A 700,014-nucleotide genomic window follows, 5' to 3' on the forward strand; every position below is an offset into this window, starting at 1 on the left:
CGACGAGGCCGCCTTCGCGCAGGCCACGCGCAGCGCGCCGGTGGTGGTGCGCGGGGCGTCGCGGCTGGCGCTGCACGTCGAGATCGACGTCGCCGCCGAGCGCGAACGCCTCTCGAAGGAAGTCGCGCGGCTCGACGGCGAGATCGGCAAGGCCAACACCAAGCTGGCCAACGAGAGCTTCGTCGCGCGCGCGCCGGCGGCGGTGGTGGCGCAGGAGCGTCAGCGCATCGCCGACTTCACTGCGACACGGGACCGTCTGCAAGATCAGCTGGGACGCTTGGGTCCGTCGGCCTGAAGTCGCGCTGCGGCTGGGGCGCGTAGGCGAGCAGTTCGTCGATGCGGCGCGCCACCGCCCAGGCGCTGCGCAGGCGCGACTCGCGCGTCGTGCTGGCCACGCGCGGCGTGATCTGCAGCGTGCCGATGCCGGCCAGCGGCCGGCCGCTGTCGAGCGCGCCGGGCTCCATGCTGTCGAACCAGGCCGCCGCGACGCGGCCGCTGGCCAGCACGTCGGCCAGCGCGCGCTCGTCGAACAGCGCCGAGTGCGCCGTGCTGACGATCACCTGGTTGGGCTTGCAGTAGGGCAGGAAGCGGTCGCCGAGCAGGCCCTGGTAGCGGCTGAAGTAGGCGAGCTGCACGCACACCGCGTCGCTGCTCTCGAGCAGCTCGCGCAGGCCCATCGGGCGCACGCGCCAGCGCTCCCACACCGTGTCGCTGGCATGCAGCGAGGGGTCGTAGCCGACCACCTTGGAGCCGAAGGCGCCGAGCAGTTGCGACATCGAGCGCGCCGCCGGCGGCATGCCGATCAGCCCGACCGTCGCCGCGCCCAGCTCGCGGCCCACCAGCAGCCCGTCGCTGCCGACCACCGGCACGCGGCGCAGCATCGACAGCATCGCGCCGATCATGAACTCGGCCTCGGCCTGCGCGCTGGCGGTCAGGCTGCGCACCACCTCGACGCCGGCGCGCGCACAGGCATCCAGGTCGATGTTCTCGGCGCCCGAGCTGACGCGGCCCACCGCGCGCAGCACCGGCGCGTAGTGCAGCGCCTGCGCGTCGATGGCGCAGCTCGGCGGCACAATGATGGCGCGCACGTTGTACAGCGCCTGGCGCAAGGCGCGCGGCTCGGAGGCGAGCTCCGGCGCGAACCGCAGCTCATGGCGCGATTCCAGCCACTCCATCACCCCCGTCTCCAGGGGTTCAACGACCAGCAGGTCCATGCGTTCGAGGGAGGTTGATGGCCGCCGCGGCCGACGATGCCCATGCAAGAATCCGGCAATCGAGCATGCATTCTAAGTAGATGAAAGTCACCAAAGCGATCTTCCCCGTGGCCGGCCTCGGCACCCGTTTCCTTCCCGCCACGAAGGCTCAACCCAAGGAAATGCTGCCGGTGGTCGACAAGCCGCTGATCCAGTATGCCGTCGAGGAGGCCTATGCCGCCGGCGTGCGCGAGATGATCTTCGTGACCGGCCGCCACAAGCGCCCGATCGAGGATCACTTTGACATGACCTTCGAGCTGGAAGTAGCCCTCGAACAGGCGGGAAAGCAGGAATTGCTCGACGTGGTGCGCAGTGTCAAGCCCGACGACATGGAGTGCATCTACGTGCGCCAGGCCCAGGCGCTGGGCCTGGGCCACGCCGTGCTGTGCGGCCAGCGCCTGGTGGGCAACGAGCCCTTCGCGGTGCTGCTGGCCGACGACCTGATGGTGGGCGACAAGCCCATCCTGGCGCAGATGACCGAGCAGTTCGCCGAATGGCGCGCCTCCATCCTCGCGGTGCAGGAGGTGCCGGCCGAGCACACGCGGCGCTACGGCATCGTCGCGGGCACGCCGGTCAACGACCGCATGATGGACGTGCAGCGCATCGTCGAGAAGCCGGCGCCGGAGGAAGCGCCCTCGCGCCTGGGCGTGGCCGGCCGCTACATCCTCACGCCGGGCGTGTTCCACGAGATCATGAACCAGCCGCGCGGCGTGGGCGGCGAGATCCAGCTCACCGACGGCATCGCCGGGCTGCTGCGCCGCGAGAAGGTGTTCGCCTACCGCTACGAGGGCAAGCGCTACGACTGCGGCAGCAAGGAAGGCTTCCTGCAGGCCAACGTCGAACTGGCGCTCACGCACCCGCAGCTCGGCCCGGGCTTCCGCGAGTACCTGCAGGCGCTGGCGCTCTGAGCGGCGCGCTCAGCGCCTTCTCAGGAAGTGCGTGAACTCGTCGTTGGCGGCCGACTGCTCGACGAGTTCGTTGCCCGTCTGCCGCGCGAAGGCCTGGAAGTCGCGCACCGAACCCGGGTCGGTGGCCACCACCTTGAGGATCTCGCCGCTTTGCATGTCCGCCAGCGCCTTCTTGGCCTTCAGGATGGGCAGCGGGCAGTTCAGGCCGCGGGTATCGATCTCTTTCTGGGCGTCCATGGGGCGTGTCGTGGCTTGGGCGGGGGCGAGGCGCGATTCTACGGGCGCGGCGGCCACTCGATGAACTGGGGTTCGTGCCCCCTGCCGCGCAGCCAGTCGGCCAGCGCGTAGCCGGTGCCGGCCGGCCAGCAACGCAGGTCGCGCGGCGCGAACAGCTTGTACTCGGCCAGCTCGGGCGAGAGGCGGATCTCGCCGCGCGCCAGCACGTGGTAGGCGATGATCACCTGGTTCATGCGCTGGAAGTCGTAGACGCCGATCAGGTTCACCGCCTCGACCTCGACGGCCGTTTCCTCGGCCACCTCGCGCGCGATGCCGTCGCGCGGCGTCTCGCCCGCCTCCATGAAGCCGGTGATCAGCGCGAACATGCGGCCGCTCCAGGCGGCGTTGCGCGCCAGCAGCACCTGGCCGTCGCGGTCGGCCATCTCGACCACCGCGGCGAGCACCGGCGTCGGGTTGTTCCAGTGCGTCCATTCGCAGGCCGGGCAGCGCAGCCGCTCCTTCGGCCCGCCGTCTTCCTCGCGCGCCAGCCATTGCAGCGGCGTCGCGCACTGCGGGCAGAACCTGAAGCCCACCGCGCTCATGCCGGGAACACCCCGGTGGAGAGGTAGCGGTCGCCGCGGTCGCAGACGATGAAGACGATGGTCGCGTTCTCCACCCGCTGCGCGAGCTGCAGCGCCACCCAGCAGGCGCCGGCCGCCGAGATGCCGGCGAACAGGCCCTCCTCGCGCGCCAGGCGGCGCGCCATCTCCTCGGCGTCGGCCTGGCTGACCGACACCGTCTCGTCGATCCAGGCCGGGTCGTAGATCTTCGGCAGGTATTCCTCGGGCCACTTGCGGATGCCGGGGATGCGCGAGCCCTCGCTGGGCTGCGCGCCGATCACGCGCACCGCCGGGTTGCGCTCCTTCAGGAAGCGCGAGGTGCCGGTGATGCTGCCGGTGGTGCCCATCGCGCTGACGAAGTGCGTGACGCGCCCGGCCGTGTCGCGCCAGATCTCCGGGCCGGTGGTCTCGTAGTGGATGCGCGGGTTGTCGGGGTTGGCGAACTGGTCGAGCACGCGGCCCTTGCCCTCGCGCTGCATGCGCTCGGCGAGGTCGCGCGCGTACTCCATGCCGCCCGAGCGCGGCGTCAGGATCAGCTCGGCGCCGAACGCCTTCATGGCCTGCGCGCGCTCGATCGACAGATCCTCCGGCATGATCAGCAGCATGCGGTAGCCGCGCATCGCCGCGGCCATCGCCAGCGCGATGCCGGTGTTGCCCGAGGTGGCCTCGATCAGCGTGTCGCCCGGGCGGATCTCGCCGCGCTCCTCGGCGCGCTTGATCATGCTGATGGCCGGGCGGTCCTTCACCGAGCCGGCCGGGTTGTTGCCTTCGAGCTTGCCGAGCACGACGTTGCCGCGGCGCTCGTTGTCCGCGCCGGGCAGGCGCACCAGGCGCACCAGCGGCGTGTTGCCGATCACGTCTTCCAGCGTCGGGTAGCGGGGGGCTTGGTCGCTCACGGGTTTCTCCTCGCGGCGCATTGTCGCAGCGCGACGCGGGCCACGCAGGGTGCGTGACATAATCCGCCGCCCTTGTCGCTGCGGCAAGCGCCCCTGCCCCGGTGGTGAAACTGGTAGACACGCGGGACTCAAAATCCCGTTCCGCAAGGAGTGTCGGTTCGATTCCGACCCGGGGCACCACCCACTCCCAGGCTGCGTTTTCATGCCCCCTCTGCCTCCGATCACCCAGGCGCTGCTGCTCGTCAACGTGGCGATGTTCTGCCTGCAGCTCTTCCTCGGCGGCTGGCTCGAGCGCGTGCTGGCGCTGTGGCCGCTGGGCTACGGCTTCCTGCCCTGGCAGGTGGTGTCGTATGCCTTCCTGCACGGCAGCGTCGGCCACCTGTTCTTCAACATGCTCGGGCTGTGGATGTTCGGCTCCGAACTGGAGCGGCTGTGGGGCGGCAGGCGCTACCTGCAGTTCTACTTCGCCAGCGTGCTGACGGCCGCGCTGACGCAGCTCGTGGTGGGCCTGCTGGTCGGCGGCGCGCCGACGGTGGGCGCCTCCGGCGGCCTGTTCGGCCTGCTGCTGGCCTTCGGCATGATGTTCCCGAACCGCACCATCATGCCGCTGTTCCCACCCATCCCGATGAAGGCCAAGACCTTCGTGATGGTGTTCGGCGGGCTCGAGCTGCTGTTCGGCGTCACCGGCACGGCCTCGGGCGTGGCGCACTTCGCGCACCTGGGCGGCATGCTGGGTGGCTTCCTGATGATCCGCTACTGGCGCGGCCAGCCGCCGTTCGGGCGGCGCTGAAGCAGCACTCAGGCGCGCAGGCCCGATTCGACGCTCGGGTGGCGCAGGCGCACGCGCAGTTCGCGCTTGAGCCGCGTGTTGTCGAGGCGGCGCGATTCACCCAGGAAGCTCAGTTGCAGCGGCGACAAGCGTTCGCGGGCTTCGCTGCGCGTGATGCGCGGCGGCCGCGGCAGGCCGCACAGGTCGGCCGCGAGGTCGAAGTAGTCGCCCATCTTCAGCTCGCTGTCGTCGCTGGCGTGCAGCACGCGCTGCGGCCGCCCGCGGTGCAGCGCGGCGACGCAGGCGCGCGCCAGGTCGTCGGCGTGGATGTGGTTGGTGTAGACGTCTTCCCCGGCCGCCAGCACCGGCGTGCCGCGCGCCAGGCGCTCGCGCGGGTGGCCGCCGGGCCGGTCGGCGGCGTAGATGCCGGGGACGCGCAGGATGCTCACCGGCGTGCCGGTGCGCCGGCCGAAGACGCGCAGCCGCTGCTCGGCGTCGACACGCCGGCGCGCGCGCCCGGTGGCCGGCGCCACGCGGCGCGTCTCGTCGAAACGCGCGCCGCCGCAGTCGCCGTACACACCCGTCGTGCTGGCGTAGACGATGCGCCGCACGCCACCGCGGCGCGCCAGCGCGGCGAGCAGGTGCGCGGTGCGCGGGTCGCCCTGGCCTTGCGCGGGCGGCGGCGCGAGGTGCAGCACCGCGTCGGCCAGGCCGGCGGCGCGCTGCAGCGTGGCGGGCTGGTCCAGGTCGGCCAGCAGCGGCACGATGCCGGCGGCGCGCAGCTCGGCGATGCGCCCGGCGCCGGTGGTGATCGCGAGCAGCCGCCAGCGCCCGCGCAGCAGCCGCGCGACGCGCGCGCCGATGTCGCCGCAGCCGACGATCAGCAGCGTCGGGCGCTTGCGCGGCGCCAGGGGCGGACAGGCCAGGGTCATGGGAGGCCGGGGCACAATCCCGGATTGCTCGTGTCCCCGCCAGTCTAAGACCCATGCCCTTCACCGTGACCGTGCAGCCCAGCGGCCGCAGCTTCAGCGTCGAGCGCGACGAGCCCATCCTCCACGCCGCGATCGCCGCCGGCGTCGGCCTGCCCTACGGCTGCAAGGACGGCGCGTGCAGCTCGTGCAAGTGCCGCCTGCTCGAAGGCCGCGTGATCCACGGCGCGCACCAGGCCAAGGCCTTGTCGGCCGACGAAGAAGCCGCCGGCTTCGTGCTGACCTGCTGCGCCGCGCCGCAGACCGACGTGGTGATCGAGGCGCGCACCGTGCCCGGCGCGGGAGAGTTCCCGGTGCGCAAGATGCCGGCGCGGGTGCTGTCCATCGACCGGCCCGCGCCCGACGTGGCGCTGCTGACGCTGCAACTGCCGGCCAACGAGGTGCTGCGCTACCACGCCGGCCAGTACGTCGAGTTCATCCTGCGCGACGGCGCGCGGCGCAGCTACTCGATGGCCGGCGCGCCGCACGCGCAGACCGACAAGCCGTCCATCGAGCTGCACATCCGCCACATGCCCGGCGGCCTGTTCACCGACCACGTCTTCGGCGCGATGAAGGAGAAGGAGATCCTGCGCATCGAAGGCCCGTTCGGCAGCTTCTTCCTGCGCGAGGACAGCGACAAGCCCGTCGTGCTGCTGGCCTCGGGCACCGGCTTCGCGCCGATCAAGGCGATGATCGAACACATCGAGCACAAGGCCATCACGCGGCCGGTGGCGCTGTACTGGGGCTGCCGCGGCCGCGCCGATCTCTACCTGCACGACTGGGCCGAGGCCGCCGCGGCGCGGCTGCCGAACCTGCGCTACGTGCCGGTGCTCTCGGAGCCGAAGCCGGACGACGGCTGGAGCGGCCGCACCGGCTTCGTGCACCAGGCGGTGATGGCCGACCTGCCCGATCTGTCGGGCCACCAGGTCTATGCCTGCGGCGCGCCGGCGATGGTCGACGCGGCGCAGCGCGACTTCGTCGCTCGCTGCGGCCTGCCGGCCGACGAGTTCTACGCGGACAGTTTTACTTCGGAGGCGGACAAGCATGGCCCGACGGCGTGACCTTCTTTCCCTCGCGCTCGCCGCGCTCGCGGCGCCGGCGTTCGCACAAAGCCCCAAGCCGATCCGTCTGATCGTGCCCTACCCGCCCGGCGGGCCGCTGGACATCGTCGCGCGGGCGCTGGCCGACAAGGTGAAGGACAGCCTGGGCGTCGTGATCGTCGAGAACAAGCCCGGCGCGGGCGGCAACCTGGGCGCCGACCTGGCCGCCAAGGCCGCGCCCGACGGATCGACCCTCGTGATGGGCGCGGTGGCCACGCACGCCATCAACCCCTGGCTGTACGCGCGCATCCCCTACGACCCGATCCGCGACTTCACGCCCATCACTGGCGTGGCGCAGGTACCCAACGTGCTGGTGATGAACCCGCAGGCGGCCGACCGCCACGGCGTGAAGAACGTGGCCGACCTGGTGGCCTTCGCGAAGAAGAACCCCGGGCTGCTCAACTACGGCTCGGGCGGCAACGGCAGCGCCGGGCACCTGGCCGGCGAGATGTTCAAGGCGCAGGCCGGCGTGTTCATGGTGCACATCCCCTATGCCGGCGGCAACCCGGCGCAGCTCGCGCTGCTGGCGGGCCAAGTCGACCTGAACTTCGACAACCTCGCCTCGGCCTCGGCCAACATCAAGGCCGGCAAGCTGCGCGCGCTGGCCGTCACCACCGCGAAGCGCGCGGCCGCCGTGCCCGAGCTGCCCGCCATCGCCGAGAGCGGCGGCACGCTGGCCGGCTTCGACATCCACACCTGGTTCGGCCTGTTCGGGCCGGCCGGGCTGCCGGCCGAAGCGACGCAGCGGCTGAACAAGGCCTTCGTCGACGCGCTCGGCTCGAACGAGCTGAAGGCGCGCCTGGGCACGCTGATGGCCGAGGCGATGCCGACCACGCCGGAGCAGTTCGGCGCGTTCGTCCGGGCCGAGTTGGCGAAGTACGAGGGCGTGGTGAAACGAAGCGGTGCCAGAATCGACTGAACCCACACGCGACATAATCGCGCGCTTTTTCCTCACGCAACCCTTCTTCCGTTCCGAGCGCCGCATCATCATGGTGAAGCACCCCGCCGTCGTCGTCCTGTGCGCCTGGCTGCTGACGGCCTGCGTCCAGGCCCCCACCCAGCCGCCGGCGACGGTGCGCATCTGCGACGACAAGGGCTGCTCCGACCGGCCGCGCGACAGCGCCGGCTTCGACCCCGCCCACGACGACAAGCCCGAGGAAACGCGCCGCCTGGCCGCGCTGGCCGACATCGCCGCCAAGGACCCGCGCGCCGCCTTCGACCTCGGCATGCGCTTCCTGCGCGGCGACGGCGTGCGCCAGGACAGCCACCAGGCGATCCGCTGGCTGCGCCAGGCCGGCGAACGCGGCGAGCTGCGCGCCCAGGCGGCGCTCGGCCGCATCTACCTCAGCGGCCTGCAGGAGATGGGCTCCGACCCGGCCGAGGCCGAGCGCTGGCTGTCCATCGCGGCCGAGCGCGGCGACAAGGAATCCGCCAGGCTGCTGCCCGAGGCCACGCAGGCCAGGAAGAGCGAGCAGGCCCGCTACCGCGTGCGCGAAGAGCGGCGCAAGGACGTCGCGTGGTACGGCCTGTACCCGTACTACTGGGTCTGGCGCGCGGACCGCTGGTTTCTGTACTGATCTTTCCACCCCCACCGACGGCAACCCATGAAGAAACTGTCTCACCACTCCCGCTGGACCGCCCTGGCCGCCACGCTGGCCCTGGCGGGCTGCGTCACCCCCGGCGGCGGCGGCCTGCTGTCCACCGGCTCCAACGCCACGGAGTCGCGCGGCGCCGCCGCCGGCGGCACCAGCACCAACGCCAACAGCAACCTGGAGCGCTGCAGCGCGCCGCTGGGCACGCTGGCGGTGGACGACGGCCGCGGCAAGGAGTGGTACGCCAGCTTCGGCCAGGCCACGCAGGTGACCTCCATCGAGCCGCTGCTGCGCCTGGCGGTGCAGCAGTCGAACTGCTTCGTGATCACCTCCATCGGCAACAACCGCATGGAAGGCAAGATCTCCGCGATCACCGACAAGCAGCGCAACTCCGGCGAGTTCCGCGCCGGCTCGCGCCAGGAGAAGGGCCAGCGCGTCGCGGCCGACTACTACCTGGAGCCGCAGATCATCATCAACAACGATTCCACCGGCAAGGTCGCCGCCGGGCTGGGCGGGCTGATCGGGCGCGGCTTCGGCGCCGTCGCCGGCTCGCTGGAGAGCAAGGTCTCGGTGGTCACGCTGACGCTGATGGACATCCGATCGGGCGTGCAGATCGGCATCTCGGAAGGCAACGCCACCGCCACCAACTTCGGCGCCGCGCTGGGCGCCTTCGGCGGCGGCGCGGCGGGCGGCCTGAGCGGCTTCTCGCGCACGCCGGAAGGCAAGGCGACGGTGGCCGCCTTCATGGACGCCTACAACAACATGGTCGTCTCGCTGCGCAACTACAAGGCGCAGGAGGTCAAGGGCGGCCTGGGCAAGGGCGGCGCGCTGAAGGTCGGCAACTGAACGGGCGGGCGGCGCTCCCGCCCTCCGAACGAAGGCTCCCTCGCGGAGCCTTCGTCGTTTCGGGCCCGTCCAAAGGCGGCGTCACTCGCCCAGGTAGGCCGCGCGCACCTTCGGATCGGCCAGCAGCGCCTTGGCGTCGCCGCTCATCGTGACCTCGCCGGAATCCATCACGTAGCCGCGGTCGGCCAGCGCCAGCGCGCGACTGGCGTTCTGCTCGACCAGCAGGATCGTCGTGCCGCGGCCGTGGATGTCGGCCACCACCTCGAAGATCTTGTCGACCATGATGGGGCTCAGGCCCATCGAGGGCTCGTCGAGCAGCAGCACCTTGGGCCGGGCCATCAGCGCGCGGCCCATCGCCAGCATCTGCTGCTCGCCGCCGCTCATCGTGCCGGCGAGCTGGTTGCGGCGCTCCTTCAGGCGCGGGAAGATGCCGAACACCTTGTCGATGTCGGCCTCGATCTCGCGGTCGTTGCGCACGAAGGCGCCCATCAGCAGGTTCTCGGTGATGGTCATGCGCGTGAAGGTGCCGCGCCCCTCGGGCACCATCACCAGGCCCTGCTTGACCAGGTCCCAGGCGCCCTGGCCCTTGATGCTGCGGCCCATGAACTTGATCTCGCCGGCGGCCACCGGTTGCAGCCCGGTGATGGCCTTCAGCGTGGTGGTCTTGCCGGCGCCGTTGGCGCCGATCAGGCTGACCAGCTCGCCTTCCTGCACCTCGAACGATACGCCCTTGACGGCCTGGATGCCGCCGTAGGCCACCTTCAGGCCGCTGACTTCGAGCAACGTGTTCGCCATGTGTCCTGCCCCTCAATGCGCCTTGTGTCCGGCGCCGAGGTAGGCCTCGATCACCTTCTCGTTCTTCTGCACGTCCGCCGGCGTTCCTTCCGCGATCTGCTTGCCGTAGTCGAGCACGGTGACGCGGTCGCACAGGCCCATCACGAGCTTGACGTCGTGTTCGATCAGAAGAATGGTTCTTCCGTCGTTGCGGATGCGGTCGATCAGCTCGCGCAGCACCACCTTCTCGGTGGCGTTCATGCCGGCGGCCGGCTCGTCGAGCGCGATCAGCTTGGGGTCGGTGGCCAGCGCGCGCGCGATCTCCAGGCGGCGCTGGTCGCCGTAGCTCAGCGTGCGCGCCTTGAACTCGGCGTACTTGCCGATGCCGACGTAGTCGAGCAGCTCCTGCGCGCGCTGCGCGATGGCCTTCTCCTCGGCCTTGAAGCCGGCGGTGCGCAACACCGCGCCGACCAGCCCCGACTGGCTGCGCACGTGGCGGCCCACCATCACGTTCTCCAGCGCCGTCATCTCGGCGAACAGGCGGATGTTCTGGAAGGTGCGCGCGATGCCCGCCTTGGCCACCTCGTGCACCGCGCTGGGCTTGTAGGGCGCGCCGCCGAGCTCGAAGCTGCCCGAGTCGGGCGTGTACAGCCCGGTGATGACGTTGAAGAAGGTGGTCTTGCCGGCGCCGTTCGGGCCGATCAGTCCGTAGACCTGGCCCTGCGTGATGGTGATGCCGACGTCGGAGAGGGCTTGCAGGCCGCCGAAGCGCTTGGAGACACCCGCGACCTTGAGGACGGTTTCGCTCATCTCGTGCTCCTCACTTGGTCACCGGAACAGGCGCCGCCTTGCCGTGCTCGGGCTGCGGCCACAGGCCGCGCGGGCGCAGCAGCATGATGACGATCATCGCGCTGGCGATCAGCAACTGGCGCAGGATGGAGGCGTCGAGCCGGCCGTCGGTGGCCGCCTGCAGCGGGCCGGCCACGTAGCGCAGCACCTCGGGCAGCGCCGCCAGCAGCAGCGCGCCGACGATCACGCCGGGGATGTGCCCGATGCCGCCGAGCACCACCATCGCGACGATCATGATCGACTCCTGCAGGCTGAAGGCCTCGGGCGTGATGAACGACTGGTAGCCCGCGAACATCACGCCGGCCACGCCGCCGAAGGTGGCGCCCATGCCGAAGGCGAGCAGCTTCATGTTGCGCGTGTTGATGCCCATGGCCTTGGCCGCGACCTCGTCCTCGCGGATCGCCATCCAGGCGCGCCCGATGCGGCTGCGCTCCAGGCGGTAGCAGATCAGCACGCTGATCAGCACCAGCGAGACGAACAGGAAGTAGTAGTTCACCACCGGCGGGATGTCGTAGCCGAACAGCTCGTGGCGGCGCCCCAGCTCGAAGCCGAAGATGTGCATCGAGTCGATCGGGCCGATGCCCTTCGGGCCGTTGGTGATGTTGACCGGGTGGTCGAGGTTGTTCAGGAAGACGCGGATGATCTCGCCGAAGCCGAGCGTGACGATCGCCAGGTAGTCGCCGCGCAGCCGCAGCGTCGGCGCGCCGAGCAGCACGCCGGCCACGCCGGCCATGAAGGCGGCGGCCGGAATCACGATCCACAGCGGCGCGTGCAGGCCCTCGGGGAACATCGCCGCGACGGCGGGGAACTGCTCCCACAGTTGCGAGCTGGCCATCAGCCCGAACATGTAGGCGCCGACCGCGTAGAACGCGACGTAGCCGAGGTCGAGCAGCCCGGCGTAGCCGACCACGATGTTCAGGCCGAGCGCGAGCAGCACGTACAGCAGCGCGATGTCGATGATGCGCACCCAGGCGTTGCCGAACTGCTGCGCGATGAAGGGCAGGATGATCAGCCCCAGGCCGGCCAGCACGATGACGATGAGCTTGTTCTTCATGGTGGTGTGCTCCTCGTGTCAGGCCCGGTCCGCCACGCGCTCGCCGAGCAGGCCCGAGGGGCGCAGCGTCAGCACCAGGATCAGCACGATGAAGGCGAAGATGTCCTGGTAGTGGCTGCCCAGCACGCCGCCGGTGAGCGCGCCGATGTAGCCGGCGCCGAGCGCCTCGATGATGCCCAGCGCCACGCCGCCGACCATCGCGCCGGCGAGGTTGCCGATGCCGCCGAACACGGCCGCGGTGAAGGCCTTCAGGCCGGGCAGGAAGCCCATCATGTGCGAGGCCGAGCCGTAGTTGGCCGCCCACATCACGCCGGCGATCGCCGCCAGCGAGGCGCCGATCACGAAGGTGGCCGAGATCACCATGTCGGGGCGCACGCCCATCAGGCCGGCCACGCGCGGGTTCTCGGCGGTGGCGCGCATCGCGCGGCCGAGCTTGGTGTAGTTGACCAGGTACATCAGTCCGGCCAGCACGGTGGCCGTGGTGGCCAGGATGATGATCTGCACCGTGTTGATCACCGCGCCGAACACGTGGAACGGCTCGGTGGGCAGCAGGATCGGGTAGCTCTTGATGGTGGGCTTCCAGATGATCATCGCCAGGGTCTGCAGCAGCAGGCTCATGCCCATCGCGGTGATCAGCGGCGCCAGGCGCGGCGCGTTGCGCAGCGGCCGGTAGGCGACCTTCTCGATCGTGAAGTTCAGCAGCGAGCACACCACGATCGAGGCCACCAGCGAGATCACCAGCAGGGCCCAGCCGGGCAGGCCCGAATCGGCCAGGGCGGTGACGATCGTCCAACTGACGAGCGCCCCGACCATCAGCACCTCGCCGTGCGCGAAGTTGATCAGGTTGATGATGCCGTAGACCATCGTGTAGCCCAGTGCCACCAGCGCATACATGCTGCCGAGCACCAGACCATTGATGATCTGCTGGATGAAGGTGTCCATCGAGGGAATCTCCTGCCTTGGTCGATCGGGCCGCCTTGTAGAGGCGGCGGCCTCGGCGGGCGGTGCGTGTGGCACCACCCGGGCGCTTTCACTCTATTAGCAAAAAGCCCGCCGCATGCTGTGCGTCGGGCCGTGGCTTTCACCTATGGGGTCGGGCGTGGGGGCGCATTCTAGGGCCGCGTTACCGGATGAATCCTACGGAGTTTCCACAGATCGACACTCCGAACCGATCGTGATTCGAAGCAACTACCGACGATTCTTCGCCTCGCTGTTCAATTGGCGCAATTCCTCCAACTTCTCGGCGATGCGGATCTCCAGCCCCCGGTCCACGGGCTGGTAGAAGACCGGCGGCGTCATGCCCTCGGGCCAGTAGCTCTCGCCGGCGGCGAAGCCGCCCTCCTCGTCGTGGGCGTAGCGGTAGCCCTTGCCGTAGTCGAGGCTCTTCATCAGCCGGGTGGGTGCATTGCGCAGGTGCAGCGGCACCGGCCGGGTGCCGTCGCCCGCGATGAAGGCGCGCGCCGCGTTGTAGGCGCTGTAGACGGCGTTGCTCTTGGGCGCGACGGCCAGGTACACCACCGCCTGCGCCAGCGTCAGCTCGCCCTCCGGCGAGCCGAGGCGCTCGTAGGTCTCGGCGGCGTCGAGCGCGAGGCGCAGCGCGCGCGGGTCGGCCAGGCCGATGTCCTCGCTGGCCATGCGCACGATGCGGCGCGCCGCGTAGCGCGGATCGACGCCGCCGTCGAGCATGCGCACGAACCAGTACAGCGCCGCGTCGGGGTCGCTGCCGCGCACCGCCTTGTGCAAGGCCGAGATGGTGTCGTAGAACTGCTCGCCGCCCTTGTCGTAGCGGCGCAGTTGCTCGCCGAGCGACTTTTCGAGCATCGCCTCGTCGATCTGCGCCGCCGCGCCGTTCATCTCGACCAGGTTCTCGTAGGCGTTGAGCAGGCGTCGCGCGTCGCCGTCGGCGTAGCCGATCAGGCGCTGCACGGCCGGCTCGGCCAGCGGCGGCGCGTCCAGCAGCGCGCGGGCGCGGTCGATGAGCGCGCGCAGCTCGTCGTCCGACAGGCTCTTGAGCACGTGCACCGTGGCGCGCGACAGCAGCGCCGAGTTCACCTCGAACGACGGGTTCTCGGTGGTCGCGCCGATGAAGGTGAACAGCCCCGACTCGACGTGCGGCAGGAAGGCGTCCTGCTGGCTCTTGTTGAAGCGGTGCACCTCGTCGACGAACACCACGGTGCGCCGGCCCTGCGCGCGCACCGCCTGGGCGCGCTCGACGGCCTCGCGGATGTCCTTCACGCCGCCGAGCACCGCCGAGATGGCGATGAACTGCGCGTCGAAGGCGCCGGCCACCAGCCGCGCCAGCGTGGTCTTGCCCACGCCCGGCGGGCCCCACAGGATCATCGAATGCAGCCGGCCGGTCTCGAAGGCCACGCGCAGCGGCTTGCCCGGGCCCAGCAGGTGCTGCTGGCCGATCACCTCGGCGAGCGTGCGCGGCCGCAGCCGTTCGGCCAGCGGGGCGTCGGCGGGTGGCGGCGCCACCGCATCGTCGAACAGTGCGTCCTGTCGGGCCATGCGGACATTGTCGCAGCGACGCGTGGCCTCGCCGCGTGGCTGCCGGCGCCGGACTGCAGCCTGGTGAACACCTTGGACGAGGAAAATGACCGTGGAGGCGCGCGCGGGCGGCCCTAAGATGCGCCGCAACGCGGCGGGCACGGTGCCGGCCGCGACTTGCTGGAATCCATCGCCATGCCCTCTTCCACCTCCACCTTCGAGACCGTCGCGGACGTGCTGCGCACGCAGTTCGAGACCGGCGATGCGCCGCTCGAGCCGGCCACGCCGCTCAACGCGCTGGGCCTGGACTCGATGTCGTTGATGGAGTTCGTGTTCGCCGTCGAAGACCGCTTCGGCCTGCGCATCCCCGAGGAGCGGCTCGACCCGCGCCAGGCCGACCTGACGCTGGCCGACCTGTGCAAAGCCATCGACGAGGCGCTGGCGGCGGCCCGGCCCGCCGCCGCCTGAGGCAGCGCCCGTGACTCGCGTCGCGCCGCCGGCCTGGGTGAGCGGCTGCGGGGTCGTCTCGCCGCTGGGCAACGACATCGACGCCTTCGATGCCGCGCTGTTCGCCGGCTGCTCGGCGGTGCGCGCCGAGGCCATCGAGCTGCCGGGCAACGGCCGCTTCGAGGTGCCGCTGGCGCGCAGCGCCTTCGATGCTGCGCGCGTGGCCGCGCCGTCGAAGCTGCCGCTGGACCGCGGCAGCGCGATGGCGCTGGCCGCGGCCGAGGCCGCCGTGGCGATGGCCGGGCTCGCCCCCGGCGGCTTCGACCCCGAGCGCGCCGGCCTGTACTGGGGCAGCGGCATGGGCGGCGCCGCCACCTTCGAGGCCAACTGCCAGGCGATCTGGGCCGAGCAGCGCCGGCTGCGCCCGAGCGCCGTCGTCACCAGCATGCCCAACGCGCCGCTGGCCGAGGTGGCGCTGCGCCTGGGCACGCGCGGCACCGCGATCGGCTACGCCTGCGCCTGCGCCTCGGCCGCGGTGGCCATCGGCGAGGCGCTGCGCGCGCTGCAGGCCGGCGCGCTCGACCTGGCCATCGTCGGCGGCAGCGAGGCCTTGCTGACGCCGGCCGTGGTCGGCGCCTGGCATGCGATGCGCGTGCTCGGGCCGGCGCGCAGCGACGCCTGCCGCCCGTTCGCCGCCGACCGCGCCGGCTTCGCGCTCGGCGAAGGCGCCGCCGCCTTCGTGATCGAGACCGAGGCCCATGCCCGCGCGCGCGGCGCCGCCACGCCGTGGCGGCTGGCCGGCTACGCGACCAGTTGCGACGCGACGCACGTGACCCAGCCCGACGCCGACGGCCAGGTGCGCGCGATGCGCGCCGCGCTGCGCAGCGCGGGCCTCCAGCCGCAGGACATCGGCCACGTCAACGCCCACGGCACCGGCACGCTGGCCGGCGACCAGGCCGAGGCGAACTCCCTGCAGCGCGTGTTCGGCGCCACGCCGCCGGCGGTGACGGCCAGCAAGGCGATCAGCGGTCACCTGCTCGGCGCCGGCGGCGCGGTCGAGCTGCTGGCGCTGTTGCGCGCCTTGCAGCAGCGCAGCGCGCCGCCGACCGCGCACGTGGCCGACGACGACCCGGCGCTGGGCATCGACCTCGTGCGCGGCAGCGCGCGGGCGCTGCCGGCGCTGCGGCACGCGATGAGCAATTCCTTCGCCTTCGGCGGCACGAACGCGGTGTTGATCGCCTCGCTCGCGCCTTGAGGCGCCGGCGCTACTGCTCGACCACGTCGGCCCCTTTGGGCACGACGAAGCGGAAGGTGTCGGCGGGCGTCGCCACGTTGGGCTGGAACTGGCTGAACCGCAGCAGCGAACGCTGGCCGAAGCTGTCGACGATCTCGACCGCCGCCAGCTCCTTGCCGCGAAAACCGACCTTCAGCGACTCGAAGCTGCCTTCGCGCGTCTTCGGCTTGGCCAGCGCCCATTCGAGGCCGTCGGCCGCGGGCAGCGGCGACAGCTCGAAGTCCTTCTCCAGGTTGCCGCCGGCCAGCAGCGCCGCCGGCGTCGCGCCGATCGCCGCGGAGAGCTTGCGCGAGCTGACCTGGTCGAGGTCGGCGTCGTAGATCCAGACCTTCCGGCCGTCGGCCACGATCACCTGCTCGAAGGGCTTCGTGTAGGCGAAGCGGAAGCGGTTCGGCCGCGCGAACTCGAAGCTGCCGCCGCTGGTCTTCTGCTTCGCGCCGTCGGGCGAGGTGACGGTCTGGGTGAACTGCGACTTGCCGCTCTTGACCTCGCGCACGAACTCGCGCAGCGTGTCCACCGCGTCGGCGCGCGCCGCGAAGGCGGCGCCGCACAACAGCAGCATCAAGGGGAAACGAAACTTCATGCGTCGCGGTTCGGGACGATGATGTCCCGGTTGCCGTTGCTGGACATGGCACTTACGAGCCCGGATTTCTCCATTTGTTCCAGCAGCCGCGCGGCGCGGTTGTAGCCGATGCGCAGGTGGCGCTGCACCAGCGAGATCGAGGCGCGCTTGTGCTGCAGCACGATGGCCACCGCCTGGTCGTACATCGCGTCGCTCTCGCCGCCGCCGGCGCCGGCCTCGCCGGCCAGGAAGTCGCCGCCCTCGCCGTCGAGCGTGCCGCCTTCGAGAATGCCCTCGATGTAGTTCGGCTCGCCCTGGCTCTTGAGGTACTCGACGACGCGGTGCACCTCGTCGTCCGACACGAAGGCGCCGTGCACGCGCACCGGCAGGCCGCCGCCGGGCGTCAGGTAGAGCATGTCGCCCTGGCCGAGCAGCGCCTCGGCGCCCATCTGGTCGAGGATGGTGCGGCTGTCGATCTTGCTGCTGACCTGGAAGCTCAGGCGCGTCGGGATGTTGGCCTTGATCAGCCCGGTGATCACGTCGACGCTGGGGCGCTGCGTGGCCAGGATCAGGTGGATGCCCGAGGCGCGCGCCTTCTGCGCCAGGCGCGCGATCAGCTCCTCGATCTTCTTGCCCACCACCATCATCAGGTCGGCGAGTTCGTCGATCACGACCACGATGTGCGGCAGCCGCTCCAGCGGCTCGGGCTGCTCGGGCGTCAGGCTGAAGGGGTTGGGGATCTTCTCGCCCTTCTCCGCCGCTTCCTCGATCTTCTTGTTGTAGCCGGCCAGGTTGCGCACGCGCATCGTCGAGAGCAGCTTGTAGCGCCGCTCCATCTCGCCGACGCACCAGTTCAGCGCGTTGCCGGCCTGCTTCATGTCGGTGACCACCGGCGCCAGCAGGTGCGGAATGCCCTCGTAGACGCTCAACTCCAGCATCTTCGGATCGATCAGGATCAGGCGCACGTCGCGCGCCTCGGCCTTGTAGAGCAGGCTGAGGATCATCGCGTTGATGCCCACCGACTTGCCCGAGCCGGTGGTGCCGGCCACCAGGCAGTGCGGCATCTTGCCGAGGTCGGCCACCACGGCGTTGCCGACGATGTCCTTGCCCAGGCCCATGGTCAGCATCGAGGCCGCGTCGTTGTAGACCTGCGAGCCGAGGATCTCCGACAGGCGGATCGTCTGCCGCTTGGCGTTGGGCAGTTCCAGCGCCATCGTCGTCTTGCCGGGAATGGTCTCGACGACGCGGATGCTCACCAGCGACAGCGAGCGCGCCAGGTCCTTCGCGAGGTTGACGATCTGCGCGCCCTTCACGCCGGTGGCCGGCTCGATCTCGTAGCGCGTGATCACCGGGCCGGGCGAGGCCGCGACCACGCGCACCTCGACGCCGAAGTCCTTGAGCTTCTTCTCGATCAGGCGCGAGGTCATCTCCAGCGTCTCGGGCGCGACGCTCTCCTGGCGGCCCGGCGCGGCGTCGAGCAAGTCGACCTGCGGCAGCTTGGTATCCGCCAGCTCGGTGAACAGCGGCTTCTGGCGCTCCTTGGCGACACGCGCCGACTTCTGCAATTGCGGCAGCGGCGCCTCGATGACGATGGGCAGGTGCTCTTCCTGCAACTGGTGCTCGACCTCGACCACCTCCTCGCGCTCGCGCAGCGCGCGCTCGCCGAGGCGGATGTCCTCGGCGCGCTCGATGCGCTCGGCGCGCCTTTCGCGGAACGATTCGAGCCAGGTGCCGATCGCCTCGGCCACGCGCAGCCACGAGAAGCGCAGCGCCATCGCGACGCCGGCCACCAGCGCGGCGATCCACAGCACGCCCGAGCCGGCGAAGCCGAGCAGCTTCTGGCTGGCCGGGCCGAGCAGCACGCCCAGCACGCCGCCGGCATGGCCGCCGGCGACCAGCGTCTCGAACTGGTACAGCCGCGTGTTCTCCAGCGCGCAGCTCGCCGCCAGCAGCACCGCGATGCCCACCCAGGCCAGCCACGCCGGCGGCTCGTGCGGATCGGCCGGCGCCGACGGCAGTTGCTCGCTGCGCAGCACGCGCGCCAGCGAGCCCAGCCAGGCGCGCAGGCTCACCAGCATCAGCCACCAGGCCGAGAAGCCGAACAGGAAGTACAGCCCGTCGGAGAACAGCGCGCCCAGCGTGCCGGCGGCGTTGCGTGTCTGCTCGGCGCTGCCCGAGGTGGTGAAGGCCGGGTCGGCCGCGTTGTGCGTGGTCAGCGCGAGCAGCGCCAAGAGCCACAGCACCGCGCCGATGCCCAGCGCCAGGCGCGCGCGCCAGCGCGGCACGACGCGCGCCGCCGAAGCGGAGGAGGATGAAGCCGCCGCCGCGCCGCCTTCGGCGCGCAGCGATCCGAGAGGAAACGTCATGGGCAGCGATTGTCGCGCATGGGCCCTCGGGCATGTCGCGGCTTGTATCCGGCGGCTAGCATCGCGCCATGCGAATCCTGCCCGCCCTGCTGCTGGCCGCCGCGCCGCCGGCCCACGCCATCCAGACCTGCGAACTCGACGGCGCGCACGTCAACCCCGCCAACGGCCACACCACCGCCGGCAAGAGCGGCCTGATGCGCTGCAAGGACGCCGGCAGCGGCGTGCTGCAACGCGAGCAGGAACTGCGCGACGGCCGCTTCGTCGGCGCGGTGCGCTTCTACCGCAACGGCGTGCTGGAGCGCGAGCACGCCGTCAACGAGCGCGGCAACCGCGACGGCCTGGCGCGCGAATATGCCGCCACGCCCGGCGCGAACAACCCCTTGCTGCGCGAGGAGACGCTGCGCAACGGCAGCACCGTCGGCCTGGCGCGCGCCTGGTACGCCAACGGCACGCTGCGCCGCGCCAGCTTCCACGGCGACGACGGCCGCGAGCAGGCCGTGGCCGAGTTCAACGAGCGCGGCCAGCTCGCCGAGCTGCGCTGCGCCGCGCGGCCGCAGCTCGCGCCGGCCGCCGACGACGCCGCCTGGTGCGGCCACCGCGGCGCGCCGGCCCCGGTGTCGCTGTACGACGGCCGTGGCGCGCTGGCCGGCACGCGCGTGTTCGAGCGCGGCGAGCTGCGCCGGCGCGAGTCGTACTGGGACGACGGCAAGCCGCGCGAGAGCGCCGAGATCAGCACCTCGGGCGGCGGCGAGCGCAGCTTCGCGCGCGACGGCGTCAAGCGCCGCGAAACGCTGTGGGTGTGGCAGGCGGGCGCGGGCGACGCCGCGAAGCGGCGCCTCACCACGCTGGAGCGGGAGTTCCACGACAGCGGCACGCTGCTGCGCGAGCGCCGCTGGACACCCGGCGAGCGCGGCGCCGAGCTGGCCGCCGAGAAACGCTGGTACCTCAACGGCCAGCCGCGCGAGGCGAGCGAATACATCGTCGAAGGCGGCAAGACGATACGCCGCGACCTGCACTTCCACGACAACGGCCAGCCCAGCCACGACGGCCGCTGGCTGCTCGCCGGCCGCTACGAGCAGCAGCCGCTGGGCATCCACCGCAGCTTCGACGAGGCCGGGCGCCTGCGCGCCGAGCGCCACGACGACGAGCGCGGCCGCATCACGCGCGAGCGAGAACTCGACGCGGCCGGCGCGGTCGTGCGCGACGACGCCGTCTTCGAGGACGGCTCGCGCAAGGCCTTCAGCCGCTGAGCGGCCAACCCGTTCGTCTCGCCCCATGCTGCTGCTGCCGCTGCGCCTGAACCCCGGCGACGACCTGCGCGCCGCGCTGCTGGCCGCGCTGCGCGCGCAGGGCCACGAGGCCGCCTTCGTGCTGTCGGGCATCGGCAGCCTGGCGCCGGCCTGCCTGCGCCTGGCCGGCGCCAGCGAAGCGCTGCGCATCGAGGCCGACACCGAGATCCTCAGCCTCGCCGGCACGCTGGGCGCGGGCGGCGCGCACCTGCATGCGAGCCTGTCCGACGCGGCCGGCCGCGTCGTCGGCGGCCACGTGCTCGAAGGCTGCCGCGTGCGCACCACCGCCGAGGTGCTGCTGGCGGTGCTGCCCGGCCAGCGCTTCGAGCGCTTGCACGACCCCGCCACCGGCTGCGCCGAACTGATCATCCGAACCCGCCAGGACCCGACATGAAGATCCACTTCCTCGGCGCCGCCGACACCGTCACCGGCTCGCGCCACCTCGTCGAGATCGACGGGCAGACGATCCTGCTCGACTGCGGCCTGTTCCAGGGCTTCAAGACGCTGCGCGAGCGCAACTGGGCGCCGCTGCCGCTGCCGGCCAGCGAGATCGACGCGGTGATCCTCAGCCACGCCCACCTCGACCACAGCGGCTACCTGCCGGCGCTGGTCAAGCAGGGCTTCCGCGGCGCGATCCACTGCTCGCCGGCCACGCGCGACCTCGCCGAAGTGATGCTGCTCGACAGCGCGCACCTGCAGGAAGAGGACGCGCGGCGCGCCAACCGCCACGGCTTCTCGCGCCACGCGCCGGCGCTGCCGCTGTACACCGTGGCCGACGCGAAGCGCGCGATCGCCCGCCTCGCGCCGCTGCCGGCCGGCAAGACGGCGCGCTTCGGCAAGGTGCTGGCCGGGCTGACGCCGGTGGGCCACCTGCTGGGCGCCTGCGCGATCACGCTGCGCCACCGCGACACGACGCTGGTGTTCTCCGGCGACATCGGCCGCGAGAACGACCTGCTGATGCCCGCGCCGCAGCGCATCGCGCACGCCGACGTGCTGCTGGTCGAGTCGACCTACGGCAACCGCGTGCACCCGCCGGAGGATCCGCAGCAGGCGCTGGGCGCCATCATTCGCGCCACGCTGCGCCGCGGCGGCTCGGTGCTGCTGCCCTCCTTCGCGGTCGGCCGCGCGCAGGCGCTGCTGCTGGTGCTGCAGCGGCTGAAGGCCGCCGGCGAGATCCCGGCCGACACGCCGGTGTTCCTCGACAGCCCGATGGCCACCGCCGCCACCGCGCTGCACCAGAAGCACCGCCGGCTGCTGCGCCTGTCGGCGCGCGAGGCCAATACGCTGTGCGACGGCGTCACGGTGGTGACCACGCCGCAGCAGTCGCAGAAGGTGTCGCACACACGCTGGCCGAGCGTGATCATCTCGGCCAGCGGCATGGCCACCGGCGGGCGCGTGCTGCACCACCTCAAGGCGATGGCGCCCAACCCGCGCCACGCGATCGTCTTCCCGGGCTTCCAGGTCGGCGGCACGCGCGGCGCGAAGCTGGTGGAAGGCGCGAGCGAGATCAAGATCTTCGGCGAGTACGTGGCGGTGAAGGCGCAGGTCAGCCACCTCGAGGGCTTCTCCGGCCACGCCGACGCGAACGAGCTGATGGGCTGGCTCGGCGGCTTCGAGCGCGCGCCGGCACACACCTGGGTGGTGCACGGCGAGGCCTCGGCGGCCGACGCGCTGCGCACGCGCATCGGCGACGAACTGGGCTGGCGCGTCGCGGTGCCCGAGCACCTGTCGCATGTGACGGTCTGAACCCGTTCGAGGCGGGCAGCGCCGGCAGGCGCCTGAATCGTCTCGACACAGTGTGACAAGCGCGCGCCGCTATGGTGATGCTCCAAAAAATCGTTGGAGGACAGCCATGAGGAACAGTTGGCACACCGCCTGGCAGGGACAGGAGATCGTCGTCTACCGCGACGATGCGCCGGTCGACCGCGTCAACGCGCAGTCGATAGAGCGTGTGGTGTTCGTGCACCAGGGCGCGGGCGATTCGCCCGGCGACCTGCTCTACGCGATCGTCGAGACCGCCGACGAGGTGCTCGTGCTGCCCGACTACACCGGCTTCGCCGGGCGCGTGAACTTCGAGCGCCACGCCTTCTGGGCCGAGCGCGCCTGCGTCTACTGGGTGGCGCAGCGCCATGCGTCGCTGCCGGCGCGGCTGCGGCGCGGGCGCTGGCTGCTGCGCGGCACCGCGCCGGCCTATGCGCGCGTGCCGCGCGCCGAGCTGGCCGGCCTGCTGGAAGGCTGGCCGCTCGACGGCCCGCAGACCTGGGAGCAGCGCAAGTGGCGGCGCATCGAGACCAGCCGGCCGTTCTCGAACTCGGCGCCGGGGCAGTTGCGCGCCTGAACGACGACCCTAGGCGCGAGCGGCGTGCACCGGGTGCCGCTCCAGTTCGTCGAGGCGCAGCACCGGCGTGACGCAGGCGTCGACGCGGTCGAACAGCTCGGCCCACTGCGCCATCGGGCGCGTGGCGAACAGCGCGGCCACCTCGGCGCGCAGCGCCATCGCCTCGGCGCTGCCAGGGGCGAGGCCGCGCGTCCAGTGCTGCTCGCTCCACCCGGGCCGCTGCACGGCCTCGCACAGCGCGCGCCAGAACTTCATCTCCAGCGCGCCGACCGCCATCCAGCGCCCGTCGGCGCAGCGGTAGGCGCCGTAGCAGGGCGCGCCGCCGGACAGCAGGTCGCGCCCCGGCGCCGGCGTGCGGCCGGTGGCGGCCAGCGAGATGCGCGCCAGCGCGTGGTGGCGATGGACCTCGTGCGTCATCGAGATGTCGACCCAGCGCGCCGCGCCGCCGCGCTGCACCGCCAGCAGCGCGGCCAGCATGCCCGACACCGCGGCCTGCGCGCCGCCCATCAGGTCGCCGATCTGGAAGTTGGGCACGGCGAGTTCGCCGTCCACCGTGGCGTTCTGTTCCAGCACGCCGGCCATCGCGATGTAGTTGATGTCGTGGCCGGCGCGGTGCGACCAGGCGTTGCGCTGGCCGTAGCCGCTGATCGAGCACAGCACCAGCTTCGGGTTGAGCGCGTGCAGCGTCCGCCAGCCCAGGCCGAGCTTGTCGAGCACGCCGGGGCGGAAGCCCTCCACCAGCAGGTCGGCGCGGCGCGCCAGCTCGAGCACCTGCGCGCGCCCGGCCTCGCCGCGCAGGTCGATCTCGCGCAGTTGCTTGCCTTCGTTGAGGGCGCGGAACGCCAGGCTGGGCCGCCCCGCCTCGCGGTCGGCGCGGGTGACGAACATGTGGCGCGTGCCGTCGTCCTGGCCGTCGGCGGCCGGGCCTTCGATCTTCAGCACCGTCGCGCCCATCTCGGCGAGGTGCCGCGTCGCCAGCGGGCCGGGCAGCAGCCGGGTCAGGTCGAGCACCGTAATGCCGGCCAGCAGGCCGGCGTCGCCGGCTGCGCTCAACGGAACACCCCTTCGCGCAGCCATTTGGTGGCGACCCACTTCTCGCCGGCCACCACCGGCGCGCCGCCGTGCAGCGTCTTGCTCGACGGATGCGCGCGGTCGTAGCTGAAGAACACCGCGTTGCCCTTGACCGGCGCGACCTCCAGCTTGACGTCGGGGAAGGTGGTGCCGCCGCCGATCTCGGGGTCGTTCAGGTACATCACGATCGTCGCCACGCGCTGGCCGCCGCGCTTGAGGATGCTCGGCGTGCCGGAGTGCGCCGGGTCGAAGTAGTCGTAGTGCGGCTTGTACTCGGCGCCGGGCAGGTAGCGCAGCACCTGCAGGCCTTCGCCGTTGTCGACCGGCCAGCCGAGCAGCGCGCCGATGCGCGCCTCGATGCGCTGGCACAGCGCGTTCTCGCCGCGCTCGAAGAACATGCCCTGGCTGGTGCGCGCGGCGTTGACCTCGCTCGCGCCGGTGTCGGTCTGCACGGTCTCGGAGCGCGTCAGGCGCTTGTCGGCCAGCGCGATCAGCTCGTCGCATTCCTCGTGCGAGAGCAGCCCGCCCAGCACGACGACTCGCGGCTCGTCCATCGCCATCAGCACGCGCACCTCCCGGTCGGGCAGCGCCAGCGTGCCCGGCAGGCCGCCCTGCCGGGGCAGCGGGTCGGGCACGGTCACCGGCGGCGGAAGCTGCGCCGCCTTGGCGCGCTCGTCGAGGAAGCCGCGCAGCACGTCTTCCAGCGCGGCCAGCGCCACCTCCTCGTGCCAGCCGCTGGCCGTCATCGAGGCGACCACCGCCTCCGGCTGCGCGCCGGCGCGCGCCTGGTCGAGGATCCACGCGCGCAGCTCGGGCGTGACCTGTTGGGTGTGTTGCACGGCACTCATGGGGAAATTCTGCCCCAGCGGCACGCCCCGCTGTTACGGGTCGTCAAGCCTTGCGCAGCGTGTGCGTCGCGCGCGCCAGCGCGCTGATGCGCGCCCAGTCGCGGGCCGCCAGCGCCTCGGCCGGCGTCAGCCAGGAGCCGCCGCACACCGCCACGTTGGGCAGCGCCAGGAACTGCGGCGCCGTCTCGGGCGTGATGCCGCCGGTGGGGCAGAAAACCACGTCGGGGAACGGCCCGTGCAGCGCCTTCAGCAGCGGGATGCCGCCGGCCGCCGTGGCGGGAAAGAACTTGAGGAAAACGTATCCGTCGCCATGCGCCGTCATCACTTCGCTGGCGGTGGCGACGCCGGGCAGCAGCGGCAGGCCGAGCTCGCGGCAGGCCTGGCCGACCTCGCGCGTGTAGCCCGGGCTGACGCCGAAGCGGCAGCCGGCGTCGCGCGCCGCCCGCGCGTCGGCCGCGCTGCGGATGGTGCCGGCGCCGACGATGGCCTCGGGCAGCGCCGCCGCGATGGCTTCCATGCAGCGCAAGGCGGCGGGCGTGCGCAGCGTCACCTCCAGCACCCTGACGCCGCCGGCCAGCAGCGCGCGCGCCAGCGGCACGGCGTCGGCCACCTCGTGCAGCACGATCACCGGGATCACCGGGCCGTGCGAAGCCAGCTCAAGAGTGTCGATCGACAAGGCGGATCCTTTCAACACAGTCTGTCAAGCAGTCGCCGCGGATCCGGCCTCGCCGGGCCGCTGGCGGCGCCCCCTCGAGGGGGAGCGCCGCAGGCGCTACGGGGGTGGGTCATTCAACCAGGTGCAGGCGCCCTGTTCGGCGCCGAGCACGTTGCGGCGCAGGCCGCCGAACAGTTCGCGGCCCAGGCCGTGGGCGTTGGTGTCGGCGGCGGCCTCGGTGATCTTCGCCGGCGTGCGCGCCGCCCACTCGGCCGCGTCGACCAGCGCGTCGAGCGTGCCGGCCACGGCGTCGAGGCGGACAGTGTCGCCGTCGTGCACACGCGCCAGCGGCCCTTGGTCCAGCGCCTCGGGGCTGGCGTGGATCGCCGCCGGCACCTTGCCGGAGGCGCCGCTCATGCGCCCGTCGGTCACCAGCGCGACCTTGAAGCCCTGGCCCTGCAGCACCGCCAGCGGCGGCGTCAGCTTGTGCAGTTCGGGCATGCCGTTGGCGCGCGGGCCCTGGAAGCGCACCACGGCGACGAAGTCGCGCGCCAGCTCGCCGGCCTCGAAAGCGGCCTGCAAGGCCTGCTGCGACTCGAACACACGCGCCGGCGCCTCGACCACGTGGCGGTCGGCGGGCACGGCCGAGACCTTGATCACCGCGCGCCCGAGGTTGCCGGTCAGCAGCTTCAGCCCGCCCTCGGCGCTGAACGGCCGCGCCGCGCCGCGCAGCACGCCGTCGTCGCCGCTGTCCGCCGGCGCGCGGCCGTAGGCGCGCAGGCCGTCGGCGGCGACGCTGGCCACGTCGGCATGCATCAGGCCGGCGTCGAGCAGTTCGCGGATCACGAAACCCGGCCCGCCGGCGGCCTGGAACTGGTTCACGTCGGCGCTGCCGTTCGGGTAGACGCGCGCCAGCAGCGGCGTCGCCTTGGACAGGTCGCCGAAGTCGGTCCAGTCGATCAGGATGCCGGCGGCGCGCGCCACCGCGACCCAGTGGATCAGGTGGTTGGTCGAGCCGCCGGTGGCCAGCAGCGCGACCATCGCGTTGACGATCACGCGCTCGTCGACGAGCCGGCCGATCGGCGTGAAGCGCTCGCCGCCGCGGCGGATCGCCAGCGCCGTGCGCACCGCCTCGCGCGTCAGCGCCTCGCGCCGGCCGTCGTGCGGGTGCACGAAGGCGGCGCCGGGCACGTGCAGGCCCATCGCCTCCATCAGCATCTGGTTGCTGTTGGCGGTGCCGTAGAAGGTGCAGGTGCCGGGGCCGTGGTAGGCGGCCGACTCGGCGGCCAGCAGCTCGTCGCGCCCGACGCGGCCGAGCGCGAACTGCTCGCGCACCTTCGACTTCTCGGTATTGGACAGCCCGCTGCTCATCGGCCCGGCCGGCACGAACACGCAGGGCAGGTGGCCGAAGTGCAGCGCGCCGATCAGCAGGCCGGGCACGATCTTGTCGCACACGCCCAGCAGCAGCGCGGCATCGAACACGTCGTGCGTCAGCGCGATCGCCGTGCCCATCGCGATGGTGTCGCGCGAGAACAGGCTCAGTTCCATGCCGGGCAGGCCCTGGGTGACGCCATCGCACATCGCCGGCACGCCGCCGGCCACCTGGGCGGTGGCGCCCTGGCGGCGCGCCTCGTCGCGGATCACGGCCGGGAAGCCCTCGTAGGGCTGGTGCGCCGAGAGCATGTCGTTGTAGGCCGTCACCACGCCGATGTTCGGCGCGCGTTCGGCCACCACGCGCAGCTTGTCGCCGGCCGGCAGCGCGGCGAAGGCGTGCGCGACGTTGGCGCAGCCCATGCGCTCGGCGCCGCGCGGGCGTTCGGCGGCGGCCTGCACGCGCGCCAGGTAGGCGCTGCGCGGCGCGGCGCTGCGTTCGCGGATGCGCTGCGTGACCTCGACGAGAGCGGGTTTCATGGCGAGGCTCCGGCGTGGTGGTAACCAATCGCCGGATTGTCGCGTAACCCGGTTACATCGTCAAAACAGGCGCGGCGAAACCGCGCCGCCGGGTCGGGCCCGGTTTACGGTTGCAGGCGCAGCTCGACGCGGCGCGCCTCGCGCGCATCGCTGCCGCCCAGCATTTGCTGCGGCTTGTCGAGCACCAACTGGGCCGGCGGCACGCCGTTGGCCTCCAGCGCATGCTTGACGGCCTGGGCGCGGCGCTTGGCGAGGTCGGCGTTGTGCTCGGCGTTGCCGCTGGCGTCGTGGAAGCCGGAGATCAGCACCGTGGCACCCTTGACGCGCGCGTCCTCGGCGACCTTGACCAGCGCCTCGGCGGTGTCGGCCGGCAGCGCATCCGAATCGACCTCGAAGTAGACACGCGCGGCGGCCTCGGTGGCGACGACGGCGGCGCCGCCGGCATCTGCCGCGGCGGCGCCGGCGGGCACGGCGGTCTGCACCGGCGCGCTCGCGCCGGCCTTGGGCGCCCCGGTACGCCAGATCGACAGCGCCAGCACGCCGGCGATCACCAGCGCGACCACCGCCGCGATCGTTCCGAGTGCGTAGTTCTGCGTGTCATCGTTGGCATCGCTCATGCGTTCCTCCCGTAGTGGTTGCTTCCCGCATTCTAGAGTTCACCCATGCCCCGCCCTGACGAAGCGCTGACGCCCCGCGACCCGCAAGCCCTGCTGGAGCAGGCGCTGCGCGAGCGGCCCGGCGGCGACCTGTGGGTGTTCGGCTACGCCTCGCTGATCTGGCGCCCCGAGTTCGACGCCGACGAGCAGCGCGCCGCGGCGGTGCACGGCTGGCACCGCGCGCTGCGCATGCGCTCGCGCGTCAACCGCGGCACGCCGGAACGCCCCGGCCTGGTGTTCGCGCTGGTGTCGGGTGGCTCGTGCCGCGGCGTGGTCTACCGCATCGCCCAGGCGCGCGCCGAGCGCGAACTGGAGCGGCTGTGGCTGCGCGAGATGCCCACCGGCGTCTACGACCCGCGCTGGCTGCCCTGCCGCACGGCGGCCGGCCCGGTGCAGGCGCTGGCCTTCACGCTGGCGCGCAGCAGCCCGGCGCACACCGGCTGCATCGACGACGCGGAGATGCTCGAGATCCTACGCCACGCCAGCGGGCGCTACGGCAGCACGCTGGAATACCTGCTGCAGACCGCCGCCTCGCTGCGCGCGCACGGCATCCGCGACCGCGAGATCGAACGGCTGGCGCAACTGGCGGCCACGCTGGCCGCCGCGCGCTGAAGCGCGCGCCCCGCTCCCTCTGCGCCTGCTACACCCGCTGCACCGGCACCGCGCTGCCCTGGTGCGCGAGGCGCGCGCTTTCGAGGTCGGCCACGGTGTCGACGTCGAGCAGCGTGCCGGGATCGTCGACCTCCACGCCGAACGCCGCGTAGCGCGCCACCAGCCGGCGCGCGCCTTCGTCGCCGCGCAGCTCGACCAGCTCCGAATACAGCTCGGACGAGAAGCCCACCGGGTGGCCGCGCAAGCCGCGGTGCTGCGCGAACACCACCGCGTGGTGCGACAGCTCGCGCGCCACCTCGAGCATGGTGTCGCTGCGCACCATCGGCATGTCGCCGGGCAGGATCAGCCAGCCGCTGGCATCGGACGCCGCGCTGACGCCGGCCGAGATCGAGTAGCCCATGCCGAGCGAGGGCATGCCTGGCGTGCCGGGCTCGGGCAGCACGATCACGTCGCGCGCCGCGACGTGGTCGCGCGCCGTCTCGGCGAAGGCTTCGGTGGTGACCACCACCACCGGCAGGTGCGTGGCCACCGCATGGCGCAGCGTGGCGGCGAGCACGGTCGCGCTGCCCAGGCGCTGGGCCAGCTTGTGCCCCGTGCCGAGGAAGCGGCTGCCACGCCCGGCCGCCAATACGATCACCGCCGGCTGCGCAGCCATTGCGCCACCTCCTGTTGTTCTCGAATGCCGGGCCAAGAATCGTTGGGCGGCGCTCCCGCAGGTAGTGGGACCAACACCTAAGGCCTTCCCCGTAAGCAGAAGTGCCCTCTCAGAACTGTCAGGTGGGTTAGCCCCTAAGGGGCGCGTCACGCGCTCGTTGCAAAGCGCAGCGCCGCGCGCGCGCCGGCCAGCACGCTGTCGACCAGCGGCACGGCGAGTTGCGGCTGGATCTCGGCGGCCATGCCGGCCAGCCCCGCACCGCCGACGATCACGGCCCGTGCGTCGAACTGGCACACCGCGTCGCGGCAGGCTTGTGCCAACAGCGCGCGAGCGCCGTCCGGGTCGGCCGCCAGTTGCGCGCCCGTGGGCGCGACGGTGCGTACGCCGGCCAGCGCACTCGCCTGGCCCAGCACCAGCGCCAGGCGTTGCAGCATCGGGCCCCAGCGCTCGCCGCCGGTGACGATGGCGAAGCGGCCATGGCGGGCGGCTTCGAGGAACGATGCTTCGGCCAAGCCGGTGACGGGCACCGTGCTTCTCTCGCGCAGCGCCAGCAGGCCGGGGTCGCCGAAGCAGCCGATCAGCACCGCGTCGGGCGCGGGCAGCGGTTGCACCAGCGCCGCGGCCCAGGCGTCGAGCGTCGCGTGGCCGGCGACCGCGTAGCTGGCTTCGTCGGAGATGTAGGGCGCGCCGAAGCGCGCGGTGATGGTTCGCACCTGCGCCTGCGTCCCCACGGCGGCCTGCACGTGCTCTTGCAGCCGCGCGCTGACCGAATCCGAGGTGTTGGGATTGATGACCAGCAGCTGCCGCGCGAGGAGCGTCATGTCGTGAACAGCGTGGCGAGGTCGGGCTCGGCCGGCGGCTCGAAGCGCAGTTCGGTTTCCAGCCGCGTCAGGTGTTCGACCATGCAGCGCGCGGCTTCGCGCGCGTCGCGCAGGCGGATCGCGGCGAGCAGCGTGCGGTGCTCGCGGCAGCCGCAGGCGTTGGCCTCGGCGCGCTCGCGCGCGGGGGCCGGGCTGTAGGCCATCAGGACCAGCGAGGTGCGCGAGACCAGCTCGCGCAGGATGCGCCCCAGCGTCCGGTGGCCGGCCACCGCGGCGATCTGCAAATGGAAGTCGCCCGACAGGCGGATCGAGCGGCGCATGTCGCCGGCGTGCCGCGCGGCCTCCTCGCCGTCGATGCACTGCGTCAGGCGCCGCAGGTCGGCCTGCGTCGCGCGCTCGATGTACAGCGCCACCAGCGTGGGCTCGATCAGGCGGCGTGCCCCGAAGACCTCGCGCGCCTCCTGCTCGGTGGGCCGCGCGATGCTCGCGCCGCGGTTGGGCGTGAGCGTGACGACCTGCTCGCTGGCCAGCCGCACCAGCACCGGCCGGATGCGCGTGCGCGACACGCCGAAGGCGCCGGCCAGCCGGTCTTCCACCAGCTTGGTGCCAGGCGTCAGCCGGTGGTCGAGGATGGCGCCCACCACGCGCTCGTAGATGTCGGCGTCGCTGGGCGCCGGCGCGGCGTTCGCGCCCCGGCTCACGGCCGGCCCTTCTTCTGCCGCCGGCCCAGCCACATGGCCAGGCCCACGGCCACGGCCATCACCGCGAACGACACCAGCGTCGTCACCGTGCCCAGCGCGTAGATGCTGGGCGTGGTGACGGTGGAGGTCAGGCCCTGGAGTTCGAGCGGCAGCGTGTTCACGTCGCCGATGGCCTGCGAGGTGCGGGCGATCTCGTCCCAGCTCAGCGTGAAGCCGAACATGCCGATGCCCACCACCGACGGGCCGATCAGCGGCAGCACCACGTGGCGGAAGCTCTGCCAGGGCGTGGCGCCCAGGTCGCGCGCCGCCTCCTCGTACGACGGGTTGAAGCGGTTGAACACCGCGAACATGATCAGCAGCCCGAAGGGCAGCGTCCAGGTCAGGTGCGCGCCCAGCGCCGAGGTGAACAGGCCCAGCGCGGTGCCGTAGTCCTCCAGCCAGGCCTCGGGCAGCACGGCCTTCAGGCCGGTGTCGAGCAGGCGGAACTGCAGCCCGATGCCCAGCGACACGATGATGCTGGGCATGATCAGGCTGGCCACGACCACGTAGAACAGCGCCTGACCGCCGGCGAGCTTCTTGCGGAACGCCAGGCCCGCCAGCACCGACAGCACCACGGTGGCGGCCATCACCGCCGCGCCCAGCGCCAGCGAGCGGCGCAGCGCCGCGCCGATGTCCACCGTGCCCAGGCCCTCGGCGAGCTTGTGGAACCAGTGCAGCGACACGCCGCGCATCGGGAAGGTGAGGCCGCCGTCGGGGCCCTGGAAGCTGAGCAGGAAGATCACGAGCATCGGGCCGTACATGAACAGCACGAAGGCCGCGAAGACGATCGCCAGCGGCCAGAAGCCCGGCGCGCGCTGTTCGCCGATGCGCGGTGTCATGGGCGGGCCCCTTGCATCACAGCTCCTTGCGGATGTCGACCAGCCGCGTCAGGCCCCAGATGATCATCAGCACCACCGCGAGCAGGATCACCGCGTTGGCCGCGGCCAGCGGGAACTGCAGGTAGGAGGTCTGCACCTGGATGATCTTGCCCACCGAGGCGATCTGCTGGCCGCCCATCACGCCGATGGTGACGAAGTCGCCCATCACGATGGTGATGACGAAGATCGAGCCGATGATGATGCCGGTGCGCGTCAGCGGCACGATCACGTTCCACAGCGTCTGCCAGCCGCTGGCGCCGCTGTCGTTCGCCGCTTCGAGCAGGCTGCGGTCGATGCGCATCATGCTGTTGAAGATCGGCACGATCATGAACATGGTGTACAGGTGCACGAAGGCCAGCACCACCGAGAAGTCCGAGAACAGCAGCCACTCCACCGGCTGCTGCACCAGGCCCAGGCCCATCAGCGTCTGGTTGACCAGGCCGTTGCGCCCCAGCAGCGGCACCCACGAGATCATGCGGATCACGTTGCTGGTCCAGAACGGCACGGTGCACAGCACGAACAGCGCCGTCTGCGCGCCCGACGAGCGCACGTGGAAGGCCAGGAAGTACGACACCGCGAAGCCCAGCACCAGCGTGATCAGCCAGACCAGGAGGCAGAACTTCAGCGTCGACAGGTAGGTCGACAGCGTGACGCAGAAGTCGCCATGCTCGGTGAGCGCGCCGCAGCCCTCGAAGATCGCGGCGTAGTTGCGCAGCGTGAAGCCGGGGATCAGCTCGTACTCGTTGAAGTTCCAGAAGCTCACCATCAGGATGAGCGCCAGCGGAACCAGGAAGAACACCATGAACACCGCCGCGAACGGCAGCGCCTGCCACCACGCCTTGACGGCGTGCAGCGGCGGCGACGCCGCGTGGGCGGAGGCGGCGGGCGCGCTCATGGGTTCTTCCGGCGTGGCCGAGCTTCAGCGGCGCGCGCTCAGGCGGCCACGAACTCGTTCCACTTGCGCACCATGTACTCGTTCTCGTCCATCACGGCGTTCCAGCAGGCGATGCCGCCCATGCGCTGCTCGTAGCTGCCGCCGTCGCGCACGCTGCCGGCCTTGGCGATCACCACGCCCTGCGGGCTCTTGATGTCCTGGGTGGCGGCCTTGCCTTCCATCCAGTAGGCCCATTCATAGGCTTCCATCTTGGCCTTGGCGGTTTCGAGCACGGCGCTGTAGTAGCCCTGGCGGTTCAGGTAGGCGCCGGCCCAGCCGTCGAGGAACCAGTTGATGAACTCGTAGGCGGCGTCGAGCTTCCTGCCGCCGAGCGTGGTGGGCAGGCCGAAGCCCGAGGCCCAGGCGCGATAGCCTTCCTTGAGCGGCTGGAACACGCAGTCGATGCCCTTGGAGCGCACGGCCGTCACGGCCGGCGACCACATCGACTGGATCACCACCTCGCCCGAGGACATGAGGTTGACCGACTCGTTGAAGTCCTTCCACAGCGCGCGGAACTGGCCGGCCTTCTTGGCTTCGATCAGGGTCTTGATCGTCAGGTCGATCTCGGCCTTGCTCATGTTGCCCTTGTCGGCGTACTTGTGGATGCCCTTGGCCTCCACCACCATCGCCGCGTCCATGATGCCGATCGACGGGATGTTCAGGATGGCGGCCTTGCCCTTGAACTCGGGGTTCAGCAGCTCGGCCCAGCTCTCGATCGGCCGCTTGATCAGGTCGGGGCGGATGCCCAGCGTGTCGGCGTTGTAGGTGGTGGGGATCAGCGTCATGAACTGCGTCGGCGCGGCGCTGAACTTCTTGCTCTTCTCGGCTTCGAGGAACATCACCTTCTTGGGCGCGGTGCCCTGGTCGCCCACCGCCTTGCCGGCGACCTCGCCCTTGGTGAACAGCGGGGTGATCTTGTCGGCGTTCTTGATCTTCCTGCTGTCGATGCCCTTGAGGTTGCCGGTGGGCACGATCTTCTTCAGCGAGAAGTACTCGGTGTCGATCAGGTCGAAGCTGTTCGGCGCGGTGACGGCGCGCTTGGTCACGTCGTCGGTCGTGACGGCCACGTACTGGATGGTGATGCCGGTGTCGGCCTTGAACTTGTCGGCGATGGCCTTGTCCTGGTTCACCGCGGTGCCCAGGTAGCGCAGCGTGACCTTCTCCTGCGCGTGGATCGCCGGCGCGATGCCCGTGGCCAGGATGCCGGCCGCGCCGGTGAGCAGCGAGCGGCGCTTGACGCCGGGCGGGTTGTCGAAAGAGTCGGACATGCTGAAAGCTCCTGAGGTGAAGGGAACGAAGGAGAAAAAGTCGTGGCGCGCGGGTGCGTCAGGCCGCCAGCGGATGCGCGGCGTTCCAGGACAGGCGCACGTCCTCGCCCGGCGCGTAGGGCCGGCTGTTGAACGCGGCTTCGGGCAGCATCACCGACACGCCCGTGGGGCCCGACGCGGCGCGCGCCTGCAGGCCCAGCAGCACGTAGGTGCCCTGGTACTCCACGTCGGTGATGGTCGCGGGGATCGGCGCCGCGGCGCCGAGTGCGGCCGGCGCTTCGGCCGGCGCGATCAGCATGCAGTCGTTGCGCACCGCGACCTTGCCGGCGCCGGTGTCGATGACGTTGTGCCCGCCCATGAAGCGCGCGACGAATTCGGTGGCGGGCGCGTTGTAGATCCGGTGCGGCGAACCCACCTGCTCGATCAGCCCGTGGTTCATCACCACCATGGTGTCGGCCAGCGCCATCGCCTCTTCCTGGCTGTGCGTGACGTGGATGAAGGTCAGCCCCAGCTCCTTCTGCCAGCGCCGCAGCTCGGCGCGCATCTGGATGCGCAGGAAGGGGTCCAGCGCCGACAGCGGCTCGTCGAGCAGCAGCACGCGCGGCTGCGTGATCAGCGCGCGCGCCAGCGCCACGCGCTGCTGCTGCCCGCCCGACAGCTCGCCCGGCTTGCGCTGCGCGAGGTGGCCCATGGCCACGCGCTCCAGCAGGTCCTGCGCCTTGGCGTGGCGCTCGGCCTTGGCCACGCCTTTCATCTTCAGGCTGAAGGCCACGTTGTCGAGCGCGCTCAGGTGCGGGAACAGCGCGAAGCTCTGGAACATCATCGCCGTGCCGCGCGCGGCGGCGGGCAGGTCGGTGATGTTGCGGTTCTCCAGCAGGATGTCGCCGCTGGTCACGCTCTCGTGGCCGGCGATCATGCGCAGCGTGCTGCTCTTGCCGCAGCCCGACGGGCCCAGCAGGCAGCAGTAGCTGCCCGAGGCGATGCGCAGGTCGATGCCGTCCACCGCGGCGGCGCCGCCGGCATACCGCTTGGTCAGCGCGATCAGTTCGACGGCGGCGGGCGGCGCAGGCTCTTGCGCGGGGGCAACGGCATCCATGCCGGCCCTTCTTGCATCAGGCGTGCCAGGTTTTGTACGCATTCTTCGGGTGCAAATGCGTACAACGCGCACTGCGACTGGGCGCGCAGGCGTCTTGCGGGTGCTTCGGGATCAATAGGCCCTAGCATCCGCACCATGAGCGACAAACCCTCTTCCATCGCCGACCTGCGCAAGAGCTACGAGCGCGACGAACTCGACGAGACCGCCAGCGCCGAGCAGCCGCTGCAGCAGTTCGAGCGCTGGTTCCAGCAGGCGCTGGCCGCCGAACTGCCCGAGCCGAACGCGATGACGCTGGCCAGCGTCGGCGCCGACGGCCGGCCGTCGACGCGCATCGTGCTGATCAAGGGCTACGACGCGCGCGGCATCGTCTGGTACACCAACTACGACAGCCGCAAGGGCCGCGAGCTGGCCGGCAACCCGCACGCCGCGCTGCAGTTCCACTGGGTCGAGCTGGAGCGCGTGGTGCGCATCGAGGGGCGCGTCGAGAAGGTCGGCGCCGAGGAATCCGACGCCTACTTCGCCTCGCGCCCGCTCGATTCGCGCATCGGCGCCTGGGCCTCGCCGCAGAGCCAGGTGATCGCCTCGCGCGCCGTGCTGGTCGCCGCCGCGGCGCGCTACGGCGCGCAGTTCCTGCTGAACCCGCCGCGCCCGCCGCACTGGGGCGGCTTCCGGCTGGTGCCGGACCGCTGGGAGTTCTGGCAGGGCCGCAAGTCGCGCCTGCACGACCGGCTGCGCTACCGGCTCGACGAGGCCGGGCACTGGCTGCGCGAGCGGCTCGCGCCCTGACCCCGTTCAGAAGTTCACGCGCAGCCCGGCGCTCAGGGCGCGACCCGGCAGTGGCGCCAGATCGCGCACCGTGGCGATGCTCGCCGCGTTGCGCGCCAGCACGTTGCCGACGTTGCCGAGCTTGACGAAAGCGAGCCCCCAGTCGAAACGGTGCGCGGCCGAGAGGTCGAGCAGCGTGTAGCCCGGCGTGGCAGTGTCGGTGGCCGGCACGCGGCTTTGCCGCTGCACGCCGGTCAGCGCCGCCGCCAGCGTCCACGGCCCGTGCAGCGCCTGCACGCCCAGGCGCAGCCGCGCCGGCGCGATGCGCGCCAGCGGCTCGTTGCGGGCCAGGTCGTCGCCGCGCACGAGGTCGAGCTGCGCATCCAGGTCGAAGGCCCAGGCGTCGGCCGCGATGCGGTGCCTGGCCTGCGCCTCGATGCCGCGCAGCCGCGCGCGCGTGGCGCGGAACTCGTACTCGGGCAGGTCTTCGACCACTGCGCCGCTGGCGGCCAGCGTCACGTAGCGCGAGAAGCGCGCGTCGAACACGCCCAGGCGCGCCTCGCTCGCGCCATCGCTCCAGCGCAGCGCCGCGTCGATGTTGCGGCCGCGTTCGGTGCGCAGGCCCGGGTCGCCGCGCTCGTAGGCCGCGGTGGCGACGTGCACGCCGTCGGCGTACAGCTCGAAGGAGGTCGGCGCGCGCTCGCTGTGCGCCAGCGAGGCGGTGAAGCTCCAGTTCGGCGCGAACTTCCACAGGTTGGCGATCGAGCCGCTGGCCAGCGTGAAGCGGCGCGCCGGGGTGCTGTCGTCGGCCAGGGCCACCTGCACGCGCTCGGCGCGCGCGCCGAAGCTCAGCGTGCCCAGCGGCCAGGGCGTCTCCTCGAACACGAAGGCCGCGGCGCGGCGCGTGAGGGTCGAAGGCACGAAGGCCTCCTCGCCGAGCGCCGAGAAGTCGCTGCGCTCCCACTGCGCGCCCAGCACGCCGCGCAGCGTGCCCAGCGGCGCGTGCGTGGCCTCGACGCGCGCCTCGCTGCCGCGCGTGGCGAAGGTGGTGCCGACCTCGCCGTCCTCGATCTCCTGGTGTTCGTACACCGTGCGGCCGAAACGCGCGCGCACGCTCTCCAGCACGCCGGGCAGCTCGCGCCATTCGCCTTCGAGCGCGAGGTGGTCGCGCTTCATGTCGACGGTCACGTCGGGCTCGACGACGATGCCGTAGCGGTTCTCGTAGCGGTCCAGCGCGAGGCCGACGTGGCCGCTGCCGAACACGTAGGACGCGCCCAGCGCGCCGCCGCGCGCGCGCGAGCCGGAGTTGTCCACGCGGCCGCCGGGCACGCGCAGGTCGTCGGTCTCGCGCGCGAAGGCGTCGGCGTGCAGCGCCCAGCGGCCGTCGCCGGTCTCGACCAGCGCGGCTCCGCCGCGTTCGCGCGCCGCGCCGCCCAGGCGCACTTCGGCCGCGCCGCCGGGCTGCGTCAGCGCCGTCTTCGGGATGCGGTTGTCGATGGCGTTGACCACGCCGCCGATCGCGCTGCCGCCGTACAGCAGCGCCGCCGGGCCGCGCAGCACCTCGATGCGTTCGACCGCCAGCGGGTCGATGGGCACCGCGTGGTCGTTGCTCAGCGTGGATGCATCGAAGGATGCACTGGCGTTGCTCAGCACGCGCACGCGCTCGCCGTCCAGGCCGCGCAGCATCGGCCGGTTCGCGTTCGGGCCGAACCAGCTCGTCGAGACGCCGGGCTGGTCGGCCAGCGTCTCGGCCAGCGAGCTGCCGCGGCGCAGCACCAGGCCGTCGCCGGCCAGCACCGAGGCGGGCTGCGCGGGTTCGTCGGAGCGCAAGGGGTTGCCGGTGACGATCACCGTGTCGAGTTGCTGCGCGTTCTGCGCCTGCGCGGCGGACGCGAGCGTGGCCAGAGCCAGGGCGGCACGCAGCCGCCAGGAGAAGGAGGAGGACATGAACGGGCTTTCATCGCATGAAGTCGAACAGCGCCGCGCCGCCGGCGCGAAGCCGGCGGCGCGGTCGGGTGGCTTGGGGGGACTTCAGGCCCGGGGCGGGCCGCGTGCGAGAAAACCGGCCGCCTGCGGCGCGAAGCGGCCGGCGGGCAGTTGCGCGTCCGGGTGACCGGGCAGCGAGGGGCCGTCGAACGCGGCCGGCGCGCCGAAGGCGATGTCGGCATGCGCCAACTGGTCGAACAACTGGCACTGCGCGTCGCCCTCGTCGTGGCCGGCGAAGGATCCGGCGGCCGCACCGGCGCGGGCCTGCGCGTGCGCATGCACGACGCCGTGCCACAGGCCGACGGCCTGCAGCATCAGCATCGCCGCCGCGATCAGCGGCAGCGCGATGCGGCGAAGGCCTTGCCGGCGGCTCATGCCTCGCGCACCCGGTTCGCGAAGGTCCGGCGGAACTTCTCCACCTTGGGCGTGACGACGAAGGCGCAGTAGCCCTGCCCCGGGTGGTTGGCGAAGTAGTGCTGGTGGTAGTCCTCGGCGCGCCAGTAGTGGCGCTCCGGCTCGATCTCGGTGACGACGCGCCCGCCGAGCGTGGCATTCAGCTCGGCCACGACCTCGCGCGCGATGCGCTCCTGCGCGGCGTCGTGCACATAGATGCCCGAGCGGTACTGCGTGCCCACGTCGTTGCCCTGCCGGTTCGGCGTGGTCGGGTCGTGGACGACGAAAAAGATCTCCAGCAGCTCGCGCAGCGTGACCTGCGCCGGATCGAAGCGCACGCGCACCACCTCGGCGCAGCCGGTGTCGCCGCCGCACACCTGCTCGTAGCTCGGCCGGCTGGCCTGGCCGTTGGCGTAGCCCGACTCGACGCCGGCCACGCCGCGCACGCGCTCGTACACCGCTTCCAGGCACCAGAAGCAGCCGCCGCCGAGGGTGATGGTCTCCAATGCCGGGCTCATGGCCCGACACCTTAACGGAATTCGTACTTGGCCGTGAACGAGGCGATCCAATTCCGCGGCAGCGCGGGTTCGAAGAAGCGGCCGTTGCCGTCGTTGACGATCACCGAGCCGGCGTAGCGCTTGTCGGCGGCGTTCTCCAGGCGCAGCAACTGGGCGAAGGTCCAGTTGCCCACGCTCTGGGCGAAGCCGGTGCGCAGGTTCACCACCGTGGCGGCCGGCGCGGCGTCGCCGTTGGCGTCGTTGACGTAGAGCTTGCCCACGTGCACCGCCTCCAGCGCGGCGTTGAAGCCGCCCCAGGCCGCCTTGGGCGTCCAGGCCAGTTCGGCGAAGGCGCTGCGCTCGGGCGTGCCGGGCAGGCGGTTGCCGGCCGGGATGGTGACGGCGGCCGCGCCGCTGCCGCTGACGAAGGGATCTTCGAAGCGCGCGCGCAGCGCGGTCAGGCTCAGCGTGGCGCGCAGCGTCTCGGCCCACTGGCCGGTGTACATGAACTCGGCGCCGCGCCGGCTGGTGCGCCCGGCGTTCTTGAAGGTGGTGCGGCCGCCGAGGTTGGTGTCGGTGACGATCTCGTCGCGCGTGGCGATGTCGAACAGCGCCATGTCGACGCGGTGCCCGGCCGCCGGCTTCCACTTCGCGCCGATCTCGGCGTGGCGGCTGCGCGAGGCCTTCAGCTCGGTGTTCAGCCCGGTCAGCCCGCCGGCGCGGTACGACAGCTCGGTGAAGGTCGGCGTCTCGAAGCCGCGCCCGGCGTTGGCGTACAGGTGCAGCTCGGTGCTGGCGCGCCAGGTCAGGCCCAGCACCGGGTTGGTGGCGCGGTAGTCGACGCCGCCGCTGTCGTCGGGGTTGGCGGCGGTGATGAAGCGGTCGTCGCTCTCGAACTTCACGGCGCTGCGGCGCACGCCGGCGGTGGCGGTCAGCGAGGCCAGCAGGTCGACGCCGGCCTGCGCGTACACGTCGGTGCTGCGCACGGTGTTCAGCTCGTCGCGCTTGAGCGCGCCCTGCACGCCGGCGTTGTTGACGTAGCCCTGGCGGTCTTCCTTGCTGCGGTCGTGCTCCAGGCCGGCGGTCAGGCGCAGCAGGCGAGCGTCGGCCAGCCTGACCTCGTGCGCGAGCTGCACGCCCAGGCCCATGAAGGTGCGCGAGAAGTCGACCGTGCCGCCCGAACCGGTGGGCGAGGTCTGCGCCGGCGCGGTCGGCGGCACCGAGAGCTTGTTGTAGAGGCTGCGGTCGCCGGCGTACAGGCGCGTGCTCAGCGAGGTCGCGTCGCCGAGCCGGCGCTCGTAGACGGCGCCGATCTGCTGCTGGCCGACCACCTTGCTGGCGTCCTGCGACTTGACGATCGCCGCCGCCTGGCGCGGGTTGGCCTGCCAGTCGGCGCGCGTCAGGCCGGCCGGGTCCTTGGACAGCGGCTGGTCGTAGGAATTCGCCACCAGGCTGATGCTGGAATCCGCGTCGATCGCGCGCTGCCACTTGGCGTTGAACTGCGTGCGCTCGGCGGCGGCCTGCTCGCGCCAGCCGCTGGTGGCGAAGCGCATCGCGTCGATCACCACGCTGTCGCGCTCGCCGTTGTGGCCGAACTTGATGGCCTCGCGGTTCTGGTTCCACCGGCCCAGGGCCAGGCCGGCGGTGACGGTGGGCACGCTCGCGTCGGTGCCGCTGAACACCTGCACCACGCCGCCGGCGGCGTTGCCGTAGAGCTGCGCCAGCGGACCGCGCAGCACCTCGATGCGCTGCGCCGAGCCGAGCGCGATGGCCGAGGCCTGGCCCTGGCCGTCGGGCATGGTCGCCGGGATGCCGTCGACGATCAGCCGCACGCCGCGGATGCCGAAGGTCGAGCGCGAGCCGAAGCCGCGGATCGAGAGCTGCAGGTCCTGCGCGTAGTTCTGCCGGTTCAGCACGCTGATGCCGGGCACGCGGTTGAGCGCTTCCGACAGGTTGACCTGCATGCCGCCGCTGTCGATGACGTCGCGGCCGATCGCGGTGATCGCCGCCGGCGCGTCGAAGCTGCTCTGGCGCGTGCGCTCGGCGCTGACGACCACCGGGTCGAGTTCGGTGACGGAGGGCGTCTGCGCCGCGGCCGGAAAGGCCGCGGCCAGCGACAGGGTGAGGGTGGACAGGGCGGCGGGCTGTTTCATGAGCCCGCGAGGCTACGCAAAGGCCGGGTGCGCCGCGACGGGGTTTGTGGTTAGAGATTTTCTGGAGGCGGCGAGCTGGTCGCGCAGCGCCACCATGCTCTGCGGCTCGGCCAGCAGGCGCAGCCGGTCGGCGCGGCCGAGCCGCACGGTGTCGCGCTCGACCAGCCCGGCCACCAGCAGCCGCCGCGCGCGGCCGCGACTGCCCCAGGCGGTGTCGCGCGCGCCGGGCGCCTGGCGCACCACCTCGAACAGCCAGGGGTCGGTGAGCGTGTCCAGCCAGCCCGGCGCGGGCGCGGCGCGGCGCGCGAACTGCCAGGCCTGGCGCAGCACGCGCGGCGCGCAGTGCTCCTCGGGCGTCATCAGCAGGCGATGCGCCAGCGCGCGGCAGCCCAGCGAGGCGCGGCTGGTCCACACGACGAAGGGCACCGCCAGCGCGATCGGCAGCACCACCGGCGCGAGCCACAGCGCGGCGCGCGGCTCGATCAGCGCCAGCGAGGCCAGCAGCGCCAGCGCGAACACCGACAGCGGGCCGAAGCGGCGCAGCGCCTCGCCCCAGGCGATGTCGCTGGCCTCGCGCGGCGGCGACTTCCATTCCAGCTTCAGCCCGGTCAGCGCGCCCAGCACGAACAGGCTGTGCGCCACCATGCGCACCGGCGCGCTGAGCACCGACAGCGCCGCCTCGACCAGCGCGCCGCGCAGCAGCGCCGCGCGGCCGCCGTACTGGCGCTCGGCGCCGGTCAGCAGCAGCGCGGCCACGCCGGCCACGCGCGGCAGTGCCAGCATCGCCAGGGTGGCCAGCCACAGCGCCGCGGCGCCGGGCGGCACGCTGCCCGGCACGCCGGCCACGGCCGCGCCGCCGGTCAGCCACAGCGCCGAGCCGAACAGCAGGAAGGCCAGCCACAGCGGCGCCGACAGGTAGGCCATCGCGCCGGTGAGCAGCATCGCGCGGTGCACGCCGTGCAGGCCCGGCTCGGTCACCAGGCGCGCGTTCTGCAGGTTGCCCTGGCACCAGCGGCGGTCGCGCTGCAGTTCGTCGAGCAGGTTGGCCGGCTGCTGCTCGTAGCTGCCCTCGATGTCGTCGACCAGCCAGACGTGCCAGCCGGCGCGGCGCATCAGCGCGGCCTCGACGAAGTCGTGCGAGAGGATCTCGCCGGAGAGCCCGCCGCGCCCGGGCAGCAGCGCCAGCGCGCAGTGCTTCATGAAGGGCTCGACGCGGATGATCGCGTTGTGCCCCCAGTAGTGCGACTCGCCGAGCTGCCACCAGCGCATGCCGGCGCTGAACAGCCGCCCGGTGACGCGCCCGGCGAACTGCTGCGCGCGCGCGTGCAGCGTGCTGACGCCGCAGGCGCGCGGCGCGCTCTGCACGATGCCGGCGTCGGGGTGGGCCTCCATCAGCCGCACCATCGCGACCAGCGCGTCGCCGCTCATCACGCTGTCGGCGTCGAGCACCACCATGTAGCGGTAGTTGCGGCCCCAGCGGCGGCAGAAGTCGGCCACGTTGCCCGACTTGCGCCGCGTGCGCCGGGTGCGCCAGCGGTAGTGCACACGCGCGCCCTCGCCCAGCGCGTCGCGCAGCTCGGCCCAGGCGGCCAGCTCGGCGGCGCGCAGGCCGGGGTCGTTGGTGTCGGACAGCACGTAGACGTCGAACAGGCTGGCCACGCCGGTGGCCGCCAGCGACTCGCAGCTCGCGCGCAGGCCGCCGAACACCGCCGCGACGTTCTCGTTGCAGATCGGCATGACGATCGCGGTGCGCGCGTCCACGCTCAGCGGCGCATGGCCGGCGCCGCGCGCGGTGAGCGCGTGCGGGTCGCCGCGCCACAGCACCCAGGCGCCCATCATCGCGGTGGCGAAGCCGGCCGCCACCCAGGCGAACAGCAGCGCGAACAGCAGCACCTGCGCGATGCGCAGCGCCGCCGGGCCGCCCTCGGGCAGCGTATGCAGCAGCAAGGCGGTGGCGGCCACGGCGCTGCCGACGACGATCGCCGTCAGCACCGCGCGCCGGCGCGCCGCGGCGCGCTGCCACGGTTGCATGGCGCCGCGCTGGGCGGGCGGTTCGGCGCGGCCGGCGAGCAGGTCGAGCAGCCCGGCGAAGAAGCCGCGCCACGGGCGCGCCACCATCGGGCCGCGCCGCAGCGGCGGCATGCTGCAACCGCAGCCGGCGTTCATTCGGGAGGAAGAATGCTGGTCCATGTCTCGGTCAGCGCATCGGCGCCATGGCGGAGGAAGGCGCGCAGCTCGAGCGGCTGCGCGGGCGAAGAACGGTCCACGCGCAGCGTCATGCGCCAGCGGCCGTTGACCGGGTTGCGGTAGGCGTGCGCCTCGACCAGGCGCGCGCCGGGGCCGACGTCGGCCACCGCCTCGACGGCGGCGGCCTCGGGCAGCGCGCGCAGCGCCGGGCCGTCGAAGTCGACGATGAACTGCACCTCGCCGGGCGGCGGCGGCGGCGCGCGGAAGCCCTGGCCGCGGCGCGACTGCACCACCCAGCCCGAAGGCGGCCGCGCCTGCCGCTCGCCCTGCCACGACAGGCGGTAGGCGAACTCCAGCGGCCGGCCCGGCTGCGGCGCGCGCGCGCCGACCCAGTAGGCGACGATGTTGTCCTCGGTCTCGTCGGGCGTGGGCAGTTGCAGCAGCTCGACGCGCCCCGGCCCCCAGTCGCCCAGCGGCTCGACCCAGGCGCTCGGGCGGCGCTCGTACTGCGCCTCCACGTCTTCATAGCTGGCGTAGGCGCGGTCGCGCTGCATCAGGCCGAAGCCGCCCAGCGAACCGAGTGCGAACGAGGTCACCAGCGGCCGCTTCGGGTTGACCAGCGGGCGCCACAGCCATTCGCCGCGGCCGCTGAGCACCGACAGGCCGTCGGAGTCGTGCACCTCGGGGCGGAAGTCGCGCTCGCGCGGCTGGTTCTCGCCGTGCTGGAACATGCTGGTCAGCGGCGCCAGGCCGAGCGTGGCCACGCCGTCGCGCAGGAAGAGCCGCGCGCGCACCTCCATCACGGTGCTCTCGCCGGGGCGCAGCTCGAAGCGGTAGGCGCCGGCGGCGCGCGGCGATTCGAGCAGCGCGTGGATCACCAGTGCCGTCGCATCGCGCGCCGGTCGCTCGATCCAGAACTCGGTGAAGCGCGGGAACTCCTCGCCCTTGCCGGGCGGTGCGCCCACGGTGTCGATCGCCAGGCCGCGCGCCGACAGCCCGTAGTGCTGGCCGCGCCCGAGCGCGCGCAGGTAGCTCGCGCCGAGGAACACCAGCAGCTCGTCCTTGTAGCCCGAGGCACTTGCGTTGAGATCGGCGTGCACACGAAAGCCCGCGAAGCCGAGGTCGCCCCAGCGCTGCGGCGACAGGCGGTTGCGGCCGTAGTCGAAGTCGGCGCGGTCGAAGGCGACGCGGCGCACGCCCTGCGGCGTGACCTCGTTGATCGCCACCGGCTGGGTCTGGAACTTGCCGAGGTGGAAGAACTGCAGCTCGAAGGGCAGGCCCTGGCCGCGCCACAGCGCGCGCTCGGGGCGGAAGCGGATGTCGCGGTAGCCGTCGTAGTCCAGCGCCTTCAGCTCGGCCGGCAGCACGAAGGCCGGCGCGCGCCAGGGTTCGCGCGCAAGCTGTTCGGCGCGCCGCGCCACGTCGTCGAACCCGAAGGCGAAGGCCGGCGCGACGGCCAGCGCGAGGCACGTCGCGGCGAGGCGACGCGCAAGGCGTTCAGCGGCGAGGTGAGACAGATCGGGCACGAGGCGGCGGGCGGTTCGTGCGGCACGACGGTGCCGCTTGCTCCATGCCCTGGGGCAATCCCCGTGCCGTGCCGGATTTTTCCTTGTGCATCAAGCACTTGCGCCGTGCCACCGGGCCTGGCGGCGCCAGATTGCCGCGGTGCAGCACAAAAAGCGTCGCCGCACGGCGACAGGCGGCCCGCGCCCCGCCGCGCCAATGCCCGGCAAAGCCTGGGTTTCAGCCCTGTCGCTCGTCGGCGACAGGCCCCTCGCCGCGGAACGCGCCGGGCGTCAGGCCGTGCTTCTGCAGCAGGCGGTAGAACTCGGTGCGGTTGCGCTCGGCCAGGCGCGCGGCGTCGGCCACGTTGCCGTCGGTCAGCTTGAGCAGGCCGACGAGGTAGTCGCGCTCGAAGCGCTCGCGCGCCGCCGCCAGGCTCAGCACCTCCATGCCCGGCACGCGCAGCGCGCGCTGCACCAGCGACAGCGGCACCAGCGGCGTGGCGGCCAGCGCGCACACCTGCTCGACCACGTTGTGGAGCTGGCGCACGTTGCCCGGCCAGGGCGCGGTGGCCAGCGCCTTCATCGCGTCGGGCGCGAAGCCGTTCAGGCGCTTGCCGTACTTGCGCGCCAGGCTCGCCATGAAGTGGTTGGCCAGCAGCGCGATGTCCTCGCGCCGCTCGGCCAGCGTCGGCAGGCGCAGCGACACCACGTTGAGCCGGTAGTACAGGTCTTCGCGGAACTGGCCCTGCGCCATCGCCGCGTCGAGGTCGCGGTGCGTGGCCGAGAGGATGCGCAGGTCCACCGGCACCGCCTGCGTCGCGCCCACCGGCCGCACGCTGCGTTCCTGCAGCACGCGCAGCAGCTTGGCCTGCAGGGCCGGCGGCATGTCGCCGATCTCGTCGAGGAACAGCGTGCCGCCGTCGGCCGCCACGCACAGCCCGGTGTGGTGGGCCAGCGCGCCGGTGAAGGCGCCCTTGACGTGGCCGAACAGCTCGGACTCCAGCAGCGCCTCGGGGATCGCCGCGCAGTTCACCGCGATGAAGGGCGCGGCGCGGCGCGGGCTGGCGCGGTGGATGGCGGTGGCCAGCAGCTCCTTGCCGGTGCCGCTGTCGCCGCCGATCAGCACGCTCGCGTCGGAGCGCGCCACCAGCTTCGCCTCGGCCAGCAGCTCGGCCATGCGGTTGGAGTGGCTGACGATGTCGCGCCGCCAGGCGTCGTCGGGCTCGTCGCGCGCGCCGGCCGGCACCGCCACGGCTAGCGCCTGCGCGATCTTGTCGAGCAGCTCCTTGCCGTCGAAGGGTTTGGTGAGGTAGCCGAACACGCCGCGCGCGGTGGCCTCCACCGCGTCGGGAATGGTGCCGTGCGCCGTCAGCAGGATCACCGGCAGCGCCGGGTGGCGGGCGTGGATCTCGTCGAACAGCGCCAGGCCGTCGCGGCCGGGCAGGCGCACGTCGCTGACCACCAGTTGCGGCCGCGCCTGCGCGAGCTGCGCCAGCGCCGCCTCGGCCGACTCCACCGCGATGACGCGGTAGCCGGCCGCCGACAGCCGCATCGACAGCAGCTTGAGCAGGTCGCGGTCGTCGTCGACGAGCAGCAGGCTGGCCGGCATGGCGGGTATCGCGTTCAGGGCCGCGGCGCCGACGCGCCCGGCGCGGCCGGCGCCGGGGCGCGGTTGTTCAGGCTGCGTTCGATGGCCTTGAGCGCCTCCAGCTTCTCGTTGAGCTGCTGCACGTTGCGCTGGCTCTCGCGAAGCTGCGCGCCCTGGCGTTCGAGCAGTTCCTCGAGCCGGCGCTGCTCGGCGATGCGCGCGTGCAGCAGCCGCGCCAGCGCCTGCCAGGGCTGCTGCTCGGGCGTCGGGTTGCGCGCGATCGGCTCCACCAGCCCGAGCGCGCGCTGCGTGTCGGCGCCGTTGCGCGTCTGCGCCAGCGCCAGCGCCAGTTCCAGCGCCACCGCCGGCGCGTTGCCCGAGGCGGCCAGGGCGGCGTTCTGGCGCGCCAGCTCGGTGGCCAGCTCGGCGTTGGCCAGCGGCCGCAACTGCTCGTGGTAGGCCAGCAGGCGGCGCGCCGCGTCGTCGGCGGGCGTCAGCGGGCCGCCCGCCGTGGCGCAGGGCGCGGGCCGCGGGCAGGCCGGCGCGGCCTGCACCGCCGGCGGCGGCGGCGCGTGCATGCAGCCCGCCAGCAGCAGCGCGCCCATCGAAGCCAAGTGCGGAGCCAGACGTCTATCGGTCATGGGGAAGTTCGATGTGGAAATGCGCCCCCGGCCCTTCGGCCAGCAGCTCGATGCGCCCGCCGTGCGCGGTGACGACCTCGTGCACGATCGACAGCCCGAGGCCGCTGCCGCGCGGCGCGTCGGCCGGTTGCAGCTCGCCGCGGTAGAACGGCTCGAAGACGCGCGCCCGGTCGGCCGCCGCGACGCCGGGGCCCTCGTCGACGATGTCGATGACGGCGCGGCCGCCGTGGCGCGCGATGCGCCAGCGGATCGTAGCGCGCGGCGGGCTGAAACGGATCGCGTTGGACAAGAGGTTACCGAGCGCGATGCCGAGCTTGTCGGCGTCGACCTCGGCCACCAGCGCCTCGCCCTCGATGTGCACCTCGATCTGGCGCGCGCGCCATTGCAGGCGCTGGCGCTGCACGCACTCGGCCACCAGCGCCTTCAGGTCGGCGCGGCGCCGCACCAGCGTGCGCGCCTCGAAGGCGGCGGCGTTGAAGCGCAGCAGCCCCTCGATCTGCGCCTGCAGCACCGCGGTGTTGTCGCGCAGGATGCGCGCCACCTCGCGCTGCCCCTCGCTGAGCGCGCCGGCCACGCCCTCCTCCAGCAGCGCCACGCCCTCGCGCAGCGCGGCCAGCGGCGTCTTCAGCTCGTGCGAGACGTGGCGCAGGAAGCGCGACTTGTCGGCATCCAGCTCGAGCAGGCGCAGCCGCAGCCATTCGAGGCGGCGGCCGAGCGCGCGCACGTCCACCGGGCCGGCGATGCCGATCGGCTCGTCGAGGCGGTTCTCGCCGAGCCGCTCCACCGCCGCCTCGAGCCGGCGCAGCGGACGCGCCAGCCAGATCCCGAAACCGAATGCGAGCAGCACCGCCACCACGATCGCGGCGAACATCTGCCGCCCGAGCCGCGCGCGGCCGGCGTCCAGCTCGGCCAGCAGCGTGCGGTTGCGCGCCTCGGCGGCGCGGCGCGCCTGCTCGGCCACGCGCAGGCCCAGTTCGTCGAGGCCGCGAAAGGCCTGCGCCAGCGCGGCCTCGCGCGCCGGCAGCGTGGCCGCCTCGCCGCGCAACTGCGCGCGCACCTCGGCCAGCAGCTCGCTCCAGCGCGCGCGCTCGGCCTCGATCGGGCCTATGCCTTCGAGCTGCCGCAACGCCGCCTCGGCCTCGCGGGCGGCCTCGTCGAAGCGTTGGCGCAGGCCGGGGTCGTCGAGCACGAGGTACTGGCGCGCCGCGCGCTCCATCGCCACGCTGCGCTCGCCGAGCTGCTGCACCGCCGCCGTCTCGGCCGCCGCGGCGCGCGCGCCGGCGGCGCTGCTCAGCAGCAGCTCCTCGAGCGTGAACAGCCCGCGCAGCGCCGCGGCGCCGAGCAGCGCGGCGATCAGCAGGAAGGCCACCAGCAGCAGGTGGCGGAAGGAGAAGCGGTCGATCAGGGGCATCGCGGGCCGATTCTGCCCGCCGTGCCCACTTCGCTAAGGATGAAAGCGCGCCAGCCCGTAGCCGTCGACATTGCCGCGCGCCACGCCGCCGAGCACGATCCTGCCGTCGCCTTGCAGCGCCACGCCCTCGGCGCGGTCGGCGGCACCGAAGAAGTCGAGCGTTGCCAGCCCGCCGCTGCCGAAGCCGGTGTCCAGCGTGCCGTCGGCGTGGTAGCGCGCCAGCGCGAAGTTCGGGTTGATGGATCCGCTCACGCCGGCGGCGACGATGCGCCCGTCGCGCTGGATTACGAGCGCATGCACTGCGTCGCCGCCGTTGGCGTTGAGCGCCGTGTTCACCACGCCGCCGCTGCCGAAGCCGGCGTCGATGCTGCCGTCGGCGTTCAGGCGCATCAGCGCGAACTGCGTGGCCGGCGCCGCGCCGCTGCTGCCGGCCAGCACGATCCTGCCGTCGGATTGCAGCGCCAGGCCGTCGGCGAGGCGGCGGCCAGGCAGGCGCACGATGCCGCCGCTGCCGAAGCCCGCGTCGGGCACGCCGGCGGCGCTGTAGCGCACCAGGTAGGTGATGGGCGTCGCGGCCGCCGGGTCGGCACGGTCGTCGCCGCTGACGAGGATCGCGCCGTCGCCTTGCAGCGCCAGCTCGCGCGCGATGTCGCCGAGCGCGACGACGTTCGTCGTCACCTGCCCGCCGATGCCGAAGCCCGTGTCGAGGCGGCCGTCGGCATGAAAGCGCACCACCTTCAGCAGATCGACGGCATTCGCGTCGGTGCCGGCGGCGACGATGCGGCCGTCGGGCTGCAGCGCCAGCGCGAAGGCCTTGCCGGGCACGCTGCCGACCACCTTGCCGCCGGTGCCGAAGCTCGCGTCGAGCGTGCCGTCGGCGTGGTAGCGCGCCAGCGCGAAGCTCGGCGGCAGCTCGTTGCCGGCCTGGAAGCCGCTGCTCGCGGCGTAGCCCGCGACGACGATCTTGCCGTCGGGCTGGATCGCGACCGCCTGTGCCGCGCTGTCGACGATGTCGCCTTCGATCATCGCGGTGCTGACGCGGCCGGCGCTGCCGAAGCCCGCGTCGGGCTGGCCGTCGGCGTCGAAGCGCGCGAGCCGGAAGCCGGTCGTCGGGCGGCCGCCGGCCATCACGATGCGGCCGTCGGGCTGCAAGGCCATCGCGCTGCCGGCGCCGCCGAAGCCTTCGCTGCTCGCCTTGCCGTCGCTGCCGAAGGAGAGGTCCAGCCCGGTGGGCGGCGGCGGGGGCGGCGGGCCGTCGTCGTCGCCGATGGTCAGCACGGCGTTGCGCTGCGCGCCGAGCGCGGCGCAGCCGCCGGGCTGCGACAGCGCGAGCTGCACGGTCTTGTCCGGGCCGTCGAGTTGATCGGGCAGCACCGCCACGCCGACGCTCTTGCGGCCGAGTTCGCCGTCGGCGAAGAACACCGTCGCGCTCAGCGGCAGGTAGTCGACGCCGGCGCGCGCCGTGCCGTCGGCGGTGGCGAACGTGGCGCTCACCGCGCCTCGGCTGCCGCCGCTGCGCACGACGACGATCGCCGGTTCGGCGCCGGCCGCTTCGCTGGTGCTGAAAGCCGCAGCCTCGAACGAGAGCACGCCCGCCTCGGCATCGGGCCCCGGTCCGGGCACGCAGGCGGCCGGTTCGGCCAGAGGCTGCTCGGGCGGCGCGGGCAGCGCCGACACCGCCACCGGCTCCAGGCCGGCGTAGCTGATCGCGGTGCCGCCGGCTTCCTGCGGGTCGCGCAGCAGGGCGCGCCCGTACGAGCCCTGGCAATCGCCCAACCCGCCGCCGCCCTTGCGGTTCAGCGCGGTGGCGATGGCGTCGACGCGCAGCGTGAAGGTCTCGCCGACGGCCACCGACGACAGGTCGATGTGGCGCGTCAGCGGCTGTTTCAGCGCCAGCTGCGCATGCGTGCCCAGGCAGCCGCCGAGCAGGCTGGTGACGGGCTCGAAGACGAAGTCGCGCTCCAGGTTCCACAGCGGCGTGCGCGAGAAGCTCTCGTCCATCGCCGACGGGATCCAGTGCTGGTTGTCGCCGGCGATCGAAGCGTGACCCGCGCTGTAGAAGAAGTAGTCCGGCGCCGCCTCCTTGTAGGCGCCCACCGATAGCAGCACGCTGCCCTTGACGAACAGGCTGTTCGAGCTGACGTGGGGGTTGAGGTCGCCCAGCTCGACGATGGCCCGCGTGACGGTGAAGCTCAGCGTCGCGTCGGCCGCGCGCTTGACGAAGCCCTGCGTCTGCTTGAGCCGGCTCACGCCGCCGATCGGGTCGGGTCCGCCCAGGCGCGCGAACGGCGCTTCGGCCCACACCTGGTAGGTGACGCCGCTGGCGCTGGAGGCGATGTTGGCGTCGGCGACGCCGTCGGCGGGCAGGGTCTGCGTCAGGCCGATGACGTCGTCGTCGAAAGGGTTGGAGCCGAAGCTGTGGAACACATCGAGGTCGCCCGCGGCGAGCGTGCCGCCGTCGACGATCACCTCGCCGAGCCCGCTGCCCGGCAGCACGCGGAACGACCATTCGCGCAGCGGCTCGCCGCGCTGCAAGGGCGGGATCACCACCTGCGCGAACGAGAAGCCGGTGATCGGCGCGCTGACGCCGGCGGTGCCGAACACGGCGCCTTCGACCGGCCGCCACTCGTTGTCGGCATCGGTCTTGTACAGCGCGGGCACGGCTCCGGCCGGCACTGCGGCGGCGTCGAAGGGCAGCGTCAGCGTGGCCGGCACGCTGAACGTGGTGCCGTGCGGCGTGAGGGCGAACATCGGTCCGAAGGCCGCCACGCCGGCAGGCAGCGCGGGCGCGCCGGCGGCGCTTTGGGTGATGGCGATCAGCGTCGCGGCGGTGAGCGCGCCGGGCGGAATCACCACCTGCGCGCCGCCCGGCCCGGCAACCGTGCCGCCGGCCGCGTCGATGGTGCTTGCCGGTGCATCGTCGCTGCCGCCGCCGCAGGCGGCGAGCGCAAGGATCAGCAGCGCTGCAAACAGTCGGTGGAGGGTGCCGTTCATGTTGCGCTCCCGGCAGGCAGGGTCCGCCACACGCGCCGCACGATCGCCGGCGCGAACAGGCTGTGCGGCGGCGCGAGCAGGTGCATCACCTTGACGAAGGCGAGCGCGACATCGGCGTCGTGCACCGCGGCGCGCTGCACGCGCGCGACGTGGCGGCCGATCAGCCGCGCCGGCCAGGGCCGCGCGCCGCCCACGCCGGGCAGCGCGAGGTCGGCGCCGACGGCGAGCTGCCACGGCGCATCGACGATGCGCGCCGCGGCCGCGAAGAAGCGCCTGGGCAGGCGGGCATCGCCTGCATCGCCGCGCGCCAGTGCGTCGCGCAGCGCCAGCGCCTCGCAGGCCGCCACCGTCATGCCCTGGCCATAGACCGGGTTGAAGCTGGCCAGCGCGTCGCCCAGCGCCACGAAGCCGGCAGGCAATCGCCGCAGCCGCTCGTAGCGCCAGCGCTGGCTGTGCGCGAAGGCGTAGCGCGCCGGCGCGGCGATGGCCTCGCCGCGCAGCGCCAGCGCTTCGATCTCGGCGTGCCCGATCGCCTGCGCACGCTGCGCCATCGCTTCCAGCGTCGGCTCGACGTGGTCGCCCGCGTAGCCGCCGACGCCGGCGATCCAGCGCTCGCGGCCCTCGTCGTCGGGCTCCATCGCGATCAGGATCGAGGGCCGCGGCAGCGCCGGCGTCGCGCAGCCGATCACCACCGCCAACGGCGGCGCGGCGCTGTCGCGGCGGAACACCGCGCTGGTATAGGCCAGGCCGATGGTCACGCGTTCCTCGGGCGGCGCGTCATAGCCCCCGTCGCGCAGCCAGAGCGGGCCGTGCGAGCCGCGCCCCGAACAGTCGACCACCAGTGTGCCGGCCAGCGACTGCGCTGTCCCGCCGTCGCGCGGCCGCCAGCGCACGCCGGCGACGCGGCCGCGGTCGTGCAGCAGCGCCTCCACCTCGGCGTCCTCGACGATGCAAACGCCGGCCAGCGCGCGCACGCGCCGGCGCAGCTCGGCTTCGAGCGCAAGCCGGCTGACCGCCAGCCCGTCGACGCCGGCGCTGCGGCGCGCGAAGCGCTCGCCGTTGGCATCGACCGCCGCCGCGGTGCCGATGTCGCCGGCCAGCGCGCCTCGCGCCACCAGCGCGTCGGCGAGGCCGGGGAACAGCGCCTCCAGCACCTGGCGCCCGCGCGCCAGCAGGCCGTGCGGCTGCAGCGCGTGCGGCGTGCCCTTGCGCGGCGCGGCGCGCTCTGGCAGTTCGTCGCGTTCGAGCAGCACCACGTCGGCAAAACGTTCGGCCAGCACGCGCGCGGCCAGCAATCCGGCGAGGCTGGCGCCGATGACGATGGCGCGCCCGCGCGGCGAGGGTATGGTGTTCATCGCGGTGGTCTCCTTCGGTTGAAGCGGGGTGGCGGGCGCCGCAGAATCTCGGGCGACGACCTGCCGGCAGCCTGGCCGGCGGGCGTGTTTGCAGCGTGTATCCCGCGTGTTTCGCGCGTGATCGCATCGGGAGTGCCGGTTGCAGGCTTTGCGCATCCATCTGCTCGGCCAGGGCCGCATCGAACTCGATGGCCAGGCGCTGACGCGCCTGCTCGCCCCCAAACAGCAGGCGCTGCTGTACCTGCTCGCCGCCGAAGACCGGCCCTGGCCGCGTGCGCGGCTGGCCACGCTGTTGTGGAGCGAAATCGACGAAGCCGCGGCGCGCGGCAACCTGCGCGGCGCGCTGTCGCGGCTGCGCCGCTGGCTGCCCGGCGTGCTGGCGGTGGATGCACACGAGGTGAGCCTGGCCGACCCGGCGGCGCTGGAAGTCGACCTGCGCGCACTGCGCCAGGCCCTCGACGCGGCGCTGCCGCAGGCGCAGCGCGTCGCCGCCGCGGCCGCCTGGCGCGGGCCGCTGCTCGACGGCTTCGAGATCGGCGGCGGCGCCGAAGGTTTCGAGGACTGGCTCGCCGCCACGCGACAGCGCGCGCGTGCCGACATCCTCGCGCTGCGCCACGACCTGCTGGCGCGCGCCGACGCCGCCGGCCGCGCGGACGAAGCGATCGAACACGCCCGCGCGCTGCTCGACGTCGACGACGCCGACGAGAACGCGCACATGGCGCTGATGCACCTGCTCGCCGCGCGCGGCCGGCGCAGCGCCGCGATCGCGCAGTACGAAGCCTGCAAGGCCGCGCTGCTGCAACGGCTCGGCGCGCGGCCCTCGGCGGCCTGTTATGCCTTGTACGTGGGCATTCACGCCGAGGCGTCGGCCGCTGCGCCGGCGCCGGCTGCGGCTCCCGCCGACGTGGCCGACACCACGCCGCTGTTCGGCCGCAGCGCCGAACTGGCGCTGATCGCGCAGCGCCTGGCCGACCCGGCCTGCCGCTGGTTGACGATCGTGGGCCCGGGCGGTGTCGGCAAGACGCGGCTGGCGCGCGCCGCTGCCGCGGCCTCGGCCGCGCAGTGGCGCCACGGCGTGCTGCTGCTCAGCGGGCTGGACGACGCCGGCGGCGCGCTGCGCGACGCGCAGACGCTGCAGCAGCAGGTGCTCTCGCGCACCGGCGCCGACCGGCTTGCGCCGGGCGCGCTGCTGCTGGTGCTCGACAACCTCGAGACGGTGCCGGCAGCGGAGCGCTTCGAGCCGCTGCTGCGCGCGCAGGCGCCGGGTGTGGCGGTGCTCGCCACCTCGCGCCGGCGCGTCGGCGGCGGGCGCGAGTGGCTGCTCGAACTCGATGGCCTGTCGCTCGCGCGCGGCGATGCGCAACAGCCCGCCTCCTCGCCCGCCGCACTGCTGTTCTGCGCCGCGGCGCGGCGGCTGCTGCCGGGCTTCGACGGCGCCGCCGAGGGCGAGGCCGTCGAGCGCATCTGCGCGCTGGCCGGCGGGCTTCCGCTGGCGCTGGAGATGGCCGCGCGCGGGGTCTACGCGGCCGGCACGCGCGCCGTCGCCGAGCGCCTCGCCGCCGGCGCGCCGCTGGGCGACGCCGACCGCGCCGCGCACGACCGCCACCGCAGCCTCGATGCGGTGATGGAGGATTCGTGGACGCTGCTGGCCGCGCCCGCGCGCCGCGCCGCATTGCGCCTCGCGCAGTTGCCCGCCGCCTTCGACGCCGAGCTGGCCGGCGCCGCCGGCGCGCCGCCCGAGGCACTGGCCAGCCTGCGCGAGAACGGCTGGCTGCGCTGCGACGAGGGCCATGACGGCCATGGCGGCGCAGGCCGCTGGACCATGCACACGCTGCAGCAGGCCTGGCTGCGCCGCCGCGCCGACGCCGCGCCGGCGGCCGAGGTAATGCGCGGCGTGCTCTCCTGGCTGGGCGAGCGCCTGCCCGCTGCGCTGCCGACCGACGCCGCCGCGGCCTCACCGCCGCTGCTGGCCGCCGCCGCGCAGCAGCTCGTCGCCGATGCCTCGCCCGACGCGCTGGCGCGCTGGATCGACGCCGCCGCCGCGCTGCTGCAGCGCGCCGGCCGCCAGAGCGAAGCCGCGGCATTGGTCGCCACCGCCTTGCAGCGCGTCGATCTGCCGCGCTGGCGCGTCGCCGGCTGGCGGATGCGGCGCGCCGAGCTGCTCGACGGCGACGGCGCGGCCACCGCGGCGCAGCGCGAGCGGCTGCAGGCTTTCGTCGCGCTCGGGTTGCCCGACCTGGCCGACGACGGTACCCGCTGGCGCGACGTGCTGCGCGCCGCCCTGCGATTGCGCCGGCACCTCGACTGGCCGCCGCCCGGCCCCGCGCGCGAGGCCTTCGGCACGCAGTTGGTGTGGGCGAGCACGCTCGCCGCCAACGCCTTCAGCTTCCTGCCCGAGCCGGCGCTGGCGCTGCGTTTCGGCGCGCTGGCCGCGGCCGCCGGCCAGGCCGCGCAGGCGCCGGCCTCGCTGCGCCAGCTCAACGCCGGATGGGGCGCCGCCAGCCTGGGTCGCGCCGCGCTGGCGCGCCGGCTCGCGCGGCCGGTGCTGCAAGGGCGCGCGCCGGCGCAGCCGCACGAGCCGCGCCTGGCGGCGCTGCTCGGCAGCGGCCGCTGCGCGCTGCGCATCGCGCTGGGCGCGTGGGACGGCGTCGCCGCCGAACTCGATGTGCTGGTCGTGCAATGGCAGCATCTGCGTGCCGGCCGGCAGGAGATGGAAGCACGTTCGCTGGCCGCCAAGCTGGCGTTCTACGAAGGCCGATTGCCCGAGGCCTGGGAGCGCTTCGCGCAGATGAGCGAGCTGGCGCTGCAGCGCCCGGGCGAATCGTGGCGCGCCTGGGGGCCGATCGGCCAGTGCGAGGCCGGCCTGTGCCTGGGCACGCTGGACGACACGCAGTTGCAAGCGCTGTTCGAACGCGCCGCGCAACTGCTGTTCGAGATGGAGAACGTCGACGCCGCCTACGTGCTGCGCCGCCACGGCCTCGCGGCGCGGCTGGCCTGGCGGCGCGGCGACGGCGCAGCGGCCGCGCAGGCCGTGCGCGCCGGCGCCGCCGCGGCCGCGCGCTCGCGCCTGTTCGGCTTCTGGGCGCACGAGGGGCTGGCGGGCCTGGCCGAGGTGCTGCTGAACCTGCGCGGCGAAGCGGCATCGCCGCTGGCCGACGCGGCCGTGGCATTGCAGCATGCGCTCGATGCGCATGTGCGCCGCTTTCCGCCGGCGGCCTCGCTGCATGCGCGCTTCAACGGCACGCTGGCCCTGCTCGACGGGCACGCCGGTCGCGGCCGAGCCCTGCTCACGCGCGCCGTCGAGCTGGCGCAGCGCCAGGGTGCGCTGGTCGACCTGGCGCGCGCCCGCGAGTCGCTGGCGCGCGCCGGGCTCGGCCTCACGGCAGCGTCGCCGTCAGCCTGATCGAGTTGAACCACGCCGCGAGGTCGTCGATCTCCTCGTCGCTCAGGCCCTTGGCGATCACCCCCATCACCTCGTGCTGGCGCTTGCCGCTGCGAAAGGCGCGCAACTGCCGGGCGATGTAGCCCTCGGGCTCGCCGGCCAGGTTGGGCGTCTCCGGCGCCACGGCCAGGCCGTTGGCGCCGTGGCAGACGGCGCACGCCTGCGCCGCCTTCTGCCGCCCCGCCGCGGCGTCGCCGGCCTGCGCCGCGCTCGTCACCAGCGCGGCCCCGACCGGCAACACCAGCAGCATAGCCCGCAGCCCGCCCCTCACGGAGCCGCGTAGGTGATGCGGTAGATCGCGCCGGCGTAGTCGTCCGACACCAGCAGCGAGCCGTCCTTCATCACCGCCACGTCGACCGGGCGGCCGCGGTAGGTGCCGGTCTCGCCGTCGAGCCAGCCTTCGGCGAACACCGTGCTCTTGTCGGCCGTGCCGTCGGCCTTCAGCGAGACGAAGTTCACCAGGCCTCCGCTGGCCTTGGTGCGGTTCCACGAGCCGTGCGCGGCGACGAAGATGCCGCCCTGGTACGCCGCCGGGAACATCCTGCCGTTGTAGAAGGTCATGCCGAGCTGCGCCTGGTGCGCCGGGAATTCCACCTGCGGCTTGGTCCACTGCGCGGGCGGCTTCATGTCCTTCAGGTCGGGCGCGGCCGCGGTGCCGGCGATCTGCACGTTGTTGCCGTGGATGTACGGATAGCCGAAGTGCTCGCCGCCCGCCTTGGTGATGCGGTTCAGCTCGCCGGGGGGCGTGTCGTCGCCCATGCCGTCGGTCTGGTTGTCGGTGAACCAGACGGTCTTGTCCTTCGGGTTGATGTCCATGCCCACCGAGTTGCGCACGCCGCGCGCCACCACCTCGCGCTTGGAGCCGTCGAACGGGTCCATGCGCACCATGCCGCCGATGCCGAGCTGCTCGTACAGCGCCACCTTGTCCTTGGGCTGCACGTTGTAGGGCTGGCCGAGCGTGACGTAGAGCTTGCCGTCGTCGCTGACGCGGCAGGTGCGCGCGCCGTGGTTGTACGACTCCTCCTCCGGCGGCACCAGCTTGCCCTGGCCCACCACCTCGGCCACCGCGACGTCGGGGCCTTCGTAGAAGAACTCGGCGGCCGGGAAGTTCAGCACGCGGTTGTGCTCGACGACGATCAGGAAGCCGTCCCTGGTCCAGCACACGCCGTTCGGGTTGGTGAACTTCAGGCTCGGCGCGAAGGACTTCACCTCGTCGGCGATGCCGTCGGAGTTGCGGTCGGTGACGGCCCACACGGTGGTCTTGCGCGTGCCGACGAACAGCATGTTCGTGCTCGGCGCGACGGCCATGTGGCGCGCGTCGGGCACCACCGCGAACAGGTCGATCCTGAAGCCGGGCGGCAGCTTGATGCGCTTGAGGTTCTCGCGGATCGCCGCGGCGTTGCGGCCCTCCTGCGGCACCAGCGGAATGTTCAGGTCGGTGGTGGCGACCTTCATCTGCTTGAGCTTCTCGATGTTGGGCTGGGCCTGCGCCGGCGCGGCGAGGCACGCGGCGGCGGCCAGCGACACGAGGGCGGGACCGATCGTCGAACGGGGCATGTTTGTCTCCTGCGTCTTGTGTGGTCTTCATCGATGGCCGTCGCACGGCGTGCGCGGCGGCAGGTGGACTGCAACGGCCATGCCACTGCGGGCAGACCCTCATGCGGCGGACCGGCCGCCCTGCGCCCGCCCGGGCGGGCAGGCGCGCGATCTGTGCAGCAGCACGCCAACTGCACCGCGCCGCTGTGCAGGAACTGGTCACTTGCGGCACGCGGGGCGGTTTGTTAACTTGCGCCACCTCAAGCCATCAGCGACGGCCGCCGGCATGCACCGCGGCCGCACAGGAGACGAGTCATGGGACCGAACGAGGAACGTGCGCTGGCGCACGCGATGGCCGTGCGTTCGCGCGGCGCCGCGCTGCCGCCCGGCGGGCTGCCGCCGCCGGAGATCCTCGATAGCTGGGTGCGCTGCAGCCGCGCCGGGCTCGACCTGGCGTCGAACCGGCCGATCCGCGTGGTCGAGTCGGCCGACCTGGCGCGCCGCCGCGAGCAGGCCGAGGTGGTGCGCCGCCTCGCGCTGGCCGAGCTGGAGACGCTCACCCACCAGATCGCCGGCTCGAACTTCATGCTCGCCTTCGCCGACCCCGAGGGCGTGCTGCTCGACCAGTACGCCGACAACCGTTTCCTGACCAGCGGCTCGGCCAGCGACCTGATCACCGGCAGCCTGTGGGCCGAATCGCTGGCCGGCACCAACGGCCTGGGCACCGCGCTGGCCACCGGGCGGCCGGTGGCGGTCAACGGACTGGAGCACTACCTCTTCAAGTACGGCGACATCTCCTGCACCGCCGCGCCGATCCGCGACGCCTACGGGCAGGTGGTGGGCGCGCTCGACGCCTCCTCGTACTTCGAATCGCGCCAGCGCCACACGCAGGCGCTGGTGCAGATGTCGTGCACGCACATCGAGAAGCAGTTGCTGCTCTACCAGATGCGCGAGCGGCTGGTGCTGGCGGTACACCCGCGCGCCGAGTTCCTCGGCACGCTCAGCGCCGGGCTGCTCGCCTTCGACGCCGGCGGCCGGCTGCTGGCCTTCAACGCCCGCGCGCGCGACCTGCTCAGCGGGCTGGACGTGAACCCGGGCACGCCCTTCGAGCAGTTGTTCGACGCGCCTTACGAACTTTTCGTCGCCGGGCTGCACAGCGGCGGCGAGCGGCGCCTGCGCGACGCGCTGGGCAGCGAGCTGGTGGCCAGCTGCGTGCAGGCGCCGGCGCGCGCCATGCCGCGCGCGGCGCTGCCGCATGCCCCGCGCGCCGCCGCGCCGGTGGCGGAACCCGCACCCGCGCCCTCGCCCGCCCCGACCGCGCGCTCCTCGCGCCTGGTGGCCGACTTCGTCGCCGACGATGCGGCGGTGCGCGCCGCGCTCGACACCGTGGCCGCGGCGCTGCGCCTGAACGCGCCGCTCTTGATCCTCGGCGAAACCGGCACCGGCAAGGAGCTGCTGGCGCGCCATGCGCACCGCGCCAGCGGGCGCGGCGGCGCCTTCGTCGCGGTGAACTGCGGCGCGCTGCCGGCCGAGCTGTTCGAGGCCGAGCTGTTCGGCTACGTCGGCGGCGCCTTCACCGGCGCGCGCCGCGAGGGCAGCGCCGGGATGATCGCCAGCGCCGACGGCGGCACGCTGCTGCTCGACGAGATCGGCGAGCTGCCGCTGGCGATGCAGGCCGCGCTGCTGCGCCTGCTCGACGACTGGCGCGTGCGCCCAATCGGCGGCACCGCCGCGCGGCGCGTCGACGTGCAACTGCTCGCCGCCACGCACGTCGACCTGGAGCAGGCCGTGCGCGAGCGGCGCTTCCGCGCCGACCTGCTGCACCGGCTGGCCACCGTGCGCGTCGAACTGCCGCCGCTGCGCGCGCGCAGCGATTTCGCGGCGGTGGCGCGCTGCGTGCTCGAAGAGGTGCGGCGCGACGCCACGCTGAGCGAGGCCGCGATCGCCTGGCTGGCGCGCCACGACTGGAGCGGCAACATGCGCGAGCTGCGCGCGGTGCTGACGCGCGCGCTGCTGGCCTGCCCGCCCGGCGCGCTCGACATCGCCGACGTTCAGCGCGTGCTGCCGCTGGCCGCCGCCTCGCCCGAGACCCGTTCGGCGCTGGCGCGCGGCGCCTTCGAGCGCGTGGTCGACGAGTTCGAGCGCTGCGGCCGCAGCGTCAGCCGCACCTCGCGCAGCCTGGGCATCTCGCGCACCACGGTGTACCGCTACCTGCGCCAGCGCTGAACGTCACTTCGTCGACAGCGACAACTGCGCGCGCGCCGCGCCCTTGTCGTCGCCCTCGCCGCCCAGCCTGGGCGCGGCGAGGAACACACGCTCGCCGGGCAGGCCGGCGGCGAGCAGCGCGTCGCGCACCGCCAGACCGCGCTGCAAGGCCAGCTCGCGCATCGCGTCGGGGCCGGCGTCGATGTGGCGTTCGAGCAGCGCCGCCATCTCGGCCGGCGGGATGTCGCGCGCGAAGCCGAGCGCGTTGCGCGGCTTGTCGGGCAGCTCGGCGCGGCGGTAGACGTCCTTCAGCACGCGCAGGCGCGTCGCCTCGTCGAGCGTGCGCAGCGCGTCGGCCTCGGCGGCCGGGGCGCCCGCGCGCAGCATCTCGCGGCGCCGCTCGGCGACCAGCCGCGCCTGCAGCGTCGCGCGCTGCCAGGCCTCGCGCTCGCCGGCGGGGTCGGCGCTGCCGGTGACGGTCAGCTTCAGCGCGCCGCGCTCGGCCAGCGCCTTGGCCACCTTGTCGAGCGTCGCGCGGCCGGCCTCGCCGACCAGCGCGGTGCCGGGCCGGAACTCGACCACGCTGAGGTCTTCGCCGCCCCCGCCGGCCAGCAGCGCGAAGGGCGCGGTCAGCGCCTTGGCGAGCAGGTTGCCGATCAGCTTGAAGACGATGCCGACGACGCTGAACTGCGGGTCGTTGATCGAGCCGCTGATCGGCAGGTCCAGGTCGATCACGCCGTTGCGGTCTTTCAGCAGCGCGACGGCCAGCAGCACCGGCAGCTTGGTCGCGTCGGGCGAATCGACCTTGTCGCCGAAGGTGAGCTGGTTGAGGATGAGCTGGTTGCGCGCCTCGAGCTTGCCGTCGGGCGCGATCTTGTAGGCGACCTCCATGCTCAGCTTGCCGCGTTCGATGGCGTAGCCGGCGTACTTGCCGGCGTAGGGCGACAGCGGCGCGAGTTCGAGGTCGGTGGCCTTGGCCTGGATGTCCAGCGCCAGCGGGTCGGCGGTCGGGTTCAGCGCGCCGCGCACGTCGAGCAGCGCGGTGCCGGCGGCGCGCCCGCGCAGCTCCAGCGCCGCCATCTCGGGCGAGCCGGAGCGGAACGCGCCGAGCGTGCCGTTCAGCTCGGTGAGCTGGGCGCTGTAGTTGGGGCGGACGAAATGGTCGGCGAAGTCGATGCGGCCGTTGCCGAGCTTGACGCCGCCGACCGAGAGCGCGATCGGCAGCGCCCGGCCGGTGGGCGCCGACGCCGCGGCGGCGGGTGCGCTGGCCGCGGAGGCGGCGGCTTCGGCCGGCGGCGCCGATGCCGCCTCCGCCGGCGCCGCCGCGGCGCTGAGGTTGAGCCGGCCCTGCTCGGTGACCACCAGCCGCGCGAAGAAGTCGTTCAGCGCCGCCTCGCGGATGTCGAGCTGCGGCGTGGCCTGCGGCGCCATCGCGAAGCGCACGCCGTCGAGCGTGAAGCGCTGCCAGCTCAGCAGTTCGTCGCCGTCGCCGCCGCGCGCGTCGCGGGTGTGCAGGCGCAGGTCGGCCAGGCGCGCGTCGCCGCTGGCCTGCACCGTCCAGCCGGCGGCGGACTGGCGCACGTCCACGCCGCCCTGCCAGCCGGCGTCGGCGCGCAGCAGCGCAAACGGCATCCGGTCGGCGAAGTAGGCCTCGAAGGCATGCACCGGAAACTGCTCGATGCGCAGCCGCCCGGCCACCAGCAGCGGCTCGGGCGCGACGCGGCCGCTCCAGTCGATGCGCCCGGCCTCGCCGACACGCGCCGAGAGCTGCATGCGCGCCGGCGCCACGCCCTTGCCCGAGGGCCAGGCGAAGTCGTCCAGGCGCAGGCGCAGCGCGCTCGCCTCGACGCGCAGCGGCGTCTCGGCGGCGCGGCCGGCGGCAAAGCGGTCGGCCAGCCGCACACGTCCGCCGTCGAGCTGCAGCGCCGCCAGGCGCAGCTTCCACGGCGCCTCGGCGCGGCCCGCCTCGGGCGGCGGCGGCGCGTCGCCGGCCACCCGCAGCGATGCGAGGTTCCAGCGGCCGTGCTCGTCGCGCGCCAGCTCGACGGTCGGGCGGTCCAGCGTCAGCTTGCCCAGCTCGGCCTGGCGCGCCAGCAGGTCGACCTGCGCCGAGGCCAGCGCGAGGCGGCGCAGCGACAGCTCGCCGCCGAGCTTCAGCTCGTCGAGCGCCAGTTCATCGAGCCACAGCGTCTGTTTGGGCGCGGCGGCGTCGCCGCTCCACTCGAAACGGCTTTTCAGCCCCGCCCGCCCCTCCAGGCGCGGGCGCAGCACGTCCGCCAAATACGGCGCCAACTCGGCCAGCGCCAGGCCGTCGAGGCTGATGCTGCCCTCGGCACTCGTCTCGGCCACACGCGCCTGCACGGCGAGTTTGCCCGCCGGCGGCGCCGCATCGCGCTGCCCGCGCAGCGTGGCGTCGAGCGACAGCGGCATGGCCGCGCTCGCCGGCCAGGCCAGCTTCTCGCCGCGCAGGCGCAGCGCTTCCAGTTGCAAGGCCGCCGCCGGGCGCACCGCGGCGTCGTTCCAGCGCACACGCGCGCCGTCCACGTCCAGCCGCTCGATGCTCGCCTGCCAGGCCGGGCCGGTGGGGGTTGCCGCCGGGGCGGACGCCGCCGCCTCGCCGCGCGGCGCCTGCGGCAGATTCAGCCGGCCGGCGGCGTCGCGCGCCAGGTCCAGTTGCGCACCGTCCAGCCGCACCGCCGCGAGCGCGACGCGTCGCATCAGCGGCTGCACGTCGCTGGCGTCGATCTGCAACTGCGTCCAGGCCAGCAGCGGCGCGCCGTTGGGGTCGGCCAGCGCGACGTCCTTCAGCGCGCTGCTGCCGCTGAGCGCCAGCGCCGGCACGCCGTCGTCGCGCTGCTCGAAACGCAGCGCCAGGTCCGCGGCCAGCCGGCCGCGCTGCAGGCGCAGCGGCAGCGTCGCGGGCAGGTAGACGGCGTAGCGCGACAGGTCGAGGTCGGCCACCTTCAGGCGCAGCTCGCCGCGCCGCCGCTCGGCGAAAGGCAGGGCCGAGGCGCCGCTGTCGAAGGCCGCGCCGTCGAGGCGGAACGCCAGGTGCGGCTGCACCGTCACGTCCACCAGCGCCGGCAGGTTGGAGACGAAGGGCAGCGCGAGCCGCAAGGAATCGACGGTGTGCACGCGCCCGGCCGGGCGGTCGTCGAAGCGGATCGCCGCGTCGTCCAGGCGCAGGTTGAACAGCGCGAAGCGCGCTGGCTCGGACGGCTTGGCCGCCGGGTCGGGCGCGAAGCGCGCCAGCAGGTCGTCGATGTCGTAGCGGCCCGGCGCGAGGTGCGTCAGGTTGATGCGCAGGCCGTCGACTTCCAGCGCCGCCAGCACCGGCGCGCGCCGCCACAGCGAGGCGATGTCGGCATCGGCGTAGGCGCGCCCGGCGTGCAGCAGCGGCCGTTCGGCGCCGGGCGGGCCGGCGATGTCAAGCTCGCGCAGCGTCAGCTCCAGGCTCCAGGGGCGGAAGTCGACTTCGCCGATGGCCACCGGCCGGCCGAGCAGTTCGCCCAGGCGCTGCTGCGCCTGCGACTTCAGGATCGGCGGCACCGCCAGCCACAGCAGCAGCCACAGCGCCAGCAGGGCGAGCACGGCGATGGCGGCCGTGCGCAGGAATCGACGGGCGGAAGGCAAAGTGATAGGCATGGGCGTGAAGTCTGCACCAGGAGGCGCGAGACCCCTCCTGCACAATGGCCGATCGCCCCCGCCCGACCCCGCCCTTCGAAACCGTGAACGACCTGCTCACCCTGCTCGGCCTCGCGGCCTGGAAGCCCCAGATCGGCGCGCTGCTGCTGCCGCCGGTGCCCTTCATCGTGCTGATGCTGGTCGGCACGCGCGTCGCGTTCGCGCGCCGCGGCTGGGGCTGGCTGCTGGTGGCCAGCGGCGCGGCGCTGCTGTGGCTGTCCAGCACGATGGGCTTCGCGCGCGTGCTGTCGGACTACGTGCTGCGCCCGCCGGCGGCGTTTTCGTCCGAGCGCGCCGAGGCCTGGCGCGCCGCCGTCAAGGCGCGCGAGCCGGTGGCCATCCTGGTGCTGGGCGGCGGCGGCCGGCCGTTCGCGCCCGAGTACGGCGTCAGCAACCTGACGCCCAACTCGGTCGAGCGGCTGCGCTACGGCGTCTGGCTCTCGCGCGAGACCGGCGCGCCGCTGGGCTACAGCGGCGGCGTGGGCTGGGCGCTGGGCAGCTCGGTCACCACCCCCGAGGCGCAGATCGCCGCGCGCATCGCGCAGCAGGAGTTCGGCCGGCCGCTGAAATGGGCCGAGGAGCGCTCGCGCGACACGCGCGAGAACGCGATCTACAGCGTCGCGCTGCTCAAGGAGCAGGGCATACGGCGCGTGCTGCTGGTGTCGCACCAGCGCCACCTGCCGCGCGCGCTGCGCGCCTTCCAGGAGGTCGGCGCCGACAGCGGCATCGTCTTCGAGACGGCGCCGGTGGACGTGATGAACACGATGCTGAACACGCCGATGGCCTGGCTGCCGACCACGCGCGGCATGCAGACCGTGCGCGAGATCACGCACGAGCTGATGGGCCGCTGGTTCGGGGCTTGAGTCCGCTTGCAGGGATGCCGTTCGGGCTGAGCTCGTCGAAGCCCCGGGCGTGCAACGCCAGGCCCTTCGACAAGCTCAGGGCGAACGGGGGGTCAACCGCTGGCGAGCGGCAGCCCTTCGGCGCCCAGCGCGGCTTGCAGCGGCAAGCCGGGCGAGGTCCACAGGCTGCCGTCGCGGCGCGCGATCAGCGCGCGCACGCCCGGCATCAGCTCGAACAGCGTGCGCGCGGCGTTGTCGTTCATCACCATCGCGGCGGCGCCGAAGCCGTTGACGTCTTGCACCCGCTCGGCCAGCAGCGTCACGCCGTGCGCGCCCTGGCTGGGCTGGCCGCTGCGCGGGTCGATGATGTGGTGCAGGCGCCGCCCGCCCTGCTCGAAGCAGCGCAGGTAGTCGCCCGAGGACGCCAGCACGCCGCGCCGCAGCGCCAGCACGCCCAGCACCCGTTCGGGCCGGCGCGGATCGCGCACGCCGATGCGCCAGGCCGGCTGGTCGTCGCGCGCGATGGCCAGCACGTCGCCGCCGCCGTTGACGAGCGCGCGCTCGACGCCCGCGTCGCGCAGCGCCCGCAGTCCGGCGTCGAGGATCGGCAGCTTGGCGATGCCGCCCAGGTCGAGCCGCATGCCGCGGCGGCGCAGCAGCGCGGTGCCGGCGCGCTCGTCGAGCAGCAGGTCGCGCCAGTTCACCAGCGGCAGGCCGCGCGCCACTTCGTCGTCCGAGGGGCGACGCGGTTGCAGCGGGTCGAAGTGCCAGCGCCCGGCGCTGCCGACGGTGGCGTCGAACGCGCCGCCGCTGCGCCGCGACACCGCCTGTGCCTGTTGCAGCACGGCCATCAGCTCGGGCGCGCTCTTCACCGGCTGCAGGCCGGCGGCCAGGCCGATCGCGGCGGCGCCGCTCGTGGCGCTGTAGTGGCTCATCAGCGCCGCCTGGCGCGCCATCACGTCGTAGGCATGGGCGATGGCGGCGTCGAGCGCGGCCGTGTCGCCGCCTTCGGCGATCAGGTCGACGCGTGTGCCCATCAGCTCGCGCGTGGCGCGCACGCGCCCGGCGCGCGCGTCGGCGGCGCGCAGCGCACGCGGCCAGGCCGCGGCGCACAGCGTCAGGCCGGCCAGCGCAGCGGCGCGGCGGCGTGCCGCATCGGGCCAGGCTCGCGGCGTGTTCATCGCACGGCTCGACGCGGCGCTCAACGCGAAGCGCCGACCATGTAGTCCACGGCGGCCTTCAACTCGTCGTCGCCGAGCTGGCTGCCGCCGCGCGCCGGCATCTGGCCCTTGGCGCCGATGAAGCCTTCGATCGCGTGCTTGTACAGCACGTCCTGGCCCTGCGCGATGCGCGGGCCCCACTCGGCCTTGTCGCCCGGCTTGGGCGCGCCGGCCACGCCGGCCGCATGGCACAGCGCGCAGACCTTGTTGTAGGCCGCTTTGCCGGCGGCGTTGTCTGCCGCCGGCGCGGCGGCCACTGCCGGGGCCGCTGCCTCGCTCGGCGCGGGCGCGGGCGCGGGTGCGGGCGCAGCCGCAGGGGCCGGCGCGGCGGCGGGCGCGGCGGGCTCCTGCTTGCCGCAGGCGGACAGGGCGATCGCCGCGGCGACCGTCGAAAGGGCAAGGAGGTACTTCATGGCGCCGCAGTGTGAACCGGGCGGGCGCGCCGCGCGAGCGCCGGATGCGCCGGCTTGGCGGCAGATCAAGCCGCTGCGCGAGATCGATTCCGATTCCGCGATTCTTGAACCACTTCAAGGCCGCGGCATGAACGGATGGGAAGGATGCGCAGCGTTCGAGCCCACTGCCGACCCGCCATGTCCCTCGCCCCGCCGCTGCACACCTCGCGCACAGCCACCTTGCGGCGCTGGGTGCTGGCCTGCGTGCTGATGGCCTGGGGCGCGGCCTGGGCCGCGCCGCTGCTGCAGCCCGGCGGCTTGCAGGTGGTGTGCAGCGCCAGCGGCCACCTCGAGCTGGTCGCCACCGACGCGGACGGCCACCACGCGTCGCACGCCGACGACTGCGCGCAGTGCGCGCCCTCCAGCCTGATGGGCGCGCCGCCGCCGGCGCCGCCCGATCCGGTGGCCGTCGCCGACGGCGCGGCCACCCTCGCCCCCTTGCCCGAATCCACGCGCGTCAGCGGCTTGCCGCCGGCGCGCGGGCCACCGATTTTTCACTGAGCCCATCCCCCGAGAGGAGTGATCATGTCCGACGACAAGAGCAGTACCAGCAACACCCCCGACGGCCTGGGCCGTCGCCGCTTCATCAACAGCGCCGCGCTGGCCGGCCTGACCTTCGGCGTCGCCGCCTGCACCGACAGCAAGGAAAAGGGCGAAGCGGCACCCGCCGCCGCGCCTGCAGCCGCACCCGCCGCCGACCACGGCGCCGCCGCCGGCGTGCATCCGAAGCCCGGCGAGCTGGACACCTACTACGGCCTGTGGAGCGGCGGCCACACCGGCGACGTGCGCGTGCTGGGCATCCCGTCGGGCCGCGAGCTGCTGCGCATTCCCTGCTTCGTGCCCGACGCGCTGGTCGGCTGGGGCATCACCAACGAGTCGAAGAAGGTGATGGGCACCAAGCCCGACGGCTCGCTGCGCTACACCGTCGGCGACACGCACCACGTGCACGCCTCCTACAAGGACGGCGACTACGACGGCCGCTACGCCTGGGTGAACGACAAGATCAACAGCCGCATCGCGCGCATGCGCCTGGACTACTTCCTCTGCGACAAGATCACCGAGATCCCCAACGTCCAGGGCTTCCACGGCATCTTCCCCGACAAGCGCGACCCGGTCGACGAGAAGATCAACTACACCACGCGCGTGTTCTGCGGCGGCGAGTTCGCCATTCCGCTGCCCAACGACGGCAAGGACGCGAACAACCCCGAGAAGTACCGCTCGCTGTTCAGCTGCATCGACGCCGAGACGATGGAAGTGCGCTGGCAGGCGCTGATCGACGGCAACTGCGACCTGGTGGCCTCCTCCTACGACGGCAAGCTCGCCGCCAGCAACCAGTACAACACCGAGAACGGCATCACCTACCCCGACATGATGTCGGCCGAGCGCGACGCCTGCATCTTCTTCAACATCGCGCGCATCGAGGAGGCCGTCAAGGCCGGCAGGTTCACCACCTACGGCGACAGCAAGGTGCCGGTGGTCGACGCCACGCGCAAGAGCAACACCGACCCGAAGACCGCGCTGGTGGCCGTCGTCAGCGTGCCCAAGAACCCGCACGGCGTGAACGCCTCGCCGGACGGCAAGTACTTCATCTGCGCCGGCAAGCTCTCGCCGACCGCGACGGTGATCGAACTCGCCAAGGTGCTCGACTGGTTCGACGGCAAGCTCGAGAAGATCGACCAGGCCATCGCCGCCGAGGTCGAGATCGGCCTGGGCCCGCTGCACACCGCCTTCGACGGCCGCGGCAACGCCTACACCACGCTGTTCCTCGACAGCCAGGTGGTGAAGTGGAACATCGACGCGGCGATCAAGTTCACCGCCGGCGACAAGAACGCCAAGTACGTGGTCGACCGCCTCGACGTGCACTACCAGCCGGGCCACATCAACGCCTCGCAGAGCGAGACCAGGAACGCCGACGGCAAGTGGCTGGCGGTGGGCTGCAAGTTCTCGAAGGACCGCTTCCTGCCGGTCGGCCCGCTGCACGCCGAGAACGAGCAGATCATCGACATCTCGGGCGAGAAGATGAAGCTGATCGCCGACCACCCGGTGCGCGGCGAGCCGCACGACTTCATCTTCTTCAAGCGCGACCTGCTGCGCCCGAAGCAGGTGTACAGCCTGGACGACTTCCCGCTGGCCGTGAAGGACCCGAAGGACGGCGGCATCACGCGCAACGGCAAGAAGGTGACGGTGCGCCTGACCAGCCAGGCGCCGGCCTTCAGCATGACCGAGATCAAGCTGAAGAAGGGCGACGAGGTCACGATCATCCTGACCAACCTCGACAAGGTGGAGGATCTGACGCACGGCTTCGCGATCCCGAAATACAACATCAACTTCATCGTCAACCCGCTGGAGACGGCGTCGGTGAGCTTCGTCGCCGACAAGCCCGGCGTGTTCTGGGCCTATTGCACGCACTTCTGCCATGCGCTGCACCTGGAGATGCGCAGCCGCATCGTCGTCGAGGCCTGAGGTGGCGCGCCGCGCGGCTCCATCCCGGGTCGCGCGGCGGCTGCCTGCAACCCTTCCGTCCATGTCGTCGCTGATCCGCGCGCTGTGCGTGCTGCTGCTCGTCGCCCTCGCGATGCCGGCGGCGCGCGCCCAGACCGCCTACGAGGCGCCGCTGCCCGTCGAGCTGCAGACTTCGCCCGAACTGTGCGCCTTCGTGCCGTGCAAGGAGGTGATGCCGGGCGCCGACAGCTTCTCGCCGCGCAAGGGCAAGCCGCCCTACGTCGAGGCCTACCAGAGCGAGGGCGCGCAGCGCACGCTGCTCGGCTACGTCTTCCTGTCCACCGACATCGTCGACATCCCGGCCTACTCCGGCAAGCCGGTGGTGACGCTGATCGGCATGGACACCAAGGGCCTGATCACCGGCACGCGCATCCTGCGCCACAGCGAGCCCATCCTGCTGCTGGGCATCCCGGAGAGCGTGCTGACCAGGTTCATCGGCCAGTACCTCGGCAAGTTCGTCGGCGACAAGATCGAGATCGGCAAGTCGCGCGAGGGCGAGGGCTACATCGGCCTGGACGCCATCACCGGCGCCACCGTGACGGTGATCGCGCAGAACCAGGTGATCATGCGCTCCGGCGTGGCGATCGCGCGCCAGGTCGGCATCCTCCGGGTCGAGCCCAAGCCGCAGGCGCGCTTCGCGGCGGCGAACGACAAGCTGAGCTGGGCCCAGCTCGTGGCCGAGGGCAGCGTGCGGCGCCTGACGGTGCGGCCCGAGCAGCTCGGCATGGAGCGCGCCGCCGAGCCCTACATCGACATGCACTACGGCTACCTGAACACCCCTGCGGTGGGCAGGAGCCTGCTCGGCGACGCCGGCTACGACTCGCTGATGTCGCGCCTGGCGCCGGGCGAGCACGCGATCTTCATCGTCGCCAACGGCAGCGATTCGTTCAAGGGCTCGGGCTTCGTTCGCGGCGGCATCTACGACCGCGTGCAGGTGGCCCAGGACATGGACGCCTACACCTTCCGCGACCTCGACTACCTGAACCTGTACGGCCTGTCCGCCGCGGGCTCGCCGGCCTACAAGGAGTCGGCGATCTTCATCGTGCGCGACCCCGGCTTCAGCGCGGCCTACCCGTGGAGCCTGGTGTTCCTCGCCAACAAGCTCGACCGCGTCAGCGGCCACCGCGACTTCGTCAGCTTCAGCGACGAGTACTGGGTGCAGGCGCGCTACCTCGAAGGCGGCCGGCCGGCGCTGATCAAGCCCGACCCCACCTGGCTCAAGGTGTGGAAGGCGCGCGCGCCGCAGATCGCGCTGTTCGCGGCGCTGCTGGTGGCCGTCGGCGTGGTCTACGCGCTGCGCGAGCGGCTGACGCGCCTGTCCACGCGCAAGAACAAGTGGCCGGTGAACGCCTTCAAGTATTCGGCCTGGGTGCTGAGCATCGCCTTCGTCGGCTTCGGCGTGCTGGCGCAGCCCTCGATCACGCAGGTGCTGACCTGGTTCCACTCGCTGCTGTTCAAGTGGACCTGGGAGCTGTTCCTCAGCGACCCGTTCATCTTCCTGTTCTGGATCTTCATCATCGTCACGGTGTTCGTGTGGGGGCGCGGCCTGTTCTGCGGCTGGCTGTGCCCGTTCGGCTCGCTCTCCGAACTGCTCTACAAGATCGGCGGCGCGGTGGGGCTCAAGCGCTTCCAGTTCCTGCTGCCGCGGCGCTGGCACGACCGCCTGAAGTGGGTGAAGTACGCGGTGTTCTTCGGCCTGCTCGCGGTGTCGATGTTCTCGATGGGCCTGGCCGAGATGCTCGCCGAGGTCGAGCCGTTCAAGACCACCTTCCTGGTCGGCTGGGGCCAGCGCGCCTGGCCCTACACGGCCTTCGCCGCCGGGCTGCTGGCGCTGTCGATCTTCACCGAGCGGCCGTTCTGCAAGTACCTGTGCCCGCTCGGCGCCTCGCTGGCGATGCCCTCGACCTTCCGCTGGTTCGGCCTGCGCCGCAAGCAGGAGTGCAGCAGCTGCCACGCCTGCCAGAAGGGCTGCGGCTCGCAGGCCATCGACGACGACGGCCGCATCGACCACCGCGAGTGCCTGCACTGCCTGGACTGCATGATCCTGTACACCGACGAGCACGCCTGCCCGCCGCTGGCGCAGGAGCGCAAGCGCCGCGAGCGCGCCGGCCAGCCGCTCACGCCGATCGGGCGCGACGGTTACTACATTCCCATCATTCCGGTGCCCGCGGATACCGCCGCGCCGCGCGCCTGAGCGAACCATCATGGTCGACCCCCGCCTGCCCACCGATCCGGCCCTGCCCTCCTACGGGCAGCGCGCCGGCCTGGCCGCGTGGCTGGCCGCCGAGGCCTGGGACCACGTCTGGCCCTGGAGCCGCGCCGGCCTCGCGCAGCAGCGCCTGTGGCAATCGGCCGGCTTCGCGATCGCCGCGGCCGCCACCATCGTGTGGGTGCTGGCCGCGCTCGGCCGGCTGGAATCGGGCGCGGTGATCGGCTGGTGGTTCGGCTGGAGCGTCTACGAGGTGCTGGTGCGCCTGGGCGGCAAGCGCTACGTGAAGGACGGGCCGTGGTGGGGGCGCACCTACCGCGTCGCCAGCCCGATGGACATGATCTGCTACGTCGGCTTCAAGAACCTGCTGATCGGTGCCGCGCTGTTCCTGGCGCTGAAGGCGCTGGGGCTGGTGCAGGCATGAAGCGCTTCCTGCCGGCCCTCTGGGCCCTCCCGGCCCTGCTCGCCTGCGCCGCCGGCGCCGCGCAGGCCGCCACCTGGACGGTGCGGCCCGGCGAGGACGTGCAGGCCGCCATCGACCGCGCGGCCGGCGGCGACACCGTGCTGGTGCAGCGCGGCCTGTACCGCGCCAACCTGCTGATCACCAAGCCGCTGACGCTGCGCGGCGTCGGGCGGCCCACGCTCAGCGGCGGCAACGAGGGCGACACCATCCGCGTCGAGTCGCCCGACGTGACGATCGAGGGCCTGATCGTGCGCGACTCGGGCGCCGACCTCGGCGCGCAGAACGCCGGCGTCTACATCCGCCCCGGCGCGCACCGCGCGGTGGTGCGCGACTGCGACATCGCCTACGCGCTGTTCGGCCTGTGGATCGAGAAGGCCGACGACGTGCAGGTGCTGCGCAACAACATCACCGGCAAGCGCGAGCTGAACTCCTCGCAGCGCGGCAACGGCGTGCAGCTCTACAACACCAACGGCGCGCGCATCGAGGGCAACCGCATCGCCTTCGTGCGCGACGCGCTGTACGTCGACGTGTCGCACAAGGCGGTGTTCCGCGCCAACCGGCTGCACCACAGCCGCTACGGCACGCACTACATGAACTCGTATCACAACCTGTGGGAGGACAACGACAGCTACCACAACCGCGGCGGCCTGGCGCTGATGGAAGTGCGCGACCAGGTGGTGCGCAACAACCGCGCCTGGGGCAACAGCGACCACGGCATCATGCTGCGCACGATGCAGGACTCGGTGATCGAGAACAACGTGGTGGCCGGCAACAACCGCGGCTTCTTCATCTACGACGTGGAGTACATCGCGCTGACCGGCAACCTGGTGATCGACAACCGCGTCGGCGTGCACCTGTCGGCCGGCTCGACGCGCAACCGCGTCGAGCGCAACGACTTCATCGGCAACCGCGAGCAGGTGCGCTACGTCGGCGCTCGCGACGAGACCTGGGGCCGCGAGGCCGGCAACCACTGGAGCAACTACGCCGGCTGGGACCGCGACGGCGACGGCCGCGGCGACGTTCCCTACGAGGCCAACGACCTGGTCGACCGCCTCGTGTGGCGCCACCCGGCCGTCAAGCTGCTGCTGGCCAGCCCCGCGGTGCAGGCGCTGCGCCTGGTGAGCCGCCAGTTCCCGCTGCTGCGCGTGCCCAGCGTGGTCGACCCCAACCCGCGCATGAAACCGGCGCGACCCGACTGGAGCGAGTGGCGTGGCAAGCACTTCCCTGGATGACGCCCCCCTGGGGGGCGCTGCCACCGGCCCGGCGGAGCCGGATCCGCGGCGGCCGCTCGATGACGTCGCGGAACGCGAATCTGCGGTTCGCTTGCGTGGGGTGGCCAAGCACTACGGCGCGGTGCACGCGGTCGACGGCGTCGACCTCGACGTGCATCGCGGCGAGGTGTTCGGCCTGATCGGCCACAACGGCGCGGGCAAGAGCACGCTGTTCAAGATGATGCTCGGCCTCGTCGCGCCGAGCGCCGGCGAGATCCGCGTCCAGGGCGCGCCGGTCACCGGGCGCGGCTTTCGCGCGGTGCGCCGCGGCATCGGCTACCTGCCCGAGAACGTGGTGCTGTACGACAACCTCGACGGCCTGGAGACGCTGCGCTTCTTCGCCCGGCTCAAGGGCGCGCCGCGCGCCGATTGTGAAGCGGCGCTGCGGCGCGTCGGCCTGGACGGCGCCGGCGCGCGGCCGGTGCGCGAGTACAGCAAGGGCATGCGCCAGCGCCTGGGTTTCGCGCAGGCGCTGCTGGGCAGGCCGCGGGTGCTGTTCCTCGACGAGCCGACCAACGGCCTCGACCCCGAGGCGATCCGCGACTTCTACGCCACGCTGCGCCAGTTGCGCGACGAGGGCACCACCATCGTCATCACCTCGCACATCCTCGCCGAGCTGCAGGAGCGCGTCGATCGCCTGGCGATCCTCGCTGCCGGCCGCGTGCGCGCGCTCGGCAGCGTGCAGGCGCTGCGCGAGCGCGTCTCGCTGCCCTTGCGGCTGCGCGTGCAGGCGGCCGAGAGCGAACTGCCCGCGCTGCGCGCGGCGCTCGCTGCGCTGCCGCTGGCCGGCGTGCAGGCGCAGGGCGACGAGCTGCGCGCCGACTGCCCGCGCGAGGCCAAGATGGCGGCGCTGGCCGCGCTCGCGGCGCTGGGCGCGCGGGTGCGGGACATCCAGGTGATCGAGCCCTCGCTCGAAGACCTGTTCTTCGGCGTGGGCGCATGAGCGGCATGAACGGCATGAACGGCATGATGGAAGCGCGCCAGGTCCTCACCATCGCCGCCAAGGAACTGCGCGACCGGCTGCGCAACCGCTGGGTGCTCGCGGTGGCGGTGGTGTTCACCGCGCTGGCGCTGGTCATCGCCTACTTCGGCGGCGCGCAGCAGGGCGCGGTGGGCCTGCGCTCGATCGAGTTCACCATCGCCAGCCTGGTCAGCCTGGTGATCTACCTGATTCCGCTGATCGCGCTGCTGCTCGGCTTCGACGCCATCGTCGGCGAACGCGAGCGCGGCTCGCTCGACCTGCTGCTGGCGCTGCCCATCACGCGCTTCGAGCTGCTGCTGGGCAAGTACCTCGGCCTGGCGGCGGCGTTCTGCCTGTCGACGCTGCTCGGCTTCGGCCTCGTCGCGCTGCTGCTGGCCGCGCAGCTCGGCGGCGCGGGCATGTACCACTACGTGGGCTTCATGCTCAGCTCGGCGCTGCTGGGGCTCGCCTTCCTCAGCCTGGCGGTGATGCTGTCGGTGCTGACGAGCGACCGCACGCGCGCCTCGGGCCTGGCGATCGCGCTGTGGTTCTTCTTCGTGCTGGTGTTCGACCTGCTGCTGCTCGGCGCGCTGGTGCTCGGCGGCGGGCAGTTCGGCGGCGCCGCGCTGCCCTACCTGCTGCTGCTGAACCCGGCCGACGTCTTCCGCATCCTCAACGTGTTCTCGCTCGACGACGTGCGCAGCATGTACGGCCTGACCAGCATCGTGCCCGGCGCGCTCGCCAACCCCTGGCTGATGGGCGCCGTGATGCTGGGCTGGATCGTCGCGCCGCTGGCCGTGGCCACCTGGAGATTCCGCCGATGAACCCGAACCGCCGACGTTTCGGCTGCGCCCTGTGCGGCGCAGCGCTGCTGACCCTGACCGGCTGCGGCCAGGAAAAATCCGCCGCCGGCGCCGGCGGCCCGCTCGACTTCGAGCCCGGCACCGCCTGCGACCTCGACGGCATGCTGCTGGCCGACTACCCCGGCCCCAAGGGCCAGATCCTCTACGGCGACGCGAAGGCGCCGGTGTACTTCTGCGACACCGTCGAGCTGGTGTCCACGCTGCTGCGGCCCGAGCAGGTGCGCCCCGTCAAGGGCGCCTGGGTGCAGGACATGGGCCAGGCCGACTGGACCCAGCCGCGCGGCCACTGGATCGCCGCCCAGGCCGCGCTGTACGTGCGCGGCAGCAGGAAGCACGGCTCGATGGGCCCGACGCTGGCCACCTTCGCGCAGGAAGCCGACGCGGCGAAGTTCGCCGCCGAGCACGGCGGCAAGGTGCTGCGCTTCGGCGAGATCACGCCCGAGATGGCGGACCTCAGCGGCGGCGCGCTGCACGACTCGAAGATGTAGTCATGCGCGGGCCCGGGCGGCCCTCTTCGGGTGATCGTGTGTTCTTTATTGATATTGGATTATCATTATCTTTAAGAAACACCGACACCACCCAGAGGAGCCCTCACGATGAATCTCGCCCCCGCTCGTCTTTTCAAGGCCGCCGCGCCGAGCCTGGTCGCACTCGCGGTGCTTGCCGCCTGCGGCGGCGGCGTCGACCACGAGGACGACGACCACGGCCCGGGCCACGAGTCGTACAGCGTCGATACCGCCGGTCGCGTGGCGATCGCCGAGAAGGACGCCAAGGCCTTGCGGCTGCACGACCTGGACAGCGGCACGATCGAGGCCACCCACCAGCTCGACAACGCCCCCTCGGCCCTCTATGCGAGCCCGGGCGGGCGCTACGTGGTGGCCGCGCAGCGCCTGGAGGACGTCGTGCAGTTCGTCGACGGCGGCATCTGGCAGGAGAACCACGGCGACCATCTGCACGACTACAAGCGCGCCTCCGGCCTGGCGGGCTGGCGGCTGACCGGGTCGCGGCCCACGCACTACGACGTGCAGGCCGGCGTGCAGGCGGCCGTGTTCATGGATGGCGATGCGGGCGCGACACCGGCCGTCAACGGCAGTGTCCGCGTCATCACCGACGCGTCGATCGCGGCCGGCAGCACCGTCGCAAGCCTGGACCTGCCCATCGCCGTGCACGGCCTCGGCGAGCCGGTCGACGACAAACTGCTCGTCGCCGCGCGCGCGCCCGACGCGGCCGACGCCTTGCCGACGCACCTGGACCTGTATCGCCGCAGCGCAGGCACCTACGTCTTCGACCGCCAGTTGCCCACGCGCTGCAACGGCATGCACGGCAGTGCCAGTTCCGGCGGCCACACGGTCGCCGGATGCGCCGACGGCATGCTGCTGGTCACGCATTCGAGCGCGACGACGGTCAGTGAGCAGAAGGTGGCCACGCCGTTGCGCGTCAGCACCGTGGCCGGCCACCCCCGGCTGGCCGGTCAATTCATCGGCATCGCCACCGAAGGCGCGGCACCGGCGCCGGTCACGACGCGCTTCTACGCCTTGAACGGCACGACCGCGACGGTCAGTGACTTCGTGCCCGAAGGATGGGCCACGGGCCGGGTGCGCCGCGCGCACGGCTTCGACCGGAGCGGGCAGCGCTTCTTCGTCCTCGACGACCAGGGAACGCTGACCGTGGCCCGCTGGCAGGACGGAGCGTGGACGAACCTGGCCCGCGTGGCAGGCGCCATCCCGGCGATGCCCGCCGCGGCGCCGTGGCCGGCCTTCACCGCGAACGGCGCGAAGGACGAGGTCTACTTGACCGATCCGGTGGCGCGCCAGTTGGTGACGGTGAACAGCCTGACGGGCGCCGTCGTCTCGCGCCGCGACCTGGGCTTCACGCCCGCCGCGGCCGCATGGGTCGGGATCACGCGATGAGGCGGGCAAGCTCGGCCTTGGCGCTCGCCGCGGCGAGCGCCTGCGCGCAAGCCCAGCCCGACGCGGAATGGAAGTTCGGCGCGGTGCTCGACGTGACGCAGACCAGCCGCGCCCTGGCCCTGGGCGGGCGGGACTCCGGCCTGCAACTGGGGCACAGCGACCTCAGCGCCGCCGGACCCGTCGGAGGGCACCTGCGGGCGCAGTTGACGGCAACCGTCGCCACGCACGAAGGCGCCGTCGAGAAGGGGATCGAAGAAGCGTGGCTCGAGACCACGACGCTGCCGGCCGGCCTGCAACTGCGCGCCGGGCGCTTCGCATCGCAGATCGGTTACCTCAACTCGCAGCATCCCCACGCGGACGATTTCGTCGAGCGGCCCTTGCTGTACCGCGCGTTCTTCGGCGGGCACTGGAACGACGACGGGCTGCGCATCAACTGGACGGCGCCGACCGACATGTACTGGATGTTCGGCGTGGAGGCGCTGCGCGGCAAGCGCCTGGTGCAGCAGGCGGTCGGGTCGCCGCCCCGCGCGGGCGTCGTGACCCTGGTCAGCAAGCTGGGCGGCGACTTCGACGGCGCGAACAGCTGGCAGCTCGGCCTGTCGCACATCCGCAATCGCCGCGAGGCCGCGGTGGAAGACGAGCACGACCACGACGATGAGCAGGAACACGAGCACGCGCACCACCACCACGGCGCGCAGTTCAACGGCCGCAGGACGTGGATGGTGGACGCCACGTGGAAGTGGGCGCCGAACGGCAACAACCGCGAACGGCAGTTGCGCGTGACCTTCGAAGCGGCGCGCATCGAAGGGCTGAATCGCCACGCCACGTCGCGCGACCGGCAGGAAGCCAACGGCCTGGCGCTCGTCTGGCGCTTCGATCCGAGCTGGGAAGTGGGCGGGCGCACCGATTGGCTGCGGGTGCGCATGCCGCACGGCGAGCACTTCCACGGCGGCCTGCTGCGAGAGGCGTCGCTGATGCTGGCGTGGAAACCCAGCCACATGCAGTCGCTGCGCCTGCAGTACACCGCCCAGCGCGACGCGGTCGAATTCGAGAACCCGTCCAGGCGCACGATCCAGCTTCAATACGTCCTCGCCTTCGGAGCCCACGGTGCGCATTCTTTCTAGAGTCCTCGCGCTGGGCGCCGGCGCGTGGCTGGCGGCGCCGGCCAGCGCCTTCACCGTCTTCGCCTGCGAGCCCGAGTGGGCGGCGCTCACCCGCGTCCTGGTGCCCGACGCGACGCTGCACGTGGCGACGCACGCGGCCCAGGACCCCCACCACATCGAGGCCCGTCCGGCCTTGATCGCGCAGATGCGCAAGGCCGATCTGGTGGTGTGCACGGGCGCGGCGCTGGAGGTCGGCTGGCTGCCGATGCTGCAGCAACGCTCCGGCAACGCGAAGGCGCAGGACGTGTTCTTCGCCGCGAGCCACGTGCCCCTGGTCGACGCGAAGCCGGGCGCCGTGGCCGGCCCGTGGTCGGGTGATGTGCATGCCGAGGGCAACCCTCACGTGCACGCCGATCCGCATCGCCTGCTGAAGGTGGCCAATGCGCTCGCGCAGCGCTTGCAGCGCGAACGCCCGTCGCAGCGCGAGGCGATCGAAGCGCGCCGCGCGTCGTTCGAGGCGCAATGGTCCGCCCAGGTCTCCGACTGGGAACGGCGTGCCGCCGGCCTGCGCGGCAAGACGGTGGCGGCGCAGCACACCGGGTTCGGCTACGTCTGGCAATGGCTGGGGCTGCGGCAGGTCGCCGACCTGGAGCCGCAGCCGGGCATGGCGCCCACGCCGGGGCATTTGCAGCGCCTGCTGGGCGCGCTGAAGGCGCAGCCGCCCCTGGCCATCGTGGTGTCGAGCTATCAAGACCCGCGCTCGGGCCGATGGGTCGCGGCGCAACTGGGCGGCCGCGTGCCGCTGCTCGTGCTGCCGGCGACGGTGGCCGACGACGCCGGCGCCGACGAACTCGTGGCGTGGATGGACGGCTTGGTGGCGGCCTTGCTTCAGGCCGGGGCGCCGTAGTGCTCGACGTCTGGTTCCTGCCGCCGGTCGCCGCGCTCGTCTTCGGGCTGCTGGCGCTGGCGCCGCTGGGCGAACAGGTGTTGCGGCGCGGCGTGGTCTTCATCGACCTGGCGGTGGCGCAGGCCGCCGCGGCAACGGCGCTGTGGGCCGGCACGATGAGCGAGCATCCGGACCCATGGCTGACGCAGGCGCTTGCCGCCGGCGGGGCATTGGCATGCGCGGCGCTGGTGGCCTGGCTGAGCCGCCGCTGGCCCTCTCAACGGGAGGCCTTGATCGGGTTGCTGTACGTGCTCGGCGCGAGCATGGCGCTGCTCGGCGCCCGCCACGATGCCCATGGCCACGAACGCCTGGCGGAGCTGCTGGCCGCGGACGTGCTGTGGGCCGGCTGGCTTCAGGTGGCGATCCTCGCGGCCTGCGCACTCGCGGTTCACGCCACGCGCCGATGGCTGGGCGGCGACCGGATGTTCTTCCCGGTGTTCGCGCTGGCGGCGAGCGCGGCCGTTCCCGTGCTCGGGCTGTTCGTGGTCTTCGCCCTGCTCATTGCGCCCGCCTTGTGGCGCCAGGCCGGCTGCGGCTGGCCGCTGGCGCTGTCGGCCGCCGGCGCGGCCTGCGCCCTGGGGCTTGCCGGGTCGTGGCTGCTCGACGCCCCCAGCGGGGCCTGCGTGGCACTCATGCTGTCGGCCTGCGGAACGTTGAGCGTGGCGTCGAGCGGCCGCGCCCACGGGCGACGGTGAGCAAGACCCGTCGAAACTTATTTGATAATCCACTCTCAATCATGAATCACGGGCCGGTCGCGACCCGGTTTCAGGAGACACCATGCTCGAGCCTTCCCCCCGCCGCCGCGCGGGCATCCGCGCCGTTGCCACGCTCATCGGCGCCTTGACCGTCGCGCTGCCCGTGGCCGCCCAGCAGCATGCGCACACGCATGGCCGCATGGCGCTGGACGCCGCGATCGACGCGCAGACGATCACCCTGTCGATCGAATCTCCGCTGGACGGCTTGCTCGGCTTCGAGCGCGCACCGCGTAGCGATGCCGAGCGGCGGCGCGTGGCCGACATGGTCGCGCGCCTGAAGGCCGCCGACGGCTTGTTCCAGCCGGACCCGGCCGCGGGCTGCACGCTGTCGAAGGTCGAACTCGACTCCGCCGTGCTCGGCCTGGGCGAGGCACAGGCGCATGGCCACGGCGCCGCCGACGGCGAACATGCCGACATCGACGTGACCGTCGTCTTCACCTGCGCCAAGGCGACCGAGGCGCGCTTCATCGACGTCAAGCTGTTCGACGCCTTCAAGCGCGTCCGCGTCGTCGACGCGCAGGTGGCCTCGCCGCAAGGCCAGTTCAAGCGCAGCCTGAAACCGGGCGCGTCGCGCCTGAGCCTGGCACGCTGACGTCCAGCCATGGCCGGCGGCCTGCTCGAACTCGAGAACATGCGCTTTGCCTGGCCCGGCGGCGCCGGCGTCTGCCTGGACATCGCGGCGTTTCGCGTCGACGCGGGCGAAACCGTCTTTCTCCACGGCCCCAGCGGCTGCGGCAAGAGCACGCTGCTGTCGCTCTTCGCCGGCGTGCTGCTGCCCCAGGCTGGCCGCGCCACGCTGCTAGGCACGCACTGGGGCGATCTGCGCCCGACGGCGCGCGACCGCCATCGTGTCGACCATGTCGGCTACATCTTCCAGCAGTTCAACCTGCTGCCTTACCTCACCGCGCTGGACAACGTGCTGCTGCCGTGCCGCTTCTCGGCGCGGCGCCGCGCCGCCGCGGCGCAACAGGTCGGCTCGCCGCGCGCGGCGGCCGAGCATTGGCTGGCCGGCATGGGACTGGACGCCGCGGTTTGGCAGCGCGCGGCGAACACGCTGTCGGTCGGCCAGCAGCAGCGCGTGGCCGCCGCGCGTGCGCTGGTGGGGCAGCCCGACCTGGTGATCGCCGACGAGCCGACCTCGGCGCTCGACGAAGACCGGCGCGAGGCGTTTCTCGAGCTGCTTCTCGCGGCCTGCGCCGCGGCGGGCAGCGCGCTCGTCCTGGTCAGCCACGACCGCCGCATCGCCGGCCGCTTCGGGCGCCAGGTGTCGCTGCCGCAGATCAACCGGGCGGCGCGCATTCCGGAAGCCGCCGCATGAGCCGCGGCTTTCTGCTCGGCCTGGCCTGGCGCAGCGCCTGGAACCGGCGCTTCACGCTGGCGCTGACCGTGTGCTCGATCGCGCTGTCGACCTTCATGCTGCTGGGCGTCGAGCGGGCGCGCACCGACCTGCGCAGCAGTTTCTCCTCGGCGGTGTCGGGCACCGACCTGATCGTCGGCGCGCGAACCGGCTCGGTGCAGTTGCTGCTGTATTCCGTCTTCCACGTCGGCGCGGCCACCAACAACATCCGCTGGAGCAGCGTCGAGGCGTTGCAGCGCCTGCGCGGCGTGGCGTGGGTGGTGCCGCTGTCGCTCGGCGACTCGCACCAGGGCTTTCCGGTGCTGGGCACCTCGGACGGCTACTTCGAACACTTCCGCTACGGCGAGCAGCAGCCGCTGCGCTTTCGGGAAGGGCAGCGCTTTCGCGACCTGTACGACGCCGTCGTGGGCGCCGAGGTCGCGGACCGGCTGGGCTACCGGATCGGCCAGCGCATCACGCTGGCCCACGGCACCGGCAGCGCGAGCCTCGGGGCGGACCACGCCGACAAGCCCTTCGTCGTCAGCGGCATCCTCGCGCGCACCGGTACGCCGGTCGATCGCACGGTTCACGTCAGCCTGCAGGCCATGGAGGCGATCCACGTGGACTGGGTGGCCGGCGCGCCGCTTCCCGGACGGCGCATCGGCGCCGAGGAAACGCGCAGGATGCAGTTGCAACCGCAGAACGTGACCGCCGCGCTGGTGGGACTGCACAACCGCGCCGCCGTCTTCTCCGTGCAGCGGCAGGTCAACAACTTCGCCGACGAGCCGCTGCTGTCCATCCTGCCGGGCGTGGCGCTGGACGAACTCTGGGACGTGGTGGGCGTCGGCGAGCAGGCCTTGCTGCTGATGTCGGGGCTGGTGGCCGTGGTCAGCATGGCCGGGCTGATGTCGGTGGTGCTCGCGGGGCTGAACGAGAGGCGGCGCGAGCTTGCGGTGCTGCGCGCGGTCGGCGCCAGCCTGCACCACGTGCTCCTGCTGTTGACGCTCGAAGGCCTGTTGCTGACACTGGCCGGCATCGCCGCGGGCGTCGTGGCGCTGGCGGCATGCGTGCTGGCGCTGGGCCCGTGGCTGCAATCGGCCTTCGGGCTGGGGCTGCGGCTCGGCGAGCCCACCCCCCTGCAATGGCTGTCGCTCGCCGGCCTGCTGCTGGCCGGATGGCTCGCCAGCCTGCTGCCCGGCTGGCGCGCCTACCGCCTGTCGCTCGCCGACGGGCTGTCTCCCAGGATCTGACGCCATGACTCCGACACCATCCACCCCGCCATCACGACGCCGGCTGCTGCAAGGACTGGCCGCGGCCGTCTGCCTGGGCGCGGCGCCCTGGGCCCTGGCCGCCCCGTACCCGGAGATCACCTGGGACGACCTGATGCCCGCCGACTGGGACCCGACCAAGCCCTTTCGCGACCTGCAGAAGCCGGACCTGCGCTCCGATTCCGACCCGCGCGTGCAGGCGCTGTACGACCGGCTGCGCAAGGTCTGGGACGAGGCGCCGACGGTGCCGTCCATGGCGGGCCGGCAGGTGAAGATCCCGGGCTACATCGTGCCGCTGGAGTCCGGCAAGAACGGGATCCGCGAGTTTCTTCTGGTGCCGTATTTCGGCGCCTGCATCCACACGCCGCCGCCGCCGGCGAACCAGATCATCCACGTGCGGGCCGATCCGCCCGTCAAGGGCTTCAAGACGATGAGCGCGGTGTGGGTCAGCGGCACCCTCGGCCTGGAACGCGCGGGCTCGGCAATGGGCGCGAGCGGCTACAGCATGCAGGCCGCGCAGGTGGCGGCGTACACGAACAAGTGAGGGCGGGAAGGCGCACGCGCGGTTGCGACAATAGAGCCCATGGAACGCTCGACCCGCCAACGCCATTCGATCCGCGCCGTCATGGAGTCGGCCGGGCGCCCGCTGCTTCCCGCCGAGATACTCGCCGAGGCCCAGCGCGACGTGCCGGCGCTGGGCCTGGCCACCGTCTACCGCAACCTCAAGCAGTTGACGGAAGCGGGTGAGATCCAGTTGGTGGAACTGCCCGGCGAGCCGCCCCGCTACGAACTGGCCGGCCACAAGCACCACCACCACTTCCGGTGCAACGGCTGCCACCGCGTGTTCGACGTGCACGCCTGCCCGGGCGACATGCAGAAGCTGGCACCGCGCGGCTTTCGCGTCGAAAGCCACGAGCTGACGCTGTACGGCTCGTGCAGCGACTGCCGGCGCGCTGTTCAGGCGTGAGCGGGCCCGGTCGCCTCAGCCGATCTTCTTCTTGACGGCGTCGGCGGCTTCGGTCGCGGCCTCCTTGGTCGCCTGGACCGCGCTGCCGGCGACATCGACCGTCTTGTCGGCGGCCTTCTCCGCCAGGTTGGCTGCGCCTTCGGCGGCCTTGGCTGCGCCATCGGCCACCGCACCGGCCGCGCTCTTGGTCGACTCCCAGGCGTCGCTCGCGGCGGCCGCGGCCTTGTCCGTCACCTCGCCCGCGGCGTCGGCCACGCCTTTTGCGGCATCGGAGACGGCATCGGCCGCCTTGCCCGCAACTTCCTTCGCCTTGTTCCACAGATCCGACATTGCTGGCTCCTTCAGGGTTGTGCTCGGGGTTGCCGATGGTATCCCTTGGTGCGCCATCGCGAGCGCGGTGGGTACAAGCAGAACGGCCTGGCGTCGCCGCCAGGCAGGCCTCAGCATGACGCTGAAGTGCCTACAGTCCGACGGACTCCCAGCGCACCGGTTCGCACAGGGCCGGCTCGGCCTGCGGGCCGCGGCCGGCGGCCTGGTCTGGCGCGGCGGCCGGCGGCTCGTGGAACAGCTTGAAGATCAACTCGCGCAGCCAGCGGCTGCCGCCGTCCTGCTGGTAGCGCTCGTGCCACTGCTGCCGGATCGGGAAGGAGCCGATCTCGCAGGGCAGCGGCTCGATGCGCAAGGCCGGGCTGGCATCGACCATCGCCCGCGCCAGGCGGCTGGGCACGGTGAGCAGCAGGTCGCTGTCTTCGAGGACCGCACCCAGCCCCAGCGAATGCGCCGCGCCCAGCACGATGTGGCGGCGTTCCTGCAGGCCGGCGCGCGACAGCACCTTCTGCAGTTCGATGTCGGTGCGTCCGCTGGGCCGGTAGGCCACATGACTGGCGGCCAGATAGGCCTGCGTATCCAGGCCGCCCGCGGGAACCGGGTTGCCGGCACGCATCAGCACCACGAAGCTCTCGTCGAAGATGCGCTGCTGGTAGAAGGAACGGCCCATCGCCTCCCAGCTGCCGAGCGCGAGGTCGATCTGGCCGTTGAGCATGCGCTGCCGCACGTCCAGGAACGACGCCTCCACGGTCTCGAAACGGATCAGCGGGGCCTGGCGCCGGGCGGTCGCCAGCAACAGCGGCACCATGGTCAACTGGCCGATGTCGTTGACGGCGATGTGGAAGATGCGGTCGGAGCTCGCCGGATCGAAACCTTCGCCCTGGGCGATGGCCTGGGCCAGGTGGTCCAGGCCATGGCGCACCGGGCCGATCAGGCGCTCGGCCAGCGGCGTCGGCACCATGCCTTCCGGCGTGCGCACGAACAGCGGATCCTTGAAGCGCTCGCGCAGGCGCTTCAGCGCAGCGCTGACGGCCGACTGCGTCATGCACACACGCTCGCCGGCCTGGGTCACGCTGTGGGTGACGTAGATGGCCTGGAAGACGACCAGCAGGTTCAGGTCGAGCGAGGAGATCTTCATGGCGTCGTGCCGGCCGCGGCGGCGGCGATCTCCTGCAGCGAGCCCATGCGCCCCGCGTGGAAGACCAGCGGCTGCGCCGCACGGCTGGCGTAGCGCGCCACGCGGCCGACCAGGATGGTGTGGTCGCCCTCCTGGTGGCGCGAGTAGGTCGTGCATTCGTAGGTCGCGACCCCGCCCGCGCGCAGCCGCGGGCAGCCGCCGATGCCGGGCGCGAACTGCGCGTCGAAGGCCGCGAACTTGTCCGGCGCCGGGCGCGCGAAATGCTGCGCCAGATCCTGCTGGTCGAGGCCCAGCACGTGGATGATGAAATGCCGCCCCAGCACGAAGGCCTCCGAACTGCGCGCCTCGTCGCGGATGCTCCACAGCACGAGCGGCGGCGCCAGCGACACCGACGCGAAGGAATTGACGGTCACGCCTTCGCGCTTGCCGGTGGCATCCACCGTGGTGACCAGGCACACGCCGGTGGGAAAGGCGCCCAGCGACCGCCGGAAGCCCAGCGCATCGATGCCGAGCGGCGCGTCGGTCATCAGCGGTGTCCAGGAGTACATGGCCGGGCCCCCAACGACAGGCGTCTCTTGGATCGGCGGCCGGGCTAGTACTGGCCCTTGGGCTCCAGCCCCAGCAGGTGCTGGCCGACCATCGACGACACCGCGTCCCAGTTCAGACTGATGTGGCGCGCGATGGCATTGGCATCGCGCCACATGCGCTGCAGCGGCTGGTCGAGTGCCAGCCCGGCGCCCCCGACGGCGGTGAACAGCGATTCCACCGCGCCGTGCGACAGCCGCGTGGCGTAGGCATGGTCTCGCCGGTTGCGGATGCGCGCGTCGATGTCGATCGCGTGGCGGGCCGCGGCCAGTTGCTCCACCTGCACCGTGTCGCGGTCGATCAGCAGCCGCGCGGCATCCACCGCGGCCGCGGCTTCGGCCAGGCGCGACTGCACCGGGAAGAACTGCGCCAGCCGGTTGCCGCCGCCGGCGACCGCACCGCGCGTGACGCGCGTGCCGCACAACTCGATGAAGGTCTCCACCGCACCCTGGGCGGTGCCCAGCAGCGGCGACACCAGGCACACCGGCACGGCCGAGAGGAAGGGAATGCGGTAGATCGGGTTGGCGTTCACCGCCGCACCCGGCGGCGCGTTCGACGACGCCTCGGCGAAGCTCAGGCGGCGGTGTGCCGGCACGAAGATCGGCTCGTCGATGACGATGGTCTTCGAACCCGTGCCGGCCTGGCCGGCGACATGCCAGTTGTCCTCGATGCGCCAGTCTGCGCGTGGCGCGAGCAGGAAGCCGGCACCGCCGATGTCGGACGCCGGAAAGCTGACGCCCAGCAACGCCCATTGCGAGTTGTCGACGTTGGAGGCGAAGGCCCAGCGGCCCTGGATGCGGTAGCCGCCGTCCACCACCTCGGCCACGGCCGCGGGCGCGTAGGAGCCGCAGACGATGCTGGAGGGATCCTTGCCCCAGACATCGTCCTGCGCCGCCGCCGGAAAGGTACCGACCAGCCACTGGTGCACCGCACCGAGCGAGCAGCCCCAGGCCGAGGAGGTGCAGCCGCGCCCCAGTTCGCTGATGACGTCGATGAAGGCGGTGAAGCCGTATTCGTAGCCACCGAAGCGGGCCGGCTGCATCAGCTTGAAGAAGCCGGCCTCGTGGAAGTGCTGCGTCGTGGCCTCGGACACGCGCCGCGCCGCTTCGGTGGCCTGCGCCTGCTCACGCAGGTAGGGCACCAGTTCGCGCGCGGCCGAGACCAGCGAAGCCAAGCGCGGCGCTCCGGCGACGCTGCTGTGGCGCCCGGGCGCGTCGGCGCTGGCGATGGAAGGATGGAGTGTGGAACTCATGTGAAAGCCTTTTGTCTCCGTGAGTCATGGCTCGGCAGCTTCTGGTGGTTATTTTGATTGCAAATGCAATCAATAAAACCGGGGAAATCCCTTGAATCGCCTGGCCTCGGTGTCCCTTTAAATTCGAGGCTCTGGGAACAATTCCTTGCCAAGGATCGGCATCCACCGAATTTGATTGCTAATGCACTCAAATAGTGGCCGAGCCGAGCCGGCCCGACGTCAGTCGGGTGTGGGCGCCTCGCCGTGATAGGCGCGCTGCAGCAGGTCTCGCAGCGCCCGCCGCAGCAGCGGGCGCGGGTTCGGATAGGGGGTGGACACCGCCAGATCCGCCGCGCGGTCGAGCCCGGTCTCCGGCATGCCGATGGCCTTGAGCGACAGCGGCGCGCCATGGGCCTGCGCCAGGCGGTAGACGCCCAGCGCCGCATCGGTGGCGCCCAGCGCCGCGGCAATGCGCGCCATGGCCTGTGGCGCCGCCGACGCGTTGTAGTGCAGCGCGTGGGCCAGCATCACGCTGTGCACCTCGGCATGCGGCAGGTCGAAGCTGCCGCCGAGGGTGTGGCACAGCTTGTGGTGCAGGCCCATCGAGACCGCGCCGAGCACGGTGCCGCACAGCCATGCGCCATAGAGCGCCCGGCTGCGCGCCTCCAGGTCGCACGGGTCGTCGTGCAAGGGCGGCAGCGCCGCGGCGCAGGCGCGGATGCCTTCTTCGGCCATCAGCGCGATGACCGGGTTGCCGTCATGCGCATACAGCCCTTCGGCGGCGTGGGCGATGGCGTTGATCGCGCTGGTCACGGTCAGCCCGAGCGGCAGCGACAGCGTCAGCTCCGGGTCGTAGATCACCACCCGCGGCAGCACGCGCGGGTCGCGCCCGGTCTTCTTCAGGCCGGCCTCGGTGATGCCGTAGATCGGCGTGGCTTCGCTGCCGGCATAGGTGGTGGGCACGGCGATGATGGGCAGGCCGCTTTCCAGCGCGATCGCCTTGCCCAGGCCGACGGTCGAGCCGCCGCCCACCGCCAGCGCGCAGTCGGCGTCGAGCGCGAGTGCCGCTTCGCGGGCCTTGCGCGCCACTTCGATCGGCACGTGCATGGCGGCCTCGGCGAATGTCCCGGCCACGCGGCCGGGCAGGCGGTCGGCCACGGCCTGCGCCTGTTCCTGCTGGTTGGGCGTGCACATCACGAGCGCGCGCCGCACGCCCAAGCGGTCGAGTTCCGCAGGCAACCGGTCGATGCTGCCGGCGCCGAAGACGATGCGCGCGGCGCTCGCGCTGTAGGCAAAGGGCTGCATCAACGCGGCGCCACGGGGTTCAGCACGAAGTCGTACGTCAGCGAGTGGTATGGCGTCGCCATGGGCGTGCCGTCCGCAGCGACGCCGGCCTCGTGCCGTGGCCAGTCGGCGATCAGCGTGGAGCGCACGCCGAACACCGCATCCGATTCCAGGTACTCGCCGCCCGAGCGGAAGACGTGGGTGATCAGCGTCTCGTAGCCCGGCGCCTGGATCATGAAGTGCAGATGCGCCGGCCGCCACGGGTGCCGGCCGGTGTGCTGCAGCAACTGGCCCACCGGGCCATCGTGCGGAATCGAGTAAGGCACGGCGACGATCGAGCGGAAGTGGTAGCTCCCGTCCGCCAGGCTGCGCAGCCGGCCGCGGCCCTGCGCATGGTCCAGGTCCGCGCGCTGCACGTCGTAGCAGCCTTCGTCGTCGGACTGCCAGACGTCGATGCTGGCGCCGGCGATCGGCTCGCCGCCGAGCCCGCGCACGCTGCCGCGGACGAAGCAGGGCTCACCACACGCGCCATTGGCGATGTCGCCGCCGTTCTCGATTTCGGGTGCGCCGGAGACGAAGAAGGGGCCGAACACCGTCGCCTCGGTGCAGCCGGCGGGCCGCCTGTGGCTCTGCGCGGTGACCAGCGTGGACAGCCCCAGCACGTCGGACAGCAGGATGAACTCCTGCCGCTTGTCGTCGGTGATCTTGCCCACCCGCGTCAGGAAGTCGATGCCCAGCGACCATTCCGCCTCGGTCAGTTGCACCTCGCGCGCGAAGTCGTGCAGGTGCCGCACCAGGCTGTCCATCACCTCCTTGAGACGCGCATTGCCCGTGCCGGCCTGCGCCTTCAGCACGGCCCGGGTGATGCTGCGTTCGTCGATGTCGATCATCGGCCGCCTCAGCGCGCTTCGAGCTTGAACAGCGACAGCGCGTTGGTGCGGCCGATCTTCACCCGGTCGGCTTCGCTGATGCTGGTGTCGTCGAACCACTGGCAGGCGTGGTCCACGTTCTCGAAGGGCCAGTCGGTGGAGAACAGGATGCGGTCCGCGCCGATCTCCAGCATCGCGTCGACCAGCGTCTGCGTGCGGAAGTTGCCGGAGGTGGTGAGCCAGAAGTTCTGCTGGAAGTAGTCGCAGAGCTTGCGCTTGGCCGGATAGGTCTTCGGCGCCTTGACCCAGGCATTGCGATGGTCGACGCGCCACATGTTGTAGGGCAGCCCTTCGCCCAGGTGGCCGAGGATGATCTTCAGCGCCGGATGCCGGTCGAACAGGCCGCTCGCCATCAGGCGCAGCGCGTGCACCGCGGTCTCTTGCGCGAAGGCCCAGGTCGGGCCCAGCAGCCAGGGGTGGCCGTCGTAGATCTGCGCACAGCTGGCGATCGGATTGCGCGGATGCAGATAGAAGGGTGCGTCCAGACGTTCCGCCGCGGCCCAGAAGGCCGCGTACTGCGGCGCGTCGTAGTAGACCACGCGGTCGGGCGTGCCGACTTGCGAGAAGCCGTTGACCAGCGCGCCTCGAAAGCCCAGCTGCGTCATGCAGCGCTCCAGCTCCTGCGTCGCACGTTCGGGATCCTGCATCGGCAGCGCCGCGAAGGCCTGGAAGCGGTCCGGCCGCCTGGCGACCTGCTCGGCCAGGAAGTCGTTCGCGCGCACCGCCAGTTCGCAGGCTTTCGCCGGGTCCGGCACGGCCTGCACGGCGGGCGCGTTCAGCGACAGGATCATCATCTCCATGCCGTGCGCGTCCATCTCGCGCAGGCGCCGGTCGTGGATGTCCAGCAGGCGGGCACTCAGTTCCCGCCAGTAGTCGCCGGGCACGAAGCCGGCGGAATCCTGCAGCGTTTCGGGAATGGCGAAGTGCTCTTCCAGACCGATCTTTCCCTGCATGTCGTCTCCTCGAGGCGGCGGCTGCCGCACGGTGTGATGCACGGCCGCGCCGCCGTGGCGCCGGCCCTGGCGAACAATCTATGAGCGCGGGTGCGCGGCGTCGAACGAATTTCAGTGATAGCGCGCATTCGGCGGCGGCATGGCCGTCGATGCCTGCCGGCCACGCCGCTTGCCAATCGCCGCCATCAGCCTGCGGCTGGAGGCGGCAGCGCTCAGCCGCGCTGCTCGAGCAGCGCCAGGTTCTGGTAGATGAGGCGCAACTGATCGCGCAGCGTCTGCAGCTGCGCCGGCGAGATGCCGGCGGTGGCGACGCGTTCGTACAACTGCGCCAACGGCACGATGCGGCGCGTGACGTCCAGGCCCTGCGGCGTCAGGCTCAGCGCCACCGCGCGCGCATCCTGGCTGCTGCGGTCGCGGCTGAGCAGGCCGCGGCGGATCAGGCTGTCGACGTTGCGCGACAGCGTCGACACGTCGGCCGAGGTGTGCGCCGACAGCTCCAGCAGGCGCTGGCCCGGCTGGTGCAGCAGGGCCACGCAGGCGCGCCACTCCGTCAGGGTCAGACCGAACTGCTTCAACTCGCCGGTGAAAGCCAGGCCCATGCGCATGCCGGCGCGGGCGATCAGGTAGGGCAGCGAATCCTCCAGGTCCAGATCCACCGGCGCATCGTCGTTGGCCGACGGCTTGATGGACTTGCTGGTCACGGAGCGCCTGGGCGACGAAGCTTTCATGTGTGCCTGCGGCTGGAATGCGGCATCCAGAGTCGAAAACTGATTGTATTTCGGAACATTTTTCAGGCAAGAAAGGGACAGCGAGGCCATCGAGCACACGCCGTGTCCGCGCGGCCCTCGCCCTGGCTCCGGCGGCCTTTCGTCGACTCATTTCCAGGGTAACTACCGATATTTCGCAACCGCATAGTCATCATCAGCAATCTGCGTTGGACGGCTGAACGAGCCGCTTCCTACACTCCGCGCCATTCTCTGAATCGCATGCAAATGCAAGCGTTCAGAAGCAAAAAGAGAACGGAGACATTGGCGATGGAAGCCCTCGGCCCGGCGCCTGCGATCACGGCGGCGCAGAAGATGGTGGTGCAGGTGCGCAGCACGCGCTACCTGACGTCCAGCATCAAGGAGTTCGAGCTGGTGGCGCTCGACGGATCGCCGCTGCCCGCCTTCGACGCCGGCGCGCACATCGACGTGCTGACCGGCACCAAGTTCTACCGCTCCTATTCGCTGGTCAACGACCCGGCCGAGCGCGACCGCTACGTCATCGCCGTCAAGTACGAGCCGGCTGGCAAAGGCGGCTCGCAGTTCATGCACGACTTCGTCGATGCCGGCGAGCGGCTGACGATCCTGCCGCCCAGCAACCTGTTCGCGCTGCACGAAGGCGCCGGGCGCAGCCTTCTGATGGCCGGCGGCATCGGCGTGACGCCAATCGTCTGCATGGTGCGGCGGCTGCAGTCGCAGGGTGCGGACTTCGAGGCCCACTACCTGGGCGGCAGCCTGGCCGAGATGGCCTACCACGAGGAACTTTGCGCGCTGGCGCCGGCTCGCATGCGACTGCATGTCACCGGCAGCCAGCTGATGGACATGCGCATGCTGGTGCCGGCCTTCGTGCCCGGCACGCACCTCTATGTCTGCGGCCCCAAGGGAATGATCGATGCGGTGCGCGAGGCCGCCGCCGACTGGCCGGCCGACCACGTGCACTTCGAGCTGTTCAACAGCGCGCTCGGCCCGCGCGTCATCGCCGAGCCGGCGGAACCCTTCGAGGTGGAGCTGGCGCGCAGCGGCCGGGTGCTGGTGGTGTCCAAGGACCAGAGCCTGCTGCAGGTGCTGCAGGCGCATGGCGTGGACATCGGCGCCAACTGCGAGAGCGGCATCTGCGGCATCTGCAGCGTGCCGCTGCTGGCCGGCGAGGCCGATCACCGTGACAACGTGCTCAGCGCTCAGGAGCGCGCGCACCGCATCCAGACCTGCGTCTCGCGGGCCCGTCCGGGCCAGCGGCTCGTGCTCGATTGCTGACCCCCTTGACCTCCGTCTCCTCCTTGCCAGAAAGGACCGCGCCATGAGCGTCGATCTCCAGCAGCCACCGTACAAGTCCTCGAGCCCGGCCATCGACAGCACCCAGATCGTCGGCGCCGTCGTCATCGCCCGCGACCTGCAGAAGTCGCGCATGTTCTACGAGGACATGCTGGGCCTGCAGTGCGCGGTGATCGGCCCCGGGCGCATGCTGGTGCGCAGTGATCCGCGCCTGATGCCGAGCGGCGTGTCGCGCCCGCTGATGCTCGACGTGCGCCAGGGCGAGGTCGTCAATCCGCAGCGCATGCTGCACCACTGGGGCATCGACCTGGCGACCAAGGGCGCCGTCGACGCGATGCGCGAGCGCCTCGTCGCCAACCGCGAAGCCTATGGCCTGGACGTGATCCAGGAGGCCTCGTTCAACCACGGCGCCTATTCCTTCTACTTCCAGGATCTGGACTCGAACTGGTGGGAGTTCCAGTTCGTTCCGAAGCGCCCGGTCGGTCCGCTGGATCTCGGCGACGTGGCCTGAGCGCCGCGCCGAACTCCTCCATCGCCTCTCTCAGGAGCCCCCCCATGTCCACTGTGACACCCGCGCCGCGCCAGCGCTTTCCCGACGGCATCAGCGAAGGCCTTTCCCACGGCACGCTGGAGCTGCGCAACATCCCGGCCACACGCACCTTCTTCCGCGAATTCCTCGGGCTGCGCACGCTGCGCCACGCGGTGCCGGCCTTCAAGGCCTGGCACGACCACGCCGGCTTCTTCATCGCCTGCATCGAGATCGGCGCGCTGCCGCGGCAGCAGACGCGCGACAACCGCTGGGAAGTCGCGGTCGCCAACGCGGCCGAGGTCGAGCGGGCTCACCGGACGGCGCTGCGGCTGAAGGACGAGCAGGGCCTGCTGCAGGTGGACCCGCTGCAGGAGCAGGACGGCTTTCCCTGGTTCTGCCTGCAGGACATGGACGGCAACTGGTGGGGCATCAGCAACCGCGACAGTGCCTGGATGCATGCGGCCTTCGATGCCGCCTTCGGCAAGGAGGTCGCCGCATGAAGCTGGCCACGGTTGCCATCCACGGGCAGGCTCATGCCGCCGTGCACTGCGCAGGCGACGGCCTGCTGGACCTGGTGCGGCTGCGCGAGCGGGTGCCGGAGGCCCACCTGGTGCCCACCAGCGTCAAGGGCATCCTGCAGGCCGGCGAGCCGGGCCTGGCGCTGGTGCGCCGCCTGCTCGACGAGGTCGAAGCAGGCCGCCACGGCGCCATCGCGCAACTGACGGAGCAGGGCCTGGTGCTGCCGCAGGCTGCGGCGCAGCTGCTCCCGCCCATTCCCGACCCCGGCCTGATCCTGAGCTGCGGCGCCGCCTACCGCGAGCACCTGCGCGAGATGAAGGTGGAGAGGCAACAGGACGACGAGCCCACCGCGTTCATCAAGGCCGCCAGCGCGCTGACCGGCAGCGGATCCCCGATCGTGCTGCCGCGCAAGGCGCCGGCGATGGTCGACTGGGAGGGCGAGTTCTCCTGCGTGATCGGCCGCAGCTGCCACGGCGTGACCGAAGCCGAGGCGCTGGACTTCGTGGCCGGCTACACGCTGGTCAACGACGTGTCGGCGCGCGACTGGGTGCCGGGTTTCCTGCAAGTGCAGGGCAACGCGCTGGACATGTTGCGCAGGACGGGCTTGAACATCCTGGGCAAGCAGTTCCCGAGCTTCTGCCCGATGGGGCCGTGCATCGTCACCAAGGACGAACTGCCCGACCCCGGCAACCTGCAACTGAGCACACGCGTCAACGGCGAACTGATGCAGCACGCCCATACCTCGGACCTGATCTTCAGCGTGGCGCAGGTCATCGCCTACTTCTCGCAGTGGTACCGCTTCAGCCCGGGCGATGTCATCACCACCGGCTCGCCGGCCGGCGTCGGCTACGGACGCAACCCCAAGCTGTTCCTCAAGCCCGGCGACGTGGTCGAGGTCAGCGTGCCGCAGCTGGGCACGCTGCGCAACCCAGTGGTGGCGTCCTAGCCACGAAGAGCGAACAACACACACGTTGGAGAGTCCGATGCAACGATCACCCGCACGCAACGAGCGCCTGTCGGCGCCGAAGGCGATGGCCGCCGCGGTCGCCGTCGCCGCCTGCCACGCCCAGGCCTTCGAGTTCGACACCGGCAACCCGGACCTGAAGGTACGCTGGGACAACACGGTCAAGTACAGCGCCGCGCGGCGCATGCAGAACCCCCTGCCGGAACTGTCGACGACGACGATCGTCGGCGGCGTCACGCTGGGCCCCAACAACATCAACCAGGACGACGGCAACAACAACTTCGACACCGGCCTGGTGTCCAGCCGGCTGGACGTATTGAGCGAGTTCGACGTCACCTGGCGCAACGTCGGTGCGCGCGTCAGCGCCGCCGGCTGGTACGACACGGTCTACAACCGCGGCAACGACAACCACACCACCACGTCCAACCACATCCCGTCCTCGCAGTTCCCGCACGAGACGCGCAACCTGATGGGCCGCGATGCCGAGATCCTGGACGCCTTCGTGTTCGCCCGCTTCGACCTTGCCGGCGAGCCGGCATCCGTCCGCCTGGGCCGGCACACCATGCTGTGGGGCGAGAGCCTGTTCTTCGGCATGAACGGCATCGCGGGCGGGCAGGCGCCGATCGACGTGATCAAGCTGCAGTCCGTGCCGAACGCGCAGTTCAAGGAGACCGTGCTGCCCACGGGCAAGCTCTCCGGACAAGTGCGGCTGCACGAAGACCTGACGCTGGGCGCCTACATCGACTACGAATGGAAGAAGACCCGGCTGATGCCGGTCGGCGCCTACCTGTCCAGCAGCGACGTGCTGGGACCGGGCACCGAGCGCCTGTATGCCGGCCCGCTGGGCGCCTTCACGTCCAACGGCAACATCGAGCCGTCCACCCACAAGTTCGGCCAGGGCGGCGGCATGCAACTGCGCTGGCAACACCGGCCCAGCGAGACGGACTTCGGCTTCTACCTGATCCGCTACAACCCGACGAGCCCAGCGGCGCTGTACACCACGGTGGGCGGCATCCCGCCGGCGCTGCGGGCCGAGACTTACCAATGGGTCTACCACGAAGGCACCTATGCCCTGGGCGCCAGCTTCGCCAAGACCTTCGGCATCTGGAGCCTGTCCGGCGAAGTCTCGGTGCGCAGCGACGCGCCGCTGGCCAGCACGTCGCGGCGCATCCTGCCCGCCGCCAACGTGGGCACGCAGTGGAACAACAAGAGCGACCCAGGCTATGCGCTCGGCCGCACCGGCCACGCTCAACTGTCGTGGATCGCCAACTTCGGCCCCAGTTGGCTCGCACAGGAAGCCAGCTTCCTCGGCGAGATCGCCGTGAACACCGTGCTCTCCGTCACCCGGAACGAGGAGTTCCTGAACCCGAACTCGGACCGCACGGCCGCCGCCATGCGCATGGTGTACGCGCCTACCTACCGCCAGGTCTGGCCCGGCGTGGACCTGTCGCCAACGGTCGGCGGGAGCTACGGCTGGGGCCGCTCGCGCGCGGTCGGCCCGGCCTTCGCGGTGAAAAAAGGCGGTGACTTCAACATCGGCCTCAGCGCCGTGTACCTCAACACCTGGTTCGCGTCGCTGACCTACACCGGCTACTACGGACCCACCGGATCCAGCCTCGACAACGCCGGCAACGCCCAATACAGGCAGTCGCTGAAGGATCGCGGCTTCATCAGCGCATCGCTGCGCACCACTTTCTGAGCTTCCGGAGGAGACATGCTTGCACTGAACCGCCTGGCCGCCGCATGCGCGGTGAGCTTCCCCCTGCTGGTGCCGCCGGCCTGGGCGGCCGTGTCGGCCGAAGAGGCCGCGCGCCTGAAGACCACGCTGACACCGCTCGGCGCCGAGCGCGCCGGCAACAAGGACGGCAGCATCCCGGCGTGGAACGGTGGCCTGACGACACCGCTGCCGAGCGACAAGCCGGACGGCCGCCGCGGCGACCCCTTCAAGGACGAGAAGCCGCTGTACAGCATCACCGCCAAGAACGCCGACCAGCATGCCGCCAAGCTGACCGACGGCACGCTGGCGATGCTGCGCAAGTACCCCGAAACCTACCGCGTCGACGTGTACAAGACGCACCGCACTGCGGCCGCGCCGCAATGGGTGTACGACAACACGGCGAAGAACACCGTGCGTGCGCGCATGGAAGGCGACTTGCTCGTCGGCGCCTATGCCGGCGTACCTTTTCCCATCCCCCAGAACGGCATGGAGGTGATGTGGAACCACATGCTGCGCTGGCGCGCGCCGACCTACCGCGCCTACCTGAACCAGTACGTGCTGACCACCGACGGCAAGTCGGTGCTGACCTCGAGCCTGACGATCGACCTGCAGACGCCGTACTTCTTCCAGGACGGCAGTCCCGAGCAGTTCGCCAAGAGCAACGATTTCTGGATGACCCGCCTGCAGCTCAACGGCCCGGCCAGCCGCGCCGGCGAAGGCACCGTGCTGCGCATGAACATCGACGGCGACAAGACCAACACCTGGCTGTACGTGCCCGGCCAGCGGCGGGTGCGCAAGCTGCCGAACGTGTGCTGCGACACGCCGAACGCGTCGTCGTCCGGCGTGCTGTTCTCGGACGAGGTGGAGGTCTGGGCCGGTCGGCTCGACCAATTCGACTGGAAGCTCGAAGGCCGCAAGGAAATGCTGGTGCCGTACAACGTCAACAAGCAGTTCCAGCCCGAGTCGGACAAGGATCTGCTGATGCGCAACCACCTGAACCCGGACCACGTGCGCTGGGAGCTGCACCGCGTCTGGGTGGTCGAGGCCACGCTGCGCGCCGGCAAGCGCCATCAGGCGCCGCGCGGCAAGTACTACTGCGACGAGGACACCTGGACCTGCGTGCTGGCCGACCGCTGGGATGCCAAGGGCCAGCTATGGCGCACGCTGTATGTGCACAACTTCGTCGCCCCCGACGTGCCGGCGGTGATGGTAGCGGGCTACGGCTACTACGACCTGCTCTCCGGCGCGGGCTATGCCGGCAGCCTGGCGGCGTCGAAGCCCTCGCAGTACCCGATCCGGCCGCGCATTCCGGACAGCTTCTTCACGCCGGACTCGCTGGCGGCCGAAGGCGTGCGATGACCACCCGCCGCCGCATCATGGCGGCGGCGCTGGTGGCCGGCTGCGGCGTCGCCCGGGCCCATGCCTCCATCGCCGACGCCGTCGAGCGCGCGGCTTCGCTGACGCCGCAGGCCTCGCGCTCGGTGCTGCTGGCGGCGGCGCAGGCGGGCAGCGCACTGGTCGCGGTGGGCGAACGCGGCATCGTGCTGCGCTCCACGGACGACGGGCGCAGCTGGCAGCAGATGCCCACGCCGGTGAGCGTCACGCTGACCGCAGTGCGCTTCGCCGATGCCGACACCGGCTATGCCGCCGGCCACGGCGGCGTGGTGCTGGCCACCCGCGACGGCGGGCGCAGTTGGACGCGGGTACTCGATGGCGCAGCGCTGGCGCAGACGGTGCTGAAGGCCGCCATCGCCGCCAACGACGCAGTGCTGACCAAGGACGCGCGCCGCCTCGTCGCAGAAGGTGCCGACAAGCCGCTGCTGGACCTGGTGGTGCTCGATGCGCGCCATCTGATCGTCGTCGGTGCCTACGGCATCGCGCTGCGCTCGCGTGACGGCGGTGCCGGCTGGCAATCGCTGATGGGCCGGCTGGACAATCCCGACGGCCTGCATCTCTATGCGGTGCGCCACCGTGCGCCGGAGTTGCTGGTGGCCGGCGAACAAGGCCTGGCGCTGCTGTCCGGCGACGGCGGTGAATCCTTCCGCAGGCTGGAGCCGCCGAACAAGGGCAGCCATTTCGCTGCCGAGCTCGGCAGCGCCGGGCGTGTCTGGCTGGCCGGCCTGCAGGGCCACGTGCTGTACTCGGCGGACCACGGCAGGTCGTGGGAGGCTTTGCCCAACCGTTCGCGCGCGTCGGTCACCGCCTCGGCGCTCACGCCAGACGGCGAACTGATCACCGTGGACCAGGCCGGCCTGGTGCAACGCTGGGAACGCGGCACCGCAGTGGCGCTGAATGCGCAGCCGCTGCCGCCGATCAACGGCGTGCTGCCGCTGCCGGCCGGCGGGCTGGTGCTGCTGACGAACCGCGGCGCGCTTGATCTGAAGCCCGCATCGGGCGGGGCACGATGAGCGCGCCGCCCACCACCACCGACGCTGCCGCGCCCAGCCGCTTCAAGGCGGGGCTGGAGCAGCTGTTGTTCGGCCGCCGGCGGCTGGTGCTGCTGCTGTGCGCGCTGGTCACGCTGCTGCTCGGCTGGCAAGCCAGCCAGCTGAGCCTGAACGCCAGCTACGAGAAGACCATCCCGGCCAAGCACCCGTTCATCCAGAACTACCTGCAGCACAAGGCCGATCTGGCCGGGCTGGGCAACACGCTGCGCATCGTCATGGCGCCGGCCAGCGGCACGATCTATCAGGCGTCCTACATGGAGACGCTGCGCAAGATCAACGACGAGGTCTTCCTGATCCCGGGCGTGGATCGCAGCCAGATGAAGTCGCTGTGGACGCCGTCGACGCGCTGGATCGGTGTCACCGAAGAGGGCTTCGAAGGCGGGCCGGTGATCCCGCCGGACTACGACGGCTCGGCACGCACGCTGGAGCAACTGCGCACCAACATCGCCCGTTCCGGCGAAGTCGGCCAGCTGGTGGCCACAGATGCCCAGTCCAGCGTCATCGTCGCGCCGCTGCTGGAGCGTGACGCGAACGGCCACGCGCTCGACTACGCCGCGCTGGGCCACAAGCTGGAAGCCCTGCGCAGCCAGTACCAGTCCGAAGGCGTGCAACTGCACATCACCGGCTTCGGCAAGCTGGTGGGCGACCTGATCGAAGGCGTGCGCGATGTCTTCGGCTTCTTCGCCGTCGCGATGGCGATCACCGCAGCGCTGCTGTGGGGCTACACGCGCTGCTGGCGTTCGACTGCGCTGGTGTTCGGCGCCTCGCTGACGGCGGTGGTCTGGCAGCTCGGGCTGATGCGCCTGCTGGGCTATGCGCTGGACCCGTATTCGATCCTCGTGCCCTTCCTCATCTTCGCCATCGGCATCAGCCATGGCGCGCAGAAGATGAACGGCATCATGCAGGACATCGGCCGCGGCGAGACCAAGTTGCAGGCTGCGCGCAACACCTTCAGGCGCCTTTTCATGGCCGGGCTGACGGCGCTGCTGGCCGATGCGGTGGGCTTCGCGGTGCTGACCGTCATCGACATCCAGGTCATCCGCGAGCTGGCGTTGGCGGCGTCGATCGGCGTGGCGGCGCTGATCTTCACCAACCTGATCCTGCTGCCGATCCTGCTGAGCTACACCGGCGTGGACCCGGCCGCTGCCAAGCGCAGCCTGCGCGACGAAGTCGCCCACCAGAACGGCGGGCGCCACCACCCGCTGTGGGAGCTGCTGGAGCGCTTCACCTCCAGGCGCTGGGCGATCGGCGCCATCGCCGTGGCGCTGCTGCTGGGTGCCGGCGGCGGCGTGCTCAGCACCCGGCTGAAGATCGGCGACCTCGACCCCGGCGCGCCCGAACTGCGGCAGGACAGCCGCTACAACCGCGACGCCGCCTTCGTCAGCAGTGCCTACGGTGCGTCCACCGACGTGCTGGCCGTGATGGTGACCACCCCCGACGGCGCCTGCGGTCAGTACGACACGCTGAAGAAGGTGGATGCGCTGGAATGGGATCTGCGCCGCCTGGAAGGCGTGGAATCGACCAGCTCCCTGTCGCTGCTGAGCCGGCGCGTCATCGCCGGGCTCAACGAAGGCCACCCCAAGTGGTACGAGTTGCTGCCGAACCAGGACATGCTGAACATGGTGACCACGCGCACGCCGCGCGGCCTGTACAACGACAGCTGCAACCTGCTGACCGTCTACACCTACCTGAAGGACCACCGCGCCGAGACGCTGGACCGCGTGGTGGCCGAGGTCGAACGCTTCGCCGCGCTGCACGACACACCCGAGGTGCAGTTCCGCCTGGCGGCCGGCTCCGCCGGCATCGAGGCCGCCACCAACCGCGTGGTGGCGCAATCGTGGTCGCAGATGCTGCTCCTGGTCTACGGCGCGGTCGGCGTGCTGTGCTTCGTCGCCTTCCGCTCCTGGCGCGCGGTGGTGGTCGCCATCCTGCCGCTGATGCTGACCTCGGTGCTGGCCGAGGCGCTGATGGTGATGCTGGGCATGGGCGTCAAGGTCGCCACGCTGCCGGTGATCGCGCTGGGCGTGGGCATCGGCGTCGACTACGCGCTGTACGTGTTGAGCGTCACGCTGGCCGAGCTGTGCCGCGGCCAGCCGCTGCACCTGGCCTACCGCCGCGCGCTGCTGTTCACCGGCAAGGTGGTGGTGTTCACGGGGCTGACGCTGGCCAGCGGCGTGATCACCTGGGTGGCCAGCCCGATCAAGTTCCAGGGCGACATGGGCCTGCTGCTGGCCTTCATGTTCCTGTGGAACATGCTCGGCGCGCTGGTGCTGGTGCCGGCGCTCGCCCACTTCCTGCTCAAGCCGGCACGAGCCGTCCCTTCCGGCGCGCAGTCCGCACTGCTGCGCAACGCCGGCGTCTAGGCGGCTTCCGGGCGGCTGAACAGGTCGGCGATCACGCCACGCAGCCAGGTATTGCCGGGGTCATGATGGAAGCGCTCGTGCCAGAACAGGTAGACCGACGTCGGCGGCACGTCGAAGGGCAGCGGATGGACCTGCAGGCCCGCAACGGCCTGCCAGTGCGTGGCCAGCGTGCGCGACACCGTGCCCACGCAATCGGTCTGCGACACCAGGGCCTCCAGGCCCAGCCAGCTCGAGATCTCGAGTGCGACGCGCCGCTCGCGTCCCAGCTTCTTGAGGGTGTCGTCGATGGCGGCCATCTCGACCGCGCCGGAGTGCACGCGGACGTGTTTGCAGGCCGTGTAGGCGTCCAGGTCCATGCCGTCGCGCAGCAGCGGATGGTCCTGTCGCGCGATGCACATCCAGTCGTGCCGCCAGAGCCTGCGCCGGTAGAAGCGCTGCTGGAACGCGTGAGTCTGGCCTTGCATCGCCAGGTCGGCGCGGCCGTCCTGCAATTGGGCCGCATGGTCCGCCAGCTGCACCTGCGGCACGTCGAGCGCGACATCGGGCGCCACTTGCGACAGGTGCAGCAGCAGACGCGGCAGCACGATCGCCACGCCCATGTCGGGCATCAGCAGCGTGAACTTGCGCTTCGAACGTGCGGGGTCGAAGCCGGTGACGCGCTCGACGCCTTCGCGCAGGATGTCCAGCGCCTGGGCCACCGGCTCGGCCAGCGCCAGCGCGAAGGGCGTCGGCTCCATGCACGCGCCGACGCGGATGAACAGCGGGTCGCCATAGGCCCGGCGCATGCGCGCCAGCACGTTGCTCATGGCCGGCTGCGACATGTGCAGCCGCGCGGCCGCCCGGGTGACCGTGCGCTCCTGCAGCAGCGCTTCCAGCGCGACGAGGAGGTTCAGGTCGCTGGGGATCCTTTGCACGGAACCATTCTATGAACAGAAGTCCCCAGGGCGACTGCAAGCACCCTCACTTCAGTGACGTGCCGGACAAGGCGACCGGGTAATGCGCAAGAGCCTGGAGTCGGGTCTCGTCCATGCCATCCGCGCCTTCATGCGCGTGGTCGAAAGCGGCAGCTTCACCGCGGCCGCAGAGCAAATGGACTTGACCACGGCGCAGGTCTCCCGGCTGGTCTCCGACCTGGAGAAGCGATTGAACACCAAGCTGTTGCAGCGCACGACCCGCCACCGCGCTCTCACCGATGCCGGCGCCGAGTACGCGGAGCGATGCCGCGAGATCCTGGGCCTGATCGACGAGGCCGAAGCCAACGCATCGGGAACCGCCTCCAAGCCGCAAGGCCGCCTGCGTGTCCAGTGCATGGCGAGCTTCGGACAGCACTATGTGGCGCCGATACTGGCCGACTTCTGTGCCAGCTACCCGGGCCTGAAGGTCAACTACAGCACCTCGCAATACTTCCCCGAAATGCTCACGCGCGGCGTGGATGTCAGCCTGTACCTTGCCGAGTCGCTGCTTGATTCCGGCCTGGTCGCGCGCAGGCTGGGCACGACTTTCGCGGTGCTTTGTGCAGCGTCGGGCTACCTCGCCCGACGCGGGACGCCATCCAGTCCCGAGGAGCTATCGCAGCATGCTTGTCTACGCCTCATCAACCCGTCCATCGCGCCGGAGTGGCGCCTGAAGACCGGCAGCGCGCAAGCGCGCATTTTCCCGCTCCAGTGGCAGCTCGTCGCGGACACGCCGGAAGTGTTGCTGGACGTGGCGCTGAGGGGGGCCGGCATCACTTTGTTGCCCCTGTTCTCCGTCATCGACGCGGTGCGCGCGGGGAGACTGCAACGGGTGTTGCCCGGCTGGCGTTCGCCCGACATCGGTGTCTATGCGCTGATGCCGTCCAGACACTTCATGGATGCCAGGACCCGCGTGTGGCTGGAGTGGGTTGGCCGAAGGATCTCCCCAAGGCTCCAGGAGGACGCGGCATATTTTCAGAACGGTGATTGACCGACATGAGCCCTGCGTCCGCGGGTTGCCAGTGGCAGGCACCCATGCCCAAGCATCATTGTTGCGTTCGGCGTAAACAAGTTTTTCCCGGCGCCGTATGGGTGCGGAGAAGGCGGGAACGAAGAATCGCGGCCTGGTCCGGCCCGAATGGAGACACACGATGAACACCGGCACCACCGCCGAACTGCCCATGGCCGCCGCGAAGAAGCCCGCCGCGCTGGAGGACAAATACCTGTGCGACGCAGGCATGGCGTACATGACCGGCATCCAAGCGCTGGTGCGCCTGGCGCTCGCACAGAAGCGGCGCGATGCCCGCAACGGCTTGCAGACCGCTGGCTTTCTTTCCGGCTACCGCGGATCGCCCCTCGGCAACTTCGACAGTGCGCTGTGGCAGGCCGGCAAGCTGCTCGACGCCCACGACGTCGTGTTCCAGCCCGGCGTGAACGAGGATCTGGCGGCCACCGCCGTGTGGGGCACGCAGCAGGCGCACCTGGCGGGACAGGCGAAGTTCGATGGCGTCGTCGGGTGGTGGTACGGCAAAGGGCCGGGCGTCGATCGCTCAGGCGACGCGCTGCGCCACGCCAACCTCGCTGGAACCGCCGCGCATGGCGGTGTCGTCGCCCTCTACGGTGACGACCACTCGTGCAAGTCCTCCAGCATTCCCCACCAGTCCGAGCATGTGATGGTGGGCTGCGGCATCCCGATCTTCTACCCCACATCGGTCCAGCAGGTTCTCGATTTCGGTGCGCACGCGGTCGCCATGTCCCGCAGCGCCGGACTGTGGGCCTCCATGAAGCTGGTGAGCGAGATCGTGGAGACCTCGGCGTCCGTGGATGTGGCGCTCGACCGCGTGCGGCCGGTGCTTGCACCCGCGGCATCGCTGCCGCCCGGTGGTCTGAACATCCGCTGGCCCGATGTATCGCTGGCCCAGGAGGAGCGCCTTTACCGGCACAGGCTGCCGGCCGCGCTGGCCTACGCGCGTGCCAACCGCTTCAACCGGGTGATGTGGGACAGCCCGCAGGCGCGCATCGGCATTGCGGCCAGCGGCAAGGGCTACCTAGATACGGTCGAGGCGCTGCGCATCCTGGGTCTGGAAGGGGAGCCGGCAAGGCGGCTCGGCCTGCGCCTGTACCAGGTCGGCATGATTTGGCCGCTGGAACCGCATGGGCTGCGCGAGTTCGCCCACGGCCTGTGCGACATCATCGTGGTCGAGGAGAAACGGCCCATCCTCGAAGCGCAGATCAAGGACGAGCTATACGCCCTGCCCGACCACGCACGGCCGCGCGTGGTCGGCAAGTCGGCCGACGGCCTGGGCGAATGGAGCACGCCCACCAAAGACGCACCGCTCATCAGCCACTACGAGCTGCAACCCGAGCCCATCGCCAGGATGCTGGCAGCGCGCTTCCTGCGCCTCGAACTGCCCGAGGACCTGCGGCAACTGATCACGCAGCGCTTGCAGAGCCTCGAACAAGCGGAGAAAGAATCCCGCCGCGTGATCGACATTGCCGAGCGCAAGGCGTACTTCTGCAGCGGCTGTCCGCACAACTCATCGACCATGCTGCCCGAGGGCAGCCGCGCGCTTGGCGGGATCGGCTGTCACTTCCTCGCGTTGACGATGGACCGCGGCACCGAGACCTTCACTCAGATGGGGGGCGAAGGCGTCAGTTGGGTCGGGGCGGCCCCCTTCACCAAGGAGCGCCACGTCTTTGCCAACCTGGGCGACGGCACCTACTTCCACTCGGGCTACCTGGCCATCCGGCAGTCCGTTGCGGCCAAGGTCAACATCACCTACAAAATCCTCTACAACGATGCCGTGGGCATGACCGGCGGGCAGCATGTCGACGGACAGCTCAGCGTCGGGCAACTGACCCGCCAACTGGCTGCCGAAGGCGTCGGGCAGCAGATCATCGTCACGGATGAGCCCAGCTTGCTGAGCGAGGACGAAGGCATTGCTCCCGGGGTCGCGGTCCGGCACCGCAGCGAACTGGACGCGGTGCAGCGCGAACTTCGCGACGTGCCCGGTGTGACGGCACTCATCTATGCGCAGACCTGCGCGAGCGAGAAGCGGCGCCGGCGCAAGCGCAACGAGTACCCGGACCCCGCGCTGCGGACCTTCATCAACAGCGAAGTGTGCGAGGGCTGCGGCGACTGCTCCAGGCAGTCGAATTGCCTGTCCGTGGAGCCGGTGGAGACGCCGCTCGGCACGAAGCGCAGGATCAACCAAAGCAGCTGCAACAAGGACTTCACCTGCGTCGCGGGCTTCTGCCCGAGCTTCGTCACCGTCCACACCCGTGACGTCAAGCGCCCGGCGCAATCCTTCGATGGCGTGGCCGAGGGCTGGCCCGAGGCGCCGCGCATCGCCGAACCGGCCGGCCCGGTGCGCATCATCGTGGGCGGCGTGGGTGGCACGGGCGTCGTGACCATCGGCGCGCTGCTGGGCATGGCCGCTCACCTCGAAGGCAAGGCCGCCCGCGTGATGGACATGGCCGGCATGGCGCAGAAGGGCGGCACCGTCTACTCCTACGTCCAGATCGCCGCGGCCGACGACGACATCTCCGCGACCAAGGTGGCCGCAGGCCGATGCGACCTGCTGATCGGCGCCGACGCCGTGGTGGCGGGCAGCAGCGCCACGCTCTCCCGCCTGCATGCGCAAAGCCTGGCCATCGTCAATGAGGACGGATCACCGACCTCGGCGTTCATCAAGTCACGGGACTGGGCCACGCCGTTGAACGATCTGTTGGCACGCCTGCGCAGCCGCGTGCAGCAAGAGCGCGTCATCTCGTTGCCGGCCGCCCGCATCGCCACGCGCGCCTTCGGCGATGCGATCTTCGCCAACCTGGTGCTGCTTGGCGTGGCGTGGCAGTCTGGGCGGGTGCCGCTCTCGCGCGCGAGCCTGGAGAAGGCGATCACCCTCAATGGCACCGCCGTCGCCAAAAACCTTCAAGCGTTCCGGCTGGGTTGCCATCTGGCCGGCGACCCGGCGCTGGCCGGCCGGCTGCTCGCCACGCCGGCGCAAACAGCCCACCCGCCATCGCTGCCCGAACTGATCGAGGATCGCGCGAACCGGCTGCGGGGGTACTGGAATGCGTCCTACGCACGCAAGTACCGCACCCTGGCGCAACAGGCCGCAAGCGCGCTGCCGCAGGAGTTGGCGACCGTGCTGGCGACGCAGCTTTACCGGGTGATGGCCTACAAGGACGAGTATGAGGTGGCCCGTCTGCTGGTCTCCGAGGCCTTCCGCAAGTCCATCGCGACCGAGTTCGGTGAAGGCGTGCGCCTGACGTACCACCTGGCCCCACCCACGCTCGGCGCGGGGAAGGAAGCGCGCAAGCGCCCGTTCGGCCAGTGGATGCGCTGGCCCATGGCGGTTCTGGCACGCATGCAGTGGCTGCGCGAAACGCCGCTCGACCCCTTCGGCCGCAATGCCGAGCGCCGGCAGGAGCGCGCCTGGCGCGACCGCTACATGGACTTCGCTCGTTCGCTGGTCGAGTCCTCGGGCAGCTACGACGTGGCCATTGCAACGCAGATCGCGCAGATCCCAGCCAGCGTCCGCGGCTTCGGGCATGTGAAGCTGCAGGCCATGGCCCTTGCGTCCAAGCGCTGGGACGAACTCGCCGAGAGCCTCGGCAAGAAGTGAGTGTGCCACTACGATCATGAGCGGCTGCGCGGCTGCGTCAGTGCCACCACCTCAACTCGCTCGCCATTTCCGCACTCTTCAGTTGGACCGCAGATGATTGACAAGGTGGCACTCTCCGTTGCCGAAGCCCTCGGTGAAGTGCGCGACGGGTCGACCGTCATGATCGGAGGGTTCGGAACAGCCGGCATCCCGCAAGAATTGATCGAGGCGCTTATCGCACAGGGCGCGCGCGATCTCACGGTCGTCAACAACAATGCAGGCAACGGCAATGCCGGCTTGGCTGCACTATTGAAAACGGGGCGTGTCCGCAAGATCATCTGCAGCTTTCCTCGCCAGGCCGATAGCTGGGTTTTCGATGAGTTATACCGGCGTGGGGCCATTGAGTTGGAACTGATCCCGCAAGGGAATCTCGCCGAGCGTATCCGCGCTGCGGGCGCTGGGATCGGTGGATTCTTCACGCCGACAGGCTATGGAACTGAGTTGGCCAAGGGCAAGGAGACAAGAGAGATCGACGGTCGCATGTACGTTTTCGAGCGGCCGTTGCATGCCGATCTCGCACTGATCAAAGCCGATCGCGGCGATCGTTGGGGCAACCTGGTCTATCGAAAGGCGGCGCGCAATTTCGGACCCATCATGGCGACGGCTGCGCGCAAGACGGTAGCAACCGTGCATGAATTGGTGGAGTTGGGCGCGATCGACCCCGAACATGTCGTGACGCCGGGTATTTTCGTGTCGCGCCTGGTGCGGATTTCGCGGCAAGCGACGATTGCAGGCGGCTTCAAGAAAGTGGCTGTATGAGCTACGTCGCTCGAACCAAGGATCAGATCGCGCAGCGCGTCGCGCGCGACATCCATGACGGGGCCTACGTCAACCTCGGCATCGGTATGCCGACCATCGTTGCGAATCATCTCGCCCCAGGAATGGAGGTCGTCCTGCACAGCGAGAACGGGATCCTCGGCATGGGGCCCGCGCCCGCGGCCGGTGACGAAGACTACGATCTGATCAACGCCGGAAAACAGCCAGTGACTCAGCTCAAGGGAGCTGCGTTCTTTCATCACGCGGACAGTTTCGCAATGATGCGTGGCGGTCATTTGGACATCTGCGTGCTGGGTGCCTTTCAAGTGTCTGCCCAGGGCGACCTTGCGAACTGGAGCACCGGCGAGAAGAGCGCCATCCCGGCAGTTGGCGGCGCGATGGATCTTGCGATTGGTGCAAAGCAAACCTGGGTCATGATGGAGTTGCTGACCAAGACCGGCCAAAGCAAGCTGGTCGAGCGCTGCACATACCCGCTGACCGGTGTCGCGTGCGTGAAGCGCGTCTACACCGACCTCGCGACCTTTGATTGCACGCCGACTGGCCTTGCCGTCGTTGATACCGTCGACGGTCTCTCGATTCCGGCGCTGGAGCGCCTCGTCGGACTACCGCTGCGGGCCGCTTGATGTCACTCGCGTTGCTGCTCACGCAGCGCTGCAAGCCTGTTCTTCACGCACAAAGCACAACGGCCTAGCGTCGCCGCTAGGCCGTTGATCTTCAACGTCTTTCCCGTTGAGCTGTTTGGTGGGCCCTGTAGGATTCGAACCTACGACCAACGGATTAAGAGTCCGCTGCTCTACCAACTGAGCTAAGAGCCCGAATTCTTGCCACCTTCGGTGGTGGGTCGTGCAGGATTCGAACCTGCGACCAACGGATTAAAAGTCCGCTGCTCTACCGACTGAGCTAACGACCCGCTAGCACCTGGAAAAGCCCGCCATTATAGCGGCGCGCTGCGGGGCGTCGGCTCAGTGCCGACAGCCGCACATTCTAGCGCAACTTGCGCGGCCACCATGCCGAAGGTCGCGGTCACGCTCACCGTCGAGCCGTAGCCGTGGCAGTGGAGGTTGCCCTCCACGTCGCAGGCCTCGGCGCCGGCCGGCGTCGCCACCGGCTCGCGCGAGAACACGCAGCGCAGGCCGATCGCGCCCTTGCGCGGCGCGCCGTGCTGCTGGCGCAGGCGCTGGCGCAGCGCGGCGAGCAGCGGGTCGTGCGTCGCCTCGGCGAGGTCGGCCACCTCCACCGCCTGCGGCCGCCGCTTGCCGCCGGCCGCACCCACCACCACCAGCGGCGCTCGCGTCTCGATCGCCCATGCCGCCATCGCCTGCTTGGCGCGCAACTGGTCGCAGGCGTCGATCACCACGTCCACCGGCCGCGGCAGCAGCGCCGGCCAGTTGTCGGCGGCGGCGAATTCCTCCACTTCGTGCACGCGGCAGCCGGGATGGATGTCGGCGAAGCGCTGCGCGAGCGCGCGCACCTTGGCCATGCCCAGCGTCGCGCCCAGCGCCTGCACCTGGCGGTTGACGTTCGATTCGGCCACGTGGTCGAGGTCGACCAGCGTCAGCTCGGCCACGCCGCTGCGCGCCAGCACCTCGGCCGCCCACGAGCCCACGCCGCCGACGCCGACCACCGCGATGCGCGCCGCGCGGATGCGCGCGTAGGCGGCCTCGCCGTAAAGCCGCCGCAGGCCGCCGAAACGCCGCTCCAGCTCGGCGCTATCCGCCGCGGCGGGCGGCGCCGCGGCGCTCATGCCGAGCGCTCGACCAGCCAGAACTGGTATTTCAGCCCGGCCACCGCGCCGGCGATGATGGCGGCGATCGCGACGAAGCTGGTCAGGCTCAGCGTCGACAGGCCCGACAGCCCCTGCCCCACCGTGCAGCCCATCGCGGTGACGCCGCCCACGCCCATCAGCGCGGCGCCGATCAGGTGGTTGGCGGTGTCGCGCGCGTCGCGGAAGCCCTCCCAGCGGAAGCTGCGCGTGGCCAGCGCGACCAGCGCCGAGCCGAGCACCACGCCCACCGTCGTGACGATGGCGATCGTCAGCACCTTGCTCTTGTCGCTGAAGAAGATCAGCCAGTCGATCGTGTAGGCGAAGGGCGAGACGAAGGTCAGCGACTCCATGCGCTGCGAGTTGGTGGCGAGAAAGACTTCCTGCAGCGTCTCGGGGTGCTCGGCGACGTGGCCGAGCCGGCCCGATACCCACCACAGCGCGGCGATCACCGCCCCCAGGCCGAGCCCGCCGAGCAGGTTGTCGGCGCTGCGCCCCTCGCGGCGCGCCAGCGCCCACACCAGCAGCGCGCCACCCAGGCCGATGCCCAGCAGCGCCGCCAGCGTGCCCTTGGCGATGCCGGTGGCGCCGGCCAGCAGCGAGGGCAGGTCCTGGCCGGCGGCGAACTCGACGGCCACCTTGTCCACCGTGTCGACGCGCAGCACCGCGGTGAGCCCGCGCATGGTCGCGAAGGCGGCCAGGCCGAGCACGAAGAACACCACCAGCGACTTGAGGTTGCCGCCGCCGATGCGCACCAGCGTCTTGCTGCCGCAGCCCGAGGCCAGCGTCATGCCGAAGCCGAACAGCGCGCCGCCCACCAGCGCCGAGAGCCAGATGAAGCGCGGCCCGGCGTAGATGGTGTCGGCCGCGCTCAGCCAGCCGAGCGCCACCATGGCGTTGAAGCCGATCATCGCCACGCCCATCGCGGCGACCCACATGCGCATGCGCGCCCAGTCGCCCATCGTCATGATGTCGGAGACCGCACCCATGGTGCAGAAGTGGGTGCGCTGCGCGATCGCGCCGAAGACCACGGCCAGCGCGAACGCGGCCCACAGCACGGTGCGGCTCAGGGCCGCGATGTCGATGTCCTGCATGCACCGATTTTAAGCAGCGCCCGGCGCCGCCCCGCCGCGCGGCCCGGCGGCGGCTACTTCAGCGAGGCAAGGCGCTCGCGGCCGGCCTGCGCGGCTTCCGACTTCGGATAGGCCTGCACCAGCTCGCCGATGGTCTTGCGCGCGGCGCGGCTGTCCTTCAGTTCGATCTGGCAGTTGGCGATGGCCAGCATCGCCTCGGGCGCCTTGGCGTGCGCCGGGTTGCGGCTCAGCAGCGAGCGGAACGAGGCGATCGCGTCCTTGTACTGGCGCTGGCCGTACTGCGCGTTGCCGAGCCAGAAGGTGGCCGACTCGGCGTAGCCGCTGAGCGGATAGCGCTTGAGGAAAGCCGACAGGCCCGCGCCGGCGGCGCCGAAGTCGCCCTGGCGGATCAGCGCGAAGGCCTCGTCGTACTGGCGCTTCTCCTCGGGGTCGGCGAGGAACTGCTTGTCGTCGAGCGTCACGCTGACCGGCTCGAGCCGGCGGATGCGCTCGTCGATGCCGGTCTGCGCGTCTTTCGAGCGGCGCTGCAGCTCGGCGACGTCGCGCGCGAGCTGCTCGTCCTGGCCGCGCATGCGCGCCAGCTCGCCGCGCACGGCTTCGAGCTGGTTGTTCAGGTCGAGCAGGCCGCGCTTGAGCTGCGAGAGCTGGTCGGCCATCTGCACGTTCAGCTCGGCCTGCTTGGCGCGGTTGGCCTCGTTGCTGGCCTCGAGCTTCTGGCGCAGGTCGAGGATGGCGCGGCGCGCCTCGTCGTCGTCGAAGATGCCGGCCCGCGCCGGCGGCGCGCCCAGGCCGGCCAACCCGACCAGGGCGGCCAGGCCGAGCCCGGCGAGAGTCCGCGTGAAGGCCGACATCGGCATCGCTCCCGGGTTCAACGGTAGACCAGCTCGGCGCGGCGGTTCTTGGCCCACGCCGCTTCGTCGCTGCCCTGCACGGCCGGGCGCTCCTTGCCGAAGCTCACGGCCTCCATCTGGTCGGCGCCGGCGCCCAGCAGCGCCAGCGAGCGCTGCACCGCCTCGGCGCGCTTCTGGCCGAGCGCGAGGTTGTACTCGCGGCCGCCGCGATCGTCGGTGTGGCCTTCGATGGTGACCTTCTTCTTGCGGTCGGCGGCAAGCACCTTGGCGTTGCTCTCGACGGTCGGGCGGAACTCGTCCTTGACGACGTAGCTGTCGAAGTCGAAGTACACCACGCGCGGCAGGTTGCCCTGCGCGGCGGTGTCGGTCTTGGTCAGGTCGACCGGCGTGACCGCGCTCTGCGCCGCGCCGGCGCTCGCGCCGCCCGCGCCGGTGCCGGGGGTGCGCGACTCGACCGGCGCGCCGCCCTTCTTGTCGTCCAGCGGCACGCTGGAGGAGCAGCCGGCCATCACGGCGGCGGCCAGCGCGGCCAGGGCGATCTTGGGCAGGTGCTTCATCGACGTCGTGTTCATGAGGATTCTCCTTGAGGGTCGTGTTTGCGAAGGAATCAGCGGCCGTACGGGCCCCAGGCGGGCTCGCGCACGTCGGCGGTGGTGGAGACGAGCCGCGCCTTGATGCGGCCGTCGAGCGTGGTGGTCATCAGCACGTCGCGCCCGCCGGCGCGCGTGGCGTAGACGATCAGCCGGCCGTTGGGGGCGAAGCTCGGGCTCTCGTCGTCGCTGGTGTCGGTCAGCGCCGCCGGCTGCGCGCCCGGCGTGGACAGGTCGAGCGTCTGCAGCTTGAAGGCGTTGCCCTGGCGCGTGACGTAGGCCAGCGTGCGCCCGTCGGGGCTGACGGCCGGGCTGATGTTGTAGCCGCCGGCGAAGGTGATGCGCTCGGCGCCGCCGCCGCCCACCGCCACGCGGTACACCTGCGGGCCGCCGCCGCGGTCGCTGACGAAGTAGACGGTGCGGCCGTCGGGCGCGAAGCAGGGTTCGGTGTCGATCGCCGAACTGCTGGTCAGGCGCCGCACGTTGCCGCCCTGGCGGTCCATCAGGAAGAGCTGCGAGCCGCCCTCGCGCGAGAGCGTGGCGGCGAGCGTCGTGCCGTCGGGCGACCAGGCCGGCGCGCTGTTCGAGCCGCGGAAGTTGGCGATGGCCCGGCGCTTGCCGCTCATCACCTCCTGCGCGTAGACCACCGCCTTGCGGCTCTCGAACGACACATAGGCCAGCTCGCGCCCGTCGGGGCTCCAGGCCGGCGAGATGATCGGCTCGGGGCTGTTCAGCGCCACCTGGCCGCCCTCGCCGTCGGCGTCGGCCACGCGCAGCGTGTAGCGGCCGCCGCCGCGCGTGACGTAGGCGATGCGGGTGGAGAACACGCCGCGGTCGCCGGTGAGCTTCTCGTAGATGAAGTCGGCGATGCGGTGCGCGGCCAGGCGCAGGTCGGCCGGGTCGACCGCGCTCGCCTGGCCGCCCAGATCGCTGCCCTTGACCACGTCCCACAGCTTGAAGCGCACGTCGACGCGGCCGTCGGCCAGGCGCTGCACCGAGCCGGCGGCCAGCGCATCGACGCTGCGCGCGCGCCACTCGCTCATCGCCGGGCGGGCGGTTTCGTCGAGCACCGCGCTGCCGGCATCGACCGGGCGGAAGAAGCCGCTGCGCTCCAGGTCGGCGCGCACGATCGCCGAGACCTGCTGCGAGAGCTTGTCTTCGTCGCGAAAGCGCGGGATGGCGATGGGCACCTGCGTCGCGCCGACGCCCGAGATCTCGACGCGGAATTGCCCGAAGGCGGGCAGGCCGGCGCCGGCCAGGCCGGCGGCGATCAGGTTTCTTCTTGTCAGCATGGGAAAGAGAGTCGACCGCGATGCGGGAGTTCACTGCGCTGCGGGGGGGCGCGCCGCTCAATCGGCAAGTGTCGCACCTCCGGCACCGGCGCCTGCCGGGAAACCTTGACCGGTTGTATCCATAATCCGAAAGCCCCAGGAGCCTTGCATGAATCAAGCCATCTCGCGCTACCCCGTGCCCGCCCTCGAGACGCTGCCCGACGACGTGAGGCGGCGCATCCTCGAGGTGCAGGAGAAGTCCGGCTTCGTGCCCAACGTGTTCCTCGCGCTGGCGCACCGGCCCGACGAGTTCCGCGCCTTCTTCGCCTATCACGACGCGCTGATGCTGCGCCCTTCGGGCCTGAGCAAGGGCGAGAAGGAGATGATCGTCGTGGCCACCAGCGGCGCGAACCACTGCCTGTACTGCGTGGTGGCGCACGGCGCGATCCTGCGCATCTACGAGAAGAACCCGCTGCTGGCCGACCAGGTGGCGGTGAACCACCGCAAGGCCGACATCACACCGCGCCAGCGCGCGATGCTCGACTTCGCGATGAAGGTCTGCCTGCATTCGGCCGAAGTCGACGAGGCCGACTTCGCGGCCCTGAAGGGTCACGGCTTCACCGAGGAGGACATCTGGGACATCGGCGCCATCACCGCGCTGTTCGGGCTGTCCAACCGCATGGCCAACCTGGTGTCGATGCAGCCGAATCCGGAGTTCTTCCTGCTGGGGCGGGTGGCGAAGGCGAAGGGGTGAGCGAATCGAGAGCAGTTCACCCACTACGACACTGGTCCCGATGTGGCAGGCCGAAGACGCAACTCGTGATCGAACTCGCCCCGCCGGACCTCGACGAGATCGTTCATCGACGCAAGCATCTCGTTGAAGGTTGCGAACCCGTAGCTCGACTCGTGAAAGGTCGAGTCGATGCGTTGGATGAACGGCCTCAATCGCGCCTTCTGAATCCACGTCTCCCCGCGATTCTGCACGAGCCGCGCGATGGCCTTGCCCACGAGTTCGCGGCCGGCCTTGCGCTGCGCGGCTTCGGTCTCCGCGACATCGAGGAGCATTCGCATCTCCTCCAACTGTGTAACTGCTTGCCCAGGCTCATCCGCTGACTCGACTCCCGGCGCCGCAGGCTCGATCGACGTCACGACCGCATCGCCCGTGGCAATTGGCTCTGAGGGTTCGGCTGGTGGCTGTACCGTAGGCACAACCTCGGCAATCGGCACCGCGGGCGCGAGCAAACCCTCATAGAACTTGAACTCATGGCAACTGCGCGCCCAATGCTGGTTCGTCCCACGACGGCTGCCGATGCCCACGAGAGTTCTCCCCGCCGCCTTCACTTTGTAGGACAGGGGCATGTAGTCGCTGTCGCCACCGACCACGATGATGGTTCCGATGTGAGGGAACCGAACCATGTCCTCCATCACGTCCAGGCAAAGCTTGATATCGGCTCCATTCTTCGCATTGGCGCCTGGCGGGAAGACCTGGATCAGTTCGATAGCGGCCTGCAGGAGAGACTGCTTGTATCGATTGAAGGACACCCAGTTGGCGAACGCACGATTGATCGCAATCGGCCCGAGCGAAAGCGCGTACTCGACGATAGTCTGAACATCGACCAGTTCCTCTTGCGGTCGGAATCGGCTGGCCAGATAGGCGCCCTGACCGTGCGCCTGATCCACTAGGTTCGCATGCAAATTCTCGAAGTCCCAGTAGATCGCCACTGACTCGGAGGCATGTGCCATCTTGCTCCCTCTGCTGCTGGCTCTATCCCGCTACAACAGCACGATGTCGTACTGCTCCGGACTCATCGTCGCCTCCGCCGCCAGCGAGATCGGCTTGCCGATGAATTCCGACAGGCCGGCCAGGTGCTGGCTCTCCTCGTCGAGCAGCATCTCCACCACCGCCGCGCTGGCGATGACGCGGAATTCGCGCGGGTTGAACTGGCGCGCCTCGCGCAGGATCTCGCGCAGGATGTCGTAGCACACGCTGCGCGCCGTCTTCACCTGGCCCTTGCCGGCGCAGGTGGGGCAAGGCTCGCACAGCAGGTGCGCCAGGCTCTCGCGGGTGCGCTTGCGCGTCATCTCCACCAGGCCGAGCTGCGTGAAGCCGCTGACCGTCACCTTGGTGCGGTCGCGCGCGAGCTGCTTGCGCAGTTCGGCGAGCACGGCGCCCTGGTGCTCCTCGCGGCCCATGTCGATGAAGTCGATGATGATGATGCCGCCGAGGTTGCGCAGCCGAAGCTGGCGCGCGATCGCCTGCGCCGCCTCGAGGTTGGTCTTGAAGATGGTGTCGTCGAAGTTGCGCGCGCCGACGAAGCCGCCGGTGTTGACGTCGATGGTCGTCAGCGCCTCGGTCTGGTCGATGATGAGGTAGCCGCCGCTCTTCAGGTCGACGCGCCGCGCCAGCGCGCGGGCGATCTCGGCGTCGATGTTGAACAGGTCGAAGATCGGCCGCTCGCCCTTGTAGTGCTCGAGCTTGGCCGCCGAGCCGGGCGTGTACTCGTCGCCGAAGGCCTTGAGGATGTCGAACTGCATCCTCGAGTCGATGCGGATCGCGCCGGTGGCGTCGTGCGCCAGGTCGCGCAGCACGCGCTCGACCAGGCTCAGGTCCTGGTACAGCAGCGTGCCCGGCGGCGAGGCGAAGCCGCGCTCGCGCACCGCGGCCCAGGTCTTGCGCAGGTAGGCGATGTCGTCGGCCAGTTCGTCGTCGCCGGCGTCCTCCGCGTTGGTGCGCAGGATGAAGCCGCCGGTGGGCGAACCGTCGGCGGTGGCGGCCAGGCGGTTCATGCGCGCGCGCAACTGCTCGCGCAGCTCGGGCGAGCCGATCTTCTGCGAGATGCCGATGTGGTCGTCCTGCGGCAGGAACACCAGCAGCCGCCCGGCGATGCTGATCTGTGTCGACAGCCGCGCGCCCTTGGTGCCGATGGCGTCCTTGATCACCTGCACCACCAGCGTCTGGCCTTCGAAGACGAGACGCTCGATCGGCGTGGGCTGCGCGGCGTCGCCGCGCGAGCCGGCGTGCGGCTGGCCGGCCACGTGCACGTCGGCCACGTGCAGGAAGGCGGCACGCTCCAGCCCGATGTCGACGAAGGCCGACTGCATGCCCGGCAGCACACGCGCCACGCGGCCCATGTAGATGTTGCCGACCTGCCCGCGCTCGAGCGCGCGCTCGACGTGCAGCTCCTGCACCGCGCCGTTCTCGACGATGGCGACGCGCGTTTCCTGCGGTGCCCAGTTGATCAGGATGTCCTGCATGTCAGAAGCTCACGCCGGCGCGGCGCAGCAGTTGGGCCGTCTCGAAGAGAGGCAAACCCATGATACCGGAGTAGCTTCCGTCGATGCGCGCGATCCAGGCCGCGATGGCGCTCTGGATCGCGTAGGCGCCGGCCTTGCCGAAGGGTTCTCCGCCGGCGACGTAGCGCGCGATCTCGGCGGCGGGAATCTCGGCGAAGTGAACGCGCGAGACGCTCGCCGCCAGCCACTCGCGCCGCCCCGACGCCACCGCCACCGCGCTGATCACGCGGTGCGTGCGGCCCGACAGCGCGTGCAGCGTCTCGATGGCATGCGTCGCGTCGCGCGGCTTGCCGAGGATGCGCCGGCCCAGCGCCACCGTGGTGTCGGCACACAGGATGGGCGCCGGCTCGCGCCGCGACGCGGCCAGCCGCGCGCGCGCCGCGCGCAGCTTGGCGCGCGTGACGCGCTCGCAGTAGTCGGCCGGCCGCTCGCCGGCGATCTCGTCTTCCAGCGCCTCGGCGTCTTCGTGCGGCTGCGGTAGCAGCAGTTCGTGGCGCACGCCGATCTGGTCGAGAAGCTGGCGGCGGCGCGGGCTCTGGCTGGCCAGGTAGACGAAGGCGTGCTTCACGGTCCGCTCATTCCCGGTGGTAGGGATGGTTCACCGTCAGCGTCCAGGCGCGGTACAGCGCCTCGGCCAGCAGCACGCGCACGAAGGCGTGCGGCAGCGTCAGGTCGGACAGGCGCAGCGTCTCGTCGGCCCCGGCCTTGAGCTCGGCGTGCAGGCCGTCGGGGCCGCCGATGAAGAGGGCCACGTCGCGGCCGTCGCGCTGCCAGGCCTGCATCCGCTGCGCGAGCTGCGCGGTGCTGACGCGCTCGCCGCGTTCGTCGAGCACCACGCGGCGCGCGCCTTTCGGCGCGGCGGCGTCGAGGCGCGCGGCCTCGGCGGCCATCAACTGCTCAGGCGTCTTCGAGCCGCGCGGCTCGGCCTTCACGGCTTTCAGCTCCAGCCGCATCTCGGGCGGGAAGCGCTTGGCGAAGTCCTCGTAAGCCGCCTCGGCCCAGGCCGGCTGGCGCTGGCCGACGGCGGCGAGCACCAGCCTCATGGAGCGCGGTTCACTTGCGGCCGGCGGCGGCCTTCTTGGCCGGGGCCTTCTTCGCCGCCGTGGTCTTCTTCGCGGGCGCCTTCTTCGCGGCGACCTTCTTCGCGGGCGCGGTCTTCTTGGCCGGCGCGGTCTTCTTCGCCGCCGCCTTCTTCGCCGGCGCGGCTTTTTTGGCCGGCGCGGCAGGCTCTTCCGACGCCTTCACCAGCCGGGCCGGCCTGGCGTCGGTCTTGAGCTTGACCGGCTTGCCGCCCCAGATCTCCTCGAGGCGGTAGTAGTCGCGGATCGCCGGCTGCATCACGTGCACCACCGCGGCGCCGCAGTCGACGATGATCCATTCGCCGTTTTCCTCGCCCTCGGTGCGCGGCAGCGGGAAGCCCTTGCCCTTGACCGCGTCGCGCACGCTCGAGGCCAGCGCCTTGGTCTGCCGGTTGCTCGTGCCCGAGGCGACGATCACGCGCTCGAACAGCGGCGAGAGCTGTTCGGTGTTGAAGACGACGACGTTCTGGGCCTTCACGTCTTCGAGACCATCGACGATGGCGCGTTGCAGCTTGCGGATGTCCAGGGTGGGCTCCTCGGTCAGCGGTAGAGATGGTGCGCTTCAATATATCGCGCGACGCCGGCAGGCACCAGCGCGGCTATGTCCTGCCCCGCGGCGACGCGCGCGCGGATGTCGGTGGAGGCGATGTCCAGCATCGGCAGCGGCACGAGGCGCTGCGCGGCGGCCTTCACCTCGGCATGCGGCTCGGCGCTCACGCCGGGGCGGTTGGCGACGGCCAGCGTCACGCGCGCGAGCAGTTCGCGCCAGTCGCGCCAGGTGTGCAGGTTGGTGTACTGGTCCTGCCCGATCAGCAGGAACCATTCATGGCCCGGCCGCGCCGCCTGCAGCTCGCGCACGGTGTCCAGCGTGAAGCTCGGGCCGCGGCGCCGGATCTCGCAGCGCTCCAGCACGAAGCGCGGTTCGCCTTCGATGGCCAGGCGCACCATCGCCTCGCGCTGCGCGGCCGGCGTGACGCGGCGCGCCTTCTGCCACGGCTCGCCGGCCGGGATCCAGCGCAGTTCATCGAGCGCGAGTTCTTCGAGCGCCAGCGAAGCGAGCGCGACGTGGGCGTTGTGCGGCGGATCGAACGTCCCGCCAAACAGACCGATGCGGCGCGGCGCGCCGCTCACGCCGGCTTCCACTCCGCCCACTCACGCGGCCGCAGGAAGTCGCCGTACAGCTTCGCTTCCGGCGTGCCTTCGGCGGGATGCCAGTCGTAGCGCCACTTCACGAGCGGCGGCATCGACATCAGGATGCTCTCGGTGCGCCCGCCCGATTGCAGGCCGAACAGCGTGCCGCGGTCGAACACGAGGTTGAACTCGACGTAGCGCCCGCGCCGGTAGGCCTGGAAGTCGCGCTCGCGCTCGCCGTAGGGCGTGTCGCGGCGGCGCCGCACGATCGGCAGGTAGGCGTCGAGAAAGGCGTCGCCCACCGCGCGCGTCATCGCGAAGCTGCGCTCGAAGCCGAGTTCGGCGAAGTCGTCGAAGAACACGCCACCGACGCCGCGCGGCTCGTTGCGGTGCTTGAGGAAGAAGTACTCGTCGCACCAGGTCTTGAAGCGCGGATACAGGCCGGCGCCGAACGGCGCCAGCGCGTCGCGGCAGGTGCGGTGGAAGTGCGCGGCGTCTTCCTCGACGCCGTAGTAGGGCGTCAGGTCCATGCCGCCGCCGAACCAGGCCACCGGCGCGCGCCCGGCCGGCAGCGCGGCGAACATGCGCACGTTCATGTGCACCGTGGGCACGTGCGGGTTGCGCGGGTGGAACACCAGCGAGACGCCCAGCGCCTCGAAAGGCGCGCCGGCCAGTTCGGGCCGGTGCGCGGTGGCCGAGGGCGGCATCGCCGCGCCCTTGACGTGGCTGAAGTTGCAGCCGCCGCGTTCGAGCAGATGGCCCTCTTCCACCAGGCGCGACAGGCCGTCGCCTTCGAGCCGGCCGCCGGCCGGGCGCGTCCAGCCGTCGCTGACGAAGGGCTTGCCGTCCTCGGCCTGCATGGTCGTGACGATGCGGTCCTGCAGGCCGCGCAGGTAGGCGCGCACGGCGGCGATGTCGAGATCGTTCATGGGCAGGCGGCCCTCAGCGCTTGATCGCGCGGTGGCCGATGTCGCTGCGGTACTGCGCGCCGTCGAAGCGGATCGGGTTGAGCATCTCGTAGGCGCGCGCCTGCGCCTGCTTGACCGAGTCGCCCAGCGCGGTGACGCACAGCACGCGCCCGCCGCTGGCGCGCAGTTGCCCGCCGTCCAGCGCGGTGCCGGCGTGGAAGACCATCGCGTCGCCGGCTTCGGCGGGAATGCCGGTGATCACGTCGCCCTTGCGCGGCGCGAGCGGATAGCCGTGCGCGGCCATCACCACGCCGAGCGCGACGCGGCGGTCCCACTCCAGCTCGATCTGGTCGAGCGTGCCGGCCGTGGCGTGCATCAGCAGGTCGAACAGGTCGCTCTTCAGGCGCATCATGATGGGCTGCGTCTCGGGGTCGCCCATGCGGCAGTTGAACTCCACCGTGCGCGGCTGGCCCTTCGCGTCGATCATCAGCCCGGCGTAGAGGAAGCCGGTGAAGGGCGTGCCGTCGGCCGCCATGCCGGCCAGCGTGGGGCCGATGATCTCGCGCATCACGCGCGCATGCACCTCGGGCGTGACCACCGGCGCCGGCGAGTAGGCGCCCATGCCGCCGGTGTTGGGGCCCTGGTCGTGGTCGAGCAGGCGCTTGTGGTCCTGGCTGGTGGCCAGCGGCACCACGTGGCGGCCGTCGGCCACGACGATGAAGCTGGCCTCCTCGCCGTCGAGGAACTCCTCGATCACGACGCGCGCGCCGCCCTGGTTGTGCTGCACGCCCAGCTTGTCGTCGAGCAGCATCCAGTCGATGGCCTGGTGCGCCTCGGCCGGCGTCGCGGCCACCACCACGCCCTTGCCGGCGGCCAGGCCGTCGGCCTTGATCACGATGGGCGCGCCCTTCGCGTCCACGTGGGCGTGCGCCGCCGCGGCGTCGGAGAAGGTCTCGTAGGCCGCGGTCGGGATGCCGTGGCGCTTCATGAATTCCTTGGCGAAGGCCTTGGAGCTTTCGAGCTGCGCCGCCGCTTTTGTCGGCCCGAAGATGCGCAGCCCGCGCGCGCGGAAGGTGTCGACCACGCCGGCGGCCAGCGGCGCCTCGGGGCCGACCACGGTCAGCGCGATCTTCTCGGCGGCGGCGAAGTCGGCCAGCGCGTCCGGCTCGGTGATCGCCACGTTGTGCAGGCGCCGGTCGAGCGCGGTGCCGCCGTTGCCGGGCGCGACGTAGACCGTCTGCACCTTGGGCGAGCGCACCAGCGTCCAGGCCAGCGCATGCTCGCGGCCGCCGCCGCCGATCACCAGGACTTTCATTCTTCGATTTCTGCGTTGTGATAGACGTCCTGCACGTCGTCGAGGTCCTCGATGACGTCGAGCAGCCTGCGCATGCGCTGCGCGTCCTCGCCCGTCAGCGCGACGGTGTTCTCGGCGCGCATCGTCACCTCGGCGAGTTCGGGCCTCAGGCCGGCGGCCTCGAGCGCGTTCTTCACCGCCTCGAAGTCGGCCGGCGCGCTCAGCACCTCGATGGCGCCGTCGTCGTCGCCGATCACGTCCTCGGCGCCGGCTTCCAGCGCCAGCTCCATCACCTTGTCCTCATCGGTGCCGGGCGCGAACACGAGCTGGCCGCAGTGCTTGAACTGGAAGGCCACCGAACCCTCGGTGCCGAGGTTGCCGCCGTGCTTGCTGAAGGCGTGGCGCACCTCGGCCACGGTGCGCACGCGGTTGTCGGTCATGCAGTCGACGATGATGGCCGCGCCGCCGATGCCGTAGCCCTCGTAGCGGATCTCCTCGTACTGCACGCCTTCGAGGTTGCCGGTCGCCTTGTCGATGTTGCGCTTGACGGTGTCGGCCGGCAGGTTGACGGCCTTGGCCTTGTCGATGGCCAGTCGCAGCCGCGGGTTGGCGGCCGGGTCACCGCCGCCCTGGCGCGCCGCGACCATGATCTCGCGGATCACGCGCGTCCAGGCCTTGCCGCGCTTCTCGTCCTGGCGGCCTTTGCGGTGTTGGATGTTGGCCCATTTGGAATGTCCGGCCATGGTGTCGGGTGCTCCTGGCCGCGCCGTGGCGCGGTGATGACGCGTCGGCCTCTGGCGGCGAGCGCGGGGGAAAACGGTGCGGGATTTTACCGGGGGCCGGGCAGCGCACCCGGGCGGGCGGATGGTGGACACTGGCGGCCACCCGCCGTCCGCGGCGCGCCGCACACCGCCGATGTCCGCCACCCTCCCCGCAACCGCCGCCGTCGCGGCGCCGTCCTGGTGGCGCGAAACGATGGCCGGCAGCGTCGGCTCGATCGCCGTGCTGGCGATGGTGATGACGCTGGGCGTGCTGGCGCTGGCGCCGCTGGGCGCCGCCGGCGTGCCGGCCGGCTTGCAGGCCGGCCTGGTCACGGCGGCGCTGGGCGGCCTGGTCTACGCCCTGCTCGGGCGCAGCGTGCTGCCGGCGGCCGGCCCCAGTTCGGCGACCGCGCTGCTGCTGGCCTCGCTGATCCTGACGCTGCGCGCCGATCCGGCGCTGGCCGGCGACGCCGGCGTGCCGGCCGTGCTGGCGCTGTGCGGGCTGGCGCTGGCCGCGTCGGGCGTGCTGCAGATGCTGTTCGGCGTGCTCGGGCTGGCGCGGCTGGCCTCTTACGTGCCGCGCCCGGTGCTGGCCGGTTTCATGAACGGCGTGGCGCTGCAAGTGGTGCTGGCCCAGGCGCCGCTGCTGCTGGGTCGGCCCCTGGGCGGCGGCGTCGGTGCGGCCCAGCCGCTGGCGGCGCTGCTGGGCCTGGCCGCCGCCGCGCTGATGCTGGGCCTGGCGTGGCGCTGGCCGCGCCTGCCGGCGGCGCTGCTGGTGTTGCTGGCCGGCACCGCGCTGCACCAGGCCGTGGTGCACGCGCTGCCGGCCGCCGCGCCGCTGCTGGGCGGGCAGGTGGGCGCGCTGCCGGCGCCGACGCTGGCGCCCAGCGGCGCGCTGGCCCTGCTGGCGGACGCCGGAACCGTGCTGCCGCTGCTGCACGCGCACGCCGCGCCGCTGCTGCTGTGCGCGCTGCTGCTGGCCGGCGTCGGCGCGCTGGAGACGACGATGAACGCGCTGACGCTGGACCGCCAGTGCGGCACGCGCCACGACCCCAGCCGCGAACTGGTGGCGATGGGCGCCACCAACCTCGTGCTCGGGCTGGTCGGCGGCGTGCCGGCGACGATGAACCGCACCCGCGCCACCAGCGTGCGCGTGGCCGGCGGCCAGGGCTGGCGCGCGCTGGCGGCCGGTTCGGTGGTGCTGGGGCTGCTGGTCGTGGCCGGCCGCGAGGCGCTGGCCTGGCTGTCGCTGCCGGTGATGGCCGGGCTGATGCTGGCGGTGGCGTGGTCGCTGGTCGACCGCTGGAGCCTGCAACTGCTGCGCCGCCGCGGCGCCGGCGCCGCCGACACCGGCGTCACCGCCAACCTGCTGCTCGTGACGGCGGTGATGCTGGCCACGCTGTTCTTCGGGCTGGGCGCCGGCGTGGCGCTGGGGGCGCTGCTGTCGCTGCTGATCTTCGTCGTGCGGCTGAACCGCTCGCTGATCCGCGCGCGCTACACCGCCGCCGAGCAGCCGTCGCGGCGCATCCGCATGCCGGCAGTGGAGGCGGCGCTGCGGCCGCTGCGCCAGCGCGTGCGCGTCGTCGAGTTGGAAGGCGCGCTCTTCTTCGGCAGCGGCGAACGCCTGCTGGCCGAGGCCGACGCGCTGCCGCGCGGCAGCGTGGCGCTGCTGCTCGACGGCTCGCGGCTGACCACCATCGACGAGACCGGCGTGCAGTTGCTGCACGACCTGCACCAGCGCCTGGCGGCGCAGGGCGTGCAGTTGCAGGTGGCCGGCCTGCGGCCCGCGCTGGCCGCGCTGCTGGCCGAGCTGCCGGCGCAGGTGAGCCCCGACCTCGACCGCGCGCTGGAAGCGGCCGAAGACCGCCTGCTCGGCGGCCTGGCGCTGCACGGCGGCGCCGTGGCGCTGGAGGACACGCCGCTGCTGCAAGGCCTGCCGGCCGACGGGATCGGCGCCGTGCGGCGCCGCCTCCACACCCTGCGGCTGTCCGCCGGCGAGCGGCTGTTCGAGGAAGGCGACGACGGCGACCGCCTGTACCTGCTGCTGTCCGGCTCGGTCAGCGTGCTCAGCCGCACGGGGGCCGACGGCCGCAGCCGGCGCTACCTGAGCATCTCGCCGGGCATGCTGCTCGGCGAGACCGCGCTGCTCGACGGCGGCGGCCGCACCGCCGGCGCGGTGGCCGACACCGAGGCCGAGCTGGTGGCGCTGGACGGCGCCGCGCTGGCGGCGCTGGAGCGCGAGCATCCGGCGCTGGCGGCGCGGCTGTACCGCCGCATCGCCGTTCACCTGTCGCAGCGCCTGCGCGCCGCGGCGACGACCTGGCGCGACGTGGCCGATTGAGGCCTGCTCAGCGCGGCGCCGCGGCCAGGATGTCGCGGTAGGCCGGCACCGCCCGCAGCATCGCCTCGCCGTCGCCGCCGTCGGCCTGCAAGGCCGCGGCCAGGGCGCGCACCTCGTCGCGCAGCGCGGCGGCCAGCGGCGCGGCGCGCGCGTCGTCCAGCGCCATCAACACCTCGCAGCAGGCCCAGCGCACGTCGACCGCGTGCCAGGGCTCCTCGAATTCGACGCCGCGCACCAGCGCGGCCAGCACGCGCTCGACGGCGGCGCGGGCCGCCGCCGCGTCGCCGAGCCGCAGATCGACCCGCGCCCCTTGGGCCGCCAGCAGCAGCGCATGGGCATTGCCGGGCACCAGCTCCTCGAACAAGGCCTCGCCCTGCGCCAGCGCCTGCCGGGCCTGTGCCAGATCGCCCAGCGCATGGCAGGCCAGCCCGAGATGCTGCAGGGCGGTCGCGGCGCTCCAGCGCTCGCCGGCCTCCTCGGCGATGCGCAGGCCTTCGCGGGCCGCGTCCGCGGCCTGCCCGGCGCGGCCCAGGGTCAGCGCCGTCTCGCTTTGCTTGACCAGCGCATGCCCGACGCGCGGCGTGGCGCCGAGTTCGCCCGCCAGCTCGGCGAAGCGCAGCGCATGCGCATGGGCCTGCTCGATCCGGCCGATGCGCAGGTTGACCATCGCCAGGTAGTCGAGCACGCCGATCAGCAGCCGCTTGATGCCGCCGGCCTCGGCATGCCGGCGCGCTTCTTCGAGCAGGTGCAGCGCGCGCATCATGCAGCCGGCGCGCAGCTCGACGATGCCGGCCATCAGGTGCAGCTTGAGGGCCTGCTCCGGGTCGGCGTGGCGCACGCGCTCGGCATGCCCGGCGCCCAGGCGCAGGTGCTCCCGCGCGCGCTCGTGCTCGCCGCGCAGGCCGTGCAGCCAGCACAGTTCGGCGTGCGCGAGCGCCGCATCGCCGTCGGCGGCGGCGCCGGCCTCGGCCGCCAGCGCGACGGCGCGCATGGCCCAGGTGCGGGCGGCGTCGTAGTCGCCGGTGCGGTCGGCCAGCAACGCGGACGAAACGGCATGGCGCGCCTGGGCCGCCGGGTCGGGATGGCTCGCCAGCCACCGCGCCAGTTCGTCCAATGCGCGCCGCTGCAGCACACGCTCGCCGACCAGATCGGCCACCTCGCGCAGCCCCTGCAGCAGCCGCGTGCGGCGCGCCGGCTCGGCCTGCGGCAGCAGCGCGTGCTGGGCCAGCGCGCGTTCGAGGCAGTCGATCGCCAGGCGGTTGGCAAAACGCCGCTGCGCCTCGCGGGCGGCGCGCTCGTAGCAGTCCAGCGCCAGTGCGGCGTCGCCGGCGCGCTCGGCGTGTTCGCCGGCCACGGCCAGGAACTCGGGCGCGCGCTGCGCGGTGCGCTGCAACAGCCAGCGCGCCACCGCCGCATGGCCGTCGCGCCGCACCGCGCGCGGCACGGTGTCGTAGGTCACCTGGTGCAGCAGGTGGTGGTCGAAGCGGTGCCCGGTGGTGTCGGCGAAGGCCGAGGGCTCGGCATGCACCCAGCGCCGCCGCTCCAGTTCGCCCAGCACCGGCGGCGCGTCGGCGTCGACCTCGGCCAGCGCCGCGGCCCAGAACACCGGGCCGACGACGCTGGCCGCGCGCGCGGCCCGGCGCGCCGGCGCCGGCAGCGCGTCCAGCCGCGCCTGCAGCAGGCCGACCAGCGTGGTGGGCACTTGCAGGGATTGCAGCCGCGCTTCGTCGACGCGCCACTGCCCGCCGTGGCCCTGCAGCACGCCGTCGTCGCGCAGCCGGCGCCACAGCTCTTCCATGTAGTACGGGTTGCCGTCGGCGCGCTCGACCAGCACCTGCGCCAGCGCCGCCGGCGGCTGCTCGACGCCGGCCAGCAGCGCCTGGGCCAGCGCGCGGCCGGCGGCGCCGTCCAGCGCGGGCAGGCTCAGCAGCAGCCCGGCCGGCCAGGCCCGGCCGCGTTCGAGCAGCGCCGGGCGGGCGTTGGCCCACAGCGGCGGCCACGGCCCGGGCCCGGCCACGAGGCCGAGCACCCAGTCCAGCGAGGCGTCGTCGGCCCAGTGCAGGTCTTCCAGCACCAGCAGCGCGGGCGGCTGCGCCGGCGTGCCCAGCAGCCAGCGCCGCAGCCCGGCCAGCGCGCGGTCGTGGCGGGCGCGCGCGTCCAGGCCGTGCAGCGCCGGCACGTCGCTGAAATCGAGGCCGATCAACTGGCCCACCAGCGCCGCCTGCAACTCGCCGTCGCGGCCCCAGCCGGGCGCCATGCGCGTGATGAAGCGCTCGCGCGCCAGTGCCGCCGGGTCGTCGTCGGAGACGCCGCAGCAGCCCATCAGCAACTGCCGCAGCAGCCCCCAGGCTTGCAGCCGCTCGCCCGGTTGCGCGCGCGCCTGCAGCACGCGGCGGCCGTCCAGCAGCCCCTGCGCGCGCGCCGCGGCCAGCGCCTCGCCGAGCAGCCGGCTCTTGCCGAGGCCGGCCTCGGCCAGCAGCAGCAGCGCCGGCGGCGCCGACGCGGCTTCACCCGGCGCGCGCAGCACGCCGAGCAGGCGGTCCAGCTCGGCCGCGCGGCCGATCAGCGGCGTGGCCGGCGCCTGCGCCGCGTCGTCGGCGGCGCGGCCGCGCCAGGCGGTGACCAGCACCGTCTGCAAGGATTCGTCCACGCCCTTGACCGCGAGCGGCGGCTGCGGCTCGCCGGCGAAGCGGCCGCGCACGTGCGCCCAGGTCTCGGCGCTGACGCGAAAACCGTCCGGCGGCGCGCTCTGCTCCATGCGGGCGGCCACGTGCACCGCCTCGCCGCTGACGGTGTCGGCGTCCTCGACGCCGGTGCCCAGCGCCACGCTGCCGGTGTGCGCGCCGACGCGCAGCGCGAAGCCGTCGAGGCCGTGCTCGGCGCGCAGGCGCCCGGCCGCCGCGCGGCCGCGGTCGAGCATGTCCAGCCCGGCGCGCAGCGCGTGCTCGGCATCGTCTTCGTGCACGCGGTCGCAGCCGAAGCCGGCCTTCAGCCCGTCGCCGGTGTAGCGCAGCACGCGGCCGCCGTGGCGGCGCACGCAGTCGGCGGCCTGCTGCAGCACCTCGCCGACGATCAGCAGCGTGTCCTCGGCGCCGAGCCGGTGCGCCAGCGCGGTCGATCCGACGATGTCGACGAACAGGATGGTCACCAGCCGCAACTGCAGCCCGCCCTGGCCCTGGCGCGCGGCGAGCTGGCGGCGCAGCGGTTGCAGCGCCGTTTCCACCACCGCGTCGCCGAGCGTGCCGCGCTGCGCCTCCAGCAGCGCGATCGCCGCCTCCAGCGCGGCCGGCGTGGTGTCGGAGGGTGGATCTGCGGCCATGGGCTGCGCGCATCGTACGCCAGGGCCTAGGGCCTGTTCACCCTACGGATGCCAGACGCGTTGCCACGACAAAGCCCGCGAGCAAGGCGCAAAGCGCAGCCCAGGCTGGACGCCTGGGCAAGGTTTGCAACGCCGCGCGCGGGCTTTGTCGGGGCAACCCGCAGGGAACGGGCCTGGCAGGGCGCACGGCGGCGTTGCGCTCCTAGCCAAGCCGTCCAGGCTTGGCGTCGTCGCGCGCCTTGCCCTGCGCCCTGCCAGGCTCGTTCGCACTGGCATCCGTAGGGTGAACAGGCCCTAGACTCCGGTGCATCGCTCGCGCCACCCGAAAGCCGCCATGTCCGACCCCCTCCTGATCGCCCAGCACGGCGACCTCACCTGCCAACTGCTGCCGGCCCTGGCCAACCGCCACGGCCTGATCACCGGCGCCACCGGCACCGGCAAGACCATCACGCTGCAGAAGCTGGCCGAGAGCTTCTCGACCATCGGCGTGCCGGTGTTCATGGCCGACGTCAAGGGCGACCTGACCGGCATCACGCAGAAGGGCTCGCTCTCGCCCAAGCTGGCCGCCGTGATCAAGGAACGCGGCCTGCCCGAGCCTCGGCCGCTGGTCTGCCCGGCGACGCTGTGGGACGTGTTCGGCGAGCAGGGCCACCCGGTGCGCGCCACGGTCTCCGACATGGGCCCGCTGCTGCTGTCGCGCATGCTGGCGCTCAACGAGACGCAGCAGGGCGTGCTGACGCTGGTGTTCAAGATCGCCGACGACCACGGCCTCGCGCTGCTCGACCTGAAAGACCTGCGCGCGATGCTGCAGTACGTGGCCGACAACGCCAGCCAGTTCCAGACCGAGTACGGCAACGTCAGCGCGGCCAGCGTCGGCGCGATCCAGCGCGGCCTGCTGCAGATCGACGAGCAGGGCGGCGACAGGTTCTTCGGCGAGCCGATGCTGAACATCGCCGACTTCATGCAGTGCGAGCGCGGCATGGGCGTGGTCAACGTGCTCGCGGCCGACAAGCTGATGAACGCGCCGCAGCTCTACGCCACCTTCCTGCTGTGGATGCTGTCGGAGCTGTTCGAGCAGTTGCCCGAGGTGGGCGACCTCGACAAGCCCAAGCTGGTGTTCTTCTTCGACGAGGCGCACCTGCTGTTCAAGGACGCGCCGGCGGCGCTGATCCAGCGCATCGAGCTGGTGGTGCGCCTGGTGCGCTCGAAAGGCGTGGGTGTCTACTTCGTGACGCAGAACCCGCTGGACATCCCCGACACCGTGCTCGCCCAGCTCGGCAACCGCGTGCAGCACGCGCTGCGCGCCTTCACGCCGCGCGACCAGAAGGCGGTGAAGGCCGCCGCGACGACGATGCGCGCCAACCCGAAGCTCGACATCGAGACGGCGATCGGCGAGCTGGCGGTGGGCGAGGCGCTGGTCAGCTTCCTCGACGAGAAGGGCCGGCCCTGCGTGACCGAGCGTGTCTTCGTGATCCCGCCGGGCAGCCAGATCGGCCCGATCACGCCCGAACAGCGCAAGGCGCTGATCGCCGGCTCGCTGGTGGCCGGCGTCTACGAGAAGGCGGTGGACCGCGAATCGGCCTACGAGAAGCTCAAGGGCCGCGCCGCGCAGAGCGGCGACAACGCGCGCAGCATGGCCGACGAGGCGGACGCCGCCGCCAAGGGCGGCAAGCCGCTGCCCGGCCAGGCGCCCAAGCAGGCGCCGGACGGCGGCGGCGTGTTCGACGACCTGAAGGACGTGCTGTTCGGCTCGACCGGCCCGCGCGGCGGCAAGCGCGAGGGGCTGGCCGAGGCGGCGGCCAAGTCGGCGATGCGCAGCGTCGGCTCGACCGTCGGCCGCGAGATCATCCGCGGCGTGCTCGGCGGCATCTTCGGCGGCGGCAAGGGCCGCCGCTGAGCGTCAGGGCAGCGTGCCGAGGCGAAAGCCCGGCCGCGCCAGCACCCGCGCCACGCCGCGCGTGCCGGCGGCGATCAGCCCGCTCGCGGCGTAGCTGCCGGGCGCGTCGGGTTCCAGCGCCGCGCTCGCCAGGCCGGCCAGCGGCTGGTCCAGCGGCACGTACCAACTGCCCGGCGCCACGTCGAGCAGCGCCGGCAGCGTCTCCACCGGCGACGGCGCCGCGGCCTCGCGGTAGCTCTCGCCGCGCACCACGCCCTGCTCGTCGGCACGCTGCACGGTCAGCCCCAGGCCGCGCAGGCGCAGCGCGGCCTCGCGCTCGCCGGCCGCCAGCCAGTAGCCGCAGGGCCGGGGCCGCGCGCGCAGCGCGCGCAGTTGCAGCGCCGAGTCCCAGGCCACGCCCAGCGCCACGTCGGCGCCGCTGGCCGGGTCGATCAGCCTGAGCTGGTACTCGCTCGGCGTCTCGGCGGCCTCGACCACCAGCTCGCCGCCGCAGGCGCGCGAGGCGGTCTCCGTCTCGACGAAGCGGCGCAGCTTGACCAGGTCGTCCGCGCGCGCCGCGGCGCTGGCGAGGATGCTGCCCATCGCCACCACCTGCGTGTGCACGCGCCGCGCCAGGTGCGTGCGGCCGAGGTCGCTGCCGCGCGACTCGACCAGCAGCGCCACCGCATGGCGCAGCCCGGCGGCGTTGCGCGCGGTGTCGGGCAGCGGCGCGCCCATCGCGACGCGGCGCGGCTCGGGCGGCGCGCCCAGCGTGTGGTACCAGTCGCTGCTCAGCCCTTCCTTCTGGAGCCGCTCGAGCAGCGGCCGGCGGAACCACTCCTCGGCGGCGCGGCCGACGTACTCGTGCACGCCCGCCGCCATCGCGTACTGCAGCAGCGCATCGGCACGCGCCACGGCGCCGAAGCGTTCGAGGTAGGGCTGCACCGCCGCGTACTCGTGCGCGTCGGCCACCACCGCCGGCGCGTAGTCGCGCATCAGCCCGGCGATCGCCTGCGCCTCGGGCGTGCGCAGCAGCAGGTGGTCGCGGTTCAGGTCGATGCCGCTGGCGGTGGCGCGCTGGCCGGCCTGCGCGCCGTCGGGGTTGGCGCGCGGCAGCACGATCACGTCGATGCGCTCCAGCAGCGGCGCCAGCGTGCCCTGCGCGAGCGAACGCGCCACCACCAGCAGCGCCTCGGCGCCGGCGGGCTCGTCGCCGTGCTGCTGGCCGATCAGCAGCACCGCGGCGCGGCCGGAGGCGCGCAGCGCGGCGGGCGCGACGTCGGCCTGGCGCGACAGCAGCAGCGCCTCGATCGGCGCGCCGGTCTGCGAGACGCCGGCCGCCAGCAACTGGGCGCGCACGCCCACCCCCTTGGCGTCGCGCACGATGGCGCGCAACTGCGTCTGCAATTCGGCGTTGCTGGTGAAGGCCGTGCGGCCCGGCTCGAAGGCCGGCGTGGCGTAGCGCACGGCGGGCTCGGGGAAACGCGCCATCACCGCGGCGCCGTAGGGCGCGGCGGGCTGCGGCGCGGATGCCGGCGCGGCGACGCTCGGGGCGGGCGCCGGCGCGGGCGGCTGCACCGGCGGCGGCGCCGGCACCGCCGCAGCCGCAGGACGCACCTGGGGCGCCGGCGGGGCCGGCGGCGGCACGCTGGCGCAGGCGCCCAGCAAGGCAGTGAGCAGCGCGGCGAGCGAGAGTCGTTGCATGGCGTGCGCGGGGCCGGTGGCGAGACGGGCCACTATAGCGAGGCGCCCGGCGCGCGGGCCATTCGCAGCGCTGCGCCAGTGCGCAACATGCGCACAATCGGCCATCGTGCTCCAGACCCTGTTTCTCGTCCTCCTGCTGCTGGCCGTCGTCGTGTCGCTCGGGGCGAAGTTCGGCCTGTTCGCCGGCCGCACGCCGGCCGACCTGGGCACGCACGACGGCCGCCTCAAGCCGCCGTCGATGCGGCCCAACGGCGTCAGCAGCCAGGCCGGGCTCTACCCCGACCATCCGCAGCGCGCTTATGCGCAGATCGAGCCGCTGCCGCTGCGCGGCGGCGGGCCGCAGACGCTGGAGCGGCTGCGCCGCATCGTCGCGGCCATGCCCGGCGCCCGGGTGGCGCGCAGCGATCCGGGCTACCTGCACGTGCTGTTCGTCTCGCGCTGGATGGGCTTCGTCGACGATGCCGAGTTCTGGTTCGATCCGCGCGCCGGCGTGATCCAGGTGCGCTCGGCCTCGCGCCTGGGCCGCAGCGACGGCGGCGCCAACCGCGCGCGCATCGAGCAGATCCGCGCGCGGCTGGCGGCCTGAGGGCGCCGTTTCGCGCCGGCCAGCGGCGGCCCGTCGCAGCGCGTCGCCGCCCCCTCGGCGCCGCGCCGCACAATGCCCGCCATGGACACGCCCGCGCCCTTCCCGCCCACGCCGCCACGGCGCGGCTTGCTGGCGCGCGGCGTGCGCGTGATGCTGATCGGCACGCTGATCACCACGCTGTTCACGCTCGCCTCGCCGCAGGCGCCGGCCATCTCGTTCGCCTACGGGCTGCCGGTCACCTTCTGCTGCTGGCTGTTCATCGACGGCGGCCGGCTGCTCGCCGCGCGCTGGGTGAACCGCCGCGGCCTCGTCACCCACGACGCGCAGTGGCCAGGCTGGCCGTGGATGGCGGCCGTGCTGGTGCTGGGCACGCTGCTCGGCGCCGCGCTGGGCCACGCGCTCGGCGACCGCCTCACCGGGCAGGACACGGGCCGCCTGTGGTTCGGCGGCGCTCAGGGCCTGCTGACGATGCTGCTGCTGTGCATGATCCCCGGCATCGTCGCCACCTGGTTCTTCTACACGCGCGGCCGCATCGCGGCGATCGAGGCGCAGGCCGAGCAGGCGCAGCGCCAGGCGGCCGAGGCGCAGCTCAGGCTGCTCGAGGCGCAGCTCGAGCCGCACATGCTGTTCAACACGCTGGCCAACCTGCGCGTGCTGATCGCGCTCGATCCGCCGCGCGCGCAGGCCATGCTCGACCAGTTGATCGCCTTCCTGCGCGCGACGCTGAACGCCTCGCGCGCCGGGCGCCACGCGCTCTCGGCCGAGTTCTCGCGCGTGGCCGACTACCTGGCGCTGATGCAGGTGCGCATGGGCGAGCGGCTGCGCACGCAACTCGAGCTGCCCGACGAACTGGCCGCCGCGCCGGTGCCGCCGCTGCTGTTGCAGCCGCTGGTGGAAAACGCCATCCGCCACGGCCTAGAGCCGAGCGTGGACGGCGGGCGCATCGCCGTCACGGCATCGCGCGACGGCCCGACGCTGCTGCTGCGCGTGCGCGACACCGGCGTCGGCCTGGCCGCCCCGGCCGGCGACGGCACGCGCTTCGGCCTGCAGCAGGTGCGCGAGCGCCTGGCCACGCTGTACGGCGAGCGCGCCTCGCTGACACTGGAAGCCGCCGCCGATGCCGAAGGCGGCACGATCGCCACCGTCCGACTGCCGCTCGCCCCATGACCACCGCGCTGATCGCCGAAGACGAAACCCTGCTCGCCGAGCACCTGCGCGCCGAGCTGACGCGGCTGTGGCCCGAGCTGCGCATCGCCGGCATCGCGCCGCACGGCGCCGCGGCGGTGGAGATGGCGCTGGCGCAGCGGCCCGACATCGCCTTCCTCGACATCCGCATGCCCGGCCTGAGCGGGCTGGAGGCCGCGCAGGCGATCGCCGAGGAATGGCCGCAGGGCGGCCAGCCGCCGCTGCTGGTGTTCGTGACGGCCTACGACCAGTACGCGCTGCAGGCCTTCGAGCGCGCCGCGGTCGACTACGTGCTCAAGCCGGTGCAGCCCGAGCGCCTGGCGCAGACGGTGGCGCGGCTGCGCGAGGCGCTGCGGCGGCGCGATTCGGCCGGCGCGGGCGAGGCCGAGGCGACGCTGGCGCGGCTTCGCAGCCTGCTCGGCACGCCCGGGCTGGGCGCGCCGGCCGTGGCGCCGGCGCGGCTGGCGGTGATCCAGGCCGCCGGCGCCGGCTCGACCGTGCACCTGGTGCCGGTCGACGAGGTGATCTATTTCGAGGCGGCCGACAAGTACGTGCGCGTCGTCACCGCCGAGCGCGAGCACCTGATCCGCACCTCGCTGCGCGAGCTGCTGCCGCAGCTCGACCCGCAGCGCTTCTGGCAGGTGCACCGCGGCACCGTGGTGCGCTGCGACGCCATCGCCAGCGCGCTGCGCGACGACGCCGGCAAGCTGACGCTGACGCTGCGCGGCCATCCCGACCGCCTGGGCGTCAGCCGCCTGTACGCGCACCGCTTCAAGCCGATGTAGGCGGGCCGCACCGGCTGCGTGGCCTGTCAGTGGCGCTGCTTGCGGTCGTCGCGCCAGTCGCGGTAGCCGCCGCGGTTGTCGCGCCGGTTGTCGTGGCGGTCGCGCCAGTTCGGGATGCCGTCGCGGTCACGGTCGCCCCAGCGGTTGTCGTAGCGGTGCGGCGCGCCGTAGACCACCGGCGTCGGTGCCCGGTACACGACACGCGGCGCCGGATACACGACACGCGGCGGCGGCGTGTAGACCACCGGCGCGGGTGCGTACACCACCGGCGGCGGCGCATAGACCACCGGCGCCGGGGCGTAGACCGGCGCGGGTGCGTAGACGGGCGCCGGTGCGTAGACCGGTCCGCTGGAGATCACGGTGGCCACCGGCGGGAGGTTGATGCCGATCGACCAGTGGACATGGCCGGCCTGGGCGCTGCCGGCGGCCAGCAGCGATGCGGTGGCGGCGATGGCGGCAATCAGGGACTTGTTCATGCGGTTTTCTCCTTGTGCGGCGCGCAAGCGTGGCGCACCTGCCGTCGACAACGGCCGGCCGGGGGGCCGGCGTTGACGGCGCGCGGGCCGGCCAAGGTAAAGACATGTTGCGCAGCGCACCTAGAATCGCCCGCATGAGTTCCGCGCCCGCCGACGACAGCCCCAAGCCCAGTAGCGCCAGCAACTTCCTGCGCCAGATCATCGAGCGCGACATCGAGGCCGGCACTTACGCGCAGCGCCGTTTCGCGGGCTCGCCGGGCGATGCCGCGCACCACGCCGGCGCGCCGCTGGACGCCGCGCGCATCCGCACCCGCTTCCCGCCCGAGCCGAACGGCTACCTGCACATCGGCCACGCCAAGAGCATCACGCTGAACTTCGGCCTGGCCGCGGAGTACGGCGGCGTGTGCCACATGCGCTTCGACGACACCAACCCCGAGAAGGAAGAGCGCGAGTACGTCGACTCCATCCTCGACGCGGTGAAGTGGCTCGGCTTCGACTGGCGCGCCAACGGCACCGAGCACCTCTACTACGCCAGCAACTACTTCGACTTCATGTACCGCGCCGCCGAGGCGCTGATCGCCGCCGGCCACGCCTACGTCGACGAGCAGACGCCCGAGCAGATGCGCGCGAGCCGCGGCGACTTCGGCACGCCCGGCACGAACAGCCCGTTCCGCGACCGCGCGCCGGCCGAGAACCTGGCGCGCTTCCGCGAGATGCGCGACGGCGGGCACGCCGACGGCACGATGGTGCTGCGCGCGAAGATCGACATGGCCTCGCCCAACATCAACCTGCGCGACCCGGCCATCTACCGCATCCGGCACGCCGAGCACCACAACACCGGCAGCCGCTGGTGCGTCTACCCGATGTACACCTACGCGCACCCGATCGAGGATGCGCTCGAGCAGATCACCCACAGCATCTGCACGCTGGAGTTCGAGGACCAGCGCCCGTTCTACGACTGGCTGCTCGACACGCTGTGCGCGCTGGGCCTGCTGGCGCAGCCGCGCCCGCACCAGTACGAATTCGCGCGGCTGAACGTCACCTACGTGATCACCAGCAAGCGCAAGCTCAAGGCGCTGGTCGACGAGAAGATCGTCGACGGCTGGGACGACCCGCGCATGCCCACCATCGTCGGCCTGCGCCGGCGCGGCTACACGCCAGAGGCGATCCGCCTGATGTGCGAGCGCGCCGGCACCAGCAAGGCCGGCGGCTGGACCGACTACGCCAGCCTCGACATCGCGCTGCGCGACGACCTGGAAGGCAAGGCGGCGCGCGCGATGGCGGTGATCGACCCGCTGAAGCTCACGCTGACGAACTGGTCCGAGGTCTTCGGCGGCGCCGCCAGCGAGCCCTGCCACGCGCCGGCGCATCCGCAGCGGCCCGAACTGGGCGAGCGCCGCTTCGGCCTCGGGCCGGCCTTGTGGATCGAGCGCGACGACTTCGCCGAGGTGGCGCCCAAGGGCTTCTTCCGCCTCTTCCCCGGCAACAAGGTGCGCCTGAAGTACGGCGTGGTGGTCGAGTGCACCGGCTGCGCGAAGAACGAGGCCGGCGACGTCACCGAGGTGTTCGCCGCCATCGTGCCCGACACGCGCAGCGGCACACCGGGCGCCGACCGCGTCAAGGTCAAGGGCACGATCACCTGGGTCGGCGCGCACGACGCGCTGCCGGCCGAACTGCGCCTGTACGACCGCCTGTTCACCGACCCGCAGCCGGACGCCGGCGGCAAGGACTTCAAGGCCAGCCTGAACCCGGCGAGCAAGCGCGTGGTGACGGGCTATCTCGAACCCTCGCTCGCCGGCCTCGCGCCCGACACGCGCGTGCAGTTCGAGCGCCACGGGTATTTCGTGACCGACCGCGTCGATCACACGGCGGCCGGGCCCGTGCTCAACAAGATCACGGGGTTGAAGGACACCTGGGCGAAGTAGGGTCTATCTATCGGGCGTAGTGCGTCTGGAGCGGCGCGGCAGGCGCGGCCCCGTGGGGGCTCATGCGGTGGCGGTCGGTGCTGCGCACCGACTTCGCTGCGATGCTCGGCACCGGGGTCGCGTCGCGGAACTCGCTGCGCGGGCCTTGCCCGCTGCGCTCAGACACCCGCGACGAGCATGAAGACGAAGCGCGCGGGTGTCTGAGCGCAGCGAACGAAGTGAGCGTAGTGAGTTACGCGGCAGGGCCGCAAGCCCGAGCACCGCAGGGGAGTCGGCGCCAGCCGACCGCCTCATCGAAGCGCCGCGGGCGCCCCGGACGGCCCTTTGCCGCGCCACCAACCGACGCACACTCTGCGCCTCAACCGATGCAAGTGCGATTCTTGCCCGCGCGCTTGGCCTCGTAGAGCGCCTGGTCGGCGCGTTCCAGCGCCGCCTCGATGGTCTCGCCGGCCCGGTAGGCGGTGACGCCGGCCGAGAAGGTCACGAACACCTGCTTGTTCTCGTGCATGAACAGGCCGCCCGAGAGCGAGCGCTGCAGGCGCGTCAGGATCTGCTGGCCCTCTTCCACCAACGTGGCCGGCAGCAGCACCACGAACTCCTCGCCGCCGTAGCGGGCCACCATGTCGCTCGGGCGCAGCGCCCGGCTCGCCACCGCGGCGAGCGAGCGCAGCGCCTCGTCGCCGGCGGCGTGGCCCAGTTCGTCGTTCAGGCGCTTGAAGTTGTCGATGTCGAGCAGGCCGACGGCCAGCGCGGCGCCGTCGCGCTCGACGCGCGAGCGCTCGGCGTCGAAGGCGTGCAGCAGGCCGCGGCGGTTGGCGATCTGCGTCAACTGGTCGGTCGAGACCTCGTTCGACAGGCGGCGCAGCTCGCTTTCCAGCTCGCCGACACGCGCCGTCAGCGCGCTGGCGCGCACGTGCTCTTCCTTCAGGCGGCCCTGCGTCTGCTGCACCAGCGCCTGCACGGTGCGGCTTTCCTCGACCATCTCGCGCACCACGCCGGCCAGGCTTTCGAGCGAGTCGGCCTTCTCGATCACGTCGGCGTAGCGCCCCACGCTGTCGTGGAAGCGGCCGGTCTGCGAGCCCAGTTCGTCGAGTTCGCTGAGCATGCGGTTGATCAGCGTCTTGAGCGCCTCGCGCGCCTTCTCGCGCTCGCCGCGCAGCGCGCTCTGGCGCTCGCGCGTGTCGCGCAGCAGGTCGCCGACGGCCTTCACGCCGCGCGCGCTGAGGCCCTCGTCGAGCTTGACGCGCATCGCGTCGCACTGGCCCTTGGCCCAACTGTCGTCCTCGGCGAGTTCGCCCAGGCTCGCGGTCAGCTCGCGGCACAGCGCGCCGAGCTGCTCGACGAGGTGATGGCGGTGCTGCAGCACGATGCCGGCGCGGCGGCACAGCGCGTCGAGCTCGTCGGCCAGCGGCACCGACGCGCCTTCGCGCACCACGCGCTCGACCAGCCTGCCCAGCGCCTGCGCGAGCGGTTCGGCCTCCTCGCCGGGCGGCGGCAGCGCGCGGCAGGTGGCGGCGCCGAGCGCGGCGACGACGCGGCCCCAGGGCGGCGGCTCGTCGAGCGCCGCCGGCGCCGTCTCGATCGTGCCGTCGGGCGTGTCGGAACCCCAGCTCGCGACCAGTTGCGTCAGGCGCTGCTGCAGGCGCCTGGCGTCGCTGCGGCTGCCTTCGAGCACGCGCAGCAGGCTGTCCTTGCGGCGCGCCGCGGTCCAGTGGCGCCCGCCGCGCTCGATGCCGCTGACCAGCTTGCCGATCAGCTCGGCCAGCGCCGCGCCGTCGCCGGCCGTCGGTTCGCCGGCCTCGCGGGCATAGGCGCGCGCGTAGTTGTCGGGGGTCGGTTCGAGCTTGTCGAGCACCAGGCGGCGCAGCGCGGCCTTGGCGATCTGCGCCGGCATCACCTCGGCGCCGGGGCGGGGGGTCGGGGTGCGCGGGGCGTCCATGTCAGCCGGCCGGCCGGCTGCGCAGGCCGATCGGGCGCAGCGTCTCGGCCAGATCGGCCTCGCCGACCTTGCCGATCCAGGGCGCCTTGCGCGGCAGCACGGTCTGCTGCAGCCAGGCCTCGATGTCCTCGGCCGGCTGCGGGCGGCTGAACAGGTAGCCCTGCATCAGCCAGCAGCCTTCCTTGTGCAGCGCCTCCATCTGGCGCAGGCTCTCGACGCCCTCGGCGATGACGCGCAGGCCGAGCGCGCGCGCCAGCGAGATGATCGCCTTGACGATCGCGCTGCTGGCCGGCGTCAGGCCGAGGTCGCGCACGAAGCTGCGGTCGATCTTCAGCTCGGAGATCGGCAGCGTGGTCAGGTAGGCGAGCGACGAGTAGCCGGTGCCGAAGTCGTCGATCGAGATCTCGACGCCGATCTCGTTGAGCCGGTGCAGCGAGGGGATCACGCTCTGCAATTCCTTCATCAGCCCGGTCTCGGTGATCTCGAGCTGGATCGCGTGGTGCGGCACGCCGTAGGCGCTGACCGCGGCGTGGATGTGCTCGACCAGGTCGGTGCGCTCGAACAGCCGGCTCGGCAGGTTGACCGCGATCGACTCGGCGAAGCCGAAGCCGTCCTGCCAGATGCGCGCCTGGCGCGCCGCCTCGCGGATCGCCCATTCGGAGAACGGGTTGATCAGGCCGGTCTCCTCGGCCAGCGGGATGAAGTCGCCCGGCGCCACCAGCTCGCCGCCGCGCCGCCAGCGCATCAGCGCCTCGGCGCCGACCATGCGCGCGCTGCGCACGTCGATCTTGGGCTGGTAGTGCAGCACCAGTTCCTCGCGCTCCAGCGCCTTGTGCAGGTCGGTCTCGAGCGCGAGCTTCTCGCGGCCCTTGCCGGCCAGCATCGGCGAGTAGAGCTGCTGGCTGTTGCGGCCGCTGGACTTGACGGCGTACATCGCCACGTCGGCGTTGCGCAGCACGTCGGCCATCGTCGCGCCGTCGCGCGGGTACAGCGCGATGCCGACGCTGGCGGTGACGAAACATTCCTGCCCGCCGACGAAGATCGGCTCGCGCATCAGGTCGAGGATGCGGCGCGCGACGCGCTCGGCGTCGTGTTCGTCGGCCACCTCGGGCAGCAGCGCGACGAACTCGTCGCCGCCCAGGCGCCCCACCGCCTCGAGCGTGCGGTGCGAGCGCGAGCCCATCGCCTCCAGCGAGCTTTCCATCGCCTGGTCGGAGTGGCGCACACACGAGCGCAGCCGGCGCGCCACCTCCATCAGCAGCTCGTCGCCGGCGCCGTGGCCGAGCGTGTCGTTGATGATCTTGAAGCGGTCCAGGTCGATCAGCAGCAGCGCCACCTGGTGGCCGAGGCGGCGCGCGTGTTCGAGCGCGCGCTCGGTGCGCCAGATCAGTTGGCGCCGGTTCGGCAGTCCGGTCAGGCCGTCGAAATTGGCCAGGTGCTTGATCTTGTCCTCGGCGACGCGGCGGTCGGTCACGTCCTGCACGATGCCGGTGTAGCCGATCAGGCTGCCGTGCTCGTTGAACTCCGGCTCGGCCTCGACGTGAACGATGCGCTGGCGGCCGTCGAGCAGCGTGACGGTGACGTCGCGCGCCAGCACGGAGCTGTGCCGCAGCACCTCGCGCAGCACGGTGGTCAGGCTGTCGCGCTCCACCTCGGGCAGCATGCGCAGCAGCGCGCGGAACGGCAGCTTCTCGTCGGGCGAGAGGCCGAACACGCGCAGGCCCTCGGCCGAGAACACCGGCCCGCCGTCGCCGCGCTTCCAGTCGAAGCTGCCCATGCGCGCCAGGTCCTGCGCGCGCGCCAGGCGCGCCTTGGCGCGCTCCAGCTCGTGGCGCGTGCGCGCCGAGCGCAGCAGGTAGCGCAGCCGGCCGGCGAGCAGGCTCCATTGCGTCGACTTGACGAAGAAGTCGGTCGCGCCGGCCTCGTAGGCGCGCGTGATCGAGGCGTCGTCGTCCAGGCCGGTGAGCATCAGCACCGGCAGCGATTCGAAGCCGGGCAGGTGGCGCAGCCGGCGGCAGGTCTCGAAGCCGTCGATGCCGGGCATCAGCGCGTCGAGCACCACCACGTCGGGCAGCCACTCGGCGAGGATGCGCGTCGCCTGCTCGCCGCCGGTGGCCTCGGTGATGTCGAAGCCGCGCTCGCGCAGCGCGATCGAGGTCAGCAGCAGGTTGACCTCGTCGTCGTCGACCAGCAGCACGCGCGGCTGCGCGGGCAGGTCGTCGTCGCGGTGGTGGACCGGGTTCATGCGGCGGCGCCGAGCAGGGACTGGATGGCCGCGCGCACCGCGGCCAGCTCGGCCGTCAGCGCCGCCAGCGGCGGCTCCAGGTCGTCGGCGCGGCCGTCGCGCACGATCGCCTCGATCGCGGCGCACTGCTGCGACAGCGTCAGCGCGCCGATGCTGGCCGAGGACGACTTGAGCGTGTGCACCACGTGGCGCACGCCGTTGCGGTCGCGGCCGGCGCGCGCCGCGTCGAGCTGCGGCAGCAGCCGCAGCGCCGAGGTCTCGTAGGCGCGCAGCACCCGTTCGATCAGCTTGTTCTCGCCCTTGGGGTCGAGTTCGCGCAGCCGTTCGAGCGCCTGCTCGTCGAGCACGGCGGTCGCGGTCGTGAGGGTCGGCAGGTCGGACACGGGGCGGTCGGTCAAGGAATCCGGGGGATCTGCGCTGGTTCGAGGCTATTGTCTTGCACCCCCGCCCTGGCGCGCGCCGGGCGCGGCAGGCGATGCGCCATCGGGCGGCAGGATGTCACGCGAGGGGCGACCGGACGTTGCGGCAATGCCGCCACCCTCGGTAATGCGCAGCTCGCGCGGCGCCGCCGTCGCCGGGCGTGAGCGTGACCCGCGTCACGAACCGCGGCACCACGCCCGGCGCGCCGCGTCATTCGAGCTGCGACGCGGCGGTGAGCGCGCGCAGTTGCGCGCGGTTGATCTCGCTGACGCCCAGCATCAGCGCGTCGGCGGCTTCGCGGAAGTCGAACAGCGAGCCGCTCTCGACCGCGCGCACCATGTGCAGGTAGGGCTGGAACGGGCCGGACTCCTCGGCCAGCGCCTCGTAGACGCGCCCGGGCACCGGGATGTTGGCGAGCAGTTCGGCGAAGGGCTGGCGGAACACGCGGTCGAGCAGCGAGAACACGCCGCAGATGAACAGCTCGCTGCGCATCTCCTCGTCGCTGCTGGAGCGGCCCAGCTCCTCCATCAGCAGCCCGCGGCGCACGGCGGCGAACATCACCGGCTTCATGTTGACGTCCTTGCTCGCGGTGGCCAGCAGCAGCGCCAGCCAGCGCTTCAGGCGCTTGTAGCCGAGCATCATGATGGCGTGGCGGAACGAGCTGATCTCCACGCGCAGCCCGAAGGCCGGCGAGTTGATGTAGCGCATCAGCCTGAAGGCGAGCGAGGGGTCGCGCTTGAGCGTGTTCTCGAGCTTGTCGATCGGCTCGGCGGCGTCGACCTGGCGGATCAGCTCGACCATGGTCTGCATGTCGGCCTGGCCCGCGGCGGCCTGGTCGCCGGCCTGGATCGCGTCGTCGATCGGCCAGCCGAGCACCGCCTCGGCGCCGCGCGCGAAGGCCTGCTCCATCTCGGCGATGGTGCGCACGCCGCCTTGCAGGTGCGGGATGCTGCGCTTCACGCCGGGCGGCGGCTGGGTGCCGTCGAGCCGGCGGTCGTCGGACAGGTCGATGATCGAGTACTTGAAGCAGGGCAGCACTTCGCGCGGCAGCTCGACCAGAGGCCGGCCCTTGAGCAGCAGCTCGTTGCCGTTGGCGCGCAGCGCGACGATGGCGGCGGTGTTGGTCGCGTCGCAGGCCATGAAGGCCGGGATCTCGATCATCACATTGCCGGCCGGCCGCGCCCGCATCAGGTCCTGCAGCAGCGACTCGCCGGCGACGTTCAGCGACACCTTCGCGCCGTCGGCCGGCCAGACGCCGGCGACCGCCTCGAGCAGTTGCGCGGTGTCCAGCGCCGCGTCGGGCTTGAGCGGGAACACGGTCAGCCGCGTCGCCGAGACCGAGCGGTTCTTGGCGATGTAGGGCGAGTAGCCGAGGGCCACCTGGCCGAGGATCGCGACGTCGGGCATGGAGAGCTCAGGTCCTGAGGTAGTCGAACAGCGACAGGCGCTGCACCATCGAGTACGACTTCAGCGCGGCATCGTAGCCGGTTTGCATGTTCTCGAACTTCGAGATCGCCTCGGTCATGTCCAAATCTTCCGCATCACTGCGCTGTATCTGCGCCGACAGCTTCTGGTCGGCCAGCCGCGAGGTCTCGCCCTCGATGCGCGAGAGCATCTCGCCGGCCAGCGCGCGCGCGCCTTGCAGCCGGGCCATCGCCTGGTCGATGTCGCGCAGCGCGTCGCTGTTGCCCTGCGCGATCTGCGCCGGGCCGCGGCCGCCGGTGGCGAGCTGCGCGGCGGCGCGGTCGAGCACGTCGAAGATCGACAGCGTCGAGGTCGAGGGCTGCACGCTGAAGCTATCGCCGGCCGCCGGCGCGCCGCTGATGCGGAACGTCATGCCGTCGACCGTGATGTCCTGGCCCGAGGTGTAGGGCGCGGCGCTCACGGCGGTGGGCACGCCGTCCTTCAGCACCGCGTAGGTGGTCGCGCCGCCCGAGACGGAGAACTCCAGCGTGTAGGTCGAGCCGGTCAGCGCCGAGGGGTCGCTGACCTGGCCGTTGTCGATCCAGGCCTGGGTCACGCCGCTGCCGGCGCGTGTCTGGAACACGCCGTTGCCGGTGCGCGCGGTCATGAAGACACCCTCGCCGTCGACGGTCAGCGGCAGGTCGGTGCCGGCCTCGGTGCGGCGCTCGCCGCCGATGCCGTGGTAGGCCACGCCGCCGGGCGCGTCGACGAAGGGCTGCGCGGTCGCGCCCTGGCCGCCGAACAGGTGGTTGCCGGCGCCGTCGGTGCGGTTCGCCACCGCGAACAACTGGCTGCGGATGGCCGTGATCTTGTCGGCCAGGTTGCGGCGCTCCTGGTCGCTGTACGAGGCGTTGCCGGCGGCCACCATGGCCTCGCGCGCCTGCTGCAGCAGCTCGATCGAATCGGCCATCGCCGTCTCCGACAGCGACATCGCGGTGCGGCTCGCGTCCACCGCGCGCTGGCTGGTCTCGGCGCGCATCTGGCCGGCCAGCGCACGCTCGGCGCGCGCCGCGGCGGCCGGGTCGTCGCTCGCCTTGAGCACACGCTTGCCGCTGGTCAGGCGCTCCTGCGATTCGGCCATCTCGACCTGGCGCTTCTGCAAGGTGGCGATGCCGCTCTCGGTCAGGCGCAGCGTGCTGATGCGTACCGTCATGTCGTCTTTCCCTTTCAAGCGCCGGCGGTTTGCAGCAGGGTATCGAACAGCGATTGCGCCACCTGCAGCATCTTCGCCGCCGCCTGGTAGCTCTGCTGGAACTGGATCAGCCGCGCCGCCTCTTCGTCGAGGTTGACGCCGACGCGGGCCGTCAGGTCGGCCTCGGCCTGGTCGGCGATCGAGGCCGACTGCTGCGCCGTCAGCGTCGCGCCCTGCACGCGCACGCCCACCTCGGCGAGCAGGTTGGCGTAGGCGTCGGTGACGCTGGCGCCCGGCACCACGCTGCCATTGGGCAGCGTGCGCTGGCCCACCAGGCCGGCGTCGCGCAGCGCCATCATCGCCTTGGCGTTGCCGTTGTCGGCGGCCGGGAACGGCGTGTCGCCCACCGTCAGCGTGTCGCCGCTGCGCGGCACGCCGCTGAGTTCGAGCGACCAGTCGTAGCGCTGCCCCGGCGCGGCCGGCGTCCAGGCGTCGCTGCGGATCGGCTCGCCGGGTGTCCAGGTGCCGGTGCCGCTGCGCACCAGCGCGTTGCTGGCGTCGCGCAGTTCCCAGGTGTAGCCGCCGTTGTCGTCGGTGAAGACGATGCTGGCGGTCAGCGGCGCCGCGGCGGCATCGACGGCGGTGGCGCTGAGCGCCGCGACCGATGCGCTGCCGACGTTGTCGACGCCGAAGGTGGCCGCCACCGGCGAGGCCGCGGCGAGGCCGCGTGTGTTCTCCAGCGCCAGCTTCGCGCCGCTGGCCGCCGCGGCCACCGGCTGCAGCAGGAAGCGGTCGCCGGCCGCGGGCGCCGGCGTGCCGATGGTGATGCGCATGCCGTCGACCACCGCGCCGTCGGCGACGGTCTGCGACAGGCCGTCCGACAGCCGCGTCAGCCTGTAGCTGCCGGGCGGCAGCGAGGGGTCGGCCAACAATTCGTAGTCGCTCGCCTGAAGCTCGGTCGGCTCGACGATGTCGATGGCGACGTTCGCGCCGCCCGTGTTGCTCGCCGCCGGCAGCACACGCGGCGCGCCCACGGCCAGCAGCGGCGCGCCGCTGCCGGGCGGCTGGCCGCCGTCCAGGCCGAGCGCCTGCTGCCGGTTCACGCTGCCGGCCACCGCCGCGGCGAACTGGCCGAGCTGGTTGCGCGCCGCCACCAGGTCCTCGTTCTGGAAGCGCAGCAGCCCGGTGATCGCGCCGCCGGCCAGTTGCCCCGGCGGCAGCATGCGCAGCGAGCCGCCGTCGACGATGCCGAGCTGCAGCTTGGCGGGGTCGTAGCTGTCGGCCACCGCCGCCAGCGTGGCCGCCCGGTTGCCCAGCACCAGCGTCTGCCCGCCGCCGACGAACAGGCTGGTGCTGCCGTCGCCCGCGTCGACGGTGGTGACCTGGATGTACTTGCCGATCTCGCTGATGGCCTGGTCGCGCTGGTCGAGCAGGTCGTTGGGCGACTGGCCCGAGCCCTTGGCCAGCGCGATCTTCTGGTTCAGATCGGCCACGCGCCCGGCCAGCATGTTGACCAGCGCGACGTTCGCCTTCAGTTCCTCGTCGACGCCGCGCTGCAAGGTGTCGAGCTGGCGGCCGGCGGTTTCCAGCTTGCTCGCGAACTCGCCGGCGCGCGCCAGCACCACCTGGCGCGCCGAGGTGTCGGACGGCCGGTTGGCCACGTCCACCAGCGCGTTGAACATCTGCGCGGCGGCGTGGCCCAGGCCCGATTCGCCCAGGCCGAACACCTTCTCCAGTTGCGAGAGCTGGCTGGCGCGCGCCGCGTCGGCGGCGGCCACGGCCTTGGTGGTGGCGGCCTCGCGGGTCAGGAAGGCGTCGTGCTCGCGCTGCACCGTGGCGACGTTGACGCCCTTGCCGAAGAAGCCGGCGCCGGTGTACTGGCCGCCGTTGGTCTCCAGCACCACGCTCTGGCGCGAGTAGCCCACGGTGTTGGCGTTGGCGATGTTGTGGCCGGTGGCCTGCAAGGCGGCGTAGTTCGCGCTCATCGCGCGCATGCCCAGCGACATCAATGCGGATGCGCTCATGACGTCAGCCCCTCGTCCGATGGGTACATCGGCCGATCCCCCGAGGGGATGCGGGCCGGCTTGGGAGCGGCCCGGCGCTCGGCCCGCGGCTTCCAGGTAGATCGCATGAGAGCGTCCTCAGCTCAAGGCCCGCTGCAGGCGCAGCGTGGTGTTGATCGTGCGCGCCAGCTTGTCGGCGTAGGCCGGGTCGGTGGCGTAGCCGGCGTCCTGCAGGCCTTGCGCGAAGCCGCGCGCGCTGCCCGCGTTGGCCACCACGCCGGTGTAGCGCGGGCTGGTCTTCATCAGGCGCGCGTAGTCGGCGAACGATTCGGCGGCGCTCGCGTAGGCGCGGAACTTCGCCGTCACCTTGCGCGCCTCGCCGTTCACGTATTCGGTGGTGGTCACCTCGGCGACCGGGCCTTTCCAGGACGGCCCGGCCTTGATGCCGAACAGGTTGTTCGACGCGCTGCCGTCGGCGTTGCGGATCTCGCGCCGGCCCCAGCCGCTCTCGTGCGCGGCCTGCGCGATCATGAACGCGGCCGGAATGCCGGTGGCGGCCTCGGCGGCGCGCGCCGCCTCGCCGTGCCGGCTGACGAAGCCGGCCTGGTCGCCCAGGCCCTTGCGGCTTTCCGCGCCCGGCGCCGGCGCGCCCGCCGCGGCGGGAACGGCCGGCTGCGCGCCGCTCATCTGGCGTTCGAGCTGCCGCGCGATGATCTCCGACAGCCCGCCCGGCAGCCCCGTCATCCTGGTGGCGAACTGCGTGTCGAGCATCTCGGTGCCGAGGCGCGAGCCCTCGTTGTCGAGCATGCCGCCGGCCATCGAGGCATCGCGCATGCTCTTCATCAGTTGCTGCATGAACAGCGCCTCGAACTGCTTCGCGGTCTCCTTGATCGCCGCCTTCGGGTCGGTGGCGGCGCTGAACTTGAGCGCGTCGAGCGAGCGCAGGTCGATGGCCATCAGATCACCTCCAGCTCCGCGTTGAGCGCGCCGGCCGCCTTGATGGCCTGCAGGATCGCCAGCAGGTCCTGCGGCGTCGCGCCGAGCGAGTTCAGCGCCTTGACCACGTCCACCAGTTGCGTGCCGGCGGGCATCTCGATCAGCGAGCCGGCCTGCTGGCTGATGGTGATGTCGGCCTTCTCGCGCGCCACCGTGCGGCCGCCGGCCAACGGGCCGGGCTGGCTGACCACCGGCGTGGTGCTGATCGTCACCGACAGGCTGCCGTGCGCCACCGCGCAGGGCGCGAGCGTGACCGCCTGGTTGACGACGATCGAGCCGGTGCGCGCGTTGATCACCACGCGCGCGGCCGGCGCGGCGCGCTCGATGGCGAGGTTCTCGATGTCGGCGAGGAAGGCCACGCGCGCGGCCGGCGCCGCCGGCATGCGCACGCGCACGGTGCGGCCGTCGAGCGCCTGCGCGACGCCCTCGCCCATCTTCGCGTTGATCGCCCCGGCCACGTCGCGCGCGGTGCCGTAGTCGCTGGCCGCGAGGTCGAGCTGGATGGCGTCGCCCTGGTTCAGCGGCGTGGGCACGGCGCGCTCGACCGTCGCGCCCTCGGGCACGCGCCCGGCGGCGAGGTGGTTGATCTGCACCTTGGAGCCGGCCGCCGAGGCGCCGGCGCCGCCGACGATCAGGTTGCCCTGCGCCAGCGCGTAGATCTGGCCGTCGGCGCCCTTCAGCGGCGTGGCGATCAGCGTGCCGCCGCGCAGGCTCTTGGCGTTGCCCAGCGACGAGACGTTGACGTCCAGCGTCTGCCCCGGCTGCGCGAAGGGCGGCAGTTGCGCGGTGACCATCACCGCGGCGACGTTCTTCAACTGCATGTTCGCGCCGGCCGGCACCGTGACGCCCATCTGCTGCAGCATCGCGGCGATGCTCTGCGTGGTGAAGGGCGTGGAGGTGGTCTGGTCGCCGGTGCCGTCGAGGCCGACGACGAGGCCGTAGCCCACCAGCGGGTTGCTGCGCACGCCCTGCACGCTGGCGATCTCCTTGATGCGCGCCGAGCCGACGGCATGGGCGGCGGCGGGCCACCACAGCGCGGCGCTGGCGGCCAGCGCGGCGATCGCGATCAGCGTGCGCAGCAGCGCTTCGACGCGCTCGCCGGGGACGGAGGCGGAGTCATGTTCCATGACCCCATTCTTGGCGCGCTCAGATCGGCAGAACGTTCAAAAAGAAGCGTGCCAGCCAGCCAATTCCGTTCGCCTCGGCCTGCGCGCCGCGCCCGCGGTGCTCGATGCGCACGTTGGCGATCTGCGCGCTGGGCACGCTGTTGCCGGGCTGGATGGCGCGCGGGTCGACCTGGCCGGAAAAGCGCAGCACGTCGACGTTGTGGTTGACGCCGATCTGCTTCTCGCCGGCGACCAGCAGGTGGCCGTTGGGCAGCACGCCGGTGACGGTGGCGGTGATGGTGCCCGAGAAGTCGTTGGTGTTCTCGGTGCTGCCCTTGCTGTCCATGGTGTTGCTCGAGCTGCCGGCGACGCTGGCGCGGCCGAACGAGTTGCTCGAGATGAACGGCAGCGCGGTGATGCCGGCGGCGACCTTGCCGCTCTTGTCGATGCTGCTGGTGCTCTTCTGCGTCGCCGAGACCTTCTCGACGATCAGCACGGTCAGCGTGTCGCCGACCAGCCGCGCGCGGTGGTCCTCGAACAGCGGGCGGTACTGCGCGGCCTGGAAGATCGCGCCGTTGTTCAGCACCGGCGCCGGCTGGGCCAGCGGCAGCGCGCTGGTGGGCTCGGCCACGTCGACCTTGGCCGGCGCGTTGAGGGCCTGGCAGCCGGCCAGAGCAAGAACGGCAAGCAGCAGGACAAAGCCAAGCGGTCGCCGCGGAACCGGCTTTGCCGGGCCGCTGGCGGCGCCCCCCTGGGGGGGAGCGCCGAAGGCGCTACGGGGGGGGGTCATAGCTGCCCCAGCTTTTGCAGCATCTGGTCGGAGGTCTGGATCGCCTTCGAGTTCAGCTCGTAGGCGCGCTGCGTCTGGATCATGCCGATCAGCTCCTCGACCACGTTGACGTTGCTCGTTTCGAGAAAACCCTGGCGCAGCGTGCCCAGCGCGTTGCTGCCCGGCGCGCCGGTCTGCGGCGTGCCCGAGGCGGCCGTCTCGGCGTAGAGGTTCTCGCCCTTGGCCTCCAGCCCGGCCGGGTTGACGAAGGAGGCGAGCTGGATCTGGCCCAGCGTCTGCACTTGCGCGCTGCCCGGCATCGTGGCGCTGACGGTGCCGTCGGTGCCGATGCTGACGCTCTGCGCCGTGGCGGGGATGGTGATGCCGGGGTTCAGCAGGTAGCCGCTGTTGGTGACGATCTGGCCCTGCGGGTTGACCTGGAACGAGCCGTCGCGCGTGTAGCCGGTGGTGCCGTCGGGCAACTGCACCTCGAAGAAGCCGTTGCCCTGCACCGCCACGTCCAGCGGGTTGCTGCTTTGCTGCAGGTTGCCTTGCGTGAAGCTGCGCACGTTGGCCACCGCGCGCGTGCCCAGGCCCACCTGCAGGCCGGTGGGCAGCGTGGTTTCCTCGGAACTGCTCGCGCCGGCCTGGCGGATGTTCTGGTACATCAGGTCCTCGAACACCACGTGCGACTTCTTGTAGCCGTTGGTGGCCGAGTTGGCGAGGTTGTGCGAGATGGCGTCCAGTTGGGTCTGCTGGGCTTCCATGCCGGTTTTCGAGGTCCACAGCGATCGCATCATGATCGGCTCTCCTTCGTCTGTTACGACATCGACAGCAGTTGCGCCGCCGCCTTCTCGTTGCCTTCGGCGGTCTGCAGCATGCGCATCTGCGCCTCGAACTGGCGCGCCGCGGCGATCATCGCCACCATGGTCTCGACCGGGCTGACGTTGCTGCCCTCCAGCGCGCCGTCCTGCAAGCGCGCGTTGGTGTCGGCGGGCAGTTCGCCGCCGGCCGCGCGGAACAGGCCGTCGGTGCCGCGGTTCAGCGGCGCCTCGGGCGTCACCAGCTTGAGGCGGCCGATGTTGTCGATGCGGCCGTTCGCCGCGCGCGCGCTGACCGTGCCGTCGGCGGCGATGCTCAATTCGGAATCGGCCGGCGCCTGGACCGGCCCGCCGTCGCCCAGCACGGGCAGGCCGGACTGCGTCACCAGCGTGCCGTCGGCGGCCACTTCGAGCGAGCCGCCGCGTGTGTACGCCTCGGTGCCATCCAGCGCCTGCACCGCCAGCCAGGCCTGTCCGCGCATCGCCACGTCCAGCGGCCGGCCGGTGGTGGCCACCACGCCCGGGCTCATGTCGTGGCCGGGCGTCGATTCGAGCGCGTAGACGCGCGTGCTCGCGCCGCTGCCCTGCACCGGCACGGCGCGAAAGGCCGTCAGCTCGGCGCGGAAACCCGGCGTCGAGGCGTTGGCGAGGTTGTTCGCCAGCACGTCCTGGCGCTGCATGTCGGCCTTGGCGCCGGCCATGCTCAGGTAGATGAGGCGGTCCATCGCGGTCTTTCAGTAAAACCCCGTTCGCCCCGAGCTTGTCGAAGGGTGGCCGAGGGGCACGATGGGCTTCGACGGGCTCAGCCCGAACGGGTGCGGGGTCGAGTTCACGGCGCGTCGGTCCCTCAGCGCAGGTTCACCAGCGTCTGCAGCACCGCGTCCTCGGTCTTGATGGTCTGCGCGTTGGCCTGGTAGATGCGCTGCGCGGTCATCATCGAGACCAGCTCGGCGGTCAGGTCGACGTTGGAGTCCTCCAGCGCGCCGGACTGCAGCATGCCGCGGTTCTGCTCGCCGGGGTTGCCCTGGATCGGCGCGCCGGCGGCCGTGGTCGCGGCCCAGGCGTTGCCGCCCATCGGCTGCAGGCCCTGCGGGTTGCGGAAGGTCACGAGCTGCACCGTGCCGGCGGCCAGCGTCTCGCCGTTCGAGAAGCGCGCGGTGATGGTGCCGTTGTCCTCGATCATCACGCCGACGAGCTGGCCCGGCGCGTAGCCGTCCTGCGCCAGGTCGGTGACGCCGAAGGCGGTGCCGTACTGGGTGATCGTCGACAGGTCGAGCGCGATGTTCAGCGTGCCGGTGGACGGCGTGTTCGCCATCGTCACCGAGGCCGGCGACGGCGAGACGGTGGGCGTGGCGCCGCTGGGGTCGTAGCTCAGCGTGAAGGTCTGCGGCGTGGTCTCGCCCTCGGGCAGCGCGTGGACGGTCCACTCGTTGGCCGCCGTCTTGCGGAAGTAGTAGGTCAGCGCGAGGTCGTTGCCCTGCGAGTCGTAGACGGTCGTCGAGGTGGCGTTGTTGTAGCTCGCCACGTTGCTCGGGTCGAAGGCGATGCCGGGGTCGATCGCGGTGGCGCTGGCCGGCAGGTTGGCCTCGATGGCCATGCGCGTCGTGCTGCGCGCGCCCATGCCGGCGGTCGGCAGGCGCAGCGGCGAGGGGTAGCTGCCGTCGGCGGCGCGGCCGATGAGCTGCTCGCCCTGCGTGGTGACGATGTTGCCGGTGGCGGCCTCGATCTTGAACTGGCCGTTGCGGGTGTACAGCGTGCGGCCGTTGCCGTCGCGCAGCTCGAAGAAGCCGGCGCCGTTGATCGCCACGTCGAGCGAGTTCTCGGTGGTGGTGATGTTGCCCTGCGTGAACTGCTGCGCCACCGTGGTCATGCGCGTGCCGATGCCGGGGCTGGTGTTGCCGGTGCCGGCCAGCGCGCTGGAAACCATGTCGGCGAACTCGGCGCGCGACGACTTGAAGCCGAAGGTGTTCGCGTTGGCGACGTTGTTGCCGATCACCTCGAGGTTCCTGGCGGTGGCGTTGAGGCCGGAGAGTCCTTGCTGGAAGCCCATGTGCGTGTCCCTGAGTGATGTGGTTCAGTTGAAGGCCTTGACCGCCCGGTAGTCGACGCTGCCGCCGCGCGCCAGCTCGAGGCTGAAGCCGGTGCCCGAGGCGGCGACGGCGTTGACCGAATCGCGCATCAGCGGCGTGGCGGTGGTCGAGACGCCGCCCAGCCGCGAGGTGACGCGAAAGCGCAGCCCGGTGTCGTTGGTCGCGGTGCCGGCGTTCCAGTCGAAGCTGTGCATGCCGGCCGTCTGCGCGCCGAGTTCGAGCGTGTCGATCACCTGGCCGCCGGCCGAGAGCACCTCGACCTTCACCGCGTCGGCCGCCGAGGTCAGCTCGAAGCCGCCCTGCGCCACGCCGTCGTGGATGTCCAGCAGGTTGCCCGGCACGATCACGTCGCGGCCCACCAGCGAGGCGCCCTGCAGCGCCTGCAACTGCACGAACTGGCTCGACAGCCCCTCGACGGTGGTGTTGAGCTTCTCGATGCCGGTGACCGTCTGGATCTGCGCCATCTGGCTGGTGACCTGGGCGTTGTCCATCGGGTTGAGCGGATCCTGGTTCTGCATCTGCGCGACCAGCAGCTTCAGGAAACGCTCGGAGGCGTCGGTCGCCGTCGTGCTGCTCTGCGCAGCGACGCCGCCGACGGAAGAAACGGAGGAGACGGCCATGGGATTCCTTCAGCGCGGCGTCACTGGCCCAACTGCAGCGTCTTCAGCAGCAGGCTCTTGGCGGTGTTCATCACCTCGACGTTGTTCTGGTACGAACGCGAGGCGGAGATCATGTTGACCATCTCCTCCACCGGATTGACGTTGCTGTAGGTGACGTAGCCCTCGGCGTCGGCGCCGGGGTGCTTGGGGTCGTGCACGCGGCGGCCCTGGGTCTGGTCTTCCTGGATGGTGCTGACGCGCACGCCGGCCGCGCCCACCGAGCCCATCAGCTCGGTCTGGAACACCACCTGGCGCGCCTTGTAGGCCTGGCCGTCGGGGCCGGCCACGGTGTCGGCGTTGGCGAGGTTGCTCGCCACCACGTTCAGGCGCTGGCTCTGCGCCGAAGCGGCGCTGCCCGAGACGTTGAAGATGTTGAACATCGACATGAGGCGCCTCCTTACTGGCCCTTGATGGCGTCGAGCATCGTGCGCACGTTGCCGTTGATGAAACGCAGCGTCGCCTCGTACTTCACGCTGTTGTCGGCGAAGGCGGCGCGCTCGCGGTCCATGTCGACGCTGTTGCGGTCGAGGTTGGTCTGGCTGGCGCTCGCGTAGAGCAGGTTGGGCTCGGCGCGCGCGCCGGTGGCCGCGGCGATGTGGCTGCCGGCCGAGGTGGCCAGCGTCGCGGCCGGCTGCGCCGCGCCGGTGGCCTGCTTCAACGCCGTCGCGAAATCCATGTCGCGCGCCACGTAGCCCGGCGTGTCGGCGTTGGCGATGTTGCTGGCCAGCAGGCGCTGGCGTTCCGAGCGCAGCGCGAGGGCCTGGCCCTGGAAGTCCAGCGTTGCGGTGAGTCGGTTCAGCATGGTCGTGCGTCCGGTTGGGGGCTCGTGAAGGCATTCTGTTCAGCACCCCGCCGGACATAAGCGGAATAAGCGCCCCCTTAGGCCGCCATTTCGCCGCCTTGTGCTGGACGCCGCCGCCCTACAGTGCCCACATGCATTCGTGGGCCTGCATCCTTCTCTGCGCGAGCGCGCTGCTGGGCGCGGCGCCCGTTCGCGCCGACGGCGACATGTCCGGCGTGCACGAGCAGGTGAAACAGTTCGCCGGCGCCTCGGTGCAGGCGGCGCAGGACACCCGGGTGCAGGTGGAAGTCGGCTCGCTCGACCCGCGCCTCAAGCTCGCGCCCTGCGCGCAGATCCAGCCCTACCTGCCGCCCAGCGCGCGGCTGTGGGGCCGAAGCCGCATCGGCCTGCGCTGCGCCAGCGGGCCGACGCGCTGGAACGTCTACCTGCCGATCACCGTGAAAGTGTTCGCGCCGGCCGTCGTCGCCACGCGCGCGCTGCCGGCCGGCAGCGTGCTGCAGGAAGCCGACCTCGCTCGAGCCGAGGTCGACCTGGCCGAAGAATCGTCGGCCGCCCTGCGCAGCGCCGGCGCCGCGCTCGGCCGCGCGCTCGACCGGCCGCTGGCCGCCGGCGCCAGCCTGCGCCAGTCGCACCTCCGGCCGCGCCAGTGGTTCGCCGCCGGCGAAACCGTGCAGTTGCTGGCGCAAGGCCCGGGCTTCCAGGTGGGCGGCAGCGGGCAGGCGCTGAGCGCCGGCATCGAAGGCCAGCCGGTGCGCATCCGCGCCGAGAGTGGGCGCATCCTCACTGCCGAAGCGGTGGGCGAGCGGCGCGCGCGGGTGCATCCGTGAACGGCGTCACCCCATGAACGAGGGCATTTCCCGAAAAGAGCCTAAAGTCACGCCACGTGGCTCCGATAAGGCATGCATGCCCGCCGGAGACCACCCCGGCGCCTCCATCGGGAGAACACCATGAAGATCGGCCATCCTGCAGACAAACGCAACGTCGTCGCCAACGAGAAGGCCGCCGAGCCCAAGGCCGCGGCCGAAACCGCCAAGCAGACGGGCGTGGCCCAGGCCGCCGGCGGCGCCGACCCGAGCGCGAAGGTCGAACTCTCCAGCGCCGCCAGCCTGCTGGCCAACCCGGGCGCGGCCGACTTCGACGCCGAGAAGGTGCAGCGCATCGCGCAGGCCATCGCCGACGGCAGCTTCCAGATCGACGCCGAGGTGATCGCCGACAAGCTGATCGCCAACGCGCACGAAGTGCTCGGCAAGGTTCAACGCTGACCGAAAGCCGCCCTTGAGCGACACACCCGCCCCCTTCCCCACCGACACCGGCCTCGACGCGGCGCTGACCGCCGTCGAGGAACGGCTGGCCGCGCTCGGCGACGCGCTGCGCGCGCGCGACAGCGCCGCCATCGAACAGCAGGCCGACGAACTGCACCGCGCGCTCAGCGGCGCGGTCGCCCAGTTCGGCCAGGCCGCCAAGCGCGGCCCGATCACCCCCGCGCTGCGCCAGCGCCTGGCCCGCACCAGCGGCCTGGTGGCGGCGCAACGCGAATCGCTGTCGCGCGCCACCGCCGCGCTGGACCGCGCGATGGACGTGCTGCTGCCGCGCGAGGCGGCGAGCGTGTATTCGCCGCAGGGTTGCGCGGAGCGCGGGCAGCGGGGCGGGGCCGTGCAGGCCTGAGCGTCAGCGAGCTTCTGTTATGAGGGATGCCGGAGCCACCGCTCCGGCATTTCTATTTCCGCGCAAGGTCTACGCAGGGGGCCGGTCGATCGTTTTCTCTGTTCTTTCGTGTGCGGCCACGACGCCCTCCTGGATCCGCCGCTGGCGCGTTTCCGGCCGGGCCGCATCGGCGATTCTGCGGACGATGAAGTTCCGCTTGCCCGGCGGCAACGACTTGAAGGCTTCTTCGACACCTTCGGCCCGCAGCGCGCTTGCCAGGTCGTCGGGAATCGTCACGCCGGCCCGATCGAGGACAGTGATGCGCACTCGAATGCGATCGCCCGTCTCGGTGTTCGTCTCGCGGCGAACCTTCGACTTGATACGAATGCAGTGCCGGCCGCCCCCGACCGGGAACAGGCTCACCTGGAACGGCTCGGAGTCGTTCACGCGGGCCATGACCAGCACCGGGCCCTTGGTTCCCAAGGCCTGGGTGACCTCGGTCGGAACGGAAACGGCGCAGTAGTCCATTCCTTCGGCCCAGTCTTCCAGGACTGCGTGAAACGAGAGTTTCTTGCCGGCGGGTGGGGGCGGCGTCATGGTTGTGCTGCGAGGGAACCGGGAGAAGCTTGCAGCCAAGGTTGGTTGTGCGGCCTGGCGTTTGAACTGGGCCGCGTGCGCCGGTGTCGCGCTTGGCTCGCTGGACGGATGATGAACCACTCCGGGAAGCGGGCCAAGCGCCATGCCGGTGCGTCGGCTTGAATGAATTGTTAGGCCACGCGCTCACTGGAACTGCGTCAGTGATAGAACATGACCATCAGGGTCTTGAAACCACGCCACAAGTGCGCCACTGGGGGCATGCCAAATCCCATCAGCATCCTGATCCACGCCCTCGTAGTGCCGGAATACAACTCCGGCCGCGCTCAAATTTTTCACTGTCTGGCGAATATCCGAAACCGCCCACCCCAATGCGGTGTACGGAGCAACATAAGCCTGCTCGACCTTTTGAATGCGTAGCATCGAGTCGCCAACTTGAAATACCAATGCGGGAGACTCTTCTGCCACGAACGCCAGACCGAGCACGCGCTCGTAAAACGCCCGCGACCCTTCAGGATTTGTGGTTGCCAAGAACAAGATTGGATTCTCGAGTCGTGTCATAAGTGGCCTAACGTCTGAGTCGAGGGGCGGGTGCCGGTGAGCCGGCTTGGCCGCGAGGCGGATGATAGGCAGCGAGCGACTCGCGGCCAAGCTGGCTTGCCGGTGGCCGTCCCCTCCAGTGAAGGGTTAGGCCTCAGCGATTGCCGCAATAGACACCTTGAGCCCCGGAATGCGCGCCGGCAGCTTGGCACCCTGGCGTGCTGGCGGGTTGGATGGGAACCACTTCAGCCACTCCTCGTTCATCCCAGGGAAGTCGTCTTCGTCTGCCAGCACGACCGTAGCGCTGACGAGTTTGTCCAGCGAGCTGCCGGCTTCTTCGAGGATGGCTTGGATGTTCGCCAGGCACTGCCTGGTTTGTTCCTGGATGGTCGTGCCCTCGATAGCACCAGTGGCTGGATCAGTTGGAGAAGTGCCCGAAACGAAGACGAGTCCAGCGGCCTTGACGGCTTGGCTGTAGGTTGGCGGTGGTTTCGCCGCCCTAGGCGTAAACACAATCTGACGAGCCACTGCGTGCCTCCATGAATATGCTTGAGAGTGGATGCGACTGTTCCTCTGAGGTCCAACCTATTTTCTGCGACAGCCGTCGACGGCCCGCTGCGCGCGGAGGCGGGTGACCCGGCCGCGCGAAGCGCGATAGACAACGGGCGACTTCTCTCCGACGAAGCCCGCAGCGAGCTGCCGCTTCGCGTGCGCGGATCGAGCCGGCGGCGCAGCGTACCGGGGCTGTAGACGATGTACCTGCTGGATACGAACGTGGTTTCCGAGCTGCGAAAGAGCAAGCCGCACGGTGCCGTGTTGGCATGGGTGGGCGCAGCGGACGATGCAACCTTGTTCCTCTCGGCGGTGACGATTGGCGAGATTCAGGCCGGCATCGAGAAGACGCGGGAGGACGACCCCGACAAGGCGGCCGAGATCGAACAGTGGCTGGAGCAGGTTGCAGCCTCGTGCCGGGTGCTGCCGATGGATGCGGCCGCGTTCCGCGAGTGGGGGAGGCTGACTCATCGGAAGTCCAGCACCGTGCTTGAAGACGCGATGATTGCCGCGACTGCGCGTATGCACAACCTCGTGGTTGTCACGCGCAACGTTGCGGAATTCAAGATGCCGGGAGTCAAGACGCTCGATCCGTTCAAGAGCAGCAGCCCCAGGGATGGTTGAACTGGCGCCAGCGCCTCCCCCACCCTTGCCCCCTGCCCACCCTCCCGCTATGCTGTGTTTATGCACAGCCCCGGCGAGCCCCCGCCCACGCGGCGCCTGATCGCCCACCTCGACATGGATGCGTTCTACGCATCGGTCGAGTTGCTGCGTTACCCCGATCTGCGCGGGCTGCCGGTGGTGATCGGCGGCGGGCGGCGGCATCAGCCCGAAACCCTGCCCGACGGCTCGCGGCGCTACTTCCGCCTGCGTGACTACACCGGTCGCGGCGTGCTGACCACCAGCACCTACGAGGCGCGCGCGCTCGGCGTGTTCTCGGCGATGGGCACGATGAAGGCGGCGCAGCTCGCGCCCGACGCCGTCCTGCTGCCGGTCGATTTCGACGAGTACCGGCGCTACTCGCGCCTGTTCAAGGCCGCCGTGCGCGAGATCGCGCCGCGCATCGAAGACCGTGGCATCGACGAGATCTACATCGACCTCACCGACGTGCCCGGCGCGCTGGCCGACGGCGGCCGCGCGGCTGGCCGGCGGCTCAAGGCGGCGGTGCGCGAAGCCACCGGCCTGACGTGCTCGATCGGCATCACGCCCAACAAGCTGCTGTCCAAGCTCGCCTCGGAACTCGACAAGCCCGACGGGCTGACGCTGCTGGGCTTCGCGGACATTCCGGCGCGCATCTGGCCGCTGGCGGCGCGCAAGGTCAACGGCATCGGGCCGAAGGCGAGCGAGAGGCTGGCCGCGCTGGGCCTGCACACGGTGGGCGACATCGCCGCCGCCGAGCCGGCCTTCCTGGTGCGGCAGTTCGGCGCCAACTACGGGCGCTGGCTGCACGACGCCGCGCACGGCCGCGACGAGCGCGAGGTGGTGACGCACAGCGAGCCGGTGTCGATCAGCCGCGAAACCACCTTCGAGCGCGACCTGCACGCGGTGCGCGACCGCGCCACGCTGTCGGGCATCTTCACCGAGCTGTGCGTCGAGCTCGCCGGCGACCTGGCGCGCAAGGGCTACGCCAGCAAGACCATCGGCATCAAGCTGCGCTTCGACGATTTCAAGTCGGTGACGCGCGACCTGACGCTGCCGGCGCACACGATGGACGCGCGCACCATCCGCCGCGCGGCCGGCGAGTGCCTCAAGCGCGTCGACCTGAGCCGGCGGCTGCGCCTGCTGGGCGTGCGCGCCGGGGCGCTGGCGCGGCTGGCCGACCTGGTGGCGCCCGCCGCCGCGCCGGAGCCCGCGCCCGAGGCACCGGCCGCGCCCGGCGAGCTGCCGCTGTTCGCGCAGGCCGGGCCGCCGCCGGGGCGCTAGCATCGCCGCCGGAACAGAAGAAGCAAAGAAGGAGACGAGCCGTGACCGTGATCACCACCATCGAAGACCTGCGCGTGCTGGCCAGGAAGCGCGTGCCGCGCATGTTCTACGACTACGCCGATTCGGGCTCGTGGACGGAGAGCACCTACCGCGCCAACGAAGCCGATTTCCAGCGCATCAAGCTGCGCCAGCGCGTGGCGGTGAACATGGAAAACCGCTCGACGGCGACGAAGATGGTGGGCGTGGACGCGGCGATGCCGGTGGCGATCGCCCCGACCGGCCTGACCGGCATGCAGCACGCCGACGGCGAGATCCTCGCGGCGAAGGCGGCCGAGCGCTTCGGCATCCCGTTCACGCTGTCGACCATGAGCATCTGCTCGATCGAGGACATCGCCGCGCACACCAAGGCGCCGTTCTGGTTCCAGCTCTACGTGATGCGCGACCGCGGCTTCATCGAGCGCCTGATCGACCGCGCCAAGGCGGCGAACTGCGGCGCGCTGGTGCTGACGCTGGACCTGCAGATCCTCGGCCAGCGCCACAAGGACCTGAAGAACGGCCTGTCGGCGCCGCCCAAGCCGACGCTGGCGAACATGCTCAACCTGCTGACCAAGCCGCGCTGGTGTCTGGGCATGCTGGGCACGAAGCGGCGCCAGTTCGGCAACATCGTCGGCCACGTCGAGGGCGTCACCGACATGGCCAACCTCGGCGCCTGGACCGCGCAGCAGTTCGACCCGCGCCTGAACTGGGGCGACGTCGAATGGATCAAGAAGCGCTGGGGCGGCAAGCTGATCCTCAAGGGCATCCAGGACGTGGAAGACGCCCGGCTCGCCGCCGACTCGGGCGCCGACGCGCTGGTCGTCAGCAACCACGGCGGGCGCCAGCTCGACGGGGCGGAGTCGAGCATCCGCGCGCTGCCGGCGATCGTCGAGGCGGTGGGCTCGAAGATCGAGGTGCACATGGACGGCGGCATCCGCTCGGGACAGGACGTGCTGAAGGCCTGGGCGCTGGGCGCGCGCGGCACCTACATCGGCCGCGCCTTCCTCTACGGCCTGGGCGCGATGGGCGAGGCCGGCGTCGCCAAGGCGCTGGAGATCATCCACCGCGAACTCGACCTGACGATGGCCTTCTGCGGCCACACGCGCATCGAGACCGTGGACCGCTCGATCCTGCTGCCCGGCACGTTCTGAGCGTCACCTGGGGGGTTTCGCTGCGCTGACGCGAAACTTACACTCGACGCATCCGCCGACTCCAAGGGGATGCGCCATGAGCCTCGATCAATTCCAGCAACTGCGCCACTGGCACCTGTGCCACCGCCGCGACCACCCGATGGAAGGGCACATCTGGACGGCCGTGGTCACGCTGTGGATGGTCGGCTGGGTGGGCGCACCGGCCGCCTGGCTGGTGCACGAAGACGGGGCGGCGGCAGCCGTCGCGCTGTTCGTCTTCGTTCCCGGCCTCTACGTCGCCTGCCGCATCCGGCTGCACCGGCGCGGGCGCTTGCGCTGCGACTGGATCAACGCGCTGAAAACCTAGAGCTGCCGGGCCTCGAAGGTATTGCAGTCCTGCACCCGGCCGCTGGCCATGCCGGCCTTGAACCAGCGCACGCGCTGCGCGCTGCTGCCGTGCGTGAAGCTCTCCGGCCGCACCGTGCCGGTGGACTGGCGCTGCAAGGCGTCGTCGCCGATGCGGCTGGCGGCGTTCAGCGCTTCTTCCAGGTCGCCCTGTTCGAGGATCTGGCGCGCCTTCTGCGCATGGTGCGCCCACACGCCGGCGAAGCAGTCGGCCTGCAGTTCGAGCCGCACGCTCACCGCGTTGCCCTGCGCCTCGCTCATGCGGCGGCGCGCGCTCTCGACCTTCTCGGTGATGCCCATCAGGTTCTGCACGTGGTGGCCCACCTCGTGGGCGATCACGTAGGCCTGGGCGAAGTCGCCCGGCGCGCCGAGCTGGCTGCGCATGGTCTCGTAGAACGACAGGTCGATGTAGACCTTCTCGTCGCCCGGGCAGTAGAACGGCCCCATCGCCGCCTGGCCGGTGCCGCAGGCGGTGGCCTCGGCGCCGCGGAACAGGCGCAGCTTGGGCTCGCGGTAGCTGCCGCCCATCTGCTGGAACTGGGCGCGCCACACGTCTTCGGTGTCGGCCAGCACCACCGAGACGAAACGCGCCATCTGGTCGTCGGCCGGCGGCTTGCCGGCCGGCGCCTGTTGCACCGCCGCCGGGCCGATGCCGCCCCCGCCGCTGAGCGCGCCCAGCAGCGTCAGCGGGTTGATGCCCAGGATCCAGCCGCCCACCAGCGCGATCACGATGGTGCCCAGCCCGATGCCGCGCCCGCCGCCCAGGCGCATGCCGCGGCCCGAACTGTTGCGTGCGTCCTCGACGTTCTCGCTCTCGCGGTTGCCTTGCCACTTCATGCTCGTCTCCCGTTCGTCAGGTCTTGGGCAGCGTCACGCCGCGCTGGCCCTGGTACTTGCCGCCGCGGTCTTTGTAGCTGGTTTCGCAGACCTCGTCGCTCTCGAAGAACAATACCTGCGCGCAGCCCTCGCCGGCGTAGATCTTGGCCGGCAGCGGCGTGGTGTTGCTGAACTCCAGCGTCACGTAGCCTTCCCACTCGGGCTCGAAGGGCGTGACGTTGACGATGATGCCGCAGCGCGCGTAGGTGCTCTTGCCCAGGCAGATGGTCAGCACGTTGCGCGGGATGCGGAAGTACTCCACCGTGCGCGCCAGCGCGAAGCTGTTGGGCGGGATGATGCAGTGGTCGCCGTGGAAGTCGACGAAGCTCTTCTCGTCGAAGTTCTTCGGGTCGACGACGGTGCTGTGGATGTTGGTGAAGACCTTGAATTCGGGCGCGCAGCGGATGTCGTAGCCGTAGCTGCTGGTGCCGTAGCTGACGATCTTGTGGCCGTCGGCCGCGTGGCGCACCTGGCCGGGCTCGAAGGGCTCGATCATGCCGTGCTGCTCGGCCATGCGGCGTATCCACTTGTCGCTCTTGATGCTCATCGCGCGAATTCCGGGTGGGAAGCGTGCATTTTAGGAGCCCGCGCACGCCCGGCCGCGCCAAGCTGTGCCACAGTTGGGGCTGACAGCCCCCCGACCTGCGGAGACACACCATGCGCGGCGCCACCGACCTCCTCGTCCAGTACGCGACGACGCACCGCGACCGGCGCAACATCGCCAGCCACTTCGTCTGCGTCCCGATGATGGTGTTCGCGCTGGGCGTGCTGCTGGCCAAGCCGGCCTTCGTGCTGGTGGGCTGGACGCTGAGCCCGGCCTGGATCGCCTTCGCCGCCGCCGCGGTCTGGTACCTGACACGCGGCAACCTCGCGCTGGGCCTGGCGGTCAACGCCGCGATCGGCGTGCTGGTCGCGCTGGCGCAGCGCGTGGGCGACAGCGGCACCGGCGCCTGGCTGGCCTGGGGCGTTGGCTTCCTGGTGGCGGGCGGGCTGGTGCAGTTCATCGGCCACTGGTACGAGGGCCGCAAGCCGGCCCTGGGCGGCGACCCGCTCGGCTTTCTGGTCGGGCCGATGTTCGTCGTCGCCGAGGCGCTGTTCTCGTTCGGCTGGGGCAAGGCGCTGCTGGCCGAGATCGAGCGCCGCGCCGGCCCGACCGTGCTGCGCGACCTGGCGCGCATCGCCTGAAGCGCGCGCGCCGCGCGGCTCAGGTGCCTTTGGACACCGTGATGGTCGGGAACCTGGCGCTGAAGTCCTTGGCGCGCTGCGCGATCTTCACCGCCACCTGCCGCGCCACGCTCTTGTAGAGGCCGGCGATCTCGCCCTCGGGGTCGCTGACCACGCTGGGCCGGCCCGAATCCGCCTGCTCGCGGATCGACAGCGCCAGCGGCAGCGCGCCCAGGTAGTCGATGCCGAACTCGGCCGCCATGCGCTTGCCGCCCTCGGCGCCGAAGATGTGCTCGACGTGGCCGCAGTTGCTGCACACGTGCACCGCCATGTTCTCGACGACGCCGAGGATGGGCACACCGACCTTCTCGAACATGCGGATGCCCTTCTTCGCGTCGAGCAGCGCGATGTCCTGCGGCGTGGTGACGATCACCGCGCCGGTCAGCGGCACGCGCTGGCTGAGCGTGAGCTGGATGTCGCCGGTGCCCGGCGGCATGTCGACGATCAGGTAGTCGAGGTCTTTCCAGTTGGTCTGGCGCAGCAGTTGCTCGAGCGCCTGCGTGGCCATCGGACCGCGCCAGATCATCGGGTTGTCGGGCTCGATCAGCAGCCCGATCGAGATCACCTGCACGCCGTGGCCGACCAGCGGGTCCATCGTCTTGCCGTCGCTGCTCTCGGGCCGACCGGACAGGCCCATCATCATCGGCTGGCTGGGGCCGTAGATGTCGGCGTCGAGGATGCCCACCGTGGCGCCCTCGGCGGCCAGCGCCAGCGCGAGGTTGGCCGCGGTGGTGCTCTTGCCCACGCCGCCCTTGCCGGAAGCCACCGCGACGATGTTCTTGACGCCCGGCAGCAGTTGCACGCCGCGCTGCACCGCGTGCGCGATCACCTTGCTCGTGATGCCGACGCTGACGTTGTCCACCCCCGCCACGCGCCGCGCCGCCGCCACCAGCGCCTGGCGCAGCGCCGCAACCTGGCTCCTGGCCGGGTAGCCCAGTTCGACGTCGAAGGCCACGTCGCCGCCGGAGATCTTCAGGTTCCTGATCTGTTTGGCCGAAACGAAATCGCGCCCGGTGTTCGGGTCGACGACGGCCGCGAGGGCTTCGAGCAGGGCGGATTCGGTGGCGGGCATGTGGAAGCGTCGGGAGCACCGCGCGGGAACGGCAGGCGCAGCAAGTCTAGCCGAGGGGGTTACCCTCAGCGGCTCGATGGACCACGATCGACGTAGACCGCAAGGCGGCGGAAGTCGAAGCTGCCGGACTCCCAATAGCGCTCCAGCACGATGAGTTTCGACGCCGATCTTCTGAGCAGGGTCCACTCCCTGATGCGAGCCTGCCCCAGCAAGGTGCCCATGCTGTATGCCAGCCTGCCCTCGGCATCGACGGTCCAGGTATTGGGAATGAGAACCTCCCCGGCACCATCCAGCAGTGCACCGGTTCCATCCGAATAGGCGTCGTGATAGAGCCGGTTCGTCAGCGTGCCGAACGGACTCTGCCAGCGGCGATGGCTGGACGCCGCCGTGGCGAAGACAAGACCGGGCTCGACTTTGACCGTGAGCATCTCGACCGCACGCGTCATCACGCCCGCATCGAAATCGACCGCCAGCCAGTGTTCCTCACCCGTCACCGCGTCTCGCGACAAGCGGGCGTAGCGCCTATCCGTGGACCCGTCGGTCAATCTCAACCATCCGTCGTTGACCGTCCAGTTCACTGCGCGTGCCGATCGAATCAGCGTCGCCGATGATCCTTCCGCAATGCCCAGAATGTCCGCAGCGGGCGCATTGCCGAGATTGAATGGGGGGTCGAGGTTGAACGCACCCGAGATCACCCCGCCCCACTGCGAGCCTGCGGTGAATTCCGACGTCTGCAACGCAGTCACCTTCGCGAGGTCGACGCTTCGACACAATCGGCCGGCTGTGGCAAAGGGCTCCACTTGCCCGGCAGCAGACCCGTCGAGCATCGTGCGGGTGCCGAATTCATGGACAAGCACGTCCCCGACGCTCGATGAACCCACGACCTGCTCGAGCCTGTAGCCGGTGATGTCGACGCGAGTCGAATCGAGCGTGCCACTGATCGGGTTGAAGACCAGCTCCGGATACGAGTACGGCTGCTGCATCGTCAATGTCATCGCGCCGGCGGACACCGTCCAGGTCGCCTCGCCTGCACCCATGCGGCGAACCACCGTCGCCGAGCCGTCGGGACGATAGACGACGTACAGCACGTCGATGCCACTTTGCCCGTTGCCAGTGAAGTAGGCGAGTGACTGTGGCCCGCTCACCGCCAGCGGCGGCGCGCCGGACGGCGAGTTGCCGGCAAGCACGTCGGCTTGCACCGACGTGAAGCGCATCGCATTCGCGCCGCCGGTCTGAGCGTCGAGAAAGTCTTCCAGCAGTTGCGACGAGGAGGGGTTCATCACCAGCGCAAGCGTGTCCGCGGCACCGGCCGGCAAGGCCACGCCATGGTCGGCCACGAGTTCGATGGCGGTGGCCAGATCGACGATGCGCTGCGGCGACAAGATCGAGGACAGCGTATCGAGGAGCGCCTGCGTCGCCGGCGCCTCGCCACCGTTGGCCTCCATCACCATGGCGAACGAAGCAGTGGACAGGTGCGACAGGTTCAGCGCGGGGGCCCGCGTCGATTCGATCTTGCCCCCGGAGTCGGCCTGCCGGGCCAGGGTTGCCATGTCGCCCAGCGCGGCGGCAAGCCTGACTGCCGCTTGGGCATCACGGCCGGTCGCCGCGAGCGTCACCACATCGTTCGGATCGGCGCTGCTGATGTTCAGGCTGTACGCTCCCTGCGCATCGCTCGTCGTGGCGAAGCTGTTCGCACCGACGTGGGCGGTGACGGTTGCGCCGGCCAGCGACGCGCCGCTGGCCGATCCCTGCAATTGCAGTTGCGCCGACACAGTCAGCGACACGGTGGCGGACGCCGTCGCCCCGCCTTCGGCCGCCCTCGCGACGTAGCCCACGGCGTCGGTGCCGAAGTAGCCCGTGGAGGGTGTGTAGACGAGCTTGCCGCCGACGATCGCGGCATGACCGTGAGCGGGTGCCGAAACCGACTCCAGAGTCAGCACACCCCGGCTCACGCTGTCGTTGGCCAGGATATCGATCGTGGCCTGCCCGTTCCAGTTGAGTGCCGCAGCGTCGTCGGCCAGATTCAGGGTGGCGGCGACAGGGGGCGTTCCACCATCGCCCCCACCTCCACCGCCGCCGCCACAAGCGCCGAGCAGCATCGGCAGGCACAGCCCGAGCATTCGCGCGCCGCGCGTCAGGGCGGCGCTGTGCGGCGTGGAGAACACGGATTCCATCGTCCCCTCCTCAATCGATCCGAATCGACGGACTTCTGTCGTTGGAGCCTAGCAGAGTCCGCACCCAGTGCGGGCTCGCCGCTGAATCGGCGTCCGTACAATGCCGAACTCCCTCACGACGAGCGCCCGTCGCCTCGCTTCGCATGACCCGCAAGCTCTTCGTCACCACCGCCCTGCCCTACGCCAACGCGCCGTTCCACATCGGGCACATGATGGAGTACATCCAGGCCGACATCTGGGTGCGCTTCCAGCGCATGATGGGCAACGAAGTGCACTTCGTCTGCGCCGACGACGCGCACGGCGCGCCGATCATGATCGCGGCCGAGAAGGCGGGGCTGTCGCCGCAGGCCTTCGTCGCGCAGATCGCCGCCGGGCGCCGCCAGTACCTCGACGGATTCCACATCGGCTTCGACAACTGGCACAGCACCGACGGGCCCGAGAACCACGCGCTGGCGCAGGACATCTACCTCGCGCTGCGCCGCCAGGGCCTGATCGCGGTGCGCGCGATCGAGCAGTTCTACGACCCGGTCAAGGGCATGTTCCTGCCCGACCGCTACATCAAGGGCGAGTGCCCGCGCTGCGCCGCGAAAGACCAGTACGGCGATTCGTGCGAGGTGTGCGGCGCGGTCTACACACCCACCGAGCTGAAGAACCCGTACTCGACGCTGACCGGCGCGACGCCGGTGATGAAGTCCAGCGAGCACCACTTCTTCCAGCTCTCCTCGCAGCGCTGCCTCGACTTCCTGCAGGAGTGGACGCAGGCGCCCGGCCGGCTGCAAGGCGAGGTGCTGAACAAGATCCGCGAGTGGTTCGCCACCGACGACGAGGGCCATGTCGGCCTGGCCGACTGGGACATCAGCCGCGACGCGCCCTACTTCGGCATCCGCATCCCCGACACCGACGACAAGTACTTCTACGTCTGGCTCGACGCGCCGGTGGGCTACCTCGCCTCGCTGAAGAACTACTGCGACCGGACGGGCCGCGACTGCGACGCGCTGCTCGCCGATCCGGCGCTGGAGCAGGTGCACTTCATCGGCAAGGACATCACCTACTTCCACACGCTGTTCTGGCCGGCGATGCTGCACTTCAGCGGCCGCAAGACGCCCGACAAGGTGTTCGTGCACGGCTTCATCACCGTCAACGGCGGCGAGAAGATGAGCAAGAGCCGCGGCACCGGGATCTCGCCGCTGAAGTACCTCGAACTCGGCATGAACGCCGAGTGGCTGCGCTACTACATCGCCGCCAAGCTGAACGCCAAGGTCGAGGACATCGACTTCAACCCCGACGACTTCGTCGCGCGCGTCAATTCCGACCTCGTCGGCAAGTACATCAACATCGCCAGCCGCGCCGCCGGCTTCCTCAGCAAGCGCTTCGGCGGCCGGCTGTCGGCCGACATCGGCGTCGAGGGCCGCACGCTGCTCGACGGCCTGCGCGCGCACCGCGCCGAGATCGAGCGCCTGTACGAGGAGCGCGAGTTCGGCAAGGCGCTGCGCGAAATCATGCTGCTGGCCGACCGCGTGAACGAGTACGTCGACCAGCACAAGCCCTGGGAACTGGCCAAGCAGCCGGGCCAGGACGCGGTGCTGCACGACGTCTGCACGGTGTGCATCGAGGCCTTCCGCGTGCTGACGATCTACCTCAAGCCGGTGCTGCCGGCGCTGGCCGCGCAGGTGGAGGGTTTCCTGAAGGTCGCCCCGATGAGCTTCGCCGACGCCTCGCGCGCACTCGGCGCGCACACGATCGGCGAATACAAGCACCTGATGCAGCGCGTAGCCCCGGAGCTGCTCGACAAGCTGTTCGAGCCGCCGAAGATCGAGCTGCCGCCGCCCGGCGGCGAGGCGATCGCCGCCGAGATCAAGGTCGACGACTTCGCCAAGGTCGACCTGCGCATCGCGAAGATCGTCGCCTGCGAGGCGGTCGAGGGCAGCGACAAGCTGCTGCGCCTGACGCTCGACGCCGGCGAAGGAACCGACCCGCAGGGGCGTCCACGCCTGCGCAACGTCTTCAGCGGCATCAAATCGGCCTACCAGCCGGAAGACCTGGTCGGCAAGTTCACGGTGATGGTGGCCAACCTCGCGCCGCGCAAGATGAAGTTCGGCCTCAGCGAAGGCATGGTGCTGGCCGCCGGCCACGCCGACGAGAAGGCCCACCCCGGGCTGTACCTGCTCGAACCCTGGCCGGGCGCCACGCCGGGCCTGCGCGTGCGCTGAGCGGCGGCGCCATGCACGGCGGCTCGTTGCTCCAGGGGCCGACGCGGCGGCGTCGCTTCATGGCACGCGCCCACCACTGCGGACCTCCGGGTGCGAAGCGATCGCTTCGCCCGCATTCCACCCCGGAGGTTCCATGGCCCTGCCCCAACTGCATCCGTTCCGCCCGCGCCTGCTCGACGCCGTGCGCGGCTACGACGCCGCGCGGCTGCGCGCCGACATCGCCGCCGGCCTGACGGTCGGCGTCGTCGCGCTGCCGCTGGCGATGGCATTCGCCATCGCCTCGGGCGTCAAGCCCGAGCAGGGCATCGTCACCGCCATCGTCGCCGGCTTCCTGATCTCCGCGCTGGGCGGCTCGCAGGTGCAGATCGGCGGGCCGGCCGGCGCCTTCATCGTCATCGTCTACGGCATCGTCGAGCGCTACGGGCTGACCAACCTGCTGATCGCCACCGCCCTGTCGGGCGTGCTGCTGTTCGCGATGGGCCTGTTCAAGCTCGGCGCGCTGGTGCGCTACATCCCGGTGACCATCATCATCGGCTTCACCAACGGCATCGCGGTGCTGATCGGGCTGTCGCAGGTGAAGGACCTGTTCGGCCTGACGATCGCCAAGCTGCCGGCCGACTTCTTCACGCAGATCGGCGTGCTGGCCAGGCACGCGAGCACGCTCAACCCCTATGCGCTGGCGATCGGGCTGGCCTGCCTGGCGCTGGTGGTGGCGTGGCCGAAGTCGTACACCATGCCGCAGGACCACGTCGGCTGGCGGCACCGCCTGTACCGCGCCGCGGCGCACGTGCCAGGCACCATCGTCGCGCTGGTGCTGGCGACGCTGGCCACCGCGCTGTTCGATCTTCCGGTGGAGACCATCGGCAGCAGGTTCGGCGGCATTCCGCAGAGCCTGCCCGACCTGCAACTGCCCGCGTTCAGTTGGGAGAGCGCCAAGCAGTTGCTGATCCCGACGCTGACGCTGGCGATGCTCGGCGCGATCGAGTCGCTGCTGTGCGCGCGCGTGGCCGACAACCTGATCGACGCGCCGCGCCACGACCCCAATCAGGAGCTGATGGCGCAGGGCGTGGCCAACATGGTCACGCCGGCCTTCGGCGGCATTCCGGCCACCGGCACGATCGCGCGCACCGTCACCAACGTGCGCTCGGGCGCCACCAGCCCGGTGGCGGGCATCGTGCACGCGCTGACGCTGCTGGTGGTGGTGCTGGCCGCCGCGCCGCTGGCGGCCAGCGTGCCGCTGGCGGCGCTGGCCGGCATCCTGCTGTTCGTCGCCTGGAACATGGGCGAGTGGCGCGAGTTCGCGCGGCTGCGCCAGTTCAGCGTGCAGTACCGCACCGTGCTGGTCGGCACCTTCCTGCTGACGGTGATCTTCGACCTCACCGTGGCGGTGGAGGTCGGGCTGGTGCTGGCCTGCGTGTTCTTCATCTACCGCATGAGCACGCTGTTCCGCGTCGAGCCGCGCACGGCGGCCGAGCTGCCCGAGGGCGTGCCCGACGGCGTGCAGATCCGCGAGATGTACGGCGCCCTCTTCTTCGGCGCGGTCGGCAAGCTGGAGGCGCTGCCGGCGCAACTGCCCGCCGGCACGCGCGCGCTGGTGCTCGATTTGCACCGCCTGATCGGCATGGACACCTCCGGCCTCGAAGCGCTGGAACAGATGGAGCGCGCGCTGAAGAAACGCGGCATCACGCTGCTGCTGGCCGCCGTCAACGAGCAGCCGCGCTCGCTGATGCAACGCGCGGGTTTCGCCGAACACGTCGGCGAGGCGGCCTTCGCGGCGACGCTGGACGAGGCCTTGCGGCGCCTGCGCTGACTCACCAGGATGTCTTCGCGGCGATGAAACCCTCGAGCGCCGGCGCGCAGGCCTCGGCCAGCGCGGCGCGGCGCGCGGCCAGCCAGCCGAGCGCGAAGCCGGTGGCCGCATCCGGCGCGGGCGCCTCGCGCAGCGCCTGCAAGGCCACGCCGGCGTCGTTCAGCTCGCCCAGGCGCGTCTGCAGCTCGGCCAGCGCCCCGAGCAGGCGCGCCGTCTTCTTCGCGCCCAGCAGGCCGCGCGCGAACTCCAGGCCGTAGCGCAGGCGCTTGGCGCGCTTGCGCAGGCGGTGCCGCGCCTCGTCGTCCAGCGCGGCGAAGCGCTTGGCGTCGCGGCGCACGCGGCGGTGCCAGGCGGCGAGGCGTTCGGTCAGCGCCTCGGCGGCCGGCGCGTCGTCGCCGCTCGGCGGCGCGGCCAGCCCGGCGCGCAGCGCGTCGAGCAGCCAGGCCTGCGCGGCCGTGCTGCGCAGCACCCGCACCGGATCCTCGCCCGGCGGCGCGCTCCAGTCGGGCGGCGCCAGCGCGAGGCCGGCCTCGTGCATCGCCGTGGCCAGCCTCGCGCGCAGCGGCTGCACGATCGCCGCCTGGTCGCGCGCCGCGCCGAGCGCGCGGAACAGCGCCGCCGCGCCGGCGTCGAGCGCATCGCGCGGCCCCTCCGGCGGCGCGAACAGGTCGAGCGCGCTGCGCAGCCGGCGCAGGCCGACGCGCAACTGGTGCACGTGCTCGTCGCCGAAGTCGCCGCCGGCCAGCGTGCTGGCGTTGACGACGATCTGCTGCACGCATTCGCCGAGCACCGCGCGGCGCGCCGTGGCGAGGCCGGCCGCCGCCGGCAGCGACACCGCGGACGCCTTGCGCGCCGCCGCGCGCGGCGTGCCCGCCGCCAGCAGCGTGCCGCGCTCGGCCTTGCTGCGCACGTCCAGCCACAGGCCGTGGCGCGCCACCCAGGTGCGTGCGGCATCCAGCAGCGCGGCCGGGTCGCCGCGCAGCAGTTCGATTTCCAGTTCGCACACCGGCAGCGAGGCCGCGCCGGCGACGATGCGGCCCTGGTCGAAGGCCAGCTCCAGCAGTGCGCCCGGCCGCCGCAGCGCGCGCAGCGTGCGGCGGATGTCGGTGTGGTAGCGGCACACCAGCTCGTCGCCGGGCCCGAGCAGCGCTGCCAGCCGCTGCCCGGCCGGCGTGCCGTCGTGCAGCGCGAGTTCGGGCGCGGGCGGCAGCGCCGTGCGCTCGCGGCGCGGCACGTTGTGCTCCAGGCGCGTCATCGCGTCGTCGCCGGCCGCTTTCAGCGTCTGCACCCAGCGCGCGCCCTCGCGGCGCAGGCGCAGCGCCACGCCGGCCGCGGCGAGGCGGCCGTCGGGCGTGTCGAAGTAGGCGGCTTGCAGACGCACGCTGCGCGCCGCGCCGCCACGCCCCGCCACGGCGGCCTGCACCGCCGCGCGCGCCGCCTCGGGCACCTGGAACTTCAGTTCGATCTCGGTCATCGCGGCGGATCTTGGCAGAGGGCCCCGCCGTTCTTGATGAAAATCCGGTGCGGCGCGCTGCGATATCCTCCACGCCCGTGGGATTCCTCGACGACCTCAAGCGCCAGGCCGAAGCCGCCAAGGCGGAACGGAACACCGACAACGCCGCCGCCGAGCGCAACGCGCTGCTCACCGAGGCGGCCTGCAAGACGGTGTTCGGCTACTTCGACACGCTGATCCGCCAGCTCGACGTGCTCGAGCCGGTGTCGAAGACACGCTACGCGCTGGATCGCCGCACGGTGTTCGAGCAACTGCCGATGGTCGAGCTGAAGGTCGACGCGCGCCGCCGCAAGCTGCGCGGCACCGACGCCTATGACTACATCGCGCTGCACGGCCGGCTGCGCGACGGCCGCAAGATCGCCTTCGCGAAGGACTTCGTCGCCGAGATCGAGAAGATCGACGCCAAGCTGCGCCAGGCCGGCGCGCCGGTGCACGCGCAGGCGCTGCGCAACCCCGACAACAACAAGCTGCAGGAGATGCGCTACGAGGTGCTGGTCGACTTCAGCTTCGGCGTGACGGTGACGCCCGATCACGACCATGCGCGGCTGCACTTCAAGGTGATGAACTTCGACGGCTTCGAAACCATCACGCTCGACCTGCCCGCGCTGGAAGTGGGCTCGGCGCGGCTCGACGAGCTGGCCAAGTGGATGCTCGGCGAGCCGCACCGCTTCTTCGACGGCGCGCGCAACCTGCGCCGGGTGGAAGCGTAAGCCTGGCGCCGGCCCGGCCGGATAAAATCGCCGCCATGCCGCTCTTCTGGAAACCCTACAAGTCCGACGTGACGTCCTTCATCGAACAGTTGAAGGCCCAGCGCCCCACCCTCGAACAGGAACAGCGCGCCGGCCGCGCGCTGCTGTGGGACAAGGCCATCGACCGCGAGGCGCAGGCCGAGTACAGCGCCGCGCGCGTGCCGCAGCAGCCCTACGTCTACCAGACCAAGGGCCACTGAGCCTTCGCGCGGCGATGAGCCACGAGGCCGCGGCGGCGCCCGAGCCGCCCGACATGCCCCCGCCGACGCCCGACGCGCAGGCGCTGCCGCCCGTGGAGGTCGACAGCGTCGCGGTGGCGCGCCTGTACGGCGAGCCGCTGTTCGCGCTGCCGCAGGATCTGTACATCCCGCCCGACGCGCTGGAGGTCTTCCTCGAAGCCTTCGAGGGTCCGCTGGACCTGCTGCTGTACCTGATCCGCAAGCAGAACTTCAACATCCTCGACATCCCGATGGCCGACGTGACGCGCCAGTACCTGGCCTACGTCGACCAGATCCGCAGCACCAACCTGGAGCTGGCCAGCGAGTACCTGCTGATGGCGGCGATGCTGATCGAGATCAAATCGCGCATGCTGCTGCCGCCGAAGAAGAGCGCCGACGGCCAGGAGCCCGAGGATCCGCGCGCCGAGCTGGTGCGCCGGCTGATCGAATACGAGCAGATGAAGCTCGCCGCCGCGCGGCTCGACGCGCTGCCGCTGCTGGGGCGCGACTTCCTGCGCGCGCAGGTGACGATCGAGCAGTCGCTCGCGCCGCGCTTCCCCGACGTAGCCCCCGACGACCTGCGCGCCGCCTGGGCCGACATCCTGCGCCGCGCCAGGCTGAACCAGCACCACACCATCACGCGCGAGCAGTTGAGCGTGCGCGAGCACATGAGCATCGTGCTGCGCCGCCTGCAAGGCCGGCGCTTCGCGCTGTTCGAAGACCTGTTCGACACCACGCGCGGCCCGCAGGTGCTGGTGGTGACCTTCATCGCGATGCTCGAACTGGCGCGCGAGCACCTGCTCGAGATCACCCAGGCCGAGGCCTTCGCGCCGATCTACGTGCGGCTGGCGTACGAACCGGCTTGATACGTCCCCCCCGGAGCGCTCGCGCGCTCTCCCCAGGGGGCGCCGCCAGCGGCCCGGCAGAGCCGGTTCCGCGGCGGCCGCTGGATACCGACGTGCGACTGCGGGAGCTCAGCCTGGCTCGGCCTCGCCCAGCGGATCTTCGCCGTACTGGTTGCTGCCCGGCGTGCCGGCCAGCACCGTGAAGACCAGCAGCACGATGCCGCCGATGGCCGGCACCAGGCCGATCAGGATCCACCAGCCGCTGCGGTCGGTGTCGTGCAGGCGGCGCACCGTCACCGCCAGGCTGGGCAGCAGCAGCCCGATGGCCAGCAGCCCGCTGAGGATGCTCTTGTCGCCGAGCATGCCGTCGAGAAAGCCGACGACGACGGCGATCAGCACGTAGATCAGGATGAACATCCAGTACTCCTTGCGCCGCGCGCGCCCGGAGAAATCCGCGTACTTCTTCAGCACCGCCACGAACCAGTTCATTCGAAACCTCCCTCGCCTTCGCTTGTTGCCGTGTCGCTCAGTGTCGTTCACCGCGGCGCACGCGCGCCGAGCTTGAACGCGATCATCGCACGCAGCTTGTTGGGCACCACCGGCTTGAGCAGCAGGTGGAAGTCCTTCTCCTGCGCCTCCTTGTCGAGCGTGCTCATCGTGCTGCCGGTCACGACGATGGCCGGCAGCGCGGCGCCGAAGCGCCGGCGCAGCGCGGTGATCGCCTCGACGCCGTTGCGCCCGCTCTCCAGCCGGTAGTCGACGATGCACAGGTCGGGCCGCGCGCCGGCCGGATCGGCGGCCGCCGCCCAGGCCTCGCACTCGGCCACGCCGTCGAACGACGCGAGCTGCGCGCCCCAGCCCTGCAGCAGCACCTCCAGCCCGCTGCGCACGGCGGGTTCGTCTTCCACCACCACGATCAGGCGGCCCGCCAGCGTCAGGCCCGGCACGCCGCGCGCCGACGCGGGCGCCGGCTGCGGCGGCGCGCGCTCGCCGACCGGCAGTTCGAGCGTGAACACCGTGCCGTGGCCGGGGCGCGAGCGCAGCGTGATGTTCGCGCCCATCAGGTCGGCCAGGCGCTTGACGATCGCCAGCCCCAGGCCCAAGCCCTTGCGCTGGTGCGGCGCCACCGCCGGCGTGTTGGGCACCTGGTAGAACTCCTCGAAGACCTTGGCCTGTTCCTGCTCGCGGATGCCCAGTCCCGAATCCCACACCTGCACGATCACCTTGCCGGCGCGCGCGCGCGCCGCCACCAGCACGCCGCCGTCGTTGGTGTAGCGGATCGCGTTGCTGACGAGGTTGCGCACGATGCGCTCGACCAGCAGCGGGTCGGCATGGATCACGTGGCGGCCGCCGCGCAGCGACAGCGCCAGGCCCTTCTCGAAGGCGGTGGGCTCGAAGTGCAGGCGCAGCTTGCGCAGGATGTCGTCGAACTCGAAGTGCTGCGGACGCACGTCGACGCCGCCGGCGTCGATGCGGGTGATGTCGAGCAGCTCGGAGAACAGGCCTTCGAGCGCGTCGACCGAGGCGTTGATGCTGTTGACGAGCTGGGCCACCTCGGGCTCGCGGGTGCGCTGGCGCAGCGCCTCGGCGAACAGGCCCATCGCGTGCAGCGGCTGGCGCAGGTCGTGGCTGGCGGCGGTGAAGAACTGCGTCTTGGCGCGGTTGGCGATCTCGGCCTCCTGGCGCGCGGCGTCGGCGGCGGCCTTCTCGACGCGCAGTTGCGCGGCCAGGCCGTCGGCGCGCAGCTTGTGCTCCAGCAGGCGCTGCAGCGTGTGGCGGTAGTTGCGCGCCAGCACGGTGGTCAGCGAGACGATGATCGCCAGCATGCCGGCGAGCTGGTAGCTGTAGGCATCGCCGACCATCGCGATGCGCACGATCAGCGGCGTGAAGCAGATCGTCACGTAGGCGACGAACATGCGCGGGTGGTTGCCGAGCACCGGCACCACCGCGATGCAGAAGGTGTAGATCACCAGGATCAGGCCGATGTGCTGGATGCCGATGGCGCGCGAGTGGAACAGCCAGCCGGCCAGCCCCCAGGCCGCGGCCGAGCACAGCGTCAGCACGTTCCAGCGCCGCTGCCAGCGCGCCCACGCCATCGGCGCGCCGCTCTTGAAGGCGCGCCGGAAGGCGCGCGCCAGCACGATGCGCGCGATCCACAGCCCGACGAACAGCGCCGCCCAGCCGAGGAAGCGCGGCGTGCGCGCCTGCGCCCAGAACAGCATCAGCATCAGGCCGAAGCCGCCGGCCAGCCCGGCCAGCGTGGCGGCGGTGAAGGCGTACAGCGCCAGCACCTCGTCGGGCAGCAGCGCCTCGCGCGGCGGCGCCGGCGGCCGCGCCGGGGGAGTGTCCGCGGCGCTCAGCGCGTCGTCGGATTGCGCCATGCGTTCAGGCCGCCCTGGTGCGTCATCTGGCTGACCGCCAGCACGGCCTGCGTGCGCGAGCTGACGTTCAGCGCGCGCAGCACGGCGGCGACGTGGTCCTTCACGGTCTCGACGGAGAGGTTGAGGTCGCGCGCGATCAGCTTGTTCGGCTTGCCCTGCAGCAGCAGCGCCAGCACGTCGGTCTGGCGCGGCGTCAGCCCGAGCGAGGCCAGCGGCGGCGCCTTCTGCACCTCGCCGGCCTCGGCGTGCTCGCGCACCGCGGCCAGGGCCTGCGGCACGCTGCCCGCGGCGGCCGGCGCGGCGGCGTCGTCGAAGCTGCGCAGCGTCATCGGCGGCACGTAGATGCCGCCGGACATCACCACGTGCAGCGCCTCGAACAGGATGTCGTTGCTGGCGCGCTTGGGCACGAAGCCCATCGCGCCGAGGTCGATGGCGTGGATCACGTCGCTGCTGCGGTCGGAGGCCGACACCACCACCACCGGCAGCGCCGGGTACTGGGCGCGGAACTCGCGCAGCACGTCGAAGCCGTGCGCGTCGCCGAGCGCGAGGTCGAGCAGCACGAGGTCGAAGTCGGCGTCGGCGGCGAGCGTGGCGCGCGCCTCGGCGGCGCTGGCCGCGCCGACCACGCTCACGCCTTCGCCCAGGCCCTGGATCACCGTCTTGAGCGCCGACAGGATCAGCGGGTGGTCGTCGATCAGCAGGACTTTCATCTCGCATGCCCTCCTAGACGTAGCGGCGCGACAGCGACTCGGCCACGCACACCGGCTTGGCCGAACCCTCGCGCTCCATCGTGACCTCGAAGGTGATCTGCGCGCCGCCGTCGATGGGCTCGAAGCCGACCAGCTTGAAGTGGCCGCGCAGCCGGCTGCCCACGGGCACCGGCGCCGGGAAGCGCACCTTGTTCAGCCCGTAGTTGATGCCCATGCGCAGGCCGCCGATCTCCAGCGCCGACTCGCCCATCTGCGGCAGCAGCGACAGCGTCAGGAAGCCGTGCGCGATGGTGCCGCCGAACGGGCCCGCGGCGGCGCGCACCGGGTCGACGTGGATCCATTGCAGGTCGCCGGTGGCGCGCGCGAACTCGTCGATGCGCTGCTGCGTGACCTCGACCCAGTCGCTCGTGCCGACCACCTGCCCCAGCTCGCGGCCGAGTTCCTCCAGCGATGCGAAGCGCCTCATGCGTCCACCCATTCGACGATGCTCTGCCACTGCTCCTGGTCGCGCTCGAAGCGCGCCGCGCCCACGTCCCACAGCGTCAGGCCGTGGGCGGCCAGGTGCACGTAGTTCTGCGTGTCGCGCAACTGGCCGATCAGCGGCACCTTCAGCTTCTCGACGAAGGCGCGCAGGTGCTCGGCCGACAGCGTGCCCTCGCGCACGCGCATGCAGACGATGCCGAGTTCGACCTTGTCGCTGCGCCGGTGCGCCAGCAGTTCGGCGACGAAGGCGTGCGTGGCGTGGATGTCGAAGATGCTCGGCTGGATCGGGATGATCACCTTGTCGGCGATCTTCATCACCTCGTCCAGGCGCTTGCCGTGCAGGCCGGCCGGCGTGTCGAGCACCACGTGCGTGGTGCCCTTGGGCGGGCGCACGATGTCGCCGTGCGTGTCCCAGGTGCCTATGGGCCGCAACTGCGGCGAGCGCAGCGACAGCCAGGTCAGCGCCGAGCGCTGGCGGTCGACGTCGCCGAGCATCACCGCGTGGCCGCGCGAGGCGAGGTAGCCCGCGAGATTGGTCGACAACGTACTCTTGCCAACGCCGCCCTTGGGGTTGGCCACCACGATCACCGGCATGCGGGCCTCCGTCCTCGTCTGTCTGTGTTGGTCGGGCTTTGCGCGGCAATGGTAGCGGCTTGCCCCGGGGCGCCGGCAGGGCATTCGCCCGCGCACGGCAAATGCAATCGCATTTGCAATAAGATGCGGTCCGCGATGGATGCCCACATCGGCCACCCGGCCCGCTCGCCCCGCCCCACCCGACAGACGCGCCAGAAAGACGCCGTGCTGCGCTCGCTGGCGCGCAGCGGCCGCTCGCTCGCGCCGGCGGAGATCCTCGCGCTGGCGCGCGCCGAGGTGCCGACGCTGAACCTGTCCACCGTCTACCGCCAGTTGCGCGCGCTGCACGAGGAGGCGCAGGTGGTCAAGGTCGACCTGCCCGGCCAGCCGGCGCGCTTCGAGGCGCCCTGCGGCCAGGCGCACGCGCGCGGGCGGGCCCACCATCACCACCACTTCCACTGCGTGGCCTGCGACCGCGTCTTCCCGATCCACGCCTGCCCGGGCGGCATCGACAGGCTGGCGCCGGCGGGCTTCCAGGTCGAGCAGCACGAGATCACGCTGCGCGGGCGCTGCGCCGATTGCGCGGGGGCTTCGGCATGAGTCACGTCCACGTCCACATGCACGACCACGAACACGACCACGGCCACGCCGCGCCCGCCCCCGAAGGCCCCAGCGTGCTGATGCGCGGCGCCGCGGCGCGCGTGCTGGCGGCGCTGGGCGCGATCGTGCTGCTGTGGGCCGCGGTGGCCTGGGCGCTGGCCGACCTGTCTTCCCGTTCCTCATGAGCGACTGCGCCGTCCGCATCGCCGACCTGACGGTGACGCACCAGCGCCACCCGGCCGTGCACCACCTGGGCGGCGAGTTCGCCGCCGGTTCGCTGACCGCGGTGATCGGCCCGAACGGCGCCGGCAAGAGCAGCCTGCTCGAAGCGCTGGCTGGCCGGCTGCCGGCCAGCGCCGGGCGCATCGAGATCGCGCCGGAGCTCGCCGGCCGCATCGGCTACCTGCCGCAGCAGTCGCACATCGACCGCGGCTTTCCGATCGGCGTGCTCGACTTCGTCGCGCTCGGCCACTGGCCGCGCCGCGGCGCCTTCGGCGCGCTCGACGCGGCGCTCGTCGAGCGGGCGCGCGAGGCGCTCGCCGCCGTCGGCCTGGCCGGCTTCGAGCGGCGCCGCATCGGCGAGCTGTCGGTGGGCCAGTTCCAGCGCGTGCTGTTCGCGCGGCTGCTGGTGCAGGACGCGCGGCTGATCCTGCTCGACGAGCCCTTCAACGGCATCGACGCGCGCACCTGCGCCGACCTGCTGCGCGTGGTGCACCGCTGGCACGACGAGGGCCGCACCGTGGTCGCGGTGCTGCACGACATGGAGCTGGTGCGCACGCATTTCCCGCAGGCGCTGCTGCTGGCGCGCGAACCGGTCGCCTGGGGACCGACGCCGCAGGTGCTGAGCGCCGCCAACCTGTTCCGCGCGCGCCAGATGGCCGAGCGCTGGGACGAGTCGGCACCCATCTGCGAGCGAGCCGCCTGATGTACGAGCTTCTGGTCCAGCCCTTCGTCGAATTCGGCTTCATGCGCCGCGCGCTGGTGGCCAGCCTGGCGCTGGCGCTGGGCAGCGCGCCGATGGGCACGCTGCTGGTGCTGCGCCGCATGAGCCTGATGGGCGACGCGATGGCGCACGCGGTGCTGCCCGGCGCGGCGATCGGCTTCGCGCTGGCCGGCTTCTCGCTGCCGGCGATGGGCGCCGGCGGCCTGGCCGCGGCGCTGCTGGTGGCGCTGCTGGCCGGCTGGGTGGCGCAGGTGACCACGCAGCGCGAGGACGCCAGCTTCGCCGCCTTCTACCTGATCGCGCTGGCCGCCGGCGTGCTGATCATCTCGACGCACGGCACGCCGGTCGACCTGATGCACGTGCTGTTCGGCAGCATCCTGGCGGTGGACGACACCGCGCTGGTCGGCGTCGCGGCGGTGGCCAGCGTCACGCTGCTGGCCACGGCGGCGCTGTACCGGCCGCTGCTGGTGGCCAGCGTCGACCCCGGCTTCCTGCGCGCGGTGGGCGGCGCCGAGCGCACGCTGCACTTCGTCTTCCTCGGCCTGGTGGTGCTGAACCTCGTCGCCGGCTTCCAGGCGCTGGGCACGCTGATGGCGGTCGGGCTGATGATGCTGCCGGCCACCGCGGCGCGCTTCTGGGCGCGCGAGGTGTGGAGCCTGGCCGCCGTGGCGGCGCTGATCGCGCTGGCCAGCGCCGCCGGCGGGCTGCTGCTGAGCTACCACCTGCAACTGCCCTCGGGGCCGGCGATCGTGCTGCTGGCGGGCCTGGCCTACGTCGTCTCGCTGCTGGCGGGGCGGCACGACAGCCTGCTGGCGCGGCGCCTCGCGCTGCATGCGCACCGGGTGGCCTGATCACGATGATGACGACGATGAAACGCCGCACCGCCCTTGCCACGCTGGCCACGCTGGCCACGCTCGCCACCCACGCGCTGCCGCTGCGCGCGCAGCCCGCGCGCCCGCTGCGGGTGGTGGCCAGCTTCTCGCTGCTGGCCGACATGGCGCGCGAGCTCGCCGGCGACGCGGCGCAGGTGCATTCGCTGGTCGGCGCGAACGCCGACGCGCACGTCTTCGAGCCGACGCCGGCCGACGCGCGCCGGCTCGCGCAGGCCGACCTGGTGATCGTCAACGGCCTGCATTTCGAGGGCTGGATCGACCGCCTCGTCCGCAGCTCCGGCTACCGCGGCCCGGTGGTCGTGGCGACCCGGGGCATCACGCCGCGCCGCATGGGTGTGGGCTTCGACCCGCATGCCTGGCAGAGCCTGGCGCATGCGCAGCGCTACGTCGAGAACATCCGCGCCGCGCTCGCGGCGGCGGCGCCGGCGCAGGCCGCGGCCATCGACGCGCGCGCGCACGCCTATGCCGCGCAGCTCGCCGCGCTCGATGCGCGCGCGCGCGCCGCGTTCGGCGCCATCCCGCGCGAGCGGCGCCGCGTCGTCACCACGCACGACGCCTTCGGCTACCTCGGCGAGGCCTACGGCATCGGCTTCATCGCGCCGCGCCGCTGGAGCACCGCCAGCGAAGCCTCGGCCGCCGACGTCGCCGCGGTGATCCGCGAGCTGCGCCGGCAGCGCGCGCAGGCGCTGTTCGTCGAGAACATCAGCGAGCCGCGCAGCATCGAGCGCATCGCGCAGGAGACCGGCGCGCGCATCGGCGGCACGCTGTACTCCGACGCGCTGGCGCTGCCCGGCCAGGGCCCCGACAGCTACCTGAAGCTGATGGCGCACAACATCGACACGCTGCTCGCCGCGCTTCAGCGCAAGCCGTCGTAGAGCAGCTTGAGGCCGGTCAGCGCCATGCCGGCGTAGGCGAGGCGGTAGAACCAGGAAGGGTCGATGCGCCGCGTGGCGCGGATGCCCAACCACACGCCCACCGGCGCCAGCGGCATCAGCGCCAGCGAGGTCGCCATGTTGCGCAGGTCGATCAGGCCGAGCCAGGCATACGGAATCCACTTCGACAGGTTCACCGCGGCGAAGAACACCGCCGCGGTGGCGGCGTAGCGCACCGGGTTCAGGCGCAGCGGCAGCACGTAGGCGTTGAACGGCGGGCTGCCGGCATGCGCGACGAAGCTGGTGAAGCCCGAGGCGATGCCGAGCACGAAACCCGCCGCGCGCGGCGGCGGCGGCGCGTCGGCGCGCGGCGGGAAGGCCAGGCGCTGGGCCAGGAACAGCAGCGTCAGCGCGCCCACCACGCCCGACACCGTGGCCGTGCTCAGCACGCCGAACAGCAGCGTGCCCACCAGCGTGCCGATCAGCCCGGCCGGCAGCAGCCGGCGCAGCAGGGCGCGGTCGCAATGCCTCCAGAGCTGCTGCAGGCCGGTGGCGTCCATCACCAGCAGCAGCGGCAGCATGATTGCCGCGGCCTGCGGCACCGGCACGGCCAGCGCCATCAGCGGCACCGCCAGCGAGCCGAAACCGCCGAGGAAGCCGCTCTTGCTCAGGCCCATCAGCAGCACCGCCGGCACGGCCACGGCCCAGAAGCCCGCGTCGGTGATCAGCGGCCAGTCGGTCGGCACGTTCCACAGCGTCATAGAGGCGACAATTCTGCGATGTTTGCCCCTTCCCAGAACGACGTGCGGCGCTTCTTCTGCGAGACGCAGCGCAAGCGCCGCGAGGGCGCGCCGCTGACGCCGATGGAGGCGCTGGCCGCCGACTGGATCGCCGAGCACCCGGAATACCACGCCGAGCTGGACGATCTGCCCGCCGCGCTGGCCGCGGTCTACGACGTCGAGAGCGGCCGCACCAACCCCTTCCTGCACCTGTCGATGCACCTGACGATCAGCGAGCAGGTCGCCATCGACCAGCCGCGCGGCATCAAGCAGGCCTTCGCGCTGCTGGCCGCCAAGAGCGGCTCGGCGCACGAGGCGCAGCACGAGGTGATGGAGTGCCTGGGCGAGATGGTGTGGGCCTCGCAGCGCAGCGGGCTGCCGCCGGACGGCGAGCGTTACCTCGACTGCGTGCGGCGGCGCGCGACGCGCTAGCCCCGGCTCAGGCCACCTTGCGTGCCTCGGGTGCCTGGCGCGCCTCGCGCATCTCGCGCGACGCCGGCAGCGGCGTCAGCCGCGAGGCCTGGCGCGTCTCGCCGAACAGCGAGTTGCGGAACGCCGCCGCCTCGCCGCGGTCGCCCAGCGCCCACAGCAGCAGCGCGCGCGCCGTCATCGGGCGGGCGAACAGGTAGCCCTGCAGCTCGTCGCAGCCCATCTCGGCGAGGATGTGGTGCTGGCGCGGGTTCTCCACGCCCTCGGCCACCACCTTCAGGCCCAGCGCGTGGGCCAGCTTGACCACCGCGTCGACCACCGCGCGCGCGTCGGCGCTGTGCTCGAGGTCCTGCACGAACATGCGGTCGATCTTCAGCTCCTCGGCGGGCAGCTTGCGCAGGTAGGCCAGGCTCGAGTGGCCGGTGCCGAAGTCGTCGATCGACAGGTGCACGCCCATCTCGCCGAGGCGGCGGAAGGTCTGCTGCGTCGCGCGCGTGTCCTCCATCGCGGTCGACTCGGTGATCTCGCAGGTCAGCAGCGAGGGGCGGATCTTGTGGCGCTCCAGCGCCTCGGTGATGCGGTCGGCGATGTCGTCCTGGCGCATCTGGTGGGCCGACAGGTTGATCGCCACGCGCATGCGCAGGCCCTTGTCGCGCCAGGCGCGCGCCTGCTTGCAGGCGGCCTCGATCACCCAGTCGCCCATCGCGCCGATCTGGCCGCTGCGCTCGGCCAGCGTGATGAACTCGTCGGGCATCACGACGCCGAGCCGCGGGTGGTTCCAGCGCAGCAGCGCCTCGGCGGCGGTGACCTGCCCGCTGCGCGCATCGACCTTGGGCTGGAAGTACAGCTCCAGCTCGTTGTTGGCCAGCGCGCGGCGCAAGTCGCGCGCCAGCTCGAAGTTCTGCTTCGCGTCGTGGTCCATCTCGGGCAGGAAGAACGCATGGCGCGTGCCGCCGGCGCGCTTGGCGGCGTACATCGCGGCGTCGGCGCGCGGCACCAGCTTGTTCGGCTTGCAGCCGTCGGGGTACAGCGCGACGCCCACCGAGCAGGAGATGTTGACCTCGCGCTCGTCGACCTTGTAGGGCCGGCTGAGCAGTTCGATCAGCGCCTTGGCCACGCGCGCCACCGAATCCTGCGAGCTGACGCCCGGCAGCAGCATCAGGAACTCGTCGCCGCCGACACGCGCCGCCACGTCGGCCGCGCGCGCGATCGAGCGCAGCCGGATGCCGACCTGCTCCAGCACGCGGTCGCCGACGGCGTGGCCGTAGGTGTCGTTGACCGGCTTGAAGCCGTCCAGGTCGATGAACAGCACCGCCATGCGCTGCTTCTTGCTCTCACAGCGCCGCGCCGCCGAGGCGAGGCGCTCCTCGAAGAACTGGCGCATCGGCAGGCCGGTCAGCGCGTCGGTGGTGGGCCCGCCGCGCAGCGCGCGCGGCGCGGCGGACGACACCCGGCCGTCCGACTCCGCGCCCGGGCCGAGCACGGCGCACAGCACACCGGCCAGCGCGCCCAGCACCGCCAGCACGGCGAGCTCGTGCCAGGCCGCTGCCGGCACCGGCTGGTGCAGGGCCGGCAGCAGCGCCAGCACCACCACGCCGGCGGCCGCCAGCGTGCCGCCGGCGCGCAGCGCGGCGCCGAACCCGCTGGCGCGCCGGCTCGGCAGGAACAGCACGACCAGCGCCAGCGCCAGCAGCACCAGCGGCAGGCCCTCGCCGGCCACGCGGCCGAGCGGCGCGACGATGTTGAACAGGCCCGGCAGCATCAGCATCACGAAGGCGTAGCTCAGCACCAGCGTCGCGACGCCGCCGGCCAGCGCGCCGGCGACGGCGCGTGCCGCGGCGGCGCGCGCCGTGGCCAGCGCCAGCAGCGCGAGGCCCAGCACCGGCAGCCAGCCGAGCATGGCGCGCGGCCCGGCGGCGGCGGCCAGCGTGCCCTCGGCCTGCAGCAGGTGCGGCGGCCACCACAGCGCGCAGGCCGCCAGCAGCACGGCGCTGCCGCGCAGCGCCAGCGACAGCAGCCGGCTGCGCGACTCGGCGCGCGCGGCCACGCCGGCGGCCAGCCACAGCAGCGAGGCGGTCACGGCGAAACAGACGGCGAGAAGCATGCGGTCGGGCGGCGGCGGGAAGGCACGGTCGGGCGCTGCCCGCGATCTTCACCGCTTTCGGCGGCGCGGTGGCGGCCCGGGGGCGCGCCAGTCGGCCCGGGCGTGATGGACGCCGCACCCGGCCGCTGCGCCGGCCCGCCGCCGAAGGCCCTCAGGTACCGACCAGCCCGTTGCGGATCGCGTAGACCGTCATCTCCGAATTGTTGGCCAGCGACAGCTTTTCCAGCACGCGGGCGCGGTAGACGCTGACCGTCTTCGGGCTGAGCTTGAGCTCCTCGGCGATGTCGGACAGGCGCTTGCCCGAGGCGATCAGCACCAGCGTCTGCAGCTCGCGGTCGGAGAGCTTGTCGTGCGAGTTCTCGACCACCGGCGCGGTCAGGCTCTCGACCAGCATCTGCGCGATCTCGGGCGTGACGTACTTGCGGCCCTGCGCCACGGTGCGCACCGCGGCCACCAGCAGCGCCGGGTCGCCGCCCTTGTTGACGTAGCCGGAGGCGCCGGCGCGCAGCGCGCGGATCGCGTACTGGTCTTCCGGGTACATCGACACCACCAGCACGCGCATCGGCAGGCCCTCGTCCTTCAGCACGTGCAGCACGTCCAGGCCCGAGCGGCCGCCCGGCAGGTTGATGTCGAGCACCAGCACGTCGCAGCTCGCCTGGCGCAGCAGCGTGCGCAGCTCGCCGTAGTCGCCGGCCTCGCCGACCACCTCGATGTCCGGCGCGTCCGACAGCGTGTCGCGGATGCCGCGCCGGATCAGCGCGTGATCGTCGCAAAGCATGACTTTGATCACAGAGTGCCCCATTGCGAAGGATCGTCCGGCTCGTCGCCGGGCGCGCTCGGCAGCGGCGCCGGCTCGCCCTGCGTGTTCAAGGGGACGGAGAGTATCAGGGTGGTGCCGGCCGGGCCGCTGGACAGGTCGACCCAGCCGCCCACCGTGCCGGCGCGCTCGTGCAGGCCGCGGATGCCGAACGAGCGCGCCTTGGCCAGGTCCTGCTGCGACAGGCCGCGGCCGTTGTCGCTGATCTCCAGCGACATCACGCCGCCGGCCAGCGAGAGGTCGATCTGCACGTGCGTGGCCTGCGCATGCTTGGTGATGTTGGTCAGGGCCTCCTGCGCGGTGCGGTAGGCCACCAACGGCACGCCGGGCGGCCACTCGGGCGCGTGCGATGGGATGCGCACCTCGCAGGTGACGCCGGTGCGCTTCTCGAAGCGCGAGGCGATCCATTGCAGCGCCGCCACCAGCCCCTGCTCGAGGATCGCCGGGCGCAGGTTGTGCATGATGCGCTGGCTCGACTCGATGGCCAGCGTCACCGTCTCCAGCGCCGACTGCGCGCGCCGCCGCACGCCTTCGTCGCCGGTGTGGCGCGCGATCCAGGCGAGGTCGAACTTCAGCGCGGTCAGCGAGCCGCCGACGTCGTCGTGGATCTCGCGCGCGATCGCCGCGCGCTCGTGCTCGATGCTGGTCTGCAGGTGCTGGGCCAGCTCGCGCAGGCGCTGGCGCGACTTGTTCAGCTCGCGGTCGGCGTGCTCGCGCGCGCGGCGCGTCTCGGTGGCCTCCACCGCGTGCAGCACGGCCGGCACCAGCCGCGCCAGGTTGTTCTTCAGCAGGTAGTCGGAGGCGCCGTTGCGCATCGCCTCCACCGCGGTGTCCTCGCCGATCTCGCCGGAGACCAGGATGAAGGGGATGTCGCGGCCGCTGGCGCGCAGCAGGTCGAGCGCCACCAGGCCGGAAAAACCCGGCAGGTTGAAGTCGGACACCACCACGTCCCAGTCCTGCTTCAGCGCGGCCAGGAAGGAAGCCTCGGAATCCACGCGCAGCGAGCGCAGTTCGAGGCCGCCGTGGCGCAGGTACGCCAGCATCAACTCGTGGTCGGGAGCCGAATCCTCCAGGTGCAGGACGCGCAGCGCGTGGGTGAGCGGCGGAATCGGCATGCGTGAAGTATGCCCGCCCCGGCGGGTGCAAGCGGCCCGCGACGGGCGCCGGCATGCCCTCAATGACGGGCGCCCGGCTGCCGAAAAAGGCTGAGCACCTCCCGCGGAGCCACGATGCCAGACCGCCCCGACACCGACCCCGGTGGGCCCACCAGCCCGCTGCCGCTGATGGTCGCGGCCGACCTCCAGGACAACCTGATGACGGCCAGCAACGACCTGGAGCGCCTGCAACGCCTGCTCGGCGATGCCGGCGACGCGCTGCTGGCCCATTTCCACGGCGCCTCGGGGCAGTTGAACCACCTGCTACGCGCGACCGCGCAGCACCCCGACCTCGACGTGCGCCGCCTGCGCGACGCGATGCAGCACATGGCCGGCGCGATCACCGCGATGCAGTTCCAGGACATGGCCTCGCAGCTCATCCATCACACCCACACGCGGCTGCGCAGTTGCGCCGACCGCCTGGCCGCCGAGACCATGGGCGACGACGAGGACGGCGCCGCCGTGGTCGCCTCGGCGCCGCCGCGGCCCAACCCCGTCACGCAGGACGAGATGGACGCCGGCTCCATCGAACTGTTCTGAACCCGGCGGCGCCGCTCAAGAAATCCGCCGCCCGCCCGAAATCCACTCGTTACCGGAGCCCGACATGCATTCAATCCTCGCTGTGGACGACTCGGCCTCGATGCGCCAGATGGTGTCCTTCACGCTCAAGAGCGCCGGCTACCAGGTGGTCGAGGCGGTCGATGGCCAGGACGCCTGGGAGAAGGCCGGCACGCGCGACTTCGACCTGGTGCTGACCGACCAGAACATGCCGCGCCTGGACGGCATCGGGCTGACGAAGAAGCTGCGCGACAACCCGAAGTTCAAGACCACGCCCATCCTGATCCTGACCACCGAGTCGAGCGACCAGATGAAGCAGGCCGGCCGCAGCGCCGGCGCCACCGGCTGGCTGGTCAAGCCCTTCGACCCGAGCAAGCTGATCGAAGTGATCCAGAAGGTGATCCGCTGATGGCCGAGGCGACTTCGGACGGCGCCGGCGCGGGCATCGACCTGAGCCAGTTCTACCAGGTCTTCTTCGAGGAAGCCGGCGAGAACCTGGAGCGCATGGAGCGGCTGCTGCTCGACATCGACATCGAGGCGGCCGACGACGAGGAGCTGAACTCGATCTTCCGCTGCGCGCACTCCGTCAAGGGCGGCGCGGCGACCTTCGGCTTCGGCGACGTGGCCGAGCTGACGCACCAGATGGAGACGCTGCTGGACAAGCTGCGCCGCCACGAACTCGCGCCGACCGCCGCGATGGTCGACGTGCTGCTGGCCTCGGGCGACGCGCTGCGCGCCCAGCTCGCGCGCCACCAGGGCGCCGGCGGCGAGGAGGTCGACACCGCCGCGCTGCTGTGCGACATCCGCGCGCTGGTGGCCGGCCAGGTGTCAGCGCAATCGGCGCAATCGGCGAAATCGGCGTCGCCGGCGCCCGCCGCGCCGGTGGTGCCGGCGGCCCCGGCCGCACCCAGTGCCGCGGACCACGCACGCGCGCTGGAGCTGCGCGTCGGCCCGCTGGCCCAGCCCGCGATGGCCGACAACCTGATCGACCTGTTCAAGGAGATCACCGACCTCGGCACCATCGAGCCGATCGACGGCGGCCAGGCCAGCGACGGCATGCGCCGCTTCAAGGTCGTCACCACCAGCAGCGACGGCGACCTGCTGGACCTGTTCACCTTCCACGTGCCGCGCGAGGCGGTGGCGCTGCTGCCGCTGGGCCCCGGCTACGGCTTCCACGCCGGCAACCCGGGCGCGCCGCCGCAGGACGCGGCGGCCGACCCCGGCTACGGCTTCTTCGACGATGCGCCCGGCACGCCGGCCGGCCACGCTGCCACCCCCGCCGCGTCGGCATCGGCCGCCGCCAAGCCGGCCGCGCGCCCCGCCGCGAAAAGCGAGGCCAAGCCCTCGGCGGCGGCGCTGGAGTCGTCGACGCTGCGCGTCTCGGTGGAGAAGGTCGATCAGTTGATCAACCTGGTCGGCGAACTCGTCATCACGCAGGCCATGCTGGCGCAGACCGGCAAGAGCATCGACACCGCGCTGTACCAGCAGCTCGCCGCCGGCCTGGCCGACCTGGAGCGCAACACGCGCGACCTGCAGGAATCGGTGATGTCGATCCGCATGATTCCGATGTCGGTGGTGTTCAACCGCTTCCCGCGCATGCTGCGCGACCTGGCCGGCAAGCTCGGCAAGAAGGTCGAGTTCGTCACGCACGGCGAGGCCACCGAGCTCGACAAGGGCCTGGTCGAGAAGATCACCGATCCGCTCACCCACCTCGTTCGCAACAGTTGCGACCACGGCATCGAGCCGCCGGCCGAGCGCGTCGCGCGCGGCAAGCCCGAGCACGGCACGATCACGCTGTCGGCCTCGCACCAGGGCGGCTCGATCGTCATCGAGGTGCGCGACGACGGCAAGGGCCTGTCGCGCGACAAGCTGCTGAAGAAGGCGCGCGAGAAGGGCATCGACGCGCCCGACTCGCTGAGCGACGCCGACGTCTGGGCGCTGATCTTCGCGCCCGGCTTCTCCACCGCCGAGGTGGTGACCGACGTGTCCGGCCGCGGCGTCGGCATGGACGTGGTGAAGAAGAACATCGCCGCGCTCGGCGGCACGGTCGAGATCGACTCGGCCGAGGGCTACGGCATGAGCGTCAAGGTGCGCCTGCCGCTGACGCTGGCGATCATGGACGGCATGAGCGTGGGCGTCGGCGACGAGGTCTACATCCTGCCGCTGTCCAGCGTGGTCGAGTCGTTCCAGGTGCGGCCGGGAATGATCCGCACGATCGGCGGCAACGGCCGCATCGTCGAGGTGCGCGACGAGTACATGCCGGTGCTCGACGTCGAGCAGGTGTTCGGCGTGCCGCGCCGCGGCCTCGACAAGGGCAACGAGATCCTCGTCGTCGCCGAGGCCGAGGGCAGCCGCGTCGCGCTGCTCGTCGACGCGCTGCTCGGGCAGCAGCAGGTGGTCGTCAAGAACCTCGAAGCCAACTACCGCCGCGTCGACGACGTCTCGGGCGCCACGATCATGGGCGACGGCCGCGTCGCGCTGATCCTCGACGTGGGCAGCCTCGTGCGCCGCTCGCGCCACTGATTCGCGTTTTCCGTGTTGGAAGCTCCCTCATGAACCTGAACAACCTCAAGATCGGCCGTCGCCTCGCACTCGGCTTCGGCGCCCTGCTCGCGTTGATGGTGGTGATCTCCGCCGTCGCGCTCGCGCACCTGAAGACGTCCCGCGAGGCCGGCGCCTACGCCGTCGAGAGCGGCCGCCGCGCGGTGGTCACCACGCAGTGGACCGAGCTGACCGAGCTGAACATCGCGCGCACGGTGGCGATCGCCAAGGCCACCGGCGTGCCGGCGGTGGCGAACCACTTCGCGCCGCAGATGAAGGAGACCTCGGCGCGCATCTCCGAGCTGCAGAAGGACCTGGAGGCCTCGATCGAGAGCGAGGACGGCAAGCGGCTGCTCGCCGCCGTCGGCGAGCGCCGCAAGGTCTACCTGGAAGCGCGCGCGCAGTTGCAGGATCGGCTCAAGGAGTTCGACCCCGCGGTGGCCGACGAGCTGCTGAAGACCAAGGTGCTGCCCGCCGCGCAGGCCTACCTGGGCGCGATGCGCGAGCTGCAGGCGCTGGAGAGCGGGCTCGCCGCCGAGCGCATGGCGGTGGCCGACGCCGACGGCGCGCGCAGCCAGATCGAACTGGCCGCGCTGCTGGCGGTGGCGCTGCTGATCGGCGTCGGCATGGCCTGGACGCTGACGCGCTCGGTGGTGCAGCCGGTGCGCCAGGCGGTGCACGCCGCCGAGGTGATCGCCTCCGGCGACCTGACCCACAGCCTCGATTCGCGCCGCGGCGACGAACTGGGCGACCTGCTGCGCGCCGTCGGCCGCATGCAGGACTCGCTGCGCACGCTGGTGGGCCAGGTTCGCACCAGCAGCGACAGCATCGGCACGGCCAGCATGGAGATCGCCAGCGGCAACCAGGACCTGTCCTCGCGCACCGAGCAGACCGCCAGCAGCCTGCAGCAGACCGCCTCCTCCATGGAGCAGCTCACCGGCACCGTCAAGCAAAGCGCCGACTCCGCCCGCCAGGCCAACCAGCTCGCCGCCTCCGCCGCCGAGGTCGCCCAGCGCGGCGGCTCCGTGGTCTCCCAGGTCGTGGCCACCATGGACGAGATCAACGCCTCCTCGCGCAAGATCTCCGACATCATCGGCACCATCGACGGCATCGCCTTCCAGACCAACATCCTGGCCCTCAACGCCGCCGTCGAGGCCGCACGCGCCGGCGAGCAGGGCCGCGGCTTCGCGGTCGTCGCCGGCGAGGTCCGCACCCTCGCCCAGCGCTCGGCCGAGGCCGCGCGCGAGATCAAGAGCCTGATCGGCGCCTCGGTCGACAAGGTCGACACCGGCTCCAAGCTGGTGGCCGACGCCGGCGCCACCATGGGCGAGATCGTCGCCTCGGTGCAGCGTGTCACCGACATCATCGGCGAGATCACCGCCGCGGCCGCCGAGCAGTCCGACGGCATCGGCCAGATCAACACCGCCGTCACCCAGCTCGACCAGATGACCCAGCAGAACGCCGCCCTGGTCGAGCAGTCCGCCGCCGCCGCAGAGTCGCTGAAGGATCAGGCGCAGCGGCTGAACCGGGTGGTCGGCGCCTTCCGCGTCACGCAGCAGCCCGCCGCCGCCGCGCCGCTGCCGCCGGCGGCCAGGCCCGCAGCCGCCAAGCCGGTCGCCCCCCGGCCCCTTGCCAGGCCGGCCGCGCCCAAGGCCGCCGAGCCCCGGCCCGCCGCCACGCCGCCGGCCGACGGCGACTGGGAAACCTTCTGACCTTCCACAACGAGTCTCGCACCATGAACGTCCAGGCCCTGCTGCGCAGCTTCACCATCCGCACCCGCATGCTCGGCGCCATCGCGATGGTGCTGGCGCTGCTCGTCGCGATCGGCTCGGCCGGCGTCTTCGGCATGTGGCGATTGCAGCAGTCGCACGAGGCGTTCGCGTCGCGCACCGCCGAGCAGCTCGCCAGGCTCGGCGGCGAGCAGCGCGGCACGATGGCCGACACGCTGGCGGCCGACGCCAGGGCGAGCGCCGCCGAGTCGGCGCGGATCGCCGGCACGACGCAGGCCGCCTTCCTCGCGCTGGTGCTGCTCGGCACCGTGGTGGTGGCGCCGCTGACGCTGCTGAACTCGCGCTCCATCGTGCAGCCGGTCGAGCACGCGCGGCAGATCGCGCAGGCGATCGCCTCGGGCGACCTGACGCGCCCCATCACCGTCGAGGGCCGCGACGAGGCGAGCGAACTGCTCGAGGCGCTGCGCCGCATGCAGGACTCGCTGCGCACGCTGGTGGGCCAGGTTCGCACCAGCAGCGACAGCATCGGCACGGCCAGCATGGAGATCGCCAGCGGCAACCAGGACCTGTCCTCGCGCACCGAGCAGACCGCCAGCAGCCTGCAGCAGACCGCCTCCTCCATGGAGCAGCTCACCGGCACCGTCAAGCAAAGCGCCGACTCCGCCCGCCAGGCCAACCAGCTCGCCGCCTCCGCCGCCGAGGTCGCCCAGCGCGGCGGCTCCGTGGTCTCCCAGGTCGTGGCCACCATGGACGAGATCAACGCCTCCTCGCGCAAGATCTCCGACATCATCGGCACCATCGACGGCATCGCCTTCCAGACCAACATCCTGGCCCTCAACGCCGCCGTCGAGGCCGCACGCGCCGGCGAGCAGGGCCGCGGCTTCGCGGTCGTCGCCGGCGAGGTCCGCACCCTCGCCCAGCGCTCGGCCGAGGCCGCGCGCGAGATCAAGAGCCTGATCGGCGCCTCGGTCGACAAGGTCGACACCGGCTCCAAGCTGGTGGCCGACGCCGGCGCCACCATGGGCGAGATCGTCGCCTCGGTGCAGCGTGTCACCGACATCATCGGCGAGATCACCGCCGCGGCCGCCGAGCAGTCCGACGGCATCGGCCAGATCAACACCGCCGTCACCCAGCTCGACCAGATGACCCAGCAGAACGCCGCCCTGGTCGAGCAGTCCGCCGCCGCCGCAGAGTCGCTGAAGGACCAGGCGCAGCGGCTGAACCGGGTGGTCGGCGCCTTCCGCGTCGCGGCGGCCGGCTGAAGAAGGCTTCAGTTCCGCCGCCCGCTGCCGAAACCACCGCAACCCGCAACCCGCGAGACGACACGACATCATGGACATGATCACCGACGCCCGCCATGTGGCCCGCCACGAGGCCGCGCGCGACGCCGCCAGCGCCGGCGGGGAATTCCTCACCTTCCGCCTCGGCGACGAGGAATACGGCATCGACATCCTGCGCGTGCAGGAGATCCGCTCCTACGAGCAGCCCACCCGCATCGCCAATGCGCCGGCCTTCATCAAGGGCGTGGTCAACCTGCGCGGCGTGATCGTGCCGATCGTCGACCTGCGCATGAAGCTCGGCTGCGCCGGCGCCGGGTACGACGCCTTCACCGTGGTGATCGTGCTCAACGTCAGGGGCCGCGTGGTCGGCGCCGTGGTCGACTCGGTGTCCGACGTGCTGCAGCTCGGAGCGGACGCCATCAAGCCGGCGCCCGAGCTGTCCAGCGCCATCGACGCCGGCTACATCACCGGCATCGGCACCGTGAAGACCGGCAGTGGCGACGAAGCCGCCGAGCGCATGCTGATCCTGATGGACATCGAGTCGCTGATGGCCTCGGCCGACATGGGCCTGGTCGAAAGCGCCGCCGCCGCCTGAAGCCAGGCGGTTTCCCGACGGCTACTCGGCCGCGCGCCGCAGCGTGTCCATCACCGGGCGGCGCAGCACCTCGCGCAGCCCCCACCAGCCCGCCGCCAGCGCCAGCAGCGCGCCGGCCGCGCCGCCGGCCAGCGGCACCGCGGGCGACGGGTTCCAGGTGAACTCGAAGGCGTAGCGCGCCAGCGCCCAGCCCACCGCCACCGCGGCCAGCGACGCCAGCACGCCGGCCAGCGCGCCGACGCCGAGCAGTTCGGCGCGCTGCACCTGCGCCAGCAGCCGCGCGCCGGCGCCCATCGCGCGCATCACCGCGTACTCGCGCGCGCGCGCCTCGCGCGTGGCCGTCACCGCGGCGAACAGCACCACCAGCCCGGCGGCCAGCGTGAAGCCGAACAGGAACTCGACCGCGCGGATCACCTGGTCGAGCACACGCTGCACCTGCCCGATCGACGCGGTCACGTCGACGTTGGTGATGTTCGGGAAGTCGCGGCTGAGCGCGTTGTCGAAGGCCGCGCCGTCCGGCGGCGCGCGGAACGCGGCGATGTAGGTCGCCGGCAGGTCGTCGATGGCCGCGCTGGGGAAGATCACGAAGAAGTTGACCCGCATCGAACCCCAGTCGACCTTGCGCAGGCTGGTGATGCGCCCTTCGGCCGGCATGCCGGCGATGTCGAAGCGCAGCGTGTCGCCAAGCCGCACGCCCAGCGTCTTGGCCAGGCCCTCCTCGATGCTCAGGCCGCCGGCCTCCTCGGCGGTCCAGCGCCCGCCGACCAGTTCGTTGTGCGGCGGCAGCGCGGCGGTGTGGCTGAGGTTGAACTCGCGGTCGACCAGCCGGCGCGCGCGGTCGTCGGCCATGTCCTCGGGGCGCACGCCCTTGCCGTTGATCGCCACCAGCCGGCCGCGGATCATCGGGTACCAGTCGTAGCGCGCCACGCCGGCGCCGGCCAGGCGCTGCCGGAAGGCCTCGCCCTGCTCGGGCTGGATGTTGATGACGAAGCGGTTCGGCGCGTCCGGCGGCGTGGCGCTGCGCCAGCTCGAGATCAGGTCGGTGCGCAGCAGCACCAGCAGCACCAGCGCCAACAGCCCGACCGCGAGCGCCGACACCTGCAGCACCGCGAAGGCCGGGCGCGCGGCGATCTGGCGCGTGGCCAGCACCAGCCAGCGCGGCGCGCTCGACTCCGGCACCGCGCGGCGCAGCGCCGCGACCGCGCCCCACGACAGCAGCGCGAACATCGCCACCGCCGCCGCGAAGCCGCCCACCGCGATCAGGCCGAGCGTGAGGTCGCTGGACACCGCCAGCAGCAGCGCGACGAAGCCGGCCGTGCCGGCCGCCAGCACCGCGATCGACGCCGGCTTCAGCGCGCCCACGTCGCGCCGGATCACGCGCAGCGGCGGCACGCGCGCGAGCTGCAGCACCGGCGGCAGCCCGAAGCCGAGCAGCAGCGTCATGCCCACGCCGAGGCCGAACAGCGCCGGCCAGCCGCCCGGCGCCGGCAGCGCGCCGTCGACCAGCCCGGCCAGCAGCCAGACGAACACATGGTGCACGCCGAAGCCGATCGCCAGCCCGAGCGCGCTGGCGAGCAAACCGACGCCGAGGAACTCCAGCAGGTACAGCGCGGCGATGCGCCGCTGCGGCTGGCCGAGCACGCGCAGCATCGCGCAGTCGTCGAGATGGCGGCCGGCGAAGTCGCGCGCGGCGATGCCCACCGCCACCGCCGCCAGCAGCGCCGCCAGCAGCGCGACGAGGTTGAGGAATTTCTCGGCGCGGTCCAGCGTCTGGCGCATCTCGGGGCGGCCGGTGTCCATCGACTCGATGCGCAGGCCGCGCAGGTCGTTCGCCTTGATCTCGCGTTCGGCCCACTGCACGAAGGCGCGCACCGGCGCGTCGCTGGCGCCCGGCGCCGCCACCGCGAGGCGGTAGGTGACGCGGCTGGCCGGCTGGATCAGCGCGGTGGCGGCGAGATCGTCCTGGTGGAACAGCACGCGCGGCGCGAAGCCCAGGAAGCCGGCGCCGCGGTCGGGTTCGACGACGATGACCTTGGCGATGCGCAGCGCCGCGTCGCCGAGCAGCAGCGTGTCGCCGACCTTGAGGTTCAGCGCGCCGAGCACGGCCGCGTCCACCCACACCGTGCCCGGCTCGGGCGCCGCGGCCAGTTCCCGCTCGGCGCCGCCGGGCGCGTCGGCCAGGCGCAGCGCGCCGCGCAGCGGGTAGCCCGCCGACACCGCCTTGGCGGTGACCAGGCGCGTGGCGCCGCCCTGCTCGTCGCGGGCGCGGCCCATGGTCGGGAAGGTGGCCGACCGCGCGCTCTTCAGGCCCAGCGCCGCCGCCCTGGCGGCGAACCCGGGCGGCGCGGGCTGGTCGCTGGCGACGATGGCATCGCCGCCGAGCAGCTGGCGCGCGTCGCGCGCCAGGCCGGCGTTGATGCGGTCGGCGAAGAAGGCCACGGCGCTGAGCGCCGCCACCGCCAGCATCACCGCGACGATCAGCAGGCGCAGCTCGCCGGCGCGGAAGTCGCGCGCCATCTGGCGCCAGGCCAGCAGCCACAGCGGGGAAGAAGGGTTCATGCCGCCGACTGTGCCATGCCCGGCGCGGCGGCGCTGAACGCTGCGTGCAATCCGCCTGAGCCACGCCGGCATCGCGCGGGGGTCCAATCACGGCATGCACACCCGACTGCCTTCGATCTTCGTCTCGCACGGCTCGCCGATGATGGCGCTGGAGCCGGGCGCCGCCGGGGCCTTCTTGAAGGAACTGGGGCCGCGCATCGCCGCCGCCTTCGGCCGACCCCGCGCGATCCTCGCGGTGTCGGCGCACACCGCGGCGCGTGTGCCGGTGCTGCTGGCCGCGCCGCGCCACGAAGCGGTGTACGACTTCAGCGGTTTCGACCCGCAGCTCTACACGCTGCGCTACGACGCGCCGGGCGCGCCGGCGCTGGCCGCCCGCGTGGCCGGGCTGCTCGGCGACGCCGGCCTGCCGGTGCACGTGAGCCCCACCGGCGGGCTGGACCACGGCCACTGGACGCCGCTGCGCTACATGCTTCCCGAGGCCGACATCCCGGTGCTGCCGCTGGCCTTCGTGCCGACGCAGACACCGGCGCAGCAGTTCGCGCTCGGCCAGGCGCTGGCCGCGCTGGGCGACGAAGGCGTGCTGGTGCTGGCCTCGGGCAGCATCACGCACAACCTGCGCCGCGTGTTCGCGAACGGACAGCGCCGCCCGGTGGATGCACCGGAAGCGCCCGAGAGCCGCGCCTTCCGCGACTGGATCGCCGCGCGCGGCGCGGCGCGCGACTGGGAGGCGCTGTTCGCCTACCGCGAGCGCGCGCCGCACGCCGTGGACATGCACCCCAGCGACGAGCACCTGCTGCCCTGGTACGTGGCGGCCGGCACCGGCGGGCGCGAGGCCGCGCCGCTGCGCCTGCACCAGGGCGTCACCTACGGCTGCCTGGGCATGGACGCCTATGCGTTCGGGCCCGAGGCGGGGCAGCTGCTCGCGGCGGCGCCGGCCACGCCGAACTCGACCGGCGTGCGCACGTAGAACAGGTCGGCCTGCGCGTCGTCGAGCGCGGCGAACAGGCGCTCGCACTGCGCCTCGTCGACCACCATCGTCACCTCGATGGGCTGGTCGACCAGCTCGAAGAAGTGCGCCGAGTGCAGGCGTCCGTTGCGGCCCAGGCCTTCGACGCCGGCCGTCAGCGTGGCGCCGCGGATGCCCAGCGAGCGGGCCGTCTCGATCAGCCAGTGGCCCATCGCCTGCGGGCCGTGGCGCCGGCCCTCGATCGTGAAGAACGTGACTTGATAGCCCTTCATGCTCAGTCTCCCGCGAGCCGCGCGTTGCGGAACAAGGCCACCGTGCCGATGCCCAGCAGCGTCATGCCGACGCTGCCCACCACGTGCACGGCCACCGTGGCGATGGCCCAGCCGGGCTTGCCCTCCATGAGCTGCTGCACCACCTCGGCCGAGAAGGTCGAGAAGGTGGTCAGCCCGCCGAGGAAGCCGGTGACGATGAACAGCCGCCACTCCGAGGGCAGCGCCGGGTGGCTGGCGAAGAACGCCACCGCCACGCCGACGAGGTAGCCGCCGAGCAGGTTGGCGCTGAGCGTGCCCGGCGGCAGCGACGGGAACAGCGCGTTGAGCCGGGTGCCGAGCACCCAGCGCAGCAAGGCGCCGAGCGCGGCGCCGATGCTGATGGCGATGACGGGAAACATGAGCGTCCTTTCTGCGATGACTTCGTGACGACATCGGAAGGACGCGATCGCACCTACGCGCCCCTCCAGCGGGACAGGCCGTAGGCATCATCAGCCGGCGCGGGCGGCCGGCGGTTCGAGGAGGAATGCCATCTCCTGCGCCGACTCTAGCACCACGCGGGCGTGTCAGGGCAGCGTGCCCACCACCCCGGCGGCGAGCCAGTTCATCGCCGCGATGGCGGCGTCGTCCATCGTGCCGCCGGCCTGACGCTCGCGGCCGGCGTTGTCGAGCAGCCGGCCGGAGAAGGGCCGCAGCGTGCCGGCGACGATGGCGCGGCGCCGGGTTTCGAGCTGCGCGCGCAGTTCGTCAGGGATCGAGGCGTCGAGCGCGCTCAACTGCACCAGGCCGTCCTTCAGGCCGCCCCACACCGGCGCGGGCTGCCAGCGGCCGGCGAGCCGCTCGCGCGCCACCTGCGTGTAGTAGCCGCCCCAGTGGTGCGTCACCGCGGCGAGCTGCGCCTCGGGCGCGTAGGCGCGCATGTCGCTCTGGTAGGAGATCACGCGCACGCCCTTGTCCTTGAAGGCCGCCTGCGCGGCCTGCGCCACGGCCGGCGAGCCGCTGTGGTTGGTCAGCACGTCGGCGCCGCGGTCGATCAGCGCCTGCGCCGCCTCGCGCTCGCGCGCCGGGTCGAACCAGGTGTTCAGCCACTGCACGCGCAGTTGCGCCCGCGGGTTCGCTTCGCGCAGGCCGATCGCGAAGGCGTTGATGCCCTGCACCACCTCGGGCACCGGGAAGCCGGCCACGTAGCCGGCGATGCCGCTGCGGCTGGTCTTGCCGGCCAGCCAGCCGGCCAGGTAGCGCGCCTCGTAGTAGCGCGCGTTGTAGGTGTTCAGGTTGGGCGCGGTCTTGTAGCCGCCGGCATGCTCGAAGGCCACCTGCGGGAACTCGGCCGCCACGCGCAGCGCCGGCTCCAGGTAGCCGAAGCTGGTGGCGAAGATCAGTTGGTGCCCCTGGCGCGCGAGGTCGCGCATCACGCGCTCGGAGTCGGCGCCTTCGGCGACCGCCTCGACCACCGTGGTGCGCACTCGCGCGCCCAGGGCGCGCTCCATCTCGCGCCGCCCCAGGTCGTGCTGGTAGCTCCAGCCGGCCTCGCCGACCGGGCTGACGTAGACGAAGCCGATCTTCAGCGGCTCGGGCGGCGCCGCGAGCGCCTGGGCGGGGGTGTGCGGGGGACTCAGCAACGCGGCGGCGAGCGCGGCCGCGCGGGCGAGGTTTTTGTACATGGTGTTCCTCTACATGGCTCCGGGGTGAAAAGCGCGAAGCGGCAGGGAGCACTGCCGCTTCGTGGGCGCGATTGTCGGCGCAAACTTGCCTTGGATCAGTTGCGAACGATTCTCATTTCATACAGAATGGATCGACCCCGACCCGGAGCCGCCGATGAACACGCCGCATGCGACACCCCTGTGCCCTCTCGACGAGGAGCACGAACTGCCGACGCTGGAGGCGGTGCTGGCCGGCACGCTGGCGCTGATGACCGGGTACGCGCAGGCCCTGCAGGCCGACCTGCACCCCGAGCAGCGCCTGGCGATGGGCGCCAAGATCGGCCGCAACCTCGAACTGCTGGCCGCGCACGTGACGGTGAGCGAACCCTTCCGGCACATCGCGCTGGGCCTGCAGGCGCGCTGGCAATCGATGAGCCGCTGCACCGCGCAGTCGGCGCCGTGCGGCGCGGCGCACGGCGCCGCCGCCGCGCCGCCGACGCTTCACTGAGCCGCGGCGGCGGCCTGCTCGAAGGCCAGGTCGAGCTGCGCGATCCAGCGCGCCTTGGCGCCGGCATCGGCGAAGCTGGCCTCGAAGCTGTTGCGCGCCAGCGTGTAGGCCTCGCGCGCGCCGAGCTGCGGCAGCGCGGCGAAGGTCTCGACGAAGTTCTGGTTGACGTAGCCGCCGAAGTAGGCCGGGTCGTCGGAGTTGATCGTCGCCTTCAGCCCGGCGGCCAGCAGCGCCGGCAGGTTGTGCTGCGCCATCGTCTCGAACACGCACAGCTTGACGTTGGACAGCGGGCACACCGTCAGCGCCATGCCCCGAGCGGCGAGACGCCGCACCAGCGCCGGGTCTTCCAGGCTGCGCACGCCGTGGTCGATGCGCTCGACCTTCAGCACGTCGAGCGCGCCGGCCACGTAGGCGGGCGGCCCTTCCTCGCCCGCGTGCGCGACGAGGTGCAGCCCGGCCTCGCGCGCCTTGGCGAACACGCGAGCGAACTTCTCCGGCGGGTGGCCGCGCTCGCTGCTGTCCAGCCCGACGCCGATGAAGTGGTGCTTGTGCGGCAGCGCCTCGTCGAGCGTGGCCATGGCCTCCTCTTCGCTCAGGTGGCGCAGGAAGCACAGGATCAGCCTGGCGCTGACGCCCAGTTCCTGGTGCGCGCGCCGGCAGGCGTGCTCCAGGCCCTGGATCACGGTGAGCAGCGGCACGCCGCGCTCGGTGTGGGTCTGCGGGTCGAAGAAGATCTCGGCGTGCAGCACCTTGTCGGCCGCGGCGCGCTGCAGGTAGGCCCAGGCCATGTCGAAGAAGTCCTGCTCCTTCAGCAGCACGCTGGCGCCGGCGTAGTAGATGTCGAGGAAGCTCTGCAGGTCGGTGAAGGCGTAGGCCGCGCGCAGCGCCTCCACGCTGGCGTAGGGCAGCGCCACGCCGTTGCGCTGCGCCAGCGCGAAGATCAGCTCGGGCTCGAGCGAGCCCTCGATGTGCAGGTGCAGCTCGGCCTTGGGCATGCTGCGCAGCAGGGCCGGCAGCCGCTCGCGCGGGATCTTGTCGAAGGCGGTGAACGAACTCATGGCAGGACTCCGAAGCTGATGTCGCGCTCGCGCAGGAAGCGCCGGTACGCCGCCGAGCTGCGGTCGGCGGCGCAGTGCACCTCGCCGCCGGCCAGCGGCAGGCGCTTGGGCCGCTGCGATTCGAGCACCGGCTGGTCCTGCGTGAAGATGGTGTGCTGGAAGGCGCGGATCTGCTCGTCGCTCGAATCGAAGTCGGTCAGCGCCATGCGGAACCAGACGCGGCTGGCTTCTTCATCGACCGGGCAGACGAACAGCGCGATCTCGTCGCGGTAGCCGCCCTGCTGCTCGGGCAGCTTGGTCAGCACGGCGGTGTAGGGCGAGGTGAGTTCGTAGCGGTAGTCGACCCAGCTCCCCTCGCTGGACAGGCGGTTGCTCTGCGGCTGCCAGGCGCGGCAGCCGCTGGCGACGAAGCCGGTGGGCGTGGGCTCGACGCGGTAGTCGGCCAGCTCGACGTGCGCGCGGTCGCCCAGCCAGCCCTCGTGCACGAAGCCGAAGTGCGCCAGGTCGAGGAAGTTCTCGACGACGCGCGGCGCGCTCGCCGCCACGTCGTAGGGGCCGACGTTGAGCTTGCGCAGCCTGGCGTCGTGCTCGGCCTCGAAAGCCGGCAGGCACGGCGGCGCGCCGTCGGGCTGCAGCCACAGCAGGCCGTGCGCCTCCACGAGTGCCACGCGATGCAGCCCGTGCGAGGCCGGCGGCGTGAAGCCGGGCAACGCCGGGATCCGCGTACAGCGGCCCTCGCCGTCGAAGCGCCAGCCGTGGTAGGCGCACTCCAGCATGCCGTCGCAGACGCGCCCCAGCGACAGCCGCGCGCCGCGATGCGGGCAGCGATCCGGCGCGGCGCGCGGCGCGCCCGCTTCGTCGCGCCACAGCACCCAGTCTTCGCCGAGCAGGCGCACGGCCAGCGGCGCGCCGGCCAGCGCATCGGCATCGGCCACCGGGTGGGCGCATCCACGTTCGCAGTTCATGCCGCGAGACTAGCAAATCCCTCGCCGGGGTCGGCGCCCACGAGGTGTGCACGGGACACGTTTTCCACCATTTGCGCGCCGATTTGCGCGTGACTGGTGGAAATCTTTTAAACTCAAATACTTATGTCGTACAAGCGTAGCGACTTCGTGCCGTTCTCGGCCGACTCCGGGCGTGTGGGAGCCAATCTGGAGGCGGCCTACGAGCAATGGCTGGACGCACAGCAGCAGCTCGCCACGCTGCCGGTTTCGATGTACTGGCAACGCAAGGCCAGCGGCGACTACCTCGCCGTCAAGCAGCGCTCGTCGGACCCGGGCACCACGCTGGGCCCGCGTTCCGACGCCACCGAAGCCCGCTTCGCCGAATTCACGCAGCGCAAGGCCGAACTCAAGCAGCGCATCGCCGACGCCGACGCCCTCATCGGCGACCGCGCGGCCCAGTACCGGGCGCTGCGGCTGCCGCCCATCCCCGACCGGCAGGCCGAGATCCTGCGCGCCCTCGATGTCGCCGAGTTGCTGCGCAACGACCTGCTGGTGGTCGGCACCAATGCCTTCATCGCCTACTCGCTGCTGTGCAATGCGCGCTTCCCGGCCGGTGTGGAGGAGACCGAAGACTTCGACCTCGCCTGGTGCCGCGGCTCCGCGGTGTCGCTGGCGCGCACGAACGCGGGCGCGCCGCAACGCAGCTCGCTGATGTCCGTGCTGCAAGGGGTGGACCCGACGTTCCGGCTGAACCGGAAGAAGCCCTACCAGGCCGTCAACGCGAACCACTACGAAGTCGAGCTGCTGATGGCGCCCAGCCTCGCGCCGCTGCCCAAAGGCGAGGCGTTCGAGCCGATGGTGTCTCTGACCGAGCAGGAATGGCTGCTCGAGGGGCGCCCGCTATCCGTCGTCGTCGCGACGCTGCGCCAGCGCGCCTGCCCGCTGTACGTGCCCGACCCGCGCTGGATGGCGCTGCACAAGCTCTGGCTGGCCGGCAAGCCCGAGCGCAACGCGCTGAAGAAGCCCAAGGACCGGCGCCAGGGCGAGGTGCTGCTGAGCGCATGCCGCTACTTCCTGGCCGACACCTATCCGCTGGACATCGACTTCGTGCTCGAACTGCCGGCCGAGCTGCGCGACCTGTTCGACGCCTGGGCGCGGGCCGGCGGATTCGATCCCACCCGCCCGACGGCCTGAAACGAAAAAGGCCGCCCGCAGGCGGCCTTCTCGCGTTCGGCGTCAGGCGCCGTTCACGTCACTTGTCTCCCGGCACCTTGCCTTCCACGCCCTTGACGTAGAACTTGATGCCGCCGAGCCACTTGTCGTCGGCGACCTCGTCGGCCTTCAGCAATTCCTTGCCGTCGGAGCCGACGATCGGTCCCTTCCAGATCACATAGCTGCCGTCCTTCAGGCCGGCCTTGACCTTCTCGACCTTCTCCTTCAGCTCGGCGGGCACCTTGTCGGAGATCGACACGAGGTCGATCGTGCCTTCCTTGACGCCCCACCACGAGCCTTCGTTGCCCTTCCAGGTGCCTTCCAGCGCCTCGCGCGTGGACTTGATGTAGTACGGGGCCCAGTTGATGATCGACGAGGCCAGGTGCGCCTCGGGCGAGTAGGCGCTCATGTCGCTGTCCCAGCCGAAGGCGTACTTCTTCGCCTTGCCGGCGGCCTGCAGCACGGCCGACGAGTCGGTGTTCTGGAACAGCACGTCGGCGCCGCCGTTGATCAGCGACTGCGCGGCCTCGGTTTCCTTGGGCGGGTTGAACCAGTCGTTGACCCACACCACCTTGGTCTTGATCTTCGGGTTCACGCTCTGCGCGCCGAGCGTGAAGCTGTTGATGTTGCGGATCACCTCGGGAATGGGGATCGAGCCGACCACGCCGAGCGTGTTGCTCTTGGTCATGCCGCCGGCGATCACGCCGGCCATGTACGCGCCCTCGTAGGTGCGGCTGTCGTAGGTGCGCATGTTGTCGGCCTGCTTGTAGCCGGTGGCGTGCTCGAAGCGCACGTCCTTCGCGTCGGCCGCGACCTTCAGCATCGGCTCCATGTAGCCGAAGGTGGTGCCGAAGATCAGCTTGTTGCCCTGGCCGACCATGTCGCGGAACACGCGCTCGGCGTCGGCCGCCTCGGGCACCTTCTCGACGAAGCTGGTCACGATCTTGTCGCCGAACTCCTTCTCCAGCGCCTTGCGGGCGTTGTCGTGCGCGAAGGTCCAGCCGCCGTCGCCCACCGGGCCGACGTAGGCGAAAGCGACCTTCAGCGGCTCGGCCTTGGCCGGCTCGGCCGGGGCGGCGGCGGGCGCGGCGGCCGGCGGCGCGGGCGGCTCTTCCTTCTTGCCGCAGCCGGCGAGCGCGGCCAGCGCGGCCACCGAACTCCAGCCGGCGAGCTTGATCAGGGAACGCTTGGTGTGGAACGTCATGTCGTCTCCAGGTTGAGAGATGCGAGGGAGCTTGAAGCGGGGCATTATGCGTTCGTCACGAACCGGGGAAGAACGGCTTGCCGATCGACGCCGGCATGTTCACCTTGATGAAGTTCGCGTTGCGCGAGATCAGCACCAGCACCACGATGGTGGCCACGTAGGGCAGCATGGTGAGGAACTGGCTCGAGATCTGCACGCCTTCTCCTTGCAGGTGGAACTGCAGCATCGTGACGCCGCCGAACAGGTAGGCACCGAGCAAGACACGTGCCGGTCGCCAGGTGGCGAAGGTGGTGAGCGCCAGCGCGATCCAGCCCTTGCCGGCGACCATGCCTTCCACCCACAGCGGCGTGTAGACCACCGACAGGTAGGCGCCCGCGACGCCGCACAGCGCGCCGCCGGTCATCACCGCCGCGAGCCGGATGCGCCGCACGGGGTAGCCGAGCGCGTGCGCCGACTCGGGCGACTCGCCCACCGCGCGCAGCACCAGCCCGGCGCGCGAGCGGTACAGGAACCAGGCGATGGCGATGGTCAGCAGCACCACGAGGTAGACCATCGGGTGCTGCCTGAACATCGCCGGCCCGAGGAAGGGGATGTCGGCCAGGCCGGGGATCTCGAAGTGCGCGCGCTCGGAGAGCTTTTCCTGCGTGTAGGTGATGCCGGCGAAGGCCGAGAAGCCGGCGCCGAACAGGCTCAGCGCGAGCCCGGTGGCGTACTGGTTGGTGTTGAGCCAGATCACCAGCACGCCGAAGGCCGCGGCGAGCAGCGCGCCGGCGGCCGCGCCGGCGCCGAAGGCCAGCCAGTCGTTGCCGGTGTGCACCGCGGTGGCGAAGCCGGCGATGGCCGCCACCAGCATCATGCCCTCGGCGCCGAGGTTGACGATGCCGGCGCGCTCGTTGATCAGCAGGCCGAGCGCCGCGATGGCCAGCACGGTGCCGGCGTTGAAGGTGGCGGCGAGCAGGAGGGCGAACGCTTCCATCTCAGGCCTCTTTCGTCTGCGTGGTTTGCGCGGCGGACGCCGCCGCCTTGGGCGCCGGCACCTGCGCCGGCTTCCAGCGCACGCGGTAGTGGATCAGCGTGTCGCAGGCCAGCAGCGTGAACAGCAGCAGGCCCTGGAACACGCCGGTGAGCGACTTGGGCAGCCCGAGGCGCGACTGCGCCAGCTCGCCGCCGATGTAGAACATGCTCATCAGGATGGCCGCGAAGATCGCGCCCACCGGGTGCAGCCGGCCGACGAAGGCGACGATGATGGCCGCGAAGCCGTAGCCCGCCGGCACGTGCGGCGTCAGTTGCGCGAGCGGCCCGGCCACTTCCAGCGCGCCGGCCAGGCCGGCCATGCCGCCGGACAGCAGCAGCGCCATCCACAGGGCACGGCGCGACGAGAAGCCGGCGTAGCGCGCCGCCGCCGGCGCGAGGCCGCCCACCTGCAACTGGAAGCCGGCGTAGGTGCGGAACAGCAGCACCCAGAAGCCCAGCACCGCCGCCAGCGCGATCAGCACGCCGATGTTGACGCGAAAGCCGTCCACCAGCCGCGGCACCTGCGTGCTCTTCAGGAAGGTGATGGTCTGCGGGAAGTTGTAGCCGGCCGGGTCTTTCCAGGGCCCGTAGACGAGGTAGCCCAGCACCATGTCGGCGATGTAGACCATCATCAGGCTGACCAGGATCTCGCTGGCGTTGAAGCGGTCGCGCAGCAGCGCGACGATGCCGGCCCACACCATGCCGCCGAGCACGCCGGCGGCCAGCACCGCGACCACGAACCAGCGTCCGGTCTCGGGCGTGGCCTGCATCGCCATGCCGCCGGCGAAGATCGCGCCGACGACGAACTGCCCCTCGGCGCCGATGTTCCAGACGTTGGAGCGGAAGCACACCGCCAGCCCGAGCGCGATCAGCAGCAGCGGCGTGGCCTTCATCGCCAGCTCGGACAGCGCGTAGGCGCTCTTCACCGGCTCGACGAAAAAGACCTGCAGGCCGCGCAGCGGATCCTTGCCGAGCGCGAGGAACAGCAGCGTGCCGATCACCACGGTGATCGCCAGCGCCAGCAGCGGCGAGGCGATCGACATGAACCGCGACGCCTCGGGGCGCGCTTCAAGCTTCAGCATGACCGGCCTCCTTCGCCGGGCGCCACAGGCCCGACATCCACTCACCGATCATCTCGATGCTCGCCTTCGAGGTGTCCACGCTCGGCGAGACGCGCCCCTGCGCGATCACCACCAGCCGGTCGCAGATCTCGAACAGCTCGTCCAGTTCCTCGCTGACCACCAGCACCGCGCAGCCCTGGTCGCGCAGGCGCAGCAGTTCGCCGCGGATCTGCGCCGCCGCGCCGACGTCGACGCCCCAGGTCGGCTGCGAGACGATCAGCAGCCTGGGGTCGGCGTCGATCTCGCGGCCGACGATGAACTTCTGCAGGTTGCCGCCCGACAGGCTCTTGGCCGCCGCCTCCGGCCCGCCGGCCTTGACCTTGTAGCGGGCTATCAGCCGCTCGGCCAGCGCCTTCACCTCGGCCGTGCGCACCCAGCCGGAGCGGCTCACCGTGGCGGTGCGCGTCAGCAGCGTGTTCTGCGCGAGCGACAGCGTCGGCACCGCGCCGCGGCCCAGGCGCTCTTCCGGCACGAAGTGCAGGCCCTCCTTGCGGCGCCTGCGCGGCGAGTCGCGCGCGATGTCCTGCCCGAACAGCGTGATGGCGCCGGCCGGCGCGCGCAGGTCTTCGCCCGACAGCGCCGCCATCAGCTCCTGCTGGCCGTTGCCCGAGACGCCGGCGATGCCGACGATCTCGCCGGCGCGCACCTCGAAGGCGATGTCCGACAGCGCCGTCGCGAAAGGGTCGGCCTTGGGCACGCTCAGGCCCTTGACCGCCAGCACCGTGTCGCCCAGCTTCGCCTGGGCGTGCTGCAACTGCGGCGGCTCGGCGCCGATCATCAGACGCGACAGGCTGGCGTTGCTCTCGCGCGTCGGGTCGACCTCGCCGGTGACCTTGCCGCCGCGCAGCACGGTGCAGTGGTGGCACAGCGCGCGGATCTCGTCGAGCTTGTGGCTGATGTAGAGGATGGAGCAGCCCTCGCTGGCGAGCTGGCGCAGCGTGACGAACAGCCGCTCGACCGCCTGCGGCGTCAGCACCGAGGTCGGCTCGTCGAGGATCAGCAGCTTGGGCTCGGTGAGCAGCGCGCGCACGATCTCGACGCGCTGGCGCTCGCCGACCGACAGCGTGTGCACCGGGCGCTCGGGGTGCACGTCCAGGCCGTAGTCCTTCGCCACCTTGAGCACGCGCGCGCTGACCTCGGCCAGCGTCAGGTGTTTGTCCAGGCCGAGCCAGACGTTCTCGGCCGCGGTCAGCGTGTCGAACAGGCTGAAGTGCTGGTAGACCATGCTGATGCCCAGCGCGCGCGCCTGCGCCGGCGAGGCGATCTGCACCGGCTGGCCGTTCCAGCGGATCTCGCCTTCGTCGGGCCGCACCGCGCCGTAGATCATTTTCATCATGGTCGACTTGCCGGCGCCGTTCTCGCCCAGCACGGCGTGGATCTCGCCGGGCTTGACGCGCAGCCGCACGCGGTCGTTGGCCCTCACGGCCGGGTACTGCTTGCTGATGTCGATCAGCTCCAATCGCAGCGTGTTCGGCAGCATGCTCGTCTCCTGTCGTCGTTCAGCGGCTGTGTCTTCGCACGCCGTCTATATAGGTGGCGGCGAGGCAGCGCTCGTCGCCGAGCGTCAACCATGCGAACACCTTCTCATGCAAGCCGCGCGCCACCTCCATGCGGCGCGCGCCCACCGGGCCGGCGGCCCAGTCCCACACGCACAGGTCGGCCGCCAGGCCGGCTTGCAGCGAGCCGATCTCGTGGTCGAGCGAGAGCGCATGCGCGGCGCCGCGCGTGGCGGCGTGCAGCGCCTTCCAGGCGGTGAGCCGCTGCCCGGCCATCGCCTGCACCTTGTAGGCGTCGGCCAGCGTGCGCAACATCGACAGGCTGGTGCCGCCGCCCACGTCGCTGGCCACGCTGACCGCCACGCCGGCCGCCTCGGCGGCGCGCCAGTCGAACAGGCCGCTGCCGAGGAACAGGTTGGACGAGGGGCTGTGCGCCACCTGCGCGCCGGCCTCGCGCAGCGCGGCGCGGTCGGCGTCGTCCAGCCAGATGCCGTGCGCGAACACGCTGCGCCGGTGCAGCAGCCCGGCGCGCGCGTAGACGTCGAGGTAGCTGCGCGCCTCGGGGAACAGCTCGCGCACCCAGCGCACCTCGTCGAGGTTCTCGGCCACGTGGGTCTGCATGTACAGCGTCGGGTCCTCGGCGCACAGCCGGCCGGCCATCGCGAGCTGCCCGGGCGTGCTGGTCGGCGCGAAGCGCACCGTCACCGCGTAGGCCAGGCGGGCGCGGCCGTGCCAGCGCGCGATCAGCTCGCGGCAGTCGGCCTCGGCCTGGCGCACGTCGTCGCGCAGGCCGTCGGGCGCGTGGCGGTCCATCAGCACCTTGCCGGCGACCAGCCGCATGCCGCGCTCGGCGCCGGCGGCGAACAGCGCCTCGGCCGAGACCTTGTGCACCGTCGGGAACACCACCGCCGCCGTGGTGCCGTGCGCCAGCAGCGCGTCGAGGAACAGCGCCGCGCCCTCGGCCGCCACCGCCGCGTCGGCATATCGCCGCTCGGCCGGGAAGGTGTAGGTGTCCAGCCAGTCGAGCAGCGCGGTGCCGTAGCTGCCGATCACGTCGAGCTGCGGGCTGTGCACGTGGGTGTCTATGAAGCCGGGCAGGATCAGCCGGCCGGCATGGTCGTCGCGCGGCCAGTCGGGGCCGGGCGGCTCGGCCTGCACCGCGGCGATGCGGCCATCCTCGACCAGCAGCCAGTGGCCGGGGCGCCAGCGCACCGCGGCGGATTCGGTCTCGCCCCAGGCCGGCTCGGCGCTGAAGTCGAGCAGGTCGCCGTGGATCGCGATGCGATTCGTCATGGGCGCCGCTCCGGCAGCGCGGGCGCCGCGAGCTGGCGCGCCACCTCGCGCACCTGCTCGCGCAGCCAGCGGTTGGCGGCCGAAGCATGCGTCAGCTCGTGCCAGAGCTGGTAGTAGGTCAGCGGCGGAAAGGCGACCGGGCAGCGCAGGATGCGCACCGGCAGCGTGTTCGCGTAGCGCGAGCAGAACAGCCGCCCGGTCGTCAGCACCAGCGCGCTGCGCGCCACCATCATCGGGATCAGGCTGAAGTGCGCGCTCTTGACGCTCACGTCGCGGCTCAGGCCGAGCGAGGCGAGGTGCTCGTCGATCACGCCCGGCGTGTTGCCGTGCAGCGGCGTCGGCGCGACGTGGCGGCACTCGAGGTAGCGCTCGGCCGTCCAGGCGCGTGCGCTCAGGCGCGCCGCCGGATGGTCTTCGGCGACCAGGCAGACGATCTCGTCGGACATCAGCCGGCCCAGGTGCAGCTCGCCCGGCGGCTCGAGCCAGTTGCCGATCACCAGGTCGACCTGGCCTTGCGCCAGGCTGCGCCGGTAGTCGAAGGCGCCCGACAGCGGCAGCAGCTCCAGGCGGGCGCGCGGCGCCGCGCGCTGCAGGTGCGCCGCCAGCTCGGGCAGGAACAGCGGGTCGAGGTAGTCGCTGGCGGCGATGCGGAAGGTCAGCGCCGCCTCGGCCGGCTCGAAGCCGCGCGCGCGGTTGCGCGGGCTGAACAGGCGGTCGGCGTCCTGCAGCAGCCGGCTGGCCGGGTCCAGCAATTGCAAGGCGGTTTCGGTGGGCGTCATGACGTTGCCCGCGCGCACCAGCAGCGGGTCGCCGGTGAGCGCGCGCAGCCGCTTGAGCTGCGCGCTGACCGCCGGCTGCGTGCTGGCCAGGCGCATCGCGGCACGGGAGACGCTGCGTTCGGTGATCAAGGTCTGCAACACCCGGATGAGATGAAGTTCGATCTTGTCGAAATCGGCGCGCCGCGTCATATGGCTGCAATGATAGGCGCCATCAGGCGTTCCGTATCCCCAAGGCATCGAAACGGCGTACCTTCGCGCTGAGATTTCCACCGCCCCCACCCGCTTGCACGAGACATGCCCAGCCGTCCCATCCGCTTCTACCACCGCGGCCGCATCGTCGAGGTCGGCGACGCCGAGCCGACGCGCAGCGTGCTCGACTGGCTGCGCGAGGACGCCCGCTGCACCGGCACCAAGGAAGGCTGCAACGAAGGTGACTGCGGCGCCTGCACCGTGGTGGTGGGCACGCCGGCCGCGCCGGGCGACACGCAGGCCGTGCGCGGGCTGCGGCTGCAGACGGTCAACGCCTGCATCCAGTTCCTGCCCACGCTGGACGGCAAGGCGCTGTTCGGCGTCGAAGATCTGAAGGCGATCGCGCCGGCGCAGGCGCTGCACCCGGTGCAGCAGGCGATGGTCGAGTGCCACGGCTCGCAATGCGGCTTCTGCACCCCGGGCTTCGTGATGAGCCTGTGGGCGGGCTACGAAACGCACCGCGCCTGCGGCACCACGCCGTCGCGCCGCGCGCTGGCCGACGAGCTCTCCGGCAACCTGTGCCGCTGCACCGGCTACCGGCCCATCCTCGACGCCGGCCAGCGCATGTTCGAGCTGCCGGCGGCGCAGCTCGACACCGCGCCGGTGCTCGCCGCGCTGCAAGCGATGGCCGGCGGCGACCAGACCTTCGAGTACCGCGACCGCTTCTTCGCGCCCAGGACGACCGAGGCGCTGGCCGCGCTGCGCGAAGCCAAACCCGAGGCGCGCCTGGTCGCCGGCGCCACCGACGTGGGGCTGTGGGTCAACAAGCAGTTCCGCGAGCTGGGCGAGATCATCTACCTCGGCGGCGTGAAAGCGCTGCAAGCCGTCGAGGAGCAGCGCGACGGCGCGCTGCGCATAGGCGCCGCGGCCCCGCTGGAAGACGCCTGGCGCGCCATCGCGCGGCGCTGGCCCGCGCTCACCGACGTGTGGCTGCGCTTCGCCTCGCCGCCGGTGCGCCACGCCGGCACCATGGGCGGCAACCTCGCCAACGGCTCGCCGATCGGCGACAGCGCGCCCATCCTGATGGCGCTGGACGCGCAGATCGAGCTGCGCCGTGGCGCGCGGGTGCGCCGCATGCCGCTGCCCGACTTCTACGTCGACTACATGAAGAACCGGCTCGAACCCGGCGAGTTCGTGCAGGCCATCGTGCTGCCGGCGCTGCCCGCCGGCCGCCAGGTGCGCGGCTACAAGATCAGCAAGCGCTTCGACTGCGACATCTCGGCCGTTTGCGCCGGCTTCGCGATCGAGCTCGACGGCGCGACGGTGCGCGCGGTTCGTCTGGCCTTCGGCGGCATGGCCGGCATCGTCAAGCGCGCGGCGCGCGCCGAGGCGGCGCTGCTCGGCCAGCCCTGGAACGCGGCCAGCGTGGCGGCGGCGCAGGCCGCGCTGGCGCAGGACTTCACGCCGCTGTCCGACATGCGCGCCAGCGCGGCGCACCGCGCGCAGGTGGCGGCCAACCTGCTGATGCGCCTGTGGCTGGAGACGCGGCCCGACGATCCGCTGCCGGCCGAGGCCACCAGCGTGTTCGCCGCGATGGCGCGCGAGAGGGCATGAGATGAACGACCGCATCGCCAGCGCGGCGCTGGCCACGAGCACGGCCCAGGTCGGCGTCGCGCGGCCGCACGAATCGGCGCACCTGCACGTGGCCGGCGAGGCCGCCTACATCGACGACCTGCCCGAACTCGCCGGCACGCTGCACTGCGCGCTCGGGCTCTCGCCGGTGGCGCACGGCCGGCTGGAATCGCTCTCGCTGGACGCGCTGCGCGCGCTGCCCGGCGTGGTGGACATCCTGAGCGCCGCCGACATCCCCGGCGTCAACGACTGGGGCTCCATCATCCACGACGACCCGATCCTGGCGCACGCCGAGCTGAGCTACCTCGGCCAACCGGTGTTCGCGGTGATCGCCACCACGCGCGACGCGGCGCGGCGCGTGGCCGCGCGCGCCAGGGAGGCGATGCGCATCGAGCCGCTGCCGGCGATGATCCACCACCGCGAGGCGCACGCGAAGGGCCGGTACGTGCTGCCGCCCATGCACCTGTCGCGCGGCGAGGCGCGCGCCGCGATCGAGGCCGCGCCGCACCGGCTGAAAGGCAGCTTCGAGGTCGGCGGCCAGGAGCAGTTCTACCTGGAAGGCCAGATCAGCGTCGCGATCCCCAAGGAAGACGGCGGCATGCTGGTGCACTGCTCCACGCAGCACCCCACCGAGATGCAGCACCTGGTGGCGCATGCGCTGGGCGTGCACGCCAACCAGGTGCAGGTGGAGTGCCGGCGCATGGGCGGCGGCTTCGGCGGCAAGGAGTCGCAGTCGGCGCCCTTCGCCTGCATCGCGGCGGTGGCCGCGCGCAGGCTGAACCGCCCCGTCAAGCTGCGCCTGGACCGCGACGACGACTTCCTGATCACCGGGCGGCGCCACTGCTTCCGCTACGAGTACGAGGTCGGCTACGACGAGGCCGGGCGCGTGCTCGGCGCCGAGATCACGATGGTCTCGCGCGCCGGCCATTCGGCCGACCTCTCCGGCCCGGTGATGACACGCGCGCTGTGCCACTTCGACAACGCCTACTGGCTGCCCGACGTGGCGATGCACGGCTACTGCGCGAAGACCAACACGCAGAGCAACACCGCGTTCCGCGGCTTCGGCGGGCCGCAGGGCGCGATCGCGATCGAGAACATCGTCGACTCGATCGCGCGCGCCTTGGGCAAGGACGCGCTCGACGTGCGGCGGCTCAACTTCTACGGCCAGGGCCAGAGCACGCCGTACGGCCAGGCCGTCGAGGACAACGTCATCCACGAACTGGTGGCCGAGCTGGAGGCCAGCAGCGACTACCGCGCCCGCCGCGCCGCCGTCGCCGCCTTCAACGCGGCCAGCCCGGTGCTCAAGCGCGGCCTCGCGCTGACGCCGGTGAAGTTCGGCATCTCGTTCAACGTCAAGCACTTCAACCAGGCCGGCGCGCTGGTGCACGTCTACAGCGACGGCTCCATCCTGGTGAACCACGGCGGCACCGAGATGGGCCAGGGCCTGAACACCAAGGTGGCGCAGGTGGTGGCGCACGAGCTGGGCGTGCCCTTCGAGCACGTGCGCGTCACCGCCACCGACACGCAGAAGGTCGCCAACACCTCGGCCACCGCCGCCTCGACCGGCAGCGACCTGAACGGCAAGGCGGCGCAGGACGCGGCGCGGCAGATCCGCGCCCGCCTGGCGGCCTGCGCGGCGGCGCTGCACGGCGGCACGCCGGCCGAGGTGCGCTTCGGCGCCGGGCAGGTGACGGTGAACGGCCTGACGCTGCCCTTCGAGGAACTGGTGGCCAAGGCCTACCAGGAGCGCGTGCAGCTCTGGTCCGACGGCTTCTACGCCACGCCCGGCCTGAGCTGGAACCGCGAGACGCTGCAGGGCCGGCCGTTCTACTACTTCGCCTACGGCGCGGCGGCCAGCGAGGTGATCGTCGACACGCTGACCGGCGAATGGCGGCTGCTGCGCGCCGACGTGCTGCACGACGTCGGGCAGTCGCTCAACCCGGCCATCGACATCGGCCAGGTCGAAGGCGCCTTCATCCAGGGCATGGGCTGGCTGACGATGGAAGAACTCGTGTGGCATCCCAAGACCGGCCTGCTGACGACCCACGCGCCCAGCACCTACAAGATCCCGACCGCCAACGACTGCCCGGCCGAGCTGCGCGTGCGCCTGTTCGAGAACGCCAACGCCGAGGACAGCATCCACCGCAGCAAGGCGGTCGGCGAGCCGCCACTGCTGCTGCCCTTCTCGGTGTTCTACGCGATCCGCGACGCGGTGTCGGCGCTGGGCGGGCACCGCGTCGATCCGCCGCTGGACGCGCCGGCGACCGGCGAATCCATCCTGCGCGCGATCGCGGCGGTGAAGGCCGCGCCATGAACACGCTGCGCGACGAGGCGGCCCGCTGGCTGGCGCAAGGCACGCCGGCCGTGCTGGTCGAGGTGAGCGAAGCGCTGGGCTCCGCGCCGCGCGAGGCCGGCACGCGCATGCTGGTCGGCGCGGCGTGCTGCGCCGGCACGATAGGCGGCGGGCACCTGGAGCTGAAGGCGATCGAGCGCGCGCGGAGGATGCTGGCCGACCCCGTTCGGGCTGAGCCTGTCGAAGCCCTTCGACAAGCTCAGCCCGAACGGAGTTTCGCCCACTACCCGCTCGGCCCGGCGCTCGGCCAGTGCTGCGGCGGCGCGGTGACGCTGGCCTTCTCGCGGCTCGATGCCAAGGCGCTCGCCGCCTGGCCGCCGGCCGCGCCGCGTTTTCACCTGCAGCTCTACGGCGCCGGCCACGTCGGCCGCGCGATCGTGCGCGCGCTGGCGCCGATCGACGTGCGCATCGACTGGATCGACGAACGCGACGAGGCCTTCCCCGGCGACGCCGAGATCCCGCCGCACACGCGCAAGCTCGCGGTCGAGGGGCCGCAGGCCGAGGTCGCCGACGCGCCGCCGGGCGCCTTCTTCCTCGTGCTGACGCACCGCCACGACCTCGACCTGCGCATCGCCATCGAGATCCTGAAACGCAACGATTTCGCCTTCTTCGGCCTGATCGGCTCGGCGACCAAGCGCGCGCGCTTCATCCACCGCTTCGAGGTGATGGGGCTGGCGCCCGAGGCGGTCGCGCGCATGAACTGCCCGATCGGCCTGCCGGGCATCGACGGCAAGGAGCCCGAGGTGATCGCGGCCTCGGTGGTGGCGCAACTGCTCGCGGCGAGCAGCCGCGCCGATCAGGCCGCCGAACGAACGCCGGCGAGGGCCCGCAGCTCGGCCAAGTCGAGCACCTTGACGCTGTAGCCCATCACCGCGATCAGCCCCTTGCGGCTGAGCTGGCGCAGCAGGCGCGACAGCGTCTCGGGCGTGATCGCGAGCTGCGAGGCGATGTCGCGCTTGCGCTCGTTGAGCGCCACCGTGAGGCTGCCGTCGTCGCCCGCCTCGCCGGGGCAGCGTTGCAGCAGCCAGGCGGCGAAGCGCCCTTCGGCGTCCTTGTGCATCAGGTCGTGCGTGGCCAGCGTGAGCGACTGCACCTGCTGCGCCAGCGTCGCCACCAGGCGCCGCGCCAGCTCGGGGAAGCGCTGCATCAGCGCCTGCACCTCGGCGCGCGGCAGCGTGATCAGCACCACGTCGGACACCGCCACCGCGTCCTGCGCCGGCATGCCGCCCACCCAGGCGCTGGCGGCGTCCAGCCACGCCGGGCCGTGCACGCTGCGCTCGGGGTGGAAGCCGCCGTCGGCCGGCACGCTGCCCAGCGCCGCGTCGCCGCGGGCGATCAGGCACAGCTCGCGCGCCGGCTCGCGGCTCGACACCAGCAGGCTGCCGGCGGGCAGTTCACGCACCAGCGCCAGTTCCTGCAACTCGACGACGATCTCGGTCGTCAGTCCCGGGCCGAGCACCGCGGCCCAGAACGCGCTGCCGCCCGCCGCGAGCGTCGGGTCGGCGGCCGGCACGGCACGACGCGACCGCAGCGGACGCATCGGGTGCACGCTGCGGGCGCCAAAGGTGGTCTGGGTGTCCAATCGCTTCCCCGGTGAGAACCTCGATGGGCGGAATGTGTCCTGCCCCTCCGGGCACCGTTTTGCGGTGGATCAAAGGGTCTCCGGGGTCAGCCGACCGCGACGGTCGGGATTGAGCCAACTCAGTCGGGCGATCTTCTCGGCGGCATGCTCAGCCCCGCCGCATCTCGGCCAGCAACTGCTGCGAGCCGGCGGCGAGCAGCCGCGCGTCGGCGCCCACCGTGACGAAGCGGAAGCCCTTGGCGATGCGCGCCTTGGCCACGTCGCTGCGGCCGTTGTGGATGCCGGCCCTGACGCCGTGCGCGAGGGCGCGCGCGACGATGTGGTCGATGGCCTGCGCCACCTTGGGGTCGACGTCGTCGAAGGTCGGCGTGCAGCCGAGCGCGAGCGACAGGTCCGAGGGGCCGACGTAGATCGCGTCCAGCCCCTCGACGGACAGGATGGCGTCGAGGTTGTCGAGCGCCTGCGCCGTCTCGATCATCGCGAAGCGCACGATGGTGTCGTTGGCGTGCGCCGGGTAGTCGGCGCCGCCGTACAGCAGCGCGCGCACCGGCCCGAAGCTGCGCGTGCCGCGCGGCGCGTAGCTGGTGTAGGCGACGAAGCGCTGCGCCTCCTCGCGCGTGTTGACCATCGGGCAGATCACGCCGTAGGCCCCGGCGTCCAGCGTCTTCATGATCAGGCCGGGCTCGAGCCAGGGCACGCGCACGATGGGCACGGTGGGCGTGGTCGAGATGGCCTGCAGCATGCTCACCATCGCCGGGTAGTCGATCACGCCGTGCTGCATGTCGATGGTCAGCGTGTCCCAGCCCTGGTGGGCCATCACCTCGGCGGAGAAGCCGTTGGGGATCGCCAGCCAGCCGTTCAGCGCCGCCTGGTCGCGCGCCCACAGCGTGCGCAGCGTGTTCTCTCTCATGCTCGTATGTCCTCGGAGGAAAGGCTTGCAGCTTATCGAATCGGATCGGATGCCGGCGCCGCCCCGCTCAGCGCAGCATGCACGGCCGCTTGGGGTCGAAGCGCCAGTTCGGGATCAGGTACTGCATCGCCGCCGCGTCGTCGCGCGAGCCCGAGGCCTGCTGCCGGTACAGCGCGTGCGCGCGCTCCACCGCGTCGCGGTCGAGTTCGATGCCCAGGCCGGGCCGCTCCGGCACGCGCACGCGGCCGTCGACGATGCGCAGCGGCTCGCGCGTCAGGCGCTGGCCGTCCTGCCAGATCCAGTGCGTGTCGATCGCCGTCACCCGCCCCGGCGCCGCCGCGGCGACGTGGGTGAACATCGCCAGCGACACGTCGAAGTGGTTGTTGGAGTGCGAGCCCCAGGTCAGGCCCCAGTCGCGGCAGGTCTGCGCGACGCGCACCGAGCCGGCCAGGGTCCAGAAGTGCGGGTCGGCCAGCGGGATGTCCACCGATTGCAGCGCCAGCGCGTGCGCCATCTGGCGCCAGTCGGTGGCGACCATGTTGGTGGCGGTGGGCAGCCCGGTGGCGCGGCGGAACTCGGCCATCACCTCGCGGCCCGAGAAGCCGTCTTCGGCGCCGCAGGGGTCTTCGGCGTAGGCCACCACGCCGCGCATGCGCTGGCCGAGGCGGATCGCGTCGGCCAGCAGCCAGCCGCCGTTCGGGTCGAGCGTGATGCGCGCCTGCGGAAAGCGCTCGTGCAGCGCGATCACCGCGTCGACCTCGGCGTCGCCGGCGAGCACGCCGCCCTTGAGCTTGAAGTCGTTGAAGCCGTAGCGCTCGTGCGCGGCCTCGGCCTGGCGCACGATGGCCTCGGGTGTCATCGCCGCCTCGTGGCGCACGCGGAACCAGGCGTCGTCGGCATCGGGCTCCTCGGCATAGGGCAGATTCGTGCGGCGCCGGTCGCCGACGAAGAACAGGTAGCCGAGCATCTCCACCGACTCGCGCTGCTGCCCCTCGCCGAGCAGCGCCGCGACGGGCAGGCCGAGGTGCTGGCCGAGCAGGTCGAGCATCGCCGACTCGACGGCGGTGACGGCGTGGATCGTGGTGCGCAGGTCGAAGGTCTGCAGGCCGCGCCCGCCGGCGTCGCGGTCGGCGAAGGCGCGCTGCATGCGCTGCATCACCGCGCGCACCTCGGCCACCGGGCGGCCGACCACCAGCTCGCGCGCGTCGTCCAGCGTCTGGCGGATCTTCTCGCCGCCGGGCACCTCGCCGACGCCGGTGCGGCCTGCGCTGTCGGTCAGCACCACCAGGTTGCGCGTGAAGAACGGGCCGTGCGCGCCGCTCAGGTTGAGCAGCATGCTGTCGCGCCCGGCGACGGGAATGGCCTCCAGCCGGGTGACCGTCGGCGCGCCCATGCCGGCGTCAGTCCGCCGAGATCTTGCGCGCTTCGATCAGGTGCTTCCAGCGCGCCGATTCGCTGGCCTGGAAGGCGGTGAACTGCTCGGGCGTGTTGGCGACGATCTCGAAGCCGACTTCGAGCAGCTTGGGCTTGACCGCCGGGTCGTTCAGCGCCGCGACGATCGCCTCGTGCAGCCTGGCCTTCACGTCGGCCGGCAGGCCGCGCGGCGCGGCGACGGCCTGCCACGAGTAGACGTCGGCGTCCTTCACGCCGGATTCGCTGAGCGTCGGCACGCCGGGCAGCAGCGCCGAGCGCCGCGCCCCGGTGACCGCCAGCGCGCGCAGCTTGCCGCCGTTGACGTGGGCCAGGATCGCGTTGATGTTCTGGAACGAGGCGTCGACCTGGCCGCCGAGCAGGTCGCTGATCGCCGGCGCGCCGCCCTTGTAGGGCACGTGCACGCCGCTGGTGCCGGTCTGCAGCCAGAACAGCTCGGCGGTGAGGTGGTCCGACGAGCCGTTGCCCGAGGAGGCGAAGCTGACCTTGGCCGGCGTCTTCTTCTGCGCCGCGACCACGTCGGCGACGCTCTTGAACGGCGAGGCCGCCGGCACCACCAGCACGTTGGGTGCCTGCACCGCGACGGTGAGCAGGTCGAAATCGCGCCCCGCGTCGTAGGGCACGTTCTTGATCAGGTAGGGCGCGATCACGAAGGGCCCGAGCGAGGACACCAGCAGCGTGTAGCCGTCGGGCGCGGCGCGCGTGACCTGCGCGGCGCCTATGGTGCCGGTGGCGCCGGCCTTGTTCTCGACCACCACCGACTGGCCGAGCTTGTCCTGCAGCTTCACGCCGACGGCGCGCGCCAGCGTGTCGGTCGAGCCGCCCGGCGGGAAGGGCACGACGATGGTGATGGGCTTGTCGGGCCAGGCCAGCGCCGGCGTGGCCGCGGCGAAGGCCAGCGCGGCCAGGATGAGCAGCTTCTTCATGGTCTTCATGGGCGGACGGGGGTGGTGGGTTGGTCGTCAGTCATCGTACAAGTCGAACATGCCGACTTCAAGGCGACGGACCCTGGGGCAACTACCGAGCGCCGACCGCGCGGCGGCGCCGCTCGCGGCTGTTCGCGAGGTGCGTGCGCATCGCGGCGCGCGCCGCCTCGGCGTCCTGCGCGGCGATGGCGTCGACGATGCTCTCGTGCTCGGCATGCACGCGCCGCAGGTAGGCCTGGCGCGCCGGGTCGATCACGCCGGCGGCCTCGAGCCGCGCGCGCGGGATGATCTGCACGCCCAGCGTGGCCAGCAGGCCGGCGAAGTGCTCGTTGTGCGTCGCGCGGGCGATCTCGCTGTGCAACTGGAAATCGGCCGCCACCGCGTCGCGCCCCTCCTCCAGCGCCGCGGCGAAGGCCTGCAACGCGGCGCGCATCGCCGCCAGATCGGCCTCGCTGCGCCGCTGCGCCGCGAGGCCGGCGGCCTCGACCTCGACGCCGATGCGCAGTTCCAGCACCGCGATCACGTCGCGCAGCGTGGCGAGTTGCTGCGGCTCGATGCGGAAGGCCGAGGCGTCGCCCGCGCCGACCACGAAGGTGCCGACGCCGTGGCGCGTCTCGACCATGCCGCCGGCCTGAAGTTTGGAGATCGCCTCGCGCACCACGGTGCGGCTGACGCAGAACTCGGCCATCACCTCGGCCTCGGTGGGCAGCTTGTCGCCGGGCGCGAGGCGGCCGTCGCGGATGCGCTCGCCCAGCGCGTCGACCACGCCGGCGGCCAGGGTGCGCGGGCGGCGCGCTAGGGTGGCGTCTGGCGGCATGGGCGGGGTGGCGGCGGCGATGTCGGGGTTGCCGTCAGTTGTACGACAACCTGATAGCGCGGGCAAGAGTGGCTCAGACGATCAGCAGCGCGCGGAAGTCGTTGACGTTGGTGAAGGTCGGCCCGGTGACGACCAGGTCGCCCAGCGGCGCGAAGAAGCCGTAGGCATCGTTGGCGTCGAGGAATTCCTGCGCCTTCATGCCCCGGGCCAGCGCGCGCGCCAGCGTGTCGGGCGCGACGACCGCGCCGGCGTTGTCTTCCACGCCGTCGATGCCGTCGGTGTCGGCCGCCAGCACGTGCACGCCCGGCTCGCCTTGCAGCGCGATCGCGCAGCCGAGCAGGAATTCGCCGGCGCGCCCGCCGCGGCCGCCCTTGTTCTTCACCGTCACGGTGGTCTCGCCGCCGCTGAGGATCACGCAGGGTCTGGCGAAAGGCGTGCCGGCCTGCGCCACCGAGCGCGCCAGCGCGGCATGCACCTTGCCGACCTCGCGCGACTCGCCTTCCATCGCGTCGCTGAGGATGTGCGGGGCGACGCCGGCGGCGCTGGCCAGCGCCGCCGCCGCTTCCAGGCTCTGGCGCGGCGTGGCGATCATGTGCACCGCGTGGCCGGCGAAGCGCGCGTCGCCGGGCTTGGGCGATTCGAAGGCGCCGCTTTCCAGCCCGGCGCGCGCGGCGGCGGGGATCTCGATTCCGTAGCGGTTCAGGATCGCCAGCGCGTCGGCGCAGGTGCTGCTGTCGGGCACCGTCGGGCCGCTGGCGATGACCTCGGGCGCGTCGCCGGGTACGTCGCTGATCAGCAGCGTCACCACGCGCGCCGGCGCGCAGCGCGCCGCGAGGCGCCCGCCCTTGATCGCCGAGAGGTGCTTGCGCACGCAGTTCATCTCGTCGATCGCCGCGCCGCTGCGCAGCAGCGCCTGGTTGACGGCCTGCTTCTCCTCCAGCGTGATGCCGGGCGCGGGCAGCGTCAGCAGCGCCGAGCCGCCGCCGGAGATCAGGCACAGCACCAGGTCGTCGGCACCCAGGCCCTGCGCGAGCTGCGCGATGCGCTCGGCGGCGCGCCGCCCGGCGGCGTCGGGCACCGGGTGCGCGGCCTCCACCACCTCGATGCGGCCGGGGCTCGCCCGGTAGGCCGGCGGCACGTGGCCGTAGCGCGTGACCACCAGGCCCGACAGCGGCGCCTGCCTGGGCCACAGCGCGTCCACCGCCGCCGCCATCGCGCCGCCGGCCTTGCCGGCGCCGATCACGACGGTGCGGCCCCGCGGCGGCGCGGGCAGCCACGGCGCCGTCGTCTCGGCCGGCAGCGCGCGCGCCACCGCGGCGTCGTACAGGGCGCGCAGGAAACCGCGCGGGTCGGTGCGGGGGTCCGGCGTAGCGCTCATGGCTGCAAATTATCGAGGACCCTTCCAGCCGCGATTTCGGCGGCGAATTCGCGCCGCGCCGCGTCGAGCCAGCCCAGCCCGGCCTCGGTGCCCTTGGCGGGCCGGTACTCGCAGCCGATGTGCCCGGCGTAGCCGATGCGCGCCAAGTGCCGCCACAGGAAGGCGTAGTGGATCTCGCCGCTGCCCGGCTCGTGGCGGCCGGGGTTGTCGGCAACCTGCACGTGGCCGATGCGCGCCAGGTGCTTCTGCAGCGTCGCCGCCAGCTCGCCCTCGCTGCGCTGCGCGTGGTAGACGTCGTACTGCAGAAAGAGGTTGTCCGCCCCGACCTCGTCCATGAGGGCGATCGCCTGCGCCGTGCGGTTCAGGAAGTAGCCCGGCATGTCCTGGGTGTTGATCGGCTCGATCAGCAGCCGGAGCCCGGCGCGGCGCAGCTCGGCCGCGGCGTGGCGCAGGTTGGCGACGAAGGTGCGGCGCAGCAGCTCAGGGTCGGCCCCCGGCGGTGCCGTGCCGGCCAGGCAGTGCAGTTGCGGCGCGCCCAGCACCAGCGCGTACTCGATCGCCCGGGCCACGCCGGCGCGGAACTCGTCGCCGCGCCCGGGCAGGCAGGCCAGGCCGCGTTCGCCGGCCTCCCAGTCACCGGGCGGCATGTTGTGCAGCACGCAGCGCAGGTCATGCGCCCGCAGCCGCGCCGCGATCTCGCCCGGCGCGTGCGCATATGGAAAGAGGAACTCGACGGCCTCGAAGCCGGCGCGCGCGGCGCGCTCGAAGCGATCGAGGAACGGATGTTCGGTGAACAGCAGCGAGAGGTTGGCGGCGAAGCGCGGCATGGCCGGCGATTGTCGGCCCGATGCGTGGGTTAGGATGCGCCGCACCGGCAGCGAATGAAACCCACCCCGATCGTTCTGGCCGCGCTGCTGTGCGCTCCCGCCGCGGCCGCGCCGCCCGAAGACACACTCGCCCAGCGTGTGCTCGCCTGCACCGCCTGCCACGGCCAGCAGGGGCGCGCGGCGGCCGACGGCTACCACCCGCGCATCGCCGGCAAGCCGGCGCTCTACCTGTTCAACCAGCTCGTCAACTTCCGCGAGGGGCGGCGCCGCTACGGGCCGATGGGCGACCTGGTCGAGCACCTCGGCGACGACTACCTGCGCGAGATCGCCGGCCACTTCGCGGCCATCGAACTGCCCTACCCCGCGCCGGCGCCGGCCGGCGACGCGCCGTCCGCGCTGGCGCTGGGCGAACGCCTGGCCTTGCGGGGCGACGAGGCGCGCAAGCTGCCGGCCTGCGCGGCCTGCCACGGCCAGGCGCTGACCGGCGTCGAGCCGGCCATTCCCGGCCTGCTCGGCCTGCCGCGCGACTACCTGAAGGGCCAGCTCGGCGCCTGGGCCAACGGCCAGCGCCGCGCCCACGCGCCCGACTGCATGGCCGACATCGCGCAGCGCCTGACGCCGCAGGACGTGGGCGCCGTCGCCGCCTGGCTGGCGAGCCGGCCGGTGCGGCTGCCGTCCAAGGCCGCCGCGAGCCTGCCCGCGCCGCTGCCGCTGGACTGCGGCAGCGTGCCACGCTGACCGGGGCGCCGCGATGCCCAGGCGCTGGCTGCTCGTCCCGCTGCTGCTGCTCGCCGTGCTGGCCGCCGCGGTGCTGTGGCTGAACCTGCGCGGCGAAGCGGCCATCGCCGCCGGCAGCGCGCCGGCCGCCGGCACACCCGGGCAGGTGGCGCGCGGCGAGTACCTCGTGCGCATCGGCAACTGCGCCACCTGCCACAGCGTGCGCGGCGGCGTGCCCTGGGCCGGCGGGCGCGGCATCGCCACGCCCTTCGGCACGGTGTACGCCGGCAACCTGACGCCCGACGACCACACCGGCCTGGGCCGCTGGAGCGCGGACCACTTCTGGCGCGCGATGCACCACGGCCGCTCGTTCGACGGCCGGCTGCTCTACCCGGCCTTCCCCTACCCCGACTTCTCGCGCATCACGCGCGAGGACAGCGACGCGATCTACTTCTTCCTGCGCACGCTGCCCGCGGTGCGCCAACCCAACACGCCGCACGCGCTCGACTTCCCCTACGGCACGCAGGCGGCGCTGGCGGTCTGGCGCGCGCTGTTCTTCCGCCCCGGCGCCTTCGAGCCCGAGCCGGCGCGCGGCGCGGCCTGGAACCGCGGCGCCTACCTGGTGCGCGGCCTGGGCCACTGCGCCGCCTGCCACGGCGGGCGCAACGCCTTCGGCGCCACGCCCGAGGCCGGCCTGTCGCTGGCCGGCGGACTGATCCCGATGCGCAACTGGTACGCGCCGGCGCTCAACTCGCCCGGGCAGGCCGGCGTGGCCGACTGGGAAACGGCGCACATCGTCGCGCTGCTGCGCGACGGCATCTCGCCGCGCGGCACGGCGCTCGGGCCGATGGCCGACGTGGTCTATCGCAGCCTGCAATACCTGCGCGACGACGACCTGCAGGCCATCGCGCTGTTCCTGAAGTCGCTGCCGCAGCAGCGCGACGCGGCGAGCAGCCGCAAGCCGCCCGACCCGGCGCACCGTGCCGCCGGCGCGAAGCTCTACGACGCGCACTGCGCCGATTGCCACGGCGCGAACGGCCAGGGCGCGCGCAGCGCCGCCGGCGTGCTCATCGCGCCGGCGCTGGCCGGCAACCGCGTGGTGACGATGGAGCCGCCGGCCAACCTGGTGCGGGTGATCGTGCACGGCGGCTTCGCGCCGGCCACGCGCGGCAACCCGCGGCCCTTCGGCATGCCGCCGTTCGCTCTGGCGCTGTCGGATGCGCAGATCGCCGCGCTGGCGGGTTTTCTGCGCACGAGCTGGGGCCACGACGCCGGCGCGGTGCTGCCCCAGGAAGTGGCGCGCTGGCGCGGCGGCGCGGGCGACTGATCGCTGCGCCCGCTCAGCTACCGGACGGCTTCGCGGCGGCGGCCTGCCGGTCCGACCACAGCACGCCGCCGCTGGCCCAGTCCTCGCGCCGCACGTCCTGGAAGATCACGTCGACGCTGTCGGCCTTGCTGCCGAGCACGCGCACGCAGGCCTCGGTCAGCTCCTTGGCGAGCGCGCGTTTCTGCTCGGCGCTGCGGCCCTCGAAGAGTTCGACGCGCAAGGTGGGCATATCCGTTTCTCCAGAGTCGTGTACCTAAAAGCGCCCCCCAAGAAATGGGAGCCCCGTCCCCCCATTCTGGATGACGCGCGGCGGGCCGCCCGCTTCTAAGCTGGCTTCCATCGCGGCACCACGGCCGCATGGAGCCACGATGAAGCGCCTGACCCTGCACCGCATCGCTCTGATCGCCCTTCTGGGGGTGTTGCCGGGCTGCTGCGCCGCCGCCTCGATCGGCATCGTCACCATCGTCGACGGCGAGGCCGGCCTGATCCGCGAGGCACGCCGCCTCGACGCCGCCGAGGGCCTGCGCGTGCGCGACGAGGACATCGTGCGCACCGGCCCCGCCACGCGGCTCGTGCGCATCGAGCTGTCCGACGGCAGCGCGCTCGACCTCGGCGCGGACACCGAGCTGGTGCTGCAGCCGCGCGCCGGCCGCTTCGGCGAGCGCGCCGCCACGCTGTTCCTGGCGCGCGGCTGGCTCAAGGTGAGCAGCGCGCCCGGCGAGCCGCTGGCCGGCGTCGCCGGCGCCTCGCTCGACCTGCGCGCGCTGGTCGGCACCGCGGTGCTGCACGCCGCGCCGCGGGCGATGCTGGTGTTCGTCGAATCCGGCCAGGCGCGCGCCGCCGAGGCCGAGGCGGCCTTCGAAGTCGCGCTCGCCGAGGGCGACGCCTTCGTGCGGCGCGGCCGCGAAGCCGCGACCGGCGAGCGCCATCCGCCCGCCGGCTGGCTGGACGGCCTGCCGCGCGCCTTCGCCGACTCGCTGCCGCGCCGCGCCGCGCGCTTCCACGCCCGCCCGGTGGAGCCCGGCCCCGGCGTGCCGGTGGCCGCCGCCGACATGCCGCGCTGGCTCGACGCCGTGCGCGCGCCGCGCGCATCGCCGCCCGCGCCGCGCCTGCGGCCGGTGACGGCCACGCTCACGCATTCGATGGAGACGACGCGATGAAACTGCTGCTCAAGTTCAATGCCGTGTTCGTGCTGGTGTTCCTGCTGGGCCTGATCGCCACCGGCGCGATGACGCGCCAGATGCTCGAACGCAACGCGCAGCAGGAGACGCTGCAACAGGCGCGCTTCCTGCTGGAGAAGGCGATGGCGGTGCGCAGCTACACCTCCACGCAGGTGGCGCCGCTGCTCGAGACGCAGATGAAGTACGCCTTCCCGCCGCAGTCGGTGCCGGCCTTCTCGGCCACCGAGGTGCTGGCCAAGATCCAGAAGACGCACCCCGAATACGCCTACAAGGAGGCCACGCTGAACCCCACCAACCCGCGCGACCGCGCGGTGGAATGGGAAGCCGACGTGATCGCCGAGTTCCGCAAGTCGGCCGCGCCGGACGAGTTCGTCGGCGCGCGCGACGCGCCTTCGGGCCGCACGCTGTACATCGCGCGCCCGATCCGCATCAGCGACGAGGCCTGCCTGCGCTGCCACAGCACCGTCGAGGCGGCGCCGCGCACGCTGGTCGAGAAGTACGGCCCGGCCAACGGCTTCGGCTGGCAGCTCGGCGAGGTGGTCGGCGCGCAGATGGTGTCGGTGCCCATGGCCGTGCCGCTGGCGCGCGCGCACGCCGCCTGGGCGCTGTTCATGGGCATGCTCACGGCGGTGTTCGTGGCCATAGGCGCGGCGCTCAACGCGATGCTGTGGTGGCTGGTGATCCGGCCGGTGACGCGGCTCGCGCGGCTGGCCGACCGCGTCAGCCTCGGCGAGATGGGCGCGCCCGGCTTCGCCACCGGCACGCGCGACGAGATCGGCCGGCTGGCCGCCTCGTTCACGCGCATGCGCAAGAGCCTGGTGCAGGCGATGAAGATGCTGGAAGGAGCCCCGTCATGAGCGCACGACCCCTCGGCCTGGCGCAGCCCGCGGCGGCGCCGCAGGCGCTGCCGGCGAGCTTCGGCAAGTACCGCGTGTCGCGCCTGCTCGGCGAAGGCGCGATGGGCGTGGTCTACGAGGCGCTCGACCCCGACCTGCAGCGCGCCGTCGCGATCAAGGCGATCCGCGCGCCGCTGCTCGCGCCCGGCGCGCACGAACTCGACAGCACGCGGCGCTTCCACAACGAGGCGCAGGCGGCCGGGCGGCTGTCGCACCCCAACATCGTCTCGGTATACGAATACGCGCAGACCGGCGCGCAGCGCTACATCGCGATGGAATGCGTTGCCGGCGTCTCGCTGCACGAGACGGTGGCGCTGGGTTTCCGGCTGCCGCTGGCCGACACGCTGAGCGTGGTCGCGCAACTGCTGGACGCGCTGGCCTACGCGCATGCGCAAGGCGTGTGGCACCGCGACATCAAGCCCGCCAACCTGATGCTGACCACCGAGGGGCGGTTGAAGGTCACCGACTTCGGCATCGCGCGCATCGAGGGCAGCGAGCGCACCCAGGCCACCACCGTGCTCGGCTCGCCGGGCTACATGGCGCCCGAGCGCTACACCGACGAGGCGCCGGACGCGCGCGTCGACCTCTTCTCGTGCGGCGTGCTGCTGTACGAACTGCTGACCGGCCAGGCGCCGTTCCGCGGCTCGGCCGGCGCGGTGATGTACCAGGTGATGCACGAGGAGCCCGCGCCGCCCTCGACGTTGGCGGTCGAGCCGGCGGTGCCGGCCGCCTTCGACGCCGTGGTGGCGCGCGCGCTGGCCAAGCGCCCGGCGCAGCGCTTCGCCAGCGCCGCGCAGATGCGCGCCGCGCTGGACGAGGCCGCCGCCGCGGCCATCGCGCCGCAGGTGTCGGCCGAGACCATGCGCCGGCTGCGCCACGCGCGCGGCAACGCGCCGACGCGGTGGCTGCCGCGCGCGCTGGCCGTGATGCCGCGCGGCGGCACGCCGCCGCAGGCCGCCGCCGTGCCCTCGGCGCCGCCGCCGACCGGCTGGGACGCGCAGGCGCTGCGCGCGCTGGAGCAACTGCTGCTGCCGCAACTCGGGCCGATGGCCCGCTACGTGGTGCGCGACGCCGCGCGCCGCTCGCACGACCTGGCCAGCCTGGTGGCGACGCTGGCGCGCGAGGCGGTCGACCCGTCCGAGCGTGTGCGCTTCCTGGCGCGCGCGCAGCGCCTCGTGCCGGCACCGGCACCAGCCGCCACGCCGCCGGCCGTGCCGTCATCCGCGCTGCCCGTGCTGGGCACGACGCCGATGCATCCGGGTCTGGTGGAACAGGCGGCGCGCGTGCTGGCCGAGCAGATCGGGCCGATCGCCGCGCTGCTGGCGCGCCGCGCCGCGACGGCCGCGGCGACGCGCGAGGCCTTCTACGCCGCGCTGGTGCAGGCCGCGGGGCGCGACGCCGACCGCAAGGCGCTGCTCAGGCGACTGTGGGCGCTGGCGTGACGGACGCCGCGAGGCGAGGCGAGGCGAGAAGCCCTTGGTAGGCCGTGCTGGGCTCGAACCAGCGACCAAAGGATTATGCGTACCACCTCGGCTTTCGCCGCCCGTTTCCGGTTCGTGGTCTGGACTCTGTCTTGCCTTTCGGCCTTCCCGTCGAGTCTCTACACGTTCCCTCCGGCGAGGGCTTCGCTCGGCGTTGGCATAGCGCGTCAGCGCCTTAGCGTCCACCGAATTTGAGAAGTTCTACTTCAAGGCAGAGCGAACTTGCCTTGAGCAACCCGTCTGGCTCGTCCCATGCCCCGGCCGCAGGGCCAGGGGGTAGGGAGTCGCCGTCAAGTCCTCTGCTCTAACCAACTGAGCTAACGGCCCACGGGGCGGGATTGTCGCATGCGGGGATCGAGTGCCCGCGCCGGTCTGCTACCCTTTCGCCCGTGAAGCTGCTTCGCCTCTGGCTCCTGGTGCTGCTCGCTGCCATGCTCCCCCTGCAGGGTGCGTTGGCGGCGGCCATGTTGTGCGCGGGCGGTCATGGGCATGGTCATGCCCGCCATGCCGAGGTTCATGCGCAGCACCGGCACGCCGACGGCACGCAGCACGACCACGGCACCGCCGACCAGGACAAGTGCAGCTTCTGCACCGCGTTCTGTTCGCTCACGCCGCTCGTCAGCGACATCGCCGGGGTCGCGGAGCCCAGCGGCCTCGTCGACGCACCGCTGCCCAGCCTCTCCGCCCTGGCGCCGAGCTTCCTCTCGGACGGCCCCGAGCGTCCTCCACGAAGCATCTGACCCGGCAAGGCCTCCGCGGGAGGCCCGATGGGGCTCGTGCGGCCATCGCACGGGCTGCTTCTCCGACCACTGTTGTCGGTACTTCGGATGACTTCGAATGGGTATTTTTCTCTCCAGACCGGCGCCCGCCTCCGGGCGTGCCGCCGCCGCCGCCATCGCAGCGCTGCTGCTGGGCGGCTGCGCATCGTTCTCTCAAGACGGCGGGTTCGCCTCGGTCGAGCAACTGACGAAGGAGCGTGTCGGCCAGTCGCCGTCGTACCAGCGCACACCCGCGCAGGCCGACTCCGCGCGGGCACGCGTCGCTGAACTGCTCGGGGTGCCGTTGAGCGCGGACTCCGCCGTGGAAGTCGCGCTGCTCAACAACCAGGAGCTCCAGGCCGGCTATGCGGAGCTGGGCATCGCCGAGGCCGATCTGGTGCGCGCCGGTCGCCTGGCCAACCCGTCGCTGCGCTTCGGGCGCCTGAGCGGCAACGGCGCCGTCGAGATCGACCGTGCCGTCGTGTTCGACGTGCTCGGCCTGTTCACGATGCCCGTGGCCCGGCAGGTGGAGCAAGCCCGCTTCGAGCAGGCGCAGCTGCAGGCGGCCTACGAGACCGTGGGCGTCGCCGCCGAGGCGCGCAAGGCCTTCTTCGAGGCGGTCGCCGCGCAGCAACTGGCGGGCTACTTCGGCCAGGTCATGGAGGCCGCCGACGCGTCGAACGAGCTGGCCAGCCGCATGGCCGCGGCGGGCAACTTCAACAAGCTCGAGCAGATGCGCGAGCAGTCGTTCCACTCGGACGCGACGACGAACCTCGCGAAGGCCCGCCACCAGGCCGTCGCGGCCCGCGAACGGCTGGTTCGCGCGCTGGGCCTCTCGGCCGACCAGCCCGGGCTCCGGCTGCCGCAGCGGCTTCCCGATCTGCCGGCCGCGCCGGCCGAACCCGCGGGCGCGGAGCGGATCGCGATGGAGAAGCGCCTCGACGTGCTGATGTCGAGGCGTTCCACCGAAGCGAGCGCGAAGTCGCTGGGCCTGACCCGTGCCACGCGCTTCGTCAACGTCCTGCACGCGGGCTACCAGAACAGGAGCGCCACCGGCGAGTCGCGCGCCAACGGCTACGAGATCGAACTCGAGCTGCCGCTCTTCGACTTCGGCTCCGCCAGCCTGGCGCGCGCCGAGGCGAGCTACATGCAGTCGGTGCATCGAACCGCGGCCGTGGCCGTCAAGGCGCAGTCCGAGGTGCGCGAGGCGTATTCGGCCTATCGCACGGCCTACGACGTGGCGCGGCACTACCGCGACGAAGTCGTTCCATTGCGCAAGCGCATCTCCGACGAGAACCTGCTTCGCTACAACGGCATGCTCGCCAGCGTGTTCGAGCTGCTGGCCGACGCCAAGGACCAGATCGCCGGCGTCGCCGGCGCCGTGGAGTCGCTGCGCGACTACTGGCTCGCCGAGACCGACCTGCAGACCGCGCTGACGGGCCGGTCCACCAGCCATTGACGCAGACACCCACCATGACACGTCGCAGAACTCTCTTCAAGGCTGCCGGCGCCACGCTCCTGGGCGCCGCCGCGGTCGGCCGCGCCGGCGCGGCCTTGCTGCCGGAAGCCGTCGTCCAGACCTCCGCCGCCACGCAGTTGCCGCCTGCACCACCCAACGGCCGGCCGTTCCAGCCGCTCGTGACCTTGAACGGGTGGTCGCTGCCCTGGCGCATGAAAAACGGCGTCAAGGAGTTCCACCTCGTCGCCGAACCCGTCGTGCGCGAAATCGCACCGGGCATGAAGGCGAACCTGTGGGGCTACAACGGTTCGAGCCCCGGCCCGACCATCGAGGCGGTGGAGGGTGACCGCGTTCGCATCTTCGTCACCAACCGGCTGCCCGAACCCACCAGCGTGCACTGGCACGGCATCCTGCTGCCTTCCGGCATGGACGGCGTGGCGGGCCTGACGCAGCCGCCCATCGGCGTCGGCAAGACGTTCATGTACGAGTTCATGCTCCAGCGCCCCGGCACGCACATGTACCACCCGCACGCCGACGAGATGGTGCAGATGGCGATGGGCATGATGGGCCTGTTCATCATCCACCCGAAGGACCCGAGGCAGTTCAAGGTCGACCGCGACTTCGGCTTCATCCTGAACGCCTACGACATCGAACCCGGCAGCGCGACGCCGCGGGTGAACACGATGCTCGACTTCAACCTGTGGACCTGGAACAGCCGCGCGTTCCCGGGCATCGACCCGTTCGTCGCGCGCACGGGCGAGCGCGTGCGCATCCGCGTGGGCAACCTGACCATGACCAACCACCCCATCCACATGCACGGGCCGCACTTCGAGGTCACGGGCACGGATGGCGGCTGGGTGCCGAAGAGCGCGCGCTGGCCGGAGGTCACGACCGACGTGGCCGTCGGCCAGATGCGGGCCTTCGAGTTCGACGCCGTCGCGGGCGACTGGGCCATCCACTGCCACAAGAGCCACCACACGATGAACGCGATGGGCCACGGCGTGCCGACCATGATCGGCGTCGAGCACGGGGATGTCGCCAAGAAGATCGCGAACCTCGTGCCCGACTACATGGTGATGGGCGACAAGGGCATGCACGACATGGCGGAGATGGAGATGCCCCTGCCCGACAACACGCTGCCGATGATGACCGGCTCCGGCCCATTCGGAGCCGTCGGCATGGGCGGCATGTTCAGCGTCGTCAGGGTGCGCGACGACCTGGCCCGCGGCGACTACCGGGATCCCGGCCCCTACCGGCACCCGGCCGGCACGCTCGCCAGTGAGTACACGGCCGACGTGCCGGAAGCGCCACGCGCCGCCGCGCCCGAGGCCGACGCAAGAACGCTCCAGGTTCGCAAACCCAACGGCCACGCAGGCCACTGATTCCATCTCGATCGTCCACTTCCGAGAGCCTCCCCATGAAACCCAAGTTCATCCCCATCGCCCTCGCCACGGCCCTGCTCGCGTTGTCGCCCATCACCTGGGCGCACGGCGACGAGGCACACACCAAGCCGCGCGCCTACGACCCGAAGAAGGTCGAGGCGACCGCCTTCGGTCAGGAGGGCAACCCGAAGAAGGTCGCACGAACCATCGAGGTCGACATGAGCGACGACATGCGCTTCACCCCGGCGAGCCTGACGGTCGGGAAGGGCGAGACCGTGAAGTTCGTGGTGCGCAACCGGGGCCGGGTCCTGCACGAGATGGTGCTCGGCACCCAGGAGGCCATCGCCGAGCACGCCGCGCTGATGCAGAAGTTCCCGGAGATGGAGCACGCCGACGCGAACATGGCCCACGTCCAGCCCGGCAAGGCCGGCGACATCGTCTGGCAGTTCAGCCAGGCCGGCGAGTTCCAGTTCGCGTGCCTGCAGCCGGGACACTTCGAAGCCGGCATGGTCGGCAAGCTGACGGTCAAGTGAAGGAGCACGCCATGAACACCATCCGACTCATCGCCGCCCTGGGCCTCTCGCTTGCGTTCGATGCGCATGCGCAGGCCGGCGCGCCCGACGCGCACACCTCACATACCGCCCAGGCGGCTGGCGCGACCGACGCCGATGCGGGCATGGCCGACGGCGAAGTTCGCAAGGTCGACAAGGCGCAGGGCAAGGTCACGCTCAAGCACGGCCCCATCGCGAGCCTCGACATGCCAGGGATGACCATGGTCTTCAGGGTGGCAAACCCCGCGATGCTCGACGGGCTGAAGGAAGGCGACAAGGTGAAGTTCACCGCCGCCCGGCTCAACGGCGCCATCACCATCACGGCCATGGCTCCCGCCAGATAGTTGCCGCGCTACAGCGCCTGGGCGGTGTTCTTCACGGCGTCGGGGTAGGCCGTGTCCTCGCCGCGTGCGCGCCACTTCGAGAGGTCGCGGCCGCGCGAGGCGACGGCGCTGTCCCAGAGCTGGTAGGCGTCTTCGCCCAGCATCAGGCGCACCGGCGCGCTGTCGCCGTCGACCATGTCGACGATCACCTGCACGCCCTTGACCGGGTCGCCCATCTGGCGGCCGTTCTGCGAAGCGTAGTAGGCGTCCATGCCGGCGTCCAGCGCCGCGTAGTCGGCGATGCTGCCGGCGGCCTTCATCGCCGCGCTGCCGGCGAAGCCGGTGCGGAAGGCGCCCGGCTCGATCAGCGTCACGCGCACGCCCAGCGGCTTGACTTCGTGGTGCAGCGCTTCGGTGAAGCCTTCCAGCGCGAACTTGGAGGCGTTGTACAGGCCGCTGCCGGGAAAGGCCACCAGGCCGGCGATGCTGGTCAGGTTGAGGATGTGGCCGCTGCGGCGCGCGCGCATCTGCGGCAGCACCTCGCGCGACAGCTCGGCGGCGGAGAAGAAGTTCAGCTCCATCTGCGCGCGGATCTGCTGCGACGTGAACTCCTCCAGCGCGCCGTGGGAGCCGGCGCCGGCGATGTTGGCCAGCACGTCGATGCGACCGAACTTCTGATGGGCGGCCTTCAGCGCGGCGGCACGCGCGGCGGCGTCGGTCACGTCCAGCGCCAGCGCCAGCGCGCGTTCGCCGTGGCCGGCGGCGATGGCCTGCAAGGGCTCCAGCCGGCGCGCGGTGAGGACGGCGCTGTCGCCCCTGGCCAGCACGGCCTCGGCCAGCGTCTTGCCGAAACCGGACGATGCGCCGGTGATGAACCAGATCTTGCTCATGGCTGTGTCCTTGTCGAGAGTGAAAGCGGTTGGGGTGAAAGCGCGCGCCACCAGCGGCTGCCTTCGTGCGGCGCGTTCAGGTCGACGCGCTCGCCCATCGTCGGCGTGGCGACCGGCACGCCGCGTTCGGCGGCGTGGTGCAGCACCTGCTCGAACGGGTCTTCCCAGGTGTGCATGCTCAGATCGAAGGTGCCGTTGTGGATGGGCAGCAGCCAGCGCCCGCGCAGGTCCTGGTGGGCCTGCACGGTCTGCGGCGGCAGCATGTGCACGTAGGGCCACTGCACGTTGTAGGCGCCGGTTTCCATCAGCGTCAGGTCGAAGGGGCCGAAGCGGCGGCCGATCTCGGCGAAGCCGTCGAAGTAGCCGCTGTCGCCGCTGAAGAACAGGCGGTAGCCGCCGTCCTCGATGACCCACGAGGCCCACAGCGTGCGGTTGCCGTCGCCGAGGCCGCGCCCCGAGAAGTGCTGCGCGGGCGTGGCGGTCAGGCGCAGGCCGTCGAGCTCGGTGCCCTGCCACCAGTCGAACTGGCGGATCTTGTCGCGCGCGATGCCCCAGTCGGCCAGCCGGTCGCCCACGCCCAGCGGCGTGAGGAACAGCGCCACCTTGTCCGCCAGCGCGCGCACCGCGTCGCGGTCGAGGTGGTCGTAGTGGTCGTGCGAGAGGATCACGGCGCGGATCGGCGGCAGCTCGTCGATCGTGATGGGCGGCGTATGGAAGCGCTTGGGGCCGAAGAACTGCACCGGCGAGGCGCGTTGCGAGAACACCGGGTCGGTCAGCCACCACTGGCCGCGCAGCTTCATCAACAGCGTGGAATGGCCCAGCCGGTACAGGCTGCGCTCGGGCGCGGCGTCCAGTTCGGCGCGGCTCAGGCGGTGGATGGGCAGCGGCGACGCCGGCACGGTGCCGGCCGGCTTGTCGAACAGGAAGGTCCACCACACGCGCAGCAGCGATTCCGGCATGTCGCCGGGGCCGGCCGGGCGCGGGTTGTGGAAGCGCCCCTCGCGCGACTGGGGCGAGGCGGCGTAGTCGCCGATCACGGGGCTGAACATGGCGTGAACGCTCCAGGCGATGGTCGCAATGACGAGCAGCCCGCCGGCGAGGCGGGCCAGGCGGCGGCGCGGCAGGTGTTTCAAGCGCCCAGGTGCTTCCTGTAGAACGGCACCAGCTTGGCCACCGCCTTGGCGACCGGCTCGGGCTGGTCGTACAGATCGTAGTGCGTGGCGCCCTCGACGACGAACAAATCCTTCTCGCCCTTCACGCGGCGGTAGAGCTCCTGCCCGTCCTTCTTCGAGCCGAAGACGCCGGGCACCGAGCCGGTGATGATCTGGATCGGCTGGTTCAGCAGTTCCTCCACCAAATGGAAGGCGTCGAAGGCGATCACGCTGCCCATGCTGGTGAAGCGCAGCCGGTTGGGCGCGCAGGCGTTCTGCCCGCGCGGCGTGCGGTAGTACTCGACGGCCTGGAAGACGTCGACGTTGGCCTCGGTGATGCCGGCGGCGTCGCGCTCCTGCGTCGAGTTCGGGATCCAGGGGGTGATCATCGGTTCGGCCCCGCGCGCTTCGGCCGTGCGCTGCTTGCCGATGGCTTCCAGCGTGGCGATCGCGTCGCCGGCGCGGTTCAGCGCGCCGATGTTGGCGCCGACCACGCTGCCGACCGCCTTGATGCGCTTTTCGGTCAGCGCGGCGTTGACCGCGTAGCCGCCGCCGGCGCACACGCCCAGCACGCCGATGCGCTCGTCGTCGACGAAGGGCAGCGTCACCAGGTAGTCCACCGCGCAGCGCACGTCCTCGACGCGGGTGGCCGGGTCTTCCAGGTAGCGCGGCTCGCCGCCGCTCTCGCCCTGGAACGAGGCGTCGAAGGCGATGGTCACGAAACCCTGCTCGGCCAGTTGGGCCGCGTACAGGCCGGCGGTCTGGCCCTTGCAACTGCTGCCCGGGTGCACGCAGACGATGGCCGCGTAGCGCTGGGTCTCGTCGAAGCCCGGGGGCAGGCGCAGTTCGGCCGCCACGTCCCAGGTCCTGTTCTTGAACGTCACCGATTTCATGTTGGCTCCTTCGATCGGGTCGGGTGTAAACCCATTCTGCGGATCGTCGGATACTTCGACTAGGCCGTAGCATGCGTATGCTCTTATCAGGATTTCTTATCAATGAGCGACGCCAAGCTGCGTGACCTCCAGGCTTTCCTCGTCGTGGCCGAGGAACAGAACTTCACGCGCGCCGCCGCCCGGCTCGGCGTGTCGCAGTCGGCGCTGAGCCAGACGGTCCGCGCGCTGGAGGAGCGCATGGACATGCCGCTGTTCCTGCGCAGCACGCGCAAGGTCTCGCTCACCGAGGCCGGCGAGCGCCTGCGCGCGCTGGTCGGGCCGGCGATGGAGGAGATCCGGCAGGGGCTGGCGCAGATCAGCGCGCTGCGCGGCCGGCCGGCCGGCACGATACGCATCTCCGCCGACGAATACGCGGTGCGCTCGGTGCTGTGGCCGGCGCTGCCGGCGTTCATGGCGAGCTACCCCGACATCCAGGTCGAGATCGCCACCGACTACGGCCTGGCCGACATCGTGGGGCAGCGCTACGACGCCGGCGTGCGCCGCGGCGGGCTGGTCTCCAAGGACATGATCGCGGTGCGCATCGGGCCCGACATCCCCATGGTGGTGGTCGGCGCGCCGGCCTACCTCGAGCGCCACGCCCGGCCGCGGCACCCGCAGGCGCTGATCGAGCACAACTGCGTCAACCTGCGCCTGCCGGCGCAGGGCTACTTCGCGTGGAGCTTCCGCAAGGGCGCGAAGGAGCACCGCATCAAGGTCGACGGGCAACTGGTGCTCAACAGCCTGCTGCAGATCGTCGAGGCGGCGCTGGCCGGCGTCGGGCTGGTGCACGTGCCCGAGCAGCTCGTGCGCGAACACCTGGACGCCGGCCGGCTGCTCGAGGTGCTGCGCGAATGGCGCCAGACCTACGAGGGCTACCACCTCTACTACCCCAACCGCCGCAAGTCGCCGGCGCTCGCGCTGCTGGTGGAGGCGCTGCGCCACGCGCCGTGACGCGGCGAATGGGGCGCTACTTCGCGCTCAGCGCGTTGCTGACCAGCCGCGAGGTGATGTCGACGATCTGGATCATGCGGTCGTAGGCCATGCGCGTCGGGCCGATCACGCCCAGCGTGCCGACCACGCGGCCGTCCACCACGTAGGGCGCCGACACCACCGACAGCTCCTCGTAGGGCACCACCATGCTCTCGCCGCCGATGTAGATGCGCACGCCCTCGGCGCGGCTGCTCACGTCCAGCAGTCGCATCAGTTGCGTCTTCTGCTCGAACAGGTCGAACAGCTTGCGCAGGCTGCCCATGTCGCTGGCCAGGTCCTGCACGGTCAGCAGGTTGCGCTCGCCGGAGATCACCACCTGCTCCTGGCTGTCGGCCATCGCCTCGCTGCCGGCCTGCACCGCGGCCTGCATCAGCGCGGCGATCTCGCCGCGCAGCGCGTCGACCTCGGTCTTCAGCCGCTCGCGCACCTGCTCGATGGTCAGGCCGGCGTAGTGCGCGGTCAGGTAGTTGCTCGCCTCGACGAGCTGCGCCTGCGTGTAGTCCTGCGCGGTGAAGATCACGCGGTTCTGCACGTCGCCGTCGGGCGCGACGATGATCACCAGCACGCGCTTCTCCGACAGGCGCATGAACTCGATGTGGTGGAACACGCTGGACTTGCGCGGCGCGGTGACCACGCCGACGAAGCTCGACAGGTTCGACAGCAGTTGCGCCGCGTTGGCGATCACGCGCTGCGGCTGGTCGGGCGGCAGCACCGCCTCCGGCGGCGCGGCGTCGGCGCCGAGTGGTTGCGCCGTCAGCATGGTGTCGACGAACAGGCGGTAGCCGCGCGCCGTCGGGATGCGCCCGGCGCTGGTGTGCGGGCTGGCGATCAGGCCCAGCTCCTCCAGGTCGGCCATCACGTTGCGGATGGTCGCCGGCGACAGCTCGAGCCCGCTCGCGCGCGACAGCGTGCGCGAGCCGACCGGCTGGCCGTCCGCGATGTAGCGTTCGACCAGCGTTTTCAACAGCGTCTTGGCGCGCTCGTCCAGCATGGTTTTCATTGTAGGCGCGCGGGCCGCGACAGCCTTTTTGCCGAGGGGCCGTGTGGTGTAATTCCTCGCATGGGCAACCGCTTCCGACACGCAGCGCTGGTGGGCAAATACCAGGCGCAGGGCATCCGGCCGGTGCTGGAGGAGATCGCCCATTTCCTCGCCCGGCAGGGGCTGGAGGTGTCGCTGGAGAAGCAGACCGCGCAGAGCACCGGCATCGCCGACTACGGCGCCTTCACGGCCGACGAGCTGGGCCGCCACTGCGACCTGGCCGTGGTGGTGGGCGGCGACGGCACCATGCTCGGCATCGCGCGCGAGCTGGCGCGCCACGGCACGCCGCTGGTGGGCATCAACCAGGGGCGCCTGGGTTTCATCACCGACGTTCCGATCGGCGAGTTCGCCGCCGCGCTCGCGCCGATGATCGCCGGCGACTACGAGGAGGAGCGCCGCTCCATGCTGACCGGCGTGGTGTGGCGCGACGAGGAGCGCATCTTCGAGGGCTTCGCGGTCAACGACGTGGTGGTCAGCCGCGGCACGGCCAGCAGCATGGTCGAGCTGAAGGTGGCCATCGGCAGCGAGTTCGTCGCCAACTTCCGCGCCGACGGCCTGATCCTGGCCGCGCCCACCGGCTCGACGGCCTACGCGCTGTCGGCCGGCGGGCCCATCCTGCACCCGGGCATCGCCGGCTTCGCGATGGTGCCGATCGCGCCGCACGACCTGTCGAACCGCCCCATCGTGCTGCCCGACACCGCCGAGGTGGTGATCGAGATCGTCGCCGGGCGCGACGCCAACGTCTCGTTCGACATGCACGCGCTGGCCAGCCTGCTGCACGGCGACCGCATCGCGGTGCGGCGCTCGCGCGACCAGGTGCGTTTCCTGCATCCGCGCGGCTGGAGCTATTACGCGACGCTGCGGCGCAAGCTGCGCTGGAACAGCGGCGTCGCCTGAACACGCCATGCTGCGCCGCCTGTCACTGCGCGACTTCGTCATCGTCGGCGAACTCGAGGTCGAGTTCGACGGCGGCTTCAGCGTGCTCACCGGCGAAACCGGCGCAGGCAAGTCGATCCTGGTCGACGCGCTGCAACTGGCACTGGGCAGCCGCGCCGACGCCGGCGTGGTGCGCGAGGGCGCGGCGCGCGCCGAGATCGGCGCCGAGTTCGACCGCCCGCCCGCGCTGTCGCCCTGGCTGGAGGAAGCGGGCTTCGACGCCGGCGACACCCTGCTGCTGCGCCGCACCATCGACGCGCAGGGCAAGAGCCGCGCCTGGATCAACGGCAGCGCCGCGACCGTCGCGCAGTTGCGCGAAGCGGCCGACGCGCTGGTCGACATCCACGGCCAGCACGCCTGGCAGAGCCTGACGCGCGGCGCCTCGGTGCGCGCGCTGCTCGACGCCTACGCCGGCATCGCCACCGCGCCGCTGCTGGCGGCGTGGCAGCACTGGCGCGGCGCCCGGCAGGCGCTGGACGAGGCGCGCGGCGCGCAGGACGGCCTGGAGCGCGAACGCGAGCGCCTGGCCTGGCAGATCGGCGAGCTGGACAAGCTCGCGCCGGCCGAGGGCGAATGGGACGAACTCGACGCCGAGCACCGCCGCCTGTCGCATGCGCAGGCGCTGATGGACGGCGCGCGCGCCGCGCTCGACGCGGTCTCGGAGGGCGACGCCAACGCCGGGCAGCTCGCCGGCTTCGCGATCGACAAGCTGCAGGACGTGGCCGAGTACGACGCCGCGCTGGCCGGCGTGATCGACGCGCTGCAAGGCGCGCAGGCGCAGTTGCAGGACGCCGCGCACACGCTGGCCAGCTACCTCGACCGCGCCGAACTCGACCCGCGCCGCCTGCAGGCGCTCGACGAGCGCCTGTCGGCCTGGATGAGCCTGGCGCGCCGCTACCGCCGCCCGCCCGCCGAACTGCCGGCGCTGCTGGCGCAGTGGCGCGGCGAGCTGGCCGCGCTCGACGCCGCCACCGACCTGGCCGCGCTGCAAGGCGCGGCCGATGCGGCCAAGGCCGCCTTCGACAAACAAGCGGCCGGCGTCTCCAAGCAGCGCAAGACCGCCGCACCCAAGCTCGCCGCCGCGGTCACGCAGGCGATGCAGCAGCTCGGCATGGCCGGCGGGCGCTTCGAGGTGGCGCTGCCCGCGCAGGAGGCGCCGCAGTCCTTCGGGCTGGAGTCGGCCGAATTCCTGGTCGCCGGCCATGCCGGCAGCACGCCGCGTCCGCTGGCCAAGGTGGCCTCGGGCGGCGAGCTGTCGCGCATCGCGCTGGCCATCGCGGTGACGACGAGCCGGCTGGGCGAAGCCGGCACGCTGATCTTCGACGAGGTCGATGCCGGCGTCGGCGGCGCGGTGGCCGAGACCGTCGGCCGGCTGATGAAGCAGCTCGGCCGCGACCGGCAGGTGCTGGCGGTCACGCACCTGCCGCAGGTGGCCGCCTGCGCCGACCACCACTTCGTCGTCGCCAAGCGCACGCAGGGCGGCCGCGTGGCCAGCGAGATCACGCAGGCCGCCGGCGAGACGCGCGTGGCCGAGGTGGCGCGCATGCTCGGCGGCGAGCGCCTGTCGGGCACCAGCCTCGCGCATGCGCAGGAGATGCTGACCGTGGGCGCCGCGCCGGCCGCCCCGCGCAAGGGACAAAAACCATGAGCGGCACGCACGACGCGGGCGACAACACCCGCGAGGTGCTCGACCACCTCGAGCGCCTGCACCCCGCGCCGGCCGACGCCGCCGCGCCGCACGAGGTGGTGCTGGTCACCGGCATCTCCGGCTCGGGCAAGTCGGTGGCGCTGCACGCGCTGGAGGACGCCGGCTTCTTCTGCGTCGACAACCTGCCGCCCGAGCTGCTGCGCGCCTTCCTGCGCCTGGAGCACGAGCGCTCGGAGCGCCGCGTCGCGATCGCGGTCGACGTGCGCAGCGCCGGCTCGCTGCCGCACCTGCTGCCGCTGCTCGACGAGCTGAAGGGCGAGGGCGTGGCCGTGACCTCGCTGTTCCTCGACGCCAGCACCGACGCGCTGGTGCGGCGCTTCTCCGAGACGCGCCGGCCGCACCCGCTGTCCGACCAGGCGCCGCGGCCCGGCCCGGCGCGGCGCCGCGGCGACAGCGCGATCGACGGCCGGCGCGCGCTGGTCGACGCGATCGAGCTGGAGCGCGAGCTGCTCGCCGCGCTGCGCGAGGCCTCGACGGTGATCGACACCAGCCAGTTGCGTCCGGCGCAGTTGCGCACCTGGATGCGCGAGCTGGTGGGCGCCGAGTCCAACGGGCTGACGCTGGTGTTCGAGAGCTTCGCCTTCAAGCACGGCGTGCCGCTCGACGCCGACTACGTGTTCGACGTGCGCGTGCTGCCCAACCCCTACTACATCCGCGAGCTGCGGCCGCAGACCGGGCGGGACGCGGGCGTGGTCGCCTACCTGCAGGCGCAGCCCGAGGCGAGCGAGATGCTGGCGCAGATCGAGGCCTTCCTGACGCGCTGGCTGCCCGCCTTCGAGGCCGACCAGCGCAGCTACCTCACCGTGGCGATCGGCTGCACCGGCGGCCAGCACCGCTCGGTGTACTTCGCCGAGACGCTGGCGCGGCGCTTCGGCGCGCGCTCGGGCACGCTGGTGCGGCACCGCGAGCTGGACGCGCGTGACTGAGCTGCCGCTGTTCCCGCTGCAGACCGTGCTGTTCCCCGGCGGGCTGCTCAGCCTGAAGGTGTTCGAGGCGCGCTACCTCGACCTCGCCGCGGCCTGCCTGCGCGAGCAGCGCCCGTTCGGCGTGGTCGCCTTGCACAAGGGCCAGGAGGTGCGGCGCGCCGGCGAGGCCGTGGTGTTCGAGGACGTCGGCGTGCTCGCCGAGATCGTCGAGCTCGACGGCGCGCAGCCCGGCATCCTGCACCTGCGCTGCCGCGGCACGCGGCGCTTTCGCATCGCCACGACGCAGCAGCGGGCCGACGGGCTGTGGGTCGCGCAGGCGGAGCTGCTGCCCGGCGATGCCGCGGTGGCGCCGGCCGAGGCGGTGCACGAGACGGTGCGCGGCCTGGCCAACGCCATCGCCTCGCTCAAGAGCCAGGGCGTCGAGCCCTTCGAGGCGCCCTACCGCTTCGACGACGCCGGCTGGGTGGCCAACCGCTGGTGCGAGATCCTGCCGATTCCGCTGGCCGCCAAGCAGCGCCTGATGGAGCTCGACGACGCGCAGGTGCGGCTCGGCCTGGTCGACGAATTCCTGCGCGGCCAGGGCGTGCTCAAGCCGCGCTGAGCAGCAGCTTGCGCAGCGGCGCGGGCAGGCCGGCGCCCAGCGCCTCGTCCCGCGTGAACCAGCGGCCCGCCGGCCAGGCCGAGGTGATGCGTTCGATGTGCGCTGCCGGCGCGTCGGCCGGGAAGGTCCAGCGCCGCGGATGCAGCGTCCAGTCGAGGTGCGTCAGCACGTGCGTGAAACTCGCCAGCGCCTCGCCCTGCCCCGGCCAGCCGGCCGAGGCCCGGCCGAGCGCGGCGGTGTCGTCGAACTCCGGCAGGCTCCACAGCCCGGCCCAGACGCCTTGCGCGGGCCGCTGCACCAGCCAGTGCCGATCGCGCCAGCGCAGCCACAGCCACACGTTCTCGCGGGCCTTGCGCTGGAGCTTGCGCGTCTTGACCGGATAGCGCTCGGGCCGCCCCTCGCGCCGCGCGGCGCAGATGCCGTGCACCGGGCAGATCAGGCACTGCGGCGCGCGCGCCAGGCACAGCGTGGCGCCCAGGTCCATCAGGCCCTGCGTGTAGGCCTCGATGCCTTCGTGCGGCAGCAGTTCGCCGGCGTGCGCCCACAGCCGGCGCTCTTGGGCGGCTTCGGCCAGGTCGCCGCCGAAGCCGAGCACGCGCGTCAGCACGCGCTTGACGTTGCCGTCGAGGATCGCGACGCGCTCGCCGAAGCAGAAGGCCGCGATCGCCGCCGCGGTGGAGCGGCCGATGCCGGGCAGCTCGGCGAGCTGCGCGCTGCCGCGCGGGAAGTGCCCGCCGTGTTCGGCCACCACCGCCTGCGCGCAGCGGTGCAGGTTGCGCGCGCGGCTGTAGTAGCCCAGGCCGCTCCACAGCGCCAGCACCTCGTCCTGCGTGGCGGCGGCGAGCGCCTGCACGTCGGGAAAGGCGCGCAGGAAACGTTCGTAGTAGCCCAGCACCGTGGCCACCTGCGTCTGCTGCAGCATGATCTCGGAGAGCCACACGCGGTACGGATCGCGCGTGCGCTGCCAGGGCAGCGAGTGGCGTCCGTGCTCGCGCTGCCAGGCGATCAGCAGCGCGGCGAACTCAGGCTTTGACAAGGCGCAGCGGCAGCGGCGTCGGCGAGTCGTCCAGCGGCAGGTCGATGGTGATCTCGCTCGACGCCTCGCCGCGCGTGCCGGTGCGCGCCTGCTGGCGCAGCTCGTCGATCAGCTCGATGCAGCGGCCGTGGAAGCCCTGCAGGCGCTGGTCCTGCGCATCGAGTTCCGCGAGCCGCGTCTCCAGCTCGCTGGCGGCGGCCTGCACGCGCTCCAGCGACTCGCGCCGGCGGCGGAAGTTGCGGCGCCGCTCGCGCAGTTGCGCATCCACCTGCGCCGAGGCCGACTTGTTCCACATCTCCAGCTCGGCGCTGGCGTTCTCGAACACCACGCGCAGCTTGGACATCAGCATGCGGCGGAACTGCTCCATGAACTTCGGCTGCGACAGGCGCAGCGCCTGCGTCAGCCCGAGGTACTGCACGTAGCTCTTCTCGATCAGGTCGAGCTCGGCGCCGAAGCGGCCGAGGTCGGGCCCGGGGTTGAGCACCAGCCCGAAGCCGTACTCGGCGTTGAGCCGGCTGAACGAGGCTTCGAGCATGTGGCGGATCTCGAGCGAGTTCTTCTGCCCGGCCGCGAGCAGCGCGCGCAGCCGCTCGCACAGCGCGACGAAGGCCTTCTTCGCGCCCAGGTTCAGCAGCGAGGCGGCCATCTGCTGCTGCATCGCCGAGACCTCCTCGCGCAGCCGGTCGGACGACAGGCCGACCATCGCGTCCTTCAGCATGCGGCTGTGCACCACGCGCATCGCCTGCAGCCGGGTGGTGCAGGCCTCGAACTCGGCGGTCTCGGCGTCGACGCGCTGCAGCAGCATCTGCAGCTTGGCGCCGCTCTTGCCGCGCAGGCCGCGCAGCTCGAGCGTCTGCTCGGCGAGCTGGCGGCGGTTGTCGTTCAGGCGCCGCGCCACGTGCATCTCGATCTGGCGCGCGGCGTCGGTCACCACGTGTTCCAGCAGCGTGCGCCGGCGCGGCATCAGCTCCTCGCCGAGCGCGGCCTCGAGCGCCGGCAGGCGGCTTTGCGCCAGCCCCTCGGCGTCGCCCTCGACGCGCGCGGCCAGCGCCTGGCGCGCCGACAGCGGGTAGACGCGCCCGGCCGGCACGCCCAGCGTGCGCGCGGTCTCGCTGCGCTGGCGCTCGATCTGCTCGCGCACCTGCTCGGCGCTGGCCAGCGGGTCGATCATCGCGTCGATCTTGTTCAGCACGACGAAGCGCGACAGCGCGTCGCCGCTGAGGTGGTCGCGCCAGATCGCGAGGTCGGACTTGCTCACGCCGATGTCGGCGCCGAGGATGAAGACGGTGGCGTGCGCGGTGGGCAGCAGGCTGAGCGTCAGCTCGGGCTCGGCGCCGATCGCGTTCAGGCCCGGCGTGTCGAGCACCACCAGGCCCTGCTTGAGCAGCGGGTGCGGGTAGTTGATCAGCGCATGGCGCCAGGCCGGCACCTCGACACGGCCCATCTCGTCGCGCGGCGGGTTCTCGTCGGGCGTGTCGTCGTTCCAGAAGCCCAGCTCGTGCGCCTGGTCCTTGCTGACCCACGAGGTGCGCATCACCTCGCGCAGCGATTCGGCCAGCTTCTCGGGGTTGCCGACGTCGAGCTTGACGGTCTTCCACGCCTTGGCGAAGTTGCGCAGCTCGCCGAGCGACTGGCCCGACAGGCGCGTGTCGATCGGCAGCAGCGCGAGCGACGGCGGCTCCTCGGCGTCCCAGGCCAGTTCGACCGGGCACATCGTGGTGCGCCCCGGCGTGGCCGGCAGCACGCGGCGGCCGGCGTCGGCGAAGAAGATCGCGTTGATCAGCTCGGACTTGCCGCGCGAGAACTCGGCGACGAAGGCCACCACCAGCTTCTGCTGGCCGAGCTGCTCGCGCAGGCTGTCGAGCTGGCCCTGCACCGCGGTGTCGGCGAGGTCGTGGTCGGCGAGGAAGCGGTTGACGTCTTCCAGGCGGCTGGCGAGCTCGCGCCTCCAGCCGCTGAGGGCGTCGAGACTGCTGGCGAACGAATGCGACATGCGGTAGGCGCGGGAATCCCTTGAATCGAGGGGATGGTAGACCAAGCCCCCCCGGATCACGCCGCGCCGGCGCCCGCGCGAAACAACTGCTCACCAGCCCCGCGCGCCGGCGTGATGGATTCATCACGCGGCGGCGACCTGCCGCTTCAGCGCGGCAGGTCGCTCACGCCCATCAGGTACTCGTCGACCGCGCGCGCGGCCTGCCGGCCTTCGCGGATCGCCCACACCACGAGCGACTGGCCGCGCCGCATGTCGCCGGCGGCGAACACCTTGTCGACGTTGGTCTTGTAGCCGCCGGCCGCCTCGGTGCCGGCCTTGGCGTTGCCGCGCGCGTCCTTGTCGACGCCGAAGGCCTCGAGCACGGTGGACACCGGGCTGACGAAGCCCATCGCCAGCAGCACCAGGTCGGCCGGGACGATCTTCTCGCTGCCCGGCACCTCGCTCATCTTGCCGTTGACCCACTCGACGCGCACCGACTTCAGGGCCGTCACCCTGCCCTTCTCGCCGATGAACTCCTTGGTGGCGATCGCGAACTCGCGCTCGCAGCCTTCCTCGTGGCTCGACGAGGTGCGCAGCTTGATCGGCCAGTACGGCCACACCAGCGGGCCGTTCTCGCGCTCGGGCGGCATGGCCAGCAGCTCGAACTGCGTGACGCTCCTGGCGCCGTGGCGGTTGCTGGTGCCCACGCAGTCGGAGCCGGTGTCGCCGCCGCCGATCACGACCACGTGCTTGCCGTCGGCGCGGATCTGGCCCTTGAGCTTGCCGCCGGCGTTGAGCCGGTTCTGCTGAGGCAGGAACTCCATCGCGAAGTGCACGCCGTCGAGCTCGCGCCCTGGCACCGGCAGGTCGCGCGACTGCTCGGCGCCGCCGGTCAGCAGCACGGCGTCGAACTCGGCCTTGAGCTGCTCGGCGCCGACGCTGTCCTTGGCCCAGTTGGTGACCTTGCTGCCTTCGGGCAGGCGGCCCACCAGCGTGTTGGTGCGGAACACCACGCCCTCGGCCTTCATCTGCTCGACGCGGCGGTCGATGTGCGACTTCTCCATCTTGAAGTCGGGGATGCCGTAGCGCAGCAGGCCGCCGGGCGCGTCGTTCTTCTCGAACACCGTCACGTCGTGGCCGGCGCGCGCGAGCTGCTGCGCCGCCGCCAGCCCGGCCGGGCCGGAGCCGACCACAGCGATCTTTTTGCCGGTCTTCGCGATCGCCTTGCGCGGCTGCACCCAGCCATCGGCCCAGGCGCGGTCGATGATCGCGTGCTCGATGCTCTTGATGCCCACCGCGTCGTCGTTGACGTTCAGCGTACACGCCGCCTCGCAGGGCGCCGGGCAGATGCGGCCGGTGAACTCGGGGAAGTTGTTGGTCGAGTCGAGCACCGCGAAGGCGTTCTTCCAGTCGCCCCGGTACACCAGGTCGTTGAAGTCCGGAATGATGTTGTTGACCGGGCAGCCGTTGTTGCAGAACGGCGTGCCGCAGTCCATGCAGCGCGCGCCCTGCAGCTTGGCCTCGTCGGCCTTCAGGCCGATGACAAATTCCTTGTAGTGCTTCAGGCGCTCTGGCACGGGCGCGTAGCCCTCCTCGAGGCGCTCGTACTCCATGAAGCCGGTGACTTTTCCCATGATCGTGCTCGCCTCTTACTTCGCCGCAACGGGCTTGCTCTTCTTGTCGCTGCTCTTCGCCTTGGCGATGGTGTCGCCGGCCTGCCTGGCCGCGTTCAGCTCGCCGAGCGCGCGCCGGTATTCGTTCGGGAACACCTTGACGAACTTCGCGCGCGACTCGGCCCAGTGGTCGAGGATGTGGCGCGCGCGCAAGGAGCCGGTCCACTTGTGGTGGTCCTCGATCAGCTTGCGCAACTGCACCTCGTCGCTCTCGCCGCGGTGCCAGATCGAGCGGTCGAGCTGCGCCTCCTGCTCGCTGCGGGTCAGCACCTTGTCGAGCGCCACCATCGCGGTGTTGCAGCGCCTGGCGAAGCTGCCGTCCTCGTCGTAGACGTAGGCGATGCCGCCGCTCATGCCGGCCGCGAAGTTGCGCCCGGTCCTGCCCAGCACCACCACCGTGCCGCCGGTCATGTACTCGCAGCCGTGGTCGCCGGTGCCCTCCACCACCGCGGTGGCGCCCGACAGCCGCACCGCGAAGCGCTCGCCGGCCACGCCGCGGAAGAAGGCCTCGCCGCTGGTGGCGCCGTACAGCACGGTGTTGCCGACGATGATGTTGTTCGTCGCGTCGCCGCGGAACTCGATCGACGGGCGGATCGCGATGCGCCCGCCCGACAGGCCCTTGCCGGTGTAGTCGTTGGCGTCGCCGATCAGGTAGATGGTGATGCCCTTGGCGAGGAAGGCGCCGAAGCTCTGCCCGCCGGTGCCTTCCATCTGGATGAAGATGGTCTGGTCGGGCAGGCCCTCGGGGTGGCGGCGGATCAGCTCGCCGGAGAGCATCGCGCCGACGGTGCGGTTGACGTTGCGCGCCTCTTCGAGGAACTGCACCTTCTCGCCGCGCTCGAGCGCGGGCCGCGACTTCTCGATCAGGCGCACGTCCAGCGCCCGGTCCAGGCCGTGGTCCTGGCGCTCGACGTGGCGGCGCGGCACCTCGGCCGGCACCGCCGGCTGGTGGAACACGCGGCCGAAGTCCAGGCCCCTGGCCTTCCAGTGCGCGATGCCCTTCTTCGTGTCGAGCAGGTCGACGCGGCCGATCAGCTCGTCGAACTTGCGGATGCCGAGCTGCGCCATGATCTGGCGCGCCTCCTCGGCGATGAAGAAGAAGAAGTTGACGACGTGCTCGGGCTTGCCGGTGAACTTGGCGCGCAGCACCGGATCCTGCGTGGCCACGCCCACCGGGCAGGTGTTGAGGTGGCACTTGCGCATCATGATGCAGCCCTCGGCCACCAGCGGCGCGGTGGCGAAGCCGAACTCGTCGGCGCCGAGCAGCGCGCCGATCACCACGTCGCGGCCGGTCTTCATCTGGCCGTCGGCCTGCACGCGGATGCGGCTGCGCAGGCCGTTGAGCACCAGTGTCTGCTGCGTCTCGGCCAGGCCCAGCTCCCAGGGCGTGCCGGCGTGCTTGATCGAGCTCCACGGCGAGGCGCCGGTGCCGCCGTCGTGGCCGGCGATCACCACGTGGTCGGCCTTGGCCTTGGCGACGCCGGCGGCGATGGTGCCCACGCCCACCTCGCTGACCAGCTTGACGCTGATGTCGGCGCGCGAGTTGGCGTTCTTCAGGTCGTGGATGAGCTGCGCCAGGTCCTCGATCGAGTAGATGTCGTGGTGCGGCGGCGGCGAGATCAGGCCGACGCCCGGCACCGAGTAGCGCAGGAAGCCGATGTACTCGCTGACCTTGCCGCCCGGCAACTGGCCGCCCTCGCCCGGCTTGGCGCCCTGCGCCATCTTGATCTGGATCTGGTCGGCCGAGACCAGGTACTCGGTGGTCACGCCGAAGCGGCCCGAGGCCACCTGCTTGATCTTCGAGCGCAGCGAGTCGCCGGCCTTCAGCGTGTAGTCGGCCGCGATCACCTTGGCGCCTATCACCTCGCTGACCTTGGTGCCGTCGGCGATCGGGATGCCCTTCATCTCGTTGCGGTAGCGCGCCGGGTCCTCGCCGCCCTCGCCGGTGTTGCTCTTGCCGCCGATGCGGTTCATCGCGATGGCCAGCGTCGAGTGCGCCTCGGTGGAGATCGAGCCCAGCGACATCGCGCCGGTGGCGAAGCGCTTGACGATCTCGGCCGCCGGCTCCACCTCGTCGAGCGGGATCGCCTTGCTCGGGTCGACCTTGAACTCGAACAGGCCGCGCAGCGTCATGTGGCGGCGGCTCTGGTCGTTGATGATCTGCGCGTATTCCTTGTAGGTCTCGAACCTGTCGCCGCGCACGCTGTGCTGCAGCTTGGCGATCGCGTCGGGCGTCCACATGTGCTCCTCGCCGCGCGTGCGCCAGGCGTACTCGCCGCCGGCGTCTAGCATGCCGGCGAGCACCGGGTCGTTGCCGAAGGCGGCCTTGTGCATGCGGATGGCTTCCTCGGCCACCTCGAACACGCCGATGCCGCCGACCTGGCTGGCCGTGCCGCGGAAGTACTTCTCGACCAGCGGCTTGTCGAGCCCGATCGCCTCGAAGAGCTGCGCGCCGCAGTAGCTCATGTAGGTCGACACGCCCATCTTGGACATGATCTTCGACAGGCCCTTGCCGATCGCCTTGACGTAGTTGTAGATCGCCTTCTCGGCCGACAGCTCGCCGGGCAGGTCGCGGTGCATCGCCACCAGCGTCTCCATCGCCAGGTAGGGATGCACGGCCTCGGCGCCGTAGCCGGCCAGCACCGCGAAGTGGTGCACCTCGCGCGCCGAGCCGGTCTCGACCACCAGGCCGGCGGTGGTGCGCAGGCCCTCGCGCACCAAGTGCTGGTGGATCGCCGAGAGCGCCAGCAGCGCGGGGATCGCGATGTGCTCGCGGTCCATCGCGCGGTCGCTGATCACGAGGATGTTGTGGCCGCCGGCGATCGCGTCGACCGCTTCGGCGCACAGCGAGGCGAGCTTGGCCTCGACGCCCTCGTCGCCCCAGGCGAGCGGGTAGGTGATGTCGAGCACGCAGGTCTTGAACTTCGCGCTGGTGTGGCGCTCGATCTGGCGCAGCCGCGCCATGTCCTCGAAGTCGAGGATGGGCTGGCCCACCTCCAGGCGCATCGGCGGGTTCACCGCGTTGATGTCCAGCAGGTTCGGCTTCGGGCCGATGAAGCTGTTCAGGCTCATCACGATGGCCTCGCGGATCGGGTCGATCGGCGGGTTGGTCACCTGCGCGAAGAGCTGCTTGAAGTAGTTGTACAGCGGCTTGTTCTTGTCGGACAGCACCGCCAGCGGCGAGTCGTTGCCCATCGAGCCGATCGCCTCCTCGCCGGCCGTGGCCATCGGCGCGAGCAGGAACTTGACGTCCTCCTGCGTGTAGCCGAAGGCCTGCTGGCGGTCGAGCAGCGACTCGGCGAACTCGCCGGCCGGCGCGCCGGCCGGCAGCTCGTCGAGCTTGACGCGCACGCTCTCGATCCACTGCCGGTAGGGCTTGGCCGAGGCGAACTGCGCCTTCAGCTCCTCGTCGTCGACGATGCGGCCCTGCTCGATGTCGATCAGGAACATCTTGCCGGGCTGCAGCCGCCACTTGCGCACGATGCGGTTCTCGGCGATGGGCAGCACGCCGGACTCGGAGGCCATCACCACCAGGTCGTCGTCGGTGACGATGTAGCGCGCCGGGCGCAGGCCGTTGCGGTCGAGCGTGGCGCCGATCTGCTTGCCGTCGGTGAACACCATCGCGGCCGGGCCGTCCCAGGGCTCGAGCATCGCGGCGTGGTACTCGTAGAAGGCGCGGCGGCGCTCGTCCATGCCCTCGTGCTGCTCCCAGGCCTCGGGGATCATCATCATCGCCGCGTGCGCGAGCGGGTAGCCCGACATCGTCAGCAGCTCGAGCGCGTTGTCGAAGGTGGCGGTGTCGCTCTGGCCCTCGAAGCTGATCGGGTAGAGCTTCTTCAGGTCGTCGCCGAGCACCGGCGACTTCATCACGCCCTCGCGCGCGCGCATCCAGTTGAAGTTGCCCTTGACGGTGTTGATCTCGCCGTTGTGCGCCACCATGCGGTACGGGTGCGCCAGCGGCCACTCGGGGAAGGTGTTGGTCGAGAAACGCTGGTGCACCAGCGCCAGCGCCGAGACCACGCGCGGGTCCTGCAGATCCTTGTAGTAGCGGCCCACCTGGTCGGCCAGCAGCAGGCCCTTGTAGATGATGGTGCGGCAGCTCATGCTGGGCACGTAGTACTCGCGGCTGTGCGTGAGCTTCAGGCGCTGGATCGCCGCCGAGGCGGTCTTGCGGATCACGTAGAGCTTGCGCTCCAGCGCGTCGGGCACGATCACGTCGGGACCGCGGCCGATGAAGATCTGGCGGATCACCGGCTCCTTGGCGCGCACCCGGGGCGACATCGGCATCTCGGTGTCGACCGGCACGTCGCGCCAGCCCAGCAGCACCTGGCCCTCGGCCTTGACCGCGCGCTCCAGCTCCTGCACGCAGGCCAGCCGCGAGGCGTGCTCCTTGGGCAGGAAGATCATGCCCACGCCGTACTCGCCCGGCGGCGGCAGCTCGACGCCCTGCGCGGCCATCTCGGCACGGTAGAACTCGTCGGGAATCTGGATCAGGATGCCCGCCCCGTCGCCCATCAGCTTGTCAGCGCCCACTGCGCCGCGATGGTCGAGGTTTTCGAGGATCTTCAAGCCCTGCTCGACGATCGCATGCGCCTTCTGGCCCTTGATGTGGGCCACGAAGCCGACGCCGCAGGCATCGTGCTCGTTGGCGGGGTCGTACAGGCCCTGCGCGGGCGGAACGTCGAATGGATTGGCTTGCGGTGGGTGCTGGCTCATGACGGCCCTCTCGGCGGGGAGCAGGAGGCGCGAGCATAGCGGCGCTGCTGCGGTGCGGCAAGAAAAACAATCATCATCCGACCCCAATTAGCTTCGATCGCAAATATCCGATCAAATAATTGGGGACATATCAAATGCACTGGACTTTCAAAGGCTTGCGCGGGCGCCCGGGCGCGCGCCGCGCGAGGGGGCGATGCAACTGTTGCGCCAGCCCCTGCAAAAAGGCCTCGTCGCCCAGCGGCCAGCCGCCGGCGAGCGCCGCCTCCAGGCGCTGCACCACGCCCGCACCCAGCGGCTCGGCCAGCCGGGCGCGGTGCCGCGCCTCGCGTTCGAAGGGCGTGTTGCCGGTGCGCCAGTACTCCGGGTGGTCGGTGACCCGTTCGTCGCGCGCACCACCGCAGTGCATCGCGGTGCTGGCCCAGCGCCACGAAGCGGCGCTCTCGCCTTCGCGCGCCGGCAGTTGCTCGACGTACTGCATCGCATCGAGCAGGTGCGGCCCCGCCTGCAGGATCGCCGAGCGGAAGCGCCCCGCCAGCAGCGGGCCGGCGCGGCCGTGCCGCTTGCGCATCTCCGCCGCCAGGCGCCGGCCCAGGTCCTGCACCAGCCGCGCCGGCCCCTGCGCGGTCTGCGGCGTCAGCAGCAGCAGCGCCCTGGAACGCCCGAGCGCATAGGCATGCAGCGCCACTTGGTGGCGCGGCAGCGCCGTGGCGAGCAGGGCGCGCAGCAGGTCGAGCTCCGGCTCGCCGAACAGCGCCGAGACGTCGGCGCACCAGCGCAGATCGAGAAGATGCAGCAGGCCCGCTGCCGCGCAGCGGGGTTGGCGCGCCATGGCGAACTCCGGTGATCCAAAAAGCAGAAGGGCGACGGCAGATGCCATCGCCCTTCGCTGCCGGCGCCCAGTCTACGGTGAGCGCGCCGCGGTCGAGCCCGCGCTCAGTTGCCGAGCTGCACCTCGCGCCAGTTGATGCGCCGCAGGCCGGTGGTGGTGCCGAAGTTGCCGCGCAACTGCCGCACCGAGCCGCTGTCGGTGCCGGTGATCAGCCGCGGTTTGCCGCCAACGCTGAGGAAGCGCAGATCGGTGACGACGCCGTCGTCGACCTGAACGTAGCCGATCACCCCGTTGACGTTGTTCACCAACACCGACAGGCCGGTGCTGAAGTCGCCGGCGTAGACACGGCTGATGCCCGACGGCGAGCACGGATTGGTGATGTTCGGCAGGGTCGGCGTGAATGCCACGACGCCGAGGAACGAGGTCGGGTCGCTGACGACGCGCCAGGCGATGTCGTCCGCGCCGCGCCCGAGATCCGTGTAGAACCCCATGCTGTTGGTCGCAGCGTTGGTGACGCCGGTCACCCAGTCCTGGTTGGGTTCCAGATTGCTCCGACGGATCGGGAAGGTCACACCCGTGGGCAGATCGCCGGCAGCATTGAAGCGGATCGAGTTGCCGTCCTTGATGGCATAGAAAGTCTGCTCCTGCGTCGAACTGCGATCGTTCTGGCTGAGCAGGCGGCCGGTGCCCACCAGCACGACGCGCTCCTTGGTCTTCGGGTGCAGTTCCGCGATCGGCCGCGACGTGACCGGCTGGCCGACACCCAGGCTGTCGGTCAGCCGCGCCATCACGATCGGCGCGGGATAGGCGCCCGAGGTCGCGGTGATGTCGAAGCGCCACAGGTTGCCGTTCAGGTCGCCGCCGTAGATGGCGTCGGCATAGCCGTCGGTGTAGTCGAGCACATAGGCGTTGATGTGCGCGAGCCCGGTGTCCACCGTGGACGAGGCGGTGTTGGTCGACACCGCTTCCAGCAGCGCGCCGGTGCGCGGATTGACGAGGAAGATGTAGCCGCTGCCGTCCGCGTTGTTGTAGCCCGAGGGCAGGATCACCGTCCAGCCGTACTTGCGCGTCTTCGCGAACACGGGCTCACCATAGGAGAAGCCCAGGCGCGGATCGCTGAACTCCCACAGCACCTTGGCGGCCGCCGTGGTTTCGTTCGCCGCCGTCGGGCTGGTGATGTCCAGCGCATAGTAGGCGCGGCCGCCCTTGCCCAGCCCGCCGACCAGGATCGAGCGCCAATCCGGCGTGCCGCTGCCGACGGCCGAGCCGGTCCATGTGCGGCTGAAGTCGATGTCGAAGTTGCCGGGTGTGGCGTTCACCAGGAAGTGGTGGTCCATGTCCGGGTTGCCCAGCAGCGCCAGCCCATCGACGGCCGGCGTGGCCGGGCTGCTCGGACCGTTGAAGAGCGCACTGGGGATGTAGCCGAAGATCTCGCTGCCCGCGCCGGCGCCGCTCATCGCGCCGTTGAAGGCATGCAGGATGCCGTCGTTGGCGCCGACGTAGACGACGGTCGCACGGTTGCGGTGCAAAACCTTGAAAGCGTCGTAGCCCGGGTTCAAGCCATCGGCGAGCGGGAACGACGGCGCCCCGATCGGCTTGGCCCGCGACCCGACGATGTCGCCCAGCAGCGCCTCGCGGGGCCGGTAGGCGCGTGTGCTGCCCGCCACCGTGGAGGTTGTTTCGTTCGTGCGGTCGCCACGCAGATAGTTCAGGTAGTTCGCGCTGTCGTCGACGTTCGTCGTTTCGCCGGCGCCGAGGTAGGGCGTGTCCAGCGCCGAGCGCTGCGCGGCGGTCAGGTTGGCGATGCGGAAGGGCACGCCCGCGCTGCCATTCCAGGTGGCGAGGCGGCGGTTCGTGTTCCAGCCGGTGCCGGCCAACTGTGTGGCCAGCGTCGCCTTGGCGCGCCAGCGCTCGGCCAGCGAGGGCGTGCCGTCGGCGGCGAAGTTGAGTTCGCTCGCGACCACCTCACCGGTCCAGTTGCTGGCATCGTATTGCGCACCGAAGCTGGCATTGCCGAACTGCGACACCTGCGGCAGCGAGGTCGAGAACGAGGTCGTGAAGGCCGCGCTCAGAGCGTTGATGCGCTGGAAGGCCTTCGTCAGGCCAGAGATCATCTGGTCGGGGTTGCCGGCGGTGAAGTAGTTGTCGGGGCGCGGTTGGCCCGACAGTGTTTCTCCGTTGGTCGACCACCAAGCCTGCGGCAGGGGCGTGGTGTTGGCGAAGTTGTACTCCGGCGTCGTGGGCGGAATGAACCCACCGTATTTGGCCGTCAGGTAGAACTGGTTGTTCGTGACGAAGGGCTGCTCGAGCACGTCGACCCACAGCGTCTGGATCGTCTGCTTGCCTTCCGTCTTGGCGACGCCCGCCACGTCGGGGCGAATGTCGTTGACGTTGGCCCAGTAGGCCAGGCCGACCATCCCCGCCGAGTTGCTGCGGCCACTGTAGTTGTCGGCGTTCGGATTGCCCAAACCTTGCAGCGTGAAAGCCCGGTTGGTGGCCGCCTGCGCGTCGACCGCCGTGTCTCCCGAGACGGAAGCTGGCTTGGGTGGCTCGAGACTGGTGCCAGTCGCCCCGGGGATGTTCTTGTCGGCGTGGGTGTAGATGTCGCCGATGCCGAGGATGAAGTTCTTCTGGCAGGAGTACTGGATCGGATCGTCCCAGTTACGGATCACCGGAAAACCGTCCAGCGCCTGATTCACCGTGGTGGTATTGAGCAGGTTGTTCCACTCGGGCACCGCACCGATGTTGCGGAAATAGCGCTGGGCGGCGTAGTACAACTCGCTCACGGGGTCGTTGCCCTTGTAGCCGTTGCCGGTGATCTGGCCGAACTTGTTGAGGTAGTTGGCCACACCACTGTTGACGATCGCGGTCGCCGGCGTATACGCGGCGTTGGTCGCCGCCGCATCGGCGGGGTCGGGGTTGTCGACGAAGATGCCGGTGTTCGGGTCCCACTCGGCTGCCGCATTGACGACGTCCGGCGCGCTGGGCACCGGGTAGGTCGCGCCGACGTATTTCATGCGCGCGCGCAGCACGGCGCCGTCACGCGAGTTGCCGGACTGGTTGAGGTAGCCGAGCGCCCCGAAGCGCAAGCGCTGCGAGTACTCCTGCATCAGCCCTTCGGGCTTCCAGTTGTTGCCGTACTTCTTGCAGTTCGCCTCCACACCGCCGGGGGCGTTCGGGTCGCAGACCTTCACGCGGATCGGAATGCGGTAGACGGTCGCGGGGTTGAACGGGAGGCCGGGATTGAAGTAGGTCGAGGTCGGCACGGCGGCGTTGATCTGCCCGACGTCGCCGCTCACCGTGAAGAGCATGTCGAACCCGGCGCCGTTGATGCGCATGTTGAGCGCGGCGTGCGCCCCGAAGGGGGTGGCACCCGCGATCTGCGCCGCCGGCAGGCTCTTGTTCGGGAAGAGCTGGCCCGTGGCCGGATGATTGGCTTTCTGCAACACGGTGAGCGCGACTTCATCGCGCGTGCGGAAGCCGCCGGTCATCACGAGGCGGAACGGGTCGATCGTCTGCGTGGCGGCCCAGTTCAGGAAGTTGCCGCTCCACTTGCTCGTGCAGGTGCGGTTGGTCGCCACGGCGGCGGGCACGAAGTACCGGTTCGCCACAACGGTGGGGTGGTACTGGTAGTCGTAGCACTTGTTCGGGTCGAAGTAGCCCTTGTAGGTTCTCGCGCTGTTGTAGTCGTTCGTGCCCGGATAGGCGGCACGCTCGGCCGTCGGCCATTCCACCGACAGCGCCAGCGCCACGTTGCCCAGAATCGCGCTGCGCGAGAACACCGGCGCGTCGGCCAGCGCCGTGACGGCGGACGCCGTCGAACTCGCCGTGAGGGCGGCCAGCGCCAGGGCGGCGAATTTCAGTCCGGTCTGCTTGTTCATCGGATCGGCCTTCGAAGCGTGGAAGTGGAATGCGCGCAAGCTCAGTTGTCGCAGCAACCGTAGGTGGTCTGGAAGAACGACTGCGTGCCGCGCGGGCCGGTCGCCCGGATGCTGATGCGGTAGACGACGTGCTGCGGCGCGGCGCCCGCCAGGCCGGCGCCGGCGCCGCCCGCGGCCACGCCGCTGCTCTGCTCGGCGCGCTGCCATTGCGACGAGCTGCCGCCCGGCAGCCGCCCGCCTTCGACCAGCGTGCAACGGTCGGGGCCCAGCGCGGCGTCGTCACCGGTCTCGCTGCACTGGCGGTCGACCAGATAGCGCAACGTGATGCCCCGGCCGGCGTCGATGTCGCCGGCCGTTCCCACCGGGCCGCTGTTGTCGGCCAAGGTGGTGGACAGCAAGGCCAGCGGAATGCCCTGCGCATTGCTGGCCAGCACCCTGGCGCTGTAGTTGCGCGACAGGTCGCTGGTGGCGCGGGTGGCGCGCGTGGCCAGCGGCCCGGCGGCGCGGAACTCGCTGAGGATGGTCTCGACCGCCAGTTCGCTCTGCTGCGCCAGGTCGCGCTTGAACGACAGGTTGCCGGCCGTGACCATCGACGTGTCGAACGATCGGATCAGCGCCACGGCGCCGACCAGCATGACGAGCAGGATCAGCAGCGTCGTCACCAGGACGACGCCACGTTCGTTGCGCAGGACGGGGTGCTTCATGGCTAGGGCAGCATCAGGATGTTGCGAAGCGGCACCGTCACCTCGACGGTGCGGTGGCGCTGGTTGCGGTTCTCGCCGGTCGCCGTCAGGTCTACCTCCTTGTCGGAGGCGGGAACCGGCAGGTCACCGAACAGCGTCAAGGTTTCCGGCGCGACGGGCACGCCCGCCTGGATCTCCTTCTCGACCAGCGCCGAGCGCAGCACCAGGCCCACGCGCACGGCCACGATCTGGCGCAGGCGCTGGTTGGAGAGGGCCGAACCGTTCATCAGCGACGCGCCATCCCAGCCGGCCGCGCTCGGCGACTGCCACGCATCGAGGACGCCATCGTTGTTGGTGTCGATGCCGTAGACGGCGCGCAGCACGCGCACGCCTTCGGCCACCGGCTCCGAGGTGTTCTGGCCGTTGGTCAGCAGAAGGTCGTGCCGGAACAGCGTGGAGTTCTCGCCGACACCGAGCAGCGTGAACTCGGGCAGGTTTCCGGCGCCCGGGTTGCCGAGCGTGAACGTAGTGGCGCCCACCACGCCGTTGAGCGCGGCCAGCGAGGTGTGGGTGCCGGCGGCGGTGAAGTAGTCGCCGGCCAGCGGCAGCAGCGGGCCGCACGCGGTGGTGGGCGTCGGCGACGTCGGCTCGCCGGCGCACACCGGCTTGGCCGCGGACACCTGGCTGAGCAGGCACTCGTCGCCGCCGGCGATCATCACCAAGTCGCCGGCGCGGTAGCCGATGGTGTTGGCCAGGCGCAGATCGGCCGCGCCGATGCTGCTGGGCTGCACGTCGGCCAGCACCTCGCCATAGCCGGAGGCGCCGCTCATCACCATGATCACATCCGAGCCGGTGTCGGAGGCGCCCGGGAAGATCACCACCGGCGCGAGCCGCTGCTCGCGCGGCACCGCGCTGAACGGCGCCGGGAAGGCGTTCACCCGCGGCAGCGTTTCGCCGGTGGCCGCCGGCAACCGCGCGCTGATGCGGCAGCCGCCCACGCGGCTCAGCCCTTGCGCGTAGCCCGAGCCCGCGCTGCGCAGGATGCGGTCGATCACGTAGACGCTGTACGCACCCGACTGGCTCACGTCGTTGACGCCCGTCAGCGAGCGCTTGCGGCCTTCGCTGAGGATCAGCACCTGGAAGATCGCCAGCGTCAGCACCAGGCCGATGGCCACGCCGACCATCAATTCGATCAGCGAGAAGCCCCGGTTCCTGCACGGCATGGCGATGGGGGAGGAAACAGCGGCCATCACATCTCCTCGGCGGTCAGCACCACGTCGGTCACCAGGCGCGAATCCTGGCCGGATGGCTCGCCCGGATGCCGCCAGGCGATGGTGATGGTCGCGACATTGGGCGTCGCCCCAGCGGCAACCGTCAGCGTCGCGTTGGGCAGGCCCAGGCCGGTCGGCTGGCTGGTGACGGGGTCGATGCCTTGCACGCGCTTCTCGAAATCCTCGATTTGCGAGGTCGGCAGCGTGGTGCTGCGCGCCAGGCGCATCTGCGCGGCGAGGTCGTCGGCGAACAGCGCGGCGCGGTTGCGGTCGTCGGCATCGAGCGAGAACTGGATCGCGCGCGCCTGCAAGGCGACCACGCCGAGGATGCCGAACGACATGATCAGCACCGACACCAGCACCTCGATGAGCGTGACACCGCGCTGCGGGCCGCTGCGATAAGGGGGGAACTTGCGCATCTTCAGCATCCGTCAGGGTGAGCAACCATCGGGGTGGGTGTCGGACAGGATCTTGTCGCGATCGCACATGCGTGCGCGGCCACCCAGGCTGACGTTGATGCGCAGGCGGCGCAGATCGGTCATGCCCACCGGGCCGTTCACGTCGTAGTCGGTGGACGCCGCCGCGCAGCCTTGGGCCGCGATGGTGACCTGCTGGCCCACGGCGTTGAAGCAGATCGCCGCAGGGCCGGTGATCGTCACGCCCGGCGCCACGTCGGAGAACGCGCCACCGCGAACGAAATCGACGGGTTCGTTCGGCAGCACGGGCACCGTGCGCGCCGCCCAGTTCACGCCGTCGGCCACTGCCGCTGCCGTCTCGCTGGGCTCGGCATTGGTGAGGAAGAAGACCACGGTGCGGTTGCGCCGCACCGCCTCGGCCTGCGCCTGGCGTACGCCGTTCTGCAAGGCCTCGGCCACCGAGCGGATGCGGGTGTTCTGGATCCAGGTGCGGAAGTCGGGCAGCGCCAGGAAGAACAGGATGGCGAGCACCGTGATCGCGACCATCAGCTCGACGAGCGTGAAGCCCCGCTGGCGGGCGAACCTCGTCAGCATGGAGCGCCCTTCTTCGTCAGCCAGCGGGTGGCGCAGGTGGGCCAGCCCGGGGCTGCGGCCGTGGTCGCACGTTCGTCGCGTTGGTTCACGGTGAGCCTGAAGTCTCCGACGACCGTACCTGCCGTCCCCGTGGCGAGGAGCGTGTATTGCGTGGCATCCAGCGTGCCGGTGCAACTGACGACGAAGTCGCCAAAGGTCAGCGCTCCGGCGCCGCGCTGGCACGGCGAGGTGAACGCGCCGACGGTAGCGTAGCTGCGGTTGTCCTGGAAGTGGCGCTCCATGTCGGCGCGCACCGCGGTCAGGCCATTGGTCGCGTCGACCAGCGCACCGCGGATCACGTAGTCGCGGTAGCTCGGGTAGGCGATCGCCGCGAGGATGCCGATGATCGCCACGACGATCATCACTTCGATGAGCGTGAAGCCTTGCGCGAAGCGCTTGAACGGCCGACGGATCGCAGGAGTCATCGCGAGAGCCCCAATGGGATTGATGGTGCGGCGATTATCGAAGTCGTCCCGCGCGCGCAGCGCACCGCGCGTCGGGCCTCGCGTGCCGTTCGTCGGCCGCCGCGCGGATCAGGCCAGTTCTGCGGCCAGCGAGCCGGGGCCGAACAGGCGCGCATGCTCGCGCAGCGCGAATCGGTCGGTCATGCCGGCGATGTAGTCGACCACGGCCGCTTCCAGCGGGCGGCGCTCGCGGTGCGCGCCCGGCATTTCATCGGGCCGTTGCAGATAGGCCGTGAAGAGTTCACGGATCACCTGCTGTGCGGCGCGTGTCGTGCGCCAGACGCGCTCGTGGCGGTACAGGCGTTCGCGCAGGAAGGCCTGCAGTTCCCGCACCTGCGCCGCGGTGGCCTCGCTCATGCGCACCAGCGGCGGCGCGCGGCGTGCGGCCTCGGCGCTGTCGACGCCGTGCCGCTCGATCGCCGATGCGGTCGAGCGCACGGTGTCGTCGATCAGTTGCGCGATCAGGCCGCGCAGCAGCGTGTAGAGCAGGCGCCGCCCGGCCAGCCCGGGGTGCGCGGCCACCGCCTGCGCGTGCAGCCGCGCCAGCAGCGGCAGTTCCAGCAACTGTTCGTACGCCAGCAGGCCGGCGCGCACGCCGTCGTCGAGGTCGTGCGCGTTGTAGGCGATCGAGTCGGCGAGGTTCGCCAGTTGCGCCTCCAGGCTCGGCTGCGTGCGCTCCAGGAAGCGCCGGCCCACGCCGCCTGGCTCGTCTTCCTCCAGCGCCTGCGCGTGGCGGCGCGAGCAGTGCTTGAGGATGCCCTCGCGCGTCTCGAAGCACAGGTTCAAGCCCGGATGATCGGGGTAGCGCTCCTCGAGCAGGTCGACCACGCGCAGGCTCTGCAGGTTGTGCTCGAAACCGCCGGCGTCGGGCGCGGCGGTGCGGTAGGCCTCGTCGAGCGCGTCCTGCCCGGCGTGGCCGAAGGGCGTGTGGCCGAGGTCGTGCGCCAGCGAGATCGCCTCGCACAGATCTTCGTGCAGGCCGAGGCGGCGCGCCATCGAGCGCGCCATCTGCGCCACTTCGAGCGTGTGCGTCAGCCGCGTGCGGAACAGGTCTCCCTCGTGGTTGAGGAAGACCTGCGTCTTGTAGACCAGGCGGCGGAACGCCGTGCTGTGGACGATGCGGTCGCGGTCGCGCTGGAACTCGTTGCGGTGCGGGTCGGGCGCCAGCGCGTGACGGCGCCCGCGCGAGCGTTCGGGCCGGCTGGCGCAGGACGCCAGCTCGTTCATCCGACGCACTCGGCGATCACCGCGGTGACCGCCTCGTCGGGCACGGCGCGCATCGCCGCACGGCCCGGCGCTTCGATCACGACATAGCGGATCGCGCCGCCCTCGGTCTTCTTGTCGACGCGCATCAGGTCGAGCCAGCGCTCGCGGCCGAGATCGGGCGCACGCACCGGCAGGCCGACCCTGGCCACCAGCGCGCAAACGCGCTCAGCGTAGCCGGCATCGACGAGGCCGAACCGCTGCGACAGCCGCGCGGCCATCACCATGCCGCAGCCGACCGCCTCGCCGTGCAGCCACTCGCCGTAGCCGAGCCCGGCCTCGATCGCATGGCCGAAGGTGTGGCCGAAGTTGAGGATGGCGCGCAGGCCCTGCTCGCGCTCGTCGGCGCCGACCACCTGCGCCTTGATCTCGCACGAACGCTTGACGGCGTGCAGCAGCGCCGCGGGCCGCAGCGCGACCAGGTCGTCGGCGTTCTGCTCGATCCACTCGAAGAAGGCGTGGTCGGCGATCGGCCCGTACTTGATCACTTCGGCAAGCCCGGCGGCGATCTCGCGCCTGGGCAGCGTCGCCAGCGTGTCGAGATCGGCGACGACGCGCAGCGGTTGGTAGAACGCGCCGATCATGTTCTTGCCGAGCGGGTGGTTGATGGCGGTCTTGCCGCCCACCGATGAATCGACCTGTGCCAGCAGCGTGGTCGGCAATTGCACGAAGGGCACGCCACGCATGTAGCAGGCAGCCGCGAAGCCGGTCATGTCGCCGACCACGCCGCCGCCGAGCGCATACAGCACGGTCTTGCGGTCGCAGCCCTGGCCCAGCAATGCGTCGAAGATGCGGTTGAGGGTGGCCCAGTCCTTGTGGACTTCGCCGTCGGGCAGTTCCACCACGTGCACGCGTTCATGCCGCGTGCGCAGCCGCTCGGCGAGGTCCGCCGCGTAGATCGGCGCCACGGTGGTGTTGGTGACCACCATCGCATCGCGCGAGCGCGGCAGGCCGTCGTAGCTGGCGCCGTCGCGCAGCAGGCCGGAACCGATCAGGATGTCGTAGCTGCGCTCCGCCAAGTCGATGCGGACGCGCTGCGTGGGCTGGGAACTCATGCGCCGAGTTTAAGGCGCGGGCTAGCCCCTCACTGCCGCGGCGGATCGACCGGGGAACGCGCCAAATGCGCAGGCAGAGCGCCGGCGAGCTCGAGCTGCATCAGCACCATGTTGACCAGCGTCGGCACCGAGGGGCGGCCGGTCTCGACGATGAAGTGCGCGCATTCGCGGTAGAGCGGATCGCGCACGGCGTACAGCTCGCGCAGCCGCGCCAGGGGATCCTTCACCTGCAGCAGCGGGCGGTGCGTGTCGTGGCGCAGCCGCCGGAACAGTTCTTCCGGCGTCGAGCGCAGGTAGATCACGATGCAACGCTCATGCAGGGCGCGGCGGTTCGCTTCGCGCAGGCAGGCGCCGCCGCCGGTGGCGATGACGCGCCCCTGCGGCACACGTGTCAGTTCGTCGATGACCTCTTCTTCGAGCGCCCGGAAGGGTGCCTCACCAACCCGCTCGAAAAGCGCGCGAATCGGCTCGCCCAGACGCTCCTCGATGACGGCGTCGGCATCGAGAAAGGACCACCCGAGCCGCCGGGCCAGTTGACGGCCGACGGTGGACTTGCCACCGCCAGGCATCCCGACCAGAGCAAGGGGCAGCTGCAATGCACCAGACTCCTGACGGCAGAGCCCTGCCCAAGGCCCTTTCAAGACATCAGCGCATCAGTGCGGGTAGAGAACCAGCACACGCTGTGAATAGACGATGTTGTTGGGTGTCTTGAATTCCAGGCGGAAGAAGGTCGGCTGCGTTGTTGCCGTGCCAGTCCCCGCCCCGGCATTGCAGGCCGGAGCAACGTCGGAGCCACTGAGGTCGATCTGGATACTGAACAAGGTCGGAGGGAACCCACCGGTCAGTTGGTCGAGTACCGGGGAACCCGTCTTGACCGTGACGTTGACACCCGCACTGGCGGAGGGCGCGGCGATGGTCGTGCCCGCCGCCACCGAGTGCGCGTTGGCGTCGGACAGGTACATCTCGAGCACCTGCTTGCAACTGCCATTCAACTGCACCTGGCTGATCGGCGTGCCCATTTCATCCACGGCGAAGTACGGGCCTTGCGCCATATTGATCTGGATCGAATCGCTGACCACCTGCGTGTCGCCGATCCGGACCGATCCGACAACCGTCGCGATGCCGGTGGTGCCGCGCGGCTCCTGAACCTTGAAATCGACGGAGCAAGTGCCATTCGTCGTGGTGCATCCACCCAGCGTCGACGAGGCCACGACACCATAGTCCGTTCTGAAGTTCACCGCGACACCATCGGCCACGGGGTTGCCGAACTGATCGCGCACGTACGCAGTCACTTTGGTCTTGTCACCCGTCAGGTTGCCGTCGAGGTTGTACTTCTCGGCGACGATCTCGAAGCCCTCCGGCAGAACGATGTCGTTGCTGACGATCAACGTATCGGACTGGGTCTTGACGCTCGGCACCGCAACGGACACAGCCGTCACGACGACAGACGCAGGCTGCGTCCCGGAAGAAACCGTGACCGTCACCTGGCCGTTCGCGTTCGTCTGCGCAGACGTGGGCGAGATGGTCGCACCGCCACTGGCCGCGTTGATGGTGAAGTTCACCGTCGTCCCGTTGACCGGCGTGTTGCTCACATCCACGACCTTGAAAGTCAGGATCGCGGACTCGGACCTGCCGCTGCCGCCGGCACCCTTCACGACGATCGCCGTGCCACTCGGCGTCGCTCCGACGAAGCTGATCGCCGCCGGCGTCGCGGCGATGCCACCGCCCGAACCCGCGGTGATCTCGATTGCTTTCGACCCCGACAGCGTCGACGAGCCCAGTGCGGCGCTGGCCTTGACCGCCAACGCACCGGTGTTGGCGGCGTCGGACGAAGTGATGTCGACCGTCGCCACGCCCAATGCATCGGTCAGGGCCGTCCCCGAGGAGGGCGCGAACTTGAGCAGCGACGTTCCATCTTCGGTGAATTTCACCACGATGCCCGGGACCACGGACCCGCTCGAATCCCTCACCACGGCGGTGGCCTGAACGGTCTCGGTGCTCGTGATCTGGCTGGTGGCAACACCCGCGCGGGTCACCGAAACGCTGATGCCGGAGCTGCCGGAGCCGGAACCCCCGCCGCCACCGCCACCGCCGCCAGTTCCGCTACCGTTCCCGAACGGACTTCCACCCGATCCGCCACCGCCGCCGCCGCAAGCGGCCAGCGTCGCTGCACACAGAAGAATCCAGATTGCCTTGACCAGCTTCATCGCGGGTACTCGCTCTCGTTCAGATGGTTAAGTCGGATCGCTTCAGAGCGAACCCGTTCGGTCGGTCACGACCTTGGGCGTGAGGAAGATCAGCAACTCGGTGCGCTCGGACGACTTGGTGGTCGTCTTGAACAGGTTGCCCAGCACCGGGATGTCGCCGAGGAACGGCACCTTGGTCACGTCGGTGCGATCGCTCTGCTCGAAGATGCCGCCGATCACCACCGTACCGCCGTTCTCCACCAGCACCTGCGTCTTGACGTGCTTGGTGTCGATCGCGAAGCCGGCGGCAGTGGCCTGGCCGACGCTGTCTTTGTTGACGTCCACGTCGAGGATCACACTGCCTTCCGGCGTGATCTGCGGCGTGACTTCCAGCTTCAGGTTGGCCTTGCGGAATTGCAGCGAGGTCGCGCCGCTCGAGGTCGCCACCTGGTACGGCAATTCCGTACCCTGCTCGATCAGCGCCTTGGTCTGGTCGGCCGTGACCACGCGCGGGCTCGACACCACCTTGCCGCGCCCATCCGCCTCGATCGCCGAGATCTCGAGGTTCAGGAAGCGGTTCGACGACGCGCCGAACAGCGACAGCGCAAACGACGCCGGGTTGTAGTTGTTCTGGCCGATCGCCGGCAACGAGACGAAGCTGGTGTCGTTGAAGTTCAACACGTCGGTCTGCACGGTCTGTCCGCCGACGGCGTTCATGTTGCCGCCCACGGTGACGCGGTTGTTGCCGCCCACGCTCCAGCCCGGCATGCCTCCGCGTATGCCGCGCATGTCGGTGGCGCCGAGCTTGACACCCAGCGAACGTCCGAAGTTGTCGTCGGCAATCACGATGCGCGCCTCGATCAGCACCTGCCGCACCGGGATGTCGATCTTGCCGATCATCATCTGGATCTCCTCGAGCTTCGAGGGGATGTCGCTGACGAAGAGCTGGTTGGTGCGGGTTTCGAAGATCACGCTGCCGCGCGGCGAGAGGATCTTGGTGCCCGTGCCGCTACTGCCGCCGCTCTGGTTCTGGCCCGTGAGCCCATTGGCCACTTCCTCTGCCTTGGCGTAGTTGAGCTGGAACGCCTGCGTGCGCAGCGGCTCGAGCTGGGCCACCTGGGCCTTGGATTCGAGCTCGACCTTCTCCTTGGCGGCGAGTTCGTCCTTGGGCGCGATCCAGATGACGTTGCCCGACTTGCGCAGCCCCAGGCCCTTGGCCTGCAGGATGATGTCCAGCGCCTGGTCCCAGGGCACGTCCTTCAGGCGCAGCGTCACGTTGCCGGTGACGGTGTCGCTGGTCACCACGTTGAAGTTGGTGAAGTCGGCGATCACCTGCAGCAGCGCGCGAACCTCGATGTTCTGGAAGTTCAGCGACAGCTTCTCGCCGGCGTAGCCCGGGCCCTGCGTCAGCTTGTTCGGATCGACCTTCTGCGGCCGCACCTCCAGCACGAACTGGTTGTCGCTCTGGTAGGCGCTGTGCTCCCAGGCGCCGCGCGGGTTGACGGTCAGGCGCACGCGGTCGCCCTGCTGCGAGGACACGACGCTCTGCACCGGCGTGCCGAAGTCGGTCACGTCGAAGCGCTTGCGCAGGTTCTCCGGCAGCGTCGAGCGCAGGAACTCGACCACCAGGCTCTGGCCCTGCTGGCGGATGTCGACGCCGACCTGGTTGTTCGGCAGCTCGACGATCAGGCGGCCGGCGCCGTCGGTGCCGCGGCGGAAGTCGATGTCCCGCAGCGCGAGCTGCTCGCGGTTCAGGCTTTCGGCGAAGCGCACCGGCTCGCCGCTGCTCGACGGCGTCGGCTGGGCCACCGCCGCGGCGGCGGTGTCGAGCAACAGCAGCAGCGCCTTGCCCTGCAACTGCGCCTTGTAGTTGGTGGCCTGCTTGAGGTTCAGCACCAGGCGCGTGCGCTCGCCGGCCTGCGCGACGTTGACGCTGCGCAGGTTGCCCTGGTTGATCTCGACCGAGTTGCGGCCCAGCGCATTGCTGACGCCAGGCAGGTCGATCGCGATGCGCGGCGGCGTCTGGATCGTGAAGCCCGCCGGCACGGCGGCCAGCGGCTCGCTCAGTTCGATGCGAACGACTTCGCCGCTGCCTTGCTGCGTGCTGTTGATCGACTGGATGGCGTTCTGGGCCCAGCCCGCCAGCGGCGCGCCGAAGCCCAACACGAGTGCCAGTGCGCGAACGCGCCACATGCTCATGATCCGATTCTCCTGGTTGTGCTTCATCGCGCCGACTCCTGGAGTTGGAGGGCGCTGGCGCGCTCGATCCACTCGCCCGCTGCGTCCTGAACGATTTCCCGGAGCGCCACTTCGGTCTCCGAGATCCTGGTGATCTTTCCGTAGTTCTGGCCGATGTAGTCGCCCGTCTTGACCTGGTAGAGCAGGTTGTCGACGCGCAGCAGCGCGTAGGGGCGCCCGGCGCGCGCGACGCTGCCGACCATGCGCATGCTGTCCAGCGGGTAGGCTTCCAGCGGCTCCTTGCGGCGGTTGATCTCGGCGGCGAGCAGCGAGTTGGGCTGCCGCGCCTCCTGCTTCAGCGCCACCGTCAGCTTCTGCGCGCTGAACGGCTCGACGCCGCCCAGCGCCGTGTACGGCTGCGGCGTGAACTTCTTCGGCGGCGTCAGCGGCGTCACGTTGGGCTTGACCTCGCGGCGCTGCTGCTCCATCCACTGCGTCAGCTCTTCCTGCTCGGCGCCGCAGCCGGCCAGCAGGGCCGAGCCGGCAAGCAGCGCCAGCGCGAGCCGTGCCTTCATGTTCAGGTCACTCATTTGCTGGCTCCCGCCGGCTTGCCCTTGGCCGCCGCCTTGGCCTTCTCGGCGCGCTGGCTCTCGACCTCGGCCGGATCCAGGTAGCGGTAGGTGCGCGCCGTCGCTTCCATCGTCAGCGCGCCGCCGTCGCCGCCCCTGGCGTCCTTCGTCGCCGAGGCGATGTTCATGTTGTGCAGGGTCACGATGCGCGACAGGTTCGCGATGTCGGCCGCGAACGCGCCGATGTCGTGGTAGCGCCCCGAAACCTTGATCGAGATCGGCAGCTCGGCGTAGTAGTCCTTCACGACCACGCTGCCGGGGCGGAACAGTTCGAACTGCAAGCCGCGCCCGATGCCGGCCTGGTTGATGTCGGACAGCAGCGCGTCCATCTCGGCCTTGCCGGGCAGTTGCTTCTCGAGCTGCGTCACGTACTCCTCGACCTGCAGCTTCTGCTTGCGCAATTCGTCGAGGTTGACGGCCTGCGCGAGCTTGTTGCGATAGTCGCCCTTGAGCGATTGCTCCTTGGCCCGCTCGCCATCGAGCGCTTCGTGCGCATCCGACAGCAGGAAGAACCAGCCCAGCACCACCATCGCCAGCGCGAGGCCGCCCCAGCTCATCAGCTTGGGCAGCATCGGCCACTGGCCGGGCTCGTTGGGGTTGAGGTTGCGGAACTGGGACGCGGCGCCCTCGAACACCGAGTTCAGGTCGACGTTCATGCCTCGCTTGCTTGCCATGACGCCCTCAAACCTTGTTGGCGGCCGCAACGGCCGGAACCGACGATGCCGCTCCCGCCGGAGCGGACGCCGCTTCCTGAGGCCGCTTCACGTTCAGCCGCATCGCGAACTCGAAGAGCTGGCGCTGCTCCTTGTTCGCGCCCTGGGCCATCATCGCCTTGCTCTCGACCAGCTCGGGCCGCACCAGCCACTCGGAGCCGTACGCGGTGTTGCGCAGCAGTTCGGAGATGCGCTCCTGCGTCTGGGCGATGCCGGCCACCGTCAGCGCCTGGCCGTCCTGCTTGATGCTCTTGAAGTAGATGCCTTCCGGCGTCTGCTTGACCAGCTCGTTGAGCAGGTGCACCGGCACGTTGCGGTCGATCTGCAGGTCTTCCACCGCCTTCTGGCGCGCCTTGAGCGATTCGATCTCGGCGCGCAGCGTCGCGATGTCCTTGATCTGCACCTCGAGCTTGCGGATCTCGGCGCTCAGGAAGTCGTTGCGCGACTGCTGCGCCGAGGTCAGTTGCTGGACGATGAGGTACCAGACGCCGACGACCGCGAGGCCGGCGGCAGCGGCGGCGCCCAGGCCGGCGAAGAACGCGACCTTCCTGCGCTGGCGCTTTTCTTCCCGGTGGGGAAGAAGGTTGATCAGGATCACTGCAGGAACCTCCGCATCGCCAGGCCGCAGGCGGTCAGGTAGGACGGCGCCTCGCGGCGCAGCTTGCTCTCGCGCACGGCCGAGCCGAGCTTCATGTTCTCGAACGGATTCACCACCATCGAGGCGAAGCCGGTCAGTTCGGTGACGCGGTCCTTCAGCCCCGGCAGCGTGGCGGTGCCGCCGGCGAGCATCACGTAGTGGACCTTGTGGTGCGGCGTGCTGGTGAAGAAGTACTGCAGCGCGCGCCCGATCTCCTGCGACAGGCTGTCGACGAAGGGCGCGAGCAGCGTGCTCTCGTAGTCTTCCGGCAGGTCGCCGGCGAGCTTCTTCTGCTCCGCCTCCTCGAACGAGAAGCCGTACTGGCGCGAGATGAGCTGCGTCAACTGCGAACCGCCGAAGGCCTGGTCGCGGTCGTACAGCATCTCGTCGTCGCGCAGCACCTTCAGGCTGGTGGTGTCGGCGCCGATCTCGAACAGCGCGACCAGCGCGTCCTTGCCCTCGCTGGGCAGGCCGGCGACGACGCGGCCCATCGCCAGGCGCGAGGCATGCGATTCGATGTCGAGCACCACCGGCTTCAGACCGGCGGCTTCGGCCAGGCCCTGGCGGTCCTGCACGCGGTCCTTGCGCGAGGCGGCGATCAGCACTTCGACGTCGCCCACCGAGGTCGGGCTCGGCCCGATCACGCAGAAGTCGAGGCTCACCTCGTCGAGCGAGAACGGGATGTACTGGTTGGCTTCGGACTCGACCTGCAGTTCGAGCTCTTCCTCGCGCAGGCCGGCCGGCAGCATGATCTTCTTGGTGATCACCGCCGACTGCGGCATCGCCATCACCACCTGACGCGTCTTGGTGCCGCTCTTGGCGACCACGCGCTTGACGGCCTCGGCCACCTCGTCGAACTTCTCGATCTGGCCGTCGGTGATCCAGCCCTTCTCGAACGGCTCGGAGGCGAAGCGCTCCAGGACGTATTCGCCGTTGGCGGACTGGCCGAGTTCGACCAGCTTGGCGCTCGACGAACTGATGTCCAGCCCGATCATCGGCGCATGCTTTCGTCCCAACAGGGTGTCTAGAAGACTCACGACGCCTTTCCCTCCCAGCGCCGTTCACGGTGCGCCGGACTGTTAATAAGTTACTTCAATGCTAGCAGTAAAGCCTTTGTGCGCCAAAGAAAAACGCCCGGCGCAAGCGCCTCGCTCGTTGCAAAACTCACACGAGACGCCACACCCTTGTAAGCGCTTCTGAACATCGCATCAGCACCTTATCGGCCGCCGCGCCGGCAACCTTCGGGGCGTGACAAATTGATGCATGGCCCCCTTCCTATAATGAGTTTCGGCTTCGATGGAGACCCATGAGCGAATCTGAGCGACCGGCCGGCAACGGCGCTTCGAAGCTGCCGGCCTGGGCGGCCTGGCCGCTGCGGGCCGTGGCGGTGCTGGCCGGGCTGGCGGCGGCGGTGGCGCTGGCGGGGCTGATGCTGGCGGCCATCGCGCTGGCGGTGGCCTACCCCAACCTGCCCGCGATCAGCGGCCTGACCGACTACCGGCCCAAGCTGCCGATGCGCATCTACTCGGCCGACCAGGTGCTGATCGGCGAGTTCGGCGAGGAGCGGCGCAGCTTCGCGCCGATCGGCCAGATCCCCAAGGTGATGCAGCACGCGGTGCTGGCCATCGAGGACGCGCGCTTCTACGAGCACAGCGGCGTCGACTACAAGGGCGTGCTGCGCGCCGGCCTGGCGCACCTGAGCGAGGCGCGCAGCCAGGGCGCCTCGACCATCACGATGCAGGTGGCGCGCAACTTCTACCTGTCCACCGAGAAGACCTTCACCCGCAAGATCTACGAGGTGCTGCTGGCGCTGAAGATCGAGAGCATGCTGACCAAGGAGCAGATCCTCGAGGTCTACATGAACCAGATCTACCTCGGCCAGCGCGCCTACGGCTTCGCGGCGGCCAGCGAGATCTACTTCGGCAAGCCGCTGAAGGACATCACGATCGCCGAGGCCGCGATGCTCGCCGGGCTGCCCAAGGCGCCGTCGGCCTACAACCCGATCGTCAACCCCAAGCGCGCCACCGAGCGGCAGCAGTACATCATCGACCGCATGCTCGAGAACGGCTTCATCAGCGCCGAGCAGCACGACGCGGCCAAGGCCGAGAAGCTGCACTACCGCTCGCAGAGCGAGGTGGCGGTGCATGCCGAGCACGTGGCCGAGGCGGCGCGCCAGCTGATCTTCAGCCAGTACGGCGCCGAGGCCTACACACGCGGCCTGAACGTCTTCCTGACGATCGACTCGGCCGAGCAGTCGGCCGCCTACCGCGCGCTGCGCAAGGGCATCATGGATTTCGAGCGCCGTCAGGTGTACCGCGGCCCGGAGGCCTACGTCGACCTGCCCGCCAAGCCGCAGGATCTGGACGCGCGCATCGCCGAAGCGCTGCAGGAGCACCCCGACAACGACGAGCTGAAGGCCGCCGTCGTGATGGAGGCCTCGCCGAAGCAGGTCAAGGCCGTGCTGCAAAGCGGCGAGTTGCTGACGCTCACCGGCGACGGCCTCAAGCCGGCCACCTCGGGCCTGGCCGCCAAAGGCAACCCGAAGACGGCGATCCGCCGCGGCGCGGTGATCCGCGTGATCCGCGACGCCAAGGGCAACTGGAGCATCACGCAGCAGCCCGAGGTCGAGGGCGCCCTCGTCGCGCTGAACCCGAGGAACGGCGCGATCCGCGCGATGGTCGGCGGCTTCGACTTCTCCAAGAGCAGCTTCAACCACGCCACGCAGGCGTGGCGCCAGCCGGGTTCGAGCTTCAAGCCCTTCATCTACTCGGCCTCGCTGGAGAAGGGCTTCACGCCGGCCACGGTGATCAACGACGCGCCGCTGTTCTTCGGCGCCGACACCACCGGCAGCCAGCCCTGGGAGCCGAAGAACTACGACGGCCAGTTCGACGGCCCGATGTCGATGCGCCGCGCGCTCGCCAAGTCGAAGAACATGGTGTCGATCCGCATCCTGCAGGCGATCACGCCGCAGTACGCGCAGGACTGGATCACGCGCTTCGGCTTCGACGCCGACAAGCACCCCGCCTTCCTGACGATGGCGCTGGGCGCCGGCTCGGTGACGCCGCTGCAGATGGCCACCGCCTACAGCGTGTTCGCCAACGGCGGCTACCGCGTAGCGCCCTTCCTGATCAGCCGCATCACCGACAGCAAGGGCCGCGTGCTCAACGAGCCCCGGCCGGCCGAGCTGGGCGAGTCGGCGCGCGTGATCGACGCGCGCAACGCCTTCGTGATGACCAGCCTCCTGCAGGAAGTCACCCGCTCGGGCACCGCGGCGCGCGCGCAGGCCACGCTGCGGCGTCCCGACGTCTACGGCAAGACCGGCACCACCAACGATTCCAACGACGCCTGGTTCGCGGGATGGCAGCAACAGGTGGCCGCGGTGGTCTGGATGGGCTACGACACGCCGCGCAAGCTCGGCGACCGCGAGACCGGCGGCGGCCTGTCGCTGCCGATCTGGATCGACTTCATGAGCAGCACGCTGAAGGGCGTGCCGGTGGCCGAGGCGACGCCGCCGGTCGGCGTGACCAACGTCGGCGGCGAGTGGTACTACAGCGAATACGCCAACGGCAGCGGCGTGGCCACGCTGGGCATCGAGGAGGCGGCGCCGCCGGCCGAGCCGGCCGCCGTCGAGGAAGAGCGCAAGAGCATCCTCGACCTGTTCAAGCGCTGAGCCGCGCGGCGGCTACTCGAAGCGCAGCGGCCGGCCGGCCTGCTCGCTGGCGCATGCCGACAGCGCGGCGAGGAATTCACCGCCGTCGCGCGTGTCGAGCCAGCGCCCGGCGCTGTACTTGTAGTGGTAGCCGCCGCCACGCGCGGCCATCCACAGTTCGTGCAGCGGCGGCTGGGTGTTGAGGACGATCTTGCTGCCGTCCGGGAACCCCAGCTCCAGCAGCCCGCCGCTGCGCTGCGTGTCGATGTCGATCACGTCGTCCTGCAGCCAGCGGTCGATCGTGGCCTCGATGCGCGACAGCAACCCGGCCGTGATGCTGCGGTACTCGGCGTCGGCCAGCGGTGTGACTTCGAAAGGAATGCTCATGGTCGATAATTCACGCATGTTGCAGCGCAAGAACAGTGTATCGGCGACGCCGCCGGCCGGCCGCCGGCCGCGACGCCATCGGGGTCTCGCGGCCATCGCCGCCGTCGCGCTGCTGGCCGCGCTGGCCGGCTGCGGCCAAAAGGGCCCGCTGAAGCTGCCGCCCGGCGCGGCGCCCGCCTCCGCACCCGCCGCGCCATGACGCTGCCCGGCTCGCCGCACATCGGCTACCGCGGCCGCGACCTGTTCATCGAGGACATCGCGCTGGCCGAACTCGCCCGGCGCTTCGGCACGCCGCTGTACGTCTACTCGCGCGCCGCGATGCTGGCCGCGCTGGCCGGCTACCAGCGCGCGCTGGCCGGCCGCGACCACCTGGTCTGCTACGCGATGAAGGCCAACAGCAACCTCGCGGTGCTGCAGACCTTCGCGCGCGCCGGCTGCGGCTTCGACATCGTCTCCGGCGGCGAGCTGGAGCGTGTGCTGGCCGCCGGCGCCGACGCCGCCAAGGTGGTGTTCTCCGGCGTCGGCAAGACACGCGCCGAGATGGCTCGCGCGCTCGACGCCGGCGTGGCCTGCTTCAACGTCGAGAGCGAGGGCGAGCTGGAGCTGCTCGCGCAGGTGGCGGCGCAGCGCGGCCGCACGGCGCGCGTCAGCCTGCGCGTCAACCCGGACGTCGACGCGAAGACGCACCCCTACATCTCCACCGGGCTGAAGGGCAACAAGTTCGGCATCGCGCACGAACGCGCGCTGGCGGTCTACCGCCGCGCCGCCTCGCTGCCCGGCATCGAGGTCGCCGGCATCGACTGCCACATCGGCTCGCAGATCACCGAGATCGGCCCCTATCTCGACGCGCTCGACCGCGTGCTCGACCTGGTGGAGGCGGTGGAGTCGCACGGCATCCAACTGCACCACCTCGACCTCGGCGGCGGCCTGGGCATCACCTACACCGACGAGCAGCCGCCCGGCGCGGAAGCGCTGGTGCGCGCGATGCTCGAACGCATCGCCGCGCGCGGCCACGGCCACCGCAAGCTGCTGCTCGAGCCCGGCCGCTCGCTGGTCGGCAACGCCGGCGTGCTGCTGACCGAGGTGCTGTACCTGAAGCCGGGCGGCACGAAGAACTTCTGCGTCGTCGACGCGGCGATGAACGACCTGATGCGCCCGGCGATGTACGAAGCGTGGATGGGCATCGTGCCCTGCGCGCAGCGCGACGCGCCGACGCAGGCCTTCGACGTGGTCGGCCCGGTGTGCGAATCGGGCGACTGGCTGGGGCGCGACCGGCACCTGGCCGTGCAGCCGGGCGACACGCTGGCGGTGCTCTCGGCCGGCGCCTACGGCATGTGCATGGCGAGCAACTACAACACGCGCGGACGCGCCGCCGAGGTGCTGGTGTCGGGCGGCGAGGCCTGGCTGATCCGCGAGCGCGAGACGAGCGCCGAGCTGTTCCGCAACGAGCGCCTGATTCCCTGATACCCATTCGCGTTCGAACGTATCAATGTTCCCGTTCGGGCTGAGCTTGTCGAAGCCCCACCGAGGCACTCGCGTGCCCTTCGACAAGCTCAGGGCGAGCGGCGTCTGACGTTCGAACGCGAATGGGTAGGAAGAGGTCAGATCCGCCTCTCTTGCACAGCGTGGCAGGAGACGAGCGCGCCCCCGATCGACTGCTGCGCCGGCCGCTCGCTCTTGCAGCGTTCGTTCGCGTGCGGGCAGCGCGGGTGGAACGAGCAGCCGCCCGGCGGGTTCAGCGGGTTCGGCACCTCGCCGCGCACCGGCGTGCGCGCACGGCCGCTCATGCGGATGTCGGGAATCGCGTCGAGCAGCATGCGCGTGTACGGATGGCGCGGCCGCGCGAACAGCTCGCCCTTGGGCGCCACCTCGACCAGCCGGCCCAGGTACATCACGCCCACCGCGTCGGCCACGTGGCGCACCACCGCGAGGTTGTGCGAGATGAACAGGTAGGTCAGGCCGCGCGCGCGCTGCAGGTCCTTCATGATGTTGAGCACCTGCGCCTGCACCGAGACGTCGAGCGCCGAGGTCGGCTCGTCGCAGACCAGGAACTCGGGCTGCGTGGCCAGCGCGCGCGCGATCGAGACGCGCTGGCGCTGCCCGCCGGAGAACTGGTGCGGGAACTTCTGCGCGTCCGCCGCCGCCAGCCCCACCGATTGCAGCAGTTCGGCCACGCGCGCCTCGGCCTCGGCCGGGCCGCTCACCAGGGCGTGCTCGCGCAGCGGCTCGGCGACGATGTCCAGCACCTTCCAGCGCGGGTTGAGGCTGGCGTAGGGGTCCTGGAAGATCATCTGCATGCGCCGCCGCAGCGCGCGCGCGCCGGCGCCGGCCAGCGCCGAGCGCGTGTCCTGCCCGTCGAAGCGCAGTTCGCCGGCCGTCGGCGCATGCAGCCCGACCAGCAGCCGCGCCACCGTGCTCTTGCCGCAGCCCGATTCGCCGACCAGCGCCAGCGTGCGGCCGCGCTCGATCTCGAAGCTGACGCCGTCCACCGCATGCACGAAGCGGCGCGGCTGGCGCTCCAGCACGCGGTTCAGCCAGGGCGCCGAGACCTCGAAGGTCTTGGCGAGGTCCTTCACCTCGACCAGCGCCGTCATGACGCCGCCTCGACGCGCCAGCAGGCGGCGCGCGTGGCGCCGGCCGGCATCAGCTCCGGCCGCTCGCGGCGACAGCGCTCGAACACCCGCGGGCAGCGCGGGTTGAAGGCGCAGCCGGGCGGAATCGCGTTCAGGCGCGGCATCGCGCCGTCGATCTGCAGCAGCCGCTCGCGCTCCTCGTCCATCGCCGGGATCGAGCCCATCAGCCCGACGCTGTACGGATGCGCCGGCCGGTGGATCACCTCGGCCACCGGGCCGATCTCGACGATGCGCCCGGCGTACATCACCGCGACACGGTCGCAGGTCTCGGCGATCACGCCCATGTCGTGCGTGACCAGCATCACCGCCGCGCCGCGCTCGCGGCACACGCGCTTGAGCAGCGTGATGATCTGCGCCTGGATCGACACGTCGAGCGCGGTGGTCGGCTCGTCGGCGACGATCAGCGTGGGCTCGGCGGCCAGCGCCAGCGCGATCACCACGCGCTGGCGCATGCCGCCGGAGAACTGGTGCGGATACTGCCCGAAACGCACTTCCGGCGCCGGGATGCCGGTGTCGGCCAGCAGCGCGATGGCGCGCTCGCGCGCCTGCGCCGGCGACAGCGGCAGGTGCGTGGTGATCGTCTCCACCAGTTGCCGGCCGACGGTGTACAGCGGGTTCAGCGAGGTCAGCGGATCCTGGAAGATCGCGCCGATGCGCCGGCCGCGCAGCGCGCGCATCCGCTCGTGCGGCAGGTCGTCGATGCGCTGGCCGTCCAGGCGGATCTCGCCGCCGGCGATGCGCCCGGGCGGCTCGAGCAGGCCGATGATGGCCGCGCCGGTCAGCGACTTGCCCGCGCCCGATTCGCCGACCACGCCCAGCACCTCGCCGGGCGCGATGTCGAACGAGACGCCGTCGAGCGCGAGCAGCGTGCCGCGCCGGCCGGGGAACTCGACGCGCAGGTCCTTCACCTCCAGCAGCGGCGCCGCGCTCATCTCAATCTCGGGTTCAGCGCGTCGCGCAGCCAGTCGCCCAGCAGGTTGACCGACAGCGCGATCATCACCAGCACGGCGCCGGGGAAGACCGTGATCCACCACTCGCCGGAGAACAGGAAGTCGTTGCCGACGCGGATCAGCGTGCCCAGCGAGGGCTGCGTCGGCGGCACGCCGACGCCGAGGAAGGACAGCGTCGCCTCGATCAGGATCGCCTGGCCGATGTCGATGGTGGCCAGCACCAGCACCGGGCCCATCACGTTGGGCAGCACGTGGCGCGCCATGATGCGCCGCCCCGGCACGCCGATCACGCGCGCCGCCTGCACGTACTCCTTGTTGCGCTCCACCAGCGTCGAGCCGCGCACGGTGCGCGCGAACTTCACCCAGCCCGACAGCGCGATCGCCAGGATCAGCACCGCGAAGGCGAGCGTGTCGTGCGCGTCGGGGAACATCGCGCGGCCGACGCCGTCGATCAGCAGCGCGATCAGGATGGGCGGGAACGACAGCATCACGTCGCACACGCGCATGATGAAGGCGTCGACGCGCCCGCCGACGAAGCCCGACAACAGCCCCAGCCCCACGCCCACCAGCACCGACAGCAGCACCGACACGAGGCCGACCGCCAGCGAGATGCGCGCGCCGTACATCAGCGCCGAGAGGATGTCGCGTCCCTGATCGTCGGTGCCCAGCGGGTAGGCCGGCTTGCCCTCGTCCTCCCAGGCCGGCGGCAGGCGCGAATCGGCCAGCTCCAGCGAGGCGAGGTCGAACGGGTCGTGCGGCGCCACCCAGGGCGCGAAGACGGCGCAGAACAGGCACAGCGCCGCCACCGCCGCGGCGACCATCGCCACCGGCGAGCTGCGGAAGCTGTGCCAGACGTCGCCGTCGAGGAAGCGGCGCAGGGCCTCGCGCATCGAGCGGGCCTACTTCAGCGTGATCCAGCGAAACGGCATGAAGTTGTCGGGCAACTGCACCAGCTCGACGTTCTTCTTCGTCGCCCAGGCCAGCGCCTGCTGGTGCAGCGGGATGTGGCCGAAGTCGTCGGAATGCAGCTTGAAGGCCTCGGCGATCATCGCGCCGCGCCTGGCCTCGTCGGTCTCGCTCTGGATCTTCAGCGTCAGCTCGTCGATCTTCGGGTTGCTGTAGCTGCCGAGGTTGAACAGGCCCTGGCCCTTGTCGGTGGGCGTGGCGATCAGGTTGGACAGCGCGTTGTGCGAGTCGTAGGTGCCCGGCGTCCAGCCCAGCATGTAGAAGCTGGTGTTGCGGCTGAGGATCTTCGGGAAGTAGGTGGCCTTGGATTCGGCCTGCAGGTTGATCTTCACGCCGATGCGCGCCAGGTTGGCGGCCACCGCCTGGCAGATCTCTCCGTCGTTGACGTAGCGGTCGTTCGGGCAGCTCAGCGTGACCTCGAAGCCGTTCGGGTAGCCGGCCTCGGCGAGCAGCTTCTTCGCGCCCTCGGGGTCGAGCGGCGGGCGCTTGTTCAGCTCGGGCACGAAGCCCTTGATGCCCGGCGCCACCATCAGCGCGGTCGGCGAGGCGGCGCCGCGCATCACGCGCGTCTTGATGGCCTCGATGTCGATCGCCTGGTAGAAGGCGCGCCGCACGCGCACGTCCTTGAACGGGTTCTTGCCCTTCACGCTGGAGAACAGCAGTTCGTCGCGCTTCTGGTCCATGCCGAGGAAGATGGTGCGCAGCTCGGGGCCCTGCAGCACCTTCAGGCCGTTGGCCTTCAGGCGCTCGACGTCCTGCAGCGGCACCGGCTCCATCACGTCGATCTCGCCGGACATCAGCGCGGCCACGCGCGTCGCGTCGTTGCCGATCGGCGTGAACACCACCTCGTCGACGTTGCCCTCGACCTTGCCCCAGTAGTTGAAGTTGCGCACGAGCACCGTGCGCGTGGTCGGCTGGCGCTCCTTCAGGCGGAACGGCCCGGTGCCGTTGGCGCGGAACGAGGCGGCGTTCTCGATGCCCTTGCGCCGGTCCACCGGCTTCTCGGCCTTGTTCGCCTCGCACCACGACTTGTTCATGATGTAGACGAGCGAGATCACGTCGGGCAGGATGGGGAACGGCGCCGTGGTCTCGATGTCCACGGTGTGCTCGTCGACCTTGCGCACCTCCTTGATCGCCGAGGTGTAGCCCTTCATGTCGGAGCCGTCGCCGGCGGCGCGCTGGAAGGTGAACACCACGTCGTCGGCGCCGAACTTCTCGCCGCCGTGGAAAACCACGCCGCGGCGCAGCTCGAAGCGCCACACCGTCGGCGAGGTCTGCTTCCAGCCCGTGGCCAGCGCCGGCGTCAGCGCGAGCTTCCTGTCGCGCCCGACCAGCGGCTCGTAGACGTTGCCGGTGAAGCTGAGCTGCAGCGACTCGTTGAACGAGTGCGGGTCCATCGAGTTGGCGTCGCCCTGGTTGGCCACGCGCAGCGTGACGGCGCCCGCGGCGGCGCAGCCAAGGGCCAGCGTGCCGGCGAGCGCGGCGGTGAGGAAGGTCTGGCGCAGTGTCATGGCATCTCCGGAGGTGGGTTCAGGAAGAGGCGGCCGGCAGCCCGCGCTCGACGAGCGAGGCGAACAGCGTCGCGCCCAGCGGCAACACGTCGTCGTTGAAATCGTAGCGGCTGTTGTGCAGGAAGCAGCTCCCCTCCCCGCCCTGGCCGAGCCGCAGGTAGGCGCCGGGGCGCACCTGCAGCATGAAGGAGAAGTCCTCCGCGCCCATGCTCGGCGGCAGCCGGCGCTGCACGTTCTGCTCGCCGACGATGGCGGCGGCCACGTCGGCGGCGAACACCGCCTCGCGCTCGGAGTTGATCGTCGCCGGGTAGTTGCGCAGGTACTTCAGGCGCGCGGTCGCGCCGAAGCCCAGCGCCACCGATTCCACCAGGCGCGCCAGGCGCTCCTCGATCATCTCCTGCACCTCGCGACGGAAGGTGCGCACCGTGCCGACGATGCGCGCCTCGCGCGGGATCACCGAGAAGGCCGTCGGCTCGCCGGCATGCACCGAGCACAGGCTGACCACGGCGTTGTCGAGCGGGCTGACGTTGCGCGACACCAGGCTCTGCGCCGCGGTGATGATGTGCGCCGACACCAGCACCGGGTCGATCGCCAGATAGGGGTGCGCGCCGTGGCCGCCGCGGCCCTGCACGGTGATCTCGATGCGGTCGGAAGCGGCCATCATCGGCCCCGGGTTCACGCCCACCGTGCCGGCCGGCAGCGAGGGCCAGTTGTGCATCGCGTACACCGACTCGACCGGAAAGCGCTCGAACAGGCCGTCGTCGATCATCGCCTTGGCGCCGGCGAAGCCCTCCTCGCCGGGCTGGAAGATCAACACCGCCGCGCCGTCGAAGTCGCGCGTCGCGGCCAGGTAGCGCGCCGCGCCGACCAGCATCGTCGTGTGGCCGTCGTGGCCGCAGCCGTGCATCAGGCCGCGCGTGGCGGAGCGCCAGGCGAAGTCGTTCTCCTCGACCAGCGGCAGCGCGTCCATGTCGGCGCGCAGGCCGATCGCGCGCGCCGCGCTGCCGCGCGCGCCGCGCACCACGCCGACCACGCCGGTGCGGCCTATGCCTTCGTGCACCTCGTCGACGCCGGCCACGCGCAGCGCCTCGGCCACGCGCGCGGCGGTGCGCTTCTCCTCGAAGCCCAGCTCGGGATGCGCGTGCAGGTCGCGGCGGAAGGCGGTCAGCTCGCCGTGCCAGCCGACCAGCCGGCGGTAGGCGCCGAGGGACGCCGTGGACGAAGAAGAAGCGCTCGCAGCCATCAATGCCCCCCGGTTCCCGCCGACAGGCGCAGGCGCGGGTCGACGGCGAAGTACAACAGATCGACGGCCAGGTTGATCAGCACGAAGATCAGCGCGATCAGGCACAGGTAGGCCGCCATCACCGGGATGTCGGCGAACTGCACCGCCTGGATGAACAGCAGGCCCATGCCGGGCCACTGGAACACCGTCTCGGTGATGATCGCGAAAGCAATCAGCGAGCCGAGCTGCAGCCCGGTGATCGTGATCACCGGCACCAGCGTGTTCTTCAGCGCGTGGCCGAAGTGCACCACGCGGTCCGGCAGGCCGCGTGCGCGTGCGAACTTGATGTAGTCGGTGCGCAGCACTTCCAGCATCTCGGCGCGCACCAGGCGCATGATCAGCGCGAGCTGGAAGATCGCCAGCGTGACCGCCGGCAGGATCAGGTGCTTCCAGCCGTCGACCGTGAGCAGCCCGGTGGACCAGGGCCCGAGCGCGACCAGCTCGCCGCGGCCGAAGCTCGGCAGCACCTTCAGGATCACCGCGAAGACGAGGATCAGCAGGATGCCGATCAGGAAGGTCGGCAGCGACACGCCGATCAGCGAGAACATCATCATCGCCTGCGACAGCGGGCTGCCGCGCCGCAGCGCCGCGTACACGCCCATCGGGATGCCCGCCAGCAGCGCGATGGCCGCGGCGATCACGGCCAGCTCCAGCGTGGCCGGCAGCCGCTCGGCGATCAGCGAGGCCACCTTGCGGCCCTGGCGCAGGCTGAGCCCGAACTCGCCTTGCACCGCGTTGCCGACGAAGGCCGCGAACTGCACCGGGAAGGGCCGGTCCAGCCCGAGGTCGGTGCGCAACTGCCGGCGCTGCTCGGGCGTGGCGTCCTGGCCCAGCAGGTTGGTGACCGGGTCGCCCACGTACTGGAACAGCGTGAAGGCGATGAAGGCCACGGTCAGCATCACGACGACGGCCTGGAGCAAGCGGCGCAGGATGAAAGCCAGCATGCCGCGATGATGCCGCGTCTTACAGCGGCGTGCCGTCGCGCGTGAAGAGGCGTACCTCGCCGTACTCGCCGCCGGCGCGGCCGGCGGTGTTGTCGGCGTCGGTCATCAGCGCCACGCCGAGCAGCGCGCCGGGCTCCTCGCCGAACGCGCGGCGGAAGTCGGCCGCGATGTCGCGCTCGTAGTGCCGCCACTGGCCGAGCCGCGCGGCGCCGGACTCGAGCACGATCTTTCGGACGCGGTCGCTGCGCCGGCTCTGGATCACCGACTCGCGCTCGGCGCGGTTGTCCCAGGCGTAGACCAGCGTCGCGTAGGGCGGCGGCTCGCCGGTCAGCGAGCGCGCCAGCTCGAACAGCATGCGGTTGCGCGGCGAGAGCCGGCCGTGGTCGCCGTCGAACGCGAAGACCAGGCGCACCGGCGAGTCGGACGCCTCGGCGTCGGCCAGGTCGGCGCGCGCGACCAGCGTGGTGACGCGCCAGGAGAACTGCGCGCGCGCGAGCTGCGCGGCATCGACGCGCCAGGGGCGGCGCAGCATGCTGGCCGACGCGTCGGCACGCGCCTGCACGATGAAGCGCGCGCCGTCGCGCTGCGTGCGGTAGACCGTGCTGCGCTTGCCCGGCAGCGGGTAGTTCTGCCAGCCGGCCCAGGGACCGTCGAGCGCGGAAGCCGGTTCCGGCCCGGAGGCACAGGCGCCCAGGGCGAGCGAGAGGAGGAGGAAGCAGCGGCGGATCATGGCTTCATGAAAAAGGCCGCCCGAAGGCGGCCTTTGAAGCGGTTCGATCGAACCCGCGCGAGGCGGGTGGGCGATCAGAACTGGTGACGCACGCCGATGGCGTAGGCGGTGCTGGTCTCGCCCTTCACACCCGCTTGACTGGCCATGCCCTTGGCAGTGCCGAGATCGAAGTACAGGTTGGTGCGCTTGCTGAGGTTGTAGTTGTAGCCCAGGCCCAGCTTGGTGTGGGTGTCTTCGGCAGCGGCCGCCGGCAGGTCGAAGGTGACGCGCGACAGGCCGAACTTCAGCACGCCGTTGCCCAGCGGGGCGCTGGCCGTCAGCATCACGACCTTGCCGTCGATGTCGCCGTTGGGGCCGAACTTCGACTTCGCGAAGTAGACCATCGGCTTGATGAAGCCCAGGTTGTAGTGGAACGCGAGGTTGAGCACGCCACGGCCGTCGGAAGCGCCGTCGTTGATCTTCTCGTAGCCCAGGCCGGCGTAGATCGGGCCGGCAGCGTATTCGGCGTTGAAGCCGAGGCCACGGCCTTGGCCGGTGCTTTCTGACAGGCTCACCGCGACGTTGGCGGTCAGGCCACCCATGTTGGGCGTCTTGTAGCCGATGGTGTTCGACGAGCGGGCGCTGCCACCAGCCGGCCAGCCGGCCTGCGGGGTGGTCGTCACGCCAGACGCCGAATCCGGGGTGAAGTAGCCGGCCCAGGTGATGGCGGTGCCGGTCTGCCCGACGCCGTCGTTGCCGAACGGGTCAGACTTCAACTGCACCCAGAACGCCGGGGTGTACTCACGACCCAGGTAGACCGAGCCGGCGGCGGCGCTGGTCAGTTGGACGTAGCTGCGGCCGTTCCAGAACGGGGTCTGGTTCTGCGCGCCGGTGTCCGGGTTGAAGCGGTGTTCGATCTGGAACTGGGCCGACAGGCCGCCACCCAGGTCTTCGTTGGCGCGGAAGCCGAGGCGCGAGACGCTCGACTGCTGCATCGTCCAGGCTTCGTTGCCCGGGGCGCCCGGGTTCACCGCGCAAGGGCTGCAGTCGTTGCGCTTGGCGATGCTCATGTCGACCAGGCCGTAGATCGTGACCGACGATTGCGCCGCAGCGGTGCCCGCGAAGGCGCCCAGGACTGCGAGAGCGAGCAGAGATTTTTTCATTGCGACTATCTCCTAGGTTGAACAAGTGGTCCCGATCGAGAGGCATCCTCGCGGACAGATCAGGCCAACCCCCTCAGCGGAAGTTGCCGCGTATTCCACCAGACCCCCTTTTGGCTTGCAAAGATTTAGGGGGGTTTTCGCAAGGCTTGTTGTCTCCTGACAACGAGCGCCCCGTCGTCACGTCCGTGTCACGACGCCCGGGAAAACCCTCGTTCTGCGCATGAAGCTATGCTGCGCAAAAGAGCTTCGCCGACACCATGGATGCACTGCTGGTCGCCCTGGACACCGCCTTGCGCACCCTCTCGGGCGGCAGCCATTCGGCACGCCCTTGCCCGCGGCCGAAAGCCGAAGCGCAGCCGCTGAGCGAGCCGGAGCGTGCGCGCGCCGGCGCCTTGATGCGCGTCAACCACGTGGGCGAGGTGTGCGCCCAGGCGCTGTACAGCGCGCAGGCGCTGGCGACGCGCGACCCCGCGCTGCGCAAGCAGTTCGAAGAAGCCGCGCGCGAGGAGACCGACCACCTCGCCTGGACCCAGCAGCGCCTGCAGCAGCTCGGCGCGCGCGCCAGCCTGCTCAACCCGCTGTGGTACGGCGGCGCGTTCGCGATCGGGCTGGCCGCCGGGCGCGCCGGCGATGCCGCCAGCCTCGGCTTCCTGGCCGAGACCGAGCGCCAGGTGCAGCGCCACCTCGAAAGCCACCTCGACCGCCTGCCCGGGCACGACAACGCCTCGCGCGCCATCGTCGAGCAGATGCGCGACGACGAGGCGCGCCATGCCGCCGCGGCGCAGGCCGCCGGCGCGGCGACGCTGCCGCTGCCGCTGCGCTGGGCGATGAAGGCCGCGGCCAAGGTCATGACGACCACGGCGCAGCGGATCTGACGCGCGGCCTCATAGACACCCGTTCGCCCTGAGCCTGTCGAAGGGCCCCGCGCTGCACCTCGATGGGCTTCGACAGGCTCAGCCCGAACGGGGTCGACGCTCAACCCACGACGATCTCGAAGCTGGTCGTCATCTCGGCCGTCCTGGCGAGCATCGCGCTGGCCGAGCAGTACTTCTCGTGCGACATGCGGATGGCGCGCTCCACCGCGGCCTCGGGCAGTTCCCTGCCCTTGACGACGAAGTGCATGTGGATCTTGGTGAACACCTTGGGATCGGCCTCGGCGCGCTGCGCCTCGAGCTTCACCTGGCAGCCGCGCACGTCGTGGCGGCCGCGCTTGAGGATCAGCACCACGTCGTAGGCGGTGCAGCCGCCGGTGCCGGCCAGCACGGTCTCCATCGGCCGCGGCGCGAGGTTGCGGCCGCCGCCGTCGGGCGCGCCGTCCATGGTCAGCAGATGGCCGCTGCCGGTCTCGGCGAGAAAGGCCATGCCGCTGTCCGGCAGCCAGTTGATCGTGCACTCCATGTTCGTTTCCTCGACATTCGCGCCCCGCCGCGGTGCGTGCGTGGCGCATTGTGCAACGCATCACACCTCGCTTCGAGCGGCCACTCTAGCTTCGATCACAAAGGGATATTGCGGCGCAGCATGAATGGCTCTACACTGCTTCGCATTCGGTGCTCGTTTGCTTTCGTTTCGATGGCATACGGGCCTCCGAGCCGATTGTCTCCTCCACCTCCTCCATTGGTGGATTCGGCCCAGGGCAGCAATGCCTTGGGCCTTTTTCTTGGGGCGCTGCGCCCGGGGGCCGCGGGTATGATGCGGCGCCGCAAAGCCACCCGATCCGGCGCATCACGATGAAGGCAAGGAAGAGCAAGGCGCCGACGCTGGCCGACTACCTGCAGAAGATCCTCACCGCGCGCGTCTACGACGTGGCGCGCGAGACGCCGCTGGCGCCGGCGCGCGGCCTGTCGCGCCGGCTCGGCAACCAGGTGCTGCTCAAGCGCGAGGACAGCCAGCCGGTGTTCAGCTTCAAGCTGCGCGGCGCCTACAACAAGATGGCGCACCTGAGCGCCGAGCAGTTGCGGCGCGGCGTGATCTGCGCCTCGGCCGGCAACCATGCGCAGGGCGTCGCGCTCGGCGCCAAGCAGCTCGGCTGCCGCGCGCTGGTGGTGATGCCCGTCACCACGCCCAAGCTGAAGATCGACGCGGTGCGCGCGCTCGGCGGCGAGGTGGTGCTGCACGGCGAGAGCTATTCCGACGCCTTCGGGCACGCCCAGGCGCTCGAACGCGAGCGCGGCCTGACCTTCGTGCATCCCTTCGACGACCCCGACGTGATCGCCGGCCAGGGCACCATCGGCATGGAGATCCTGCGCCAGCACCCGGGGCCCATCGACGCGGTGTTCGTCGCCATCGGCGGCGGCGGGCTGGTCTCGGGCGTGGCGGCCTACCTGAAGGCGGTGCGCCCCGAGATCAAGGTGATCGGCGTGCAGATGAACGACTCCGACGCGATGCTGCGCTCGGTGCACGCCGGCAAGCGCGTGACGCTGCCCGACGTCGGCCTGTTCGCCGACGGCACCGCGGTCAAGCTGGTCGGCGAGGAGACCTTCCGGCTCGCGCGCGAGCTGGTCGACGACTTCGTCGTGGTCGACACCGACGCCGTGTGCGCGGCGATCAAGGACGTGTTCCAGGACACGCGCAGCATCATGGAGCCCTCCGGCGCGATGGGCGTGGCGGCGCTCAAGCAGTACGCCGAGCGCCACGGCCTGAAGGGCAAGACCTTCGTCGCGATCACCTGCGGCGCCAACATGAACTTCGACCGGCTGCGCTTCGTCGCCGAGCGCGCCGAGGTCGGCGAGCAGCGCGAGGCGATCTTCGCGGTGACCATCCCCGAGGAGCGCGGCAGCTTCAAGCGCTTTTGCGAGCTGGTCGGCCCGCGCGCGGTCACCGAGTTCAACTACCGCATCTCCGACGCGACGCAGGCGCACGTGTTCGTCGGCGTCGCGGTGGCCAACCGCGAGGAGGCGCACAAGCTGGCGCGCGGCTTCGAGCGCCACGGCTTCCCGACGCTGGACCTCACCGACGACGAACTGGCCAAGCTGCACCTGCGCCACCTGGTCGGCGGGCGCAGCGAGCTGGCCAGGGACGAGCGCCTGTACCGCTTCATCTTCCCCGAGCGGCCCGGCGCGCTGATGCGCTTCCTCTCCAGCATGCACCCGGGCTGGAACATCAGCCTGTTCCACTACCGCAACCAGGGTGCCGACTACGGCCGCATCCTGGTCGGCATCCAGGTGCCCAGGGCCGACAAGAAGGCGTTCCGCGACTTCCTGGAGACGCTGGCCTATCCCTGCGAGGACGAGACCGACAACCCGGTGTACCGCATGTTCCTGCGCTGACGCACAATTCGGCGCCATGTCGGTCAACCGCTCCCTGATCACGCCCACCGCCAACCCGCTGCTTGAGCAGGCGTTGCGCGAGAAGCTGCAACGCCGCAGCGAAACCACCGGCAGCCTGGGCGAGCTGGAGCCGCTGGCGGTGCGCCTGGGCCTGGTGCAGAACACGCTCAAGCCGCGTTTCCGCGCGCCGCAACTGGTGCTGTTCGCCTCCGACCACGGCCTGGCGGTCGACGGCGTCGGCGTGCCCGGCGGCGCCTCGACGGCCAAGCTGGTGGCGCGCCTGCTCGGCTCGCAACTGCCGGTGTCGGTGTTCGCGCGCATCCAGGGGCTGGAGCTGTCGGTGGTCGACTGCGGCGTGGCCGAGCCGGTGGCGCCGCACGCGCGGCTGCTGGCGCGCAAGATCGCGCACGGCACGCGCAGCTCGCGCGCGGCGATGGCGATGTCGCTCGACCAGGCGCACGCCGCCATCCGCGCCGGCATGGAGATCGCCGATTCGCTGCCCGGCAACGCGATCGCCTGCGCCGGCATCGGCGTGGGCGCGCACGCCAGCGCGGCGCTGGTGCTCTCGCGCCTGTCCGACACGCCGCTGCGCGACTTCATCGCCTCCGGCCCGACGATGCCGCCGGAAGACCTGAACCACCTCGTCACCGTGCTGTCGGGCGCGCAGGGGCGCCACAAGGACGCCAGCGACCCGGTGGAAGTGCTGGCCGCCTTCGGCGGCTTCGAGATGGCGATGATGGTCGGCGTGATGCTGGTGGCCGGCAGCAAACGCCATCTCGTGATCGCCGACGGCATGACCGCCTGCGCCGCGCTGATGGTCGCCTCGCGCATCGCGCCGGCGGTCACCGACTACTGCGTCTACTGCCGCAGCCACGGCCACGCCGGCCTGGATCGCGCGCTGTCGCTGTTCCAGGCCAGCCCGCTGCTCGAACTGGGCATGGAGAGCACCGACGGCACCGGCGCCACGCTGGCCTGGCCGCTGGTGCGCAGCGCCGCCGCGCTGCTGACCGAGGTGGCCGAGGGTGAGGATCCGGGCCCGTCGCAGCCGGCCGAGATGGCGCCGCCGTCGCGCGCCGGCTCGCTGAACTGAAGCCGCGTCAGTGCGCCGTGCCCGCCGGCGGCCGGCCGCGCGGCCGGGGCGTCTGCGGCTGGGAGCCGTCGACCGCGCCGGACAGGGCCTGTCCCGGCAAAGCCATCGGCGCCGCGGGCTGCGGCGGTGGCGGCGGCGCCGCGTCGGCGCCGAACTTCAGCCCTTCGGTGGCCGGCGGCAGCGTGCCGGTGGCGGCGGCGGCCAGCGGCGGCACCTCCAGCGTCACGGCGGCGGCGCCCTGCGCCGGGCCGATCGCCGCGCTGCGAAGGTTCACCGATTGCAACACCAGGTTGCCATCGAGCGGCATGCCGACCGCGTAGGCGCGCGCCGGCTTGGCGTCGACGGCGATCAGCGCGTAGCCGCCGCTGCCCTGCTTGTTCGCCATCACGCCGAGCAGCTTGAAGCGCGAGGCCAGCTCGGGCGCCTGGGGCACGTCGCTCGGGGTGGCGGGCGTGGCGCCGAGCAGGCGCGTCAGGTCGCCGCGCAGCGCGCCGGCGTCGCCCACCGCCACGGTGTGGGCGGGCGCGCCGGGCGGGCGCACCAGCAGGCGCAGCCCCCAGAACACCACGCTGGCGGCTACCAGTGCCCAGACGACGAAGGCCGCGATTCTTGCGAACATGCGCGGGATTATCATCGACCAGGTCTGCATTACCGCGGCCGTGCCGAGGCGCTTCGTTTCATGATGTCCTGCTCCACCCCGTCCCACCGCAGCCGCCGCTCGCTCGCGCGGCGCGGCTTCACGCTGATCGAACTGATGGTGGTGCTGGTGATCATCGGCGTGCTGGCCGCGCTGATCGTGCCCAACGTGCTGGACCGCGCCGACGACGCGCGCGTCACCGCGGCGCGCACCGACGTCAACAACCTGATGCAGGCGCTCAAGCTCTACCGGCTGGACAACCAGCGCTACCCCAGCGGCGAGCAGGGCTTGCAGGCGCTGGTGGTCAAGCCCACCGGCGGCGTGATCCCGCCGAACTGGAAGCCCTACCTCGAGAAGCTGCCCAACGACCCCTGGGGCCGGCCCTACCAGTACGCCAACCCGGGGCTGAAGGGCGAGATCGACGTGTTCAGCTTCGGCGCCGACGGCGTGCTCGGCGGCGAGGGCAAGGACGCCGAGATCGGCTCCTGGCAATAGCGGCAACGGCGCGGGAGCATCGGTGCGGGCGCGGCGGCAGTCCGGCTTCACGCTGATCGAGCTGCTGGTCGTCATCACGCTGATCGCGATCGCCAGCAGCGTGGTCACGCTGGCGATGCGCGACCCGGCCGCGACGCGCCTCGAACAGGAGGCCGCGCGCCTGGCCGCGCTGCTCGAATCGGCACGCGCCGAGGCGCGCGCCTCCGGGCTGCAAGGGCGCTGGGAGCCGCGCTCCGGCCAAGCCGACGTGCCGGGTTTCCGCTTCGTCGGCTTTCCCGACGCCACCGAGGCCGGCGCGCGGCCGACGCACTGGCTGGCCGAAGGCGTCAGCGCCGAGGTGATCGGCGCGCGTGCGCTGGTGCTCGGCCCCGAGCCGATGATCGGCGCGCAGCGTGTCGTGCTCAGCCTGGAGGCGCAGCGCCTGGTGCTGGCCACCGACGGGCTGGGGCCCTTCGTCGTGGTCGGCAACGACGAGGCCGCGCGATGAAGCGGCAGCGCCCGGCCGCCGGCTTCACGCTGATCGAGGTGCTGGTCGGCGTGGCCATCGTCGCGGTGACGCTGGGCGCCGGCATCAAGGCGGCCGGCGCGCTGACCAACAACGCGCTGCGCCTGGCCGACGTGACGGCCGCGCAGTGGTGCGCCGACAACCAGTTGACCGGATTGAAGCTGAGCAAGCAGTTCCCCAGCACCGGCGACGGCGAGTTCGGCTGCGAACAGCTCGGCCGCGGCTACCGCGGCAAGCTGGCGGTGCGGCCGACGCCGAATCCGAACTTCCGGCGCGTCGACGCGCAGGTCTTCAACGAAGCGGGCGAGCCGGTGCTGACGCTGTCCACCGTGCTGGGGCGCTACTGATGGCCGCGCGCAGCCCCCGCGGCTTCACGCTCGTCGAGGTGCTGGTCGCGCTGCTGATCCTGGCGATCATGGCGGCGATGGCCTGGCAGGGCGTCGACGGCATCGTGCGCACGCGCGACGCCAGCCAGCGCCAGCTCGAGCAGACGCTGCGCCTGACCACCGTGCTGGCGCAATGGCAGGCCGACCTCGCCGCGGTGCAGGACACCGGCACGGTGCCGCCGCTGGCGTTCGACGGCGCCGCGCTGCGCCTGACGCGCAGCACGCCCGAGGGCGTGCAGGTGGTGGCCTGGTGGCTCAAGCCCGAAGCCGCCGACAACAACGCCTTGCAGCGCTGGGCCGCCAAGCCGGTGACCGGCAGCGCCGCCTTGCAGGACAACTGGTTCGCCAGCCAGCAGTTGATGGGCGGCGAGCCCGGCGAGGTGCGCGCGATCGAGGGCGTGTCGCAGTGGCAGGTGTACTTCTTCCAGGGCAACGGCTGGGCCAACGCGCAGTCCACCGGCAACGTCGCCGCGCCGCCGGCGGGCGCGGCCAACGGCGCCGCGCAGCGCATGGCGCTGCCCTCTGGCGTGCGCGTGGTGCTGAGCTTCGCCCCCGGCGCCGCATTCGCCGGCACGCTGACGCGCGACGTGCTGCTCGGGCCATGACGACTCCCCCCCGCAGCGCCCGCGGCGCTCCCCCCGGGGGGGCGCCGCCAGCGGCCCGGCAAAGCCGGTGCCGCGGCGACCGCCTGGTGGCTGCGGATTGCCGCGTGGCGGGTCTCGATCGCAACCCAGGCGACGCCAGCGCGGCGCCGCGCTGCTGACGGCGCTGATCATCGTCACGCTGGTCGTCACGCTGGCCGCGGCGATGGTGTGGCAGCAGTGGCGCGCGGTGCAGGTCGAGGCCGCCGAGCGCGCGCGCATGCAATCGGCCTGGATCCTGCAAGGCGCGCTCGACTGGGCGCGCCTGATCCTGCGCGAAGACGCGCGCTCGGGCCGCCCGACCGCGCTGACCGAGCCCTGGGCCACGCCGCTGGCCGAGGCGCGGCTGTCGACCTTCCTCGCCGCCGACAAGAACAACAACGCCGCGGACGACGGGCCCGAGGCCTTCCTGTCCGGCGCGATCAACGACGCGCAGGCGCGTTTCAACCTCGCCAACCTGGTCGATGCCCAGGGCAAGCCCTCGCCGCCCGACATCCAGGCGATGGAACGGCTGTGCCAGACGATAGGCATCGGGTCGGACCTCGCCGCGCGCATCGCCGCCGGCCTGCGCGACGCGCGCGCCGCCGGCAACGCCAACGCGCCGCTGCTGCCGCGCACGCTGGCGCAGCTCGCGTGGCTGGGCATCGATGCCGACACCATCGCCGCGCTCGAACCCTATGCGACGCTGCTGCCGGCGCGCACCGCGGTCAACGTCAACACCGCGCCGCGCGAGGTGATCGCCGCCGCGATCAAGGGCCTGGACCTCGCCACCGCCGAGCGCCTGGTGCAGTTGCGCCAGCGCGACCCGTTCAAGCGGCTGCCGGACGTGGAGGCGCAGATCCCGGGCCTCGGGCCGCTGAACGCCGAGCAGGTGGCGGTGCAGTCGAGCTGGTTCGAGGTGCGCGGGCGCCTGCGGCTGGACGACCGCGTGCTGGAGCAGCGTTCGCTGGTGTTTCGCAACGGCCTGGACATGCTGGTGCAGCAGCGCGAGCAGTTGTCCACGGTCGAGGGCTTGCGCCGTTGATGCGGCGCGCGCACATTGGCCGGCTAAGTGCTTGATTTGTGAAGGTTTGTAGAACGCCGCTGCCTACAATGCCGATCCGTTCCTGAACCGCCGTCCATGTCCACCCTCGTCGTCCAGATCCCCGAACGCCGGCGCCACAGCGCGCGGGGCGGCGCCGCGCCGGAAAACGCCGCCTCCGACCTGGGCACCGAGTACGTCTACGCGCTGACCAGCGACGGCGTCGTGCTCACCGGCCACGGCGAGTGCGCCGCGTCGCTGCTGCCCAAGGCCGCCACGGTGGTGGCGATGCTGGCCGACACCGCCGTGAGCTGGCACCGCATCACCCTGCCCAAGGCGCCGGCCGCGCGGCTGCGCGCCGCGCTCGCCGGCGTGCTGGAAGAAGCCCTGCTCGACGACGCCGACAGCGTGCACCTGGCCGTCGCGCCCGGCGCCAGCGCCGGCCAGCCGGCCTGGGTGGCCGCGGTCGACCGCGCCTGGCTGCGCGCCGAGCTGGCGGCGCTGGAGAAGGCCAAGGTGTTCGTCGAGCGCATCGTGCCGGCCTCCTGGCCCGACGATCCGCCCAGCGGGCATTTCGCGGAGAGCGCCGAGGCGCGCGGCGGCGCCGGCGGCGGCGAGCCCGGCGTGCTGCTGCACTGGGCGCATGCCGACGGCGTGGCCAGCCTGGGCCTGCACGGCGGGCTGGCGCGCGCGCTGGTGTCGCGCCCGGCGCCGGCCGGCACGCGCTGGAGCGCCACGCCCGCCGCGGTGACGTCGGCCGAGCAGTGGCTGGGCATGCCGGTCAACGTGATGTCGCGCCCCGAGCGCGCCTTGCAGGCGGCGCGCAGCCTGTGGGACCTGCGCCAGTTCGACCTCGCGCAGCGCAACCGCGGCGCGCGCGCGCTGCGCGACGCGCTGCGCAAGTTCACGAGCCCGCAGTGGCGGCCGGTGCGCCTGGGCCTGGTGGCGCTGGTGGCGGCGCAGATCGTCGGGCTCAACCTCTGGGCCTGGCACCAGCGCAGCGGCATCGAGGCGCGCCAGAAGGGCATCCAGGCCGCGGTGCGCGCCGCCTTCCCGCGCGCCAGCGACCTCGACATCCAGCGCGACGCCGCCGCGGTGGCGCAGCGCGAGATCCAGTCGCTGCGCACGCTGGCCGGCAAGCCGGGCGAGAACGACCTGGAGACCCTGCTGATGGCCGCCGCCTCGGCCTGGCCGGCCGACCGCCCGGCGGTCGACTCGCTGCGCTACGAATCGGGCCGGCTGACGCTGGCCGCCGCGGGCTGGAGCGAGCAGCAGCTCACGCAGTTCCGCAGCGTGCTGCAACCGGCCGGCTGGCAGGTGGAGTCCAACGCCGGGCAGCTCGTGCTGTCGCGCGCGCGCCTCGGGGGCCGCTCGTGAGCGCGCGCACGCCGACCCTGCCGCCGGCGCTGGCCAAGGCCCGCGAGCAGCTTCGTGTGTGGTGGCGCACGCGCGTGCCGCGCGAGCGGCTCGCGCTCGGCGTGGCGCTGGCCGTCGTCGCGCTGTTCGTCGCCTGGCTGCTGCTGGTGCAGCCGGCCCTGCGCACGCTGCGCGAGGCGCCGGCGCGCCTGGCGGTGCTCGACGCGGAATTGCAGCAGATGCAGCGCCTGGCCGCCGAGAGCCAGACCCTGCGCGGCGCGGCCGCGGTGCCGCCGGCGCAGGCCGCGGCGGCGCTGAAGGCCGCCACCGACCGGCTCGGCGACAAGGGCCGGCTCGCGATGCAGGGCGACCGCGCCTCGCTGACGCTCAACGGCGTCTCGCCCGAGGCGCTGCGCGGCTGGCTGCTGGAGGCGCGCGGCGCGGCGCGCGTGCGCCCGGCCGAGGCGCAGTTGACACGCGGCCCGCAGGGCTACACCGGCACGCTGGTGGTCATGCTCGCCGGCGGCGGAGAAGCGCCATGATCGGCCGCCGCCGCAAGGGCCCGCGCTGGGCCCACACCGCCTCGGCCACCGGCTGGGGCGAATCGACCTTCGCCGAGATCGCCTGGGACAAGTCGCGCGGCGCCGCGGCGCGCTGGGCGGTGGCCGGCGCGGTGCTGGGCGTGCTCGGCGGCGTGGTCGCCTTCGCGCCCGCCGCCTGGCTGGCCGGCGCCATCGCCTCGGCCACCCACCAGCGCCTGCTGCTGGCCGACGCGCGCGGCACGGTGTGGTCGGGCAGCGCGGTGGTGGTGCTGACCGGCGGGCCGGACAGCCGCGACGCCAGCGCCCTGCCCGGCCGGCTCGACTGGACCATAGGCATCAAGGGCCTGGGCCTCGAACTGCGCGCGCGCCAGGAATGCTGCCTGAACGGCACCGCCGCGCTGCAAGTGAAGCCCGGCTTCGGCCGCGTGACGCTGGCGCTGGCGCCCAGCCCCGGCTGGGTCGGCCAGTGGCCGAGCGCCTGGCTGGGCGGCCTGGGCACGCCGTGGAACACCATGCAGCTCGGCGGCAGCGTGCGGCTGGCCTCGCCGGGCCTGAGCGTCGAGAGCGTGCAGGGCCGCTGGCGCCTGGCCGGCAGCGCCGACATCGACCTGCTCGACGTCTCCTCGCGCGTCTCGACGCTCGAGACGCTGGGCAGCTACCGCCTGAGCATCGCCGCCGACCCCTCGGGCAACGGCGCTTCGCAGCTCATCCTGTCGACCCAGCACGGCGCCTTGCAGCTCAGCGGCAACGGCACGCTCTCGCCCGGCGGCGTGCGCTTTCGCGGCGAGGCGCGCGCCGCGCCCGGCGAAGAAGCCCCGCTGGCCAACCTGCTGAACATCATCGGGCGGCGCGACGGCGCCCGATCCGTCATTTCGATCGGATGACCATGAAGCCACATCCCACCTCACCGCGCCGCACCCCGCGACGGACCAGCGCCGCGCTGGCCGCGACGCTGCTGGCCGTCGCGCTGCCGCCGGCCCCGCTCGCGCTGGCGCAGGGCAACGCCAAGCCGCCGGCGCAGCGCGGCCGCTTCGCCGGCGGCGAGCCGGTGACGCTGAACTTCGTCAACGCCGACATCGACGCCGTGTCGCGCGCGATGGGCGCGATCCTGCGGCAGCAGTTCGTCGTCGACCCGCGCGTCAAGGGCCAGATCACGCTGTTCAGCGAGCAGCCGATCACGCCGCGCGAGGCCTACCTGAACTACCTTGCCGCGCTGCGCGGGCTGGGTTTCACGGTGGTCGAGGCCGGCGGGCTGTTCAAGGTGGTGCCCGAGGCCGACGCCAAGCTGCAAAGCGGCACCGTGGCGGTGGGCGAGACCAGCCGCCGCGGCGACCAGATCCTGACGCAGATCTTCAAGCTCAACCACGAGAACGCCAACAACCTGGTGCCGGTGCTGCGCCCGCTGATCAGCCCGAACAACACCATCAACGCCAACCCGGGCAACAACTCGCTGGTCATCACCGACTACGCCGACAACCTGCAGCGCATCGCCAAGATCATCGCGGCGATGGACACGCCGGCGGCCGGCGAGGTCGAGGTGATCCCGCTGCGCCACGCGGTGGCGGCCGATCTCGCGCCGATCGTGCAGCGCCTGGCCGATTCGGCCAGCGCCGCCGCGGTGCAGGGCGCGCCGGCCACCGGCGCGGCCAACAGCGCGGTGATCGCCGACTCGCGCAACAACAGCCTGCTGGTCAAGGCCGGCAGCCCGGCGCGCATGGCCAGCATCCGCTCGCTGGTCGAGCGGCTCGACCAGCCGCTGCAAGGCTCGGCGGCGGCCGGCAACGTCTGGGTGGTGCACCTGAAGAACGCCGACGCCACCAAGCTGGCGCAGGTGCTGCGCGCCGCCTTCGCCACCAACGCCAACGCCGCGGGCGGCGGGGGCGGCGCGAACTTCGGCGTGGCCAACAGCGCCGCCCCGGCGGCCGCGGTGGCGCAGCCGGCCGGCGGCACGGCCGGCGCGTCGACACAATCGACCTCGCCGGTCAGCGCCGGCGCGGGGCCGTCGACCGGCGGCTTCATCCAGGCCGACCCGTCGACCAACTCGCTGATCATCACCGCCGCCGAGCCGCTGTACCGCCAGGTGCGCGCGATGATCGACCAGCTCGACTCGCGCCGCGCGCAGGTCTACATCGAGAGCATGATCGTCGAGGTGTCGGGCGACAACGCCGCCGACTTCGGCCTGCAGTGGCAGGGCCTGCTGGGCAACAGCGGCGACAAGTACGGCCTGTTCGCCGGCACCAGCACCTCGGTGGGCGGCCCCAGCATCATCTCGCTGTCGCAGACCGGCGCCGGCCAGGGCAGCACGCTGCCGGGCGACGGCATCAACATCGCGCTGATCCGCAACTACGGCGGCACCTACGCGCTGGCCGCGCTGGCGCGCGCGCTGCAGACCCAGGTCAACACCAACATCGTCTCGACGCCGAACCTGATCACGCTCGACAACGAGGAGGCCAAGATCGTCGTCGGCGAGAACGTGCCTTTCATCACCGGCCAGTACACCAACACCGGCACGGCGACGACCAGCCCGTTCCAGACCATCGAGCGCAAGGACGTGGGCATCACGCTGCGCATCCGCCCGCAGATCGGCGAGGGCGGCACGGTGCGCATGACGATCTACCAGGAGCAGTCGGCGGTGAAGGAGACCACCGCGGCGGGCACCAGCAACGCCGGCCCGTCGACCACCAAGCGCTCGATCGAGTCGACCGTGGTGGTCGACGACGGCGCGATCCTGGTGCTCGGCGGCCTGATCAACGAGACCTTCCGCGACACCAAGGCCAAGGTGCCGCTGCTGGGCGACATCCCGTTCGTCGGCGCGCTGTTCCGCAGCGAGAAGCGCGAGAAGAACCGCAGCAACCTGATGGTGTTCCTCAAGCCGACCATCATGCGCGACAACGACGCCGCCAACCGCCTGTCGATGGACCGCTACGACCTGATCCGCGCGCGCCAGCAGAGCGCCCAGCCGGTGCCCAACCTGCTGCTGCCGCTGCACGACGCGCCGGTGCTGCCGGCCCTGCCGTCGCAGGAGGTGCCGCCGCCACCGCCGCCCGAAGCCGCGCCGCCCGCCTCGGCGCCGGCGCAGTAGGGGCGCGGGCGATGGGCGCGCGCCACCCGCTTCCCTACGCCTTCGCGAAGGCGAACACGCTGCTGCTCGAGGACGACGGCGAGCGCCTCGTGCTGTGGGCGCCCGAGACGGTGTCGCTGCCGGCGCTGTCCGAGGTGCTGCGCCTGTACGACGTCGACGCCTTCGAGCGCGAGGCCGCGCCCTCGCTGTCCAGCCGCATCGCCGCGGCCTACGCCGGCGGCGAGTCGAGCGCGGCCACGGTGGTCGGCGAAGTCGAGAGCGCGGTCGACCTGTCGCGCATGATGCAGGACCTGCCGGCGGTGGAAGACCTGCTCGAAGCCGCCAACGACGCGCCCATCATCCGCATGCTCAACGCGCTGCTGACGCAGGCCGCGAAGGACGGCGCGAGCGACATCCACATCGAGCCCTACGAACGATCGAGCGCGGTGCGCTTCCGCGTCGACGGCACGCTGCGCGAGGTGGTGCAGCCCAACCGCGCGCTGCACGCCGCGCTGATCTCGCGCCTGAAGATCATGGCCGAGCTGGACATCGCCGAGAAGCGCCTGCCGCAGGACGGCCGCATCTCGCTGCGCATCGGCGGGCGCGCGGTCGACGTGCGCGTGTCCACGCTGCCCTCGGCGCACGGCGAGCGCGCGGTGCTGCGCCTGCTCGACAAGGGCGAGTCCAAGTTCAGCCTCGAGTCGCTGGGCATGAGCGGCGACGTGCTGACGCGCTTCGACAACCTGATCCAGCAGCCGCACGGCATCGTGCTCGTCACCGGGCCGACCGGCTCGGGCAAGACGACGACGCTGTACGCGTCGCTGGGCCGCGTCGACACCAGCACGACCAACGTGCTCACCGTCGAGGACCCGGTCGAGTACGAGCTGCCCGGCATCGGCCAGACGCAGGTCAACCCGAAGATCGACCTGACCTTCGCCAAGGCGCTGCGCGCCATCCTGCGCCAGGACCCGGACGTGATCATGATCGGCGAGATCCGCGACTTCGAGACCGCGCAGATCGCCATCCAGGCCTCGCTGACCGGCCACCTGGTGCTCGCCACGCTGCACACCAACGACGCACCCAGCGCGGTGACGCGCCTGACCGACATGGGCGTCGAGCCCTTCCTGCTGTCCAGCTCGCTGCTGGGCGTGCTGGCGCAGCGCCTGGTGCGCAAGCTCTGCCCGCACTGCAAGAAGCCCGACGAGCGCGGCCGCTGGCACCCGGTGGGCTGCGCCGAGTGCGGCATGAGCGGCTACAAGGGCCGCACCGGCGTCTACGAGCTGATGGTGGCCGACGACAAGGTGCGGGCGCTGATCCACAGCCGCGCCGCCGAGAGCCAGTTGTTCGTCGCCGCCGAGGAAGCCGGCATGCGCTCGATGCGCGAGGACGGCGAGCGCCTGGTCGCCGAAGGCATCACCTCGCTCGAAGAGGTGCTGCGCGTGACCCGAGAGTAATCGCGTGCCCGCCTACAAGTTCGAAGCTCTCGACGCCGCCGGCAAGCCCGCCAGCGGCCTGCTCGAAGCCGACAACGCCAAGGCGGCACGCGCGCAGTTGCGCGCGCAGTCGCTGGTGCCGCTGGAGGTCAAGGTGGTGGCGGCCGACAGCACGCCGGCCGGCGCGCTGACGCTCAAGCGCAAGGTCTTCGGCAGCACCGGCCTGACGGTGTGGACGCGCCAGCTCGCCGGCCTGGTCGGCTCGGGCCTGCCGCTCGAACGCGCGCTCACCGCGCTGGCCGACGAGTCCGAGGACAACCGCCAGCGCGAGCTGGTGGCGCACCTGCGCAGCGAGGTGAACTCGGGCTCGTCGTTCGCGCGCGCGCTGGCCACGCTGCCGCGCGAGTTCGACGACGTCTACCGCGGCGTGGTCGCCGCCGGCGAGGCCAGCGGCGCGCTCGGCCCGGTGCTGGAGAAGCTCGCCGACGACCTCGAGGAGCGCCAGGCGCTGCGCGCCAAGCTGATCGGCGCGACGCTGTACCCGGCCATCGTCTCGCTGATCGCGGTGGTGATCGTGGTCTTCCTCGTCACCTACGTGGTGCCTCAGGTGGCCTCGGTGTTCACCACCTCCAAGCGCGCGCTGCCGATGCTCACCGTGGCGATGCTCGCGATCAGCGGCTTCCTGCGAAGCTGGGGCTGGCTGCTGGTGCTGGCGGTCGCCGGCGGCGTGGGCGCGCTGCTGTTCGCGCTGCGCAACGAGGCCTTCCGCGAGCGCTTCGACGCCGCCTGGCTGACGCTGCCGCTGATCGGCCGGCTCTCGCGCGGCTACAACGCGGCGCGCTTCGCGGGCACGCTGGCGATGCTGGCCGGCGCGGGCGTGCCGATCCTGAAGGCCTTGCAGGCGGCGGCCGAGACGCTGTCGAACCGCGCCATGCGCGCCGACGCGATGGAGGCGCTGGTGCAGGTGCGCGAGGGCGCGCCGCTGGCCTCCGCGCTGGCCACCAAGAAGCGCTTCCCGGGCCTGCTGGCGATGTTCTCGCGCCTGGGCGAGCAGACCGGCCAGTTGCCGGTGATGCTCGAACGCGCCGCGCGCCAGCTCGGCGCCGAGGTGCAGCGCCGCGCGATGCAGATGGCGACCATCCTCGAGCCGCTGCTGATCGTCGCGATGGGCGGCGTGGTGATGCTGATCGTGCTGGCGGTGCTGTTGCCGATCATCCAGCTCAACCAGTGGGTCAGGTAGGCCGATGCCCGTCTCGCTGGCCGGTCAGCTCGTGGTGGCCATCTCGTCGCGCGCCCTCTTCGACTTCGAGGAGGAGAACCGGGTCTTCGAGGTCGAGGACGACCGCGCCTACATGCAGCTCCAGCTCGAGCGCCTGGAGCACGCCGCCAAGCCGGGCGTGGCCTTCTCGCTGGTGAACAAGCTGCTGGCCTTCAACGCGCCCGGCCAGCCGCGCGTGGAGGTGGTGATCCTGTCGCGCAACGACCCCGTCTCGGGCATGCGCGTGTTCCGCTCGGCGCGGCACTACGGGCTGCCCATCCAGCGCGGCGTGTTCACGCGCGGCGAGTCGCCATGGCGCTACCTGCGGCCGCTGGCGGCCAACCTGTTCCTGTCCACCAACGAGGCCGACGTGCGCTCGGCGCTGGGCGCCGGCGTGCCGGCGGCGCGTGTCTACCCGCACTCGGCGCGCGCCTCCGACGCGCACCCCGACGAGGTGCGCATCGCCTTCGACGGCGACGCGGTGCTGTTCTCCGACGAGGCCGAGCGCGTCTTCCAGAGCCAGGGGCTGGACGCCTTCCAGACCCACGAGCACCAGCGCGCCGCGACGCCGCTGGCACCCGGGCCGTTCAAGCCGCTGCTGCACGCCTTGCAGGCGCTGCAGCGCGAGCCGGGGCGCGACATGCGCATCCGCACCGCGCTGGTGACGGCGCGCAGCGCCCCGGCGCACGAGCGCGCCATCCGCACGCTGATGGACTGGCACATCGAGGTCGACGAAGCGATGTTCCTCGGCGGGCTGCCCAAGGGCGAGTTCCTGCGCGAGTTCGAGCCCGATTTCTTCTTCGACGACCAGACCGGCCACATCGAGAACGCCGCGCCGCACGTGCCGGCGGGGCATGTGGCGGCGGGGGTGGTGAACGGCTGAACGCGGCGGCGCGTCAGCGCGCCTGGGCGGCGCCGTCGGCGCCGCGGTGCACATGCCGCCGCAGTTGCTCCAGGTCCAGCACCCTCACCCCGCCGTACTCGATGCCGATCAGGCCCTCGGCCTGCAATGAGCGCAGCGCCTCGTTGACGCGCTGGCGCGACAGGCCGGCCAGGTAGCCCAGTTCCTGCTGCGTGATGCGCAGCAGCGTGCCGACGCCCGGGTACAGCACCGGGTGGAACAGCGCAGCGAGGCTGCGCGCGACGCGCGTGTCGGGATCGTTCATCCGGTCGATCTCGCGCGCGGCGATGAACTGGCCGAGCCGCTCGTTGAGCAGGCTCATCACGTAGCGGTTGAACGGGATGCTGCGCTCGAGCAGCCACTCGAAGCCGGCGATCTCCAGGCCGGCCACCACGCTGCGGCGCAGCGGCTCGATGTTGTAGCGGTACACCTCGCGCTTGAGCAGCGTGCCCTCGCCGAACCAGGCGCCCGGCGGCAGGCCGGTGTAGGTGATCGCCTGGCCGTGCGAGCTGTCGTTGCTCATCTTCAGCAGCCCGTCGAGCACGCCGAACCAGTAGTTGGCGCGGCGCCCGATCTTGCAGACGAAGTCGCCCGGGCTGGCCTCCACCACCTGCAGCGCGCCGACCACGCGCTGGCGCTCGGCGTCGTCGAGCACGCCCAGCCACGGGATCATCTCCAGCTCGTCGCGGCGCGGCGTCCGGGCGCGCTGGCGCAGCGGCGCGGGGCGGGCGGCGGTGTCGGCGAAGGAGGAGCTCACGAGGGGTTCATGCGGGAAACCCCCCTCGGGGGTGTCCCGGAGATTGTCGTCACAACGACAACACGGCGTCAAACTCGTGCCTACAGTGCAGGCACCGATAGGAGACCGCCAAGGTGCAGACGACCTTTCCCCGACTGATGCTCGATCACGCGGCGCAGCGCCCCGATGCGCCGGCGCTGCGCGAGAAGGTCTACGGCATCTGGCAGACGATGAGCTGGACGCAGCTCGCCGTGCTGGCGCGCGAGCTGGCCGGCGGCTTCGCGGCGGCCGGCATGAAGCGCGACGACCACGTCGTGGTGGTGGGCGACAACCGCCCGCGCCTGTACGCCTCGATGCTGGCCGCGCAGTGGCTGGGCGCGGTGCCGATCCCGCTGTACCAGGACGCGGCCTGCGCCGAGTTCGTCTTCCCGCTGGTCAACGCCGACGTGGCCTTCGCGGTCGTCGAAGACCAGGAGCAGGTCGACAAGCTGCTCGAGATCCGCGCGCAGTGCCCGCGCCTGCAACACATCTGGTACGACGACCCGCGCGGCCTGCGCAACTACAGCGAGCCGGGCCTGGCCGCGCTGGACGCGCTGATCGACGAAGGCCGGCGTTTCGCGCAGGCCCACCCCGCCCACCTCGACGCCGAGCTGGCGCGCAGCCGCCCCGACGACGTGGCGGCGATGTTCTTCACCTCCGGCACCACCGGCAACCCGAAGGGCGTGGTGCACACGCACTTCACGCTGCTCGACCGCGCCAAGGCCGGCGCCGACTTCGACCACCTCACCGAGCGCGAAGAGGTGCTGGCCTACCTGCCGCCGGCCTGGATCGGCCAGAACATCTTCAGCTACGCGCAGTGGCTGGCCTGCGGCTACGTGGTCAACTGCCCCGAGTCGGCCGCCACGGTGTCGATCGACCTGAAGGAGATCGGCCCGACCTACTACTTCGCGCCGCCGCGCGTGTTCGAGGGCCTGCTGACCAGCGTGATGATCCGCATGGAGGACGCCGGCGCGATCAAGCGCCGGCTGTTCCACTTCTTCATGAGCGTGGCCAAGGACGTGGGCCCGCGGCTGACGGACGGCAAGCCCGTCGGCATGGTCGACCGCCTGGCCTATGCGCTGGGCAACGTGCTGGTCTTCGGCCCGCTGCGCAACACGCTGGGCTTCTCGCGCGTGCGCGTGGCCTACACCGCGGGCGAGGCGATCGGGCCCGACCTGTTCAGCTTCTACCGCTCGATCGGCATCAACCTGAAGCAGCTCTACGGTTCGACCGAGACGGCGGTGTTCGTCTGCCTGCAGCCCGACCACGAGGCGCGCGCCGACACCGTGGGCGTGCCGATCGCCGGCGTCGAGGTCAAGCTCACCGACAGCGGCGAGATCCTGATCAAGTCGCCCGGGCTGCTCAAGGAGTACTACAAGAACCCGGCCGCCACCGCCGAGGTGCTGACGGCCGAGGGCTGGTACCACACCGGCGACGCCGGCTTCCTCGACGCCGGCGGGCACCTGAAGATCATCGACCGCGCGAAAGACGTCGGCCGCATCGCCGGCGGCGCCAACGACGGCGCGATGTTCGCGCCCAAGTACGTCGAGAACAAGCTGAAGTTCTTCCCGCACATCAAGGAGGCGGTTGCCTTCGGCGACAAGCGCGAGAAGGTGTGCGCCTTCATCAACATCGACTTCGAGGCGGTGGGCAACTGGGCCGAGCGCCGCAACCTGCCCTATGCCGGCTACACCGACCTGGCCGGCAAGCCCGAGGTGCTGGAGCTGGTGCGCGAGTGCGTGCAGCGCGTCAACGCCGACCTCGCCGCCGACACCATGCTGGCCGGCAGCCAGATCCACCGCTTCCTGGTGCTGCACAAGGAACTCGACGCCGACGACGGCGAGCTGACGCGCACGCGCAAGGTGCGGCGAGGCTTCATCGGCGAGCGCTACCAGGTGCTGGTCGACGCGCTGTACGGCGGCAAGAGCGAGCAGTACGTCGAGACCCAGGTGAAGTTCGAGGACGGCCGCACCGGCATGGTCTCGGCGACGCTGAAGATCGTCGACGCCAAGACCTTCCCCACGATGAAGCAGGCAGCCTGACATGGCCGAAAGAAAGATCGGCGAGGTCATCCTCGACGTCAGGAACATCAGCCTGCGCTTCGGCGGCGTGAAGGCGCTGACCGACATCAGCTTCGACGTGCGCGAGCACGAGGTGCGCGCCATCATCGGGCCGAACGGCGCGGGCAAGAGCTCGATGCTGAACTGCATCAACGGCGTCTACTGGCCGCAGGAAGGCTCGATCACGCTGCGCGGCCGGACCTTCAAGCACATGAACTCGCGCCAGGTGGCCGAGGCCGGCATCGCGCGCACCTTCCAGAACCTGGCGCTGTTCAAGGGCATGAGCGTGCTCGACAACATCATGACCGGCCGCAACCTTCGCATGAAGAGCAACCTCTTCCAGCAGGCGATCCGATGGGGCGCGGCCGAACGCGAGGAGATCGCGCACCGCGAGTTCGTCGAGCGCATCATCGACTTCCTGGAGATCCAGGCCTACCGCAAGACGCCGGTCGGCCGCCTGCCCTACGGGCTGCAGAAGCGCGTCGACCTGGGCCGGGCGCTGGCGATGGAGCCCACGCTGCTGCTGCTCGACGAGCCGATGGCCGGCATGAACGTCGAGGAGAAGCAGGACATGAGCCGCTTCATCCTCGACGTCAACGACGAGTACGGCACCACCATCGTGCTGATCGAGCACGACATGGGCGTGGTGATGGACATCTCCGACCGCGTCGTCGTGCTCGACTACGGCAAGAAGATCGGCGACGGCACGCCCGACGAGGTGCGCAGCAACCCCGACGTCATCAACGCCTACCTCGGAACGAGCCACTGACCATGGGATTCTTTCTCGAGACTCTGCTCGGCGGCCTGATGGCGGGCATGCTGTATTCGCTGATCGCGCTGGGCTTCGTGCTGATCTTCAAAGCCTCGGGCGTGTTCAATTTCGCGCAGGGCGCGATGGTGCTGTTCGCGGCGCTCGCGATGGCGCGCTTCGCCGAGTGGATCCCGAAATGGCTGGGCATCGACAGCGCCCTGGTGGGCAACCTGCTCGCCTTCGTCGCCGCGATGGCGGTGATGGTGGTGGTGGCCTGGGCGGTGGAGAAGCTGGTGCTGGGCAGGCTGGTGAACCAGGAGGGCATCACGCTGCTGATGGCGACGCTGGGCATCACCTACTTCCTCGACGGCCTGGGCCAGACGCTCTTCGGCAACGACATCTACAAGATCGACGTGGGCATGCCCAAGGACCCGATCTTCCTGTTCGAGAACCTGTTCCAGGGCGGCGTGCTGGTCAACAAGGAGGACGTCTACGCCGCGCTGATCGCCGCGGCGCTGGTGGCCCTGCTGAGCCTGTTCTTCCAGAAGACCGCCACCGGCCGCGCGCTGCGCGCGGTGGCCGACGACCACCAGGCCGCACAGTCGATCGGCATTCCGCTGAACCGCATCTGGGTGATCGTCTGGAGCGTGGCCGGCTTCGTCGCGCTGGTGGCCGGCATCATCTGGGGCAGCAAGCTGGGGGTGCAGTTCTCGCTCTCGCTGGTGGCGCTCAAGGCGCTGCCGGTGGTGATCCTCGGCGGCCTGACCTCGGTGCCCGGCGCGATCATCGGCGGCCTGATCATCGGCGTGGGCGAGAAGCTCTCCGAGGTCTACATCGGGCCGATGCTCGGCGGCGGCATCGAGATCTGGTTCGCCTACGTGCTGGCGCTCCTGTTCCTGCTGGTTCGGCCGCAAGGCTTGTTCGGCGAGAAGATCATTGATCGGGTCTGAGAACCATGCTCTACAGAGAAAACGGCCAGTTCAAGACCAGCTACCGCGCCGACCAGGCGGTCTTCCCGATCGCGCAGGACCGCATCGCGATCGCGCTGCTGCTGGTCTTCGCGATCGCCGTCGTGCCGCTGGTGGCGCCGGAGTACCTGTTCCGCGCCATCCTGATCCCCTTCCTGATCCTCTCGCTCGCCGCGCTGGGGCTGAACATCCTGGTCGGCTACTGCGGGCAGATCTCGCTGGGCACCGGCGCCTTCATGGCGGTGGGCGCCTACGCGGCCTACAACTTCCAGGCGCGCATCGAGGGCATGCCGGTGATCCTCGCGCTGCTGCTCGGCGGCGGCGCGGCAACGCTGGTGGGCGTGCTGTTCGGCATCCCCTCCCTGCGCATCAAGGGCCTGTACCTCGCGGTGGCCACGCTGGCGGCACAGTTCTTCGTCGACTGGGCCTGCCTGCGGCTGAAGTGGGTGACCAACGACTCCTCGTCGGGCTCGGTCAGCGTGGCGGGCCTGAACGTGCTGGGCATCCCGATCGAGTCGCCGGTGGCCAAGTACCTGTTCTGCCTCGGCTTCGTGATCGTCTTCGCGGTGCTCGCCAAGAACCTGGTGCGCGGGCACATCGGCCGCGAGTGGATGGCGATCCGCGACATGGACGTGGCCGCCGCGGTGATCGGCATCCGCCCGGTGTACGCCAAGCTCACCGCGTTCGCGGTCAGCTCCTTCATCGTCGGCGTGGCCGGCGGGCTGTGGGCCTTCGTGCACCTGGGCTCGTGGGAACCGGCGGCCTTCAACATCGACCGTTCGTTCCAGTTGCTGTTCATGGTGATCATCGGCGGGCTCGGCTCGATCATGGGCAGCTTCTTCGGCGCGGCCTTCATCGTCGTGCTGCCGATCGTGCTGGACAACCTGCCGTACTGGTTCGGCATCCCGATCGACACCGCGCTGGCCTCGCACCTGACCTTCATGATCTTCGGCGCGCTGATCGTGTTCTTCCTCGTCGTCGAACCGCATGGCCTCGCCCGGCTGTGGTCCATCGGCAAGGAAAAGCTGCGCCTCTGGCCCTTCCCTCACTGACCCACCGACCCGGAGACAAACGATGAAGTTCAAGACCCTCGCCCTCACCCTGGCCGCGCTGGGCGCGGCCGGCAGCCTGCTCGGCAGCGCGCCGGCCTTCGCGCAGGCCAAGGAGCAGTTCTTCCCGCTGCTGGTGTACCGCACCGGCCCGTACGCGCCCAACGGCACGCCCTGGGCCAACGGCAAGCAGGACTACATCAAGATGATCAACGCCCGCGACGGCGGCATCAACGGCGTCAAGATCGCCTACGAGGAGTGCGAGACCGGCTACGCCACCGACAAGGGCGTGGAGTGCTACGAGCGCCTGAAGGGCAAGACCAACACGCTGGTCGACCCGCAGGCCACCGGCATCACCTTCGCGCTGACCGACAAGGTGCCGGCCGACAAGATCCCGCTGCTGACGCTGGGCTACGGCCTGGCCGCCAGCCAGGACGGCAACGTCTTCAAGTGGAACTTCCCGCTGATGGGCAGCTACTGGACGGCCGCCGACGTCATCATCCAGCACCTGGGCAAGAAGGAAGGCGGGCTGGACAAGCTCAAGGGCAAGAAGATCGCGCTGGTCTACCACGACAGCCCGTTCGGCAAGGAGCCGATCCCGCTGCTGCAGGAGCGCAGCAAGATGCACGGCTTCGATCTGCAACTGATCCCCGTCACCGCGCCGGGCGTCGAGCAGAAGGCCGCGTGGCTGCAGGTGCGCCAGAGCCGGCCCGACTTCGTGATGCTGTGGGGCTGGGGCGTGATGAACAGCACCGCGCTGAAGGAGGCGCAGGCCACCGGCTACCCGCGCGAGAAGATGTACGGCGTGTGGTGGTCGGGCGCCGAGCCCGACGTGAAGGACGTCGGCGAAGGCGCCAAGGGCTACACCGCGCTGGCGCTGAACCCCTCGGGCACGCAGTCCAAGGTCATGCAGGACATCCTGAAGTTCGTGCACGACAAGGGCCAGGGCACCGGGCCGAAGGACGAGGTCGGCAGCGTGCTGTACACGCGCGGCGTGATCATCCAGATGCTGGGCATCGAGGCCGTGCGCCGCGCGCAGGAGCGTTTCGGCAAGGGCAAGGTGATGAGCTCCGAGCAGGTGCGCTGGGGCCTGGAGAACCTGGCGCTCGACCAGAAGCGCCTGGACGCGCTGGGCTTCGCCGGCATGATGCGGCCGTTGTCCACCTCGTGCAGCGACCACATGGGTTCGTCGTGGGTGCGCCTGCACACCTGGGACGGCCAGAAGTGGAACTTCAGCTCCGACTGGTACCAGGCCGACGAGCAGATCCTCAAGCCGATGGTCAAGGCCGCGGCCGACAAGTACGCCGGCGACAAGAAGCTGACGCGCCGCACGCCCGAAGACTGCCAGTCATGACCCACCCCCGGAGCGGCTCACGCCGGCCCTCGCCCTCGCAGAGCTCGGGCGGTTCGCGAGGCGTTCGGGTCTGCGCAGGCAGACCCTCTCGTCCGCGCTCACCCCCCTCGAGGGGGCGCCGCCGGCGGCCCGGCAAAGCCGGTTCCGCGGCGGCCGCTTGATCACACCGAGCCATGAGCAACATCATCCTGAACGTCAACGGCATCGAGGTCATCTACAACCACGTGATCCTCGTGCTCAAGGGCGTCTCGCTGCAGGTGCCGGAAGGCGGCATCGTCGCGCTGCTGGGCGGCAACGGCGCGGGCAAGACCACCACGCTGCGCGCCGTGTCCAACCTGCTGGCCGGCGAGCGCGGCGAGGTGACCAAGGGCTCCATCGAGCTGCGCGGCGAGCGCATCGAGAAGCTCAGCACCGCCGACATGGTGCAGCGCGGCGTGGTGCAGGTGATGGAGGGGCGGCACTGCTTCGCGCACCTGACCATCGAGGAGAACCTGATGACCGGCGCCTACACGCGCCGCGACGGCAAGGCGGCGGTGGCCGCCACGCTGGAGAAGGTCTACAACTACTTCCCGCGCCTGAAGACGCGCCGCGGCTCGCAGGCCGCCTACACCTCGGGCGGCGAGCAGCAGATGTGCGCGATCGGCCGCGCGCTGATGGCCAACCCGAAGATGGTGCTGCTCGACGAACCCTCGATGGGCCTGGCGCCGCAGATCGTCGAGGAGGTGTTCGAGATCGTGAAGGACCTCAACGCCAAGGAGCGCGTGACCTTCCTGCTCGCCGAGCAGAACACCAACATCGCGCTGCGCTACGCCGACTACGGCTACATCCTGGAGAACGGCCGCATCGTGATGGACGGCGAGGCCAAGGCGCTGCGCGAGAACGAGGACGTCAAGGAGTTCTACCTCGGCATGGGCGGCGGCGACCGCAAGAGCTTCCGCGACGTGAAGAGCTACAAGCGGCGCAAGAGGTGGCTGGCGTGAGCGACGACCTCGGCGGCTTCGCGCCGCCGCCGTTCGAGCCCGACGAGGCCTTGCAGCGCGCCCGGCGCGAGCTGCGCGAGATGGGCCTGGCCGAACGCGCCGGCCAGTTCGAGCGCAACGGCCTGGGCATCGCGAAGCTGGCCGTGGACGGCGCGGCGCTGAAGGCCTCGATGGTGAAGCGCCCGAACCGCAACAGCCCCGAGTGGACCCACCAAACCCTGACCACGAGCGCGATGCTGCGCGACTGGAGCGCCGAGCTGAAGAAGAAGCTGGCCGGCTGGAGCGACCGCGATGACTGACGATCACTTCGACGTGCTGGAGACCCGCGCGCCGTCCGCGCGCGAGGCGGCGCTGATGGCCGCGCTGCCGCGCCAGGTGGCGGCGGCGCAGAAGACGGCGGCGTTCGGCGAGCTGCTGGCCGGCGTGGACGCGGCCGCGATCGGCTCGCGCGCCGCGCTGGCCGCGCTGCCGGTGCTGCGCAAGCACGAGCTGCTGGAGCGCCAGAAGGCGCAGCGCGCGCAAGACCCGTTCGGCGGCTTCTCGGCGATCGGCTGGCGCGGCCTGCGCGCGGCCTCGGGCGCCCGGCGCGTGTTCCAGTCGCCCGGGCCGATCTACGAACCCGAGGGCGCGGCGCCCGACTACTGGCGCATCGCCCGCGCGATGCACGCCGCGGGCTTTCGCGCCGGCGACCTGGTCCACAACAGCTTCAGCTACCACCTCACGCCGGCCGGCTCGATGATGGAGACCGGCGCGCACGCGCTGGGCTGCACCGTCTTCGCCGGCGGCGTCGGCAACACCGAGCTGCAGTTGCAGGCGATGCAGGAGCTGCGCCCGCACGGCTATGCCGGCACGCCGAGCTTTCTGCGCATCCTGTTCGAGAAGGCCGCCGAGGGCGGCGTCGCGCTGCCCTCGCTGAGCAAGGCGCTGGTCAGCGGCGAGGCCTTCCCGCCGTCGCTGCGCGACTGGCTGGCCGAGCGCGGCGTGCAGGGCTACCAGTGCTACGCCACCGCCGACGTCGGCCTGATCGCCTACGAAACCCGTGCGCGCGAGGGCCTGGTGCTCGACGAAGGCGTGATCCTCGAGATCGTGCGCCCCGGCACCGGCGAGCCGCTGCCCGACGGCGAGGTCGGCGAGGTGGTGATCACCGTGCTGAACGCCGACTACCCGATGCTGCGCTTCGGCACCGGCGACCTCTCCGCCGTGCTGCCCGGCGCCTGCCCCAGCGGCCGCAGCAACACCCGCATCAAGGGCTGGCTGGGCCGCGCCGACCAGACCGCCAAGGTGCGCGGCATGTTCGTGCACCCCAGCCAGGTGGCCGAGGTGGCGCGCCGGCACCCCGAAGTGCGGCGCGCGCGCCTGGTGGTCGCCGGCGAGATGGCCAACGACACGATGACCTTGAAGGTGGAAGTCGAGGGCGCCCCCGAGGGCCTGGCGGCGAAGCTGGCCGAGAGCGTGCGCGACGTGACCAAGCTGCGCGCCGAGGTCGAACTCGTCGCGCCGGGCAGCCTGCCCAACGACGGCAAGGTGATCGAGGACGCGCGCAGCTACCGCTGACATCACGGCGCCCCGGAGGTCGGGGACAATGGGCGCTTTTGCCACCCGGCGAGCACGAACCTCTGAGCGATGAAAGCCCTCGACGACTTCCGCCTGCGCCTCGGCCGACACGAGCTGGTGCCGATCATGATCGGCGGCATGGGCGTGGACATCTCGTCCTCCGACCTCGCGCTCGAGGCGGCGCGGCTCGGCGGCGTCGGCCACATCTCCGACGCGATGATCAAGACGGTCACCGACCGGCGCTACAAGACCAAGTACGTCAAGGCCAAGCAGGCGCAGTACAAGTACAACGTCGACTCGCCGGACAAGTCGGCCGTCAAGTTCGACCTCGGCGACCTGGCCGAGGCGACCCGGCTGCACGTCGAGCACACCATGCAGCGCAAGACCGGCTCGGGGCTGGTGTTCATCAACTGCATGGAGAAGCTGACGATGAACGCGCCGAAGGAGACGCTGGCGGTGCGCCTGGCCTCCGCGCTCGACGCCGGCATCGACGGCGTCACGCTGGCCGCCGGGCTGCACCTCGGCTCGTTCGCGCTGATCGAATCGCATCCGCGCTTTCGCGACGCGAAGCTGGGCATCATCGTCTCGTCGCTGCGCGCGCTGCAGCTCTTCCTGAAGAAGAACGCGCGGCTGAACCGGCTGCCCGACTACGTGGTGGTCGAGGGCCCGCTGGCCGGCGGGCACCTGGGCTTCGGCATGGACTGGGCGCAGTACGACCTGGCCACCATCGTCGCCGAGATCCGCGCCTGGCTCGCGCAGGAGCAGCTCGACATCCCGCTGATCCCGGCCGGCGGCATCTTCACCGGCGGCGACGCGGTGCGCTTCCTGGAAGCCGGCGCGGCGGCGGTGCAGGTGGCCACGCGCTTCACCGTGACGCGCGAATGCGGCCTGCCCGACGAGGTCAAGCAGGAGTACTTCAAGGCCGTCGAAGACGACATCGAGGTCAACCAGATCTCGCCCACCGGCTACCCGATGCGCATGATCAAGGCCAGCCCCGGCATCGGCGACGGCATCCGCCCCAACTGCGAGGCCTACGGCTACCTGCTCGACGCCAACGGCAAGTGCGCCTACATCGAGGCCTGGAACCGCGAGGTGGCCGCCCACCCGGACGCCAAGCGCGTGTCGGTGCAGGACAAGACCTGCCTGTGCACCCACATGCGCAACTTCGCGATCTGGACCTGCGGGCAGAGCGCGTGGCGCCTGAAGGACACCTCGGTGCGGCGCGGCGACGGAAGCTACCAGTTGCTCAGCGCCGAGCATGTGTTCCGCGACTACCAGTTCAGCACCGGGGCGGCCGTGGTGCTGCCCGAGGCTGAGCCCGAGGCCGTCGCCGGCTGAAATCCGAAGCTCGCCGATCCAAGGCCGACGATGAGACCTTCCCCCGCGCGGCTTGCAGCCCTGCTGCTGCCCGTCCTTCTGGCCGCCCAGCCGGCCGCGGCCCAACCCCGCACCCCGGCCCCACCCCGCGCCGTCGCCCCACGCGGCCCGCTGGCGGCCGAGGAGCTGAACAACATCGCCGTCTTCAAGGCCGCCTCGCCGGCGGTGGTGAACATCACCGCGCTGGGGCTGGAGCGCGAGCTGTTCTCGCGCAACGTGCAGCAGGTGCCCAAGGGCACCGGCACCGGCTTCGTGTGGGACACCGCCGGGCACGTGGTCACCAACTACCACGTGATCCAGGAGGCCAGCGGCGCGCGCGTCACGCTGGCCGACCAGAGCAGCTACAAGGCCGAGCTGGTGGGCGCCTTCCCCGACCGCGACATCGCGGTACTGAGGATCGCCGCGCCGCTGTCCAAGCTGCGCGCGCTGCCGGTGGGCACCAGCCGCGACCTGCAGGTCGGCCAGCAGGTCTACGCGATCGGCAACCCCTTCGGGCTCGACCAGACGCTGACCATCGGCATCGTCAGCGCGCTGAACCGCGAGATCGAGTCGGTGACGCGGCGCACGATCCGCGGCGCGATCCAGACCGACGCGGCCATCAACCCCGGCAACTCGGGCGGCCCGCTGCTCGATTCGGCCGGCCGGCTGATCGGCATGAACACCGCGATCTACAGCCCCTCGGGCGCGAGCGCCGGCATCGGCTTCGCGATTCCGGTCGACGAGATCAACCGCATCGTGCCGCGCCTGATCCGCGACGGCCGCATGGTGCGCCCCGCGCTGGGCGTCACCGGCGGCGGCGCCGACATCAACCGCGCGCTCGGCCTGCCCAAGGGCGTCGCATTGCTGCGCGTGCAGCGCGGCGGGCCGGCGGCGCAGGCGGGGCTGAAGGCCTTCGCGCGCGGCGACGGCGGCATGGTGCAGGGCGACGTGATCACCGCGATCAACGGCGAGCCCATCGCCGACGCCGACGACATGCTCGACGCGCTGGAGAAGCTCAACCCCGGCGACAGCGCGACGCTGACGCTGTGGCGCGCCGGCGCGACGCGCAAGGTGACGCTGACGCTGGCCGAGTCGGAAGACTAGGAACCCCGGCGGGGGGACTCACGATTCGACCTTGATGTTCCCGTCCTTCACCACCTTCGCCCACTTCGCCGTCTCGCTGCGGATGAAGGCCGCGAACTTCTCGCGCGTGCCGCCGCCGTCCTCGGCGCCGTAGGTTTCGAGCTTCTCCTGCACGTCGGGCATCGCCAGCACCTGGTTGACGTCCTCGTTCATCTTCTGCGCGATCGCCGAGGGCAGCTTGCCCGGGCCGACCAGGCCGTACCAGGTGGTGGCCTCGAAGCCGGCGAAGCCCTGCTCCTCCATCGTCGGCACGTTCGGGTGGCCCTTGGCGCGCTTGGTGCGCGTCTGCGCGATCGCCGTCACCTTGCCGCTCTTCACGTGCGGCGTGGCCGAGGTCATGGTCTCGAAGCAGTACTGGATCTGGCCGCCCATCAGGTCGGTCAGCGCCGGGCCGCTGCCCTTGTAGGGCACGTGCAGCGCGTCGACCTTGGCGCGCAGCTTGAACATCTCCAGCGCCAGGTGCTGCGCCGAGCCCTGCCCGGCCGAGCCGAAGCTCACCCGCCCCGGCGCGGCCTTGCACTGCGCGACGATCTCCTGCACCGTCTTCGCGGCGCCGGGATGAGCGATCAGCAGGTTGGGCGTCACGCCCACCAGCACGATGGGCACGAAGTCGCGCTCCACGCTGTAGTTCATCTTCGGCTGCAGGCTGGGCGCCAGCGCATGGCTGTTGATGTGCGCCATCAGCAGCGTCGTGCCGTCGCTGGGCTGCTGCGCGACGTAGTCGGCCGCCAGCACGCCGGCGACGCCGGCCTTGGTCTCGACGATCACCTGCTGGCTCCACATCTGCGTCAGCTTGACGGCGACGACACGCGCCAGCGCGTCGGTGCCGCCGCCGGGCGGGAAGCCGACGACGATGCGGATCGGTCCGCTCGGCCAGGGCTGCGCGAACACGCGCGGGGCGGCCAGCGCGGCGGCCGAGGCGGCGCCGGCTTTCAGGATCGAACGGCGTTGCATGGTCTTGTCTCCTGTCGTGGTGATGTTCGTGGTCAGGCCGCGGCGCGAAGAGGCGTGGCCTGCGGGTGCGCGGCGAAGTACTCCATCGCCGCCAGCACGCCGCTGTCGGCGATCGGCACGCCGGCGAGCTTGAAGCCCATCTCGACGCCGCCGAGCGCGGCGACCAGCGTCAGGTCGTTGCAGTCGCCGAGGTGGCCGATGCGGAACATGCGGCCCTTGAGCTTGCCCAGCCCGGTGCCGAGCGAGAGGTCGAAGCGTTCGTGGATCAGCTTGCGGATCGCGTCGGCGTCCACGCCCTGCGGCGTGACCACGCCGGTCAGCACCGGCGAGTGCACCGCCGCGTCGGCGCATTGCGTCGGCAGGCCCCAGGCGCGCACCGCGCTGCGCACGCCCTCGGCCCAGCGGCGATGGCGCGCGAACACGGCGTCCAGCCCTTGTTCGAGGATCATGTCCAGCGCTTCCGACAGCCCGTACAGCAGGTTGGTGTTGGGCGTGTAGGGCCAGTAGCCGGTCTTGTTCATCTCGACGATCTCGTCCCAGGCCCAGAAGCTGCGCGGCAGCGTCGCGCGCTTGTTGGCGGCCAGCGCCTTGGGGGACAGCGCGTTGAAGCTGATGCCCGGCGGCAGCATCAGGCCCTTCTGCGAGCCGCTGACGGTGACGTCCACGCCCCACTCGTCGTGGCGGTAGTCGGCGCTGGCCAGGCCCGAGATCGAATCGACCAGCAGCAGCGCCGGGTGGCCGGCGGCGTCGATCGCGCGGCGCACCGCGGCGATGTCGCTGGTGACGCCGGTGGAGGTTTCGTTGTGCACCACGCACACCGCCTTGATCGCATGGGCCGTGTCGGCGCGCAGGCGCTGCTCGATCAAATCCGCCTGCACGCCCTTGCGCCAGCTCCACGGCAGGCCGGTGGCCGCGTCGACACCGGGCAGCGCGAGGAACTCCGGCGCGAGGCCCAGGCGCTCGGCGAGCTTCTTCCACAGCGAGGCGAAGTGCCCCGTCTCGTACATCAGCACCGCGTCGCCGGGGTTCAGCGTGTTGACCAGCGCCGCCTCCCACGCGCCGGTGCCCGACGCGGGGTAGATCACCACCGGATGCCGGGTCTGGAAGATGCGCTGGATGCCGGCCAGCACCTTCAGCCCGAGCCGGCCGAACTCCGGCCCGCGGTGGTCGATGGTGGGCAGGCTCATCGCGCGCAGGATGCGGTCGGGCACCGGGCTGGGGCCGGGGATCTGGAGGAAATGGCGGCCGCTGGGGTGCTGGTCGAGGGGAATCATGCGGGCTCCTGAATTTTCATCAGTTTTGCATACAAAATTCATTTGTCAAGCGAAGCTGCCCTAGAATACGCCGCAACACCCCCGCCTTATTTGCATACCAAGCATGGCCGAGATCATCTCCATCCCCCGCCAGGTGCTGCACCAGGAGGTTGCCGTGCGGCTGCGCCAGCGCATCGTCGAAGGCCATCTGGCGCCCGGCGCCAAGCTCAACGAGCGCGAGCTGGCCGAGGCGCTGAAGGTCTCGCGCACGCCGCTGCGCGAGGCCATCAAGATGCTCGCCGCCGAAGGGCTGGTGGAGCTGCTGCCGAACCGCGGCGCGGCGGTGGCGCAGATGTCCGAGCAGGACGTGGCCGACACCTTCGAGGTGATCGCCGGGCTCGAAGGCCAGTCGGGCGAACTCGCCGCGCAGCGCATCGGCGACGCCGAGCTGGCCGAGATCCGCGCGCTGCACTTCGAGATGATGGCCGCGTACACGCGCCGCGACCTGCCCACCTACTACCGCATCAACGCGCAGATCCACACGCTGATCAACGCCGCCGCGCGCAACCCGGTGCTGACGCAGACCTGGCGCACCGTCAACGCGCGGCTGCAGGCGCTGCGCTTCCGCTCCAACTTCGACGAGGCGAAGTGGCAGCGCGCGGTCGGCGAGCACGAGCGCATGGTCGAGCTGCTGGCCGCGCGCGACGCGGCGGGCCTGCGCGCGCTGCTGGTCGAGCACCTGGTGCACAAGCGCGACGCGGTGCTCGAGCTGATGCGCAGCGGCCAGCTCCACCCGCACGGAAAGGCCAAGGCATGAACGCCCCGCTGCCCCGCGGCGTGCTCGCCGACCGCGACGAGCTGGCGCGCCGCCTCGCGCAGGAGACCGAGGGCGAGGTGCTGTTCGACGTCGCCTCGTGCGGCCGCTACGCCACCGACGCCTCGATCTACCAGGCCATGCCCATCGGCGTGTTCGTGCCGAGGACGCCGCACGACGTGGCCGTGGCCCTGCAGCTCGCGCGCGAGCTGGGCGCGCCGCTGCTGCCGCGCGGCGGCGGCACCTCGCAATGCGGCCAGACCACAGGCACCGCGCTGGTGGTCGACTTCAGCAAGCACCTGCGCCGCGTGCTCGCGCTCGACGCCGAGGCGCGGCGCGCCGAGGTCGAGCCCGGCATCGTGCTCGACCACCTCAACGCGCAGTTGAAGCGCCACGGCCTGTGGTACCCGGTCGACGTGTCGACCAGCGCGCAGGCCACGCTGGGCGGCATGGCGGGCAACAACTCCTGCGGCAGCCGCAGCATCGCCTACGGCAACATGGTGCACAACGTCGAGCGCATCGCCGCCTGGATGGCCGACGGCCGCGCGCTCGACTTCGGCCCGCTGGCCACGCTGGGCGCGGCCGAGCGCGAGATCGCCGAGTTCGTGCGCGGCCTGGCCGAAGCGGTCGCGCCGGAGATCGACGCGAACTGGCCCACGGTGATGCGGCGCGTGGCCGGCTACAACCTCGACATCTTCCGGCCGCGCAGCGAGCGCCCCTACACCGCCGACGGCGGCGTCAACCTCGCGCACCTGCTGGTGGGCGCCGAGGGCACGCTGGCGCTGACGCGCAGCCTGACGCTGAGGCTCGCGCCGCTGCCCGCGCACAAGGTGCTGGGCGTGGTGAACTTCGCGCGCTTCCACACCGCGATGGATTCGGCGCAGCACATCGTCAAGCTCGGCCCGAGCGCGGTGGAACTGGTCGACCGCACGATGATCGAGCTGGCGCGCGCCAACCCGGCGTTCCGCCCGGTGATCGAGACGGCGCTGATCGGCGCGCCGGACGCGATCCTGCTGGTGGAGTTCGGCGGCGACGACCGCGCGGCGCTGTTGAAGCAGCTTGCCGCGCTGGTCGAGCTGATGGCCGACCTGGGCCTGCCCGGCAGCGTCGTCGAGATGCCGCAGGAGGCGGCGCAGAAGGCGCTGTGGGAGGTGCGCAAGGCGGGCCTGAACATCATGATGAGCCTGAAGGGCGACGGCAAGCCGGTCAGCTTCATCGAGGACTGCGCGGTGCCGCTCGAGCACCTGGCCGAGTACACCGACGCGCTCACCGCGGTGTTCGCGAAGCACGGCACGCGCGGCACCTGGTACGCGCACGCCTCGGTGGGCACGCTGCACGTGCGGCCCATCCTCGACATGCGGCGCGACGGCGCCGTGAAGATGCGCGCCATCGCCGAGGAGGCCGCCGCGCTGGTGCGCCGCTACCGTGGCGCCTACAGCGGCGAGCACGGCGACGGCCTGTGCCGCGGCGAGTGGATCCGCTGGCAGTTCGGGCCGCGCATCGACGACGCCTTCCGCGCCCTCAAGCAGCGGCTCGACCCGGGCAACCTGTTCAACCCCGGCAAGATCGTCGACCCGCCGAAGATGGACGACGCGCGGCTGTTCCGCTTTCCGCCCGTGTACAGGACGATCCCGCTGACGCCGGTGCTCGACTGGTCGGCGTGGAACGTGCGCAACGACGCCGTCACCGAAGCCACCACCGCGCCCGGCACCGGCGGCGACGACACCGGCGGCCTGGCCAAGGCCGTCGAGATGTGCAACAACAACGGCCACTGCCGCAAGTTCGACGCCGGCACCATGTGCCCGAGCTACCGCGTCACGCGCGACGAGCAGCACGTCACGCGCGGCCGCGCCAACACGCTGCGCCTGGCGCTGTCGGGCCAGCTCGGGGACGAGGCGCTGGACGGCGCGGCGGTGCGCGCCGCGCTCGACCTGTGCGTCTCCTGCAAGGGCTGCAAGCGCGACTGCCCCACCGGCGTGGACATGGCGCGGCTGAAGGTCGAGGCCACCGCCGCCTACAAGCGGCGCCACGGCCACACGCTGCGCGACCGGCTGATCGCCCACCTGCCGCGCTACGCGCGCTTCGCCAGCGCGCTGCCGTGGCTGTTCAACCTGCCCGAATCGGCGAAACAGCGCGTGCCGCTGCTGGCGCGCTGGAGCGAGCGCGCGCTGGGCTTCGCCGCCGCGCGCAGCCTGCCGCGCTGGCGGCGCGACACCGTGCGGCACGAGGCGGCGGGCTACGGGCTGGCAAGCGCGGCGCAGGCGCTCGCGGCGGACAAGTCCGTGCTGCTGTGGGTCGACACCTTCAACGGCCATTTCGAGAGCGAGAACGCGCGCGACGCGGTGCGCGTGCTGCGCGCCGCCGGCTACGCGGTGCACGTGCCGGGGCTGCGGGGCGAGCCGTTGTGCTGCGGCCGCACCTACCTGGCCACCGGCATGCCCGAGCGCGCCAAGGCGTCGGCCGGCGCGCTGGTGGCGGCGCTGGCGCCGTTCGCGGCGCGCGGCATCGCGATCGTCGGCCTGGAGCCCTCGTGCCTGCTGAGCCTGCGCGACGAGGCCCTGGTGATGGGCCTGGGCGACGCGGCCGCCGCCGTGGCCGCGCAGGCCCTGACCTTCGAGGAATTCCTCGCCCGCGAGGCCCGCGCCGGGCGCTTCGCGCCGGAATTCGAGGCGGCGAGCCGGCCGATCAAGGTGCACGGCCACTGCCACCAGAAGGCCTTCGGCGCGATGGCGCCGGTGCTGGAGGTGCTCGGGCTGATCCCCGGCGCCAGCCCCGAGCTGATCGAATCGTCCTGCTGCGGCATGGCCGGCAGCTTCGGTTACGAGGCCGAGCACCACGCGGTGTCCATGCAGATGGCCGAGCTGTCGCTGCTGCCGGCCGTGCGCGCGGCCGGCGACGCCTGGATCGTGGCCGACGGCGCCAGTTGCCGCCACCAGATCGCCGACGGCGCACGGCGCGAGGCGCTGCACGTGGCGCGCGTGCTGGCGGCGCACCTGGCGCCGAAACCCGGCGTTTGACGGAGAACAACCCGGCCCCATCGAACCCGGGGGTTTACGTAGTTTCCGGCATGGCGCCCGGCGGCGCGCTGCCCACAATCGCGCCACCTCTTTCCCGCCCTCTCGAAAGGACGATCTCATGAAGCGACTGCTGACGGCCGCCCTGGCCACCTTCGCCGCCACGGCGGTGTTCGCCGAGTACCCGGACAAGCCGATCACCGTGGTCGTGCCCTTCGCGGCCGGCGGCCCCACCGACAAGGTGGCGCGCGACCTCGGTGTGGTGCTGGGCCAGCAGCTCAAGCAGACCGTGATCATCGAGAACGTCGGCGGCGCCGGCGGCACGCTGGGCGCGGCCAAGGTCGCCAAGTCGGCCGCCGACGGCTACACGCTGCTGCTGCACCACGTCGGCATGGCCACCTCGCCGGCGCTGTACCGCAAGCTGCCCTACGACACGCTGGGCGACTTCGAGTACCTGGGCCTCATCAACGAGGTGCCTATGACGCTGGTGGGCCGCCCGACGCTGCCGGCCGCCAACTACGCCGAGCTGGTGAAGTGGCTGGAGGCCAACAAGGGCAAGGTCAACCTCGCCAACGCCGGCCTGGGCGCGGCCTCGCACCTGTGCGGCCTGCTGTTCCAGCAGAGCCTGAAGATGGAAATGACCACCGTGCCCTACAAGGGCACCGGCCCGGCGATGACCGACCTGCTCGGCGGCCAGGTCGACATCATGTGCGACCAGACCACCAACACCACCAGCCAGATCGAAGGCGGCAAGGTCAAGGCCTTCGCGGTGACGACGCTGGCGCCGCTGAAGACCCCGGCGCTGGCCAAGCTGCCGACGCTCGACAGCCAGGGCCTGAAGGGCTTCAACGTGACCATCTGGCACGGCCTGTACGCGCCCAAGGGCACGCCGGCGGCGGCGGTGGAGAAGATCAACAAGGCGCTGCAGGCTTCGCTGAAGGACGCCGACTTCATCAAGAAGCAGGAAGCGCTGGGCGCGGTGGTCGTCGCCGACGGCCGCGTCGGCTCGGCCGAGCACAAGAAGTTCGTCGCCGCCGAGATCGCCAAGTGGGGTCCGGCCATCAAGGCGGCCGGCCAGTACGCCGACTGAGCGTCGGGCACGCCACGTCGAAGGGCCGCCTCGGGCGGCCCTTTTTGTTCACGCGCGCAGCGTGATCGGGATCGTCACCGGCCCGTCGTTGACCAGGTGCACCTGCATGTCGGCGCCGAACTCGCCGGCCTCGACCTGCGGATGCGTCGCGCGCGCCGTGGCGAGCACACGCTCGTAGAGCCGGCGGCCCAGCTCGGGCCCGGCCGCGCCGCTGAAGCCCGGGCGGTTGCCGCTGGTGGTGTCGGCGGCCAGCGTGAACTGGCTGACCACCAGCAGGCCGCCGCCCACGTCGGCGAGGCTGCGGTTCATCTTGCCGGCGGCGTCGGAGAAGACGCGCAGCTTCAGCACCTTGGCGAGCAGCTTGTCGGCGACGGCCTCGCCGTCGCCGGGCTCGGCGCACACCAGCATCAGCAGGCCCGGGCCGATCGCGCCGGTGACGCGGCCGGCGACTTCGACGCGCGCCGACGAGACGCGCTGCAGCAGCGCGATCACGGCGGGTCCTCGACGTCGTTGTTGTGCGCTTCCACGTCGCTCGGCAGCAACTGGATCGAGGCGCGCAGCCCCGGCACCGCGCTCATCAGCGCCTGCTCGACGTCGGTTCGCAGCGCGGCGGCGCGGCCCAGCGTCCAGCCGGCCGGCATGTGCATGTGCAGGTCGACGAAGCGGCGCTGGCCGGCGCGCCGCGTCACCAGGTGGTCGAAGCGGATCGTCGGGTGCGCGAACTGCGCCAGCGTCGTGTCGATCTGCTGGCGCACCGACGGCTCGACGGCGGTGTCCATCAGCCCGTCGACCGAGCGCCGCGCCAGGCGCAGGCCTTCGCGCAGGATGTTCAGCGCCACGCAAGCGGCCAGCAGCGGGTCGAGCCACAGCCAGCCGGTCAGCGGCACCAGCAGCAGGCCGGCCACCACGCCGGCCGAGGTGTAGACGTCGGTGAAGAGGTGGCGCGCGTCGGCCTCCAGCGCGATCGAGCGCTGCTCGCGCGAGGCCGCCAGCATGCGCCAGGCCAGCACGCCGTTGAGCAGCGAGCTGGCGGCCGACAGCGCCAGGCCCCAGCCGAGCTGATCGATGGGCTGCGGGTGCGCGAAGCGCTGCGCCGCCGCCCAGACGATGCCCAGCGCCGCGCCGACGATCAGCAGCCCCTCGAAGCCGCTGGAGAAGTACTCGGCCTTGCCGTGGCCGAACGGATGGCCCTCGTCGGCCGGGCGCGCGGCGATCGTCACCATCAGCAGCGCGAACAGCGCCGCGGCGAGGTTGACGAAGGACTCCATCGCGTCGGAGATCAGGCTCACCGAGCCGGTGAGCCAGCCCGCACCGCTCTTCATCGCGATGGTGGCCACGGCGACCGCCACCGACAGCTTGAGCAGGGTCTTCGCCTGCACCGGCGCGCTCAAGAGAGCGTGACGCGCGCGAACCTGCGCTTGCCGACCTGCACGACGAAGCTGCCGCGCTCGAGCTTCAGGCCCTTGTCGCTGACCACCACGCCGTCGATGCGCACGCCGCCGCCTTCGACCAGGCGCAGCGCCTCGCTGCTCGACGGCGCCAGCCCGGCCTGCTTGAGCAGCGCGCCGATGCCCAGCGGCGCGCCGCCGAGCGCCAGTTCGGGAATGTCGTCGGGAATGCCGCCGCGCGCGCGGTTCTCGAAGTCGGCCTGCGCCGCGTCGGCGGCGGCCGCGCTGTGGAAGCGCGTGGTGATCTCCCTGGCGAGCATCACCTTGGCTTCCTTCGGGTTGCGGCCGGCCTCGACCTCGGCCCTGAGCTTCGCGATCTCGGCCTCGCTGCGGAAGCTCAGCAGCGTGTAGTAGCGCCACATCAGCACGTCGCTGATCGACAGGATCTTGGCGAACATGGTGTTCGCCGGCTCGGTGATGCCGATGTAGTTGCCCTTGCTCTTGGACATCTTCTCGACGCCGTCCAGCCCTTCGAGCAGCGGCATGGTCAGGATGCACTGCGGCTCCTGGCCGTACTCACCCTGCAGCGCGCGGCCGACCAGCAGGTTGAACTTCTGGTCGGTGCCGCCGAGTTCGAGATCGCTCTTGAGCGCCACCGAGTCGTAGCCCTGCATCAGCGGGTAGAGGAACTCGTGCACGCTGATCGGCGTGCCGGCCTTGAAGCGCTCGGCGAAGTCGTTGCGCTCCATCATGCGCGCCACGGTGTAGCGCGCCGCGAGCTGGATCATGCCGCGCGCGCCGAGCGGGTCGCTCCACTCGGAGTTGTAGCGGATCTCGGTCTTCTGCGGGTCGAGCACCAGGCTGGCCTGGCGGTAGTAGGTCTGCGCGTTGGCCTCGATCTGCTCGCGCGTCAGCGGCGGGCGCGTGGTGTTGCGGCCGGAGGGGTCGCCGATCATCGAGGTGAAGTCGCCGATCAGGAAGATCACCTGGTGGCCGAGGTCCTGCAACTGGCGCATCTTGTTCAGCACCACCGTGTGGCCGACGTGGATGTCGGGCGCGGTCGGGTCTAGGCCGAGCTTGATGCGCAATGGCACACCGGTTGCTTCGGAACGGGCCAGCTTGGCCAGCCAATCGGCTGCGGGTAACAGTTCGTCGCAGCCGCGCAGGGACACCTGCATCGCGTGCTCGACGCGGTCGGTCACCGGGTGAACGGGTGGCGCGGAAGGCTGAGACATGAGGGCAAGGCGACCGAGAACGGTATGTGGTTTTACGAAGGCCGGCCCGGGCAGCGCTGGGTATACTGCGCCGTGAATTTCTTCACGCCCCGGACGGCCGGCTGAGCACCGGCAGGCGCCACGGATTCTAGTGGACGCCTCGTTGACAACCTGGATGAGATCGAGCGTTCGCGTTCGGCACGGATCGAATTGAAATCGTTGGGACAACTGGAACGCGCCACCGAGGCGAGCCTGGCGCGTGGCGCCCGCTTCGTGCACGCGCATCCGCGCACACTGGCTTCGGCCGTCGCCATCTCGCTGGCCTGCTTCGGCGCGGCGGCCTACGGCATCGCGCAGAGCGCGCCCGATGCGGCCGACCTGCCGCGTCGGGTGGTGACGGAAATCGTCGCCCACGACGACCTGCCGTCACAGCTCGAAGCACTCGCCGGCCACCCGCTGCAACTGCACCGCAGCGAACTGACCCGAGCCGGCGACGGCGCCGAGTCGCTGCTCGCGCGCCTGGGGCTGTCCGACGCCGAGGCCGCCGCCTTCCTGCGCCGCGACGCGCTGGCGCGCAAGCTGTTCGAGGGCCGCGCCGGCAAGATCGTGCGCGCCGCGGCCACGCCCGGCGGCCAGCTCGAGGAGTTGAGCGCGCGCTACGCGCCGTCGGCCGGCGAACTGGCCGCCACGCACTTCGAGCGCCTGAGCATCGTGCGCGGCGCCGACGGCGGATTCAGCGCGCGCGTCGAGACCGCGCCGCTGGCCACCACGGTGCGCCTGGGCAGCGGCACGGTCCGCAGCTCGCTGTTCGGCGCGACCGACGAATCGGGCATCCCCGACGCGGTGGCGGTGCAGATGGCCGAGGCCTTCTCGGTGGACATCGACTTCCACCGCGAGCTGCGCCGCGGCGACACCTTCTCGGTGGTCTACGAGACGCTCACCGCCGACGGCGAACCGATCACCTGGAACCACGCCGCCGGCCGCCTGCTGGCGGCCGAGTTCGTCACCAGGGGCGAGGCCCATGCGGCCGTCTGGTTCAAGGACGAGGGCGGCCGCGGCGGCTACTACGGGTTGGACGGCAAGAGCAAGCGGCGCGCCTTCCTGGCCAGCCCGATGGAGTTCTCGCGCGTGACCTCGGGCTTCTCGATGCGCATGCACCCCATCCTCAACCAGTGGCGCGCGCACAAGGGCGTCGACTACGGCGCGCCGATGGGCACGCCGGTGCGCGCGGTGGCGCAGGGCACGGTCAAGTTCGCCGGGCGCCAGAACGGCTACGGCAACGTCGTCGAGATCGAGCACGGCAACGGCCGCGCCACGCTGTACGCGCACCTCAGCCGCATCGACGTGCGCGCCAGCCAGCGCATAGACCAGGGCGAGCGGGTCGGCGCCGTCGGCGCCACCGGCTGGGCCACCGGCCCGCACCTGCACTTCGAGTTCAAGGTGCAGGGCGCGCAGGTCGATCCGATCGCGATGGCCAAGGCCTCCGAGGCCATCGAGCTGAGCCCGGCGGCGCGCCAGCGCTTCGCCGCCTTCGCCCACCAGGTCCGCGGCCAGCTCGACGCCGCGCTGACGGTCGGCGCCACCGTCGCCGAGTGAACGACCGCCGGTGAGCGAACGCTTCATCGGCCTGATGTCGGGCACCTCGCTCGACGGGGTCGATGGCGTGCTGGCGCAGTGGCCCGGGCAAGACGGCGCGCCGCTGCGCGTGCTGGCGCATGCCCACCTTCCCTTCGATGCGGTGCTCGCCGACGAACTGCTGGCGCTGAACACGCGCGGCGACGACGAACTGCACCGCGCCGCGCTGGCCGGCAACACGCTGGCGCGCCGTTATGCCGAGGTGGTGGCCCGCCTGCTGGCCGGCGCCGGCGTCGATGCCGGCGCGGTGACGGCGATCGGCGCGCACGGCCAGACGGTGCGGCACCGCCCGCAGGACGGCTACACGCTGCAACTGAACAGCCCGGCGCTGCTGGCCGAGCTCACCGGCATCGCCGTGGTGGCCGACCTGCGCAGCCGCGACGTGGCCGCCGGCGGCCAGGGCGCGCCGCTGGTGCCGGCCTTCCACCGCGCGATGTTCGGCCGCGCCGGCGAGGCACTGGCGCTGCTCAACCTCGGCGGCATCGCCAACCTGACGCTGCTGGGCGCCGACGGCTCGGTGCTCGGTTTCGATTGCGGCCCGGCCAACGCGCTGCTCGACCACTGGGTGCGGCGCCATCGCGGCGAGGCCTTCGACCGCGATGGCCGCTGGGCCGCCGGCGGGCGGGTCGACGCGGCGCTGCTCGCCGAACTGCAGGCCGAGCCCTACTTCGCGCTGCCACCGCCCAAGAGCACCGGCCGCGACCTGTTCCATGCCGAATGGCTGGCGCGGCGCCTCGCTGCGCGCGGCGCACTCGCTCCGGCCGACGTGCAGGCCACGCTCGTCGAGCTGAGCGCCTGGGCGGCGGCGCGCGACCTCGTCGCGCATCGCCCCGATGCCCGGGAGCTGCTGGTGTGCGGCGGCGGCGCCTTCAATACGCACCTAATGGCGCGGCTGGCGGCGCGGCTGCCCGGCGTGCGCGTCGCCTCCACGGCCGAACGCGGCCTGCCGCCCGACCAGGTCGAGGCCTGCGCCTTCGCCTGGCTGGCGCGCGCCTTCGTGCGCGGCGACAGCGCCAGCCTGCCTTCGGTGACCGGCGCGCGCGGCGCGCGTGTGCTGGGCGCGCTCTATCCAAAATGACAAGGCCGCCCGTGGGCGGCCTTCTCGGTGCGCTGGCGCGACGCGCCGCTCAGGGCGTGAAGCTCGAACCGCAGCCGCAGGTGGTGGTGGCGTTCGGGTTCTTGATCACGAACTGCGCGCCTTGCAGGTCGTCCTTGTAGTCGATCTCGGCGCCGACCAGGTATTGCAGGCTCATCGCGTCGATCAGCAGCGTGACGCCGTTCTTGGTCATCTGCGTGTCGTCGTCGTTGACGATCTCGTCGAAGGTGAAGCCGTACTGGAAGCCGGAGCAGCCGCCGCCCTGCACGAACACGCGCAGCTTCAGGTCGGGGTTGCCCTCTTCGTCGACCAGTTCCTTGACCTTGCTCGCCGCGCTGTCGGTGAAGACGATAGGCGCCGGCGGTTCGTCCACCGCGGTCTGGATGTTGTCGGCCACTGCACTCATCGCTTGCTCCTTCGGCTCGGCGCCGTCGCAGCGATTGTCACAGATTGGCGGCCGCCAGCTTGAGGGAAGGTTTTTCGTCGGCCTTGACCGGGCGGAGTTCGCCGTCGATCGTGGCGCCCTGGTGCATCTCCAGCACCTCGTAGCGAACGTCGCCGGTGATCTGCGCCTTGGGCTGCAGTTCGAGCAGCGTGCTCGAATGGACGGGCCCGATCACCGTGCCGTTGACGATCACGTGGCCGGCGGTGACCTTGCCGGTGACGCGGGCTTTCTCGCTGATCACGAGGATGCTGTAACCCTCGCCGTCGGCCACCACGTCGCCGACCACCTCGCCGTCGATGCGCAGGCCGTCGGCGAAGCGCAGTTCACCCGAGATCACCGTGCCCTCGCCGATCAGCGTGCGGATCGGCGGCTGCTTCTGTTTTCCGAACATGGGCATTCCACTCCTGAAATCCGGTCACATCTGGACCGAATGCGAGGCAAGAACCGCGCCTCGCGCATCGGTGACCTTTACCGTCACCGTCTTGACCTGCGCCTGCGGCGGATGCTCGATCAGGCCCTCGACGCGGCGGTACTGCTTGACCTGCAAGGGCTGCGCTCCGCCCGGCTGCGACCAGGGCTGGCCGTCGAGCGTGCCAGCCAGCGTCATTTCGTAACGGCCGCTGAACTCGGGCCGCGCCTTGCCGGGCTGCATCAGCAGGATCTGGTAGCGCAGTTGATGTTCGCTGGCCGGCTCGGCCTGCAGGCCGCGGATGCTCAGCGCCGCCTCGCCGGAAGCGGCCGGCAGCAGCGTCTCGAAGAAGCCGAGGTCGGCCTTCAGCGCGAGGTTCTCGGCCTCGGCCTGGCGCAACTGCTGCGCCAGCTTCTCCTGCGCGGTGCGCTCGGTCTTGAGCAGGCTGTCGGCGGTGTTGGCGATCGACAGCGCCTTCTCGCGCTCCTCGCGAAGCTGCGCCACCTCGACACGCAGCTTGCCCAGCTCGGCGCGGGCGGCGCGGTCCAGCCCGGCGAGGTCCTTGCCGGTCTCGAAGGCCCACAGCGCCAGCGCCGCCGAGAAACCGAGCACCAGCGCGCCCACCGCCCAGCGCACCGGCCAGGGCAGGTGGCTGCGCACGATCATGCGCGGGGCGCTGACCGACAGGCGGCGTCGCAGGAGTTTCCAACGCATGTCAGTTTGGTGTCGGCTGGTAAGCGGAGGGCCGGAAACGAAAGAGGCCGCGCGACGGCGGCCTCGTTCGAGGATGGGCGCCTGGGCGCGACCTCAGCGCTTGCTGAACTGCTTGCGGCGGCGCGCGCCGTGCAGGCCGACCTTCTTGCGCTCGACTTCGCGCGCGTCGCGCGTCACGAAGCCGGCGCGGCTCAGCTCGGGCTTGAGCGCCGCGTCGTAGTCGATCAGCGCGCGGGTGATGCCGTGGCGCACCGCGCCGGCCTGGCCGGACTCGCCGCCGCCGTGCACGTTGACCTTGATGTCGAAGGCCGCGTCGTTGGCCGTCAGCACCAGCGGCTGCTTGACCACCATGATGGAGGTCTGGCGGCCGAAGTACTGCTCGACCGGGCGGCCGTTGATCACGATCTGGCCGCTGCCCTTCTTGATGAAGACGCGCGCCACCGACGACTTGCGGCGGCCGGTGCCGTAGTTCCAATTTCCGATCATCACCGCTCCTTAGATGTCCAGCTGCTTGGGCTGCTGGGCGGTGTGCGGATGCGTGGCACCGGCATACACCTTCAGCTTCTTGACCATCGCGTAGCCGAGCGGGCCCTTGGGCAGCATGCCCTTGACCGCCTTCTCGAGCGCGCGCCCGGGATGCCTGGCCTGCATGTCCTTGAACTTGGTGCCGTAGATGCCGCCCGGGAAGCCCGAGTGGCGGTAGTACACCTTGTCGTTGGCCTTGTTGCCGGTGACGCGGATCTTGTCGGCGTTGACGACGACGATGAAGTCGCCGGTATCGACGTGAGGCGTGTAGATGGCCTTGTGCTTGCCGCGCAGGCGGAGGGCGACTTCACTGGCCACCCGTCCGAGGACCTTGTCGGTCGCGTCAATCACAAACCACTCATGCGTCACCTCGGCCGGCTTGGCGCTGAAGGTTTTCATGTGCGTGGAGTTGCTTCGGTAACACCCTCGCCTCGCGAGGCCCCGCTTCTGTGAGTGGCGGACTCTCGGCTCGGCCGCACGGGCCGCTGCCGACCCGTGTTTTCCGCAGGGCGAAAAGCGGAAAAGCCTGTGAGTCTAGCAGATCCCGGCGCTCCACCAAAGCGGCCACTTGTCACGAATGACGGACACCGCCGGTGCAGGTTGGACTTCCATCTCTAGCCAGTTCGCATAGACTAGGGTTAACCCTAGACTGTGAGGACACGATGAACCCCATCGACCAAGTCTCCGTCAACCCGGCCGAGAAGCCCGCCACCAGCGGCATGGCCGCCACCCCCGATTCACGCTGGAGCTGGGTGCCGATCCGCTCGCTCGGCCCGCGCCATCGCGAACGCATCGTCGCCCACCTGCTGGGCCTGGACGAGAACGACCGCTACCTGCGCTTCGGCTACCCCGCCACGGATGCGCAGATCGCCCGCTACGTCGACACGCTCGACTTCGACCGCGACGAGGTCTTCGGCATCTTCAACCGCCGCCTCGAACTGATCGCGATGGCGCACCTGGCCCACCCGAGCACGCCGGCCGACCCGGCACGCGGCGCGATGGCCGAATTCGGCGTCTCGGTGCTGCGCAAGGCACGCGGCCGGGGCTTCGGCGCCCGGCTGTTCGAGCATTCGGTGTTGCACGCGCGCAACCGCGGCGTGCAGACGCTGTTCATCCACGCGCTGAGTGAAAACACCGCGATGCTGAAGATCGCGCGCAACGCCGGCGCGACGGTGGAGCGCGAAGGCTCCGAGTCGGACGCCTGGCTGCGGCTGCCGCCCGACACCTTCGCCTCGCACGTCGAAGAAATGGTCGGCGAGCAGGCCGCCGAGTTCGACTACCAGATCAAGCGCCACGCCAGCCACGTGCAGCAGATCCTGGACACGATTTCCGAAGTCAAGGCTCACATTTCCAGCAGTCATCACATCGCCGGCGAGTAAAGCGCGGCGCGGCCGCAACGTTCGGCGTGAGGCCCCAGATCTGGGGATGCGGATGGTGCGCGCGGCGTACGTAACATCCGGTACATTGGCTGCTCGCGATCGACCTGCCCCGTCGCACGCGGCCTTACTCGCGCCTAGCCCTGGGGCCTGCCAGGGGAGCGGCGCGAGCCCTCCCAGTTAACCGGCCCTAGGACATGCCGACCCCGACGCTGCTCGTTGCGCTGTCTGCCCTCGCAGGGGCTGCCGCGGCCTCCGCGACCTGGCTGTGGTGGCTGCGCCGCCCGCCCAAGCAGGTACCGCTGCCGACCGAGTGGGCGCTGTCGGCGCGGCCGGTCTTCTCCACCGACGAGCGCCGCGTCTACCGCCTGCTGCGCGAGGCGCTGCCGCATCACATCGTGCTGTCCAAGCTGCCGCTGGTGCGCTTCAGCCAGCCCGTCGATCCGGGCCGCACGCGCTACTGGTACGAACTGCTGGGCTCGATCCACGTCACCTTCGCGGTGTGCAGCGCCAACGGCCGGGTGCTCGCCGCGATCGACCTCGACACCGACCGCGCCAACTCGCGCCGCATCCTGCAGATCAAGCAGGCGGTGCTGGGCGCCTGCCGCGTGCGCTACCTGCGCTGCCCGGTGGAGAACCTGCCCTCGGTGGCCGAACTGCAGTTGCTGGTGCCGCAGGCCGGCGCCAACGCGCGCGGCCCGCAGGCCGCCCGGCCGCCGGCGCCCTCGCTGAACCAGGCGCGCGACACGCTCGCCAGCACGGTGGCGAGCCGGCGCGCCGAACGCACCGCGCTGTGGCAGGACTCCTCGCTGTTCCAGGACTCCTTCTTCGCGCCCGACACGCGCATCGAAGGCTCCGGCCACAGCGAGTTCGGCCTGCTCTCGCCGATCGAGCCGCGCAGCCGCCCCGGCGCGCTGGACGGCGACGAGGACATCGGCGGCGTCGTGGTCGACGGGCCGCGCTACTCGATGCGCTGAGGCACGCGCGTAGGATGCCGGCCATGCCGCCGCATCCTTCCGCCGCCGAAGACACGCCCTACGCCGGCCTCTCGCCCGAGCTCGTGCTCGACGCGCTAGACGCCGCCGGCCTGCGCGGCGACGGGCGGCTGATCCAGCTCAACTCCTACGAAAACCGCGTTTTCCAGGTGTTCCTCGAAGACGGCCGCGTCGTGGTGGCGAAGTTCTATCGCCCGGGGCGCTGGAGCGATGCGCAGATCCTCGAGGAGCACGCCTTCGCCGCCGAACTCGCCGAACACGAGGTGCCGCTGGCCGCGCCCTGGCCGCTGGCCGCCGATGCGCGCTCGCTGCACGCCGCGCGGCTGGCGGGCCTGGGTCCGACGCTCGCGTCCTTCGCCACCGACGCGGGCAGCTACCGCTTCGCGGTGGCCGAGCGCAAGGCCGGCCGCGCGCCGGAAGTCGAAGACCCGGCGGTGCTGGAGTGGATCGGCCGCTTCATCGGCCGCATCCACGCGGTCGGCGCCGCCGGCCGCTTCACGCACCGGCTCACGCTGAGCCCGGCCAGCCACGGCCACGAGCCGCGCGACTGGCTGCTCGCGCACGACATCGTGCCGCCCGATGCGCTGCCGGCCTGGCGCGCGATGGCCGAAGCGGCGCTCGAACGCGTCGACGCCGCCTTCGCGCGCGCGGCGCCGCTGCGCACGCTGCGGCTGCACGGCGACTGCCACCTCGGCAACATCCTGTGGAGCGCCGCCGGCCCGCACTTCGTCGACCTCGACGACGCGCTCACCGGCGCGGCGGTGCAGGATCTGTGGATGCTGCTGTCGGGCCCGCGCGCCGAGCGCACGCGCCAGCTCGGCGCGGTGCTCGACGGCTACGAGCAGTTCATGGATTTCGACCGCCGCGAGCTGGCGCTGATCGAGCCGCTGCGAACGCTGCGCATCCTGCACCACAGCGCCTGGATCGCGCGGCGCTGGAAGGACCCGGCCTTCCCGATCGCCTTCCCGTGGTTCGAGAGCCCGGCCTACTGGACCGAGCAGGCCACGCGGCTGCGCGACCAGCTCGAGGCGATGGAGGAGGACCCGCTGGCCGCCTGAACGCTGCGCAGCGCGATCAGAGCGCGAGCAGCGCGTTGACGCGCTTCAGGTAGGCGCCCGGATCCTCCAGCGTGCCGCCCTCGGCGAGCAGCGCCTGGTCGAACAGCACCTGCGCCAGCTCGTCGAAGTGCGCGCTCGACTCGAGCCGCTTGACCAGCGCGTGCTCGGCGTTCACCTCCAGGATGGGCATGGCCTTGGGCGCCTCCTGCCCGGCCTGCTTGAGCAGCCGCGCGAGGTGGCCGCTGATGTCGCCCTCGTCGACCACCAGGCAGGCCGGCGAATCGACCAGGCGCGTGGTCACGCGCACGTCCTTGGCACGGTCTTTCAGCGCTTCCTTGAGCCGGTCCAGCACCGGCTTGAACGCCTCGGCGGCCTGCTCGGCGTGTTTCTTCTCGTCCTCGTCCTGCAGCTTGCCGAGGTCGACCGCGCCCTTGGCGACGCTTTGCAGCGGCTTGCCGTCGAACTCGAACAGGTGCGCGAGCAGCCACTCGTCGACGCGGTCGGTCAGCAGCAGCACCTCGATGCCCTTCTTGCGGAAGATCTCGAGCTGCGGGCTGCCCTTGGCCGCGGCGAGTGTTTCGGCGGTGACGACGTAGATCGCCTCCTGGCCTTCCTTCATGCGGCCGATGTAGTCCTTCAGCGAGACGCCGCTGTCGGCGTGCGTGGAGGCGAAGCGCAGCAGCCTGGCCAGCCGCTCCTGGTTGGCGTGGTCCTCGCCGACGCCTTCCTTGAGCACCTGGCCGAAGTCGGCCCAGAACTTCGCGTACTTCTCGCGCTCGGCGGCGTCCTCGCTGTCGGCCAGCGATTCGAGCATGGCCAGCACGCGCTTGGTCGAGCCTTCGCGGATCGCCTTCACGTCGCGGCTTTCCTGCAGCAGCTCGCGGCTGACGTTCAGCGGCAGGTCGGCCGAGTCGATCACGCCCTTGACGAAGCGCAGGTACACGGGCATCAGCGCCTCGGCGTCGTCCATGATGAAGACGCGCTTGACGTACAGCTTCACGCCGCCGCGCTTGTCGCGGTTCCACAGGTCGAAGGGCGCCTTGGCCGGGATGTAGAGCAGCTGCGTGTACTCGCTGCGCCCTTCGACGCGGTTGTGCGTGTAGGCCAGCGGCGGCTCCGTGTCGTAGCTGATCTGCTTGTAGAACTCGGCGTACTGCTCGGGCGTGATGTCGCTCTTGGCGCGCGTCCACAGCGCCGCGGCCTTGTTGACCGGCGCCCACTCGTCGCCGAGCTTCTGCTGGCCGGCCTCGGCGTCCCATTCCTCCTTGCGCATCAGGATGGGCAGCGAGATGTGGTCGGAGTAGCGGCCGATGATCGAGCGCAGCTTCCAGCCGGAGAGGAACTCCTCCTCGCCTTCGCGCAGGTGCAGGATCACGCTGGTGCCGCGCTCGGGCCGCGTGAGGGTCTCGACCTCGAAGTCGCCGCTGCCGTCGCTGGTCCAGCGCACGCCTTCTTCCGGCTTCAGCCCGGCGCGGCGCGACTCGACGGTGATGCGGTCGGCGACGATGAAGCCGCTGTAGAAGCCGACGCCGAACTGGCCGATGAGCTGCGCGTCCTTCTTCTTCTCGCCTTCGAGCGCGGCCATGAACTCGCGCGTGCCGCTCTTGGCGATGGTGCCGAGGTTGGCCACCGCCTCGGGCTCCGACAGGCCGATGCCGTTGTCGGTGATGGTGATGGTCTTCGCCTCGGCGTCGAAGGCGACGCGCACCTCGAGATCGGGCGCGTCCTCGAACAGCGCGGGCGCGTCGAGCGCCTCGAAGCGCAGCTTGTCGCAGGCGTCGGAGGCGTTGGAGACCAGCTCGCGCAGGAAGATCTCCTTGTTGGAGTACAGCGAGTGGGTGACGAGGTGCAGGATCTGCTTGACCTCGGCCTGGAAGGAAAGGGTCTGTTTGCTCATGGATCGGCACACATCGGGATTGGGAAATCCTCGATTTTCGCCAACTTCGGCGCCGCTCACACGAGACCCAGCGCGTGGTGCCACAGCAGGTCGCCGAGATAGCGGCCGGGCAGCAGCGCGAACAGCCCCGCGCCCACGCAGGCGCCGAAGTAGGTGCGCTGCATCGCCTTGCGGTGCAGCGCGACCCGGCCCCGGGCGATGGCGTGGATGGCCCCGGCCAGGCCCGCCAGCGTCGCCAGCGCGAGCAGGTGGATGGGCGAGAAGCCGGCCCATTGCCAGCCCAGCGTGCTGCGGATGAAGAAGGCCGACAGCGCCGCGCCGGCCATCGCCGTCACCCAGGCGTAGCCGAAGGCGCGGTGGCCGCGCGAGCCCTTGTGCGCCCACAGCGCGACGGGGCCGAGCACCAGCGCGATGGCGGCGAAGACGAGGTGGACGACGACGGCGGGCGCCAGGCTGGCGAGCGATGGATCCTTGACCATGACCGGCTCCTGCGACGATGACTGAGTGCGGTCATCGTGCCGGCCGGCCCGCCGCGCGGCGAGCGCGCTGCGACGAAGCGCGCCGGCGCGGCGCGAAACGCCGTCAGCCGCGCTTGAGCACCTTGGCCACCGGGTTGATGCGCAGCCGGAAGGCGTCCGGCATGCCCGAGCCGAGCAGCGGCCGCAGGTACAGGCGGAAGGCGTCGGTCACGTCGGTGCCGTCGGCGCTGATGAAGGCGTCGTCCATCGTGCGCGTCTTACCGGCCACCGCGTCCAGCGGCGCCAGCTCGTAGTCCACCGAGTAGAAGCCGGTGCGCTTGATCGCCACCGAGCCGTCGCGCTGGCCCCACATCGCGTACTGCACCGCCTTCTCGCCGACCTCGCGCGCCTCGCGCTGGTCGACGTCGCTGACGCAGCCGATGAAGCTGCGCTGCAGGTAGCCGAAGGTGTCTCCGCGCACGCGCTTGATCTTCAACTGGCGCTTGATCTGCTCGCACAGCAGGTCGGCCAGCGCGCCGCTGCCCGAGAGCTGCACGTTGCCGTGCGCGTCGCGCTCCAGGTCTTTCGCGAGCTGCGCCGCGATCGGCGCGCCGCCGGCGTCGTGGATGCCTTCGGACACCGCGACGACGCAGCGGCCGTGGCGCTGGTAGGTGGCCTTCACGTCGGCGAGGAACCTCTCCAGCACGAAGGTGCGCTCGGGCAGGTAGATCAGGTGCGGGCCGTCGTCGGGGAACTTCTTGCCCAGCGCCGACGCGGCGGTCAGGAAGCCGGCGTGCCGGCCCATCACCACCGCGACGTACACGCCCGGCAGCGCGGCGTTGTCGAGGTTGGCGCCGGCGAAGGCCTGCGCGACGAAGCGCGCCGCCGAGGGGAAGCCGGGCGTGTGGTCGCAGCCGACGAGGTCGTTGTCTATCGTCTTCGGGATGTGGATAGCGCGCAGCGGGTAGCCGGCCTTGGCCGCCTCCTCGCTGACGATGCGCACGGTGTCGGCCGAGTCGTTGCCGCCGATGTAGAAGAAGTGCTCGATCTCGTGGGCGCGCAGCACCGCGAAGATCTCCCGGCAGTACTTCAGGTCGGGCTTGTCGCGCGTGGAGCCCAGCGCCGAGGCCGGCGTGCAGGCCACCAGTTCGAGGTTGTGGCTGGTTTCCTGCGTCAGGTCGACGAAGTCCTCGTCGACGATGCCGCGCACGCCGTGGCGCGCGCCGTAGACCCGCCGCACCTCGCCGAAACGGCGCGCCTCCAGGGCCACGCCGACCAGCGACTGGTTGATCACGGCGGTCGGGCCACCGCCTTGCGCAACGAGGATCTTTCCGGATTTCATGGCGCTGGCCTCCTGTGCGGCGTCATCCTACGCCGCACGAGGAGGCCAGCAAGCTTCAGGCCGCCAGCCGCAGCGGCTCGCGCGGCGTGCCTTCGTAGCCCTGCAGTTCGGCCAGCGCGCGGCGGATGTCGGCCTCGTCGCCGTCGATCACCGCGCGGTCGGCGCGGCGCAGCGAGTGCTCGATCAGCGCGCTGGCGAAGGCGCCGGCCGAGCCGATGGCCACGTACCTGCGCGCCAGCTCGCGGCAGCGCGCCTGTTCGGCGGGAAGGGCGTGGAGCAGTTGCGTGTTCATCATGGTGAGTTCTCCTGGATCTGGATCGAGAGGCCGGACGAGCGTCGCGTTGCCGCTGTCGTCCTGGCTCCATTCCAGTCCGGCGCCCTTCCCATTGCGACGCCGATCCGGCGTGATCCGCGTCGCGCGCCGAGACGATGCCCAGACGATCAGGGCGCCGACTTGCCGGCCGGGCCGCCGTACAGGCCGCGGCAGGGGGGCCGCGGCTTGTCGGTGCCGCCGCGCGGCGGCGCTTTTTTCGGGTCGAAGCTGGCGTTGAAGACCGGGAACTCGGGAATCGCCGCCGGCAGCAGGCGCACCCACTCGCGGCTTTCCTTGTGGTACTCGATGATGAAGTCGACCCAGTCGGTCACCTTGACGAAGTCGATGATGTGCGGCTGCACGCGCGGCTGGTTGGGGTCGGGGTTGATGTCCAGGTAGAAGGGCGAGCGCCAGTCCCACTGCCCGCGCAGCAGCGGGTCGGGCAGGAAGATGTTCATCGCCAGCGAGTCGGAGGTGAAATCCCACACGATGCCGCTGCCGGCGGCGACCCAGGGCGCATCGGTGCTGCCGTAGACCTTGATGCCGTGCAGCGCGTCGCGCAGCGCCTTGGCGGCGGCGTGCACCGGGTGCGGGCGGAAGTCCTGGTTCAGCAGCGCGGCGGCGAAGCTCGCCAGGTCGGTGAGCTGGTCGGGCGCCTCCAGCACGTAGCCGGCTTCGGTGTCGTACTGCTGCGCCTCCAGGATCGCCTTGCCGATGGCCTGCACCACGAGCTGGCGCGCCTGCGAGTGCGGCGGCGGCGTGCGCAGCGCGGCCAGCAGCGCGTCGGCGAGGTCGTCCAGGCGCTCGGTGATGTCCTTCATGCGCTCGAGGCGCACCGCGCAGCCTATCGTCGGGTGGTTGCCCTTGGCTTCGAGGATCTTCTGGTTGCCCTTGGCGAAGGCGTGCGCCAGCTCCCGGGCCGTGGCCGTGCCCTGCTGCGCCAGCGCCGCGAACACGCCCGGATAACCCTCGCCGGCGGTGAAGAAGTTGTAGTTCGGGTAGCCGGTGGCGTACTCGGCATAGGGCGCCACGGTGTGCAGCACCTCGGCGGCCATGTTGAAGCAGTTGTCGAAGTGGATCACCGAGAGCTTGGGAACGCCGGCGTCGAGCGCAGCGCGCAGCGCCGCGCCCAGGCCCCAGGTGGACAGCGGCATGTGGTTGCTGGGCAGCAGGGGCGATCCGGCCGGCAGCAGCGGCGAGCCCGCAGGCAGCAAGGGTGAGCCGGCCGGCAGCAGCGGCGAACCCGCCGGCAGCACCGGCGCGCCGCCCGCGCTGGCGCTCAGGCGCCATTCGAACGCGCCCTTGTTCGTCAGGTTGGCCAGGCTGAGCTGGCGCCGGTCGATCTCGGGCAGGTAGCCGGCGCCGTGGCCTTCCAGCGCCAGCACGATGGCCGCGCTCGGCCGGCTGCGGTGCGCGTGGCGCAGGAAACCCGCCAGGTTGGCCGGCGCGGCCATGTCCTGCTTCCAGCGCGAGCTGACCTTGGCCTCGGCCGGCTTGCCGGCCTCGATCTCGACCAGCCAGGTGTCGTCGCCCACGCGGTCGATCAGCGCCGCCACGTGGATGCCCTGCGCCGCCACCTTCACCAGGCCCTGCATCAGCGGATGCTGCGCCAGCGTCTGCGAGCTGCCCTCGGGGTAGGTGGACAGCGTCTCGTCGCTGCCGAAGGGCGCGTAGACGGCGAACAGCACGCTGTCGGTGCGGGCGGCGGTGTCGTGCTTGTCCGGCACGAGTCTGGGCAGGGTCATGGTCGTTGCTCCTGGTCGCGGGTTGTCGGCGGCGCCGGGGCGATGCCCGCGTGCGCGCACGGTGGGCGGACCTTACGCCCCTCACCGTCCCATTCACAGGCATTCGTCCTTCGGTGGGATGTCCGGCCGCCAGACGATCGTGAGACGATTATTCATTGCCATGGAAACACCTGCTCACAATTTCGCAAGCCCACCGCGCCAGCCGCCGCAGCCGGTGGCCGAAGCGGTGCTCGAAAGCCTGCTCGCCGCGCTGCGCGCCGGCTCGCTGGACGAGTGGCTGCGCCGCCGCCGCCGTATCGCGCGCTGGCTCGCGCGCCACTGGCTGGGCCCGCTGCACGGCGCGGCCGGCGAGACGCTGGACGCCGCCCACCCGGCGGCGGCCGTCGAACTGCTGCTGCGCTGGGCGGTCGGCCAGTTGCGTCCCGACCGCGCCGCGCTGGCCGAGCCCATCGCCCGCGACGCCTGGCTGGACCGCACGAGCTGGCGGCCGGTGCTGGCGCTGGCCTGCCAGCTCGGCTTCGTCGCGGTGCCGGCCTTCCGCGAGCGCTATCGCGGCCATGCCGACGAGGCCGCGGCCAGCCAGTTGTGCGGGCTGTGGGCGGTGGGCGCCAGCACCTACTACCGCTACCTCGACAAGGGCAAGCGCGCGCTGGCGCAGTGCCTGCGCGGCGTGCCGGCCAGCGCCGAGCAGCGCCTGGCGCTGCGGGCGCTGGCCGGCGAGCACGCCGCGGCGCGCTGCGCCCTGGCCGGCCCCGAGTCCCGCGCCGCCTGGCACACCCGCCACGGCGCCGCCGCGCAGGTGGCCGGCGACAGCCTGGCCGCGCTGTGGCATCTGGCGCAGGCCGGCGACACCGCCGGCGTGACGCGCACGCTGCAGCGCCACAGCGTCGAGCTGGCCAACGAGGCCGAGACCGAGGCGATCGTCGACGCGGTGCAGGCCGCGGCGGCCTCCCCCCGCGAGCGCGTCGAGCTGCAACTGGCGCGCGCCGCGCTGGCGCGCATGCGCGGCGACGCGGCCGGCGAGCAGGCGCATCACGAACAGGCGCTGCGCCTGGCGGCCGAGGCCGGCGACACGCTGCTGCTGGGCATCGTCTACGGCGCGCTCGGCAAGTTCCACGAGCCGCGCGACCTGGACCGCGCCTTCGCCTGCTACCAGGACAGCGTCGAGCACCTGCGCCGCTGCGGCCTGGGCGAGGACGCCGGCGCGGCCGTCGAGGTGATCGAGGAGTACGTCGCCACGCTGGTGCGCCTGGCCTGGCTGTACGCGCTGCGCAACGACCCGCGCGCCCACGCGCTGCTGGAGCGCGCGCAGGCCGTGGCGGGGCGCTACACGTTGTCGCCGGCGGCGCTGGCGATGCTGGAGCAGACCTGGGGCGAATGCCTGCGCCGCGCCGGCGACCTGCCGCGCGCGCTGGAACACAAGCACCGCGCGCTGCTGCTGTACGAGCGCATCGACGACCGCCAGGCCATCCTGAAGACCTGCGGCAACCTGAGCCTGATCTACGGCGAGGCGAAGGACTTCATGCGCGCGCGCGACTACGCGCAGCGCGTGCTGGCGCTGGCCGGGACGATGACGGTCGAGCCCGAGATCCTCGCCAGCACGCACATGAACCTGGGCGTGGCCTGGTTCTGGCAGTCCGACTACGGCCGCGCGCGCGACGAGTACCAGCAGGCGCTGGACATCGCGATGCGCCACCGCCTGCACCGCGTCGCCGGGCTGGCGCACTACAACCTCGCCGAAGTCGCCTACCTGCAGTTCAAGCAGTCGGGCGATGCGCTCGACGAGCGGCGCGGCGACGCGCACGCCGCCGCCGCGACGGCGATCTGGCCGCACGAGAGCGACCCGACGCACGCGCAGGCCACCAAGCGCCTGAAGCGCGACATCCTCGGCCCGGCCGAGGACCGCGCGCGCGACCGCATGCTGCCCTCCGAGGCCGCAGCGCACTACGCCGAGATCGCCGACGTGCAGCACCAGCGCGAGCTGCTGGCGCTGCCCGGCGCGCCAGCCGAGCACGTGCGCGCGCACCTGGCGATCGCGCGCGCCTACCTGGCCATCGCGATGAAGGAGCGCGAGGCCGCGCTGGCGCTGATCGAGCGCCATGCGCTGGGCGACGGCTTCGCCGGGGAGCTCGACACGCTGCGCCGCACCTTCGAGCGCGAGCTGACGCGCGAGCAGAGGCTCGCCGCCGCCTGGCGCGAAGCCAGCGCCGACCTGATCAGCGCGCAGCGCTGCCAGGCCGTGCTGGCGCGGCTGCTCGAAGCCGGCTCGCTCAACAAGAGCGGCTATGCGAACCTGTGCGAGCTGAGCCCGGCCACCGCCTCCAAGCACCTGGTGACGCTGGCCGAGCGCGGCCTGCTGGTGCAGACCGGCCGCGGCCCGGCGACGCGCTACACGCTGCCGGCCTGATGCGCGGGCTTCCGTTCGCCCTGAGCCCGTCGAAGGGCCTCGCGCCGCAGCTCGACCGGGGCTTCGACAGGCTCGGCCCGAACGGGATCTCTGCCCAGCTCGCGCGCGCGCAACTGCCCGCAGCCGGCCTGCACGTCCTGCCCGGCCGACTGGCGCAGCCGCGCCAGCACGCCGCGGCGGTTGAGCATGCGCATGATCCTCTGCGCGCGTTCGTCCGGCGGGCGGCGGAAGTCCAGGCCGTCGACGGCGTTGAACGGAATCATGTTCATGATCGCGTAGCGCCCCGCCAGCAGCGCGACCAGCGCCTCGACCTCGTCGTCGCCGTCGTTGACGCCGTCGATCAGCGTCCACTGGTACTGGATCGGGTAGCCGGTGGCGCGCGCGTAGCGCTCGCCGGCCGCGACCAGCTCGGCCGGCTCCAAGCGCGGCGCGCGCGGCAGCAGTTGCGCGCGCAGGTCCGCCTTGGTGGTGTGCAGCGACAAGGCCAGCGCCGGCTTGACGCGCCCCAGCGGCAGGCGCTCGAAGACACGCGCGTCGCCCACCGTGGAGAACACGAGCTGCTTGTGCGCGATGCCGCCGGCGGTGCCGAGCAGCTCGATCGCCTCGAGCACCGCGTCGAGGTTGTGCGCCGGCTCGCCCATGCCCATGAACACCACCTTGCGCACCGCGCGGCGGCGCCGCGCCAGCGCCACCTGCGCGACGATCTCGGCGCTCGCCAACTGGCGGATCAGGCCGTCGCGCCCGGTCATGCAGAACACGCAGCCGACCGCGCAGCCGGCCTGCGTCGAGACGCACAGGCCCTCGCGCGGCAGCAGCACCGCCTCCACCGCCTGGCCGTCGGCCAGCGACACCAGCAGGCGCTCTGAGCCGTCTTCGCCGTCGTGCGCCGAGCGCAGCGTGGCCAGCGCGGCGAGTTCGGCCTCCAGCGCCGGCAGCGCCTCGCGCAGCGTGCGCGGCAGCCAGTCCTCGATGCGGCGCCGGCCGTGCGACTGCGGCAGCGCGTTGGCCCACAGGCGCAGCACGCGCTCCTCGTGCTGCGGGTTCGCGCCCAGGGCGCGCAGGCGGTGGCGAAGCTGGGCGATGCGCATCGTGCGCAGCCTACTTCACTTCACGTAGAGAACGCGCATGCCGAGCTGGCGGCCGTCGGGCCGGTCCAGCACGCTGATCGTCGCCTGCCCGGCGCGAAAGCCCTCGGGCAGCGCCAGCGTGCCGCGTGCGATCTCGTAGGCGCCAATGGACAGCGGCACCGGCTTGCCGACCACCCGCGTCTCCGCGCCGCTGGCGCCCTGCCCGCTGACGGCGAGCTGCAGCACGGCGTTGATCGGCCTGGCGCCCGCGCCGCGCGTCAGCGCCACTTCGTAGGCGAGGCCGGCGCCCTTGCGTTGCAAACGCCCGGCGCGCACCTCGACGGCGCCGCCGCGCGGGTCGGGCGGCAGCGCGTCGACGGCGAAGTCCAGGTCCTGGCGCAGCTTCTCGCTGCCGCTGCGGCCGGCGGCCAGGTCCTCGCCGAGCTTCTTGCCGTCGGCCTGCGCGGCCTGCAGCCTGGCGGCGGTGGCGTCGAGCTCGGCCTTCAACTGGCGGCGCTCGGCGTCGGCCTGGTCGTAGGCGCCGCGCAGCTCGGACGATTCCGACGCCGACAGGCGCGGCGGCAGGTGCTTCTCCTGCACGTAGATCACGCCGGCCACGCCGGCCGCCGCGCCGACGATCAGCAGCACCAGCCAGGGCGGCAGCGACCAGCGCGAGCGCTGCCGGCCGTACGAGAGCACCACGGGTTTGTTGTTTCCCCACATAGCCTTCGAGCCTAGCGTGCTTCGCGCCCGCCCGTGCAACACGATGTGGCAGGCGCGCGGGGATCGGGCGTTTCAAGCGCGCAGCCGCTCGCCGACGCGCTGCAGCGCATGGCGCGGCAGCCGGCCCGCGACGGCGGCGGCCACCGGCTGCGCCAGCATCGTGCCGAAAGCCTCGGCGACGCGCCCGGCCGGCACGCCGCGCAGGCGCGCCAGGCTCTGCGCGCGCGGCCGCACGCGGTCGAGGAACAGCAGGTCGAGGCAGGCCTCCTCGACGCGCCGGAACGGCTGCTCGGCCGAGCGCAGCGCGCGCACCGCGAGCTGGTTGCGCGCACGTTCGAGGTCCACCGCGCCGACACTGCCGGCCAGCTCCCGCATCAGCGTGCGCACCTCGGCGCAGAACTCGTCGAGGTGCTCGGGCGCCACCGAGGCCTCGATGACGAACTGGCCCCACAGGCCCAGCACGTCGGCCGAGCAGTGCGTGTAGTAGGCCAGGCCCTTGCGCTCGCGGATGCGGTCGAGCAGCGGCGAGCTCATGCCCTCGCCGAGCACCGCCGCGGCGACGATGCCGGCCGGGTCGTCGTCGATCAGCGACGCGGTCGGCCAGCCGATCACCACGTGGGTCTGGCTGCTGCCCGTCAGGCGCTTGGTCGTGATGCCGCCCGCCCACTGCGGCGCGGCCAGCGTGTTCGCCTCGCCGCGCGGCAGGCTGCCGAAGGCCTCGTCGGCCGCCGCGAGCACCGCCGCGGCGTCGACCTCGCCGGCCACGCCGATCACCACGTTGGCGCCGCTGTACTGGCGCCGCACGTAGCCGAGCAGGTCGTCGCGCGTGAAGCGCTCGATGTTGGCGCGCCGGCCGATCACCGGCAGCGCCGCCGGGTGCGCGCCGAAGCACTCGCGGTCGAAGGCCTGGAAGGCCAGGGTCAGCGGGTCGTCCTCGTCGTCGGCGATCTCGTGCAGGATCACGCGGCGCTCGCGCTCCAGTTCGTCCTCGGGGAAGGTGCTCTCGCGCACGATGTCGCCGAGCTGGCGCACGAACGCCGGCGCGTCGGCGGCCAGGCCGCGCATGTGGAAGGCGGTGTGGTCCTTGTCGGTGTGCGCGTTGACCTCCGCGCCCAGGCGTTCGGCGTCGAGGTTGATGCGCTGGCAGTCGCGCGTGCGCGTGCCCTTGAAGGCCATGTGCTCGACGACGTGGCTGATGCCGTTCAGCCCGGCGCCCTCGTGCGCGCTGCCGGTGCGCACGAACACGCTGACGCTGGCGCTGCCGGTGCCGGGCAGCGCGAGCACGACGATGCGCACGCCGTTGGCGAGCGTGGTGACGGCGGTGCCGGGTTCCTCGGTGGCTTCGAGCATGGGGCCGCTATCTTGCCAGCCCGGCCGGCCGCCCCGCGCCGCCGCGGTTCGCGCCCCACAGCGCCAGCCCCATCAGCGCGACGCCGCCCCACTGCAAGGGGCTCAGCGCGCGGTCGTAGACGATCTGGTCGACGACCACCGCCACCGCCGGGTAGACGAACTGCAGCACCGCGATCCGCGCGGTGGGCAGGCGCGCCATGCCGGCGTACATCAGCACGTAGGCCAGGCCGGTGTGCAGCACGCCCAGGCCGGCCAGCCAGCCCCAGGCGGCCGGCGCCGGCCAGCCGTGCAGCCACGGCCACCACGCCAGCGCGAGCGCGCCGACGCCGCACTGCCAGGCGGCGAAGGCATACGAGCCGACACCCTGCGCCGCCTTGGCGAGCAGCGTGACGATCGCGTAGGTGAACGAGCCGACCAGGCACAGCGCGAGGCCGACGAGGTAGTCTTGGCCGATCGCGGCCGGCCCTTCGTCGAGCACGCCGCTGGCCAGCGCCAGCCCGGCGAGCGCGAGCGGCACGGCCAGCGCCTGGCGCGCGGAGATGCGCTCGCGCCACCACCACGCGCCGAGCAGCATCACCCAGATCGGCTGCACGTGGACGACGACGGTCGCCACGCCGATCGAGGTGCGCTCGATCGCGGCGAAGAAGCTCGCCCAGTTGAACACCACCAGCGCGCCGGCGGCCAGCGCCGCGGCGAGCATGCGTCCGCGCAGGCGCAGCTCGGCGAGGCGGCGCGTCGCCGCGCCCCAGGCCAGCAGCGCCAGCAGGCCGAAGGCGCAGCGGAACCACACCGCCGTCAGCGGCTGCGCGCCCGAGCGTTCGAGAAACAGCCCCAGCGTGCCGAGCAGCGCGCCGCCGGCGCTCATCAGCCACAGGCCCTGGCGTTGGTGGGAAGCACTCATGCCGCCATCGTCGCCTCGGGTTCAGCGTCAGAAAAGCGGAATCTTCACCTGTCTATCATTCGAAAATCGAACGATTGAAGGAGCGGGCATGCGTGACCTGCAACTCGACTGGCTGCGCGCCTTCGTCGCCGTGGTCGACGCCGGCTCGCTCGCGGCGGCGGCGCCGCGCCTGCACCGCTCGGCGTCGGCGGTGAGCATGCAGTTGCTCAAGCTGGAAGAAGCCGCCGGCCGGCCGCTGCTGCTGCGCGGGCCGCGCCACCTCGAGCTGATGCCGGCCGGCGCCGAGCTGCTGGGCCACGCGCGCCGCCTGCTCGAGCTGCACGGCGACGCGCTCGCCGCGCTGCACGGCCCGCGGCTCAGCGGGCGCGTGCGCCTGGGCGTGCCCGACGACTACGCGGCGCGCTACCTGACGCCGCTGCTGCGCGGCTTCGCGTCGCGCCACGCCGGCGTGGAGATCGTGCTCGACTGCGAGCAGTCGACCGCGCTGATCCCGCGCGTGCAGCGCGGCGAGTTGGACATCGCGCTGGTCTCGCGCGACCGGCCCACGCGCGGCACGCTGCTGTTCGAGGAGCCGCTGGTCTGGGTCGGCGCAGCGCAGCACGAGGCCTGGCGGCGCGAGCCGCTGCCGGTGGCCGTCTACGAGCCGGGCAGCCTGGCGCGCAAGCAGGCCTTCGCGGCGCTCGGCGCGCAGCGGCGCGCCTGGCGCGTGGTCTACAACAGCTCCAGCCTGGCCGGCCAGATCGCCGCGGTGGAAAGCGGCATCGCGGTGGCGGTGCTCACGCGCTGCAGCGTGCCGCCGGGCCTGACGATCCTGGGCGACAAGCAGGGCCTGCCGGCGCTCTCGACGATGGAAGTGGCGGTGCTGCGCAGCAAGGCCTCGGCGCACTCGGCGGCGGTCGACGCGCTGCACGACGAGGCCGTGCGCACGCTGCTGCGCCCGCCCGGCGCCGGCGGCGTTCAGGCCGCGCCGAAGTGGCGCCGGTAGCGCGGCGGCAGGTCGGCGATGCGCAGCAGCAGCGGCAGGTCGGCGGTGCCGAAGTCCGGATCCCAGGCCGGCGCGCCGAGCAGTTTCGCGCCGCAGCGCAGGTAGCCCTTGATCAGCGGCGGCGGCTCGACGGGCAGGTCGCGGCGCAGTTCGTCCACCGGCAGCGGCAGGCGCGGCCGCACGCGGCATTCGATGGGCGCGAGCTGCATGTGGCGCAACTGCTCCCACAGGCTGGCGGCGACGTGGCCGCCGTCGCGCATGCCGACGCTGGCGCAGCCGATCATGGTCTCCAGGCCGTTGCGCGCCATGAACTCGGCCAGCGCGCCCCACAGCGCCAGGATCACGCCGCCCGAGCGCCAGTCGGCATGCACGCAGGAGCGGCCCAGTTCCACCATGCGGGCGCGGTAGGGGCGCAGCCGCGTCAGGTCGAACTCGCCCTCGCTGTACAGCGCGCCGACGCGCCGCGCCGCCGCCGGCGTCAGCACGCGGTAGGTGCCGATCACCTCGCCGGGCTCGCCGTCGGGGCCTTCGGGGGCGCGCACGATCAGGTGCTCGCAGAAGTCGTCGAACATGTCGATGTCGTGGCCGGCCGGCGCGCCCGGCGGCACGCTGAGCCGGGCGCCCATCTCCTGGGCGAAGACGGCGTGCCTCAGGCGCTGCGCGGCGCGGACATCCGCCGCATCAGCCGCCCAAGCCACCACGAGGCGGGGCGCGTCGCTGCGCGTGGGCGCCGGATGAAGCAACCTCCGGTTCGCCGCGGCGGGCGGCATCAGCTCGGCAAGGGGCAGCGTGGGCAGGGGCAGATCCCGCATCGTCGGTCCTCCGTCGTTGCCCCGGATGCTGGGGCGACGCAGTGACGCGGGCGTGAAAACCCGGTGACCGGCCGATGACGCGCCGCGCGCGCCGGGTGAACGCTCAGCGCCCGCTGAGCCAACCCAGCAGGCCGCGGCGCGGCTCGGCGCGCGCCGCCGCGGCGCTGCGCGACACCATCAGGTTGGTGCCCAGGTACAAGGCGTTGAGCAGCCGCGCGGCGCGCTCCAGGCTCATGCCCGGCCAGCCGGCGATCTGCTTCAGCGAAGCCGACTCGCGGCGCAGCCGCTCCGCCGCCGCGCCCAGCGCGCCGGGCAGCGGCAGTTCGTCGGCCTGCGGGGTGCGCAGCACGCGGTAGGCCGCGGTGCCGCCGATCTCGCCGAGCAGCCGCCCGCGCGGGCCGTGCAGCGCCAGGCGCCACAGCACCGGCGCCAGGGCGTGGAAGCCGTCGTCGGACGCCACGGCGCCGCCCAGGGCCCGGCCGGGCAGGCGCACGGCCGGCGGCTCGATCGCCATCACGCTGACGCGCGCCAGCGCGCCGTCGACCGCCTCGCTCAGCGGACGCGGCGAGTGGTAGAGCATCTGCGCCGGGAACACCGTCACCGGCCACACCAGTTCGGCGAAGCGCAGGTACACCAGCGCCGGCTCCTGCAGGCGCACGCAGGCGGCCAGCACTTCGAGCGCGTCGTTCTCGTCCTGGCGCCGCTCCAGCGCGGCGATCTCGGCCATCAGCGTGCTGGAGACGATGGTCGGCCGGTCGGGATCCTGCTGCGCCTGCTGGTGCAGGCGGTCGAAGGCACTGATACGCCAGAGGGTGGAGGCGTGTTCTTCGCTGGTCACTCGATTCTCCTCGGGGCGCGAAGCATAGCCCCGGAAGGCGGTGAATCTGCCAAATCCTTCACGCGGATTCGTAAGCGAGCGCAAACGACGCCATTTCGGCGCCGTTTCGGCGGCGCTTCAGCCGCCGCTGCGTTTGGCCGCGTGGCCCTCCTGCGCCAGCAGCGCCAGCACACGCTCGACGTGGTCGCCCTGGATCTCCAGCACGCCGTCCTTGGCCGCGCCGCCGGCGCCGCAGGCCGCGCGCAGCCGCTTGCCGAGCGCGGCCAGCGCGTCGGCGTCGAGCGCGAGGCCGCGCACCAGCGTCACCGTCTTGCCGCCGCGGCCGCCGCGCTCGCGGCTGACGCGCACCTGCCCGTCGCCGCGCACCGCTTGGCGGGCGGCGTCGGCGCAGCGGCAGGCCGCCAGCGGCCGGCGGCATTGCGGGCACATGCGCCCGCCGTCGGTGGAATACACGAGGGCCATGCAGCGGATTCTGCCACTGGATGCGTATACAGTCCCGCCTGAGCATGAGCACCGCCACCCTCGCCGCCGCCGCCCCCTTCGCCGCCCTCAACGACGCGCAGCGCGCCGCGGTCGAGCACCACGACGCGCCGCTGCTGGTGATCGCCGGCGCCGGCACCGGCAAGACGATGACGCTGGCCGCGCGCGTGGCGCGCCTGGTGCTGTCCGGCGCCGACCCGAACCGCGTGCTGCTGCTGACCTTCTCGCGCCGCGCCGCGCAGGAGATGCAGCGCCGCTGCGGCGCGCTGCTGCACGCCGCGCTCGGCCTGCGCGCCGGCCAGGGCGCGCCCGTGCTGCCCTGGGCCGGCACCTTCCACGCCGTCGGCGCGCGGCTGCTGCGCGAGTACGCCGCGGCCATCGGCCTGGCGCCGCAGTTCACGCTGCTCGACCGCGGCGACGCCGAAGACCTGATGGGCTGGATGCGCCAGGAGCTGGAACTCGGCGGCGGCGAGCGGCGCTTCCCGCTCAAGGGCACCTGCCTGGCGATCTATTCGCGCGTGGTCAACGCGCGCAGCGGCGTCGACGCGGTGGTGGCCTCGACCTTCCCCTGGGTGCGCGGCGAGGAGCCCGGACTGAAGCGCCTGTTCGCCGCCTACGTCGAGGCCAAGCAGCGCCAACAGGTGCTCGACTACGACGACCTGCTGCTGTACTGGCAGCAGATGATGGAGGAGCCGGCGCTGGCGGCGGCCGTCGGCGCGCGCTTCGATCACGTGCTGGTCGACGAATACCAGGACACCAACCGCCTGCAGGCCGCGATCCTGCGCGCGCTCAAGCCCGACGGCCGCGGGCTGACCGTGGTCGGCGACGACGCGCAGGCGATCTACTCGTTCCGCGCCGCCGACGTGCGCAACATCCTCGACTTCCCGGCGCAGTTCGCGCCGGCCGCGCGCGTGCTGGCGCTGACGCGCAACTACCGCTCGACGCAGCCCATCCTGGACGCCTCCAACGCCGTCATCGCGCTGGCCGCCGAGCGATTCACGAAGGAACTGCACGGCGGGCGCGCCGGCACCAAGCCGCGCCTGGTGACGGTGGCCGACGAGATGGCGCAGGCGCGCTTCGTCGCCGACGACGTGCTGCGGCAGCGCGAGGGCGGGCTGCGGCTGCGGCAGCAGGCGGTGCTGTTCCGCGCCGGCCACCACGCCGCCGCGCTCGAACTGGAGCTGACACGCCGCGGCATCCCCTTCGTGAAGTACGGCGGGCTGCGTTTTCTCGAAGCGGCGCACGTCAAGGACCTGCTGTCGGTGCTGCGCTGGGTGCAGAACCCGCGCGGCCGGCTGGCGGGCTTTCGTGTCGCGACGCTGATCCCCGGGCTCGGGCCGGCTTCGGCGCGGCGGCTGCTCGATGCGCTGGCCGGGGCCGAGGATGCGCCGGCCGCGCTGCGCGGCTTCAAACCCCCGAGCGCCGCCGCATCGGGCTGGCGCGACTGGCTGGCGGCGCATGCCGCATTGGCGCAAGCGCCCTGGCCCGAGGCGATCGTGCTGGCGCGGCGCTGGTACGAGCCGCAGCTCGAACGCCTGCACGACGACGCCGCGATCCGCCGCGGCGACCTGGCGCAGCTCGAGCGCATCGCCGCCAGCTTCACGAGCCGCGAGCGCTTCCTCGCCGAGCTGACGCTCGACCCGCCCGAGGCCACCAGCGACGAACCCGACGCGCCGCACCGCGACGAGGACTACCTGATCCTGTCGACCATGCATTCGGCCAAGGGCCAGGAATGGGCCTCTGTGCACATCCTCAACGCGGTGGACGGCTGCATGCCGGCCGACGTGGCCACCGGCCAGGCCGACGAGATCGAGGAAGAGCGCCGCCTGCTCTACGTGGCGATGACACGCGCCAGACACCAGCTCACGCTGCTGGTGCCGCAGAAATTCCACCTCACGCAGCAGGCCAAGTACGGCGACCGCCACCTGTATGGATCGCTGACGCGCTTCATTCCGCAGGAACTGGCGCAGCGCCATTTCGAGCGCATGGCGCCGGCGGCGTGCGATGCCGAAACGGCGCCCGCGCCGCTGCCGGCGATCGATTTGATGGCGCGCGTGCGGCGCGCCTTCTGAAATGGAACTACTGCGCCGCGACGCCCGATTCGATCTGCACCGCCGGGGTCTTGCGCGCGCGGCCCTTCTTGGCCGCCTTTTTCGCCACGGCCTTTTTGGCCCCGGCCTTCTTCGCGGCCGGCTTCTTCTTCGCCGGCGCCGCGCCGTCGATCAGGAAGGCGTCGCGGTTCTTCGCGGAGACGATCCACGCCGGCGGGCGGCCGTGGCCCGTCCAGGTCTGGCCGGTGGCCGGATCGCGGTATTTCGCGACGCCCACGCCGGCGCTGGCACGGCGCGTCTTCTTCACGCCGCGCGCCTTGGCGCCGCGCGCGCCGCGGCCGCCGCCCAGGCCGAGATCGGCCGCCGTCAGCTCGTATTGCGCGACCATCTCGCGCACCTGCGCAATCACGTTCTTCAATTCCTGCCGCTTCAGCGACTCGGCTTGTTTTTCGAGTTTGGCGATTTGGGCACGTACCGACTGATAGGTGGTCATTCACTGATTCCCGTGATTGAGAAGACCCCTATTCTGCCGCTATTCGACTTCGGGCCGAAATTCGGGTCCTTGCGGCTGTTCCCAATCGAGCAACTCGGCCAGGCGCCGCACCACCCAAATCGCCTCGGCGCCACTCACGCCGGCTTCGGGCGCGCGCAGGCCGGCCAGGCAGCGGCGCAGCACCTCGTCCTCGGCCAGGTGCGCGCCCACCAGCATCGCCCGGGCGTGCTCGGTCAGCGCCTGGGCCAGGTCTTCGCACAGCTCGTGGCGCGCCGCCACCTCGGCCAGCGGCAGCACGAGCCGCGCCGAACCGGGCCGGCCGCGGTAGAGATCGAGAAAGGCCTCGGGCAACAGGATCTGGGAATGCTCGTTCATGCGAAGCCCGGTTCGGCCCGGGTTTGTGTTGGCACAGGGACGGCGCCGCCGCGAGCGCCTAGTCTCGCCTGAATGGACGATCAGGACATGCGCGTCGTCTTCCTCGACTTCGGCGGCGTCACGCATCCGTGCGCCACCGACGACGAGGCGCGCGCCGTGCACCGCGGCTCGGCGCTGGGCCAGGTGCGGCTCGACGCCTTCTGCTGGTTCGACATCCTGCCCGGCCTGCTGGCCGGGCACGACGACGTCTACGTGGTGGTGCACTCCAACTGGCGCTTCAGCCACACGCCCGAGGAAATCGGCGACCTGCTCGGCAGCCTGGGCAACCGCTACCTCGGCTGCACGCCCAAGGGCGAGCGCTACGCCTGCATCCTGGCCTGGCTGGCGCGGCACCCGACGGTCGCGAGCCACATCATCCTCGACGATTCGCCGCTGGCCTTCGGCGACCCGCCGCCGCCCGAGCTGGTGCTGTGCGATCCGCGCACCGGCTTGTCGGAGCCGGGCGTGCAGCGGCAGATCAAGGCCTGGCTGGCGGCGGGCTGAAGCGGGGCCGAGGCCGCGGATTTGCCTTGCGTCAATTCCATGCCGGCGGCATGTGCCGAGCATGGCGGCCATGACTTCCTCCGCGGCGCTGCCCGAGCCTCGCCTCAGCGGCGACCTCGCGATCTGGTTCATCGTCGGCATCGAGATGCTGACCTTCGGGCTGATGTTCATCGTCTTCTCGGTGGCGCGGCTGCGCGAACCGGCATTGTTCGAGGCCGGACAGGCGACGCTCGACCTGCATCTGGGCGCGGCCAACACCGCGCTGCTGCTGACGGGAAGCTGGGCCGCCGCGCGCAGCGTGCTGGCGCTGCGCGGCGGCGCGCTGAAGGCCGGCACGCGCTGGCTGTGGGGCGCGGCCGCGCTGGGCCTGGCCTTCCTCGTCGCCAAGAGCCTGGAGTACCGCGCCAAGATGGCGGCCGGCCACGACCTCGACAGCGACACCTTCTGGACGCTGTACTACCTGCTCACCGGCTTCCACTTCCTGCACGTGGCCGCGGCGGTGCTGTTCCTAGCCGGCGTGGCCTGGCTGGCGCCGCGGCGCGGCTGGGCCGGCGGCGGCCACGCGACCCACGTGCCCGAGACGGCGGCGGTGTTCTGGCACATGGTCGACCTGCTGTGGGTGGTGCTCTTTCCCCTGGTGTACGTGCTGCGATGACCCCTTCGACCCGCAAGACCGACCTGCTGTGGTGGGCGATGCTCGCCGCCACCGCGCTCTCGTGGTGGATCGGCGAGGCGCGCGGCGGCGCGGCGCCGGCCTGGGCCATCTTCACCGTGTTCGGCCTGGCCTACGCCAAGGGCCTGGCGATCGCGCTGGAGTTCATGGAACTGCGCGGCGCGCCGGCGGTGTGGCGCCGCTTCGTGCTCGGCTGGCTGATGGTGGTGGTGCCGGTGATCGTCGCGCTGCACGTGGCGATGCGCTGAGCGGCGGCGCGCGCCGCGTCAGCCCTCGCGCGACTCCGCCCCCGGCAGCGCGCCGGCGTCGTCCTGCGCCGCATGCCCCGCGCCCAGCCCCAGGGCGCCGCCGGCGGCCATGCCGACGCCGCCGCCTCCCGCCGCGCCGCCGCCCCGCCCTCCCGCACCGGCGGCCGCACCCGCGCCGCCACCGCCGCGCCCGGCCGCCACGCCGCGCAGCGGGCCCTGCTTGGGCATCACCAGGTCGGCCGGCACGGCGTCGAGTTCGAGCACTTCGCGGATGAAGCTGCGCAGCGAGCTCACCAGCGCGGCGGTCTCGATCCGGCGCCCCGCCACCATGTCGTCGGCGGCCTGCACGGCCATCCGCACCTGCTCTGCGGTGCCCAGCAGCATCACGTCGGACAGCGCGGCCTCCACCGCGTCGCGGATGCGGCGGCGGCGCTCCGAGCCCTCGTCGTCGCCACGCAGGCGCTGGTCGCGCAGGTGGCTGGGGTCCACCGCCAGGTCGCCGGTGAACGAGCCGCCCAGGGTCTTGTAGGCCGCGATCAGCGTCTTCAGCCGCTCGTTGATCTGGCGGTTCTGGCGTTCGCGGCGCTGCTGCACGCGCTGCATCACCAGCAGCCGGATGCCCACGGCGACGAGGGTCACCAGCACCAGCCCCAGCAGCGTGGACAGCGTGCCTTGCCAGGAGCTGAAGTCGATCAGGTTGCGCATGGCGCCGCAGCCTAGCAGGCCGCGGCGCGACGCGGCAAGCTAGGGATGGCGGTGCCGAGCCCGCGAACTAGAGTGGCCTGACGCCCTGCGCAGGAGGAACCGCTCTTGGCCGAAACCGTCGCCCCCGAGTTCGCGCGATTCGTCGAGGCCGAACGCCGCGCCAGCCGCCTGCCGGCGATGGCCTCGCGCAAGATGGCCGAGGGCGATGTCTTCGAGCCCGTCTTCATCGAAGCCGGCCGCAGCGTCGAGCTGCTGCGCGTGGCCTCGCGCCGCGCCGCCGGCTTCTTCCGCCCCACCCAGCGCAGCGAAGTGGTGTGGGTCGAGGGCGAGAACGAGCTGGCGGTGGGCATCGCCGGCGTCGACGTCAAGCTCGCCGACGGGCTGATCCGCGTGCGCATCCCGGTGCGCTGCGACCAGAGCGGCGCAGCCGGCGTCGAGGTGCTGTTCGCCACCGGCTCGCCCAGCGAGCCGGCCGGGCTGTACGCGGCCACCGCGCGGCGCCCGAACGGGCCGGAGGTGGTGGTGGCCGCCTGGGGCGACGCGCTGGTGGCCTTCGCCTGGCAGTGCGTGCTGGGCCTGGTCACCGGCATCGCCGCGGCCACCGGCAAGGACGCGCGCGGCAACCTGCTGGTGCCGGTGGAACTGGCGGTGAGCGCGCGCGGCATCCAGATCCTGCCGATGGCGCGGCACCGCTTCTCGGGTTCGTCGACGCTGAAGGGCTGATGCGATGGGCTTCGCGGCAGACCTGGGCGTGCTGGGCAACCTGGCCAAGGCGCTCGGCCTGTTCGACGCGAACGGCAATCCCAACCAGGGCTGGTTCGCCCACCCCGAGGATTCGCTGAAGAACATGCTCGCCGACCCGGCGCAGCGCGCGGCGCTGATCGCCTTCGTCGACGAGGCGATGGGCGGCGCCGAGCGCAGCAGCGAAGGCGGCCTCACCTGGCTGCCCATCGTCGAGATCGACGACCCGCCGCTGGCGCTGGCCGTCACCATCGACGAGGGCCGCAGCGACGGCCTGCACATCGGCCTGGGGCTGCGCGTGTCGACCACCGATCCGGCCTCGACCACCACGCTGGCGCTGCCGCTGTTCCGCGCCCACAAGCAGGGCGGGCCGGCCGTCGCGCAGCCGCTGCTGCTCGGCTCGGCGGGCGGGCGCATCCGCGTCGCCACGGCCGTCACCATAGCCGCCGGCGCGCCGGTGCCGGGCCAGGCGCGCCTGGGCGGCATCGGGCTCGAAGTCGACCTGCCCACCTCGCCGGCCGACCCGCAGGGCCCGGCCTTCGGCGTCGCGCTGACCGGGCTGCAACTGCCCGGCGCCGCCGCGCCGCGCGACATGCGCGTGTCGGCCAACAGCGTCGACCAGCTCGACGACGCGCTGCTCGACCTGGTGATGTCGCTGGTGAAGGCGCAGGCCGATGCGGCGCTCGCGCATCCGGCGCTGGTCGCGCTGGCCGGCCTGCTGGGCCTGCGCGGCGGCGACGCGGTGCCCGATTTCCCGATCGCCGCCCTGCCCGCGCGCGGCGCGCTGGCGCTGGCCGACTGGGTGCGCGGCATCCTCGGCGCCGAGGCGAGCCGCAACGACTGGCTCGGCCACCTCGCCGCGCTGCTCGCCGGCACGCGCGCGGGCGACGCGGTGCGCTTCGACCTCGGCGGCGCGGCGCGGCTGACGCTCGCGCTGCGCGTGGCCAGCGGCCCGAGCGGCAACCCGCTGCTGACGCCCAGCCTCGCGATCGAGCTGGGCAACGACGATGCGCGCGTCGAGGCGCGCGCCGACATCTTCCGCGTCGACCTGGTCAGCGGCGCGGCCTTCGCGCTGCCCGGCTTCGGCGTCTGGGCCGCGGCCGGCCGCGGCGGCCGGCCCCTGCTCGACATCGCCGCGCCCACGGCGGTGCGCGCCGACACGCTGCGCCTGGGCTTCGGGCTCGACGCGCAGCGGCGCCTGAACTTCGTGCTCGCCGCCGACGCGGTGCGCATCGGCACGCGCGACTACGCCACGCTCGACCTGAGCTCGCCCGACGCGGTGATGGACGCCGCCGGCAACGCGGTGGAAGACATCGCCGGCGAACTGCTCGCCGGCCTGGGCGATGCGCTCGGCCTGGCGCGGCAACTGCTCGGCCTCGCGCCGCCGGCCGGCGTGCCGGCGGTGACGCTGGCCGCGCTGATGACCGACCCGGTGACCGCGGTGGCGGGTTACTGGCGGCAGCTCGCCGCCGACGACGCGGCGGCGCGCCAGGTGCTCTCGGCGCTGCGCCTCGCGCTCACCGACGCGAGCGAGGCGGTGTCCGTCGTCGACGGCGACGGCAGCGCCGACGCGCCGTGGCGGCTGCCGCTGATCGGCCCGCTGGCGCTCGAAGTGTCGAACAGCGGCGACGTGCTGAACATCGGCCTGGGCGCCGTGACGCGCGTCGACACGCTCGGCCAGCGCTGCACCGTGGTCGAGACGCGCATCGCCGTCGCGCTGGCGCGCATCGACCTCGCCGCGCGCAGCGCCAGCCTGCTCGGCGCTGTGGAAGCCACGCTGAGCGCACGCGAGCGCGGCGCCGACCCGAAGCGCGCGCGGCTGGCGCTGGGCGACGCGGCGGCCGTCGTGGCCGACCACGTCGGCCTGCGCCTGGCCTGGGCGCCCGGGCACGGGCTGGCCGCCGAGGTCAGCGCGCCCAATCTGCGCCTCGAGCTGGCCGACACCGGCGTGCCCATCGTGCTGCCGGTGGTCGAGCCGGACGGCAGCGTCACGCTGCCCGACGAAGCCTGGGACGGCGTGGAGGCGCTGGTCGCCTACCTCGGCGGCATGATCGGCGGCAGCGTCGGCGATCTGGTCGATGCGCTCGGCTGGACGCCCGTGGCGGGCCCGAACCCCGCGCGGCTGCGCCTGGGCGACCTGGTCCACTCGCCCGACGCGGCGCTGCGCGCCTGGCTGCCGCGGCTCGCGATGAGCGACACCGGCGCACGCGCGCTGGCGCTGCTGGCCGACGTGTTCGGCGGCCTGGGCGCGGCGCGCGGCGTGGTCGAAGGCAGCGGCCGGCCGGAGGATCCGTACCGCTTCGCGCTCGCCGAGGGCCTGCCCAACCTCGCCGTGTGGTTCCCGCCCGAAGGGCTGGCGCCGGCCGCCGGCGCCGCCGCCGACGCGATCCGCCACTGGCAGTCGGGCGACACCGCCCTGCCGCCCACGGCGCTGGCCGCCGCGCTGCGCGCCGAGGCCGGCGTGGCCGAAGACATCCGCGCGCTGATCGAAGGGCGCGCGCTGGAGACCGCCTTCGAGTCCATCGCGCAGCGCTGGCTGGGCGGCGACGGCCGCATCGTGCCGCCGGCCACGGCGCCGGCCGGCATCACGCTGCACCGCCTCGGCTGCGCGGCCGGGCAGTTGCCGGAGCAGCTCGATCTCGCCGAACTGCTGGGCCGCACGCCGACGACCACGGTGCACGTCGCGCTCGGCGCCTCGGCCTGGCCCGAGGCGCCGGAAGACCGGCGCATCGACCTCAGCAGCGCCGGGCTGGACGCCGCGATGTTCACGCTGCCGGCGGCCGGAACGGGCGAGTGGTTCGTCGCGCTCGGCACGCGCGCCGATTGCCGCGCGGCCGGCGGCGCGAGCGACGGCACGCCCGAGCAGGCGGCGCGGCTCGGGCGCGTGCTCGACGCGCTGGCGGGCGTCGCCAGCGACATCGCCGTGGTGGCCGTGGCCGGCGCCGGGCATGCGGCGCGCCTGGCGGCCCAGCCCGCCGCGCGCGCGGCCGTCACCGACCTCGTGCTGCTGGGCACGCCGCTGGCGCCGATCTCGCTGACCGCGCTGGCCGTGCAGCCCACCGCCGACGCGCTGCGCCTGCTCGACCGGCTGCTGCCGCCGGCCGACGACGACGCCGGCAACGCCGACCTCGCGCTCGGCCGCGCGCTGGTCGGCGCGCTGATGGAACTGGCGCCGCTGGCCGACCCGGCCGCCGACCTGCGCCCGCCGGTCGTGCCGCCCGAGGCGCCGCGCGCCGGGCTCGCGGTGCGGGCGCTGTTCGGCGAACTGGGCGGCGAGCGCATCGCGCAGGCGCTCACCGCGATCGTCGCCGCCGGCATCGCCGCGCGCGCCGACGATCGCGCGGCGTTCGACGCGGTCGCCGACACGCTGCCCAGCGGCGTGCACGCCGGCCTGCGCTGGGCGCTGCCCGACGACGACAGCGGCACGCTGCGCATCCGCGCCAGCGCGCAACTGCAACTGTTCGGCTACGAACTCGGCGGCGGCATGACGCGCGAGCAGGCGCTGCGCGTCGAACTGCGCATAGGCGACGCGCTCGGCTGGCTGGCGGCCACGCCCGAGCTGGAACTGCGCGCGCTGTCGGCCGTGCTGACGCTGCCGCTGGACGGCAGCTCGCCCGGCGAGGCGCGCGTGGTGCTGCACGAGGCGCGTGTGTTCGGCCAGTCGTGGGAGGCGCTGGCGCTCGGCAACCTCGCCGACGACGCCATGCCGGTGCTGCCCGAGGCGCGTGTGCTGCTCTCGGCGGCGGTGCAGCGGCTGACGGCCGATCTGGGCAGCGCACGTTCGCTGGCGCTGTCGAACCTGTTCGCCGCGCTCGGGCTGACGGGCGCCAACGGCGGCGTGGTCGGCGACGCGGTCGATCAACTGGTGCACGACCCGGCCGGGCTGGTGCGCCAGCGGCTCGCGGCGGCCGGCGCGCAGCTCGCGGCGGCGGTCAATACGCTGCTCGGGCCGCTGGGCGCCGGCGTCGACCTCGCCGCGCGCACGCTGCGCGTGCAGGGCAGCGGCACGGGCCGCTTCGGCTGGCAGGCCGACGTGAGCGCCTCGCCCGCCGGCCTGGACGGCACGCTGAACATCGGCCCGGGCAGCGCCTTGCCCACCGTCGGCGGCGTGCAGTTGCGCATCGCGCTGAACCCCTTCAGCGTCGCGCTGCACTGGCACCAGAGCGACACCCGCACGGAAGTCGTGCCGCTGTGGCCCGTGCCCGACGGCCAGGCGCTCGCGCGGCTGCTGGCGCAGGCCGCGCCCAGCCTCGCGGCGCATGTCGCGCTCGAACTGATGCGCCGCGCCGACGAGCAGGCGCGGCCGCTGATCGACGCGATGCTCGATGCCCTGGGCATGCTCGCCGGCGCCGCCGCCGATGCCGAACGCGCGCTGCGTCCGCTCGCCGGCCTGCTGGCCGACCCGGCCGGCTGGCTGCGCAGCGCCGGGTCGCTGGCCGCCAACCCGCTGAAGATCCAGGCGCTCTTCGACGCGCTGCGCCCGCTGATGGGCCTGGCCGGCGCGCCCGGCTCGCCGCTGGCCCTGGCCACGGGCGTGAGCCTCGCGGTCGGCAGCGACGGCGGCGGCGCGCGGCTCGCGCTGGCGGTCGATCCCGGTGCGTGGGCCGCGCCGGGCGGCGGCGGCGCGCGGCTGTCGGGCGCCATCGCCGCGAGCCTCGCGGTGGGCGCGAGCGGCGCGCCGCGCGTCGGGCTCGAGGCGCATCTCGGGCTCGCCGGCGCCGCGCCCGGCCGGCAGGCGCTGCACACGCGCATCGGCGCCGCCGGCGTCGAGCTGTTCCTGCGCCCGGCCAGCGGCGCCGACATCGCGCTCGTGCCCTTCGCCGGCCTGGGCGGGCTGGCGGCGGCGGCCGAAGCGGCGCTGCCCTTCCTGCTCGACAAGCTCGCCGCGCTGCCGGGCACGCCGGGGCAGCTCGTGCAAACGCTGGGCGATGCGCTGGCGCTGCGCAGCGGCACGCCCAAGGCCTTCAGCGCCGAGGCGCTGCGCCAATGGGCGGCCAACCCGGCCGGCGTGCTGGGCGCCGCGGTGCCGTCGATCGCCGCCACCGGGCTGCACCGGATCGCGCCGCTGCTCGACGACTTCCTGCCCGCGGCGGTGAGCGCCAGCGGCGACGTCGACGAACTGCGCGTGAGCGTCGCCGGCGTGACGCTGGCGTGGCGCCCTGCGGCCGGCCGCGTCGCCCTCAGCGCGGCCGACATCGCCGTGCCGGGCATAGAACGGCTCGGCCTCGTGCTGGCCGTCAGCGCCGCCGGGCTCGACGAGCTGAGCGTCGCGCTCGGCCCGGCACGCATAGCCGCCGGCGGCGTGCTGCTGCGGCCGTTCGCGAGTGTGGCCGCCGGCCTCGCGCCGGCCGGCGGGCGGCGCGTGATGGTGGGCCTGTCGGCCGACGACACGCATCACTTCGCGGCGCGCTGGACGCTGGACAGCGCGAGCTTCGACATCGTCGCCAGCGACGGCGCGCTCGCCACCGCCGTCGCCAGCGCCGACCCGGCCCGGGTGGCGCTGCGCATCGTCGACATCGTCGCCGACCTGGTGGCCGCGGTGGCGATGGCGCAGCAGCCGGTGAAGGACCTGCTCGACACCGCCGTCGGCGCCAAGAACGTGCGCTTCCTGCTGCAAGGCGTGCTGCTCGACGAGGCCGACACCGCGCAGCTCGTCGCCGGCCTGTTCGACCCGGCGACGCTGCTGGCGCGCTTCCATCGCCTGTTCACCAACATCGCCGGCGCCGGCATCACGATCACGATCGACGGCTTCGCGCTGAGCTTCCTGAAGCACCCGGCCACCGGCACCATCGGCCTGCAGATCGGCGTGGTCGACCGCTTCGCGCTGGTGCAGGGCGACGTGTCGCTGTGGCTGGAGAACGACGACCGCTGGATCCAACCCGATCCGCCGGGCGACGGCGGCCTGTTCGTCGGCTTCATACCGCCCACGCTGCCGCTGCGCTTCGCGCCCAGCCTGGTCGTCAACGGCCTGGGGCTGCGCGTCGGCAAGCGCTCCGGGCCGCTGCTGGACGCGGGCATCACGCTCGAATCCGTGGCGCTGCACGTCTTCGCGGCGATCGACGGCGCCGGCGCGAACAGCGGCGGCGTGCAGCTGCAGTTCTCCAACCTCGCCGTCTCGGCCTCCGGCGCCGGCGGCAACAACGGCATCGCGCAGGGCGTGATGCGCGACACCGGGCCGACGCCGCCCAAGCCGGCGTTCTCGCCCGCGCTGGCGATCCAGGCGCACAAGGGCGGCACGGTGCAGGTGTCGCTGAGCGCCGGCGACGGCAGCGGCCCGTGGTGGATCGCGATCCAGAAAGGCTTCGGCCCGCTGTACCTGGAGCAGATCGGCTTCAACGCCACCGCGCCGCAGGGGCGGCTGGAGCGCATCTCGCTGCTGATGGACGGCTCGGTGGCGATGTTCGGCCTGAGCTGCGCGGTGGACGACCTGCAGATCACCTACACCGTCGGCAACGACGACTTCTTCAACCCGGCGAGCTGGACGGTCGACCTCGCCGGGCTCGCGGTGTCGGCCGACATGGCCGGCGTGTCGATCGCCGGCGGCCTGCTCAAGCAGGGCACGGCGCCGAACATCGAATACCTCGGCATGCTGCTGGGCCGCTTCGCGGTCTACGGCCTGACGGTCTACGGCGGCTACGGCGAAGGCGTGGCCGACGGCCAGCGCTTCACCGCCTTCTTCGCGGTCGGCGCGGTCAACGGCCCGATCGGCGGGCCGCCGGCCTTCTTCCTGACCGGCATCGGCGGCGGCTTCGGCATCAACCGGCTGATGCGCCTGCCCACCGACCTGGCGAAGTTCGGCGACTACCCGCTGATCCAGGCGCTCGACATCGCGGCCAAGCCCGGCAATCCGATGGACCAGTTGCGCGCGCTGGGCAGCTACTTCCCGATGAAGAAGGGCACGTTCTGGTTCGCCGCGGGCCTGAGCTTCAACAGCTTCGCGCTGGTCGACGGCATCGCGGTGGTGGGCGTGCAGATCGGCGACGGGCTGGACATCAACCTGATGGGCCTGGCGCGCATGGCGCTGCCGCGGCCGCAGGCGGCGATCGTGTCGATCGAGCTGGCGCTGCTGGTGCGCTTTTCCAGCAGCGAAGGCGTGCTGTGGGTGCAGGGCCAGCTCACCGACAACTCCTGGCTGCTGTACCCCGACGTCAAGCTCACCGGCGGCTTCGCCTACGTGATCTGGTTCAAGGGCGAGAAGGCCGGCGAGTTCGTGCTGACGCTGGGCGGCTACCACCCCGACTTCCACCGCGACGGCTACCCGGTGGTGCCGCGCCTGGGGCTGCGCTGGAGCATCGGCGGCAACATCGTCATCAAGGCCGGCACCTACTTCGCGCTGACCTCCGAGGCGCTGATGGCCGGCGGCGACTTCGAGGCCTCGGCGCATTTCGGCCCGGCCTGGGCCGAGGTGAAGTTCGGTGCGCACGGCATCGTGTACTTCGACCCCTTCCACTACGACGTGATGGCCTACGCGCGCATCGCCGCGGGCGTGACCATCGACACCTGGCTGTTCGGCGAGATCACCATCTCGATCCACATCGGCGCGCGCATCCACGTGCTGGGCCCGGAGTTCCGCGGCAGCGTCACCTTCGAGGTCGGCCCGATCGAGCTGACCCTGCGGTTCGGCGGCTCGGGCAGGGAGCAGAAGCAGCCGCTGGCAGCCGACGCCTTCGTGCTCAAGTACCTCGAAGCCGCCGACAGCGGCAGGGCGCGCGCGCACGCGCTGATGACCAACTCCGGCGCGCTGCCGGCCAAGGGCGAGCAGTCCACGCCCGACGGCTCGTCGGCGCGGCCCTTCGTGGTGACGGTGGAGTTCTCGATGACCTTCACCAGCACCGTGCCGGCGGTACGCGTGACGCGCCGGCTCGCGCCGGCGACGCAGCCCGCCACCACGGCGCACCCGCCCAGCCGCGCGCTCGGCGTCGCGCCTATGGACCGGGCCAACGTCGCGCCGACCCTCACGATCGCCTGGCGGCGCAACGGCGCCGACGAGCCCTATCCCTTCGTCGACCGCGTGCGGCCGTTCGGGCGCTTCCCGGCCGGCATCTGGGGGCTGCCGCAGGACCCGAACGCGCGCAAGATCCCCAAGGGCGAGATGATCGCGGCGCTGTCCGAGCTCGAGCTGGTGTGCCGCGCCAAGCCGAGCCCGCCCGGGCCGGAAATCTCCTACTACCAGGTCGAGATCGGCCAGCGCAGGCCGCTGCCCTTCACGCGCCGCGCCGCCGAAATCAATGCGCAGCGCAGCGTGGCCAAGTTGGTCAGCGAACTGCTCGCCGCGCCGGCCGGCGTGGACGCGGCCTTCGCGACGGCCAAGGGCTTCCTGGCGAACCGGGCCTCGCCCACCGCGCTGGCCGCGCTGCGCGGCGAGCGCCAGGCGCCGCCGCGCCTGGGCACGCTGACCGAGGGCCTGGAAGCGGCCACGCCCACCGCCGTGCCCGCGGCCGTCGCGCCGCCCGCGCCCCCGGTCTACGACCACTTCGTCGACGCGCCGGTGGTGGTGGGGCTGCTGGCCGGCGCCACCGTCGGCATCGCCGCCGCGGCGAAGCAGCGCACCACGGTGAAGGGCTCAGAGCGCGCCTGGCGCACCGCGCCGCCGACGCTCGCCGCGGTGGAGGCGCAGCGCAGCCGCTCGATCGCGGCCCGGCTGATCGTCACCGACACGCCGGCGATGAGCGGCCGCGAGGGCGGCGCCGCGACGCTGATCGCCGCGCAGAGCGTGCCGCCGAGCGCGGTGGCACACGGCGCGACCGCGCTGGTGGCGCGCCGCGGCGCGCCGCTGGCCGAGCCGCTGGCCGCGTTCGCCGATGCGCTGGCGGTGGGCACGGCGCTGCGCGGCACGGCGCGCGCCGGTGCCCGCGCCCGTGCCGATGCCGGCCCCGGCGCCGCGCTCGCCACCGGGCAGACCGTGGTGCTCAAGCTGCCCAACGCGCATGCCGACGCCGCGCCCGAAGGCCGGCGGCCGCGCCTGGCCGTCGGCGGCGCGCCGGCGCGCGTGGTGCTGCTGGCGCACGGCGGCAGGCCCATCGTCGATGCGCTGCTCGGGCCGCAGATGCGGCACGCCGAGCTCGAGGTGCCGCAAGGCACCGAGCGCATCGTCGCCATCGGCCAGGGCACGGCGCAGCACGACGGCGCGCGCATCGGCCTGGCGGGCTGGCACGCCGGCATGCAGTTGCCGTATGCCGGCTGGTCCACCGCCGTCGGCCCCGGCTGCGTGGTGCGCGCGGCGGGCGAGCGCCTCGTGCTGCACCGCGAGCGGCTCGATGCCGGCTGGGTCGGCGGCGCCGAGCTGGCGCGCGGCACCAGCACCGTCACCACCACCTTCGCGGTCGCGGCGCGCACCGTGCTGATCGTGCTCGACGACCCGGCGGCGGCGGGCCAGCCGGTGTCGGCGCGGCAGTTGCTGCTCGGCCTGGACGGCGCCGCGCGTGCGCTCGACGCCGCCGGCAACGAACGCGCCCCGGTGCTGCTGGCGATGGACAACCGCAGCGTGCTCGCCTACGCCGTCGTGCCCGACGGCGGCGACCAGCCGGTGGTGGTGAGCATCGCCAGCGAGCAGGGCTGGTCGCTGGTCGGCGTGATGGCCTCGGCCGAGGTCGACGCCACAGGCGCGGTGGCGCTGATCGCCTCGCGCGGGCTGGACGCGGCGATGCAGCCCTTCGCCGTGATGAACCCGGCCGAAGGCGCCGTCACCAGCCGCCTGGCCTGGGTGGCGCCCACGCGCAGCGCCAGCCAGCGCGCCGCCGCCAAGGCGCTCGCGCAAGGCGGCCCGGCGGTGCCGGCGCGCAAGGCCACGAAATCCAAACCGCGAGGACAACGCTGATGCCCCGCACCGGCCACTTCATCCTGCACTCCAACGTGATGCCCGAGGTCACCGCGGGGCGCTACGAGTTGCGCACCGAGCAGACCGGCCTGCCCTTCGAGGTGGAGCCCGAAACCACGCACATCCAGGTGGCGGCGCCGCGCTACACGATGCCGCCCGACCAGATCCTGTCCAGCTTCCCGCCGGCCAACGCCGAGGGCGCTTTCGGCGACCGCCTGCCGCAGGTGGTGCTCAAGCGCCGCACACTGCCCTGGGAGCGCAACCCGGCCGGCTCGGTCACGCCCTCGCCCACGCCCTGGCTGGCGCTGGTGGTGGTGGCCGAAGGCGAGGCGACGTTGTCCACCGCGACCGCGGTGCGCGAATGCACGACGCCGGGCACCCCACTGCTCGACCCCGACGACAAGGACGTCGAGCAGGGCCTGTACCTCGGCGTCACCGAGACGGTGGTGAAGAAGATCTTCCCGTGCAAGGACGACCTCGCCCTGCTCACGCACGTGCGCGAGGTCGACATCAACGACACCGAGCTCGCCAACGGCGACGACGACGGCTGGATCGCCGTGGTGCTGGCCAACCGCCTGCCGGTGTTGGACAAGGCCCAGGGCCGGCCGGTGCGCTACATGGCCTGCCTCGTCAGCGTCGAAGGGCAGCTCGGCGCGCTGCCCGAGCCGCCGCCGCCGCGGCCGCACTTCGAGTTCGCGCTGGCGCAGGACTGGTCGGTGCTGGCCCGGCTGGGCACGCCCGGCTCGGCCGACGCGCAGGTGATGGGCGGCCTGCCGCTGGGCAACGTCGTGCTGCCCTCGGCCGCGTCGGGCCCGGGCCTGCCGCGCGCACAGGCGGCGATGGCCGGCCGTGCCCCAAGCGCCACGACCGGCGCCAAGATCGGCGCCGCGCTCGACGGCGGCGCGGCGATGCAGCAGCCGGGCGTCGCCAGGCAGTGGAGCGCCTCGGCGACGCAGAAGGTGGCCGCCGCCGCGCTGGACCCCGACGCCAAGCGCATGGTGCGCGACACGATGGCGCTGGGCTTTCGCCTGCCGATCGAGCGGTACGCGCGGGAGAAGGTGCTGCGCTTCCCGCTGCTGGCGCACTGGTCGTTCACCACCAACGAGGGCGCGACCTTCGAGACGCTGATGCGCGACCTCGACGTCGGCCTGCTCGGCAGCGTGCCCGAGGTCGCGCCGGACGCGCCGGCGGCGCAGGCCCAGCCCGAGGTGGTGCAGACCGGCCACATCGGCCTGGCGCACCGCGCGCGCCGCGGCGACCCGCTGCGCGCCTGGTACCGCGGCCCCTGCGTGCCCTTCCCGACGCCGCGCGACTCGAACGCGAAGGACGAGCCGCTCGCGCTCGCGCATTCGGCCGACCAGTTGCGCCGCGTGATCCCCGACGGCCGCGAAGACCTGGCGCTGGCCGCCGCCTTCGAGATCGGCCGGCTGCTGGCGCTGTCGCAACTGTCGGTGGTGTCGGCGCTGCTGCGCTTCCGCGCCGAGCAGTTCGGCGCCGGCCGCGTGCGCGAGATCCTCGGCGAGCTGATGCCCTTCGCGCTGCCCGACCTGCGCGACCAGCGCGTCGACCTGGGCCGCTTCGTCGCGATGCAGGTGCTGCCGGTGCTGGCGAAGAACACCGAACGCATGATCGGCCCGCAGCGCCCGGTGGCCGATCCGGGCCGGCCGCTGCGCGTGGACGGCGACCTCGACAAGCTGGTGGCCGCCGGCCTCGGCTTCGACCTGGCCGCGCTGAACAAGCGCGCCGAGGCCGTGGGACTGTTGGACGCCTTGCAGGCCTCGCGCGTGCCGCTGGCGGTGGCGCCCGGCCAGAGCCCGAACGAGAAGCTGGTGCTGCCGGCGCTGCGCGCCGCGCTGCAAGGCGAGCTGCAGCGCACGCTGGCGGTGGCCGCGCCGCAGGGCAAGGCGGTGACCAGCGGCGGCGGCGTGCGGCGCGCCCAGGCGCAGGCGATGCCGGATGCGCTCGACGAACTGATCGCCCGGGCGCCGCCCGACGCCGACGAAGACGACGAGGAGGCCCGGCCATGAAGTCCTTCATCAGCGCCGATGTCGCGCTGCAGGCCGCCGTGAAGGCCGCGACGCAGTACGCCGCGATCGCCACCGACAAAGACCCCGACGACGGCGCGCACGTCGTGCCCGGCGAACTGCGCCGCTTCCTCGGCCGGCTGCGCCTGCTGCACGGCGTGCCGTTCAGCTACCTGGTGCCGGACGCCGCGCTGCTGCCGGTCGAATCGATCCGCTTCTTCTACATCGACCGCGCCTGGACCGATGCGCTGGTGCAGGGCGCGCTGAGCGTCGGCACCATCAGCAGCGCCGACCGCACCCAGCTCGAAGCGGTGTACCCGCACATCCGCGCCGAGGTCGACGAGGCCGAGCGCACGATCCGCAAGCCGCGCAGCGAGGATCGGCTGCAGGGCGGCAGCGGCACGATCACCGGCTTCCTGATGCGTTCGCGCGTGGTCTCGGGCTGGCCCACCCTGCACGTGCGCGCCTACACGACCGACACGCTCGCCGATGCCGAGCTGACCGACGTGGCCGAGTCGCACCCCAGCCGCATGAAGGTGCTGCGCATGGAGCGCCTCGCGCCGGCGGTGCTGCTGGTGCTGTTCGACGGCGTGCCGGCGGTGGTGCACATCGAGGAGCCGCGCCAGGGCATCCAGTTCGGCGCGCGGCTGGACCCCGACGACCCGCCCGACGCGCGCCGCGCCCGCGTCAAGGTACGCGACTGCAACAGCGGCGACAGCGTGCCGCCGCTGGACGACTTCACCGGCGCCAACTCGGTCGACGTGCCCTTCCGCCCCGGCGCGCCGGGCGTGATCGACATCGCCGCGCTGCGCCAGCGCCTGGCGGCCAAGGCGCCGAACAGCGGCGGCTCGCTCGAAGCCAACGAGTACGCCTTGCAGATGCTGCGCTTCCCGTACCGCCAGGTGTTCGGCGACCCGAAGAACGACGAGGGGCAGAAGTTCTACGCGCTCGACCGCTTCAAGGCGACGGTCAAGCTGGACGCCTGGAAGGCCACGCTGGCCACCCGGCTCGGGAAGGCATGACCATGGCCGGCAAGCCCAAGGCATCGATGGACGCGGCGCAGATGCGGCAGGTGCTGCGCGGCAAGCGCTTCCTGGCGGCCGACCGCGCCGCGCTCGACCTGCGCGAGATCGCCACCTGGGACAAGTACCTGCTGCGCGAACACCGCCTGCTGGTGCCGGTGGACGTGCAGGCCCTGTACGTCGCGCCCGGCAGCACCGAGAAGATGGTGCGCCTGCCGATGCTGGTGGCGCACGTGGCCGGCCGGCCCGTCGCCGACATCGAGGACGGCCTGCCCGACCCCTTCGACGAAGGTTCGCCGCGCCCGGCCGGCGTGCACCTGCACTGGGCCATGCCCGATGCGCTGCTGCGCGGCACGCTGGCGCCGGCCGACGACGGCAGCGCCAACCGCCTCGCGCTGCCGCCGCTGCCCGACCGCTGGGTGGTGCTGCGCCTCGTGCTGCCGCGCGGCGGCGCCGAGCCGGTGCTCAGCGGCTGGGTGCTGGAGGCCGACCGCGCCGTCGCCGTGCCGCTGGCGCAGTGGCAGGAAGGCGGCGCCGCCTCCACCGCCGCGCCGCCGGCCGGCGAGGAACTGGCGCGCGAACAGCTCACCGGCACGGTGGGCGGCGCGCTCGCGTGGTCGGGCGTGTACGACGCGGTGCTGAACCGCTTCGCCTTCCACGACCCGCTGGCCGACCTGGCGGCGCTCGCGCCGCGCGGCGTCGACGAGGACTGCGCCAGCTACCTCGTCGCCGGCTGGTGGAGCGACCCGGCGCTCGACCCGCTCGACAAGGCGCGCGACAACGGCAGCCTGCACGAGATGCTGGAGACGCTGCGCTGGCGGCTGCTCTACGAATGGGGCGACGAATCCTGGGCGCGGGCGCAGGAGAAGGCGCAGGCCGACCTGCGCCGCGCGCTCGGCCTGACCGAAGGCGAACGCTCGGCGACGCCGCGTCCGCCGAAGGCGAAGAAGGCGCGCGCCGCGGCAGCGGCGGCGTCCGCCACGGCCGCGGCCTTCGTGCCGATCGACAAGACCCTGGTCGAGAAGCAGCAGCGTTTCGTCGCCGCATCGGCCTTCGCCGCCGACGCCGCGCAGCGCTACGCCGCGCCGGCCTGGCAACTGCGCTCCACGCTGCTGCACGGCGCGATCCACGGCGTGCCGGTGACAGGCGCGCCGGGCATCGACCGGCGCCCCGACGCCGCCGGCGTGAGCCTCGCGTTCGGCCTGCACGACGACGACCTGCTCGCCGCCTTCGCCGCCGCGCAGGCCACGCCCGAGCAGCGCCGCGCCACCGAGCGGCTGCTGACCGCCTTCACCGCGCAGAAGATCAACCGCCTCGGCGCGGCCGACGGCGCGGTGGAGCTGGAGGAACACGAACACGCCATCGCCTTCGCGTCGCTGCCGGCCGGCTCGGCGGGCACCGACCGCTACCTGCAAAGAGTGCAGACCGGCGGCGCCGGCGGCCTGGGCCTGGGCCGCAAGCGCGCGGATCGGGTCGGCATCGCGGCGCAGACCACGATGGCCAAGGGCGCGCTCGGCGCGCAGGCGCCCAGGATGCAGGCCGACACCTACTTCGCGATCCAGGGCAAGCCGAACTTGATCAAGGCCACGGAAGCCCTGATCAACGACCTGGCGCGCTCGCGCGTCGGCGACGTGCTCTCGCCCACCGAGGCGCGTGTGGTCGAGCGCCCCGCGCCGCGCTTCACCTTCCCCACCGAGCCCATGCTCGGCCTGCGCGGCGCCGGCCGCAGCCTGCGCCACGGCAACGACGGGCGCGGCTCCGCCGACGGCAAGCTGAGCTGCCGCTGGCCGACGCACGTGATCGCCGAGATCGACGGCGTGATCGCCAAGGACCGTTTCATCCGCTCGCTCGGCAACGGCTCGCTGCCGCCCGAGGTGCTGACGCTCTCGCGCGAGGCGCTGCTGCACGACCCCTACCACGACGAGTGGATCGCCGCCGCGCTGGCGCCGGCCGGCGCGGGCCGCAACGCGCTGCTGACGCGGCTGAAAGCCGAATCGGTGCTGCGCTTCGGCCGCGACGGCGCCTACGACGGCGGCACCGCGGTGCTGGCCGCGACGCTCGCGCGCACGCCGCGTAATGCACGCGCCGGCGGCGCGCGGCTGCCGGCGCAGGGCCTGCGGCCCGGCGTGCGCGAGCAGCAGGCGCTGGTGGCCGACGAGCTGCGCAAGTTCTCGCTCTACAAGGGCGCCGACCCGGACCCGGTCGGCGTCAACACCTGGGCGCAGCCCTGGGTGCCGATGTGGCTCGAGTGGGAGCTGAAGGTCGAGGGGCTCGACCCGGCCACGCTGCAGGCCTGGCGGCTCGGCGCGGTCGATCTCGAAGGCGGCAGCGCCACGTTCGACGGCGCCGCCGCCACGCTGCGCGGCCGCGCGCCGCTGACCAGCGGCGCGGCCAGGACGCTGCACGACGCGATCAGCGACTGGCTGAAGGCCGAGGACGCGCTCGACGAGGACGGCGCCGGGCAGGTCGACGAAGACCTGGAAGACGCCTACCGCGTGCTCGACACGGCGGTGCGCCACCTCGACGTGATGGCCGCCACCTGCGACGGCCTGCGCACGCAGTTGCTCGGCCTGCCGGCGCGCGACGGCCTGCACCGGCCGGCGGCGGCTGGCGGCGGCGTCGGCAACCCGGCGCCGACCGCCGCGCCCCACCTGCTGCTGGCCGGCTGCGCGACGCTGACCCGCGCGCGCGTGCTCGACGCCTTCGGCCGCACGCTGGAGCTGCCGGTGCAAGGCGTGATCACGCCGACGCGCGCGACGCCGCCCGAGCGCGACGGCGCGCTGCTGCTGCGCCCGCGCCTGCTGCGGCCGGCGCGCTGGCTGTTCCGCTTCGTCGATGCGGCCACGCCGGTGGGCGCCGAAGGCACCGAGGCGCGCGTCGACCAGATCGAGGCCGACCTGCAGGTCAGTCCGGTGGCCGGCTTCGTGATGCCCGACCACCTCGACGAAAGCCTGGAGCTGTTCGGCGCCGACGGCGCGCCGATCGGCGAACTGCTGCACGAGCCGGTCAGCGGCGGCGTGATGTGGGAGATCGCCGCCGGCCGCGAGGGCCCGGCCGACGCCGGCCCGCACCACGGCCTCGCGCCGGCGGCGCGGCCGCTGGCGGACTTCGCCGCCGCGCTGGTGGCGGCCGACGCCGCGGCGCGCGGCGGCGCGCCGATCGGCGAGCGCGACGGGCAGGACGGCGCGGCCGAGAGCGCGCTGTCGGCGCTGCTGCGCGCCATCGACACCACGCTGTGGACGGTGGACAGCTTCGCGTCGCTGGGCAGCGAACACGTGGCCGGGCTGGTGGGCCGGCCGGTCGCGGTGGTGCGCGCGCAACTGCGGCTGGAACTGCGCCCGCCCGACGACATCGACCTGTCCGACCCGCAGCGCGCCGCTGAATGGGCGCAGGCCGAACAGGAGGCCGCGCGCCATGCCTTCCCGGTGCGCATCGGCGAGCTGACGCGCAGCGACGACGGCGTGCTCGGCTTCTTCGTCGACGACGACTACTCGCGCTTCCGCCTGGTCGACAAGGTGATCGCCGCCACCGCGCCCGAAGCCGGGCGCAGCCGCGGCCAGTTGGGCGTGTTCGCGCAGTCGGCCGGGCTGCCGGCGGCCAGCGCGATCGTGCACCCCTACATCGCCGGCGACGACGACGCCGACACGCTGCTGCTGCACCTGGGCCAGACGGTCACGCTGACGATCTTCATGCACCCGGCCGGCAATGCCACGCTCAGCTCGGGCCTGCTGCCGCGCAAGGCGCTGGCGCTGGCGCGCGACTGGGTCGGCCCCGGCCTCGCGGCGATCGCGCCCTCGCTGCGCACCGGGCCGGTGCTGGTGGAAACCGATCTGGCCAAGGAGGGCCAGGTGCGGCTGCCCAAGGTGTCGGTGTTCGGCAAGGACCAGAACTTCCTCTGGCGCGACACGCCGGCGAGCTGGCGCAGCGACGCCATCCTCGCCGCCACGCAGACCGCGCTGCTGCCCGACACGCCGGCGGAGTTCCGCGAGGGCTGGATCCGCGTGGCGCCGACGAAGCCGGAAGGACGCTCGCCGTGAGCGCACCCGCCTCTCGCACGTGCCTGTGGCAGCCGCTGGGGCCGCACACGCTGCTCAACGGCGAGGTGCTGGGCGCGGGGCGCATCAGCGGCGCCGTCAACGCGCTGGCGGTGCATCCGGACGGCGAGCGCCTCTACGCGGCGACGGCCAACGGCGGCGTCTGGTATTCGGGCGACGGCGGCGCGTCGTGGCGCTCGCTGGACGCTTTCGAGCCCACGCCCGCGCCGCAGACCATCGACCGGCCGGCGAGCCGCTTCGCCTGCGGCGCGATCGCGGTGGACTTCGGCACGGCCAGCGACAGCGTCTACGTCGGCACCGGCGAACCCTGGCACGACCCGGCCGCGCCGCGCGCGCAGCACATCGGCGCCGCGCCGGGGCAGCCGATCGGCGGCGTGGGCATCTTCGTCGGCACGCACACGCTGGCCAGCGGCAGCCTCACCTGGACGCACGAGGCGGCCGGCCTGCTGGGCGCCAGCGTGTACCGGTTCGCGCTCGAGCCCGGCACCGGCACACGTGTCGTCGCGGCCACCAGCAGCGGCTTGTACGAACGTCCGAGTACAGACGCCGCCGCCGCATGGCAGCGCGTGGCCGGCGCACCGTTCGACACGCTCGATGCGATCTGCACCGACCTGCTGTGGACACCGGCCATCGGCACGCTGCCGAAACGCTGGTGGGTGTGGGTCGAGAGCGGCGCGAGCACCGGGCTGTGGATGCGCGCCTCGAACGCCGCCGGCGCCGACTGGCGGCGCATCGCCGCCCCGGGCGCGCTGGCGCGCCGCGCCGTGCTGGCGGCGGCAGGCTCGCAGCAGATCTGGCTGTTCTGCGACCAGCCCGGCGCAGCCACCAGCGTGGCCGGCGCACCGGGTGGCGCGACGCTGCCGCGCAGCGCCCGGCCACCGGCCGCCGCGGCGCCGCCCGCGGCCTTGCCGCAAGACGACTGCGACTGCTGGTTCCGCTCCTCGCCGCGCAAGCAGCAGGGTTTCGTGCGCCTGATCGAAAGCGGCGAAGTCAAGGCACTGGACTGCAACCAGATCGGCGGGCGCACGATCTTCGAAGGCGACATCGACCTCGGCCCGGCCGCCGAAATGGAGCGCATGCGCCAGGCCGCGGCACGGCCCGGCGGCGCGCCCTTCGGCATCGCCATCACCGGCGAGCGCTACCGCTGGCCGGGCGGCGTGGTGCCCTGGGAGACCACGACGGCACTGCGCCCGCTGGTCGAGTCGGCGATCGCGCACTGGGAGGCGCGCACGCGCATCCGCTTCGTCGAGCGCACGCCGGCCAACGCGGCGGTGTGCCCGAACTGGATCTCGTTCGAGGCGCTAGCCGGCTGTTATTCGCCGGTGGGCATGCAAGGCGGCAAGCAGGTGATCTCGCTGGGTACCGGTTGCGGCTTCGCCCAGGCGGTGCACGAGATCGGCCATTCGCTCGGCCTGTGGCACGAGCAGAGCCGCGAGGACCGCGACAACTTCGTGCGCGTGCTCACCCAGAACATCAAGAGCGGCGAGGAGCACAACTTCGAGCAGCAGATCAGCGACGGCGACGACATCGGCGCCTACGACTTCGGCTCGATCATGCATTACAGCCGCCGTGCCTTCAGCAAGGACGCCACCCGGCTCGACACCATCGTGCCGATCGGCGGGCAGGCGATCGGCCAGCGTGTCGGGCTGTCGGCCGGCGACGTGGCGGCGATCAATGCGATCTATCCCGAGCTGATGCGCCCGCTGCTGTTCCGCATCGACGCGCCGGCCGACCCCGCCGCCGAGCCGATCGCCGTGCCGGTGACCGGCGTGCCCGACGTGCTGGGCGATTCGGGCAGCTATGCGATCGCGCTCGCCGTCGACCCCTCGCGGCCCGACCACGTGGTGATAGCCGGCGGCCGCCGCGCCGGCGCGGACGACGACGCCGCGCTGACGCTCGCACCGGTTGCCGCCGGCGCCGGCGGCACGCTCGCTTTCGGCCGCGCCGCGCCGCTGGGCGGCGGCGTGCATGCCCACGTGCACCACGTCGTCTTCAGCAACGCCGGCCAACGCCTGTGGGCGGCCAGCGACGGCGGCGTGTACCGCAGCGACCGCATCGGCGCGCCCTCGGGCTTCGTCGCGATGAACGACGGCCTGGCCGTGGTGGAAACCAACTACGTCGCCAACCACCCGGTGTGCGAAGGCATGGTGCTGGCCGGCGTGCACCGCCACGGCGTGGCGCGCCGGCTGTCCGGCGCCGCGTGGCGGCGCGAGGGCGAGTTGCGCGCGCAAGGCGGCGGCATGGCCTTCGATCCGAACCAACCCTCGCGCCATCTGTACCAGTTGCACCACGGCGAGTGGGCCTCGTCGCAAGGCGCGATCACGCTGCCGCTCGCGCTCGGCGAGAACCGCGCCGGGCGCAGCGCCGAGCTGTCGCAGCCGGCGATGACGGCCAAGCAGCGCCCCGGCGCGCCGGCCGGGCGGCAGACGGTGACGCAGACGATCGTCGGCACCTCGCGGCTGTGGTACTCGGAAGACTTCGGCGCCACCTGGGTGACGCTGCCCGGCGCCACCGCGCCGCCGGCCGGCAACCTCGCGCACGACGACTTCGGCCGACGCATCACCGTGTGCCGCTGGCAGGGCAGCGAAGTGGCCTGGGTGCTGGGCGAAGGCCGGCTGCGGCGCTACGCGCGCACGGCCGGCAGCGACGCGGCCGCCGGCCCGGGCACCTGGACCGCGCAGACCCTCATCGAGCGCGGCGTCAAGCAGAAGAAGGACGAGACCAAGGCCAACGGCCCGATCCGCGACGCCGCCGCCTGGACCGACATCGCCGTCAACCTCGAGCCGCCGGCCGCGCCGGGCGGCGAGCCGGTGGCGCGCGGCACGCGCGGCGCGCTCTACCTCGGCACGGTCGGCAAGCCGGGCGCCGAGGACGTGGACACGCTGTGGTGGTTCGACGGCGGCGAACGCTGGTTCGCCACGAAATTGCGCGCCAGCGTGAGCGCCCCAGTGACGGCGATCACCTGCGACCCGGCCTTCCCGGACGAGGTGTACGTCGGCACCACCATCGGCGTGTGGAAGGGCCAGCGCAACCTCGCCGACCCGAGCAAGCCGGCCTGGACCTGGAGCGCGCGCCTCAACGGCCTGCCCGAGGCGGTGGTGCAGGATCTCGCGCTGTACAGCCACGACGGCCTGCGCCTGCTGCGCGCCGGCCTGGCGGCACGCGGCGTGTGGGAGCTGCGCCTCGACACCGACGACGTGGCCGACCTCGCCTACCTGCGCGCGCACGCCGACGACCTGCGCCACCGCGCCGCCGCATCGCTCACCGGGCGCGACGGCGTCACCCGGCGCTCCTGGCATTCCAGCCCCGACCTGCGGCCGCGCCGCGCCGCCATCGCCGCGACCACGCCGGCCACGCTGCCATGGACCATGGGCTCGCCGCTGATCGACACCGAGCCGCTGCGCCGCTTCCAGAGCGCGCTGCGCGCACGCACCGGCGACACGCGCGTGCGCGCCACCGGCAAGTGGGACAGCAGCTTCAACGAGGTGCTCGCCACGCTGGGCGCGCCGACGGTGCTGGGTACCGTGCGCATCGACAAGGCGTACTGGGAGCAGAGCATGCAGTTGCCCTGGGCGCTCGCCGAGCCCTGGGGCACGGCGCGGCCGGCCAGTGCCGACCTGATCGAGTTCGGCCCCACGCTGCGCGAACCCAGCGGCGACGACCCGGCCGGCGAGCTGCCGCCCGGGCCGAGCAAGGTGGAGGTGCTGGTGCAGTACCGCGGCCTCGCGCCGCTGGACGGCGCCAAGCTGCGCGTGGCGCTGCTGAAGTGGTCGGGCGCCGCGCTGCCCACCGGCGACGCGCCGTGGACCGCTGCCATCAACCAGGTGCTCAACTCGACGGCCGGCACCAGCGCGCTGCCTCTCGGCGCCGGCTGGAGCCTGGTCGGCGGCCGCCAGACGCTCGGCGGACAGACGCTGGACGCGCTGCGCCCCGGCATCGCCAGCTTCGACCTCGACCTCAGCGCCGAGGCGGCGGGGCGCATCGTGCTGCTGGTGGCGGCGATCCACGGCGGCGATGCCGACGTCGCGCTGGCGCCGGCGCCGCTGGCCGAGCTGGTCGCCAACAACGCCCATCTCGCGGCGCGCTCGCTGCGCGTGGCCGGCGGCACGGTGGCCGACAGCGCGGTGCGCAACCCCTTCCCGACCGTGCCCTACGCGCTGGAACTGGCGCCGGGCGCGGCGCACAACACGCGCCTGGCGGCGGCGCTGGCCACGCAGCGAGCGGCGCTGCGCGGCGCCAACCAGACGCAGCTCGACGCACTGGCGCTGCTGATCGCGAAGCTCACGCCCGCGGGCACGATGGAATACGCCGGCGTGCACGAGACGGAGATGTACTTCTCCGCCAGCCTGCTCAAGGTGGCGATGCTGTACGCCAGCTTCGAACTGCTGGCGCAGGTCAACCAGCTCGCGCCGGCGCTCACCGCGCCGGGCGCGGCGAAGTTCCTCGAGCGCGTGCGCCGCGAATTCGGCACGACCATCGAGCGCTCGGTGGCGCGCATCAAGCCGGGCGCGTGGCGAAGCGTGAAGTTCGGCGAGGTGCTGCGCGCGCTGCCCGACGGGCCGAACCGCTTCCGCGTCGAGATGCACCCGACGCACGCGCAGGACGTCGAGAAGATCTTCTCCAAGCAGGACCAGAACCTCACGCCGCGCGACACCATGCACCGCCTCGGCTACAGCTACGTCAACCGCGCGCTGGAGGCGGGCGGCTTCTTCGACGCAACAAGCGCGAGCGGCATCTGGACCACGGCCGACTACGGCGCGTGGCCCGACTTCCACGTGCCCGTGGCCACGCGCGGCGGCAAGCCGCCGCGCAACGGCACGTCGTCGGCGGCGATGACGGCGCTGGCGATGGCCAGCCTGCTCGCGCACCTGCACCGCGGCACGCTGGTGGATGCGGCGGCCAGCCAGCGCATGCGCACGATCTTCGAGGCCGGCGCCGGCTGGACCTGGTTGAAGGACCATACCGCCACCGCCGCGTCGTCCTTCGATGTCACCGGCTGCAAGATCGGCGAGGCGTCCAGCGGCTCGGCCTTCGTCGGCACGGTGTTCTCCGAAGGCGCCTGGCTGCGCCGCAGGAGCGACGCGGCGCCGTTCGTCGTCGTGTGGCAGAACGCGCACCTGGCCCTGCCCTTCGAGCCGATCGCCGGCGTCATCGACGAAGTGGTGCGCACCTGGCCCTGACACCCACCCGAGGAAGCGACCCCATGCGCCACACCTGCAAGATCTGCTCGCCCTACGTGCCCGGCCTGAGCGGCCAGGGCGACGACCGCGGCCGCCTGTCCAGCGACGAGGCCGCCTCGCGCGAGCGTGTCGGCAACCTGCGCGTCACGCCGCTGCGCGGCGCCGGCCGGGCGCGTGCCGCGGTGGAGAAGCTCAAGCTGTGGGAGAACGGCCGCACGCTGAAGGTGAAGTTCCTCGACGGCAACGCCGCCGTGCAGGCCAGGGTGCAAGCCATCGCGAAGGAGTGGGAGGCAATCGCCAACCTGAAGCTGGAGTTCGTGAGCAGCGGCGCGGCGCAGATCCGCATCAGCTTCGCCGACAAGGGCTTCTCGTGGTCGACGGTGGGCACCGACGCGCTGACGGTGGCGTCGAACAAGCCGACGATGAACTACGGCTGGCTCGAACCGAACACCGAGCTGCGCGAGTACCAGCGCGTCGTGCGCCACGAGTTCGGCCACGCGCTGGGCATGATCCACGAACACCAGAACCCGGCCGCGCAGGGCCAGATCCCGTGGGACAAGCCCAAGGTCTACGCCTACTACGCGCAGCAGGGCTGGAGCCGGGCCGACGTCGACTTCAACATCTTCCAGGTCTATTCGGAGGACAGCACCAACCACACGAGCTTCGACCCGAGCTCGATCATGGAGTACGCGATCCCCGACTCGCTGACGATAGGCTCCTACGCGATCGGCTGGAACACCGAGTTCTCGGCGCTGGACATCGAGTTCATGAAACGCCAGTACCCGAAGGCCGCGCCAGCGATGACCGAACTGGCGATCGGCCGGCGCGTCGGCGCCGATCTCGCGACGGCCGGCGAGGTCGACGAGTTCCACTTCGCGGTGGCCACCGCCGCCACCTACATCATGAGCACCGAAGGCCCGACCGACACCGTGCTGACGCTGCACGGCCCGGGCGACCGCGGCGCGGTGCTCACCTGGGACGACGACCGCGGCCAGGGCGCCAACGCGCGCATCGTGCGCAAGCTGCAGCCGGGCGACTACTGGCTGACGGTGCGGCACAAGTCGCCGGCCGCCACCGGCCGCTACAGCGTGGGCGTGAAGAAGCGCGCCTAGGGCCGGCGCCGCGCCGCCACCGCGCGCGCCAGGCCCTGCAGCACCGGCACCGTCTGCGCGAAGGAGATGCAGGCATCGGTGATCGACACGCCGGGCGCCGGCGGCACGCCGGGCACCAGGTCCTGCCGGCCTTCCTCGAGGTTGCTCTCGATCATCACGCCGGTGATGCGGCGCTCGCCGGCGGCGATCTGCCCGGCCACGTCGGCGGCCACCTCGATCTGGCGGCGGTGCTGCTTGCTGCTGTTGGCGTGCGAGACGTCGATCATCACCTGCTCGCGCACGCCGGCGGCGCGCAGCGCGACGCAGGCCTGCTCGACGTGCGCGGCGTCGTAGTTGGGCGCCTTGCCGCCGCGCAGGATCAGGTGGCAGTCGGGGTTGCCGCGCGTCTCGAAGATCGCCGCCACGCCCATCTTGGTCATGCCCATGAAGGCATGCGGCGCGCGCGCCGCGAGGATGGCGTCGGCGGCCACCTTCAGGCTGCCGTCGGTGCCGTTCTTGAAGCCGACCGGGCAGCTCAGGCCCGAGGCGAGCTGGCGGTGGCTCTGGCTCTCGGTGGTGCGCGCGCCGATCGCGCCCCAGCTCACGAGGTCGGAGATGTACTGCGGGCTGAGCAGGTCGAGGAACTCGGTGCCCAGCGGCAAGCCCAGCGTGGTCAGGTCGCGCAGCAGGCGGCGCGCGCGTTCCAGGCCTTCGTTGATCGCGAAGCTGCCGTCCAGGTGCGGGTCGTTGATGTAGCCCTTCCAGCCCACCGTGGTGCGCGGCTTCTCGAAGTAGGCGCGCATCACCACCAGCAGTTCGCCGCCCAGTTCGTCGGCCACGGCCTTCAGGCGCTGGCCGTAGGCCAGCGCCTGCGCGTGGTCGTGGATCGAGCAGGGGCCGACGACGACGATCAGCCGATCGTCGCGGCCATGCAACACGTCGGCGATGCTCGCGCGGCTGGCTTCGACCAGCGCCAGCGTGTCGTCTTCCAGCGACACGCGCTCCTGCAGCAGCGCGGGGTTGATCAGCGGGCGCACGGCGCCGATGCGCACGTCGTCGATGCGGGTGGTGTCCACGGTTTTCATGCGGCGGGATTGTGCGGTGTGTCACGCCCTGCGCGGCCGGCCGGTTTGCGCGTAACACCCACGTGACCTGCACCACGCGGATGGAGGGGCATTTGTTACGGGGGTACTCAGACGCCACCCAACTGTCGCATGCTGTGCGCATGAACCCTTTCGCGGCACTCGACCACCAGCCCCCGGCCCTGCAACCCGTGCAGTTGCTGCTGATGGGCGTGTTCCTCACCGCCTACCTGGCCGCGGTGACGAGCCTGCTCGATCCGCGCGGCCGCATGCGCGCGGCAGGCATCGCGCTGGCGGCCGGCATCGGCATGGGCTTCGTCTTCACGCCCTGGACGCTGGGTGCGCTGCTGGCCGCCGCCAGCGTCGGCGCGATCGGCGTGTTCATCGGCCTGAGCTGGGTGCTCAGCCGCGCGCTGGGCGTGCACGACCGCGCGCCCGTGGTCGAAGGCGTGGCGCCGGAGCCCGAGTCGCTCGAATCGTTCGACGCGGCCGGCGCAGGCGTGCCCCACGCCGCCGCGGCGGCCGTGCCGGTGCGCGCGGCGCCGCGCCTCAGCGCGCACGCGCCGCTGGCCTGAGACCGGCGCCACGCGGCCACAGCGGGCCGATGGCGTCGAGCGTGTTCTTCAACACCAGGCCCAGTTCGGTATCGCCTTCCATCACCAGCGTGCGTTCGAAGAACAGCCGGTCGGGATCGTCCTCGCCGCGCAGCAGGCGCAGGTAGCCGGCGCCGCTGGCGGCGATGCGCAGCGCCGCTTCCCGCCCCGGGCCGTCCTCGCCGGCACTCGCGAAGCCGTGCGGCGCGATGCGCAGCCGCACGCGCAGGCCGAAGTCGGTGACGGCCAGCTCCACACAATGCCCTTCGAGCGCGCGGCGCGCGTCGTCGGGCAGGCGCGGCAGCAGCACGCGGTCGAGCACACGCGCGGCCAGCAGCGACGGCGGGCCGACCGGCAGCCGCTCGACCGCGCCGCGCAGGCGCAGGTGCAGCGGCGCGAGGAAAGGCGGCAGCCCGGCGGGCACGCGGCGGTCGGGGTGGCGATGGTTCATGTCTCGCTCCACGCCATGCCCGGCGCGCGCCGCGCATAGCCGTTGCCGAAAGGTCCAGGCACGCCGGCGCCGGCCCAGGCCGCCATCGTCCCGGCCGGCGCGGCGCCGGCGTTCATCACCGCGTCGAAATCCCGCAGCACCCGCATGAAGCCCTGTGAACAGGGCGACAGGCGCAGCCGCGTCACACCGGCCGCGCGCAGCGCCGCGCCGTCGGCCAGCAGGTTGTGCACCGCGGCCGACTGCGTCTGCGTGCCGTTGAGCACCAGGAAGGGCTGGCCCTCGGTGGACGACAGCAGCAGCCCGTCGGGGTCGGCGATGCAGCGGTAGCCGCAGTCGTCCTTGGGCACGCGGTGGTGGCGCGCGGTGAAGCAGCGCGCCGAGAAGGCCAGCGGCAGCCGGCCGAAGGCCCAGGCCTCGGTCACGATGGCCGCGCCCTCGGGCGTGCGCACCGGATCGGCCGGCGGGTTGACCAGCGCCAGCGCGTCCAGCGACAGCTCCACCGGCGCCACCCAGCGCGAAGCGCCGAGGTCGGCATGCTCGGCCAGCGCCGCGCGGCTGTAGATGTTGACGTGCGGCCCCAGCACCAGCGGCACGCGCCCGGCCAGCAGGTGCAGCGCCGAGGCGTCGGCGGCCTCGACGGCGAACTCGCCCTGCCCGGCCTGGCGTTCGAGCAGGCGCAGGTCGGCCTCGGTCTCGATCAGCGCCTGCGCGGCCAGCACCACCTCCTTGCCGGCGGCGCGCAGCTCGCGGGCCAGCGCCAGCCAGTCGGGCAGGCGCAGCTCGCGGCGCCGCGCGCACACCGTCTCGCCGAGCGTGAGGGTGTCGGCGGCGCTGTCGGCGAGGTCGGCGTAGAAGCGCAGCAGCGCCTCGCGCGGCCAGTGGTACAGCACCGGGCCGACGCTGAGCGCGACACGTTCGGTGTCGGGCTTCGACAAGCTCAGCCCGAACGGAGCCATTGGTTTCACTTCGGTTTCCATGTTGCCAAGCAGTCGCCGCGGAACCGGCTCTGCCGGGCCGCTGGCGGCGCCCCCTGGGGGAGCGCCGAAGGCGCTACGGGGGGGTATGTCATCTCCACGGGCGGTCGTAGGCGCCCAGCGTGTGCTGCTGGCCCTCGGCGTGGCGCGCCAGCGCGGCCGACCACTCGGGTCGCACCGCGTAGTGCTGCGCCTCGGCGCCGGCGCGGGCTATCGCCGCGCGCCACACGCGCGTCACCTGCTCGACGTAGGCGGCGCTGCGCTGTCGCCCTTCGATCTTGATCGCCTTGACGCCCATCGCGATCAGCTCGGGCAGGATGGCCAGCGTGTTCAGGCTGGTGGGCTCCTCTAGCGCGTACTCGCGAGCGCCGCGCACCTCGAAGCGGCCCTTGCACAGCGTCGGGTAGCCGCGCGGCTCGTCGGGGGCGTAGCGGTCGATCAGCACCCCGTTCAGGCGCGCCTGCACACCGCCGTCGCCTTCCTCCTGCCAGCGCACCGCCGAGGGCGGCGAGCACACGCCGGCGTTGTTGGGCGACTGCCCGGTGGCGTAGGACGACAGCGCGCAGCGCCCCTCCACCATCACGCACAGGCTGCCGAAGCCGAACACCTCGATGTCGACCCCGGTGTGGCGGATCACGTTGCCGACCTGCTGCAGCGTCAGCACACGCGGCAGCACGGCGCGCTGGATGGCGTAGCGGCGGCGGTAGAACTCGATCGCGGCGTGGCTCGTGGCCGAGGCCTGCACCGACAGGTGCAGGCGCAGTTGCGGATGTTCGTCGCGGCAATGGGCCATCACCGCGGTGTCGGCGACGATCAGCGCGTCGGCGCCCAGCGCCACGGCCTTGTCGACCGCGCGCCGCCACGGGCCGGCGTCGCGGGCGTCGGCGAAGGTGTTCAGCGCCATCAGCACCTTCGCGCCGCGCGCGTGCGCATGCGCCACGCCGTCGCGCACCTGCGCGTCGTCGAAGTTCAGGCCGGCGAAGTTGCGCGCGTTGGTCGCGTCCTTCAGGCCCAGGTAGACCGCGTCCGCGCCGGCCTCCACGGCCACCTGCAGCGCGCGCAGCGAGCCGGCCGGACACACCAGTTCGGGCAACTCCCGTCGATCGTTCACACGTCGCTCCCGCGCCCGTCTCGGGCCGGCGCACTGTATTGGCAGATCCACGACAGCGGGTTTGAGGCTCGGCAAACTCGCGTGACTCTCGTCCAGCGCGCCGCCGCGCGGCCGGCGCGGCGCGAATGGGCTTGAACCAGTTCAAGGACGCTGTAGCGGCTCGCCCCGACCATCGCCGCACAGTCACCGAACAGGTCAACCCCAGGAGAGCCCCATGACAAGCCGCTATCCCGCATCGCCGCTCACGCTGACGGCCGCGCTGCTGATCTCTCTCGCGTCCTTCGGCGCCGCCGCGCAGGACGCGCCCACGCTGACGCCCGCCGAGAAGGAGGCCGGCAAGAAGATCTACTTCGAGCGCTGCGCCGGCTGCCACGGCGTGCTGCGCAAGGGCGCCACGGGCAAGAACCTCGAGCCGCACTGGAGCAAGAAGCTCGACGACGGCAGCACGCAGGAAGGCGGCACGCTCAAGCTCGGCACCTCGCGCCTCGAGAAGATCATCTCGCTGGGCACCGAGGGCGGGATGGTCAACTACGACGACATCCTGACCAAGGACGAGATCAACCTGATGGCGCGCTACATCCAGACGACGCCGGACATCCCGCCCGAGTTCAGCCTGAAGGACATGGAGGCGAGCTGGAAGCTGCTGGTGCCGGTGGACCAGCGGCCCAAGACGCAGCAGAACAAGATCAACCTGAAGAACATCTTCGCGATCACGCTGCGCGACGCCGGCAAGCTCGCGCTGGTCGACGGCGACACCAAGCAGATCTGGAAGATCCTCGACACCGGCTACGCGGTGCACATCTCGCGCCTGTCGGCCTCGGGCCGCTACGTCTACACCGTCGGCCGCGACGGCCTGGTGACGCTGATCGACCTGTGGTTCGAGGAGCCGAAGACCGTCGCCACCGTCAAGCTCGGCGCCGACGCGCGCTCGGTCGACACCTCGAAGTTCAAGGGCTACGAGGACAAGTACCTGATCGGCGGCACCTACTGGCCGCCGCAGTACTCGATCATGGACGGCGAGACGCTCAAGCCGATGAAGGTGGTCTCGACGCGCGGCAACACCGTCGACGGCGAATACCACCCCGAGCCGCGCGTGGCCTCGATCGTCAGCTCGATGATCAAGCCCGAGTGGGTCGTCAACGTCAAGGAGACCGGCCAGATCATGCTGGTCGACTACTCCGACATCAAGAACCTGAAGACGACGACGATCGAGTCGGCCAAGTTCCTGCACGACGGCGGCTGGGACATGAGCAAGCGCTACTTCCTGGTGGCGGCCAACGCGAGCAACAAGATCGCCGCGGTGGACACCAAGACCGGCAAGCTCGCCGCGCTGGTGGACACCAAGAAGATCCCGCACCCGGGCCGCGGCGCGAACTTCGTGCACCCGCAGTACGGGCCGGTGTGGGCCACGGGCCACCTCGGCGACGCGGTGATCACGCTGATCTCCACGCCGTCGGAGGACAGGAAGTTCGCCAAGTACAAGCAGCACAACTGGAAGGTCGTGCAGGAACTGAAGACCGGCGGCGCGGGCAACCTGTTCGTCAAGACGCACCCGAAGTCCACCCACCTGTGGGCCGACATGCCGATGAACCCCGAGCGCGAGAACGCCGAGGCCGTCTACGTCTACGACATGAAGGACCTGAACAAGGAGCCGGTCAAGATCGACGTGGCCAAGGACTCCGGCCTGCCGCAGACCAAGGCGCTGCGCCGCGCCACCCACCCCGAATACAACCAGGCGGGTGACGAGGTGTGGATCAGCCTGTGGGGCGGCAAGACCGACCAGTCGGCCATCGTCGTCTACGACGACAAGACGCTGAAGCTGAAGAAGGTGATCACCGATCCGGCGATCGTCACGCCGACCGGCAAGTTCAACGTCTACAACACGCAGCACGACATCTATTGACCCCCGAAGCGCCCGCGGCCATCAGCCTCGAACACCGGATATCGCGATGAATTCTCCTGACTCCAAACCCGGCCTCTGGCGGCGCTTGCGCTCGCCTTCGGGCACGTGGTCGGTGCTCACGCTGCTGGCCGTCGGCGTCTTCGCCGGCGTGCTGCTGTGGGGCGGCTTCAACACCGCCGTGGAGGCAACCAACCGCGAGGCGTTCTGCATCAGTTGCCACGAGATGCGCGACAACGTCTACAAGGAATATTCCGAGAACACCATCCACTACACCAACCGCACCGGCGTGCGCGCCACCTGCCCCGACTGCCACGTGCCGAAGGAGTGGGGGCCGAAGATGATGCGCAAGATCCAGGCCTCGCGCGAGCTGTGGGGCAAGCTCACCGGCACGGTGGACACGCGCGAGAAGTTCGAGGCCAAGCGCCTGCAACTGGCCGAGCGCGAATGGGCGCGCATGAAGGCGAACAACTCGCTGGAATGCCGCAACTGCCACAGCCAGGAGTCGATGGCCAAGGACGTGCAGAAGCCGCGCGCGCGCAAGTCGCACGAGCTGGCGGAGAAGAACAACGAGACCTGCATCGATTGCCACAAGGGCATCGCCCACCACAAGCCGCAAGGCATGAAGGAAGAGGACGAATGAAGCACACCACCACCCTGCCTGCGCAACGCAGCTTCTGCCTCGTCGCCGCGGCGGCCGCTCTGGCACTGGCCGCCGGCGCCGCCCACGCCGCGCCCGACTGGGGCAAGGTGCCGGCCAAGACCATCACGGTCTTCTACCCCGGCGCCGCGCCGATCGAATGGGTGACCAAGGGCACCGAACACGGCGGCGCCCGCGCGCTGAAGAAGGGCGAGGCCTGCGCGAGCTGCCACCACGACGAAACCGCCGACATGGGCAAGAAGATGGCCAGCGGCCAGAAGCTCGAGCCCAAGCCGATCGCCGGCAAGGCGGGCAGCATCCCGGTGTCGGTGCAGGCCGCGCACGACGGCAGCAACCTGTACCTGCGCTTCGCGTGGAAGCAGCCGCCCGGCGGCGCGGCCGAGAAGATGGACAAGGACAACGCCGTCAAGCTGGCCTTCATGCTCGAGGACAACAAGGTCGAGCGCGCCAACCTGTCGGGCTGCTGGGAGACCTGCCACGCCGACGTGCGCACCATGCCCGACGCCAAGGACGACAAGAAGACCAAGTACGTGCCGGGCGGCAGCCTGGCCGGCGGCAAGTTCTACGACCTGATGCAGTGGACCAGCAAGGGCGCCAAGTTCGACGGCTACGTCGCCGACAAGCGCGTGATGGAAGGCGGCAAGGGCCTGGTCGACGCCAAGGGCGAGAAGAAGGGCGACGAGTGGGTGGTCGTGTTCACGCGCAAGCTCGCCGGCGGCGGCGACGGCGACATCGCGCTGGCGCCGGGCAAGCTCGTCAACTTCGGCTTCGCGATCCACGACGACCACGCGGCCGGGCGCTTCCACCAGGTGTCGCTCGGCTACACGCTGGGCATCGACGCCAAGGCCGACATCACCGCGGTGAAACAGTGATCCCCCCCGTAGCGCCTTCGGCGCTCCCCCCCAGGGGGGCGCCGCCAGCGGCCCGGCGCAGCCGGATCCGCGGCGGCTGCTTGGCTTTCGCGGCGAGTGTTTGCCTGCTGGGCGGAGTGGGTACGGTGTTTGCGGCGGATGAGGCGGCGACGGTGAGCATCCGCGAGATGCGCTTCGAGCCGGCGGCGCTGACGGTGAAAGCCGGCAGCACGGTGCGCTGGAGCAACGACGAGAAGCGCAGCTCGCACTCGGTGCTCTTCAAGGGCGAAGGCGGCCTGGAAAGCGACCGCCTGCTGCCAGGCGAGCAGTGGCAGCGCCGCTTCGACAAGCCGGGCCGCTACCCCTACGTCTGCGGCCCGCACCCCGAGATGGCCGGGGTGATCGAGGTGCAGCCCTGAAGACGGCGCTGCTGGCCGCGCTCGCGCTGGCCGGCGCGGCGGCGTGGGCGCAGGCGCCGTCGCTCGCGCTGCCCGATGGCGCCCGCGCGGTGATCGAGCAGGACGAACAAGACGCGACGCGCCGGCTCGTCGTGCGCTCGGCCGACGGCACGGCGCTGCGGCGCTGGCCGCTGCCCGCCACGGGCGCGGTGCAATGGCTGCCGTGGCCGGCGCGGCGCTCGCTGCTGGTCGCGCCGGGTGAACTGCCCGAGCTGTGGGAGATCTCGCTCGACCCGCGCGCCGAAGACCGCTACGACGGCCTGGTGCACGACTTCCGCATGGGCGAGGGCGTGCCGGAACCCGGCTTCCTGCACCGCCGCCGCATCGCGCTGGCCGGTCCGGTACATGCCTGGGCCGCCGATTCGGGCGGCACGCTGCTGGTGCTCGTCATCGCCCGGCCGCTGGCCGGCGGCGCGCCGCTGCTGCAGGGCTGGAACCTCGATGCGCGCCGCATCGCGATGCGCTGGCCCTGGCCGGCCGGCGCGCTGCCGGGCGAGCCGCCGTGGATCGACGAAGCGGCCGGGCTGCTGTGGCTGCCCGACGCCGCGTCACCGCGGCCGCACTGCCTGCCGATCGACGGCCGCTGCTGAGCCGTGGCTTGATCCGCGCCCCGGGCGCGCGGCCCTGGCTTGAACTGGTTCAAGGACGCCGCGGCGAGCGCGTCCGACCATGCGATCGCCATGAGATGCGCTGCTTCCCTTCCCCTCGTGCTGGCCGCGCTGGCGCTGCCCGCTTCGGCCAGCGAGGCGCCCGCGCCCGACGCGCGGCGCAGCCAGGCGCTGGTGCGCATGGTGCGGCAGGACTGCGGCTCCTGCCACGGCATGCGCCTGACCGGCGGCCTGGGCCCGGCGCTGACCGCGCAGGCGCTCGCCGACCGGCCGCTGGAGATGCTGACGGCGGTGATCTACCGCGGCCGCCCGGGCACACCGATGCCGGGCTGGCAGGCCATGCTCAGCGAGAGCGAGGCGCAGTGGATCGCGCAGCGGCTGCGCACCGGCTTCCCGGAGGAAACGCGATGAAGCGGCTGCTCTCGCTGATGCTGGCCGCGCTGCTGGCGGGCTGCGCGGCCAGCCCTGCGCCGCTGAAGGGCAGCGGCGATCTCGGCGTCGTGATCGAGCGCGCCAGCGGCACGGTGGCGATCGTCGACACCAGCGAGCGCCGCGTGCTCGCCGAGGTGCCCGGGCTGGGCGACCTGTCGCACGCCTCGGTGGTGTTCTCGCGCGACGGCGGCACCGCCTACGTGTTCGGCCGCGACGGCGCGCTGACGCGCGTGAGCCTGATCGCGCGCCGCATCGAGGCGCGCGTGATGCAGGCCGGCAACTCGATCGGCGGCGCGATCTCGGCCGACGGCACGCTGGTGGCGGCGCAGAACTACACGCCCGGCGGCGTGAAGGTGTTCGACGCGAAGACGCTCGCGCTGGTGGCCGACATCCCGGCCGAATACACGCCGGGCAAGCTGTCGCGCGTGGTCGGCCTGGTCGACCTGCCGGGGCGGCGCTTCGCCTTCAGCCTGTTCGACGCCGACGCGATCTGGATCGCGGACCTGTCCGATGCGGCGTCGCCGCGTGTCACGAAGCTCGACGGCATCGGCCGCCAGCCCTACGACGCGCTGGTCACGCCCGACGGCCGGCACTACATCGCCGGGCTGTTCGGCGAGGACGGCCTCGCGCTGGTCGACCTGTGGGCCGAGAAGCCCGCGGCGCGCCGCATCCTCGGCGGCTACGGCCGCGGCGAGCAGGCGCTGCCGGTCTACAAGATGCCGCACCTGCGCGGCTGGGCCGTGGCCGGCCGGCACGCCTACCTGCCCGCCATCGGCCGCCACGAGGTGCTGGTGGTCGACACCGAAAGCTGGGCCGAGGTGGCGCGCATCCCGGTGGCCGGCCAGCCGGTGTTCGTGATGGCGCGGCCCGACGGACGCCAGGTGTGGGTCAACTTCGCGGTGCCCGACTACGACCGCGTGCAGGTGATCGACACCGTGACGCGCCGCATCGTCAAGACGCTGGAGCCCGGCAAGGCGGTGCTGCACATGGAGTTCACGCCGCGCGGCGAAGCGGTGTGGATCAGCTCGCGCGACGCCAACCGCGTCTCGGTCTACGACACCGCCTCGTTCGCGCCGCTGGCGACGCTGGATCTGCCGGCGCCCAGCGGCGTGTTCTTCACCAGCCGCGCCGCGCGCATGGGCTTCTGACCATGCAGCGCCTCGACCTGCTGAACCGCTGGCAGCACGGCTTTCCGCTCGAGAGCCGGCCCTTCGCGCGCATCGCGCAGGCGCTGGGCACGGACGAGGACGCGGTGCTCGCCGGCTTCGCCGCCGCGCGCGACCACGGCTCGCTCAGCCGCATCGGCGGCGTGTGGGCGGCCGGCGCGGGCGGCGCCGCGCTGCTGGTGGCGATGGCCGTGCCGCCGGCGCGCATAGCCGCGGTGGCGGCGCAGGTCGACGCGCTGCCCGGCGTCAACCACAACTACGAGCGCGAGCACCGCTTCAACCTCTGGTTCGTGATCACCGGGCCGGACGCCGCGACGCTGCACGCGCGGCTGGCCCGGCTCGAACGCGACACCGCGCTGGCCACGCTGCGCCTGCCGATGCAGAAGGTCTACCGCATCGACCTCGGCTTCGACCTGCGCGGGCTGGCCGGCGCCGAGCCCGCCGCCGCGCCGCGCGCGGCGCCGCCGGTGGCCGATGGCGAGCGCGCGCTGGCCGCGCGCGTCGAGCACGGCCTGCCGCTGGTGGCGCGGCCCTACGCGGCCTGGGCGCGCGAGCTGGGCATCGCCGAGGATGAACTGCTCGCCACGCTGGCGCGCTGGCTCGACCGCGGCACGCTGCGCCGCTTCGGCGTCGTCGTGCGCCATCACGAACTCGGCTTCGACCGCAACGCGATGACGGTGTTCGACGTGCCGGACGACGCGGTCGACGCGCACGGCGCGCTGCTGGCCGCGCAGCCCGGCGTGACGCTGTGCTACCGGCGCGCGCGCGCCGAGGGCTGGCCGTTCAATCTCTACTGCATGGTGCACGGGCGCGAGCGCGCCACGGTGCGCGAGACCATCGCCGCCGCGGCGCGCAACGCCGGCCTGAGCGACACGCCCCATCAAGTGCTGTTCAGCACGCGCCGCTTCAAGCAGGGCGGCGGCAGTTACTTCCGCAGCGAGGCGCAGGAGGTTCAACACGAGCGGGCCGAGCGCCGGGCCGCTCCCAAGCCGGCCCGCATCCCCTCGGGGGATCGGCTGGCGTACCCGACAGCCGAGGGGCAGTCATGACCACGCCTGAGGAACCCGACCGCATCGACCGCCTGCTGATCGAGCGCCTGCACGGCGCGCTGCCGCTGACCGAGCGGCCGTTCGCCGACGTCGCCGCCGAGCTGGACCTGTCGGAAGACGCGGTGATCGAACGGCTGCGCCAGTTGCTGGCGCGCGGCACGCTGACGCGCTTCGGCCCGCTGTTCCAGATCGAGCGCGCCGGCGGCATGTTCGTGCTGGCGGCGCTGGAGGTGCCGGCGGCCGACTTCGAGCGCGTCGCGGCCGTCGTCAACGCCTTCCCCGAGGTGGCGCACAACTACCGGCGCGAGCACCGCCTGAACATGTGGTTCGTGGTGGCCGGCGAGACGCGCGAGGCGGCCTTCGCCGCGCTGGCGCGCATCGAGGCCGCCGCCGGGCTGAAGGTGCACGCCTTCCCGAAGGAACGCGAGTACTTCGTCGAGCTGCGCCTGCCGGCGGGCGCGGCGCGGGAGGACCGTCATGGCGCTGTCTGAATTCGACCGCGAGCTGATCGCCGCCACGCAGTCCGGCCTGCCGCTGGTGGCGCGGCCCTACGAGGCGGTGGGCGCGATGCTCGGCGTCGGCGGCGACGTGGTGCGCGAGCGGCTCGGCCAGATGCTGGCCGAGGGCCTGATCCGCCGCATCGGCGCGGTGCCCAACCACTACCGGCTCGGTTACCTGGCCAACGGCATGACGGTGTGGGACGTGGCCGACGAGCGCGTCGACGAACTCGGCGAGCGCGTCGGCGCGCTGGCCGGCGTCAGCCACTGCTACCGCCGCCCGCGCGAGCTGCCGCTGTGGCCCTACAACCTGTTCGCGATGCTGCACGGCCGCTCGCGCGAGGAGGTCGAGCACCAGGCGGCGCGGATCCGCGCGCTGCTCGGCGAGGCCTGCCGCGGCGGCGAGATCCTCTACAGCAGCGCGATCCTGAAGAAGACCGGCCTGCGCCTGTCGCCCCACGAAGGCTGAAGAACCATGTTCCGCGTTTCCCAATACATGCGCGAGCTGGCCCGGGCCGAGGCCAGCGGCGCCTACCCGGCCGCCTCCGCGCGCGGCGGCCCCTCGGGCCCGGTGGTGATCTGGAACCTGATCCGCCGCTGCAACCTCACCTGCAAGCACTGCTACTCGATCTCGGCCGACCACGCGTACAGCGGCGAGCTGAGCACCGCCGAGGTCTTCGCGGTGATGGACGACCTGAAGGCCTTCAAGGTGCCGGTGCTGATCCTGTCCGGCGGCGAACCGCTGATGCGCCCCGACATCTTCGACATCGCGGCGCGCGCCAAGGCGATGCGCTTCTACGTCGGGCTGTCGACCAACGGCACGCTGATCGACGCGGCGCTGGCCGACCGCATCGCCGCGCAGGGCTTCGACTACGTCGGCATCAGCCTGGACGGCATCGGCGCCACGCACGACAAGTTCCGCCGCATGCCCGGCGCGTTCGACAAGAGCCTGGCCGCGCTGCGTTTGCTGCGCGATCGCGGCGTCAAGGTCGGCATGCGCTACACGATGACGGCGATGAACGCGCACGACCTGGTGCCGCTGCTGGCGCTGATGCGCGCCGAGCGCATCGACAAGTTCTACTTTTCGCACCTGAACTACGCCGGGCGCGGCAACATCCACCGCGCGCGCGACGCGCAGTTCGACGCCACGCGCGAGGCGCTCGACGTGCTCTACGCCGCGGCCTGGCAGGCGGCGCGCGACGGCAGCGGGCAGGACTTCGTCACCGGCAACAACGACGCCGACGGCGCCTGGCTGCTGCGCTGGGTGCGCGAGCGCTTCCCGCGCTGGGAGGCGCCGCTGCGCGCGCGGCTGGTGGACTGGGGCGGCAACGCCTCGGGCGTGGCCGTCGCCAACATCGACAACCTCGGCGTCGTGCACCCCGACACCATGTGGTGGCACCACGACCTGGGCAGCGTGCGCGAACGGCCGTTCTCGGCGATCTGGATGGACACCTCGGACGCGCTGATGCGCGGCCTGAAGATGAAGCCGCGCCCCGTCGGCGGGCGCTGCGCGCAGTGCCGCCACTTCGACATCTGCGGCGGCAACACGCGCACGCGCGCCCAGCAGGTGACCGGCGACGCCTGGGCGGCCGACCCCGGCTGCTACCTCGACGACGCGGAGGTGGCCCTCGCATGAAGATCGACCTTCCCCTGTGGCTGAGGCTGGCGCTGGGCGCGTCGTTCTTCGTCGTCGCGGCCGACATGGCGCGCGCGCAGGACGGCGCCGCGGCCGACCCGGCGGCGCTGTACCGCGAGCACTGCGTCGCCTGCCACGGCGAGCAGCGCCTGGGCGTGATGGGTCCGGCGCTGCTGCCCGAGAGCCTGCAGCGCCTGCGCCCGGCCGAGGCCGTGTCGGTGATCGCCAAGGGCCGCCAGGCGACGCAGATGCCGGGTTTCGCCGAGACGCTCTCGGCCGCGCAGATCGCCGCGCTCGCGAAGTGGATCTACACGCCGGTGAGCCCCGCGCCGACCTGGAGCGAGGCGCAGATCCGCGCCTCGCGCAGCGTGGTCGAGGGCGCGGCGGGCCTGCCCGAGCGGCCCGTGTGGAAGGCCGACCCGATGAACGTGTTCCTCGTCGTCGAGGGCGGCGACCACCACGTCTCGGTGGTCGACGGCGACCGCTTCGAGGTGCTGCACCGCTTCGCCTCGCGCTTCGCGCTGCACGGCGGGCCGAAGTTCTCGCCCGACGGCCGCTTCGTCTACTTCGGCTCGCGCGACGGCTCGGATCACCAAGTACGACCTGTGGAACCTGACGGTGGTGGCCGAGGTGCGCGCCGGGCTGAACATGCGCAACGTCGCGGTGTCGGGCGACGGCCGCTGGGTGATGGCGGCCAACTACCTGCCGCACACGCTGGCGCTGTTCGACGCCGACCTGCAGCTCGTGCGCAGCTACCCCGCCGCCGCGCTCGACGGCCGGGCCAGCTCGCGCGTCTCGGCGGTGTACGACGCGCAGCCGCGCAGGAGCTTCGTGGTCGCGCTGAAGGACATCCCCGAACTCTGGGAGATCCCCTACGACGGCGACGGCGCGTTCGGCGTGCGGCGCACGCTGCTGTCCGAGCCGCTGGACGACTTCTTCTTCGACCAGGGCTACCGCCACGCGCTCGGCGCGACGCGGCCCAAGAACGACGGCAGCCCGAGCGCGCAGGTGGTGGATCTGGACAGCCGCCGGCGCGTCGCCGAGCTGCCGCTGGCCGGCATGCCGCACCTCGGCTCGGGCATCACCTTCGCGTGGAACGACACCACGGTGCTCGCCAGCCCGAACCTGAAGGACGGCGTGGTGCAGGTGATCGACATGAAGAACTGGCAGACGGTGAAGAGCATCACCACGCCCGGCCCGGGCTTCTTCATGCGCAGCCACGAGAACTCGCGCTACGCCTGGGTCGACTCGATGATGAGCCCGACCGCCAAGGACACGCTGACCGTGATCGACAAGCGCACGCTCGAGCCGGTGGCGCAGGTGAAGGAGCCCGGCCGCACGCTGGCGCACATCGAGTTCACGCGCGACGGCCGCTACGCGCTGGCCAGCGTCTGGGAGATGGACGGCGCCATCGTCGTCTACGACGCGCAGACGCTGAAGGAGGTCAGGCGCCTGCCGATGAGCAAGCCGGTGGGCAAGTACAACGTGTTCAACAAGATCACGCGCTCCGAGGGTACTTCGCACTGAGCGGGCGCTGTCAATCCCGCGTCGCCCGCTTGCGCGTCGCGCCGCGCCCGCCTACCTTGCCGCTTGCGGAGGGCGGTGATGGACCACTCGGGCGACACGATGCCGAGACCGCTGGACGAATGCGGGCCGGACACGGACTGGGGCGAAGCGCAGGAGCTTCGCTCCACCCTGGTGCTGTCGACCGCGATGGTCGACGCGTTGCGGCGGCTGCAGCCCGACGACGGCGCGGCCCCCGAGCTGCTCGAAGTCGTCGCCTGCTGCCTGCGCCTGCGCGAATCGCTGCTGCTGACCATCGCCGTCGACGGCTGGATCTGGCCGGTCACGCTGCACCCGCAGTGCGGCCTGTACAAGGCGCCGATCGACTGGCTGCACGCGCCGCCTTCCGGCCTGTGGGCCGCGCGCCTGGTGGCCTGCGAACCGCCGCATGGCGAGCCGCCGCGCCGGCATGCCGAATCGCGCCGCGCGCTGCCGCCGTGCCACTACCCGCTGGGCGAACTGCTGTGGACGCTCGCGCTGCTCGGGCCGCGCAACGCGCCGCTGCGCGCGCTGGCGGCGGGCGAACGGTTCCGCGCGCTCGGCGGCGGCAGGCCCGAGACGGCCAGCGTGCGGCTACCGGGCGCGCTGGGCTCGGCGCTGGCGCGGCTGCGCGCCGGCCCGGCCGGCTTCGAGACCATCTGCCGCTGGCCCGGCCTCGACGCGGCGCGCGCCGCGCGGCTGCTCAACGGCCTGTACCTCGAAGGCCGGCTCGTCACCGACGACGGCCCGATCGACGCCGACGCGCGCGACTCGGCCTGGAGCGACACCCAGCCGAGCCGCTGGCCGCCGCGCGGCACGGGCGTGCGTCCCAGCCCGGCATGGCGCGCGGCGCGGAACTCGTAGCGCTTGGGCTGCTTGAAGCTCGGCGCGGCAGCAGGTGGGCGAAGCTCACTGGCAAGCCATCGTCCGGACGCTCGGGAGGCCGCCGGCGGACGCGAAGCCGAGTTGCCGCGCCGCCGCCACCGATGGGGGCGTGACGGACACCGCGAACAGATCACCGTTCGACGCACCGCACACCGCAGCATGCGCCGCGCCGTCGTTGGCGCAATGGCTGGCGGATACCACCGCGCCGGCGCTGCGCAACGAAGCAACCTCGGCCTCCAGCCGCGCCTGCGTGGTCTGCGTCGCCGCGCATTGCAGGCTGCCGGAGGGTTTGTAGAGCAGGACGTGCGACTCGTCCGATCCGCCACCGCAGGCGGTGGTCACGATGAGGAGGGCGGGCGACATGGCTGCGAGCCTGATGATCTTCATGACGGCATGCTCCGGTCTCATGGCTGGCACGATAGCGCAGGGCGGACCTCCCGCTCTTGGAGGCTTTCAAGCCTCGCCGCGCAGCAGCCGCATCTGAACCGCGTCGAAGCAGATCCCGTCGAAGCGCATCGCCCGGGGCTCGAGCGCCTCGTGCTCGAAGCCCGGACCTCACGCCCCCGCGCTCGCCCTCACCGCGCCACCCAGTTCCGCATGCAGGCTCACCACCGTTCCGATCATGATCAGCGCCGGCGCGCGCACGTCGTGCCGGCGCGCCAGTTCGGGCAGCGTGGCGAGCGTGCCGACGATGCTGCGCTGGTCGGGCAGCGTGGCGCGCTCGACGATGGCCGCCGGCGTGTCGGCGGCCAGGCCGTGCGCCTGCAACTGCGCGCTGACGGTCGGCAGCGTGGCCACGCCCATGTAGATCACCACGGTCTGGCGCGGCCGCGCCAGTTGCACCCAGTCGAGTTCGGCGCCGCGCGCATCGCCCTCGCCGCGCAGGTGGCCGGTGGCGAACACCAGCGCCTCGGCGTGGTCGCGGTGGGTCAGCGGGATGCCGCTGGCCGCCGCCGCGCCCTGCGCGGCGCTGATGCCGGGAATCACGTCGAAGCCGATGCCGGCCGCCGCCAGGCCCTGCGCCTCCTCGCCGCCGCGCCCGAAGACGTAGGGGTCGCCGCCCTTGAGCCGCACCAGGCGGCGGCCGCCCTTGGCCAGCCGCACCATCAGCTCGATGATGCCGTTCTGCGACAGGCTGTGGTGGCCGCTGACCTTGCCGACGTAGACGCGGTCGGCCGAGGCCGGCACCAGCTCCAGCACGGCCTTGGAGACGAGGTTGTCGTACAGCACCAGCGTGGCCTTGCGCAGCGCGTTGGCGGCCTTCACCGTCAGCAGCTCGGGGTCGCCCGGGCCGGCGCCGACGAGCGTGACGTGGCCGGCGCCGGCCGGCGCCTCGTGGTCGGACACGAACTGGAGCGGCTCGCTGAGCAGTGACATGGCGTGCTTTCGTGCGGTCGGGGCAATGACCGCATTGCACGGCGGGTGATGCATCGCCGCCTTGAAGCAGTTCAAGACCGCGCCAGCGGCGCCTTGTTCCGGGTCAGTGCCGGATCAGCCCCGGGCCGTCACTGGCCGTAGGTGGCCAGGCTCCTGGGGTCGAGGATGTGCACGTCGCGCTTGTCGATGCGCACCAGGCCGGCGGCCTCCAGTTCGTGCAGCACGCGCGAGAAGTACTCGGGCGTCAGCGACAGCCGCGAGGCGATGGTCGCCTTGCTGACCGGCAGCGAAACGGTCACCACCTCGCCGGTGGCGCAGTCTTCGACGATCTGGTCGCGCAGCAGGTAGCCGATCACGCGCTGCATGCCGCTGTGCAGCGCATAGGCCTCGACGTCGTGCACCAGGCCGTGCAGGCGGCGCGAGATGCCGGCGAGCATGCGCATCGCGAAGCGCGGATCGCGCTCGATCTCGCCGACCACCGCCTCCTTCTTGACCGTCAGCAGCAGCGTGTCGGTGAGCGCCTGGGCGTTCACGATGTAGGGCTTGCCGGTGAACATCAGCGCCTCGGCGAAGCTGTTGCCGGGGCCGACCAGCTCGATCACCTTCTCCTGCCCGGCCGGCGAGATGGCGAACAGCTTGACCTGGCCGGTGACGGTGACGTGGAACTCCTCGCAGGGCTCGCCGACGCGGAAGACCGTCTCGCCGCGCGCCAGGCGGCGAAGCTGGCAGCCGAGCGCCAGCCGCTCCAGCTCGGTGCGGCTGAGGTCGGTGAACAGGGGCAGCACCGACAGGTAGCGCGGCAGGTCGAAGGTTCTGGCTTCCACGGGCGGGTCCGGGTCTGGCTGGGCTTGGCCGCGCGAGTGTCCCCGCCCTCACCGGGCGGGGGCTTGACGGGCATCAATCGCCGCGGCGCTCAGCGTGTCAGCCGGGCGTACACCGAGGCCAGCCGGGCCGGCAGCTCGGCCGGGCGGCGCACCTGCGCCCAGCCGCCGCGGCCGAACAGGTGCGGCAGGTACTCGTGCGCCTCCTCGTCGATGGACAGGCAGAACGGCAGCAGCCCGGCCTCGCGCGCCTCGTGCACCGCGTGGCGGGTGTCTTCCAGGCCCCAGCGGCCTTCGTAGACGTCGAGGTCGTTGGGCTTGCCGTCGGTGAGGATCAGCAGCAGGCGCTGGCGCTCGGGGCGCAGCGCGAGGCGCTTCGTCGCATGGCGCAGCGCCGCGCCCATGCGCGTGTAGTAGCCCGGCTTGATGGCGCCGACGCGCGCCTGCGCCGCGCGGCTCCAGCCCTCGTCGAAGCCCTTGAGGTGCTGCATGCGCACGTGCTGGCGCCGCACCGAGCTGAAGCCGAGCATCTCGAAGGCGTCGCCGGTGCCTTCGAGCGCCTCGCCGAAGACGTACAGCGCGTCGCGGATCACGTCGATCACGCGCGCATCGTTGTCGACGTGCGCGTCGGTCGACAGCGACAGGTCGGCCAGCAGCAGCGTCGCGAAGCTGCGCTCGCCGCGCGTGCGGCGCGCGAACACCAGCGGCTCGCGCGGCGCGGCGGCGTCGGCGCGTTCGTCGACGGCGTCGCCGGCATGGCGCACCCAGGCGTCGAGGTCGATCATCTCGCCGTCGGCGCAGCGGCGCTGCCAGCGCGGCGCGGCGCGCAGCACCTCGAAGCGGCGCCGCACCTGGCGCGCGGTGCGGCGCAGCGCGGGGCCGGGCGCGAAGGGCGCGCCGGGCTGCGCCATCAGCGTGACGACGCGGCAGTGGTCGGCTCGCAGCGCCTGACGCTTCCAGTCCCACTCGGGCAGCGTGTGCCCGGCGTCGAGCGCGACGTCGTCGACGCTGGCGCTGGGCAGGTCGAGGTCGAACTTGACGCGCGCGGCGCCGGCCTTGCCGTCGCGCGTGATGGCGAGCTGGTCCATGTCGTCGGCCGCGCGCAGCGCGTTGCCGTCGTCCTCGTCGTCGGTGGCGCGGTCCACCGGCACGTGCTCGGCCCAGGTCATCAACTGCTCGGTCTTGGACGGCAGCAGCAGCGGCGCGCGCTTGTCCTTCGGCTTGTCGAGGCGGCGCGTGCGGCGGCGCGTGTCGCTGCGCGGCGCGGCCGGGCTGCCGCCTTCGCGCGCCTCGTCGTCGTCGGCATCGCCGGCCTCGCGCTGCGACGCGGGCAGCGCTTCGAGCCAGACCCACACCGGCGCGACCTCGTGCGCGGCGATGGCGGGCGCCTCGGTCATTTCGATCGTTTCGTCGCGCAGCGCCGCCTGCACGGCCAGCTCGGCCTGCAAGGCCGCGCCGCGCAGCCGCGCGAGCGCGGGCCGCTGCGCGAGCTGCGCATCGCGCAGGCGCCGCCAGCGCGCGCGCAGGCCGGGGCAGCGCTGCAGCACGGTGGCGGTGGCGGCACGGTTGGCGGCGATCCAGCCGGCGCCGCCGCGGTCGTCGTCGTGCGCGGCGGCGAGCGCGGCCAGCCACAGGTAGAGCTCGCGGTTCAGCGCCCGGTCGTCGAACACCGCGATGCGCGGCGGCAGCGCCAGCGTGTCGGCGTCGAGCCGGGCGGTGGCGGCGCGCTGGCCGCTGCCGGCGATCTTCTGCAGCCAGCCGCGCGGCCCGCCGGCGCGCGCTTCGCCGGCCGGCACCACGCGCACGCCGTGGCCCCCGCCGGCCGCGTGGAACAGCATCGCCGCGGCGGCTTTCACCTCGTCGAGCGTGACGGCCTGCGCCGCGAAGCTGCGGTCGGCCGCGCGGGTGATCCAGCGGTGCCAACGTTCGCCGACCCACTCTTCCACGTCAGTGGCTCCGAACCGGCCGCCGGTTCATTCGTCGCCGATCACGGCGGCCACCACCTCGGCGAGTGCGCGCGCGGTGTCGGCGTCGTCGGTCAGCGCGTCCACGATGGCCGCGTGGCAGGCGGCGCGCAGCGGCATGCCGCCGGCCGCCAGCCGCGCCGCCATCACCAGCAGGCGGGTGCTGGCGGTCTCCTCCAGGTCGTGATCGGTCAGGCGGCGCAGCGCCTGCGCCAGCGCCACCAGGCTCGCCGCGGCGGGCGCGCCGCAGCCGCCCTCGGCCTCGACGATGGCGCGCTCCACCGCCGGCTCGGGGTAGCCCAGCGTCAGCGCGACGAAGCGCTGGCGCGTGCTCGGCTTCAGGCCCTTGAGCAGGTTCTGGTAGCCGGGGTTGTAGGAGATCACCAGCATGAAGCCCGGCGCGGCCGGGATCAGCTCGCCGGTGCGCTCGATCGGCAGCACGCGGCGGTCGTCGGCCAGCGGGTGCAGCACGACGGTGGTGTCCTTGCGCGCCTCGACCACTTCGTCGAGGTAGCAAATCGCGCCTTCGCGCACCGCGCGCGTCAGCGGGCCGTCGCACCAGACGGTGTCGCCGCCGGCGATCAGGTGGCGGCCGACCAGGTCGGCCGCGCTCAGGTCGTCGTGGCAGCTCACCGTGACCAGCGGGCGGCCGAGGCGCGCCGCCATGTGCTCGACGAAGCGCGTCTTGCCGCAGCCCGTCGGCCCCTTGATCAGCAGCGGCAGCCGCGCTCCGTGGGCGCGCTCGAACAGGGCGCACTCGTCGCCCTGCGCGGCGTAGTACGGCACCGCCGCGATGCGCCTGGCACTGGCCATTTCCATCGCACCACCTCGCCGCTCAGGCCGCCGCCAGGCGGGCGTCGGGCTGCGCGCTCTCGTCGGCCGCGGGACCGATGAAGAAGCTCGCCAGGTAGGTCAGCAGCCCGATGAGGAACATCACGCCGCCGGCCACGCGCACCCAGTAGAAGAAGGTCAACTGGTCCTGCGTCGCCATGAACGACATCGCGTTCTCGGTCGGGATGCGTTGCAGCCAGACCTGCAGCACGCCCGCGCCGGTGAGCGCCAGCACCATCACCGCCATGCCGATGGTCATGATCCAGAAGCTCCACATCTCCACCGCCTGGGCGCGCTTCGGGTTGGCTTCGCGGCCGCGCAGGATGGGCATCGCGTAGCTGATCATCGCGATCACCACCAGCACGTAGGCGCCGTAGAACGCCAGGTGGCCGTGCGCCGCGGTGATCTGCGAGCCGTGCGTGTAGTAGTTCACCGGGCTGAGCGTGTGGATGAAGCCCCACAGGCCGGCGCCGAGGAAGCCCATCACCGCGGTGCCCACCGCCCACAGCACGGCGGCCTGGTTCGGGTGTTCGCGCTTGCGGCGCTGCACCATGTTGAAGGCGAACAGCGTCATCATGAAGAACGGGATCGGCTCGAGCGCGCTGAACACGCTGCCCACCCAGCCCCAGTAGCCCGGCAGGCCGATGAAGTAGAAGTGGTGGCCGGTGCCGAGGATGCCGGTGACCAACGCCATCGTGATGATCAGGTACAGCCACTTGTCGATCACCTCGCGGTCGACGCCGGTGGTCTTGACCAGCACGAAGGCCAGCAGCGCGCCGAGGATCAGCTCCCAGGTGCCTTCCACCCACAGGTGCACGACGAACCACCAGTACATCTTGTCGCGCACCAGGTTGCTCGGGTTGACGAAGGCGAACAGGAACATCAGCGCCAGGCCCCACAGGCCCATCAGCAGCACCAGCGAGATCGCGGTCTTGCGGCCCTTCAGCACCGTCATGCTGATGTTGTAGAGGAAGCCCAGCGCCACGATCACGATGCCGACCTTGGTGGGCAGCGGCTGCTCGAGGAACTCGCGCCCCATGGTCTGCAGCAGTTCGTTGCCGGTCCACTCGGCCAGCGTGGCGTAGGGCACCAGCAGGTAGCCGAGGATGGTGGCCGCGCCGGCGACCAGGAACACCCAGAACAGCAGCTTGGCGAGGAAGGGGCTGTGCAGCTCGGTCTCGGCCTCCTCGGGGATCAGGTAGTAGGCCGAGCCCATGAAGCCGAACAGCAGCCACACGATCAGCAGGTTGGTGTGGACCATGCGGGCGATGTTGAACGGGATGGCCGGGAAGGCCAGGTCGCCGATCACGTACTGCAGGCCCAGCGTGAGGCCGAACACGATCTGCCCGACGAACAGGCCGATCGCCGCGGTGAAGTACAGCCGGGAGACCGACTGCGACTGGTATTTGAGCGTCATCGCTTTCATGTCGTTCTCCTCAACCCTCGATGTTCGGCGGCCACTTCTCGGTGTCCACGCCGTTGGTCCACTTCAGGAACTCGACCATGTCGTCGAGCTGCGCATCGGTGAAATTGAAGTTGGGCATCTGGCGGCGCCCCGGCGCGCCGGTGGGCTGGCTCTTCATCCAGGCCTTGATGAACTCGGGGCCGCGGCGCTGGTAGACGTTGCCCAGTTCCGGCGCGAAGTACGCGCCCTCGCCGAGCAGCGTGTGGCAGCCGATGCAGTTGCGCGTCTCCCATAGGTGCTTGCCGCGCACCACCGCCGGCGTGATCTCGCCGGACTTCGAGCGTTCGGGGATGCGGCTCTCGGTGTGCAGGATCAGCGCGGCGAACAGCAGCACGAAGAACACCGTGCCGCCGTAGAAGACGTTGCGCGCCGCCTGGCTGGTGAAGCCTTGGGCCATGAAAATCTCCGCAGGTTGTGGGTGTGCATAGCCTACGGATGCGCTCGGGAATTTCCTTGAACCGGAATAAGAAGAACGCGCCGCCCTCGGGGGGGCGCGGCGCTGCGCTTGCGCTGGATCAAGTCGGCGCGGTCGGGCCCAGGGCGGGCAGCAGCTCGGCGTGGCCGCGCGGCGTCAGCGCCAGCGCGCGGCCCTCGCCGCGCGTCAGCCAGCCGCGCGCCAGGCAATGCGCCAGCAGTTCGTCGGCGAGCTGGCCGGCCAGGTGGTCGCGCCGCTGCGACCAGTCCATGCAGGCGTAGGCATAGCGGCGCCGGCCGTTCGGCGCGGCGGGCGCGAAGCCGAGGCCGCTGCCCAGCCAGGCGCGCCCGGCGTCGCTGAGCGCAAAGCCCTCGGCCGCGACGAGCAGGCCGCCGCGCTCGCGCAGCGCGTCGAACAGGCGCACGCCGAGCCGGCCCGCGAGGTGCCCGTAGCAGCAGCGCGCCTCGCGCAGCCGGGCGCGCTCGGGGCGCTGCCAGGCGGCGTCGCGCTCGCCCGCCTCGGCCACCAGCGCCAGCGCTTCGAGCGCATGCGCCACCGTCGGGCTGGCGAGCCGGTAGTAGCGGTGCCGGCCGCGCGGCTCGCAGATCACGAAGCCGGCGTCGAGCAGTTGCGCGAGGTGGCCGCTGGCGGTGGCCGGCGTCACCGAGGCGGCGGCGGCCAGCTCGCCGGCGGTGGCCGCCTCGCCGGAGAGCAGCCGGCTCAGCATGCGCGAGCGCGCCGCGTCGGCCACCATCGCGGCGCTGCGGGCGAGGCGGGGTTCGTGTTCGCGCGGCATGGGTTCAGGCTATCACCGGCTCGCGCGTGCCGGGCACGTCTTCCAGCCAGCTACGCTCTTCGCTCAGGATGAAGCGCTCGCGCTGCGCGAAAGCGAAATTCCCGTGCCCTTCGGGGTCGGCCTTGAGCACCGCGCGGTAGCGCTCGTAGGCGGCCAGGCTGTCGAAACCGATCAGCCCCCAGGCGATGTCGTTGCTGCCTTCGTGCGGCAGGAAGTAGCCGATCAGCCGCCCGCCGCAGCGCGGGATGATGCGGCCCCAGGCCTCGGCATAAGCCTTGAAGGCATCGCGCTGGAACGGGTCGATGCGGTAGCGGATGAAGCAGGTGATGTTCATGGCCGCACTGTGCCGCGCCGCGCTCCGGCGATGCTTCGGCGCGCACCGAAGCGTCGGCTTTGGGCATGTCCCGTTCGGGCTGAGCCCTTCGACAAGCTCAGGGCGAACGGAGGCCTCAGGGCGAACGGGGAATCCGCGGCCTCAATCGTCGCGCGGCGCGCCGATGCGCTCCAGGCAGCGCCGATAGCGCTCGTCGACGCGCCGGGCGAACCACTCGGTGGTCAGCTTGCGCGTGATCTTCGGGCTGTGCAGCTCGATCTTCGGCAGCGCGGCGCGCGGCAGCGCGCGGCGGTCGAGCTGTTCGGCGTAGGCGAACACGCGCTCGGCCAGCGCGGTCTTCTCGAAGCCGGCGTCCTCGCCTCTTTCGAGATCGCGCCGGACCGCCGCTTCGCTCAGGCCCAGCCGCGCGGCCAGCGACTGCGCGGCGCGTTCGGTTTCGCCGCGCTGCGCGCCGGGCGCGACGAGGTCGCCGTCGGGCGTGACCGGCAGGCCCGAGGCCACGGCCAGCGCGTTCTGGAACGCCGCGTTGCGGCTCGCCCAGCGCCCGGCGTTGAAGTCGGCGAAGCGGTAGAGGGCCTGCTCGTAGGGCGCCTCGTAGCCGAGCAGGTGCGCCGCGCCGAAGTACAGCCCGCCGCGGCGCGTGAACACCTCGCGCCGCACCGACTCGCGCAGTTCATACGGATAGGGCCGCTGCTTCGCGTGCGCCTCGGCGAAGGCGATGCTCACCTGCATGGGCCCGCCGGTGCGCACCGGGTTGCGGTCGGCGAGCAGGCTCCGGCCCAGAGGCACCATGCCGATGAAGTCCTCGAACACCTCGCTGAGCTGGCGCTCGGTCTTCACCGCGGCTATGCGCTCGGCGTAGCTGCGCCCGTCCGGCGAGGACAGCGCCAGCGCGCCGCGCACCGCGAACATCGGCACGCCGGCCGCGCCGGCGCGGCGCTCGATCTCCTTCCATGCCATGCCGCCGAGCCCCGGCACCGCCGGGTCGGCGCGAAAGCCCGACTCCTGCTCGGTGACGGCCATCACCGCGCACAGGTTGCCGGCGGTCGAGGGCAGCTCCTGCGCGGCCAGCGCGGCATGGATGTCGGCGGCCCAGCCGGCGCGGTCGGAAAGATTGGCCGGCAGCACGCGCAGCACGGCCTCGCGCGCCTCGCTGGGGCCCATGCCCTGCGGCGCGGCCGGCGGCGTGGCGCAGCCGGCGGCGAACAGCGCGAGCGGAACGATCGCGGCCCAGGCGAGGCGAAGGCGGTGCGGCATGGCGCCGCATTCTGCCCTCGCGCCGCCCTCGCCCGGCGCGCCTTCAACGCGCCGCCTTCTCCGGCCTGGCGAGCTTCTCCAGCACGGCCAGCGTGCCGCGCGCCGCCTGCGCGTAGTGCGCCGGGCCGTCGCGCAGCGCCTGCGCCACGGCGCGGGCGAACAGCTTGTCGACCTCGGCGTGCGGATCGCGCGACTTCTCGAACTGCGCGCGCAGCGCCCAGGGCTCGGCCGGCAGGCCGGCGAACACCGTGTGCGCCAGCGTGCCGAGCACGCCGAGGCGGAACTCCGCCGTGGGCAGCAGCGGCGCCGGGCTGGCCGCGCCGTTGACGCCGGCCAGCGCCTCGAAGGCCGGCTGCGCCGCGAGCAGCTCGCCGACCAGGCCGGCGGCGCTGCCGCGCCCGTCGCGCAGGTCGAGCGCCGCTTCGACGCGCGCGCCCAGCGCCACCAGCTCGGGCCAGGGCGGGCGCGGCGGCAGCTCGCGCACTTCCTCGTACAGCGGGAAGGTGTAGCGGATCGCCACCAGGTCGAGGTACCAGCGGCACCAGCGCACCGGCGCGATCCACTGCGCGATGTTGCGGTAGTACTGCGCGATCTTGCCGAACGCGGCGTTGGGCACGAAGTTGTTCGAGCCCGGCGGCACGAAAGCCCCCAGCCCGCTGCGCCCGGCCGCGCCGGTGCCGTCGAGGTTGATGTTGACGAAGTGGTGCCAGGTGGCGTCGCAGACGATGCGCCCGAGCGAGACGCGGTGGCCGTCGTAGGCCGAGATCGCGCCGAAGCAGCGCGGCGCCACCGGCCCCTTCTCGGCGATGCGCCCGCCCGACACCGAGGTGGCCACGATCTGCGGCGCGAGCCGCGTGCTGCTGCCCGGCAGCGCGGGGAACTCGTTGCCGTCGATGCCGCTGACCAGGTCGTAGGGCTGGTGCAGCGCGCTGCCGGCGTAGCACTCGCTCTCGTGCGGATGGTCGGGCAGCACGTCGATCACGCCGAAGCGCGGGTCGGTGCTGCCGGGCAGGCGCAGCAGCGGGTGCGCGAGCGGGCTGCCGGTGGCGCTGTCGAAGTGCGGGAAGATGCGCTGCGGCAGCGTGTCGGACTGGCTGTTGAAGTTCCACTCGCCGTCGGGCGATGGCTGGTTCACCGTGTCGATGCGGTTCGGCCCGCCGATCGGCACGCCCGACCACTCGCGCATCTTGCGGATGCGCGGCAGCCGCCCGCTCATGCCCTGGCCCAGGTTCTCGTGGTCGCCGGTGGCGAACACGCCGCCTTGCGCGGCCATGAAGGCGGCGATCACGCGCACCTCGGCGTCGGGAATCGGCGCCGAGCCGATGCCGAAGATCCAGAGCTGGTCGAAGCGGCGCGCGGCGCCGTTCATCAGCGCGTGCGCGGCGCCCGAGTCGACGAAGCGGAAGTTCTTGTGGAACGTGAACTTCGCCTTCATCGCGGCGCTGGCCACGTCGTCGCTGTCGGCGCGGTGCGCGATGTGGATCACGGGCGCCAGGCCGTGCGGCGAGGCGGTCTCCAGCGCGAGCAGGAAGCGCGTCAGGCCGAAGCCGTTGCTCTCGTTGAAGTCCAGCCCGTCGGCGACGACGAGGATGCGCTGCGCGCACTGGCGCCACGGCAGCAGGATCTGGTCCAGCCACGGCGGGCGGCGGATGTCGATGAGCGTGAGGTCGCGCGCGACCGGAAGGGCGGCCGCATCGGCCTTCTTGGCTGCTTTGGGCATGGCAAGCTCCTGTGGAAGAGGTGTGCCTGCACCCTAGGCGGCGGCGCGCGGCGCGCCCACCCCTAGCGGGCCCCGACAGCCTAGGGAGTGCGCGCCGACTCGATCAGCTTCACCAGCGCGTGCAGCGCGCGGTTCACCGGCGTGGCCACGCCCAGCGCCTCGCCGCGCCGCGCGACGAAGCCGTTGAGGTGGTCGATCTCGCTGGGCTTGCCGCGCGCCAGGTCCTGCGCGGTCGACGACATCTGCGCCGGCATCGCATCGCCGAGCCGTTCCATCGCCTGCACACACTCGTCGAGCACGAGCGGCTGGCCGTCGGCGCGCGCCACCGCCACCACCTCTTCCACCGCCGCGCGCATCAGCGCGCGGATCTCGGCGCGCGCGGCCATGCGGCCATAGGGCTGCTGCGCGATCGCCGAGATCGCGTTGTAGGCGCAGTTGAGCATCAGCTTGCGCCACAGCTCGGCCATCACGTCGGCGCGCACCGCCACCGGCACCTGCGCGGCGATGAACAGCTCGGCCACGGCGCGCAGGCGCGGTTGCAGGGCCGCGTCGGGCGAGCCGATCACCAGGTCGCCGCGGCCGTGGTGCGCCACCGTGCCGGGCGCCGGCAGCGCGGTGGCGACGTAGACCACCGCGGGCACCACCGCGACATCGGCGGCGACGTGGCGCGCGATGGTGGCCGCGTTGTCCACGCCGTTCTGCAGGCTCAGCACCAGCGCGCCGGGCTTCAGGTGCGGCGCCATCGCACGCGCCGCCGCCTCGGTGTCGGGCGACTTGACGCACACGAGCACGAGCTCGGCGCCGCGCACCGCGGCGATGTCGGTGTCGGCGCCGATCGCGACGATCTCGCTGCCGGCGCCGGACTCCAGCCGCAGCCCGCCGCGCCGGATCGCCTCGACATGCGCCGCGCGGCCGATCAGCACCACCGGATGCCCGGCGCGCGCCAGCATCGCGCCGAACCAACTGCCGACCGCGCCGGCGCCGACCACGGCAATGTGGTGAAAACTCGTGGGATCGTTCATGGCCGGCGCAGTATGCCGGCGGCGCCGCCGCGCCGCTCGGTTAGGCTCGGCACATGAACGACATCGACCCGACCCTGGACACGAAAAAGCCCCGCATCAAGCAGCCGCCGGTGCTGTTCGCCAAGACGCAGGCCGTGATCGCCAAGCTCGCCGGACGCCTCGGCGGGCCGATCGTGAGCTACTGGAACAACCCGCGCGGCTCGGTGTGCCACTCCGACGTGCTGGCGCTGTACGACGTGCTGGGCCGGCTCGGGCAGCACGACACCATCCACCTGTTCATCAAGTCCGACGGCGGCAGCGGCCAGGTGTCGCTGCGCCTGGTGAACCTGCTGCGCCAGCATTGCCGCCAGCTCGTCGCGCTGGTGCCGCTCGAATGCGCCTCGGCCGCGACGATGATCGCGCTGGGCGCCGACCGCATCCTGATGGGGCCGACCGCCTACCTCACCGCGGTGGACACCTCGCTGAACCACGCGCTGTCGCCGGTGGACCGCGACAACGAGCGCGTCAGCGTCAGCCTCGACGAGCTGACGCGCGTGATCCGCCTGTGGCGCGAGCAGCAGGGCGACACCGCCGAGAACCCCTACCGCTCGCTGTTCGAGTACGTGCACCCGCTGGTGATCGGCGCGGTGGACCGGGCCGAGTCGCTGTCGATCATGCTGTGCCGCGAGTTGCTGGCGAACCACATCGCCGACGAGGCGGCGGCCGAGCGCATCGCGACGACGCTGAACTCCAAGTACCCCTCGCACAGCTACCCGATCCTGCTCGACGAGGCGGTGAAGATCGGCCTGAAGGCCGAGCGCATGCCGGCCGACGTGAACACGCTGCTGCTCGAGCTGAACGCGCACTACAGCGAGATGGGCCAGAAGGCGACCACCGACTTCGACGAGATGCGCGCGCACGGCAACGAGATCGTCAACATCTGGGAGGCCGCCGGCGTGCAGGTGTTCTACCAGCAGGACAAGGACTGGTTCTACCGCGCCGAGGAGCGCCGCTGGATCACGATGAACGACGACAGCGGCTGGCGGCGCATCGAGCGCGTGGGCGGCAAGATCCGCCGCACGCTGCTGCACGTGGCCTGAGCGTCAGAAGTCGGCGCGCAGCGTCAGCCGCAGCGTGCGCGGCTCGGCGGGGTGGATGTGCCGGTCGGCCACCGGCGCGGCCTCGTCGGGCAGTTGCGATTCGTAGAAGTACTGGATGTCGTCGACCTTGCGGTCGAACAGGTTGAACACGTCCAGCGTCAGCTCGGCCTTCGCGCCCAGCCTGCGCGCGATGCGCAGGTTCGTGGTGAGCGACGACTTCGAGCGCACGCTGTTGTCCTCGACCAGCGCGCCCGAGCCGAGGTAGCGCCATTGCAGGCTGGCCGACCAGGGGCCCAGCTCGCGCACCGACACCGCCAGCGAGGCCACCTTGTCGACGGCGTTCGGGATGCGCCGGCCCGCCGGGTCGGCATCGGCGAAGCGCGCATGCGTCCAGGCCAGGTCGGCGTCGAGCAGCAGCCAGGGCAGCGGCAGGTAGCGGTTGTTCCACTCGATGCCGCGGCGCGTGCTGGGGCGGTTCGGCTCGGTGGCGCCGGCGTCGCCGACGTAGACCAGCTCCGAATCGACATCCAGCTTCCACAGCGCCAGCGAGCTTTGCAGCCCCGGCAGCCACTCGCTGCGCGCGCCGACCTCGAGGCCGCGCGCGGCCACCAGGCCGGGCGCATCGACGACCACGCCGCGCGCGTCGTTGCTGTGGAAGCCGCGCCCGGCGTTGAGGAAGAACTCCGTCCTGCGCCACGGCCCGAGCACCAGCGAGAGCTTGGACGAGAGCAGGTGGTCGGAAGCCCTGCCCGAGTTGGCGGCGTCGGACAGGCCGTCGACCTCGAAGCGCGCGCCGTCGGCGCGCAGGCCGGCGATGCCGCGCAGCCACGGCGTCAGCGCCACCGTGGTCTGGCCGTAGACGCCGAGCTGCGTCTGGCGCACCTCGTCGTCGCGCGTGGTCGCGACGATCTCGCGCGCCGCGGTGTCGAACAGGCCGACGCGGATGCGGTCGTGGCGCAACTGCACGCCGACCTCGCTGCGCGCCGCGAAGCGGCCCAGCATGTGGTCGACCGCGTGGCTGGCGCTGAAACCGTAGATCGTGCGCCGGTCCTGCTGCGAGAACTGGTCGCCGGTGGCTGGCCGTTCGAGCGCGTAGGTGAAGTTGGAGAACAGCTTCAGCCGGTAGTCGATGGCGTAGGCGGCGAACCTGCTCGCGCCCGAGCCCGTATCGCGATGCCATTCGCCCGACAGGCTGGCGCGCCGGCTGTTGCCGCCGTCGCTGGGGTCCAGCGAGCCGAAGCGGTCCAGCCCGGCGTCCATCGCGCGCTGCGGAATCTGGTCGGTGGAGTCCCACTTCGCGTCGTAGGCCATCAGGCTGCCGCTCCAGCCTTCGGCGCGCGTGCCGCCGCTCAGCGTCAGCAGCGCATTGGCCTTGCGCAGGCGCTCGGGCACCACCCAGGGCCCGTCGTTGCGCATCAGTTCCACCGCGCCCAGCAGTTGCAGCCCTTCGCCCACCCCGGCCGAGCCGCCGCCGACCAGGCGCCGGTACTGGCGCTCGCCCAGCGTCAGCGCGGCGAAGGGCGCGTCCAGCGTGCGGCGGTATTCGATGTCCGCCGAGCCCGCCGCGGCGAAGTCGCCATTGCGCGCGAAGTACGGCCCCTTGCGGTACTCGATGCGATCCACCAGTTCGGGCATCAGGAAGTTGAGATCGGAGTAGCCCTGGCCGTGGCCATGCGTCGGCATGTTGACCGGCAGGCCGTTGACCGTGGTGGCGAAGTCGGTGCCGTGGTCGAGGTTGAAGCCGCGCAGGAAGTACTGGTTGGCCTTGCCGTCGCCGGAGTGCTGCGTGACGATCACGCCCGGCACGAACTCCAGCACCTCGCCGGGGCGCAGCGCCGGCCGGCTCTTCAGCAGCTCGGCGCGCACCGCGCCCTGCGAGGCGGCGTCGGACGTGCCGACGGCGTTGTCGTAGTGGCGCGCGGTGATCTCGACGCGCTCCAGTTCGGGCGCCTGGGTCTGCGCCTGCGCGGCCGTGGCGGCCAGCATCAAGGTCCACGCTGCCGATCTCTTCATGCCCGTTGCTCCTGCCTCGTATGACGATTTTTAACTTCGTCATACAAGAAGCGTGCCGCGCGCCGCCGGCACGGCCGCGCGCAGGCGGGCCCAGGGTTTATCCGTGATCGCCGCGCTGCCGGCCGGCGCTGCGAAGCGGCAGATCCGTTAGCGCCGCCGAGTCGCCGCCGGCACCAGGTGCTCGTGACCGTGGGCACGGTGCACCGCCATCGGCACGAGGTGCAGGTTGCCGTGGCTCACGCCGGGCTGCGTGATCACCGTCTGCGCGAAGGCCCGCACCGACGCTGTCCTGCCGCGCAGGATCACGGTCTCGATGCAGTGATCGTGGTCGAGGTGCGCGTGCATGGTCGAGACGGTCAGGTCGTGGTGCTCGTGCTGCAGATCGGTCAGCCGCGCCGCCAACTGGCGCTGGTGGTGGTTGTAGACGTAGCTCAGCGTCGCCACGCAGGGCGCCTCGGGGCGCTCGCGCAGCCGCGCGCTGCCGAGGTCGTGGCGCAGCAGGTCGCGGAAGGCCTCGGAGCGGTTCTGGTAGCCGCGCTCCTGCACCAGCGCCTCGAAGGCATCGGCCAGATCGTCGTCGAGGGACATCGTGAGGCGCTTCATGGCGGATTGCGAAGGCAGTCGGGACGGCGCAAGTGTGACAGGGCATGCGGCTTGCATGCCTAGGCCTACACTGCGCCCCAACCGATCCGACGAGGAACGAACACCATGAACCGCCACCTCCACCCGCTGCGCGCCGCCGCCTTGCTGCTCACCCTCGCGCTCGCCGCGCCGCTCGCCCAGGCGCACGACGCGCCCAGCCTGGCCGGCGGCTTCGCCAGCGGCTTCGCCCACCCGCTGCTCGGCTGGGACCACGCCATCGCGATGCTCGCCGTCGGCCTGTGGAGCGTGCTGCTCGGCGCGCCGGCGCTGTGGCTGCTGCCGCTGGCCTTCCCGCTGGTGATGGCCGCCGGCGCCGCGCTCGGCATGCTGGGCGTGCCGCTGCCGGCGGTGGAGATCGGCATCGCCGCCTCGGCGGTGGCGCTGGGCGCGATGGTCGCCAGCGGGCGGCGCGCGCCGCTCGCGCTGGCCGCGGTGCTGGTGGCGGTGTTCGCGGTGTTCCACGGCCATGCGCATGGCAGCGAACTGCCGCTCGCGGCCAACCCGCTCGCCTACGGCCTGGGTTTCCTGCTCGCCACCGCGCTGCTGCACCTGGCCGGCATCGCGCTGGGGCTGCTGGCGCGCCGGCCGGCCGGGCGCATCGCGGTGCGCGGCATGGGCGCGGGCATCGCGCTGCTGGGCGTGATGGCGCTGGCGCGCGCCGCCGGCTGAACGGCGGGCGTGGACGCGCAAGACGCGCTGCGGCTGCGCCGCCTGCTCGACGCGCGCCCGGTGGCCGCGCTGGCCACGCTGCACCGCGGCGAGCCGGCGCTGTCGATGGTGCCCTTCGTGCTGCGCGCCGACGACCACGCGCCGCTGATCCACGTCAGCGCCCTGGCCACGCACACGCGCGACATGCGCGAGCACCCGCGCGTCAGCCTGATGGTGATGGCCGAGGCCACGCCCGACGTGATGCCGCAGGCGCTGCCGCGCGTGGCCTTGCAGGCCGATGCGCGGACGCTGCCGCGCGAGGGCGCCGAGTACGACGCCGCCAAGGCGCTCTACCTGGCGCGTTTCCCCGACGCGACGATGACCTTCGAGCTGGCCGACTTCGCCATCGTCGTGCTGACGCCGGTGTCGGCGCGGCTGGTGGCCGGCTTCGGCCGCGCCGACGCGCTGGTCGGCGAACGCCTCGCGGCCTGGCTGCGTTCCTGAGACCTCAGGCGTCCCACGACGCCGCCGCGCCGGGGTCGATGCCGTAGCGCGCGATCGCCTCGGCGCAGGCGCCGGCATCGACCCGGCCCTGCGCGCGCAGCGCCGTCAGCGCGGCCAGCACCACGTGCGCCCGGTCGACCTCGAAGAAGCGCCGCAGCGCCGCGCGCGTGTCGCTGCGGCCGAAGCCGTCGGTGCCCAGCGCGGTGAAGGGCGCGGCGATGTACGAGGCGATCAGTTGCGGCCAGGCGCGCACGTAGTCGCTCGCCGCGACCACCGGCGCCTCGCCCGCCAGGCACTGCTGCACGTGGCTCGTGCGCGGCGCCTCGGCGGGATGCAGGCGGTTGTGGCGCTCGACCTCGCGCGCCTCGCGCGCCAGCTCGCTGAAGCTGGTGGCGCTCCACACCTCGGCCTCGACGCCCCAGTCGCCGGCCAGCAGTTCGGCCGCCGCGATCACCTCGCGCAGGATGGCGCCCGAGCCGAGCAGCCGCACCCGGCCCTTCGCCTGCGCGGGCGAATGCACGGCGTGGCGGTACAGCCCCTTGATCAGGTCGGCGTGCACGCCTGCCGGCAGCGAAGGCTGCGCATAGCTCTCGTTGCCCAGCGTGAGGTAGTGGAAGACGTCGCGCTGCTCCTGCACCATCTGGCGCATGCCGTGGTCCAGGATCACCGCCAGCTCGCCGGCGAAGCACGGGTCCCAGGCACGGCAGTTCGGCACCGCCGCCGCCTGCAGCAGGCTGGCGCCGTCCTGGTGCTGCAGGCCCTCGCCGCCCAGCGTGGTGCGGCCGGCCGTGGCGCCGAGCAGGAAGCCGCGCGCGCGCTGGTCGGCCGCCGCCCAGATCAGGTCGCCGACGCGCTGGAAGCCGAACATCGAGTAGTAGATGTAGAAGGGCAGCATCGCCAGGCCGTGCACCGAGTAGCTGGTGGCCGCGGCCGTCCAACTGCTGATCGCGCCGGCCTCGCTGATGCCTTCTTCGAGGATCTGGCCGTCCTCGGCCTCGCGGTAGCTCATCAGCGAGCCGATGTCCTCGGGCTCGTAGGTCTGGCCATTGAACGAATAGATGCCGACCTGCCGGAACAGGTTCGCCATGCCGAAGGTGCGCGCCTCGTCGGCGACGATGGGCACGATGCGCGCGCCGAGCTGCGCGTCCTTCAGCAGCGCGGTGAGCATGCGCACGAAGGCCATCGTGGTGCTCATCTCCTTGCCCTCGGCGTTCAGCGCGAACTCGGCGTAGCGCGCCGGCGGCGGCACGGCCAGCGGCGGCGCCTCGCCGCGCCGCACGGGCACGCAACCGCCCAGCGCCGCGCGGCGCGCGTGCAGGTAGCGCATCTCGGGGCTGTCGTCGGCCGGCTTGAAGAACGCCAGCGAGGCGGCCTGCTCGTCGCTCAGCGGCAGGTCGAAGCGGTTGCGGAAGGCGATCAGGTCTTCGCGCTCGAGCTTCTTCTGCTGGTGCGTGGTCATGCGGCCCTGGCCGGCCTCGCCCATGCCGTAGCCCTTCTTGGTCTGGGCCAGGATCACCGTCGGCCGCCCGCGCGTGGCGGCCGCCGCGTGGTAGGCGGCGTGGATCTTCACCAGGTCGTGGCCGCCGCGCTTGAGGCGGTCGATCTGCTCGTCGGTCAGGCCCTGCGCCAGCGCGGCCAGCGCCGGGTCCTGGCCGAAGAAGTGCTCGCGGTTGTAGCGCCCGTCCTTGGCGGCGAAGGTCTGGAACTGGCCGTCCACCGTGTTGGCGAAGGCGCGCGGCAGCGCGCCCTCGGTGTCGCGCGCGAACAGGCCGTCCCAGTCGGAGCCCCACACCAGCTTGATCACGCGCCAGCCGGCGCCGGCGAAGAGGGCCTCCAGCTCGTCGATGATGCGGCCGTTGCCGCGCACCGGGCCGTCCAGGCGCTGCAGGTTGCAGTTCACCACCCAGATCAGGTTGTCGAGCTTCTCGCGCGCGGCCAGCGTCAGCGCGCTCATGCTCTCGGGCTCGTCCATCTCGCCGTCGCCGAACACACCCCACACCTTGCGCGCCGAGGTGTCGAGCAGCGCGCGGTGGTGCAGGTAGCGCATGAAGCGCGCCTGGTAGATCGAGCTGATCGGGCCCAGGCCCATCGAGCCGGTCGGGAACTGCCAGAAGTCCGGCATCAGCCAGGGGTGCGGATAGCTCGCCAGGCCGCGCACGCCGCGCCGCCGCGCGCCGATCTCCTGGCGGTAGTGGGCCAGTTCGTCCTCGCCCAGCCGGCCTTCGAGAAAGGCGCGCGCGTAGACGCCCGGCGCGCTGTGCGGCTGGTAGAAGACGAGGTCGCCGCCGCCGGCATCGGCGCCGCCGCGGAAGAAGTGGTTGAAGCCGACCTCGAACAGGTCCGCCGCGCTGGCGTAGCTGGCGATGTGGCCGCCGAGTTCGCCATAGGCCTGGTTGGCGCGCACCACCATCGCCAGCGCGTTCCAGCGCATCAGCGAGGCCAGGCGCTCCTCGATCGCGAGATCGCCCGGAAAAGCCGGCTGGCGCGAGGCCGGAATCGTGTTGACGTAAGGCGTGCCCAGCGCCGGCTGCCAGCCGACCTCGGGCGCGCGCGCCGCGGCGGCCAGCATGTCCATGATCTCGCGCACGCGCTGCGCTCCGGCGGCGCGCAGCAGCGAAGCGAGCGCGTCGCGCCACTCGGCGGTTTCGAGGGTGTCGGCGTCGTTGTCGCCGTGGTCGTCGGTGCTGCTCATGCCTGGTGGGTCTCCTGCCGCGCACTGTAGGCAGGAAGGGGCGGCATGGGTGATCGAAATGGATCGTGCACCGACGCAGTTGCAGCACAAAATGCCGTACCTTCACGATTGGCCGGCACGATGAACCTCGACGCCACCGACCTGCGCATCCTGCGCGAACTCCAATCCGACGCCGGCCTCGCCAACGTCGAGCTGGCGCGGCGCGTCGGGCTCTCGCCGTCGCCCTGCCTGGCGCGCGTGAAGGCGCTCGAGCGCGCCGGCGTGATCCGGCAGGTGGTGGCGCTGCTCGACGCCAAGCAGCTCGGCCTGCACCTGAACGTGTTCATCTCGATCAGCCTGAAGCAGCAGACGCGCGCCGCGCTCGAAGCCTTCGAGGCCAAGGTGGCGGCGCGCGACGAGGTGATGGAGTGCTACCTGATGACCGGCGACGCCGACTACCTGATGCGCGTGGCCGTGCCCGACATGGCGGCGCTGGAGCGTTTCATCATCGAGCAGCTCACGCCGATGAAGGAGGTGGAGAAGATCCGCTCCAGCTTCGCGCTCAAGCAGGTGCGCTACAAGACGGCGCTGCCGCTGGCGCGGCGCTGATCTGGCTCAGGCGCGCAGCGGCAGCGCCGCGCCGATCGCCACGAAGATGCCGCCGCAGGCGCGGTTGAAGCGCTTGCCGCTGCGCTTGAGCCACGGGCGGATGCGGTGCGCGGTGCTGGCAATCACGAACTCGGTGACCACCTCGATGCCCGCGAAGGTGCCGGCCATGATCGCGAACTGCGCGAACAGGCTGCGCGCCGGGTCGATGAACTGCGGCAGGAAGGCGGCGAAGAAGAGGATGCCCTTCGGGTTGGTCATCGCCGACAGCGCGCCCTGGCGGAACAGCGACCAGCCACCGCGCTCGCCACCCTCGCCCGGCGGCGGCTCGACGCCCACCGCCGGCGCGCGCCACACCTGGATGCCCAGCCAGACGAGGTAGGCGCCGCCCACCCACTTCAGCACCGTCAGCCACAGCAGCGAGGCCTGCAGCAGCGCGCCGATGCCGAACATCGACAGCGCGACGACCGAGATGAAGCCGAACGAGCCGCCGAAGATGGTCCACAGCGTCTTGCGCCGCCCGTGCAGCGCGCCGTGCGTCAGCGCCAGCAGGCCGTTCGGCCCGGGCGAGAGCGACAGCCCGATCGCCGCCGCCAGGTAGATCAGCCAGGTGTCGAGTTGCATGCGGAATGAAGCCCCCACGCTCACTTCGTTCGCTGCCCCCCGAGGGGGCGCTCGATGGCTTCGGAACGGCCGGGCGCCACCGAAGCGATCCAGCCTTCCACTGCCGCGCTCGTCGGCGCGAGCAGTTGCGACGCGCCGCCGGTGAAGCGCTGCCATTCGTCGACCAGGCTGCGCGAGACGGAGGTCAGCAGCGGGATGTCGCGCGACAGGATCTCGAGCAGCTCGGCGCGCAGGCCGCCGCCTTCGGCTTCGAGCTTGCCGAAGCGGTTGCACACCACCAGGTCGGGCGCCTCGGACGCCGCCGCGCGCAGCACGCCGCCGGCGCGCGCGAAGCCCTGCGGGTCGGCGCGGCAGGCGGCGGAGTCGCGCCCGAGCGGCTGCGAGACGAGGTAGCGCTGGCCGCTGGCGATGTCGACCATCACCATCTCGGCGGCGCAGCCGGGCCCGGGGGCCGAGCGCGTCATCAGAAGGCCGCGCACGCGGCGGCCGCGGCGGCGCTGGTCCTCGACCACCTCGGCGAGCAAGGCGTCGACATCCTGGCTGGTGTCGTAGACGATGGCGGCGGCGCGCGGCGGCTCGATCATGGCGCCGCACTATAGCCCTCGCTCCCTCGCGCCGGGCCGACTTCCGTCACGCAAACGGCGCTACGCGGCGCGGCGCCGCGGCCGATGATCGCGGGAGACTTGTGCGCCCGAGGTAGTTCATGAATTTCGATCCTTCCCTGAGCGCGGCCGCCGCAGCGGCGGCCGGCACCGTCGCCCTCGCCGCCGGCGCCGCCGTGTGGTGGCGCCGCCGCGGCGGTTCGGCGCAGCCTGGCGCCGCGCGCCCCGCCGCGCCCACGCCCGCCCCCGCGGCCGATGCCGCCGCCGGGCCGGCCGAGCTGGCCGGCTTCGAACGGCTGGTGCAGGAGCGCTGCGCCGTCGTCGAGAAGGCCGGGCGCGACGCCTGCCTGCTGGTGATCGGCATCGACGACCTGCGCCTGCTGCGCGACGACGGCGGCGCCGCCGGCGCCGAACGTGCGCTGGCCGCCGCGGCGGCCGTGCTGCGCGCCGAGATCGGCGCGACGACACCGCTGGCGCGCATAGGCGCCGATGCCTTCGGCGCCTGGCTGGACGCGCCGCGCGAAGCCGGCGAGAAGCTGGCGCAGCGCCTGGTGCAGGCCTTCGAGGCGCCGCTGAACGTCGACGGCCGCGCGCTGGCCGTGCCGCTGTCGGTGGGCCTGGCGGTGGCGCCCGAGCACGGCGCCGGCGCGCGCCTGATCGGCCGCGCCTCGGCGGCGATGCAGTCGGTGCGGCGCAGCGGCGGCCACGCCCACGCGGTGTTCGACGCGCGCATCGGCGCGAACCACAACGAGGAACTGCAGATCGCGCGCGAGCTGCAGCACGCGGTGGTCAAGCGCCAGCTCGAACTCTTCTTCCAGCCGCGCATCGACGCGACGACGCGGCGGGTCAGCGCCGTCGAGGCGCTGCTGCGCTGGCGCCACCCGACGCTCGGGCTGGTCAGCCCGGCGCGCTTCATCCCGGTGGCCGAGCGCCACGGCCTGATCGAGACCATCGGCGGCTGGGTGCTCGACGCCGCGCTGCGCCAGTCCGCCGCGTGGCGGCAGGCGGGCGTGAAGCTGCGCGTCGCGGTGAACGTCTCGGGCGTGCAGTTCCGCCAGGACGACTTCGCGACGCGCCTGGAGCGCGGCATGAAGGCCCACGGCGTGCCGGCCGAGGGCCTGCTGTGCGAGCTGACGCAGGCCGTGGCGATGGAGAACACCGAGGCCACGCGCAAGGCTTTCGCGCGGCTGGCCGCGCTCGGCGTGGAGGTGTCGATCGACGACTTCGCCGCCGGCGCGGCCGGGCTGGCGGCGCTGTCGCACCAGCCGGTGCGCGAGCTGCAGATCGACCGCGCCACCGTGGCCGCGCTGGCGCGCAGCCATGACGCGCGCACCATGGTCGAGAGCGCCGTGCAGGCGGCGCGCGAACTGGGCCTGCGCGTGGTGGCCGAGGGCATAGAGACCGAGGCGCAGCGCGACGCCGCGGTGCGCCTGGGCTGCCAGCAGTTGCAAGGCCACCTGATCGCGCGGCCGATGAGCGCCCGCGCGGTGCTGCTGTGGGCCGCCGACGCCCCCAGCACGCTGGCGCAGACGCTGCCGGGCACGGGCTTCCAGGACACGCAGCCGATGAGCAGCCCCGACACCGTGCAGGGCTTCGAGCCGACGCGCATCTCGCTCGGGCGCTAGACCGCGACGCCAGAAGCGCGCTACCGTGCGCTTCCCGAGGCACGACGAGAAGCGAGGCGGGCGATGACGGCGGTCGACCCCTGGACGGGCGGCAGCGGCTACGAGGACTACATGGGGCGCTGGAGCCGCCGGCTCGCGCCGCAACTGGTGCGCTGGGCCGGCGTGCCGCCGGGGCGGCGCTGGCTCGACGTGGGCTGCGGCACCGGCGCGCTCGGCGCGGCCATCCTGGCCGAAGCGGCGCCGGCCGCGCTGACCGGCGTCGACCCCTCGGAAGGTTTTCTCGCCACCGCGCGCCGCCGGCTGCCCGCCCACGTGAGGCTGCTGCGCGGCTCGGCGACGCAACTGCCGCTGGCCGATGCACAGGTCGACGCCGCGCTGGCCTGCCTGGTGCTCAACTTCGTGCCCGATCCGATCGCCGCGCTGCGCGAGATGCGCCGCGTCACCGCCACCGGCGGCCGCGTCGCCGTGTGCGTGTGGGACTACGCGCAGTGCATGGAACTGACCGGCCACTACTGGGCCGCGGCCGACGCGCTCGGCCTGCTCGCCCCCGGCGAGGCGCAGGCCGAGCGCTACCCGATCTGCGCGCCCGAGGCGCTGGCGGCGGCGTTCGTGCAGGCCGGCCTGCGCGACGTGGAGACGACGGCGCTCGAGATGGAAATGCGCTTCGCCGACTTCGACGACTACTGGCACCCCTTCCTCGCCGGCCAGGGCGTGCCGCCGGCCCACGCGATGCACCTGACGGAACCCGCGCGCGAGCGGCTGCGCGAGGCGCTGCGCAAGCGGCTGCCGGTGCAAGGCGACGGCAGCATCGTGCTGGCGGCACGGGCCTGGGCGGCACGCGGGCGGGTGGCGGAGGGCTGAGCCGGGGCATGTGTTTTGCTTCGTGCCTCGGTGTCCCTTTCCTCCCGCCCGATGAAATCAGGCCTGCGCTTTCTGATCGCGGCCCGCCGCCACGAAATCCAGGCGCTCGGCGAACTCGCGCGCACCAGCGAACTGGTGGGCGTGACCGGCCGCCTGGTGCATGCGCTGCAAAAAGAGCGCGGCCTGTCCAACCTATGGCTGGGTTCGGGCCAGGCGCGCTATGCCGACGAACGCGAGCGGCAGGTGGCCGAATGCCTGGCGGTCGAGGCGCAGGCGCGCGCCTGCTTCGAACGCATCGGCACCGAGAGCGGCGGCGGCGGCGAGGGTCGGCATCTCGGCAACAGCGCGCGGCTGTTCAGCCGCATCGCCTGGGTGCTGATCGGGCTCGGGGCGCTGCCCGCGCTGCGCCAGCGCATCGCCGCGCGGCGCATGTCGGCGCCCGAGGCGACGGCCGCCTTCGTCAAGCTGATCGCCGGAGCGCTGGCGGTGGTGTTCGAAGCCGCCGACGGCGCCGTGGACCCGGAGATCTCGCGCCTGCTGGTGGCCTTGTTCAACTTCATGCAGGGCAAGGAGTTCACCGGCCAGGAGCGGGCGCTGGGCGCCGCGGCGTTCGCGGCCGGCTGCGTCGACGCCGAACAGCAGCAGCAATGGCTGCACCTGATCGAACAGCAGGACCGCTGCCTGCAGGTGTTCGCCGAATTCGGCAGCGAGCCGCTGGCCGCGCTGTGGCGGCAGGGGCGCCCGGCCGACCGCGTGGCCGAACTCGAAAAGCTGCGCCGCGTGGCCTGCGCCACGGCGCCCGGCGCGAGCCTGGGCGCCGACCGCAGCGCGCTGTGGTTCGAGTGCTGCTCGAGCCTGATCGACGCGATGCGCCCGGTGGAGGAACGACTGGTGGCCGAACTGCACGCGCTGTGCGCGCGCAAGACCGCGCAGGCCCGGGCCGAGCTCGACGACCTGCACCGGCTGCTGCAGCGCCTGGACTGCGAGGACGCGGCCGGCGAGCTGGACACCCAGGCTTTCTTCGACCGCTCGCCCGCCGCGCTGCCCGCATCGCTGCCCGACCAGCCGCCGCCGGCCGCCGCGCCCTATGGCCGCCAGGTGGAACGCGCGATCATGGACATCGTGCGCGAGCAGTCGCACCGCCTGCAGGCCATGAGCGCCGAACTCGACACCGTGCGCGCCGCGCTCAACGAGCGCAAGCTGGTCGAGCGTGCCAAGGGCCTGCTGATGGCGCACCGCCGCATCGGCGAGGCCGAGGCGCACAAGCTGCTGCGCCAGACCGCGATGAACCAGAGCCGCCGGCTGGTCGAGGTGGCCGAGTCGGTGCTGGCGAGCTCCGAGCTGCTGCCGGCCGGCGACGCTGCGCTGCGCACTCCAATTTGACGCGGTGCACAAAAACCGTGCGGCGCCGCGCGGCCGCCGCGGCGCCGGCCAGCCCGCCCGACACGCTGCCGTACACGGCGCGTTGGCCCTGATTTCCCAGGAGAACACGGGCCGAGAGCCGCTTCGGGAACCCACTGGCGCGGGCATTGGCACGGGGGTTGCGTAGAACCCGGCACAGACCAAAGACGGTCTTCGGGTCGGCGGCTTCCAACGGCGGGAGCCCGGCACCCGACAGGACAAAGGCGTCCTTGCGCGCACCGGTTCCGCCACGGCGGCTCCGGCGCACGGCAAGGGCGCCTTTTTTTGTTTTTCGCGGATTCGTTCATGCACACCTGGAGCCCGCCATGACCCAAGACCCCTCGCCCGCCGTTCCCGGCCGCCGCCAGGCGCTGCGCGCCGCCGCCGCCGGAGCCTTGAGCATCACCCCCGCGCTGCGCGCCGCCGTCTGGGCGCAGGGCTCCGACAAGCCGGAGAAGGAGGAGGTGAAGATCGGCTTCATCCCCCTGACCGACTGCGCCAGCGTGGTGATGGCCTCGGTGCTGGGCATCGACAAGAAGTACGGCGTGAAGATCGTGCCCAGCAAGGAGGCGAGCTGGGCCGGCGTGCGCGACAAGCTGGTCAACGGCGAGCTGGACTTCGCCCACGTGCTCTACGGCCTGGTGTACGGCGTGCACCTGGGCGTGGGCGGGCCGAAGAAGGACATGGCCGTGCTGATGACCTTGAACAACAACGGCCAGGCCATCACGCTGTCGAAGACGCTGGCCGACAAGGGCGCGGTGGACGGCGCCTCGCTCGCCAGGCTGATGGCCAGCGACAAGCGCGAGTACACCTTCGCGCAGACCTTCCCCACCGGCACGCATGCGATGTGGCTGTACTACTGGCTGGCGGCCAGCGGCATCCACCCGCTGAAGGACGCCAAGGCCATCGTCGTGCCGCCGCCGCAGATGGTGGCCAACATGCGCGTGGGCAACATGGACGGCTTCTGCGTCGGCGAGCCCTGGGGGCAGCGCGCCATCATGGACGGCATCGGCATCACCGCCGTCACCACGCAGGACATCTGGAAGGACCACCCCGAGAAGGTGCTGGGCACCACCGCCGACTTCGTCAGGAAGTACCCCAACACGGCGCGCGCCGTCACCGCCGCGATCCTGGAGGCGGGCAAGTGGATCGACGCCGGCCTGCAGAACAAGGCGAAGATGGCCGAGACCATCGCCGACAAGAGCTACGTCAACACCGGCGTGGACGCGATCAACCAGCGCATCCTGGGCCGCTACACCAACGGCCTGGGCAGGAGCTGGGACGACCCCAACCACATGAAGTTCTACGCCGACGGCGCGGTGAGCTTCCCCTACCTGTCCGACGGCATGTGGTTCCTGACCCAGCACAAGCGCTGGGGGCTGCTGAAGGAACACCCCGACTACCTGAAGGTGGCCACCGAGATCAACCGCATCGACGTCTACAAGCAGGCGGCGGCCGCCACCAAGACGCCCGTGCCCGCCAGCCCGATGCGCAGCAGCAAGCTGATCGACGGCGTGGTCTGGGACGGCAAGGACCCGGCGCGCTACGCCGACGCCTTCAAGCTGCGCGCCTGAGCCGGGAGCCGCGCCATGGTTGCCGCCGTCTTCCACACCCGCATCGAGGCCGGTCCGCCGGCCGCGCCCTCAACCGTGAACACCCCCGTCCACGTGAACACCGCTTCCCCAGCCGCCCCGGCGGCCACCGCCGCGCCGCGCGCGCCGCGCGACTTCAGCGTCCTGTGGCTGCGCGTGCTGCCGCCGCTGCTGGGCTTCGGCCTGCTGCTGCTGGCCTGGGAGCTGGTGGCCAAGGGCGTCGCCGGCGGCTTCCCCGGCCCCGCCGCCACCTGGCAGCAGGCGCTGGAGGTGTTCAGCCACCCGTTCTACCGCAACGGCCCCAACGACCAGGGCGTGGGCTGGAACGTGCTCAGCTCGCTGCAGCGCGTGGGCCTGGGCTTCGGGCTGGCGGCGCTGGTGGGCATTCCCGCCGGCTTCGCGATCGGGCGCTTCGAGTTCCTGAACCGCATGTTCAGCCCGCTGATCAGCCTGCTGCGCCCGGTCTCGCCGCTGGCCTGGCTGCCGATCGGCCTGCTGGTCTTCAAGGGCGCCAACCCGGCGGCGATCTGGACCATCTTCATCTGCTCGATCTGGCCGATGGTCATCAACACCGCGGTCGGCGTGCAGCGCGTGCCGCAGGACTACATGAACGTCGCGCGCGTGCTCGACCTGTCCGAATGGAAGATCGTCACGAAGATCCTGCTGCCCGCGGTGCTGCCCTACATGCTGACCGGCGTGCGGCTGGCGGTGGGCACGGCCTGGCTGGTGATCGTCGCGGCCGAGATGCTGACCGGCGGCGTCGGCATCGGCTTCTGGGTCTGGGACGAGTGGAACAACCTCAACGTCGGCAACATCATCATCGCGATCTTCGTCATCGGCATCGTCGGGCTGGTGCTCGAAGGGGTGCTGGTGAAGCTGGCGAGCGCGTTCACCTTCGAGGAGGTGAAATCATGACCGAGCGCTTCATCCGGGTCCAGGGCGTCGAGCAGGCGTTCAAGACACCCCAGGGCCGCTTCGTCGCGCTGCGCGACATCGACCTCGACATCGCGCAGGGCGAGTTCGTCTCGCTGATCGGCCACTCGGGCTGCGGCAAGAGCACGCTGCTGAACCTGATCGCCGGCCTGACGCGGCCGACCCAGGGCGTGCTGCTGGCCGCCAACCGCGAGATCGCCGGCCCCGGCCCGGACCGCGCGGTGGTGTTCCAGAACCACTCGCTGCTGCCCTGGCTGACCTGCTTCGAGAACGTGTACCTCGGCGTCGAGCGCGTGTTCGGCCGCGGCGAGCGCAAGGCGCAGCTCAAGCAGCGCACCGACGAGGCGCTGGCATTGGTCGGCCTGGGCCACGCGGCGCAGAAGCGCCCGGGCGAGATCTCCGGCGGCATGAAGCAGCGCGTGGGCATCGCCCGCGCGCTCGCGATGCAGCCGCAGGTGCTGCTGATGGACGAGCCCTTCGGCGCGCTCGACGCGCTGACGCGCGCCAAGCTGCAGGACGAGCTGCTGGCCATCGTGCAGCAGACCAGGAGCACGGTCGTGATGGTCACGCACGACGTCGACGAGGCGGTGCTGCTGTCGGACCGCATCGTGATGATGACCAACGGCCCGGCGGCGACCATCGGCGAGGTGCTGCCGGTGCGCCTGCCGCGCCCGCGCCACCGCGTCGAACTCGCCGAGGACCGGCAGTACCTGCAGTACCGCAAGGCGGTGATCGACTTCCTCTACACGCGCCAGGCACACGTCGAGAAGGCCGCATGAAGAAGATGAAACTCGTCGTCGTCGGCAACGGCATGGCCGGCATCCGCGCGGTCGAGGAGCTGCTGCAGCTCGCACCCGACCTGTACGACATCACCGTCTTCGGGGCCGAGCCGCACCCGAACTACAACCGCATCCTGCTGTCGCCGGTGCTGGCCGGCGAGCAGACCCTCGAGCAGATCGTGCTCAACCCGCTGGCCTGGTACGACGAGCACGGCATCACGCTGCACCTCGGCAGCCGGGTCACCGAGGTCGACCGCGTGCGCCGCGTCGTGCGCGCCCGCGGCGCCGACGGCGGCGTCGTCGAGGCCGGCTACGACCGCCTGCTGCTGGCCACCGGCTCCCGGCCCTTCATGCTGCCGGTGCCCGGGGCCGAGCTGCCCGGCGTGATCGCCTACCGCGACATCGCCGACACGCAGGCGATGATCGAGGCGGCGAAGGCCTACCGGCACGCGGTGGTGATCGGCGGCGGCCTGCTCGGGCTGGAGGCGGCCAACGGCCTCGCGCTGCGCGGCATGGACGTGACCGTCGTGCACGCCAGCGCCTGGCTGATGGAGCGCCAGCTCGACTCGGTCGCCGCCGGGCTGCTGCGCCGCTCGCTGGCCGCGCGCGGGCTGAAGTTCGAACTCGAGGCGCAGACGCAGGCCCTGCTGGGCGCCGCCGGCGACGGCGCGCCGCAGCGGGTGCGCGCGATCCGCTTCCAGGACGGCCGCGAGCTGCCCGCCGACCTGGTGGTGATGGCCGTCGGCATCCGCCCCGACATCGCGCTGGCGCGGCAGGCGCGGCTGCACTGCGAGCGCGGCATCGTCGTCAACGACACCTTGCAGACCGTGACCGACCCGCGCGTCTACGCGGTGGGCGAGTGCGCGCAGCACCGCGGCGTCGCCTACGGCCTGGTGGCGCCGCTGTTCGAGCAGGGCAAGGTGGTGGCCAACCACCTGGCGCAATTCGGCATCGGGCGCTACCAGGGCTCGGTCATCTCGACCAAGCTGAAGGTCACCGGCATCGACCTGTTCTCGGCCGGTGACTTCATGGGCGGCGGCGACAGCGAGGAGATCGTGCTCAGCGACCCGGTCGGCGGCGTCTACAAGAAGCTGGTGATCCGCGGCGACCGGCTGGTCGGCGCCTGCCTGTACGGCGACACCGTCGACGGAAGCTGGTACTTCAAGCTGCTGCGCGAGGGCCGCAGCGTCGCCGACATCCGCGACAAGCTGATGTTCGGCGAATCGAACATCGGCGACACCGGCCACGAGGGCCACGACAAGGCCGCCGCGATGCCCGACGAGGCCGAGGTCTGCGGCTGCAACGGCGTGAGCAAGGGCACGATCTGCAAGGCGATCCGCGACAAGGGCCTGTTCACGATCGAGGAGGTGCGCAAGCACACCAAGGCCAGCGCGAGCTGCGGCTCGTGCACCGGCCTGGTCGAGCAGTTGCTGATGTTCGCCGCCGGCGGCGACTACTCGGCCACGCCCCAGCGCAAGGCGCTGTGCGGCTGCACCGACGCCAGCCACCAGGACGTGCGCGACGCGATCCGCGAACAGCGGCTGCTGACGCACGCCGAGGTGTACCGCCAGCTCGGCTGGCGCACGCCCGACGGCTGCGCGAGCTGCCGACCGGCGATCAACTACTACCTGATCAGCACCTGGCCCCAGGAGGCCCGGGACGACCCGCAGAGCCGCTTCATCAACGAGCGCAGCCACGCCAACATCCAGAAGGACGGCACCTACTCGGTGGTGCCGCGCATGTGGGGCGGCACGACCACGCCGGCGGCGCTGCGCCGCATCGCCGACGTGGCCGAGAAGTACAAGGTGCCCACCGTCAAGGTGACCGGCGGCCAGCGCATCGACCTGCTGGGCGTGCGCAAGGAAGACCTGCAGGCCGTCTGGGCCGAGCTGGACATGCCCAGCGGCTTCGCCTACGGCAAGTCCACGCGCACCGTGAAGACCTGCGTCGGCAGCGAGTGGTGCCGCTTCGGCACGCAGGACAGCACCAACATGGGCATCGCGCTGGAGAAGGCGCTGTGGGCGATGTACTCGCCGCATAAGGTCAAGCTGGCCGTCAGCGGCTGCCCGCGCAACTGCGCGGAAGCCGGCATCAAGGACGTGGGCGTGATCGGCGTCGATTCGGGCTGGGAGATCTACGTCGGCGGCAACGGCGGCATCAAGACCGAGGTGGCGCAGTTCCTCGTCAAGGTGAAGACCGCCGAGGAGGTGCTGGAGTACGCCGGCGCCTTCCTCGAGCTGTACCGCGGCGAGGGCTGGTACCTGGAGCGCACGGTGCACTACATCGCGCGCGTCGGGCTGGACCACGTGAAGAAGCGCATCGTCGACGACGCCGCGGGCCGCCGCGCGCTGTGGGAGCGGCTGCAGCTCGCGCTGGACGGCCAGCCCGACCCCTGGCTCGCCTCGACGCAGGCCCAGGTCGATCTGCGGCAGTTCGCGCCGCTGCCCGTGTCGTGAAGGAGCCGCGCAAGATGATGGCCGACTGGACCCCGATCTGCCGCCTCGACGACATTCCCCGCCTCGGCGCGCGCCGCGTGGCGCGCGCCGCCGGGCTGGACGTGGCCGTGTTCCGCACCGCCGCCGACGAGGTGTTCGCGCTGCTGGACCGCTGCCCGCACAAGGGCGGCCCGCTGTCGCAGGGCATCGTCTTCGGCGCGCAGGTCGCCTGCCCGCTGCACAACTGGATGATCGCGCTGGCCGACGGCCGCGCCGCGGCGCCCGACGAGGGCTGCACGCCGCGCTTCGCGGTCAAGGTCGAAGGCGGCGTGGTGCACCTGGACGCGCACGAGCTGGCCTCGCACGCCACCGAGCTGCGGCGCCCCGCGGCCGGCCCCTGCGCCGCCGGGAGGGCTTGAGGGCGCGATGGCCGAGACCCGCTCGACCTGCCCGTACTGCGGCGTCGGCTGCGGCGTCGTGATCGAGAGCGAGGGCGAACGCATCACCGGCGTGCGCGGCGACCCCGATCACCCGGCCAACGCCGGCCGCCTGTGCACCAAGGGCTCGACGCTGCACCTGACGGCCGCGCCCGAGGTCACGGCGCAGGCGCGGCTGCTGTTCCCGCAGCGGCGGCCGGCGCGCGGCGCCGAGCCGCAGCGCATCGCCTGGGACGCGGCGCTCGACGAAGCGGCCGGGCGCTTCGCCGCCGTCGTGCGCGAACACGGGCCCGACGCCGTGGGCTTCTACCTCTCGGGCCAGTTGCTCACCGAGGACTACTACGTCTTCAACAAGCTCGCCAAGGGGCTGCTGGGCACCAACAACCTCGACACTAACTCGCGGCTGTGCATGAGCAGCGCGGTCGCCGGCTACAAGGCCACGCTGGGCGCCGACGCGCCGCCGGCCTGCTACGAGGACATCGCCCGCGCGCACTGCCTGTTCATCGCCGGCAGCAACACCGCCTGGGCCCACCCCATCCTGTTCCGCCGCATCGAGGACGCGCGGCGCGCCAACCCGGCGCTGAAAATCGTCGTCGTCGACCCGCGCCGCACCGACACCTGCGAGATCGCCGACCTGCACCTGGCCATCCAGCCCGGCACCGACGTGCTGCTGTTCCACGGCATGCTGCACCTGATGCTGTGGGAGGGCTGGACGCGGCCCGACTACATCGCCGCGCACACGCACGGCTTCGACGCGCTGAAGGCCGTCGTGCGCGACTGCACGCCCGCGCGCGTGGCGCAGGCCTGCGGCATCGCGCAGGCCGAGCTGCTGCACGCCGCGCGCCTGTTCGCGACCTCGCCGGCCACGCTGAGCCTGTACTGCATGGGGCTGAACCAGTCGTCCAGCGGCACCGACAAGAACACGGCGCTGATCAACCTGCACCTGGCCACCGCGCAGATCGGGCGGCCCGGCGCGGGGCCGTTCTCGCTGACCGGCCAGCCCAACGCGATGGGCGGGCGCGAGGTGGGCGGCCTGGCCAACCTGCTGCCGGCGCACCGCGAGCTGGCCGACCCGCGGCACCGCGCCGAGGTCGCCGCGCTGTGGGGTGTGCCCGACGTGCCGGCGCGGCCGGGCAAGAGCGCCGTCGAGATGTTCCGCGCCGCGGCCGACGGCGAGATCAAGGCGCTGTGGATCGCCTGCACCAACCCGGCCCAGTCGCTGCCCGACCAGGCGACGGTGCGCCGCGCGCTGCAACGCGCCGAGTTCGTCGTCGTGCAGGAAGCCTTCGCGAGCACCGCCACCTGCGCTTTTGCCGACCTGCTGCTGCCGGCCGCCACCTGGGGCGAGAAGAACGGCACCGTGACCAACAGCGAGCGCCGCATCTCGCGCGTGCGCCCCGCCGTGCCGGCGCCGGGCGAGGCGCGCGCCGACTGGCGCATCGCACGCGACCTGGGGCGCCGGCTCGAAGCGCGGCTGGGGTCGCGCCGCGGCGACGGCGGCACGCTGTTCCCCTACGCCGACGCGGAATCGGTGTGGAACGAACACCGCGAGACCACGCGCGGGCGCGACCTGGACATCACCGGCCTGAGCTACGCGCGGCTCGAGCAGGCGCCGCAGCAATGGCCGCTGCCCGAAGGCGCGACGCGCGGCCGCGCGCGGCTGTACGAAGACGGCCGCTTCGCCACGCCCGACGGCCGCGCGCGCTTCGTCGCGGCGCCGTACCGGCCGGTGGCCGAAGAACGCGACGCGCGCTTCCCGTTCGCGCTGCTGACCGGCCGGCTGCGCGACCAGTGGCACGGCATGAGCCGCACCGGCACGCTGGGCCGGCTGTTCGGCCACGCGCCGGAGCCGGTGGTGCAGATGCACCCGCGGGACATCGCGCGCCGCGGCTGGCGCGAAGGCGAGCTGGTGCGCGTCACGTCGCGGCGCGGCAGCGTCGTGCTGCCGCTGGCGGCCGGCGCCGAGCTGGGCCCCTGCCAGGTCTTCGTCGCGATGCACTGGGGCGCCGAGGTGCTGGCCGGCCGCGGCCCGGACGGCGAGCCGGGCGCCGGCGTCAACGCGCTGACGACGCCGGTGTGCTGCCCCATCTCGCACCAGCCCGAACTGAAGCACGCGGCGGTGCGCGTCGAGCGCGCCGAACTGCCCTGGCCGCTGCTGGCGATGGCCTGGCTGCCGCCCGGCGAGGCGCTGGCGCTGCGCGAGCGGCTGCGCCGGCTGGCCGAGGCGCTGCCGTTCGCGAGCTGCGTGCCCTTCGCCGCCGGCGGCGCCTTGCAGCAGGCCGCCGACGCGCCGGCCGGCGTGATGCTGCGCGCCGCCGCGGCCGAGGCGCCGCCCGACGCGCTGCTGGCGCAGATCGAGTCGCTGCTGGGCCTGGACGGCGCCGACACGCTGCGCTACGCCGACCCGCGCCGCGGCCAGCGCCGCGCGGTGCGGCTGCGGCGCGACGGCGTCCACGCGCACGTCACCGGGCTGCTGCTGGCCGGCGACACGCGCGCCGAAGGCTGGATACGCGCGCTGCTGCAAGACCAGTTGCCGGCGCAGGCCTTCGGCGCGCGGCTGCTGTCGCCGCAGCCCGATGCGCCGGCCGGCATCGCGGCGCGCGGCAGGACGGTGTGCAGTTGCTTCGGCGTCGGCGAAGCGGCGATCGCCGAACGGCTGGCGCACTGCGCCGGCGACGACGCCGCGCGCCTGGCCGCGCTGCAACGCACGCTGCGCTGCGGCACGAACTGCGGCTCCTGCCTGCCCGAGCTGCGGCGCATGGTGCGCGCGGCGGCGCCGGCCGAAGCCATCGCCGAGTCCACGACCACGACCATCACCCTCGAACCATGACACAAGGCCACTGCACGCTGGTCGGCGCCGGCCCGGGCGACCCCGAGCTGCTCACGCTCAAGGCCGTCAAGGCCATCGCCGCGGCCAGCGTGCTGCTGGTGGATGATCTGGTGGACGAGGGCGTGCTCGTGCACGCCCGGCCCGGCGCGCGCATCGTGCGCGTCGGCAAGCGCGGCGGCTGCCGCAGCACGCCGCAGGCCTTCATCGAGGCGCTGATGATCGCGGCCGCGCGCGCGGGCGAACACGTCGTGCGACTCAAGGGCGGTGACCCCTTCGTGTTCGGCCGCGGCGGCGAGGAGGTGGAGCGCCTGCGCGCCGCCGGCATCGCCTGCAACGTGGTCAGCGGCATCACCGCCGCGCTGTCGGCCGCCAGCGCGCTGGGCGTGCCGCTGACGCACCGCGACCATGCGCAGGGCGTGATGCTGGTCACCGGCCACGCCAAGGCCGGCAGCGGCGCGGCGCACGACCCCACCGACTGGCGCGCGCTGGCCGCCGCCGCGCACGCGGCGCGGCTCACGCTGGTGATCTACATGGGCGTGGCCGGCGCGGCGCACATCCAGCGGCAGTTGCTGGCCGGCGGCCTGCCGCCCGACACCCCGGCGGCCGTGGTGCAGCACGCCAGCCTGCCGCGGCAGCGGCAACTGCTGAGCACGCTGCGCACCCTGGCCGACGACCTCGCCGCGGCCGGCCTGGGCAGCCCGGCCGTGATCGTGCTGGGCGACGTGCTGCGGGGGCTGGCGGCGGCCGGCGCGGCGCCGAGGGCCGCGTCCGGCGGGTGACCCTCGCGCGCCTGGGCCGCGCTCAGGTCCGCGAGGATGGGCCATAGAGCGGCTGCCGCACCGGCGCCGATCCACCTGTTGCGCTTCGGCAAGCACTGCTTCGGCATCGAACTGCACGATGGCGTTGAGCCCCGGGTTGAGGCCCCGCACACGATCGACGAAGTAGCGCGCCACCTCGACCGCGCCGTGCTCGCGGGCATTCACGCGAACGGCGCATTCGCGCGCGGTCCAGCGATGCATCGGTTGCGGCATGGCCGTCACGGCGGCTTCACGGCAACCGCGCCTCGAACGTGTCGGCCGGAATCGGCAACGCCAGCGAGCGGCGGTAGATGGCCTCGACTGCGGCGATCACCGGCGCTGCATCGGCCTCGGCCTCGGCATAGCGCCCGGCCAGGCCGTGGAACTCGGTGGCGATCTCTTCCAGCAGCGCGGCCTCGTCGATGCGCGTGAGCCGGCCAGCCTGCATCGCCACCTGACCGTCGACCATCGAGAAATCGACCCCCGCGCCCCGCTCGGCATAGACCAGTTGGCGCAGCGGATCGTTGAGCGGGGTGAAGCTCACGCTGTCGAGCCGGTAGCCCACCAGATCGGCGCGCGCGCCCACCTTCAGGCTGCCCAGCGTGTCGCCGAAGCCCAGCGCCCGCCCGCCGGCGAGCGTGCCGGCCTGCCAGGCCTCGCGCGCCGAGAGCCAGCGTGCGCCAGCGTGGCCTCGCAGCTTGGACAGGCCGGCGGCCGTGCCCACCACCTGCAGCATGTTGGTGGTGACCGTGGAGCACGAGCCATCGGAACCCAGGCTCACGTTGACGCCCGCATCCAGCAGTTCTCGCACCGGCTGCACGCCCGAACCCAGCAGCAGATTGCTCCAGGGGTTGTGCTGAGCCGTGGCGCCCGTCTCCGCGAGCGCCGCGATCTCGCGCGGATTGAGCCACACGGCGTGGATCAGGCTGGTGGCGGGCTTCAGGAAGCCGATCTTCGCCAGGTGCTCGACGATGGGCGTGCCGTAGAACTGCAATCCGGTGACCACCTGCATGCGCGTCTCCTGCACATGGGTGATGACGGGCAGCGCCAGTTCGTCGGCCAGGCCGCGCAGGCGCATCAGGAAACCATCGCTGCAACGCTGCGGCGCCGAGGCCGATACCAGCACGCCGACGCGCCGCTCGCGGGGGTTGCGGCCCGGCGCGAGGCTGCGCATCAGCGCGACGAACTCATCGGCGCCCGGACGCGGCGCGGCACGCAGGCTTTCGGCCAGCGGCGCCGGCAGCAACTGGTCGACGAAGGGAAAGTTGTCGACCATCGGCTTGTCCATCATCGCGAAGCCGAGCAGCGCGCGCACGCCGCTGTCGTCGTAGGCCTGCAGCACGGCGTCGACCAGCTCGCGATCGATGGCGGCACCCAGCGCCAGGTCGTCGACCAGCGTGGTGCAGCCGGTGCGCAGCGCCTCGATGGCGCCGATCTGCGCACGCAGGTAAGCCTGGCGGGGTGTCAGCTTCAGCGGCATGCGGCCGCGCACCAGGTGTTGCCACAGTTCCAGCGGGAGGTTCTCGGTGCGCCCTCGCTGGAAGTGCTCGTGCGAATGCTGGTGGCCGTTGATCAGGCCGGGCGCCAGCAGTCGCCGGGGCAGCTCGATGGTCCGCGCCGCCTGCGCAACCGTGCCGGCGGGTTCGATCGCGCGGATGACACCTGCGTCGATCAGCACGTCGAGCGGACGGCCATCGAAGGCCAGTTCGTCGCCCAGCAGGGCGCATGCGCCGCGCAGCAGCGTGGCGCCGTTGGAAGCGTTCGTCGAGTCGGTCATGACAGCATGTCCGGGAAGCGCGTGTCGCGCGTGAGATCGCTGTAGAAGCGGGCGAGGTAAGGCTTCAGCTCGTGGGTGATGGCGATATCGGCGGCATCGTCCGGGAGCCGCGCGCGCCGCGCCGCGGCGGCCGCATCGCGGCGCACGCGCGCCAGATCGATGCGCGTGAAGTGCCCGTCCCGGTAGAGCACCTGGCCCGCCACCATCGTGAGCCGCACATCGCTGCCGCGGCTGCGAGCCACCACCGCCTCGAGCAGCGGCATGTCGGCATCGAGGTAGACGCCGCGCGCGGTGTCGAGAGACAGGGCCACCAGGTCGGCGCACCAGCCGCTGGCCAGCCGGCCGATGCGGCCGTCGAATCCCGCGATGGCGGCGCCGCCGGTGGTCAGCATCTCGATCGTCTGGCGCGCGCTGGCGCGGGCGGGCGTCTCCCAGTTGCGCCGGCCCACCAGGCGCGAGGCCACGCGAGCCTCGCTGAGCAGGTCTTCGTCGTCCATCAGCGTGGAGTTGTCGCTGCCCACGCCCACCCGGATGCCACGGGCCATCATCTCGTGCACACGCGCGGTGCCGTCGCACAGGCGAAGGTTGGAACCCGGGTTGGTGGCGACCCGGGCGCCGCACTCGGCGATCACGTCGAGGTCGTCGTCGGTGAGGAACACGCCGTGCGCGAACACCGTGTTCGGCCCCACCGCGCCCAGCCCCCGCAGGTGGCGCACCATGCCTTCGGGGTAGAGGCGGCGGCAGGCCTCGAACTGCGCCACGGTTTCCATCGCGTGGATGTGCAGGTTGATGCCGCGCCGCCGCGCATCGGCCGCGACGAGCCGGAACGACTCGTCGGTCACCCATTGCGGCCCCGATGGGCCGTAGCACCAGCTCAGGCGGTCGCGGTCGGCGTAGTCGGCCATCAGCCGGTCCATCAGGCCGGAGGTGGCGGCCCAGTCGGCCGCATACGGCGGCTCGGTCTCGGCGCGGAGACGCGCGCGCAGGTGCGCCGGCAGGCCGGCCAGGAACTCGGCTTCCATGGCTTGCGGGAAGACGATGGCGCCCTGGTCGCACACGCCCACCGCCACGCAGGCCCGCAGGCCCGACTCGTCGTAGGCCGCCACGCAGGCCCGCAGTTCGGCCTCGTAGTCGCCGCTGCCATAGGCCAGGTCGGCATGCACGGCGCAGGTCACGCCGTTGCGCAGCATCTCGGCGGCCGCCAGCAGGCCGATCGCGCGGATGTCGGGAACGCCGCGCGAGCGCCGCTGCGCCATCCACAGTTCCAGCCGTTGATCGGGATAACCGAGCTGGATCTGGCTCACGCCGCGCCCGTGCTGGTGCGCGTTGACGAATCCCGGCATCAGCATGCACCCGGGCAGATCGATGCGCTCGGCAGCGGCGGCCCGCAATTCCGACACGGCGCCGATCGCGGCGATGTGCTTGCCGCTCACCAGCACCGCCAAGCCCGGCTCGGGCTCGCTGTCGTGGCCGCGCAGCACGAATTCAGGGCAGAGCAGCGTCGGCTTCATGCGTCGTCCACCTCGAAGATGCAATCGATCTCGACCGTCGCGTCGAACGACAGCCCCGGCACGCCGATGGCCAGCCGCGTGTGGCGGCCCGCATCGCCGAACGCCTGGATGAACACGTCGGAGCAGCCGTCGAGCACCTTGTGCTGATCGCGGAACGCACCCGTGGTGTTGATGTAGCCGGTGAGCCGCACGATCTGGCGCACGCGCGACAGTTCGCCGAGCGCCGTCTTGGCGCGCCCGAGCACCCCGAGCGCGCACGCGCGGGCCGCCGCACAGCCGGTTTCCACGTCGACGCCGCCGCCCAACTGGCCCGTGATGCCGTCGACCACGCCGTCGTATTCCATGGCCGACAACTGCCCCGAGAAGTACAGCAGCCGCCCGCTGCGCACCGTGGGCAGGTAGCGGCTGCCGGGCTCGCGATAAGGCGACACCACGATGCCTTGCCGGGCAAGCCGTTGCTCGGGAGTCTCGGTGAGAAGCGTCATGGCGAGGCGCGCGGTGAACGAGAACGGCCCGAGAAGAAGCGCAGGAATTGCCTCGTCTCCTCGCGTTCGGGGTTGTGGAAGATCCGTTCCGGCGGCCCGGCTTCGCAGACGCGGCCGCCCGACATGAAGACGATCTGCGTGCCGACGTCTGCGGCGAAGCTCATCTCGTGGGTGACCACCACCATGGTCATGCCGGTCGACGCCAGTTCGAGCATCACCTCGAGCACTTCGTTGACGAGTTCGGGGTCCAGCGCGGACGTGGGCTCGTCGAACAGGATGACCTTGGGCTCCATCGCCAGCGAGCGCGCGATCGCCACGCGTTGCTGCTGCCCGCCCGAGAGATCGGACGGCCGCTTGTGCAGGTGGGCGCCGAGGTGCACGCGCTGCAGCGCCCGGGCGGCCCGCTCGCGCGCCTCGGCCGCCCCGAGCCCGAGCACGCGGCGCGGGCCGATGGCCACGTTGTCCAGCGTCGACAGGTGCGGGAAGAGATTGAAGCGCTGGAATACGAAGCCGATCTGCGCGCGCTGGCGGGAGATCTGCGCCTCGGGCGCCGGCACCCACGCGCCCGCCGTGCCCACGTAGCTGCCGCCCAGCGTTTCACCGTCGAGCCAAACCACGCCGGCGCTCGGCGTCTCGAGATGGTTCAGGCAGCGCAGCAGCGTGGTCTTGCCGGAACCCGAGGCGCCGATCAGCACCACCGTGGCCGAGCGCGGCACGACCAGGTCGACTCCGCTGAGCACCTCGGTGGCGCCGAACGACTTGCGCAGCCCCTCGGCGAGCAGCATGGGCAGGGGATCGAGGGCATTCATGGCGATGTCACCAGCGGGGCAGCCGCAATTCGAGCTGCCGCGAGGCCATCGTCAGCACCTTGACGATGAGGTAGTAGTACAGGCCGAGCAGCAGGTAGATCTCGAGCGGCGCGAAGTGGATAGACACCAGCGACTGCGCCGAGCGGGTCAGCTCGAAGACCGAGATGGCCGACAGCAACGAGGTGTTCTTGGTGAGGTTGATGAGCTCGTTGGTGGCCGGCGGCACGATCTGGCGCAGCGCCTGGGGCAGCAGGATCCACCACAGGATCTGCCGGTTGCCCATGCCGATGGAGCGCGCCGCCTCGGCCTGCCCGCGCTCGACCGCGCCCACGGCACCCCGCACGGTCTCGGAGATGAACGCCGCGCCGTTCAGCGCGAGGGCCACCACGCCGGCCCAGAACTCCGGCAGGTTCAACCCCATCGTCGGCAGCACGAAGAACACGAAGAAGATCTGCACCAGCAGCGGCGTGCCGCGCACCACGTCGACATACGCCTGGATCGGGCGCCGCACACCGGCCGAGGGCGACAGCGACAGCAGCCCCAGCAGCACGCCCAGCGCGATCTCGGCCGCACCCGCCAGCACGGCGACCTGGAGGGTCACCACCGAGGCCTTGGCCAGTTCGGGGATCGCGACGGCGACGATGTTCCAGTCGAAGTTCAACGCAATGCGCCTCGTCCGGCCGTCACAGCGAGGGCACGGCGGCGGGAAGCTGGAACTTCAGCCCGAACCACTTCTCCTGCAACGCGGCCATCTGGCCGCTCGCCGCCGCGGCCTTGATCTCCGCATCGATGTAGGCACGCAGGTCGTTGTCTTCCTTGCGGATGCCGATGCCGGCGTAGCTGTTGCCGGCGATGTTCTGGACCAGCGCGTACTTGCCGGGCGCCTGCTTCAGCACCATGCCGAGGTTGGTCATGTTGCTGATGACGCCGTCGACGCTGCCTTGCGACAACGCCAGGTACGCCGGCGGATCGGCATCGAAGGTCTTCACGCTCTTGAAGCCGGCGCCACGCGCGGCGGCCACCTTCTTGTTGAAGTTGGAACTCTCCACTTCTTCCGGCGTGCCGGCCTTCAGGCCCAGCGTGAGGCCCGAGAGGTCGTCGAGCGACTTGATCTTGGCGGCATCGCCGCTGCGCACCAGCAAGGCCAGCGACGAGTCGGCGTAGGGGATGGAGTAGGCGACCTTCTCCATGCGCTCCTTGGTGTACGAGAGCGAACTCATGATGATGTCGAAGCGGCCCGACAGCAGCGCCAGCACCACGCCCGACCACTGGGTGTCGACGAACTGCACCTTCACACCCAGCTTCTTGAACACGATGGCGGCGAGGTCGACGTCGTAGCCGATCAGTTCACCGCCTTGTCGATAGCTGAACGGCGGGAAGGTGCCTTCGACGCCGATCTTGATCACGCCGGCGGCGCGGATCCTGTCGAGAGAGCCATCGGCGGCGCAAGCGGGCGCGGCCCAGCCGAGAGCGGCGGCCGCGCCGGCCGCAGCGAGGAGCTTCAGGGCGCGGCGTCGGGGGGTGTGTTCGAAAGGCATGGCGTTCTCCTGGAGTGGGCGGTGCGGCGGCATGGACATGCGCCGCTCGCCCCGGGGAGATCAAGAACCATGCCATCGGTTTTCAAATCACTGACGGCAATTTCATGATGTTTTGTCGACAATATGAGGCATCACCCTCCAAGCTGGTGCATCGCGCGCCGCGAAGGAGCCCTGCTGCACCTTGCGCGCGCAAGCGACGGCTTTCGGTGTCGACTTGACAGGTCTATATTGTCGACAATCAACGATTGACCAGCCGACACTGGCATGAAGCTTGCGCCACCCGGCGCATGCCTGCCCCGACACCCGACCGCAAGCCCTCAGCGCGCCTGGAGGGCCTGCGCCAGATCGACCGGGATGTCGCGCTGCGGCCTCAGGTCGAGCGACGCCTCGATGTGGTTCAGGTGCTCCAGTACCAGTTGCGCCGCCCGGTCGGCGCGGCGGCGCTCGATGGCGTTGAGCAGCACCTCGTGCTCGTCTTCACGGCAGGCGGTCGCATGCGGGGCGTCGTACAGGAAGATCGAGAGGCACGTGAGCGTGGCCAGCGCACGCATGCTGCGCTCCAGCATGCGGTTGCCGGCATGCTCGGCAAGGCGGATGTGGAACTCACCCGACAGGCGCACCATCGTCGGCCGGTCCTGCCGGGCGCGGGCCGCTTCTTCTTCCGCGATCACGCGGCGGAGATCGGCGATCGCCGCGGGGTCGCGCCTGGCAATCAACCAGCGCACCAGCGCCGGTTCGATCAGGCGCCGCGCCTCGAACACCTCGCGCGTCTCTTCCGGGCTCGGGCTCGCGATGAAGGCGCCGCGGTTCGGAATGGTGGTGACCACGCCTTCGTCGGCCAGGCGGGCCAGCACGTCGCGAACCTGCGCTCGGCTGGTGCTGAACAGTGCGGCCAGCTTGTCCTCGACGAGCTTGGTGGCCGGCGGCAGGCGGTGTTCGAGCACCGCCTGCAGGATGCGGTCGTAGATGGCGGTGCGCAGCACCACGCCCTGGGTGACCGGGCCGGTGATGGGCGGCTTCGCCTTGCGGGCAGGCGCGGCCGAGGCTGGCTTCGGGTGGATTTTGTTGACGGGCATGCGCTGCGGTGTCGACAGTCGTTGGCGGGAACGTGGTCGAAATTGTAGGTGGATCGACTTGAAGGAATGGGGATGAAGCGCGTACTGCTGGGCATGTTGACACCGTCTTCCAACACGGCGCTGGAGCCGATCACCTCGGCCATGGTGTCGGGGCTGCCGGAGGTGAGCGCGCATTTCGCGCGCTTCCGCGTCACCGAGATCTCGCTGCGCCCGCAGGCCCTGGGGCAGTTCGAGATCGATCCGATTCTGGAAGCCGCGAAGCTGCTCGCCGACGCGCATGTGGATGTGATCTCCTGGAACGGCACCTCGTCGGGCTGGCTGGGCTTCGATGCCGACCTGGCGCTGTGCGAACGCATCGAGGAAGAGGTGGGAATCCGCTGCTGCACCTCGGTGTTGGCGCTGAACGAGATCATGGAGAAGACGAGCCGCAAGCGTTTCGGCCTGGTCACACCCTATCTGCGCGACGTGCAGTCGGCCATCGTGGCCAACTACGCGCGCCACGGCTTCGAGTGCGTGGCCGAGCGGCACCTGGGCCAGAGCGTGAACTTCGGCTTCTCCGAAGTAGCGCCCGAGCAGATCGCCCGCATGTCGCGCGAGGTGGCCGCCGCGCAGCCGCGGCCGCAATGCCTGACCACCTTCTGCACCAACCTGCGCGCCGCGCCGCTCGCCGCCGCGCTCGAAGCCGAGCTGGGCCTGCCCGTCTACGACACCGTGAGCACCGCGGTGTGGAAGTCGCTGCGCCTGTGCGGCGTGGACACGGCTCGCGTACGGGGCTGGGGCAGCCTGTTCCAGGAGGAGATTGCATGAGCGCGCCCTACGACCTCATCGTGCGCGATGCGCAGGTGGCCACCGCGGCCGACCTGTGCCGCTGCGACATCGGCATCGCCGGCGGGCGCATCGTGGCGCTGGGCGAACGGTTGCCGGCCGGGCCCCAGACGCGCGAACTCGACGCCGCCGGCCGCTACGTGACACCGGGCGGCGTCGACTCGCACTGCCACATCGACCAGCCGATGCCGCCGCCGATCGTCATGGCCGACAACTTCGAGACCGGCACGCGCTCGGCGGCCTGCGGCGGCACCACCACGGTGATTCCTTTCGCCGCGCAACACCGGGGGCAGAGCGTGCAGGCGGCGGTCGACGACTACCACCGCCGCGCCGACGGGCAGGCCTGCGTCGACTACGCCTTTCACCTGATCGTCAGCGACCCCACGCCCGAGGTTCTCGGCAGCGAGCTGCCGGCCTTGATCGACCGCGGCTACACCTCGTTCAAGCTCTACATGACCTACGAGGACATGAAGCTCGACGACCGGCAGATTCTCGAGCTGCTGGAAGTGGCGCGTCGCCATGGCGCGATGGTGATGATCCACGCCGAGAACACCGACGCCATCGCCCATTTCACCGAACGCTTGCTCGAACTGGGCAAGAGCGCGCCGCGCTATCACGGGTTGTCACGGCCGTCGCCGGTGGAGCGCGAGGCCACGCACCGCGCCATCACGCTGGCCGAACTGGTCGACGTGCCCATCCTGCTGGTTCATGTGTCGGGCGCCGAAGCGGTGGAGCAGATCCGCTGGGCACGCGGCAAGGGCCTCAACGTGCAGGCGGAGACCTGCCCGCAGTATCTGTTTCTCACCCAGGAAGACCTGGCCTTGCCGCGTTTTCACGGCGCGCGCTGCGTGTGCAGTCCGCCGCCGCGCGACAAGGCCAATCAGCAGGTGATCTGGGACGGCCTGGTCGATGGACTGTTCAGCGTCTTCTCGTCCGACCACGCCCCTTTCAACTACGAAGACGGCTCGGGCAAGCGCCTGGGCGGCAAGGAGCCGGCCTTTCCCTACATTCCGAACGGCGTGCCGGGCATCGAGACGCGCATGGCCTTGCTGTTCTCGGAAGGCGTGCTCGCGGGCCGTATGTCCATCCAGCAGTTCGTTGCGCTCACCGCCACCAACGCGGCGCGCCTGTATGGCCTGTATCCGCGCAAGGGCACCATCGCCGTCGGCAGCGACGCCGATCTGGTCATCTGGAACAGCGGCACGCCGTTCACGATCCGCAACGACGCGCTGCACCACGCCACCGACTACACGCCCTATGAGGGCCGCGAGTTGCAGGCCTGGCCCGCGTTCACGCTGCTGCGCGGCGAGGTGGTGTGGGACGGCGAGCGTTTTCTCGGGCGCGCCGGCGGCGGCCGGTTCCTGCACTGCGAGCGCCCCGAGGCGGCGCGCCCGCGCCCGCGTGCGCAGAGCTGGCGGCGCTGGATGGAACTGGAGGACTGACCATGGCACGACGACTGCGGATCAGCGCCGCTGGCCACCACTTCATCGCCGAGGCGCATCCTGATGCGCCGCTGACCTTTGCCTCCTTCGCGAAGCTGCTGCCCTATCGCCAGAAGTTGATCCACGTGCGCTGGAGCGGCGAGGCGGTGTGGATACCGCTGGGTGACTTCGAGCTGGGCGTGGGCCCCGAGAACCAGACCCGCTACCCGGCGCCGGGCGACGTGCTGTTCTACCCCGGCGGCTTGAGCGAGACCGAGTTGCTGATCGCCTATGGCGCCTGCAGCTTCGCCAGCAAGATGGGGCCGCTGGCAGGCAATCACTTCCTGCGCATCGTCGAAGGGCGGGAGCAACTGGCGACGCTTGGCCGCACGGTGCTGTGGGAAGGAGCGCAAGACGTGCTGTTCGAGTGGGCGTCTTGACGCCAGCCCTCCACCTTCAGCCCGCCTCTTCCCGCCGCGGCCACCCCGCTACGCCGCCCACCGCCCCGCCATGCTCGCCCAGCCTCGGCGCCGGCGTGCGCAGCCGCCCGGGCGTCTCCGACAGCTTGGGCACCACGCCCGGCACCTTCAGCGCCCGGCCGTCGGCGTCGTGCGTCTGCACGATCATTCCGCGCGCCTGGTATTGCGGGTCGGCGGCGATGTCGGCCACGGTGTAGATGCGCCCGGCCGGCACCGCGGCGGCGTCGAGCGCGGCCAGCACCGCGTCGATGTCGCGCTGCGAGGTCCAGGCCGAGATCGCCGCGTCGATCTCGGCGACGCGCGCGACGCGGCCGTCGTTGCGCGCCAGGCCGGGGTCGTCGGCGAGGTCGGCGCGGGCTATGGCGCGCATCAGGCGCTTGAAGATGCCGTCGCCGTTGCCGCCGATCAGCACCCAGGCGCCGCCGGCGCAGGGGTAGGCGTTGCTCGGCGCGATGCCCGGCAGCGCCGAACCGGCCGCGCCGCGCACCGCGCCGAAGGCATCGTACTCGGGCAGCAGGCTCTCCATCACGTTGAACACGCTCTCGTACAGCGCCACATCGACCACCTGGCCCCGCCCGCCGTTGACCTCGCGGTGGCGCAGCGCCAGCAGCACGCCGATCACGCCGTGCAGCGCGGCCAGCGTGTCGCCGATCGAGACGCCGCAGCGCACCGGCACGCGTCCCGGCTCGCCGGTGAGGTGGCGCAGGCCGCCCATCGCCTCGCCGAGCACGCCGAAGCCGGGTTTGTCGCGGTACGGGCCGGTCTGCCCGTAGCCGGAAACGCGCAGCATGACCAGCTTCGGGTTGGCCGCGTGCAGCGCCTCCCAGCCCAGGCCCCAGCCCTCCAGCGTGCCGGGCTTGAAGTTCTCGATCAGCACGTCGGCCTCGGCGGCGAGCGCGCGCACCGCGGCCTGGCCTTCGCTGCTGCGCAGGTCGAGCGCCACCGAGCGCTTGTTGCGCGACTGCACCTCCCACCACACCGAGGTGCCCTCGCGCAGCAGCCGCCAGGTGCGCAGTGGATCGCCGCCGTCCAGCGGCTCGACCTTGATCACGTCGGCGCCGAAGTCGGCCAGCGTCTTGCCGGCGAAGGGGCCGGCGATGAGCTGGCCGAGTTCGAGCACTTTCAGTCCTGCGAGCGCGTCCATCGCCGCTGCCTCCTCTGGTCAGGCGCGCCGCCGCGCCGTCACCTCGATCTCGATGCGCATGCGCGCGTCGAGCAGCCCGGCGCAGATCATCGTCGCGGCCGGGCGCACCGGGCCCATCACGCGCGCGAGCACCGGCATCGCGGCCTCGAAGTCCTCGCGCGTGGGCACGATGTAGCGCACGCGCACGATGTCGGCGAGCGCCGCGCCGGCGTCGGCCAGCGCGCGCTCGATGTTGCGCCAGCACTGCTCGGCCTGCGCGGCGGCGCCGTCGGGAATGCTCATGGTCGCGTAGTCGAAGCCGGTGGTGCCGGAGACGAACACCCAGTCGCCGTCCACCACCGCGCGGCTGTAGCCGATCTGCGCCTCGTAGGGCGAGCCGGAGCCGATCAGGCGGCGCGTCATGGCGCGTCGCCGAGCAGCACGCGCTCGTAGGCGTGCAGCGCGGGCAGCCCGCCGGTGTGGACGAACAGCACGCGCTCGTTCGCGCCGATCTCGCCGCGCCGCGCCAGGCCGATCAGCCCGGCCATCACCTTGCCGGTGTACACCGGGTCGAGCAGCAGGCCCTCGGTGCGCGCGGCGAGCTGCACCGCCTCGACCATCGCCGCGTTCGGCACCGAATACTTGGGCTGCCAGAAGCCGCCGATGCACTGCACGGCGTCGGCCGGCACCGTCAGGCGGACGCCGAGCAGGTCCACCACCGCCTGCGCTTCCTTCAGCACCAGCGGCGCCTGCTGCTCGGGGTCGCGGCTGACGCCGATGCCGGTGATGGGCGTGCGCACATGGCTGCCGAGGAAGCCGGCGAGCAGCCCGCCGTGCGTGCCCGAACTGCCCGAGCCGACGACGATGCGGTCGAAGCTCGTGCCCTGCTCGAAGCACTGCTGCAGCAGCTCCTGCGCGCAGGCCACATAGCCCAGGCCGCCGAGCGCGTTGGAGCCGCCGCCGGGAATGATGTAGCCCTTGCGGCCGGCGATCGCCAGGCCCTGTGCCACCTGCGCCATCGCCGCGGCCATGTCGGTGCCGGCGGGCACGACGTTGATCGCTTCCACGCCCATCAGGCGGTACATGAAGTGGTTGCCGCTGGCGTGTTCGTCGTAGCTGTTCGGCACACGCTCCTCGATGACGAAGCGGCATTCCAGCCCTTCCTTCACCGCGGCGGCCAGCGTGATGCGGCAGTGGTTGCTCTGCGGCGCGCCGCAGGTGATCAGCGTGTCGGCGCCCTGCGCGAGCGCGTCGGCGACGAGGAACTCCAACTTGCGCGTCTTGTTGCCGCCCGGAAAGAGCCCCAGCATGTCGTCGCGCTTGGCCCACAGCTCGGGGCCGCGTCCGCCGGGGCAACTGGCGGCCAGCGCCGCCGACAGGTGCGGCAGCGGCTCGATCGGCGTGGCGTAGGGTGTGTAGCGGCGGCGGGGGAAGCGCGAGAGGTCCATGGCGGGTGATCGTGGTCCGAACAGACCGCGATCATCCCAGAGCGCGGCAGGGCCGGCGCAAGCCGGGCACACTGCCGCCCATGCCCGCCTTCGGATTCGACCATTCCTACGCCCGCGAGCTGCCCGGCGCCTCGGTGGCCTGGCAGCCCGCGCCGGCGGCCGCGCCGCGCCTGCTGTTCTTCAACGACGCGCTGGCCGATGAACTCGGCCTCGATGCGCGGGCGCTGCGCGAGGCCGACGCGGCCGCGCTGTTTTGTGGCAACACGCTGCCGAGCGATGCGCAGCCGGTGGCGCAGGCCTACGCCGGGCACCAGTTCGGCGGCTTCTCGCCGCAGCTCGGCGACGGCCGCGCGCTGCTGCTCGGCGAACTGATCGACCGAGACGGCCGGCGCCGCGACATCGCCTTCAAGGGTTCGGGGCGCACGCCCTTCTCGCGCGGCGGCGACGGCAAGGCGGCCGTCGGCCCGATGCTGCGCGAGGTGCTGATCGGCGAGGCGATGCACGCGCTGGGCATCCCGACCACGCGCGCGCTGGCGGTGGTGGCCACCGGCGAGCCGGTGCTGCGCGACCGGCCGCTGCCCGGCGCGGTGCTGACGCGCGTGGCGGCCAGCCACCTGCGCGTGGGCAGCTTCCAGTTCTTCGCGGCGCGCGGCGACATCGACGCTCTGCGGCGCCTGGCCGACTACACGATCGCGCGCCACGACCCCGAACTGGCCGGCACGCCCGACGCGCCGCTGGCGCTGCTGCGCGCGGTGGCGCGGCGCCAGGCGGCGCTGGTGGCACGGTGGATGAACGCCGGCTTCATCCACGGCGTGATGAACACCGACAACATGACGATCTCCGGCGAGACCATCGACTACGGCCCCTGCGCCTTCCTCGAAACCTACGACCCGGACGTGGTGTTCAGCAGCATCGACACCGGCGGCCGCTACGCCTACGGCAAGCAGCCCGCCATCGCGCGCTGGAACCTGGCGCGCTTCGCCGAGGCGCTGCTGCCGCTGCTGGCCAGCGCCGACGACGAGCCGGCGGTGCGGCATGCGGTGGCGCAGGCGATGGAGGTGATCGACGCCTTCCCGGCCTGGTACGACGCCGAACTGCTGCGCGGCCAGCGCGCCAAGCTCGGGCTGGCCTCGGAAGAAGCCGAAGACGCCGCGCTGGCCGCCGACTGGCTGGCGTTGCTGCGCGCGCAGCGCGCCGACTTCACGCTGGCCTGGCGCGCGCTGGCCGACGCCTCGCAGGGCGCGGAGCAGCCGCTGCGCGCCCTGCTCGCCGACCCGGCCGCCGCCGACGCCTGGCTGGCGCGCTGGCGCGCGCGCTGCGCGCGCGACGCGCTGCCGGCGGATGCCCGCGCGGCCAGCCTGCGCCGCGCCAACCCGTGGATCATCCCGCGCAACCAGCGTGTCGAGGAGGCGCTGGAACGCGCCACCGCCGGCGATCTGGCGCCCTTCGAGCAACTGCTGGCCGCGCTGCGCCGGCCTTTCGACGAAAACGCGGAATTCGCCCGCTACGCCGAGCCGGCGCCGGCCGAGGTCACGGCCTGCTACCAGACCTTCTGCGGCACCTGAGCGGCGGTTCGCGCCGCGCGGCGGCGTTTTGTCGCACGGCACGCCCGCCGCGCCGGCGCGCACCGGACACTGGCCGCCACCAACCCCGTCCAGGAGCCCGCCGTGAAAACCCATTCCCTCATCGCCCCCACGATCCTGATCGGCCTGGGCAGCGCCTTCATGCTCTCCAAGCTCGGCGTGCTGCCGCCGCTGGGCCCGCTGTTCGCGCAGGGCTGGCCGCTGATCCTGATCGTGGTGGGCGCGTCGATGCTGCTGCGCCGGGCGGGTTGACGCCACGCCGCCCGGTTGCACTTGTTGCGAGTGCATACGCGGCCGGCGCCGGCGCGGCCCGGGGCGTGTCAACCCGCCCGTCCGGGGCGGCGTTTCGAGGAGACAAGATCAAAAGACCGTGCTCCCGAACAAGGCGACGGCCGCTCTCTTTCGATGCCCACCACCTCGTCCCACCCCCCGGTCGTGCCCAAACAGTCGCCGCAGCGCACCCCGCTGCCCATCGGCGAACGCCACGACGCCAAGCAGGAAAGCGCCTTCTACAGCGGCGTCGCCTCGGTGCGGCGCTCGCTGGCCCAGGAACTGATCGCCGACCGCAAGCGCTGATCCCTTCCCGCCATCCACCGCGGGGCGTCGTGCGCAGGCACCACGCCCCGTTCCCATTCATGCGCTGGCGTCTTCGCCGATCAGCAGCCGCGTGTCGCTCAGATAGCGGTGCGGCGGGATCTCCAAGTTAGTGGGCGCTGGCTTGTTCTTGAACACTCGGCCGGCGCCGTCGAAGGTCGAGCCGTGGCAGGGGCAGAAAAAGCCGCCCGGCCAGTCGGCCGGCAGGCTGGGGTTGGCGCTGCCGGCCGGCACCGCGCTCGGCGAGCAGCCCAGGTGCGTGCAGATGCCGACGGCGACGAACACCTCCGGCTTCACCGAGCGGGTGGCGTTTTTCGCGTACGCGGGCTGCTGGTCCTTGTCCGACGCCGGGTCGGCGAGCTGCGCGTCGTGGCCGGCGAGCGCGGCCAGCATCCCGCCCGTGCGGCGCACGATCCACACCGGCTTGCCGCGCCATTCCACGGTTTTCATCGCGCCGGGGGCGAGGTCGGCTATGTCGACCTCCACCGAGGCGCCCAGCGCGCGGGCGCGCTCGCTGGGCGCGAAGCTGGCGACGAAGGGCACGGCGGTGGCCACGCCCGCCACCGCGCCGGCGGCGCCGGTGGCCAGCAGCCAGGTGCGCCGTTCGGCATCGTCGACGTTCGGCGCGGGCGGGGTGAAGGCGGTCATCGTGGATCCTCTCGGAGTTCGTACCCTGGACGGTATCAATCAAGTTGCGTGCCAACCCGCCGCGCGCTGGAAAACATAGGCGCGACAAGCACTTGCCCGCCAGGCTCGAGACAGTGCCGCTGCCATTGATGCCGATCACGGCACCCGCATGGCACCCGATGGCAGCATCGCCGCGATGAGCACGCGCCGCCCCGACCTCCAGGCCCCGGCCGAGCTGGTGTCCTACCTCGACGGCCTGCCCGAGCCGCACATCCTGTTCGACACGCACTACCGCATCGCCGCCGCCAACGCCGCCTACCGCGCGCAGTTCGCGCCGCGCGGCTCGGTGATCGGGCGCACCTGCTACGAGGTGTCGCACCGCATCGACGTGCCCTGCGACCAGGCCGGCGAGAGCTGCCCGCTGGCACGTTCGCGCGCGAGCGGGCAGCGCGAGCGCGTGCTGCACCTGCACCACACGCCGCAGGGCGAGGCCTACGTGGCGATCGAGCTGGTGCCGCTGTGCGATGCGGCCGGCGTGCCGCGCTGGTACGTCGAGCGCATGGAGCCGCTGCGCACGGCGCGCGGCGCGGCCTCGGCCGACGGGCTGATCGGCCGCTCGCGGCCGTTTCGCGAGATGCTCGAACTGGTGGCGCGCGTCGGTCCCTCGGAGGCGAGCGTGCTGCTGGTGGGCGAATCGGGCACCGGCAAGGAACTGGTGGCGCGCGCGCTGCACGAGGCCAGCGCGCGCGCCGCGCGGCCGCTGGTGGTGGTCGACTGCGCCAGCCTGCCCGAGACGCTGTTCGAGAGCGAGCTGTTCGGCCACGACAAGGGCGCCTTCACCGGCGCGCACGCGGCCCGGGCCGGGCTGGTGGAGGCGGCGCACGGCGGCACGCTGTTCCTCGACGAGGTCGGCGACATCCCATTGACCATGCAGGTCAAGCTGCTGCGCCTGCTGGAGAGCGGCACGTTCCGGCGCGTCGGCAGCACCGAGCTGCGCCGCGCCGAGTTGCGCCTGGTCTCGGCGACGCACCGCGACCTGCACGCGCTGATCGCGCAGGGGCGCTTCCGCGAAGACCTGTACCACCGCCTCGCGACCTTCCCGATCGCGCTGCCGCCGCTGCGCGAGCGGCGCGACGACATCCCGCTGCTGGCCGCCTCGCTGCTGGCGCGCGTGGCGCCGCGGCGGCCGCCGCTGCTGGCGCCGGGCGCGCTGGCGCGACTGGTTCGGCACCCCTTCCCGGGCAACGTGCGCGAGCTGCGCAACGTGCTGGAGCGCGCCGCGCTGCTGAGCGACGGCGGCAGCATCACCGCCGCCACGATGGAACGTGCGCTCGCGGCCGGCCTGCCGGGCGCGGCGCCGCGCCCGGCGATGCCCGCCGCCGGCGCGCCGCTGCGCGCTGCCGAACTCGACGCGCTGCGCGCCGCGCTGGCCGCGCACCACGGCGACCGCCGCTCGCTCGCCGCCTCGCTGGGCATCAGCCTGCGCACGCTGTACCGCAAGCTGGCGCAGCTCGACGCGGCGCCGCGCTGACGCGCCTTCAGCGCCCGCCCGCGCCGCCTTGCGCGGCGAGCCGGTTCAGTTCGTCGTGGCGCGCCCGCACCGAAGGCGGCCAGCGCGACTTGATCCACGACAGCACCGCGACGATCTCCGCGTCGCTCAGCACGCCCTCGAAGGCCGGCATGCCGCTGACGTGCCCCGGCAGGTTGGCCGCGCGCGCCACGCCGAGCTTGGTGATGCGGAACAGCAGCTCGTCCGGGTGGTGCCAGGTGTGGCCGCTGGCGTCGTGCGGCGGCGCCGGCAGCAGGCCGTCGGGGCCGGGCGAGCGCCAGTTCGGCTGCCCCTCCAGCCGCGCGCCGTGGCACGACGCGCAATGCGTCGCGTAGATCGGCTCGCCGCGCGCCAGCAGCGCCGCGTCGTCGGGCCGCAGGCGGACGTCGGCCGCCGCCGGGCGCGCGGCGATCCACCACAGCCCCGCCGCGGCCACGGCCAGCAGCGCCACCGCGCCGAGCGCCAGCCCCTGCTTTCGTGTCATCGCCGCCTCCTCGCGCCGCGCCGGTTTCGATGGCGGGATTGTCCCTCCACGTCGCATCGATGCGGGAAAACCCGATCATTAGTTGATATACCAACTGGTTGACATGCCAACCTTTTGCGCCGACCATTGCGCCAGATCAACACGCGCCCTTCCCCGAGGCGCCCCACGGAGACATCCCATGAGCCACTGCACCCGCTGCAGCGCCGCCGCGCTGACCGCAGCCTTCGCGTTCACGTTCACCCCGTTCACGGCCGCGGCGCAGACCGTCAAGGTCGGCATCGTCGGCCCGTTCTCGGGCCCCTTCGCCCACTACGGCACGCTGTTCAAGAACGGCGCCGAGGCCTACATCGCGTCGCAGGGCGGCAAGCTGGCGGGCAAGGACGTCGAACTGATCTACCGCGACACCGGCGGGCCCAACCCGGGCCAGACCAAGACGCTGGTGCAGGAGCTGATCGTCAAGGACAAGGTCGACTACCTCGGCGGCTTCGTCTTCACGCCGAACGCCTTCGCGGTGGCGCCGCTGATCCAGCAGTCGCAGACGCCCACGGTGATCTTCAACGCCGCCACCTCGGCGATCACCGACAAGAGCGAGTTCTTCCTGCGCACCAGCTACACGCTGTGGCAGGTGACCGTGCCGCTGGCGCAGTGGGCGGCGAAGAACGACATCAAGAAGGTCGTCACCGCCGTGACCGACTACGGCCCCGGCATCGACGCCGAGACCGCCTGGAAGAGCGAGTTCACCAAGCAGGGCGGCACGGTGGTCGAGAGCATCCGCATGCCGATAGTCACCACCGACTTCGCGCCCTTCGTGCAGCGCATCAAGGCCAGCGGCGCGCAGGCCGTCTATACCTTCCTGCCCGGCGGCCCGCCGAACCTGGGCTTCGTGAAGGCCTACAACGAGAACGGTCTGGCCAAGGCCGGCATCCGCTTCCTCGGCACCGCCGAGACCGACGAGTTCGACCTGCAGAAGTTCGGCGACACCGCGCTGGGCCTGACCACCGCGTTCCACTACTCGGCGGCGCACGACTCGCCGGCCAACAAGGCCTTCGTCGCGGCGCTGAAGAAGAGGGACGCCAACGCCATCGCCAACTACGCCTCGGTGGGCGCCTGGGACGGCATGCACGTGATCCACAAGATGATCGAGGCGACCAACGGGCAGAAGGACGGGCTGAAGGCGCTCGCCGCGGCGCGCACGCTGCAATGGGAAAGCCCGCGCGGCCCGGTGCGCATCGACCCGAAGACGCGCCACATCGTGCAGAACGTCTACCTGCGCACCGTGGAGAAGGCCGGCGGCACGCTGGTCAACAAGGAAGTGCAGAGCTTCGGGCCGCAAGGCGATCACGGCCTCGACAAGTAAATGCAGCTCCTGGCCAACGTGGCGATCGATGGCCTGGCCTACGGCATGGTGCTGTTCATCATCGCCGTGGGCCTGACGGTCACGCTCGGGCTGATGCGCTTCGTGAACCTCGCGCACGGCGCCTTCGCGATGATCGGCGGCTATGCCGCGGCGCTGCTGACGCGCGAAGCGCAGTGGAGCTTCTGGCTCGCGCTGCCGGCCGCGCTGGCGCTGACCGCCGCGCTCGGCGCGCTGCTCGAGGCGCTGGTGCTGCGCCATCTGTACCGGCGCACCGAGCTGGAACAGGTGCTGTTCACGATCGGCCTGGCGTTCTTCCTGATCGCGCTGACCAACGCGCTGGCCGGTCCGCAGGTGCAGTTGATCGTGCTGCCGCCGCTGCTCGATCGCTCGGTCGACCTCGGCTTCCGCACCTTGCCGGCGCAGCGCCTGCTGGTGATCGCCGCCGGCCTGGCCGTCGCGGCGCTCGCCGCGTGGACGGTCGCGCGCACGCGCTTCGGCGTCTGGCTGCGCGCCGCGGTCGACCACCCCGACACCGCCGCGACGCTGGGCATCCCGATCCGCGCCGTCCAGTGCGCGAGCTTCGCCGCCGGTGCCGCGCTCGCCGGCCTGGGCGGCGTGCTCGGCGCCGAGCTGATGCCGCTCGAACCCTACTACGCGCTCAAGTACCTGGTGCTGGTGCTGGTGGTCGTCGCGGTCGGCGGCATGGGCAGCCTGCCGGGTTCGCTGCTGGCGGCGGTCGCGCTGGGCGTCGTCGAGACGGCGAGCAAGTACCTCGCGTCCGACTGGGGCAGCCTGTTCTTCTTCCTCGCGATGGCCGCGCTGCTGGCCTGGCGGCCCAACGGCCTGTTGTCGCGATGAGCGCCGGCACCGATTCGCAGGCGCCGCGCGTGGCGCCGGCATGGCGCGCACCGCTGGTCGCGTTCGCGCTCGGCCTCGCCGCGTGGTGGATGCTGCCCGAGCAGCTCGGCCTGCTGACGCGCATCGCGATCACGGCGCTGTTCGTGCTCTCGCTCGACCTGGTCGTCGGCGTCGCCGGGCTGGCCACGCTCGGCCATGCCGCGCTGTTCGGCGCGGGCGCGTATGCGGCCGGCGTCTTCGCGCTGCGGGTTCACGGCGATCCGCTGCTCGGCCTGGCCGCCGGCACCGGCGCGGGCGCGCTGCTGGCGCTCGCCTCCGGCGCCTTCCTGCTGCGCTACCACGGCTTCACCTTCCTGATGCTGACCGTCGCGGTGGCCCAGATCGCGCTCGGCCTGGCGCAGAAGGCGCGCGACTGGACCGGCGGCGACGACGGCCTGAGCGGCTTCGTGATGGAACCGCTGCTCGGCCGCTTCGCCTTCGACCTCGAGGGCCGCACCGCGGCGCTGTACGCGCTCGCGGTGCTGGCGCTGGGCTACTACGCGGCGCGGCGCGTCGTCGACTCGCCCTTCGGCCTGGCGGTGCGCGGCATCCACGAGAACCGCGCGCGCATGGCCGCGCTCGGCACGCCGGTGCGCTCGCGGCTGCTGGCCATGTACACCTTCGCCGGTGCGCTGGCCGGCGCGGCGGGCGCCCTGTCGGCGCAGACCAACGCGATCGTCGCGCTCGACAGCCTGTCGTTCGCGCTCTCGGCCGAGGCGCTGGTGATGCTGATCCTGGGCGGCGCCGGCCGGCTGCACGGCGCGCTGGTCGGCGCCGTGGTGTTCACGCTGCTGCACCACACCGCCGCCTCGATCAACCCGTACCACTGGCTGTTCGTGATCGGCGCGGCGCTGATGGCCGTGGTGCTGGTGCCGCCGCAGAAGGCGTTCGCATGGCTGCGCGCGCGGCTGGGGGCGAAGGCATGAGCACCGTCCTGCTCGAAACGCGCGGCCTGGACAAGCGCTACGGCGGCCTGCACGTCACGCGCGGCGTGTCGCTGCGCCTGCACGCCGGCGAGCGGCTCGCGCTGATCGGCCCGAACGGCGCGGGCAAGACCACGCTGGTCAACCAGCTCAGCGGCACCGTCGCGCCGAGCGCGGGCAGCGTGTGGCTCGACGGCGAGGACGTGACGCGCCGCTCGCAGGCCCAGCGCGTGCGCGCGGGGCTGGCGCGCACCTTCCAGATCACCACGCTGGCGCCGCACCTGCCGGTGCAGCGACAGGTCGAACTGGCGCTGTTCGAACGCGAGGGGCTGACGAGAAGCTTCTGGCGCTCCATCGACGCCTACCCGGCGCTGGCCGCCGAGGCGCGCGCGCTGCTGCGCGATCTCGGCCTCGGCGCGCACGCCGGCTGGGCCACCGAGCGCCTGGCCTACGGCGAGCAGCGCCTGGTGGAGATGGCGCTGGCGCTGGCGCTGCGCCCCAAAGTGCTGCTGCTCGACGAGCCGATGGCCGGCGTGCCGCAGGGTGAAGGCGCGCGGCTGCTGGCCGCGCTCGACGCGCTGCCGAAGGAGCTCGCCGTGCTGATCATCGAGCACGACATGGACCTCGTCTTTCGCTTCGCCAGGCGCATCGTCGTGCTGGCCGAAGGCGAGGTGATCGCCGACGGCACGCCGGACGCGATCCGCGACGATCCGCGCGTGCGCGCGGCCTACCTCGGGCACTGAGCATGGACACGCCGCTGCTCGAACTGCACGACGTGGTCGCCGGCTACGGACCGACCACCGTGCTCAACGGCCTGGGCTTCGCCGTCGCGCCGCGCGAGAAGCTGGCCCTGATCGGCCGCAACGGCGTCGGCAAGACGACCACGCTGGCCGCGGTGATGGGCCTCGCGCAGCTCACGCGCGGCCGCATCGTCTTCGACGGCGAAGACCTCGCCGGCCTCGCGCCGCACCAGCGCGCCGCGCGCGGGCTCGGCCTGGTGCCGCAGACGCGCGACATCTTCCCATCGCTGAGCGTGGAGGAGAACCTGGTCGCCGGGCTGAAGCGACGGCCCAAACGCGCGCTCGACGAGGCCTACGCGCTGTTCCCGCGCCTGGCCGAGCGGCGCCGCAACGGCGGCGCGCAGCTCAGCGGCGGCGAGCAGCAGATGCTGTCGGTGGCGCGCGCGCTGCTCGGACAGCCGCGGCTGCTGCTGCTCGACGAGCCGCTCGAAGGCCTGGCGCCGCTGATCCGCCAGGAGCTGCTGGCCGCCTTCGCGCGGCTGAGCCGCGAGCGCGGCATCACCGTGGTGATCGTCGAGCAGCAGGTGCAGGAGGCGCTCGGTTATGCCGACCGGGCGCTGGTGCTCGAGCGCGGCGCGGTGGTGCACGAAGCCGCCGCCGCCGCGCTGCGCGAAGACGGCGCCACGCTGGAACGCCTGGTCGGCATGGCGGTGCACTGAACGAACCGGAGGACGCATGAACGAGAACCTGACCATCCCCGAGCTGGACATCGACCCCTATTCCAGCGAGAACCTGATCGACCCCTACCCGATGCACCAGCGGCTGCGCGAGGCCGGGCCGGTGGTGAAGCTGACGCCCTACCCCACCGTGGTGGCCTGCGCGCGCCACGAGCAGGTGCACGCGGTGTTCAACGACCACGCCACCTTCATCTCCGGCGCCGGCGTGGGGCTGACCAACTTCAACCTCGAGAAACCGTTCCGCCCGAGGAGCCTGATCCTCGAAGCCGACCCGCCGCTGCACACGGCGACGCGCGCGGTGCTGTCGCGCATCCTCAGCCCGAAGGCGGTGATGCAGATCCGCGCCGCCTTCACGGCCGAGGCCGAGGCGCTGCTCGATCGCTGCGTCGAGAAAGGCACGATCTGCGGCATCCAGGACCTGGCGCAGCTCTACCCGCTGAAGGTGTTTCCCGACGCGGTGGGCGTCGAGGCCGACGGACGCGAGAACCTGCTCGTCTACGGCGACATGGTGTTCAACTCGATGGGCCCGCGCAACGAGCTGCTGGCGCGCTCGACGCAGCGCATGGAGGCGGTGACCGGCTGGATCATGGAACACTGCCAGCGCGAGCACCTGCGCCCGGGCGGTTTCGGCGACCAGATCTACCAGGCCGCCGATGCCGGCGAGATCACGCACGAACAGGCGCCGATGCTGGTGCGTTCGTTCCTGTCGGCCGGCGTGGACACCACCATCAACGGGATCGGCAACGCGCTGTACGCGCTGGCGCATCACCCCGGCGAGTACGCCAAGCTGCATGCCGACCCGACGCTCGCGCGCCCGGCTTTCGAGGAGGGCCTGCGCTGGGAATCGACCGCGCAGACCTTCTACCGCACCGCCGGGCGCGACTGCGAGATCGCCGGCGTGCCGGTGGCCGAGAACACCAAGGTGCTGTGCATGCTGGCCGCCGCCAACCGCGATCCGCGCAAGTGGCCCGACCCGGACCGCTACGATATCGAGCGCCGCCCGAGCGGCCACGTGGCCTTCGGCGCCGGCATCCACGGCTGCGTGGGCCAGGCGGTGGCGCGGCTCGAGGGCGAGGTGGTGCTGACGGCGCTGGCCAGGCGCGTCAAGCGCATCGAGATCGCCGGGCCGCACACCCGGCGACTGAACAACACGCTGCGCGCGCTCGACACGCTGCCGCTCGAACTGATCCCTGCCTGAGCGAGAGACTTCCATGCCAGACATCACCTTCATCCTCGCCGACGGCAGCGAGCACGGCCTCGAGGCGCCCGAAGGCGTCAGCGTCATGGCCGCGGCCACCGGCGCGGGCGTGCCCGGCATCGTCGCCGAGTGCGGCGGCTCGGCGATGTGCGCCACCTGCCACGTCTACGTCGACGAGGCCTGGGCGGCGCAACTGCCCGCGCCGCTGGCCAACGAGCTGGAAATGCTCGAGTGCACGGCCGCCGAGCGCCAGCCGACCAGCCGGCTGTCGTGCCAGATCAAGCTGACAGCGGCGCTGCAAGGCCTCGTCGTGCGCATCCCCGAGCGGCAACAATAGGCCGATGCCACGCAACATCGACCTCGAACGCTACGTCCCGGCCTTCCTGACCTGGATCGCCAACAAGCTCTCCCGTGGCGCCTCGCAGAGCTACCTCGCCGCCTTCGACGTCGGCATCGAGACCTGGCGCTGCCTGGTGCTGCTGGCCATCGACGGTTCGATCTCTGCGCAACAGGTGTCGCGCGTGGTCGGCATGGACAAGGCTTCCGTGAGCCGCTGTTTCAAGAGCATGCAGGCCAAGGGCCTGATCACGATGAGCCTGGACGCCGACGACGGCCGGCTGCGCATCGCCACGCTGACGAAGAAGGGCCGCGCGCTGCACGACCAGATCCGCGGCATCGCGCTGGAGCGCGAACGCGCCTTCCTGTCGGTGCTGAACGCCGACGAGGTCGAGACGCTGATCGGGCTGCTCAAGCGCCTGCACGAGAATCTGCCGGCGGTGGAAACGGCCACGGCGCGCTACGTGGCGCGCCACTTCCCGGCTGCCGCGACGAAGCGGCGCGCGCGGTCTGCGGAGAACGACGATGAATGAACACGCCTCGAACATCGTGATCGTCGGCGGCGGCCATGCCGGCGCGGCGCTCGCCAACGCGCTGGCCGCGGCCGGCCTCGCGTCGCGCACGCACCTGGTGTGCGCCGAGAACGAGCTGCCCTACCAGCGGCCGCCGCTGTCCAAGGCCTTCCTGAAGAACCCGGCCGAGGCGATCCAGCCGCATCGCGGCGAGAGCTGGTTCGCCGACGCCGGCATCACGCTGCACCGCGGCGACGCGGCGCTGTCGGTCGACCGCGCCGCGCGCACGCTGACGCTGCGCTCCGGCACCGTGCTGCGCTACGAGTGGCTGGTGCTGGCCACCGGCGCCACCGCGCGCACGCTGCCGGGGCTGCCGGCGGGGCTGGCCAACGTCGCGGTGCTGCGCGGCGCGGACGATGCGCTGCGGCTGCGCGGCCTGCTCGCGGCGGCGGCGCGCGTGACCGTGCTGGGCGGCGGCTTCATCGGGCTGGAGATCGCCGCGACGGCGAACGCGCTCGGCAAGGCGGTGACGGTGCTCGAAGCCGCGCCGCGCCTGCTGCAACGCTCGCTGTCGCCGGAGCTGGCCGCGCACGTGCTGGCCACGCACCGCGCCAACGGCATCGACGTGCGCCTCGGCGTGTCGGTGAGTGACTTCGTGCTCGAAGGCGAGCGCCTCGCCGCGCTGTCGGTGGACGGTGTGCGCGAGCCGATCGAACTGCTGGTGATGGGCATCGGCGCCGCGCCCGACATGCAGCTCGCGCACGCGGCCGGGCTGGAATGCGGCAACGGCATCGTCGTCGACGCCTCGCTGCGCACGTCGGACCCCGCCATCCTCGCCATCGGTGACTGCGCCAGCTTCCCCGAGCATGGCGGCACGCGCCACCTGCGGCTCGAATCGGTGCAGAACGCCAACGACCAGGCGCGCACCGCGCTGGCCACGATCCAGGGCGCGGACGAACCGTACCGCGCGCTGCCGTGGTTCTGGTCGGAGCAGGGCGCGATGCGCCTGCAGATGGCCGGCCTGATGCCGGGCGAGGGAACGCGCCATGTGCGCCCCGGCGCCACGCCGGCCAGCTTCTCGGTGCTGCACTACGCGGGCGAGCGCCTGGCCTGCGTCGAGAGCGTCAACGCGCCGCTCGACCACATGGCCGCGCGCAAGCTGCTCGAAGCCGGCAAGAGCCCGGCGCCGGCGCTGGCCTGCGATCCGGCGGTGCCGCTGAAGCAGCACATCTGAGGCGGGGAGACCCGCTCGCCCTGAGCTTGTCGAAGGGCCGCGCGCTGCATGGCGGCGGGCTTCGACAGGCTCAGCCCGAACGGGTCGTGCTCGCTTCAGCCCGAACGGGTCGTGCTCGTTTCCGCCCGAACGGTTGTGCTCCTTTCACCCCTCCGGCCCGACCATGCGCTCGGCCCGCACCCAGGCGTCGAACTGCTCGGCGCCGAGGTGCCCGGAGGCGATGGCCGCCTCGCGCAGCGAGATGCCCTCGCGGTGCGCGCGCTTGGCGATCTCGGCGGCCTTGTCGTAGCCGATGTGCGGGTTCAGCGCCGTCACCAGCATCAGCGAGCGCTGCACCAGCTCGGCGATGCGCGCTTCGTCGGCTTCGATGCCGCGCGCGCAGTGTGCGTCGAAGCTGCGCATGCCGTCGGCCAGCAGGCGCAGGCTCTGCAGCATCGCGTTCGCGATCACCGGCTTGTAGACGTTCAGCTCGAAGGCGCCCGAGGCGCCGGCGACGGCGATCGTCACGTCGTTGCCCAGCACCTGGCAGCAGGCCATGGTCAGCGCCTCGCACTGCGTCGGGTTGACCTTGCCCGGCATGATCGAGCTGCCCGGCTCGTTCTCGGGGATGCGCAGCTCGCCCAGGCCGGCGCGCGGGCCGCTGGCGAGCCAGCGCACGTCGTTGGCGATCTTCGCGAGCGCCGCGGCCAGGCCCTTGAGCGCGCCGTGCGCGTGCACGATCGCGTCGTGCGCGGCCAGCGCCTCGAACTTGTTGGGCGCGCCGACGAAGCGCGTGCCGCACGCGCGCGACAAGGCCTGCGCCATGCGCTCGCCGAACTCGGGGTGCGCGTTCAGGCCGGTGCCCACCGCGGTGCCGCCGATCGCCAGCTCGCGCAGGTGCGGCAGCGCGGCCTCGACGTGGCGGCGCGCCTGTGCGAGCTGCGCGGCCCAGCCCGAGACCTCCTGGCCCAGCGTCAGCGGCGTGGCGTCCTGCAGGTGCGTGCGGCCGATCTTGACGATGCCGGCGAACGCGCGCGCCTTGCCCGCCAGCGTCGCGTGCAGCGCGTCGAGCGCGGGCAGCAGCGCGCCTTCGACGGCCAGCACCGCGGCGACGCTCATCGCGGTCGGGAACACGTCGTTGGACGACTGGCCGCGGTTCACCTCGTCGTTCGGATGCACCCGCCGGTCCGGCCCGACGGCGCCGCCGAGCAGCAGCGAGGCGCGATTGGCCAGCACCTCGTTCATGTTCATGTTGCTCTGCGTGCCCGAGCCAGTCTGCCAGACCACGAGCGGGAACTCGTCGTCGTGGCGGCCGTCGAGCACCTCTTGCGCCGCGCGGCGTATCGCGTCGGCCTTGGCCGCGTCGAGCGCGCCCAGCGCCGCGTTGACCTCGGCCGCCGCGCCCTTGACCCGCGCCAGCGCGCGCAGCAGTTCCTTCGGCATGCGCTCGCCGGAGATCGCGAAGTGTTCGAGCGAGCGCTGCGTCTGCGCGCCCCAGAGGCGGTCGGCCGATACCTCGATCGGGCCGAAACTGTCGTGCTCGGTGCGTGTGGCTCGTGTCATGCGGCCATCATGCGCCAAACGCCGAACCCTCAGTCGCGTCCGGCCTTTCCCAGCAGGCGCAGCCCGTTGGCCACCACCAGCAGGCTGGCGCCCATGTCGGCGAACACCGCCATCCACATCGTCGCGCCGCCGGCGATCGCGAGCAGCAGGAACACGCCCTTGATGCCCAGCGCCAGCACGATGTTCTGCCACAGCACCGCGTGCGTGGCGCGCGACAGCCGCACCGTCTCGGCGATGCGGCGCAGGTCGTCGTTCATCACGACGATGTCGGCCGCCTCCATCGCGATGTCGGTGCCGGCCGCGCCCATCGCGATGCCGATGTCGGCGCGCGCCAGCGCCGGCGCGTCGTTGATGCCGTCGCCGGTCATCGCGGTCGGGCCGTGCGCGCGGCGCAGCGCCTCGACCGCGTCCAGCTTGTCCTGCGGCAGCAGGTTGCCGCGCGCCTCGGCGATGCCGGCCTCGCGCGCCACGGCGGCGGCGGTGGCCTGGTTGTCGCCGCTGAGCAGCACCGGCTCGATGCCCAGCGCGCGCAGCGACTCGACCGCCTCGCGCGCATGCGGCTTGAGCGTGTCGGCCACCGCGAACAGCGCCAGCACGCCGTCGTCGCCGGCCAGCAGCGTCACCGTGCGGCCGGCCTCCTCGTGCGCCTTCAGCCGCGCCTCCAGCGCCGCGGAGCACTGGCCGCGCTCCTCGATCAGGCGGTGGTTGCCGAGCACGTAACGCGCGCCCTCGACCGCGGCCTCGACGCCGCGCCCGGCAATGGCGCGGAAGTCGCGCGCCTCGACGCGGTTCGGCGCCAGCCCGGCGGCGATGGCGCGCGACACCGGATGATCGGAGTGCGAGGCCAGCGCCGCGGCCACGTGCTCGATGCGCGCCGCGTCGGCGCCGGCGTCGAGCACGCTCCACGCCACCAGCGTCGGCCTGCCCTCGGTGAGCGTGCCGGTCTTGTCCAACGCCACCGCCTTCAGCCGGCGCGCCGCTTCGAGGTGGATGCCGCCCTTGATCAGGATGCCGCGCCGCGCCGCCGCGGCCAGGCCGCTGACGATGCTCACCGGCGTGGAGATCACCAGCGCGCAGGGGCAGGCGATGACCAGCAGCACCAGCGCCTTGTAGATCGCCGCCAGCCACGTCCAGCCGGCCAGCCAGGGCCCGAGCAGCGCCACCGCCAGCGCGACGGCGAACACCGCCGGCGTGTAGACGGCCGCGAAGCGCTCGACGAAACCCTGCGTCGGCGCGCGCGTGGCCTGCGCCTGCTCGACGGCGTGGATGATGCGGGCCAGCGTCGAGTCCGAGGCCGGTGCCGTGACCTCGATCTCGAGGGTGCCCCAGGCGTTGATCGTGCCGGCGAACACCGCGTCGCCGACGCCCTTGTCGACCGGGATGCTCTCGCCGGTGACCGGCGCCTGGTCGATGCTGCTGCTGCCCGCGCTCACGCGGCCGTCCAGCGGCACGCGCTCGCCGGGCTTGACGCGCAGCGTCGCGCCGACGCCGACCTCCGAGACCGGCACGCTGGCCCAGCTTCCGTCGGGCCGGCGCAGCGACGCCACCTCCGGCGCCATCGCCAGCAGGCCCTGGATGGCGCGGCGCGCGCGGCCGACGGCGCGCGCCTCGATGGCCTCGGCGATCGCGTACAGCGCCATCACCATCGCCGCCTCGGGCCACTGGCCGATCGCGAAGGCGCCGGTCACGGCCACCGTCATCAGCGCGGCTATGTTCAGGCGGCCGCGCCGCAGCGCGGCCAGGCCGGCCTTGTAGACATCGAAGCCGGCCAGCCAGATCGCGGCGCCGGCCACCGCCAGGCCGAGGCCGCGCCACGGCAGCGTGTCGGGTACGACGTGGCCGACGAGCTCGGCCACGATCGCCAGCAGCAGCGCGGCGGCCAGGCGCGGTGTGCCGGCGCCGCCGCCGGCGTGGTCGTGCGCGTGGTCGTGGTGGTCGTGCGGCTCGTCGTGCGCCGGCGCGCAGGCGCCGCAGCAGGCGTCGAGGGGGGGACGGTGAGGGTGGTCGTGGCCCATGCCGCGATTGCAAACCCTGAAGCCGCTCCAGAGTCAAGCGCGGCGGCGCGGCATCTGGCCTGGATCAACAACGCGCCATGCGGCGCCTTGTGGCGCACGCCGGCCCGGCCGATGATGCGGCATGGCCAACGCACCGGCATTGACGATGACCGCCGACACGCAGCCGCGGGCCGCGGCGCCGCGCGACCTGCCCGGCTACCGCGCGATGTGGGTCGGCATCTGCCTCGAATTCGTCGAGTTCGCGGTGTTCTTCGTCGTCTACTTCACCGCGCGCTGGCATCACCCGCAGGAGTTCCGCGACGGCGCGCACCGGCTGTGGACCTGGGGCGGCGTCGGCATCACCGTGGCGATGGTCACCAGCGGCTGGCTGCTGACGCGCATGCTCGCCGCGATGCGCGACGGCCGGCGCCGCGCCGCGATGGCCTGCCTCGCGCTGGCGCTGCTCGCCGGCCTGGCCTATCCGGCGCTCAAGGTGTTCGAGTGGCAATGGAACCTGGCGCACGGGCTGACGGCCGGCGCGGGCATCTTCGTGGTCGTCTACTGGTACCTGACCATCAACCACTTCATCCACGCGAGCTGGGGGCTGATGGGCATGGCATGGTGCCTGGCGCGCTTCGGCGCCGGCGCCTACGGCGCGGACGAGCACCGCGGCCTGGTGGCGCTGGCCACCTACTGGCACGCCACCGACCTGGTGTGGCTGATGCTGTTCGCGCTGTTCTACGCCTTCGCCTGAGCCGCACGATGAAACGCCCCGACCCGGCCACCCTCACCTGGCTCGCGCTGCTGGCGCTGACGCTGGCCGGCGTGGCCGCCTCGGCGCACGGCGCGGCGCCGGGCGCGCGCGTGGCGATGGGGCTGGTGGTCGCCGCGCTGTGCGCACTCAAGGCCGAACTGCTGGTGCGCCACTACCTGCACGCGGCGCAGGCCGGGCCGGTGTTCGCGCGGCTGATCCGCGGCTTCGCGGCGCTGGCGCCGCTGGCGCTGGCGGTCAGCGCCCTGCGCGAAGGCTGGCTCGGCTGAGGCGAGGCGCGCGGCCGGCACGGCAGTACCGCAAGGACTACCAGCGCATGCTGGCGGCGGCGGGTGGAGGCGGTCGATGTATATACTCGAACATCACGCATCCTGAACGGACCCGACCGGACGCCACCATGATGAACTTCCGCCGCTTCCCCCGCGCGTTCGCGCTGGCCGCCGCTTCGCTCGTCTCGCTGGCCGCGCACGCCGGCGACGTGACGGTGTCCGCCGCCGCCAGCCTGACCAACGCGCTGCGCGACATCGCGCCGCTGTTCGAGGCGGCCCATCCGGGCGCGAAGCTGCAGCTCAACTTCGGCGCCTCGGGCGCGCTGCTGGCGCAGATCGCCAAGGGCGCGCCGGCCGACGTGTTCGTCAGCGCCGACCAGGAAACCATGGACCAGGCGCAGACGCAGGGCCTCGTCAAGGCCGAGCAGCGCCGCGACGTGGTCTCCAACGCGCTGGTGGTGATCGTGCCGACCGCCGCCACCAAGGTGCCCAAGGCGCTCGGCGAACTGGCCGACAACGGCTACCCGCGCATCGCCATCGGGCTGCCGGCCAGCGTGCCGGTGGGCCGCTACACCAAGGGCGTGCTGGAGGCGGCGAATCTGTGGGGCCCGATCGAGCCGAAGATGATCGGCGCCAACAACGTGCGCCAGGCGCTCGACTACGTGGCGCGCGCCGAGGTCGATGCCGGCTTCGTCTACGCCACCGACGCGGCCATCATGCCCGACAAGGTGAAGGTCGCCTTCACCGTGCCGACCGCCAAGCCCATCCTCTACCCGGTGGCGACGCTGGCCGGCGCGCCCAACCCGGCCGAGGCGGCGAAGTTCGTCGACTTCCTGTTCACGCCGGCGGCGCAGGCGGTGCTGGCCAAGTACGGCTTCGGCAAGCCCTGAGCCTCGGCGCGCGGCCGCCATGTCGGGTGCCTGGGTCGCGCTCGCGCTGACCTTGAAGGTGGCCGGCTGGGCCACCGCGCTGAACCTGGTGCTGGGCGTCGGCACCGGCTTCGTGATGGCGCGCTGGCGCTTTCCCGGGCGCGACCTGCTCGACGCCGCGCTGACGCTGCCGATGGTGATGCCGCCCACGGTGCTGGGCTACTACCTGCTGGTGGTGATCGGCAGCCGCGGCGCGATCGGCGCGTGGCTGTTCGAGCATTTCGGCATCCGGCTGATCTTCACCTGGCAGGCGGCGGTGATCGCCGCGACCATCGTCTCCTTCCCGCTGGTGTTCAAGGCGGCGCGCGCGGCGTTCGAGAACGTCGAGCCGCAGTTCGAGGACGCGGCGCGCACGCTGGGCGTCAGCGAGGCGGCGCTGTTCTTCCGCGTCTCGCTGCCGCTGGCCTGGCGCGGCATCCTCGCCGGGCTGCTGCTGTCGTTCGCGCGCGCGCTCGGCGAGTTCGGCGCCACGCTGATGGTGGCCGGCAGCATCGCCGGCAAGACGCAGACGCTGTCGATCGCCGTCTACGAAGCCGTGCAGGCCGGCCAGGACGACACCGCCAACTACCTCGTCGCGGTGACCTCCATCACCTGCATCGCCGTGCTGCTCAGCGCCGGCCGCCTGGCGCCGGGGCGCGTGGCGGCGCGCACATGAGCGGCGGCGCGGTCTGGGACGTCGCGCTGCGCAAGCAATTGCGCCACGGCGCGAGCCGCTTCACGCTCGACCTGCAGTTCCGCTGCGACGCGCAGCGTGTCGTGCTGTACGGCCCCTCGGGCTCGGGCAAGACGCAGACGCTGCGCATGATCGGCGGCATCGTGACGCCCGACGACGGGCGCGTGTGCGTCGCCGGGCGCGTGCTGTTCGACCGCGCCGCCGGCGTGTCGCTGTCGCCGCAGGCGCGCCGGCTGGCCTTCGTGTTCCAGGACTACGCGCTGTTTCCGCACCTGACGGTGCGCCAGAACATCGCCTTCGGGCTGCGTCGCGGCTGGCGCAACCCGACACGCGCCGCGTCCGACCCGGCGGCCGAGCGCTGGATCGAGCAGTTCCAGTTGCAAGGCGTGGCCGGGCACTACCCGCACCAGATCTCCGGCGGCCAGCGCCAGCGCACCGCGCTGGCGCGCGCGCTGGTCAACCAGCCGACCGCGCTGCTGCTCGACGAGCCCTTCGCCGCGCTCGACAAGGGCCTGCGCCAGCGCCTGCGCGAAGAGCTGCTCGAACTGCAGGTGTCGCTGCAACTGCCGCTGCTGCTGATCACGCACGACGACGACGACGTGCGCAGCCTCGCGCAGCAGGTGGTGCAGATCGAGGAAGGACGGGCCGGCAGCACGGCCTGAACGCCGCCCGGGCGGCGCGCCGCCGACACGGAACGCCGCTTGCGATATATTCTTGAAAACATATCGAATCCCCCTGCGAAACCACCCGCGAGCGCCACCATGCAGCAACCCCCGTTCCGCCCCGCCCTGCTGCCCTCGGCCGCGACCTGGGTCGGCCAGACCGACATTCCCTGCGCCGACGAGTCCCCGCTGCCGCAGGCCGCGCGCGAGGACGCCGCGCCGGCCGCGCGCCTGAAGCTCGGCGAGATGGACTCGCACCTGCACTGCTCGATCATCGGCACCTGCCTGTCGACCGCCGAGCTGCGCAAGCTGATGGCCAAGTTCATCCACGTCCAGGGGCTGTCCGACCTGGAGGTGCACCACGAGGCGGTGCGCCTGGCCTCGCAGAACCACGAGGTGGCGCGCGCGCTGCACAAGGCGCTGGACCGGCGCCACGACGCCAGCGTGCAGCGCTTCGGCAAGCTGCGCGACGAGGCGGGGCTGGCCGCGCTGTGGCAGCAGGCGCTGGCCAGCGGCGAGGTGCCGGGCGCCTACTGGGCCGTGCTGACGCACCGCCGCAGCCCGCCCGAGCTGCGCCAGAAGGCCTTCGGCGACGTGCACATGCTGTCGCACCTGGTCGGCGCGGCCAACCGGGCCGACATCCGGCGGCTGGTCGCGCTCGAGAAGGAGAACGCCGAGCTGCGCGAACGCGCCGATCGGCAGCAGGAGAAGTTCGCCGAGCTGCTCGACGAACGCGAGCGCGAACGCGCCGCCCGAGCCGCCTCGGAGGTGCGCAGCGCGCAGCTCGAAGCCTCGCTGAAGTCGGCCGCGCCGTCGGGCGACGACGACGGCGCCGAGGCGCTGACCCGCGCGGTGGCCTGGCAGACGCGCCGCCGCGAAGAAGCCGAGAACAGGGCGCGCACGCTGGCCGCCGAGCTGGAGCGCGTCGAGCAGGAGCTGGCGCGGCTGCGCGAGCACGCCGCCGAGCTGGGCCAGGAGCTGGCCGCCTCCGAGGCCGAGCTGCGCTCGCGCAGCGCCGGCGGCGAGGAGGCGCCCTCGGCGCTGGCCGCCGCGCTGCGCGGCCGGCGCGTGCTCTACGTCGGCGGGCGGCCCAGTTCGAGCACCGCCATCCGCGACCTGGTGACGCGCCACGGCGGCGAGTTCCAGCGCCACGACGGCGGCATCGAAGACCGCAAGGGCCTGCTCGGCGCGGCGCTGGCCTGGGCCTCGCTGGTGGTGTTTCCGGTCGACTGCATAGACCACGATTCGGCGCTCGCGCTGAAGCGCAGTTGCCTGCGCCAGTCGCTGCCCTTCCTGCCGCTGCGCAGCGCCAGCGTGGCCAGCTTCGCCGCCGCCGTCGACGCCTGGGCCCGCCTCGCCGCGCCGGCGGGCTGCGGCTGCGGCGCGGGGCCCTGCCTGAAACACGGCTAGGGCCTGTTCACCCTACGGATGCCAGATGCGTTGCCCCGACAAAGCCCGCGAGCAAGGCGCAAAGCGCAGCCCAGGCTGGACGCCTGGGCAAGGTTTGCAACGCCGCGCGCGGGCTTTGTCGGGGCAACCCGCAGGGAACGGGCCTGGCAGGGCGCAGCGCGGCGTTGCGCTCCTAGCCAAGCCGTCCAGGCTTGGCGTCGTCGCGCGCCTTGCCCTGCGCCCTGCCAGGTCCGTTCGCACTGGCATCCGTAGGGTGAACAGGCCCTAGGGCGCGGGCCCCGGGTCAGCGCGCGCGCTTGACCAGCACCGGCTCGGCGCGGAAGCGCTCGGGGAACAGCCGCTCGAGCTGCTTCACCTTGGGCAGGTCGTTGACCACGATGTACGGGTGCTGCGGGTGCTCGGTCATGAAGTCCTGGTGGTAGACCTCGGCCGGGAAGAAGCCGCTGGCGTTCTCGATGCGCGTGGCGATCGGCCGGCCGAACAGCCGCGCCGCGTCGAGCTGGGCGATGTAGGCCTGCGCCACCTTGGCCTGCGCCGGCCCGCTGGGGAAGATCGCCGAGCGGTACTGCGGGCCCACGTCGGGGCCCTGGCGGTCGAGCTGCGTCGGGTCGTGCGCCACCGAGAAGAAGATCTGCAGCAGCGTGCCGTAGCTGACCTGTGCCGGGTCGTAGCTGACTTCCACCGCCTCGGCGTGCCCGGTGCCGCCGCCGCTGACCAGCTCGTAGGCGGCGTTGGCCGCGCTGCCGCCGCTGTAGCCCGAGACGGCGCGCCGCACGCCCTTGACGTGCTGGAACACGCCCTGCACGCCCCAGAAGCAGCCGCCGGCGAAGACGGCCTTCTGCATGCCCATGCCGGGCGGCAGGTCCTGCGCCGGCGGCGGGATCTTCACCGCCGCTTCGGCCGCGCGGGCCCAGGCCGGCGCGAACGGCGCCGCGGCCAGCGCCAGGCGCTGGAGAAAGGCGCGGCGCGGCGCCGCGGGCGTGCAGACGGTCATGGCGGTGTCATCCGAAGGTGAAGGCATAGGCCGAGACGGCCGGGTCGAGGAACTCGATGCTGAAGCTGCGCTCGCCGACCTCGCCCGGCTGGCGGATCAACTGGTACAGGCGCTGTTCGGTCACGGTGCCGCTGCCGTCGGGCGCCACGTCCATGCCGTGCGCCGCGCCCGGCGGCTGGCCGTCGAGGCTGACCCTGAAGCGCACGGGCCTGCCGTCGGGCCCGGGGCCGAGCACGAGGTGCAGGTCGCGCGCCTGGAAGCGAAACACGATGCGCCCCGGCGCGCCGGCCAGCACCGCGCTCTCGGCGCCGACGCGCCAGCGGCCGGCCAGGCCCCAGGCGTTGAGCGGCAGCCGCGCCGGCAGCGTGTAGGCCGCGTCCTGGTCGTGCCGCGGCTGCGGCGTCGCGGCGAAGTTCTCGGCGCGCGCGTAGCCGAGGTAGGTCTCGGGCGAGCGCACCACGTCCATGTCGGCGGCGCGCTGCACGCCTTGCGCATGCACTTCGGCCAGGCCCGGCGCCACCTGCGCCGCGCCGGCCTCGCGCAGCAGGTGCTGGATCATGCGTTCGGTCTCGGCGTACTCGCCCTCGCCGAAGTGGTGGTGGCGCAGCCGCCCGCCGGCGTCGATCAGGTAGTGCGCCGGCCAGTAGCGGTTGCCGAAGGCGCGCCAGATCGTGTAGCCGTTGTCGATCGCCACCGGGTAGGCGATGCCCAGCTCTTTCATCGCCCTCGTGACGTTGGCCGCGTCGCGCTCGAAGGCGAACTCGGGCGTGTGCACGCCGATCACCACCAGCCCCTGGTCGCGGTAGCGCTCGTGCCAGGCCTTCACGTAGGGCAGCGCGCGCAGGCAGTTGATGCAGGAGTAGGTCCAGAAGTCGATCAGCACGACCTTGCCGCGCAGTTCCGCGTGGCTCAGCGGCGGCGAATTCAGCCACTGCGTCGCGCCGTCCAGCGCGGGCGCCATGCCTTCGTCGGGCGGCGCGGCCGCCGCGGCGGCGCTCGCGGACATCATCGCCGGGCCCTGCATCATCATCGCCCCCGGGTCGCCGCGCATCGCCATCGCGCCGCCTTCGGGCGCGCCGCCGAGCCGCTCGACCAGGCGCTGCTCCAGTTCGCCGGTGCCGGCCAGCGACAGCCGCGCCAGCACGCCGGTGTCCAGCCCCAGCGCCATCGCCGCCACGCCGGCCAGCATCGCCGCGCCCAGGCCGCGCCGCAGCCACGCGCCGGCGCCCAGCGAGCGCCTGAGCATCGCGAACACGCGCCCGCCGAGCAGCAGCGCCGCCGCCAGCGCGCTGGCCGCGCCGGCCGCGTAGGCGAGCAGCAGCGCCGTCGAGCCGGCGCTGGGGCCTTGCAGCGCCGCGCCGCTGAGGATCAGCCCCAGGATCGGCCCGGCGCACGGCGCCCACAGCAGCCCGGTGGCGATGCCCAGCAGCAGCGACGCGCCCGGCCGGGGTGTGCCCTCTTCCGAATCGGCACGCTGCGACAGCCGCTCCCCCGCCGCCACCAGCGGCCGCGCCAGCCGCTCGGCCAGCGCCGGCCACAGCAGCGTCAGCGCGAACAGCGCCACCAGCGCCAGCGCCAGCCAGCGGCCGTACTGGTTGGCTGCCACCACCCAGCCGCCGCCCACCGCCGCCAGCGAGGCCACCAGCGCGAAGGTCAGCGCCATGCCGGCCAGCAGCGGCGCGCCGCTCTTCGCGAAGGGCTGGCCGGCGCGCGAGAACACGAAGGGCAGCACCGGCAGGATGCAGGGGCTGACGATGGTCAGCACGCCGCCCAGGTAGGCCAGCAGGATCAGCAGCATGGCGCGCCGCTCAGGCCGGCTGCGGCACGAAGGCGAGCGCCAGGCCGTTCATGCAGTAGCGCAGGCCGGTCGGCGGCGGACCGTCGGGGAAGACGTGGCCGAGGTGGCCGCCGCAGCGCCGGCAGTGCACCTCGGTGCGCACCATGCCGTAGCGCCGGTCGGTGCGCGTGGCGACGGCCTTGTCCAGCGGCTTCCAGAAGCTGGGCCAGCCGGTGCCGCTGTCGAACTTGGCGCGCGACGAGAACAGCGCCAGCGCGCAGCCGGCGCAGGCGAAGGTGCCGGCACGGTGCTCCTTGTCGAGCGGGCTGCTGCCGGCCGGCTCGGTGCCTTCCATGCGCAGCACGGCGAACTGCGCCGGCGTGAGCCGCGCGCGCCACTGCGCCTCGGTGTAGCTGACCTCGAAGGTCTCGGCCGGGCCGGCGGCGCGCGCGGGCGCGCCGGCCGCCAGCAGCGCCGCGCCGCCGGCGGCGGCGCGCAACAGGTCTCGTCGGGTGCTCATGGCGGTGTGCCTTTCATTCGCGGTGACGGGTGGAAGCGTACGCGAGAGCCGCTCCCGGAGTCCTCACGCAAAGTTAAATGATCCGTGACATCCCGGAATTCGCGGCTGCGCACAATGCGGGCGATGACGAGCCCACGCCGTGTCCTCATCGTCGAGGACGATGCCCACATCGCCGAGCTGCTGGCGCTGCACCTGCGCGACGAGGGGCTGGAGGTGCTGCACTGCGCGCGCGGCGACGAGGGGCTGCGCCAGCTCGAACACGGCGGCTGGGACGCGCTGGTGCTCGACCTGATGCTGCCCGGCGTGGACGGGCTCGAGATCTGCCGCCGCGCCCGTGCGACGGCGCGCTACACGCCGATCATCATCGTCAGCGCGCGCGCCAGCGAGATGCACCGCATCCTGGGCCTGGAGATCGGCGCGGACGACTACCTGGCCAAGCCCTTCTCGATGCTGGAGCTGGTGGCGCGCGTGAAGGCGCTGCTGCGCCGCGCCGAGGCGCTGGCGCACAACGCCCGGCTCGACGCGGGCCGCCTGTCGGTGGGCGGGCTGGCGATCGACCCGCTGGCGCGCGAGGCGCGGCTGGACGGCGCGCGCCTGGACCTCACGCCGCGCGAGTTCGACCTGCTGTACTTCTTCGCGCGCCAGCCGGGCAAGGTGTTCTCGCGCATGGAACTGCTCAATGCGGTGTGGGGCTACCGGCACGAGGGCTACGAGCACACCGTCAACACCCACATCAACCGGCTGCGCGCCAAGGTGGAGGCCGATCCGGCGCAGCCGGCGCGCATCCTCACGGTGTGGGGGCACGGCTACAAGTTCGCCGACCCGGCGGAGCGCGCCTGAGCATGGGCATCCACTGGCGGCCGACGCTGACGCAGCGCCTCGCGGCGGTGTTCGCGCTGCTGCTGCTGCTGTGCAGCGGCACCTCGGCCTGGCTGCAACTGCGCTCGAACCGCATGCACGAGCAGGAGGTTGTGCAGGCGCTGTCGCGCGACCTCGCCGTGAGCATCGCGCGCAACGCCAGCCTCACCGACGCGAACGGCCTGCGCCCCGACGCGGTGCGCGAGTTCTTCGGCCAGTTGATGGTGGTGAACCCGAGCGTGGAGGTCTACCTGCTCGAACCCGACGGCCGCATCGCCGGGCACGCCGCGCCGCGCGGGCGGCTGCGGCGCGACCGCGTCGACCTGGCGCCGCTACGCCGCCTGCTCGACGGCGGCATGCTGCCCATCCTCGGCGACGACCCGCGCAGCGCCGACGGCCGCAAGGTGTTCAGCGCCGCGCCGCTGCGCGTGGACGGGCGCGACGTCGGCTTCATCTACGTCGTGCTGCTGGGCGAGGCGCACGACCTGGTCGCCGCGCGCGGCTCGGCCGGCGCCGTGCTGCAGACCGCCTTGTGGTCGATCGCGCTGGTGGCGCTGCTGTGCCTGGCCGCGGGGCTGGTGGCGTTCACGCTGATCACGCGGCCGCTGCGCCGCCTCACCGACGCGCTGCGGCGCTTCGACATCCACGGCGCGCCGCCCGACCTGCCGGCCGCGCCGGCGCGCGCGGCCGAACACGGCGGCGACGAGATCGCGGTGCTGGCCGGCGCCTACCGCCAGATGGTGGCGCGCATCGGCGAGCAGTGGCAGGCCCTGAAGCGCCAGGACCAGGAGCGCCGCGAGCTGATCGCCAGCGTGTCGCACGACCTGCGCACGCCGCTGGCCTCGCTGCACGGCTACCTGGAGACGCTGCTGCTCAAGGACGCGCAGCTCGACGCCGCGCAGCGCCGCCGCTACCTCGGCATCGCCATCGAGCAGAGCCGCCGGGTGGGCGAGCTGGCGCAGAGCCTGTTCGAGCTGGCGCGCCTCGAATACGGCTTCGTGCAGCCCGAGCCGGAAGACTTCTCGATGGCCGACCTGGTGCAGGACGTGTTCCAGAAGTTCGCGCTTCGCGCCGAGGCGCGGCGCATCGAGCTGAAGGCCGTGTTCGCGCCGCGCCTGCCGCCGGCGCGCGCCGACCTCGGCATGATCGAGCGCGTGCTGAGCAACCTGCTGGACAACGCCCTGCGCCACACGCCCGAAGGCGGGCGCATCGAGGTCGGCATGGCCGCGCGGGGCGCGGCGCTGCGCGTCACGGTGGCCGACAGCGGCCCGGGCGTGGCGCCGGAGTTGCGCGACGGCCTGTTCCAGCGCTCGTTCGGGCCCGGCGGCGCGCGCCGCGGCGGCGGGCTGGGCCTGCGCATCGTGCACCGCATCCTGGAACTGCACGGCCAGACGATCACGCTGCTCGACGGCCCGGGCACCGGTGCGCGCTTCGGCTTCTCGCTGCCGGCGGCCGCGCCTCGCCATCTACAATGATTATCATTCTTATTCTATTCCCCGAGACCCGATGAACCACCTCCGGTGCTGTGCGCTCGCGCTGGCCGTCCTCGTGCTGCCGGCGCGGGCCGCGCAGGCGGACTGGACGAGCGTCACGCTGCCGTCCTCGGCGCGCCAGCTCGACGTTCGGGCGGCCGCCACCGGCCACCGCTACCGCGTCTTCGTCGCCGTTCCGCCGGGGCCGGTGCCAGAGGCCGGCCACCCGGTGCTGTACGTGCTCGACGGCAACGCGACCTTTCCGGTGGCGGCCTTCCTGGCCCGCAACGTCGCGGCGCGCCGCGCGGTGACCGGCCACGTGCCGCCGCTGGTGGTCGGCATCGGCTACCCGGGCGAGGACGACTTCGACGTGCCCGCGCGGCGGCGCGACTACACACCCGGCGCCGATCGCGCCGATGTCGAGGCCACCGAAGGCGCCGCCACGGCCTTCCTCGACTTCATCGAGCGCGAACTGAAGCCGATGATCGCGGCCCGGCACCGCGTCGACACGCGCCGCCAGGCGCTGTTCGGCCATTCGTTCGGCGGGCTGTTCGTGCTGCATGCGCTCGCCACGCGGCCCGCGGCGTTCAGCACCTACCTCGCGTCGAGCCCGTCGATCTGGTGGCGCGACCGGCAGGTGCTCGGCGGCCTGCCTGCGCTGTCGCGGCTCGAACCCGCCGCGCTGCCGCGTGTGCAGATCAGCGTCGGCGCGCTGGAAGACGATCCGCCCCAGGGCAACTACCCGCCCGACGTGCGCGCGATGATCGCCGGCCGGCGCATGATCGAACCGGCGCGCGAAGCGGTCGCGCGCCTGCGCGAGCTGCCGGGCTGGGCCGGGCGCGTCGCCTACCACGAGCTGGCCGGCGAGAACCACGGCAGCGTCTGGCTGCCGGCGCTGGCGCGCGGCATGCTGTTCTCCGTCGAACAGCCCTGACAGGGCGAAGAGTCAGCCGCCGCGCAGCTCGAAGCCCTCGAACATCGCGCCCAGCCGCCCCAACGTGCCGGCCGACGGCCAGCCCGGCGGCGCGACGGCGCGCAGCGCCCCGGCGGGCCGGGCGATCTGCACCGCGTAGCGCTTCACGCCGCGCCGCGCCAGCCCCTCGGCCAGACGCAGCAGCGCGGCCTCGTCGAACAGCGCCGGGTGCACGGTGCTGCGGGCTTCGTGCGCGATGTTCGCGTCGAGCACCGCGTCCAGGCCCTCGCGCGCCGCGGCGGCGCTGCCGGCCACGCCGGTGATGCGGTCGTGCAGCGTGTCGTCGTCCAGCGGCGCCTTGACGTCCAGGCCGATCCAGTCGGCGCGCGGCAGCACCTCGCGCAGCCGGCGCGGGTGGATGCCGCCGCTGTGCAGCCCGATCGCGAGGCCCAGCGCGCGCGCCTCGTCCATCGCCGCGCCGAGCGCCGGGTCGATGGTCGGCTCGCCGCCGCTGAAGACCACCGCGTCGAGCAGGCCGACGCGCCGTTGCAGCCACGCCAGCGTCTCGGCCCAGGCGGGGCCGGTGGCCGCGCCGCGCGCTTGCAGGTGCGGGTTGTGGCAGTAGCCGCAGCGCCACGGGCAGCCCTGCACGAACACCACGGCGCTGAGCTTGCCGGGGTAGTCGATGCTGGTGAACGGCGCGAGCCCGCCGACACGCAGCCCCGCCGCGCTCATTCGGCGCAGCGCGACTCCACGAAGTGCACGCGCTCCTGGAACTCGCCACGCTTGCCGACGTTGAACGAGGCCACCGGGCGGTGGTAGCCCATCACGCGGGTCCACACCTCGCAGCGCTGGCGTTCGTCGTCGCGCAGTTGCACGGCGGCGGCGGGCACGGGGGTTTCGAGCAGTTCGGTTGTCATCGGGGGTCTCCTCCTGGAAGCAAAAACGGTTCAGGCCAGTTCGCGCTGCCTGCGCGCCAGGATCTCGGCGTCGCACTTCGGGCAGAACTCGTGGTGGCCGGCCAGGTAGCCGTGCGTCGGGCAGATCGAGAAGGTCGGCGTCACGGTCACGTAGGGCAGCTTGAAGCGCGTCAGCGCGCGCCGCACCAGGTCGCGGCAGGCCTCGGCGCTGGACAGGCGCTCGCGCATGTACAGGTGCAGCACGGTGCCGCCGGTGTACTTGCGCTGCAGATCGTCCTGGCGCTCCAGCGCCTCGAACGGATCGTCGGTGAAGCCCACCGGGAGCTGCGACGAGTTGGTGTAGTACGGGTTGCCCGCCGTGCCGGCCTGCAGGATGCCGGGAAAGCGCTTGCGGTCTTCCTTGGCGAAGCGGTAGGTGGTGCCTTCGGCCGGCGTCGCCTCCAGGTTGTAGAGGTGGCCGCTGTCCTCCTGGAAGGCGACCATGCGCGCGCGCACGTGGTCGAGCAGCCGCGCCGCGAAGGCGTGGCCCCACGCGCTGGTGATGTCGTGCGCGTCGCGCGTGAAGTTGCGGATCATCTCGTTGATGCCGTTCACGCCCAGCGTCGAGAAGTGGTTGCGCAGCGTGCCGAGGTAGCGCCGGGTGTAGGGGAACAGGCCCTGGTCCATCAGGCGCTGGATCACCTTGCGCTTGATCTCCAGGCTCTGGCGGCCGAGTTCGAGCAGTTCGTCCAGCCGCGCCAGCAGCGCCGCCTCGTCGCCGGCGTGCAGGTGGCCCAGGCGCGCGCAGTTGATCGTCACCACGCCGAGCGAGCCGGTCTGCTCGGCCGAGCCGAACAGGCCGTTGCCGCGCTTGAGCAGCTCGCGCAGGTCGAGCTGCAGCCGGCAGCACATCGAGCGGATCTGGTTCGGCTTCAGCTCGGAGTTGATGAAGTTCTGGAAGTACGGCAGGCCGTAGCGCGCCGTCATCTCGAACAGCGCGCGCGCGTTCGGGCCGTCCCAGTCGAAGTCGGCGGTGATGTTGTAGGTCGGGATCGGGAAGGTGAAGACGCGGCCCTTCTCGTCGCCGGCGCACATCACGTCGATGTAGGCGCGGTTGATCAGGTCCATCTCGGCCTGCAGCTCGCCGTAGGCGAACGGCATCTCGCGCCCGGCGATCACCGGCACCTGCTCGCGCAGGTCTTCCGGGCACACCCAGTCGAAGGTCAGGTTGGTGAACGGCGTCTGCGTGCCCCAGCGCGAGGGCACGTTGAGGTTGTAGATCAGCTCCTGCATGCACTGGCGCACCTGCGCGTAGCCCAGGCCGTCCTGGCGCACGTAGGGCGCGAGGTAGGTGTCGAAGGAGCTGAAGGCCTGCGCGCCGGCCCACTCGTTCTGCATCGTGCCGAGGAAGTTGACGATCTGCCCGACCGCGCTCGACAGGTGCCGGGGCGGCCCCGCCTCCACCTTGCCCGGCACGCCGTTCAGCCCCTCGTGCAGCAGCGTGCGCAGCGACCAGCCGGCGCAGTAGCCGCTGAGCATGTCGAGGTCGTGGATGTGGATGTCGGCGGCGCGGTGCGCCTGGCCGATCTCGGGCGGGTAGACGTGGTCCAGCCAGTAGTTGGCCACCACCTTGCCCGACACGTTGAGGATCAGCCCGCCGAGCGAATAACCCTGGTTGGCGTTGGCGTTGACGCGCCAGTCGGTCTGCTGCAGGTACTCGTTCATCGACGCCTCGACGTCGACCAGGCTGCCGCGCGCGTCGCGCAGCTTGCGGTGCTGCTCGCGGTAGACGATGTAGGCGCGCAGCGTGGCGCGGTGGCCGGCGTCGAACAGCACCGCCTCGACGGCATCCTGGATGCGCTCGATGTGCGGCGTGGCCGAGCCGGCGGCGCGCAGGCGCGGCAGCACGCCGTCGCGCGTCAGCACCTCGGCGCGCTGCGCGCCGAACTCGCCGCTGGCGCGGCCGGCGCGCGCCAGCGCGCTCTCGATCTTGGTCCGGTCGAAGGGACGGACCGTGCCGTCGCGCTTGACCACTAGGGTCGGTTCCGTCGTCTCGCTGCGGTTCATTCGTGCTCCCGTCGTACCCCACATCTAGCGTTCGGGGAGATGGTAGACACTACCGGTAGCGTTCAGGGGCGCCGATGCCGGCTATCTGCGCCGAGCTTGCGCTGCATCAGACGTTCATCGCGCGGGGCCGCGCGCGCCGAAGACGGCGCGCAGCAGCGCGGCATCGGCAACCCGCACGCCGCCGCCGTCGAGATCGAAGCGCAGCAGCGTCTGCAAAGGCCCGGCGATGTCGGCGCTGTCGTAGCACATCCAGTCGAGCGCGCGCACCCGCACGCGCAGCGCCGGCGCGGGCGGGATCGACGCCAGGCGCTCGTGAACCTCCCGCAGCGGCCACGCGCCCGCGTACAGGCCCGCCGTGACGTGCGCGACGTAGGGCGTGGCATCGCTGCTCGGCGCCGCCCGCTGCAAGCTCGCGCGCAGCGGCGGCAGCGCGTCGCCCTGCACCGACAGGCAGGCGGCCGACGTGAAGCTGAAGGCGTCGCCGATGCGCAGCTCGAAAGGCGCGGCGCGCGAACGCGCCAGCGCGTCGAGCTGGGCTTCGAGCCGGCCCGCGCCGAAGTCGTCGTGCCGCGCCGGCGCCGCGACCGGAAAGCCGCACACCTGCACGGTGAGGTGCGGCTGGCGCCGGTAGCCCGCCAGCAGCAGGCCACCGAGCGCCTCGCGGACGCGGGCCAGGCGCGTGTCCACGTCGGCGTCGTCGAGCGCGATGGCCCACAGCGCGAAGCGCGGCCGGCCGAGGTGCCAGTCGGGAAAGTCGCGCGGCTCGCTGGCCAGCGTGAGCCCCTGCCCGGGCCTGCCGCTCACCGCGTGTCGCCCGCCAGCGGCAGCTCGACGCGCTGGCCGTGCCGCGGCGCGGCGGGCCATTGCGCGCTCGACGGCGGCGCGCCGCCATGGTCGCGCAGCCACAGCGCGGCGGACAGCCAGCCGCCGTGCGTCACGACGAGCCGCGCGTCGCCGGGGTCGAAACCGCGCACGCGCCGCAACAGCGCCGCGACGGTCTCGCCGCCGCCGGGCGCGGCTTGCGCGAAGTCGGCGCACCAGGCGTCGAATTCCTCGCGCGGCACGGCCGACCAGGGGCGGCCGTCCCAGTGCCCGAAATCGAGTTCGGCGAGCGCGGCGTCGATGTGATGCCGCCAGCCCCAGCGCGCCAGCCAGCGGCCCACGTCGCGGCTGCGGCGCAGCGCCGAGGTGACGACGATGCGCGGCAGCCCGTGGCGGCGCGCGAACGCGCGCAGGCGGTGCGCCTGGCGCTTGGCGCGCCGGGCGTCGACGCCCAGGTCGGTGCGGCCGACGCACAGGCCCTGCGCGCCGGCCACGCGCGGGTGCCGCCAGGCATGCAGCACGCCGGCCGTCAGCGCGCCCATGGCGCGGCAAAGACCAGCAGCACGGCCAGCTCGCCGAACTGCTCCGCGGCGCCCAGGGTGTCGCCGGTATAGCCGCCGAGACGGCGCCGCAGCCAGCCGCGCAGCACGAGCAGCAGCAGCGCCAGCACGCCAACGGCGGCCACGGCGGCCGGCCACGCGGCGGGTTGCACCGACGCCGCCAGCGCCAGCGCGAGCACGCCGCTGGCGACGGCCCAGGCGACATCGAAGCCAGTCACGTCGCGCACGGCGGCGCCGGCCTGCTGCGAGCCCTCGCGCGCATAGGGCAGCGAGGCCATCAGCGCCACCGCCAGCGCGCGCCCCGCCGCATGGCAGGCGACGAACGCGGCCGCCGCGGCCAGCGGCGCGCGCGCCAGCAGCTCGGCCAGCAGCAGCACGCGCAGCAGCAGGCCGAGAAGCAGCGCGGCGGCGCCGTAGCTGCCGATGCGCGAGTCCTTCATGATGGCCAGCGCCTTGTCGCGCGGCGCGGCGCCGAGCAGCGCGTCGAAGGTGTCGGCCAGCCCGTCCTCGTGAAAAGCGGCGGTGAGCCACACGGTGCCGGCCACCGCCAGCGCGGCGGCCACGGCGGGCGGCCACAGCGCGCCGGCCGCCAGCGCCAGCGCCGCGCCGAAGGCGCCCACCAGCGCGCCCACCAGCGGGAAGTGGCGCGCGGCGTGCCGCATCAGCGCCGGCTCGAAGGCGGCGCCAGCCGGCGCCGGCAGCCGGGTCAGGAACTGCACGGCCATGCAGACCAGCCGCCATTCGCGGCGCCAGCGCGCCGTCACGCCGCGCCCCCGCCGGCCCGGCTGACGCCCGCCGTCTCGAAGCTCGCCATCTCGGCCAGCACGCGGCAGGCCGATTCCAGCAGCGGCCAGGCCAGCGCCGCGCCCGAGCCTTCGCCGAGCCGCAGGTCGAGGTCGAGCAGTGCGCGCACGCCCAGGTGGCGCAGCCACGGCGCGTGCCCGGTCTCCTGCGAGCAGTGCGAGAACACGCAGTGCGCCAGGATGCCGGCTTGCAGCGCCGCGGCCACCGCGACGGCCGCGGTGGTGATGAAGCCGTCGACCACGATCACGCGCCCATCGGCGGCGGCCTGCTGAACCGCGCCCACCATCGCGGCGATCTCCAGCCCGCCCAGCGCGGCCAGCGCCTGCAAGGGCGCGTTCGCGCCGGCGTTGGCCGCCAGCGCCGCGTTCAGCACGGCGTGCTTGCGCGCCAGCCCGGCGTCGTCCAGACCGGTGCCGCGCCCGGCGCAGGCCGCGAGCGGCTCGCCGGTGAGCCGCGCCATCAGCAGCGCGGCGGCCGAGCTGTTGGCGATGCCCATCTCGCCGAGCAGCAGCGCGTTGCCCGGCAGCGCGGCCACCAGCCGCCGGCCCTGGACGATGGCGGCGCGGCACTGCGCCTCGCTCAGCGCCGGGCCCCGGCTCGAATCGGCCGAGCCGTGGCGCGCGCCGTCCACCTTCAGGCTGGCCAGCATCGGATGCGCGTCGAACTCGGCGGCCACGCCGCAGTCGGCCACCGTCAGCGCGAGGCCGTGCTGGCGCGCCAGCACCGAGACGGCGGCGCCGCCGGCCAGGAAGTTGAGCACCATCTGGCGCGTCACCTCGGCCGGGTAGGCCGACACGCCCCGCGCGGCGATGCCGTGGTCGGCGGCGAAGACCACGAGCTGCGGCTGGCGCAGCGCGGGCGCTTCGCTGCGCTGGATCAGCGCGAGCTGCAAGGCCAGCGCCTCCAGCCGGCCCAGCGCGCCGCGCGGCTTGGTCTTGGCGTCCAGCGCCGCCTGCACCCGGCCGCGCAGCGCCGCGTCGCCGAGCGGTGCGGGCGCGAGCGTGGGTTCGAAGTCGTCGTGCATGGCGCGCTCTCAGGCGGCGTCGAGCGCCAGGCTCACGCGCGGCCGGCCGGCGGCGTCGCTGTCGATGCGGATGGCGCCGCCGAAGACACGCACCAGCGCCGCCTGCACCGCCGGCTCGGACGGCGGGCCGTCGGCGCGCAGCGTGCCGGCGTCCAGCACCAGCAGCCGGTCGGCCTGCAAGGCGATCGGCAGGTCGTGCAGCACGCTGAGCACCGCGCGCGGCTGCGCGGCGTCGTGCGCCAGGCGGCGGAACAGCCGCGCCAGCGCCACCTGGTGCGGCGCGTCGAGGTGGGTGGTCGGCTCGTCGAGCAGCAGCAGCGGCGCGCCGGTGGCCAGCACGCGGGCCAGCAGCACACGCTGGCGCTCGCCGCCCGACAGCTCGTGCAGGCGGCGGTCGCGCCAGGGCAGGCACTCGGTCAGCGCCATCGCGTGGTCGACGGCGGCATGGTCCGCAGGGCCCGGCGTTCCGAGCAGGCCGAGCTGCGCGATGCGGCCGAGCTCGACCGTCTCGCGCACGCTCAGCTCGCCGGTGACTTCGCCCTGCTGCGCGAGCCAGGCGACATGGCGCGCGCGCGCCGCCGCCGGCATGCGGCTCAGATCAGCGCCCGGCGCACCGCGTTCGGCGGTGAGCAGCACCTGGCCGGCGGCCGGCGTCTGCAGGCCGGCCAGCGCACGCAGCAGCGTGGACTTGCCCGCCCCGTTGGGCCCGACCAGCGCCGTCCAGCCCGCGCCCACCTCGAAGCTCAGGCCTTGCAGCACCTCGCGGCGCCCCAGGCGCACGCGCAGCTCGACGGCGCGCAGCACGGTCATCACGAGCCCGTGCGCTGCTTCAGCAGCCAGATCAGGTAGCCGCCGCCCAGCACGGCCGTGACGACGCCGACCGGCAGCTCCTCCGGCGCGACCAGCGCGCGCGAGACCACGTCGGCCCACAGCAGCAGGGCCGCGCCCATGCCGGCGCTGGCCAGCAGCAGCCAGGCGTGCATGCCGGGCGCGTGGCGGCGCACCAGGTGCGGCGCCACCAGCCCGACGAAGGCCACCAGCCCGGCCTGCGAAACGGCCAGGGCCGTCGCCAGGCTCAGCAGCAGCACCAGCGCGAGGCGCGCGCGCGCCACGTCGAGGCCCAGGCTGGCCGCGCTGTCCTCGCCCAGCGTCAGCGCGTCCAGCGCGCGGGCGTAGCGCTGTGCCAGGAACGCCACCAGCACGAAGCCGGCGCTCATCAGCGCCAGCGCGTTCCAGCCCAGGAAGCTGGTGCTGCCGAGCAGGAACGCCTGCCGGCCGCGCAGCGACTCGGGCGACACGATGGTGATCAGCTCGCCGACCGCCCCCAGCAGCACGCCGACGACCACGCCGCCCAGCAGCAGGCGCAAGGTGTGCGCCGCGCCGCGCGCCAGCATCAGCGTCAGCGACACGCCGGCCAGCGCGCCGGTGAAGGCCGCGCCGACCAGGCCGACACGCTCGAGCCACGCCACCGCGCCCAGGCTGATGTGGTTGGCGCCGGCCAGCGCCGCGGCGGCCAGCACCAGCACCACGCCGAGCCCGGCGCCCGAGGCGCCGCCGAGCAGGTACGGATCGGCCAGCGGATTGCGGAACAGGCCCTGGGCCACCGCGCCCGCCAGGCCGAGCAGCGCGCCGACCAGCGCCGCGCCCAGCGTGCGCGGGGCGCGGATCTGGCCCAGCAGCAGCGCGGCGTCGCCGCTGGCCACGTCGGCCCACAAGGCACGAGGCGAGAAGCCCATCGGGCCGGTGGCCAGGCCGGCGGCCAGGCCGAGCGCGATGGCCAGCACGATCCAGCCGGCCAGCCGCCGGCGCGTTGCCGCGTCCGCGACGGCCCCGGCATCCGGCGCGACGGCCGAGGCGTCGCGGACGGCGTGGCTCACCGCGCCGTCTCCGAATTCAGGCGCACGAAGCAGTCGGCCAGCAGCCGGGCCGCCTCGCCCATGCGCGGGCCGGGCTGGATCAGCATCTCGTACTGCGGCGTCTCGAAGCCGCACAGGCGCTTGTCGCGCACCGCGGCCAGCGCGCCCCAGCCGGGCCGCGCCACCAGCCCGGCCTGCTCGCGCGCGACGCCCAGGATGACCTGCGGCCGCGCGCGCACGACGTACTCCGGATTGAGCTTGGGAAACGGCCCCAGCTCCGGCGGCACGATGTTCACCATGCCCAGGCGCGACAGCGTCTCGCCGATGAACGACTGCGCGCCGGCGGCATAGGGGCCGCCGGCGATCTCGAAGTACACACGCCGGCCGCGCATCGGCGCGGGCACACGCGCCGCCGCCGCGTCGACCTCGCGCATCAGGCGATCCCACTCCGCCGCGCCGGCCTGCGGCGTGCCGAGCAGGCGGGCGACGAGCTCGAGGCTGCGCCGCACGTCGGCGTAGCTGTCCGACTTCAGGCGCACGATCGTGAAGCCCAGCGCCTCGAGCCGCTCCATCGCGCGCGACGAGGTCGAGGCCAGGATCGCATCGGGCTTCAGCGCCGCGATGGCCTCGATCTGCGCATCCTCGAGGCCGCCCAGGCGCGGAAGCCCCGCCAGCTCCGCCGGCCAGTCGGAATAGCGGTCCACGCCCACCAGCCGCGGGCCCGCGCCCAGCACCCAGACCGTCGCGGTGAAGGACGGCAGCATCGTGACGATGCGGCGCGGCGGCGCGGCGAAGCGGTGCTCGGTGCCGGCGTCGTCGCGCACGACGACGGCCTGCGCCGCCGCCGCGGCGGCGAACACGACGAGCAGCGCGCCCGCCAGCGCATGCCGCGCCCGGCGCAGCCGGCGAGCCGGAAAAGTCATCGCGGCCCCTTCACCGGCCATTCGACGCCGGCCACCATCAGCGTCACGCGCGCGCAGCGTTCGGCCACCGCCTGGTGCAGCAGACCCAGCGCATCGACAACGGCTCGCACCTCCCGGGACACCGGCATCACCCCCCATCCGATCTCGTTGGAAACCATCACCACCGGCGAACGGCTCGGCCTGCAGGGCGTCGAGCAGTTCGTCGCGCTCCTGCGCCCAGTCCGGCGGCGGCTGGCCCGCGCCGCCGTCGGCCGGCGCCGCCGGCGGCATCAGGCATTGTGTCAGCCACAGGGTCAGGCAATCGACGACGACGAGGCGCTGCGGGTCCGACAACTCACGCAGCACGCGGCCCAGCCGCCGAGGCGCCTCCACCGTCCGCAGCGCGGGCAGGCGCGCGGCGCGATCGGCCCGGTGCCGCGCGATGCGCGCGCCCATCTCGTCGTCGCCGGTGAGTTCGGCCGGCAGCGCGGTGGCCACCAGCACGGCCGACCGGCCGCGCGCCCCGGCCAGCCAATGCGCGGCCCGGCCTTCGGCCGTGCGCGACTTGCCGCACTTGGCGCCGCCGAGGATCAGTTCGTGCGCTGGGGGGGTCATGGCCTACCTCAGCACCAAACCCTTCGCCCCCACCGAAAGCCGCGTGACATCGCCCTTGACGAATTGGCCCAGATAGCGGCGCGCGGCATCGCGCGTGCGCTGCGCCAGGGCGGCGTCCGGCCGGGACTTCAGCGCCATCTGCGTGCTCGCCATGAACATGCCGATGATGGCCAGTTGTTCGTAGGCCTCGCGCCTGTCACGCTCCGACAGCCTGGCGAAGCCGGGCACCGCCGCCACGGCGGTGCGCATCTGGTCGACCAGCGGGGCGAAGTGTTCGTCGGGGAAGTCCGCGCCATGCATGGCCATGACGCAGCCGGCAACGAATGCCGCGGCCGCGCCGCCCAGATCACCGGGAGGAATCGAGAACCGCTTCTCGATGTCGGCATAAGACCGCAGCAGCGATCGGAAGGTGGCTTCGGCCTGCGCGCGGCTGGCCGGCGGATAGCCCGCCGCCAACCTGGCCGGCATCGACACGGCGGACGACGGCGCGGTGACGAGCTTCGAGCGTTCCTCGGCGGGCCGCTCGGGCTGACTCTTCAACGCGATGTCGTACTGGATGGCCTGGTAGTACCACGACGAATCCAGGATGCCCAGGTTGCCCATGTCGTACATCGGCCCGTAGGCGCGCGCCAGCACGGGCAGGATCAGCAACAGCAGCCAGGCAAAACGACGCGGACCACGCATGGCACACACCTCCGGAAGAAGCCCTGGCGGGGCCGCTGGGATGCTACCTCGTTGATGATCGGGGCCATCTCACCTGCTTCGGCGACCTGGGCCTCGAAGTCGCGCGCGCGATGGCACGCGGCCAACGCCTCAAGCCCGCGTGTTCTTCGTCATTCGACGGTGACGCTCTTGGCCAGGTTGCGCGGCTTGTCCACGTCCGTCCCGCGCGCGCAGGCCGTGTGATACGCCAGCAACTGCAGCGGCACCACGTGCAGGATCGGCGAGAGCGCGCCGTAGTGCTCGGGCATGCGGATCACGTGGATGCCCTCGCCCGACTCGATGTGCGTGTCGCTGTCGGCGAACACGAACAGCTCGCCGCCGCGCGCGCGCACTTCCTGCATGTTGCTCTTGAGCTTGTCGACCAGCGCGTCGTTGGGCGCCACCGTCACCACCGGCATCGCGCTGGTCACCAGCGCCAGCGGGCCGTGCTTCAGTTCGCCGGCGGGGTAGGCCTCGGCGTGGATGTAGCTGATCTCCTTGAGCTTGAGCGCGCCTTCCAGCGCGATCGGGTAGTGCAGCCCGCGGCCGAGGAACAGCGCGTTCTCCTTGCGCGCGAAGGCCTCGCTCCAGGCCACCACCTGCGGCTCCAGCGCCAGCACCGCCTGCACCGCCACCGGCAGGTGGCGCAGATCCTTCAGGTGCTGGGCTTCCTGTTCGTCGCCGAGGTGGCCGCGCACCTGCGCCAGCGCCAGCGTCAGCAGGAACAGGCCGACGAGCTGCGTCGTGAAGGCCTTGGTCGAGGCCACGCCGATCTCGGCGCCGGCGCGCGTGATGTAGGCGAACTCGCACTCGCGCACCATCGCGCTGGTGCTGACGTTGCACACCGTCAGCGTGTGCTTCATGCCCATGCCGCGTGCGTGCTTCAGCGCGGCCAGCGTGTCGGCGGTCTCGCCGCTTTGCGAGATGGTCACGACGAGGGTGCGCGCATCGGGCACGCTGTCGCGGTAGCGGTACTCGCTGGCGATCTCCACGCTGGTGGGGATCTTCGCGATGCTCTCCAGCCAGTACTTCGCGGTCGAGCCGCTGTAGTAGCTGGTGCCGCAGGCGAGGATCAGCACCTTGTCGATCTCCTTGAAGACCTTGTACGCGCCGTCGCCGAACAGCTCGGGCGTGATGCCTTCCACCGCGTCGAGCGTGTCGGCGATGGCGCGCGGCTGCTCGAAGATCTCCTTCTGCATGTAGTGGCGGTACGGGCCCAGCTCGGCCGCGCCGGTGTGGGCCTGCACGGTGCGCACCTCGCGCGCCGCCGGCTTGAAGGCGCCGCTGGCGTCGGCGTGCGTGATCCAGGTCTTGCCGAGCTGCAGGTCGACGACGTCGCCTTCTTCCAGGTAGACGATCTGGTCGGTCACGCCGGCCAGCGCCATCGCGTCGCTGGCGAGGAAGTTCTCGCCGGCGCGCTCGCCGGTGCCGATGCCCAGCACCAGCGGCGAGCCTTCGCGCGCGCCGACCACGCGGTGCGGTTCGTCGCGGCAGAACACCGCGATCGCGTAGGCGCCGCGCAGATGCACCACGGCGCGCTGCACGGCGTCGAGCAGGTCGCCTTCGTACAGGCGGTCGACCAGGTGCGCGATCACCTCGGTGTCGGTCTGGCTGCTGAACTCGTAGCCCTTGGCCTTCAGCTCGGCGCGCAGCTCGTCGTGGTTCTCGATGATGCCGTTGTGCACGAGGGCGATGCGGCCCGCGCTGGCCTGCTTGGCGCTCGGGCCGTGCGAGAAGTGCGGGTGCGCGTTGTGCACCGCCGGCGCGCCGTGCGTGGCCCAGCGCGTGTGGGCGATGCCGGTGCCGCCCTGCACGTCTTCGGCCTTCACGTTGGCCTCCAGCTCGGCCACGCGCGAGGTGCTGCGCGCGCGCTTCAGCTCGCCGCCCTGGTGCACGGCCACGCCGCAGGAGTCGTAGCCGCGGTACTCGAGCCGGCGCAGGCCTTCGAGCAGCACGGGGACGATGTTCTTCGTGGAGACGGCGCCGACGATTCCGCACATGGTGTTGAGCTTCCGGGAAAAGGGAGGGAGGGATGACGGGGCCGAATCCTAGGCAAGCCCCTCAGTTGATTGATTGCAATCTTCGTTCATCAATGCAATATTTCGCCACCCCGCGAACCGGGTGAAGAATTTATTCATTGAGGATTGATTTGTGACTGAAATCACCGATCCGGTCGCCCTGGATGCCACCGACCTGCGCATCCTCGACCAGCTCCAGCGCGACGCCTCGCTCACCAACCAGGCGCTTGCCGCGGCGGTGCACACCTCGCCGGCCACCTGCCTGCGGCGCGTCAAGCGGCTGGTGGACGCGGGCGTGATCGAGCGCCAGGTGGTGCTGCTGTCTCCCGCCAGGCTGGGCGCGGGGCTGACGGCGATCGTCGAGGTCACGCTGGACCGCCAGGGCGCCGAGCACCTCGCCGCGTTCGAGGCGCGCGCGGTGGCCGACGAGGCGGTGCGCCAGTGCTACCGCGTCTCGCCGGGGCCCGACTTCCTGCTGATCCTGCAGGTGGCCGACATGCCGGCCTACCACGCGCTGGTGCAGCGCCTGTTCACGCAGGACGCCAACGTGCGCAACGTGAAGGCCTTCTTCAGCGTCTCGCGCGCGAAGTTCGAGCCGTCGATCGCGCTGCCGAGGGCCGGCTGACGCTACGACTTCAGGACCACCAGCCCCTTGAGGTACTCGCCCTCGGGGAACACCAGCGTCTGAGGGTGGTCGGGCGCGGCGGCCACGCGGGCGTAGATCGCGCCGTCGACGCCGGCGTCCATGCCCGCGCCGGCGACGATCTTGTGGAACAGCTCGGTGCCCACGCCGCCCGAGCACGAGAAGGTGAACAGCGCGCCGCCCGGCGCCAGCAGCTTGAGCGCGAGGCGGTTGATGTCCTTGTAGGCGCGCGCGGCGCGTTCGGCGTGCGCGGCGGTGGGCGCGAACTTGGGCGGGTCGAGCACGATGGCGTCGAAGGCCTCGCCGTTTTTCAGCGCGTCGCGCAGCGTCTGGTTGACGTCGGCGTCGCGCGCCTCGTGGCGCGAAGCGTCGAAGCCGTTGAGCGCGACGTGCGCCGTGGCGCGCGCCAGCGCCGGCGCCGACGAATCGACGCTCACCACCCGCTGCGCGCCGCCGGCCAGCGCCGCGACGCTGAAGCCGCCGGTGTAGCAGTAGCAGTTCAGCACGCGCTTCAGGCCGAAGTGGCGAACGGTGTCGGCGAACAGCTTGCGGTTGTCGCGCTGGTCGAGATAGAAGCCGGTCTTGTGGCCCTCGGCCACGTCGAGCGTGAGGCGCCAGTCGTGCTCGCGGATCGTCACCTCGGTGTCGCCCGCGCCGCGCAGCCAGCCGGCGGCCGGCGCCAGGCCTTCGAGCTTGCGCACGCCGGAGTCGCTGCGTTCGTACAGGCGCGTGCAGCCGGTGGCCTTCAGCAGCAGCTCGGCGAGCGTGGCCTTCCAGCGCTCGGTGCCGGCGGAGAGGAACTGCGCCGACAGCAGATCGCCATAGCGGTCGACGATCAGCCCCGGCAGCCCGTCGGCCTCGCCGTGGACCAGGCGCACGCCGTCGCTGGCGATCGGCAGCCGCGCGCGCAGCGCCAGCGCCCTGGCGATGCGGCGCTCGAAGAAGGCCTCGTCGATGCGCTCGGCCTCGTCGAAGCTCCAGGCGCGCACGCGGATCATCGAACTGGGGCTGAACGCGGCCCAGGCGAGGAAGCGGCCGGCGGCGTCCTGCACGCGCACGGTCTCGCCGGCGTCGGCCTTGCCCTTGTCGACCGAGCCCTGGAACACCCAGGGGTGGCGGCGCAGCAGCGAGCGCTCCTTGCCCTCGCGCAGCGTGACGGCCTTCATTTGCGCCGGGCGCGCGGATGCGCGGCGTCGTAGACCTTGGACAGATGCCCGAAGTCGAGCCGCGTGTAGACCTGCGTGGTGCTGATGTCGGCGTGGCCCAGCAGTTCCTGCACCGCGCGCAGGTCGCCGCTCGACTGCAGCAGGTGCGAGGCGAAGGAGTGGCGCAGCATGTGCGGATGCACGTGCGTCGGCAGCCCGGCCTGGATGGCGCGGCGCTTCAGGCGCGAGCGCAACTGGCTGGCGGTCAGCCGCGTGCCGCGCTGGCTGACGAACAGCGCCGGCTCGCCCGGCTGTGCGATCTCGCCGCGCAGCTCGAGCCAGCGCCGCAAGGCGCTCAAGGCCGCCGCGCCCACCGGCACGCTGCGCCGCTTGCTGCCCTTGCCGAGCACGTGCGCGCTGGCGTCGGCCGCGTCGATCCAGCCGGCCGCCTGCGCCGAGGCGCCTACGTCCAGCCCGGTCAGCTCGCCGACGCGCAGCCCGCAGCCGTACAGCAGCTCGACGATGCAGTGGTCGCGCGCGTCCAGGCGCGCGTCGCCGGCTTCCTCGGGCGGCGCATGGTGGTCGGCCAGCGCCATCGCCTGGTCGACCGGCAGCGCCTTGGGCAGCGGCTTGGCCGCCTTGGGCGCGCGCACGCCCTCGACCGGGTTGAGCGCCACCAGCGCGTCGCGCCCCAGCCAGCGGTACAGGCCGCGCCAAGCCGACAGCACCAGCGCGATGCTGCGCGGCGCGAGGCCTTGCGCGTGCAACTGCGCGGCCCAGCGGCGCACGTGGTGCACCTGCACCTCGCGCAGCGGCACCGCGTGTTTCTCGGTGAAGGCGCGCAGCCGCTCGAAGGCGTCGCGATAGATCGCCAGCGTGCGCGGCGCGAGCCGGCGCTCCACCTCGAGGTGGACGAGGTGCCGCGCGATGTCGTCGTCCATCAGCCCGCCGGCAACAGGCGCGACAGCGACGCGCTGGCCAGCTCGCCGATGCGCTGCAGGAACTCGGTGCCCATCTCGGCGGTGTAGCGTGTCGGGTCGGGCGAGGCCAGCACCAGCATGCCGAAGGCCCCGACGCCGCCGCCGTGGCGCAGCGGCAGCATCGCGATCGACATCGCCGAGGCCGGGTCGTCCAGCCACTGCGCCGCCTCGAATCCGCTGTTCACGCCGCAGTAGGGCAGCGTCAGGCTGGCGGCGAGGCTTTGCACGTCCTTGCTGACGGCCTGCGCGAAGGGCTGCGCGGCGAAGGCCGCGTCGGCGCCCCAGACGCGGATGCCCGACTGCGGGATCATGAACTGGTGCATCAGCTCGCGCGTCAGCGCCTCGGGCAGCGCGGCGGCGTCGGCGGTGAGCATCAGCGTGCGCGTCCAGCGGTGCAGGCGCTCGGCGATGGCGACGTTCTCCTGCCCGTTGCGGATCATCTCGATGATCTTGCCCTCCAGGCCCTTGATCTTGTCGCGCAGCATTTCCATCTGCCGCTCCTGCAGCGACACCGCGCGCTGGCCGTGCGGGCTGGTGAGCTGCACGGAGGCGAGCAGCTCGGCGTGGCGCTCGAAGAAGGCCGGGTTGTTGGCGAGATAGTTGGCGATGTCCGCTTCGGTGATCCCCTGAATGCTCATGTCTGCCCCTCGTCCGGCGAATACGCCGGCCGATCCCCCAAGGGGATGCTGGCCGGCTTGGGAACGGCCCGGCGCTCGGCCAGCCTCATAGTTCGATCTCTCCTTCGAAGACGGTCTCGGCCGGCCCCGTCATGAACACATGCGCGTCGCCGCCGGCCCACTCGATGGTGAGCACGCCGCCGCGCGTCTCGACGTCGACCTGGGCGTCCAGCAGCCCGAGCCGCACGCCCGCCACCACCGCCGCGCAGGCGCCGGTGCCGCAGGCCAGCGTCTCGCCGGCGCCGCGCTCGTGCACGCGCAGCCGGATGCGGCCGCGCGAGAGCACCTGCACGAAGCCGGCGTTGACGTGGCGCGGAAAACGCGCGTGCGTCTCGATCGCCGGGCCCTGCTGCGCGACCAGCGCGGCATCGACGTCGTGCACGAACTGCACCGCGTGCGGGTTGCCCATCGACAGCACCGCCACCTCGGCGGCGTAGTCGCCGAGGTCGAGCGGCCACAGCTCGAAGCCGTTGCACGCGCGCGGCGCCAGCCCCTGCGCGGCGAAGGGCACACGCGCGAGGTCGAACACCGGCGTGTTCATGTCGACGGTGACACGGCCGTCGTCCTGCGCGCGCAGTTCGAGCAGGTTGTTCGTCGTCTCGACGCGCACGACGCGCTTGTCCGTCAGCCCCTTGTCGCGCACGAAGCGCACGAAGCAGCGCGCGCCGTTGCCGCAGTGCTCGACTTCGTCGCCGCTGCCGCCGTTGAAGATGCGGTAGCGGAAGTCCACGCCCGGCGTGGCGCTCTTCTCGACGACCAGGATCTGGTCGGCGCCGACGCCGAAGCGGCGGTCGCCGAGGCGGCGGTACTGCTCGCCCGTCAGCGCGAGCGGCGCGCGCGTGGCGTCCAGCACGACGAAGTCGTTGCCCGCGCCCTGCATCTTGGTGAAGTGGAGCTTCATCGGGCTCCGATTATGGGCGCTCTCAGTACAGCGCCGGCTCGCCGTCCGGCCGCGTCTTGAAGCGCTTGTGCACCCACAGGTACTGCGCCGGGTTCTCGCGGATCTGCGCCTCGATCCAGCGGTTCATGCGCGCGGTGTCGGCGAGCGCGTCGTCGCTGGGGAAGTCGGCCCACGGCGGCAGGAAGCGCACGCGGTAGCCCTGCCCGCCGGGCAGCATCTCGGCCAGCACCGGCTGCACCGCCATGTCGAGCAGCCGGGCCATGCGCGAGGGCGCCAGCAGCGTCGCCGCGCTGACGCCGAAGAAGGGCACGAAGGCGGCGTCGCGCTTGCCGAAATCCATGTCGGGCAGGTTGAAGAAGCCGGTGCCCTGCCTGATTTCGCGGATCAGCGGCTTGGCCGAATCGCTGCGCGGAAAGACCACCGCGTTGCCCAGGCGCAGGCGGCCGCGGCGCATCACCGCGTCCATCACCGGGTTGCTCTGGCGCTGGTAGATCGAGGCGCCGCGCCGCTTCTGGAACAGCAGCACCGCCGCGCCGGCCACGTCCAGCGCCATGAAGTGCGGCACCAGCCACATCACCGGGCGCTCGCTGCGCTCGGCCAGGTCGACCTCGCCCTCGACGTGGATCAGCTTCATCAACCGCTCGCGCGGCGCCCACCACAGCAGGCCGCGCTCGACGATGCTGCGCCCCAGCCAGCCGAAATGCTCGCGCGCCAGCGCCTCGCGCTCGGCCGGCGTCTTCTCCGGGAAGCACAGCTCGAGGTTGCGCAGCGCGATGCGCCGCCGCGCGCCGGCGACGCGGTACAGCAGCGCGCCCAGGCCGCGCCCGAACGCCGCCTGCGCCGGCAGCGGCAGCCAGTGGAGCAGCCACAGCGCGCCGAGCAGCAGCCGCGTCGCCAGGCGCTGCAACATCACTCGCTCGCCGCGGCGCGCGGCGCCTTGTAGCGGTGGTAGCCCCACAGGTACTGCTGCGGGCGCTGGCGGATCAGGTGTTCCATGGCGCGGTTCACGATGGCCGCGGATTCTGCCTGCGCCGCCGGGTCGGCCGGCAGGGCTTCGGTCATCGGCTGGAAGCGCACCACGTAACCCCGGCCGCGCGGCAGCCGCTCGCCCCACACCAGCAGCAGCGCCGCGCCGGTCTGCTGCGCCAGGCGCGCGGCCAGCGTCATCGTGTAGGCGCGCTGGCCGAAGAACGGCGCCCATTCACCCTGGCCCTCGGGCGGCACCTGGTCGGGCAGCAGGCCGACGGCCTCGCCGCGGCGCAGCGCGCGGATCATCTGGCGCACGCCGGCCAGCGTGGCCGGCGCGGTGGCCAGGCCTTCGCGCGCGCGCGAGGCTTCCATCACCTCCCTCAGCCAGGCCTTGCGGGCGGGGCGGTAGAGCACGGTGACCGGCCCGTACTGCGGCGCGAAGCGCTCGGCATAAGCCTGCGCGCAGATCTCGAAGCAGCCCAGGTGCGGCGTCAGCAGCAGCACGCCGCGGCCGGCGGCGTGGGCGGCGTCGACCCATTCGGCGCCCTCGATGCGCGTGAAGTCGGCCAGCGGCCTGCCCACCGGGCGCAGCCACAGGAAGGGCAGTTCCATCGCCATGCGGCCGGCCTCGGCGACGGCCGCGCGCGAGGCCGCCGCGCCGATGCCGGCGCGGGCCACGTGCGCGTCGAAGCGGCCGCGGTAGGTGGGCGAGAGCCAGTAGCCGAGCCAGCCGACCAGCGTGCCCAGCGCGTGCGCAAATGCCAGGGAACGGCCCGAGAGCCAGCGGAACAGTCGGATCATCTTTCCTATAATCGCCGCGTCGCCGAGTTACTGAACTACTTGCGGGGCGACTCACAAATCCCGCTAAAGCGTTCGCCGCTCCTCCAGATTCCCAGGCCGGCAACGCAAGTGCAACCTGACTGGAGTTTAAGAGTGTCGAACGACTTCCTTTTCACGTCCGAATCCGTCTCCGAGGGCCACCCCGACAAGGTCGCCGACCAGATCTCGGACGCCATCCTCGACGCGATCTTCAAGCAGGACCCGCGCTCGCGCGTGGCCGCCGAGACGCTGACCAACACCGGCCTGGTGGTGCTGGCCGGCGAGATCACCACCAACGCGCACGTCGACTACATCCAGGTGGCGCGCGACACGATCAAGCGCATCGGCTACGACAACACCGACTACGGCATCGACTACAAGGGCTGCGCGGTGCTGGTGGCCTACGACAAGCAGAGCAACGACATCGCCCAGGGCGTGGACCACGCCAGCGACGACCACCTGAACACCGGCGCCGGCGACCAGGGCCTGATGTTCGGCTACGCCTGCGACGAGACGCCCGAGCTGATGCCCGCGCCGATCTACTACGCGCACCGCCTCGTCGAGCGCCAGGCGCAACTGCGCAAGGACGGCCGGCTGCCCTTCCTGCGCCCCGACGCCAAGAGCCAGGTGACGATGCGCTACATCGACGGCAAGCCGCACTCGATCGACACGGTGGTGCTGTCCACCCAGCACCACCCCGACCAGAGCGAGTCGGCCACCAGGCTGAAGCCGAGCTTCTACGAGGCGGTGATCGAGGAGATCATCAAGCCGGTGCTGCCCAAGGAATGGCTGAAGGACACGCGCTACCTCGTCAACCCGACCGGGCGCTTCGTGATCGGCGGCCCGCAGGGCGATTGCGGCCTGACCGGGCGCAAGATCATCGTCGACACCTACGGCGGCGCCTGCCCGCACGGCGGCGGCGCGTTCTCGGGCAAGGATCCGAGCAAGGTCGACCGCTCGGCCGCCTATGCCGCGCGCTACGTCGCCAAGAACGTGGTGGCCGCCGGCCTGGCGCGCCAGTGCCAGGTGCAGGTGGCGTATGCGATCGGCGTGGCCAGGCCGATGAACATCACCGTCTACACCGAAGGCACCGGCAAGCTGAGCGACGACCAGATCGGCAAGCTGGTGGCCGAGCACTTCGACCTGCGCCCCAAGGGCATCATCCAGATGCTGGACCTGCTGCGCCCGATCTACGAAAAGACCGCGGCCTACGGGCACTTCGGGCGCGAGGAGCCGGAGTTTTCGTGGGAGCGGACCGACAAGGCCCAGGCGCTGCGTGCGGCGGCCGGCCTGTAAGGCCGGCAAGCGCGTTCAGCTCGACAGCCGCGCCACGGCCTGCCCATCGGCGGCCGCCAGCGTCGCCAGCTCGCGGTGCGCCGGGATGCGGCGCAGAAAGCTCTCGCGGAACGCCGCCGGCACGTGGTCGGCGGCGGTCTTGTGCAGCCAGTCCACGCTGCGCCGCAGTTGCTGCGGCGCGCGCGCGTCGCCCAGCGCGGCGAACACACGCGCCGCGACCAGCCCGGTCTCGCCCGGCGACATCGTCTCGGGCTGGTAGGCCTCGGCCAGCGCGAGCTGGGCCTCCACCGCCGGCAGCGCCTGCCGCGGCGCGCCGCATTCCAGCAGCGCCTGCGCGCGCCGCGCGTGCGCCGCGATCAGCAGGCCGTACATCTCGCTGCCGGCCAGCAGCGCCAGCGCCGCGTCGGCCGCCGCCAGGCGCTGCGCGCCGGCGCCGATCTCGGCCTCGATGAGCCGGTTGCGCACGCGCGGCCCGGCCTTGGCTGAGTCGGCGGCGAGCCGGTCGCACTCGGCGAGCAGGTCCAGCAGCCCGTTGCGGCCGGCGCCGGCCGGGTCCTGCGCGTGCAGCACGCGCAGCAGGCCTTGCAGCGGCATCAGGCGCTGCACGTCGCCTTCGGCGCCATCGACGGCGCGCTGCGCGAAGGGCCGGGCCCGCCCCGGCTGGCCGAGCGCGAGGTACAGCATCGCGTGGCGCAGTTCCAGCGTCGAGCGGTGCGCGCCGGCCACGCCCTCGGCGCGCTCGAGCGCCGCCAGCGCGGCGTCGAAGCGCATGCCGTTGGTGTAGACGTGGGCCAGGTTCGGGTCGACGTGCAAATAGCTCTGCCCGAGCAGCCGGTACTCCTGGCACAGCGCGCGCTGGCGCTCGCCGGCTTCGGCGGCCTGGTCGAAGCGGCCGGTGTAGCCCAGGCACAGCATCTGGTAGTTCAGCGCCGTGGAGAGCTGCGCGATCAGCGAGCGCTGCGCCGCCTGCTCGCCCACGGCCTGCCAACTGCGCAGCGCCTCGCGGAAGTGGCCCTGCTCCATGGCCAGCCAGGCCAGGCATTCTTCGTACTGCACACGCTGCTCGAAGGACGCGGCGGCGTCTATCCAGGGCTGGGCCGCGGCCAGCACCGCGGCGGCCGCGTCGTGGCGGCGGCACTTGAGCAGCAGTTGCGCGAGCATCAGGCGGGCCTCGCATTCCACCGCCGGCATGCCGGCGCGCTGCGCCAGCTCGATGGCGCGCCGCGCCAGCGGCTCGCCACGGGCCGGATCCCAGCGCACGCAGGCCATGTAGGCGCGTGCGTACAGCGCCTGCGCGTGCTCGCCGTCGTCGGCGGCGAGGGCGTCCAGTTCGTCGAGCACGGCGTCGACGTCGGCGCCGGCGTCGATGTCGCTCAGCGCGTCGAAGCGGCTGAACAGCGCCTGGAAGCGCTCGGCGCGCTCGCCGTGCCGCTCGTGCAGTTCGGCCAGCGTCTCGTACAGCGCGGCGGCGTCCTGCAGGCGCGAGGCGGCGCGCGCCTGCTCGGCCGCCTCGCGCAGCGGCGCGATCGCGCGCTGCGCCTGGTTGGCCGCCAGCCAGTGCCGCGCGATCGACGCGGCCGCGCCGCCGCCTTCTTCGAGCGCACGCGCCACGCCGGCGTGCAGCAGCGCGGCCACCGCCGCCGGCACGCCCTTGCGCACCGCCTCGTGCACGAGGTCGTGCGCGAAGCCGGCGCCCGCCAGCACCTGGGCCGCTTCCAGTTCGGCCCAGGCATCGGCGAGGTCGAGCGCGTCGCGCCCCAGCACACGCGCCGCCAACTCGGCGCCGAAGTCGCCCGAGGCGACCGCCGCGACGCGCGCCAGCCGCACCGCCGCCGGCGACAGCCGCGCGAGGCGGCGCTCGATCAGCATGCCCACGCCGGCCGGCACCGGCAGCGCGGCGCCACGCAGCACACGCGCCGGGTCTTCCAGCAGCAGCGCGCGCAGCGTCTCCAGGATGAACTGCGGGTTGCCGCCGGTGTGGCGCGCCAGCGGCGCGGCCAGCGCGGCGCCGGCCAGCGGCGCGGCGGCCAGCGAGTCCACCAGTTCGGCGATCTCGGCCGGCGCCAGCGGCGCGAGCTCGATGCGCTCGCCGCGCGGCAGCTCGGCCAGCGCGAGCAGCAGCGCGTCGGTGCCGGCGGCTTCGGCCGGGCGCATGCCCAGCAGCAGCGGCGGCATGCGCGGCACGGCCACCAGGTGGGCGAGCAGGTCCAGGCTCGCGCCGTCGGCGAAATGCAGGTCGTCGATCAGCAGCGGCGCCGCCGGCAGCGCGAGCAGCCAGCGCTCCACCGCGTGCTCGAAGCGCCCGGCGTCGAAGCGCGTGGCCGCGGGCTCGCCCAGCTCGGCGACGAAGCGCGCGAACTCGGGCCGCAGATCGGCATCCGGCGCCTGCCCGCGCTCGCGCAGCGCGCGCACCAGCCGCGCCAGCAGCGCATAGGGCCGGTCGGCGTCGCCCGGCCGCGCGCCCACCTGCGCCAGCGGCGGCGCGGGCGAGGTGGCGGCGAACTCGGCCAGCAGCCGCGACTTGCCCATGCCGCCCTCGCCCAGCACCAGCGCATGCAGGCCGCTCGCCGCGGCGGCATGCAGCGCGGCCAGCTCGCGCGCGCGGCCGATCATGCGCGGCGGACGCAGCGGCAGCGTCGGCAGCGGCGCGGGCACGCCGCGCGCCGGCGCCTGCTCGACGGCGGCCAGCAGCGCCAGCGTGTCGGCGCCGGGGCGCACGCCGACCTCGTCCTTCAGCACGCGCTCGCAGTGGTCGAAGGCGAGCAGCGCCGCGGCGCGGTCGCCGGCCAGGTAGTGGCAGCGCATCACGCGCCGGTGCGCGGCTTCGGAGTGCGGCTCGAGCGACAGCAGTTCGCCGGCGCTGGCCAGCGCGGCGGCCCAGTCGCCGGCCTCGGCCGCCGCGTCGGCGCGCTGCGCGAGGCGGGCGCCGCGCCGGCGGCGGCGGGCATCGCGCTGCGCGGCCAGCCAGTGCGCGAACTCGCCGGCGGCCACCGCCGGCGCGCCGCCGAACAGGTCGTCGGCGCCGTCGAGGTCGTGGCCTATGCCCTGGGCCAGCGCCAGCAGCTCCGGGCCCGCGTCGACGAGGTCCAGGCCCGCCTGGCGGCGCAGCTTGAACAGGCGCTGGCGCAGCGAGTTGCGCGCCGCCGCGCCGTCGCTGTCGGGCCACAGCAGCGCCGCCAGGCGGGCGCGCGGCGTCGCGCCTTCGAGCGCCAGCCAGGCCAGCAGCGCGGCGTCGCGCTCGGCCAGCGGCAACGGCGCGGCGGCGCCGGGCAGCCGCAGGCGCGGCGGGCCGGCCAGCAGCAGGCGCACGATGTCGGCGGAAGCATCGTTCATGGCATCTGCGCGCAGGATAGCCCGGCCGCCCGGGCCCGCCGCGGCGGGAGGGCTCAGTAGTCGGAGCGCACCGTGATGCTCAACTGCTCGCGCGTGGGATGCAGGTTGCCGCTGCGGCTGACGTTCCACGAGTGCACGTAGTGACCGCCCTCCCAGGGCGCCGAGAGCACCCGCATGCCGTCGCCGCGGTTCACCACGCCCGGGTCGTTGATTTCCGGCATGGCCAGGGCGTTCCACTCGGAGGGCTGGGTGCCGTTGCAGGTCGAGGTCGCGCTGTAGTGGATGCCCATCGGGATGCGCGTCGTGCCGTTGTAGGTGCCGTAGGGCCACAGCAGCACGGTCAGCGGCCGGTGCCCGCCGCCCTTGAGGAAGCTCAGCCCGTAGTCCTTGATGTAGATCGTGAACTTCGAGCCCGTCGTGCCGGTGCCGATGGTCGTCGTGCTGCAACTGCCGATCACGTTGCCGTTGCTGTCGTAGTTGGTGAAGGTGTCGGTGGTCGACGACCGGAACGTGGTCCACGCCAGGTCGCCGTCGCCGTTGGGCAGGCTGCCGGCCTTGATCATGCGCGCGGTGGGCGCCGTCAGCTTGACCGAGCCCTCCACGCCGGCCACCAGCGTCGCGTTGGTGTTCTCGTCGGACCAGGCCTGGTGGTACTCCGCGGTGAACGAGGAGCAGGCGCCCAGCGCATCGGCCAGTTCCTGGCTCTTGGCGTCGTGGCCCAGCAGTTGCAACTGGCGCATCTCGCCGAGCATCTTCTGGAACGCGCCGAAGCCGCCGCCGGCCGTGCACTGCTGCTTGACCAGGTCGGCATGGCGGTCGATCAGGTCGTTGATGCGCCGCCACAGGTCCTCGCTGAGCGGCCCGAGCTGGCCGCCGCCGTCCATGCCCAGCAGGGCCAGTTCACGCAGCCAGCCCAGCCCGATGCGGATGGCCGACTCGATCTCCGCCTCGGCGCCGCCGTAGGCCGCGGCGAAGGCCGGCACGATCACGTCGTTGAAGTAGTCCAGCTCGCGACGCACGAGCGGCGCCACCGTGTCGTCGACCTGGGCGATCTTGCGCGCCAGCGCGAGCTTGCGCCCCGCGCCCGACACGCCCTGCCCCAGCGCCGCCTGGCGCGTGGCCAGCGTGGCGGCGCCGAGCGCGGACTCGCGCTGCGCGGCGATGTCGCGCGGCCAGCTCGCCGCCAGCGCGTCGCGCTGCGCGGCGCCCAGGGTCGCCAACCCGACGATGCCGAAATGCCGCAGCGCCGTCGTCAGCGTCGCCGAGGTGCCGCTGCCGTCGGCCACCAGCGGCAGCAGGCGCAGGTTCCTGCCGTCCGAATCGGCGCCGAACAGCACCAGCGTGCGCGGGTCCAGCCCCGCCAGCCGCTCGGGCGTGAGCGTGAAGCGCAGCTTGAAGGGCTGCTCGGCCTGCACGTCGGCGGGCGCGAGGGCGAAGGCGGCCAGCACCGTGTCGAAGGGCAGCGCCACGCCGCCATCCACCGGCGCGAGGCTGACCGGCGTCGCGGTGAAGTCCAGCGTCTCGATGAAGGTGCCCCAGGGCAGCGTCAGGCCGACGCCGACGCCGCTGGCGGCGTCGAAGGCCCAGACCTGGTCGTCGGTGCGCGTCGGCGACCAGCTGAAGGGGCCGGGGCGGTCCCAGCCGAAGGTGGCCGCGAGCTGCACCGCCGTGCCCGGCGTCACCGCGCTGTCCAGCGGCGCCGCGGCGTGCGGGAAGGCGCCGCCGTAGCCCGCCACCGGCGCCGGCGGCGTGTTCGACGACGAGGGTGGCGTCGGCGGCGGCGCCACCTGCGTGAGGGTGACCGGCGCGGCATTGCAGCCGCTCACCTCGGGCACGTCCGGGACGAACAGGCAGGCGGCCAGGTAGCCGGCCAGCGACCATGCCTGGCCCGCGGCGCCGAAGAGGCCTTGCGTCACGAGCGTGATCGATTCGCCCGGCGCCAGCGCCGGCACCTCGGCTTCGGTGGAACCCGGGGCCTCGATGATGGGGAAGTACGCCCCTTCGCGAATCCAGCGCACCGGCAGCGTCGGCGTCGGGGCCACGGCCGCATGCAGCGTGCGCGGCGTGCTGGCGCCGGTGCCGCTGTTGGTGACGGTGAAGCTGTAGCTCAGGATCAGGTTGGTGTTCCAGGGGCCGGCGGTCGGCGAGGTCACCGACAGCGCGCTGATCGCGAGGCCCTGCGACGCCGGCGGCGGCGTGCCGGACGGCTCGCTGGCCGCCGGCGGCGGCGCGGGCGGCGTCTCGCCGCCGGCGGTGTCGCCGCCATCACTTCCTCCGCCGCCGCAGGCGGCCACCGCGAGCGCGGCGATCAACACACCGGTGCGCGCCAGGCGCACGGCGAAGGCGGTGGCAGGGGCGTCGGGCTTGCGCAGCGGATCGGGCGAATGGTTCACGGCGGCATCTCCGGTGTCGTGCGGGCCGCCCAGCGGGCAGCTCACCGCGTGCCGGTTTGTATCGATGCCTGCGTTATTCCGCCGTTAGCGCCGGCATCGACGCCGCGGCGGGCACCCCCGCGTTCAGGGGCCGTCGACGATGGCCGTGCCGCGGCGCCGCAGCGCGCCCGCGGCCACCAGTTCCGCCGCCAGCGCGGCGCACCAGGCCTCGGGCGAGGCGGCCTGCGCGCGGCCGTAACGCTCCCACACGCGGGCCAGCAGCGGCGTGGCCCGCGCCCAGCGCAGCAGCGCGTCTTCCTGCTGCTCGCGCTCTTCCATCAGGTGGTACTTGATCAGCACCTTCAGCCCGTGCCTGGCATGGCGCGCCGGGTCGGCGGCGAAGGCGGCCAGGCGCGAACGCGAGCGCGCCAGCGCGGCCGCGACGTCGGTGAACGGCGCGCCGTGCCCCGGCACCACCAGCCGCACCGGCAGCGCCTCGATGGCATCGAACACGGCGGCCACGTCCGCGAAACCCGGCTCGCCCTCCATCTCGGGGAAGACCACGCCGAAGCCATGCTCCCACAGCGCGTCGGCCGAGATCAGCAGGCCGTTCGCCGCGTCGAACAGCATCACCGAGTCGGGGTCGTGGCCGGGCGCGGCGATCACCTCGAAGCGGCGCGCGCCGGCTTCGAGCAGCTCGCCGGGCGCCAGCGTGGCGTGCGCCTCGAAACGCTCGCAGCGCTGGCCGGTGTCCGCGTGGCTGAGCGCCTGCGCGTCCCAGGCGCGCACCGCCCCGGCCAGCCCGGGCGGGATGACGATGCGCGAACCGAAGGCACGCGCCAGCGTCGCGTTGCCGCCGCAATGGTCGCTGTGCAGGTGGGTGTTGACGATGCGCGCCAGCGGCGCCGCGCCGAGCGCGTGGCGCACCAGTGCCAGCGTCTGCGCGGCGTGGTTGACGTGGCCGGTGTCGATCAGCGTCGCGCCGGCCTCGCCCTCGGCGGCGTGCACCAGGACGTTGTTCGACGACAGCCAGCCGCGCTCGAAGACGTCGAGCCCGGCGAGGGAAGGATGGTCGTGCACGTAAGCCGTCATACGCCGCGATTCTGCGCGAGCCGCGCCCGGCGCATCATCGGGGGCATGCCTTCCAAGCCCCCGCCCGCGCTCGCCGACCTGCGCCGCCATGCGATCGCGCGCACCTTCTTCACGCCGACCACGCTGCCGCGCGCCATCGCGCGGCTGGGCTTCGTGCAGGCCGACCCGATCCGCGCGCCGGCGCGCGCGCAGGACCTGACGCTGCGCCAGCGTGTCGCCGGCTACCGCGCCGGCGACCTCGAACGCCGCTACGCGGCGCTGCCGATCGAGGAGGACTTCTTCGTCAACTACGGCTTCGTGCCGCGCGCGCTGCACCACCTGATGCACCCGCGCAGCCCGCGCACCGCGTGGACCCGGGCGCGCCGCGCGCAGGCCGAGGCGGTGCTGGCCTTCGTGCGGGCGCGCGGCGTGGCGCACCCGAGGGAGGTGGACAACGAGTTCGCGCACGGCAAGACGATCAACTGGTTCGGCGGCTCGTCCAACGCCAGCACGCAACTGCTCGACGAGATGCACTACCGCGGCCTGCTGCGCGTGGCGCGCCGCGAGGGCGGCGTGCGGCTCTACGCGGCGCGCGAGGCGCTGCCGCCGCCGGCCGACCCGCGCGCGGCGCACGACACGCTGGTCGACGCCGTCGTCGCCAAGTACGCGCCGCTGCCGCTGGCGACGCTGGGCCAGTTGCTCAGCCACCTCGGCGGCGGCGTGCCGCAGTGGCGCGCCGGGCGCGGCGCGGCCTTGCAGCGCGCCCGGGCGCGGCTGGCGCATGCGCGCATCGACGGCGTCGACTGGTATTGGCCGGCCGGCGAGCGCATCACGCGCGGCGAGCCGCCGGAGCGCGTGCGCCTGCTCGCGCCCTTCGACCCGCTGGTGTGGGACCGGCGGCGCTTCGAGCTGTTCTGGGGCTGGGCCTACCGCTTCGAGGCCTACACGCCGCTGGCCCAGCGCAGGCTCGGCTACTACGCGCTGCCGCTGCTGTGGCGCGACGCGGTGATCGGCTGGGCCAACACGAGCACGCGCGCCGGCACGCTGGAGCTGCGCTGCGGCTACGTGGCCGGCCGCGCGCCGCGCGACGCCGCCTACCGGCGCGAACTGGAGGCCGAGGTCGAGCGGCTGCGCGCCTTCCTCGCGCCGCGCTGAACCCGACCTGGTCAGGGTGGCGGCAACGCGCGCTGCCGCGACGCCAGCAGCGCCGCCAGCAGCAGCGCGCCGGCCGACAGCGCCAGGCCGCGCGCCAGCCCGCCGGCGCCGTCGGCCACCCGGCCCACCAGCACCGGCCCGACGATCTGCCCGGCCGCGAAGATGCTGGTGAAGGCGGTGATGCCGGCCGGCCACGCCGCCGGCGGCAGGTTGTGGCGCACCAGCGCGGTGGTGGAAGCCACCACCGACAGGAACACCGCGCCGAACAGCGCGCCCGACGCGAACACCGCCAGCGGATGCGCGCTCAGCACCGGCAGCAGCGTGGCCGCCGCCAGCAGGGCGTTGAGCAGCGCCAGCGGCTGGCCGCCGCGCCAGCGCTGCAGCAGCGGCGCCCACAGCCACGACGACACCACCACGCCGATGCCCAGCAGCACGTAGAAGGCCACCACCGTGCCGGTGGCCGCGCCCTGCTCGCGCAGCAGCGTGACGATGAAGGTCATGTAGCCGATGTAGCCCAGGCCGAACATCAGGTAGCCGGCCAGCCCGAAGCCGAAGTCGCGCGCGCGAAAGCCCGCGCCGCGCGCCGCGGCCGCGCCGGCGGCGGCGGCCAGCGGGCGTGTGCCGGCGGTCATCAGCAGCGCCGCCAGCAGCCCGGCCAGCGCGAGCGCCTGCCACGCCAGCGGCCAGTCCAGCGGCGGCACGATCAGCGCGGAGGCGACGATGCCCAGCCCGGTGCCGCCGTAGTAGAGCCCCAGCACCAGCGAGGGCCGGGCGCCTTCGCGCTGGCCGAGCCGCGCGGCGAGCAGGCCGCCGCTGGCGAAGGTGGCGGCGCTGGCGACGCCGGTCAGGCCGCGCAGCGCGTACAGCGCCGCGTCGCCGCGCACCAGGCCGTGCAGCGCCAGCAGCAGCGCCGCGCCCCAGGCCCCGGCGAGGAACACCGTGCGCGCGTCGAACCGCGCCAGCGCGCGCGGCAGCAGCAGCGCGCCGGCCAGGTAGCCGGCCGCGTTGACGGTGTTCATCGCGCCGGCGGTGAAGTAGCTCCAGCCCAGGTCGGCGCGCATCGGCGGCAGCAGCAGCGCATAGGAAAAGCGCGCCAGCCCGAGCGAGATGGCCGCGCCGAGCGCGAGCGCCAGCGCGGTGGCGAAGAGCCGGCGCTCGGTCATGCCGCGCGCCGCGCCGCGAGCAGCCGCCGCGCCACCTCGGCGAAGCCGGCGCCGCGCTCGCCGGCGGTGATCCACGCCGGCCAGGTGTGGAGCTGCGCGGCGAAGCGCATCAGGTTGGCCACGCCGACGCCGAGCGCGAAGTGCCCGAACATGCGCTGGTCGTTGGTCGAGTCGCCGACGTAGAGCCAGTGCGCGCGCTCGGCCTCCAGCTCGCGGTCGAGCAGGCGTCGCACCATCCAGCGCGCGCCGCTGGCCTTGTCGTGCTCGCCGAACCAGCCGTTGACGTGGATCGAGCTGACGGTGGCGTGCATGCCCTCGGCCTGCATCAGCGCGACGACGCGCGCGACCGCCGCGTCGTCGAGGTGCGCGAACTCGCTGTGGTCGATGGCGATGTCGGTCACGCGCCCGGCGCTGTCGCGCGCCGGCAGCGCGCCCGGCACCTCGCGCTGCACGCGCCGCGACACCTCGGCCAGGCGCCGCGCGTTGCGCCGCCGCGCGGCCTCGTCCTGCGCGTACTCGATGCGCAGCGCGCCGTCTTGCACGAACAGCGCCACGGCGCCGTTCTCGGCGACGATCGCATCGACCGGCCAGGCGCGCGCGAAGGGTTCGCTCCAGCCCATAGGGCGGCCGGTGATGGCGATCACCGGCAGGCCGGCGCCGCGCAGCGCGGCCAGCGCATCCAGCGCCTCGGGCTCGATCGCGCCGTCGCGCGTCAGCGTGTCGTCGATGTCGGTGAGCACGCCGCGCACGCCGGCGAGCAGCTCGGCGGGGCAGTCGGCGAAGGGCCGTGGCAAGGCGGGCATGGCGCCGAGTCTCGCACGGCGGCGGCGCGCTATGCTGCGGCCATGCCCGAAGTGAAGCTGCTGCTGTTCGACGTGTTCGGCACGCTGGTCGACTGGCACGGCTCGATCGCCCGCGAGGCGGCGGCGCTGCTCGGCGCGCGCGGCATCGCGCTCGACGGCGCCGCCTTCGCCACCGCCTGGAGAGACCAGTACCAGCCGGCGATGGAAGAAGTGCGCAGCGGCCGCCTGCCCTTTTGCAAGCTCGACGCGCTGCACCGGCGCAACCTCGACATCGTGCTGCGCGACTTCGGACTCGATTACGTCGACGAGGCGACGCGGCGGGAACTGAACCTCGCCTGGCACCGCCTCGACGCCTGGCCCGACGTGACACCCGGCCTGGCGCGGCTGCGCACGAAATTCCCGCTGGCGCCCTGCTCGAACGGCAACATCTCGCTGATGGCCGACCTGGCGCGGCGCAACGGCTGGCACTGGGACGCCATCGCCGGCGCCGAACTGGCGCGCGACTACAAGCCCAAGCCGATCGTCTACCTCAGCGCCGCGGCGGCCTTCGACTGCGCGCCGCACGAAGCGATGATGGTGGCGGCGCACTCGTCGGACCTCGCCGCCGCCGCGGCCGCCGGGCTGCGCACCGCCTTCATCGCGCGCCCCGACGAACACGGCCCCGGCATCGGCGAGACGGCGGCGAGCGTGCCGGTGGACCTCTCGGCCGATGCGTTGACGGAGCTGGCCGGCCGGCTCGGCTGCCGCTGAGCGAGCGCTATGCTTCAGCCATGAACTCACGTTATGCAGGCTGGTGGCTGATGCTCGCCGGCACACTCTTCGCGCTGGCCAACGTGGCGGTCTATCCTCCGCAGAAGGTGATGGAGTTGATGAGCGAGACCGGCTGGGTCGAACAATCGACCGCGGCCGGCTGGTTCCTGCTCGCTGGGCTGGTGTGGCTGCTGCGCCGGCGCGACGACCCGCCCGCCAGCTCGGCGGCGCTGTCGGCGATGTTCCTCGCCTTCGGCGCGCGCGAGCTGGACTGGCACCGCGCCTTCACCGGCACCACGGTGCTGCGTGTCAGCTACTACTTCGGCCCGGCACCGCTGCAGCACAAGCTGGCCGCACTGGGGGTGCTGACGGTGGTCTCGCTGGCGATGCTGCGGCTGCTGCTTACCCACGCGCGGCAATGGTGGCGCGCATTTCGCGGCGGCGACGCGGTGGCGATCTCGATCGCCGCCTTCATCGTCACGCTGGTGGCCTCCAAGCTGCTCGACCGCAGCTACAACGTGCTCAACGAAGACTTCCACATGGCCTTGTCGATGTCGACCAAGGTGGTGGTCTCCGCACTCGAAGAGACGCTGGAGCTGACGCTGACGCTGATCGCGCTGCTGGCGCTGTGGCAGCACCGGAGTCGGCGGGCGCGATAGAGGCGGCGCGCGGGTACGCCGCCGGCGCATTGCCTGCGTCTGCGCGGGTTTAGACAATCTCATCCGCAACGAGCGCGGGTTCGACCTCCCACCTATCGCGCCATGGACGTTAGTCGGCTGATCGCGTCTCAAGACGACGCGCTGCGCGTCGATCCAGCCGCCCGGCCGAGGGCAACCTCGTGACCGAGCTCGCCAAACCGGCGAGCTGCAGGTCGGCGACGGCGTGGTGGAGTCGGGTAACGCCCGCACGCTCGCGCTATGCATCGGTTCATCCCCGCTCGGGCGGGGAACACCAAGGACCAGGGCGAGAACAACAAGCCGAATGCCATCGGTCCAAAGCTCGACCGCGGCGACATACTGCTGATTGCACGGCGCTCGAAAGCGCCCATGTGTCGAACCACATGCTGACCCGCTGCGATGCCCTCACTACGGTGTTCCGCAAGCTGCGGGCCTGAACTACACTGCGCGCCATGACTGAGAACGTCGAAAATCTCATCATCGAGCATCTGCGCCAGATACGGGCCTCGGTCGACCGACTGGCCGAGCGCACGGAAATGCTGACCATGCGCATCGGCTCACTCGAAAAGCAGGTGGCCGCTGTGCACGAGGACATGGCCACGCTGTCAGTTCGGCTCGACCGCATGGAGCAACGGCTCGACCGCGTGGAACGGCGGCTCGAAATCGCCTGAGGACATCCACCATAAAACGACGGGCCCCTGTGGGCCCGTTCCGTTTCGGCTTCGCCAACCAGCGCCCAGGGCGCACTGGATCGCCCAACTCGAAGAGCCTGTCTAGCTGTGATGTCCCAATAGGTTGTTCACCCAGCCGGGTCTGGGTGAATCGCCCCGGGTTCCGTGGAGGCCAGTTGGTTTAAGTCAGGCTGGGATGGCGGCCTGCTCGGCGAGATGCCGGTAGTAGTTTGCCTCAGCCTCCGCAGGCGGGATGTAGCCGATGGGCTCCAGCAGTCGGTGGTGATTGAACCAGGATACCCATTCGAGCGTCGCGAGTTCCAGGGACTCTTTGGTCTTCCAGGGCGCTCGGCGATGGATCAATTCGGCCTTGTAGAGCCCGTTGATCGTCTCGGCCAGAGCGTTGTCGTAGCTGTCGCCCTTGCTGCCAACCGACGGCTCGACGCCGGCCTCGGCTAGCCGCTCGCTGTAGCGAACGGAGACGTATTGCGAACCCCTGTCGGAGTGCGCCACAAGACTACGATCGCGCTCCGGTTCATCCCCGCTCGCGCGGGGAACACGGCGCGCTGATGGAGCGCAACGTGCAGTTCCGCGGTTCATCCCCGCTCGCGCGGGGAACACGCGCTGATCGTGACGGCATCGCCGCTGACGGTCGGTTCATCCCCGCTCGCGCGGGGAACACACCTCTGCCGCCCGCCGCCTTCGCTCTTCCCGACGGTTCATCCCCGCTCGCGCGGGGAACACTACGACTTGGCGCGGCGCGGCGCAATCCCGAGCGGTTCATCCCCGCTCGCGCGGGGAACACTCGTCGCGCTTCGCCATGAACACGGCGTCGGCCGGCTCATCCCCGCTCGCGCGGGGAACACGCCTTGATCTCCCGAGCGCGGGCGATGGTGGCCGGTTCATCCCCGCTCGCGCGGGGAACACACCCTGCTGGAACAGGAGCGCACGGCATTGCACGGTTCATCCCCGCTCGCGCGGGGAACACGCAGCCGCCGTCACGCGCAGTTGCTGCAGGCGCGGTTCATCCCCGCTCGCGCGGGGAACACGAGGCTCTGCGCACGCTGGATCCGGGTGAGTTCGGTTCATCCCCGCTCGCGCGGGGAACACAAGTTTCCTGCCGACGCATTCTGCTCCTCAACCGGTTCATCCCCGCTCGCGCGGGGAACACTTATTGCGATGAGAGATAGACATTTAGGCCTCCGGTTCATCCCCGCTCGCGCGGGGAACACTCGATCGCGGTCACAGCGGGCGTGCGCTCGGCCGGTTCATCCCCGCTCGCGCGGGGAACACTGCAGTAAGCGTCACGAGGGCCCTGCGGGGCCCGGTTCATCCCCGCTCGCGCGGGGAACACATGGTGCGGTACATCACGTAGGGAAACCGGTCCGGTTCATCCCCGCTCGCGCGGGGAACACATCACGTCGCCGCCCGGCGAGTTGATGTAGACCGGTTCATCCCCGCTCGCGCGGGGAACACTGATTTATCAGGAATGGTTCCGTGATGAGAATCGGTTCATCCCCGCTCGCGCGGGGAACACCGCTCACGACGCACCGCAGCCGCACGCCTGCACGGTTCATCCCCGCTCGCGCGGGGAACACTACCTGAGCGAACTGGAGGATGTCATCCTTCGCGGTTCATCCCCGCTCGCGCGGGGAACACCGCGACTCGATCGCGCTGGCGCTCACCGCCGACGGTTCATCCCCGCTCGCGCGGGGAACACGCATTCGCCGCTCTCCTGTCCGACGTGCTCGGCGGTTCATCCCCGCTCGCGCGGGGAACACCTGGGCGTCGAGCACGTATGGAAGCGTCTGATCGGTTCATCCCCGCTCGCGCGGGGAACACACGAGGGACTCGTCGAGCGCTGGGAAGAGCGGCGGTTCATCCCCGCTCGCGCGGGGAACACCGATTCGGACCGGTGCTGGCCGGATTCCACGACGGTTCATCCCCGCTCGCGCGGGGAACACTTACTGGCCGGGCACTGCGCGCGCAGGCCGATCGGTTCATCCCCGCTCGCGCGGGGAACACTCGCCGAAGCGAGCCGGGTCGATCGCCAGCACCGGTTCATCCCCGCTCGCGCGGGGAACACTTCAGCAGCGCGGTGAGGCCGTCCAGCGCGGCCGGTTCATCCCCGCTCGCGCGGGGAACACTCGGCGTTGGCCGAGGCCCCCCCGCGGCGCGGCGGTTCATCCCCGCTCGCGCGGGGAACACTCGACATCGAGATCAACATTTGGGACGACGTGCGGTTCATCCCCGCTCGCGCGGGGAACACACGCCCAGCGGCGCGGCGGCCTCGCACGCGGCCGGTTCATCCCCGCTCGCGCGGGGAACACACCTGCACGCGATTAAACGACTGCGTGACGGCCGGTTCATCCCCGCTCGCGCGGGGAACACGTGAAAACACCGTTCGTTTTGGAAACTGCTGACGGTTCATCCCCGCTCGCGCGGGGAACACAACTGGGACAAGCCATCCAGCATCAAATGTGGCGGTTCATCCCCGCTCGCGCGGGGAACACCACATATAAAAGCGAACGCCGCCCGGAAATTTCGGTTCATCCCCGCTCGCGCGGGGAACACCTCAGGCCCAGTTCGGCGGCCACCGCTGCGGGCGGTTCATCCCCGCTCGCGCGGGGAACACTCGTGGAGGTTGTCGTCGCGCGACGCAACGCTCGGTTCATCCCCGCTCGCGCGGGGAACACCCCTCGCCGCCGCAGGTTCCGGCCGCTAACCCCGGTTCATCCCCGCTCGCGCGGGGAACACGCGCCCCCGCATCGCATTAAGCAAATCGAAGGCGGTTCATCCCCGCTCGCGCGGGGAACACGTGTTGAATGTCGGATCGAACTGGAAATATTTCGGTTCATCCCCGCTCGCGCGGGGAACACTCCTTCGCAAAAATTGGTTGACGGTGACACTACGGTTCATCCCCGCTCGCGCGGGGAACACCGGTGGTTCACGGTCAGCGGCGATCGCCGGCGCGGTTCATCCCCGCTCGCGCGGGGAACACGTCAGCACCGACATCGACAACCTGCTGTCGATCGGTTCATCCCCGCTCGCGCGGGGAACACTTCTCGAATGCCGCGATCGGCATCGGTCAGGACGGTTCATCCCCGCTCGCGCGGGGAACACTCCTGGATCTGGCGCAACGTGTCGAGGATCGCCGGTTCATCCCCGCTCGCGCGGGGAACACGCCGACCAGATGTTCGTGTACCGCGCCGCGGCCGGTTCATCCCCGCTCGCGCGGGGAACACCCAGCAGCGCGTTGCAGCAGAACCGCCTCCGACGGTTCATCCCCGCTCGCGCGGGGAACACGCCTGATCCTCGCCCATGCCAGCCACCCCGAGCGGTTCATCCCCGCTCGCGCGGGGAACACTCCGGCGCCGTCTTCAGCAAGCACGCAACCGGCGGTTCATCCCCGCTCGCGCGGGGAACACGGCGACTTGCCGCCGTTCTTCTTGATGTCGGACGGTTCATCCCCGCTCGCGCGGGGAACACGTGAGGGAGGCACCAATGCGCAAGCTCATCACCGGTTCATCCCCGCTCGCGCGGGGAACACCCCAAGGTCATCGGCGGCAACAAGAACATCCACGGTTCATCCCCGCTCGCGCGGGGAACACGCCAACCGCTGCCACTGCGGCTGTTCGTGGATCGGTTCATCCCCGCTCGCGCGGGGAACACCAGGTACGGGGTTCTGCTGGTTCTCCAGCGCCCGGTTCATCCCCGCTCGCGCGGGGAACACCGGAGCTCGAAACAAACCTCGGGTGGCGCGATCGGTTCATCCCCGCTCGCGCGGGGAACACGCATGCCAGTAGCGAGTCAGAGTCAAGTCGCCCGGTTCATCCCCGCTCGCGCGGGGAACACCCGACGGAGCGTGCCGACAGCGTGATGTTCACCGGTTCATCCCCGCTCGCGCGGGGAACACATCCAGTCGGCCGGCGACTCGCGATCGGTGGTCGGTTCATCCCCGCTCGCGCGGGGAACACGGATCTGCCGGCAGGTCCGGCAGTGGCACCGTCGGTTCATCCCCGCTCGCGCGGGGAACACTCGCGCGCCGTGTCGACGCTGCCCAGCAGGTACGGTTCATCCCCGCTCGCGCGGGGAACACAGCGCTGTATTCACCTGATTGGATAGCGTTCTACGGTTCATCCCCGCTCGCGCGGGGAACACACTGGGACAAGCCATCCGGCATCGAATGTTGCCGGTTCATCCCCGCTCGCGCGGGGAACACTTTGTACGAGCCGCAGATCGCTCTTGATGGTTCGGTTCATCCCCGCTCGCGCGGGGAACACCATGACGCGCGCCGTGATCTGCAGGCGCTCATCGGTTCATCCCCGCTCGCGCGGGGAACACGCCAACTGCTGGGACGTTTCGGTCAGCGCGTTCGGTTCATCCCCGCTCGCGCGGGGAACACGTGTCCAGGTCACGGCGCGCAACGGTCATCTTCGGTTCATCCCCGCTCGCGCGGGGAACACCGCAGCAGCGCGCGGCCGGACACCTGCTCGATCGGTTCATCCCCGCTCGCGCGGGGAACACTGGCGCTTGAAGCCGACGATCTCCTGCAGCGTCTGGTTCATCCCCGCTCGCGCGGGGAACACGCGACTCCGTGAATGCCTCCCATGCGTTGCGACGGTTCATCCCCGCTCGCGCGGGGAACACAACAACCTCACGGTGGAATTCCGGGGCCTGGACGGTTCATCCCCGCTCGCGCGGGGAACACCAGGACACCGACGAACTCGGCAGGGCGATCGGCGGTTCATCCCCGCTCGCGCGGGGAACACTTGAGCCAGTCCTCGACGAGCATCGCCCAGGACGGTTCATCCCCGCTCGCGCGGGGAACACGAGCGCCAGGTGCCCGAGCTGCAGCGCAGCGTCGGTTCATCCCCGCTCGCGCGGGGAACACCGAGCATCGGCCTCGGTCATGCGGTGCCGGGTCGGTTCATCCCCGCTCGCGCGGGGAACACACCAAAGGTATCCCATTGTCCCAGAAGGAAAAAAGTACCCTCCCTATTTCTACCGGGAAAATTCGTGTTGTTAAAGACCAGTCGGCTCAACAGGCCGGAAGCTCACCAACCGCAACCCGTCGTAGTCGACGGGCTCCCGTCGATTCACCCCCAAAGTCTGGAAGTCATAGCCAGATTCACTGCGGCTAGCCCAGGCCATGACCACGTTGCCTTCTTCATGGCCTTCGACCAACTGCTCCCAGATCATTTCCCGAGTGCGACGGCTCACGTCGCCAACGTAGACGCCGGCGCGCATCTCCAGGAGCCAGATGGCCAATCGGCCGCGCATGCGTGGCGGCACGTTCTCGGTGATCACGACCAACAGTGACATCACTGACTCCGGTGCCCGGCGTCGCCCAGCCCTTGTGGGACCGGGATCGCCGGTGGCACGGATTCCGGCGGTGCCTCGGGCGGACTGATGCCGCCAGCAGCCAGCATTTCTTCGATGGAGGGAATGATGCGCTCCAGCAGCTTGCTCTGGCGGAACAGGTCGCGGCAAGCCAGCCGCACCGCTCGCTCAGGCTCGGAGGGCGAGCGGGCAGCGGTGCCGAATGCCAGCGGCACGACGGTCTCGAACTTGAACACATCCGCCACGTCGTAGACAAACGACAGCGGCTTGCCGGTGTGGATGAAACCCACGGCCGGCGCATAGCCCGCGGCCAGCACGGCCGCTTCGGTAATGCCGTACAGGCAGGCAGTGGCGGCTGACAAGCAGCGGTTGGGCACGTCGGCGGCATCCCATTCCTGCTGGTCGTAGTTGCGGGCCTTCCAGTTCACGCCATGCCGCTCGGCCAGCAGCTTGTAGCTCGCGCGCACACGCGCTCCTTCGATGCCGCGCAACTGCTCCACACTGCGACGCGCCGGCGCCGGCTCGCCGAAGCGCATCTCGTACATCTTGCGCACGACCTTCAGACGCAACTCATCGTCCAGCGCCAGCTTGGCCTGGTAGAGCAGGCGGTCGGCGCGCGCGCCGCCGGGCTGTCCGCTGGCATACAGCCGCACCCCGGACTCGCCCACCCATACCAGCAGCGTGCCCACCAGCGAAGCCAGCCGCACAGCCGCGTGCGACACACGTGTGCCGGGCTCGAGCATGATGCAGGCCACCGAGCCCACCGGAATGTGCGTACGCACGCCAGTCTTGTCGATTAGAACGAAGGCACCATCCACCACGTCGATCTGCCCGTACTGGACGAAGACCATCGAGATGCGGTCCTTCATGGGCAGGGGCTTCAGTGGAGGCAACATGGGAACACGCGCCGTATGAAGCTCACTCCGACTGTCGCCGCACCAGCAGCAGCCCGCAACCCATGCTCTTGGCACTGCCCACGCCGTTGAAAAGCGCTTGGCAGAAAGTCTGTGGATCGACGACGCGGAGCACGCCCCGGAAGTCCACGGTCGTGAAGCGCAACGACCGGTCCTTACGCTCACGATGCTGCTGATAGGTCTCAACAATCAAGACGTCGCTCAACAGTTCGAAGCCCAGGACTGCACTGCGACGTTGCAGCCAATCGCTGCAACTGCGCTGGATCAACTCATGCAAGTCGGGTCGCTCGCTGCCATTCCAATCGGCCCATCGCTGCAATCCTTGCTGGGCGAGCAATTGCGTCTTGGCGTCCATGACAACGTCGTGACGCTTGGACTTGCCATCGCGCCCGTGCCGCACGGTGGGGTTGGCCCGCAGTTCGAAGCTCAGCAGGTCTCCGGCCCGTAACTCTGGCTCGTAGTCACGGCAATGCAAGGCCCAGGCATCGTCTAGCGCAACCGGAGGTCGATGCGAAACCATGTAATAGCGCAGCAGCCCATCCGACGTCTCATGGCGGCGAAACAGGAAATCGCGCGGCATGCCCGCGGCTGCGGGGAACCAGCGCCACAACCATTGATGGTCGGCATAAGGACCGTTGGCTCGTTGCCGCGCCGCTTCGCGCTCACGCCCCTCGGCAGGCGCGATCATGCTGAAGTACATGGCTCAGACCTCCGGCCCAGGCAACGGCTGCGATGCAGGCAACAAGGCCACCCGCTCGCTGCGGTCACCGAATTGCCAGCCGCTGCGCCGGATCAACCGATCCTTGCGTTGTACGCTTAGATCGGCCTCGACACCCGCCGAGATGTGCTCGTCGAAGGCCAGGCGTTGCAGGCCTGGAAGGTCTTCCAGCGGCACACGGCCGTGTGCGGCAGCCACGCGCTGCCGCGCGGCCTCACGCAAGCTCGCATAAGTCTGCATGGCGGCCAACACCGATTCCGCGTTCACCACCTGCGGCCACAGCGGTGCGGCGGGAGGGCAACTCTTGCGACCGAGGTAGAGCACATAGCGGGGCTGGCGCAGCGCAGCAGCCAGTTCATCCAATTGGTGCGGCGCAGCTTCGCGGGCTTGCAACGCCACAAGCCAGATGCCGTTCTGCCGGTAGTCACGGTTCGACAGGATGGTGCCCAGTTCGGGCCGAGGCACGGTCAGCTCTTGTCGACGTGTGGCTTGCGGACGCCCCTTCAGCGCCGCACGCGGCGGCACCTGCGCGGTGTGGTAGTCGCGCAGCAGGCTACCCTCGGCGAGCAGGGCCGTGGCAAAGCCATAACCTTCGCGCAACGCAGTGTGCGCTGCTTCGTCTTCCCGCTGCAGACCCAGCGCCGCGCCCAGCAGGCCGAGCAGCGCCGACTGCGAGGGCAATTCGGCCGTGCCGCGGAACTCGCCGACGGCTGGCTCGCCCCAGGCCGCGAACGGCCCCAACAACTGAAAGATCAGAAAGTCAGCCATACGCCTAGCCGCGCAGGAAACCAACCAGCCCGTCGAGCGAACCCTCGCCCTTTTCGACATCGAGCATGTAGCGCGCGTCGGCACAGGCTCCGTAGACCTTGTCGAAGCTGTCGCGCCGCTTCTCCAGCGAAACGACCGCCTGCTCCAGCACGCCGAGTTCCCCCCAAGGCTTGACGGGCTTCAAGAACGCCTGGGCCAGCGAGCGCGGCTGTTGGTCTCCTTTCTCGGCCAGCACGTAGCTTGCGTAGGCGCGCGATCCGTAGCTGTTCTGCATACCTGTTGGCGACACCTGGGTGACAGCGCGCACCAGCGCTTCCAGCGCGCGGTCACGCAATGCGGCATCACCACCGAGGTTGGCCTGCAACAGTTCCAGGTCGATGCACAGGTAGAGATAGAACAAGCCGGCGCCGTAGCCGCGCTCGCCGATGTGCGCCGCCCCGGTCTCCTCGCGGGGGTTCAGGTCGTCGACGGCGCTGAAATAGTCGTCTTCGACGGCAGACCTGTGCACCGTGAACGCATGAGCGACTTGAACGGCTGCTTCGACGTTGAAAAGGGCGGCATCGGCCAGCATGCGCCCGAACATCGCGATGTCTACTGCGTGTCGCGGCTGACTCAACAGCGCCAGCTCGTCCTCCGTCGGCTTGGTTTTGCGCTCGACAAGCGTCTTGCAAAGCGCCTCGACTGCCGCCACTTCTTCCGGACTGAAGTGAGCCAGTTGCTCGATCTCCAGATCGGCGTCCTTCTCGGTCTTCTTGTCGGACTTGAGCTTGCCGAATTGCTTGGCAATCTCCTTGGCCCATTCACGAGCCTGCTTCTCGGCAATGCCACCGCGCTTCAGCGTTTCGAAAACCTGCCTACCCATCAGCTTCGTGCGCGTGCCAAGGTGGCCGGCCAGCGCCGCTTCGAACCGCTCCGAACAGCGCCACGCCCGCTTGAGGCTTTGCGAAGAAATCCGCAACCGCAGCGCGTCACCCACCAAGGCCGTCTTGGGGCGGCCGGTGTCGTCGCGGTTCAGATTCGAGGGCGGATAGCTGGTCAGCAGGTGCAATTGGGCGAAGCGGCTCATGGTTGTTCCTCTGTAGCGATGGTGTCGAAGTGCTCAGGTCTTGTCGGTCCAGCGATAGGCATAGGCCCAGCGCTTGCGGGTCTCGTCGCCCCAGCCAAAGACGTCAGTGGCCAGGGCCTCGGGGTCGGTCTTGTGGCCGATCAGCGGCAGAAGTCGGCGCAAGCCGCTGAACAGCGCCTCGATATCGGGCGCGTCCAGCAGCCGGGCAAAGCGCAACTCGCTGACAAGGTTCCGGTCGCTTCCCTCGGGGCGCTGGCTCATGGCGTGGGGCAGGCTCAAATCGCTGCGCGCCGTCACATGGGCAGCCAGGCCGACCACGGCAGCCAACCGCTCCTGCTGCCAAGGCACCCATTCGGCACCAGGGTGGGCCGCAGCCAACTCACGGTAGATACGCTGGTAGGCCGGCGCGCAGGCCACGGCCGTCAGGTCGTGCGCGCGGCGCAGCGCAGCGCGGTCAGCGCGGACCGTGCCATCGGCTTTCTCGTCTTGCAGCCTCGACCACCAGACCATGAAGCGGGCCTTGACCGGGCCGGGCAAGGCATAGCGGGAAATGGCGTTCGTCATCGCGGTGACTCTCCTGTGCAGAGCTTGTCGTGTAATCAGTTCGCCTTGGCCCTTACCGGCTCCGGCAGGCACAGGGCAGCACGCAGTTTGGGGCCATCCAGGCTGCGCTGCAGGTAGCGTCGAGCTTCAGATGCACGAGCAGGGTGTTGCCTCTCGATGGCACCGCTTCCCACCAAGTCCCGATCAAAAATCGCTAGTGCGGCTTGGCGCAACGAGAGCCGCCAGGATTCGGCGGAAGCCAACGGATCGGTGATTTCGGCGCCATTGCGCAGCGCGTGGATGCGTTCACGCAACCGTTGATAGAACGCTGCCTCAGTGCGGTTCCAGAACGCAGCGTCGACGAACCCAAGATCACCGCGTGGGTCGGCGCCGAACCAGGCATTCTTGACCGCAGTGCGCAACACGCCAACAGCGAACTCTGCACCGCTCAGCCAACTGCCGACCTCCTCGCGCAATGCCTTGTGCTCAGACACACTGCAATCGCCGAGTTCGTAGAGAGGCACAGTCGACTCGTACCAGCAGCGAGGCTTCATGTTCTTCATGTCGTAGCCAAAGGCCCACAGCCTTACAGCAAGTCCCGACTGGCGCTCCCGCTGCTGGAACTGGCTCACGACAAGCGCGGGTTCGACGTGCTTTCTGTCGTTGTGCACGCCCAAGACCCAGGCCAGCCAATGACGATAGCCCAGGCCGCCCGGCTGGGGATGCAGCGGAAGCAAACCTTCTTTGCCTGCGTAGTAGGGCGACAGCGGGTGCCGCCATGCCCCCTCATAGTTCAAGCCGTGGTTGCGCGTCACATAGCACGAGATCAAAGCCCTCGACGGGTGGCCACAAAGATCGCAGTCACCGCTCTCAGGGGAGCCAAGCTCGAGCCGGATACGACGCGGCATCGCCCAGAAGACGTGGGCCGGATGAACTTGCAACGGCGTAGTATTGCCCTCGCCCTTCTGCAGAGCACCCTGCGGAGCCAACCAGGGAAAGGTGCGGAATGGCGCGTCCATTCCGGACTCCGGAGGCGTGGACATGAAGGTCGATTGCGCCCGCACGTTGAGCCAAAGTGTCTGCCAAAGACTGGCCGGTTGCCCGGGTCGCCCCGTGGCGACGAGCAGGGTCGTCAATGGCCCTCCACCGCGCAGGCCCGTGCGGTGACCGGCGCCGCCCGAGGGGGCATTGGTCTGCAACGTGAACAGCGCAAGCGCCGCGCAGTGCGAACACAGCGCCCTGACGCGCCCACGCTTGACGAAATGGTCGCTGTTGTCCCGTATCGCGTTTTCACCTGGTGCGTCGATCAACAAGTTGGCGACGCTCAACGGCTCACCGTCGCTGCTGCGCAGTTCCAGATCCTGCATGAAGCGTGGGCCGTCGCCGTCGAATTCGAAAGCAATTTGATGCGGGCTGAACCACTCGGTCAGCGCAACCTCGTCGGGAGGGCTTTGCAGCCATCGGCGCCACGCCGACACGTCGGCTGCCGGCGTGCAGGTCTGCAGCAGGCCGATGGCGAACTGGGCCAGCGCACCGTTGAAGTCGGGCCGACAGGCATCGAAGGCCACGAGATCAGGGTCGGTGAGTTGCGTGGGGGCAATCCAATCCGACCGTCCATCGCGACGGCGCACTGGAAGCCAGGGCTCAGACAGAAGATTCATCGCCAACCTCTTCAAGTGCTCCATGAAGTGCGTCAATGATAAACACAAGAGAGAAGTCCGACTATGAAAATTTCTTCGTTTCGCCTCTTGTGCCACACTTTGAATCGTTCTTCCTGATCAGGAAGATGAACCAAGAGAGGTCCGACTCGGCACTCAATTGGCTGCTTGTTCCCCACCATCGGCGTGGGGCCTACCGCCGGGGGTTTCGACTCCCGGCGCTCTTTGCGGCACCAGCCCTTCTGCCGCGCTGTAGGTCCACCACGCCGGATCCGACAGACCCTGCGCCGACAGACCCCATGCCATCCCTTGATGGATGTCATCTACTCGATCGAGCGCAAAAAGGATCGCCCCCTTGCCTGCGCCGGACAACAAGGCGAGTGTTTGCTGGAGAACCGCAACCCGAGCTGGATCTGCCGGCACGCCAGCCTCGGCAATCAGTCGCCTCGCCACGCGCACGGTGCTGTAAGCCCAGGCATGGCGCGGCTTGTCGTCGCGCCACGGGCGCAGGTGGTTGCCATCCCATCGCGCCAGCAGCACCTCGATGGTCTCTTCGCCCAGCCGTGACGGCGCGGCCGTATCAGCCGCCCAATCCAACCCCTGACGCTGATAGCCCTCCGGCAGCTTGACGCTGTTCATCACAGCCTGCGATGCGTCTGCGTAGGCCTTGCCTTGAGCGTCCCCGGCGCTGCGCTGCAAGCCGGGGGGCGAGTCCACATCGGCTGCTTCGCCGAACACAGCCTCGATCAAGGCTCGGGCATCTTCGGGCATGCGCAACTCGCCGGACTGCAATGCACGGGCACTGAGCCAGAGTGCGGCATGGTTGGCATAGACCTTGGACGACTTCGGTAGCACCTGCCGGTACCAGTCCGGAGCAGGCTCTTCGGTCCAGGCCGGGCCGAAGATCCACAAGACCGGTTCGCCACGACCATCCTGTTCGCCATGAGGGAGCCGCTCACCCTGCGCATCGCGAACATGCCGATGCAATCGGCCAAGACGCTGAATCAGACGGTCGATCGGCGCAAGATCACTGACCACCAGATCGAAATCGACATCCAACGACTGCTCTGCTACCTGTGTTGCGATCAGCAAGCGACCCTGCCGCTGCTGCGGGCCGCTGTCGGGGCCGAATGCGGCCAACACACGCTCCTCAATATCCAGTCGGTCGCCGAGTGCGAATCGCGCATGGAAAAGCATGATCCGCTCGACCGGCCAGTGCGTGGCCATCGTGGCCCGGGCATTCAGTGCATCGGTCACGGTGTTGCGGATCCAGGCCACGCAGCGGCCGGCCCGCAGCGCCGCAACGATGCTTTCGATCACCTCATCTTGCTCGGCCAGGTAGCGCACGACAACGCGACGGCGGACCTCCGGCCTGGTGGCAATGGCTGTTTCCGCGACCCGAGTCGCATGGCCGATGGCCCACGCACTGGCCAGCGGGAAACTGTCGACACTGAACGCCGGCGAATCCTCTTGCCCGCACCCCTGCGCGAACGCTCGCACCAGCGAGGTCTTCATGCGCCGACTCAGTGTGGCCGACAGCAGGATGGCACTGCCTCCAGCACGCGCATGGAAGCGCAGCAGAGTCTCGAGCGTGCGCTGCATGTAGGCATCGCAGGCGTGGACCTCGTCGACGATCAGCACCTTGCGGGCCAACCCCAGCAGGCGCAGGCATTGGTGCTTGCTCTGCAATGCGCCGAGAAGGGCCTGGTCGATGGTGCCGATGCCGGCCGGCGACAGTAGCGCCCGCTTGTTGTGGTCGGCCAGCCAACGCTGACAGCGGCGCGTGGCCGTGTCGTCCTGCTGTGAGGCATCGCCTTCGTCGGGACCGGCCTCGACGATCGAGGCCGCAAAGTCGTCAACCAGATTTCGTCCCGCATGAGCCAGCACCAGACTGGCTTGGCCAGCGAACAGCCGCTGGTAGAAACGAGCCAACCGCCCATACATGGCATTGGCTGTCGCCATCGTCGGTAGGCCGATGAAGAAACCTTCGGCATGGCCAGCAGCCATCAGGCGGTGCGCAAGCATCAACGCTGCCTCGGTCTTGCCGGCGCCGGTCACGTCTTCGAGCAGGTGGATCTGCGGGCCGGGCGCCAATTCCACCGAGGCGGCCCAGGCCTGCAGGTGGAGAGGGCTTGACGATGTGCGGGAACAACTCGGCGAAGCCGAGCGCGCGCTGCCGCGGTATTGGCAACACGCCCGAGTGCTGCAGGGCCGATTCGGCACGTTGCAGGGCCAGCGGCCAATAGTCGTCCAGCGTGGCGGTCGGCTGGTCGTGGTACTGGAAGATCTCGGCGTTGGAGCCTATCCAGTCGGCCAACACCGCCAGGCCGGCAACCCACCATGACAAAACCCGGCTCACACGCCCGAAGCGCGCCCCAGTAGACATGGGCAGCGCCGTCGCCGTCGGGCTCAGCAGCAGGTGCCGCGCTGCGGCGACAAACTCCAGAGCGGCCTGGCGATCGCGCGGTCGGAAGTGCCGGCTCAGCAACGGAACGTGGCTGAGCGGCGGTTGGCCGTGGTGGCCCATGACGGCCTGCGCCCAGAAAGCGAGCCCTTCTTCGAGACTCTCATCATCGCCCTGGAACCACGACTCCGAGAAAGCCAGGGACCGGATCTCGTCGACCCAGAACTGATGACCCAGGCTGTCGTGCCGCACATCGGGCAGGCCTTGGTGAGCCGGCAGTGAGCCCTGGAGTTGTTCGATCAGATCGAGCCGTTGCGCCTGAAAGCTCAGCGAGAACTTGCCGAGGTCATGCAATGCCAGCCAGAACACGAGCCAGTTGCGAACAGCCTCCGGATCATCGGCACACCCCAATTCGGCGGCAAACCAACTGAGCAGGGGTCGGTTGCGGCTCAGGAAAACGCTGGCCACGGCCGCCACATCGAGGCTGTGAAAGGGCAGCAAATGAAATGCCGGCCCGCCGCCGATCGGTCGGGCTTTGCCCCAGTACTCGAAGAAGGTTCGCGGATTCATGCGACGATCTTCAACCTCTATTGGCTCACCAGGTGAGCCACCCTACCCCCGCCGCAACCCCAGCCACATCACCGTCCCCACGACGATCAACCCGCCGGCCACCTGCGAGGCCGCGATGGTCTGGCCGAGAACCGCCCAGGCCAGCGCCAGCGCGAAGATCGGCTCGACGTTCATGATCGCCGAGTTGCCCACCACGCCCAGGCGCGGCAGCACGGTGAACATGATGGTGAAGCCGGTGCCGTACAGCAGCGTCAGGCCGGCCAGGCCCCACCAGCCCACGCCGTCGCCGGGCAGGTGGAAGCCGCCCTGCACCGCCACGCCCACCAGCGCCAGCAGCGCCACCTGGCCCATCGTCGCCACGGTGCGCACGCGGCCGTCGAGGCCGCCGGCCTCGTGCTGCGTCAGCACCAGCGCGAGGCCGAACACCGCCGCCGCGGCCAGCGCGAAGGCCACGCCGGTGCCGATGCGGCTCCACTGCCCGGCCGCGCCCAGGCCGGAGGCGGCGCCGAACACGTCGAGCGCCAGCGCCAGGCCGACCAGCATCACCGGCATCGCCAGCAGCACGCGGCGCTCCGGGCGGTGCGCGTAGACCAGGCGCGCCGCGAGCGCCGTCCACAGCGGGTAGGTGTTGAAGGCCAGCAGCGCCAGCGCCACCGGCAGCCGCGCCACGGCCGAATACAGGCACAGGCTCTGCACCGCGATCAGCGCGCCGATGGCCGGCAGCGCGCGGCGGTGCCGAGCGGTCAGCGCCAGCGGCACGCGCTGCGCGGCGATCAGCGCGCCCACCACCAGCGCGGTGGCGGCGCTGCGGAACACCACCGCGGTGGCGACGTCGGCGCCGTGGTTGAAGGCGATGCGCGCGGCGACGTGGTTCGCGCCCATCAGCAGCGCGATCAGCAGCAGCGTGAGGAAGGCCGCGGTCGACAGCGCCGGGGAGGGTTCGCCGGAAAGCTTCATGGGGCGGCGGTTGGAGGGGTGCCGGCCGCGAGTCTCGCACGCCGCTCCAGCGCGTCGAGCAAGTCGCGCGTGGCCTGCGCGGCCTGTGCCGCGACCGCCTCGGTGGCTTGCAGCCGCCACAGCAGCCAGGGCAGCGGCGCGGCCGTCGGCTCCGCGTCGGGCGGCGGCGGCAGTTCGGCGGGCGCGGCCGGCGGCCGGCCTTCCAGCGCGTCGCCGAGCCGCTGCTGCAGCCCGCCGTGCACGCGCCGCAGCGCGGCGTCGAGTTCCGGCGTCGCATCGCCCAGGCCGCCGCGCTGGCGCACCAGGCGCACCATCGACAGGTTGGCCATCAGGCGCTGCGCCTGGTCGAGAAACTGCGTCAGCTCGGCCAGCGGCGGCCGCGCGCCGGCGGGCTCGACCGCGGCGCGCTGCAGGGCTGCCGTCACGGCGCCCAGCGCGTCGTAGGCCTGGCGGCGCGCGATGCGCTGCGTGGCGGCATCGTCCAGCGCGGCGCCGAGCACGTGCTTCGCGTAAGCGCGCAGCGCGCGCACCGCGCGCTCGACGTTGCGCGGCAGCGCGCGCCGCTCCCAGGCCGGCAGCACGTAGCTGAAGATCCAGGCCAGCGCGGCGCCGATCAGCGTGTCGGCCAGGCGCTCGGCCACCGGAAAGCCGATGGCCGGGTCGGCCAGGTGCGCCTGCAGCAAGGACATCACGGTGGCCGCCAGGGCCGTGACCAGGTAGCGCTCGACGGCGAAGCCGTGCGCCACGCCCACCGAGACGAGGAAGACCGCGGTCATCAGCGGCGCCGAGGGCCAGCGCGCCAGCACCATCACCGCCAGGCAGCCGAGCACCGTGCCGGACACGCGCGCATTGCGGCGCGACAGCGTCTGCTCGAGGTTGCCGCGCAGCACCACGGCGACGCTGAGCACCAGCCACTGCGGATGCGAGGCCCAGGGCAGCAGCAGCGCGATGGCGTAGGCGCAGCCCAGCGCGAGCGCGGCGCGCAGCGCATGGCGCAGCACCGGCGAGGCGAGCGTGCGGTGCGCCGCCAGCGCCGAGAGCGGCCAGCCTTCGGGCGCGACGAAGCGGCGCAGCTCGTCGTGGCCGAGCGGCAGGGCTTCGTCGGCCCCGTGCGCGAGCGCGGCGATACGCTCCACCTCGGCCTGCAGGTGGCCGACCCGGCCGCGCAGCACGACGCCGAGGCGGCGCGTCGCGGCGTCCTCGCCCTCGGGCGGAGGCGGCTGCGACAGGGGCGCTGCCGCACGACCCGTCACGCCGCGCAGCAGCGCCTGCGCTTCGTCGAGGCGTTCGGCCTGCGCTTCGAGCGAGCGCATCAGCCAGGCGCGCCAGGCCGGGCCGCCGGGCGCCTCGGCGAAGCGGTCGAGATCGAGCACGCCGACGATCAGCAGGTCGCGCAGTTCGATCAGGCGCAGCAGCACCGCCGACTCGCGGCGCATGCGCGGCGAGTCGGGCGCGCTGAAGACGAGGTCGCGCGCGGCCTGCAGGCGTTCGGCGAGCTGGGCTTCCTGGCGCACCCAGGCGCGCTCGCGCTCGGCGCGCGGCGGCGCGGCATCGTCGCCCAGCACCGCGGCGCGGCGCCGCAGCAGTTCGGCCAGGGCCTGCGCGGCGTCGGCCAGCGCCAGCGTGCGGTAGCGGCGCTGCAGCAGCGCGGCGCTGGCCACCACCCAGAGCAGGTAGCCAGCCGCGCCGGCAAGGTGGGCGGCCAGCATCGCGGCGCGCGGCGCATCGTGCGGCTGGGCCATCGAGAACACGATGGCCAGCACCGGCGCGAACGAGACCGGCCCGGCGCGCGGCCCCCAGGCCAGCGTCATCGTCGCCACGAAGGTGATCGCCGCGATGGCCAGGCCCAGCGCCGGCCGATGCGCGGACAGCAGCACGATCGCGGCCGCGGCGAGGCAGCCGGCCAGCCCGGTGGCCAGCACCAGGCGCCACGAGCGCGAGAGGCTGCCGGGCCGGTCGGCCAGGCTCGCGAGGATCGCGCCGCTGCTCGCCCAGCCCGCCACCTGCGGCCCGGCCAGCGCGATGGCGACGAAGTGGATCGTGGTGACACCCAGCGCCACGGTGATGCCGTTGATCAGGTGCGCGGGCAGGCGTCGAAGCAGCTTCATGAAACGGGCGTGGTGCGGCCCGGCACTGTCTCACGGTTGCGGCCGCGCTGCTAGAATCGCCGCGGTTCCGAGGAGCGTTGCAAGGCCTGCACCCAGGCCCCAGGCTCGGAAACTGCAATTGCAACGGCGCTCACCCGCACGACCGGACCTCGTGGGTGAGACTGCACCAAACCTTCGATGTGTCGCGCTGCGGGTTCCCTGATTTTCGGAGCCTGACATGAACGCTGTTCTCAAACCGCCGCACACCGACCAGTACGCCATCGCCGACCTCTCGCTGGCCGAATGGGGCCGCAAGGAAATCAAGATCGCCGAGACCGAGATGCCGGCGCTGATGGCGATCCGCGAGGAGTACGCCAAGGCGCAGCCGCTGGCGGGCGCGCGCATCACCGGCTCGCTGCACATGACGATCCAGACCGCGGTGCTGGTCGAGACGCTGCAAGCGCTCGGCGCCGAGGTGCGCTGGGCCTCGTGCAACATCTTCAGCACGCAGGACCATGCCGCCGCCGCGCTGGTGGCCGCCGGCACGCCGGTGTTCGCCTACAAGGGCGAGTCGCTGAAGGACTACTGGGACTACACGCACCGCATCTTCGAGTTCGGCGCCAAGGGCAGCGAAGGCGAAGGCCCGAACATGATCCTCGACGACGGCGGCGACGCCACGCTGCTGATGCACCTGGGCAAGCGCGCCGAGAAGGACGCCTCGGTGCTCGCCAATCCGGCCAGCGAGGAAGAGCGCGAGCTGTTCGCCGCGATCAAGGCCAGGCTGGCGGTCGACGCCACCTGGTACTCGCGCAAGAGCGCGCAGATCATCGGCGTGACCGAGGAGACCACCACCGGCGTGCACCGCCTGAAGGAGATGAGCGCCAAGGGCACGCTGCTGTTCCGCGCCATCAACGTCAACGACTCGGTGACCAAGTCGAAGTTCGACAACCTGTACGGCTGCCGCGAGAGCCTGGTCGACGGCATCAAGCGCGCCACCGACGTGATGATCGCCGGCAAGATCGCCGTGGTGGCCGGCTACGGCGACGTGGGCAAGGGCTCGGCGCAGGCGCTGCGCTCGCTGTCGGCGCAGGTGTGGGTGACCGAGATCGACCCGATCAACGCGCTGCAGGCCGCGATGGAAGGCTACCGCGTCGTGACGCTCGACTGGGCCGCCGACAAGGCCGACATCTTCGTCACCACCACCGGCAACCGCGACGTGATCACGCACGAGCACATGGCGGCGATGAAGCACAACGCGATCGTCTGCAACATCGGCCACTTCGACAACGAGATCCAGGTCGCCTCGCTGGAGAAGTACCAGTGGGAGGAGATCAAGCCGCAGGTCGACCACGTGATCTTCCCCGACGGCAAGCGCATCATCCTGCTGGCCAAGGGCCGCCTCGTGAACCTGGGCTGCGCCACCGGCCACCCGAGCTACGTGATGAGCAGCTCGTTCGCCAACCAGACGATCGCGCAGATCGAGCTGTTCACGCACGCCGACTACTACGAGGTCGGCAAGGTCTACGTGCTGCCCAAGCACCTCGACGAGAAGGTGGCGCGGCTGCAGCTCAAGACGCTGAACGCGCAGCTCACCGAGCTGACCGACGAGCAGGCGGCCTACATCGGCGTGCCCAAGCAGGGGCCGTACAAACCGGACAGCTATCGCTACTGAGCGAGGCGCCACGATGCGTGCGGACCAGCTGCTCGTGCAGCGCGGTCTCGCGCCCTCGCGCTCGGCCGCGCAGCGGCTGATCGCGCGTGGCGCGGTGCACTGGCACGCCCCGGCGGGCTGGACCGCGCCGCGCAAGGCCGGCGACGAGCTGCCCGAGGGCTGCGAGCTGCGCGTCGCCGACGACGCCGAGCTGCGCTGGGTGTCGCGCGGCGGGCTGAAGCTCGAAGGCGCACTGGCGCGCTGCGGCATCGACGTGGCCGGCCGCGACTGCCTCGACGTCGGCCAGAGCACCGGCGGCTTCACCGACGTGCTGCTGGCGCGCGGCGCGGCGCGCGTGGTCGGCATCGACGTCGGCCACGGGCAACTGCACCCCCGGCTGCGCGCCGACCCGCGCGTGACGGCGCTGGAAGGCGTCAACGCGCGCCACCTCGACGCCGCCGCGCTGCCGCTGCGGCGCTTCGATCTGATCGTCGGCGACCTGTCGTTCATCTCGCTCGCGCTGGTGCTGCCGGCGCTCGCGCCGCTGCTGGCGCCGCGCGGCGAGCTGCTGATGCTGGTCAAGCCGCAGTTCGAGCTGCAGCCGGCCGACATCGGCAAGGGCGGCATCGTGCGCGACGCGGCGGCTTATGGGCGCGTCGAGGCGCGTTTGCGCGCGGCATGCGCCGACGCGGCGCTCGCGGTGGCCGACTGGTTCGCCAGCCCCGTCCAGGGCGGCGACGGCAACAACGAATTTTTCCTGAGGGCACAGCACCATGAGTGAGACGCGCATCCCCGTGCCGGTGAGCTTCGAGTTCTTCCCGCCCAACACGCCGGTGGGCGCCGAGAAGCTGCGCGGCGTGATCGCCGAGCTGGCGGCGGCGCGGCCGGAGTTCTTCAGCGTCACCTACGGCGCCGGCGGCTCGACGCGCGACAAGACGCTGGCCACCGTCAGCGAGATCGCCGCGCTGGGCCACGAGGCGGCGGCGCACCTGTCGTGCATCGGCGCGACGCGCGAGAGCATCGTCGAGACCCTCGCCACCTACCGCAGCCGCGGCATCCGCCGCCTGGTGGCGCTGCGCGGCGACCTGCCCAGCGGCACCGCCACCGCCGGCGAGTTCCGCTACGCGGCCGAGCTGGTGCGCTTCATCCGCGAGCAGGAGGCGAACCACTGGCACGTCGAGGTGGCGGCCTACCCCGAGGTGCACCCGCAGCAGCGCTACGCGCGGCGCGACCTGCAGCACTTCGCCGACAAGGTGGCGGCCGGCGCCGACGGGGCGATCACGCAGTTCTTCTTCAACGCCGACGCCTACTTCCACTTCGTCGACGAGGCGCGCGCGCTGGGCGTGAACGTGCCGATCGTGCCGGGCATCATGCCCTTCCACAACTACGCGCGCATCGCGCAGTTCGCGCAGCGCGACGCCATCGACATCCCGCGCTGGGTGGCGCTGAAGATGGAGGGCTTCATGGACGACGCCGCGTCGATCCGGGCCTTCGGGCTGGACGTGATCACCCGCCTGTGCGAGCGGCTGATCGAGGGCGGCGTGCCGGCCATCCACTTCTACACGCTCAACCAGTCGGCGCTGACGCTGGAGATCTGCCGCCGGCTGGCGCGGCCGGTTTGACCTGGGTCATGGTGCGTGGACACCGCGTTGTGAAGTAGTCACACACGCGGTAGGGTTTTGATGCACCGCAACAAGCCGGGCAAGGCCCGGATCTGAAATGCCCGTCGGGGATTCGACCTCTTTTCTCGACAGGACACAGACCATGAGCAAGACCTTCCAACGCAGCGCCCTCGTTCTCGCCCTGGCTGGCGGCCTCGCCGCGCCGATGCTGGCCCAGGCGCAAGACTTCAAGGCCGGCGACGTGCTGGCCCGCGTGCGCGCGGTCAACATCGACCCGGCCAACAAGGACAGCATCGCCATCACCAACGTCTCGGTCAGCGACAAGACCATTCCGGAAGTCGACTTCACCTACTTCCTGTCGCCCAACCTGGCGGCCGAGTTGATCCTGACCTACCCGCAGAAGCACGACGTGTCGTCGTCGGCGCACGGCGGCAAGATCGGCACGCTCAAGCACCTGCCGCCGACGCTGACGCTGCAGTACCACTTCACCGACTTCGGCGCCTTCAAGCCCTACGTCGGCGCGGGCCTGAACTACACGCGCTTCTCGAGCGTGAACCTGCCCGCCGGCTTCTCCATCGACAAGAACAGCGTCGGGCTGGCGCTGCAAGCGGGCCTGGACTACGCGCTCGACAGCCGGTGGTCGATCAACTTCGACCTGAAGAAGGTGCAGATCCGCACCGACCTGAAGGCGGGCGGCACCGGCCTGGGCAAGATCAAGGTCGATCCGCTGCTGATCGGCGTGGGCGTCGGCTACAGGTTCTGACCCGGCAACGGTAGAAGCGGCGCGCCGGCCGAGCGCCGGGCCGCTCCCAAGCCGGCCGGCGATCCCCTCGGGGGATCGGCCGGCGTACCCGACGGCCGAGGGGCCGTCATCAGATCAGAGGTTTGTGCCAGCTGACGCCATCCTCGGTGAGCATGGCGTCGAGCACGAAGTCCTGCCCGGTGGGCAGCAGCAGCGGCAGGAAGCCGTGGCTGTAGCTCACCCCCACGGTCACCGGCCGCGGCGTGATGGACTTCAGCGTGCGGTCGAAGAAGCCGCCGCCGTAGCCCAGGCGCACGCCGCCCGGCCCGTAGCCCAGGCAGGGCACCACCAGCAGTTCGGGCACGAACTGCTCGGTGTCCTTGGGCTTGGGAATGTCGTAGGCGTCCAGCTCCATCGGGCAGCCCGGATACCAGACGTGGAACTTCAGCGCGCCGCCGTCGCGGTCTTTCACCGGCAGGCCGATGCGGCGCGTCACGCCCTCGGGCGCGCCCTCGGTCCAGCGGTACAGCGCCGGCAGCGCGTCGAACTCACCCTTGATCGGCCAGTAGGCGCCGATGCTCTTCTCGGTGCGGCCGACCAGCCACACGCGCAGCACGCTTTGCAGCGCGACGGCGCGCTCCAGCCGGTCGGGCAGGGCCTGGCGGGCGGCGACGAGGCGTCGGCGCAGGGCGTCACGGTCGGTGGGCGTCATGGGCCCGCATTGTGCAAGACCGGCCGTGGCCGATTACTTCCGCGCCAGGGCCAGCAGGCCCCAACGCCGAGCCTGCGGCTGCCAGCGCAGCACGGCGTCTTCGCCGCGCCGCCAGGCTTCCACCACCGTGCCCGCGCCATCGGCCAGGCGCAGCGTGTCGCCCGGCGCGAGCACGAGGTCGCTGCCGTCGCCGGCGCCGCAGCGGCCGGTCAGCCAGACGCGGCCGCGCAGCACCGTCAGTTCGCCGGCGCCGGCGCCCACGCGGCGGGCCTGGCCGGCGGGCACGGGGAGAATCCGGGAGGCTTGCGCATTCATCATCAATCTCCTTCTCGACAGGCTACGATGATCGGCACTTGCACGAGGAATATCCAATGAGTTCGCGGAACCCGATTGATGAGAGATACGCATGAATGAACGGCGCCGCCCGCTGTCGCTGGCCAACCTGCGGGCGTTCGAGGCGGTGGCCCGGCTGGCCAGCTTCAGCGCCGCCGCCGAGGAGCTGTTCCTGACGCAGTCGGCCATCAGCCGCCAGATCAGGGGCCTGGAGGACGAACTCGGCGCGGCGCTGTTCGTGCGCGGCACGCGCCACGTCGAGACCACGCAGGACGCGCAGATCCTGCTGCGCGCGGTCGAGCCCTGGCTGGCGCGGCTGGACGCCGGCGTGCGCCAGATCCGCGAGAAGCGCACGCGGCGGCGCGTCAGCGTGACCACCTTCGCGTCGTTCGCGTCGCTGTGGCTGCTGCCGCGCATCGAGGCTTTCCAGCGCCAGCACCCGGACATCGACATCCGCGTCTCGGCGCACGATGCGCTGTCCGACCTCGACGACCCCGAGATCGACCTCGCGCTGCGCTACTGCAGCGCGCAGCAGGCGCCGGCCGGCGCGCTGCGGCTGTTCGGCGAGACGCTGACGCCGGCGGTGAGTCGCCAGTTGATGCAGCGCATCCGCGCCGGCGAGGCGCCGCCGCTGGCGCGCCCGGCCGACCTGGCGCGGCACACGCTGGCCGAGGAAGACGACCACCGCGCCAGCGCCGAGTACCTGAGCTGGCGCCACTGGCTGGCCCAGCACGGCGAGCCGGCCTTGCAGCCGCGCCGCTGGCTGTACCTCAACTTCACCTACCAGCAGGTGCAGGCCGCGCTGGCCGGCCAGGGCGTGGCGCTGGCGCGCGTCGCGCTGGTGGCCGACGCGATCGAGCGCGGCGAACTGGTCGAGCCCTTCGGCACGGCCGGGCGCATCACCAGCCCCTACTGCTACTGGCTGGTGAGCACGCCGGCCAGCCGGGCGCGCGCCGAGGTGGCGCAGTTCTGCGACTGGGTCGAGGCGCAGGCGGCGCTGACGCGCGCGGCCACCGGCGAGGACGACGACGCTACGGCGCCACGCCCTGCTCGGTGACGATCAGCGTCAGCGGAATGTCGTGCGGCTGCGGCGCGTAGACCTCCTCGTCCAAGCGCGTGAAGCTCCAGGCCACGCCGATGGTGGTGACGTGCGGGTGCTTCGCGAGATAACGGTCGAAGTAGCCGCCGCCGTAGCCGAGCCGGTAGCCGCCGGCCGCGTAGCCCAGGCAGGGCACCAGCAGCACGTCGGGCACGCACACCGGTCCGGCGGCGCTGGCGATGCCGCATTCATCGGCCACCATCGGCACGCTGCGGTCCCACAGCCGGTACTCCATCTCGCGCGGCTCGCGGCGGCAGAACGGCAGGGCCCAGGGCAACTTGTCGCAATCGGGATCGGCGCCCAATGCAAGCACTGCGTTAAATTCGGATCGGATCGACGTGTACAGGCCCAGCGCCTGCGGCTCCAACTGAGTGACGACTCGCCTCAGATGCGCCGCGAGTGCGGCTTCGGCGGCGGCGTAGCCGGCCGACGTCGCGAAGGCCGCGCGGCGCTCGCGCAATTGCTGGCGCCATTCGGCGCGGGTCGTGGGCATCGAGGAAGAACGGGAAGTCGGTGAAATCAACGAAGCGGGCGAAATCATATGGGCGCGGCGTGCTGGCCGTGCTGGTGCTGGCCTTCACGCTGCCGCTGAGCGCCTCGGCCGCGCCGGGCGACGGCGCGATCGTCGAGGCGCGCGAGGCGCTGCGCAAGAAAGACCGCCAGGCGCTCGTGGTGGCGCGCGCCGCCGCGCTGGCCGCCGGCCATCCGCTGGCGCAGTGGGCCGACTACTTCGAGCTGAACAACCGCCTGCCCGAAGCGCAGCAGGCCGAGCTGGACGCCTTCTACGCGCGCTGGCCCGGCAGCTACGTCGAAGACCGGCTGCGCAACGACTGGCTGCTCGAACTCGGCAAGCGCCGCGACTGGGCCAACTTCGCCGTCGAGTACCCGCGTTTCCGCATGAACGACGACCGCGAGGTGCGCTGCTACGCGCTGCTGCTCGACCACCAGGCCGGCAAGGACGTGAAGGACGAAGCCCTGGCGGCCTGGCTCGCGCAGCGCGACGCCGACGACGGCTGCGCGCTGCTCGCCACGGCGCTGTTCGACGCGAAAAAAATCGGCAGCGCCGAGCTGTGGCGCAAGGCGCGCTTCGCGATCGACGCCAACCGGCCGCGCGCCGCGCGCCAGGCCGTGGCGCTGCTGGGCACCGACACGGCCGCGCGCCTCGGCGAGCTGCTCGACAACCCGGCGCGCTTCCTGGCCCGCAGCGGCGCCGCCACGCCGCGGCCGGCCGCCGAGCTGGCCACGCTGGCGCTGATGCGCCTGGCCGCCAACGACCCCGACGCCGCCGCGCTGCAGCTCGACGAGCGCTGGGACAAGGCGCTGCCGCCCGACCTCTCCGCCTGGGCCTGGGCGGCGCTGGCCAAGCAGTCGGCGATGAAGCAGTTGCCGGCCGCGGCCGAGCAGTTCCAGCGCGCCGCGCTGCGCTCCAGCCGCGGCGGCGGCGAGCCCGACTGGCCCGACGACACGCTGGCCTGGAAGGCGCGCGCCGCGCTGCGCGGCGACGCCGGCCGCGGCCGCTGGCAGCAGCTCGTGCAGGCCGTCAACGCGATGACGCCCGAGCAGCAGCGCGACCCGGCCTGGGTGTACTGGAAGGCGCGCGCGCTGCAGGCCATGGCCCCGGCCTCGCAGGACGAAGCCGGCCTGCGCGCGATGGCGCAGGAGCTGCTCTCCGGCATCGCCGGGCGGCTGCACTTCTACGGCCTGCTGGCCGCCGAAGACCTGGGCCAGCCGCTCGCGCTGCCGCCTAAGCCGCTGCCGCCGACGCCCGAGGAAAACGAAGCCGCCCGGGCCAATCCCGGCCTGACGCGCGCCCTGCAACTGATCGAACTCGGCCTGCGCAACGAGGGCGTGCGCGAATGGAACTTCTCGCTGCGCGGCATGAACGACCGCGCGCTGCTCGCCGCCGCGCAGCGCGCCTGCGACGCGCAGGTGTGGGACCGCTGCATCAACACCAGTGACCGCACGCGCGAGGAGATCGACATCGACCAGCGCTTCCCGCTGCCGTTCCGCCGCGAGGTGATCGCCCAGGCTCGCGAGATCGGGCTCGACCCGGCCTACGTCTACGGCCTGATCCGCCAGGAATCGCGCTTCATCATGGACGCGCGCTCGCAGGTCGGCGCCTCCGGGCTGATGCAGTTGATGCCCTCGACGGCGCGCTGGACGGCGCGCAAGATCGGCCTGGACTACACGCACGACATGATCACCGACCGCGAGGTCAACCTGCGCCTGGGTACCAGCTACCTCAAGCTGGTGCTGGACGACTTCGGCGGCTCGCAGGCCTTGGCCGCGGCCGCCTACAACGCCGGCCCGAACCGGCCGCGGCGCTGGCGCGACGGCGCGCCGCTGGAGGCGGCGGCCTGGGCCGAGAACATCCCCTTCACCGAGACGCGCGACTACGTCAAGAAGGTGCTGCACAACGCCACCGTCTATGCCGCGCTGACCGGCGCCGCCGCGCCGTCGCTGAAAGCGCGCCTGGGCGCGAAGATCGGCCCGCGCGAGCCGGCCGCGCCGGCCGCCGACGGCACCCTGCCCTGAACCCCCGAGGAGGCCCGCGATGCAGCTCGTGATCGGCAACAAGAACTACTCGTCGTGGTCTATGCGCCCCTGGGTGCTGATGAAGCAAGCCGGCATCCCCTTCGAGGAGCTGATGCTGCGCTTCGACGCCTTCACGCCCGAATCGGCCTTCAAGCGGCGCCTGGCCGGCCTGACGCCGGCCGGCCGCGTGCCGGTGCTGATCGACGACGACGGCTTCGCGGTGTGGGACACGCTGGCCATCGCCGAATACCTCGCCGAACGCTTCCCCGACAAGCGCCTGTGGCCCGCCGATGCCAAGGCGCGCGCCCGCGCGCGCAGCGTCTGCGCCGAGATGCACTCGGGCTTCGGCGCGCTGCGCAGCCACTTCCCGATGAACATCGAGGCGAAGCTGCCCGACGTCGGCGCCAGGGTGATGGCCGAGCACGCCGAGGTGCGCGCCGACCTCGAACGCCTCGTCGCGATGTGGAGTGCTCTGCTGCGCGAACACGGCGGGCCGCTGCTGTTCGGCGAGTTCGGCATCGCCGACGCCTTCTACGCGCCGGTGGCGATGCGCCTGGCCACCTACGCGCCGCCGCTGCCGCCCGAGATCACGGCCTACATCGCGCGCGTGCAGGCGCTGCCCGGCGTGGCGGCGTGGGTCAAGGAGGCGCTGGCCGAGCAGGACTTCCTGGCCTTCGAGGAGCCCTACCGCACGCAGCGCTGAGCGCGGCGGGCCGCCTACACTGCCGCCGCATGAAGGTCTACCTGGTCGGCGGCGCGGTGCGCGACGAACTGCTGGGCTGCGCCTCGGGCGACCGCGACTGGGTGGTGGTGGGCGCCACGCCGGCCGAGATGGTCGAGGCCGGCTTCGAGCCGGTGGGGCGCGACTTCCCGGTCTTCCTGCACCCGCGCACGCACGAGGAGTACGCCCTCGCGCGCACCGAGCGCAAGACCGCGCCGGGCTACCGCGGCTTCGTCGTGCACGCCGCGCCCGAGGTCACGCTCGAAGAGGACCTGGCGCGTCGTGACCTGACCATCAACGCGATGGCGCGCGACGAGCACGGCGCACTGGTCGACCCTTGCGGCGGGCAGCGCGACCTCGCCGCGAAAGTGCTGCGCCACGTCGCGCCGGCCTTCGCCGAAGACCCGGTGCGCATCCTGCGGCTGGCGCGCTTCGCGGCGCGGCTGCCCGATTTCACGGTGGCGCCCGAGACGCTGGCGCTGATGCGCGGCATGGTCGAGGCCGGCGAGGTCGACGCGTTGGTGGCCGAGCGCGTCTGGCAGGAGCTCTCGCGCGGGCTGATGGAAGCGCGGCCCAGCCGCATGTTCGAGGTGCTGCGCGAATGCGGCGCGCTGGCGCGGCTGCTGCCCGAGGTGAACCGCCTGTGGGGCGTGCCGCAGCGCGCCGAGTACCACCCGGAGGTCGACACCGGCGTGCACCTGATGATGGTGCTCGACATGGCGGCGCGGCTCGACGCGAGCCTCGCGGTGCGCTTCGCCTGCCTGGGCCACGACCTCGGCAAGGGCACGACGCCGGCCGACGTGCTGCCGCGCCACATCGGCCACGAGCAGCGCAGCCGCAGGCTGGTGCGCGCGCTGTGCGAGCGCTGGAAGGTGCCCACCGACTGCCGCGAGCTGGCCGAGGCGGTGGCGCAGGAGCACGGCAACGTGCACCGCAGCGGCGAGCTGAACGCCGCCGCCGTGCTGCGCCTGCTCGAGCGCTGCGACGCGCTGCGCCGGCCGCAGCGCTTCGACGAACTGCTGCTGGCCTGTGAATGCGATGCGCGCGGCCGGCTCGGCAAGGAAGAAGAGCCCTACCCGCCGCGCGAGCGCCTGGCCGCCGCGCTGCGCGCGGCCCTGTCGGTGGACACCGCGCCCATCGCCGACGCCGCCGCGGCGCGCGGCCTGCAAGGGCCGGCGATCGGCGAAGCGGTGCGCGCGGCGCGCGTGGCGGCGATCGCGGCGCTGGGCTGATCCGCCGCCCCCGCGCGAATCACCCCGCCCGCACCCACGCCACCAGCGGCGCCAGCAGCGCCGGCCGCCAACTGAGCGTCAGCGCCACCGTCAGCGCGGCGGCGGCCAGCAGCATCACCCACACCAGCGCGGCCATCGAGGCATGGTCGGCGCGCAGGCAGGCCAGCAGCGACGCGAACACCGCGATGCCGCCCAGCACGCGCAGCGCGCGCGCCGTGCCGGCCGGCAGCGGCTGCGCGCCGCGCAACTGCTGCCAGTGCGACTCCATCGCCAGCGCCAGCCATCCGAAACCCGCCACGCAGCAGACGTAGGCCGCGCCCAGCCACCAGGCCTTCACTCCGTTCCCCTGATGGTGAGCGTCGCGCCGGCGGGCAGCGGCGCGTCGCCGCGCTCGTCGGCGGCACGGCCCTGCGGCCCGAACCGCTGCTCGCGCCGCCCCAGCCTGACGGCGGCAAAGGCCGCGAGGCCGGCCGTGGCCAGCAGGCTCAGGTCGAGCCCGGCCACCGGCCAGTAGGCCTCGCCCATCGTCTTCAGCAGGTGGTCGCCGGTGGTGGCCCAGTTGAGCAGCACCGCCGCCACGGCCAGCGCCGCGACCGCCCAGCATTGCTCGCGCCAGGCCGGCGCGATGCGCGCCCGGCGCACCGGCGCGGTCCGCCACACGGCATGCGCCAGCGCGACCGCCCAGGCGGCCCAGAAGCCCGTCTCCTCCCAATCGCCGCGCTGCGGCAGGTCGGCGGGCAGCAGGCGGTTGAGCACCAGCATCGCGATCGCCGCGACCAGCATGCCGGTGACCGTGGCGACGGCCAGCGCGTCGACCGCGCGGCTGCCGGCTACGCCCTTGGCGGCATGCTGCTTCTTGCGCTTCTCGACGAAGAACACGAAGCCGGTGGCGATGCACACGCAGCCCGCCAGGCCGCCGAACACGTAGAACCAGCGCAGCAGCCAGTGCTCGAAGTGCTGCAGGTGCAACCCGGTGAGGAAGTCGTTGATGCCGCCCACCGCGGTGGGCGGCGGGTCTTCGCGGATCAGCTTGCCGGTGGCGGCCTCGAAGTGCACGCCCTGGCCGACCAGCGTGACGCGGTCGGTGCCGGCGCGGAACACGCTGACGTAGCCGTTGCGGTCGCCCAGGTGCTCGATCGTCAGCAGCCCCACCTCGCCGGGCATGTCGCGCGCGGCCCAGCGGCGCTTGGCCTCGGCCACCATCGCGTCCACCGAGGCCAGCGGCGCGGCGACGCCGGCCGGGTCGTGCGGCAACCCGGTGCGTGCGGCTTCGAGCGTCTCGTGCTGCTTGGCCAGCGGGCGCAGTTGGGTCTCGTCCACCGGCAGGTAGATGCCGGCGAAGATCACCAGGCCGGTGAACGCGAAGAAGAAGTGGAACGGCAGCGCCACCACGCCGGTGAGGTTGTGCAGGTCGAGCGCGCTGCGCTGCACGTGCTTCTTCGGCCGGAAGGTGAAGAACTCGCGGAAGATCTTGCGGTGCATCACCACGCCGCTGACCAGCGCGGCCAGCATCACCAGCGCCGCCAGGCCGACGATCCAGTAGCCCAGGTCGAGCCAGTGCAGGTGCAGGCTGTAGTGCATCGGGTAGAAGAAGCCGCTGCCGATCTTGAGCTTGTCGTCGGGCAGCACCCTGCCGCTGCGCGGGTCGATGGTGGCCCAGCCGTGCACGTGCTGGTGCTCGTCGCTCGCGTCCTTGGGCTTGTTCGGAATCGCGAACTCGCCGCCGATGGCCAGCACCGGGTCGCGGTGCGTGGTGTAGGCGTACAGCGAGACGAGCGGCAGCGTGTCGGGGTGCGGGATCTCGCCGACCACGCGCTCGGCCGTCGCCTTCATGTCGTCGGGGTGCGCGCGCAGCTCGCGGAAGATCGGCGCGAGCACCGTGTCGTACGACGGCATCGGCTGCGGCTGGAAGCGCGTCTCGGGAATCGCCCAGCGGTCGATCTCGCGGTCGAACACCGACAGCGCGCCGAAGAAGAAGCAGGCCATCAGCACGTAGCCCAGCACCAGGCCGAACCAGGTGTGCAGCCAGGTCATCGAGAGGCGGAAGCTGGAGAACATCGGCGGACTCTCCCGAGGGTCAGACCAGTTGGCGCTGCAACAGCCAGGCCGCGCCCGTCATCAGCGCGGCGCCGCCGGCCAGCACCGTCCACACGCGCGCCAGGCTGGCCGCCGCGAAGGCCCAGCAGAACGCGGCGAGGAAGACGAGAAAGGCCAGCAGCATCGCCGCCTTGTAGGCCTCGTCGTAGGGCTGGCCCAGCGCCACCAGGGCGGTGATGCACAGCGCGACAAAACCCCACACGAACGACCAGCCGCCGAGCAGGCTGGCGGCGACGCGGCTGGCGATGTGGGCACGGGTGGGCATGGGGCGGCAGCGTCGATCGTGAGAACGATTCTCATTATGTCCCGTCCCGCCGGCGGGCGCCGAGATGACCCTAGATCAGCGCACCGATCCCCATCGCGACCAGGCTCAGCAGCAGGCTGCTCGCGATCGGCAGATGCCAATCGCGGCCGCGAAAGCGGAAGCTGAAGTCGCCCGGCAGCCGGCCCAGGCCGATCTTGCGCAGCCACTCGGACAGGCCCTGGAAGACCAGGAAAGCGAGCAGGAAGACGATCAGCCAGCGCATGGGGAGCCCGTCGCTCAGAGCCGGTGCGTGCGGTCGCCCTGCACGAAGCCGATCGCTTCGATCTCGATCCCCTTCGCCAGGCCGATCACCTTGAACAGCTCGCCCATCTCGTGCTCGGTCAGCAGCTTCTGCGCGTTGGCGATGCCGCGCACGTCGGCGTCTTGCAGCAGTTCGAGGATGCCGCAGTTCGCCAGGAAGCGCGCCTGCGAGGTGTAGCCGATCACGGCCAGCCCGGCGTCCTGAGCGGCCAGCGCGATGCCGGTGAAGTCGACGTGCGCGGTGATGTCCTTCTCGCCCACGTCGGCCAGCGGATCGCCGTCGCTGCGGTGCGCGCGGTGGCACATCAGCGTGCCGCCGAGGCGCTGCGGGTGCCAGTACTCGGCCTCGGGAAAGCCGTAGTCGATGAAGAAGGCGGCGCCGCGCTCCAGCTTGCCGGCCAGCGTGGCGACGAAGGCCCGCGCCTGCGGATGGATCTCGGTGACGGTGCCGGGCACGAAGTCGGCCTGCACCGGCGGGCGCAGCGCGGTCGGCGCGTCGGCCCAGGCGAAGCGCTCGCCGTCGGCCGGGTCCAGCGCCACGCCGCGCTCGAACCACTGCTGGCCGTCGAAGCGCAGCAGTTGCACCGGCATCGCGTCGAGCACCTCGTTGCCGACGATCACGCCGACGATGCGCTCGGGCAGCGTGTCGATCCAGCGCACCTTGCCGGCGTGCGCGGCGAGCCGCTCGCGCTGGCGCGCGCGCAGCGAGCCCGAGAGGTCGACGATGGTGTAGCGCGCCACGCGCTCGCCCAGCGCGGCCAGCAGTTGCCCGGCCAGCGCGCCGGAGCCGGCGCCGAATTCCCACACCTCGGCGCTGCCGGCGGCGTCCAGCGCCTGCGCCACCTGGCGCGCCAGCGCGCGGCCGAACAGCGGCGAGAGTTCCGGCGCGGTCACGAAATCGCTGCCCGATTCGGGCAGCGCGCCGAACTTCCTGGACTCGCGGCTGTAGTAGCCCAGCCCGGGCGTGTACAGCGCCAGCGCCATGAAGCGGTCGAAGCCGATGCGGCCGCCCGCGGCGGCGATGGCCTCGCGGATGCCGCGCCGCAGGGCCGCCGATACACTGTCGCCCTCGTTGGATTGCATCGCCGCATTGTAGGAATGGCCCCGCCCACCCGCCCCGTCGTGCTGGTCACCGGCGCCGCCCGTCGCATCGGGCGGGTGATCGCGCTCGACCTCGCGGCGCACGGCCACGACATCGCACTGCATTGCCATCGCCCCTCGGCCGAGGCGGACGCCACGCGCGACGAGCTGCGCGCGCTCGGCGCACGCGCCGAAGTCTTCGCGGCGGACCTGGCCGACGAAGCCGCCTGCCGCGCGCTGCTGCCGGCGGCGGCCGAGCGCTTCGGCCGCGTCGATGCATTGGTGAACAACGCCTCGCGCTTCGCCTACGACGATGCGGCCAGCTTCGGCCACGCCGAGATGGAACGGCACTGGCGCGTCAACGCCGCCGCGCCGGTGCTGCTGGCGCGCGCGCTGCACGAGCACCTCGCGGCGCGCGACGCACGGGGCTGCGTCGTCAACCTGCTCGACCAGAAGCTCGCCAACCCGAACCCCGACTACTTCTCCTACACGCTGTCGAAGGCGGCGCTGCAATCGGCCACGGCGATGCTGGCGCAGGCGCTCGCGCCGCGGCTGCGCGTGTGCGCCGTGGCGCCGGGCGTGACGCTGCCCTCCGGCGACATGGACGACGCCGACTTCGCCGCCGCGCAGCAACTCTCGCCGCTGCGCCGCGGCGCCACGCCCGAAGACATCGCCGCGGCGGCGCGCTACCTGCTCGGCGCGCATGCCGTCACCGGCGCCACGCTGCTGGTCGACGGCGGCCAGCACCTGGCCGCGCAGCCGCGCGACGTGGCCTTTCTCGTCAGGAGCGCCTGAAACCATCATGTTCATCGACCCCGGCCTGCGCGACTGCCGCCGCCTGTTCCTGCGCAACTACGAGGTGCGCATGGGCATAGGCGTGCACGACTTCGAGAAGCGCGGCGAACAGCGTGTGCTGATCAACGTCGAGCTGTACGTGCCGCTGGCGCTGTCGACGCCGCGGCGCGACGAGCTCGACGAGGTGCTCGACTACGACTTCATCCGCCGCAGCATCGCCGAGCGCCTGGCGCGCGGCCACGTGCACCTGCAGGAGACGCTGTGCGACGACGTGCTGGCGACGATGCTGGCCCACCCCAAGGTGCGCGCGGCGCGCGTCTCCAGCGAGAAGCCCGACGTGTACCCCGACTGCGACGCGGTCGGCTGCGAAGTCTTTGCGATCAAGGAGGCGCCATGAGCGCGGTGCTCGACGAAAACCAGGCCGCCGGCGAGCCCGGCGCCCGGCCGCCCGAAGCCGGGCGAGATCCCCTCGGGCGAGGGGTCGACATGAAAGCGGCGCACGAGATCAACAAGCTGTCCAAGCGGCTGCACCGCCAGGTCGGGCAGGCGATCGCCGACTTCAACATGATCGAGGACGGCGACAAGGTGATGGTCTGCGTCTCCGGCGGCAAGGACAGCTACGCGCTGCTCGACATCCTGATCGAGCTGCGCCGGCGCGCGCCGGTGAGCTTCGAACTCGTCGCCGTCAATCTCGACCAGAAGCAGCCCGGCTTTCCCGAGCACGTGCTGCCCGAGTACCTGCGCAGCCGCGGCGTGCCCTTCCACATCGAGAACCAGGACACCTACTCGATCGTCAAGCGCCTGATCCCCGAGGGCCAGACGATGTGCAGCCTGTGCTCGCGGCTGCGCCGCGGCATCCTCTATCGCGTCGCCGGCGAACTGGGCGCGACCAAGATCGCGCTCGGCCACCACCGCGACGACATGCTGCAGACGCTGTTCATGAACATGTTCTTCGGCAGCCGCCTCAAGGGCATGCCGCCCAAGCTGGTCAGCGACGACGGCCGCAACATCGTGATCCGCCCCCTCGCCTACGTGGCCGAGACCGACCTGGAGCGCTGGGCCGAACACCGCGCCTTCCCGATCATCCCGTGCTCGCTGTGCGGCAACCAGGAGAACCTGCAGCGCGTGCAGATGAAGAAGATGTTGCGCGAGTGGGAGCGCCAGCATCCGGGCCGGCTCGACAACATCTTCACGGCGATGGGCAACATCGTGCCCTCGCACATGATGGACAGGAAACTCTATCCCTTCGCCACGCTCCAAACCACCGGCGTGGTCAACCCCGAGGGCGACCGCGCGTTCGACGAGGACGAAGACTGCGCGCCCAGCGCGGCGCAGCCGATCCGCATCCATCCGGGAACACAGCCATGACACGCACCCTGATCCTGCTCGCCGCCTGTGTCGCTTCTGCCGTGCTGGCCGGCTGCGCGGCGACCCACCAGCTCACCAGCGAGGTGTCGAGCTACAGCGCGTGGCCGGCCGAGCGCAAGGCGGGCAGCTACACCTTCGAGCGGCTGCCCTCGCAGCAACTGCGCGCCGAACGCGCGCAGCGCGTCGAGGACAGCGCGCGCCGCGCGCTCGAAGGCGCGGGCTTCACGCCGGCGCCCGAGGGCCAGGCGGGCGAGTACACGGTGCAGATCGGCGTGCGCGTCAGCGCCACCGAGGCCTACTACGACGACCCGTTCTGGTGGCGCGGCGGCCTGTACGCGCACCGCTTCGGCCGTCCCTGGGGCGTGGGCTTCGGCCTGAGCATGCCCTCGGTGCGCTACGCGCGCGAGGTGGCGCTGCTGATCCGCGACCGCAAGAGCGGCCAGCCCCTGTACGAGACGCGCGCCAGCAACGACGGCGGCTCGGCCTCGATCGACGCGCTGCTGCCGGCGATGTTCGACGCCGCGATGAAGGACTTCCCCGCCGGCAGCGCGACGTCGCGCAACGTGACGACGGAACTGGCGCCGCGCTGAGCCGTGACTCATGGCCCGGACTCGAAACCCCATCACGGGTCGGGCTGGGCCCTTCGACAAGCTCAGGGCGAACGGATTCCACCCACCCCGATCATCCTGAGCAGGGCCCGAGCTTGTCGAAGGCCTGTGTCGAAGGACAAGCGCAGGGTGAATGGAGGTCTTGGCCGAACGCCGGCCCTGTCAGCGGCAGGTCGTAGCCCTCAATCCGGCGCCGCCGCCAGCGCCCGGACATCGTTCTCCCAGCCCTTGAACCTCGCCGCCGCGGCCTGGCGCTGCGCCGGCGTGGTGGCGTTGTGCAGTTGCGCGGCGAAACCGCAGTTGAAGTTCTCCAGCCGGTCCTGGTAGCGCCGGTAGGCCTCGCGCGGTGAGCGCGCGACGCGCTCGGCCTGCGCGCGCAGCGCGGCCAGCGCGGCGTCGCGGTCGGCCGGCGCGCTGGCCAGCCGGCGCAGCACCTGCACCATTTCCTGCTGGCGCTGCATGCGCTCGGCGAGCCAGGCCTCGGGGTCGAAGGGCGAGGCGGCCTGCAGGCGCGCCACCAGCGCGCGCTGGCGTTCGTCGAGCGTGCCGTAGACGGTTTCGGCGCGCTCGATGCTGCGCTCGACGACGCGCTCCAGCCGGCGCGCCGGGTCGGGGTCGAGATGGTCGCGGCGCAGTTCGGCGTCGACGCGCGCCTGGCGGCGCTCGATGTGCCGGATCTGCGCCGGCTGCAGCGTCAGCGCCACCTCGGCGGCCTGCGGCAGCGCCTGGTCGACGGCGCGCTCGGCATGTTCGCGCAGTTCGGACCACCAGCGGCAGACACGCTCGGGCGTGGTGTCGCCGGCCACCTCGGCGCGCATGCGCGCCAGCAGCGCGGCGTAGTCGGGCAACTGGGTACGGCGGTGCCAGGCGAACCACTGGCCGAGCCGCGCGCGCACGTCGCGCGCCTGCGTGTCGTCGAAGTCGGCGTAGCCGTCGAGCCACCAGAACGCCAACTCCGGCGCCTGGTTGTAGCCGAATCGCAGCGCGCTGCACCCCGCGAGCAGGGCGGGGGCCAGCAGCGGCAGCAGCAGCGCCAGGATAATGCGCGGTCTCCTCACCACGTTTCGCAAGAACGACAACGTCATGGCTCTGGACATCGTGATCATGGCCGCGGGCAAGGGAACCCGCATGAAATCGGCCCGGCCCAAGGTGCTGCACCGCCTGGCCGGGCGCAGTCTACTTCAGCACGTGGTCGATACCGCGGCGGCGCTGAAGGCCGAGCGCAGCGTCGTGATCACCGGCCACGGCGCCGCGCAGGTCGAGGCGGCGTTCGGCGGCGCCGGCCTCGAGTTCGTGCGCCAGGAGCCGCAGCTCGGCACCGGCCACGCGGTGCAGCAGGCCGCGCCCAGGCTGCACGACGAAGGCACCACGCTGATCCTCAACGGCGACGTGCCGCTGATCGAGGCCGACACGCTGGCCAAGCTGGTGCAGGCCTGCGGCGGCAAGTCGCTGGCGCTGCTGACCGTCGTGCTCGACGACCCGACCGGCTACGGCCGCGTCGTGCGCAGCGGCGACTCGGTGGGCGGGCTGGTCGAGGCGATCGTCGAGCACAAGGACGCCAACGAGGCGCAGCGCCGCATCCAGGAGGTCTACACCGGCGTGATGGCCGCGCCCACCGCGCTGCTCAAGCGCTGGCTCGCCAACCTGAAGAACGACAACGCGCAGAAGGAGTACTACCTCACCGACGTGGTGGCGATGGCGGTGGACGACCACGTGCGCGTGGTCGCCACCCACGCGCACGACGAGACCGAGGTGCTGGGCATCAACAGCCCGGCGCAGCTCGCCGAGCTGGAGCGGCGCTACCAGCGCCGCATCGCCGACGCGCTGATGGAAGCCGGCGTGCGCCTGGCCGACCCCGACCGCATCGACGTGCGCGGCGAGCTGAGCTGCGGGCAGGACGTCGACATCGACGTGAACTGCGTGTTCGAGGGCCGCGTCGAACTGGGCAGCAACGTGCGCATCGCCTCGCACTGCGTGCTGCGCAACTGCCGCATCGCCGACAACGCGGTGATCCATTCCTTCACCCACATCGACGGCGAGGCGCAGGGCGCGCGTGTCGGCGCCGGCGCGCTGGTCGGCCCGTTCGCGCGGCTGCGCCCCGGCGCCGAGCTGGCCGAGGAGGTGCACATCGGCAACTTCGTCGAGGTGAAGAACTCCACGCTGGCGCGCGGCGCCAAGGCCAACCACCTCGCCTACCTGGGCGACGCGACGGTGGGCGAGCGCGTCAACTACGGCGCCGGCAGCATCACCGCCAACTACGACGGCGCCAACAAGCACCGAACCGTGCTCGGCGCCGACGTGCACGTGGGCAGCAACTGCGTGCTGGTGGCGCCGATCACGGTGGGCGCGGGCGCCACCATCGGCGCCGGCTCCACGGTCGCCAAGGACGTGCCGGCCGGCCAGCTCACCGTGGCGCGCGCCAAGGCGGCCTCGCTGCCCGGCTGGACGCGCCCGGTCAAGGCGAAGAAGTAGCCGCGCGCTCGCGGGCGCGGCGCTCGCGCGCCCAGGCCTCGAAGGCCGGCGCCGGCATCGGCGCGCCGACCAGCAGGCCCTGGATCTGCGCGCAGCCCTGGCGCGCCAGGAAGTCGCGCTGGGCCTCGGTCTCGACGCCCTCGGCGGTCACCGTCATGCCCAGGCTCAGCCCGAGCTGCACGATGGCGCGCGTGATCGCCGCCGAGTCGCGGTTGCCGGGCAGGTCGTGCACGAAGGAGCGGTCGATCTTGATCTTGTCGATCGGCAGTTCCTTGAGGTGGCCGAGCGACGAGTAGCCGGTGCCGAAGTCGTCGACCGCGATGCCCAGGCCCATCGCCTTCAGGCGCAGCAGGCGGTGCTTCACCTCGCCGATGTCGTCCATCAGCATGCGCTCGGTCAGCTCGAGTTCGAGCAGGCGCGCCGCCGGGCGCGCGTCGCCGTCGTCGGCCAGCACCTGCGCCACCGCCTCGACGAAGCCGACCGACTGGAACTGCACCGTCGAGAGGTTCACCGCCACCGGCGCCACGGCCAGGCCCTGCGCGTCCCAGCGCTGCGCGCTGCGCGCCGCCTCGGTCAGCGCCCACTGGCCGATGGCCAGCATCAGGCGCTGGCGCTCGGCCACCGGGATGAACTGGTCGGGCACGAGCAGGCCGCGCTCGGGGTGGTTCCAGCGCAGCAGCGCCTCGCAGCCGACCAGCACGCCGTCGCCGGCGCGCACCTGCGGCTGGAAGTACAGCTCGAACTCGCCGCGTTCGAGCGCCTGCGCGAGCTGGCCTTCGAGCACCAGCGCGGCGTAGGCGCTGTCGGCGATGCCGCGGTCGAAGAACTGGTGGTTGGCGCGGCCCTTGGCCTTGGCCAGGTACATCGCGCTGTCGGCGTTCTTGATCAGCTCGTCGGGCGTGTCGGCGTCGCCGGGGAAGAACGCCACGCCGATCGACGGCGTCACCGAGATCGGCCGCCCTTCCGCGTCCACCGGCGCCTCGATCGCGGCGATCAGCTTGCGCGCGACCTCGTCGACCTCGTCGCGCCGCCGCTCGCGCGACGGGCCGCCGTGCAGCAGCACCATGAACTCGTCGCCGCCGAAGCGCGCCACCAGGTCGGTGGCGCGCAGGCTGGCGAGGATGCGCTCGGCCACGGTGCGCAGCAGCGCGTCGCCGGCCAGGTGGCCGAGCGAGTCGTTGACGCGCTTGAAGTGGTCGAGGTCGATGAACAGCAGCGCGAGCTGCGTGCCCTCGGCCTCGGCCGCGGCCATGTGCTGCTGCAACTGCTCCAGGAACGACATGCGGTTCGGCAGGCCGGTCAGCGCGTCGTGGTGGGCGAGGTGGTGGATGCGCGCCTGCGCCGCCTGGCGGTCGCGGATGTCGCGCACGATGGTCATGCGCAGGCGCTCGCCGTTGCGCAGCATGGTGCGCCCGATCAGCTCGACCGCGATGCGCTGCCCGGCCCGGTCGACCAGCGCCGACTCGTAGGCGAGTTCCTGGCCCGAGTCGAGCACCGCCGCGACGCGCGCACGCTGGTCGGGCGCGACGTAGTCCAGCGTCGGCCGGCCGCACAGCTCGGCCAGCGAGTAGCCCACCAGCGCGCACAGCGGCGGGTTGACGTCGGTGATCACGCCGTCCTTGTGGAAGACGATGCCCTCGACGCTGGCGTGCAGGAACTTGGCCAGCCGCTCCTCCGACTCGCGCGCCGCGCGCTCGGCCAGCCGGTAGCGCGTGACGTCGGAGATCAGCACGAAGCAGCCCACCGTGTCGCCGGCCTCGCCGACGTGCGGCAGCAGGTGCACCTCGATGAAACGCGGCTTGCCGCCGCGCCCCGTCAGCTCGCGCTCGTAGGACGCCACCTCCCGGTGCTGCAGCACGCGCTGCATGTGCGGCCGGATCCGCGCCTCGGCCTCGGCGCCGATCACCTCGGCGACGTGCTTGCCGACGACGGCGTACTCGTCGGTATTGAAGGCGCGCGCATAGGCCTTGTTGGCGAACTGGCACTGGAAGTCGCTGGCGCGGTAGTAGGCGATCTGCGCCGGCACGTTGTCGGCCAGCAGCCGGAACAGCCGCGCCTGCGCGCGCGCCTCGGCCTCAGAGCGCTTGACGGCGCTGGCGTCGTGCAGCAGGCACAGCCAGCGCCGCGCGCCCGGCTGCCAGCGCGCCGCCCAGTCGACCCACGCCGCGCCGTCGCCCGCCGCGCTGCCGGAGATGAAGACGGCCGTGGCGAAGTCGGCGCGCGCCGCCAGCTTCGCCAGCAGCTCGCGGCGGCTGCCGGCGTCGAACAGCTCCTGCCAGGCGCGGCCCAGCAGGTGCGAGCTCTCGCGCCGCGCCAGCGCGGCGAAGGCGGCGTTGACGTGCAGCGCGCCGCCATGTTCGTCGAGCAGCAGCAGCGGGCCCGGCAGTGCGTCCCAGGCGGCGGTGTCGTCGCTGGCTCGGCGGGCCATCACGAGGGCGTGGACGATCTCAGCGTCTGCAGCGCGAGGCACAGGTCGTCCCAGGCCTTGGCCTTGTCCTCCAGGTTGCGCAGCAGGTAGGCCGGGTGGTAGGTGACGATCAGCGGCACGTCGTGATAACGGTGCACGCGCGAGCGCAGCCGGCCGATCGGCTCGTGGCTGCGCAGCAGGCTCTGCACCGCGAAGCGCCCCATCGCCAGGATGATGCGCGGGCGGATCAGCTCGATCTGGCGGATCAGGAAGGGCTCGCACTGCGCGAGTTCCTCGGGCTCCGGGTTGCGGTTGCCCGGCGGGCGGCATTTCAGCGTGTTGGCGATGTAGACCTGATGCGCCGCGTCGGCTTCGGCGCGCGTCAGGCCGACGGCGCGCAGCATGTTGTCGAGCAACTGGCCGGACTTGCCGACGAAGGGCTCGCCCTGGCGGTCTTCCTGCTCGCCGGGCGCTTCGCCGACGATCATCCAGTGCGCGCTGGTGTTGCCGACGCCGAACACCGTCTGGCGCCGGCCTTCGCAGAGCTTGCAGGCGCGGCAGGCGACGACGGCTTCGCGCAGCGCGGGCCAGTCCATCGCCTCGACGCCCGTGGCACGGTGCCGCGCCGCTGGCTCCGGCGCGGGCTCGGGTGCGGGCTGCGGCGCGGCCACCGGACGATCCTCCTCGGGCGGCAGCCACAAGCGCACACCCATTTCGGCCAGCATCGCCTGCTGGCGCTCAGTCCAGCCCATCGCCCGCTCCTTCGATCGCCAGGCTCATCACGATCGCGTCCTCGCGCCGGCCGTGGGCGTCGGGGTAGTAGCCCTTGCGCCGGCCCATGTCGGCGAAGCCGCGGCGGCGGTAGATGGCGCGTGCGCGCTGGTTGCTCTCGCGCACCTCGAGCCACAGCTTGTTCGCGCCGCGCTCGCGGCACAGCGCCTCCAGCGCGTCGAGCATGTCGCGCGCGTGGCCCTGGTGCCAGCAACGCGGCGCGACGGTGATGTTCAGCAGGTGCATCTCCTCGACGCCGGCCATCGCGACGAAGTAGCCGACGATCTGCGCACCGTCGTCGTACAGCACGCGCGCGTCGTAGCCGGCGGCCAGCGAATCGACGAAGTTGCCGCGGCTCCACGGGAAGGCATAGGCGCCGGCCTCGATGGCCAGCACGGCGTCGAGATGCAGCACGCTCATCGGCAGCAGCAGCGGCTGCCTCGCTTGCGGCACCGCGCTCATGCCTCGGCCTTGGCGCGTTGCGCCGCCTCGCGCTCGGCGGTGGTCTGCGCGACCTTGTCGCGCAGGTACACCGGCAGCGCCAGCGCGGCGTCGACGGCCGCGCCGTCGCGCCACGCCGCCTCGGCCAGCCGCGCCAGCGCGGCGGCGCGCGAGCGTGTGGCCGGGCGTTGCAGCGCGGCGCCGGTGGCGAGGCGTTCGCCGAACGCGGACAACGCCGAGCCGGCCACGCAGCGCGGCGGCTCGGCCGCCCAGCGCCGGTTCAGTTCCTCCGGGCGGCACAGCATAGGCGCGGCGAGCACCTGCCAGCGCTCGCCGTCGCGGCGGTAGTGCGCGGCGTAGACCTCGTCCATGCGCGCATCCATCGCCACCCAGCAATCGGCAGCTTGTTCGCCGAGTTCGTCGAAAGCCTCCTGCGCCACCAGCAGCAGGCTGTCCAGCGCCAGCACCGGCTTGCCGGCGCCCAGCGCCAGGCCCTGCGCCACCGAGCAGGCGCTGCGCAAGCCGGTGAACGCGCCGGGGCCGCGCCCGAAGCCGATCGCGTCGATGTCGTTCAGCGTGCAGCCGGCCGATTGCAGCAGCGCCATCACCTCCGGCAGCAGGCGCGCCGAGGCCAGCGCGCCGCCTTCGCCCTCGAAAACGAAGCTTCGGCCGTCACGACTGAGAGCGATGCACATCGCCTCGGTGGCGCAGTCGATGGCCAGCAGACAAGTCATGACAGCCCCTCGTCCGACGAGTACGTCGGCCGATCCCCCGAGGGGAACGACGGCCGCGGCTCCATGCCCGCCTGCGCGGGCATGGACGGCCGAAGTGCCGGCCCCGTCTCGGGGCCGGCGGGGGCCGGCTTGGGAGCGTCCCGGCGCTCGGCCCGCAGGGCTGCGATGGCGTCTTGGTTCATGCGACGACGAGTGTACGGCGCGGCCCATGCGATCATCGCGGCCCATGCCGCCCCCGATGTTCCGGCGCCCGCTCGCCGCCGCGCTGCTGCTCGCCGCCTCCGCCGCCGCCTTCGCCCGCCTGCCCGGCGAGATCCACACCGCGCTCGACCGCGTCAAGCTGCCGCCCGAGGCCGTGGTCGTCGTCGTGCAGGAGGTCGGCAGCGCGCGCAACCGCCTCGCCTGGCGCGAGGCGGTGCCGGTCAACCCGGCCTCGCTGACCAAGCTCGTGACCACCTATGCCGCGCTCGACCTGCTCGGCCCGGCCTGGACCTGGAACACGCCGGTGTGGCTGCAAGGCACGGTGAGCGACGGCGTGCTCGACGGCAACCTCGTCATCAAGGGCAGCGGCGACCCCAAGCTGGTGCCCGAGCGGCTGTGGCTGATGCTGCGCCGCGTGCAGCAGCTCGGCGTGCGTGAGATCCGCGGCGACATCGTGCTCGACCGCGGCGCCTTCGTCGTGCCCGAGCAGAACCCGGCCGATTTCGACGGCGAGCCGCTGCGCCCCTACAACGTGCGCGCCGACGCGCTGCTGCTGGGCTACCGCTCGGTGCTGATCGGCTTCACGCCCGACGCGGCGCGCGGCGTCGCGCTGGTCAGCCTCGACCCGCCGCTGGCCGGCGTCGGCATCGACGCCAGCGTGCCGCTGAGCGCCGCCGCCTGCGGCGACTGGCGCGGCGAGCTGCGCGCCGACTTCAGCGACCCGCTGCGCCTGCGCCTGTCGGGCAGCTTCCCCGGCGCCTGCGGCGAGAAGACCTGGCCGCTGGCCTACGCCGAGCCGCGCCGCTACGACGAACGCATGCTCGCCGGCCTGTGGCGCGAGATGGGCGGCAGGCTCGCCGGCACGGTGCGCGACGGCAGCGCGCCGGCCGCGCCGCCGACCTTCAGCAGCGCCTCGCCGGCGCTGGCCGAGGTGATCCGCGACATCAACAAGTACAGCAACAACGTGATGGCGCAGCAGCTCTTCCTCACGCTCGGGCTGGTGCGCAGCGGGCGCGGCACGCCGGAGGCCTCGCGCGAGCTGCTGCAGCGCTGGCTGGCCGAGCGCATCGGCCGCCAGAACGCCGAGGGCGTGGTGATCGACAACGGCTCGGGCCTGTCGCGCCAGACGCGGCTGTCGGCGCAGCAGCTCGCGCGGCTGCTGCAATCGGCCTGGGGCAGCGCGGTGATGCCCGAGCTGCTGGCCTCGCTGCCGGTGTCGGGCATCGACGGCACGCTGACGCGCTCGAAGGCGCCGCCCGGCCGCGCGCACCTGAAGACCGGCTCGCTGCGCGACGTGGCCGGCATCGCCGGCTACGTGCTCGGCGCCAGCGGCCGGCGCTACGTGGTGGTGGCGATCGCCAACCACGCCAACGCCGGCGCGGCGCGGCCGGCCTTCGACGCGCTGGTGCAGTGGGTGGTGCAGGACGGCGCGTCCGGTGCCGTCACCGAATGAATCAGAAGCGGTACGACAGCCCGACGGCGTAGGTCACCGGGCGGAAGTCGATCTCGGTGGTCAGCACCGTCGTGCCGGCGGCCACCAGCTTCGACTTGGTGTCCACGCGCGCCACGCTGGCGAACAGGCCCCAGTTCTTGTCGAAGGCGTAGTCCACGCCGGCCTGCACCACCAGGCCGGTGGAGTCGGACATCTTCACGTTCGACGCCAGCTTGGACTTCACGCTGGTGAACTTGGTGTAGTTGATGCCCGCGCCGAGGTAGGGGCGCAGCCGGTCGCCCTCGCTGCCGAAGTGGTAGTTGACGATCAGCGTCGGCGCCACGTTGCGCGCCGACAGGATGTCGTCGCCGAGGAAGGCCACCGTGCCGGTCGCCTTGGCCTTGATCTTGGGCGGCACGCCGATGATCAGCTCGACGCCGATCTCGGGCGTGAACAGGCGCTCGTAGGTCAGCAGCAGCGTGGTCGCGTCGCCGGTCTCGGCATCCGCGCCGGGCGGCACGCCGATGCCCTGGATGCCCTTGGTCTTCGAGTTCGTCGTGTACTGGATCGCGCCGACCTTGACGATGTTCTGCACGGTCTGCGCCTGCGCCGCGCCGCCGGCCGCGAACACGGCCGCGGCCGTCGCCTGGAGGATGAACTTCATGGTGTGCTTCTCCGGGGTGCGGGTGGCGTCAGATCCAGCCGAAGGCGCGAAGCTGGGCGAGGAAGACGTCGCTGAACGCCTTGTGGCCGCCGGTGCTGGGGTGCACCGAGTCGGCGAAGAACCAGGTGGCGGGGTCGGCCGGCGGCGTGTCGCGCAGCGAACCCGGGCCGCAGAACAGCGAGGAGCCGTCGGTCACGTTGTTGGCCGTGGCCGCCGCGATCTTGGCGGCGTCGCAGGCCGGCGTCGTGATGTTGGTGAAGCCGAGCTGCGTCGCCTTGGCGGTCAGGTCCTTGAACAGCGCGAAGGTGTCGATGATCTGCACCGGCTGGCCGGTCAGTCCGTCGCGCAGCCACAGGTTGAAGATGCGCGACAGGTCGGTCAGCACGCCGCGCGCCGGCGCCACCTGCGCCGAGTTGCCGAAGGGCGTGTCGGCGATGTCGCTGAGCGTCATCACCGCGACGTACTTGCCGCCCTTGGCGAGGATCTGCGACTTCACCAGCGCGGCCAGCTCCAGGGCGGCCTGCTTCATGCCGGCCTGCGCCTCGGTCTGCGCCTGGAACAGCGCGGCGTTGGCCTGGTCGGCGGTGAGCGTGCCGCCTTGCGCCTGGGCCTGGATCTGCCCCGCCTTGGCGGCGAAGATGCCGAACTGCGTGAACACGTCGTTGCTGCCGACGTAGACCATGATCAGGTCGGTGTCGGCGAAGCGCCCGCCGAAGGCCGGGTTGGCGAGGTGGTTGGCGATCTGCGTGGACACCGGCACGGTCAGCGCGCCGGCGCCGGTGGCCGGGTCGTGGCCGATGCCGTTCGGGTCGCTGACGCGCGAGCCGCCCTGGCCGTAGGCGGTGCACGACTTCGCGATCACCGGATTCGGATTGGCCGCCGCCGGGCAGTTCACGGCCTGCCCGTTGAAACCCACCTGCGCCGGCGTGACCAGCAGCCCGAGCGCCGCGGCCACGTTCTCGACCCAGATCGTGCTGGTGCTGCTGTTGGTGGTGAACTTGCCGCCCGGGATGCCGAACTGGGCGGGCACCGGTGAGTAGGTGCCGACGTCGCTGAGGCTGTCGCCGAAGCTGATCAGCGCGGTGAAGTTGCCCTTGGTGGTCGGTGCGCCCGAAGGCGAGCCGCTGCCGGGCACATCGGGGTCGCCCCCGCCACAAGCCGCGAGCAGCGCGGCCGCCAGCGCCAGCGGCGCCACGGAACGGAACAGCTTCATGCACACCTCTTCGTGGTCGGTCAAAAACGAACGGTCGTTCGTTTTCTGTCCGGCCACTATAGGCGCGCGCCGCGGCGCGGCGCCGCAGGACAAACCCGGCTCGCGCCCTCGGGACTTTTCCCGATCAGAAGGGGTTGGTGCGCACCCGGTTCGCGGCCAGCGTGCCGATGTAGGCGTGGCCCTGCGGGCCGAAGTGGCGGTCGTCGGCCCACAGGTGCGAGGTCGAGGTGGCGCCCGTCACCAGCGTGTCGGTGCTGCAGTCGATCAGCGCGGGCGCGAGCGCCGCGTCGCAGGCCACCACCAGCGAGTTGCTCATCGCGTAGCTGCTCGGGTACTTGTACATCGTGTCCATCAGCTCGTTGGTCAGCATCAGCGCCACCTCCGAGCCGTTCTCCTTGGCGATGCCCAGGCGCAGCCCGCCGTTGAAGGCGTCCACCATCTCCTTGAGCAGCTTGGTGCGCGAGTTGTCGCCGGCGGTCACATCGTCGGCGCGCGCGAAGGGCATCACCGACAGGCTGGGCACGGTCGACACCAGCACCTTGCCGCCGGCGTCGGCGACGCGCACCACCTGCGCCGCCAGCGCGCCGCCCGCGGCCTTGGCCGCGGCCACCAGTTCCGCGCTCGGCGTGGCCGGGTAGCTCGCGTACAGCGCCAGCAGGTCGTGCTGGCCGACCAGCAGCGTCACCAGATCCCTGTCGGAGAAGGAATCGGCGGCGAGGTGCTGGTCGATCTGCGCCGCGAGGTCGGCCACCGTGGCGCCTTCGGCCGCATAGATGCGGCTGGCCGGGTCGGCGACGTTGTCGGGATTGCACTCGGGAAACACCAGGCCGTGGCTGGCGGCCAGGCGCTGCACCCACAGCGGGTTCGTGACGCACGACAGCGTCTTCACGCCGCCGCTGTCGGCCACCATCGCGTTGATGCCGTACTTGCGGCCCGCCGGGGTGATGACGCTGTACTCGTCGCCGAAGGCCAGCACGCGGCGCGGCTCGAAGGCCTTGACCGGATCGCCGCCGCCGCAGGAGGCCAGCAGCGTCGCGAGGCCGAGGGTGAAGGCCAGCGCGGCGCGTCGGGGGGCGAAGGCGGAGAAATTCATCGAAGCTCCAACAATGGAAGGTGTGATCGTCGCGTGTCAGGCGGCCGCGGCGGCGCGAACCAGCCGGTCGCGCACGCCGTCCCAGGCGGCACCGGCCGGCGGCTCCTCGACCCAGATCAGATCCAGGCCGAGGGCATCGAGTTCGCGCAGGACGGCGAAGAGCTCGTGCGCGGCGCGCTCGGGCGCGTCGGGCATCGCGCGCCGCGCGAGGCGCGAGCCGGGCGGCAAGGGCACGGTGCGCGAATATACCGCCAGCTTCAGGGCGCTGTCGCCGAGCATCTGCAACGCCGTGTTGAGCATCTCGGTGGGCATCAGGCGCAGCCTGGCGCGCGGCGCGTAGTGCGCCTCCAGCGTGCCGGAGGCGCGCGGCGCGTCCGCGCCCGGCCGGGCCAGCGGCGCGCCGAGCGCGGCCTCGATGCGGCCGCGCTCGATCTGCCCCGGCCGCAGCAGCGCCGGCGCGCGGCCCGAGCAGTCGACGATGCTCGACTCGATGCCGACCTCGCAATCGCCGCCGTCGAGCACCGGCAGCGCGGCGCCGAACTCGTCGACGACGTGCTGCGCGCGCGTCGGGCTGATGCGGCCGAAGCGGTTGGCGCTCGGCGCGGCGACGCCGCGCACGCCGCGCCGCCGCGCCGCGCCGAGCAGCGCGCGCGCCACCGGGTGCGCCGGGCAGCGCAGGCCGATGCTGGCCTGCCCCGCGGCGGCGGCCGAGGCGACGCCCGGCGCGCGCGGCACGATGAGGGTCAGCGGCCCGGGCCAGAAAGCGGCGATCAGGCGCTCGGCGGCGGCGTTCAGCGCGCCGGCGAACACCAGCGCGTCGGCGCGGTCGAGCACGTGCACGATCAGCGGGTGGTCGGCCGGGCGGCCCTTCAGCGCGAAGATCCTGCCCACCGCCGCGTCGTCGTCGGCGCGCGCGCCCAGGCCGTAGACGGTTTCGGTCGGGAAGGCGACCAGTTCGCCCGCGGCGAGCGTCTCGGCCGCCTGTTCGATCGCGGCATCGTCCTGGCCCGGCAGCAGCACTAGAACGCCTCGATGCCCAGCAGCGCGGCGGCGCGCAGCGCGAGCTCGCGCGCCGCCTCGGCCGTTGCCGCGGTGATCGTCAGGTGGCCCATCTTGCGCCCGCGCCGCGCCTCGGCCTTGCCGTACAGGTGCAGGTGCGCGCCGGGCAGCGCCAGCACGCCCGCCCAGTCGGGTTCGACGGCCCGCTCACCGCGCGCGAACCACAGGTCGCCGAGCAGGTTCAGCATCAGCGCCGGCGAATGCAGGCGCGGCTGCACCAGCGGCGCGCCGGCCAGCGTGCGCACCTGCAGCTCGAACTGCGAGACGTCGCAGGCGTCGATGCTATAGTGGCCGGAGTTGTGCGGCCGCGGCGCCATCTCGTTGGCGACCAGCGAGCCGTCGGCGAGCACGAAGAACTCGACGCACAGCACGCCGACGTAGCCCATCGAGGCGGCGATGCGTTCGGCCGCCGCGACGGCCTGCCCGGAGAGTTTGCCGTCGATCGCCGCCGGCACCGTGGTGACGGCGAGGATGCCGTCGCGGTGCAGGTTGCGCTGCACCGGCAGGTGAACCACCGCGCCGTCGGCGCCGCGCGCGACGATCACGCTGATCTCGGCGGCGAGCTCGAGCCGCTGTTCGAGCACGCAGGCCACGCCCTTCATCGCCGCCCAGGCGGCGGCGAGTTCGGCGCGGTCGCGCACGCGCGCCTGGCCCTTGCCGTCGTAGCCCAGGCGCGCGGTCTTCAGGATGCCGGGCAGCAGCCCGGCATCCACGCCGTCGAGCTGCGCTGGCGTCTCGATGACGGCGTGCGCCGCGCAGGGCACGCCGCAGCGCACGAAGTGCGCCTTCTCCAGCGCGCGGTCCTGGCAGATCGCCACCGCGTCGGCGCCCGGCGCCACCGGACGCGACGCCGCGAGCGTGCGCAGCGCGGCGGCCGGCACGTTCTCGAACTCGGTGGTGACCGCCGCGCTGCACCGCGCCAGTTGCGCGAGGCCGGCGTCGTCGAGGTACTCGGCGCGCACGTGGCGCTGCGCCACCCCGCCGGCCGGGCTCGCGGCGTCGGGGTCGAGCACCGCGGCGGCGTAACCGAGCTGCTGGGCGGCGTGCACGAACATGCGGCCGAGCTGGCCGCCGCCCATCACGCCGAGCGTGGCGCCGGGAGCGATGAAGCGCTCGCCGCTCACTTCAGTTCGGAGGTCATCGCCCGCGCCGCCTCGGTCTGGCGCGCGCGGTAGGCGTCGAGCTTCGCGCGCAGCGCGGCGTCGCCGGCGGCCAGCATCGCCACCGCGAACAGCGCCGCGTTGGCCGCGCCGGCCGCGCCGATCGCGAAGGTGGCCACCGGAATGCCCTTGGGCATCTGCACGATCGAGTGCAGCGAGTCGACGCCTTGCAGGTGCCGGCTCGCCACCGGCACGCCGAGCACCGGCACCGTGGTCTTGGCCGCCAGCATGCCGGGCAGGTGCGCCGCGCCGCCGGCGCCGGCGATGATCGCGCGCAGGCCGCGCGCCGCGGCGCCTTCCGCGTAGGCGAACATGTCGTCGGGCATGCGGTGCGCCGAGACGACGCGCGCCTCGTGCGGCACGCCGAACTCGGCGAGGATCTCGGCGGCGGCTTTCAAGGTCTCCCAGTCGCTGCTGGAGCCCATCACGACGCCGACGAGCGGGGGGGCGACGGTCACGGCCTGCTCCGGTCTTCTGGCGAAACCGGTCATTGTAGGCGGCGCGCCCTTCGACAAGCTCAGGGCGCGAACGGATCAGCGCGTCAGATCACCGTCTGCGCGAGTTCGCCGCGCGCGTAGCGCTGCGTCACCTCGACCAGCGTCTGCGGCTTGATCTTGCCGGCCTGGCCTTCGCAGCCGAATTCGAGGTAGCGCTGCTTGCACACCTTGTAGGCGGCTTCGCGCGCCGGCTTCAGCCATTCGCGGGCGTCGAACTTGTCGGGGTTCTCGGCCATGAACTTGCGCACCGCGCCGGTCATCGCGAGGCGGATGTCGGTGTCGATGTTGATCTTGCGCACGCCGTGCTTGATCGCTTCCTGGATCTCCTCGATCGGCACGCCGTAGGTCTCCTTCATCTTGCCGCCGTACTGGTTGATGATGGCCAGCAGCTCCTGCGGCACCGACGACGAGCCGTGCATCACCAGGTGCGTGTTCGGGATGCGCTTGTGGATCTCCTTGACGCGCCCGATGGCCAGGATGTCGCCGGTGGGCTTGCGGGTGAACTTGTAGGCGCCGTGGCTGGTGCCGATGGCGATGGCCAGCGCGTCGAGCTGCGTCGCCTTGACGAACTGCGCGGCTTCCTCGGGGTCGGTCAGCAGCGCGCTGTGGTCGAGCTTGCCGACCGCGCCGACGCCGTCTTCCTCGCCGGCCTCGCCGGTTTCCAGGCTGCCCAGGCAGCCCAGTTCGCCCTCGACGGTGACGCCCACCGCGTGGGCCATGTCGACCACCTTGCGCGTGACCTGCACGTTGTAGGCGAAGTCGGCCGGCGTCTTGCCGTCCTCGCGCAGCGAGCCGTCCATCATCACCGAGCCGAAGCCGAGCTTGATCGCGCCCTCGCAGATCGCCGGCGAGGTGCCGTGGTCCTGGTGCATCACCAGCGGGATCTGCGGATAGGCCTCGGTGGCGGCCTGGATCAGGTGCTTGATGAAGGATTCGCCGGCGTACTTGCGCGCGCCGGCGCTGGCCTGCAGGATCACCGGCGCGCCGACCTCGCCGGCGGCCTGCATCACCGCCTGCACCTGTTCGAGGTTGTTGACGTTGAAGGCGGGGATGCCGTAGCCGTTCTCGGCGGCGTGGTCGAGGAGCTGGCGCATCGAAACGAGGGGCATGTCGTTCTCCGGAATGGGTGTTCGTCCGTAACCTGTCGGTAACTGCCTCGATTTTAGCCAGCGGGGTCGGCGCGACCGGGCCGCCGGACGCCCGCATCCGGGGGATCGCGCCACGCCCGGCTCAGCCGATGCGCTCGGCGCGGTAGCCCTGCTCGCGCAGCGCGGCGAGGATCTGCGCGATGTGCGCTACGCCGCGCGTCTGCACCACCACCTCGATCTCGGCGCGCTCCACCGACAGCGAGGTGAAGGCGCGCTGGTGCTCGACCGAATCGATGTTGGCGCCGAGCCGGCCCAGCAGCGTGGCGACGTCGGCCAGCGCGCCCGGCACGTCGCGGATGTCCAGGCGCAGCCGCGCCAGCCGGCCCGACTTGACCATGCCGCGCTGCACGATCTCGGCCAGCACCAGCGGCTCGATGTTGCCGCCGCTGAGCACCAGGCCGACATGCCGGCCGGCGAAGCGCGCGCCGTGTTTGATCAGCGCGGCCAGGCCGACGGCGCCGGCGCCCTCGACCACGGTCTTCTCGATCTCCAGCAGCATCAGGATGGCCTGCTCGATGTCGTCCTCGGCCACCAGCAGCACGTCGTCGACGCGCTCGCGGATCAGCGGCAGCGTCAGCGCGCCGGGCGCCCTGACCGCGATGCCGTCGGCGATGGTGGCCTGCGCGCTCTCGCGCGCGCCGCCGTGCGCGGCGTTCCAGGCGGCCGGGAAGCGTTCCGTCTGCACGCCGACCACCTGGATGCCGGGCCGCAGCGCCTTGGCCGCGGTGGCGATGCCGGAGATCAGCCCGCCGCCGCCGATGGCCACCAGCAGCGTGTCGAGCTGCGGCTGCGCGGCCAGCATTTCCAGCGCGATGGTGCCCTGGCCCGCCGCCACCGCCAGGTCGTCGTAGGGATGCACCAGCGTCAGGCCGCGCTCGCGCGCCAGCGCCAGGCCGTGGTTGCGCGCATCGTCGAAGGTGTCGCCCTCCAGCACCACGCCGGCGCCGAAGCGGCGCGTGTTCTCGACCTTCACCGCCGGCGCGAAGCGCGGCATCACGATCACCGCCGGGATGCCCATGCGCTGCGCGTGGTACGCCACGCCCTGCGCGTGGTTGCCGGCCGACACCGCCAGCACGCCGGCCGCGCGCTCGGCGGCGCCCAGTTGCGCCATCTTGTTGAGCGCGCCGCGCTCCTTGAACGAGGCGGTGAACTGGTGGTTCTCGAACTTCAGGCAGACCTCGCAGCCGGCCAGCGCCGACAGCGTGCGCGAGCGCAGGCAGGGCGTGTCCACCACCTCGCCGCGCAGGCGTTCGGCGGCTGCTTGAACGTTGGCGAGCGTCAGCGTATCGGACATTTCAATTACTCCACCGCGCATCGCATGAATCCACGCCGATCCAGCGACCGCCGCGGAACCGGCTCTGCCGGGCCGCTGGCGGTGCCCCCTGGGGGGAGGCGCCGAAGGCGCTTCCGGGGGGATTCCATCTATGCCACGCGGCAGACTTTCAGCATGTTGGTGCCGCCCGGGTAGCCCATCGGCTCGCCGCAGGTGATCGCGTAGGTGTCGCCCGGGCGCAGCACGCCGCGCTCGACCAGCAGCTTCTCGGCCGCCGCGAGCGCCTGGTCGCGGTCGGTGTGCGAGGGCATCAGCAGCGGGCGCACGTTGCGGTACAGCGTCATCTTGCGCTGCGACACGAGCTGCGTGGTCAGGCCGAAGATCGGCACCTTGACGTTGTGCCGGCTCATCCACAGCGCGGTCGAACCCGATTCGGTCAGCGCCAGGATGGCCTTGCAGCCGAGGTGGTGCGCCGTGAACAGCGCGCCCATCGCGATCGACTGGTCGATGCGGCCGAACTTCTTGTTGGTGAAGTCGGTCTCGATGGTCACGTCCTCGGCGGCCTCGGCCTCGAGCGCGATCGCGGCCATCTGCGTGATCGTCTCCACCGGGTACTTGCCGGCGGCCGTCTCGGCGCTGAGCATCACCGCGTCGGTGCCGTCGAGCACCGCGTTGGCCACGTCGCTGACCTCGGCGCGCGTGGGCACCGGGTTGACGATCATCGACTCCATCATCTGCGTCGCGGTGATGACCACCTTGTCCATCTCGCGCGCCATGCGGATCATGCGCTTCTGCAGCGCCGGCACCGCGGCGTTGCCGACCTCCACCGCGAGGTCGCCGCGCGCGACCATGATGCCGTCGCTCGCCTTGAGGATCTGGTCGAGCACGGGCACCGCCTCGCTGCGCTCGATCTTGGCGATCATCGCCGGCTTGTGGCGCCACGGCTCGCCGGCCACGTTGGCGAGCTGGCGCGCCATCTCCATGTCGGTGGCGTTCTTCGGGAAGCTCACCGCCAGGTACTCGCACTGGAACGACATCGCGGTGCGGATGTCCTCCATGTCCTTGGCGGTCAGCGCCGGCGCGGTCAGCCCGCCGCCGGCCTTGTTGATGCCCTTGTTGTTCGACAGCTCGCCGCCGACCACCACGGTGGTCAGCACCTCCTCGCCGCGCACCGCCTCGACCGCGAGCCGGATCAGCCCGTCGTTGAGCAGCAGCGTGTCACCGGGCTTCACGTCGCGCGGCAGGTCCTTGTAGTCGAGGCCGACGCGCTCGTGGTTGCCCAAAGCGCTGGTGGCCGCGTCGAGCACGAAGCGCTGGCCGGGCTGCAGCAGCGTCGAGCCGCCGTCGAACTTGCCGACGCGGATCTTCGGGCCCTGCAGGTCGGCCATGATCGCGACCTCCTTGCCGGCGCGTGCCGCCACCTCGCGCACCAGCGCGGCGCGCTCGATGTGGTCCTGCGCCTTGCCGTGCGAGAAGTTCAGCCGCACCACGTCGACCCCGGCGCGCATCATGCGCTCCAGCACCTCGGGCGAACTGGACGCGGGGCCGAGCGTGGCGACGATCTTGGTGGCGCGGGGCATGGGGTCTCTCGTGAACGGGTCGTGGACGGGATGGCGGGGATTACTGCGCGCGCTTGGCCAGGATCTCGAAGGCGGGCAGCGTCTTGCCCTCCAGCACCTCGAGGAAGGCGCCGCCGCCGGTGGAGATGTAGCCCACCTGCTTGTCGATGCCGTACTTGGCGATGGCGGCCAGCGTGTCGCCGCCGCCGGCGATGCTGAAGGCCTGGCTCGCGGCGATGGCGCGCGCGATGGTCTCGGTGCCCTTGGCGAAGGCGTCGAACTCGAACACGCCGACCGGGCCGTTCCAGACGATGGTGCCGGCGGCTGCCAGCATGCCGGCGAGCTGCGCGGCGGTCTGCGGGCCGATGTCGAGGATCAGGTCGTCGGCGGCCACGTCGGCGACGGCCTTCACGGTCGCCTTCGCGTCGGCCTTGAATTCCTTGGCCGTGACCACGTCGACCGGGATCGGCACCGCGGCGCCGCGCGCCTTCATCGCCTCGATCACCGCCTTGGCGTCGCCCACCAGGTCCTTCTCGGCCAGGCTGTTGCCGATCGGCAGGCCGGCGGCGAGCATGAAGGTGTTGGCGATGCCGCCGCCGACGATGAGCTGGTCGACGTTCTTCGCCAGCGATTGCAGGATGGTCAGCTTGGTGCTGACCTTGGAGCCGGCGACGATGGCCACCAGCGGGCGCTTCGGGTTGGCCAGCGCCTTGGAGATGGCGTCGATCTCGGCGGCCAGCAGCGGGCCGGCGCAGGCGACCTTGGCGAACTGCGCGATGCCGTAGGTGGAGGCCTCGGCGCGGTGCGCGGTGCCGAAGGCGTCGTGCACGAAGATGTCGCACAGCGCGGCCATCTTGCGCGCCAGTTCCTCGTTGTTCTTCTTCTCGCCCTTGTTGAGCCGGCAGTTCTCCAGCATCACCACCTGGCCGGGCGCCACCTGCACTCCATCGACCCAATTGGATACCAGCGGAACCTCGCGGCCGAGCAGCTCGCCCAGGCGGGCGGCCACCGGCGCGAGCGAATCCTCCGGCTTGAACTCGCCTTCGGTCGGCCGGCCGAGATGCGAGGTGAGCATCACCGCCGCGCCGGCCTTCAGGGCCATCTCCACGCAGGGCACGCTGGCGCGGATGCGGGTGTCCTCGGTGATGTTGCCGGCATCGTCCTGCGGCACGTTGAGGTCGGCACGGATGAAGACACGCTGGCCGGACACCTTGCCGGCGGCGACCAGGTCGCTGAAACGGAGCACGTTCATGATGAAACTCGATGGTTGACGACAAGAAAACCCGGTGGCGGCGCGCTCACCATCCCCACCACCACCGCAGCGGCAGGAACACGGCCAGGCCGGCGAGCAGCGGACCGAGCACGCCGGGCCGCCAGACGTAGTACAGCGTGGCGGCCAGCGCGGCGGGCAGCCGGGCGTCCTGCCAGGTGGCGATCAGCGCGCCGTGCGTCATGATCACCTCCGGCACCACGACGGCGGCCAGCGCCGCCAGCGGCGCCACCTTCAGGCCGCGCTGCAGCCATTGCGGGATCTTGACCTCGCGCTCGGGAAAAAGGAAGAAGCCGCGCGTGACCACCGTCACCAGCGCGAGGCCGAGGATGGTGATCGCGCCCCAGGCGTTGTCGACGTGCGTCATGCGCCGCCCCTGAGCCTGCGGCCGGCGCGCTCGGCGTGTTCCATCATCAGCCCGGCGGCCACCGCCGCGGCGATCGCGACCACGATGTTGAGCTTGAGCGGCAGCGCGTAGGCCGCCACCGCCGCCGTGCCGGCCACGAAGGCGGCCGTCCAGGTGCTGCGGTCGTGCATCAGGCCGAAGGTCAGGCCCAGCATCGCCAGCGTGCCGGCGAAACCCAGGCCCCATTCGGTCGGGATCGCTTCGGACAGGAAGATGCCCAGCAGCGAGGGCAGTTGCCAGCACAGCCAGATCGTCGCGGCGCCGCCGACGATGTAGCGCACCTGCCCCGGCTCGCGCCGGCCGCTGGGCCAGGCGCGCTGGAAGGCGATCAGGTTCAGGTCGGCCAGCGGGTAGCCGAGCGCCACGCGCCGCGCGCGCGGCAGGTGGCCGAGAAAGGGGCGCCACTGCGCGCTGAAGATCACGAAGCGCAGGTTGACGCACAAGGCCGCCGCCCAGATCACCCACATCGGCGCGCCGCTGGCCAGCAGCGGCAGCGAGGCGAGCTGCGCGCTGCCGGCGTAGACGGTCAGCGACATCAGCACCGCCAGCGGCAGCGACAGGCCGCTCTTGGCCATCGCGACGCCGGTGACGAGGCCCCAGGCCGCGATGCCGGGCGCGAAGTCGAGCATGTCGCGCGAGCCGCGGCGGAAATGGGGGTCGTGGGCCAGTTCGCGCAGCGAGGTCATCCCCGCATTGTCGCCGCTCGCGGGCGCGCGCTCAGGACTCGCGCTTCGGCTTGTCCTTGGCCCCGGCCCTGGCCGGCGTGCTCTCGTCGTCGGCCGGCGTTTGCTCGACGCCGCGCGGCGCGGGCGCGGCGGCGCTGAGCTGCGGCGCCACCTCGTCGATCTTGTTCTCGCGCATGTAGTCGTTCATCTCGCGCCAGCCGGCGAACACGGCGGCGCGCTCGGCCTTGCGGTTCAGCGCGTAGCAGTCCTCGATCGCGCGGCCGGCATGGCGGCAGGCGCCGCCGATGGCCTTGCCGTCGGCCTCGCGGTTGGCGGCGAGTTTCTCGGGCGAGTCGATGCCCAGCATGTCGCAGCCGGCGAGGAGCGTGAGCAGCAGCGGGACGATGAGCTTTTTCATGGCGGTCTGAGCGCCTTATCGGCGCGCCCGCCGCCGACTTGAGCGCGAGCCGCCCGGCTCAGGCCGGGCCGCCCATCGCCCGCAGCCGCTGCACCCGCTCCTCGGTCGACGGGTGCGTCGAGAACAGGCCGCGCAAGCCCCCGCCGGACAGCGGGTTCATGATCATCATCTGCGCCGTCTCGGGGTGGCGCTCGGCCGGCGCCAGCGGCGTGCCGCGCGCATAGGCCTGGATCTTCTCCAGCGCCGAGGCGAGCGCGTGCGGATCGCCGGAGATCTCGGCGCCGCCGCGGTCGGCCTCGAACTCGCGGGCGCGGCTGATCGCCATCTGGATCAGGCTGGCCGCCAGCGGCGCCAGCAGCATCACCAGCATGCCGACGATCGGGTTGGCCGGGCGGCCCTCGCTGTCGCGCCCGCCGAAAACCATCGCGAAGTTGGCCAGCATCGAGATCGCGCCGGCCATCGTCGCGCTGACGGTGCTGATCAGGATGTCGCGGTGCCTGACGTGCGCCAGCTCGTGCGCCATCACGCCGCGCAGTTCGCGCTCGCTGAGCACGCGCAGGATGCCGGTGGTGGCCGCCACCGCGGCGTGCTGCGGGTTGCGGCCGGTGGCGAAGGCGTTCGGCGCGGCTTCGTCGATCAGGTACACACGCGGCATCGGCAACTGGGCGCGCTCGGCCAGCTCGCGCACCATGCCGTAGAACTGCGGCGCGCTGGCCTCGTCGACCTCGCGCGCGTTGTACATCTTCAGCACCATCTTGTCGGAGAACCAGTAGCTGAAGAAATTCATCGCCACGGCGACACCCAGCGCCATCAACATGCCGCTGCGCCCGCCCATCATCGCGCCGATGGCCATGAACAGCGCGGTGATGGCCGCCATCAGGATGGCCGTCTTCATCAGGTTGAACATGGTCTTGGATGCTCCGTGGGGTTGGGGACGTTGGGGGGCCTGGGCTCAGCCGTAGATGCGGCCCGCGGCGACGAGTTCAACCGGTCCTGGCGGCCTTCATTCCGGTTTGGGCTCGAAGCACGCGCCGGGCGCGATGGGGTGGCCGGCGAGGAAGGCGGCGGCGGCCAGCCGCTTGCCGCCGGCGCGCTGCAACTCGGTCAGGCGCAGCGCGCCGCTGCCGCAGGCCACCACGATGCCCGCCTCGCCGGCGGCCAGCACCTCGCCGGGGCGGCCCGCGCCCTCGCAGGGCAGGGCGCGCCACAGCTTGAGCGTCTCGCCACCCAGCACGGCGCTCGCGCCGGGAAAGGGGTCGAAGGCGCGCAGGCGGCGCTCGATGACCTCGGCCGGCAGCCGCCAGTCGATCGCCGCTTCGGACTTGTCGATCTTGTGCGCGTAGCTCACGCCCTCGGCCGGCTGCTGCACCGGCTTCAGGCCGCCGCGGGCCGCGAGCGCCAGCGCCTCGACGATCAGCCGCCCGCCCAGCGCGGCCAGCCGGTCGTGCAGCGCGGCGGTGCTGTCGCCCGCGCGAATCGGTTCGCGCTCGGCCAGCAGCATGTCGCCGGTGTCCAGCCCGGCGTCCATCTGCATGATGGTGATGCCGGTTTGCGCGTCGCCGGCCTCGATGGCGCGGTGGATGGGCGCCGCGCCGCGCCAGCGCGGCAGCAGCGAGGCGTGGATGTTCAGGCAGCCCAAGCGCGGCAAAGTCAGCACCCACTGCGGCAGGATCAGGCCGTAGGCCGCCACCACCATCACGTCGGGGCGCGCCGCTTCGAGCGCCGCGCGCGCCGCCGCGGCGTCGTCGGGGTACTTGCCGTCGAGCTTCAGGCCGCGCGGCTGCGCCACCGCGATGCCGCGCGCCTGCGCGAAGGCCTTCACCGGCGAGGCGTGCAGCTTCATGCCCCGGCCGGCCGGGCGGTCGGGCTGGGTCAGCACCAGCGGGATGTCGAGGCCGGCGGCGTGCAGCCGCGCCAGCGCGACGGCGGCGAACTCCGGCGTGCCGGCAAAGGCCACGCGCAGGGTCTTCAGGCGCGCACCTCGTCGCGCGACTTCTTCAGCATCTTGGTCTTGATGCGTTCGCGCTTGAGCGGGCTGAGGTATTCGACGAACACCTTGCCCATCAGGTGGTCCATCTCGTGCTGCACGCACACCGCCAGCAGGCCCTCGGCGTCGAACTCGTGCGGCTGGCCGTCGCGGCCGAGCGCGCGCACGCGCACGCGCGCATGGCGCTCGACCTTGTCGTAGATCGCCGGCACCGACAGGCAGCCTTCGTCGCCGACGTGCATCTCCTCGCTGCGCCAGGTCAGCTCGGGGTTGATCAGCACGCGCGGCCGGTTGCGCTCTTCCGAGGTGTCGATGACGATCACGCGCTCGTGCACGTCGACCTGCGTCGCCGCCAGGCCGACGCCCTCGGCGTCGTACATGGTCTCGAGCATGTCGTCGACCAGCCGGCGGATGCGCTCGTCCACCTGCACCACCGGCTTGGCGACGGTGTGCAGGCGCGGATCGGGGTAGCGGAGGATGTTCAGTCGAGCCATTTGTATCCAGTCGATTCTGCCGCAGGTCTTTGTGGAGCGCGCACAACGAGGCGGTCCGTGACAGGCCTCACGCTGCGCGCCGCAGCGGCCCGGTTTCGTTGCGATATCAAGGGTTTAGAGGCAGAATCTTCGAAACCATATGAGCATTTTCGCCGAAGGTGGCCCGCTCGCGGAACGCCTCGGCAAGCAACCCTAGCGCGCGCTGGACATGCCCACGCGCACCGGAGAACCGCCCCCATGATGCGTCGCCAGCCCATCGCCTCCCCTGTCCGCCGGGCCGCAGCGCTCGGCACGACAGCCCTCGGTGCCCTGCTGTTCGCCGCGTCGGCCTCGGCGGTGAACTACCCGGTGACGCCGCAGCAGCGCAGCACCGCGCAGCAGGTGGCGCAAGCCGGCGTGCCGCTGTCGGAGCTGGCGCCCAACGCGCCCGACTCCTACACCATCAAGCGCGGCGACACGCTGTGGGGCATCTCCAGCCTGTTCCTGAAGTCGCCGTGGCGCTGGCCGGAGCTGTGGGGCATGAACCTCGACCAGATCCGCAACCCGCACCTGATCTACCCCGGCCAGGTTCTCTACCTCGACAAGAGCGGCGGCCGCGCCCGCCTGCGCGTCGGCCAGGCGCTCGGGCCGGACGGCACGGTCAAGCTCTCGCCGCGCATGCGCTCCACCGGCATCGGCGACGGCGCGATCCCGTCGATCCCGTTCCACCTCATCGAGCCCTTCCTGAACGAAGCGGTGATCTTCCCGGCCAACGAGCTGGAGACGGCGCCGCGCATCGTCGGCGCGCAGGAAGGCCGCGTCGTGCTCGGCAAGGGCGAACTCGCCTACGTGCGCGGCGAGATCCCGGCGCAGCGCGAATACCGCATCTTCCGCGAGCCCAAGCCGCTGCGCGACCCGATCACCAAGGAAGTGCTGGGCTACGAGGCCACCTACGTCGGCGCGGCCGAATACGTGCGCCCCGGCGAGATGCGCAACGGCGCCGACGGCAAGCCCGAGATCGTGCCGGCCACCTTCTCGATCACCTCCGCCCGGCTGGAAGCCGGCGTGGGCGACCGGCTCGCGCCGGCGCCGGCGCGCGAGTACAGCAACTACGCGCCGCACGCGCCGCAGGGCGAGCTGTCGGGCCACATCGTCTCGATCTACGGCGAGGGGCTGACGGCGGGCCAGAACCAGATCGTCGCGCTCAACAAGGGTTCGGCCGACGGCGTCGAGCGCGGACACGTGCTGGCGCTGTGGAGCGCCGGCGAGCGCGTGATCGACAAGACCGACGCGGCGCGCCCGACCATCAAGCTGCCCGACGAGCGCCACGGCACGCTGTTCGTGTTCCGCGTCTTCGACCGCATGTCGTACGCGCTGATCCTGCGCGTGCAGCAGCCCGTCAAGGCCGGCGACCGCTTCACCCAGCCCTGACGCGGGTCGCGGCATCGACGCCGACGAGCTGGCCGCCTGGCTGCGGCTGATCGAAACCCCCGGCGTCGGCCGCGCCACGGCGCGCCGGCTGCTCGCGGCGCACGGCTCGCCGCAGGCCGCCGCGCGGCGCGCCTCGCCCGAAGCGCCCGAACACCTCGCCGCGCTGGTCGACACGACGCAGGCCTGGCTGGCCCGCGACGCGGCGCACCACGTCGTCGCGCTCGGTGACGCGGACTATCCGCGCGCCCTGCTCGAAAGCCCCGACCCGCCGCTGCTGCTGTACGCCGCCGGCCGGCTCGAGCTGCTGAACGCGCCCGCGCTGGCCATCGTCGGCAGCCGCCACGCCAGCGCGCAGGGGCGCGAGAACGCGCGCGCCTTCGCGGCGCACCTGGGCGCGGGCGGCCTGGCCATCGTCTCCGGCCTCGCGCTGGGCATAGACGCCGCAGCGCACGAGGGCGCGCTGGGCACGCGCGGCGGCACGATCGCGGTGGTCGGCACCGGGCTCGACCAGGTCTATCCGCGCCGCCACGCCGCGCTGGCCGGGCGCATCGCCGCCGAGGGCCTGATCGTCGGCGAGTTCGCGCTCGGCACGCCGCCGCTGCCCGAGAACTTCCCGCGGCGCAACCGCATCATCGCCGCGCTGGCGCGCGGCACGCTGGTGGTCGAGGCGACGCTGCAATCGGGCTCGCTGATCACCGCGCGGCTGGCGGCCGATGCCGGCCGCGAGGTGTTCGCGATTCCCGGCTCGATCCACGCGCCGCAGTCCAAGGGCTGCCACGCGCTGCTCAAGCAGGGCGCCAAGCTGGTCGAGACGGCGCAGGACGTGCTGGAGGAGCTCGGCACGCCCGCGCCGGCCGAGGCCGCACCGGTCGAAGCGCCCATCGAAGCGCCCGACAAGCCCGACCCGCTGCTCGACGCGATGGGCCACGACCCGATCGGCCTGGACGAGCTGATCGCGCGCACCGGCACCGGCGCCGCCGAGCTGTCGGCCCGGCTGCTCGAACTGGAGCTGGCCGGGCGCGTCGAGCGCCTGCCCGGACAGCGCTTCCAGCGCATCGCCCGCGCCTGACCCTGGGGTATAGTGGGTCCACCATGTTCGACGTGCTCGTGTACCTGTACGAAAACTACTGGCGGCCCGATGCGTGTCCCGACCACGAGCAGCTCGCGCGCAAGCTCAGCTCGGTGGGCTTCGAATCGGACGAGATCCAGGAGGCGCTGCGCTGGCTCGACGGCCTGGCCGACGCCTCGCAGGCCTACGTCGGCACGCAGCGCGCCGAGGCGCTGCGCGTCTACACGCCGCAGGAGCAGGAGCACCTGGGCGAGGAGTCGATCGGCTTCATCAGCTTCCTCGAATCGGCCGGCGTGCTGCCGCCGCCGATGCGCGAGATGGTGATCGACCGCGCCAGCGCGATCAGCGGCGGCCCGCTCGACCTGGAAGACCTGAAGATCATCGTGCTGATGGTCTTCTGGAGCCTGGGCGAAGAGCCCGACGCGCTGATCCTCGACGAACTGTTCGTCGCGCCCGAGGAACGCCTGATCCACTGAGCTGCGCCTCGCGCGCCGCCCTTCGACAGGCTCAGGCCGAACGGTTTCGCGTCAAGCAGTCGCCGCGGAACCGGCTCCGCAGGCGCTACGGGGGATCGTCAATTCAACAGGCGGCTCGGGTCGACGTCGAGCTTGGCCAGCGCGTTGCGCGTGGCCTTGACGGTCAGCGACTCCTCCTGCGCCGGCACCAGCAGGCCGGCCTGCAGGAAGGCCGCCAGCCGGTGCTGCTGGAACAGGATGCCGCGCCCCTGCGGCGAGACGAACAGCGTGAGCTGCTTGCGCAGCCCCTGCCAGGCGAGCTGCACCTGCTCGTTGCGGCCGCGGTAGTCGAGCATGTACCAACTGCCCACCTGCAGCTCGCGCGCCCAGGCCACCATCGCCGGCGTCGGCATCGAGCCGCCCTCGCCCACCACCTCCAGCTCGGAGCTTTCGTGGCCCGACAGGTCGAGCACCATCGACTCGTCGATCTCGACGTCGGCCGCCTCGGGCAGCAGTTCCTCGAGCGTCTCCAGGCGGCCCATCAGCTCCTCTAGCCGCTCGTGCGGGATCACCGCCGCCTTGGCGGTGAAGGCCGCGGCCAGCGAGTTGTTGAGCTTGTGGATGTGCTCGTCCTGCTTGTCGGGCGGCACGCCGGCGTGCTCCATGCCCTCGCGCAGCGTCTTGAGCAGCGGCGGCAGGCGGCGCAGCACCTCGGCGCGCTCCTCGCGCGACACCTTGGCGCTGGCCGACCAGATCAGGTCGGCGGCGGCGCGCTTCATCGCCTTGGCGTGCTCGCTCTGCGCGCCGCCCGACTTGACGGCGGTCATCGCCATCACGTCGGCCCAGACCTGGAACAGGAACTCGCGCACGCCCTCCTGCACCGGCACCTCGTTGAGCATCTTGCGCAGCTCGATGGTGTACTGGATCGCCATCGTCTCGCGCTGCTCGACCTGCTGCGCCAGCGACACGCCCTTGCGCGAGGCCTCGTTGGCGTTCTTGAAGTAGTGCTCGAGGAACTTCTCGAACTCGGTCAGCACGGTCTGGAAGACGCGCCGACCGGTGTCGGGGTAGGCCTCGACCACCTGCACGACGCGCTTGATCTCCTTCTCGAGCAGCTCGGCGACGGCGCGCCCGGTGGCGTCGAAGCCCATCACGCAGGCGCCCATGCGGTCGATCAGCTTGCGCGCCGGGTGGTCGACCGTCGCGAAGAAGTCGGGCTCGCTCACCGCCACGCGCAGCACCGGCATCTGCAGCCGCGCGAACCAGACGCGCACCGCGGCGGGAATGCGCTCCTCGGTGAGGATGCTCTGGAACAGCAGCGCGACGATCTCGATGGTGGCGCGCTCCACCGGCGTCGCCGCGGCCTGCTTGAGCGCCTGCTTGCGCTGGTGCAGTTCCTCGAGCATCGCCGGCGTGCTGACGACCACGCCGGCGCCGGTGCGCGCGCCCGAGGCGGGCGCGAGGCGGCGCGCGATGCCCTGCTGCGCATCGGAGATCGCGGCGCGCAGCGCCGGCGATGCGGGTGCCGGCGCCGCGGCCTGCTGCGTGGCGACGAACTCCGGCAACTGCCGGCCGATCAGCTTGTTCAGGCGCACCAGCACCGCCTCGGCGTGGTCCATGCCGCGCGCCAGCGGGCCGACGCGCGTCATCATGCGCGTCTCCTCGCCGACGCCCATGCGGCCGTGCCCGGAGGTGGTCGGGCCGCCCGACAGCGTGTGCACGCCCGAGGCCAGCGAGCCCACCCAGGCCGAGTTGGCCGAGCGCCGGATGTAGGGCCGCAGGTCGACCTCGGGCATCACGCGGCGCTGCACCAGCCAGGTGTTGATCTCGTGGAAGCCCTCCTCGACGAAGTGCGCGAACTCCTCGTGCAGCACCGTCTGCAGCAGCCGCCACGACTCCAGCGTCAGGCCGGCGGCGCGCCACGAGGCGGTGGCGATGCGCGCCAGCACGTGCGGGCGCAGCGCGTCGTTGGGGTCGAGCTCCTCGCGGCGCTCGAGCTGGTTGACGCGCGAGCGCAGGTCGCTGAACTCCCAGGAGGCGCGGTCCATCATCGCCAGCGCCAGGCGCGAGCTGAGGATCTCGTGCTCGATGGTGTCGTCGTCGACCAGGCTCAGGCCGGCGCCGCGCGTCGAGGCCTGCGGCAGGTCACCCGGCTTGGACACCGACACCATGCCGCTGTTCAGGCCGCTGCGCAGCATCGACGCCATGCCCTGCTGCCAGAGCGCGGCGCACTTCTGCAGGTCGAGCACGAGGTCGCGCCGCTTCATCGCCAGCGCCGGCTCGCAGGCCTGGCCGGCGAGGTTGCGCGCGCCGCGCTCGACCGCCTGCACCAGCGCCGGCAGGCCGCGCAGCGCGCCTTCGACGTAGGCGCGCCGGGCCTGCTGGGCCAGCGCGGACGAGGTCGAAGGCGAGGTCGCCATACGGTTGCTTGCGGCTCGGTCGGGTGCGTGGGTGACAAAAGTCTCGGAAGGACTCTACACCACGGCCCCGGCGTTGGGGTCGTCCGGATCGGTCTCTTTCGGCCCTTGTCGCACCAAGTCCTCACGCTTGACGCCCAGCCACATCGCGATCGCCGCGGCGACGAACACCGACGAGTAGATGCCGAACAGGATGCCGATCATCAGCGCCAGCGCGAAGTAGTGCAGCGTCGCGCCGCCGAAGACGTACATCGACACCACCATCATCAGCGTGCTGCCGTGGGTGATGATGGTGCGGCTGATGGTGCTGGTGATGGCATGGTCGATGACCTCGCGCGAATTCATCTTGCGGTACTTGCGGAAGGCCTCGCGCACGCGGTCGAAGATCACCACCGACTCGTTGACCGAGTAGCCCAGCACCGCCAGCACCGCCGCCAGCACCGCGAGCGAGAACTCCCACTGGAAGAAGGCGAAGAAGCCGACGATGATGACCACGTCGTGCAGGTTGGCGACGATGCCGGCCACCGAGAACTTCCACTCGAAGCGCACCGCGAGGTACAGCATGATGCCGGCCACGGTGGCCAGCAGCGCGTAGGCGCCGTCGCGCGCCAGCTCGGAGCCGACCGACGGGCCGACGAACTCGCTGCGCTTGAGCTTGACCGGCTCGGCGCCGCCGACGCCGGCGCACACCACCTTGCTGACCGCCTCGCCCTTGTCGGTGGTGGACTGCACGGTGCCGGCCTTGGCGCCCTCGGCGACGCACAGCGCGTCGAAGACGCGGCCGACCACCTCGCTTTGCTTGACGTCGCCGCGCACTGGCAGGCGGATCAGCACGTCGCGCGAGGTGCCGAAGTTCTGCACCTGCACCTCGCCGAACTGCAGCTTGTCGACCGCCTCGCGCACCTTCTCCAGCGGCGCGGCCTGCGGGTACTCGACCTCGATGACGGTGCCGCCGGTGAACTCGATCGACAGGTGCAGCCCGCGCGTGGCGATGAAGAACACCGCGGCCAGGAAGGTGATGATGGAGATCACGTTCAGCACCAGCGCGTGGCGCATGAACGGGATGTCGCGGCGGATGCGGAAGAATTCCATGCTCGTGCCTCCTCAGGCCTTGGCCGCCGGTTCGCCGCCGACTTCGGGCGCGGGCTTCCACACCTGGCCGATCGACACGCTCTTGAGCTTCTTCTGGCGGCCGTACCAGAGGTTGACCAGGCCGCGCGAGAACATCACCGCCGAGAACATCGAGGTCAGGATGCCCAGGCAGTGCACGATCGCGAAGCCGCGCACCGGGCCGGAGCCGAAGGCCAGCAGCGCCAGGCCGGCGATCAGCGTGGTGACGTTGGAGTCGAGGATGGTCGCCCAGGCGCGCTCGTAGCCGGCGCTGATCGCCGTCTGCGGCGAGGCGCCGCCGCGCAGCTCCTCGCGCACACGCTCGTTGATCAGCACGTTGGCGTCGATCGCCATGCCCAGCGCCAGCGCGATGGCGGCGATGCCGGGCAGCGTCAGCGTCGCCTGCAGCATCGACAGCAGCGCGATCAGCAGCAGCACGTTGAAGGCCAGCGCCAGCGTCGAGAACACGCCGAACAGCATGTAGTAGACGCACATGAACAGGCCGATCGCCGCGAAGCCGTACAACACGCTGTTGAAGCCCTTGGCGATGTTCTCGGCGCCCAGGCTGGGGCCGATGGTGCGCTCCTCGATGATCTCCATCGGCGCGGCCAGCGAGCCCGAGCGCAGCAGCAGCGCGGTGTCGTTGGCCTCCACCGTGGTCATGCGCCCGGAGATCTGCACGCGCCCGCCGCCGATCTCGCTGCGGATCACCGGCGCGGTGACGACCTCGCCCTTGCCCTTCTCGAACAGCAGGATGGCCATGCGCTTGCCGACGTTCTCGCGCGTGATGTCGCGGAAGATGCGCGCGCCCTTGGCGTCCAGCGTCAGGTTGACGGTGGGCTCCTGGGTCTGGCTGTCGAAGCCGGCCTGCGCGTCGACGAGGTTCTCGCCGGTCAGGATGACCTGGCGCTTGAGGATCAGCGGCGAGCCGCCGCGCTCGACGTAGCGCTCGGTGCCGAAGGGCACCGGGCCGCTGCCGGCCGCCGCGGCGGCGGCCTCGGCGCTGTCCTCGACCATGCGCACCTCCAGCGTCGCGGTGCGGCCGATGATGTCCTTGGCCTTGGCGGTGTCCTGCACGCCCGGGAGCTGCACGACGACGCGGTCGGCGCCCTGCTGCTGGATCACCGGCTCGGCCACGCCCAGCTCGTTGACGCGGTTGTGCAGCGTGGTGATGTTCTGCTTGACCGCGGTCTCCTGCGCCTTGCGCATCGCCTCGGGCTTGAGCACGCCGGCGAGCTTGAAGTCGCTGCCGTCGGGCGCGTCGCTCCAGGTGAGGTCGGGCAGTTGGTCGGCCAGCAGCGCGCGCGCCGCGGCCAGCGTCTCGCGGTCGCGGAAGCGGATGTCGACGTTGTTGCCGTCGCGCGCGATGCCGGCGTGGCGCAGGTTCTTGTCGCGCAGCAGCGTGCGGATGTCGCCGGTCAGCGCCTCGGCGCGCTTGGTCAGCGCCGCCTTCATGTCCACCTGCATCAGGAAGTGCACGCCGCCGCGCAGGTCGAGGCCGAGGTACATCGGCAGCGCGTGCAGCGCGGTGAGCCAGTACGGCGAACGCGACAGCAGGTTCAGCGCGACGATGTAGCTCGGATCGGCGGGCTCGGTGTTGAGCGCCCGGTCGATCGCGTCCTTGGCCTTGAGCTGCGTGTCGGTGGTCTGGAAGCGCGCGCGCACCGAGCTGCCGTCGAGCTGCACGAAGTCGGCCTCGATGCCGGCGGCCTGGATGGCCTGCTGCACGCGCGGCACCAGCGCGGCGTCGACCTTCAGCGTCGCCTTGGCGCTGCTGACCTGCACGGCCGGCGCCTCGCCGAAGAAGTTCGGCAGCGTGTAGATCGTCCCGACGACCAGCGCGACCAGCAGGATCGCGTACTTCCACAGGGGATAGCGGTTCATGGCGGCTTCCTTGCCGGCCTCGCGCACGCCGCCCGCGCGGCGCGGGTGCCGGCGCGCGGCGCGGCGGCCGGGTTACTTGAAGGTGCCCTTGGGCAGCACCTGCACGATGGCCGTGCGCTGCACCTGGAGCTCGACGCCGCTGGCGACCTCGACGTGCACGATGCTGTCGCCGAGCTTGGCGACGCGGCCGATCAGGCCGCCGCCGACGACCACCTCGTCGCCCTTGGCGAGCGCGTCGATCATCGCCTTGTGCTCCTTCTGCCGCTTCATCTGCGGGCGGATCATCACGAAGTAGAGCACCACGAACATCAGCAGCAGCGGCAGCATGCTGCCCAGGCTGCCCATGAACGACTCGGGCGCGGCGGCCGGCGCGGGGGCCTGCGCGAAGGCTTGGGAAATGAACACGGGTGAGTCCTCGGGTGGAGGCCCCCGCAACACCGGGGGCAAAACCCGAAGATTGTACGGGCCCGCCCCTCAGTTGCCTTGCAAAGCCCGGGCCACCTCGTTGCTGCCCTGCTCGCTGCCGCTGCCGGGCACGGTTTCGCCGTCGCGGTCCGAGATCTGGTCGAAGCGCGCCGCCACCTGCTCGGCGGCGTCCGGCCCGGTGCCGACGTGCACGCCGCGTGTCAGCGTGACGTGGGCGCGCTCGAAGGTGCCGGCGCCGGCGCACAGGATGGCGCGCGTCGGCGCGTCCCGCGAGACCAGGTGCAGCAGCCCCGGCGTCACCGCCTCCGGCGCCAGCCTGGCCAGCACCGCCGGCGGCAGCAGCCCCTCGGTCATGCGCGTGGCCGCGGTGGGCGCCAGGCAGTTGACGCGGATGCCGTCCTTCTCGCCTTCCAGCGCCAGCGTCTGCATCAGGCCGACCAGCGCCATCTTGGCCGCGCCGTAGTTGCTCTGGCCGAAGTTGCCGTACAGGCCCGACGACGAGGTCGTCATCACGATGCGGCCGTACTTCTGCGCGCGCATCACCGGCCACACCGCGTGCGTGCAGTTGACCGCGCCCATCAGGTGCACGTCGAGCACGAGGCGGAAGTCGGCCAGGTCCATCTTGGCGAAGGTCTTGTCGCGCAGGATGCCGGCGTTGTTGACCAGGATGTCGATGCGGCCCCAGCGCTGCACCGTTTCGGCCACCATCGCGGCCACGCCCTGCGCGTCGGTGACCGACGCGGCGTTGACCACCGCGGTGCCGCCGCCGGCCTCGATCTCGCGCACCACCGCCTCGGCGGCCGTCAGCGTCTGGCCCTCGGCCGCGCGGCCGAAGTCGTTGACCACCACCTTGGCGCCGCGCGCCGCCAGCGCCAGCGCGTGCTGCCGGCCCAGGCCACCGCCCGCGCCGGTGACGATGGCCACCTGGCCGTCGAATCGAATGCTCACACGGATCCTTTCTCTCGGGGATTCACTCGGGGCGCATTTTGCACAGTCCGCCTGCCGGCGCGGGCCGACTCGATGACGAAGCGGCGCCTTCGCGTTTCCCCGGGGGGGCATTTGCTTGATCCAGCTTAATATCCGTACTTTCTTATATACAGATTCGTCAACCTTCCCCCTGGAGCCCTCGTGGAATCCGATCCTCGCCACGCCGGCCGGCTGCAACGCGCACCGGAAGGCTTCATCGACAAGACCGGCGTCGGCAAGGTCTTCGCCGAGGCCCGCCAGGGCCGGCGCGACTTCATCCGCAGCGCCTTCGCCGCCGCGGCGGCCGGCGCGGCGGCGCCGCTGGCCATGGCGCAGTCCAACCCGGTGCCGGCCTCCGGCGGCGACCCGAACATCCTCGAACTGCCCGAGCACAGCAAGGGCCTGGGCCAGCCGGTGGCCACCGACGGCTACGGCAAGCCGTCGAAGTACGAGGCCAACGTGCAGCGCCGCCCCAGCCCGGGCCTGACGCAGACCGCGCAGGCCTCGGTGTCGTTCGCGCCGCTGCAGTCGCTGTTCGGCATCGTCACGCCGGCCGGGCTGCACTTCGAGCGCCACCACCAGGGCTGGTGGGACATCGACCCGTCCAGGCACCGCCTGATGCTCAACGGCTCCGACCCCTCGCTGATGAAGAAGAACCTCGTCCTGACGATGGACGAGATCATGCGGCTGCCCTCGGTGTCGCGCTTCCACTTCATCGAGTGCGGCGCCAACACCGGCATGGAGTGGGGCAACGTCGCCGTGCCGACGGTGCAGTACACACACGGCATGATCTCGTGCAGCGAGTTCACCGGCGTGCCGCTGCGCGTGCTGTTCGACATGGCCGGCGTCGACTACAAGCGCGCCCGCTACGTGCTCGGCGAGGGCGCCGACGGCTCCTCGATGACGCGCACCCTGCCGATGGAACTGGTGGAGTCGGGCGAGGTGCTGGTGGCCTACGGCCAGAACGGCGAGATGCTGCGCCCCGAGAACGGCTACCCGCTGCGCCTGGTGGTGCCGGGCGTGCAGGGCGTGAGCTGGGTGAAGTACCTGCGTCGCATCGAGGTGGGCGACAAGCCCTACGGCGCGAAGGACGAGGCGATCCACTACGTCGACCTGATGCCCGACGGCCGGCACCGCCAGTACACCAGCACGCAGGAGGTCAAGAGCGTGGTCACCACGCCCTCGGGCGGGCAGGTGCTGCTCGACCGCGGCTTCTACAACGTCTCGGGGCTGGCCTGGTCGGGACGCGGCAAGATCACGCGGGTCGACGTGTCGGTCGACGGCGGGCGCAACTGGCGCGCGGCGCGCCTCGAAGGGCCGGTGCTGCCCAAGTGCCTGACGCGCTTCAACATCGACTGGGTGTGGGACGGCCGGCCCGCCATCGTGCAGAGCCGCGCCACCGACGAGAGCGGCCACGTGCAGCCTACCTACCGCCAGAACCGCGCGGTGCGCGGCACGCGCTCAATCTACCACAACAACTCGATCCAGTCGTGGCTGGTGCAGGAAAGCGGGGAGGTGAAGAATGTCCAGCTCTCATGACCGCCCCCCAGTCGCTTCGCTCCTGCCCCCGAGGGGCGCCGTCCGGCTTGGGGCGGCCCGGCGCCGGACCCACCTCTTCGTCGCGGCATGGCTCTTCGCCACCACGGTCGGCGCGCAACAGGCCAGCTTCCCCGGCATCGGCCGCGAGGCCACGCCCAAGGAAGTCGCGGCCTGGGACATCGACGTGCGCCCCGACTTCAAGGGCCTGCCGCGCGGCAAGGGCTCGGTGAGCGAGGGGCAGGCCATCTGGGAAACCAAGTGCGAGTCGTGCCACGGCGTGTTCGGCGAATCGAACTCGACCTTCTCGCCGCTGGTCGGCGGCACGACGGCCGAGGACGTGAAGAGCGGCCGCGTCGCGCGCCTGACCGACCCCGCCTACCCCGGCCGCACCACGCTGATGAAGGTGCCGACGCTCTCGACGCTGTGGGACTACATCCACCGCGCGATGCCGTGGACGGCGCCGAAGTCGCTCTCGCCCGACGAGGTCTACGCCGTCACCGCCTTCCTGCTCAACCTCGGCGGCATCGTGCCCGACGACTTCGTGCTCAGCGACGCGACCATGGCCGAGGCCCAGGCGCGGCTGCCGAACCGCAACGGCATGAGCGCCGACCATGCGATGTGGCCCGGCGGCAAGCCGCGCAAGCCCGACGTGCAGGGCTCGAACTGCATGAAGAACTGCGGCGTCGAGGCCAAGGTGGCCTCGTTCCTGCCCGACTTCGCGCGCAACGCGCACGGCAACCTCGCCGAGCAGAACCGCATCGTCGGCGCGCAGCACGGCGCGGACACCACGCGCCCGCCCGGCGCCGCGCCGGCCGCGCCTGCGGCGGCGCCAGCCGCCAAGCCCGAGGCACCGGCGGTGCAGGGCCTGCTGGCCAAGCACGCCTGCACGGCCTGCCATGCGGTCGAGAGCAAGCTGATCGGCCCGAGCTTCCGCGAGGTGGCGGCCAAGTACGCCGGCCGGGCCGACGCGGCGGCCTACCTCGCCGGCAAGATCCGCGCCGGCGGCAGCGGCGTGTGGGGCGCGATACCCATGCCGCCGCAAAGCCTCGCCGAAGCCGACGCACAATCCATCGCCCGATGGCTGGCCGAAGGCGCGGGGAAGTAGCGGGGCCTCCGCAGATCCTCCAATAGCGCCATGCCGCAACGATTCCTAAGATCCGTCGAACCCACAGGAGAACACATGCAAACCCGTCGAGACATGCTGGCGCGTTCCGCGTCCGTCGCCGCCGCGCTGGCCGGCCTGGGCCTGCTGCCGCAGGCGGCGCGGGCCGAATGGTCGCAGCCGGCCTTCGAGGCCAAGACCATGGCCGAGCTGACGAAGGCGCTGGGCACCAGCGCCCCCGCCGAGAGCAAGGACGTCACCATCACCGGCCCCGACATCGCCGAGAACGGCGCCGTGGTGCCGGTGGGCGCGGCCACCACGCTGCCGGGCGTCAAGCGCCTGCTGCTGCTGGTCGAGAAGAACCCCAACATGCTGGCGGCGGTGTTCGACGTCACCGACGCCGTCGAGCCCAACATCTCCACGCGCGTGAAGATGGGCCAGTCGTCCAACGTGTTCGCGGTGGCGATCACCGGCGACAACAAGGTGCTGTACGCCGTCAAGGAAATCAAGGTCACCCTGGGTGGCTGCGGTGGGTGAGGCCGGACGTGAAGACGTGCCCGCGCACGTCTTCGCGCCTGCCGAACGACCGCGGGCTTGCAAGCCCGCGGGCTGGACAAACGAATAGGAGATAGACACATGGCAGACCCGATGCGCATCCGCGCCCAGGCCCAAGGCGACAAGACCACCGTGCGCGTGCTGATGAGCCACGAGATGGAAACCGGCCAGCGCAAGGACGCGGCCGGCAAGACGATCCCCGCCTGGTTCATCCAGGAAGTCACCGCCACGCACAACGGCAAGCCGGTGATGACGGCGCAGTGGGGCCCGTCGGTGGCGAAGAACCCGTTCCTGCAGTTCACGATCAAGGGCGCCAAGGCCGGCGACAAGATCGTCGTGAGCTGGAAGGACAACCGGGGCGACACCCGCACCGACGAAGCCACCGTCAGCTAAAAGGCCCCCACCCATGCGACGCCTGCTCCTTGCCACCGCCCTGGCGGCCGCCGCGACGGCCGCCCTCGCGCAGAAAAGCGCCGCCGACGGCATCGCCGAATACCGCGCGATGCTCGCCGACGGCAACCCGGCCGATCTCTTCGAGGCGAAGGGCGAGGCGCTGTGGAAGCAGAAGCGCGGCCCGAAGAACGCCTCGCTCGAACAGTGCGACCTCGGCAAGGGCCCGGGCGTCGTCAAGGGCGTGTTCGTCGAGCTGCCGCGCTACTTCGCCGACACCGGCAAGGTGCAGGACCTGGAGACCCGCCTGGCCACCTGCATGGAGACGCTGCAGGGCTTCAGCGCCGCCGAGATCGCCAAGACGCCGTTCGGCCGCGGCGAGCAGGTCAACCTCACCGCGCTGGCCACCTGGGTCGCGGCCGAGTCGCGCGGCATGCGCTTCGCGCTGCCGCAGGGCCACGCCGCCGAGAAGACCGCCTACGAGATCGGCAAGCGCGTGTTCTTCTACCGCGCCGGGCCGATGGACTTCTCGTGCGCTTCCTGCCACGGCGAGGACGGCAAGCGCATCCGCCTGCAGGAGCTGCCCAACCTGACCAAGAACCCCGGCGACGGCATCGGCTTCGCGGCGTGGCCGGCCTACCGCGTCAGCAACGGCCAGATGTGGAGCATGCAGCTGCGCCTGAACGACTGCTACCGCCAGCAGCGCTTCCCCTACCCGGGCTTCGGCAGCGAGCCCACCATCGCGCTCGGCGTCTTCATGGGCGTGAACGCCCGCGGCGCAGAGTCGATCGCCCCGTCCATCAAGCGCTGAGACGACGATGAAGAAGCACACCCTCGCCCCCCTGCTCGGCGCCTGCCTGCTCGCCGCGAGCTGCGCCACCACGCCTTCCAGCGCCGAGCTCGACCAGCTCACCACGCAGATCATGAAGGCCTCGTTCCGCGACCAGGGCATCGCCAAGGCCAGCCGGCTCGACCAGGACCTGGGCCAGAAAGCCTGCTCGTCCGACCGGCCGCCGCCCGAGGCCGTGGCCAAGCGCATCGAGGCCGAGGCGCTGGCCAGCATCCGCTGGCCGGCCGACGGCCGCTACCTCGGCGACTGGCGCGAGGGCGAGAAGCTCGCCCAGAGCGGCCGCGGCATGACCTGGACCGACGCCTCCGCCGAGCCCAAGGCCAACGGCGCCAACTGCTACAACTGCCACGAGATCGACAAGAAGGAGATCTCCTTCGGCACCATCGGCCCGAGCCTGTGGAACTACGGCAAGCTGCGCGGCGTGAAGGACGTGGCCGACCCGGCCAGCGCCGCGATCGTGCAATACACCTGGGGCAAGCTGTGGAACGGCAAGGCCTACGCGGCCTGCTCCAACATGCCGCGCTTCGGCCACATGAACCTGCTCGACGAGAACCAGCTCCGTCACGTGATGGCGTTGCTGCTCGACCCGCGCTCGCCCGTCAACCAGTGAGCACCGAGAAGCCCGCCCGCGCGGGCTTTTTGATCACCAAAACATAAGTCGATACTTATCATGAGTTTGAGCAAGCGCGAGTTCCTGCAAGTGCTGGGTGCCGCCGGCGTGGCCGGCATGGGGCTGGCCCGCCATGCGCAGGCCGACGCCGCCGGCGCCGAGCAGGCGCTCTACGAGCTGCCGCGCTTCGGCAACGTCTCGCTGCTGCACATGACGGACTGCCATGCGCAACTGCTGCCGATCCGCTTCCGCGAGCCGAGCGTCAACCTCGGCCTCGGCAGCATGGCCGGCGAGCTGCCGCACCTCGTGGGCGAGCACCTGCTGAAGAAGGCCGGGCTGCGCCCCGCCACGCGGCAGGCGCACGCCTACACCTACATCGACTTCGAGACCGCCTCGAAGCGCTACGGCAAGGTCGGCGGCTTCGCCGAGCTGGCCACGCTGGTCAAGCGCCTGAAGGCGGGCCGCCCCGGCGCGCTGCTGCTCGACGGCGGCGATACCTGGCAGGGCTCGGCCACCTCGCTGTGGACCAACGCGCAGGACATGGTCGACGCCTGCAAGCTGCTCGGCGTCGACGTGATGACCGGGCACTGGGAGTTCACCTACGGCATGGAGCGGGTCAAGCAGATCGTCGAGAAGGACTTCGCCGGGAAGGTCGACTTCGTCGCCCAGAACGTCAAGACCACCGACTTCGGCGACCCGGTGTTCGAGCCCTACGTCGTCAAGACCATCAACGGCGTGCCGGTGGCGATCATCGGCCAGGCCTTCCCCTACACGCCGATCGCCAACCCGCGCTACATGGTGGCCGACTGGAGCTTCGGCATCCAGGACGACAACCTGCAGAAGATGGTCGACGAGGCGCGCGGCAAGGGCGCGCAGGTGGTGGTGGTGCTGTCGCACAACGGCATGGACGTCGACCTGAAGATGGCCTCGCGCGTGCGCGGCGTCGACGCCATCCTCGGCGGCCACACGCACGACGGCATGCCGGTGCCGGTGCTGGTGAAGAACGCCGGCGGCACGACCATCGTCACCAACGCCGGCAGCAACGGCAAGTTCCTCGGCGTGATCGACTTCGACGTGAAGAGCGGCAAGGTGGCCGACTTCCGCTACACGCTGCTGCCGGTGTTCGCCGACCAGATCCGCCCCGACAAGGACATGGCCGCGCTGATCGCCCGCATCCGCGCGCCCTACGAGGCGAAGCTGGCCGAGACGCTGGCGGTCACCGACGGCACGCTGTACCGGCGCGGCAACTTCAACGGAAGCTGGGACCAGCTCGTCTGCGACGCGCTGATGGAGGTGCAGGACGCGCCCATCGCCTTCTCGCCGGGCTTCCGCTGGGGCACCTCGCTGCTGCCGGGCGAGGCGATCACGCGCGAGCTGATGATGGACCAGCTCGCCACCACCTACTCCTACGCCACCGTCACCGAGATGAGCGGCGAGACGATCAAGACCATCCTGGAAGACGTGGCCGACAACCTCTTCAACCCCGACCCGTACTACCAGCAGGGCGGCGACATGGTGCGCGTCGGCGGCCTGAGCTACGCGATCGAGCCGGGCGCGAAGATGGGCGCGCGCATCACCGACATGCGCCTGGGCGGCCAGCCCGTCGACGCGGCCAAGGCCTACAAGGTGGCCGGCTGGGCGCCGGTGGCCGAGGAAGCGCGCAGCGCCGGCAACAAGCAGGTGTGGGACGTGGTCGAGCAGTGGCTCAAGGCCAAGGGCCGCGTCGCGCCGCGCCGCATCAACACGCCGCGGCTGATCGGCGTGCAGGGCAACCCGGGCATCGCCTGACGTCATTTCCACCACGAGGAGACCTGGATGCTGAAGCTGCTTCGACTGTTCGCGGCCTTCGTGCTGAGCTTCGCCGCCGCCGGCGCGATGGCCCAGGACAAGGTGGTCTACCACTTCGACGATGCCGCCGCGCAGGCGCTCAAGGGCCTTCGCAACATCAAGAACCACCTCGACGTGGACCCCTCGGCGAAGATCACCGCGGTGACGCACGCCAACGGCGTCGACTTCCTGATGAAGGACGCCAAGGACCGCAACGGCAACCCCTACGAGGTGGCCGTGCAGGAACTGGTGGCGCGCGGCGTGAAGTTCGAGGTCTGCGAGATCACGCTGAAGAACCGCGGCCTGAAGAAGGAGCAGTTCATCGAGGAGGCCGGCTTCACGCCCTCCGGCGTGGTGCGCGTGGCCAAGCTGCAGCGCGAAGGCGCCGCCTACATCAAACCCTAGCGCCGCGGGTCGCCGATGAGCCTGGAGTCGCTGCTCGACCGCTTCGGCCAGGCCGCGGTGCTCGCCGGCGGCGGGCTCGTCATCGGCTTCGTGTTCGGCTTCTTCGCGCAGCGCTCGCGCTTCTGCCTGCGCTCGGCGGTGATCGAGTTCGCGCGCGGCGTGCCGGGCGGCAAGCTGACGGTGTGGCTGTTCGCCTTCGCCTTCGCGCTGCTGGGCACGCAGGCGCTGGTCGCGCTCGGCGCGATGGACGTGAGCGGCGCGCGCCAGCTCGCCGCGCGCGGCAGCCTCTCGGGCGCGGCGGTCGGCGGGCTGCTGTTCGGCATCGGCATGGTGCTGGCGCGCGGCTGCTCCAGCCGGCTGCTGGTGCTGGCCGCGCAGGGCAACCTGCGCTCGGTGCTGTCGGGCCTGGTGTTCGCGGTGGCCGCGCAGGCCTCGTGGACCGGCATGCTCGCGCCGTGGCGCGAGGCCATTTCCGCTTGGTGGACCGTCGAGGGCGGCGCCTCGCGCGACCTCACCGCGGTCTCCGGCCTGGGGCGGCCCGGCGCGCTGCTGTTCGGCGCGGTGTGGCTGGCGGCGGCCATCGTGTGGGCACGGCGCCAGCGCGTGCCGCCCTGGGGCTGGGCCGGCGCCAGCGCGGTCGGGCTGACGATCGCGGCGGCCTGGTGGTTCACCGCGGCGGTGGCCGCCACCTCGATGGAGGCCGGCCTCGCGCCGATCCAGGCGCTCAGCTTCACCGGCCCGAGCGCCGAGGTGCTCAGCCGCGTGCTGTTCGCGCCCGACAAGCCGCCGAGCTTCGACCTCGGCCTGGTGCCCGGCGTGTTCCTCGGCGCCTTCGTCGCGGCCGCGCTGTTCCGCGAGCTGAAGCTCGAAGGCTTCTCCGGCGGCGCCTCGATGCGGCGCTACCTGGTCGGCGCGGTGCTGATGGGCTTCGGCGGCATGACGGCCGGCGGCTGTGCCGTCGGCGCCGGGCTCTCGGGCGCGGCGGTGTTCACGATCACCTCCTGGATCACGCTGGCCGCGATGTGGCTGGGCGCGGCGCTGACCGACCGCCTGGTCGACCAGCACGGCCACGAGGCCGCGCAGCCCCACCTCGGCGACCAGCCCGTGCCCGCCAGCCGCGCCTTCACCTGATGCTCACGACGTTCACGACGCACACGCCATGAAGCCGTACCGACACCTGCTCGCCCTGCTCGCCGCCGCCGCGCTGACCGACGCACAGGCCGCGGACCTCGCACGCGCCGTCGAAATCGTCGAAGCCAAGTGCTTCATCTGCCACGGCACCGAGGGCGAGAGCTCGAGCCCGGCGTTCCCGCGCCTGGCGGGGCAGCACGCGAGCTACCTCGAGCGCCAGCTCATCGACTACAAGAGCGGCCGGCGCCGCAACGACACCATGCAGGCGATGGCCGCCGAGCTGACGGCCGACGAGATGCGCCTGCTGGGCATGTACTTCGAGTCGAAGCCGGCGCGTGCGCACCCGGTGACCGACCCCGAGCTGGCGCAGGTGGGCCGCTTCGTCTACAACCGCGGCAACCCGTTCTCCGGCGTGGCCGCCTGCGCCGACTGCCACGGCGCCGCCGGCCACGGCACCGAGAAGCTGCCGCGCCTGGGCGGCCAGCACGCGCAGTACGTGGAGAACCAGCTCAAGGCCTTCAGCAAGCGCGAACGCAGCAACGACAACGCGGTGATGCACACCATCGCCTCCAAGCTCACCGAGCTGGAGGCGAAGGCGGTGGCGTCTTACATCAGCGCATTGCAGTAGGCCATCCGCCGCTGCGGCGCCTCAGGCCAGGGCCAGCGAATCGGCCCAGATATTGTCGGCCCAGGACAGCGCATAGCGCCCCTCCACCTGGTTGGCCCCGGCGGACACGCCGCCCGAGCCGGGCACCGGCAGGAAGGTCTTCTGCGCCGCGTCGTACTGGTGCACCGAGGCCACGTGGATCACGTCCTTGCCCGACACGAAGCTGTAGCAGGTGTTCATCACCACCGGCGTCGCGTTGACCGCCTCGCCCTTGAGCAACTGGATGATCGCCGCGGCCGCCACCTTGGCGTGCTGGTTGGCCATGTGCCCCGACTTGGGCATGGTCGGCGCCGGGAAAGTGGCGTCGCCCAGCACATGCACCCCCGGCAGCGCGGTGGACTCCATCGTCAGCCAGTTCACCCCCACCCAGCGGTTGTTGACGTTGACCAGCCCGGCGTTCTTCGCCAGATCGGCCGCGCGCTGCGGCGGGATCAGGTTCAGCACGTCGGCCTTGACGTCCTCGAACTCCAGCCTGGCCACGCCGCCGGCGGCGTCGACCTCCTTCAGCTCGGCGTTCGCCCGGTACTCCAGGATGCCGGCATAGCGGTCCTTGAAGGCCTTCTCGAACAGCGCCTTCTTCGACTGCACCTCCGGGTTGGCGTCGAGCACCAGCACCTTGGACTTCGGCTTGGCCTGCTGCAGGTACGACGCCACCACGCAGGCGCGCTCGTAGGGCCCGGGCGGGCAGCGGTAGGGCACCTTGGGGATGGAGATGGCGAACACGCCGCCGTCCTTCATCGCCTCGATCTGCCGGCGCAGCGCCACGGTCTGCGCGCCGGCCTTCCAGCCGTGCAGGAACCTGGCCTGCGCCGCCGGCGCGCCCAGCCCGCCCACCGCCTCGGTCATGAAGTCGATGCCCGGCGAGACCACCAGCCGGTCGTAGCGCAGGGTGCTGCCGTCGGCCAGCTTCACGGTCTTGGCGGCGGCGTCGATCGCGCTGACTTCGCCTTGCACGACCTTGACGCCCAGCGCCTTCAGGCCGTCGTAGCCGCGCGTGACGTCGCCGATCTGCTTGTAGCCGCCGAGCACGAGGTTGGAGATCGGGCAGGAGACGAAGCTGGCGTTGCGCTCGACCAGCGTCACCTCGACGTTGCCGCCCCACATCCTGAGGTAGCGCGCGGCGGTGGCGCCGCCGAAGCCGCCTCCGACGACGACGACGCGGCCGATGGACGGGCCGGAGGACGAGGACGGCGCGGCGCAGCCGGCCAGCGAGAGCGCGCCGAAGGCGGCGCCGGCGCCCAGCAGGCGGCGGCGCGAGAGCGTGGTGTGATCGGTCATGGCGTCGTTGCTCCTCACTGCGCGGGCTTCTGGGCGGCGAACCACTGGGCGATCAGCTTGAGCTGTTCGTCGCTGTAGCCCTTGGCGATCTGGTGCATGATGGTCGCCGGCTGCGCCCCGCTCTTGTAGTCGGCGATCTGCGCCAGGATCTTCTCGGCCGACACCCCGGCCAGCGGCTTGACTTCCTTGCCTCGCACGTTGCCGTTCGTGCCGTGGCAGTTCGCGCACGTGGCCGCTAGGTTGCGCGCAAGGGTCGGGTCCTGGGCTTGGGCCAGGGCCCACGGTGAAGCCAGCGCCAGCACGGCGGCGGCCAGGGGACGGCGGACGGGCATGGGTCGGGTCTCCTCGGTTGTCAGTGGCGTTGTGAGTGGCGCGGATTGTGGGTCAATCATGGCCCGCGCGACCCTCGGGTTTATGCACTTGCGAACCGTGCTTGTGCGGATTTCAAATATCAGTCAATGCGAATCTACTGTTGCAACATGGCGGCCGCGATCGTGAAAACCCTTCCCGCGCTGCTGTTGGCGCTGGCGCTGCACGGCGCCGCCTGCGCGCAGGACACGCCGGTGCCCGAGCCGGTGGCGCCGGGCGCGTGGATGGTGCAGGGCCAGTCGGCGCTCGGCTCGGCGGCGAACCGCAACTTCATCTCCAACGCCGGCTTCGTGGTCACGAACGAGGGCGTGGTGGTGATCGACGCGCTCGGCTCGCCGGCGCTGGCCGAGGAGCTGATCGCGCGCATCCGCCGCATCACGCCCCAGCCGGTGACGCACGTGATCGTCACCCACTACCACGCCGACCACATCTACGGCCTGCAGGCCTTCAAGGCGGCCGGCGCGACGGTGATCGCGCAGCGCGCCGCCGGCGAGTACCTCAACTCGGAGACCGCCGCGCAGCGCCTGAAGGCGAGCCGCGAGGAGCTGTTCCCCTGGATCGACGAGAACACCCGCCTCGTGCCGGCCGACCGCTGGATCGACGGGCCGACCACGCTCACGGTCGGCGGCGTCGAGTTCCGGCTGATTCCGGTGGGCCCGGCGCACACGCCGGAAGACCTGGTGGTGCTGGTGCCCCGGCTGCGCGTGCTGTTCGCCGGCGACCTGGTGTTCCGCGGCCGCGTGCCCTTCGTCGGCCAGGCCGACAGCGGCCACTGGATCGAGGCGCTGGACGCGCTGCTCGCCCACGACATCGACGTGGTCGTTCCCGGCCACGGCCCGGCCTCGACCAGCGCGCGCGCCGACCTGCAGCTCACGCGCGACTACCTCGCGCACCTGCGCCGCACCATGGGCGAGGCGGCGCGTAACATGGAGCCGTTCGAGGAAGCCTACGAGAAGGCCGACTGGTCGCGCTTCGACAAGCTGCCGCTGTTCAAGGCGGCCAACCGCATCAACGCCTACAACACCTACCTGCTGATGGAGCACGAGGCGAAATGAAGCCCACGCGACGCGAATTCCTCTGCGCGACGGCAGCGGCGGCGGCCGGCGCGCTGGCGCCCACGGCCTTCGCCGCGCCGGCCGAACCCGGCGAACCGGTGCGCTGGCCGGCGGTGGTGACGCTGCTGGACGGCACGCGCTGGGCGCCCGCGGCCGGGCGCGCCCAGGTGGTGGTGTTCTGGTCGGTGAGCTGCCCGTTCTGCCGGCGCCACAACGCGCACGTCGACAAGCTGTACCGCGCGGCCGCGAACGGCGGCCCGCAGGTGCTCACGGTCAGCCGCGACCGCGACGTGGCCGAGGTGCGCCGCTACATCGCCGCCAACGGCTACGCCTTTCCCGTCAGCCTCGATCACGCGCCGCTGGCCGCCGCGCTGGCGGCGCGCAACGTCATCCCGCTCACGCTGCTCGTCGACCGCCAGGGACGCCTGAAGCAGGCCTTCCCCGGCGAGATGTTCGAGGAAGACGTGATGGAACTGCTCACGCTCTGACACCGCCGAGGAGCCCTGCATGAAGACCTTCGCCGCCGCCCTCGCGCTGGCCGCGCCGCTCGCCGCAGCGGCGCAGGCCGGCAGCGCGTTCAAGGACGCCGATCTCGCGCTCGGCGAGAAGCTGATCGCCGAGCACCGCTGCGGCGCCTGCCACATCCGCCGCGTCGGCGGCGACGGCAACGCCATCTACCGGCCGCAGGGCCGCATCAACACGCCCGGCGCGCTGCGCGGCATGGTCGAGTACTGCAGCACCGAGCTGAACCTGAGCCTGTTCCCCGAGGAACTCGACGCGATCGCCGCGGTGCTCGACCGCGACCACTACCGCTTCGGGCCGAAGAAGCAGTAGCCCGCGAGTTGGCTAGACTCGCGGCATGAGCGATGCCGCCGCCCCCGCCGGCAACAAGGAAGAGGCCGACGAAGTGTTCGAATCGGCCGCCGAGCTGTTCGCGCTGCTGTCCACGCCGATCCGCCTGAAGCTGCTGTCGGCGCTGTGCGGCGGCGAGCGCAACGTCTCCGAGTTGCTGGCGCAGATCGACACCACCCAGCCCAACCTCTCGCAGCACCTGGGCACGCTGTACCGCGCGCAGATCCTCGGCCGCCGCCGCGAGGGCACGCAGATCTACTACCGCATCGCCAACCAGCGTGCGGTGACGCTGTGCCGCGCGGTATGCACGCAGATCGCGCTGGAGATGGACGGCACGGCCGAGGTGCCCGAGGAAGAGCGGCTGCTGCCGACGCGCAGGCCGTGAGATGAGAGCCGCCGCTTGCCTCGCGCTGGCGCTGGCCGCGGCGCTGCCGGCGCACGGCGCCGGCCCCGAGCAGGTGGTGGGCGGCATCGATGCGGTGCTGTTCGTCTGCACGCCGCTGGACGCCAAGAGCGTGCGGCCGGGCCAGGAGCTGCTGCAGCGCGCGGTCGAGCGGCACAAGCTCGACCTCGCGGCGATCCGCAAGAGCGAACCCTACCGCGCGGCCTACAACGCCGAGGTCAACCGCCTGCTCGGGCTGCCGCCGCGCGAGCGGCTGGCGGCGTGCCAGAGCGCCTGGTGATCCCCGGCACCCGAAGCACGGGATTGCCGCCACGGCCCCGGCGCCGCACGATCGCCGCATGCCCTCCGCTCCCGACTCCGAGCCGCACGAGCCCTCCGGCGCCGACGCGCAGGTGCTGCGCTGGTACGAGTTGCTGCAACGGCTGCAGGCGCTCAACGCCCGGCTCGAATACCTCAAGCTGATGATGAAGCTGGGCGTGCGCTGACGGATTGACGCCCCCAGTCGCCACGCTCCTGCCCCCAAGGGGCGCCGCCCGGCTTGGGAACGGCCCGGCGCCGGGCCTCGCTCCCGCTCAGACGCCGGTCAGCACGCGCAGGTGCGCGGCCACGCTGCGCGCCAGCGCGCTGAGGTTGTAGCCGCCTTCCAGGCACGAGACGATGCGGCCCCTGGCGTGGCGGTCGGCCACGTCCTTGATGCGCATCGTGATCCACTCGTAGTCGGCCTCCACCAGCCCGAGCTGGCCGAGGTCGTCCTCGCGGTGCGCGTCGAAGCCGGCCGAGACGAACACCATCTGCGGGCGGAACTCGTCGAGCGCGGGCATCCAGTTGGCCTCGATCAGCTCGCGCAGCTCGCCGCCGCGCGTGTACGGCGGGATCGGCAGGTTGCGCATGTTGGTGGCCTTGGGCACCGCGCCGCTGTACGGGTACAGCGGGTGCTGGAAGAAGCTGACCATCAGCACGCGCTCGTCGCCGGCGAGGATGTCCTCGGTGCCGTTGCCGTGGTGCACGTCGAAGTCGATCACCGCGACGCGCTCCAGCCCGCGCACGTCGAGCGCGTGGCGCACCGCGACGGCGACGTTGTTGAAGAAGCAGAAGCCCATCGCCTCGTCGCGCATCGCGTGGTGGCCTGGCGGCCGCACCGCGCAGAAGGCGTTCTCGGCCTTGCCGTCGAGCACCAGGTCCGTCGCGGCCACCGCGGCGCCGGCCGAGCGCAGCGCGGCCTTCCAGGTGCCGGGGTTGGCGGCGGTGTCGGGGTCCAGCGCCCTCGATTCGCCGCTGGCCTCGATCTGCTGCAGCAGGTCGCGCAGTTCGGCGACGTAGTGGTGGGTGTGCGCCAGCTCGACGTCCTTCAGGTCGACCAGCGGCGCCTCGTGGCGCGTCAGCGCGATGTCCAGGCCGGTGGCGATCAGGTGGTCCTCGATCGCGTCGAGCCGCTGCGGGCACTCCGGGTGGCCCTGGCCCATGTCGTGGCGGCGGCAGTCGGCATGCGTGAAGAACGCTGTGCTCATGCGGTGCTCGTCTCTCTTCGGTTATGGTTTGGTCATGAACTCAGCACAGGCCGACCGCATTCACAGCCTCGTCGACCAGATTAGCACGATCATCGTCGGCAAACGGCCGCAGATCGAGGACTGCGTCGCATGCCTGCTCGCCGGCGGGCACCTCCTGATCGAGGACGTTCCCGGCGTCGGCAAGACCACGCTGGCGCACGCCCTGGCGGTGTCGCTGGGCCTGCGCTTCTCGCGCTGCCAGTTCACCGCCGACCTGATGCCGTCGGACTTGATCGGAGTCAGTGTCTACGAGCGCAGCAAGGAGGCGTTTGTCTTCCATCAAGGCCCGGTTTTTGCCCAGGTGCTGCTGGCCGACGAGATCAACCGCGCCGGCCCGAAGACGCAGAGCGCGCTGCTCGAGGCGATGGAGGAGCACCAGGTCAGCGTCGAGGGCGAGACGCGCGCGCTGCCCGCGCCCTTCTTCGTGATCGCCACGCAGAACCCGACCGACCAGCTCGGCACCTACCCGCTGCCCGAGTCGCAGCTCGACCGCTTCCTGATGTGCATCACGCTGGGCTACCCCGACGCGAAGAGCGAGCGCGCACTGCTGGCCGGGCAGGACCGGCGCGAGGCCATCCACGCGCTGCGGGCGGTGATGTCGCCGGCCGAGCTGATCGCCGCGCAGAAGCAGGTGCTGGCGGTGCACGCCTCGGAAGCGCTGCTCGACTACGTGCAGGCGCTGATCGGCGCGACGCGCTCGGGCCGCTGGTTCGTCGAGGGCCTGTCGCCGCGCGCCGGCATCGCGCTGCTGAAGGCGGCCAAGGCGCGCGCGCTGATCAACCGGCGCGACTACGTCGCCCCCGACGACGTGCAGGCGGTGCTGCCGCAGACGGTGGCGCACCGCCTCGTGCCGGTGGCCGGCGCCGGGCGCGGGCGCATCGAGCAGGTGCGCGCGATGATCGACGCGGTGGCGGTGCCGTGACGGCCATCGCCGCCGAGGCACCGCCACCCGGGCTCCGCGCGCGATTTCGCCACTGGTGGCAGTCGCGCCTGCCCGCCAGCGACACGCTGGTGCTCGGCCAGCGCAACGTCTACATCCTGCCGACGCCCGCCGGGCTGATGTTCGCGGCCACGCTCGTGGTGCTGCTGCTCGCCTCGATCAACTACCAGCTCAACCTCGGCTACGTGCTGACCTTCCTGCTGGCCGGCAGCGGCGTGGTGTCGATGCACGTCACGCACGCCACGCTGCGCGGCCTGACGCTGCGGCTGCGCGCGCCGGCGCCGGTGTTCGCCGGCGAGCCGGCGCTGCTCGACGTGGTGCTCGCCAGCCCCGACCGCGCGCGCTTCGGCATCGGGCTGAAGCTGCACGACGCCCCCGCCGCCACGCTCGGCTGGGTCGACGTGCCGGCGCAGGGCCAGGCGAGCGCGCAGTCGAGCTTCGTGCCCGCCGCGCGCGGGCTGCACGCGCTGCCGGCGCTGAGCGTCGAGACGCGCTTTCCGCTCGGGCTGTTCCGCGCCTGGGCGATCTGGCGCCCGGCCGCGCAACTGCTGGTCTACCCGGCGCCCGAGCGCCCGGCCGCGCCGCTGCCGCCGGCGCGCGCCGTCGCCGCGGGCACGGCGCGCGCGCGTGCCGCCGACGGCGGCGAGGTCGAGGGCGTGCGCGCCTACCGGCGCGGCGACCCGCTCAACCGCGTCTACTGGAAGAAGGCCGCCAAGGCAATGGCCAGCGGCGGCGAACTGGCCAGCCGCGACACCGCCGGCGCGGTGCAGCAGCAGCTCTGGCTCGACTGGCAGGGCTGCGCCGCGCTGGCGCCGGAGCAGCGCCTGGCGCGCCTGGCGGCCTGGGTGCTGGCGGCGCAGCGCGCCGGCGCCGAGTACGGCCTGGGCCTGCCCGGCGCGCGCATCGAGGCCGGCCAGGGCGAGGCGCAGCGGCGCCGCTGCCTGGAGGCCCTGGCGCTGTGGCGCTGACCAGCGCGCTGAGCGGCCCCGGCTGGCGCCTGCCACGCTGGCCCGGCTGGTCGCGCCTGCCGCGCGAGGGGCGCGACACGCTGTTCCTGCTCGGCGTGATCGCCTGGACGGTGCTGCCGCACGTCGAGCACCTGCCCGCCTGGTGCACCGCGCTGACCGCGCTGGTGCTGGCCTGGCGCGCCGCGCTGGCCGTCGGCAACGGGCCGCTGCCGGGGCGCTGGCTGCTGGTGGCGGTGCTGGCGGTGGCCGCGGCGCTGACCTTCATGAGCTTCCGCACCCTGCTCGGCAAGGAGCCGGGCGTGACCATGGCCGTGGTGCTGATGGCGCTGAAGACGCTCGAACTGCGCGCGCGCCGCGACGCCTTCGTCGTCTTCTTCCTCGGCTTCTTCCTGGTGCTGACGCACTTCCTTTACTCGCAGTCGCTGCCGGTGGCCGCGGCGATGCTGGTGTCGGTGTGGGGGCTGCTGACCGCGCTGGTGCTGGCGCACATGCCGGTCGGCCAGCCGAGCCTGAAGCAGGCCGGCCGGCTGGCGGCGCGCACTGCCGCTTTCGGCATGCCGATCATGCTGCTGCTGTTCCTGCTGTTCCCGCGCATCGGGCCGCTGTGGGGCGTGCCCAAGGACGGGCTCTCGGTCACCGGCCTGTCGGACCGGCTGCGCCTCGGCCAAGTGGCCGAGGTGGCGTCGGACGACCGCATCGCGCTGCGCCTGCGCTTCGAGGGCGAGGTGCCGCGGCCCGAGACACTGTACTTCCGCGGCCCGGTGCTCGCCAGCTTCGACGGCACCGAGTGGCGGCCGCTGCTGCCCAGCGTGCCGCCGCGCCTGCAACCGCAGGCCGAGCTGCGCACCAGCGGCGCGCCGGTGCGCTACGAGATGACGATCGAGCCGCTGCGCCTGCCGGTGCTGCCCCTGCTCGAAGCGAGCCCGGCCGCGCCGCAGATCGAGGGCTGGCGCGTGCGCGGCACCGAAGACCTGCAATGGCTCACCGACCGGCCGCTGATCGAGCGGCTGCGCTTGCAGGCCGAGGCGCACGTGCGCTTCGAGCACGGCCCGCGCGAGGCGGTGCCCGGCCTGCGCGACTACCTGCGCCTGCCGCCCGGCTTCAACCCGCGCACGCTCGAATGGGCCGAATCGCTCAAGCGCGAGCCCGGCCTGGCCGATGCCGGCGCGGCCGAGCTGGCGCGGCGCGTGATGCGCCACATCCGCGAGGGCGGCTACACCTACACGCTGGCGCCGGGCGAGTACGGCCGCGACGCGATCGACGAGTTCTGGCTCGACCGCAAGGAGGGCTTCTGCGAGCACTTCGCCGCCGCCTTCGTCGTCGTGATGCGCGCGGCGGGCGTGCCGGCGCGCATCGTCACCGGCTACCAGGGCGCCGAACCGCTGCCGCTGGACGGCTACACCGTGGTGCGCCAGAGCGCGGCGCACGCCTGGGCCGAATACTGGCAGGCCGGCAGCGGCTGGATGCGCGCCGACCCGACCGCCGCGGTGGCACCCGACCGCATCCAGCGCAGCGCGCGGCTGGCGCCGCCGCCGGGGCTGGTGGCCGGCGCGATCGACGCCGTCAACCCGCAACTGATGCGCCGCCTGCGCGACGGCTGGGAGACGCTGAACAACCGCTGGAACCAGTGGGTGCTGAACTACTCGCGCGGCCAGCAGTTCGATTTGCTGAAAGACCTGGGCGTCGAGTCGCCCGACTGGCAGACGCTGGCCAAGCTGCTGGTCATCGCCCTGAGCACGCTGGCGCTGATCGGCGCCGCCTGGGCCTGGTGGGACCGCCACCGCATCGACCCCTGGACGCGCCAGCGCGAGGCGCTGCAGCGCGTGCTGCGCCGCGTCGGCGTCGAGGCCGACGCGCACGACGCGCCGGCCACGCTGGCGCGGCGCGTGCGCGCGCGCCACGGCGCGGCCGGCGAGGCGCTGGCCGCGCTGATCGAGCGGCTGCAGGCGCAGCGCTACGGCCGCGACGCGCGGCGCGCGCCCGATGCCGCATTGACCCGTTCCTTCGCCGCCGCCGCGCAAGGCCTGGCGGCGCACGCCCCCGCCCGATGACACACCCCAGCCCGCCCCCCGCGCGCCGCCGCGCGCTGCACACGATCGCCGCCGCCGGCGCCGCCTTCGTGCTGCCGGCGCTCGCCGCGCCGCGCAAGGAAGAAGAACTGCCGCCCTACGGCCCGCGCGAGGACGTGATGCGCTTCGCCGACGAGGCCGCGGCGCGCCAGGGCCTGGACGCCGCCTGGGCGCGCGACGCGCTGGCGCGCGCGCGCCACGTGCCGGCGGTGGCGCGCCTGATCATGCCGCCGCCGGCCGGCACCGCGAAGAACTGGGCCGCCTACCGCGGCCGCTTCGTCGAGCCGCTGCGCATCCGCGCCGGCCTGGCCTTCTGGGCCGACAACGAAGCCTGGCTGGCGCGCGCCGAGCAGCGCTGGGGCGTGCCGCCGTCCATCGTCGTCGGCATCATCGGCGTCGAGACCATCTACGGCCGCCAGACCGGCGGCTTTCGCGTGCTGGACGCGCTGGCCACGCTGTCCTTCGACTTCCCCGCCGGCCGGCGCGACCGCACGCCCTTCTTCCGCGACGAGCTGGAAGCCTTCCTGCTGTACTGCCGCAACGAGGGGCTGGATCCCGCCGAGCCGCTGGGCAGCTACGCCGGCGCGATGGGCATGCCGCAGTTCATGCCGTCCAGCCTGCTGCGCTACGGCATCGACTTCGACGAGGACGGCCACGTCGACCTGCACCGCAGCCCGGCCGACGTGATCGGCAGCGTGGCGCACTACCTGGCGCAGTTCGGCTGGGAGCGCGACGTGCCGACGCACTTCGGCGTCGCCGCGCCAGTGGAGGTGCGCGAGCGCGCGCTGCTGCTCGTGCCCGACATCGTGCCGAGCTTCGCGGCGGCCGAGTTCGCCGAGCGCGGCGCGCTGCTCGACGAGGCCGGCCGCGCCTACGCCGGCAAGCTGGCGCTGGTCGAGCTGGCCAACGGCGAGGCCGCGCCGAGCTACGTCGCCGGCACGGGCAACTTCTACGCCATCACGCGCTACAACTGGTCGAGCTACTATGCGCTGGCCGTGATCGAGCTCGGGGAAGCCATCCGGCGCCAACGACGCTGACCACGCCGCGAGGCCCGCCCGATGCACCACGAGCTCACCCTGATCAACACCATCGCCGCGGCGCTCGGGCTGGCGCTGGTGCTGGGTTTCGTCGCGGCGCGGCTGAAGCTGCCGGCGCTGGTGGGCTACCTCGCCGCGGGCATCGTCATCGGGCCGTTCACGCCCGGCTTCGTCGCCGACGGCGCGCTCGCCGCGCAGCTCGCCGAGATCGGTGTGATGCTGCTGATGTTCGGCGTCGGGCTGCACTTCTCGCTGGCCGACCTGATGAGCGTCAAGCGCATCGCCGTGCCCGGCGCGGTGGTGCAGATCGCCGCGGCCACCGCGATGGGCGCGGCGATGTCCACCTACTGGGGCTGGGACCTCGGCGCCGCGCTGGTGTTCGGCCTGTCGCTGTCGGTGGCCAGCACGGTGGTGCTGCTCAAGGCGCTGGAGGCGCGCGGCGTGCTCGACACCGTCAACGGCCGCATCGCGGTCGGCTGGCTGGTGGTGGAAGACCTGGCGATGGTGCTGGTGCTGGTGCTGCTGCCGGCGCTCGCGCCGATGCTGCGGCCCGGCGGGGCCGCGGTCGACGCCGGGCTGTGGCTGACGCTGGCGCGCACGCTGCTGGCGGTCGGCGCCTTCGTCGCGCTGATGCTGGTGGTCGGGCGGCGCGTGTTCCCCTGGCTGCTGTGGCAGGTGGCCAAGACCGGCTCGCGCGAGCTGTTCACGCTGTGCGTGGTGGCCGCGGCGGTGACCATCGCCTTCGGCTCGGCCAGGCTGTTCGGCGTGTCGTTCGCGCTGGGCGCCTTCTTCGCCGGCATGGTGCTGCGCGAGTCGCAGTTCAGCCACCGCGCCGCCGAGGAGTCGCTGCCGCTGCGCGACGCCTTCGCGGTGCTGTTCTTCGTCTCGGTGGGCATGCTGTTCGACCCGCGCGTGGTGGCCGAGGAGCCGCTGCGCCTGCTCGGCGTGGTGGCGGTGATCGTGATCGGCAAGTCGCTCGCCGCCGCCGCGCTGGTGCTGCTGATGCGCTACCCGCTGACCACCGCGCTGACCGTCTCGGCCAGCCTGGCGCAGATCGGCGAGTTCTCCTTCATCCTCGCCGCGCTGGGCGTCTCGCTGCAACTGCTGCCGCCCGAGGGGCGCAGCCTGGTCGTCGCCGGCTCGCTGATCTCGATGGCGCTCAACCCGCTGACCTTCTCCTTCGTCGGGCCGATCGAGCGCTGGTTCCTGGCGCGCTCGGCGCTGGCGCGGCGCTTCGCGCAGCGCGACGACCCGCTCGCCGAGCTGCCGGCCAGCACCGAGGAACGCTACCTGGCGCGCCAGGTGGTGCTGGTGGGCTACGGCCGCGTCGGCCAGCGCATCGCGCGCGCGCTGCGCGAGCAAGGCATCCCCTGCGTGGTGGTCGACGAGAACCGCGAGCGCGTCGAGGAACTGCGCGCCCAGGGGCTGCCGGCGGTCAGCGGCGACGCCGCCGAGCCGGCGGTGCTGATCCAGGCGCACATCGCCGAGGCCGCGCTGCTGGTGATCGCCGTGCCGGGCGCGCTCGGCGTGCGCCAGATGATCGCCACCGCGCGCACGCTCAACCCGCAGGTGCAGGTGGCGGTGCGCTCGCACCACGAAGACGAGGCCAAGTGGCTGGCCGCCGAGGGCGGCGCGCGCGTCTTCGTCGGCGAGGAGGAACTGGCCCAATCCATGCTGCGCCACACACTCGCTACCATGCAGGCCATACCGACAAGTACAAAACCCCGGGGAGGCTGACCCGCATGCCGTACGCGAGAAGGCCGAGATGAAGACAAGAAGCGTCGTGATCCACACCGGCGAGCGTTTCGAGGTGCCGCAGGGCATCCAGCGCATCGACCACCGCTCCACCCACGGCTGGCAGTTGCGCTACGCCGGCACCAGGCTGTATTCCGACGGCGGCACGGGCGCGGCGGCCTCGCTGGCGGCGGCGCGCGCCGAGCTGCTGCGCCGCATCGCCAAGCTGCCCGCGCCCTCGCGGCTGCGGAGCCGGCCCAGCCGCCACAAACACAGCGACCTGCCGGTGGGCATCTCCGGCCCGGTGGTGCGCTGCCGGCCGGGATCGCAGACCATGGATTCGAGCCTGTCGGTCTCGCTGCCGCGCTACGGCCAGGCGCCGCTGCGCCGCAGCATCTTCATCGGCACGCAGAACACCTACACGCCCGAGCGCTTCCTCGCCGCGCTGGCCAGGGCGGTGGCGCTGCGCGAGCAGGCCGAAGCCGCCTACCAGCGCGCCGCCACCAAGGCCAAGCGGGCCGAGGCGCAGGCGCTGCGCGAGGCGGTGGGGGCGCCGCGGCGGGGTGCGAAGCGCTGAGGAGCGCAGACCCGGCCGAGCTTGCTGCCGGGCCTCTCAGGGCTTGCCCGCGGTGCCGCGGGCGCGTTGCACCTGCGCCCACAGCGCCTGGCACTGGTGTTCGAGCGGGCTGCTGGCCGCCGACGCGGCCGATGCGGCCGATGCGACCGATTTGGCCGCCTCGGCCTGCGCGGCGCGCAGTTCCTTGCGGTAGGCCGCGCCGCGGCGCAGTTCGGCGAGCCGCGCGCGGCCGGCGGCGTCGGCCTTGACGCGGTACACGGCGAGGTAGGCCTCGTCGCGCGCGCCTTTCATGGCCTCGAAGCGCGCTTCGCAGCGCGCGTAGCCGGTGTCGAAGCGCGCCAGGCCGCGCGCGTCGAAGCCGGCGGCGCCGGCCAGCGGCGGCGCGGCCAGCAACAGCAGCGCGAGGCCGGCGCGCCGACGCATCACGACCGCGGTGCCGGCACGGCCGGTGCCGCCGGCGCGGCGCAGCCGCGCGCCTGGCCGACGCCCTTCAGGTACGAGCGCCGCACCGAGCCGGCGGCGATCGCCGCGGCCACCTCGCGCGAGTAGCGCTCGGCGCCGGTCAGCTTGCGCACCCAGCCGCGGAACGGGATCACGCCTTCGGCGGTGTTGCGCAGTGCGCCGACGGCGGCGTCGTTGGCGCCCTGGCCGGCGCGCTCGATCAGGCTCGGGCGCGCGGCCGAGGGCGGCACGTCGAGGTCGGCGCCGAGCACGGCCTCGAGTTGCAGCACCTCGGCGGCGACGGCCTCGCAGCCGGCCTCCGGCGCGCGGTAAGGCCCCTTCAGCGCCGCGACCAGCGGCGGCGGGATCTCCGCGCGCACCAGGTTGAGATCGGCCAGCGGCGTGGTGGCCGCATCGGCGACCTCGTTGCCGGTCTTGGAGGAGGCGCAGGCGCAAAGCGCGAGCGCGAGCAGGCAGGAGGCGGTGCGTTTCATGGCGGGGCAGGATAGCAGCAGCGCCGGGGTGCCTCCCCCCGGAATCGGGTGGTCACCGGGCGTGACGGGTGGATAGGCGAGCGCCGCCGCAGGGCCTAAGCTTGGCGCCAACCCTGAAGAGCTTCGTCCCATGCCCTTGCGCCCCGCCCTGCCCGGCAGCTTTGCCGCCTCTCCGCCGCCCCCCGAACCCGCGTGGGCGCATGCCTCCGGCTGGGCGCAGTTGTCGGGCGCGCGCCAGACGGTGTCGTGCGTGCTGCCCTGCCGCGACCGCGCGCACGCGCTGCCGCAACTGCTGCCGCTGCTGAGCGACACGCTCACCGAATGCGGCTACCCCTGGGAGCTGATCGTGGTGGACTTCGGCAGCCGCGACGGCACCGATTCGCTGATGTCGGCCTGGGGCGAGCTGCCCGGCTTCCGCTACCTCTCGACCGACGGTCCGGTGGCGCTCGAAGAGGCCTTCGAGACCGGCATCCTCGCCGCGCGCGGCGACGCGGTGATCCTGCTCGACCCGGCGCTGCCGCACACGCCCGAGCTGATCCCGCAGATGATCCTGCAGTGGGAGTCCGAGGCGCGGCTGGTCTACGCCGCGCGCGACGCCGGCGGCGCCAGCCGGCTGCTGCGCTGGGACGAGGCGCTCGCCGCCGCGCAGACCGCGCGGCCCGACATGCACCTGCCGCCCGAGTGCATGCAGCTCTCGCTGCTCGACCGGCGGCTGGTCGACTGGCTGGTCCAGGCCGGCTGAAAGGTGATCGGCGGCCGGCGGCTCAGCGCCGCAGGTGCCGGATCATCGTGAACGCGAAGCCGACGATCGCCGCCGCCTGCAAAGCACCGGCGCCGGCACGCACGCCGCCGCTGCCGATCACGTCGCCCACCGCGCGCAGCGCCACGCCCAGCGCCATCAGGCCCACCGGCGCGAAGGCGAAGGGCCCGGGCGGCGAGATCGGGCGGCGCAGCAGCGCCGGCAGCATGATGGGCGCGTGGCCGAACACCATCGAGAACACGAAGCCCAGCAGCAGCATGTGCAGCGGGCCGGGTGAATCGAGCGGCATGCCGCGCAGCGCATTGACCGCGCCCCACAGCCCGGCCAGCAGCATCCAGAGGTAGCCCAGGCGCAGCGAACGCGCGGTGTGCAGCGTCCAGCCCAGGCGCTGCACCTGCGGCCGGCAGGCGAGGTCGTAGCGCAGCAGCCAGCCGGCGAACAGCGACATCGACAGCCACCACAGCCCGCCGGCCAGCGGATGTTCCAGCCCGGGCATCACCAGCAGCGCCAGCGCCGCCGCCTGCACGCCGGCCACCGCGACGTAGCCGCGCCGCGACTGCGCCGACAGCGGCACGAAACGCGCCAGCTCGCGGCGCTCGCCGACGATGGTCAGCACCAGGAACGAGGCCCACCACGCCACCACGGTCGAGAACGGCCGCGCCAGCAGCCACCACAGCGTGCCGCCGGCCCAGGCGAGCGCGCCGGCGCCCTCGATCGCGGTGTACAGCGCCGGCGCGCGCCGCAGCACCTCGGCATACACCGTCACCAGCGCCAGCGCGGCCAGCAGCCAGAACAGGCCGGCCAGCCCCGGCTGCAAGGCCAGCGCCGCGACGGTGCCGCAGGCGGCCAGCGCCGGCGCGGCGAAGGCGATCGGCTTCTTCAGCGCCGCGGCGCGCTCCAGCGCGATGCCGAAGCCGAAAAAGCCGCACACCATCAGCGCGCTGTGCAGCGCCACCGGCGCGACGAAGCGCTCGGGCAGCAGCGGCCAGCCGATGCGCACCAGCCCGCCGGCCAGGCCGGCGAGCATCGCCAGCCCGGCGGCGGCGGCGATCACCGCCACCAGGATCGACGCGCGCGGAAAGCCCCGCGAGGGCATGCCGGCACCGGCTCGTTTGCTCGTCATGATCGTTCGTCGTTCCAGCCCAGGCGCAGGCGCGCGCCGGGGCTCAGCCGCGAGGGATCCCACTGTAGGCCCTCGGCCTCGAAGACTTCCACCTCGCGGCCCGGGAAAACCGCTTGCAGGGCCTGGAACGCCTCGTCGGCGATGGCGTCGCCCATCGGGCAGGTCGGGCTGGTCAGCACCAGCGCCAGCCCGATGCGCGCGGGCGTGATGTCCAGCGTCTCCACCAGGCCCAGCTCGACGATGCTCTCGCCGATCTCGGGGTCGCTGACGCGGCCCAGCGCGTCGAGCGCGAGGCGGCGCTCGGCATCGACCGGCTCGGGGGTGTTGTCCATGAGCGCGATGGTGGCCCCGCGACGGCGCGCCGCCTTGATCGGCATCAGTCGAATCGGCGATGAAGGTGCATTTCAAATATTGCTTATGAAGCAGCGCACCCGTAGCATAGATTCATCGCCAATGAATCTTATGGAGCAGATGCCGCCATGTCCGCCAACACCACCACCGTCGATGTGCGCAACATCCCGCCGCGCGAGCGCCATCCGCTGATCTTCTCGACGCTGGGCACGCTGCTGCCGGGCGCGGCGATGGAACTGGTCAACGACCACGACCCGCGCCCGCTGTACCACCAGATCCAGGCCGAGAGCCCGGGCGGCTACGACTGGGCCTACCTGGAAAGCGGCCCCGACACCTGGCGCGTGCAGATCACGCGCCGCGAAGCCGCGGGCTCGTGCTGCGGCGGCTGCTGCGGCAGCAGGTGATCTTTCCCATGCGCCTGACCCGCTTCACCGACTACAGCCTGCGCGTGCTGATCTACCTGGCCTGCGAGCCGGGCCGGCGCGCCACGATCGCCGAGATCGCGCAGGCTTTCGAGGTGTCGGAGAACCATCTCACCAAGGTCGTGCACTTCCTCGGCCAGCAGGGCTGGGTGGAGACGGTGCGCGGCAAGGGCGGCGGGCTGGCGCTGGGCCGCGACGCGGCCGCGCTGCGCGTCGGCGAGGTGGTGCGGCGCGCCGAGGGCGGCGCGATGCCGGCCGAATGCTTCGAGCGCGAGGCGGACGCCGGCGCGCGCCGCTGCACGATCGCTCCCGCATGCCTGCTGCACGGCGCGCTGCGCGAAGCCAGCGAGGCCTTCCACGCCGCGCTCGACGCCTACACGCTGGCCGACCTGGTGCGGCCGCGCGCGGCGATCTCGCGCCTGTTGTTCATCGGCCGCGAACGCCCCGCCGCGCTCGCGCGCGCGGCCGGCCGCCACTGACATGACCACCATGCTGCTGCACCTCGAAGAGCCCCGGCCCGGGCCCGCGCGCGGCTTCGCGCTCTGGCAACTGGGCTTCCGCCCGTTCTACCTGCTGGCCAGCGGCTTCGCGGCGCTGTCGGTGCTGCTGTGGGCGCTGCAGTTCGCCGGCTGGCTGGGCCGCCCCTACCTCGCCGGGCCGCTGTGGCACGCGCACGAGATGCTGTTCGGCTACGGGCTCGCGGTGGTGGTGGGCTTTCTCTTCACCGCCGGGCGCAACTGGTCGGGCCAGGCGACGCCCAGCGGCGTGCCGCTGGCGCTGCTGGCGCTGCTGTGGCTGGCCGGCCGCGTGCTGGTGCTGACGCCCTTCGGCTGGGCCGCGGCCGTCGTCAACGCCGCCTTCCCGGTGGCCGCGGCGATCGGGCTGGGCCTGGCGCTCTACCGCGGGCGCAACCAGCGCAACTACTTCTTCGTCGCGGTGCTGCTGGCCTTCGGCGTCGCGCAGTTCATGCTGCACCTGGCGCAGCTCGGCGTGCTGGCGCTGCCCGGCTGGGTGGGCGTGCAGGTGGCGCTCGACCTGATGCTGTTCGTGATGGCGGTGATGGGCGGGCGCGTGATCCCGATGTTCACCAACAACGGCGTGCCGGGCGTGCAGGCGCGCCGCCAGCCGACGCTGGAGAAAGCCGCGCTCGGCGCGGTGCTGGCGCTGACCGCGGCCGATCTGGTCGGCCCGCAAGGCGCGGCGCTGGCGCTGCTGCTCGCGCTGGCCGCGCTGCTGCACGGCGCGCGGCTGGCCCTGTGGCAGCCGTGGCGCACGCTGCGCACGCCGCTGGTGTGGGTGCTGCACGCGGCTTATGCCTTCATCGTGCTGCACCTGCTGCTGCGCGCCGGCGCGGCGGCCGGCTGGATCGCCCCCTCGGTGGCCACGCACGCGCTGACCGCCGGCGCGATCGGCACCATGACCATCGGCATGATGACGCGCACCGCGCGCGGCCACACCGCGCGGCCGCTGCGCGCCGACCGCTTCGACATCGCCTGCTACCTGTGCGTGCTCGTGTCGGCGCTGGTGCGCGTGGGCGTGCCGCTGGCCGCGCCGCAGTTCACCGTCGGCGCGACGCTGGCCTCGGGCTGGCTGTGGGCCTGCGGCTTCGGGCTGTACACGATCCGCTACGCACCCTTCCTGATCCGCCCGCGGCTGGACGGCAAACCCGGCTGATTGCGGCGATCATCGCCGCATGGATTACTTCGCCATCAAGCTGATCCACCAGGGCGCGGTCACGCTCTCGATCATCGGCTTCATCGCGCGCGGCGCGGCCTCGCTCACCGGCGCGGCCTGGGTGCGCGGCCGCACGGCGCGCACGCTGCCGCACGTGGTCGACACGGTGCTGCTCGCCTCGGCGCTCACGCTCGCCTGGATGCTGCGCCTGAACCCGCTGACGACACCCTGGCTGGCCGCCAAGATCGCCGGGCTGCTGGTCTACATCGCCCTGGGCATGGTGGCGCTGAAGCCGGCACGGCCGCGCGGCGTGCGCGTCGCCGCCTACGCGGCGGCGCTGCTGGTCTTCGCGCAGATCGTCGCGACGGCGTTCACGAAGAACCCGCTCGGGCTGCTCGCGCCGCCCTGATCAGCGCCCGCGCCGCATGCCGCGGCGCAGTTGCGCCAGCGGGCGCTTGCCGCCGAGCTGGCGCTCGATGCCGTCGTTGAGCGCGCCGCGCAGCGCCAGCACCTCCTCGACGTGGCCGTAGACGCCGGCGAAGCGCAGGTCCAGCCACAGCCACAGCGTGCAGGCGCGCAGCGCCATCTCCATGCGGTCGAGGCGGCTCGCGCCGTCGACCTCGTCGAGGAACCACGGCCGCCCGGCCCGGCCGGTGGCGGCGTGCGCGGCGGCCCAGTCGAGAAAGGCCTGCAACTGCGTGTCGGTGCGCGTGTCCACCGGCGCCTGCGCGTAGCGGAAGCGCTGCTGCAGCGGCAGCGCCGCGGCGCAGGCGTCGAGCTGCTCGGCCAGCAGCAGCATCTGGTCGAGCTCGGCGACCTGGAAGTGCGCGTCGTCCAGGCGAAGCTGGTCGACGAACACGCCCAGCACCTCGCGCAGCGAGCGCCGCCCGAGCCGGCTGGCGATGGTCTCGACGTGCCAGGGGTTCGGCGCCACCGGCGCCTTGAAGTCCGGCGGCGCCTCGGCGTGCTCGGCCATCAGCGCGCGCAGCTCGCGCGCCGCCTCGGGCTCGGCGGTGTCGAGCACGCCGGCGAAACCTTCCTCGTGCAGCCCGTAGCGGCCGGCGCGGCCGGCGATCTGGTGCACCTCGCTCGCGGCCAGCGGGCGGTCGGCCTCGCCGTCGAACTTCTCCAGCGTGCTGAACAGCACGCGCCGGATCGGCAGGTTCAGGCCCATGCCGATCGCGTCGGTGGCCACGAGGATGTGCGCCTCGCCGCCGGCGAAGCGCTCGGCCTCGCGGCGCCGCACCTCCGGCGGCAGCGCGCCGTAGATCACCGACACCGGGTGGCCGGCGGCGGCGATCTGGTCGCGCAGCAGCAGCACGTCGCGCCGGCTGAAGGCCACCACCGCGTCGCCCAGCACCAGGCTGGCCAGCGGCACCGGCCGCGCCAGCAACTGCACGTGCTGCTTGCGCTCGAAACGGCGCACGTCGCAGCGCTCGCCGCACAGCGCGACCAGGCGCTCGATCGCGTCCACCGCGAAGTCCGAGCAGATCACGATCAGCTCGCGCGCCGGCACGCCGACGATGGCCTGCGTCCAGGCCCAGCCGCGCGAGGCGTCGAACAGCATCTGCGCCTCGTCGATCACCGCCACGTCGATGGGCCGGCCGGTGTTGACCATCTCGATGGTGCTCGACACCACGCGCGCGTCGGGCGCCGGCACGTTCTCCTCGCCGGTCAAGAGCGAACACGGCACGCCGCGCGCGACGAGGCGGTCGCGCCCCTCGAGCGCGAGCAGGCGCAGCGGCGCGAGGTAGGCGCCGTCCAGCGCCTGCGCCAGCCGCTCGAAGGCCGCGTGCGTCTTGCCGCTGTTGGGCGGGCCGACGTACAGCGTGATGCGCCGGCCCAGCGCGCGCGCGGCGTCGAAGCTGTCGGGGTAGCGCTGGAAGGCGAGGTCGGCGGTCAGGCCTTCCAGCGCCACCAGCTCGGTGACGCGCTGCTCCCAGCGGTCCTGCGCGCGCGTCAGCGCGGCTTGCAGCGATTCGAGCGGCTGCGGCTGCGCGCACTCGGCGGCCAGGCGCGGGAACAGCGAATCGAGCCGCTTCGGCTGGTAGGCCTGGCTGCGCGCGACCAGGTGTTCGAGCTGCGCGCGGATCGCCTCGGCGTGCGGATGCGCCGGCGCGGCGGCGCCGCCGCCGAGCGCGGCGCGCAGCGCCTCGACGTCGCCGCTGCGGTGGAAGGCCCAGGCGACGCCGGCATCCACCGGCACGAGATGCGCCAGCGCGACGCGCCACGGCGGCGCATCGGGCACCGCCACCTGCACCGCCTGCGACACCTGGCGCACGAAGCGCCCGCCGATGCGCTGCACGCCCTGCGCGATCAGCGCGGCGCGGCGCTCCAGCATCTGCGGCAGCGCGCCCTGCGCGGCGCCGCCGGTGGCGTCGAGGTGCGCCAGCGCGGCGCCCACGTCGCCCGGCGCGATCCAGCGGCTCGGGCGCGCGCCGGCCGCGGCCTTCTGCAGCATCAGGTAGCCGGCGCGCTGCAAGGCGGCCTCGCCCTCGGCGGGCGGGCCGTCGTGGAATTCGGCGGGCGTCAGGGCCTGCGGCAGCAGGTAGGCGGCGCGGCGCAGGCGATCGAGCTGCGCGCGGGTGGGTTCGGCCGGTGGGGAGTGCACCGGCGCGACTCTAACCGGCGCCCGCGGCGAGCAGGCGGTCGAGCTCGGCGTCCTTCTCGGCCCACAGCGCCTCGATCCACGCCGACAGGCGCTGCCGGTAGGCCTTGTCGCCGACCGGGTCGCCGCCGAGCAGCTCGGCCGGAATCGCGCGCGGCTGCACGCGCACGCGCACCGCGTCGAGCCGGCCCGAGAGCAGATCCCAGAAGCTCGGCGTGCCCTTCGGGTAGGCGATGGTGACGTCGAGCATGGATTCGAACTGCTCGCCCATCGTCGCCAGCGCGATGCCCAGGCCGCCGACCTTGGGCTTGAGCAGGTGGCGGTAGGGGCTGCGCTGCGCGGCGTGCTTGGCCGGCGTGAAGCGCGTGCCCTCGACGAAGTTCATCACCGCGGTCGGGATGCGCTTGAACTTCTCGCAGGCCTCGCGCGTGGTGCGCAGGTCGCTGGAGCGCGCGCCGTGGCCGCGGCCGCGCTTCATGAACGGGAAGTCGAGCGCCCACCACGCCAGCCCGATCACCGGCACCCAGATCAGCTCGGCCTTGAGGAAGAACTTGAGCATGGGCACGCGGCCGTGCAGCACGCGCTGCAGCACCAGGATGTCGACCCAGCTCTGGTGGTTGCTCGACACCAGGTACCAGCCGCGCCGGTGCAGGCCCTCGACGCCCTGCACGTCCCAGCGGGCGCGGTTCACCGCCGCGATCCAGGCGTTGTTGTTGGCCACCCAGCGGTTGGCGATGGCGTTGAGCAGCCGCGTGCAGGCGTTGCGCAAGGCATCCAGCGGCAGCAGCAGCTTGACCAGCGCGGGCGGGATCATCGCCGTGAAGCTGGCGAGGGTGTTCAGGCCGAGCAGCGCGCCGGTGATCACGCCGCGCACGGGATGGGGCAGGTGAATGAGCATCGCCCGATTCTCCGCCGCGCCCGGCGGCCGGGCCTGACCTGCCGCAACCGGCGCGGGCAGCGTCAGTCGCCGTGCGGGTTGTCCAGCGCGTCCAGGCGCCGCCGCGCGGTGTTCACCGCCAGCGCGTTCCAGCGCTGCTGCTGCGCCGTCGTGGCCGACCAGGCGCTGCCGAACATGGCCTCGCCGTGGCGCAGCATCAGCAGCGCGATCTGCGCCGAGGGCGCGTGGCCGGCATCGGCCAGCGCGGCGAAGCGGCCGTAGGCGGCGGCGTGGCGGCCGCTGCGCACGGCGTCGAGCGCCTGCGCAAAAGCCGGCGAGGGCGGCGGCTCGACCGCGGCGGCGGCGTCGAAGCTCAGGGCGAGGGCGGCGAAGGCGAGAAACGGCAGGCGCATGAGGAACTCCCGTGGGACGTGCGCCGCACCCCACGTGCCGCGCTCACCTGGTAGTACGTGATCCGCCGGGCGATCCGGACAGGCCGGCGCGCGGCGCCCTCACTTGCGCGCGGGCGGGCAGATCGACCAAAGGGGCGAAGGCCGAGCGCAGGTGCGTGAGCAGTTCTTCGCGCGTGCCGGTGCGGCCGGCCGGGCGCCAGCCCGAGGGCAGCGGCCGGGCGCTCGGCCAGACGGCGAACTCGCGGGCATCGTTGACGACGATCTGGTGCAAGACGGCGTGCTTCGGGGAGCTCATGCGCCAGTGTGGCAAGCCTCGCCCGGCTTGCCAGCGGGCCGACCCGCGGGAGCGCGAACTTTTGCACGCCGCGATCGCACGCGGGCCACGCGCCTGCGCCGCCGTCGCGCCCTGGTAGGCTAGCGCGCGATGACCCTGGACGACCTGCTGCTCACCGAGGCGGTCAAAGACCTCGAGGCCGACACGCCCTTGCGCGACGACGCCGCGCTGACCGAAGCCGCCGCCGCCAGCGACGAGCGCGAACGGCGCATCGTGCTGCGCGCGCGCCGCCTGGCGGCCGAAACCGGGCTGGACCGCGACGTGCGCGGCCTGCGCGACCGCGCCACCGGCGTCGGGCTGCTGCTGGCCGGCGCGGTGCTGCTGCTCGGGCTGCTGGTCGCGCTCGGGCTGCTGGGCAGCCAGCGGCAGATCAACGCGCTGGCGGTGATGCTCTCGCTGATCTTCTTCAACGGCGTCGGCATCTTGCTGTGGGCCTTCTTCGCGCTCGGCGGCGCGCAGCGCGGCGCGGGTGTGTGGGGCGGCGCGCTCGGCGCGCTGGCGCGGCATCGCCGACTGCCGGCGTCGCTGCGGCGCGTCTGGCCGGCGGCGCTGCGCGTGCTGGCGGCGCGGCGCCTGACGGCCTGGGCGCTGGGCGGGCTCAACCACCTGCTGTGGGCGCTGGTGTACGGCGCCGCGGCGCTGATCCTGACGGCGGTGTTCGCGTTCAGCGCCTACCGGCTCGGCTGGGAGACCACCATCCTCGCGCCGCAGACGCTGGGCCGCGTCGCCGAGGCGATCGCCTGGCTGCCCGAGCGCATCGGCCTGCCGGCGCCGGTGCCCGAGTACCCCGACGACCAAGGCGCGTCGCGCGCGCTCGGCCAATGGCTGATCACCGGCACGCTGGTCTACGGCGTGCTGCCGCGCGCGCTGCTGGTGGCGCTGTGCGGCGCGGTGCTGTGGCGGCGCCGGCGCGGCGGCGCGCTCGACCTGGACGACCCCTACTACCGCCGCCTGATCGCGCGCTTCGAGGCGATCGCGCCGACGCGCGTGCTCGACGGCGAGCACGCGCACGACGCGGCGCCGCACGGCGGCGCGGCGGCCGACGCCGAGCCCGGCACCCGCGTGCTGATCGGCTTCGAGCTGCCCGCCGAGATCGAACTGCCGGCCATGCCGGGCGAAGGCCTGCTGTGGCAGGCGCGCGCGGACGGCGCGCTCGACGAACGCCGCGCGCTGCTGCGCCGGCTCGCCGAGCGGCCGCCCGAGCGGCTGCTGCTGGCCTGCCATGCGCCCTCGACGCCCGACCGCGGCACGCTGCGTTTCATCGAGGCGGCGCGCGCCGGCCGCATCGAACTGCGGCTGCTGCCGCCGCCCGACGCGGCGCAGCGCGCGCGCTGGCGCGACTGGCTGGCCGCGGCCGGCCGCGCCGACATCGTGATCGCCGACGAACATGACTGAACGCCTGACCGTCGCCGTCGTCGGCCACACCAACGCCGGCAAGACCTCGCTGCTGCGCACGCTGGCGCGGCGGCGCAACTTCGGCGAGGTGTCGGACCGGCCTGGCACCACGCGCCACGTCGAGGCGCTCGAACTCGCCGGCGACGCCGGCGCGCGGCTGCGCCTGCTCGACACGCCCGGGCTGGAAGACCCGATCGGCCTGCTGGACGCGCTCGGCCCGCTGCGCCCCGACATGACGCCGCCGCAGCGCATCCGCGCCTTTCTCGCGACACGCGCCGCCGAAGAAGCCTTCGAGCAGGAGGCCAAGGTGCTGCGCGCGCTGCTCGACGCCGACGCGGCGCTGTTCGTGATCGACGTGCGCGAGCCGGTTTTGCCCAAGTTCCGCTGCGAGGTCGAGATCCTCGCCGCCTGCGGCCGGCCGGTGCTGCCGGTACTGAACTTCGTGCGCGACGCCGGCGCGCGCGAAGCGCAGTGGAGCGCGCTGCTGGCCGACTTCGCGCTGCACGCGCAGGTGCGCTTCGACGCGGTGGCGCCCTTCGACGGCGGCGAGCGGCAGCTCTACGACAGCCTGCGCACGCTGCTGCCGGCGCGCGAGCAGCCGCTGCGCGCGCTGGCGGCCTTCGTCGAGCGCGAGCGCGCCGCGCGCGACGAGGCCGGGCTGCGCCTGGTGGCCGACACGCTGCTGGCGCTGGCCGCCCTGCGCCGCACGCTCGAGCGCGACGAACTGGCCGATGCGCGGCGCAAGGCCGCCGCGCTCGACGCCTTCCGCGCCGAGGCGCTGGAGCGCGCGCGCCGCGCCGTGCGCGAGCTGCTGGACCTGCACGCCTTCGCGCGCGGCGATGCCGCGCTGGCGATGCTGCCCTGGCTCGACGGCCGCTGGGCGGCCGACCTGTTCCACCCCGAGACGCTGCGCGATGCCGGCGTGCGCTTCGGCAAGGGCGCGGCGATCGGCGCCGGCATCGGCCTGGCGGCCGACGCGGCGATGGCCGGGCTGTCGCTGGGCGCCGCGACGGCCCTGGGCGCCACGCTGGGCGGCGCGATCAGCCAGGGCTTCGGCACGCTGGGCCGGCGCATCGCCGACGCAATGCAGGGGCGCGAATCGCTGTCGCTGGAAGACGCGCTGATCCTCGTCGTCGCGCAGCGCCTGCTGGGCCTGCACGCCGCGCTGCGCGCACGCGGCCACGCGGCGCAGGACCGCATCGACCTCGACGCCAACGCCGTGCCGATGGACCGCCTGCAAGCCCTGCCGCGCGCCTGGCAGCCGGCGCGCGCGCATCCCGAGTGGGCCGAGGGCGACTCACCGCGCCGCGAGGCGGCGCGGCGCGAGCTGCTGGCGCGGCTGCGCGCGCTGGGCTGAGTCGTGTTCGCGGGCTGCGACCCGGTTCGCGGGCTGAGTCCCGTTCGCGAGTTGGGACCCCGTTCGGGCCGAGCTTGTCGAAGCCCCACCCAAGGTACTCGGACGCCCTTCGACAAGCTCAGGGCGAACGGGGGGAGTCTGGCAATCCGAGTCGGCGGCTACTTCCAGCCGCCGCCCAGCACCTTGTAGAGCGTCGCCAGGTTCTGCGTCTGCTGCGCCTGCAGTTGCAGCAGCGCCTGCTGCGCCGAGAACAGCGAGCGCTGCGCGTCCAGCAGTTCCAGCGAGCTGGCCGCGCCGTTGCGCCAGCGCAGTTCGACCAGGCGGCTGCGCGCCTGCTCGGCCTCCATCTGGCGGCGCTGCGCGGCGAGCTGCTCGCCCAGCGTCGCGCGGCCGGCCAGCGCGTCGGCCACCTCGCGGAACGAGGACTGGATCGCGCGTTCGTACTGCGCCACGGCGATGTCGCGGTTGGCCTTGGCCAGCTCGAGGTTGCCCTGGTTGCGCCCGGCGTCGAACAGCGGCTGGATCAGCGCCGGCGCGAAGCTCCAGGCCGAGTGGCCCGACTTGAACAGGTCGCTCAGGTGGCCGCTGGCCAGGCCGGCGCTGCCGGTCAGCGTGATGCGCGGAAAGAAGGCCGCGCGCGCCGCGCCGATGTTGGCGTTGGCGGCGATCAGTTGCTGCTCGGCCTGGCGCACGTCGGGGCGGCGCAGCAGCACCTCGGAAGCCAGGCCCACCGGCAGTTCGGCCAGGCCGGCGGACGCTTCCACCGGCAGCGCCGGCGGCAGGTCGGCCGGCAGCGGCTGGCCGAGCAGCAGCGTGAGCGCGTTCTCGTCGAGCGCGCGTTGGCGCGTGGCCATGGCCAGGCCGGCGCGCGCCGCTTCGAGCAGCGATTCGGCCTGGCGCCAGTCCAGCTCGGAGCTGGCGCCGTTGTCGAAGCGCAGCTTCACCAGGCGCAGCGACTCCTCGCGCGTGGCCAGCGTCTGGCGCGTCAGCGCCAGCAGCGCGTCGTCGGCCGCCAGCGCGACGTGCGCGTTGGCCACCGCGGCCACCAGGCTGATCTGCACCGCCTTGCGCGCCTCCTCGCTGGCCAGCACCTGCGCCGCCGCGGCGTCGCTGAGGTTGCGCAGGCGGCCGAACAGGTCGAGTTCGTAGGCCGTGACCTGCAGCCCGGCGGTGTACGTCGAGTTGATGCCGCCGGGCAGCGACGTGCGCGAGCCGGTCAGGCCGGCGTTGAGCGTCGGCCAGCGGTCAGCGTCGCGCACCGCGGCCTGGGCGCGCGTCGCCTCGATGTTCAGCGCGGCGATGCGCAGGTCGCGGTTGTTCGCCAGCGCGAGCGCGATCAGGCGCTTCAGGCGCTCGTCGCCGAAGAAGGCCTGCCAGTCCAGCTCGGCCGCGGCCGGCGCGCTCGCCGCGCCCTCGGGCGCGAGCGGAAAGCGCTCGGCCACCGGCGCGGCCGGGCGCTCGTAGCGCGGCGCGAGGTTCATGCAGCCGGCCAGCAGCGCGGCCGCAGCGGCGATGGCGATGGCCGTCAGACGCGGCGTGTTCATGCACCCTCCTTGTGGTCGGCGGCCGGCTCCGCGGCGATGGCGTGGCCGTGCGCGCGGTCGAACTGCCGCTGGCGCTCGCTGCCCTTGAAGATGCCGCGCACCACGACGAAGAACACCGGCACGAAGAACACCGCCAGCGTGGTGGCGCTGATCATGCCGCCGAGCACGCCGGTGCCGATGCTGTGCTGGCTGGCCGAGCCGGCGCCGCTGGCCACCACCAGCGGCAGCACGCCGAGGATGAAGGCCATCGAGGTCATCACGATGGGGCGGAAGCGCAGGTGCGCCGCCTCCAGCACCGCGTCGACCGTGCTGCGCCCCTGCGCGGCGAGGTCCTTGGCGAACTCGATGATCAGCACCGCGTTCTTGGCCGACAGGCCGATGATGGTGATCAGGCCGACCTTGAAGAACACGTCGTTCTCCAGCCCGCGCACGCTCGCGCCGAGGATCACGCCGAGCACGCCCAGCGGCACCACCAGGATCACCGACAGCGGGATCGACCAGCTCTCGTACAGCGCCGCCAGGCACAGGAACACCGACAGCAGCGAGAACGCGAACAGGATCAGCGCGGTCGAGCCCGACAGCTTCTCCTCGCGCGACAGGCCGGTCCACTCGTAGGCGAAGCCGGGCGGGAGCTGCGCCGCCAGGCGCTCGACCTCGGCCAGCGCCGCGCCGCTGCTGACGCCGGGCGCCGGCTCGCCGGCGATGCGCATGGTCGGGTAGCCGTTGTAGCGCACCTGCTGCATCGGCCCGGTGATCCAGCGCGTGCTGGCGAAGGCCGCCAGCGGCACCGGGTTGCCGGCGCCGTTCAGCGCGTTGATGCGCAGCAGGTCTTCGGGCTGCATGCGCGTCGGCGCGTCGGCCTGCACCACCACGCGCTGCACGCGGCCGGCGTTCGGGAAGTCGTTGATGTAGCTCGAGCCGAGCGCGGTCGACAGCGCGCTGTTGATGGCCGCGAAGCTCACGCCCATCGCCTGCGCCTTGTCGCGGTCGATGTCGAGCCGAAGCTGCGAGGCGTCCTCCAGGCCGTCGGGCCGCACCGCCACCAGCAGCGGGCTCTTCTGCGCCAGGCCGAGCAACTGGTTGCGCGCCGCCAGCAGCGCGGCGTGGCCGTTGGCGCCGCGGTCCTGCAGGCGCAGCGCGAAGCCGTTGGCGCGGCCGAGGTCGCGGATCGCCGGCGGGCTGACCGGGAAGATCACCGCGTCGCGGATCTTGCCCAGCGCGCCGAAGGCGCGCGCCACCAGCGCCTGCGCGCTGTGCTCGGCGCCGGCGCGCTCCTTCCAGTCCTTCAGCGTCACGAAGGCGAGGCCGGCGTTCTGGCCGCTGCCGGCGAAGCTGAAGCCCAGCACCGAGACCATGTTGTCCACCTCGGGCTGCGCCAGCATGTACTGCTCGACCTCCTGCATCACCTTGAGCGTGCGGTTCTGCGTCGCGCCCGGCGGCAACTGCATGTTGACGAGGATGCTGCCCTGGTCCTCGTTCGGGATGAACGAGGTCGGCAGGCGGCCGAACAGCAGCACCACCGCGGCGACGATGGCGGCGTAGACGATCAGGTAACGCGCGGCGCGGCGCAGGATGCGCGCGACGAAGCCCTCGTAGCCCTTGGCGGTGCGCGAGAAGCCGCGGTTGAACCAGCCGAAGAAGCCGCCCTTGGCGTGGTGGTGGCCGGCCTGCACCGGCTTGAGCAGCGTGGCGCACAGCGCCGGCGTGAACGACAGCGCCAGGAAGGCCGAGAAGGCCACCGAGGTCACCATCACCGCCGCGAACTGGCGGTAGATGTTGCCCACCGCGCCGCTGAAGAAGGCCAGCGGCACGAACACCGAGATCAGCACCACCGTCACGCCGACGATGGCGCCGGAGATCTGGCCCATCGCCTTGCGCGTCGCCTCCACCGGCGGCAGGCCCTCGGTGCTCATGATGCGCTCGACGTTCTCGACCACGACGATCGCGTCGTCGACCACGATGCCGATCACCAGCACCATGCCGAACATCGTCAGCACGTTGATCGAGAAGCCCATCGCCAGCAGCGCGCTGAAGCTGCCCAGCAGCGCGATCGGCACCACCAGCGTCGGGATCAGCGTGTAGCGGATGTTCTGCAGGAACAGGAACATCACCAGGAACACCAGCGCCACCGCCTCCAACAGCGTCTCGACCACCTGGCGGATCGAGATGCCGATGAAGGTCGAGCTGTCGTAGGGGATCGTCGCCTTCACGCCCTGCGGGAAGAAGGGGCGCAGCTCGTCGAGGCGCTTCTTGATCAGGCCGGCGGTCTGCAGCGCGTTGGCGGTGGGCGCTAGCTGGATGCCGATGCCGCTGGAGGGCTCGCCGTTGAGCCGCGTGCGCACGCTGTAGCTCTGCGCGCCCAGCTCGACGCGGGCCACGTCGCGCAGGCGCACCGTCGAGCCGTCGGCGTTGGCGCGCAGCACGATGTCGCCGAACTCCTCGGCCGTCTCGCGCTGGCCGCGCACCACCACGGTGGCGAAAATGCCCTGGTCGGGCGTGTTCGGCAGGTCGCCGATGGTGCCGGAGGACACCTGCGCGTTCTGCGCCGCGATCGCCGCGTTGACGTCGGCGGACGACAGGCGATAGCCCACCAGCTTGGCCGGGTCGATCCAGATGCGCATCGCGCGCTCGGTGCCGAACAGCTGCGCCTGGCCGACGCCGGGCACGCGCTGCATCTCGGGCAGCACGTTGCGCGAGGCGAAATCGCCCAGCGCCACCGGGTCGAAGCTGCCGCCCTCGCTGGACATCACGATGAACAGCAGGAAGTTCGGGTTCGCCTTGTCGACGCGCACGCCCTGCTGCGTGACCGACTGCGGCAGCCGCGGCGTGGCGCGGCTCAGGCGGTTCTGCACGTCGACCTGGGCCAGGTCGGCGTTGGTGCCGGGCTCGAAGCTCAGCGTGATCGAGCCGGTGCCGTCGGCCTGCGAGACCGACTCGAAGTAGGCCAGGCCCGGCGAGCCGTTCATCTCGCGCTCGATCACGGCGATGACGCTGTCCTCCAGCGTCGAGGCAGAGGCGCCCGGGTAGGCGACGTTGATGACGATGGAAGGCGGCGCCACCGGCGGGTACTGCGACACCGGCAACTGCGTGATCGACACCGCGCCGATCACGAGGATGAACAGCGAGATCACCCACGCGAAGATGGGCCGGTCGATGAAGAACTGGGCCATGGGCGGATCCTCAGCGCGAGGCCGCCGAAGCCGCCGGCGCCGCCGCGGACGCGGACGCGGGCGGCGCCCACGGCACCGCCTTCACCGGCGCGTTGGCCTGGATCTTCTGGAAGCCGTCGACCACCACCTGCTCGCCGCCCGTCAGGCCCTCCAGCACCACCCACTGCCGGTCCGGCCCGGGGCTGACCTTGACGCCGCGCGGCGCCACCTTGCCGTCGGCGCCGACCACCATCACCGTGTCGCCGCCGGTGCCGCGCTGCACCGCCTGCTGCGGCAGCGCGATGCCCGAGGGCATCTGCGCCTGCGCCAGCCGCACGCGCACGTACAGCCCGGGCAGCAGCGCGCCCTTGGGGTTGGGCACCTCGGCGCGCAGCGCGATCTGGCCGGTACCGGGGTCGACCGACAGGTCGGAGAACAGCAGCCGGCCGCGCTGCGGGTAGACCGTGCCGTCGTCGAGCAGCAGGCTCACCGCCACCGAGCCGGCCGGCCCGGCGCCCTGGAATTTGCCCGCGGCGATGGCCGCGCGCAGGCGCAGCACCTCGTCGGCGCTCTGCGTGAAGTTGACGTACAGCGGATCGACCTGCTGCACCACCGCCAGCGGCGTCGCCTCGCCCTGGCCGACCAGCGCGCCCTCGGTGACCAGCGCGCGCCCGATGCGCCCGGCGATCGGCGCGTTCACGTTGGTGTAGCCGAGGTTGATCTGCGCCGCCTGCACCGCCGCCCGGGCGGAAGCCACGTCGGCCTCGGCCTGCTTCCAGGCGGCCTGCGCGGCCACGTACTCCTGCTGGCTCACCGCGTTGGCCTCGGCCAGCGGCTTGTAGCGCTCGGCCTGGGCGCGCGTCTGCAGCACGTTGGCCTCGGCGCGCGCCAGCGCCGCCTGCGCGGCGGCGAGCGTGGCGCGGTACGGCGCGTCGTCGATGCGGAACAGCGGCTGGCCGGCCTTGACGTCGCTGCCCTCGGTGAACAGGCGCTTGAGCACGATGCCGGCGGCGCGCGCGCGCACCTGCGCGATGCGCGAGGCCTCGGTGCGGCCGGGCAGCTCGGTCAGCACGCCCACCGCGGCGGGCGTGGCGGTGACGACGCCGACTTCCGGCGGCGGCGGGGTGGCCGCGGCGGCGGCGCCGGCGTCGGTCTTGGCGCCGCAGGCGGCCAGCAAGGCGGACGACGAGGCCAGGAACAGGGCGAAGAACGGAATGCGGCGGCGAGCCGACGGGCTGGTGCTCATGGAATCCTTTCGCGGCGGCCATCGCCTCCCGGCGGCGGCTGCGAAGGCGCTACTATACATACAGAGTTGAATGTATGTGAGGCAGCCCGGTTTCCCTCCATGGCGAGACGCACCAAACAAGACGCCGAACGCACCCGCGAGCGCATCCTCGACATGGCCGAGCGCGAATTCCAGCGCCGCGGCGTGTCGCGCACCTCGCTGGAGCACATCGCGCGCGCCGCCGGCGTCACGCGCGGCGCGGTGTACTGGCACTTCCGCAACAAGGCCGACCTGTTCAACGCGATGATGAACCGCGTCGCGCTGCCGCTGGAAAGCGAGATCCTGAAGAGCGGCGAGCGCACGCTCGACGACCCGGTGACGCAGATCCGCAACAGCTACCTCGCCGCGCTGCGCCTCACGGTGGCCGATCCGCAGGCACGCCGCGTGTTCGAGGTGGCGCTGTTCAAGGTCGAGCACGGCGCGGCGCTGCGCGGCGTGAGCGAACGCCGCCTGAACGGCCTGCGCAACCGCACCGCGCAGGTCGAACGCGGCTTCCGCCGCGCCGCGAGGCTGGGCCTGTGGCGCTCGGCGCTGCCGGCGCACGCCGCCGCGCTGGGCATGCAGTCGCTGATCGACGGGCTGATCATCAACTGGATGATCGACCCGCAGGCCTTCGACCTCGTGCGCGTCGGCGAGCGGACGATCGACGCCTACTTGCGCGGCGTGCAGGCGCCCTCAGGCGCCTGAGCCGAGCTGGCGATGGAAGTAGGTGGTCGCGCAGGGCCGGCCATCGGGCATCAGCGCGTAGTTCGGGATCTCGCCGACACGCTGCCAGCCGCAGCGCGCGTACAGGCGCTCGGCGTCGCCGCCGCTGACCGTGTCGAGCACCAGCACCGTCTTGCCGGCATCGCGCGCGGCGCGCTCGGCGTGCGCCAGCAGCGCCTGCGCCAGCCCCTGGCGGCGCGCGCGCCGGTGCACCAGCATCTTGGCGAGGTCGGCGCGGTGCGGCTGGTTGTCGGGCTGCGCGAGCGCCAGTTGCACCGTGCCGTCGACGCGACCGCTGCCGCGCCGCACCCCGGCCAGCAGCAGGCGCTCGCCGGTCTTCACGCCCTCGGCCACGCCGCGCCAGAACGCCAGCGCGCGCTCACGCGGCAGCGGCCACATGAAGCCGACCGAGGCGCCGCCGGCCACGCAGTCGAGCAGCACCTCGGCGAGCGGCTCCAGCGCCGCGTCGATCTCGCCCGCGCCGATGCGCCGCACGTCGAAGCCTTCATTCATGACGATCTCCGCACGCCGGGGCGGGGCCGGCGCGCCAGCGCGACGAGGTAGCGCGCCTCGCGCGCGCCGGGGTTGTGGAAGACCATCGGCGCGTCCAGCGTCATCGCGAGGCAATCGCCCGGCTCCAGCCGCCAGGCCGCGCCGCCCACCGTCAGCGTCATCACGCCGTCGATCATCCAGACCTGCTGGTGCACCTCGTCGTCGCGCGCCGCCTGCTCGTAGGCGACACGCCGGCCGGCCGGAAAGCGCACGTCGACGAGCTGGATCGGCGAGGGCAGCGCCGGCGAGACGTTGCGGCGCACATAGCCGGAGGCCGGGTCGGTCCACAGCGGCTGGTCGGCCACGCGCGCCAGCGGTGACGGCGGCGCCGCGGCGGCGGCCGGCGCCTCGAACAGCGAGGCCAGCGTGACGCCCAGCGCCGCGCTGAGCTTGTCGAGCACGGTGGCGGTGGGGCTGCTGCGGCCGCGCTCGATCAGCGAAATGTTGGAGCGGCTCACGCCGCTGCGTTCGGCCAGCGCGTCCAGCGTCCAGCCCTGCGCTTCGCGCAGATCCTTGATGCGCCGGGCCAGGCGGGTGGTCACGTCCATGCCATCCAGTTTACTGGATTTCTTGTCCATCATGATGCCGGAGCGGCGCCGCGCCGCGCGGCACACTGCACGCATGCGGTGCTTCGCCCTCGCCCTGCTGTTGTGCGCGACCGCCCCGGCGCGCGCCGAGGCGCCGCCCGGCTTCGCCGAGCTGGAGGCGCGCGGCGCGCGCGTCGGCACGATCACGGTGCACGCCGGGCCGATCTTCGACGCCGACAACCCCGACGAGGACAAGGCCTTGTTCCGCCTCGCCAACCGGCTGCACGTGACGACGCGGCCGGGCGTGGTGGCGCGGGCGCTGCTGTTCGCCAGCGGCGAGCCGCTGTCGGCGCGGCTGATCGAGGAGAGCGAGCGGCTGCTGCGCGCCGACCGCCAGTTCTACGACGTCGCCATCCGCCCCGTGGCGCTGCACGACGACGGCACGGTCGACATCGAGGTGGCGACGCGCGACACCTGGTCGTTCGACCCCGGCCTCAGCGTCGGCCACAGCGGCGGCGAGACCACCGGCGGCTTCAGCGTGCGCGACTACAACGTGCTCGGCACCGGCACCTCGATCGCGCTGGGCCGCGCCAAGGACGCGGAGCGCACCAGCACCGAGTTCGAGTTCTCCAACGAGCGCGCCTTCGGCACGCGCGCCGCCTTCCTGCTGCAGCACGCCACCCGCAGCGACGGACGGCGCCACGCCGTCTCGCTGGTGCGGCCGTTCTACGCGCTCGACGCGCGCTGGTCGGCCGGCGCCTCGGTGCTCGACGACACGCGCATCGACCGCGTCTACCAGGCCGGCGACACGGTGGCGCGCTACCACCGCGGCGAGCGCCGCGCCGAGCTGTTCGGCGCGCTTTCGCCGGGCCTGCGCGACGGCTGGGTGCAGCGCTGGGCGCTCGGCCTGGGCCTGCGCGACGACACTTACGCGCTCGACCCCGAGCTGCCCGCGCCGCCGGTGCCGCTGCCCGAGGACCGCCGGCTGCGCGCGCCCTTCGTGCGCTTCGAGCTGGTGGAAGACCGCTTCGAGCGCGAGCTGAACCGCAACCTGATCGGCCGGCCCGAGTTCTTCGCGCTCGGCCTGGCGGCCAGGGTGCAGGTCGGCAAGGCCCTGCCCGGGCTCGGCTCGACGCGCCGGCCGTGGCTGTACGGCGCCAGCGTCGCGCGCGGCTTCGAGCCGGGGCCCGGGCAGCGCCTGATGCTGCAGGCGCAGATCGACGGCGAGGTGGGCCAGGGCCGCGTGCAGCGCCAGCGCGCCGGCATCAAGGCGCAGTTCTACCTGCCGCAGAGCCACCGGCGGCTGTTCTACGCCGCGCTGGCGCTCGACCGGCTGCGCCGCCCCGAGCTGCCCGACACGCTGCTGCTCGGCGCCGACGAGGGCCTGCGCGGCTACCCGCTGCGCTACCAGAGCGGCACGCGGCGCGCGCTGTTCAGCGCCGAGCAGCGCTTCTACACCGACCTGTACGTGTGGCAGCTCTTCCGCGTCGGCGGCGCGCTGTTCTTCGACGCCGGCCGCGCCTGGGGCGGCGACATCGTCAACCCGCGCGACGCCGGCTGGCTGCGCGACGCCGGCGCGGGCCTGCGCGTCGTCAGCGTGCGCTCGGCCTTCAGCAACGTGCTGCACGTGGACCTGGCGGTGCCGATCGGCGCCGCCGCGAACATCCGCAAGGTGCAGCTCAACCTGAAGACCAGGGCGAGCTTTTGACCAGGGGCGGAAAACTCAGCCGGGCGGCGGCTTGCGGCGGCTCAGCAGCTCTTCTTCGAGCGCGCGCCACTCGGAAGGCGTGATCTCGACCTCGGAGATCTCGGGCTTGCGCGGCTCGACGCTGACGCGGCGGTCGCGCCCGGCCGGCGGGCCCTGGTCGGCCTGGCGGCGGTCGCGCCCCGAGCGGCGCTCGGTGCCGGGGCGGACGGAGGGCTTCTTGCCGGAGGTCATGGGTTGCGATTGTCCCATTAGGATGGACGCCATGAAGATCGGAGAACTCGCCGCCGCCACCGACACGCCGGTGGAAACCATCCGCTACTACGAGAAGCAGGGCCTGCTCGCCGAGCCGGCGCGCAGCGAGGGCAACTACCGCGTCTACGGGTCGGCGCAGGTGGAGCGGCTGCGGTTCATCCGCCACTGCCGCAGCCTGGACATGTCGCTCGACGAGGTGCGCCTGCTGCTGCGCTACAAGGATTCGCCGGGCCGGGACTGCGGCGACGTCAACGCGCTGCTCGACGAGCACATCGGCCACGTCAGCCAGCGCATCCGCGAACTGAAGCGGCTGGAGAAGCAGTTGCGCGAACTGCGCGCGCAATGCGCCAGCCGCAGCGACACCGCGCACTGCGGCATCCTCGGCGAGATCACGCAGGCCTCGCGCGCGCGGCGCAAGGCGGCGCCGGCCCAGCCGGCGCGCCACCTCGGCCCGGTGCACGGGCCGAGGTAGCCCTGCCCATCCTCAGAACGGCAGGCCGACGTAGTTCTCCGCCAGCGAGCGCTGCGCCGCCTCCGACGAGAACAGGTAGGCGAGGTCGGTGTCCTGCAGCTTCCTGTCGTAGGCGATGCTGTCGGGGAAGGTGTGCAGCAGCGTCGTCATCCACCACGAGAAGCGCTGCGCCTTCCACACCCGCGCCAGCGCCTTGGCCGAGTAGCCTTCCAGGCCGCTGTCGTCGCCGCGCTGGTAGTGCGCCACCAGCGCGTGGTAGAGGTAGTGGATGTCGGAGGCCGCGCTGTTCAGCCCGCGCGCGCCGGTGGGCGGCACGATGTGCGCCGCGTCGCCGGCCAGGAACAGGTTGCCGTAGCGCATCGGCTCGGCGACGAAGCTGCGCAGCGGCGCGATCGACTTCTCGATCGACGCGCCGGTGACCAGCCGCGCCGCCACCTCGGCCGGCAGGCGGCGCTTCAGTTCGGCCCAGAACGCGTCGTCCGGCCAGTCCTCCACCTTGTCGGACAGCGGCACCTGGACGTAGTAGCGCGACAGCACCTGCGAGCGCAGCGAACACAGCGCGAAGCCGCGCTCGTGGCGCGCGTAGATCAGCTCCGGCGACACCGGCCTGGTGCGCGACAGCACGCCCAGCCAGCCGAACGGGTAGACCTTCTCGTACTCGCGCAGCACGCCCTTCGGGATCGACTTGCGGCTGACGCCGTGGAAGCCGTCGGCGCCGATCACGTAGTCGCAGTCGATGCGCACGATCTCGTCGCCGCGGCGGTAGGTGACGTGCGGCGTCGCGCTGGTCAGCTCGTGCGGCTGCACGTCCTCGGCGTTGTGGATCACCTGGCCGTTCATGCGGTCGCGCGCGTCGTAGAGGTCGCGCGTCAGCTCGGTCTGGCCGTACACCACCACCGAGCTGCCGCCGCTGTATTTGTGCAGGTCGACGCGGTCCATGCGGCCGTCGTGGGCGATGAAGAAGCCCTCGTGGATCTCGCCCTCGCGGTCCATGCGCTCGCCGCACTGCGCCTCGCGCATCAGCGCGGCGAAGCCGTGCTCGAGCACGCCGGCGCGGATGCGGCCGAGCACGTACTCGCGGCTCTGGCGCTCGAGCACGACGTTGTCTATGCCCTTCAGGTGCAGCAACTGCGACAGCAGCAGCCCCGAAGGGCCGCCGCCGATGATGCAAACGCTGGTCTTCATGTCTCGTCTCCTGTGGAATGCGGTTCGCGGATCAGGCCCGCAAGGTAACGCCGCGGCGGCCGGCGCGGAATGGCCGGATCGCGCCAGGACTTGTACGATTCGAACATGATCCGCCCCGCCGCCGCCGTCCGCCACTACAGCCTCTACGGCGAGCGCGAGCACCTGCCCGACGTGATGCACTGCGAGACCATCGCCGAGCGCTCGGTGCTGTACGAATGGGAGCTGGCGCCGCACCGCCACGACCGGCTGCACCAGTTGCTGCTGCTGCGCGCCGGCGGCGGCATGACGCGGCTGGCCGACGCCGAGCTGGCGCTGGGCGCGGGCTCGCTGGTCAACGTGCCGCCCGGCACGGTGCACGCCTTCACCTTCGAGCCGGGCACCGACGGCCTGGTGCTGACGCTGGCCGACGCGCTGCTCGACGAGCTGCTGGCGCGCGAGCCCGAGGTGCGGCGCCTGCTCGGCCGCGCCTGGGTGGGCCGCGCCGACGACGGCATCGACGCGCTGGCGGCGCGGCTCGCGCGCGAGTACGCCGGCCGCGCGACGGCGCGCGCGCTGGTGCTGCGCGGGCTGGCCGGCACGCTGCTCGGCTGCGCCGCGCGGGCCGGCGCACGCGCCGACCCGATGGCGCGGAACATGACGGAATCGCACCTGCTGCAGCGCTTCGAGGCGCTGCTGGAAGCGCACTACCGCGAGCACTGGGGCGTGGCCGACTACGCACGCGCGCTGGCGGTGACGCCCACCCACCTGAGCCGCGTCGCGCGCGCGGCCAGCGGCGCGCCGGCCTCGCGCCTGATCGACGCGCGCGTGATCCGCGAGGCGCGCCGCCAGCTCGCCTTCACGCACCTGAGCGTCGCGTCGATCGCCTACACGCTGGGTTTCGTCGACCCGGCGCTGTTCAGCCGCGTCTTCACGCGCGTGGCCGGGCGTTCGCCGCGCGCGTTCCGGCGTGAGCTGCAGACGCGCTCGGGCTAGGGCCTGTTCACCCTACGGATGCCAGATGCGTTGCCCCGACAAAGCCCGCGAGCAAGGCGCAAAGCGCAGCCCAGGCTGGACGCCTGGGCAAGGTTTGCAACGCCGCGCGCGGGCTTTGTCGGGGCAACCCGCAGGGAACGGGCCTGGCAGGGCGCAGCGCGGCGTTGCGCTCCTAGCCAAGCCGTCCAGGCTTGGCGTCGTCGCGCGCCTTGCCCTGCGCCCTGCCAGGTCCGTTCGCACTGGCATCCGTAGGGTGAACAGGCCCTAGCCGCGCTCAGCGCCGGGCCAGCGCGACGGCCGCCTGCGTCGCATCGTGCTGCGGCCCGAGCGCATCGTCGAGTTCCAGCACGGCGCGCTCGGCGGCGGCGCGCGCCTCGGCGGCCTGGCCCTGCGCGGCCAGCGCGCGGGCGAGTTCGAGCCAGGCGTGGCCGTGCAGCGCGGAGCGCCCCTGCTGCGGCGAGCGGATCACCGCCTCGGCGATGGCCGCGCGCGCGGCCGCCTCGGCCTGCGCGGGCTGCCCCGTCAGGTTGCAGGCGCTGGCGCGCAGCCAGTGCTTCTCCCAGCGGAACAGCTTCAGGTCGGGCGCCGCGTCGAGTTCCGCCAGCACGGCCAGTGCGCGCTCGCCCCGGCCCAGTTGCACCAGCAGCAGCGCCAGCTCGAGCCGGTTGATGGTGTCGCGCGAGTCCTCGAAGCGGCCGCCGCGCGGTTCGAGATCCTTGACCATCACGGCCACCGCCTCGTCGGCGCGGCCGCGCAACTGCTCCAGGTGCGCCACGAAGTCCCAGCCGCGCGGGAACGGCGGCTCGGTGCGGCCGCCGTGCACCAGCACGCTCTCCCACAGGCGGCGCGCCTCGTCCGTGCGCCCCAGGTCGAACAGCATGCGGCCCTCGAAGACGCTGACCACGACAGGCACCTTGCCGATCTGCCGCGCCAGTTCGCCGGCCTGCCGCGAGAAGACCAGGCCTTCGCGCGGGCGGCCCATGCGCCAGTGGAACAAGGCGCGCGAGTGCAGGTCGCGCACGAAGCGGACGGAATGCTCGCGCCCCGCCGCGCGCATCTGCTCGATGATCTCCCGGTAGATCCGGTCGGCGGCTTCGTCCTGGCCCTGATTGTTGAGCGACCAGGCGCGCGCGCGCAGGAAGGCCATCGCGGCGACGCGGCGGTTCAGCTCGGGCGCCGCCTCGTAGGCCGCATCGAGGTCGCGCAGCGCATCGGCGTCGCGGGCCTGGTTCTGCAGGTGCGAGGCGCGGTGGAACAGGCACTTGAAGCGCACGAGACCGCTGCCCGAACCCGCGGGCAGCAGCGCCAGGCCGCGGTCGATGCGCGCGATCGACTCGGCATCGGTCAGGCTCTCCGACTCTGCGCCGCACCAGGCGGCGGCGCGCGCCACCGGGTCGTCGATCTTCTGCGCGGCGGCTTCGATCGTCTCGACGTTGCGCTGCATCGCTTCACCGCGGCCGAGGCCTTCGTTGAGGCTGTAGAAGAGATCGTGCAGCGGTGCGAGCACTTCGGGCACGTCGTGAAAGAGCTGCTCGGCGCGCCGCTGCGCGAGGTCCACGCGCGCGGCCGGGTCGCGCGGCCGCCCCGGCTCGTCGAACTGGCCGAGCTGCTCTTCCAGGAAGCTCGCCACCGCATCGGCCTGCTCGCGCTGCCGCGCCGCCGTGTCGCGCTCGCGTTCGGCGACGATGCGCTCGCGCTCGGCCTCGCGCCGCTGCTGCTCGGCCACGCCGGCCGCCGTGACGATGGACGCCAGCGCCAGCGCCGCCAGCGCGACGCCCGCCTTGTGCCGGCCGACGAATCGGCTCGCGCGGTAGCCCCAGGAATCGGGCCGCGCGCTCACCGTGTGCCCGTCGAGGTGGCGTTGCAGGTCGTCGGCGAACGCGGCCGCGGTGGCGTAGCGCTCGCCGGGCGCGGACCGCAACGCCTTGGCGATGATGTTGTCGAGGTCGCCGGCCAGCACATGCGCCAGCCGCGCCGGCGTGCTGCCGCGCGACGCGGCGGCGGCGTCCAGCTCGGCCTCGCCGCGGCGCGTGCGGTCGACGACCATGCGGCTGGCGCGCGGCAGCGCGTCGTCCGCATCCGCCTGGTGCCCCTGCGCGTCCAGGCGCGGGTGCTGGCCGGTCAGCAGCACGGCCAGCAGCAGGCCGAGCGCGTACACGTCGGTGGCGGTGCTCACCGGGTCGCCGCGCAACTGCTCGGGCGCCGCGTACAGCGGCGTCAGCGCGCGGCCGCTGGCGCGCGTCAGCTCGGTGGCCTCGGCCGGCGCGTCGCCGTCGTCGATCAGCTTGGCGATGCCGAAGTCGAGCAGCTTGACGCTGCCCTCGGCGTCGACCATCACGTTGGCGGGCTTCAGGTCGCGGTGCACCACGAGCAGGGTGTGCGCGTGCTGCACCGCCTGCAGCACCTGCACGAACAGCGCGATGCGTTCGCGCAGCCCCAGGCGGCGCGAGTCGCACCAGCGGTCGATGCGCTCGCCGGCCACGTGTTCGAGCACGAGGTAGGGCTGGCCCTCGTCGCTGAGGCCGGCGTCGACCAGCCGCGCGATGTGCGGATGCGACAGCCGCGCCAGGATCGCGCCCTCGCGCCGGAAGCGTTCGGCCAGCGCGCGCTGCACCAGGCCGGCGTGCAGCAGCTTGACGGCCGCGCGGCCCTCGAAGCGGCCGTCGCTGCGCTCGGCCAGCCACACCGAGCCCATGCCGCCCTCGCCCAGCGGCTCGATCAGCGTGTAGGCGCCGACGCGCCGGCCGGCCAGCGCGCCGAAAGCGCCGCTCGCCGCGCCTTGCAGCAGCGCCTGCGCATCCGACGCGGCCGCGCCCGCGAGCACCGCCCGCAGCTCGGCGGCCAGCGCCGGCTCGCGCGCGGCCAGCGCGTGCAGCCAGGCGTCGCGCTCGGCCGGCGGCAGCTCGAGCACCTGGTCGAGCCAGGGGCTCAGGCGCTGCCAGCGCGAGGCGTCGATGCTCATGCGTCGAGCCAGGCGGCGACGAGCAGGCTGGCGGTGGAAAGGATGAAGCCGAAGGCGATGATGGCCATGATGAATCTCCCGAGTGGCGCCGGCCACTGCGGGATGCAGCGCCGGCTACTCGGGAACAACGCAAAGGAACGGCAAAACACGACAGGCGGCGCGCGAACGCCCCTCAGGACCCGAGCGAGTGCTCCAGCCACAGGCGCGCCTTCTCCCAGTCGCGCTGCACGGTGCGCGCCGACACGCCGCGCAGCGCGGCGATCTCCTCGAAGCCCAGGCCGCAGAAGAACTTCAGGTCCACCAGCTCGGCCAGTTGCGGCTCGACCTGCGCCAGCGCGTCGAGCGCGTCGCCGATCGCTTCCAGCGGCGCGGCGTCGCCGACCTGCTCGGCAATGGTGGTGTCGAGTTCGGTGAAGTCCAGGCCGCCGCCGCGCTTGCCGGCCTGGCGGCGGCGCACGTGGTCGATCACCAGGTTGCGCATCGCGCGCGCCGCATAGGCCATGAAGCGCGCCTTGTCGGGGAAGCCCGCGCCGCCGGCGCCGGCCACGCTGAGGTAGGCCTCGTGCAGCAGCGTGGTCGCGCCCAGCGTCAGCGCGCCGCCGCTCTTGTACAGCTCGCGGCGCGCCAGGCGGTGCAGCTCGTCGTACAGCGCCGCGAAGAGCGCGGCGCGGGCCTCGGCATCGCCCCGCTGCGTGGCGGCGGCCAGTTCCTCGATCGTCGCCATGCGCGTGTGCCTCCCGGGCGCGAGCATCGCGCAGCGGCGCGGCCCGCGCAAGCGGCGGCCGCCGCGGCGGCCTTAAACTCGCACGCCATGCCGCTGCCTCCGCCGCCCTCGCTCGAGTCGCTGGAGGCCGCATACGGCAGCCGCTATCGCTGGATGGTGCTGGTCGTCGTCGGCACCGGCATCGTCGCCGGCGTGCTCGAGACCTCGAGCTTCAACGTCGCGCTGCCCGCGCTGAGCCGGGCCTTCGGCCTCGGCGCCGACAGCGTGCAATGGGCAATGACCGGCTTCATGGCCGCGATGACGCTGGCGATGCTGCCGGCCTCGTGGCTGCTGGAGCGTTTCGGCTTCCGGCGCGTCTTCCTCGCCGCGGTCTGGCTGCTGGCCGCGGCCAGCGTCGCCGGCTGCTTCGCGCGCAGCTTCGAACTCGTGGTGCTGGCGCGGGTGGTGCAAGGCGCCGCCACCGGCGTGCTGCAGCCGCTTGCGCTGCTGGTGATCATGCGGCTGTTCCCGCCGGAGATCCAGGGCCGCGCCTCGGGCCTGATGACGCTGGGCGTGGCGGCGACGCCGGCGGTCGCGCCGGCCTTCGGCGGCGTGCTCGTCGATGCCTTCGGCTGGCCGTCGATCTTCCTGCTCAGCCTGCCGTTCTGCGTGGCCGCGCTGGTCGCCGGCCAGTTCCTGCTGCCCGCGCCGCGCAGCCTGGAGCGCCGCCCCTTCGACCTGTGGGGCGCGACGCTGCTGGGCGCCGCCACGCTGTCGCTGATGGCCGGCATCAGCGCGTTGCAGCGCGGCGGCGCGCTGGAACTGGCCCTGGCCGTCGTGCTGGCCGGCGGCTTCGTCGTCCACGCGCGCCGGCACAAGGCACCGATCGTGCGCCTCGAACCCTTCGCGAACCGCAGCTTCGCGATGGGCTCGCTGGTGTCCTTCACCTACGGCTTCGGCCTGTACGGCTCGACCTACCTGATTCCGGTGTTCCTGCAGGAAGCGCTGGGCTACTCGGCCACCGCCTCGGGCAGCGTGCTCGTCCCGGCCGGCATCGCGCTGCTGCTGACGACGCCGCTGGCCGGCCGGCTGGCCGACAGCCACTCGCCGCGCCTGGTCACCACCGCGGGGTTGGTGCTGTTCGGCCTGTCGTTTCTTCCCTTCGCCGTGCGGGGCGGACAGATCGGGCAGGTCGAGCTGATCGCCGCGACGGTGGTCGGCCGCATCGGCCTGGGCCTGATCCTGCCGGCGCTCAACCTGGCCAGCGTGCGCGAGCTGCCGGCGCCGCTGCTGGCGCCCTCGGCCGTCGTCGTCAGCCTGATGCGCCAGATCGGCGGCGTGCTGGGCATCGCCGGCACGGCGGTGTTCATCGCCTGGCGCCAGCAGGCGCTGGCGGGCCGTGCGGATGGCCTGTCGAGCGCGTTCGCGCAGGGCTTCCTGCTGCTCGGGCTGATCGTCGGCGCGTCGGTCATCGCGGCGTGGCGGATGAGGGCGCAGGAGGCGGCGGACGGGGCGGCCGGGGCTTGAGCCCGCCCGGGCCGCGCGCCGGCTAGCGTCCGCGGAAACGCGGCTCGCGCCCTTCGAGAAAAGCCGCCACGCCTTCGCGCGCGTCGTGGCTGCGCAGCGTCTGCCCTTCGAGCGCCAGCGACGCTTCGAGCACGCTCTCCACCGCCTGGCGCAGCGGGATGTGGGTGGCCGCCTTGGTGAACTGGATCGCCATCGGCGCGCCTGCGGCGAGCTGGCGCGCGAAGCGCTGCACGGTGGCGTCGAGTTCGGCCGCCGGCACGGCATGGTTGATCAGGCCCATGCGCGCCGCCTCGGGCGCCGCGACCTTGTTGCCGGTGAGCAGGAACTCCTTGGCGCGTGCGTAGCCGATCAGCAGCGGCCAGATCAGCGCGCCACCGTCGCCGGCCGCCAAGCCGATGCGCACGTGCGGATCGGCGAAGCGCGCGCCGTCCACCGCGACGACGATGTCGCACAGCAGCGCCAGCGTGGCGCCCAGGCCGATGGCGTCGCCGTTGACGCGCGCGATGATGGGCTTGGGGCAATCGAGCAGCCCCAGCACGATGGCGCGGCCGCGTTCGCGCGCCTCGCGCGGCGCCGGTGGGTCGTCGAGCTGCCCTTGCAGCCAGCGCAGGTCGGCGCCGGCGCAGAAGGCGTCGCCCGCGCCGGTCAGCACGATCACGTCGACGCGCGCGTCGCGCGCCAGGTCGCCGAAGACATCGCCCAGCTCGTGGTGCATGCGCCAGGTGACGGCGTTGAAACGCGCGCCGCTGCACAGCGTCACGGTCGCGATGCGCCCGCCCAGCTCGACGCCGAGCTGCGTGTAGCGGCGGTAGTCGATCGGCTCGTCCACGGCCGCGGCGTCGTTCAGGCGGCCGCCGGCGCGGGGGCTTTCGGCAGGCGGTACAGCAGCCAGACGTTGGCCAGCGGCCACAGCGTGAAGGCGGCGACGAACAGCAGGAACGGCGTCGACTTGAAGAACGGCGCGGCGTGCGAGTAGGCGTAGGTCTGCGCCCACAGCATCACGATGGTCGACAGCTCCATCACCGCCGACTGCCCGGCGCGGGTCTGGCGACGCGACATGATTGCGGTGTGCAGCGGCACCGAGAACACCGCGGTGATGATGAAGGTGATGAAGAACAGCTCGTCGCCGAGCGACACCTTGACCAGCAGCCACATCGCGCCCAGGCCGAAAGTGCCCAGCACCAGCATCCAGCCGAAGGCACGCCTGGACAGGCGCGGCCACAGCTCCTCGTGGCCGTAGCGGTAGACCTGCACGATCATCACGATCTCGAAGATCACCGTGCCCACCAGCGCGAACCACCACATCTTCACCCACCAGTGGTCGTAGACCTCGAACCACTTGTCGTACAGCATCACGAAGGTGAAGTCGTGCCACAGGAAGATGGCCGAGCCGATGAAGGGCACGACGTAGACCTTCTGCTTCAGCGCCATGCGCACCGCGATCGTGAAGTACAGGAAGGCCGCCGCCACCGTGAGCAGCAGGCAGATCATGATCGGCACGGTGTGGGTGTCGATGGCGAGCAGCGCCGCGCGCGGGTCGTACATGGGGCTCGTCTCCGGGATGCGTTTTACGTCTTGCTGCGTATCTTATTCAATCATACTATTGACGCCTCCACAACCCGGCGGAACCACCCCATGTCCGAGCGCGCTCAAGCCATCATGATCTGGTGGGGCCTGGCCTTCATGTACATCTTCGGCTTCACGCTGTGGGGCCTGCTGAAGATGATGCCGCCGCCCTCGGCCACGCTGACGGCCGACCAGGTGGCGGCTTTCTACGCCGACAACAGCCTGCACATCCGCCTGGGCGCCATGGTCGCGTCGTGGACCAGCGCCTTCATGGTGCCCTTCTCCACCGTGGTGGCGATCCAGATGGCGCGGCTCGAGCGCGGCAGGCCGGTGTGGGCCGTGCTCGCCTTCGCGGGCGGCATCATGATGTCGATCTTCCTGGTGATACCGGGCGTCTTCTGGGGCGTCGCGGCCTACACGCCGACGCGGCCGGCCGAGGTGACGGCACTGATGCACGAGCTGGCGCTGCTGACGCTGACCACCACCGACCAGTACTACATCTTCCAGATGGTCTCGCTGGCGTTCCTGAGCCTGACGCACAAGGGCGACGTGCCGGACTCGCCCTTCCCGCGCTGGATCGGCTACTTCACGCTGTGGGCGGCGCTCGCCTTCGAGGTCGGCGCGTTCGCCTTCCTGCCCAAGAGCGGCCCGTTCTCGTGGAACGGCGCGGTGGTGTACTGGATGCCGCTGACGGTGTTCGGCGCCTGGGTCACGACGGTGTCGGTGGCCATGCTGCGGGCGCTGAAGCGCCAGGCGGCGGCGAAGATGCCGCAGGGCGCGGTGTCGAACGACGCCTGACTACCGCGGACCAGCGAGGCCTCGTCAAGCGCCGCGCGCCTTGCGCTTGGCGGCCTGCCGGTCGAGGAAGGCCTGCACCATCGCCTTGTGCTCGGCGCCGGTGAACAGCATGCTGTTGGCGATGCGCTCGACGTTGCGCCCCTGCGCGCGGCCCAGGTCCTGCGCCAGCTCGATCGACAGCTTGGCCAGGCCCATCATCTCGTAGGGCTGGCGCGCGAGCTTGCGGCAGAAGGCCATCGCCTCGTCGGCGAACACCGCGTCGTCGTGCACGCGGTGCACGAAGCCCATCGCCAGCGCCTCGTCGGCCGTGACACGCTCGCCGGCCATCACCAGCCAGCGCGCCCAGTGCGGCCCGGCCACGCGCGTGAGCCGGCTCACGCCGCCGGAGCCGGGCAGCGCGCCGATGTCGATCTCGGGCAGGCGGTAGGTGGTGCCGCGCGCCGCGAGGCGGAAGTCGCACGACAGGCTCAGCTCCAGCCCGCCGCCGAAGCAGTGGCCCTGGTGCGCCGCGACGACCGGCTTCTCGATCGCCTCGATCTCGTCGAACAGCCGGTGGTAGGTGTTGCGGTACCAGGCCCGCCCTTCGAGCGTGCTGCTGCCCTCGGGCGGCGAGATGTCCGCCGTCACCTCGAGGCCGGAGGTGAAGTACGGGCCGCTCGAGGTGATCGCCATCACGCGCAGCGCCGGCGACGCGGCGAAGCGCTCGACCGCCTCGCGCAGCCGCGCCAGCATCGCCGGCGTGATCGCGTTGAGCTTGTCGGGCCGGTTGAGGCGGAATTCGAGCACGCCTTCTTGCTCGAGCTCGATCACGTGGTCGGTCATGACGGGTCTCCGCGCATTGCATCGGGAACGCCTCGATTGACGCTCGCGCAATTCGTATGCAACTATACGTCATTGCCCCCTCCATGCCCCTTCCACCGCCCTTTTCGCCTTCCGTTTCGCGCCGTGAACACCACCCATCAACGCTGGTTCGCCTGGGCCATCGTGCCCTTCGTGCTGGTCTACCTGTTCGGCTTCATCGTGCTGGCCGGCTTCGTGCCGCCGCATGCGCCGAGCCTGCCGGCCGGCGAGCTGGTTCGCCTCTACGACGAGAACCGCCTGGGCATCCGCGCCGGCCAGTTGATCGGCCTGGTCAGCTCGTGCCTGATCCTGCTGTGGGCCGCGCCGATCTCGGCGCAGATGGCGCGCATCGAGAAAGGCCCGCTGCCGATGCTCTCGCTGGTGCAGTACGGCGCGGCGCTGGTGCTGGTGGTCTTCTTCATCGTCTGCAGCATGCTGTGGACGGTGGCCGCCTACCGCGAGGACCTCTCCCCCGAGCTGCTGCGCACGATCAACGACGCCGGCTGGCTGACCTTCGTGATGGTCTATCCGGAGTACGTGGTGCAGTTGTCGTGCATCGCGATCGTCGGCCTGTCGGACCGGCGACCGCGGCCCTTCCTGCCGCGCTGGGCCTGCTTCTTCACGCTGTGGGTGGCGCTGATGGGCATCGGCGGCGGCTTCTCGACCTTCTTCAAGAGCGGGCCGTTCGCGTGGAACGGGCTGATCGGCTTCTGGCTGCCGGTGAGCTTCTTCCTCTGCTGGCTCGGCGTGATGTGGCACTTCCTGCTCGCGGCGATCGACCGCCAGGCCGCCGAGGAGAAGGCCCATGCCTGAAGCCGTGATGACCGACCGCGCCGCACCCGCGACGAGCGCCACCCGCGTGCCCGGCGAGGCCGGCATCTGGGTGCTGGTGTTCGGCGACATGATGATGTTCTCGCTGTTCTTCGCGATCTTCCTGTACTACCGCGGCGCCGACGTCGCTCTGTTCACCGAATCGCAGGCGCGGCTGAACCAGGGCTACGGCGCGATCAACACCTTCATCATGCTGTCGAGCTCGTGGTTCGTCGCGATGGCGGTGCGCGCTGCGCGCGAGAAGCCGGGCAAGGCCACGCCGCGGCTGCTGATGGCGGCCGTGGCCTGCGGCGCGCTGTTCGGCGTCATCAAGGTGCTGGAGTACGGCGAGAAGATCCGCGCCGGCATCTTCCTGACGACCAACGACTTCTTCATGTACTACTTCATGTTCACCGGCATCCACTTCGCGCACGTGGCGCTGGGCATGGTGGCGCTCGTGCTGCTGGCCCGCCACACCCGGTCGGGCGTGTACACGCCCACCACGCTGCGCAACCTGGAAAGCGGCGCCAGCTTCTGGCACCTGGTGGACCTGCTGTGGATCGTGCTGTTCGCGCTGCTGTACCTGGTGAAATGACGATGCGGATCCTTCGACGACTCTCGAGCCAGCGCATCCACCTGGTGTGGCTCGGCCTGGTGGCGGCCACGGCGCTCTCCTGGGAGATGGGCCACGGCATCGGCTTCGACGACGTGCGCCACGCCAGCGTGGCGATCCTGGTCGTGGCCTTCCTCAAGGCGCGCTTCGTGATCCTCGACTTCATGGAGCTGCGCCACGCGCCGCCGGCCATGCGCATCGCCGCCGAAGCCTGGGTCGTGGGGGTCTGCGCGCTGCTGGTCGGCCTGCTGCTGGCCGCGCCCGCGCCGCCCTGACCGCGCCGCGCTCGGGGTTGTTCCGGGCTTGCGCAGCCATATCGTATGGCACACTACGATTTACCCGAACTGCTTCTGGAGCCCGCATGAGCCAGCCCGGCATGTCATCCCGCGTGAGCCCGCTCGCCAGCGACCTGCTGGCCCAGGACAGCCGTCCGCTGCCCGCCGGGCTGCGCCTGCGCAGCGAGTTCCTGCCCGAGGCGCGCACCATCCCCTTCAGCCGCTACACCGACCCGGCCTTCGCGCGCCTGGAGATGGAGCGCCTGTGGACCCGGACCTGGCAGGTCACCTGCCGCACCGAGGACATCCCCGAGGTCGGCGACCGCGTGCCCTACGACGTCGGCTCCGGCCTGGCGCTGATCATCGTGCGCAGCGGCCCGAACGAGTTCAAGGCCTTCTACAACGCCTGCCTGCACCGCGGCACGCGGCTGGTCAACGCGCCGGGCGCGGGCGACAGCCTGCGCTGCCCCTTCCACGGCTGGCAGTGGCGGGTCGACGGCTGCCTGAAGACGGTGCCCTGCCAGTGGGACTTCGCCGGCGTCTCCGCCGCGACGCACAGCCTGAAGGAGGTGAAGGTCGACACCTGGGAAGGTTTCGTCTTCGTCAACCCCGACCCGAACGCCGCGCCGCTGAAGGAGTCGCTGGGCGTGCTGCCGCAGGCCTTCGAGGGGCGCGGCCACGGCGAGCGCTACACCTTCGCGCACGCCAGCAAGAAGATCCGCGCCAACTGGAAGACGGTGCTGGAGGCCTTCCTCGAGGCCTACCACGTGATCGAGACCCACTCCGACGCGCTGCCCTTCACCGGCGACGCCAGCACGCGCTACGACATCTGGCACGACGGCGCCGGCCGCATCAGCCGGCTGATCACGCCCTCGGCGGTGCCCAGCCCGCACCTGGGCGACGGCGCCTCGATGCAGATCGCGGCCGACGGCGTGGCGGCCTTCTTCGCGATGGCCGCGCCGGGCGTGCCGGTGCCGGGCTTCGACACCTCCAGGGGCAACGCGCGCGCCCAGCTCGCCGAGTGGCGCCGCGGTCTGATGGGCCATGCGCTGGGCCGCGACTTCTCGCGGCACTGCGACTCCGAGATGATCGACGCCACGCAGTTCCACATGTTTCCGAACTTCGGCATCTGGTTCGGCGAGGGCCTGCCGCTGCTCTACCAGTTCCTGCCCCACGGCGACGACCCCAACGAGTCGGTCTTCAACGTGCGCCTGACGATGCCGCTGCCCGCCGGCGGCGTGCGGCCACCGCCGTGCCGGATCAACCACCTCGACTTCGACGACTACTTCAGCGAGAAGGCGCCCGAGTTCGGCGCGCTGGCGCACGTGTTCGACCAGGACCTGAGCAACCTGCCCTACATCCAGAAGGGCATGCGCGGCGCGTCGCCCGAGGCCTCGCGCCAGACGCTGGGGCGCTACATGGAGCAGCGCATCCAGTACTTCCACAACGTGCTCGGCGACGTGCTGGGCGTGGCCTGAGCCGTGACGGCCGACGGCTTCGAGGACGTGGCCGCGCTGGCCAGCGTGCCGCCCGGCGCGCAGCACTGCGTGGTGGTGGGCGGCCGCCCGGTGCTGGTGTGCCGCGACGCGCGCGACGGCCGGGTCTGGGCCGTGCACAACTCGTGCCCGCACGCCTTCCAGCCGCTGACCGGCGGCGCGCTGCGCGACGGCACGCTGCTGTGCCCCAAGCACGGCGCCTGCTTCGAGCTGGCCACCGGCCGCTCCCTGAACGCCGTGACGCCGCGCCCGCTGGCCGTCTTCGGCGTGCGCATCGAGGGCGAGCGCGTGCTCGTCTCCTCCCAACCCCTCGCCACGGCGACTTCATGAGCAACACAGCGGATATCGTCGTCGTCGGCGCCGGCAGCAACTCGCTGGTCGCGGCGGCCTACCTCGCCAAGGCCGGCAAGAGCGTCCTGGTGCTGGAGAAGAACGAGCAGTGCGGCGGCGGCGTCGTCTCGATCAACATCGCGCCCGGCTTCACGCACGACCCGCACGCCTCGGGCTACTACCTGTGCATCGCCAGCCCGGCGATCCAGCACGACGAACTGGGACTCATGTCGCGGTTCGGCCTGCAGTGGAAGACCTGGGAAGCCGGCTTCGGCACCATCTTCGACAGCGGCGACAGCCTGATCGCCTACGCCAGCATCGACCGCACCTGCGAGGACATCGCGAAGTTCTCGCAGCGCGACGCCGAGAGCTACCGCCGCTTCGCCAGGGAGTGCATCGAGCTGCTGCCGCTGCTCACCAAGGGCAGCGCGACGCCGCCGATGCCCACCGGCCCGTTCATCACGATGCTCGAAGGCAGCGCGCGCGGGCGCCGGCTGGTGGACATGATGTTCCGCAGCGCCTACGACATCCTGGAAGGCCTGTTCGAATCGCCCGAGCTGCGCATCCACATGATGAAGTGGGTGGCCGAGACGATGGAAGGCCCGGAGGTCAACGGCACCGGCGGCATGCTGGTCGGCCTGTTCGGGCTGGCGCACACCTACAAGGCGCACATCCCGGTGGGCGGCTCGCGCGCGGTGACCGACGCGCTGATCCGCTGCATCGAGCACCACGGCGGCACGGTGCGCACGCGGGCCGAGGTGACGCGCGTCGACGTCAGCGGCGGCCGCGCCGTCGGCGTGACGCTGAAGGACGGCGAGACGCTGCGCGCGAAGGACGCGGTGATCGGCTGCATCCACCCGTGGCGGCTCGGCGAGCTGATCCCCGAGGTCGACCGCGAGGTCGCGGCGGCGGCGCGCCAGGTCAAGCTCAGCAACCACGGCGCGCTGAACCAGCAGGTGGCGCTGTCGGAATGGCCGCGCTTCAAGGTCGGCGACGACGAGCGCTGGTCCGACGTGCTGTGCATCGAGTTCGTGCGCAAGAACGAGCTGGCGGTGCGCAAGGTGTTCGACCAGTACCGCTACGGCGAGATCCCGCAGCACCTGAGCCCGCTGACGATCATGAACAGCCGCAAGGATCCGAGCCGCGCGCCCTCGGCCGGGCACTGCGCGCTGTACCTGTACCACTTCGCGCCGCGCGTGCTCGCCGACGGCGGGCTCGAGGCCTGGGAGCGGCACCGCCAGCGCTACGCCGACGCGATCTGGGAGGAGTACAAGCGCTACACCACCAACATCGACGACTCGAAGATCATCGCGCGCCACATCGAGTCGCCGCTCGAGCACCACCGGCATTCGGCCAGCATGGTCACCGGCGACATCTTCGGCATCGGCACGACGATGGGCCAGAACATGGGCCGCCGGCCGACGCCCGAGCTGGCGCAGTACCGCGTGCCGGGGCTGGACGCCTTCTACCTGGTCGGCCCCTTCATGCACCCGGGCGGCACCGTCAACTTCGGCGGCCGCGCCACCGCGATGCGCATGATGATGGACTGGAAGATGGACCTGACCCGCTCGTTCGTGCTGTGAGCAGCACGGGCACCGCCGCGACAACGAGGAGAGATTCGCATGCGACTGATGACGACCGACAACTCCGAGCTGATGGAGATCAGCTCGGTGCGCACCGAGGGCGGCAAGGTGATCGTCAGCGGCGTGATCATGGGCGCGATGCCGGTGCAGGCCGTGCTCTCGGGCACCGAGCTGCGACGCGGCTACTCGATGGTGAGCTTCGGCACGCTGTGGCGGATCTTCAGGATCTTCCTCGCCGGCAAGGGAGCCTGAGATGAGCCGCAGTTGGCTCGCCGACGAACCGCGCTTCGCGCGCGGCGTGGCGCTGGTCACCGGCGGCAGCGGCGGCATCGGGCGCGAGATCGCGCTGACGCTGGCGCGCGCCGGCGCCGACGTGGTGCTCACCTACGGCCGCAACCGCGCCGCCGCCGAGGCGGTGGCCGCGCAGGTGCACGGGATGGGCCGGCGCTGCGAGATCGCCGCGCTGGCGATCGAGGACGCCGGCGCGGTGAAGGCGCTGGTCGACGACGTGGCCGCGCGCCACGGCGCGCTGCACTCGGTGGTCTACGCCAGCGGACCCGGCCTGCACATGCAGTTCATCGGCGAGATCGACCCCGCGGCCTGGGCGCGCGTGATGGCGGTCGACGTGAACGGCTGCTTCAACCTCGTGCACGCCACGCTGCCGCACGTGCGCGCCGCGCGCGGCGCCTACGTCGCGGTGATCACCGCGGCGGTCGAGCGCGTGCCGGCGCGCGACATCCAGTCGGCCGCGCCCAAGGCCGCGATCGAGATGCTGATGCGCGGCGTGGCCAAGGAGGAGGGCCGCCACGGCGTGCGCGCCAACTGCGTCGGGCCGGGCTGGATCAACGCCGGGCTCGGCAAGGAAGTGATCGACAAGGAGCTGACGCCGCAGATGGTGCAGAACATCGTCAAGGCGATCCCGCTGCGCACGATGGGCGAGGCCAGCGACATCGCCGACGCCGCGCTGTTCCTGCTGTCGTCGCGGGCGCGTTTCATCACCGCGCAGTCGCTGGCCGTCGACGGCGGCATGCAGGCCTGAGCGAAAGGGCGAGGCGATGGACCACGAAACGCTGAGCGTCGCGGCCGAGCAGGGCCTGTGCGTGATCACCTTCACGCGCGCCGACAAGCTCAATGCCTGGACCTACCGGCTGCACGCCGAGTTGCGCCGCGCCATCGAGTCGGCCAACGCCGACCCCGAGGTCGACGCCATCGTCGTCACCGCGACGGGCAAGGGCTTCTGCGCCGGCGCCGACATGTCGGCGGTGTTCGGCCTGTCCGAGGCCGAGAAACTGCGGGCGCGCGCGGAGGCCGACACGCAGGACTGGGTGGCGCTGCTGCGCCGCTCCAAGCCCATCGTCGCGGCGGTCAACGGCGCGGCGGTGGGCATCGGCGTGTCGCTGATCCTGCCGATGGACCAGATCGTCGCGTCGAGCGAGGCCAGCTTCGCGCTGCGCTTCGTCAAGATGGGGCTGGTGCCCGAGCTGGCCGCCTCGCACTTCGTGCAGCGCCGCATGGGCTTCGGCGCCGCCAGCCGCGTGCTGCTGACCGGCGACGCGCTGACGGCGCCCGAGGCGCTGGCCCTGTCGCTGATCGACCAAGTGACAGCACCCGAGGCGCTGCTCGACGAAGCCAAGGCGCTGGCGCGCCGCATGGGCCGCAACCCGCACGCGGCGCTGCGCGCCACCAAGCAGTTGCTGACCGACAACGCCGGCGAGACCGACCTCGACCGCGTTCAGCAGCGCGAGCTCGACGCGCTCGCCGTCGCCTACGCCTCGCCCGAGCACAAGGAGGCCGTGGCCGCCTTCCTCGCCAAGCGCGCGCCCGACTTCAAGGCGGCGCGCGGCTGAGCCGCGCGGCCGGCGGCTCTCAGCCGCCGCGGCTCTGCCTGCGCACCTCGGCGCGCTGCAGCTTGCCGGTGGGCGTGCGCGGCAGCGCCGGCGTGCTCTTCAGGATGCGCGGCAGCTTGTAGGCCGCGATGTGCGCACGCGCGAACTCGCGCAGCTCGTCGAGCGTGGCGCTCTGCCCGGCGCGCCACTCCACCACCGCGCAGATCGCCTCGCCCCACTTCGCGTCGGGCACGCCCACCACCACCGCGTCCTGCACCGCCGGGTGCAGGCGCAGCACCTGCTCCACCTCGATCGGGTAGACGTTCTCGCCGCCGGTGATGATCATGTCCTTGATGCGGTCGGTCAGGAACACGTAGCCCTCGCCGTCCATGTAGGCGCCGTCGCCGCTGCGGTACCAGCCGTCGACCAGCGCCTCGGCGCTGGCCTCGGGCAGGTTCCAGTAACCTTGCATCAGCGTCGCCGAATGCACCCACAGCTCGCCGTGCTCGCCGGCCGCGAGCGCGCGGCCGTGCGGATCGCGCACCTCGATGCGGTAGCCCGGCAGCGCGCGGCCGACCGAGCGCAGCCGCTCGGGCCGCGCCACGTCGTGCTCGCGCGGCGCGAGAAAGGTCACCGAGCCGGCGGCCTCGGTCATGCCGTAGAACTGGCCGAAGCCGCAGCCGCGGAAGACCGACATGCAGCGCTCGACCAGCGCCACGTCCATCGGCGCGGCACCATAGTAGATGGTCTTGATCGGCGGTGCGGGCCGGTCGCCGGCGTCGATCGCGTCGAGCACCATGCGGATCACCGCGGGCACCATGAAGGTCCGCGTGGCGCCGAACCGGCGACTCAGCGCCAGCAGGTTGGCCGGCGCCGGATCGGCCGTCAGCACGCAGGTCAGCCCGCGCAGCAGCCCGATCAGCATCCACGACAGGCCGCCGGCGTGGAAGTTGGGCATCGCCGAGAGCACCACGTCGGCGTCGTTCCAGTCGGCCCAGTCGGGCGCGTCCATCTCGACCCAGCGCGCCACCGAGATCGCGCGGTGCGACAGCATCACGCCCTTGGGCTTGCCGGTGGTGCCGCTGGTGTAGAGCTGCAGCACGCAGTCGTCCGGCGCGGCGCCGCGCGCCGGGCGCGGCGCCTCGGGGCCAGCCAGCACGTCGCGCAGCGCGGGGGCGCCGGGGGCAGCATCGACGGTGCTCATCAGGCGCAGCGCCGGCCCGGCCTGCGCGCCGACCTCGCGCGCGATCGCATCCACCTCCGGGCCGTGAATCAGCAGCGCGGCCCGCGCGTCGGCGACCACGTAGGCCGCCTCGGGCGCCGCGTAGCGCCAGTTGATCGGCACCAGCACGCAGCCGGCGCGGATGCAGCCGAACAGCACCGGGAACATCAGCTCGCTGTTCTTGCCCAGGTAGGCGATGCGCGTGCCCGGCGCATGGCCCTGCTCGACCAGGTACTGCGCGAAGCGGTCGCTGGCGCGATCCAGCTCGGCGTAGGTGAACGCACCGGCGTCGGCCACGATCGCCGGCCGCGTGGGATGCAGCCGCGCGCCGTGGCTCGGGTAGCCGCCGACGAAGCGCATCGCGTCGAAGTTCGGGACGAAGGGGGTGGATGGGCTCACGTCGGTCTCCTGCGTCGCCTGGTCGTCGGTGATTGATATGGTATCGAACCATAGTATCGGACACTCGCGGCCCCACCCCGCTAGGGAAAGCCCCGGTGACTACCGTGGCCGGCGCTGGCGCGGAGGAAAACCCTGATGCCGGGCTGGCGCTCATGCGTCATATGATATTGATACGTACCATATAAGCCCGATACCTTCTTCCCGACCACCGCATGTACGACTACCAAGCCTCGGTCCGCGCCATCGACGCGCACTGGCCCACCATCCTGCCCTGCATCGCCGGCGCGGTGATCGGCAGCTTCATCTACTTCACCAGCGCGGTGCGGCAGGCGCGGCGCGAGAAGGTCTACACCGAGGCCTTCCTCGGCGCCTCGGTGTTCTTCTGGCACGACCTCAGCTTCGTGCTGCACTTCCCGCTCTGGTTCGGCGTCTACAACCACTGGTGGTTCAAGTCCTGGACCTTCGCGCTGGTCGGCACCGTCGCCTTCGAGGCCTGGCTCATCTACGTGATCTACCAGTACGGCCACCGCGAGTTGTGGCCGAGCCTGAGCAAACGCGCGTTCGGCGCCGCGCTGGTGCTGGGCACGCTGGCGGTCGGCGCGATGTGGTGGGTGCTGAAGGATCTGCTCAACGACGAGCTGTATTTCCTCAGCTTCGCGATCACGGCGATCTGGTCGGCGCCCTTCCACACCGGCCTGATGTGCCTGCGCAAGAGCCGCGCCGGGCAGTCCCCGCTGCGCCAGCTGTGCATGGCCAACAACCTGGTGTGGCTGACCTTCGCCTTCGCGCAGGTCGACCCCTACTTCAAGTCGCCGCCGTTCGTGGCGTTTGCCATCGCCTTCACGCTGTGGCCGCTGGCGAACATCTGGCTGATCCGCCGCCTGCCGCCCGCGCCGGCCGCCGCCTGAGCGCCGCGGCATGCGCGCCGCATGAGCCACGCCACCCTGCCCTGTCTGGCCTATCTGCGCGCCGCGCAGGGCGAACTGGCCGCGACGCAGGCGGCGGTCAGCGGCCAGTTGATCGACTTCATGATCGCGCAGCACCGCCTCGCGCCGCAGTTGCAGCGCGAGGCGCGCGACGCGGCGCGTGCGCTGCTGCCGCGCATCGAGGCCCTGCTCGGCGCGCGCCCGGAACTCGCCGCCGCCTGCTGCGTGGACGACGCGCCGCCGCACGAGCGCTTGCTGGCCGCCGCCGGCGACGCGCAGCGCGAGCTGATCGCACGGGGCACGCCCGAAGCGCATGCGCTGTGCAAGGCGCTGGCCGAGGTCGAGTCGCGCTACAGCCGCGCGCTGGAAGCCGCCGTGCTCGCGCAGGCGCAGGCCTCGGCGGCGCAAGACCGGGCGCAACCCGCGGCACGCAACGCGCGAGCCTACGACGAGGCGGCGCTGCTCGCCTTCGTGCACAACCGCTTCCCGCGCGAGCGCGGCGCGCGCATCGTCGACAGCGGCTTCGTCTCCGGTGGCTACTCGAAGTTCACGATCGGCCTGACGCTCTCGGGCACGCGGGAGCTGCCCGGCGACATCATCCTGCGCGGCGACGCCGCCGCCACCTTCGGCGGCGCGTCGGTGGTGGACGAATACCACCTGCTGCGCGCGCTGCACCAGCACGGCGTGCACGTGCCCGAGCCACTGGCGGTGGAGGACAGCGGCGCGGTGTTCGGCTCGCCCTTCATGCTGGTGGCGCGGCGGCCCGGCCGCATCGTCGGCGGCCCCTACATCGACCCGCCGCACGACCCCGCGCTGTGCGAGGACATCGCGACGCGGCTGGCGGCCATCCACCGCGTGCCGCTGGCCGCGCTCTGGCCGGGCGTGTCGAACGCGGGCCGGCGCAACAGCGAGAAGACGCACGCCTGGCTCGACGAGGCCGAGGCCGCCTGGCAGCCGCTGGCGATGCCCTCGCCGGTGATGTCGGCCGCGCTGGCCTGGCTGCGCCGCCACGCCGACATCACCGACGCCGCGCCGCAGGCGCTGGTGCACGGCGACTACGGGCTGCACAACCTGCTGGTCGAGGACGGCCGCGTCAGCACCATCCTCGACTGGGAGTTCGCGCACGTCGGCAACCCGGCCTACGATCTGGGCTACTTCCACTTCCACGCGCGGCACATGGCATCGTGGGAGCGCTTCCTGCAGGCCTACGCTCGCGCCGGCATGCCGGTACCCGAGCGCGCGCAGCTCGACTACCAGGTGCTGTTCGCCGCCACCCGCATCGGCGTGATGCTGTGCCAGGCGCTGCACGCCTTCAGCTCGGGCGCCGAGATCGGCCTCGCCGGCGCGGCGGTGCTGGGCGGCAACTACTACGAGCGCAGCATCGCGCGCATCGCCGAGGCGCTCGAGCGCGTGTTATGAGCCGGCCGCCGCCTCGGCCGCTTCCTGCCGGCCGGTGGCGCGCCACATCGACACCGCCATCGTGATCATCCAGATGCCGAAGATGATCGCCGGCAGGTAGAACGGCACGACCCCGGCCCACGAGAACGGGCCACGGTTGAAGACCTGCGCGACGAAGCCCTCGCTGGTGATCAGCCCGGCCATCACGTTCATCCAGCCGAGCCAGCGCGGGAACGCGGTGTCGGGCGCGACGTTGTGGCGCGACAGGCTGACGATGCCCACCGGGATCAACTGGAACGGGAAGAACGACGCTGGCGTGATGAACATCAGCCAGGCCAGCTCGTGCATCAGCAGTGTCAGCGCCGGATCGCGCTGCACGTTGTAGGCCGCCGCGCCCCACAGCACCGGCGGCAGCGCGAAGATCCAGGCGCCGGCGAAGCTGGCCAGCACCTGCATCCAGGTCCAGATCGAGCGGTTGCGCTCGATGCGCGCCATCTGCACCGCCACCACCAGCGCCCACGGCAGGTAGAAGCCGCCGCAGACGATCATCACCATCACGCCGAGGCGAAAGCGCAGGTTGGCGTGGGCGTACAGCTCGGCCACCTGCTCGGCCGGCAGGTCGGCCTGCGGGATCGGCAGGAAGCCGAGCATCCAGATGAAGGCCGCGAAGTACAGGCCGCCCATGGCCAGCGACATCGCGATCAGGGTGCGCTGCGTGCGAGCGCTGGCATTGAAGACAGGCATGCGTTGTGTTCGGGTCAGTTCGCCGGCAGGTTCAGGTAGTCGTTCCAGATGCCTTCCTGGTAGTCGCCGTGGGCGACGCGGCCCTCGCAGTCCCAGCGCATCAGCGCCAGCGGCGCGTAGATGTTGTGCCAGGGCGCGTAGTGGGCCATGGAGGCGACGGCGCGGCCGGTGGCGCGCAGGCTGCGGCCGAACTCGTCGCCCAGCGCCAGCTCGACGCCGGTCGCCTGGCGCGTGCGCGCGTCGCGCACGACACGCTTGTCGGCGCGCAGCAGGCGGCCGACGCGGCCGTCGCGCCAGATCCAGCCGCCGGTGAGCGTGCGTTCCTCGGGCAGGCCGAGCGTGCCGACCAGCTCGGGGCTGCGGCTGGCCTGGTCGAACGCGGTGCAGGTGAAGGCGAAGTCGTCGTCGAAGACCGCCTGCATCCAGCTCATCGGCGGCATGGCCAGGTTGTCCTCGGGGCGCGCCTTGCCCCAGGAGCGGTCGCGCACGGTGTAGTCGCCGACGCAGTAGGCCTTGCCGCGGATCACCAGCTCGCCGCTGACCTTCATCGCCTGCTCGAAGTGGTTGCCGTCGCCGAACATCACCGGCGGCGACACCGCCTCGTAGCGCAGGTCGACGCGGTGGCCGCGCCTGTCGTCGGCATAGGTCAGGCGGTGGCGGCGCAGCGGCTCCAGCACCTCGACGCCGTAACCGTTGGCGAGGCGGTAGGCGTGCAGGTCGCCGGCCAGCGCCGTGTCGCTCATGAAGGTGCGGAAGTCGCACAGCAGGCCGTGCGCCAGCGAGACGGTGTGGCCCTGCCAGACGAACAGCCCGCCCGACACCACGCGCAGGTTCGGGTGGTGCCACAGGTAGCCGTAGCCGTGGATGCGCTCCTCGGGGATGCACAGGCCGAAGTACTGCGTCTCGGTGAGCGAGTCGGCCGCCACCAGCGCGTTGCGTTCGGGGTGCAGCAACTCGTCGGCGGGCTGCGCGACGCCCAGGCCGGGGTTCTGCTTGAGGAAGAAGGGGGTGTCGTCGGCCATGGGCTTGCGCTGCGGTTCAGGCGGAAGCCGCTTCGCCGAGTTGCGCCTCCAGCGCGGCCGTGAAGCGCGCCGCGTCGGCGCCGTTGATGACGCGATGATCGTAGCTCAGCGACAGCGGCAGCATCAGCCGCCACTCGAGCGCGTCGCCGACGCCGCGGCGCGGCTTCCACTGCGCGCGCGTCACGCCGAGGATGGCGACTTCCGGCGCGTTGACGATCGGCGTGAAGCCGGTGCCGCCGATGTGGCCCAGCGACGACAGCGTGATGCAGCCGCCCACCATGTCCTTCATCGGCAGGCCCCGGGTGCGGGCCTTGGCCGCCAGCGTGTCGATCTCCTCGGCCAGATCGAACACGCTCTTGCGGTCGCAGTCGCGCAGCACGGCCACCAGCAGGCCGTTCGGCGTGTCGATCGCCATGCCGACGTGGAAGTACTTCTTGAACACCAGGTTCTGCCCGCTGGCGTCGAGCGAGGCGTTGAACTGCGGGTACCGCGCCAGCAGCGCCGCCAGCGCCTTCATCAGGTAGGGCGTCAGCGTGAGCTTGCGGCCGCCCGCCTCGCCGTCGCGGCGGCGCCGCGCGTCCAGCTCGGTGATGTCGGCCTCGTCGTGGTGGGTGACGTGCGGGATGCCGACCCAGTTGCGCGTCAGGTAGCCGGCGGCGAGCTTCTGGATGCGCGACAGCGGCACGATCTGGCCCAGTTCGCCGAACTGCGCATGGTCGATCTCGGGCCAGGGCGGAAGGGCGTTCATCGCGTCAGACGATCTCGCCGAGCACGTCGCCGACCTTGTAGACCTCGCCGACGGCCGCGGCGATCTTCAGCGTGCCGGAGCCGGGCGACTCGATCTCCTGCGCCGACTTGTCGCTTTCCAGCACGTACAGCGGCTGGCCTTCGGCGACCGTCTCGCCATCGGGCACCAGCCATTCGGCGAGCGTGCCTTCTTCCATCGAAAACCCGATCTTCGGGAAAAGAATCTGCGTGGCCAATCCGGCCTCCTTGGACGATGCTGGAAACGACGGTGCTTCAGCCGAGCGTGCGCCGCACGGCCGCTTCGATCTGGTCCTGGCTCGGCACGAAAGCCGTCTCCAGCGGTTTCGAGAAGGGCACGGCGCAGAACGCCGAGCCCAGGCGCTGCACCGGCGCGAGCAGTTGCGCATGCAACGCCTCGTGGATGCGCGCCGACACCTCGGCGCCGACGCCGCAGTTGCGCGTGGCCTCGTGCACCACCACCGCGCGGCGCGTCTTGGCCACCGAGGCGAGGATGGACGTCTCGTCGAGCGGCGAGATCGTGCGCAGGTCCAGCACCTCGACGCTCGTGCCCTCCTTGGCGAGCTTGTCGGCCACCGCCAGCGCGTCCATCACCTGGCGGCTGTAGGTGACGACGGTCACGTCGCTGCCCTCGCGCACCACCTTGGCCTGGCCGAGCGGGATGCGCACGCCGCGCTCGGGCACCGCGCCGGGGGCGAAGTACAGCGGCAGGTTCTCGATGAACAGGCAGGGGTCGGGGTCGGCTATGCACGACAGCATCAGCCCGTAAGCGTCGGCCGGGTTCGACGGGATCACCACCTTCAGGCCGGCGGTGTGGCAGAACCACGATTCGAGGAAGTCGGCATGCTGCCCGCCGGTGGAGAAGCCCGCGCCTGTCATCGTGCGGATCACGATGGGCACGTGCGTCTGCCCGCCCGACATGAAGCGCAGCTTGGCGGCGTGGTTGACGATCATGTCCATCGCCACGGTGGTGAAGTTCATCAGCATGATCTCCGCCACCGGCTTCATGCCCGCCAGCGAGGCGCCGATCGCCGCGCCGATGATGGCCTGCTCGGAGATCGGCGTGGAGCGCACGCGCACGCTGCCGTGCCTGGTCGACAGGCCCTTGGTCACGCCGAGCACGCCGCCTTCCTGCGGGTCGGCCACGTCCTCGCCGAACACCAGCACGTTCGGGTCGGCGGCCAGCGCGTCGTCCAGCGCCATGTTGATGGCCTGGATCATGTTCACGTTCTTGCTCATGCCTGCCCCTCGTCCGCTGGGTACATCGGCCGATCCCCCGAGGGGATGCGGGCCGGCTTGGGAGCGGCCCGGCGCTCGGCCTGCGAAATCATGGTCGTCACTGGATAACTCATGCCTGGATTTCCTCGGCGTAGACATCGCGGCGCAGTTCGGCCACGTCGGGGTAGGCGCTGTCGAGCGCGAACTGCAGCGCCTCGTCGATCTCCTTGTCGATCGCGGCTTCCATCGCGGCCAGGTCGCCCTCGGTGGCGGCGCCCTCGGCGATGAGCCGCGCGCGCAGCGCCGGCACCGGGTCGCGCGCCATCGCGGCGGCCTTCTCGGCCTTGTCCATGTAGGCGTCGGCGTCGCCGAAGATGTGGCCGTGGAAGCGGAAGGTCATCGCCTCGACCAGCGTCGGCCCCTGGCCGGCGCGGGCGCGCGCGATCGCCTCGCCGGCGGCCTGCCACATCGCCACCGGGTCGTTGCCGTCGACGTGCAGGCCCGGCATCGAGTAGGCCGCGGCGCGGTCGGCGATGCGCGCCACCGCGGTCGACAGCTCGTACTTGGTGTGCTCGCCGTAGCCGTTGTTCTGGCAGACGAACACCACCGGCAGCTTCCACACCGAGGCGAGGTTGAGCGATTCGTGGAAAGCGCCGATGTTGCTCGCGCCGTCGCCGAAGTAGGCGATGGACACCGCCTTGCTGCCGCGCACCTGCGCCGCCAGCGCCAGGCCGTTGGCGATGGGCATGCTGCTGCCGACGATGCCGGTGGTCACCATCACGCCGTGCGACGGGTCGGTCACGTGCATCGGCCCGCCCTTGCCCTTGGAGGTGCCGGTGATCTTGCCGGCCAGCTCGGCCCACAGCCGCTTCGGCGGCACGCCCTTGGCGAGCATGTCGTGGATGCCGCGGTAGATGGTGCAGATGGTGTCCTCGTCGCCCAGGTGCACCGAAGTCGCCGCGGGGATGATCTCCTGCCCGCGCGGCGAGTAGTACGGCATCACCAGCTTGCCGGACTTGATGACCGAGCGGAAGCGCTCGTCGTTCTGCTTGATCAGCGTCGCGCGGCGGTAGATCTCCAGCAGCGTGGCGCGGTCGGGTCGGGGCGTCGATGAACTCATGAGAACTCCACTCGCTGGGGGGTCGGGGACGCGGGCGCGGCGGCGTCTGCCGGCGCGTCGCCCACGCGGGAGAGCAGAAAGTGCGACAGCGCGGGGATCAGCACCAGCGCGGCGATCATGTTGAAGAGGAACATGAAGGTCAGCATGATCCCCATGTCGGCCTGGAACTTGATGGGCGACCAGGCCCAGGTGACGACGCCGGCGGCCAGCGTGATGCCCACCAGCCCGACCACCTTGCCGGTGAAGCCCACCGCCTGCCGGTAGGCCTCGGCCAGCGGCAGGCCGGCGCGCTGCCGCGCCAGTTGCACGCTCAGCAGGTACAGCGCGTAGTCGACGCCGATGCCCACGCCCAGCGCCACCACCGGCAGCGTGGCCACCTTGATGCCGATGCCGAGCTTGACCATCAGCGCCTCGGCGAGGATGGAGGTCAGCACCAGCGGCAGCACCGCCACCAGCACCGCGCGCCAGTTGCGGAAGGTGATTGCGCACAGCGCGATCACCGCCGCGTAGACGTACAGCAGCATCTTCGTGTTGGCCTCGCGCACGACGATGTTGGTGGCGGCCTCGACGCCGGCGCTGCCGGCGGCGAGCAGGAACTGCCGCTCGGGCGTGCCGTGGGCGTCGGCGAAGCGACTCGCCTCGGCGACCACGCGTGCCAGCGTCTCGGCCTTGTGGTCGCTCAGGAAGGCCAGCACCGGCGCCACCGAGCAGTCGCTGTTGAGGAACTCGGAGTTCCAGCCCATTGCGGCGGCGATCTGGTTGTTGATCAGGCGCTGGTCGGCGCCCAGCGTCCACCACTTCGGGCTGCCCTCGTAGCTGCCGGCCATGTAGGCGCGCACCGTGTCGGCCAGCGAGGCGGTACGCTGCACGCCGCCCACCTGCGCGAGCGTGGTGCCCAGGCGGTCGATCTCGGTCAGCGTCTCGAAGCTGCCGCACTGATCGGGCGGCGTCTTGACCATCACCGCGAACACGTCGCTGGAAACGCCGTAGTGCGCGGTGATGTAGGCATCGTCGCGGTTGTAGCGCGAGTCGGCGCGCAGCTCGGGCGCGCCGGCGTCGAGGTCGCCGACCTTCAGGTCCTTGCTGACGACGAAGCCGGCGACGCCGAGCGCCAGCGCGGCGAGCACCGCCGCCATGGCCCAGCGCCGCTGGGTGAACTTGTCGATGAACATCCACAGGTGCCCGGCGAAGCCGCGGCCCTGCTCTTCCTTCGCGTCCTCGCGCAGGCTGCGCTGCGCGGCGCGCCGGCTGACCCCGGTGTACGACAGGAACACCGGCAGCAGGATCAGGTTGGTGAAGACCAGCACCGCCACGCCCAGGCTGGCGCTGAGCGCCAGCTCGCGGATCACCGGGATGTCGATCACCATCAGCACGGCGAAGCCCACCGCGTCGGCCATCAGCGCCGTCAGCCCGGCCAGGAACAGGCGCCGGAAGGTGTAGCGTGCCGCGATCAGCCGGTGCGTGCCGCGGCCGATGTCCTGCATCACGCCGTTCATCTTCTGCGCGCCGTGGCTGACGCCGATGGCGAAGACGAGGAAGGGCACCAGCATCGAGAACGGGTCGAGCCGGAAGCCGAGCATCGCGATCAGCCCGAGCTGCCACACCACCGCCACCAGCGAGCACACCAGCACCAGCGCCGTGCTGCGCACGCAGCGCGTGAAGTGGAAGATGATCGCCGTGGCCACCGCGGCGGCGGCGAGGAAGAACCACACCACCTGCGCCAGCCCGTCGATCAGCGTGCCCACCAGCGCGGCGAAGCCGGTGACGCGCACCGCCATGCGCGGCTGCCCCGCGGCGGGCTGCTCGTACTTCGCCTGGATCGCCTTCAGCCCGGCCCAGAAGTCCTGGTAGCCGCCCTTGCGCTGCTCCTCGGCGCTCTGCGGCAGCAGCGGCACGACGATCATCGCCGAGCGGTAGTCGTCGGCGACCAGGCTGCCGACGATGCCGGCGCGCGCGATGTTCAGGCGCAGCGCCTCCATCGCGGTGGGCGTGCCATCGAAGCGGTCGGGCATCACCGGGCCGCCGGACAGGCCTTCCTCGGTCACCTCGGTCCAACGCACCACCGGCGTCCAGATCGACTTCATCCACGCGCGGTCGACGCCGGGCAGCAGGAAGACCTCGTCGTTGAGCTGGCCGAAGCGCTGCAGGAAGCGCGGCTCGAAGAGGTCGCCGTCGGGATTCTCGACGACGATGCGCACCGAGTCGCCCAGGCCGCGCAGCTCGGCGCGGTTGGCCAGGTAGTTCTGGATGTAGGGGTGCGACTGCGGCAGCATGTTCTCGAAGCTGGCGCTGAGCACGAGGCCGCGCAACTGGAACACGAACAGCAGCGTCAGCAGCAGGCACACCAGCATCACCGCGCCGCGGTGGTTGAAGATCAGTCGTTCGAGGCGGTTGCCGCTGGAGGCGTCGAAGTCCGACAGCTCGGCGATCACCGGCATCTCGACGGCGGACGTGCTGGATGTGTCCATGAGGAGTGCGCCGCGCCCTTATCGAACCAAGTCGGGAAGCACGGCGACGCCGCCGGGCCCGGCCGAGACGAGTTCGCCCGCCGCCCCTTCGGCGAGCGCGAACGAGACCGTGTGCGCCTTGGCGTCGACGGCCGCGAAGCTGCGCCCGCCGTCGCGGCTGCGCAGCCAGCCGCCGGCCTGGTCGGCCAGCAGCAGCTCGCCGCCGCGCAGCTTCACGCCGGCGACCAGGCCGACCTTGCGCGGCGTGGCGATGGTGCGCCACTGGCGGCCGGCATCGTCGCTGGCCAGCAGGCTGCCGCGCATGCCGTAGGCGAGCACGCGCGGGCCGTCGACCAGCAGCCCGAACAGCGTGCCGCCGTAGCCGGTGGGCACGGCCAGCCAGCGGCTCGAGGACGCATCGAGGCGCCACACGCCGCCGCGCTCGCCGGCCAGGAACACGCCGCCGGGGCCGCCGCGCACGGCGTAGAAGTGCAGTTCCTCGGGGTTGTCGGTGCGCTCCATGCACGGCACCCAGGTGCGGCCGCCGTCCTCGGTGCGGAAGATCGTGTTGAAGGTACCGACCAGCGTGCCGCTGCGCTCCGACTCGAACCACACGTCGAGCAGCGAGGGCACCGAGTCCTGCTCGATGGCGCGCGACGCGCCGGCCAGCGCCTTCGCCGCGGCCGAATCGGGGGTCGGGTTCTGCGCCTGGTAGAAGCGCTGCGCCACCTCGTTGAGCTGCTGGCCGGCGAAGCGGCGCACCCAGTGCGCGCCGGCGTCGTTGCTTTCCAGCACCACGCCGCGGTGGCCGACCGCGAAACCGTGCGTCGGCGTCGCGAAGTGGATCGCCACCAGATCGGTCTCGACCGGCACCTGCGCCTGCGTCCAGGTCTGGCCCGCGTCGTCGGAGAACACGATGCGGCCGCGCAGGCCCGCGGCGACCATGCGCTGGCCGGCGCGCGCCACGGCGAGCAGCGGCGCGCGCGCCGCCGGGCCCTGGTGCGCGGCGGGCGTCTCGGTCGGCGCGCGGTAGCCCGGCGCGGACGCCGCCTGCGCCACCTCTGCCGTACCCGCCGCGCCCTGCGCCGCCGCCGCGTGCGCCGCACCGGCCAGCAGCCACGCCAGCGCGAGGCGCGCCGCGGCGGCGAACGGGCAGGTCGGGCAAGGTCGACGGATCATTATCGTATGGTACAGTTCTTTTTCCATTCCCCGCCGTCGGCGGCCGCGAATCGGCCTCGGGACTTACCCGCGCCCGCCCTCGGCGAAGCGGCTTTCTCCCTGCATGCGCCGGGCTCGAATGGCGCGTCGCGCCCGCGTCGTTTTGCCCCACCCCTTGGTTAACCCGCAATTGACCCGTAGCCGATCGTACGACACGATACGGTATGTCTTGATCCTCCATTCAAGCACACCAGGAGACGCCCCTTGAAGACATCCCCCGATTCACGCGCCCGGGCCCGCGGCCCGCGGCTGAACGCGCTGGCCGCGGCCGTGCTCGCGCTGGCCGGCGGCAGCGCCCAGGCCTTCGAGATCGACAGCGGCAACCCCGACCTGAAGCTGCGCCTGGACACCACGGTGCGCTACAACCTCGGCGTGCGCGCCGAGGACTGCGACAAGAACATCTGCGGCAACGGCGCCGGCCTGGGCGACGTCACCGCGCACCAGTCGGACCGCAAGTTCGCCAAGGCCGGCAAGGTGATGGCCAACCGCATCGACCTGCTGCCCGAGTTCGACGCGGTCTACCAGGGCCGCTTCGGCCTGCGCGTCAGCGGCGCGGCCTGGTACGACGCCGCCTACAAGAACCGCGTCGAGGGCGACCCGGCGCTCAGCGCCGCGGCCGGCGGCGCCTTCCAGGGCGCCGGGCCGAACGGCGGCCCCTACAGCGACTACACCAAGCGCTTCAACATCGGCCCCTCGGCCGAGTTCCTCGACGCCTTCGTGTTCGCCAAGTTCAAGCTCGGCGAGATCCCGGTCGCCGTCAAGGCCGGCCAGCACAACATCTACTGGGGCGAGTCGCTGTTCTCCTTCGTCAACGGCATCTCGGTCGGGCAGGGTCCGGTCGACTTCCGCAAGGCGATCGCCACGCCCGGCATCGAGGCCAAGGAGGTGTTCCGCCCGCTCAAGCAGCTCTCGTTCTCGGCCGACCTGACCGACCGCATGAGCCTGGCCGGCCAGTACTTCCTCGACTGGAAGCCGACCATCCTGCCCGACGGCGGCACCTACTTCGGCGCGGCCGACGGCCTGAGCATGGCCGGCGGCGGCAGCATCTTCGGCGTACCCTTCGGCGGCGTGACGGCGGAGCCGAAACACAAGCGCGGCGACTTCGGCCTCGCGCTGAAGATGCGCCCCGAGTGGCTCGACGGCAGCATGGGCCTGTACTACCGCGAGTACACCGACAAGACGCCGCAGCTCGTGATCACCGGCCTCGCGGTGGTCGGCGGCAACGTGGCGCCGACCGGCTTCGGCCTCGACTACTCGACGCCGCGCCAGAAGCTGTTCGGCCTGAGCCTGAGCAAGCAGATGTTCGACATCTCCTTCGGCGCCGACCTCACCTACCGCAAGGACGCGCAGATCGCCGCGCGCCCGTTCGCCACGCCGGCCGGCACGGCCGACCTGGGCGGCGGGCCGATCGGCAACTCGCTGCTGCCCACCGGCGACGTGTTCTCGGGCGTCGTCAACGCGATCGCCTACTTCGGCAAGACGGCGGTGTTCGACTCCGCCGCGCTGCAGGCCGAGATCAACTTCTCGCATCTGATCTCGGTGAAGAGCAACCCGGGCTCGTTCTACGCCGACGGCTACAACTGCCCGCAGGCGCTGACCGAGGGTTTCCCGTACGGCTGCGCGACGAAGAACTCGATGGGCATCGCGATCGCCTTCGAGCCGAAGTGGTTCCAAGTGATGAACGGCGTCGACCTGTCGATGCCGCTGTTCCTCGGCGTCGGCGTGAAGGGCAACTCGGTGGTGGCCTTCGGCGACAACAAGGGCCAGGGCAGCTACGCCATCGGCGCGACCGCCGACGTCGACAGCAAGTACACCGTCACGCTGAAGTACAACGGCTTCCTCGCCAAGCACGGCAAGGACGAATTGGGCGCCGCATCGAACAGCAACGCGAGCCTGGGCAAGTACTGGGATCGCGGCTTCGTGTCGCTCACGCTGAAGACCACGTTCTAAGCCTCATCAGGAGACCCACGATGTTCCGCAAGTCACCCATCGCCCTGCTGCTCGCCGGCGGCCTGTCGGCCCAGGTCGCGATCGCCGCCGTGACGGCCGAGGAGGCCAAGCAGCTCGGCGGCGACAAGCTCACCGCCGTCGGCGCCGAGCGCGCCGGCAACAAGGAAGGCACGATCCCGCCCTACTCCGGCAAGGCGCCCAAGGCGCCCGCCGGCTACGACCCCAAGGACCCCGGCCAGCGCCCCAGCCCCTACGACGACAAGCCGCTGTTCAGCATCACGGCGCAGAACGTCGACCAGTACGCCGACAAGCTCGACCACATGCGCGAGCTGTTCAAGCGCTACCCGAACTACCGCATGGACGTGTACCCGTCGCACCGCGACATCGAGTACCCGAAGTACGTGCTCGACAACACGATCAAGAACGCCACCTCGTGCAAGGCCACGCAGAAGGAGCTGAAGCTCGAGGGCTGCTACGGCGGCCTGCCGTTCCCGATCCCCAAGACCGGCAACGAGGTGATGTGGAACCACCTGCTGCACTTCACCACCCATACCTACCGCGGCGCGACCACCTCCACGCTGACGCCGGCCAACGGCAAGTCGATCGTCACCGGCCAGAACAAGGTCGACCAGCAGTACGACTACTACAACCCGGCCAACACCAAGCCGAACCCGACCGACCTGACGTTCTGGAAGGCCTTCATCATCACGACGGCGCCGGCGCGCGACGCCGGCAACGGCATCCTGCTGCTCGACAACCTCGACATGGTCGACAAGGGGCGCCGCGCCTACCAGTACATCCCGGGCCAGCGCCGCGTCAAGCTCTCGCCCAACCTCGCCTACGACACGCCCAACCCGCTGACCGGCGGCACCGGCACGATGGACGACGCCAAGGGCTTCCTCGGCGCACTGGACCGCTATGACTTCAAGCTGATCGGCAAGAAGGAGAAGTTCCTGCCGTACAACAACTTCGGCGTCTCGAACGCCAAGGTGTGCAACCAGGAGAAGCTCACCTCGCACAAGAACTTCCCCAACCCCGACTGCATGCGCTGGGAGCTGCACCGCGTCTGGCAGGTGGAGGCCACGCTGAAGGAGGGCTTCCGACACGCCTACCAGAAGCGCATCTTCTACTGGGACGAGGACGCGCCCGGCGGCGGCGTGGTCGAGAACTTCGACGCGGCGGGCAAGCTGTACCGCGTGGTGCTGGCCAACATCTTCCCGTTCTACGACACCGAGCTCGGCTCCTACGCCGACGCCTCGATGGCGATGGACCTGCAGACCGGCTCGTGGATCAGCAACGGCATCTCGCCGGAGCCGGGCATGGGCATGTGGCCGATCCCGCCCAAGGACGACCGCGAGTTCTCGCCGGAAGCGCTGGCCGGCCAGGGCATCCGCTGAAGCAGGCGTCCACGCGCCGGGCGCCGGCAGCGGCGCCGGGCGCTTTTTTGCGACGGGGAACCGACGTGAGCACTCTTCTCGTGACGGGCGCGGCCCGCGGCATCGGCCACCGGCTGGTCGAGCGCGCGCTGGCGCGCGGCGACACGGTCTTCGCGGTGGTGCGCAAGGACGGCGACGCCGGCCGCTTCAGCGCCTCGCCCAAGCTGCACGTGGTGCGCATGGACATGGCGCACACCGACTCGGTGGCGCAGGGCTTCGCCGAGGTCGACCGGCTGCTGGCCGGCGCGCCGCTGCAGGCCATCGCGCACTGCGCGGCGATCTCCATCCCCGGCGCGATCGAGCTGACCGAGGTGGCCGAGTTCGAGCAGATCATCAACACCAACGCGCTGGGCAGCCTGCGCGTGCTGAAGGCCGCGATCCCGCGGCTGCGCGGCCACGGCGGGCGGCTCGTGCTGGTCACCTCGCTGTGGGGCCAGGCCTCCGGCGCGCTGCTGGGCGCCTACTGCGCCTCGAAGCACGCGATCGAGTCGCTCGCCGACACGGCGCGGCGCGAGACGATGGGCATGAACCTGCACATCGTCGTCGCCGAGCCCGGTGTCGTGAAGACCGACATGCTGAGCGACCAGGCGCCGGCGGTGCGCGAGCACCTCGAGCGCATGACGGCCGAGCAGCGCGGGCTGTACGGCTTCCTGTACGGGCGCTACTTCAAGCTCGTCAGCGGCGCCGGCGGCATCACGGCCGACGCCTGCGCGGCGGGCATCGAGCGCGCGCTGCGTGCCGCGCGGCCAGCCGCGCGCTACCGCATCGGCGGCGATTCGAAGCTGGTGTGCCTGCTCGACGCGCTGCTGCCCGATCGCTGGATGGACTGGGTGATGGCGCGGTCGCTCAACAACAAGCCGATGGCCGGCGAATCCATCCGTTAGCATATGATGTGAAACCGTCTCCAAAGGAAGGGAAAACGGTCATGCCAAGAACCGCCAAGACCTCTCCCGGCCGGGCCAAGGCCGGCAAGCCGGCCGCCAAGGGCGCCGCCGCGGCGGCGCCGGCGGCGGCGCGGCCCCTGGAGGAGAACTGGGACCAGCGCCTGGGTTTCCTGATGCACGACGTGTCGCGGCTGCGGCGCACGGTGTTCGACGACTTCATGAAGCCGCTGAACGTGACGCGCTCGCAGTGGTGGGTGCTGGCCTACCTGTCGCGCCACGACGGCATGATCCAGAGCGACCTTGCCAACGTGCTGGAGCTGGGCAAGGCCGCGCTCGGCAGCCTGGTCGACCGGCTGGAGGCCGCCGGCCTGGTGCGCCGCGGCGCCGACGAGTCGGACCGCCGCGCCAAGCGCGTCTACCTCTCGCCGGCCGGCGCGCAACTGATCAAGGAGATGCGCGTGCTCAGCCACGAGATGAGCGAGCGCATCCTCGAAGGCCTGGACACCGATGCGCGCCACACGCTGGCCGCGCTGCTCGGCCAGGTGAAGTCGAACCTGCTGGCGATCTCCAAGGGCAAGGGCTGAGCCCCTTGCCCTCGCGCGTCGCGGTCAGAACGCGACCTTGTCCTTGCCCTTGAGCTGCAGGATCTCGCGCGCCTCGGCCGGCGTGGCGATCTCCAGCCCAAGCCCCTCGAGGATCTCGCGCACCTTGCGCACCTGCTGCGCGTTCGACTCGGCCAGGCGTCCCTTGCCGATCCACAGGCTGTCCTCCAGGCCCACGCGCACGTTGCCGCCCATCGCGGCGGCCATCGCCGCGACCTTCATCTGCGCCGCGCCGGCGCCCAGCACCGACCAGCGGTAGTCGTCGCCGAACAGGCGGTCGGCGGTGCGCTTCATGTGCATCACGTCGTCCGGGTGCGAGCCGATGCCGCCGAGCAGGCCGAACACCGTCTGCACGAAATACGGCGCCTTGACCAGCCCACGGTCGACGAAATGCGCCAGGTTGTACAGGTGCGCGGTGTCGTAGCACTCGAACTCGTAGCGCGTCTGGTTGGCCGACATCTCCGTCAGCGCAGTCTCGATGTCGCCGTAGGTGTTGCGGAACACCAGGTTGCGGCTGCCTTCGAGGTACTCGCGCTCCCAGGCGTGCTTGAACTCCTTGAAGCGCTCGAGCATGCCGAACAGGCCGAAGCCCATCGTGCCCATGTTCATCGACGCCACCTCGGGCTTGAACACGATCGAGGGCTGGATGCGCTCCTGCACGCTCATGTAGGGCGAGCCGCCGGTGGTGAGGTTCACCACCGCGTCGCAGCGCTGCGCGATCTGCGGCAGGAAGCGGCCGAACGCCTGCGGGCTCTGGTCGGGCTTGCCGGTCTCGGGGTCGCGCGCGTGCAGGTGGATGATGGCCGCGCCGGCCTCGCAGGCCTGTACGGCCGCGTCGGCGATCTCCTGCGGCGTCACCGGCAGGTGCGGCGACATCGACGGCGTGTGGATCGAGCCGGTCACGGCGCAGGTGATGATGACTTTCTTCTGGGCTGGCATGGCGCGTCTCCTCGAATCAGTAGGACTTGGGCAGGCCGAGCACCTTCTCGGCGATGAAGCACAGGATCAGTTGCGGCGAGATCGGCGCGATGCGCGGCAGCATCGCCTCGCGCAGGTAGCGCTCGACATGGTATTCCTTGGCGTAGCCGAAGCCGCCGTGCGTCAGCACCGCGGTCTCGGCGGCGCGGAAACCCGCCTCGGCGCAGAAGAACTTGGCCGCGTTCGCCTCGGCGCCGCAGGCCTGGCCGCGGTCGTACAGCCAGGCGGCGCGCCGGTACAGCAGCGTGCCGGCCTCCAGCTCGACCCAGCGCTCGGCCAGCGGATGCTGGATGCCCTGGTTCTTGCCGATCGGCCGGTCGAACACGATGCGCTCGCCGGCGTAGGCCGCGGCGCGGCGCAGCGCGGCGCGGCCGATGCCGGTGGCCTCGGCGGCGAGCAGGCAGCGCTCGGGGTTCAGGCCGTGCAGGATGTACTCGAAGCCGCGCCCTTCCTCGCCGATGCGGTCCTCGACCGGGATCTCGAGCCCGTCGATGAACAGCTCGTTCGAGTCGACGCACTTGCGGCCGAGCTTGTCGATCTCGCGCACCGCGATCCGGCCGCGGTCGAGGTCGGTGTAGAACAGGCTCAGGCCGTGCGTCGGCGAGCTCACCTCCTCGATCGGCGTGGTGCGCGCCAGCAGCATGATCTTGTGCGCCACCTGCGCGGTCGAGATCCACACCTTCTGGCCGTTGACGACGTAGCGGTCGCCGCGGCGCACCGCCATCGTCTTGAGCTTGAGCGTGTTCAGCCCGGTGTTCGGCTCGGTGACGCCGAAACAGGCCTTGTGGCGGCCCTCGATGATCGGCGGCAGCCAGCGCGCGCGCTGCTCGTCGCTGCCGTGCACCACCACCGGGTGCAGGCCGAACACGTTCATGTGGATCGCCGAGGCGGCCGACAGGCAGCCGCCCGAGGCCGACACCGTCTCCAGCATCAGGCAGGCCTCGCCGATGCCCAGCCCGGCGCCGCCGAAGGCCTCGGGCATCGCGATGCCCAGCCAGCCGGCCTGCGCCATCGCGCGGTAGAACTCGTCGGGAAAGCCGCCGCCGCGGTCCTTCGCGAGCCAGTAGTCGTCGTCGAAGTCGCGGCAGACCTCTTCGACCGCCGAGCGGATCGCGAGCTGCTCGTCGCTGAGTGCGAAATCCATGGGTGTCCCGTCGTCGAATCGTGTGGAGCCTCAGCCGGCGCGGCGTGCCAGCGCGAGCACGCGCCGCGCCTGCTTGAGGTGCGGCATGTCGAGCATCTTTCCGTCCAGGCCGACGGTGCCCAGCGCGGGCTGGGCCTCGAAGGCCTCGACCACGCGGCGCGCGTGGGCGAGTTCGTCCTCGCTCGGGCTGAAGGCGCGGTTGATCGGCTCGACCTGCGCCGGGTGGATCGCCATCTTTCCGGTGAAGCCGCGCCGGCGCGCCTGCCGCGCGTCGTCGAGCAGGCCGGCCTCGTCGGCGTAGTCGGCCCAGATGGTGTCGATCGGCTGCACGCCGGCGGCCACCGCGCCGGCCAGGCACAGCGCGCGCGCCAGGCGGTAGACCTCGTCGTAGTCACCGTCGGGGCCGCGGTTGGTGCTGGCGCCGAGCGCGGCGGCGATGTCCTCGGCGCCCCAGGTCAGCCCCGCCAGGCGCGGCGAACAGCCGGCGTAGGAGCCCAGCGCGAACAGCGCGGCGGCGGTTTCGGTGGCCACCGGCAGGATGCCGATGCGGCCGGCGGGCAGGCCTTCGCGCGCTTCGAGCGCGTCGAGCATGTGCGCGAGGCGCTGCACGTCGGCGGCCGAGTCGACCTTGGGGCACATCAGCCCGTCGGGCGCGCCGGCCACCACCATCAGGTCGAGCAGCGCGGCCGGCGTGCACAGCGGATTGATGCGCACCCAGAGCTGCCGGCGGCTGCGGTCTGGGTGCGACTTCAGGTAGTCGAGCACCATGCCGCGTGCGACCGCGGTGCGGCCGGGCGCCACCGAGTCCTCCAGGTCGAGGATCAGCGCGTCGGCCGGCGAGCCTTCGGCCTTGGCGAGCTTGCGTTCGCTGTCGCCGGGCACGAACAGCAGGGATCGCAGCGGCGCGCGCGCCGCCCCGCCGCTCATCGCTTGCCCCCGCCGAACAGGCTGCGGCCGATGATCTCGCGCATGATCTCCGACGAGCCGCCGGCGATGCGGCGCACGCGCGCGTCGACGTAGGCGCGCGCGATCGGGTACTCCAGCATGTAGCCGTAGCCGCCGAAGAACTGCAGGCACTCGTCGACCGCCTTGCACTGCAGCTCGGTGCACAGCATCTTGGCGGCCGCCGCGTCGACCGCGTCGAGCGCCTTGTCCAGGTGCAGCTCGATGCAGCGGTCGACGAAGCTGCGCAGCGCCAGCGCCTGCGCATGCAGCTCGGCGAGCTTGAAGCGCGTGTTCTGGAACTCGCCGATCGGCTGCCCGAAGGCCTTGCGCTCGGCGGTGTAGTCGAGCGTCCAGCGCAGCACCGACTCCACCGCGGTGATGGCCGACACCGCGATCGTCAGCCGTTCCTCGGCGAGCTTGCTCATCGCCATGCCGAAGGCGCCGCCCTCGGCGCCGAGCAGGTTGGCCACCGGCACGCGCACGTTGTCGAAGAACAGCTCCGAGGTGTCCTGCGCCTTCAGGCCGATCTTCCTCAGGTTGCGGCCGCGCTTGAAGCCGGGCCGGTCGGCCTCGACGAGGATGAAGCTCATACCCTTGGCGCCGGCCTCGGGGTCGGTCTTGCAGGCCAGCACGACCACGTCGCACAACTGGCCGTTGGAGATGTAGACCTTCTGGCCGTTGATCACGTACTCGTCGCCCTCGCGCACCGCACGGCAGCGGATGCCCTTCAGGTCGCTGCCGGCCGAGGGCTCGGTCAGGCCGAGCGCGCCGATCGCCTCGCCGCGGACCATTTTCGGCAGCCAGTGTTCCTTCTGCGCCGGGCTGCCGAAGGTGGCGATGTAGGTCGCCACCATGTCGGAGTGCACCGCGAAGCCGGGGCCGGTGGCGCCCGCGCGCGCCAGTTCCTCGGTGATCACGACGTTGAACAGGTAGTCGGGCCCGCAGCCGCCGAACTCCTCCGGCAGGTTGGGGCACAGCAGCCCGGCCGCGCCGGCCTTGCGCCACAGCTCGCGGTCGACCTTGCCCTCCTCCTCCCAGCGCTCATGGTGCGGAACGATCTCGCGCTCGACGAAGCGCCGCACGCTGTCGCGGAACTGCTCGTGCTCGGGCCGGAATAGTTTGCGGGGGATCATGGCTTGCCTTCCCGGACGCGCTCAGCCGCGCAGCAACTGCGCCGCGATGATGTTGCGCTGGATCTCGTTGGTGCCGCCGAAGATCGACCAGCAGCGCCCGTACAGGTAGTTGTAGCTCGCGGCGCTGGCGCGCACCCAGGGCAGCGCCGAGCCCAGGCCCTCGCCCGAGGCGCGCAGCGCGGCGTCGTAGCAGGCGCCGTAGGCGCCCTGCGCGTCGCGCCAGAACTCGGTCATCGCCTGCAGCACCTCGGTGCCGCGCACCTTGAGCACCGAGGCGCCGATGCCGTCGTCGCGGCCGGCCATCCACTCGTCGAGGTAGTCGCGCTCGAGCGCCAGCAGCGCGCCCAGGTCGGCCCCGATGCGCGCCAGCCGCTCGGCCTGCAAGGCGCGCTGCAGCGGCTCGAGCGCGGGCGCCGCCTGCGCCAGCGTGGCCCGGATCTGCCGCAGCATGCGGATCTTGTTGCCGGTGTCGGCGATGAAGGTGCGCTCGCGCGAGAGCAGGAACTTGGCGATCTTCCAGCCCTCGCCCTCCTCGCCGACGAGGTTGGCCGCCGGCACGCGCACGTTGTCGAAGAAGGTCTGGTTGGTGTGGTGCACGCCGTCGATCGTGACGATGGGCTCGACGGTGATGCCCGGCGTCCTCATGTCGATCAGCAGGAAGCTGATGCCCTTCTGCTTCCTGCCCGACGCATCGGTGCGCACCAGGCAATGCATCATGTCGGCCCAGTGCGCCTCGGTGGTCCACATCTTGGTGCCGTCGACGACGTAGTGGTCGCCGTCGCGCACCGCGCGCGTCTTCAGCGAGGCGAGGTCGGAGCCGGCGTTCGGCTCCGAGTAGCCCTGGCACCACCAGACATCGCTGTCGAGGATGCCGCCCAGGTGCGCGCGCCGCTGCGCCTCGGTGCCGAAGGTGTAGAGCACCGGCCCGACCATGTTGACGCCGTAGGGGATCAGCATCGGCGCGGCGTGGATCGCGCTTTCCTGCAGGAAGGCGTGCTCCTGGCGCACGCTCCAGTCCCGCCCGCCGGCGGCGCGCGGCCAGGCCGCGCCGAACCAGCCCTTGCGGCGCAGCGCCTTCTGCCAGCCGACATAGTCGGCCTTGTCGAGGTAGATGCCGTTCTCGACCTTGTGGCGCGTGGCCGGGTCGAGCTCGGCGCGGACGAACTCGCGCACCTCGGCGCGGAAGGCGGCTTCGTCGAAATCAGGGGAAGCGGCGTTGGCGTGCATGCGGCCGTCCTCAGTGCGCGCCGGGCATCGGCATGCCGGCGCCGGCCTCGGCCTGCCAGCGCGCGAGCAGTTGCGCCAGCACCACCAGGCGCGCGTTGTAGTGGCTGACGATCAGCTCGTCGCTGACGCCCATGCCGCCGTGCATCTGGATCGCCTCGTGGCCGACGCGCGCGCCGGCGCGCGCCGCCACCGTCGGCGCGGCGTAGCGCAGCCAGGCAACCCGTTCGGGGTCGCCGGCGTCGATGGCGCGGGCGATCTCGCGCGCCATCGCGCGCGCTTCGAGCGCCGCCATGTGCATGTCGGCATAACGGTGCTGCAGGGCCTGGAAGCTGCCCAGCGTCACGCCGAACTGCTCGCGCGTGCGCAGGTACTCGCCGGTCTGCGCCACCAGGCACTGCATCACGCCGGCGGCGTCGGCGCAGTAGGCGCTGACGGCCTGCGCGGCGGCGGCGTCGAGCGCGGCGCGCGCCGGCTCGCCGCGCAGCAGCACGGCGCCCGCGCCCACGCGCGCGGCGTGGAACTCGACGTCGCCGGCCTCGCGGCCGTCCATCATGCGGTAGCAGCGCAGCACGGCCTCGACCTCGCCGCGCGCCACGCCCAGCAGGCACGGCCGGCCCCCGGCGTCGGCGCAGGCGATCAACCAGCGGTCGGCCTGGCCCGCGCCGGGCACGACACGCGCCGTGCCGTCGAGCCGCAGCGCGCCGTCGCGTTCGGCGCAGCGCAGCGCGTCGCCGCGCCGGCCGCCGACCAGCACCGTCAGCACCTCGCCCGACAGCAGCGGCGCCACGGCCCGTTCGGCGTCGGCGAGGCGGCCCAGCAGCGCCGCCGCGATCACCACGCCCTCGACCAGCGGCTCCAGCACCAGCCCGCGCGCGAGGATGCGCAGCGCATCCGACACGTCGAGCGTGCTGCCGCCGATGCCGCCCAGCGCCTCGGCCACCGGCAGGGCGGGCACGCCCAGTTCGGCCAGCACCGGCCAGAACTCGCGGTGGTCGAGCGCGCCGCGGCGCAGCCGCGCATGGCGCGCCGCCGGGTCGTAGGCCTGGTCGACGAAGCGGTCGAGCGAGGCCTCGACCATGCGCTTGGTCTGCGCGTCGAGCGAGGCCACGGCGGCGGCAACGCTCATGCCGCCTGCTCCACGCGCAGCGGCAGGCGATGCATCAGCGCGCTGCGCTTGCACGAGCAGATCACCTCGCCGCGCTGGTTGTAGCCGACGTGCTCGAAGATCACCACGCCGTTGTCCGGCCGCGAGCGGCTCTCGCGCTTTTCCAGCACCTTCGACTCGACGCGGATGGTGTCGCCGGCGAACACCGGCCGGGGGAAGCGCACCTCGTCCCAACCGAGGTTGCCCACCGTGGTGCCGAGCGTGGTGTCGCCCACCGAGATGCCGACCACCAGCCCGAGCGTGAAGACGCTGTTCATCAGCGGCTTGCCGAACTCGGTGCCCTTGGCGTACTCGGCGTCGAGGTGGATCGCCGCCGGGTTGTGCGTCATCGCCGTGAACAGCAGGTTGTCGGTCTCGGTCACGGTGCGCCGCACGTCGTGCACAAACACCTGCCCCAGCTCGAACTGCTCGAAGTACAAACCTGCCATCGCGGCGCTCCCGTGGTCGTCTCCGCCTCGTGGCGGTGCTATTGTTTGTGTAGCATATGATATTGCTCGCGACCGCGCACCGCGGGTTTGCCACGATGCCGCGCGAAGCTGCGGGTCTTCACGGGGGTCGGCGGTGCCTCCCGGGGCTTGACGCACTTCGAACAGGTGTATACCGTATGCTTTCATATCACACCGATGCGAATGCTGGAAAGGCGACCGACGTGAGCGTTTCTGCGAAGCCCTGCGGCATCACCGGCTACGGCGGCTACGTGCCGCGCCTGCGCATGCAGCGCGCCGCCATCGCCGCGGCGCACGCCTGGATGGCCCCCGGCCTGCGCGGCCTGGGCAAGGGGCAGCGCGCCTTCTGCAGTTGGGACGAGGACAGCCTGACGATGGCCGTCGAGGCCGCGCGCGACGCCTTCGACGCGCGCCCGCGCGAGCGCATCGCCACGCTGGTGCTGGCCAGCACGCGCGCCGCGTTCGCCGACCTGCAGGGCGCCAGCATCGTCGCCGCCGCGCTCGACCTGCCGGCGCAGGTGCAGACGCTGGAGCTCGGCCAGTCGCAGCGCGCCGGCGTCGGCGGCCTGCTGGCGCAGCTCCGCTCGGCCGGCGGCGGCGACACGCTGTTCATCGCCAGCGACCACCCGAGCGGCAAGCCGGCCAGCACCCAGGAGCTGTTGTACGGCGCCGGCGCCGCGGCCTTCACGCTCGGCCGCGAGAACGTGCTGGCCGAGCTGATCGGCAGCGCCAGCCGCAGCAACCTGTTCGTCGACCACTTCCGCGCCGCCGGCGCGAAGCACGACTACTTCTGGGAAGAGCGCTGGATCCGCGACGAGGGCTACGCGAAGATCGTGCCCGAGGCCGTGAAGGCGGCGCTGGCCGACGCGAAGCTGGCCGCGGCGCAGGTGAACCACTTCATCCTCGCCGCGCCGTTCAAGGACATCGGCGCGATGGTCGCCAAGCGCTGCGGCATCGCCGAGCCGGCGGTGGCCGACGGCCTCGACGGGCAGTGCGGCTACGCCGGCAGCGCCCACCCCTGCCTGATGCTGGCCCACGCGCTCGAACGCGCCCGGCCCGGCGACACGCTGGTGGTCGCCGGCTTCGGCCAGGGCTGCGACGTGCTGGTGCTGCGCGCCACCGAACGGGTCGCGGAGTTCCGGCCGCGGCGCGGCGTGAGCGGCGCGCTGGCCGACGCGCAGATGCACGACGCCTACCTGCGCATGCTTTCGTACGACGACGGCATCGAGCTCGACTGGGGCATGCGCGGCGAGAAGCAGGTCAAGACCGCGCTGACCGAGCAGTACCGCTCGGCGCACCAGCTCGCCGCGTTCGGCGCCGGCCGCTGCCGCCGCTGCGGCGCGGTGCAGTTCCCGCAGCTCGCCTACTGCGTCGACCAGGCCTGCCTGGCCCCGGCCTCGGAGTTCGAGCCGGTGCGCCTGTTCGACGAGACGGCCAAGGTGTTCACGCACACGGCCGACTGGCTGTCGTACCACCCCTCGCCGCCGCTGTACGTGGGCTTCGTGCAGTTCGACATCGGCGCGCGGCTGCTGATGGAGATCGTCGACGTCGGCCAGGCCGGGCTGGACGTCGGCACGCCGCTGCGCATGGTGTTCCGCATCAAGGACGTCGACAAGGCGCGCGGCTACCCGCGCTATTTCTGGAAGGCCACGCCGCTGGCGGCTTGAGAGGAACAGGGGCACACGGCATGGCAACAGGCATCAAGGACAAGGTCGCCATCATCGGCATGGGCTGCACGCGCTTCGGCGAGCGCTGGGACGCCGGCACGCACCAGTTGCTGGCCGAGGCGCTCGACGAGGCGCTGGCCGACGCCGGCATCGAGCGCCGGCAGATCGAGGCGGCGTGGTCCGGCTCGTGCATGGACAACGTCAACGTCGGCAACTCGGCGATCCCCGCGTCGCTGGCGCTGCGGCTGGACGGCATCCCGGTCAGCCGCATGGAGAACATGTGCGCCACCGGCACCGAGGCGCTGCGCGGCGCGGCCTACGCGGTGGCCTCGGGCGCGGTGGACTTCGCGCTCGCGGTCGGCGTCGAGAAGCTGAAGGACACCGGCTACGGCGGCCTGCCCGCGCCCTACAAGGGCACGCTCAACGACCTGTGGCTGCCGCTGGGCTCGGCGCCGGCGGGCTTCGCGCAGCTCGCCGCGGGCTACCGCGCCAGGCACGGCGTCTCGAAGGAGCAGCTCAAGAAGGCGCTCGCGCACGTCTCGTGGAAGAGCCACCAGAACGGCGTGCTCAGCCCGAAGGCGCACCTGCGCAAGGCGGTGACGATGGAGCAGATCCTGGCCGCGCCGATGATCGCCGAGCCGCTCGGCCTGTACGACTGCTGCGGCGTCAGCGACGGCGCCGCCGCCGCGATCGTCACCACGCCCGAGATCGCGCGCGCGCTCGGCAAGAAGGACATGGTCACGATCAAGGCGATCCAGCTCAGCATCAGCTCAGGCATCGAATCGACCACCGGGCAGTGGGACGGCAGCCACGTGCGCAACACGCGCGCCGCGGCGAAGCGCGCCTATGCCGAGGCCGGCATCACCGACCCGCGCCGCCAGCTCTCGCTGATGGAAGTGCACGACTGCTTCTCGATCACCGAACTGGTGACGATGGAAGACCTGTTCGTCTCGCAGGACGGCCACGCGGTGCACGACATCCTCGACGGCTTCTACGACCGCGGCGGCAGCGGCGTGCCCTGCCAGGTGGACGGCGGGCTGAAGTGCTTCGGCCACCCGATCGCCGCCTCCGGCCTGCGCATGGCCTACGAGGTCTACAACCAGTTGCTGGGGCGCGCCGGCGAGCGCCAGTTGAAGAGCCCGAGCCTGGGCCTGACGCACAACCTCGGCGGCGTGCCCTACCTGGGCATCGCGGCGCTGTCCATCCTCGGCCTGCATTGATGGACCTGAGCCGCCCGGGCCCGCTCCTGGCCACCGCGCCGGCGCCGCAGCGCCGCGCGGGGCGCAGCATCCAGCCCGCGGCGATGCCGCAGTTGCTGAGCGCCGGCGGCCTGGTCTACGTGCCGGGCTCGAGCGGCGCGCCGCTGCCGTTCATGGCCGAGCTGACGCGCGACCCCGAGCTGACGCGCGACGCGCGCATCCTCACCACCTACGTGCCCGGCATCAACCCGCTCGACCTGTGCGGCGTGCACCCCAGCGCGCGTGTCACCGGGCTGTTCATGCAGCCGGGCCTGACGCAGGCGCAGCGCGAGCAGCGCTTCCGCGCGCTGCCGATGTCGTATTCGGGCTTCGTGCGCCACCTGCAGGACCACGTCGAGATCGACCTGGCGGTGGTGCAGGTGTCCGAGCCCGACGAACACGGCCAGTGCTCGCTCGGCCCGGCGGTGGAGTTCATGCCGGTGGCACTGCGCAAGAGCCGGCGCCGGCTGGCGCTGGTCAACCGCAGCACGCCGCGCCTGAGCGGCTCGGTCAGCGTGCCCTTCGACAGCTTCGACTACGTCTGCGAGGTCGATTCGCCGCTGCCGGTCTACGAGACGCCGGTCGACGCCGGCACCGAGGCGATCGCGCGCCACATCGCGCCGCTGGTGGACGACGGCAGCGTGCTGCAGGCCGGGCTGGGCAAAGTGCCCACCGCGCTGATGCGCCTGCTGCGCGACCGGCGCCGGCTGCGCCTGCACTCGGGCATGCTGTCCGACGGCCTGCTCGAGCTGGCCCAGGCCGGCGCGCTCGACATGGACTTCGCGCACACCACCTGCGTGCTGGTGGGCAGCACCGGGTTCTACGACGCCGTGCGCCACTTCGGGCCGCTGCGCGTGCTGGGCTGCGACGTCACGCACCACCCGCTCACGCTGAGCCGGATGGAGCGCTTCGTGGCCGTCAACTCGGCGCTCGAGGTCGACCTGTTCGGGCAGTGCAACCTGGAGCGCAGCAACGGCGCCGCCGTCAGCGGGCCGGGCGGCGCGCCCGACTTCGCGCACGCCGGGCGCCACTCGCGCGGCGGCTGCAGCATCGTCGCGCTGCACGCCTGCCACAAGGGCGGCTCGCGCATCGTGCCCTGCCTCGGCGAGCGCGCGCTGGCCACGCTGTCGCGCCTGGACGTCGACCACGTCGTCACCGAGTTCGGCGTCGCCAGGCTGCAAGGCGCCAGCGTGCACGAGCGCGCCGAGGCGCTGATCGAGATCGCCGCGCCCGAGTACCGCGCCGAGCTGCGCGAGGCCTGGCGCGCCATCGCCGCGCGCCTGTAGCGCGCCGGCCCCTCCATTCGACAACCTCCGTGGGGAGACACACGCATGAAGCTGCTTGAAGGAAAAGTCGTCATCGTCACCGGCGCCGGCGCCGGCGTCGGCAAGGGCATCGCGCTGGAAGCGGCGCGCCAGGGTGCCCGGGTGATCGTCAACGACCTGGGCGTGGCCATCGACGGCAGCGGCTCCAGCGCCGGCCCGGCGCAGCAGACCGTCGCCGAGATCGAGGCCCTCGGCGGCACCGCGTCGGCCAACACCGACAGCGTGGCCGAGTGGCCCTCGGCGCAGAAGATCGTGCAGCAGGCGCTCGACCTCTACGGCCGCCTCGACGGCGTGGTCAACAACGCCGGCAACCTGCGCGACGTGCTGTTCCACAAGATGACCGAGGAAGACTTCGACGCGGTGGTCAAGGTGCACCTGAAGGGGAGCTGGAACGTCTCGCGCGCCGCGGCGCCGCACTTCAAGTCGCAGGAGAGCGGCGCGTACGTGCACATGACCTCGACCTCGGGGCTGATCGGCAACATGGGCCAGGCCAACTACATGGCGGCCAAGATGGGCATCGTCGGGCTGTCGAAGTCGATCTCGCTCGACCTGGAGAAGTTCAAGGTGCGCTCGAACTGCATCGCGCCGTTCGCGTTCACGCGCATGGTCGGCACGATCCCGACCGACACGCCCGAGGGCAAGGCGCGCATGGAGGTCAACATGCGGCTGGAGGCGCACAAGATCGCGCCGTTCACCGTGGCGCTGCTGACCGACCGCGCCGCCGGCGTGAGCGGCCAGATCTTCGGCGTGCGCAACAACGAGATCTTCCTGTTCTCGCAGCCGCGGCCGATCCGCACCGCGCACAACGGCGAGGGCTGGACGGTCGAGACCTGCCTGGAGCGCGCCATCCCGATGTTCGCGCCGTCGTTCTTCCCGCTCGACAAGTCGCGCGACGTGTTCACCTGGGATCCGGTCTGACGGCCGGGCGCAACCGACATGAAGCTCGACAAAGTCCTGGCCCGCCGCTTCCCGCTCACCGAGCACACGCTGACGCCGCGCGACTGCATGCTGTACGCGCTGGGCGTCGGCGTCGGCAGTCGGCCCGAGGCGGCCGAAGACCTGCAGTACGTCTACGAAGACTGCGAGGGCGGCCTGCAGGTGTTCCCGGCGATGGTCAACGTCATCTGCCACCCCGGCGCCTGGGTCAAGGAGCCGGAGCTGGAGATCGACTGGATCCGGCTGCTGCACGGCGAGCAGTCGTTCACCATCCACCGGCCGCTGCGGCCCGGCGGCACCTACGTCGGCGCCTACCGCGTCGCCAACGTGATCGACAAGGGCGCCGGCAAGGGCGCCATGCTGTACCTGGAGAAGACGCTGTCCGACAAGGACGGCGGCGAGGCCGTCGCCACCGTCACCTCGACCTACGTGCTGCGCGGCGACGGCGGCTGCGGCGGCACCGTCGAGCAGGCACCGGCCATCCACGCGCTGCCCGAATCGCCGGCCAGCGACAGCATCAGCCTGGCCACGCTGCCGCAGGCCGGCCTGATCTACCGCCTGTCGGGCGACTACAACCCGATCCACGCCTCGCCGGCGCTGGCGCGCAAGGCGGGCTTCGAGCGGCCGATCCTGCACGGCCTGTGCACCATGGGCGTCGTGACGCGCGCGCTGCTGCAAGGCTGCTGCGACGACCAGCCGCGCCGCCTGCGCTCGGTCAGCCTGCGCTTCTCGTCACCGGTCTATCCGGGCGAGACCATACTCACCGAGTTCTGGAAGCAGGGCCCGGTGGTGAGCTTCCGCGCCACCGCGGTGGACCGCAAGGTGGTCGTGCTCAACAACGGCCGCGCCGAGGTCGAGCCTTGAAGATCCTCGTCCCCGTCAAGCGAGTGGTGGACTACAACGTGAAGGTACGCGTCAAGAGCGACGGCACGGGAGTGGACATCGCCAACGTGAAGATGAGCATGAACCCCTTCGACGAGATTGCCGTGGAGGAAGCGGTGCGGCTCAAGGAGAAGGGCGCGGCCAGCGAAGTGATCGCCGTGTCCTGCGGCGTCGCGCAGTGCCAGGAGACGCTGCGCACCGCGATGGCCATAGGCGCCGACCGCGCCATCCTGGTCGAGACCGACGCCGAACTCCAGCCGCTGGCCGTGGCCAAGCTGCTCAAGGCCCTGGTCGACAAGGAGCAGCCCGGCCTGGTCATCCTGGGCAAACAGGCCATCGACGACGACTGCAACCAGACCGGCCAGATGCTCGCCGCGCTGGCCGAACTGCCGCAGGCCACCTTCGCCAGCAAAGTCGAAGTCGCCGACGGCAAGGCCAAAGTCACCCGCGAAGTCGACGGCGGCCTGGAGACCCTGTCGGTCAGCCTGCCGGCCGTCATCACCACCGACCTGCGCCTGAACGAGCCGCGCTACGTCACGCTGCCCAACATCATGAAGGCCAAGAAGAAGCCGCTGGAGACCGTCAAGCCGGCGGATCTCGGCGTGGACGTGGCCCCGCGCATCAAGACCCTGAAGGTCAGCGAGCCGCCCAAGCGCAGCGCCGGCATCAAGGTGCCCGACGTGGCCACGCTGGTCGCAAAACTCAAGAACGACGCCAAGGTGATCTGAGATGCCCATCCTCGTCATTGCCGAACACGACCACGGCGCCCTCAAGGGCGCGACCCTGAACACCGTGACTGCCGCGCTGCAATGCGGCGGCGACGTGCACGTGCTGGTGGCCGGGCAGAACGCCGCCGGCGCGGCGCAGGCCGCCGGCCAGCTCCAGGGCGTGGCCAAGGTGCTGCACGCCGACGGCGCGAGCCTGGCCGAGCAGCTCGCCGAGAACGTCGCCGCGCAGGTGCTGGCGCTCGCCGCGAACTACAGCCACATCCTGTTCCCCGCCACCGCGCACGGCAAGAACGTCGCGCCGCGCGTGGCCGCCAAGCTCGACGTGGCGCAGATCAGCGACATCACCCGGGTGATCGGCCCCGACACCTTCGAGCGCCCGATCTACGCCGGCAACGCGATTGCCACCGTGCAGAGCCAGGACGCGGTCAAGGTCGTCACCGTGCGCAGCACCGGCTTCGACGCGGCGGGCCAGGGCGGCAGCGCCGCCGTCGAGACCGTCGCCGCCGTGGCCGACAGCGGCAAGAGCAGCTTCGTCGGCAGCGAGCTGGCCAAGAGCGACCGGCCGGAGCTGACCGCGGCCAAGATCATCGTCTCGGGCGGCCGGGCGATGGGCAGCAGCGAGAAGTTCACGGAGGTGCTGACGCCGCTGGCCGACAAGCTCGGCGCCGCGCTGGGGGCCAGCCGCGCGGCGGTGGATGCCGGTTATGCGCCCAACGACTGGCAGGTCGGGCAGACGGGCAAGATCGTCGCGCCGAGCCTGTACATCGCCTGCGGCATCAGCGGGGCGATCCAGCACCTGGCAGGCATGAAGGACTCCAAGGTCATCGTGGCCATCAACAAGGACCCCGAGGCCCCCATCTTCAGCGTCGCAGACTTCGGCCTCGAGGCCGATCTGTTCACCGCCGTGCCGGAGCTGGTGGCCGCGCTCTGAGTCGCCGCGGCGCTGCTCAGCGCTGGAACATCTGCACCGCGGAGTCCCAGGAGACGTTCGACGGGCCGGCCGGCAGGCAGGCCGGTGTCGCCTGCGCGGCGCGCGTCGCGCGCACCGAGGCCGCATGGTGCATCGGCGGGCAGGCGATGGCGGCGGCGGGCTCGACGGCCTTGCGCGCCGCGGGCGCGCCGTCGATCCAGTGCGCGCCGAGCGCCCCAGCGCCGAGAAGAAGCATGGCCTTCACACCCGTCAGCAGCGAGCCGGTCATCTCGTGCCTCCATATCGTATGCCTCAGTATCTGTTAGTAGACAACCGGAGCGCCGGAACGTCAAGCGACCCGGGAGCGCCGCCCCCCCGGAATTTCCCTGCCTGTCGTGTCGACACGGACGTGTTTGCGTCAACGCAAAGAATGCTTTCTTATTGTACTATAGCATACTAATAGACGCGAACGACCGAAGCCCCTCCGGGACCGCGCTCATCCAGGAGACAGCATGAACACGTTCACCAATCGCTACGACTTCCAGCGCAGCCTCGGGACGGAGCTGACCCCCAACTGGCGCGACCTCGCCAAGCCGGTGCCGCCGACGTTGACACAGGAGAGCTCGCCCAACCTCGGCACGGCGCGCATCGCACCGCAGCGCTACACCTCCTACGAATTCCACCGCCAGGAGGTCGAGAAGGTGTGGAAGCGCACCTGGCAGGTGGTGTGCCGCGAGGAGGAGGTTCCCAAGCCCGGCGACCACTTCGTCTACGACGTGGCCGGGCTGTCGTTCCTGGTAGTGCGGCAGGACGACGACACCTTCAAGGGCTTCTGGAACGTCTGCCTGCACCGCGGCCGCAGGCTGTGCGACGCGAGCGGCCACGGCGCGACGCAGTTCAAGTGCGGCTACCACGCCTGGACCTGGAAGCCCGACGGCCGCCTGGCCTTCTTCCCGGGCGAATGAGACTTCCCCGACGTGTCGCGCGAGTGCTATTCGCTGCGCGAGGTGCAGGTCGGCACCTGGGGCGGCCTCGTCTTCATCAACCCCGACCCGAAGGCGCCACCGCTGGCAACGCACCTGGGCTCGCTGCCCCGGCACTTCGAGCACTCGCCGCTGGACAAGCGCTACACGCTGTGGCACGTGCAGAAGACCATCAAGGCCAACTGGAAGGTGGGGCTGGAGGCGTTCCTGGAGGCCTACCACCTGGTGCAGACGCATCCGCAGGCGCTGCCCTCGACCGGCGAGCACGCGACGGAGTACGACGTCTGGGACGAGGGCCTCGCCACCTTCAGCCGGCTGATCACGCCGCAGGCCGTGCCCAGCAAACACAACCGCAAGCCCAGCGCGAAGGAGGCCATCGCCGTCTCGTGGGCGCTGCTCGCCGGCCTGCGCGCCGACCAGGCGGCAGCCCTGCCCGACGACATCAACGACCGCGCCAGCCTCGCCGCGTGGCGGCGCAAGACGCTGGGCGAGCTGACGAAGGCGGACTATTCGGCGTGCTCCGACGTCGAGATGCTCGACTCGATCCAGTACTGGCTGTTCCCGAACTTCTGCCCCTGGTACGGCGAGGGGCTGCCGCTGACCTACCAGTTCCGGCCCAGCGGCGATTCGGCCGACGAATGCTTCATGGACGTGTGGATGCTGATCCGCCAGCCCGACACCGGCCCGCGTCCTGCCGCACCCGCGATGCTCAAGCTCGCGCACGACCAGCCGTTCCAGTCGCTGCCCGAGCTGGGGGCGATGGGCGAGATCTTCGACCAGGACGACTGCAACATGCCGCAGGTGCAGCTCGGTCTGAAAACCTGGCCCGGCGACCCGGACGGCTGCACCCTCGCGCGCTACCAGGAAAGCCGCGTGCGCTTTCTCCATCAGGTGCTGAGCCGGGTGCTGGCGCAGCCTTGAGCCGGACCCGGCTCGAGTCCGCAGCGTTCACCTGGTGAGCAAAGCCGCCATCGGCGATGGCCACGGCGGCGCGCGGCGCCTAGAGTGGCCGCTGCTCAACGACGCCCCTGCGCCATGTCCATCGTCGCCACGGTCCGCAAGCCGCCCCTGCGCGCCCCCATCGTCCCTCTGCCGGCCGACGCCCGCGCCGAGATCGTCGTGCACGACGTGCTGAATGCCGACGAGCGGTTGTGGGTGCCGCAAAGCGATGGCGTGGCATTCCTGCCGCTGTGCCTGGGCGTCACCCAGGGCTACTACGTCAATCTGCTGCGCGTGCGGCGCAGCGGCGTGCTGTCCTGCCACCGCCACAGCGGCGCCGTGCACGCGCAGGTGCTGCGCGGCCGCTGGTACTACCTGGAGCACGACTGGGTCGCCGAGGAGGGCTCCTTCCTGATGGAGGCGCCGGGCGAGACCCACACGCTGGTGGTGCCGCCGGACGTGGAGGAGATGATCACCTGGTTCCACGTCGGCGGCGGCTACACCTACTTCGACGCGGCCGGCCGCATCACCGGCTACGAGGACGTGTTCACCAAGATCGACAAGGCCCGCGCGCACTATGCGTCGCATGGGCTGCCGATGTCGCAGCTCGATCGACTGGTGCGCTGAGGCGGCCGCCGTGCCGTCGCCCCGGCCCTTCCGCCTGCACGTCGCAGATGCCGAGCTCGCCGACCTGCGCCGGCGCCTGGCCGCGACGCGCTGGCCGGACCAGCCCAGCGGCCCGGCCTGGGCCACCGGCACCGACCTCGCCTGGCTGCAGCGCCTGGTCGCCCACTGGCGCGACGGCTTCGACTGGCGCGCGCAGGAAACGCGGCTGAACGCCTTCGCGCAGTTCAAGGCCGAGGTGGCCGGCATCGATCTGCACTGGCTGCAGGTCGAGGGCCGCGGCCCGGCGCCGATGCCGCTGCTGCTGTCGCACGGCTGGCCCGGCTCGGTGTTCGAGTTCCTCGAACTCATCCCCCTGCTCACCGATCCCGCCGCGCACGGCGGCGACGCCGCCGACGCTTTCACCGTCGTCGCGCCCAGCCTGCCGGGCTACGGGCTGTCGTTCACGCCCGGGCAGGCGCGCTTCTCGGCCGAGCAGATGGCCGACGCCTTCGCCGCGCTGATGAGCGATGTGCTCGGCTTCCACCGCTTCGCCACGCAAGGCGGCGACTGGGGCGCGACGATCAGCGCGCGGTCTGGGTTACGCCCACCCGGACAAGACGATCGGTGTTCACCTCAACCTGATGCCCACGCCGCGCGATCCGGATGTGTTCAAGGACCCGACGCCCGAGGAGCGACGCTACCTCGTCGAACTGAACCACTGGCTGAAGGAGGAAACCGGCTACAGCACGCAGCAGGCGACGCGCCCGCAGACCCTGGCTTACGCGCTGACCGATTCGCCCGCCGGCCTGGCCGCCTGGATCGCCGAGAAATTCCGCGCCTGGAGCGACTGCGGCGGCGACCTCGACAGCGCGTTCGACCTCGACCACCTGCTCGCCGACATCTCGCTGTACTGGTTCAGCGGCGCGATCGGCTCGTCCTTCTGGCCCTACTACGCACGCTGGCATGCCGAGCACTGGCCGATCCCGGCCGGCGCGACGGTCGACGTTCCGACCGGCTACTGCGAGTTCCCGGCCGAAATCGTGCGTCCGCCGCGCTCGCTGGCCGCGCGCATGTTCAGCGACATCCGCCGCTGGAGCGTGATGCCGCGCGGCGGCCATTTCGCGGCGATGGAGCAGCCGCAGGCGCTGGCCGAGGAGATCCGCGCGTTCTACCGGCCGCTGCGCGGCGGCGCCGGGTTCTGATTCGGCGACGCGGCCCGCTCGTCCCGTCCCCAGAGCCCCAGCGCGCGCAACTCGCCAGCCAGCAGTTCGCCCAGTTCGTGCTGGCGTTCCGGCCCGAAGCGCGCGGTCAGCGTGCCGATCGACAGGGCGCCCATCGCGTGTTCGCCGAGGCGGAACGCCATGCCGATGCCCGCCACGCCAGGCTCGATCGAGTCGAAGGTGAGCGCGCAGCCGTGCGTGCGCACCGCCCGCGCCATCGCCAGCAGGCGCTCGAGCGGGATGCCGCGCGCGGTGTAGTCGGCGGCATGGCGGTGCCAGATGCGGCTGATCTCGGCATCGTCGATCAGCCCGAGCAGGGCGACGCCGCCGGTGCCGGTGCCGAGCACGCGGCGCTGGCCAATCTCGGTGGTCAAGATCTTCACCAGCGAGCCGCCGACCTCGCGGTGGTCGCACTGCACCATGTCGCCATGGCGCACCATCAGGAACACGGTGTCGCCGGCGATGCGCGCGATGCGCTTCATGCCCGGTGCGAAGCGCGTCACCAGCGGCGCCGGCGCCGGCATCAGCGAGCCCAGCATCACCGCCTGCGGGCCGAGGCGGTAGAGCTGGTCCTCGTCGCGGTCGACGAAGCCCTCTTCCACCAGGCAGGTCAGCAGCCGGTACGCGGTGCCGCGGTCCAGGCCCGATTCACGCACGAGCTGGGCCAGCTTCACGCCGCTGTCCGCGCGCTTGGCCACGCCGCGCAGCAAGGCCAGCGCGCGGCGCACGCTCTGCGCGCCGCGCACGCCTTCATCGTGGCCCGGCGCCATCGGCCAGTCGGCCAGTGTGTTCACCCCACGCCCCGCTCAGCGGCCGCTGAACACCGGCTTGCGCTTGGCGGCGAAGGCCTCCACGGCCTCGGCGTGGTCCTGCGTCAGGTTGGTCAGGCATTCGTAGGCCGTGCCGGCATCCATGTGGCCGTGCGCGAGCTGGCGCAGCGGGATCGTGTAGCCGGCCTTGGTCCAGCGGATCGCCTTGGTGGCGCCGCCGCGCAGCTTGGCGACGATCGCGTCGACCTTGGCGTCCAGTTCGGCGGCCGGCACCACGTGGCCGATCGCGCCCAGCGCCTTGGCTTCCGCCGCGCCGAGCAGGTCGCCGGTCAGCAGCAGCTCGCGCGCCTTGCCGTAGCCGATGATCGCCGGCCACAGGAAGCCGCCGCCATCGGCCGCGTTCAGGCCGACGCGCACGTGCGGGTCGCCGATGCGCGCCTTCTCGTCCATCACCGTGATGTCGCACAGCAGCGCCAGCGTCGCGCCCAGGCCGACCGCGTCGCCGTTGATGCGGCCGATGATCGGGATCTCGCAGTCGAGCATCGAGTAGACGATGCGCTTGGCCTCCCAGGTGACGACCTCGAAACCCTCGGGCTCGCGAATCGCCTCGCGCATCCACTCGATGTCGCCGCCGGCGCAGAAGGCCCGGCCGGCGCCGGTCAGCACGATGGCACTGAGGTCGCGGCGTTCGCCGAGGTCGACGAACACGCGCGACAGCGCTTTGTGCATCTCGCCGCCGACGGCGTTGAAGCTGTCGGGGCGGTTCAGCGTCACGCGGGCGACGCGGTCCTGCACGTCGATCTGGATGGCGGAGTTGCTCATGGCGGTGTGCTCTCGGAGAAGTGAGGGGAACGAAAGAGGTCTCAGTCCAGCGGCCCGTCGTAGGCGTCGCTCGCGGCGCCCCAGGCGGTGTAGCCGCCATCGACCGGCAGCGTGACGCCGGTGATGAACTCGGAACGATCGGAGGCGAGGAACAGCATCGCGTCGGCGATGTGCTGCGCCGTGCCCAGGCGGCCGGCCGGCGTGCGGCGTCGGATGCGCGCGGCGTCGAGCTTGCCTTCGTCGATCAGGCGCTGCGCGAACGGCGTCAGCATGTAGCCCGGCGCGATGGCGTTGACACGCACGCCCTGCGCGGCCCATTCGCAGCCCAGCGTGCGCGTCATCATGCCGATGCCGGCCTTGGCGGCGCTGTAGGCGTTGCGCCGCGCCAGCCCCATCACGCCGGCGACCGAGCTGAGGTTGATGATCGAGCCGCGGCGCTGGCGCAGCATCACTGGCGCCGCCGCCTTGCACATCATGTAGGTGCCGGTCAGGTGCACGTCGACGAGGCGGCGGAAGTCGGCCACGTCCTGCTCGAGCGTCGGCAGGAAGCTGTCGGGAATGCCGGCGCTGTTGATCAGCACGTCGATGCGGCCGTGCCGCGCCAGCGTCAGTTCGACGAGGCGCCGCACCGCCGCCTCGTCGGCCACGTCGCCGTCCAGGCCGAGGTGCGCGTCGCCGAGCGTGCGAGCGGCGTCGCGCGCGGCGTCGGCACGCAGGTCGGCGACGACGACCAGCGCACCCTCGCCCGCCAGCGCGCGCGCCGCGGCCAGGCCGAGCCCGCTCGCGCCGCCGGTGATCAGGGCCACGCGGCCCACCAATTCGGGGTACACGGCGCTCAGTTCTCCAACTGGATGCCGGCGCTGCGGATCACCGCGCCCCAGTGCGCCGCCTGCGCACGCACGTGCTGGGTGAACTGCTCGGGGCTGGTCGGCGAAGGCTCGACGCCCATCTCGGCCAGCTTCTTCTTCACCTCCTCGGAGGCGAGCGCCTTGTTCAGCTCGGCGTTCAGCCGCCTGACGATATCGGCCGGCGTGCCCGCCGGCGCGGCCAGGCCCTGCCAAGCATAGGACTCGAAGTCGGCCACGCCGGCCTCGGCGAATGAGGGCACCTCGGACAGCACCGCGCTGCGCTTGGCCATCGCCAGCGCCAGCGCCCGCAGCTTGCCGCTGCGGATGTGCGGCAGGCTGGCGGCGGTGTTGACGAGGTACATGTCGACCTGGCCGCCCATCAGGTCCTGCAGGGCCGGCGCGTCGCCGCGATAGGGCACGTGCAGCAGCTTGATGCCGGCGGTGCGTTGCAACAGCTCCATGCCAAGGTGGTTGGGACCGCCGGCGCCAGGCGTGGCGTACTTCAGCTCGCCCGGCTTCGCGCGCGCCAGCGCCAGCAGTTCCTGCAGGTTGCGCGCCGGCACGGCCGGGTTGACCACCAGCACGAAGGGGAACACCGTCGTGCCGCCGATGTAGACGAAGTCCTTCTCCGGCTTGTACGGCACCTTGGCGTACAGGCTGGGGGCCAGCGCCACCGTCGAGACGTCGACCGTGCCGATCGTGTAGCCATCGGCCGGCGCGCGCGCCAGCACGTCGCCCGCGATCATCGTGCCGGCGCCGGGCTTGTTCTCGATCACGATGGTCTGGCCCAGCGCCGTGCCCATCGCACCGGCCAGCGTGCGCGCCACCACGTCGGTGCCGCCGCCGGCGGGAAAGGGCACGATCCATCGGATCGGCTCCTTCGGGTAGCCCTGCGCGAACACGGCGCCGGGCACGCCGGCGAGCGCGGCCAGCGAGGTCAGGCGGACGAGATGCTGTCTGCGGTTCATGGTCATGCTTTCGATGGAAGGGGTCAGGCGGCCAGCAGCGTCGCGCGCACGGCGATGCGCGCGAGCTGCGCCTCGGCGGCGCCGTGCAGTTGCGCCGCCACGTGCAGCCGCCGGTACAGGTGGGTGAGCCGGTATTCCTCGGTGACGGCGATGCCGCCGCTGAGCTGGATCAGCGCGCCGACGCCGCGCAGCACGCGCCGGCCGACGAAGCTCTTGGCCACCGGCAGCGTGGGCCAAGGGCCCGCCGGCTCGGCGTCGATCTCGGCGGCCAGCCGGCCGGCCAGCGCGAGCTGCTGCTGCAGATCGCAGAACACCTCGGCCATGCGGTGCTGGATGGCCTGCTGCGACGCGAGCGGCTTGCCGAACTGCACGCGCTGCTTGAGGTAGTCGAGCGTCATCGTGAACGCCGCCTCGAACACGCCGCCGGCGTCGGCCACGCAGGCGGCGGCGGCGAGATCGCGGGCCCGCGCCGCTTCGCCGGCAACACGCGCGCTCACGCCGTCGAAGGCGAGCCGCGCGGTGGCGCGGCCGTCGACCAGGCGTGCCGGCGTGCGCTCGATGCCGGCGGCCGCGAGGTCGACGAGCAGCAACGCGTCGGCGCCGCCGCACAGCGGCACCAGCAGGTGCGTGGCGTGCTCCAGGCCGTCGGCCAGCGGCACGCTGCCGCTGAGCTGCCGGCCGTTCCAGGCCAGCGCGCCGCCGCGCTGCGGCGGCTCGGCCAGCGCCAGCCGCATGCGGCCGTCGGCCAGCGCCTCGGCGGTGTCGGGCAATGTCTCGGCGACGCCGGGGGCGAGCAGCAGGTGCAGGCCCAGCGGCTCGGGCCGCGCATCGGCCCCGGCGCGACGCAGCAGCTCGAAGGCCTGCACCGTGCTCGCGCCGAAGCCGCCCTGCGCCTCGGGCAGGGTCAGCGCGGTCCAGCCCATCTCGGCGAAGCGCGCCCACGCGCCGGCGGGCTCGTGGTGCCCGTCGCGGAACGCCGCCACGCGCTCGGCCAGCGGCGCGTGGCCGGCGAACCAGCGTTCGGCGCTGGACAGCAGCAGCGAGAGATCGTCGTTGTCCATGCGTGCCGCCCTCACATGTCGAGGATCGCCTTGGCGATGATCGACTTCTGGATCTCGTTGGCGCCGGCGTAGATGGTCACCACGCGGCGGAAGAAGTGGCGTTCGGCCCAGCCGCGCCCGGCGGGCGCGAGCAGGCCGCCACCGTAGTCGGCGCCGAGCACGATGCCGGCCTCGCCGAGCAGCGCCATCGCCGTCTCGCTGACGCGCTGCTGCAGCTCGGAGCCGCGGATCTTCAGCGTCGAGGCGGCCGGCCCCGGCTCGCAGCCCTTCATCTGCTCGGCGATCACGCCCAGCGCGGCCGACTCCAGCGCAACGAAGTCGGCGGTCAGCACCGCCAGCTTGCGCCGCACCCAACCCTGCTCGATGAGCGCGCGGCCGTCGGCGTCGACCAGGCGCTGCGCGAGGCGCTCGAGTTCGACGATGTCGCGCTTGGTGCGCGGGGCTTGCGCGTTGTTGACGCGCTCGCGCGCGAGCAGCTCCTTGGCATAGGTCCAGCCGCGGTTCAGCTCGCCGATCAGGTTCTCGCGCGGCACGCGCACGCCGTCGAAGAACACCGCGTTGACGCTGTGGCCCTCGTCCATCGTCAGGATGGGCTGCAGCGTGATGCCGGGGTCGCGCATGTCGAGGATGAACACCGACAGGCCGGCCTGCGGCTTGGCTTCGGCACCGGTGCGCGCGAGGCAGAACATCAGGTCGGCGTGGTGGCCGCCGGACAGCCAGGTCTTCTGGCCGTCGATCACCCAGTGCTCGCCGTCGAGCACGGCGCGCGTCTTCAGCGAGGCGAGGTCGGAGCCGGCGTTCGGCTCGGAGAAGCCCTGGCACCAGAACTCCTCGCCGGCCAGGATCTTCGGCAGGTAGCGCGCCTTCTGCGCCGCGCTGCCCTCGGCGATGATCATCGGCCCGGCCAGGAACAGGCCGTGCACGTCGCCCAGCGGCGCGTCGGCGAAGGCGCTCTCCTCCTCGAAGATGTAGCGCTGCAGCTCGTTCCAGCCGGTGCCGCCGACGGCCTGCGGCCAGTGCGGCGCGCCCCAGCCGCGCCGGTTCAGCGTCGCCTGCCAGCGCGCCATGTCCTCGCGCGCCATGTGCAGGCCGCCGCGCGTCTGGTGCACCAGGCGGTCGTCGAGATGTTCCTTCAGGAACGCACGCACTTCCGCCCTGAAGGCGCGCAGTTCGGGCGTGTCGAAGATGCCCATGCTCAATCCCCTTCCGGCAGCAGCACCAGCGAGCCGGTGGTGGCGCGCGATTGCAGCGCGCGATGCGCCTCGGCGGCCTCGCGCAGCGCGAAGCGCCCGCCGATGCGCACCTGGAGTTCGCCGCGCGCGATCAGGCCGTACAGCTCGTCGGCCGCCGCTTGCAGCGCCGGATGCGTGCGCACGTAGGCGAACACGCCCGGCACCGAGACACTCAGCGAACGCGCCGGCCCGAGGTCGGCGAGGTTCACGCTCGGCAGCCCCTCGGCCACCTGGCCGAGGTTGACGATCTGGCCGAAGGGCTTGAGCACGGTCAGCGACTCGTGGAAGACCTGCCCGCCCAGACCCTCGAACACCACGTCGACGCCGGCGCCGCCGGTGATTCGCCGCACACCCTCGGCGAACGGCTCGCGCTCGCCGACGATCACCTCGTCGCAGCCCTGGGCGCGCGCCAGCGCCGCCTTGGCCTCGGCGCCGACCACGCCGATCACGCGCAGGCCGAAGCGCTTCGCCCATTGCGTCAGCAGCGAGCCGAGCCCGCCGGCGGCGGCGTGCACCAGCACCGTCTGGCCCGCCTGCGGCCGGGCCACCTTGTGCAGCAGCATGTGCGCGGTCAGGCCTTGCAGCGTCGCCGCGGCGGCCTGCTCGTGGCTCACGTCCTGCGGCACCTTGACGACGAAGCGCTCGCCGAGCGTGCGCAGGCTGGTGTAGCTGCCCACCGGCGGGCAGGCGTAGGCGACGCGGTCGCCCACGCGCAGGCGCGCAACGCCCTCGCCCAACGCCTCCACCTCGCCGGCCGCCTCCACGCCCAGCACGCCAGGCAGCGCCAGCAGCGGGAACACGCCGCGGCGGTGGTAGGTGTCGAGGTAGTTCACGCCCACCGCGTGCTGGCGGATGCGGACCTCGCCAGGCCCGGGCGGCGGCACGTCGACGGCCTCGTGCTGCATCGCCTCCGGCTCGCCGTAGGCGTGGATGCGCACCGCGTGCGCCCGCCGCGTCGCGCTCATGAGGACAGGAGCTGCTCGCGCAGCTCGCGCTTGAGGATCTTGCCCATCGGGTTCTTCGGCAGCGCGGGCAGCACGTGCCAGCGCCGCGGCGTTTCGTAGTCGGCCAGGTGCCTGGCGCAATGCGCGCGCAGCGCTTCGGGGTCGAGCGTCGCGCCCGGCGCGGCGACCACGCAGGCGGCGATGTCCTCGCCCAGCCCGGCGTGCGGCACCGCGACCACCGCCGCCTCGGCGATGCCGGGATAGCGGTAGATCACGTCTTCCACCGCCGCCGAGGCGATCTTCAGCCCGCCGCGGTTGATGATGTCCTTCTTGCGGTCGACGAAGTGCAGGTGGCCCTCGGCATCGACGCATCCGATGTCGCCGGTGCGCACCCAGCCGTCGACGAAGGTCTGCGCCGTGGCCTCCGGGTTGCGCCAGTAGCCCAGCGCCGCCGACGGGCCGGCGAAGACGATCTCGCCGGCCTCGCCCGGCGGCAGCGGGCGCAGGTCGTCGTCGACCACGCGCACCGCGCAGCCCGGCTGCGGCGCGCCGATGCAGCCGGCCTTGCGCGGCAGGAACCACGGCGGCAGGCAGGTTCCGGCCGGACCGGTTTCGGTCATGCCCCAGATGTGCACCTGGTCGACCCAGGGCCAGCGGGCGCGGAACTTGGCGATCACCTCGGCCGGCATCACGGCGCCGCCGTAGCCGAGGCGGCGCACGCGCGACAGGTCGTAGCGGCCCTTCGGGTACTCGTCGATCATGAAGTGCAAAGGCGCGGTCACGCCGTGGTAGACCGTCGTGCCCTCGCTCTCGATCAGGCGCAGCCGGCCGGCGTTGTCCAGCGTGGCGGGCTCGAGCACCACGCCGGCGCCGCTCACCCAGGCGGCCATGCAGGCCATGTTGAGCACCGAGCTGGTGTACAGCGGCCAGGCGCCCTGGTAGGTGTCGCGCTCGGTCAGCCCGACGGCGCCGGAGATCGCAAAGCCGCAGTAGAGCTGGCTGCGCTGACAGTGCGCCACGGCCTTGGAGCGCGCGGTGGTGCCGGAGGTGAACAGCAGCACGCTGGGCGCCTCCGGGTCGGCGCCCTCGGGCAGCGCAAGTTCATGGAACTCGCGCTCCGGCTCGGGCCAGATGTCGGGCGCGCCGGCAGGGCCGTCGACCAGCAGCCGCTGCGCCGCCGGGAACAGCGCGGCCACGCGCGCAGCCGCCTCGGCCGTCGTCACGACGAAGCTTGGCTCCACCAGCGCCAGCGCGTGGCGCAGTTCGTCGTCGGAGGCGCGCACGTTCAGCGGCGAGACGATCGCGCCGAGCCGCCAGCAGCCCAGCGCCGTCAGCACGCCTTCGCGCACCGCGTCGTTGCTGAGGAACAGCGCCACACGCTCGCCGGCGCGCAGGCCGCGCGAGGCCAGGCCGCGGGCGAGCGTGTCCATGCGGATCACGAGCTGCGCGAAGCTCAGCCGGTCGCGATGCCCGCGCCAGCTCTGCGCCGACAGCGCCAGCTTGAACGGATGCGCCTGCGCGCGCCGGCGCAGCAGCGCGGCGATCGTCAGGCCGTGCAGCTCGTTGAAGCGGTTCAGCTCGTCGATCACGACCGTGCCGCTCACGCGATGCTGTAGCCGCCGTCCACCGGCAGCGTGACGCCGGTGATGTAGCCGGCGTCGTCGGAGGCCAGGAAGGCCGCCGCCTTGGCGATGTCCGACGGCTGCCCCCAGTGGCCGGCCGGCAGCCGCTTGAGGATGGGGCCGGCGCGCTCGGGGTCGCTGAAGGCGTTGACCGACATGCGCGTGTCGATCCAGCCCGGCGCGACCGCGTTGACGCGCACGCCCTCGGGCGCGTAGGCCACGGCCAGCGCGCGGGTCAGCGCCTCCACCGCGCCCTTGCTCGCCGAATAGCCGGGGTTGCGGCCCGAGCCGAAGCGGCTCCACATCGACGCGAAGTTGAGGATGCTGCCGTGGCCTTCGGCCAGCGCGGCGCGGAAGCTCACGCAGGCGAGCTGCGTGCCGTGCAGGTTGACGTCGACCACCTGGCGGAAGCCTGCGACGTCGTGCTCGCGGCCTTCGTGCAGGATGATGCCCGCGGCGTTGGCGAGCAGCTTCAGCCGGGGCGTGCGCGTCGCCACGCCGGCGAGCGCCGCCGCGTCGGTGATGTCCATGCGCTCGAACTCGATGCCCGAGCCCTCCAGCGCGGGCTCGGTGTCCAGGCCGAGCGCGATCACGCGCCAGCCGCGCGCGCGCAGCTCGAGGCCGATGGCCAGGCCCAGGCCGGTGCCGCCGCCGGTGATGACGGCCAGGGAAGCGTTGTCGGTGCGGTTCATGCGCGGGTCAATGCGAGGAGGTGGTGGAGAGTTCCTCGAGCCCGCGCATCGCCACCTCGAAGTCGGCGGCGGCCAGCGGCTGCTCGAAGTGCTTGAGGTGCGGCGCGGTCATCACGCCTTCGGCGATGCGCGCATAGAGCGCGCCGTCGGGCGCGGCCACGCCCAGTTCGCGCAGCGAGGTGGCCAGGCCGACCGAGCGGTGGAAGCGCAGTTGCTCGGCCATGAAGCCCGGCGAGCGCCGCTCGAGCATGAACTGCACCAGCAGCCCGTAGCCGACCTGCTGGCCGTGCAGCGCCACGGCGATCTCGGGCACGCGGGTCAGGCCGCGCGTCATCGAGTGCGCGATCGACAGCCCGCTGTTCTCGAAGGCCAGCCCGGCGAGCAGCACCAGCGCTTCGATGAGGCGCTCGAAGGACTCGTCCGGCTCGCCGCGCGACAACGACTGCAGGCCGGCGACGGCGTCCTCGCGGATCACGCGCTCGCAGGCCAGCGAGAGCTGCTCGGCGGCCAGCGTGCTGCGCCCGCCGAACAGGTTCAGGCCCCGCGCGCCGCGCGCCTGCTGCCCCTCGTAGAGCTTGCACAGCGCGTCGCCGATGCCCGAGGTCAGCAGCGCGCGCGGCGCCTTGACCAGCACCGCCGTGTCGACGATCACCGCGTCGGGGTTGCGCGGCAGGTGCTCGACCGACTGCATGCGGTGGTTCTCGTCGTAGTAGACGAAGGACTCGCTGCACGGCCCGTCGTTGGACGCCGAGGTGGGCAGCACGATGAGCCGGGCGCCCAGCTCGCGCGACACCGCCTTGCCCGCGTCCACGCCCTTGCCGCCGCCGGCGGCGAGCACCACGTCGGGCACGCCGCCTTCGGCGCCGGCTTCGGCGACCAGGCGCTGCACCATCGCGCGCGTCACGTCGCCGCGCACCTCGACCCAGCGCAGTTCCATGCCCTGCGCCGCGCAGCTCTGCGCTGCGCGCTCGCGCAGCAGTTGCGCCACCACCGCGTCGGCCACCAGCAGGGGCCGCCGCCCCAGGCCGGCGGCGACCTGGCCGACCAGGCCCAGCGCGCCCGGCCCCTGGTAGTAGCGATGCGCCGCGCCGAAGGCGCGGATGCGGTTCATGTCCACGCCGGCGTTCATCGCAGCCAGGCGCCGACGCGTTCGACGATCCGGGCCGTGCTCAGGCCGTACTTGTCGAGCAGCCAGGCATGCGAGCCGCACTCGGTGAACTGGTCGGGTATGGCGATCTTCAGCAGCGGCCGATGCAGGCCGGCCTCGTAGAGCGCGTCGATCGCCAGCGTCGCCAGGCCGCCGCTGGCGACGTGGTTCTCGCAGACCACCAGCCGCTTCACCGAAGCGGCGAACTCGACCAGCCCCTGCGCGTCGAAGGGCTTGATCGACGCCGTGTGGAACACGCTGCTCGCGACACCCTGCCTGGCCAGGGCGTCGCGCGCGTCGAGCACGCGCTCGGTCATCGAGCCGGTCGACACGAAGCCGACGTCGGCGCCCGCGCCGGTCACGTGCCCCTTGCCGATGCGCACGCGGTGCGTGGCCGGGTCGAACACCACCGGCACATGGGCGCGCAGCAGCCGGCAGTAGACGGTGCCTGGGATGTCGGCGGCCATCGCGGCGATCTGCATCATCTCGGTGGCGTCGCAGGGGTCGAGCACCGTCATGTTCGGGATCGAGCGCATCAGCGCCAGGTCCTCGTTGGCCTGGTGCGTGCCGCCGTAGCCCGAGGCGAGGCCGGGGTTGCCGGCGAACATCTTGACGTTCTCCTCGCTGTGCGCGCAGGCGATGGCGAGGAAGTCGTAGGCGCGCCGCGTCGCGAAGGTGCCGTAGGTGGTGCAGTAGGCCACCTTGCCCACCTTGGACAGGCCGGCGGCCGTCATCACCAGCGACTGCTCGGCCATGCCGACGTTGAAGAAGCGCTGCGGGTGCTTGTGGCGGAAGTCGGCCGTGTCGGTGTACTTGCCGAGGTCGGCGGTGAGCAGCACCAGTTCGTCGTGCGACTCGGCCGCCTTCAGCGTGCCTGCCGCGAAGGGCGCGAACATCGACGCGCGGCCGACGACGGCCTCCGACTCGCCCATCGCGAGGGTGCGTGACTTGACCTCAGACATTCTCGATCTCCAGTTCGCGGGCCACGTCGTCCCATTCCTCGGCGTCGATGCGTACGAAGTGCGCGCGGTCGCGCTGCTCGATGCGCTTGACGCCGCGGCCGGGCCGCGTGCGCATCACCACCGCCTTGGGCCGGCCGGCACGCTGGCGCGCCCAGGCAAAGGCGTCGAGCAACTGGCCGAGGTCGTTGCCATCGATCTCGCGGACGGCCCAGCCGAAGGCGGCGAAGCGGTCGGCCACCGGCTCGATGTTCACCACCATCGGCCCGTCGGCCTGGATGCCGTTGCAGTCGATCCAGCAGACCAGGTTGTCGAGCTGGAAGCTGCCGGCGGTGTTGGCGGCCTCCCAGGTCGAGCCTTCCTGCAGCTCGCCGTCGGAGGTCTCGACGTGGATCGCCGAGCTGCGGCCATCGAGCCGGTAGCCGAGCGCCGCGCCGACCGCGATGCCCAGGCCGTGGCCGAGCGAGCCGCCGGTCATCTCGACGCCCGGCACGTGGCCTTCCATCGTGCTCATCTCCAGCGGGCTGCCGTCGGCGCCGTAGCTCGGCAGCGTGGCCGGGTCGATCACGCCCAGCTCGGCCAGCGCGGCCCACATCGCGATCGAGTAGTGGCCGGTGGAGAGGTAGAAGCGCTTGCGCTCGGCGCGCGTGAAGTCCAGGTCGGCGGCGCTGAATTCGTGGAAGTACAGCACCGCGAGGTAGTCGGCGATGGCCAGCCCCTGGCCGAGATAACCCTGGCCCTTGCCGCGCGCCTGCTGGATCATCTTGCGCCGCAGGTTCAGCGCCACGCCGCGCAGGCGCGCGATCTCCGCGCGCTGGCCTGTCGCCGCTTCGAGTTCGACTGTCATCGGGTTCGTTCTCCTTACATGCCGAGGTAGGTACTGCGCAGGTGCTCGTCGACGAGCAGCTCGCGCCCGCTGCCGGACAGCGTGATGCGGCCGTTCTCCAGCACATGGCCGTGGTCGGCCATCTGCAGCACCTTGAAGACGTTCTGCTCGATCACCAGCACGGTGACGCCGAGCGCGCGGATGCGCCCGATCGACTCGAAAACGCGGTCGACCATGATCGGCGCGAGGCCGAGCGAAGGCTCGTCGAGCGCGAGCAGCGAGGGCTTGGCCATCAGCGCGCGGCCGACCGCGACCATCTGCTGCTGCCCGCCGGACAGCGTCGAGGCCGGCAGCTTCTGCCGCTCCTCCAGGATCGGGAACAGCTCGAACACTTCCTTCAGCGTCTGCTCGCGCACCGCGCGGGCGCGCGGGTTGTGCGCGCCGACCAGCAGGTTCTCGCGGATCGACATCGCGCCGAACAACTGCTTGCCCTCGGGCGACTGCACGAAGCCGGCGTGCACCACTTCGTGCGGGCGCAGGCCCTGCAGGGGCCGGCCGTTCAGCGCGATGCTGCCGGCGCTCGGCCGCAACAGGCCGGAGATGGTGCGCAGCAGCGTGGTCTTGCCGGCGCCGTTGGCGCCGATCAGCGCGACCAGCCGGCCAGCCTCGATGCGCAGGTCCAGGCCGCGCAGCACGGCGACGTCGCCGTAGCCCACCGTCAGGTCGCGGATCTCAAGCGCCGGCGTCGACATAGTCGTCTCCGAAGTAGGCTTTCAGCACGTCGGGCTGCTTCACCACGTCGGCGGGCTCGCCGTCGGCGATCAGCTCGCCGTGGTGCATCACGATCACGCGGTGCGACAGGCCCATGATCACCTTCATCACGTGCTCGATGATCAGCACGCTGATGCCGCGCTGGTGCACCTTCTTCACCAGCTCGACCATCGCCAACGCCTCCTGCGGCGTGGCGCCGGCCACCACCTCGTCCATCAGCAGCAGCTCGGGCTCGGTCGACAGGGCGCGGCCCAGCTCGACCTTGCGGCGCTCGAACGCGGTGAGGTTGTCGGCGTCGGTGTCGGCCAGCGCGCTCATGCCGAGGAAGTCGAGCAGCTCGTCGGCCTTGGCCAGGCTGCGCGCGCGGTCGTTGGTCTTCACCAGGCTGCCGACCACCAGGTTCTCGCGCGTGCTCATGCCGCCGAAGGGCTTGGAGAGCTGGAAGGTGCGCGCCACGCCGGCCTTGCAGACGTCCCACGGCTTGCGGCCGGTGATGTCGCGCCCGCCCAGCGCGATGCGGCCCTGGTCGGGCGCGACGAAGCCGGCGATCATGTTGAAGGCCGTGGTCTTGCCCGCGCCGTTCGGGCCGAGCAGGCCGAGGATCTCGCCGCGGCGCATCGTGAAGGACAGAGACTTGACCGCCTGCACGCCGCCATAGCGCTTGGCGATGCCGTCGACCGTCAGCAGCGCGTCGTTCATCGCGGCGCCCTCCTCGCCAGGCGGCGGCCGAGGCGCTGGATCGGGTCGAGCAGGCCCTTGGGCAGGTACAGCACCGCGACGATCAGCACCAAGCCGTAGAGCACCAGGTGCAGGCCGGGCAACTGCCCGCCCAGCCAGGTGCGCGTGAACTCGGCCACCGGCGCCAGGAAGGCGGCGCCGATCAGCGGGCCGAACACCGTGCCCTGGCCACCGATGATGGACATCAGCGCCATGTCGATGGACAGCTCGACGCCCATGTTGCGCTCCGGGTTGATGAAGCGGATGAACTGCGCGTAGAAGCTGCCGCCCAGCGCCGTCATGAAGGCGCTGATCGCGTAGGCGGCCAGCGTGTAGCGTGTCGGATTGATGCCGAGCGACTCGGCGGCGTCGCGGTCGCCGCGGATCGCCTTCAGGCACACGCCGAGGCGGCTGCGCTCCATCAGCGCGGTGATACCCATCACCACCACCAGCATCGCCAGGATGATGTAGTAGTAGGGCAGCTTGCTGTCGAACTGGAACAGCGCCCAGTTCGTGCCGATCAGCGGCACCGACAGGCCCTCGGAGCCCTTCAGCGCGATGCCCAGCACGCTGTCGGTGTTCTCCACCCAGATGCGCACGATCTCGGCCACCGCGATGGTGGTCAGCGCGAAGTACGGACCGCGCAGCCGCATGGTCGGGAAGCCGATCAGCACCGCGAGCACGGCCGCCAGCAGGCCGCCGACCAGCATGCCTAGCCAGGGCGACAGCCCCATGCCGGTGAGCAGCAGCACCGAGCAGTAGCCGCCCACGCCGCTGAACACCGAGTGGCCGAAGGACACCTGGCCGACGTAGCCGCACATCAGGTTCCAGGCGCTGGCCAGGTAGGCGAAGTACAGCACCATGATCAGGCTGTGCAGGAAGAACTCGTCGCGCACCACCAGCGGCGCGAGCAACCCGGCGACGAGCAGCACGGCGGCCACCCGTGCCGCGCCCGCCCGCGCCGGCGCCCCGGTGGCCCGCGGCGCGCCGGCCAGCATGGCGGAGGAAGGGGATCCGTGCATCGCGGCCTCCTTCACTTGCGGCCCATCAGGCCCTGCGGCCGCAGCAGCAGGATCGCGATGAACAGGCCGAGCGAGAAGATCGCCGCCGTCGGCGTGGCGACGAACTGCGAGGCCACCGACTCGAACAGCCCGATCACCACGCCGCCGACCAGCGAGCCGGCGATGCTGCCGATGCCGCCGAGCACGACGACGATGAAGCTCTTGATGCCGAACGACAGGCCGACGTGCGGCGTCAGCGGGATGAAGGGCGCGATCAGGCAGCCCATCACGCCGACCATCGCGCAGCCCAGGCCGAAGGTCAGGTTGTAGATGCGCGGCACGTCGATGCCCGACATCGCCGCGGCGTCGCGGTTCTGCGCCGTGGCGCGGATCGCGCGGCCGGTGTCGGTGCGGCCGAGCCACAGCGCCAGGCCGCCGGCCATCGCCAGCGCGACCACGGCGGCGACGATGCGGAAGGTGTTGAGCGGGAAGTCGCCGACCATCAGCGTGGTCGTCTCGATCGCCGAGCTGGCCGAGCGCACGTTCGGCCCGAAGGCCATCAGCGCCAGGTTGTCGATCACGATGTAGACGCCGGCGGTGAGCAGCAGCGCGCTGATCGGCTCGACCACCAGCGCGCGCTCGCGGCGGATCAGCGGCGCGATGATCACTGCCTGCACCGCGTAGCCGAGCGCGAACATCAGCGGCGCGGCGACGACGATGCTGACGTAGGGGTCGAGCCCGGCGAGCTTCTGCAGCCAAAAGGCGGTGAACATCGCCAGCATCAGGAAGGAGCCGTGCGCGAAGTTGACGATGCGCAGCACGCCGAAGATCAGGCTCAGGCCGAGCGCGATGCCGCCGAGCATGGCGCCGACGAGCACGCCGTTGATCGCGGCAAAGCTCAGTACGTACCAGTCCATCGGGATGTTCCTTCCTCGGCTGTCGACAAGGCTGCGCCCCGGCCGCCGGCGCGAGGCCGGCGACGGGAAGAGCGCGTCAGGGGCGTGGCGTCAGTTGCGCTGCGACCAGGCCGGCACCGGCCACACCGGCTTGGTCGAGGCGATGCGGTTCTCCTGCGGCCACACGGTGCGACGCTTGCCGTCGAGGTTCTGCGAGATCACGCCGTGCGCGTAGGTGTTCTGGCCCTGCTCGTCGAACTTGATGCGCTGGTAGCCGGTGAACAGCGCCGGGCCGGAGGTGATGTCGGTCGTGGCCAGCGCGTCGCGCAGCTTCTGGCGGTCGGCGCTCTTGGCGCGCTCGAGCGCATCGGCAATCACGTACATCGCCGACACGCCTTGCGACACGTAGGCGCTCATGCCGTAGCCGAGCATCTCGCGGGTACGCTTGTCGACTTCGGCCAGGCGCGGATCCTTGTTGGCGTCGAGGATGTCGATCTGCCAGTCCTCCTGCACGAAGTAGTACGCCACCGACTTCGGGTTGACCGTCGCGTAGAAGCTCGGATCCTCGGTACCGCCGCCGGCGGAGTGCACGCCGAAGGGCAGGTCCAGGCGCTGCTCGGCCATCTGGCGCGTGAACAGCAACTGGTCGGGCGTGTACAGCGCGAGCACCAGCGCATCGGCCTTGGCCGAACGGATCTTCAGCAACTGCGAGGTGAAGTCGACCTGGTTGGGCGGCGCCGGCTCGTCCAGCGCGATCTCGATGCCGCGCTGCGCGGCCAGCTTGCGGATGTTGGCGGCATGCGAGCGCCCCCAGTCGCTGCCCTCGTAGAACAGCGCCACGCGCTTGACGGGCTTACCGGTCTCCTTGGCGAGCAGCTCGATCGCGTCGAGCTGCTCGCGCGCGTCGTAGGTCGCCTTGTTGTTGATGCGGAAAACGTACTTGAAGTTGCGCTCGGTGATCTCGTCCTTCACCGCGCCGACCACCACCCAGGCGGTCTTGTTGCGCTCGGCGACCTCGGTGGCGGGGAAGGTCACCGCGCTGTTGAACGCGCCGCACAGCGCGGCGACGTTCTCGCGCTGGATCAGTCGCTCGGTTTCCGAGACGCCGACGTCGGCCTTGGACTGCGAATCGCCGAACACGGCTTCGAGCTTGGCGCCGTTCATGGCCTTGATGCCGCCAGCCCTGTTGATCTGCTCGACGGCGGCGACCACGCCGGCGCGCGTCTGGTTGCCCACCGCGGCGGAGCCGCCCGACAGCGGCAGCACACAACCCACCTTGATGGTGGCCTGGGCGAAAGCGGCGCTGCCGGCCAGCAGCAGACCGGCGGCGAAGAGGTGCCGCGCGAGCGCGCGGCGCGGGGAAGAGGCGTTCATCGTTGTCTCCGTTCTGACGTCGTTGTCGACCGTCTCAGTATCGAAATCGTCCATTTGTGTCGCAAAGAGAAGCTGCCCGTTTGATCACCATGTGAACTCAGCGATTACGCTGTGCACATCGCGGCGCCGCCCTCAGGCACCCGGGCGCGGCGCGTAGAAGGTGGCGTGCCCGCGCGCGATCACGCGCTCGCCGACGCACAGCTCGCAGTCGCCGAAGCGCACGCGACCGGCGCGCTTGATCAGCGACACGCGCGCCTCGATCCAGTCGCCGCTGCCGGAGGCGTCGATGAAGTCGAGCGCCAGGTTCAGCGTCAGCGTCGTCTCGACGGCTTCGGTCACGCGCGCGAGGTTCATGCCGATCGCCACGTCGGCCAGCGTGGCCAGCATGCCGCCGTGCACGACGCCGTAGCGATTGAGATGGGCCTCGCCGGCGCGAAACGCGATGCGGTACGAGCCGTCGCCGGCGCGCTGCGCGTACAGCGGGCCCACCAGGTTCAGATAGCCCTCGTCCAGCGGCACCGGCGCCCAGCCGGCAGGCAAGGCGATGCGCTTCATCGCAGCGGCGAGAACGCGGTCGGCTTGAGCAGCCGCGTCTCCATGCGCACGATCCACGGCAGCACCTGGTCGGCATAGGCCAGCCAGCGCGGATCGGCCCACATCGCGGCGCGGCGGCGCTCGCGCTCGGCCAGGTCGGGATAGACCCACATCTGCATCACCGTGTTGAGCTCGCCGGTCTCGGCGGTGAACACGCCGATCAACTGGCCGAGGTGCTCCTTCATCAGCGGGATGCCCTCGGCCTCGAACAGCGCCAGGAAGCGCCGGAAATGGGCCGGCTGGAAAGCGTAGTTGCGCTCCTCGACGATCATCTCGCGCGCCCTCAGCCTTCGAGCCGGATGCCCGCCTTGCGGATCACCTCGCCCCACATCGCCGCCTGCGACTGCACGTGGCGCGTGAACTCGGCGCTGCCGGCTGGCGCGGTTTCCACACCGATCTCGGCCAGCCGCTTGACCACGGCCTCGCTCCTGACGGCCTTCATCAGTTCGGCGCTCAGGCGCTCGATCGCCGCAGGCGGCGTCGTCGCGGGCGCGATCACGCCCTGCCACGAATAGGCCTCGAAGCCGGGCAGGCCGGCCTCGGCGACCGTCGGCACCTCGGGCAGCACGGCCAGGCGCAGCGGCATCGACACGGCCAGCGCGCGCAGCTTGCCCGACTTGATGAACGGCATGCTCGAGGCGGTGTCGACGAGCATGAACTCGATCTGCCCGGCCACCAGGTCCTGCAGCCCCGGTGCCGCGCCCTTGTAGGGCACGTGGTTGAAGCGCGCGCCGGTGCGCTGCTGCAGCAGTTCCATAGCCACGTGGTTGGGACCGCCCAACCCGGGCGTGCCGTAGCTCAGCGCGCCCGGCCTGGCCTTGCCGGCATCGATGAACTCGCGAAAGCTCTGCAGCGGCACCGACGGGTTGACCAGCAGCGCATACGGGAAGCGCGCCAGCCCGCCGACGCAGGCGAAGTCCTTCTCCGGTGCATAGGCCAGCTTCTGGAACAGATGCTGGTTCAGCGCCAGCGTGGCGTTGTCGGCCGAGCCGACCACGTGGCCGTCGGGCGCGGCCTGGGCCACCGCCGCGGCGCCGATCGCGGTGTTGGCGCCGGGCTTGTTCTCGACCACCACGGTCTGGCCCAGCGCCGGCCCCATCGCCTGCGCGACGGTGCGCGCGACGATGTCGGTGCCGCCGCCGGCGGCGTAGGGCACGATCCACTGCACCGGCTTGTTCGGGTAGCCGCTTTGCGCGAAGGCGCGCGTGGCCGCCAGGCCGGCCGCGCCGAGAAGAAGGTGGCGTCGCTGCATGCTCATGGTGTCTCCGTGTCGTCTTGCGGGGTGGCGACGCGCTCGCGCACGCCGCCGAAGGTGGCCCAGGATCCGGCGACCAGCCAACCGGCGTCGGCCGCCAGGTTGATGCCGGTGATCACCGAGGCTTCGTCGGACAGCAGGAAGGCGATCACGCGCGCGATGTCGGCCGGCGCGATCAGCACGCCCAGCGCGCTGTTGTCCTTCAGCCGGTCGGGGTCGCGCAGGCCCAGGTCGATCTGGCGCTGCAGCGCCGCGGTGACGGTGTAGCCCGGCGACACGCAGTTGACGCGCACGCCGGAGCGGCCCCATTCGGCGGCCAGGCATTCGGTCAGCGAGATCACCGCGGCCTTGGCCGGCGAGTAGGCATGCAGCGGCATCGAGCGCATGCCGGCCACCGAGGCGATGTTGACAATGGCACCGCGCCCGCGCCGCGCCATCGCGCCGCCGAACTCGGCGCAGCAGTGGTAGGTGCCCTCGAAGTCGATGGCGACGACACGGCGGAAGTCGTCCATCGCCAGCCGCTGCGGCGGCTCGGGCGCCTGCACGATGCCGGCGCAGTTGACCAGCAGGTCGACCTCGATGCCGGCCGCGGCGAGCCGCGCATGCGCCGCCGCCACGGCGCTGCGGTCGGCCACGTCGAAGCTCAGCGGATGCGCGTCGAGCGCGGCGGCCGCGCGGCGCGTCGGCGCCTCGTCGAGATCGGCCAGCACGATGCGGGCGCCGCGCGCGGCCAGCAGTTCGGCACTGGCCAGGCCGATGCCGCTGGCGCCGCCGGTGACCAACGCAGTGCGGCCGGCGAACGAAGAAAGCGAAGCGGCGGTTCGATTCATGAAAGAGCAGGCAAAGTTCGTCCCTGCCGGCCGCGCGGGCGCGCCGGCTGCATGCAATCGGAAAGAAATCGGCGGCGGCGCTGTCAGTCGGGCTCGCCCACCACGCGGGTAACGGCCGCCGGCCCGAGCCGGGCAGCCTCCAGGATCTCGGACCAATGCCGGCGCAGCACCTGCCCGGCCTCGTAGACGTGTTCGCGCATCAGCATCTCGGCGCGCGTGCCCTGGCGCTGCTTGATCGCATCGAGCACGCGCACGTGCGCGTCGTGCGAACGCCGTACGATGTCGTGCGAACGCCAGAACACCACACGGTTGGACGCCAGCGGCAGATCATGGGTCTTGCGCACGAACTCGGCGAGCTGGCGGTTGCCGCAGCCGCGCACGATCAGGGAGTGGAAGTCGACGTTCATCGCCTGGTAGCGCTGGTGGTCGCCGCTGCGCAGCTCGCCGGGCTCGAGCACGGCTTCGCCGATGGCGACGCAGCGCTCCATCGCATCGATGTCGCGGCCGTTCGCGCCGCGCTCGGCGACGAGCCGGCAGGCCATGCCCTCCAGCGTGGCGCGCAGCTCGTAGGCCTCGAGCACCTCGTCGAGACTGAACTCGCGCACCCAGTAGCCACGATTCGCCGCGTAGCGCACCAGGCCCTGCTCGTTGAGCGCCTTCAGCGCCGCCACCACGGGCGTGCGCGACACCTGCATCTCCTCGGCCAGGGCCGTTTCCGTGAGCCGCTGTCCGGGCCGCAGCGCGCCGCTGAGAATCATCCCGCGCAGGCTGGCCGCGGTGGAATCAGCCAGCGTCGGGGTATCGTTGTTGGCGTCTGATTGCATGCAATCCCTCTTGAGTGAACGCAATCTAGCGCCGACGCCCTCAATAAATAACCGGGTTAACCCGATGAAATCGCTCTATTGCATGCAGGATGGACCTTGCTCTGGAGCAGCGAGCTTTCGTGGCGCATATATCATTTGTTGATGATATAGGGGTATCCCAGGCGAGCGATGCTTGAAACGGAGACGCCATGAACACCACCCACGCCATGACAACGCCGGTGATCACCAACGAACTCGCGCTGCTGGAAACGCTCGTGCCGCTGGCCGGCGCGCGGCTCATCGAGGCGGGCTGCGGCGCCGCGCACCTGGCGCGCGAGCTGGTCGGCCGCCACGAGGGCGCCGAGGTGGTGGGCATCGAGGTCGATGACCGGCAACTGGCCAAGAACCGGGCGAACCCCGTCGATCGGCTGCGGTTCGAGCGAGCCGGCGCCGAATCCATCCCCTTCGCCGACGCGTCGTTCGACGGTGCACTGATGTTGAAGTCGCTGCACCACGTGCCGATGCCGCTGATGGACCAGGCACTGTCCGAACTCGCCCGCGTGCTGCGCCCGGGCGGCTGGCTGTACGTGTCCGAGCCGGTCTATGCCGGCGAACTGAACGAGTTGATCCGCCTGTTCAACGACGAAGGCGTGGTGCGCGCGGCGGCGCAGGCGGCGCTCGACCGCGCCATCGCCTCCGGGCTGTGGGCCGCCGCGGCCGAGCATCGCTTCGAGACGCCCGTCGGCTTCGCCAGCTTCGAGGAGTTCGAGCAGCGCATGATGCGCCCGACCTTCGCCGACCACGGCATCGACGCGGCCATGCTGGAGCGCGTCCGGGCCCGCTACCTGCCTCACCAGGGGCCGGACGGTGCGCGCTTCAGCCGACCGATGCACGTGCGGCTGTTGCGCAGGACTCGTTGAGTTGGACAGCCTGGCAGTTGTTCAGAGATCACGCAGCGCAATCTCGACGTGACGGCGAAACCGTGCCGCGTCACCGAGCGCGTTGGCGTTCAGCAGCGCCAGCTTGACCAGGAAGATCGAGGCCCTGGCTTCGCCTGCCTGGTCGATGGCTTCGGCCAACGTGTCGTAGACGTCTTCGAGCGCAGGAACATCGAGTTCGCTGGGTGCGTTTGCAAGGGCCATGAGGCTTCCTTTCAGGCCGACAGGAGCGTATCCAGCGCCGCGCGCAAGCGCGCGGCGTCCAGCACTTGCCAGCGGGCACAGACATGCTGGTCCGGGCGCAGCAGATAGGCAGCACCCGAGCGCTCGACGCCGTAGCGTTGTCGTACCCGCCCCTGCGGATCGGCGAGCGTGCGGTCGGCGCCCTCGACGACGCCGGGTGCACCGATGGCAGTGACATGGATCGGCACGCCCCGGCTGCGGAAGTCATTCACCACCGTGGCAAGTTCCGGGGACACTGCGCCTGCCTCGGTGAACAGGAGCAGGTCGAGCGCGCCACCGAGGTGGTCGAGCAGGTAGTCGTCGGGTCCGAGGCGAACGTTGCGTGGCGGCGCGCCGTCGGCCGGCCCGTCGCGGAACAAGGTGTTGTCGTCGCCCGCCGAATTCAGCCGCGATGAAGCGTACTCGTGCGGCCTGGAGGTGCGCCAGTGGTAGAGCGGCCGCACGAACGTTTCGGTCAGCGAGAGCGACAGCACCGCATCGCGAAGCAACTGGAAGCCCGGCGACGGCGGCGTCATGAAGCGAGTGCTCTTGCCCGCCTCGGCGATGATCTCGCGCGCCGCGCCGACACGTTCGCGGCTGTAGTTGGCCAGCAGCGACTCGCCGGCCAGCCCGCGAACGACGAAAGCGAGGTGCCAGGCCAGCGATTGCGCGTCCTGGAAGCCGGTGTTGGCGCCGCGGACGCCGAAGATCGGCAGCAGGTGGGCGGAGTCGCCGGCGAACAGCACGCGGCCGTGGACGTAGTCGGGCAGCGTGAGGGCACGCGCCGAGTAGACCGAGCTCCAATCCATCTCCCACGGCACGCCCGCGTGGCCGATCATGGCCAGTTGCGCATCGATGCGCTTCTCGAGCGACTCGGGCCGCAGGGCCTCTTCGGGCGTCTCGCCTTCGGGTAGCTGGTAGTCGATGCGCCAGATGCCCAGCGGCTCGCGGTGCATCAACACGGTATTGCCGGGGTTCCAGGCCGGGTCGAAATAGGCGCGCCGTTCGGTCGGCAGCGGCAGGTCGACCTTGATGTCCGCGATGACGAAGTAGCCTTCGTAGGAATTGCCCTCCAGCGGCAGGCCGAGTGCCGCGCGGATCGGCGAGCGTCCACCGTCGGCCGCGACCAGCCAGCGTGCCTCGATCAAGTAGGCGCCGCCGGGCGTGTCGATCTCGGCGAAGACGCGGCCGTCTTCCTGGCGCACGCCGTTGCAGCGATTGCCCCAGCGCAGATCGATCAGCGGATTCGCCGTACAGGCGTCGAACAGATACTCTTCCAGGAACTGCTGCTGCAGGTTGATCATCGGGAAGAAGCGATCGTCCGGATCGTGCGGCGCCTCCATGCGGAAGACGTGTTGGCCTCGGTAGTAGCTGTTGCCGAAGCGCCAGGGCAATCCGGCCGCGGTGACGCGGTGCGCCACGCCGACCTGCTGCAGGATCTCCATCGAGCGCCGCGTGAAGACGATCGCGCGGCTGCCCTGCGACACCTGCAGCTCGGTGTTGAGCAGCACCGAGCGCACGCCCAGGCGAGCCAGCTCCAGGGCCGTCACCAGGCCGGCAGGGCCGGCGCCGACGATCACGACGTCGTGCTGCTGTACCGCCTGCCCCGCAGCGGGCACCCAGGGAGCGTGCACCTCGTACGGGTAATAGATGGACGCACGCGGCTCGGTCGATGGTGTGTGCATGAGCGATGTCTTGTCCAGCGTGCGTGGCTACGGCCGTGCATCGCGCCGCGCATGGCGCTCGCGCTGCGCCGCCAGCCGCTGGTCGATCAGCGCGCGGAACTGCACCAGCGCAAGATCCAGCCCGCAGGGCATGGGCACGAAGTCCGCGTCCTCGCGCAGGCAGCGCGCCTGCGCGGTGATGATCGCCCGGTCTTCCTCGAATGCGGCGACGACGCTCCGGTAGAGGCGCTCGCTGACCTCCGGCTTGTCGCGGTCGAAATTGCGCGGCTGGCAGAAAAAGTAGTGGCACGAGTCGGCCGTCTCCGGCGTGACGGCCTGGCAGTGGCGGAACTCGATCGCCGCGCGCCGGTCGCCGCGTTCGGCGCCGCTGCCCGCCGGCGCGAAGCCGGAATCCATGATCAGCAGGCCAGGCAGCAGGAAGTTGTAGTTGTTCCATCGGTCCACGTTGCCGCTCATGCCCTTGGCCTCGAGCAGCGCCGCGACGAACGGCGGCGGCGGCCTGTCCATGAACCACCGCGTGATGCGCAGGCCGTTGTCGAGGCGATCGACCTTGGAGCGCAGTTGCGCGTACTCCTCGGAGCCGCCAAGCGTGTTCGGATGAACGTACGAGAGGTGCGAGAAATCGAGCAGGTTGTCGTGCACCAACTGGCAGTTCACCTCGTAGTGCATGTACCCCGGCGGCGTGCAGGCCCACTCGGGATCGGTCAGCCAGTGCGTGTCGGGAATCAGCGCCGGTTCCGCCTCGGCGGCGTCACCGATCCACAACCACACCCAGCGATGCTGCTCGACCACCGCATAGGTGCGCACCTGCGCCTTGGGCGGAACGCGGTCGTGCCCGGGGATCTCCACGCAGCGCCCGCTGCCGTCGTACAGGAAGCCGTGGTACATGCAGCGCACCGTGTCACCCTCGTGGCGCCCGCAGGACAAAGGCGCGCCGCGGTGGCAGCAGCGATCGTCCATCGCGAACAGCCTTCCGGCGCGATCGCGCCAGAAGAGGACCCGGCGGCCGCAGATCGTGCGGGACAGAAGCTGCCCCGGTTCGATCTCATGCGTCCAGGCCGCGACATACCAGCAGTCGTCCATGTACATGGGCTGTGCCTCCGGGTTCGTCGCCATGGGGTCTCTCAGCGGTCGGCGTACTTCCACTTGCCGTCGTCGATGCGCACCATCACCTGGCTGCGCTCGTCGGCGCCGTTGTGGTCCGTGGCGGACATCGAATACACGCCCTGGGTCAACACGAGGTTGCCGGTGTTCTCCAACGCGGCGCGCAGCGCCTCGCGAAACTCGTTCGTGCCCGGCTGCGCCTTGCGCAACGCCTCGGGCACCGCAGCCTGCAGCAGCAGCATCGCATCCCAGGCCATGCCACCGAACAGCGAACGGCTACCCGCGCCGTGCTTGGCCTCGTAGCTGTTGACGAAGGCCAGCGCCTTGCCGCGCACCGGGTGCGACTCGGGCAACTGCTCGGCCACCAGCAGGGGCGAGACAGGCATCAGGGATCCGTTGACGCTCGCGCCGCCGACGCGCAGGAAGTCGTTGTTCGCCACCGCCTGCGTCTGGTAGATCGTGCCGCCGAAGCCGCGGTTGCGCAGTTCGATGTGCGGCATCGCGGCGGGCGTGCCGGCGGCGGCGATGAGAACCGCATCGGGCTTGGCGCCGAGCAGTTTCAGCGCCTGCGACACAAAACTCTGGTCCGTGGCGCCATAGCGCTCGACACCGACGATCTGCACGCCCGCCGCCGGCGCCATGCGCTGGGCAACGTCGAGAAAGGTCTGGCCGTAGGCGTTGCTCATCGCGACGATGCCCAGCCTGGTCTGCTGGTCGCGCTTCATGCGGTCGAAGATCATCTTGAGCGGGATGTGTTCTTCGGGCGGCATCTTGAAGGCCCACTTCTTCGGCCCTTCGAGCGGACTGACGATGGCGCCGCTGCCGGCCAGGCTGATCATCGGCGTGGAGGTCTCGCCCGCCACCTGCAGTGCCGCGAGCGAAGTCGGCGTCACCGACGGCCCGACCAGCACGTCGACCTTGCTCTCCGAAGTCAGCTTGCGTGCGGCCAGCGTGGCACCGGTCGGGTCGGAGGCATCGTCCAGCACGATCACCTGCACCTTCTGCCCGCCCACTTCGCGCGGCCAGAGTTCGACCGAATTGCGCGCCGGAATGCCCAGCGAAGCAGCCGGCCCGGTCAGCGAGAGAATGACGCCGATGCGCAGGTCCGCCATCGCCGGTGCCGCCAAGATGCCCAAGGCCAAGCCCAGGACAGCACGCTTGAACAACTTCATCCTTGTCTCCAGTTCGTTGAGGGTTTACCCTTTGCCTCTTGATGGCAATTTTCGCACCTATCGAGAAAAATGATTCTAGATACAGAAGAAATCCAGTCAATACCCCGATAGATGAGAAGAACACCTGAACCCATCATCGCCTCGGTAGCGCCCCGGCGCCGCGCCGCGAAGCCCGCTCACGCGGCGCAAGCCCGCACACCCGGTCCGTCCGTGATCCAACGGGTGATGGCCATCCTCAACCTGTTCAGCGGCGAGCACACGCTGATCTCCGTCGACGAGATCGCGCCGGCCCTGTCGATGAGCGCGGCGTCGGCCTATCGGTACGCGAGTGAACTGACCGAGGCGGGGCTGCTGGCGCGCAGCACGGGCCGTTTCCGGCTGGGGCCGAAGATCATCGAGCTGGAATACCTGATCCGCTGCTACGACCCGATCATCAGCGTCGCGCAGGATCTGATGACGGGACTGTCGGAGCTGACCGGATCCGATGTCCTTCTGTGCAACTTCTACGAAAACACGATCGTCAACGTCTCGCACGTTCGAGGCCCGACGCTTCTCGACATCACCTACACCAAGGGCCTACCGATGCCCTTGTTCCGCGGCTCGCAGGCGCATGTCCTGCTCGCCCATTTGGACCGACGCAAGTTGCGGCGCCTCTTCGACGCCGGCATGGCCGACCCTGCAACGGCAGCCGACGTTCGTGCCATCGGCGCAGAGTGGCCGGCGTTCCTCGCCACCCTCAAGCGCATCCGCGAGCAAGGCCACTACATCTCGCGCGGCGAACTCGACACGAGGATCTGCGGCATCGCGGCGCCGGTTTTCGGCGAGAACGGCGACATCGTCAGCAGCATCGTCGTCGCCAGCGACATGCACTCGCCGCCGCGCATGTCGGAGCACTCCATGGTCCAGATGCTGACCCACACCGCGCGCGAGCTGAGTCAACGCCTGCAGCAGCCGCGGCCGGCGCCTGCGCGTTCACGATCGGCCTCCGCCTGACCCGAACAGCACCAGCAATCAGCCCAGGAAATCCGGCGTGCCCCCCGCCTCATCCCAATAGGCGGCCAAGCCCATGTCCTCGCACAGCCGGAGAAAGCGCGGATGCTGGCGCAGTTCGGCGGCAACCGGCAGGAACAGCATCTGCGTGATGCGGCGGTGCTGGTCGGTGATCGAGGGGTCGCTCGCGGTCTTGTGCACGCCCACGCTGACGCTTCCGCGCCGCAGCAGGTAGCCCTCGGCGACCCGCATCGCGGCATCGGGCTCGCCCAGCCCGGCGAGGTGGATCACCGCCGCGAGGCTCTGGGTGGGGCCGAGTTCGGCGGCGCGCAGGTTGTGCTCGACCGCCTGCGGCCGCAGCGCCGGATCGACGAGCGCGCCCAGCGTGACTTCGAGCCTGGCCAGCGTCGGCGGCGGGAGGTCCGGCCGGGCCGATGCTTCGCCGAGCTGCTGCATCGCCTGCCGCGCGCGCCCCGAGAAAGCCAGGCTCCACAGCCGCGCGAACCAGATCGCGGGGTGCGGCCGGCGCCACCATCTCCGGTTTCGGGCTCGCAAGCGACGGCTCGATCGGCCGAGGCAACACCCTCGTCAGCGGAGTCGCCGCCGATCCCAGCGCCGCCAGCAGGTGACGACCGATCGGCTGCCGATGGACAGCCTGCAAGGGCTGGCTTCCGTGGGAGATTGAAGCGCGCGTGCAGCGCAGTTCGGGAAGCTTCGACTCCGGTGATTTGGTATCGTAGATTACCAATTCGACGCGGCACGCCGCCGCCGGGCTTCCATGAAGATCATCGTCATCGGTGCCGGCCTGTCGGGCCTGACGGCGGCGCTGCGGCTGCGGCAGCGCGGCCACGAGGTGCTGGTCGTCGAGGCGCAGGCGCATGCCGGCGGGCGCTGCAAGGCGGTGCGGCGCGACGGCTTCCTGATCGACACCTGCCCCGAGCTGGCCGCGAGCAGCTACCGGCGCTGGCTGGCGCTGATCGACGAGGTGGGCCTGGGCGGCGAGCTGGTCGATTGCCCGAGCGTGATGAGCATGCTGCGCGACGGCCGCCTGATCGACATCGACCTCGCCAAGCCCTGGACGCTGGCCGCCACGCCGCTGCTGTCGTGGCGCGCCAAGCTCGCGCTGCTGCGCGGCCTGTGGCGCCTGCGCGGCCCGTTGCGCGCGGTGCCGCACTACCTGCTCGACGACGTGCGGCTCGACGATCCGCACAACAACGCGCGCGCGGTGGCGATGCGCGCCTTCGGCGCCGAAGTCACCGACCTGCTGCTCGAGCCGCTGCTGCGGCCGATCGGCGGCGTGACGCTGGACATGATGTCCTCGCTGATGGTGCCCTACACGCTGTCGGACTGGAGCCGCATGGTCACGCTGCGCGGCGGCCTGGACAGCCTACCGAAGGCGCTCGCCGAGCGGCTGCCGGTGCGCTACGGCAGCAGCGTGCACCGTGTGCACGCCGACAGTGCCGGCGTGCGGCTGGACGTGCACGAGGCCGGCGGCGGCACCGCCGAACTGCGCGCCGACAAGTGCCTGATCACCGCCCCCTACGACCAGGCCGAGGCCATGTACCCGCGCCTGGCCGAGCTGGCCGGCGACTACCGGCAGACCATGCAGTTCATGCGCATGATCGACGTGAAGCTGGCCTACGGCCGGCCGACGCGCAGCCGCGCCGCCTGCGTGATGCTGTCGACGCAGGCGAGCCGCGACATCAACGTGGTCTCGCTGGCGCACAACAAGTGCGCCGACCGCGCGCCGCCCGGGCACGCGCTGTTCTCGGTGTTCACCGAGCACAAGGAGTACGCGCGCCTGGCCGCGATGGCCGACGACGATCTCGTCGCGATGCTCGCCGCGCAGGTCGAGGCGCTGTATCCGGAGGTGCGCGGCGCGCTGCTGTTCAGCCGCGTGGCGCGCCAGGAGCGCGTGAGCTACGTACCCGATGCCGGCTTCTTCCACCGCACGCGCCGGCTGTGGGACGCCGTCGGCACCGACCCGCGCGTGCAGCTCGGCGGCGACATCTTCATGTTCGGCGGCATGGAGGCGGCGGTGGCCAGTGGCGAGCGTGCGGCGGCGCGGCTGGCCCAGGCCCACTGATCCCGGGATGCACCCTAGAAACGCCGAAGCCCGCACGAGGCGGGCTTCGTTCCATTCGGTGGTTGCGAGGGCAGGATTTGAACCTGCGACCTTTGGGTTATGAGCCCAACGAGCTACCAGACTGCTCCACCTCGCGACTGAGCCTGTGAGTATAGCAGCACTGTGCGTTTTGGGTACGGAAGCATGCATGATGCGCCTTCCATGATGTATCGGGCTCCCGCATCCGCCGCCGTCCTCGCCGCACTCGCCCTGTCTGCTTGCGCCGGCTTCAATCGCAGCCGGCCACCGATTGCCGACCTCGCCTGCCGGGTGTCCGGGCCGGACGGCGCGGGTGTCGTCGTCGGCTCGGGCGTGCCGGGCGATTCCTCGCTGCCCGAGCCGGGGTCGGGGTACCGCACGGGCCTGCAGGTCCGGTACGCGCGCACGTACATGGCGTCCACGTCGAACGCCTACGCCAGCGCCGCGGGCTGCGCGGTGCTGAAGAAGGGCGGCACGGCGGCCGACGCGGCGGTGGCGGTGCAGGCGGTGCTCGGCCTGACCACGCCCGAGGCCACCGGCCTCGGCGGGGGCGGCTTCGTGCTCTATTACGACGCCGCCGCCCGAGCGGTGCAGGCCTACGACGGCCGCGAGTCGGCGCCGGCCGCCGCGACCGAGAACGACCTGCGCTACGTCGACGCCGCCTCCGACCGGACGACGCCCCGGCCGAGCGCCCGCGCGAGCGGCCGCTCGATCGGCACGCCCGGCATCCCGCGCCTGCTCGAGAAGCTGCACAAAGACCACGGCCGGCTCGCCTGGAAGGATCTCTTCGCCGACGCGATCGGCCTCTCGACCCGCGGCTTTCCGATCGGCGCCCGGCTGGCCTCGGCGATCGCCGCGAACGCGAGCGAGCTGAAGCGCGACCCCGAAGCGCTGGCCTATTTCTTCGACGCGGCCGGCCGCCCCAAGGCGCGCGGCACCACGCTCAGGAACCCGGCCTACGCCGACACGCTCGCGCAGATGGCCCGGGGCGGCGCCGATGCCGTCTACGGCGGGCGTATCGGCGCCGACATCGTCGCCAAGATCGGCGCGAGCACCGGCGCCGACGGCTCGGCCATCACACCCGGCAAGACGACGCTCGCTGACCTCGCCGCCTACGAGGTCAGGCTGCGCGAGCCGGTCTGCACGCGCTATCGCGCCCACTGGGTCTGCGGCATGCCGCCGCCGAGTTCGGGCGGCATCGCGGTCGCCTCGGCGCTGGGCATCCTCGAGAACTTCGACCTCGCGCCGCACAAGCCGGCCGCCGTCGACCTCGAAGGCGGCAGGCCCACGGTGGCCGGCGTGCACCTCGTCAGCGAGGCCGAGCGGCTGGCTTATGCCGACCGCGATCTCTACGTCGCCGACACCGACTTCGTGCCGCTGCCCGGCGGCACCTGGCAAACGCTGCTCGACAAGGGCTACCTCCACAGCCGCGCCGGGCTGATCAATCCCGGCGCCAGCATGCGCACGGCGCGGGCGGGCGTCTTCCCGGCGACCGCGCCCAGGGGCCTGGACCCGGCGCCCGCCGAGCACGGCACCAGCCAGTTCACCATCGTCGATGCGAGCGGCAACGTGCTGAGCGCCACGACGACGGTGGAATCGAGCATGGGTTCGTTCCACATGACACACGGCTTCCTGCTGAACAACCAGCTCACCGACTTCTCGGCCGCGCCGGCCGATGCCTCGGGCACGCCGATCGCCAACCGCGTGCAGCCCGGCAAGCGCCCGCGCAGCTCGATGGCGCCCACCATCGTCTTCGCGATGGCGGCCGACGGCTCGCGCGGCGACTTCGTGCTGGCCACCGGCTCGCCCGGCGGCGGCAGCATCCCGCAGTACGTCGTGAAGGCGCTGGTCGGCGCGCTCGACTGGGGGCTGGATGCGCAGCAGTCTGCCAACCTGGTGGACTTCGGCGCCCGCAACGGCCCGACCACCACGCTGGGCGGCGAGCATCCCCACATCGACGGCTCCCACGATGGCAACGACGGCCCGCTCGTCGTCGGCCTGCGCGCGCTCGGCCACACGGTCTCGACCCGCGCGCAGGCCAGCGGCGTCAACACCGTCATGCGCGTGCGCCTCGGCGGCGTGCCGGCGCTGGCGGGCGGCACCGATCCGCGCCGCGAGGGCATCGTGCTGGGCGACGGCTTCGTGCCCTAGGCTTCGGCACCGGTCGCACATCGGGTTAGCCGATGTATCGCCGCGCGCCCTTTGGATACACCTGTTGACGCAACCGGGGCCGGTGCGCCCGGGAGCCCTCCAGAATCGGATCGGCATCACGCATCCGTTTCCAATGCATCGAGGAGGAGTCCCCACCATGTCCTGGCGCATGCCCCTTCCCGCCCTGGCCGCCCTGGCGCTGGCCCTGGGCGCGGCCGCCCCGGCGGCCCACGCGCTCGACTGCGCGCAACTGGCCACCCCCATCTACCAGGCCGTCAACCCGAACTCGCAGGCCAACCTGCTCACCCGCTGGTCGAACGAGGTCGACAGCGCCCGCGCCAAGTACGGCTTCGCCGACGTGCGCGGCGAGGTCTTCAAGGCCGCGACGGCGCCCGGCGACGGCCTGCTGGCGGTGCACCGGCTCTACCGGCCGGGCAGCAACGACTTCGTCTGGATCACCAACCCGGCCGAGATCGCCAGCGCCGTGGCGCGCTACGGCTACGTGGACCAGGGCGCGAACTTCTACGCCGCCGCGGCACCGGCCGCCTGCGCGCAGCCGGTGTTCCGGCTGCTCAAGGGCGCCATGCACCGCCACGCCACCACCGAGGCCGAGCGCGACGCCCTGGTGGCCGCCGGCTGGCGCTACGAGATGGTGAGCTTCTACGCCGCGCGCCGCACCAGCACGCCGCCGCCGGTGGCGTCGACGAAGTTCTCGATCGCCATGATCCCCGACACCCAGAACGAGGTGCAGTTGCTCTACCCCGGCAGCAGCGGGCGGCGCCTGAACGACTGGCGCATCCAGATGCGCAACCAGTGGCTGGTGACGCAGCGCGAACCGCTGAAGCTGGCCTTCGTCGGCCACACGGGCGACCTGGTGAACTGGGGCGAGACCGAGGTGCCCGAGGCGCCGCAGTACACCGAGCACCAGTACAAGGTGGCCTCGGCGGGCATGGACGTGCTGGGCGCGGCCGGCATCCCGTACGGCATCGCGCTCGGCAACCACGACACCCGCGCGGTGTGCGCCGGCGGCAGCGCCTGCCCGGGGCAGAGCGCGCATGCCAACGTGCGCCTGTCGCCGCTGTTCAACCGCTACTTCGACGGCAAGTTCACCGCGCTGGCGGGCCGGATGACCGAGGGCGAGCTGCAGAACCACTACAGCGTGTTCGAGGCCGGCGGGCTGAAGTGGCTGGCGCTGGTGGTCGAGTTCATGCCGCGCCAGGAGGCGGTCAACTGGGCGCGCGAGGTGATCGCGGCATACCCGCGGCACAACGTGATCGTGATGACGCACGCCTTCCTCGACGGCGGCGGCAACGTCATCGGCGGCAACGACGGCTACGGCGACAAGTCGCCCGCCTACCTGTGGGACACGGCGCTGAAGATGTACAGCAACGTCAAGTTCGTGTTCTCGGGCCACACCGGCGTGCAGGCGCGCCGCACGCTGACGGGCACCAACCAGAACCGGGTGGAGGCCTTCAACCAGACCTTCCACGACAACACCACGGCGCCGGTGCGCATCGTCGAGATCGACACCGCCGCCGGCGGCGGCCGCAGCTACGTGGTGCGCCCGGCGCGCTACCAGAGCAGCGGCACGGTCATGGTGGAGCAGCCGGCGCGCGAGTACGAGGCGGCCTTCGACGGCATGAGCTTCGTGCGCTGAGCCTCAGTCGGCAGCGCCGCCGCTGGGCACGCGGCGGCGCACCACCATCATCGGCGGGTAGTTCACGTGCAGCTTGCGCTGGTGGAAGCGCTGCAGCCGCTCGATCTCGATGCGCACGCGCTCGGTGAAGCCCTTGCGCTGGCCGCGGTGGTCGTGCAGCAGGTCGTCGAAGATCGACTCGACCTCGAACTTGTCGCCCCAGGCGAGCGCCAGGCGGTTGGCGATGCGCGGGTAGTAGCGGCACAGGTGCTTGGGGTGGATGGCCGAGGGAATGCGGCGCAGCCACACGTGCGTCGGGCTTTGCAGCACGCGGTCCTGGTCGCGCTGCGGACTGCGCAGGCGCAGCCACTGCGCGTCGCCGCCGTCCGGCCCCGCCGAAATCTCGCTGGAGATATCCCCGCCGTTCATTTGTCGTTCACCCGTCAGGATGCGTGTTTGTGAACGCATTCTGACGGTCGGCGGCCCGGCCGCACAGCGGGTCCGCGGGCCGCGCCACGGCCACGGTGACATCCACGTGACATTGTTGGCTGGCGGCGCCGGCCGGACCTTCAAGCTAGGGGGGCGCCAATGAAAAGAGCCGGCTCGCGCCGGCTCCGTTCGTGCCCGTGGGGCAGGCTTATTCCGCCTTGTCGGCCTCGGCCGCCGCTTCGGCGGCCGGCTCGGGCCGGTCGACCAGCTCGACGAAGGCCATCGGCGCGTTGTCGCCGACGCGGAAGCCCATCTTCAGGATGCGCGTGTAGCCGCCCGGGCGCGCCTTGTAGCGCGGGCCGAGCTCGCCGAACAGCTTCACGACGATCGCGCGGTTGCGCAGGCGGTCGAAAGCCAGGCGCTTGTTGGCCAGCGTCGGCTCCTTGGCCAGCGTGATCAGCGGCTCGACGACGCGGCGCAGCTCCTTGGCTTTGGGAACGGTGGTCTTGATCGCCTCGTGCTCGAGCAGCGAGACGCACATGTTGCGCAGCATCGCCTGGCGATGCTCGCTGGTGCGGTTGAGTTTGCGAAGTCCGTGACGGTGACGCATGGTGCTTTCCTGTCCTTATTGAACCCCGGCCGTGTCAGGTACCGGGGGGTGCACGTCGCGCTGAGCTTCGCTCAGCGCTTGTCCAGGCCCTGCGGGGGCCAGTTCTCCAGGCGCGCGCCCAGCGTGAGGCCACGGGAGGCGAGCACTTCCTTGATCTCGTTGAGCGACTTGCGGCCCAGGTTCGGCGTCTTCAGCAGCTCGGTCTCGGTGCGCTGGATCAGGTCGCCGATGTAGTAGATGTTCTCGGCCTTCAGGCAGTTGGCCGAGCGCACCGTCAGCTCCAGCTCGTCGACCGGGCGCAGCAGGATCGGGTCGAACTTCTGGTCGCTGCGTTCGGTGCGGCCGGCGTCGAAGAGCTGGTCGACCTGGCCTTCGAGCTGCGCGAACACCGCGAGCTGCTCCACCAGCACCTTGGCCGACGAGCGGATCGCCTCTTCCGGCGTGATGGCGCCGTTGGTGACGATCTCCATCACCAGCTTGTCGAGGTCGGTGCGCTGTTCGACGCGCGCGCTCTCGACCGTGTAGCTCACGCGCGAGACCGGCGAGAACGAGGCGTCGAGCACGATGCGACCGATCGACTTGGTCGGCTCGTCGCCGTAGCGGCGCAGCGTGCCGGGCACGTAGCCGCGGCCCTTCTCGACCTTGATCTGCATGTCGAGCTTGCCGCCTTGCGACAGGTGCGCGATCACGTGCTCGGGGTTGATGATCTCGACGTCGTGCGGCGTCTGGATGTCGCCGGCGGTGACCGGGCCCTCGCCTTCCTTGCGCAGCACCAGCGTCACTTCGTCGCGGTTGTGCAGGCGGAACACGACGCCCTTGAGGTTCAGCATGATGTGAACCACGTCCTCCTGAACCCCGTCGATCGCCGAGTATTCGTGCAGCACGCCGGCGATGGTCACCTCGGTGGGCGCGTAGCCGACCATCGACGACAGCAGCACGCGGCGCAGCGCGTTGCCCAGCGTGTGGCCGTAGCCGCGCTCGAACGGTTCGAGCGTGACCTTGGCGCGATTGCCGCCGAGCGGCTCCACGTTGATGGCTTTGGGCTTCAGCAGATTGGTTTGCATTGAGTCCTGTTCCTCTCAATACCCTCGGCTCGTTACACCGATAAGGCAGGGGACATGGCCGGGGATGGGTTCTCGATCGCTTCGCCCCGGCAAACGAAGCATCGCCGAGAAGGGTGTCGGCCTGTGGGCCGGCACCCCGCCTTCGTCTTCAGCGTTATCGGGAATACAACTCGACGATCAGCGCTTCCTTGATGTCGGCGCCGAACTCGTCGCGGTCGGGCGCCTTCTTGAACACGCCCTCGAGCTTGTTCGCGTCGACCTGCACCCAGCCCGGCATGCCCTGCGCCTCGGCCAGCTTCACCGAGTCGGTGACGCGCAACTGCTTCTTGGCCTTCTCGCGCACCGCCACGGTGTCGCCGGCCTTGACCGAGTACGAGGCGATGTTCACCACCTCGCCGTTGACCGTGATGCCCTTGTGCGAGACGAGCTGACGCGCCTCGGCGCGCGTGCTGCCGAAGCCCATGCGGTAGACCACGTTGTCCAGGCGCGATTCGAGCAGCGTCAGCAGCGTCGCGCCGGTGTTGCCCTTGCGGCGCTCGGCCTCGGCGAAGTAGCGGCGGAACTGGCGCTCGAGCACACCGTACATGCGCTTGACCTTCTGCTTCTCGCGCAGTTGCAGGCCGAAGTCGCTGGTGCGGCTGCCGGAGGTGCGGCCGTGCTGGCCGGGCTTGGAGTCGAACTTGGCCTTGTCGCTGATCGGGCGGCGCGCGCTCTTCAGGAACAGGTCGGTGCCTTCACGGCGGGAGAGTTTGGCCTTGGGGCCGAGGTAACGTGCCACGTTGATGTCCTTCGTTCAATCTGGCGCGAGCGGTTCTCGCGCGAGCCTGGCGGGTTGTTGTTGTGGGCGCTCAGGCGGTGGGCTTACAAGCGAAAAAGTCGGCGATGCCGAAACGGCCTCGCCGACCGGGGAAAACGGCGCTCAGATGCGGCGGCGCTTCTGCGGACGGCAGCCGTTGTGCGGCACCGGCGTCACGTCGGAGATCGAGTTGATGCGGATGCCCAGCGAGGCCAGCGCGCGCACCGACGACTCGCGCCCCGGGCCCGGGCCCTTGATGCGCACGTCGAGGTTCTTGATGCCCTGCTCCTGCGCGGCGCGGCCGGCCACCTCGGCGGCCACCTGGGCGGCGAACGGCGTGCTCTTGCGCGAGCCCTTGAAGCCCTGGCCGCCGCTCGACGCCCACGACAGCGCGCCGCCCTGGCGGTCGGTGATCGTGATGATCGTGTTGTTGAACGACGCGTGCACGTGCGCGATGCCGTCCGCGACGTTCTTGCGGATCTTCTTGCTCACGCGCCGCGCGGCGGTGTTGACGGGTGCCTTAGCCATGTTCGGTGACCTTCGTTCGATGCTTGCTTACTTCTTGACCAGGGCGCCCGACTTGCGCGGGCCCTTGCGCGTGCGCGCATTGGTCTTGGTGCGCTGGCCGCGCACCGGCAGGCCGCGACGGTGACGGAAGCCGCGGTAGCAGCCGAGGTCCATCAGGCGCTTGATGTTGATCGACATCTCGCGGCGCAGGTCGCCCTCGATCGTCAGCTTGCCGATCTCTTCCCGGATCTTCTCCAGGTCGCCGTCGGTCAGGTCCTTGATCTTCTTCGAGTACGCCACGCCCACCGTGTCGCAGATCTTCTGCGCCGTCGTGCGGCCGATGCCGTAGATGTGCGTCAGGCCGATCTCGGTGTGCTTGTGCGGCGGGATGTTGATGCCAGCGATGCGTGCCATGTCCTAATCCTTCGGTTCTCAGCCTTGACGCTGCTTGTGGCGCGGGTCGGTGCAGATCACCCGCACCACGCGCTTGCGGCGGATGATCTTGCAGTTGCGGCACATCTTCTTGACGGAAGCGGCGACTTTCATGCTCTTCTCCTAAGCCCTCGTCAGGCTGCTCACTTGGCCCGGAACACGATCCGGGCCCGACTCAAATCGTAGGGCGTCAGCTCGACCGTCACCTTGTCGCCCGGCAGGATGCGGATGTAGTGCATGCGCATCTTTCCGGAGATGTGGCCGAGCACGACGTGCCCGTTCTCCAATTTCACGCGAAACGTGGCGTTGGGCAGGTTCTCCAGGATCTCGCCCTGCATCTGGATGACATCGTCCTTCGCCATCTCAGCTCGCCTTGAAGTTCGCCTTTTTCAGCAGGCTCTCGTACTGCTGGCTCATCACGTAACTCTGCACCTGGGCCCAGAAGTCCATCGTCACGACGACGATGATCAGCAGCGAGGTGCCGCCGAAGTAGAACGGCACGTTGTACTTCAGCACCAGGAATTCGGGCAGCAGGCACACCAGCGTGATGTAGACCGCGCCGACCAGCGTCAGCCGCGCCAGGATCTTGTCGATGTGCCGCGCGGTCTGCTCGCCCGGGCGAATGCCCGGGATGAACGCGCCGCTCTTCTTCAGGTTGTCGGCCGTCTCGCGGCTGTTGAACACCAGCGCCGTGTAGAAGAAGCAGAAGAACACGATCGCCGCGGCGTACAGCATCACGTAGATCGGCTGGCCGGGCGACAGCAGGCTGGCGATGTCCTTCAGCCAGCGCAGGCTGTCGCCGGTGGCGAACCAGCCCACCACGGTGGCCGGCAGCAGGATGATCGACGAGGCGAAGATCGGCGGGATCACGCCCGACATGTTCAGCTTCAGCGGCAGGTGCGACGACTGGCCGCCGTAGACCTTGTTGCCGACCTGTCGCTTGGCGTAGTTCACCAGGATCTTGCGCTGGCCGCGCTCGACGAACACCACGACGTAGGTCACCACCACCACCAGCGCGATGATGAACATCGAGACGATGATGCTCATCGCGCCGGTGCGCACCAGCTCGAACAGGCCGCCGATCGCGCTGGGCAGGCCCGCGGCGATGCCCGAGAAGATCAGGATCGAGATGCCGTTGCCCAGGCCGCGCTCGGTGATCTGCTCGCCCAGCCACATCAGGAACATCGTGCCGGCCACCAGGCTCACGATCGCCGTCATGCGAAAGCCGAAGCCCGGCGTGATCACCAGCCCGGGCGAGCCCTCCAGCGCCAGCGCGATGCCCAGCGACTGGAACAGCGCCAGGCCCAGCGTGCCGTAGCGCGTGTACTGCGTGATCCTGCGGCGGCCGGCCTCGCCTTCCTTCTTCAGCGCCTCCAGCGAGGGCACCACGTAGGTCATCAACTGCATGATGATCGACGCGGAGATGTAGGGCATGATGCCCAGCGCGAAGACGGTGAAGCGCGACAGCGCGCCGCCCGAGAACATGTTGAACAGGCTCAGGATGCCGCCGGCCTGGCCCTGGAACAACTGCTGGAGCTGGTTCGGGTCGATGCCGGGCACGGGAATGTGCGCGCCGATGCGGTAGACCACGAGCGCGAGCACCAGGAAGACGAGCCGGCGACGCAGGTCGCCGAACTTGCCGCTCTTGGCCAGTTGATTCGCGTTGGTTGCCACTGAGTTCCGTTCTTCGTTCTAACGAAGCGATGCGCGCGCGTCAGGCCACCGAGCCGCCGGCGGCCTCGATGGCGGCCTTGGCGCCGGCGGTGGCGGCTATGCCCTTGAGCGTGACCTTCTTGGTCAGCTCGCCGCGCTTGATCACCTTGACGGTCCGCGCCAGTTGGCTGACCAGCTTGGCCGCCTTCAGCGCCAGCAGGTCGACCTCGGCCGCGCCGAGCTTCTCGAGCGCGGCCAGCGTGACCTCGTCGTTGAACTTGAGCTGCGCCGACTTGAAGCCGCGCTTGGGCAGGCGGCGCTGCAGCGGCATCTGGCCGCCTTCGAAGCCGACCTTGTGGTAGCCGCCGGCGCGCGACTTCTGGCCCTTGTGGCCGCGGCCCGCCGTCTTGCCCAGGCCCGAGCCGATGCCGCGGCCGACGCGGCGGCGCGCCTTCTTGCTGCCCTCGGCGGGCTTGATCGTGTTCAGTTCCATCACAGCACCTTCACCAGGTACGAGACCTTGTTGACCATGCCGCGCACGGCCGGCGTGTCTTCCAGCGTGGACTCGCTGTTGAGCTTGCGCAGGCCCAGGCCGCGCACCGTGGCGCGATGCGACTCGCGCGTGCCGGCGACGCTGCGCACCAGCTTCACCGTGAGGGTCTTCTTCTCTGCCATGTCAGTTCTCCGCGGGGCGCCGGTCAGCCGAACAGCTGCTCGACGGTCAGGCCGCGCTTGGCGGCCACCTCGGCCGGCGTGGTCGAGCTCTTCAGCGCGTCCAGCGTGGCGCGGACCATGTTGTACGGGTTGGCCGAGCCGAGGCTCTTGGCGACGATGTCGGTCACGCCCATCACCTCGAAGACGGCGCGCATCGGGCCGCCGGCGATGATGCCGTCACCGGCCTTGGCCGGCGCCATCAGCACCTTGGCGGCGCCGTGCTCGCCGGTCACCTGGTGCTGGATCGTGCCGTCCTTGAGCTGCACCTTGAACATGTTGCGGCGCGCGGACTCCATGGCCTTCTGCACCGCCACCGGCACTTCCTTGGCCTTGCCCTTGCCCATGCCGATGCGGCCGTCGCCGTCGCCGACCACGGTCAGCGCCGCGAAGCTCAGCGTGCGGCCGCCCTTCACGACCTTGGTCACGCGGTTCACCGCGATCATCTTTTCCTTCAGACCGTCGTCGTTGCCTTCGGTCTGCGCGCGGGGTTGAAACTTTGCCATGTTCGGTTTCCTCAGAACTGCAGGCCGGCTTCACGCGCGGCTTCGGCCAGCGCCTTGACGCGGCCGTGGTACGCGAAGCCCGCGCGATCGAACGCCACCTTGTCGATGCCGGCGGCCTTGGCCTTCTCGGCGATGCGCTTGCCGATCACCGTGGCCGCGGCCACGTTGCCGCCCTTGCCAGCAGCGCCGAGTTCCTTGCGCACGTCGGCTTCGGCGGTGGAGGCGCTGGCCAGCACCTTGGTGCCGTCGTCGGAGACGACGCTGGCGTAGATGTGCAGATTGGTGCGGTGCACCGTCAGGCGCGCGACTTCCTGCTTGGCGATGCGCGCCCGGGTCTGGCGGGAGCGGCGCAGGCGCTGATCTTTCTTGTTCAGTGTCATGGTCGTCGCTCCTTACTTCTTCTTGGTTTCCTTGAGGGTCACCTTCTCGTCCGCATAGCGGATGCCCTTGCCCTTGTAGGGCTCGGGCGGGCGGATCGCGCGCACCTCGGCGGCGACCTGGCCCACCACCTGGCGGTCGGAGCCCTTGATCACGATCTCGGTCTGCGTCGGGCAGGTGACCGTGATGCCGGCGGGCATGTCCTTGACCACCGGGTGCGAGAAACCGATCTGCAGGTTCAGCTTCGGGCCCTGCGCGGCGGCGCGGAAGCCCACGCCGACGAGCGTGAGCTTCTTCTCGAAGCCCTTGCTGACGCCGGTGACCATGTTGGACACCAGCGCGCGCATCGTGCCGCTCATCGCGTCGGCCTCGGCGCTGTCGTTGGCCGGGGCCAGCGCGAGCGAGCCGCCTTCCTTCTTGATCGTGACCAGACCGTTGACCGGGCGCACCAACGTGCCCAGCGAGCCCTTGACGCTGATCTGCTCAGCCGTCACCGACACGTCCACGCCTTGCGGCAGGGCGATCGGCATCTTTCCCACGCGAGACATCTCGAACTCCCCCTTAGGCCACGTAGCAGAGCACTTCGCCGCCGATGCCGGCCTGGCGCGCCTTGCGGTCGGTCATCACGCCCTTGGGCGTGGTGACGATGGCCACGCCCAGCCCGTTCATCACGGACGGGATGTCGTGGCGGCCCTTGTAGATGCGCAGGCCCGGGCGGCTGACGCGCTCGATGCGCTCGATCACCGGACGGCCGGCGTAGTACTTCAGCGCGATTTCCAGCTCGGGCTTGGCCGACTCGCCGCGCACGGCGAAGTCCTCGATGTAGCCCTCGTCCTTCAGGACCTTGGCGATCGCGACCTTCAGCTTGGACGACGGCATCGCGACGCTGGTCTTCTCGACCAGTTGCGCGTTGCGGATGCGCGTCAGCATGTCGGCGATGGGATCACTCATGCTCATGTGAATTGCTCCTTTGCGCGCCGATTACCAGCTGGCCTTGACGACACCGGGGATGTCGCCCTTGAAGGCCAGTTCGCGGATCTTGTTGCGACCCAGGCCGAACTGGCGGAACGTGCCGCGCGGGCGGCCGGTCAGCTCGCAGCGGTTGCGCTGGCGGCTCGGGTAGGCGTTGCGCGGCAGCTTCTGCAGTTCCAGGCGCGCGGCGTAGCGCTCCTCGTCGGACTTCTTCGCGTCGTTGGCGATCGCCTTCAGCTCGTCGTACTTCTTCTTGTACTTGGCGACCAGTTGCTCGCGCTTGAGTTCGCGCTGGATGAGGGAGAGTTTAGCCACGGGCCACCTCAGTTCTTGAACGGGAACTTGAATGCGGCGAGCAGCGCCTTGCATTCGTCGTCGGTCTTCGCAGTCGTCGTGATGCTGATGTTCAGCCCGCGCAGCGCGTCGACCTTGTCGTAGTCGATCTCGGGGAAGATGATCTGCTCCTTCACCCCGATGTTGTAGTTGCCGCGGCCGTCGAACGAGCGGCCCGAGACGCCGCGGAAGTCGCGCACGCGCGGCAGCGAGATCGTCACGAAGCGGTCGAGGAACTCGAACATGCGCACGCCGCGCAGCGTGACCATGCAGCCGATGGGCACGTTCTCGCGGATCTTGAAGTTCGCGATCGCCTTGCGCGACTTGGTCACCACCGGCTTCTGGCCGGCGATCTTGGTGAGGTCGCCGACGGCGTTGTCCATCACCTTCTTGTCCGCCACCGCCTCGCTGACGCCCATGTTCAGCGTGATCTTGGTGATGCGCGGCACCTCCATGATCGACTTGTAGCCGAACTTCTTCACCAGCTCGGGGACGATCTTCTCGCGGTACACCGCCTGCAGGCGGGCGCTTTGCTGTTCAGCCATGTTCGTGATCCCCTCAGGCCTTGATCTCTTCGCCGCTGGACTTGTAGACGCGCGTCTTCTTGCCGTCGGCCAGCAGCTTGATGCCCACGCGGTCGGCCTTGCCGGTCGCCGCGTTGTAGATCGCCACGTTGCTCTGGTGGATGGACATCGACTTCTCGACGACGCCGCCGGTGGTGCCCTTCATCGGGTTCGGCTTGACGTGCTTCTTCACCACATTGACGCCCTCGACGACGAGGCGCTCGTCGTCGACGCGCTGCGTCACGGTGCCGCGCTTGCCCTTGTCGCGGCCGGTCAGCACGATGACCTGGTCGCCCTTGCGAATCTTGTTCATGACCTGTCCTTCTTGCAGCCGCTCAGAGCACTTCCGGCGCCAGCGAAACGATCTTCATGAAGCGCTCGGTGCGCAGCTCGCGCGTCACCGGCCCGAAGATGCGGGTGCCGATCGGCTCGAGCTTGGCGTTCAGCAGCACGGCGGCGTTGCCGTCGAAGCGGACCAGCGAGCCGTCCTGGCGGCGCACGCCCTTGGCGGTGCGCACGACCACGGCGCTGTAGACCTCGCCCTTCTTGACGCGGCCGCGCGGCGCGGCTTCCTTGATGGAAACCTTGATCACGTCGCCGATGCCGGCGTAGCGGCGCTTGGAGCCGCCCAGCACCTTGATGCACATGACGGACTTCGCGCCAGTGTTGTCCGCGACGTCGAGTCGCGATTGCATTTGGATCATTGTTCTGTCCCCAACTTGAACCGGCAGTTGCCTGCGCGGCCAGTCTTGGGCCCGTTGTGTGGGCGGATCCGAAGCCCGGCGCTCCCACGACGGAAGCGGCCGAACTTTCGGCGAAGCTGCGGATTATGCAGGCAATCAGCAGCCTGTGTCAAATCCTCACGAGAGGATCTGCTTCGCCTGGGACAGCAGCGTGCCGGCGTCGCTGACCTCGAACTGGCCCGGGCCCTCGACGTTCAGCGCCTTGACCACGCCGTCGACCACCAGCATCGAGTAGCGGTTCGAGCGCAGGCCCAGGCCGCGCGCCGAGAGGTCCAGCGTCAGGCCGGTGGCCTTCGCGAAGTCGGCGCTGCCGTCGGCCATCATGCGCACCTTGCCGGCGGTGCGCTGCTCGCGGCCCCAGGCGCCCATCACGAAGGCGTCGTTGACCGACACGCACCAGATCTCGTCGACGCCGGCGCGGCGCAGCTCGTCGAACTTCTCGACGTAGCCGGGCACGTGCTTGGCCGAGCAGGTGGGCGTGAAGGCGCCCGGCAGGCCGAAGATCGCGATTCGGCGGCCCGCGACCAGCGACTCCACGTCGAAGGTGTTCGGGCCGAGCGAGCAGCCGTCGCCCTCGACCTCGATGAATTCCTGAAGCTTGCCCGCGGGCAGCCTGTCTCCGACCTTGATCATCGTCTTGCTCCTTCCGTGTTGGCGGCCAAAAGGAAACGGCCGGCCGCCAGTGTTCCAGCGTTCCGGCCGTGTCGCCCGAGGGCCCGCAAAGGCCTCGTGCGCCAGCTTGGCAATCAGACGGCCGCGGCCTTCTGCACCAGGCGCGTCACCACCCACGACTTGGTCTTGGAGATCGGCCGGCTCTCGGCGATCTCGACCACGTCGCCGAGCTTGTATTCGCCGCGCTCGTCGTGCGCGTGGTACTTGCTCGACTTGCCGACGATCTTGCCGTACAGCTCGTGCTTGGTGCGGCGCTCGACCAGCACGGTGATGGTCTTGGCGCGCTTGTCGCTGACCACCTTGCCGATCAGCGTGCGGGTGTTCTTCGCTTGTTGGGTCTGGGCTTCGCTCACTTCGCAGCCTCCTTCTTCTTCTCGGCCAGGATGGTCTTGGCGCGAGCGATGTCGCGGCGGGTCTTGCCCAGCTGCGAGTGGTTGTTCAGCTGCTGGGTGGCCTTCTGCATGCGCAGGCCGAAGTGCGCCTTGAGCAGATCGCCGACTTCCTTCTCGAGGCCGGCGACGTCCTTGGCGCGCAGTTCAGATGCTTTCATGGTCTTGCTCCTCAGGCGCCGATCGCGCGTGCGACGAAGGTGCACTTCAGCGGCAGCTTGGCCGACGCGAGCGTGAACGCCTCGCGCGCCAGCGCCTCGGGCACGCCGTTGATCTCGTACAGCACCTTGCCCGGCTGGATCTCGGCGACCCAGTATTCCGGGTTGCCCTTGCCGTTGCCCATGCGGACTTCGGCCGGCTTCTGCGAGATCGGCTTGTCGGGGAAGATGCGGATGAAGATGCGGCCGCCGCGCTTGATGTGGCGCGAGATGGCGCGGCGCGCCGCTTCGATCTGGCGCGCCGTCAGGCGGCCGCGCTCGGTGGCCTTCAGGCCGAAGTCGCCGAACGACACGGCGGCACCGCGCGTGGCGATGCCGGTGTTGCGGCCCTTCTGCTCCTTGCGGTACTTCCTGCGATTGGGTTGCAGCATGGCTTATTCTCCTTTGCCCTCGGCGCCCGGCGCGGCGACCTTGCGCACGCGCTTGACGGCCGGGGTCTTGGGCGCATCGGCCGCCACGGCAGGCTTGTCGCTGCCGTCGGCGGGCGCGCCCGACTGACGCGGGGCGCGGTCGGCGCCCGGGCCGCGGCCGCGGCCGTCACGGCCGCCCGGCGCGCCGGGACGCGCGCCGCGGCGCGGACGGCGGTCGTCGCCCTCGCCTTCCGGCTTGGCCGCGGGCGCTTCGCCCTGGCCGAGGCGGTCGCCGCGGTAGACCCACACCTTCACGCCGATCACGCCGTAGGTGGTCTTGGCTTCCGAGAAGCCGTAGTCGATGTCGGCCTTCAGCGTGTGAAGCGGCACGCGGCCTTCGCGGTACCACTCGCAGCGCGCGATCTCGATGCCGTTCAGGCGGCCCGACGACATGATCTTGATGCCCTGCGCGCCCAGGCGCATCGCGTTCTGCATCGCGCGCTTCATCGCGCGGCGGAACATGATGCGCTTCTCGAGCTGCTGGGTGATCGAGTCGGCGATGAGTTGCGCGTCGATCTCGGGCTTGCGCACTTCCTCGATGTTCACCGCCACCGGCACGCCGAGGCGGCGCGTCAGTTCGGCCTTGAGGTTCTCGATGTCCTCGCCCTTCTTGCCGATCACCACGCCCGGCCGCGCCGAGTAGATCGTGATGCGGGCGTTCTTGGCCGGACGCTCGATCAGGATGCGCGAGACGGCGGCGCTCTTCAGGCGCGTCTTGAGGAATTCGCGAACCTTCAGGTCCTCGGCCAGCATGCCGGCGAAGTTCTGGTTCGAGGCGTACCAGCGCGAGGCCCAGCTACGCGTGACCGGCAGACGGAAGCCCACCGGATGAATTTTCTGTCCCATGGTGTTCCTTGCGCCCTCAGTTGCCGACGGTGACGAAGATGTGGCAGGTCGGCTTG

661 protein-coding genes, 4 tRNA genes, 8 pseudogenes, 1 CRISPR repeat array and 2 riboswitches (1 of these 676 cut by a window edge) are annotated in these 700,014 nt (G+C 71.7%); of the genes and pseudogenes, 292 read left to right on the forward strand and 381 right to left on the reverse strand.

The features are described 5' to 3' along the window. Positions 1-295 carry the end of a valine--tRNA ligase gene (locus tag QM792_RS15190; protein WP_415150941.1) on the forward strand. Its footprint begins 2,498 nt before the window's first position, so 295 of the gene's 2,793 nt are visible here — the last part of the coding sequence; its start codon lies off the left edge, out of view; its stop codon occupies positions 293-295. On the opposite strand, the gene QM792_RS15195 is transcribed toward QM792_RS15190, so the two are convergent. Further along, on the reverse strand, positions 237-1,214 hold the full coding sequence (locus QM792_RS15195; protein ID WP_415150942.1) for an NAD(P)-dependent oxidoreductase: 978 nt from the start codon (positions 1,212-1,214) through the stop codon (positions 237-239). The genes QM792_RS15190 and QM792_RS15195 overlap by 59 nt on opposite strands. A gap of 80 nt (positions 1,215-1,294) precedes the next feature. Here QM792_RS15195 and galU point away from each other — a divergent pair, with 80 nt between their 5' ends. Beyond that, positions 1,295-2,161, forward strand: a complete 867-nt coding sequence (gene galU, locus QM792_RS15200) for a UTP--glucose-1-phosphate uridylyltransferase GalU (protein WP_415150943.1) — start codon at positions 1,295-1,297, stop codon at positions 2,159-2,161. A gap of 9 nt (positions 2,162-2,170) precedes the next feature. Here galU and QM792_RS15205 read toward each other — a convergent pair whose 3' ends face one another. The 3 genes from QM792_RS15205 to cysM are packed head-to-tail and all read right to left on the reverse strand — an operon-like array spanning position 2,171 to position 3,893. After that, positions 2,171-2,398, reverse strand: coding sequence for a sulfurtransferase TusA family protein (locus QM792_RS15205; RefSeq protein ID WP_415150944.1), 228 nt, complete (start codon positions 2,396-2,398; stop codon positions 2,171-2,173). Positions 2,399-2,436: 38 nt separating this feature from the next. Next, a complete protein-coding gene (locus tag QM792_RS15210) occupies positions 2,437-2,979 on the reverse strand; it encodes an NUDIX domain-containing protein (RefSeq protein WP_415150945.1) in 543 nt (180 codons plus the stop codon). Next, on the reverse strand, positions 2,976-3,893 hold the full coding sequence (cysM, locus tag QM792_RS15215) for a cysteine synthase CysM (protein WP_415150946.1): 918 nt from the start codon (positions 3,891-3,893) through the stop codon (positions 2,976-2,978). Before cysM ends, QM792_RS15210 begins: the two co-directional genes overlap by 4 nt. A gap of 95 nt (positions 3,894-3,988) precedes the next feature. Between cysM and QM792_RS15220 the strand changes: the two genes are divergently transcribed. Both QM792_RS15220 and QM792_RS15225 read left to right on the forward strand, forming a co-directional pair. Further along, a tRNA-Leu gene (locus QM792_RS15220) sits at positions 3,989-4,073 on the forward strand. A gap of 22 nt (positions 4,074-4,095) precedes the next feature. After that, positions 4,096-4,683, forward strand: a complete 588-nt coding sequence (locus tag QM792_RS15225) for a rhomboid family intramembrane serine protease (protein WP_415150947.1) — start codon at positions 4,096-4,098, stop codon at positions 4,681-4,683. An 8-nt stretch (positions 4,684-4,691) separates the two neighbouring features. On the opposite strand, the gene QM792_RS15230 is transcribed toward QM792_RS15225, so the two are convergent. Next, positions 4,692-5,594 (reverse strand): SDR family oxidoreductase, encoded by a 903-nt coding sequence (locus tag QM792_RS15230; RefSeq protein ID WP_415150948.1) that lies wholly within the window; start codon positions 5,592-5,594, stop codon positions 4,692-4,694. 53 nt (positions 5,595-5,647) lie between these two features. On the opposite strand from QM792_RS15230, the gene QM792_RS15235 reads away from it, so the two are divergent. The 4 genes from QM792_RS15235 to QM792_RS15250 all read left to right on the forward strand — a co-directional run bounded on the left by QM792_RS15235 (position 5,648) and on the right by QM792_RS15250 (position 9,168). After that, the gene (locus QM792_RS15235) at positions 5,648-6,691 is read left to right on the forward strand and encodes a CDP-6-deoxy-delta-3,4-glucoseen reductase (RefSeq protein ID WP_415150949.1); all 1,044 of its coding nucleotides are present in this window, start codon (positions 5,648-5,650) and stop codon (positions 6,689-6,691) included. Further along, positions 6,675-7,649, forward strand: a complete 975-nt coding sequence (locus QM792_RS15240) for a Bug family tripartite tricarboxylate transporter substrate binding protein (RefSeq protein WP_415150950.1) — start codon at positions 6,675-6,677, stop codon at positions 7,647-7,649. The genes QM792_RS15235 and QM792_RS15240 overlap by 17 nt, the downstream gene beginning before the upstream one ends. 70 nt (positions 7,650-7,719) lie before the next feature. Then, a complete protein-coding gene (locus QM792_RS15245; protein WP_415150951.1) occupies positions 7,720-8,307 on the forward strand; it encodes a tetratricopeptide repeat protein in 588 nt (195 codons plus the stop codon). Positions 8,308-8,334: 27 nt separating this feature from the next. Then, on the forward strand, positions 8,335-9,168 hold the full coding sequence (locus tag QM792_RS15250; protein ID WP_415150952.1) for a hypothetical protein: 834 nt from the start codon (positions 8,335-8,337) through the stop codon (positions 9,166-9,168). 81 nt (positions 9,169-9,249) lie between these two features. Here QM792_RS15250 and QM792_RS15255 read toward each other — a convergent pair whose 3' ends face one another. The 5 genes from QM792_RS15255 to QM792_RS15275 form a co-directional block, all read right to left on the reverse strand. After that, positions 9,250-9,963: an ABC transporter ATP-binding protein gene (locus tag QM792_RS15255; protein ID WP_415150953.1), complete on the reverse strand. Its 714-nt coding sequence runs from the start codon at positions 9,961-9,963 to the stop codon at positions 9,250-9,252. Between the two features lie 12 nt (positions 9,964-9,975). Then, the gene (locus QM792_RS15260; protein WP_415150954.1) at positions 9,976-10,752 is read right to left on the reverse strand and encodes an ABC transporter ATP-binding protein; all 777 of its coding nucleotides are present in this window, start codon (positions 10,750-10,752) and stop codon (positions 9,976-9,978) included. Positions 10,753-10,762: 10 nt separating this feature from the next. Further along, positions 10,763-11,845: a branched-chain amino acid ABC transporter permease gene (locus QM792_RS15265; protein WP_415150955.1), complete on the reverse strand. Its 1,083-nt coding sequence runs from the start codon at positions 11,843-11,845 to the stop codon at positions 10,763-10,765. Positions 11,846-11,863: 18 nt separating this feature from the next. Then, entirely contained in the window at positions 11,864-12,787 is a 924-nt protein-coding gene (locus tag QM792_RS15270; RefSeq protein WP_415150956.1) for a branched-chain amino acid ABC transporter permease, read from the reverse strand. 246 nt (positions 12,788-13,033) lie between these two features. Next, positions 13,034-14,356: a replication-associated recombination protein A gene (locus QM792_RS15275; RefSeq protein WP_415150957.1), complete on the reverse strand. Its 1,323-nt coding sequence runs from the start codon at positions 14,354-14,356 to the stop codon at positions 13,034-13,036. Between the two features lie 174 nt (positions 14,357-14,530). Between QM792_RS15275 and QM792_RS15280 the strand changes: the two genes are divergently transcribed. Both QM792_RS15280 and QM792_RS15285 read left to right on the forward strand, forming a co-directional pair. Further along, positions 14,531-14,803 carry an acyl carrier protein gene (locus tag QM792_RS15280; RefSeq protein ID WP_415150958.1) on the forward strand — a complete coding sequence of 91 codons (273 nt, stop codon included), beginning with the start codon at positions 14,531-14,533 and terminating at the stop codon, positions 14,801-14,803. 10 nt (positions 14,804-14,813) lie between these two features. Continuing rightward, entirely contained in the window at positions 14,814-16,037 is a 1,224-nt protein-coding gene (locus tag QM792_RS15285) for a beta-ketoacyl-[acyl-carrier-protein] synthase family protein (RefSeq protein ID WP_415150959.1), read from the forward strand. A 10-nt stretch (positions 16,038-16,047) separates the two neighbouring features. Here QM792_RS15285 and lolA read toward each other — a convergent pair whose 3' ends face one another. After that, on the reverse strand, positions 16,048-16,659 hold the full coding sequence (lolA, locus tag QM792_RS15290; RefSeq protein WP_415150960.1) for an outer membrane lipoprotein chaperone LolA: 612 nt from the start codon (positions 16,657-16,659) through the stop codon (positions 16,048-16,050). After that, a complete protein-coding gene (locus QM792_RS15295) occupies positions 16,656-19,004 on the reverse strand; it encodes a DNA translocase FtsK (protein WP_415150961.1) in 2,349 nt (782 codons plus the stop codon). The genes lolA and QM792_RS15295 overlap by 4 nt, the downstream gene beginning before the upstream one ends. A 68-nt stretch (positions 19,005-19,072) precedes the next feature. On the opposite strand from QM792_RS15295, the gene QM792_RS15300 reads away from it, so the two are divergent. The 4 genes from QM792_RS15300 to QM792_RS15315 all read left to right on the forward strand — a co-directional run bounded on the left by QM792_RS15300 (position 19,073) and on the right by QM792_RS15315 (position 22,631). Further along, positions 19,073-20,254, forward strand: coding sequence for a toxin-antitoxin system YwqK family antitoxin (locus QM792_RS15300; protein WP_415150962.1), 1,182 nt, complete (start codon positions 19,073-19,075; stop codon positions 20,252-20,254). Between the two features lie 25 nt (positions 20,255-20,279). Next, positions 20,280-20,687, forward strand: coding sequence for a PPC domain-containing DNA-binding protein (locus QM792_RS15305; protein WP_415150963.1), 408 nt, complete (start codon positions 20,280-20,282; stop codon positions 20,685-20,687). After that, positions 20,684-22,039 carry an MBL fold metallo-hydrolase RNA specificity domain-containing protein gene (locus QM792_RS15310; RefSeq protein WP_415150964.1) on the forward strand — a complete coding sequence of 452 codons (1,356 nt, stop codon included), beginning with the start codon at positions 20,684-20,686 and terminating at the stop codon, positions 22,037-22,039. The genes QM792_RS15305 and QM792_RS15310 overlap by 4 nt, the downstream gene beginning before the upstream one ends. A 106-nt stretch (positions 22,040-22,145) precedes the next feature. Next, positions 22,146-22,631, forward strand: coding sequence for a hypothetical protein (locus QM792_RS15315; protein ID WP_415150965.1), 486 nt, complete (start codon positions 22,146-22,148; stop codon positions 22,629-22,631). 9 nt (positions 22,632-22,640) lie between these two features. On the opposite strand, the gene QM792_RS15320 is transcribed toward QM792_RS15315, so the two are convergent. From QM792_RS15320 to QM792_RS15340, 5 genes are all read right to left on the reverse strand, one after another. Continuing rightward, on the reverse strand, positions 22,641-23,684 hold the full coding sequence (locus QM792_RS15320) for a CaiB/BaiF CoA transferase family protein (protein ID WP_415150966.1): 1,044 nt from the start codon (positions 23,682-23,684) through the stop codon (positions 22,641-22,643). Beyond that, on the reverse strand, positions 23,681-24,550 hold the full coding sequence (locus QM792_RS15325; protein ID WP_415150967.1) for a 2OG-Fe(II) oxygenase: 870 nt from the start codon (positions 24,548-24,550) through the stop codon (positions 23,681-23,683). The genes QM792_RS15320 and QM792_RS15325 overlap by 4 nt, the downstream gene beginning before the upstream one ends. A gap of 43 nt (positions 24,551-24,593) precedes the next feature. Next, positions 24,594-25,226, reverse strand: coding sequence for a bifunctional 4-hydroxy-2-oxoglutarate aldolase/2-dehydro-3-deoxy-phosphogluconate aldolase (eda, locus tag QM792_RS15330; RefSeq protein WP_415150968.1), 633 nt, complete (start codon positions 25,224-25,226; stop codon positions 24,594-24,596). A gap of 96 nt (positions 25,227-25,322) precedes the next feature. Then, positions 25,323-27,116: a phosphogluconate dehydratase gene (gene edd, locus QM792_RS15335; RefSeq protein ID WP_415150969.1), complete on the reverse strand. Its 1,794-nt coding sequence runs from the start codon at positions 27,114-27,116 to the stop codon at positions 25,323-25,325. A 104-nt stretch (positions 27,117-27,220) separates the two neighbouring features. Beyond that, positions 27,221-27,733 (reverse strand): OmpA family protein, encoded by a 513-nt coding sequence (locus tag QM792_RS15340; RefSeq protein WP_415150970.1) that lies wholly within the window; start codon positions 27,731-27,733, stop codon positions 27,221-27,223. 45 nt (positions 27,734-27,778) lie between these two features. On the opposite strand from QM792_RS15340, the gene QM792_RS15345 reads away from it, so the two are divergent. Next, positions 27,779-28,384, forward strand: coding sequence for a gamma-glutamylcyclotransferase (locus tag QM792_RS15345; protein WP_415150971.1), 606 nt, complete (start codon positions 27,779-27,781; stop codon positions 28,382-28,384). A 28-nt stretch (positions 28,385-28,412) separates the two neighbouring features. Here the strand turns inward: QM792_RS15345 and QM792_RS15350 are convergent, their stop codons facing one another. The 7 genes from QM792_RS15350 to QM792_RS15380 all read right to left on the reverse strand — a co-directional run bounded on the left by QM792_RS15350 (position 28,413) and on the right by QM792_RS15380 (position 34,776). Then, positions 28,413-29,039: a nucleotidyltransferase family protein gene (locus QM792_RS15350; RefSeq protein WP_415150972.1), complete on the reverse strand. Its 627-nt coding sequence runs from the start codon at positions 29,037-29,039 to the stop codon at positions 28,413-28,415. A gap of 146 nt (positions 29,040-29,185) precedes the next feature. Continuing rightward, complete coding sequence (locus QM792_RS15355; protein ID WP_415150973.1) at positions 29,186-29,860, reverse strand: aspartate/glutamate racemase family protein; 675 nt, start codon at positions 29,858-29,860, stop codon at positions 29,186-29,188. Beyond that, positions 29,857-30,561 (reverse strand): GntR family transcriptional regulator, encoded by a 705-nt coding sequence (locus QM792_RS15360; protein ID WP_415150974.1) that lies wholly within the window; start codon positions 30,559-30,561, stop codon positions 29,857-29,859. The genes QM792_RS15355 and QM792_RS15360 overlap by 4 nt, the downstream gene beginning before the upstream one ends. Beyond that, positions 30,558-31,439 carry an ABC transporter permease gene (locus QM792_RS15365; protein WP_415150975.1) on the reverse strand — a complete coding sequence of 294 codons (882 nt, stop codon included), beginning with the start codon at positions 31,437-31,439 and terminating at the stop codon, positions 30,558-30,560. Before QM792_RS15365 ends, QM792_RS15360 begins: the two co-directional genes overlap by 4 nt. Positions 31,440-31,455: 16 nt before the next feature. Further along, complete coding sequence (locus QM792_RS15370; protein WP_415150976.1) at positions 31,456-32,373, reverse strand: ABC transporter permease; 918 nt, start codon at positions 32,371-32,373, stop codon at positions 31,456-31,458. Between the two features lie 38 nt (positions 32,374-32,411). Beyond that, the gene (locus QM792_RS15375; RefSeq protein ID WP_415150977.1) at positions 32,412-33,680 is read right to left on the reverse strand and encodes an ABC transporter substrate-binding protein; all 1,269 of its coding nucleotides are present in this window, start codon (positions 33,678-33,680) and stop codon (positions 32,412-32,414) included. Between the two features lie 58 nt (positions 33,681-33,738). Further along, positions 33,739-34,776 carry an ABC transporter ATP-binding protein gene (locus QM792_RS15380; RefSeq protein WP_415150978.1) on the reverse strand — a complete coding sequence of 346 codons (1,038 nt, stop codon included), beginning with the start codon at positions 34,774-34,776 and terminating at the stop codon, positions 33,739-33,741. Positions 34,777-34,911: 135 nt separating this feature from the next. Between QM792_RS15380 and pdxH the strand changes: the two genes are divergently transcribed. Beyond that, positions 34,912-35,562 carry a pyridoxamine 5'-phosphate oxidase gene (pdxH, locus tag QM792_RS15385; protein WP_415150979.1) on the forward strand — a complete coding sequence of 217 codons (651 nt, stop codon included), beginning with the start codon at positions 34,912-34,914 and terminating at the stop codon, positions 35,560-35,562. A 6-nt stretch (positions 35,563-35,568) separates the two neighbouring features. Here the strand turns inward: pdxH and QM792_RS15390 are convergent, their stop codons facing one another. From QM792_RS15390 to QM792_RS15440, 11 genes are all read right to left on the reverse strand, one after another. Further along, positions 35,569-37,488, reverse strand: coding sequence for a TonB-dependent receptor (locus tag QM792_RS15390; protein WP_415150980.1), 1,920 nt, complete (start codon positions 37,486-37,488; stop codon positions 35,569-35,571). Positions 37,489-37,572: 84 nt separating this feature from the next. After that, positions 37,573-37,902, reverse strand: a complete 330-nt coding sequence (locus tag QM792_RS15395; protein ID WP_415150981.1) for a hypothetical protein — start codon at positions 37,900-37,902, stop codon at positions 37,573-37,575. After that, complete coding sequence (gene msrA, locus QM792_RS15400) at positions 37,899-38,438, reverse strand: peptide-methionine (S)-S-oxide reductase MsrA (protein WP_415150982.1); 540 nt, start codon at positions 38,436-38,438, stop codon at positions 37,899-37,901. Before msrA (QM792_RS15400) ends, QM792_RS15395 begins: the two co-directional genes overlap by 4 nt. 11 nt (positions 38,439-38,449) lie before the next feature. Then, entirely contained in the window at positions 38,450-40,570 is a 2,121-nt protein-coding gene (locus tag QM792_RS15405; protein WP_415150983.1) for a TonB-dependent receptor family protein, read from the reverse strand. Positions 40,571-40,582: 12 nt separating this feature from the next. Further along, the gene (gene mdoH / locus QM792_RS15410) at positions 40,583-42,736 is read right to left on the reverse strand and encodes a glucans biosynthesis glucosyltransferase MdoH (RefSeq protein WP_415150984.1); all 2,154 of its coding nucleotides are present in this window, start codon (positions 42,734-42,736) and stop codon (positions 40,583-40,585) included. After that, complete coding sequence (locus QM792_RS15415) at positions 42,733-44,283, reverse strand: glucan biosynthesis protein G (protein WP_415150985.1); 1,551 nt, start codon at positions 44,281-44,283, stop codon at positions 42,733-42,735. The genes mdoH and QM792_RS15415 overlap by 4 nt, the downstream gene beginning before the upstream one ends. Positions 44,284-44,500: 217 nt before the next feature. Continuing rightward, positions 44,501-45,871: a sigma 54-interacting transcriptional regulator gene (locus tag QM792_RS15420; RefSeq protein WP_415150986.1), complete on the reverse strand. Its 1,371-nt coding sequence runs from the start codon at positions 45,869-45,871 to the stop codon at positions 44,501-44,503. A gap of 14 nt (positions 45,872-45,885) precedes the next feature. Next, a complete protein-coding gene (locus QM792_RS15425; protein WP_415150987.1) occupies positions 45,886-46,491 on the reverse strand; it encodes a hypothetical protein in 606 nt (201 codons plus the stop codon). Then, a complete protein-coding gene (locus QM792_RS15430; RefSeq protein WP_415150988.1) occupies positions 46,481-47,902 on the reverse strand; it encodes a sensor histidine kinase in 1,422 nt (473 codons plus the stop codon). The genes QM792_RS15425 and QM792_RS15430 overlap by 11 nt, the downstream gene beginning before the upstream one ends. 33 nt (positions 47,903-47,935) lie before the next feature. Then, on the reverse strand, positions 47,936-50,896 hold the full coding sequence (locus QM792_RS15435; RefSeq protein WP_415150989.1) for a Calx-beta domain-containing protein: 2,961 nt from the start codon (positions 50,894-50,896) through the stop codon (positions 47,936-47,938). Then, positions 50,893-52,251: an FAD-dependent oxidoreductase gene (locus tag QM792_RS15440; RefSeq protein ID WP_415150990.1), complete on the reverse strand. Its 1,359-nt coding sequence runs from the start codon at positions 52,249-52,251 to the stop codon at positions 50,893-50,895. Before QM792_RS15440 ends, QM792_RS15435 begins: the two co-directional genes overlap by 4 nt. A gap of 139 nt (positions 52,252-52,390) precedes the next feature. On the opposite strand from QM792_RS15440, the gene QM792_RS15445 reads away from it, so the two are divergent. Further along, positions 52,391-55,654 (forward strand): BTAD domain-containing putative transcriptional regulator, encoded by a 3,264-nt coding sequence (locus QM792_RS15445; protein WP_415150991.1) that lies wholly within the window; start codon positions 52,391-52,393, stop codon positions 55,652-55,654. On the opposite strand, the gene QM792_RS15450 is transcribed toward QM792_RS15445, so the two are convergent. Next, positions 55,629-55,943, reverse strand: a complete 315-nt coding sequence (locus QM792_RS15450) for a c-type cytochrome (RefSeq protein WP_415150992.1) — start codon at positions 55,941-55,943, stop codon at positions 55,629-55,631. The two genes, QM792_RS15445 and QM792_RS15450, sit on opposite strands and share 26 nt — an antisense overlap. A gap of 17 nt (positions 55,944-55,960) precedes the next feature. After that, positions 55,961-57,250, reverse strand: coding sequence for a PQQ-dependent sugar dehydrogenase (locus QM792_RS15455; RefSeq protein WP_415150993.1), 1,290 nt, complete (start codon positions 57,248-57,250; stop codon positions 55,961-55,963). Between the two features lie 294 nt (positions 57,251-57,544). Between QM792_RS15455 and QM792_RS15460 the strand changes: the two genes are divergently transcribed. After that, entirely contained in the window at positions 57,545-59,455 is a 1,911-nt protein-coding gene (locus QM792_RS15460) for a sigma-54-dependent Fis family transcriptional regulator (protein WP_415150994.1), read from the forward strand. Positions 59,456-59,458: 3 nt separating this feature from the next. On the opposite strand, the gene QM792_RS15465 is transcribed toward QM792_RS15460, so the two are convergent. Then, positions 59,459-63,079 (reverse strand): DUF748 domain-containing protein, encoded by a 3,621-nt coding sequence (locus QM792_RS15465; RefSeq protein ID WP_415150995.1) that lies wholly within the window; start codon positions 63,077-63,079, stop codon positions 59,459-59,461. An 83-nt stretch (positions 63,080-63,162) separates the two neighbouring features. Between QM792_RS15465 and QM792_RS15470 the strand changes: the two genes are divergently transcribed. Next, a complete protein-coding gene (locus QM792_RS15470) occupies positions 63,163-63,981 on the forward strand; it encodes a YdcF family protein (RefSeq protein ID WP_415150996.1) in 819 nt (272 codons plus the stop codon). Between the two features lie 92 nt (positions 63,982-64,073). Here the strand turns inward: QM792_RS15470 and QM792_RS15475 are convergent, their stop codons facing one another. Both QM792_RS15475 and QM792_RS15480 read right to left on the reverse strand, forming a co-directional pair. Beyond that, complete coding sequence (locus QM792_RS15475) at positions 64,074-65,141, reverse strand: FAD:protein FMN transferase (protein WP_415150997.1); 1,068 nt, start codon at positions 65,139-65,141, stop codon at positions 64,074-64,076. 20 nt (positions 65,142-65,161) lie between these two features. Next, the gene (locus tag QM792_RS15480) at positions 65,162-65,593 is read right to left on the reverse strand and encodes a c-type cytochrome (protein ID WP_415150998.1); all 432 of its coding nucleotides are present in this window, start codon (positions 65,591-65,593) and stop codon (positions 65,162-65,164) included. A 177-nt stretch (positions 65,594-65,770) separates the two neighbouring features. Between QM792_RS15480 and QM792_RS15485 the strand changes: the two genes are divergently transcribed. The 16 genes and pseudogenes from QM792_RS15485 (at position 65,771) to QM792_RS15560 (ending at position 82,186) form a co-directional block, all read left to right on the forward strand. Continuing rightward, entirely contained in the window at positions 65,771-66,133 is a 363-nt protein-coding gene (locus QM792_RS15485; protein ID WP_415150999.1) for a DUF2946 domain-containing protein, read from the forward strand. A 24-nt stretch (positions 66,134-66,157) separates the two neighbouring features. Further along, the gene (gene nosZ / locus QM792_RS15490) at positions 66,158-68,095 is read left to right on the forward strand and encodes a TAT-dependent nitrous-oxide reductase (RefSeq protein WP_415151000.1); all 1,938 of its coding nucleotides are present in this window, start codon (positions 66,158-66,160) and stop codon (positions 68,093-68,095) included. Between the two features lie 61 nt (positions 68,096-68,156). Beyond that, a pseudogene (locus QM792_RS15495) lies at positions 68,157-70,767 on the forward strand (4Fe-4S binding protein). After that, positions 70,764-72,038: a nitrous oxide reductase family maturation protein NosD gene (locus QM792_RS15500; RefSeq protein WP_415151001.1), complete on the forward strand. Its 1,275-nt coding sequence runs from the start codon at positions 70,764-70,766 to the stop codon at positions 72,036-72,038. Before QM792_RS15495 ends, QM792_RS15500 begins: the two are co-directional and overlap by 4 nt. A gap of 100 nt (positions 72,039-72,138) precedes the next feature. Then, a complete protein-coding gene (locus QM792_RS15505; RefSeq protein WP_415151002.1) occupies positions 72,139-73,020 on the forward strand; it encodes an ABC transporter ATP-binding protein in 882 nt (293 codons plus the stop codon). 26 nt (positions 73,021-73,046) lie between these two features. Further along, entirely contained in the window at positions 73,047-73,862 is an 816-nt protein-coding gene (locus QM792_RS15510; RefSeq protein ID WP_415151643.1) for an ABC transporter permease, read from the forward strand. After that, positions 73,859-74,389: a nitrous oxide reductase accessory protein NosL gene (locus tag QM792_RS15515; RefSeq protein WP_415151003.1), complete on the forward strand. Its 531-nt coding sequence runs from the start codon at positions 73,859-73,861 to the stop codon at positions 74,387-74,389. Before QM792_RS15510 ends, QM792_RS15515 begins: the two co-directional genes overlap by 4 nt. A 108-nt stretch (positions 74,390-74,497) precedes the next feature. Beyond that, positions 74,498-75,811, forward strand: a complete 1,314-nt coding sequence (locus tag QM792_RS15520) for a hypothetical protein (protein WP_415151004.1) — start codon at positions 74,498-74,500, stop codon at positions 75,809-75,811. 17 nt (positions 75,812-75,828) lie between these two features. Next, entirely contained in the window at positions 75,829-76,935 is a 1,107-nt protein-coding gene (locus QM792_RS15525) for a hypothetical protein (protein ID WP_415151005.1), read from the forward strand. Then, positions 76,919-77,821, forward strand: a complete 903-nt coding sequence (locus QM792_RS15530) for a metal ABC transporter substrate-binding protein (RefSeq protein WP_415151006.1) — start codon at positions 76,919-76,921, stop codon at positions 77,819-77,821. The genes QM792_RS15525 and QM792_RS15530 overlap by 17 nt, the downstream gene beginning before the upstream one ends. Continuing rightward, a complete protein-coding gene (locus QM792_RS15535) occupies positions 77,821-78,555 on the forward strand; it encodes a metal ABC transporter permease (RefSeq protein WP_415151007.1) in 735 nt (244 codons plus the stop codon). The genes QM792_RS15530 and QM792_RS15535 overlap by 1 nt, the downstream gene beginning before the upstream one ends. Positions 78,556-78,637: 82 nt before the next feature. Further along, positions 78,638-79,207: a DUF2796 domain-containing protein gene (locus tag QM792_RS15540; protein ID WP_415151008.1), complete on the forward strand. Its 570-nt coding sequence runs from the start codon at positions 78,638-78,640 to the stop codon at positions 79,205-79,207. 9 nt (positions 79,208-79,216) lie between these two features. Further along, on the forward strand, positions 79,217-79,933 hold the full coding sequence (locus QM792_RS15545) for an ATP-binding cassette domain-containing protein (RefSeq protein ID WP_415151009.1): 717 nt from the start codon (positions 79,217-79,219) through the stop codon (positions 79,931-79,933). Next, complete coding sequence (locus QM792_RS15550; protein ID WP_415151010.1) at positions 79,930-81,201, forward strand: ABC transporter permease; 1,272 nt, start codon at positions 79,930-79,932, stop codon at positions 81,199-81,201. The genes QM792_RS15545 and QM792_RS15550 overlap by 4 nt, the downstream gene beginning before the upstream one ends. A gap of 4 nt (positions 81,202-81,205) precedes the next feature. Continuing rightward, positions 81,206-81,763 carry a DUF3299 domain-containing protein gene (locus QM792_RS15555; RefSeq protein ID WP_415151011.1) on the forward strand — a complete coding sequence of 186 codons (558 nt, stop codon included), beginning with the start codon at positions 81,206-81,208 and terminating at the stop codon, positions 81,761-81,763. A 39-nt stretch (positions 81,764-81,802) separates the two neighbouring features. Then, entirely contained in the window at positions 81,803-82,186 is a 384-nt protein-coding gene (locus QM792_RS15560) for a Fur family transcriptional regulator (RefSeq protein WP_415151012.1), read from the forward strand. Between the two features lie 15 nt (positions 82,187-82,201). Here the strand turns inward: QM792_RS15560 and QM792_RS15565 are convergent, their stop codons facing one another. The 8 genes from QM792_RS15565 to QM792_RS15600 form a co-directional block, all read right to left on the reverse strand. Beyond that, on the reverse strand, positions 82,202-82,516 hold the full coding sequence (locus QM792_RS15565; RefSeq protein ID WP_415151013.1) for a hypothetical protein: 315 nt from the start codon (positions 82,514-82,516) through the stop codon (positions 82,202-82,204). A 130-nt stretch (positions 82,517-82,646) separates the two neighbouring features. Further along, entirely contained in the window at positions 82,647-83,651 is a 1,005-nt protein-coding gene (locus QM792_RS15570; RefSeq protein WP_415151014.1) for a LysR family transcriptional regulator, read from the reverse strand. Beyond that, positions 83,648-84,199 (reverse strand): flavin reductase family protein, encoded by a 552-nt coding sequence (locus QM792_RS15575; protein ID WP_415151015.1) that lies wholly within the window; start codon positions 84,197-84,199, stop codon positions 83,648-83,650. The genes QM792_RS15570 and QM792_RS15575 overlap by 4 nt, the downstream gene beginning before the upstream one ends. A 44-nt stretch (positions 84,200-84,243) precedes the next feature. Then, positions 84,244-85,488: an acyl-CoA dehydrogenase family protein gene (locus QM792_RS15580; RefSeq protein ID WP_415151016.1), complete on the reverse strand. Its 1,245-nt coding sequence runs from the start codon at positions 85,486-85,488 to the stop codon at positions 84,244-84,246. Between the two features lie 219 nt (positions 85,489-85,707). Beyond that, positions 85,708-86,772: a maleylacetate reductase gene (locus QM792_RS15585; RefSeq protein ID WP_415151017.1), complete on the reverse strand. Its 1,065-nt coding sequence runs from the start codon at positions 86,770-86,772 to the stop codon at positions 85,708-85,710. Next, the gene (locus QM792_RS15590) at positions 86,772-87,641 is read right to left on the reverse strand and encodes an intradiol ring-cleavage dioxygenase (protein ID WP_415151018.1); all 870 of its coding nucleotides are present in this window, start codon (positions 87,639-87,641) and stop codon (positions 86,772-86,774) included. Before QM792_RS15590 ends, QM792_RS15585 begins: the two co-directional genes overlap by 1 nt. A gap of 8 nt (positions 87,642-87,649) precedes the next feature. Further along, complete coding sequence (locus tag QM792_RS15595) at positions 87,650-88,633, reverse strand: amidohydrolase family protein (RefSeq protein WP_415151019.1); 984 nt, start codon at positions 88,631-88,633, stop codon at positions 87,650-87,652. A gap of 212 nt (positions 88,634-88,845) precedes the next feature. Next, positions 88,846-89,334: a MarR family winged helix-turn-helix transcriptional regulator gene (locus QM792_RS15600; RefSeq protein ID WP_415151020.1), complete on the reverse strand. Its 489-nt coding sequence runs from the start codon at positions 89,332-89,334 to the stop codon at positions 88,846-88,848. A 333-nt stretch (positions 89,335-89,667) separates the two neighbouring features. Between QM792_RS15600 and QM792_RS15605 the strand changes: the two genes are divergently transcribed. Genes QM792_RS15605 through QM792_RS15640 form a run of 8 tightly spaced genes read left to right on the forward strand, consistent with a single transcriptional unit; the run spans position 89,668 to position 99,208 of the window. Further along, positions 89,668-90,651, forward strand: a complete 984-nt coding sequence (locus QM792_RS15605; RefSeq protein ID WP_415151021.1) for a PDR/VanB family oxidoreductase — start codon at positions 89,668-89,670, stop codon at positions 90,649-90,651. 43 nt (positions 90,652-90,694) lie between these two features. After that, positions 90,695-91,180, forward strand: coding sequence for a VOC family protein (locus tag QM792_RS15610; RefSeq protein ID WP_415151022.1), 486 nt, complete (start codon positions 90,695-90,697; stop codon positions 91,178-91,180). A gap of 44 nt (positions 91,181-91,224) precedes the next feature. Beyond that, positions 91,225-91,698 carry a VOC family protein gene (locus QM792_RS15615; RefSeq protein ID WP_415151023.1) on the forward strand — a complete coding sequence of 158 codons (474 nt, stop codon included), beginning with the start codon at positions 91,225-91,227 and terminating at the stop codon, positions 91,696-91,698. Next, positions 91,695-92,663 carry a fumarylacetoacetate hydrolase family protein gene (locus QM792_RS15620; RefSeq protein WP_415151024.1) on the forward strand — a complete coding sequence of 323 codons (969 nt, stop codon included), beginning with the start codon at positions 91,695-91,697 and terminating at the stop codon, positions 92,661-92,663. Before QM792_RS15615 ends, QM792_RS15620 begins: the two co-directional genes overlap by 4 nt. Positions 92,664-92,700: 37 nt before the next feature. Beyond that, on the forward strand, positions 92,701-94,380 hold the full coding sequence (locus tag QM792_RS15625; protein WP_415151025.1) for a DUF1302 domain-containing protein: 1,680 nt from the start codon (positions 92,701-92,703) through the stop codon (positions 94,378-94,380). A 15-nt stretch (positions 94,381-94,395) separates the two neighbouring features. After that, positions 94,396-95,757 carry a DUF1329 domain-containing protein gene (locus QM792_RS15630; RefSeq protein WP_415151026.1) on the forward strand — a complete coding sequence of 454 codons (1,362 nt, stop codon included), beginning with the start codon at positions 94,396-94,398 and terminating at the stop codon, positions 95,755-95,757. Then, positions 95,754-96,806: a WD40/YVTN/BNR-like repeat-containing protein gene (locus tag QM792_RS15635; RefSeq protein WP_415151027.1), complete on the forward strand. Its 1,053-nt coding sequence runs from the start codon at positions 95,754-95,756 to the stop codon at positions 96,804-96,806. The genes QM792_RS15630 and QM792_RS15635 overlap by 4 nt, the downstream gene beginning before the upstream one ends. Continuing rightward, positions 96,803-99,208 (forward strand): efflux RND transporter permease subunit, encoded by a 2,406-nt coding sequence (locus tag QM792_RS15640; protein ID WP_415151028.1) that lies wholly within the window; start codon positions 96,803-96,805, stop codon positions 99,206-99,208. Before QM792_RS15635 ends, QM792_RS15640 begins: the two co-directional genes overlap by 4 nt. Here QM792_RS15640 and QM792_RS15645 read toward each other — a convergent pair. Continuing rightward, the gene (locus tag QM792_RS15645) at positions 99,205-100,122 is read right to left on the reverse strand and encodes a LysR family transcriptional regulator (RefSeq protein ID WP_415151029.1); all 918 of its coding nucleotides are present in this window, start codon (positions 100,120-100,122) and stop codon (positions 99,205-99,207) included. The two genes, QM792_RS15640 and QM792_RS15645, sit on opposite strands and share 4 nt — an antisense overlap. 82 nt (positions 100,123-100,204) lie before the next feature. On the opposite strand from QM792_RS15645, the gene QM792_RS15650 reads away from it, so the two are divergent. The 4 genes from QM792_RS15650 (at position 100,205) to QM792_RS15665 (ending at position 106,228) form a co-directional block, all read left to right on the forward strand. Next, entirely contained in the window at positions 100,205-101,152 is a 948-nt protein-coding gene (locus QM792_RS15650) for a LysR substrate-binding domain-containing protein (protein WP_415151030.1), read from the forward strand. A 160-nt stretch (positions 101,153-101,312) separates the two neighbouring features. Next, complete coding sequence (locus tag QM792_RS15655) at positions 101,313-104,789, forward strand: indolepyruvate ferredoxin oxidoreductase family protein (protein ID WP_415151031.1); 3,477 nt, start codon at positions 101,313-101,315, stop codon at positions 104,787-104,789. A gap of 93 nt (positions 104,790-104,882) precedes the next feature. Continuing rightward, on the forward strand, positions 104,883-105,587 hold the full coding sequence (locus QM792_RS15660) for a 3-oxoacid CoA-transferase subunit A (RefSeq protein WP_415151032.1): 705 nt from the start codon (positions 104,883-104,885) through the stop codon (positions 105,585-105,587). Then, positions 105,584-106,228, forward strand: a complete 645-nt coding sequence (locus QM792_RS15665) for a 3-oxoacid CoA-transferase subunit B (RefSeq protein WP_415151033.1) — start codon at positions 105,584-105,586, stop codon at positions 106,226-106,228. The genes QM792_RS15660 and QM792_RS15665 overlap by 4 nt, the downstream gene beginning before the upstream one ends. 116 nt (positions 106,229-106,344) lie before the next feature. Here the strand turns inward: QM792_RS15665 and QM792_RS15670 are convergent. The 7 genes from QM792_RS15670 to tolB form a co-directional block, all read right to left on the reverse strand. Beyond that, positions 106,345-106,420 (reverse strand) — tRNA-Lys (locus QM792_RS15670). 19 nt (positions 106,421-106,439) lie between these two features. Continuing rightward, positions 106,440-106,515, reverse strand: a tRNA-Lys gene (locus QM792_RS15675). Positions 106,516-106,539: 24 nt separating this feature from the next. Continuing rightward, positions 106,540-107,349 carry a ThiF family adenylyltransferase gene (locus QM792_RS15680; RefSeq protein ID WP_415151034.1) on the reverse strand — a complete coding sequence of 270 codons (810 nt, stop codon included), beginning with the start codon at positions 107,347-107,349 and terminating at the stop codon, positions 106,540-106,542. Further along, positions 107,346-108,461, reverse strand: coding sequence for a YeeE/YedE family protein (locus tag QM792_RS15685; protein ID WP_415151035.1), 1,116 nt, complete (start codon positions 108,459-108,461; stop codon positions 107,346-107,348). Before QM792_RS15685 ends, QM792_RS15680 begins: the two co-directional genes overlap by 4 nt. A gap of 53 nt (positions 108,462-108,514) precedes the next feature. Further along, positions 108,515-109,318: a tol-pal system protein YbgF gene (ybgF, locus tag QM792_RS15690; RefSeq protein WP_415151644.1), complete on the reverse strand. Its 804-nt coding sequence runs from the start codon at positions 109,316-109,318 to the stop codon at positions 108,515-108,517. Positions 109,319-109,329: 11 nt separating this feature from the next. Beyond that, positions 109,330-109,884, reverse strand: coding sequence for a peptidoglycan-associated lipoprotein Pal (gene pal / locus QM792_RS15695; protein WP_415151036.1), 555 nt, complete (start codon positions 109,882-109,884; stop codon positions 109,330-109,332). Between the two features lie 35 nt (positions 109,885-109,919). Next, positions 109,920-111,194, reverse strand: a complete 1,275-nt coding sequence (tolB, locus tag QM792_RS15700) for a Tol-Pal system beta propeller repeat protein TolB (RefSeq protein ID WP_415151037.1) — start codon at positions 111,192-111,194, stop codon at positions 109,920-109,922. A 148-nt stretch (positions 111,195-111,342) separates the two neighbouring features. On the opposite strand from tolB, the gene QM792_RS15705 reads away from it, so the two are divergent. Then, complete coding sequence (locus QM792_RS15705; RefSeq protein WP_415151038.1) at positions 111,343-111,927, forward strand: peroxidase-related enzyme; 585 nt, start codon at positions 111,343-111,345, stop codon at positions 111,925-111,927. Between the two features lie 23 nt (positions 111,928-111,950). Here the strand turns inward: QM792_RS15705 and QM792_RS15710 are convergent, their stop codons facing one another. From QM792_RS15710 to QM792_RS15750, 9 genes and pseudogenes are all read right to left on the reverse strand, one after another. Beyond that, positions 111,951-112,916, reverse strand: coding sequence for an NYN domain-containing protein (locus QM792_RS15710; protein ID WP_415151039.1), 966 nt, complete (start codon positions 112,914-112,916; stop codon positions 111,951-111,953). A gap of 30 nt (positions 112,917-112,946) precedes the next feature. Further along, a complete protein-coding gene (gene rng / locus QM792_RS15715) occupies positions 112,947-114,428 on the reverse strand; it encodes a ribonuclease G (RefSeq protein WP_415151040.1) in 1,482 nt (493 codons plus the stop codon). 1 nt (position 114,429) lies between these two features. Next, positions 114,430-115,035 (reverse strand): Maf family protein, encoded by a 606-nt coding sequence (locus QM792_RS15720; RefSeq protein ID WP_415151041.1) that lies wholly within the window; start codon positions 115,033-115,035, stop codon positions 114,430-114,432. A gap of 7 nt (positions 115,036-115,042) precedes the next feature. Continuing rightward, positions 115,043-115,510 carry a 23S rRNA (pseudouridine(1915)-N(3))-methyltransferase RlmH gene (rlmH, locus tag QM792_RS15725; protein WP_415151042.1) on the reverse strand — a complete coding sequence of 156 codons (468 nt, stop codon included), beginning with the start codon at positions 115,508-115,510 and terminating at the stop codon, positions 115,043-115,045. A 22-nt stretch (positions 115,511-115,532) separates the two neighbouring features. Continuing rightward, positions 115,533-116,072, reverse strand: a pseudogene (gene rsfS, locus QM792_RS15730) (ribosome silencing factor); the annotation flags it as partial. Positions 116,073-116,086: 14 nt separating this feature from the next. Beyond that, the gene (gene nadD, locus QM792_RS15735) at positions 116,087-116,677 is read right to left on the reverse strand and encodes a nicotinate-nucleotide adenylyltransferase (RefSeq protein WP_415151043.1); all 591 of its coding nucleotides are present in this window, start codon (positions 116,675-116,677) and stop codon (positions 116,087-116,089) included. Further along, the gene (gene hemF, locus QM792_RS15740) at positions 116,674-117,606 is read right to left on the reverse strand and encodes an oxygen-dependent coproporphyrinogen oxidase (RefSeq protein ID WP_415151044.1); all 933 of its coding nucleotides are present in this window, start codon (positions 117,604-117,606) and stop codon (positions 116,674-116,676) included. Before hemF ends, nadD begins: the two co-directional genes overlap by 4 nt. Positions 117,607-117,619: 13 nt before the next feature. Further along, entirely contained in the window at positions 117,620-118,900 is a 1,281-nt protein-coding gene (gene purD, locus QM792_RS15745) for a phosphoribosylamine--glycine ligase (protein ID WP_415151045.1), read from the reverse strand. After that, the gene (locus QM792_RS15750; RefSeq protein ID WP_415151046.1) at positions 118,897-119,622 is read right to left on the reverse strand and encodes a YebC/PmpR family DNA-binding transcriptional regulator; all 726 of its coding nucleotides are present in this window, start codon (positions 119,620-119,622) and stop codon (positions 118,897-118,899) included. The genes purD and QM792_RS15750 overlap by 4 nt, the downstream gene beginning before the upstream one ends. A gap of 172 nt (positions 119,623-119,794) precedes the next feature. On the opposite strand from QM792_RS15750, the gene QM792_RS15755 reads away from it, so the two are divergent. After that, positions 119,795-121,981: a SulP family inorganic anion transporter gene (locus tag QM792_RS15755; protein WP_415151047.1), complete on the forward strand. Its 2,187-nt coding sequence runs from the start codon at positions 119,795-119,797 to the stop codon at positions 121,979-121,981. Between the two features lie 7 nt (positions 121,982-121,988). Here the strand turns inward: QM792_RS15755 and QM792_RS15760 are convergent, their stop codons facing one another. Next, positions 121,989-125,300, reverse strand: coding sequence for an ATP-binding protein (locus tag QM792_RS15760; protein ID WP_415151048.1), 3,312 nt, complete (start codon positions 125,298-125,300; stop codon positions 121,989-121,991). A 334-nt stretch (positions 125,301-125,634) separates the two neighbouring features. Between QM792_RS15760 and QM792_RS15765 the strand changes: the two genes are divergently transcribed. Then, a complete protein-coding gene (locus QM792_RS15765; protein ID WP_415151049.1) occupies positions 125,635-127,197 on the forward strand; it encodes a helicase HerA-like C-terminal domain-containing protein in 1,563 nt (520 codons plus the stop codon). 3 nt (positions 127,198-127,200) lie between these two features. Here the strand turns inward: QM792_RS15765 and QM792_RS15770 are convergent, their stop codons facing one another. After that, a complete protein-coding gene (locus tag QM792_RS15770) occupies positions 127,201-128,880 on the reverse strand; it encodes a M14 family metallocarboxypeptidase (protein ID WP_415151050.1) in 1,680 nt (559 codons plus the stop codon). A gap of 106 nt (positions 128,881-128,986) precedes the next feature. Here QM792_RS15770 and QM792_RS15775 point away from each other — a divergent pair, with 106 nt between their 5' ends. From QM792_RS15775 to QM792_RS15785, 3 genes are all read left to right on the forward strand, one after another. Then, entirely contained in the window at positions 128,987-129,466 is a 480-nt protein-coding gene (locus QM792_RS15775) for a DUF1499 domain-containing protein (protein WP_415151051.1), read from the forward strand. Between the two features lie 72 nt (positions 129,467-129,538). Then, on the forward strand, positions 129,539-130,633 hold the full coding sequence (locus tag QM792_RS15780; RefSeq protein ID WP_415151052.1) for a sensor histidine kinase: 1,095 nt from the start codon (positions 129,539-129,541) through the stop codon (positions 130,631-130,633). Beyond that, positions 130,630-131,436 carry a LytR/AlgR family response regulator transcription factor gene (locus QM792_RS15785; protein ID WP_415151053.1) on the forward strand — a complete coding sequence of 269 codons (807 nt, stop codon included), beginning with the start codon at positions 130,630-130,632 and terminating at the stop codon, positions 131,434-131,436. Before QM792_RS15780 ends, QM792_RS15785 begins: the two co-directional genes overlap by 4 nt. A 26-nt stretch (positions 131,437-131,462) precedes the next feature. Here QM792_RS15785 and QM792_RS15790 read toward each other — a convergent pair whose 3' ends face one another. Next, positions 131,463-131,912: a hypothetical protein gene (locus QM792_RS15790; RefSeq protein WP_415151054.1), complete on the reverse strand. Its 450-nt coding sequence runs from the start codon at positions 131,910-131,912 to the stop codon at positions 131,463-131,465. Positions 131,913-132,046: 134 nt separating this feature from the next. Between QM792_RS15790 and QM792_RS15795 the strand changes: the two genes are divergently transcribed. Next, entirely contained in the window at positions 132,047-133,837 is a 1,791-nt protein-coding gene (locus tag QM792_RS15795; RefSeq protein ID WP_415151055.1) for a glutamine--tRNA ligase/YqeY domain fusion protein, read from the forward strand. A 358-nt stretch (positions 133,838-134,195) separates the two neighbouring features. Here the strand turns inward: QM792_RS15795 and QM792_RS15800 are convergent, their stop codons facing one another. The 15 genes from QM792_RS15800 to flgB form a co-directional block, all read right to left on the reverse strand. Continuing rightward, positions 134,196-135,776 carry a diguanylate cyclase domain-containing protein gene (locus QM792_RS15800; RefSeq protein WP_415151056.1) on the reverse strand — a complete coding sequence of 527 codons (1,581 nt, stop codon included), beginning with the start codon at positions 135,774-135,776 and terminating at the stop codon, positions 134,196-134,198. A gap of 1 nt (position 135,777) precedes the next feature. After that, on the reverse strand, positions 135,778-138,021 hold the full coding sequence (locus QM792_RS15805) for a putative bifunctional diguanylate cyclase/phosphodiesterase (protein WP_415151057.1): 2,244 nt from the start codon (positions 138,019-138,021) through the stop codon (positions 135,778-135,780). Continuing rightward, positions 138,018-138,419, reverse strand: a complete 402-nt coding sequence (locus QM792_RS15810) for an Hpt domain-containing protein (protein ID WP_415151058.1) — start codon at positions 138,417-138,419, stop codon at positions 138,018-138,020. The genes QM792_RS15805 and QM792_RS15810 overlap by 4 nt, the downstream gene beginning before the upstream one ends. 232 nt (positions 138,420-138,651) lie before the next feature. Next, entirely contained in the window at positions 138,652-139,848 is a 1,197-nt protein-coding gene (locus QM792_RS15815; RefSeq protein WP_415151059.1) for an EAL and HDOD domain-containing protein, read from the reverse strand. A 7-nt stretch (positions 139,849-139,855) separates the two neighbouring features. Then, positions 139,856-141,058, reverse strand: coding sequence for a flagellar hook-associated protein FlgL (flgL, locus tag QM792_RS15820; protein WP_415151060.1), 1,203 nt, complete (start codon positions 141,056-141,058; stop codon positions 139,856-139,858). 14 nt (positions 141,059-141,072) lie between these two features. Continuing rightward, positions 141,073-143,061: a flagellar hook-associated protein FlgK gene (gene flgK, locus QM792_RS15825; protein ID WP_415151061.1), complete on the reverse strand. Its 1,989-nt coding sequence runs from the start codon at positions 143,059-143,061 to the stop codon at positions 141,073-141,075. Between the two features lie 117 nt (positions 143,062-143,178). Beyond that, entirely contained in the window at positions 143,179-143,997 is an 819-nt protein-coding gene (flgJ, locus tag QM792_RS15830; RefSeq protein ID WP_415151062.1) for a flagellar assembly peptidoglycan hydrolase FlgJ, read from the reverse strand. Beyond that, positions 143,997-145,163 carry a flagellar basal body P-ring protein FlgI gene (locus tag QM792_RS15835; protein WP_415151063.1) on the reverse strand — a complete coding sequence of 389 codons (1,167 nt, stop codon included), beginning with the start codon at positions 145,161-145,163 and terminating at the stop codon, positions 143,997-143,999. Before QM792_RS15835 ends, flgJ begins: the two co-directional genes overlap by 1 nt. A gap of 19 nt (positions 145,164-145,182) precedes the next feature. Then, positions 145,183-145,773, reverse strand: coding sequence for a flagellar basal body L-ring protein FlgH (locus QM792_RS15840; protein WP_415151064.1), 591 nt, complete (start codon positions 145,771-145,773; stop codon positions 145,183-145,185). 155 nt (positions 145,774-145,928) lie between these two features. Continuing rightward, entirely contained in the window at positions 145,929-146,711 is a 783-nt protein-coding gene (gene flgG / locus QM792_RS15845; protein ID WP_415151065.1) for a flagellar basal-body rod protein FlgG, read from the reverse strand. A 20-nt stretch (positions 146,712-146,731) separates the two neighbouring features. After that, positions 146,732-147,457, reverse strand: coding sequence for a flagellar basal-body rod protein FlgF (gene flgF / locus QM792_RS15850; RefSeq protein ID WP_415151066.1), 726 nt, complete (start codon positions 147,455-147,457; stop codon positions 146,732-146,734). Positions 147,458-147,579: 122 nt separating this feature from the next. Beyond that, positions 147,580-148,782, reverse strand: a complete 1,203-nt coding sequence (gene flgE, locus QM792_RS15855; RefSeq protein ID WP_415151067.1) for a flagellar hook protein FlgE — start codon at positions 148,780-148,782, stop codon at positions 147,580-147,582. 24 nt (positions 148,783-148,806) lie between these two features. Further along, positions 148,807-149,442, reverse strand: coding sequence for a flagellar hook assembly protein FlgD (locus QM792_RS15860; RefSeq protein WP_415151068.1), 636 nt, complete (start codon positions 149,440-149,442; stop codon positions 148,807-148,809). A gap of 20 nt (positions 149,443-149,462) precedes the next feature. Further along, positions 149,463-149,867, reverse strand: a complete 405-nt coding sequence (gene flgC / locus QM792_RS15865) for a flagellar basal body rod protein FlgC (RefSeq protein ID WP_415151069.1) — start codon at positions 149,865-149,867, stop codon at positions 149,463-149,465. A gap of 11 nt (positions 149,868-149,878) precedes the next feature. After that, a complete protein-coding gene (gene flgB / locus QM792_RS15870; RefSeq protein WP_415151070.1) occupies positions 149,879-150,283 on the reverse strand; it encodes a flagellar basal body rod protein FlgB in 405 nt (134 codons plus the stop codon). Between the two features lie 131 nt (positions 150,284-150,414). On the opposite strand from flgB, the gene flgA reads away from it, so the two are divergent. The 3 genes from flgA to QM792_RS15885 all read left to right on the forward strand — a co-directional run bounded on the left by flgA (position 150,415) and on the right by QM792_RS15885 (position 151,948). Then, on the forward strand, positions 150,415-151,110 hold the full coding sequence (gene flgA / locus QM792_RS15875; protein ID WP_415151071.1) for a flagellar basal body P-ring formation chaperone FlgA: 696 nt from the start codon (positions 150,415-150,417) through the stop codon (positions 151,108-151,110). Positions 151,111-151,230: 120 nt separating this feature from the next. Further along, on the forward strand, positions 151,231-151,545 hold the full coding sequence (flgM, locus tag QM792_RS15880; RefSeq protein WP_415151072.1) for a flagellar biosynthesis anti-sigma factor FlgM: 315 nt from the start codon (positions 151,231-151,233) through the stop codon (positions 151,543-151,545). A gap of 13 nt (positions 151,546-151,558) precedes the next feature. After that, on the forward strand, positions 151,559-151,948 hold the full coding sequence (locus tag QM792_RS15885; protein ID WP_415151073.1) for a hypothetical protein: 390 nt from the start codon (positions 151,559-151,561) through the stop codon (positions 151,946-151,948). 69 nt (positions 151,949-152,017) lie between these two features. Here QM792_RS15885 and QM792_RS15890 read toward each other — a convergent pair whose 3' ends face one another. The 3 genes from QM792_RS15890 to QM792_RS15900 form a co-directional block, all read right to left on the reverse strand. Then, a complete protein-coding gene (locus tag QM792_RS15890; RefSeq protein ID WP_415151074.1) occupies positions 152,018-152,524 on the reverse strand; it encodes a YdeI/OmpD-associated family protein in 507 nt (168 codons plus the stop codon). A gap of 183 nt (positions 152,525-152,707) precedes the next feature. After that, positions 152,708-153,058 carry a VOC family protein gene (locus QM792_RS15895; RefSeq protein ID WP_415151075.1) on the reverse strand — a complete coding sequence of 117 codons (351 nt, stop codon included), beginning with the start codon at positions 153,056-153,058 and terminating at the stop codon, positions 152,708-152,710. A gap of 150 nt (positions 153,059-153,208) precedes the next feature. Then, positions 153,209-153,589, reverse strand: a complete 381-nt coding sequence (locus QM792_RS15900; protein ID WP_415151076.1) for a RidA family protein — start codon at positions 153,587-153,589, stop codon at positions 153,209-153,211. Positions 153,590-153,814: 225 nt separating this feature from the next. Between QM792_RS15900 and QM792_RS15905 the strand changes: the two genes are divergently transcribed. The 4 genes from QM792_RS15905 to QM792_RS15920 all read left to right on the forward strand — a co-directional run bounded on the left by QM792_RS15905 (position 153,815) and on the right by QM792_RS15920 (position 157,069). Next, positions 153,815-154,237, forward strand: a complete 423-nt coding sequence (locus tag QM792_RS15905) for a type II toxin-antitoxin system VapC family toxin (RefSeq protein WP_415151077.1) — start codon at positions 153,815-153,817, stop codon at positions 154,235-154,237. Between the two features lie 60 nt (positions 154,238-154,297). Beyond that, positions 154,298-155,536: a DNA polymerase IV gene (dinB, locus tag QM792_RS15910; protein WP_415151078.1), complete on the forward strand. Its 1,239-nt coding sequence runs from the start codon at positions 154,298-154,300 to the stop codon at positions 155,534-155,536. 41 nt (positions 155,537-155,577) lie between these two features. Beyond that, a complete protein-coding gene (locus tag QM792_RS15915) occupies positions 155,578-156,723 on the forward strand; it encodes an L-lactate dehydrogenase (RefSeq protein WP_415151079.1) in 1,146 nt (381 codons plus the stop codon). A 76-nt stretch (positions 156,724-156,799) separates the two neighbouring features. Continuing rightward, a complete protein-coding gene (locus tag QM792_RS15920) occupies positions 156,800-157,069 on the forward strand; it encodes a hypothetical protein (protein ID WP_415151080.1) in 270 nt (89 codons plus the stop codon). Here the strand turns inward: QM792_RS15920 and QM792_RS15925 are convergent. Together QM792_RS15925 and dcd are read right to left on the reverse strand one after the other, a co-directional pair. Further along, entirely contained in the window at positions 157,066-157,944 is an 879-nt protein-coding gene (locus tag QM792_RS15925) for a neutral zinc metallopeptidase (protein WP_415151081.1), read from the reverse strand. The genes QM792_RS15920 and QM792_RS15925 overlap by 4 nt on opposite strands. A gap of 16 nt (positions 157,945-157,960) precedes the next feature. Then, positions 157,961-158,530 (reverse strand): dCTP deaminase, encoded by a 570-nt coding sequence (gene dcd, locus QM792_RS15930; RefSeq protein WP_415151082.1) that lies wholly within the window; start codon positions 158,528-158,530, stop codon positions 157,961-157,963. A gap of 110 nt (positions 158,531-158,640) precedes the next feature. On the opposite strand from dcd, the gene QM792_RS15935 reads away from it, so the two are divergent. Next, positions 158,641-159,168 carry a DUF962 domain-containing protein gene (locus QM792_RS15935; protein ID WP_415151083.1) on the forward strand — a complete coding sequence of 176 codons (528 nt, stop codon included), beginning with the start codon at positions 158,641-158,643 and terminating at the stop codon, positions 159,166-159,168. Positions 159,169-159,187: 19 nt separating this feature from the next. On the opposite strand, the gene apbC is transcribed toward QM792_RS15935, so the two are convergent. After that, complete coding sequence (apbC, locus tag QM792_RS15940; protein ID WP_415151084.1) at positions 159,188-160,279, reverse strand: iron-sulfur cluster carrier protein ApbC; 1,092 nt, start codon at positions 160,277-160,279, stop codon at positions 159,188-159,190. A gap of 65 nt (positions 160,280-160,344) precedes the next feature. Further along, positions 160,345-162,453, reverse strand: coding sequence for an Ig-like domain-containing protein (locus tag QM792_RS15945; protein ID WP_415151085.1), 2,109 nt, complete (start codon positions 162,451-162,453; stop codon positions 160,345-160,347). 143 nt (positions 162,454-162,596) lie between these two features. Here QM792_RS15945 and metG point away from each other — a divergent pair, with 143 nt between their 5' ends. Beyond that, positions 162,597-164,663 carry a methionine--tRNA ligase gene (gene metG, locus QM792_RS15950; protein ID WP_415151086.1) on the forward strand — a complete coding sequence of 689 codons (2,067 nt, stop codon included), beginning with the start codon at positions 162,597-162,599 and terminating at the stop codon, positions 164,661-164,663. A gap of 133 nt (positions 164,664-164,796) precedes the next feature. Further along, a complete protein-coding gene (locus QM792_RS15955; protein WP_415151087.1) occupies positions 164,797-166,473 on the forward strand; it encodes a SulP family inorganic anion transporter in 1,677 nt (558 codons plus the stop codon). A gap of 1 nt (position 166,474) precedes the next feature. On the opposite strand, the gene QM792_RS15960 is transcribed toward QM792_RS15955, so the two are convergent. Then, a complete protein-coding gene (locus QM792_RS15960) occupies positions 166,475-167,947 on the reverse strand; it encodes a CHAD domain-containing protein (protein WP_415151088.1) in 1,473 nt (490 codons plus the stop codon). Positions 167,948-168,024: 77 nt separating this feature from the next. On the opposite strand from QM792_RS15960, the gene QM792_RS15965 reads away from it, so the two are divergent. Genes QM792_RS15965 through QM792_RS15975 form a run of 3 tightly spaced genes read left to right on the forward strand, consistent with a single transcriptional unit; the run spans position 168,025 to position 169,819 of the window. Continuing rightward, the gene (locus tag QM792_RS15965) at positions 168,025-168,696 is read left to right on the forward strand and encodes a hypothetical protein (protein ID WP_415151089.1); all 672 of its coding nucleotides are present in this window, start codon (positions 168,025-168,027) and stop codon (positions 168,694-168,696) included. Positions 168,697-168,731: 35 nt separating this feature from the next. Continuing rightward, the gene (locus QM792_RS15970; protein WP_415151090.1) at positions 168,732-168,935 is read left to right on the forward strand and encodes a DUF3460 family protein; all 204 of its coding nucleotides are present in this window, start codon (positions 168,732-168,734) and stop codon (positions 168,933-168,935) included. A 53-nt stretch (positions 168,936-168,988) separates the two neighbouring features. Beyond that, positions 168,989-169,819: a segregation and condensation protein A gene (locus QM792_RS15975; RefSeq protein WP_415151645.1), complete on the forward strand. Its 831-nt coding sequence runs from the start codon at positions 168,989-168,991 to the stop codon at positions 169,817-169,819. Between the two features lie 108 nt (positions 169,820-169,927). On the opposite strand, the gene QM792_RS15980 is transcribed toward QM792_RS15975, so the two are convergent. Genes QM792_RS15980 through QM792_RS16000 form a run of 5 tightly spaced genes read right to left on the reverse strand, consistent with a single transcriptional unit; the run spans position 169,928 to position 173,966 of the window. Next, the gene (locus QM792_RS15980; RefSeq protein WP_415151091.1) at positions 169,928-170,287 is read right to left on the reverse strand and encodes a DUF805 domain-containing protein; all 360 of its coding nucleotides are present in this window, start codon (positions 170,285-170,287) and stop codon (positions 169,928-169,930) included. Between the two features lie 47 nt (positions 170,288-170,334). Beyond that, positions 170,335-172,179, reverse strand: coding sequence for an ATP-binding protein (locus QM792_RS15985; RefSeq protein WP_415151092.1), 1,845 nt, complete (start codon positions 172,177-172,179; stop codon positions 170,335-170,337). Then, positions 172,155-172,889 (reverse strand): response regulator, encoded by a 735-nt coding sequence (locus tag QM792_RS15990; RefSeq protein WP_415151093.1) that lies wholly within the window; start codon positions 172,887-172,889, stop codon positions 172,155-172,157. Before QM792_RS15990 ends, QM792_RS15985 begins: the two co-directional genes overlap by 25 nt. Before the next feature lie 13 nt (positions 172,890-172,902). Beyond that, entirely contained in the window at positions 172,903-173,355 is a 453-nt protein-coding gene (locus tag QM792_RS15995) for a MaoC family dehydratase (protein WP_415151094.1), read from the reverse strand. Then, positions 173,352-173,966, reverse strand: coding sequence for a ParA family protein (locus QM792_RS16000; protein ID WP_415151095.1), 615 nt, complete (start codon positions 173,964-173,966; stop codon positions 173,352-173,354). The genes QM792_RS15995 and QM792_RS16000 overlap by 4 nt, the downstream gene beginning before the upstream one ends. 135 nt (positions 173,967-174,101) lie before the next feature. Here QM792_RS16000 and QM792_RS16005 point away from each other — a divergent pair, with 135 nt between their 5' ends. From QM792_RS16005 to QM792_RS16025, 5 genes are read left to right on the forward strand one after another with little or no spacing between them, the layout of a single operon-like run. Further along, the gene (locus QM792_RS16005; protein ID WP_415151096.1) at positions 174,102-174,545 is read left to right on the forward strand and encodes a Fur family transcriptional regulator; all 444 of its coding nucleotides are present in this window, start codon (positions 174,102-174,104) and stop codon (positions 174,543-174,545) included. Further along, positions 174,542-174,730, forward strand: coding sequence for a hypothetical protein (locus tag QM792_RS16010; protein WP_415151097.1), 189 nt, complete (start codon positions 174,542-174,544; stop codon positions 174,728-174,730). Before QM792_RS16005 ends, QM792_RS16010 begins: the two co-directional genes overlap by 4 nt. Further along, entirely contained in the window at positions 174,727-175,470 is a 744-nt protein-coding gene (locus tag QM792_RS16015; RefSeq protein ID WP_415151098.1) for a metal ABC transporter ATP-binding protein, read from the forward strand. Before QM792_RS16010 ends, QM792_RS16015 begins: the two co-directional genes overlap by 4 nt. Then, positions 175,470-176,339: a metal ABC transporter permease gene (locus QM792_RS16020; protein ID WP_415151099.1), complete on the forward strand. Its 870-nt coding sequence runs from the start codon at positions 175,470-175,472 to the stop codon at positions 176,337-176,339. The genes QM792_RS16015 and QM792_RS16020 overlap by 1 nt, the downstream gene beginning before the upstream one ends. A gap of 8 nt (positions 176,340-176,347) precedes the next feature. Continuing rightward, positions 176,348-177,256 carry a metal ABC transporter solute-binding protein, Zn/Mn family gene (locus tag QM792_RS16025; protein ID WP_415151646.1) on the forward strand — a complete coding sequence of 303 codons (909 nt, stop codon included), beginning with the start codon at positions 176,348-176,350 and terminating at the stop codon, positions 177,254-177,256. Here the strand turns inward: QM792_RS16025 and QM792_RS16030 are convergent. Further along, complete coding sequence (locus tag QM792_RS16030; protein WP_415151100.1) at positions 177,238-178,014, reverse strand: sulfite exporter TauE/SafE family protein; 777 nt, start codon at positions 178,012-178,014, stop codon at positions 177,238-177,240. The genes QM792_RS16025 and QM792_RS16030 overlap by 19 nt on opposite strands. Positions 178,015-178,032: 18 nt before the next feature. Between QM792_RS16030 and QM792_RS16035 the strand changes: the two genes are divergently transcribed. Beyond that, positions 178,033-178,464, forward strand: a complete 432-nt coding sequence (locus QM792_RS16035) for a DUF1841 family protein (protein WP_415151101.1) — start codon at positions 178,033-178,035, stop codon at positions 178,462-178,464. Between the two features lie 7 nt (positions 178,465-178,471). On the opposite strand, the gene QM792_RS16040 is transcribed toward QM792_RS16035, so the two are convergent. The 3 genes from QM792_RS16040 to QM792_RS16050 form a co-directional block, all read right to left on the reverse strand. Then, complete coding sequence (locus tag QM792_RS16040; RefSeq protein WP_415151102.1) at positions 178,472-180,565, reverse strand: putative bifunctional diguanylate cyclase/phosphodiesterase; 2,094 nt, start codon at positions 180,563-180,565, stop codon at positions 178,472-178,474. 151 nt (positions 180,566-180,716) lie between these two features. After that, positions 180,717-181,355: a response regulator gene (locus tag QM792_RS16045; RefSeq protein ID WP_415151647.1), complete on the reverse strand. Its 639-nt coding sequence runs from the start codon at positions 181,353-181,355 to the stop codon at positions 180,717-180,719. Further along, on the reverse strand, positions 181,352-182,497 hold the full coding sequence (locus tag QM792_RS16050; protein WP_415151103.1) for a response regulator: 1,146 nt from the start codon (positions 182,495-182,497) through the stop codon (positions 181,352-181,354). Before QM792_RS16050 ends, QM792_RS16045 begins: the two co-directional genes overlap by 4 nt. A gap of 114 nt (positions 182,498-182,611) precedes the next feature. On the opposite strand from QM792_RS16050, the gene QM792_RS16055 reads away from it, so the two are divergent. From QM792_RS16055 to QM792_RS16080, 6 genes are all read left to right on the forward strand, one after another. Further along, positions 182,612-183,076 (forward strand): hypothetical protein, encoded by a 465-nt coding sequence (locus QM792_RS16055; protein ID WP_415151104.1) that lies wholly within the window; start codon positions 182,612-182,614, stop codon positions 183,074-183,076. Between the two features lie 64 nt (positions 183,077-183,140). Continuing rightward, the gene (locus tag QM792_RS16060) at positions 183,141-183,503 is read left to right on the forward strand and encodes a response regulator (protein WP_415151105.1); all 363 of its coding nucleotides are present in this window, start codon (positions 183,141-183,143) and stop codon (positions 183,501-183,503) included. Then, entirely contained in the window at positions 183,503-185,617 is a 2,115-nt protein-coding gene (locus QM792_RS16065) for a chemotaxis protein CheA (RefSeq protein WP_415151106.1), read from the forward strand. Before QM792_RS16060 ends, QM792_RS16065 begins: the two co-directional genes overlap by 1 nt. Before the next feature lie 29 nt (positions 185,618-185,646). Beyond that, entirely contained in the window at positions 185,647-187,347 is a 1,701-nt protein-coding gene (locus QM792_RS16070) for a methyl-accepting chemotaxis protein (protein WP_415151107.1), read from the forward strand. Positions 187,348-187,370: 23 nt separating this feature from the next. Further along, a complete protein-coding gene (locus QM792_RS16075; protein ID WP_415151108.1) occupies positions 187,371-188,627 on the forward strand; it encodes a methyl-accepting chemotaxis protein in 1,257 nt (418 codons plus the stop codon). A gap of 70 nt (positions 188,628-188,697) precedes the next feature. Beyond that, positions 188,698-189,240 carry a chemotaxis protein CheW gene (locus QM792_RS16080; protein WP_415151109.1) on the forward strand — a complete coding sequence of 181 codons (543 nt, stop codon included), beginning with the start codon at positions 188,698-188,700 and terminating at the stop codon, positions 189,238-189,240. A gap of 21 nt (positions 189,241-189,261) precedes the next feature. Here QM792_RS16080 and QM792_RS16085 read toward each other — a convergent pair whose 3' ends face one another. Next, the gene (locus QM792_RS16085) at positions 189,262-191,799 is read right to left on the reverse strand and encodes an ABC transporter permease (protein WP_415151110.1); all 2,538 of its coding nucleotides are present in this window, start codon (positions 191,797-191,799) and stop codon (positions 189,262-189,264) included. Positions 191,800-191,893: 94 nt separating this feature from the next. Between QM792_RS16085 and QM792_RS16090 the strand changes: the two genes are divergently transcribed. Next, positions 191,894-192,766 carry a dioxygenase gene (locus tag QM792_RS16090; RefSeq protein ID WP_415151111.1) on the forward strand — a complete coding sequence of 291 codons (873 nt, stop codon included), beginning with the start codon at positions 191,894-191,896 and terminating at the stop codon, positions 192,764-192,766. On the opposite strand, the gene QM792_RS16095 is transcribed toward QM792_RS16090, so the two are convergent. The 3 genes from QM792_RS16095 to QM792_RS16105 form a co-directional block, all read right to left on the reverse strand. Beyond that, positions 192,688-193,038, reverse strand: a complete 351-nt coding sequence (locus QM792_RS16095) for a DUF190 domain-containing protein (protein ID WP_415151112.1) — start codon at positions 193,036-193,038, stop codon at positions 192,688-192,690. The genes QM792_RS16090 and QM792_RS16095 overlap by 79 nt on opposite strands. A gap of 2 nt (positions 193,039-193,040) precedes the next feature. Beyond that, the gene (crcB, locus tag QM792_RS16100) at positions 193,041-193,436 is read right to left on the reverse strand and encodes a fluoride efflux transporter CrcB (protein ID WP_415151113.1); all 396 of its coding nucleotides are present in this window, start codon (positions 193,434-193,436) and stop codon (positions 193,041-193,043) included. 74 nt (positions 193,437-193,510) lie between these two features. Next, positions 193,511-193,581: riboswitch (Fluoride riboswitch) on the reverse strand. Positions 193,582-193,601: 20 nt separating this feature from the next. Beyond that, positions 193,602-194,699, reverse strand: coding sequence for a BMP family ABC transporter substrate-binding protein (locus tag QM792_RS16105; RefSeq protein ID WP_415151114.1), 1,098 nt, complete (start codon positions 194,697-194,699; stop codon positions 193,602-193,604). Between the two features lie 154 nt (positions 194,700-194,853). Between QM792_RS16105 and QM792_RS16110 the strand changes: the two genes are divergently transcribed. Continuing rightward, positions 194,854-195,186, forward strand: coding sequence for a hypothetical protein (locus tag QM792_RS16110; RefSeq protein WP_415151115.1), 333 nt, complete (start codon positions 194,854-194,856; stop codon positions 195,184-195,186). Here the strand turns inward: QM792_RS16110 and QM792_RS16115 are convergent. After that, a complete protein-coding gene (locus QM792_RS16115; protein ID WP_415151116.1) occupies positions 195,180-196,244 on the reverse strand; it encodes an adenosine deaminase in 1,065 nt (354 codons plus the stop codon). The genes QM792_RS16110 and QM792_RS16115 overlap by 7 nt on opposite strands. Beyond that, positions 196,241-197,209: a Rieske 2Fe-2S domain-containing protein gene (locus QM792_RS16120; protein WP_415151117.1), complete on the reverse strand. Its 969-nt coding sequence runs from the start codon at positions 197,207-197,209 to the stop codon at positions 196,241-196,243. The genes QM792_RS16115 and QM792_RS16120 overlap by 4 nt, the downstream gene beginning before the upstream one ends. A 123-nt stretch (positions 197,210-197,332) precedes the next feature. Between QM792_RS16120 and QM792_RS16125 the strand changes: the two genes are divergently transcribed. Then, entirely contained in the window at positions 197,333-198,382 is a 1,050-nt protein-coding gene (locus QM792_RS16125; RefSeq protein WP_415151118.1) for a GSU2403 family nucleotidyltransferase fold protein, read from the forward strand. A 58-nt stretch (positions 198,383-198,440) separates the two neighbouring features. Here the strand turns inward: QM792_RS16125 and QM792_RS16130 are convergent, their stop codons facing one another. Genes QM792_RS16130 through QM792_RS16155 form a run of 6 tightly spaced genes read right to left on the reverse strand, consistent with a single transcriptional unit; the run spans position 198,441 to position 205,544 of the window. After that, complete coding sequence (locus QM792_RS16130) at positions 198,441-199,604, reverse strand: BMP family ABC transporter substrate-binding protein (protein ID WP_415151119.1); 1,164 nt, start codon at positions 199,602-199,604, stop codon at positions 198,441-198,443. A gap of 55 nt (positions 199,605-199,659) precedes the next feature. Then, on the reverse strand, positions 199,660-200,580 hold the full coding sequence (locus QM792_RS16135) for an ABC transporter permease (protein WP_415151120.1): 921 nt from the start codon (positions 200,578-200,580) through the stop codon (positions 199,660-199,662). Position 200,581: 1 nt separating this feature from the next. Continuing rightward, on the reverse strand, positions 200,582-201,700 hold the full coding sequence (locus tag QM792_RS16140; RefSeq protein WP_415151121.1) for an ABC transporter permease: 1,119 nt from the start codon (positions 201,698-201,700) through the stop codon (positions 200,582-200,584). Next, positions 201,687-203,219: an ABC transporter ATP-binding protein gene (locus QM792_RS16145; protein ID WP_415151122.1), complete on the reverse strand. Its 1,533-nt coding sequence runs from the start codon at positions 203,217-203,219 to the stop codon at positions 201,687-201,689. Before QM792_RS16145 ends, QM792_RS16140 begins: the two co-directional genes overlap by 14 nt. 19 nt (positions 203,220-203,238) lie before the next feature. Continuing rightward, complete coding sequence (guaD, locus tag QM792_RS16150; RefSeq protein ID WP_415151123.1) at positions 203,239-204,528, reverse strand: guanine deaminase; 1,290 nt, start codon at positions 204,526-204,528, stop codon at positions 203,239-203,241. Further along, complete coding sequence (locus tag QM792_RS16155) at positions 204,525-205,544, reverse strand: LysR substrate-binding domain-containing protein (RefSeq protein WP_415151124.1); 1,020 nt, start codon at positions 205,542-205,544, stop codon at positions 204,525-204,527. The genes guaD and QM792_RS16155 overlap by 4 nt, the downstream gene beginning before the upstream one ends. Positions 205,545-205,601: 57 nt before the next feature. Here QM792_RS16155 and xdhA point away from each other — a divergent pair, with 57 nt between their 5' ends. Genes xdhA through xdhC form a run of 3 tightly spaced genes read left to right on the forward strand, consistent with a single transcriptional unit; the run spans position 205,602 to position 210,344 of the window. Then, entirely contained in the window at positions 205,602-207,110 is a 1,509-nt protein-coding gene (xdhA, locus tag QM792_RS16160) for a xanthine dehydrogenase small subunit (protein ID WP_415151125.1), read from the forward strand. 1 nt (position 207,111) lies between these two features. Then, a complete protein-coding gene (xdhB, locus tag QM792_RS16165) occupies positions 207,112-209,442 on the forward strand; it encodes a xanthine dehydrogenase molybdopterin binding subunit (protein WP_415151126.1) in 2,331 nt (776 codons plus the stop codon). After that, positions 209,439-210,344 carry a xanthine dehydrogenase accessory protein XdhC gene (xdhC, locus tag QM792_RS16170; RefSeq protein ID WP_415151127.1) on the forward strand — a complete coding sequence of 302 codons (906 nt, stop codon included), beginning with the start codon at positions 209,439-209,441 and terminating at the stop codon, positions 210,342-210,344. Before xdhB ends, xdhC begins: the two co-directional genes overlap by 4 nt. On the opposite strand, the gene QM792_RS16175 is transcribed toward xdhC, so the two are convergent. From QM792_RS16175 to otnI, 7 genes are all read right to left on the reverse strand, one after another. Continuing rightward, positions 210,278-211,021 (reverse strand): Crp/Fnr family transcriptional regulator, encoded by a 744-nt coding sequence (locus QM792_RS16175; RefSeq protein ID WP_415151128.1) that lies wholly within the window; start codon positions 211,019-211,021, stop codon positions 210,278-210,280. The two genes, xdhC and QM792_RS16175, sit on opposite strands and share 67 nt — an antisense overlap. Positions 211,022-211,211: 190 nt before the next feature. Further along, positions 211,212-211,973, reverse strand: coding sequence for an HpcH/HpaI aldolase family protein (locus QM792_RS16180; RefSeq protein WP_415151129.1), 762 nt, complete (start codon positions 211,971-211,973; stop codon positions 211,212-211,214). A gap of 67 nt (positions 211,974-212,040) precedes the next feature. Beyond that, positions 212,041-213,366, reverse strand: a complete 1,326-nt coding sequence (gene gudD / locus QM792_RS16185; RefSeq protein ID WP_415151130.1) for a glucarate dehydratase — start codon at positions 213,364-213,366, stop codon at positions 212,041-212,043. Between the two features lie 7 nt (positions 213,367-213,373). Next, entirely contained in the window at positions 213,374-214,330 is a 957-nt protein-coding gene (locus QM792_RS16190; RefSeq protein WP_415151648.1) for a Bug family tripartite tricarboxylate transporter substrate binding protein, read from the reverse strand. Positions 214,331-214,421: 91 nt separating this feature from the next. Continuing rightward, the gene (locus QM792_RS16195; RefSeq protein ID WP_415151131.1) at positions 214,422-215,147 is read right to left on the reverse strand and encodes a FadR/GntR family transcriptional regulator; all 726 of its coding nucleotides are present in this window, start codon (positions 215,145-215,147) and stop codon (positions 214,422-214,424) included. A 73-nt stretch (positions 215,148-215,220) separates the two neighbouring features. Further along, positions 215,221-216,525: a glycerate kinase type-2 family protein gene (locus QM792_RS16200; RefSeq protein ID WP_415151132.1), complete on the reverse strand. Its 1,305-nt coding sequence runs from the start codon at positions 216,523-216,525 to the stop codon at positions 215,221-215,223. Further along, the gene (otnI, locus tag QM792_RS16205) at positions 216,522-217,352 is read right to left on the reverse strand and encodes a 2-oxo-tetronate isomerase (RefSeq protein ID WP_415151133.1); all 831 of its coding nucleotides are present in this window, start codon (positions 217,350-217,352) and stop codon (positions 216,522-216,524) included. The genes QM792_RS16200 and otnI overlap by 4 nt, the downstream gene beginning before the upstream one ends. A gap of 54 nt (positions 217,353-217,406) precedes the next feature. On the opposite strand from otnI, the gene QM792_RS16210 reads away from it, so the two are divergent. Both QM792_RS16210 and QM792_RS16215 read left to right on the forward strand, forming a co-directional pair. Then, positions 217,407-218,090, forward strand: coding sequence for a c-type cytochrome (locus QM792_RS16210; RefSeq protein ID WP_415151134.1), 684 nt, complete (start codon positions 217,407-217,409; stop codon positions 218,088-218,090). Between the two features lie 13 nt (positions 218,091-218,103). Further along, positions 218,104-219,396: a c-type cytochrome gene (locus QM792_RS16215; protein ID WP_415151135.1), complete on the forward strand. Its 1,293-nt coding sequence runs from the start codon at positions 218,104-218,106 to the stop codon at positions 219,394-219,396. A 13-nt stretch (positions 219,397-219,409) separates the two neighbouring features. Here QM792_RS16215 and QM792_RS16220 read toward each other — a convergent pair whose 3' ends face one another. Next, positions 219,410-219,625 (reverse strand): 4-oxalocrotonate tautomerase, encoded by a 216-nt coding sequence (locus QM792_RS16220; protein WP_415151136.1) that lies wholly within the window; start codon positions 219,623-219,625, stop codon positions 219,410-219,412. Between the two features lie 139 nt (positions 219,626-219,764). On the opposite strand from QM792_RS16220, the gene QM792_RS16225 reads away from it, so the two are divergent. The 8 genes from QM792_RS16225 to QM792_RS16260 all read left to right on the forward strand — a co-directional run bounded on the left by QM792_RS16225 (position 219,765) and on the right by QM792_RS16260 (position 227,448). Beyond that, a complete protein-coding gene (locus QM792_RS16225; protein ID WP_415151137.1) occupies positions 219,765-220,556 on the forward strand; it encodes a hypothetical protein in 792 nt (263 codons plus the stop codon). Next, a complete protein-coding gene (locus QM792_RS16230) occupies positions 220,553-221,434 on the forward strand; it encodes a DUF3365 domain-containing protein (RefSeq protein ID WP_415151138.1) in 882 nt (293 codons plus the stop codon). The genes QM792_RS16225 and QM792_RS16230 overlap by 4 nt, the downstream gene beginning before the upstream one ends. Further along, a complete protein-coding gene (locus QM792_RS16235) occupies positions 221,431-222,915 on the forward strand; it encodes a protein kinase domain-containing protein (RefSeq protein ID WP_415151139.1) in 1,485 nt (494 codons plus the stop codon). Before QM792_RS16230 ends, QM792_RS16235 begins: the two co-directional genes overlap by 4 nt. A 428-nt stretch (positions 222,916-223,343) precedes the next feature. Next, positions 223,344-223,694: a hypothetical protein gene (locus tag QM792_RS16240; RefSeq protein ID WP_415151140.1), complete on the forward strand. Its 351-nt coding sequence runs from the start codon at positions 223,344-223,346 to the stop codon at positions 223,692-223,694. Between the two features lie 97 nt (positions 223,695-223,791). Continuing rightward, the gene (locus QM792_RS16245) at positions 223,792-225,171 is read left to right on the forward strand and encodes a TolC family protein (RefSeq protein ID WP_415151141.1); all 1,380 of its coding nucleotides are present in this window, start codon (positions 223,792-223,794) and stop codon (positions 225,169-225,171) included. Positions 225,172-225,185: 14 nt separating this feature from the next. After that, the gene (locus QM792_RS16250; protein ID WP_415151142.1) at positions 225,186-226,553 is read left to right on the forward strand and encodes a multicopper oxidase family protein; all 1,368 of its coding nucleotides are present in this window, start codon (positions 225,186-225,188) and stop codon (positions 226,551-226,553) included. Positions 226,554-226,588: 35 nt separating this feature from the next. Then, entirely contained in the window at positions 226,589-227,086 is a 498-nt protein-coding gene (locus QM792_RS16255) for a plastocyanin/azurin family copper-binding protein (protein WP_415151143.1), read from the forward strand. 11 nt (positions 227,087-227,097) lie between these two features. Then, entirely contained in the window at positions 227,098-227,448 is a 351-nt protein-coding gene (locus QM792_RS16260) for a copper-binding protein (protein WP_415151144.1), read from the forward strand. 8 nt (positions 227,449-227,456) lie between these two features. Here the strand turns inward: QM792_RS16260 and QM792_RS16265 are convergent, their stop codons facing one another. From QM792_RS16265 to QM792_RS16275, 3 genes are all read right to left on the reverse strand, one after another. Then, entirely contained in the window at positions 227,457-228,317 is an 861-nt protein-coding gene (locus QM792_RS16265; RefSeq protein ID WP_415151145.1) for an oxidoreductase, read from the reverse strand. Next, positions 228,314-229,366 (reverse strand): MBL fold metallo-hydrolase, encoded by a 1,053-nt coding sequence (locus QM792_RS16270; RefSeq protein ID WP_415151146.1) that lies wholly within the window; start codon positions 229,364-229,366, stop codon positions 228,314-228,316. Before QM792_RS16270 ends, QM792_RS16265 begins: the two co-directional genes overlap by 4 nt. Before the next feature lie 80 nt (positions 229,367-229,446). After that, a complete protein-coding gene (locus QM792_RS16275; RefSeq protein WP_415151147.1) occupies positions 229,447-230,361 on the reverse strand; it encodes an alpha/beta hydrolase in 915 nt (304 codons plus the stop codon). Between the two features lie 102 nt (positions 230,362-230,463). Between QM792_RS16275 and QM792_RS16280 the strand changes: the two genes are divergently transcribed. Further along, on the forward strand, positions 230,464-231,351 hold the full coding sequence (locus QM792_RS16280; protein ID WP_415151148.1) for a LysR family transcriptional regulator: 888 nt from the start codon (positions 230,464-230,466) through the stop codon (positions 231,349-231,351). Positions 231,352-231,367: 16 nt separating this feature from the next. Here QM792_RS16280 and hrcA read toward each other — a convergent pair whose 3' ends face one another. After that, positions 231,368-232,381, reverse strand: coding sequence for a heat-inducible transcriptional repressor HrcA (gene hrcA, locus QM792_RS16285; protein ID WP_415151149.1), 1,014 nt, complete (start codon positions 232,379-232,381; stop codon positions 231,368-231,370). A gap of 69 nt (positions 232,382-232,450) precedes the next feature. Here hrcA and QM792_RS16290 point away from each other — a divergent pair, with 69 nt between their 5' ends. Genes QM792_RS16290 through QM792_RS16305 form a run of 4 tightly spaced genes read left to right on the forward strand, consistent with a single transcriptional unit; the run spans position 232,451 to position 236,600 of the window. Beyond that, complete coding sequence (locus QM792_RS16290) at positions 232,451-233,326, forward strand: NAD kinase (RefSeq protein WP_415151150.1); 876 nt, start codon at positions 232,451-232,453, stop codon at positions 233,324-233,326. 7 nt (positions 233,327-233,333) lie between these two features. Next, a complete protein-coding gene (gene recN / locus QM792_RS16295; protein WP_415151151.1) occupies positions 233,334-235,013 on the forward strand; it encodes a DNA repair protein RecN in 1,680 nt (559 codons plus the stop codon). Further along, the gene (rapZ, locus tag QM792_RS16300) at positions 235,010-235,999 is read left to right on the forward strand and encodes an RNase adapter RapZ (RefSeq protein ID WP_415151152.1); all 990 of its coding nucleotides are present in this window, start codon (positions 235,010-235,012) and stop codon (positions 235,997-235,999) included. The genes recN and rapZ overlap by 4 nt, the downstream gene beginning before the upstream one ends. Beyond that, positions 235,992-236,600, forward strand: coding sequence for an LON peptidase substrate-binding domain-containing protein (locus tag QM792_RS16305; protein WP_415151153.1), 609 nt, complete (start codon positions 235,992-235,994; stop codon positions 236,598-236,600). Before rapZ ends, QM792_RS16305 begins: the two co-directional genes overlap by 8 nt. Here QM792_RS16305 and mutY read toward each other — a convergent pair. The 20 genes from mutY to QM792_RS16405 all read right to left on the reverse strand — a co-directional run bounded on the left by mutY (position 236,587) and on the right by QM792_RS16405 (position 263,830). Then, positions 236,587-237,636: an A/G-specific adenine glycosylase gene (gene mutY, locus QM792_RS16310; protein WP_415151154.1), complete on the reverse strand. Its 1,050-nt coding sequence runs from the start codon at positions 237,634-237,636 to the stop codon at positions 236,587-236,589. The genes QM792_RS16305 and mutY overlap by 14 nt on opposite strands. After that, positions 237,623-239,629, reverse strand: coding sequence for a dynamin family protein (locus tag QM792_RS16315; protein WP_415151155.1), 2,007 nt, complete (start codon positions 239,627-239,629; stop codon positions 237,623-237,625). The genes mutY and QM792_RS16315 overlap by 14 nt, the downstream gene beginning before the upstream one ends. A 146-nt stretch (positions 239,630-239,775) precedes the next feature. Next, positions 239,776-241,242: a glutamate synthase subunit beta gene (locus QM792_RS16320; protein ID WP_415151156.1), complete on the reverse strand. Its 1,467-nt coding sequence runs from the start codon at positions 241,240-241,242 to the stop codon at positions 239,776-239,778. 15 nt (positions 241,243-241,257) lie between these two features. Then, positions 241,258-245,997 (reverse strand): glutamate synthase-related protein, encoded by a 4,740-nt coding sequence (locus QM792_RS16325; RefSeq protein WP_415151157.1) that lies wholly within the window; start codon positions 245,995-245,997, stop codon positions 241,258-241,260. A 130-nt stretch (positions 245,998-246,127) separates the two neighbouring features. Continuing rightward, positions 246,128-246,826 carry a transposase gene (locus tag QM792_RS16330; RefSeq protein WP_415151158.1) on the reverse strand — a complete coding sequence of 233 codons (699 nt, stop codon included), beginning with the start codon at positions 246,824-246,826 and terminating at the stop codon, positions 246,128-246,130. 104 nt (positions 246,827-246,930) lie between these two features. Beyond that, entirely contained in the window at positions 246,931-250,707 is a 3,777-nt protein-coding gene (locus QM792_RS16335; RefSeq protein WP_415151159.1) for a pilus assembly protein, read from the reverse strand. A 41-nt stretch (positions 250,708-250,748) separates the two neighbouring features. Continuing rightward, positions 250,749-251,411 carry a hypothetical protein gene (locus QM792_RS16340; protein WP_415151160.1) on the reverse strand — a complete coding sequence of 221 codons (663 nt, stop codon included), beginning with the start codon at positions 251,409-251,411 and terminating at the stop codon, positions 250,749-250,751. Positions 251,412-251,413: 2 nt separating this feature from the next. Then, a complete protein-coding gene (locus QM792_RS16345; RefSeq protein WP_415151161.1) occupies positions 251,414-252,640 on the reverse strand; it encodes a PilW family protein in 1,227 nt (408 codons plus the stop codon). Then, positions 252,640-253,080 (reverse strand): type IV pilus modification protein PilV, encoded by a 441-nt coding sequence (gene pilV, locus QM792_RS16350; protein WP_415151162.1) that lies wholly within the window; start codon positions 253,078-253,080, stop codon positions 252,640-252,642. Before pilV ends, QM792_RS16345 begins: the two co-directional genes overlap by 1 nt. A 12-nt stretch (positions 253,081-253,092) precedes the next feature. Next, a complete protein-coding gene (locus tag QM792_RS16355; RefSeq protein ID WP_415151163.1) occupies positions 253,093-253,671 on the reverse strand; it encodes a Tfp pilus assembly protein FimT/FimU in 579 nt (192 codons plus the stop codon). Further along, on the reverse strand, positions 253,665-254,135 hold the full coding sequence (locus QM792_RS16360) for a type IV pilin protein (RefSeq protein WP_415151164.1): 471 nt from the start codon (positions 254,133-254,135) through the stop codon (positions 253,665-253,667). The genes QM792_RS16355 and QM792_RS16360 overlap by 7 nt, the downstream gene beginning before the upstream one ends. A gap of 108 nt (positions 254,136-254,243) precedes the next feature. After that, positions 254,244-255,401, reverse strand: coding sequence for a deoxyguanosinetriphosphate triphosphohydrolase (locus QM792_RS16365; RefSeq protein WP_415151165.1), 1,158 nt, complete (start codon positions 255,399-255,401; stop codon positions 254,244-254,246). Continuing rightward, the gene (gene aroB / locus QM792_RS16370) at positions 255,398-256,492 is read right to left on the reverse strand and encodes a 3-dehydroquinate synthase (protein ID WP_415151166.1); all 1,095 of its coding nucleotides are present in this window, start codon (positions 256,490-256,492) and stop codon (positions 255,398-255,400) included. The genes QM792_RS16365 and aroB overlap by 4 nt, the downstream gene beginning before the upstream one ends. A gap of 29 nt (positions 256,493-256,521) precedes the next feature. Beyond that, positions 256,522-257,082 (reverse strand): shikimate kinase, encoded by a 561-nt coding sequence (locus QM792_RS16375; protein WP_415151649.1) that lies wholly within the window; start codon positions 257,080-257,082, stop codon positions 256,522-256,524. Positions 257,083-257,145: 63 nt separating this feature from the next. After that, positions 257,146-258,699 carry an Ig-like domain-containing protein gene (locus QM792_RS16380; RefSeq protein ID WP_415151167.1) on the reverse strand — a complete coding sequence of 518 codons (1,554 nt, stop codon included), beginning with the start codon at positions 258,697-258,699 and terminating at the stop codon, positions 257,146-257,148. A gap of 42 nt (positions 258,700-258,741) precedes the next feature. Then, positions 258,742-260,877, reverse strand: coding sequence for a type IV pilus secretin PilQ (pilQ, locus tag QM792_RS16385; RefSeq protein WP_415151168.1), 2,136 nt, complete (start codon positions 260,875-260,877; stop codon positions 258,742-258,744). Positions 260,878-260,900: 23 nt separating this feature from the next. Further along, positions 260,901-261,446 (reverse strand): pilus assembly protein PilP, encoded by a 546-nt coding sequence (locus tag QM792_RS16390; RefSeq protein WP_415151169.1) that lies wholly within the window; start codon positions 261,444-261,446, stop codon positions 260,901-260,903. Beyond that, positions 261,443-262,159, reverse strand: a complete 717-nt coding sequence (locus QM792_RS16395) for a type 4a pilus biogenesis protein PilO (protein ID WP_415151170.1) — start codon at positions 262,157-262,159, stop codon at positions 261,443-261,445. Before QM792_RS16395 ends, QM792_RS16390 begins: the two co-directional genes overlap by 4 nt. A 7-nt stretch (positions 262,160-262,166) precedes the next feature. Next, on the reverse strand, positions 262,167-262,796 hold the full coding sequence (locus QM792_RS16400) for a PilN domain-containing protein (RefSeq protein ID WP_415151171.1): 630 nt from the start codon (positions 262,794-262,796) through the stop codon (positions 262,167-262,169). Further along, positions 262,793-263,830 (reverse strand): pilus assembly protein PilM, encoded by a 1,038-nt coding sequence (locus QM792_RS16405; protein ID WP_415151172.1) that lies wholly within the window; start codon positions 263,828-263,830, stop codon positions 262,793-262,795. Before QM792_RS16405 ends, QM792_RS16400 begins: the two co-directional genes overlap by 4 nt. 311 nt (positions 263,831-264,141) lie before the next feature. Between QM792_RS16405 and QM792_RS16410 the strand changes: the two genes are divergently transcribed. Continuing rightward, positions 264,142-266,505 (forward strand): penicillin-binding protein 1A, encoded by a 2,364-nt coding sequence (locus QM792_RS16410; protein WP_415151173.1) that lies wholly within the window; start codon positions 264,142-264,144, stop codon positions 266,503-266,505. Positions 266,506-266,517: 12 nt separating this feature from the next. Here QM792_RS16410 and cyaY read toward each other — a convergent pair whose 3' ends face one another. Next, entirely contained in the window at positions 266,518-266,871 is a 354-nt protein-coding gene (gene cyaY / locus QM792_RS16415; RefSeq protein ID WP_415151174.1) for an iron donor protein CyaY, read from the reverse strand. 16 nt (positions 266,872-266,887) lie between these two features. Here cyaY and lptM point away from each other — a divergent pair, with 16 nt between their 5' ends. Together lptM and lysA are read left to right on the forward strand one after the other, a co-directional pair. Next, a complete protein-coding gene (lptM, locus tag QM792_RS16420; RefSeq protein ID WP_415151175.1) occupies positions 266,888-267,070 on the forward strand; it encodes an LPS translocon maturation chaperone LptM in 183 nt (60 codons plus the stop codon). Next, positions 267,067-268,335: a diaminopimelate decarboxylase gene (gene lysA, locus QM792_RS16425; RefSeq protein ID WP_415151176.1), complete on the forward strand. Its 1,269-nt coding sequence runs from the start codon at positions 267,067-267,069 to the stop codon at positions 268,333-268,335. Before lptM ends, lysA begins: the two co-directional genes overlap by 4 nt. Before the next feature lie 137 nt (positions 268,336-268,472). On the opposite strand, the gene QM792_RS16430 is transcribed toward lysA, so the two are convergent. From QM792_RS16430 to QM792_RS16465, 8 genes are all read right to left on the reverse strand, one after another. Next, a complete protein-coding gene (locus QM792_RS16430; RefSeq protein ID WP_415151177.1) occupies positions 268,473-269,465 on the reverse strand; it encodes an ABC transporter ATP-binding protein in 993 nt (330 codons plus the stop codon). Further along, entirely contained in the window at positions 269,462-270,436 is a 975-nt protein-coding gene (locus tag QM792_RS16435; RefSeq protein ID WP_415151178.1) for an ABC transporter ATP-binding protein, read from the reverse strand. Before QM792_RS16435 ends, QM792_RS16430 begins: the two co-directional genes overlap by 4 nt. Continuing rightward, complete coding sequence (locus QM792_RS16440; protein ID WP_415151179.1) at positions 270,433-271,344, reverse strand: ABC transporter permease; 912 nt, start codon at positions 271,342-271,344, stop codon at positions 270,433-270,435. The genes QM792_RS16435 and QM792_RS16440 overlap by 4 nt, the downstream gene beginning before the upstream one ends. A 9-nt stretch (positions 271,345-271,353) precedes the next feature. Continuing rightward, complete coding sequence (locus QM792_RS16445; RefSeq protein WP_415151180.1) at positions 271,354-272,931, reverse strand: ABC transporter substrate-binding protein; 1,578 nt, start codon at positions 272,929-272,931, stop codon at positions 271,354-271,356. Between the two features lie 19 nt (positions 272,932-272,950). Further along, on the reverse strand, positions 272,951-274,174 hold the full coding sequence (locus QM792_RS16450) for a M20 aminoacylase family protein (protein ID WP_415151181.1): 1,224 nt from the start codon (positions 274,172-274,174) through the stop codon (positions 272,951-272,953). Further along, positions 274,174-275,157 (reverse strand): ABC transporter permease, encoded by a 984-nt coding sequence (locus QM792_RS16455; protein ID WP_415151182.1) that lies wholly within the window; start codon positions 275,155-275,157, stop codon positions 274,174-274,176. Before QM792_RS16455 ends, QM792_RS16450 begins: the two co-directional genes overlap by 1 nt. Positions 275,158-275,176: 19 nt before the next feature. Further along, the gene (locus QM792_RS16460) at positions 275,177-275,887 is read right to left on the reverse strand and encodes a DUF3047 domain-containing protein (protein ID WP_415151183.1); all 711 of its coding nucleotides are present in this window, start codon (positions 275,885-275,887) and stop codon (positions 275,177-275,179) included. Between the two features lie 74 nt (positions 275,888-275,961). Further along, entirely contained in the window at positions 275,962-277,029 is a 1,068-nt protein-coding gene (locus tag QM792_RS16465; protein ID WP_415151184.1) for a porin, read from the reverse strand. Positions 277,030-277,286: 257 nt separating this feature from the next. Here QM792_RS16465 and coq7 point away from each other — a divergent pair, with 257 nt between their 5' ends. Continuing rightward, the gene (coq7, locus tag QM792_RS16470) at positions 277,287-277,904 is read left to right on the forward strand and encodes a 2-polyprenyl-3-methyl-6-methoxy-1,4-benzoquinone monooxygenase (protein WP_415151185.1); all 618 of its coding nucleotides are present in this window, start codon (positions 277,287-277,289) and stop codon (positions 277,902-277,904) included. Between the two features lie 100 nt (positions 277,905-278,004). Here coq7 and QM792_RS16475 read toward each other — a convergent pair whose 3' ends face one another. Then, on the reverse strand, positions 278,005-278,427 hold the full coding sequence (locus tag QM792_RS16475; RefSeq protein ID WP_415151186.1) for an OsmC family protein: 423 nt from the start codon (positions 278,425-278,427) through the stop codon (positions 278,005-278,007). Between the two features lie 329 nt (positions 278,428-278,756). On the opposite strand from QM792_RS16475, the gene ilvA reads away from it, so the two are divergent. Both ilvA and QM792_RS16485 read left to right on the forward strand, forming a co-directional pair. Next, complete coding sequence (gene ilvA / locus QM792_RS16480; protein ID WP_415151187.1) at positions 278,757-280,295, forward strand: threonine ammonia-lyase, biosynthetic; 1,539 nt, start codon at positions 278,757-278,759, stop codon at positions 280,293-280,295. Between the two features lie 16 nt (positions 280,296-280,311). Beyond that, the gene (locus QM792_RS16485) at positions 280,312-281,385 is read left to right on the forward strand and encodes a nicotinate-nucleotide--dimethylbenzimidazole phosphoribosyltransferase (protein ID WP_415151188.1); all 1,074 of its coding nucleotides are present in this window, start codon (positions 280,312-280,314) and stop codon (positions 281,383-281,385) included. A gap of 7 nt (positions 281,386-281,392) precedes the next feature. On the opposite strand, the gene QM792_RS16490 is transcribed toward QM792_RS16485, so the two are convergent. After that, positions 281,393-282,004 carry a type II secretion system protein N gene (locus QM792_RS16490; protein ID WP_415151189.1) on the reverse strand — a complete coding sequence of 204 codons (612 nt, stop codon included), beginning with the start codon at positions 282,002-282,004 and terminating at the stop codon, positions 281,393-281,395. Between the two features lie 60 nt (positions 282,005-282,064). On the opposite strand from QM792_RS16490, the gene gspG reads away from it, so the two are divergent. The 12 genes from gspG to QM792_RS16550 all read left to right on the forward strand — a co-directional run bounded on the left by gspG (position 282,065) and on the right by QM792_RS16550 (position 293,603). Then, complete coding sequence (gene gspG / locus QM792_RS16495; protein WP_415151190.1) at positions 282,065-282,517, forward strand: type II secretion system major pseudopilin GspG; 453 nt, start codon at positions 282,065-282,067, stop codon at positions 282,515-282,517. Between the two features lie 22 nt (positions 282,518-282,539). Beyond that, on the forward strand, positions 282,540-283,004 hold the full coding sequence (locus QM792_RS16500; protein ID WP_415151191.1) for a Tfp pilus assembly protein FimT/FimU: 465 nt from the start codon (positions 282,540-282,542) through the stop codon (positions 283,002-283,004). Beyond that, positions 283,001-283,369 carry a type II secretion system minor pseudopilin GspI gene (gspI, locus tag QM792_RS16505; protein WP_415151192.1) on the forward strand — a complete coding sequence of 123 codons (369 nt, stop codon included), beginning with the start codon at positions 283,001-283,003 and terminating at the stop codon, positions 283,367-283,369. Before QM792_RS16500 ends, gspI begins: the two co-directional genes overlap by 4 nt. Beyond that, a complete protein-coding gene (locus QM792_RS16510; RefSeq protein WP_415151193.1) occupies positions 283,369-284,013 on the forward strand; it encodes a prepilin-type N-terminal cleavage/methylation domain-containing protein in 645 nt (214 codons plus the stop codon). Before gspI ends, QM792_RS16510 begins: the two co-directional genes overlap by 1 nt. A 97-nt stretch (positions 284,014-284,110) precedes the next feature. Continuing rightward, positions 284,111-285,073 carry a type II secretion system minor pseudopilin GspK gene (gene gspK, locus QM792_RS16515; protein ID WP_415151194.1) on the forward strand — a complete coding sequence of 321 codons (963 nt, stop codon included), beginning with the start codon at positions 284,111-284,113 and terminating at the stop codon, positions 285,071-285,073. Positions 285,074-285,169: 96 nt separating this feature from the next. Beyond that, on the forward strand, positions 285,170-286,447 hold the full coding sequence (gspL, locus tag QM792_RS16520; RefSeq protein ID WP_415151195.1) for a type II secretion system protein GspL: 1,278 nt from the start codon (positions 285,170-285,172) through the stop codon (positions 286,445-286,447). Continuing rightward, positions 286,444-286,968: a type II secretion system protein GspM gene (gspM, locus tag QM792_RS16525; RefSeq protein WP_415151196.1), complete on the forward strand. Its 525-nt coding sequence runs from the start codon at positions 286,444-286,446 to the stop codon at positions 286,966-286,968. Before gspL ends, gspM begins: the two co-directional genes overlap by 4 nt. Continuing rightward, a complete protein-coding gene (gspN, locus tag QM792_RS16530) occupies positions 286,965-287,852 on the forward strand; it encodes a type II secretion system protein N (protein ID WP_415151197.1) in 888 nt (295 codons plus the stop codon). The genes gspM and gspN overlap by 4 nt, the downstream gene beginning before the upstream one ends. Positions 287,853-287,854: 2 nt before the next feature. After that, the gene (gene gspD, locus QM792_RS16535; RefSeq protein WP_415151198.1) at positions 287,855-290,050 is read left to right on the forward strand and encodes a type II secretion system secretin GspD; all 2,196 of its coding nucleotides are present in this window, start codon (positions 287,855-287,857) and stop codon (positions 290,048-290,050) included. Between the two features lie 11 nt (positions 290,051-290,061). Then, on the forward strand, positions 290,062-291,483 hold the full coding sequence (gspE, locus tag QM792_RS16540; protein ID WP_415151199.1) for a type II secretion system ATPase GspE: 1,422 nt from the start codon (positions 290,062-290,064) through the stop codon (positions 291,481-291,483). A 4-nt stretch (positions 291,484-291,487) separates the two neighbouring features. Then, positions 291,488-292,702, forward strand: a complete 1,215-nt coding sequence (gspF, locus tag QM792_RS16545; protein ID WP_415151200.1) for a type II secretion system inner membrane protein GspF — start codon at positions 291,488-291,490, stop codon at positions 292,700-292,702. Between the two features lie 4 nt (positions 292,703-292,706). Beyond that, a complete protein-coding gene (locus QM792_RS16550; RefSeq protein ID WP_415151201.1) occupies positions 292,707-293,603 on the forward strand; it encodes a 5'-nucleotidase in 897 nt (298 codons plus the stop codon). Between the two features lie 13 nt (positions 293,604-293,616). Here the strand turns inward: QM792_RS16550 and QM792_RS16555 are convergent, their stop codons facing one another. Next, complete coding sequence (locus tag QM792_RS16555; protein WP_415151650.1) at positions 293,617-294,294, reverse strand: Crp/Fnr family transcriptional regulator; 678 nt, start codon at positions 294,292-294,294, stop codon at positions 293,617-293,619. Positions 294,295-294,491: 197 nt separating this feature from the next. On the opposite strand from QM792_RS16555, the gene QM792_RS16560 reads away from it, so the two are divergent. The 10 genes from QM792_RS16560 (at position 294,492) to QM792_RS16605 (ending at position 305,572) form a co-directional block, all read left to right on the forward strand. Beyond that, positions 294,492-296,438, forward strand: coding sequence for an AMP-dependent synthetase/ligase (locus QM792_RS16560; protein WP_415151202.1), 1,947 nt, complete (start codon positions 294,492-294,494; stop codon positions 296,436-296,438). Between the two features lies 1 nt (position 296,439). After that, on the forward strand, positions 296,440-297,225 hold the full coding sequence (locus QM792_RS16565) for an ABC transporter ATP-binding protein (RefSeq protein WP_415151203.1): 786 nt from the start codon (positions 296,440-296,442) through the stop codon (positions 297,223-297,225). 2 nt (positions 297,226-297,227) lie between these two features. Beyond that, positions 297,228-298,157: a branched-chain amino acid ABC transporter permease gene (locus QM792_RS16570; protein ID WP_415151204.1), complete on the forward strand. Its 930-nt coding sequence runs from the start codon at positions 297,228-297,230 to the stop codon at positions 298,155-298,157. A gap of 5 nt (positions 298,158-298,162) precedes the next feature. Beyond that, on the forward strand, positions 298,163-299,227 hold the full coding sequence (locus QM792_RS16575; RefSeq protein ID WP_415151205.1) for a branched-chain amino acid ABC transporter permease: 1,065 nt from the start codon (positions 298,163-298,165) through the stop codon (positions 299,225-299,227). A gap of 22 nt (positions 299,228-299,249) precedes the next feature. After that, complete coding sequence (locus QM792_RS16580; protein ID WP_415151206.1) at positions 299,250-300,578, forward strand: ABC transporter substrate-binding protein; 1,329 nt, start codon at positions 299,250-299,252, stop codon at positions 300,576-300,578. Positions 300,579-300,751: 173 nt separating this feature from the next. Further along, positions 300,752-301,558, forward strand: a complete 807-nt coding sequence (locus tag QM792_RS16585; protein ID WP_415151207.1) for an ABC transporter ATP-binding protein — start codon at positions 300,752-300,754, stop codon at positions 301,556-301,558. After that, positions 301,555-301,857, forward strand: coding sequence for a hypothetical protein (locus tag QM792_RS16590; protein ID WP_415151208.1), 303 nt, complete (start codon positions 301,555-301,557; stop codon positions 301,855-301,857). The genes QM792_RS16585 and QM792_RS16590 overlap by 4 nt, the downstream gene beginning before the upstream one ends. Further along, positions 301,850-303,112, forward strand: a complete 1,263-nt coding sequence (locus QM792_RS16595; RefSeq protein ID WP_415151209.1) for a phenylacetate--CoA ligase family protein — start codon at positions 301,850-301,852, stop codon at positions 303,110-303,112. Before QM792_RS16590 ends, QM792_RS16595 begins: the two co-directional genes overlap by 8 nt. Positions 303,113-303,181: 69 nt before the next feature. Beyond that, on the forward strand, positions 303,182-304,450 hold the full coding sequence (locus QM792_RS16600; RefSeq protein ID WP_415151210.1) for a nitronate monooxygenase: 1,269 nt from the start codon (positions 303,182-303,184) through the stop codon (positions 304,448-304,450). A 30-nt stretch (positions 304,451-304,480) separates the two neighbouring features. Then, positions 304,481-305,572 carry a S1C family serine protease gene (locus QM792_RS16605; RefSeq protein WP_415151211.1) on the forward strand — a complete coding sequence of 364 codons (1,092 nt, stop codon included), beginning with the start codon at positions 304,481-304,483 and terminating at the stop codon, positions 305,570-305,572. Between the two features lie 18 nt (positions 305,573-305,590). On the opposite strand, the gene QM792_RS16610 is transcribed toward QM792_RS16605, so the two are convergent. Then, the gene (locus tag QM792_RS16610; protein ID WP_415151212.1) at positions 305,591-306,565 is read right to left on the reverse strand and encodes a Bug family tripartite tricarboxylate transporter substrate binding protein; all 975 of its coding nucleotides are present in this window, start codon (positions 306,563-306,565) and stop codon (positions 305,591-305,593) included. A gap of 32 nt (positions 306,566-306,597) precedes the next feature. Next, complete coding sequence (locus QM792_RS16615; protein ID WP_415151213.1) at positions 306,598-307,839, reverse strand: pyridoxal-phosphate-dependent aminotransferase family protein; 1,242 nt, start codon at positions 307,837-307,839, stop codon at positions 306,598-306,600. A 103-nt stretch (positions 307,840-307,942) separates the two neighbouring features. Here QM792_RS16615 and QM792_RS16620 point away from each other — a divergent pair, with 103 nt between their 5' ends. The 3 genes from QM792_RS16620 (at position 307,943) to QM792_RS16630 (ending at position 312,736) form a co-directional block, all read left to right on the forward strand. Next, on the forward strand, positions 307,943-308,635 hold the full coding sequence (locus QM792_RS16620) for a GntR family transcriptional regulator (protein WP_415151214.1): 693 nt from the start codon (positions 307,943-307,945) through the stop codon (positions 308,633-308,635). Then, on the forward strand, positions 308,632-311,649 hold the full coding sequence (locus QM792_RS16625) for an FAD-binding and (Fe-S)-binding domain-containing protein (protein ID WP_415151215.1): 3,018 nt from the start codon (positions 308,632-308,634) through the stop codon (positions 311,647-311,649). The genes QM792_RS16620 and QM792_RS16625 overlap by 4 nt, the downstream gene beginning before the upstream one ends. A gap of 118 nt (positions 311,650-311,767) precedes the next feature. Continuing rightward, positions 311,768-312,736, forward strand: coding sequence for a tripartite tricarboxylate transporter substrate-binding protein (locus QM792_RS16630; RefSeq protein WP_415151216.1), 969 nt, complete (start codon positions 311,768-311,770; stop codon positions 312,734-312,736). Between the two features lie 48 nt (positions 312,737-312,784). On the opposite strand, the gene dtd is transcribed toward QM792_RS16630, so the two are convergent. Genes dtd through tyrS form a run of 3 tightly spaced genes read right to left on the reverse strand, consistent with a single transcriptional unit; the run spans position 312,785 to position 315,359 of the window. Continuing rightward, complete coding sequence (gene dtd, locus QM792_RS16635) at positions 312,785-313,228, reverse strand: D-aminoacyl-tRNA deacylase (RefSeq protein WP_415151217.1); 444 nt, start codon at positions 313,226-313,228, stop codon at positions 312,785-312,787. After that, entirely contained in the window at positions 313,225-314,115 is an 891-nt protein-coding gene (locus tag QM792_RS16640; RefSeq protein ID WP_415151218.1) for a cation diffusion facilitator family transporter, read from the reverse strand. The genes dtd and QM792_RS16640 overlap by 4 nt, the downstream gene beginning before the upstream one ends. Positions 314,116-314,123: 8 nt before the next feature. Then, positions 314,124-315,359 (reverse strand): tyrosine--tRNA ligase, encoded by a 1,236-nt coding sequence (tyrS, locus tag QM792_RS16645; RefSeq protein WP_415151219.1) that lies wholly within the window; start codon positions 315,357-315,359, stop codon positions 314,124-314,126. Positions 315,360-315,557: 198 nt separating this feature from the next. Here tyrS and QM792_RS16650 point away from each other — a divergent pair, with 198 nt between their 5' ends. Continuing rightward, positions 315,558-316,934 (forward strand): peptidoglycan DD-metalloendopeptidase family protein, encoded by a 1,377-nt coding sequence (locus QM792_RS16650; RefSeq protein WP_415151220.1) that lies wholly within the window; start codon positions 315,558-315,560, stop codon positions 316,932-316,934. Positions 316,935-316,944: 10 nt separating this feature from the next. Then, entirely contained in the window at positions 316,945-318,051 is a 1,107-nt protein-coding gene (locus QM792_RS16655) for an anhydro-N-acetylmuramic acid kinase (RefSeq protein ID WP_415151221.1), read from the forward strand. 49 nt (positions 318,052-318,100) lie between these two features. On the opposite strand, the gene erpA is transcribed toward QM792_RS16655, so the two are convergent. The 5 genes from erpA to rplM form a co-directional block, all read right to left on the reverse strand. Continuing rightward, on the reverse strand, positions 318,101-318,475 hold the full coding sequence (erpA, locus tag QM792_RS16660) for an iron-sulfur cluster insertion protein ErpA (RefSeq protein ID WP_415151222.1): 375 nt from the start codon (positions 318,473-318,475) through the stop codon (positions 318,101-318,103). 37 nt (positions 318,476-318,512) lie between these two features. After that, positions 318,513-318,905, reverse strand: a complete 393-nt coding sequence (locus QM792_RS16665; RefSeq protein ID WP_415151223.1) for a bactofilin family protein — start codon at positions 318,903-318,905, stop codon at positions 318,513-318,515. A 24-nt stretch (positions 318,906-318,929) separates the two neighbouring features. Then, the gene (locus QM792_RS16670; protein WP_415151224.1) at positions 318,930-319,637 is read right to left on the reverse strand and encodes a DUF6776 family protein; all 708 of its coding nucleotides are present in this window, start codon (positions 319,635-319,637) and stop codon (positions 318,930-318,932) included. 93 nt (positions 319,638-319,730) lie between these two features. Next, positions 319,731-320,123 (reverse strand): 30S ribosomal protein S9, encoded by a 393-nt coding sequence (gene rpsI / locus QM792_RS16675; RefSeq protein WP_374367685.1) that lies wholly within the window; start codon positions 320,121-320,123, stop codon positions 319,731-319,733. A 9-nt stretch (positions 320,124-320,132) separates the two neighbouring features. Next, a complete protein-coding gene (rplM, locus tag QM792_RS16680; RefSeq protein ID WP_415151225.1) occupies positions 320,133-320,561 on the reverse strand; it encodes a 50S ribosomal protein L13 in 429 nt (142 codons plus the stop codon). 320 nt (positions 320,562-320,881) lie between these two features. On the opposite strand from rplM, the gene QM792_RS16685 reads away from it, so the two are divergent. The 3 genes from QM792_RS16685 to QM792_RS16695 all read left to right on the forward strand — a co-directional run bounded on the left by QM792_RS16685 (position 320,882) and on the right by QM792_RS16695 (position 323,591). After that, entirely contained in the window at positions 320,882-321,541 is a 660-nt protein-coding gene (locus QM792_RS16685) for a GNAT family N-acetyltransferase (RefSeq protein ID WP_415151651.1), read from the forward strand. 194 nt (positions 321,542-321,735) lie between these two features. Then, a complete protein-coding gene (locus QM792_RS16690; RefSeq protein ID WP_415151226.1) occupies positions 321,736-322,515 on the forward strand; it encodes a DUF2726 domain-containing protein in 780 nt (259 codons plus the stop codon). 14 nt (positions 322,516-322,529) lie between these two features. Beyond that, positions 322,530-323,591 (forward strand): serine/threonine protein kinase, encoded by a 1,062-nt coding sequence (locus tag QM792_RS16695; RefSeq protein ID WP_415151227.1) that lies wholly within the window; start codon positions 322,530-322,532, stop codon positions 323,589-323,591. A 16-nt stretch (positions 323,592-323,607) separates the two neighbouring features. Here the strand turns inward: QM792_RS16695 and htpG are convergent, their stop codons facing one another. The 5 genes from htpG to QM792_RS16720 form a co-directional block, all read right to left on the reverse strand. Continuing rightward, positions 323,608-325,488 carry a molecular chaperone HtpG gene (htpG, locus tag QM792_RS16700; RefSeq protein WP_415151228.1) on the reverse strand — a complete coding sequence of 627 codons (1,881 nt, stop codon included), beginning with the start codon at positions 325,486-325,488 and terminating at the stop codon, positions 323,608-323,610. 56 nt (positions 325,489-325,544) lie between these two features. Next, positions 325,545-325,967, reverse strand: a complete 423-nt coding sequence (locus tag QM792_RS16705; protein ID WP_415151229.1) for a DUF2306 domain-containing protein — start codon at positions 325,965-325,967, stop codon at positions 325,545-325,547. Between the two features lie 103 nt (positions 325,968-326,070). After that, positions 326,071-327,288, reverse strand: coding sequence for a 6-phosphofructokinase (locus QM792_RS16710; protein WP_415151230.1), 1,218 nt, complete (start codon positions 327,286-327,288; stop codon positions 326,071-326,073). Between the two features lie 55 nt (positions 327,289-327,343). Then, on the reverse strand, positions 327,344-327,583 hold the full coding sequence (locus QM792_RS16715; protein WP_415151231.1) for a hypothetical protein: 240 nt from the start codon (positions 327,581-327,583) through the stop codon (positions 327,344-327,346). Positions 327,584-327,729: 146 nt separating this feature from the next. Then, entirely contained in the window at positions 327,730-329,346 is a 1,617-nt protein-coding gene (locus QM792_RS16720; protein ID WP_415151232.1) for a clostripain-related cysteine peptidase, read from the reverse strand. A 214-nt stretch (positions 329,347-329,560) separates the two neighbouring features. Between QM792_RS16720 and QM792_RS16725 the strand changes: the two genes are divergently transcribed. Continuing rightward, positions 329,561-331,753, forward strand: coding sequence for a tetratricopeptide repeat protein (locus QM792_RS16725; protein ID WP_415151233.1), 2,193 nt, complete (start codon positions 329,561-329,563; stop codon positions 331,751-331,753). On the opposite strand, the gene QM792_RS16730 is transcribed toward QM792_RS16725, so the two are convergent. The 4 genes from QM792_RS16730 to QM792_RS16745 all read right to left on the reverse strand — a co-directional run bounded on the left by QM792_RS16730 (position 331,735) and on the right by QM792_RS16745 (position 335,794). Next, complete coding sequence (locus QM792_RS16730; RefSeq protein ID WP_415151234.1) at positions 331,735-332,841, reverse strand: RNA methyltransferase; 1,107 nt, start codon at positions 332,839-332,841, stop codon at positions 331,735-331,737. The two genes, QM792_RS16725 and QM792_RS16730, sit on opposite strands and share 19 nt — an antisense overlap. 15 nt (positions 332,842-332,856) lie before the next feature. Continuing rightward, on the reverse strand, positions 332,857-333,543 hold the full coding sequence (locus QM792_RS16735) for a hypothetical protein (RefSeq protein WP_415151235.1): 687 nt from the start codon (positions 333,541-333,543) through the stop codon (positions 332,857-332,859). A gap of 72 nt (positions 333,544-333,615) precedes the next feature. Then, positions 333,616-334,893 carry a M16 family metallopeptidase gene (locus QM792_RS16740; protein WP_415151236.1) on the reverse strand — a complete coding sequence of 426 codons (1,278 nt, stop codon included), beginning with the start codon at positions 334,891-334,893 and terminating at the stop codon, positions 333,616-333,618. A 7-nt stretch (positions 334,894-334,900) separates the two neighbouring features. Then, positions 334,901-335,794: a DMT family transporter gene (locus QM792_RS16745; protein ID WP_415151237.1), complete on the reverse strand. Its 894-nt coding sequence runs from the start codon at positions 335,792-335,794 to the stop codon at positions 334,901-334,903. Between the two features lie 88 nt (positions 335,795-335,882). Between QM792_RS16745 and QM792_RS16750 the strand changes: the two genes are divergently transcribed. After that, positions 335,883-336,779: a LysR family transcriptional regulator gene (locus QM792_RS16750; protein WP_415151238.1), complete on the forward strand. Its 897-nt coding sequence runs from the start codon at positions 335,883-335,885 to the stop codon at positions 336,777-336,779. Here the strand turns inward: QM792_RS16750 and QM792_RS16755 are convergent. From QM792_RS16755 to QM792_RS16765, 3 genes are all read right to left on the reverse strand, one after another. Next, positions 336,752-337,591 carry a GNAT family N-acetyltransferase gene (locus QM792_RS16755; protein ID WP_415151239.1) on the reverse strand — a complete coding sequence of 280 codons (840 nt, stop codon included), beginning with the start codon at positions 337,589-337,591 and terminating at the stop codon, positions 336,752-336,754. The genes QM792_RS16750 and QM792_RS16755 overlap by 28 nt on opposite strands. Positions 337,592-337,694: 103 nt before the next feature. Next, on the reverse strand, positions 337,695-338,429 hold the full coding sequence (locus tag QM792_RS16760) for a hypothetical protein (protein ID WP_415151240.1): 735 nt from the start codon (positions 338,427-338,429) through the stop codon (positions 337,695-337,697). Positions 338,430-338,546: 117 nt separating this feature from the next. Then, positions 338,547-338,891 (reverse strand): translation initiation factor Sui1, encoded by a 345-nt coding sequence (locus tag QM792_RS16765; protein ID WP_415151241.1) that lies wholly within the window; start codon positions 338,889-338,891, stop codon positions 338,547-338,549. Between the two features lie 44 nt (positions 338,892-338,935). Between QM792_RS16765 and QM792_RS16770 the strand changes: the two genes are divergently transcribed. Next, positions 338,936-340,981, forward strand: a complete 2,046-nt coding sequence (locus QM792_RS16770) for an ATP-dependent helicase (protein ID WP_415151242.1) — start codon at positions 338,936-338,938, stop codon at positions 340,979-340,981. Positions 340,982-340,988: 7 nt separating this feature from the next. Here QM792_RS16770 and QM792_RS16775 read toward each other — a convergent pair whose 3' ends face one another. Together QM792_RS16775 and QM792_RS16780 are read right to left on the reverse strand one after the other, a co-directional pair. Next, the gene (locus QM792_RS16775; protein ID WP_415151243.1) at positions 340,989-341,453 is read right to left on the reverse strand and encodes an H-NS family nucleoid-associated regulatory protein; all 465 of its coding nucleotides are present in this window, start codon (positions 341,451-341,453) and stop codon (positions 340,989-340,991) included. Positions 341,454-341,492: 39 nt separating this feature from the next. Then, complete coding sequence (locus tag QM792_RS16780) at positions 341,493-341,828, reverse strand: hypothetical protein (RefSeq protein WP_415151244.1); 336 nt, start codon at positions 341,826-341,828, stop codon at positions 341,493-341,495. Positions 341,829-341,900: 72 nt separating this feature from the next. Here QM792_RS16780 and QM792_RS16785 point away from each other — a divergent pair, with 72 nt between their 5' ends. From QM792_RS16785 to QM792_RS16795, 3 genes are all read left to right on the forward strand, one after another. Beyond that, positions 341,901-342,371 (forward strand): HAD domain-containing protein, encoded by a 471-nt coding sequence (locus tag QM792_RS16785; protein WP_415151245.1) that lies wholly within the window; start codon positions 341,901-341,903, stop codon positions 342,369-342,371. Positions 342,372-342,441: 70 nt separating this feature from the next. Further along, positions 342,442-343,026, forward strand: coding sequence for a cytochrome c oxidase subunit 3 (locus tag QM792_RS16790; protein WP_415151246.1), 585 nt, complete (start codon positions 342,442-342,444; stop codon positions 343,024-343,026). After that, the gene (locus tag QM792_RS16795) at positions 343,023-343,292 is read left to right on the forward strand and encodes a cytochrome C oxidase subunit IV family protein (RefSeq protein WP_415151247.1); all 270 of its coding nucleotides are present in this window, start codon (positions 343,023-343,025) and stop codon (positions 343,290-343,292) included. The genes QM792_RS16790 and QM792_RS16795 overlap by 4 nt, the downstream gene beginning before the upstream one ends. Before the next feature lie 18 nt (positions 343,293-343,310). Here the strand turns inward: QM792_RS16795 and QM792_RS16800 are convergent, their stop codons facing one another. Next, positions 343,311-343,997 carry a hypothetical protein gene (locus tag QM792_RS16800; RefSeq protein ID WP_415151248.1) on the reverse strand — a complete coding sequence of 229 codons (687 nt, stop codon included), beginning with the start codon at positions 343,995-343,997 and terminating at the stop codon, positions 343,311-343,313. 105 nt (positions 343,998-344,102) lie between these two features. On the opposite strand from QM792_RS16800, the gene QM792_RS16805 reads away from it, so the two are divergent. The 7 genes from QM792_RS16805 to QM792_RS16835 are packed head-to-tail and all read left to right on the forward strand — an operon-like array spanning position 344,103 to position 367,948. Further along, complete coding sequence (locus QM792_RS16805; protein ID WP_415151249.1) at positions 344,103-344,720, forward strand: hypothetical protein; 618 nt, start codon at positions 344,103-344,105, stop codon at positions 344,718-344,720. A 4-nt stretch (positions 344,721-344,724) separates the two neighbouring features. Further along, entirely contained in the window at positions 344,725-354,555 is a 9,831-nt protein-coding gene (locus tag QM792_RS16810; RefSeq protein ID WP_415151250.1) for a DUF6603 domain-containing protein, read from the forward strand. Next, positions 354,555-356,582: a hypothetical protein gene (locus QM792_RS16815; protein WP_415151251.1), complete on the forward strand. Its 2,028-nt coding sequence runs from the start codon at positions 354,555-354,557 to the stop codon at positions 356,580-356,582. The genes QM792_RS16810 and QM792_RS16815 overlap by 1 nt, the downstream gene beginning before the upstream one ends. Then, the gene (locus tag QM792_RS16820) at positions 356,579-357,601 is read left to right on the forward strand and encodes a hypothetical protein (RefSeq protein WP_415151252.1); all 1,023 of its coding nucleotides are present in this window, start codon (positions 356,579-356,581) and stop codon (positions 357,599-357,601) included. Before QM792_RS16815 ends, QM792_RS16820 begins: the two co-directional genes overlap by 4 nt. Positions 357,602-357,603: 2 nt before the next feature. Then, positions 357,604-361,638 carry a hypothetical protein gene (locus tag QM792_RS16825; RefSeq protein ID WP_415151253.1) on the forward strand — a complete coding sequence of 1,345 codons (4,035 nt, stop codon included), beginning with the start codon at positions 357,604-357,606 and terminating at the stop codon, positions 361,636-361,638. After that, positions 361,635-366,836 carry a M12 family metallopeptidase gene (locus tag QM792_RS16830; RefSeq protein WP_415151254.1) on the forward strand — a complete coding sequence of 1,734 codons (5,202 nt, stop codon included), beginning with the start codon at positions 361,635-361,637 and terminating at the stop codon, positions 366,834-366,836. Before QM792_RS16825 ends, QM792_RS16830 begins: the two co-directional genes overlap by 4 nt. A 23-nt stretch (positions 366,837-366,859) precedes the next feature. Continuing rightward, positions 366,860-367,948 carry a M12 family metallopeptidase gene (locus QM792_RS16835; RefSeq protein WP_415151255.1) on the forward strand — a complete coding sequence of 363 codons (1,089 nt, stop codon included), beginning with the start codon at positions 366,860-366,862 and terminating at the stop codon, positions 367,946-367,948. On the opposite strand, the gene QM792_RS16840 is transcribed toward QM792_RS16835, so the two are convergent. Beyond that, a complete protein-coding gene (locus tag QM792_RS16840; RefSeq protein WP_415151256.1) occupies positions 367,945-369,012 on the reverse strand; it encodes a 3-deoxy-7-phosphoheptulonate synthase in 1,068 nt (355 codons plus the stop codon). The two genes, QM792_RS16835 and QM792_RS16840, sit on opposite strands and share 4 nt — an antisense overlap. Before the next feature lie 140 nt (positions 369,013-369,152). On the opposite strand from QM792_RS16840, the gene QM792_RS16845 reads away from it, so the two are divergent. Further along, positions 369,153-369,584 carry a hypothetical protein gene (locus QM792_RS16845; RefSeq protein ID WP_415151257.1) on the forward strand — a complete coding sequence of 144 codons (432 nt, stop codon included), beginning with the start codon at positions 369,153-369,155 and terminating at the stop codon, positions 369,582-369,584. Here the strand turns inward: QM792_RS16845 and ubiT are convergent. The 3 genes from ubiT to ubiU form a co-directional block, all read right to left on the reverse strand. After that, a complete protein-coding gene (ubiT, locus tag QM792_RS16850) occupies positions 369,559-370,053 on the reverse strand; it encodes a ubiquinone anaerobic biosynthesis accessory factor UbiT (protein ID WP_415151258.1) in 495 nt (164 codons plus the stop codon). The two genes, QM792_RS16845 and ubiT, sit on opposite strands and share 26 nt — an antisense overlap. Beyond that, on the reverse strand, positions 370,050-370,988 hold the full coding sequence (locus QM792_RS16855; protein ID WP_415151259.1) for a U32 family peptidase: 939 nt from the start codon (positions 370,986-370,988) through the stop codon (positions 370,050-370,052). Before QM792_RS16855 ends, ubiT begins: the two co-directional genes overlap by 4 nt. Positions 370,989-371,118: 130 nt before the next feature. After that, positions 371,119-372,138 carry a ubiquinone anaerobic biosynthesis protein UbiU gene (gene ubiU, locus QM792_RS16860; protein ID WP_415151260.1) on the reverse strand — a complete coding sequence of 340 codons (1,020 nt, stop codon included), beginning with the start codon at positions 372,136-372,138 and terminating at the stop codon, positions 371,119-371,121. 214 nt (positions 372,139-372,352) lie between these two features. Here ubiU and QM792_RS16865 point away from each other — a divergent pair, with 214 nt between their 5' ends. The 13 genes and pseudogenes from QM792_RS16865 (at position 372,353) to QM792_RS16925 (ending at position 383,802) form a co-directional block, all read left to right on the forward strand. Then, positions 372,353-374,041, forward strand: coding sequence for a cytochrome D1 domain-containing protein (locus tag QM792_RS16865; RefSeq protein ID WP_415151261.1), 1,689 nt, complete (start codon positions 372,353-372,355; stop codon positions 374,039-374,041). Positions 374,042-374,087: 46 nt separating this feature from the next. Beyond that, on the forward strand, positions 374,088-374,681 hold the full coding sequence (locus QM792_RS16870) for a NapC/NirT family cytochrome c (protein WP_415151262.1): 594 nt from the start codon (positions 374,088-374,090) through the stop codon (positions 374,679-374,681). Continuing rightward, entirely contained in the window at positions 374,678-375,571 is an 894-nt protein-coding gene (locus QM792_RS16875) for an ethylbenzene dehydrogenase-related protein (RefSeq protein WP_415151263.1), read from the forward strand. Before QM792_RS16870 ends, QM792_RS16875 begins: the two co-directional genes overlap by 4 nt. Next, on the forward strand, positions 375,568-375,969 hold the full coding sequence (locus QM792_RS16880; protein WP_415151264.1) for a plastocyanin/azurin family copper-binding protein: 402 nt from the start codon (positions 375,568-375,570) through the stop codon (positions 375,967-375,969). The genes QM792_RS16875 and QM792_RS16880 overlap by 4 nt, the downstream gene beginning before the upstream one ends. Before the next feature lie 89 nt (positions 375,970-376,058). Further along, positions 376,059-376,598 carry a hypothetical protein gene (locus QM792_RS16885; RefSeq protein WP_415151265.1) on the forward strand — a complete coding sequence of 180 codons (540 nt, stop codon included), beginning with the start codon at positions 376,059-376,061 and terminating at the stop codon, positions 376,596-376,598. Positions 376,599-376,688: 90 nt separating this feature from the next. After that, positions 376,689-377,027, forward strand: coding sequence for a c-type cytochrome (locus QM792_RS16890; protein ID WP_415151266.1), 339 nt, complete (start codon positions 376,689-376,691; stop codon positions 377,025-377,027). Continuing rightward, positions 377,024-378,196: a cytochrome D1 domain-containing protein gene (locus tag QM792_RS16895; protein ID WP_415151267.1), complete on the forward strand. Its 1,173-nt coding sequence runs from the start codon at positions 377,024-377,026 to the stop codon at positions 378,194-378,196. The genes QM792_RS16890 and QM792_RS16895 overlap by 4 nt, the downstream gene beginning before the upstream one ends. A gap of 2 nt (positions 378,197-378,198) precedes the next feature. Next, positions 378,199-379,263 carry an Lrp/AsnC family transcriptional regulator gene (locus QM792_RS16900; RefSeq protein ID WP_415151268.1) on the forward strand — a complete coding sequence of 355 codons (1,065 nt, stop codon included), beginning with the start codon at positions 378,199-378,201 and terminating at the stop codon, positions 379,261-379,263. After that, positions 379,260-379,754: an Lrp/AsnC family transcriptional regulator gene (locus QM792_RS16905; protein ID WP_415151269.1), complete on the forward strand. Its 495-nt coding sequence runs from the start codon at positions 379,260-379,262 to the stop codon at positions 379,752-379,754. Before QM792_RS16900 ends, QM792_RS16905 begins: the two co-directional genes overlap by 4 nt. Then, the gene (locus tag QM792_RS16910) at positions 379,741-380,229 is read left to right on the forward strand and encodes an Lrp/AsnC family transcriptional regulator (RefSeq protein WP_415151270.1); all 489 of its coding nucleotides are present in this window, start codon (positions 379,741-379,743) and stop codon (positions 380,227-380,229) included. The genes QM792_RS16905 and QM792_RS16910 overlap by 14 nt, the downstream gene beginning before the upstream one ends. A 6-nt stretch (positions 380,230-380,235) precedes the next feature. Then, on the forward strand, positions 380,236-381,396 hold the full coding sequence (gene nirJ / locus QM792_RS16915; protein ID WP_415151271.1) for a heme d1 biosynthesis radical SAM protein NirJ: 1,161 nt from the start codon (positions 380,236-380,238) through the stop codon (positions 381,394-381,396). Beyond that, positions 381,393-382,923: pseudogene (locus QM792_RS16920) on the forward strand (cytochrome D1 domain-containing protein). Before nirJ ends, QM792_RS16920 begins: the two are co-directional and overlap by 4 nt. A 99-nt stretch (positions 382,924-383,022) precedes the next feature. Next, positions 383,023-383,802, forward strand: coding sequence for a hypothetical protein (locus QM792_RS16925; protein ID WP_415151272.1), 780 nt, complete (start codon positions 383,023-383,025; stop codon positions 383,800-383,802). A gap of 45 nt (positions 383,803-383,847) precedes the next feature. Here the strand turns inward: QM792_RS16925 and QM792_RS16930 are convergent, their stop codons facing one another. The 12 genes from QM792_RS16930 to QM792_RS16985 form a co-directional block, all read right to left on the reverse strand. Continuing rightward, a complete protein-coding gene (locus tag QM792_RS16930) occupies positions 383,848-384,210 on the reverse strand; it encodes a hypothetical protein (protein WP_415151273.1) in 363 nt (120 codons plus the stop codon). 168 nt (positions 384,211-384,378) lie between these two features. Then, on the reverse strand, positions 384,379-385,200 hold the full coding sequence (cobA, locus tag QM792_RS16935; protein ID WP_415151274.1) for a uroporphyrinogen-III C-methyltransferase: 822 nt from the start codon (positions 385,198-385,200) through the stop codon (positions 384,379-384,381). Between the two features lie 128 nt (positions 385,201-385,328). Beyond that, positions 385,329-386,024, reverse strand: a complete 696-nt coding sequence (locus QM792_RS16940; protein ID WP_415151275.1) for a Crp/Fnr family transcriptional regulator — start codon at positions 386,022-386,024, stop codon at positions 385,329-385,331. An 89-nt stretch (positions 386,025-386,113) separates the two neighbouring features. Continuing rightward, complete coding sequence (locus QM792_RS16945; RefSeq protein WP_415151276.1) at positions 386,114-387,967, reverse strand: nitric oxide reductase activation protein NorD; 1,854 nt, start codon at positions 387,965-387,967, stop codon at positions 386,114-386,116. A 27-nt stretch (positions 387,968-387,994) separates the two neighbouring features. Beyond that, a complete protein-coding gene (locus tag QM792_RS16950; protein ID WP_415151277.1) occupies positions 387,995-388,804 on the reverse strand; it encodes a CbbQ/NirQ/NorQ/GpvN family protein in 810 nt (269 codons plus the stop codon). Positions 388,805-388,820: 16 nt separating this feature from the next. Then, positions 388,821-390,242 (reverse strand): cbb3-type cytochrome c oxidase subunit I, encoded by a 1,422-nt coding sequence (locus tag QM792_RS16955; RefSeq protein ID WP_415151278.1) that lies wholly within the window; start codon positions 390,240-390,242, stop codon positions 388,821-388,823. 10 nt (positions 390,243-390,252) lie between these two features. Continuing rightward, positions 390,253-390,678 (reverse strand): c-type cytochrome, encoded by a 426-nt coding sequence (locus QM792_RS16960; RefSeq protein ID WP_415151279.1) that lies wholly within the window; start codon positions 390,676-390,678, stop codon positions 390,253-390,255. A gap of 118 nt (positions 390,679-390,796) precedes the next feature. After that, positions 390,797-391,492, reverse strand: coding sequence for an ArsR/SmtB family transcription factor (locus QM792_RS16965; protein WP_415151280.1), 696 nt, complete (start codon positions 391,490-391,492; stop codon positions 390,797-390,799). A 4-nt stretch (positions 391,493-391,496) separates the two neighbouring features. Continuing rightward, positions 391,497-391,826 (reverse strand): NIPSNAP family protein, encoded by a 330-nt coding sequence (locus QM792_RS16970; RefSeq protein ID WP_415151281.1) that lies wholly within the window; start codon positions 391,824-391,826, stop codon positions 391,497-391,499. A gap of 141 nt (positions 391,827-391,967) precedes the next feature. After that, the gene (locus QM792_RS16975; RefSeq protein WP_415151282.1) at positions 391,968-393,083 is read right to left on the reverse strand and encodes a DUF1615 domain-containing protein; all 1,116 of its coding nucleotides are present in this window, start codon (positions 393,081-393,083) and stop codon (positions 391,968-391,970) included. A 43-nt stretch (positions 393,084-393,126) separates the two neighbouring features. Then, a complete protein-coding gene (locus tag QM792_RS16980) occupies positions 393,127-394,803 on the reverse strand; it encodes a hypothetical protein (RefSeq protein ID WP_415151283.1) in 1,677 nt (558 codons plus the stop codon). A gap of 80 nt (positions 394,804-394,883) precedes the next feature. Further along, complete coding sequence (locus QM792_RS16985; RefSeq protein WP_415151284.1) at positions 394,884-395,825, reverse strand: ketopantoate reductase family protein; 942 nt, start codon at positions 395,823-395,825, stop codon at positions 394,884-394,886. Between the two features lie 53 nt (positions 395,826-395,878). Here QM792_RS16985 and QM792_RS16990 point away from each other — a divergent pair, with 53 nt between their 5' ends. After that, entirely contained in the window at positions 395,879-396,904 is a 1,026-nt protein-coding gene (locus tag QM792_RS16990; protein ID WP_415151285.1) for an SDH family Clp fold serine proteinase, read from the forward strand. Between the two features lie 3 nt (positions 396,905-396,907). On the opposite strand, the gene QM792_RS16995 is transcribed toward QM792_RS16990, so the two are convergent. Together QM792_RS16995 and nikR are read right to left on the reverse strand one after the other, a co-directional pair. Continuing rightward, positions 396,908-398,917 carry a TonB-dependent receptor gene (locus tag QM792_RS16995; protein ID WP_415151286.1) on the reverse strand — a complete coding sequence of 670 codons (2,010 nt, stop codon included), beginning with the start codon at positions 398,915-398,917 and terminating at the stop codon, positions 396,908-396,910. A gap of 147 nt (positions 398,918-399,064) precedes the next feature. After that, positions 399,065-399,520: a nickel-responsive transcriptional regulator NikR gene (gene nikR / locus QM792_RS17000; protein WP_415151287.1), complete on the reverse strand. Its 456-nt coding sequence runs from the start codon at positions 399,518-399,520 to the stop codon at positions 399,065-399,067. Positions 399,521-399,625: 105 nt separating this feature from the next. Between nikR and QM792_RS17005 the strand changes: the two genes are divergently transcribed. Then, positions 399,626-400,228: a HupE/UreJ family protein gene (locus tag QM792_RS17005; protein ID WP_415151288.1), complete on the forward strand. Its 603-nt coding sequence runs from the start codon at positions 399,626-399,628 to the stop codon at positions 400,226-400,228. Between the two features lie 9 nt (positions 400,229-400,237). Continuing rightward, a complete protein-coding gene (locus tag QM792_RS17010; RefSeq protein ID WP_415151289.1) occupies positions 400,238-400,711 on the forward strand; it encodes a pyridoxamine 5'-phosphate oxidase family protein in 474 nt (157 codons plus the stop codon). A gap of 4 nt (positions 400,712-400,715) precedes the next feature. On the opposite strand, the gene mdeB is transcribed toward QM792_RS17010, so the two are convergent. After that, positions 400,716-403,403 (reverse strand): alpha-ketoglutarate dehydrogenase, encoded by a 2,688-nt coding sequence (gene mdeB / locus QM792_RS17015; protein WP_415151290.1) that lies wholly within the window; start codon positions 403,401-403,403, stop codon positions 400,716-400,718. Positions 403,404-403,523: 120 nt separating this feature from the next. Here mdeB and QM792_RS17020 point away from each other — a divergent pair, with 120 nt between their 5' ends. After that, complete coding sequence (locus tag QM792_RS17020) at positions 403,524-403,991, forward strand: Lrp/AsnC family transcriptional regulator (protein WP_415151291.1); 468 nt, start codon at positions 403,524-403,526, stop codon at positions 403,989-403,991. A gap of 6 nt (positions 403,992-403,997) precedes the next feature. On the opposite strand, the gene QM792_RS17025 is transcribed toward QM792_RS17020, so the two are convergent. Both QM792_RS17025 and QM792_RS17030 read right to left on the reverse strand, forming a co-directional pair. Then, a complete protein-coding gene (locus QM792_RS17025) occupies positions 403,998-404,612 on the reverse strand; it encodes a LysE family translocator (RefSeq protein ID WP_415151292.1) in 615 nt (204 codons plus the stop codon). A gap of 20 nt (positions 404,613-404,632) precedes the next feature. Further along, positions 404,633-405,196: a DUF2478 domain-containing protein gene (locus QM792_RS17030; RefSeq protein ID WP_415151293.1), complete on the reverse strand. Its 564-nt coding sequence runs from the start codon at positions 405,194-405,196 to the stop codon at positions 404,633-404,635. A gap of 119 nt (positions 405,197-405,315) precedes the next feature. On the opposite strand from QM792_RS17030, the gene QM792_RS17035 reads away from it, so the two are divergent. The 10 genes from QM792_RS17035 (at position 405,316) to cobA (QM792_RS17080) (ending at position 418,886) form a co-directional block, all read left to right on the forward strand. After that, positions 405,316-406,839, forward strand: coding sequence for a putative bifunctional diguanylate cyclase/phosphodiesterase (locus tag QM792_RS17035; RefSeq protein WP_415151294.1), 1,524 nt, complete (start codon positions 405,316-405,318; stop codon positions 406,837-406,839). Between the two features lie 63 nt (positions 406,840-406,902). Beyond that, a complete protein-coding gene (locus QM792_RS17040; protein ID WP_415151295.1) occupies positions 406,903-407,700 on the forward strand; it encodes a class I SAM-dependent methyltransferase in 798 nt (265 codons plus the stop codon). Between the two features lie 51 nt (positions 407,701-407,751). Beyond that, positions 407,752-409,083: a nitrate- and nitrite sensing domain-containing protein gene (locus QM792_RS17045; RefSeq protein ID WP_415151296.1), complete on the forward strand. Its 1,332-nt coding sequence runs from the start codon at positions 407,752-407,754 to the stop codon at positions 409,081-409,083. Between the two features lie 344 nt (positions 409,084-409,427). Further along, positions 409,428-410,675, forward strand: coding sequence for a CmpA/NrtA family ABC transporter substrate-binding protein (locus QM792_RS17050; RefSeq protein WP_415151297.1), 1,248 nt, complete (start codon positions 409,428-409,430; stop codon positions 410,673-410,675). Between the two features lie 15 nt (positions 410,676-410,690). Next, entirely contained in the window at positions 410,691-411,608 is a 918-nt protein-coding gene (ntrB, locus tag QM792_RS17055) for a nitrate ABC transporter permease (protein ID WP_415151298.1), read from the forward strand. After that, positions 411,605-412,405: an ABC transporter ATP-binding protein gene (locus QM792_RS17060; RefSeq protein ID WP_415151299.1), complete on the forward strand. Its 801-nt coding sequence runs from the start codon at positions 411,605-411,607 to the stop codon at positions 412,403-412,405. The genes ntrB and QM792_RS17060 overlap by 4 nt, the downstream gene beginning before the upstream one ends. Then, positions 412,402-414,861, forward strand: coding sequence for a nitrite reductase large subunit NirB (gene nirB, locus QM792_RS17065; protein WP_415151300.1), 2,460 nt, complete (start codon positions 412,402-412,404; stop codon positions 414,859-414,861). Before QM792_RS17060 ends, nirB begins: the two co-directional genes overlap by 4 nt. 17 nt (positions 414,862-414,878) lie before the next feature. After that, on the forward strand, positions 414,879-415,259 hold the full coding sequence (gene nirD / locus QM792_RS17070; protein ID WP_415151652.1) for a nitrite reductase small subunit NirD: 381 nt from the start codon (positions 414,879-414,881) through the stop codon (positions 415,257-415,259). Between the two features lie 7 nt (positions 415,260-415,266). Further along, positions 415,267-418,107, forward strand: coding sequence for a molybdopterin-dependent oxidoreductase (locus tag QM792_RS17075; RefSeq protein WP_415151301.1), 2,841 nt, complete (start codon positions 415,267-415,269; stop codon positions 418,105-418,107). Beyond that, positions 418,104-418,886, forward strand: a complete 783-nt coding sequence (gene cobA / locus QM792_RS17080) for a uroporphyrinogen-III C-methyltransferase (RefSeq protein WP_415151302.1) — start codon at positions 418,104-418,106, stop codon at positions 418,884-418,886. Before QM792_RS17075 ends, cobA (QM792_RS17080) begins: the two co-directional genes overlap by 4 nt. A 268-nt stretch (positions 418,887-419,154) precedes the next feature. On the opposite strand, the gene QM792_RS17085 is transcribed toward cobA (QM792_RS17080), so the two are convergent. The 7 genes from QM792_RS17085 to QM792_RS17115 all read right to left on the reverse strand — a co-directional run bounded on the left by QM792_RS17085 (position 419,155) and on the right by QM792_RS17115 (position 426,100). Then, positions 419,155-420,681: an amidohydrolase family protein gene (locus tag QM792_RS17085; RefSeq protein ID WP_415151303.1), complete on the reverse strand. Its 1,527-nt coding sequence runs from the start codon at positions 420,679-420,681 to the stop codon at positions 419,155-419,157. After that, on the reverse strand, positions 420,678-422,192 hold the full coding sequence (locus QM792_RS17090) for an amidohydrolase family protein (RefSeq protein ID WP_415151304.1): 1,515 nt from the start codon (positions 422,190-422,192) through the stop codon (positions 420,678-420,680). Before QM792_RS17090 ends, QM792_RS17085 begins: the two co-directional genes overlap by 4 nt. Beyond that, on the reverse strand, positions 422,189-422,677 hold the full coding sequence (locus QM792_RS17095) for a RidA family protein (protein WP_415151305.1): 489 nt from the start codon (positions 422,675-422,677) through the stop codon (positions 422,189-422,191). Before QM792_RS17095 ends, QM792_RS17090 begins: the two co-directional genes overlap by 4 nt. Next, positions 422,674-423,486 (reverse strand): amino acid ABC transporter ATP-binding protein, encoded by an 813-nt coding sequence (locus QM792_RS17100; RefSeq protein ID WP_415151306.1) that lies wholly within the window; start codon positions 423,484-423,486, stop codon positions 422,674-422,676. Before QM792_RS17100 ends, QM792_RS17095 begins: the two co-directional genes overlap by 4 nt. Positions 423,487-423,493: 7 nt before the next feature. Beyond that, on the reverse strand, positions 423,494-424,147 hold the full coding sequence (locus QM792_RS17105) for an amino acid ABC transporter permease (RefSeq protein ID WP_415151307.1): 654 nt from the start codon (positions 424,145-424,147) through the stop codon (positions 423,494-423,496). Between the two features lie 22 nt (positions 424,148-424,169). Further along, on the reverse strand, positions 424,170-425,024 hold the full coding sequence (locus QM792_RS17110; RefSeq protein WP_415151308.1) for a transporter substrate-binding domain-containing protein: 855 nt from the start codon (positions 425,022-425,024) through the stop codon (positions 424,170-424,172). Between the two features lie 317 nt (positions 425,025-425,341). After that, positions 425,342-426,100 carry a GntR family transcriptional regulator gene (locus QM792_RS17115; RefSeq protein ID WP_415151309.1) on the reverse strand — a complete coding sequence of 253 codons (759 nt, stop codon included), beginning with the start codon at positions 426,098-426,100 and terminating at the stop codon, positions 425,342-425,344. A 72-nt stretch (positions 426,101-426,172) separates the two neighbouring features. Between QM792_RS17115 and QM792_RS17120 the strand changes: the two genes are divergently transcribed. The 3 genes from QM792_RS17120 to QM792_RS17130 are packed head-to-tail and all read left to right on the forward strand — an operon-like array spanning position 426,173 to position 428,786. Beyond that, positions 426,173-426,907 carry an aspartate/glutamate racemase family protein gene (locus QM792_RS17120; RefSeq protein WP_415151310.1) on the forward strand — a complete coding sequence of 245 codons (735 nt, stop codon included), beginning with the start codon at positions 426,173-426,175 and terminating at the stop codon, positions 426,905-426,907. Beyond that, a complete protein-coding gene (hydA, locus tag QM792_RS17125) occupies positions 426,904-428,367 on the forward strand; it encodes a dihydropyrimidinase (protein ID WP_415151311.1) in 1,464 nt (487 codons plus the stop codon). Before QM792_RS17120 ends, hydA begins: the two co-directional genes overlap by 4 nt. Before the next feature lie 2 nt (positions 428,368-428,369). Then, a complete protein-coding gene (locus QM792_RS17130) occupies positions 428,370-428,786 on the forward strand; it encodes a DUF3830 family protein (protein WP_415151312.1) in 417 nt (138 codons plus the stop codon). Between the two features lie 16 nt (positions 428,787-428,802). Here the strand turns inward: QM792_RS17130 and QM792_RS17135 are convergent, their stop codons facing one another. The 3 genes from QM792_RS17135 to QM792_RS17145 are packed head-to-tail and all read right to left on the reverse strand — an operon-like array spanning position 428,803 to position 431,396. Beyond that, on the reverse strand, positions 428,803-429,969 hold the full coding sequence (locus tag QM792_RS17135; protein ID WP_415151313.1) for a CaiB/BaiF CoA transferase family protein: 1,167 nt from the start codon (positions 429,967-429,969) through the stop codon (positions 428,803-428,805). Positions 429,970-429,987: 18 nt separating this feature from the next. Beyond that, the gene (locus QM792_RS17140) at positions 429,988-430,371 is read right to left on the reverse strand and encodes a RidA family protein (RefSeq protein ID WP_415151314.1); all 384 of its coding nucleotides are present in this window, start codon (positions 430,369-430,371) and stop codon (positions 429,988-429,990) included. Next, positions 430,368-431,396, reverse strand: coding sequence for a D-cysteine desulfhydrase (locus QM792_RS17145; protein ID WP_415151315.1), 1,029 nt, complete (start codon positions 431,394-431,396; stop codon positions 430,368-430,370). Before QM792_RS17145 ends, QM792_RS17140 begins: the two co-directional genes overlap by 4 nt. A gap of 80 nt (positions 431,397-431,476) precedes the next feature. Here QM792_RS17145 and QM792_RS17150 point away from each other — a divergent pair, with 80 nt between their 5' ends. The 3 genes from QM792_RS17150 to QM792_RS17160 all read left to right on the forward strand — a co-directional run bounded on the left by QM792_RS17150 (position 431,477) and on the right by QM792_RS17160 (position 433,555). After that, entirely contained in the window at positions 431,477-432,961 is a 1,485-nt protein-coding gene (locus tag QM792_RS17150) for a protein adenylyltransferase SelO (protein WP_415151316.1), read from the forward strand. Positions 432,962-433,063: 102 nt separating this feature from the next. Next, positions 433,064-433,231, forward strand: a complete 168-nt coding sequence (locus QM792_RS17155) for a LiaI-LiaF-like domain-containing protein (RefSeq protein ID WP_415151317.1) — start codon at positions 433,064-433,066, stop codon at positions 433,229-433,231. Positions 433,232-433,384: 153 nt separating this feature from the next. Beyond that, the gene (locus tag QM792_RS17160; protein ID WP_415151318.1) at positions 433,385-433,555 is read left to right on the forward strand and encodes a hypothetical protein; all 171 of its coding nucleotides are present in this window, start codon (positions 433,385-433,387) and stop codon (positions 433,553-433,555) included. Positions 433,556-433,612: 57 nt separating this feature from the next. On the opposite strand, the gene petA is transcribed toward QM792_RS17160, so the two are convergent. Beyond that, positions 433,613-434,221, reverse strand: a complete 609-nt coding sequence (gene petA, locus QM792_RS17165) for a ubiquinol-cytochrome c reductase iron-sulfur subunit (protein WP_415151319.1) — start codon at positions 434,219-434,221, stop codon at positions 433,613-433,615. 175 nt (positions 434,222-434,396) lie between these two features. Between petA and QM792_RS17170 the strand changes: the two genes are divergently transcribed. After that, a complete protein-coding gene (locus QM792_RS17170; protein ID WP_415151320.1) occupies positions 434,397-435,731 on the forward strand; it encodes a sigma-54 interaction domain-containing protein in 1,335 nt (444 codons plus the stop codon). A gap of 7 nt (positions 435,732-435,738) precedes the next feature. Here the strand turns inward: QM792_RS17170 and QM792_RS17175 are convergent, their stop codons facing one another. Continuing rightward, positions 435,739-436,233 carry a c-type cytochrome gene (locus tag QM792_RS17175; RefSeq protein ID WP_415151321.1) on the reverse strand — a complete coding sequence of 165 codons (495 nt, stop codon included), beginning with the start codon at positions 436,231-436,233 and terminating at the stop codon, positions 435,739-435,741. 178 nt (positions 436,234-436,411) lie between these two features. On the opposite strand from QM792_RS17175, the gene QM792_RS17180 reads away from it, so the two are divergent. The 9 genes from QM792_RS17180 to QM792_RS17220 are packed head-to-tail and all read left to right on the forward strand — an operon-like array spanning position 436,412 to position 444,167. Further along, positions 436,412-437,590 (forward strand): ABC transporter substrate-binding protein, encoded by a 1,179-nt coding sequence (locus QM792_RS17180; RefSeq protein WP_415151322.1) that lies wholly within the window; start codon positions 436,412-436,414, stop codon positions 437,588-437,590. Beyond that, the gene (locus QM792_RS17185; protein ID WP_415151323.1) at positions 437,591-438,448 is read left to right on the forward strand and encodes a branched-chain amino acid ABC transporter permease; all 858 of its coding nucleotides are present in this window, start codon (positions 437,591-437,593) and stop codon (positions 438,446-438,448) included. After that, on the forward strand, positions 438,445-439,413 hold the full coding sequence (locus QM792_RS17190; protein ID WP_415151324.1) for a branched-chain amino acid ABC transporter permease: 969 nt from the start codon (positions 438,445-438,447) through the stop codon (positions 439,411-439,413). Before QM792_RS17185 ends, QM792_RS17190 begins: the two co-directional genes overlap by 4 nt. Beyond that, on the forward strand, positions 439,410-440,153 hold the full coding sequence (locus tag QM792_RS17195; protein WP_415151325.1) for an ABC transporter ATP-binding protein: 744 nt from the start codon (positions 439,410-439,412) through the stop codon (positions 440,151-440,153). Before QM792_RS17190 ends, QM792_RS17195 begins: the two co-directional genes overlap by 4 nt. A gap of 2 nt (positions 440,154-440,155) precedes the next feature. Beyond that, on the forward strand, positions 440,156-440,869 hold the full coding sequence (locus QM792_RS17200) for an ABC transporter ATP-binding protein (protein ID WP_415151326.1): 714 nt from the start codon (positions 440,156-440,158) through the stop codon (positions 440,867-440,869). 16 nt (positions 440,870-440,885) lie between these two features. After that, positions 440,886-442,085 (forward strand): cytochrome P450, encoded by a 1,200-nt coding sequence (locus tag QM792_RS17205; protein ID WP_415151327.1) that lies wholly within the window; start codon positions 440,886-440,888, stop codon positions 442,083-442,085. Between the two features lie 13 nt (positions 442,086-442,098). After that, a complete protein-coding gene (locus tag QM792_RS17210; RefSeq protein ID WP_415151328.1) occupies positions 442,099-442,422 on the forward strand; it encodes a 2Fe-2S iron-sulfur cluster-binding protein in 324 nt (107 codons plus the stop codon). A 4-nt stretch (positions 442,423-442,426) separates the two neighbouring features. Next, entirely contained in the window at positions 442,427-442,954 is a 528-nt protein-coding gene (locus tag QM792_RS17215; RefSeq protein WP_415151329.1) for a MarR family winged helix-turn-helix transcriptional regulator, read from the forward strand. Next, entirely contained in the window at positions 442,947-444,167 is a 1,221-nt protein-coding gene (locus tag QM792_RS17220) for an NAD(P)/FAD-dependent oxidoreductase (protein ID WP_415151330.1), read from the forward strand. Before QM792_RS17215 ends, QM792_RS17220 begins: the two co-directional genes overlap by 8 nt. 144 nt (positions 444,168-444,311) lie before the next feature. On the opposite strand, the gene fumC is transcribed toward QM792_RS17220, so the two are convergent. Next, positions 444,312-445,709 (reverse strand): class II fumarate hydratase, encoded by a 1,398-nt coding sequence (gene fumC / locus QM792_RS17225; RefSeq protein ID WP_415151331.1) that lies wholly within the window; start codon positions 445,707-445,709, stop codon positions 444,312-444,314. Positions 445,710-445,738: 29 nt separating this feature from the next. Continuing rightward, positions 445,739-447,724, reverse strand: a complete 1,986-nt coding sequence (locus QM792_RS17230) for a heavy metal translocating P-type ATPase (RefSeq protein ID WP_415151332.1) — start codon at positions 447,722-447,724, stop codon at positions 445,739-445,741. A gap of 121 nt (positions 447,725-447,845) precedes the next feature. Between QM792_RS17230 and QM792_RS17235 the strand changes: the two genes are divergently transcribed. From QM792_RS17235 to QM792_RS17260, 6 genes are all read left to right on the forward strand, one after another. Beyond that, entirely contained in the window at positions 447,846-448,457 is a 612-nt protein-coding gene (locus QM792_RS17235; protein WP_415151333.1) for a cytochrome c oxidase subunit 3, read from the forward strand. An 8-nt stretch (positions 448,458-448,465) separates the two neighbouring features. Then, positions 448,466-448,744: a hypothetical protein gene (locus tag QM792_RS17240; protein ID WP_415151334.1), complete on the forward strand. Its 279-nt coding sequence runs from the start codon at positions 448,466-448,468 to the stop codon at positions 448,742-448,744. A 131-nt stretch (positions 448,745-448,875) separates the two neighbouring features. Continuing rightward, the gene (gene modA / locus QM792_RS17245; RefSeq protein ID WP_415151653.1) at positions 448,876-449,634 is read left to right on the forward strand and encodes a molybdate ABC transporter substrate-binding protein; all 759 of its coding nucleotides are present in this window, start codon (positions 448,876-448,878) and stop codon (positions 449,632-449,634) included. A gap of 19 nt (positions 449,635-449,653) precedes the next feature. Continuing rightward, entirely contained in the window at positions 449,654-450,328 is a 675-nt protein-coding gene (gene modB / locus QM792_RS17250) for a molybdate ABC transporter permease subunit (protein WP_415151335.1), read from the forward strand. Next, positions 450,325-451,008, forward strand: a complete 684-nt coding sequence (locus tag QM792_RS17255; RefSeq protein WP_415151336.1) for a sulfate/molybdate ABC transporter ATP-binding protein — start codon at positions 450,325-450,327, stop codon at positions 451,006-451,008. The genes modB and QM792_RS17255 overlap by 4 nt, the downstream gene beginning before the upstream one ends. A gap of 99 nt (positions 451,009-451,107) precedes the next feature. Then, on the forward strand, positions 451,108-452,418 hold the full coding sequence (locus tag QM792_RS17260; protein ID WP_415151337.1) for a DUF2325 domain-containing protein: 1,311 nt from the start codon (positions 451,108-451,110) through the stop codon (positions 452,416-452,418). A 283-nt stretch (positions 452,419-452,701) separates the two neighbouring features. On the opposite strand, the gene msrA (QM792_RS17265) is transcribed toward QM792_RS17260, so the two are convergent. Genes msrA (QM792_RS17265) through msrB form a run of 3 tightly spaced genes read right to left on the reverse strand, consistent with a single transcriptional unit; the run spans position 452,702 to position 455,709 of the window. Beyond that, positions 452,702-453,412 (reverse strand): peptide-methionine (S)-S-oxide reductase MsrA, encoded by a 711-nt coding sequence (gene msrA / locus QM792_RS17265; protein ID WP_415151338.1) that lies wholly within the window; start codon positions 453,410-453,412, stop codon positions 452,702-452,704. A gap of 7 nt (positions 453,413-453,419) precedes the next feature. Then, positions 453,420-455,210: a cytochrome c biogenesis protein DipZ gene (locus QM792_RS17270; RefSeq protein WP_415151339.1), complete on the reverse strand. Its 1,791-nt coding sequence runs from the start codon at positions 455,208-455,210 to the stop codon at positions 453,420-453,422. 10 nt (positions 455,211-455,220) lie between these two features. Then, positions 455,221-455,709 carry a peptide-methionine (R)-S-oxide reductase MsrB gene (gene msrB / locus QM792_RS17275; RefSeq protein ID WP_415151340.1) on the reverse strand — a complete coding sequence of 163 codons (489 nt, stop codon included), beginning with the start codon at positions 455,707-455,709 and terminating at the stop codon, positions 455,221-455,223. 123 nt (positions 455,710-455,832) lie between these two features. Here msrB and QM792_RS17280 point away from each other — a divergent pair, with 123 nt between their 5' ends. From QM792_RS17280 to QM792_RS17290, 3 genes are read left to right on the forward strand one after another with little or no spacing between them, the layout of a single operon-like run. Next, entirely contained in the window at positions 455,833-456,549 is a 717-nt protein-coding gene (locus QM792_RS17280) for a winged helix-turn-helix domain-containing protein (RefSeq protein WP_415151341.1), read from the forward strand. Between the two features lie 2 nt (positions 456,550-456,551). Then, positions 456,552-458,042, forward strand: coding sequence for a sensor histidine kinase (locus tag QM792_RS17285; RefSeq protein WP_415151342.1), 1,491 nt, complete (start codon positions 456,552-456,554; stop codon positions 458,040-458,042). Between the two features lie 31 nt (positions 458,043-458,073). After that, positions 458,074-458,973 (forward strand): alpha/beta hydrolase, encoded by a 900-nt coding sequence (locus QM792_RS17290; RefSeq protein WP_415151343.1) that lies wholly within the window; start codon positions 458,074-458,076, stop codon positions 458,971-458,973. 12 nt (positions 458,974-458,985) lie between these two features. On the opposite strand, the gene QM792_RS17295 is transcribed toward QM792_RS17290, so the two are convergent. From QM792_RS17295 to glmS, 13 genes and pseudogenes are all read right to left on the reverse strand, one after another. Next, positions 458,986-459,687, reverse strand: a complete 702-nt coding sequence (locus tag QM792_RS17295) for an anaerobic ribonucleoside-triphosphate reductase activating protein (protein WP_415151344.1) — start codon at positions 459,685-459,687, stop codon at positions 458,986-458,988. Next, positions 459,684-461,942 (reverse strand): annotated as a pseudogene (locus tag QM792_RS17300) (ribonucleoside triphosphate reductase). The gene QM792_RS17295 and the pseudogene QM792_RS17300 overlap by 4 nt, the downstream one beginning before the upstream one ends. A gap of 90 nt (positions 461,943-462,032) precedes the next feature. Then, positions 462,033-462,722, reverse strand: coding sequence for a 2'-5' RNA ligase family protein (locus QM792_RS17305; protein ID WP_415151345.1), 690 nt, complete (start codon positions 462,720-462,722; stop codon positions 462,033-462,035). Beyond that, complete coding sequence (locus QM792_RS17310) at positions 462,719-463,282, reverse strand: histidine phosphatase family protein (RefSeq protein ID WP_415151346.1); 564 nt, start codon at positions 463,280-463,282, stop codon at positions 462,719-462,721. Before QM792_RS17310 ends, QM792_RS17305 begins: the two co-directional genes overlap by 4 nt. Beyond that, on the reverse strand, positions 463,270-464,064 hold the full coding sequence (gene cobS, locus QM792_RS17315; RefSeq protein ID WP_415151347.1) for an adenosylcobinamide-GDP ribazoletransferase: 795 nt from the start codon (positions 464,062-464,064) through the stop codon (positions 463,270-463,272). Before cobS ends, QM792_RS17310 begins: the two co-directional genes overlap by 13 nt. Beyond that, entirely contained in the window at positions 464,061-465,128 is a 1,068-nt protein-coding gene (cobT, locus tag QM792_RS17320; protein WP_415151348.1) for a nicotinate-nucleotide--dimethylbenzimidazole phosphoribosyltransferase, read from the reverse strand. The genes cobS and cobT overlap by 4 nt, the downstream gene beginning before the upstream one ends. 9 nt (positions 465,129-465,137) lie before the next feature. After that, a complete protein-coding gene (locus tag QM792_RS17325) occupies positions 465,138-465,938 on the reverse strand; it encodes an ABC transporter ATP-binding protein (RefSeq protein ID WP_415151654.1) in 801 nt (266 codons plus the stop codon). Next, entirely contained in the window at positions 465,938-467,005 is a 1,068-nt protein-coding gene (locus QM792_RS17330) for a FecCD family ABC transporter permease (RefSeq protein ID WP_415151349.1), read from the reverse strand. Before QM792_RS17330 ends, QM792_RS17325 begins: the two co-directional genes overlap by 1 nt. Next, positions 467,002-467,928: an ABC transporter substrate-binding protein gene (locus QM792_RS17335; protein WP_415151655.1), complete on the reverse strand. Its 927-nt coding sequence runs from the start codon at positions 467,926-467,928 to the stop codon at positions 467,002-467,004. The genes QM792_RS17330 and QM792_RS17335 overlap by 4 nt, the downstream gene beginning before the upstream one ends. Next, complete coding sequence (locus QM792_RS17340; RefSeq protein WP_415151656.1) at positions 467,904-468,065, reverse strand: bifunctional adenosylcobinamide kinase/adenosylcobinamide-phosphate guanylyltransferase; 162 nt, start codon at positions 468,063-468,065, stop codon at positions 467,904-467,906. Before QM792_RS17340 ends, QM792_RS17335 begins: the two co-directional genes overlap by 25 nt. 79 nt (positions 468,066-468,144) lie before the next feature. Then, positions 468,145-468,501, reverse strand: a pseudogene (locus tag QM792_RS17345) (bifunctional adenosylcobinamide kinase/adenosylcobinamide-phosphate guanylyltransferase); the annotation flags it as partial. 3 nt (positions 468,502-468,504) lie between these two features. Then, a complete protein-coding gene (locus QM792_RS17350; RefSeq protein WP_415151350.1) occupies positions 468,505-469,185 on the reverse strand; it encodes a DUF6683 family protein in 681 nt (226 codons plus the stop codon). A gap of 149 nt (positions 469,186-469,334) precedes the next feature. Then, positions 469,335-471,203, reverse strand: coding sequence for a glutamine--fructose-6-phosphate transaminase (isomerizing) (glmS, locus tag QM792_RS17355; protein WP_415151351.1), 1,869 nt, complete (start codon positions 471,201-471,203; stop codon positions 469,335-469,337). Positions 471,204-471,354: 151 nt separating this feature from the next. Here glmS and QM792_RS17360 point away from each other — a divergent pair, with 151 nt between their 5' ends. Beyond that, a complete protein-coding gene (locus QM792_RS17360) occupies positions 471,355-471,846 on the forward strand; it encodes an Lrp/AsnC family transcriptional regulator (protein ID WP_415151352.1) in 492 nt (163 codons plus the stop codon). Between the two features lie 2 nt (positions 471,847-471,848). Here QM792_RS17360 and QM792_RS17365 read toward each other — a convergent pair whose 3' ends face one another. The 6 genes from QM792_RS17365 to QM792_RS17390 all read right to left on the reverse strand — a co-directional run bounded on the left by QM792_RS17365 (position 471,849) and on the right by QM792_RS17390 (position 477,337). After that, complete coding sequence (locus QM792_RS17365; protein ID WP_415151353.1) at positions 471,849-473,030, reverse strand: class I SAM-dependent rRNA methyltransferase; 1,182 nt, start codon at positions 473,028-473,030, stop codon at positions 471,849-471,851. After that, positions 473,027-473,950 (reverse strand): tyrosine recombinase XerC, encoded by a 924-nt coding sequence (locus QM792_RS17370; protein ID WP_415151354.1) that lies wholly within the window; start codon positions 473,948-473,950, stop codon positions 473,027-473,029. The genes QM792_RS17365 and QM792_RS17370 overlap by 4 nt, the downstream gene beginning before the upstream one ends. Further along, positions 473,950-474,627: a DUF484 family protein gene (locus tag QM792_RS17375; protein ID WP_415151355.1), complete on the reverse strand. Its 678-nt coding sequence runs from the start codon at positions 474,625-474,627 to the stop codon at positions 473,950-473,952. Before QM792_RS17375 ends, QM792_RS17370 begins: the two co-directional genes overlap by 1 nt. Before the next feature lie 85 nt (positions 474,628-474,712). Beyond that, positions 474,713-475,567, reverse strand: a complete 855-nt coding sequence (dapF, locus tag QM792_RS17380) for a diaminopimelate epimerase (protein WP_415151356.1) — start codon at positions 475,565-475,567, stop codon at positions 474,713-474,715. Positions 475,568-475,589: 22 nt separating this feature from the next. Continuing rightward, positions 475,590-476,477 carry a lipid A biosynthesis acyltransferase gene (locus QM792_RS17385; RefSeq protein WP_415151357.1) on the reverse strand — a complete coding sequence of 296 codons (888 nt, stop codon included), beginning with the start codon at positions 476,475-476,477 and terminating at the stop codon, positions 475,590-475,592. Continuing rightward, on the reverse strand, positions 476,477-477,337 hold the full coding sequence (locus QM792_RS17390; protein WP_415151358.1) for a lysophospholipid acyltransferase family protein: 861 nt from the start codon (positions 477,335-477,337) through the stop codon (positions 476,477-476,479). The genes QM792_RS17385 and QM792_RS17390 overlap by 1 nt, the downstream gene beginning before the upstream one ends. A 132-nt stretch (positions 477,338-477,469) precedes the next feature. Here QM792_RS17390 and metK point away from each other — a divergent pair, with 132 nt between their 5' ends. Next, positions 477,470-478,651 carry a methionine adenosyltransferase gene (metK, locus tag QM792_RS17395; protein WP_415151359.1) on the forward strand — a complete coding sequence of 394 codons (1,182 nt, stop codon included), beginning with the start codon at positions 477,470-477,472 and terminating at the stop codon, positions 478,649-478,651. 15 nt (positions 478,652-478,666) lie between these two features. Here the strand turns inward: metK and QM792_RS17400 are convergent, their stop codons facing one another. The 3 genes from QM792_RS17400 to QM792_RS17410 all read right to left on the reverse strand — a co-directional run bounded on the left by QM792_RS17400 (position 478,667) and on the right by QM792_RS17410 (position 485,448). Next, on the reverse strand, positions 478,667-481,984 hold the full coding sequence (locus tag QM792_RS17400) for an ATP-binding protein (protein WP_415151360.1): 3,318 nt from the start codon (positions 481,982-481,984) through the stop codon (positions 478,667-478,669). A gap of 53 nt (positions 481,985-482,037) precedes the next feature. Next, on the reverse strand, positions 482,038-484,377 hold the full coding sequence (locus tag QM792_RS17405; protein WP_415151361.1) for a hypothetical protein: 2,340 nt from the start codon (positions 484,375-484,377) through the stop codon (positions 482,038-482,040). Positions 484,378-484,500: 123 nt separating this feature from the next. Next, positions 484,501-485,448, reverse strand: a complete 948-nt coding sequence (locus QM792_RS17410; protein ID WP_415151362.1) for an MBL fold metallo-hydrolase — start codon at positions 485,446-485,448, stop codon at positions 484,501-484,503. Between the two features lie 45 nt (positions 485,449-485,493). Here QM792_RS17410 and QM792_RS17415 point away from each other — a divergent pair, with 45 nt between their 5' ends. Beyond that, positions 485,494-486,582 (forward strand): DNA glycosylase AlkZ-like family protein, encoded by a 1,089-nt coding sequence (locus QM792_RS17415; protein WP_415151363.1) that lies wholly within the window; start codon positions 485,494-485,496, stop codon positions 486,580-486,582. An 11-nt stretch (positions 486,583-486,593) separates the two neighbouring features. Here the strand turns inward: QM792_RS17415 and QM792_RS17420 are convergent, their stop codons facing one another. Together QM792_RS17420 and QM792_RS17425 are read right to left on the reverse strand one after the other, a co-directional pair. After that, positions 486,594-487,745, reverse strand: a complete 1,152-nt coding sequence (locus QM792_RS17420; protein ID WP_415151364.1) for a YbfB/YjiJ family MFS transporter — start codon at positions 487,743-487,745, stop codon at positions 486,594-486,596. After that, positions 487,742-488,548, reverse strand: a complete 807-nt coding sequence (locus QM792_RS17425; protein ID WP_415151365.1) for an HAD-IIB family hydrolase — start codon at positions 488,546-488,548, stop codon at positions 487,742-487,744. The genes QM792_RS17420 and QM792_RS17425 overlap by 4 nt, the downstream gene beginning before the upstream one ends. Before the next feature lie 42 nt (positions 488,549-488,590). Here QM792_RS17425 and QM792_RS17430 point away from each other — a divergent pair, with 42 nt between their 5' ends. The 3 genes from QM792_RS17430 to QM792_RS17440 all read left to right on the forward strand — a co-directional run bounded on the left by QM792_RS17430 (position 488,591) and on the right by QM792_RS17440 (position 490,646). Continuing rightward, a complete protein-coding gene (locus tag QM792_RS17430) occupies positions 488,591-489,298 on the forward strand; it encodes a haloacid dehalogenase type II (RefSeq protein WP_415151366.1) in 708 nt (235 codons plus the stop codon). A 20-nt stretch (positions 489,299-489,318) separates the two neighbouring features. Further along, on the forward strand, positions 489,319-489,957 hold the full coding sequence (locus tag QM792_RS17435; RefSeq protein ID WP_415151367.1) for a hypothetical protein: 639 nt from the start codon (positions 489,319-489,321) through the stop codon (positions 489,955-489,957). A 470-nt stretch (positions 489,958-490,427) separates the two neighbouring features. Next, entirely contained in the window at positions 490,428-490,646 is a 219-nt protein-coding gene (locus QM792_RS17440) for a hypothetical protein (RefSeq protein WP_415151368.1), read from the forward strand. Positions 490,647-490,832: 186 nt separating this feature from the next. Here the strand turns inward: QM792_RS17440 and QM792_RS17445 are convergent. The 12 genes and pseudogenes from QM792_RS17445 to QM792_RS17500 all read right to left on the reverse strand — a co-directional run. Continuing rightward, positions 490,833-491,162, reverse strand: a pseudogene (locus QM792_RS17445) (integrase core domain-containing protein); the annotation flags it as partial. Between the two features lie 15 nt (positions 491,163-491,177). Further along, positions 491,178-495,601: direct repeats of the CRISPR family, unit length 29 nt; unit sequence CGGTTCATCCCCGCTCGCGCGGGGAACAC. A 70-nt stretch (positions 495,602-495,671) separates the two neighbouring features. Continuing rightward, positions 495,672-495,971 carry a type I-E CRISPR-associated endoribonuclease Cas2e gene (gene cas2e / locus QM792_RS17450; RefSeq protein WP_415151369.1) on the reverse strand — a complete coding sequence of 100 codons (300 nt, stop codon included), beginning with the start codon at positions 495,969-495,971 and terminating at the stop codon, positions 495,672-495,674. Continuing rightward, positions 495,971-496,858, reverse strand: a complete 888-nt coding sequence (gene cas1e / locus QM792_RS17455; RefSeq protein WP_415151370.1) for a type I-E CRISPR-associated endonuclease Cas1e — start codon at positions 496,856-496,858, stop codon at positions 495,971-495,973. The genes cas2e and cas1e overlap by 1 nt, the downstream gene beginning before the upstream one ends. Before the next feature lie 49 nt (positions 496,859-496,907). Further along, complete coding sequence (gene cas6e / locus QM792_RS17460; protein ID WP_415151371.1) at positions 496,908-497,603, reverse strand: type I-E CRISPR-associated protein Cas6/Cse3/CasE; 696 nt, start codon at positions 497,601-497,603, stop codon at positions 496,908-496,910. A gap of 3 nt (positions 497,604-497,606) precedes the next feature. Then, the gene (gene cas5e / locus QM792_RS17465; RefSeq protein ID WP_415151372.1) at positions 497,607-498,389 is read right to left on the reverse strand and encodes a type I-E CRISPR-associated protein Cas5/CasD; all 783 of its coding nucleotides are present in this window, start codon (positions 498,387-498,389) and stop codon (positions 497,607-497,609) included. A 4-nt stretch (positions 498,390-498,393) separates the two neighbouring features. Then, the gene (gene cas7e, locus QM792_RS17470; protein ID WP_415151373.1) at positions 498,394-499,455 is read right to left on the reverse strand and encodes a type I-E CRISPR-associated protein Cas7/Cse4/CasC; all 1,062 of its coding nucleotides are present in this window, start codon (positions 499,453-499,455) and stop codon (positions 498,394-498,396) included. Between the two features lie 33 nt (positions 499,456-499,488). Further along, positions 499,489-500,019: a type I-E CRISPR-associated protein Cse2/CasB gene (gene casB, locus QM792_RS17475; protein WP_415151374.1), complete on the reverse strand. Its 531-nt coding sequence runs from the start codon at positions 500,017-500,019 to the stop codon at positions 499,489-499,491. Positions 500,020-500,054: 35 nt separating this feature from the next. Next, positions 500,055-501,683, reverse strand: coding sequence for a type I-E CRISPR-associated protein Cse1/CasA (casA, locus tag QM792_RS17480; RefSeq protein WP_415151375.1), 1,629 nt, complete (start codon positions 501,681-501,683; stop codon positions 500,055-500,057). Positions 501,684-501,812: 129 nt separating this feature from the next. Continuing rightward, the gene (cas3, locus tag QM792_RS17485; RefSeq protein WP_415151376.1) at positions 501,813-503,714 is read right to left on the reverse strand and encodes a CRISPR-associated helicase Cas3'; all 1,902 of its coding nucleotides are present in this window, start codon (positions 503,712-503,714) and stop codon (positions 501,813-501,815) included. A 235-nt stretch (positions 503,715-503,949) separates the two neighbouring features. Then, a pseudogene (locus QM792_RS17490) lies at positions 503,950-504,630 on the reverse strand (CRISPR-associated endonuclease Cas3''); the annotation flags it as partial. 42 nt (positions 504,631-504,672) lie between these two features. Further along, a complete protein-coding gene (locus QM792_RS17495) occupies positions 504,673-505,587 on the reverse strand; it encodes a DMT family transporter (protein WP_415151377.1) in 915 nt (304 codons plus the stop codon). Next, positions 505,584-507,695, reverse strand: a complete 2,112-nt coding sequence (locus tag QM792_RS17500; protein WP_415151378.1) for an FUSC family protein — start codon at positions 507,693-507,695, stop codon at positions 505,584-505,586. Before QM792_RS17500 ends, QM792_RS17495 begins: the two co-directional genes overlap by 4 nt. Before the next feature lie 63 nt (positions 507,696-507,758). After that, positions 507,759-507,834, forward strand: a riboswitch (S-adenosyl-L-homocysteine riboswitch). Between the two features lie 78 nt (positions 507,835-507,912). Here QM792_RS17500 and ahcY point away from each other — a divergent pair. From ahcY to QM792_RS17520, 4 genes are all read left to right on the forward strand, one after another. Continuing rightward, positions 507,913-509,346: an adenosylhomocysteinase gene (gene ahcY / locus QM792_RS17505; RefSeq protein WP_415151379.1), complete on the forward strand. Its 1,434-nt coding sequence runs from the start codon at positions 507,913-507,915 to the stop codon at positions 509,344-509,346. A gap of 13 nt (positions 509,347-509,359) precedes the next feature. Further along, positions 509,360-510,106 (forward strand): TlyA family RNA methyltransferase, encoded by a 747-nt coding sequence (locus QM792_RS17510; protein WP_415151380.1) that lies wholly within the window; start codon positions 509,360-509,362, stop codon positions 510,104-510,106. Further along, a complete protein-coding gene (metF, locus tag QM792_RS17515) occupies positions 510,099-510,947 on the forward strand; it encodes a methylenetetrahydrofolate reductase [NAD(P)H] (protein ID WP_415151381.1) in 849 nt (282 codons plus the stop codon). The genes QM792_RS17510 and metF overlap by 8 nt, the downstream gene beginning before the upstream one ends. 142 nt (positions 510,948-511,089) lie before the next feature. After that, a complete protein-coding gene (locus QM792_RS17520) occupies positions 511,090-511,710 on the forward strand; it encodes an OmpW/AlkL family protein (protein ID WP_415151382.1) in 621 nt (206 codons plus the stop codon). 109 nt (positions 511,711-511,819) lie between these two features. Here the strand turns inward: QM792_RS17520 and QM792_RS17525 are convergent, their stop codons facing one another. Both QM792_RS17525 and QM792_RS17530 read right to left on the reverse strand, forming a co-directional pair. Further along, entirely contained in the window at positions 511,820-512,401 is a 582-nt protein-coding gene (locus tag QM792_RS17525) for a 5-formyltetrahydrofolate cyclo-ligase (RefSeq protein WP_415151383.1), read from the reverse strand. Positions 512,402-512,434: 33 nt separating this feature from the next. Beyond that, positions 512,435-512,686: a DUF2917 domain-containing protein gene (locus tag QM792_RS17530; RefSeq protein ID WP_415151384.1), complete on the reverse strand. Its 252-nt coding sequence runs from the start codon at positions 512,684-512,686 to the stop codon at positions 512,435-512,437. Between the two features lie 121 nt (positions 512,687-512,807). Between QM792_RS17530 and QM792_RS17535 the strand changes: the two genes are divergently transcribed. Then, positions 512,808-513,791: a LysR substrate-binding domain-containing protein gene (locus tag QM792_RS17535; RefSeq protein WP_415151385.1), complete on the forward strand. Its 984-nt coding sequence runs from the start codon at positions 512,808-512,810 to the stop codon at positions 513,789-513,791. On the opposite strand, the gene QM792_RS17540 is transcribed toward QM792_RS17535, so the two are convergent. Then, positions 513,766-514,326 carry a 5-formyltetrahydrofolate cyclo-ligase gene (locus QM792_RS17540; RefSeq protein ID WP_415151386.1) on the reverse strand — a complete coding sequence of 187 codons (561 nt, stop codon included), beginning with the start codon at positions 514,324-514,326 and terminating at the stop codon, positions 513,766-513,768. The genes QM792_RS17535 and QM792_RS17540 overlap by 26 nt on opposite strands. A 20-nt stretch (positions 514,327-514,346) precedes the next feature. On the opposite strand from QM792_RS17540, the gene QM792_RS17545 reads away from it, so the two are divergent. From QM792_RS17545 to QM792_RS17555, 3 genes are read left to right on the forward strand one after another with little or no spacing between them, the layout of a single operon-like run. After that, the gene (locus tag QM792_RS17545) at positions 514,347-516,368 is read left to right on the forward strand and encodes a transglycosylase SLT domain-containing protein (protein WP_415151387.1); all 2,022 of its coding nucleotides are present in this window, start codon (positions 514,347-514,349) and stop codon (positions 516,366-516,368) included. A gap of 19 nt (positions 516,369-516,387) precedes the next feature. Beyond that, a complete protein-coding gene (locus QM792_RS17550; RefSeq protein WP_415151388.1) occupies positions 516,388-517,071 on the forward strand; it encodes a glutathione S-transferase family protein in 684 nt (227 codons plus the stop codon). Between the two features lie 29 nt (positions 517,072-517,100). Beyond that, positions 517,101-518,321, forward strand: a complete 1,221-nt coding sequence (locus QM792_RS17555) for a multifunctional CCA addition/repair protein (protein WP_415151389.1) — start codon at positions 517,101-517,103, stop codon at positions 518,319-518,321. A gap of 19 nt (positions 518,322-518,340) precedes the next feature. On the opposite strand, the gene QM792_RS17560 is transcribed toward QM792_RS17555, so the two are convergent. The 5 genes from QM792_RS17560 to QM792_RS17580 form a co-directional block, all read right to left on the reverse strand. Next, positions 518,341-518,658, reverse strand: a complete 318-nt coding sequence (locus QM792_RS17560; protein ID WP_415151390.1) for a DUF3325 domain-containing protein — start codon at positions 518,656-518,658, stop codon at positions 518,341-518,343. After that, positions 518,655-520,379, reverse strand: coding sequence for a PepSY-associated TM helix domain-containing protein (locus QM792_RS17565; protein ID WP_415151391.1), 1,725 nt, complete (start codon positions 520,377-520,379; stop codon positions 518,655-518,657). The genes QM792_RS17560 and QM792_RS17565 overlap by 4 nt, the downstream gene beginning before the upstream one ends. A 19-nt stretch (positions 520,380-520,398) precedes the next feature. Continuing rightward, positions 520,399-520,683, reverse strand: coding sequence for an iron uptake protein (locus QM792_RS17570; protein WP_415151392.1), 285 nt, complete (start codon positions 520,681-520,683; stop codon positions 520,399-520,401). Positions 520,684-520,753: 70 nt separating this feature from the next. After that, positions 520,754-520,945, reverse strand: coding sequence for a DUF2905 domain-containing protein (locus QM792_RS17575; protein ID WP_415151393.1), 192 nt, complete (start codon positions 520,943-520,945; stop codon positions 520,754-520,756). 14 nt (positions 520,946-520,959) lie between these two features. Next, entirely contained in the window at positions 520,960-522,066 is a 1,107-nt protein-coding gene (locus QM792_RS17580; protein WP_415151394.1) for a class I SAM-dependent methyltransferase, read from the reverse strand. Between the two features lie 15 nt (positions 522,067-522,081). Between QM792_RS17580 and QM792_RS17585 the strand changes: the two genes are divergently transcribed. The 4 genes from QM792_RS17585 to QM792_RS17600 are packed head-to-tail and all read left to right on the forward strand — an operon-like array spanning position 522,082 to position 524,816. Beyond that, entirely contained in the window at positions 522,082-522,858 is a 777-nt protein-coding gene (locus QM792_RS17585) for an SDR family oxidoreductase (protein ID WP_415151395.1), read from the forward strand. A gap of 7 nt (positions 522,859-522,865) precedes the next feature. After that, on the forward strand, positions 522,866-523,255 hold the full coding sequence (locus QM792_RS17590) for a dihydroneopterin aldolase (RefSeq protein ID WP_415151396.1): 390 nt from the start codon (positions 522,866-522,868) through the stop codon (positions 523,253-523,255). Beyond that, a complete protein-coding gene (gene ttcA, locus QM792_RS17595; protein ID WP_415151397.1) occupies positions 523,252-524,226 on the forward strand; it encodes a tRNA 2-thiocytidine(32) synthetase TtcA in 975 nt (324 codons plus the stop codon). Before QM792_RS17590 ends, ttcA begins: the two co-directional genes overlap by 4 nt. Next, entirely contained in the window at positions 524,223-524,816 is a 594-nt protein-coding gene (locus QM792_RS17600; protein ID WP_415151398.1) for a DUF4136 domain-containing protein, read from the forward strand. Before ttcA ends, QM792_RS17600 begins: the two co-directional genes overlap by 4 nt. Positions 524,817-525,016: 200 nt before the next feature. Here QM792_RS17600 and QM792_RS17605 read toward each other — a convergent pair whose 3' ends face one another. After that, a complete protein-coding gene (locus tag QM792_RS17605) occupies positions 525,017-525,892 on the reverse strand; it encodes a DUF6279 family lipoprotein (protein ID WP_415151399.1) in 876 nt (291 codons plus the stop codon). Between the two features lie 25 nt (positions 525,893-525,917). On the opposite strand from QM792_RS17605, the gene glmU reads away from it, so the two are divergent. Next, complete coding sequence (gene glmU / locus QM792_RS17610; RefSeq protein ID WP_415151400.1) at positions 525,918-527,306, forward strand: bifunctional UDP-N-acetylglucosamine diphosphorylase/glucosamine-1-phosphate N-acetyltransferase GlmU; 1,389 nt, start codon at positions 525,918-525,920, stop codon at positions 527,304-527,306. Here the strand turns inward: glmU and QM792_RS17615 are convergent. From QM792_RS17615 to tsaB, 4 genes are read right to left on the reverse strand one after another with little or no spacing between them, the layout of a single operon-like run. Next, the gene (locus tag QM792_RS17615) at positions 527,290-529,734 is read right to left on the reverse strand and encodes an EAL domain-containing protein (protein WP_415151657.1); all 2,445 of its coding nucleotides are present in this window, start codon (positions 529,732-529,734) and stop codon (positions 527,290-527,292) included. The two genes, glmU and QM792_RS17615, sit on opposite strands and share 17 nt — an antisense overlap. Beyond that, positions 529,734-530,465, reverse strand: coding sequence for a uracil-DNA glycosylase (locus QM792_RS17620; RefSeq protein ID WP_415151401.1), 732 nt, complete (start codon positions 530,463-530,465; stop codon positions 529,734-529,736). The genes QM792_RS17615 and QM792_RS17620 overlap by 1 nt, the downstream gene beginning before the upstream one ends. Further along, positions 530,452-530,946: a ribosomal protein S18-alanine N-acetyltransferase gene (gene rimI, locus QM792_RS17625; protein WP_415151402.1), complete on the reverse strand. Its 495-nt coding sequence runs from the start codon at positions 530,944-530,946 to the stop codon at positions 530,452-530,454. The genes QM792_RS17620 and rimI overlap by 14 nt, the downstream gene beginning before the upstream one ends. Continuing rightward, positions 530,943-531,659 (reverse strand): tRNA (adenosine(37)-N6)-threonylcarbamoyltransferase complex dimerization subunit type 1 TsaB, encoded by a 717-nt coding sequence (gene tsaB / locus QM792_RS17630; RefSeq protein ID WP_415151403.1) that lies wholly within the window; start codon positions 531,657-531,659, stop codon positions 530,943-530,945. Before tsaB ends, rimI begins: the two co-directional genes overlap by 4 nt. Positions 531,660-531,885: 226 nt before the next feature. Here tsaB and dacB point away from each other — a divergent pair, with 226 nt between their 5' ends. Beyond that, positions 531,886-533,313, forward strand: coding sequence for a D-alanyl-D-alanine carboxypeptidase/D-alanyl-D-alanine-endopeptidase (dacB, locus tag QM792_RS17635; protein WP_415151404.1), 1,428 nt, complete (start codon positions 531,886-531,888; stop codon positions 533,311-533,313). A gap of 1 nt (position 533,314) precedes the next feature. On the opposite strand, the gene QM792_RS17640 is transcribed toward dacB, so the two are convergent. The 16 genes from QM792_RS17640 to def all read right to left on the reverse strand — a co-directional run bounded on the left by QM792_RS17640 (position 533,315) and on the right by def (position 548,198). Beyond that, positions 533,315-533,956 (reverse strand): OmpW/AlkL family protein, encoded by a 642-nt coding sequence (locus tag QM792_RS17640; RefSeq protein ID WP_415151405.1) that lies wholly within the window; start codon positions 533,954-533,956, stop codon positions 533,315-533,317. 28 nt (positions 533,957-533,984) lie between these two features. Then, a complete protein-coding gene (locus QM792_RS17645) occupies positions 533,985-535,169 on the reverse strand; it encodes an SGNH/GDSL hydrolase family protein (RefSeq protein WP_415151406.1) in 1,185 nt (394 codons plus the stop codon). A 124-nt stretch (positions 535,170-535,293) separates the two neighbouring features. Continuing rightward, positions 535,294-536,262 carry an esterase gene (locus QM792_RS17650; RefSeq protein WP_415151407.1) on the reverse strand — a complete coding sequence of 323 codons (969 nt, stop codon included), beginning with the start codon at positions 536,260-536,262 and terminating at the stop codon, positions 535,294-535,296. Between the two features lie 36 nt (positions 536,263-536,298). Then, positions 536,299-537,282 carry an L-threonylcarbamoyladenylate synthase gene (locus tag QM792_RS17655; protein ID WP_415151408.1) on the reverse strand — a complete coding sequence of 328 codons (984 nt, stop codon included), beginning with the start codon at positions 537,280-537,282 and terminating at the stop codon, positions 536,299-536,301. Beyond that, on the reverse strand, positions 537,282-538,445 hold the full coding sequence (locus QM792_RS17660) for a 5-(carboxyamino)imidazole ribonucleotide synthase (protein ID WP_415151409.1): 1,164 nt from the start codon (positions 538,443-538,445) through the stop codon (positions 537,282-537,284). The genes QM792_RS17655 and QM792_RS17660 overlap by 1 nt, the downstream gene beginning before the upstream one ends. Further along, positions 538,442-538,906: a 5-(carboxyamino)imidazole ribonucleotide mutase gene (gene purE, locus QM792_RS17665; RefSeq protein ID WP_415151658.1), complete on the reverse strand. Its 465-nt coding sequence runs from the start codon at positions 538,904-538,906 to the stop codon at positions 538,442-538,444. The genes QM792_RS17660 and purE overlap by 4 nt, the downstream gene beginning before the upstream one ends. A gap of 116 nt (positions 538,907-539,022) precedes the next feature. Further along, a complete protein-coding gene (fba, locus tag QM792_RS17670; protein ID WP_415151410.1) occupies positions 539,023-540,087 on the reverse strand; it encodes a class II fructose-bisphosphate aldolase in 1,065 nt (354 codons plus the stop codon). 121 nt (positions 540,088-540,208) lie between these two features. Further along, positions 540,209-541,420: a threonine ammonia-lyase gene (locus tag QM792_RS17675; protein ID WP_415151411.1), complete on the reverse strand. Its 1,212-nt coding sequence runs from the start codon at positions 541,418-541,420 to the stop codon at positions 540,209-540,211. A gap of 128 nt (positions 541,421-541,548) precedes the next feature. Beyond that, positions 541,549-542,979 (reverse strand): pyruvate kinase, encoded by a 1,431-nt coding sequence (gene pyk, locus QM792_RS17680; RefSeq protein WP_415151412.1) that lies wholly within the window; start codon positions 542,977-542,979, stop codon positions 541,549-541,551. Between the two features lie 40 nt (positions 542,980-543,019). Continuing rightward, on the reverse strand, positions 543,020-544,210 hold the full coding sequence (locus QM792_RS17685) for a phosphoglycerate kinase (protein ID WP_415151413.1): 1,191 nt from the start codon (positions 544,208-544,210) through the stop codon (positions 543,020-543,022). A 46-nt stretch (positions 544,211-544,256) separates the two neighbouring features. Then, positions 544,257-544,595 carry an AzlD domain-containing protein gene (locus QM792_RS17690; protein WP_415151414.1) on the reverse strand — a complete coding sequence of 113 codons (339 nt, stop codon included), beginning with the start codon at positions 544,593-544,595 and terminating at the stop codon, positions 544,257-544,259. Then, on the reverse strand, positions 544,592-545,320 hold the full coding sequence (locus tag QM792_RS17695) for an AzlC family ABC transporter permease (RefSeq protein ID WP_415151415.1): 729 nt from the start codon (positions 545,318-545,320) through the stop codon (positions 544,592-544,594). Before QM792_RS17695 ends, QM792_RS17690 begins: the two co-directional genes overlap by 4 nt. Before the next feature lie 31 nt (positions 545,321-545,351). After that, the gene (locus QM792_RS17700) at positions 545,352-545,717 is read right to left on the reverse strand and encodes a hypothetical protein (RefSeq protein ID WP_415151416.1); all 366 of its coding nucleotides are present in this window, start codon (positions 545,715-545,717) and stop codon (positions 545,352-545,354) included. Positions 545,718-545,775: 58 nt separating this feature from the next. Further along, positions 545,776-546,624 carry a zinc metalloprotease HtpX gene (gene htpX, locus QM792_RS17705; protein ID WP_415151417.1) on the reverse strand — a complete coding sequence of 283 codons (849 nt, stop codon included), beginning with the start codon at positions 546,622-546,624 and terminating at the stop codon, positions 545,776-545,778. A gap of 96 nt (positions 546,625-546,720) precedes the next feature. Then, the gene (fmt, locus tag QM792_RS17710) at positions 546,721-547,680 is read right to left on the reverse strand and encodes a methionyl-tRNA formyltransferase (RefSeq protein ID WP_415151660.1); all 960 of its coding nucleotides are present in this window, start codon (positions 547,678-547,680) and stop codon (positions 546,721-546,723) included. Positions 547,681-547,685: 5 nt separating this feature from the next. Further along, positions 547,686-548,198, reverse strand: a complete 513-nt coding sequence (gene def / locus QM792_RS17715) for a peptide deformylase (protein WP_415151418.1) — start codon at positions 548,196-548,198, stop codon at positions 547,686-547,688. Positions 548,199-548,435: 237 nt separating this feature from the next. On the opposite strand from def, the gene QM792_RS17720 reads away from it, so the two are divergent. From QM792_RS17720 to QM792_RS17730, 3 genes are read left to right on the forward strand one after another with little or no spacing between them, the layout of a single operon-like run. Next, entirely contained in the window at positions 548,436-549,608 is a 1,173-nt protein-coding gene (locus tag QM792_RS17720; RefSeq protein WP_415151419.1) for a LysM peptidoglycan-binding domain-containing protein, read from the forward strand. A 13-nt stretch (positions 549,609-549,621) separates the two neighbouring features. Then, positions 549,622-550,677: a DNA-processing protein DprA gene (dprA, locus tag QM792_RS17725; protein WP_415151661.1), complete on the forward strand. Its 1,056-nt coding sequence runs from the start codon at positions 549,622-549,624 to the stop codon at positions 550,675-550,677. A gap of 23 nt (positions 550,678-550,700) precedes the next feature. Then, on the forward strand, positions 550,701-551,153 hold the full coding sequence (locus QM792_RS17730) for a DUF494 family protein (RefSeq protein ID WP_415151420.1): 453 nt from the start codon (positions 550,701-550,703) through the stop codon (positions 551,151-551,153). A gap of 98 nt (positions 551,154-551,251) precedes the next feature. Here QM792_RS17730 and QM792_RS17735 read toward each other — a convergent pair whose 3' ends face one another. From QM792_RS17735 to QM792_RS17755, 5 genes are all read right to left on the reverse strand, one after another. After that, entirely contained in the window at positions 551,252-553,552 is a 2,301-nt protein-coding gene (locus QM792_RS17735; RefSeq protein ID WP_415151421.1) for a DUF1631 family protein, read from the reverse strand. Positions 553,553-553,606: 54 nt separating this feature from the next. Next, on the reverse strand, positions 553,607-554,641 hold the full coding sequence (gene secF / locus QM792_RS17740) for a protein translocase subunit SecF (RefSeq protein WP_415151422.1): 1,035 nt from the start codon (positions 554,639-554,641) through the stop codon (positions 553,607-553,609). A gap of 12 nt (positions 554,642-554,653) precedes the next feature. After that, complete coding sequence (gene secD, locus QM792_RS17745) at positions 554,654-556,543, reverse strand: protein translocase subunit SecD (protein ID WP_415151423.1); 1,890 nt, start codon at positions 556,541-556,543, stop codon at positions 554,654-554,656. A gap of 72 nt (positions 556,544-556,615) precedes the next feature. Further along, the gene (gene yajC / locus QM792_RS17750; RefSeq protein WP_415151424.1) at positions 556,616-556,948 is read right to left on the reverse strand and encodes a preprotein translocase subunit YajC; all 333 of its coding nucleotides are present in this window, start codon (positions 556,946-556,948) and stop codon (positions 556,616-556,618) included. A 69-nt stretch (positions 556,949-557,017) separates the two neighbouring features. Beyond that, the gene (locus tag QM792_RS17755; protein WP_415151425.1) at positions 557,018-557,917 is read right to left on the reverse strand and encodes an SDR family NAD(P)-dependent oxidoreductase; all 900 of its coding nucleotides are present in this window, start codon (positions 557,915-557,917) and stop codon (positions 557,018-557,020) included. Positions 557,918-558,097: 180 nt separating this feature from the next. On the opposite strand from QM792_RS17755, the gene soxC reads away from it, so the two are divergent. From soxC to QM792_RS17805, 10 genes are all read left to right on the forward strand, one after another. Further along, positions 558,098-559,474 carry a sulfite dehydrogenase gene (gene soxC, locus QM792_RS17760; RefSeq protein ID WP_415151426.1) on the forward strand — a complete coding sequence of 459 codons (1,377 nt, stop codon included), beginning with the start codon at positions 558,098-558,100 and terminating at the stop codon, positions 559,472-559,474. Continuing rightward, on the forward strand, positions 559,458-560,579 hold the full coding sequence (locus QM792_RS17765) for a c-type cytochrome (protein WP_415151427.1): 1,122 nt from the start codon (positions 559,458-559,460) through the stop codon (positions 560,577-560,579). The genes soxC and QM792_RS17765 overlap by 17 nt, the downstream gene beginning before the upstream one ends. A gap of 75 nt (positions 560,580-560,654) precedes the next feature. Continuing rightward, positions 560,655-561,113 (forward strand): thiosulfate oxidation carrier protein SoxY, encoded by a 459-nt coding sequence (gene soxY, locus QM792_RS17770; RefSeq protein WP_415151428.1) that lies wholly within the window; start codon positions 560,655-560,657, stop codon positions 561,111-561,113. A gap of 99 nt (positions 561,114-561,212) precedes the next feature. Beyond that, positions 561,213-561,524, forward strand: coding sequence for a thiosulfate oxidation carrier complex protein SoxZ (soxZ, locus tag QM792_RS17775; RefSeq protein ID WP_415151429.1), 312 nt, complete (start codon positions 561,213-561,215; stop codon positions 561,522-561,524). Between the two features lie 13 nt (positions 561,525-561,537). Beyond that, complete coding sequence (soxA, locus tag QM792_RS17780) at positions 561,538-562,332, forward strand: sulfur oxidation c-type cytochrome SoxA (protein ID WP_415151430.1); 795 nt, start codon at positions 561,538-561,540, stop codon at positions 562,330-562,332. Positions 562,333-562,339: 7 nt separating this feature from the next. Beyond that, positions 562,340-562,981 (forward strand): sulfur oxidation c-type cytochrome SoxX, encoded by a 642-nt coding sequence (gene soxX / locus QM792_RS17785; protein WP_415151431.1) that lies wholly within the window; start codon positions 562,340-562,342, stop codon positions 562,979-562,981. Between the two features lie 60 nt (positions 562,982-563,041). Next, entirely contained in the window at positions 563,042-564,769 is a 1,728-nt protein-coding gene (soxB, locus tag QM792_RS17790; protein WP_415151432.1) for a thiosulfohydrolase SoxB, read from the forward strand. Between the two features lie 27 nt (positions 564,770-564,796). Next, on the forward strand, positions 564,797-565,213 hold the full coding sequence (locus QM792_RS17795) for a DsrE family protein (RefSeq protein ID WP_415151433.1): 417 nt from the start codon (positions 564,797-564,799) through the stop codon (positions 565,211-565,213). A gap of 15 nt (positions 565,214-565,228) precedes the next feature. Next, complete coding sequence (locus QM792_RS17800) at positions 565,229-566,344, forward strand: YeeE/YedE family protein (RefSeq protein WP_415151434.1); 1,116 nt, start codon at positions 565,229-565,231, stop codon at positions 566,342-566,344. 28 nt (positions 566,345-566,372) lie between these two features. Continuing rightward, positions 566,373-566,972, forward strand: a complete 600-nt coding sequence (locus tag QM792_RS17805; RefSeq protein ID WP_415151435.1) for a c-type cytochrome — start codon at positions 566,373-566,375, stop codon at positions 566,970-566,972. A gap of 21 nt (positions 566,973-566,993) precedes the next feature. Here QM792_RS17805 and QM792_RS17810 read toward each other — a convergent pair whose 3' ends face one another. Continuing rightward, positions 566,994-568,289, reverse strand: coding sequence for an FCSD flavin-binding domain-containing protein (locus QM792_RS17810; RefSeq protein ID WP_415150804.1), 1,296 nt, complete (start codon positions 568,287-568,289; stop codon positions 566,994-566,996). A 14-nt stretch (positions 568,290-568,303) separates the two neighbouring features. Next, a complete protein-coding gene (locus QM792_RS17815) occupies positions 568,304-568,621 on the reverse strand; it encodes a c-type cytochrome (RefSeq protein WP_415151436.1) in 318 nt (105 codons plus the stop codon). 147 nt (positions 568,622-568,768) lie between these two features. Between QM792_RS17815 and QM792_RS17820 the strand changes: the two genes are divergently transcribed. The 6 genes from QM792_RS17820 to QM792_RS17845 are packed head-to-tail and all read left to right on the forward strand — an operon-like array spanning position 568,769 to position 571,453. After that, positions 568,769-569,713, forward strand: a complete 945-nt coding sequence (locus tag QM792_RS17820; protein WP_415151437.1) for an MBL fold metallo-hydrolase — start codon at positions 568,769-568,771, stop codon at positions 569,711-569,713. After that, positions 569,710-570,201, forward strand: a complete 492-nt coding sequence (locus QM792_RS17825) for a TlpA disulfide reductase family protein (protein ID WP_415151438.1) — start codon at positions 569,710-569,712, stop codon at positions 570,199-570,201. Before QM792_RS17820 ends, QM792_RS17825 begins: the two co-directional genes overlap by 4 nt. A 19-nt stretch (positions 570,202-570,220) precedes the next feature. Continuing rightward, positions 570,221-570,547: a hypothetical protein gene (locus tag QM792_RS17830; protein ID WP_415151439.1), complete on the forward strand. Its 327-nt coding sequence runs from the start codon at positions 570,221-570,223 to the stop codon at positions 570,545-570,547. Between the two features lie 25 nt (positions 570,548-570,572). Next, positions 570,573-570,950 (forward strand): ArsR/SmtB family transcription factor, encoded by a 378-nt coding sequence (locus QM792_RS17835; protein WP_415151440.1) that lies wholly within the window; start codon positions 570,573-570,575, stop codon positions 570,948-570,950. A 1-nt stretch (position 570,951) separates the two neighbouring features. Beyond that, on the forward strand, positions 570,952-571,248 hold the full coding sequence (locus tag QM792_RS17840) for a hypothetical protein (RefSeq protein WP_415151441.1): 297 nt from the start codon (positions 570,952-570,954) through the stop codon (positions 571,246-571,248). Between the two features lie 58 nt (positions 571,249-571,306). Next, positions 571,307-571,453: a hypothetical protein gene (locus tag QM792_RS17845; RefSeq protein WP_415151442.1), complete on the forward strand. Its 147-nt coding sequence runs from the start codon at positions 571,307-571,309 to the stop codon at positions 571,451-571,453. An 87-nt stretch (positions 571,454-571,540) separates the two neighbouring features. On the opposite strand, the gene QM792_RS17850 is transcribed toward QM792_RS17845, so the two are convergent. Beyond that, entirely contained in the window at positions 571,541-572,476 is a 936-nt protein-coding gene (locus tag QM792_RS17850) for a histone deacetylase family protein (protein ID WP_415151443.1), read from the reverse strand. A 34-nt stretch (positions 572,477-572,510) separates the two neighbouring features. Between QM792_RS17850 and QM792_RS17855 the strand changes: the two genes are divergently transcribed. From QM792_RS17855 to QM792_RS17880, 6 genes are read left to right on the forward strand one after another with little or no spacing between them, the layout of a single operon-like run. After that, positions 572,511-573,437, forward strand: coding sequence for an AAA family ATPase (locus QM792_RS17855; protein WP_415151444.1), 927 nt, complete (start codon positions 572,511-572,513; stop codon positions 573,435-573,437). Further along, the gene (locus tag QM792_RS17860; RefSeq protein ID WP_415151445.1) at positions 573,434-574,423 is read left to right on the forward strand and encodes a DUF58 domain-containing protein; all 990 of its coding nucleotides are present in this window, start codon (positions 573,434-573,436) and stop codon (positions 574,421-574,423) included. The genes QM792_RS17855 and QM792_RS17860 overlap by 4 nt, the downstream gene beginning before the upstream one ends. Further along, entirely contained in the window at positions 574,414-576,474 is a 2,061-nt protein-coding gene (locus QM792_RS17865) for a transglutaminaseTgpA domain-containing protein (RefSeq protein WP_415151446.1), read from the forward strand. Before QM792_RS17860 ends, QM792_RS17865 begins: the two co-directional genes overlap by 10 nt. Then, positions 576,471-577,529, forward strand: a complete 1,059-nt coding sequence (mltB, locus tag QM792_RS17870) for a lytic murein transglycosylase B (RefSeq protein ID WP_415151447.1) — start codon at positions 576,471-576,473, stop codon at positions 577,527-577,529. Before QM792_RS17865 ends, mltB begins: the two co-directional genes overlap by 4 nt. 21 nt (positions 577,530-577,550) lie before the next feature. Then, positions 577,551-579,266, forward strand: a complete 1,716-nt coding sequence (gene ybaL / locus QM792_RS17875; RefSeq protein WP_415151448.1) for a YbaL family putative K(+) efflux transporter — start codon at positions 577,551-577,553, stop codon at positions 579,264-579,266. A 28-nt stretch (positions 579,267-579,294) separates the two neighbouring features. Further along, complete coding sequence (locus QM792_RS17880; RefSeq protein ID WP_415151449.1) at positions 579,295-579,840, forward strand: hypothetical protein; 546 nt, start codon at positions 579,295-579,297, stop codon at positions 579,838-579,840. A gap of 36 nt (positions 579,841-579,876) precedes the next feature. Here QM792_RS17880 and QM792_RS17885 read toward each other — a convergent pair whose 3' ends face one another. Beyond that, positions 579,877-580,263 (reverse strand): hypothetical protein, encoded by a 387-nt coding sequence (locus QM792_RS17885; RefSeq protein WP_415151450.1) that lies wholly within the window; start codon positions 580,261-580,263, stop codon positions 579,877-579,879. Continuing rightward, entirely contained in the window at positions 580,263-580,775 is a 513-nt protein-coding gene (locus tag QM792_RS17890) for a hypothetical protein (RefSeq protein WP_415151451.1), read from the reverse strand. Before QM792_RS17890 ends, QM792_RS17885 begins: the two co-directional genes overlap by 1 nt. A 130-nt stretch (positions 580,776-580,905) precedes the next feature. Between QM792_RS17890 and QM792_RS17895 the strand changes: the two genes are divergently transcribed. Next, complete coding sequence (locus tag QM792_RS17895) at positions 580,906-581,517, forward strand: glycosyltransferase (protein WP_415151452.1); 612 nt, start codon at positions 580,906-580,908, stop codon at positions 581,515-581,517. 22 nt (positions 581,518-581,539) lie between these two features. Here the strand turns inward: QM792_RS17895 and QM792_RS17900 are convergent, their stop codons facing one another. Continuing rightward, positions 581,540-582,658 (reverse strand): hypothetical protein, encoded by a 1,119-nt coding sequence (locus tag QM792_RS17900; RefSeq protein ID WP_415151453.1) that lies wholly within the window; start codon positions 582,656-582,658, stop codon positions 581,540-581,542. After that, complete coding sequence (locus QM792_RS17905) at positions 582,655-582,990, reverse strand: metal-sulfur cluster assembly factor (protein ID WP_415151454.1); 336 nt, start codon at positions 582,988-582,990, stop codon at positions 582,655-582,657. The genes QM792_RS17900 and QM792_RS17905 overlap by 4 nt, the downstream gene beginning before the upstream one ends. A gap of 147 nt (positions 582,991-583,137) precedes the next feature. Here QM792_RS17905 and QM792_RS17910 point away from each other — a divergent pair, with 147 nt between their 5' ends. Genes QM792_RS17910 through QM792_RS17925 form a run of 4 tightly spaced genes read left to right on the forward strand, consistent with a single transcriptional unit; the run spans position 583,138 to position 585,514 of the window. Continuing rightward, positions 583,138-583,413, forward strand: a complete 276-nt coding sequence (locus QM792_RS17910; RefSeq protein ID WP_415151455.1) for a DUF2249 domain-containing protein — start codon at positions 583,138-583,140, stop codon at positions 583,411-583,413. An 8-nt stretch (positions 583,414-583,421) separates the two neighbouring features. Continuing rightward, positions 583,422-583,910 carry an Rrf2 family transcriptional regulator gene (locus QM792_RS17915; RefSeq protein ID WP_415151456.1) on the forward strand — a complete coding sequence of 163 codons (489 nt, stop codon included), beginning with the start codon at positions 583,422-583,424 and terminating at the stop codon, positions 583,908-583,910. Position 583,911: 1 nt separating this feature from the next. Beyond that, positions 583,912-585,105 carry an NnrS family protein gene (locus QM792_RS17920; RefSeq protein WP_415151457.1) on the forward strand — a complete coding sequence of 398 codons (1,194 nt, stop codon included), beginning with the start codon at positions 583,912-583,914 and terminating at the stop codon, positions 585,103-585,105. 19 nt (positions 585,106-585,124) lie between these two features. Beyond that, positions 585,125-585,514, forward strand: coding sequence for a SirB2 family protein (locus QM792_RS17925; protein ID WP_415151458.1), 390 nt, complete (start codon positions 585,125-585,127; stop codon positions 585,512-585,514). On the opposite strand, the gene QM792_RS17930 is transcribed toward QM792_RS17925, so the two are convergent. From QM792_RS17930 to QM792_RS17945, 4 genes are all read right to left on the reverse strand, one after another. Further along, positions 585,515-587,716 carry a helicase-related protein gene (locus tag QM792_RS17930; RefSeq protein WP_415151459.1) on the reverse strand — a complete coding sequence of 734 codons (2,202 nt, stop codon included), beginning with the start codon at positions 587,714-587,716 and terminating at the stop codon, positions 585,515-585,517. Positions 587,717-587,726: 10 nt separating this feature from the next. Then, positions 587,727-588,611, reverse strand: coding sequence for an acyltransferase (locus tag QM792_RS17935; protein WP_415151460.1), 885 nt, complete (start codon positions 588,609-588,611; stop codon positions 587,727-587,729). A gap of 62 nt (positions 588,612-588,673) precedes the next feature. Beyond that, entirely contained in the window at positions 588,674-589,003 is a 330-nt protein-coding gene (locus QM792_RS17940) for a hypothetical protein (protein ID WP_415151461.1), read from the reverse strand. A 43-nt stretch (positions 589,004-589,046) separates the two neighbouring features. Further along, the gene (locus tag QM792_RS17945; protein ID WP_415151462.1) at positions 589,047-589,298 is read right to left on the reverse strand and encodes an MbtH family NRPS accessory protein; all 252 of its coding nucleotides are present in this window, start codon (positions 589,296-589,298) and stop codon (positions 589,047-589,049) included. A gap of 129 nt (positions 589,299-589,427) precedes the next feature. Between QM792_RS17945 and QM792_RS17950 the strand changes: the two genes are divergently transcribed. Further along, positions 589,428-590,732: a DUF2868 domain-containing protein gene (locus QM792_RS17950; RefSeq protein WP_415151463.1), complete on the forward strand. Its 1,305-nt coding sequence runs from the start codon at positions 589,428-589,430 to the stop codon at positions 590,730-590,732. Then, entirely contained in the window at positions 590,725-592,089 is a 1,365-nt protein-coding gene (locus QM792_RS17955) for a GTPase/DUF3482 domain-containing protein (protein ID WP_415151464.1), read from the forward strand. Before QM792_RS17950 ends, QM792_RS17955 begins: the two co-directional genes overlap by 8 nt. A gap of 158 nt (positions 592,090-592,247) precedes the next feature. Here the strand turns inward: QM792_RS17955 and QM792_RS17960 are convergent, their stop codons facing one another. Genes QM792_RS17960 through QM792_RS17970 form a run of 3 tightly spaced genes read right to left on the reverse strand, consistent with a single transcriptional unit; the run spans position 592,248 to position 598,028 of the window. Continuing rightward, entirely contained in the window at positions 592,248-593,633 is a 1,386-nt protein-coding gene (locus tag QM792_RS17960) for an efflux transporter outer membrane subunit (protein WP_415151465.1), read from the reverse strand. After that, positions 593,630-596,803 (reverse strand): efflux RND transporter permease subunit, encoded by a 3,174-nt coding sequence (locus tag QM792_RS17965; RefSeq protein ID WP_415151466.1) that lies wholly within the window; start codon positions 596,801-596,803, stop codon positions 593,630-593,632. The genes QM792_RS17960 and QM792_RS17965 overlap by 4 nt, the downstream gene beginning before the upstream one ends. A 10-nt stretch (positions 596,804-596,813) precedes the next feature. Beyond that, on the reverse strand, positions 596,814-598,028 hold the full coding sequence (locus tag QM792_RS17970) for an efflux RND transporter periplasmic adaptor subunit (protein ID WP_415151468.1): 1,215 nt from the start codon (positions 598,026-598,028) through the stop codon (positions 596,814-596,816). 99 nt (positions 598,029-598,127) lie between these two features. Here QM792_RS17970 and QM792_RS17975 point away from each other — a divergent pair, with 99 nt between their 5' ends. Then, positions 598,128-598,754, forward strand: coding sequence for a TetR family transcriptional regulator (locus QM792_RS17975; RefSeq protein WP_415151469.1), 627 nt, complete (start codon positions 598,128-598,130; stop codon positions 598,752-598,754). Here QM792_RS17975 and QM792_RS17980 read toward each other — a convergent pair. Both QM792_RS17980 and QM792_RS17985 read right to left on the reverse strand, forming a co-directional pair. After that, entirely contained in the window at positions 598,743-599,285 is a 543-nt protein-coding gene (locus QM792_RS17980) for a GNAT family N-acetyltransferase (protein WP_415151470.1), read from the reverse strand. The genes QM792_RS17975 and QM792_RS17980 overlap by 12 nt on opposite strands. Then, entirely contained in the window at positions 599,282-599,872 is a 591-nt protein-coding gene (locus QM792_RS17985) for a helix-turn-helix domain-containing protein (protein ID WP_415151471.1), read from the reverse strand. Before QM792_RS17985 ends, QM792_RS17980 begins: the two co-directional genes overlap by 4 nt. Before the next feature lie 73 nt (positions 599,873-599,945). Between QM792_RS17985 and QM792_RS17990 the strand changes: the two genes are divergently transcribed. Beyond that, positions 599,946-601,559, forward strand: a complete 1,614-nt coding sequence (locus tag QM792_RS17990; protein WP_415151472.1) for a hypothetical protein — start codon at positions 599,946-599,948, stop codon at positions 601,557-601,559. A gap of 15 nt (positions 601,560-601,574) precedes the next feature. Here the strand turns inward: QM792_RS17990 and QM792_RS17995 are convergent, their stop codons facing one another. Then, positions 601,575-601,790 (reverse strand): hypothetical protein, encoded by a 216-nt coding sequence (locus tag QM792_RS17995; RefSeq protein WP_415151473.1) that lies wholly within the window; start codon positions 601,788-601,790, stop codon positions 601,575-601,577. 31 nt (positions 601,791-601,821) lie between these two features. Between QM792_RS17995 and cadR the strand changes: the two genes are divergently transcribed. Beyond that, positions 601,822-602,283 (forward strand): Cd(II)/Pb(II)-responsive transcriptional regulator, encoded by a 462-nt coding sequence (gene cadR, locus QM792_RS18000; protein WP_415151474.1) that lies wholly within the window; start codon positions 601,822-601,824, stop codon positions 602,281-602,283. A gap of 12 nt (positions 602,284-602,295) precedes the next feature. Here cadR and pobA read toward each other — a convergent pair whose 3' ends face one another. Beyond that, positions 602,296-603,468: a 4-hydroxybenzoate 3-monooxygenase gene (pobA, locus tag QM792_RS18005; RefSeq protein WP_415151475.1), complete on the reverse strand. Its 1,173-nt coding sequence runs from the start codon at positions 603,466-603,468 to the stop codon at positions 602,296-602,298. A gap of 105 nt (positions 603,469-603,573) precedes the next feature. On the opposite strand from pobA, the gene QM792_RS18010 reads away from it, so the two are divergent. Further along, positions 603,574-604,440 (forward strand): helix-turn-helix domain-containing protein, encoded by an 867-nt coding sequence (locus QM792_RS18010; RefSeq protein WP_415151476.1) that lies wholly within the window; start codon positions 603,574-603,576, stop codon positions 604,438-604,440. Positions 604,441-604,714: 274 nt separating this feature from the next. Here the strand turns inward: QM792_RS18010 and QM792_RS18015 are convergent, their stop codons facing one another. Together QM792_RS18015 and QM792_RS18020 are read right to left on the reverse strand one after the other, a co-directional pair. After that, the gene (locus tag QM792_RS18015; protein ID WP_415151477.1) at positions 604,715-607,402 is read right to left on the reverse strand and encodes a protein kinase domain-containing protein; all 2,688 of its coding nucleotides are present in this window, start codon (positions 607,400-607,402) and stop codon (positions 604,715-604,717) included. A gap of 172 nt (positions 607,403-607,574) precedes the next feature. After that, positions 607,575-608,126, reverse strand: coding sequence for an ECF-type sigma factor (locus tag QM792_RS18020; RefSeq protein WP_415151478.1), 552 nt, complete (start codon positions 608,124-608,126; stop codon positions 607,575-607,577). Positions 608,127-608,213: 87 nt separating this feature from the next. On the opposite strand from QM792_RS18020, the gene QM792_RS18025 reads away from it, so the two are divergent. Continuing rightward, the gene (locus tag QM792_RS18025) at positions 608,214-609,632 is read left to right on the forward strand and encodes a DHA2 family efflux MFS transporter permease subunit (RefSeq protein WP_415151479.1); all 1,419 of its coding nucleotides are present in this window, start codon (positions 608,214-608,216) and stop codon (positions 609,630-609,632) included. 22 nt (positions 609,633-609,654) lie between these two features. Here the strand turns inward: QM792_RS18025 and QM792_RS18030 are convergent, their stop codons facing one another. Next, positions 609,655-610,461: an enoyl-CoA hydratase/isomerase family protein gene (locus QM792_RS18030; RefSeq protein ID WP_415151480.1), complete on the reverse strand. Its 807-nt coding sequence runs from the start codon at positions 610,459-610,461 to the stop codon at positions 609,655-609,657. Positions 610,462-610,475: 14 nt separating this feature from the next. After that, entirely contained in the window at positions 610,476-611,177 is a 702-nt protein-coding gene (locus QM792_RS18035) for a hypothetical protein (protein WP_415151481.1), read from the reverse strand. Between the two features lie 90 nt (positions 611,178-611,267). Here QM792_RS18035 and QM792_RS18040 point away from each other — a divergent pair, with 90 nt between their 5' ends. Next, the gene (locus QM792_RS18040) at positions 611,268-611,996 is read left to right on the forward strand and encodes a hypothetical protein (protein WP_415151482.1); all 729 of its coding nucleotides are present in this window, start codon (positions 611,268-611,270) and stop codon (positions 611,994-611,996) included. 24 nt (positions 611,997-612,020) lie between these two features. On the opposite strand, the gene QM792_RS18045 is transcribed toward QM792_RS18040, so the two are convergent. Next, positions 612,021-612,818, reverse strand: a complete 798-nt coding sequence (locus QM792_RS18045; protein WP_415151483.1) for an enoyl-CoA hydratase/isomerase family protein — start codon at positions 612,816-612,818, stop codon at positions 612,021-612,023. 123 nt (positions 612,819-612,941) lie between these two features. Between QM792_RS18045 and QM792_RS18050 the strand changes: the two genes are divergently transcribed. The 9 genes from QM792_RS18050 (at position 612,942) to QM792_RS18090 (ending at position 619,790) form a co-directional block, all read left to right on the forward strand. Next, on the forward strand, positions 612,942-613,649 hold the full coding sequence (locus QM792_RS18050; RefSeq protein ID WP_415151484.1) for a hypothetical protein: 708 nt from the start codon (positions 612,942-612,944) through the stop codon (positions 613,647-613,649). Continuing rightward, a complete protein-coding gene (locus tag QM792_RS18055; protein WP_415151485.1) occupies positions 613,642-614,241 on the forward strand; it encodes a cytochrome c oxidase subunit 3 family protein in 600 nt (199 codons plus the stop codon). Before QM792_RS18050 ends, QM792_RS18055 begins: the two co-directional genes overlap by 8 nt. Then, entirely contained in the window at positions 614,238-614,534 is a 297-nt protein-coding gene (locus QM792_RS18060) for a cytochrome C oxidase subunit IV family protein (protein WP_415151486.1), read from the forward strand. The genes QM792_RS18055 and QM792_RS18060 overlap by 4 nt, the downstream gene beginning before the upstream one ends. An 86-nt stretch (positions 614,535-614,620) precedes the next feature. Continuing rightward, positions 614,621-616,012, forward strand: coding sequence for an aromatic ring-hydroxylating oxygenase subunit alpha (locus QM792_RS18065; RefSeq protein ID WP_415151487.1), 1,392 nt, complete (start codon positions 614,621-614,623; stop codon positions 616,010-616,012). Between the two features lie 3 nt (positions 616,013-616,015). Beyond that, entirely contained in the window at positions 616,016-616,360 is a 345-nt protein-coding gene (locus QM792_RS18070) for a Rieske (2Fe-2S) protein (RefSeq protein WP_415151488.1), read from the forward strand. Further along, positions 616,357-617,943, forward strand: a complete 1,587-nt coding sequence (locus tag QM792_RS18075; RefSeq protein ID WP_415151489.1) for a phytoene desaturase family protein — start codon at positions 616,357-616,359, stop codon at positions 617,941-617,943. The genes QM792_RS18070 and QM792_RS18075 overlap by 4 nt, the downstream gene beginning before the upstream one ends. Before the next feature lie 39 nt (positions 617,944-617,982). Next, positions 617,983-618,195, forward strand: a complete 213-nt coding sequence (locus QM792_RS18080; protein ID WP_415151490.1) for a hypothetical protein — start codon at positions 617,983-617,985, stop codon at positions 618,193-618,195. A gap of 1 nt (position 618,196) precedes the next feature. Continuing rightward, positions 618,197-618,982, forward strand: a complete 786-nt coding sequence (locus QM792_RS18085) for an SDR family NAD(P)-dependent oxidoreductase (RefSeq protein ID WP_415151491.1) — start codon at positions 618,197-618,199, stop codon at positions 618,980-618,982. A 16-nt stretch (positions 618,983-618,998) separates the two neighbouring features. Beyond that, a complete protein-coding gene (locus tag QM792_RS18090) occupies positions 618,999-619,790 on the forward strand; it encodes an enoyl-CoA hydratase/isomerase family protein (protein WP_415151492.1) in 792 nt (263 codons plus the stop codon). 19 nt (positions 619,791-619,809) lie between these two features. Here the strand turns inward: QM792_RS18090 and QM792_RS18095 are convergent, their stop codons facing one another. Beyond that, positions 619,810-621,390, reverse strand: coding sequence for a long-chain-fatty-acid--CoA ligase (locus QM792_RS18095; protein WP_415151493.1), 1,581 nt, complete (start codon positions 621,388-621,390; stop codon positions 619,810-619,812). Positions 621,391-621,602: 212 nt separating this feature from the next. Between QM792_RS18095 and QM792_RS18100 the strand changes: the two genes are divergently transcribed. Both QM792_RS18100 and QM792_RS18105 read left to right on the forward strand, forming a co-directional pair. Next, positions 621,603-622,298 carry a hypothetical protein gene (locus tag QM792_RS18100; RefSeq protein WP_415151494.1) on the forward strand — a complete coding sequence of 232 codons (696 nt, stop codon included), beginning with the start codon at positions 621,603-621,605 and terminating at the stop codon, positions 622,296-622,298. A 21-nt stretch (positions 622,299-622,319) separates the two neighbouring features. Then, positions 622,320-623,735, forward strand: coding sequence for a phosphotransferase family protein (locus QM792_RS18105; protein ID WP_415151495.1), 1,416 nt, complete (start codon positions 622,320-622,322; stop codon positions 623,733-623,735). On the opposite strand, the gene QM792_RS18110 is transcribed toward QM792_RS18105, so the two are convergent. The 8 genes from QM792_RS18110 to QM792_RS18145 all read right to left on the reverse strand — a co-directional run bounded on the left by QM792_RS18110 (position 623,730) and on the right by QM792_RS18145 (position 632,209). Continuing rightward, a complete protein-coding gene (locus QM792_RS18110) occupies positions 623,730-624,458 on the reverse strand; it encodes a hypothetical protein (protein ID WP_415151496.1) in 729 nt (242 codons plus the stop codon). The two genes, QM792_RS18105 and QM792_RS18110, sit on opposite strands and share 6 nt — an antisense overlap. Positions 624,459-624,472: 14 nt before the next feature. Next, a complete protein-coding gene (locus tag QM792_RS18115) occupies positions 624,473-625,480 on the reverse strand; it encodes a hypothetical protein (RefSeq protein ID WP_415151497.1) in 1,008 nt (335 codons plus the stop codon). Between the two features lie 16 nt (positions 625,481-625,496). Further along, the gene (locus tag QM792_RS18120) at positions 625,497-626,228 is read right to left on the reverse strand and encodes a 2-oxo acid dehydrogenase subunit E2 (protein ID WP_415151498.1); all 732 of its coding nucleotides are present in this window, start codon (positions 626,226-626,228) and stop codon (positions 625,497-625,499) included. Between the two features lie 4 nt (positions 626,229-626,232). After that, complete coding sequence (locus QM792_RS18125; protein WP_415151499.1) at positions 626,233-626,424, reverse strand: lipoyl domain-containing protein; 192 nt, start codon at positions 626,422-626,424, stop codon at positions 626,233-626,235. A gap of 76 nt (positions 626,425-626,500) precedes the next feature. Beyond that, positions 626,501-627,484, reverse strand: coding sequence for an alpha-ketoacid dehydrogenase subunit beta (locus QM792_RS18130; protein ID WP_415151500.1), 984 nt, complete (start codon positions 627,482-627,484; stop codon positions 626,501-626,503). A gap of 109 nt (positions 627,485-627,593) precedes the next feature. Beyond that, a complete protein-coding gene (locus QM792_RS18135; protein WP_415151501.1) occupies positions 627,594-628,583 on the reverse strand; it encodes a thiamine pyrophosphate-dependent dehydrogenase E1 component subunit alpha in 990 nt (329 codons plus the stop codon). Then, on the reverse strand, positions 628,580-631,051 hold the full coding sequence (locus QM792_RS18140) for an efflux RND transporter permease subunit (RefSeq protein WP_415151502.1): 2,472 nt from the start codon (positions 631,049-631,051) through the stop codon (positions 628,580-628,582). The genes QM792_RS18135 and QM792_RS18140 overlap by 4 nt, the downstream gene beginning before the upstream one ends. 18 nt (positions 631,052-631,069) lie before the next feature. Then, positions 631,070-632,209 (reverse strand): WD40/YVTN/BNR-like repeat-containing protein, encoded by a 1,140-nt coding sequence (locus tag QM792_RS18145; RefSeq protein ID WP_415151503.1) that lies wholly within the window; start codon positions 632,207-632,209, stop codon positions 631,070-631,072. 243 nt (positions 632,210-632,452) lie between these two features. On the opposite strand from QM792_RS18145, the gene QM792_RS18150 reads away from it, so the two are divergent. The 4 genes from QM792_RS18150 to QM792_RS18165 all read left to right on the forward strand — a co-directional run bounded on the left by QM792_RS18150 (position 632,453) and on the right by QM792_RS18165 (position 637,102). Next, positions 632,453-634,198: a DUF1302 domain-containing protein gene (locus tag QM792_RS18150; RefSeq protein ID WP_415151504.1), complete on the forward strand. Its 1,746-nt coding sequence runs from the start codon at positions 632,453-632,455 to the stop codon at positions 634,196-634,198. 20 nt (positions 634,199-634,218) lie between these two features. After that, entirely contained in the window at positions 634,219-635,595 is a 1,377-nt protein-coding gene (locus QM792_RS18155; protein ID WP_415151505.1) for a DUF1329 domain-containing protein, read from the forward strand. A 65-nt stretch (positions 635,596-635,660) separates the two neighbouring features. Then, positions 635,661-636,518 (forward strand): SDR family NAD(P)-dependent oxidoreductase, encoded by an 858-nt coding sequence (locus QM792_RS18160; protein WP_415151506.1) that lies wholly within the window; start codon positions 635,661-635,663, stop codon positions 636,516-636,518. A 41-nt stretch (positions 636,519-636,559) separates the two neighbouring features. Continuing rightward, positions 636,560-637,102, forward strand: a complete 543-nt coding sequence (locus QM792_RS18165; protein ID WP_415151507.1) for a MarR family winged helix-turn-helix transcriptional regulator — start codon at positions 636,560-636,562, stop codon at positions 637,100-637,102. 24 nt (positions 637,103-637,126) lie between these two features. Here QM792_RS18165 and QM792_RS18170 read toward each other — a convergent pair whose 3' ends face one another. Genes QM792_RS18170 through QM792_RS18200 form a run of 7 tightly spaced genes read right to left on the reverse strand, consistent with a single transcriptional unit; the run spans position 637,127 to position 644,140 of the window. Continuing rightward, positions 637,127-638,059, reverse strand: a complete 933-nt coding sequence (locus QM792_RS18170; protein WP_415151508.1) for a 3-keto-5-aminohexanoate cleavage protein — start codon at positions 638,057-638,059, stop codon at positions 637,127-637,129. A 16-nt stretch (positions 638,060-638,075) separates the two neighbouring features. Next, entirely contained in the window at positions 638,076-639,242 is a 1,167-nt protein-coding gene (locus tag QM792_RS18175; RefSeq protein WP_415151509.1) for an acyl-CoA dehydrogenase family protein, read from the reverse strand. A 30-nt stretch (positions 639,243-639,272) separates the two neighbouring features. After that, on the reverse strand, positions 639,273-640,169 hold the full coding sequence (locus QM792_RS18180; RefSeq protein ID WP_415151510.1) for an HpcH/HpaI aldolase/citrate lyase family protein: 897 nt from the start codon (positions 640,167-640,169) through the stop codon (positions 639,273-639,275). Beyond that, a complete protein-coding gene (locus QM792_RS18185) occupies positions 640,166-641,320 on the reverse strand; it encodes an acyl-CoA dehydrogenase family protein (RefSeq protein WP_415151511.1) in 1,155 nt (384 codons plus the stop codon). Before QM792_RS18185 ends, QM792_RS18180 begins: the two co-directional genes overlap by 4 nt. A gap of 21 nt (positions 641,321-641,341) precedes the next feature. Next, positions 641,342-642,547, reverse strand: coding sequence for an acyl-CoA dehydrogenase family protein (locus tag QM792_RS18190; protein WP_415151512.1), 1,206 nt, complete (start codon positions 642,545-642,547; stop codon positions 641,342-641,344). 10 nt (positions 642,548-642,557) lie between these two features. Then, positions 642,558-643,673 carry an acyl-CoA dehydrogenase family protein gene (locus QM792_RS18195; protein ID WP_415151513.1) on the reverse strand — a complete coding sequence of 372 codons (1,116 nt, stop codon included), beginning with the start codon at positions 643,671-643,673 and terminating at the stop codon, positions 642,558-642,560. Continuing rightward, on the reverse strand, positions 643,670-644,140 hold the full coding sequence (locus QM792_RS18200) for a MaoC family dehydratase (RefSeq protein WP_415151514.1): 471 nt from the start codon (positions 644,138-644,140) through the stop codon (positions 643,670-643,672). The genes QM792_RS18195 and QM792_RS18200 overlap by 4 nt, the downstream gene beginning before the upstream one ends. 221 nt (positions 644,141-644,361) lie before the next feature. Between QM792_RS18200 and QM792_RS18205 the strand changes: the two genes are divergently transcribed. From QM792_RS18205 to QM792_RS18235, 7 genes are read left to right on the forward strand one after another with little or no spacing between them, the layout of a single operon-like run. Further along, positions 644,362-645,825 (forward strand): 3-oxoacyl-[acyl-carrier-protein] synthase III C-terminal domain-containing protein, encoded by a 1,464-nt coding sequence (locus QM792_RS18205; RefSeq protein ID WP_415151515.1) that lies wholly within the window; start codon positions 644,362-644,364, stop codon positions 645,823-645,825. Between the two features lie 20 nt (positions 645,826-645,845). Further along, positions 645,846-647,045 (forward strand): acetyl-CoA acetyltransferase, encoded by a 1,200-nt coding sequence (locus QM792_RS18210; protein ID WP_415151516.1) that lies wholly within the window; start codon positions 645,846-645,848, stop codon positions 647,043-647,045. Then, positions 647,045-648,349: an acetyl-CoA hydrolase/transferase family protein gene (locus tag QM792_RS18215; RefSeq protein WP_415151517.1), complete on the forward strand. Its 1,305-nt coding sequence runs from the start codon at positions 647,045-647,047 to the stop codon at positions 648,347-648,349. The genes QM792_RS18210 and QM792_RS18215 overlap by 1 nt, the downstream gene beginning before the upstream one ends. 45 nt (positions 648,350-648,394) lie before the next feature. After that, positions 648,395-649,306, forward strand: a complete 912-nt coding sequence (locus tag QM792_RS18220) for an SDR family NAD(P)-dependent oxidoreductase (RefSeq protein ID WP_415151518.1) — start codon at positions 648,395-648,397, stop codon at positions 649,304-649,306. Positions 649,307-649,324: 18 nt separating this feature from the next. Further along, positions 649,325-650,188, forward strand: a complete 864-nt coding sequence (locus tag QM792_RS18225; RefSeq protein WP_415151519.1) for a MaoC/PaaZ C-terminal domain-containing protein — start codon at positions 649,325-649,327, stop codon at positions 650,186-650,188. Next, a complete protein-coding gene (locus tag QM792_RS18230; RefSeq protein WP_415150401.1) occupies positions 650,185-650,934 on the forward strand; it encodes an electron transfer flavoprotein subunit beta/FixA family protein in 750 nt (249 codons plus the stop codon). Before QM792_RS18225 ends, QM792_RS18230 begins: the two co-directional genes overlap by 4 nt. Before the next feature lies 1 nt (position 650,935). After that, positions 650,936-651,865 carry an electron transfer flavoprotein subunit alpha/FixB family protein gene (locus QM792_RS18235; RefSeq protein WP_415150400.1) on the forward strand — a complete coding sequence of 310 codons (930 nt, stop codon included), beginning with the start codon at positions 650,936-650,938 and terminating at the stop codon, positions 651,863-651,865. Between the two features lie 16 nt (positions 651,866-651,881). On the opposite strand, the gene QM792_RS18240 is transcribed toward QM792_RS18235, so the two are convergent. Continuing rightward, positions 651,882-652,133: a hypothetical protein gene (locus tag QM792_RS18240; protein ID WP_415151520.1), complete on the reverse strand. Its 252-nt coding sequence runs from the start codon at positions 652,131-652,133 to the stop codon at positions 651,882-651,884. A 223-nt stretch (positions 652,134-652,356) separates the two neighbouring features. Between QM792_RS18240 and QM792_RS18245 the strand changes: the two genes are divergently transcribed. The 5 genes and pseudogenes from QM792_RS18245 (at position 652,357) to QM792_RS18265 (ending at position 655,574) form a co-directional block, all read left to right on the forward strand. After that, on the forward strand, positions 652,357-652,809 hold the full coding sequence (locus tag QM792_RS18245) for an aromatic ring-hydroxylating oxygenase subunit alpha (protein WP_415151521.1): 453 nt from the start codon (positions 652,357-652,359) through the stop codon (positions 652,807-652,809). Between the two features lie 12 nt (positions 652,810-652,821). Beyond that, the gene (locus tag QM792_RS18250; RefSeq protein ID WP_415151522.1) at positions 652,822-653,748 is read left to right on the forward strand and encodes an SRPBCC family protein; all 927 of its coding nucleotides are present in this window, start codon (positions 652,822-652,824) and stop codon (positions 653,746-653,748) included. Positions 653,749-653,862: 114 nt separating this feature from the next. Further along, a complete protein-coding gene (locus QM792_RS18255; protein WP_415151523.1) occupies positions 653,863-654,393 on the forward strand; it encodes a 2,4'-dihydroxyacetophenone dioxygenase family protein in 531 nt (176 codons plus the stop codon). Next, positions 654,353-654,904: pseudogene (locus QM792_RS18260) on the forward strand (epoxide hydrolase family protein); the annotation flags it as partial. The gene QM792_RS18255 and the pseudogene QM792_RS18260, both read left to right, overlap by 41 nt. Before the next feature lie 109 nt (positions 654,905-655,013). Next, complete coding sequence (locus tag QM792_RS18265) at positions 655,014-655,574, forward strand: alpha/beta fold hydrolase (RefSeq protein ID WP_415151524.1); 561 nt, start codon at positions 655,014-655,016, stop codon at positions 655,572-655,574. Here QM792_RS18265 and QM792_RS18270 read toward each other — a convergent pair. From QM792_RS18270 to QM792_RS18375, 22 genes are all read right to left on the reverse strand, one after another. After that, positions 655,541-656,386 (reverse strand): IclR family transcriptional regulator, encoded by an 846-nt coding sequence (locus tag QM792_RS18270; RefSeq protein WP_415151525.1) that lies wholly within the window; start codon positions 656,384-656,386, stop codon positions 655,541-655,543. The genes QM792_RS18265 and QM792_RS18270 overlap by 34 nt on opposite strands. 12 nt (positions 656,387-656,398) lie before the next feature. Continuing rightward, a complete protein-coding gene (locus QM792_RS18275) occupies positions 656,399-657,184 on the reverse strand; it encodes an enoyl-CoA hydratase/isomerase family protein (RefSeq protein WP_415151526.1) in 786 nt (261 codons plus the stop codon). Positions 657,185-657,225: 41 nt separating this feature from the next. Beyond that, positions 657,226-658,014, reverse strand: a complete 789-nt coding sequence (locus QM792_RS18280; RefSeq protein ID WP_415151527.1) for an SDR family NAD(P)-dependent oxidoreductase — start codon at positions 658,012-658,014, stop codon at positions 657,226-657,228. 5 nt (positions 658,015-658,019) lie between these two features. Then, a complete protein-coding gene (locus QM792_RS18285; protein ID WP_415151528.1) occupies positions 658,020-659,000 on the reverse strand; it encodes a Bug family tripartite tricarboxylate transporter substrate binding protein in 981 nt (326 codons plus the stop codon). Positions 659,001-659,023: 23 nt separating this feature from the next. Further along, entirely contained in the window at positions 659,024-660,061 is a 1,038-nt protein-coding gene (locus tag QM792_RS18290) for an acyl-CoA dehydrogenase family protein (protein WP_415151529.1), read from the reverse strand. Between the two features lie 11 nt (positions 660,062-660,072). Next, on the reverse strand, positions 660,073-661,254 hold the full coding sequence (locus QM792_RS18295; RefSeq protein ID WP_415151530.1) for an acyl-CoA dehydrogenase family protein: 1,182 nt from the start codon (positions 661,252-661,254) through the stop codon (positions 660,073-660,075). Positions 661,255-661,256: 2 nt separating this feature from the next. Continuing rightward, the gene (locus tag QM792_RS18300) at positions 661,257-662,258 is read right to left on the reverse strand and encodes a quinone oxidoreductase family protein (RefSeq protein ID WP_415151531.1); all 1,002 of its coding nucleotides are present in this window, start codon (positions 662,256-662,258) and stop codon (positions 661,257-661,259) included. Beyond that, on the reverse strand, positions 662,255-663,841 hold the full coding sequence (locus QM792_RS18305; protein WP_415151532.1) for a class I adenylate-forming enzyme family protein: 1,587 nt from the start codon (positions 663,839-663,841) through the stop codon (positions 662,255-662,257). Before QM792_RS18305 ends, QM792_RS18300 begins: the two co-directional genes overlap by 4 nt. Then, complete coding sequence (locus QM792_RS18310; protein ID WP_415151533.1) at positions 663,838-664,551, reverse strand: SDR family NAD(P)-dependent oxidoreductase; 714 nt, start codon at positions 664,549-664,551, stop codon at positions 663,838-663,840. Before QM792_RS18310 ends, QM792_RS18305 begins: the two co-directional genes overlap by 4 nt. Positions 664,552-664,558: 7 nt before the next feature. After that, positions 664,559-665,680 (reverse strand): glycerol dehydrogenase, encoded by a 1,122-nt coding sequence (locus QM792_RS18315; protein ID WP_415151534.1) that lies wholly within the window; start codon positions 665,678-665,680, stop codon positions 664,559-664,561. Beyond that, positions 665,677-666,660, reverse strand: coding sequence for a transketolase family protein (locus tag QM792_RS18320; RefSeq protein ID WP_415151535.1), 984 nt, complete (start codon positions 666,658-666,660; stop codon positions 665,677-665,679). Before QM792_RS18320 ends, QM792_RS18315 begins: the two co-directional genes overlap by 4 nt. Continuing rightward, complete coding sequence (locus tag QM792_RS18325) at positions 666,653-667,504, reverse strand: transketolase (RefSeq protein ID WP_415151536.1); 852 nt, start codon at positions 667,502-667,504, stop codon at positions 666,653-666,655. Before QM792_RS18325 ends, QM792_RS18320 begins: the two co-directional genes overlap by 8 nt. A 14-nt stretch (positions 667,505-667,518) precedes the next feature. Further along, complete coding sequence (locus tag QM792_RS18330) at positions 667,519-668,235, reverse strand: ABC transporter ATP-binding protein (protein WP_415151537.1); 717 nt, start codon at positions 668,233-668,235, stop codon at positions 667,519-667,521. After that, a complete protein-coding gene (locus QM792_RS18335; protein ID WP_415151538.1) occupies positions 668,216-668,953 on the reverse strand; it encodes an ABC transporter ATP-binding protein in 738 nt (245 codons plus the stop codon). The genes QM792_RS18330 and QM792_RS18335 overlap by 20 nt, the downstream gene beginning before the upstream one ends. Next, positions 668,950-669,993 carry a branched-chain amino acid ABC transporter permease gene (locus QM792_RS18340; protein WP_415151539.1) on the reverse strand — a complete coding sequence of 348 codons (1,044 nt, stop codon included), beginning with the start codon at positions 669,991-669,993 and terminating at the stop codon, positions 668,950-668,952. Before QM792_RS18340 ends, QM792_RS18335 begins: the two co-directional genes overlap by 4 nt. Before the next feature lie 11 nt (positions 669,994-670,004). Further along, entirely contained in the window at positions 670,005-670,889 is an 885-nt protein-coding gene (locus QM792_RS18345) for a branched-chain amino acid ABC transporter permease (RefSeq protein ID WP_415151540.1), read from the reverse strand. 90 nt (positions 670,890-670,979) lie between these two features. Beyond that, positions 670,980-672,242, reverse strand: a complete 1,263-nt coding sequence (locus QM792_RS18350) for an ABC transporter substrate-binding protein (RefSeq protein ID WP_415151541.1) — start codon at positions 672,240-672,242, stop codon at positions 670,980-670,982. Positions 672,243-672,374: 132 nt separating this feature from the next. Further along, a complete protein-coding gene (locus tag QM792_RS18355) occupies positions 672,375-672,797 on the reverse strand; it encodes a PaaI family thioesterase (RefSeq protein ID WP_415151542.1) in 423 nt (140 codons plus the stop codon). Further along, the gene (locus QM792_RS18360; protein ID WP_415151543.1) at positions 672,794-673,108 is read right to left on the reverse strand and encodes an NIPSNAP family protein; all 315 of its coding nucleotides are present in this window, start codon (positions 673,106-673,108) and stop codon (positions 672,794-672,796) included. The genes QM792_RS18355 and QM792_RS18360 overlap by 4 nt, the downstream gene beginning before the upstream one ends. 11 nt (positions 673,109-673,119) lie before the next feature. Next, the gene (locus QM792_RS18365) at positions 673,120-674,094 is read right to left on the reverse strand and encodes a Bug family tripartite tricarboxylate transporter substrate binding protein (protein ID WP_415151544.1); all 975 of its coding nucleotides are present in this window, start codon (positions 674,092-674,094) and stop codon (positions 673,120-673,122) included. After that, complete coding sequence (locus tag QM792_RS18370) at positions 674,091-674,921, reverse strand: SDR family NAD(P)-dependent oxidoreductase (RefSeq protein ID WP_415151545.1); 831 nt, start codon at positions 674,919-674,921, stop codon at positions 674,091-674,093. The genes QM792_RS18365 and QM792_RS18370 overlap by 4 nt, the downstream gene beginning before the upstream one ends. 83 nt (positions 674,922-675,004) lie before the next feature. After that, positions 675,005-675,745 carry a GntR family transcriptional regulator gene (locus QM792_RS18375; protein ID WP_415151546.1) on the reverse strand — a complete coding sequence of 247 codons (741 nt, stop codon included), beginning with the start codon at positions 675,743-675,745 and terminating at the stop codon, positions 675,005-675,007. Positions 675,746-675,933: 188 nt separating this feature from the next. On the opposite strand from QM792_RS18375, the gene QM792_RS18380 reads away from it, so the two are divergent. Further along, positions 675,934-676,644 (forward strand): class I SAM-dependent methyltransferase, encoded by a 711-nt coding sequence (locus QM792_RS18380; RefSeq protein WP_415151547.1) that lies wholly within the window; start codon positions 675,934-675,936, stop codon positions 676,642-676,644. 21 nt (positions 676,645-676,665) lie between these two features. Here the strand turns inward: QM792_RS18380 and QM792_RS18385 are convergent, their stop codons facing one another. From QM792_RS18385 to QM792_RS18400, 4 genes are read right to left on the reverse strand one after another with little or no spacing between them, the layout of a single operon-like run. Then, positions 676,666-676,866 (reverse strand): DUF2783 domain-containing protein, encoded by a 201-nt coding sequence (locus tag QM792_RS18385; RefSeq protein ID WP_415151548.1) that lies wholly within the window; start codon positions 676,864-676,866, stop codon positions 676,666-676,668. Between the two features lie 11 nt (positions 676,867-676,877). Then, on the reverse strand, positions 676,878-678,569 hold the full coding sequence (locus tag QM792_RS18390; protein ID WP_415151549.1) for an FAD-dependent monooxygenase: 1,692 nt from the start codon (positions 678,567-678,569) through the stop codon (positions 676,878-676,880). 27 nt (positions 678,570-678,596) lie between these two features. Continuing rightward, positions 678,597-679,685 (reverse strand): Rieske 2Fe-2S domain-containing protein, encoded by a 1,089-nt coding sequence (locus tag QM792_RS18395; RefSeq protein ID WP_415151550.1) that lies wholly within the window; start codon positions 679,683-679,685, stop codon positions 678,597-678,599. Between the two features lie 8 nt (positions 679,686-679,693). Continuing rightward, positions 679,694-680,785, reverse strand: coding sequence for an ABC transporter substrate-binding protein (locus QM792_RS18400; RefSeq protein ID WP_415151551.1), 1,092 nt, complete (start codon positions 680,783-680,785; stop codon positions 679,694-679,696). Between the two features lie 285 nt (positions 680,786-681,070). On the opposite strand from QM792_RS18400, the gene QM792_RS18405 reads away from it, so the two are divergent. Next, positions 681,071-681,838, forward strand: coding sequence for an IclR family transcriptional regulator (locus tag QM792_RS18405; RefSeq protein WP_415151552.1), 768 nt, complete (start codon positions 681,071-681,073; stop codon positions 681,836-681,838). Between the two features lie 18 nt (positions 681,839-681,856). On the opposite strand, the gene QM792_RS18410 is transcribed toward QM792_RS18405, so the two are convergent. Further along, complete coding sequence (locus tag QM792_RS18410; RefSeq protein ID WP_415151553.1) at positions 681,857-682,291, reverse strand: hypothetical protein; 435 nt, start codon at positions 682,289-682,291, stop codon at positions 681,857-681,859. A 322-nt stretch (positions 682,292-682,613) separates the two neighbouring features. Here QM792_RS18410 and QM792_RS18415 point away from each other — a divergent pair, with 322 nt between their 5' ends. Then, positions 682,614-683,921: a protoporphyrinogen/coproporphyrinogen oxidase gene (locus QM792_RS18415; protein ID WP_415151554.1), complete on the forward strand. Its 1,308-nt coding sequence runs from the start codon at positions 682,614-682,616 to the stop codon at positions 683,919-683,921. A 59-nt stretch (positions 683,922-683,980) separates the two neighbouring features. Here QM792_RS18415 and QM792_RS18420 read toward each other — a convergent pair. Continuing rightward, positions 683,981-684,057, reverse strand: a tRNA-Met gene (locus QM792_RS18420). Positions 684,058-684,122: 65 nt separating this feature from the next. On the opposite strand from QM792_RS18420, the gene QM792_RS18425 reads away from it, so the two are divergent. Together QM792_RS18425 and QM792_RS18430 are read left to right on the forward strand one after the other, a co-directional pair. Then, positions 684,123-686,090 carry a gamma-glutamyltransferase family protein gene (locus QM792_RS18425; RefSeq protein ID WP_415151555.1) on the forward strand — a complete coding sequence of 656 codons (1,968 nt, stop codon included), beginning with the start codon at positions 684,123-684,125 and terminating at the stop codon, positions 686,088-686,090. Positions 686,091-686,247: 157 nt separating this feature from the next. After that, positions 686,248-687,747: a metallophosphoesterase gene (locus QM792_RS18430; protein ID WP_415151556.1), complete on the forward strand. Its 1,500-nt coding sequence runs from the start codon at positions 686,248-686,250 to the stop codon at positions 687,745-687,747. 3 nt (positions 687,748-687,750) lie between these two features. Here QM792_RS18430 and QM792_RS18435 read toward each other — a convergent pair whose 3' ends face one another. The 24 genes from QM792_RS18435 to rpsC form a co-directional block, all read right to left on the reverse strand. Then, a complete protein-coding gene (locus QM792_RS18435; protein ID WP_415151557.1) occupies positions 687,751-688,155 on the reverse strand; it encodes a hypothetical protein in 405 nt (134 codons plus the stop codon). Between the two features lie 208 nt (positions 688,156-688,363). Beyond that, positions 688,364-688,765 carry a 50S ribosomal protein L17 gene (gene rplQ / locus QM792_RS18440; protein ID WP_415151558.1) on the reverse strand — a complete coding sequence of 134 codons (402 nt, stop codon included), beginning with the start codon at positions 688,763-688,765 and terminating at the stop codon, positions 688,364-688,366. Positions 688,766-688,836: 71 nt separating this feature from the next. Further along, on the reverse strand, positions 688,837-689,829 hold the full coding sequence (locus QM792_RS18445; protein WP_415151559.1) for a DNA-directed RNA polymerase subunit alpha: 993 nt from the start codon (positions 689,827-689,829) through the stop codon (positions 688,837-688,839). 154 nt (positions 689,830-689,983) lie between these two features. After that, positions 689,984-690,607: a 30S ribosomal protein S4 gene (rpsD, locus tag QM792_RS18450; RefSeq protein ID WP_415151560.1), complete on the reverse strand. Its 624-nt coding sequence runs from the start codon at positions 690,605-690,607 to the stop codon at positions 689,984-689,986. A gap of 141 nt (positions 690,608-690,748) precedes the next feature. After that, positions 690,749-691,153, reverse strand: a complete 405-nt coding sequence (gene rpsK / locus QM792_RS18455) for a 30S ribosomal protein S11 (RefSeq protein ID WP_415151561.1) — start codon at positions 691,151-691,153, stop codon at positions 690,749-690,751. A gap of 27 nt (positions 691,154-691,180) precedes the next feature. Beyond that, a complete protein-coding gene (gene rpsM, locus QM792_RS18460; protein WP_293439005.1) occupies positions 691,181-691,546 on the reverse strand; it encodes a 30S ribosomal protein S13 in 366 nt (121 codons plus the stop codon). 18 nt (positions 691,547-691,564) lie between these two features. Continuing rightward, positions 691,565-691,678, reverse strand: coding sequence for a 50S ribosomal protein L36 (gene rpmJ, locus QM792_RS18465; protein ID WP_415151562.1), 114 nt, complete (start codon positions 691,676-691,678; stop codon positions 691,565-691,567). Between the two features lie 29 nt (positions 691,679-691,707). After that, entirely contained in the window at positions 691,708-691,926 is a 219-nt protein-coding gene (gene infA / locus QM792_RS18470) for a translation initiation factor IF-1 (protein ID WP_009855680.1), read from the reverse strand. Position 691,927: 1 nt separating this feature from the next. Then, complete coding sequence (secY, locus tag QM792_RS18475; protein ID WP_415151563.1) at positions 691,928-693,238, reverse strand: preprotein translocase subunit SecY; 1,311 nt, start codon at positions 693,236-693,238, stop codon at positions 691,928-691,930. Between the two features lie 40 nt (positions 693,239-693,278). After that, entirely contained in the window at positions 693,279-693,710 is a 432-nt protein-coding gene (gene rplO / locus QM792_RS18480; protein WP_415151564.1) for a 50S ribosomal protein L15, read from the reverse strand. Continuing rightward, positions 693,710-693,892: a 50S ribosomal protein L30 gene (gene rpmD / locus QM792_RS18485; RefSeq protein WP_415151565.1), complete on the reverse strand. Its 183-nt coding sequence runs from the start codon at positions 693,890-693,892 to the stop codon at positions 693,710-693,712. Before rpmD ends, rplO begins: the two co-directional genes overlap by 1 nt. Positions 693,893-693,915: 23 nt before the next feature. Next, positions 693,916-694,434: a 30S ribosomal protein S5 gene (gene rpsE, locus QM792_RS18490; RefSeq protein ID WP_415151566.1), complete on the reverse strand. Its 519-nt coding sequence runs from the start codon at positions 694,432-694,434 to the stop codon at positions 693,916-693,918. 11 nt (positions 694,435-694,445) lie between these two features. Beyond that, entirely contained in the window at positions 694,446-694,814 is a 369-nt protein-coding gene (rplR, locus tag QM792_RS18495) for a 50S ribosomal protein L18 (protein ID WP_415151567.1), read from the reverse strand. A gap of 12 nt (positions 694,815-694,826) precedes the next feature. Next, positions 694,827-695,360 carry a 50S ribosomal protein L6 gene (gene rplF / locus QM792_RS18500; protein WP_415151568.1) on the reverse strand — a complete coding sequence of 178 codons (534 nt, stop codon included), beginning with the start codon at positions 695,358-695,360 and terminating at the stop codon, positions 694,827-694,829. A gap of 13 nt (positions 695,361-695,373) precedes the next feature. Next, entirely contained in the window at positions 695,374-695,769 is a 396-nt protein-coding gene (gene rpsH, locus QM792_RS18505; RefSeq protein ID WP_415151569.1) for a 30S ribosomal protein S8, read from the reverse strand. 24 nt (positions 695,770-695,793) lie between these two features. Then, on the reverse strand, positions 695,794-696,099 hold the full coding sequence (gene rpsN / locus QM792_RS18510) for a 30S ribosomal protein S14 (RefSeq protein WP_415151570.1): 306 nt from the start codon (positions 696,097-696,099) through the stop codon (positions 695,794-695,796). Positions 696,100-696,107: 8 nt separating this feature from the next. Next, positions 696,108-696,662, reverse strand: coding sequence for a 50S ribosomal protein L5 (gene rplE / locus QM792_RS18515; protein WP_415151571.1), 555 nt, complete (start codon positions 696,660-696,662; stop codon positions 696,108-696,110). A gap of 13 nt (positions 696,663-696,675) precedes the next feature. Then, the gene (rplX, locus tag QM792_RS18520) at positions 696,676-696,993 is read right to left on the reverse strand and encodes a 50S ribosomal protein L24 (protein WP_415151572.1); all 318 of its coding nucleotides are present in this window, start codon (positions 696,991-696,993) and stop codon (positions 696,676-696,678) included. Positions 696,994-697,015: 22 nt separating this feature from the next. Next, positions 697,016-697,384, reverse strand: a complete 369-nt coding sequence (gene rplN, locus QM792_RS18525) for a 50S ribosomal protein L14 (protein ID WP_209384869.1) — start codon at positions 697,382-697,384, stop codon at positions 697,016-697,018. Positions 697,385-697,540: 156 nt separating this feature from the next. Then, a complete protein-coding gene (locus tag QM792_RS18530) occupies positions 697,541-698,056 on the reverse strand; it encodes a peroxiredoxin (RefSeq protein ID WP_415151573.1) in 516 nt (171 codons plus the stop codon). Positions 698,057-698,169: 113 nt separating this feature from the next. After that, positions 698,170-698,448: a 30S ribosomal protein S17 gene (gene rpsQ, locus QM792_RS18535; protein WP_415151574.1), complete on the reverse strand. Its 279-nt coding sequence runs from the start codon at positions 698,446-698,448 to the stop codon at positions 698,170-698,172. Next, a complete protein-coding gene (gene rpmC, locus QM792_RS18540) occupies positions 698,445-698,645 on the reverse strand; it encodes a 50S ribosomal protein L29 (protein ID WP_293439095.1) in 201 nt (66 codons plus the stop codon). The genes rpsQ and rpmC overlap by 4 nt, the downstream gene beginning before the upstream one ends. Positions 698,646-698,656: 11 nt before the next feature. Next, complete coding sequence (gene rplP, locus QM792_RS18545; protein WP_293439097.1) at positions 698,657-699,073, reverse strand: 50S ribosomal protein L16; 417 nt, start codon at positions 699,071-699,073, stop codon at positions 698,657-698,659. Between the two features lie 3 nt (positions 699,074-699,076). After that, complete coding sequence (rpsC, locus tag QM792_RS18550; protein WP_415151575.1) at positions 699,077-699,958, reverse strand: 30S ribosomal protein S3; 882 nt, start codon at positions 699,956-699,958, stop codon at positions 699,077-699,079. Positions 699,959-700,014 lie beyond the last annotated feature (56 nt).

It is taken from the genome of Piscinibacter sp. (assembly GCF_047600445.1).
GTDB lineage: Bacteria > Pseudomonadota > Gammaproteobacteria > Burkholderiales > Burkholderiaceae_C > Piscinibacter.

Coding starts and splice junctions, on each gene's coding strand:
- soxZ (WP_415151429.1), top strand. CDS start 561,213: ATGGCAGACCCGATGCGCATCCGCGCCCAGGCCCAAGGCGACAAGACC.
- QM792_RS17805 (WP_415151435.1), top strand. CDS start 566,373: ATGAAGCCGTACCGACACCTGCTCGCCCTGCTCGCCGCCGCCGCGCTG.
- QM792_RS18240 (WP_415151520.1), bottom strand. CDS start 652,133: ATGACCGGCTCGCTGCTGACGGGTGTGAAGGCCATGCTTCTTCTCGGC.
- QM792_RS16750 (WP_415151238.1), top strand. CDS start 335,883: ATGCGTGACCTGCAACTCGACTGGCTGCGCGCCTTCGTCGCCGTGGTC.
- QM792_RS17310 (WP_415151346.1), bottom strand. CDS start 463,282: ATGGGCGCGCTGACGGCCGGCGTGCTGCATGCCTGGCGGCACCCGCGC.
- QM792_RS15905 (WP_415151077.1), top strand. CDS start 153,815: ATGTACCTGCTGGATACGAACGTGGTTTCCGAGCTGCGAAAGAGCAAG.
- gspE (WP_415151199.1), top strand. CDS start 290,062: ATGGGCGCGCGCCACCCGCTTCCCTACGCCTTCGCGAAGGCGAACACG.
- QM792_RS15270 (WP_415150956.1), bottom strand. CDS start 12,787: ATGGACACCTTCATCCAGCAGATCATCAATGGTCTGGTGCTCGGCAGC.
- QM792_RS18320 (WP_415151535.1), bottom strand. CDS start 666,660: ATGTCTGAGGTCAAGTCACGCACCCTCGCGATGGGCGAGTCGGAGGCC.
- QM792_RS16315 (WP_415151155.1), bottom strand. CDS start 239,629: ATGTCGCATTCGTTCGCCAGCAGTCTCGACGCCCTCAGCGGCTGGAGG.
- QM792_RS17820 (WP_415151437.1), top strand. CDS start 568,769: ATGGCGGCCGCGATCGTGAAAACCCTTCCCGCGCTGCTGTTGGCGCTG.
- QM792_RS15250 (WP_415150952.1), top strand. CDS start 8,335: ATGAAGAAACTGTCTCACCACTCCCGCTGGACCGCCCTGGCCGCCACG.
- QM792_RS16840 (WP_415151256.1), bottom strand. CDS start 369,012: ATGAAAACCGTGGACACCACCCGCATCGACGACGTGCGCATCGGCGCC.
- QM792_RS15970 (WP_415151090.1), top strand. CDS start 168,732: ATGCCGCTCTTCTGGAAACCCTACAAGTCCGACGTGACGTCCTTCATC.
- QM792_RS17375 (WP_415151355.1), bottom strand. CDS start 474,627: ATGAGCATTCAGGGGATCACCGAAGCGGACATCGCCAACTATCTCGCC.
- QM792_RS15710 (WP_415151039.1), bottom strand. CDS start 112,916: ATGGCACATGCCTCCGAGTCAGTGGCGATCTACTGGGACTTCGAGAAT.
- QM792_RS18350 (WP_415151541.1), bottom strand. CDS start 672,242: ATGAACGCCTCTTCCCCGCGCCGCGCGCTCGCGCGGCACCTCTTCGCC.
- QM792_RS18040 (WP_415151482.1), top strand. CDS start 611,268: ATGTCCGAGCGCGCTCAAGCCATCATGATCTGGTGGGGCCTGGCCTTC.
- QM792_RS16975 (WP_415151282.1), bottom strand. CDS start 393,083: ATGCCGCACCGCCTTCGCCTCGCCTGGGCCGCGATCGTTCCGCTCGCG.
- crcB (WP_415151113.1), bottom strand. CDS start 193,436: ATGTTTCCCGTCATCGCCATCAGCATCGGCGCCGCGCTCGGCGCCTTG.
- QM792_RS16705 (WP_415151229.1), bottom strand. CDS start 325,967: ATGGTCAAGGATCCATCGCTCGCCAGCCTGGCGCCCGCCGTCGTCGTC.
- QM792_RS15945 (WP_415151085.1), bottom strand. CDS start 162,453: ATGGAATCCGTGTTCTCCACGCCGCACAGCGCCGCCCTGACGCGCGGC.
- QM792_RS17800 (WP_415151434.1), top strand. CDS start 565,229: ATGAGCCTGGAGTCGCTGCTCGACCGCTTCGGCCAGGCCGCGGTGCTC.
- QM792_RS16995 (WP_415151286.1), bottom strand. CDS start 398,917: ATGAAGAGATCGGCAGCGTGGACCTTGATGCTGGCCGCCACGGCCGCG.
- QM792_RS16910 (WP_415151270.1), top strand. CDS start 379,741: ATGGCGCTGTCTGAATTCGACCGCGAGCTGATCGCCGCCACGCAGTCC.
- QM792_RS16630 (WP_415151216.1), top strand. CDS start 311,768: ATGAAGCGACTGCTGACGGCCGCCCTGGCCACCTTCGCCGCCACGGCG.
- QM792_RS17830 (WP_415151439.1), top strand. CDS start 570,221: ATGAAGACCTTCGCCGCCGCCCTCGCGCTGGCCGCGCCGCTCGCCGCA.
- QM792_RS16895 (WP_415151267.1), top strand. CDS start 377,024: ATGAAGCGGCTGCTCTCGCTGATGCTGGCCGCGCTGCTGGCGGGCTGC.
- QM792_RS17430 (WP_415151366.1), top strand. CDS start 488,591: ATGCCCGAAGTGAAGCTGCTGCTGTTCGACGTGTTCGGCACGCTGGTC.
- QM792_RS15935 (WP_415151083.1), top strand. CDS start 158,641: ATGCGCGGCGCCACCGACCTCCTCGTCCAGTACGCGACGACGCACCGC.
- QM792_RS15960 (WP_415151088.1), bottom strand. CDS start 167,947: ATGACCGAGATCGAACTGAAGTTCCAGGTGCCCGAGGCGGCGCGCGCG.
- QM792_RS17555 (WP_415151389.1), top strand. CDS start 517,101: ATGAAGGTCTACCTGGTCGGCGGCGCGGTGCGCGACGAACTGCTGGGC.
- QM792_RS17975 (WP_415151469.1), top strand. CDS start 598,128: ATGGCGAGACGCACCAAACAAGACGCCGAACGCACCCGCGAGCGCATC.
- QM792_RS18100 (WP_415151494.1), top strand. CDS start 621,603: ATGTACGACTACCAAGCCTCGGTCCGCGCCATCGACGCGCACTGGCCC.
- nikR (WP_415151287.1), bottom strand. CDS start 399,520: ATGAAGCGCCTCACGATGTCCCTCGACGACGATCTGGCCGATGCCTTC.
- QM792_RS17420 (WP_415151364.1), bottom strand. CDS start 487,745: ATGACCGAGCGCCGGCTCTTCGCCACCGCGCTGGCGCTCGCGCTCGGC.
- QM792_RS17120 (WP_415151310.1), top strand. CDS start 426,173: ATGAAGCGCGTACTGCTGGGCATGTTGACACCGTCTTCCAACACGGCG.
- QM792_RS16970 (WP_415151281.1), bottom strand. CDS start 391,826: ATGAACATCACCTGCTTCATCCGCTACCGCATCGACCCGTTCCAGCGC.
- dinB (WP_415151078.1), top strand. CDS start 154,298: ATGCACAGCCCCGGCGAGCCCCCGCCCACGCGGCGCCTGATCGCCCAC.
- QM792_RS15985 (WP_415151092.1), bottom strand. CDS start 172,179: ATGGCGCAATCCGACGACGCGCTGAGCGCCGCGGACACTCCCCCGGCG.
- QM792_RS16225 (WP_415151137.1), top strand. CDS start 219,765: ATGAAGCGCCTGACCCTGCACCGCATCGCTCTGATCGCCCTTCTGGGG.
- QM792_RS18200 (WP_415151514.1), bottom strand. CDS start 644,140: ATGGCAGGTTTGTACTTCGAGCAGTTCGAGCTGGGGCAGGTGTTTGTG.
- flgK (WP_415151061.1), bottom strand. CDS start 143,061: ATGAGCGCATCCGCATTGATGTCGCTGGGCATGCGCGCGATGAGCGCG.
- QM792_RS15815 (WP_415151059.1), bottom strand. CDS start 139,848: ATGCCCGACGTCGCGATCCTCGGCCAGGTGGCCCTCGGCTACTCGCCC.
- QM792_RS18135 (WP_415151501.1), bottom strand. CDS start 628,583: ATGAGTTCATCGACGCCCCGACCCGACCGCGCCACGCTGCTGGAGATC.
- cas2e (WP_415151369.1), bottom strand. CDS start 495,971: ATGTCACTGTTGGTCGTGATCACCGAGAACGTGCCGCCACGCATGCGC.
- QM792_RS18335 (WP_415151538.1), bottom strand. CDS start 668,953: ATGAACGACGCGCTGCTGACGGTCGACGGCATCGCCAAGCGCTATGGC.
- QM792_RS15540 (WP_415151008.1), top strand. CDS start 78,638: ATGCTCGAGCCTTCCCCCCGCCGCCGCGCGGGCATCCGCGCCGTTGCC.
- QM792_RS17400 (WP_415151360.1), bottom strand. CDS start 481,984: ATGAACGATGCTTCCGCCGACATCGTGCGCCTGCTGCTGGCCGGCCCG.
- QM792_RS15765 (WP_415151049.1), top strand. CDS start 125,635: ATGTCCGACCCCCTCCTGATCGCCCAGCACGGCGACCTCACCTGCCAA.
- QM792_RS16290 (WP_415151150.1), top strand. CDS start 232,451: ATGGGCAACCGCTTCCGACACGCAGCGCTGGTGGGCAAATACCAGGCG.
- QM792_RS15770 (WP_415151050.1), bottom strand. CDS start 128,880: ATGCAACGACTCTCGCTCGCCGCGCTGCTCACTGCCTTGCTGGGCGCC.
- QM792_RS17110 (WP_415151308.1), bottom strand. CDS start 425,024: ATGCCTTTCGAACACACCCCCCGACGCCGCGCCCTGAAGCTCCTCGCT.
- QM792_RS17620 (WP_415151401.1), bottom strand. CDS start 530,465: ATGGGCTGGACTGAGCGCCAGCAGGCGATGCTGGCCGAAATGGGTGTG.
- QM792_RS16175 (WP_415151128.1), bottom strand. CDS start 211,021: ATGCGTCCGCTGCGGTCGCGTCGTGCCGTGCCGGCCGCCGACCCGACG.
- ubiT (WP_415151258.1), bottom strand. CDS start 370,053: ATGAACCATCGCCACCCCGACCGCCGCGTGCCCGCCGGGCTGCCGCCT.
- QM792_RS17835 (WP_415151440.1), top strand. CDS start 570,573: ATGAGCGATGCCGCCGCCCCCGCCGGCAACAAGGAAGAGGCCGACGAA.
- QM792_RS16620 (WP_415151214.1), top strand. CDS start 307,943: ATGGCCGAGATCATCTCCATCCCCCGCCAGGTGCTGCACCAGGAGGTT.
- QM792_RS16950 (WP_415151277.1), bottom strand. CDS start 388,804: ATGGAAATGGCCAGTGCCAGGCGCATCGCGGCGGTGCCGTACTACGCC.
- QM792_RS18445 (WP_415151559.1), bottom strand. CDS start 689,829: ATGCAAACCAATCTGCTGAAGCCCAAAGCCATCAACGTGGAGCCGCTC.
- mltB (WP_415151447.1), top strand. CDS start 576,471: ATGACACACCCCAGCCCGCCCCCCGCGCGCCGCCGCGCGCTGCACACG.
- QM792_RS18285 (WP_415151528.1), bottom strand. CDS start 659,000: ATGAACCGCAGACAGCATCTCGTCCGCCTGACCTCGCTGGCCGCGCTC.
- QM792_RS16215 (WP_415151135.1), top strand. CDS start 218,104: ATGCCCAGGCGCTGGCTGCTCGTCCCGCTGCTGCTGCTCGCCGTGCTG.
- QM792_RS18195 (WP_415151513.1), bottom strand. CDS start 643,673: ATGAGCGTTGCCGCCGCCGTGGCCTCGCTCGACGCGCAGACCAAGCGC.
- QM792_RS16730 (WP_415151234.1), bottom strand. CDS start 332,841: ATGCGCATCGCCCAGCTTCGCCACCGCCTGCGCGCCCTGGGCGCGAAC.
- QM792_RS15390 (WP_415150980.1), bottom strand. CDS start 37,488: ATGTCCTCCTCCTTCTCCTGGCGGCTGCGTGCCGCCCTGGCTCTGGCC.
- ntrB (WP_415151298.1), top strand. CDS start 410,691: ATGGTTGCCGCCGTCTTCCACACCCGCATCGAGGCCGGTCCGCCGGCC.
- QM792_RS18365 (WP_415151544.1), bottom strand. CDS start 674,094: ATGAGCATGCAGCGACGCCACCTTCTTCTCGGCGCGGCCGGCCTGGCG.
- QM792_RS16280 (WP_415151148.1), top strand. CDS start 230,464: ATGAGCGACGCCAAGCTGCGTGACCTCCAGGCTTTCCTCGTCGTGGCC.
- QM792_RS18295 (WP_415151530.1), bottom strand. CDS start 661,254: ATGGGCATCTTCGACACGCCCGAACTGCGCGCCTTCAGGGCGGAAGTG.
- xdhC (WP_415151127.1), top strand. CDS start 209,439: ATGAACACGCTGCGCGACGAGGCGGCCCGCTGGCTGGCGCAAGGCACG.
- QM792_RS15275 (WP_415150957.1), bottom strand. CDS start 14,356: ATGGCCCGACAGGACGCACTGTTCGACGATGCGGTGGCGCCGCCACCC.
- tsaB (WP_415151403.1), bottom strand. CDS start 531,659: ATGACTTGTCTGCTGGCCATCGACTGCGCCACCGAGGCGATGTGCATC.
- rplP (WP_293439097.1), bottom strand. CDS start 699,073: ATGCTGCAACCCAATCGCAGGAAGTACCGCAAGGAGCAGAAGGGCCGC.
- QM792_RS16985 (WP_415151284.1), bottom strand. CDS start 395,825: ATGAACGATCCCACGAGTTTTCACCACATTGCCGTGGTCGGCGCCGGC.
- QM792_RS15205 (WP_415150944.1), bottom strand. CDS start 2,398: ATGGACGCCCAGAAAGAGATCGATACCCGCGGCCTGAACTGCCCGCTG.
- QM792_RS16845 (WP_415151257.1), top strand. CDS start 369,153: ATGAACCCTTTCGCGGCACTCGACCACCAGCCCCCGGCCCTGCAACCC.
- rpmD (WP_415151565.1), bottom strand. CDS start 693,892: ATGGCAGAGAAGAAGACCCTCACGGTGAAGCTGGTGCGCAGCGTCGCC.
- QM792_RS15510 (WP_415151643.1), top strand. CDS start 73,047: ATGGAAGCGCGCCAGGTCCTCACCATCGCCGCCAAGGAACTGCGCGAC.
- hemF (WP_415151044.1), bottom strand. CDS start 117,606: ATGAACGATCTCGACATCGCCGCCGTGCGCGCCTACCTGCGCGGCCTG.
- QM792_RS17690 (WP_415151414.1), bottom strand. CDS start 544,595: ATGACGCACGTCGACAACGCCTGGGGCGCGATCACCATCCTCGGCCTC.
- QM792_RS16965 (WP_415151280.1), bottom strand. CDS start 391,492: ATGCCGCGCGAACACGAACCCCGCCTCGCCCGCAGCGCCGCGATGGTG.
- QM792_RS17435 (WP_415151367.1), top strand. CDS start 489,319: ATGAACTCACGTTATGCAGGCTGGTGGCTGATGCTCGCCGGCACACTC.
- QM792_RS16710 (WP_415151230.1), bottom strand. CDS start 327,288: ATGAAATCCGGAAAGATCCTCGTTGCGCAAGGCGGTGGCCCGACCGCC.
- tyrS (WP_415151219.1), bottom strand. CDS start 315,359: ATGTCTCAGCCTTCCGCGCCACCCGTTCACCCGGTGACCGACCGCGTC.
- msrB (WP_415151340.1), bottom strand. CDS start 455,709: ATGAGCACCCGACGAGACCTGTTGCGCGCCGCCGCCGGCGGCGCGGCG.
- QM792_RS17935 (WP_415151460.1), bottom strand. CDS start 588,611: ATGCTCATTCACCTGCCCCATCCCGTGCGCGGCGTGATCACCGGCGCG.
- QM792_RS18375 (WP_415151546.1), bottom strand. CDS start 675,745: ATGCAATCAGACGCCAACAACGATACCCCGACGCTGGCTGATTCCACC.
- mdeB (WP_415151290.1), bottom strand. CDS start 403,403: ATGAGCAGCACCGACGACCACGGCGACAACGACGCCGACACCCTCGAA.
- QM792_RS15295 (WP_415150961.1), bottom strand. CDS start 19,004: ATGACGTTTCCTCTCGGATCGCTGCGCGCCGAAGGCGGCGCGGCGGCG.
- QM792_RS16570 (WP_415151204.1), top strand. CDS start 297,228: ATGGGATTCTTTCTCGAGACTCTGCTCGGCGGCCTGATGGCGGGCATG.
- QM792_RS15990 (WP_415151093.1), bottom strand. CDS start 172,889: ATGAAAGTCCTGCTGATCGACGACCACCCGCTGATCCTGTCGGCGCTC.
- aroB (WP_415151166.1), bottom strand. CDS start 256,492: ATGAGTTCCCAGCCCACGCAGCGCGTCCGCATCGACTTGGCGGAGCGC.
- QM792_RS17985 (WP_415151471.1), bottom strand. CDS start 599,872: ATGGACGTGACCACCCGCCTGGCCCGGCGCATCAAGGATCTGCGCGAA.
- QM792_RS16745 (WP_415151237.1), bottom strand. CDS start 335,794: ATGAGTGCTTCCCACCAACGCCAGGGCCTGTGGCTGATGAGCGCCGGC.
- QM792_RS17075 (WP_415151301.1), top strand. CDS start 415,267: ATGGCCGAGACCCGCTCGACCTGCCCGTACTGCGGCGTCGGCTGCGGC.
- QM792_RS15515 (WP_415151003.1), top strand. CDS start 73,859: ATGAACCCGAACCGCCGACGTTTCGGCTGCGCCCTGTGCGGCGCAGCG.
- QM792_RS17915 (WP_415151456.1), top strand. CDS start 583,422: ATGCGCCTGACCCGCTTCACCGACTACAGCCTGCGCGTGCTGATCTAC.
- QM792_RS16365 (WP_415151165.1), bottom strand. CDS start 255,401: ATGAACGAGCTGGCGTCCTGCGCCAGCCGGCCCGAACGCTCGCGCGGG.
- QM792_RS15580 (WP_415151016.1), bottom strand. CDS start 85,488: ATGAGTTCCACACTCCATCCTTCCATCGCCAGCGCCGACGCGCCCGGG.
- QM792_RS15460 (WP_415150994.1), top strand. CDS start 57,545: ATGGGACCGAACGAGGAACGTGCGCTGGCGCACGCGATGGCCGTGCGT.
- QM792_RS18265 (WP_415151524.1), top strand. CDS start 655,014: ATGCCCACGCCGCGCGATCCGGATGTGTTCAAGGACCCGACGCCCGAG.
- QM792_RS17205 (WP_415151327.1), top strand. CDS start 440,886: ATGAACGAGAACCTGACCATCCCCGAGCTGGACATCGACCCCTATTCC.
- QM792_RS16435 (WP_415151178.1), bottom strand. CDS start 270,436: ATGAGCGCGGCGCCGCTGCTGGAGGTGAAGGACCTGCGCGTCGAGTTC.
- QM792_RS16820 (WP_415151252.1), top strand. CDS start 356,579: ATGAAGTCCTTCATCAGCGCCGATGTCGCGCTGCAGGCCGCCGTGAAG.
- QM792_RS16145 (WP_415151122.1), bottom strand. CDS start 203,219: ATGCTGCCGAACACGCTGCGATTGGAGCTGATCGACATCAGCAAGCAG.
- QM792_RS16200 (WP_415151132.1), bottom strand. CDS start 216,525: ATGAGCGCTACGCCGGACCCCCGCACCGACCCGCGCGGTTTCCTGCGC.
- QM792_RS17215 (WP_415151329.1), top strand. CDS start 442,427: ATGCCACGCAACATCGACCTCGAACGCTACGTCCCGGCCTTCCTGACC.
- lolA (WP_415150960.1), bottom strand. CDS start 16,659: ATGAAGTTTCGTTTCCCCTTGATGCTGCTGTTGTGCGGCGCCGCCTTC.
- hydA (WP_415151311.1), top strand. CDS start 426,904: ATGAGCGCGCCCTACGACCTCATCGTGCGCGATGCGCAGGTGGCCACC.
- QM792_RS16020 (WP_415151099.1), top strand. CDS start 175,470: ATGTACGAGCTTCTGGTCCAGCCCTTCGTCGAATTCGGCTTCATGCGC.
- QM792_RS18315 (WP_415151534.1), bottom strand. CDS start 665,680: ATGAACGCCGGCGTGGACATGAACCGCATCCGCGCCTTCGGCGCGGCG.
- QM792_RS15980 (WP_415151091.1), bottom strand. CDS start 170,287: ATGAACTGGTTCGTGGCGGTGCTGAAGAAGTACGCGGATTTCTCCGGG.
- QM792_RS15635 (WP_415151027.1), top strand. CDS start 95,754: ATGACCACCCGCCGCCGCATCATGGCGGCGGCGCTGGTGGCCGGCTGC.
- QM792_RS15280 (WP_415150958.1), top strand. CDS start 14,531: ATGCCCTCTTCCACCTCCACCTTCGAGACCGTCGCGGACGTGCTGCGC.
- QM792_RS16340 (WP_415151160.1), bottom strand. CDS start 251,411: ATGAAGCACCCCGTCCTGCGCAACGAACGTGGCGTCGTCCTGGTGACG.
- QM792_RS16690 (WP_415151226.1), top strand. CDS start 321,736: ATGCCGACCCCGACGCTGCTCGTTGCGCTGTCTGCCCTCGCAGGGGCT.
- QM792_RS18530 (WP_415151573.1), bottom strand. CDS start 698,056: ATGATCAAGGTCGGAGACAGGCTGCCCGCGGGCAAGCTTCAGGAATTC.
- QM792_RS16800 (WP_415151248.1), bottom strand. CDS start 343,997: ATGCGCAACCTGATCGACTTCAGCTCCTGGCAAGGCACGCTGTCCACG.
- fba (WP_415151410.1), bottom strand. CDS start 540,087: ATGCCCCTCGTTTCGATGCGCCAGCTCCTCGACCACGCCGCCGAGAAC.
- QM792_RS18180 (WP_415151510.1), bottom strand. CDS start 640,169: ATGAGCGGCGGGGCGGCGCGCGCGCCGCTGCGATCCCTGCTGTTCGTG.
- QM792_RS15485 (WP_415150999.1), top strand. CDS start 65,771: ATGTCCCTCGCCCCGCCGCTGCACACCTCGCGCACAGCCACCTTGCGG.
- pal (WP_415151036.1), bottom strand. CDS start 109,884: ATGAACACGACGTCGATGAAGCACCTGCCCAAGATCGCCCTGGCCGCG.
- QM792_RS15890 (WP_415151074.1), bottom strand. CDS start 152,524: ATGACGCCGCCCCCACCCGCCGGCAAGAAACTCTCGTTTCACGCAGTC.
- QM792_RS16255 (WP_415151143.1), top strand. CDS start 226,589: ATGAAACCCAAGTTCATCCCCATCGCCCTCGCCACGGCCCTGCTCGCG.
- QM792_RS15345 (WP_415150971.1), top strand. CDS start 27,779: ATGCCCCGCCCTGACGAAGCGCTGACGCCCCGCGACCCGCAAGCCCTG.
- flgG (WP_415151065.1), bottom strand. CDS start 146,711: ATGATGCGATCGCTGTGGACCTCGAAAACCGGCATGGAAGCCCAGCAG.
- rng (WP_415151040.1), bottom strand. CDS start 114,428: ATGCAGGACATCCTGATCAACTGGGCACCGCAGGAAACGCGCGTCGCC.
- QM792_RS16115 (WP_415151116.1), bottom strand. CDS start 196,244: ATGAGTTCGTTCACCGCCTTCGACAAGATCCCGCGCGAGCGGCTGCCG.
- QM792_RS16740 (WP_415151236.1), bottom strand. CDS start 334,893: ATGCTCGAAGCCACCGAGGAACCCGGCACCGCCGTCACCACGCTCGCC.
- QM792_RS17170 (WP_415151320.1), top strand. CDS start 434,397: ATGAGCACGCGCCGCCCCGACCTCCAGGCCCCGGCCGAGCTGGTGTCC.
- QM792_RS15660 (WP_415151032.1), top strand. CDS start 104,883: ATGATTGACAAGGTGGCACTCTCCGTTGCCGAAGCCCTCGGTGAAGTG.
- QM792_RS17210 (WP_415151328.1), top strand. CDS start 442,099: ATGCCAGACATCACCTTCATCCTCGCCGACGGCAGCGAGCACGGCCTC.
- QM792_RS18310 (WP_415151533.1), bottom strand. CDS start 664,551: ATGAACCGCACCGACAACGCTTCCCTGGCCGTCATCACCGGCGGCGGC.
- QM792_RS16010 (WP_415151097.1), top strand. CDS start 174,542: ATGAGTCACGTCCACGTCCACATGCACGACCACGAACACGACCACGGC.
- QM792_RS15375 (WP_415150977.1), bottom strand. CDS start 33,680: ATGTCCGACTCTTTCGACAACCCGCCCGGCGTCAAGCGCCGCTCGCTG.
- QM792_RS16810 (WP_415151250.1), top strand. CDS start 344,725: ATGGGCTTCGCGGCAGACCTGGGCGTGCTGGGCAACCTGGCCAAGGCG.
- cyaY (WP_415151174.1), bottom strand. CDS start 266,871: ATGAGCATTCCTTTCGAAGTCACACCGCTGGCCGACGCCGAGTACCGC.
- QM792_RS16455 (WP_415151182.1), bottom strand. CDS start 275,157: ATGCTGGCTTTCATCCTGCGCCGCTTGCTCCAGGCCGTCGTCGTGATG.
- flgF (WP_415151066.1), bottom strand. CDS start 147,457: ATGGACCGCCTCATCTACCTGAGCATGGCCGGCGCCAAGGCCGACATG.
- QM792_RS17765 (WP_415151427.1), top strand. CDS start 559,458: ATGTCCAGCTCTCATGACCGCCCCCCAGTCGCTTCGCTCCTGCCCCCG.
- QM792_RS18425 (WP_415151555.1), top strand. CDS start 684,123: ATGATGTATCGGGCTCCCGCATCCGCCGCCGTCCTCGCCGCACTCGCC.
- QM792_RS18085 (WP_415151491.1), top strand. CDS start 618,197: ATGAGCCGCAGTTGGCTCGCCGACGAACCGCGCTTCGCGCGCGGCGTG.
- QM792_RS17640 (WP_415151405.1), bottom strand. CDS start 533,956: ATGAAGTTCATCCTCCAGGCGACGGCCGCGGCCGTGTTCGCGGCCGGC.
- QM792_RS16105 (WP_415151114.1), bottom strand. CDS start 194,699: ATGTACAAAAACCTCGCCCGCGCGGCCGCGCTCGCCGCCGCGTTGCTG.
- rimI (WP_415151402.1), bottom strand. CDS start 530,946: ATGAGCGCGGTGCCGCAAGCGAGGCAGCCGCTGCTGCTGCCGATGAGC.
- QM792_RS17885 (WP_415151450.1), bottom strand. CDS start 580,263: ATGCGTCGGCGCGCCGGCCTCGCGCTGCTGTTGCTGGCCGCGCCGCCG.
- QM792_RS15570 (WP_415151014.1), bottom strand. CDS start 83,651: ATGAAGATCTCCTCGCTCGACCTGAACCTGCTGGTCGTCTTCCAGGCC.
- QM792_RS15425 (WP_415150987.1), bottom strand. CDS start 46,491: ATGACCGATAGACGTCTGGCTCCGCACTTGGCTTCGATGGGCGCGCTG.
- QM792_RS15350 (WP_415150972.1), bottom strand. CDS start 29,039: ATGGCTGCGCAGCCGGCGGTGATCGTATTGGCGGCCGGGCGTGGCAGC.
- QM792_RS17510 (WP_415151380.1), top strand. CDS start 509,360: ATGCGTGCGGACCAGCTGCTCGTGCAGCGCGGTCTCGCGCCCTCGCGC.
- QM792_RS18370 (WP_415151545.1), bottom strand. CDS start 674,921: ATGAATCGAACCGCCGCTTCGCTTTCTTCGTTCGCCGGCCGCACTGCG.
- QM792_RS16235 (WP_415151139.1), top strand. CDS start 221,431: ATGAGCGCACGACCCCTCGGCCTGGCGCAGCCCGCGGCGGCGCCGCAG.
- QM792_RS16275 (WP_415151147.1), bottom strand. CDS start 230,361: ATGAAATCGGTGACGTTCAAGAACAGGACCTGGGACGTGGCGGCCGAA.
- QM792_RS18105 (WP_415151495.1), top strand. CDS start 622,320: ATGAGCCACGCCACCCTGCCCTGTCTGGCCTATCTGCGCGCCGCGCAG.
- QM792_RS15705 (WP_415151038.1), top strand. CDS start 111,343: ATGAATCAAGCCATCTCGCGCTACCCCGTGCCCGCCCTCGAGACGCTG.
- QM792_RS16050 (WP_415151103.1), bottom strand. CDS start 182,497: ATGCCGATTCCGCCGCTCACCCACGCGCTGCGCGTCCTGCACCTGGAG.
- QM792_RS16320 (WP_415151156.1), bottom strand. CDS start 241,242: ATGGGAAAAGTCACCGGCTTCATGGAGTACGAGCGCCTCGAGGAGGGC.
- hrcA (WP_415151149.1), bottom strand. CDS start 232,381: ATGCTGGACGAGCGCGCCAAGACGCTGTTGAAAACGCTGGTCGAACGC.
- lysA (WP_415151176.1), top strand. CDS start 267,067: ATGACGCTGCCCGGCTCGCCGCACATCGGCTACCGCGGCCGCGACCTG.
- QM792_RS16360 (WP_415151164.1), bottom strand. CDS start 254,135: ATGACTCCTGCGATCCGTCGGCCGTTCAAGCGCTTCGCGCAAGGCTTC.
- rlmH (WP_415151042.1), bottom strand. CDS start 115,510: ATGAGGCTGGTGCTCGCCGCCGTCGGCCAGCGCCAGCCGGCCTGGGCC.
- QM792_RS18175 (WP_415151509.1), bottom strand. CDS start 639,242: ATGGATTTCGCACTCAGCGACGAGCAGCTCGCGATCCGCTCGGCGGTC.
- QM792_RS15795 (WP_415151055.1), top strand. CDS start 132,047: ATGAGTTCCGCGCCCGCCGACGACAGCCCCAAGCCCAGTAGCGCCAGC.
- QM792_RS16665 (WP_415151223.1), bottom strand. CDS start 318,905: ATGTTCGGAAAACAGAAGCAGCCGCCGATCCGCACGCTGATCGGCGAG.
- QM792_RS15835 (WP_415151063.1), bottom strand. CDS start 145,163: ATGGAACATGACTCCGCCTCCGTCCCCGGCGAGCGCGTCGAAGCGCTG.
- QM792_RS15995 (WP_415151094.1), bottom strand. CDS start 173,355: ATGAGGCGCTTCGCATCGCTGGAGGAACTCGGCCGCGAGCTGGGGCAG.
- soxB (WP_415151432.1), top strand. CDS start 563,042: ATGAGTTTGAGCAAGCGCGAGTTCCTGCAAGTGCTGGGTGCCGCCGGC.
- rpsC (WP_415151575.1), bottom strand. CDS start 699,958: ATGGGACAGAAAATTCATCCGGTGGGCTTCCGTCTGCCGGTCACGCGT.
- QM792_RS16790 (WP_415151246.1), top strand. CDS start 342,442: ATGACTTCCTCCGCGGCGCTGCCCGAGCCTCGCCTCAGCGGCGACCTC.
- edd (WP_415150969.1), bottom strand. CDS start 27,116: ATGAAACCCGCTCTCGTCGAGGTCACGCAGCGCATCCGCGAACGCAGC.
- QM792_RS17615 (WP_415151657.1), bottom strand. CDS start 529,734: ATGGCCCGCCGAGCCAGCGACGACACCGCCGCCTGGGACGCACTGCCG.
- QM792_RS17955 (WP_415151464.1), top strand. CDS start 590,725: ATGACTGAACGCCTGACCGTCGCCGTCGTCGGCCACACCAACGCCGGC.
- QM792_RS15195 (WP_415150942.1), bottom strand. CDS start 1,214: ATGGACCTGCTGGTCGTTGAACCCCTGGAGACGGGGGTGATGGAGTGG.
- QM792_RS15310 (WP_415150964.1), top strand. CDS start 20,684: ATGAAGATCCACTTCCTCGGCGCCGCCGACACCGTCACCGGCTCGCGC.
- QM792_RS18015 (WP_415151477.1), bottom strand. CDS start 607,402: ATGAGCATCGACGCCTCGCGCTGGCAGCGCCTGAGCCCCTGGCTCGAC.
- QM792_RS17410 (WP_415151362.1), bottom strand. CDS start 485,448: ATGACGGCTTACGTGCACGACCATCCTTCCCTCGCCGGGCTCGACGTC.
- QM792_RS15380 (WP_415150978.1), bottom strand. CDS start 34,776: ATGGATGCCGTTGCCCCCGCGCAAGAGCCTGCGCCGCCCGCCGCCGTC.
- QM792_RS15210 (WP_415150945.1), bottom strand. CDS start 2,979: ATGAGCGCGGTGGGCTTCAGGTTCTGCCCGCAGTGCGCGACGCCGCTG.
- QM792_RS17145 (WP_415151315.1), bottom strand. CDS start 431,396: ATGGACCTCTCGCGCTTCCCCCGCCGCCGCTACACACCCTACGCCACG.
- QM792_RS16785 (WP_415151245.1), top strand. CDS start 341,901: ATGGACGATCAGGACATGCGCGTCGTCTTCCTCGACTTCGGCGGCGTC.
- flgC (WP_415151069.1), bottom strand. CDS start 149,867: ATGTCGATGTTCAACATCTTCAACGTCTCGGGCAGCGCCGCTTCGGCG.
- QM792_RS16780 (WP_415151244.1), bottom strand. CDS start 341,828: ATGAACGAGCATTCCCAGATCCTGTTGCCCGAGGCCTTTCTCGATCTC.
- QM792_RS17175 (WP_415151321.1), bottom strand. CDS start 436,233: ATGACACGAAAGCAGGGGCTGGCGCTCGGCGCGGTGGCGCTGCTGGCC.
- dcd (WP_415151082.1), bottom strand. CDS start 158,530: ATGAGCATCAAGAGCGACAAGTGGATACGCCGCATGGCCGAGCAGCAC.
- QM792_RS17240 (WP_415151334.1), top strand. CDS start 448,466: ATGAAACGCCCCGACCCGGCCACCCTCACCTGGCTCGCGCTGCTGGCG.
- QM792_RS17895 (WP_415151452.1), top strand. CDS start 580,906: ATGCCCTTGCGCCCCGCCCTGCCCGGCAGCTTTGCCGCCTCTCCGCCG.
- QM792_RS15760 (WP_415151048.1), bottom strand. CDS start 125,300: ATGGCCGCAGATCCACCCTCCGACACCACGCCGGCCGCGCTGGAGGCG.
- guaD (WP_415151123.1), bottom strand. CDS start 204,528: ATGACGAATCGCATCGCGATCCACGGCGACCTGCTCGACTTCAGCGCC.
- QM792_RS18075 (WP_415151489.1), top strand. CDS start 616,357: ATGAGCAACACAGCGGATATCGTCGTCGTCGGCGCCGGCAGCAACTCG.
- QM792_RS17390 (WP_415151358.1), bottom strand. CDS start 477,337: ATGATCCGACTGTTCCGCTGGCTCTCGGGCCGTTCCCTGGCATTTGCG.
- ybaL (WP_415151448.1), top strand. CDS start 577,551: ATGCACCACGAGCTCACCCTGATCAACACCATCGCCGCGGCGCTCGGG.
- QM792_RS17495 (WP_415151377.1), bottom strand. CDS start 505,587: ATGAAGCTTTCCGGCGAACCCTCCCCGGCGCTGTCGACCGCGGCCTTC.
- QM792_RS17350 (WP_415151350.1), bottom strand. CDS start 469,185: ATGCGTGGTCCGCGTCGTTTTGCCTGGCTGCTGTTGCTGATCCTGCCC.
- QM792_RS15575 (WP_415151015.1), bottom strand. CDS start 84,199: ATGTACTCCTGGACACCGCTGATGACCGACGCGCCGCTCGGCATCGAT.
- QM792_RS16670 (WP_415151224.1), bottom strand. CDS start 319,637: ATGCGTTGGAAACTCCTGCGACGCCGCCTGTCGGTCAGCGCCCCGCGC.
- QM792_RS15620 (WP_415151024.1), top strand. CDS start 91,695: ATGAAGCTGGCCACGGTTGCCATCCACGGGCAGGCTCATGCCGCCGTG.
- QM792_RS16030 (WP_415151100.1), bottom strand. CDS start 178,014: ATGACGCTGTGGAACGTGCCGACCGACTGGCCGCTGATCACCGACGCG.
- QM792_RS15555 (WP_415151011.1), top strand. CDS start 81,206: ATGACTCCGACACCATCCACCCCGCCATCACGACGCCGGCTGCTGCAA.
- QM792_RS16465 (WP_415151184.1), bottom strand. CDS start 277,029: ATGAAAAAATCTCTGCTCGCTCTCGCAGTCCTGGGCGCCTTCGCGGGC.
- dapF (WP_415151356.1), bottom strand. CDS start 475,567: ATGAAGCTCCACTTCACCAAGATGCAGGGCGCGGGCAACGACTTCGTC.
- QM792_RS16580 (WP_415151206.1), top strand. CDS start 299,250: ATGAAGTTCAAGACCCTCGCCCTCACCCTGGCCGCGCTGGGCGCGGCC.
- QM792_RS18400 (WP_415151551.1), bottom strand. CDS start 680,785: ATGGCGGACCTGCGCATCGGCGTCATTCTCTCGCTGACCGGGCCGGCT.
- fumC (WP_415151331.1), bottom strand. CDS start 445,709: ATGACACGAGCCACACGCACCGAGCACGACAGTTTCGGCCCGATCGAG.
- soxY (WP_415151428.1), top strand. CDS start 560,655: ATGCAAACCCGTCGAGACATGCTGGCGCGTTCCGCGTCCGTCGCCGCC.
- nirJ (WP_415151271.1), top strand. CDS start 380,236: ATGTTCCGCGTTTCCCAATACATGCGCGAGCTGGCCCGGGCCGAGGCC.
- secD (WP_415151423.1), bottom strand. CDS start 556,543: ATGAACCGCTATCCCCTGTGGAAGTACGCGATCCTGCTGGTCGCGCTG.
- QM792_RS16900 (WP_415151268.1), top strand. CDS start 378,199: ATGCAGCGCCTCGACCTGCTGAACCGCTGGCAGCACGGCTTTCCGCTC.
- QM792_RS17295 (WP_415151344.1), bottom strand. CDS start 459,687: ATGAGCGCGGCGGGGCTGCGTGTCGGCGGGCTCGCGCCGTTCACCAGC.
- QM792_RS16040 (WP_415151102.1), bottom strand. CDS start 180,565: ATGCTTCTCGCCGTCTGTTTCGCCGTGACCGCCTCGCTGCTGTGGCTG.
- flgL (WP_415151060.1), bottom strand. CDS start 141,058: ATGACGGTACGCATCAGCACGCTGCGCCTGACCGAGAGCGGCATCGCC.
- QM792_RS18045 (WP_415151483.1), bottom strand. CDS start 612,818: ATGACCGACCACGTGATCGAGCTCGAGCAAGAAGGCGTGCTCGAATTC.
- QM792_RS16815 (WP_415151251.1), top strand. CDS start 354,555: ATGCCCCGCACCGGCCACTTCATCCTGCACTCCAACGTGATGCCCGAG.
- QM792_RS16245 (WP_415151141.1), top strand. CDS start 223,792: ATGGGTATTTTTCTCTCCAGACCGGCGCCCGCCTCCGGGCGTGCCGCC.
- xdhA (WP_415151125.1), top strand. CDS start 205,602: ATGCCCAGCCGTCCCATCCGCTTCTACCACCGCGGCCGCATCGTCGAG.
- QM792_RS16575 (WP_415151205.1), top strand. CDS start 298,163: ATGCTCTACAGAGAAAACGGCCAGTTCAAGACCAGCTACCGCGCCGAC.
- QM792_RS17685 (WP_415151413.1), bottom strand. CDS start 544,210: ATGAACGTGCTCCGTTTCAGCGACCTGGTCGCCGCCGGCAAGGTGTCC.
- QM792_RS17200 (WP_415151326.1), top strand. CDS start 440,156: ATGGACACGCCGCTGCTCGAACTGCACGACGTGGTCGCCGGCTACGGA.
- QM792_RS18115 (WP_415151497.1), bottom strand. CDS start 625,480: ATGGCCGACGACACCCCCTTCTTCCTCAAGCAGAACCCCGGCCTGGGC.
- cobT (WP_415151348.1), bottom strand. CDS start 465,128: ATGCACGACGACTTCGAACCCACGCTCGCGCCCGCACCGCTCGGCGAC.
- rplX (WP_415151572.1), bottom strand. CDS start 696,993: ATGAACAAGATTCGCAAGGGCGACCAGGTCATCGTGCTGACCGGCCGC.
- dacB (WP_415151404.1), top strand. CDS start 531,886: ATGCCGCCCCCGATGTTCCGGCGCCCGCTCGCCGCCGCGCTGCTGCTC.
- QM792_RS15780 (WP_415151052.1), top strand. CDS start 129,539: ATGCCCGCCATGGACACGCCCGCGCCCTTCCCGCCCACGCCGCCACGG.
- QM792_RS18035 (WP_415151481.1), bottom strand. CDS start 611,177: ATGTACGACCCGCGCGCGGCGCTGCTCGCCATCGACACCCACACCGTG.
- glmU (WP_415151400.1), top strand. CDS start 525,918: ATGGCTCTGGACATCGTGATCATGGCCGCGGGCAAGGGAACCCGCATG.
- rapZ (WP_415151152.1), top strand. CDS start 235,010: ATGAGCGGCACGCACGACGCGGGCGACAACACCCGCGAGGTGCTCGAC.
- pyk (WP_415151412.1), bottom strand. CDS start 542,979: ATGCCCCGCGCCACCAAGATCGTCGCCACGCTCGGCCCCGCGTCCAGT.
- metG (WP_415151086.1), top strand. CDS start 162,597: ATGACCCGCAAGCTCTTCGTCACCACCGCCCTGCCCTACGCCAACGCG.
- QM792_RS17180 (WP_415151322.1), top strand. CDS start 436,412: ATGAGCCACTGCACCCGCTGCAGCGCCGCCGCGCTGACCGCAGCCTTC.
- cadR (WP_415151474.1), top strand. CDS start 601,822: ATGAAGATCGGAGAACTCGCCGCCGCCACCGACACGCCGGTGGAAACC.
- QM792_RS17325 (WP_415151654.1), bottom strand. CDS start 465,938: ATGACCGTGCTGCGCGCCGTCGAGCTGCGCGTGCGCCTGGGGCGCCGC.
- QM792_RS18020 (WP_415151478.1), bottom strand. CDS start 608,126: ATGGCGACGATCGAGGAACTGGCCGCCGCCACGCAGCGGGGCGATGCC.
- QM792_RS17810 (WP_415150804.1), bottom strand. CDS start 568,289: ATGACCGATCACACCACGCTCTCGCGCCGCCGCCTGCTGGGCGCCGGC.
- ahcY (WP_415151379.1), top strand. CDS start 507,913: ATGAACGCTGTTCTCAAACCGCCGCACACCGACCAGTACGCCATCGCC.
- QM792_RS17900 (WP_415151453.1), bottom strand. CDS start 582,658: ATGACGAGCAAACGAGCCGGTGCCGGCATGCCCTCGCGGGGCTTTCCG.
- QM792_RS16345 (WP_415151161.1), bottom strand. CDS start 252,640: ATGGCCGCTGTTTCCTCCCCCATCGCCATGCCGTGCAGGAACCGGGGC.
- QM792_RS15340 (WP_415150970.1), bottom strand. CDS start 27,733: ATGAGCGATGCCAACGATGACACGCAGAACTACGCACTCGGAACGATC.
- QM792_RS15240 (WP_415150950.1), top strand. CDS start 6,675: ATGGCCCGACGGCGTGACCTTCTTTCCCTCGCGCTCGCCGCGCTCGCG.
- QM792_RS17925 (WP_415151458.1), top strand. CDS start 585,125: ATGGATTACTTCGCCATCAAGCTGATCCACCAGGGCGCGGTCACGCTC.
- QM792_RS16060 (WP_415151105.1), top strand. CDS start 183,141: ATGCATTCAATCCTCGCTGTGGACGACTCGGCCTCGATGCGCCAGATG.
- QM792_RS16430 (WP_415151177.1), bottom strand. CDS start 269,465: ATGACGGCGCTGGTCGAGGTGAAGGACCTCGCCAAGACCTTCGAGGTC.
- QM792_RS17230 (WP_415151332.1), bottom strand. CDS start 447,724: ATGGGCCACGACCACCCTCACCGTCCCCCCCTCGACGCCTGCTGCGGC.
- QM792_RS16475 (WP_415151186.1), bottom strand. CDS start 278,427: ATGGAGTGCACGATCAACTGGCTGCCGGACAGCGGCATGGCCTTTCTC.
- rpsM (WP_293439005.1), bottom strand. CDS start 691,546: ATGGCACGCATCGCTGGCATCAACATCCCGCCGCACAAGCACACCGAG.
- QM792_RS17195 (WP_415151325.1), top strand. CDS start 439,410: ATGAGCACCGTCCTGCTCGAAACGCGCGGCCTGGACAAGCGCTACGGC.
- QM792_RS16125 (WP_415151118.1), top strand. CDS start 197,333: ATGTCGTACAAGCGTAGCGACTTCGTGCCGTTCTCGGCCGACTCCGGG.
- cas1e (WP_415151370.1), bottom strand. CDS start 496,858: ATGAAGGACCGCATCTCGATGGTCTTCGTCCAGTACGGGCAGATCGAC.
- QM792_RS15615 (WP_415151023.1), top strand. CDS start 91,225: ATGTCCACTGTGACACCCGCGCCGCGCCAGCGCTTTCCCGACGGCATC.
- QM792_RS15465 (WP_415150995.1), bottom strand. CDS start 63,079: ATGCCTATCACTTTGCCTTCCGCCCGTCGATTCCTGCGCACGGCCGCC.
- QM792_RS15590 (WP_415151018.1), bottom strand. CDS start 87,641: ATGATCGACATCGACGAACGCAGCATCACCCGGGCCGTGCTGAAGGCG.
- metF (WP_415151381.1), top strand. CDS start 510,099: ATGAGTGAGACGCGCATCCCCGTGCCGGTGAGCTTCGAGTTCTTCCCG.
- QM792_RS18300 (WP_415151531.1), bottom strand. CDS start 662,258: ATGAGCGCGACGCGGCGGGCGCACGCGGTGCGCATCCACGCCTACGGC.
- QM792_RS16485 (WP_415151188.1), top strand. CDS start 280,312: ATGTCGGTCAACCGCTCCCTGATCACGCCCACCGCCAACCCGCTGCTT.
- glmS (WP_415151351.1), bottom strand. CDS start 471,203: ATGTGCGGAATCGTCGGCGCCGTCTCCACGAAGAACATCGTCCCCGTG.
- QM792_RS16195 (WP_415151131.1), bottom strand. CDS start 215,147: ATGCCGCCAGACGCCACCCTAGCGCGCCGCCCGCGCACCCTGGCCGCC.
- QM792_RS18415 (WP_415151554.1), top strand. CDS start 682,614: ATGAAGATCATCGTCATCGGTGCCGGCCTGTCGGGCCTGACGGCGGCG.
- QM792_RS15790 (WP_415151054.1), bottom strand. CDS start 131,912: ATGAACAAGTCCCTGATTGCCGCCATCGCCGCCACCGCATCGCTGCTG.
- petA (WP_415151319.1), bottom strand. CDS start 434,221: ATGACCGCCTTCACCCCGCCCGCGCCGAACGTCGACGATGCCGAACGG.
- QM792_RS15455 (WP_415150993.1), bottom strand. CDS start 57,250: ATGCCCCGTTCGACGATCGGTCCCGCCCTCGTGTCGCTGGCCGCCGCC.
- xdhB (WP_415151126.1), top strand. CDS start 207,112: ATGAACGACCGCATCGCCAGCGCGGCGCTGGCCACGAGCACGGCCCAG.
- QM792_RS16605 (WP_415151211.1), top strand. CDS start 304,481: ATGAGACCTTCCCCCGCGCGGCTTGCAGCCCTGCTGCTGCCCGTCCTT.
- rpmC (WP_293439095.1), bottom strand. CDS start 698,645: ATGAAAGCATCTGAACTGCGCGCCAAGGACGTCGCCGGCCTCGAGAAG.
- QM792_RS16735 (WP_415151235.1), bottom strand. CDS start 333,543: ATGTGGGGAAACAACAAACCCGTGGTGCTCTCGTACGGCCGGCAGCGC.
- otnI (WP_415151133.1), bottom strand. CDS start 217,352: ATGCCGCGCTTCGCCGCCAACCTCTCGCTGCTGTTCACCGAACATCCG.
- QM792_RS16005 (WP_415151096.1), top strand. CDS start 174,102: ATGGATGCCCACATCGGCCACCCGGCCCGCTCGCCCCGCCCCACCCGA.
- QM792_RS17980 (WP_415151470.1), bottom strand. CDS start 599,285: ATGAATGAAGGCTTCGACGTGCGGCGCATCGGCGCGGGCGAGATCGAC.
- QM792_RS17795 (WP_415151433.1), top strand. CDS start 564,797: ATGCTGAAGCTGCTTCGACTGTTCGCGGCCTTCGTGCTGAGCTTCGCC.
- QM792_RS16330 (WP_415151158.1), bottom strand. CDS start 246,826: ATGGCGCGCCAACCCCGCTGCGCGGCAGCGGGCCTGCTGCATCTTCTC.
- QM792_RS17100 (WP_415151306.1), bottom strand. CDS start 423,486: ATGAATGCCCTCGATCCCCTGCCCATGCTGCTCGCCGAGGGGCTGCGC.
- QM792_RS17440 (WP_415151368.1), top strand. CDS start 490,428: ATGACTGAGAACGTCGAAAATCTCATCATCGAGCATCTGCGCCAGATA.
- QM792_RS17220 (WP_415151330.1), top strand. CDS start 442,947: ATGAATGAACACGCCTCGAACATCGTGATCGTCGGCGGCGGCCATGCC.
- QM792_RS15480 (WP_415150998.1), bottom strand. CDS start 65,593: ATGAAGTACCTCCTTGCCCTTTCGACGGTCGCCGCGGCGATCGCCCTG.
- QM792_RS15665 (WP_415151033.1), top strand. CDS start 105,584: ATGAGCTACGTCGCTCGAACCAAGGATCAGATCGCGCAGCGCGTCGCG.
- QM792_RS16795 (WP_415151247.1), top strand. CDS start 343,023: ATGACCCCTTCGACCCGCAAGACCGACCTGCTGTGGTGGGCGATGCTC.
- QM792_RS17840 (WP_415151441.1), top strand. CDS start 570,952: ATGAGAGCCGCCGCTTGCCTCGCGCTGGCGCTGGCCGCGGCGCTGCCG.
- QM792_RS18065 (WP_415151487.1), top strand. CDS start 614,621: ATGAGCCAGCCCGGCATGTCATCCCGCGTGAGCCCGCTCGCCAGCGAC.
- QM792_RS17030 (WP_415151293.1), bottom strand. CDS start 405,196: ATGATCGAGCCGCCGCGCGCCGCCGCCATCGTCTACGACACCAGCCAG.
- QM792_RS15370 (WP_415150976.1), bottom strand. CDS start 32,373: ATGAGCGCGCCCGCCGCCTCCGCCCACGCGGCGTCGCCGCCGCTGCAC.
- QM792_RS16600 (WP_415151210.1), top strand. CDS start 303,182: ATGAAAGCCCTCGACGACTTCCGCCTGCGCCTCGGCCGACACGAGCTG.
- QM792_RS16930 (WP_415151273.1), bottom strand. CDS start 384,210: ATGAAGATCATCAGGCTCGCAGCCATGTCGCCCGCCCTCCTCATCGTG.
- QM792_RS16130 (WP_415151119.1), bottom strand. CDS start 199,604: ATGACGTTCCACACCAAGCGTTCCCTGATCAAGCTCGCCGGCTGGAGT.
- htpX (WP_415151417.1), bottom strand. CDS start 546,624: ATGTTCAACCTGATGAAGACGGCCATCCTGATGGCGGCCATCACCGCG.
- QM792_RS15585 (WP_415151017.1), bottom strand. CDS start 86,772: ATGCAGCCCTTTGCCTACAGCGCGAGCGCCGCGCGCATCGTCTTCGGC.
- QM792_RS17550 (WP_415151388.1), top strand. CDS start 516,388: ATGCAGCTCGTGATCGGCAACAAGAACTACTCGTCGTGGTCTATGCGC.
- QM792_RS18120 (WP_415151498.1), bottom strand. CDS start 626,228: ATGAACGCCCTTCCGCCCTGGCCCGAGATCGACCATGCGCAGTTCGGC.
- QM792_RS18340 (WP_415151539.1), bottom strand. CDS start 669,993: ATGCACGGATCCCCTTCCTCCGCCATGCTGGCCGGCGCGCCGCGGGCC.
- QM792_RS17520 (WP_415151382.1), top strand. CDS start 511,090: ATGAGCAAGACCTTCCAACGCAGCGCCCTCGTTCTCGCCCTGGCTGGC.
- flgJ (WP_415151062.1), bottom strand. CDS start 143,997: ATGGCCATCGACCTGCGCTCGCTCGACGCGCTCAAGTTCAGCGCCGCC.
- flgE (WP_415151067.1), bottom strand. CDS start 148,782: ATGGGCTTCCAGCAAGGACTCTCCGGCCTCAACGCCACCGCCAGGAAC.
- modA (WP_415151653.1), top strand. CDS start 448,876: ATGAACTTCCGCCGCTTCCCCCGCGCGTTCGCGCTGGCCGCCGCTTCG.
- QM792_RS16000 (WP_415151095.1), bottom strand. CDS start 173,966: ATGCCGGTGATCGTGGTGGCCAACCCCAAGGGCGGCGTTGGCAAGAGT.
- QM792_RS18025 (WP_415151479.1), top strand. CDS start 608,214: ATGCCGCTGCCTCCGCCGCCCTCGCTCGAGTCGCTGGAGGCCGCATAC.
- QM792_RS16190 (WP_415151648.1), bottom strand. CDS start 214,330: ATGAAGAAGCTGCTCATCCTGGCCGCGCTGGCCTTCGCCGCGGCCACG.
- QM792_RS17020 (WP_415151291.1), top strand. CDS start 403,524: ATGAACCTCGACGCCACCGACCTGCGCATCCTGCGCGAACTCCAATCC.
- QM792_RS17035 (WP_415151294.1), top strand. CDS start 405,316: ATGAATTTCGATCCTTCCCTGAGCGCGGCCGCCGCAGCGGCGGCCGGC.
- ybgF (WP_415151644.1), bottom strand. CDS start 109,318: ATGCCGATGTCGGCCTTCACGCGGACTCTCGCCGGGCTCGGCCTGGCC.
- QM792_RS15750 (WP_415151046.1), bottom strand. CDS start 119,622: ATGGCCGGACATTCCAAATGGGCCAACATCCAACACCGCAAAGGCCGC.
- QM792_RS18130 (WP_415151500.1), bottom strand. CDS start 627,484: ATGAGCAAGAACGTGAACATGATCCAGGCCATCAACATGGCGCTGGAC.
- QM792_RS16695 (WP_415151227.1), top strand. CDS start 322,530: ATGCCGGCCATGCCGCCGCATCCTTCCGCCGCCGAAGACACGCCCTAC.
- QM792_RS18235 (WP_415150400.1), top strand. CDS start 650,936: ATGCCCATCCTCGTCATTGCCGAACACGACCACGGCGCCCTCAAGGGC.
- QM792_RS15395 (WP_415150981.1), bottom strand. CDS start 37,902: ATGAGCCGCCGGCAAGGCCTTCGCCGCATCGCGCTGCCGCTGATCGCG.
- QM792_RS17850 (WP_415151443.1), bottom strand. CDS start 572,476: ATGAGCACAGCGTTCTTCACGCATGCCGACTGCCGCCGCCACGACATG.
- QM792_RS18345 (WP_415151540.1), bottom strand. CDS start 670,889: ATGGACTGGTACGTACTGAGCTTTGCCGCGATCAACGGCGTGCTCGTC.
- QM792_RS17335 (WP_415151655.1), bottom strand. CDS start 467,928: ATGGCCGGTGAAGGGGCCGCGATGACTTTTCCGGCTCGCCGGCTGCGC.
- rplN (WP_209384869.1), bottom strand. CDS start 697,384: ATGATCCAAATGCAATCGCGACTCGACGTCGCGGACAACACTGGCGCG.
- QM792_RS16135 (WP_415151120.1), bottom strand. CDS start 200,580: ATGGAAGCGTTCGCCCTCCTGCTCGCCGCCACCTTCAACGCCGGCACC.
- lptM (WP_415151175.1), top strand. CDS start 266,888: ATGTTGCAGCGCAAGAACAGTGTATCGGCGACGCCGCCGGCCGGCCGC.
- gspG (WP_415151190.1), top strand. CDS start 282,065: ATGATGTCCTGCTCCACCCCGTCCCACCGCAGCCGCCGCTCGCTCGCG.
- QM792_RS16025 (WP_415151646.1), top strand. CDS start 176,348: ATGACGACGATGAAACGCCGCACCGCCCTTGCCACGCTGGCCACGCTG.
- mdoH (WP_415150984.1), bottom strand. CDS start 42,736: ATGAACGCCGGCTGCGGTTGCAGCATGCCGCCGCTGCGGCGCGGCCCG.
- QM792_RS15565 (WP_415151013.1), bottom strand. CDS start 82,516: ATGTCGGATCTGTGGAACAAGGCGAAGGAAGTTGCGGGCAAGGCGGCC.
- QM792_RS15560 (WP_415151012.1), top strand. CDS start 81,803: ATGGAACGCTCGACCCGCCAACGCCATTCGATCCGCGCCGTCATGGAG.
- QM792_RS17645 (WP_415151406.1), bottom strand. CDS start 535,169: ATGAAGCTGTTCCGTTCCGTGGCGCCGCTGGCGCTGGCGGCCGCGCTG.
- QM792_RS15260 (WP_415150954.1), bottom strand. CDS start 10,752: ATGAGCGAAACCGTCCTCAAGGTCGCGGGTGTCTCCAAGCGCTTCGGC.
- QM792_RS17720 (WP_415151419.1), top strand. CDS start 548,436: ATGATGCGTCGCCAGCCCATCGCCTCCCCTGTCCGCCGGGCCGCAGCG.
- QM792_RS17290 (WP_415151343.1), top strand. CDS start 458,074: ATGAACCACCTCCGGTGCTGTGCGCTCGCGCTGGCCGTCCTCGTGCTG.
- QM792_RS15805 (WP_415151057.1), bottom strand. CDS start 138,021: ATGAACCCGGTCCACCACCGCGACGACGACCTGCCCGCGCAGCCGCGC.
- QM792_RS16720 (WP_415151232.1), bottom strand. CDS start 329,346: ATGACCCTGCCCAGACTCGTGCCGGACAAGCACGACACCGCCGCCCGC.
- QM792_RS16460 (WP_415151183.1), bottom strand. CDS start 275,887: ATGATCCGCCGCTGCTTCCTCCTCCTCTCGCTCGCCCTGGGCGCCTGT.
- QM792_RS18185 (WP_415151511.1), bottom strand. CDS start 641,320: ATGATCCCCCGCAAACTATTCCGGCCCGAGCACGAGCAGTTCCGCGAC.
- QM792_RS15755 (WP_415151047.1), top strand. CDS start 119,795: ATGTCCGCCACCCTCCCCGCAACCGCCGCCGTCGCGGCGCCGTCCTGG.
- purE (WP_415151658.1), bottom strand. CDS start 538,906: ATGGGCTCCAGCAGCGACTGGGAGACCTTGAAAGCCGCCGCCGAGATC.
- QM792_RS15595 (WP_415151019.1), bottom strand. CDS start 88,633: ATGCAGGGAAAGATCGGTCTGGAAGAGCACTTCGCCATTCCCGAAACG.
- QM792_RS18165 (WP_415151507.1), top strand. CDS start 636,560: ATGCCAAGAACCGCCAAGACCTCTCCCGGCCGGGCCAAGGCCGGCAAG.
- msrA (WP_415151338.1), bottom strand. CDS start 453,412: ATGACCGTCTGCACGCCCGCGGCGCCGCGCCGCGCCTTTCTCCAGCGC.
- erpA (WP_415151222.1), bottom strand. CDS start 318,475: ATGAGTGCAGTGGCCGACAACATCCAGACCGCGGTGGACGAACCGCCG.
- QM792_RS16355 (WP_415151163.1), bottom strand. CDS start 253,671: ATGCTGACGAGGTTCGCCCGCCAGCGGGGCTTCACGCTCGTCGAGCTG.
- QM792_RS15265 (WP_415150955.1), bottom strand. CDS start 11,845: ATGAAGAACAAGCTCATCGTCATCGTGCTGGCCGGCCTGGGGCTGATC.
- QM792_RS17880 (WP_415151449.1), top strand. CDS start 579,295: ATGAAGACAAGAAGCGTCGTGATCCACACCGGCGAGCGTTTCGAGGTG.
- pilV (WP_415151162.1), bottom strand. CDS start 253,080: ATGCGCAAGTTCCCCCCTTATCGCAGCGGCCCGCAGCGCGGTGTCACG.
- QM792_RS16955 (WP_415151278.1), bottom strand. CDS start 390,242: ATGAAAGCGATGACGCTCAAATACCAGTCGCAGTCGGTCTCCCGGCTG.
- QM792_RS18255 (WP_415151523.1), top strand. CDS start 653,863: ATGTCCATCGTCGCCACGGTCCGCAAGCCGCCCCTGCGCGCCCCCATC.
- rpsE (WP_415151566.1), bottom strand. CDS start 694,434: ATGGCAAAGTTTCAACCCCGCGCGCAGACCGAAGGCAACGACGACGGT.
- purD (WP_415151045.1), bottom strand. CDS start 118,900: ATGAAAGTCCTGGTGATCGGCGGCGGCGGCCGCGAGCATGCGCTGGCC.
- flgM (WP_415151072.1), top strand. CDS start 151,231: ATGAAGATCGGCCATCCTGCAGACAAACGCAACGTCGTCGCCAACGAG.
- QM792_RS18290 (WP_415151529.1), bottom strand. CDS start 660,061: ATGGACAACGACGATCTCTCGCTGCTGCTGTCCAGCGCCGAACGCTGG.
- QM792_RS17580 (WP_415151394.1), bottom strand. CDS start 522,066: ATGCAATCCAACGAGGGCGACAGTGTATCGGCGGCCCTGCGGCGCGGC.
- QM792_RS17425 (WP_415151365.1), bottom strand. CDS start 488,548: ATGCCCGCCTTGCCACGGCCCTTCGCCGACTGCCCCGCCGAGCTGCTC.
- QM792_RS18055 (WP_415151485.1), top strand. CDS start 613,642: ATGCCTGAAGCCGTGATGACCGACCGCGCCGCACCCGCGACGAGCGCC.
- QM792_RS16825 (WP_415151253.1), top strand. CDS start 357,604: ATGGCCGGCAAGCCCAAGGCATCGATGGACGCGGCGCAGATGCGGCAG.
- QM792_RS17730 (WP_415151420.1), top strand. CDS start 550,701: ATGTTCGACGTGCTCGTGTACCTGTACGAAAACTACTGGCGGCCCGAT.
- QM792_RS17140 (WP_415151314.1), bottom strand. CDS start 430,371: ATGACGCGCCGCCTGATCGGCTCCGGCTCGCCCTACGAGGCGCAGATC.
- QM792_RS16755 (WP_415151239.1), bottom strand. CDS start 337,591: ATGCGGGATCTGCCCCTGCCCACGCTGCCCCTTGCCGAGCTGATGCCG.
- QM792_RS18010 (WP_415151476.1), top strand. CDS start 603,574: ATGATCCGCCCCGCCGCCGCCGTCCGCCACTACAGCCTCTACGGCGAG.
- QM792_RS15235 (WP_415150949.1), top strand. CDS start 5,648: ATGCCCTTCACCGTGACCGTGCAGCCCAGCGGCCGCAGCTTCAGCGTC.
- galU (WP_415150943.1), top strand. CDS start 1,295: ATGAAAGTCACCAAAGCGATCTTCCCCGTGGCCGGCCTCGGCACCCGT.
- QM792_RS16120 (WP_415151117.1), bottom strand. CDS start 197,209: ATGAACTGCGAACGTGGATGCGCCCACCCGGTGGCCGATGCCGATGCG.
- QM792_RS16220 (WP_415151136.1), bottom strand. CDS start 219,625: ATGCCCACCTTGCGCGTCGAACTCTTCGAGGGCCGCAGCGCCGAGCAG.
- cas7e (WP_415151373.1), bottom strand. CDS start 499,455: ATGAGCCGCTTCGCCCAATTGCACCTGCTGACCAGCTATCCGCCCTCG.
- QM792_RS17270 (WP_415151339.1), bottom strand. CDS start 455,210: ATGCTGCTGATCCTGCTGGCCTACCTGGGCGGCGTGCTGACCATCGTC.
- QM792_RS18110 (WP_415151496.1), bottom strand. CDS start 624,458: ATGCCTGTCTTCAATGCCAGCGCTCGCACGCAGCGCACCCTGATCGCG.
- rpsI (WP_374367685.1), bottom strand. CDS start 320,123: ATGATCGGAAATTGGAACTACGGCACCGGCCGCCGCAAGTCGTCGGTG.
- QM792_RS16775 (WP_415151243.1), bottom strand. CDS start 341,453: ATGACCACCTATCAGTCGGTACGTGCCCAAATCGCCAAACTCGAAAAA.
- apbC (WP_415151084.1), bottom strand. CDS start 160,279: ATGCCCGCCACCGAATCCGCCCTGCTCGAAGCCCTCGCGGCCGTCGTC.
- QM792_RS16610 (WP_415151212.1), bottom strand. CDS start 306,565: ATGCAACGCCGTTCGATCCTGAAAGCCGGCGCCGCCTCGGCCGCCGCG.
- pobA (WP_415151475.1), bottom strand. CDS start 603,468: ATGAAGACCAGCGTTTGCATCATCGGCGGCGGCCCTTCGGGGCTGCTG.
- QM792_RS16615 (WP_415151213.1), bottom strand. CDS start 307,839: ATGATTCCCCTCGACCAGCACCCCAGCGGCCGCCATTTCCTCCAGATC.
- QM792_RS16835 (WP_415151255.1), top strand. CDS start 366,860: ATGCGCCACACCTGCAAGATCTGCTCGCCCTACGTGCCCGGCCTGAGC.
- QM792_RS16270 (WP_415151146.1), bottom strand. CDS start 229,366: ATGTTCAGCCCCGTGATCGGCGACTACGCCGCCTCGCCCCAGTCGCGC.
- rpsK (WP_415151561.1), bottom strand. CDS start 691,153: ATGGCTAAGGCACCCGTCAACACCGCCGCGCGGCGCGTGAGCAAGAAG.
- QM792_RS15860 (WP_415151068.1), bottom strand. CDS start 149,442: ATGGCCGTCTCCTCCGTTTCTTCCGTCGGCGGCGTCGCTGCGCAGAGC.
- recN (WP_415151151.1), top strand. CDS start 233,334: ATGCTGCGCCGCCTGTCACTGCGCGACTTCGTCATCGTCGGCGAACTC.
- QM792_RS17040 (WP_415151295.1), top strand. CDS start 406,903: ATGACGGCGGTCGACCCCTGGACGGGCGGCAGCGGCTACGAGGACTAC.
- QM792_RS18405 (WP_415151552.1), top strand. CDS start 681,071: ATGGCCATCCTCAACCTGTTCAGCGGCGAGCACACGCTGATCTCCGTC.
- QM792_RS17085 (WP_415151303.1), bottom strand. CDS start 420,681: ATGACCGACTCGACGAACGCTTCCAACGGCGCCACGCTGCTGCGCGGC.
- htpG (WP_415151228.1), bottom strand. CDS start 325,488: ATGAGCAAACAGACCCTTTCCTTCCAGGCCGAGGTCAAGCAGATCCTG.
- coq7 (WP_415151185.1), top strand. CDS start 277,287: ATGGATGCACTGCTGGTCGCCCTGGACACCGCCTTGCGCACCCTCTCG.
- pdxH (WP_415150979.1), top strand. CDS start 34,912: ATGAGCGACAAACCCTCTTCCATCGCCGACCTGCGCAAGAGCTACGAG.
- modB (WP_415151335.1), top strand. CDS start 449,654: ATGTCGGGTGCCTGGGTCGCGCTCGCGCTGACCTTGAAGGTGGCCGGC.
- ttcA (WP_415151397.1), top strand. CDS start 523,252: ATGAGCGCGGTGCTCGACGAAAACCAGGCCGCCGGCGAGCCCGGCGCC.
- QM792_RS17920 (WP_415151457.1), top strand. CDS start 583,912: ATGACCACCATGCTGCTGCACCTCGAAGAGCCCCGGCCCGGGCCCGCG.
- QM792_RS17255 (WP_415151336.1), top strand. CDS start 450,325: ATGAGCGGCGGCGCGGTCTGGGACGTCGCGCTGCGCAAGCAATTGCGC.
- QM792_RS15245 (WP_415150951.1), top strand. CDS start 7,720: ATGGTGAAGCACCCCGCCGTCGTCGTCCTGTGCGCCTGGCTGCTGACG.
- QM792_RS15545 (WP_415151009.1), top strand. CDS start 79,217: ATGGCCGGCGGCCTGCTCGAACTCGAGAACATGCGCTTTGCCTGGCCC.
- rplQ (WP_415151558.1), bottom strand. CDS start 688,765: ATGCGTCACCGTCACGGACTTCGCAAACTCAACCGCACCAGCGAGCAT.
- QM792_RS16905 (WP_415151269.1), top strand. CDS start 379,260: ATGACCACGCCTGAGGAACCCGACCGCATCGACCGCCTGCTGATCGAG.
- QM792_RS16565 (WP_415151203.1), top strand. CDS start 296,440: ATGGCCGAAAGAAAGATCGGCGAGGTCATCCTCGACGTCAGGAACATC.
- QM792_RS15955 (WP_415151087.1), top strand. CDS start 164,797: ATGGCCCTGCCCCAACTGCATCCGTTCCGCCCGCGCCTGCTCGACGCC.
- nosZ (WP_415151000.1), top strand. CDS start 66,158: ATGTCCGACGACAAGAGCAGTACCAGCAACACCCCCGACGGCCTGGGC.
- QM792_RS16390 (WP_415151169.1), bottom strand. CDS start 261,446: ATGAGTGACCTGAACATGAAGGCACGGCTCGCGCTGGCGCTGCTTGCC.
- QM792_RS18410 (WP_415151553.1), bottom strand. CDS start 682,291: ATGCAGCAGCTCGGCGAAGCATCGGCCCGGCCGGACCTCCCGCCGCCG.
- QM792_RS16445 (WP_415151180.1), bottom strand. CDS start 272,931: ATGACACTGCGCCAGACCTTCCTCACCGCCGCGCTCGCCGGCACGCTG.
- QM792_RS15550 (WP_415151010.1), top strand. CDS start 79,930: ATGAGCCGCGGCTTTCTGCTCGGCCTGGCCTGGCGCAGCGCCTGGAAC.
- QM792_RS17650 (WP_415151407.1), bottom strand. CDS start 536,262: ATGAATTTCTCCGCCTTCGCCCCCCGACGCGCCGCGCTGGCCTTCACC.
- gspL (WP_415151195.1), top strand. CDS start 285,170: ATGTCCACCCTCGTCGTCCAGATCCCCGAACGCCGGCGCCACAGCGCG.
- QM792_RS15355 (WP_415150973.1), bottom strand. CDS start 29,860: ATGACGCTCCTCGCGCGGCAGCTGCTGGTCATCAATCCCAACACCTCG.
- gspD (WP_415151198.1), top strand. CDS start 287,855: ATGAAGCCACATCCCACCTCACCGCGCCGCACCCCGCGACGGACCAGC.
- QM792_RS17995 (WP_415151473.1), bottom strand. CDS start 601,790: ATGACCTCCGGCAAGAAGCCCTCCGTCCGCCCCGGCACCGAGCGCCGC.
- QM792_RS17190 (WP_415151324.1), top strand. CDS start 438,445: ATGAGCGCCGGCACCGATTCGCAGGCGCCGCGCGTGGCGCCGGCATGG.
- QM792_RS18385 (WP_415151548.1), bottom strand. CDS start 676,866: ATGGCCCTTGCAAACGCACCCAGCGAACTCGATGTTCCTGCGCTCGAA.
- QM792_RS15475 (WP_415150997.1), bottom strand. CDS start 65,141: ATGAACACGCCGCGAGCCTGGCCCGATGCGGCACGCCGCCGCGCCGCT.
- QM792_RS16065 (WP_415151106.1), top strand. CDS start 183,503: ATGGCCGAGGCGACTTCGGACGGCGCCGGCGCGGGCATCGACCTGAGC.
- pilQ (WP_415151168.1), bottom strand. CDS start 260,877: ATGAGCATGTGGCGCGTTCGCGCACTGGCACTCGTGTTGGGCTTCGGC.
- rplO (WP_415151564.1), bottom strand. CDS start 693,710: ATGGAACTGAACACGATCAAGCCCGCCGAGGGCAGCAAGAAGGCGCGC.
- QM792_RS16440 (WP_415151179.1), bottom strand. CDS start 271,344: ATGCGCGAGGCCCTGCGCCGCTTCCTCGACGGCGACGTCTGGCACAGC.
- msrA (WP_415150982.1), bottom strand. CDS start 38,438: ATGAGCCCGGCATTGGAGACCATCACCCTCGGCGGCGGCTGCTTCTGG.
- rplF (WP_415151568.1), bottom strand. CDS start 695,360: ATGTCTCGCGTGGGAAAGATGCCGATCGCCCTGCCGCAAGGCGTGGAC.
- QM792_RS17025 (WP_415151292.1), bottom strand. CDS start 404,612: ATGCAACTCGACACCTGGCTGATCTACCTGGCGGCGGCGATCGGGCTG.
- QM792_RS18355 (WP_415151542.1), bottom strand. CDS start 672,797: ATGAAGCGCATCGCCTTGCCTGCCGGCTGGGCGCCGGTGCCGCTGGAC.
- QM792_RS18145 (WP_415151503.1), bottom strand. CDS start 632,209: ATGATCCGTCGACCTTGCCCGACCTGCCCGTTCGCCGCCGCGGCGCGC.
- rpmJ (WP_415151562.1), bottom strand. CDS start 691,678: ATGAAAGTCGCCGCTTCCGTCAAGAAGATGTGCCGCAACTGCAAGATC.
- QM792_RS17370 (WP_415151354.1), bottom strand. CDS start 473,950: ATGGACGACGACATCGCGCGGCACCTCGTCCACCTCGAGGTGGAGCGC.
- QM792_RS15640 (WP_415151028.1), top strand. CDS start 96,803: ATGAGCGCGCCGCCCACCACCACCGACGCTGCCGCGCCCAGCCGCTTC.
- QM792_RS17945 (WP_415151462.1), bottom strand. CDS start 589,298: ATGAGCTCCCCGAAGCACGCCGTCTTGCACCAGATCGTCGTCAACGAT.
- QM792_RS17535 (WP_415151385.1), top strand. CDS start 512,808: ATGAATGAACGGCGCCGCCCGCTGTCGCTGGCCAACCTGCGGGCGTTC.
- QM792_RS17845 (WP_415151442.1), top strand. CDS start 571,307: ATGCCCTCCGCTCCCGACTCCGAGCCGCACGAGCCCTCCGGCGCCGAC.
- QM792_RS17540 (WP_415151386.1), bottom strand. CDS start 514,326: ATGCCCACGACCCGCGCCGAATGGCGCCAGCAATTGCGCGAGCGCCGC.
- QM792_RS16875 (WP_415151263.1), top strand. CDS start 374,678: ATGAAGCACACCACCACCCTGCCTGCGCAACGCAGCTTCTGCCTCGTC.
- QM792_RS18390 (WP_415151549.1), bottom strand. CDS start 678,569: ATGCACACACCATCGACCGAGCCGCGTGCGTCCATCTATTACCCGTAC.
- QM792_RS17285 (WP_415151342.1), top strand. CDS start 456,552: ATGGGCATCCACTGGCGGCCGACGCTGACGCAGCGCCTCGCGGCGGTG.
- QM792_RS17005 (WP_415151288.1), top strand. CDS start 399,626: ATGAACCGCCACCTCCACCCGCTGCGCGCCGCCGCCTTGCTGCTCACC.
- QM792_RS17905 (WP_415151454.1), bottom strand. CDS start 582,990: ATGGACAACACCCCCGAGCCGGTCGATGCCGAGCGCCGCCTCGCGCTC.
- QM792_RS15365 (WP_415150975.1), bottom strand. CDS start 31,439: ATGACACCGCGCATCGGCGAACAGCGCGCGCCGGGCTTCTGGCCGCTG.
- QM792_RS15610 (WP_415151022.1), top strand. CDS start 90,695: ATGAGCGTCGATCTCCAGCAGCCACCGTACAAGTCCTCGAGCCCGGCC.
- QM792_RS15520 (WP_415151004.1), top strand. CDS start 74,498: ATGAATCTCGCCCCCGCTCGTCTTTTCAAGGCCGCCGCGCCGAGCCTG.
- QM792_RS16555 (WP_415151650.1), bottom strand. CDS start 294,294: ATGATCCCGTGGCTGGGCGTGCTCGACGACGCCGAGCGCCAGCGCGTG.
- cobA (WP_415151274.1), bottom strand. CDS start 385,200: ATGTCACTGCTCAGCGAGCCGCTCCAGTTCGTGTCCGACCACGAGGCG.
- QM792_RS17890 (WP_415151451.1), bottom strand. CDS start 580,775: ATGAAACGCACCGCCTCCTGCCTGCTCGCGCTCGCGCTTTGCGCCTGC.
- QM792_RS16870 (WP_415151262.1), top strand. CDS start 374,088: ATGAATTCTCCTGACTCCAAACCCGGCCTCTGGCGGCGCTTGCGCTCG.
- QM792_RS18220 (WP_415151518.1), top strand. CDS start 648,395: ATGAAGCTGCTTGAAGGAAAAGTCGTCATCGTCACCGGCGCCGGCGCC.
- QM792_RS15650 (WP_415151030.1), top strand. CDS start 100,205: ATGCGCAAGAGCCTGGAGTCGGGTCTCGTCCATGCCATCCGCGCCTTC.
- QM792_RS17950 (WP_415151463.1), top strand. CDS start 589,428: ATGACCCTGGACGACCTGCTGCTCACCGAGGCGGTCAAAGACCTCGAG.
- QM792_RS18215 (WP_415151517.1), top strand. CDS start 647,045: ATGGACCTGAGCCGCCCGGGCCCGCTCCTGGCCACCGCGCCGGCGCCG.
- secF (WP_415151422.1), bottom strand. CDS start 554,641: ATGGAATTCTTCCGCATCCGCCGCGACATCCCGTTCATGCGCCACGCG.
- QM792_RS16095 (WP_415151112.1), bottom strand. CDS start 193,038: ATGAAGGGCTATCAAGTCACGTTCTTCACGATCGAGGGCCGGCGCCAC.
- nirD (WP_415151652.1), top strand. CDS start 414,879: ATGGCCGACTGGACCCCGATCTGCCGCCTCGACGACATTCCCCGCCTC.
- QM792_RS17815 (WP_415151436.1), bottom strand. CDS start 568,621: ATGCCCGTCCGCCGTCCCCTGGCCGCCGCCGTGCTGGCGCTGGCTTCA.
- rplM (WP_415151225.1), bottom strand. CDS start 320,561: ATGAAAACCTTCAGCGCCAAGCCGGCCGAGGTGACGCATGAGTGGTTT.
- QM792_RS17235 (WP_415151333.1), top strand. CDS start 447,846: ATGGCCAACGCACCGGCATTGACGATGACCGCCGACACGCAGCCGCGG.
- infA (WP_009855680.1), bottom strand. CDS start 691,926: ATGGCGAAGGACGATGTCATCCAGATGCAGGGCGAGATCCTGGAGAAC.
- ilvA (WP_415151187.1), top strand. CDS start 278,757: ATGAAGGCAAGGAAGAGCAAGGCGCCGACGCTGGCCGACTACCTGCAG.
- QM792_RS16210 (WP_415151134.1), top strand. CDS start 217,407: ATGAAACCCACCCCGATCGTTCTGGCCGCGCTGCTGTGCGCTCCCGCC.
- QM792_RS17675 (WP_415151411.1), bottom strand. CDS start 541,420: ATGTCCGATACGCTGACGCTCGCCAACGTTCAAGCAGCCGCCGAACGC.
- gspI (WP_415151192.1), top strand. CDS start 283,001: ATGAAGCGGCAGCGCCCGGCCGCCGGCTTCACGCTGATCGAGGTGCTG.
- gspN (WP_415151197.1), top strand. CDS start 286,965: ATGATCGGCCGCCGCCGCAAGGGCCCGCGCTGGGCCCACACCGCCTCG.
- QM792_RS17990 (WP_415151472.1), top strand. CDS start 599,946: ATGCGGTGCTTCGCCCTCGCCCTGCTGTTGTGCGCGACCGCCCCGGCG.
- QM792_RS18155 (WP_415151505.1), top strand. CDS start 634,219: ATGTTCCGCAAGTCACCCATCGCCCTGCTGCTCGCCGGCGGCCTGTCG.
- QM792_RS17340 (WP_415151656.1), bottom strand. CDS start 468,065: ATGGTTTCCAACGAGATCGGATGGGGGGTGATGCCGGTGTCCCGGGAG.
- QM792_RS16090 (WP_415151111.1), top strand. CDS start 191,894: ATGCACACCCGACTGCCTTCGATCTTCGTCTCGCACGGCTCGCCGATG.
- QM792_RS15225 (WP_415150947.1), top strand. CDS start 4,096: ATGCCCCCTCTGCCTCCGATCACCCAGGCGCTGCTGCTCGTCAACGTG.
- QM792_RS17855 (WP_415151444.1), top strand. CDS start 572,511: ATGAACTCAGCACAGGCCGACCGCATTCACAGCCTCGTCGACCAGATT.
- QM792_RS15255 (WP_415150953.1), bottom strand. CDS start 9,963: ATGGCGAACACGTTGCTCGAAGTCAGCGGCCTGAAGGTGGCCTACGGC.
- QM792_RS15625 (WP_415151025.1), top strand. CDS start 92,701: ATGCAACGATCACCCGCACGCAACGAGCGCCTGTCGGCGCCGAAGGCG.
- QM792_RS16490 (WP_415151189.1), bottom strand. CDS start 282,004: ATGTTCGCAAGAATCGCGGCCTTCGTCGTCTGGGCACTGGTAGCCGCC.
- QM792_RS16685 (WP_415151651.1), top strand. CDS start 320,882: ATGGCCGCCACCCCCGATTCACGCTGGAGCTGGGTGCCGATCCGCTCG.
- QM792_RS16890 (WP_415151266.1), top strand. CDS start 376,689: ATGAGATGCGCTGCTTCCCTTCCCCTCGTGCTGGCCGCGCTGGCGCTG.
- QM792_RS15630 (WP_415151026.1), top strand. CDS start 94,396: ATGCTTGCACTGAACCGCCTGGCCGCCGCATGCGCGGTGAGCTTCCCC.
- QM792_RS18395 (WP_415151550.1), bottom strand. CDS start 679,685: ATGGCGACGAACCCGGAGGCACAGCCCATGTACATGGACGACTGCTGG.
- QM792_RS17735 (WP_415151421.1), bottom strand. CDS start 553,552: ATGGCGACCTCGCCTTCGACCTCGTCCGCGCTGGCCCAGCAGGCCCGG.
- QM792_RS15785 (WP_415151053.1), top strand. CDS start 130,630: ATGACCACCGCGCTGATCGCCGAAGACGAAACCCTGCTCGCCGAGCAC.
- QM792_RS16550 (WP_415151201.1), top strand. CDS start 292,707: ATGCCCGTCTCGCTGGCCGGTCAGCTCGTGGTGGCCATCTCGTCGCGC.
- cas5e (WP_415151372.1), bottom strand. CDS start 498,389: ATGGCTGACTTTCTGATCTTTCAGTTGTTGGGGCCGTTCGCGGCCTGG.
- QM792_RS17090 (WP_415151304.1), bottom strand. CDS start 422,192: ATGAAGCCGACGCTGCTCTGCCCTGAATTCGTGCTGCGCGGCCACGAC.
- QM792_RS16140 (WP_415151121.1), bottom strand. CDS start 201,700: ATGCTGAAGCTTGAAGCGCGCCCCGAGGCGTCGCGGTTCATGTCGATC.
- QM792_RS17415 (WP_415151363.1), top strand. CDS start 485,494: ATGCCTTCCAAGCCCCCGCCCGCGCTCGCCGACCTGCGCCGCCATGCG.
- QM792_RS17525 (WP_415151383.1), bottom strand. CDS start 512,401: ATGACGCCCACCGACCGTGACGCCCTGCGCCGACGCCTCGTCGCCGCC.
- QM792_RS18430 (WP_415151556.1), top strand. CDS start 686,248: ATGTCCTGGCGCATGCCCCTTCCCGCCCTGGCCGCCCTGGCGCTGGCC.
- QM792_RS16715 (WP_415151231.1), bottom strand. CDS start 327,583: ATGATGAACACGCAACTGCTCCACGCCCTTCCCGCCGAACAGGCGCGC.
- QM792_RS17260 (WP_415151337.1), top strand. CDS start 451,108: ATGCAGCAACCCCCGTTCCGCCCCGCCCTGCTGCCCTCGGCCGCGACC.
- QM792_RS18245 (WP_415151521.1), top strand. CDS start 652,357: ATGAACACGTTCACCAATCGCTACGACTTCCAGCGCAGCCTCGGGACG.
- QM792_RS17600 (WP_415151398.1), top strand. CDS start 524,223: ATGACACGCACCCTGATCCTGCTCGCCGCCTGTGTCGCTTCTGCCGTG.
- cobA (WP_415151302.1), top strand. CDS start 418,104: ATGACACAAGGCCACTGCACGCTGGTCGGCGCCGGCCCGGGCGACCCC.
- QM792_RS18330 (WP_415151537.1), bottom strand. CDS start 668,235: ATGTCGACGCCGGCGCTTGAGATCCGCGACCTGACGGTGGGCTACGGC.
- QM792_RS15315 (WP_415150965.1), top strand. CDS start 22,146: ATGAGGAACAGTTGGCACACCGCCTGGCAGGGACAGGAGATCGTCGTC.
- QM792_RS18090 (WP_415151492.1), top strand. CDS start 618,999: ATGGACCACGAAACGCTGAGCGTCGCGGCCGAGCAGGGCCTGTGCGTG.
- QM792_RS17385 (WP_415151357.1), bottom strand. CDS start 476,477: ATGTTGCAGCGCCTGGCGACGCGGCTGCTGCTCGGCGCGCTGTGGCTG.
- QM792_RS17695 (WP_415151415.1), bottom strand. CDS start 545,320: ATGACCTCGCTGCGCGAACTGGCCCACGACCCCCATTTCCGCCGCGGC.
- QM792_RS17570 (WP_415151392.1), bottom strand. CDS start 520,683: ATGCCCACCCGTGCCCACATCGCCAGCCGCGTCGCCGCCAGCCTGCTC.
- QM792_RS15230 (WP_415150948.1), bottom strand. CDS start 5,594: ATGACCCTGGCCTGTCCGCCCCTGGCGCCGCGCAAGCGCCCGACGCTG.
- QM792_RS15685 (WP_415151035.1), bottom strand. CDS start 108,461: ATGCAGGACATCGACATCGCGGCCCTGAGCCGCACCGTGCTGTGGGCC.
- gudD (WP_415151130.1), bottom strand. CDS start 213,366: ATGGGCGCGCCGACGGTCACCCGGCTGGAGGCCATTCCCGTCGCCGGG.
- soxA (WP_415151430.1), top strand. CDS start 561,538: ATGCGACGCCTGCTCCTTGCCACCGCCCTGGCGGCCGCCGCGACGGCC.
- QM792_RS18210 (WP_415151516.1), top strand. CDS start 645,846: ATGGCAACAGGCATCAAGGACAAGGTCGCCATCATCGGCATGGGCTGC.
- QM792_RS15605 (WP_415151021.1), top strand. CDS start 89,668: ATGGAAGCCCTCGGCCCGGCGCCTGCGATCACGGCGGCGCAGAAGATG.
- QM792_RS15325 (WP_415150967.1), bottom strand. CDS start 24,550: ATGAGTGCCGTGCAACACACCCAACAGGTCACGCCCGAGCTGCGCGCG.
- QM792_RS16960 (WP_415151279.1), bottom strand. CDS start 390,678: ATGGCCCAAGGCTTCACCAGCCAGGCGGCGCGCAACGTCTTCTACGGC.
- QM792_RS15440 (WP_415150990.1), bottom strand. CDS start 52,251: ATGAACACCATACCCTCGCCGCGCGGGCGCGCCATCGTCATCGGCGCC.
- QM792_RS16325 (WP_415151157.1), bottom strand. CDS start 245,997: ATGAGCCAGCACCCACCGCAAGCCAATCCATTCGACGTTCCGCCCGCG.
- rpsH (WP_415151569.1), bottom strand. CDS start 695,769: ATGAGCATGAGTGATCCCATCGCCGACATGCTGACGCGCATCCGCAAC.
- QM792_RS16380 (WP_415151167.1), bottom strand. CDS start 258,699: ATGAAGCTGGTCAAGGCAATCTGGATTCTTCTGTGTGCAGCGACGCTG.
- QM792_RS16595 (WP_415151209.1), top strand. CDS start 301,850: ATGACTGACGATCACTTCGACGTGCTGGAGACCCGCGCGCCGTCCGCG.
- QM792_RS17150 (WP_415151316.1), top strand. CDS start 431,477: ATGCCCGCCTTCGGATTCGACCATTCCTACGCCCGCGAGCTGCCCGGC.
- QM792_RS15500 (WP_415151001.1), top strand. CDS start 70,764: ATGAAGCGCTTCCTGCCGGCCCTCTGGGCCCTCCCGGCCCTGCTCGCC.
- QM792_RS15435 (WP_415150989.1), bottom strand. CDS start 50,896: ATGAACGGCACCCTCCACCGACTGTTTGCAGCGCTGCTGATCCTTGCG.
- QM792_RS17280 (WP_415151341.1), top strand. CDS start 455,833: ATGACGAGCCCACGCCGTGTCCTCATCGTCGAGGACGATGCCCACATC.
- QM792_RS16770 (WP_415151242.1), top strand. CDS start 338,936: ATGAGCACCGCCACCCTCGCCGCCGCCGCCCCCTTCGCCGCCCTCAAC.
- QM792_RS16265 (WP_415151145.1), bottom strand. CDS start 228,317: ATGAGCAAGATCTGGTTCATCACCGGCGCATCGTCCGGTTTCGGCAAG.
- nirB (WP_415151300.1), top strand. CDS start 412,402: ATGAAGAAGATGAAACTCGTCGTCGTCGGCAACGGCATGGCCGGCATC.
- QM792_RS16865 (WP_415151261.1), top strand. CDS start 372,353: ATGACAAGCCGCTATCCCGCATCGCCGCTCACGCTGACGGCCGCGCTG.
- QM792_RS17130 (WP_415151312.1), top strand. CDS start 428,370: ATGGCACGACGACTGCGGATCAGCGCCGCTGGCCACCACTTCATCGCC.
- QM792_RS18360 (WP_415151543.1), bottom strand. CDS start 673,108: ATGATCGTCGAGGAGCGCAACTACGCTTTCCAGCCGGCCCATTTCCGG.
- QM792_RS16070 (WP_415151107.1), top strand. CDS start 185,647: ATGAACCTGAACAACCTCAAGATCGGCCGTCGCCTCGCACTCGGCTTC.
- QM792_RS17970 (WP_415151468.1), bottom strand. CDS start 598,028: ATGAGCACCAGCCCGTCGGCTCGCCGCCGCATTCCGTTCTTCGCCCTG.
- QM792_RS18140 (WP_415151502.1), bottom strand. CDS start 631,051: ATGGACACATCCAGCACGTCCGCCGTCGAGATGCCGGTGATCGCCGAG.
- QM792_RS16395 (WP_415151170.1), bottom strand. CDS start 262,159: ATGGCAAGCAAGCGAGGCATGAACGTCGACCTGAACTCGGTGTTCGAG.
- QM792_RS17700 (WP_415151416.1), bottom strand. CDS start 545,717: ATGAAAAAGCTCATCGTCCCGCTGCTGCTCACGCTCCTCGCCGGCTGC.
- QM792_RS17565 (WP_415151391.1), bottom strand. CDS start 520,379: ATGTTCTCCAGCTTCCGCCTCTCGATGACCTGGCTGCACACCTGGTTC.
- QM792_RS15925 (WP_415151081.1), bottom strand. CDS start 157,944: ATGAAGTGGCAAGGCAACCGCGAGAGCGAGAACGTCGAGGACGCACGC.
- QM792_RS16250 (WP_415151142.1), top strand. CDS start 225,186: ATGACACGTCGCAGAACTCTCTTCAAGGCTGCCGGCGCCACGCTCCTG.
- QM792_RS17825 (WP_415151438.1), top strand. CDS start 569,710: ATGAAGCCCACGCGACGCGAATTCCTCTGCGCGACGGCAGCGGCGGCG.
- QM792_RS18125 (WP_415151499.1), bottom strand. CDS start 626,424: ATGGAAGAAGGCACGCTCGCCGAATGGCTGGTGCCCGATGGCGAGACG.
- QM792_RS15975 (WP_415151645.1), top strand. CDS start 168,989: ATGCCCCCGCCGACGCCCGACGCGCAGGCGCTGCCGCCCGTGGAGGTC.
- QM792_RS15655 (WP_415151031.1), top strand. CDS start 101,313: ATGAACACCGGCACCACCGCCGAACTGCCCATGGCCGCCGCGAAGAAG.
- QM792_RS18380 (WP_415151547.1), top strand. CDS start 675,934: ATGAACACCACCCACGCCATGACAACGCCGGTGATCACCAACGAACTC.
- QM792_RS17060 (WP_415151299.1), top strand. CDS start 411,605: ATGACCGAGCGCTTCATCCGGGTCCAGGGCGTCGAGCAGGCGTTCAAG.
- QM792_RS17910 (WP_415151455.1), top strand. CDS start 583,138: ATGTCCGCCAACACCACCACCGTCGATGTGCGCAACATCCCGCCGCGC.
- soxX (WP_415151431.1), top strand. CDS start 562,340: ATGAAGAAGCACACCCTCGCCCCCCTGCTCGGCGCCTGCCTGCTCGCC.
- QM792_RS18435 (WP_415151557.1), bottom strand. CDS start 688,155: ATGAACGGCGGGGATATCTCCAGCGAGATTTCGGCGGGGCCGGACGGC.
- QM792_RS15800 (WP_415151056.1), bottom strand. CDS start 135,776: ATGGACGCCCCGCGCACCCCGACCCCCCGCCCCGGCGCCGAGGTGATG.
- QM792_RS16410 (WP_415151173.1), top strand. CDS start 264,142: ATGAGCGAATCTGAGCGACCGGCCGGCAACGGCGCTTCGAAGCTGCCG.
- QM792_RS17960 (WP_415151465.1), bottom strand. CDS start 593,633: ATGAACACGCCGCGTCTGACGGCCATCGCCATCGCCGCTGCGGCCGCG.
- QM792_RS16230 (WP_415151138.1), top strand. CDS start 220,553: ATGAAACTGCTGCTCAAGTTCAATGCCGTGTTCGTGCTGGTGTTCCTG.
- flgB (WP_415151070.1), bottom strand. CDS start 150,283: ATGCTGAACCGACTCACCGCAACGCTGGACTTCCAGGGCCAGGCCCTC.
- QM792_RS17500 (WP_415151378.1), bottom strand. CDS start 507,695: ATGAAGCTGCTTCGACGCCTGCCCGCGCACCTGATCAACGGCATCACC.
- flgA (WP_415151071.1), top strand. CDS start 150,415: ATGCATTCGTGGGCCTGCATCCTTCTCTGCGCGAGCGCGCTGCTGGGC.
- QM792_RS15305 (WP_415150963.1), top strand. CDS start 20,280: ATGCTGCTGCTGCCGCTGCGCCTGAACCCCGGCGACGACCTGCGCGCC.
- QM792_RS17115 (WP_415151309.1), bottom strand. CDS start 426,100: ATGCCCGTCAACAAAATCCACCCGAAGCCAGCCTCGGCCGCGCCTGCC.
- QM792_RS16625 (WP_415151215.1), top strand. CDS start 308,632: ATGAACGCCCCGCTGCCCCGCGGCGTGCTCGCCGACCGCGACGAGCTG.
- QM792_RS17940 (WP_415151461.1), bottom strand. CDS start 589,003: ATGCGCCTGCCGTTTCTCGCCTTCGCCGCCCTCGCCCTGAGCTTCGAC.
- QM792_RS15920 (WP_415151080.1), top strand. CDS start 156,800: ATGAGCCTCGATCAATTCCAGCAACTGCGCCACTGGCACCTGTGCCAC.
- QM792_RS16925 (WP_415151272.1), top strand. CDS start 383,023: ATGCCGAGACCGCTGGACGAATGCGGGCCGGACACGGACTGGGGCGAA.
- QM792_RS16765 (WP_415151241.1), bottom strand. CDS start 338,891: ATGGCCCTCGTGTATTCCACCGACGGCGGGCGCATGTGCCCGCAATGC.
- QM792_RS16110 (WP_415151115.1), top strand. CDS start 194,854: ATGAACACGCCGCATGCGACACCCCTGTGCCCTCTCGACGAGGAGCAC.
- QM792_RS16450 (WP_415151181.1), bottom strand. CDS start 274,174: ATGGCTGCGAGCGCTTCTTCTTCGTCCACGGCGTCCCTCGGCGCCTAC.
- QM792_RS15300 (WP_415150962.1), top strand. CDS start 19,073: ATGCGAATCCTGCCCGCCCTGCTGCTGGCCGCCGCGCCGCCGGCCCAC.
- casA (WP_415151375.1), bottom strand. CDS start 501,683: ATGGAGCACTTGAAGAGGTTGGCGATGAATCTTCTGTCTGAGCCCTGG.
- QM792_RS17590 (WP_415151396.1), top strand. CDS start 522,866: ATGTTCATCGACCCCGGCCTGCGCGACTGCCGCCGCCTGTTCCTGCGC.
- tolB (WP_415151037.1), bottom strand. CDS start 111,194: ATGCTGACAAGAAGAAACCTGATCGCCGCCGGCCTGGCCGGCGCCGGC.
- QM792_RS18325 (WP_415151536.1), bottom strand. CDS start 667,504: ATGACAGTCGAACTCGAAGCGGCGACAGGCCAGCGCGCGGAGATCGCG.
- QM792_RS17135 (WP_415151313.1), bottom strand. CDS start 429,969: ATGGACGCGCTCGCAGGACTGAAAGTGCTCGAACTCGGCCAGCTCATC.
- QM792_RS16980 (WP_415151283.1), bottom strand. CDS start 394,803: ATGCCCAAAGCAGCCAAGAAGGCCGATGCGGCCGCCCTTCCGGTCGCG.
- QM792_RS15430 (WP_415150988.1), bottom strand. CDS start 47,902: ATGCCCCTGATCGACCGCTTCTCCTTCCGCCACCTGCTGCTGGTGGCC.
- QM792_RS16075 (WP_415151108.1), top strand. CDS start 187,371: ATGAACGTCCAGGCCCTGCTGCGCAGCTTCACCATCCGCACCCGCATG.
- QM792_RS17585 (WP_415151395.1), top strand. CDS start 522,082: ATGGCCCCGCCCACCCGCCCCGTCGTGCTGGTCACCGGCGCCGCCCGT.
- QM792_RS17365 (WP_415151353.1), bottom strand. CDS start 473,030: ATGAAGGCCGTCACGCTGCGCGAGGGCAAGGAGCGCTCGCTGCTGCGC.
- rplR (WP_415151567.1), bottom strand. CDS start 694,814: ATGACACTGAACAAGAAAGATCAGCGCCTGCGCCGCTCCCGCCAGACC.
- QM792_RS17045 (WP_415151296.1), top strand. CDS start 407,752: ATGAAATCAGGCCTGCGCTTTCTGATCGCGGCCCGCCGCCACGAAATC.
- QM792_RS16335 (WP_415151159.1), bottom strand. CDS start 250,707: ATGAACAAGCAGACCGGACTGAAATTCGCCGCCCTGGCGCTGGCCGCC.
- QM792_RS15420 (WP_415150986.1), bottom strand. CDS start 45,871: ATGCCGGCCAGCCTGCTGCTCGTCGACGACGACCGCGACCTGCTCAAG.
- QM792_RS16585 (WP_415151207.1), top strand. CDS start 300,752: ATGAGCAACATCATCCTGAACGTCAACGGCATCGAGGTCATCTACAAC.
- QM792_RS17185 (WP_415151323.1), top strand. CDS start 437,591: ATGCAGCTCCTGGCCAACGTGGCGATCGATGGCCTGGCCTACGGCATG.
- QM792_RS16080 (WP_415151109.1), top strand. CDS start 188,698: ATGGACATGATCACCGACGCCCGCCATGTGGCCCGCCACGAGGCCGCG.
- QM792_RS17575 (WP_415151393.1), bottom strand. CDS start 520,945: ATGCGCTGGCTGATCGTCTTCCTGCTCGCTTTCCTGGTCTTCCAGGGC.
- QM792_RS18225 (WP_415151519.1), top strand. CDS start 649,325: ATGAAGCTCGACAAAGTCCTGGCCCGCCGCTTCCCGCTCACCGAGCAC.
- QM792_RS16055 (WP_415151104.1), top strand. CDS start 182,612: ATGCCAGACCGCCCCGACACCGACCCCGGTGGGCCCACCAGCCCGCTG.
- QM792_RS18190 (WP_415151512.1), bottom strand. CDS start 642,547: ATGCACGCCAACGCCGCTTCCCCTGATTTCGACGAAGCCGCCTTCCGC.
- QM792_RS17095 (WP_415151305.1), bottom strand. CDS start 422,677: ATGACGCTTCTCACCGAGACTCCCGAGCAACGGCTTGCCCGGCAAGGC.
- QM792_RS15405 (WP_415150983.1), bottom strand. CDS start 40,570: ATGAAACAGCCCGCCGCCCTGTCCACCCTCACCCTGTCGCTGGCCGCG.
- QM792_RS16180 (WP_415151129.1), bottom strand. CDS start 211,973: ATGAGAGAGAACACGCTGCGCACGCTGTGGGCGCGCGACCAGGCGGCG.
- QM792_RS16155 (WP_415151124.1), bottom strand. CDS start 205,544: ATGCCTTGGGGATACGGAACGCCTGATGGCGCCTATCATTGCAGCCAT.
- def (WP_415151418.1), bottom strand. CDS start 548,198: ATGGCTCGACTGAACATCCTCCGCTACCCCGATCCGCGCCTGCACACC.
- QM792_RS18275 (WP_415151526.1), bottom strand. CDS start 657,184: ATGAGCAACTCCGCCATCCAGATCGACGTGCAGGACCGCGTCGCCCGC.
- QM792_RS16035 (WP_415151101.1), top strand. CDS start 178,033: ATGTTTGCCCCTTCCCAGAACGACGTGCGGCGCTTCTTCTGCGAGACG.
- QM792_RS17160 (WP_415151318.1), top strand. CDS start 433,385: ATGCCCACCACCTCGTCCCACCCCCCGGTCGTGCCCAAACAGTCGCCG.
- casB (WP_415151374.1), bottom strand. CDS start 500,019: ATGACGAACGCCATTTCCCGCTATGCCTTGCCCGGCCCGGTCAAGGCC.
- QM792_RS18060 (WP_415151486.1), top strand. CDS start 614,238: ATGACGATGCGGATCCTTCGACGACTCTCGAGCCAGCGCATCCACCTG.
- QM792_RS16405 (WP_415151172.1), bottom strand. CDS start 263,830: ATGATCGGGCTGGACATCAGTTCGTCGAGCGCCAAGCTGGTCGAACTC.
- QM792_RS15680 (WP_415151034.1), bottom strand. CDS start 107,349: ATGAGCGCCGCGGCGCCGCCCGCCGCGGCGGATAGCGCCGAGCTGGAG.
- QM792_RS16990 (WP_415151285.1), top strand. CDS start 395,879: ATGAACGACATCGACCCGACCCTGGACACGAAAAAGCCCCGCATCAAG.
- QM792_RS17965 (WP_415151466.1), bottom strand. CDS start 596,803: ATGGCCCAGTTCTTCATCGACCGGCCCATCTTCGCGTGGGTGATCTCG.
- QM792_RS18080 (WP_415151490.1), top strand. CDS start 617,983: ATGCGACTGATGACGACCGACAACTCCGAGCTGATGGAGATCAGCTCG.
- QM792_RS17050 (WP_415151297.1), top strand. CDS start 409,428: ATGACCCAAGACCCCTCGCCCGCCGTTCCCGGCCGCCGCCAGGCGCTG.
- QM792_RS18170 (WP_415151508.1), bottom strand. CDS start 638,059: ATGCCAGCCCAGAAGAAAGTCATCATCACCTGCGCCGTGACCGGCTCG.
- cas6e (WP_415151371.1), bottom strand. CDS start 497,603: ATGTACTTCAGCATGATCGCGCCTGCCGAGGGGCGTGAGCGCGAAGCG.
- QM792_RS16085 (WP_415151110.1), bottom strand. CDS start 191,799: ATGAACCCTTCTTCCCCGCTGTGGCTGCTGGCCTGGCGCCAGATGGCG.
- QM792_RS15450 (WP_415150992.1), bottom strand. CDS start 55,943: ATGCTGCTGGTGTTGCCGGTCGGGGCCGCGCTGGTGACGAGCGCGGCG.
- rplE (WP_415151571.1), bottom strand. CDS start 696,662: ATGGCTGAACAGCAAAGCGCCCGCCTGCAGGCGGTGTACCGCGAGAAG.
- QM792_RS16260 (WP_415151144.1), top strand. CDS start 227,098: ATGAACACCATCCGACTCATCGCCGCCCTGGGCCTCTCGCTTGCGTTC.
- QM792_RS16510 (WP_415151193.1), top strand. CDS start 283,369: ATGGCCGCGCGCAGCCCCCGCGGCTTCACGCTCGTCGAGGTGCTGGTC.
- QM792_RS16015 (WP_415151098.1), top strand. CDS start 174,727: ATGAGCGACTGCGCCGTCCGCATCGCCGACCTGACGGTGACGCACCAG.